Here is a 910,943-nt window from a genome sequence, read left to right on the forward strand (position 1 = left end):
GGTCCATACCCCAGACACGGGTGCGGATGAACTCTTTGTCCTCCCAGCCGTTGTCGAAGATGTGCCACAGGATGCCCCAGATTAGCGCAACGTCTGTGCCGGGGCGGAAGCGGACATATTCATCTGCATGGGCCGCGGTGCGCGTAAAACGCGGGTCGCAGACAATAAGCGGTGCGTTGTTCTGCTCTTTCGCACGCAATATATGCAGCAGCGAGACAGGATGCGCCTCAGCCGGGTTACCGCCGATGATAAAGATCGCCTTACTGTTGTGCATGTCGTTATACGAATTGGTCATGGCGCCGTAGCCCCATGTATTCGCAACACCCGCAACAGTGGTCGAGTGGCAGATACGCGCCTGATGGTCCACGTTGTTCGTGCCCCAGTAGGCGGCGAACTTGCGGAACAGATAGGCCTGTTCGTTATTGTGCTTCGCGGAACCCAGCCAATAAACACTGTCTGGCCCCGACTCTTCGCGGATGCTCATCATGCCGTCGCCGATCTCGTTGATCGCTTCTTCCCAGCTGATGCGTTTCCACTCTCCACCTTCCTTTTTCATCGGGTATTTCAGCCGGCGCTCGCCATGGGCGTGCTCGCGAACCGAGGCCCCCTTGGCGCAGTGCGCACCCAGGTTGAACGGACTGTCCCAACCGGGTTCCTGCCCGATCCAGACGCCGTCCTGCACTTCGGCGACGACTGTACAGCCGACCGAACAATGGGTGCATACGGATTTGATGTTTTCAACGGCCTGATTGGCCGCTGTCTGGGCGCTGGCTGGCGTCACGGTTCCACCCGTGGCGCTGATCGCGGCAAGGCCGCCGATCGTCAGGCCCGATCCACGCAGGAATGCGCGGCGATCGACGGTTTTCTCGCCGACCTGGGACAGGATACTTGTCCGCTGGGGGCGTCTCGCAACCCCGTTGGTCTTTTTCCTTAGCATTGTTTTCCTCCCTTGCGCGCCGTGTAAGCCACGGCTGGCTTGGTACTGCTGATGCCGACGTCAGGGCCAATCGCAACCGTCAGTCGGTTGGTGACATCGTCCGGTCGGTAAACCGGGCGCAGTCGAGGCGGCTTAGAAGCGCGCGCTGTCCAGGTAAGCGCGGGTGTGCGCTGTGTCCTGCATCCGGGTTTCGTCCGTGGGCAGCTCGGCTGCTTCGGCTTTTCCGCTTAGTGTGGCTGCGGCAACAGCAGCGGGCGCTGCGGTTCCGGCCAGTTTGAGGAAGTCGCGGCGCGAGGCGCCTTCTTCCTTGGTCTTGCTCATGGGCTTCTCCTTTCCCATTTGCGATCTAGCGCCAATTCGGGCACTGGCGAGTTGCGGTGGTTCACACCGCCGTCATTCGGAAGGCCTCGCGTTCGATTTCCATAAACACCCGACCGGCTGTGCCGACCGAGGCATAGAGAACCGACGCTTCGGCTGCTTCCAAATCAGAATAGAAATGTGTGGCCCAGGGGCCGATATGTTTGTTCCAGAACGCCTTTTGATCCTCGACCGTGGCGGGTGCGCCAAAACGGCCAACGATCATGCCTGCCATCATTTCCATCAGCGAGGCAATGTTGTCTTCAGGCTCGAATACGTTCTGCGCTCTGGTGATCCCGCGGACGGCCATGTCATTGCGCAACTGCGCCAGTGGTTTCTCGTTCAAAAAACCGGTCAGGTAATAGCTGCCATAGGGCAGCAGCTCACCCCGGCCCAGTCCGATGAACAGCGCATTGAATTCCCGTTCCGCGGCGGCGGGTTTGGTGACTTTGGCCACCCGCGCCATGGCTTGAATGGCTTGACCCAGGTCTGTGCCATCCCCGGTCAGACCCGCGACCTGATCCAGCAGCATCTGATCTGGTGGGCCTGACAGAAGCAGACCCAGAAAATTGTAGAAATCCGCGCGCAGGCGATCTTCGGCCGAGACTTCCAGATTTTGCGCATTGCCTGCGGTCATTTCGTCATCCTTCGAATTCAAATTTCATGCGGCGCGGGGCAACCTGCGGCGCTGTCTCGTCCACCTCATCGGTAAATGCCACGGCCACCTGGGCAGGGGCTGGGGTTGGAACCACTTCCGGTTCCTCTTCGGCTGCCAGGGTTTCACCTTCATCCACCAAGGGTTCGATTTCAGGGGCATCCTCTTCGGCCTCTGCAGCCAATGTTTCGATGTGGCTAAGCATTCCTTTGCCAACTTGATAGGCGGTCTGGATGTTCTCGATCACACAGGCCGCGTCGGTATAGTCCTCGCCATAGTCGACAAGCCCGTCCACATTGGCCAATACCGGGTTCAGCCGCCACAGCCGCCGCAAGGCACGGCGGCGCAACCGGTCAGGGACGGCCTTTGCCATAAACCCCGAGACATCATCCCCAGCCTGCAACTGATCGGGGTCGGGCAAGTTGAACTGTGCCAAAATCTCGGCGTCGCTCTTTTCTTCCAACTCGGCGTGTTGCGTGGCGATGACCTGTTCTTCACTCGCGATGACCTCGGCCTCGGCTTCGGCCTGAACGGCAGCTTTGCGGCGGGACCAGAAATCGCGAGCTTGGGTCATTGCAACAGCCTCCGCGGTGCGCGGTAAACGTCCGAGGTCTGCCGGATACGCGCATCCCCCTTGCCGTCCTCTACAAGGTCCGTCCGTTTCTTGTCGCGGCGGCGTTTAACGAAAACCTCATCACGGTGGTGTTCCAGCGCGAAATCCCGAACCCAGGCAATCAGCCCTTCAGTCATCGGGATTTTTTCGACAATCTCTTCGCCGGTATCTGCATAATCCTGTCCTTCGAACGGGGACGCCGTGACCAGCACCGCATCCATCGGGCGTTCGCCATCCAGCGCATCGCGAAGAACAAGGTAGATCGAAGGTTGTCCGTCGGACAGGTTGACCATGTAGGCCTCAGTTTCATCAGCCCAAAGCGTCAAGGGAAGGGTGGCGGCGTGGTACTCCACGGCTTCACCCTCGCGACGCATCTCAAGCCAATCCGCTGGCCCGGCACCGGGTAGCACGGCAACGGCGCGCCAGTTCCACTTCGCCCAGCGGGTTACACCGGGTGTTTTGCGCACGACGACGCCGATTGGCATTTCAATCTGGCTTGCGGCCTTGGCCACTTAGTCCTCCCCGGAAGGCTCTCCCCTGCCTTCCCCTGGGTCTACTATGGTACACAAAGCAACCATGTGCCAAGTCTGAATTGCTGGGCTAATGATCTGATCACCGATTGTTTACGAACCCGAGAGGCATTGAAGACCCGGCCATACCGAAAGATTTGCCATGGGGCATTGCCACTTTTCCAAGACACCCTAAGCTGAAACCAAGATGGGGAGGGGATGCCATGGGCACAAAACTAATACTATGCGATTGCGCCGGAACGCAGGATCTGGAAGCCGAGAAAATCGCATCCGCTTGTGGGATCGCTTGCTCAAAGGTTCATACGGCCCTGTGTACGGCTGAGTTGGAGACTGCTGTATCCCTGATGCAGGACGGGGATACGGTGATTGCCTGCGGGCAGGAGCAAGATGTGTTCCGGGACCTTGCAGACGAATTGAAAATAGACATGCCGGGGTTTGTCGACTTGCGTGACCGCGCCGGTTGGTCAGAGCAGAGCAGCGATGCGACCCCCAAGATGGCCGCTTTGGCGGCTGAGGCGTTGCTGCCTCAGCCCATCACGCCCAGCGTTGACGTCTTTAGCGAAGGCACCTGTTTCATTGTCGGGGCAGGTGAGGTGAGTTTTGATCTGGCGGCCCGGCTGTCGGACACTTTGGCGGTGACGGTGCTGGTGACCGATGACGCGTCGCCGGTTTCGCGGTCTTTTGACGTAGTGCGCGGCCAGCTTCGGTCGCTGAACGGCGCACTGGGCGGGTTCACATTGCGGCTGGACGCCTTGCAACAGCTAAAGCCGGGCGGCCGTGGGGTGTTTACCTGGACCGAGGCTCGTGATGGGGCGCACTCGGCCTGCGATATCATCATCGACCTGACCGGCGGCACTGCGTTCGTGCAGGCCCCGGCCAAGCGCGAAGGCTATTTGCGCGCAGATCCCAAGGACCCGCTTGCCGTGGAACGGTTGGCCTATGAGGCGGTGCAACTGGTTGGCACGTTTGAAAAGCCGCTTTACGTGCGGCTCGAGGAAACGCTGTGTGCCCATTCCCGTGCCGAGCAGGTCGCCTGTACCAACTGTCTGGATATTTGTCCGACGGGTGCGATCGTGCCGGCGAAGGAACATGTGTCCATTGACCCAATGGTCTGCGCCGGATGCGGGGAATGTGCGGCGGTGTGCCCATCGACCGCTATCACATACGAGGACCCGCCAGTTTCTGCCCTGTTGTCACGCATGCACATTCTGGCGCGGACCTATCGGCGGGCCGGGGGGACGTCGCCCCGTTTGTTGGTCCACGATGCCCACGGGGCTGAGATGATCCGGCTGGCCGCCCGGTTCGGGCGCGGCTTACCCGCAGATGTCATCCCGCTTGAGTTAAACGTGATTTCGGGGTTCGGCCACGCCGAAATGCTGGCCGCATTGGCGCATGGGTTCGCACGTGTCGATATCCTTGTGGCCCCAACCACCGAACGCGACGCGCTGGATCGCGAATTGGTTCTGGCGCAGGCAATTGCAGGACCGGATGGTTTGTCCTTGATTGATCAGGCCGACCCCGATGCGATGGCAGACCTGCTATATGCGCAGGATGTTCCGTCACCGCTGTCCGATCCGGTGCTGCCGCTGGGCAACCGCAGACAAATCGCGCGCTTGTCCGCACAGGCGTTGAATCCGCAGGCGGATACACCTTTATCATTACCCGAAAATGCTCCGTACGGGGCGGTGGCGGTGAATACGGACGCCTGTACATTGTGCCTCAGCTGCGTGTCGCTATGCCCGTCAGGTGCGTTGGCTGACAACCCGGACAAACCGCAGCTGAACTTTCAGCAGGACGCCTGTTTGCAATGTGGCTTGTGCAAGGGCGTTTGCCCCGAGGATGCGATTACCCTTGTCCCGCAACTGGACCTGAGCGACGCAGCCTTGTCTCAGCAGGTGCTGAATGAGGAAGAACCCTTTGCCTGCGTTGAATGCGGTGCGTTGTTCGGCGTGAAATCTACGGTCGAACGGATCATGGAAAAGCTGTCTGGCACGCATCCGATGTTTGCCACCTCGGACAAGGCACGGATGATCCAGATGTGCGACAATTGCCGGGTGAACGCGCAGTTTCAACAATCAGACAATCCGTTCCAGTCCAACCCAAGACCCAAGGTTGTCACGACCGAGGATTATTTCTCAAAGCGAAAGGATCACTGAAGCTGTAGCGGCGCGCCTAAATCAGCAGCCTGGATGGCTGAGACAAACGCCAGAATGGCCTCCAGCTCTTCCAGCGTCATCTCGACCGGGTAAATGGGCGAGGGGCGTTCTGGGTCAAACGGCGGTGTTAGCCCGTCAATTTGTGTGAAGGCGGGATGGGGGTTGAGGGCAAAGAACGCCTCAAACCGTTCAGACCAGTCCGGCATGGCGCGCAATACCGCGAATGATGGGGTTGAGCCCAGACCGTTCATCCGGTTCTGCGGCCCAATCACATGACACCGGCCGCAATGGGTCATCGACAGTTCCGCGCCCCGGGCAGCGTCGCCTTCGATCACGGTTTCCTGCTGGGTTGCCGTTACTTCGAAACTCGCAGAGAAGGGTGCCCCTTGGTCAGGGACAAAGCTTTCGACCGTATTCTTGCCGATATCGGACAGCAGCCAGTCGCGGAACCGTTCGTGCCGGGCGTTGTCTTCGATCCGTAGATGGTACACCACACCGCCGCGTGCAAAGACTGGATCGCCCGGCGGGGAGGTTTCGAGCACCAAAATGCCCCCGTCATCCGCAATAACGCGTATCCCGGTCTTGAGAGAGAAGCGAGGAAGGATATGTTGCAGCAGACCTGAGTCTGTTACTTCCGTCGGGGCGGCAAGGCCAATGGCCTCCTGCGACCAAGAGGGACTGGCAGAGAGCGACAGGCTCAGGCACAAAAGGACAACGCGCATGGCCCAACCTAACGGTCTGGTCCCGATTGCGTCAAATGAACTGAATGAGACGGAGACACATGCAATGAAACGCAACCTCATCGTGGGTGGAATTAAAGGGGTAATGGCATGAGTGTTCGTGATGCGGTTCTGGCAAACCTGAAAAAGATCACTGACCCTGTATCGGGGCAGGATATCGTCAGCGCCGGAGTGGTGCGCGCGCTGAATGTCGAAGGTGACACCGTTCGGTTCGTACTTGAGATTGATCCGAAACAGGCCGAGCGAATGGAGCCCGTTCGTGCCGCCGCCGAGCAGGCCGCAAAGTTGGCAGACGGTGTGGCCAATGTGTCTGCTCTGCTGACCGCGCATTCGGAAAAGGCTCCGCCAGATCTGAAACCGAAACCCAAGCCATCGCAAACCGGCCCGCAGGCCGTACCGGGGGTGGATCGAATAATCGCCATTGCCTCGGGTAAGGGCGGAGTAGGCAAATCCACCGTGTCTGCCAACCTCGCCTGTGCGCTGGCGGCCGAGGGTCGTCGTGTCGGCCTGTTGGACGCAGATGTTTATGGCCCGTCGCAGCCCCGGATGCTGGGTGTCTCGGGCCGTCCAGCCAGCCCCGATGGCAAGACGATCCTGCCGCTGCGCAATCACGGCGTCACCATGATGTCGATGGGTCTGATGACCAATGAAGGGCAAGCGGTTGTCTGGCGCGGCCCAATGCTGATGGGCGCGCTGCAACAGATGATGAGCCAGGTTCAGTGGGGAGCTTTGGACGTGCTGATCGTGGACTTGCCGCCGGGCACCGGTGACGTGCAACTGACGCTGAGCCAAAAGTTCAAGGTGGACGGTGCCATTGTTGTATCTACCCCGCAGGACGTGGCCTTGATCGATGCCCGCAAAGGGATCGACATGTTCAACCAGCTCAAGACTCCTATCGTCGGCATGATCGAAAACATGTCGACCCATATCTGCTCCAACTGCGGGCATGAGGAACACGTGTTCGGCCACGGAGGTGTGAAATCTGAGGCCGAAGCGCTGGGTGTTCCGCTGCTGGGTGAAATCCCCCTGCATCTGGATATCCGGGTCGCTTCGGACGGGGGCGCGCCCATCGTGGTCAGCAAACCCGACAGCCCGCAGGCTGAGGCATTCCGCAAAGTCGCCCGCGATATGATCGCCAAGGGTAAAGCATGAACCTACCGGTCTTTCCGCCTTTGCTAACGGGCCATCCTGTGCAGGGCGGGGAAGACCCGTTCGACCGCGCCCAAGCCATGGCCGCGCTGGGCTGCGACGCGGGGACGGTGGTTTACAACATTCAGGCCGACCGCTTGCGCGTTGCCATCGTTTTTGCGCCCGAGGTGCCTTTGCAGGATGCTATGGCGATGCTGCCTTTGTGCGCCGTGGGGTTTCAGAACGCGCTGGGCGCGCTGGCTCCGCCCGAGGTTGCCGTGCATTTGGGCTGGGATGGACTGATTTGCGTGAACGGGGCGAAGTGTGGAATGTTCCGCACCGCCGCCTCAGGCCGCGATCCCGGGCAAGAACCCGATTGGCTGGTGGTCAGTTGGGAACTGGCGTTGCTGCAAACCGGGGATGATCCGGGGAAAACGCCGGATGTCACCGCACTGTATGACGAAGGGTGCGCCGATGTCTCAGCAGCACAACTGGTTGAAAGCTGGTCGCGGCATATGCTGACCTGGCTCAATCGCTGGCAAGAGGACGGCAACGCCCCTTTGCACGGCGAATGGATGGGGCTGCTGCGCGGCGTCGGAGAGCCCTACGGAGAGACGGGCGTGTTTCTGGGCACCGATGAGCGGTTCGGTATGCTGATCCGTGACGGCGATGAAACACGTTTACGCCCGCTGACCGAACTGTTGGAGAACCGATGATGAAACTGGCCCGTGCGATCCATTTCGATGAAAGCGACATGAACGTGTTCCATTCCCCGGCGCGGACGGGGGAATGGTGCATATCAGGCGGGTTTGAATTCTCGAACTGGGGTGAGGCCGATCTAGAAGGTAAGGCGCGGCAGGCGTTTTCAAACGGTTGGTTGGGCGTCGAAACCTTTGGGCGCGTGACATTTGTCGCCGTGACCCAGATCGAACAGGCCGAGTTGGACCAGATCGTGCAAACTCTGGCCGAGCATTTTGTGCAATTCTACGGTGCGCCTTCAGTCGAAGCGGCCTTGGGTGTGGCACAGGCCGAAATCGTCCATATGAGTGAGCTTTGCGAAGAACACGCCCCGAACACACTGTTGACGGTAGCGCGTGAGTTGTCCGACACGGGTGTGCACGAAGCGTTCCGTATTATCACCCCACAGGAAACACAGCTTGAGGCGTTGGCCGTTCACGGCTCGCTTGATGAATGAAGGTTACAGCAGGTCCGCGAAGCCGCCGAACTGACCGCGTTTGAAAATCAGGCCTTTGCCTGTGCGATACATCACCTGTTCGACCTCACCAACCAAGATCAGGTGATCCCCGGCCTCGTGCTTGGCATGTAATTGGCAATCGAACCGGGCCAGACACTCGTTCAGTTGCGGTCTGCCTTTGTGATCCGTATCCCATTCCACGTGCGAGAAATCCAACCCATCACGCGCGAACTGCAGTGCCTGATCCTGCTGTTCCTGTGCCATCACGTGAATGGAATAGTGTTGGCAGGCATTAAAGGAATTAAACCGGAACGAGTCTTTTGCCAGGCACCAAAGCACCAGCGGTGGGTCCAGCGAGACCGATGAGAACGAATTGACGGTTATCGCACGCGGTCCGTTTTCGGTGTTCGTCGTGATGACGGTGACACCTGTGCCGAAACACCCCAGCGCTTCGCGAAAAGCGGTACTTTGGTCAGGAGTTGGGGTGAAGGTCTTTTCAGTCATTGTCCGCTCGTGCAGTGGCCGCGCATCAGGTGCCACGGTCTGCCGGAATTGTCCATGAAAAGCTGAATCTTGAGCGAATATTTTGACGTTCAGTTCAAATCTTCCAGCAGGCGGCCATGCTGACGGGTTGCCTCGATGACTGCGCCAAAGGTTGTCATGCCACGGGCTTGCAGCATAGGCAGCATCTTGACCAGTGCTTGCGCTGTGGCGACAGCGTCGCCAAGGGCGGTGTGGCGCAGGTCGTGCGGAATGGCAATCTCTAACCTGTCACACAACGCATCCAGGGTGTGCTTGTCGCTGGCGCCGAACAGAACGGCAGATAGCAAAACGGTGTCGAGGATGGGGTGATCCCAGTCGACATCCATGCGTTTTGCATGGCGCCGCAGAAAGGCCATGTCGAAAGGCGCGTTATGGGCCACGATCACCGCATCCCGCGCGAATTGGTGGAACGTGCGCCCCGCCGCAGCAATATCCGGTGCGCCCTGAACCATGTGGTCGCTGATATGATGAACTTTGGTCGAAGCCGGCGGGATCGGCATGCCAGGATCAACCAACATATCAAACCGCTCGCCCTGAACGATGCGTCCATTCACAACCCTGACCGCGCCGATCTGGACGATTTCGTCCTTGTGCGGCAGTAGTCCCGTGGTTTCGGTGTCAAACACCACAAAACACAGATCGCGAAGGGCGAGAGATTCGAACTCGCCCGCGACCGCGCTGTTCAGCAAGTCAAAGTCGTATACCAGTGGGCGCGCAGCCTCGGGTGCGATATTAGCGGCGCTTTCGTCGAATATCAGCAGATAGCCGGGCGCGTCGCCCAGCGGCTTCATGCGGGCGGAATAGGTTTGCGCGCCGTCGATGCTGGTCAGGGTGCAATCGACCTCAAGCCCGGTTTTTGACAGTTTCTCGTAGGCTTGTTGCAGTGGCACGGGTTGCAGGTATTCGTAAAGCGAGGCGTTCAAGCGGGGATGGGCGATTTGGGCCAGCACTCCGGCGGCCTGCCCATCGTACAGCACGATTTTGTGGGTGGGGCTGGCCAGCACCATCGCCACCGGAATCTCGGTCAGCAGGGCCGTCAGTCTTTGTTTTTCAGCAGACAGATGCGCAGTCTCAGCAGCCACGGCCTGAGCCACATCCATGGTCTTGCCTGACAGCTGATCCGCCAACCCGGCTGCCGCTGGGGCCAGGTCGCCCAGATAACGCGCGGCCTGCATGTCCATATCCGTGCTGACGCCCGCATGTGCGCGGGCGCGCAGCTGGGCCGATAGACGTTCGATGGGCTTTGCCACGTTGTCGTCAAACAGCAGCCAGACGGCAATGATCAAGGCGATGAAGCCGAAACCCATAAGGATTTCAGCCAGGATAAAAGCACTTGCTAACGCAGGATCAGCGACACGCAGATAGCTTACCCAAAGTGCCACAGAGCTAACGGCCAGTGCGCCCACTGCCATCAAGCAGAAGAACAGAAAAATTCGGACGCGCAGGCTTAGCCGGGTCAGCATGTTACACTCCGCAGGTGGCCTCGACTATGGGGTCCTCGGCGTTGACGGTCAGCCAGTCGGCATTCAGCAATTGGCCGTCGTCACCGAACTCGGCTCCATCGGCCAGGCTGGCACGGCTGTTGGTGGCGCAGTCGACGGCCACCGGCAGTTTCGAGATCGGGGACCAGCGACCGAAGAAATACATGTCCACAAGGCGTTGATCCGGCACCTGCTCGTTGGTCCGGACCGAGGCGGTGTCGATCGCGGCAAAGCGATTGACGAACGGTACGGCGTAGGTCCACGGGCGATAGAAGGCCCGGCTTTCAACCTCTTGCACGATTTCCATTTCTTCCGGCAGCGTTTCAGTGGTTCGGTCGTACCAGGAATACTCGCTGGCGATGGTCATGCCGATCATACCCAACCCAGCCGCGACCGGAGCGGCCCAGCGGGGCAGGCGGCCACCCGTCAGTTTGTTCACTCCCATCACCACACCTGCAAAGGCGATCCCTGCAAAGATGGTGCCGATCAGTTCCAGAAACATGTTTTTCTCCTGGTTTAACGCTTTTGCGCCCGTTTGGGTCTGCCTAGTTCAGCATACCTTTGCCATGGCCCACCGCCGACTGCATTGTTTTTACGACGACAAAGGCGTCTCGCAGATGACTTCGCTCAAAGTCAGACAAAGTCGATGGTGGAAGATAGTTGTCGGGGTTTTTGCCGGATTTGACCAGCCTCACCTGATGTTCCAGCCGTGTTTCAGCGATCAAGTCATAGGCGTCCAGAATATCCCGCGCGCCCGAGGGGCTAAGAACCTGGGCCGCTTCGGCGGCTTTCAAGCGGGCGCGGGTATTGGCCTCGGGCAACTGACCCTGAAGGCTGTAGATGCGGGCCAGATCAACCACCGGCACAACGCCGTTATGTTTCAGATCAAGCGTGTTGCGATGTTCGCCCGAACGGATGGTGGCAAAACCTCGTAACAGGCCGAGCGGGGGCGTGTGCTTTAGTGAATTGGAAATCATGTGCGCCACGAAGATCGAATTCGAGTTGGCTGCAGCCAGCGTGTCGGCTTGCAGATCCTCGAACAGCTCGAACGCGCCGCCGATGGGGCGCAGGTCGAACATGACCGAGGCCAGCATTTGCGCCTCGGGGTTCGGTTTGGCGATCCAGCCGTTGAAATAATCCCGCCATATCCGCACCGGCTGACACCAGCGGGGATTGGTCGCCATCATGTCGCCCGGGCAATAGAAATACCCGCAAGTGTCCAACCCGTCCGAAACATATTTTGCCAGTTCGCTGAAATAGGCCATGTCGCCGTCAGACATGTTGTCGTCCAGCATCAGGCAATTGTCCTGATCCGATACGCCGGTCTGCTCTTGCCGCCCTTGCGAACCACAGGCTAGCCACAGATAAGGCACGGGCGGCGGGCCTAATTTCTTTTCTGCCAGTGCCAGCAGACGGCGGGTCACAGTATCGGCGATGTCGGTGATCAGACGGGTAACGATCTCATGCCGGTTACCGCTGGCCACCAGCTGCACCAGAAGTTGAGGAATTTCAGCCGTGACCAGTGCCATTTCACCCGCAGAGTTGGCATGAGCGATCCGCCGAACCAGTTCGGCCGAGTTTACGGCCTGATAGTGGGTCAGATCGGTCTGCGTGACGATACCGACCAGCTTGCCGCCTTCACAGATCGGGATATGGCCGATCCCGCGCTCCATCATCACATGCAACACGTCCGATCCGATATCGGAGGGTGAAAGAGTGATGGGATCATGTGTCATGATCGCTGAAACGGGTGTTGTTTCGGGCATGTTGTCCGCCACGTATTTTCCGGCTACGTCCCGCAGCGTTGCGATGCCCAGCAGCGTGTCGTCTTGGGTCACGCACAGAGACGAGATATGGCGATCGCGCATCACCCGCGCGGCTTTTTGAACTTGCATGTCCGGAGGACAGGTGGCCGGGTTGTGGGCCATCAAAACGTCAATCGCGCTGGTGGCCAAGCTTTGCGGACCGGCACGTTCCCCGCGCGTACGGTTGAAGAAGTTGGCGACAACATCATGGCCGTCGATCAGCCCGCGCACCACGTTGGGGGGCAGAACCATCAGAACGGACGGCGTATGCGTATGTGCATGGGTTGCAGCTTTGCCGTCCTTCAGAAGACCACGTTCCCCAAAGGAATTGCGCAGTCCCAGATGCGAAACGACAGCGCCGTTTTCATCCGTGATCTCAACCTGTCCTTCATAGATCACAAATATGCCGGGTAGGGTGTTTCCCAGCTCATACACGGGAAACCCTTCATCGACCTCCCACACCTCGATCTGGTTGGCCAGATCGTCCAGCGTGTCAGGCGGCAAGGCGTCATAGGGGTGTACGGATTTCAGAAACCGGGTGATCTGGTCATGGGACAGGGGCATCAGACAATCCTGGGCTTCCATTTGAAAAATCCCGCCCGGTGGAATGCCGGGCGGGAACAGTAGGTCGAAAGACGCGGCACACGGGTGTTATCCATATGCCGCATCATGCTCATTTATTCTGAGCTGCGCCAGCGCCACGGGGAATGCGAACGCTTTCGACCAATTCCACGATCTCCTGCGGGGTCTCTTTGGTCATACCAGCGACCACGTAAGCGACACCGAAGTTGATCATCGCACCGATTGCACCGAACGAGGTCGACTTGATCGGACCCAGCAGCGGATCAGCATCGGTGAACGAGTTGGTGCCCGGAATGAACAGCCAGCCCTTGTGCAGGAAGATGTAGACCAGGGTCACGGTCAGACCAGCCAGCATACCAGCAACCGCGCCGGTGTTGTTGATGCGGGTCGAGAAGATCCCCATCATCAGCGCCGGGAAGATCGAGGCTGCCGCCAGACCGAAGGCCAAGGCCACAGTTTGCGCTGCAAAGCCCGGGGGGTTCAGACCCAGATAGGTTGCAACAACGATGGCCACGGCCATTGCGATCCGCGCCGCCATAAGCTCTCCTTTTTCCGAGATCTGCGGGTTGATCGCGCCTTTGACAAGGTCGTGGGACACAGCCGACGAGATCGCCAGCAACAGACCCGCAGCGGTCGACAGAGCAGCCGCAAGACCACCGGCAGCGACCAGACCGATCACCCAACCTGGCAGGTTGGCGATCTCGGGGTTGGCCAAAACCAGGATGTCGCGGTTGAACTTGGTCAACTCGTTACCAACCCAGCCTTTTTCTTCGGCAAGCACCTGCATGTCTGCATTCTGATCGTTGTAGTACTGGATTTTACCGTCGCCGTTCTTGTCTTCCCAATCCAGCAGCCCGGTTTTCTGCCATGTCTGCATCCAATCATAACGCGGATCCGTGTCGATTTCCTCGACCGAAACGGCACCACCTTCGATGCCACCATTGGGCCACATCATGTCGGTGATGTTCAGGCGGGCCATTGCGCCAACCGCAGGGGCGGTCAGATACAGCAGCGCGATGAAGACCAGCGTCCAGCCAGCCGACCAACGGGCGTCAGCCACGCGAGGCACGGTGAAAAAGCGCATGATCACGTGCGGCAGACCAGCAGTACCGATCATCAGCGACAGCGTGAACAACACCATGTTCAACGTGTTCGAATGGTGCGCTGTGTAGTCGGCAAAGCCCAGCTCGGTCACGATTGCGTCCAGCTTGGTCAGCAGAGGCTCACCACTGGCGGTATCACTGAAAAGACCCAGCGCCGGAATCGGCGTGCCGGTCAGCTGCAGCGAGATAAAGATTGCCGGGATGGTATAGGCTGTGATCAGCACGCAGTACTGAGCGACCTGAGTATAGGTCACACCCTTCATCCCTCCGAACACCGCGTAAGCAAACACGACACAGGCACCGATCAGCAGACCGGATGTGTTGGACACCTCGAGGAAGCGGCCAAAGGCCACGCCAACGCCGGTCATCTGACCGATTACGTAAGTCACAGAGGCCACGATCAGACAGATCACCGCAACGATACGTGCGGTCTGGCTGTAGAAGCGGTCGCCGATGAATTCCGATACTGTGTACTTGCCGAATTTACGCAAGTAAGGCGCAAGCAACAGTGCCAGCAGCACGTAGCCACCGGTCCACCCCATCAGGAAGGTCGAGTTGTCATAGCCGGTAAAGGCAATCAGACCCGCCATCGAGATGAACGAAGCCGCCGACATCCAGTCGGCCGCTGTTGCCATACCGTTGGTGACCGGGTGAACGCCGCGACCGGCGGCGTAAAATTCCGATGTGGAACCCGCCCGGGCCCAGATCGCGATGCCGATGTACAGCGCAAAGGACGCGCCGACAAACAGCAGGTTGATAGTAAACTGGTCCATGGGGTTTACTCCTCATCCACGCCGTATTCGGCGTCCAGCTTGTTCATGCGCCAGGCGTAGTTGAAGATCAGCACCAGAAAGACCAGGATTGATCCCTGCTGAGCGAACCAAAAGCCCAGATCGGTGCCGCCAACGGCGATACCGGACAGCAGCGGACGCAGCAGAATGCCGAATCCAAAAGACACCAGCGCCCAGATCACGAGGCTGATGTAGATGAGACGCAGGTTGGCCTGCCAATAGCCCTTGTCGGCCTCGGCAGCCTGCGCGGAGTTTGTTGATTGATCCGCCATTGCGGGTTCCTCCTTCGCTTCCTCGTTGGGCGGCCCGTGCCCAACTCCTCCAGTGACTTGGGCCGCTTCTCGATTGTGCCTGGCACCAGCATGATGTCAGGCAAGACTCCTCTGGTCCGCCAAGGCGGGTCCATTGAAGTATTCTCTTGTTGGATCAAAGCCTTGGGGGGCTTTTCTCCTCCCCTTAACTCATCGCGTGACCCACGATATTCTTGAGGTCGCTCGCGATGTCTTCGATCTTGCCCATTGCGTTAGTGCGTTGCAGAACACCGTGGGATTCATAGTAAGTGATCAGCGGCGCGGTTTGGGCGTGATAGGCAGCAAGGCGCGAGGCAACGGTTTCGGCGTTGTCGTCGGCGCGGCGTTTGAACTCGGTATAGCCGCATTTGTCGCATTTGCCTTCGACCGCGGGGACCTTGAACGTGTCATGAAATCCTTCACCGCAGCCTGCGCAGGTGTAGCGGCCCGAGATGCGGGTGACCATTTCGGCGTCTTCGACCTCAAGGCTGATTGCGGCGCTGATCTTCTGGCCGTTTTCCGACAGCAATCCGTCCAGCGCCTCGGCCTGCACGGTCGTGCGCGGGAAGCCGTCCAGAATGACACCTTTGGCGCAGTCCGGTTCATCCAGCCGGTCGCGCAAGATAGCGATGACGATCTCGTCGCTGACCAGATCGCCAGCTTCCATAACGGCCTTTGCAGCAAGTCCGGCCTCGGTCTCGGCGGCAACGGCGGCACGCAACAGGTCGCCGGTGCTGAGTTGTACAAGCCCGAACGTGTCTTCGAGCATCCGCGCCTGCGTGCCCTTCCCGGCGCCCGGAGGGCCGAGAAGGATCAGAACGGCGGGGGTGGTGGTCGTGGCAGCGTCCATCACATCCTCACTTACTTGCGCGGTTTTCGATCAGATCTTCGACCACCGACGGATCGGCCAAGGTCGAAGTGTCACCCAGCGAGCCAAAGTCGTTTTCGGCGATCTTGCGCAGGATACGGCGCATGATTTTGCCGGAACGGGTCTTGGGCAGGCCGGGGGCCCATTGGATCACATCGGGGCTGGCAATCGGGCCAATTTCTGTGCGAACCCAAGTGCGCAGCTCTTTCAGAAGCTCATCCGAAGGCTCGCGATCGTTCATCAGAGTGACATAGCAATAGATGCCTTGCCCTTTGATATCATGGGGATAACCGACAACAGCAGCTTCGGCCACGGCGGCGTGCGCCACCAGCGCGCTTTCTACCTCGGCCGTACCCATACGGTGGCCCGAGACATTGATCACGTCATCGACACGGCCAGTGATCCAGTAGTCGCCATCCTCATCCCGGCGGCAACCGTCGCCCGTGAAGTAATAGCCTTTGTAGTCGGCAAAATAGGTTTTCTCGAACCGCTCGTGATCGCCCCAGACGGTGCGCATCTGACCGGGCCAGCTGTCTTTGATGCACAGCACGCCCTCGACCCCGTTTCCTGTGATTTCGACACCCGATTGCGGGTCAAGAACGACAGGCTGAATTCCAAAGAACGGTTTCATCGCCGAGCCGGGCTTCATCGCATGTGCGCCGGGCAGGGGGGTCATCAGGTGACCGCCGGTTTCGGTCTGCCACCATGTGTCGACGATGGGGCAATTGCCTTGGCCGACAACCTCGTTATACCAGTTCCACGCTTCGGGGTTGATCGGTTCACCCACGGTGCCCAGCACTTTCAGATCGCTCAGATCGTGCTTTTCGACCCATTCGGTACCCTGTCCCATCAATGCGCGGATCGCCGTGGGGGCGGTATAGAACTGGTTTACTTTGTGCTTGGCGCAGACTTCCCAAAAACGGCCAGCGTCGGGATAGGTCGGCACGCCTTCGAACATCAGGGTCGTCGCACCATTGGCCAGCGGGCCATAGACGATATAGCTGTGGCCGGTGACCCAGCCTACGTCTGCGGTACACCAATAGATGTCGCCATCGTGGTAATCGAAGGTGATCTGATGCGTCATGGCTGCGTAGACCAGATAGCCACCAGTGGTATGCACCACGCCTTTGGGCTGACCGGTTGAGCCGGAAGTATACAGGATGAACAAAGGGTCTTCGGCGTTCATCTCGGCGGGTGCGCAATAGTCATCCGCTTCAAGCGCCATTTCGTTGTAATCGAAATCGCGGCCGTCAACCCATGTGGTCTGGCCGCCGGTGCGCTTGACCACCAGACATTTCACGGTGTCTTTACAGTGCAGCAGAGCGGCATCCGCATTGGACTTAAGAGGGGTCTTGCGACCGCCGCGCGGGGCCTCATCCGCCGTGATAACCACCTTGGCATCGCAGCCGTTGATCCGCGCTGCCAGCGCGTCGGGCGAAAAGCCCGCGAAAACGATGGAATGGATCGCGCCAATACGCGCACAGGCCAGCATCGCATAGGCTGCCTCGGGGATCATCGGCAGATAGATCACCACCCGGTCACCTTTGCGAACGCCCAGAGATTCCAGAATATTGGCCATTCGGCAGGTGCGGCGGTGCAGCTCGGCATAGGTTATGTGCTGGGCGTCGTCGTTCGGGTCGTCCGGCTCCCAGATGATCGCGGTCTGGTCGCCGCGTGTTTTCAGATGGCGGTCCAGACAGTTGGCTGCCACATTCAGTGTGCCGTCGGCATACCAGTTTATTCCAACCGAGCCGAAATCATAGCTGACATCTTTGACTTGTGTATACGGTTTGATCCAATCTACTCGCTTGCCTTGCTCATCCCAGAACGCCACAGGATTTTCGATCGAGGCGTTGTACATCTGGGTGTATGCGTCGGCATCGACATGGGCGCGGGCAACGGTTTCTGCGGATGGCGGATAGACCTTGGCATCTGCTTGAGCAGCGGTTGTCATTCTGAGGCTCCTCCCTCTGGACTTTATTTCACTGGGCCAAATCTTGCCCGCGGAACGGGCGATGTCGACCCGTTTCCTCCCCACGTCAAATAATAAGCGAAACTGAAAACAATTAAATAAATTACCGATATCTTTAGATTTGTTTGTAAAGAAATTTTGTTAGCGTGCAAATAATAGTAAATAAAGCTACTATGAACTTCAAAAAAACAAATAAAAACAAATTAGTAAGTGTCATGAAATTTTGATTGGTGGATGCAGATGATCAACCGCAATTTTTGAATCTTGGATACACCTATTGGTTGTTAGCGCTGTCTTCTGGTGCTTGGTGAATTTGACCGGGGTTGGCACACATCAATGTTGGCGCTAGCTTTGATCGCAAGCGCTTGGAGAAGAAGCGCAACAAAGGGAGAATTCATGATGAAAAAGATGTTGAGCGGCGCGGCCGTCGCCGCCTTGGGTGTTGCATTCGTCTCAGAGGCTGCGGCAACCGAATGGAATGCCTCGGTTTGGGGCAAGCGGCGCGCCTTTACTGAACATGTCGAAAAGTTGTCCGAACTGGTGAGTGAAAAGACAGATGGAGAGTTCACCATCAACGTCAGTTATGGTGGCCTGTCAAAGCCCAAGGAAAATCTGGACGGCATTGAAATCGGTGCTTTTGAAATGGCTCAATTCTGCGCCGGGTATCACCGCGACAAGAACCGAGCGATCACCGTGCTTGAGCTGCCGTTTTTGGGTGTGAACAATCTTGACGAAGAAGTGGCTGTCAGCCACGCGGTCTACGATCACCCGGCAGTCAAGGATGAGATGGCGCAGTGGAACGCGCGCATAATCATGACCTCACCAATGCCGCAGTACAACCTGGTCGGCACCGGTGATCCGCGCGACGAATTGGCGGATTTTGACGGGATGCGTGTACGTGCCACTGGTGGCCTGGGGCAGGCGTTCGAGGCTGTGGGCGGTGTGCCGACCTCTGTCCCAGCAACAGAAGCGTTCAACGCGATGGAATCGGGTGTTGTCGACACGGTTGCCTTTGCCCAACACGCTCACCTGTCTTTCGGCACCATCAATGAAGCCGACTGGTGGACCGCTAACCTGAACCCCGGCACGGTCAACTGCCCGGTGGTGGTGAATATCGAAGCCTATGAAGCGCTGCCTGCGGAGCACAAGGAGGCGCTGAACAGTTCGATCGACGAGGCGATTGATCATTACCTTGCGAACTACGGCGGGCTGCTTGAGCAGTGGGATAGCGTTTTGTCTGAGAAGGGCGTTGAAAAAGTTGAGATCGACGATGCCGTTCTTGAAGAATTCCGTGCTAAGGCAGCCGATCCGATCCGTGAACAGTGGATTGCGGATATGTCCGCACAGGGTCTGCCAGCGCAGGACCTCTATGATCTGGTTCAGGCGACGCTGAAACAGCAGCGTGGCGGCAACTGATTGCCCTATCCGGGTGCCTGACCGGGCACCCGGAAACCAATCATAAAACAGGGGAACACCGGAATGGCAGGACAGGCCACGGTGCTTGAGGACGGCAGTCGGCTCAGTTGGCTGGATCGTCAGCTCTTGAGGTTAGAGCAGTTTTTGGCATTGATCAGCGGGCTTGCCGTCTTTGGCTTGATGGTGCTGGCAGTGGTTTCGGTCAGTGGCCGCAACGCGATTAACGCGCCTTTGCCCGGTTATGTGGACTGGATCGAACAGGCCATGCCGCTGATTGCCTTCCTTGGAATCTCATACGTGCAGCGCGAAGGCGGTCATATTCGTATGGATATCGTGATCGCGCGTCTGCACGGGCGGGCGCTGTGGCTGTTCGAACTGATCTCGGTAGTTTTGATCCTTGTGCTTATGCTGGCACTGGTCTGGGGCAGCTGGTCCCATTTCGACCGCTCTTTCGATTTTGGCGCACCGCTGTGGAGCCGTGACAGTTCAATTGACATCGGCATTCCGCTTTGGCCTGCCAAGCTGCTGGCGCCAGTGGCGTTTTCGGTCCTGTGCGCGCGGCTGGTGTTGCAGGTCTGGGGATATGGGCGTGCTTTTGTGCTGGGACTCGAACATCCGGTGGCCGTGCCGTTGATCCAGGATGCGGCGGCGCAGGCCGCTGCCGAGGCCGAGCAATTCGAAGGGCAGGACTAACGCATGGACACAATAGATATTGGTCTGTGGGTTACAGGTGGCCTGCTTGTATTGGTCGTCACAGGGATGCGGGTCGCCTTTGCCGCTGGGCTTGCCGGGTTGGTCGGGCTGGTCTGGATCTTCTGGGCCAAGTTCGGATATGACCCGGATCGGTTTGGCAAAGCATTGACGGTGGCTGTCAAAACAGCCGGGCAGGTGCCGCATTCCAAAGTCGCGGCGCATACGCTTAGCCTGATACCGACTTTTATCCTGATCGGATACTTGGCCTATTACGCGGGCCTGACCAAGGCCTTGTTCGAGGCGGCCAAACGCTGGGTGGCGTGGGTGCCGGGTGGGCTGGCAGTTTCAACCGTGTTCGCGACAGCCGGGTTTGCCGCCGTGTCGGGCGCGTCGGTCGCCACATCCGCGGTTTTCGCCCGCATCGCCATCCCCGAGATGCTGAAAGTCGGTTACAACAAGCAATTCGCTGCTGGAGTCGTTGCTGCCGGGGGTACGCTGGCCTCGTTGATCCCGCCTTCGGCCATTCTTGTGATCTATGCCATCATCGTTGAACAGGACGTGGGTAAGCTGCTGTTGGCCGGGTTCATCCCGGGGGCGTTTTCGGCAGTTATCTATGGCCTGCTTATTGTGGGAATAGCGGTGATTTTCAAAACCGTTGGGCCTCCGGTCACGGGGTTTACATGGAAACAGCGCTTTGCGTCCTTGCCCGGTGCCTTGCCGATTGTGGCTGTGATCCTGATCATCATCTGCTTTGTCTATAACCCGTTCGGAGAAAAGGCCTGGGGCACGCCAACCGAGGGTGGTGCCATCGGCGCCTTCATTGTCTTCTGTTTTGCCCTGTTCCACGGCATGCGCTGGACCGAGCTGAAATCCGCGTTGCTTGAAACCGCCAAACTGACCGCGATGATCTTTTCGATCATCTGGGGCGTGCTGATCTACGTGCGGTTCCTTGGTTTCGCCGACCTGCCGGGCGCGTTTTCGGACTGGATCACCTCGCTTGAGATGTCGCCGATGCTTATCCTGATTTGCATCCTGCTGGCCTATGCGGTGTTGGGCATGTTCATGGATGCCATCGGAATGCTGCTGCTGACGCTACCGGTCGTGTACCCGGCCGTCATGGCTCTCAACGGTGGGGAAGCCGTCAGCGCCGCTGAAAGTGCCTTTGGCATGTCGGGGCCGATGTGTGCGATCTGGTTCGGTATTCTGGTTGTGAAAATGGCCGAATTCTGCCTGATCACGCCGCCGATTGGCCTGAACTGCTTTGTCGTCGCTGGCGTGCGCCCGGACCTGAGCGTTCAGGACGTCTTCAAAGGCGTGACACCGTTCTTCATCGCCGACGCGATTACCATCGCGTTGCTTGTGGCGTTCCCGGCCATCGTCCTCTACTTGCCGTCACTGGCCGGATAGAAAAAGCCCCCGGTGATGAACCGGGGGCGAGGTAATGCCATTTGCGGGTTCTTTAGCTTGCCCGCATCAGCATTCCAAATAGATCGCGCGGATCGTCAGGATCGGCCAACATGTCCAAAGGTTCAAAGAAATCAGTGTCCTCGATAGCGGACTTGATGTAGCGGAGGGCCGAGAAATCCTCGATCGCAAAGCCGACGCTGTCGAACAGAGTAATTTGACGATCATCGCTGCGCCCTTTGGCCTGGCCTGTCATGACCTGCCACATTTCTGTCACCGGATGGGTGTCGTCCAGTGCCTGAATCTCGCCTTCGATACGGGTCTGCTCGGGGTATTCCACGAAGATTTCCGACCGCAACAGGATATCACGATGCAATTCGGTTTTGCCGGGACAGTCTCCGCCGATGGCGTTGATATGAACGCCGGGGCCGACCATGTTGTCAGTCAGGATCGTGGCGTATTTCTTGTCGGCGGTGCAGGTCGTGATGATGTGTGCGCCTTCGATGGCCTCTTCGGCGGTTTTGCAGGGCACTACTGTCAGACCTTTGCCTTGAAGGTTCGCGGCACATTTCTTGGTGGCATTCGGATCGGTGTCATACAAACGAACCGTATCAATCCCGCACATGGCCTTGAAAGCCAGGCACTGGAACTCTGATTGCGCGCCGTTGCCGATCATGGCCATAACCGACGAAGATTTTGGCGCCAGATAGCTGCCCACAAGGGCCGAGGTCGCCGCCGTACGCAGTGCCGTCAGCATCGTCATCTCGGTCAGCAGGGTGGGGTAACCGGTGTAGACATCAGCCAGCAGGCCAAAAGCGGTCACGGTCTGCAACCCTTCGGAGGTGTTCTTGGGGTGACCGTTCACGTATTTGAATCCGTAGGCCTCACCATCCGATGTGGGCATCAATTCGATCACGCCATGCGGCGAGTGGGCCGGGATGCGTGGGGTTTTGTCGAAGCTCTCCCAACGCTTGAAATCGGCTTCGATCTGGGCCGCGATTTGGGTGATCATCTTCTCAAGCCCGACGTGATGCACCAGACGCATCATGTTGTCGACGGATACAAAGGGCACAAGCGCCTTTTCAGATGGTTGCATTGGGGTCTCCTATCGACGGGACAGGTGGATGCCTGCAATCATGCAGCGCACGGATCCACCGGCAGTTTCAATTGTGGGAACCGACAGCGGCAGCGGCGTTGCGCTGGCTTCGATTTTTGCGAGTTGATCCGGGGTCAGGGCGGCAAGCGCGCGGCTCGACAGCGCCAAAACCAGGCCATCCCGACCGCTAAGTTCGATGGCGTTGCCCGCAAATTCGGCGATCTGTTCGTGGGTCAGGTCAATGACCGTGCGACCGGATTCTTCCAACCGGGCTTTTACGGTCGCGCGCCGTTCCGGATCGGTGATCATGTCCAGACAGATCAGCGCGTACTCGCTGCCGATGCCCATCAGAACATTGGTGTGATAGACATCTCGCCCTTCGGCATCATGTGCTTCGAACACAATAGGCTCATAATTGAAATGGGTGCAGAAACGCTCCAACAAAACGGGATCGGCACGGTTGGATTTGACTGTGTAAGCGACGCGGCCGACGTGGTCCAGAACCATTGCTCCGGTGCCTTCCAGCGCCAGTTTGTCCTGCTCAAGCCCGGAATAGTCAATCACGTCCTGAACACGGTATTCCTGTTTCAGCATCTCAATGACGTCCGCGCGGCGTTCCCGCCTGCGCGACGGTACAAACATCGGATAGATCGCCACATGCCCGCCGGGATGGGTCGAGAACCAGTTGTTCGGAAATACGCTGTCGGGTGTGTCGAGGTCCCCGTGATCGTCGAAGACATGAACCTTTACACCTGCATCGCGCAGCAATGCGACCGCCTGGTCATGTTCATCGCGCGCCTGAGCAGATGTGGCTTCGGCCGAGCGGTTGGCCAATGTCTGAAACGCATTGTCGTCGCGCGTCTCAGGGTTAGAAGCAAACGCATGGGGCCGGATCATCACGACGGCAGGGGGAGCTTGCAGAGAGTGCATCAGAAGCTCCGTGTTGGGCGGTCAAAAATGCGGCGGCCCAACAATGAGGCGGCCAGATCGACCATCAGTTTTGCGGTACGGCCGCGTTCGTCCAGAAACGGGTTCAGCTCGACCAGGTCCAAAGAGCAGACATGGCCGCTCTCGTGCAGCAGCTCCATCACCAGATGCGCCTCGCGTTCGGTCGCGCCGCCGGGGACGGTGGTGCCGACGGCAGGGGCGATCGAGGGATCAAGAAAGTCGACATCCAGCGAGACATGCAGGATGCCATTCTCCGCCCGGACCCGATCAAGAAACGCGTTCAATGGGGCTTTGATTCCGTGTTCGTCAATGCTGCGCATATCGGCCAGCATGGCGTGATCTTCCTCAAGCCGTGCGCGCTCGGCAGGATCGACCGAGCGCAAGCCAATCATGCCCACGCGATCTGTTGGAACCGGGGCGGGTACGGTTGGGAAATTATCAAAACCCGCCTGGCCGGTGAAATAGGCGACAGGAGTACCGTGCAGGTTGCCGCTGCCAGTGCTGTCGGGGGTGTGAAAGTCGCTATGGGCATCCAGCCAAAGCACGAACAGAGGGCGTCCGATCTGCTGGGCATGGGCGGCCATCCCTGCAACGGTTCCCATCGACAGCGCGTGGTCGCCGCCCATAAAGATCGGCAGACCCTTGGGGGCAGTTTCCTGCGCCGCACGGCTTAGCGCGTTGGTCCAGCCGATAACCTCGGGCAGGGCGAACAGATGTGTGTCCTCAGCCACATCCGTGCTGTCCGGCTGGACATCGCCAATGTCTGAAACCTGATGACCCAGATTGGCCAAAGCCTGATCCAGACCGGCCACTCGATAGGCGTCAGGCCCCATTCGGCAGCCCTGACGACGCTTGCCAGCGTCCATCGGGGCGCCGACCAATATAACGTGTTTGTTGTCCATATGTTTGTTTAGTTCCGCAGGGTGGGTTGCGAAAAGAGAGCAAAATGTTCAAAATGAAACCTCAATAAGCGAAATGAGAAATGACTATGGACGATTTGGACAGTAGGTTGCTGAATGCGCTGCACCGGGACGCGCGGGCCTCGCTGTCTGAACTGGCCGAGACGCTGGGCGTAACCCGCACCACGGTGCGCAGCCGCCTGCAGCGTCTGAAACAATCGGGTGAGATTGTGGGCTTTACCGTCCTGACCCGTTTGGATGTGGCGGAAAGCCCGGTGCGGGGCCTTATGATGCTTGAGATCGAAGGCCGCGGGACCGAACGCACGATGGCCAGAATCGCCGCCCTGCGCCAAGTGCGCGCCGTGCATACGACCAACGGCAGTTGGGATCTGATTGCCGAGATCGGCACCGAAACTTTGGCGGAACTGGACGAGGTCTTGTTTCAGATCCGGCGGATGGAGGGGATAACGCGGTCCGAGACCAATCTGTTGCTGTCAACGCGTAAAGGGCGGGTCTGATCCCTTGTAGTGCTTTGACGTTCAAGGAAATTGTGCCAAGGTTGCCCTGCGTCGCCGATCCGCGCACAGGATCGTTGCAGTGCCTCAGAGCAGGGGGGAACCATGACCACGCAGGAGACTGACAAAGAGCTTTGGGCCGTTCGTCTGGCCGAGCGGGTCACCGGGTTCCTTGAAAAGCCCGCGGTCAGAATTGCGGTTCCGATCCTGGTGACGTTGATTGCGCTGGTCGTACTGCACGAACTGTCCCAGCACGTGAAATGGGCCGATGTTCAGGTGGATGTGGCAAATACATCCTGGAAACTGATGTTCATCGCGCTGTGCTGGACCTGTTTCAGCTTTTTGTCCTTGTCCATGTACGACGTGCTGGCCGTGCAAAGCGTGGCGGACGGAGAGGTTCCCCTGACCGTAGCTGGCATGGCCGGAGCCAGTGGCTATGCCGTATCGAACTGCCTTGGCTTTTCCTACATTACCGGAACGGCGATCCGCTATCGTATCTACGCCTCGCTTGGGTTGGACCTAAGCCGGGTTGCCGGGGTCATCGCGACCTCTTGGATCGCGTTCTGGTCCGGGCTGGTGCTGTTGCTGGGCATACTGCTTACCCTGCATCCCGATGGTATTTCAAATGTTCTGCCGATCAGCGACACGACTGAGACCATAATCGGTCTGTGCCTGTTGGCCGCGTTGGTGGCCTTGTTCCTCTGGCTCGCGCGGGGCGGGCGCAAGTTGGCCTATGGCGGATTTGGGTTCAACTTGCCTGGCGGCAAACTGGCAGGCTTGCTAACGCTGGCCGCGATCGGGGACCTGTTTGGCGCTTCGATGGTGCTTTATACCCTGATGCCCGATGACCTTGGGGTCGGCTACCCCTATTTCTTCACGATCTTTATTGGGGCTATTGCCGTTGGGATCGTAAGTCACGCGCCGGGCGGCATTGGCGCGTTCGAGGCGACATTGATCGCAGGTTTGGGTGCCTCTGGCCGGTCTGACGTAATCGCGGCCTTGCTGCTGTATCGTCTGGTCTACACATTTCTGCCTTTTGTCATTGCCAGCGTGTCGATTGCTGTGGCCTCGGCGCTGACGCATCGCCACCATATTAGTGGCGCGGCCACGTGGGTCTATCGCGCGATCCGGCCGATTGTGCCGATGGTTGCCGCAGGCGTGACGGCGGTTGCCGGGATCATCCTGTTGGTGTCCGGGGCCTTACCGTCCAGCAGTCAAAGCCTTGGTGTTTTGCGAGATTTTCTGCCTTTGTCCTTCGTCGAAGCCTCACATCTGGCAGGCAGTGCAATAGGTGTTCTTCTGATCCTGATTTCGCGCGGTTTGTTCCGCAAACTTTATCGTGCCTGGATCGTGGCGATGTTGCTGATGGTGGCCGGTTTCGTTGCCTCGTTGACCAAGGGGTTGGATACGCACGAGGCGATCGGCATGCTGGCCTCAATCGCGGTACTGGCCACATTCCGGGGTGCGTTTTACCGGGTCAGCGGCGCGTCGATTTTTCGGCTGAACATCCCGTGGCTGGTCAGCGTAGTGGCCCTGTTGGCGGTCATTTTCTGGATCGGGCTGTTTGCCTATTCGCATGTCGAATACCAGAACGCCCTGTGGTGGGATTTCGCGTGGAGCGGCGACGCCTCACGGTTCCTGCGTTCCAGCCTGGTGGTAGCGGTCATACTTGGTGTGGTGGCTGTGAACTCACTATTCGGGCGGGAAATCCCTGAACCGGTACGCACAGAAATACCGCCCGCCGTCGAACGGTTGGCATTGGAAAGCGAAGATACCGAAGCGCAGATTTCACTGACCGGTGACAAGCAGTTTCTGATCGCGCCCGATGAATCCGCGTTTCTTGCTTATGCCGACACCGGCAACGCTCTAATCACCAAGGGAGAGCCGGTTGGCGATGAAAAAGCCGGTCAACAACTGATCTGGCAGCTGCGCGAAATGGCGGATCGCGAGGGCAAGCTCTGTGCGTTTTACAGCGTTTCTACCAAATATCTGCCAACCTTTCTGGATCTGGGTCTGTCCATCTTGAAAATCGGTGAGGTCGCGCGGGTGCCGCTGCAAGATTTCTCGCTGGATGGCAAATCCCGCAAACGGTTCCGTCAGGCCAAAAACCGGGCCGAGCGTGAAGGGTATGTGTTCGAGATCATCCCGAAGGAAGAACTGACCCCGGTCCTGCCGGAGCTACGCAAAATTTCTGACGACTGGCTCGAGCATAAAGCGGGTGAGGAAAAGGGTTTTGCCCTTGGCGGGTTCGACGATGACTACCTGTCCTATTTCGATTTTGCCGTGCTGCGAAATGGGGACACAGGCAAGATTGTGGCTTTTGCCAATCTGTTCCAAGGCGGCCATAAATCTGAACTGTCGCTGGATTTGATGCGTTACGAACCTGACGGCTCGAACTTCATTATGGACGCGCTGTTTGCCGAGATGATGTCGTGGGGAGCAGAGCAGGGGTTCCACTGGTTCTCGCTGGGCGCGGCGCCGTTTTCGGGGATCGAGAACCGGCAACTGGCTTCGTTCTGGAACCGTGTCGGCGGGTTTGTCTATGAGCATGGCGAACAGTTTTATCACTTTGAAGGATTGCGATCCTTCAAGCAGAAGTTCGACCCGGAATGGAGCCCGAATTATCTGGCCAGCCCGGGCGGTTTTGCAGCGCCGCGCATCCTGTATGAAGTGAACATCCTGATTTCCGGCGGGCTGCGCGGATTGACCAAATAGCGATTAGTTGAGGCTTGCCCGCGTTGGGTCTTGTTGCAGCAGGTCGCCCCAATCGGTGCGGTATGCCATCTCGGCCAGCACGGTTTCAGGTAGGAATTCCTGATTTTGGCGAATCTGCCAGCCGCCGCCCAGCCCCTTGTACACGGCAACCAGATTGCTTGAGACCTGTTGCCGCGCCTCGATCAGATTGGCCTGCGACCGCAGCAACGCGGTCTGAGTGTTCAGGATGCGGGAATAATCGGCAATACCGTCGCGATATTGATCCACCGCAATCTGGGCGGCCTTGCGCGACGCTGTGACGCTGTTTTCGTAAAAGCCCACCTGCTTGCGCGATTGGGCGTAGGCGACCATCGCGCTTTCCACCTCGGAATAGGCGGTTAGAACAGTGTTTTGGTAGTTGGCGATCAGTGCTTGATAAGCCGCGTCTTGCGCACGGACGTTGTTCTTGATCCGGCCGTAGTTCAGCACGTTCCAGACCACACCTGCATTGGCCAGACTGGTTGAGCTGGCTGCGGAAAACAAATCCCGCCCGCCCGAGGCTTGCAGGCCGATGGACCCTGACAGAATGAATTGCGGGTACAGATCAGCTATCGCAATGCCGACCTCGGCCGATTGCGTTGCCGCCGCCAACTCGGCCGCGCGGACATCGGGACGGCGACGCAGCAGCTCGGCCGGAACACCCACGGCAACATTCGACCGGGCTGAAGGGATGCGCCCCGAATTACCCAGCAGACTGGTCATTCGCGAGGGCGTTGCCCCCAGCAACACAGCCAGCGCATTTTTGGCTTGCTGCAAGTCGCTTTCAATCTCTGGGACCAGCGCCTTGGTGTTGTTTAGCAGGGCAGTGGATTCCTGCACGTCCAGCTCGGTCGTCACACCGTTGTCAAAGCGCAATTGCGTCAGATCAGCAGACGCCTGTTGCAGCTGAATGTTCTCACGCGCGACCGCCAGAGATTCCTGCAAAGCGCGGATATTTACGTACAGGGCGGCGACGTCGCCGGTCAGCGTCACCAGGGCGTCGTCGTAATTCGCCACCTGCAGCGCCAGATTGGACCGCGCCGCCTGAACGCCGCGCCTTTGCTGACCCCAGACGTCCAGCTCCCATTGCGCATCGAACCCGACCTGAGATGTCGAAAACTCGGTATCCAAGGGGATGATCCGATTTACATCCGAAATCGGCCCAAGATTGTCACTGATTTGGCGCCGCTCGATTGATCCGCCGATGGCTTGCGATTGCGGATACAGCTCGCCGAACGCAATCCCCAACTGCGCGCGAGCCTGCAGGACACGGGCACCTGCCACCTGTAGATCAAGGTTCTGGGCATAAGCCTCTGCAACCAGTTTGTTCAGGGTGGGGTCGTTGAACGTCTCCCACCATTTGACCACCGGCGCGCTGCGCGAGGTTAGGCCGCTGGGTCCGGCGCTGGGGCTGTTCACCTCGATCCATTCTTTCACGACCGGAGAGTTCGGGCGCACGAAATCCGGGCCAACTGGCGTGCAGCCGACCAGCAGGGCCGCGCATAGGGCGGTGCCGATCAATCTGCGGTGAAGTCTGGCCCGGGTCATGTCATGTGTCCTCAGATATCCAGTGGTCGGATGAAGTTGGCGAAAGAATACAGGCGGATATTGATGCGGCGCAGGAATTCAAAGCTTTTGCCCTGACCGGTGTAGATGGCGACCGCCGCGTGGCCGCCGGCGGGAAATGTGTGACCGTCTGGGATGTCGACCGAGATCTGCACCGCGATGCGACCCGGTAGTTTTGGAAACTCAAAGCCGGGCAGGCGGCCTGAGGGCAGGTACTGACCTTGACGCGTAGCCCACCAGATTGCTTCGACCTTGCCCGTTAGAATCTCGCCGGGATAAAGGTCCAGCGCGACCTCCACTTCCTGACCGGGCTCGACAAATTTCAGGTTCTGCTGACGATAGGTGGCTAGAATGTAAGGATTGTCCTTGGTCACGAAACTGGCAATTGCACCCAGGCGGATATCGCCAACAACCAGACCGGGACGCGCCTGTTGCGAGACGATCATACCGTCTTCGGGTGCATAGATCGTCGTGTTTTCAAGGAAATACTGGGCTTTATCTAGCTGTGCCTGCGCCTGAAGGATACCGGTATTGACCCCGTCAATCTGGGAATCCAGCGCCAGTTGAGCCTTTTCGAGATTGGCCTCGGCCTCTTTGACCTGTGCCTGATCCTCGGTGACCTGCTCATCCCAGCGATCCAGTTCGTCCTGCCTTGCGCCACCAGCAGGCACGAGATTCTCGTACCGCGCCTGTTGGGTCAGGGCGTAAGCTAGCTGCGCATTTGCGCGCTCGATGGCCTCGGACGCCGCGATCACGTCCTGTTCCAAGATTTTGGCATTCTGCTCGGCTGCCACCAGCTGCGCGGTCGCCTCTTCAACTTCCAAAGCGAATACCGTGTCGTCAAAGCGATAGAGGGGATCGCCCTTTTTCACTTCGGTATTCGGCTCGACCAGCACCTCGGTCAGGATCGTCGGCTCAGTCAGTCGCGGCACGATTTGGATGGTCGAACGTACTACGTGGCTGTCGAGCGAAAACGGTTGAAAAAAGCGCAGTGCGACAAGGAAAATCAGCAGCAGATGCGCGCCGACCCAGAATGAAACGACACCCCAGGTGATGTTGAACTTCAGTAACTTCGCTTTGAAGAAAATGAACCAGACGAAAATGATGTAGAACAGCGTAATGCCGAGGGCGACAAACATATTCTGTGACTTCCTTTGGCCTTAGCTTTTCTGCGTCTCGTCAGGGTCTAGCGGATCGCTGTATTCTTCGTTCACCGTTCCGCCCAACCGCTTGATTTCCTTGCGGATCGCATCTTTTTCGTCATCAGGTGTGCGCCGAATGTCGACTGTGACGCCATCGTGGAAGGCCCACATAAAGGCATGCACCCACGGCACAACAGCCAGAAAACCCATCCACCCCATGATCTTGACGGCTTCGGCATGGGGGTGATTGCGTTTGATCGCGATCCGCCCCGGTAACCCCATGATGAACAGGATCAGCGCCATCACAGCCGCAAGAAGCAGGATCAATGCCACGAAAGTCAGGTAGTCATAGTAGCCAAGTGGCTGCCCCAATAGTCCCATGCTCGTGCCTCCTTTTGGGCAGGTTGTCCTATCCTCAGCCGTCGGTGCCCAGTTCGTCAATCAATTTGTAGCTGGTGGGTGGGTCTGCGCAGATTCCAGGCCCGCATTCCACCAGTGTCGAGACCGCATTCAGCGCCGCCAGCCCCAGCATGATAAAGAACGCGCTTTTGGCCAGTACGCTGCCACCAAAACGCGGCTGTTGGGTGTTTTCGGCGTACTGCCGGTCAAACAGCAGCATACAGGCCGTACCCAGCAAGATCAGGAAAAAGCAGATCGCGGACCAAGTATAATAGTGCAACCCCAGAACCGGTGACCCATAGTGACCTGTGCCCGGTACGATATGCAGCAGAATCTGGCGTACGGCGACGCTGCCGCCGAACAGTGCCGCAAGCAGCATGATCGCATAGTGCTGCGGCCGCGCTCCGTACAGCAGGTTCAGGCCTAGACCAACGCCCACGGCCACCAGTCCAACCCTTTGCAACAGGCACAGAGGGCAGGGGAGTTCATCGAGTTTTAACTGGTAGAAATAGGCCAGCACCAACACCAGGCTGACAGCCAGCATACCAAGAGCGTTGAGATTGCGTGAAAGTTCCGGTGTCATCGCGGCCCCCTTACAATTGGATCGTCAGTTGGCTGGTGGCATGGAACTTCAGCCAATACACACTCAACGCCAGCGTGAAAAAGAAAAGCACGTTAGCCGCTGTTGTCCGATTAAAGTAATTCAGTCCCATCGTGGCTGTAAGTAACGCAAACAAAAGCGCTATCATGGCTCGGTTCTCCCCTCCCGTGCGACGATTGCAATATGGGGGAGTGTGTCAGGTGAATTTGGTTCTGGCAAGAAGTCGCGAAGGAAATTCCCGTTTAATGCGAATTGCTTGGGGTCAGGCGCACAGCTTTAATTGTGTTCGCCATTCGGAACATTTCTTGGTTAGAGAATTGGGAGGGGCTTTGTCGGTATAGAACACATCGACATCGGACAATGAGGCAATTCGGGCGGGGGCTGAACGTTGGAATTTAGAGTGATCGGCCACCACGCAGGTTCGGCGGGCTTGGGCAATGATGGTCTGACTGACCCGGACTTCTTGAAAGTCAAAATCCATCAGATCACCTTCGGCATCCAACGCCGAACATCCGATGATGGCATAGTCGAACTTGAACTGTTCGATGGTAGCAATCGTCAGGTTGCCGACCAGTCCCCCATCCGAACGGCGCAGCACACCGCCCGCCACAACAATTTGACAGTTTGGGTTGTCGACCAGAATATTGGCGACGTTCATGTTATTGGTCACCACCATCAAGTCTTTGTGGTTCAGTAATTGCCGGGCAACAGCCTCGGTCGAGGTGCCGATGTTCAAGAACACAGATGCGCCATCGGGAATGTCCTGCGCGCAGAGTTGCGCGATGCGCGTCTTGGCGTCTGCGTTAAGCGCCCGGCGATCCTCATACCCGATATTTGACACCCCCGAACGAAGGACAGCACCACCGTGCACGCGGTCCAGTTTGCCCATGTCAGCAAGTTCCGAAAGATCGCGTCGGATGGTCTGAACCGTCACATCAAACCGCAGCGCCAGGTCTTCGACCATCACGCGGCCATCTTGTTTAGCGATGTTCAGAATGTCTGACTGGCGAAAGGAAAGGGACACGGTTGGCTCCAATTATGATGTGTTCGTTTTTGTTCTGTTTTCGTTGAATTGCAATAATGTGCTAGGCGAATGCGCAAAAAAGCGAATATTGTGTGGCAAAACGAACAAAAACGAAAACAAACATTGACGAAGCGCGGGCCTGTACGGTTAATGAGCGCGCGTTTTCGGAAAACGGGAATCATCCAGATATGGAACAGTCACACGACCAGATCTCAGACCTTTTTATCATTGGCGGCGGCATCAATGGATGCGGCATCGCACGCGACGCGGCGGGGCGCGGGCTGTCGGTGACTCTGGCCGAGATGAACGATCTGGCCTCGGCAACCTCGTCGGCGTCGACCAAGCTGTTTCACGGCGGATTGCGGTACCTGGAGTTCTTTGAATTCCGCCTTGTCCGCGAGGCCCTGATCGAACGTGAAACCTTGCTGCAGGCGATGCCGCATATCAGCTGGCCGATGCGATTTGTGCTGCCGTACCACGCAGACATGCGGTTCGATTCCGAAACGCCGACCTCGCGCCTGTTAAGCACCGTGATGCCTTGGATGAAGGGTCGTCGTCCGGCCTGGCTGATCCGGTTGGGGTTGTTCATGTACGACCACCTGGGTGGGCGTAAAAATCTACCGGGCACGGCGTCTCTGAACCTGAAAACAGCACCCGAAGGGCGACCGCTGCAGGACAAGTTTGAGACCGCCTATGAGTATTCCGATTGCTGGGTCGAGGATTCGCGCCTTGTCGTTCTCAACGCCCGCGATGCCGCGGCACGCGGTGCTAATATTATGGTTCGCACCGAGGTTCTGGCGGCGAAGCGCGTAGACGACCTATGGGAGGTGACGGTTCGGGACCGCGACAGTGACGAGACACGCGTGATCAAGGCTAGAATGCTGATCAACGCTGGTGGTCCATGGGTTGGGGATATCATTCAATCGAAAATCCACGTGAATTCGCGCGAGGGCGTCCGGTTGGTGCGGGGCAGTCATATCGTGACCCGCAGGCTGTTTGACCACGACAAGTGTTACTTTTTTCAGGGCGAGGATGGGCGCATCATTTTCGCCATCCCGTACGAGCGTGATTTCACCTTGATCGGCACGACAGATCAGGATCATCCGAATCCATCTGAATCTCCGGTGTGTACCGAGGCGGAACAGGAATATCTGTGCGCGTTTGCGACCAAATATTTCAAGACGCCAGTGACGCGAGATGAAATCGTCTGGACATACTCAGGTGTCCGCCCGCTGTACGATGACGGTGCCAGTAGCGCCACCGCCGCGACTCGGGACTATACGTTGAAAGTGGACGCGCAAGGCGGGGCACCGGTGCTGAATGTCTTCGGCGGCAAGATCACAACCTACCGACGTCTGGCCGAGAGTGCGTTGGAGAAAGCAGCCGAGCATTTCCCGGACTTACCCGGTCCCTGGACGGCTGGTGTGGCTTTGCCTGGCGGAGATTTCCCTGTCGAAGGGGTGCAAAATCTGGTGGCTGGGTTGGAAGCTGACTTTGCCTTTTTGGAGCGCGCCTGGGCCGAGCGTCTTGTGAGCGCCTACGGCACCGAGGCCAGGATCATTCTAGGGGATGCGAAATCCGCCCAAGACTTGGGAGAGGACTTCGGTGCCACACTGACTGCGCGCGAGTTGGAATGGCTGATGGATAAAGAATATGCCCGCACGGCCGAGGATGTCGTCTGGCGTCGAAACAAGCTGGGCTTGCGTCTGAGCGTTGAGCAGATCGCCCGGATACAGGATTGGATGGACCATCGCAGCGCTCAGGCTGCTGCCTAAGAAAAAGCCCCGCCGATTTGGCGGGGCATTTATTATTACGCTGTTTCTTCCGAGGGACCGGGGTCGTTCTTGGTGCCCTTGATCCATTCCCTGAGACTCTGCATCAGGGCATAGAGAACCGGCACCAGAATGACACCAACCAGCGTGGCTGCAAGCATCCCGCCAAAGACGGCAACACCGATCGCTTTCTGGCTGGCCGCACCCGCGCCACTCGCTGCTAGCAGCGGTACAACGCCTAGCAGGAAGGACAGGGCGGTCATCATCACCGCGCGAAAACGCTGATAGGCTGCCTCGGCGGCGGCATCCCGGATCGAAAGGCCATTTGCCCGTTGCTCCATCGCGAACTCAACGATCAGAATGCCGTTTTTCGATGCCAACCCCACAAGCATGATCATCCCGATTTGCGTATAAAGGTTGATATCACTGCCAACGATGGCCACGGCGGCCACCGCCCCGAACAGTGCCACAATCACCGACAGCAGGATCGATACCGGCATCGACCAGCTTTCGTACTGACCGACCAGAAACAGATAGCCGAACAGGATTGCCAGCCCCAGGATCACAATCACCAGACTGCCCGAGGCCAACTGCTGCTGCGCCGTACCAGTCCATTCGAACGCGTATCCCGGGGGCAGGGCGGTCGCAGATTCCTCGGTCATCACGTTGATAGCATCGCCAGTGGACAAGCCCGGCGCTGGTACAGCTGTAACGGTCGCCGACCGGAACAGGTTGTGCCGCTTAAGCAGCACTGGTCCCAGCACGTTTTCCACGTCGATCAGCGTGCCCAGTGGCACCATCTCACCTTGTTCCGAGCGGACATAGAGGTTCGAGATATCTTCGACATTGTCGCGATAGCTGCCATCGGCCTGGATCATCACGCGATACACCCGTCCGAACAGGTTGAAGTCGTTGACGTAGTACGACCCCAACTGCGCCTGCATGGTCTGGAACACTTCGGCCACGGACACCTGCAGTGTTTTGGCTTTTTCGCGGTCCAGATCGACGAACAACTGCGGCACGTTTGCGCGGAAGGTCGTATAGGACTGCCCGATTTCGGGCCGCTGGTTCGCCGCGTATACGAACGACCCCACGGCTGAGGCCAGATCCTGCGGTGTTCCGCCCCCGGTTTGTTGCACCTCCATCTCGACACCGGCCGAATTGCCAAGGCCCTGAATAGGCGGCGGGTTAAAGGCCACGATCGATGCGGCGGATTCCCCATACGCAATCGCCAGAACCTTTTGCAGAATAGCATCCGCACTCAGGTCATCGTCCTGACGATCATCCCAGTTTTCGAGGTTCACAAAGATCGCCGCGCCATTTGTGGTGGTGCCATTCAGGATCGAAAATCCGTTGATCAGAACGGTACTTGAAACGCCGGGGATCTGCTGAATTTGATCATCCACACGGGCCGAGACGACCTCGGTCCGTTCCAGCGTTGCCGCGTCTGGCAACTGAATGTCGACAAACAGGTAACCGTTATCCTCAAGCGGCAGGAAGCCGCTGGATGTGTTGGACATGATGGTCCCGGTGCCCATCGCCAGCGCAACGATAACGCCCAGACCGACGACCGGCAGGATCAACAGTTTGCGCACGATGGCGACATAGCCGCTGCGGATTGTGCCGATGAAGCGTTCAAACACGGCCAGCAACCCCTTGGGTGGCCCCGATCGCGCCTTCAGAACAAGGCCGCACAAGGCTGGCGACAGGGTCAGCGCGTTGATCGAGGAAATCACAACGGCGGTTGAGATGGTTACCGCGAACTGTGAATACAGCCGCCCCGAGATACCGGGCATGAAAGTCACCGGTACGAACACGGCCAGCAGAACCAGCGTGGTAGCAATAACCGGGCCGGTGATCTGTCCCATGGCCTTTCTGGTTGCTTCGGCCGGGGGCAAGCCTTCGTCCGCGATGATCCGTTCGACGTTTTCAACCACAACAATCGCGTCATCCACCACGATGCCGATGGCCAGAACCAACGCAAACAGCGAGATCGTGTTCAGTGACATTCCGAACAGCAGCAAAAACGCGAACGTACCGATCAGAGAGACCGGGATCGCAACAGCCGGGATGATCGTCGCCCGCCAACTGCCCAGAAAGACAAACACAACCGAGATTACCAACGTGAACGTCAAGATCAGGGTCGTCACCACGTCGTTCAGTGATTGCTCGACAAAGTCGGTGGTGTTGAATGGAACGTCATATTCCACATCGTTAGGGAAGCTGCGAGACAGCCGCTGCAATTCGGCCTCGACACGTTCAGAAACCGCCAGCGCGTTTGCGCCAGGGGCCTGATATATACCAATGACGGTGGCCGGAACGCTATCGAAATAGCCGGACGCCGCATAGTATTCTGCACCCAGTTCCACCCGTGCGATATCTTTGACCCGCACGATAGATCCTGCATCGCCGGTGCGGATGACAATTTCGCCGAATTCCTCGGCCGAGGTCAGGCGGCCCTTTGTCTTGATCGTGTACTGAAATGTCTGCCCCTCGGGCACTGGTGGGGCACCGATCGAACCTGCCGATACTTCGACGTTCTGCTCGCGGATGGCGTTGATCACGTCGCCCGGAGTAATGGACAATGCGGCCATTTGATCCGGGTCCATCCAGATCCGCATGGCGTATTCCAGATTGGTCAGAACGTCCGCCTTACCAACGCCCTGAACGCGCGCCAGTGCGTCTTTCAGGTTGATCGAGGCATAATTCGACAGAAACACGCTGTCATACGTTCCCTCGGGCGAGGTCAGCGTCACCAGCAGCAGCATGTTGGTGGATGCCTTCTGCGTCACCACGCCCGAAGATGTCACTTCGGCCGGTAGCGAGGACATCGCTTGTGCCACGCGGTTTTGCACGTTCACCGAGGCGATATCGGGATCGGTGCCGACCTCGAAGGTGACATTCAATGAATACGAGCCGTTATCGGCCGAGGTGGACGTCATGTAGATCATGTCATCCACACCGTTCACCTGCGCCTCGATGGGCGCGGCAACGGTGTTTTCAACGGTCTCGGCGTTGGCACCGGTATAGGTGGTCGTTACGCTGACCACCGGTGGCGTGATGTCGGGGAACTGGGCCACTGGCAGAACCAGATAGCCGATGGCGCCCATGATGGTCAGGACAAGCGAAATAACAAGCGCCAGCTTGGGCCGGCTGATGAACAGGGCTGAGAACATCTGTTACTCTCCCGGCTGCTCAGATGCCACGACGGCATCGACGGCAACCCCGGGACGAACCCTTTGCAGGCCCTCGACAATGACGCTTTCGCCTTCGCGCAGGCCGTCCTTGACGATCACCGCCGTGCCTTCGTTGTCGCCGGTGGTGATATAACGCTGTTCGACCATTTGCTGGTCATTGACGACCAGAACGAATTCACCCCTTTGATCACGTTGCAGTGCGGCCTGTGGCACCAGAACCTCAAGCGTAGGTTGCAGGGCCTCGATCCGCACGTTCAGAAATGCACCGTCCACGATCAACCGGTCGGCGTTCGAGAATTCGGCACGCATCGTAATGGCACCGGTCAGAGGGTCGATCCGGTTGTCGACAAACACGATTTTGCCCGTTTCGTCTAGTTCTGAGCCGTTTGGCAGATCTATATGAACATTCGGGCTTTTGTCGCTTTCGCTTAGGGATGCGGGGTTCTCACCCACGGTTTCAAGAACCGAGGTAAACTGCTTTTCATTCAGTGAAAAATTCACATAGATCGGTGCCTCGCTGACGATATTGACCAGCGGCGGGTTGTTCGGACCGACCACGTCACCGACGCTGATTGCAACCCGACCAATGCGCCCGTCAAACGGGGCGTGGATTTTGGTGTAGCTTAGATCAAGTTCGGCCTGCTGGATCGCGGCTTTGGCAGCTTTGACTTGTGCTTCGGCCACCAGTTCATTTGCGCGTGCGATATCGCGTTCGGATTCAGGGGTGGCGTCTCGTTCGTACAGCTCTTGTTTACGGGCCAGCTCGACCTTGGCGAGTTCCAGATTGGCCTCGGCCTTGTCGAGGTCGGCGTTGCGTGCTTCTACCGTCGCTTCATAAAGGTCGGGCTCAATGGTGAACAGCAAATCGCCCTGTTTCACCAGCGCGCCATCTTCAACGTTCTGGCTTTCCAGAAACCCGCTGACGCGCGCCACGATGTCGGCCTTGTTCAGGGCCTCGGCGCGGCCGATAAAGCTGGCCTCTTCGGTGATTTCCTCAGTATACGCAGCCGCGATCGAAACTTTGGGCGGCGGGGCGTCGCTTTGGTCTTGTGCTGTGGCTGTGTGTGCCATGCCCAGACAAACCAAGACAGCAAAGGCCTGGACCGGTCCGCTGTGACGGATATTCAAGTTCTTCAATGCAAGGGACATGGCAGGCGCCTCGTTCATTTTAAGGATTTTGCGCCCGGGCAGGTTGGTCGCCCCGGCGAGTCGACTGAATTCAGGTCAGGATGACCTTTTTAGGATTATATCTCAAGCTTCTTGAATACGACGAACGGGCGGAGACTTGCGGGAATTTTCTCGTCAAAAGGCCGACTTAGGCCGATTTGCCTGTGGTCGCATTGCTGGCTTCAGTTGAGACAACGGAAAACGGGGACCGTTTGGCCCCCGTTTCCAAATTCAGATGTTGCATCGGATCATTCGCGCGCGCCGGCGAACCGGTTTTCCCAATCTTCGCGCTGTTCGTCAGTGATTTTGGCGAACAGCACGTCTGGTACCGTAAAGGCATGCCCAGCGGGCAGTGCGTTCAGCGCAGCCGCGACATCGTCGGGCCAGCTGGTGTCCAGAGTATTCATCGCGCTCAGCATCCGGGCCGACGTTTCGGGGATGAAGGGGGCGCTGAGAACGGCATACAGGCGGATCAGGTTCAAGCCCAGACGTACCTGAGCTGCGGCCTGTTCCGGATCTTCTTTGAAGGTTGACCAAGGGGCAGCGGCCTGTAGATATTCGTTGCCCGCGACCCAAATCGCCCGCAATTCCTGCGCGGATTTGCGAACCTCCATCGCCTCCATATGTCCTTCAAAGGCCCGAACGCGTTTTGTGAGATCGTCAATCAGGGTCTTTTCACGTTCACCAAAACTACCGCCCTCGGGCACGGCCTCAGAGAATTTAGACCGGCAGAATTTGGTGATCCGGCTGACAAAGTTGCCCAGAACATCCGCAAGGTCTTTGTTCACAGATTGCTGGAATTTCTCCCACGTGAACTCGCTGTCGCTGCTTTCGGGCGCATGGCTCAGCAGCCACCAGCGCCAGTAATCAGCGGGCAGAATCTCTAGCGCCTGATCCATGAAGACGCCGCGGCCCTGAGAGGTCGAGAACTGGCCGCCGTCATAGTTCAGGTAGTTGAACGATTTCAGGTGGTCGACCATCTTCCACGGCTCACCCGAACCCAGAATGGTGGCCGGGAAGGACAGCGTATGAAAGGGCACGTTGTCCTTGCCCATGAACTGCACATAGCGCACGTCATCCGCGCCCTTGTCGGTGCGCCACCAGCGCTGCCAATCGGCGTCGGCTTTGCCGTTTGCGTCGGCCCATTCCTTGGCGCAGGCGATGTATTCGATGGGCGCGTCGAACCAGACATAGAAGACTTTACCTTCCATCCCCGGCCAATCCTGATCACCTTTCTTGACCGGTACGCCCCAATCCAGATCACGGGTGATGCCGCGATCTTGCAGACCGTCGCCATCGTGCAACCACTTCTTTGCGATGGAGGTCGTCAGGATCGGCCAGTCGGTCTTGCTGTCAATCCAGGCGTCCAGCTGATCTTTCATGGCCGACTGACGCAGATACAGGTGCTTGGTTTCGCGCACCTCCAAATCGGTGGAACCGCTGATCGCACTGCGCGGCTCAATCAGGTCGGTCGGGTCCAGCTGCTTGGTGCAGTTTTCACACTGGTCGCCGCGCGCGCGCTCATAGCCGCAATTGGGGCAGGTGCCCTCGATATAACGGTCGGGCAGAAAGCGGCCATCGGCATTGGAATAAACCTGCTTTTCCGTGACTTCGCGGATCAGTCCGGCGTCATCCAGCTTACCTGCAAAATGCTGGGTCAGCTTCTTGTTTTGATCGCTGGAAGAACGGCCAAAGTGATCGAAGCTCAGACCAAAGCGGTTGGCGATGTCGGCCTGAACGCCGTACATCTCGGCGCAGTATTCAGCCACAGGCTTGCCAGCCTTGGCAGCCGCCAGTTCAGCCGGGGTGCCGTGTTCGTCGGTGGCACACAGGAACATGACCTCATTCCCCCGGCCACGCTGAAAGCGTGCGTACAGATCAGCAGGCAATTGCGAGCCGATCAGATTGCCGAGGTGCTTGATCCCGTTGATGTAAGGGATCGCCGAGGTGATGAGAATCCGAGCCATTTTGCGTTTCCACGTATCTATCTGCGCGCCCGTCTACCTTATGTAACCGGCCAGCAAAAGCCCGGCTTTTGCTCAGGGGCGATTTAAAACAACAACAACCCCGAAAATCCATCTAGCAGAGAAATACGATTGCATCCGGCTCGTGGTCCACAATACCCCTAGGTTGAATAACGGAATCACAGCCACTTGAATCTGTGTTATCGCTACCTATCTAATGTATACAAAAGTATACACAAAATGAGGGCAGTCTACTGATGTTCGACTTTCTGCTTGAGGGTGCGTTTGTGCCCTTTACACTGGCGCTTGCGCTTCTGTTCGGTCTTCTTGGGCTGGAACTGATCGCATTGGTTCTGGGCGGAAGTCTTATGGCAGGCGAGGCCGAGGTTGACCTGGATGTGGTTGACGGTCCCGATCTGGACATTGGTGATTTTGACCTGGATGTCGACGCGGATGTTGATCTGGGCGAATTCGAACTGGCCGAGGTTGAGGCGGACGCATCGGGCGCAGCCCCTTCGAGTCCTTTGGCGTGGCTTGGAATCGGCAAGGTGCCATTCATGATATGGCTGGCGGTTCTGCTGGCTGGATTCGGCCTGTCGGGAATTGGCCTGCAATTGGCGCTGCGCGATTTGCTGGGCTTTGACCTGCCAAGCTGGATGGCGGCACTTCCGGCCGGTGCCTTTGCCCTGTGGTTTGCGCGCGGCTTTGGTGGTGTCTTTGCCCGCCTGTTGCCGAAAACCGAGACCGAGGCGATGTCGGAACGCATGCTTGCACGCCGTCGTGGCGTGATCACGCAAGGAACGGCCTCGCGCGGGCGTCCGGCTGAGGTCCGCGTCACCGACCGTTTTGGAAACTCTCACTACCTTCGCGCGGAACCGTTGCAGGACAAGGATGCGCTGAAACAAGGCACCGAAGTGCTGGTTTTGCGTGACCGACGGCGTGACCGGTTCGTTCTGGTCGGCTTGTCAGACTAACAAAATTTCAAACCCCAACCTGGAGGATTTAGCATGGAACTACCATTCCTGGCCGTCACAGTTGTGACCTTATTAGCAGTCGTTTTGTTCATCGGCCTTGTGCTTGGCCGTCTGTATCGCCGCGCGACCCGAGAGGTCAGTCTGGTGAAAACCGGGGCAGGTGGCAAGAAAGTCATCATGGATGGCGGCGTCATCATCGTACCGCTGCTGCACGAGGTCAGCCCGGTCAACATGAAGACCTTGCGCCTTGAAGTGCAGCGCAGCGGCGAGGCTGCTCTGATCACCAAGGACCGGATGCGTGTGGACGTTGGCGTGGAATTCTACGTCTCGGTCATGGCCACCGAAGAAGGTATTTCGCGCGCGGCTCAAACACTTGGTGGTCGCACTTTTGACGTCGAGCAACTGCGCGAGATGATCGAAGGTAAGCTGATCGACGGTCTGCGTGCTGTGGCCGCTCAAATGACCATGGACGGGCTGCACGAAAACCGCGCCGACTTTGTGCAAGAGGTGCAGAATGCGGTGTCTGAGGACTTGTTGAAAAACGGTCTGTCTCTGGAATCCGTCTCGCTGACCGCGCTGGACCAGACGCCGTTTGAGGCCTTGGACGAGAACAACGCGTTTAACGCGGTAGGTATGCGCAAACTGGCCGAGGTTATCGCCGTGTCCAAGAAAGAACGCGCGCAGATCGACGCTGAAGCTGAGGTTGAGGTTCGCCGTGCCGCGATGGAAGCGGAACGTCAAAAGCTGCTGATCGAGCAGGATGAAGCGCAGGCGCGGATCGAGCAGACGCAGAAGGTGGAAACCTTGCGCGTGGCACAAGAGGCTGAAATTGCGGCGCGAACCGAAGATTCGGTGCGTGAAACCGAACGCGCCCGGATCGCCCGTGAGGAAGCCATTCGTGCCGCCGAGATCGAGCGTGAGCGCAATATCCGTGATGCCGAAATCGCGAAAGAGCGGGAACTGGAAGTGGCTGAGCAAGAACGCCAGATCATCATCGCGCAGAAATCCGAAGAGGAAAGCCGCGCGCGTGCCTCTGCTGACTTGGCTCGTGCTGAAGCGACTAAGGCGACCGAAGCCGTGGCAACTGCTCGCGAAGTGGCCGAGGCCGAGCGTCAGAAGCAGATCGTACTGATCGAAGCCACGCGTGAAGCCGAACGTCAGGCCACCGCTATCCGATTGGCCGCACAGGCGGAGAAAGAGGCCGCCGCCGACCGCGCCGAAGCCCGCCGCGAAGAAGCGCAGGCCGAAGCGGACGCGCTGAATATCCGCGCCGAGGCCAAGAAGAACGACATGCTGGCCGAAGCGGAAGGTAAGCGCGCGATTGTTGAGGCAGACAATGCCCTGTCGCCCGAACAGATCCGCATGAAGGTTGATCTGACCCGGATCGAAACCATGCCGTCGATCATCTCGGAAATGGTGAAGCCGGCTGAAAAGATCGACTCGATCAAGATCCATCAGGTCGGCGGCATCGGCGCTGCCAATGGAGGCGGGGCTGCAAATGGCGACAAGCCGGTGGTCAATCAGGCGCTGGATTCGATCATGGGTATGGCGGTGCAGATGCCCGCGCTCAAGAAGCTGGGTGAAGAACTTGGTTTGTCGATGGAGCAAGGCGTCGGTGGCGTGGTGAACGGCGCGCTGGAGCAGACGGTTGAACCCGCCAAAGTGGCCGAGGTGGTGGAAGACGAAACACCGCCGACGCGGCAATAACGGAATAAGGGGCCGGGATTTCCCGGCCCTTTAATCTTCGCGCGACTTTTTCAACAGCCGTCCGATGGTAAACGAAGTGCGTGGGGCGTAGACATAATTGGTCCGCTCGTCCGGTGTTGGGCGGGACCGCATCCGGGCCAGGCCAAACACGATCAAAACCAGATGCCCGGCTGCCACGAAAGCAAACAGGGCACTTGGACCGAATTGCTGGATCAGGGTGGACGAAATGTAGGGCGACGCAATAGCCCCCAGCGCGTACCAGAACATCAACGCGGCTGATAATTCGACCCGTTCCTCGGTGGTAGCAAAGTCATTTGCGTGCGCCGATGACACCGAGAAGATCGGGAAAGTTGTCAGGCCAAAAATGGCAGCGGCCAGCATGACGCCCAAGGTGCCGGTTCCGCTGGCGGCCATTGTTACGCCACAGCTAAGCACGGCAGCGCCAGACAACCAGATCAGTACCCAGCGCCGGTCGAATTTGTCGGCCAACCATCCCAGCGGATATTGCGCCAGCGCCCCACCCAGAACAAATGAGGCCAGGAAGAACGCGATCTGATCCACGCCTAGTCCGACCTCTTGCCCATAAACCGGACCGACCATTCGGAACGAAGCTGAGCTGAGCGCCGCAACAATCACACCTGCCACAGCAAGGGGCGAACTGCGCCAGGCCAGTTTGGGCCGCAAGCGGGGGGCGTTAGGTGTGATCGGCTGACTGGCGCGGGTCAGGGTCAGCGGCAGCAGGGCGGCACAGCACAAGATCGCCAACAGGTTATAAGACACGTATGAGGCGGGCGGCAGCACGGCGATGATCAACTGTGCCCCCAGTGACGCCCCCATATCCACGAACCGATAGGTCCCCATCGCCCGGCCACGGGTTTCGTTGGTGACCTTGGCGTTCAGCCAGGCCTCGATCACGGTATAGCAGCCCGCCACACAGGTGCCCGAAGCGATCCGCAATGCGGCCCATAGATAGGGGTTGTCGGTCAGGGTATGCCCGATCAACCCCATTGCGCCCAAAGCCGTGCAGACCGCGAAGGCGCGAGAGTGGCCGACATTCCCCATCAGTCTCGGGGCCCACCAGCAACCAATGAAAAAGCCTAGGAAATGGGACGAGCCCAGCAGACCGATCTGCTCGGTCGTGAATTCCAGTGTAATGCCCGAGATGGCGTCCAGCGGCCCGACGCCACCTGTGGAAAGTTGCAGCAGAATGACTGAAAGAAAGAGGGCGGCAAAAGAAATGATCGTACGCATGATGGGGGCACCTTGGCGAATTTTGCCGGTGATGCGCGCGCCTAATCGACGCGGGGACGTCGTTTTTTGCCTATTCGGCTTTTTTGATTTCAGCCCGGATGTCTAGCCCGACGGTGTCCTGTACCAGATCGGCATAGCCGGACGCCCCAAAGTCGTGACGGTTGAGCGAGCCGGTCAATTGGATCGAGAGCATATCCAGGATATTTGCGGCGCTGCCGGGCGGCCGGTGAAGGTTGGCTTGCAGGGTGATCGGGCGGGTGACGCCGCGCAGGGTCAGGTCTCCGGTAATCTCTGCCCCGCGCGAAATTCGACCGCCTTCGCCAAGCTGCACCTTGGTTGACGTAAAGTGAACGGTTGGAAAGTTCTCAACGTCCAGCACCCCGGCGCTCAGCATTGCGGTTCGGGCAAAGGGCAATCTGGTGCGGGCTTCAGCCGCGTTCAGGGTCACGCTGACGCGGCTGTTGATCAGATTGCTCAGGTCGATCTGAATATCCGCCGACTGGATTGGCATGGTTCCGGATTGTGCAAGGCCTGACAGATCAAAGGTAAAGTCGACGGATGTGCCCTGTGACACCAGCTCGTATTGAGTAAGCGCAGCTTGGGCTGGACGCGCCATGGGCAAGGCGACCAACCCGGCCAGAACGATGCGCCGGGACAGCAGGCTCATGCCAACGCCCCGTGCCCGCGAGGGCGCGAGCGGTGCAGCAGCACCAGCAGGATGGCGATGTTCAACCCGTTCCAAAGAAGGCCGTTGACGAAGGCCAACTGATAGCTTCCCGTCACGTCGTATATCCACCCGGACATCCACCCGCCCAAAGCCATACCCATGATGGTCATCATGAGGACGAACCCCACCCGTGCGCCGGCCTCTTTCGGGGGCATGTATTCGCGCACCACTAAGGCATAGCTGGGCACGATCCCACCTTGCGCCAGCCCGAACAGCATACTGATGACATAAAGCGAGACCATCCCGTCATAGGGCAGGAATAGAAACAGGGCGATGCATTGCAGTGTAGAACCGATAAGCAAGGTCCTGATCCCACCCAACTTGTCGGCGACCAACCCCGAAACGATCCGGCTGAGGACACCACCCAACAGCATTAGTGACAACATCTCGGCCCCGACCGCAGGGCCATAACCCAACCCGACGCAATAGGACACGATATGAACTTGTGGCATGGACATGGCTACGCAACAGCCGATCCCGGCCAAACCCAGGATGTATTGAAGAGTGCGCGGAGGTATTCCAACGCTGCGCGTATTTATTTGAGCAGTAGCAGCTGCAGTACTGTGGGCTTCGTCCGGAACTTTACGGCCTAGTAGTAAGGAAAGAGGTATAACAACGATCAGTGTCACGATGGCCAATGTCAGATAGACTTGCTGCCACCCTTCCCGGGCCAGAATTCCGGCCAGCAGGGTGGGCCAGATGGCCCCAGACAGGTAGTTTCCGCTGGCGACCAGCGCGACGGCGATCCCGCGTCGCCGCATGAACCAATGGGAAATGTCCGCGATCAAGGGGCCAAACCCGATGGATGCGCCCAAGCCCATCAATAGATGCGCCACCGAGAGCATCAACATGTTCGGAGCCAATGTCGCCAATAGATAGCTGACTGCACTTAGCACAGAAGCCCCGATCAGCGCTTTGGTCACGCCCAGCCGATCCACCAGTTGCCCCAGCCACATATTACCCAACGCAAAGCCGATCATGGCGAGCGTGTAGGGCATCGACACTTCGGCTCTTCCGGCGTTGAACTGTACCTCGATTGCGGGCATCACCACGACCACCGCCCACATACCGGCATTCGCCACCATGGCGATGCCAAGCGTGATCAGAAGGCGAAGCCAGGAATATCGGCTGTCATGGATTGGATGGCTCATGCTGGCACGCTAGGGTGGGGGTCCGGCTTTTGCCAGTCACAAGTTGCGTGAACTGCGTGATGTGTCACGCCAAAACATCTTCGGCTTCGGTCCGGTTCAGATTCAACCCGGCGCGCGGTTTGATCTGGGTGGCGCGCCAGCTGACCGGGGGCAGGGCGCGGGCGCGGCGGCGGGTCAGGGTCCAGCGGCGGGCCTCGCCCTGATGGTTCGCGGCCATGTGCCAGCGGGTCTCGACCCCCTGCGCGCCACCGTCGCCGGGCGTCAGCAGCAGCCCTAGCGGCGCCCGCCCCATCGTGCCACCCTGTTCAGCAGCCAGATGCATGCGCCGCACCGGCGTCAGCCCCGGTGCGCTCGGCAGGTCGCCGATGATCAGCGGAATGGCCCCGCTGCGCAGCGCCTCTTCCATGCACCACAGCAGATCCTCGGCGCGGGTGGGATGGACGAACAGGAACCGGGCAGGATCGGCAAAGGGCATCATCCCGTCGGGGTTCAATTGGCCGGACTCCCACGCTGGAGAAATCCACAGCACCGGCCCCTGCGCCTGGCCGGCCAACCACATGGCAAAGCTACGTCGGGCGGGGCCGCAGGCCTCATGTACGCGGGCCAGTTGCAGAGTGATCTGAGGGTGTAAGGTCAGCCCCGGCGCCTCACGCGCAGGTTTGCGGCCAAGAAGGTTTGTAGACATGCACGCAGCCTAGCATGTTCTTATTTTGTTCTCAATTCGGAAATGCCGCCGCAGACCCTTTAACGAGACAGGATCAGACGGCCATCCGCGAACTGGATATTCGAAAAGCGATGCAGATAATCCATGCCCAGCAGCGATTGGCGCAAATCGCCTTCGTTGACCCAGGCCGAGACGTTGTGATCGGTGATCGGCCCCAGCTCAAGGCTATCCAGCCGAACGGGTGCGGTGCGGACCTCTCCATTCGCGGTCGAGGCGCGGCCGAGATAGTTCAGTTGGTCAGGGTCAATACCAATGCGTCGGGCGTCCTGATCGCTCAGCACGATCTGGCTGGCACCGGTGTCGACAAGAAAGGTTATCGGCTCTCCGTTCACCACAACGGGCAGGTAATAATGTCCGTCACGTGCCCGAGGCACCGCGATCGTTTCGCCGGTGACAGTCATCTGCGGGGCAGGGCCAACGGTTGATCGGATGTCTTCCCACAGTCCGACAACGGCAATGGTACCGACAAAAATGAACACCCAGGCCATCGCCTGTTGCATGGTCTTGTTCAGAGACTGACGGTTCTGCGAGACGAACCACGCCACCACCGCCGCACCAAGCACGGCCAGATACACCAAACGTCCAATGCTGTCGCCGTCCATGCCGTACCCCTTACCACGCTTACTTTAATCTATATGGGGATTTACGACGCAAAACCAAAGGCCTTGAGCCCGTCCAAAATAAACTGAACCGACAGCGCCGCCAGCAGCATGCCCAGCAGCCGGGTCAACACATTCAGCCCGGTTTTGCCCAATACACGTGCCACCGCCCCAGATGTCAGATACATCACAAAGACCATTGCCAACACGACCAGCATTACTCCGACGACCACGGCCAAGCCCTGAATACCGGGCTGCTGACCTGCCAGCAGGATCATGGTCGCAATCGAGCCGGGGCCAGCGATCAGTGGAATACCCAGCGGAAATACCGATGGATCCGGATGTTCCTCTTCCTCTGCACTGTTTTCCCGACGTTTGGTGCGGCGTTCAAACAGCATGTCGAGCGCGGTCAGAAACAACAGAACGCCCCCCGCGACGCGAAACGCTTCCATCGAGATGCCTACAAACCCCAGAAGGGCCTCACCGAAGGCGGCGAAGGCGGCCAAAATCACACCTGCTGTCAAACAGGCCCTGATCGCGATTGAGCGACGGGTGTGCCAGTCCATGCCCTGGGTCAACGCCACAAAGATAGGCGTTTGGGCCGGCGGGTCGAGGACCACGAAAAGCGTCGTGAATGCGGTGATAAGGAATGCGCTGTCTATCATGCTGCTGTTTCTGCCTGTTCAAGTCGTTCGGCGGCTGCCACCCACAAAGTCTCGGCCTTTTTCATGGCTTCAACCACTTCGGCAAATTTCCGGTTCCAGGTTTCCAGATCGTTGATGCGGTCGTCTTCGTACAATGCTGGATCTGCTAGTTTTGCGGACAGTTTCTCATGCATGTCCGTCAGCTTTTCAATCCGGTCCTCGCATTTGCGCAGATCGGCGCGCAGGGCCTGCATCGTATCACGCGAAGGGCGTTTGGGTTTCGCCGCCTTGGGTTTCTCTTTGACCGGTTTGTCACGGGCCAGCAGCATGGCGCGATAAGCCTCAAGGTCTCCGTCAAAGGGTTTGACCGTTCCGTCCGAGACCAGCCAAAGTCGGTCAGCAACTAGTGACAGTAGATGCATATCGTGGCTGACCAGAACGACTGCGCCGGAGTATTCAGTCAGCGCCTCGACCAGCGCCTCGCGGCTTTCGATATCCAGGTGGTTGGTCGGTTCGTCCAGGATTAGCATATGAGGCGCGTCGATGGTTGCGATCAGCAACGACAAGCGGGCCTTTTGACCGCCCGAAAGGCGCCCAACCAGCGTTTCCGCCTGATCCGCGTTCAGCCCGAACCCGGCCAGACGTGATCGCCATTTGCCCGGTGCCTCATCTGGGCGCAGACGGCGCAGGTGGTCCAGCGGCGTTTCGTCCACGTGCAGCTCATCCACCTGATGCTGTGCGAAATACCCGATGCGGAGTTTGTTACTGCGGGTCATCTTCCCCGCCATCAGGGGCAGGCGGTCGGATAGCAGCTTGGATAGCGTCGATTTACCCTGACCGTTTTTACCTAACAACGCGATGCGGTCGTCCTGATCAATGCGCAAGTTCAGACGGCGCAATACTTCGGTTTCGCCATAGCCAGTCACACCGCCTTCGATCTGGATGATCGGGGGGGACAACTCTTCGGGCTCGGGGAAGGAAAACGCCCGCAAAGCGGCCTCTTGTGGGGTCGAGACCAGCTGGATGCGTTCAATCATCTTCAGGCGGGACTGGGCCTGAACGGCTTTGGATGCTTTGTACCGAAACCTGTCCACGAAGCTCTGCAGGTGAGCGATGCGGGCCTTGGCCTTGGCGTTCTCAGATTCCGCCTGGGCCAGTCGCTCCGCCCGGCGTTCAGCGAATTTGTCATAAGGCACCGCGTAGTAGGTCAGTTTGCGGTCTTCCAGATGCAAGATCGAGCCCACCGCACGGTTCAGCAACCCGCGGTCGTGGCTGATGATGATCACCGTATGCGGATATTTCGCCAGATAGCTTTCCAGCCACAGTGCGCCTTCGAGGTCCAGATAGTTGGTCGGTTCGTCTAGCAGCAATAGGTCGGGCTGCGAAAACAACACCGCCGCCAGTGCCACACGCATCCGCCAACCGCCCGAGAAGTCGGAACAGGGGCGCAATTGATCTCCGTCATCGAATCCCAGACCCTTGAGGATCGAGGCCGCGCGGGATTCAGCAGACCACGCGTCGATATCCGCCAGCCGGGTCTGAATCTCGGCAATGCGCGCGGGGTCTTCGGCGCTGTCGGCCTCGGTCATCAGCGCGCTGCGTTCGGTGTCGGCGGCCAGAACCGTGTTGATCAGCGACACGTCGGACGAGGGGACCTCTTGCGCCACGCCGCCGATCCGTGCGCGTTTCGGCAACACGATATTGCCCGATTCCAGCGCCAACTCGCCCCGGATCAAGCGGAACAGAGTGGTCTTGCCAGTGCCGTTACGCCCCACCAGACCAACCTTGTGGCCATCGGGAATGGTGGCGCTGGCACCGTCAAACAGGGGGCGGCCTTCGACCGCATAGGTGATGTCTTCGATCCGTAACATGAGCCGCTCATAACAGAGCATGTCAGACGCCGCCAGCGGGTTGGCATGTTCATCGGTCAGCCTATGTGCTAGCGCTGGTCCGGTTGGATTTTGACGGTTTTAACATGCGCGCGGCTTCTTCGCCTCCCTCTCTAGTCACTTTGGTGTTCGCCACGGCGATTTCCGTGTTGACGTTGAATATGTTCCTGCCGTCGCTGGCCCGAATGGCCGGGGATTTTCAGGTCGACTATGCATTGGTGAACCTGTCGGTGGCCGGATATCTGGCGGTGTCTGCAGTATTGCAACTGATCATGGGGCCGCTGTCCGACCGATTTGGTCGCAGGCCCGTTTTGCTGATCTGTATGTCGGTCTTTGTTGTGGCCTCGGTTGGTTGCGTTTTGGCTGAATCAATCTGGGCCTTTCTGGGCTTTCGTCTGTTGCAGGCGGCTGTGGTTGCCGGGCCTGTGCTGTCGAGCGCCGCAATCCGGGACATGTACCCGCCGAACGAGGCCGCCAGCAAACTGGGCTATGTGGCCATGGCGATGGCGCTGGCCCCGATGCTTGGGCCAATGCTAGGCGGTGCGCTGGACGGCCTGTTCGGCTGGCGGGCAGGCTTTGTTCTGTACTCGGCGCTGGGAGCGGGGATGCTGCTGTTGTTGTGGGTCGATATGGGTGAGACCAATACCAACCGTTCTTCAACCTTCGCGGCGCAGTTGCGTGAATACCCCCACCTTTTTCGTGCTCGCCGGTTCTGGGGTTATGCCTTGTGTGCGTCCTTTTCGATCGGTGGGTTCTACAGTTTCATCACCGGAGCTCCATTGGTGGCGGCGGCATGGTTCGATCTAAGCCCCGCGATGTTGGGATTGGGGATCGGCATCATCACCGGTGGCTTCATGGTGGGGAATTTCATCACGGGTCGGATCGCCGCCAGAACACCACTGACAACCATGATCCTGATCGGACGCATCGTCGCGTCGACTGGGCCACTTTTGGGTCTTCTGCTGTTTCTTGCGGATCTGGGCTCGGTCTGGGTGTTTTTCGGGTCTGCCATTTTTGTTGGCTTTGGCAACGGATTGACCAACGCCAATGCCTCGGCCGGTCTGATGTCTGTCCGGCCCAAACTGGCAGGCAGCGCCGCTGGCTTGTCAGGTGCGATGATCGTGGCGCTTGGGGCGGTACTGACCTCGCTGACCGGGTTATGGGTCAGCCCCGACAACGGGCCGTTTCTGGTTTTGGGTATGATGTGGGCCTGCAGCTCTGCCGGACTGTTGGCCGTGGTTTATGTGCGCTGGGTTGACCGTCAGGACCCACTGCCCGAGCCGATCTGAGCCGCTGCGCATCATAGTCCTTTTCATATCAGACAGACCGTGCTACGCGGCGCGCGATGGATTTCGGCGCGACCCCGCGCCTTATGTTAAGGAGAGGCCGACATGGCACTGGAACGCACATTCTCGATCATCAAACCTGATGCAACCCGCCGCAACCTGACTGGCAAGATCAACGCCAAGTTCGAAGAAGCCGGCCTGCGCATCGTTGCGCAAAAGCGCATCCACATGACCAAAGCTCAGGCTGGCAAGTTCTATGACGTGCATGCCGAGCGTCCGTTCTATGACGAACTGTGCGAATTCATGTCGTCGGCTCCGGTTGTTGTTCAGGTTCTGGAAGGCGAAGGCGCCATTGCAAAGAACCGCGAAGTCATGGGCGCAACCAACCCTGCAGACGCAGCCCCCGGCACCATCCGCGCCGAGTTTGCTGAATCGGTTGGTGAAAACTCGGTCCACGGTTCGGACGCTCCGGAAACTGCAGCGGTTGAAATCGCTTACTTCTTCTCGGGCATCGAACTGGTCGGCTAAGCCGCCGTCAGATCGGATTCTTGAGCCGCTCCCGTTTACGGGTGCGGCTCTTTTTTTTCGGCTTGAGGTCGTCGGCAGACACCCGCACACCGATTGCATCCAGATCCGAGATCATCTGGGTTTCAGGCATCGCGGTGACGCTGGCCTTAATGGCATCGAACCGCTGCCGCAGGGCCTTTTTCTCATCGCCCTTGCAATCGTTCCACGGGCGGCCCTGCAACCCCATGACCAGCACGTAATAGCCGATGAAATGCGGCTTGGTTCCTGTCTGCAAAAGCCGGGAATAGGCTTTATCGGGACCTAATTCGCGCAATTCCTGTGCCGAATGAATACCTGCACGGGCGCAGGCTTGTTCGTAAGCCGGGCCGAGGTTGCGGATTGAGGAGATAGGGTCGGACATGCGCTACTTTTAGCGGGGTGTTTAGGGGCTGTCGACCTGACGCACGGTCAGTAAGACATCAAGCTTGCCAGACGGAATAGTATGCGATTTCATGGCACCATGCTGTCATGAGGGTGCCGATGTTCAAGAACCGGGAGACCGCTAAGAGACACGGCAAGAACCCGCGCTGGCAGTTCGATGGCACGGCACTACGAAGCCTTGATGCCTTGAAAACGAGGCGCGGGTGATGGGGCGGAAACGCAGGGTGTTCGTCCTTTCAGGCAAGTTCGACCAGGACGAATTCTCAGGATTAGTTAAGGGGTTGACGATCGCGATTGAACCGCCTTCCGCTGCCCGCTCCTTTGACCTGCTAGACAGCCATGATCAGTCGCTACGGGCCAAAGGCCGGTTATTGATCGAAACAGGCGGCTCGTTGCAGCTGCTGAACGACAGGGACTTTTTGATTCAGGATGGCGGCGGCACAGGCATGTTCGTACAGGACTTGCCGGATGGACCTGTCCGCGCGGCGTTGAAAGATTTCCCAAAGTTGCGCGCGCTTATGTGTATCGGCTCTGGCACCATCAAAGGCAGCACTTTTGCCGTATTGGACGATCTGCAAAAAACACAAGTTCGCGGCCGCGCCCTGACTTTGGGCACACACCACGGGCAGGTGACGATCCTGACCGTTCAACCCCTGCGCGGGTATAAACGCCCCTTTCAAAAGGTCAGTTTGGCGTTAGGGGAATTGGCGGCTGGCGCGTCAGGTGCAGAGGTGGTCATGCAAGGCCTTTTTGCAGATTTCCCTGCCTACAATGCCAAACCCGATATCGAGTTGGGCAAACAGGAACCTTCGATCGAAGTGGCGGTGGATATCATCCGCACCTATCTGGAGGTCGCGCGCCGGAATGAGGCAGGGATCGTCGCGGATATAGACACGGAATTTTTGCATGATTATCGCGTCTCGCTCAGGCGCGTGCGGTCCGTGCTGAGCCTGTTCAAAGGCGTGTTTTCGCCAGATCAGACAAGCGCACTAAAACGCGAATTCTCGGACCTGATGGCGTCTACGGGGCGGGTGCGGGATTTGGATGTCTATCTTTTGGAAAAAGACATTTATTTCAACCTGATACCGCCTAATCTTCATCTCGGTATCGAGGCGATGTTCGCGAAGTTTGAACAAGAGCGTAACCGCGAACTTGCTGTGCTGAGTCGGCGTTTGCGCAGTGCCGCCTATGGCAGACAGATGAAGCAACTTCTAGCACTGTTTGCTGATACTAAACGGTTGGAACCCGGACCCAACGCCGAGCTCAGAGCTTATGACTATGCCCGTTCGTTGATCTGGAAACGCTACCGAAAAGTATGCAAGCTTGCCCGTGGGATTACCCCGAAAACTCCAGACGAGGCGGTGCATGAACTGCGGATAGACTGCAAGAAGCTGCGCTATCTGATGGAGTTCTTTGCACCTTTGTTCGACAAGAGTAATTTCAAAATGCTCATTAAGCCATTGAAAAAAATGCAAGATAATTTGGGTTTGTTCAATGACTATTCGGTGCAACAAGAGGCGCTGCTTAATTTTGTTTCCACTCAAAGTGATGCCCGAAATCGGACAAGTGCGCCGCTTGCCATGGCCGCCGGAGGGCTGATCGCCGTACTCGATCAGCGCCAAAAAGCTGAGCGCGACCACGTGATTGCCAATTTTCAGCATTTCGATAGCCCCGAGATTCAGAACCTGTTCCGAGCCCTGTTTCGCCAAAAGGAGGATTGACTGGTGAAGATCATTGCCTGCTACAGCAACAAGGGCGGTGTGGGTAAAACCGCAACCTCGGTAAACTTGGCCTATGCCTATGCGCAAGCAGGGTACACCGTGTTGTTGTGCGACCTTGATCCGCAGGGTGCGGCGGGGTTCTATTTTCGGGTAAAACCTTCAAAAAAGTTGACCGACGCGCGGTTTTTCGAGGATGTTTCCCGGTTCACCAAATCTATCAAGGCCAGTGATTTCGAAGGGCTGGACGTGTTGCCAGCGAACCTGACCTTCCGCGACTTTGACGTGTTCCTATCGCGTATGCGAAACAAGCGATCCCGGTTGAAAAAGGCTCTGGCCGCCGCCGGCAGTGACTACGACGTGATCATTCTGGATTGCCCCCCGAATTTTTCGACCCTGTCCGAGAACGTTTTTAAGGCGGCGGATCAGATCGTGGTGCCGGTCATTCCGACCACTTTGTCCGAGCGAACGCTTGCGCAGTTGGTGGCCTTCTTTGATCAACAAAAGCTGCCCAAGAAAAAGATTAGGGCGTTCTTTTCGATGGTGCAGCGGCGCAAAACCTTGCATCTGGAAACGATGGAGAAGATGCGTAAACAGTACAAAAAACGGTTCCTGCGAACCGAAATACCTTTTGCCGCCGATATCGAACGTATGGGCCAAAACCGCGCCCCGGTCAGTATCTTTGCTGGTCGCAGAGACGCCAGCTCTGCCTATCAGTCGTTGTTCGATGAATTGGAAAACGGAGTGATTTCAAGCAAATGAGCATGGAAATTGAACGCAAGTTTTTGGTCGCGGACCTGCCGGACCTCAGCGGCGCAGAGAAAGCTGTCGTGCGGCAGGGATATTTGACAGCGCCCGACGATTCCACCGAACTGCGCCTGCGTCAAAAGAATGACCGGTTCTTCCTAACCCTCAAAGGTGGCGGCTCGATGGTGCGGGTCGAGCGTGAGGCTGAAATTACGGCCGAGCAATTCGAAACATTCTGGCCGGAAACTGATGGGCGCCGGGTGGAAAAGGAACGTTTCACAGGCCAGTTGTCCGACGGGCGCGTGTTTGAGTTGGACGTGTTTCAGGGCGATCTGGCCCCGCTGCAGTTGGTCGAGGTGGAATTTGAGACCGAAGTCGAGGCTATGGCCTACACTCCGCCGGATTGGTTCGGTGAGGATGTTACTGCTGATAAACGCTATAAAAACAAGACAATGGCAATCAACGGCGTACCCAATTAGGGTTTGCGCGCCAATTTGATTTTCGCTTCAAGCCCCGGATTACAATTGCTGGCTTCAAACGCGCCGCCATGCATGTGGGAAATCGCAGCGACAAGGGCTAGGCCCAGACCGGCATTCCGCTCGGTTCGGGCCGGGTCCAGTGTGACAAACGGCATTTGCAGGCGCGGCAGGTCTTCTTGCGGAACGCCGGGACCACGATCGCGAACGCTCAGATTTGAATAGGCACCATCTTCGGACAGGTGGATCGTGACAGTGGTGTCCTGCGGCGCATAGCGCATCGCGTTTTCCAGCAGGTTTGAAAGGGCCTGGGACAACAGCGGGCGATGCCCCGGTATTGGCGCTGCTGTGCCCGTGACCTCAAGCTGGATACCCTGATCGACTGCCACGGGATCGTAAAGCTCCACTACATCCGCCACCAGTTGCTGCAGATCGACCGGTTCGAATTGTTCCCGACCAACACCAGCTTCGGCGCGTGAGATTTCGGTCAGTTGCCCCAATACTCGCAACACATGGTCGATTTCGACACTGGCCCGCGCGATATCAATCTCGCGCTCTTGATCCGTTTTCGAAGGGTCAGACAGCGTTTCAACTCGTTGCTTCAACCGCGACAGGGGCGAGCGCAGATCGTGGGCGATTGAATTTGACGTTGTACGTAGATTGCTAACCAGTTCCTCAATCCGGTCCAGCATGGTGTTGAGCGTCCCGGATACCTGATCGAATTCGTCCCCAGTGCCGCGCAGGGGCATGCGCCGGGTTAGGTCGCCCGATACGATGTTCTCTGCCGTGTTGGCGATATCGGACAAGCGAGAAAAGACCAGGCGGGTGAATAGCCAACCGGTGAGTACACTCAGCGCTAGGGCAATTGCCAGCGCGATGCCGACCGACCGCAGCAGAACCCGGTCGAATTGCTGCCGCGCCAGTGCGTCGCGTCCTACCAGCAGGCGTTCACCGCCGGGCAGGCGAACCGAGGCGGCCGAGACGGGCACCAATTCATCATTTTCGGCCCGGCGCAGTTCCAGATCGACCCAGCCGCTGCCGGCTGCGATATTCTCGGGCCATTGTTTGAGGTTGCCAGCCAGATTGACGCCAAAGCGATCGGTCAGAAGATATAACGCATCGCGGTCAGCGGCGGTTGGAAGACGCCGCTCAATCGCCCGCATCAACCCGATCAGGCCTCGGCGTTCGTATTCATCCGCCAACCCTGTCAGCTCTGCCGACACGACCGAGCGTGTCTCGCTTTCAATGCTGCGGTTCGCCGTTACATAGACCAACGCCAGCACGGTCGCGGTCAGCAAGGTACTGAGGACCATGCTGGCCAGTACGAGGCGTGTGCGTGAATTGTTAAAGGAAAGTCGCAGGTTATCCATCAGATATCATGTAACCGGCGCCCCGGACGGTTTCAATCAACGGCGGCTCGCCGCCTTCGTCCAGTTGACGCCGCAGTTTCGAGATATGGACATCGACCACATTGGTATTGGGGTCGAAGTGATAGTCCCAAACCCCCTCAAGCAGCATGGTGCGCGATACCACGCGGTTCTTCCGGCGCAGGAAGAACTCGAGGATCTGAAACTCACGCGGGGTGAGGGTGATCTCGCGCCCGTTGCGGGTGACCTTGCGGGTCAGCAGGTCCATCTCAAGGTCGCGGCAATTCAGGGTCGGGCTTTCCTCGGCCTCTTGCGGTCGGCGCAGAAGGGCCTCGATCCGGGCGTGCAATTCCTGGAACGAGAACGGTTTGACCAGATAGTCATCCGCACCGGCACGCAGCCCTTTGACACGTTCATCAACGGCGCTCATGGCGGTCAGCATCAGAACCGGCGTTTTAACGCCCGCCGCACGCATCGATTTGATCAGCGACAGGCCATCTAAACCCGGTAACATCCGGTCCAGAACAACCGCGTCAAATCCGCCGTCGGTGGCATGATACAGACCTTCACGGCCGTCCTCGGCCTGCTCGATGACATAACCTTCTTCGCCAAATCCCTTGGCGATGAACTCTCGTGTGTCTTCATCATCTTCGACGATCAGCAAGCGACGGCTCATGATGCGAGTTCCTTTCTACCGGGATTTAAACACAATTTTTGGGCAAAGCACATGGGTTGGCTAATCAATCTGCCGGGTGCGGTGTATCGCACCCGGCAGTCCCGGCGGTTTGCGGACAATTCAAACCACCGAGGAGGCGCCCGCCAGATTTCCCCATCACGTGGCGCGCGCTGGTGTCAGATCAGGCGATTTCCACCGCTACAAAGATCTGGTTTCCACCGCGATTGATAAGAACAAGCGCGGGGTCGGTTTTTTCGCTGTCGAGAGCGGCCTTCAAGGCGTCCGGTGTTGCGGTTTCCTGGCCGCCCAGTTTCACGATCACATCGCCCCGTTGCAGACCGGCTTTGGCTGCCGGGCTATCGGGTTTCAGGTCAGTGACGATCACACCATCGACATTTTCAGCCACACCCATCTCGGCGCGGTTGGTGTCGGTCAGCGGTGCAATAGTTACGCCCAAAGCAGTGCCCGAGACGGTTTCGTCCACTGACTTATCAATCTGGGCCGATGCGCTTTGATGCTGGCCGACGGTCAACTCGATCTGTTGTTCCTTGCCATCGCGCAGAACAGTCAGAACGCTGTCGGTTCCCACTTTGGTAGTGCCGACAAGGACCGGAAGATCACTGCTGGAATCGACGACTTCATCGTTGAAGGTCAGAATGACATCACCCTGTTGCAGAACGCCTTCGGCCGGGCTGTCGGCAACAACATCCGCAACCAGCGCGCCGGTTGAGCTATCGATGCCCATGGCTGCCGCAAGCTCGGGGCTGACATTCTGGATCGACACACCCAGCCAACCCCGGCTGACCTGGCCGTCATCGCGCAGGTCGGCCGCGATGTGTTCCACAATGTTCGATGTCACCGCAAACCCCAGACCCACTGAGCCACCGGTGGGCGAGTAGATCGCCGAATTTACGCCGACGACTTCACCTTCCATGTTGAATAGCGGACCACCCGAGTTGCCTTTGTTGATAGCTGCGTCGGTTTGAATGAATTCAGCATACGGCCCTTGCGAGATGTTGCGCCCTTTGGCCGATACGATACCGGTCGTCACGGTTGAATGCAGCCCGAACGGGTTGCCGATGGCTACGACGTCTTCGCCCACGCGGATGCCGTCGCTGTCACCCAGTTCAACCGCCTGCAGGGTTTCATCTGTGTCGATCTTCAGAACTGCGATGTCGGTCAGCGGGTCGGTGCCAATAACCTCGGCGTCAAACGTACGGTCGTCCGACATGCGAACCGTTACGGACTCGGCATTGTCTACGACATGGTGATTGGTAACGATGTAACCCGCTTCATCCAAAACGAAACCCGAACCCAGACCTTGTGCCGGTCCACGCTGCGGGGCGTTAAACCCTTCGGGCGCGCCGAAGCGTTTGAAAAATTCTCCGAACGGGTGTTGGTCAAAGTCAAACTCCTGTCCCTGCGTGGGAACCGGTGTGGCACCTTGTTCGGCGATGATGGTGACGACCGAGGGCGATACATTTTCCACAAGATCGGCCAGTGCTTCGTCGGCCATCGAGGGCAGGGCGGTGGTCGCCAGCAATGCGGCGCTCAGTGCGCCAGCGCCAACCCAACTGGCTGTCCCGGGCAAAAGAAGTGAGGATTTGCGGATGCTCATTTTTATCTCCTGTTTATTTCACGCGGGTGCGGCCGCGCGTTGAAACAGGAGATGCGCCTTCAATCTGTGTGTTTCCTGAGCGAATTGTTAAGATATCTTAATTTTGCCACAAACTCGCGGTTCTATCCCGACGTTCGAGGACTGGAGTCGGAGGATTTGTGCGAATCACTGAGTACGAATCGGTGGATTGTTGCCGGTTTGGACGCCAAAGCGCGAAAAAGGTTGAATTGAATCAAAATCGTTAACAAGTCAGCCGTCGCAAACTCCGATTTTCAGGTGATACCGTCTTGGTTGTGTCGACCTGCAAGTGTTAATGCGGTTATCGAAAACAATTTATAACATTTAGACCAGATAGCACATTAGGTTTATGCTTAATGGTGAAATGTGGTGTTTCGGGCAAAAATGACAATCATCTTAAGGTTGATTCACCGCTATTAAATGTTGCGGAAAAACCATCCTGATATCGGCAAAATTAACCGTTCTTTCCAATTTTACGTTGTTTGAATCCAACGGATGGGTGACGATGAATGTGCCCAAGCGAGGGGGAGCCAAAGGCACTAGGGGGTGCCCAAGGCTTGTCACAGTCACTGGAAACGCTGAGCGGCATGTTAACGAGGGGGTCTTGTTTAGGTTCGGCGGCGGAATAGCCAGAGTGTCGACAGACATTATTGGCCGCGTTTCCGGGATTGATGAAAAGTGGTAGTCCTGTTTTGGGTACCGGCCCGGTCGTTATCGACCGGGCCGACTTACTTTCAGACCTGTCGATTTGAGGTGGTCCGCTTTGCGCGCCATGTCGCCCAATCCGCGGGCGTGTCCAAATCCAGCAACGCGTGTTGGCCGGGCAGGGCGTGCAGATGCACCTTGTCCGCATGCGCGCGCACCACGGATTGCGCACCTTCGTCTCCTGTCAGACGGCTAAGCTGATCAAACAGGCTGCGATCAAAGATGACCGGATGACCTGGTTTGCCGTTCTCTGTGGCGCCGCGCCATATCAGGTTGTCCGGGTGGGCCTGGACCGCGGATAGCACTGCAAGCAAATCTTCGGTTGTGATGTCCGGCAAATCTGCCAGCAAGATCATTGCGCCGGTCGCTTCGGGAGACACGTGCGCAAGTGCGCCGCGCAGGCTGGCATTCATACCTTCTTGGGCATCCGGAATTTCGACCTGATGCAGATCCAATCCATCAAGGGCTTGGTAGCGGAGATGCGGGGCGGAGGGCAATGCTACGATGACTGGTGCCGCTAGCCCGGCAATCAATGCCGCGCGACGTAGCAAGGGTTGGCCGTCGATGATCTGCAACAGCTTGTCCTGGCCGCCCATGCGGCTGGATTGCCCAGCGGCCAATAGAATTATGGGTATTTGTGTCATACCGCCACCATGCCGCCGCGACAGGGCAGAGTCATCCCCGCATGCGCGCGCCATCTGCGTCAAATAGTGGTTCCGAGATCAACCTAGCCTTACACAGTTGACCAAGGATTTCGATTTCAACCTGCAGTCCGTCAGTCACCCGGTCCACGGGCAAGAACCCCATTGCAACCGATCTTTGGGCATGGTGCGAGTATCCGCCAGACGTGCAGAAGCCAACAACCTTACCGTCCAACCAGATCGGTTCATACGCATTCACATCGGCGTCGTCGGCGTCCACCTCAAATGCCACCAATTTGCGCGCCGGGCCCTGCGATCGGTCTTGCTCGGCGGCGGTTCGGCCTATGAAATCGGCGTTTTTCGAGAATGATATGAACCGATCCAGACCTGTTTCCGCGGCGGTATAGTCAGGTGAGACTTCCCTCATCCATGAGCCAAAGAACTTGTCCAGACGCAGGCTCATCATCGCACGCATTCCAAACGGCACCATCCCGTGCGGTTGCCCAGCCTGCCATAGAACCCACCAGAGCTGTCTTTGTGCCATCGGATCGCAATAAATCTCGTACCCTAGATCGCCGGTATAGCTGACCCGCTGCACGATACAGTCGGTCATGCCAACGGTCATACGCCGCACGTCTAGAAAGCTGAGGTCCGAAACATTGTCGCGGGTGCAGGCGTCCAGGACTTGCTTTGCTTTTGGACCCGCGATCTGAAACCCGTTCAACCGGTCGCTGATGTTATCGATTTGTACGCCGTCCTGCTGATGTGTCAGGAACCAGCGCATGTGGAACGCCTGACTGCCATATGACGCGGTCAGTTGAAATTCGCCATCCGCCAGGCACGAAACGGTAAAGTCCCCGATCAGTTTACCCCTAGGTGATAGCATCGGGGTCAGAGACACTCGGCCAGGTTGTGGAATGCGTCCGGCCATAATCCGATCCAGCCACGCGCGGGCCGCAGGGCCGGTAATGCGGTACTTGCCGAAATTGTGGACCTCGTTGATGCCGACACTGTTGCGAACGGCGCGCACCTCGCGCCCAGTCGCGTCAAACGCGTCCGAGCGACGGAATGAGGGAGTTTCATAGCCCGGCTCGTCCCCTTGGGCGAAATAGTTCGGGACTTCCAATCCGTATTGCTGACCCCAGACAGCGCCCAGATCGCTGAAAATATCGTACATCGGGGTTGTTCGGTTCGGGCGCGCGGCGGGCAGTTCCTCATTCGGGTAGGCGACGCTGAAGCGTTTCTGATAATTCTCGATCACTTTCGGGCGGGTGTACCCGGGGCTGATCCAATCTCCGAACCGGGCGACGTCCATCGCAAAGACATCACGTTCCGGTTCGCCCTCGATCATCCATTGCGCCAACGTCAGGCCAACTCCGCCACCCTGGCTGAATCCGGCCATCACGCCGCAGGCTGACCAGTAGTTGCGCATCCCCGGTACCGGCCCGACCAGAGGGTTCCCGTCCGGTGCAAAGGTAAACGGTCCGTGGATCACCGATTTCACCCCGGCTTCGGCCAGAACAGGAAAGCGACGATAGGCGAATTCGATACTGTCCGTAATCTTGTCATAGTCGTCTGGCAGCAGTTCATGCCCGAACTCCCACGAGGTGCCGTCGACAGCCCACGGCTTGCAGGGCTGTTCATAGAACCCGATGCACAGCCCGCGCCCTTCTTGCCGCAAATAGCTTTCGCCGGCAGGGTCCATGACATGCGGGTGTTCTCCGCCAGCGTCGATGATCGCTTCGATCTGCGGGATTGAATCTGTCACCAGATACTGATGTTCCATTGGGTGCAGCGGGAAGTAGACACCGGCCATCGCGCCAACCTCGCGCGCCCAGAGGCCACCGGCGTTGACTACATGTTCGGCGTGAATGGTGCCCTTATCGGTGACCACATCCCAGGTGCCGTCGGGGCGTTGGTTGGTCTCGCGCACCATGCAATGCGTTTCGATTGTGGCCCCACCCATCCGAGCCGCCTTGGCATAAGCATGAGTGGTGCCCGATGGGTCCAGATGCCCGTCCAGCGGATCATACAGCGCACCGATGATGCCGTCTGTATTGGTGATGGGCGCGATCTTCTTGATCTCGTCCGGCCCGACGATCTCGGTCTCCAATCCCATGAACCGATGCTTGGCGCGCTCGGCCAGTAACATGTCGAACCGGTCCTGGTTGTCGGCTAAAGTCACGCCACCTACGTGGTGCAAACCGCAAGACATACTGGTGATCTCTTCCAGCTCTTTATACAGGCGGATCGTGTACCCCTGCAGCGCGGCCATGTTGGTGTCACCGTTCAACGTGTGGAACCCGCCCGCCGCGTGCCAGGTTGAGCCGCTGGTGAGTTCTGAGCGTTCCAGCAGCATGACGTCGGACCACCCCAGTTTGGTCAGGTGGTACAGCACGGAACAACCGACGACGCCACCGCCAATAACTGCTACGCGGGTTTCAAGTTTCATGAAGGCCTCCGTCAGTGTTTTTGCCAGTCTGATCAGTGGGGAACAGGATGCAATTCCGAATGCGACAAAACGTGTCGCCGCAGCAAATCGCATCTGCGGAAAACATCAACTAAACGGTGTCGTGGTTCTGTTACGGAATCGATCTACCAGGCATCCGGGAAGGACCCTGTGTAACTACTCTACAAGGACATAAGATGAGCAAGTTTGATCCCCAACCCCAAGCGTTGAGCCGCCGTGAATTCATGGCCAAAGCCGCAGCACTTGGCCTGACAGCCACTGCTGCGAACCTGATCTGGGCCGAGGCCGGTCTGGCCGAGACGCCCAAAAAAGGGGGCCATTTCGTTTTGGGGCTGACGGGCGGTGAAAGCACCAACTCACTGGACCCAGCATTGTCGGCGTCGCATGTGACGGCCAAGGCGCTGCGGGCCTATGGAAACACCCTGACCGTGGTGACTACTGATGGTGGGATCGCACCCAGCCTGGCGGAAAGCTGGGAAGCGAATGAGGACGGTAAGATCTGGACTTTCCTGATCCGCAAAGGCGTCGAATTCCACAATGGCAAGACACTGACGCCTGAAGATGTACAGCAGACCCTGGCGCGCCACTCGAACGAAGATTCGCAGTCGGGTGCTTTGGGCATCATGCGCGGGATCGAGGATGTGCGGGTCGACGGTGACTATGTGGTGATCACGCTGACCACACCCAACGCAGACCTGCCGTATCTGATGTCGGATTATCATCTGGTCATGCAGCCGGGTGGCGGGATCGATAACCCCGGCGAGGGGGTTTCGACCGGTGCTTACAAGGTGACCGCAGATGAACCTGGAGTGCGCTATGCGTTCGAGAAGTTCGCCAACCACTGGGATGAAAGTGTTGGCCATTATGACAGCCACGAGATCCTTGTTCTGAACGATGACACTGCACGTTCGGCAGCATTGCAGGCCGGTCAGGTACACGCCATTAACGTGGTGCCACCGCGTACCGCCAAGCTGTTTGGCCGCGCGCCGGGTGTCACCATCAACGCGACCTCGGGCCGGGGGCATTACATCTTTGTCATGCACACCGACACCGCTCCGTTTGACAACAAAGACCTGCGGCTGGCGCTGAAATACGCCATCAATCGCGAGGAGCTGGTCGACAAGGTTCTGCGCGGTTTTGGCTCGGTCGGGAACGATATTCCGATCAACGAAGCCTATCCGCTGTTCGATGCGTCGATGGAGCAGCGCCAGTTCGATCTGGCCAAGGCAGCTGAGCATTACAAAGCGTCGGGTCATGACGGCACGCCCATCGTTCTGCATGTGTCTGACGCTGCGTTTGCCGGTGCACTTGACGCGGCGCAATTGTTCCAGCTGTCGGCACAAGCGGCTGGTATCCCGCTTGAGATTCAGCGTGAGCCGGCGGACGGCTACTGGTCGGAAGTGTGGAACAACAAACCGTTCTGTGCATCCTACTGGGGTGGGCGTCCGGTGCAGGATCAGATGTGGTCGGTTGGCTATCTGTCGACCGCAGACTGGAACGACACCAACTTTAAGAACGAAGAGTTCGACGCGCTGGTATTGAAAGCCCGTGCCGAGTTGGACACCGCTAAACGCAAAGACATCTACGCCCAGATGGCGCGGATCGTCTGGGAAGAGGGCGGTCTGATCAACCCGATGTTCAATCAGTTCATCGACGGATATTCGGACAAGGTGACGGGTTGGTCCGCACATGCGAACGGTGACCTGATGGATGGCTATGTCGCTAGCCGTACCTGGTTCGCGTAACCCCGGAAATGAAACCGGCGCCCGATGGTGGGCGCCGGTTTTTTCTTTAGCCGAGTTACAGCGGTCGGATTTTCAACTCGGTCACCCGGTTGCCGTCCTTCGCGGTGACTTCGAACCGAAACCCGTGGAATGAGAAGACCTGACCGACCACCGGGATCATCTGTGCCTCATGTATGACAAGCCCGGCGACTGTGTTCGCCTCATCATCCGGCAATGACCAGTCCATCGCGCGGTTCGCGTCGCGGATTGTCATTGCGCCTTCGACCAGAAATTGCCCGTCTTCTGTGCGGGTCACCGGAACGTCTTCTTCGATATCGAACTCGTCGGCGATTTCCCCCACGATTTCTTCCAGGATATCTTCCAGCGTGATCAAACCGCGCAATGATCCGTATTCGTCGACCACCAGTGCAAAATGGCTGTGCATCCGCAGGAATTCCCTCATTTGGTCGTCCAGCGTCGTGGTTTCCGGCACAAAGTACGGGTCGTTTGCCACTTTGGAGATATCGAATTCTTTTAGCCGGTTGGTGTCACTTTCACTGGCACCTGCGTGGGCATACATGGCGCGAAACAGGTCCTTAGCGTGCACGACTCCCACAATGTTCTCCGGCTCATCCCGGAAGACGGGCAGACGGGTGTGCGGGCTTTTCAGACATTGTTGCAGAATGGCCTCGGGCGCGTCGTCGGCATCGATCATCTCGATGTTCGAGCGGTGAAGCATGATCTCTTCCACCGTCCGATCACCCAGATCCAGCGCGCCAAGGATGCGGTCGCGGTCTTCTTTTTCTACCACACCTTCGGAATGGCCCAGCTGCAGCGCGCCCGCGATCTCTTCGCGTACGGCAAGAATGTTGCTGTCCGGGTCGATCCGAACACCGAACAAACGCAAGACACCGCGCACCAGCAGGCGTACGGCTGCGACCATGGGCGAGAAAACCGTCACCACAATACTGATGATCGGCGCGACCAATGCTGCCGCTTTTTCCGCGTTGGTAATGGCATAGGTCTTGGGCAGAACTTCGGCGAAAACCAGTACCAGCAAAGTCATGACAAGCGTTGCCAGCGCCACGCCGCTTTCGCCAAACAACCGGGTGAACAAGGCCGTGGCCAGCGAGGCGGCAAGGATATTCACAAGGTTATTGCCCAGCAGGACCGAGCCGATCAGGCGTTCATTGTCATCGGTGATGTCCAGCGCCTTTTGCGCCCCGCGTGAGCCTTTGTCGGCCTGCGCCCGCAACTTGCCGCGTGACGATGCGGTCAATGCCGTTTCAGAACCCGAGAAAAAGCCCGACAGGACGAGCAAAAGCAGAATGGCGCCTGTGGTAAACCAGAATGCGCCGTCGATCAGAGAAGAAGAGGGTTCCATTGGTCCTTGGTTGTTGGTGTTGCTGCATCCGTTATGGGGGCGCGCCCCCTGCGGATCAAGGGGTTAGCCCTTGTTGTCGGGGTCTTTCGCCAGTGGGTGATGCTCTAACACCAGCTCGGCCAGACGTTCGTCGAGAACATGAGTGTAAATCTCGGTAGTCGCCACATCCGCGTGCCCCAGCAGGGTCTGGATCGACCGCAAATCGGCACCGTTGGCCAGTAGATGCGTCGCAAATGCGTGGCGCAGCGTGTGCGGCGTGACTTTTTCCGGTGACACGCCGCCCTGAACAGCCAATTCCTTGACCAGCAGAAAGAACATATGCCGAGTTAGATGCCCGGATTTGCCGCGTGAGGGGAACAGGAACTTGGATCGCTGGCCGCCATCGGCAACCACTTGATCCTCGGCTTCATCCCGCACCTTTAGCCAGACCGCCAGTGCGTCGCGTGCAGGCGGAGATAGGGGTACCATCCGCTCTTTTCCGCCTTTGCCCAGCACCAGCAACATGCGCGGATCGCCGCGTGCTGATGAAACGGGCAGCGAGACCAGTTCGGTCACCCGCATACCGGTGGCATAGAGAACTTCCATCAGGCAGGTATTCCGCACCCGGTCTGCCTTAGTGCGCCCGGTCTGGCGGGCGGCTTGCAGCAGTCGGTCCACCTCGGGCACGTCCAGCGTTTTGGGCAGGCGTTTTTGGCGTCCGGGCCCTTTGATCTGAATGGCGGGGTTGGTGTCGCGCCAGCCTTCCTCGAACGCGAAACGGTAGATTTGTTTGATCGCTGACAATCGTCGGGCACGGGTGGACTGCGCCAGACCTTGGGTGTCGCAGTCGATCAGATATGCTTCGATCTGATCCCGCTCTGCCTCGGCAAAGTTGGTTTTGCGGCGCTGCAGCCAGGCGGCGAAATCCTTTAGGTCGCGGCCATAGGCCAACAGGGTATTGTTGGCTGCCCCAAGCTCGGCCGCCTGCGCTTGCAGGAAGGAGGAAATCCAAAGCTCAGATGTTGCCGGGGACGCCATGATCATGTGCCCTGCAGGATCAAAAGGTTCAGGGCCGCACGCCGCGCCGTATCCTCAAGGCCCACCTGGCGCAGGGTCGCAATGGCAGCCGTCAGATCGACCAGATTGCCCCTGGCGCCATGAGCAAACATTTCCATCGTTTCAAGAATAGCTTCGCCCAGCTGGTTGTTGTTCAGCATCGCCTGAATGTCCGATGGGATCGGCGCCGCCCAGGCAAAGCCTTGAGCCACCGCATCGGCCAAAGGTGAAGGGCTGCGCGCACGCCCCGGATCACCTTGCGCCAAAGCGGTTAGAAAAAGCGCATCTTCTGATTTGTCTGGCGGAGACTCGGCTGCGGTTTCATAGAGATCGGACAGCAGCAGGATACGCCACCGCAGGTTTTCGGCTTTGTCATCCGGCAGAGAGACTTGTGACAGGCGACCAGCAAATAAATCGGCGAAGGGAACCTCAAGCCCGACACTGCGCATCTGATCCCACACAAGGGGCAATGCCATGGCGATAGCTTCGGGTTTACCGGTTTCCAGCGCGTTTTCGAACTTCTGAATGGCTGACACCCGGTCCCAGACCGCACCTGACGCCGCCGGGGCACGCTCGGTATACAAGCCCAATAGCTGGTTAGGGGTCAGCGCGCCAATCCGCGTCAGGCGTTCGGCCGCTTCGATCTGGGCTTTCCAGCCCGCCACATCGCGCAGGTCGGCGTTGGCAAAAGCCCGCGGCAGAGGGGCCGAGGGCAAACGTTCGCCAATCGCTTCAAACAATCGAAAAGTCAGCGGATCGGGATTGTCGGGCTGGGGAAGGTAATCGGCATCCTCAAACAGCTCGGGGCTCAGGAAGCGGTCCAGCACATCCAGATCCTCGGGGGGCAGGACTTGCAGCGCATGGGCCGCCTCAAGCGTTAGCGCGGCAGAGTTCCAATCGCCTCGGCGCGCCTTGCAAAAAATCTGGGCTGCATAATCCAGCGATAGGTGCGGTTGCGCGATGAGCGCTGTGCAGCTGCGATCCTCATCCCCGGTCAGTAGCGTTGCATCAAACCAGCGCTGAAACCGCGCGCGGCTGTCGGTGGGTCCGGCCAGTTGCACCAGCGATTGCGTCGGATCGGCGGCACCCAGCTGCATCAAGCGGTCGAGGCGAGCTAACAAGAGGGTTTCCTCCGCACTCGGCCCGGCAGGGGCCCGCGCTTCGGACAATAGCAGAGTGAATAACAGCCGCTGCATTGCTGGGTTGTACTTAACAGGAACCCGAGCAATTAGCTGCGCCAACCTGTCGGGATCACTGTTCTGCCATAGGCTCACAGGCAGGCCCGTTACAGAGGACGACACCAACCCCAGCGGTTGCGACAGCGCCTCAAGCGGTGTGACTTCGACATCCGGCCGCACACCGGTCTGTGTCACGGGCGGTTCCAGCAAAACGGTTCCCGGCAGGTTTTCTGGCGGGTTGCTCAACCAATCAATGACAGAAAGAGGTTCCTGCTGCGCTTGCGCCGAACCGGCCAAACACAGTGCGAACACTGCGGCCTTATTCGACATTCAGGATTACCGGCTCTCGTATCTCGTCTTGCGGCGCCGAGAAATCCGCACCGAAAAACGGCCCAAGATAGGCATATGCCACCAGCCCGATAAAACCCAGGCAAATCAGATATAACAGGAACTTGATTAGACGGCCCATTGCTCAACGCTGCCCCAATTTTCTCTTTTGTCATAGTTATAGCTAGCATTTTTCCTAAGATCACGTCATTCACAGTGAAATGAGCGAAATTAAGCATAACACCCACAGCTCGGACACAGATGCGGGCTTTGCACTGCACAAAACGGTTGTACTTGTAGGCATGATGGGGGCGGGAAAGACGGCGGTGGGCCGTGCGCTGGCTGCGCGGCTGGGCGTTCCCTTTCTCGACAGCGACGCTGAGATCGAATCGGCAGCCAATATGACCATCCCCGAGATTTTCGAACGTGACGGAGAACCGTTTTTCCGCGCTAAGGAATCTCAGGTTATCGGACGTTTGCTGGATGAGGAAAAAGGCATCCTATCGACAGGTGGTGGCGCGTTTCTGGCGGAACAGAACCGCACAATGATCACGGAACGCGGGGTCTCGGTCTGGCTGCGGGCCGATCTCGAGGTTTTGTGGAATCGCGTCAAACACAAAGACACGCGCCCCTTGCTGCGTACCTCTGATCCTTATGCGACTTTGCGCGGCTTGTATGAACAGCGTGTCCCGGTTTATGCGAAAGCGGATTTGATCGCCGAGTCCGACGGCGAGACCTCGATCGAGAATATGGTGAACCGGGTGGTGGATGCGCTGGCAACACGCCCCGATGTTTTGGAACGGAAGTAATGCATCAAACCGTACATGTAGAGCTGGGCGAGCGCTCGTATGATGTAGAAATCGGCCCGGAATTGCTGGCTCAGGCCGGTACACGGATCGCACCGTTGTTGCACCGGCCCAAAGTGGCGGTTGTGACGGACGAGAACGTGGGCGCGCTGCATCTGGACGCTTTGCGTGACGGTTTAGCCCACGCCGGGATCGAGATGATGTCGCTAACTTTGCCCGCTGGTGAGGCGACCAAAAGCTGGCCGCATTTCGAACGCACTGTAGAGTGGTTGCTGGCTGAGAAAATTGAGCGCCGCGATATCGTCGTTGCCTTTGGTGGCGGTGTGATTGGCGATCTGGTGGGGTTCGCCGCTGCGGCTTTGCGACGCGGAGTACGGTTTGTGCAAATCCCGACCTCGCTGCTGGCGCAGGTCGACAGTTCGGTGGGGGGCAAAACCGGGATCAACGCGCCGCAGGGCAAGAATTTGATCGGGGCATTCCATCAGCCGTCGCTGGTGCTGGCAGATACTTCGGTGTTGGGGTCGATGACCCAGCGCGATTTCCTTTCAGGCTATGGCGAGGTGGTGAAATACGGCCTGCTGGGAGACGCAGCGTTCTTTGAGTGGCTGGAAACCAACGGAACGGATGTCTCAGGCGGTGATATGGCCGCACGGGTGCGGGCCGTAACCCGTTCGGTGCAGATGAAGGCCGATATCGTGGCGCGGGATGAGACCGAGCAGGGCGACCGCGCGCTGCTGAACCTTGGCCATACCTTCTGTCACGCGCTTGAGGCTGCCACTGGTTATTCCGACCGTCTGCTGCATGGCGAGGGCGTCGCCATTGGCTGCGCGCTGGCGTTCGAGCTGTCGTCGCGCCTGGGTCTGTGTTCACAGGAAGACCCCAGCCGCGTGCGGGCACATTTGCGCGCTATGGGCACGAAAACCGATTTGAATGACATCCCCGGCGACCTGCCTGGGGCCGAAGCCTTGGTCGATCTAATGGCGCAGGACAAAAAGGTCATCGACGGTCAATTGCGGTTCATCCTGGCGCGTGGGATCGGTGAAGCTTTCGTGACATCGGACGTCCCGCGTGAGGCGGTGATATCCGTGCTGGAAGACGCCCTGGCGACGGCCTGATCAGCGCCCCCGGATCACCATCAGCTCACCAATGTTTTCCCGGGTGATATAGCCGACCATTTTACCAGTCTGCGTGCAGACGGCGATAGCCGGTGCGCCCTTGTGGAGCGTTTCCAGAACCATCTCAAGCCCGCTGGTCAGTTGCACCCTTGGGATATTGGTTTCCATGACCGACGTGGCGGGGTCGGACCGCGGAGTTTCCCCGGCTAGGGCTGCAAAAAGACGACCGCGGGTGACAAACCCAAGCAATGCGCCGTCATCATCCAAAACGGGAAATTCGTGCTGAGTGGTGTGGATGACTGCCTGCGCTGCCGTCGCCAGCGTATCGGACGGGGACAGAGCGTGGAATTCAGTGATCATCGCATCACGCGCCAGAACCCGCCGCGCGACCGAACGCATGGCCACGTCCTGACTTTCGGAATTGGCGGCGACAAAAACGAAAACCGCAATCAGGACCAGAATGGCGTTGCCGGTACTCAGCCCCCAAAAGCCAAAGGCGACAGCCACGATCTGTCCTGCGATTGCCGCGATCTTGGTTGCCTTCACCCGATCCATTTTGAGACATAACAAGGCGCGGAACACCCGCCCGCCGTCCATTGGGAAAGCTGGTATCATATTGAAGGCGGCCAGCAGCAAATTCACATATGCCAGACGGTTCAACAGACCCGGAACAGTGGTGTCGATCTGCGCCATTGTCTCAAGTGGCATACCGGCCCCCAGCGCGACCAGAATGATCCAGATGACGATATTCACCGCCGGACCGGCAAGGGCCACCCAAACCTCTTGCATTGGCTTTTCGGGCATCCGTTCCAGCCGCGCTAGACCGCCAATTGGCAGCAAGGTTATGTCTGGGGTTTTGATGCCGTATCGCCGTGCCATCAGCGCATGGCCGAATTCATGCGCGACGACGCAGGCAAACAAAGCCAGCACAAAGATCAGGTTTTCGATGGCGGCTGGCAGCCCGCCGCGGGAATAGGCGGCGAAACCGACCCAAGCCAGCAGCAGGAAAAACGTGACATGGACCCTCAACTCGGACCCCAGAAACCGGCCGAGTGAGAAGGACCATGTCATGATTTGCCTCCGCTACGCTTAGAACGGAATCTCGTCGTCGTCGATTCCACCGGATGCCGGGGCAGGGGCACTGGATTGGCCGCCATAGGGATCGCCGTATCCACCCCCGGCCTGACCGCCGCCATAGCCGCCCGACTGGCCACCACCTCCGCCTTCACCGCGAGCATCCAGCATTGTCAGTTCGCTGCGATAGGGTCGCAGGACCACCTCGGTCGTGTATCTGTCCTGTCCCGATTGATCTTGCCATTTGCGGGTTTCCAGCTGACCTTCAATATAAACTTTGCTGCCCTTGCGCAGATATTGCTCCGCAACCCGAACCAAGGGCTCTGAGAAGATAGCGACCGAGTGCCATTGTGTCCGATCCTTACGTTCTCCGGTATTGCGGTCTTTCCATGTTTCGGACGTCGCGATGCGCAGGTTGCATACCTTCCCACCATTCTGAAACGATCTTACCTCAGGGTCCGCACCGAGATTGCCGATAAGAATGACCTTGTTGACTGAACCCGCCATTTATTTCCCCGTTCTGAATTGATGTATGCGCGCCGAATCTGGCGCAGTGTTTCCCAGCGACCCTATACGGCCTGCGTCTTGGTTGAAACACAGTTACTGCATGCAACACTGAGCAAGAATTTACTCAGGTTCGGTTAACCATGCTTTCATTATAAACTGAGATATCTATACTCCATAAGGTTCCTGACTAAGCGAGATTGGCTTTAATGCGTTTTCTGGTTGGTTGTTTTGTTGGTTTGTGTGTTGCTCTGGTCTCGGTTCCGGTGGCCGCGCAAAACTTGTCGACGAAAAGCCGGAAGGATATTTTCCTTAAACAATCCAAGATTTTGGACACACGCGCCGCAACCCAGTATCGGGGCTCCGAACGGCTTAAACCCAAGACTGCTCAACCGAAGTTTAACAAACGCTATACCGGGAAGTATCGCGGTCAGTATATGACACTAGCGCGTCAGGCGGCACGCAAACATAACGTCCCGGAAGAGCTTTTCCTGCGCTTGGTTCAACAAGAAAGCGGTTGGAATCCACGTGCAGTATCACACAAAGGCGCTTTGGGACTGGCACAGCTGATGCCCGGTACGGCGCAGCTTTTGGGTGTGAATCCGCATGATCCACAGCAGAACCTCGAAGGTGGCGCGCGGTATCTATCCTGGCAATACCGCAAGTTCAAATCCTGGCGTCTGGCGCTGGCGGCCTACAATGCCGGACCTCAGGCGGTTGAGAAACATGGCGGCGTACCACCTTACAAGGAAACCCAGAACTACGTGAAGGTTATCTGGGGCGGTTGAGCTAAATTCGATGCTTAGGTCTCTTTTGACCAGGTACATTTAGCTAAAATGCTTATGAGAAAATTTGTTCAAGTAATGCCAAAGGGCGCCGATCAGAAACCGACGCCCTTTGCACCAATTTTGAAGCCTATTCCGCGGCGATTTTGATGACCGGCTCCATACGGGCCAGAATATCTTCGGCCAGATGACATTTCACCTGATGACCATCGGCCAGAGTTTTCACTGGCGGTACGTCGCGTTCACACAACCCGCCCGGAACTTCGGATTTCCAACGGCACCGGGTCTGGAACGGGCAACCCGGCGGTGGATTCATAGCTGACGGAATATCGCCCTCAAGCACGATGTGCTGCTTCTCGATCGACGTATCCGCAATGGGAACAGCGCTCAGCAGGGCTTCGGTATAGGGGTGGTAGGGCGGCGCAAAGACCTGATCGGTGGTGCCCAGTTCGACCACATGACCCAGATACATCACCATCACCCGGTCGCTGAGGTAACGCACAATGGACAGGTCGTGGCTGATGAACAGCAGCGTGGTTTTATGCTCGCGCTGAATCTCCATCAACAGATCAGTCACCGCCGCCTGAACGGACACATCTAGGGCCGAGACGGGTTCATCCGCCACAACAATGCGGGCGTCCCCTGCAAAGGCGCGGGCGATACCGACACGTTGCTTCTGTCCGCCCGACAATTGGCGCGGCATTCGATCCGCAAAGGCGCGAGGTAGCTTCACCAGGTCCAGCAGTTCCAGCATACGTTGCTTACGTTCAGCCTCGGAATTTCCGACGCCGAAAATTTCCAACGCGCGAATGATCTGACGGCCCACAGTCATCGATGGGTTCAGCGTATCGAACGGGTTCTGGAACACCATCTGAACCTCGCCCACGGTCTTGGTGTCGCGCTCCTCAATCGGGACAGCTTCGATATTGCGGTTGTCCAGCAGGATCTGACCGTCGGTGGCCGTTTCCAGGCCCATCAGCACCTTGGCGAAAGTGGACTTGCCGCAACCGGATTCGCCCACAATGGCTAGTGTCTCGGATTCATGAGCCTCAAAACTTAACGTTTCATTGGCCTTTACTACCTTGGTCTCTCCCCCCCCGAACAGGGCATTCGCGGCCACCTCATAGTATTTCTTGAGGTTGTCCATCTTCAGAATTGTGCGCCCGATTTCGCCCTTTTCCTTCTGTTCAGCCATGGTGATCGGTGCGTTCCAATCGATTTCCTGGAACTTCAGACAGCGCGTGTGGTGCCGATCATTGCCCGGTACCGGCTCCATCAGAATGCTTTGCGCGTCACAACGGCCTTCCTCAAAATAGTCGCAGCGCGGACCAAAGTTACAGCCCGACGGGCGTTCATGCGGCAGAGGGAAGTTCCCCGGAATGGCCACTAGCGGGCGTGCGTTCTTGTCAGCGCCAGGCAAGGGGATCGAGCGGAACAGCGCCTGCGTGTAAGGGTGCTGCATCTCGTCGAACACATCATGAATCGAGCCCCGCTCGACCGCTTCACCCGAATACATCACGCACAGCCGGTCACAGGTCTCAAGCACTAGACCCAGATTGTGCGAGATGAAAAGCATCGAGGTGCCGTATTTCTTTCCAAGATCCTTGACCAACTCTACCACGGCGGCCTCAACCGTCACATCCAACGCGGTGGTTGGTTCGTCCAGGATCAGCAGCGCTGGTTTTGACATCAACGCCATGGCGATGACGATCCGCTGCTGTTGACCACCCGACAACTGATGGGGGAAGGAATTCAGCATACGCTCGGGGTCGGGCAGGCGTACATCGGTGACTACCTCAAGCGCGCGCGCATAGGCCTCTTCCGCGCCGACGCCTTCGTGGATCATGGGCACTTCCATCAACTGTTTGCCGATCTTCATCGCCGGGTTCAGCGAGGCCATCGGCTCCTGATAGATCATCGCGATCTCATTGCCACGAATGTCGCGCAACTCGTCCGAGGTCATCTCGGACAGATCACGCCCCTTGAACTTGATGGTGCCGCCGACGATCCGACCGTTTTTGCCCAAGTCCTGCATGACACCCAATGCCACTGTGGATTTGCCGCAGCCTGACTCACCGACCAATCCTACAGCTTCACCCGGTTGCACACTGACCGAGAAATCCATCACGGCCGGAATTTCCCGCAGACGGGTAAAGAAGGAAATCGACAGCTTGTCGATCTCGAGGATCGGACCGTCATAATCCGCCAGTTTGTTCATCGTTTCCTACTCCCTGATGAAATTGATCAAACGACCATTTTCATCTTTTCGAAAATACTTCGGGGGTCCGGGGGCAGGGCCCCCGGCCTCGATCACATCAGTCCTTCAGACTTTCCTCACGCAGGCCGTCCGCCAGCAGGTTCAATCCAAGAACCAGTGACAACAGGGCCAGCGCAGGCGGAAGGGCAGGGTGCAGATAGATCGACAACAGCTTGCGCCCCTCGTTGATCGTCGAACCCCAGTCTGGGCTTTCCGGTGGCAGCCCCAGTCCGAAGAAACCCAAGGTTCCCAAAAGGATGGTGGTGTAGCCAATTCGCAGGCAGAAATCGACAATCAGCGGACCGCGCGCGTTTGGCAGAATTTCCCACAGCATGATGTACCATGGGCCTTCTCCACGGGTTTGCGCCGCCGCCACATAATCTCGCGTCTTTATGTCCAACGCCAAACCACGCACGATGCGGAACACGGTGGGTGAATTCACGAACACAACGGATACGAACACCACCAGGATGCCGCCAGGAATATCGAACAGGTCCAGATATGTCGGCAGTCCCCAGATGCGATAGCTATCTGTATTGATGATGTAACCACCGGTCGAGATCAGCGACAGGTAGAACCAGATCGCAACGCCCAACACCCCGATCAGCAGCGGTGTGCGGAAATTCGGTCGCGTGTAATAGCGTGAATTCAGCAGAACGCCTATGAATAGGATCGGAAAGACGAACAACACAGCTGCCATATAGTTCGGCACGCCCGTCGCTACGATTTCCGGTGTCACCAGCAGGTAGAACAGCAAGATCACCGGGAAGGCCAGGATAAGGTTGGCCAGGAAGGACAGGAACGTATCCAACCGACCGCCATAGTAACCCGCGGGCAGACCCAGAGTGATCCCGACCATAAAGGCAAACAACGTTGCCAGCGGCGCAATCTGCACCACGATCCAGGCACCTTTGACCATGCGGCTGAAGACGTCGCGGGCAAGGTTGTCACCCCCCAACAGATACCAGGTGTATTCCCCCTCTTCCGGGCTGGGCAGAGGTGTTCCGGGAACTTTGTTTTTCATCCCAGAAATCTGTGACAGCGGGTCATGGGTAACGATCAGGTCCAGTGCCCCAAAGATGCCGGTGAAAACCCAGAACATCACAAGGCCGAAGCCGATCATGCCGATGGGGCTGTCGAACAGTTTGCCATAAAGACCCAGACGCCGCTTAAACGCGATCGACATGGCGTACAGGATGATCAGCGACAGCCAGACCGGTAGAAACTGCTGTGAGATCGCACCGATGATCCCCGCGCTGGTACCCAACACGATGCCCAGCACGATATAGGCCACGGCAAGCGCGACACAGGCAGCAAAGCTGTAGCGCAGCGCCTTTTGCGTCAACCCACGCATGCCCGATCCTGAGCTGAGCGTGCCGTCCAGATTCACACTCATCGGCGCCTCGGGCAGTACGATACTGCCAACTATCCAAGTCACGATGGAGACCAGAAGGGCTGCGATTGCGATCATCAACAGCGGGTTCAGGAAGGCGATAGAGCCGGTCCAGGTAAGTGGTTCCATGTTCTAACCCTCCTTAAGAAATGCGAATGCGCGGGTTGAGGTAAACATAGCCGATATCCGAGATCAGCTGGGTCAACAGCACCACAAAGACCGACACGACCGAAATCGCCAACAGCAACTGGATGTCGTTGTTGCCCGCCGCCTGCACCAGTGCCCAACCGAAGCCCTTGTAGTTGAACAGCGTCTCAACAATCACCACGCCGTTCAGCAGCCATGGGAACTGCAGCATAATGACGGTAAAGGGCGCGATCAGCGCATTGCGCAGCGCGTGTTTCATGACAATGTTGGGGAAGGATACGCCTTTCAGCCGTGCGGTGCGAATGTACTGCGCTGTCATCACCTCGGTCATCGAGGCGCGGGTCATTCGGGCGATATACCCCATGCCATACAACGCAATGGTCAATACCGGCAGGAAAAAGTTCTCGAAGGTAGGATTGTCCATCGCCTGCGTTGCAGTGCCTTTGAACCATTTCAGACCAACGGTGGATGAGGTGAAGATGGCAATGAAGATCACGCCCGACACATATTCTGGCGTCGCCGTCGTTATGATTGAGAACGTAGACAGAGACCGATCCAGCGCTGAGCCTTCGCGCATCCCGGCCAGTACGCCCACCAACAGGGCTGATGGGACCATCAGGATCAAAACCCACATCATCAAGTAGCCGGTATTGCCCAATCGCTTGGCGACAATGGTGCCGACCTCATCCTTGAAAACAGTGGAATAGCCCCAGTCCCCCTGAAGGATGCCGCAAAACCGGGGCGTGGTCTCCTCGGTCAATCCGGGTCGGGTACAGGTGCCCACGAATGTGCCGTCATCCAGAGTTTTGGAAAACCCCGGTGCCACGCCCAGCCATTGGCCATATTTGACCAACGTGGGTTGCAGGTAGCCACGATTACCCAGCCAGGCCTCGACCTGTTCGTCGGACATCCGTTGGTTGCCCTGGGTTTTGGCCAGCTTTTCCAAGTTTGGGTATAGGTTGGTCAGAAAGAAGACCACGAACGTCAGGCACAATGCTGTCAACAGCATGACGCCAAACCGTCGGAGGATGAATAGTCCCATGATGGCCCCTGTTTTTCGGGTGTTCCGCAGATCTTTGGACCATTTTCTGGCCTCGGACTTCCGACTTGACGCCGGGTTGTCTGCGGCTGGAAAGGGGCGCCTGGATCAGGCGCCCCCGTTGATTGTCTGACAGGTTTTAGGCCGACCAGCCCCACTTGTAGTGGTGATGTTCGAAAGCGATATGCATATCGGTTCCGACCAGACCATCTTTCATATGGCGATACAGCGCGCGCCAGTAGGGTTGGATGGTCACGCCTTCTTCCTGAATCAGCGCCTCGCCTTTGGCGACCACTTCGCGCCGTTTGTCGGCGTCGGCAATTGCCAGGGCTTCGGTCAGGATGGCGTCGAATTCGGAGTTGGCCCAACCGAACTCGTTCCAAGCTTCACCGGATTTATACGCCAATGCCCAGATCTGTACGCCCAGAGGGCGGTGGTTCCAGTTGGTTGAACTGTAGGGGTATTTCGTCCAGTCGTTCCAGAAGGTGTTCCCCGGCAGAACCGTGCGTTTTACATTGATGCCCGCGTCCCGTAGCTGCGCGGCAACAGCGTCGGTTGTGTTACGGCGCCAGTCGTCGTCAATCGACAGCAGTTCGTGCTCGAAATCAGCCATGCCAGCTTCTTCCATGAGCTTTTTCGCCCCAGCCGGATCGACCGTTTGCTTGGGCAGTTCTGCATAGTCCGGATGGATAGGCCCGACATGGTGGTTTTCAGCCAGCGTGCCGCGGCCGCCATAGCCCAATTCAAGCAGAACGCTGTTGTCCACCGCCATTTGCAGAGCTTTGCGCACGCGTTTGTCAGCATAAACCTGTTTGCCGTCAACTTCGGCCAGCTGATTGGGACGGATCACGAGGGTTCCCATGGTGATCACTTCGGATTTCTCATAGCCGAGGCCGTCCATCACATCGATGAATTCACCCACGGACTCGTGCAGCATATCGACTTCGTCCGATTCCAGGGCTGCCAGCCATGCCGACGGATCGGTGCCGTAGTCGATATATTCGATACGATCCAATGTCGCAGGACCAAACACTTCTTCACCCCACCACGTGTGGTCAGGTGCGCGCACCAATGTGCATTTGACCCCGACTTCCAGCTCTTCAAGGATGTAGGGACCGGTTCCGACGTTGTTGAGTAGGTCGTTTTCATTGAACGAACTATGCACGATGGCCGACGGATAGTCGGACATGCCGGCAATCAATGAAATATCCGAGCTTGGCAGGTTCAGTTTCACCGTCGTCGGATCAACAACTTCGATCGAGCCTTCGATAGCCTGGCCGGTGTCCGCGTCGATCAGTGTCGCAAAGCGACCTGCCATCGAATTGGTTTCCGAGCTTTTGTCACACCAACGCGCAATATTGCGTGCCACGTCATCTGCAGTGAAATCATCGCCGTTGGTCCACTTCACTCCCGGGCGCAGTTTCAGTGTATAGACAGTGGCGTCATCATTGATTTCCCAACCTTCCAGCAACATTCCGCGGAATGTACCGTCCGAGTTGTATTCGACCAGGTATTCCATTGTGCCGCGGGTTTGGTTGCCCATTTCCGACCAGTCATACGTGCGTGGGTCTTTCAGGGCACGAACGCTCATCTGGACGCGCAGGGTGCCGCCTTCTTGTCTGGTATCTTCGCCCTCGGCGCGGACAGGGGCTGCCAAGCCAATCATGCCGTAAGCACCTACAGCAGTAACACCCAGACCCGTGGCGCGGGTCAGAAACTCGCGCCGGCTTAACTTGCCGTCCCGATATTCCTGAGCATGCATCTGTGCCGCCCAGTGAATCGGTGCTCCGGTAAAGGTTTGCTTATTCATCGATGTCTCTCCCTGTGACATGTTCTTTTTATTGAAGAAGGTTGGAACCGTTCAGACCATATTGAGGCGAACAGCAGGTTCTCGGAATACTCGTTGGATTTTCATCATCCCCATGGGGCTATTCCGCCCTAGAATTCAAATGAGGTCAATGTTCGAAATCGACGTAGATAGCACAAAAACGACATGGCTGGGAGTGTTTGCTGTTGTCTCGGGCCCGCAGCGTCTTATTTCAAGCGATGTATACTATCGTGAACCGAAACAATTGGCGTTTTGGGGAATCGCTGGAAAGGATTCTCGGAGATGAAGTTTGAACTACGGCTTGTATCGTTTTGAGAAATCTATCTGATTCCAATTCTTCATCCGTGCGCGAAACCAGGTGCGCTGACGTTTGGCGAATCGGCGGGTGGCAATCGTTGCACGCTCTTTGGCGGCGTCCAGCGTAAGATGACCGTCAAGATAGGCCAACAATTCAGGAACGCCGATGGCTTTGAAGGCGGGCAACGTCGGATCATAGAGGTCTCGCATCGCTTCGACCTCTTGCAGCGCGCCAGAGTCCAGCATCAGATCGAACCGCCGGGTGATGCGATCAAGAAGCCATTGTTTATCCACGTCAAAAACGATCGAAACCGTGTCAGTCAAATTCAGAACGGGCGGCGGTGTCTCAGCCTGCCAGTCGCTCAGGCTTCGTCCGGTGGCCCGCTGCACCTCCCAAGCTCGCTGAACACGGGCGCGGTTCTGCGTGTCGATCCGTTCCTGTGTCCGCGTATCTACACCAGCAATTAATGCGGTCAGGTCCAGTTGGTCTGCCTCGGCGCGGATTTCCAGCGGTGTGGCGGGGATGTCGGCCATCCCTTCGGTTAACGCCGAGAAATACAAGCCGGTGCCGCCCACGATGATCGGGCGCTGCCCCCCGGTCAGCAGTGGCGTTACCTCGCGCAGCCAATGACCCGTCGAATACTCCTGATCATACGCGATGTGGCCGTAAAGCAGATGCGGCGCGCGGGCCTCTTCTTCGATCGAAGGGCGGGCCGAAATTACACGCCAGCAGTCATAGACTTGGCTCGCATCCGCATTGACGATCACGCCGCCGAACGTCTCGGCAATCTGCAGGGCCAGGGCCGATTTACCCGAGGCGGTCGGCCCCGCAATCAACACCGGTTTGTCGTCGGGGATGGAGGGCAGGCGGTCCCAAATCTGCGATCTGTCGTTATTGTCCATTCGGGCTGCCTCAATCGTCACCAATCGCATTGAACCTGCGGAGGTTTTGCTTCATTTTGCGCCGGAAAATAAACCCGTGCCAGCCCGGAGCGCAACATGAGCCTTTCCCCGACCCTCGAATCCACCGAGACCGCCAAAACAAAGTACAATCGCGTGATGCTGAAAATCTCAGGCGAGGCGTTGATGGGCGATCAGGGGTTTGGCTTGCATCCCCCCACCGTTCAGCGCATCGCACAAGAGGTCAAGTCGGTGCATGATCTGGGGGTCGAGATTTGCATGGTCATCGGCGGTGGCAACATTTTCCGCGGCCTCAGCGGTTCAGCACAGGGGATGGAGCGCACAACAGCCGATTATATGGGCATGCTGGCCACGGTGATGAACGCTCTGGGGATGCAGTCGGCGCTTGAGGAAATCGGTGTGTTCACTCGTGTCATCTCGGCCATTCGCATGGATGAGGTGTGCGAGCCCTATATCCGCCGTCGCGCCGTGCGCCACCTTGAGAAAAAGCGGGTTTGCATTTTTGCTGCGGGAACTGGCAACCCGTATTTTACCACCGACACCGCCGCGACTCTGCGTGCCAATGAAATGGCGTGTGAGGCGATTTTCATGGGCAAAAACGGTGTGGATGGGGTTTATGACAAAGACCCCAAAGAACACGCGGACGCAGTGCGCTATGACACGGTTACTTATGATGACGTGCTGGCCAAGCGGTTGCGCGTCATGGATGCCTCGGCCATTGCACTGGCACGTGACAACAACCTGCCGCTGATCGTATTTGGCTTGGATGAGCCGGGCGGGTTCCGCGGAATTCTGGCGGGTGAGGGGACCTATACCAAGGTTCAGGGCTAAATCCTGCGACAGCTTTTTGTGTGCAGGCCGGGGCGATTGCCCGGCCTGTTTTCATTTACAGCGACCGATTTTCGTCATGGCGGTCATATGAAGCAAGCCTGTCACTTTTACGTATTTTGTCGCTTTTAAGTAATAGGTGGTCTTCTCAGTTACGCCCTTGCCGATCCGGATATTGGATGTCCTGCGCATCGATAAGGGGAAGGAAAGATAATGTCCGACAATACGGAAACCGACTACGAAGTCGGTCAGGACAACGTTCAGATCATGGGTCTGGACGTCCACAATCCGGTCTTTGCCGTTTCGGGGCTAACCATCATTGCATTCGTGTTCTTCTCGCTGGTGTTCCGCGAGCAGGCGAGCGAGTTCTTTGGCTGGCTTCGACCGGCTTTGACCAGCAATTTCGACTGGGTGTTCATGATTGCGGCGAACATCTTTGTCGTGTTTTCACTACTGCTGATCGTCACGCCGTATGGTTCGATCCGTCTGGGCGGGGATGATGCCAAGCCGGATTACAGCTATGCCGGGTGGTTCTCGATGCTGTTTGCCGCGGGTATGGGCATCGGTTTGGTGTTCTGGGGCGTGGCCGAGCCAATCTCGCATTACGGGTCGTCGCTGGGCGGGGTTGCCGCTGGCGAGGATGGCCTTCGCACCGACTGGGCACCGTTAGGTGCCGGTCTGGAGGACCCCGAAGCCTCGAAGAAGTTGGCGATGGCAGCCACCATTTTTCACTGGGGTATGCACCCTTGGGCCGTGTATGCGGTAGTGGCACTGGCGCTGGCGTTCTTCAGCTTTAACCGCGGTCTGCCGCTGACCATGCGGTCGGTGTTCTACCCGCTGTTTGGAGAGGCGACATGGGGTCCGTTGGGTCACATCATTGACGTTCTAGCCGTGTTCGCCACGATCTTCGGTTTGGCGACATCGCTGGGCTTGGGCGCAACGCAAGCGCTGGCTGGTCTGAATTATCTGTTCGATGTTCCGATTACGGACGGGATGAAAGTTCTGCTGATCGGTCTTATCACGGCATTCGCATTGATCTCGGTGGTTGCTGGCCTCGATAAGGGCGTAAAGCGGTTGTCCGAGGCCAACATGATCCTTGCCGCGGCCTTGTTACTGCTGGTGCTGATCCTTGGCCCTACCGTGGCGATTCTGACCGGCTTTTTCGACAGCCTGATTGAATACGTCGTCGCATTGCCTGCACTGTCGAACTGGGTCGGTCGCGAAGACACCAACTTTATGCAGGGTTGGACCACCTTCTACTGGGCGTGGTGGATCTCCTGGTCACCTTTCGTCGGCATGTTCATCGCCCGAATCTCGCGCGGCCGAACCGTGCGCGAATTCGTGACTTGCGTGATCCTGATCCCAACCGTTGTAGGTGCCCTGTGGATGAGCGTTTTTGGTGGAGCCGCGTTGGATCAGGTTATGTCCGGTTCGGGGCAGGCCCTGTCGGATGCTGCGCTAGAACTCAAGATGTTCTCCATGTTTGAACAATTCCCGATGACAGGTTTGCTGTCCTTCGTTGGCATCGTTCTGGTGGTTGTGTTCTTCGTCACCAGCTCGGATTCCGGCTCGTTGGTGATTGATACGATCACGGCAGGTGGCAAAACCGATGCGCCGACGGCGCAGCGTGTGTTCTGGTGCATTCTGGAGGGCGCTATCGCGATCGTTCTGTTGCTGGGTGGCGGTCTGGGTGCGCTGCAGGCTGCTGCGATTGCAACAGGCTTCCCGTTTGCGATCGTTCTGGTACTGATGTGCGTGTCGATCTTCATCGGACTTGCGAACGAAAAGCGACGCCGCTGAATCCAATTCAGCCCTTCGAAAGCCCCGGACAAGCGTCGGGGCTTTTTTGTTTCATGCCGGGTTGACCGAGCTTAGGGCCGCTGGCTATGTATCCGCGTCTTTTGATTGCCAGATCTGGTCCCGAAAGACTGCCTGTGCTTCTGTTTGTTTGACTGGGGCTGTGGCTGGGCTGGAAGACCTGCCGTGATTTCCGAGTTGTCCGAAATCATGCGCGGGCACGTCATCGGAACAAGCAGCATGAGCAAGGAGCGACGTGCCATGGGCACTCTTGATATCGATTTCGTTAGGGCGCAGTTCCCGGCTTTTTCCGAGCCCAGCCTGCAAGGTCAGGCGTTCTTTGAAAATGCAGGCGGGTCATATACTTGTAAGCCGGTGCTGGACCGGCTGACGCGCTACTATACGCAACGCAAAGTGCAGCCCTACGGCCCCTATGACGCCAGCCGTCTGGCAGGCGAAGAGATGGATGAAGCCCGCGCACGCATGGCTGCGATTCTGGGCGTGAACACCGATGAGCTGAGCTTTGGCCCCTCGACCACTCAGAACACCTATGTTTTGGCGCAGGCATTTCGCCAGTGGATGCAGCCGGGCGATGCCATCGTTGTCACCAATCAGGATCACGAGGCCAACTCGGGACCATGGCGGCGTCTGGCCGAGGACGGGTTTGAAATCCGCGAATGGCAGATCGACCCGGAAACCGGATCGCTCAACCCGCAGGATCTTGAGAACCTGCTGGACGAGAAGGTGCGTCTGGTCTGTTTCCCGCATTGTTCCAACGTGATCGGAGAGATCAACCCAGTCACCGAAATCACCGCCATTGCCCATGCGGCGGGGGCGTTTGTCTGTGTAGATGGCGTTTCATACGCGCCACATGGGTTCCCAAATGTCGGCGATCTGGGGCCGGATATCTATCTGTTCTCGGCCTATAAAACCTACGGTCCGCATCAAGGTTGCATGGTGATCAGGCGTGCGCTTGGTGAGCTGCTGCCAAACCAGGCGCACTATTTTAATGCAGACGCGCTGTACAAGCGTTTCACCCCGGCGGGCCCGGATCACGCTCAGATCGCGGCCAGTGCAGGTATGGCGGATTACGTTGATCTGTTGTGCGACCACCATAACGGCCCCAAGGGTAACGCAACCGAACGGGGAGCCTTTGTGCATGACCTGATGCGCGGTCAGGAGGTTGCGCTGCTGCAGCCCGTATTGGACGCGGTCAAGGATCGAAATGCCGTACGCTTGATCGGTACCTCAGATGCTACACGTCGCGCTCCGACCGTAGCGTTATCGCTGAGCCGGAATGCCGAAGCCGTGGCCACCGATCTTGTTGAACACGGGATCATGGCAGGAGGCGGCGATTTTTACGCCGTGCGCCCGTTGCAGGCGATGGGTGTGGATTTGGATCAGGGCGTGCTGCGGGTCAGCTTTACGCACTATACCTCGCAACAGGAGATTGATCAGTTATTGGGTGCACTTGACGCCGTTTTGTGATCCGGTTTCTGCTCGGCTTCGTAATGCGAAGAAAACAGCCGGGCGGTCATGGAAAACAAACAATCACCGATCATCATGTGGTTCCGGCGGGATTTACGCCTGTCGGACCATCCTGCGCTAAGTGCTGCGGCCCAAACGGGTCGTCCTATTCTGCCGGTTTTCATTCTGGATGATTTGGCTCAAGCGCTCGGTGCCGCGCCGAAATGGCGGCTTGGGCTGGGGCTTGAAACTTTCGCGCAATCTCTGTCGCACATTGGCAGCCGGTTAATCTTGCGGCGCGGGGACGCGCTGACTGTTTTGCAGAACCTTATCGCAGAAACCGGAGCCAGCGGCGTCTATTGGACGCGAGCGTATGATCCTGATGCCATCGACCGTGACACACGCATTAAGTCTGCTTTGGCAGAGCAGGGGGTAGAGGCCAAATCCTTTGCGGGTCACTTACTGTTTGAGCCCTGGACCGTAGCAACCAAAACAGGCCAGCCGTTTCGTGTGTTCACACCGATGTGGCGATCCGTTCAAGGCCGAGAAGTTGCCACGCCTGAAGGCGTGTCGTCGATCAAAGCACCCTTGAATTGGCCGACTTCGGAAAACCTGACCGGTTGGAACCTGGGTGCGGCAATGAACCGGGGCGCAGCCGTGGTCGCACCTTTTGTCCGCCCCGGTGAGAATGCCGCCTTTGAGGCTTTGCACGAGTTTCTGGACCGAATCCAAGACTATTCGCACGATCGGGACTGTTTGGATTTGGAGGGCACCTCGGATCTGTCCGAATACCTATCGCTTGGCGAAATCGGCCCCCGCAGTGTCTGGCATGCGGTACAGCGGGCTGCGATGAACGGCACGCAAGGGACAGACGCCTACTTGCGTCAATTAGTTTGGCGTGAGTTTGCGTATCACTTGATGTATCACACACCCCGTTTGCTCAGCGGGAACTGGAAACCAGAATGGGACAGTTTCCCTTGGAACACGGACGCCGATCATCCCTCAGTTGTTGCTTGGCGACAGGCCCGCACCGGTATTCCTGTTGTCGATGCGGGGTTGCGTCAAATGTATGTGACCGGTCGTATGCACAACCGGGCGCGCATGATCGTCGCAAGCTACTTGACCAAGCATCTGATGACGCACTGGAAAATCGGAATGAACTGGTTTGCCGACTGCCTGATAGACTGGGACCCGGCGGCGAATGCTATGGGTTGGCAGTGGGTTGCAGGCTCGGGTCCCGATGCATCACCGTTCTTTCGGATATTTAACCCGCTGACACAGCAGGAAAAATTTGATCCTGATGGTGTTTATCTAAAACACTGGATCGCCGAAGGGCAGACCAAGCCTTCGGCTACGGCGTTGGCTTATTTTGGGGCGGTGCCGCATTCGTGGGCGCTTGATCCGGCGGAAAATTACCCTTCACCAGTGGTCGATCTGGCCGCTGGCCGAGCGTGCGCCTTGGCGGCTTATGAAGGCCGAAAAACCGGGTAAGGAACTGAAAACTTGCCACAAACACAAACTCGGCCTAGCTTCTAACTGCGGCCGCACAGGGGAGAGCGGATGATCCTGACGACAACTGAAGGGCAAAAAGACCTGCCCAGATACTTTGCTCAAGTGTTCAAAATGTTGAACCGGATGGGTTCGGGGCGAATGGATATCGCTTTGCCCGATGGGCGCGTGTTCCGATCCGAAGGTGCCAAGCCGGGGCCAGTGGCGCGCGTGGACATTCACGATCCCGACGTATTTGCGCGTTTGATCCGAGAGGGTGAGCTGGGTTTTTCGGATTCTTACCTAGAGGGTGGGTGGAGCACGCCCGACCTGCGATCTTTCATGGATCTGGTGCATTTAGGGACCGAGACGGTGTATGACGATTTCACCGGAAGGTTCTTGGTGCAAGCCTATGAACGCCTTCGATTTTGGTTGCACAACAACAACCGTCGACAGGCCAAGAAGAACATCTCGTACCATTACGATTTGGGGAACGATTTCTACAGGCTGTGGCTGGATGAAACGATGACCTATTCCAGCGCGCTGTTCGAAACAGGGCAGGAAAGCCTGGAAAAAGCACAGACTGCGAAATATGCAAGCCTAGTCGATGAAATGGGTGCCAAACCCGGTGACCACATCCTCGAGATCGGTTGCGGATGGGGCGGTTTCGCTGAATATGCCGCAAAAGAGCGTGGCCTTCGGGTCACAGGTTTGACGATCAGCCAGGAACAGTTAAGCTTTGCGCGGCAAAGAATTGAAAAAGCAGGACTTTCTGACCTTGTTGAGTTCAAATTGCAAGATTATCGCGACGAGCGTGGCCAGTATGACGGCATCGCCTCGATTGAGATGTTCGAAGCCGTCGGACAGAAATACTGGCCGGTTTACTTTGAGACTGTGCGTGATCGGCTAAAACCCGGTGCGCACGCGACCCTTCAAATCATAACCGTTGCCGATCACCGTTGGGACATTTACAAGAACGGCGTTGATTTCATTCAGAAATATATCTTTCCCGGCGGAATGCTCCCCGCGCCGACGATCCTGAAACAACAGGTGGCAGAGGCAGGGTTGAACGTCGTGAAATCGCGGGAATTCGGTAAAAGTTATGACCTGACATTGCGGCGTTGGTACGAGACGTTCAACGACAAATGGGACGAAATTTCGGAAATGGGCTTTGACGAGCGTTTCCGGCGCATGTGGAACTATTATTTAACCGCGTGTGGCGCGGCCTTTGACACTGGCAACTGCGATGTGACACAGATCACTATAGCAAAACCCAGTTAACAAAGGGAAATTCCGAATGCCCACTGCGCCGCGACTTGTTGCTTCACTATGCCTATTGGCAGTGGCCTTTATCGTGTCGAGCATGATCATCAGCAACGGCGAAGAGGGCAAGGACTATGGCTGGTTCACCTATGTCAACATGATTATTGCGGTGGCCTGTGGTTGGAAGGTGATGGGAAAGCGCGTTGGTCGCGGCTGGACCGCCGCGGTCAATAATGGCATCGCTGGGGTTGTATCATTGGTATTCTGGGCCCTTTTTGTTCAGGGCTGCTACGAGATGTTCCGACTGGCCATGCGTCATCGCTATGACGGCCCGTTTGAGGCGCTCACGGCCATTTTCCAGATTGGTGTTGAGTACGGCAAACTGCTCATCGTTCCGGAAATTCTGTGGACTTTGGCTATCGGAGCTCTTATCGCAGGGCTTGCAACCGAAGAAGCCGGCCGTCGCTGGCGATAACTCACCAGAATTTAGACGAGCTTTACTCTAGTGTCCGATTTGTTTTTTTACGGCACGCTCAGGCATTTGCCGCTGCTGGAATGTGTGCTTGGCCACCCGCTGTCACAAATAAAAATATCTCAGGCCAGTTTGCCGGACCATGCGGTTTATGGCGTGGCAGGCCAGGCCTTCCCGATGATTGTTCCAGAAAAGGGCAGTCAGGCCATGGGGTTGCTGGTTCAGGGTTTCAGCGCTGAAGACCTGAAACGATTGGCTTTTTACGAAGGTGGGTTCGACTATGACCTCAGCCCGCACGGTGTGGACGTTGCTGACGGCTCACGCGCCGAGGCTAGTGTGTTCTTTCCCGAACCCGAATTGTGGACACCAGACAAGCCGTGGTCGTTGCAGGCCTGGGTTGATGAATGGTCCGAAGTGACCTTGCTGGCTGCACAAGAAGAGCTGGCCTATTACGGTAAGGTCGACGCAACCACGATCGCTCGTAACTTTGCGCCGATCCGCACCCGGGCTTGGGCTAAGCTGGCTGCGCGAAAACGCCAGACGGGCGATCCGCGTGACGTCGCAAAAGATGTGATCGTGCAAAGCCATCGGCGGGCCTATGTCAATTATTTCGGTGTGGAAGAATTGGATGTGCAGCACCGCCAGCATGACGGAACGATGGGTCCCGTGCTGCACCGGAGCGGATTGATGCAGGGGGCCGCCGTCGTTGTTCTGCCTTATGACCCGGTGCGCGACACTGTTCTTTTGGTTGAACAATTCCGCGCGCCGGTTTTTCTGATAGACGATCCCGAACCGTGGATGTGGGAGCCGGTAGCAGGCATGATCGACCCCGGTGAAACGCCGGATCAGGCCGCCCACCGCGAAGTGCAGGAAGAGGCGCAGGTGTCGCTGAACGCCTTGGAATATGCAGGCGGTGCCTACTCCTCGAGCGGGTCATCGACCGAGTATGTCTACCTTTATGTTGGGTTGGCTGATTTGACCCGGACCATCGACAATGGTGGCGTTGCTACGGAAGGTGAGGATATTCGCACACAAATCCTGCCATATGACGCGTTCCTTAAAAAGGTCGACAACAACGAATTCAAGGATTTGCCCCTGTTGATGATGGCAAATTGGCTGGCCCGGCATCGCGATCGTTTGCGCGGTTAACTATCGCCGCTTGTGGTTGTCGCACGGCATCTGTAAATCTTCGTTGATACGTAATGAAATGAGGGCGCCATGCGCATTGCACGAGACCTTGCCGACGCAGTCGGGAAAACACCGCTGATCCGGTTGAAGCGCATCAGTGAAGAGACCGGTTGCGAGATTCTCGGGAAGGCCGAGTTCATGAACCCGGGGCAATCGGTCAAGGATCGCGCAGCGCTCTACATCATCAAGGACGCAATTGCGCGCGGTGAGCTGAAGCCCGGCGGAACCATTGTCGAAGGCACGGCCGGTAACACCGGTATTGGCCTTGCATTGGTGGGCGCGTCGATGGGGTTCAAAACGGTGATCGTGATTCCGGAAACCCAATCCGAGGAAAAGAAAGACATGCTGCGTCTGGCGGGCGCGCAACTGGTTCAGGTTCCGGCCGCCCCTTACCGCAACCCCAACAACTTTGTGCATTATTCGCGCCGTCTGGCCGAGGAACTGGCGCAGACTGAACCCAATGGCGCCATCTGGGCCAACCAGTTCGACAATGTTGCCAACCGTCAGGCCCATGTGGAAACCACCGGCCCCGAAATTTGGGAGCAGACGGGCGGCAAAGTCGATGGCTTTGTCAGTGCAGTAGGCTCGGGTGGTACGCTGGCCGGCGTGGCCGACGCGTTGCAGCCCAAGGGCGTCAAGATCGCTCTGGTCGATCCGATGGGGGCAGGACTGTATTCGTACTACACCACTGGTGAGATCGCTATGGAGGGCAGCTCGATCGCCGAAGGTATCGGTCAAGTGCGCATTACCAAGAACCTTGAAGGGTTCAAGCCAGACTTCTCGTACCAGATGACCGATAACGAGGCGCTGCCATACATCTTTGATCTGCTGCGCGAGGAGGGTCTGGTTATGGGCGGGTCGACCGCGATCAACATGGCGGGCGCGGTGCGTCTGGCCAAGGATCTGGGGCCGGGCCACACCATTGTGACGATCCTGTGCGACTTTGGCACGCGCTATCAGTCCAAACTGTTCAATCCCGAATTCCTGCGTGAAAAGGAACTGCCGGTGCCAGATTGGATGACCGAAGCCCCACGCAGCATTCCTGGCGTATTCGAGGACGTATGATGCTGCGGCAGGTTCGCCTGTTTCTTGCGTTTCTTCTGGTTTGTTTTGCCATGCTGGGCGGCCCCGTTGCCGCCCAGTTGACTGATCGGCAAAGCGAATATTACCAGAACTGGCTTGAGACGGCGGATCGCGCCGAGAAGGATATCGAATCCGATCGCACGTCAAACGCGGCATTGGAAAACCTGCGGGCTGAAATCCACAACTATCGTGAGGATTTCAACAAGGCACGTGGCGCCAATACCGACCGTATCCAGACGCTGGACGCGCAGATCAAGGCGTTGGGGCCAGCCCCCGAAGGGGATGCGACCGAACCCGAAGAGATTGCCAAGCTTCGCGAGCATCTGGAAAACCAACTGACCAGCCTGCAGGTGCCGCAAATCATCTCGGAAGAAGCGTTCAGCCGCGCCAACGGCCTGATCAGCGAGATAGACAGCCTGTTGCGCGAGCGGCAGACAAAAGAGCTTTTAGAACGCGGTGTATCGCCGCTTAACCCTGTCTATTGGGGCCCAGCCTGGGTCGATATTGTCGAGGCCGTGCGAGGCCTGATCAATGAATCTGCGCTGAACCTGAAAACCAACATCGTTCAAAAACACCTGAAAGAGCGCGGGCTGGGCATTTTCTTCCTGACCGTCGCTGCAGGGATTTTACTGTACTACGGACGTTACTGGTCCGAGGCTGCAGGTGAATATCTACGGCAGTTGGGCGGTCGGGGCAGCGGCGTGTGGTCGTTTCTGGTTTCACTGCTGCGGATTCTGCTGCCATGGCTGGGTGTCTGGTTGCTGGTTCAGGCGATCATCATGACTGGCCTGCCGGGATTGCGCGGAACGCTATTAATCCAGAATGTTCCTTATTGGGCCGCGATTATATTTTATTACGACTGGATCGGACGTCAGGTTCACATCTCGCAGGCGGCACAGAACTTTAACCGGCTATCCCGCAAGAGTGTCACGCAGTTGCGGGTATACTTGGATATTCTGGCGATCTTCCTGATCGTGTACGAATTCGGGCTGCTGTTTGATCAGATCGAAAACATTTCGGACGCGACCCGGGCCGTTATCAGCTTTCCTGTGGTAGTGGGAACAGCGCTGGTTCTTCTGCGTATCCGCCGGATTCAGACCTCAAAACCGGAAGCCGAAGACGGGCAATCTGGTGAAACGCCGCGAAGTGCCGGGCTGACCCAGCTGATGGACTTTCTGCGCAAGGCGATTTTTTTGCTGGGGATCGCGAGCCCGATTTTGGCGGCTATTGGATATACCAACGCAGCCGAGGGGATCGTTTTCCCGGCGGTGAAAACGCTGGTTCTGTTTGCGGCTTTGACGATCTTTCATCGCTTTATCACCTCGGTTTACGGCTGGCTCAGCGGGCAAGGTGAGTCGGCGCGGGACTCACTGTTTTCGGTGTTGGCCGGGTTTATAATCGCCATTCTGACCTTGCCGGTTCTGGCGCTGTATTGGGGCGCACGACAGACTGACTTGCTTGAAGTCTGGTCGCGTTTGCTGCTTGGTTTTGACATTGGCGGCGTTACGATTTCGCCCCGCAACTTCTTTACCTTCCTAATCGTGTTTGTCATCGGCTATGGCTTGACCCGGCTGTTGCAAAGCGGGCTGCGCAATTCGCTGCTGCCCAAGACCAGTATTGATCCGGGCGGTCAGAACGCGATTGCCGCGGGCACCGGCTATGTGGGGATATTCCTGGCCGCGCTGGTGGCCATCATGTTGGCGGGGTTTGATCTGTCTTCGCTGGCCATTGTCGCCGGCGCGCTGTCGGTTGGGATCGGCTTTGGACTACAGACCATCGTGTCGAATTTTGTGTCGGGGATCATCCTGCTGGTCGAGCGTCCAATCTCCAAGGGGGACTGGATCGATGTGAATGGGATGATGGGTTATGTGCGCGATATCTCGGTGCGGTCTACGCGGATTGAGACTTTTGATCGTACCGATGTGATCGTTCCCAACTCGGACCTGATCAGCGGGGTGGTGACGAACTACACGCGGGGCAACACGATCGGGCGCGTTATCGTGCCGGTGGGCGTGGCCTACGGCACGGATACCCGCGTGGTCGAGAAGATTTTAGGTGAGATTGCCAATTCCCATCCGATGGTTCTGGCGCATCCAGCGCCCAGCGTGGTGTTTCAGGGCTTTGGTGCGGATTCGCTGGATTTTGAAATTCGCGCCATCTTGCGCGACGTGAACTGGGTGCTTTCGGTGAAATCGGATATGAACCACGAAATCAACCGCCGGTTTGTCGAAGAAGGTATTGAAATCCCCTTCGCGCAGCGCGATGTCTGGCTGCGCAATCCTGAGACGCTGCGAGGGCAGGGGCCTGCGCAAGAAACCGAACCTGCAACGGAAAAAACACCTACCGAACCCCTGTCTTCCAAGCCTGCGGACATGACCGAGGCCGATCTTGCAGACGGTGATGGGGACGAGCTGTAACGGGGTCTGTGGCGGAACTGCGGAAGGTTGAATTTTCGCTTTAATCGCCCCTTGCAAATCCCCCGGCGATGGTCCAAATATCGCGCGCACGGAGAGGTGGCCGAGTGGTCGAAGGCGCACGCCTGGAAAGTGTGTAGGCGGGAAACCGTCTCCAGGGTTCGAATCCCTGTCTCTCCGCCATCCTTACCTGATTTCCGCATTTGAGCTTTGGCCTATTATATGCGCGGAAGTTACATCTCCTTACGGATCAGGATGTCGGCCAGACAAGAGCATGCGTCTTTTGTGCATCGAATTTGATCGCGAGGCAGGTCAAGCGCGTCGCCAAGAGTCCCTATTTTGCCCCCAACGCCGCAGACTCCCCGGAAGATTTCGCCATTCCCCCGGACCCGAAGAGATTCAAGCCCTACGTTGCATTTATATCCACGCCAGCGGTTCATATCCCTAAGAAGGAAGTCATTGGGGCGGAGTATCTCAGTGTGGCCTGACCGCGTGGTTGCGCGCATCACTGATCGAGGTTCTTCACCAACCGGGGCCCTGTCCGAGGGCAAACCCATCGCGAGAACCTGCAACTGGTCGTCGGTGTAGTCGTACAGCTGCACTCCGAAATCTTTCCGCAACGGTTTCAAGGAAATCGAAGCGGTGGGCAGCGCCGCGCGTAATTCTCGCGCATCTTCAAGCGTCTGATCAAAACGATCTGGATGCATCGTCACGTTGATATGAACGGTTATACGGTCAGTCATCGTACCCGCCACTTGGATAAAATGGCTCAGCTCTGCAAATTCGGCATGATAGGTCAGGATAACGCTGTTCAGGCGGCTGTTGATCATCTCCCAAAACCGAAGTGTGCGCGACGCATTGCTGATCAGGCTGACCTTGAACCCTATATCGGACGCATGACCTAGCAGATCAATGATGCGAGGATGCATTGTGGGTTCGCCGCCTGTAAACTGCAGCCAGACAATCTTGCCTAATTCGTCCACATAGTGTCGATTTAATTGACGGTACAGATTCAGAACGTCACCGGTTTTCTGCCACTCAAGCGAACCGTCGTGCAAAGCCTTTGGGCAATAACTGCACGCATAGCTGCACGAATTCCCGAGCGTCCAGTCCACCACGACCATGTTGCCACACGCAGGATCGGGGTGGTCAATCAGAGTAAATAGGTCCGGATGGTTCTGGATATCTTCCATTAAAATCCAAACGTTTAGCTAAGTTCCTCCGACAGTGCGACCAGAGTGGTCCTGTGGCCCCCACCATTTTTCCACAGCCTATCTTGAAATTGGAATTGGAACAAAATTTTTTGGAACACTAGGCATCAATGGCGCTTTGGTGGACGGTTTCGGATACCTGAGAACCCATTTCACAAGGCCAATTGCCTATGTGACAGGGCGATTGCGGGTTCGGTCGACTTGTTTTCGAGTGGCCATCTTTTTATAGTTTAAACATAATCTTTTAGAATTTACGGCGCTAAGGCGTAATCGGTTTGTCGAATTTACAATAAATTAGGGCCTGTTTCGGCGGCCAGTCGGGGGAATTTATGACAAAGGCTAACGGCCCAAGAACTCGACCTAAAGTTGCCAAGAAAACTGCCAATCAAACGGCGGATATTTATGATTTTGTGCAATCCCCCGAGTGGCAGAAGGTGCTTGAAAAAGCGCGGGTAGAACGAGAGAAAAACCTTTCGGCCCCTGCGCAGCAAAACAAAGAGGGTCAACAACCCAAACCGGTTCGCCGTAGGACCAACCAATCAACCACAAATGAGCGTGCCCAAAGCAAGCAAAAGCCATGGTCCGCTCAGGTCGAGGAAGCAAGACACAAAAGAAATGAAGTGCTTGCCCGTCGTGCAGCCGAGTCGAAAAAAGCAGACCCCAGTAGTTCTGAGGCCCGTCAGGGAGATCTGCAAGGTGGAGACAAAGCAACCTCTACACGGACACCGAGACAGGAAGACAAGCCGACCAATCGTGAACAGACTGATCGTGCAGCTGCCAAACCAGACCAAGCAACAGCCAAGAGCGTTCTGGAAGAAAAGGGCGCAGGGAGGCCGGGCCCGTCTGAGGACGCTCTGGCCAGCGAAGACGCGTCCTTAAGCGCGCTGACGAGGGCAGAGTTAAGTTTAATACTGTCTTCCGAGGAAGTTGATCATCGCTTGTCCAAAAAGCTCCTGCAACAGCTGAAAGATCACCAACGGACGCGGCGCAGGATCAGGTGGAGCTTGGTAGCCCTTGGATGCACCATCGGTGTGGTTGCTTCGTCTTCGATATTTCTGACTTTGTTCGGATTGGGTGTATCGAACCCGATTGAAAGCGCGGCTATTGGGTCTACTGATGGTACAGCGGCAGACGATTTTGGCCAAACCGGACCATCGCAACCTGATGTGCCGAGTGGAGCAGGGGGCGAAACTGTCATTTCCGCCGAATTGTTCGACGCGTCATCATTGCCGTCGTCATCCGGCGCAGAATTGGAAGAGACGCAGGATTTGAGCAGTCTTGCCTCATCAGCGCCCCTTCAGTCCGAGTTGGCGGAAACGGCCGAGATCGTTGAGCCCGGCACTCCAAGTCTGGCCCCTAGCGTTCTGTCGTATGTTCCAACGCTTGAACCACCGTTACTACCGGTAGGCGGCGCTGGTTATTTGCCGAGACGAGAGGCTAATCCCAGTTTCCTGCCTTATGAGTTCGAACCAGAGTTTTTTACTACGTCGATCGCTTTGCTGGACGAAATTTCGGCAGGCTTTGATCCAGTGGCGATTTCGATTGACCCGATCCCGCCCTCGCGGCGTACGACTACTGTTTCTTCTAGCACCGAGGTTGTTGAGCCCAGCGCCTCAAGCGTGCCACCTAGCGTTTTGTCATTTGTTGCAGCGCTTGAACCACCGCTGTTGCCGGTGGGCGGGGCTGGTGACCTACCAAAACAAGAGGCAAACCCGAGTTTTCTGCCTTATGAACTTGAACCAGAGCTTTTCGCCACGCGGATTGCCTTGGTGGATGAGATTTCCACAGAAATTGATCCTTTGACGATTTCGATCGACCAGATCATTCCCCCGCAGCGCGCGCCCAGCGTGTCTTCACAGCTTGTGTCGTTGCAATCTCCGGTGGCTTTGGAGGCCGCAGAAGATCACCAGTTGCTGTCAATTCGGATCCTGGAACCTCAGCCAGATCGTCCTTTGGCGGGTATTCTTGCTGAGCGTCCTTTGAAAGTCGTTTCATCTGATCCTTCTATCCAGCTGGAAGACGTAGCGCTTAGCCCTCCAATCCCACAGGCGCTTACTTTGAAACAGACACCAAACCCGCTGGATTCGGCCACACCCGCGGCATTGCCTGCCGAGGATATTGCGGCCCTACCGAGCGAAGACGCCAAGCCATCGAATCCGAGTGCAAGTGGTGGCGGCGCGTCATTCAGGCTCTACGCGCCAAACAAGATTCCCAATGATGCTGTGGACTCATTTGTTGCTGAATTAACAACGACGGGGCATGAACTTAGCGGAACGGCGCGCGTTGGTTACAAAGTATCCCAATCCAATGTGCGGTTTTATCACAGACAGGATGCGGCCAAAGCTGCCGCCCTTGCTAAGGACGCAGGCGCCTTGTTGCGCGATTTCACGGGATCGAAATCCAAAACACCCACCGGGGTGATCGAATTGTATTTGGCCGGCGAAGGTCTTGGCCAAGCTCCGGTCAAACGGGTGGCCAAGAAAAACCGCCGGTCCACAACCCAAAGTAGCCCGGTTAACCGCCTTAAAAGTCAGGTTCTGAAAAAACTCAGGACAACGACAAACTAATGGCGCTATTATAGGGTAAGTGCGAAGGACTAAGTTGAATTGTGTAAAGTTAAAAAGTATCGACGGGTTTTTGTAAAATGACTGAAAGCAGACTTATTGGCATAGTAACCGCGCTACTATTTCTGACGACGGCGCAGGATGCGCGCGCTGAGATCACGCTTGAGCATCTCCTTGCCATCGATCAACTCTTGTCGGCCAATGACACCCAGGCGCTACGCTCGTATCTGGAAAGAAATCCCGGATTGCTGACCGGAACCGATGAACTGTCGGTCGAATTGCGCAGCTTTTACGAGGCCGCGTCCACGGGCACTTTGAACTTTGGCTATACCGCCGGTCCGACAGCCGGTACCGCGGCTGCTGCGACCGACAACGAGCTGGCGCATTAAAGCTTATGTCGGCGCTTGAGGCCATCAATTGCTCAGTGCGTCCAAAGATCGCCTACATCATTGAACCGCGGTTTTCCGGTGGAACGTCAGTAGCGGTTGCGGCCGAACTGCGGGTGGCTGTGGACTTTGGAGCGCTAGAGGTGCACGCGATAACTTCGCGAACTTTTGGTGAAAATCAATCTGTTGCGCCGGCACTGCGGCAGGTGTTGGACGAATTGCATATCCCGCTGATTTGGGATGCACCGCGTATTAGTGCGGATTACGTAATCCTGCATAATCCATCGTTTCTAAAGTTCAACGAGGCACTGAACACCAGAATTTTTGCCCGTGATCTGATCGTGGTGACGCATGAAAATTTCTTGCGTCCGGGCGGCGAGGAAGGGTTCGACGTTTCCGGCTGCCTGAACCAGATTGAGGCGTCATCTTTTGTGCTGAGGCGAACCCTGGCACCGATTTCTCCCCATAATCGCAAGACCGTGAACGATTGGTTGGACAGCTCGCGCTTGGCAAGGCAGTGGAGGGTTCGGGACACCGACTGGTTCAACATCTGCCATACGGATGTAAGTCCTCCGTGCGAAAAGCCACAGGACCGTCGGGGCAGGCATTCACGACCGGGGTTTGAAAAGTTCCCATCGCTTTCCGACCTCGACATGTGCTTTCCCGAACATTCTCAAAGCAATGTCATTCTGGGTGCTGATGCCATGCTGAACGCGGGTGTTCTTCGGGCCCATTGGACCTTGCTGCCTTTTGACGCCATTAGTGTGGACGAGTTTTTTGGAATGATCGATTTCTACGTCTATTTTACAGCGCCGACCTGGCAAGAAAGCTTTGGTCGCGTCGTGACCGAAGCGCTGGCCGCTGGCAAAGTGGTTCTTACCAATCCGGAAACCGGGGCAAATTTCGGCGATGGTGTCCTTACGTGTCATCCGGGCGACGTGGACCGGGTCATATCTGATCTGGTCGCTGACCCGCAGCGATATCATGAACAGGTCTCACGGTCGCGAAAGGTGCTGGAGCGTTATTCGGCAGAGAGTTTCAGGGCAATGTTGTCAAATGTCCTGACTGCAGACAGCGGGGTTATGAAATGATTTTCATCGAGGCTGGCACGCGCTCGCTGCGGACCTTTGATGCGCAATTGATCTTTGCCGATCAGCTGACCGCACGCGGTTTTAACGTGTGTATCGATGCCGAATACTTGCCGAAAGACGCAGGTCGCGGCCGGGTTTACGATGCTGCCAAGTTTTTGGTCGATCCGGGCGAGCATGAGGTCGAAAGGGTATTTGTGCTTGGTGCCGAGGAGATTGATGATTTTCTTCTTGCGTCCCTGCGGCAAAGGCAACTGCCGGCGGATGTTCCAGTGGTTGCCACGGGCCGTTTCGAAACGCAGCAAAGTTATATCGGTGCAAAGGCGCGTCTGGCATATGCCCTTGGGCGTGAAGCCACGGTGTTGGACCTTACGGACTTCCAGCCGCGCTCGATGTTACCTTCGGCGGCCTGTCCCTTGGTCGCAGACATTCGGCCAACGGCTCGTTCGGCGGTCGAAAAGCCAAATGTTGCCGTGGTCTTGGGGTCCATGGAACTTGACGCGCCCGAGACGCTCTCTTGCTTGGCCCGGATGAGCAATCGCAGTGACTATACTCTGCAACTTATCGTCAACGGGGCGCAGAACAAGGTGATCAATGAGTCGCCCTTTCATGATCTGCCGACTATTTTGTATACCGATCTTTCCGCCCGTATTCTGGCAAAAACGACAGATGTCCTGGTGATGTTTGGTCATGGTGTCGCCGGGGTTCGCATGGCCGCGCTTGCAGTCGAACTGATCGCCACTGGTGGGGTCGCGATAGATTGCACGGATGATGAGGCCATTGTGTCCTCTGGCGCCCCGGCTTTGATCGGGCCCAAAACGCCGCTTGCCCTGGACGGGTACCTCACAGGGAAGATACTTGAAAACCTTGCCGGGGTGGCTGAACAGGCGACAAAATCCCAGTGGCTGCATTCGGTGGACATTTCCCGTTTGGAAAAGGCAGCAGACCTAAAGCCCCAAAAACGGGAACCTATTCGAACGGCACAGCGAACAGTGTTTTTTCCAACCAACGGGGTTGGATTGGGGCACGCTCAGCGATGCGCTATCATTGCCAAAGAATTGCCGGATGATATGGCCCCGATTTTTGCGGCCTTTCCCAGCTGCGTTCCACTTGTGCGCCGCGAAGGCTTGGACAGTATCCCTCTGGTTCAGCGGACTGAAGTTTCAGCCAACTTTAATGGCAACGATATCCTGACTTACCGCCGACTTGGCGCAGCGCTGCAGGAAAATGACAGGTTGGTGTTTGACGGCGGCTATGTCTTTGATTCCGTCTATCGAACGATCCTTGAGCGCAACTTGTCGGCGGTTTGGATACGGCGTGGGTTGTGGCCTGATGGGCGGTCCAGGCCAAGAATGCTTCAGCGTGAGGCCGTATTCGACAAGGTCATAGTGCCATCCGAAGCCTTTGAAGAGCTAAACGACACCTACAGTTACGGCGATCACGTTCGCAACGTTGGCCCGATCTTTCGCCGTGTGGTCCAGTCGGGTGATGAACGCCAAGGACTTAGGGGTCGGCTGGCTGAACGGTTCGGGCGTGAGTTTGATCATCTGGTTGTCAGCATGTTAGGCGGCGGCGTGGCGTCGGACCGGTCGGCGCAACTTCAGGCAATTTCCGGGATGCTTGAGGACCGGTCAGACTGTTTGCATCTTGTCGTAACCTGGCCGGGCAGCAAGGTTCAGCCGGCCACCTTCGGTTGGTCAAATACTCACGTTGTTCAGACCTTTGAGGCCACAACCCTTTGCCTGGCCGCGGATTTGGTCATTTCGGCGGCGGGATACAATTCTGTTCTCGAGATCCTGTACAACAAGATTCCGGCAATCCTGATCCCCCAATCAGCACCGTATCTGGACAATCAGGAACGACGCGCCCAGGCGTTGGCTGACCGCGACCTGTGCGCGATCATCACCGAAAAAGAGTTCATGAAACTCGAGCGAACGGTTTCAGACTGCTTGGATCAAGGTGATCTGGAGGTCTATCGGACCGCGTTGAATAAAATTGAATTGCCAGAACCGGGGGCGGCGAAAGCGGCCGAAATCATTGCAGAGGCCAAGTGCAGAAAATGACAGATATTTCATGGTACGATATCCTAAGCAGAACAACGCCTAAACGACCTGTTCAATTGGATGATCTGATATCTGGCGATCAAGAACCCAAGCCGCACGGGAATGTTGTATTTCCTGAAATGGGCCTGATCCCTTCCGTTGCGCTTTGGGAGCGGGATGAGGGCGGGCCAACGCATATCGGTGTTCGGATCGTGAGCCCCATGAAATCAGTGTACAATGTAGCGAGATTTCTTGCTGCAGCTGCGTTGGAGCGCGAGGTGTATCCGGTCATTCTAAGCCGCATAGATTACAGCGGATTTGAGCAGTTCGGCTTCCGCGTTGAGCGCGTACCGGATGAACCGATGGCTGCGCAGTTCGCTGAAGAAGAGATCCGAAAATTCTGGGATCTGGCGATCATTATCGACGGCGACGATATCGGGCTTTGGGCCGGTCAAAAGGCCCAGTCCCAGAGCCCGTCGGATAACAGCAAATGACCGTACAGCGTTATGAGCCGGGGCAGGGCGGTCGCCGGTGTTACACCGACCGTGTCAGCCCACCGTCTACTCGGATGTTCTGGCCGGTGATATATGCTCCACCGTCCGACGCGAGAAAAGCTACGGTTGCTGCGATTTCGTCATAGGCCTTGCCATATCGTTCCATCGGGATGCGGGCCTTCCAGTCCGGGTTTTCCGGCAGGCTGTCAATGAAGCCCGGCAGCACGTTGTTCATGCGCACATTGTCAGTCGCATGTTTGTCCGCGAACAATTTGGTGTAGGCTGCCAGACCCGCCCGCATCACACCAGACGTTGGAAACACCGGGTCGGGTTCGAACGCCGCGAAGGTCGAGATGTTGATGATTGCTCCGGACTTTTGGTCGATCATGATCGGGGTGATGATCCGCGCGGCCCTTACCGCGTTGAGGAAATAGACCTCAAGCCCTTCGTGCCAGTCGTCATCACTGATCTCAAGAACCGGGGCGCGGGGGCCGTGTCCAGCTGAATTCACCAACACATCAACGCGACCCCAGCGGTCCATGGTCATGTCCACCAACCTTTGCATGTCTGCGCTGGATCTGTTGGTGCCGGTCAAGCCGATGCCGCCCAATTCAGTCGCCAAAGCTTCGCCTTTACCCGATGATGACAGGATGGCGACGTTGAACCCATCATCTGCCAAACGACGGGCGCTTTCCGCGCCCATGCCGCTGCCGCCGCCCATGATGATTGCGACTTTGTTGTCCGTCATGTTGCACCTCATTGTGTCTACTTAGGATGAAAAATGGCGTCAGCGGTGGCGTTTGACCAATCAGTAATTCTGCCTTAACCTTGTAGAAAATCTATCGTGTTGAATCCCTAACCATGCGTAGTTTACCCCCCTTGAACGCGTTAAAGGCTTTTGAAGCGTCCGGGCGCCATCTGAACTTCAGCCGGGCTGCTGATGAGTTGGGCGTCACGCAAGGCGCTGTGGCCCAACAGGTGCGGGCGCTTGAGGAAGTATTGCAAATCAAACTGTTCCACAGGCAGGCCAGAGGGCTGTCCCTGACTGATGAGGGCCGGGCCTATCTTGCACCGCTCCGTCGCGCTTTTGACTTGATGGCCGAGGCAACCGCAAACTTGTCACCGCAAGACGTTGTCGCCACGATCAGTTCAACCCCTTCTTTTGCTACACGGTGGCTGGTGCCGAGATTGGGGTATTTCGCACAGGATCATCCCGATATCCGGCTACGTCTGGATGCGTCGAACACGTTGGCGAATTTCCAGACGGACGGGGTCGATATCGCGATCCGGCAGGGTAAGCCACCGTTTGGTCCGGGATTGGTCTCCGTGCCTTTGTTTTCTGCAGAGTTGATCGCTGTCTGCCATCCTGATCTCGCGTCAGGGCATAGCCCCGTTCAGTCGCCTGCAGACCTGATCAACCATGTTCTGCTCGAAGACACCCATGGCCAGTGGCCCCTGTTTCTGGAGGCCGCTTTGGGAGAGGTGCCTGTATCCGGGCTAAAGACTATGGCGTTCAGCCAGACTTCGCTGGCCATCGATGCAGCAATCGCCGGGCAGGGCATCGCGCTGGCCAACCGGGAATTTGTCGCTGGGGACCTTGAGGCCGGGCGCTTGTGCCAACCCGTTTCTTTTGCAACCCCGGTGCAAGAAGGGTACCACGTCGTCACCCAACGCACGCCCAGACAGGCAAAGGTCGCCGAGGCGGTTCGGAACTGGTTGATCAAACAGGTTCAGGAAGCGTCATCGCCAGTTCAGGCTGAAACAAAGGTGAATTGTCACGGAAATCAGAACGCCCTATGAAGGGCACTGATTTTAGCACTAAGTGCCCCTGCGGCGCACGTTTCTCATGATTGGGACCTGACAGACATGATTGACCTAAGCGGCCACACCCCGCTACGCGAAAGCCGCAACTACAAGATTTTCCAACACCCTGAAATTGAATGCGCGTTGTTGAAAGTTCGGGTGGATGAACCTATTCGACATCATGCGATTCCGCGATATGCGGCCTGGCGCTATGGCAATCTGCGGCAGTGGAATCGAGAAGCGAACGAATATCTGGCCGCGTTGAATCGCGGCTGCCCGGAAATCGAACGCCTCGCGCGGTTCATGGGGTATGCGCCGACGTCGCAAGGCCCGGCATTGGTTGTTGAAAAACTGACTGGTTCAGATGGTGGGCTTGCGCCGACCCTGCAATCCGAAAAGCGTGCGGTTGCGTCGGACAGGGAGGCGCGCCAACGGCTGCATGATGAGTTCATGGAACTGATGGACGATCTCAAAAAAGGGCAGATCATTGTCGGTGACATGGGGTTTGAAAACATCGTCCGCGCGCAGGAACGCGGCGGAAAGCTGGTCATCATCGACGGGCTAGGTGAACGGGTGATGTTCCCGCTTGTTTTGTTCAGCAAGTTGGCGTTTCACAAGTCGATTGAACGTCGCCGGGAACGTATGTCCAAAGCGTTCAATCTCGGGACGAGTTAACTCAGCCTGCGTCGGTCACAGGCATCGTGGTCTCAACCTCTTTACGGATTTCCTGAATGAGAGCTATTGCAGCCGGGTTTCGGCGCTTTAGATGCGTGCGCGCGACAAAGGCGATACGGGGCGGAACAGGGAAAAGCTTGTCGATGATTTCCATGTCCGAAGTGATGTGCATTCCGTTCAACAATGCGACACCCAAACCCGACCGCACCGCCGATTGGATGCCCGCCGCACTCGGGCACTCCAGAACGTTATCGAACTGGTGCAGCTTTTGTCCCATGCCCCATTGTTTATAAAAACACTGGCTATCGAAGGATAGAAAAGGCACAGGCGAGGATAAATCCGGGTGAAATTCCGGCGACTTGACCCAGTGCAGCGTGTCTTCAAACAGGATCAAATCGTCAGGCAGAATGTCCTTACGAAAGATCTGCATCACCGCCACATCCAGCTCTCCGGCTTTCAACCAGGACTGCACGTTTAGGCTTTGACTGGTGCGGGTGCGGACACGAATGTCAGGGTACAACCGCGTGAAACGACCCACAATTCTGGCGATGTCGCTTGTGGCGGTGTCCTCGGTCATGCCCAGGCGGATGGTTCCGGTCAGAGGTTTCTTGCCCAAAGATGATAACGCTTCGTCATGCAAATCAGTGATCCGGCGTGCATAGTCGCACAGCCGTTGACCGGCTTCGGTAAACAAGGGGCCACCGGCGCGGCGGGCCAGCAAGTTACAATCCAACGCCTGCTCTAGCCGACGAATTTTGTGGCTGACCGCAGATTGAGACAATGCCAGATGTTCCGCCGCGCGGGTCACGCCACCATGTGCAGCAATGGCCAGCAAGGCGCGTAGGGCGTCAATTTCTAGGCGTTCGTTCATGTGCTGCCATATGACAAAATAAGATCACAGAATGACAATCATTCATTTGAGTCACATGATAGCCTTGGTCTAGTCACAGGAAAAGACAAAACATCAAAGGCCCAAAATGACATTTTTTATCACTGAGCCCGCTCCGATAAACCGCATGACAGGACAGGGGTGAAGCATGGAAAAACTCGAAACCTCGCGTCGCAGTCTGACTACGGTGTTTGAAATCACCGGGTCCGTGTTGGCGATGGCCTATGCCTTGCTGATCGCCTCGAATATCGGGGCGGAGCTGATGGGTTTTACGCTTCTGCTATTGTCGTCGGGTCTGTTTGCAGCCTGGGCTGTGATCGACCGTCGCTGGACATTTCTGTTGCTACAGGGGTTTTACGCAACATCAGCCATCATCGGGTTGATCCGCTGGGCTTGAAACTTCGCTTAGGGCAGCGGTGGATTTCCTGCTAGGACAGGTCCATGCGGACTGAAAACAGAATCGAGATCGGCTTTTTGCTGTTTGATGGCTTTCCCATGGCTTGCCTGACCTCGGTGATCGAGCCGCTGCGGGCGGCCAATGAAATCGCGGGGCAAGAAGCGTTCCTCTGGTCGCTGATTTCCGAGAATGGCCAAAAGGTCCAATCCAGCGCAGGTGTCGGATTCGAAGCCGAGCGATCTCTGGCAGCCTGCAAGGACATTGACATTATTTTCCTTCTCAGCAGTCCGACTTCGGTCTTCGACAACCCGAGTTTTGGCAACGGTGCCCTGCGCAGTCTAGGCCGCCACGGGACGGTTCTGGGTGGGATCAGCGCAGGTGTTTTTCCGTTGGTTCGGTCGGGTGTCATGCAGGGTCATCCGGTGTCGGTTCATTGGTGTTATGAGGCCGCGTTCGAAGCGGAATTCCCTGACATGGATGCCCGCAGTGAAGTGATCGTCAGAGATGCCAGTCGAACAACCGTTTCGGGCGCGGCGGCAGGGTTTGATCTGGCATTGCATCTTATTCAGGACAGGTTGGGTGGGGACGTCGCACATGAAGTCGCCTGTTGGTTCCAGCACCCGATGATGCGCGGCGCCGGTGTGCAACAGCAGGTGCCCAGAGCAACTGCGCCCGACACGGGCGATAACCTGCCGCCTCTGGTTTCCCGCAGTGTTGCGTTGTTCGCTGCGCATATGAGCGAGCCGATTTCCGTGGCAGAGGTGGCGCAGCAGATGGGGGTGACGCCCCGACAGATCGAACGGGCTTTCAAACAGGCAACCAGTCAAAGTCCCAGCCACTATTACCGCGCCATGCGTATGAAGGCTGCGCGGCAGATGGTGGTTTATACGAAAGACCCGATCCCCCAGATCGCCTCAGCCGTCGGGTACGGTTCGGTCGCGCCTCTGGTGACGCATTATCGGGCGGCCTTCGGGCTCAGCCCCAGCGAAGATCGCCGCAGAATCAACCGTTTTCGCGTTGAAGATAACGCCCCGCTCCCGTCGGTCTGAACGATGGATCAAAGTGCCGAGCGCATCGCCGTCAAAAGGGCATGATGCAGTGAACCGGCCGAGGATCGTGGACCGTAGAAACTGAAGCTCTCGGGTGTTCGGCACAGAACAAAACAACCGATATGATGGATCGAACAGCGCGCCGCGCTGCCTGGGTCAAGCTTGCGCAGATCAAGCTGGCACAGGAGTTCCAGAACCGCAGGAATATGATCTCCGTTCAGGTCGAACCGCGTCCAACCGTCCGTTTGCTCGGTGACCGAGGCGGCATCTCCCATGGCGGTTTTGACCTGTTCGGCAAGCGCTTCGTGGGTGTCAAAGGGGGCCTCAATCATCCATTGATCGGGGCCGGCCCAGAACGCGCTGATCGTTGTACCGGCCCAGCGACCAATATCGGGGGTGGGGGCATCGATCAACTTGGCCAGAGAAGTGGCAGTATTGTCTTCCTGCCCCATCCGGGCCGCGACCGAGGCTAGCGCCACGCCGGGCACTTCGGTACATGTGACACCTCCGACGGTGTCCACGTGCGGGTCAGTCCCGCCCAGGGCGGTTATAGCAACAAGATCATGCACGTAGACGCTCTCCTTCAGGGTCGACGAAATGGGCGGAGACAAGTTCCACCTCGACGGTCAGGTCAGTCAGGGGTGAGACCAGACGCATAGTCTCGCCCAGCCGCTCAGCCCCGTTTTTCACAAGGCCTAGGCCGATATTGCTGTTGAGGATCGGCGAGTAGACAGCCGAAGTGACATACCCCTGATCATGCGCCGCATCGACCGGGCCTTCGCTGTTCATCAGATGTCCGCCTGCTGTGACCTTATCTTCGGGTTGCAGAGGTTTGATCCCGACAAGTCGCAGGACATCCGGCTCGACCAGAGCCTTGCGTTCGGACAGGACCGAGCCGATACTGTCTTTCTTCTTTGACACCATCTTGCCCAAGCCAAGGTTCAGTGCCGTGGTGGTGCCGTTCAGTTCACTCCCTGCGGCATGGCCTTTTTCAACCCGCATCACGCCCAACGCTTCGGTGCCATAGGGGGTTACGTCGAATTCTTCACCCTCGGCCATCAGCCGCCGCATCAGCGCGTCGCCATAACGTGAGGGCACCGCGATTTCGTAGGCCAGCTCGCCTGAGAACGAGATTCGGAACAACCGCGCCCGTAGCCCACCGCAGACGGTGACGTTGCCACAGGCCATGAACGGGAAGGCGTCGTTTGAAAGATCGAACTCTGGGTCCAAGATCTTTTGCAGCAGTTTGCGCGAATTGGGGCCGGCCACGGCGTACTGTGCCCAGGCTTCGGTGGTTGAAATCAACTGGACATCCATGTCCGGATACAGGCACTGGCGCGCAAATTCCATGTGGCGGTAGACACTTACAGCGTTCGCCGTGGTTGTGGTGACGACGAAGTGATCCTCGGCCATCCGCGCGGCGGTGCCGTCATCCATGACCATTCCGTCTTCGCGCAGCATCAGTCCGTACCGGGTTTTTCCTACGGCCAGCTTTGCGAAGCCATTGGCGTAGATGCGGTTCAGAAACTCGGCCGCATCGGTGCCCTGAACGTCGATCTTGCCCAGTGTCGTACAATCGCACACCCCGACCGAGGCGCGGGTTTGGCGTACCTCACGATCCACGGACTGCCGCCAATGGGTTTCACCGGGCAGGGGGAACCACTGCGCACGCAGCCAGTTGCCAACCTCGACAAACACGGCGCCGCGTTCCTTGGCCCAATAGTGCGAGGGCGTCAGGCGGGTCGGGTGAAATTCCTGCCCCTTCATCCGGCCCGCGAAAGTGCCAATCGGCACGGGCGTGTAAGGCGGGCGGAAGATGGTGGTTCCGACCTCGGGGATCGACTTGCCGGCCACCTCGGCCATGATCGCAAGGCCGGTGATGTTCGAGGTCTTGCCCTGATCCGTTGCCATGCCCAGCGTGGTATAGCGTTTCAGGTGCTCGACTGATCGGAACCCTTCCTGATAGCTGAGCTTGACGTCCTTAACGGTTACGTCGTTCTGCTGATCCACCCAGGCGCGCTTGCATCCTTGCACATACCAGAATGGCGTTTGCGAGACAGGAGCATCCTCAGCTTCGGGCAAGTCGGGCAGGACACCTGTCAGTTCCAGCGCGTTGGCCGCGCCTTCCGCACCGGATTGCAGGGCGCCATGTGTCGACATCACCCCGTTTGCAGCACCAGCAACCGACAGGCCGACGGGCAGGTTTTCTCCGGGCACAAAGGCGGCCAAAGCGTCATCCCAGACCGGACGTCCGCGTTGATGGCATGTCATATGCACGTTCGGGTTCCAGCCGCCGGACACGCCCAGCGCCCCGCTTTCCAGAGTGCGGGTTGAGCCGTCAGCCAAGGCGACCTCGACAAAGGTCAGCCCGTGGCGGCCTTTGGTATCAATGACTTGTGCGCCTTTCAGGACCTCATAGTCATAGCAGGTAGGTGCGTCCTCGCGCACATCTACGACGGCAGTGATTGTGACGCCCTTGGCATGCAGATCGGCCGCGGTGCGATGGCCGTCATCATTGTTGGTAAAGATCGCCACACGTTGCGACGCGGTGGCAGCGAACCGGTTGGCATAGGTTCGCAATGCGCTGGCCATCATGATGCCGGGCCGGTCGTTGTTTTCGAACGCGATGGGGCGCTCCGTGGCTCCGGCACAAAGCAGTGCTTTTTGAGTGTAAATACGCCATAGAATCTGACGGGGTTTGCCTGCGGGAACGGAAGCCAGGTGATCCCCGGTCCGTTCCACAGCGCCATAAATTCCGTGATCAAAGGCGCCGATCACGGTGGTGCGCGGCATCAGCCGGACGTTGGGCAATGACGATAGTTCTGCCACGGCTTGTGCGGCCCAGTCCGAGGCGCTGTGATCACCCAGCGCAAAAGTTTCGCTGTTCAGACGGCCACCTAGCGTGAAATCCTCATCCGCCAGAATGACGTCTACCCCGGCACGTCCTGCGGTCAACGCCGCCATCAAACCGGCAGGCCCGGCACCGATTATCAGCAGATCGCAGTGACGGAACCCTTTGTCGTATTCATCCGGGTCAGCCTCTTGCGACAACGCTCCCAGACCGGCGGCGCGGCGGATCATCGGTTCGTAGAGCTTTTCCCAGAACGCGGCAGGCCACATGAAGGTCTTGTAGTAAAACCCTGCCGACAGGAAGTTCGAGAACATATCGTTCACGGCCAGCGCGTCGAATTTCAAGCTCGGCCAGCGGTTCTGTGACTTCGCCTCAAGCCCGTCGAACATCTCGATCGTTGTGGCGCGGGTGTTGGGTTCCTTAAGGGCACCGGTGCGCAGTTCGACCATGCCGTTGGGTTCTTCGGACCCGGCGGTCAGCAGCCCGCGAGGGCGGTGGTATTTGAACGACCGCCCGATCAGCCGCACGTCATTGGCCAGCAAGGCCGAGGCCAGAGTATCGCCGGGATGCGCCGTATAGCTGCGCCCGTCAAATTTGAAGGATAAAGAGGTGTTGCGGTCGATCTGGCCGCCATTCAGCCGGTTTGTCTGCGTCATTTGGATCGCCCCCGTGCGCGGGCCACGTCACGGGCCAGTTCCACCTTTGAAATCTCATGCGTCAGCGTGTTTCGCGTGACGACCAACCAGGATCGGTCTCCGGCCTCGTGATACCATAGCTCTTGATGCTCGCCGGCGGGGTTGTCTCGCAGGTAGCCGTATTCATAGAAGGCCTCGGATACGTTCTCGGCCTGCCAGTCCGGGCGATCGATCAGTGAGGCATCACCCAGATATGTGAACTCCGAGGCATCGCGCGGACCCAAAAGGGGATGGTTGATAATCATTGTACAGTCCCCTCAGTGCAGATTGGGCTGGTTGCCCACGCCTTTTTCGTCGATCATCCGGCCCGTCCGGAACCGGTCGAGGCGGTAGGCGGTGGCGACCGGGTGCGGCTCGTCCTTCGCCAACAGATGCGCAAAGCAATGGCCCGAGGCCGGGGTTGCCTTGAACCCGCCGTAACACCAACCGCCGTTGAAATAGAGCCCCTCGACCGGCGTACGGTCGATGATGGGCGAGCCATCCATCGACATGTCCATCACACCGCCCCACATTCGCAAAAGGCGAGCGCGGCCGATCATGGGCATCAGGGCCACGCCGCCTTCACAAACATCCTCGACCACGGGCAAGTTGCCGCGTTGGGCATAGGTGTTATAGCCGTCGATATCACCGCCAAAGACAAGCCCTCCCTTATCGGATTGGCTGACATAGAAATGGCCCGCGCCGAAGGTGATGACACTGGGCAGAACTGGTTTCAGACCCTCGGAAACAAACGCCTGCAAAACGTGGCTCTCGATGGGCAATCGCATTCCGGCCATTCCCATCACGCGGCCGGAACTGCCCGCAACCGCGCAGCCTACTTTGTTCGCGCCGATGAAGCCCTTAGTCGTTTCAACGCCCAGGCATTTGCCATTCTCAATCCGCAGGCCTGTGACCTCGCAATTCTGGATGATGTCGACGCCGTGCAGGTCAGCCGATCGCGCAAACCCCCACGCCACCGCGTCATGACGGGCAGTACCCGCGCGGCGCTGAACTAAGCCGCCCTTGATCGGAAAGCGGGCATCGTCAAAATTTAAATAGGGATGCTCTTTGCGGACCTGATCCGCATCTAGCAACTCGGCATCCGCGCCATTTAGGATCATCGCGTTGCCGCGCCTTGTATAGGCGTCTCGCTGACCGTCGGTGTGGAACAGATTGATGATCCCGCGCTGGCTCATCATGGCGTTGTAGTTCAAGTCCTGTTCAAGCCCTTCCCACAGCTTCATTGAGAACTCGTAGAACGGTTCATTCCCGTCCAGCATATAGTTCGAGCGCACAATCGTCGTGTTCCGTCCCACATTGCCGCCGCCGATCCAACCTTTTTCGACCACCGCCACATTGCGCTGACCATAGACCTTGGACAGGTAGTGCGCTGTTGCCAGCCCATGACCACCACCGCCGATGACGATGATGTCGTAATGCGCTTTGGGTTCGGGCTCACGCCAGACCGGTTTCCACCCTTTGTGGCCGGTGAGCGCCTCTTTGATGACTCGGAAGCCGGAATATCGCATGAATCGGACCTTTTTCGCCAGAATTCACTAAAATAAGGCCTTTGGATATCCTCAGATGCGACATCCACTTGTTTGAATCAGACGTTAAATGCGACTTACCTCAGGCAGTGCGCCGGAAAACCATTCCAGAAATGCGTCTACCTCGGGTGAGCGGCGTTGGACCGCCAGAAAATACCCTTCGGTTGCGGGGGCCGAGGCTTCGGTGGCACGTTTGACCCGACCGGTGCGCAATGCGTGTTCCGCGACCAAGGCGTTGACCAAAGCCACCCCGTTTCCGGTGGTGGCGAGTTGTAGAGCGAGACCGTAAGAATCCACGTAGAAGGTGGGGATTGGGATTGTGTACCCAGTTGCCTCGGACCAAGACGACCAATTGCCGGATGTGCCGACCGCCTCGATCAACGGCAGGTCCGGCAAGTCGCCGTCCAACTGGGGAGATTTCACCGCGATCAGGTCATTGGGCAACAGTTCGGTTGCGTCCCGACCCACCTGTTTTGCAGATCCGAACCGTATTTCGATGTCCGCGCGAGAGGCCGAGTATTCATCCGGCCAGATCGTGCTGACAAAACGCACGGATGTGTCCGGGTTTCGCGACCGGAATTGCGGCAACGCAGGGGATATCACCCATTCCAGCACGCTGACCGACGCCGCAACGGTAAGGTGACGCGCGCGTTCCTCGGCCAGATACGGTGACGCCGCCGAGTGCAGCATCTCCAGCGCGGCTTCGACCTTCGGCAGCAGCTTTCGGCCCTCGTCGGTCAACGACAGGCCGCGCGCGTGGCGGTGAAACAACACCACACCCAACCGCGTTTCCAGCGATCTGATCTGTTGGCTGACGGCGGATTGCGTCAGGCCGATCTCGTCAGCGGCGGCGGTGGAACTGAGCCGTCGTGCGGCGGCTTCGAACGATCTGAACCACGTGAGCGGGGGCAGGGTTTTGGGCATTTGTAACCTACATATTAGAGTCACTAATACCTAAGACCAAAGTTCTTTCGTTTGTCAAAGCAGCCCCTGGCCGAGGATAGTTTGCCAATCAATCAAAGGGGGCGTTTGTGCAGCCAAATATTCGAAAAATCGTGACCTACGACGAAGAGGTTCTGGTTGAAGGGTTTCGCGAGGCAGACCGACCATGGCGGATGTTCGCGGTGGCGGCTGTGATCACCAACCCGTGGGCCGGACGTTATGTCGAGGACCTGAGGCCTGAGATTCTGAGCTTTGCCCCTGTTTTAGGTGAGGAACTGACCGGACGAATGATTGCGTTGGCTGGCAGCGGCGATGCAATCGAAGCCTATGGTAAGGCCGCTGTTGTCGGGCTGGACGGAGAGGTCGAGCATGCCTCGGGCCTGATCCACACGCTGCATTTCGGTAATCATTTCCGGCAGGCGGTTGGGGCGAAATCCTACCTGTCTTTCACCAATACCCGAGGGCCAGCCAACGCACCGATCATGGTGCCGCTGATGGACAAGAACGATGCCGGTCGCCGGTCGCATTATCTGACGCTGCAATTCGCCATTCCCGACGCACCGCGCGCTGATGAGGTTGTGATTGTGCTGGGCGGCGCGACGACGGGGCGTCCGCACCATCGGATTGGGGATCGTTATCAGGACTTGAAGGATTTGGGTCATGACGTGGACAACCCGGCCTCGGTCTAAGTTCGATGATCTGGCCGCGATTGACGTGGGCGAGGGGCCTCTGGTCGTGCTGTTGCACGGTGTCGGTCTGAGGGCCGAAGCGTGGGGCGGGCAGATCGAGCCTTTGGTTTCTGCTGGGTATCGCGTGGTTTGCCCGGACATGCTGGGTCACGGGGAAACGGCATTTACCGCGCCAAGTGGAATGAATAGCTACGCCGCGCCGATTGCCGCGTTGTTCAACGAGCCTGCGGTGCTGATCGGGCATTCGATGGGTGCGCTGATTGCCACGCAAATAGCGGCCTCGGACAATCGAAATATCAAAGGGGTTGCGGCCCTGAACGCCATTTACAAAAGGTCAGACGCGGCTCGACAAGCGGTCTTGTCGCGGGCTCATGCGCTTGATGCGCAGCAGCCGAACGACGCCTCGGTCACTCTGCGCCGGTGGTTTGCAGAGAGTGCATCAGCGGAACGCGATGCCTGCGCGCGATGGCTGCAAGAGGTCGATCCACGCGCCTATAAGGCGGCCTATACGGTCTTTGCCGAAAGCGACGGCCCGACCGAAGCGCAGTTGGCTGCGGTTACATGTCCGGCCATATTTGTGACCGGCGCGGATGAGCCGAACTCGACCCCCGTTATGTCGCTAAAGATGGCCAGCCTTGCACCAAAGGGGCGGGCAGAGATCATCCCCGGTGCAGCACACATGATGCCGATGACCCATGCGGCGCAGGTCAACGCCACGCTGTTGCCCTTTGTTCAGGAGTGCCTGACATGACCACGTTGGACCCACGCGCCCTGCGCGATGCCTTTGGCAGCTTCATGACCGGTGTGACAGTGGTGACCACCCGCGATGAAAATGGCGTGCCGGTTGGATTCACGGCAAACTCGTTTTCCTCGGTGTCTCTAGACCCGCCGCTGCTGCTGGTGTGCCCAGGCAAGTTCCTGTCCAGCTATGAAGTGTTCACCGATTGCCGTCATTTCGCCGTCAACATTCTGGCTGAAGGTCAGCAAGAGGTTTCGAACACTTTTGCAGGGCATAAAGGCGACCGGTTCGCGAAAGTTCCCCATCATAACGGCGAGCATGACTTGCCGCTGATCGACGGAGCGGTGGCGCAATTCTGTTGCGAAACCCATCAGGCCATTCCGGCAGGCGATCATACCATCCTGATGGGCCGTGTGCTTGAATTCTCACACGTTGCAGGCGACGGATTAGGCTATGTGGGCGGATCGTATTTCAGCCTGGGTCTTGAGGCCGAAATGGACGCCAAAGTCCCAACGGTTTGCGGTGCGATTATTACTGCTGGCGACCAAGTGCTTTTGGAACGCCATGGCGCTGCGTTTCGCCCGGTTCAAGTCTCGGGTGCTGAGACTGGTGGTCAACGGAACAGGCTGGCGCAGGGGTTGTCGGAACGCGGTATCCATGCGCGGATCGAACAGGTCTATTCGTCGTTCAATGACGCCGAGACCAAGCTGCAATATACGTTTTTCCTGGCGTCAGCAGATCAGCCCTGCGCATCTACGAATGCCCAGTGGGTACCGGTTGCGAACCTGCCCAACCTGACCTTCGCCACTCAAGGCATTCACCACATGATGACCCGCTTTGCACGCGAGGTTCAGACCGGGGATTTCGCCTTGTATCTGGGCGACGCCGAACGCGGCGACATTCACAGTTTTCGCTAAAGGAGCCGATTGATGGAGTTTTCGCTGTTTGCCCATATGGAACGCCAGACGCCGGATCAGCCGCATGACGTTCTGTATGACGAGTTCGTTAGTCTGGTGAAAATGGCCGATGAGGGCGGGATGCGTGCGGTTTGGACGGGCGAGCATCATGGCATGGAATTCACCATTGCGCCGAATCCGTTCCTGTCTCTGGTCGATCTGGCGCATCATACGAAGAATGTGCGCCTTGGCACGGGTACGGTGGTCGCGCCATTTTGGCATCCGATCAAGCTGGCCGGTGAGGCCGCAGCGGCAGATCAGATCACCAAGGGTCGGATCGAATTGGGAATTGCACGCGGAGCCTATTCCTTTGAATACGAACGTCTGATGCCCGGGATGGACGCATGGGAGGCCGGTCAGAGGATGCGGGAAACCACGCCACTACTGCCACAAATTTGGCAGGGGGACTGCGCGCATGAGGGTGAGTTCTACTCGTTCCCGGCCACGACCTCGGCCCCGAAGCCTCTGCAGAAAGGTGGCCCGCCGATTTGGATCGCGGCGCGTGATCCAAACAGCCACGAGTTCGGCGTCCATAACGGGTTCAACATTCAGGTTACACCGCTGTGGCAGGGGATGGAGGAAATTGAAACGCTGATGGGCCGGTTCAACGGTGCTTGCGATAGCTATGCCGGGCCGCGGCCCAAGATTATGTTGCTGCATCACACCTATGTCGGCAAGGATGACGAAGATGTGGCACAGGGTGTTCAGGATTTGCGGCGGTACTACAACTATTTCGGTGCCTGGTTCCTGAATAAACGCCCGGTCCAGCAGGGTTTGATCGAGCCGATCACACAGGCAGAAATGGACGCCAATCCGATGTATACCACCGAAAAGCTGGGCCGCGATCTGACCGTTGGAACCACGCAGCAGGTGATTGACCGGATCAAACGGTACGAGGATCTGGGATATGATGAGTTTTCGTTCTGGGTCGACAGCGGCATGACTAACGAACGTAAACGCGCCTCTCTGGCGCGGTTCATCGACGACGTTATGCCAGCTTTTCAGTGAGGATCACCATGGGAAATCTTCCGCATTTTCAACTGTTCATTGATGGCAAATGGTCCGAAGGGTCAAACGCACAGGTCATGACATCAGAAAACCCAGCGACGGGGCAGGGATGGGCCACGTTCGCTTGTGCCTCGGCCGCGGATGTCGGTCGCGCAGTTGCGGCTGCCAAACGCGTTCTGGACGATCCGGCGTGGCGGGATATGACGCAGACCGCACGAGGCAAGCTGTTGTACCGACTGGCCGATCTGGTGGCCGAACATGCGACTAAGTTGGGTGAACTGGAGACGACCGATAGCGGCAAGCTGCTGGCGGAAACTTCAGCACAAACGGGTTATGTAGCGGACTACTACCGCTATTTCGCGGGTCTGGCGGATAAGGTCGAAGGAACGGTTCTGCCTATTGACAAGCCCGACATGCACGTCTTTACGACCCGCGAACCTATCGGAGTTGTTGCTGCCATCGTGCCATGGAACGCGCAGATGTTCCTGACGGCGACCAAATTGGGTCCGGCACTGGCGGCGGGGTGCTCGGTCGTTTTGAAAGCTTCAGAAATTGCGCCTGCGCCGATGCTGGAGTTTGCGCGGTTGATTGAACAGGCCGGGTTTCCACCCGGTGTCGTCTCGGTCATCACGGGTGACGCTGAAAACTGCGCCATTCCGCTGACCCGCCACCCGGATATTGACCGTATTGCCTTTACGGGTGGGCCAGAGACTGCGCGGCATGTGGTGCGCAACTCGGCCGAGAACTTTGCTGTCACCTCGTTGGAACTGGGGGGCAAATCCCCGATTCTGGTGTTTGAAGATGCCGATCTGGATGGCGCGGCCAATGGTCTGATCGCCGGGAACTTTGGCGCCTCGGGGCAGAGTTGCGTAGCAGGAACACGAGGTTTGGTGCATCGATCCATTCTGGAACCGCTGATCGAACGGATTGAGCAAAAGGCCAGCGGCATCCGGCTGGGCGACCCACTGCAGGCGGAAACGCATGTGGGGCCGCTCTGCACTGCAACACAGGTGCGACGGATCGAGGAAACGCTGGCCAAAGCGCGCGGGCAGGGCGCGACGGTCCGCTTTGGGGGCGAGATCGCGGATCGACCGGGGAATTACATGAAGCCAACACTGGTTCAGTGCGCCTCGGCTGATACAGAAACGCTAAAGGTCGAAATGTTCGGGCCAGTGATGTCTCTGTTGCCGTTTGATACCGAGGATGAAGCGATCGCGCTGGCGAACAGCACACCTTATGGGCTGGGGTCAGGCGTGTTCACGCAGAATCTCGCGCGGGCGCATCGGGTGTCGAAACGGATCAGAGCAGGGATTTGCTGGGTGAATACGTATCGTGCGATCTCACCGATTGCGCCCTTTGGCGGGTTCAACCAATCGGGCTATGGGCGCGAGGCCGGGGTTGAGGCAATATTGGATTACACCAGAACCAAAACAACCTGGATCAACACCGCGCAAGAGCCGATGGCGAACCCGTTCATTATGCGCTAAGCCTGTGCAAAAGCATGGGGAGAGCGTTGATGAAACTGGTAAACCCGAACTTCGCGGCACCAACGGATGCAGATGACCGCAAGGCCATCCAACCGGTCATTTGCTACCCGCCCGAGACGTTGACGCAACCGGACCTGACCGCGTTGGCCAAACTGCGGCAAGGGGCCAGCAAAACCGCCGAGGCCATCGCAGCGCCACGTGATGCGGCCTGTATCGACGTGCCCGCAGGCGCGTTTGTTCGGGTGTTGTCGGTCGATGGGCCGCAGGTCGGCGACCTGAACATGTGGAGCAAGCACGACCTGTCCGAGCGGTTCTATTCCGGCAAAACCCGCGCTTTGCACGGCACCCATCTGTCGACCGGGGATCGCATGTGGTCGAGCTTTCCCAACATGCGCCCTATGGCGACTGTCGTAGATGATACGCTGGATTGGTACGGGTTCGACGCGTTCGGCGGTTCGGTCCATGACGTAATCGGCACGCGCTGCGATCCCTATACGGGGCGGTTGTTGTCCGGCGACGATTACCATTATTGCTGCCATTCCAACCTGACCCGTGCGCTGGCCAGCCATTGCAACCTGCCGCTGCACGAGGCCGAGATGCTGGTGCATGACGTCCTGAACGTGTTCATGTGTACCGGGTTCACGCGCGACACCGGGCAGTATTTCATGAAGGCCAGCCCGGTGCGCCCCGGTGACTATCTTGAGTTCTACGCCGAGATCGATTTGATCGTCGGTCTTTCGGCCTGTCCCGGAGGGGATTGTTCGTCAGAGCATTCCTCGGACGCTGCCGCCTGCTATCCGCTGGTGATGGAGGTCTATGATCCCGGTGAAGATGCGCGCGCCGCGCATGTGCAACCCGCGCGCTCAGCCTATGACCGCACGCACGGAGCCAGTTAAGCGATCAGGCGGCGGCCCAGGCGGTTCAGCATTCGGCAGCACAGATCAAGCTGCTCGATCTCGACATACTCGTCCGCTTTGTGCGCTTGGGTGATCGAGCCCGGCCCGCAGACAATGGCATGTACGCCCAGTTGCTGAAACAGGCCGGCCTCGGTGGCGAAAGCGACGACGCCAGTGCCATTGGCGCCGGTCAGTTCGGCCACCAATTCGCGCGCGGCGTTTTCGTCCATGGGTTCAAGCCCTTCGACCTCGGCCACGGCTTCTTGCGTGATGCTCGCGTCGGGGTGGACGGCCTGCATTTCGGGCAACAAGCTGTGCTTGACGTAATCTGATAGGGTGCTTCTGACCAGTTCGGCGTCGCTGGATTGAACGGGGCGCATTTCCCACGCGACCTCGGCTTTGCTGGCGATGACATTATGGGCAACACCGCCCGAGATGCGCCCGACATTGACCGTGGTCCAGGGCGGTTCAAACGGGCTGCCCTTTGGCGCGCGCGATTTCAAGATATGACGCAGCTCCAGTAGTTTGCCGATATAGCGCGCCGCGTATTCAGCCGCATTGACGCCGTCATCAGGGGCCGAACTATGCCCTTCAAGCCCAACGAAAATGGTGGTGTATTCGAAGCAGCCCTTGTGCCCTTCGATCACGCGCATCTCGGTTGGTTCGCCGATGATCGCGATGTCTGGTACGATGCCGCGTTCGGATAGGTCACTGACAAGGTTCTGCGCGCCCAGACAGCCGGTTTCTTCGTCATAGGTAAAGGCGAAATGCAGCGGTTGGGTCAGCTTTCTTACGTCCAGCGTTTCGGCAAAAGCCAGCGCGGCGGCGATAAACCCTTTCATGTCACAGGTGCCGCGACCGTAGAGTTTGCCGTCTCTCTCGGTCATCTCAAACGGGTTCGTGGCCCAGTCCTGATCGGCCACCGGAACCACATCCGTATGGCCTGACAGCAGGATGCCGCCCGCCATATCTGGGCCAAGCGTGGCAAAGACATTGGCCTTTTTCCCGGTCGCGTCCCGCGTTTCGATACAGCGCGCGCCCAAAGCTTCAAGGCGTTCGGTTAAATAGCGGATGATCTCAAGGTTGCTGTCAGCGGACACCGTTTCAAAGGCGATCAGGTCCGCAAGGATTTCCGTGGTTCTTAGCAGGGTCATGGCTTAACGAACAGTTTTCGCGGCCGGTTGCAAAAGCACTCCGCGGCTCCGGTTTTGGTGATCAGGATCGACTCGGTGATCTCAAGCCCCCAGTCGTCCATCCAGAGGCCCGGCATGAAATGAAAGGTCATGCCGGGTTCCAGAAAAGTCTCATCCTCGGGGCGCAATGAGATGGTGCGCTCGCCCCAATCCGGCGGATAGCTGAGGCCAATCGGATAGCCACACCGCGCACCGCGTTCGATTCCGGCGCGTTCCAAAGGGGCAGCCAGAGCCAACGCAATATCCCGCGCCTGATTGCCCGCGCGGGCAGCGTCCAGCCCGGCCTCTAGCCCTTCGACCAACGCCGCTTCGGCTCGCAGCAGATAATCGGGTGGTTGACCCAGAAAAACTGAGCGGCAGAAAGGCGCGTGGTAGCGGCGGTAACAGCCAGAGAGTTCAAAGAATGTGCATTCTCCGGATTTGAACGGCGCACCATCCCATGTCAGATGCGGGGCCGCAGCATCCGAGCCCGAAGGCAGCAGCGGCACGATGGCGGCATAGTCCCCCCAATCCTCGCCCACACCCAGGATCGCATCGTGGTAAATCTGCGCGACCAGTTCGTTCTTATGTAGGCCGGGTTCGATCCGGTCAAGCACACCGTCGATAACATGTTCCGAGATCCGCGCGGCCTTGCGCATCAGGGCAATTTCTTCATCCGATTTCACCGCACGTTGCCAATTCACCAGCCCATTCGCATCGGCCAGTTCGGCCTGCGGCAGTTCGGCCATCAAGGTCAGATGCGCCTTGGCCGAGTAATAGTAGTTGTCCAATTCGACACCGATCCGACCCGCTGCCAGTCCACAGTCCCGGATCACAGCCGCAAAGTCCTGCATCGGGTGGCGGACGGTCGATTGCACATAGTGATCCGCGTATCCGCGAATCCGATCGTCTTTCATCCAGACCGTGCGCCGCGCGCCGTTGGCGTCCTGATTGCGGCCCCACCAAATCGGGTCACGGTCATGCAGAACCAATACGCCCTGATGCACGTAGAATGACCAACCCTCATATCCCGTCAGCCATGTCATATTAGACGGGTCTTCAATGAACAGCGCATCCAGACCAGCTGCTGCCATGGCAGCACGCGTCTTTGCCAGCCGACGATCATACTCAGATGGGCTGAATGCCGGATTGGCATGGGCCATGGGACGCTCCTGTGGTGACCGAGTTTTGTTGACAGAACTTGACGAATCCGATCACGTCAATGGGCAACTCAGGAAAGACGCTCAATTGAAAATCACATCCAACCCTCATCGCGGCGGCCAGAAACTGATCGAGGCCGCACCGTACCCTTCGACCAATGTCGCGCGCGCGTCAGAATTGATCGCACGCTGCCTGTCGGACAAAGAAACGCCTCTGACCGAAGTGAAGGGGTTGGCCGATGTCGCACACCTGTGGGCAAAGGATGAACGTGGTCGGATGGATCTGGGGTCGTTCAAAGCCTTGGGTGCGGCCTATGTCATCGCGCGCCATGCGGCGGTTATCGCGGAAAACCCGGACGCCTCGACACTGGCGGGTCGGACCTATGTCACCGCCAGTGCAGGCAATCACGGCCTAAGCGTCGCGTCCGGTGCGAGCCGTTTCGGGGCCAATTCTGTCGTTTATATCGCAGACACCGTACCCGAAAGTTTTGCCGAACGCCTGCGCGCTCAGGGTGCTGATGTTGTGCGCGAGGGCGTGGACTATGCCGCCAGCATGGAGGCCGCAAGTAAAGCAGCGCAGGATAACGGATGGATATTGCTGTCGGACAGTTCGTGGGAGGGGTATTACGAACTGCCGCATACTCTGATGGAGGGGTACCTGCAGATGGCCGCCGAAGCTGTGCGCCAATGCCCGCAAGTGCCGACCCATATCATGTTGCAGGCCGGTGTTGGTGGTTTGGCCGGAGCGGCCGCAGCCTATATGAGGACGGCTTGGGGGCAAGAACCTCAGATCATCGTTGTCGAACCTGATGCAGCTCCGGCCTTGCAGGCCAGTATCGAGGCTGGCGCCTGCGTGTTCGCCGATGGCCCTGACAGCGTCATGGGGCGTCTCGATTGCAAGGAACCGTCTCTGATTGCCTTGAACGGATTGGCCAGAGATGCCGACAGTTTCCTGACCCTGACCGATGAGCAGGTGACTGAACATCTTCCCGCAATGGCCGATGCTGGCATCGCTACAACGGCTTCGGGCGGGGCGGGGGTTGCCGCCGTGATGAATGCCGATGCGCGGGCGGGTCTGGGCATCGAGCCAAATGCTCGTGTTCTGTGCATTATCTCAGAGATTGCCGAATGAGGGGCTTTGAAGCGTCCGAATTCCAGTCGCGGACCGAGCGTGCGCAACATCGGATGGCGCAAGAGGGGCTGTCGGCGCTGTTGCTGACCACAGAACCCGAGGTTCGCTATTTTACAGGGTATCTGACCCGGTTTTGGGAAAGCCCGACGCGCCCGTGGTACCTGATCGTGCCTGCAACTGGCAAACCGATCGCCGTCATCCCATCGATCGGGGCGGCATTGATGGCGACAACCTGGATCGAAGACATTCGCACCTGGAGCGCGCCGGACTTGACCGACGATGGTGTTAGCCTGCTGGCCGACGCTTTGTTCGAAATCTGCCCTGCAGATGCGGTAATCGGTCTGCCGGATGGTCACGAAACCCATGTTCGCATGCCTTTGGCCGATCTTAACAGGTTGCAGGAAAGGTTGGGTTCCCGTCGTCTGGGCAGTGACGAAGGTATTCTCCGTGCGCTGCGGATGGTGAAATCCGAGGCAGAGATTGCCAAGATCGAAACCGCCTGCGCAATCGGGGGCAGGGCCTTTCAACGCGTGCCCGAGATCGCCGCTGAAGATGTTGCTTTGGACGAGGTGTTCCGCCGTTTTCAGATGCTGTGCCTTGAGGAAGGCGCGGATTGGGTGCCGTATCTGGCTGGCGGGGCCGAGCAGGGCGGGTATGCCGATGTGATTTCTCCAGCCCGTCCAACCGCATTGGTGCCGGGGGATGTTTTAATGCTGGACACGGGCTTGGTGTGGGACGGGTATTTTTGCGATTACGACCGCAATTGGTCGGTCGGGCAGGCGTCGGCGCAGGTGCGCGACGCTTATGCCACGTTGATCGAAGCATCAGATGCGGGGTTTGAAGCGGCACGCCCAGGCGCAACTGCAGCTGATCTGTTCCACGCAATGAACGCGATCTTGTCCCGAAACAGCGAAGACACCGGTGCAGGGAGGTTGGGACATGGCCTTGGCATGTCGTTGACGGAATGGCCTTCTCTGATCCCATCGGATCACACGGTATTGGAACCCGGGATGGTCCTGACATTAGAGCCAGGCATCGCCGTGGGCGATAAAATACTGGTCCACGAAGAAAATATCGTCATCACGCAAGGCGCACCGCGCTTTATCAGCCCAAGAGTCGGCGCGGAGTTGCCCCAGATATGAGCTATCTTCCCTATACGTTGGATGCGGATGATCCAGCTGCCTCACCAATGGGTCTGATCGTTTTGCAAACGGATGAGACCATTGAGCCAGAGTTCAATGCCTATTTCGCCGATCGAACCTATCCGATCTATGTCTCGCGTATTCCAAGTGGGACAGAGGTTACGACTGATACCTTGGCGCAAATGGAAAAGGCTTTGCCCGCAGCGGCGGATTTGCTGCCGAAAATTCGCCCCTACAAGGTGGTTGGATATGGATGCACATCCGCCAGTTCCGTCATCGGATCCGAACAGGTCGAGCGTATGGTGCAAGAGACCTGCAATACTGCTGTGGTCACCAACCCTTTGCGTGCCGCATCGGCCTGCGCGGCGCATTTGGGAGTCTCAAAATTCGCGCTGCTGTCGCCATATATACAAGATGTGAACGAACCATTACGTCGGGCATTCGCCGAAAACGGGGTTTCAATGGATGTTTTCGGTTCGTTCGGAGAGGCTGAAGAATCGAAAGTTGTGCGCATTTCGCGGCGCTCTGTGGTTGATGCAGCGCTCAAGCTTGGGGCTGATTCTTCGGTTGAAGCTATTTTTCTAAGCTGCACAAATCTAAGAACTTTTGATGCGATCTGTGAGATTCAGGAGCGGCTAGGAAAGCCGGTTTTGTCCAGCAATCAAAGCCTTGCGTGGCACATGCGGGAACTGAATTCGCATCAATGAAGGGGTGACCGTATCCAAAATTGTAGTGCTTCAAATATATTTTTGGTTGCACGGCGCGCCCTGCATGTCCTTAAATGTCCCCAATGGTCTTTGAGATCCGGATAAACCGGGCAACCAACAGACCGCACAGGGAGCCAAGTCGGTATATGTCCAATGACGCTGCGTTCGTCGAGTTTCAACGTGTCCAGAAGTCTTATGATGGTGAAATACTCGTTGTAAAAGATCTAAACCTCTCGTTGCCAAAAGGTGAGTTTCTGACAATGTTGGGCCCGTCAGGGTCTGGCAAGACAACTTGCCTGATGATGTTGGCAGGGTTTGAAACCGCCACACATGGCGAGATCATGTTGGACGGGAAACCGATCAACAATATTCCCCCGCATAAACGTGGAATCGGGATGGTGTTCCAGAACTATGCCCTGTTTCCGCACATGACGGTGGCCGAAAACCTGTCCTTTCCTTTGGAAGTGCGGAAAATGGGCAAGGATCAGCGCGAGGAAAAGGTCAAGCGCGCGCTGGATATGGTTCAGATGGGGGCCTTTGGCAGCCGCCGCCCGGCGCAGCTTTCGGGTGGTCAGCAACAGCGTATCGCCTTGGCGCGGGCGCTGGTCTTCGAACCCGAATTGGTGCTGATGGACGAACCGCTGGGCGCGCTGGACAAACAGCTGCGCGAACATATGCAGTTTGAAATCACCCGACTGGCGCATGAGCTTGGGATCACCACGGTCTATGTGACACACGACCAGACCGAAGCGTTGACGATGTCGGACCGTGTCGCAGTGTTTGACGATGGGCGCATTCAGCAATTGGCCCCACCCGATCTTCTGTACGAAGAACCCGAAAATAGCTTCGTTGCGCAGTTTATTGGCGAAAACAATACGTTGGAAGGCGTTGTTAAATCCATCGACGGCGATTCATGCGTGGTGGCTTTGGACGATGGGTCTGAGATTGACGCCAAACCGGTAAACGTCCACAACCCGGGAGATCGGACCAAGGTTTCCATCCGCCCCGAACGGGTCGAGTTCAACAAAGATCGTCTGCACGCCGATGCGCATACGCTGAAGGCAACGGTCAAAGAATTCATCTATATGGGTGACGTGTTCCGCTTCCGCCTGTCTGTTGCGGGGAACGACGATTTCATCATCAAAACCCGAAACGCGCCGGATGCGGTAAAACTGCAGCCGGGCCAAGAGGTTGAAATCGGCTGGCTGGCCCATGATTGCCGGGCGCTTGACGCCTGAGCAAGGAAATACCCGCGCGCTCTGCCCGGACGCGCGGGATATCAGATGATCAGGCACCCCGTGACCTGATCTGAAAAGCTAAAATTAACGGGAATAACAGGGAGTTAACAATGAAAGTTACCAAAACCACTCTATTGGCGAGTGCGGTTGCCGCAATTGCTGGTGGCGCTATGGCCGAAGAGATGACAATCGTCTCGTGGGGCGGCGCGTATTCCAAATCGCAGTTGAAAGCGTATCACGAGCCCTATTCGGAAAAGACTGGTGTTACCATTCTGAATGATGACAGCTCGCCCGAAGGTGTTGCTAAGCTGCGCGCTATGAACGAAGCGGGCAACGTCACGTGGGACGTTGTCGATCTTGAAGCCGCTGACAATATTCGTGCCTGCGACGAAGGTCTGATCATTGAAATCGACCCGGACGTGCATTTGGCTCCTGCGCCCGATGGGACACCTGCGTCTGAGGACTTTGGTGATCAACTTGTCTCACCTTGCTATATTCCGACGATCGTATACTCGACAACCTTCGGCTATCGCACCGATATGGTGCCAGAAGGTGTAGAGCCTCCGACCGGAGCGTGCGATGTATTCGACCTTGAGAAGTATCCAGGCAAACGCGCACTCAACAAACGCCCAATCGCCAATATGGAATGGGCCCTGCTTTGTGATGGCGTAGCGTACGAAGACGTATATGACACGCTTGAAACTGAAGAGGGTGTTGAACGTGCGTTGGCCAAGCTGGACACGATCAAGGACCAGACGATCTGGTGGTCGGCCGCCGCCGAGCCGGTTCAGCTTTTGGCTGATGGCGAGATCTTTATGGGGTCCACCTATAATGGCCGTCTGTTCTCGATGATTGTCGAGCAGAATCAGCCTGTTGGCATGGCTTGGGACTGGCAGATGTTTGATCTGGACGGCTGGGCGATCCCGGCTGGTCTGAGCCCTGAGCGTGAGGCACGGGCCTTGGATTACATCCGGTTCTCGTCCGATACACAGCGTCTGGCGGATCAGGCAAAATACATTTCGTATGGTCCGGCACGTAAGTCCTCGGCGCCTCTGGTCGATAAGCATGCCGATCTGGGTATCGACATGGCACCGCACATGCCGACCGATCCGCGTAACGCGAAGAACACCTTTGTGAACAACTACGAATGGTGGGCTGACTACCGCGATGATCTGGACGCACGTTTCCAGGCCTGGCTGTCGCAGTAACCTTTCAAGTTCAAAAAAACAGTCAGGGGGCGGCACGCTGCCCCTTGACCCATAAAACCAAGGGGCACTGATGACTGACGCAAGCCAAAACGCAGGACCGATGCTGGCCGCGGACGGAACGCCGCTCAAGCAATCTCTGGCACGTTCACTAAGACGGCAAAAGCTGCGCGCTCTGTTATTGATTGCGCCCCTTCTTCTGTTCGTTCTGTTCTCGTTCATAATTCCGATTGCGTCGATGCTATTCCGTTCGGTGGAAAACGGTATCGTGGAAAAAACGCTGCCTCTGACGGTCGTGGCGTTAGAAAATTGGGATGAAAAAAGCGGCGAACTGCCGGACGAGGCCGTCTATGACGCCTTTGTCAATGATATGATCGTTGCGGTTGCTGAAAAGAAACACACCCGGTTGGGATCACGGTTGAACTATGAAGAACCGGGCATCTCGTCCCTGTTCCGTAAATCCGGTCGAAAAATCCGGAAATGGGACCCTGAAGCGGATGCGCCGTTCAAAGAAAAGCTTATTGACGCGGACAAAGGATGGGGGGACGTCGAAAACTGGCGTGTGATCAAGACCCATTCCCGAAACGTGACCCCCGGCTATTTTCTTGCAGCCGTCGATTTAAGGCTGACGCCCGACGGCGTTGCTGCGCAGCCAGAAGACAAGCAGATACTTGTAAAGCTGTTTGGCCGTACGCTGTTCATGTCCCTGATCATTACTGGGTCCTGTATCCTGTTGGCCTATCCGGTTTCCTACCTGTTGGCGAATTTGCCGATGCGTGTTTCGAACATGCTGATGATCCTGGTGCTGTTGCCCTTCTGGACATCGCTTCTGGTGCGAACTTCGGCTTGGAAAGTGATGCTGCAACAACAAGGTGTCATTAACGAAACTCTGGTTTGGCTTGGGTTGGTCGCAGATGATGCGCGACTTGTGATCATCAACAACCAGATCGGCACGATCGTCGCGATGACGCATATCCTGCTGCCGTTCATGATCCTGCCGATGTATTCGGTGATGCAGACGATCCCGCCGTCTTATACCCGTGCGGCCAAGTCGATGGGGGCCACCAACTGGACTACTTTCTGGCGGATTTACTTCCCACAATCAATTCCGGGAATTGGGGCCGGTTCGATCCTCGTGTTCATTCTGGCCATTGGCTACTACATCACGCCCGAGATCGTGGGTGGTACCAAGGGTGTCTTCATCTCGAACCGGATTGCGTATCACATCTCGTCCTCGCTGAACTGGGGACTGGCTGCGGCGTTGGGGACGATCCTGCTGGCGGTCGTCATGCTACTGTACTGGTGCTACGACAAGATCGTGGGCATCGATAACGTGAAATTGGGATAAATATCATGGCAGCACTTACACCAATATCCCGCAAGCCGTTGTCGATGGTTCTGCCCACAGTCGCCGCCGCCGGAGGTTTCCTCGGCATGTTCGTCGGGGCCGGGCAGGGCAGTGCCCTGCTGGGCATCCTGATAGGTGCCGCGCTGATGGCGGCGCTGGCCTGGGTCTATATCACGGTTCTGGACAATGAACGTGTCGCACGCTGGATCACCATTCTTGGGATGGGGGTGATCGGTTTTCTGTTCGCCGGATTCACGGGGTTGATCGTCGGCTTGCTGGCCGGTTGGTTCTTTGCCTTCTTCATCTTCTGGCTGTACGAGGGGCGCTATCGGCAAAGGCTGCTGCCCTATTTGACGGGCCAGCAGGTGTTTGGACATTACCTGTTTCGGGTTATCTGCGGCGCGATCTTCGTGTTCCTGATCACGCCCATCCTTGTGGTTTTGCCGCTATCGTTCAACGCACAGGACTTCTTTACCTTCACGCCTGAGATGCTGCGTTTGGACCCCGAAGGCTACTCGCTCAAGCATTACCGTGATTTCTTCACCAACAATGAATGGCAGCGCAGCTTCAAAAACTCGCTGATTATCGCGCCAATCGCGACCATCATTTCGGTTTCACTGGGGACGCTGGCTGCCATTGGTCTCAGCCAGTCGCACGTGCCCGGTCGTCGGGCGATCATGGGTATCCTGATCTCACCCATGATTGTGCCGCTGATCATTTCGGCTACGGGTATGTTCTTTTTCTACAGCGACATCGGTCGTTTCATGGAGGGAACATTGGGCATGGACAAGAACTTTGTCGGATACATCAAAGTTGTTCTGGCTCATGCGGTTCTGGGTATTCCGTTCGTTATCATTACGGTGACGGCGACGTTGGTCGGGTTTGACCGATCCCTGACTCGGGCCGCGGCGAATATGGGGGCAGGGCCAGTACGGACCTTCTTCAAAATCCAGATGCCGCTGATCTTGCCGGGCGTAATCTCGGGTGGCTTGTTCGCCTTCATCACGTCGTTTGATGAGGTTGTTGTGGTTCTGTTCGTCGGTTCGGCCAGTCAGAAAACGTTGCCCTGGCAGATGTTCACTGGCCTGCGCGAGCAGATCAGCCCGACCATTCTGGCGGTTGCGACCATTCTTGTTGTGATCTCGATCGCGCTGTTGACTACGGTCGAACTGCTGCGGCGTCGGTCTGAACGCTTGCGGGGTCTCAGCCCGGCTTGACGCGACTCGAAAGCTGATTTAGCGATTTCACCATGAACCTCGGTCACGATGGCGTCGTGACGCAACGCGGGGTGCATGGCTCTCGGTTCCCGAGGCCGCTTGTCCTGAACGCCGGGACTTGTGGCCGGGCTTTGCCTGTCCGGCATTGAGGAGAGAGATGATGAAAGACCTGATCAATCGCCCCGAGTTCTTCACCAGCCACAATGGTGACAAGGCGCCGTTGCCGTTTAGCAAGGCAGAATATGACCGACGTCTGGCCAGCCTGCGTGCGACGATGGCGGCGCGTGATATCCCGGCGGTGCTGCTGACGTCGATGCACAACATCGCCTACTACTCGGGCTTTTTGTATTGCGCGTTTGGACGCCCGTATGGCTGCGTTGTCACCCAAGAAAGCTGCACCACGGTTTCGGCGAATATCGACGCTGGCCAGCCTTGGCGGCGCTCGGTCGAAGAGAATGTGATCTATACCGATTGGCAACGGAACAACTATTGGCGTGCGGTGGCCAGCCTGATTGGGTCTGCGGGACGGATCGGTATCGAGGGCGATCACATGACACTGGCGATGCGCGATACGGCGTTGGACATATTGGGCGGGCCAGAGTTAGTGGACATCGCGCCGGATACGATGGCCGCGCGCATGGTAAAATCGGCTGAAGAGATCGAACTGATCAAAGGTGGCGCGCGTACGGCTGATGTCGGTGGCGCGGCCATCCATGCCGCGATCCGCGAAGGCGCGACCGAGATTGAGATCGCCATGGCCGGCCGCGACGCGATGGAGGCTGAGATTGCGCGTGCCTATCCGGATGCAGAATATCGCGACACGTGGGTTTGGTTCCAGTCCGGTCTGAATACCGATGGGGCGCATAACCCGGTCACAAAACGGGCGCTGCAAAAGGGCGATATCCTGTCGCTGAACACGTTCCCGATGATCTCGGGCTATTACACTGCGCTGGAACGCACCTTGTTTCTGGGTGAACCCGACCCCGAAAGCCTGCGCATCTGGAAGGCGAATGTCGCTGCGCATGAGTTGGGCCTGGGCCTGATCAAACCTGGCGCGACCTGCTCTGGAATCTGTGAAGAGATCAACCGGTTCTTCGCTGACGAAGGTTTGCTGCAATACCGCTCGTTCGGCTATGGTCATTCCTTCGGCATTCTCAGCCACTATTACGGTCGCGAGGCTGGGCTTGAGCTGCGCGAAGACATCGACACTGTGCTGGAGCCCGGTATGGTCGTATCCATTGAACCGATGCTGTGGATCCCCGAAGGCCAGAAAGGCGCAGGCGGGTATCGCGAGCATGACATCCTTGTGGTCGAGGATTCTGGAGCCGAAAACATCACCGGCTTCCCCTATGGCCCCGAACACAACACGATCAGCACCTGATCGGATCGGCAGGAAGGGCGATCTGCCTTTCCTGCCTCACGTTGACGGCAATGGTCAGCGTGGTCATGCCCAGGTGGGGTTGATTGTCCGGCTCAGCGGTGTGTATCTGACGACAGTGTTTGAAAGGATGCGCCGTGGGACATTACGAACTGCCATCGGGAGCTGCTGCCTATTTTATTAACCTGGATCGGGTGCCCGAGCGGGCCGAGTTCATGGAAGGTCAGTTCGCCGACACAGGATTGCGTGGCGCACAGCGGTTCAGCGCAGTGGACGGTCAGCAACCCGGCGCACTGGATGACAATTGCTACGTTCCCGGCGCCGGTACCCGATGGGGGCTGACACAAAGCGAAATCGCCTGCTTTGAAAGCCACCGCGCCGTTTGGCGGGTTGCTGTGGATCAGAACCTGAGCAAGGTTGCGATTTTTGAGGATGACGTTGAAATGTCGGCTCAGGCCGGGGCCGCCATCGCGGCTTTGCTGGCGGATGATGCGGGTTTTGATCTGATCAAGCTGGATTATTCGCCACGTTCCATGCGGTTTGGGCCGCTTGAGTCGATTGCAGACGTTCCAGTTCGCCCAATGTTGGAAATGGCCCCCAGTTCTGCTGCCTACATTCTGACGCAAGCGGCTTGTCGCAAACTGCTGTCCTGGTCTGAGGAGTATTCGGACCATCTGGACGACTTTATCTCGCTCCCACGTCCCGACTGGCGCATGTGTCAGTGTTTTCCGGCCGTAGGGGTGCAGATGATGTGGTCCAAGCAGCAGGAACAGACTGCCGAACCCGTCAAGGTTAGCGAGCGGTCGCAGGATCAGAAAACCAACAGCGGGTTGGACAAGGGGCCATTGGGGTTCCGTATACGCCGCGAGCTGCAAGCCGCGCGGCGCAAACTGTATTGGCGCGCAGGCGGGCAGGACAGGTTGTTGGCACAGGGTGGGTTTGCGGGCTTTATTCCCTGCGCCGAAGACCTAAACGTCTAACTTGTCACATAGGCCGCCTAAAGGGCGTTCGTGACCATTGATCTGGTAACCCTCGCATAAGCGTTAACAAAACTGTCAGTTTGATATAAGCTTTCAGTGTTTTTGTGGTTGAAGCTTGGGTGTGCGGTGTGAGTCAGACAATCTATGAAAGATACGGCGGATTCAAAACGATCAGTCGGATCGTTATGACGTTCTATGAAATGGCATTGGACTCCGATCAGATCGGTGGTCATTTCGAAGACATCGACATGCCGCGCCTGATCGATCACCAGACCAAGTTCGTGTCTTCTCTGGTTGGTGGTCCTGCTTCTTTTAGCGATGACAGGATTGAGGCGGTTCATCGACACCTGAATATCTCTCATGCGGATTTTGATGAGATGGCCGAACTATTTGCCGAGGCCCTTTCTATGCACGGTATGGAAGACGGTCACATCAAGATCGCCTTGAACGCCATTGAATCCAAACGCGCAATTATTGTAACCCGTGACGCCGCATGAGTATTTCAGCGATAAACGAACAGTTGCTGCGGGCGATCGGAGTTGGCGTGGCTGTTGTGCGTGCCTCAGACCTGAGTTTTGTGTTTCACAATGGGCCGTTTGCCGAATGGTTTGGGGTTCCGACCGAAGGACAGACCCTGCTGGATTTGCTTCCATCTTTGGATCAGCGTGAATTGGAGGACGTCAAGCAATCGGGGCTTCGCTATACAGTCGAATTGCAGATCAAGCCAAAACGCAGAACGCTGATTTTTGCAACGGCTGTATCGCTCGCGAATGGCTTGTCTGAACAGGTTTTGGTTGTGGAATGCCAGAACATTACTCGCATCCGCGAGCTGGAAAGCATGATCGATAGCTACTCGACAATGGTCGAACGCAACACGCGCGAATTGGAGCGTGAGAAAGAGCGTGTCGAGCGGTTGCTGCTGAACCTTATGCCGCGGGCAGTGTACGAAGAGTTCAAGACCTTCGGTGTCGTTACGCCGCAGCTATATGATCAGGTGTCGGTGGTGATGCTGGATTTCGTGGGCTTTACCGATTTCGCCGCCAAGACCGATCCAACCGTCACGTTAAGCGAGTTGAACGACATCTTCACTGCGTTCGACCGTATCGTCGAACAATTCGGATGCGAGCGGATCAAGACCATCGGTGACGCCTATCTGGCAGTGTCTGGTATGCCTGACGCGACACCGGATCATGCCACGGCCGTGGCACATTGCGCCGTTCGCTTCCTACGGTATCTGGAGCGGCGCAATGAAAGCCATCCGCATAAATGGCAGGCCCGGATTGGCCTTGGCATGGGGGCTGCGGTGGGCTCTGTCGTTGGGATACAGAAATACGTCTATGACGTGTTCGGTCCGGCTGTGAACATTGCTTCGCGCCTGCAAGTCTTTGCAAACCCAATGCATATCGTCGCCCCAGAAGAGATGAAATTTGCCTTGATTGATGAGTTCCAGGTCGCGGATATCGGGCGCGTGGATATCAAAGGCATGGGGGAAATGGAGTTGATTAACGTCACCTCTGGCCTCAGCGCACCACAGCCGCTGAGCAGGTTCTGATCGTCAGTCGTCCTGCGGCACCAACCCCAAACCCCGCAAATAAATGCCGATGCCGGATTCCAGCAAGTCTTCGGGTGAAAATGGGGAACTGGCGCCAGTGTTGCGGGCGTAAAGTTCAACAACGCCGTGGCTCATGGCCCAGATATGGGCGCTGAACATGGATGCGGGCGGGCGCTTTTCCGGTGGAATGTGTTGCGACAGATCAGCCGCTGCTTTCTCCAGTACTGCTTTGGCACGGTTTGCGGCCAAGGATAGTTCAGGTGTTCGATTGATCGAAATCCCGCTTTCGAACATCGCGATGTAATGGCCAGGATGTTTGCGGGCAAATGCCAGATAGGCACGGCCTGTCGCCTCGAACGCGGCGAGCGCTGAGGGCTGGCCCTTGTCATAGGCGTATTGCATCAGATCCGAGAACATCTCGAACCCTTGCCGGGCGGCTTCGGCGATCAGGTCTTCGCGCCCGTGGAAATGCCGGTAAACCGCAGCGGGGGTGACACCGGCGGTTTTCGCCGCTTCGGACAGGGTAAAGCCGGTCGGACCTTTTTCTTCGATCAGAGACAGAGCAGCCTCGATCAAAGCCTGTTTCAGGTTCCCGTGGTGATACCCGCGTTTTGTCATTCCTGCTTCAGGTGCCCTTTTTCAAGTTATAGAATTCATGACATAATTCGCGAAAAGACATTCGTCCACCACCTGTCACGCATCCCAAATCTCTGGCCCGCCACAGATATCGGGGTCATTCGCGCCTATGGCGTCTTCGTCCTTTTCGTCATAGTCCAGCGCGTGCAGAACCGTACGAATAGCAGCCAGCCGCGCGCGTTTCTTGTCGTCGGATCGCACGATGGTCCAGGGGCAGTGTTCCGTGTGGCTGCGCGTCAGGGTTTCTTCGATCGACTGGCTGTATTCATCCCATTTGTTCAGACCCGCGATATCAATCGGGCTGAGTTTCCACTGCTTCAGTGGGTCAGTTTCACGCGCCAGAAAACGGTTGAGCTGTTCTGCTCGCCCGACATTGAGCCAGAATTTAAACAGTTTGATCCCGTCATTCACCAAACCGGTTTCCAACGGCAGGACCTGTCGGAAAAACCGTTCACGTTCTTCTGCTGTGCAAAAGCCAAAGACGTTTTCAACAACACCGCGGTTATACCAGCTGCGGTCAAAGAACACGATCTCACCAGCGGCAGGCAAATGTGCGATATATCGTTGAAAATACCACTGACTGCGCTCAGTGTCCGAGGGTTTGCTTAGCGCAACATTGCGTGCGCCGCGTGGGTTCAGGTTTTCGCGGAACCGCTTGATCGTGCCCCCTTTGCCAGCAGCGTCCCGACCTTCGAAAATAAGCAATATGCGATGGTCGGTTTCCTTGAGCCAGGACTGCATCTTGACCAGTTCGATCTGAAGCATTTCCATCTGTTTTTCGTATTCCTTACGCTTCATTCGTTCGTCGTAAGGGAAGGTGGGGTTCAGGATGTCGCCTTTTTCGGACTTTTCGATGGCCGAACGCACCTCTTTCGGGGCGTCATTCTTAAAGTACTTTTCGATGGAGCCTTTTTCGGAACGGGCCATGTGTTACCTCGCCATAAAATCCATATCCTACTATGGATTAGCGGCGGGCCTAACGCAAACCCGCTCGTTGTGCGGCACGGTCGATGGCGGCAGCAACTTCGGGTGCAGCAACGACCTGTGGCATGTGCCCAATTCCAGGCAGTTCAATCAGTTCCGCTCCGGGGATTTGTTCGATCAGTCGATGTGAATGCCAGCCCAACCCAACGGTATCATCGGCGGTGCCATGGACGATCTCGGTCGGCACGTCTATCTCGCCGTATCGCGGTTGTAGGGCGCGGACTTCTTTCAGCAAATTGGCGCGCTGCTTGGCATTTGCATGCATCGAAGCCCGGCGCATGGTTAGTCCGGGGCCGAAATGGTCGGCATATCCTTCGGGTGCGGTCTGCGGTGCGAACACCTTGTCCAAAGCTTTTTCAACGTACCATTCGGGCACAAAGGCAGTGATCAGGGGCAGGGCGGTGACATTGCCGGTGGGTGTCGCCGCCAATGTGTTGAACCCGTCCAGAGGTGTCTCCCACGGGATGGCGGCAGCTGCGATCAGGACCAGCCCCGAGATATTGTCTGGCCGCGTAACAGCCCAAGCAAGTGAGACGGATCCGCCATAACTTTGCCCTGCGACGATAGGTTTTTCCGCACCCAGTTGCGCGGCAGCCTTTTGCAGGATTTCCGCTTGCTGCTCAATGGTCTCACCGTCCGGATTGAAGCTGGCGCTATATCCCAGACCCGGTCGATCAAACACAATCACACGGTAGTTTTCCGCCAGGATAGGAGCCAAGGCAAAGGTCATGTCGCGCGTGTTGCCGCTGGACCCATGGATCAGCACAACATCCGGGCCTTCACCCATCACCACCGCATGCACTGGGATGCCATTGACTTCGACGATTTGACCTTCGGGGGGGAAGGCGGCTTCGGCACGGGCTTCATTCCGACCAGCGCGCCAGAGTGCGAGGGCCCATAGCAAGACCAGCAAAGTCAAAGCTATGAGGCCGACGCGCATCACCGGATCAGGCCCTCAGATCGGTCTGATCGACACCGATCCGATTGATATCATAGGGCGTTGTCCCATAAATCTCGCTGATCCAGTTGCCATAGAGCAAATGCGCATGGCTGCGCCACCTGTTCTGTGGTGTCTGGCTTGGATCGTCGTCCGGATAGTAATTCATGGGCACGTTGATCGGCGTGCCGTTGGCAACATCGCGGTCGTATTCTTGCTTCAACGTATCGCTGTCATATTCGAAATGGTTGAAGATATAGATGGCACGATGGTTCCGATCTTCGACCAGACAGGGACCAACATCGTCGCTGCCCAGCAGGGTTACCAAACCGTTTGCGGCATCAATCTCATTTTGTTTCATTTCCGTCCAGCGGCTGACCGGAATCACGCAATCATCCGAGAATCCGCGCAGGAACGGCGAGGCCGGATTAAGGTTCGCATGCCGGAAACAACCAAACGCCTTAGCGTCCAACATATGTTTCTTGACGCCATGGAAGTGATTGATCATCGCCATTCCACCCCAGCACACTCCAAAGGTAGAATGCACATTGGTCTGCGTCCATTCGAATACTTCGCGCATTTCGTCCCAATAGGTGACGTTGTCGAATTCCAAATGCTCAATCGGGGCACCGGTGATGATCAGCCCGTCAAATTTCTCGTCCTTCACCTCCTGAAAAGGGCGATAGAATTCGGCCATATGCTCGGCCGCGGTGTTCTTGGTGCGGTGTTCCGTCATCCGGATCAGCGACAAATCGATCTGCAACGGAGTCGCCCCGATCAGGCGGGCAAACTGATTTTCAGTCTGAATCTTCTTGGGCATCAGATTCAGTAACCCGATCCGCAGGGGGCGAATGTCTTGACGCATTGCCTGATCCTCGGCCATGACCGATACGCCCTCTTGGGTGAGAACTTCAAATGCGGGCAGGTCAGAGGGGATCTTGATCGGCATCAGGTACAAGCCTTTGGAGTTACAGTGTAGAGGCGGTAATTAAGCCCGGTTTGCGCGGGTCTCAAGGGTGCGTTCGATCAACTCATCGAAATCAGCGGCATCACGGACCTTGTGCATGTCATCAGCGGTGACTGTTACACCCCAATTGTCCGCCATCGCCTGATAGCGGGGTTGCCGATGCGCCAGCGCCTGCGCGTAAGTCCAGCGGATGAACGCGTCGGGGTCTACATCCTCGGATCGGCAGTTATGCTGGGTCAGATAGTCGTCCCAAACACGGACCAGAAATTCGGGCTGATAAGACATCGGTTTGGGCGCTTTATCAAAGCGGCTGATCAGCTCTGCCGTGTGATCTTCATCCCCTTGAATCCAAATCATCAAGGTTTGGCGAGACAGTTCGGACAACACGTGATCTGTAGAATTTTCCGGGTCTACCCATTCGCAGATCGACCCGCCGGTGTCGCAGATAAAATGCGGGTATTCGTACAGACGTTGTGCCCGGTCGATGAAATACTCGGTATCCAGAAGCGCGTGAATCTCCGCCTGCCGGAATTGTTCCTGCCTGCGTTTGTATTCGGGCAGTTCCAAACCACCTAGCGCCGGATTTCCGGGCTTACCCAAATAGGCGGCGACAGGCGTCAGGTTCTCGAACGAGATATTCGAGCCAATAAAGATCGAATCCGACAACAGCAGTTCGCGCAGAAAGGGGACTTTCATCGCCTCGGCTTTGGCATTGTCAGCGATGTATTCACCCATGTACCGGGTACCGATGCGGTAATCGATCGAATAGTGGAACCAATCGCCCGAGTCGCGCAGCACGTTCGACACATAGGTTTTGCCCAGGCCCGACATGCCAAAGAACAGCACCTTTTTTCGCGCCGCATCGCGCCAATCTTTTGCCGAGCTGTAGATCATTGTCCGCCGTCCTTTTTTCCGACCTTGCTAAAACGGGCAGCGGGTGGCGTCAATCGTGTGTACCCGAACGGATTTGGATCAACGGCCTGATGGCGGCTGCACCGCCTAGTATCTAAGCCCCACTTTTATGGCGAGAGATCAGATCAGGTGTTCATCGTTTAAAAAACAATGCCCCTATGGTGACGCCAAAAATCGTCGTCACTGACTTTAGAGTCCAGGTCAGTACGGTCTAGATATGAAATCGCCCCCGGCCCGCAGGGGAAACGGAGCCGCTTCGTCCAACAGACCCATGACAAAAGAACCATACAAAGGCGCGGACGGCGCAAAAAAGTTAAACGCTGGATTGAGGTAACCAGCCAACGCATCAGCATAGCCCAGAACACGCCAAGCAAAAAAGTTCGCCCAATTCGTTGGGGAAAGGTGTATTAGTACGGCCTTGCCCGTTTTTATTTACCCAAGATTCTACCGACTTGGAAACCGCGCAAAGAAAAACCCTGCCGCACAGGCAGGGTTTTCCAGAGATTTGCAGGTTGTACTAAACCCTCAGAAAGTGGTGTCTTCCAGCGTTGTCAGAGCGTTGTGACGCGGGGCCATCGCCGCACGCGCTACGCTGTTGAGCGGAGTGGAGGAAGTGCGACCGCCAAGAGGGAAGGTCAGACCAAAGCGAAGGGTGTCGATATCGCCGCTTGCACCGCCGACATCGATATCCGTTCTGGCCAACTCCAGAGACACTTGGCCTGGGATCTCGCTGATCTCAAGCAGGTTATAATCCACGCCGATGCCAAGCGTTGTGTAGTCCAAATCAAGATCGCTAAACGACTGATGCACTAGACCTGCATAAGTCCCCCAACCGCTGTTGAACCGATAGTAACCGCCAAGGCCAACACTATATAGGTCAAGGTTTACGCCACCACCTGACACGTCGCTGCGAACATAGTGACCGCCGAATACGGCACTATCCGACGCTTGATAGCGGAATCGTGCGCCGAAATCGGTCCAATCCGTGCCGTTTGGCAGGCTTGGGGAGGTTTCCGATTCGCCGATCCAGGCTTCGAACCCGGCATTTTCAACGACATACCCGCCCGAAATACCGTACGAAGTCACATCGCTGGAAAGGTTGAGCCCCAGACCAGAATCGAAATCGGCATAGTCGAGATAGCCACCCAGAACGCCGCCGTTGTCAAATTGGTAGTTCAATGTCGTGCCCAGATCCCACAGGGAAACATCCCCGGAAATATTGTCGGGATCGGCATTGTAATACTTGGCGTCAAAGCCCCAGTGCAGACCGTTGTCGAAGCTCAAAGTACCGGTGAAATCGCCGGTGAAGGTGCCGAAATCGCCACCGCCGTTGGAAATGGAAGATTGTCCATAGCCCAAGGTGGCAGCACCGTTAAATTCCTGTGCGCCTGCAATAGCCGGGGTCAGTGAAATCATTGCTAATATTGAAATTTTGCCTGGATTCAACAATGTAGTGTCCTCTTTTTTTTTGTTGTGCCGGTCCCCTAGTTGATCCGGCCAGGGACCGACAGAGAGAAAACTAATGTGAGATTGTGAAACCGACGAATTCACGGAAACTGTGGCTTTAACGCAATGAGGTTTCTGGAATTCATATTTTGGATAGCCCGCAAAGAAAAACCCCGCCGGAAGGGCGGGGTTCAACGTTCATTGTTTTATGGATCAGCCCAGCGAGTAAGTGATCTGGAAGCCGACGCTCCAAGCGCTGTTGCCGCTGAATTCTCCTCCGGTGGTGGTAGTGGCGTCTCCAATGTCTGTATACCGGACACCACCGGAAATCTGAGCGCGTTCGAGAGAGTAGGTTCCACCGAGCCCAAGGCTCCAGAACCCATCTGTCGGGCCCAAATTTGTGACTTCGGAACCAGTGGATGTTTCATACCCAGCAGTTACCGCACCCGAAAATTCTTCCGAGAACTGATAGCCGAGCCCCAGCGTATACGTGAACGTATCATCTTCGTAGTCGACGAGGTTATCCCCGACAATGTTGACATAGTTGGGCGGCGCAAAAACAGTTTGCGGCCAGTCCACCCATCGAATTGAACCAAACAGCAATGTTTTGGGGGCTACACCGGTTTGGAAATCCAGATTGATGGATTGAGGTGATTCAATCTCAGACTCGGTTTCCGCTGTGACCAGCACCGCACTAGGCGGGAATACAGGCGGCACGAAGTTGAATGACTCTGTCTGGGAAAAATCGTGTGTGATTTTTGAGTTGTAAGTCAGAGCCACACGTGCGGCAATTTCTGGCTTTTCCCACGCAACGCCGACGACATACCCAAATGCGATGTCAGAATCTGTGTCGACTTCGTACCCCGCAGCGGCGGGCACTGCCACGTTGGCTTTCAAACGTTGCGCGCGCAGACCTCCGATAGCGCTGAAGCCACCGTCGAATTTATACCGAACAAGCGCAGTAATTGCGTCCACATCCGCTTTGGCGCGCAGAACATCCGTGCGCCCACCAAACGGCGTTGTCGGGTTAATCGACAACGGGTAGTTTGACGGATACTCGATATCCGCGCCGAACGGCTCATCATAGACCAGTGCGAAATCCAGTCTGTCTGTAAAAGCATGTTTATAGGCTAAATGCGGTGTGAAGAATGACTCGGCAACATTGCCGGAATCCACGCCATTTTGAGTGCCGCTTACGCTTGGATCAGTATAGCCGAGACGGAATTGTACAACTGATCCCTCTTCGAACAGGATATTGACACCCTGTCCGCTACGATCCAGACCGCCGGCGTAAGCTCCTGTTGTCCCAACGCACACCGCGCACGCCTGTAGAAGCGCTTTTTTCATTCTGTCCTCCCAAAAGGTGTCCTGTTATTCAGACCGGACTATCGAGTGGTGAAGGCCGATCTGTCTTGTGGTGCTCGATACTTTCTTGAGGGTTATATTACCGTCAACTAGTGACGGTGCGTTATTCAGGGTGAGTGTGCCGGGAAACTGTTGCCAAACTGTTACGATTTTCGGCGTGCACGTTCAAAAAGATGCCCGAAAAGATCACGACGGCCCCTAGCAGCGTCCAGTGATCCAGCGGCTCGTGGTACAGAATCATTCCGATCACGGCAATTGTGGGCAGGCGGACAAAATCGAACGGTACAACCACAGTCGCAGGCGCAATAGCCAGAGCGTTGGTGATGCAATAATGCGCCAGTAGTCCTGCCAACCCAATCAATACCAGGAAGGGGATCGTGTTCGCGGTTGGCAGAGCGATCTGCCCATCAATCCCTGCGGCCATCAATCCCAGGACAGCCTGCATGACGGTCAGCCAGAACATGATGCATCCAATGCTGGCAAAACGGGTCAGGGTTTTGGTGGAAATCGTTGTAAATGCGAAGAATACCGCAGACAAAGCAGCAGCCATAATACCAGCGCTCAGAGGCACGGCACCGGGGCGGGTAATAAGCAGGACACCGGCAAAACCAATCAAGGCAGACAGCGCGCGTACAGGTGTTAGCCGTTCCTTCAGCAGCAGCGGAGACAGCAGGATCACCCAGATGGGTTGCGTGAACTCAAGCGCAAAAACCTGTGCCAGAGGAATGACGGTTACCGCGTAGAACCACAAATTCTGACCAATAAAATGCGTCAGGTTTCGGACACCGTGCAGCCCCAGTCTGTATGTCGAGACCTGATCCCATTTGCGCGACAGGGTCAGAATCACCGCTACAACGAGGATGCCGACGAGGCTGCGGTAAAACATGATTTCGAATGTATCATGGGCCACGCTCAATTCGCGACCGGCAACCGCCATCGATGAGAAAGAGGCAATTGCCCCCGTCATCCAAAGCGCGGCTTTTCCGATCTGCGGTCTACTGCTGTCCATTTACCTGCCTGCGGGAATCGCGGAATTCTAATTTAAAACCTATGGGTTTCTTGCAGGACTTAAACAAAAAAGCCGGGTCAAAGCCCGGCTTTTTGTCATTCCCACTCAATCGTTCCCGGAGGTTTCGAGGTGATGTCATAAGTGCATCGGTTGATGCCCTTGACCTCGTTGATGATCCGCGTGGCGGTCTCACCGAGGAATTCGTGGCTGAACGGATAGTAGTCGGCGGTCATGCCATCGACCGAAGTTACAGCGCGCAGCGCACATGCATAATCATATGTGCGCCCGTCACCCATCACACCGACGGTGCGTACCGGAAGGATGGCAACAAAAGCCTGCCAGATATCATCGTACAGACCGTGTTTGCGAATCTGGTCGATATAGATGGCGTCGGCTTCGCGCAGGATTTCCAGTTTTTCACGGGTGATCTCGCCTGGGCAGCGAATCGCCAGACCCGGCCCGGGGAAGGGGTGGCGCCCGATGAAGCTCTGCGGCAGGCCAAGTTCGCGGCCCAGTGCGCGAACCTCGTCTTTGAACAGCTCTCGCAGAGGTTCGACCAGTTTCAGGCCCATCTTTTCAGGCAGGCCTCCGACATTGTGGTGCGATTTGATCGTGACCGAGGGGCCGCCCGAGAACGAAACCGATTCGATCACGTCGGGATAGAGCGTGCCCTGGGCCAGGAATTCGGCCCCTTCGATCGTATCAGCGTGTTTCTGGAACACGTCGATGAACAGCTTTCCGATGATCTTGCGTTTGGTTTCCGGGTCGGATTGGCCGTCCAGCTCTCCCAAAAACAGGTCGCTTTCATCTGCGTGTATCAGCTGAATGTTGTAGTTGTCGCGGAACATACCGACGACTTCTTCGGCCTCGTTCTTGCGCAACAGGCCGTGATCGACAAACACGCAAGTCAGTTGATCACCAATCGCTTCATGGATCAGGATCGCCGCGACCGAGCTGTCGACGCCGCCGGACAGGCCGCAGATGACCTTTTTGTCGCCGACTTGCTTGCGAATCTTTTCGATCATCTGTTCGCGATAGGCACCCATAGTCCAATCGCCGTTGAAGCCAGCCAGTTTTACGAAGTTTTCGTACAGTTTCGCGCCTCTGGGCGTGTGGTGCACCTCGGGGTGGAACTGAACGGCATAGAAATGGCGGTTGGTATCAGCCGTGATCGCATAAGGCGCGTTGGGTGAGGTGCCGAAGACCTCGAACCCGGTGGCGATTTCGCTGACGTGGTCGCCGTGGCTCATCCAGACTTGTTCGTCGCCATCCGCGAACCAGCCGTTCAGAATATCCAGTTGGTTTTTCGGAGTGACAAAGGCGCGACCGAACTCGGCAGTGCCGTGGCCGCTTTCGACCTTGCCGCCAAGCTGATGCATCATGACTTGCTGTCCATAGCAGATGCCAAGGATCGGCACGCCATAGTCAAAAATCTCTTGCGGGGCGCGGGGGGACCCCTCGCGCGTCACGCTGTCCGGCCCACCGGAAAAGATCACGGCCTTGGGCGCCATTTCGCGCACAAAGTCCATCGTGACGTTTTGATAGGGGTGGATTTCACAATAGACATTCAACTCGCGCAGGCGGCGTGCGATCAGCTGCGTCACCTGGCTGCCGAAGTCGATGATCAAAAGGCGGTCATGGGATGTCTGGCTCATGACTGGCTCTTAGGTCGCGCGGCGGTTATGTGCAAGCGTTATGAAGGCGATTTCAGTCAGATGCGGAAGGAGATGGGATCAATGGCCGTCATTCGTTTCACGGATGCAACGCAGGATGACGTCGAGGCGGTCACAGACTGCATCAGGGCGGCTTATGCCAAAGCGCGTAGTTCTATTGATGATCTGCCTGATGTGACGAGTGGTTTGGCGCAAGATATTGCGGAACGTCGCGTGGTCCTGGCCCGCAGCGATGATGGGTTGGCTGGTGTTATTGTGTTTGCGCAACAGGGTGCTGTGATGAAGGTTATCAATCTGGCCGTGTCACCGTCGGCCCAAGGGCAAGGAGTCGCTGGAAAACTGCTGTCCCGCGCCGAGGCTGAAGCGCGCGAGGTTGGCTGCCCCTTTATGGAACTGCGTACCCATCGTCTGATGCAAGATACGAGGGCGATTTACGCGCATCTCGGCTGGATCGAAACTGAAGTGGCCGGGAATTCGGTTGCGATGCGTAAAAACCTTTGAGGTTTGTCAGCCCGTCAATTTAGATTTCTCACAACCATCTTGCGAAATGCGACGTACCCAAATTCTGTCGCGTAAAGGAGTTTTCGCTCAGCTAGCGGTTAGACGGATTTTGCGATTTCGGTTCCATGCTTCTATCATTAGCGTCAGGAATTAGGGGTTCAAACGACATCGAATAGGCGATCATGTCGCTTTTACCCCTATAGCGCCGTAATCCACGTCTGGTGTGATCTGCGGTTCCGGTAACACGATTTGCAACGTGAACATGACTAACGGGATTATCTCATGGCAGAGGCAAACACCCGACGCAGAGCCAGAGGCGGTGGTGGTGCCGCCCGCAGGGCCGAGCGCACCGCAGTTCGAATCGAAACTGCAAAATACATCGAACGGAATATTCCGAATTTCGAGGTCCTCAACGCGGAAGCGTTGGAGATCATTGAAACCAATGCGGAAACCATTCTGGCTGAGGTCGGCGTCAATTTCGTCGACAATCCAGGTGCGTTGCAGCGCTGGAAAGATGCCGGAGCCGATGTCGATGGAGAACGTGTTCGCATCCCGCGTGGTCTGGCGCGCGAGCTGATCAAAACTGCCCCCAGCGAGTTCACACAACACGCGCGCAACCCCAAAAAATCGGTTGTCATCGGGGGGCGCAATCTGGTGCTGGCGCCGGTCTACGGCCCTCCATTCGTGCGTGACGCGCAAGGTGGCCGTCGCTATGCGACCATGGACGATTTCAACAAGTTCGTGAAACTGGCCTATATGTCCAAGTGGTTGCACCACTCGGGCGGGACTGTGTGCGAGCCGACCGACGTGCCGGTGAACAAGCGTCACCTGGACATGCTGATGGCGCATATGACCCTGTCGGACAAGCCGTTCATGGGCTCGGTCACCGACCCCAGCCGGGCGCAGGATTCGGTAGAGATGTGCGAGATCCTGTTCGGCAAAGAGTTCGTGCAGGAAAACACAGTGATGACCTCGCTGACCAACATCAACTCGCCGATGACCTTCGACGACGTGATGATGGGTTCGCTTGAAGTTTACGCGGCTAACAATCAGGCCTGCATTATCTCTCCCTTTATCGTGGGTGGCGCGATGGCACCGGTTTCGGTGGCAGGGACGCTGACGCAGGTTCTGGCCGAAGTTCTGGCCGGTGTCGCGTATAGCCAGATCATCCGTCCGGGTGCCCCGGCAATTTTTGGTGCCTTCGTGTCATCGATTGACATGAACTCGGGCGCGCCGACCTTCGGTACGCCCGAGGCGTCGATGGTCACCTATGGTGCGGGTCAGTTGGCGCGTCGCCTGAACCTGCCGTTCCGCTCGGCCGGGTCGTTCTGTGGCTCGAAACTGCCCGACGCGCAGGCTGCTTACGAAACAGCAAACTCGCTGAACATGGGCCTGATGTCAGGCGTGAACTTCATGCTGCATTCCTGCGGTTGGCTCGAAGGCGGTCTGGTCGCGGATTTCGAGAAGTTCGTCATGGATGCGGATCAACTGGGTGTGCTGCACGGCTTGGCCAAAGGCGTGGCTTACGACGAGAACGCGCAGGCAATGGATGCGATCCGCGAAGTCGGTCCTGGCGGCCACTATCTGGGTTGTGCCCATACGCAGGCAAACTTCAAAGACGCGTTCTGGAAGTCTGAAATGCTGGATTACAAACCGTTCGAAACCTGGGAAGATGAAGGTGGGCGTGACACGCGCCAACTGGCATCTGCCCGAGTCGAGCATCTGCTGGCCAACTACCAGCAACCGCAACTCGACCCGGCAATCAATGCTGCTCTGAACGAGTACGTTGACAAGAAAAAAGCATCCATGCCGGATGCCTTTACCTGATCACTGATATTGCGCGGCGCGGCTGGCCTGAAACAGCTGCGCCTCGCCCAACAACGCGATCAGCAGGTCCAAATGACGGACCAGCGAATAGGCTGCGTCCTCTTCTACGCGCTGCGCGTTAACCTCTCGCTCCATTTCCATCAGCCGCATCAGAGCCGCGCCCGTGCCGGGCAGTGATCCATAGCCAAGGATGCGCTGCAGGTGCCGATCCCGGTCATAGTCCTGCGCCCCGTGTTTCGCGGCTCGTGCCAACAGGCGAGGGCGGCGGAGAGTGGTAATCATGGTCATCAGGTCCTGCATTCCGGGGTTCCCTTGTGTGAGTGAACGTCCCTGAATGTGTGACACAACCTAAGAGGGTGTTGCCTTGATTGGGTTCGCGCCGAACTCTGACTTCATGAGTGTTTATGTTTTTGAATCAAATCTGGTCCTTGTCGCCGCGGGTTAACGAACGAGTAACGAAAGCAACTCTAGTTAGAATTGGTTAACAAATTCATCGGGGGCGATTGAAAACAGATTGTTGTGTCGACGAGGGCAAGTAACTATGGAAAACAACATGGCATTCACCATTCCGGCTTGGGTACCTGAGGGGGCACAACGATACCTTGCCCACACAGAAACCGGACAGTCGATCCGCGATATTGCGCGATCCGCTGGGTGCCATGCTTCGACCATACTCAGACAAATCAGGCGCATCGAAATGCGACGGGACGATCCCTTGGTGGATGCCGCGCTGCAATCTCTGGCGGAAACGCATTTCTCGGATTCAGCCGATGGCACGGGCCCGATCCAATTCGGGGCCTTGGCTGTGACCGAAGAGGAAACCGCCGCCGCCAAGGACGAAGAATTCAACCGCGAGGCACTGCGAATTTTGCGCCGTTTGTGTGAAACGGGGTCAGTGCTTGCGGTGGCTGAGGAAATGGACAAGGCCGTGGTGGTCCGCGACACCGGAGACAGCGGCGCCACACGAACAGCGGTTGTGGATTGCAAGATTGCGCAGGCGCTGGCGCTGAAAGACTGGATTTCCTGCAACAATCCCGGACGGATTTCGCGGTATCGGATTTCTTCGTCGGGCCGCTCGGCACTGAGCCGCCTTATGGCCGAGGCCGAGAACAAAGCGCGTGAGCGTAGTGAATTTGGAATGGCAGATGCACAAGCTCCGTTCCAAGCGCAAATGTCACCTAATCAAAGTGCGACTGCGAAACCCGACCGTCCTCGGCGGATTCGTTATAGTGCAGCGGAAAGTCCCCTGATCGCATTGGCACGTCGGCGAGATCGGGATGGAAAGCCCTTTCTTGATGAAACACTTGTGGCGGCGGGCGAACGCCTGCGTGAGGATTTCGAACTGGCGCAGATTGGCCCTCAGGTCGCACAGAATTGGGACCATTTTCTGACTGCAGGGGGGCGCGGTGGTTTCAACAGTGAAGCCCATGCTGGGCACGGGGCGTCGGACGCACGGGATCGGGTTGAACATGCTTTGTCGGATCTGGGTCCAGGCCTCAGCGATGTTGCTTTGCGCTGCTGTTGCTACCTCGAAGGGCTAGAGCTTGCGGAAAAGCGGATGGGCTGGTCGGCGCGCTCGGGCAAGATCGTGTTGCGGATCGCGTTGCAGAGGCTCAAGCGACATTATGTGGGGCAGTCCGAGCGCAATCGCATGATCGGTTAATGGTGCGATATGTTTTGGTTGCACTTGGGTGGATGGGTGATAATCAAAGGTTATGAATTTTACCCTTAGACAGCTGAAATACTTCAGTGCAGTCGCAGAACAGCGCAATTTCGGTCGGGCCGCCCAGGTGTGCCACGTGTCTCAGCCCGCCTTGTCCGTGCAGATCAAGGCGTTAGAGGACAGTTTGGGCGGTCCGCTTTTCGAACGTCAGGCGCGTGATATTCTGCTGACCCCGCTAGGGCGCGACGTGCTGGATCATGCGCGTCAGGTTCTTGGAGCGGCGGACAGGTTAGATCAGTTTGCCAAGGATCGCTCTGGGGGGCACAGGTCGTTGGCGATCGGGATCATCCCAACGATCGCGCCGTATTTACTGCCGGGTGTGCTGGCTGGGTTGCGATCGTCCGATGTGTCGTTGCGCGTGCAGGTGCGCGAAGCTAGAACTGAGCGTTTGCTGACTATGCTGCGCGCCGGGGAAATCGACGCCGGCGTCATGGCTTTGCCCGCCGGTGGGAGTGAGTTGTTCGAACTGCCTCTGTTTCAGGATCGCTTCCTGTTGGCTGGCAGCTCAGCGCGCTTGAAGGGCATGGTCCCCAACCCCGAAGCATTACGGCCGCTGGACCTGCAGACCGCGCAACTGATGTTGCTTGATGACGGTCACTGTCTGACCGATCAGGCGCTTGAGGTCTGCGGTCGGGATCGAAGCAGCGGCCTGATCAATATGGGTGCGTCATCGCTTGCGACGTTGTCACGATTGGTGGCTGAGGGGTTTGGTCTGACTCTCATGCCCGAACTGGCCGCGCGCGCGGAATCTGACGCCGTTCCCGGATTGAAACTGCTGCGCTTTGGGACGCCGCAACCGGCGCGGACGGTTGGTCTGGTCCGGCGTGCATCGACTGTGGGGGAGGATTGGTTCGACGGTCTGGCTCAGGTCATCCGCCAAGTCGGAGAGGACATCGTCACCGCAACACGCGCCTGAAATGAAAAGACCCGCCATGGGCGGGCCTTTGCTTTGATTTAGCGCGAAGCTTAGGCCAGTGCGGGCTCTTTGGCTTCGTTCAGGTGCTTTTTAAGGTTGTCCGGGGACGACACGCCATAGGGGTCTTCGGGGCAGTTATCCATCAGGCCGGGCTCTTCGAACCATGCCTCAACCACACCGTCATTGACGATGGCGGCATAGCGCCACGAGCGCATGCCGAAACCCAGATTGTCCTTGTCGACCAGCATGCCCATCTTGCGAGTGAACTCTCCAGATCCGTCTGGAATGACCTTGACGTTTTCCAGACCTTGGTCCTGTGCCCATTTGTTCATGACAAAGCTGTCATTCACTGACATGCAATAGATGTCGTCGATGCCTTTTTCCTTGAATTCGGCATAGCCGTTTTCAAACCCGGGCAGTTGGTAGGTCGAACAGGTGGGGGTGAATGCACCGGGCAACGAGAACAGGATCACCCGTTTACCGGCAAAGTAATCTGCAGTGGTTTTGTCTTCCCAACGGAACGGGTTGGGGCCTTCGACAGCCTCGTCACGGACGCGGGTGTGAAAGGTTACGTCAGGCAGTTTAGTACCGGATTTCATGCTCAATTTCCTGTGATTCATCTGTGAACTGCCGAAGATTTAAAACAGTTCTAAATTGGCTTCAACGTGATTGTTGCTGCGAACGCGAATTCTTGTGAAGTCCTCAAAGCGTGCTGTTTTCAATAAATCTTTGTCGGGATTTGCTGGGTGCTCTTCTGCAATTGCATAGTGCGCTGTTATGGCAGCTATGCATGGGTGGCGTAGCTAACCGCTGCAGTTTATATTATGTCGAAGCAAAATGACCCAAAGTCAGGAAAGCAAACCGTGCGTGATCTGAAGATCCCCGAACAACGTCATCCCGAAAAGGCGCATCGTCAGGACAATGCGCAACCGAAAAAGCCGAAGTGGATTCGCGTAAAGGCACCCGGTGGTAAGGGCTATGCCGAAACTCACAAAATCATGCGCGAGAACAATCTGGTTACTGTCTGCGAAGAGGCCGGGTGTCCGAACGTGGGCGAATGCTGGAGCCAGGGCCACGCCACCATGATGATCATGGGCGAGATCTGTACCCGCGGCTGTACATTCTGCAACATTGCAACCGGCCGCCCAGATGATCTGGACGCGTTTGAGCCCGGACGCGTGGCACACGCCGTGCAGAAACTGGGGCTGAACCACGTGGTCATAACGTCCGTAGACCGCGATGACCTGACCGACGGTGGGGCGGAACATTTCGCGCAGACCATTCGCGCCGTACGGCACCGTTCGCCCAAGACAACGATCGAAATTCTGACGCCTGATTTTCTGAAATGTGACCCCTCGGTTCTGGAAGTTGTCGTCGAAGCCAAGCCGGACGTGTTCAACCACAACCTTGAAACCGTCCCGGGTCTGTATCCCGAAGTACGCCCCGGTGCGCGCTATTTCCATTCGCTGCGCCTATTGCAGCGGGTCAAAGAAATGGACCCTTCGATTTTCACTAAATCGGGCATCATGGTCGGTCTGGGGGAAGACGAACAGCAGGTCCGGCAAGTCATGGATGACATGCGCGCCGCTGACATCGATTTCCTGACCATCGGCCAATACCTGCAGCCCACGCCGAAACACCATGGCGTCGACCGCTTTGTCACGCCGGAAGAGTTCGCATCTTATGAGAAAGCAGCCTTTGGCAAGGGCTTCCTGATGGTTTCCGCAACGCCTCTGACCCGGTCGTCTTACCACGCGGGCGACGATTTTGCCCGCCTGCGCGATGCACGCCAGAAGAAGTTAGAGCAAGGGTGACACCTGACACACGCGCGCAGCTTACACGCCTTCGTCACGAACTGCACCAATCTCCGGAACTTTCGGGCCAAGAAGAGTTGACGGCCGCTCGGATCGCGGACGAATTGCGGGCCCGTGGCGCAGATCAGGTTTTGACGGGAATCGGTGGGCACGGCGTGGCGGGTGTGTTCGACAGCGGGCAGGCCGGGCCGACAGTTGCCATTCGATGCGAGCTTGATGGTTTGCCTATTCAAGAGCAGTCCGAAGCAGCCTATGCTTCACGCATTTCGGGCAAGGGGCATCTGTGTGGGCATGACGGGCATATGGTGATGGTTCTGGGTGTCGCAGACCATCTGAACCAGTATCGTCCTCAGCTAGGCCGGGTGGTTTTGATCTTCCAACCCGCTGAAGAAACCGGGCAGGGGGCCATTGCCTACCGGGCCGACCCCAAGTTTTCCGAGATCGCGCCGGATTATGTGTTTTCCCTGCACAATCTGCCGGGGCTACCATTGGGTGATGTGCAGTTGTGCGAAGGACCAGCGAACTGCGCGTCTCGCGGGATGAAGGTTGTTCTGTCGGGCAAGACCTCGCATGCGGCGGCGCCGCAGGATGGCGTTTCTCCGGCTGGGGCGCTGGCCGCGTTGATGCCGCAAATGGCACGGCTGGGAAGTGGCGGTTCGCTGGACGCCGATTTCGCGCTGACGACCGTGACGCATGTCAATCTTGGTGAACCGACCTTTGGCGTGGCGCCGGGCCGGGCTGAGCTGTGGGTGACATTGCGCACCGTCGCTGATGCGCGGATGCAAAGCCTGATCGAAGAGGCCGAGGCGCTGGTTGCGCAAGCGGCGTTGGATCAAGGGCTTAGATACGAGATCACCTATGAAGACGTCTTCGAAGCCTGCGTGAACGCGTCTGACGCCGTCGATATCCTAAGCCGATCTTGCTCTGAAACGGATGTACCTTGTGAAGTGACGGCTTACCCGCAGAAGTTCTCGGAAGATTTTGGGCAGTTCGGCAAAGACGCCAAAGCTGCTATGTTCTGGCTGGGCTCAGGAGTGGGCCACCCACAACTGCACAACCCAGACTACGATTTCCCGGATGCGCTGATCCCGGTCGGTACCGGGATTTTCGTAGCCGCCATTCAACAGGTACTGGGCCCGATCAATCCTCGGTAAAGCGAACCTTGCCGATGAACGGCAGGTTACGATTGCGCTGCGCGTAGTCGATTCCATAACCCACAACAAATTCATCCGGAATTTCGAACCCGATCCAGTCGGATCGGAAATCGACCTCGCGCCGGCTGGGTTTGTCTAGCAGAGCGATAGATCTCAGTCGCGCGGGTTTACGGCTTTGCAGCAAATGGGTGACATGGTTCAGCGTGTGGCCGGTATCGACGATATCCTCGACGACCAGAACGTCGCGCCCTTCGATAGCGCCGCGCAAGTCCTTGAGAATGCGCACTTCCCGGCTGCTCTCCATTGAATCGCCATAGGATGACGCTTCAAGGAAATCCACCTCGATCGGCAGGTCCAGCTCGCGCACTAGGTCGGCAATAAAGACGAAACTACCGCGCAACAGGCCGACCACGACCAGCTTGTCGGTGTCTTTGTATTCAGCGCTGATTTCGCGACACAACTCCTCGATCCGGGCGGCGATGGCCTTCGCCGAGATCATCTCATCTATCACATATGCACGGTCGCTCATCGCTGCCCCCTTGATCTTTGGCGCGCAACATACGAAATCACGCGCCATTGTCACCTGTTAATACTGGACGCCATGCCTACTCATTCGGAAACCCGCCACCTGCCGTATACGGCGCAGCAGATGTACGACCTGATCGCGGACGTGGCGAAGTATCCCGAATTTCTACCCTGGTGTGCCGCGGCCCGTATTCGCCGGACCTATGCCGCGGGCGAGGCGCAGGTGATGGAGGCGGACCTGATCATCTCGTTCAAAGTTTTCCGTGAAAGGTTTGGCAGCCGGGTGACGCTGTTTCCTGATCAGATGAGGATCGACACGGAATACCTGGACGGCCCTTTCAAATACATGAAATCTGATTGGCAGTTCGCAGACGCACCCGAGGGTGGCTGCAACGTGTCCTTCCACGTGGATTTCGAATTCAAGAACGCCATACTGCAAGGCATCATCGGAGTTGTGTTCAACGAGGCGATGCACCGGATCGTACAGGCGTTCGAAACCCGTGCTGCGGATTTGTACGGCTAGGTCTTTACCCGCATACGGCGCACGCTAGACTGCGCCCATGAGCGATTTTTCCACATCACTTGCAGGGTTTGCTGCCGGACCTGTCGAGACGACAATGCAAACGCGAGTCGTCACGTCTTTGTCTGTATTAGACTGGATTGCTGTAGGTCGGGCTGGGGTTGATGAGCCTGTCTCTAAAGCGGTGCGTGACCTTGTGTTAGGCGAAGAGGGCGCCGCGCAGGCGCATCTTTTTGGCGGTAGGGCGGCGCCGTTGCGTGGGGCGGCATTGGTCAATGGCACCGTGTCGCATGCATTGGATTACGATGACACGCACTTTGCCCATATCGGTCACCCTTCTGTTGCGATTCTGCCCGCCGCGCTGGCGCTGAGTGAATGGGATGACCGCATCCTGGTCGATTTCCTTGAGGCCGCGCTGGTGGGGATGGAGGTTTCGATCCGTGTCGGGCTGTGGCTTGGACGGGATCACTATCAGGCGGGGTTTCACCAAACCGCTACGGCAGGCGCGTTCGGTGCGGCCGTTGCGGCAGGGCGCATCCTTGGCTTCGACGCGGATCAGATGCAAAAAACGCTTGGGTTGACGGCCACCCGCGCGGCTGGCCTCAAGACGCAATTCGGAACAATGGGAAAACCCTATAATGCAGGGCTTGCGGCCTCGGCCGGGGTCGAGGCAACGTTGCTGATCGCTAAAGGCTTCACGCCGAACATGAACGCTTTGGAAGGTCAGTATGGGTTTGGTGCGACCCATAGCGGCCAGGCGGATGCGCAAACCGCTTTAGATGGGTTGGGCGATGAATGGCTGTTCGAAACAGTCAGCCATAAGTTCCATGCCTGTTGCCACGGCCTACACGCCGCGCTTGAGGCCGCGCGTGATCTGGATATCGCCGAACCCGAAGTGGCCGAGATCAAGATCAAGACCCACCCGCGCTGGATGAGCGTTTGTAACCAGATGTCTCCGACGACCGGGCTGGGGGCGAAGTTTTCATATCGCACCGTGATTGCCATGCAGGCGCTTGGCCATGATACGGCCTTGCCGGACAGCTATTCGGAAAAGGTCTGTGCTGATCCGCGACTGATATCCTTACGCGACAGGATCGCGGTTGAGGCGGATGAGACCCTGACGGAAACGCAGGCGCATCTGACCCTGCTGCGCCGCGACGGGGCGCGGCTTGAAGCGACGCATGATCTGATGGCACCGATGACCCTGTCTGATCGCGAAGACCGCGTGCGCGGCAAGGCAGGCAAGCTGATCGGTGGCGAAGAGGCGGACGCGATCTGGTCGATGCTGCGCACCGGCGGTCGCGCCCGCGATTTGGCACGGATGCTGGCGGGTTAAACCACGCGCCAGTGCAAAGCGAAGCCCGGCTCAAACACCGTCACGGGGCCGTCCTCGGTCTCGATTTTGTTCGGGTATTCCACGGGGGCGCCTTTGGTCAGGGTAATGGTGTCTTCGTTCACCGGTAGGCGGTAGAACGCAGGCCCGTTGAGCGAGACGAAGCCTTCCAGCTTGTCCAGCGCACCTTGGGATTCGAACATCTCAGCCACCAGCGACATTGTGTTTGTCGCGGTGAAACAGCCGGCACAACCGCAGGCCATTTCCTTGTTGGCATCCGTATGCGGCGCGCTGTCGGTGCCCAGGAAATACCGCGCATCTCCCGAGGTCGCAGCGGCCAGCAGCGCCAGTCGGTGTTCCTCTCGCTTGGCGACAGGCAAGCAGTAGTAGTGCGGTTTGATCCCACCGACCAGAATGTGGTTGCGGTTGATGATCAGGTGGTGCGCCGTGATGGTCGCGCCCAGATCAGCGTCGTTCGATTTCACATAATCCACACCGTCTTTGGTCGTGATGTGTTCCATCACCACGCGCAGTCCGGGTGTCGCCTTGCGGATCGGATCCAGAATACGGTCGATGAACACGGCCTCACGGTCGAAGATGTCGACCTCGGGGTCGGTGACCTCGCCATGGACGCATAAGGGCAGTCCGATCTCGGCCATCTTTTCCAACACCGAGCGGACATTGTCGAAATCCTGCACGCCCGAGGCTGAGTTGGTCGTGGCGCCCGCCGGATACAGTTTGACCGCTTTGACCAACCCGCTGGCATGCGCGGCGGCCACGTCCTCGGCATCGGTGTCTTCGGTCAAATAAAGCGTCATCAGCGGCTCAAAGCTCATGCCATCGGGCAGGGCAGCCAGGATACGGTCGCGATAAGCGGCGGCCTGATCGCCGCGCACGACCGGCGGCACCAAGTTCGGCATGATGATGGCACGGGCAAAATGTCGCGCGGTTTCGGGCAAGACGGCCTGCAGCATAGCGCCGTCGCGCAAGTGCAGATGCCAGTCGTCGGGGCGGCGGATCGTGATGCTATCGGTCATGGCGCACCGGCTAGCACAGAGCCCGCCGCCGGAAAAGACCTTGTCAACGACTCAGATCACCGTATGTCTGAAAGACTATGGCCTTGACGCTTGTACACAGCCATGACCAGTTGAGGCGAAGGAGAAGATTGACATGACACAGCCGGATTCCATTGACGCCGTTCAAAAAATGCTGGGCGCGCAGGGCTATGTCTGCGGGCGGGCCTTGGCTACGGTTGTGTTTCTGTCGCTAAAATTGGGCCGGCCGTTGTTTCTGGAAGGTGAGGCCGGGGTCGGAAAAACCGAAATCGCCAAGGCAATGGCCGCCGGACTGAACCGACGCCTAATCCGGTTGCAGTGTTACGAGGGGTTGGATGCGTCCTCGGCCGTTTATGAATGGAATTTCCCGGCACAGATGGTGGCGATCCGCACGGCCGAGGCGGCGGGCGGGGCAGATCGCGGGACCTTGCAGTCTGAGTTGTTCTCGGATGAGTACCTTGTCGAGCGCCCATTGCTGCAGGCCATGCGCCCGGACGAAAATGGTGCGCCGGTCCTGCTGATTGACGAACTGGACCGAACCGACGAACCCTTTGAGGCCTTTTTGCTTGAAGCGCTCAGCGATTTTCAGGTCACCATTCCCGAACTGGGTACTGTTAAAGCGCCCCAGCCACCGATCGTGATCGTGACCTCAAACCGCACGCGCGAGGTGCATGACGCGCTGAAACGGCGTTGCTTATATCACTGGGTCGACTTTCCCGATTTCGACCGTGAGATCGAAATCCTTCACACCAGAGCCCCCGAAGCGACCGAGGCGCTCAGCCGTGAGGTCGTTGCTTTTGTTCAACGTCTGCGCACCGAGGATCTGTTCAAGAAACCCGGCGTGGCCGAGACGTTAGACTGGGCCAAATGCTTGCTGGCGCTGGACGTGATCAACCTAAGCCCCGAAGTGATCGGCGACACGCTGGGCGCGATCCTGAAATACCAAGACGACATTCAAAAGCTGCAGGGGTCCGAGGCTAAGCGGATTTTGGATCAGGCGAAAGCTGATCTGGAATTGGCCTGATGGCCGAACAACTACCGCTTGATATCCCCGACAATCCAAAGCTGGCGCAAAACATCACTCATTTTGCGCGAGCCTTGCGCAAGGCCGGTTTGCCCATCGGGACAGGTCGGGTGGTTGATGCCATACGTGCCGTTCAGGCAGCAGGATTTACAGAGAAACAGGATTTCTACTGGACCTTGCACGCTTGTTTCGTGAACCGCCCCGAACATCGCACGGTGTTTGCGCAGGTCTTTCGCCTGTATTGGCGCGACCCGCGGTATCTTGAACATATGATGTCCTTGATGTTGCCCGCGATCCGTGGCGTGCAAGAGGAACGCAAGGCCGACGCCGCCGAAAAGCGTGCGGCTGAGGCGTTGTTGGACGGAGTCGAACGTGACCCGCCAGACGTTGATGAGGACGAGGGCGAAACAGAGCTGGAGATCGACGCCTCAAAAACCGCGTCGACCGAGGAATTGTTGCGCAGCCTGGATTTCGAACAGATGAGTACTGCCGAGATCGCGCAGGCCAAACGCATGCTGGCGCGATTGGCTTTGCCCGTAAAGCCGATCGAATCTCGCCGTGGGCAAGCCAGCCATCTGGGGCACCGGATTGACCGTGCGCGGACCTTACGAGCGGCCATGCGTCAAGGCGGAGAACTGCGTGATATCGCCCGCCTAAAGCCCAAGCCGCGTTGGCCCAACCTTGTGGTGCTGTGTGATATTTCGGGATCGATGAGCCAATACAGCCGGCTTATCTTGCACTTCCTGCACTCTGTTTCGAACACCAAGGGGGCGGGATGGGCCAAGGTGCATGCCTTTACCTTTGGCACACGCCTGACCAACATCACCCGTCATTTGCAACAACGCGATGTGGATGCAGCACTTGCTGCGGCTGGTGCCGAAGCGCAAGACTGGGAGGGCGGAACCCGGATCGGAGAATGCCTGCACGCGTTCAACCGCGATTGGTCGCGCAGGGTTATGGGGCAGGGGGCGGTGGTTTTGCTGATCTCAGACGGGCTGGATCGCGGCGACCCCGACGCGTTGGGTCGAGAGGTGGAACGGCTACATCTGTCGTCTCGCCGCCTGATCTGGCTTAATCCGCTGTTGCGTTGGGATGGGTTCATGCCCAAGGCGCAGGGCGTGGTGGCCATGCTGCCGCATGTGGACAGTTTCCGCGCCGGTCATTCAATTGCGTCACTGGAAGACCTAGCCGCCGCAATCTCAAAGCCTGATGATATGGGTGAGAAAGCGCGGCTGATGACCGCGCTTTCCGGCTGACCCTTAGCCCAGCTGTTCTTCGTTGCACTTACGCGCCATTTCCATGGCCTTGTAGGTGCCGGTCAAATCAACGGTGAAGGCGAATTCCTTTTCCGGGAACACGATCATGACCTTTTGTTTTGCGATATCCTCAGCGAATTGGGGATCATCTGACAGAACATAGCCGCCAGAATAGCCCTTGGTAATGTTACCCTTCATGCCGGTGGCTTCGCCGACATAAACGTTGTCGCCCAGCAGAATCGCCACGGCTTCTTTTTCGCCACGCTTGATGTCGGTCTTGGCTTTGGTGAATACGCCCACATAGCCTACGCCACGATCTTCGGTCAGCCCCATCTGCACCACGTTTTCAGCGCTATCTACGGCCTCGATCAGGCAGGATTTCTTTTCCTGGTCGATGAAGACCTTCCACCCTTCAACTTCGCCATAACGCAGGAAGGTATCCGCGCTGACGGCGGTTGAAGCCAACAGGGCGATTGCTGTTCCGAGTGTAAAAATGCGTTTCAAGTCTCTGTCTCCCTTGCGAAAATAAAATATGCGCATACTAGAATGCACTAGTCGCGCGTGTAAGCTAGAATCAGGCTCCGTGACAATCAATCCCTTGCGGTTATGGCGGGTATCCGGGCTAAATTGCGCCGAAGGTTCCGAACTTCGAACTCACGCACAGAGTTGATGATCGGGTTTCCTTTTCATATGGCGAAACCTGCCTATGTTGGGTCAGAACGCTGGCGGAGAGTGTTAATGGACAGATTCGACAACAGCCTGGAAACGGCCTTGCGCTGGTTCAGTGAAGGGCAGCCCACAGCTCTGGCCACAGTGGTGGAGACCTGGGGCAGTGCCCCACGCCGTGTTGGTGCGCAACTGGTCATAGGTGCGGATGGACGGATCGAAGGCTCGGTCTCGGGCGGTTGTGTCGAAGGCGCCGTTGTGGTCGAGGCGCTGGAGGCGATCGACGAAGGCGAAGCGCGCCTGTTGGAATTCGGCGTCAGCGACGAGGACGCCTTTGCCGTGGGTCTGGCCTGTGGTGGTACTATCCGGGTTCTGGTCGAGCCGGTGGGCAGCGTGCTGCCCGAACCTATGCTGCGTGAGCTGGTTAAGGCGCGTGCCGGGCGTGACCCCGTGGCATACGAAGTGAACATCGAAACCGGTCATCGAGCCCTGCGCCGCAACGCTTATGCAGACCGGTTGCGTATGGACCGTTCGGGGTTTGAGGAAGATGGCCAAACATTCGTCGCGGTCCATAATCCCCCGCTGCGGCTTATCATTGTTGGCGCAGTACATATCGCGCAGGCGTTAGTGCCTATGGCGCGGATCGCCGGGTATGACCCGGCTATCATCGATCCTCGCGACGCTTTTGCCTCGGACGCACGATTTCCGGGTGAGAAGATTTTGACCGATTGGCCGGATGAGGCGGTGGCCAAACTGGGCTTGGACGCGCGCACGGCGGTGGTGCTGTTGACCCATGACCCAAAGCTGGACGATCCAGCCTTGGAATCAGCTCTGCAGGCGGGCGTGTTCTATATCGGCGCTCTGGGATCGACCCGAACTCATGCCAAGCGGGTGGCACGGATGAAAGAGGCCGGCTTTACCGACGCACAGGTCGCCCGCATTCATGGCCCCATCGGGTTGGATATCGGGGCTGCGGGGCCTTCGGAAATCGCCGTGGCCATTTTGGCGCAAATGACAGCCGTGCTGCGAGGCAAAGCGTGAAGTTCGGCCCCGTTCCCGTCGATCAAGCTGCCGGAGCCATCCTTGCGCATTCCGTGCAGGTCCAGGACGCCAAGCTGCGCAAAGGGATCGTTCTGACGCCCGAGCATCAGGAACAACTGGACGCCGCTGGGTATGAGGCCGTCACGGTCGCCCGGTTGGAGCCCGGAGATTGTCATGAGGACAAGGCCGCTGGGATGCTGGCCGATGCCCTGGCGCCCGATCCGAAAGCTGCCGCGCTAAGGGTGACCCAGCCGTTCACCGGGCGCGTGAACCTGTTGGCGGACGGGCCGGGTGTTGTGGTTCTAAAAGTCGAAGCGCTTGAGGCGTTCAATCAGGTCAACCCAATGATCACAGTTGCCACCGTGCCGCAACATCAGCAGATGGGCGCCGGAGGTATGGTCGCGACGATCAAAGTCATATCCTATGCCGTTCCAAAAGCGGATGTTCTTGAAGCCTCACAAGTGGCAAAGGGTGCCATCCGCCTTGCCACACCAGTTTACAAAAAAGCCGGGCTGGTGGTGACCGACATTCCTGGCGGGCCTTCGAATGAAAAAGGCATTGCCGCAATCCGGGGCCGGGTCGAGGCACTGGGGATGGAGATGACCGATGTCCGCATCGTCCCGCACCAGACGGATGCGATTGCGCAAGCTGTCTCTGAGATACAAGGCCAGGTAGCGATGATTCTGACCGGGTCGGCCACCTCGGATGTGGCTGATGTCGCCCCTCAGGCGGTGCGGGCCGCAGGTGGGCAAGTGGATCGGTTCGGCATGCCGGTCGATCCGGGCAATCTGCTATTTCTTGGCTCGCTTGGATCGCGACCGGTGATCGGGTTGCCGGGATGCGCACGGTCACCAGCGTTGAACGGGGCCGATTGGGTGCTGTCCCGTGTCGCCTGCGGGATCAACACGACCGGAACAGATATTGCTGCAATGGGCGTGGGTGGGTTGCTTAAAGAGATTCCGACGCGGCCGCAACCGCGGGCATCGCGGCGATAATTTGCCTTTCTGAGTCAACGTAATACTTATGAAGGCTAACCAAATGACCTCCTGGGCAAATCGCTAAATATTTTTGTTCTCAAACAAAAATTCCCGTGTTTAACTCGGGCCAGGGAGTTTCATTTTGGGAGGAGCGAATGACACAGGTCTCAATGACCGTGAACGGAAAATCCGTGAGCGGTGATGTCGAGGGCCGGACATTACTGTCCAGTTTTCTGCGCGATCATCTGTCACTAACCGGAACGCATGTAGGATGCGACACTGCACAATGCGGCGCGTGTGTGGTCCATGTGAATGGCGAGGCGGTCAAATCCTGCAATATGCTGGCGCTAGAAGCTGACGGCGCAGATGTCGGCACGATTGAAGGGCAGGCCAACGACGATGGTTCGCTCAACACCATCCAACAGGCCTTTCAGGATCATCACGGGTTGCAATGCGGTTTCTGTACGCCGGGCATGGTGATGAGTACGGCGGCGTTGCTGAAAGACAATCCGCGCCCGACCGAAGCTGAAATCCGTAAGTATCTGGAAGGCAACCTGTGCCGCTGCACCGGATACCACAACATCGTTAAGGCGATCATGGCCGCGTCAGGCCAGGACGTCAGCAGCATCGCTGCCGAATGATGCCGCTGCGGGCGTAAACGAGACGCCCGTGGGATGACAAAGGGTGCATAAGCATCCGTTATTGGGAGGAGAACAAGCAATGCCCAAAGACAGTGGCATCGGAGCCAGTTCCAAGCGCCGCGAAGACGTGCGCTTTCTGACCGGAGACGGCAATTATACCGACGATATTAACGTGGCCGGCCAGGCCTATGTACATTTTCTGCGTTCCGACATCGCGCATGGACGGATTAAAAGCGTCGACACCTCGGCCGCCGAGGGTATGCCTGGCGTGGTCAAGGTATTCACCGGTAAAGACTTCGAAGGTGTGGGGGGGATGCCCTGCGGCTGGGAAGTCACCGACAAGCATGGCGCGCCTATGCAAGAGCCGCCGCACCCCATTCTGGCGCAAGGCAAGGTACGCCATGTGGGTGACCCGATTGCGGCGGTTGTCGCTGACAGTCTTGAACAGGCCCGTGATGCCGCCGAGGCGATTGACGTCGACATTGAGGAATTGCCTGCCGTCATGGATATGAAAGCCGCCGCGCAGGATGGCGCGACGCTGGTTCATGACGATCTGAAGAACAACATCTGCTATGATTGGCAGTTGGGTGAGGCAGATGATGCCAAGGTAAACGAGGTTTTCGCCAATGCGGCGCATGTGACCACATTGGATCTTGTGAACAATCGTCTGGTGGCGAACCCGATGGAGCCGCGCGTGGCCGTAGCCGAATACAAGCGCAGCACGGACGAATATACGCTGTACACAACATCACAGAACCCGCATGTGATCCGGCTGCTGATGTGTGCATTTGTTCTGGGCTTGCCCGAACATAAGGTGCGCGTTGTGGCCCCGGATGTCGGCGGCGGCTTTGGCACCAAAATTTTCCACTATGCCGAAGAGGCGTTCTGCACCTTCGCCGCCAAGGCCTGCAACCGTGCGGTCAAATGGTCGTCCAGCCGGTCCGAGGCTTTTATGTCGGACGCCCATGGCCGCGATCACGTCAGCACCATCGAGCTGGCGCTTGATGCAGATAATAACTTTGTCGGTCTGCGCACCAACACCTTTGCCAATCTGGGCGCTTATCTGTCGACGTTCTCAAGCTCGGTTCCAACATGGCTGCACGGCACGCTGATGGCGGGCAATTACAAGACGCCGGTTATTCAGGTGAATGTGAAGGCGATGTTCACCAATACGGTGCCGGTGGATGCGTACCGAGGAGCAGGGCGGCCCGAGGCGACATTCCAACTGGAGCGTGTCGTGGACAAGGCCGCGCGCGAGTTGGGCGTCGATCCGATTGCCCTGCGCCGTCAGAACTTTGTCACCCAGTTCCCCTATGACACGCCGGTGGCGCTGACCTATGACACCGGGGACTATAACGGGACGATGGACAAGCTTGAATCCGCAGCTGATCTGGCAGGGTTTGCTGCGCGACGAGCAGAAAGTGAGGCGAAGGGCAAGCTGCGAGGTTTGGGCATCAACTGCTATATTGAAGCCTGCGGTATCGCGCCTTCGAACATCGTTGGCATGCTTGGCGCTCGTGCGGGTCTTTATGATGCGGCGACGGTGCGGGTGAACGCCACCGGCTCGATCAGCGTAATGGTAGGAGCGCACAGCCATGGGCAAGGGCATGAAACCGCCTTTCCGCAGGTTGTGGCTGACATGATCGGCATTGACGAGTCGATGGTTGAGATTGTGCATGGCGATACCTCCAAGATTCCATTCGGCATGGGAACTTATGGTTCTCGTTCGTTGGCGGTTTGCGGCTCGGCCATGGTCAAAGCAACCGAGAAGGTGATCGAGAAAGCCAAGCGGATCGCGGCGCACCTGCTTGAGGCGTCCGAGACTGATATCGAACTCAAGGACGGTCAGTTCAGTGTCGCAGGAACCGATAAATCGGTTGCTTGGGGAGATGTGACCCTCACGGCTTATGTTCCGCACAATTACCCGCTGGAGGTCGAACCGGGACTGGAGGAAACCGCGTTCTATGATCCGGCCAACTTTACTTTCCCCGCAGGAGCCTATGCCTGTGAGGTTGAGGTCGACCCGGAAACTGGACAGGTCAGCATCGAAAAGTTCACTGCCGCGGACGATTTCGGCAACATCGTCAACCCGATGATTGTGGATGGCCAGGTGCACGGTGGTATCGGTCAGGGCATTGGCCAAGCGCTGTTAGAGAACTGCGCATATGACGAGAACGGCCAGCTGCTGAGCGCCTCCTACATGGATTACGCCATGCCGCGTGCCGATGATGTTCCGTTCTATGCGGTCGACCACTCCAGCCAAACGCCCTGCACGCACAACCCGCTGGGTGTCAAAGGCTGTGGTGAGGCTGGCGCGATCGGTTCGCCGCCCGCAGTGGTGAACGCGGTGCTGGATGCGCTGAACTCGGGTGGCAAGGCGGTGGATCACATCGACATGCCAATGAGCCCATCGCGCGTTTGGGCGGCGATGAACAGCTGAGTGGTTTGGGGTGCGAGGGGCTGCCCCTCGCGCTCTCCGAAATAATTACAGCCAGATGAAGGGCGGTTCCGCGCCTTTCGGAAAGGAAGACGAAATGTACAATTTCGAGTTTGAGAAACCCTCGACCATTGCGGATGCGGTTGCTGCTCTGGCGGTTGAGGATGCCCAAGCCCTAGGAGGAGGGCAAACACTGATTCCGACGCTGAAACAACGGCTGGCGGCACCTTCCGCTCTGGTCTCGCTGAGCGGGATTGCCGAGATGAAGGGTGTATGTGTCGACGACGACGGCTCGGTGTCGATTGGGGGAGCGACAACACATGCAACCGTCGCGGCAGAGGCGGCGGGCAGCTATCCCGCACTGGCGGCGTTGGCTGGTCAGATTGGTGACCCCGCGGTGCGCAATCGCGGCACCATTGGCGGTTCGGTTGCCAATAACGATCCTGCAGCTTGCTATCCGGCGGGCGTTTTGGGGTCGGGCGCGACAATTATCACCAATACGCGCCAGATTGCGGCGGATGATTTCTTTGAAGGGATGTTCTCGACCGCACTGGATGAAGGTGAGATCATCACCACAGTCCGGTTCCCGGTGCCACAGGCGGCGAGCTACCAGAAGTTCCTGCAGCCTGCGTCGCGGTTTGCACTGGTTGGGGTCTACCTTGCACGTTTTGCGGATGGGGTGCGCGTTGCTGTGACCGGTGCCAGTGAAGACGGTGTCTTCCGTTGGTCCGAAGCGGAGGAAGCTTTGAACAAAGAGTTCAGGGCTGATGCTCTGATGGATCTACGTATCAATCCGGCAAACATGATCGGTGATCTGCATGGTAGCAAAGAATACCGCGCGCATCTTGTTGGTGTCATGACAAAACGGGCCGTCGAAGCCTGTATGTGAATGGTGGAAAACCCTAGAAGCCCCGGCCGCAAGTCGGGGCTTTTTACGTACGGCGTAGTTTTGGGGGTTTTGAGGGCTGCCAGTATGCGCCGGTGTCTTCGCGGGCTTTTTGATAGGCTTCCAGCCGTTGACGGGCCGCGTCACCTCCTGCGTCGAAAAGATGACCCAGCAGGCACTCCAGAACGGCCATTGCGCCTGTGAAACAGGAAAACGGGTGCAAGGCGCGGGTGCTGACGGTGAAGGCAACATCAGGCTCGACCCCTGGTGCGATCACGTCACTGTCCGAGATCAGGATCAGGCGCAGCCCCTGCTGCTTTGCAAAGCGCATCGACTGGATCGTATCTGCGGAATAAGGGTGGACGGTGATGGCAATCAGGCAATCGCGATGGTCTGCGTCCAACAGATCATCAGTTGCGGATCCCACATGGCGCGGCACCAGTTGAATGCCCGGATGCGCCATGCGTCCTGTATAGGAAAAATAATATGCCAGCGCATAGCTGGCACGCGTGGCCGTCACGAAACACCGGCGAGACCTGGTCATGTACTGGATGGCCTCGCGCACTTTATCGGGTTTCATGAGGCGCAGCGACCGTGTGACGACGTTCTGTTCGTTCTGTACCAGCTTGGCTTGGTAGGAGCCAACGGTATCCTCGGACTGCAGGGCTGTCAGCCAATCTTGTCCCAGATCGCGTTCCCTGTCGGTAACCAGAGCATTTCGGAACGGGGTGCGGAAGGCCTCGAAACCATCGAAACCCATGCGTTGCGCCAATCGAACCAGAACATTCGAGCTGACGCCGATCCGGGTGGCTGTGGTACGAATCGGATCAAGGCCGAAGTCTCCGGGGTAGTCGATGATGTATTTGGCAGCAGCTTGCAGGGCAGCTGGCATCTGTTCAATCTCTTGACGCAGATGGTCGATGATCTGGGTTGGTGTGCTGTTCATAGCTGTAAAAAAACAAATGTTATGCAACTAGCAAGTAAAAAACAATTTTTGGCAGATTAGATAGGGCAAGTATTAGCCGAGGAATGTGCATGTCGGACTCGCAATCAAAAATCCAAACTGTTGGTCGGCCCTATGTTCTTGTCGCCCCAAATGGCGCGCGGCGTGGGGCGTCGGATCACCCGGAATTGCCGGTATCCACTGATCAGATTATCCAGACCGCACGCGCCTGTTTTGCGGCGGGCGCGAACGGATTGCATCTGCATATCAGGGATGCGGAGGGGCAGCATTCTCTGGACGCTGGTCAATACCGGGAAACGATGGCCGCGCTGCGTCAGAGTGTACCCGGGCTGGACCTGCAAATCACGACCGAGGCCGCGGGCGTGTTCGATGTGGTCGCCCAGTTTGCGTGTCTGGAACAGGTGTGCCCGGATTGGGCGTCGATTTCCATACGGGAGATTGCGCGCTCGCCTGAATCGGCCGACCGGGTTTACGGCCTGTGTGCTGCGCAGGGGACGCGGGTGCAGCATATTCTGTACGATGCTGACGATGCCGACTTGCTGGTGCAATGGCAAAAGGCCAAAATTGTGCGTGAAAATCAGGCGGAGTGTATTTTTGTTCTGGGGCGCTATACGGCCGGCCAGCAATCTACCCCGCAGGACCTGGACAGATTTCCCAAAGGGTCGTCGCCATGGATGGTGTGTGCCTTTGGCGCGCATGAACATGCCTGTCTGGCATACGCTGCTGGGCAGGGCGGGGACGTTCGCGTCGGGTTTGAAAACAGCCTGACCGATGAGAGCGGAACCCTTTGGAAAGACAATGCCGCGTCGGTGTCGGCGCTTGTTGCCAAGTTGGAAGGGGCAGTCAAATGAGTCACGTATTTCCGCGTCACACAAAATCAGATCTGCCGGTCGCGGCTGGTGGGGACGGGTGTTATCTGATTGACGCGCAGGGCCGCCGCTATCTGGATTGTGGTGATGCTGCGGTGTCGTGTCTGGGGCATTCCAACCCATCCGTCATCGGGGCAGTACAGGAACAGGTCGAGCAGATCGCCTTTGCGCATACCGGGTTCATGACCTCGGAACCGGCCGAAGCGTTGGCGGATTTGCTGGTCGAGCATGCTCCGGGTGACTTGGACCGGGTGTATTTCGTTTCGGGTGGATCCGAGGCGACCGAGGCTGCGATCAAGCTGGCGCGGCAGTACTATTTGGAAATTGGCCAGCCTCAGCGGCGACATGTAATTGCCAGGCGGCAGAGCTATCACGGGAACACTCTGGGGGCTTTGTCAGCCGGAGGCAACGCGTGGCGACGGGCGCAGTTCGCACCGATGCTGATCGAGATGACTCATATCGCGCCCTGCTATGAATACGCGGAGAAACCCGACGGCGAGAGCAGCTTTGACTACGGTCAGCGCGTGGCCAATGAGCTTGAAGCCGAGATCCTGCGGCTGGGTCCTGATACCGTGATGGCGTTCATGGCCGAGCCGGTTGTTGGCGCAACCTTGGGCGCGGTGCCAGCGGTTGAAGGGTATTTCAAACGCATCCGCGAAATCTGCGACCAGTATGGTGTGTTGTTGATCCTGGATGAGGTGATGTGCGGCATGGGTCGGACCGGGCATCTGTTTGCCTGTGATCACGATGGGGTTGCCCCGGATATTCTATGCATCGCCAAAGGGTTGGGCGCTGGATACCAACCCATCGGCGCGATGATGTGTACCGCACAGATTTTTGATGCGATCCGCAATGGGTCTGGTTTTTTTCAGCACGGCCACACCTATATCGGCCATCCGGTCGCGACAGCGGCAGCCCTGGCAGTTGTCCGCGAAATGACACAACGCGATCTGCCTGCTCGGGTGGCGGTCATGGGTCAAAGGGTCCAATCCAAACTTGAGGCTGCTTTGGGCCAGCATCCGAATGTCGGAGATATCCGGGGTCGGGGATTGTTCCGGGGCATTGAACTGGTGGCGGATCGTGACACCAAGGCACCGCTTGACCCCGCGCTTGGGGTGGCTGGCAAGATCAAAAAGGCCGCGCTGGCCGAAGGCCTGATCTGCTATCCCATGTCTGGCACACGCGATGGGCAGCTGGGGGATCACATCCTGTTGGCACCGCCCTTCATCATCGAAGACGCACAGATTGATGAGATGGTCAGCAAGCTGAGCAAGGCTATTGCGTCCGTGATCTAGCGGTATGGGACAGCGCGCTTGAAATGAAAAAAGCCCCCTTATGAAAAGGGGGCATTAATCATTCATTCTGTGAGAACTTTATTTCTGTGGCAGAGGCCCGATCATCATGATCATCTGACGGCCTTCCATTTTGGGCATGTTTTCGATCTTGCCCAGATCCTTGACGTCTTCGGCCACGCGTTCCAACAACTCACGGCCCAGGTTCTGGTGCGCCATCTCACGACCACGGAAACGCAGGGTGACTTTGACCTTGTCGCCGTTTTCAAGAAACTTGAACACGTTGCGCATTTTCACATCATAATCATGCGTATCGGTGTTGGGTCGGAATTTGACCTCTTTCACCTCGATGATTTTTTGCTTTTTGCGTGCTTCGCTTTCGCGTTTCTGCTGTTCGTACTTGAACTTGCCGAAATCCATGATCTTGCAGACAGGCGGGTTCGCATTGGGCGAGATTTCAACCAAATCAAGTCCGACATCGGCGGCCATTTGCATTGCTTTGGCGGGATGAACCACCCCGACGTTTTCACCTTCGGCGCCAATCAGGCGAATTTCGGGGGCACGGATCTTATCATTGACGCGCGGGCCGGTGTCTCGCTGCGGCGGCGCGTTGTGAGGTCTGCGAGCTATTGGTTCATTCCTTTGATGATTGCAGAATTTCGAGCCCGAAATTTAGACTGCTGCGCGGCCCGTTTCAAGCGCCATCCGCGCGGAAATGGCTGAAATTCACAGGTTTGCAGCGGGTTTATGCGCGAGCCACGGTAATTCCAGCGGCCCGCGACAGAAGATCAGCCCACAAAGGCCTTTTCGATCACGAATTCCTTGGGTTCGGAATTGGCGCCTTCGCGCAGGCCGAACTCTTCCAGGATCGCCTTGATGTCCAGGTTGAAGGCCAGCGAACCGCAGACCATGGCACGGTCGGTGTCAGGGTTGATGCCGCCTTCGATGCCCAGATCGGAAAACACGGTCCCGTCCTTCAGCAGGTTGGTGATGCGGCCCATCTTGGGGCTCTCTTCGCGGGTCGTGGTGGGGTAATAGCGAATCTTGTCGGCAAAGCCTTCACCCATCAATTCGGCCAGCATCTCGTCCTGACGGATGCTGTCAATCAGTTGACGGCCGTATTCCAGTTCCGCCACTTCGCGGCAGGTGTGTGTGATGATGACCTCGTCATAATCCTCATAGGTCTGCGGCTCGCGCAGCAGCGAGGCGAATGGCGCAAAGCCGGTGCCGGTGGCGAAGAACCACAGGCGTTTGCCGGGCAGCAGGGCGTCATGGACCAGCGTGCCAACGGGCTTGGGCCGCAGGATGATCTGGTCACCCGGTTTGATGTGCTGCAGTTTCGAAGTCAGCGGGCCGTCCTGCACCTTGATCGAGTAGAACTCCAACTCTTCGTCCCAAGATGGCGAGGCGATGGAATATGCGCGCAACAGCGGCTTGCCGTTGTCGCCCAACAGGCCGATCATAACGAACTCACCCGAGCGGAACCGCAGCGAGGCAGGGCGCGACACCTTGAACGAGAACAGGCTGTCGGTCCAGTGTTTGACGTCGGTTACGGTCTGGGCGTCCGGCAGAACGGGGGCCTTCACGGCGGTTGCTTCGGTCACGGGCTTCATCTCTGTCATGGTTTCACTGTCGGTCAGCGTGACCGGCATCTCCGTTTAAACGTTGTTTCAAGGCAGGAAAAGGGGACAGTTTGCCCCCTTTAGTCACAAGCTGGCGATTGCGATCTCAGCCGCGCAGGCGGTCCTGATAGTGGTGATCTTTCCAGTTAGCGCGGGCCAGCCACTGATCTTCGGTCTGACGATTGGCAAGCGCGTGATCGATTTCAACCTCGTCAAAGCCACTGCGGCGGGCCATCGCGTATTGGTCGGCCAGCACATGACCCTTTGCACGCAGGCGACCGGTGTAACCTTTCAGGCGCAGGACACGCGCAATGGTGAAGCCGCGACCATCGGCCGAGGATGGAAAATCCACACGCACCATTTTGGCGTTGCCTAGGCGGTCAAACAACTCATCCGGGTCCGTATCCGAGGCCACGTCAAGTGCGACCACATCATTGGCCGCATCTTCCAGTGTGACAAAGCCATCGGTCCAGTCATCGGGGGCGAACCCCGTATCCGTTACGATTACGTTCATGTTTTCTCTCCTGCGCGCACCATCTTACCATCGACAAAATGGATGCCGCATTCTTCCTTGTTCTGATCGCGCCAACGTCCGGCGCGGGGATCTTCGCCCTCTTTGACCGGCGAGGTGCAGGGCGCACAACCGATCGAAGGGTATCCTTTGGCCACCAGCGGATGCCGGGGCAGGTTGTTCTCTTCCATATAGGCGCGCACATCTTCGGGCGCCCAATGGGCCAGCGGGTTGACCTTGATCCGACCGGTTCCGTCCTCGACCTCAAAGAAATCCAGAGCGGCCCGCGAGCCGGACTGGAACCGTTTGCGCCCGGTAATCCAGCCGTCGAATCCCGCTAGTGCCTTTTGCAGCGGGAAGGTCTTGCGCAGGTTGCAGCACGCATCCATGTCGTTCAGCCGCAAAGCACCGTATGGGTCGTCACGCTCAAGGTCTTCGTCCTCGGCCCGAATGATGCGGACATTCGACAGGCCCAAACGCTCGCTCACCTCCTGCTGGTATTCCAGCGTTTCGGTAAACAGCATTTGCGTATCCACAAACAAAACCGGTGTGGCCTTGTTCACCACAGCCGCCATATGCAGCAGCACAACCGATTCAGCCCCAAAGCTTGAGACCAGAGCAAGCTCGTCGATCTCTTCAATCGCGCCGTGCATCACATCATGAGCGCTGTGATGGCGGAACTGGGTGTTCAGTGCTTCGACCTGTTCGGTCAGTTCAGCACGATCTTTACCCAGTTCCGTCTGGATTAGGTCAAGCGGCATTGGCCTGCGCCTCGGGGTAGAGGGCAGCCTTGAATGGTGCCATGCCTACCCGGCGATAGGTTTGCAGGAATTCTTCCTCTGCGCTTTCGCGTTGCTCAAGATACGTGTCAACGATGCGTTCCACGGCAGGCACGATTTCGTCATAGGCAAAGCCGGGACCCGTGCGATCGCCGATGGCCGCGTTCTCGGTGCCGTCACCACCCAGAGTGATCTGGTAGTTTTCGACGCCTGCACGGTCTAGACCCAGAATACCGATATGGCCAACGTGGTGGTGACCACAGGCGTTGATGCAGCCCGAGATCTTGATCTTCAGGTGGCCGATATCATGCTCAAGCTTGAGGTCATCAAAGCGAGTCGCGATTTCCTGGGCAACAGGGATTGAGCGCGCTGTCGCCAGGGCGCAATAGTCCATGCCAGGGCAGGCGATGATGTCGCTGATCAGGCCGATGTTGGCGGTCGCCAGCTCGTACTCTTTCAGCTTCGCGTGGATCGCGGGCAGGTCCGACTTGTGGACGTGCGGCAGGATCACGTTCTGCTCATGGCTGATGCGCAGCTCGTCATAGGCAAACTCTTCGGCCAGATCGGCCATCACGCGCATCTGCTCGGCAGTCGCGTCACCCGGTGTCGCGCCGTGTTTTTTGATGGAGATCGTAACAATCGCATGATCCGCGTTCTTGTGCGGCGCGATGTTGGTGTCGACCCACGAGCGGAAGACCGGATCGTTGGTATAGGCGCTTTCAAACGACGCAACCGAACCTTCACGGAAGGCAGGCGGGGCGAAGTGGCTCTTGATTTCCTCCAGCAGGGCCATATCGGCCCCTTTGAACTGCGAGCGAACCTGCAGGAAGCGCTCGTTAACCTTCGCGCGAATTGCGTCAATGCCGTGTTCATGCACGGTGATCTTGATGCGCGCCTTGTACTTGTTGTCGCGGCGACCGATCTGGTTCCACACAGAAACGGTGGCTTCGAGATACGCCAACAGGTCGTCAAAGGCGACGAATTCGGACAGTTCCTTGCCAATCATCGGCGTGCGGCCCAGACCACCACCCACGATAACGCGAGCACCCAGAACGCCGTCACGCTCGATCAGTTGCAGGCCAATGTCATGCGCCTTGATCACGGCGCGGTCCTCTTCCGAGCCGGTGATGGCAATCTTGAACTTACGCGGCATGAACTGGAATTCCGGGTGGTCGGTGGACCACTGGCGCAGAAGTTCGGCATAGGGGCGTGGATCGGCGACCTCACCAGCCGCGGCGCCGGCAAAATGGTCGGCTGTCACGTTGCGGATGGTGTTGCCCGAGGTCTGGATGGCATGCATGCCAACCTCGGCCAGCGCGTCCAGCATATCCGGAACGTCGTTCAGTTTCGGCCAGTTGTACTGAATGTTCTGGCGGGTGGTGAAATGGCCATAGCCCTTGTCCCATTTCTCGGCCAGCAGAGCCAGCTGGCGCATTTGCGCACTGGACAGCGTGCCGTAAGGAATCGCCACGCGCAGCATATAGGCGTGCAACTGCAAATACAGGCCGTTCATCAGGCGCAAGGGCTTGAATTCATCTTCGGTCAGCGAACCGTCAATGCGGCGCTCGACCTGGGCGCGGAACTGTGCGTTACGCTCTGCCAGAAAATCGTGGTCAAATTCGGAGTAGCGATACATGTCTAGCTGTCCTTAGTTGCAGCCCCGATACCAAGGGGCCTTGAAGGGGAGAGATTAGGCCAGAGGTCAGGCCCGGGGCTGCGTTGCTGTTTCCTGCTTGCCGTGGGCATAGTTTGACGGGCCGGTACGGCGGAAATCCTCGCGGAAATGGGTGGGTTCGGGGCCGGTTGCGCCAGCGACGGCATCCGCCAGATAGGCACCGACAATCTTGTTGGCCTGGCGTTGGGCATCCAGCAAGCGAACCTGCGCATGTGCTTCGTCTGTGATCAGTTCCGCTTCGCGCAGATCACGCGACCAGCGGTCGTCCTCGGTCAGGTAAATAACGTCACCTTCCAACAGATCGTTGGCGGTCACTACTTTGGGGGTAAAAGCGCGGGCCATCAGGCGTGCTCCTTCTTGAATTCGGTCAGGGCCTGGGCCGCTTGGCGCGGGGCGAGGCCATAAAAGGTCAGGGCGGGGCCGTCCATTTCAGCGGCGGCCAGGTCATTGGGCAGTTGGTCCAGATTGGTGGCCAGAATGCGTTGATCGGGGCGCGAGGCATTTTCGACCAGCGTCACCGGCGTGTCTCGGTCGGCACCATGCATGATCAGGCGGCCCTGAATGAAGCGGGCGGATTTCTTACCCATATAGATCGCCGCAACGGAACCAGCACGTGCCAGCGCGGTCCAGTCGTGATCGGCAAATCCTTTCATGTCATGGCCGGTCAGGATGCGCACGGACGAGTTGCGGCCACGGCGGGTCAGGCTTTGACCAATCCCGGCGACGGCTGCCGACGCAGCAGTGATGCCAGGCACGATTTGCCAGGTGATGCCTGCGGCCTCAACCGCTTCGATCTCTTCATCCAGGCGCCCGAAAACGGTCGGATCGCCAGACTTCAAACGTACCACGCGCTGACCTTTCAGTGCATAGTCCACAAGCAGGGCATCAATGTCTTCCTGCTTCCATGACGGACCAAACCCTGCCTTGCCGACATCGACCAGAACAGCGGTCTTTCCAGCCAGTTCCAGAACCTCGGCGCTGATCAGGCGGTCATGCAGTACGACGTCAGCGCGCGCGAAGACTTTCAGCGCTTTGAGCGTCAGCAATTCCGGATCGCCCGGACCTGCGCCGACAAAGTCGACGTGCCCTGTGCCATCATATGAATGCGTAAACTGCATGTTCTGTTCCGCTTGGTTTGACTTGACCTGCAATATAGGAAATATTCCCGGTAATGCGCCATATGGGCGACCAAATAAGGACAAATGTTCTTCTGGCATCGCCAATTGGGACGCTGGTTTCGAAACAAAGGGAAAATTGGAATGTCGGTGCGGATAGATGACACGGATCGGAAAATTTTGGCCGAGCTACAGCGCGATGCCAGCCAATCGCTGGATGAAATAGCCGCCCGTGTCGGCAGCTCCAAGACCCCCGTCTGGAATCGAATCCGCAAGCTGAAAGGGGCCGGAGTCATCGGTCAGCAGACCGTTTTGCTGGACGCCGAAGCGCTGGGGTTTGAGGCCACATTCTTCGTTCTTATCCGAACCTCTGAACATGAGGCAGAATGGCAGCGCAAGTTCCTCAAGGCCCTGCGTGACCGGCCCGAAGTGCAAGAAGCACACCGACTGGCCGGTGACATTGATTATATCCTGAAGGTGCGGGTCAAAAACGCGCGGGCCTATGACGTCTTCTATCAGACCCTAATTTCCGAGGTGCGCGTGCATAACGTGACCGCCTTGCTGTCGATGGAAGAGATCAAATCCACCACAATGCTGCCGCTGAATGCGCTGATCGAAAGCTAAAGCCGCTTAGAGCTGAACCATCAACCGGGTCAGCCCGTGGAAATGATAGGTATTCGAATAACCCGGTTCGTCGACCAAGCGCAGCTCTGGGCATCGGTCGAACAACGCTTGTAACGCAATTCGCATCTCTAACCGGGCCAGCGGGGCACCGACGCAGAAATGCAAACCGCCACCGAAACTGGTATTGGTGACAATCGGGCGCGAGGGGTCAAAGCGCCCCGGATCGCTCCAGATCAAAGGGTCACGGTTTGCGGCACCCAGTAGCAGGGCAACCTCTTCTCCACGTTTGAAGTCGTGGCCGAAAATCTCAACATCTTCATAGGCATAGCGCGTGAACATATGAAGGGGCGGATCGTAACGCAGGATTTCCTCGACCAACCTGTCCGGATCACAAGTTCGGGGATCAAATCCTAGTTGCAGAACCGTTTTCACACCGTTGCCCAATGAATGAACCGTCGCCTCATGCCCCGCATTCAGCAGCAATATGCAGGTGGCGACCAGTTCATCGTGCGAAAGCTTTTCACCCTCTTCCTCGGCCGCGATCAAGCGGGTGATCAGATCGTCCTGGGGATCGGTCCGGCGCTGTTCGATATAGTCAGTGAGGAAAAGTGTAAAATCACGGGCGGCGTCTGCGGCTTTGTCCTCGGTCTGGCGTGTCCGGCTGGCCTGATACATTGCCACCATGGCATGCGACCATCGCAACAGATCCGGCGACATTTCTTCGGGTACACCCAGAAGACGGCAGATGGTGATCACGGGAACCTGCGTGCAAAACGCGTCCAGCAGGTTGAAAGGCGTGCCGGGGAATTGGTCGATCAAGCTGTGGCTGAGGTCTTGGATGGAAGGTTCCAACGCGACAATCGCACGCGACGTAAAGGCGCGCATGACCAGTACGCGCAGCCGCGTGTGGCGGGGTGGTTCAGCCTCAAGCAGGGAATGCGCCTCGGTCATCAACCAGGGTGCCAAGTGGTCGGGCCCAGGGCGTTGCAGTTCGGTGGGAACCTCCCGACCAAAGCGGCGATCTTTCAGGAAGGCCTGTACAGCCCGGTGCGAAACTGCTGCGACCTTCTGGTAATCCTCCCAATATACAAGGTCCCCATGCGCACGGACGGCGTCATAGAACGGATAGGGGTTTTGAAAAAAATCCGGTTCGACCGGGGATTGGAACACCGTCTTCATACTCGGCAGACTTGCCATGTGGTCCGTCGAATGCAAGACCCTAAGTCATGCAAAGGGTTTGGTTGATCTTGGGTTTTCTGTGTGCCGTCGGGCTGTTGTCCGCCGGGGTGTGGTCTTATGGGTATCGGCAGGCGCTGTCGCAGCTGAGTGAAAAGGCCGAAGCGGATCTGGAATTGGCTGCAGATCGGCTCAGTACTCAGTTGCAGGTGTATCAGGAGCTCGCCGTTCTAATGTCAGGGCACCCTGAATTGCGCAACCTGAACAATCCTGTGGATTTGGCTGTTGCCCGTGCCTTGTTGCTGGAGGTTGCTGACAAAACTGCGGCTGTCGATGTTTTGTATGCTGATGCTTCGGGGCGCGTATTGGCGGCAGCGCATGACGTTGTAGGCGGCAATGTTTCGGGTCAACCTGCGTTCGAACGTGCGATGCAAGGCGCATTAGGTAGTTCCCACGGCGTCCTGCCCAAGATGGGAAGCCGGATTTTCACCTACGCTGCGCCGGACTTTGCACCCAATGGTAAAGTCTTAGGCGCTTTGATCGTCATCGCCGATGTCGAGGGTATCGAGCAGACCTGGCGCGGTAGCACCGAAGCCGTATATTTTGTTGATCGCACCGGCTTGGTATTCATTTCCAACCGATCCGAACTGTTATTTTGGCAACGCACCGAGGGGCAATTGGGATTGATCCCTCCGAGCGGCGAAAAGGTGGTGTTTTCCGAAACCCGCCTTGGTTCGTTCGAGTTATGGCAGCTGGGGTGGGGGCCATACCTGCCGCAGCGCGCCTTACATCTCAGTCGGGATTTGCCGGTGATCGGTATGACGGGCGAAGTGGTCATGAATGTGGCGCCCGCACGGCGACTGGCCGGATTGCAGGCGGCTACCGTTGCGGCGATCTGCCTGGCCTTTGGCGCCCTGCTGTTCCTGGCGACCGAGCGCAGGCGTACCCTGGCCGAGGCCAATTCGGAACTTGAGATTCGCGTCGCCGAGCGCACCCATGCTCTGACGGCGGTCAACACTGCTTTGCGCCGCGAGGTTCACGAGCGGCAAGAGGCTGAGGCCGCGTTGAAACACGCGCAGGAGGAACTTATTCAGGCCGGCAAACTGAGCGCCCTGGGTCAGATGTCGGCGGGCATCAGTCATGAATTGAATCAGCCTCTGATGGCAATCCGGCAATTTGCTGACAATGGGGCTGCGTTCCTGTCGCGAGGCCGCGCAGAAAAGGCTGGCGAAAACCTGACACGCATTTCTGATATGGCCGCCCGGATGGCGCGGATCATCAAAAACCTACGCGCTTTTGCCCGCAATGAAAGTGAGCCAATGGGCAAGGTCGATCTGGTGCAGGTGATTGACACGGCTGTGGAGCTGACCGAAGCGCGCCTGCGTGCCGAGAGCGTCACGATGGAATGGCATCCGCCGGAAACGCCGGTATATGCGTGGGGCGGGGAAGTGCGGCTGGTTCAGGTCTTTGTAAACCTGATCAACAACGCCGCAGACGCGATGAGCCAGCAGGATGATCGGCTTATTCGAATTGCAATCAACAACGGAAAGAAGCTGACTGTTACAGTGCGAGATATCGGGCCGGGCATTGAAAACACGGAAAAACTGTTCGAGCCGTTCTACACGACAAAGGCTGTTGGTTCGTCTGAAGGGATGGGTCTTGGCCTTTCGATCTCGTATGGTCTGGTACAGAGTTTTGGCGGTAACATTCGGGGGTCCAACGCCGGAACAGGTGCGATGTTTACGGTCGAGCTTGAATATTACCGGGAAGATAAAGTGGCATGACGCGCAAGGTTCTATTGGTCGATGATGACGCCGCCGTTCGCGAGGCATTGGCGCAGACGTTGGAATTAGCAGAATACCATCCGGTCACGGCGGGGTCGTTTGTGGCGGCCAAGGACCACATTCGTGATGATTTTCCGGGTGTGATCGTGTCGGATATCCGCATGCCGGGGCGGGACGGGTTTCACCTTTTGAACTACGCGAATGAGGTCGACCCGGAACTGCCGGTTGTTCTGTTGACAGGCGAAGGGGATATTCCCATGGCTGTGCGGGCCATGGGACAGGGCGCTTTCGATTTTCTGGAAAAACCCTGTGCGGCTGCGGACCTGCTTGAGGTGTTGAATAAGGCTTTTGCTGCTCGCGCTCAGGTTCTGGAACGGCGAGCCTTGAAGAACGAACTGATGCGCGGAGATCCGGCCGCGCGATTGCTGTTCGGTCTATCCGCACAGGCCGAAGCGTTGAGAGAACGTGTTCGGACCGTCGCCCCCACCGGGGCCGAAGTATTGGTTACCGGGCCCGCAGGCAGCGGGATTTCGAAAGTGGCCGAGGTCGTTCATCTGATGTCGCCGCAGGTTCATGGCTCGTTCGTGAAACAGCCGTCCTCGGGTCTGACGCCTGAGGCGCTGGTCCAGGTTTGCGAAGATGCCGCGGGGGGATCACTGTTTTTGGATGAGATTTCAGCTATGCCAGAGGCCACTCAGTATGCCGCGCTGGAGTTGGTTGAGCAGGGCGTGGGCGCGCGTATTTTGGCGGGCACAACGGCTGATTTGGCCGCACTGTCTGCTAAGGGGCGGTTTCATGCGGACCTGTTCTATCGCTTGGATGTGATGCGCGTGCGCATTCCGTCTTTGGCGGAACGGCCTGAGGATATACCGGTGATCTTTCGCCACTATGTGGCTCAGGCCGCCGAACAGTCGGGCATTGCGGAACCCGAGATAACATCGGATCACCTCGCCACGCTCATGGTCAGAGAATGGCCAGGGAACGCGCGATCCTTGATGTCTGCGGCGATGCGATTTGTTCTGGGGATGCCCGAAGAGGTTTCACAAGCCGTCGACTTGGGGCTGAGCGAACAGATGGCGCGGGTTGAGAGGTCATTGCTGATTGCAGCGCTGGGGCGGCACAACGGCAAGGCATCAGAGGCGGCAAAGGCGCTGAAGCTGCCGCGCAAAACCTTCTATGACAAACTGGCCAGATATCAGATTCGCCCAGAGGATTACCGCAGGTAGTCGCAGGTTCTCCCGCCCCCTTTGACCGCATTATCATGCGGTTAAAGGCGTTGGGCAGGGCAGCCCGCTGGTGCGGGCTGCGGTTGGATCAAGCCAAGAGAGACCTGATTCTTTCGAAGTGATTCGAGAGAAGTGCGAGAATCCGCACAACGATCGTCAAGCGTGTGCGGATTTTCACACAGCGGGTCATGTTGCGTTATAGGTTAATCGAAAGTTCACCATTTAACAGACTAATTTAAAAGGGAAAAAATTCGAATGTGGCGCATTGTAACAAATCGTTGAGCCGTACCTGCTGATTCAGTTCACTTCCCGGCATCCGGCGCTGATCAAGCGCCAATTGGAGTATCTAGGAAGTCCGGGAGGAAAAGGCTGATGAAATTTCTGACAACCGCTGCAACGGCGATTGCACTGTCCGCAATTGCGACGACTGGCATGGCGGCTTGCGACGACGGTGAAATCGTTGTGAAGTTTGCGCATGTGACGAACACTGATAAGCACCCCAAAGGCATCGCGGCATCGCTGCTGGAACAGCGCGTGAATGATGAGATGAACGGCGTGATGTGCGTTGAGGTCTATCCGAACTCAACACTTTATAACGACGACAAGGTGCTTGAGGCGATGCTGCAGGGCGACGTGCAATTGGCTGCACCGTCGCTGTCGAAATTCGAGAAGTTCACTAAGCAGTTCCGCCTGTTTGACCTGCCGTTCATGTTCAAGAACATCGACGCTGTGGATGCATTCCAGGCCTCGGCGGAAGGTCAGGCAATGAAAGACAGCATGCAGCGCCGTGGCCTGCAAGGTCTGGCGTTCTGGCACAATGGCATGAAGCAGATGTCGGCCAACAAGCCGCTGGTTGATCCGTCGGATGCGGATGGCCTGAAGTTCCGCGTACAGTCTTCGGACGTGCTGGTTGCACAGATGGAGGCCATCGGCGGCAGCCCGCAGAAAATGGCCTTCTCGGAAGTGTACGGCGCGCTGCAACAGGGCGTTGTGGACGGGCAGGAAAACACCTGGTCGAACATCTATGGCAAGAAGTTCTTTGAGGTGCAGGACGGCATCACCGAGACCAACCACGGCATTATCGACTATCTGGTCGTAACCTCGGTGGATTGGCTGGACAGCCTTGATCCAGAAGTGCGTGAACAGTTTCTGACCATTCTGGCAGAGGTTACCGAGACCCGGAACAAAGAAGCCTTTTCTGTGAACGAAGCGGCCAAAGCCTCGATCACCGACGCGGGTGGAATCATTCGTGATCTGAACCCCGAACAGCGTCAGGCCTGGGTCGATGCGATGAAACCGGTTTGGGACAAGTTCGCCGACGACGTGGGTCAGGACAAGATCGACGCTGCTCAGGCAATCAACGCCGGGTTCTGATCCCGGTTGAGGCCGCGCGTCAGGGGGCTGGGGAGTTGCTGACGCGCAGGCCGGGCGGGCCGACATAACAGGCCCGCCCGCTATCACTCTCATCACAAAAAATTTGCGGGGACTAAAGAGATGTCTGGTGCGAAATCCGGCCAAGGCGGGCTGGTCGACCATATCGAAGAAACCCTGATCGCGTTGTTGCTGGGCCTGATGACGGCCGTGACCTTTGCCAATGTGATCGCGCGGTTCGTGTTTAATTCCAACATTCTGTGGGCGCTTGAGCTGACGGTGTTCACCTTTGGCTGGCTGGTGCTGCTGGGGGCGTCATATGCGGTGAAAAAGCACGCGCATCTTGGTGTGGATGCCATCCTGAATATGCTGGCCCCGGCGCCACGTCGCGTTCTGGCGTTAGTTGCGGTGGGGTGCTGTCTGGTGTTTTCGCTGCTGATGCTCAAAGGCGCGTATGACTATTGGGCTGTATTCGCTGATCTGCCGCCCACGTCGGGCCGTTGGTTCCCGACAGGTTTCAATTTCGACGCCCGCAGTCAGAGTTTCTACGAGGTCGACGATATCCCCATGGTCGCGCCGCTGCGATTCCTGGAAGCGATGATCAACTACGACGAGGCCTACGAGAAACTGCCTAAAGTCGTCCCGTATTTCATCCTACCGTTGTCGATGCTGCTGCTGGTGATCCGCTTTACGCAGGCCGCCATTCAGATCTGGCGGGGCGAGGCCGATCGCATTGTCGCCAGCCATGAGGTTGATGACGAGATCGAAGAAGTGCGCGCTCAGCAAGGAGAGCATGACTGATGGACGTAGTATTTCTTTTCTCGATGGTCATCGGCCTGCTGCTGATCGGGGTTCCGATTGCGGTGGCTCTGGGCCTAAGCTCGACCCTGTTCCTGCTGATGTATTCCGACAGTTCGCTGGCTTCGGTGGCTGGCACCTTGTTCGAAGCGTTTGAGGGGCATTTCACACTGCTGGCGATCCCGTTCTTTATCCTCGCGTCATCATTCATGACGACGGGCGGTGTAGCGCGGCGGATCATCCGGTTTTCGATTGCCTGTGTGGGCCATTTGCCGGGCGGTCTTGCAATCGCGGGCGTGTTTGCCTGTATGTTGTTCGCGGCGCTGTCGGGGTCATCTCCGGCGACTGTTGTGGCCATCGGCTCGATTGTGATCGCAGGGATGCGCCAAGTGGGTTATTCCAAGGAATTTGCCGCCGGCGTGATCTGTAACGCGGGTACGCTGGGCATTCTGATCCCACCGTCAATCGTGATGGTTGTGTATGCCGCGGCCGTTGAAGTCTCGGTCGGGCGTATGTTCCTTGCCGGTGTTATTCCGGGCCTGATGGCCGGTCTGATGCTGATGATCACCATCTATGTCATGGCTAAGGTCAAGAACCTGCCGAAAGGTGAATGGAAAGGGTGGGGCGAGGTCTTTACCTCGGCACGTGAAGCCGGTTGGGGCCTGTTCCTGATCGTCATCATCCTTGGCGGGATCTATGGCGGTATCTTTACCCCAACCGAAGCTGCTGCTGTGGCTGCCGTCTATGCGTTCCTGATTGCTAGCTTTGTCTACAAGGATATGGGGCCACTTAGCACGGAAGAGGGTCAGGCGAACCTGCCGCTGATCAAGAAACCCTATGCACTTATCACGGCCTTCTTCCACCCTGACACCAAGCATACGTTGTTCGAGGCTGGTAAACTGACCGTCACGCTACTGTTCGTCATTGCCAACGCTCTGATCCTCAAGCACGTGTTGACGGACGAACAGGTGCCACAGCATATCGCCAGCGCCATGTTGTCGGCGGGTCTGGGACCGGTGACGTTCCTGATCGTGGTAAACGTGATCCTGCTGATTGGCGGTCAGTTCATGGAGCCTTCGGGCCTGCTGGTCATCGTTGCACCACTGGTCTTTCCGATTGCGATTGAGCTGGGCATCGACCCAATCCATCTGGGCATCATCATGGTGGTGAACATGGAGATCGGGATGATCACGCCCCCAGTCGGTTTGAACCTGTTCGTGACATCCGGCGTGGCGGGCATGCCGATGATGGGTGTGGTGAAGGCGGCGCTGCCGTTCCTGGCCGTCCTGTTCGTCTTCCTGATCATGGTGACGTATATCCCGTGGATATCGACCTTCCTGCCCAATACCTTCATGGGGCCGGAAATCATAACGAACTAGCGACAAGAACCCTTCGTTCAGGCCGGGCAGCGCAATCTGCCCGGCCTTTTTCTTTGCCAGCCACTTGAAGTTGTGGCCAACCTTCCCACATCGGTGGCAGAGGACGACCTCCCCATTAGGGTGATCATTCGGGACGACCCGAAGAGTTTCGAGGTGTCCTTATGTCCTGGATTTATCTGTTGTTCGCTGGCCTGCTTGAAATCGTGTGGGCCGTCGCCATGAAGCAATCCGCGGGTTTCACGCGGCTTTGGCCGACCGCCATCATGGGGGTGTCCATGGTTGGCTCGTTCGGTTTGCTGGCCATGGCGATGCGTACACTGCCCTTGGGCACGGCCTATGTTATCTGGACCGGCATCGGCGCAGTAGGGGCGTTTCTTGTCGGAATCATGCTGTTGGGCGAAACAGTAAATGTCGCGCGTATCATCGCGGCGGTTCTGATCGTGACAGGTCTGGTGACAATGAAACTGGCCTGAGCTACCGCTCAGGCCTTTTGCAGCGCATCAATAATGCCCGAGAAGTCCTGCGCCTTCAGGCTGGCGCCACCGACAAGCGCGCCGTCCACATTCGACACGGCAAAGATATCGGCGGCATTGTTGGGCTTGACCGAACCCCCATACAACAGGCGCACGGACCGCCCGACTCCTTCGCCGAAGCACCGCTCCAGACGGTTGCGGATAAAGTCGTGAACCTCTCCGATTTCTTCCAGCGTAGGCACCTTACCTGTGCCGATGGCCCAGATCGGCTCATAAGCGACGATCAGGTTTTCACCGGTCGACTGATCCGGGATCGAACCCGACAATTGGCCGCCGATGATATCCAGCGTATTGGCGGCCTCACGCTGTTCCAGACTTTCGCCGACGCAAATGATCGCCTTCAACCCGGCATCCATGGCTGCGCGGGCCTTGGCGCGGACGGTTTCGTTCTGTTCACCGTGATCTTCGCGACGTTCGGAATGGCCCAGAATGACGGCATTGGCTCCGGCATCGACTAGCATATCCGCGCTGATATCACCCGTATGCGCGCCCGAGGGCGCAGCGTGACAGTCCTGTCCTCCAGTGGCGACACCGGTCTCGCGTACAGTTTCGGCGGCACGGTGCAGCAACGTTGCAGGCGGGCAGATCAGAATGTCGATCGTCGGCGAAGGAAAGGCGCGGGCCAGAGCGTCCAACTCGCTCAGCGCTGCTGTGGTTCCGTTCATCTTCCAATTCCCAGCCGCCAGCTTGCGCCGCATATCCCGATCTCCTTGAAATTCGTAAATTCTGGAACCGGATAGCATTGCCAGCTCGGGCTGACAATTGCGGTTCCAGCGCAGCCATCAAAACGGCAGCTTCCACCGCAGTCGAAGGTAGGGGGTCGTTAACTTCGGGGGACTTAAGATTGAGAAGACAGTTTTTCGTCGAATTTAATCGATTCGCCACACCCACAAGCGTCAACGACATTTGGATTGCGGAACTTGAACCCGGATTCCAGCAGCGAGACCTCATAGTCGATCTCGGTTCCGAACAAGAACATCTGCGCCATCGGTGCAATCATGATCCGTGCGCCATCCTGTTCTACGACTTCGTCGTTCGTTTCTGGCTGATCGACATAGTCCATCGTGTATTCCATGCCAGCGCAGCCACCTTTTTTGATGCCGATGCGCAGGCCCGCATGGCCGCCAGTATCCATCAGGCGGGCAATCTGCTCTGCCGCCTTAGGCGTCATGGTCACGGCCTGTTTGCCGGGAATGCCGAACATTGTGATCTCCGTTGTCGCGCGTAGCCTTCAATTTAGTACCGACAGGACAATGGCTCAAGGCATAGCAGCCATTCTTACCTAACAATTCGGAGCGTTGGTGATTGTTCTTGCGTTTTGAAACATGCTGACCTTAGCTGAGCACGGGTAATTTCAGGCAGTTAGATATAGGGTGAAGCAAAATGACCAAGATTAATTTTACCTGCAAAAGCATTGCATTGGCGTCGGTTGTTGCCATGTCTCCGTTACTTGCAAGCGTGGCTTTAGCTGAGGCAAAGCTGGAAAGACACCCCGTTAATTGTGCAACTGCCGAAGGTGACCTGCGCGCAATTGCGGCCGAAAAAAAGCATGCGCAGGATCAGCAAGTGGAAAGTGTGGTATCAATTCTGCCCGCTGGGGCGCTTTTGGGTCTAATAACAGGAACCGAAAACAAGAGATTGTCCATGTTGTCAGGCGATTATGTAAAAGCCTTGGATGAACGAGCGGCGGAAATTAAATCCAAATGTGGCGTGCAATAAGTCGCGCTTTAGCTTGAAAAAGACCGCTCTCGGGCAAGAGCGGTCTAGTGTTCTGGTCGTTAAGCCGGGTCTTTAACGGGGGGCAAGCACAGGCCCGGCCAGCGCTTGGTGGGGTGCAAGCATGGACACGCGGACACTATCACCAGTTTTTGGTAACGGTTTTTTAACGCGGTGATGACAGAAATATAAAGCTTTTAGGTCAGGGGGTTATTTGCCCGGCTTACATAAAGCCAAGTTCAAGTCGCGCTTCGTCGGACATCATTTCCATGCCCCAGGGGGGTTCCCATGTCAGCTCGACGTCAACCTCTTTGATGCCTGCGACGGGCTCTACCGCTTCGACGATCCAACCAGGCATTTCACCGGCAACCGGGCAGCCGGGTGCGGTTAGCGTCATGATGATTTTCACCGCGTTTTCTTGAGTGATGTCAATCGTGTAGATCAGACCAAGGTCGTAGATATTCACCGGAATTTCAGGGTCAAAGACCGAGCGGCATGCTTCTACCACGTTGTCATATAGGGGGTGTTCAACGCTCGAAGGTGCAATCAGTGGGGTGCCTTCTAGGTGTTCACTCGGATGAGTCATTTGTGCCTCGGGTCTGTTACCTGAGCAATTATATAGGGAAAGCCAACGGCAGCGTCCAGAGGCGCAATGACGCCCCCTGAGGGGCGCCAGAAACTTTTAATCGTTAATGTCGTGCCGGAAGGTTTTCACCTGACCATGGGGCAGGGAATACACCCGGCGCAACACCAACCAGGCGATCAGCGACAGTGCCGCAAAGATCAACAGAAGGATTGGCAGAGACGGTGTGAGACCGGGGATAACCAGCAACACCCCTGTAACAGCGGCCCCAATCGCAAAGCCCAGAAAGATAAAGCCGGGTAGTACGATCTCAAGGATACCCAAGGCCAGCGCTCCGGCCAGCCATAGCCACCAGGTCAGCCAGAAGGGATCGGCCATTATTTTCCTCCTTTCAGCATCTTGAAGGCGTCGCCAAAAGCCTCCAGCGCATTGGCGGGCACAACGATCGTTTGCGAACCGGTGCCGTTGCCCAGGGCGTTCAGAGCTTCGACCTGTTTCAGGGCAACCTGATATTGCGCGGCTTCAATGCCGTTGTCCTGAATGGCCTTGGCGACCACGCCGGTTGCATAAGCTTCAGCCTCGGCCTGAATGCGGCGCGCCTTGGCGGTTTGCTCGGCGGCATACAGTTCGGCATCTGCCTGCAACTCGACCGAGCGCTTTTGACCTTCGGCCTCGGTTACCTGCGCACGGCGGGCGCGTTCCGCGTTCAGCTGCTGCAGCATCGCGTCGCGGGTGGCCTGATCCAAATTCACGTCCAGAATCTCGGCCCGGGTCACTTCGATACCCCAGTCATCCACGGCGGTTTCGACGCTTTCCTGAATGCGTTCGATCAGTTGTGCGCGGTTCGATTGGACCTCATCCAAGTCCATTTTACCGATTTCCGCCCGTACGATACCGGCCACAGTTGTCGCAATCGCACCGTCTACGTCACGGATACGATACACCGTCTTTTCCGGTTCGAGAATGCGATAAAACACCGAGGTGTCGATCTGCACAAGAACATTGTCTTTGGTAATCGCATCTTGGGTCGCGTTGGGCAACTGGCGTTCCAAAATAGATATCTTGTGACGTGCAACATCCAAAAAAGGAACGATAAAATTGATGCCGGGGCCAAGCACCGAATGCAGGCGGCCAAACCGTTCGACCACGTATTTTTCCGATTGAGGGACGATTTTAATGCCCTTGAAAATGACAACGACGATCAGCACCGCCGCCAGCACGTAAATGATATTGGACGTCAGCAAGCCAATAATCTGGTCTTCGATCATATCTGTCCTCTTTTATTGTGTACTATGGTATACATGTGGGGATTGAGTCGCCCGACTTCAACTCTGGTATGGGGTGAACAGTCGCAGATGCAAATCTTTGAAGCTGCGGATGCGGGGTGGAAATTCAGGAATGTGACCGCTTTGCATCCCGTCTTGTTTGCGGTATCGGGCGCTATGAAAATGATTATCGATACAGACCCCGGCATCGACGATGCCATGGCGATCGCTTATGCCGCTGCCGCGCCCGAGATTGACCTGATCGGTCTGACGACGGTTTTCGGTAACACACACATTCACCAATCCAGCCGCAATGCGCGGTTTTTGCTGGACAAACTGGGGTTGGAAGTACCAGTGGCCGAAGGTGCGGCTTTTGCAGTGGGACAAAGCAGTCATGACCCCTCGGATCATGTGCATGGGCCTGAAGGTTTTGGCGATGTGACCGAGATTCCAGAGATTGGGGCCAATCATACGCTGACAGCAGCTGAGTTTTTGGTCGATATGGCGCGTAAACATAAGGACGAGTTAGTCGTTTGCGCAGTTGGTCCACTGACGAATGTCGCCGCTGCTATGCGTTTGGATCCGCAGTTTGCGACAAATATCAAACGGTTGGTGATCATGGGGGGCGCGGTTTATTGCCCCGGAAACGTCACTCAATTCGCCGAAGCCAACATCTATCACGACGCCCAGGCTGCAGATCAGGTATTCGCTGCACCACCACAGACCGTATTGGTGGGTTTGGATGTGACGTTGAAAACCCTTTATGAAACCGCGGATTTCGAGGCGTTGGCGAGCCGATCACCGAATATGGGTGGGTTCCTGCGCGATATCTCTCGGTTCTATTTGAAGTTCTACAAAGAGGTTGGCGGGCTAGAGGGATGTGGGTTACACGACTCGACGGCTGTGATTGCCTACACCCATGAACCAATGTTCGATATGGTCGAAACAGGGCTGCGCGTGGTGACCGAGGGGGCTGAAGTTGGCGCGACTCGTCCCGATCCTTCGCGACCTCCGGTTCGTGTGTGTCGGGATGTAGATGGGGCAGGGGTGGTGCATCTGTTCACAGACCGCGTCGCCTCGCTTCCCTGACGGGTTGCATTGGACCGACAGATCGGGCAAATGCTGCCCGGTTCAGAGACCCCGAGGCACCCCCCCATGACCGAGCGTTTTTCATTTGACCTGAAAGCCACCGATGGCAAGGCCAGAACCGGTGTGATTAACACGCCGCGGGGCGAAGTGCGCACGCCGGCCTTTATGCCAGTGGGCACCGCAGCGACGGTCAAGGCGATGATGCCGGAAAGTGTGCGGGCGACCGGGGCGGATATTCTGCTGGGCAACACCTATCACCTGATGCTGCGTCCCACGGCGGAACGTATCGACCGGTTGGGTGGGTTGCACAAATTCATGAACTGGGACCGACCCATTCTGACGGACTCGGGTGGGTTTCAGGTCATGTCACTGGCAGGGCTGCGCAAGCTGACCGAAAAGGGTGTGACGTTCAAATCCCATGTCGACGGATCCAAACACGAGCTGACGCCGGAACGGTCGATGGAGATTCAGCGCTTGCTGGGGTCTGACATTGTCATGTGTTTCGACGAGTGCCCCGCCTTGCCTGCCGACCGCGACCGCATCGCCGAGTCGATGCGCCTGTCGATGCGTTGGGCCGAACGCTCACGCGAAGCCTTCGGGGATCGCCCTGGTCACGCGTTGTTCGGCATTATTCAAGGCGGTTTGGAACAGGACTTGCGCGAAGAAAGCGCTGAGGCCCTGAAAGCCATCGGTTTCGAAGGTTACGCAGTCGGTGGTCTGGCTGTGGGTGAGGGGCAGGAAGCGATGTTCGATTGCCTCGACTATGCGCCTGACTTCTTGCCCACCGATAAACCGCGTTATCTGATGGGGGTCGGCAAGCCGGACGACATCGTCGGCGCAGTTGCGCGTGGCATCGACATGATGGACTGCGTCTTGCCTTCACGTTCGGGGCGCACTGGCCAGGTGTTCACTCGCTATGGCGTTGTGAACATCAAGAACGCCCGTCACGCCGATGATCCGCGACCGCTGGATGAGGCATGCTCTTGCCCGGCCTGTTCGAACTATTCGCGGGCCTACCTTCATCACGTGTTCCGGTCTAACGAGATGATCTCGGGCATGCTGTTGACCTGGCACAACCTGCATTACTTTCAGGAAATCATGCAGGGCATGCGAGACGCCATTGCAGCCGGTATGTTCGAGGCTTGGCAGGCAGAGTTTCACGCACAGCGGGCGCAAGGCGATATCGAACCGCTGTAGCGCTGAACCCTTGATGACAGAACGTTGATTTTTTGGTAATCTACAGACTGATTAACCAAGAAATTTTCTTTTTTTCGTTGGGGGTTACGATGCCTCGCCTATTTGGATTCTTACTTGTTCTATCTGCGATTGTGACGTCGGCTTATGCCGACGTCTGGACTTTTGAAACTCCGTCGGAAAACATCCAATGCTCGGTTGGACAAGAGCTGAACACCGCAGACATCTACTGCACCATCATTGAGCGCCGGGGTGATCCAGCCCTGCCGCGCCCGTCTAATTGCCAATCCGATTGGGGGCATGATTTCTTCATGGCAAATACCGGGCCGGTCGAAATGCTGTGCCGTCCTCTCAACCGTCATCGCGACGGATTTGATCGGGCCGAATATGGTGTGACTGGTAAATTCGGTGGATTTGTTTGCCATTCCTCGAAGACGGGTTTGGAGTGCAAAAATGAGGACGGGCACGGGTTTTTTCTGTCTCGTGCAGTTCAAAGGGTATTCTGACGCACGCATTCTAAGCCTTGTTGGCATGTTTTGTTAAATTCCGTGGATATGTTCGTTGGACGCCTTGCAGTCCGCTAAACCTCGGGCCATTCTGAATCGCGATACATGGCGGTAAGGTTGAAAAAGGGCGATGAGGCCCCACCTTTATCGTCCAAGACAGGAGATGGCCGAGCGTTGCCTGAACAGGGACCGGAGCCATCTTGCCAACGATAAGGATTGAGCATGCAAGAGCCCCTTAATTCCTCATACCCCGTACTTCCGCTGCGCGATATTGTGGTGTTCCCGCACATGATCGTACCGCTGTTCGTGGGTCGGGAAAAATCCGTCCGCGCATTGGAAGAGGTGATGCAGGACGACAAACAGATTTTGCTGTCTAGCCAGATTGATCCGGGTGATGATGACCCGGCAGAAGACGGAATTTACCGCTCGGGTGTTCTGGCCAATGTTTTGCAGTTACTGAAGCTGCCCGATGGTACCGTAAAGGTGCTGGTCGAAGGTCAAGCACGCGTGCAGATCACCGAGTTCCTTGAAAATGAAGAGTTTTTCGAGGCTCGCGCCGAATATCTGACCGAAATTCCGGGCGATGTCACCACGACCGAGGCGCTTCTGCGCACCGTTGCGGATGAGTTCGAGCGCTACGCAAAAGTGCGCAAAAACATCCCCGAAGAAGCCTTGACCGCCGTTGGTGAAACCGCCGAACCCGCCAAGCTGGCCGACCTTGTGTCAGGTCATCTGGGTATCGAGGTCGAGCAAAAGCAGGAACTGCTGGAAACCCTCAGCGTTAGCGAGCGGCTTGAGAAGGTCTATGGTCTGATGCAGGGCGAAATGTCGGTTCTGCAGGTCGAGAAAAAGATCAAGACGCGCGTCAAGTCCCAGATGGAGAAGACGCAGCGCGAGTATTATCTGAATGAGCAGATGAAGGCCATTCAGAAGGAGCTTGGCGACGGCGAGGACGGCAGTAATGAAGTCGCTGAGCTGGAAGCCAAGATCAACGAGACCAAGCTGTCGCAAGAGGCGCGTGAAAAGGCCGAAGGCGAGCTGAAAAAGCTGCGCAACATGAGCCCAATGTCGGCTGAGGCCACCGTTGTTCGTAACTATCTGGACTGGATTCTGTCACTGCCGTGGGGCACCAAATCCCGCGTCAAAAAGGATTTGGGCCGGGCGCAGGACATTCTGGATGCCGATCACTATGGCCTGGAAAAGGTCAAGGAACGGATCGTCGAATATTTGGCAGTTCAACAGCGATCGAAAAAGCTGAAGGGCCCGATCCTGTGCCTTGTCGGTCCTCCGGGTGTTGGTAAGACCAGCTTGGGTAAATCGGTTGCACGGGCAACGGGGCGCGAGTTCATTCGCATCTCGCTGGGTGGCGTGCGCGACGAATCCGAGATTCGCGGCCACCGTCGGACTTATATCGGCTCGATGCCCGGCAAGATCATCCAGGCGCTGAAAAAGGCAAAAACTACGAACCCGCTCATCCTGCTCGACGAGATCGACAAGATGGGTCAGGACTTCCGTGGCGATCCGGCCTCGGCCATGCTTGAGGTGTTGGATCCTGAGCAAAACAGCACGTTCATGGACCATTACCTTGAGGTCGAATATGACCTGTCCAATGTGATGTTCCTGACCACGTCGAACAGCTACAACATGCCAGGGCCTCTTCTGGACCGGATGGAGATCATCCCGCTGGCCGGTTACACCGAAGAAGAAAAGAGCGAGATCGCCAAGCAGCACCTGATCAGCAAACAAGTTAAAAACCATGGTCTGAAAGCCAAGGAGTTTGAGCTAACGGATGAGGCGCTGCAAAAGATGATCCGCACTTACACTCGCGAAGCGGGCGTGCGGAACCTTGAGCGTGAGATCGCCAAGGTAGCGCGGAAATCGCTGACCAAGATCATCAAAAATGAGGCGGAAGAAGTCATTGTTACGCCTGACAATCTGGATGAATTCCTGGGCGTGCCGAAATTCCGTTATGGTCTGGCCGAACAAGATGATCAGGTCGGTGTGGTCACCGGTCTGGCGTGGACATCCGTAGGTGGCGACCTGCTGCATATCGAGGCGCTGAAACTGCCGGGTAAGGGTCGGATGAAGACCACCGGTAAGCTGGGCGATGTGATGAAAGAATCCATCGACGCGGCCTCGTCTTATGTGCGGTCAATCTCGCCCCAGATCGGGGTGAAGCCGCCGAAATTCGACACGTTGGATATTCACGTCCACGTGCCGGATGGTGCCACGCCTAAGGATGGCCCAAGCGCCGGTCTGGCGATGGTGACCTCGATCGTGTCTGTGCTGACCGGTATTCCGGTGCGCAAGGATATCGCGATGACGGGTGAGGTTTCACTGCGCGGTAACGCGATGCCGATTGGTGGTTTGAAAGAAAAGCTGCTGGCGGCTCTGCGTGGTGGTATCAAGACCGTTCTGATCCCGGAAGAAAACGAAAAGGATCTGGCGGAAATTCCGGACAACGTGAAAGAAGGGTTGGAAATCATCCCGGTTACACATGTCTCGGAAGTTCTGAAACACGCGCTGATCCGCGAGCCTGAGCCGGTCGAATGGGATGAAGCCGCAGAAGAGGCCGCCGCAGCAGCAGCCAAGGCGGCCGAAGGTGCCAGCCCATCGGCAACAGCGCATTGAGCAGATCAAAGGCGGGGGAGACCCCGCCTTTTTTACAACCCGATGATGGGTTTTTTCGGGTCCAGAATCTCTTCTTCGTCGATGTATTCCTGGAACTTTTCCTGGGGCAGGGCAGAACGTACTGCCAACCCAAAGATCACAGCAGAAAACAACACGCACAGCGCAATATCCCACCCAAACGGGATTTGCTTCAGCGCGCCATCCCCGAACTGTCCGAGATATGAGATCAGGCCGACGCCCACCAGATAAGGGAGCAGCCATAGCGCTTCGGTCACGTCCATCTCATCCAACCGGTTGCGAAACCGCACCAGCAGCAGGGCCATTCCGATGGCAAGGGCGACACCCAGACGCCAGACCGTGTCCCAACCGCTCCAATAAACCACAAGGGTTGCGATGGCGAAGGCCGAGACCGCAACCAGTTTCACGGCGGGGATGCGGATGGATCTGGGGCGATCCGGCATCAGATGGCGCAGGCACACGACGGCTATAGGACCGACCGCAAAAGACAGCACGATGGCGGCGCCATTCAAGGCGATGACGGTGGTGAAAGGAACCGTCAAAAGAAACAAGGTGCCGATCAAGAAGTTTAGTGCCAGTGCCCAAAGGGGCACTCCGAACGACGACAACATCATCAGGCGCGACGGTAAAAATCCGTTTTTTGCCAAAGCCATAGCGATCCGCGCATTTGATCCGGTTGAGACAAGGCCATTGCCGAACGGACCGATGACCGATCCGATGTTCAGTACGCTCAGGAACCAGACAAACCCGACCGATATGATGACGCCGTCCAACGGGCCCTGACCGCCGAAACTCAGGCTGGCCCAACCGTTGCTCAGCATTTTCGAGTCGAGCGCACCGATAAAGGCGATTTGCAAGCCCACATAGATCAACGCGCAAAGCACGATGGACAGAATCAGTGCGGCAGGGATGGCGAATTTGGGGTTTCGAACCTCACCGGCCATATCAACCACATGACGAAAGCCGATGAAGGAGAAGATAACGCCTCCGGTCGAGACAGCAGCCATGATGCCTTGCAGCCCATAGGGTGCGAATCCATCTGGTTGAGTGAAGTTCTGAGTGTCGAACCGATTGCCGATCAACAAGGCGGCCAATACGATTGGAATTGCGATCTTGGCCCATGTCAGTGTCGCGTTCACCTGAGTGAAGAACTTGACGCCTAACGCGTTAACCGCGACGAACAGCAGCATGAAGAACAGCGCCACGGTGATTCCCGCGCCAGTCAGGTCACCTGTGTCTGCTGTGTGGAGCCAAGGGGCGTAGGGGGCCAGGTACTTCAGCATCGCCTCGACCTCGATCGGGGCGGTGGTGTTATAGCCGATCCACGCGGTCCAACCCATCGTCATCGAGACGATATTGCCGTGTGAAAACTGCGGCACCCGCGCGATGCCCCCTGGGATCGGCAGCATGGCCGATATTTCGGCGAAGGTGATTGCCAGAATGAACATTGCCGCGGCGCCAATGATCCATGAAAAGATGGCAGCAGGCCCTGCATGTTGCACCGCCAGCAACGGACCGAATAGCCACCCAGAGCCAATGATTCCACCAACCGAGATGAAGGTTAGCCCAACGAGGCCGATGTCCCGCTTCAATCTGGCCACGTTCCTACTCCATCCCAAAGCGCCGCAAAATTTTGCGGCCGTCCAAAGCAGGATACGCAGCCCAGGAGAAATCTGGCAAGCATCGGTCAAGAAACGGAAATTTGGATGGTGCCTACCAATGAGAGGAATGGTGGGTGATAAGAGATTTGAACTCCTGACATCTTCGATGTGAACGAAGCGCTCTACCACTGAGCTAATCACCCATAAGCGCGCCTAATACAGAGTGTCCCGCAGGCTTGCAAGGGTGCCCGAAGGGTAAATTATCTATGCTGCGGACACAAAAAAACAGGCAGCATAAACCTGCTGCCTGTTGATTTCGCATACAGCCTTACAGGATGAAGTCGTTCGCTGTCAGGTCATGCAGACCAGATAGCTTGATGACCATCTCAGGATCACTGTCATTGTCTGTATCAACGTAAACCAGGGTCTGGTCGAATGCGGTACCAGCGTTGTCCTGCTTGACGAAATAGATCTCACCTTCGTCGGACGATCCGATTGGGGTCGTGCCGTTGAAGACGAAAGCGTCATCGCCAACAAGAACCGTGCTGGCGTCGATACCGCTCAGATCGATCTTGTCTTCGCCTTGGGTGAAATCCGTGATCTTGTCGGCCAGAGACCCTTTGGTACCGCTGTCGGTGATATCATTAAAAACAAACGTATCCGTTCCGATACCGCCGGTCATCGTATCCAAGCCGGCGCCGCCGATGATCGTGTCGATCCCTTTGCCGCCGAAGATCGCATCATTGCCTAGACCACCGTCAATGATATCAGAGCCGTTGCCACCACGCAGTGTATCCCAACCATTGCCACCGGAAATCGTATCTTTGCCAACGCCACCCTGAAGCAGATCCGCGCCTTTCTGGCCGTCAAGCGTGTCGTTTCCATCGTTACCGATAAAGGTGTTTGCCAGATCATCGCCAGTAAGCTGATCGTCCTGCGCAGTTCCTACGGCGTTTTCGACCAAGGTGATCGTATCCATGCCGTATCCGGTATCCTGAGCGGTCGCAACCGACAGATCCACGGTCGCAGCAGATGAGCCGTTGAACGAGAGGGTATCAATCCCAAGGCCACCTGTGATGGTGTCGTTGCCATCGCTGTCTTTGATGATGAAGTTGTCCAAACCGTTGCCGCCGGTCAGGGTGTCGTTGCCTTGACCACCGATCAAGAAATCGTTTCCTTGGCCGCCTTTAATGGTGTCGTTGCCATTTCCGCCTGCAATCAGGTCATTGCCACCATTACCGACCATGAGATTTGCAACGTCGTTGCCATAAAGGAAGTCTCCGGCGTGGCCACCAGCAGCGTTTTCAATGACAACACCATTGGCGATCGTGAAGCCACCGCTGACCCCGGCCGCGTGCGACGGCGTTCCCCCAGCATCGTGACCTTCCAGATCAGCAGCCTTCAGGCTGATCCTCACGCTCTTCCAAAGGCCACTGGCTGAAATTGTATCAGTTCCACCCGTATCCCAGATCGCCTCCCAATAGGTGCCGGGAGCATTGGACCCTTTCAAAGAATAGACGTTGTTGCCCGTATTGTTTGACTTGGTTCCATAAATCGCTTGAAGTGCGGCGATGTCCAGTGCCATGGGCGAGGCCACGCCGCCGTAGTTGAACGAAGGCAGCGGTACAACCTGCGGGTAGCCAGAGTTATAGGACATGATCGTGTAGACGGCTTGGTTCTGACCATCGGTTCCATAGTCATCGAACGCCTGTGTCACACCGTCGAAGACGGTTGATTGTCCACCATTGTCATGCGGATGTGCAAGGCCGAGGCCATGCATGATCTCATGCACTATGGTTGCAAATCCTTCGCCGCCCTTTGCCAGCGCGGATTGGCTGAACAGAGGAGTATCGTATGCGAACCAGCCAAACAGGGTGTTGATACCAAACCCTTGCAGAATGGGATCGCTTCCGGGCACTTGGTGTGCGCCGAGGCCGCCATCAAGGGATTGGGTTGTAACTAGACCCCACGAGATGTTTTCGTAATAGGGCGTCCCCTGAGGCGATAGGAAATTGACCTCGACAAAGTCAATCGGGATGTATTGTTCGATCACGGCCAGGGCTTGGCGGAACGCCTGTTTTTCATGGGGGAGAAAATCTACGAAGCCCTGAACCGACGAATCCCCGAATGAATAGGTAATCGTGCCAGCCGGTCCTCCGTTATTTGTGCCAAGGTTCCAAGAGGTCCCCCAAATCAATCCGTCAACATATTCATGACCGGTTGGGCTGGCGCCCGGGTAATTCTGATTTGCAACTGACATTCCGCTATTTCCATCATTAACAACGCAACCGATAGGTCATCACAAATCATGACTTTTGATTGCGTTAAGCTTCCTTCCGATCTCGTAAGCCGAGATTTTGTTATCCGCTGGGATACTTCACTTCGAGACTTGCCTGCGCAAGTTTGCCGACACGTATTTTTGATTTTGTGGGGGCAGTGTCGCCTCTTGCACACGCAATGTGGCTGAATAATGGCGGGGGTTTCAAGCCGCTCAAAGGGTCGTTTTGCTAGATACAGATATATCGAGGATTATGTTCGGGTTTTTCAGAAAACATACAACCTATGAGTGTGTTTCGATGGAATCGATTGAAAGAAAAATCCTTGGATATTTCGACATTTCCAAGTTTGAGAATCATTTTAGATAAAGTGTGTTTGGGGTCTTGCGGTAGCTTCGGAAAGGTCTGGTTCCGAAGAAGGTGTGTCGCGAAGCCCGGAAACAATTTCTGCCTTCTTTAAAAAAACTTCAAAACCCCGCTTGACGATGCCGGGGCGTGGCCATAATACACCCCAACGTTCAGCAACGAACGGGCAGCGGGCGGTTGTAGCTCAGTTGGTTAGAGTACCGGCCTGTCACGCCGGGGGTCGCGGGTTCGAGCCCCGTCAACCGCGCCATCGCTGCCAGCCTTTGATCCGGGTTAATGGATCGCACATAGACCCTAAATGCGCGGTTGTAGCTCAGTTGGTTAGAGTACCGGCCTGTCACGCCGGGGGTCGCGGGTTCGAGCCCCGTCAACCGCGCCATTTTCCTGAAATACCGAATATTCAATCAACCCCTTCCGGGGCACATATCGGATCGGGGTCATACTGTCAGGAGATGTCGGCAATAATTCGGTCGTTCACACTTTGTTCTAACTTTTTTGTTGGAGACTCGGAGCCGCTCGCCTATTTCTAGGACACTTGTGTGTTGGGGGCCAAAATGGCTGAGCTGAAGAATATCGAGGTGCGCGGCGCGCGCGAGCATAACCTCAAGGGCATTGACGTGGATATTCCGCGCGATCAGCTGGTGGTGATCACCGGGTTGTCGGGTTCTGGCAAGTCGTCTTTGGCCTTTGATACGATTTATGCCGAAGGTCAGCGTCGCTATGTCGAAAGCCTGTCGGCTTATGCGCGTCAGTTCCTGGATATGATGGAAAAGCCGGATGTAGACCATATCAGCGGCCTGTCCCCGGCGATTTCGATTGAACAGAAAACCACGTCGAAAAATCCGCGTTCGACCGTTGGGACGGTGACCGAGATTTACGACTATATGCGTCTGTTATTTGCGCGCGCAGGCACGCCCTACAGCCCCGCGACCGGTCAACCGATTGAGGCGCAACAGGTGCAGGACATGGTCGACCGTATCATGACGATGGAGGAGGGCACGCGCGGGTATCTTCTGGCGCCCATCGTGCGGGACCGGAAGGGGGAGTACAAAAAGGAATTCCTCGAACTGCGCAAACAGGGTTTTCAGCGCGTGAAAGTTGATGGCGAGTTCTATGAGCTCGATGAGCCGCCCACGCTGGACAAGAAGTTCCGCCACGATATCGATGTCGTGGTCGACCGACTGGTTGTGCGCGAGGGGATGGAAACGCGTCTGGCCGACAGCCTGCGGACCGCTCTGGATCTGGCAGACGGGATCGCGGTTCTGGAAACCGCGCCGCGCGAAGGTGATCCTGAGCGGATTACCTTCAGTGAAAATTTTGCGTGCCCGGTCAGCGGCTTTACCATCCCTGAGATAGAGCCCCGCCTGTTTTCATTCAACGCGCCGTTCGGGGCCTGTCCGGACTGCGATGGCCTGGGGGTCGAGCTGTTTTTTGACGAACGGCTTGTAGTGCCGGACCAGACGCTGAAACTCTATGATGGTGCCTTGGCCCCGTGGCGCAAAGGAAAGTCGCCCTATTTCCTGCAAACCATCGAAGCCATCGCGCGGCATTACGAGTTCGACAAGAATACGCCTTGGAAAGACCTGCCGCCAAAGGTCCAACAGGTGTTTTTGCGCGGGTCTGGCGATGAGGAGATCCAGTTCCGTTATGACGAAGGCGGTCGGGTGTATCAGGTCACTCGCAGTTTCGAGGGCGTGATTCCCAATATGGAGCGCCGTTATCGCGAGACCGACAGCGCCTGGATTAGGGAAGAGTTCGAACGCTACCAGAACAACCGCCACTGTGGGTCCTGCGAAGGGTATCGCCTGCGCCCCGAGGCTTTGGCCGTCAAGATCGCAGGTCTGCATGTGGGACAGGTTGTTCAGATGTCGATCAAAGAGGCTCTGGCGTGGGTCGAGGATGCTCCGAACCATCTCAGCGTTCAGAAGAATGAGATCGCACGGGCAATCCTTAAAGAGATTCGTGAACGGTTGGGATTCCTGAATAACGTTGGATTAGAATATCTTACGTTGTCCCGTTCAAGTGGAACACTGTCCGGGGGCGAAAGCCAGCGGATTCGTCTGGCCAGCCAGATCGGTTCCGGCCTGACCGGCGTTCTGTACGTGCTGGACGAGCCCTCAATCGGGCTGCACCAGCGGGACAACGACCGCCTTCTGGGTACGCTCAAGAACCTGCGCGATCAGGGCAACACGGTGATCGTCGTCGAACATGACGAAGAGGCAATCCGTGAGGCCGACTATGTGTTTGATATAGGACCTGGAGCCGGTGTTCATGGCGGACAGGTGGTCAGTAAGGGCACACCTGAACAGATCGCTTCAGATGCAGCCTCTATGACCGGTCAGTATTTGGCAGGCACACGGGAAATTGCCGTTCCAACAGAACGGCGCAAGGGGAATAAGAAACGGGTCTCGGTGGTCAAGGCGACGGGCAACAACCTGAAGAACGTCACCGCCGATTTCCCGCTGGGTAAGTTTGTCTGCGTGACCGGAGTGTCGGGCGGTGGCAAATCGACGTTGACGATTGAAACGCTGTTCAAGACGGCCTCGATGCGTTTGAACGGTGCGCGACAGACCCCGGCGCCGTGTGAGACGATCAAAGGGTTGGAACATCTGGACAAGGTCATCGATATTGACCAACGTCCGATCGGGCGGACTCCACGTTCGAATCCAGCAACTTACACCGGGGCCTTCACCCCGATCCGCGACTGGTTCGCCGGTCTGCCGGAGGCCAAGGCGCGCGGCTACAAGCCCGGTCGGTTCAGCTTTAACGTCAAGGGTGGCCGGTGCGAAGCCTGTCAGGGTGACGGCGTCATTAAGATCGAGATGCACTTTCTGCCCGATGTTTACGTCACCTGCGAAACCTGCAAGGGCGCGCGCTACAACCGCGAAACGCTTGAGATCAAGTTCAAGGGTAAGTCCATCGCCGATGTTCTTGATATGACAGTGGAAGATGCGCAGGAGTTCTTTAAGGCCGTGCCCTCGATCCGCGACAAGATGGATGCGCTGGCACGGGTCGGGCTTGGCTATATCAAGGTCGGTCAGCAGGCGACTACGCTGTCTGGTGGTGAGGCGCAGCGGGTGAAGCTGTCAAAGGAGTTGTCCAAGCGTTCAACCGGGCGGACTTTGTATATCCTGGACGAGCCAACCACCGGTCTTCATTTCGAAGACGTCCGTAAGCTGTTGGAAGTGCTGCATGAACTGGTCGATCAGGGCAATACGGTTGTGGTGATCGAACACAACCTGGACGTTGTGAAAACCGCCGACCACATCATTGATATCGGCCCCGAAGGTGGCGATGGTGGTGGTGAGATCGTCGCGACCGGCACGCCCGAGGATGTGGCTGCAGTGGAACGCAGCCATACGGGGCGGTATCTGAAGCAGATGCTTGAGGGCGCGCGTGTTGCTGCGGAATAGGGCGCTGATTCTCAGTTAAGGATGTCAGCCACCGCACCGATAAGGTTCAGCACTTTTCGTGTATCAGGATCGACTCGATAGACATAGTCACCTGCGCGGATGTAGCTGCCACGGTTCAGCCCATAGCGATACGGGTCGTTGATCCAGCGATAGTCGCGGTTGATGTAGTCGCCCGTGCGATAGAGGTTCTTAACCTGACCCGGCGGCACACACGGAACGGCTTTCTTGGCCAGTCCAGGAGGGCAATGCCCGGCTTTCCCTTTGCCGTTCCCGGCGTCGGCAAGCCCAGCGCTGAGCGCGAGCGCGAGGATTGACGTGGAAATAGTTAAGACTCGCGACATCTAACTTCCCTCTGCAAACATGCCGTAGTTAAAGACAAATGGCCGTTGGTTCCTGTATGGTCAACCCCGTGGGCAAGAAGCCGCCCACGCAGCGCGCCTAACTACGACCGCGCTTTTCGAACCGCGGCAGCATGGCAGAGAAGTCCATGCCCAATCCCCCCTCAGACTCAACGAACTGTTCATAAAGCGCGGTTGCGGCTTGACCCATCGGCGTATCGGCATCCGAGCTTTCGGCGGCCTGTTGGCTTAGACGCAGGTCTTTCAGCATCAATTCAGCGGCGAAACCGGGTTGGTAATTGTTGTCTGCCGGGCTTTCCGGCCCCACGCCGGGTGCGGGACAATAGGCGTTCATGGTCCAGCTATAGCCCGAGGATGTGCTGACCACATCAAACATCTTTTGCCTGTCCAGGCCCAGTTTATCTGCCAGCGCAAAAGCTTCGCACGTGGCAATCATGGTGACACCTAGGATCATGTTATTGCAGATCTTGGCAGCCTGACCGGCGCCGGATTCACCGCAATGAACGGCTTTTTGACCCATGATATCGAACAGCGGCGCGGCTTTCGCAAATGCGGCATCGCTGCCACCTGCCATGAAAGTCAAAGTGCCAGCCGCTGCGCCGCCGATTCCACCCGAAACAGGGGCATCTACCGCCAGAATTCCAGCCTGTTTTGCCTGATCCGCGGCAGCGCGGGCGCTGTCGACATCGACGGTTGAACAATCGATCCACACAGTCCCGGATTGCATTGCAGGGATGATCTCATCCCCGACAGCGCGCAAGATTTTTCCGTTTGGCAGCATGGTGATGACGATATCGGCGTTTGCGGCAGCTTCGGCCCCCGAACCGGTCATGGCGACACCAGCGACACTGACCTCGGCCATGTCAAAACCAGTCACCTCATGCCCGGCTTTTGCCAGATTGGCGGCCATTGGATTGCCCATATTGCCCAGACCGATAAACCCGATTTTCATCTCTCAAACCTCCTCAAATGTCAGCATGTCTTTGCCCAGTGGCTGCAGCATTTTCGACACTGCCACCGCTGGTACGGATTGGTCGGCAAACCGCCATTGTGGATTACGGTCCTTGTCGATGATCTGAGCCCGAATTCCTTCCAGAAAGTCGCCATGCTCCATCGCGCGGAACGTATAGCGGTATTCCAGTTCCAACGCCTTGCGCAGCGTCAGGCTGGGCCCCCGTAGGCGATGCAGCGCTTCGACCGTACAAGCCATCGACAGCGGCGAATTGCGGCCCATCAGCGTCAGCGCGTCCGCAGCCATTGCGTCGCTGGAATGGGTCAATGCGTTCAGGACATCGCCCAGGCTTTCCCCGGCGAATAGGGCTTCGATAACGGAGTGCTGTTGTTCCAATGTGCTTTCGGGCGGCGGCGTGGAATGTTTTGCAATCAGTTCGGCATCACCCGAAGCCTCGAGCATCTCGATTAAGGCGGACCAATCCGATATCGGGATGAAGTGGTCGGCAAAACCGGCAAAGACGGCGTCTCCGGGGCCCATTCGATGACCGGTTGTGCCCAGGTATTCGCCTAGACGACCGGGGGCCAGCGCCAGCATCATTGTGCTGCCAACATCCGGCAAAAGCCCAATCGAACATTCCGGCAGAGCAATCTTCGAGCTTTCCCCAACGATCCGGTGGCTGCCATGGCATCCAATGCCCACGCCACCGCCCATGGTGAAACCCTGCAGAAAGCTGATGACCGGTTTGGGGTATTCGAAGATCAGCGCATTCAGCCGGTATTCATCGCGCCAGAAGGTACGTCCATAATCGAAATCCCCCTTGCAACCTGACGCGTAAAGGTCGGCGATATCGCCGCCCGCACAAAAGGCCTTGTCGCCTTCGGCGTCCAAGATGACCAGATCCACGGCATCATCTTCGCGCCAGTTGCGCAGGGCCGTGTCGATGGCCATGCACATATCATAGGTCATCGCGTTCAGGGCCTTTGGTCGGGTCAGGGTGATGCGCCCGGCGCGACCAGTGATGCGGATGTCGATGTCTGGCATGAGTTCCTCAGTGTTCGGCAAGCATTTGACGGGCGACGATGACCCGCATGATTTCATTGGTGCCTTCCAGAATCTGGTGAACGCGCAGATCGCGCACCAGTTTTTCGATGCCATAATCGGCCAGATAACCATAGCCACCATGCAATTGCAGGCATTGGTCGACAACTTTCGATCCAGTCTCGGTCACAAATTTCTTGGCCATGGCGCAAAACTTGGTGGCATCGGGCGTGCCCTGATCCAGCTTCCAGGCGGCCTGCCGCAGGAAGGTACGGGCGGCTTGCAGTTCGATCTCCATATCCGCCAGCCGGAATTGTAGCGCCTGAAACTGGTCGATCGATTGGCCGAATGCCTTGCGTTCAGACATGTATTGCAAGGTCATGTTGAGCCCGGACTGGGCAGCCCCCAGGGAACAAGAGGCGATATTGAGCCGCCCGCCATCCAGACCCTTCATCGCATATTTAAACCCATCCCCTTCGGTGCCCACCAGATTTCCGGCCGGGATGTGGCAGTCATCGAATTGCACCTGCGCTGTCGGCTGGCTTTTCCAGCCCATCTTCTGTTCCAGCGCGCCAAAGCTGAGGCCCGGCGTGCCGTCCTCGACATAAACCGTTGAAATGCCCTTTGGCCCATCCTGGCCGGTGCGCACCATGCAGACATAGGCATCAGAGTAACCACCACCCGAGATAAAGGCCTTGGTGCCGTTCAGCGTATACCCCTCATTCGTGCGATCCGCACGGGTTTTCAGTGCAGCCGCGTCCGAGCCTGATCCGGGTTCCGTCAGGCAATAGCTGAGGATGGTATTGAGGCTTAGCACATCCGGCATGATGCGGGATTTCAGATCGTCGCTTCCGAAACTGTCCAACATTTTGGCGCACATGTTGTGGATCGACAGAAAGGCCGCGACGGAAGGGCAAGCCATTGACAGCGCTTCGAACACCAATGTCGCGTCCAGACGGGTAAGGCCGGACCCGCCGCTGTCTTCCGAGACATAAAGTCCGCCGAACCCCAACTCGCCAATTTGCGGCCAAAGGTCTTTGGGGATGGTTCCGTCAGCCTCCCACTGGCGAGCGTTCGGGGCGATGTTGTCCTGCCCGAAATCATACGCCATGTCGAAGATTGCGGTTTGCTCTTCTGTTAGTGCGAAATCCAAGGCTTGCCTCCCACGCTGCCGAATGAATTGAACGACTGTTTATTTCCGAATTCTTACAGAAATTTTGCACGGCCAGCAATCGGCAGGGGCATTAAAGATCGTGATGAAATTCTTCGATCAGGTGCTGCACGACGGCTTTGCCGGGATCTTCGCCGCGTGCTGCAGCTTCGGCATGGACGCGGCGCTGTCGGGTGGCCGACGTGCCGGTCTGTGCGATTTGCTGCAGGCGCGCCAACTCGGTCATGGTGCCCAGTGCCTCGGCGTCTTCGGCCAGCATTCCCATCAGTTCACCCATCAGCTCGGGCATGGGTTTGATGGAACGGTCGCCAAAGTCGATCAAGCCTTCGCCCACGCCATAGCGCTGCGCGCGCCAACGGTTTTCACTGATCAGGAACTGATCGTAATGCCGCCAACGCAGATTGCGATCCTTCAGGCGGCACAGCATGCGGGTCAGCGCTTGGGCCAGGGCGGCCAGCGACAATGTGTGCTCCAACCGTGGTTGCACATCCATGATCCGTGTTTCCAGAGTTGGAAATCGGTGTGACGGGCGCAGGTCCCACCAAATCTTTGTCGTGTCCTCGATCACGCCCAACTCGACCAGAATGCCGGTGGTGCGTTCATAATCCGACCAACTGGCCAGAACCGGTGGCAACCCTGTGCGTGGCAGGTTGTCAAACACGGTCAGGCGGTAGGAGGAAAGGCCCGTATCCTCTCCGTTCCAATAGGGCGACGACGTCGACAGGGCCAACAGATGCGGCAAGAAGTAGGACAGCTGAGGCATTAGGTCAGCGCGCAGGGCAGGGTCTTCGACACCAACGTGAACGTGCATCCCGCAGATCAACATGCGCCGGGCCACGCCACCAAGGGCATGTTGCAGCGCGTCATAGCGATCCTTACGGGTGTGGTGCTGTTTTTTCCAGTCGGCAAACGGGTGGCAGGACACGGCAATTGGCGCGAGGTTGTATTCTGCAGCCCGACTCGCAACGCATGAACGTAGGCGTTTCAAGTCTTCTCGGGCTGACTTGACTGTTGAATGTGGCCGGGTGCCGACTTCGATCTGGCATTGCAGGAATTCGGGGCTGACCTGTCCTTCGAAATCCGCTTGGCAAGCCTCCATCAAGGCGGTGGGTGCTTGCGCAAGTTGCAGGCTGTCGCGATCGACCAGCAGATACTCTTCTTCTATGCCCAGCGTGAACTCTTGCTGCATGGCGACCCTCGTACTACTAATCCGACCAGTGAATACGGAAATTTCTGTTTTGCCAAGCGTTTGGGGTGGCTCTTCTTGCACAAGCCCGGCCTGCAAAGGTATGGAACACACGAACCGCCAAGTGGAGCCGCCCGTGAAACCCAGAAAATTCCCGCAGATCAACGCAGCCCTTGATGAGTTGGGGGTGAAGCTGGTCGATAAGGTCACGGAACTGGACGAGCGTGCGCGGCTTGAGGCGTTTGAAAGGGCAGGCGGGTTGACCCGCCCGGCCTATGCCTTGTCGCCGGGGATGGAGGGATTTGATATCACCGAGCTGGTTGCAGAGTATGGTCAGCACGCTGCCGCATTGGAGGCGTTGAAAGACCCTGCGCGCAATCAAACCGGCTATCGCCTGGGCAATGGATATTACGACAGCCCGGATGCTGACGCGTTGTACCTGATGATCCGGCGGTTCGCGCCCAAACGCGTGATTGAGGTCGGCTGCGGCAATTCAACCCGCGTCACCCGGCAGGCCATCATCGACGGCGGTTTGGATACGCAGATCACTGCGATTGATCCGTATCCACGGGCGGATATCGCGCATGTCGTCGATCACTTTGAACAGAAGCGGCTGGAAGAGGTCGATCCGGCGCTGTTCGATCAGCTTGAAGCAGGTGACGTTCTGTTCATCGATTCCAGCCACGTCGTACGGATGAGCAACGACGTGGCACATCTGTTCTGCCGCATCATTCCCGCGCTAAAGCCGGGTGTGGTGATTCACGTACATGATGTTTTTCTGCCCTTCGAGTACCCCAAGCGGTTCTTCTATGATTGCCCCGGATGGGGAGAGCAGTACATCCTGCATGCTTTGTTGCAATCCGGCGCGTATTCATTGCTTTGGCCGGGGTACTTCCTGCAACAGGATCGTCCTGATGCGGTTGAAGCATTGCCGTTTCTCAAAGACGGGCGCGCGCAGAGTATCTGGATTCAAGTCAAAGAAAAGTGATCCGGGCTGGCTGAACCTCCGTACCCCTTTCCATAACAAGCTGGAGAGGAGATAACAGCCATGTTTCGCCGCACATTCATGGGCGCCGCCGCCGCACTTGCACTTGCACTGCCCGTCAAGGCACAAGCTGCCGACATCGTGGACACCGCCGTTTCGGCCGGATCGTTCAACACTCTGGTCGCCGCTGTGCAGGCCGCAGGTCTGGTTGACACGTTAAAAGGTGATGGACCGTTCACCGTTTTTGCACCCACAGACGAAGCTTTTGCCGCGTTGCCTGAAGGCACGGTTGAAACGCTGCTGTTGCCGGAAAATAAGGATCAACTGGTCGAGATTTTGACCTATCACGTGGTCCCGGCCAAGGTGATGTCAGGTGATATTGCCGGCAAACGCGCTAAGGTTCGCACGGTACAGGGCGACCAGCTGAGCGTGAACGCCAAAAAAGGCGTCAAGGTCAATGATGCCAAAGTTGTGCAGGCCGACATTGAAGCCAGCAATGGCGTGATCCATGTAATTGATGCGGTGATCCTGCCGGAATAACGACCCCCGCTAAGTAGAAAGCCCCGGTCCTGGTGGCCGGGGCTTTTTTGTCAAACCAGTCTGACCTGAGTTCCAACCTGGACCAGAGGGTACAGTTCCTCAACGTGCTGGTTGTAAAGGCCGATACACCCTGACGAGCTTTGGCGGCCAATCTTGCGCGTGTCATGGGTGCCATGCACCAGATAAGCGGGCCAGCCCAGATACATGGCGCGAGTTCCCAACGGGTTGCCGGGATCGCCACCTTCCATGCGTACGGGCAGGGATGGATCACGTTCACGCATAGACGCGGTTGGAGTCCAGCTTGGATTTTCAGTCTTGCGCTTGACCTCGGTATAGCCGCGCTTGGTAAGCTCTTCGCTCATCGGAACTGAGCTGGGGTACAGCTTATACGTTCCGTCCGGTCCCCAGTAATGCACTGCTCGGCTAGTGATATCGGCCAGCAGGCAGCCGACACCCAGCTCATCGAAGTGGTCTTGCCAGTTCTGTTGCGAGAACGACGACACATTGCGGCGTACTGGCAATTGCGTGCTGATGGCCTCTTCATCCACCGGGAAGGCATCAGAGCTTTGAGCGCGCACCAAGGCGGGCGTCGCCAAAAGAGAAGCTGCGCCCAACAGGGCAGAGCGGCGGGTCATGTACGGATTTGACAAAGCGGCCTCCGGTATTCGTACTGCTCAAAACTAGGAAATTGGCAACAAACTATTGTCGCTTTAGTTGCTTTTCCAGTGGCAGAGCTGTGAATTTATCGTGAAGCCGGGATTTTCTTATCCACTGTGGCAATACTTCGCCAAAAAATACCGGCCCGTTGGGGGCCGGTATTGGTGGTAGGCAGTTTTGCGGATGCAGATCAGTCCATCGCTTTGAAGTTGAACTCGCCACCTTCTTTGATGCCCGACGGCCAGCGCGAAGTCACGGTTTTGGTGCGGGTGTAGAACTTGAAGCTGTCTGGGCCGTGCTGGTTCAGGTCACCAAACATGGACTTTTTCCAACCACCAAAGGTGTGATAGGCCAGCGGAACCGGGATCGGAACGTTGACGCCGACCATGCCGATGTTGACACGGCTCGCAAAGTCACGCGCGGTATCGCCATCGCGGGTGTAGATCGCGGTACCATTGCCATATTCATGGTCCATCGCCAACTTCAGCGCTTCTTCATACGAACCTGCGCGAACGGTGGACAGAACTGGGCCAAAGATTTCTTGGGTGTATATGTCCATGTCGGGTGTGACATGGTCGAAGAGGTGCGGGCCAACAAAGAAGCCGTCTTCATATCCCTGCAAGCTGAAATCGCGGTTGTCGACGACCAGCTTTGCACCTTGTTCAACACCCGAGTTAATCAGGCCAAGAATACGCTCTTTGGCAGCACCGGTTACAACCGGTCCCATATCAACATCGTCCCCGGCGGTGTAGGGGCCAACCTTCAGTTTCTCGACACGCGGAATCAGTTTCTCGATCAACGCGTCGGCGGTCTCTTCGCCTACGGGTACAGCAACCGAAATTGCCATGCAGCGTTCGCCAGCTGCTCCGAAACCAGCTCCGACCAGAGCGTCGGCGGCTTGATCCAGATCGGCATCCGGCATGATGATCATATGGTTCTTCGCACCGCCAAAGCATTGTGCACGCTTCCCGTTTGCGGTTGCGCGGGAATAGATATATTGCGCGATCGGTGTTGAACCGACAAAGCTGACGCCTTGAATGATTTCGCTGTCAAGCAGAGTGTCGACCGCTTCCTTATCGCCGTTCACGACTTGGAATACGCCCTTGGGAAGGCCAGCTTCGACGAACAGTTCTGCCAGCATCAGCGGCACGGAAGGATCGCGCTCGGACGGTTTCAGTACCACCGCGTTGCCGCAGGCCAAAGCCGGGCCGACATGCCACAGAGGCATCATGGCTGGGAAGTTGAACGGCATGATCGAGGCGACAACACCTAGAGGCTGGCGCATCGAATACATGTCAATGCCGGGACCTGCGCTGTCGGTAAACTCACCCTTCAGCATCTGCGGTGCGCCGATGCAGTACTCGATCACTTCCAGGCCACGCTGAAGGTCACCCTTGGCATCGGGGATGGTTTTGCCGTGCTCGCGGCTCAGCGCTTCGGCAAGTTTGTCCATGTCGCGGTTCATCAAGCCAACCATTGCCATCATCACGCGAGCACGTTTCTGGGGGTTCGTTGCTCCCCATTTAGGTTGAGCAGCAGCGGCATCGGCAATCGCAGCTTCGGTTTCGGTAACGCTGGCCATCGGGCAATGGGCCTGAACCTCGCCGGTGGCGGGGTTGAACACGTCGGCGAAACGGCCAGATGTACCTTCTACATTCTCGCCGTTGATATAGTGGGTCAGGTTCTGCATGACAAATTCCTTCCGGGTAGATCTGTCGGCAAAATAGACTTGCAAAAATTTGGTGAACAGAGGCAATGTTTCAAAATTGCTTTGCAAAAATGCAAAAGGGAAAATATGAATCCGAACTGGGATGATATGCGGGTTTTCCTGGCCGTCGCGCGCGAGGAAAGCCTGTCATCGGCGGGCCGTATCCTCAAGATTGATCCTGCAACTGTAGGGCGGCGCATTGCGCGGCTTGAGACAACATTGGATGCGCTGTTGTTTACGAAGTCGCAACAGGGATACATCCTGACCGCCGCAGGTGAACGCCTGTTGGACCACGGTTTGCAGGCCGAAGAGGCGATGCGCGCGGCGGCTGGTGTGGTCACTGGCTCGACCAAATCCCTCAGTGGGCAGATACGGATTGGTGCGCCCGATGGCAGCGCCAATTACCTGTTGCCACAGGTTTGTGCGAAAATCAGTGATGCCAACCCTGATCTGGACATCCAGATCCTGGCGCTGCCAAGGATCATCAACCTATCCCGGCGTGAGGCCGACATGGCCGTAACTGTCAGCGCGCCCACAGCAGGAAGGTTGTTGGTCAAGAAGATCAGCGATTATAAGCTGCATATGGTGGCCACGCAGGATTATCTGGATCGCCATGCGCCTATTGGTTCAGTCAACGATCTTAAGGGGCACCGCCTGATTGGTTACATCCCGGATATGATCTTTGACCGAGAGCTGGACTATCTCAACGATATTGGCGTTGACCGTGTCGCACTTGCATCGAATTCGGTCTCGGTTCAATTGCGACAGGTTTCGTTGGGTACCGGTGTTTGTGTTGCCCATGACTTTACTTTGCCGTTCCATCCAAACCTGCGGAAAATCTTGACGGATCAAGTGGGTTTGACGCGAAGCTTCTATCTTGTCCGGCATCAGGGCGATCAGCGCAACGAACGGTTAAACCGCTTTGCCGAGGCTTTAACGCAAGGCATCCGTGACGAAGTTGCGCGGCTTGAAGCCGATGCCAACGCTTGACAGGTCGACACAATCGCGCAACGCTTTGGATAAATTCATTATTCCGGAGGTGCTTTCATGCTCGTTCAGGGCATTCTAAAATCCAAGGCGACAGACAGCGTCGTGACGGTCGAGCCTTCGATGACTGTGTCGGAGGCTGCGAAAATCCTTGCTGAAAAGCGCATTGGTACCGTCATCGTTTCCGAAGATGGTGGTCAGACGGCAACCGGCATTCTGTCTGAACGCGATATCGTTCGTGAATTGGCTGCCAGTGGCAGCGGATGTTTGACGCAGCCGGTCAGCTCTTACATGACAAAGGATCTGATCACCACCACACGACAGGCCACCGTGCAAGACATCATGGCCCGCATGACTGAAGGCCGCTTTCGCCACATGCCCGTGGTCGAAGAGGGTAAGCTGATAGGCATTGTGACCCTGGGCGATGTGGTCAAGGCGCAATTGGCCGAGCTGGCGATGGAAAAGGATGCCCTTCAAGGTATGATTATGGGTCACTGACGGGGCTGGTTGCGATAGCAACCTCTTGCGCCGACAGCAAAGTTATGTTTGCTGACGCAGAATTTCCAGAACGCAGGAGAGCGTGATGCGGGTTGGTCTATACCCCGGAACCTTTGACCCGATAACTCTGGGCCATATTGACATTATCCGGCGCGCCTCGGCTTTGGTCGACAAGCTAGTGATTGGAGTAGCGATCAACCGCGATAAGGGACCGTTGTTTTCTCTGGAAGAGCGCGTGGCCATGATCGAGGCGGAATGTGCACTTTTGTCTGAACAAACCGGAACCGAAATTGTCGCTCATCCGTTCGAAAACCTTCTGATCGATTGCGCCCGCGATGTGGGTGCACAAATCATTGTTCGCGGGCTGCGGGCCGTTGCGGATTTCGAGTATGAATTCCAGATGGTCGGAATGAACCGTGCTTTGGACGATTCAATCGAAACCGTCTTTCTAATGGCCGAAGCACGGCATCAGGCCATCGCATCGAAACTGGTTAAGGAAATCGCGCGCCTGAACGGGGACGTGTCGAAATTCGTGACGCCCCGCGTTCATACTGCATTGCGCGAAAGGTTAGGCTAACGCGCCCATCGCGGCGGCTGTGTCCAGCATCCGGTTCGAAAAGCCCCACTCATTGTCATACCAGGCCAGAACGCGCACCAATGTGCCGTCGGTGACTTTGGTCTCGGCCAATGACACGGTCGAGCTATGGGAATCGTGGTTGAAATCCATCGACACCAGTGGGCGGCTTTCGGCGGCCAGAACGCCCGGTATTTTGGCGGCGGCCTCGACGAACAGCGCGTTGACCTCGTCTTCGCTGGTGGGGCGCGATACTTCGGCAACCAGATCGACAACAGACACGTTGGGCGTCGGAACACGGATGGCCTGACCGGTCAGCTTGCCTGCCAATTGCGGCAGGACAAGACCGACAGCCGCTGCGGCACCCGTGGTGGTCGGGATCATCGACAAAGCCGCAGCGCGCGACAGATAGGGGTCTTTACCCGCGGCATCGTGAACTGGCTGGCTGGCGGTATACGCATGGACCGTGGTCATGTTGCCATGGACGATGCCAAGCCCGGCATCCAGCGCGGCGGCAACTGGCGACAAGCAGTTGGTGGTACATGAAGCATTTGAAACAACGGTATCCCCGGCTGTCAGCTCATGCTCATTCACACCATAGACGATTGTTTTGACGGCACCTTCGCCCCGCGCAGGCGCAGAGATCAGGACTTTCTTGGCACCGTTTTTCAGGTGACGTTCAGCCGCTTCGCGGGTGCGGAAAACGCCTGTGCATTCCAGAACTACGTCGATATCCGACCAATCTAGCGCTTCGGGGTCGCGCTCGCTGGACAGACGAATGGGGCCTGCGCCAACGTCCAGGCGTTCGTCGGTCAATGTCACCTTGTTGGAATAACGGCCATGTACGCTGTCGAACTCGAACAGATGAGCGTTCATCTCGGGTTTTGCCAAATCGTTGATGGCAACAATTTCTACATCTGTGCGTCCCGATTCCATCACTGCACGCAGAACTCCGCGTCCGATCCGACCAAATCCGTTGATTGCCAGCTTGAGTGTCATGTTCCGCTCCGTCCGAATTTCGACTTTAGTAAAGTTAGCGCTAACAAAGCCAGATGAGCGGAAAAGTCAAGCAAAACCTCTGTCAGCGCCAGAAAGCCAGCCAATTCAGAAAGGCGTAAAGCTTTTTCGCGAGGAAAACCAAATGTTCGGGTCCAAAGATGGCGTAGTCCAGAATCAACCCGCCAAGGATCAAGAGGCCAAGCCAGATAGCGATTTGGTTGGTCATAGCGGCCCCGAACGAAAATGCCCGCCCAGATAACCTGAGCGGGCAAAAATGTTCAAGATTTCAAACCGGTCTTAGTTAAGCCGACCCATGGCAACGGCGACATCGGCCATGCGAACCGAGAAGCCCCATTCGTTGTCGTACCAGGCCAGAACCCGGACAAGGCGGCCGTCTACAACGCGGGTTTGTTCCGGCGCAAAGATCGAGCTTTCTTCGGTGTGGTTGAAATCGGTCGAAACCAGCGGCGCGGGTTCATAACCCAGAACGCGCTGCATCGGGCCAAGCGCGGCTTCGCGAACGATTTCATTGACCTCTTCGACAGACACTTCGCGCGATGAGCGGAAAGTCAGGTCCACCGCCGACACGTTCGGGGTAGGTACGCGGATGGCGGAACCGTCCAGACGGCCTTTCAGGTTCGGCAGAACCTCACCCAGTGCTTTCGCAGCTCCGGTCGATGTCGGGATCATCGACATGGCAGCGGCACGGGCGCGATACAGATCGCTGTGACGGCGATCCAGGGTCGGCTGGTCGCCAGTATAGGCGTGGATCGTGGTCATGATGCCGTTTTCGATGCCGACACCTTCGTCCAGAACCTTGGCAAGCGGAGCAAGGCAGTTCGTGGTGCAAGACCCATTCGAGACCATGTTGTCGTTGGCGGTCAGCGTGTTGTGGTTCACACCAAACACGATGGTTTTGTCGACGTTCTTGCCCGGTGCGGACAACAGAACCTTGCCAGCGCCACGCTCGAGGTGCGTTTTCGCCTTGGTGCCGTCATTGAATTTGCCGGTGCATTCCAGAACGACGTCGCAGCCTTCCCAATCCAGCTCGTTCATGTCGTAGGTCGAGAACATCTCCATCGGGCCGCGGCCCAGATCCATGGTGTTGCCATTGATGGCGATGTCGCGCGGAAACCGTCCATGAACGCTGTCGTATTTCAGCAGATGAGCCGAAGTTTCCAGCGGCCCGGTCGCGTTGACCTTGATAACTTCGATATCGTTCCGGCCTGACGCTGCAATATGCGACAGGGTACAGCGGCCGATACGGCCAAAACCATTGATGCCGACCTTTATGGTCATGTGACGTCTCCAAATGCGCTTGCCTTGCAGGCCATATAGCCGCGATTGGTGAATCTCAAAAGAGCAAAAGCGGCATATTTTTAATGTGTTAGCGCAAACTTCGTACGATTGCGCTAACGCTTGCACTGGCTGTAAGATTGGGTAGGTTCCTGAGGCGGCAGGTGACAGGAAAGGTAGCGCGATGAGCGGTCTTTTGGCTCTTTTGGATGACGTGGCGGGGATCGCCAAGGTTGCAGCGGCGTCGGTGGACGACGTGGTGGCGGCGGCGGGAAAGGCCGGGGCCAAGACGGCAGGGGTGATTATTGACGATGCAGCCGTCACTCCGAAATACGTTCAGGGTTTTGCGCCTGCGCGCGAGTTGCCAATCATCTGGCGGATTGCGCGTGGATCGGTATTCAACAAGATCGTGCTGTTGCTGCCTGTGGCCCTTTTGCTGGCCAATTTTGCGCCCTGGCTTATTACGCCGCTGCTTATGATCGGTGGGTCTTACTTATGCTTCGAGGGGGCTGAAAAAATATTTCATGTTCTGTTTCCACATGGCAGCCATGCCATTGATGAAGACATGAACGTGCGCGACCCTGGCCATCTAGAGGAGCAGAAAGTCAAAGGTGCGATCAAAACGGATTTCATCCTGTCCGCTGAAATCATGACCATCGCACTGGCCGCGATCGAGGCGCCGAATCTGTGGATGCAGGCGGCGACTCTGGCGGTTGTGGGCATCGGGGTGACGGTGGCCGTCTATGGCTCGGTCGCGTTGATCGTGAAGATGGATGATGTCGGATTGTTTCTGGCAAACAATGCCCCGACACCTGTCGGGCGCGGGCTGGGGCGTGGATTGGTCAAGGCAATGCCCGGTGTGATGAAGACCCTGTCTATTGTTGGGACCGCGGCGATGCTGTGGGTCGGCGGGTCGATCATCATTCACGGGATGGAAGTTCTGGGCTTCGGCTGGCTGGGCCATCACATCCACGACTGGGCATATGCGATTGGGCTTTCCGTGTCAGACGGCTGGGTAGGGGCTGTCGAATGGATTTCCAAAGCAGCAATGGATGGTGTGTTTGGTCTGGCGTGGGGCTTTGTTCTGATTCCTGTAGCCACCAAGGTGATCGGGCCATTGCTATCAAAGAAGACCGCAACACATTGAAATGAAAATAAAAAGGGCGGCTGATGCCGCCCTTTGCCTTATTCTTCGTGTGCTGGATTATAGTCCCAGTAATTCCTTGACCTTAGCAACGGTCGCCTCGGCAGTGATGCCAAAATGCTTGTACAGCTCATTCGCCGGAGCGGACGCGCCGAAGCTGGACATACCGATGAAGCCGGCCTTGGCTTCGCGGCCACGCTCACCCAATAGCCAGCGATCCCAGCCACCGGCGCGAACGGCGGCTTCGATACCGACGCGGACCGGACCACCGGGCAGAACGCGCTTGCGATAGGCTTCGTCCTGCTGTGCGAACAACTCCATACAGGGCATGGACACGACGCGAGTACCGATGCCTTCAGCCTCAAGCATCGCTTTGGCTTCCATAGCCAAAGAAACCTCGGAACCCGTTGCGATCAGGATGGCCTGACGTTTGCCTTCGGCATCAGCCAGCACATATGCGCCTTGCGCGGTCAGGTTCTTGGCTTTGTGTTCCGTGCGTACGGTCGGAACGCCCTGACGGGTCAGCGACAGAACGGAGGGGCTGTCCTTGAACGTCAGGGCTAGTTCCCACGCTTCGGCGGTTTCCACAGAATCTGCGGGGCGGAACACATAGGTGTTCGGGGTCGCGCGCGAAATTGCCAGATGCTCGACCGGCTGGTGGGTCGGACCGTCTTCGCCCAGACCGATCGAGTCGTGAGTCATCACGAAGACCGAAGGAACCTTCATAAGCGCTGCCAGACGCATGGACGGACGGGCATAGTCGGTGAACGCCATGAACGTACCGCCATAAGGGCGAATGCCGCCGTGCAGGGCCATACCGTTCATTGCTGCAGCCATGCCGTGTTCGCGGATTCCGTAATGGATGTAACGGCCCTTACGATTTTCCGGTAGGAAGACCCCCATATCGGCTGATTTGGTATTGTTCGAACCGGTCAGGTCAGCCGAACCGCCCACGGTTTCGGTCATGATCGGGTTCACGACATTCAGAACCTTTTCGGACGAAGCGCGAGTGGCCAGTTTCGGTTGATCTTCCGAGATCTGCTTTTTGAACGCGCGGATCGCACCGGCCAGTTTTTTGGGCGCTTCAAACGCATAGGCGCGGTTGAATTCGGCTTGCTTGCGTTCGGACAACTGCGCGAAACGTTCTTCCCAAGCCGTACGCTCGGCGACGCCGCGGGAACCGATGGCCTCCCATGCGGATTTCACTTCGGCGGGCACATGGAACGCGTCATGCGGCCAGCCATAGCCTTCTTTCGCAGCCTTCAGTTGGTCCTGATCGGTCAGCGCGCCGTGACCTTTCGAGGTATCCTGAGCCGCGTGACCCAATGCGATGTGGCTTTCGCAGGCAATCATGGTCGGTTTATTCGACTTTTTTGCCTGTACGATGGCTGTGTCGATGGCTTGCGGATCATGCCCGTCAATCTCGATTACGTGCCAGCCCGAGGCTGCGAAACGGCGCACCTGATCGGTGCGATCAGCCATATCGACGGTGCCGTCGATTGTGATGTTGTTGTTGTCCCAGAAGACGATCAGCTTGCTCAGCTCATGACGACCGGCCAAGGTGATTGCCTCTTGGCTGACGCCTTCCATCAGGCAGCCGTCGCCGGCGATCACATAGGTATAGTGATCCACAACCTTCTTGCCATAATGCGCGCGCTGGATTTCTTCGGCCATGGCAAAGCCCACCGCGTTCGAGATGCCTTGGCCCAGCGGGCCGGTCGTGGTTTCGATGCCATCAACCAGGAAGTTCTCCGGGTGACCAGCTGTCTTTGCACCCAACTGGCGGAAGTTCTTGATTTCCTCAAGGGTCACGTCGCCGTGGCCGGTCAAATACAGCAGCGAATAGATCAGCATCGAACCGTGACCCGCCGACAGGATAAACCGGTCGCGGTCAGGCCAATTCGGGGCCGAGGCGTCGAATTTCAGGTGCTTTTCGAACAGCACGGTCGCAACGTCGGCCATGCCCATCGGCATACCGGAATGGCCGGAATTGGCGGCGGCGACGGCGTCAAGGGTCAGGGTGCGGATGGCCGCAGCTTTGTCCCAGTGTTCGGGGTTTGCATTGCGCAGCGCAGTCAGGTCCACGGGCGTTGTTCCTTTGGATTACAGGCAGATGTGGCGCTCAATACCATCCACCCTCCAAAGTGCAAGTAGAACCGGGATTTCTGATGAGGTAGTAGTTCAAGAAAGCTGCCCAAGTTGTTGAAAGCAAACAGTGGGTATTTTCCGCCTCGTTAGGTTAGACTAGGGCAAGACGTGGATGATATTGATTCGGAATATCCGCGATACAAGGAACCTTGGTTAAGAGGTGGCAGGGGCATGAGCCAGATCGAAGAATTACATCGCCGTATTGTTGCTGCAATGGATCGGATAGGGACCGGCGTCGATACGCTGCGGGATACGTCTCCGGTCAGCGGTGGTGCAGATGACGCTCTGCGGACGGCATTGGATGATGAACGTGTCGCCAATGCGCAGTTGGAAGAACGTCTGAAATCGCTGAAAGAGCGCCACGAACTAGAAGTCGACGCCATGCGTTCGGACATGGAACGGCTGCGGACCACGCCCGTTGAAAGCCCGGAAAACGGGGCATTGCGCGAGCAATTGGCAGAGGCGCAGGCAAAACTGGCCTCGGTTGAGGCCGCCCGCGCCGAGTTGGCCGCGGCTAAGGCCGCGCTGGAAAATCAGGATGAGGTTGAGGCGCTAAAGGCCGAAAATGCTCAGCTCAAGGCCGCCGCGGCTGCGACACAGGGTGTCGAAGCCGAAAACGCGCGCCTGCGGTCTGAACTGGCGGACAGCGAACGCGTCGCCGAGTTGAGCGCCGAGCTGGATATGTTGCGCGCTGAGCGATCCAGTCACGGGGCGGCGATGTCCCGTCTGGATGACGATCTGCAACGCATGCGCAAGGCGAATGAACAGTTGCGGCAATCGGTGGATGAACTGCGCGCCGCCGCCGAAGACGGCGTGCCGGATGCTGATCTGCTTAACCGCGCAACAGTGGCCGAACTTGAGGCGACGCGCGCCGCACAAGCAACCGACGCTGCCGAAGCGCACGCAGTTCTGGCGCGGTTAGAGCCGTTGCTGTCGAAGGCGAAACTGGCAGAAGGAGAGGTTGAATAATGCCCGAATTGACTATTCAAATCGGTGGCCGCGGCTTTGATGTCTCGTGCCAGGAGGGGGAAGAAGCGTTCCTGCATTCGGCTGCCAAATTGCTGGATGACGAGGCGCAAGTTTTGTCTGATCAGATCGGGCGCATGCCAGAATCACGGATGCTGCTGATGGCCGGGCTGATGCTGGCCGACAAGGCCGCCGGAACCGATGACAAGATCAAGGCGCTCGAGGCAAAGCTGGCCGAGGTTGAGACCGAGCTTCGAACTCTCAGAAACATGCCACAGCCCGAGCCTGAGCGTATCGAGGTGGCCGTGGTACCTCCGTCAGTGACGGACACGCTGGCGGAAATAGCCGCGCGGGCCGAAGCCTTGGCATCCGTGATCGAGGAGAAGTCAGCGGGATGAACTCTGTAAAGACGGTCGCCTGCGCCGTGGCATTTGCTTTGCCCGGTGGCTTGGCTTGGGCTGAGATCGACATTCTGCCAGTGACATTCACATGCCAGAACGGCGTGCCATTGGAAGTGGCCTATTTCAACGCGCCGGACGGGTCGAGTGCAGCAGCAATGATGGTAGACAACCAATTGGTCACTCTGCGTCAGGTCCAAAGCGGTTCCGGCATACGCTATGAATCCAGCGGAGGGACAGGGACGTACATCCTGCGCTCAAAAGGATGGGACGCAACGGTGAGCTTTCTGGCGACAGGATCGGATGCCGCCAGTGAGCAGGTCATTCTGGATAATTGCGTCAGCCGCTGATCAAGCGTTTGCTTCGCGGATCTTGTCGGCTGCTTCTTTGTTGTAGCCGACACCGCTGTCGTCAAACAGCGTGTCCAACTCGCCAGACAGGGTCATCTCGGTGATAATGTCGCAGCCGCCAACGAACTCGCCTTTGACATACAGTTGCGGAACGGTCGGCCAGTCGGAATAGTCCTTAATGCCCTGACGTACTTCGTCATCGGCGAGGACATTCACATCGGTGTAGTCCACACCCATATAGTTCAGCACACCGGCCACGCGGGACGAGAACCCGCATTGCGGCATCTCTTTGGTGCCTTTCATGTACAGCACCACGTCGTTGGCTTTGACTGTGTCGTCGATCTGGGTCTTAACGTCGGTCATCTTGCTTGTCCTCTTTGCCCGCATCGGGGGCCGCCGTTTCATTCTGTGACGGGTCGGGGTCCCATCCTTCTTCCTCTAACCGCCGGTGTTCGGCTTGCGCCAGGGCCAGCGGATCCAGCCCGTATCTTTCAATGCCGCCAACCTTGCTGATATTGTCCGGATCGGGACGCATATCGGCGAGGTTACGTTTCCGGTTGCGTTTCACATAGGCTTCGATCAATGCGGCGGCAACTATCAATGCTGCGATTACACCTATCCAGAACAGCCAGCCATTCATTTTTTTGGGGACATTGCTTTAGTATATTGCCGAGGATCTCGAGGTATCGGCATTGCACTAACGCCACCTCCTTTACCCGAGTCTGTTGTAGACGCAACTAAGCTCGCGTTCTGGCTGGGTGTTGCGCCGCGTTTCTGTTTGTATTTGGATTTGCCGAAAGTTGATTTCAGAATCAACACGAAACCGACACATGCCAGTAAACCGCTAATCGTGTAAATCCAGAACGTGATCGTCATTCAGGCACTTTCGTCGTCAACGCCAATGCGTGTAATTCTCCATCCGGGCCGTCCATCTTGCCTTTCAACGCAGCATAGACCGCGCGTTGTTGCTGCACCCGATTTTTCCCGCGAAAGCTCTCGTCCACGACCATGGCGGACATATGAACGCCGTCATGCCCGCCGACCTGAATTTCTGCATCCGGAAAGGCTTCGCGCAGCAGGTGTTCGATTTCGTGGGTGCTCATCGGCATGTAGGTAACTCCTGAAGGTCTTTCTCAAGATGTAGAGCGCCCGGGCGGGGCGCGCAAGGGTGTGATAAGGGGCCTGAAACGACAATACCTGCGCCAATATGGGCGCAGGTATCGCGAATTAGCTTCAAGATATGATCAGGCCACGGCGGCGGCAAAGCTGTCGCGGAACGTGTCCGTCAACTCGGCCAGAGGGGCCTCGGAATTGCCGACTTTGACAACGTCACCAGTAAAGCGACCAACCGAGACCAGCGGAACACCGGCCTGACCTGCTGCGATCATCAGCGCCTCGGCCTGGTCAAAGTTGCAGGCGACCAGATAACGGGCCTGATCTTCGCCAAACAAAAATTCGGTCGAGGCTTCGTCGAGGTGAACGCCGACACCTGCGGCTTCGGCCAGTTCAAAAGCCGCCAGGGCCAGGCCGCCATCACCCAGGTCGGTGCAGGCCTTGATCATCTCGCGATTGGAGCGGATAAACTCACCATTGCGCTTTTCGGCGTCGAGATCGACATGCGGCGCGTCGCCGTCTTCGCGGTTGAACACTTCGGCCAGAAGGGCCGACTGACCCAGATGCCCATTTGTTTCGCCGATGACCAGCGCGACGTGGCCTTCGCGGACCTCGTTACCGATGATTTCGTCGGTGTGGTCCAACAGGCCAACCGCGCCAATGGTCGGGGTAGGCAGGATCGCTTGACCGTCGGTCTCATTATACAGCGACACGTTGCCCGACACGATGGGCATGTCCAGCGCGGCGACCGCAGCGCCGATACCCTGAATTGCGCCAACAAACTGGCCCATGATCTCGGGCTTTTCGGGGTTTCCGAAATTCAGGTTGTCGGTGGTGGCCAGTGGTTTTGCCCCAACGGCAGTCAGGTTGCGGTACGCTTCGGCGACGGCCTGCTTGCCACCCTCAACCGGGTTGGCGCGCACATAGCGGGGGGTGACATCGCTGGTGAAGGCCAATGCCTTGTCTGTGCCATGCACGCGAACCATGCCCGCACCCAGACCCGGCGTGCGCGCGGTGTCGGCCATGACCATGGTGTCGTATTGTTCGTACACCCATTGCTTGCCCGCATAGTTCGGCGAAGCGAGGAGGGCGCGCAGGCCGTCGATCGGGTCGATCTGCGGGACCTCGGCCAGTTCTTCGGCTTCGGGCGTAAGCTCCCACGGGCGGTCGTATTCCGGTGCGGTGGAAGACAGCTTCGACAGCACAAGATCGGCTTTAACCTCGCCGTTATGGACAATCAGGAAGCGATCTTCGGCGATGGTCTCGCCGACAATGGCAAAATCCAGATCCCATTTCTCGAACACGGCGCGGGCTTCGGCCTCAAGCTCAGGCTTCAGGACCATCAGCATGCGTTCCTGAGACTCAGACAGCATCATCTCGTACGCTGTCATATCCTCTTCGCGCTGAGGGACGTTCTCCAGATCGAGGCGCACGCCCAGACCACCTTTGTCGCCCATTTCAACGGCGGAACAGGTCAGACCCGCCGCACCCATGTCCTGAATCGAAATCACGGCACCGGTTCGCATCAATTCCAGCGTCGCCTCCATCAGGCGCTTTTCGGTGAAGGGGTCACCGACCTGAACGGTGGGACGTTTTTCCTCGATCGTGTCGTCGAACTCGGCCGAGGCCATGGTTGCACCACCAACCCCGTCGCGACCGGTTTTGGCACCCAGATAGACGACGGGCATGCCAACACCCGAGGCTGCCGAATAGAAAATCTTGTCACTGTCGGCCAGACCTGCGGCAAAGGCGTTCACAAGGCAGTTGCCGTTATAGGCGGGATGGAATCGAACTTCGCCGCCGACGCAGGGTACTCCGAAGCAGTTGCCATAGCCGCCGATGCCTTCGACAACGCCATTGACCAGCTGGCGAGTCTTGTGGTGGCCGGGCTCGCCAAAGGACAGTGCGTTCATTGACGCAATGGGACGCGCACCCATTGTAAAGACATCGCGCAAGATACCACCAACCCCGGTCGCCGCGCCCTGATAGGGTTCGATGTAAGATGGGTGGTTGTGGCTTTCCATCTTGAAAACAACCGCTTGCCCATCGCCAATATCAACGACACCGGCGTTCTCACCCGGACCGCAGATCACCTGCGGACCCGAAGTGGGCAGGGTGCGCAGCCACTTCTTCGAGGACTTGTACGAGCAATGCTCATTCCACATGGCGGAAAAGATGCCCAGCTCGGTGAAGGTCGGCTCGCGGCCGATGATCTCAAGGATCATGTCGTATTCGTCGGGCTTCAATCCGTGGGCGGCAATCAGATCCGGTGTGATGGCGGGCTCTTGCATCGTCTGTCCTGTTCTCAAGGTGGCCGAGATTGCGCGCCTTTTAGGGCAAGGGCGCGTCGGTGGAAAGGGTTAAGACCGGGGTCTGATGGTTTCCTGTGCCAATCCGATGAAAAAAGGCCGCCCTGAGGGCGGCCTTTGCATGTTTGTAGTGTCAGGTCGTTATTTTGGCGCACCGTGTTCCGAACCCGATTTCTGACCCTGCTGTTCCGCTTGTTGGTTTGCTGCTTCTCCGGCTGCTGCACCGATAGCTGCCTTTTGCTCCTCGTTCAGGTTATCCACGTCATCCAGGCCGGGGATCGCAACGCGCACCTCGCGGCGGGCAAAGTCGATGCCGTTTTCCTTGAACGCTGCCTTCACACGGTTGAAGATTTCCTTGCGCAGGGTGAACTGCTTACCCGGCTTGGCCATGAACTTGCCGCGGATGATCATGCCGACATCATCAAAGTCGAACACGCCTTGCGACTTGAAGGGCTGCAGGAAGCCGTCCTTGTGGGTTTCGTCCTCCATCATCTCGGCACCGATCTTCTTAAAGATCTTCTTGACCTTGTTGGGGTCGGTGTCGAAGGGCACGGTGAATTTCAGCTTCATGATGACCCAGTCGCGGCTGTAGTTGGTCAGCTTTTGAATCTCACCGTAGGGAATTGTGTGAACCGGCCCGCGGTGGTGGCGCAGTTGCATTGAACGGATCGAGATTTTTTCGACCGTCCCGGTGGTGCCACCGACATCTACGTATTCTCCAACGCGGAAGGCGTCATCGACCAGGAAGAAGATACCGCCCACGATATCGGCCACCAGCTTTTGTGCGCCAAAACCAATGGCCAGACCCAGGACACCAGCACCGGCCAGCAGGGGGGTGATGTTGATCCCCAACGCCCCAAGCGCCAGCAGCACAAAGATGACCGCGATAGCGACCTGAGCGGTCACACGCAGCAGGGGCAGGACGGTGGCCAATCGTGACCCACCCGAGCCACCACCTTCGCCAGCCTCTTCATCCGGGCTTTGATCTGCTGCTTGTTCTTTGGCCAGACGGCGATTGACCCAAAGCGACACAAGCTCATTGAGGATGTAGCCAACGGCAATAATGATAAAGAACTGGATAACCTTGCTGCCGGATTCATCACCTCCGCCTGCGATTTCCCGAAGATCAAGGTCCCAGGCGTTGGCGATCATCAAGATGACCAGAATGCCAGCCAAGACCCGTCCGATGCGGATATAGCTGCGCTTGGTCGACTTATACGCCTTTTCGGCCACGGGGCCTTCGCCCTGCATCGGCGGCTGCAGATGGCGCACCAAACCACGTATCAGCGTGTCCAGAGCGGGTGCAATCAGCAGCCAGAACATGGTGGTGAAATGTGCACCCTGCAACAATAAGGCGCGCAACATCGGGTCGCGCTGAGCAGCCAGGAACTCGACAAGTAGCCAGATCACCGCAGATACGCCGATGGCGAAATATGGGTAATAATGAGCGACTTCCTCGTCGAACTTGGTGTGGTCCGGGTCTGTCCCCAGCATCATTTGGGACAGGCCTTCACGGGCTTTCCAGGCAATCACTCCGATATAGATGTGGATCGCACCGTTCAGCCAGAACCCGATCCGGGTTTCACGCCCGGTGATGCCGTTCAATTCGTTGAAATGGATAATGAACAACGTCAACCCGATCAGGATCAACAGCCCGATCAGATTGCGGTGCAGATATTTTGCCCAGTGGTCGTCAATGTTGACCAGCCGATATTGGGGTTGGTTCGGGGCCAGTATGAACCGCGAGGCAGCCGCGCCCAGGCGTGGAACCCAGATCAGGTAAAGGACGAAAGGTGCGGCGTAGGTCAGTTGTTCAGGCGTCAACAATCCGCGTCCCAAGGCGCGGATCACGACATAAAAAACAACTAGCCCGGCGATCTCGCGACAAAAACGGCGAAACAGGAAGCGTACCGCACCCCAAAGGTCACTTTCTTCGGTCGCGCTTGCTTGGCTGTGCCATCTGTTGGTGAGCAGGTAGAAAAGCTTTTCCGCAATGTAGCCTGCAATCAAAACGCTCAGAATCAAACCCATCAACGTAAGAGCGCCGCTTGATCCGAATGTGCCTATAAAGTTCTTGGCCGCATGGGCCTGAGCGCTGAATATATTTGGCACCGTGACTACGACTTGCGTCCAGGACGTCACCATTGCCGCCCAAATCGCGCCGATTTCCTTGATGGGATCTTCGCGATCCTCTGCTTCGGCAGCCTTTTGTTCAGCGACCGCGTCCAAACGCTCAAGCAAAATAGCGCGGACCTGATCGTCAGACATACGCGCGACCAGATCGTCCACCTGTTCAGGCGTCAGATCATCGGGAATGCTGATAGTGGTTGAGGAACCGGTCGATCCGCTATCCTGCGCAAGAACCGGCCCTGAAAGGCAAATGACGGAAAGTATCGCCAACAAAAGGCGAAGGGGCTGAAACATCGAATCTGTCCTCGAACACAAGTCTTCGTGAATTTTTCGTGATCATAGGTCTAAGTGCCCGAGTTTCCCAGATGTTTTGCCAGCCGAACACAGGGCGCGTTGCCGAATGGCCAAAAAAAAGGCCGAGCACTAAGCTCGGCCGTAGTCCAACAGGGAGGTATGAAGATGATGAGCGTTTCAGCATCACCGCCTTCGAGAGTTCATTTAGGGATCACTTTGTGAACGATCAAGAGATTTCAGAATGATTGCTGATCAACCCCGCTATGCCAGTGGTGCATAGCTAGAGTTTTCCCATCTGCTTCAATTGTTTGCGCTGCGTTATGATCTCATCCTGAACAAAGTCACGGAAGGCCGCGACGCGCTTGGAATGGCGCAGTTCCTCGGGATAGGCGAGGTATACGGGAACATCCGCACTTTCGATATCCGACAGGATCGGCGCGACATTGGGAAGCCCTTGGGTAACGTAGTCCGGCAGGACGCCAATACCCAAGTTATGCAACACACCCTGAAGAACACCAAAATAATTGTTCACGGTCAGCAGTGATCCTGGATTGTAGGTCATCAGATGGCGCACCATCGCAGCACCTGCACCAACTTGCGGTGCTGAAGGTGTCTGACAGATCAGCCGGTGATTTTTGATTTCGTCCAAAGATTTCAGCATACCGCCATGGGTATCGATGTATTCCTGCGTCGCATACAGCTGCATCTGCACGGTCATCAGGCGTTTGCGGACCAGATCGGCCTGGCTGGGCTCTTTCATGCGGATGGCGACATCAGCCTCGCGCATGGGCAGGTCTAGCACGCGCTCTTCCAGCATCAGGTCGATATTGAGATCGGGGAACTGGTCGTACAGTTTCGGCAGGCGCGGCGCCAGCCAAAGCGTGCCAAAGCCGTACGTAGTTGTGACGCGCAGAACGCCAAACACTTCTTCTTCGCTGTCGCGAATGCGCGCAGCAGCAGCGTCCAGACGTTTTGTCATGGCCGAGGTTGCGTCAAACAACAACTCGCCCTGTTCTGTCAGGATCAACCCGCGCGCGTGGCGGTGGAACAGCGTCGAATCAAGCGACTCTTCCAACGCTCTGATCTGTCGGCTGACGGCCGATTGCGACAAGTTCAGCTTGTCACCCGCATGAGTCAGGCTGCCTGCATCCGCAACTGCGTGAAATATTCTAAGCTTGTCCCAATCCATCGCCGCAACTTTCGTTATCTTTCGAACTGCCTATATGAAATAGGTAGCAACTTCTACATTCAAACGGTGAAATCCTTAGGTTTCAGGGGATAAACCCTATGCAGGTCAGAATTTATGACCTAAAATGTAGAAATACATAGCACACTGATCTGACGTGGGGAGGCGTTTGATGAGTCAGCCGCAAATATCGCTAAATGATCGTTACGATCTGGATAAGAATCCAATTCTTTTGAACGGCACGCAGGCGCTGGTTCGCCTGATGCTGATGCAAAAGTCCCGGGATACGCAGGCAGGACTGAATACAGCTGGATTGGTGACCGGGTACCGCGGCTCACCGCTGGGCGCGGTGGACCTACAGATGACGCGGGCACAGAAACAGCTGACTGAAAGCGACATCACGTTCCAGTACGGTTTGAACGAGGACCTAGCCGCCACAGCGCTTTGGGGCAGTCAGCAGGCTGGGCTGCGCGGGGATGGGCGGTTCGATGGTGTTTTCGGTCTCTGGTACGGCAAGGGGCCGGGTGTAGACCGGTCCGGTGACGTGATGCGCCACGCCAATATGGCGGGTACGGCCAAACATGGCGGCGTGCTGGTGGCGATGGGTGATGACCATACTGGCGAAAGCTCGACCGTTCTGCATCAGTCGGAATGGTCTTTGGTTGATATGTACATGCCAATTGTCAGCCCTGCGGGTGTGCAAGAGATTTTAGACTATGGCGTTTACGGTTTCGCGCTCAGCCGGTTTTCGGGGCTTTGGGTTGGCCTGAAGACGATGAAGGACACGATTGAGGTCACGTCGGTCGTTGATGGCAGTGCTGACCGGATGAAGCTTGTCGTGCCCGAGTTCGACATGCCCGAGGGCGGATTGAACATACGTTTGGGCGACACGCCGCACCTGCAAGAAGGGCGGATCATCGACCACAAACGTTTCGCGGCCGAGATGTTCTCGCACGCCAACAAGATGGACAAGCGTGTGTGGGGCAAACCCGGCGCCAAGATCGGGTTTGTCGCGGCCGGCAAGAACTGGCTGGATCTGTCCCATGCCATGTCATTGCTGAACATCGACGCGGATGAGGCTGAACGGTTGGGGATCACAACCTACAAAATCGGCCAGACTTTCCCATTGGATATGACTGGATTTCACGACTGGGCTGAGGGACTGGACCTGATTGTTATCGTTGAAGAAAAGCGAAAATTGATCGAGGTTCAGGTCAAAGAAGCCATCTTTGACGACCGTCGCGGACGCCGGGTTTATGGCTGGTACAAGGGTGGGGCCGGGACTCTGCATCGCGAGGAACTGTTTCCGACCCGTGGTGCGCTTGATCCGAATATGATCGCCGAGAAGCTGGGTGAGATTCTGATCGAAGAGGGCCACGACACAGAAGGCGTCCGCGCCGGTTTGGCCAAACTGTCCGAGGCCCGCCGAGCCGACAACGCCGAAGAAATCGCGACTCGTCTGCCGTATTTCTGTTCGGGCTGTCCGCATAACAGTTCTACCAGGTTGCCCGACGGCAGTCGCGCCTACGCGGGTATTGGCTGTCATTATATGGTGCAATGGATGGACCGCGAGACCACCGGGTTCACGCAGATGGGGGGTGAGGGCGCAAACTGGATCGGCGAAGCGCCTTTTTCGACCACCAAGCACGTGTTCCAGAACCTTGGTGACGGGACGTATAACCATTCCGGTGTGCAGGCGATCCGGGCGGCGTTGGCTGCGGGCACCAACATCACTTTCAAAATCCTGTTCAACGATGCGGTTGCCATGACCGGCGGCCAGGAAAACGAGGGCGGACTGTCGGCGGAACGGATTGTTGCCGAGGTCAAGGCTATGGGCGTGCAGAACGTGGCCGTAGTCTATGATGAAAAGGAAGATGTGAATTTCAAGGCGATGCCTGCTGGTGTGGAAACCTTTGAGCGCGCGGATTTGATGCGGGTACAAGAACAGTTCCGCGAGACCGAGGGTGTTTCGGTCATCGTCTACATCCAAACCTGCGCAGCCGAAAAACGGCGTCGGCGCAAACGAGGTGAGTTTCCTGACCCCGATAAGCGCGTATTCATCAATACTGACATTTGCGAGGGATGCGGCGATTGCGGCGTGCAATCGAACTGCGTCTCGATTGTGCCGAAAGAGACGGAGTTCGGTCGTAAACGGGCTATTGATCAATCAAGCTGCAACAAGGATTTCTCTTGCCTCAAAGGGTTTTGCCCGTCGTTCGTAACCTTGGAAGGCGCAAAAATCCGCAAGGAAGCAACCACCGATATCGATCTACCGGATCTACCTGAACCAGTGCTGCCTGAAATCAAAGGGACACATAACGTGGTGATCACTGGTGTTGGCGGCACAGGTGTGGTGACACTGGGTGCGATCCTGGCACAGGCGGCACAGATCGACGGTAAAGGCGCCGGAATGATGGAGATGGCAGGCCTTGCTCAAAAAGGTGGTGCCGTTCATATCCATTGTCGCTTGGCAAACCGGCCCGAGGATATCAGCGCCATTCGTGTTGCCACAGGTGAGGCACATGCACTGATCGGGGGCGATCTGGTTGTCTCTGCCGGGGCCAAGACGCTGGGTCTGACGCGCGCGGGTCAAACCGGGGCCGTGATCAACAATCATGAGACGGTGACCGGAGATTTCACCCGCGATACCGATTTCCGTATTCCGGGTGACCGGCTCGAACTGGCCTTGCAGGCGCGGTTGAAGGATGACGTCTCACTGTTTGACGCAACCGATCTGGCGCGCGCGGTAATGGGCGACTCGATCTATTCCAACATGATGGTTTTTGGTGCGGCCTGGCAGAAGGGCTTGTTGCCTATCAGCCATGATGCCGTAATTCAGGCCATCGAACTGAATGGAACTGCCGTCGAGCGCAACAAGCGTGCTTTTGACATTGGGCGTTGGGCGGTTCTGCACTCGCAAGAGGTCGCAGGCATTTTAGAGCCTAACGTGTCAGATATGCCAAGATCTTTGGAGCAAAAGATCGACTATCGTGCGCAGCACCTGACAGCGTATCAAAGCGGTCGGTTGGCCAAACGGTATCGCAAAATGGTGGACATGTTTGATGATGAAGCAATCCGCGAAGCCGTGGCAAAAGGCTATCATAAGTTGTTGTCATACAAGGATGAATACGAGGTTGCCCGGTTGATGTTGGGCAGCCACGAAAAAGCTGTGGCCGAGTTTGACGGGGATTTCAAAATGACCTTTCACCTGGCCCCGCCCATCCTTGGCGGAACTGGTGCTGACGGACGTCCGCGCAAACGTTCCTTCGGTGAGTGGATTTTGAAGCCGATGAAACTGCTCACGCGGTTGAAGTCACTGCGGGGGACACCTCTGGATATTTTTGGTTACAGTGCAGAACGGCGGATGGAACGCGCGTTGATCAAGCAATATGAAAATGATCTCAATGAGATAAAACCTCTTGTTACACCTCAGACCCGCGACGCAGTGATTGCGCTGGCGCAATTGCCGCTGGACATTCGCGGGTTCGGGCCGGTCTTGCAGGCCAACGAGGCCAAGGCGGCCAAGCGGCGCGAGGAATTACTGGCCACCATACGGAACGGAGGACCAGAGCTGCGCGCTGCCGCCGAATAAACCGTAACGGGATTGTCACGAAACCTAGGCAAAATTGCCGCTTATACTTATCTTGCAGGCCGCAAACTCTCGGAGAGTCGTATGCCCTCGCGCCGCCATATCGCTCGTGACATATCCTATGCCTATTCCGCCGCAACCAAAGGGGGGCGGATGGTGATCAAGCTGATGGAGAACACCACTGGGCGTTTGCGATTGATCAAGCGCGCAGACGGGTATGAGAAAGAGGTCGCCAAAGGGCGCGACTTTTGGTCGGTCATGGTGGATCGCTATGGTCTGTCGCTGGATATTGTCGACGGTTCGTTGACGAATATTCCGACGACCGGGCCTCTGATTCTGATTGCCAATCATCCTTACGGTATTCTGGACGGGTTGATGATGGGCCACATCCTGTCTCAGACACGTGGCGATTTCCGAATTTTGGCCAATCACGTGTTTCGCAAAGCCGAGGATCTGAACAAGATCGTCCTGCCGATTTCGTTTGATGAAACCAAAGAGGCGATGAGACAGAACCTTGAGACGCGCAAAGCGGCGTTGAAATATTTGGACGAGGGCGGAGCCATCGGGATATTTCCGGGTGGTACGGTCAGCACCGGGCTCAAACCCTTTTCACACCCGATGGATCCGGGCTGGCGTGGGTTCACGGCAAGAATGGTGGCCAAATCGAACGCCACTGTAGTGCCGGTCTTCTTTGACGGTCACACGTCGCGCTTGTTTCAGATCGCCAGTCATTTGCACAATACTTTACGCATGGGACTGCTGATCAAAGAGTTCAAAAAACGCGTGGATACACCTGTCAAAGTGGTGATCGGAGAGCCCATCGGCCGCGACGTTCTGGACCCATTGGCCACGGATACGCGCAAGATGATGGATTTCTTGCGCAAAGCCACGTATGAGCTGTCCCCGACGCCGTTGAAATCTTATGATTACGGCTATGAATTTGAGGAACGGCATCGCGCCTAAAGAGGCTAATGGCAGTAGGCATTTTTGATTCTGGTTTGGGCGGTTTAACCGTTCTTGACGCCGCGCAGAAACGTCTGCCGGACGTGGATTTTCTGTACTTTGCGGACAGCGCGCATGCGCCCTATGGCGTGCGGGACGCCGAGAATATCTATGCTCTGACACGGCACGCTGTTTACAATTTGTGGGACCGTGGCTGCGATCTGGTGATTCTGGCCTGTAACACCGCCAGCGCCGCCGCGCTGCGTCGGATGCAGGAAGAGGGTGTGCCTGCCGGCAAGCGTGTCTTGGGCGTCTTCGTGCCCTTGATCGAGGCATTGACTGAGCGGCAGTGGGGCGACAACAGCCCTCCGCGTGAGGTTGCCGTAAAGCACGTTGCCTTGTTTGCCACGCCCGCAACGGTTTCTAGCCGAGCCTTCCAGCGAGAGCTGGCGTTCCGAGCCATCGGCGTAGACGTCGAGGCGCAAGCGTGCGGCGGCGTGGTTGATGCCATCGAAGACGGCGACATGATCTTGGCCGAGGCACTGGTACGCAGCCATGTGGATGCGCTGAAACGGAAAATGCCAGAACCGCAAGCAGCCATTCTGGGTTGCACGCATTACCCGTTGATGGCGGAAACCTTTCAGGCCGCCTTGGGCCCGGATGTTCAGGTTTATAGTCAGGGCGCCTTGGTTGCTGAAAGCCTTGGGGATTACCTTCAACGTCACCCCAACATGCAGGGTGAAGGCAAGGGCGGCTTCTTGACGACTGGAAAGCCAGATTTTGTCAGCGACCGGGCGACGCAGTTCCTCCGACGACAAATTTCGTTCGAGGCCGCCTGACTTAGGTCAAGGACGCTGCTGCACACTCTCCTTTATTCGAAGACCGTCACATCGGCGGTCGTGATTTGTGACACACTGGAACAAGAGGTCTGACATGACCCATAAAATCGCAATTCTGGGTGCTTCGGGTTATACCGGCGCCGAACTGGTGCGGCTGATCGCCGAGCACCCGAATATGGAAATCACTGCCTTGGCCGCCGAGCGGAAGGCCGGCATGTCAATGGCACAGGTCTTTCCGCATCTGCGTCACATGGATTTGCCAGACCTGTGCAAAATCTCTGAGATCGACTTTTCCACGGTCGACCTGTGTTTCTGCGCCTTGCCACACAAAACTAGCCAAGAGGTCATTCGTGACCTGCCGAAAAACCTCAAAATCGTTGATCTGTCCGCGGATTTCCGTCTGCGTGACCCGGATGAATACGAAAAATGGTACGGAAACCCGCACGCCGCGCTGCAACAGCAGGAAGAGGCCGTCTATGGCCTGACCGAGTTCTACCGGGATGACATCCGCAATGCGCGGTTGGTCGCGGGAACCGGGTGTAATGCAGCGACGGGTCAGTATGTGCTGCGTCCGTTGATTTCTGCAGGTGTTATCGATTTGGATGATATCGTGCTGGATCTGAAATGCGCCGTTTCGGGCGCAGGCCGGTCGCTGAAGGAAAATCTGCTGCATGCGGAGCTCAGCGAAGGCTACAATGCGTATGCGGTTGGCGGTACGCACCGGCATCTGGGTGAGTTCGATCAGGAATTCTCGGCACTGGCGGGGCGTACGGTGCATGTGCAGTTCACGCCGCACCTGATCCCGGCTAACCGGGGAATTCTTGCGACGACTTACGTCAAAGGGGACTCGGCAAGTGTGTATGAGACACTTGCCAAAGCCTATGAAGAAGAACCCTTTATTCAGATGTTGCCGTTCGGCGAAACACCTTCGACCCACCATGTGCGCGGTTCGAATTTCTGCCACATCGGTGTTGTCGGCGATCGGATCGAACGCCGCGCCATCGTGATCGGCGCATTGGATAACCTGACAAAAGGTAGCAGCGGCCAAGCCTTGCAGAACGCCAACCTGATGTTAGGTGAAGATGAAACCCGGGGGCTGATGATGGCCCCGCTATTCCCGTGAGGACGGTATGAAAACGCTCAAGAAACGTCGTCGAGTACAAGTCATTCTTCTGGCCGTCGTGGCTTTGGTCTTGGCGACAGGGTTGATTGGGTTTGCGATGCGCGATGGCATTAACTTTTTCCGCTCTCCCAGTCAGGTGATTGCTGAACCCCCGAAACCGACAGAAGTGTTTCGTATCGGTGGTCTGGTCGAGGAAGGCTCGATCATTCGCGGGCAGGGCGAGACAGTGCGTTTTGTCGTGACCGATGGCGGTGAAAGTGTACCGGTGGCGTTTACCGGGGTTCTGCCGGATCTGTTTGCGGAAAACCAGGGCATGGTAGGGACGGGTTCTTACGTGAACGGTGTATTCGAAGCCACAGAAATTCTTGCAAAACATGACGAAACGTACATGCCGAAAGAGGTGGTCGACGCCCTGAAAGAACAGGGTGTTTACAAAGAGGCTGGTGAAAGTTGATTTACCTTAGCTGACAAGCAAGAACTGATGGGCGTTGCGCATGCAGCGCCCTTTTTCATTGCGCCAAATTAACCGGTTAGCCTCAGCGTTTGGTCAACGGCAGGCGGAGGGTGCGATGCAGACGGTGCGACAGATTGCAACTGAGATCGTGGCGCGAGAAGGTGGCTTTGTGGACGATTCGGACGATCCCGGTGGCGCGACGAAATACGGGGTGACCATTCACACGATGCGGCGTCTCGGGCTTGATCTTTCAGGTGACGGGATAATCAACCGCACCGATGTTCGGATGCTCAGCAAATCTCAGGCCATTGATATTTTCGTGCAGCATTATTTTGAACAACCGCGGTTGGACCTCTTGCCGCACGAATTGCGGGCTTCGGTTTTTGACATGTATGTCAACGCTGGCAGTCACGCGGTCAAAATCCTGCAACGTCTGTTGCGCGATATGGGGTTCGAAATCGTGGTTGATGGGGCAATTGGTCCCAAAACCGCGCGGGCCTGCCGGGATGCGGCTGACCCCGATCCGGATGCACTCAGGGATGCGTACGGTGTGGCGCGGCGGAACTACTATTTCCGTCTGGCAGATCATCGGCCTGCGTCACGCAAATATGCCCGTACTCGGGCGGGCCGCAAGGGCGGTTGGATTCGCCGGGCCGAGGAATTTGTTTCGCCGATTTACCACCTGAATGACGCGGAATTTCAAGCGAGGGTTTCAGGATGGGTTTGATCACGGACGTGTTGACGTTTTTGTTTGGCGGCGACCGTAATGTCGTGCGGGAAACTGCTGAAATATTTCGAGAAAACGCTGAAAATGGGGCAGAGCGTGGTCTGGCTTTGCAACAACAGGCGATGGTTCAGTTCGGCGGTGAATTTGAGGCCCGTAACAAAGGCGCGTTTGACCGGTTCATGGATGGGCTCAACCGTCTGCCGCGACCGGCTATGGCACTTGGTACTTTGGGTTTGTTTGTGGCGGCGATGGTCGATCCGCTGTGGTTTGCGGCCCGAATGCAGGGGATTGCCCTGGTACCGGAACCCCTGTGGTGGTTGCTGGGGGTAATTGTGTCCTTCTATTTCGGCGCGCGTCATCAGGCCAAGGTGCAGGATCTGCAGCGAGAGATCACTGCAACGATGCAGCGCACGCCTCAGGTTTTAGAAAACCTGCAAGCCCTGAAGGCAATGCATGGCGACGCTGTCGGCGCAGCAAATCCCGGAACGGACGCCGCGTTGGCGGAAAAGGCAGGCCGTCCGGACGCGAATCCGGCGCTTGAGGATTGGCGGCGTAAACGCATGGCCTGACCCGCGACACTATGTTCGCCCCACAGGGGCGAAAGTGATTGGTGCTTGCCCCGGAACAGGAATATACCCGGGCCATGATTACCGAACTTGGCCACTTTGCCCTGATCCTCGCTTTTCTGGTTGCCATCGTGCAATCGGTGGTTCCACTGATAGGCGCAGCGAAACGCTGGCCTAGCTGGATGAATTTCGCTGAACCGGCGGCAATCATTCAATTTACGATGGTTGCCTTTTCGTTCGGTGCGCTGGTCTGGGCCTTTGTGACGTCCGATTTCTCGCTGAGGATCGTGGTTGAAAACAGTCACTCGGCCAAACCAATGTTGTACAAGATCAGCGGAACATGGGGTAACCACGAAGGCTCTATGCTGTTGTGGGTTCTTATCGTGTCCTTGTTTGGCGCGATGGCCGCGTTTTTTGGGGGCGGTTTGCCGCCGACTTTGAAGGCGCGTGTATTGGCGGTGCAAGGGGCAATTGGGGTGGCGTTTTTCGCGTTTATCCTATTCACCTCGAACCCGTTTGACCGGCTGATCGTGGCCCCCTTTGACGGGCGCGATCTAAACCCGTTGCTGCAAGACCCCGGTTTGGCCTTTCATCCGCCGTTTCTGTATCTGGGCTATGTGGGGCTGAGCATGGCGTTCAGCTTTGCCGTCGCCGCCCTGATCGAAGGTCGCGTAGACGCCGCGTGGGGCCGGTGGGTACGCCCATGGACGCTGGCGGCTTGGGTTTTTCTGACCATCGGTATCGCGCTGGGGTCCTGGTGGGCCTATTACGAGCTCGGCTGGGGCGGGTTCTGGTTCTGGGATCCGGTCGAAAATGCGTCGTTCATGCCATGGCTGCTGGCCGCTGCGCTGTTGCATTCGGCCATCGTCGTGGAAAAACGCGAGTCGTTGAAAAGCTGGACGATCCTGCTGGCAATCATTGCTTTTGGCTTTTCGCTGATTGGTACCTTCATTGTGCGTTCTGGCCTTCTGACTTCGGTCCATGCGTTTGCCAATGACCCCGAGCGTGGCGTGTTCATCCTGATTATCCTCGTGATCTTCATCGGTGGCGCGCTGACCCTGTTTGCCGCGCGGGCGCAGGCGATGGAGGCCAAAGGCGTTTTTGGTATGGTTAGCCGAGAAAGCGCGCTGGTGTTGAACAATATCCTGCTGGCCGTCAGCTGTTTCGTCGTATTCGTCGGAACAATGTGGCCGATGGTGGCTGAGATGGCCTTTGACCGCAAACTCTCGGTCGGCGCGCCGTTCTTCAATTCGGCATTTACGCCCTTCATGGTGGCGTTAGGGATTGCATTGCCAGTGGGTGCGATGTTGCCGTGGAAGCGCGGCAAGCTTGGCAAAACTGCCTATTCGCTGCGCTATGCCTTTGTTCTGGCCGTTGCGCTGGCATTGCTGGTCTGGGCAATGCAAACAGGGCGCAGTGCGCTGGGTCCGGTTGGGCTGTTCCTGGGCGCGTGGATCACCTTTGGCGCGGCGGTTGATTTGTGGAGCCGTACGGGCCGCAGAGGCAATCTGAAACGTCTGTTTCGTTTGCCCGGTGCGGATTGGGGCAAGGCCGTTGCTCATACAGGTATGGGCGTGACCATGTTCGCCATCGCCGGGTTGACCGCGTGGGAGGTCGAAGACATTCGTGTTGCACAGCCAGGTCAGCCGTTCGAGGTGGGGCAGTTTACTCTGACCTTGGAAGACGTCCGGCTTGTGGAAGGGCCAAACTATTTCTCGACCACTGCTGACGTTCGGATCGAAAAGAATGGACGGCCTATGGGAACATTGCATCCTGAAAAGCGCGATTACCCAGTGGCACGGATGCCCACGACCGAAGCTGCGATTGATTATCGGTTCCTGGGGGATCTTTACGTGGTAATCGGCGATCAGCAAGCGGATGGTGGCTGGGTGATGCGGACCTATATCAAGCCGCTGGCCAACTGGATCTGGGGTGGGTGTATCCTGATGGCTCTGGGCGGGCTGCTCAGCCTGTCGGACCGCCGGTTCCGTGTGGCGGCAGGTGCGCGCAAGGCGCCATCGGGCGGAGTACCTGCGGAATGAAACGTCTGGTCCTGATCCTGTCCCTCATCGCGTCGCCCCTGTTTGCAGTACAGCCGGATGAAGTGCTGGACGATCCAGCGCTGGAACAGCGGGCGCGCGACCTTAGCACCGGCCTTCGCTGTCTGGTTTGCCGCAACGAGAGCATCGACGAAAGCAACGCCGAACTGGCCCGTGACTTGCGCCTGTTGTTGCGTGAGCGACTGGTGGCCGGGGACACGGATGACGAGGCAATCGCTTTCATTGTCGATCGCTACGGCGAATATGTCCTGCTGAAGCCAACCACTTCGGGATCGAATCTGATGCTGTGGCTTGCGGGCCCGATCATGTTGTTGATCGCAGCCGTCATGGGTTGGAGTTTCCTGCGAAAACGGTCCCGAGTTCAGATCACGGGTGAAAAGGACACGCTCAGCGAGGCTGAGAAAGAGCGTTTGCGCCAGATTCTTGAAGACTGACCCCGCGTTCATCTTTTCCTTCCCCTCCATTTCGGTCAGGGTTCCGAAAAGTTTGGAATTGGGGGAAGGTTCATGGAATACGAAACAATCCTTTTGGACATCACGGATGATTTGGCTGTTGTCACCCTGAACCGGCCCGACAAGATGAACGCGATGACCGCGCAGATGCGGGCCGAAGTCACTCATGCAATGAAACATGCGGCGCGTCATGCAAGGGCGATCGTTCTGACCGGAGCGGGAAGCGCCTTTTGTTCAGGACAGGATCTGGGTGATGCGTCCAGCACCGGCAAGGTCGATTTAGAACGCACGCTGCGTGATGAATATGAACCGATGCTGGAAACGATCTATGATTGCCCGGTGCCCACTATTGCGGCTGTGAACGGACCGGCAGCCGGGGCAGGGGCAAACCTTGCGCTGTGCGCTGATGTGGTGATCGCCACCGAAAGCGCATACTTCCTGCAGGCGTTCGCCCGGATCGGGTTGTTGCCGGATGCGGGCGGTACGTGGTTCATGCCGCGTCAGATGGGGTTCGCCAAAGCGATGGGGGCCGCCTTATTCGCGGACAAGATCAGCGCACGGCAGGCTGATGAATGGGGTCTGATCTGGGAAGCCGTGTCCGACGACACATTCGATGCCCATTGGCGCAAACGTGCAGCCTATCTGGCGAATGGTCCCACAGCCGGTTTTGGCGCGATCAAACAGGCCATCCGCGGGACGTATGAGAAAACGCTGCCACAGCAATTGGCCGCCGAAGCACATTTACAAGGGGAATGCGGGCGCAGCCGTGATTTTGCCGAAGGTGTCGTCGCCTTCATGGAAAAACGCCCCCCGAAATTCGAGGGGCGCTGAACCGTTCAGGCGCGACGGCGGCGGCGTGTGCGCCGCTCGGGCGCGTTGGCATCGTCACCGGTACCATCCGAGGCAGAGGAAAACGGCCCCAGGGCATCGGTGATCTGATCCAGTGTCGGGCGCGAACCGCGCGGTTTTGTGTCCAACGCTTCGCGCATCTTGCGCAGGTGATCGGGCATGGTGCCGCAGCAACCGCCGATGATTGTGGCTCCGGCATCACGCGCCATGGCGGCGTATTCACCCATCAACTCGGGCGTCCCGTCATAGTGGATGTGGCCATCCACGTATTTCGGAATACCGGCATTGCCCTTCGAGATCACGGGCCGCTCGGTGCCTTGCGCGACAAAGCCCAGAACGGTGCGCAGGATATCCGACGCGCCGGTGCCACAGTTAGCGCCAAACGCAATCGGCGGGTTGGGCAGGGTTTCGACCAGTTGAGCCAGATCGGACGAAGTAACACCCATCATGGTACGCCCAGCGGTGTCAAAGCTCATGGTGCCGCACCAGGGCATATCGGCCAAGGCGAACCCCTCAGCGGCTGCGCGGAATTCTTCAGGGGCGCTTATGGTTTCCAGCCACACAACATCGGCGCCACCAGCCTTGAGCGCATCGGCCTGTTCATGGAACATTTCGACGGCGTCGGCATGGGTCAGGCAGCCAACTGGCACCAGAATCTCGCCGGTTGGGCCGACCGATCCGGCCACAACGATCGGGCGTCCGGCTTTGTCAGCAACCTCACGTCCCAACTCGGCACCGATCCGGTTCAATTCGGCCACGCGGTTTTGCGCATCATGCAGCTTTAGCCGGGCCGACGTGCCCCCGAAAGTGTTGGTCAGGAAAAGATCACTGCCCGCATCCACCGAGCTTTGATACAGCGCGCGGATCTTATCCGGCGCGTCCACGTTCCACAATTCGGGCGCATCACCCGATTGCAAACCCATGTTGAACAGGTTGGTCCCAGTTGCACCGTCTGCCAAAATGGCATCTTTGGTCTTGAGAAGTTCGGTCAATGCATTTGTCATTGGGGTTATCCGGAAAAAGGCGCAATTGGCCTGATAATAACAGAGGCGCCCCGTGTCTCATGACCGGGACGCCAAAGCAAACTCATAAATCTCATGAAGATCATGAGGTGGGGCAAAAGCCCTTAGTCAGTCTCGCTTAGAATCTGCGACTTGGCTTCGGGCAGAAGCTCGGCCATCTTGGCGCGAATTTCATCGTCAGACGACAAAGCACCCAGATCGCCGGAAACCTTGCGCACGACGTCTTCGTGACCGGCTTCTTCAAAATCGGATTTCACGACGGCTTTGGCGTATTCTTCCGCTTCGTCACCGGTTTTGCCCAGCTTTTCCGCGGCCCATAGGCCAAGCAGTTTGTTGCAGCGGGCCTGTGCCTTGAACTGCATCTCTTCATCATGCGCAAACTTGGCTTCAAATGCGTATTCGCGTTCGTCAAACGTCGTCATAGGTTGGGGACCTCTTCGAGTAACATATCGTTGATGTTGATATGACCATACAGAACGCCGCGTGCAAGGGATTTGCGATGTATCAAAGTCTTTCTTGTGTGCGAACTTGCGGGAAAGGGGGGCTTGCACTATGAGGACGCCAACGTGAGGGGACTCATTCCCTCTTACCAGACTGGAAGGGTCGCTTATGGCGCGTCGCAAGAAAATCTACGAAGGTAAAGCTAAGATTCTGTATGAAGGCCCAGAGCCGGGCACCATCGTGCAATATTTCAAGGATGATGCCACCGCGTTCAACGCCGAGAAAAAGGACGTGATTGACGGCAAGGGCGTGCTGAACAACCGCCTGAGCGAGTTCTTCATGAACGGCCTGACCCAGATCGGCGTGCCGACCCACTTTATTCGCCGCCTGAACATGCGCGAACAGTTAGTGCGCAGCTGCGAGATCGTGCCGCTGGAAGTGATCGTGCGCAACTATGCCGCTGGGACGATGTCGAAACGTCTGGGCATCGCCGAGGGCACGCAGTTGCCGCGCCCGATTGTAGAGTATTGCTATAAGGATGATGCGCTAGGTGATCCTCTGGTAACCGAGGAACACATTGCCGCCTTTGGCTGGGCCAGCCAGCAGGACATGGAAGATATCCTGAGCCTTGCGCTGCGCGTGAATGATTTCCTGAGCGGCGTGATGCTGGCCGTGGGCATCCGTCTAGTCGATTTCAAGATTGAGATTGGCCGCGTTTATGACGGCGACTATCAGCGTCTGATTATCGCGGACGAGATCAGCCCGGACAGCTGCCGCCTATGGGATATCGAAACCGGACAGAAATTGGACAAGGACGTGTTCCGTCGCGATCTGGGCAATCTGACTGATGCTTATTCCGAGGTCGCACGACGTCTGGGCGTTCTGCCAAAAAGCAACGTGACCAAGCCCACGCTGATCAACTAAGCCGGTTTTCGGATGTAAATTCTGTCAAAAGCGCCGTTTCTAAGACGGCGCTTTTTTCTTTTGCTCTGGTGGTTTGACAGACGGTCCGCACCTTCGCATTGTCAGGGCAGGTGCAATCAAGGATAGTCACGAAATGGCCGAATTGTTCGATCAGGCGGTTTTTCTGAAATTCCTCGCGGCGTTACTGGCGATCTTCAATCCGCTTTACGGTATCCCGATCTTTCTGAGTATGACCGAAGGTTACTCGGGTCCCGAACGCAAGCGCGTGGCACTGGTCGTAACCGGAACAGTGGTTGTCGTGGCCTTGATCGCGGTATTTGTTGGCGAAGAGATTCTGGCGGTCTTCGGCATCGACATCCCGTCCTTTCGCATTGCCGGCGGGTTGATCATTCTGGGGGTCGGCATGTCGATGCTGAACGCGTCTGACCCGCCAAAAGGTGATCAAAGGGCGGTTGCAGAGGGCGAAAAGAAGAAAAGCAACATTGCCGTCGTACCGTTGGCAATACCGTTGACCATCGGACCCGGCACGATTGCCACGACCATCGTGTTTGCTCATACGCTGTCGGATGGGGCCGAGATTGTGACATTAGGCTCAGCCGTACTGATCGCCTGCGCCATTGTGGGGCTGGGGCTGCTGTTCGCCGACCCGATCTCACGGTTTTTCGGGCCGACAATGATTAACGTGATCACCCGCGTTATGGCAATCATTCTTGTGGCCGTGGCCGTCGAAATGGTGCTGACCGGTACGTTTAACGCCATTGATGCGCATTACCCCGGATTAACCGGCAGTGGCTGAGCGTCACACCTGCGGCAAACTGTGTGCGGACAAGGGTTGTCGAACGCGGTTTGTCGCGTTATCCCCCGCGCAACGGAACGGGCCCGGAACCATGGCCCTTAGCTGGAGTTGCAGGAATGAAAGCACGGGTGCATGTGATGCTCAAGAATGGGGTCCTTGACCCGCAGGGTGAAGCAGTGCGGCACGCATTGGGCGCTATGGGCTTCGATCAGGTCGAAGGCGTGCGTCAAGGCAAGGTGATCGACCTTGAGCTGGCTGCAGGTGCGACCGAGGCCGACATCACCGAGATGTGCGAAAAGCTGTTGGCCAACACGGTCATCGAACGCTACGAAATCGAACTGGTCTGACCCTTTAACCCGGAGGCCCCGCCATGCGCGCTGCTGTTATCGTATTCCCTGGGTCCAATTGTGACCGGGACCTTGCCGTCGCTTTTGAACAGGCGGGGTTTCAGGTCGACATGGTCTGGCACAAGGATGCCGCGCTGCCCGAGGGCATCGACATCGTGGGCGTTCCCGGCGGGTTTTCCTATGGTGACTACCTGCGTTGCGGCGCGATTGCCGCGCAATCGCCGATCTGCAAGGCGGTTGTCGAACATACCAACCGCGGTGGCTATGCCGTGGGTGTCTGTAATGGCTTCCAGATTCTGACAGAAACCGGCGTTCTACCGGGTGCATTGCTGCGCAATGCGGGTCTGAAATACATCTGCAAAACTGTCGGTCTGAAGGTGGAAACCAGCGACAGCGCCTTTACCCAAGGTTACAACGCCGGTGACGTGATCGGTATTCCGATTGCACACCACGACGGCAATTATTTCGCGGATGACACCACTCTGGCTGCGTTGCGGGATCAGGATCGGATCGCGTTCACCTATACCGAGAATCCAAACGGCTCGGTTGGCGATATTGCTGGTATCCTGTCGGAAAACCGCCGGGTGTTGGGGATGATGCCGCACCCCGAGCGGGCGGCGGATGAAGGTCACGGCGGCACTGATGGAACGGCATTGTTCCGCGCATTGTCGGGGGTCCTCGCACCTGCGTGACTTGAGGTTGCGATCAAGCCCGCGTAATTTCCCGGGATGAGTTCTGATGTTCGCTCTGGCTGGTCCATTCTGACAAAACCTTTTCGCGGCGCGCCCCTTGGGTGGCGCCTGCGATTGGCTGTCATTACCCTGCTGGTGGTCGCTGTAGCGACGATCTGGATCACAAACCGGCTACTGACGGACAGATTTACTGAGTCCACCCGCAACCGCGCCGAGCTGCGTCTAGCCCTGTATTCCGGCAACCTGCTAAGCGAACTACGCAGAAATGCGATTGTGCCGCAGCTGCTTTCGCGGGATCCCACGCTGATCTCGGCGCTTCAATCCAGCGATTATTCTCTGTCGACCCAGCGCCTGATCTCATTTGTGGAAGAAATTGGAGCAGCCTCGCTGATGCTGTTGGATGGGGATGGGCGTTCGGTCGCTTCCACCGATCGCAACCGTTTGGGTGAGGCACACAGGAGTTTGCCTTATTTCATTGATGCTGTACGCTCGAACGCCACGATCTTTACGGTAATCCCGAAGGAATCCGGCGGCTATAGCTTTGTCTATTCGCGTCGTATGGAAGCCAACGCCGAAATCCTTGGCGTCATCGTGGTTGAGGTCGATTTGCACAAGTTCGAACTGGCCTGGGCAGGGATTTCGGACGCGGTGATGGTGGCAGATAGTACCGGCACGATCATCTTGTCGACCGAACCACAGTGGCGCGGCGTGCAAGAAGGCGAGGCGATGCTGCGTCAGCCGCCCGAAGGGGCCATCCAGCGCGCAATCCGGGCAACGACCGATTGGACCGCCTTGCCGCCTGATGCCTACCTGCAGGGTGAGGCCGTGATGCGCATGGAGACGCGCATTCCATTCCGCGGTTGGCAAATGACGTCATTCACCACCTATGCGTCGATCCGGGAAAAGGTGAACAGCGTTCTGGCGCTCGAAATCATGGGATTCGCGATTCTGCTGGCGCTGGCCTTTTACGCGCTGAGCCGCCGGGCGACCTTGCGGATGGCCTTGTTCCAGCGCGAGTCGGCAGAGCTTCGCGCATTGAACATGCGGCTACAGCGGGAAATTGCTGAACGTGAACGGGTTGAAAAGACACTGGAAGTTGCCGAGCAAACGCTGGCGCAAAGTTCGAAACTTGCAGCTTTGGGTGAGATGTCGGCCGCTGTCAGCCACGAGTTGAATCAACCGCTGGCTGCAATGAAAACTTATCTGGCTGGCGCGCGTCTGTTGCTGCGCAGAAACCGCCCTGAAGAGGCGTTGGCCAGCTTTGGTCGCATCGACGGCTTGATCGAACGGATGGGGGCGATCACCCGACAGCTTAAATCCTATGCGCGCAAGGGCGCGGATGCGTTTTCACCAGTAAATCTTGGCGAAGCGCTGGCTTCCAGCCTGTCAATGATGGAACCGCAGCTGCGGCAGCGACACGTTAAAATAACGCAGATCCTGCCCGAAGAACCCGTTATAGTGATGGGGGACCGGATGCGGATCGAACAAGTGATGGTGAACCTCTTGCGCAATGCGCTGGACGCCACCAAATCTGTATCAGAGCCGGATGTTGAAATCATCCTGGCAGCTGGTGACATGGCGGTGCTGACCGTCCGCGACAATGGTCACGGGATCGAGAATATCGAGAATCTGTTCGAGCCCTTCTACACCACCAAGCAGCCCGGCGATGGGGTCGGGTTGGGGCTTGCCATCTCGTCGGGTATCGTGAACGACCATGGGGGACGGTTGACTGCGCGCAACGGCCAGCACGGCGGCGCGGTGTTTGAGATGCAATTGCCGATACTAGGAAGCGACGGCCTGGAGGCCGCTGAATAACAAAGGAATGACTATGGCACAGGCCATGAAAATCGCCATTGTGGATGACGAACAGGACATGCGCCAGTCGATCAGCCAATGGCTGGCACTGTCGGGATATGACACTGAAACGTTCTCGAGCGCCGAGGACGCGCTGAAGGTACTGGGACCGGATTATCCGGGCATTGTCATCTCGGACATCAAGATGCCAGGAATGGATGGCATTCAATTGCTGAAAAAGCTGATGGGGGCTGATAGCACCTTACCGGTCATCATGATCACCGGTCACGGCGATGTTCCGATGGCGGTTGAGGCGATGCGCGTGGGCGCGTTCGACTTTCTTGAAAAGCCTTTCAACCCGGACCGCATGTCAGAACTGGCAAAACGCGCCAGCAGTGCACGCCGTCTTACATTGGACAACCGGGCCTTGCGGCGCGAGCTGTCCGGCGGCACTCAGATCATGAACAAGCTGATCGGGGCCAGCCCGGTGATGGAGCGCTTGCGAGAGGATATCCTGGATTTGGGGCAGGCGGACGGCCATGTTCTGATCGACGGTGAGACCGGCACGGGTAAAACCCTGGTTGCGCATGCTCTGCATGCTGTTGGCAGCCGGGCGGGCAAGAAATTCGTTCTGGTTTCGTGCGCAGCGCTGGAAGAAGAGGCGCTGTCGAAACGTCTGTTCGGTCCGATGATGCCCGAAGACGCGCAGCTGCCCGCGATCGAAGAGGCGCGCGGTGGGACGTTGGTGCTGGAAGATGTCGAAGCCCTCAGTGACACGCTTCAGGCCCGACTGCTGAGCGTCATGAATGATCAGGGTACACCGGCCGAGACGCGGATCGTTGCGATTTCGAACCTGCAGGAGGCGGGTAAGACCAGCGAAGATGTCCTGCGCCCGGACCTGTTTTATCGCCTGGCCGCGCTTCGGATCACCATGCCGCCCTTGCGCCAGCGCGGAGAAGATATCCTGACGCTGTTCACGCGCTTGAGTGAGCAATTTGCTGAAGAATATGGCTGTGACGCACCGCAGGTCAGCGCGCAGGAGGCCGCGCAGTTGCTGCAGGCCCCGTGGCCAGGCAATGTGCGCCAGTTGATCAACATCGCCGAACGCGCCGTGCTGCAATCTCGCCGGGGTTCCGGGACGATTGCCTCGTTGCTGATGTCGGATCACGAAGAAATGCAGCCGGTTATGACGACTGAGGGCAAGCCGCTGAAGGAATATGTCGAGGCGTTCGAACGGATGCTGATCGACAACACGATGCGCCGTCACAAGGGCTCGATTGCGTCCGTGATGGAAGAGCTATGCCTGCCGCGACGGACGTTGAACGAGAAAATGGCCAAATACAGCCTGCAGCGTTCGGATTACCTGTAAACAACAGAGAGGGGGTCAGCCCCCTCTCTTGGCCCTTTGGGCCAATTCACACTCCCAAGTATTTTTGGCCAGATGAAGCGATCCTGGCCGGTGTTCGGAGTGAACCGTGCAGTTTGCCCATTGTCTTTTCCACAGGACTGCCTTTATGGTGGCGGGACGGGCCGGGCCTTTTCACGCCCTTAAGCCCCAAGCTTTGAGTTTCGCTGCTCTGCCGCGGATGGTGATGATCCCCACGAGGCAAAGCAGACCGATTATGCCCTTAACCGGGCAGTTGAACGCCTGAGCCCGCCTGAGCGGGCGAAAGGAAAAAATGGGCAGGACGCGGCATTCCGCGCCTGTCGGAGAAGAACCGCGATGACGCGCGCGCAACGATCGAGAGTACGGGCAGGGGGCCACAGCGCCAGACCCTGCCGCGCGCCGTCCAATATCGCCCTGACAAGACACCACCCCAAAAGCGCCTGTCCTCCCGGACGGGCCAGGACAACCCGTTTGGCGCGGTGCACCAAGGACAAATGGCTAAGAAAATGCTTATCGATGCCACCCACGCGGAGGAAACCCGCGTTGTGGTGGTCGACGGAAACAAGGTCGAGGAGTTCGATTTTGAGTCCGAAAACAAACGTCAGCTTGCTGGCAATATCTATCTAGCAAAAGTTACGCGAGTAGAACCGTCCCTTCAGGCGGCCTTTGTGGATTACGGCGGTAACCGGCATGGGTTCCTCGCGTTCTCGGAAATCCACCCGGATTACTATCAGATTCCGGTCGCCGACCGCGAAGCGCTGATGGAAGAAGAGCGCGCCTATGCCGAGGCGATGAAGGCGCGGGACGAGGCGGAAGAAGCCAAGCCTAAAAAGCGCCGGTCCCGATCGCGGACCAAGGCGGCGGATGTGAAATCCGACGACGCAGTCGAATCCATCGAGGTTTCGTCTGAGCCAACAGGCATGGAGACGATTGATCTGGATGAGGGCGAAGAAGGGGCTGATCTGTCTGTTCCAGAAGGCACCTCTCCGATGGATCATGTCGCTGAGACGCCGGTTGAGGAACCCAGCGATGACGCAGAAGCCTCGGATGAAGTTGAGGCACTTGCCGCTGAGACAGAAGAGCCTGCGACTGCGGAGGAGCCTGCTGCCGAGGCTGAGGACGCCGCCACGGAAGAGGAATCTGCGGAGCCTGTAGAAGAAACTGCAGACGTAGAGGCGAAAGATGCCTCTCCCGAAGGGGAGGCTGAAGCCGAAAGCGCTGCGGACGACAACGCAGACGACGCGCCTGCTGCGGAAGCCACCAAAACCGACGCCGAAGACGAAGACGAGGCCGAAGAAAAACCTCGTTCAGATGCATCGGCTAAGGATGACAGCATTGAGTCAGTTGCTGATGAGGACGACAGCGAGGACATCCGTCCGCCGCGCAAGCCACGTCCGCGCCGGTACAAGATTCAAGAAGTGATCAAGGTACGCCAGGTTCTGCTGGTACAAGTCGTCAAGGAAGAGCGTGGCAACAAGGGTGCCGCGTTGACCACATACCTGTCGCTGGCGGGTCGCTATTGCGTTCTGATGCCCAACACCGCGCGTGGCGGTGGCATCAGCCGCAAGATCACCAATGCCCCGGATCGTAAGAAACTAAAGGAAATCGCGGCTGAAATTGACGTGCCGACTGGTGCGGGCCTGATCATTCGGACTGCGGGGGCCAAGCGCACCAAGTCCGAAATCAAACGCGACTATGAGTATCTGCAGCGCATGTGGGAGCAGATCCGCGAGCTGACGCTGAAGTCCATCGCGCCCGCCAAGATTTATGAAGAGGGCGACCTGATCAAACGCTCGATCCGCGATCTCTACAATCGTGAGATTGATGAGGTTCTGGTCGAGGGTGAAGGCGGTTACCGCATCGCCAAGGACTTCATGAAAATGATCATGCCGTCCCACGCGAAGAATGTGAAACGGTATGAAGACGCACTGCCGCTGTTCGCACGCTATCAGGTCGAAAGCTATCTGACCGGCATGTTCAACCCGACGGTGCAGCTGAAGTCCGGCGGGTATATCGTGATCGGCGTGACCGAAGCGTTGGTGGCGATCGACGTGAACTCGGGCCGGGCAACCAAGGAAGGCTCGATCGAGGAAACCGCGCTTAAGACCAATCTTGAGGCCGCTGAAGAAGTGGCGCGGCAACTTCGGTTGCGCGATCTTGCTGGTCTGATTGTCATCGACTTTATCGACATGGACGAGCGTAAGAACAACTCGGCCGTTGAAAAGCGTTTGAAAGACAAGCTCAAGACAGACCGCGCGCGTATTCAGGTGGGTCGGATATCCGGCTTTGGCCTGATGGAGATGAGCCGACAGCGTCTGCGCCCTGGCATGCTGGAGGCGACAACACAGCCGTGCCCGTCCTGTCATGGCACCGGATTGATCCGGTCGGATGACAACATGGCACTGACCATCCTGCGTCAGATCGAAGAGGAGGGCACTCGCCGCCGCTCGCGCGAGGTTCTGGTGCGCTGCCCGGTCAGTATCTCTAACTTCCTGATGAACCAAAAGCGGGAACATATTGCGCAGATCGAAGCACGTTATGGCTTGTCAGTTCGCATCGAAGGCGACGTGCATCTGGTCAGTCCCGATTTCTCGATGGAGAAGTTTAAGACCGCCAGCCGTATCGTGCCCGAGGCGACAGCGCCGGTTGTATCCGTGGACGCAACGCTGATGGATCTGGTGGATGCGGACGAGGACGAAGCCGTCGAAGAAGAAACGGCGGTTCAGGCCGAAGAAGAGACTAAGCCCAAGCGCAAACGTCGCCGCCGTCGTCGTAAGAAAAGCAACGGCTCGGGGGATACACCTGAAACTGGTGCAGAGGACAGTGAGGCCGCAGCCGAAGCTACGGATGAAGCATCTGCTGAGGCTCAACCCGAAGAACCCGCTGCGGAAGAAAAGGCTGAAAAACCGAAACGCCGCCGTGCGCCGCGCCGTCGTAAGAAGGACGCGGAAACGGTTGAAGCAACTGACGAAACACCCGCTGATAAAGCTGAGGAAGCAGTCGCTAAGAAGGCCGAGGAAACCGCTGCAGAAGAACCTGCGCCGGAACAAGCCGTTGAACAGCCCGAAGCTGCTGAGGTGGTGACCGAACCGGTTTCAGCGGAAACCGATGCGCCGACAGCGGATGAGGTAACCGAGACAGAAGTGATTACCGAAGTTGCTGTCGAAGCTGAAGAAGCTGTGGAAGAGGTTGCCGAGACTGTCCAGACCGCTGAAGTCGAAGTAGCGCTGGAAGAGCCGGTTGCAGAAACGCCTGAGCCTGTTCTGGAAGTTGTGGCCGAAGAGCCTGAGCAACCCAGCGAACCGCCCAAGCCGAAACGGCGCGGGTGGTGGTCCTTGGGGCAATAAAAAAGAAAGGCGGGCTTTGAGCCCGCCTTTTTCTTGAACCAGACGTGTTTCCACCTCAGCCTGATTTTTGTATCAGGTAGATCTGATGTCCGTCCGCATCCTCTTGTGACACCAGCTGGTGCCCACTTTCGGTGCAGAAATGCGGAACATCGATGATGGCGGCAGGATCATCGGCCAACACGCGCAAAATTGCCCCCGAGGGCATAGATTTAAGGCGTTTTCTGGCTTTCAGGACGGGCAAAGGGCACAAAAGACCCAGCGCATCCAATGTTTCAGTGGGGCTAGACATAATGTGCAGATATTTCCAAGTTGACGCAGTGTCCAGCGTCTAAGCACGGGGATGTGACCGAATGGCCCCGTGACGTGGCGGGGTTGATACCATATGTGCTGATTTATGTTCGGAATTGATATCATAGACGCGGGCCTGCTGCCCGCCATGTTCATCGCGATGCTGGGCGGGCTGATCAGCTTCTTGTCGCCTTGCGTTCTGCCCATCGTGCCACCTTATCTGGCGTATATGAGCGGTGTGACCATCAACGAGATGCAGGATGAGGCGCGTGCGCGGCGTAAGGCGACGATGTCGGCGCTGTTCTTTGTGCTTGGTCTGTCCACGGTGTTCTTGTTATTGGGGTTCACAGCATCGGCCTTTGGGGTATTCGTGCTGCAGAACCAGGTGCTTTTCGCCAAACTCTCCGGTGCAGTGGTGATTGTCTTTGGTCTGCATTTCCTGAATGTTTTCCGCATTCCTTTCCTGGATCGTGAGGCGCGGATCGAAACCGGAGATTCCGGCGGCTCAGTCTTTGGTGCCTATATCCTGGGTCTGGCCTTTGCGTTCGGCTGGACTCCGTGCATCGGACCGCAACTGGGTGCGATCCTGTCGCTGGCGGCGTCCGAGTCCTCGGTTGCGCGGGGTACGTTGTTGCTGGGTGTTTATGCGGCAGGTCTGGGTATTCCGTTCCTACTGGCCGCGATGTTCCTGAACCGGTCGATGTCAGTAATGAACCGGATCAAGCCTTACATGGGTACGATTGAAAAGGTCATGGGGGGTCTGCTGCTGTTCGTCGGCATCATGCTGATCACTGGCCTGTTCACCGAGTTCAGCTGGTGGCTGCTGGAAACCTTCCCCGCACTCGCCAATTTCGGATGATCTGACTTACCTTGGCGGTAAGGCTGCGTTAACCTGCGCCGCAGAAGGTAAGGCCATGAGCAGTCACACAAATCAGCCTCAGGTAAGACGGCGTCGGGTTTTCTACATACCCGGCTACGATCCGATTCACCCTCGGCGATACCGAGAGCTGTACCGAAAAGAAGGTCGGGCGCAGGCGGAAATCTCAGGCTACGAGATCTCACTGTCGCCCAAATCAGGTGACGGTCCGTACGGCTGGCATGTCCGCTCGCACCAGGATGGCGTCGACGTCCAGGTAGATATCGAGGTCTTGGTCTGGTCGGACATCGTGCGCGACAGCATGTCGAATTCGATCCCCGCGGCCTACTTGCAGCTTGTGCGCACGGCCTGGATTTATATTGGGTCAGGGGCATTGTGGCGCCTTATGCGCTTGCGCAAAGGGCCAGTGATTGCAGCGTTGTATCCTGTCGGCATGCTGATTGCGCAATTGGCCCTGTCGCTAGGCGTGCTGTGGATATTTGCGGCGTTGCTATGGCCTGTTGCTGGGTGGGTGGCCATGGTGCCGGCAATAGCGGCCGCTTATGCTTTGCTGCTCTGGTTTCGCAAGATCGATAATCGCTTGTTTGCGTATTACCTGATGCACGACTATGCCTATTCGGCTGCGTTGAATGGCGCCACCCCGGCCGAGTTACGCTCACGTCTGGCCGACTTTGCCAAACATATTCAATGCGCACTTGAGACGGATGTGGATGAGGTTCTGGTCGTTGGCCATTCATCGGGGGCGCATCTGGGTGTGATGGTGCTGGCTGATCTGATCCGTTCGCAAAACCTTCCCAGTGACGGCCCGATCCTGTCCTTTCTAAGCCTTGGGCAGGTGGTGCCTATGGTCTCATTCCTGCCGGACGCCAGGGATTTGCGCACCGATCTGCAATTTCTGTCGACCCGAAGTGAACTCACCTGGGTTGACGTGTCCGCCCCGGGGGATGGGTGTGCCTTTGCTCTATGTGACCCAGTGGGCGTCAGTGGCGTTGCTACCGATCAAAAACGTTGGCCGCTGGTGCTGTCCGCGGCCTTTACACAGACTCTGTCGCCAGAACGCTGGCACGAGCTGCGCTGGCGGTTCTTCCGGCTGCATTTTCAGTATCTCTGCGCGTTTGATCGCCCCGGCGATTATGACTATTTCCGCGTTACCGCAGGGCCGCTTTCATTGGCGCAAAGGTTTCAAGGCCGTGATCCGTCAAAATCGCTTATCGACCAGCCGGTTTCGAAATACAGGTCGGTTCTTCCGTGAAGCCGCCCAAACCAACATCCCGCCCGGATAAGGTATCCCTGTGGCGCTATCTGAAACTGTTCCGCAAGGACCTGTTGTCGGCCCAACCACAGCGCCTGTACCGGGCCTGGATGGCCGAGTTCCGAACGCCGTTCTTTCGGTCCTACATGATCAACCAGCCCGAGCTTGTAGAAACCGTCCTTAAGCAGCGCCCCGACGATTTCCCGAAATCTGGTCGCATAAGCGAGGGGTTGCGCCCGTTATTGGGTGACTCGGTCTTTCTGACCAATGGTGAGACCTGGAAACGGCAGCGCCGCATCATCGACCCGGCCTTTGAAGGCGGGCGGTTGAAAGACACATTCCCAGCCATGCTGGAAGCCGCGCAAGCCTGTGTCACGCGGTTGAAAGGGCAAGCGGGGCAGGTGATTGAATGCGAGGAGGTTATCAGCCACGCCGCGGCTGACGTGATTTTCCGAACGCTCTTCTCAGTTCCGATTGAACATGAAGTAGCCGCGCAGGTTTTCGAAAAGTTCCGAGCCTATCAGCGGCAACAGCCTTTGTTGAACCTGGCGGCCTTTATTCCAGTAGCGAAGTGGGTGCCCCGGTTGCATGCGCGCAATACACGCAGAAACGCGCAGGATATCCGGGCTTTGATTTCGCGTCTAATAGCAGAGCGTGCCGATCTGATCGCCACGGGTCAGGCGCCGGACGACTTGGCAACCAAGATCATGACCACACCTGATCCGAAAACCGGTCATTGTTTCGACACGCAGGAGATGGTGGATCAGGTCGCCATCTTTTTCCTGGCTGGGCATGAAACCAGTGCATCAGCGCTGGCCTGGACGCTGTATTTGATGGCGCTTTACCCCGAATGGCAGGAAAAACTAAGCGCTGAGGCGGATACTCTGAATGATCCCAGCTTTAGCGCAGTGTCCAGATTGAAGCTCAGCCGCGATGTATTTCGCGAGGCGCTGCGCCTGTACCCTCCGGTACCGATGATGGTGCGCGAGGCGACGTGCCCCGAACAATTCCGGGGGCGGGACATTCCCAAGGGCGCGCAGATCGTCATCAGCCCCTGGCACCTGCATCGGCAAGAGCGTTTGTGGGATCGACCCGATGATTTCGATCCTACTCGATGGTCTACCGAAAACGGGAAAACCTGCCAGCGCCACGCATTTATCCCTTTTTCCGCCGGTCCCCGCGTGTGTACCGGGGCCGGGTTCGCCATGGTCGAAGGGCCATTGCTGTTGTCGATGTTGTTGCAAAATTTCCGGTTCGAAATGGTTGAAGATCGCACACCAGTGCCAGTGGCGCATCTGACGGTGCGGTCCAAAGATGGCATCTGGCTGCGCGTGGTTGAGCGCTAACACGCTACCATCGCCCGCCGCCTTGCTGTATGCGAGTGCAAAATGCGGAATCATTGTTAAACGGGAAAGTCTTATGTCCAAAGCAGAACAGCGCGAGCAGATGTCCAACGGCGCGGGTTTCATTGCGGCCCTGGATCAAAGCGGCGGGTCGACGCCTAAGGCGCTGGCTCTTTATGGGGTTGAGGCCTCGGACTATAGCTCGGACGAGGAAATGTTCGGTGAAATCCAGAAAATGCGCGCACGCATTATTCTGGCTGACGACTTTACCAAGGACAAAGTGATCGGCGCGATCCTGTTCGAACGCACGCTGGGCGAGGAAATCGATGGCCGCAAAGTCGCCGATTACCTGTGGTCGCAGAAAGGTATCGTGCCGTTCCTGAAGATCGACAAGGGTCTGGAAGATCAGGCCAACGGTGTACAGATGATGAAACCGATTCCTGGCCTGGCGGAAACACTGGCCAAGGTGGATGGCGTGTTCGGCACCAAGGAACGCTCGGTGATCCATGAAGCCAACGCCGAAGGAATTGCCGCCGTAGTTGCCCAGCAATTTGACGTCGCGCGCGTGGTTGTTGCCGCAGGCATGGTTCCGATTGTCGAGCCCGAAGTGAACATCAATTCCGCCACCAAGGCCGAGGCCGAGGATATTCTGAAGGCCGAAATCCTGAAGAACCTCGATCAACTGGACGAGGGGCAGGACATCATGCTTAAACTGACCATCCCCACCAATGCCAACCTGTTCGACGAACTGGCCGACCACCCTCGTGTTGTCCGCGTAGTGGCCTTGTCTGGTGGTTATTCAACCGAGCAAGCCTGTGATCTGCTGAACCAGAACGGCAAGATGATTGCGTCGTTTTCGCGCGCGTTGACCGAAGGGCTGTCCAAACAGCAATCAGACGCCGAGTTCAATACGGCTCTGGGCGGCAATATCGACAAGATCTTCCGCGCCTCGGTCTAAGAGGCGCTATTCCGGCTTGATGAATTCGCGGCGCATCTGCGCCGCTTTTTCACGCATGGTACAGCCGATTGCGTGGTCGTTGACCAACCCCATGGCCTGCATGAAAGCAAATACCGTGGTTGGCCCAACAAACTTCCAACCGCGTTTTTTCAAATCCTTCGACATTGCAATGGACTCGGCCGAGGTTGACGCAGTTTGCGGCGCAGGCGGGTTGTCGGCCTCGTATCGCCACACATAAGCGGCCAGAGACCCCTCGGCCACGATAAGGTCCTGCGCGCAGCGGGCGTTGTTGATCACGGCCTCGATCTTGCCGCGATGACGTATGATGCCTTCGTTCTGTAAGAGACGCTCGATGTCTGCATTAGTAAATGCAGCTACAGCGTTGAAATCGAATTGATTAAACGCTTTGCGAAAATTCTCGCGCTTGTTCAGAATTGTTCGCCAACTAAGTCCGGACTGAAAGCTTTCAAGGCACAGCTTTTCGAACAATCGCTGATCGTCCGCGACCGGATAGCCCCATTCTTGATCGTGATACTCAAAGAACTCGGGGGCGGCTTGGCACCAAGCACAGCGCGGTTGTCCATCAGGTCCGGTTACAGTCTTGCTCATATGATGTACCCCTTTTGTTCCGATCAGGGTACAGGCAAAGGAAACAGGGTGACAAGCATCAATCGCGGGTGCGGTACCAATTCAGAACATAAACTCGAATGGCTGAAGCTAGACCGATATCGGGGTCACGTTCGACGTCAATCTCAGCCGCCAACGCATTTATTGCCATTTCTTTTTCTTTCGAAATGTCGCGAAAGGCTTGCCAGAACTCATCCTCAAGGGACACCGAAGTACGATGACCTTTCAAAGTCAGTGAGCGTTTGACCGGGCGACCGCTCATTCATCCAACTCGTGATTGTCCATGTCGCGGCGCTGTTTGTCCTGTTCGAACTTGGCCTCGACCTTTTCGACCTTGCTGCGCCCGAATTTGACAGCGTTCTGGTCGGCGCGGGCCTTTTTCTCGGCCCGAGCCTTTGCTTTTCTGTACCGGTTCAGATTGACCGGCTTACCCATCAGTCTTTCGGGCCGATCATATGTTCGGGGCGGACAACGGCGTCAAAGGTCTCTTCATCCACAAAGCCCAGCGCGATGGCCTCTTCCTTGAGGGTGGTGCCGTTTTTGTGCGCGGTTTTGGCAACCTTTGTGGCGTTGTCATAGCCAATCGTCGGGGCCAGAGCGGTCACCAGCATCAGCGATTCTTTCATCAGCTTGTCGATGCGCGGCTCATTAGCCTTGATGCCCAGCAGCATCCGCTCGGTAAAGCTGTCGGTTGCGTCGCCCAGCAGTTGAATCGATTGCAGCAGGTTATAGGACATCATCGGGTTATAGACGTTCAGTTGGAAGTGACCTTGCGAACCGGCAAACTTCATCGCTGCGTCATTGCCCATGACATGCGCAGCCACTTGGGTCAGCGCCTCGGCCTGTGTTGGGTTCACCTTACCCGGCATGATTGACGAACCAGGTTCGTTTTCCGGCAAGATCAACTCACCCAGACCAGAACGTGGGCCGGAACCCAGCAGACGGATGTCGTTGGCGATTTTGTAGCAAGAGCCCGCGATGGTCGCCAAAGCGCCCGACAGGAACACCATGGCGTCATGGGCGGCCAGTGCCTCGAACTTGTTCGGTGCGGTGATGAAGGGCAGGCCGGTGATGTCTGCCATGTTCTTGGCCACGGCCTCATCCCAGCCGTTATGGGTGTTCAGGCCAGTACCAACAGCCGTACCACCTTGCGCCAGTTCATAAATTCCGGGCATCGACGCATGGACACGGGCGATACCCTGACGGATCTGGTGCGCATAACCGCCAAATTCCTGTTCCAGCGTCAGTGGCGTCGCGTCCTGAGTGTGGGTCCGGCCGATTTTGATGATGCCTGCGAATTCCTTCGCTTTAGCTTCCAGCGCCGAGGCGAATTTCTCAAGACCCGGCAACAGCACATCGCGCACGCTCATTGCGGTAGCGATATGCATGGCGGTGGGGAAGGTGTCGTTCGACGATTGACCCATGTTGCAGTGGTCGTTGGGGTGAACTGGCTCTTTCGAACCAATAACGCCGCCCAGGATTTCGATCGCGCGGTTGGCGATCACCTCGTTCGAGTTCATGTTCGACTGCGTACCCGAACCGGTCTGCCAGACGACCAGAGGAAAATTGTCGTCAAACTTGCCTTCGATCACTTCGCCAGCGGCCTGAATGATGGCATCCGCGATCTTTGCATCCAGCTTACCTATGGCTTTGTTTTCCATCGCACAGGCTTTTTTGATCACGCCCAGCGCGCGCACGATGGCAACGGGTTGCTTTTCCCAACCGATCGGGAAGTTCATGATCGATCGCTGCGTTTGGGCACCCCAATACTTGTCAGAAGGAACCTCCAACGGGCCAAAGCTGTCGGATTCGGTGCGGGTCTGAGACATCTGTCACTCCGTAGTGTATACGTTCGTATGCCATTTACCCGCAACATAGTTGCAGAGCAATCGGCCAGTTGCGCGCACCATAAACTTAAGGGTGCCAGAGGTATAGGTGGAAGGGACGGTGAAATTTCTTGTGAAACGCATTGTGCGTGCATACGTGTCCGCTACAATAATAGGATCACCATATTGGAGGCTCCGGTGGGCAAATTGGTTCAGACTTATTTCTTGAAATATATAGTCTTTTCGCTGGGCTTCCTGTTTTTGATCGCATTATCTGGCGTTCCTGTCCAAGCGGCGGATATTTCGCCTTTTGTCGGCGACTATGTTGGATCTGCAAGTGTTGTCGATGATGACGGTACCGAAACGCCACGCGACATGAGCGTGTCGATTCACGAGATGAAGAACGGTTTTAATATCAGTTGGACCACAACGACCTACAAGGCGGATGGCCGCATCAAGGAACAGAAATTCTCGATTGATTTCAAACAGTCCGACCGGGCAGATGTTTTTTCGGCTGCGATGAAACGCAATGTGTTCGGACACGAAGTACCGCTTGACCCGATGCAGGGCGAACCCTTTGTCTGGGGCCGGATCCAAGGCGATACCCTGACAGTATTTTCGCTGTTTATCGGCGAAACCGGCGACTACGAGTTGCAGCAATTCGACCGAACTCTGGCAGACGGTGGTCTGGACCTGTCGTTTTCACGGTTCCGCAATGGGGAAAAGTCCCGTTCGGTCGAGACTTTTCTTAAAAAACAATAGTCTATTGAGCAATTATTTACGGAAACTATCCAGCGAGACGACCTCAGCATCTTGTTGATCTGCCTCTTCCTCAACCTCGATTGATTCCTCGACGATGGGGTCGGCTTCTTCCTCGTCATCGGGGCTTTCAAACCGCAAGCCGAATTCGACGGACGGATCGACGAAGGTTTTGATAGCTGCATAAGGGATGTACAGAGGTTCCGGTGCGTCGCCGAAGTTCAGCGTGATGGCAAAGCCTTCGTCGCCAACCTCTAGATTTTCGAACCAATGCTGCATGACAATTGTCATCTCTTCGGGGTACCGCTCGCGCAGCCAATCAGCCAGCTCAACGCCATCCTGACGCGTATCAAAGGTGATAAAGAAATGATGCGCTCCAGGCAGGCCATTATCGGCAACGCTGTTCAGAACGGATTTGATGAGCCCGCGCATCGCGGTGTGCATCAAGTTTCCATAATCGATGTCTTGCGACATGTGTCATCCTCAAAAGTGGTTACCCTCAGCATAGGGGATTTCGACGGAAACGAAAGACCGGGTATGCGAGGATTGTTCAAAGGAAGTGAATTCCCGTTCCAATCACGGCCATGATGGCCAGAGTCGTTGCCATCCCAAATTTAAACTTAAAAATCAATAGCCCAGCCAATAGTGTCAGGATCAGAGCGGCAGGATCCAGGCTGGCTGGATCGGGCCTGGGGATGGTCACCGGACCCCATGACTGTTGGGGAATAGTCTGAAACAGAACGTTCAGGCTGAACCATACTGACAGGTTAAGAATCACACCTACCACAGCGGCAGTAATCCCATGCAGCGCGGCGGACAACCTTGGACGGGTCGCCAATTGGTCCAGATAGGGGGCGGCCAAAAAAATCCACAGAAAACACGGTACAAATGTGGCCCAAAGGGCGACTGCGCCGGCCGCTATTGCAAGCGACGCACCGCCGTTGATTTGACCAGTCAACATGGCGACAAACTGTGTCACCAGAATCAACGGTCCCGGGGTCGTTTCGGCCAGACCCAGCGCGTCGATCATTTGATCTGTGCTGACCCATTGATATTTTTCCACCACAGTCTGGGTCATATAGGCCAGCACTGCATAGGCCCCGCCAAACGTGACAACGGCAAGGCGAGCAAAGAACCAGCCCAGATCGCTCAACAGTTTTTGTCCCGTCAAGGTCAGTGCCAATAGTGGCCCCAGCCACAAAACCAGCCAAATTGCGGCGGTACCGAGCATGCCTTTGACCTTTGGGGCAGGGGGTGCATTTGCGGTATTGACCTCGCCGTTAAAGGTGACAAAGCCCCAGAGTGCTGCCGCAAGGATGATCAGAGGAAAGGGAAGGTTTAGCGCGAATATAGCAAGAAAACCCAGCCCAGCGATCGCCCGATGCTGTGTGTCGGTCAGAGCTTTGCGCGACAGGTTCCTAAGAGCCTGAAGAACGATGACAATCACCGTCGCTTTCACACCCAAAAAACCAGCCTGTACCAATGGCAGGTCGCCAAACGCAGCATAGAGCCCAACAAGAACGGCGATGACAAACGCCCCTGGCAGCACAAACAGGGCACCAGCGATCAACCCGCCGGTCACGCCGCGCAGACGCCAACCCGCATAAGTGGCCAGTTGCATGGCCTCGGGGCCGGGCAGCAGCATGCACAGGGACAAGGCGCGCAGATAGGCCTGTTCGTCCAGCCACGGGCGTCGCTCGACCAGTTCCTGGTGCATCAGGGAAATTTGCGCGGCCGGCCCTCCGAACGACAGCAACCCGATGCGGCCAAACACCCGGACAAGGTCTGATAGGGATGGCGTCATGATTTGCGATCCGTTAGCCAGTCGTGACCCTCGTCAAACGCGTCCCGCGCCCAGCGGTACAGCGCGTCATACAAGTGCAGCCCTGCCTCGAGGTTTTGGTGATCGTCGCGGTATTGACGTGACAAGCCGACAGAGATCGCCAATAGCCCGGCGGCTTCGGGGGCGAGATCATGGCGATTGGTGTCGGCGGCCCGAACGACCGTGGCTAATCGGTCAAGCGCGGGCATGTGCAGCTGAAACTCGACCAGCATGGTGTCAAAGGTGCAGCGATCCTGTCTGTGGGACCAGAACGTATCTTCGATATCGAATGGTGTCGCATCGAAGGCTTGAGCGGTGGCTTCAACCTCTGGCGGGGCTACGAACAAGAACTGCGCATCGGGATCGACGAAGCGGCGGATCAGCCATGGGCAGGCGATCCGGTCGATCTTGGGCCGGTGGCGCGTAACCCAAACGGATCGGCCATCATCCCGCCTTGGCACAACCGAGGCCGGTATCCTTGGCGCATCCGCCATGTCGCGCCAACCGTACATCCCGCCTTCCAGAAATTCGGCTTCACATCCCTTGCTGCGCAGCCAGGACACGACGCCTTGGCTGAGCTTCTTGCCTTTCTGGCAAATGACGACGGCGTTGCGATTGCCAATTCGGTGGGCAATCCCGTCGATATCCATGGCAGGATGGCGAACGGAACCGGGGATCAGATACGGGTCGGCCTCAAAATCCTCATCCAGACATATGTCGACCAAAACCGGAGTCTGTGGCGTTCCGATTAGGCGCATCAGCTGTTTAGGTGTAATTGAATTGGGCGCAGGCATAGCATGTCTCCTGTTTTTGGCGGATACATGCGAAACTTGGGCTGGCGCCTCACGGGGCGTTCGCAATCTTACCCCATGATCTTTGCTTACGGCTAAGCGCCAAAGGGGTCAAGATTGCCTGAACCGTGTTACACCCAATCGAGCCTTTGACCTGTCATGCAGACAGGCAAGGTGTCTTGCGGAAACTGCCCGAGTTGTTCGAACAAAGAAATGAAGTCGAATTGGTTATAAGCCTCGACCATGCGACCGTCCTTGACCCGCGCGAACACGCTGCCAGTGGCCATTAGCGGGGCGCCATTGTCGGCCCGCGTCGTGCTGACATGCAAAATGGCAGAAACCCAGTCCCCATCTTCGACGATCTTTGGAATTTCGACCTTGATGTCCCCAAGAACGTGACGAAACGCCATGACCAGATCGCGGAAATCATCCGCGCCGACCTGCATTTCGGGGATCAACCCTTCGGCCATCGTATCAGCGCTAAAATACTGATTTATCGCATCAAGGTTCCCGTTTTCCCAAACCTCGGAATACCATCCTTTGACGACATCTGTATGGGACATCCCGACTCTCCTTTTTCTGTCGGGGTCAGCATGAGACCAAAGGGTGAATAAATTCTGAACGTGAACAAGATCAGGGTTAAACAGCAGACATTAGGGAGAAAATGCAGGTTTCTGTTGCCAGGTACCTGCGAACCCCGCCTTACGCGGCTAGGCGCAAGGACTTAAGTTTCGGTCTTGTTACTGCTTACGCAGCAACTGCAACCGGAGCACGATTGTCGTTTGCAATTGTACTATTTTCGCCGGTAACGGTGGCAGACAGCCGAGACAAAGCTAACCCCTTTAGACGTTCGTCGATCCTATTTCGGCCCCAAAATCCTCAAACGAAGGATGGTTGGTGGAGCCGCCGGGTACCGCCCCCGGGTCCGATCCGCTTATTACGAGCGCGTTTATGTCCATAGTCCCGAAAGACATATCCTATATAGGTGAGCGCGCGCGTGGATGCAAACCAGGAATTCTAATCTACGCTTGTTTTAAAAACAGATGCTTACGCGGCCCTGTTGATGTTCGCCAAGATCAACCACAGCGCCAGGGCCAATTCGATTCCTCCGAATGTCATGGCTTTGATGAGTGGCGGATTGTCAAGAATGACCGAGACAAACCTCCCAAGCGCCGCGCCCGCATAAACAACGCCCAACATGGCATAAGCCATAGGATTGTTCAGCCACAGCACCACCGCGCCAGTTACGACAAATAGCCCACCGACTGATGCGCGCATCTCGCTGAGACCCATGTTGCTGTCGGTTGGTGTCAAATCCAACGAGGCCGCAGTGAACGCGGGCGCCAGAAATCCGAAGAGGCCAAAACCTATGGTCAAGAGGGCGGCAATTACGTTCAGCGCTGTTGTCATCTGTCCCTCATCAAGCAGGTTTACGATGTTGCTGGGCGACATCCTGGGCCAGCTTACGGGTGTATTCTTCTAGCTCAACTAGTTTTGCATCTACCTTTGCCGCATCCCTTTCTTCCAGCGCATCGGCAATCTGATTGTGCAAGGAGATGATTTGTTCCCGCGATCGGGCGGTGAAGGTGATCATGTTCATCAAGGGCTGCATGGCCTCGACAGCGCCGGCCAACTGGTAAGAGAGCACCGGGTTGTCGGCACCATCTACCAAGGCCCGATGGAATGTGACGTCTGAAGCGCAAAAGGCCTCATCCGAAAGCCTAGGCTGTGCCTGACGGAAAATCTCGGCCCGCATGGTGGCCAGTTGATCCGAAGTACGGCGTTGCGCAGACAAAGGCGCGCAGGCGCGTTCCAACGAAAATCGGGCTTCGCAGGCAGTATCAAAGCTGACCGCATTCATCGACAACAGCAGTGTTGAGGTCGTGATTTGCTGCGAATACGCGTCCTCAAAGCTGATCCGGTTGACAAAAGCACCCCCGCTGGCGCCCCGCTGCGTTCGGATCAAGGATTGCGCGGCTAGACGTTTCAATGCCTCGCGCACCGTGGGGCGTGAGACCTGAAACTGATCGGACAGTTCTGCCTCGGACGGCAAACGCTCATCCACGATCAATTCCCCCGAGATGATGGCATCACGGATGGCCTGCGCGATTTGCGCAGACAAATCGGCGGGTTTTCGTGGGTCGATTTTCATATTCCGGGGACCGTTGGTAAGATTTTATTTGTCTGACATTTAAAAGTCTGACATTTGAATTGCAAGGACTGAGTCGGGAGGGACGCATGAGTCGCGCAGTTCTACGCAGCGGTTTGTGGCTTGGGTTTTACAGCCTGATTCTGTGGGCCTGGTGGATGATGTTCACCATGAGCCGCGGAATGGATCTGGATTGGATCGGGCGCCCCGGCCCAATGGGGCAAGCGATGGCCGCCATGGATCCGCGCATGGATATGTACATGCCGATGGCCGAATTTAGCCCGCTGTTCTGGATGTGGGCCATCATGATGGCCGCAATGATGTTGCCGACCCTTGTGCCGACCTTGCGCAGCTATGATGACCTGATCTACAGCGCCAATGGTACACGAGTTGGTTGGCTGGGCGTTCTGGCAGGGTATTTCATCGTCTGGGTTGGGTTCGCGGCGCTGATCACGGGGGTTCAGCTGGTTTTACTGTTCGGTGGCGTTGTCGACATGCTGGGCATCGCCAAATCCAGCTTTGTGGCCGGTGGTTTGATGATCGCAGTTGGCGCTTTTCAGTTCACCCGCGCGAAAGAGGTCTGCCACGGAGTTTGCCACGCGCCCATGACCTATTTTCTAGTTCATTGGAAAACCGGTTTCACAGGCGGGTTGCGCATGGGCCTGGGGCTGGGTGCCTTTTGCGTCGGATGTTGTTGGGGCTTTATGGCGCTGGGTTTCGTTGGAGGCGTCATGAGCTTGCTTTGGATGGGGTTGGCGACTCTGTTCATGGTTTTGGAAAAATTGCCTCAGATCGGTCACGCAGTGACGCGACCAATGGGGTTTGCTCTTGTTGCAGGGGGAATTCTCCTGTTGATCTATCCCTTTATTTTCGGAGGATAAGTATATGGCTAAGAACAGAAAACCTGAAGCAGACAGGTTGCCGATCAGCCAACGTATCGACAGTCGTATGCCAAATCCCAAGCGGCGTGAGATGAGCCCGACTGATTGGGTCATCAAGGGAGAGTTGATCCTCAACTGCTCGTGCGATGTGTTTTGTCCCTGCGTTGTATCGCTGGGGGCGCATCCTCCGACCGAAGGGCATTGCCACGCGTGGATGGGGGTCATCATCGATGAAGGCCATTACGAGGGTGAGGACCTGTCGGGTTTGAACGTTGGTCTGCTGGTCGACATTCCCGGTCGCATGGGCGAGGGCCAGTGGAAAGTCGCGGCCTATGTCGATGAACGCGCTAGCGGCAAGGCCTATAACGGTCTGCTGCAAATCTTCAGCGGGCAGGCGGGCGGTACAACTGGTCTGTTCACCATGCTGGTTAGCGAGATCATCGGGGCCGAGCGGGCCCCTGTCCAGATCGAACGTGATGGCAACAAGCGCCGCATCGTAATCGGTCGCAAGATTCAAGGCGAGATTGAGATGTTGGCGGGTAAAGACCCCGAGCATCCGGTGATGGTTTCGAACTCGAAATACTGGATGGGACCGGATATCATCGTAGCGCGTGGAACCAAATCCAAGGTGCGTGATTACGGCCGCGTCTGGGATTTCGGCGGTAAATCGGCCGAGATTTGCCCGATTGACTGGCATGGACCAAAATAATGATCACCGGGGCCTATGCACAGGAAATGGCACGGTATAATCAATGGCAGAACAGCCAGCTGTCCGCTTTTCTTCAAGACCTGACGCCCGAGGAGTTAGCGAAAGATTGCGGCGCTTTTTTTGGCTCGATCATGGGGACTGCTAACCATCTTTTGTGGGGTAACTGGATTTGGATTTCGCGTTTTGATCAGGGCGATGGTCCAGGTGGTGGCATTCCGGAAAGTGTGTCCTTGTGCGCTGATCTGGCCGAGTGGTTGCCGCTGTGCAAAACAGTCGACGCCCGCATCTCCAATTGGGCTGGATCGCTTGAAGAGGACCTTTTGACTGGTGAATTCACGTGGTTCTCGGCGGCAAAAGAAGCTGACGTTACATTGCCCTACGCGCAATGCGTCATCCATATGTTCAACCATCAGACCCATCATCGCGGGCAATTGCACCAAATGCTGACCGAGACCGGATCAGCCGCACCTGTTAGCGATTTGGTGTTTATGCCAAAGGAGGTTTGAATGCCGCAAATTTCCTTATCCCGCCGGTTGCGGCGCACGCCCTTCTCAGACGGTGTCGAGGCTGCGGGAGTTAAAGCATACACGGTCTATAACCGCATGTTATTGCCCACAGTTTTCGAAAGCGTCGAGGCAGATTACAGGCATCTGAAATCCCACGTTCAGGTCTGGGATGTTTCCTGTGAACGGCAGGTTGAGCTGCGCGGCCCGGACGCGGGCAGATTGATGCAAATGCTGACGCCGCGTGATCTGCGGGGGATGCTGCCGGGGCAGTGCTTTTACGTGCCCATCGTCGATGAAACCGGTGGGATGCTGAACGATCCTGTGGCGGTGAAGTTGTCCGATGATCGTTGGTGGATTTCCATTGCTGACAGTGACCTGCTTTTTTGGGTCAAAGGGGTCGCCAACGGGTATCGGCTGGATGTTCTGGTGGATGAACCCGACGTGTCGCCCTTGGCGGTTCAGGGGCCCAAGGCGGATGACCTGATGGTGCGCGTATTCGGGGATCGCGTGCGGGATATCCGGTTTTTTAAATTCGATATGTTCGACTTCGAAGGTCGCGACCTGGCCGTGGCTCGGTCGGGTTATTCGAAACAGGGCGGGTTCGAGATTTATGTCGAAGGCACTGAAATAGGCATGCCATTGTGGAACGCCCTTTTTGCGGCGGGTGAGGACCTGCAGGTGCGGGCGGGCTGTCCCAACCTGATCGAGCGGATCGAAGGTGGTTTGCTGTCTTATGGCAATGACATGACCGACGACAACACGCCGCACGAATGTGGTTTGGGCAAGTTCTGTAATACTCACACCGCGATTGGGTGTATCGGTCGGGATGCATTGTTGCGTGTGGCTAAGGAAGGCCCGGTACAGCAGATTCGTCCAATTGCGATTGAGGGCGACGCAGTACCGCCCTGCGACCGACCGTGGTCTGTGTTCGCAGGTGGAAGGCGTGTGGGGCAGGTGACCTCAGCCGCGTGGTCCCCGGATTTCGGGACGAATGTCTCAATCGGCATGCTGCGATTAAGTCACTGGGAAGCAGGAACGATTGTCGAGGTTGAAACGCCAGACGGCATGCGCCGCGCCACAGTGCAGGAGCGTTTCTGGATCTAAGGGAGGGTTTGGGCGTCGCCCTCGTCGCTACACGGCGCACCCGAACTCATTCAGCCAGGCGTAGAACGGCCTGGCGCTAGGAAAACGAAAGGAAATCGGATGTTCAACGCATTGGTGATGGAAAAGGATGAAGAGAGCGGCTTGGCCAGCCCCTCGGTCAAGCAGTTGTCTCTGGATGATTTGCCAAATGGTGACGTGACCGTGGCGGTCGAGTATTCGACGGTGAATTACAAGGATGGTTTGTGTACGTCGCCAAAGGGTGGCGGGCTGGTGCGCAACTACCCACATGTACCGGGCATTGACTATGCCGGGACCGTCGAAGCGTCATCAGATGACCGCTATAAGCCCGGTGACAAGGTAGTTTTAACCGGCTGGCGCGTGGGTGAGGCGCATTGGGGCGGGTATTCCCAGAAAGCCAATGCGCTGGCCGATTGGTTGGTGCCCTTGCCCGATGGCTTGGATGCGCGCCAGGCAATGGCTGTAGGCACGGCCGGATTTACTGCGATGCTGGCTGTGATGGCGCTTGAGGATCACGGAATGACACCCGATCACGGGCCGGTTTTGGTAACCGGGGCCGCAGGTGGGGTCGGATCTGTGGCCACGGCCATTCTGTCCAATCTTGGCTACGAAGTGGCGGCTGTTACCGGTCGACCCGAGGCGGGGGATTACTTGAAATCTCTGGGGGCCAGCACAATCGTCCCGCGGGAAGAACTGAACGAAACCACCAAGCGGCCTCTGGAAAGCGAAAGCTGGGCTGGCTGTGTTGATGCAGTCGGAGGAGAGATGCTGGCGCGCGTCCTGGGGCAGATGAAATACGGCGCCTCGGTCGCGGCTGTGGGGTTGGCGGGTGGTGCTGCTTTGCCTGCGACGGTCATTCCATTCCTTCTGCGCGGCGTAAATCTGCTGGGCATCGACAGCGTGATGCAGCCTTATGAAAATCGCGTCCGGGCGTGGCAACGTATCGCCACCGATCTGCCGATGGATAAGCTTGAGGCAATGGTTCAGCCAGCAACCCTTAACGATCTGCCGCAACTGGGCGCCGATATTCTGAAAGGTCAGGTCAAAGGCCGCGTCGTCGTTGACGTAAACGCCTGATCGGAAAAGCTTCCTTCAGACCGGCCGACTAGGATGTCGGCTGGTCTGTTTGGTATTTAATCAACCGAAAAAATGCTGAAGACACCTCTGGTCAATGGCGCATTTCCACATCATCATTGCTATACATCCCAATTGCGATGGCTTAGAAGCCATGCAAACAGCACCTGAATACGGGGAGTGAGCAGCATGTCTGACGATTTCGAACTGGATACCGATGATCTGAAACGGCGCATGGAAGGCGCCATGGCCAACCTCAGAACCGAATTCGCCTCGCTTCGGACCGGGCGGGCGTCGGCCTCGATGCTTGAGCCGGTGATGGTGGATGCCTATGGCTCAATGACTCCGATCAATCAGGTTGGGACGGTGAATGTACCCGAACCGCGCATGGTGACCGTCAACGTCTGGGACAAGGGTCTGGTGGGCAAGGTTGAAAAGGCGATCCGCGAAAGCGGGCTGGGGATCAATCCGCAGCTGAACGGTACGATCATCATGCTGCCGATCCCGGAACTGAACGAAGAACGCCGCCGCGAATTGGGCAAAGTTGCCGGGCAATATGCTGAACACGCCCGTGTCTCAATCCGGAATGTGCGCCGCGACGGGATGGATCAAGTCAAAAAAGCCAAAGCGGACGGTATGTCCGAGGATGATCAGAAATTCTGGGAATCCGAGGTTCAGGACCTGACCGATGAGATGATCAAATCTGTAGACGCCGCGCTTGAGACCAAGCAGGCCGAGATCATGCAGGTCTGAGACAGGGAATGCTCAACACCCCTCATACTTCGCCCGCGCTTGGGCCGCGCCATGTCGCTATTATCATGGACGGAAATGGTCGCTGGGCGCAGGCGCGTGGTCGGCCAAGACTGTTCGGACACCACGCCGGGGCGCGGCGCGTGCGCGAGGTGGTTGAGGCCTGCCCGGAACTTGGAATCAAATACCTGACGGTTTTTGCCTTTTCGACTGAGAATTGGAAACGCACGCAGGCTGAGGTTGCCGGGTTGATGAGCCTATTTCGGCGCTACATCATCAAAGAAACCCGGACTCTGAAGGAAAATGGTATCCGGGTTCGGTTCATTGGGGATCGCGTTCGATTGGACGCCAAGCTGATTGTCTTAATGGATGCGCTGGAGGAAGAGACCAAGAATAACGATCTGGTTCACTTGACCGTCGCCCTGAATTACGGCGGTCGGGATGAGGTTGCGCGGGCCACCAAACGTCTTGCGCTGGACGTAGCCAAAGGACGGTTGCGCCCCGAAGATGTTGATGAAGAAACTCTGCCCAAGTATCTGGACACGCATGTTCTTCCTGATCCCGATCTGGTTATCCGGACCAGTGGTGAGGCGCGGATATCGAACTTTCTGCTGTGGCAATCGGCCTATTCCGAATATGAATTCATCGACACGCTCTGGCCGGATTTCACAGCGGCCGAGCTGGAACGGCTGTGTCGCAACTTTGGCTCTCGCGAGCGCCGGTTTGGGGCAGTGCGGGTATGAGCGACGGCCGATGGTCTGACCTAAGCGCCCGGATTCTGTCCGCAGCCGTTTTAATTGCCATCGGCTCGGTCGAGGTTTGGCTGGGCGGCCTTTGGTTCGAAGCATTCATCGCAATTGCCTGCGGTTTGATGACCTGGGAGCTGGTGCGGATGATCGACCCGGACAAGGTCGGCGTGCGCGTTCAGCTTGGCATTCTGACCGGAGTGGCCGTCTTGATCAGCTACCACGTGCCGCCGCTTTTTAAGCTTCCGGTTCTGGTGGCTCCGGCTTTGGTTGGGGCGGGGCAGGTAGGTCGTTCGAAAACGATTTATGCGCTATTTGCCGTCTGGATTGCGGCATCTGGTCTGGGCTTCATCTCTATCCGCGAGACGATGGGTTTTGGCTGGATGGTTTGGCTGATTTCGGTGGTCGTAGCGACGGATGTCGCCGGGTATTTTGTTGGCAAAACCTTTGGGGGCCCTAAGTTCTGGCCCAAGGTCAGCCCCAAGAAAACATGGTCGGGCACTGCCGGAGGCTGGGCCGCAGCAGCCATCGTGGGGGCTGTTTTTGCGATCTATGCCGGATTTGGGTTCATGTTTGTTGTGATTTCGGTTTTGGCCTCGATGGCCAGTCAAGCCGGAGATATCGTCGAAAGTGCGACCAAACGGAAATTTGGGGTCAAGGACAGTTCGAACCTGATCCCGGGACATGGCGGATTTCTCGACCGGTTTGACGGGATGATGGGGGCGGCCTTGTTCGTTCTGATCGCGGGTTTGATTTACTCCCCCGGGGGCATGTAATGCGCAGAGTTTCCATTTTCGGCGCGACCGGATCGGTCGGACAGAACACAATCGACCTGATTGACCGGAATCCGTCGGCCTATGACGTGGTGGCATTAACCGGTGGTGCAAATATCGAAAAGCTGGCCGACGATGCACGCCGACTGCAGGCTGATTTGGCCGTGACCGCGCATGAGGATCAGCTCGAGGACCTGCGTGCTGCACTATCCGGCAGCGGTGTCGAGGCTGCGGCCGGACAGGCTGCGCTGACCGAAGCTGCAGCGAGGCCAGCGGATTGGGTCATGTCGGCCATCGTCGGTGCGGCCGGATTGCCACCGGGTCTTGAGGCATTGAAACAAGGTGCGACCCTAGCCTTGGCAAACAAGGAAACGCTCGTTTGTGCCGGACCGTTGGTGCTGGAAACGGCGCGAAAACACAATGCCCGACTTTTGCCGGTGGACAGCGAACACTCTGCCGTGTTCCAGGCGCTGGTGGGCGAGGATATGGATGCAGTTGAACGGATCATTATCACCGCCAGCGGTGGCGCGTTCCGCGATTGGCCGTTGAGCGATCTGGTCAATGCCACGGTCGAGCAAGCCTCGAGCCATCCGAACTGGGATATGGGTCAGCGGATCACCATAGACAGCGCTTCGATGTTCAATAAAGCGCTCGAAGTGATTGAAACGCGGGAATTCTTTGGTGTTTCTCCTGATCAGATCGAAGTGTTGGTGCATCCCGAATCCATCGTGCATTCGCTGGTTGGGTTCAATGACGGCGCGGTCATGGCTCATATGGGCGCACCGGATATGCGCCATGCAATTGGCTATGCGCTGCACTGGCCGGATCGGCGCAAGCTACCGGTCGAACGTCTGAACCTGGCGAAACTGGGTCAGTTGCGCTTTCAGAACCCGGACGAGACCCGCTATCCAGCGCTGCGCCTCGCCCGTAACGTGATGCAGCGCGGCGGTCTGTCAGGTGCGGTGTTCAACGCCGCGAAAGAGCGGGCGCTGGACCTGTTCATCGCACGCCGGGTCAGTTTTCCAGAGATGGCCCAGATCGTTGAAAGTGTATTGGACAGATTTGAGACGTCAGACGGCCTTCTTGATGCCTCTTTAACCCTTGATAACGTACTGCAAACGGACCATCTGGCACGTAAGTGGGCAGAAGAAGCCGTGATGCAGAAAGCAGGATAGAAACTTGGACGTAATCTCTCTGATCCCTCAATTCGGCAACTTGCTTTATACCATCGTTGCCTTTGTGATCGCCCTGTCCGTCATCGTCGCGGTACATGAATACGGCCATTATATCGTCGGGCGTTGGTCCGGCATCCATGCCGAGGTGTTCTCGGTCGGGTTTGGCCCGGTATTGTGGAGCCGTATCGACAAACGCGGAACGCGTTGGCAGATCGCAGCCTTGCCTTTCGGCGGGTATGTCAAATTCCTTGGGGATGCCAACGCCGCATCCGGCAAGGACGAAGGCGCGATGCAGGAAATCACCGAGCAAACCCCCGAAGAGCTGCGCCGCACCATGCACGGCGCACCGTTGTGGGCGCGGGCAGCCACCGTTGCCGCTGGGCCCGTGTTCAACTTTGTGATGTCCATTGTGGTGTTTGGCCTGATCTTTATGTCTCAGGGCGTTACGCGCGATCCTTTTACAGTCGGCGAATTGCGCTCGTTGCCTGGTTCGGTGCAGGAATTGCAGGACGGGGATGAAATCGTCGCAATTGCGGGTCTTCCCGTTCCTGATTTTGATCAGCAGGGGGCCTGGTCTGATTTTACGGATGCACTGCCTGTTGAACCGGAGTTGGATTACACGGTGATCCGCGATGGGCAGACACTGGATGTATCCGGCCCCTGGTTGTTCCCGGCGCTGATCCAACAGGTCGTTCCACGCAGTGCAGCCATGGATATCGATCTGAAGTCGGGCGACGTTATTACGGCCGTCAACGGTGATCCTATCTTTGCCTTTGAGCAGCTCAAAGAACATGTAGAGGGATCGGACGGCAAGGTTCTGTTGCTGAACGTTTGGCGCGACGGGGCCGAGCTTGAATTTGCCCTGGCCCCGCGTCGCACGGATGAGCCGCAGCCGGAAGGTGGCTTTGTGACCCATTGGCGCATCGGGATTGTGGGTGGAATGGCTTTGGAACCAGCGACGGAACCCGCGGGCCTTCTGGCATCTCTTTCCGGCGGTGTGCAGCAGACCATTCGCATCGTTGACGGCTCTTTGTCGGGCGTCTGGCATATGGTGACGGGGGCGATCAGCACCTGTAACATTTCCGGTCCCATCGGCATTGCGGAAACTTCGGGCGCTATGGCCAGTCAGGGTGCTCAGAATTTCATATTCTTTATTGCCGTTCTGTCGACCGCCGTAGGCTTGCTGAACCTGTTTCCCATTCCGGCATTGGATGGGGGCCATCTGGTATTCTATGCGTATGAGGCCATTGCAGGCAAACCACCCAGCGACGGTGTACTGCGCGTGCTTATGGGGGTTGGCATATCGTTGATCCTTGGACTTATGGTCTTTTCGGTTACGAACGATCTGTTCTGCTGATTGTGGCGTCGATCACAAGAAAATGCCCCAATTCCGCCTCAATTCCAGCTTAGGTTAATAGCCGGTAATTGAACCGTGTCAGAGGTAGTTATGACAAAGGCCCTTCGTAAATCCGCCAAAAGCTTTGGGTGCTTGTTCGTGTTGAACTGGGATACATTGCTGTTCTTCGGTGTGACTGCCGTGGCAATGGGCGGCTGGGCCTATTTGATCACTATGTGATTCTTAAGACCTGTTATTGAAACTACACAAGGCGGCCCATGGGCCGCTTTCTGTTTTGGTCTTTTGACAAGGCTAAATATTCTCGCTAATCAGCTTTAAAGTCCAAAAATATTGGGTAGTGAAAAATATGACTGATAGGCGAGGCGCGGGCACATCCTGCGGTGGGCAGAAGCCGAAAAACAAGATTTTGTGGCGGTCACTAACGTTAATATTCCTTCTTACATTGGTAGGTTTTGTACCGTTTCCACAGGCCGCGTGGGCGCAAAATTTCGTCTTTAATTCGTTCGATGTCGAAGGCAACCGACGTATCGAAACCTCGACCATTATTGAACGTACAGGAATCGAGCCGGGCCAGTCGGTCACAGCGGGCGAATTGAACGATGCCTATCAGCGTTTGCTTGACAGTGGTGTTTTTGAGACAGTCGAATTGACGCCGCGTGGCAGTACGCTGGTTATCGAAGTTGAAGAATATCCGACAATCAATCAGATCAGCGTTGAAGGTAACAGCCGCGTAAAAGATGACGTGCTGCTTGAAGCAATCTCATCAGAGCCACGCCGCGTCTTTACACCGCAAGTCGCGGAGGCTGACGCCGACCTGATCGCCGAGATCTACTCGTCTCAGGGACGGGTGTCTGCAACGGTTATTCCCCGCATCATTCGCCGCAGTGACAACCGTGTCGATCTGGTATTCGAGGTCGCAGAAGGGACCACGATCGAAGTCGAGCGTGTGAGTTTTGTCGGCAACCGAGCTTATTCTGACCGGCGCCTGCGCAGGGTTCTGGAATCGAAACAGGCGAATATCCTGCGGACGTTTGTCAGCAGCGATACTTTCATTGCTGACCGGATCGAATTCGACAAACAGGTCATTCGGGATTTCTATTTGTCGCGTGGTTATGTCGATTTCCGCGTGAACAGCGCAAATGTGGAATTCACTCGCGAGCGCGACGCTTTCTTCTTGGTGATGAACATCACCGAAGGTCAAAAATTCTCATTTGGGCAGATCAGCACTGTCAGCGAAATTCCGGGTGTGGATCCTGCTCCGTATCAGGATGCACTGAAAATTCGACCGGGAGTGACTTACACTCCGATGCTGATCGAAAACTCGATTGCGCGGATGGAACGTCTCGGCATCAAGCAGGGCGTGGATTTCCTGCGTGTGGAGCCGCGCGTGACGCGCAACGCACGTGACCTGACGCTGGATGTGCAGTTTGTTCTGACCAAAGGCCCAAGGATTTTTGTCGAGCGGATCGATATTGAAGGCAACACAACCACGCTTGACCGCGTGATCCGTCGTCAATTCGATACGGTGGAAGGTGACCCCTTTAACCCGCGTGAGATCCGTCAGGCCGCCGAACGTATCCGGGCCTTGGGTTTCTTTGCTGCGGCCGATGTCGAACCGCGCGAAGGGTCTTCGCCCAGCCAGGTGATTGTGGATGTGGATGTAGAGGAACAGCCGACGGGTTCGCTGAGCCTGGGTGGTAGCTACTCAGTTTCTGATGGTTTCGGGGTTGCGATTGGCCTTCAGGAATCTAACTTCCTGGGACGCGGGCAAACAATTGGCGTCAATTTGTCGACTGCCCAGGATGCCGAACAATACACGTTGAACTTCTCAGAACCTTACCTGCTGGGGCGCAAACTTCGGTTTGACTTGGGATTGGGCCTGTCGACGACCAATTCAAGCTTTGCCAGCTATGACACCGAGACACTCTTCTTCCGGCCTCAGTTGAGCTATGCGATTGGCGAGTTGTCATCCCTGCGTCTGCGCTATGGTTGGCAAAACAGCGAAATGACCCAGCAAGGTGACGAAACTAACGGTGCAGTCATTTCTTCGGAAATTGATCAGGGTGAGCGTACCACCAGTTCTCTAGGCCTCTCATATGTTTATGACAGCCGGATCGGAGGTCTGAACCCGAATGCAGGCGTCCTGTTTGAGGCCGGTATCGATGCTGCAGGACTGGGCGGCGACAACGAATACTTCAAGACGACGGCCCGTGGTGTCGCCCAGACACGTGTCTGGAACGAAGAAGTTGTTCTGCGTGCGTCGATGGAAGTCGGTGCGCTGCACTGGAGAGGTGATGATTTCAGCCGCACTATCGACCGCTTTGTTTTGGGACCCAGCATCTTCCGCGGGTTCGAGCCCGCGGGTCTTGGTCCGCGCGACTTGTCCAACGGACAGGATGACGCGATCGGGGGCAATTACTATTGGGTCGCGCGTTTGGAGTCGGATTTCCCGCTGGGTCTGCCCGAAGAATTCGGTCTGCGTGGCGGCGTGTTCTACGACTTTGGCAACTTGTACAATCTTAACGACGTCAATACGGCCGGTGCCAATATCGTCGGCGAAGACGGCTCGATCCGCCACGTAATTGGTGTGTCGGTTCTTTGGGAAACGCCGTTTGGTCCGCTGCGCTTCAACTTCTCGAAAGCGTTGAAAAAGGAAGACTTTGACAAAGAACAGAACTTCGACCTGACGGTTCAGGCTCGGTTCTGATCCTGAATGTTGAAAACTGTGTTCATGAAACTGCAGGGCCCTTTATGGGCCCTGTGTGTATTTCTGACCCTTGTCTTTTTGGAGCCAGTAGCGGCCCAACAATTGGGGGTTCCGCAAAGCAGCGTGGTGACGTTGTCCAGCGAGCGTTTGTTTGCTGAATCTGCCTTTGGTCAACGTGTCCTTCGAGAGATAGAGGCCGAAGGCGTTCTTTTAGGGGAAGAAAACGAACGGATCGTGGCCGAGCTGAGCCGAGAGGAAAAGGTTCTGACGGAACAGCGTGCGACCATGACGGCTGAAGAATTTCGCCCCCTGGCCGATGCCTTTGACGAAAAGGTTCAGTCGCATCGGGAGGGGCAGCGCGCAAAACTGGACGTGTTGGCACGACGCAGTGAAGAGGCTCGGCAGATGTTTCTGGAACTTGCACGGCCGGTTTTGATTGACCTGCTACGCGAATCCGGCGCTTCCATCATTATTGAACGATCCAGCGTTTTCCTCAGTTCGGATCGAACCGATATCACCGATGCCGCCATTGCGCGGATCAATGCGGCGATCGGCGACGGCAGCGCCGTTGAAAATGGGGCCAGTGAATAGGTTTGCTTGCCCTTAGGGCGCGGTATTGCTAACCACGCCGCAAACAGAAATCCAGAATGGGACTACAACACCATGAGCACGGAAACCCAAAGCGCCGACATCCAGTTGATCCAACGGATTTTGCCGCACCGCTATCCGTTTCTGCTGGTCGACAAGGTGGTTGATATCTCGGGTTATCAATCGGCCGTTGGCATCAAGAATGTCACAATGAACGAACCACATTTTCAGGGCCATTTTCCCGGAACGCCGATCATGCCCGGCGTGACCATTGTTGAAGCGATGGCGCAAACTGCAGGTGTGATGCTGGGCGTCGGTATGGACGTGATCGACAGCGAACTGCTGATCTATTTTATGAACATCGACAAGTGCAAATTCCGCCGCAAAGTGATCCCTGGCGATGTGCTTGAAATGCACGTGGAAACCGTGCGGGGTAAGAAGGGTGGCAAGATCTTCAAGTTCAGCGGTCGGGCGACGGTTGATGGCGAAGTCGCAGCCGAAGCCGAATTTTCGGCCTATGTCGACTGGGACATGGAAAAGACAACATGAGCGGCATCCACCCAAGCGCAATCATCGAAGACGGTGCGCAGATCGGTGAAGGCTGCTCCATCGGACCATTCTGCTTTGTCGGCAGTCAGGTTAAGCTGGGCGACCGGGTCGAATTGAAGTCCCATGTCGTCGTGACCGGCGAAACCCAGATCGGTGATGAGACCGTGATCTTCAATTTCTCGGTGATCGGAGAAATTCCGCAGGACCTGAAATTCGGGGGTGAGGATACACGGCTTGAGATCGGCAAGCGTAACCGCATTCGTGAACATGTGACGGTGAATACCGGAACCGAGGGCGGCGGCGGTGTGACCCGGATCGGCGACGATTGTCTTTTGATGGCAGGTGTGCACGTGGCGCATGACGTTCAGATCGGAGATCGTGTGATCATGGTGAACCATTCCGGCGCGGCAGGTCATTGTGTCATCGAGGATGATGTGATCGTGGGCGGAATTTCCGGCCTGCATCAATGGGTGCGCGTGGGCCGTGGCGCGATCATCGGCGCACTGACTATGGTGCCCAATGACGTGATCCCATATGGCCTGGTTCAGGCGCCTCGGGGTGAGTTAGACGGACTGAACCTGGTTGGCTTGAAACGGCGCGGTGTCTCGCGCGAGGATATCTCGGCCCTGCGTGCTGCGTTCCGCGAATTGTCGACCGGCGATGGCACGTTCATGGAACGCGCGCACCGGGTAGGTGTGGACAACGAAAGCGAATATGTGCAGCGGATCGTGGATTTCGTGACCGGGCAATCGGATCGCTCGTTCCTGACACCGAGGAAATAAACTAATGCTGGCATTGATTGCTGGAACAGGCGCATTGCCGGGCGAAGTGGTTGCCCGTCTTTCCGACCGTCCGCTGATCTGCGTGATGGAAGGTTTTACGCCTGACGCTCTGATCGCGGATATCGTCTTTCCATTGGAACAGCTGGGAAGCTTCCTTGCAGATTTGAAAGCGCGCGGCGTGACCCAGATCTGCATGGCTGGCGCGGTGCGCCGTCCCGCTATCGATCCATCGCGGATTGATGCGGCCACGATGCCTCTGGTTCCAGTACTGCAACAGGCGATGATGTCCGGGGATGACGGGGCATTGCGCGCCGTGATCGGCATATTCGAAAACTCTGGACTGACCGTTCGTGCCGCTCACGAAATTGCCCCGGCGTTACTGCCGGAACTAGGTTGCCTTACCGAAACGCAGCCATCCGAGGCTGAACTGTCCGATGCAGACAGGGCAGCGGGTATTCTGCGGGCCATGGGAGCTGCGGATATCGGTCAGGCTTGTGCGGTGTCCAAAGGGCAGGCGCTTGCGGTCGAAAGCATCTACGGCACAGATTGGATGCTGCAATCCTTGACCCAAAGACCGGATGCGGGGGGTGGCGTTTTGTTCAAAGCGCCGAAACCCGATCAGGACCGACGTGCTGACTTGCCGACCATTGGCCCTGGGACCGTTTCTGGTGCGGTGGCAGCTGGGCTGGCGGGTATTGTCATCGAAAAAGGTGGCGTGATCGTGTTGCAACAGGATCGTGTGATCGACGAATGCAACCGTCTGGGCCTGTTTCTGTATGTGCGTGAGCGGGCGATCTGATGCGCGTCTTCCTGGTCGCCGGTGAACCTTCGGGCGACCGTTTGGGCGGCGCCTTGATGGAAGGATTGCGCAGTCTCGTACCCGATATCCAGTTCGATGGCGTTGGCGGACCGCTGATGCAGGCACAGGGTTTGGACAGCCGCTTTCCAATGGCTGAACTGTCGGTGATGGGGCTGGTTGAGGTTTTGCCCAAGTTCTTCCACCTGAAACGCCGGATTTCTGAGACCGCTCAGGCCGTTCTGGATACGCAGCCCGATGTATTGATTACCATCGACAGCCCGGATTTTTCACTGCGCGTCGCCAAGCAGGTAAAAGCGCAGAGTGATATCAGAACGGTGCATTACGTCGCCCCCAGTGTCTGGGCATGGCGCCCCGGGCGCGCGGACAAGATGGCCAAGGTGATCGACCATGTTCTGGCGTTGTTACCATTTGAACCGCCCTATATGGAACGTGCGGGGATGGAGTGTGATTTCGTTGGTCATCCGGTGGCCAGCGAACCGATAGCTTCGGATCAGGATATCCAGGATTTTCGCGCGACCTACGATCTGGGCGACGCACCGATCATACTGGCGCTTCCTGGTTCGCGTGGAGGCGAGATTGAGCGTCTGGCTCCGATCTTTGGTGAGGCGCTGCGCCTTTATCTGAATGAACGGCCGTGCGCACGTATTGTGGTGCCCGCGGTTGCGCATATGGTGGATACCGTCACCGAGCATATGCAAAGCTGGCCCGGAAACCCTGTTGTCGTCGATCCGCGCGAGATGCCTTCGGATCAGGCACAAGCACAAAAGCGGGTCGCGTTTGCGGCGGCAGAGTTGTCACTCGCCGCTTCGGGGACGGTTTCGTTGGAACTGGCCGCGCAATCGACGCCTATGGTGATAGCGTATAATCTGAACTGGCTGACCACTCTGATTGCCAAGCGGATGGTCAAGCTGGATACTGTAACGCTAGTCAATCTGGTGTCCGAGACCCGAACAGTCCCCGAGTGTTTGCTGGATGACTGTCAGCCTGAACAGATAGCAGGGGCGTTGAAACAGGTCGCGGCTGCCCCCGATGCGCAGCGCGATGCCATGACCCTCACGATGGAACGTCTGGGGCGCGGAGGTGAGGCCCCCGGTTTGAGGGCCGCCCGAGCCGTTCTTGATCGGATGACTCCGTAATGCTGGACTTCGTGCTGTTCGGACTGTCCGCCTTTATGGCTCAGATTCTGACCAATCTGGACAATCTGGCGGCGCTGCTGGCGCTATCGCTGGTGTCGGGGGCCAAACGCGCGGTCTTTGGCTTTCTGCTTGCGCAGGGGGTCGTGATCAGCGCAGCGCTTTTGCTGGCGTTGGGGGTTGAGGATGTCGTGCCGCACTGGGCCGGGTATCTGGGTCTGATACCTCTGAGTTTGGGCATCTTAGCCTTGATCCGGCAAAGGCGGGGAACCGAGACTGAAACGCACGCAAATCTGGATACCGGGGCGTCGGTGATCATGGTCACGCTGCTGTTCATCAGCCTGTCGATGGATACGTTTGCCGTCCTTGCGCCTCTGCTGGCCGACTCGGCCCCCACGTTCAGAACGGCTGGTGTTATCGGGGCCGTGTTGGCGGCACTTGGTCTGGCAACCGTTGCGCTGTTAGGGGCCAAAGCGCCGTTCATGAGCGGCACGCTGGCCCGGCGGTTGGAACGGTTGGTTCCCTATGTGATGATTTGCGCCGGGCTCTATATCCTTAGCAACTCGTGGACGGACGCGATTTAGTACCCGCGCCAGATCCAGCCGCCGCCAAAGATACGGCTGCCTTCCGACGCGTAGAACACACAGGCCTGACCGGGTGAGACACCTTCTTCGGGCGTCAACAGCTCAACCTCTGCCGTGGTATTGGACAAAGGTCTTACGATCGCCTCGCGCGGGGGTCGGGTCGAGCGGACCTTAACCAGAACATGCCATTCATCTCGTAAGGTGAAGGGTTCATCCCCAAGCCAATTGATTTCACGCACAGGAATGGTTCGGGTGGCCAGCATCTCTTTGGGGCCAACAACGACTTGTTTCGCATCCACGTCCAGTTTTACGACATATAATGGCTCGCTAAGGCCACCGATGCCCAGACCGCGGCGTTGTCCGATGGTATAGTGGATCACGCCGTTATGCTCCGCCAGAACGCGACCGTCCGCATGCACGATCTCACCGGGTTCTGCCGCACCGGGGCGCAGTTTTTCGATGACGCTGGCATAATTGCCGTTGGGCACGAAGCAGATGTCCTGACTGTCCGGCTTGTCCGCCACGGCCAGCCCGTATTGCGCGGCCATCTCGCGGGTGGCGTCCTTCGAGGGCAGGTGGCCCAGAGGGAAACGCAGGAAATCCAACTGCTCGGGTGTGGTCGAGAACAGGAAGTAGGACTGATCGCGGTTCGCGTCCTCGGCGCTATGCAACTCTGGCCCATTGGGACCCATTTTGCGTTGGATATAGTGACCGGTGGCCATGCAGTCGGCCTCAAGATCCTTGGCGGTCTCCAGCAAATCCTTGAATTTGACCCGTTCGTTGCAGCGGATGCAGGGCACCGGAGTAGCACCTGCCAGATAGCTGTCAGCAAACTCGTCGATCACCGCGTCTTTGAAGATGTTCTCGTAATCCAGAACATAGTGCGGAAATCCGCGTTCCTCGGCCACACGGCGTGCGTCATGGATATCGATCCCCGCACAGCAAGCACCTTTCTTGGCCAGCGCTGCACCATGATCGTAAAGCTGTAGCGTTACACCAACCACGTCATAGCCCTGGTCGGCCAGGTGGGCCGCCACGACAGAGCTGTCTACGCCACCGGACATGGCAACAACCACCCGCGTTTCCGAGGGCGGTTTGGCAAAGCCAAGCGAATTGAGTTGGGTCTCGGCAGCGAGGGCCATGATGATTCCAGTGCGGGTTAAGAAAGACCGGCAGAATATAGGAAAATTCTACACACTCTCAAGGGGCGGTTTCACTCAGCATTAAGTAGGGTGGTGTCAGCTTTGTCGCAGCACGAAGAGGGTCATAAAATGTTTTTGCACAAAGTTGAGGGTCCAAGATCCATAACCCTACCGGATGGAACGGTTCTATCGCGCGCCGATCTGCCGCCAAGGGATACGACACGCTGGGTCGCATCGCGCAAGGCAATCGTCGTGCGGGGAGTAGTTTATGGGCTGATCACACTGTCAGACGCCAAAAAGCGATACGGCCTCAGTGATGAGGAATTTAACGCGTGGGTTGCGGCCGTCGCAGAACACGGCACGGATGCTTTAAAGGTGACCGCATTAAAAAAATATCGACAACCTAAGGGTGAAAGGGAATAAATGATTCAACGGTAACGCCAGATTAACCATTTTTGAGCAGGCTCAATTTGAATTGGTAAATTGACCCGAATTGGAGCAGTAAATGCGTATACTTCTTGTCGAGGATGATCCGACTACGTCCAAAAGCATTGAATTGATGCTGACACACGCAAACCTCAACGTCTATGCAACGGATCTGGGTGAGGAAGGTATCGATCTTGCAAAGCTTTATGACTACGATCTGATCCTGCTGGACTTGAACTTGCCGGACATGAATGGGCATGAAGTCCTGCGGCAACTGCGCATCGCTCGGGTGGAAACACCGATCCTGATCCTGTCAGGCGCAGACGATACGGAAAGCAAAATCAAAGGTTTTGGGTTCGGTGCCGATGATTATATGACCAAGCCTTTCCATCGAGAGGAGCTGGTGGCCCGAATCCATGCCATCATCCGCCGCTCAAAAGGGCATTCGCAATCCATCATCCAGACCGGTCGCGTTGCGGTGAACCTCGATGCCAAAACGGTCGAAGTGGAAGGCAAAGCTGTTCATCTGACCGGTAAGGAATATCAGATGCTTGAGCTGCTGAGCCTACGTAAGGGCACCACGTTGACTAAAGAGATGTTCCTGAACCACCTCTATGGCGGCATGGACGAGCCCGAGTTGAAAATCATCGACGTTTTCATCTGCAAGCTGCGTAAGAAACTCAGCAACGCCACCAGTGGTGAAAATTACATCGAGACAGTTTGGGGCAGGGGCTATGTCCTGCGTGATCCGCAAAGCAACAGTGTTGACGAAACGCGGATGGCGGTTGGGGCCTGATTTGAACATGGCCGCCCGTGGTCCGGGGCGACCGCTTTCACTCACTGAACAGCACGTCTGGACCTGACCATGACCTCGCCCTATCACTGAAGTCCAAGACTAAGTGACAGGGCGAGGCCATGAGCAAATTGATTCCGGTATCTGACCTGACTGAACAGGCCGCGCGCGCTGAGTTGGCGCAATTGGCCGAACAGTTGGCGCGGGCAAACACGCTGTATTACGGCGAAGACGCCCCCGAGATTTCGGACGCCGAATATGATGCGCTCAAGCGTCGAAATGCTGAAATCGAAACGCGGTTTCCGCAACTAAAGCGCGCCGACAGCCCCTCGGATCAAGTCGGCGCTCGCCCGTCTGATGGTTTTTCGAAAGTTACCCATGCTGTTCGCATGATGTCGCTGGGCAATGCGTTCGACGACGAAGACGTGCAGGATTTTGACCGCTCAATCCGAAAGTACCTCGGGTTAGAAGCATCTAAACCTTTGTCTTACACGGCTGAACCTAAAATTGACGGTCTGTCGCTTTCCTTGCGGTATGAGAAGGGCAAATTGGTTCAGGCGGCCACCCGCGGAGACGGCGAAGTTGGTGAAAATGTCACGGCAAATGCCCGGACGATTTCAGATATTCCCCAAACCTTGGAAAATGCGCCCGACATTTTGGAAGTTCGGGGCGAGGTCTACATGTCGCATGAAGACTTCGAAAAGCTGAACGCGCGGCAGGAAGAGGCAGGAGAAAAGCCTTTCGCCAATCCACGAAACGCAGCAGCGGGCTCCTTGCGGCAATTGGATTCGTCCGTCACGCGGGCCCGTCCGTTGCGGTTCTTTGCCTATGCCTGGGGTGAGCTGTCCGAACCGTTGGCAGAAACCCAAATGAAGGCCATTGACCGGTTGCGCAGTCTTGGTTTCGCCACCAATTCCCTGACCCAGCTGTGTGAAACGACGGATCAGATGCTGGCGCATTACCGCGAAATCGAGGCCCAACGATCCACCTTGGGTTATGATATCGACGGCGTCGTCTACAAAGTGAACGATCTGTCCTTGCAGGGGCGTCTGGGGTTCCGCTCCACAACCCCCCGCTGGGCGATTGCGCACAAGTTTCCTGCAGAACTGGCCTGGACCCGACTTGAAGCGATCGACATTCAGGTTGGCCGCACTGGGGCGCTCAGCCCGGTTGCCCGGTTGCACCCGGTCACGGTGGGTGGTGTGGTCGTGTCGAATGCCACCTTGCACAACGAAGATTATATTGCGGGTCGTGACGCCAAAGGTGGTACTATCCGCGACGGCAAGGATATTCGGGTCGGTGATTGGGTGCAGGTATACCGAGCCGGTGATGTGATCCCGAAACTGGCCGATGTCGATATCTCGAAACGACCCGAAGGGGCAGAGCCGTTTCAGTTCCCCAAGACCTGCCCCCAATGCAACAGCGACGCGGTCCGTGAAGAGGGCGACGCAGTGCGCCGCTGTACCGGGGGTGTAATTTGTCCGGCACAGGCGGTGGAAAAGCTGAAGCACTTCGTTTCTCGCAAGGCCTTCGACATCGAAGGTTTGGGCGCCAAGCAGATCGAGATGTTTTACGATGACCCGGATCTGCCAGTCAGAACGCCGGTCGATATTTTCACCCTGCAGACACGCGACGCGGCAAACCTGAACAAACTGGCCAATCGCAAAGGCTGGGGGGCGCAAAGTGCGGGTAACCTGTGGGAGGCCATCGACGAGAAACGCAAAATTCCCTTTGGTCGGCTACTGTTTGCACTGGGCATCCGCCATTTGGGTGAGGCCGCGTCGAACCTGATCGCGACACACTATGGAAACTGGGGTGACTTTGAACGCGCCATTACCTCTGCGGCGGGGTTCGAAGGCCCCGAATGGGACGACTTGTTGGGCGTGGATGGCGTCGGCGAGGTTATGGCCCGCGCTCTCATATCAGCCTTTGCGCAAAAGGCCGAGCGCGCCAGCATTGATGCGCTGGTCGCCCAGCTGGACATACAAGAGGCGAAACGCCCCGACACAGCCGGCAGTCCGGTCGCAGGCAAAACGGTCGTCTTCACGGGCACGCTGGAAATGATGACTCGCGCTGAGGCCAAGGCCCGCGCCGAGGCATTAGGGGCTAAAGTCTCGGGTTCGGTCAGCAAGAAAACAGACATTCTGGTTGCCGGCCCCGGTGCTGGCTCCAAGGCAAAGAAAGCCGCCGAACTGGGTATTGAAACATTGGATGAGGATGGTTGGTTGCAGCTGATCGGAACCGCATGAGCGGGCGCCCAGAAAGCCTGTTTCCTCTGTTCGCGGGGTTGGAAACATTGGATGGGGTTGGGCCGAAGACAGCTCAGGTCTTGACCCAAGCGGGGACGGAGTCGCCGCGCGATGTGCTGTTCAGCCTGCCATATGCCGTCATTGACCGCCGTCGGCGCGATACGATTCAGGGTGTTGACCTGCCGACCACTCTGACAGTTGAAGTGACTGTTGGTACGCACCGGCCCGCCCGCAGTAAGGGCGGCGCTTACCGGGTGCATGTCGAGGATAGCCAGGCAGAATTCCAGTTGGTGTTCTTTCACGCGCGTGGTGACTACCTGAAGCGTATTTTGCCGGAAGGTTCACGGCGGGTGATTTCGGGCAAGCTCGAACTGTTCGATGGCATGGCGCAGATGGTCCACCCGGATCATATGGTGCCTGTGGAAGAGGCGCAGGAAATTCCGGATTTTGAACCGGTGTATCATCTGACTCAGGGGATCACGCAGAAAACGGCCTATAAAGCTGCCCGCAGCGCGTTGGCGCGGGCCCCGGAATTGGCTGAATGGATCGATCCCGCCCTGGTGGCTAAGCAAGGGTGGTCAGCCTGGGCCACTGCAATTGCAGCTGCGCATAACCCGCAGGGGGCAGATGATGTGGCTGCTCATGCTCCGGCACGGGAACGTCTGGCCTATGATGAGTTGTTTGCGCATCAATTGACGTTGGCCTTGGCCCGTCAGCGAGAGCGGAAAGCCCGGGGTCTGGTCAGTGTCGGAACGGGGACTTTGCAGGCCAAGGTTTTTGCCAGCCTGCCATATCAACCTACCAAAGCGCAGTTGCGGGCCATTGACGACATCGCTGGCGATATGGCTTCGGACGCGCGTATGAACCGGTTATTGCAGGGCGACGTGGGTGCGGGCAAGACGCTGGTGGCCTTTATGGCCTTGCTCATCGCGGTCGAGGCCAAAGGCCAGGGCGTCATGATGGCGCCTACCGAAATTCTGGCCCGGCAACATCTGGAGGGATTGCGCCCGTTGGCCGAAGAGGCTGGGGTCGTGCTGGAAATCCTCACTGGCCGGGACAAGGGCGCGGAACGACGTGCAAAGCTGGCGGCGCTGAAGAATGGCGATATTCAAATCCTGGTCGGAACTCACGCGGTATTTCAAAGCGATGTTGAATTCAGGGCGCTCCGGCTGGCGATTGTCGATGAACAACACCGGTTCGGTGTTCGGCAACGAATGGAGTTGTCGGAAAAAGGGCAGGGCGCGGATGTGCTGGTGATGACCGCCACTCCGATCCCTCGCAGTCTGGCCTTGGCGCAATATGGCGATATGGATGTTTCGGTGCTGGACGAAAAACCGCCAGGACGAAAACCTATCAAAACGGCCATCATCAGCACAGATCGTATGGACGATGTCGTTTCGCACCTGCGTCGCGCGATTGATGAAGGGCGCCAGTGCTACTGGGTGTGCCCGTTGGTCGACGAATCCGAAGTTTTAGACCTGACGGCGGCCGAAGAGCGTTTCAAACGTTTGCGCGCCATTCTGGGCGAAGGAGTGGTCGGGTTGGTGCATGGCCAGATGCCATCGGTCGATAAAGATTCTGCCATGAAGGCCTTTCAGGACGGGCAAACCAAGGTACTGGTCGCCACGACCGTGATCGAGGTTGGGGTCAACGTGCCAAATGCCTCAATCATGGTCATAGAGCGCGCTGAGATTTTTGGGCTTGCGCAACTGCACCAGTTGCGCGGTCGCGTTGGGCGGGGTGAGGCGGACTCAACCTGCCTGCTGATGTATCAGCCTCCGCTCAGTGAAGGAGGACGCAAACGATTAGAAGTGCTGCGCGAAACCGAAGACGGGTTTCGCATTTCAGAAACTGATCTGCAGATGCGTGGTGCGGGTGATTTGATCGGGACAGCGCAATCCGGGTTGCCGAAGTTCCGGATTGCGGACCTGGAACGTCAGGCTGGGTTGATGGCAACGGCGCAGACTGATGCCCGTGCGTTACTGTCTGCTGATCCCCGTTTGAAATCGGACCGAGGGCAGGCGGCACGTGTTTTGCTGTGGCTTATGAAACAGGATAAGGCAATCCGTTTGATTTCAGTAGGTTAGAAATTTTGTTCCACTAAGTTCACAAATGTTCTCAAAAAGTTCTTTACCGACTCATCAAAATATGAGAACAAAAGGTCAACAAAGGATTAAATCTCGACCGGAGGTGAGACCATGCTGACCCAGATCAAGACCGCCCTGAGCCGCTCGCAATCGACGATTTTGCAGGATGCTGTGGGGGCCGTGTCTTTGGTGGTCATGCTAATGGTTGCCCTGCACCTGCCCGGAGCGTTCTAAGCCTTTCTGCCTGCGATCTCGTGCCGATCAAACCGCGCTGTCATCCCCATTTCAGTCAAGGGTGACCTGCCTGTCCCAATTCCCTTGAGGGGCCTGCCTCGGCCCCGTGCGGCTATCCGGACCCCACGCGAGACACGCACAACCTGCCGCCGCCCTTTCCGCCCGGAAGGTGCGGCGGTTTTTTCTTATAACTGCCCGGTTTTCATGATCTCAAGAAGCGCGGACAGAACGGAATTCACTGCGACCGAAGCCAAGATCATTCCCATGACCCGGCTGATAATCGCAGCACCCGAAGAACGGATGACACGGATTATCGGGTCCGCCAGCAGCATCAGAACAAACGAAATCAAAATAACGGACAGCATGACCAGCGCCGTAATACCCTGATCCGCGGCGCTGTAACGGTTATTGTCGGTCAGAATGACAATCGCCAGCATAGCACCGGGTGACGCCAGGGATGGTACTGCCAACGGGAAAATCGCCGGATTGGGTTTGTTGGCGGAAATCTCCATTTCCTCTTCAGCTTCATGCTGTTCGACGACTTGTTTGCTTTCGCCAAAGATCATTGTCAGCGCGAAAAGGAACAGGATGATACCACCAGCGACCTGAAACGAATTCAGGCCGATATCCAGCGCCTCGATCAGCAATTGGCCGAAAATCAAAAAGAACAGAAGGACACCAGCGCTGACCAGCGCGGCGAGCAGGGCGGTTTTGCGACGGGCCGCTGCAGTCAGGCCCGCTGTGACGGCTATGAAAACAGGGATTGTGCCAATCGGGTCAATTACGACCCAGAGTGTAACAAAGTGTTCAAGCAATTTTTCCATCCAATCCCCCCGACATCATGCGGGGTGATTAAACCGGATTGCCCGCAAAAATTCCAATGTTATGCGCAATTTGCCTGTTCAGCTTGCCGCATCGCTTCGGCGGTGGCCTCAAGGGCCAGCAGTATCGATGCGTGGCGGTTCTTGTAGTCCCGCGCAGGGATCAGAACTTCGAGCCCATCAAATGGTGCATCAGGTACGGGCCCGTCTTTCTTCAACATGGCGGCCAATTGATCGCACGCAGTTTCCACCTGCGCCCGAGTCGCCCCGATGATGGCACTGCCCACGACTGAGGCCGAAGCCTGGCCCAAGGCACAGGCTTTGACGTCCTGCCCGAACTCCGAGATCTTGCCGTCCTGTATCTTCACATCCACGGTCACCGTCGACCCGCACAGGGGTGAGCGTTTTTTCACCGTAGCATCAGGATTCTCAAGCCGGTCCAGATGCGGAATATCCGCAGCCAGCGCCAGAATGCGGCCGGAATAGAGCTTTATCAGGTCGTTCTCGCCGGACATGGCTTTCCCTCGTTGTCTGTTCCCCATACATAGTGAGCATCTACCGGGATGCAAAAGGTTTTTCTCATGTCTGCCACCGTCGCGTTTGATCCGTCCTCGCTGAAGTTTAATGAGGCCGGGCTGATCCCTGCCATCGCTCAGGATGCAAGCTCGGGCGAAGTGTTGATGATGGCTTGGATGAATATTCAAGCCATTGAGAAGACGTTGGAAACCGGGCGCGTCACATATTGGTCGCGGTCGCGTCAGTCGTTTTGGATCAAGGGCGAAACCTCGGGCCATGTGCAGGAATTGGTGGATTTCCGCTTTGATTGCGACCGCGATTGTTTGCTGGTTCTAGTGCGTCAAACCGGTGCTGCGTGCCATACAAATCGCCGTACCTGTTTCTATACCGCGGTACGAGACGGCGACGAGGTCGAGCTGATGTCACCCATGGAGTGACCGGTTCACAGTCCAACCATCGCCCGGATATCTGCTGGCGACGCCCCCTCGGCCCGGTATTTCGAGATCGCCCGCGCATCGTCACGCTTGGCTAGACGTTTTCCTACGTCGTCGCGGATCAACCGGTGATGAAGGTACTGCGGTGTCGGTAAACCCAGCAAGGCTTGCAGCACAACATGAATACGGGTCGCTTCGAACAGGTCCTGTCCGCGTACAACGTGGGTAATACCCTGTGCGGCGTCGTCCAAGACCACTGACAAGTGATAAGACGTTCCCATATCGCGTCGCGACAGGATAACGTCGCCGATTGTGTCTGTCAGATCGCCTAAAGAAAACGGGATGGTGCCCGTCTCTCCATTTGGTCCCGCGCCGGATTCGTGAAATGCGCCGACTTTTGCACCGGGTTGGGCCGAACCCGTAAGCACGCGGCCTGCAGCGGCCATATCCAATCTCAAAGGAATGTCCGTGGGACGTTGTGTGTCTCGACGTTTGCCATGGCACGTCCCAGGGTAAATGATCCCATCAGGCCCGTGCAGCGGTACACCTTCTTGTGGGGCACTGGCCGCAGCGGCGATATCTTTGCGGTTGCAGGTGCAGGGATAAAGCAGGCCCCGCGACCACAAGTCATCCAATGCTCTGTCATATACTGCCAACCGGTCGGACTGACGCATGATGGGTTCAGGCCAACACAGCTCAAGCCACCGCAGGTCATCATAAATTTGTTCTTCCCAGTGGGCGCGCGATCGAGATTGGTCGATATCCTCGATCCGCAGCAGGAATTGACCGTCTTCAGACCCGGCTAGATCATGGGCGAGCATCGCTGAATACGCATGTCCCAGATGCAACGGCCCTGTGGGAGATGGCGCAAATCGGGTTTTAAATATCACGCTTTTTCAACGATATATACGTCTGACTTAAGGTCCATTCCTGGTAGGTGAGGACCGTATTCCCGAAACAGCAAACGAGCTGCCCCCATATCAAGCCAATCATTCAAGCGTGAAGTGTAAGAGACGTCCTCAAGCGCATGATCATTAAAGGAAAAGCCAAGCAGGCCACCTTCGGGAAGCGCGCGCATCAGCATATCGAAAACCTCGGGCGGTGCTGCGCCAACCCCAATGACACCGATTGCGGTGATCGCCTTGTAGGCTCCTTGATCCAACGGATCGGGATTGGTGATCTCAAAGGTTGAAAGACTTCTATAGACCCCCTTGGCCAGAGCGCCTTCTAGCATCTTCGGAGTTGGATCAACGCCGTCAATCACTTCGAAACCCGCCGCACGCAAGGCTACACCGGACAATCCGGTGCCACAGCCATAATCCAGGATCGGTGTTTGCGGCTCGGGCAGTCTTGACCATAACGCCTCGGCCACCCGCCCGGGGGTCGCATAGCCATGCGCGCCAACCTCGGCATCATAGGAGGACGCCCATTTTTGATAGTGCGCATGCGTCTCTTGCGGGGTGTCCAGATTATAGACGTCTTTGAGGTACTTATCGCTCATACACGGATACTACGCTGCATGAGCCAACAGCGTCCAGTCAACACTGCTCCAGCCAGTTAGTCCACTCGGCCTTGGCGCGATCCGTATAAGCTTTGTAGCGGTCCTTGCGACCGCGCCGACCGCCTTTTAGCCCGTCGACTGGTCGGAATAAGCCGAAATTGACGTTCATGGGCTGAAAAGTCTTGGCCTCGGCCCCGCCGGTGATGTGGTGGATCAGGGCGCCCATGGCGCTGTCCTGCGGAACCTCGGGCAGGGTCCGGCCCAGAATCTCGGCCGCGGCCAGACGACCGGCCAACAGGCCCATCGCCGCGCTTTCGACATAACCTTCGACCCCGGTGATCTGCCCCGCAAAACGGATATTTGGTTTCGATTTCAACCGCATCTGCGCATCCAAAAGCGTCGGAGAGTTGATAAACGTATTGCGGTGAATACCGCCCAACCGCGCAAAGCTGGCGTTTTCCAGACCGGGGATCATACGGAACACTTCGGTCTGCGCGCCATATTTCATCTTGGTTTGAAAGCCGACGATATTGAACAGCGTGCCAAGGGCATTGTCGCGGCGCAGTTGCACCACCGCATGCGGTTTGACGTCAGGCTGATGAGGATTAGTAAGGCCGACCGGCTTCATCGGGCCGTGGCGCAGCGTTTCGCGACCACGCTCTGACATCACCTCGATCGGCAGGCAGCCGTCGAAATACCCCGCCGTTTCGCCTTCGTGAAACTCGGTTTTGTCAGCGGCCAGCAGCGCGTCGATAAATGCCTCATACTGATCGCGGTCCATTGGGCAGTTCAGATAGGCGGTGCGTTCTTCCTCGGTCTCGCCTTTGTCATAGCGCGATTGCATCCAGGCTTTGCTCATATCGATACTGTCGGCATAGACGATCGGGGCAATGGCGTCGAAAAATGCCAGGGACTCTGCACCCGTTTCGGTTCGGATGGAGTCACCCAATGTTGCCGATGTCAAAGGACCGGTGGCAAAGATCCAGTGGCCGTCATCGGGCAGGGCAGTGACTTCTTCCCCTGTAACCTCGATACGCGGATGGGCCTGCAGTTTGGCGGTAACCGCCTCGGCAAAAGGATCGCGGTCTACAGCAAGCGCACCACCCGCGGGCAGCCGGTGCGCGTCCGCCGTTGTCATGATCAGGCCGTTCGCGGCGCGCATTTCCCAATGCAGCAAGCCAACGGCGTTCTGTTCATCATCGTCTGAGCGGAAAGAGTTCGAACACACCATCTCGGCCAGATTGCCAGTTTGGTGCGCAAAGGTGCCAACTTTAGGTCGCATTTCGTGGATCACCACATCTACGCCCATTTCCGCCGCCTGCCAGGCAGCCTCGGACCCGGCCATGCCGCCGCCCACGATATGCAGTTTTTGTGTCATGCGCTGCCACATAGGACAGAGCACCGCACAACGCAACACAGCCCGCTTGGATTAAGGATTTAAGGGAATTTTGGGGTCGCCGCTGCGGGAATGTCGACGCCGGTGAGAGAAACCAGCTTGGAGGGACCTTCCGCCCACGGCGACCCAAAAAGTGTATCTAGAGCCATAGCCCTGTCCCAGCATTGCCACAGTGTCGCCCTTTTGGGAAGTGCAAAATTACGAACAATCGTAAAAATTGTTGACAATAATCGCTTTATTGGTGCCAGTTCGGCGGCCTTTTTTCGATAAATGCGGATATGCCTTCTTCGGTATCGCGATGCAGCATATTCTGCGCCATTACGTCTCCGGTATAGTCATAGGCCTGCTCCAGAGGCATTTCCAGCTGCTTGTAGAAGGCCTGTTTGCCGATTTTCACAGCCGAACCCAATTTGGCCGCAAGCTGATCGGCAAGCGACACGGTTTCATGCTCCAACAGCATTTCGGGCACGACGCGATTGATCAGTCCCAGCTCGGCTGCGGTTTCGGCCGAGATAAAGTCGCCAGTCGTCAGCATCTCGAACGCGCGCTTGCGCGAGATGTTCCGGCTGAGGGCAACCATCGGTGTCGAGCAGAACAAACCGATATTCACACCGTTCACGCCAAACCGCGTACCTTCAGCCGCGACGGCCAGATCGCAGGTGGCGACCAACTGGCATCCCGCAGCGGTGGCGATACCGTGGACCTGTGCGATGACCGGTTGGGGCAGGGACCGGATTGACAGCATCATCTGGGTGCATCTGGCGAACAAGCCCTGGAAATAAGCTTTGCCGCCGTCCTCGGCCTGACGTCCGGCTGTCATCTGTTTCAGATCATGACCCGCACAGAACGCTTTGCCTTCACCGCGCAGGATAACCGCCCGAATCGCGCTGTCATCGCGCAGGCTGTCGAACTCGGATTGCAGGGCAGCCAGCATTTCGTCGCTCAGGGCGTTCAGACGATCGGGCGCGTTCATTGTCAGTGTGGCGACTGCGCCTGTGTCGTTACGTTCCAAAATTGCCATCTTGCCCTCCGTAGCGATGTTGGGCCAACTCTAGGTCGGCAAGTCGAGGAGGGGAAGCATGTCATTGGCCATGAGCCGGGAAGACCTGATGGAATACCTGCGGCAAATCTTCCCACAGGTACATCGGGATTTCGTCGTGGAAAAGCTGGATGAGGACTCGATCGAGATGCGTTTGGTTGTCGAAGATCGCCATCTGCGCCCTGGCGGTACGGTTTCAGGGCCATCCATGTTCGGGCTGGCGGATGTTAGTGTCTATGCGATGATCCTGGCACGCAAGGGACGCCAATCTTTGGCCGTTACCACGAACAGCTCCTTGGATTTTCTAAGAAAACCCGAGGGCGGCAAAGATATTATTGCCCGATGTCGACTGCTAAAGCTGGGACGCAGTCTGGCTGTTGGGGATGTGCTGATGTTTTCAGAAGGGTCGGACAGACCCGTCGCGCGCGCCACGATGACCTATTCATTACCTCCCGAAGGATCGGCCGCGGCGGCCTTCGGATAAAAAAGGCCGGGCGAAGCCCGGCCAGGAAGAGGTCCCATCAAGGGACTGGGGAAAACTCAACCCTGCCAGAATGGGCGGGTGAATTCCTGACGAGCCTGATATCTTGTCAGACCGACATCCTTAAGAAGCCTGTCATCCAGCTTGGACAGATTGAGCCGGCTACGGCGTTGACGTTCCCATTTCGTGACCGTCGCCGCAAACCGCACGGCCAGCGCGGCGATCAGCGGCAGCCGAGGGCTGTCGTTCAGCAGCAAGAGGGCGGGGTTGTGCATCGAGCGTGTCATCAGGGTATCCTTTCAAATTGTATTGACACAAAGTTAAAGTGTTCGGTATATGTACTTGATACATTCAGGATTGTGCCAAAATCAAAGGAAGAATTGTAATGGATACAATTTGGCCGGAATCGCTGCCAAAATCCAAGGGGCCGAAATATACTCTGGTCGCTGATACAATCAGAAAAGCGATTGATAACAAGTTGCTGGAGGTAGGGACAAAGCTGCCCCCAGTGCGTGAATTGGCGTATCGGTTACAAATCACACCGGGCACAGTTGCGCGGGCTTATACGATTCTGACGGATGAGGGATTGTTACACGCCGAGGTCGGACGTGGTACATTTGTCGCCCCGCCCAAATCGCCAATCCTGGATGATGTCTGGGCCCGCCAACTGCATTTGCAAGACAGCAAGTACAACGCCAATGTCAGCCTGTTCAGCCCACGATTGGCGGATGTTGGGCAGGTCTCGCTAATCCGGGAGTGCCTGCAAAAAGTGGCCCAGGCTGATCCGGGTCTATTTTTGAACTACCCGACCCGCGACGCCTATCAACCCATGCGGCAGGCGGTGGTAGAGTGGCTGTCTGACCTACCTTTGGGTGCATTGTCGCATGACGATATTGTGCTGACGCATGGGGGGCAAAATGGGCTGTGCCTTGTGTTTCAAACAATCCTGCGGGGGCCAAAACCGGTCGTTCTGGTCGAAGACCTTTCCTATGCTGGGTTCCGCCGGGCCGGGGAATTGATGCGCGCTGACGTGGTTGGCGTGAAAATGGATAAGTGGGGCGTCGATCCGTCCGCGATGGAACATGTCCTGCGCCAGACACCAGCACAAGCCATCTGCGTTTCACCAGAGGTACAGAATCCGACCGGCGCGCATACACCGCTTGAACGTCGGAAAGAAATTGTCGACGTGGCCCGGCGCTTTGACCTTCAGATCATCGAGGATGATTGTTATCGCATGGGCGACGCTCGTGAACCCAGCTTTCGTGCTTTGGCACCGGAACGGGGGTGGCATGTATCTTCAATCTCGAAAACTCTGACACCTGCGTTGCGTGTTGGGTTTGCCATTGCCCCGCGTGAGCGGAGCGTCGACCTGCGGCGTTCGGCGGAATATGGGTACTTTGGTTTGGCGCAGCCGTTGGCGGAATTGACCAGGTTGCTGCTGTCTGATCCTCGTACGCTGCAGATTGCAAGGGACGTGCGGGTTCGAATGGGTGAATATGTTCGCGTTGCGGTTAACGCCTTGGGCGGGTTCGATTTGAACTGGGCACCGGATGTGCCTTTTGTATGGCTGAACCTGCCTTCGGGCTGGCGCGCCGCAGCCTTCAGCCGTGCAGCTGAACGAGAGGGGATACAACTCCGGTCTGCCGATGAGTTCGCTTTGCGGGACGGACGAGCCCCGAATGCGGTTCGTATCGCCATGAACGGGCATGTGTCCCTGGAACGGTTTGAGGATGCGATGCACAGGTTGCGGCGTCTGCTGGACAATCCGCCGGAACAGATCAGTGTTTGATCGTTCAATTCAGTGGGGCCGGATCACCAAAGAAACCGGCCAAATACGAGATTTTACCCTCGGCATCCAAACGAACAAAATCGTGGCCTGACACAACGATACCGCCATCCGGACCGATCATGTGCCAAGTAAAATGGACAACATCGTGATGGTTGGACGGTTCGCTTGTCAGTTCAACACGTCCACCAGAACTCTGTAGAACTTCGCCAATATGATCGCACAGGTTCACGCGGCCAATCACTTCGGCGGTCGGGTCGACATAGCGACCGTTTTCAGCAAAGCACTTTGTCAAAAGCACAAGGCGCTTATCCGGGTCCGTCTCTTGCCAGGATGCGCCATAGTCAGCGATGGTTTGTTGCCACTCCATGGTAGTCACGCTCCTTGAATCGATTTGCTTATTCAATATAGCGGGCGAGGCGGGGCAGGGGTAAATGGGTTTAATTGTGGGGTAAAATAATACCTATTTTATAACCTATTGATATTACTATATTTAAAAGAGATTAGTGTTGTTGACCTGCGCTGCAGGGGCCTCTAAATACGCTCCATCGAATTCGGGCCGCTCTGATTTGGGGCGGTCTTTCACATCAAACAGGACTATCCTGCCATGAAAACCTTTTCTGCAACACCTGCAGACATCGACAAGAAATGGATCCTGATCGACGCCGAGGGCGTTGTTCTGGGCCGTCTTGCCTCGATCGTCGCCATGCGCCTGCGTGGCAAGCACAAAGCGTCGTTCACCCCGAATATGGACATGGGCGACAACGTCATCGTGATCAACGCTGACAAAATCCAGATGACCGGCAAGAAGCGCGAAGAAAACTTCTACTGGCACACTGGCCACCCGGGCGGCATCAAGTCGCGCACCAAGCAGCAGATCCTCGAGGGTGCACACCCCGAGCGCGTCGTGACCCAAGCGGTCAAGCGTATGCTGCCGGGCAACCGCCTGTCGCGTCAGGTTATGACCAACCTGCGCGTTTACGCCGGTGCCGAGCATCCCCACGAGGCGCAAGCGCCCGAAGTTCTGGACGTTAAGTCCATGAACAAGAAAAACACCCGGAGCTAATGACCGATGGCTGATCAGATCAATACTCTCGAAGAGCTGAGCGCCGTCGCAGGCGTTGAAACCGTGGCCGAAGAAGTCATCGTGCGTGAACCCGTGCGTGACGAGCTGGGCCGCTCCTACGCCACCGGCAAGCGTAAAGACGCTGTTGCCCGCGTTTGGATCAAGCCGGGTTCCGGCAAGGTCACCGTAAACGGCAAGGATCAGGACAAGTACTTTGCTCGTCCCGTTCTGCAGCTGATCCTGCGCCAGCCGTTCCAGGTTGCTGGTGTAGAAGGTGAGTTCGACGTTGTCGCAACCGTCAAAGGCGGTGGCCTGACCGGTCAGGCCGGTGCGGTCAAGCACGGCATCTCGAAAGCGCTGCAACTGTACGATCCGTCGCTGCGTGGCGCACTGAAAGCCGCTGGCTTCCTGACCCGCGATAGCCGCGTTGTAGAACGTAAGAAATACGGTAAGCGCAAAGCGCGTCGTTCGTTCCAGTTCTCCAAGCGCTAACGCAGAACGAGCTAAAAACTCAATTAAATCAAACGTCCGTATTCATTTGCGGGCGTTTTTCTTTGTTAGCAGTTTATTAGCATCGCGTTGAAGTCATTGACGTTTAAAGTTAGCGAAATTAGCATATTTTTAGCGTATAAGGCATGTGTGAAACGGGGTAGTTTTGGCGTTTTACGAGAACAGACAAGAGCATTACGGCGGCGCATTATTGCTGTTTCAGCGTAACTTGTCTGTTGCTGTCCCAAACTCAAAAAGTCATCGCCAGCAAACATGGTACATGCGGCTAAAAATTGCTGGGCATAAAGGCTACATTACACGCAGCACAAAGCTGACGAAGTACGAAGATGCGTATGCGTTTTCACATGCGGAATACTTGCGTTTGCAGCAGGCAGCGCGGATGGGGCACAGCTTAGACGAATACACTTTTGAACAGCATTGGAACGATTGGTACGAACGCAATTTGCGCAACGGCACGTGGAAAGATGAACGTGCGCGCTGGCACAAAATGTACTTCAATCGCTACTTTAAAGACTACTTTTCAAATGCAGACAAAAGCTCAAAGCTGCTTAACGATATTACGTCGCAGTTTGCGGCTGGATATTGGGATTGGCGCAAAGGCTATTGGCAGAGCGAGCAGGCGGAAAAATTACGTGCATACAACCCAAAACGACGCGGCAGCAAAACACGCGGGACTGCAAACGCAAAGTCCACACCTGCCGTAAAAACGCTGTTGATGGAGCAAAGCGCGCTTAATCAAATTTTTTACGATGCGTTTGAGCGTGGGCGGATGCAGCAGGTGTTTAAGATGCGTGTTGCTGAAAAAGATAGGACACCAAACAGGCGTGCTGGCTTTGACAAGGGGCGCGAATACTTGGTGCTAGTGCGAAATTTGCGCAGCTATAGGGATTGCGTGGGCAGGTTTGCTAGCGAAGGATTGAACGCTTGGCACAAAATGCACCGTGCTCAACTGTCCTATTTCATCATGTTTTTGTTGCACAGCGGTTTGCGCGTAGGTGAAGCACGCGAGATGAAGTGGAGCGATGTTAAGCTTGATGAGATTGTGGACGGGAAAGAAGAACACATTGCGGAAGTGCGGGTAAGCAAGGCGACGAAGAAGGGGCAGGCACGGTTTGTGCAAACACAGACTGGCGCAAACAATGCACTAAAAGAGTGGAAAAAAATCTCACCGCACACAAAAGCAAATGACTGGGTTTGGTTTGGGCAAAAGCATGATGCGGATGGCAATGCGACGCAGATTGGCGATTTAAACAAGAGCTTTCAGCAATATCTGCGTGCGATTGATTTTTACGGACGGCAAGATGGGTTGTTGAACGACAGGGATGGTGACAGGCGCAGTTTGTACAGTTTGCGGCATACATACGCGACTTTGCGTTTAGAGAAGGGCGATGTGAGCGTTTACGACTTGGCGCTGAACATGGGCTGTAAGGTGAAGCAGATTGAAACGCATTATAGCCATGTCGTCTCAAAGCAGCGCAGACAGCAAATCACGCGCACTGTGCTAAAAAAGAAAAGCAGCGCAGAAAACGGCGCTGCAATGCAGGATGATGCATTTTTGACGGAAGCAATGCGGCGATACAAGGCTGGTGAGCTTGGCGAACAGGCGTTTTTTGAAATAGCGAAAGCAAGCAAAGCACAAAGCTAAATCAATTCTATCGCATTACGTAGCTTGCTTTCGTTGTAGTCAATATAGCGCTGTGTCGTGCTAATGTCCTTGTGCCGCGCCAGCGCCTGTATCACCCGCACGTTAACACCCTTGTCTGCAAGTTCAGTCAAAAATTGTCTGCGACCACTGTGCGAGCTTGCGCCTTTAATTCCAGCCGCCGCATAAAACCTGGCAAATAAGTTGACGATCGTTTGCGCGCTGAAGCCGCCACGTTTTGCACTGAAAAATAACGGGGCGGTTGGTTTACTGACGTGACGGGCGTAAGCAGCAGCATATGAAGTTAGCGCTTTGTTCAATCGCTTGCTCACAAGCACAGTGCCAGCTTCATCCCCCTTTGTCTGCGTAGCTGCCAAGTAAACTGTGTCACGTACATTACCTTGTTCATCAAACACGTCGCCAATCTTAAGCGCTGCAATCTCACAAGCGCGTAACCCAGCAAAAAAGCTGAATGCAAAAATTGCATGGTTTCTTGCACTGTAGCGATGTGCGTTGATGACTGCGTAAATACGTTTCTGTTCTGCTTGTGTCAGGAGCTTTGCTTGTTTCATGTCTCACCCAAAATGTGTGTTTCTGTCACAAGTCATTGTAAAACCACACATTTTGCAAAACGATCGAAAAAGGCAATAAAGTTAAGTCTTTGTAATCAAATGTCATTCTGTAAGAATGTTAGATATTACGAAGTTTAAAACAAAACGGGTCATGTAGCTGTGTCTGCAATTTCAGCGATCTTGTGTTTGTGTAGTAAGTAGTCGCTCAGTAGCTGTTCTATCTCTGCCAAGCCTCTTTTGCCTTTGCCGTCGCTTCGCTCAACAAGCCGTGTCCGCGTGTAAGCCAAGCAGTTTATCGCAGCGTCCACGCTAAAGTCGTGCCCTGCGTGTTTTTGCCAAGCAAACCAGTTTCTGTTTTTCTTGCACCAAATGCTGCTTAGCTCTTCTGCTGTGTCAATCTCATCAATCTCCAACAGCTTCATGTATGTGTAGTTTATCAATTTCATGTCCGTTAACTCCTGCTCGAAAACTTCGTTTGTTTTGAAGTATTTGGATTTGGCAAAAACTAGGGATTAGCTACAAACAGTGTTCGTAACTCTTAGCGTTGCCGCCTTGTGCGCATCATCAAGCTTAGCCGTGTTTCTGCGCGTGCAGTGTTGTTCTGCTATGTGTCCACAAACCGCACGCAGCCTGCTTTGCTTATCCAGTGTTCATCTGCTTCGTTTTGTTGCAGCTTAAGCAGTCTGCGAAGCTGTGCGAGGTTGCGATAGCTGTGTGCTGAACGCGATGGTGGCTGCAACGAAGATGCAGACAAGCAAATGCAGTCTGCGCCTTGTTTGCCGTATTCGTGTAGTATGTAAGTTGCCGTTGCCTCCTCGCTCCGCACAAGCTCAATCTGTGTATTGCTTGCGCCCATCGTCCAACTACTCATCTTTGCCCATTGTTTAGAAGCGAGTTGAGCATAAAGCAGAGGGGCAGTGTGTGGTTTTGCGAGGAAGTGATAGTGTAAATTTGTGTTGCTTATGCCTGTGTGTCTAAACACTACGCGCTTGTGCCTCATTCCAACATTTTCAACTGCGTGCCCAAAATAAGCTCTGTCCAGCGCGCTAAAAAACGCGCGCACTGTTCTCTCGCCATGCGTGTCTGTTAGCTCACTGCCGTCAGTAAACTTTAGCGTTCCAAAAACAGTAAAATCCTGCGCAACCAGCCAATCTCGCAGCTTGCTCCGCGCTTCACTATCGTCGTAGTTCATTTTTCTTTGTAGTTTTTACTGGCTTAAGGGGCGACTGAGGGCTGCTAGCATTTGTCTGTTGCACTAGTTTGCCACGTGCGCGTTTTGCGTTGCTGCGTTTTGCTTCTCCTGTGCTTCCAATTTCAGCAAGCTTCCGTTTCCTACCATCTTTCTCGCGTATCATGTTGCCCAAAATCGCAAGCGTTCGCTCACAAGCTCCAGCCTTGCAATCATCTTCTAGCAGCAAATACTCAGCATAAACCGCCTTAAGTAAGCGTTCAAAATTTTCATAAGTCATAAAAAAGCTCCAAAGCTATTTATGCTTTGAAGCCAAAGGTGCTTGTTTTTTGCGTGATAAAAATTTCAGCTTGTAACGGTGCGTGATCAATCCTCGTTCTTCTTTTTTGCTTCAGCTCGTCGCTTTTCTTCAGCCTCCCAAAGCTCTTCGCTTGCTTCCAATGCAGCAGCCTTCAACGCTTCAACTGCTTTTGTAACATCAGCGACAGTATCAGTCACATACACGCTCGTGTTGGGAACAACTTTCGAACCATACTTTATGCAGACCATGCGTTCACCATTAACCGCTGTTGTTGACCACCAATTGCTGTTGCTTGTCTTGCTATCAAGTTGACTGGGCTTCTTATAGCTCGCCAGCTTCTTAAGCATATTGTCTGCTTGCAACAGCATGCGGTCACGCGGGTGCGTCATTCTGCCAGCGCGTCTTTGCTCGACGGTATATCCTTGCTTCTTAATCAAAGACTCGAAGTCACTCATAGCGCCTCTCCCTATAGCTTTGCTGCGTGAACAATACCTTACCTGCTACACCTTTCAAGCTTTGCACTTGCCACCTGCGCCTGAATAGGTTGTGTTGCTGTAGCAATTGATGGATGGATTCTATGGCAAGACTACCGAAGCTGCCGAAGCTACTGGACAGGAAGATCTATAAAACTGGTCAGACTAGAGGGGCTGACGACGATCAAATTTTTCAAAATCGCGTTGGTCGAAATTCGACAGTTCTGATACCTTTTAGTGTTTGGCAAGAGCACGATGCGATCAAACACATTACTTACGAGAATGGCTTTATTGTTCTTGTGCCTCCACGTGACTACTTCGAATTGCATAACCAAGATCTAAGTGGTTTTGGGCTCGATGTAGGAACGAATGCACTTGTGTATTATGAACGACGTGAAGATTGGCTGCGATATACGCCAGACGAACTGGGTTTAGTTGAGCCTTCATCTCGCAAAGCGCCTCTTAATGGTCAGTTTGCAGCTCGTATTGCCAATACCACAGCAAGCGCTGATGAGCGTATCAATAGAGGATACACAAGCACTGGTCTAAAGGGAGCTGGCATTCGGCTATATGAGTATGCAGATACCAAAGCTTTAAGTGAGACGAGATTACAGCTAGAAGCAGTATTTTGGCATGCAGTTGATGCGGTTGAGAAGATGCTCGACGCGGGTATGATTGCCGAAGACATTGATCGCCGTAGCAAAGCTGTAAAGGAACGTGCAGCGCAACTTGGATTGCTCAACTACGATGAACTTGTTGATGCTCGCATATTAAACGCAGACCATGAACTTGTGTGCCCATTGTGCTTAGAGCCAATCAGTGCGGCTGGAATGCTTAGTCGACTTCCGCAGGCATCAGGGCGCGAGCGGCACGATCTAACAGTAACAGAGATTAATCTATTCCACATCAAAGAGCTTGCATTTGGCGAGTTTAATCACAAGCCTTACAACCTTGGTTGGGGACATCATCACTGTAACGTAGTTTGCAAAGATGCAGGTATCCTGCCTACGCTTGATTGGATGGAGGAAGTGCTAGGTAGGAACGCGCGCCTCTTCCTCAAACAAGGGTAGGGGCTGATAGTCTGCGGTTGTCTTAGTAGACTTCGCCGAGCGTGCAGTAGTTGCAGTTATATGTTCGCTTTGCTGGTCAGATGCTTGCAGACTGTTACGCGCGTATTCGATCCACTTATCTTCAATTTCGAGGCCCACAGCACGTCGATTGAGTTTTCTCGCAGCAATCATCGTGCTGCCTGATCCGTTAAAGCAATCAAGGACAACATCACCAGGGTAGCTGCTGGTTGAGACTACTAGTTCGAGGAGGTCTAGCGGTTTTTCTGCTGGGTGCTTGCCACGATACTGACGAACATTCATGTGATCCCAAGCGTCGGTAAAGGGCAACTGGGGATCGATATTGAATGCGCGTATTACATCCTCATAGGCGGGCATAAGGTCGATATGACCTGTCGCTAAAAAGGCGTCACATATCTTGGTGTATTGATCGCGGCTTGGGATATTTCTTCCTGTTTCCCAATTGGATACGGCACCACCATTGTTGACCTTTCCATATGCTCCAATGACTTCAGTCAGTAAGTTTGAGCTCATTTCGCACTTACGGCGGCAATCCTTAAGGAATAAGCCAAATGGCGAACGCTTCAGGTTGCCGTCTGCTGCTGGGGAGCAAACGACTATTCTTTCACTATGTGGATACCATTGTCGGAGTGCAGTCTTCTTCATCTTCTGCTTCCAGCCATCATAACCTGGTTCATTAGGCTTGGTCCAAGTTATGATGTTGTGCATGTTCATCTTGCTGGAAGCTTGCACATAGATGAAAGGTGCCATCTCAGACGAGCAGAACAGATAGATAGTGCCGTTTGGGCGAAGGATACGTTGCCATTCCGTCATGTAGGCATCGATCCAAGTCAAATACTCTTGATTGTCAGTGAAGCTCGCATCGCCGTAGATGTTGGCTTTCTTTGTCGTATGGTATGGTGGGTCTGTGAGGATAAGGTCGACAGAGTTATCTGGCATGCTCTTAACAAGTTGCAGAGAGTCGCCCTGGACAAGTAGGCTATCATCTGTGCGGTAAGCAGCCTCGCGACCAATCGCTTTTCCAATTGCATCATGCGCAACGCGGCGATTTTGAGGATAAATATCACTTTTGCTTGGAGGCAATACGAACTGCATACGATTTTCCTGCGTTTTTGACGAGCATATGCGACATGTTGTGCGCGCGCAACTGCATCTACACCATTTGTTGAGCCAATCTTTACGGCGCGCTACGCGCCTTCGTCAAACAATGTGCGGGCACGATTGTCTTCCGCTGCTGTATTGCACGCATTAAAGTGTAGGCTGCAAGAGCAGCAAGAGGATGCATCTAAGATATTGTTTTTGGTCGATTTTGGAGGGGGAAGGCAGCAAGCTTGTGCAGAAGAGACAAGGAGTAACAAAATGTCCAACCTATCCAAGTTAACAGTCAAGTCCGTCATCCGTTGCAACAAACAGGATCCTGTGCAGCACCGCAGGCAGAAACTGGTTGCAGGTATTGAGGAGCAGATGAACGTGGTGGCGGCAGCAAGGAAAGGCGAGAGCTACGACGTGGCAAAAAGGACGTGGGCGAAGAACGAGCACGGCTAGCAAGTGCTTGTTGAAAAGATGCGTGCAGTGCGTGCGTGGTTCTTTGAGCAAGACGGTGGTTGGTATGTACAGTGCAAGTATGGGAGCAGGGCGCTAGCACTTGGAAAGGGCAACGCTGTGTTTGTAAAATCACTGCAAGATGTGCAGGGAGCATTGGCTACTTTGAAGGATGCTACAGAAGCTGGTGAGCTTGACGAAGCTATTGAAAACATGTTGAAAAAGCGAGCTAAGAAGGCGGCTTAAGTATTTTGAATTTGTTAGCAGATTATTAGCATAAAATTAAATAGTAATGTAACTAACTGATTTATATATTGATTTTATATGTTACGAATAGCCAAGCGTTAATCGCTGCAAAATACAAATTTCAAACGGTCGCAAGAAATTGCGGCCGTTTTATTTTGGGCAATCAATATTTGACCGATACCCAGTGAGTTTTTTCTTTGGCCAAAGAGAGGTTTGTTGACTAACGCTCTGACTTCGAGAGCAAAGCGTTCTCGGCAACGGTCGTAAATTTCTCTCTGATCTGATTGATCTTGCGCCGGTTTAAAGACCGAAACCAGCGGCGAACGGGAATGATCTGCTTGCTACCAAAACTGTCTATCCACACCCAGCGGCCAGACCCGTCAGAAAACGTTTGATAGACAATATTGCCGGTATTCTTGTTGCTGATAAGGACCTGTTCTTCGATCAACATATCGAAGTGTTTGTGCAGGGAAGCCAAATGTTCTTGCGTCAAGCCCCCGCTTTTCGCCAATTCCTTCAGACTGGGCGACAACTTCCCATCGGGTTCGGAAATTCGTTCATAGACGAGGGCAAGGCCGATATCGGTTTGCACAACACCCCGGACCTCACAAACAGGAATAGCCTCATCCCTGTGCTGGTAACGCACCATAAGGTCAAAGGATTCGTGAAACTCGCGCAAGAAACCTTTGAATACAGTAGATCGCCGAAACGTTCGATCGAACCATGTGTCGCCCAAAAGACCGCCCTGGCCATCCGTCGTGTCCGGTTGCGGGACTTTTAGAAGCGCGTCAGACGTATCAGGGTGTTGGTAAACAAACTGCCGATTACCCTGAGCTATCACCTCAGAGTTTTTGAGCCTTACCAAGTTTTCGATTCGAGCGGTTGCCATGCCGCCAAATTATAACAGTTTCGTGAAGGTGCAAGCCGAGGTCGTGCCCCAGAACATCCCCCCGAAAAACACAGGTGATCGGGTGAATTTCCGTAGTTGAAATAAGTTTCATAATACTTTGTTAAGTAATCATTATCAGTAATTTTGTATGATTGTGGGCGAAGTCGGAATACGAGCTTCGGCCCGCCGATCAGCAGCAACGCGCTGACCGGTCAAACCCTCTGGCACAGCGAGAACAACACTCTAGACGCGCCGAGCATACCCCCCTCAACCAGAGCGTCTTTTTGCTAAGGCGAGATGATCACCTTTCCATCGCTCTTTTTCGAAGCACTGGTCAAGCTTGAGACCACATCTTTCAAAGCAAGCCGTTCTGAAATGTCGGTTTGCCGGCGTCCATCGGTGAAACGGGTTTGGACCTTGGCCGCAACCCGCGCCTGATTTTCGTGCCGGTGGCCTCACCGGAAGGTCCGTCTTGTGTCAGATCGGTTCCGAACATGGTCGGAGACAGGGTGGTCATAGTCGCTCTTTCCGATTGAGCGGCACAGCGGCAATGGACTTGGTGTGCGTTCCGCTGGTTCGCAACCAATCAAATGCGGTGTGGAAGAACAATCGACACGCAAGATGACGTGATTAGAATAATGATTACGCCAAAAGAGGACGGGCTGCCCCGAATGGCAGCCCGCCGAGTTTCACTGTCCTGACAGCAGATTGCTGAGTTCTTGGATCTTTGTCGCGATCGTTTCAGGCGATGCTTTGATATCGTCCAGAATTTGGATGGCTTGTGTTTTTAGGTTCTGCGCCAGATCGCTTTCCTGAACCGAGGCGACCAACGTGTCATAGTCAAAATTATCAAGGGTCAGTGTGCCGTCTTCAATCCATGAATTTAGCAGATCCTGGCCCTGAGTTGCCAAGGCGGCAACTTGATCACCGGCCTGATCAGCCAGATCCGTGGCTGTTTGCCCTGCTTGTTCAGCAGCGTCTGAGGCCTGTTCCGAGATGGAGGACGCGGCCTCACTGGCTTGCTCGGTCACAGAGCTTGCCGCTTCGCTAACAGCCTCAGAAGCGTCCTCTGCCGCCGATTGCAATTGTTCGGCGGGTGTGGGGTCTGGTTGGGTAGTGTAAAAATAAATTCCTGCGCCAGCGGCAATGATGACCACGGCCAATATGATAGTACGCGACATGTGTCTCTCCTTTGGAAAATGTGTCGCCGAGATGGGTCAAAATTACCCGAGTTCAAAGGGGAAATCCCGGAAATTCTTTTCAAATCCGTGGATTGAGCCATGCTATGCCTATCCGCGAAGAGCGAGCGGCAATAACACGCCGCCATACATTTAGATGCGCGGTTTCACGGCTCAGCATACGGATTCGTCCGTTTTAAAGGGTGATTGGAAGCTCAAGCGTGAGGCTTGCTCCTTTTTCGACTTGGTTGATCGACACCGATCCTCCATGCCGTTGAGCCACGGCTGAAACGATTGACAACCCCAACCCGCTGCCTTCGGAATAGTCCAGTTGCGAAAACCGACTGAAAGCCGCTTCGCTTTGATCGGGCGAAAGGCCCGCTCCGTCATCCGCTACGGTTACACTGACCGCGCCTTCGTCACGCTGCAGCACAACAGAAATTCGGCTCAACTTGGTGCCGCCGTGCTTTACTGCGTTGTCCAAAAGGTTCTTCAGGGCCTCAGTTAAAAACACCCGATCACCGGACACCATGATCGCCGCCTCGGGCATCGTAACGTCAAACTCGATACCCTTCGCCAGGATGTGAACACCCATCTCGGCACAGGCTTCTTCCACAACCAAGCGGAAATCAATCTCATCCATTTGATCCTGGTGCGTCGGTTGCCTGAGCCTTTCAAGTGACAACAGTTGTTCGGCCACCGTTGCCGAGTTCTTTGCGGCTGACACAAGCTCGTGGATGCGTTTTTCTCGGTCTTCATCCGTTTTCGCATCCCGAAGCGCCTCGGCCATCGACTGGACTGCGGCCGCCGGATTCCGCAACTGATGAGCTGCTTCGGATATGAAAACCTGATGGGCGTTGATGCTGTGTTCGACCTGCCCAAAGAGCCGGTTCAAGGTCTTTACAACACCTTGCACTTCGTCCGGGACAGGACGCTTAATCTCACTTAAGTCATCTGGCGAACGAAGGTCGATTGCGTCCTGCAAATCCAGCAATGGTCTCAGGCCACGCGCCACGCCGAACCATACCACAACAGCCAAGGTGGCCAGCAGGATGCCCATGACAATTCCGGCGCGAATGGACAGTTCATTGGCAAATGCGTTGCGATCCGCCATCCGTTGCCAAACCGTGACCGTCGCATCACCAACAAGATTTTCCAAGGTCACACGTTCTGTCATCTTTAAAACGCGCACCGGTTCATCGCGGTAGATCGCTTCGAAAAACTGTGGCTTGTACACCTCTTGCACCGACGAGTTCGCGGATGCCGGAGGGTAGGCATAACCCGTCACGTAAATGCCGCCGGGGCCAGTCACATGATAGAAGATCTCACCGCCCGATGCGTCGCGGATCAGACTGCGTGTGGTGGGCGACAACGCATCACCGCCCGAAATCGCCACATCCCGCGAAATTGCCAGGCCAGCTGAGAGTAGACTGTCGTCAAAAAGCTCCTGAGCGGTCTTCTGGGCAACCATAAAACGCCAAAACCCAAGCAGCACTGCAAGCAACACCAAAGGTGTCAGGATAAGAATGAACAGCCTTAGCCTGAGCGAGCCGTGGTTGATCACTTCTGCACCTCAAGCAGATACCCCAGACCGCGGGCTGTCTTAATCTTTATACCTAGGTTTTGAAGGCGCTTTCGCAGTCGCGACACATGAGGTTCAACAGCCGAAACCTCGACATCCGCCCCTACACCATAGACGTAATCAGTTAGTTGGCTTTTGGGAACGATCCTGCCCCGACGCTCCAACAGGCATTCCAGCACCGCTATTTCCCGTCGCGGAATATCCATCACCTCACCCTTAACGCTGACCTGACGAGCAGTGCGGTCGAACTCTAGGCTGCCGATGCTTTCCCGCGCTCCGTAATCAAGCTGTTTGCGGCGTGAAAGCGCCCGGATGCGTGCCTCCAACTCGTCCATTTCGAAGGGTTTGACCAGATAATCATCGGCCCCCATGTCCAAACCAGACACCCGGTCGCTTGTCTCAGTGCGTGCTGTCAGCAGAATTACGGGCGCACTGTCTCCACGGTTGCGCAGCGATTTCAGGACTTCCAACCCGGACCGACCTGGCAGGTTGATGTCCAGAACGATCAAGTCCGCGCTTTCCTGTTCAAGATACAGGTCCGCTGCGTCGCCGTCGGTCAGTACATCTGCTGCATGTCCGCGGTCTCGCAGACGATAGGCAATTGCGTTGGCAAGGGGTTCATTATCCTCGACGATGACGATCCGCATCGGGTCTCCTGCAAGTTTCGCGCAAGGTTGGCACTCCATGATTGCCAGATGGGAGGGGGAATCAACCCCACAGTTCTATTTACGATCATGGTGGCGCGACAGTCGCTGGCATGGTTGTCTGGTCAACAGGGAGGAACCAATGGCCAATACCAAATTCACCCGTCGCGCCGTCGTGGGGCTGATTGCCGCCGCCGGTCTCACGGCACCCGCCGCAGCCGAGGTCGACTTCTCAGGCAAGACTATCGAATGGGTCATCCCGTTCTCGGAAACGGGCGGTTCGGCCAAATGGGCCAATTTCTTTGCACCACTTCTGTCCGAGGCTCTGCCAGGACAGCCAACCGTGGTTGTTAAGTTCATGCCAGGCGCAGGTTCGACCAAAGGTGCCAACTGGTTCCAGGAACAGGCGCATGATGATGGAACCTTGCTGTTCGGCACCTCGGGTTCGACACAGTTCCCGTATCTGCTGAGCGATCCGCGCGTCCGCTATGAATACAATGACTGGATTCCGGTGATGGCGTCCGGCACCGGCGGTGTCGCTTATCTGAACGCCGAGGACGGCGCCAAGTTTGATGGTTCCGCAAATGCACTGAAAGAGACCAACTTCATTTACGGTTCGCAGGGCGCGACCCGGCTGGACCTCGTGCCGCTTTTGGCATGGCAAATGTTGGGTATGAATGTTGAGCCGGTATTCGGCATCAAGGGTCGCGGCGATGGTCGACTGATGTTTGAGCGCGGTGAAGCCAATATCGACTACCAGACGTCGTCCGGGTATCTGGGCGGTTCGGCACCGCTGGTTGAGGCCGGTCAGGCCGTGCCAATGATGACATGGGGCGCACTGGATGCTGACGGTAACATCGTCCGCGACCCGACTTTCCCGGACATTCCGACCTTCAAAGAGGTTTGCGAGGCCACTGATGGTTGTGAAACCAGCGGCGAGGCCTGGGACGCATGGAAAGCCTTCTTCGTTGCTGGTTTCCCGGTACAGAAACTGGCCTTTCTGCCGGGCGACACACCGCAGGAAGTGGTCGATGCTTATACCGCCGCATTTCAGGCTGTGACTGAGCGCGGGGATTTTGCTGATATCTCCTCCAAGCGCGTTGGGAAATACCCGGTTTTCGTCGGTGACGGTTCTAAGTCGGCACTGCAGACGGCAACCAATGTCGACGACAATGCCAAGGAATATGTCCTGAATTGGCTGAAAGAAGCCTATGGCGTCGAGCTGAACTAAGCCGATAAGCCGCAGCGCGCGCCTGTAACGAAGGGCGCGCGCTTTTCCATACACAATACAATTTATGAAAGGCGGCCGCTATGGAGGTTTTCGCCACCGCTCTTCCTGCGCTTGGAGAGGCGTGGGGTCTGATCCTGCAACCCATCGTTCTGGGATACCTAATATTGGGTGTTGTCATGGGGCTGGCCGTAGGGGTTTTTCCTGGCCTCGGTGGAATAGCCGGTCTTTCCCTGTTGCTGCCATTCATGTTCGGCATGGACCCGATCCTGGGGCTGGCGCTGATGATCGGGATGGTCGCAGTTGTGCCCACTTCGGACACGTTCGCATCTGTCTTGATGGGTATTCCCGGCAGCTCTGCTTCGCAGGCCACGGTGCTGGATGGGTTCCCCATGGCGAAAAAGGGCGAGGCTGCGCGGGCCTTGTCAGCGGCCTTTTCGTCTTCGTTGTTTGGCGGGCTCGTTGGCGCAACCTTCCTGACCATGTTCATTCTGATCGCGCGACCAATCGTGCTGGCCTTTGGCCTGCCCGAGATGCTGATGATCACCATTCTCGGCCTGTCGATGGTCGCTATTTTGGCGGGGCGCATTCCACTGAAAGGTATCGCTGCTGCGGGTTTGGGCCTGATGGTCGGCACCATCGGTGAGGCCGATGCGGGCGGGTCGCTGCGGATGGCGACTTACGACATTCCTTATCTGACAGACGGTCTGAAACTGGTCATCGTGGGCTTGGGTATTTTTGCCGTCCCCGAAATCGTCTCTTTGCTGCGACAGGATCGTTCTATCGCCAAGGGGGCCTCGCTGGGGGCTGGATGGCTGGATGGTGTAAAGGATTGGGCTGCGAATATCTGGCTGTCGGTCCGGTGTTCGATCATCGGTGTGGTTGTCGGCGTCATCCCCGGCCTCGGAGGTTCGGTCGTCGACTGGATCGCCTATGGCCACTCGGTGCAAACCACCAAAGACAAGAGCAACTTTGGCAAGGGCGAAGTGCGCGGGGTCATTGGCCCGGAAAGCTCGAACAACGCGAAAGAGGGTGGTGGGCTTGTTCCTACTCTGCTGTTTGGTATACCCGGTTCGGGATCGATGGCGATTTTCATCGGTGCAGTTGCATTGTTGGGGTCTGGCGACATTGAGGTTGGCCCGAGCATGCTCAAGGACAATCTCAACATTACCTATTCCATCGTCTGGCTGTTGGCGTTGGCCAACGTCGTTGGAACCATTCTGTGTATCGCCGCTTCGGGCGGTATCGCCAAACTGACAACCATCCGCTTCACCTATCTGGCGCCGTTCCTGTTCATGCTGATCAGCTTTGCGGCCTTTCAGTCTGGTCAGAATTTCGAAGATCTTCTGGCCTTGTTTGTCATCGGTCTTATTGGCATCTTCCTGCGCCGTTTCGACTGGTCGCGCCCGGCTTTCCTGATCGGTTTTGTCCTGTCAAACCCGGTTGAGAAGTTCACCAATCAGGCGTTCCAGATCGCCTCTTTCCGGTTCCGCAAAAGCTTTGGTGAGGGGATGGAGTACGTGTTCAGCCCAATCGTCATCGTGCTGATCGTGGTTACGGTTGTTTCGATCATTCTAGGTATTCGACAAGCCAAGATGATCATGGCCGAGGGTGAGGTTCAAGCAGGCACCAAACGTGCGCCGCTTATCTTCCTGCTGGTGATCATGGCCTATCTGATCATCGCTTTGGTGAACGCCAATATGATCCCCAACTACAACATGACCGACAAGATCATCCCGCTGGTGGTCGGCAGCGTGTCTTTGTTCTGTTGCGTTGTATTGCTGATCCAGATGATGCGGCGGCCCGAGGGTGATCCAATCTTTGCCGACAAAGAGATCGCCGGCGAGGACGCGAGCGCGCCTCACGGCCTCTGGTCTACGTTGGCATGGTTCGCCAGTTTGATCGCGGCCACTTGGGTTGTGGGTTTCATCCTCGCCTTGCTTGGGTTCCTGATCGCCTTCTTTCGCATTCGTTCCGGGGCGGACTGGCGGTTAACTCTGATCCTGACCGCCTGCGGTATTGGCTTCATGTGCTTCATGGCAGGTGCTCTGAACCGGGATTTCCCGCCGGGTCTACTGCAAGACATGGTCAGCTTGCCATGGCCACTGAAGTAAGCGGTCCAATGATGCCCGACCTGATGAACAGCACGCAGCACGGGGCTGAATTCACAAAAAATCTCACACGGTTTGTAAAGGACGGTTCGCTATGACCCAGACAGCAATCCCGTATATTTTCATGCGTGGAGGCACTTCGCGGGGGCCTTATTTCCGCCGCTCTGATCTGCCCGAAGATCGGGACAGGTTGGCTGACGTTCTGGTCGCGGCCCTTGGGGCAGGGCAATCAATCAACATCGACGGGATCGGTGGTGGCACAGCGGTGACCACAAAGGTTGCAATGCTGTCTGTCAGCGACGATGACTGGGCCGATATCGACTATTTCTTCGCGCAGGTTTCAGTTGAAGAGAAGTTGGTCGATTTCAAACCCACCTGCGGCAACATCCTGTCCGGCGTCGCTCCGGCTGCGATCGAAATGGGTTTGTTCCAGCCACAAGGTGATGTGACGGAGGTTCGCATTCGCGCAGTCAACACGGGTGCCCGTGTTGTAGCCAAAGTGCAGACGCCGGGGGGAGAGCTGGTTTATGAAGGCGATGCAGAAATCGCCGGGGTTCCCGGGCAATCAGCGCCGGTACAACTTAGTTTCATGGGAGTTGTAGGATCAGCCACCGGTGCGTTCCTGCCCACCGGACACCTGCGCGATACAGTGCAGGGGATCGAGCTGACCTGTATGGATGTCGCCATGCCAATGGCCATCGCGCGGGCCTCAGATTTCGGCCTGACAGGGTATGAAAGCGCTGATGAGTTGGATGCCAACCGCGGTTTCTTTGACCGGATGGAAGCGGTTCGGATCGAAGCCGGAAAATTGATGGGCATGGGGGACGTGTCAAAATCAGTGACACCCAAATTCGGCCTTGTCGCGCCCGCCAAGAAAGGTGGAACCCTAGCAATTCGGTATTTCATGCCGTGGAAAACTCATCCGACCATGGCTGTTACCGGCGCACAATGTATGGCGTCTTGCGCTTTGACACCCGGAACAGTCGCCGACAGTCTGTTGGATCGACCCGAGGCAAGCCCGGCTGATGTTGTGCTGGAACATGCATCAGGCAACATCGACGTGTTGGTGGACTTTTCAAATGGCCAGGAGTTCAAAGTCAACTCGGCAGGTCTGGTGCGGACCGCGCGGAAGTTGGCGGATGGACATGTCTATGTGCCGGAATCTGTATGGAACGGGAGTTGAAATAGGGATCATAATTTAGTATACTTCGGTATACAATTTAAGGATGCCGCGATGGATGACTATTCTGAATGCCTTCTTATTGCGCGTCAGGAACTCAGGTTGGCGCAGGCGGCCCTAAGACGGGACATGGCGGAATACCCAACACCGATCGCCGGATGCGATGAGCAGTTCAACCATTTACTTGATCAAAGCGAACGCGTTCGAAATGCGCTTGCCGCACTCGACGCGCAGCATTTTGTGCCGACACCAAGAAAGCTGACAACAGGGCAGGGTATAGAAAGCCGATGAAGGTTCACATTCTGGATGATTGGTTTGATACGCTGCAGGGTCTGCCCTGTTTTGGGAAGCTTTCTAAACATGACGTGAAGGTCTGGACCAATCATGTCGAAGACACCGACGAACTGGCCGCGCGCTTGCATCAGGCTCAGGCGCTGGTGCTGTTTCGCGAACGCACCAAAATCAGTCGCACCTTGATTGAAAAACTGCCCAACCTGAAACTTATCAGCCAGCGCAGCGTGTACCCCCATGTCGATGTGCAGGCATGCTCGGACCACGGCGTACTGCTGTGTTCGAACATGCATGGCGGGACGCCCTCATATGCCGCTGCCGAACTCACCTGGGCGCTGATCATGGCTGGGATGCGCGATTTACCTGCACAGATAGCCTCGGCCAAGGCGGGGCATTGGCAGGCCGGAGTAGGCAAAACACTGAGGGGGCGGCAGGTGGGACTTTATGGCTATGGCCGTATTGCCCGTGCCGTCGCTGGTTATGCCGAGGCGTTCGGTATGAACGTCGTCTGGTGGTCTTCGGACGAAGGCCGGGCACGGGCACAAGCAGATGGAGTACAAGTCGCGCCCGACCGCGACGCGTTCTTTGCCAACAGTGACGTCGTCTCGATCCATGTGCGCCTGAAACCAGACACGCATGGGATAGTCACGGCGTCAGATTTCGCGCAGATGCAAGCAGACGCGCTGTTTGTGAATACATCCCGTGCAGGGCTAATTGTTCCCGGTGCGTTGCTTGACGCGTTAAACGCGGGTCGTCCTGGCAAGGCCGCAATTGATGTCTTTGATACAGAGCCCCTTACAGATCCGAATGATCCGTTGCTGTCGCATCCCAATCTGATCGCAACCCCGCATATCGGTTTCGTCACCGAAGATGAGTTCGACCTGCAGTTTGCCGACATCTTCGATCAGGTGAACGCCTATGCCGAGAATGCTCCGATTCACATGATCAATCCCGAGATTTGGACCAACGCAAGATAAGATTGGCCGCGATGGGCGCGCCGATGATCACCAGAACGATCCGCGTCAGGTGGTGGGTGATCACAAAGCCAAGATCTGCCCCGGAAACGATGGCTAGAACCGTCATTTCAGCCTGTCCGCCGGGTGCGAAAGCAAGAAATGCCTCGACCGGCTGACCGAAGCCCAGTGTAGTGACGACAGCAGTAAAGGCGGCCGCAAGTATGGCTAGCACGACGACATAGGCAAAGCCTGCTGCCACAACCCTGCGCAATTCAACCCATGTGACGCCAACAAATTTTACACCGATCCCGCAGCCGATAAAGAACTGCGCCGCAAGGATGGCCTCGCGCGGCGGGCGGGTATGAATGAAGTCCCCCAGAGACAACGCCGCAGTCAGTATCATTGGTCCCAGTATGGACGCGCCGAACAGGCCGATCCGTTCGCCGCCTTTCCAGCCGACAATGGCCGCCAGAACCATAAGAGCCAGTTCATGCAAGGGAAGATCGCGGGCGGGCTCTCCGATTGGGTTGGTGAGTTGTGCGTCGTAAAACACGGTTAAAAACAAAGGGGCCAGCGTCACGATGATCAGCACACGCGTGCCATGGATCAGGGATAGGGTACGCGGGTTTGCCCCGGCTTCGGAACCGAAGATGATCATGTCCTGCAATCCACCGGGCATAGCCGCGTAGAAAGCGGTTGTGGTGTCAAAGCCCCAGACTTTTCGAAAGAATGGCACCCCAACCAGCGCGATCAAAAGTATGAAGAACGGGATCAGCGCAATCGATGCTGCCATCTTTGGCAATTCAACAAACAGGGCCGGTGTAATAGACGCCCCAACCGCCACACCCAATATTGTGCGAGCCGCGACTGAGACCTGACCGAAACCCGCCATGGGGGCGTGAGCCAAGGCCGCAATCAGACAAGCGCTCATTGGGCCGAATAGAAAGGGCAACGGCAAGCTCAATGCCCAGAATACTCCCGTTCCCAATACTGCAAGGCCGAGTGTAACGGCCCGTCTTAACAAAAGAGAAGATGTCTTTAACTGGTCGGACAAGGGAAGAATTCCGGCGTTGTTGACTCGCTTTGTATCCACTTGTATACACCAGGACACATAATGACAAGAGAGCCCGCAATGACAATTCAGGACGACCCTTTCCAGCCCGGTCCGCAAGGAAATTCCGCGTATAAGCGTTTACTGGAAGAAATTCGCGAAGGCACGCTTTTGCCCGGCGAACGCCTGCGCGAGGTCGAGTTGTCCGAACGATTAGGCGTCAGCCGTACCCCTGTACGTGAGGCGATCCGGCAACTTGAGGCCGATGGCCTTGTCACCCATGTTCCCCGGCAGGGCGCGACCGTTCGAAGTCTGGATTACGCCGAGATCATGGAGCTCTATGAAATGCGCGCGGTGTTGGAAGGTACCGCAGCCCGGCTGGCAGCACGCGCGGCGTCAGAAGTCGAACTGGATGAGCTGGACGTGCTGACAGACCGGCTGGCCGAAGCGGGCACCGGTACAGATACGGCACGGATTAACAGAGTTTTTCACGCCACTTTGCTTGACGCGGCCAAAAACCGGTTTTTGACGAAATCCATGCTGTCGCTTCAAAAGGCGCTGTTGATCCTTGGGCCATCGCAACTGCTGGATGGTGACAGGGCTGAGGCGGCAGTGGCCGAACATCGGCGCATCATGATCGCGTTGAAAGCCCGTGATGGTGCTGCGGCCGAGACGGAAATGCGTGCGCATATTCAGGCCGCGCAACGGATGCGGATACGTGCGTTGCAGGAACGCGACCGCACAATCGACGAAAGCCAGTAGGTAGTCAGGACATGGTCCCCAAAAGTGAAGCTTACGATATCGCTGTGATTGGCGGCGGCAATGCTGCCCTCTGTGCCGCGATGACCGCTGCCGAGGCAGGCGCCCGAGTTCTGATCCTTGAAACGGCGCCAAAACCGTATCGCGGAGGAAACTCTCGCCACACGCGTAATTTCCGCTGCATGCACAGATCTCCTCTAGGTCCACTTATCGAAAAATACAGCGAAGACGAATATCTCTCGGATTTGATGAAAGTCACCGGCGGAAAGACCGATGAGCATCTGGCCCGGCTGGCAATCCGTTCTTCAGAAGAGTGCCTAACGTGGATGCAGGAACATGGGGTTCGCTTTCAGCCATCATTGTCAGGAACGCTGTCTTTGGCACGGACCAACGCATTCTTCATGGGGGGTGGCAAGTCGTTGGTGAATGCCTATTACCGCACGGCGGCTAGTCTGGGCGTTGATGTGCTTTATGAGGCTGCGGTTACGCATCTGGAACTGAGCGGTGACCAAATCGAGTGGGTCGATTACACCTTTGAAGGCCAGTCGCATCGCATCACACCCAAAGCAGTGATTGTCGCCTCGGGCGGGTTTCAGGCCGATACCGATTGGCTTACGCGTGCCTGGGGTGAGCCAGCAAAGAACTTTTTGATCCGGGGAACGCCCTATAACCGGGGTGTAGTGTTGGCAGACCTTCTGGATCAAGGCGTCGAGAGCGTTGGAGATCCGACTCAATGTCACGCCGTTGCCATCGACGGACGCGCGCCGAAATTCGATGGCGGGATTGTCACTCGTCTTGATTGCGTGCCGTTTTCCATCGTTGTGAACAAAGATGCCGAACGGTTTTATGACGAGGGTGAGGACGTCTGGCCAAAGCGCTATGCGATCTGGGGACGACTTGTAGCAGCCCAACCGGATCAGGTGGGCTATGTGATTATCGATGCCAAATCGCTGAATTTGTTTATGCCGTCAGTGTTCCCGCCGTATAAGGCGGATACGTTGGAAGAATTGGCCGGGATGATGGACCTGCCAGCCGACAAGCTGACCGGGACTGTCAGCAAATTTAACGCAGCTTGTGGTGACACAACGGGCTTTCACCCAACTGAATTGGACGGTGTTACAACTTCTGGCCTGACACCGCCCAAGACCAACTGGGCCCGCCCGATCACCGAGCCACCGTTCTATGGTTATTCGCTGCGCACCGGCGTGACCTTCACCTATCTGGGGTTCAAAGTAGACGATACCGCTCAGTGTTCGACCCCTGACGGAAAGATCAAAAACCTTTGGGCCGCCGGAGAAACCATGGCCGGGTCGATCCTTGGACAGGGTTATCTGGCTGGCTTTGGCATGACCATAGGCACCGTTTTTGGACGCATCGCAGGACGTGAGGCCGCCGCTTATGCAAACTGAACTGATTCATGAGGCCCGTCGTCAGGCCGAAATTTGCAACGCCTGCCGGTATTGCGAAGGCTATTGCTCGGTATTTCCTTCTTTGCATGCCGAACGCGCGTTTTCCGATGGGGATATCACGCAGCTGGCTAATCTGTGCCACAACTGCCGGGGTTGCTATTACGCTTGTCAGTACACAGCTCCGCATGAGTTCGACCTAAACCTGCCCAAAGCTTTGGCCGAGGTGCGGCGGAACAGCTGGGAATGCTTCGCCTGGCCGCAACCTCTGGCGCGTCGGTTCCACACCCATGGTGGCACCATAGCCCTGGCGCTAGTAATTGGATTTGCCATGCTGTTCTTGGCCATTCGCGCCATTGGATCGAGTGGAGGCGAGGGGTTCTATGCCGTCCTGTCGCATAATGCGATGGTCGCGATCTTTGCGCCTGCCTTCCTGCTGCCGCTCTTTAGTTTAGCCATAAGCCTAAGGCGCTATTGGGTCGAAGTCGGCGGCAAACCTGTTCAAATTGCGGACGTGACAGCTGCTTTCAAGCGCGCAGGAAAGATGCAGGATCTTGCTGCTGGGCACGCAGAGGGCTGCAATTTTGAGGACGAAGACCGCTTCAGCCAAGCGCGGCGACACATTCACCAAGCTATAATGTATGGCTTCCTGTTGTGCTTTGCGTCAACTTCGGTCGCAACGGTGATGCACTACGGCTTTGGCATGCATGCGCCCTATGGGTTCTGGTCATTGCCTAAACTGCTTGGGATTTCCGGTGGTGTTTTGCTGACAATGGGGTGTGGCGCTATGGTGTATCTCAAACAAAAATCCGACCGCGATCTCGGTGACCCTATGGCGTGGGGAGGGGATATCGCCTTTACCCTTTTGCTTGGATTTGTTGGGTTGAGTGGACTTGGTCTTTATGCCCTCGGTTCAACAGCCATGATGCCAGCGCTGCTTGCCATCCATCTTGGATCGGTCCTGACGTTCTTTGTTTTGATGCCGTATACCAAGATGGCGCACGGTTTCTATCGGCTTGCAGCTCTTATCAGGGATGCGCAAAGGAAAAGAGATTTGATGTCAGCCGGTTAAAAACCAGTCTCTGCCGGGCGCAGGGAGGGCCGTTTCGCATCATTGGTCCGAAAGTATCGTAGCCAAGGGACAAAATGCCGGAGAGACAGGGATTCGGACCCTGACTGGGCTTGCACTCACAACAGTATGCGGTTCCGATTTAGACAACAAACGGAAGTCCTTGGATCAATACAACAAGGGCTTTGTGACGGCAAAAATAGTCAAGCACGGCGCTGAGGGCAGTCATTCGCGGCCATTGCATACGGCTATCAATTTTAAAGAAAAAGCGGGCAAACAAGCTATTACGAGTTTGAGAAAAACAGCGAGTAATTTTCCACTGACCGGTGAAGGCGAACATTGGGGCGCACAGAATACGGTTGTATCCGTTGAAGCATCGCATATGGCAGTTGGCGTTCAAATGTGACGGGCGGCGGAGTAAGCACTCTACCGCCCGTTACGCGGTCACGACCTCAGTCCACCGCAAGCTCTGTGATTTCGCGGCGGAATGGCAAGTCGTCACCAATATCTTTACCGTCAAGCTCACGTGCATAGCGGTGGCCGGCATAAGTTGCCCAGGCGATTGGGCCCGGTGCGTTGGCATCCCCAATCAACTTGACCGACTTGATACCTGCGTCCGCCCATTCGACCTCGCGGGCTTTCAGGTCATTGAAAACGGTGTTGTTTTCAAGACGTGACGCCACCACCACAACCGCATCCGCCTCGATCTTCCAGGTTCGGTCGGTGTAGACGCAGTTCGAGACCACGTGATCCGGGTGGATTTCAGTGACACCCTGGTTGAGTACGATTTCGACACCTGCATCCACCAGCCGCGGGTGGATTGCGATTTGTTCGAGCGTGTTGTTCGTCCAGTCACTGACATAAGCCGACGGAGTGATCAGTGTCACCTGCGCACCGTTTTTGGCCAGAAGTTCGGCAAGAACGCCGCCCATGTAATAGTGGTCATCGTCATACACCACCACGCGGCCCGATGGGATTGTGCCATCCATCAGATCGTCCGGTGTATAGACCTTGGCGTCTTCGGCAATCGGCATTGGCACGACGTGCTGACGCGAGACCCCGTCGTTGCGCCATGTAGATCCCGTGGCGATGCAGACATTTTCAAAACCGAACTCCAGAATGCTCTCGGCATCCAACTCGCTTTCGCGATAGATTTCCACGTTCGGACGTTGGCTAAGTTGATAGTCGCGATAGTCCACGACACGGCCCCAGGCCGACAGCCCCGGAAGCAGACGTTCGCGGGCCACGCGACCACCGATCACATCACGCGCCTCGGCCACGGCGACGTCATACCCCCGGCGACAAAGAGCCCAGGCAGCCTCAAGCCCGGCGGGGCCAGAACCTACGACAAGCACGTTCTTGCTATCCCCCTTGTCGTTCATCTTCTCCGGGTGCCAGCCTTTGCGCCATTCTTCCATGAAGGTCGGGTTTTGGGTGCAGCGGCTGATTGACATGGTCATATCGCCAGTGATGCAGATGTTACACCCGATACACTCTCGGATGTCCTCGATCCGGCCCTCTTCGATCTTTTTCGGCAGAAACGGGTCAGCGATCGACGGTCGGGCGCAGCCGATGAAATCCAGTGTGCCAGACTTGATCATCTTGGCCATAACATCGGGCGAAGTGAACCGTCCGACCCCAACGATCGGTTTTTCGGTCAATTCATGAATGCCACGCACAAGTTGTTCCTGGGCAGCCTCTTCTTTGAACCGCGAAGGGCCGGAGCAATCCTCCCAAGTACCCTGCGCAAGATCCCAGAGGTCGGGCAGGTCTTTGTTCATTTCGATGTAGTCACGCACCTCGGCATTCGAGAAGCCCAGATCGCCAATGGTCTCGTCCAACGACACCCTAAGCGTGATCGCCATCGTATCGCCCACGGCGTCGCGCATATCGGCGATAACCTCCTGGCTGAATCGGGCGCGGTTTTCCAGTGAGCCACCATATTCGTCGCTGCGCTGGTTGGTTGCCCTGCTGAGGAAGTGTTGGAAGATACCAAACCCATGCGCGCCATACAGGCAGATCAGGTCGAAACCTGCTTCTTTCGAGCGTTTTGCGGCATTCACGAACCACCGGCGCAAATCCTTGATGTCCTGCTTGTCCAAGGCGCGCGCCTGCACCGGATCATTGGTAAAGGTCCGGATCGGCATGGCAGAGGGGGCCAATGGCACTTCTTTGGTATAAAGGTTGGGACCGTTGATGCCCGAATAGGCAAGCTGAATGCCAGCCAGGGCACCATGGGTTTTCATGCGCTCGGACATCTTGCGCAATTGGGGGATGTCTTTGTCTTCCCAAAGGCGCAGCTCGATAAATGGGGTGATTTCAGACGTATGGTGCATTTCGCATTGTTCGGTGAAGATCACGCCCCAGCCACCCTCAGCCTTGATGCCTCGCATCGCAGCCGCCGCCGATGGGTCGCGATATCCACCACCGTTGCAGTGAGGCACCTGATAGAACCGGTTCTTGGCTGTTAGGGGACCGATTTTTGTCGGTTCAAACAGGATGTCATAGCGTGGATCGCGCATAGCTGGCTCCTTATGGATGGCTAAGATGATGACGGGGCCGTGCCGCCCCAAATGCGGGATTACAGACCAGCGGCGACTTCGGTGATGGCGTCGCGCAGGATGGCTTCGATACGGTCAATCATCGGCTCGTCCATGATCAGCGTCGGAGACAAGATGAGAACGTTGCCGAGCTGACGAGCAATCAGACCGCGTTTCTGACAAGCGCGTGCGACTTTCAGACCAACTTGCGCCTCTGCCGGATGGCCTTCCTTTGTGTCGCGATCCTTGACGAACTCGACCCCCATCATGAAATGGCTGCCACGCACTTCGCCGACCATTTCGATATCGGTCAGGCCGCGCAGGTTGTTTTCAAACTGCTTCCCGGTTGTCTGCACACGCTTAGGAATTTCTTCACGCTCCATAATTGCGATATTGGTCAGACCCGCTGCCGCAGCTGCTGGATGGCCCGAATAGGTCATGCCGTGCAGGAACATTCCGTCGGGGCCTGAGATGACCTCGTGAATATCGTCGGAAACGATCGTAGCAGACAGCGGCTGATAGCCTGAGGTCAGACCTTTGGCCGTGGTGATGACGTCGGGCACCATGTCAAACACGTCTTCTGATGCAAAGAAATGCCCAAGGCGACCAAAGGCGGTAACGACCTCATCAGCAACGTATTTGATGTCGTTAGCTTGACAGACCTGCCACGCGCGCTTGTGGTAACCAGCTGGCGCGGTCACGACACCACCCGCGCCCTGGATCGGTTCGGCGATGAAGGCACAGATGTTCTCGGCACCAATACGCTCAATGCTTTGCGTCAGATCGTCGATCAGGGCGTCGAGGAATTCGGCCTCGGTAATATCACCGCCTTCGCGCCAGTAATGGGGAGAGCGCAGATGATGCACCAATTCACTGGCCGCGTGCCAGCCTTCGGAATAACCGGGCGTGGTCATCGCCATCGCCAGATGGGTCGAGCCGTGATAGGCCCCGTGTCTTGACAGAACCAGTTTCTTTTCCGGCTTCCCTTTGCGGATATTGTAGTGATGCAGCATCCGAATGGCACTGTCATTGGCGACGGAACCGGAATTGCCAAAATACACGGCGTTCAAATGACCCGGTGCAAGTTGCGCAATCTTATCAGCCAGTGCTGCCGCTGCCGGGTGCGTGAAATTGTAAAAGGTCGAATAATAGTCCAGCGTTTTCAGCTGATTGGAAATCGCCTCAATCATTTCATCATTGCCGTGGCCGATATTGACACACCACAACCCGCCGATGCCGTCGATCAGTTCATTGCCATTGCTGTCGTAAACATATGCGCCCTTTGCGCGCGAGATCACGGTGCGCGCGCCTTGTTGCTTAAGTGCGTTTAGATCCGCGAAGGACTGAATCAGGTGTTCGTCCTGTGCAAGAATTTCGAGTGTATCTTTGGCCATGATCAACCCCTTTGTTTTCGCGATGCAATTCCGCTGATCCGGTGAGGCTTGTTAGGAACCACCAACGTGTTGGCGACTGCATACCACCTATATTGATATCGAAGGTTACTTAGGCTCATTTGAGGGGTATATACCCCCAGGGGGGTATTCGAAATGTCAACTGTTGAAGCACCAGACGCTCTATCAGCCGCTATAATGGCAATCGGATCAGAAGGGTTCAGCGATGCGCTCTACAGGTGGCTGGATGCAACCTGTTCCTTCGACAACTTCGCAATCATCGCATTTTTTCGGCGCAGCAGCCCAATGGTGCTTATGACCCATGCCCGCAACAGCCGCGTTTTTGAGCGGATCGACAGCCACTATGTCAAAGGCGCTTATCTGTTGGATCCGTTTTATGGCCTGCATCAAAGCCGTGCGGCGGACGGTCTTTACAGATTGACCGATGTTGCCCCGGATCAGTTTCAACGGAACGAGTACTTTAAATCCTATTACACAAACACGACGCTGACGGACGAGCTGGCCTTTTACGCCGGTCTCAACCCCATGAGTTCGATCACTGTTTGTCTCGGCAGGGACGCAACCACCGCATCGCGTTTTTCCAGCAAGGATTTTGCCATCGCAAAAAATGTCGCGCCGATCGTCAATGCGCTGGTGAGAAGGAATTGGCCTGATCTGAAGCCCTCGAATGAAAAAAAGCCGGAAGATATCGTCGCGCAACTGCGTCAGCGTTTGTCCGTTGAACAAGATATCGGTTTAAGTCCGAGGCAGGCGCAGGTGGCGTTGTTAATCCTGCAGGGTCATTCATCGATTTCTATTGGACTAACACTGGGTATCAGCCCTCAGACCGTCAAGGTTTTGCGTAAGCAACTCTACCGGAAATGTCAGATCTCTTCTCAGGGTGAATTATACTATCTGATCGCGCCGTATCTGTCGGAAAGCGGACAACCGGCTGGGAAACAAGGGCAATTCCCGGCGGGTTAGTCAAAGCCTAATTAAGAGTAAGTTAGACAGTAATTTCGTCTGTTCCCAACTTGTGAAACCTTTACCCGGAAACGTGCAAAACGTGCTGGAGTGGCACAGGAAACGGAACGCCAAAGCGGCCCTTGTTCGGTGTTGGTCGATGCGATGGCTCCGCTCTGATGTCTTCTGTTTTGAATGTGCAAGGTCTTCGGCCGGTTGTGGTCGTTCGTCCGTCCAGGCAGCGCAAGATGCACGCGCACAACGACCTTTTCAGGTCAATTCGAGATGCAGGAATAGGGAACCGACACATGTCCATTGAGAAAACGGATACGCTGGTTGTTGGCGGCGGGCAGGCGGGTATCGCGCTAAGCGAGCACCTTGGAAACAACGATGTGCCCCATATCATTCTGGAAAAGAACCGAACTGCCGAGGCGTGGCGCACCGGCCGTTGGGATGCATTGGTTGCGAATGGACCATGCTGGCATGACCGTTTTCCCAGCCTCCAGTTCAACGGGGATGACCCGGATGCGTTTGTGCCAAAGGACCGTGTCGCCGAATACCTGGTAGAATACGCAGAAATGGTGAACGCCCCAATCCGCGAGGGTGTTGAGGCGCTGAACGCCGAACGGTTGCCCGGCGAAGGTGGGTTCCGAGTTGAGACGACCGCCGGTGAAATACATGCCAAGCGCATTGTCGCCGCAACAGGCGCTTTCCAGCACCCGGTTATTCCGCCCATTGTGCCAGAAACGGCTGGCGTCGAGCAACTTCATTCCTTTTACTACAAAAACCCCGAGCAACTGCCCGAAGGCGCGGTGATGGTTGTGGGCGCCGGCTCGTCCGGTGCTCAGATTGCGGATGAGTTAAATCGCGCCGGTCGCAAGGTGTTCCTGTCTGTTGGTCCGCATGACCGCCCCCCGCGTCGCTATCGTAGCCGCGATAACGTTTGGTGGCTGGGCGTTCTGGGACTCTGGGATATGGCTGCACAGAAACCAGGTACTGAACACGTCACGATCTCGGTCAGCGGCGCGCATGGCGGCCACACGATGGATTTCCGCCGCTTGGGAAATGAAGGGGTGACCCTTACCGGGATGACCAAAAGCTTCGAGAACGGTATTCTCAGCTTTGCCGATGATCTCCAAGGCAACGTCGCTGCGGGCGATGCCAACTACCTTGAAATGCTGGACATGGCGGACGCCTATATCGCTCGTACTGGTATTGATTTGCCCGAAGAGCCAGAGGCACGAGAGCGGTTTGCTGATCCCGATAGCCTAACCAATCCCCTGACTTCAGTCGATTTTGCTAAGGAAGGCATCACGACAATTATCTGGGCGACAGGCTTCCGTCAGGATTTCAGTTGGATCAAGGCCGACGCCTTTGACGCCAAAGGCGCACCGATCCATCAGCGAGGTGTGTCTGTCGAGCCCGACATCTATTTTCTGGGCCTGCCATGGCAATCGCGACGCGGTTCAACCTTCATTTGGGGTGTCTGGCACGACGCGAAATACATCGCCGATCAGATCGCTATTCAACGCGCTTATGCCGAATACGACGGCGAAGCTGCGATCATCGCCCCCGCCGCGGCGGAATAAGTAGTCAGGACTTCGAAATGGCCCATACACGCATTCGCAAATTCAACACCAAAGAAACCTATCCTGAGCAAAACCTGGATAATGACCTGTGTCAGGCCGTTGTGACACAGGGCGGCAAAACGGTTTACTTGCGTGGTCAGTGCCCGCAAAATCTGGATGATGCGGTAAATATCGACAGTCATGATCCGGTCGAACAGACCCACAAAGTGATGCAGAACATCAAACAGTTGATCGAAGAAGCCGGCGGTTCGATGGAGCATCTGGTCAAGGTGGTCGTCTACATCACCGATGTGCGCCACCGTGAGGCTGTTTACCGCACTATGGGCGAGTACATCAAAGGTGTTCATCCTGTTTCGACAGGGCTGGTCGTTCAGGCACTGGCGCGTCCCGACTGGTTGGTTGAAATCGACGGAACCGCCGTTATTCCCGATTGATCCACCAGATCAACCACCTTAGCCGGACCGCGCCACTTGTTCTCCTCCAAACAGGCGCGGTCCGGACTTTCTATTTTCAGGAGATCCGAATGACTTTTTCACTGGTCGCCCGCTGCGCTGAAACCGGCATGTTCGGTCTGGCGATTTCGTCATCGTCACCCGCTGTGGCTGCGCGCTGTTCTTTTGCGCGTGCAGGTGTTGGCGCGGTTGCATCGCAGAACGTTACAGACCCAAGCCTGGGTCCGTTGACGCTGGACCTGATGGAGCGGGGCAAGACAGCACCTCAAGCAATCGAGGCCATGACCACAAAGGCAAAATTCATCGAATACCGGCAGGTTCTGGCGGTGGATACCGCCGGGCGCACGGCGATCCATTCCGGTCCCAACAGCCTAGGTATCTGGACGCAAGCACAGGCTGAAAATGTTGCCTCGGGCGGCAACCTTTTGGCCAATGACGGGGTCCCGCAGGCCATCGTCGATGGCTTTCTGTCGGCCTCGGGCCATATCGGCGACCGTCTGATCGCCGCCATGCGCGCCGGATTGGCCGCAGGGGGCGAGGCTGGCCCGGTGCATTCCGCAGGCATGAAGATTGTCGACAAAGTCAGTTGGCCCGTCGCCGATCTTCGCTGTGACTGGACCGAGGATTGCCCCATTGAGGCCATCGCGACCGCCTGGGACATCTATAAGCCGCAACTTGACGCCTATGTCCAGCGTGCGCTCGACCCGCGCGAGGCACCGTCTTATGGCGTCCCCGGCGACGAATAATCAGGGAGAAACAAAATGTTGGACAATACCCACGCGGATTGGAAAAGCCTCGCCGCCGGTCTGTCGTTCCGGGATCAAGCCTTTATCGACGGTAAATTCATCGATGCCGTGTCAGGCAAGACTTTTGACAGTATAAACCCGGCCACAGGTGCGGTTCTGACACCGGTCGCCGAATGTGACGAAGAAGACGTCAATCGTGCCGTTTCCGCAGGTCGTGTTGCCTTTGAGGATGGCCGCTGGTCGCGTATGGCTCCGGGTGACCGTAAGGCGGTGATGCTGAATCTGGCTGACTTGATCCGGGAAAATCTGGAGGAGATGGCGCTGCTGGACAGCCTTGATATGGGCAAGCTGGTAACCGATGCGGCGACTATCGACGCGCCGGGCTCGGCACATTTCTTTCAGTGGTACGCCGAGGCCATCGACAAGGTCTATGATGAAGTGGCCCCAACCGGCCCTGGCGATCTGGCGTTGGTCAGTCGCGTGCCGCTGGGCGTTGTTGGTGCCGTGACCCCTTGGAACTTTCCGCTGGACATGGCGACTTGGAAAGCCGCTGCAGCGCTGGCTGCGGGAAACTCGGTTGTGCTTAAACCCGCAGAACAATCGCCCCTGTCAGCACTTCGCCTGGCAGAGCTGGCGGCTGAAGCCGGTGTTCCGGATGGCGTCTTCAACGTTGTTCCCGGTTTTGGGGTGACTGCGGGCAGGGCACTTGGCCTGCACATGGATGTCGACTGCCTAGCCTTCACTGGTTCTACCGCAATTGGTAAAATGTTCATGCAATATTCGGGCCAGTCGAACCTGAAACAGGTCTGGCCGGAAACGGGCGGCAAAAGCCCCAATCTGGTCTTCGCCGACTGCGAGGATCTGGACGCCGCTGCGGACATGGCGGCCTTTGGCATCTTTTTCAATCAGGGCGAAGTGTGTTCGGCCAACTCTCGGCTTTATGTGGAGCGCTCGATCAAGGATGCGTTTGTTGAAAAGCTGATTGCCCGCGCGCAAGCAATGCAGCCTGGCGACCCGCTAGACCCGGCATCGAAGATGGGAGCGATCGTCGATGAGAAGCAAACACAAGGCATCATGCGCTTTGTGGACGAAGGTAAGAACACGGCCAATCTGGTGACAGGGGGTGAACGTGTCACCGTGGACGGTAAAGGTTGTTTTGTTCAACCGACCATCTTTGACGACGTGCCCCATGACAACCCATTGGCTCGGGATGAGATTTTTGGCCCCGTCTTGTCGGTGATCCCGTTTGACACCGAAGAGCAGGCGGTCACGATGGCAAATGACTCGATCTATGGGTTGGCCGCGTCAGTCTGGACTGACAACCTGTCTCGCGCTTGCCGAGTGTCTGACAAGCTGATGGCGGGAACCGTCTCGGTCAACACGGTGGACGCATTGTCAGCCATGACACCATTCGGAGGCATGAAACAGTCAGGTTTTGGACGCGATTTGTCATTGCACTCACTTGAAAAGTATACTGCTTTGAAGACCACGTGGATCAAGTACAAGGCTTAATCCACGGCCAAGCGGAGATGTACCATTGCCTTTCAGATACACGCTGCGACAGCTTGAGTATTTTGTTGCGGTCGGGAAGGCGGGCAGTATCGCTGCGGCCAGCGACAAGCTGAACGTGTCGTCGCCGTCGATTTCGGCGGCGATAACTCAGCTTGAGGTCGAATTCGGCGTTACGTTGTTTGTGCGCGAACATGCGCGCGGTCTGTCGCTGACGAAGGCGGGACACAAGATCATGGAGCGAACCGAGTTCGTTCTGCGTGAAGCCGAACTGCTGGCCACGCTTGCTGGGGAAATCACGGGTAAGGTTCAGGGCATTCTGTCCGTAGGGTGTCTTGTGACATTCGCTCAGATCGTCTTGCCGGGATTGCGGCGCGAATTCGAGGACAGCTACCCTAATGTACATATTGAACAACGTGAATTGAATCAGGCTGACATCTTCAGCCAGTTGCGCCGGGCCGAGCTGGACATTGCACTGACATACGATCTGGACATTCCCACTGACCTTGAATTCCAACCTCTGCACGCGCTCCCGCCCTATGTGGTTTTGGGAGAAGACCATCCCTTGGCGAAGCAGGTCGAATTAACGATTCCAGACCTGCAGGACAGCCCGATGGTTCTGTTGGACCTTCCATTCAGCGGTGAGTACTTCTTGTCGTTTTTCCGCGAGGCCAACATAAAGCCCAATATCGCGGAACGAACCGCAGATATGTCGGTGATGCGTTCACTGGTTGCCAACGGATTCGGCTTTTCCATTGCGAATATTCGCCCTTTGAACAGCTTGTCACCGGACGGAAAGAAACTGATTTTTGTGCCTTTGGCTGGAGAGGTGCGCCCCATGCGCCTTGGTCTGCTGCGCGCCCGGGCCGAGAATGAAACAAACACTCTGAAAACCTTTGTCGATCATTGTGCGCACGCCGTGAAATCGGGAACCCTCCCGGGTTTGTGCATTCCAGAGAAAGAGTGACCGCAGGTCCTTAGAAATCTCCTAACCTCTGCTTCGTCATTCCCAGATTTAATTCTGCCTGTCGTATAGGCTAATCTACAATCCCCAACGCAGAGGGGGTCAAACCGGTCGGCAATCCGAAAAGCAGGTTCAAGTCGCATGACGTCTACACTGGGTATTCTCGATAAACTGGTTGGCTTCGATACGGTCAGCAAGAACTCGAACCTCGAACTTGCCGCTTATGTCGAAGAGTTTCTAGAGGCGCGCGGCTTTGCGGTTCATCGCATCACCGATCCCGGCGGCGACAAAACTGGGCTCTACGCGGAAAAAGGCCCTGACGGTGACGGAGTTCTGCTGTCTGCGCATACGGATGTTGTCCCAGTCGAAGGCCAAAGCTGGACCAAAGACCCGTTTTGCCTGACGCAAGAAGGTAACCGTGTCTACGGTCGTGGAACCACAGATATGAAGGGTTATGTGGCGTCGGTTATGGCTTTGGCAGACCGGACTGCTGGGGTTGACCTGCGAGAACCCCTTAAGATCGCGTTGTCCTATGACGAAGAGGTGGGATGCGTCGGCATTCAACACATGCTGGATCGGCTCGCCCCAATGCTCGGTCAGCCCCGCGCGTGTTTCGTCGGCGAACCGACAGAAATGCAGGTCGCTATCGGGCACAAAGGCAAAGCTGCGCTGCGCGCTGTTTGCCACGGTCAAAGCGGGCATTCCGCGCTGGCCCCTAAATTTGTCAATTCACTGCATCTTGCAACCGATTTTGTGGCCGAGTTGCGTGCGCTACAAGACGTTTACGCCAAGAGTGGTAACAGCGACCCGGCTTACTCGGTGCCCTATACGACCTTCCACGTGGGTATACTGTCGGGCGGCAGAGCCCTGAATATTGTGCCCGACCGCGCTGAGTTGACCTTTGAATACCGTCATCTTGCTTTGGATCATGGCAAGGATATTCTGTCACAGATCCAAAACGCAGCGGTCAGGGTAGGGGCCCGGTATCAGGCCCTATGCTCGGAGGCGCGCATTGAGGTCGAACAGTATAACGCCTATCCCGGACTGGATGTTGTCGAGACCGAGGGTGTCATCGCTTACGCCCAGAAACTTGCGCAAAGCAACGCCACCACCAAAGTCGCCTTTGGTACCGAGGCCGGGTTTTTCAGCGAGTTGGGGATTCCAACTGTTGTCTGCGGGCCGGGTTCCATGGAGCGTCAGGGACACAAGCCGGATGAATACCTTGAAATCGAACAGCTGAACGCGTGCGACGCGATGATGGATCGCATCCTCGAAGACATCAGCCGCTAAACAACACCCCCTTACTGAAACCGAAAAAGCCCCCGAAAAAAACGGGGGCTTTCGCGTCAGGAATAGGGCCTGAATTACTTCTTCAAGTTGGTCCAGATTTGGTCATAGACCGCCTGGGTTTCCTCATCACATACTTCGATGAACACGCCCGAGCCTGCATTGGCATGAGGGTTCTTTTCGGGTTGTTCAGCCAGCTTCGGGTCTAGGAATTCACCCACACCGTTCACACCGGCGTTGTACTGCGCAAAGTTGGACACAGCTGCGATATTCTCGGGCTCCAGTAGAAAATCCATGAATATCAGCGCGTTCTCGCGGTTGGGGGCGTCTTTTAGCAGAACGACATTGTCCATCCAGGCGATGTAACCTTGTGTCGGAAAGGCGTATTCCACATTGGCGCCTTCCTCGCGCGCCTTGGCAGAGAACCCGTCATAGATCTGGCCTACGGCTGCGTCACCGGAAACCAGAACCTCTTTCGCGGTATCCGAATTGAACGACGCCCAGTGCTGCTTAGCTTCTTGCAGCATGGCATTCAGCGCCTTCAACTGCTCGCGGTCAGTGGAACATTGCGGGATACCCATATGCAACGCGGCCATGGCCATCACTTCGCCCTGGCTGTCCAACATGTTGATACGACCTTGCAGTTCAGCTGGCGGATTAAACAGAATATCGGTGGTTTGAATATCGCCGTCAAACGCATCACGGCTGACTGCAAAACTGGTCGAGCCCCACTGATACGGGATCGAGGACTGCCGACCGGGATCAAAACCGGGATCGGCCCATTCCTCGGCGATGTTGCCCTTGTTCTTCAATTCACCGTCGGCGATTGTGTCCAACATGCCTTCGCCGGCCATGATCGACACCATGTAATCGCCCGGAACCGATACGTCATAGGTCCCGATACCACCGGCCTTGAGCGAGGCCAGCATCGCCTCGTTCGAGTCGTAGGTGTCCATGGTGACATTGATGCCGGTTTCTTCGGTGAACTTGTCCAGCAGCTCTTGCGGGATGTACTCAAACCAATGGTACAGAACCAGTTCACCATCGGCGGCGGCGGCGTTCGCGCCAATAGCCAAAGCAATGGCAGCAACGCCGCTTCTCATCATATGTTTCATGTGTCTCTCCATCTGTTGGTTATTTTGTGTTATCAGACTTGCTGACGAAATAGCTGATCGTGACCATGAGGATGGACACACTCAGCAACATGGTCGAAATCGCCATGATATTCGGTTTGATCCCTTGTTTGACCGAGCCAAAGATCGCCGTTGGCAAAGTCTCGACCCCGGCACCTTTCACAAAGTTGGTGATGATGAAGTCATCCAGGCTGACGATGAAGGCCAGCAGAAAACCTGATATGATGCCGGGCATCATCAGCGGGAGGAGGATCTTAGTGAATGCTTGCCGTTTAGTAGCATAGAGATCTAGTGCGGCCTGCTCATAACTGTCCTCGATCCCCTGCATACGGGCCGAGATCGGCAGATAGGCAAACGGAATACAAAATGCGATATGGGCAAGTAGGATGGTAAGTAGCCCGCGTTCGAATCCGATCGAATTGAAGAAGATCAGGGTCGCGACGGCCAGAACGATCTCGGGCACCATCAGCGGCAGGCTGATCAACCCAAAGGACAATGTGCGAAAGCGGAACTTGCCACCTCGAACCATGCCAGTTGCGGCCAACGTTGCAATTGCGGTTGCCGTGGTTGAGGCAATGATCGCAATGATAAAGCTGTTCCTGGCAGCCGCCTTGAACTTACCGCTTTCAGGCCCGGTGAAAACATCCGCATACCAACGGAGCGAAACGCCTTCCCAGTTGGTCAGTGATTGGGACGCGTTGAAGCTGTAGATCGTGACCACAACCAGCGGCGCATAGAGAATGACCAGACACAGCAGGGTGATCCCCTTGAAGCCAGTGTAAGACTTGATGTCGAATTGCTTGCTTGCCATGGATCAGCCCCCCGCCTTGTCGGCTTTGGCCTGCTGGCGGGCCGAGAACATCAGGATGATCAAAACCATTGTCAGCAGGATCATCGACGCGGCCGCGCCAAACGGCCAGTTGCCGGCGTTGCCTTTGAACTGCTCCTCAATCAGCGAGCCGATCATAAAGTTTTTGGCGCCACCCAGAAGGTCGGGTGCAAGAAACGACCCCATCGACGGAACAAACACCAAAATACAACCCGCAAATACGCCTGGTTTGACCGCAGGAAGCAGCACGCGGCGCAGTGTGGTCCATTTCGACGCGTATAGGTCGGCCGCGGCTTCGGACAGGGCAAAGTTGTACCGCTCTACCGCTGCATAGATCGGCAACACCATGAAGGGCAGGTATGAATAGAACAGGCCGAGCTGCACCGCAAAATTGGTGTTAACGATATGCAGGGGGCTGTCGATCAGGCCGATATTCATCAGAAAGTCGTTCAACGGCCCCTGATCGCGCAGAAGGAATTTCATCGACACGGTCCTGATCAACAGGTTCACCCAATAGGGGATGGTAATCAGGAACACCCAAACCGGACGCATGCTTTCGGATCGAGTGGCGATGAAATAGGCCGTTGGAAAGCCAATAACGAGGCTGAGCAATGTAGCAGCACCTGCCTGCCAGATCGAGCGCCAGAAAATCGTGATATAGGTCCATTCTATCTTAGGGGGGTCGTCACCGAACAATCCTCGATCAAAGAAGAATTGATCATAAGCCGCCAGCGAGAACTCCCAAATGACGCCGCCCCGGAACTCTTTTGTCAGGAAAGAGTAGATCAGCATCATGATGACCGGCGCCAGAACCAGAATGGCCAGTGTCACCCATGCGGGCAGCAGAAGCCAGGTTCGCGCCTCTTTATAGGTATCTGTCGTTGCGCTGCCGCCGCTTGCCGCACCCGCCGCCATTAGTCGACCAGGAGGCGACCAGCCCCCAGCTCCATGTTGACATACATTTCGGTGCCCGGCTCGAAAATCCGCTTGTTGCCGCGGTCTGAGTTTGAGGTGCGTACGACAAAATCTGGGCCATCCTGCAAATCCACGATGGTTGTGATATCTGTGCCGACAAAGATGTTTTCCTTGATCCGCCCTTTCAGGCTTTCGGTTTCGGCAGGGCTGTCCGACATAAACAACCGTTCTGGCCGGATTGACATGTGAACCTTGGAGCCGACGCCAACCCCCTCAACCGAGTTACAGGTCAACTCATGCCCGCCGCCAAGGTGGCAGGTCGCACGGCCATTCGAGATATCGTCAACGGAAACCTCCAATAGGTTGGTCTCGCCAATAAAATCGGCCACAAACATGTTGTGCGGACGCTCGTAAATGTCCGTCGGAGACCCCAGTTGCTGCAGCTCGCCAGCGGACATAACCGCGATGCGATCGGACATGGTCAACGCTTCTTCTTGGTCGTGGGTCACGAAGATAAAGGTGATCCCGGTTTCACGTTGCAGGTGCTTCAGCTCAAGCTGCATTGCTTTGCGGAGCTTCAAATCCAGTGCAGACAGGGGTTCGTCCAACAACAAAACCTTGGGCTGAGGCGCCAGGGCTCGTGCCAGCGCAACACGCTGTTGCTGGCCACCTGACAATTGGCTGGGCTTGCGGGCCGAGAACTGAGAGAGCTGTACCAATTCCAGCATCTCACCCGCTTTCTTACGCGCTTCGGATTTCGAGGCCCCGCGCATTTCCAACCCGAATGCAACATTGTCCAAAATGGTCATATGCGGAAACAAAGCATAGTTTTGGAAAACTGTGTTCACCGGGCGTTTGTTGGGCGGCAGGTTCTCGATTTCATCTCCGTATAGGTAGATCGCACCTTCGGTTACGGCCTCGAACCCGGCGATCATTCTAAGGAGAGTTGTCTTGCCGCAGCCAGACGGACCCAGAAGGGTAAAGAACTCATTGTCCATGATCGACAGCGAGATCTTCTTGAGCGCCGTAAAATCGCCATAACGTTTTACCGCGTCCCGCACGTCAATCGCGATATTTTCTTTGCCAGACAATTGCGCCTCCCCTGAGCATCGCGAAATTCCATTCAGGTATATACGGGCTGCGTTGCCGTCCTAAGAATTGACTTCCTCACTAAACATTAGGATTTGCCTAATCATTTCTATTATCGATTATAAATCAATGCGCTATCGTGGTTCAGCAGCTTTTTCAGCAAAAAGAAAAGCCCAGTGAACATATGTGAAGTGTCGCATTTTTCCCTGCGGTGATCTCGTCAACAATGGGAGCAACCGCTATTTAACGCGAAAGATTTTCAGTGTCCTAAATTTCGGAACTTTTGTTCACCACCTTCAATTTCGCGTCTGATGACTGAAAGAAGTTTGTCTGATTGGTGCGTATCCTGCGGCTTGGGGTAGAGCGTTTCACGCACCTAAACGTAGTTTTATGAACTGTCTGGCAAATTAGCTTTCAGAACATTTCTGGCGGTTGCCAAGGTCCCCTTAACTAATATTGGTCGGGAAGGGGCGTTCAATAAGTAACGCCCGCTATGCGCCGTCGATCACACCGGTCTACGCGCCCAGACGTATTGGTGACATCGCAAAGATATGTGCGGATGTCAGCGCTCTTAAACTAGCCACGGGATGGGAGCCAGTTCACAGCGAGCTTGACAGGATTTTGGCTTCTTTATCGGATCCTTCGTAAAGAGTGACAACTCAGACCGCTCTACGCGAGCCATGTCTTACTGCAGCGGTCACAAACGAATTGCCACAGGCCGTCACTACCTGAGATACCTGACACAGGAAGAAATCGCTCAGGTTAAGGCAGAACAGCGACAACGGCTTTCGCTGAAGCCTTTAAACCCCGCAATATTCAAAAGGGATCCCGCAGACGCAGGATTCCTATTTCGTTTGCCTGATTGCAGCTTGGAAGGGTGTCAATGTGTCATAGTCTGCGCCAAAGGGCCGTAATTGGCATAGCCGGAAGTCCTAAAATGGGGCGCAGTAGGACACCAATGGCCGTACCTGTCGACTAGGGCAGAAAGCACACTACACCCTGAATTTCTATTACTAGCTTTCAATTTCAAGAAGATAGTGGCGGAGAGACAGGGATTCGAACCCTGGGTGGGCTTGCACCCACAACGGTTTTCGAGACCGCCCCGTTCGACCACTCCGGCACCTCTCCGCGGGGGTCTGTGAGGGGGGGATTTAGTGAGGAACGCGCGGGGGTGCAAGCAGAAAATTCCCGAAATTCACTATGACGGGATTTTCCATTGCCAGACGGCACAAAACGCATAGGCTTTGAAGTATGACTTATTCTCTTCGCCGCTCCGCTCTGACCCTATTCTTATTGCTTCTGACACTGGCCATGGCGCCTGTGTCGTCCTTTGCCGCCGGGCGAGACAGGATCGAAGCGTTTCTGACCACAACTGGTTTTGACGTGGCGCTGGAAAGTATCGCGCTCTCTTCTGCGTCGGCGCCGCAGATGCTGGGCATAGACCCGGATGGTTTCGGCTCCGATTGGGCCCGACTGACCGAAGAAGTATTCGACACTGAAGACATGCATGAAACCGCCGTTTCGATTCTGGAGCAGACACTCAGAGACGAGGCGCTGCTTCATGCAGTGGAATTTTACGCCTCGGACCTGGGGCAGCGTCTGGTCGAGGCGGAAAACGCCTCGCATATGCTAGAAGATGACGAGGCCAAGCAGCAGCAGGGGCAAGAGATCGTGGCTGAGTTGATCAAAGACGGCTCGCACCGTGTCGAAAGCCTCAAACGCATGAATAGGGCCATTGATTCAAGCGGGACCGCATTGCGAGCCCTGCAAGAGATTCAACTGCGGTTTCTGCTGGCCGCCAGTGCTTCGGGGGTAATTGATCTTCAGTTGGATGCTGATCAACTGCGCCTCATGATGCGCCAGAACGAAACAAGCATGCGACAGGCGTTGCAGTTATCGGCCCTGGCCGGGGCTGCCTATACGTATCAGAATTTTTCCGATGCCGATGTGAATGCTTATGCCGATGCGCTAGAGCAGCCGCTGATGCAAGAGGTCTATGAACTGCTGAATGCCGTTCAATATGAAATCATGGCCATGAAATTCGAAATTCTTGCCACTCGGATGGCGGACTTGCACCCGGCACAGGATATCTGATGCGTTTTATCGCGACGTTCCTGGCGTTGTTCGTTTGGACCACGCCTTTGCAGGCCGAGGAAAAGGTTGAACAACTTATGCAGGCCCTGCAAGTGGACGCGGTCATCGACATCCTGCGGGACGAAGGCAGTTCACTTGGGCAGGACCTTCAGCAAACTTTTCTGAACAACAATGGCGGCCCGGTCTTTCTGGATCAGGTAGACCGGATTTACGACGCGGACAGAATGCGTGATCAGGTCGAAAGTGTATTCGCGGAAACCCTGACCAAAAGCCAGATGGACCGCGCCATCCTGTTTTTCGAAAGCGATTTAGGGCAGGCTATCACCTCGCTGGAATTATCCGCCCGTGTCGCCTTGGCAGATGAAGCCATCGAAGAAATGGCTCAGGACGCCTACAAAAACGGTGATCGCAGCACGGAGCTATACCGGCTGGTCGACGAGTATATTCAGGTCAACAACCTGATTGACGAGAATGTGCATAACTCCATCAGTGCAGATTACAATTTTTTCCGTGGGATGAGCCTGGGGGTTGGTGGGGACGACGGGGAGCTTCTGGCACAGCTGCTTGAGGAAAAAGACAGCATGACCGAAGACACACGAATGTGGCTGTATTCCTTTTTTCTGCTGGCATACAAGCCACTGACCGACAGTCAAATGCGCGAGAACATCGCCTTTTCACGCACTGAAACGGGCAAAGCGATCAATACGGCCCTGTTTGAAAGCTTTAACCGGATGTTCGACACGATCTATTATCAGCTGGGTCAGGCGGTCGCTCAGGTGCTGAAAGGATCGGACCTTTAGCGTCGCATTTGATGTTGACTTTCCCCCGCAATCTTTGGATAAGCGCGCATCCCGGCCGGTTCTTCCGCGCCGGGTCTCGTTATTATTGACCCAAAGGGCTTTTCCCACGGGTCGTCACACAGCCCGGAAAAAGGGCGCGCTGTTCGAGGTGGCGAAAGCCAAAACACCCAAACGGGGACCACAGAACGCGGTTTGGAAAAGGAAAGACGCATGTTTGCGGTCCTCAAGACTGGCGGCAAGCAGTACAAGGTTCAGGCGGGCGATGTGCTCCGTGTTGAAAAGCTGGCTGCCGACGCAGGTGAAAAAGTTCAATTCAATGATGTTCTGATGCTGGGCGGTGACGCACCGGTTGTTGGCGCACCCTTCGTTGAAGGCGCAGGCGTTCAGGCCGAAGTGATCGAACAGATCAAAGGTGACAAGGTCATCAACTTCGTCAAGCGTCGTCGTAAGCACAGCTCGAAGCGTACCGTTGGCCACCGTCAGAAACTGACTCTGGTCAAAATCACTGACATCCTGGCATCGGGCGCTGACAAATCGGGCATCAAAGCTGCAACTGGTTCGGCACCTGCTGGCGAAGCTGCTCCGGCAGCGAAAAAGCCTGCCAAGAAAGCTGAAGCCAAAGCAGAGGCACCTGCCGCTGCTGCTGCTGCCGCTGATGATCTGACAGCCCTGAACGGTGTCGGTCCCGCCGCCGCCAAAAAGCTGGCCGACGCCGGTATCGAGAGCTTTGCCGCTCTGGCCGCCTTGTCGGACGAGCAGATTGCTGCTATCGACACCATCAAAGTGAAACCCGAATGGGTTGAGCAGGCCAAAGAACTGGCCAAAGGCTAAGGAGAGAGAGAATGGCACATAAAAAAGCTGGCGGTTCCTCCCGTAACGGTCGCGACTCAGCTGGTCGCCGCCTTGGCGTGAAACTGTATGGTGGCCAGGCCGCCATCGCAGGTAACATCATCGTGCGTCAGCGCGGCACCAAGTTCTGGCCGGGCGAAGGCGTAGGCATGGGCAAAGATCATACAATCTTTGCAACTGTCGACGGCGCTGTGAAGTTCCACAAAGGCCTCAAAAACCGCACCTTTATTTCGGTCCTGCCAGTGGCGGAGGCCGCAGAGTAAGCCGAAACCCATAAGGTTTGAAAATTCTTGGGGGACCGGCAGAAAATGCCGGTCCCCTTTCTCGTTTTAACGTAGTTTTGATTGAACGCACCTATGCCCGTCGCAACCACAAGTTTCCTGATTTTCGCCGCCAGTCAGGTCGGCACCCCAGGACCCGCCAATATGGTCCTGTTGGGAACTGGTGCGCGCTATGGTTTTCGGGCGGCACTTCCGTTTGTCGGGGGCGTCATTGTAGGGAAGCAATTGATCATCTGGCCTGTGGGCTTTGGCCTGCTGCAACTGGCCGATCAGGCTCCGGGCGTATTTACAGCGCTGAAATACGCGTCAGCAGCCTATATCATGTGGCTGGCCTGGAAGATCGCCAACACACGCCTGTCGCGTCAGCAGGCTGATGGCAAAGCACCCGGGTTCTTGGCTGGTTTGATCGTTCATCCCTTAAATCCAAAGGCTTGGGCGATGATCATTGCAGGGTTTACCGGGTTTGTGGCGGCAGGGACGCCCAGTATTGAGGCCACAGTAACGATTGCTCTCTGTTTGTTGTTTTGTCAGGTCATTCTTCATCCAATTTGGACATTTGCGGGCGATAGAATTGCCCACGCGGTTGAAGGACGGCCAATTGAAAAATATCTGATGTGGACGTTAGCCAGTCTCACCGTTGCGTCCGTATTGTTCGTGTTGTTCGGAGGAGGAACGCACTCATGAAGCTTGAGGCAATAATAAACCAGCCGGTCATTGAAACCGAGCGGTTCGATCTGCGACCATTGCGCCGGTCGGATTTGGGTCTCATTGAACATTATGCAGGTGATGAGCGTGTGGCGCGCATGACCACAGCAATTCCACATCCGCTGCCACCGGGTTCGACCGAAGCTTTTGTGACGCGCGCGATGTCCGAAGAACGCGATGAAGACGTCTGGGCAATGGATGCCACCAAAGATGGCGGTCCCGAGCTGATCGGCCTGATCTCGCTGACGCGCCTGGATCGCAACCAGTCCGAGGTGGGCTATTGGGTCGCGCCGGTCTATTGGAACACGGGCGTTGCATCGATGGCGGTCGAAGCGCTGGTCGATGCCAACCCGTTGGAAAACGCCACCATGTTTGCCAGCGTTTTTCAGGACAATCCGGCCTCGGCGCGGGTGTTGACCCATTGCGGGTTTGAATATCTGGGTGATGCCGAAACCTATTCGGTGGCGCGTGATGCGAATGTGCCCACCTGGACGTATACTAAGAAACTCTGACTTGTGGCCGATGGGGCCTTTGCAGTAGGGGACACACATGAAATTTCTCGATCTTGCAAAGGTCTACATCCGGTCCGGGGCCGGAGGTGGCGGCTGCGTCAGCTTTCGGCGCGAAAAGTACATCGAATACGGCGGTCCCGATGGCGGTGATGGCGGTAAGGGCGGATCTGTCTGGGCCGAGGTCGTTGACGGGTTGAACACCCTCATCGACTTCCGCTATCAGCAGCATTTCTTTGCCAAGAACGGTCAACCCGGTCGGGGTCAGCAGCGCACCGGCAAGGACGGCGACGACATCGTCTTGCGGGTGCCGGTTGGTACCGAGATTCTGGACGAAGACGAAGAAACCGTCATCTGCGATCTGACTGAGGTCGGTCAGCGGGTTTTGCTGGCCAAAGGCGGCAATGGTGGCTTCGGCAACCTGCACTTTAAATCTGCCACCAACCAGGCCCCGCGCCGGGCCAATCCGGGGCAGGCGGGGATCGACCGTACGATCTGGCTGCGGCTGAAACTGATCGCTGATGTGGGTCTGCTGGGCATGCCCAATGCGGGTAAGTCGACTTTTTTGGCCGCAACATCCAACGCCCGTCCGAAAATTGCGGATTATCCCTTTACCACGCTGCACCCGAACCTGGGTGTAGTCGGCGTTGATAACGTCGAGTTTGTCGTGGCTGACATTCCTGGCCTGATCGAAGGCGCCCACGAAGGCCGTGGGATCGGAGATCGTTTTCTGGGTCACGTGGAACGCTGCGCCGTTCTGCTGCATCTGGTCGATGGAACGTCTGAGACCGTGGCTGATGACTATCGGACCATTATTCACGAGCTTGAGGCTTATGGCGGCGAACTGGCTGAGAAACCTCGCATTACGGTGCTGAACAAGGTCGACGCACTGGATGACGAAGAACGCGAAGCGGCTAAGGCCGAGCTGGAAGAGGCCGTCGGCGGCCCCGTCATGACCATGTCCGGTGTGGCGCATCTGGGCGTGACCGAGGTTCTGCGCGCATTGCGTACCCAGATTAACGAAAACCGTTTGCGGCAAAAGCCCGTTGAGGAGGCGAAGACGTGGCAACCCTGACCTCAGCCAAGCGTCTGGTGGTCAAGATCGGGTCCGCCTTGCTGGTGGATCGGGACACGGGCCTTTTGCGCTCGGACTGGCTGCACTCCTTGGCGCAGGACGTAGCTTGGCTAAAGGGGCAGGGAACGGACGTCATTTTGGTGTCATCCGGGTCTATCGCGTTGGGTCGCGGGGTCTTGGGCTTGCCGATGGAGGCTTTGCCGCTGGAGAAATCTCAGGCTGCCGCTGCTGTAGGTCAGATCCGGCTGGCTCGCGCGTACGAGGAGGCGTTAACGCCGCACAAGATCACTACCGCGCAGGTTTTGGTAACGTTGGAGGACAGCGCCGACCGCCGCCGCTATCTGAACTCACGCGCGACACTTGAAACTTTGCTGGGTTTGGGTGTCGTGCCTATCGTCAACGAAAACGATACGGTCGCAACGGATGAAATCCGCTATGGCGACAATGACCGCCTTGCCGCACAGATCGCTGTCACGGTGGGCGCGGATCAGTTGATCCTGCTATCCGACGTGGACGGTTTCTATACCGGCAACCCGAATGAGGACGCCTCGGCCACTCGTTACGACGTGATCGAAGAAATAACGCCTAAGATCGAACAGATGGCGGGTGACGCGGGGTCAGGCCTGTCCAAAGGCGGAATGAAGACAAAGCTGCTGGCTGCAAAGATGGCGACAGCCGCCGGGTGTGATATGGCGATTACTGAAGGATCGCCGCTTAACCCTCTGAAATCACTTGAACACGGTGCGAATTGCACTTGGTTCACCGCGACCCTGGACCCACATGCGGCCCGGAAACGGTGGATCTCGGCGATGAAACCGCGTGGTGAAATCGTGGTGGACGCCGGCGCAGCCCGGGCACTTGGCAACGGTAAAAGCCTGTTGCCTGCCGGGATCGTCGAAGTGACCGGAGACTTTGGCCGTGGCGATCCTGTGGCCATTCTGGACCCGGAAGCGCGACGCTTGGCACAGGGCCTCAGCCGCTATACCGCGCAAGAAGCAGACGCGATCAAGGGGCGAAAATCCTCGGAAATCGAGGCGACTCTGGGTTATCCGGGCAGGGCCGTGCTGATCCACCGAGACGATTTGGCGCGGTAGCCGAGCGATGTTAGAACACCAAAAGACCGACTGAAAGGCATCTGAGATGAAGGATTTCGACAGCATCCCCACACTGATGGCCGATCTTGGAAAACGCGCCAAGAAAGCCTCGGCCGAATTGGCTTTTGCCAGCGCCGAACGGAAACATGCAGCCCTGATCGCCGCCGCTGATGCGGTTTGGGCCAACCGTGCCAGAATCATCGAGGCCAACAAGAAAGACCTGGAATTCGGTCGTGAAAAAGGTCTGAGCCCGGCAATGATGGATCGCCTGATGCTGGACGAGGCGCGCATTCAGGGCATGGTTGACGGGCTGCGCACGGTCGCGGATCAGGCTGATCCTGTGGGCGAGGTGCTGACCGAATGGGACATGCCCTCGGGTCTGCATATCCAGCGTGTGCGCACGCCTTTGGGTGTGATCGGTGTGATCTATGAAAGCCGCCCCAATGTGACGGCAGATGCCGGCGCGCTGTGCCTGAAATCGGGCAACGCGGTGATCCTTCGTGGCGGGTCCGAGAGCTTTCATTCTTCGGGCGCCATCCACGCTTGCCTGGTCCAAGGGCTAAAGGCCGCAAACCTGCCCGAGGATTCCATCCAACTGGTGCCGACGCGAGACCGCGCTGCGGTTCAGGAATTGCTTACCCTGACGGATTATGTCGATGTTATCGTCCCGCGCGGGGGTAAAGGCCTGGTGGGGCTGGTGCAGCGCGAGGCGCGTGTACCTGTTTTCGCGCATCTTGAAGGCATCGTGCATATCTACATCGACAAAGCCGCCGATCCGCAGAAAACGCTGAACGTGGTGATGAACGCCAAAACCCGGCGGACCGGAATCTGCGGCGCAGCCGAATGCCTGTTGATCCATCAGGATGTGGTGGAAACACTGGGACGCGACGTTATCGCCGCTCTGATGGCCGCAGGTGTTGAGGTTCACGCCGAAGGCGCGCTGGCCCAGAATGGCACCGTGGCTGCGACGGTCGATGATTGGGGAAAGGAATTCCTCGACAGTATCATCGCGGCGAGACCGGTCGCTGATATTGACGAAGCCATCGCGCATATTCGCCTCAATGGCTCGGACCATACCGACTGCATCATGACCGAGGACGAGACCGCTGCTGCGCGGTTCTTCGAACGGCTCGACAGTGCAATCCTGATGCACAATGCCTCAACCCAATTCGCCGATGGGGGTGAGTTTGGAATGGGCGCTGAGATCGGCATTGCGACCGGTAAGATGCATGCGCGTGGCCCGGTGGGTGCGGCGCAGCTGACCAGCTTTCAGTATCTTGTGCGCGGGAATGGAACGACCCGGTCTTAAAACCGGATCACAACGCGGGTTGAGGTGGTTTCCGCCACAACCCGCCGCCCCACCGACGTGGCAGTCTTTGGCAAAAGAGCAAACTGCACCTGTGCGGGCGTGACTTTATTGGGGTATCGCCCTGTCGGCAGGTTTTTCCAAAGGTCATTATCCACATTCAGCTTGTCGGCTGATCCTGTGACCGTCCAGCTTTCACCATTTTGATCGATGGTCACTTCGCCCCCAAAAGGCATGGCGTTTTCGCAGCACATCAACGCCAGAAATGCCAGTTTGACCTGATTACGCGGCACCGCCTCGGTCAGGTGCCAGTTGACGCGCACGCGGCCTGCGCGTTCGACATCCTTTAACAGTTCCGAGACCTCGGTTCGGCCCAAAGGCTGATCGCTGGCTGAACCAAACGCCACGCGGAAAAACCGAATCCGCGCCCCGGCACTGCCAACACTGCCCGAGATAAGTTCCATCTCAGGCCCCTGGACTGCGCCAACCATCTCAAGCAGCTCCAGACCGTTGGTGATCGCCCCGATGGGGCTGATCAAATCGTGACAGATCCGGGACCCGATCAACTCGGCCAGGTTGACTGTGGTGTCGCTCATGCGTACCTCCTGCTGCATCTGCCGCCGGACCGGAGCCCTCGCATGACAGACCTTAATGCTATTCTTGCACCGGGCATGTACGTCCGCCACCCCGATTACCCCGATTGGGGCGTTGGACAGGTGCAGTCCAACATCGGGGGCAAGATCACCGTGAACTTTCGCGAGCAGGGGAAAGTGGTGATTGACGGAACGCGCATCGCCCTGATGCCGGTCTTTGATCTGTGAAACTGGTTTAGGAAAGGTTAACGGCCCCGCATTCCGCTCTTGTTGCCATCCCTAGGGAAACTGCGGTATCAGCGCGCAAACAAGAACGGAACCATCAATGCCGGACGCAGGCCCTTCCTTTACCGTCAAACTTGCACAGACCGAGGACGAACTGCGCGCTGCCCAACGGCTGCGCTATGACGTGTTTGTTCGCGAACTGGGCGGTGGCGGAGAGATGGTAGATCATGACGCCGGACTGGAGCGCGACAAGTTCGATCCGTATTTTGATCACATGCTGGCGATAGACGACCTGACAGGCGAAGTTGTTGGCGTTTACAGGCTATTACCGGGCGAACGTGCTGCGGAACTGGGGCAGTTTTATTCCGAAGATGAATACGATCTGACTGTTTTGAAGCAAAGCGGTCGCAAGCTGTTGGAACTCGGCCGTTCATGCGTCCACCGTGACTATCGCGGGGGCACTGCCATGTATCACCTGTGGAACGGATTGGCGGCCTATGTAAACGAGCGTGATATCGAAGTTCTGTTCGGTGTCGCCAGCTTTCACGGAACGGATGTTCAGGAATTGGCGCAGCCCTTGTCGATGCTGCATCACAACCATCTCGCGCCGCCTGATTTGAGGGTGAGGGCACAACCAGAAGTATTTGAATCCATGGATCTTGTTGCGCCCGCGGATCTGGATCGCCGAGCTGCGATGGTTCAGGTTCCGGCATTGATCAAGGCCTATCTTCGCCTAGGGGGTTTCGTGGGAGAAGGCGCGTTCATCGACCATTCATTCAACACCACTGATGTTTGCCTGATCCTCGATACGGCCCGCATGAACGAGCGGCAGAAACGCATCTATGGCGGGGCATGAATTGGTGAACGAACCGCTTTGGAACAGCGAGGATGAACCAGACCCCATCAAACTGGGGTTGATGGGGTGGATGTTGGTTTTTCTCCGCGGATTACCACTGGCCGTATTGGTGTTTGGAGGTTTGCTAGTTCTATTGGTGCTGCGCTTGATCGAGCGTCCGTTGTACGGCGTGCGCCGCCCCGTAACGCCGTTTATTTCGCAATTTGTCTGCCGCAATGCGTTTCGGATCCTCGGGATACGGTTTCGAACCTCGGGCGAACTGATGCAACAGCGCGGCGCTGTGGTTGCAAATCACACGTCGTGGCTGGACATTTTCGCCTTGAATGCGCGCAAGCGCGTCTATTTCGTGTCCAAGGCCGAGGTGGCCAAATGGCCCGGTATCGGCTGGCTTGCCCGTGCAACAGGAACCGTGTTCATCGAGCGGGACCGCAAGAAAGCAAGAGAACAGACAAGAATATTCGAAACTCGCTTGAAAGCTGGTCATAAGCTGCTGTTTTTCCCCGAAGGGACCTCGACCGACGGGCAGCGCGTTTTACCTTTTAAAACAACTCTTTTCGCCGCGTTCTTCGCAGATGAATTGCGAGATTTCATGTATGTGCAGCCAGTCTCGGTTGTGTATCACGCGCCCAAAGGGCAGTCTGATCGGTTTTATGGCTGGTGGGGAGATATGGATTTCGCCCCACACCTTTTGAAAACGCTGGGTGCGCGCGGGCAGGGTGCGGTTGAATTGATTTATCATGCACCGGCCAAGGTTAGCGATTTCGAAAGCCGCAAGGCGCTGGCCGCATATTGTGAAGAGTCCGTGCGCCACGCGCACGCACTGGCACGGCTTGAAAAATAAGGGCGAAAAGCCCTTGCGCTAGCCGAAAACCTGCCGTATACGCGCGCCATTCAAACCCGCAGGCGGGGTTTGGGCTTTTTGAGGGAGACATCCTCATTAAGACCGCCGGTTGGAGCATCTGCTTCTTTCACCCCCGCCCAGGCGTAAACCGGAAAAGGAAAATAGCATGGCTCTTCCCGAGTTCACCATGCGTCAGCTGCTGGAAGCTGGCGTTCACTTTGGTCACCAGACACAGCGTTGGAATCCCCGCATGGGCCCGTTCATCTACGGCTCGCGCAATGGCATCCACATCATGGACCTGACTCAGACCGTTCCGATGCTGGATCAGGCTCTGCAGGCTGTTCGTGACACCGTCGCAAAAGGTGGCCGCGTTCTGTTCGTTGGAACCAAGCGTCAGGCCGCCGGCCCGATCGCCGAAGCAGCTGAAAAGTCGGCTCAGTACTACATGAACCACCGCTGGCTGGGCGGCACGCTGACCAACTGGAAAACCGTTTCCCAGTCGATCAACCGTCTGAACCAGATCGACGAAGCCATGGAATCGGGCGCCGAGGGCCTGACCAAGAAAGAGCGTCTGGGCATGGAACGTGACCAGGGCAAACTGCAGGCTTCGCTGGGCGGTATCCGCGAAATGGGCGGCGTTCCTGATCTGCTGTTCGTCATCGACGTCAAAAAAGAAGCACTGGCCATCGCCGAAGCCAACAAACTGGGTATCCCGGTTGTGGCTGTTGTCGACACCAACTGCTCGCCCGACGGTGTTGATTACATCATTCCCGGCAACGACGACGCGGCGCGCGCGATTGCGCTGTACTGCGATCTGGCCGCACGGGCCGCTCTGGACGGTATGACCGCGCAGATGGGTGCAGCAGGCGTTGATCTGGGTGCGTTCGAAGAAGCTCCGGTTGAAGAAGCCGTTGCGGAAGAAGCACCCGCAGAAGAAGCCGCGCCGGAAGCCAAAGCCGAAGCGTAAGCTGCCCGTCACCTAAATGACATATGGGGCAGGGTAGACCTGCCCCAATTCCGTTTGAATTGAGGAGAGCCAAGAGATGGCAATCACAGCAGCAATGGTTAAAGAACTGCGCGACTCGACCGGCGCAGGCATGATGGACGCGAAAAAAGCGCTGACCGAAACCGAAGGTAACATGGACGAAGCCGTTGACTGGCTGCGCACCAAGGGCCTGGCCAAGGCGGCCAAGAAATCGGGCCGTACCGCTGCAGAAGGTCTGGTCGCTGTTCACGTCAACGGTGGCAACGGTGTTGCTGTCGAAGTGAACTCGGAAACCGACTTTGTCGCGAAAAACGCCGAGTTCCAGGAAATGGTTGGCAAGATCGCGTATGCCGCAGAAGGCGTCGACAATGTCGAGGCGCTGCTGGCTGCTGATCTGGGTGGCAAGAATGTTGCGGACACCCTGACCGACAAAATCGCCACCATTGGTGAGAACATGTCGGTCCGTCGTATGGCCAAGCTGTCGGGCGACACTGTTGTGTCCTATGTCCACAATGCGGCCACCAACGGCATGGGCAAAATCGGTGTTCTGGTTGCTCTGTCTGGCGGCGATGAAGCCATCGGCAAACAAGTTGCAATGCACATCGCAGCCGTGAACCCGGCGGCCCTGTCCGAGGCAGACATGGACCCGGCTGTTGTTGAAAAAGAAAAGCAGGTTCAGATGGACATTGCCCGCGAATCCGGCAAGCCGGAGCAGGTGATCGAAAAGATGATCGTTGGTCGCATGAAGAAATTCGTCGCGGAATCCACATTGCTGAACCAGTCTTTCGTTGTGAACCCTGACCTGACCGTTGAAGCAGCGGCGAAAGAGGCAGGCGCAACCATCACCGGCTTTGTCCGTCTGGAAGTTGGCGAAGGCATCGTTGTCGAAAAAGAAGACTTCGCAGCAGAAGTTGCCAAAGCCGCACAAGGCTAAGAAAGCATTCCCGAACTCTGCAGAGTTCGGGGAGCCAAAGAAACCGGTCGCGCAAGTCGTGACCGGTTTTTTCAGGCCACTCAAGCCATTAGCCAATAAAAAAGGACGCACTCGCGTCCTGAACCTTTCTGAAAAGGTATGAGGGGCCCCGCATGATGGGGATGGTCGAGGCCCCTCAAAATTCCGACAAACTGACGCGGACAAATAGGCGCCTTTGTGTCAGAGCGATTGGAGAGCCTTGGTATTACAAAGATCCAACCAAATGTTCCCTGGCTAAAGCCACCACTCACGGAACACTCTCACTTTGCAACCAGCCCCCCAGATTGGAAAGTCATGATTTCCTTACCTAGGGTAAATTGACGCTCCTGAGCGTCAATTCTCGGACCTTAGACCTCCATAACGAACATCTGATTCTGTAGTGACGCCTTCAGAACGGCCTGAGCGGTGGTTTCCACCGACAGCGCCTCGCGCGCCAATCGCAAATGCTTTTCGACCGTAGCCGATGTCAGCCCCATCAATAGGGCAATGTCCTGGGTGGTCTTGCCGTCACCGACCCATTGCAACGCTTCACGCTGGCGCTTGGTCAGCGCTCGGTTCGGCGCGTTATAGGGCAGGGTAAGGATTTTAAGATGCGCAACATTGTTCATCAGCAGGATATCGTCACCATGCTCATCCCACATCGCATCCACTTCGTCCTGGCTGGTCGCATTTCCTGCGGAAAGGGAAATCGCCCCCTTGGAGCGCATCGAAACCGAGGTGAAACTGACCGTATATCCGAACGCAACGCCGTGCTTTCGATTGAATTCCAGAACGTCCAGTTCTGGCTGTGTTAATCCGCGGTTGGACACCAAATCCTGGGCGATATTCCAACTGGCGGCACCTTCGTTGCTTAGCGCCCATTTCAACATCGGAGCATGAAAATACAGGCCACCACGCAGGAAACCATCCAGATAGGACTTTCCATGATTGGTCAGAATCACGAAATCCTCTGGATCACCCAGCGATGTCTCGGTGCGGTATTGGGTGTAGCCATAGATCAGCCGATCAAACCCGTATTCGGCCATCTGACGGCAATGGGCGTCCCAAAGCTCTTCCAAAGTTTTGGTATAGCTGAGAAAGTGCAGGTATTCGCTCAGCTTCATGCAGTCGACCCGCCTTTCAGTTGCGCCGCCAATCCGTCCAGAGCCATCACATAGCCTTGCGGGCCAAAGCCACAAATCTGGCCGATCGCCACCTTCGAGATATAGGACACGTGCCGGAATTCTTCGCGGGCATGGATGTTGGACAGGTGGACCTCGATCATTGGAAGTTCAACGGACGCAATCGCATCCATCAGGGCGATTGAGGTATGCGTATAAGCACCTGCATTCAGAACAATGCCGTCCTGATCCCCCTTGGCCGCGTGGATGGCATCAATCAGGGCACCTTCGTGGTTTGACTGAAAGCACGACACGTCCAGACCGATGGAAGATCCGTGGCTGACGCACAGATTCTCAACCATCTCCAGCGTGGTGCTTCCATAAACCTCAGGTTGTCGGGTGCCCAAAAGGTTCAGGTTCGGGCCATTCAAAATCAGAGCTTTGTGCATTATTTCACTGTTCCCATACCAGTTTCTTAAACGCGAACAGGTGGGAATGTCCACCGGCCAACGCGCGTATAGGGCGAGCGATTAAAGAAACCGTCAATCATGTTCAGCCCTTGCAGGCATTGTCACCACGATTTTACCAAGGGCAGAACGGTTGGCCAGATGAGTCAGAGCTTTGGAGGCAAGGTCGAACGGATATTTGGCGCTGATCCGCGGTTTTATACGAGCATCGACGTATAACTTGAACAAATCATTCACATTTTTAGAATGCCCTACAGGATCACGTAGCACCGATGCGCCCCAAAAAACCCCTACAATTTGGCAGCTTTTCAGCAATGGCAGGTTCAGAGGTATTTTGGGAATGCCCGCCGGGAAACCGATCACAAGATATCGCCCGGCCCAGGCCATACTACGCAGCGCAGGTTCCGCATAATCTCCACCTACAGCATCATAAACGACATTTACACCTAACGGCCCTGCCAAATCTTTGATTCCCGATGAGAATTCTTTTTGTGCCTCTTTGTTCATCTCACGGGAGTAGATAAGCGTTTCATCCGCCCCCAAATCTCGGCAAAAATCCGCTTTGTCTGGCGATGAGACTGCGGCAATCACACGTGCACCCATGGCCTTGCCCAGCTCGATCGCGGCAGACCCGACCCCTCCAGCAGCGCCCAGCACCAACAGGGTTTCCCCGGGCTGCAGGGCAGCGCGGTCTTTCAACGCGTGATAGGACGTGCCGTAGGTAAAGACAAAGCAGGCCGCATCCTCGTATGGCATCGAGCCTGGGAATTTAATGGCGGTTGCAGCGGGGATTGTTAGATGTGTTGAAAACCCGCCATGCCCGGTCAGCGCCAGAACACGGTCTCCAACGTTGAAACCGGTCACACCTTCGCCAATGGCCAGAACGTCCCCGGCGATTTCACCGCCCGGCGCAAAGGGGCGGGGTGGCTTGATCTGATAGAGGTCCTGAATGATCAGTGTGTCGGGGAAATTAACGCCCGCGGCCCTAACCCCGATCAGCAATTCGCCTTTACCCGGTACTGGATCAGGCAGGCTGGTCAGCTCTAGTGTATCTGGCCCGCCCGGCGCGACGCTGAGTAAAGCTTGCATATTAATCCCGTTATCCCTGTTATTCGGATATGAGGAGCTTTGGCGCGGACCAATGAGTTGTCAAGAAATCAACCATTTCCCAGACGTGCCTATAGCCACTTTACCGAGGAGCAGACCATGACCCCCGACACGTTATTCTCATTGCAAGGCAAAACCGCACTGGTCACCGGTGGCGCAACAGGCATCGGGCGAATGGCGGCCGAGGCATTGGTGCGGGCAGGGGCGCGTGTTCTGATCGCATCCCGCAAAGCAGACGCCTGCGAAGCCGTTGCGGCTGAGCTGAACGCTTTGGATGCGCTCGGTCATGCCGAAGGGTTCGGCGGTGATGTTGCAACCAAAGATGGAATCGCGGCGCTTGTATCCGAGGTTAACAAGCGAACAGATCGCCTTGATATCCTGATGAATAATGCAGGCGTAACCTGGGGTGCGCCGATGGGACAATTCCCACATGAGGCCTGGGATAAAGTTATGACGGTCAATGTCGCGGGTTTGTTCGAGCTGACCCAAAAACTGTTGCCGATGCTGATGCAGTCTGGCTTAGTTGACGACCCGGCGCGAGTGGTCAATGTCGGTTCGGTCATGGGTGAGGTGCCAATGGGCGATGGGGCCTATAGCTACTCGGCTTCGAAAGCGGCAGTGCTGCACCTGACCAAGATCATGGCCAAGGAGTTTTCGCCCTACCACATCACGGTCAACGCGCTGGCACCGGGGCCGTTCGTCTCGAAGATGACTGCCTTTGCCACGGCCGATGAAGAGACACGCGAAAGGGTTGGTAACTCGGTTCCTTTGGGTCGGGTTGGGCGTGATGAGGATATTGCCGGCTGTATGCTATTCCTATGCGGTCGTGGCGGCAGCTATGTCACCGGTGCAGTGATCCCGGTGTCCGGTGGGATCAACGTCGAGACGGCCGGGAACATATTTGCCGAAGCTTTGTGAGGATTCAGGCGTAGATGGACAGTACGAGTTTGGATCTGACGGCTGTGGATGCGTACCTCAAGTCGCATCTTCCGGGCTATTGTGGGCCGTTGCAGGCGAGAAAGTTTGCGATAGGACAATCCAACCCGACCTTTTTGCTGAGGACCCCCGATCAGTCTTATGTTCTGCGTCGCAAGCCTCCGGGTGCGTTATTGAAATCTGCCCATGCGGTGGATCGGGAATTCCGTGTTCAAAGCGCGTTGGCCAACAGTGCCGTACCGGTCCCCAAAATGTACCTGCTGTGCGAGGATGGTGATGTCATCGGGTCGGTTTTTTATGTTATGGAGCATCTGGAAGGGCGCGTATTTCTAGAACCTACATTGAGCGGGGAAACCGATGCCACCCGCTCCGCCGTGCTGGATGAAGTGAACCGTGTACTGGCTGACCTCCACGAGGTGGATATCGATGCCGCCGGACTATCTGACTATGGCCCGCCCGGAAACTACTTTGAACGCCAGATTGCGCGCTGGATCAAACAGTACCGCGCCTCTGAGACCGCAAATATCCCCGAGATGGATGCGCTGATGACCGCCCTTGAAGGTTCGATACCCGCAGATGACGGCCAAAGAACGCTGGTGCATGGTGATTACCGTATCGACAATCTGATGTTTGAGAAAGACGGTACACAGTGCATCGGGGTTCTGGATTGGGAATTGTCGACGATCGGGCATCCGTATGCAGATTTGGCGGCAGTGATCATGCAGTGGCAGATGCCGCCGGGTGCCGAGGGCAGGGGTCTGGCCGGAATTGATCGGGCAAGTCTAGGCCTACCCTCAGATCAGGCATTTATCGTTCAGTATTGCCAGCGTCGTGGCCTTTCCGGGATCGACAATTTCGGGTTTTATCTAGCCTTCAACTTCTTTCGTATGGCCGCGATTTTGCAGGGGGTCTTCAAACGCGCGCAGGACGGAAATGCTTCCGACCCGGAACGGGCGATGATACTTGGTTCGTATGTTCCAATATTCGCACGACACGGGCTGGACGCCATAGAAGGCTAAGGGGTCTTTGACAGCTCCAACCCTAGATTTCCCAGACTATTCTTGCCAAAGAACATTTCGGACCCCGCAAACATGCTGGGAACGCCGAACACACCGCGTTTTACGGCGGCCTTGGTCTGGTCTTTCAGTTGTTGCTTGATATCGACGCTGGTCATCGCCTCGCGTATTTTACGCGCTGGCAGATCGTTCTCTTGCATGATTTCCGACAGAACACCCAGTTCATCGACCTTCTGACCATGCACCCAAATCGCATCGAAAACAGCGTTCATATATTTGTCTTCCCAGGGTTTTCCGGACGCAAACACAGCCCCACGCATGGCAAATTTGGTGTTAATCGGAAAATGAGGACTCATGTGAAAGCTCAGGCCCCGCGTGCGCGCAAATCGATGCAGATCATGAGTCAGATAGGCCGATTTCTGACGGTTTTCCGAAAAGGCCTGAAACGGGCTTTGGTTGTTGGTCACCTTGAAAACCGTCGACAGCAGGACCGGCACATTGTTCACCTGCACACCGTGTTCGCCTGCCAAGTCCGGCAAGGTCTTAAACGCCAAAAATGCATTGGGACTGCAAAAATCATAAACGAAATCTATATGTTGCGCCATGTTGCTCCTCCGAGAATTTGAACACTAGAAATGAACCAACTCGTGACAAGCGAATCCGCTACGACCCTAGTGTAACAGGCTTGCAGTCCGTGTGGTCGATTTCCCTGTCAATTCAGCACGTAAGCCCGCAAGATCGCGCCCATGTACCAAGGGGTTAATCATCAATGACAAACTTCGACGCGAACCGCCTGAGCCGCATTGCCGACTGGATGCAGCGTTATGTCGATGAGCGAAAATACGCGGGCAACTCCCTGTTGGTGAAACACAAGGGTTCCGAGGTGTTTTTCAACGCCTGCGGCAAAAGAAGCGTTGAAGATGATCTGGATTTTCAGCGCGATACAGTTGTGCGCATTTATTCAATGACCAAACCGATCACCACTGTCGCTCTGATGATGCTGGCCGAGCGGGGTTTGTTTCACCTCGATGCGCAACTATCAGAATTTCTGCCAGAATTTTCCAAAATGCAGGCACTGATTCCGGGGGCCGCGCGGTTAGATCATACCGAAGACGCACCTACGCCGACGCTGCATCAACTCCTGACGCATACAAGTGGGTTCAGCTATCCCTTCAACCCCGGAGTTCTGCCGCTAGCGATGGATGAACAGGACCTTATGTTCAAACCAGATCAAGGTCTTCTAGCCGATCGCGTCCGCGACCTTGCTGCTCTGCCTCTGGCGTTCCAACCGGGCACTCGCTGGGAATATTCAGTGGGCATCGACGTAATTGGTCGCGTGATCGAGGTTGTTTCGGGCCAAACTCTGGACCAGTTTTTCGCGACGGAAATTCTTGAACCGCTTGGAATGAAGGACATCGGATTTTCAGTACAGAAAGGAGCAGGGGATCGATTTGCGTCGCTGTACACTCCGTTGGCCGGGGACGCGATGGCCTTGAATTCGGCACAAACCGGTGCCGAGACCCTGCGGCTGGTTGATCAGGCCAAAGGGTCTCCGTTCGAAAACGCCACGACGTTTTCGGGTGGTGGCGGCTTGGTTGGCACGATCGACGACTATTCACGGTTTGCGGAGATGTTGCGAAATCGCGGGCAGGGCGCGGGACACCGCATTTTAGGTCCCAAAACTGTGGACTACATGATGCGCAACCATTTGCCAGGCGACATCGCCTCGATGGGTCCGCAAAGTTTCGCAGAACAGCCCATGGAGGGTACCGGATTCGGCTTGGGCGGTGCTGTGGTGATAAACCCCGGTCGAACCCGAGTGCCAGGCTCATTGGGGGATTTTGGCTGGGGCGGCATGGCGTCGACATACTTTTGGATCGACCGGGTCAACGACCTGACCACAGTCTTCTTCACCCAGTTGTCACCCTCCAGTTCATACCCATCGCGGGCAGAGCTAAAGGCGCTTGTCCTCGGGGCATTGATTGAATGACGTTCTGACCGCTGATACCCAAGACTTAAAACACCCGGAGACCGCAACATGACCGAAGCAGAACGTATCCTTCTGGACCTTTTGGACATCGAAAGGCTTGAGGTTGATCTGTTCCGTGGCACAGGATCCGGAGGTGAAACACCAACACGCATATTCGGAGGTCAGGTGATCGCTCAGGCCCTAGCAGCGGCTTATCGAACTGTCGAAGATCGCCTGTGCCACTCACTGCACGCTTATTTCATTCGCGCTGGTGATCCGTCTATTCCTGTTATTTATCAAGTTGATAGAGCGCGTGATGGAGGTTCCATGACCACACGTCGCGTCGTTGCGATCCAACACGGCAAACAAATCCTCAACATGTCATCCTCGTTTCATGTTCATGACGAAGGATGGGATCACCAGCACGCCATGCCGCAGACCAAAGCACCCGAAGCTTATCCGGCCCGCGAGGAATTGCGCCAAAGATACGTCGACCAGGTTCCCGAAAAATTACGCGACGAACTGCTGCGAGAACGTCCAATCGAGGTGCGCGAAGTGGATCACCAAAATCCATTTTCCCCCGAAAAATCAGACGACCGAAACCAGATCTGGTTTCGCATGAAAGCTGCCGCCGGAACTGATCCGGTGACGCAGCATCTGATTCTGGCTTATGCGTCTGACATGTACCTGATGACGTCCGGCCTGCGCCCGCATGGGCTTAGTTGGTTTGCCGGAGACGTCAACGGAGCAAGCCTGGATCACGCTTTGTGGTTCCACGCGCCGATACATTTCGAAAACTGGCATCTATACGCAATGGATTCTCCCTGGAGCGGGCAGGGACGTAATTTCAATCGTGGGTCCATTTATGCCCAAGACGGCACACTGGTCGCTTCGGTGGCGCAGGAAGGTTTGATGCGCAAGGTGCGGCACAAACCTTAGGTATCTTCGATAAACCGCTGATTTAGCTGTTGCATTCCGGACAGCCAGCGATCGTAGTCACCAGCTTTAAGTTGCATGTAATCCCGAACCTCGGGATGCGGCAGGACCAGAAATTGCTCGGACTGAATAGCTGAAAGACAGGCATCAGCCACTTCTTCAGGCTCTAACATGCCGTCTATTGCAGCGACCGAAGTTTCATGTCCGCGCGTCATTTCGGAGCGAACCGCCTGTGGGCATAGAACGGACACACGCAAACCTTTCTGGCCGTATGTAATTGACAGCCACTCGGCAAATCCGACTGCCGCATGCTTTGTGACGGCATACGGTGCGGCGCCGGGTTGATTTAGCAAGCCAGCCGCAGACGCCGTGATCATGATATAACCACCGCCACGCGCAACCATACGCGGCACCATATGGCGCGCGGTCCAGACGTGGGACATGACATTGATCTTCCAGATGCGATCCCAATCCTGGTCATGAACATCCAGACCGCCAAGCGTCAGAATACCGGCATTGGCGCAGAAAAGATCAATGGGTCCAATTTCGTTTTCAACAGTGTTGATCAGAGTTTTGATATCGTCTTCGCTCGACACATCGCATGCCAGTCCGTGACCTCCGATTTGTGAGGCCACGGATTTTGCGCCGCGCTGGTCGATATCTGAACAGACAACAGTGGCACCGTCTTTGGCGAACCGCTCAGCCAGACCTTTGCCAATACCCTGAGCGGCACCGGTGACAACCACAGTTTTTCCGCGCAGTTCCATTCAGCTTATTCAAACGACGGTTCAGTGAACCGTCGTAATCCATTGTTAAAATGGTGTAATTTGCATATTAGGCATACCATCTTTTTACCATAATACCAATTACACGCAAACCTTAATAGAATGCCTGCAACCCGGTTTGAGCCCGCCCCAGGATCAGCGCATGCACATCATGGGTCCCTTCATAGGTATTCACAGTCTCAAGATTGACCATGTGGCGAATGACATGGAACTCCAGCGAGATACCGTTACCGCCGTGCATATCCCGCGACATCCGAGCGATATCCAGTGCTTTACCGCAGTTGTTGCGCTTGACGATCGAAATCATCTCGGGTGCGGCATTCGCTTCGTCCATCAGACGGCCAACGCGCAGGCTTGCCTGCAAGCCCAATGAGATTTCGGTCTGCATGTCTGCCAGCTTGCGTTGAAACAGCTGCGTCTGCGCCAGCGGACGATTGAATTGTTTTCGATCCAACCCGTATTCGCGCGCGGCGTGCCAGCAGTTTTCAGCCGCCCCCATCACGCCCCAGCTGATGCCATAGCGTGCACGATTCAAACAACCAAACGGACCTTTCAGCCCCTGTACATGCGGCAGCAGCGCGTTTTCGTCGACCTCGACGCCGTCCAAAACGATTTCGCCGGTGATCGACGCCCGTAGGCTCAGCTTGTTCTGAATTTTCGGAGCGCTCAGTCCCTTAAGACCTTTGTCCAAGACAAAGCCACGGATCTTTCCGTCATGGGCGTCTGACTTGGCCCAAATCACAAACACATCCGCAATCGGAGAGTTCGAGATCCACATCTTGCTGCCGGTCAAACGGTATCCGCCGTCTATTTTCTCGGCCCGGGTTTTCATACCGGCCGGATCCGATCCTGCATCAGCCTCGGTCAGACCGAAACACCCGATACATTCACCGCTGGCCAGTTTCGGCAGGTATTTCCGGCGCTGTTCTTCGCTGCCATAGGCATAAATTGGGTACATCACCAATGAGCTTTGCACCGACATCATCGAGCGATAGCCCGAATCTACACGCTCGACTTCGCGCGCGACCAGACCGTAGGACACGTACCCTGCCCCCAGTCCGCCGTATTCCTCGGGGATCGTGGTGCCCAGCAGGCCCATTTCACCCATTTCGCGGAAAATCTCGGGGTCGGTTTCTTCGTTCTGATAGGCCTTGGTCACCCTTGGTTGCAGCTTTTCCTGCGCATAAGCGTTGGCGCTGGCGGCGATCATACGTTCGTCTTCCGTCAGTTGATCGGACAAACGAAAAGGATCATCCCATGTGAATTTACCCATATCAGGCGCATCTTTGGCGCGCAGAGTTGGCTTGGTGTCAGGGGCGTTCATGGTGCTTCTCCGCTCAATCAGCTTCGCGGCAAACTAACCCGGCCTTTCAGCAAAAGACAGTAAGAGTTTGGCATCTGACTATGAGCAAAACTCATACCCCTGCCCCGACCTTCAACCCAGAGCGTAACCGGCGCCGCGAACGGTTCGAACCGGGTCCTTGCCGCCATGCTGCGTCAGTGCTTTTCGCAACCGACCGATATGGACGTCTACGGTGCGCGTATCGACATAGATATCGCGGCCCCAAACCCGGTCAAGCAGTTGCTCGCGGCTCCAGACGCGGCCGGGTTTTTCCATGAATGTGCTCAGCAGGCGAAACTCGGTCGGGCCAAGCTTTAATGGTTTGCTGTCACGGCTCACCTTGTGCGTTTCCGCGTCCAGAATGATGTCGTCAAATTCAAGACGTATACCAACAGTTGCCGGGCGGACCCGGCGCAATTGCGTGCGCACCCGCGCCATTAGTTCTACCACCGAATACGGTTTGACAACGTAATCATCTGCGCCGGTTTCCAGACCGCGTACCTTGTCGATCTCTTCCGTACGCGCCGACAGCATGATGATCGGAATTGCGCGTGTATCAGGGCGCATTTTAAGACGGCGACAGACCTCAATCCCGCTGAGATTCGGCATCATCCAATCCAACACGATGATGTCAGGCTGTTCCTCATCGACCAACAGCATGGCTTCGTCGCCATTGGCGGCCTTGGATACGCGGAACCCTTCAGCTTCGAGGTTATAGGCCAGCACTTCACGCTGGGCCGGTTCATCCTCGACCACCAGAACGGTTGGTTGATCAGCGGACATTCGTCTGAACTCCTAGGCGGATTGAGAGGTAATATCGGCTTTCGGGCGCGCCTCGGTCGGGCGCTCACCGGTTACGAAATACACGACCTGTTCGGCAATCGCGGTGACGTGGTCACCCATACGCTCGATGTTCTTGGCGATGAAATGCAGGTGCATACAGGACGAGATATTGCGCGGGTCCTCAGCCATGAAAGTCAGCAATTCGCGGAACAGACCGTTATACATCTGGTCGACCTCTTCATCGCGGTCGATCACTTCGGCGGCCAGTTCGGCATCACGCTGAATATATGCGTCCAGTGCGTCGCGCAGCATGCGTTCAACCTCGCGTGCCATACGACGCAAGGCAGCCGCGCTGCCGTTGATATCCCCCCCACTGGCTAGAACCGTGGTGCGCTTGGCGATGTTTTTGGAATAGTCGCCGATGCGTTCCAGGTTGGCAGATACCTTCAGAACTGACAGCACCAGACGTAAATCGCTGGCGGTCGGCGCACGCAGCGCGATCAGGCGGGCGGTTTCTTCGTTGATCAACTCTTCCAGAGCGTCGATGGCCTTGTCACCCTGACGGACCTGCTGGGCCAGTTCCTCGTCTCGTGTTTCAAGGGACCGGGCCGAGTTCATGATGGCGGCTTCGACCAGACCGCCCATCTTCATGATATGGGCCTGAATGGCTTCTAGGTCGCGGTCGAAGGCGGATGCAATATGTTGTTCGCTCATATCTGAATACCTGTGTTCAGCCGATCCGGCCGGTGATGTAGCTTTCCGTGCGGGGGTCGACGGGATTGGTAAAGATTTGCCCGGTTTCCCCAAATTCCACCAGATTGCCCAGATGGAAGAATGCGGTCTTCTGGCTGACCCGTGCGGCCTGCTGCATCGAGTGAGTGACGATCACCACCGAATAGCGCGCGCGCAGGTCGTCGATCAGTTCTTCGACCTGTGCTGTTGCAATCGGGTCCAGGGCTGAGCATGGCTCATCCATCAGCAGAACCTCGGGCTCCGTCGCCACAGCGCGGGCGATGCACAGGCGTTGTTGCTGACCGCCGGACAGACCGGTGCCAGGGGCGTCCAGGCGGTCCTTTACCTCGTCCCAGATCGCACCGCGGCGCAGGGATTTTTCCACGATTTCATCCAGTTCCGCCTTGTTTTTCGCAAGACCGTGAATGCGCGGACCGTAGGCCACGTTGTCATAGATCGACTTTGGGAACGGATTGGGTTTCTGAAACACCATGCCCACTTTTGCACGCAGTTGTACTGGGTCGACGCGCTTGTCATAGATATCCTCGCCATCCAGCAGGATATCGCCCTGCACCCGGCAAATGTCGATCGTGTCGTTCATCCGGTTCAAGCACCGCAGAAAAGTGGACTTGCCGCAGCCCGACGGCCCGATGAATGCCGTGACGGTTTTGTCCTCGATTTCAACATTCACGTCTTTGATGGCGTGCGTATCGCCGTAATGGACCTGAACGTTATTCGCGGCGATCTTGATGTTTTTGGAGTCCACGGTTCTCTCCACACTTGTCATCTGGTTCATCTTGGGCCCCTTTTACCAGCGGCGTTCAAAGCGGCGGCGCAGAAGTACCGCGATGGTGTTCATTGTCACAAGGAAGATCAACAGAATGATGATGCCCCCCCATGCGCGTTCATAAAAGGCCGGGTCGGCGCGCTTGGACCATTCATAGATCTGCGCCGGCATGGCCGAGTTTGGCGACAGGAAGCCAGCGACGATGCCATCCGGCGGGTTCGAGGCAATAAATCCTACCATTCCGATCAGCAGCAGCGGTGCAGTTTCCCCCAGCGCCTGCGCCAGGCCGATGATCGTGCCAGTCAAGATGCCGGGCGCGGCCAGAGGCAGAACGTGATGGAACACCGCCTGCATTTTCGAGGCCCCTACCCCCAACGCTGCATCACGGATCGATGGCGGAACCGCCTTCAACGACGCGCGGGTCGATATGATAATTGTTGGTAAAGTCATCAGCGTCAGCACCAGACCACCCACCAGCGGAGCGGATGTCGGCAGGTGCATATAGTTGATGAACACGGCCAGACCCAGAATACCAAACACGATGGACGGCACGGCAGCGAGGTTCGAAATGTTTACCTCAATGATATCAGTCAGTCGGTTCTGCGGTGCGAATTCCTCAAGATAGATTGAGGCCGCAACGCCAATCGGAAGCGCTAGCGCAAGCACCACAAACATCATGAACAGCGAACCCAGCATCGATACACCGATCCCCGCAGCCTCGGGCCGCTGATCAGATGCGTCCGAGCCAAAGATGAAATCAGGGTTGAAGGCTTTGTACAGCACGCCTGCATCCCGCAACTGATCAACGAAATCAAGTTGTTCGACCGTGATGCTCTTATCGTTGGCAATCGACTCACGTGTGACGCGGCCCTTCAAATAGCCATCGACGCGGCTGTTGGTCAAAAAGCGGAAACTGACCGTTTTGCCGATCTCATCTGGGTTGGCGATGACGTAATTGCGCAGCTCGGCTTGCGCTGCCTTGGACAGGATTTTACCCATTGCCTTGGGTTTCAGATCGGTCTGAATGCCCAGCTCTTGAACTTCGGTTTCAAGAGCCGATGCAATAAGGGGCGCGTAACCGAAGGTCGAAACCTTCTTGATGTCCTCAATATTGCGGTTGCCCTTCTTATCAAGCTTGTCGGCCTTTAGCTCGACATTCAGTTCAAGATAGGTCTGCTGGAAGGCCCCGGTCCCAGCGGTCACAATATTCGTGACCAGCACGACCAGCATCAGCAACCCGATACCGATTGCGGCGACACCGTACATCTTGAACCGACTTTCAGCCGCATTGCGCCGTTTGGTGCGCGCGTCCTTTTCAAACAGCGAACCGCCCTTGGGTTTCGCCGCAGGAGCAGCGCCAGGTGTTTGGGAAATATCGGTCATTCGTACTGCTCCCGGTATTTGCGTACGATGTAGAGGGCAAAGATGTTCAGCCCCAGCGTTATGATGAACAGTGTCAGACCCAGTGCGAAGGCCACCAGTGTCTCGGGGCTGGCAAAGTCGGTGTCGCCGGTCAGCTGGCTGACGATCCGGGTTGTAATGGTGGTCATTGCCTCGAACGGGTTGCCCGAGAATTTGGCGATTGCACCGGCGGCCATCACCACGATCATCGTCTCACCAATGGCGCGGCTGGCGGCCAGCAGGATCGCGCCCACGATCCCCGGCAGCGCGGCGGGCAGAACCACCTGACGCACGGTTTCAGATTTCGTCGCGCCCAGTCCAAGCGAGCCATCGCGGATCGACTGCGGCACCGCGTTGATGATGTCATCAGACAGCGATGAGACAAACGGGATCAGCATGATACCCATCACCAAACCAGCGGTCAGAACGGCATTGGAACTTGCCATCCACCCCAGCCCCAACGCGCCGCCATTTCCGAACAGGGACACCAGCGCAGGCCCCACGGTCAGCAATGCAAACAGGCCGTAAACGATGGTTGGAATACCCGCGAGGATTTCCAGCAAAGGTTTCGCGACCGACCGAGTCACGGTCGAGGCGTATTCTGACAGATATACAGCCGCAAACAGGCCAATCGGCACCGCCACCAACAGGGCAATCACCGAGATATAGAGCGTACCCCACAAAAGCGGCAGGATCGACAGCTCACTCCCACCGCGGAAATTCGGGGCCCAGGTGCTGCCGAAGAAAAAGTCTTTCCACGAGTGTAGTTGGAAGAAGTTCAGCGTCTCGAAGAACATCGACAAGACGATGCCTACGGTGGTCAGAATAGCAATCGACGCGGCCAGTAGCAGCAAGGCCAGAACGCCTTGCTCGACCACGTTACGGGCGCGGAATTCCTTATTCGTGCGAACATAAGCAAAGGCCGCACCCAACAAGGCCAGCGCCAGCACTACGACCTGCATCGCCACAGACCCGCTGCTGGTCATGCTGCGGTATTTCTGAGCGGCCATCAAGATTGGCTGGGTGATATCTTGCGTCAGAACCTGGCCCGCGTCCTTCAGGGCCGCGGTCAGTGTATCAATATCCGCATTCGCGTTCTGCGCTTGTGCCTCGGTCATCGTGCCAGCGGCAACAGCACCGTTCAGGCCGTCAGCCACGCGGCGCACCTCGCTCATAACAAGGCCGCGATCCGACCCTTCGGCGATCGCGTTGTCAGGGATCAAACCGGATATTGCGTTGTCGATGATCATTGGCTGCACCAAAAGCCAGATGATCAGTACGCCCAAGGCCGGTACAAGCGCCGTAAAGGCAACATTGTAGCCGTAATAAGACGGCAACGAATGCAGTTCGCGGGCGTTACCCCCCGCGCTAGCCAGGGCTCGGGAACGGCCCGTGAAATATCCGATCACTGCCAGCGCAAGCAGGATTAGCAACAGCCAGGATAACGCCATGAGAACTCCGTGAGGATGGCAGTGAGTGGAGGCAAAAAGAACCGGGGCGTGAAGAAAACGCCCCGGTTCGGTTTTCGATATGGATTAGGAACCACCGCCCAGAACGGCTTCGTTTGCAACAGTTTCCTGAACCTTGCCCAGTTCCGGGTCAGAGACCAGGCCGTACTCGGCCAGCGGGCCATCGGGGCCTGCAATCTCATCCGCGACAAAGAACTCAGCATATTCTTTCAGGCCGGGAACCACGCCGATATGCGCTTTTTTCACGTAGAAGAACAGCGGGCGCGACACCGGGTATTCGCCCGATGCGATGGATTCGGTCGACGGAACAACGTCTGACATGGTCGCAACCTGCAGCTTGTCAGTGTTGTTTTCGTAGAACGCCAGACCAAAGACGCCGATGCCGTCCTTATTGCTATCGATGCGCGCCAGGGTCTCGGTATAATCGCCGTCGATGTCGACCGAAACGCCGTCGGTGCGCAGAGCGATACAGGCTTTCTCAGCCGCCTTTTTGTCGTCGCCGTTGGCAGCTTTGTAGACGTCAAAGTCGCCCAGATGCTCACAACCGGCCAGGATCACCTTATCTTCGAACACTTCACGGGTGCCGTGCTTGGTGCCCGGGATGAAGGCTGCGATGGGTTGCGCCGGGAAATCCGGGTTCACGTCGGCCCAGGTTTTGTTCGGGTTGTCGACCAGCTCGCCGTCCACAACGATCTGCGCGGACAGGGCTTTGTACCAATCTTCCGGCGTGAACTCGAACGTGTTGCCGTTAATGTCCGAGGCGAACACGATGCCATCATAACCGATCTGCACTTCGATGATGTCGGTCACACCGTTTTCGGCACAGGCTTTGATCTCTTTTTCACGGATCGCGCGCGATGCGTTTGCCACGTCGATGGTGTTTTCGCCAACACCTTCGCAGAACCGCTTGAGGCCCGCTGACGAACCACCCGACTCGACAACTGGTGTCGGGAAGTCAAAGTTTTCACCGAAGGCTTCTGCAACGATCGAAGCATAAGGCAGCACGGTCGAAGAACCCGCGACCTGAACCTGGTCACGCGCAGCAGCAGCGGTGGCCGATACGGCAGCGATAGCAAGCGCCGAAGCCGACAGTTTTACAAAGGACATTCCAGTCTCCTTGATCATATCAGTTTGTGATCATCCCCATGATGATCTTGCGCCAACGTCTAAAAGTCGCGCGTAAGCCTTTTGTGACAGGTATGTAACAGCTTTATGACAGATCGCATGAAAACAGGCCGTTGGAACGCAAAGCTGCAATGCGCTTTTTACATGACAGGCAGACCACGTCTGGCAAGCTTTTGTTATCGCGGCAATATTACGGTAAAGGTTGAACCCTTTCCAACTTCGCTTTGCATCCGCAAACGCCCGCGATGGCGGTTGATTATGTGTTTTACAATCGCAAGGCCCAGCCCGGTTCCGCCCAGTTGTCGCGATCTGTGGCTGTCGGCGCGGTAGAATCGCTCGGTCAGGCGGGGCAGGTGTATCGCGTCAATGCCGGGCCCCTTGTCACTGACCAAAACCCTGACAGCCGGACCACGCATGACGGAATCGCGTTCGGATGATTCCACCCGAATGTCGACGCTGCCCCCACTGCCACCGTATTTGATGGCGTTCTCGATCAGGTTGGTGAAGACCTGACGCAGCTGGTCGCCATCCCCGATCAGCGAGACAGGCCCTTCTGGCGCGTTCAAGCTCACCTCGACGTTGGCACTCTCGGCCAGCGGGCGCAGTGAGTTCAGCGTTGATTGCAACAGCCCCGTCAATTCAAGCTGATCTTTGGGCCGCACACGTTCTTCGCTTTCGACACGGTTTAGTGACAGCAGATCCCCCACCAATCGGTTCATACGATTGGCTTCGTCGGCCATGATCTCAAGAAACCGCGCGCGCGCGGCGGCGTCATCACGCGCCGGACCACGCAACGTTTCGATGAAGCCCATCAACGCTGTCAGCGGTGTGCGCAACTCATGACTGACATTCGCCACGAAATCCCGCCGCATCTGGCTGGCCTGCTCGACATGCGAGACATCTTGGAAAGTCGCCAGCATGGCACCGCCGGACACCGCCCCTACACCGTTCAGATAACGGCATTCAACCTCGAACGTGGTGTCCTGCGCTCCGTCATTGGACAGGTGGCGCGCCTTTGCCGGACCATTGGTATGCAGGCACTGTTCAATTGCATCAATCACCCCAGGTTGCCGCAAAATCGTCGCGAAATGCCGACCGACGATATTCTGCGTCAGCAGGGTTTTGGCATCGTCATTGGCGGCAATGATCCGTTCGGTCTGGTCGACCATCAAAGCCGGCATCGGAATGGCCGAGACAAGTTCGGCAAGCAGGTCGTCTGACATTCTTCAGACCCTTCCCGGCAAGTTAGGACACAGGCTTCATCTCGTCACGGAACCGGCGCATATTCTGTTGATAATGTAACGCGCTGAGCGTGATTTTCTGCGCCGCGGCTTCGTCCAGTTCCCGCACAACCTTGCCCGGCGTTCCCATGACCAGCGAGTTGTCGGGGATTTCCTTGCCTTCGGTGATCAAGGCCCCTGCCCCGATCAGACAATTCTTACCAATCTTTGCCCCGTTCAACACGATGGCTCCCATGCCGATGAGCGTGTTTTCCCCGATCGTACACCCATGCAGCATCACCTTGTGGCCGATGGTACAATTCTTACCGATGGTCAGAGGATAACCGGCGTCGATATGCATGATGCAATCTTCCTGCACATTGCTGCCTTCGCCCACGCGAATCTCTTCATGATCAGCGCGGATGGTGCAGCCGAACCAAACCGAGGCCCCTTCTTCCAGCACTACTTTGCCAATCAAGTTGGCATCGGGTGCAACCCAAGTATCGTCGTGGATCTGTGGTGCGTGTTCGCCCAAGGCATAGATGGTCATGACAAACCTTCAAATTCGTTCTGCAAGGTGCGTACGTGGTCTTGCAGTCTTGGTTGTTGGATACGGCGCATACGCTCTGCGCTGACGATGGTTTTCAGCTTTTCCTCGGTTGTATCCAGGTCATCGTTGACCAGTACATAGTCGTAATAGCCCCAGTGGCTGATTTCATCCCAGCTTTTGAGCATCCGCTTGGCGATCACGTCCTCGCTGTCCTGCCCGCGGGTTTCCAGGCGGCGGCGCAATTCGGGGATCGAGGGTGGCAGGATGAAAATCGACAATGCGTGCTTACCCAGATCCGAATTGCGGATCTGAACCTCACCCTGCCAATCCACGTCAAAAAGAACATCGCGGCCCGCATTTATCGAGTCCTGCACCGGGCCAGCCGGAGAGCCATAAAAGTTCCCAAACACGTGCGCATGTTCCAGCATCTGACCCTTGGCAACCTGCTGTCTGAATTCATCCTCTGACAGAAAGTAATATTCCCGTCCGTGTTCTTCGCCCGGACGAGGTGCGCGGGTCGTGGCCGAAACCGAGAACTCCAGACCTTCATCCCAGGCCATAAGCCTGCGGGCCAAAGTGGATTTCCCCGCCCCGGAAGGCGAAGACAGGATGATAAGTAGGCCGCGGCGATCTGCCATGTCAGTTGTTCCCATCGTCATTCAACATTTTGCACCTGTTCGCGCATCTGGTCTATTACGGCCTTCAGCTCAAGCCCAACCGAGGTCAGCTCGGCGCTTTGCGCCTTTGAACACAGCGTGTTGGCCTCGCGATTAAACTCCTGCATCAGGAAATCCAGCTTGCGCCCCACGGCCCCATCCTGCGACAGCAGATCGCGTGCGGCGTTCACATGCGTTTTCAGGCGGTCAATTTCTTCGGTGATATCGGATTTGACCGCGATCAGCGCCAATTCCTGCGCGACCCGGTCCGGGTCAGCCCCTTGCGCATTGTCCAGCACACGGGCCAGATTTTCGCGCAGTGCCTCGGCGGTCTTGTCCTTGCGTTGTTCTGCAAGCTCGGCCGCTTGCGCCGTTAAGTCAGCGACCTGAGCAAGCTGCCCGTCCAGAATGTCTGCCAGAGCCTTGCCTTCTGTCTGGCGCATGTCGACGAAAGCTGCCAACAGGTCGGCAAATTCGTTCGTCAATTCCTTGACCAGAGGCGCGGGGTCGTCCACTTCACTGCCAGCCTCCAACATTCCTCTCAGCCCTATCAGGTCCGCCGCGGTCGAAGGTGCCAGCGCGACGCCGCTTTCTGCCGCCATTTCCTGCGTACGGGCCAGCGCAGCAAGTGCCGCGCCCATGGCGTCTTCATTCAGAACCAGATCAGGGGCAGTTTCTTCGCGGCTTAACCGTAAGGACAAGGTGACATTTCCCCGGCTCAGTGATTTGGACAGCTGGCCGCGCAAGGCGGTTTCGAGCCCGGTCAGCCACTCGGGCATGCGCAACCGTATGTCCAGACCCTTGCCGTTCACGCTGCGCAGATCCCACGTCCAGCTATGGGGTCCATACGCCCCTTTGCCTGCGGCGAATCCGGTCATGGATCTGATCATGTTGGCTGTCCTTGTCTGCTCGGTTGTCGCACCTAATGCCATCGGCGGGCGCAGGGCAAGAGTTTGCTGGTTTTCGGCCTTCGTCCAGAAGTTAACCATTCGTTAAAGAATTCCTCCAAAATTGACTCAACTCGTGTCAATTTGGCTTTGGTCAGGGATGATCGGACCTGAAGGGTCCCGATATCTTGAATTTTAGATAAATGACGGGCGATTGACGCTAGGGTGATGTAAATGAAAACGTTTTTCGGTAACAGGTTCGGATCGAACTCTGGAAAGATCGTCGCAATGGATCGTTTTGACAGCGGGCGCAGCCTCTCGCCCATCCGACAGGTCGAGGCGTACTGGACCGCGCTGTTAACCGGCGACGGTGTCCCCAAACGTGCGCAGATCGATCCGCGCGGGCTTGAAAACGTTTTGGAATACACGTTCATTCTGGAACGTATCGCGCCCGGTCTGGCCCGGTTTCGTCTGGCTGGAAGCCACCTAACACAGCTGGCAGGCATGGAAGTGCGCGGCATGCCGTTAACCGCGTTTTTCGAACCCAGCGCTCGTGGCCAGATATCGGACGTATTGGAGCAGGTCTTTGCCCAGCCGGCAATTGCCGAGCTTGGATTGGTCGCCGCCGGTAAACTGGGCCGCAGCCAGTTGCAGGCACGTATGATCCTGTTGCCCCTGAAAAGCGATCTTGGCGATGTCAGCCGCGTGTTGGGTGTCATGATGTCCGACGGTGCAATGGGCGCGACGCCTCGCCGTTTCTCAATCCCCGACACCAGAGTGCGGGCTGTTTCAGACGTTCAGGCACCGCAACAACCGGCGCAGCAAATCTCGGCCGGGTTTGCGGAAGAGCAAGCAGAATTCAAGAAACCCGGATCACATCTACGGCTGGTTGCGTCACGGGACGACTGACAAAAAAGGCGGGCCAATGCAGCCCGCCTTTTAACCTTAAAGACAGTAAGTCTTAGCTGGCTTCACGTTTGTTGCGATCGCGGCGCAGGTTGGTCAGTTCTTCGGCAACCAAAAAGGCCAGTTCCAGCGATTGCGTAGCGTTCAGTCGCGGGTCGCAAGCAGTGTGGTAACGATCCGAGAGGTCCTCTTCGGTCACGGCACGCACCCCACCGGTGCATTCGGTCACGTCCAAACCGGTCATCTCAAAATGCACGCCCCCAGGGATGGTGCCTTCGGCCTGATGCACACCAAAGAAGTCGCGCACCTCGCGCAGGACTGAATCAAACGGACGGGTTTTGTAGCCCGTCGCCGATTTGATTGTGTTGCCGTGCATCGGGTCGCAGACCCATGTGACTTTGGCGCCCTCTTCCTTGACGGCCTTGACCAGACGCGGCAGATGCTCACCCGCCTTGCCCGCACCAAAGCGCGCGATCAGGGTCAGGCGACCTTCCTCGTTTTCAGGGTTCAACTTGGACATCAGAACCTTGAGGTCTTCTGCCGTGGTCGAGGGACCACATTTCAGGCCAATCGGGTTCAGGACGCCGCGGCAGAATTCTACATGCGCCCCGTCCGGCTGACGGGTGCGGTCACCGATCCAGATCATATGGCCCGAACCGGCCAGCCAGTTGCCAGAGGTGGAATCAAGACGGGTCAGCGCCTCTTCGTATTCCAGCAGCAGGCTTTCATGGCTGGTGTAGAACTCAACGGTCGAGAACTCATGCGTGGTGTCCGCCGTGATCCCTGCCGCGCCCATGAAGTCGATAGTGTCCTGAATACGGTCGGCGATTTCCGAGTATTTCTGCACGTCCTGTACATCGGTGAAGCCCAAAGTCCAGGAATGCACCATGCTCATATCGGCGAAACCACCGGTCGAGAAAGCGCGCAAAAGGTTCAGGGTCGCAGCCGCCTGAGTGTAGGCCTGCAGCATCTTGCCCGGATTCGGAATCCGTGCTTCGGGTGTGAAGGCCAGTTCGTTGATGATGTCACCACGGTAGCTGGGCAGCTCAACGCCATCCACCACCTCGGTCGGGGCGCTGCGCGGTTTGGCGAATTGGCCGGCCATGCGGCCCACTTTGACCACCGGCACCTTGGCGCCATAGGTCAGAACCATTGCCATCTGCAGCATCACCTTGAACGTATCACGGATCGCATCCGCGCTGAATTGTTCAAAGCTTTCCGCACAATCCCCGCCCTGCAACAGGAAGGCCTCTCCGCGACCGGCGGCACCCAAATGTTGCTTCAGACGCCGTGCTTCGCCCGCAAAGACCAGCGGGGGATACTGTGAAAGCTGCGCCTCGACCTTGGCCAGCGCGGCCGCGTCGGTATAGTCTGGCATTTGAACCCGGGGCTTGTTGCGCCAGTTCGTTTTTTGCCATTCAGTCATAGCTTTGATCTCCGCTGAAGTATTCAGGTTGCTTCTATACAAAATGCATTGAAGACTGACCATATACGATTTGGCCCTCTTGACGCAGCAAACAAGCTTTGATCAAGGTGGCTGCCAAATCTGACGTCGGACAAAAAGTCGCCGGGCGCCGAATCAAGGACACCTCGCCATGCAAGAGCAACGCCAAGTTGTCACGGTGGAAGACACTGCGGCCAACTCCCGCAATTTCGTATTTGTCCTTTTGGACAAATTTTCTCTGCTGTCGTTTGCTTCGGCACTAGACAGCCTGCGCATAGCCAACCGTATGGCGGACAAAACGCTGTATACGTGGACATTGATGGGTGAAGGTGGCGAAACAGTCAGCTGTTCGGCCGGAACTACCTTTGCGCTGGATTCAGACCTGGTTGAGCTGCAGCGCGACGATGTTGTCATGATCTGCGGTGGGGTCGACGTTCAGGCGGCGACCACCAAGAAGGTGTTGAACTGGGTGCGCCGCGAGGCAAGGCGCGGCTTGCGCATCGGTGGCCTATGTACAGCGGCATATACTTTGGCCAAGGCCGGGCTGTTGGATGGCAAACGCGCAACCATTCACTGGGAAAACTCCGACAGCTTTGTCGAGGAATTCGACGAGGTTGAACTGACCAAGTCCGTCTTTATCGTCGACGGCAACCGGATGACGACGGCAGGCGGCACGTCTTCCATCGACCTGCTGCTTAAAATCATTGCTGACGACTTCGGCGAGGATTTGGCGAATGCCGTTGCGGATCAGATGATCTATTCCTCGATCCGCACCGACCAAGACACCCAGCGTCTATCGACACCAACTCGGATTGGCGTGCGCCACCCGAAACTGAGCCAGGTCATCCTGATGATGGAAAAGAACATCGAGGAACCGATCTCACCCTCGATTCTGGCCAAGGATGTCGGCATGTCGACGCGGCAGTTGGAACGTCTGTTCCGCCGCTACCTGAGCCGTTCGCCCAAACGGTATTACATGGAGCTGCGCCTGCACAAAGCGCGCAACTTGTTGATGCAAACCGATATGAGTGTGATCAATGTGGCGCTGGCCTGCGGGTTTGCCTCGCCAAGCCATTTCTCGAAATGCTACCGGGCGCATTACAATACCACGCCTTATCGCGAGCGTGGAGCGCAGGGCGACCGGTTGTCGGTGTAAGTTACTCAGGGATCATACGATAGACGGCCCCTTCACCCACGGAAATGAACCAGATTGACCCGTCAGGGGCCTCGACTATGTCGCGCACCCGATTCGTTTCAGGGCCCTTGATCTGTTCAACCTCGCGCAGCGGCGATCCCGCCAGCCGCGCGATATAGTCGAATTTGAGCGACCCAACGAAGATATCCCCTTTCCAGTCCGACCAAAGCTTGCCGGAATAAACCATCAGACCCGAAGGGGCGATGGAAGGGTCCCAATAATGCTCTGGTTGTTCCATACCCGGCTTCGCGGTGCCTTCTCCTATTTTGTCGCCGGAATAATGCACGCCAAAGGAGATGACTGGCCAACCGTAGTTCGACCCTGGCTGAACCAGATTGACCTCATCCCCACCTTTTGCCCCGTGTTCCGATATCCAAAGGCGGCCCCTTGCGTCCAAACCGGCCCCTTGCGGATTGCGATGGCCATAGGACCAGATCTCAGGCCGCACACCGCTTGCCTGAACAAAGGGATTGTCACCGGGAACCGATCCGTCACGGTTCACGCGGACCACCGTGCCATTATGATTGGACCTGTCTTGCGCCTTGGGGCGTTCCCCCCTGTCGCCGATTGTGACGAACAAAGTTCCGTCCTTAGCTTCCACCACGCGGGAACCGTAGTGACGCCCTGATGAACCACCCGGGACAGCCTCGAAGATCACACGCAGGTTGGTCAGCCGATCACCGCGTTCAGACAATCGGGCCACCGCAAGGGCAGTTCCAGCACCACCGCGCTGTGGTTTGGAAAAGGTCAGGAATATCTCGCGTGTTTGGCTAAAATCACGGGCGACCGTCACGTCCAACAAACCACCCTGCCCTTTGGCCAAAACGTCGGGCACACCCTTGACGGATTTGGCTTTCCCATCCGCAACATAAAGCAGTTTGCCATCACGTTCGGTGATCAAAACCCCCTGGCTCGGCAAAATACCAATTGCCCATGGGGCATCCAATCCTTCGACCATCGGCGTCACTCGCACAGGGCCAGAAGAAGTTTGCAGTACGTCGGCACTGAGCAGCCCCGCCTTGAAGACAAGAAACAGAATCGTGAAAACTCTCAACATTCAGCTCTCCACCTGCAGCATGCCAGCCGCCAGAAACGGGACAAACCCAACAAAACAATCAGAACTTCAGGTGGCAACCACACAATTGCGTGAGGACTTTTCTTTTCCGAACAGCTTGCCTAGGGTCGTGCCCAGAACGAACACGTTCCAATTTGGGAGTAACCACATGAAAAAGCTGCTTACTGCAACCGCAGCAACCGCACTGTTGGCCGGCACCGCCATGGCCGAAGACGTTAAACTGGGCATTATGTTCGGTTTCACCGGCCCGATTGAATCGCTTTCGCCAGCAATGGCGTCCGGCGCTGAGCTGGCGATGAAAGAGGTTTCGGAATCCGGCAAACTGCTGGAAGGGTCCACCGTAACGCCCGTACGTGCTGATACGGGCTGCGCTGACAATGCTCTGGCCACCGCTAATGCGGAACGTCTGGTTGCCGAAGGCATCAACGGCCTTGTTGGCGGAGACTGTTCGGGCGTAACCGGTGCCATTCTGCAAAACGTCGCCGTGCCGAACGGTATGGTCATGATCTCACCTTCGGCCACCTCTCCGGGCCTGTCAGTTATGGAAGATAACGGCCTGTTCTTCCGCACGTCCCCATCGGATGCGCGCGAAGGCGAAATCATGGCCGACATCCTGAAAGAGCGCGGCGTCAACTCGATCGCTCTGACCTATACCAACAACGACTACGGCAAGGGCCTGTCCGAGGCGATCAAATCCTCGTTCGAGGCGCTGGGCGGTGAGGTAACCATCGTTGCCGCGCATGAAGACGGCAAGGCCGACTATTCGGCCGAAGTCGGCGCGCTGGCATCGGCAGGTGGCGACATTCTGGTCGTTGCGGGCTATCTGGATCAGGGCGGTCTGGGCATCATTCAGTCCTCGCTGGACAGCGGCGCATTTGACACCTTTGGTCTGCCGGGTGGCATGATCGGTGACTCGCTGCCTGAAAACGTCGGTCCGGATCTGAACGGCTCGTATGGTCAGGCCCCGGGATCGAAAAGCGAAGCTGCGGATTCGTTCTTTGCCATGGCCGAAGCCGAGGGTTTTGACGGCTCGTCCATCTTCGTGCCCGAGTCCTATGACGCAGCGGCGCTGTTCCTGCTGGCCATGCAGGCGGCGGGTTCCAGCAACCCGGCGGACTATGGCGGCAAGATCATGGATGTTGCCAACGAACCGGGTGAAAAGATCTATCCGGGTGAGCTGGCCAAGGGTCTGGAGCTCCTCGCAGCAGGCCAAGACATCGACTATGTCGGCGCCTCGGGTGTTGAGCTGATCGGCCCCGGCGAAAGCGCCGGTGCATACCGCGAAATCGAAGTCATCGATGGTGAGATGAAGACGGTTAACTACCGTTAAATCCTCATCTGACAGAGCAAAACCGAACAGCCCGGGCCTTGTGTCCGGGCTGTTTCAGTGACAAAAGGCTGCACCTCTGTTTTCGGGGAAAAGGCAAGGGAAAACCATGATCGTCGTTGAGGACGTGCATAAGCATTTTAGCGGATTCCACGCGGTGGACGGTGCTTCGCTGGAAATCCAAAAGGGCTCGATCACCGGCCTGATCGGACCGAACGGTGCGGGCAAGACAACCCTGTTCAACGTGATCGCGGGTGTGTTGCCGCCGACCAGCGGCAAGGTTTTCATGGATGGCGAAGATATCACTGGCCTGCCTCCGCATGAGCTGTTTCACAAAGGGCTGCTGCGCACGTTCCAGATCGCGCATGAGTTTTCGTCAATGAGCTGCCGCGAGAACCTGATGATGGTGCCCGGCGCGCAATCGGGTGAATCACTGTGGAACACCTGGTTTGGCCGCAAACGCATCGCCGACGAGGAACGCGCCCTGCGCGCCAAGGCGGACGAGGTGTTGGAGTTCCTGACCATCGAACACCTGGCCGACCACAAGGCAGGTCAGGTTTCGGGCGGGCAAAAGAAACTGTTGGAACTTGGCCGCACCATGATGGTCGACGCCAAGATCGTGTTTCTGGACGAGGTCGGCGCAGGCGTGAACCGCACCCTGCTGATGACCATCGGCGACACCATCCTGCGCCTGAACAAAGAACGCGGCTATACCTTTGTCGTCATCGAGCATGACATGGATTTCATCGGCAAAATTTGCGACCCGGTGATCTGCATGGCCGAGGGCAAAGTGCTGGCCGAGGGCACTCTGGACGAGATCAAGGCCAACGAACACGTGATCGAGGCTTATTTGGGCACCGGCCTGAAGAACAAAGACAAGCTGGAGGCCCAGACATGACTGCGGGCGCAAGCGACAACCCCTATCAGGACGATCACGGCAACAAGGACGCAACAATTGCCAATACCAAGGGCATTGGCACAATGACCCCCGCGCATCCAACCAGCGGAGAAACCCACAAGGTCAGTGGCGGCCCCTTCCTGATCGGAGATACCATGACCGGTGGCTACGGCAAGGGACCCGACATCCTTCACGACTGCACTATTGCCGTCGACAAGGGCGAAATTGCAGTGATTGTCGGCCCCAACGGCGCGGGTAAGTCCACCGCGATGAAGGCCGTGTTCGGAATGCTGGATGTCCGTGCCGGGTCGGTGCGGCTGGATGGCGAAGACATCACCAAACTGTCGCCACAGGATCGGGTGATCAGGGGGATGGGCTTTGTGCCGCAGACCTCGAATATCTTCACGTCCATGACGGTCGAGGAAAACCTAGAAATGGGTGCCTTCATCCGGCGCGACGATATCAGCCAGACGATGGAGCAGGTCTATGACCTCTTCCCGATCCTGCGCGACAAGCGCAACCAGGCGGCCGGAGAGCTTTCGGGCGGTCAACGCCAACAGGTCGCCGTCGGCCGGGCGCTGATGACCCAGCCCAAAGTGCTGATGCTGGACGAACCCACCGCCGGTGTCTCACCCATCGTGATGGATGAGCTGTTTGATCGGATTATCGAGGTATCCCGCACCGGGTTACCTATCCTGATGGTCGAACAGAACGCCCGTCAGGCGCTTGAGATTGCGGATAAGGGATATGTTCTGGTGCAGGGACGGAATGCCTATACCGGCACGGGTAAGGAATTGCTGGCTGATCCTGAGGTGCGGAAGAGTTTCTTGGGGGGGTAGAATGAAAAACCTAGCCACCAAGATTCTTGTTGCGGCATTTTTGTTGGCGCCTCAAAGCTTGGCAGCGCAAGTATCTTCATATGTTTGTAAATTCGACATTGAATGCTCGCCCAATGAAGGTTGTCAAAAAAAAGAAATGGACCTGACCTTCTTTTTGGACGGGCAAGGCAAGGCGTTCATGCAGGGAAATGTAGGGCTAGTCCAAGTTGTTCCCGTCGCCGGCACTCAAGCATTTTCCTTCGTGGAGCCACTTGAGTCCGGAGTAGTTCAATCCACAACAGTGTTGACAGACGGGACGGCAGTCCACTCTCGGCATACGGCGATAATGGGAGACTTCGTTGTCGCGCAATGGCACGGCAATTGTTCAAACTAAACTGGGTTAGATTAAATTCCGCGCCGATTACTTTTATTGATCCTGTTAAATTGCAGATTCACTCCAGCAAAATCGCAGCAAGGCCACCTGATTTCGCTTCGGTAGCCTCGCATGTTTGACATTCTTACGCGTTGATTTGTCGAGAAAGGAATGCATAGACTTGCGCGTATATAACCACTGAACTCCTAGTATCGTTCACCCAATCGGATCACCACAAGACCCGAAATCCTGTGCGGCATGCGGGCCTTTGATCGACATGTCGTAGTTCAGGTCCTCGAAATCCACGACAAAAGTCACAACGTCTTGGTCCATGATGTGCAGGAATGTCAGTGAGTTCAGACCGGCAATGATCGTGGCCTCTCCGCGGATGTCATCAGTGACGATAAATCCCTTATCCGTGGCTCCGGACCTCGCCAATGTCACCGCGCCGCCAGTATTGTCCGATACGCAATTAACGACGAAATCCGCCCCGTCCAGAGGGTCGCTTGATGCGGCATACGCTATTGCCGGCAAAACCGCGCTCAATATCACTGCTGCGTAGAATTTCATGATGTACCTCCCTTTATTCAGCGCCCTCGGACACAGGGCAAGATCATCAATTAGCTCAATAACTTCAACAGGCTGCACGACGGCCCTCACTTTCAGTTGATCCCAGGTGAAAGGCTGTGTTCGCGTGTCAACGCCTCTTTGACACGGTTAAACCGCGTGCTTTCAGGCAATCAATCGTGGCGAGAAAATGGCGTTTGCAGCTTTGCGCCACTGGTCGGATAAACAACCTCCAATAAAACGGTTTGTTCCCAGCTGGTTACTTCTTTCACGCGCGGAATGGAAAAATCAGCCCGTTCAGAATTCCGCCCTGTCTCGGCTCAATTTCCGCCACGATCCGCGCCTAATCACGAACGCGCGAACAGCGGGAATCCTGATTGGATTCTCAAATATTTCGGGCAAGTGCCCCCTTCAGGAGACATATTATGAAATATCTGGCTGCGCTTGCCGCCATCGTTCTGCCTGCGACCGCGCAGGCCGTGTCGCAAGCCCCCGCGCAAGGTGAATTTGTTTACGAGTGCCAGATTACCGAAACCTGCAACCCCGGTGGGTGCAATCCAATTGAACCAGCCCACCAGGTCGTGCTGAAACAGATCGAAGGGCAATCCAAGGGCTTGCTGCTGGCCGAGGGTCAAGAACATGAAGTCCTTGTGATCCCCAGCCTCGGCGCGCAGGAATTTCTGCAAATTCTAAGCAACGGTAGCGTGGGATACACGGTTGCATCAGAGACCGGCCACCTTGAAGTTCGCGCCTCTGGCGGGCAACAGCGCAACGAACGCGGGGTCTGTACACTCAAAAATTGACCACATTTACTATCGCAAGAACAGCAAAGCTGAACCAGCGACGCGTCTGACGGACATGATCCTGTCAGGCGCGCCTTGATTGCCCGAAAGGAACGCTGCCCATATGCAGTTTTTCTTCGGAATTCGACCGTCCATAACCGTTGAAATATTGTGTCTTTGCGCGCGGGTATGCCATAAGGCCGCACCCGGCGGAATGAGAAGGTGAGATGGACATACTGAACGCGCTTGTCGCGCTTGCGAATTTTGTGTTGGTGCCTGCAATTGCTTATGGCAGCCAGCTGGCACTGGGGGCGCTGGGGGTCACGCTGATCTACGGTATCCTGCGGTTTTCCAACTTTGCCCATGGCGACACGATGGCCTTTGGCGCGATGATCGCCGTTCTGGTCACCTGGGGGCTGCAGGCCGCTGGGGTCAGTTTTGGTCCGCTGCCGACCGCCCTTTTGGCTCTGCCCTTTGCCATATTGGGCTGTATCGTTCTGGTGCTGATCACCGACCGATTGGTCTATCGATTTTATCGCGAGCAAAAGGCCAAGCCGGTCATTCTGGTTATCGTGTCGATGGGCGTGATGTTCATCATGAACGGTCTGGTGCGGTTCATCATCGGCCCGGACGATCAGAGGTTTTCGGACGGTCAGCGGTTTGTGATCTCCGCACGTGAATTCAAGGCCATGACTGGGCTGAATGAGGGGCTGGCGATCAAGACATCTCAGGGCATTACCGTCATCGTTGCAGTTGTTGCCGTTGTGCTGTTGTTCTGGTTCCTCAACAAAACCCGCACTGGCAAATCGATGCGCGCCTATTCCGACAATGAAGATCTCGCCCTGCTGTCCGGTATCAACCCCGAGCGCGTGGTGATGATTACATGGATCATCGTTGCGGCGCTCGCGACCACGGCCGGGGTCCTGTACGGGCTGGACAAGAGCTTTAAACCTTTCGTTTATTTCCAGCTACTTCTGCCGATTTTCGCCTCGGCCATCGTCGGCGGTCTGGGCAGTCCTGTGGGGGCCATCGCGGGTGGATTCATCATCGCCTTTTCTGAGGTCACGATCACTTACGCCTGGAAAAAGGTGCTGACCTATCTTGCCCCGGAAAGCCTGGAGCCGTCGGGATTGGTGCAATTCCTGTCCACCGATTACAAATTCGCCGTAAGTTTTGTCATTTTGCTGATCGTGCTTCTGTTCAAACCTACGGGTCTGTTTAAGGGGAAAGCGGTATGACCGAGCCTGTCAAAAATACGCTGCTTTTCGCTGTTGTCGGTGGCCTAATCCTGCTGACCGGATTCACGCAAAGCTGGAACGCCGCTATATTGATCCTGAACATGGGACTGATCTCGGCCATCATGGCGCTTGGGGTGAACCTGCAATGGGGTTTTGCCGGTTTGTTCAACGTCGGGGTCATGGGTTTCGTTGCGTTGGGCGGGCTTGCCGTTGTGCTGGTCTCGACCCCGACAACACCTGGCGCCTGGTCTGCCGGAGGTTTCGGTATTGTGCTGGCCCTGCTGCTGGGCGCTGCAACCGTTGTGGCCACAGTTCTGGTGGCGCAGAAGATGCCCAAAGGGCGGGTTCGGACTTTGTCGATCATTGCCATTCTGATCATCGGCTTCTTTGTTTACCGTGCTGTCCTCGATCCCAATACCGCAGCGGTCGAGGCCATTGAACCGGCTGTTGCGGGCAACCTCGGCGGCCTGAATCTGCCTGTCCTGCTGGCTTGGCCCGCGGGTGGATTGCTGGCAGCTGGTGCAGCGTGGCTGATCGGCAAAACTGCTCTGGGCCTGCGCTCGGACTATCTGGCCATCGCCACGCTGGGGATTGCCGAGATCATCATCGCGATCTTGAAAAACGAGGACTGGTTGGCCCGGGGCGTCAAAAACGTCTACGGCATCCCGCGCCCTGCGCCGGTCGTTGGGTACGAGGTCGATCTGCAGAATGACCCTGGCTTTGTCGCTCGCGCCGAATGGTTGGGGCTGGATACAGTCACGGCTTCGACGCTGGCGGTTAAACTGGGCTATTCGTTTCTGTTCCTGATCGTTCTGCTGGTCCTGCTCTGGATGGCGCAAAAGGCGCTGAACAGCCCGTGGGGCCGCATGATGCGCGCCATTCGTGACAACGAGGTCGCGGCCGAGGCGATGGGCAAGGACGTGACCCGCCGCCATTTGCAGATCTTTGTGCTGGGCTCGGCCATCTGCGGAATTGCAGGTGCTATGATGACAACGTTGGACGGCCAGTTGACCCCCAGCGCGTATCAGCCATTGCGGTTTACATTCCTGGTCTGGGTAATGGTAATCGTCGGTGGATCGGGTAACAATTTTGGTGCGGTACTGGGCGCGTTCGTGATCTGGTTCCTGTGGGTTCAGGTCGAACCTATCGGGCTGTGGCTGATGAACCTGATCACCGCTGGATTGCCTGATGGCAGCGCGCTTAAGGCACATCTGATCGAAAGCGCCGCGCATATGCGCCTGCTGACCATGGGGTTGATCCTACTGATTGTTCTCAGATTCAGTCCAAGGGGCTTGATCCCCGAGAAATAGATCACTTTCAGGGGAATATTCGGAACCGCGCCTCAAAATCGGCGCGGTTTCTTGATTCATGAACCGAACCTTAATAGACCGAATTATCGTTGGGCAGTTTCCGGACCTGCGCCAGATCGCCTTCACGGTTAATTAGTCAGTTGACGCTGATACTACAGGTCACCTCTCGAGAGTAAGAAGACGACACATGAAAACTTCGTTTATCCCAAAAATCCTAATGCTGACAGTTGTTGCCAGCCTGGCCGCATGTATCCCGTCACCCGAAGATCTGGAAACCGATCCAGTTCAGGTCCAGACCTCAAAGGGTGTGGTGACGTGCCAGTTGTACCGCCCGGATCGCGTCATCTGGGATCGTGCCATCGACTACCCCGCGACCAAGATGTCTGTGGCCGAGGCTGACGGCTACTGCCGGCAGGAAGGTCAGCGTCGTCTGAAGTAACCAAATAGCGCCGCGCAGCGAAACGGCTGTGCGGCGCCTTGGGCTTACCTAGCGCGGAACAACCCGCCCAGAATTCCACGAACAATGCGGCGCCCGGTTGTTCCTTTTAGCTCTTTGATGACGGCCTCGCTCATTGCTGTAGCAAAGGTATCTTTCTGCCGCTTTACGCGAGAGGAAGATCGCCCGACCCGGCCACCGGAATAGCGCCTGGCCGTGGCGAACTCGCGTTCAGCGACAGATTGTGTCTCTTCTTGTTCTTCTGCTTTTGCAGCAGCCTGCGCGGCCTGATCGGCGCGTGCCTGCAGAATTTCAAAGGCCGATTTCCGATCCTTCAATGTGCCATACTTGACCTGCATCGGTGACGCCGTCATGACCGCCTGACGCTCGGACGCGGTGATTGGCCCAAGTTGTGTTCCCGGTGGACGGATCAGCGTCCGTTCAACAATACCTGGCACACCCTTCTTCTGCAGCATCGACGTGACCGCTTCACCTACGCCAACCTCTCGGATTGCGGTTTCGGTGTCGAAGGCCGGGTTTTCGCGATAGGTTTCGGCCGCCAAACGCAGGTTCTTGCGATCCCGCGCGGTAAAGGCACGCAGCGCGTGCTGCACCCGATTGCCAAGTTGTCCCAGAATATCTTCGGGAATATCCGCCGGGTTTTGCGAGATGAAGTAGACGCCGACACCCTTGGAACGGATCAGCCGTGCGACCTGCTCTACTTTGTCTACCAAAACCTTGGGCGCATCTTCGAACAACAAATGGGCCTCATCAAAGAAGAACACCAGTTTGGGTTTGTCGGGGTCGCCAACCTCGGGCAACTCCTCGAACAGCTCACTCAACAGCCACAACAGGAAAGTCGCATAGAGACGCGGCGACCCCATTAGCTTATCCGAGGCCAGGATGTTCACCATCCCCTGCCCGTTCGCATCAGTACGCATCAGATCAGCCAATTCCAGCGCGGGTTCTCCGAACAAATTGGTACCGCCCTGGTTTTCCAACACCAACAACCGCCGCTGAATCGCCCCAATCGAAGCAGTCGAGACATTGCCATAGCGCAGGGATAACTGTGTGCGGTTCTCACCGATCCAGACCAGCAGGGCTTGCAGATCCTTTAGGTCTAGCAGCGGCATCCCTTCTTCATCCGCCACTCGGAAAGCAATGTTCAGAATACCTTCCTGCGCCTCGCTCAGATCCATGAGCCTAGACAACAGCAATGGCCCCATTTCTGTAACGGTCGTTCGAACAGGATGGCCTTGTTCGCCGAACAGATCCCAAAATGTTACCGGGCATGCAGCATAGGTATAATCCTGAAAGCCGATGCGCGCCGCGCGATCCTGAAACGCCTGGTGCAACTTGTGACTTTCACTGCCCGCCATTGCCAACCCGGACAAGTCGCCTTTGACATCGGATAGAAACACCGGGACGCCGGCAGCCGAGAACCCCTCGGCCAGGATTTGCAACGTCACCGTTTTGCCTGTGCCCGTCGCCCCTGCGATCAACCCGTGCCGGTTGGCATATTTGAGGGTCAGGTTTTGAGGCTGGCTGTAATCTTCACCCGCGCCGCCTAGAAAAATGTTTTTGTCCATGTAGGTAATGCCTTAATTTCCACCGATCTGGACCCAGCATACAAAGTTAACCTTTGACTGCGATAGTCATTTTGCTGCCCTCGCTGTCAGAGGTCGGGTGCGGCAAACTTCCTCCCTGTCGACTGACCGCGCCTTCGGGCGCGGTTTTTTTAAAGCAATGCTGGTTCTTCCATTAAAATTTCAGGTTTTCAGTTGACGCATGCGACCGCCTTTCGTAACGTCTGCGCATAACTAAGTCGGCCAGTCCGACGGGGAGAAAATTTTATGAAAGGGAGCCGCTCCACCGGTTCCCTTTCTTTTTTGTTTCATCCAGGTTTCAAGCACTGGAAAGCGGCAAAAAGCTGACTACGGTCACCCATTTGTGCAGCTTAATGCCTGACACCATGATCCAAGGATGATAGACGGGTCAAAAAGCTCAATCACATTGCCGAGGCATTCATGATCAAGAACACTCTATCTCTCAGCCTTGTGGCCGCTGCGCTTTGGTGTGGTGCCGCTTATGCACAAGAAGCAACGCAGGATGCCGAGGCTCCGCAAACCCAAACCGGTGCTGACCTGGATCTTGGGGAATCCGGCCCGCGTATTGGCGAGCAGTACCTTAAGGAAGAGACCGGCGACTGGGCAGTCATGTGCATCAATACAGGAACTGACAGCGAACCTTGTGTCATGCGACAGATTCTGACCGGTCAGCAAGACCAGCCCATTGCGGAAATAACGATTGAAAAGCTGCCCGAAGAAGCTCCGGTCGTAGCTGCTGCGATCATCGTTGTGCCCCTCGAGGTGCTTTTGCAAGCTCAGATATCCTTGTCGATCGACGGAGCGCCGGGCAAACGATACAATTATCACCACTGCAACCCCGTTGGGTGCCTTGCGCGAGTGGGCTTTACCCAGCAAGACCTCGAAGCTTTGAAGGGTGGGACCAAAGGTACCTTGTCGATGGTTTCTGTTCTGGCACCTTCGCAGGCGCTGCAATTGGAAATATCACTAGCAGGGTTCACTGCCGGGTTTGACCAGCTGGAAGTCATCAAAAACTAATGACTAGTAAAACAGAAAACGCCGCCCAGTCCTTCGGGCGGCGTTTTGTCGTTTTGCTTCCAAAGCTTCAGACCCGTTTCAGAGCCAAAACCGCGTTCAACCCGCCAAAGGCAAACGCATTGCTAAGCGCAACATCCACCTTCGCATCTCGCGCCTCATTTGGCACCACGTCCAATGCACATTCGGGATCTGGATCTTCATAACCGATGGTTGGGGCGATCACCCCGTCGCGCAACGCCATGATACATGCCAGCAACTCGACCGCGCCTGTACCCCCAATCAAATGCCCGTGCATGGATTTCGTGGACGATATCATCAGGTCGTCCGCGTGCGGCCCGAACACACCGGCCACCGCCGCGCATTCGGTCTTGTCGTTCGCCGCTGTGCCCGTCCCATGCGCATTGATGTACCCGACCTGGTCCGCATTCAGGCGCGCATCGGTCAGCGCACCTGACATGGCCCGTGCCGCGCCCTGCTTACTGGGCATCACGATGTCAGACGCATCCGAGGACATGGCAAAGCCGACAACCTCACACAGGATATCTGCCCCTCGTGCGCGCGCATGTTCGTATTCTTCAAAGACAAAAGCCCCAGCCCCTTCGCCCTGCACCATTCCATTTCGGTTGGCGCTGAACGGGCGGCAAGCGTCCTTGGACATCACGCGCAGGCCTTCCCAGGCTTTGACGCCGCCAAAACACAACATGGATTCTGATCCACCCGTGATCATTGCAGGTGCGGCGCCGCTGCGGACCATCTGAAACGCCAATGCCATCGCGTGATTGGATGAGGCGCAAGCGGTTGAAACCGTAAAACTTGGCCCCTTCAGGTTATGTTCCATAGACACGTGGCTGGCCGCCGCGTTGTTCATCAGTTTGGGCACCACAAATGGATGCACACGGTTTTTACCGTCCTCGTAGACGGAACGGTAATTATCGTCCCAAGTGGACACGCCGCCACCGGCGGTGCCAAGAACGACACCGGACCGAGCAGCAAGATCTCCGTGAAACTCGATCCCGGATTGGTCAATCGCCTCTTTCGCGGCGGTCAGCGTGAATTGCGTAAAGCGATCGTAAAGGCTCATCTGCTGGCGATTAAACCGCCCTTCGGCCTCGAACCCGCGCACTTGGCCGCCGATTTTGATGGAAAGCCGCTCAACATCGCGGAATTCAAGTTGCGAGATACCACAACGCCCTTCGCGCATAGCTTCAAGCGTATCAGGGACAGAGTGACCCAGCGAATTAATCGTCCCGGCCCCGGAAATAACAACGCGTTTCATAATTTCAGGTCAGACCTTTTCCGACACAAGCTTTTCGATCCCGGCAATGATCGCTGCCACATTTGAGATATCGAAATCACTGGCTTGTGGTTCATTCGCGTTGAACGGGACCGAGATATCGAACTCTTCTTCGATGGCGAAAATGCTCTCGACCAGACCCAGGCTGTCGATACCCAGATCTTCAAGTGTACTTTCGGGCGTGACGTCCGAAGGCTCCAGCACGGCCTGCTCAGCAATGATTGCGATGACGCGGTCGGTGATGCTCATGTCGGTCCTCTGATTTTCCCGTTGCGGATGATTTAATCACTCGGGGGCTGTTTGAAAACAGCCTTTTTCAACGCCTCAACGTCACGCGCCATGCGGGGCAAACGACGTTGTGCTTTGTAGATGTCGGTATGGGTTTCCATTTTGATGGCCGGATATCCCATTAGTACCCGACCCGCAGGAACGTTGGACAGGATTTTAGTGCCGCCCGCCGCTATCACGCCGTCACCGATAAAGATGTTGTCGACCACGCCGGTCTGGCCACCCAGTACCACGTTATTGCCAATCTCGACCGAGCCGGACACGCCAGCCTGACCACAAATTAGACAATCCTGCCCAACCCGTGTGTTGTGCCCCACATGCACAAGATTGTCCAACTTGGACCCGTTTCCGATGCAGGTATTCCGGATCGTTCCGTTGTCGACGGTACAATTGGCGCCGACTTCAACGTCATCCCCGATCTCAACTGCACCCAGCGAGTGAATGCGAAGCCAGCTTTGCGCCCGCGCATCACCTTTGTCGCCCATTGTTTTGCGGACATTCTCAACATCCGAAACCTCGGGGGTAACAAAGCTGAACCCGTCGCTCCCGATCCGTGCGCCGGGTTGGGCAATGAAACGATCACCGATCTGCGCCCTGGACCCGATGCTAACCATCTCACGTAACATGGCGTTTTCGCCCAGAACCGTATCCATGCCAATCACGCAATGCGGGCCGATAACTGCGCCTTTGCCAATACGAACCCGCGCACCGATGACGACCAAGGGGCCGATGGCTGCATTTTCTGCGATCTCTGCTGTTGGGTCGATGACGGCTGACGGGTGAATGCCCGGCGCAACGCCCTGCCCGCGGTCCAGCATTGCGGTGACCCCGGCCATCGCCATGCGCGGACGGGGCACGAAAATAGCGGCCTCCAACCCCAGCGATTGCCAATCTGCGCCTTCCCACAACACAGCTGCCCGCGCCGAGCCGCTACTTAGCGCCTCGGCATATTTCGGAGACATCGCCATCGCCAGATCGTTTATCGTCGCGTCGCCGGGCTCGGCCGCGCGTTCAACGATCAGATCTGTATCGCCGTCGCTTTCAGCTCCGAGGGAGTCGGCGATTTGCTGGATGGTGTAGTGCATATCGGGCTTCCTGGTTTAAGGATCTGCCCTGCTGATTACCCCTGAACGTCCGGCAGGGCCACCCCTGCTTTCTGCAAGGCCTCCCAGATTTTCCGATCACGGTCATAGACATCCCGGCGATACTGAACCTCACCCTTGGGGCCGACATAAGCCGTGCGGTAGATCAGGTGAACCGGAACATGCTGTTCCAATTGCACCGTGGTTTCCTTACCCGTGGCCAGAACACGCTGAAAAAACGCCTTTGGGTTTTCTTCCTGCTTGGCCAACAACGCATAGGCGAAATCAAACGGATCTGCTAGGCGGATACACCCGTGCGAGAACGCCCGCACCTCACGCGCGAACAGACTTTTCTGAGGCGTATCATGCAGATAGATGTTGTACTTGTTAGGGAACATGAACTTCACCAGCCCAAGCGCATTGCTTTTGCTGGGCGGTTGGCGCATCGCAAACGGAAAGTTTCGCGCGTTGAACTGGGTGAAATCCACCGCGCCGCGATTGACCTGCCGACCGCTGCGGTCGGTGATCTGGATATGGCCGACGGCGTTGGGATTTGATTGCAGTTGGGGCAGGTATTCCTTGGTGATGATCGAGCGCGGCACATACCAACTGGGGTTGATGACCATATGCTCCATCTCGTCCGAGAACTCGGGGCTGCGTCGGTCATGTGTGTTCTTGCCGATCACCGTGCGCGTTTCGAACGTGACCAAACCGTCATCGACAATCTTGGCCGAGAAATCAGCCTGATTTACCAAAATGTGCCGCTCACCCCGTTCGCGCGGCAACCAGCGCTCGCGCTCCAATGCGACATAGACAGCCTTTAGACGGTCTGCGGCGCTGCGGTTCAGCTCGGAAATCGTGCCCTGACCGGCCACACCGTCCGGCGCAAGACCATGATCTGTCTGGAATGCTTGCACGGCACCCAACAAAGCCGAATCGAAATCCGGATTGGCCGTTGGACGCAGATATCCCATGGAAACCAAACGGTTCCGCAGCTTTATTACATTGGGCCCAGTGTCACCATACTCCAACTTGGCAACAGGAACCGTCGCGCCCCAACCGCCTTGATGGATGAGGTCCTGCAGCACCAACTTGTGCTTCATCAACGCCCGGTACTGGGTTGTTTGCGGGGCCAATTGATCGAAATACGAGCCATTTTCCCCTGCGATCAACCCCTGCAAGTGCTCCTTTGTCGAAGCCCTTTGAACCTTGCGCACTAACCCATCATCAATCTGGGATGGGCGCAGCGCGCCCGACTGAAGATTGCGCGCGTATTCAGCGAAAGCGCGGGTCAGACTGATCTCAACAGCGCCCAGATCGCGCGTCGTACGGGCCTCTTGCATCTGTTCCACAAGGGACTGGACGCTCTCCGAACCCTGCGGCAATCCATGCATATCAGTCGATGACAAGGCCTGGATCAGCCGTGCGCGGCGCGCCGAATGTAGCGGCGTTTCGCCAACCCAAACCGGGGCAAAACCATTCTCGCGGTAAAACTCGGCGATTCCTGACCCCGAGGGCGCAAATTCGGCAACAGCCATCTGAAACGCCGTCGCTGGCCGGGTGTCTGCATTCACTACGGACGCCGAAGCCAGAAAACATGCGGTGAAAATAATACCAGAACGGGTCCGAATACCTGAGAACATTGGATGGCCTTGATTATTCATTATTTTACGCAGCAGAAATGCGCGCGGATCAAATATGGTTACGCCTTGGGCGCGTTGTCTATTCACAAACGTATCAACCTGGCGCATCTTTCGGTGCGTGATGCGTCTTTGCATCGCCCGGCGGAAATGCGCCGCCAAATGTCTCAATATTATACATATTCGCATCACCTGCGCAAAAAACTGCCGAAATTTCCCCCTTGAATTGATGAATCCGAAAGACTTCTTGGCGGACAAAACCGACTGTGTCATAAATCCCGCATCTGGGATGGGAAAAAATTAATATCGCGCGCGTAACATCGTGTGCAGGCAGGAACAGTACGGGACGAAACTGAAATGACGATGAGCAGTACATCGGGCTTGACCCGGCGTGCCCTTCTGGGCGCATTTGCAGCTACGGCAGTTGTGGCCGCACCGACCTATTCCAATGCAGCAGGTTTCCTTCGAGGCGGCGGCGATATCCGACGTATTCGTATGTATTCCGGTCGCACCGGCGAACGGATTGATATGATATATTGGGTCGATGGAAAATACATCAAGGACGCTGTCAAAGAAGTGAACCACTTCATGCGTGACTGGCGGACTGATCAAAGCAAAGACATGGATCTGCGCACGATCGACATCATGGCTGCATCGCATAACCTTCTGGACGTAAATGAGCCCTATATGCTGCTGTCCGGCTATCGTTCTCCGCAAACCAACGCGATGCTTCGGTCTCGTTCTCGTCGGGTTGCCAAGAACTCATTGCACATGAAAGGCCAAGCGGCTGACCTGCGCCTGTCGTCGCGTTCAGTGTCGCAAATGGCCAAGGCTGCAATGTCCTGCCGCGCTGGTGGAGTGGGCAAGTACTCCCGCTCGAATTTCGTCCATATGGACTGCGGTGAGGTCCGTAGCTGGGGCGGTTAACACTTCCAAAATCTTAAAAAACAACGAGCGCCTCTGGGCGCTCTTTGTTTTTAAGTAACCTAGAATTACTCCTTATGAAAAGAACAGTTCAACCTCGATGAACTGCGTTCCATCGACCAGATATTGTCGCTTACCGGACTGTATCAGAACCAGTCATCATAGCGTCAAATTAAGGGACGCAGTCTCCAATATAAGACACTCAGAATAACTGCTAATGCGAGGTGGTATGGCGCACCTGAGAGGATTCGAACCTCTGGCCTCTGCCTTCGGAGGGCAGCGCTCTATCCAGCTGAGCTACAGGTGCCTTGGCCGTTAGCTATCCTTGTTCCGATCCGGGTGCAACTGAAAATCCACCCGGATCGACCAGCTTTTAGGCAAACAAATCATGCGCCAGTTCAAGGGCATCGACCAGCGTGTCGACCTCATCTTTGGTGTTGTACAGTCCAAAGCTGGCGCGGCAGGTGGCGGTCACGCCGAAAAAATCCATCAGTGGACCAGCGCAATGATGACCGGCCCGCACGGCAACCCCTTTTTTGTCGAGGATCGTCGACACGTCATGCGCATGCCCTGCCCCATCCAGCGTAAAGCTGAAAATAGCGGCCTTATCGGGACGTGTGCCTTGTACCTGCAGCCAGTTCAAACCGGTCAGCCGCTGCATCGCATAGTCGCGAAGCGCGCCTTCGTGGGCGGCGATGTTCTCCATCCCCAGGTCCATCATATAGTCAAGCGCCACGCCTAAACCAATCGTTTGCACGATACCGGGTGTTCCGGCCTCAAACTTCATTGGGGGGTCGTTGTAGATCACCTGATCTTTGCTGACCTCTTTGATCATGTCGCCGCCACCGATGAAGGGGCGCATCTCGGCCATGCGTTCGGATTTAATATAGATCGCGCCCGAACCGGACGGGCCATACAGCTTGTGCCCGGTGATTGCATAAAAGTCGCAGCCGATATCCGACACATTGACCGGCATATGCACGGCACCCTGGCTGCCGTCGACCAGCACCGGAACGCCTTTGGCATGCGCACCTTCGGTAATGGCCTTAACATCCACCACCGTTCCCAGCACGTTCGAGCATTGCGTGACCGCGACCAGCTTGGTCTTGGGACCGATTGCATCGATCACGGCCTGCGGGTCCAGCCCGCCATCCGCATCGATATCGACCCACTTCAGGACAACCCCCTGCCGTTCGCGCAGGAAATGCCAGGGAACGATGTTGGCGTGATGCTCCATGACGCTAAGGACAATCTCATCCCCGGCCTGAAGGCGCGGCATCGCCCAGCCATAGGCCACAAGGTTGATCCCCTCGGTCGTGCCCGAGTTCAGGACGATCTCATTCTCATCCGCCGCCCCAAGGAAACGGGCGATGGTGCCGCGGACGGACTCGTACTTTTCGGTCGCGAGGTTGGACAGGTAATGCAGGCCACGATGCACATTCGCGTATTCCTCGGCATAGGCGCGGGTCACCGCGTCGATCACAACCTGAGGTTTCTGCGCAGAGGCACCATTGTCCAGATAAGTCAGCGGTTTGCCGTTTACCTCACGCGACAGAATCGGAAAGTCCGCGCGGATTTTTTCTACGTCATACATGGTCTTCATATCCCTATACCGGGCCGCTGGGTGTTAGAGCGAGGACAAAGGGGGCTGCGATCAACGCAGACAACACTATGACCCCAAAGGATTTCCAAAGCGTTCCAAACTTATGCGCTTCATTGAGGAAATGCAGCGTGACGTAAAGGCTCACCAGCGCTGTGGCAAACAAAAACAGCACCATCAAAACCGGAACGAAAATTGCCAGCACAAGCGTTACGAACATCGCCGCGCTTTGCAGGAACTGCAACCAGACCGTCAGCGTCATGATCTCGTCGAATGACGCGCGCCCGCCCAGCAAACGCCCGACGAACAGGAACGCCGCAATGCTGAACATCATTAGGGCTGCCGAGCGGATAAGGCTCATGAAAATCGGTTCGGGTGCAGGAACATTCAGGCCTTCCGGCGAAGGAACCAGATATTCGATCCCAAACTGCACCAGCCCATTCAAAACGACGGCCAGACAGAAGGCCAGCCACAGAACTTCGCGCCCGACGCGAAAGGATAATAGGTGCCGGGCCGCTTCAGCCGGGTTGACCAGCGTCAGGACCGCAATGTTACCTAGGGTCGAGAAATTCATTCCGCCTGCCTTTGTGTTTGTCTCAGGCCCGCCAGCCAGAACCAGATAAACACGCCAAACCAGGCTGCCCCTACCAGGGTTAACGCAGGTCCTGGCCCGATGAGACCCGCCACCAGACCGTTCAACAACACCAATGGTGTCGACGACAGTAAAGCCCAAAACAAAGCCAGACGGGCACCGTAAGCCGTGCCGCGACCGCCAACCAAACGAGCGGCCCCGTAGGATACGAACGCCAGAAGGTAAAACAGCAACGGCAGTATGAAAACAGTGCCTAGCAAAGCCGCGGCCATCAGCGCGTTCAGCTCAAGCCCTTCCAAATGCGCCCGCCGCGCGAGGCCGGGAAGCTGTGCGATGAAAGCCACCACGCAAAACCCCATGACAAAGACCAAGGCCCTGTCTTCCCGCTGCCCCAAATCCAGAAGCCGACGCACGACGCGCCCCGGCCCCCGGTACGTGGCCACGATATCCGATGTGACTGGCATCAGCTGCGGCGCGCCAGCCAATCTTCCAAACGGTTCACGATCTTTTCAGCAACTTCGCTGTCTTCGATCTCGTCCACCGCTTCGGCCAGAAAGGCCAGTGTCAGCATGTTGGTTGCGTCTTTGACCGGAACGCCGCGTGATCGCAGGTAGAACAGAGCCGTCTCGTCAATCGCGCCCGAGGTCGAGCCGTGTGAACAGGCCACATCATCGGCATAGATCTCAAGCTCGGGCTTGGCGAGGAACTGGCTGTCGTCGTCCAACAGAAGCGACTGGCTGATCTGATAGCCATCTGTCTTCTGCGCGCCTTCTTTCACGAGGATCTTACCCTGGAAGACGCCGGTCGCACCGTTGCGCAGAACCTTCTTGAACACCTGGCGGCTTTCGCAGTTCACCGCGTCATGGGTGATAAACACTGTGTCGTCATGGTGAAAATCACCGTCTCCGACACATGCACCTGCCACATGGGCAACCGCATCATCTCCGGTCAGTTCCACGACCTGCTCATTGCGGGTCAGAACGCCGTTTGCGGTCAGGGTAAATGACTTATAGGTCGATTCCGTTCCCAGACGGGCGAACATATGAGTCATTGCCCGACGTTCATGATCGCGACCTTGCGCGCGCACATGATGCAGCGTCCCATTGTCGGCGATGTCGATCTCCATCACCTTGTTAAAGCGCGACGCGGCCGGACCAACCTCAAGCACGGTGACTTCGGCATCTGGTTCGACACGGATCACGTGATGCAGCATCGCGTCCGATGTTTCCGAGGCGTGACGATACATCAGGCAGATCGGCTTGGACGGTTTGCCTGTCACATGGATGGCAACACCATCTTTGGCAAAGGCTGTGTTCAGCGCAGCCAGCGGACGCGGCACTGGGGTCTGGCCACGGCTCTCTAACGCGCCATACAGCTCTTTGGCCCAGTGAATATCCTTGCCGCAGATATCCTCGATCCGGTCGATCATCACCCCCTCAAGTGTCAGATCATCGGATTCCTCGGGGCTGAATACTCCGTCGACGAAGACAATTTTCAGATTGTCCATGTCTTCGAAAATCATGGGCTCGCCCGCATCGAAAACCTCGGCGCGCGGTGCTTGAGCCGAGATCAGCGTATCAGGACGTGTGTACTTCCAGTACTCATCGCGACGGCCAGGCAGGCCCATCTCTTGCACACGCGCAAGCGCATCCTCGCGTGCGGCACGGGTGCATCCGCACATCTCGGGCATGGCCAGGGATGCCAGCCGCTCCTCGGTTGCGGTCAGTTTCTCTTGTGGCAAAGCCATCAGTTCACCTCGGCCAGAATGTCGGCATAGCCGTTATGTTCAACTTCCAACGCCAGCTCGGGTCCGCCGGTCTTCACGATACGACCGTCAGCCATGATGTGTACGACGTCCGGTTTGATGTGATCCAGCAGCCGCTGATAGTGGGTGATGACCAAAAAGCTGCGACCTTCGTTGCGCAGCGCGTTCACGCCTTCGGACACCAGCTTCATCGCATCCACGTCGAGACCCGAGTCGGTTTCGTCCATGATGCACATCTTGGGTTCCAGCATAGCCATCTGCAGGATCTCGTTGCGCTTTTTCTCACCGCCCGAGAAACCAACATTGACCGGACGCTTGAGCATATCGGCGTCGATTTTCAGCGTCTTGGCCTTGGCGCGCACTTCTTTCAGGAAGTCTGCCGCTGACAGCTCCTCTTCTCCGCGCGCTTTCCGCTGAGCGTTTACCGCCGTGCGCAGGAAAGTCATGTTGCCAACGCCGGGAATTTCGACCGGATACTGGAACGCAAGAAAGACGCCAGCGGCAGCACGCTCTTCTGGCTCCATGTCCAGCAGGTCTTCGCCTTCCAACGTCGCCGTACCTTCGGTGACTTCATAGCCGTCACGTCCCGAAAGCACATAGCTGAGCGTCGATTTGCCCGAGCCATTCGGTCCCATGATCGCGTGTACCTTGCCAGGCTCGACCGTCAGGTCCACACCCTTGAGGATTTGCTTATCTTCGTCTTCAAGCTGTACGTGCAGGTTTTTGATTTCCAGCATGTTTTCTCTTTCTGCCCCAGTCAGGGAGCGCGTATCGTTTCAGGTTGTTTTGTGCAATTGGTCAACATAACTATTCGCGGATTCCTCAGAAATTTCTCCACGTTTCAATAGTTCTGTCAGAGAAAGAGCCGCGACATCGAAGCTTTCGAATACCGAGTCGGCCAGAATGGCGAGGTGCTTTAGTTTTTCGCTTTCCACTTTATCCAAGTTCAACAAGTTTCGCAGAAACACTGCGTCCCCATCGGTCAACTGGTTGGCGTGAAACCTTGGGCGCAGGCGTTTGGACAACTTGCTTCCATGCAACGCTCTCGGTTTGAAGAAGAGAAACTTGTGAAGAGAGTATCCGTATCTTTCCAAAACAGTCATCTGAGCATTCAACAGTGGTTGGTCCTGGTAGATGGGAATCGCAGCCACTTCAGAAATAACCGCGCATGCCTCGCTCAGCTTTTTGCCACCTTCTTCAAAAATCTGGGTCTCGGCACCCTGAACGTCGATTTTGAGCAAATCAAACTCGGGCAAGCCTTCAATATCGTCCAGACGATGTCCGACAACATCCAACTTTTCTTTAAGCGTGAGTTGTTTGTCCCACTTCCCTAGAGTTGCCAACCAATCCGGATTTGGCTCGTAAAAAGACGTAAAACCACTGCTCCTGTAGACGTTGAGCGTTTGTTCACCTCCGCACCCCACAGCATACGGTAGATAGTGTTCCTGCGATCCTGCTGACTCAACCAATTGGGCATATGCCTCTGGTTGAGGTTCAAAACCCCACACTTCACACAGCTTCGCATCCCTGAGTTTGTAGTAGGGTGATTCATCTAGTGGATTGGCTCCGATATCCACGACGCGCGTTAATCTTGCCGGACCGAGAAGATCGATCAGGTGGTGCAACCTGTTGATGTCAAAAAATTTTGGCATTTCACAGTCGTCCCAGAGGAAGCCTTTTCCAGATTGCTTCTACCCAACCGAGCCTTCCAGCGAGATTGCAACAAGCTGCTGCGCCTCCATAGCAAACTCCATCGGCAATGCCTGCAGCACGTCCTTGCAGAACCCGTTGACGACCAAGGCCACGGCTTCTTCCTCGTCCATACCGCGCTGGCGGCAGTAGAACAGCTGATCGTCGTCCACTTTGGATGTCGTCGCTTCGTGTTCCACACGGCTCGAGTTGTTCTTGACCTCGATATACGGAACCGTATGTGCGCCGCATTTGTCACCGATCAGCAGGCTGTCACACTGCGTATAGTTCCGGCTGTCCTTCGCCTTGGGGTGCATCGAAACCAGCCCGCGATAGGTGTTCTGCGCCTTGCCCGCGCTGATGCCCTTGGACACGATGCGCGACTTTGTGTTCTTGCCCAAGTGAATCATCTTGGTGCCGGTATCGGCCTGCTGATAATTGTTGGCAATCGCGATCGAATAGAACTCACCTTGGCTTTCATTGCCACGCAGGATGCAGGACGGGTATTTCCAGGTCACGGCCGAGCCGGTTTCGACCTGCGTCCACATCACCTTGGACCGGTCGCCCCGGCAATCCGCCCGCTTGGTCACAAAGTTATAGATACCGCCCTTGCCGTTTTCATCACCGGGGAACCAGTTCTGAACGGTCGAGTATTTAACTTCAGCATCTTCTTCGACGATGATCTCAACCACAGCGGCATGCAACTGCGCGGTATCACGTTGCGGCGCGGTGCAGCCTTCCAAATAGGACACATATGATCCCTTATCGGCGATGATCAGCGTGCGTTCGAACTGACCAGTGTTTTCGGCGTTGATGCGGAAATAGGTGCTCAGCTCCATCGGGCAGCGAACACCCGGTGGGATGTAAACGAACGATCCGTCCGAGAATACGGCCGAGTTCAGCGTGGCATAGAAGTTGTCGGATACCGGAACCACAGTGCCCAAGTACTTCTTAACCAGTTCAGGGTGTTCCTTGATCGCCTCAGAGATCGAGCAGAAGATCACACCAGCTTTGGCAAGCTCATCCTTGAAGGTCGTACCAACAGAGACCGAGTCAAATACCGCGTCCACAGCGACCTTACGGCCCTCGGCGGGCGCATTCTCGGCGCCTTCGACGCCGGCCAAAATCATCTGTTCTTTCAGCGGAATGCCCAGCTTTTCATAGGTGGCCAGCAGTTTGGGGTCGACCTCGTCCAGCGATTTTGGCTTTTCTTCCATCGACTTGGGACGGGCATAGTAATACTGGTCCTGAAAGTCGATCGGCGGGTAATGTACCATCGCCCAGGTCGGCTCTTCCATCTTGGTCCAGCGTTCAAAGGCCGACAGACGCCATTCGGTCATCCATTCGGGTTCTTCGTTTTTGTCAGAGATCAGTCGAACGATATCCGGGTTCACACCTTTGGGCGCGTACTCCATTTCGATATCGGTATCCCAGCCGTATTTATAAGTGCCAGCCTCGCGCACCGCGTCCACGGTTTCCTGATCGACACCTTCTTTTACCTGGGTCTGGTCCAAAGCGGCCATTTCCTTCACTCCGTCAGATCACGCGGCACGCGCGCGATGCTTTTTCTCTTTTTCCAGCCACGTTTCAGCGAAACGCAGCACATCTTCTTTCGTCGTAAAAGGTCCCAGCGAAACGCGTATTGCGCTGGCTGCCGTGACCTCATCATACCCCATTGCCGTGAGGACCGCGCTGGCGCGCACCTTGCCACTGGAACAGGCAGAACCCGCGCTGATGGCAAACCCCGCCAGGTCCATTTGCATGACCTGCGTTTCGCCTTTCCATCCCGGGGTGGCAAAACACAATGTGTTAGGCAGGCGATCCTGATCCTTTCCGACAAAAATAGTCAATTTAGAACCGGCCTCAAGGGCATTTTCTAGAATATTTCTAATTTCTTTGACCTGGTCCCAAACCCCATTGGAAAGATCCCGTGCAGCGGCTTCTGCTGCGGCCCCGAAGCCCGCGATTCCAATGACATTTTCGGTACCCGACCGGCGCCCCATTTCCTGACCACCGCCTTGGATTTGGGCAGGCAAATCCGTGCCGCGTTTCATCACAACAGCACCAACACCCTTGGGGCCACCCAATTTATGCGCTGAGATCAGCGCCATTTGGGCACCCAGCCAGTTGAAGGCCACCGGTAGTTTTCCAAAAGCTTGCGTCGCATCGGTTACAGCAAGCCCCGCAGGCAAAGCCTGCACGATACCGGTTTCCGAATTCGCCAGCTGCAAGGTCGATTGAGCAGGATCGGAGACTTGAACGCGGCCCGAGGCGTCCGCTGGCAAGTCTTCTGTAATCCAGGATCTTACCGCGTCATGCTCAACAGCAGATCCATGCAGGCCACGCCCGCGTAAGGTCAGCGCCGCCCCCTCGGTGGAACCCGACGTGAATACGATATCCGCCCCATCCGCACCAAAGGCCGCCGCGATTTGCGCCCTCGCCTTCTCGATCAAGGCCTTGGCGGCACGTCCCTCGGCATGCACCGAAGACGGGTTGCCGCAAACCTCCATCGCCGCGATCATCGCCTCTCTGGCCTCGGGGCGCAAAGGAGTCGTGGCATTATGATCCAGGTAAACACGACTCATGGAGTCACCTTTTCACGAATGCGAATTGGTATCGCGTTTTCATAGACCAAGTGCATAATCTCACTCGTCCACCACTGCAAACAGGCTAGGAACCGCGGGACACGGGGCCAAATCGTTCCTGATTACGTCCGACAGTCGGGTTTGATGCAGAAAAACATAAACATGGGCGCTTAGCCCTTCCCACAAGCGGTTGCTTAGCGATTGCGCCCGGCTTCCTGATGACGCACCCGACGCCCCTGCGCCTTTTTGCAGCGCATCCACTGTTTCGTCGACCGCCGACAGAATCTCGACCACGCGAATTTCCGAAGGCGACCGCGACAACCGATACCCACCACCCGGTCCGCGAACCGATGAGACCAGATCGGCTCGGCGTAGTTTCACGAACAATTGCTCAAGATAAGGCAGTGAGATGTCCTGCCGCTCAGAAATCTCACTCAGCGTTACAAGCGTATCTGTCGGTTGCAGGGCGATATCGGCCATAGCTACCATCGCGTAGCGACCCTTGGTCGAAAGCTTCATTCTCGTCCCCTTTTGGTCGATAACGCGCGAAAACATTGACGCCGCCGCTGCCAGTGCGTATCTCCGACGGGCAGCGCATTGCGCAATGCAAAATTATTAGAACCGTTCTAAGGTGCCCGACGATAACCGTCAAGTATATCCCGGCACCAAGAAGAAAAAGACAGGACCAAAGCACACATGCCCGAGGTGATTTTTCCCGGACCCGAAGGCCGCCTGGAAGGCCGCTACCACCCGCAAAAGGAAAAAGACGCACCGATCGCCATCGTGCTTCATCCGCATCCTCAATTTGGCGGGACCATGAACAACAAGGTGGTCTACAACCTGCATTACGCATTCTACAACATGGGCTTTACCGTTTTGCGGTTCAATTTCCGTGGCGTGGGTCGCAGCCAGGGTGAATACGACCAGGGTGTTGGTGAGTTGAGCGACGCAGCCTCGGCGCTGGATTACCTGCAGTCAATGAACAACAACTCGAAACACTGCTGGGTCGCGGGTTTCTCGTTTGGTGCATGGATCGGAATGCAGTTGTTGATGCGGCGCCCGGAAATCACCGGCTTTATCAGCGTGTCACCCCCTGCAAATATGTACGACTTTTCGTTCCTGGCACCCTGCCCGTCCTCGGGCCTGATCATCAACGGATCAGCCGACCGCGTGGCACCACCTGCGGACACAACCTCGCTGGTGAACAAGCTGCACGAACAAAAGGGAATCACCATCACCCATAACGAGGTTGATGGCGCCGATCACTTCTTCCAGGATCGTCACATGGATACTCTGATGACCGATGTCAGCGACTATGTGAAACGCCGCCTGACCGAGAACACACGCTGATGTCTGACACCATCACCACCCTGGCCGCCAAGCTGGCCGAGGACACAATGAAAGTGATGGATGAAACCGGCGACGACCGTTTCTTTGTCGAAGTGGGCGAACATCTGGGTGCGTCCTCGCAGACTTTGGAAGAAGCCTTCCTGACCGAAATTCGCGTGCGGTTGGCCGAGCGCAAAGCCCGCAAGTTCGTGATCCAGAGGCTCTCGGATCACCGCTCCAAATTGAAAGCGATCGAAAAACAATGACAAACAGACTGTCCGCGCAAATCGAATTTCTCAAACGCGTGGACAGGCTGAAATCGGTCGATCGCGCGAATTTTCTTCTGGATCAATCCCGCGCTGAAAACGCGGCAGAACACAGCTGGCAACTCGCGCTTTGGGCGCTGGTTATGCAACCCTTGGCTGATGAAGGTGTCAGCATTGATCGGGTCATCCGCATGCTGTTGCTGCATGATTTGGTCGAAATCATTGTCGGCGATCATCCGATCCATCTGCAAACCGATTGGCAAGCGGTCGAACGGGCCGAGCAAGCCGCCGCGTCAGAATTGTTCGATCTTTTGCCCGAAGATCAGGCCGAGGCTTGTCTGAACCTGTGGCAAGAGTTCGAAGCCGATCAGACCCAAGACGCCAGATTCGCGAAATCCCTTGATCGCTGCCAGCCGATGTTTCAGGTCCTCTGCGCCGCAGCCCCGAGGGCGGATCACAAAGCTATTGTTCAGGACAATCTGAACGGCGGGCGGGCCGCTTATCTGAAGACCGAATTTCCAGACGCCTATACCGCAGCGCAAAGCCTGCTGATCGGAGACACCCCTGCACAGACTTCATTCTCAGCTCGCCTTGGATTTCTTGCCGAAAGCGACCAACTGAAATCCGTCTACCGGGCTTCGCGCTTGCTCAGCGGTGAGCGGTTCGAGAATTCGGCCGAGCATTCATGGCACATCATGCTGTACGCTTGGATTCTGTCCGAATACGCAGCACCCGATGTGTCCATTGACCGCGTTTTACAAATGCTTCTGCTGCATGATGTTGTTGAGATCGACGCCGGGGATAACCCCATTCATGGTCATGTCGACCACGCGGCCCAAGAAGCTGAAGAACAAGCCGCAGCAGAGCGCCTGTTCGGGATGCTACCGGATAATCAAAAGGCGACCTTTCTGTCTCTGTGGCATGAGTTCGAAGCAGCCGACAGTCCCGATGCCCGCTTTGCCAAGGCAGTCGACCGTTTTCAGGCACCAGTCGGAAACCTGGCAACGGGCGGCGGATCATGGGTGGATTATGATGTCAGTTATGCGCAGATCGAAACCCGTGTCGGCACTCCGGTCAAACGCGGCGCACCCGACTTATGGGCGTGGTTGCAACCCCAGCTAGATGCCTATTTCGCTGCCACGGCAACCATGTAGGAAAAGAAAAAAGAGGCGCAAAGGCCTCTTTTTCCCTTGTTTCGGCAGGCGCTCAAACCTGAAAACTATCTAACCGTTCAACAAACTTGGCCGCGTTTTTGTCGACGGACCCCCCGCCAGCAAGCCACCCAAGCGCCACGATCAAAGCCGAAACAAAAACTATTATTCCTGCAAATTTCGTCATGCGATGTAACCCGGAAAACAAAAATCATTAAAAAACAACGCGTTTTTAACATAACCTAGGGTCAAAAAATAGTCAGGTTATCCATACTTCCCAAATGGCTAGTGTTTTTGCCTTAGCGTCATTGCGCATGTCGAGATTCCGAAATTTTGCTTGCTCGCTTTGCCGTTTTCATGCTCAACCTCGCAAAACATTTGTCGAGATACCTACCGTGCCCAAAGCCTATCTGATCTTGTTGCTGGCGGTCATCGCAGAGACCATCGGCACAACATCCCTGCAAGCCAGCCAACAGTTCAGTCGTTTCTGGCCCTCCGTTCTGGTGGTTGTCAGTTATGGCATTGCTTTTTACCTGCTGGGCCTGACGCTAAGATTCATGCCGGTCGGAATTGTTTATGCGATATGGTCCGGGCTTGGCATCTTTCTGATCGCGATCATTGGCTTCATTGTTTTCGGGCAAAGGCTGGACTGGCCCGCCGTCATTGGATTGATCATGATTTTGGCCGGAATCCTGATCATTCACCTGTTTTCCAAGACGGCCGGTCACTGATCGCCGGTTAGGGCTGGTCTATTTGGTCAAACCACGCTATGCGCGCGGCAACTTCCCGTTCAAAGGCTGACCTCTCATGGACCTGCGCAATATCGCAATCATCGCTCACGTGGACCACGGCAAGACGACCCTGGTGGATGAGCTGCTCAAACAATCCGGCGCGTTCCGGGAAAACCAAGCTGTGGCTGAACGCGCCATGGACAGCAACGATCTTGAACGCGAGCGTGGCATCACCATCCTGGCCAAAGCCACCTCGGTCGAGTGGAAGGGTACGCGCATCAACATCGTCGACACCCCCGGCCACGCAGATTTTGGTGGCGAGGTTGAGCGGATTCTCAGCATGGTCGACGGCGTTGTATTGCTGGTCGATGCCGCCGAAGGCCCGATGCCACAGACCAAGTTTGTGACCTCCAAGGCGCTTGCGCTGGGACTGCGCCCGATCGTCGTTTTGAACAAGGTCGACAAGCCCGACGCCGAACCCGACCGCGCGCTGGACGAATGTTTCGACCTGTTCGCCAACCTTGGCGCTGATGATGACCAACTGGACTTCCCGGCAATGTACGCATCGGGCCGTTCGGGCTGGGCAGATATGGAACTGGACGGACCGCGCAAGGACCTGACCGCGCTGTTCGACCTGATCGTTGATCACGTCCCTGCCCCGCAACAGGCCGAACGCAAGGACGAACCGTTCCGCATGCTGGCGACCACGCTGGGCAGCGATCCGTTCATTGGCCGTATCCTGACTGGCCGCGTGGAAAGCGGCACGCTGAAGGCGGGCGACAGCCTCAAGGCGCTGTCCCGCGATGGCACCCTGATCGAGAACTTCCGCGCGTCGAAAATTCTGGCGTTTCGTGGCCTCGCGCAGCAACCCATCGACGTGGCCGAAGCTGGGGACATCGTCACCATCGCAGGGATGAGCAAAGCCACTGTTGCGGATTCGTTGGTATCCCCGCAGGTCGAAGAGGCTCTGCCGGCCCAGCCCATCGATCCACCGACCATCACTGTGACCTTTGGCATCAACGATTCCCCTCTGGCAGGTCGTGACGGCAAAAAGGTCCAATCCCGCGTCATTCGTGACCGACTGATGAAAGAGGCCGAATCCAACGTCGCCATCCGCATCACCGATACCCCCGGGGGCGAGGCGTTTGAGGTCGCGGGTCGTGGCGAATTGCAAATGGGCGTTCTGATCGAGAATATGCGCCGCGAAGGGTTCGAACTCAGCATTTCGCGCCCGCAGGTTCTGTTCCGTGAGGAAGACGGCCAGCGTCTGGAACCCATCGAAGAAGTCACCATTGACGTGGATGATGAATTCTCGGGCTCGGTGATCGAAAAGATCACCGGCGCGCGCAAAGGTGAACTGGCCGAAATGCGCCCCGCCGGTGCAGGCAAAACCCGGATCATCGCACACGTCCCTTCACGCGGGTTGATCGGGTATCATGGCGAGTTCCTGACAGACACACGTGGCACCGGCGTTCTGAACCGCGTGTTCCACGGCTGGGCCGCGCACAAGGGCCCGATCCCGGGCCGTCGCGCAGGCGTTCTGATCTCGATGGAGAAGGGTCAGGCCGTGGCTTATGCCCTGTGGAACTTGGAAGAGCGTGGCCGCATGTTCGTTGCCCCACAAACCGACGTTTACCAGGGCATGGTTATCGGTGAGCATTCGCGCGACAATGATCTGGAAGTAAACCCTCTCAAGGGTAAAAAGCTGACCAACGTTCGCGCAAGCGGATCTGACGATGCCGTACGGCTTACGCCCCACGTTCAGTTCTCGCTGGAAGAGGCGATTGCTTATATCGATGATGATGAATTGGTTGAGGTCACCCCAAACGCTGTTCGTCTACGCAAACGCTTTCTGGACCCGCATGAACGCAAGCGTATGGCAAAATCTGCCTGAGTCACCCATAGGTTTAGTTTCCAAGATGGCAACAATGTCACACATTGGATGAATTTACACGCCATCTTGGTATAATAACACATGAAAAGCCCGCCGTTTCGGTGGGCTTTCTCTTTGTTTTCAATGTATTTTATGTGTGCAGAATTTTTTACCAACAAAAATTCAAAGTATGCCCCTCTTGCAAATGTGACCTAAAATAGGTGTAATTGTGGTTGAAGTGTGGCACAATTATTGTGTCAAAACGTCAAGCACGAATTGTCGTGCGATAGTGTTAGTAACGAGTTCTGAAGGAGCTACGCCATGCGCGTGAAAACTCATTTATTATCTTTTGTATTTGTCTCAGCAACATTACCATTCATCACCGCCAGCGCGGCGCAGGCGGAAAGATGCAACATCAAAACAGCCCGACAATCGGTATCGACAGAAACGTTGTGCGGCTGCTCAGTCGTCGATACGCGCATGTTGCGCTATATCCAACGCCGAGCTGATTTCGAGGACATTCTGGCCCGTACACTTGATAGTTGTCCGGCTTTTGCGGCTGTCCTGACTGATTTGCCAACGGCGTCCACGGCTGCATCTGATCGCGATAGTGACAGCGACACCTTTGGCGCTTCAGGCAACGGTGATAACGGCGGCGGCAGCAGTGACGACGGCGGCGGCAACAATGGCGGCGGCGGCGGTGGTGGCGGCAATAACGGCGGCGGCGGCGGTGGCGGCGGCGGCAATAACGGCGGCGGCGGCGGTGGCGGCGGCGGCAATAACGGCGGCGGCGGCAACAATGGCGGCGGTGGCAATTCCGGCAACGGCAACGGCGGCAACAATGGCGGCGGTGGCAATTCCGGCAACGGCAACGGCGGCAACAATGGCGGCGGTGGCAATTCCGGCAACGGCAACGGCGGCAATAACGGTGGCCCGGGCAATGGAAACGGGAACGCCGGAAACAGCGGTAATGGCGGCGGCAACAACGGTGGCTCAGGACCGGGCACCGGCAATGGCGGCAGCAATAATGGCCAAGGCGGCGGTAGCGGCAATGGCGGTGGCGGTTCCGGGAACGGCGGCAGCAATGGCGGCGGCACCGATGGCGGCAGTGGCAACGGCGGCAATAATGGTGGCCCGGGCAATGGGAACGGGAACGCCGGAAACAGCGGTAATGGCGGCGGCAACAACGGTGGTTCAGGACCGGGCACCGGTAATGGCGGCAGCAATAATGGCCAAGGCGGCGGTAGCGGCAATGGCGGTGGCGGTTCCGGGAACGGCGGCAGCAATGGCGGCGGCACCGATGGCGGTAACGGAAACGGCGGCAATAACGGTGGCCCGGGCAATGGGAACGGGAACGCCGGAAACAGCGGTAATGGCGGCGGCAACAACGGTGGCTCAGGACCGGGCACCGGCAATGGCGGCAGCAACAACGGACAAGGTGGCGGCGGCGGCGGCAACGGTAATGGCGGCAGCACAGGCGGCGCTTCTGGTGGAAACGCTGGCGGCCCCGGCAGTGGTGGAACGTTTTAACCGAACAGCTGCATCTGACTTGCGTCCTTAGATTCGGATTGAATAGTCAGACCAAGCTAAAACCTATGGAATGCACAAAGGGCGACCTCCGGGCCGCCCTTTTTTCCCTCAAGCCTGAGGGGGAATGGAAAAAGTCTCAGCTACGACCGTAAACGCCGACCCAACCGCTGGGTTTCCTGGGGTTTTGCATGCGAAGGAACAGATATTGCGTGGCGGCCCACGGTTTGATCTGATTGGTTAGGTTATCCAAAACCAAATCCCCGGCTGCCGAGCGATAGACAAGCACGGCATGTGAATTGCGCTTTGCATCTAACACAGTCGCGATCAGCAATTTACTGGGATCAACCCCGGCCCGAATTAAATCGCGTTTCTTAAGCAGCGCAAAATCTTCGCAATCTCCACCACGAGAGGTCGGCAAGGCCCATCTTTCCGCGGTCCGATATTGCGACCGATCTGTTACCGCGCGTGTCGTCGCATTCACTTGACGATTTACGTGCTGAATAATCTGCATCTCTTTCTGGCTCGACATGGATACAGTTGCTTTGGTCGAACACGCCCATCTGTATTGACGGCACAATTGCCGAGCGCCTGACGGCGGCGGCGACACGGCTGCAATCTGGATAAAGCGTCCCTCGGTTGCTTGTGCATCGGTGCCAACACCCAAAGTTCCTAACGCCAATGCGGATACAGCAACCAGTCGACCAATTGATGAGATCAACCGTGCAGATACATCTCTGAGTTCATTGCTCAACAGCTTCATGCCTGTTCCTCGACCATTATTCATCCTCGCAATTGCGGACAAACAGGACCGTAGATCGTTTAGCTTAACTATCAGTAGACGGGGCCGTTTGCGCAATCTGAGGTGAAGTTGCAAGGAAAAAGAGGCGGAAATTCGTTCCGCATTTTGACCATTTCAGGCAAGAATTGTGAGGGCTCGGCCACAATCCAAAAGTTACGTTAGGTTAACTTAGCGCAAGTTATTGAAGGCAAATAACTGTAATATATAGAAATATTGCGATGTCAAAAAAGCCAGACGACTCATCAAGTTGCCTGGCTTATCCATTGGCTAAATTCCGCTTACACAACCAGAAGTTGGCCAATCTTTGGCGGTCGAGTTTTATTCAGTGGTCTCGACAACCATCAGTTCCCGCTCACTGGCCCCGCGCGCGTGGTCCAGCGCCTGCTGATATTCTGGAGAATTGTAGCAATCGACAGCGGCCTCGACCGAGGGGAATCGGGCAACGACATTGCGCGGACGCTCTTTCCCTTCAAGCTGAACAAACCGCGCTGCGCGGGCAATAAACGTGCCACCGTGCTTGGCAATCGCTGGCCCTGCCAGTTCAGCATATTTGCCATAGGCCTCGTTGTCTGTCACGGTCACGTGGGCAATCCAAAGTGCCGGCATTTTATCCTCCCAAAACTTGTTCTGCGGCTTTGATTGCCGCTTCTGAATTTGACGCATCCCGGCCACCGCCCTGCGCCATGTCCGGGCGTCCGCCGCCACCCTTGCCACCCAGTTCGACCACTGCAGCCCGTACCAAATCAACGGCTGAAACCTTGTCGGTCAGGTCCGATGTTACACCAGCAGCCACGGCAGCCTTGCCACCGGCATCCGCAATCAACAGCACCGCGCCCGAGCCCAGACGGCTTTTGTGTTCGTCAATCAATGCAGGTAGATCCTTGCCGGAAACTCCGCTCAGCGCCTGCGCCAGGAAAGGCACACCGTTCACTTCGCGCGTCTCGGCTCCGCCGCCCTGCCCTGCACCACCGGCCATCGCCAGATCACGGCGCAACTGAGCAACCTCGTTTTGCAAGGCTTTGCGCTCATCCAGCAGAGACTTGACACGGGTGACCACATCATCCGGCTGCGCTTTCAATTCCGAAGCGATCTTACCCAGCCGCTGATCTTGCGCGGACAGATGCCGGAATGCCTCATCCCCGGTCAGCGCCTCGATCCGGCGCACACCGGCACTGCTGGCACTGTCACCCAGTACAACAAACGTGCCGATATCACCGGTCTGACGCACATGCGTGCCGCCACACAGTTCGATAGACCATGTATCACCGTCATGACCCTTGCCTGTCTGAGCTTTACCCATCGACACAACCCGGACTTCGTCACCGTACTTCTCACCAAACAACGCCTGCGCACCCAGTTCGCGCGCATCGTCGGGCGTCATGATTCGCGTTTCAACGGTCGAGTTCTGGCGAATGAATTCATTCACTTCACGTTCAATCTTTTGAATCTCATCAGGGCTAAGCGCTTTGGAATGGCTGAAATCGAAACGCAGCCGATCTGATGCATTCAGCGAACCGCGCTGTGCCACGTGATCACCCAGCGTTTCACGGAGCGCCTCGTGCAGCAAGTGCGTGGCCGAATGGTTGGCCCGGATCGCTGTTCGACGGGCATGATCAACCTCAAGCTCAACAGCATCGCCCTTCGACAAAGTACCCTGACTTACCGTGACCCGATGCGCATAAACCTTACCTTCTGCAAACTTGCGCGTGTCTTCGACCTGCCCCACGTCTTGCAGGTTCTCAAGACGCCGAATTTCCCCGGTGTCACCAACCTGACCACCAGCTTCGCCATAGAATGGCGTCTGGTTCACGACAACCCATCCCGAGCCGCCCTTTTCAATCTTGTCAACCAAAGCGCCATCAACCACCAGAGCTGCCACCTGCCCTTCGGCTTTTTCGGTGTCGTAACCCAGAAAATCGGTGGCGCCCGCTGCATCCAGCACATCAAACCAAACAGCCTGATCCGCTGACTCACCGGACCCGGCCCAAGCGGCGCGGGCCTTGGCTTTTTGCTCGGCCATGGCCGCATCGAACCCGTCCGTATCCACAGTCCGGCCTTTTTCACGCAATGCATCTTGCGTTAAATCCAGTGGGAAACCGTAAGTGTCATACAGCTTGAACGCCGCTTCACCAGACAATGCACTGCCTTCAGGCAGGATAGAGATCTCATCATCCAACAGCTTCAGACCGCGATCCAGCGTCTGTTTAAAGCGGGTTTCTTCCAGCAGCAGCGTCTCTTCGATCAGGGCTTGCGCCTGACCAAGCTCGGTATATTGCGCGCCCATCAGTTGCACCAGCGCGGGCACCAACCGGTGCATGACCGGGTCTTTCGCGCCCAGCAAATGCGCGTGACGCATGGCGCGGCGCATGATCCGCCGCAGAACGTAGCCTCGCCCGTCATTCGACGGCATCACACCATCTGCGATCAGGAACGACGTCGAACGCAGGTGATCTGCAATCACCCGGTGATGCACGTTCTGATCACCATAAGGATCAACACCCGTGGCGTCCGCCGACGCCTCAATCAGGGTTTTGAACAGGTCCGTGTCATAGTTGTCATGGCTTCCTTGCAGCAGCGCCCCAATCCGCTCCAGCCCCATGCCGGTGTCGATCGACTGCATGTCGAGTTCGACCATCGAACCGTCTTCGAACTGCTCGTTCTGCATGAAAACGATGTTCCAGATTTCAATGAACCGGTCGCCGTCTTCCTCGGCCGATCCGGGAGGGCCACCCCATATGTGATCGCCATGATCATAGAAAATCTCGGTACACGGACCGCACGGGCCGGTGGGGCCCATCTGCCAGAAGTTGTCATTGGTGGCGATACGGATGATCCGGTCTTCTGGCACACCAACCTTCTTCCAGATTTCAAACGCCTCATCATCGGTGTGATAGACAGTGGTCAGCAGGCGGTTCTTGTCGACACCGAATTCCTTAGTGATCAACTCCCAGGCAAACGGGATTGCCTCAGGCTTGAAATAATCACCGAACGAGAAATTCCCCAACATTTCAAAGAACGTGTGGTGCCGTGCGGTATAGCCCACATTGTCCAGATCGTTGTGCTTGCCGCCCGCGCGCACACATTTCTGAGCGGTGGTCGCACGCTGATAGTCGCGGGTTTCCACACCGGTAAACAGGTTTTTGAACTGCACCATCCCCGAGTTCACGAACATCAGCGTCGGGTCGTTGCGCGGGACCAGAGGGCTGGACGGCACCACTTCGTGCCCCTGTTTGTCAAAGTAGTTCAGAAAGGTTGATCGGATATCATTCAGCGTGGGCATAAGGCTCTCTCGGCGCGCAATCATATTGTGTCAAAACGGGTTTATCCCTGTCCCTGCGGATAGTCCACAGCGTTGGACTCGCAGAACGAAACAAGGCGACCCCGATGGACCGCCTTGTTTCGGATTTTCTGAGCACTGGCTGTGTGACGCGGAATTTTTTCCGTTCCCGTCAGCGAGCGTTTATGCCTCGAGGATATCATCATCCTCAGTCGCGCCGGGCGGCATTTCGAAATCCAGACCGTGTGCTGCGCGAATCTTGTCTTCAATCTCAAGCGCGGCGCGGCTGTTGTCGCGCAGGTATTGCTTGGCATTCTCTCGCCCCTGCCCGATCCGTTCGTCGCCATAGCTGAACCACGAGCCCGACTTTTCGACCACGCCGGCCTTGACGCCCAGATCCAGCAGTTCGCCCATCTTGCTGATGCCTTCGCCATACATGATGTCGAATTCCACCTGCTTGAAGGGCGGCGCCACCTTGTTCTTGACCACTTTGACGCGGGTCTGGTTGCCCACAACCTCATCGCGATCCTTGATTGCACCGATGCGGCGGATATCCAGGCGGACCGAGCTGTAGAATTTCAGCGCGTTACCACCGGTCGTGGTTTCCGGGCTACCGAACATCACACCGATTTTCATCCGAATCTGGTTGATGAAGATGACCATACAATTCGAGCGGCTGATTGAACCGGTCAGTTTACGCATCGCCTGGCTCATCAAACGGGCTTGAACGCCGACATTGCTGTCACCCATGTCGCCTTCCAACTCGGATTTCGGCGTCAAAGCCGCAACAGAGTCGACGACAACCATGTTCACCGCACCCGAGCGCACCAACGTATCGGTAATCTCTAGCGCCTGTTCGCCGGTGTCGGGCTGTGAGATCAGCAACTCGTCCAGATCGACGCCCAGCTTGCGCGCATATTGCGGGTCCAGCGCATGTTCCGCGTCAACAAAAGCGCAAACACCACCACGCTTTTGCTGTTCGGCAATGCAGTGCAACGTCAGCGTCGTCTTACCAGAGCTTTCTGGCCCGTAAATTTCAACGATCCGACCCATCGGTAGGCCGCCAATCCCCAGAGCAATATCCAGACCCAGAGAGCCGGTCGAGCTGGCCTCGATGTCCTGCTTGGAATCCTCGCCCAGCTTCATGATCGAGCCCTTGCCGAACTGGCGTTCGATCTGGGCCAGCGCGCTGTCGAGCGCCTTTTGCTTGTCTGCGTTTTTCTTGTCGCTCATCGTCAGAAGATCCGCCATTGTCCTGTCGCCTTCCCTTTTGTCACACCCTTGAACGGGCGGCAATCGCTGCTTTGTTCGCCTCTTGTTCCTTATGAGACCAAAAAGAGAACATTTCAACTAAAACTTACAATACTTACTGTTGGGCAATTGTGTTAAAGAGTCGTTTACGCCAATCTGCACCCGTAACAGAGATCGGCAAAAGGCAAATAAATGCTTGTTTTCTATAAGGAACGCCTTGCGTTTCTGGCTGTTCCAAAGACCGGCAGCACGGCCTATCACTCAGCCCTGCGCGAGCGCGCCGATTTTGTCGTAACGGGTCCACCGGATCTGAAACACGCTCCTGTGCGGCGCTATGACCGCTTTTTTCAGAACATTTTTCGGAAAATGTACGACACCGAAATGGAGATCATGGCCGTCGTACGCGAACCGATCGACTGGCTGGGCAGTTGGTACCGTTTCCGCAGCCGCGATGACCGGGTCGGGCATCCGCATTCAACTCGTGACATATCCTTTGACGATTTTGTGCAGGCCTATATGAAATCTCCGCGCCCCGATTTCGCGGATGTGGGCAGCCAAAGTCAGTTTTTCCGCACCCGAAGCAACGGTTTTGGTGCAAGCCATGTCTTCAAATACGAAAATCAGGATAAGATTTTGAACTTCCTTCAGGATCGTCTGAACATGCAGATTAACCTGCAGCAGGAAAATGTCTCACCCCGACGTGAGCTTGCCCTGTCACTTGAAACCGAGCGAAAGTTTCGAAAACGCCACGACGCCGAGTTCATATGCCACGACGCTGCACTTTGATTTGGTCAGTTAATCTGTTGAAATACCGCTTCGGTCAGCTCATTCAATGAGAATGGTTTCGGCAAGAAGGCCGAATGCGCGATTTCCGGCCCGGAATCACCAAAGGCCCCTTCGGTATAGCCAGACATGAAGATCACCCGTACATCCGGACGCGTTTTCATCGCCTGACGCACCCAGGTTGGCCCATCCATCCCGGGCATGACCACATCGGTGACAAAAACATCGACATTCAACGCCCCGTCCTCAAGCAAGCGCAGTGCCTCTTCTGCCGACCCGGCCTCAAGAACGGTATAGCCCTTCAACCTTAATGCGCGTGTTGCAAAGGCACGCACCGGGGCCTCGTCTTCAACCAACAGCACAACACCCTCGCCCTGCCGAGCGCTTTGCATTTCGACCGCGGGCAACGCCTCTTGCTGAACTTCCTGAGGCGCCGCGGACACCGGAAGGTAGACAATGAATTCAGTTCCATGTCCCGGAAGGCTGTCGACAAAAATGAACCCGCCCGTTTGCTTGACGATTCCATAGACAGTGGACAAGCCCAACCCCGTACCTTCGCCAGTGCGCTTGGTCGTATAGAACGGCTCAAATACCTTTTGCAGCTTGTCTGCCGGGATACCAGTGCCGCTGTCGATTACCTTGACGGTCACGTATTCCCCCGGCTGAACCGTGGCACGGTCGCGTGTGAAGGGTTGGCTCAGCAAGACCACCTCGGTCTCAATCCGAATCTCGCCGCCATCCGGCATGGCGTCGCGCGCGTTCACAACTAGGTTCATCAGCACCTGCTCTAGCTGTCTTTTGTCCGCCCGGACGGGTTTCAGAACCGGATCATGGCTGAGTATCAGGCGCACTTTTTCGCCCACCAACCGGTTCAGCAGGTGGATCAGATCCGAGATCGTATCGCGCAGGTCCAGCACCTCGGGCTGCAAGGTTTGTTTGCGCGAAAACGCCAGCAGCTGACTGACCAGAGCCGCAGCCCTGTTGGCATTTTGGTTGATCTGAACCAGATCGCCGTAGTTCGGGTCATTTTGGTCGTGCCGCAAAAGCAGCAGGTCGCAATGCCCGGAAATGGCTGTCAGCAAATTGTTGAAATCATGGGCAACGCCACCGGCCAACTGGCCCACCGCCTGCATTTTCTGACCCTGCACGAACTGTGCCTCAAGCGTTTTGAGTTCAGTAGCGTCATTCAACACCGCAATCAGGCAGACCTGCCCGTTGTTCACCACACGGTTTAAGGTGACCTGAACAAAAATCTCTTTGTCCTGGCGGGTCAGACGCAGAAACTCGGACCGCATCGTGGGTTCTTGTGCGGCGGTCCGCCCCAACCAATCCAAGATTGGATGCCCCAGCCCTTGCATGATCTGATCGACATTGGTTTCGTCGGGCTCGATATCGCCGATCAACTTTACCGCCAGCCGGTTCGCCTCGAGAATACGACCATCGGGGGCAAGGCGCATGATCGGCACTGGCAAATCGGCAAAGGATGTACCACTGCTGGCTTGCCGGTCCTGCGCCACAGGCAACACAAGCAGGTTTCGCACAGTGCCGGACCAGCCGAGTTCGCATACAATGGCTGAAACCGCACCCCTTGTTGTCTGAACCTGTACAATTTCACCCTGCGTAAGAGAATCGCTCGTGAGCACTTCGTTCAGCGCGTCCGGCCTCTGCCCCAGCATATGCGCCGCTGCGTCATTCACCCGCAGCAAAGTACCGTTGCGCCCCTCGGTCAGGACCGGGATGTTGACCTCGTCCCACTGTCCTGGCGTATCCAGATGAAAACGCCAGCAAAACCGACCCTGACCAACGTTGAACACTGAAACCGGGATCGTTGACCCAACGGTCACAATGTCTTCGCGGGCTTTGCCATAAATTTCAGCCGATGACTGCAGTCGAAGCAAAATAGCCGGAGGGTTCGCGAACAGGGATTTCAGGCACTGCTCTAACCGACTGCCTGCAAAGGCCTGAAACTGCGCGCGTGCCTCGGGGTTGGCGGCCAGAATTTCGCCTTGGGCGTTCGCAATCACGCAGGGAAACAGATCTTGCTCTGCGAAAACGGCCATGGTTTTCACCGCATGCTGCGCCAAATAGTCCGTGATCTTCCCCCGAAGAACCACCAGAAACGAAGCGGCCAGAAGGGATACGCCCGCAACCATGAAGCCTGTATGCCAAACGTCGGGCAACAGCCCTAAAACCGGCGTCAGGCTTAGAAGCGCACCGATGACAACCAAAGAGGCAAGTCGCAGGCCGGATGGGGTTTTGTGGTCAGACGGATCGGCGAATACTTCCGTAGTGTCAGTCATAAACAACTCAAGTCGATGGGCTTTGGCGTAGTCAGCCCAAATAAGGTTAATGTCCGATTAAGCGAAACCGGATACTCTCCCTAAAGTTGCTATGCTCTGACGCACTATCGCGTCAAGTGTGCCGTGAAGAAACCATCAGCTCCGTGCGAAACAAGCCACGTTTTGCGAAATGCCTCGGACCACTCTGGATTGGCGCGCAGAAAGGAGGCGACGACAGCTCCGTTTTCATCCTCCAACATAGAACACGTCGCATAGGCCAAGACACCGCCCGGCGCGACCATTGTCGATAGCTTATCCAGAATGGTCGATTGAATTCCGGTAAGCTCCTGCAAGCGACTTTCGGTTAGCGCCCACTTGCCCGCAGGCGCACGTCGCCACGACCCGCTGCCCGAACATGGCGCATCCGCGAGAATGACATCAAACGGCTTTTGCTGTTCGAGTTGGTCCGTGGACACGATCTGAATCCGCACCCCTGCACGTTCCGCGCGCGCTGGCAGGTCGCGCATCCGGCCTGCGTTTACATCATGGGCAAACACCTCGACCCCCTGATGCGCCGCCAGGGCCAACGACTTACCACCCCCACCTGCGCAATAGTCCAGAACCCGCATCCCCGGGCGCAGATTCAAAGCGGCCACAACGGCCTGACTGGCGGCATCCTGAAGTTCGACCAACCCCATTGCATAGGTCCGGCTTTGGGCGATCTTGCGCGCGCCTTGGGTCACTTCCAAGGCTGTTTCGCAAGTTGGATGCGGGGCGGCTGTTATGTCTTCAGCCGCTAGCGATTTGCTTGCGAAAGCTACATCCGTTTTGACCAGATTAACCCGCAGATGCACCGGCGCGCGGTGTTGCAGCGCCCGCGCGACGGCAACTGCTTGATCTCCCAGTGAGGACTGAAATCTGGGCCAGAGCCATTCGGGAATGTCCAAAGACTCGGCATCCGAACGAAAATCACGCCCGACCTCACACTCAGATAAAACCGCGGGCGCGTGACGGGCGCCTGTGAACAAATCCTCCGGCCGTTCGCCAGAGGCGCGAAGCGCACCGATCATCAAACATCGGCCAGTGTCAGCACCACCCAGCGCCGCATAGGACCGCTGACACCGCAATGCATCAAACACATGATCACGAACCGCAGCACGATCCTTGGACCCGGCAAACCGGCTGCGTCGCGCCCAGTTCGTCAGAGACTTCTCGACGGGCATACCCGACAGAATCTGGTCAAGGATTTCAATCGAAGCCTGAATACGAGCGGCCGGGGTCATGGTGTATTCCGATGCTGTTGTCTTGGCGCGTAAAGATGCGCTGAAAACGCAAAACGGCGCCCTGATCCGGACGCCGCATTACGCATTGGATGCAATTACATCACCCGGTAGTTCGGGCTTTCACGGGTGATCTGCACGTCATGTACATGGCTTTCTTTCAGGCCCGCACCAGTGATTTTGACGAAATTGCAGTTCTTGCGCATCTCTTCAACTGTGGCGCAGCCAGTATAGCCCATCGCCGCGCGCAAACCGCCAACCAATTGGTGAACCACCGCGCTGGCCGACCCTTTGTAAGGCACCTGCCCTTCGATCCCTTCGGGAACCAGCTTGTCGTTGGCCGCATCCTTCTGGAAGTAACGATCCGCCGAGCCGCGCGCCATCGCGCCCAGGCTGCCCATGCCGCGGTAAGATTTGAATGAACGGCCTTGATACAGGATCACCTCGCCCGGGCTTTCATCGGTGCCCGCGATCATCGAGCCGACCATCGCACAGGATGCGCCCGCCGCAATCGCCTTGGCGAAATCGCCCGAGAATTTGATGCCACCATCGGCAATCACCGGAACATCTCCGGCGGCCGAAGCGCAATCCATGATCGCTGTCAGCTGAGGCACCCCGACCCCCGCAACCATCCGCGTCGTACAGATCGACCCAGGCCCGATACCAACCTTGATCGCATCCGCGCCGGCATCGATAAGTGCCTTGGTCGCTTCACCCGTTGCCACGTTACCCGCAATGATCTGAACCTCATTTGACAGCGTCTTGACACGCTTCACCGCGTCCAGGACGCCTTGGGAATGACCATGCGCGGTATCGACCACGATGATGTCGACACCGGAATCCACCAGTTGTTCAGACCTTTCAAACCCGGCATCCCCGACCGAGGTCGCCGCAGCCACACGCAAACGACCCAGGCGGTCCTTGCAGGCCGTTGGATTCAGCACCGCTTGTTCGGTGTCCTTCAACGTCAGCAGGCCGGTCAGCTTGCCCTCGCCATCGACCACCAGCAGCTTTTCGATCCGACGGGCTCGCATCAGGCTTTTGGCCTCTTCCAGATCGGCGGGCTCTTTCAGCATCGCCAGATTGTCCGAGGTCATCATCGCCTTGATCGGCGTATCATCCGAGGTTGCAAAACGCATGTCACGGTTGGTCACGATACCAACGACGCGACCTTGGTCATCAATCACCGGAAAGCCAGTAAAGTTGTAACGCTGCACCAGCGCCTGCGCATCTGCCAGCGTCTGATCCGCGCGCAGGGTCACCGGGTTATACACAATGCCGGACTCAAACCGCTTGACCCGCCGCACTTCGCGGGCCTGTTCTTCGGTTGTCAGGTTCTTATGAATAACGCCAATGCCACCGGCCTGCGCCATGGCAATGGCCATGCGCGCCTCGGTCACCGTGTCCATGGCCGAGCTGAGCAGCGGGATGTTCATGGTAATCTCACGGGTCACGCGCGTGGTCGTGTCCGCCGTCGCAGGCAGCACCGTCGATGCCCCCGGAACCAAGAGTACGTCGTCAAAGGTAAGTGCCTCACGAATCTGCATCTGCTAACCTCATGCAAAAGCCCGTTTGGCGGTGACCCTATTACATGGATTCATCCCAAGGAAAAGCCCCTGACCTAAACTAGTTTCCCCCCGCAAGCCGCTACCGCAGTAAAAAACGACGTTCATTATCCAAAACGTGCCGCGGAATGCCCTTTCCCTTTGCGCACAAACCCATATCTTGCCGGCAAACGCGCGAATACAAAAAGGCAGGCCAGATATGACCACCGATCCCCTTGTTGTCTTTACCCCCTCGGGCAAACGCGGGCATTTCCCCGTCGGCACCCCGGTTCTGACCGCTGCCCGGCAGTTGGGCGTCGACCTGGATTCGGTCTGTGGCGGGCGCGGGATCTGTTCGAAATGCCAGATCACGCCCAGCTATGGAGAGTTTCCCAAGCACGGCGTGACTGTATCCGACGACGCGCTGAGCGAATGGAACGCGGTCGAACAGCGTTACGACGACAAGCGCGGGTTGAAAACCGGTCGCCGTCTGGGCTGTCAGGCGACGGTTCAGGGCGACATCGTGATCGACGTACCACCTGAAAGCCAGGTACACCGGCAGGTCGTCCGCAAGGCTGCCACCGCGCGCGCCATCACCATGGACCCGGCAACCCGGCTGTATTTTGTGGTGGTGGAAGAGCCCGATATGCACTCACCCACCGGCGATCTGGAGCGGCTGGAGCGTGCCTTGCGCGAACAGTGGCACATCGATGCCGTCACAGCCGATCTGTCGCTGATGTCCAAGCTGCAGCCGGTTCTGCGCAAAGGTAAATGGGAAGTTACCGTTGCTGTTCACAAAGGGCACAAGGATTCGGTCGCGAAGGTCGTTGAAATCTGGCCCGGCCTCCATGAAAGCGGGTTGTATGGGCTGGCTATTGACCTTGGCTCAACCACCATTGCCGCCCACCTGACCGATCTGGAAACAGGTGAGGTTAAGGCATCATCGGGCCTGATGAATCCACAGATCCGCTTTGGCGAAGATCTGATGAGCCGCGTGTCATATTCGATGATGAACCCCGGCGGCGATCAGGAAATGACAAAAGCCGTGCGCGAGGCGATCAATGACCTGTCCACCTCGATTGCGGATGAAGCTGGGATTGATGCCGACCTGATCGTCGAAACCGTATTCGTCTGCAACCCGGTCATGCACCATCTACTGCTGGGGCTGGACCCGGTTGAACTTGGTCAGGCGCCGTTTGCTCTGGCCACGTCGGAAAGCATGTCTCTGCCCGCGCGTGAGATGGACCTGACGAAAATGAACCCACGCGCGCAGGTCTATATCCTGCCCTGCATCGCGGGTCATGTCGGCGCCGACTGTGCCGCCGTTGCCCTGTCCGAGGAGCCCGGAAAATCCGAAGACCTCGTTCTGATCGTCGATGTCGGCACCAACGCCGAAATTCTGCTGGGCAACACCAGCCGCGTTCTGGCTTGTTCCTCGCCCACAGGTCCTGCATTCGAAGGCGCACAGATCAGTTCCGGCCAAAGGGCCGCCCCCGGAGCCATTGAAAGGATCGAGATCGACCCCGTTACCAAGGAACCCCGCTTCCGCATTATTGGTTCCGAGAAATGGTCTGACGAAGATGGCTTCGATCAGGACGTTGCCACCACCGGTATCACCGGCATCTGTGGTTCGGGCATCATCGAGGCGGTCGCTGAAATGCGCATCGCCGGGTTGCTGGATGAAAGCGGTCTAATTGGGTCGGCCGAACAAACTGGCACCACGCGCTGCGTGCCTGAAGGCCGCACCCATGCCTACCTGATCCATGACGCCAGCGCCGAGGGCGGCCCGCGCATAACCGTGACCCAAGGCGACATCCGTGCCATCCAGCTGGCCAAATCCGCGCTTTATGCCGGTGCGCGCCTTCTGATGGATGTCATGGAGGTCGATAAAGTGGATCGCGTGGTACTGGCCGGAGCTTTCGGTGCGCATATTTCGACCAAACACGCGATGGTTCTGGGCATGATCCCCGACGCGCCGCTGGACAAGGTCTCAAGCGCGGGCAATGCGGCGGGCACCGGTGCGCGGATTGCGCTGTGTAACATCACCGCCCGGTCGGAAATCGAGCGCGTCGTGCGCGAGATCACCAAGGTTGAAACCGCAATTGAACCCAAGTTCCAGGATCATTTCGTCGCCGCAAACGCTATCCCGCACAAAACCGATCCGTTCCCGGAGCTGTCGCAGGTGGTCACCCTGCCCTCACCTACCTTCAACTCGGCCGGAGGGGCCGATGAAAAGTCTGGTCGCCGACGCCGACGCCGGTCATAGTCGCGTCACCTGAGAGAGGCGATCATGCAAGCAGCGAACGAAGAACAGGCCGAATTCTGGAGCAATTCTCCCTCTGGTGCCAATTGGCTCACCTATGAAGAGCAGATGGATGAGATGTTGGCCCCGGTTCTTGATCTGGTCTTAGACAGAGCCGGGCTGCAACCCGGCATGCGGGTGCTGGATATCGGCTGCGGCACCGGTGCAAGCAGCGTCAGGGCGGCAGAGTTCGTAGGCGAAAACGGTCACGTACTGGCGGCGGACTTCTCGCAGCCATTTCTGGACCGCGCGGGGCAACGGGCCATCGAAAAAGGGTTGTTAAACATCGACCTCCAACATGCCGATGCCCAGACCCACCGGTTTGTCGAGGCAGACCGCGACGCAATGATCTCGCGTTTTGGGGTGATGTTTTTTGAAGACACGGTCGCTGCCTTTGCCAACATGGCACGAGCGTTGAAGCCGGGTGGTCAGATGACCTTTGCCGCTTGGGGACCATTAGACAGAAATCCCTGGTTCAAGACACCGCATATCATCGCATGTGCCCGACTGGGCAACCCACCTGTAATGGATCGAAACGCCCCCGGCCCATTGGCCTTTCATGACCACGAACGGATCTCTGGCCTACTGGACCAGGCTGGCCTGACCGATATTCGTGTCGAACAAGTACCTGTCTTACTGCGCATTCGCGGAACGATCGAGGATTGCGCAACCTTGTGTACACGTATCGGTCCGGCGGCCCGTCTGATCGCCTATTTTGAAGGGGATGCCGAGGACGTATTGAATATCCAGCAAGGAATTACAAAGGCATTTCAACCGTATGCGTCTGAAAAAACCGTCGAAATCCCGGCTTTGATCAACCTGTTTCAGGCGCGAAAATCTGAGTAATTGGAGCGGGTAGCGGGAATCGAACCCGCGCGTTCAGCTTGGGAAGCTGACAGGCTACCATTACATCATACCCGCCGCGTGGCGCTGAATAGCACCGGCGATTGATTAACCGCAAGCGTCTTTCCATCTCAGCTCCCATTTTACTCGGTCCGGGCACGCAGGTCGTCGATCAGGGATTGATCCACATCCAGCGCCTCGCATGCCGCATCCAGCGTGCGCTGATCCAGATGCTGGGGGTTCAGGTCGATATCTTTCGAAAAAGCATCAACAATTGCCTGCATTGCTTTGATTCTTGCATATTTCTTGTTGTTGGCAGGGATCACACACCATGGCGCGACATCGGTTGAGGTACGGGCCAACATTTCATCTACGGCAACTTCTGCTTCGGCCCATCGTTCGCGGTTGCGAAAGTCCTCATAGGTCAGTTTCCACCGCTTCATCGGGTTGCGTAGGCGTTCTGTGAACCGCTCCATCTGTTCTTGCTGAGAAATGTGAAAGAACAGCTTTACGATGCGGGTGCCGTCATCCACCAGCATGCGTTCGAAATCGTTGATCTCGCGATAGGCTGCGCGCCAGCGCTCTTCCGGGGTGAACTTCTCGATCCGTTCGACCAGCACCCGGCCATACCAACTGCGATCAAAAGCAGAGATCGCGCCTTGAGGTGGCAACCTCTCCCAAAACCGCAATAGGTAGTGACGGTTCAGATAATAGTTTCGGGGCGCCCCAATCGGCCACACTTTGAAACTGCGCGGATCCAGAGCCTGACTGATCCGTCGGATCGTGCCGCCCTTGCCTGCCGCGTCCCATCCTTCAAAGACCAGCACGCCCTTGGTTCCGTGAAACAGAAACGCCTGTTGGATCAGCGCCAATTGCGCCTGCAACTCGGCCAGTTTCTTGAAATAGCTCTGCTTGCCCAATTTCAGGTTCAAGTCCGCGTCGGCGAGCTTTGGGGGGTGATGTCGGGTCATGATTGCGCTGGTCCTTCGTCATCTGTCCCAATCAGTCTGACCCGCCAACCTCGCCTTAGCCTTGATTGGTATCAAAAACGAAAAAGGCTGGGCGCGAGGCCCAGCCTTTTCACTGTATTTGGTGTCCGGTTCAGGACGCGCGGCGACGACGACCACCACCGCGACGGCCACCAGCAGCGCCTGCGGCACCTGCTTCGTCCGGCGCTTTGTTGAACCTGATCCACTCCCCGCCATGCGGGTCGTTATTGGTCAGCAGGTTGGCGGCACGAATGGCCTCCATTTCCTTGCCAGCGCGCGGCTTGGTCGAACCCAGGCCAAACATCTGGACGAAAGCCTCGTCATCCATGCCTTCGGGCAGGATGATGCCAGCGGCTGTAACGGCCTCTTTCTTCTCGGCAATCTTTTTCTGCGTCACCGGCAAAGCGACCGGGTTCATAATCGCCGAGGTCATGCCAGCGCCCATTGCCATCGGCAGGAACGCGTTATTGATGCCGTGACGGTTCGGCAGACCGAACGAGATGTTGGAGGCACCGCAAGTGGTGTTCACGCCCAGTTCCTCGCGCAGGCGACGGACCAGAGCGAACACCTGCTGGCCTGCGGTTGCCATGGCACCGATGGGCATAACCAGCGGGTCAACGACGATGTCATGGGCCGGGATACCGAAATCAGCGGCACGCTCGACGATCTTTTTGGCAACCTCGAACCGCACATCGGGATCTTCGGAAATACCGGTGTCGTCGTTCGAGATCGCAACGACTGGAACGTTGTACTTTTTGACCAGCGGCAGAACCATTTCCAACCGCTCTTCTTCGCCGGTGACCGAGTTCAGCAGTGGACGACCTTCCGCGGCTTCCAAACCCGCTTCCAAAGCGCCGGGAACTGAGGAGTCAACGCACAGCGGCACATCGACCAGCCCCTGTACCAGCTCGACAATCTTGCGCATCAGCGGCGGCTCGGTCTCGTTCGGGTTGGGGTTCGAGTTGTAGACAACGCCTGCGTTGATATCCAACACTGTGGCCCCTGCGGCGACCTGTGCGATGGCGTCTTTCTCAACGGTTGAGAAGTCGCCCGCTTCCAGTTCTGCGGCCAGCTTTTTACGACCGGTCGGGTTGATCCGCTCACCGATGACGCAAAACGGTTCGTCAAATCCCAGGACGGCTGTTTTTGTTTTTGATTCTACGACTGTACGGGTCATGTCCGTTCCTTAAGCGTTTGCAGGCTTTGCCGAAGCGCCGCCGTTATTGATCGCCCAGTTGGCGTTGGTCTTGATGCCACCAAGCGGGAAGAAGTGTACGTTGGTGATGTTGAAATCCGGGTTGGCCGCTTTGTGGTTGGCCAGCTCAGTCACAACATCGGTCGGTTCATACGGCAGCAAGAGCTTCGAGACATCCATGGCGCGTTTTTGCAGAACCTTCAGCGACGGGCCAACACCGCAGGCGATGGCGAATTTGATCAAGGTCTGCAGCTTGGCCGGGCCCGCGATGCCAATATGGATCGGCAGGTCGATGCCGGCTTCTTTCAGGCTGTCGGCCCATGCGATTATCGGCTTGGCGTCAAAAGCAAACTGGGTTGCCAGAGCCATTTCCGCATCGGTGGTTTCCGAGAATTTCTGCTTCCAACGCAGCGCGTCGTCGACATTCTTGGTCGAGCCGTCCGGGTCAATGTCCTTGTTGCCCTCGGGGTGGCCCGCCACGTGCAGACGCTTGAAGCCTGCCTTGTCGAACAGGCCGGATTCCAGCAGTTGCATCGAGCTGTCGAAATCACCGTGCGGATTGGCGACACCACCGGCCAGCAACAGCGCTTGATCAACGCCCGCTTCGCCCTGATACATCGAGATCCAGTTCTCTAACGTGGCCGCATCCTTGATGATCCGCGCCGGGAAATGGGGCATCACGGGATAACCTTCGTCGGCGATCCGCTTGGCGGTCTTGACCATATCTTCGATGGGCGTGCCCTCAATATGGGCGATGTAGACGCGGGTGCCTTCGGGCAACAGCGCGCGGAAATCTTCGACATTTTCGGCGGTGCGCGGCATCACCTCGATCGAATAGCCTTGCAAAAAGGCTTCGACGGTCGGATTCACAGGGCCGTTTTCGACCGCATCACGTTTCTTGAAGTTCAGCAAAGCCATTGCGGCCTCCCATATAGATTTTGGGCTCATGCCCAACCGTCATTGGCGATCAGAGCCTTGATGCGGTCCTGATCGTATTCCGTTTCCAAACGCACGGCCTCGGCCTCGGCAATCTCGGACGGGTCGCCCTCGACAGCAAAGGGTTCGGCCTTGCGCCACTCGGCCAGATAGGCATCGCTATCCTTGGCGTTCACTTTCATCGCAGCCCGGTCGATGGCTTGTTCGAACCGCTCCTCCAACTGCCGCTTTGCGCCACGACGGCCTTTGCCGACGATGACTTGGGCGGGAATATCGCGCCAGTATACGATGGTGACGTCAGGCATTGCCGTTGATTCCTCCTAACCAGATGGATCGGTTCTAGACTTCTATATGGGTCAAAGTCGGTCGATTTTCGACACAAGCAGTCTTTCAAACGACGTTTTTGTCCCCCACAGGATACGGCGCTTGTACTCAATTCTCGCGCAAATGCGCACATCAAAATACTCATCACTTTAATGAGCGTCTTGCACGAAACATTTGGCCGACCTATGGTCGGGGTAACTCGAAAATCGGAGGGCGTTGAAGATGGCGCCCAAGCGTCCCAAAGGTGCGGGCGCGTTCCCCAAGGCGGTCGAAAGCCCCGCGCCGGCAAGACCCGATCCAGATGCGTTATATGCGGCGCTGGATCTGGGAACAAATAGCTGCCGCATGTTGATAGCCCAACCCAAGGGTAGCGGGTTTCATGTGGTAGACAGCTTTTCCAAATCCGTGCAACTGGGCGCGGGGCTGGAACGGACCGGACGGCTGTCTCGGTCGTCGATGGCGCGCACCATTCAGGCACTGCGCATCTGTCAGCAGAAACTGAAGCGAAACAAGGTCAAACGGATGCGCCTGGTCGCGACCGAGGCCTGTCGGCGCGCCAAGAATTCTCGCGACTTCATCCGGCAGGTAAAACGCGAAACTGGCCTGACTCTGGAAATCATCCAGCCCGAGGAAGAGGCCCGCCTGGCCGTGATCTCGTGTGCGCCGCTGGTGTCGACCAAGACCGAACAGCTATTGGTCGTAGATATCGGCGGCGGTTCGACCGAGTTGGTGTGGATCGACGTCTCTTCCGTACCGCGTCGGGATCGTCCGGCGGCGATTATGCGGCTGCACCACGGGTTTCATACAGCCGATAGCCCTTTCCCGGCAGCAAAAGTGGTGGATTGGATCAGCGTTCCGTTGGGGGTGGCCACTCTGCGTGACCAGTTCAATGATGTCGAAGACGACTCGGCTCGTTTCGCGCTGATGAGCTGGTTTTTTGAAGAAAACCTGGCCGATTTTGCCCCTTACAAGGACGAACAGGCCCGCGAAGGGTTTCAGATTGTCGGTACTAGCGGCACGGTAACGACCGTGGCCGCCTCGCATCTGGGGCTAAAGCGTTATGACCGGACCAAAGTGGACGGTTTGCGCATGACCAGCGATCAGATTGACAAAGTCATACGGGGATACTTAGAACTCGGCCCACTGGGGCGGCGGCGAGATCCGCGTATCGGCGATGACCGGCAGGCCCTGATCATGTCCGGCTCAGCCATTTTGCAGGCATTGCTTCGCTGCTGGCCCACTGACCGCCTTTCCGTGGCGGATCGTGGGCTGCGCGAAGGCCTGCTTTATGCGCAGATGAGTGCGGACGGTGTATTGGAAGACGGACCGTTCTAATGGCGAAGACACCAAGTGGCAAAAACAACTCGGGTCGCGGACAGCGCGACCTGAAGGTCAAGGTCAAGACTGCGCGCGGGCGCAAGCTCAGCTCGACCCGTTGGCTTGAGCGGCAGTTGAACGACCCGTATGTGAAGCGCGCGCAAGCGGATGGCTATCGCGGACGTGCGGCCTATAAGATTTTGGAACTGGATGACAAGTTCCGCTTTCTCGTTCCCGGTGCGCGCGTGGTCGATCTGGGTTGTGCGCCCGGTGGCTGGCTGCAGGTAGCCGTTAAACGCGTCAATGCGCTGGGCGAGCGATCTGGCAAACGGATTGGAACCGTTCTGGGCGTCGACTTACAAGAGGTTGAACCGGTCGCAGGTGCCGAGGCGCATGTGCTGGACTTCATGGAAGACGATGCCGACGAAATGGTCAAAGCCTGGCTGGGCGGCAAGGCAGATGTCGTGATGTCCGATATGGCGGCGTCGTCGTCCGGGCATAAGCAAACCGATCACCTACGGATCATGGCCCTGTGCGAAACCGCGGCCTATTTTGCCTTCGACGTGCTGGAAGAAGGCGGCACGTTTGTCGCCAAGGTTCTGGCCGGGGGGGCCGAGGGCGATCTGCAAAAGTTGTTGAAGCAAAAGTTCGAAAAGGTGGCAAACGTAAAGCCCCCTGCGTCACGGTCTGACAGTTCCGAGAAATTTGTTGTCGCCACGGGATTCCGCGGCTGACTTAATCATCAAGCCAGCTTCGATCACCGGTCAGGAATTGCTCGCGCAGCGACGCGGCAGCTGTGCTTTGCAACAGCAGGGCTTCGCCATGGTTGATATATTCTGGCTTTCTCGCCTGCAGTTCAGCGATCCTCTGGCCCAGGGACAAAGGATTTTGCAGCTGCGATGTGTGAACCGGTTTGTCAGACATGGGTCACCTTAGGGTCTGGCGGTGTTTCTAGCTTGACCCATGGTTAACCCAATAATTAGTCGGGAACGTGGCAAAATCCGGGCCACGCCATGCCGGTTTACGGGGTCAGCTGAGCCTTGAGCTGCAGCAATCCCGGATCTTTAGGCAGTATGTCTAGCCCCTCTTGCAGTACGGTGCGCGCGGCCTGTGGCCCACGATTAATCTGCGCCAACTGCACCAACATTGGCCAGGCCTCGGCGCGCTGTGGGTCAAGGGTGACAACTTCGCGAAAGGCTAGCTCAGCCGCAGGTGCGTTGCGGAACGTCAACGCCATTCCACCCAAAACAAGATGGGTTTCAGGGAAATCCAGCCGGTTCCCGATTGCACCCTGCCATTCGGCCATGCTCTGCGCCACTTGTGTTTGCTGCTCCGACGTCAGCGCCTGAGCCGGAATGTTCAGGAACTCTTTGGCTGCCGAAATACGCACGTTGCGCATCGGGTCAGAAAGCAACGGTTCCAACCGCCCTACCCGGTCCGGCAGCGCTGCCTCACGTTGCAACGCTGCTGCGTTGGCGCGCACTAAGGGGTTAGTGTCCGACAGCATTGGTGCCGTTTTTGCCGCAACCTCGGGCGACGCGAAGGGCTGCAGCAGATACGCCGCCGTGGCGCGCACGATGCCAGCCATGTTCGGGTCAGTCGCTATTTCCAGCAAAGCCTCTGACCCGTCAGCCTGCCCGGTCAGAGCCGCCTGAAACGTCGTCCCGAAATGCTCACGACGTTGGGCGGAGTCAGGAAACCACCCTTGGATTTGTTCCGCGGCCCAGGCTTGATCTTCGGATTGGTGGCAATCGGTACAGGCGTCCTGCCCCAACCCCAGATCAGGGCGCGGGATGCGAAAGCTGTGATCGCGTCGCCAATCGACACCCATATATACCCGCTCGATCATATGACAGGATACGCACTGGGCGCCTGCGCTGTCGTCCGGGTGATGATGATGCGCCGGTGTATCGTAATCTTTGGCCGTCAGGGTAGGGAAAGCTGGATTTCCCGCCGGGGAATGGCACTGGGTACACACGCCATTGCCTTCGGCTTTCAGTTCGGCACTGTGCGGGTCATGGCAATTCATGCACCCGACGCCCTGTGCATACATCTTGGACTGCAGGAATGAGCCGTAGACATAGACCTCGTCCAAAATCTGGCCGTCAGGGTGATAGAGGCCTGGGCGTAGCACCGACAGGTTGTAAGCGTCATGATAGGGCGTTCCCGGCACCGGGTTTCCATCGCCGTGTGCTTCACGCCGGGAATGACAACCGGCGCATTGCTGGATTTCCGCCTCAGTCTGGCCTTTTCCCCAATCCATGGTGAACCCAAACGCACTCAGATCAGCGTCGATGTTTTTTCCTTGCGTCCAGTCGATATGGGCCGAGGATGGGCCATGGCAGGCTTCGCACCCTACCCCAATCTCAGCCTGAACTGAGCTGTAATTGCGGGTCTGCCCATCGTAATTCTTTTCAAACCCGGTCGCGTGGCATTCAGCGCAACGAGCGTTCCAGTTCTTATACGGCCCGGTCCAGTGCAGACCATCATCCGGGGGAAGGTCCTGATCGGGATAGAGGTGATACCAGCGTTGTTCGCTTGTATCCCAAACCACATCGAAACTCTGCAAACGGCCGGGTTCGATTTCGAACAAGTATTGCTGCAACGGTTCAATACCGACCACTGAATGCAGATCGTAAAGGGTTGTAGTGCCATCCTTTTCGGTCACACGGGCCTGCACCATATCGCCTGTCTGGCTGAACTCGACAGACATGTCGTCATGATCAAACCGCGTATCATCAAAATCAGCCGCGACGTGCCCGTCTTCTACCTTGGTCCAGGCCAAAGCGTGATGGGATGCAGACCAGGCCTCGGCCTCAGCCTTGTGGCACGCGATACATTGGTCCGAGCCGACATACTCGGGCGATTGAGCAAATGCGAATAACGGTGCGAGCAGCCCGAAAAGAAAAATTGCTGTTCTCACGCCGCTTGCCCGTCCAGCTCATCCTGCATATCCATCAACGCCCCGTTATATTCGGCACCCAGGATCAGCATCGCGGCACACAGATACAGAAAGATCAGCGCGGCCATCGCCCCGGCCAGACCTGCGTAGGTGGCGCTGTACGAGGCGAACTGCGCGATATAAACCGAAAACCCCCAACCTCCCGCAGCCCAAAGGGCAAGCGTCAGCACAACGCCCGGCAGAATCTGGCGCAGCTTGTGCCGTCCCGTTGGCAAGACCAGATGTGCCAGGACAACTACTCCTGCGGGAACGGCTACCGTGAATGTCCAGCGCAGACGATCCACCGACAACCAATCGGACACGTTCACATCCGTCTTCTCGGACACCAACTGCGTATAGACTGGCAGAACCACTTCGACCGCCGCTATGATCATGATTGTAAGACCACCAACAATCACCAGCCCCAGACACAACAGCCGCGTTTTCCAAAACGGCCAACTGTCGTGGTCGTGATAGGCTTGATTCATGGCCTTGCGCACGGCCAATACCCCGTTTGAGGCAAAAAACACCGCCAGCAAACCGCCCAAAGTGATTACCCCTGAACCGGATTCCGTCAGGACCGAGCGCAGTTCAGCCACAATCGGCCCGGCCACATCTTTTGGCCAGGCACCAAAAATCAACTCGATCAATTCGTCGGTGACGTATTCCTGTGACAGTGAACCTGCCAAAGCCACGGTAAACAGGGCAAACGGAAAAAGCGCCAACATTAGAGACATGGCGACATGGCTGCTCATGACGAAGCCGTTCTTGGCGTCAAAGCGGACAATAGCCACCCAAAGTGCCCGAACCGGTCGGCTCAAATAAGGAATCACACGCGCGTTCATTCCCAAAGCCTAACCTGCCTGTGGCACCCAAAGAACCGGCAATCCCGCGAACTACCCAAATAATCTCAGACAAAGGTTTGGACGCATTGCATAATCCGGCTCTGCTGTGCAGGATCGCTATACGCGCCAAGGACAGTTCCCGAGACAGGCCAAGCTATGACACTGGACAATGACGAAACCACAACACCGACAAAGCTGAAGCTTTCCGTTGTGCGCGACGTGTCGATTGTGGCAACGCTGCTGGTGCTGGGGCTATACGCAGGTTCCGCGTTTCTGATCCCGCTGACAATGGCCTTGCTGGTCAATGTCCTGATCATCGCACTGAGCGACCGGATCATCGCCCTGACCCGCATGCCGGTGTGGTTGGCCAATGTGGCCGGTGTCACCGTCGTTTTGGCCGGGTTGTTCGTGATCATGTATATTTTGGGCAGCCAGGCCACTCAATTCGCCCGCACGATCGGCACTTACGAAAACCAGTTCGACGAGACGGTCAACCGCGTCACCGGTTGGGTTGGCAATGACGTGACCACATTTATCCGCGACAACCTGATCAACATCGACATGTCTTATATCGCGCGCGTTCTGTTGGGCAGCGCTACATCCCTGCTGAACCAGTTTTTCCTGATTAGCCTATATGTCGCCTTCCTGATGGCCGAACGATTGGCCTTTCGCAAAAAGATTCAACTGGCCGCGGGCGATCCCAAAACGGGTATTGAATTCGCTGCCATTCTGGATGCGATCTCGTTCAGCCTGCAACGCTATGTCGGTGTGAAAACACTGATCAGCCTGATCACAGCAAGCATCAGCTACTCAGTTTTCAAGATACTTGGACTGGAATTCGCCGAGACCTGGGCCGTCTTGACCTTCGCGCTGAACTTCATCCCGTCCATCGGCTCGATCATCGCGGTGATCTTCCCATCCCTGATCGCGTTAGTGCAATTTGAAAGCATCGGACCATTCCTGATGATCATCTTGGGCTGCGGCACGCTTCAATTCCTGATCGGCAACTTTCTGGACCCCGCGCTGCTGGGACGTTCGCTGAACATGTCCACTTTTCTGGTCATTCTGGCGCTGATGTTCTGGACCACGATCTGGGGTTTGATCGGGGCGTTCCTCAGCGTGCCGCTCACCGTTTGCATCCTGATCGTCTTTAGCCATATTCCGGCCCTGCGTCCGATTGCGATCCTGATGTCTCTGGACGGAAGGCTGGGGGAAGACATCCGCCATGGTGTCGCTAGCTAGACGATGCCTGCGCCCCTGTTCATCGGATCCGAGATCTATCGCAGCTCGACCTATGGTTCAAAACACCCGCTGGCCATTCCGCGCGTGTCTACCGTCATGGATCTGTGCCGGGCGCTGGGGTGGTTGACGAGTTCGAACTATCGCGTCAGCCCGTGCGCAAAACCTGCTGCACTTCACGCATTTCATACACCTGATTATATCGAAGCGTTGCAACAGGCTGAGCGTGATCAGGCCGTATCGGATGAAACGCGGGCGAAATACGCGCTGGGCACATTGTCGAACCCAGTATTCACCGAGATGTACAGACGTCCCGCCACCGCCGCTGGTGGATCAATGTTGGGTGCAGAGCTGGTCCGTGATGGAGGCATCGTCTACAGCCCGGCCGGCGGCACGCATCACGGCCTGCCGAACCGCGCCAACGGGTTTTGTTATCTGAACGACCCGGTTTTGGCGATCCTGACCTTGATGAAGAACGGCCTCGACCGGATCGTCTATGTTGATATCGATGCGCATCATTGCGACGGGGTCGAGGCCGCCTTTCGCGGTTCAACTAAGGTTCGCATGATCTCGGTTCACGAAGCGCGGCGTTGGCCGTTCAGCGGAACTTTGACCGACAACGCAGGTGGGGCCGCGTTCAACCTTCCGGTTGGGCGAAACCTCAATGATGACGAATTCGATGCTATTATTGATCAACTTATCCTACCCGCGACCGCATCATTTCGACCACAGGCCATCGTAATGCAATGCGGCGCGGATGCCGTAGCCGAGGACCCGCTGTCGCGTCTGACGTTGTCAAACAACGCCCACTGGCGCACCGTTGCCAACCTGCGCGATATGGCGCCCCGACTGTTGGTCCTGGGCGGTGGCGGATATAACCCCTGGTCCGTCGCACGGCTGTGGAGCGGCGTTTGGGCGACCCTGAACAAGATCGACATACCCGAGACACTGAATGCCACAGCGCGATCGGTGCTGGGTGACCTGACCTGGAGCCGCGCGGCTGGAAAACGCCCTCCACGACACTGGTTCGAAACCTTGTGCGACACGCCGAACCACGGCGATATTCGCCCCGAATTGCAGAACGACCTGCAACAATTAGCGGCCCGGATTTCATAGTGGATTGGTGGCGATAACGCTGCTAACCTTCGATCATTATTAAATATTCCTGACCATTCCGCTTCGGCGCAGCCCTGATATGTCTTTTTCTGACATCTGGCCACGATTGGACCAAATAAATGAATGCACTTAATCAGATAAATGATCTCAAAGCTCGCATGGGCAAGTCAATTATCGGGCAGGTCGAGGTAATTGACCGGCTGCTAATTGGATTGCTGGCGAACGGAAACCTATTGATCGAGGGCCTGCCGGGTCTGGCAAAAACTCGTGCGGTCAAAGCCATGGCGCGCAATCTTGATGCAGATTTCAGCCGGATACAATTCACACCAGATCTGCTGCCATCCGACGTAACCGGCACCGAAGTATTCCAACAGACCAGTGACGGCGGCACGTTCCGGTTCGATCCTGGCCCGATCTTTGCCAACATCGTGCTGGCCGATGAAATCAACCGCGCGCCTGCCAAAGTCCAAGCCGCGCTGTTGGAGGCGATGGAGGAACGGCAAGTCACCGTTTCAGGCACCACACACAAAATGGAGCCTTTGTTCATCGTGATGGCTACGCAAAACCCGATTGAGCAAGAGGGCACTTATCCCCTGCCCGAAGCGCAGATGGATCGGTTCCTTATGCACGTTCAGATCACCTACCCCCCGGTCGAAGACGAGGTAGAGGTTATACGGCTGGTGCGCGGTGAAGAGGTCGCCGCCGGGACCGGCGTTTTCAGAAAGACCCGAACGCCGATCCCGCAAGACGCCGTTTTTCAGGCACGGCTCGAGATAGGGCAAATTCATGTGTCCGACGCAATGGATCGATACATGGCTGATTTGGTGCAGGCGACCCGCACACCCGAGAAGTTCAGCGATGAGTTGGCCAGTTGGATTGAAATTGGCGCCAGTCCGCGCGCCTCGCTTGCGCTGGACAAGTGCGGACGCGCGCATGCCTGGATGAATGAACGCGATTATGTGGACCCCGCGGATATTCGCGCCGTTGCCCACGACGTGTTCCGCCACCGCATCACGCTTAGCTTTGAAGCGCAAGGAAGCGCCAAAACACCGGATGACGTGATAACGGAAATCCTGCGCCTAGTGGCGCTGCCCTGATTGATCGGAGAGAAGTTCGTGGCCCAGATCGCCACATATCCTAATGACCCACGCATTCATGTGGACGCCCAACACCTGTTGCGGCTTGGCGCGAAGTCGCGCGTGCTCAGCCTTTTGCCGAGACAACCTGCGCGTTCAATCCTGAATGGCCGTCATGCGTCGCGGCTGCGAGGGCGCGGTCTGAATTTCGAAGAATTGCGCGGCTATCTCCCCGGCGATGACATAAGGACTATCGACTGGAAAGTGACGGCGCGCACCGGAAAACCTCATGTTAGGGTCTATACCGAAGAACGGGATCGCCCTGCCCTGCTGCTGGTAGATCAACGCGTTTCGATGTTTTTCGGTACCGAAGTGTATATGAAATCAGTCATCGCCGCCGAGGCCGCCGCGATTGCGGCCCATCGCGTCCTGTCGCAAGGTGACCGTGTCGGCGGCATCGTCTTCGGCGACACTGATCTGGCCGAACACCGCCCGCAACGCCGCGCCGCTTCCTTAACGCGGTTCTTATCGTCGGTCGCTGCGTTGAATGGCGATTTGAACGCGTCTTTGCGTCCCAAACCGACCATCGCGCTGAATGACGTGCTGAGACAGGCAGTCGGTATTGCACATACCAACGCGTTGATCTGTGTGTTTTCGGATTTCGATGGTCTGGACAGGGCATCAGAACGCCTGCTGAGCCGCTTAGCGCAATCCAACGACCTTATTCTGTTCAATATTTCCGACCCTAGTGCGCATCAACTGACCGCAGGCTTGAAGATGACGGTTTCGGATGGGACGAAACAAATCGAGCTCGACAGTTCCGACCCGGACCTGTCCAGCCGTATCAAGGCTGCAATGGATAATAGGTTGGCGCAATTGCAACACTGGTCACGGCGCTATGGCTTCCCGATTGTCCCGCTGACAACGTCCGAGCCGGCCCTTGATCAATTGCTGAAATTGTTCGGCCATCCCGGAGGACGGACATGAGCGTCGATGTGGACGGCAAATCCCTCGTCGAGCTGCTCGACATGCTGGTGCCCGCGCCCGTGCCCGAACCAATTCCAATGACACCGCAGACCTGGGGTTGGCTGGCTCTTGCAGTCATTGTATTGGCAGTCATTGTTGTGGGACTTCATTTGTTTCGCGGACATCAGCGATCCAACGCATACCGACGCGCCGCACTTGCCGATCTACAAGCCGCGAACGATGACCCCGCAAAAGTCGCAGAGATTTTACGCCGTACGGCACTTGCTGCATATCCACGCGCGAAGGTTGCCAGTTTGCATGGGCAAGAGTGGCTAAACTTTCTACAGCAAACTGCTGAAAAAATGCCGGTTTCCTCTCCGGCATCTCGCCTACTACTCGAAGGGCCCTACAGATTAAGCCCATCGAGCCCGGAACTGTCACATATGGCACGGGTCTGGATACAAAGCCACAAACCTGAAGGAGGGCGCAGATGATTTCATTCGCCGCGCCCTGGGTTTTTCTGATGTTGCCCTTCCCGCTGTTGGTCTATTGGTTTGTTCCACCGCATCGCGAACAGACCAGCGCAATTCGCATCCCGTTTTTCCGCCATGTCGCCAAGGCTGCAGGGGCTGATCCGCAATCGGGGTCTATGATCTCACAGCGGTCAATGCTGCAAGCATTCGTGGCAACCTTGATCTGGCTGCTGCTTGTTACAGCCCTTGCTCGTCCTGAAAAACTGGCTGATCCTATTGTCGTCGAAAAATCTGCGCGGGACGTTGTGTTGGCTCTCGACATCTCAGGGTCGATGGATCAGCGCGACTTCCAATCCACAGATGGAACGCCCAAGCAGCGCCTTGCTGCTGTCAAAGACGTGTTGCGCGCATTTATTGCCGAGCGTCAGGGTGACCGGATGGCGCTTATTATCTTTGGTACCCGCGCCTTCATACAGGCACCATTTACCGAAGACCTTAATAGTTTGAATGGGTTCCTGGATCAAACTCAAGTCGGCATGGCGGGTCCGAATACGGCTTTGGGTGATGCGATCGGGCTTGGAATACGTATCTTTGACTCAAGCGAGGTAGATCAGCGTTTGATGATTGTACTCAGCGACGGCGCGGATACGTCCAGCCGCATGACGCCCGCCAACGCTGCCGCCATCGCTGCGGATAATGGTGTGGTCATTTATACCATCGGCGTTGGTGATCCTGGCGCCACTGGCGAAGACCGTGTGGATCTGGACGCGCTGCAAGCCATCGCGGATCGTACTGGAGGCCAGTATTTCTTTGCCAACGATCAGGCCGCGCTGAGCGACACATACCAGAGAATTGATGAGCAAAACCCCAGAATTGTCGAAACCCAAAGCTACCGCCCACGCGAAAGCCTGACGCATTACCCATTGCTGGCGGCGTTGATCGTTTTTCTTTGCAGTTCGACCGGCTTTCATTTCGCACAACGTCACAGGAGAGCGACATGATCGACGTTGTGGCCGAATTTCATTTTATCAGAGTAATTTACCTTCTATTCCTAATCCCAATCGCAGTGCTGTGGTGGGCGATCCGCCCGAAACACAAGGGGCTATCTGACCTGCCTGCTGGTATAGCTCCTCATTTAGCTAAAGCACTTTTGTTAGGTGCCGAAGCAAACCGCCGGATCTATCCGATCGACGTTGCCATGACAGTCGCCGTTCTACTCACGCTGGCCGCTGCTGGTCCGACCTGGACGCGGGCGGCCAACCCTCTGATCGCGGATACGGCCCCCTTGGTGATCGCCTTGAAAGTTACCGACAGCATGGAAGAGACCGATCTGACCCCGTCGCGCCTGCAACGGGCGAAATTTAAGATCACCGATATCATCGACGCACGGTCTGGCGCACAGACCGCTTTGATTGCCTATGCAGGCTCATCTCACCGGGTTGCACCGCTGACCGAGGATGCGAACATCTTGCGTCCATTGCTGGAGGGCCTGACCCCTGCCGTGATGCCAAAGTCCGGAGATGCCGCAGGAGACGCTTTAGTACTGGCGCAAAGCATCTTGGATGAAAGTCAGACACCAGGCGCAGTGCTGTTTGTTCTGGATGATCTAGACCCCTCGCAGATTCCAGAGTTCGAAACCGCGTCATCGCAGATTTTTTTTCTGACAATGCTGCCTGACAGCCAGGAAATCGTTCAGCTCAACACCCTGAAAAACGCCGAAGTGGTCCCGTTTTCAACTGATGACCGGGATGTCACGCGACTGCTGAGGCAAATACAGACAGCTTATGTCGATGCTCTGGATGACGAGGACCGGCTTGATTGGCAAGACCGAGGGTGGATTCTGGCCTGGCCAGCTGCGCTGTTGTCCCTTCTTTGGTTCAGGCGGGGTTGGGTCATTCGGTGGGCCATGCTGGGGCTATTCCTTGTTCAACCGTCTGGCCCGGCCAATGCCGACGGATGGCGCGATTGGTTCCTGACGCCCGACCAACAGGGCCAGATCGCCATGAACCAAAAGCGCTTTGCTGATGCGGCAGAGTTGTTCGAAGACCCATATCACGAAGGCTACGCTCGTCTAAAAACAGGCCAATACCCCGAGGCCGCGGCGATCTTTGCGGAACTTAAAACACCTGAAGCAGCCTTCGCCGAGGGAATGGCACGCATCCGAAACCGGGAATACAGACCAGCTATTTCGGCCTTTGAAACTGCGTTAGAGCGTCGCCCTAACTGGCCGGATGCGCAACATAATCTTGAAGTTGCCACAGCCATTTTGGACTATGTTGAAACCACTCGCGAACAATCTGATACCGGTGAAGAGGCAGGTATCGGCGCGGATGACACCGTATTCGACAACGACGCAGGTCGGGGCGAAAACACAACCATTCAAGCCCAAACCGACGGCAGCCAGCCCCTTTCCGCGGATCAATGGATCAGCGCCATCGACACAGACATGCAGGACTTTCTGCGCAATCGGTTCTTGCTGGAAAATCAGGAGCGAACGCAATGAAGCGCCTTCTCCTCCTGCTGCTTTTGTTACCCAACGCAGTGCTTTCGCAAGGAACAACTGCAATCCAACCTCAAGTGACGGTGGAGACGCCGACCGAAGACGTGATCGTGGGGCAACCGGCGATCGTGCGCATCAAGGTACTGGTTCCTACGTTCATGCCGTCTCCTCCCGTCTTCCCGTCACTGGAACAGGAAAACCTGTTGGTCCGGCTTCCTGAACGCGCATCAGGTCCCGTCAGTGAGCCCGTGAACGGTGAAACATGGTCCGGGGTTCAGCGCAGCTATCGCATTTACCCTCTACTTGCCGGGCAAATCAGCCTTGGCGTCACCGACATGAAGGTTACGTTTGCCGACCCTGAAACGAATGCTCCAATACAAGTCTCGGTCCCGCTTTCACCGATCGCAATCAATGCTGTTGTCCCAGACGGTGCAGCCAACCTGAACCCTCTGATCATCGCGACGGGTTTTGAATTGGAGCAAGAGGTTGAGGGCGTGACTGAGATGCAGGCCGGAGATGCAATTACACGGCGGTTAACAGCACGTATCACCGGCACCAGCCCGATCCTTATTCCGAAACTTATTCTTGAATATCAAGAACCTCTGCTGCGCCCTTACCCCAAGGAACCACGCTTAACTGAAACCGAGGATCGAGGTATTCTGTCCGGCCAACGGGTCGAAGAGGTAGTGTACCTTGCCCAAGATGGCGGCCAAGCGCAGCTGCCGCCCGTGTCTTTTCAGTGGTTCAATCTGTCAACTGACGCGGTCGAAACCGTGGAAGTACCGGGTGTGGATCTGACGCTCACCGCGCCCAGGTCGAACCCTCTGACGACGGACAGGTTGGTTGAATATGCGCTTTGGTTGGGATTGGCGGTAATTGTTATTTGGGCGTCTTTGCGTTGGGGCGCACCGCGCTTTCGCACTTGGAAAGACGCGCGGCACCAAGCATATCGCGCATCGCCTGCATTTGCTCTGGCGGAATTGCAACGCGCGCTAAAGGCCCATGATCTGTCCGCAGCTTATTCAGCGCTGGAAACCTGGAAAACCCGCAGCAGTGATCCACAGGGGTATCGGGAACTTGAGGCACAGTTGGCAAGGATTGGCTGTGCACGTTATGCATCTGATATCAATCAGAAAACACCGGATTGGTCCGCTGCAATTTCGGCCATGAAGGAACTTGCAGAAACACCACAATCGCAGGCTCAACCGCTTCCACCGCTGAACCCTTAACGCTTAGGTCTGGCAGTTCGCGATCAGCGCCTGTCTGTTCTTCAACCGCACCCGTCCATAACCGAGTTCAATCAAGTCCAAATCAGCAAGGCGGTGCAGGCTGCGATGCAAAGTAGGTTGTGACACAGCGATCATCTCGGCCAATTCTTCCTGTGACACGACGATCCATCCATCACATTTCGAGGTGCCTTCATCCAGATGCAGCAGCCTGAGAACTAACCTCTTTTCGCTGCCCGTGACCGCCAGGTTTGCCATGATCCGAAGGGCGGTCTGCATATTCTCGTGGGTCAGCGCGTAAAAGTCCCGAACGTAGTCAGGCTTGGACTGAACCAACTTGGTCACGCGGCCGTTTGGGAAGTACAACGCGTGCGTCTCTTGCGTCGTTACGACACTGACCAGACGCGGTTCATCCGCAAACAACGCCAGATCCCCGACCCAAAACCCCGCGCCTTCGCGATGCAGAACGAATTCCTGCCCGTCATCCGCCGGAGCGGTGATCTGCACCCCACCGCTGAGGACAGCAAAGACCCCGTTGGACGGATCGCCATGGTGATACAGCGTTTCCCAGGCTTCATAGGTTTTCGGGACCCCGCACTCCAACAAATCATGCTGAAATGCGGCCGAACGTTTGCTGAACCAGCCTCCGCCCTGCAAGAGTTTCATATTATTCGCTTTGTCAAACATTAGAATTTTTCAATATCATCATATGATGAGTTTTCAATCTCATTGATCGCCTAACCTGAGCACGCTCGATTCCCCTACGGGTGATGTATCGCCGTTCAGAAATCGACCATTTCTTGGCAGCTTATTGGCTGAAACAGCCAGCCTCCAACTAATTTTCACCTCCGGGTTTTTTCGACCCTTTCAAATCAGGAGTACATCATGTCACCACCACGTTCGATTGCATACAGTTGGCGCAGTGGCTTGCGTCGGGTTGCTGTGGCTACATTCGCCGTTGCGTTGGCAATTCCCGCCTGGGCGCAGGAACAGAAACCCAACATCCTGGTCATCTGGGGGGACGATATTGGACAATCCAATATTTCGGCCTACACGATGGGTTTAATGGGGTATCAGACGCCCAATATCGATCGCGTCGCCAAGGAAGGGATGATCTTCACCGACTATTATGGCGAGCAATCCTGCACCGCGGGCCGGTCATCCTATATCATGGGGCAATCAGTATTCCGGACCGGGTTGTCCAAGGTTGGATTGCCGGGTGCCGATCTGGGTATGCAGGTCGAAGATCCAACCATCGCGGGCTTGTTGAAGGACCACGGCTATGCCACTGGTCAATTTGGTAAAAACCACCTAGGCGACAAGGATGAGCATCTTCCGACAAATCACGGATTTGATGAATTTTTCGGAAACCTGTATCACCTGAATGCCGAGGAAGAACCGGAAAATGAAGACTATCCCGGCGAGGCGGTTCTGGCCGATGGGCGCACCTTCCGCGAAGCGTATGGCCCGCGCGGTGTAATCAAATCCAAGGCGGACGGCACCATAGAAGACACCGGCCCCCTGACCCGCAAGCGCATGGAGACGGTAGACGAAGAGACCGTTGCCGCTGCAATTGACTTCATCAAGCGAGCCCATGAGCAAGGCCAGCCATTCTATGTCTGGTGGAACGGCACTCGGATGCATTTCCGCACCCACGTCAAGGATGAGATGCGCGCGCAAGCGAACGATATCATTGGTGGCGTTGCAGACGAATACACTGCGGGCATGATTGAACATGACATGCATGTAGGGCAGTTGCTGGACCTGCTGGATGAGCTTGGAATCGCAGACAACACGATCGTCCACTATTCCACCGACAACGGACCGCACATGAACACATGGCCGGATGCTGCCATGACACCGTTCTGGGGCGAAAAGAACACCAACTGGGAAGGCGGATGGCGCGTTCCATCGATGGTGCGCTGGCCCGGCCAGATCGAAGCTGGTTCGGTCACCAATGAGATCGTGCATCACATGGACTGGCTGCCGACCTATCTGGCCGTCGCTGGTGATCCAGAGATCAAGGAAAAGCTGAAGGCTGGCTATAGCTCCTCCGGCATGGGCCGAGATTACAAGGTGCATCTGGACGGCTACAACATCCTGCCTTTGCTGACTGGTGAGGCCACGGAAAGCCCCCGACGTGAAATTTTCTATTTCTCGGATGACGGTGACCTGACCGCGCTGCGTTTTGACGATTGGAAGCTGATCTTCCTAGAGCAGAAGGCATGGGCCACCCTGCGCGCCTGGATCGAGCCCTGGACCGAACTGCGTATTCCTCTGATCGTGAACCTGCGTCGTGATCCGTATGAGCGCGCGTATCGGACCTCCAACACCTACTATGACTGGCTGTTGGACCGGGCTTATTTCCTGGTGCCAGCACAGCAATATGTCGGGTCTTTCTTGGAAACCTTCCAAGAGTTCCCGCCACGCCAGAAAGCGGCAAGCTTTAATCTGGATCAGGTGATGGAGAAACTGGTCACGCCGACCAACAACTAAGCCCCTCGCAAGCTTAGGGTCGCCGGTTCAACGGCGGCCCTTTTCACGTTGAAGAAAAAGGAATTTCTCATGAAGACCGCCCTTCTCGCTGCTGCCGTTTTCATGGCCCCGTCGATTGCCCTGGCCGACCCGCTGCCCAGTTGGGGAACCTCTGCGTCGAAGGATCAGATTGTTGCTTTTGTTGACGCCGTCACCGATCCGGACAATCCCGATTACGTGACACCAGCAGACCGGATCGCCGTGTTCGATAATGACGGGACGCTTTGGGCGGAACAGCCGGTGTATTTCCAACTGACCTTCGCCATGGACCGCCTTGCCGAAATGGCGGCGGCTGATCCTTCGATCCTGACCAGCCCAACGCTGGAAGCTGCGGCCAAGGGGGATATGGAGGCCATCGCGGAAGGCGGCCATGAGGCCTTGATCGAAGTCCTGAATGCCTCGCATTCCGGGGTCAGCGTCGAAGAGTTTCAGGCCTCGGTCACCAAATGGCTGGACACCGCGCGTCACCCCGATACCGGGCTGCCCTATGACCAGATGACTTATCAGCCAATGGTGGAACTGCTACGCTATCTCAGGGATGAAGGGTTCCGCACTTACATCGTTTCGGGCGGCGGACTGCATTTCATGCGCGTGTTTGCCGAGGACGCCTATGGCGTGCCGCCAGAGCAGGTACTGGGCACCTATACTGCCACCACTTATGAAACGGCCGAAGGCAAACCCACGATCATCAAGGCACCCGGCATTGCTTTTATAGACGACAAGGAAGGCAAGCCGATCAATATCGAACGCACCCTTGGCAGGCGCCCCATTCTGGCCGGTGGAAATTCGGACGGGGACTTTGCCATGCTCGAGTGGACAACCGCCGGGCACGGACCGCGTTTGGGTGTCCTGATCCATCACACCGACGCTGAAAGAGAATGGGCCTATGACCGTGAAAGCCCGATCGGAAAACTGGTCGACGGGTTGGACAAAGGCCCCGATATGGGCTGGGTCATCGTGGATATGGCGCAAGACTGGAATCGCATCTACACTGGGTCGGAATAAGGCACTCAGAGAACGATAACCTCATGTGGACATTACTTGTTTCCGCTGCCGTCCTTGTCCTGTACGTGACGGCTGTGGTCTTTGCCATACGGGCGGCGCAGACCGCCCGAACACCGCAGGGCGCGGTTGGCTGGGTGGTGTTTCTGATCTCAGCCCCGATGCTCGGCGTACCCATGTATTTGTTTTTGGGCCACCACCGATTTCGCGGGTATCGCATTGCGCGAAAACACAGCGAACGCGTCGTCGAAGGCATCAAAAGCTTTGCAGATTTTTCAATGCCCGAACCCGGCTCGATGCCGTTCAACGCACGGCCATTCGAGGTTCTGGCGCATCTGCCAGTATCGCGTGGAAACGGTGCCAATTTGCTGATCGACGGCAAGGCCACGTTCGATGCCATTTTCGAGGCAATCGACGCCGCGCAAAGTTATATCCTGATCCAGTTCTACATTGTCCGCGATGACGACCTGGGCAAACAGTTGCAGTCCAAACTGATTGCCGCAGCCGAGCGTGGTGTCTCGGTCCGCTTTATGACCGATTCCGTGGGCAGTTATGGTCTGCCGACCGCCTACCTTGACACCTTGCGCGCCGCCGGGATCGAGATTGCAAACCCGCGCGACCGGCGCGGACCGCAATATCGCTTTCAGCTGAACTATCGCAACCACCGCAAGACCGTAATTATTGATGGTGAAACGGGCTTTATTGGCGGTCACAATGTAGGGGTCGAGTATCTGGGCCAGAGTAAACATTTCGGCCATTGGCGCGACACACATCTGAAAATGACCGGCCATATCGTCCGTCAATTACAGTTGATCTTTGTCGAGGATTGGCACTGGGCCCACGAAGAAGATCTGATTGATCAACTCAACTGGGCCGGATCAGAATCCGAACAGGACATGAATGCCCTGCTGGTCGCCACCGGTCCGGGGGACGACACGGAAACTGGTGCGATGATGTTTTTCTCGGCCATCACTGCAGCCAAGGAAAGGATATGGATCGCCTCACCCTATTTTGTGCCTGATATCGACGTCATGACGGCCCTGCAGCACGCTGCCCTTCGAGGTGTCGATGTGCGCATCCTTGTGCCAGAAGTGATTGACCACCGCCTGCCCTGGCTGGCTGCCTTCGCTTATTTCGACGAAATCCGCGACTGCGGTGCGCGGGTGTTTCGGTATACCGAAGGGTTCATGCATCAAAAGGCATTCGTGGTCGATGACACGCTGGCTGCTGTGGGAACGACCAATCTGGACAACCGATCATTCCGGCTGAATTTCGAAGCCATGGCACTGTTTTTCGACCAACGCGCGGCTGAGGCAGTGGACAAAATGCTGCGCGACGATTTTGAAAACAGTTATGAATTGACCCGCAAACTGCCCGAACAACCCGGCTATATCCGGTTCGGCTCACCACTTGCGCGCTTGTTCGCGCCTATCCTCTAGGACATCAGCTCTTCTTTGAAAACCTGGGTCATCAGGGCAACCATAAAGGCCGTCGACAGGCCAAACGCCAGCAAACCTGTGACCGAAGCAAACGCGCCGAATATGCGCAACGGTTCACCCAACACAATGTCGCCATACCCCAGGGTAGTGAAAGTCACCAACGAGAAATACAAGGCCGAATTCCAGTCAGGCAGAACATCCCCCAACACCCAGACGATCGCCCACAACCAGACTTGAAACGTGTGAATTGCAACGATGAATGCTAGCGCGATACAGATGGGACCGGCGATGGCAAGAAACCGTTTCGTGTTCTCAAGCCGGGGTACCGCGTGCCGGATGACCTGCGTACACCACGTCAAAAGGATGATTTCGATTAGGAAGCAAATCCCCAGATAGATACTGCCCCAAACAATCTGCTGCGCTAGTGTCATAAACTCGTATCCCGGCCCGGAGAAGTTCTGACACAATGGCGACTTAACCAAAAAAGAACAAGGCTGTGACAATCGCAAAAGATTGCGTCCGGACGCTGGACTCTGTGGGGTGGCGTTGCACATTGTGACAGGCACTGTCCAAGGGGTTTGCATGCTGCTGAATATCGACAAGGTCCAGAAATCCTATCCCGGCGGGCGGCCGGTGTTGCGGGATGTGTCGCTTACGCTGGATCAAGGTCAGACGCTGGCTCTGACCGGTGAAAGCGGCAGTGGCAAAAGCACGCTTTTGAACCTTGCTGCCGCTTTGGACAGCTTTGACGGCGGTGAGATTACGCTGGACGGTACCGCCCTTTCTTCGCTGGATGACTGTGGTCGGGCCGCATTGCGCCGTGAGAGCGTGTCGTTGGTGTTTCAGCAATTCAATCTGATTCCATCGCTGACGGTCGCTCAGAACCTCTCATTTCACGCCCGATTGGCGAACCGTGAAGACACCGACTGGACCGCGCAACTGGCTGAACGGCTCGGTTTGTCCGACTTGCTGACGCGCTATCCTGAAAACCTGTCAGGCGGTCAACAACAGCGCGTCGCCATCGGTCGCGCTATGGCCCCCCGGCCTAAATTGTTGCTGGCGGACGAGCCAACCGGCAATCTGGACGAAACCGCCAGCGCGACCGTGCTGGATTTGATGCTTTCGCTAGTTGCCGAGACAGGTGCCGCCTTACTGTTAGTTACGCACTCGCCAGACATCGCGGCGCGTCTGGATCGGCGGGCGCATCTGACCGGTGGCCATATCGCATGACTGGGGCAATCATACAGGCATTGCTGTCGCATTGGCGACGTCACTGGCTGCAACTGGCAACGCTGTTGATTGGCATCGCGTTGGCGACCGGGTTGTGGTCGGCGGTGCAGGCCATCAATGCCGAGGCGCGCGCCAGCTATCAACAGGCCAATGATCAGCTTGCGCTGGGTCTGTTTGATGAGCTGCGCGACCCGTCCGGCCCGATCCCGGTTGAGCGTTATGTCTCGCTGCGCCGTGCAGGTTGGCAAGTGGCAGCTGTTTTGGAAGGCCCCCTGCGGATTTCGGGACGCACGGTACAGGTGATGGGCGTTGACATGGTCGCCTACCCGGCCCTGCCCGCCGTGACCCAGATAGAGCAAAGCGAAACGCCCCCCGACCCAGCCGACATGCTGACCGCACCGGGCCGCTTGCTGGCTGCGCCTGATCTTGCACAGGTGCTGCGCGGGCAAAGCGGTCTGCCGCCGATTCTAACCTCTGACACGGTTCCGCCTGATCTGATCCTGACCGATATTGGTGCTGCCGAGACACTTCTGGACAAATCCGGGCAGATCTCGCGCATGATAGTGCTGCCCGATCAGCCGCTTGGCGTACCACCGCTATCCGAGATCGCGCCTGAACTTGAACGGATCGCAGCTTCGGCGCAGTTGGATGCGGCCAGTCTGACGGATAGTTTTCACCTGAACCTGACCGCATTTGGACTGCTGTCCTTTGCCGTCGGTCTTTTTATTGTTCATGGCACCGTCGGGCTGGCCTTTGCGCAACGGAGGGCGATGATCCGCACCCTACGGGCTCTGGGTGTCTCAATGCGGCGTTTGATCTGGGTGATCATGGCTGAATTGACCGCGTTGGCCCTGATCGGCGGCACCTTGGGCCTGATCCTTGGGTTCTTTCTCGCCGGTGCGCTGCTGCCCGACGTCGCGGCCACTTTGCGCGGGCTTTACGGCGCACCTGTCGACGGGCAAATGTCCTTGCAACCGCAATGGGCGCTGGCGGGGCTGGCGATGGCATTGGCAGGCACAATGTTTGCCAGTGGCCACGCCTTGTATCGATTGGCGCGCATGCCCTTGCTGACTGGTTCCGGAGTTCAAGCTTGGCGTGTTTCAGCCTTGGGACAACGCAGCGCGGGCCTGATCGGTCTGGCCCTGATCGGGAGTGGTTTTGGCATTGGGCTTGCCTTTAACGGGTTGGTTGCCGGGTTTGTGATGGTCGGCGGCATTCTCACCGGAGCGGCACTGACTCTGCCCTATCTTCTGTCCCTCGCCCTGTCGGTTTTTCATCGGCGCGCCCGAGGGCCGATCGCACAATGGGTCTGGGCCGATATGCAGGCGCAATTGCCGGGTCTGTCTTTGGCTTTGATGGCACTGCTGCTGGCTTTGGCCGCGAATATTGGTGTCGGAACCATGGTTTCCAGCTTTCGCCTCACCTTTGTTGGCTGGTTGGATCAACGCCTGACGTCCGAGGTATACGTGACCGCCACTGACAACCAACAAGGTCAACAGATTGCCCAATGGCTAGGCCAGCAGGTGGACGCCGTGTTGCCAATCCGCAGCGTTGAACTGACCCACGAGACCGGGCCGTTGTTCTTATACGGAATTGTGGACCACCAGACTTACCGCGATCACTGGCCTCTGATCGCCTCGTCAGATGATGTCTGGGATCGCGTTCTGACGGGTGAAGCCGTTTTAATCAACGAACAGCTCGCCCGCCGTGCGGGTTTGTGGCCTGGGGATACGCTGACCATGAATACAGGGCATGCACTGACCGTGGCAGGTGTTTATTCGGACTACGGCAATCCGACCGGTCAGGCGATCGTGTCCATGCCGCAGCTTGACCAAATTGCTCCGGGGGCTGACACCCGCCGGTTCGGTATCCGCCTTGCACCCGAGCGCGCCACCGAAGTAACGCAGGCGTTGCGAGACCAGTTTGACCTGCCTCGGCGGGCCGTCGTGCAACAGGCCGCCATGAAAGCGCAATCGCTGGCGATCTTTGACAAGACCTTTGTGGTGACTTCCGCACTGAACGTGCTGACACTGGGGGTGGCGGGATTTGCCATCCTGACCAGTTTGCTGACCTTGTGGACGCAGAGGCTGCCGCAGGTTGCCCCGGTTTGGGCGTTGGGGCTGACACGTGCGCAACTGGCACGGCTAGAGGTGTTGCGCAGTGTGCTGCTGGCGGCATTGACGGCCGTGCTTGCCTTGCCACTTGGGTTGGTTCTGGCCTGGGCGCTGTTGGCGGTGATCAACGTACAGGCTTTTGGCTGGCGACTGCCGATGTTTCTGTTTCCTGCTGATTGGGTCTATCTGTTTGTGCTGACCCTGCTTGCCGCCTTTGCCGCCGCAGCCCTGCCCGCGTTGCGCTTGATGCGTTTTCCACCCGCCGACCTGCTGAAGGTATTTGCCAATGAACGTTAAAGCTTGGCTGTTTGTCCTGATCCTATTGCTGCCCTCTGCCTTGCACGCGCAGGGTTATGCCGGGCTGGGCGGTTCAGCCGACGGGTTCGACATCCCCAAACCAGGTTACCAGTTCGAATTTCCGCGTGATCACGGCCCGCACCCGTCCTTTCGGATCGAGTGGTGGTATCTGACTGCCAACCTGAGCGGAGAAGACGGGCGCGATTACGGCATTCAATGGACCTTGTTCCGATCCGCCCTGAAACCGACCGAGGCCGAAGGTTGGCAAAGCCCTCAGCTGTGGTTGGGCCACGCTGCTGTGACGACTGAGGAAGCGCATTATTTTGCCGAACGCCTGTCGCGTGGCGGCATCGGTCAGGCTGGGGTGACTGCCGAACCATTCGAGGCCTGGATCGACGAATGGCATATGCGCGGGCCTGATCCCCGCGCTTTGTCCTTGTCCGCGAGCGGTGCCGAATTTTCCTATGACCTAACCCTGACAGCCCAAGGTCCACTGGTGTTTCACGGAGAGGACGGATACTCGGTCAAGTCCGCCGATAGGCAGGCCAGCTATTACTATTCTCAACCCTTCTATGACGTCGAAGGTGAACTGCGCCTACCCGATGGAGATGTCGCTGTCACCGGTCAGGGCTGGTTGGATCGTGAGTGGTCCAGCCAGCCTCTTGCTGCCGATCAAAGCGGATGGGATTGGTTCTCGCTCAGCTTTGATGATGGCAATAAGCTGATGGCATTTCGCCTGCGCGGCGGGCGCGGGGATTTCACAGCGGCCACTTGGATCACAGCAGATGGCGCCGCGACGCCCCTGCCCGATGGCTCCGTTTCGTTCACACCGCTGGATACGGCACGAGTCGCTGGTCGGGACGTGCCCATCCAATGGCGCGTGACATTGCCTGATCGCGATTTGCAGGTCGACGTATCGGCGATCACACCCGATGCCTGGATGGCGACGCGGTTCGAATACTGGGAAGGCCCCGTAAGGGTCTCAGGCAGCCACTCTGGGCGCGGCTACCTTGAAATGACCGGATACTAGCGCACCACGTAAACCGAGACCGTCGAATGCCGCACGACCCGCGCCGCGTTCGGACCCAGAAGATAGTCCTTGAGGTCCGGTTTGTGTGCGCCGATCACGATCAGATCGCTGTTCGCGCTTTCAGCGGTCTTCAAGATCTCCTGATAGGCCGTTCCGGTGGCGACGACGTGGCGGATTCTCTCGTTCCGCTCTGCACCCAAAGTTGCCGTACACATATCGGTTAGTTTGGTATGCGCCTCATCCAGCGCCTTTTCGTGGAAATCCGGTTGGAAAAAGCCGGACACCCAGCTTTCTCCGAAATCTGGCAGTACAGTCACCACGTCCAGCTGCGCGCTATCCTGATCGGCCAAAGCCGCCGCGGTCTTCAACACATGTACGTCCAGATCGCCATTGCTGATATCAACGGCACAAAGAACAGAGTTTGTCATGCGGGCACCTCTTGTCTGGCGGCGCGGCCGCGTTGAAGGAAAGCGATCAGCCCCAGCAAAATCATCGCCGGGATATAGATCAATTGCTTCGGCGGCTGACTGGATGGCAGGCTGACCGAGGTCAGACGCACCGCGTCTTCCGCGTAATAGTCGAAGTTATCCAACTCATCCGCGACCGGGGTGCCAAACAGCGGTTCGTCCAGTTTGACCAGACCGTCCTCTTCGATCAGCATCAGGCCCATGGCGTCCACACGCGCGGCGCCACCCTCTTCGCTGCCAACCGGCACTACGACCGTAGTGTCCGTCATCTCCAGAGTGTCAAAATCAGGGCCGCTAACGACAAGGCGGACTTCTGTTCCCGGCGGCGTTTGCCCGATCGTTTCAACGAAGGCCGACGGTTCAACCGACGCATAGGGCGGTGAAAGCCGATCCATGAAGAAGTCGGGCCGGAACAGCGCAAATGCAACGAAGATCAGCGCGACGCTTTCGTAAATACGGCTGTGCGTCACGAAATAACCCATCGTCCCCGCAGTAAAGACAAGGATGGCTATGGTTGCGAATATCGCGACCGTTATCCCTTCAACCCAGGTGACGTCGATCAACAGCAGGTCCGTGTTGAAGATGAACACAAACGGCAGTGCCACGGTGCGCAGGCTGTAGAAGAACGCGGTGAAACCGGTTTTGATCGCATCGCCGCCTGACACGGCTGCCGCTGCAAAGCTTGCCAATCCGACCGGCGGCGTCACGTCCGCCATGATCCCAAAGTAGAAGACAAACAGGTGGACGGCGATCAGCGGCACGATCAGGCCACTTTGCGCGCCTAGTTCGACAACCACGCCGGCCATCAGCGAGCTGACAACGATGTAGTTCGCCGTGGTCGGCAGGCCCATGCCCAGGATCAGGCTGAGGATGCCAACCATAACCAGCATAAGGATCAGGTTGCCGCCCGACAGGAACTCGACCAGATCGGCCATCACCTGCCCGACACCAGTCAGGGTAACCGTGCCAACGATGACACCTGCAGTCGCGGTCGCAAGGGCGATACCGATCATGTTACGCGCGCCGTCAATCAGGCCCTGCCACAGATCGGCGACACCATCGATGAAACTGTTGTAAAGGTTGCTCTGCCCCCGGAACATCGCCTTGAGCGGCTTTTGCGTCAGCAGGATCACGAACAGCAAGGCTGTGGCCCAAAATGCCGACAAACCTGGCGATTTCTGTTCGATCATCAGGAAATAGACCAGAACGATGATCGGCAGCAGGTAATGCAAGCCGGCCTTGTAGATATCGGCGATGACCGGCAGAGTTACCTCTTTGGCATTCGGATCATCGGGTTCCAGATCCGGCACCTGAGCGGCCAGATACAGCAGCACAACATAAACTGCACATACGATCAGGCTCAGGACCAGTCCTGCCGCTGAAGGCACCCAGCTGGTGACTGCATCGACCGGATATTGAGAGCCATAGCAAAGCCCTGCAAACACAAGGAAGAACATCAGCATTCCGACGACGGTACGCGCCAGATGCACGTCACGGTCGCCCAGTGTTGGCATGTTCCGCTTCACCGCTTCAAGATGCACGATATAGACGAGCGCGATGTAGGAAATCGCCGCTGGCAGGAACGCGTGGGTAATCACCTCGACATAGGAAATGCCCACATATTCCACCATCAGGAAGGCCGCAGCGCCCATCACAGGCGGCATGATCTGGCCGTTCACTGAGGAGGCAACCTCGACCGATCCGGCCTGTTCACTGCTGAACCCGACGCGCTTCATTAGCGGGATGGTGAAGGTACCGGTGGTCACAACGTTGGCGATGGACGAACCTGAAATCAGGCCGGTTGCTGCAGAGCCCACAACCGCCGCTTTGGCCGGACCACCGCGCAGGTGGCCGAGGGCACCGAACGCCATCTTGATGAAATAATTCCCTGCCCCGGCCTTATCCAGCAACGCGCCGAACAACACGAACAGGAACACGAATTTGGTGGAAACACCCAGGGCGATGCCAAACACGCCCTCGGAGGTGATCCACATATGGCTCATGGCCTTTTTCAAGCTTGCGCCCTTCCAGCGGATAACCTCGGGCACCCATTCAGATGAGCCAAAGAACACATATGCCAGAAAGATCGTCGCGATAATGGCCATTGCAGGCCCAAGCGCACGGCGCGCGGCCTCGAACAACAGCAGCAGGCCGGCCAATGCGACCCACTTGTCAGTGTCATCCGCAAGACCGCCTGCATCGACGATCTTTTCGTAGAAGAAGTACCCGTATAGCGCAAGAAACGCGCCAGCGACCCCCATTATCCAGTCCTGAACCGGGATATAGTCACGCGGGCTGGACTTCAGCGCTGGATAGGCCGCAAAGGCCAGAAACATGGCAAAGGCCAGATGAAACTGACGTGCATTATTCACGACGCTGCCCGGCAACACATAGTTGGCGATAGGTGATGCTAAAAGCACCTGAAAAATCGACCATATCGCCGCCACAACGGCCAGAAAAATCCCGACATTGCCGACCGGATTACGCCCACCCGCATCGGACGAGGCTACCAGTTCCTGCAGCTCTTCTTCGGATAGCGGACGATTGGATTGTGTGTCGGAACTCATGCAAATGTCTCCCCGTCGCGGCCTTTTTGGCCTTTTGAACCACCCGTTATTTTACGGGCTTGGGTTGCAGGGCGCCCGTGGGCACCCTGCCTTAAGTCTGGTTTACTGAATCCAGCCTTTTTCTTTGTAGTACTTCTCGGCACCCGGATGCAGCGGAGCCGACAGGCCGTCCGCGATCATCTCTTCGGGCTTGAGGTTTGCAAATGCCGGGTGCAGCTTTTTGAAGTCGTCGAAGTTTTCAAAGACCGAGCTGACAACTGCATATACCGCGTCTTCCGACACGTCTGCCGAGGTCACGAAAGTCGCGCCAACACCAAAGGTTGCGGTGTCACCGTCGGAACCGCGATACATGCCACCGGGGATGGTTGCGGTGCGGTAGAACGAGTTGTCGCCAACCAGCTTGTCCACGGCGTCGCCGCTGACATTCACCAGCACGGAATCACACGCGGTGGTGGCTTCTTGGATCGAACCCGAGGGGTGGCCAACGGTGTAAACCATCGCGTCGATCTGGTTGTCGCACAGAGCAGCAGACTGTTCAGCCGCCTTCAGCTCGGTCGCCAGTTCGAAATCGTCGGTGGTCCAACCCATTTCGCCCAGCAGGACCTCCATGGTGCCGCGCTGACCGGAACCGGGGTTACCGATGTTGACGCGCTTGCCCTTCATGTCTTCAAAGTTCGTGATGCCGGAATCGGCACGGGCAACAACGGTGAACGGCTCGGGGTGTACCGAGAAGACGGCGCGCAGACCTTCGAAGGGACCAGCCTCTTCGAATTTCGAGGTGCCGTTAAAGGCGTGGTACTGCCAGTCGGACTGCGCCACACCAAACTCCAGCTCACCTTCGCGGATGGTGTTGATGTTGTAAACCGAACCACCGGTCGATTCGACCGAGCAGCGCACGCCGTGCTCTTTGCGGCCTTTGTTGACCAGACGACAAATCGCGCCGCCTGTCGGATAATACACACCGGTCACACCACCGGTGCCGATTGTGATGAATTCCTCTGCATACGCGGCCGGAGCCATAAGGGCCGCGGTGACGACCGCGCCGAGGCTAAGCTTGCTGCTGTTTTTCATTTTCGTGAACTCCCAATTCTTTTGGTGGATGGGAGACTGTTGGCGGTCCCATCCGGGACCTGCCGGTACGCCAACTGCACCTGTCTTGCAACAGGCACAAGCGACTGAATTTCCAAAATCTCCCAACACCTTCGACGTTTCATTCAGATACTCAACTTGTCAACCCCCGTACTCGGCCAGACACGCCCACGCCGCATATCTGATGGCTTTTTCAGAACTTTCCCCCCAGAATGCCCATCTCACAGGTCTTTTGGGTGGTCAGGAACAATTCTTTTGAAACTCGGTTCGGTGATCTCTAGTGTCAAACCGACATTCACAGACACCTTTAAGCGCAGGGCTGGAAAGGAATTTGTTCTGCAACTGCCAGGAAAGGCCGTTTAAAATGAAGCCCGCGTCACCCAACCCGTTGCTTGTCATCGCTCTGACCATCAGCGCAGCGATTGCGGCCTGGGGTATAGTCGACCCGCAAGGGCTGGGGCAGCTTGCATCCGCAGCGGTGGCTACGCAGTTCAACAGCCGTGGCTGGTTCATCATGCTTGAGGTCAGCGGCCTGCTGTTTGTCACGCTGTATCTGGCCTTGTCCCGATTTGGCGACATTCGCCTTGGGCCCGACGGGGCCGAGCCCGAGTTTTCAACGCCTGCCTGGATCGCCATGCTGTTCGCAGCTGGCATGGGCGTTGGTCTGTTGTTTTACGGCGCAGCCGAACCTCTGACCCATTTCGAGGTTCTGCGCCAATACAACCCCGATCCCATGGCCGCCGGTCATGCCTTGTTCATCACCTATCTGAACTGGGGATTTCACGCTTGGGCCATCTACGCGATCGTCGGTCTGGTCATCGCTTATTTTGCCTATCGTCGAGGGCGCACGCTACTGCTGAGCGCCCCTGTAACCGATACATTGGGTGAGGCCCGCTGGACCAAATCTCTGGGATGGGTTTTCGATCTGCTCTCGATTGTTGCGATAGCCGTGGGCTTGGCCGGTTCGCTGGCGATGGGGGTATTCCAGATTCAAACCGGCCTGGCTGGTCTGATCGGGATTGATTCACCTGGCGTGCTAACCCTGCCCGTCTTTGCCTTGCTTTGCGTGGCTTATATCATTCCGCTGCGCCGCGACCTTGGCGAAGGGATGTCTCTGCTGTCCAATATCGCGATGCTAATTGCGGTTGGAATGATGGTCTATCTGCTGATCCTCGGCCCCACATCGTTCATGATGGACGGCATCGTGTCAGGCTTCGGACGCTACCTCTTCGGCGTTTTTCCGGCTGGATTCTCTACAGCTGAATTCTTCGACGACATCATCGTCGACTGGTTCCACGGCTGGACGCTGAACTATATGATCTGGTGGTTGGCCTGGTCGCCTTTTGTGGGCATTTTCATCGCCCGAATCTCTCGCGGGCGCACGATCCGAGAGTTTTTGGTCGGTGTCATCGTTGCCCCCACCCTGTTCTCGATCTTGTGGTTCGGCATTTTCGGTGGGCTGGGTTTTTACGACACTCTGCGTCAGGACGGCACCCTGTCCGCCGTTAACGCCGAGAATCTGGACGCGACGACCTTTGCCCTGCTTGCAAAATTCCCCTTGGGCGGTGTGACGCAAATCGCCACTGTTTTGGCCGCGTTCCTGTTCGTTGTAACCAGCGTCGTAAGCGCAGGTTTCACACTTGCAATGATCGGCACCGGAGGCGACGAGAACCCGTCGCCCCGCATCCGTACAATCTGGGGCATTATTTTGGGGGCACTGGGACTGGCGATGATTCTGGTGGGCGACATTTCCGTGGTCAGATCAATCATCGCACTTTCGGCCATGGCGTTCGTCTTTATCGTACCGATCCTCGTGATCTGCCTGTTCAAAAGCCTATCGCGAGAGGACCGGACATGAGCGGACAGTTTGTTGATACCATGCTGAATGTTGTCGTTTTCGCATATATCGGATTCCTGATCTGGTTGATCTTCACAGGCTTTCCTAAGGCATCTAAGCCCGCCGATTCTGAGACTCAGGCAAAACGTCACCAAAACGAAAAGATGTGATTTGGCAGTGTGTGCAAACGCAATGCCGAAAAAGAAAAAACAGAGAGCAGGTTTCCCTAACCCTCTGTTTTTACTTTGGTACCCAAGGCCGGACTCGAACCGGCACGGTATCACTACCGGGGGATTTTGAATCCCCTGCGTCTACCATTCCGCCACTTGGGCCACAACCATTGGATTAGCGCCCATAACCGGGAAGGTCCAGAGGCAAAAAGCAACCAAAATCCAGTTTGTATTCGCGGTGATGCTTGACGCCTTGCCGGGCGCGTGGTTTGGCTTGCGCTACGTTAGAACAGGATTTTAGCATCTTATGTTGCGATCGCTTTATGACTGGACCATTCGTCTGGCAGAACATCCGCATGCATTGTGGGCGTTGGCCTTCGTGGCTTTTATCGAAAGTTCGGTCTTTCCGATCCCACCTGATGTTTTGATGATTCCCATGATTCTGGCCCGCCCGTCGCGGGCTTGGCTGATTGCATCGGTCGCACTGGTCTTTTCGGTGTTGGGGGGCTTGCTGGGCTATGCCATTGGCGCGTTCTTTTATGAAAGTCTCGGCCAACCGATTCTCGAGTCGATGGGCAAAGCCCACGCCATGGAAGAGTTCAACACCCGCTTCAACGATTTCGGCTTTTGGGCCGTGCTTGCGGCTGGGGTTACCCCCTTCCCCTATAAGGTCATTACTATCATGTCCGGTTGGACTGGTATGCCGCTGGGCACCTTCATCGCCACCTCTATCCTAGCCCGTGCCTTGCGGTTCTTCATGGTTGCCGGTCTGCTTTGGGGCTTTGGAGAACCGATCCGGGCCTTCATCGAGAAGCGGCTGGGCCTTATGTTCACTCTGTTCGTCATCCTGCTGTTCGGCGGATTTTTCGTGGTGAAATACCTATGACTCGCAAAAACACTCTGATCCTGATCGCTACGGCAGGGTCTGCGGCACTTCTGCTTGGGGCGTGGGGGTTTCAGTACCTCGGCGGCTTGGCGCCTTGCAAAATGTGTATCTGGCAACGCTATCCGCATGGCGCCGCTGTTCTAATCGGAGCAATGGCTTTGGCCCTGCCACGGGCAACGCTGTTGCCATTGTTGGGCGCGCTTGCGGCCCTAACGACGGCTGCAATCGGCGTGTTTCACGCGGGGGTCGAGCAGAAATGGTGGGAAGGCCCGTCTAGCTGCACGTCCGGTGACATAGGCGGCCTGTCGACAGAAGATCTGATGGAACAGATCATGTCCGCCCCGCTGGTGCGTTGCGATGATATCCCCTGGCAGATGTTAGGCTTGTCGATGGCAGGTTGGAACGCTGTCCTGTCCGGCGTGTTGGTGCTGGTCTGGATCGCAGCCTGGCGCGCTCGTTAAAGTTCGTCCAGTTCCGCATCCCAATAGAGAAAGTCGATCCAGCTATCATGCAGGTGGTTCGGAGGGAACTTGCGCCCAATATTGCGCAACGCCTCTGATTCCGGTTGGCGCGGAGGCTTGCGCAACGTCATCCCTGCCTGTCGCAGTGACTTGGACCCTTTTTTTAGGTTGCACGGGCTGCAGGCCGCCACGACATTCTGCCAGCTTGTGACGCCCCCTGCCGCACGCGGTACCACATGGTCAAACGTCAGATCACCCCGGCTCCCACAATACTGACAGCGGAATTCGTCCCTCAAAAATAAATTAAAGCGCGTGAAGGCCACGCGCTTTCTGGGTTTTACATAATCTTTCAGGACAACGACCGAAGGTATTCGTATCTCGGTACTGGGGCTTCGGACGACTTCGTCGTATTCAGCCACTATGTCCACCCTGTCCAGCCAAGCAGCCTTGATCGCCTCTTGCCATGGCCACAGGGATAACGGGTAATAGGATAAGGGGCGATAATCGGCGTTCAAAACCAATGCCGGATGATGCCTGAGCGCACCGGGTTCCCTGACAAATTCGGTCCTGAAGTCTCCATCCATCTCAGAATCGCTCCTCGCTCTGCTCTGCCCGTTTTTGACATCAGAGCGGGGAACACCCGCCCCGGCCTTAACTTAACTATATATCGTGTTAAATCTCTGACAAGCCCTGAGTTTCCACAATATCTCGGGGATTGGTTAATCCGAATCTGTAACACCTGCGTAACAGTTATCCACAGGTTGCGCCTCACTGACCTGCGGGCTATGGCGTTTGTCATGTCCTGGTTCATTCGCTTCAACAAACCATTCGATGTGCTGCCGCAGTTCACCGACCGCGCCAACGCAGATTCGCCCCGCCGCACTCTGTCAGACTATATCGATCTGCCAGGCGTTTACCCGGCCGGGCGGCTGGATCGGGACAGCGAAGGCTTGATGCTGCTGACCGACAACGGGCGACTGCAAGCGCAAATATCGGACCCAAAACACAAGATGGCCAAAACCTATTGGGTTCAGGTCGAAGGTCTGCCGAATGACGCTGCCTTGAAAGCCCTGCGAGACGGGGTTGAACTGAAAGACGGCCTGACCCGCCCTGCCAAAGCCCGGTTGATGGATGAACCGCCAGGGCTGTGGCCCCGCAATCCGCCGATCAGAGTGCGCCAGACGGTGCCCGATTGCTGGATCGAACTGACCATCCGCGAGGGCCGCAATCGGCAGGTGCGGCGGATGACAGCTGCCGTCGGTCACCCGACCCTGCGCCTGATCCGCGCCCGGATCGGCGACTGGTCGCTAGAGGGGCTTGAGCCAGGCCAATGGGACAGCCTACCGACGCCAACATTAAACTCTGCCCCGCAACACAAACGCGACCGTCGTCCACGCCGGTGACAAAAACTGCATGTTGTGATAGGCTTACAGCATGAAAGTCACACCCGACATTCCAGTACCAACCGGCATTCTTGAGGCCGCTCTCTATGTCGACGACTTGGATGCTGCCGAACGGTTTTATGGAGAGATTCTGGCGTTGGAGAAAATCCAGCGCGTGACGGATCGACACGTATTCTTCCGGATCGGCAGTTCGGTCTTGTTGTTGTTCAACGCGGAAGAAACCGAGAAACCGCCGGGCAATCCCGACTTGCCCGTTCCCCCCCATGGCGCGCACGGGCCTGGCCACGTTTGTCTGATCCTGACACGCGCGGAGATCGACACGATGCGCAAACATCTGCTGGATTGGAACATCCCCTTAGATGCCGAGTTTGACTGGCCAAACGGCGCACGCTCTCTTTACGTGCGCGATCCGTCAGGCAATTCGGTTGAATTTGCCGAAGGGCATTTGTGGGGCTGACCCCTCAGAGTGCCGCGCCCGCCGATAGATCAAACCTTTTAGATATTCTATCAACCGGCGTGCCATCCTGCAGTGGCACGCCATAGGCGACCGAGTAGTCTTGAAACCCCATCTTGTCGTAGTAGCCAAGACCCATCCCATTATCGGCGCGGATGGTTGCATTAATCGCTGTAAACCCCATTGCCGCCGCGAATTTCGAAGTTTCCGCGAACAAGGCCCGGCCTGCCCCTTTCAGCGCAGGATGACGTCTGGTGAAGGTCGCGATATCGGCACAATCCTGTGGCAACGCGTCGTGCATTCCCAGCCACTGAAAGCCAGCCACCTCTCCTTGATCGTCCAAGGCGACGTGGGTGCAGATTTTGTCAGTGCCCTCCAGGTAGCTTTGAACGAACAACGCGTCAGAGAACGGAATTTCAAACGCGGTGCTGCCCCCGATTTCGATGATCTCATTGAGGATGCGGCAAGCTGTGGCCACATCCTCTGGCATCATGGGGCGGACCGCGATCATCCCTACAGGCTCAGTTTGTCGCGCATGAAGGCCAGCGCGACACTCAGGCCGTCCGGCGCAATTCCGTGGCCGGTACCCTTCATCACATGAGCGTAAACCTCTTTGAACCCGGCCTCTTGCAGCGCTTCAGCGGCGGCGGGCAAGGATTGCGGCGGCACCACATCATCGACGTCACCATGAACCAGCAGAATCGGCATCCGGCTGACCGTCTCGTCGGGCAGCAGATCGGGCTCTAGCAACCGTCCCGAAAAGGCAACGATGCCGGCAACCGGATCCTCGCGACGCGGTGCGACGTGCAGGCTCATCATCGTGCCCTGGGAAAACCCGAACAATACAACCTGTTCCGGCAAAACATCCTCGTCCACCATCAGCGCATCGAGGAAGGCGTTGAAATCCTCAACCGCCATTTCCATTCCTCGTCGGGCTTCTTCTTCGGACGACCCGTCAATCCATGGGATCGGAAACCACTGAAACCCATTTGGCATCCCGGGGATCTGCTCGGGCGCATCGGGGGCGACAAAAAGCGTGTCGGGCAAGTGTTCGCCCAAAGGATCGGCCAAGCCCAGCAGGTCGGCCCCATTGGCCCCATAGCCGTGCACGAACACAACGACCGAGCGTGTGTCGCCCGAAACCGGCTCTTTTCGGAGCGCATTCAAAACCCGTGTCATCTGATCCCTTCTCGTTCTTTAGCCACCCGGTAATAGGCCCACAACACACGCGCCGCAACCGATCGCCAGGGCGACCAAGCTTCGGCCATTTGGCGCAGTTCTTTGTCCGTGGGACGTTTGGGCAAGTCATAGAGGATGCGCGCTGCCTCTTGCAGCGCCAGATCGCCCGGAGCGATCACATCGGCGCGCCCTAAAGAGAACATCGCGTATATTTCAGCTGTCCAGACACCGATCCCCGGCACCTCGGTCAAAGTCGCGATGACATCCGCATTAGAAGCGTCGCGTAATGTTTTGTAATCAATACGCGCCTCAGCCAACGCGCGTGCGTAGCGTATCTTTTGACGGCTCAGCCCCACAGCCCGCAAATCGTCATCGGTTGCCCACATGATCTTGCGTGGTCCGGTGAGCTTGGCATCCTGCAGCCGTTTCCAGATCGCATTGGCCGAGGCCACGCTGACTTGCTGGCTGACAATAGCGCTGAGAAGTTGGGCAAACCCATCCGGACGGCGACGCAGGGGCAAAGGCCCAGTCTGATCCATCGCCCAGGCCATCCGCGGGCATTCCGCGGCCAGCCATTCGGCGCCCTCTGCGACACAGTCAGGTGATTCAATGATGCGTCCGACAGACATGGGCCCTCCGGGAAAATGATATCGCGCTCACGGTAGGTTGCTTTGTCGCAGATGCAACCCGCTTGTACGACAGGCTTTTCAAAGATACGCATTGGCGCATGACACTAACGACGACAACCCTCGACACTAGTCGAGCCAAGCGCAATGTCGCCGTTTTGGTGGCGGCACAAGCTGTACTGGGCGCACAGATGCCGATGCTCTTTATCGTGGGCGGGTTAGCTGGGGATTCACTGGCTACAAACGCGTGTCTGGCCACCCTGCCGATTTCGCTCATCGTGCTGGGGTCAATGCTGGCTGCCACGCCGATTTCGGCGATCATGCAGCGCTGGGGACGGCGCGCCGGGTTTCTGGTTGGTGCTACTGCGGGGGCTTGCGGCGGGGCGGTCGGCGCGTATGGGTTGTTTCTGGGCTCGTTCCCGGTCTTCCTGCTGGGAAGCCTGCTAACCGGCATTTACATGAGCGCGCATGGATTTTACCGCTTTGCAGCCGCTGATACGGCGTCTGACGCGTTTCGACCCAAAGCGATTTCATATGTCATGGCAGGCGGTCTAGCAGCGGCGATCATCGGCCCGCAGATCGTCAAACTGACCTCGACCGCATATGTGATTCCGTTTTTTGGCACCTATCTGGCTGTCATCGCGATGAATGCTTTTGGGTCGGTGCTGTTTTTCTTCCTCGATATCCCGACGCCCGAAAAGCCAAAGGAAGACGCGCCCAAAGGACGATCCCGGCTTGAAATGCTTAGAACCCCACGCATCGCCGTGGCGATCATTTGTGCGATGGTTTCCTACGCTTTGATGAATCTTGTCATGACCTCGACCCCGCTTGCGGTTGTGGGTTGCGGTTACAGCGCCAACGATGCCGCTGATGTCGTCACCAGCCATGTTCTGGCGATGTATGTGCCCAGCTTTTTCACGGGCCAGTTGATCACGCGGTTCGGGGTCGAAAAAATCGTAGCCCTCGGTCTCGCCATTCTGGCCGGCGCGGGTGTGGTTGCTTTGCAAGGCGTCGAGTTGGGCAATTTCTTTATCGCGCTGATCCTGCTGGGCATTGGCTGGAACTTTGGCTTTATCGGCGCCACGACGATGCTGGCTGCGTCGCACGACGTGAACGAACGTGGGCGGATGCAGGGGCTGAACGACCTGCTGGTGTTTGGGGGCGTGACACTTGCGTCGCTCGCTTCGGGCGGGTTGATGAACTGTTCGGGCGGGTCACCAGTCGAAGGCTGGACCGCCGTGAACCTGGCCATGATCCCACTGTTGACGCTGGCAGGTGGTGCGCTGCTGTGGTTGGTTCTGAAACCCTCTGAGCCGGAAACGGTCTGACGCCTACCAGCGCCCGCTGGCAACGGACCACATCAAGGACGCTCTGCGGCGAATTTCACCCTGTGCGAGGTCCCCGACTGCGACGCGCTCTGGGCGAGTCACGACTCGCCGCAAAACCCATTCTGCCTGCCATCCCGCAAAAAGCGCGGGGCGGGCATCTGCTGAGACACCTGCACTGTTTGACCGTGCGCGCTGAAGTTTGTCCAAAGCCTTTTGCGCCAGTGACCGAACACCATCAGGCGTGCCGTCAAGCAAAGGAATACGACCACGCGCCTCAAGATCAGGAATCGCCCGAAACCAGTTCGCCACCCCTACGCCATAGCCGAAATCGCGCAGCACAGCTTCGTCCGCTTCACCCAGAACCTGCGCGGCTGCGACCATCAAGGATCCGGCGCTATGGTTGATATAGGTGTCGAAATGCGCTTCGTCCTCAAACGGATCACGGTAAATATCCCAACGCCTCACGGCCACATACTCATCCAACGTAGCCGCCAGATCGGGCGACAGGACCTGCGACAGAGGCGTCACAACCTCATGCCGACGCACCGCCTTACCTTCGGCAATCTCTTGCAGCGCATCGCGCCACCATTGCAGGCGCATCTCAGCGATCATTGTCTCTTGCGTGACCCAAGGGGCCCGAGCAACCTCGACATTCAGCGCATAGAGCGGGAACAGTTTAGGCCGTAAGGCAACGGGTGCCGCCATGACCGCCATAAACCGATCAGGATCGGCGCGATGCACCAATGCTGCGCAGGCCTTAACGTCATCATCGAAATCAACGCTCACTCGGCCACCGCCGTCTGTGACCCGCAATCGCGCACCAGTTTCCACTGTATCGCGTCCAACAGCGCCTCGAACGAGGCATCGACTATGTTCGCGCTTACGCCCACGGTCGACCAACGCCGCCCCTGCCCGTCTTCGCTGTCGATTATCACGCGGGTCACCGCCTCGGTGCCGCCCTGCGTGATGCGTACCTTGAAGTCGACCAGACGCATGTCGGACAAAATCTGCGAATACTGCCCCAGATCCTTGGCCAGCGCTTTGGCCAGCGCGTTCACCGGCCCCCGGTCACTGCCGTCCTCGTCCAAAGACTCGCTGACCGACAGTTTCTTTTCCCCGTCGACTTTCACAACAACGACGGCTTCGGATAGGCTGACCATCTTGTTGTACTTGTTCTTGCGCCGCTCAACGGTCACCTTATAGCGCTTGACCTCAAAGAACTCGGGCAGCTGCCCCAACTCATCACGTGCCAGCAGCTCAAAACTAGCCTGCGCAGTGTCATAGGAATACCCCTCGGCCTCGCGCTGCTTGATCCGGTCCAGAATGCGCCCCAGCGCCGGGTTGTCCTTTTCGACGGACAGACCGGCCTCGGTCAAGCGTTTGCGCAGGTTCGACTGCCCCGCCTGGTTCGACATCGGAATGATCCGCGCATTCCCGACAGAGGCCGGATCGACATGTTCATAAGTCGATGGGTCCTTGAGGATCGCGCTGGCATGCAGCCCTGCCTTATGCGCAAAGGCTGAGGCGCCGACATAGGCCGATTGCTTGCTGGGCACCCGGTTCAGGATATCGTCCAGCATCCGACTGACCCGCGTCAAACCGGCCAGAGCATGCTCACTAACACCAATATCGAAACCCGACGCGTAGGGCTCCTTCAACAGCAAAGTCGGGATCAGAGCGGTCAGGTTCGCATTACCGCATCGCTCACCCAACCCGTTCAACGTGCCTTGTATCTGCCGCGCGCCCGCATCAACAGCGGCCAGAGAGCAAGCCACCGCGTTTTCGGTATCGTTGTGGGTGTGGATGCCCAGCCGATCCCCCGGCAACCCGGCGGCAATCACTTCGGTCACGATCCGCGTTACTTCGGCGGGCAGTGCGCCGCCATTAGTGTCGCACAGCACAACCCAGCGCGCCCCAGCATCCAACGCCGCCTGACACACCTGAACCGCATAGCCGGGGTTGTCCTTGTACCCATCAAAGAAGTGCTCGGCATCGAACAGCGCCTCACGCCCCTGTGCCACGATATGCGCGACGGAGGCGCGGACGTTCTCGACATTTTCTTCCAGCGAAATTCCCAGCGCGTGGGTCACGTGGTAATCATGCGACTTGCCCACCAGACACACCGCTTGCGTGTTTGCATTCATCACCGCGGCCAGAACATCGTCATTCTCGGCCGACCGGCCCGACCGCTTAGTCATGCCAAATGCGGTCAAACGGGCCGAAGTCTTGGGCGCAACATCGAAAAACGCGCTGTCAGTCGGGTTCGCGCCCGGCCAACCGCCTTCGATATAGTCGACACCCAGCGCGTCCAACGCCTGTGCGATCTGCACCTTCTCAGAGGTCGAAAACTGCACGCCCTGCGTCTGTTGCCCGTCTCGCAGGGTGGTGTCGTAGAGGTAGAGGCGGTCTTTGGTCATCACACCCCCTCCAACTTGGCAGCGTCGAACCCAGCACCGGGCACCAGTTCGACACCATCCTTGCTCATACGAACCTCAAGCCCAGCAGCCAGATAAGCGGCTTTGAGACGGTCCACTTCCGAGAAGTCCTTGCTTTGCATCGCAATGACCCGCGCATCTGCCAACCGGTCCGCATGTGCCGACAAATCCGTCGATGTGGTATCCGCCCACGCCCCCATCTCGGGGGTCAAGAGACCAAGCAATTGTGCGCTGGCCAACAAACCAACGGCATCTCCATCCGCAGCCAAACGGTGGAGTTCAGCCAAAGCACCCGCAGTGTTCAGGTCGTCACTAAGCGCTGCGATAACTGCAGGTGCCGCGCTGGCGGCGGGCTCGATGCCCGACGTCAGCGCCCGCCACTTGCGCAGCGTCGCCTCGGCTTCACGCGCCTTCTTCTCAGTCCAATCCATCGGCTTACGATAGTGGGTTTGCAGGAAGACAAAGCGGATCACCTCACCCGGGACGCCCTGCTCCAGCAGATCATGGACGGTGAAGAAATTGCCCAGAGATTTGGACATCTTCTTGCCTTCCACCTGCAGCATCTCATTGTGCAGCCAGACCTTTGCGAACTCACCATGCGGATGGGCGCACTTGCTCTGCGCGATCTCATTCTCATGATGCGGGAACATCAAGTCATTGCCACCGCCGTGGATGTCAAAACTCTCGCCCAACAGCTCATAGCTCATGGCCGAGCATTCTATGTGCCAGCCCGGACGCCCCCTGCCCCAAGGGGAATCCCACCCTGGCAATTCTTCGGTCGAGGGCTTCCACAGCACGAAATCCATCGGGTTTTTCTTGTAAGGCGCAACCTCAACCCGAGCGCCCGCGATCATGTCGTCGACGGACCGGCCCGACAATTCGCCGTAATGTTCTTTCCAACTGTCCACGGCGAACAGAACGTGCCCCTCTGCCGCGTAAGCATGGCCCTTGGCAATCAGGTCTTCGATCATCGCGATCATCTGCGCAATGTATTGCGTAGCGCGCGGCATCTCATTGGGCTCTAGCGCCCCAAGCGCGCCCATATCGTGCAGATACCAACCGATGGTCTCATTCGAGCGTTCCTGAACCAGCTGCTCCAACGTGCCTTCAGCCCCCGCCTGTTGCCGTGCCAGCGCGGTCGCGTTGATCTTGTCATCCACGTCCGTGAAATTGCGCACATAAGTCACGTGATCCGCACCAAAGGTGTGTCGCAACAATCGGTAGAGCACATCGAACACCACTACAGGCCGTGCGTTGCCCAGATGGGCGCGGTCGTAAACTGTGGGCCCACAGACATACATCCGCACATTGTCGGCACTGATCGGCACGAAATCCTCTTTCGTCCGCGTCCGGGTGTTGTGCAGTTTGATTGTCGTCATCGGTCGGCTCCTAAAGACAGCATGGCTGGTCGCGTTAACGCGGGCTTAGCAACTTGTCTCAGGGATGAAAACGAAAGAAACCGGCCCGCTTGAAGTATCAGCAGGTAATGCAGCAAATAATGATGCAGGTCATCGGGTTCATATTGTCCCAGTATCACGGCGACCGCCCTTCGCCAAGCCTTGAGTTCCAACCATCTGTTTCGCCAATTGACATTCTGCAACGGCTCTGGCCCTTTCGGCGCAGAACACCAGACGGAGGCGGGTCATGAAATTGTCGCAGCGTATTACTCATCTGACCGGCGGCGGCAGTGACGGTTGGGACGTGTTCTATCGTGCCCGTCGAATGATCAGCGACGGCTATGCTGTAGTCGAATTGACCATTGGTGAACATGACGTCCGAACCGACCCATCGATTCTGGAAGCCATGGACCTTTCGGCACGGCAAGGCCACACCGGATACGCGATGGTGCCCGGCACGGATTTGCTGCGCGATACCGTGGCCGCCCGGCTGCAGGCGCGCACCGGAGTTCCCACTACCAGAAACAATGTTTTGATCACGCCTGGTGGGCAATCCGCCTTGTTTGCTGCCCATGTTGCAGTCTGCGATCCGGGCGATGTTGGTCTGTATCTGGATCCATATTACGCCACCTATCCCGGTACGATCCGCGGTGTCGGAGCGGAAGCGCGGGCGATTCAGACAACCGCCGAAGACGCATTTCAACCGCGTGCCGAGCAGATTGACGCGGTCGCGGATGGCGCGGTGTCCCTGCTGATCAACACACCAAACAACCCCACCGGGGTCGTCTATTCCCGTCAAACGCTTGAAGGGATCGCCAAGGTCTGCCGCAAGCGGGATCTTTGGCTGATTTCGGATGAGGTTTATGACACACAAGTCTGGGAAGGCTCACATATTTCGCCGCGCACTCTGCCGGGTATGACCGAACGTACGCTGGTGGTTGGGTCGATGTCCAAGTCCCACGCCATGACGGGTTCGCGTTGTGGATGGATTGTTGGGCCAGAGGATGTAATCGCGCATCTGATCAACCTCGCTACGCATACGACCTATGGGGTTCCCGGGTTTATTCAGGACGCTGCTAGTTTCGCCCTGAACGCAGGTAACGTGCTGGAAGATCAAATCGCTGCGCCGTTCCGCAGGCGGCGCGCACTCGCCGTGGGTATTCTGAGCGCTCAGAACACTGTCGGGTTGGTTCCAGCGCAGGGGGCCATGTACCTGATGCTGGATATCCGCGCCACGGGACTCAGCGGAGAAGCATTCGCCAACGCGCTGCTGGATACGCACGCCATTGCCGTGATGCCGGGTGAGAGTTTTGGGTCCGCCGCCGCCGGCCATATCCGCGTGGCCATGACCATTGATGACGAACGGTTCGGGTCCGCTTTGTCGACGATTTGCGAATTTGCGACGGAAATAGCCGGTCGTCACGCCGCGGCCAGTTAACGGGTGTCAGAACCGGAATGAGGTTCGCAGGTTAAAGACATTCGAATCCAGGGTGCCATCTGATCGGGTGACATCGTCAAACTCCTGCCGCAACGCCTCGCCGCTGATGACAAAGCGGTCGCCGATGGGATAGGCCACGCCAATTCCATACACAGCAGCGGTATCGTTATCGACTGAGCTATCGACCCGGGACGCACCGATCACGACATAACCCAAAGCCGGGCCAAAATCATAGCCGCCGCGCAGCTTCAGGCGGGTCATGCTGTCCAGGGAACCCTCGCCCTGCCCCAAGTCCAAAGACAGGCTATTGTATTCAAGCTCGCCGCCCAAAACAAAATTCCCGAAGTCGCGGTCATAGCCAATATGTGGCGCGAAGGTCAGATCATCGCCGCTGGAGCCATTCGGGCCTTCGGCATCTGCATATCCAAAGCTAAAACCTGCATAAGCCCCGGTCCAATCCTCAGCCAATACCGGGGTCGCGAGGGACACCAATGTTGTGAGACTGAGGGCCTTAAGGGCTTTCATTAATCTCTCCTAAAAACCTTTCGCCGCAGAGACGTTCGGTTAAGTCATGTTAACTCAAAAACTTGGTACATGATCATTAAATTTCAATTGAGATCACAAACCACTCTTAAATAAGTGAAGGAACTATAACAGATTTTCAGGTGCCAAAGAAAAAAACTTGAGCAGACAAAAGAAGAGTGTGACATCTTCATGTATACTTCGCTTTTAGGCGCCCAGGTCGCAAACAGAACAGATTGTGATCAGGTACATCGGGAAACTTCAGGTCAATAGGTGAGGACCTGCATGCAAAACGACGTTTGGAAGATTCGACTGGTCAGCCGCACCATTGGTGCGGATCGTGGTCGTGCGGCACGTGGGCGGCCGTCAGAGGCTTAGATCAACCCTTCTGACAGCCAATTACCCATCGGAATCCGAACCATGAACGATCAAACCCGCACCTCATCCCGCACCGGCGGTCGCGCCGCGCGTCGCGCTGCCCGTGCAACTGCCCTGCCCGAACATTTGCGCCCTGTCCGTGCAGGTATGGAAGGCGGCACTCTCAATGTGCTGACCCAAGCCCAAATCGAGCGCATCCACGAAGCCGCCTTGACCGCATTGGAAACCATTGGTCTGGCGGATGCCCCGCCAAGCGGCATCGACTACCTGGTCGGCGCCGGATGCATCCTGGGTGACGATGGCCGCATCCGGTTCCCGCGCGCGTTGGTGGAAGACACGATTGCCAAGGCCAACCGCTCGGTCACTCTGTACAGCCGCGATGGAAAGACCGACCTAGAGTTGTCTGGCACTAAGGTTCACTACGGCACCGCCGGTGCTGCCGTCAGCATGGTGGATGTACACGGGCGGGAATACCGCGACTCGACCGTTCAGGATCTGCACGATGCTGCGCGCATTTGCGAACAGCTAGAAAACATCCATTTTGTTCAGCGCCCCATGGTTTGCCGCGACATCGCGGACAATCTGGAAATGGACCTGAACACGATCTACGCCGCCTGTTCAGGCAGCTTCAAACATATCGGTACGTCCTTTACCGAACCCAGCCACGTTGCCCCCGCGGTGGAAATGCTCCACATGATCGCCGGCGGCGAAGACAAGTTTCGTGAGCGGCCCTTCGTGTCGAATTCGAACTGTTTTGTCGTGCCCCCGATGAAATTCGCGACCGAAAGTTGCGAAGTGATGGAAGAGTGCATCAAGGCCGGGATGCCGGTTCTGCTACTGTCTGCTGGCATGGCTGGCGCGACTGCACCTTCGACCATTGCCGGTGCGATCACACAGGCCACTGCGGAATGTCTGGCCGGTCTGGTTTACGTAAATGCCGTAAGCCCCGGCGCACCGGCAGTTTTTGGCACTTGGCCTTTTGGTCTGGACCTGCGCACAGGCGCGATGTCAATCGGTTCGGGCGAACAGGCCCTGCTGACGGCCGGCTGCGCGCAAATGCATCGGTTTTATGACCTGCCGGGTGGTGCTGCGGCTGGAGCATCGGACTCAAAGCTGCCCGATATGCAGGCCGGGTGGGAGCAGATGTGTTCCAACGTCATGGCGGGCCTGTCAGGTTTGAACATGGTATACGAAGCGGCGGGCATGCATGCATCGTTGCTGGGCTTTTGCCATGAGAGCCTGATCCTCAGTGACGACCTGATCGGTCAGGCACAGCGCTGCGTACGCGGGATCGAAGTCACCGACGAAACCTTGGCCTTGGACCAAATCGCCGAGGTCTGCATTGGCGGGCCGGGTCACTATCTGGGCACCGATGCCACGCTCAGCCGGATGCAGGCGGACTATGTATATCCCGTTTTCGGTGACCGCACCTCACCCAAGGAATGGGCCGAGCTTGGCAAACCCGATCTGATCGAAAAGGCGATCAAGCGGAAGGAAGAGATCTTGTCGATGCCGTCCCCGGCGCGTTTTGATCCACTTCTGGATGCTGAACTTCGGACCAGATTCAATATTCACCTTCCCCAATAAGATACTGAAAAGCGGCCAGAAATCCTCTGGCCGCTTTCTTTAAGGTGTTAGCCGTCGGTTGGCGGCAGCAATCCTGCTTCCTGTGCCACGGCAATCTCGGCCTCATCCAGCGCGCCGTCGCCGTTGGCATCCATTGCCGAGAAACCATCCGTGTCCACTTCAGGCAGAACCGCCTGCACTTCTTCGATGGTCAAAACGCCGTCTCCATTTGTATCTGCCGAGGATTGTGCGACGGCCAGCGTCGGCAGTCCAAGGGCAAGGGCGGAAATAGCGGCCAGAGTTTGCGGTTTCATTGTGATGCCTCCTGATTGAGTTTTTTGCATGTTTGCGTCCGGACAAGCCCTACAAACACCGCACGCCGGGCTGCTGTCACCCGCATTGCGGGACTAAGCCACTTTCGCGCCAATCTTTGCGTGTTTTTCCGAGTCGCGTCTGCGGCGAGCCGCTGGGCAAAATTCCCCCATCACGTCTCGGCGGGTCTTGCCCGATGAAGAATGCACAATCCGGCAGAACCCTGCCTAACTTCCCATTCACGGTTGAAAAAAAGAAAGGGGGCCGAAGCCCCCTGTCAGTTTCGCCTTCCAGGCTCATTTCGTTGACCGCCCGGTGTTTTTTTGCCTGCGGCCTGGACTGCGCATGGGACGAGCGCACCCGCCCCGTGAAAGAGTGGGAAAGAGCAAATATTCCGCCCCACCCTGTTCCCGGCCGACACGGGCATGTCGACCGAGTGGAGCAAGACGCCTAGTGGTAAGTCTCAGGCTATGCCTTGCCCCGTATTCGTCGGGACCGAATATCCGAGGGGAAATTCAGGTCCCTACACCCCGCGTGGCGGGGCGTTTGCCTTAGCTACACCCGCTGGTCCCGCCGCAGGTGTTGCATTTCATGCAGGTGCCGTTGCGCACCAGCGTATAGTTTCCACATTCGCCGCACGGGTCTCCTTCGTAGCCCTGCATCTTGGCTTTGGTGCGAGCATCCATGCCTGTGGCAACCGCTGTTTCCGCGACCGGAGCCTCGAACGATGCGGCGGTTTCCGCCATGCCGTTCACCTCGGCCTGACCGCCGTTAAACACGACAAGATCCTGCGGCAGACGCTTGCGAAGATACCCGGTTGAGCTGATTTGTTTTAGCACTTCCAAAGACTTAGTCGCTGCACTTTCACTGATTTCAGAGACGTTTGAGACACCCTCTTCCTCGCCCCGGCCCAGATCATCGAAGGTTGCACCTTCGGGCTTCACGTGCGCCAGATCGGTTCGGTCCAGATAGGACACGGCCAGTTCGCGGAAGATGTAATCCAGGATCGACGTCGCGTTCTTGATCGAGTCGTTGCCCTGCACCATTCCCGCCGGTTCGAACTTGGTGAAGGTAAAGGCATCGACGAATTCTTCCAGCGGTACGCCATATTGCAAGCCTACCGAGACAGCGATGGCAAAGTTGTTCATCATCGCCCGGAAGCCAGCGCCTTCCTTGTGCATATCGATGAAGATCTCGCCCAACTTGCCGTCTTCGAACTCACCGGTTCGCAGATAGACCTTGTGGCCGCCCACGATCGCTTTCTGAGTATAACCCTTGCGGCGATGCGGCAGTTTCTCGCGGTGGCTGCGGATGATTTCCTTGACCACAACCTTCTCGATCACCTTTTCAGCCAGAACGACGGCCTTTTCCTGCGCCGAGCCGCTTTCCAGCACTTCGGCCGCCTCGTCATCATCCTCGACCAGCGCCGCTGCCAGCGGTTGCGACAATTTTGAACCGTCGCGATAGAGCGCGTTGGCCTTCACACCCAGCGACCACGAAAGCTCATAAGCCTTTTGGCAATCCTCGATGGTCGCGTCATTCGGCATATTGATCGTCTTCGAGATCGCACCCGAGATAAAGCTCTGCGCCGCCGCCATCATGGTGATGTGGCTATCAACCCCAAGGAAACGCTTGCCTTTCTTGCCGCACGGGTTGGCACAGTCAAAGATCGAATAGTGTTCTTCCTTCAGATGCGGCGCGCCTTCCAGCGTCATGGTCCCGCAAACATGGTCATTGGCTGCTTCGATATCCGCGCGGGTGAAGCCCAGATGGCGCAGTAGGTCGAAGGTGGGATCGTTCAGCTTGGTTGCCGGGATGCCCAGAACGCCGGTGCAGAAATCCTCGCCCAGTGTCCACTGATTGAACACGAACCGGATATCAAAGGCGCTTTCTAACGCGGCGTCCACCTTGGCCAGCTCATTCGGGCCAAAACCGTGACCGGTCAGCGAGGTGTGGTTAATCCCCGGCGCGTTGCCGATAGTGCCGTGACCAACCGCATAACCGACGATTTCTTCGATCTGCGACGAGGAATAGCCCAGCTTTTCCAGCGCGGAAGGCACCGAACGGTTGATGATCTTGAAGTAACCGCCACCGGCCAGCTTTTTGAATTTCACCAGTGCAAAGTCGGGCTCGATCCCGGTGGTATCGCAATCCATCACCAGACCGATGGTGCCTGTCGGCGCAATCACGGTGGCCTGCGCGTTGCGGTAACCGTTCTTCTCACCGAGGCTCAGCGCCTCATCCCAAGCGGACATGGCCAGATCGATCAGACGCTTGTCCGGGCAGTTACCATGGTCCAGTGGCACCGGCTTTACGGCCAATTTCTCATAACCATCGGTCACGCCTTGCGATGCACGACGGTGGTTGCGGATGACGCGCAGCATGTGGTCAGCGTTGCGCTCATACCCCTTGAAAGGTCCAAGCTCGCCTGCAATCTCGGCCGAGGTCGCATAGGCGACACCGGTCATGATCGCGGTCAGCGCGCCACAGATCGAACGCCCCTCGTCCGAGTCATAGCTGTAGCCCATGTTCATCAGCAGGCCGCCAATGTTGGCGTATCCCAGACCCAAAGTACGGAAATCATAAGACAGTTGCGCGATTTCCTTGGATGGGAACTGCGCCATTGTCACCGAGATTTCCAGCGTCAGTGTCCAAAGGCGCGAAGCGTGCATATAGTCCGCCGCCTGGAACTCACCATCCTTCAGGAAGGTCAGCAGGTTCATCGACGCCAGGTTACAGGCCGTGTCATCGAGGAACATGTATTCCGAGCACGGATTCGAACCGCGGATCGCACCATCTTCGGGGCACGTGTGCCATTCGTTGACCGTGTCGTGAAACTGAATGCCGGGATCGGCGCAAGCCCATGCGGCGTGGCCAACCTTTTCCCACAGATCCCGCGCCTTGACGGTCTTCGAGACTTTGCCATCGGTGCGGTTGATCAATTCCCAATCGGCGTCTTTCTCAACGGCGGTCAGGAATGCGTTGGTCACACGGATCGAGTTGTTCGAGTTCTGGCCCGACACCGAGCTGTACGCTTCCGAATCCCAATCCGTATCATAGGTCGGGAACTCAATACTGTCATGGCCCTGCTTGGCGTAATCCAAAACGCGCTTGATGTAAGTTTCTGGGATCGCAACCTTTTTGGCTTCGCGAACCGCTTTCTTCAGGCTGTCATTCTTGTTGGGATCATACGCATCGTCCTGTGCGCCGTCCCAGCTGCGGATGGCCTCGAAAATGCCGTTCAGCATCTTCTCGTGCATCTTCGATCCGGCAACGATCGAGGCCACCTTCTGCTCTTCGATCACCTTCCATTCGATAAATTTTTCGATGTCAGGGTGATCAGCATCGACGATTACCATCTTTGCTGCTCGACGGGTTGTTCCGCCTGATTTGATCGCGCCAGCGGCGCGGTCGCCGATCTTGAGAAAGCCCATGAGGCCCGAGGACTTACCGCCACCCGATAGCGCTTCACCCTCTGCACGCAGATGGCTGAAATTGGTCCCGGTGCCCGAGCCGTATTTGAACAGGCGCGCCTCGCGCACCCAAAGATCCATGATGCCGCCTTCGTTCACCAGATCATCATCGACGGACTGGATGAAGCACGCGTGCGGCTGCGGATGCTCGTATGCGGATTTCGATTTGGTCAGCTTGCCGGTCTTGTAATCGACATAGTGGTGACCCTGCGCGGGGCCATCGATTCCGTAGGCCCAGTGCAGACCTGTGTTGAACCACTGCGGGCTGTTCGGTGCGGCGCGCTGAGTCGCCAGCATATAACGCATCTCGTCAAAGTAAGCGCGCGCATCCTCCTCGGTCGAGAAATAGCCGCCCTTCCAACCCCAATACGCCCAAGCGCCCGCCAAGCGGTCGAACACCTGCTTGGACGAGGTTTCGCCACCGAATTCAGCACCTTCTGCAGGAACTGAGCGCCACAGAAATTCGGGAACGTCCTTTTCCTTGACCTTTTTCAGAGCCGACGGAACGCCAGCCTTACGAAAGTACTTCTGAGCGATGACATCACTGGCGACCTGGCTCCACTTTGCGGGGATCTCGATTTCATCCAGTCGGAAAACAATGGTGCCGTCCGGGTTCCGTATCTCAGATGTCGCAGAGACAAAATCCAGTTCTGCGTATGCATCTTGCCCCGATTTGGTGAATTTCCTGTCAATCTTCATGTCCGCAGCCCTAGATTCAATCAACTTGTCCGTTCGCGTCAGATGCATTTCAGCGATCCGCACGCCATGCCTGAAAATTGGGCGCAAATGACCGGTCGCTGTCTTTAACAGCGCGAAACCGCTTATACGGTTGCACGTTTAATAGATGTGCTTTCCGACCCTCGCCCTATGCCTTACCCTGGTTATGCTACCAGATTTAGTGGCATGTCTTTCGGCCCATACAACTTGGCGTATTCGGCCATAGATCGTCAACGCCATTTTCATTCATTTTTGAAATCTTTTTTGTTGACCAAACGGTTCCAAAGGGTCCGCGGGCGTTGGATTCCGATTCCTCCACAGGTTCATCCACGGGATAAAGCACTGCACTTGAAAATCGCACAACAGGATTAACTGTTTTTATCAGCAGAGTTACCGGCATTTGATAATCTCGTTGTAAGGTGGATAGGCTGAATGAGAATCACAACACCACCGGTCGCGCGGCCAGACAGGAGGCATAACGTGCAGAATAGAAAATCGAGAGTGTCAGAGTGGATGACCGCGTTTCGATTTCTGCCCGCAATGGCCCTTATCGTGGCCTGCGCACCACAAGATATGCCCCCTCCGACCCGCAGCGCGCAGTTTGAAACATATCCCGAACGGTTGTTTGACACCTTTGAGACTCAGTGCGCTGGGCCAGGAGAAAAGTTCGAAAAAGTGGGGAATCGGGTGTTTGAGTGCCAGGAGTTTCTTCCTCCGGACACCACCGCGTTTCTGATTCTCAATTATGATGGCTACCCGCAGGACCTGCCCAAAAGCGTCATGCGCATGACGTCGACCAAGAACACTACCGGGTATCGCGTGGATGCCGAATTGTTCTTCAATGTGCCGCAAAAACAGGGCCCAGCCGTCAAAGTTCCCGTAGAGAGCAAAGCACTGGATCAAGCGTTGGGCGCGCTGTTCCAAAAGATGGGTGGTTCACTAACATAAGAGGAAGAAGTGGTCGGGGCGGCAGGATTCGAACCTACGACCCCCTGTACCCAAAACAGGTGCGCTACCAGACTGCGCCACGCCCCGGACCGTGCGCCTTCCTAACGTTGCCATTCTGATTTGAAAAGCCCTAACACGGCCAAATTGCAGGACCTTGCGAAAAAATTTCGTGCTGCATCTGTGTTCCTGGGGTGATCAGGTAACGCGCCGCCAATCCAGCGTTGATTTCCAGGACTGCATAAACCGAATCTCCGCCTTCAATCAGTGATTCATCCCCGGGAATCGCGTTCTCATGCACATGAACAACAGCGCCTGTGCGATCCAGAAAAATGATATCCAAGGGAATCAGCGTGTTTCTCATCCAAAAGGCGACTGGCTGCGGCGGATCGAACACGAACAGCATTCCAGACCGTTGCGGCAGCGACTCGCGAAACATCAATCCACGCGCCCTATCCTGCGGACTGATTGCAAGCTCGACGTTGAAACTGACCTGAGTTTTGTCGTTCCGCAGCCCGACACGATCCACCTGGCACGCAGCCAGCACGTTACCGGCCCACAGCATTGTCACACTTGCAAGAACCGTTAACAGTCTGATCATCTGGTATTATTCGTCCAGTGCCGCTTCCCAGGCCAGGACCTGAGCCGCCATACGCCCGCGTTTGCCATTAATGACGCGCATCGCCAACGCTTCGCCTGGTTGCAGATCAGCCAGACCAGATCGGCGCAGCACCTCGATATGCAGGAAAACGTCTTCGTCCCGACCAAAAACATTGGCAAAGCCAAAACCCTTGCCCTTGTCGAACCATTTCACCCGCGCCGCTTCCAAAGGAGCCTCCGCGATCACAACCGGATCAAGTTCCGCGAAATCAGCCAACATCATTGAGTCGGTGCGCGCCGGTGGGTCTACGCTGACAACCTCAACCGCCTGAACGCCGCGGTCAGTGCGATGCGTCATGATCTCGATCCCGGCGCCATCGGCGACCGAGCTTTGACCAAAGTTACGTAACACGTTCACATGCAACAGAATATCCGGGCCACCTTCGTCGGACACAACGAACCCGTACCCCTTAGCGGGGTCAAACCATTTCACGTGTCCTCGAACGCGGTACATATTGTTCAGGTCTTCCGGCACAGCATTCCTATCGCGAAAATTAATAGTTCGTTAAGGGTCCGATGTGTATGGGATTGGCTCGCAAATTCAAGCTGAAAAAATCCTTTGATTTCTTTGTGTTGCATTTCACGATACGCGAATGTCATGGATTCAACCTTTGTACATCCCATGCCGAGTCTTCCTGATCCCGGCGCCACTGAAACCTGTCGTGCAACCGGAATGCACCATCGGCCCAAAACTCGATCTCGCTCGGCACTAACCTGTACCCGCCCCAGAACGGTGGTCGCGGTGGGTTCGGCCCCAATTTCGCGGTCACCTTTGCAACTTCTGCCATCAAAGCAGCCCGGCTGCTAAGAGGCTGAGACTGTTTCGAAGCCCAAGCCCCAAGACGGCTTTTTAGCGAGCGCGACGCATAATATTCATCGGCTTGCGCCCCGCTTTCCCGGGTTATTGTACCACGAACACGGATTTGCCGCCTCAATGATTTCCAATGCATTACAAAAGCTGCTTTGCCCGCCGAATCCAATTCGGCCGCCTTGGCACTTTCGTAATTGGTGTAAAATACGAAAGCGCTGGATTCGATTTCTTTCAACAGCACCATACGCACGTTCGGCATGCCGTCAGAATCGACGGTTGCCAACGCTATTGCATTGGGATCGTTCGGTTCGCTGTCTTTGGCCTCACCCAGCCACCGCCCCGCTATTTGAAACGGATCGGAGCCGGCGAAGATGCCGTCACGCTCGGTCATTTCCATCCCCCGGAAACTATTATTGGCCACCCTAGGGCGAGAACCCGCTGCGGGCAAGAGTACGCGGCCTTGATGCAGCGCATCCAATGGCATAAACCAACGCAACAAATCGCGAAGACAGGCGGAGAACCAAACATGTCAAATCAGTTGATGGCCGGCAAACGCGGCCTCATCATGGGACTGGCCAATGATAAATCGATCGCATGGGGCATTGCCCGCGCTTTATCCGATGCCGGGGCCGAATTGGCCTTTTCCTATCAGGGCGATGCCCTGAAAAAGCGGGTCGATCCACTGGCGGCGCAGCTGGGCAGTGAAATTGTTCTTCCCTGTGATGTGGGTGACGAGGACTCGATTGATGCTCTGTTCTCGGAATTGGAACAGAAATGGGGCAAGCTGGACTTCGTGGTTCACGCGATTGGTTTTTCCGACAAGAACGAGCTGCGCGGTCGGTACGTCGATACCAGCCGGGCGAATTTCAAGCTGACCATGGATGTTTCGGTCTACTCTTTTACCGCCGTCATGCAGCGTGCGGAAAAGATGATGTCCGAAGGCGGCAGTGCAATCACTCTGACCTATTACGGTGCCGAGCAGGTTATGCCGCACTATAACGTCATGGGTGTCGCCAAGGCCGCGCTGGAAGCATCGGTCAAATATCTGGCCGAGGATCTGGGCAAAGACGGTATCCGGGTGAACTCGATCTCTGCCGGTCCGATCAAGACGCTGGCCGCCAGCGGTATTGGTGACTTCCGCTATATCATGAAGTGGAACGAGTATAATTCGCCCCTGCGCCGCAACGTGACCATCGACGATGTCGGTAAATCGGCGCTGTATCTGCTGTCCGATCTCAGCAGCGGTGTCACGGGCGAAAATCTGCACGTAGATTCGGGGTATCACATCGTCGGTATGAAAGCCGTCGACGCCCCGGACGTTGAAAAGGGTTAACGCAATGAGCGCCAAGGACCGTCTGCCCCACGAAAAAGGCTTTCACATCAGTTGGGACCAAATCCATCGCGATTCCCGTGCTCTGGCATGGCGGCTGGATGGTCAAGGACCGGACGACGGTGCCTGGCGCGCGGTTGTTGCGATCACACGCGGTGGTATGGCCCCAGCCATGATCGCCAGCCGTGAGCTGGACATTCGCACCGTCGACACGATCAGCGTGCGGTCCTATCACCATCAGGAACAAGGTGAAGCCGAGGTGCTGAAAGCCCCTGATGCCGATCTGATGGGTGATGGTGAAGGCGTTTTGATCATCGACGATCTGGTCGACAGCGGCAAAACACTGGAACTGGTGCGTGCGATGTACCCCAAGGCGCATTTTGCCACTGTCTATGCCAAACCCAAAGGCCGCCCGATGGTGGATACGTTCATCACCGAAGTCAGCCAGGATACGTGGATCTTCTTCCCGTGGGATATGGCCCTGCAATATGTCGAGCCCTACCGCGGCACCGACTGATCTTTTCCTGAACATCTAGGATCTCGCATGACCCGGACACGCACCGCCGCCACCTTCGCCCCTCCGGTGATGGAGGCGCGGCGCTGGCTGGAAGGCGCGAATTTCCCTGACGACCAGCCTTTGATCAATGTCAGCCAGGCCGCGCCGGTCGATCCGCCCCCTTTGGCCTTGCGTCAGGCCATGGCCGAATTTGCGGTGACCGAGGATCGGGCCCATCTGTATGGGCCCGTGCTGGGCAATCCGGATCTGCGCACCGAACTGGCGGTGCAAATTGGTCAGCACTATGACGTCGAGGTCGCACCGGATCAGGTCGCAATCACCTCGGGCTGCAATCAGGCATTTGCCGCCACAATCTCGGCTATCACTGACGAAGGGGATGAGGTCATCCTGCCAACCCCATGGTATTTTAATCACAAAATGTGGTTGGACATGGCCGGGGTACATGCCGTTGACCTGAAGACCGGTGATGATCTGTTACCTAATCCTGATGCCGCCCGCGCTTTGATCACCGACAAAACCCGCGCCATCGCTCTGGTGACGCCGAACAACCCGGGTGGTGTGGAATACCCGGCCGATCTGGTGCGCGCGTTCTACGAACTGGCCCGTGAAAACGGTCTGCGCTTGCTGGTCGATGAGACCTATCGCGATTTCGACAGCCGCAGCGGCCCGCCGCATGACCTGTTCGCGCAGCCCGGCTGGGACGAGACGCTGGTTCACCTCTATTCCTTTTCCAAAGCCTATCGCCTGACCGGCCACCGGGTTGGTGCCATTGCAACCGGTGCTGACCTGCTATCCGAGGTAGAAAAATTCCTTGATACGGTGGCGATCTGCCCCGGTCAGATCGGCCAATTCGCGGCCCTTTGGGGCATGCGGAACCTGTCGCAATGGGTCGCCGGAGAGCGTGACGAAATCCTCGATCGCCGCGCGGCTATCCAAGAGCAGTTGCCAAACCTGACTAACAAGGGTTGGCGTCTGTTAGGCTTGGGCGCCTATTTCGCCTATTTCGAACATCCGTTCGATATCCCCTCGGACGAACTGGCCCGCCGTCTGGTGGCGGAGGCCGGCATCCTTCTGCTGCCCGGAACGATGTTTATGCCGCCAGATGATCCCGCCGGAAAACGCCAGATGCGCATTGCATTCGCTAATCTCGACCGCGCCGGTATTCAGCAATTGTTCGAACGGTTGCAAGCCCTGTCCTTCTGAGCTTGCCCCCCGGCGGTGCGCGTCGTATTCAGGGCCGCAACCGACAGGGCAGTTCCTTGCCACAAGATTAAGAGGGCACCATGGCCGCAGGCATGAAAAACCTATCGAAGACCTTTGTCTGGATTCTCATGGGCCTATTGATGCTGGGCCTTGCGGGCTTTGGCGCAACAAGCCTGACCGGCACCGTGCGCACCGTCGCGCAAGTTGGGAACGAAGAAGTTTCGATCAACCAATACGTTCGCGAATTGCAGCGCGAAATCCGCGCGGTCGAAAGCCAGACCGGCCAGCCCTTGCAAATGTCTCAGGCGCATGAGTTCGGTCTGGATCAGTTGGCCCTGTCGCGCCTGACCGCTTTGGCCGCGCTGGACAACGAAGTCGGTGAGCTGGGCATTTCGATCGGGGATGAGAACCTGCAAGAAGAAATCGTCGCCATCCCGGCCTTTCAGGGCGTCAACGGCACGTTTGACCGTGAGGCCTATCAGTTCCAGCTGGAACAGGCTGGCATGACGGATACCGAATTCGAATCGGATCTGCGCAAGGAGTCCTCGCGCACCATCGTGCAAAACGCGGTGATCAGCGGGGTTGAGATGCCTTCGCTTCTGACGCAAGTGCTGACGGACTATGTCGGCGCACGCCGCAGTTTTACCGTTGCGACGGTCGGGCCCGACGCCCTGACATCGCCTGTTCCTGCACCCACGGATGAGCAGATCCAGACTTACTATGATGAGAATCAGGATCAGTTCACCCTGCCCAGTACCAAGCAACTGACTTATGCGATTCTGTCGCCCGACATGCTGTTGGACAGTGTCGAGATTGATGAGGATGCGGTGCGTCGCCTCTATGATCAGCGTGCCTCGGAATTCTATCAGCCCGAGCGACGTCTGGTCGAACGTCTGACTTATCCGAACGAAGAAGACGCACAGCATGCGATTGCGCAGCTTGAGGTCGGTGGCACCACGTTCGAAAACCTCGTGCGAGATCGCCAGCTAGAGTTGAGCGATATCGACCTTGGCGACGTCACCCGCGAAGATCTGGGCGAAGCTGCTGATGCCGTCTTTGCCGCCGATCTGGACGCGGTTGTTGGCCCGCTGCCCTCGACCTTCGGCCCCGCGCTGTTCCGCATCAACGGATCGCTGGCCGAAAACAACACGCCGTTCGAAGATGCCGCCCCTGCCCTGCGCGAAGAACTGGCCGCCGACCGCGCGCGTCGTCAAATCGAAGCACAGGCCGAAGACATTGACGATCTGCTCGCTGGTGGTGCAACGCTGGAAGAACTGACCGGCGAGACCGAAATGGAATTGGGCCAGATCGACTGGACCCGCGAAAGCGGTGAAGGCGTCGCCGCCTATGACGGTTTCCGCGCCGCTGCCGAAGCCGTAAACGAAGGCGATTTCCCCGAGGTTGCGTTCCTCGAAGACGGTTCGATCTTTGCTTTGCGTTTGAACGAGGTGCTGCCCCAACGCCCCGAGCCTCTGGAAAGCGCACGTGATCGTGTGGCCGCCGCATGGACGCAGGTGGAAACCGGCAAGGCGTTGGCTGAAAATGCAAATTCCGTTCTGGAGCAACTGAATGCTGACGGCGATTTCACCGCCACCGGTTTGCCGTTCCGGGTTGAAAATGCGCTGACCCGCACCGCTTTTCTTGAGGATGTGCCGGCAGATTTCATGGGTCAGGTGTTCGAGATGGAACCTGGTGAGCTGCGCGTCATTCCTGGCGATGGCACGGCGTTTGTCGTGCGTCTTGAAGAATTGCTACCGCCCGCCGAAACTGATGAACTGCGCCAGGTACAGACCGCGCTGGAAGCACAGTTAAATCAGGCGCTGGCCCAGAACATCTTTGACGCTTATGTGCGCGACGCGCAGACCCGCGCCCGTCCCGTGATTGACCAACGCGCGCTGAACGCCGTGCAGTCGAGCTATTAAAAGAGACCGAACATGGCCCTGACCCCCGAGTTTGACAGCTTCGCCCGCGCCTATGAGGCTGGCGAAAATCAGGTCGTTTACACCCGTTTGGCAGCCGATCTGGATACGCCTGTGTCCCTGATGCTCAAGCTGACGGGCGCGCAGAAAGACGCCTTTATGCTGGAATCCGTGACCGGAGGCGAGGTGCGTGGCCGCTATTCAATCATCGGGATGAAACCGGACTTGATCTGGCGCTGCCGGGGTGAGACGTCCGAATTGAACCGCTCGGCCAGGTTCGATGCCGACGCGTTTTTGCCTCAGGATGGCAATCCGATGGACAATCTGCGCGCTCTGTTGGCCGAAAGCCGGATTGCGCTGCCTGACGATTTGCCTCAAGCCGCCGCAGGGCTGTTCGGTTATCTTGGGTATGACATGGTGCGTCTGGTCGAGTATCTGCCGGATGTGAACCCAGACCCGCTGGGCCTACCCGATGCGATTATGCTGCGCCCATCGGTCATCGCCGTTCTGGACGGTGTAAAAGGAGAGGTCACGGTCGTCTCCCCTGCCTGGGTCGCCGAGGGGCAATCCGCCAAGGCTGCCTATGCGCAAGCCGCTGAGCGTGTGATGGACGCAGTGCGCGATTTAGAACGCGCCATGCCCGCCGAGACTCGCGATCTGGGCGACGCCTCTGAAGTCGCGCCTCCGGTGTCGAATTTCACCAAATCCGGCTATATGGAAGCGGTTGAAAAGGCCAAGGAATACATCCGCGCTGGTGACATCTTTCAGGTGGTACCAGCTCAGCGTTGGACACAGGATTTCCCGCTGCCGCCCTTTACGCTCTATCGGTCATTGCGGCGCACTAACCCCTCTCCGTTCATGTTCTATTTCAACTTTGGCGGCTTTCAGGTAGTCGGTGCCAGCCCAGAAATTCTGGTGCGTGTCTTTGGCGACGAAGTGACAATCCGCCCCATCGCAGGTACCCGACCCCGTGGCGCAACCCCCGAAGAGGATAAGGCCAATGAGGTCGATCTGCTGGCCGACAAGAAAGAGCTGGCCGAACACTTGATGTTGCTGGACCTGGGCCGCAACGATACCGGCCGCGTGGCCAAGATCGGAACGGTGCGGCCAACCGAAGAGTTCATCATCGAACGCTACAGCCATGTGATGCACATCGTGTCGAACGTGGTCGGAGAGCTGGCCGAAGACAAAGACGCCTTGGACGCGTTCTTTGCCGGGATGCCTGCTGGCACCGTCTCGGGCGCGCCAAAAGTGCGCGCGATGGAGATCATCGACGAGTTGGAGCCTGAAAAGCGAGGTATCTATGGCGGCGGCGTTGGTTATTTCAGTGCCGGCGGCGACATGGACATGTGCATTGCTCTGCGAACGGCCATCGTGAAGGATCACAAGCTTTATATTCAGGCGGGTGGCGGCGTTGTTTTTGATAGCGACCCCGAGGCAGAGTTTATGGAAACCGTCCATAAATCAAACGCCATTCGCCGCGCTGCTGCCGATGCGTCCCGGTTCACAGGATCGGGCAACACATAAAAAAACGGCGGGCTTTCAGGGCCAGCCGTTTTTGTTGTTTCGAGGTTACTGAACCTCTTTCATCATCACTGCAGAGATTGGGGCCATCGCCACACGGCTGCCCCGATCTTCAAGCCCCCACAGCAACAAAGCCGAGATCGTGTCAGGGCGCAGACGGCCCAGCATTACAACCGTCCCCTCCTGCCCGGCACGAAATGCCGCTTGGTCCAGAAAACGACGCATGATCTTGGGGTCCTGGCGCGCACCGTCGATATCGCGGAAAATCACACCCGATGGAATACCGTTGCGCGCAGCCAGTTTTTGGACAGTGTTCAGACCATTGTCCTGCGTGATCAGACCACGCCCTGTACCGGCAGCAATCGCGGCCACCTGGTCGGCCAGCTTGCGGTTGCCTTGAATGCCCGAATCCACTCCTTCGAGAATTCCCACCGTTTCCGGTAACGTGTCGAGCCATACGGCCAGCGATACTTCGGCATCCTGCGCGCTGGCGGCTTCGTGTAGATCAGCAAGAGCCAGAACTTCGAACCCGGCTTCGCGGTGACGCGCCATCTTTTCAACAGCGTCCGGATCAGACGGGCTGACGGCAAAACTCAGCGGATAAGGAAAATCATGCAGAGCTTCAGCCCCATAGGCACCTTCATCGTCGATCAGAATGATTGACATCAACGGCTTGGATTCGGGGTTTTCGAATTCCGCCGCATAAGCCTCGATCGGCTTGCCCGGAAGGGCAGCCGCCACGTTGGTCGTGCTGACCTCAATAACATCATCACGTTCCGTCAATGGAACCACGCGCGTTCCGACTGTCGAGACTGTGGTCGCTTCGCTTGCCCCGCCAATTTGCGGAACCGACGCGATCCGGGGCAGATTGCGCGGTGCTGTATCCTCATCACCTTCTACGGCGATTGGGCTGTCGACAAATGGGTTTTCCTCGGTTTCCGGATCGGCGGCTGCGGCGACCTCGGGTTCCGGTTGTGCTGCACTGTCGGCAACAACAGGGTCCGATTTCTGAGCCCCCTCGGCAACCTCGGGTTCTGGTTTCGGCTCGGCCTCCACAACCTCGGGCTCTTGTTCGACGGCCGGTTCAGGCTGAGGTTCAGGCACCTCCAGCGACACCTCAGGCAAGGCTTCGGCATTTGGGGATACCTGCGACAACGGCGGGGCCTGTGGAGCGACCGGGGCCACAGTGGTTGCAATTACAGGAGCTGATTGAGCAACGCTGGGCGCATCGACTTGCGCCGGGTCCAGGTTGACTTTGGGCTGGGCATCGGGCTCAACCTCGACATCTGACAATTCAGCCAGCGTGTCCGTCTGTTTGCCGACAGATTCAGGTGTGGTTGGTGGCAAGTCCAGCACATCGGGGTCACCCCCGGTATCAGTGGCGTCGACTACGGTATCCGGGACCTCAGCCAGAGAGGGTTCAGGCGCAGAAACCGCCACGTTCGGTTTGCTGGTCAAAGGCATGTTCAAAGACAGCACCGCCCCCAGCACAAGAACAGCGACCGTTCCCACGATCATTCCGCCGACAAATCCGCCCATAACAATTGCCTCTCGTCTTGGCCCTGCATCGATCACATGTTCGCCGTCTGCTGCGGCATTTGCTTACCGCAGCGCCAAGTACGGGATGTCCCCTTGACGCTGCCGCGCAAGCCTGAGCATGTATGTCCCGACATTATACCGTGGCTCGGGGCTGCATCGCCAGCCCGAAATGCCCAAGCCGAGACAAGTGCCCAAATGCTGCTGCTGATCGACAACTACGACTCGTTTACCTACAACCTGGTACATTATTTAGGCGAACTTGGCGCCGAGATGGTCATTCGGCGGAATGACGCCTTGGACGTTCAGGAAGCCATGGCCATGAACCCATCCGGCATCCTGCTCAGCCCCGGCCCCTGTGATCCGGATCAGGCCGGTATCTGCTTGGCCTTGACCGAAGCAGCGGCTGAAACGAAAACGCCGCTGATGGGAGTCTGTCTTGGCCATCAGACTATCGGACAGGCCTTTGGGGGCGACGTCATCCGCTGCCACGAAATCGTACATGGCAAAATGGGAACGATGCACCACACCGGAAAAGGTGTGTTTGCCGGGCTGCCCTCGCCATTTGAGGCGACCCGCTATCATTCTTTGGTGGTCGACCCCAACACCCTGCCCGACTGTCTTGAGGTCACGGCAGAGCTGGAAGACGGTACCATTATGGGTCTGCAGCACAAAGAATTGCCGATTCACGGCGTTCAGTTCCACCCGGAATCCATCGCCTCCGAGCATGGTCATGCCCTGCTCAAGAATTTCCTGTCTGAGATGAAAGTTCCCGCATGAGCGACGCTCTGAAACCGCTGATCGGAGCCGCCGCCGATCGGCCTCTGACCCGTGCCGAAGCCGAACAGGCCTTTGGTATCTTGTTTGACGGTGAAGCCACGCCCAGCCAGATCGGTGGCCTGCTGATGGCCATGCGCACCCGTGGCGAAACGGTCGAGGAATACGCCGCGGCCGCCGCCGTGATGCGCGCCAAGTGCAATGCCGTCACCGCGCCCGACGGTGCAATGGATATCGTCGGAACCGGAGGCGACGGCAAAGGCACGCTCAATATCTCAACCGCCACGGCATTTGTTGTCGCTGGTGCTGGTGTCACCGTGGCCAAGCATGGCAACCGCAACCTCAGCTCAAAATCCGGGGCAGCGGATGCCTTGGGTCAGTTGGGGATCAACGTCATGGTTGGCCCGGAAACTGTTGAGAATGCTTTGAAAGAGGTCGGTATCGGCTTTATGATGGCCCCGATGCATCACCCAGCCATTGCGCATGTCATGCCCTCGCGGCAAGAGCTTGGGACCCGGACGATCTTCAACATTCTCGGCCCTTTGACGAACCCTGCGGGCGTCAAACGCCAATTGACCGGAGCCTTCAGCCGCGACCTGATACGCCCAATGGCCGAAACGCTTGGTCTGCTGGGGTCTGACCGTGCCTGGCTGGTACACGGATCAGATGGGACCGATGAGCTGACCATCACTGGCATCAGTTGGGTCGCCGCACTAGAGGATGGTGGCGTTAAGGAGGTGGAACTTCACCCCGAAGACGCGGGCCTACCGGTTCATCCGTTCGAGGATATCATCGGCGGAACACCCGAAGAAAATGCTGTCGCCTTCCGCGCGCTGCTGGACGGGCAGCCCTCGGCCTATCGCGATGCGGTTCTGTTGAACTCTGCTGCCGCGCTGGTGGTTGCAGACGCCGCAACAGATTTGCGGGATGGTGTCGAAAAAGCCGTCGAAAGCATCGACAGCGGAAAAGCCAAAGAAAAAATCGCGGTACTGGCCCGCATGACTCAGGAGGCCGCATGACCGAGACGGTACTGGACAAGATCAAAGCCTATAAGCTGGAAGAAATAGCTGCAGACAAGGCTGAGAAGTCCTTGGAAACACTGGAAAGTGAGGCACGTTTCGCATCCGAAGTGCGCGGCTTTGCCGAAAGCTTGCGGAAAGCGACCCGCAAGGGGTATGGCCTGATCGCCGAGGTCAAAAAGGCCAGCCCCTCTAAGGGGTTGATCCGCGCCGATTTCGACCCGCCTGCCTTGGCCCAGGCGTATGAAGAAGGCGGTGCAGCCTGTCTGTCTGTACTGACCGACACGCCTAGCTTCCAAGGCGCCAAGGAATACTTAACCGAGGCACGCGCAGCAACGTCGCTGCCAGCCCTGCGTAAGGATTTCATGTACGACCCTTATCAGGTGGTCGAAGCGCGCGCTTTGGGTGCCGATTGCATTCTAATCATCATGGCCTCGGTCGAAGATGGTCAGGCGGCCGAGCTGGAACAAACGGCCTTTGACTGGGGGATGGACGTTCTTATCGAAGTTCACGACGAGGCTGAACTGGAACGTGCGACCCAACTGAAAAGCCCATTGATCGGGATAAACAACCGTAATCTCAAGACCTTCGAGACCACACTTGATACCACGCGCCGTCTGTCGAAACTGGTTCCGGGAGGTCGGACTATTGTCTGTGAAAGCGGGCTGAGTACGCCCGAAGATCTGGCCGATATCGCCCGTTATGGCGCGCGGTGTTTCCTGATTGGGGAAAGCCTGATGCGTCAGGATGATGTCACCGCCGCCACCCGGCAATTGCTGGCAAACCCGCTGATCCCCGGAGTGATGTGATGCCTCTGACCCATTTCGATGCACAGGGACAGGCCCATATGGTCGACGTCTCGGACAAGGCTGTTACTGACCGCGTCGCGGTGGCGGCTGGCCACATCAAGATGGCAAAGGAAACCTTTGATTTAATTTCAGAAGGACGCGCCAAGAAGGGCGACGTATTGGGTATTGCGCGGCTGGCAGGCATCATGGGAGCGAAGAAAACACCCGACCTAATCCCGCTATGCCACCCCTTGCCAGTCACAAAGGTTGCGGTTGAGTTGACTCTGAACCCTGATTTGCCGGGCGTACAGATTGAAGCCACCGTCAAGACCGCAGGCCAGACCGGGGTTGAGATGGAGGCGTTGACTGCGGTCTCAACCGCGGCGCTGACTGTGTATGACATGACCAAGGCAGTCGATAAGGCGATGGAGATCGGCGGTATCCGGGTCCTGCTGAAAGATGGCGGTAAATCAGGCCGTTACGAGGCGAGATGATTACGGTCGAAGAAGCCCGGTCACTACTGTTTGATCTTGTTTCCCCGCTAAACCCCGAAACAGTTCCCCTTGCCGAATCTGCTGGCCGTGTGCTGGCGGAAGACCTCAGCGCCACGCGCGATCAACCGCCATTTGCAGCCTCTTCCATGGACGGTTATGCGCTGAAATCGACCGAAGTCGAACAACACGCCATGTTCAAAGTAGTTGGCGAATCCGCTGCCGGGCGTCGTTTTGAAGGCACCGTAGGCCCCGGTCAGGCCGTTCGTATCTTTACCGGCGCTCCGGTGCCGGAAGGTGCTGATTTCGTGGTTATTCAAGAAGATACGGAACGGCGCGGGGATTTGCTTACAATCACCGACGATCCCGGACCGAAAGCAAATATCCGACCTGCAGGTGTCGACTTTACCGTCGGCACCAAGATTAGCGCTCCGCGCCTTTTGCGCCCTGAAGACGTCGCGCTGTTGGCAGCAATGAATATTGCAACAGTGCCGGTCAGACGCAAACCCGTGGTCGCATTGATTTCAACCGGAGATGAACTGGTTATGCCGGGTGAGAACCCAGGCCCGGATCAAATCATCGCTTCGAACACTTTTGGCCTGAAAGCCATGCTAGAGGATGCCGGCGCACATGTGCGAGTTCTACCGATCGCGCGCGACACTGTCGCGTCCTTAGAAACGGCGTTTGGGCTGGCAAGTGGCGCCGATCTAGTCGTGACAATCGGGGGTGCCTCGGTCGGAGAATACGATCTGGTCGGAGACGTTTCTCAGAAATTGGGGATGGAGCGGTCGTTCTACAAAATCCGCATGCGCCCCGGGAAACCCCTGATGGCGGGTCAGTTGGGTGACACAGCGATGGTTGGACTGCCGGGAAATCCCGTGAGTGCAATGGTTTGCGGTTATCTTTTCCTGATCCCCATGTTGCGTCGCATGTTGGGCATCGAACAAGCCCTTACCCCTTTTCGCCGGGCCAAGCTGGCCGAGCCCATCGGCAAAAACGGCCCACGCGAACATTATATGCGAGCTGTCCTCGGTGAGGATGGCATTCTCGCCTGTGCCGATCAGGACAGTTCGCTTCTCAGCGTTCTGGCGCAGGCCAATGCGCTTTTGGTACGTGAGCCGAATGATCCGGCGCGCCCCGCGGGAGATGAGGTTCTGTACTTGCCGATATAGGCAACGCTCAAATCCGTTGACACAAAACGTGAACATGCGTAGAACAAAAGAAAACGCATGACCGACGAGGTGTGAGCAATGCTGACCAAGAAACAGTTGGATTTGTTGGAATTCATCCACAAACGCGTTCAGGCGGACGGTGTTCCGCCCAGTTTCGACGAAATGAAGGCCGCGCTGGATTTACGGTCGAAGTCCGGGATTCATCGCCTTATCACTGCGCTGGAAGAGCGTGGCTTTATTCGTCGCCTTGCCCACCGGGCGCGCGCGATTGAGATCGTGAAGCTGCCCGAGAGTCTCGGCGGCGAACCAACAGCCGCTTTCAAACCTCGCGTGATTGAAGGCGACAGGCCCGAAGGTCCCCGCCCGGCGAATTTCGAACCGGTCACTGTAGATGCCTTGGAATTGCCGGTCATGGGCCGTATCGCCGCTGGTGTTCCGATTGAGGCGATTAGCCACGTATCGCACCGTGTGGCGGTCCCGGGCAGCATGGTTTCGGGCAAAGGCGAACATTACGCGCTTGAGGTACGTGGCGACTCGATGATCGATGCCGGTATCAATGACGGCGATGTCGTGGTGATCCGTGAAACTCGGGTTGCCGATAATGGCGATATCGTCGTGGCTCTGATCGAAGATCAGGAAGCGACCCTGAAGCGCTATTTCCGCCGTGGCAATGCTATCGCGCTTGAGGCTGCGAACCCCGCCTATGAAACCCGCGTTCTGCCCGAGGACAAGGTCAAGGTGCAGGGACGGCTGGTCGGGTTGATCCGCAGCTACTGATCCCGTTTTAAATTGCGGTTCTCGGCGATGGCCGGGGACCACAGGCGATGGCCGATTACCTCTCGGCTGGTTGTTATGCGTCCTTTTGAAAACGCCAGGCTTCCGGTCTCTTTCAGGCGGTTCGGATCGAAAAGACCGCAATCCCCATTCAGGTTCAACTCAACTGCAGACACCACGATCTGGTTTGATTGGCATTCTTCAAACCCTTTTGCCGCACGTTTTCCGGTGATGTGAATCACTTCCTTGCCCTGCCAATCAAAGCGCTGAACAGCGTTTTCTGCATCAGGCCAGCGGCTGGCCGCCTTCTTCTGATCTTCTCCGTCACCGTCGTTTTCCAACCATACCGTAGCGATGAAACCGCTGCCTTTTTCTTTGCTCAGCGCGCGGCCATGTTCCGTCATGACACCCACCAACCCGCCTGAATCCGCGATCAGAACCTCGGGTCTTTGCCCCTGCCCCCACAACATAAATGCGGACGCAACCGGTATAATCCCAATCCATTTTGCGCGGCCCTGCCACAGCGCCAGCCACAACGCCCCCAGCGCAAACATGGGCAACACGTAATGCGGCGGACTAACGACATAGCCTTGCGCGCCATCTAAGTTTGACACCTTGTCTGAAACGATCAGAATCCACTCCAACCCCAGACCCATGACATTCAATGCGACCGCCTCTAGCCCGAAAGGGGTCAGCAATGCCGCGACAAAGGCGGCGGGCACCACAATCGTGCCCATTACCGGGACCGAGAGCATATTGGCCAGCAACCCATAGTGTGACATCGTGTTGAAATGCGCCGCCCCGATAGGAGCGGTCGCAAGCCCTGCAATCGCCGAGGACAACAGCAAGCCGGTCACCGGTTTCAGCCATATTGGACCGGGCATTGGGCCATAGTCCCGCAACCGCCCAAACACCGCGACAAGCGCCGTAGTGGCTGCAAAGGACATCTGGAATCCCGGGCTCAACAATGTTTCTGGCCGTAGAATCAACACGATTAGGGCAGCCACGGCCACGGCGCGCAAAGAAATCGCACGGCGGTCGATCAGGATCGCCCCTAGCATTACGCTGGCCATGACGAAAGCGCGTTCCGTTGCAACATTGCCCCCGGACAACAGCAGGTAGATGACGGCCGCGATCAACGCACAAACTGCCGCCAACTTGCGGGCGGGCAACCTTAAGGCCACTGAAGGAATGGCTGACAAGCCCAACCGAAACACCAGAAAAACGAACCCCGTCAGCAACCCCATGTGAAGGCCCGAAATCGCCAGCAAATGCGCTAGGTTCGAGGCCCGCAGGGATTTTAACGTCTCTTGCCCCATGCCACTGCGATCTCCGGTTGTGACGGCGGCTGCGAACCCACCGATCTCACCAGGCAGGATCGCACGTACCCTTTCCGAGATGGCCATACGCCAGGCAGTTACCCGGACCCCTTCGGTCGCGTCAGTTGCGGAGGCAATGGTCATCACCGGCACCCGGGTATAGCCAACCGCGCCCAGCCCTTGAAACCAGGCATGACGGCGGAAATCAAACCCACCGGGTTCAACCGGACCTTGCGGCGGTGAGAGATGCCCGGTGGTCATGATCCTTTGCCCAGGCGCCAGGGAAACCGGCCCTACGTGCAGTGAAAGCCGGACGCGCTGCGGTCTGCGGTCTGCGGGCACATCCCCTATGCGCACCCGATCCAGCGTGACCCGCAACGCGTCCGACGCAGAGCGATCCATGGCTACGACCCGCCCCTCGATCGGGCCGTAGTAACGCCAGGACAGGACCGGCTCTGCGACCGTATGGGCTCGGGCGCCGGCCAGTATAAAACCGGACGCGATCAGCGCGCCCCCCGTTGCCAACGCAGCCCAGCCAGTGCGCCACCTTCGGCCAACCCAGACCAGCAACGTGATCCCAAGTAGAAGACAGGCATAGACCTGCCATTCCGGTTCAAACCAAAGGCTGAAATAGAGGCCGATGCCAACTGCCAGACAAATCGGAGACCACTGGAACAAATACCCTGTCTGGTTCAGCAAAGCGACGTCGACCCGTGTCAGAACACGCATGGTTGCCCCCGTCCTTCGGGCTCGTTAGACAGACGCCAAACTATGCCCGACACGGTTACCAAAAGGTTAATCCACACAATGTCCGATCAGGTCGTCACCCGTTTCGCCCCCTCGCCCACCGGTTTTTTGCATATCGGTGGTGCCCGCACTGCGTTGTTCAACTGGCTCTATGCTCGCGGTCGTGGCGGTAAGTTCCTGCTGCGGATCGAAGACACGGATCGCGAACGCTCGACGCCTGAGGCGACAGCCGCAATTCTGCAAGGCATGGAATGGCTTGGCCTAGATCACGATGGTGATGTAATCAGCCAGTTTGAGGGTGCCACACGCCATGCCGAGGTCGCTCACCAGCTTCTGGCCGAAGGTAAAGCCTATAAGTGTTTTTCAACCCAGGATGAAATTGCAGCCTTTCGTGAGCAGGCTCGGGCCGACGGCAAGTCCACGCTGTTTCGCAGCCCTTGGCGTGACGCTGATCCGGCCACCCATCCAGATGCACCTTTTGTAATCCGTATCAAGGCCCCACAGGACGGCGCAACCGTGATCCGCGATCAGGTGCAGGGGGATGTGACCATTCGCAACGATCAGCTGGACGACATGGTCCTTCTGCGCTCGGACGGAACACCGGTTTATATGCTGGCTGTGGTGGTGGATGATCACGACATGGGCGTGACGCATGTGATCCGGGGCGACGATCACCTCAACAACGCCGCTCGCCAGATGATGATCTACGAAGCGATGGGCTGGGACGTTCCGGTATGGGCACATATCCCGCTGATTCACGGACCAGACGGTAAGAAACTGTCGAAGCGTCACGGTGCCTTGGGCGCACAGGAATATCAGGCGATGGGCTATCCTGCCGCTGGCATGCGCAACTATCTCGCGCGTTTGGGCTGGAGCCACGGCGACGATGAGTTTTTTACCGACGAGCAGGCCAAAGAGTGGTTTGATTTGGACGGAATCGGCAAAAGTCCGGCCCGCTTTGATCTTAAAAAGCTTGAGAATCTCTGCGGTCAGCATATCGCGACGTCTGATGATGCTGCGCTGCGGCATGAAATTGAAGCTTATCTGGATGCGGCGGGCCTTCCTGCTCTCACTCAGACACAATCTAGTGTTCTTGAACGTGCAATGTATTGTCTGAAGGATCGCGCCCGAACCTTCCCGGAATTGCTTGAAAAAGCACACTTTGCGCTGATTTCCCGCCCGATTGAGCCGGATGAGAAAGCGGCAAAAGCACTGCAAACAGTATCCGACGGTATACTAAGTGAATTGACGCCGCATGTGCAAAATGCTAGCTGGTTGCGGAACGAACTGGAGGAAACCCTCAATGCCTTTGCAGAAGCGAAAGGCATCAAGTTCGGCAAGCTGGCTGGGCCCTTGCGGGCGGCTTTGGCGGGTCGGGCAGTGACTCCTTCGGTGTTTGACATGATGCTTGTGCTGGGGCGTGAAGAAACCTTGGCACGGCTTTCCGACGCAGCAAAATGACCCTGGCTTAATATTCAGGTAACGCTGCTTCGTTACGACCGGTCAACACTTTGGTGTGTGACCGCTGACCGCGCGCAGGCCGCTCACCCGGCGTGCTCATGAACGAAGAAGGGACAACGATGACCGACAGCAAAAAAACAGCCACTCTTACCGTACATGGTGAAAATTACGAGTTGCCGGTTCACTCGCCAACCGTTGGCCCGGATGTGATCGACATTCGCAAACTGTACAGTGATGCGGGTGTGTTCACCTATGATCCGGGCTTCACCTCGACAGCCAGCTGCGACAGCACCATCACCTATATTGACGGCGATAAGGGTGAACTGTTGCACCGCGGCTATCCGATCGACCAACTGGCCGAGAAATCGCACTTCCTCGAAGTGTGCTACCTGCTGCTGTACGGAGAGCTGCCAGTCGCAAAAGATCTGGAGAAGTTCGAGACCACGATCACTCGCCACACCATGATGCACGAACAGATGCAGTATTTCTATCGCGGGTTCCGTCGCGATGCGCATCCTATGGCAATCATGGTTGGCGTCGTCGGTGCAATGTCGGCTTTCTATCATGACTCGACAGATATTCATGACCCACGTCAGCGCGAGATTGCGTCGCACCGTCTGATCGCCAAGATGCCGACCATCGCAGCCTGGGCATACAAGTATCACACCGGTCAGCCCTTCGTGTATCCGCGCAACGACCTGGACTATGCGTCGAACTTCCTACGCATGTGCTTCAGCGTTCCGGCCGAAGAGTATGATGTTAACCCGATCCTCAGCCGCGCGATGGACCGCATCTTTACCCTGCACGCGGATCATGAACAGAACGCTTCGACCTCGACCGTGCGTCTGGCTTCAAGCTCGGGTGCGAACCCGTTTGCCTGTATCGCGGCCGGTATCGCCTGTCTGTGGGGTCCGGCCCATGGTGGCGCCAACCAAGCGTGTCTGGAGATGCTGGAAGAGATCGGTTCAGTGGATCGCATCCCTGAATACATTGCCCGCGCCAAGGACAAGGATGATCCGTTCCGCCTGATGGGCTTTGGCCACCGCGTCTACAAGAACTTTGACCCGCGCGCCAAGGTGATGAAGCAATCCGCTGACGAAGTGCTGGATCTGCTGGGCATCGAAGACAATCCAAAACTGCAGGTCGCCAAAGAGCTTGAGCGAGAAGCGCTGGAAGATCCGTATTTCGCCGAGAAAAAGCTGTTCCCGAATGTGGACTTCTATTCGGGCATCATCCTCGAGGCGATGGGTTTCCCAACCTCGATGTTCACGCCGATCTTCGCCCTGTCGCGCACCGTTGGCTGGGTCAGCCAATGGAAAGAGATGATCGCCGATCCACAGAACAAGATCGGTCGTCCGCGCCAGCTGTATCTGGGCGAAACCATGCGTGATTACGTGGATATCGAAAACCGCTGATTGCAGCGATGAAATGCTTAAGCCCCGGACCTGCGTCCGGGGCTTCTTTTATAGTAAGCTCAGCTGATCGCCGATCTGAGCCGGGCGGGCAAACAGGTCGCATCGCAGGGGCGATGTCCGCGTTACAAGGCCCAAGCGCTTGACCGCCAAGGCAAACCGCTTGGCAATCAGCCCAGCATATTCACCCTCACCCCGCATCCGGTGGCCCCAGCGCGGGTCATAGTCCCTGCCCCCGTGCATTTCGCGCAGCTTGGACATGATCTTTTCCGCCCGCGCGGGTTCGTGATCCTGCAACCACTCCTGCCACAACGTCGATACTTCACGCGGCAAGCGCAACATGATCCAACTGGCAGCATCCGCGCCTGCCTCACGCCCCGCCTCAAGCAGGTGTTCCAACTCATGATCCGTCAGACCAGGCACTATGGGAGACGTCATGACCCGCACCGGCACCCCAGCTTCGGTCAAGCGGCGTATCATGGCCAATCGGCGCTGTGGTGAGGGCGCGCGCGGCTCCATCCGACGGGACAGATTAGCATCCAGAGTGGTCAGGGATATCCCCACTCGCACCATCCCCTGCTCAGCCATGGGCGCTAGAATGTCCAAGTCCCGTTCGATCAAGGCCCCCTTTGTGACGATGGCGATGGGGTGATTGAATTCTTGCAGAACCGACAGGCAGCCTCTTGTAATCGCGCGGGTTTTCTCAATCGGTTGGTAAGGGTCCGTGTTGGTACCCAAGGCAATGGGTGCAACCTTGTACCCTTTGGCCGACAACTCCTTGCGCAGGATATCCGCTGCGTTTGGCCGTGCGATCAGGCGGGTTTCGAAATCCAGCCCCGGCGATAGCCCAAGATAGGCATGGGTCGGGCGGGCGAAACAATAGACACAACCATGCTCACACCCGCGATACGGGTTGATCGAGCGATCAAACGGCAAATCCGGCGAACGGTTATAGGTAATCAGGCTGCGCGCGACCTCGTCCCGAACATCGGTTCGCAAAGGCGGCAGGTCCTCGTCGATATCCCAGCCATCGTCACAAGGGATGGTGTCGAAATGTTCGAACCGTCCAGCGGCATTTGTGGCGGCTCCTCGGCCGCGAATATGCGGTGCAACCATGATTGTTCTCTTTATGTTCCCTTGATTGGGTATAACGGCAATCCCGAATACCCGCAAGCACAGCATTCGAGGCCGCGCAGGTATCAACCGCGTGGTTATCCGCCAGTAAAATGAACCAGATGCAGGATCATCTTGCAGATTATTCTGTCGAGAGACGCGAAAATTTGACGTATAGGTCGGTCCCGAAACGACTGAGGTCGCAATCGTCACAGTCAAACTGCGACGTTTTGGCCAAAACGGAAAAAATGCCACCACGGGCCTATGGCTCGCACAGCTCAGGGAAACGCCCCATGTCTGAAGAAGAAGACATCGTCCTGTCCGAACTGAATGACGACGAACTTGTCGAGCAGATGTTCGACGATCTTTATGACGGCCTGAAAGAAGAGATCGAAGAAGGTGTGAACATCCTGCTTGAACGCGGATGGACGCCTTACGACATCCTGACCAAGGCTCTGGTCGGTGGTATGACCATCGTGGGCCACGACTTCCGCGACGGTATTCTTTTCGTGCCCGAGGTTCTGTTGGCTGCAAACGCCATGAAGGGCGGTATGTTTATCCTCAAGCCGCTGCTGGCCGAAACCGGCGCACCGCGCGTGGGTAAGATGGTGATCGGTACAGTCAAAGGCGACATCCACGACATCGGCAAGAACCTTGTGTCGATGATGATGGAGGGCGCTGGCTTTGAAGTGGTCGATATCGGTATCAACAACCCGGTTGAAAACTATCTGGAAGCGCTTGAAACCGAAGAGCCAGATATTCTGGGCATGTCCGCCCTGCTGACCACGACCATGCCTTACATGAAGGTTGTGATCGACACGCTGGTCGAACAAGGTAAGCGCGAAGACTATATCGTTCTGGTCGGCGGCGCGCCGCTGAACGAGGAATTCGGCAAAGCCATCGGTGCGGATGCTTATTGCCGTGACGCAGCCGTTGCGGTTGAAACCGCCAAGGATTTCGTCTCGCGCAAGCACAACCAACTGGCCGGTTAACCGGACGTGCAGGTTATTCTGGGGCCGTCCGGGTTTCGGGCGGCCTTTTTTGTTACACTGACAGTCGCGTAGAATCCGAGAGGCACCCAATGCAGCAGGATAAATTGCCAGACGATGCAAGCCTGACGACCAAGGGCTACGAATCCGGTGAGCACGGGCGCATCCTGCTGTTGGCCTGTGGCGCGCTGGCGCGTGAGATTCTGGACCTGAAGCAACGCAATGGCTGGGATCACATGGCGCTGACCTGCCTGCCCGCGATTTTTCACATCCAGCCTGACAAGATCATTCCGGCGGTACAAGAGGCCGTCGCCAAACACCGTGACGACTATGACCAGATCTTTGTGGTCTATGCCGATTGCGGAACGGGTGGCCTGCTGCAGCAAGCCTGCGAAGACCTGGGCGTCGAGATGGTCAAGGGCCCCCATTGTTATTCCTTCTTCGAAGGAAATCAGGCGTTTGAAGCACATGGTGATGAGGAAACCACCGCCTTTTACCTGACCGACTTTCTAGCCCGGCAGTTCGATGCCTTTGTGTGGAAACCGCTGGGGCTGGACCGACACCCCGAGTTGCTTAGCATGTATTTCGGCAACTACACCAAGCTGGTCTATCAGGCGCAAATTGACGATCCGGACCTGACGGCCCGCGCTCGTGAATGTGCCGAGCGGATGGGTTTGGAATTCGAACGTCGCCTGACCGGCTATGGCGATTTGGAAACCACCCTGACCGATTGGGCAAAACGCACACCGAAAGCCTGAATAGCGTCAGGCGTTTTCCTGGGCCACTTCGCGGATACGATCAATCATTGCCCGCAATCCATTCGACCGCTGTGCGGACAGGTGATCGTTCAGACCCAAGCGCGCCAGTTCTCCGCCTGCGTCCACCTTGGGAACTTCGCTGACGGGCAACCCGTTATACAGGGACCGCAGTACCGCGATCAGGCCCCGTACGATCAGCGCATCGCTGTCCCCGTCGAACCGGAAAACCCGGTCTTCGATGATCGGGTGCAACCAGACCTGGCTTGCGCAGCCGTGGACCTTGGTGGCCGGCACTTTTAGTGCGTCCTCCAGCGGCTCCATCGCTTTGCCCTGGTCGATGACGTGGCGGTACCGGTCTTCCCAGTCCTCCAGAAACTCGAAATCCTCGACGATCTCTTCAAAGGCAGGCGTTGCCATGTCGCGGCGGTCCTTTCGTTGCAATCACAATTGTGAACTATGCCTCCGATCTATGCCTGTCCACCCCCCTACGCGGCTTTTCAATCAACAGAAATTGCGATAACCCATTGCTGGACTTACAGCTCTGGACGTTGGGACCATGCAAAAATCGTTTACTGTTCTCTTGGTGGCTACCCTGGCCCTGTCTGCCTGCAACAGCTGGCGCGAGTCACGGGTGAACCCGTCCAACTGGTTCGGTTCAAGCACGTCAGCCCCGCCGCCGGAAACAGCGACCTATGACGCCAACGCTCTTGTGCCCGAAACAAGGGAAGGCGGTGGGTTGCTCTCAAGGCCAACCCCCGAGGATACAAGCGTTCCGATCGCCAAGATTGATGAATTGAGGATTGAGCCGACCCCGAACGGTGCAATCGTCTACGCCTCGGGGACGGCTATCCGGCAAGGTGCATATGACGCCCGACTGGTTCGCGTGGACAGTGAAGAAAACCAGAAGAACGGCGTTTTGGAGTTCACTTTCCGGGTAACCTATCCCGCGCGCGCAACGAATACGGGAACCGAGCGGTCTCGGATGGTGTCCGACGCCATCAATATCAGCAAAAAAGACTTGGAAAATACTCGTCTGGTGCGGGTTGTAGGACAGCAGAACGCATTGGAATCGCGGCGCCGTTAATCGGCGCTACAGCGATACAACTTTGACGTTCTGACCTTTGGCCGCCAGCGCGATTTTACCTTCACACAGTTTCAAGGCGTCTTCGCCGAACACCTCAAACCGCCAACCTGACATCGCAGGCAGTTCCCGCTCACCCGCTGCGATCTGATCCAATTCCGAGCTGGTGGCTATCAATTTGGCTGCCACGCCAGAGCTTTCGGTTTTCGATTTCAGCAAAACCCGCAGCAAATCCGCCAGCGCCGGGTTCACCTTCAGTTTGTCTCTGCTGTTGTCGACTTGCGGCAGCTGATCCGCAGGGCAATTCACCCCTTTTTTGACGGCGCTTAGAATACCATCGGCAATCGCGCCCTTTCGGGCCTCGCGCAGCAACAAGCGCGAGCCGCCCAGATCCGAGGGCGATTTGGGCTTTGTTGATGCCAGCTCGATCAGCGCGTCATCCTTGAAGACCCGGCTGCGCGGCACATTGTTTTCCTGCGCGTAAGCCTCACGAAACTGCGCCAATTCCCGCACCACGGCCAGAAATTTGGCCGAATTCGTCCGGGTCTTTACACGTTTCCATGCATCTTTGGGGTGAATGTCATAAGTCGCAGGCTGGGTCAGCGTGCGCAACTCCTCTGCCACCCAATGACTGCGCTGCGATTTTTGCAATTGCGCTGCGAGATATTCATAGATTTGGCGCAGATGGGTGACATCCGCCAGCGCATAGGTCTTTTGCGCCTCGGATAGCGGGCGGCGGGACCAATCGGTAAACCGCGAGGTCTTGTCGACCCCCTGCTTGCAGATCTTACGCACCAGCGTTTCATAACCCACCTGCTCACCGAAGCCACAAACCATTGCTGCAACTTGCGTGTCGAACAGCGGTTTCGGAAAGACACCGGCTTCGACCCAGAAAATTTCAAGATCCTGACGCGCGGCATGGAAGACCTTGACCACATCGTCGTTGCCGAACAGCTCATAAAGCGGGTCCAGAGACAATCCATCAGCCAGCGGATCGACCAGAACCGCGCTGTCCTCGTTATCGGACGGAACGGCCAGCTGTATCAGGCAAAGCTTTGAATAATAGGTCCGTTCGCGCAGAAATTCGGTATCTACGGTGACATAGTCATATTCCGCCGCGGCCTTGCAGAAATCGGCCAGCTCTTGCGTCGTTGTCAGGGTTTTCATGCGCGGTGCTGTTCTTGCTCTTGTTTTCTTCGGCTGATCGTCTCTTCCGTACCTAGCCGTAGTGCAGACCATAGGCCGAATTTAACACGCGTGTAAATCACTCTGGGACGTTCAGGGCAGCAACACCGGAGTCCGGTCGCCACTGGCGTAACGGCGCAACACTGCAGGATAAAGTTTATGCTCCCAAACCAGCACACGAGCAGCCAAAGCGTCGGGCGTGTCGCCGGCTTCGATGTTTACCCGCGCCTGCCCCAGGATCGGGCCGTCATCCAGCGCTGCCGTAACCTCGTGAACCGAACATCCATGTTCGGCATCCCCGGCCTCGATCGCGCGGGCATGGGTGTTGAGGCCTTTGTATTTCGGCAGCAGTGAGGGGTGGATATTCAGCATCCGCCCCTGAAAGCGTGAAACGAAATCACCAGTCAGAACACGCATGAACCCCGCGAGGCAGACAATATCCGGTTGCGCCTCTTCCAACGGCTTCAACAGCTCTGCTTCAAACGCAGCGCGGTCGCCCTTGAAGGGGCGGTGATCTACCGCAGCCGACGGGATTCCACGGTCCGCGGCCTTTTTCAGCCCGCCTGCCGTAGCGTCATTCGACAGAACCAGACACGTGCGTGCCGGGTGATCGCCGACCATGCTGTCGACCAGCGACACCATGTTGGACCCACCCCCCGAAATCAGGATGGCGACGCGCTTGTGGCTCACAACAGTTTGCCCGAATAGACCATGCCGGGCGTGTCGGTCACGGTGCCGATGCGAGCAACTGTTTCTCCGGCCTCGGCCAGCAGAGCGGCCAGTTCATCGGCGCGGTCTTCGGCGCAGACGACAATCATGCCAATGCCGCAGTTGAAGGTCTTCAGCATCTCGGCCTCGACGATACCACCGGTTTCCGCCATCCAGCGGAAGACGGGCGGCAGGTCCCAGGCGTTCAGGTCGATCTCGGCACCCAGCCCTTCGGGCAGCACGCGTGGCAGGTTTTCGGTCAGACCGCCGCCGGTGATATGGGCCAGCGCGTGTACGCCCCCTGCCCGGATCGCCTGCAGAACGGGTTTCACGTACAACCGCGTCGGCGTCAGCAGCGCCTCACCCAGCGACCCGTCGCCAAAAGGCGATGCGGCATCCCAGCCCAGACCAGAGATTTCAACCAGCTTGCGCACCAGCGAATAGCCGTTGGAATGCACCCCGTTCGAGGCCAACCCCAGTAGCACGTCGCCCCGCTGCACACCCGCAGGCAGGTGTGCGCCACGCTCCATCGCGCCGACCGAAAAGCCAGCCAGATCGAAATCGCCATCGGGATACATGCCCGGCATCTCAGCCGTTTCACCGCCGATCAGGGCGCAACCAGACTGCACACAGCCCTCGGCAATACCTTCGATGATCCGCGCGGCGGTGTCGGTGTCCAGCTTGCCCGTGGCAAAATAGTCCAGGAAGAACAGCGGCTCGGCCCCCTGACAGATCAGGTCGTTGACGCACATTGCCACCAGGTCGATACCAACACCGTCGACCACACCGGTATCAATGGCAATCCGCAGCTTGGTGCCCACACCGTCGGTCGCGCCCACAAGAATCGGGTCCTGATATCCGGCGTCTTTCAGATCGAACAAGGCACCAAACCCGCCCAGACCGCTCATCACGCCCGAGCGGTTGGTGCGCTTGGCCGCAGGCTTTATCCGGTCGACCAGAGCGTTCCCCGCATCAATATCAACGCCTGCATCGGCATAGGTGATTCCGTTCTTGCCCGTCGTCATGGCCAGCCCCTTATGAATGGTTCCCGCGCGGGTTAGTCGATTGTTGGGCATCTTGCAACGGTCAGGCTTGACGCGGCCGTTCACCGTGATACTCAAAGCGCTCAGGCGGGCCTGTAGCTCAATTGGTTAGAGCAGAGCGCTCATAACGCTTTGGTTGCGGGTTCAAGTCCTGCCGGGCCTACCAAATCACCGCAAAACTGGTTTTCAGAAGGCAAGCAAGGGAACGCTGTTTCTGTGGTTGTTGCGTGATCCAAAGTCGGATCAGACCGAACCAGAACAACACGCATTACTGATAGACCAGAAATCACTTGCCCGGCCGGTCAATCGTATCAAGAAGCCAGATACCCCTAGAACCCAAAGATCCCGCGCTGACCTGAAGGAAACTTAAATGGCCTACACTGAGCGCAGTTGGGGAAAAATACGATGCGGATTACCTTAAGAACTGGATTTACAGTGCCCGCGTTGCCCAAATCTGGGATGGCGAGCAACGCGGGCCATAGTCTGGTCAGGGGTTGCCCAGACTAAAGGGACAAAAAGGATACGCGGCAACGCAGGCGCTGGATCACTCGCTGCTTTCGATGCTCAGTAGGATTTTTAATTTGGAGGCTCACCAAAATAACCACCAAGATAGGCTATTACCGAGGCAATTACGCCAATCACGATCACAATAGATATCAATGCGCCGCTACTTCTTGAGTAATAGCCGAGCGTCAAAAGCCCAACGACAAAAATGCCAACTAAAAAATATAATACAGTGTTGTCCATTGCTAATCCCCGACCGCGAAAAACATTTCGTCACTATAAGATAAAAAATCGCCTCAAGTTTAGTGGATACAAAACGCCATACTCGACTGCAGAGCCTTCACATGCATTCCCTAACCAAAAAAACCGCGTTGTTCGGAGATGTACCTTTACAAACAACGCGGCGACAGTTTGGGGTAGTGTAGGCTATTCGGAGCACGTCAGGGATTGGACCAAATGCCCCGGATTACGATGGCTCCCCATCATTGGGGGGAGGGAACGTCACTCTTTGGGATCAGCCGCTTCGGCTTTTTGGAAAACGGCTAACGTTACAAACAATCCACCAATCAGCAGCATGTGGCCCACCGCTGTGATTCCGAAAACGAAATAGCTGCCAATCATAAGTGAAAAAATTGCACTCCACATCCACGCCAACATCTGCATCAGCATATGCGCTGTAGATAGAGAGTATTTCTTGAGTGGGTTCTTGGTCTCATCCATTACCGAATCCCACGTCGATTTTACGTCGAAACTATTGGTCATGACTTCCTCCCATTACAAAAGGGATACGGGTCAATCGGTGCTTTAGACCAAAAATTTGCATCATCTTATCATCTGCAATATCTCATCCGCGTGATCTGTGATCGCGCGACTGACATCTCCAAGTGCCGGCACCGGCCACTAGAATATCCTGCAAAGTGAAGAAGATATACTACGGCAATTACGCCAATAAAACCGACTCGAGGTGTCGAATCCGCGTGAAATTCATCGTTTAACTTGCGCGGGCACGCAGCGCGTTGAATGGATGCAAAACACGTCGCCGCTCAGCGTTAATCGCTCAATAAACAGGCGGTCGCAACCCCGCTTGAAACCAGCTGACCAGAGAGACGATGGAATACACCGGCAGCCTCGTCGCCGATTGAATATCGGCGGCGTAGGGGCACATGTTGGTGCATTCCAGTACCAACGCGCCAAGGTCAGGATGGGCCTCTTTCATCGCCAGGGCGGCCTCGACATTGTCGGCGCGGGCTTTGTCCACGTCCAGCGTCAGTTCATTGTCCAAGATCGCGCGTGTGAACTCCTGCCCTCCTTCGGTCGAGCCGATGGGCGTGCCCTCAGGCACCTGTGCGCTGCGCAGGTGGGCCTCGGTCAGGGTCGAGGCTGAGATCGTCAGCACCCCTGCCCGTTTGCCCGCAGGCAATACCTTGTTCACCATTTCGACCTGCATCAGCGAGGATGTGACAACGGGCACCGGGACCGCCTGAGACAGCTCTTTCTGAAACAGCGACAGGAACCCGCAATTGGTGGTGATCCCGTCGACGCCCTCGTCAACCAGCTCGCGCGCGGCATCGACAAAGGCGTCCAGCATCCCCTGCGCTCCACGACGCACCACCAGATCGGGCGAAGCGTTCCGCACGATGCGGTAATGCACCGGAAACGGCCAGGTCAGCGCGTTGCCCATGTCGCCGGGAATGCGGGGAAAGCGTGCGTCCAGCATCAGGATACCCACCGATGCGCCATAAAGTGATTTGCCACCAGTTGCGATCATTCCTCAAACCTTTTCATTTCCGGGCACGTTCTGCAGGGGTCTGTTCGCCATTCGAAACGCGGCGACGTGGGCAGAGTTTGCACAGACCGGATAAAGGTCAATAGGCAAAAACTGAGCGCTTGGTATTCAAACGCTGTCGCCGCCATGCGCGTTGGTGGAAAAAGACGCCATCGCGGGCACAAGTTGGTCCAGAAACTCCCGCGCGATGGTCGACAAAGGACGCCCTTTGGCTGTGATGATCGCCAGTTCCAAAGTCACCGCAGGCTGGAATGGGCGGGTCTGATATCCGCGCTCAGTATCAAAGGCGACGGTAAAGGGGTCGATGACTGCAACCCCCATGCCCTGTTTGACAAAGCTCAGCAGGTTTTCGGACAGATGTGTATGAATTTGCGTGCGCCAAGTCCGGTGCGCCGCCTGAAAAACATCCCGTGTCCCACGATAGGTCTGATGCTCGGGGCCCATCACGATAAAGGGCTCGTTCTCTAACAACTCAGGGGTCAGCACGTCGTATTGGGCCAAATGGCTGCCTTCGGGAAATGTGGCCACGGTTTCAAAGCGGAACACCTGAGCATTAAGCGTATCGTGCAGAATTGGCACCTCGACAATGCCGACCTCGAACAGGCCCGAGATCACCCATTCTTGAATTTTGGACGAGTATTGCGATTGAAAACTGACCGACAGATTGGGGCGGCTGGCGGCGAAGCGCGCGATTTCCCGTGGCATGAATCCAAACGACAGCATGTGCGGTGCGGCCACTTGCAGCTGACCGGGATGTTTGTTCTGCAAATCCGTCACGGCCTGCGCCACGTGATCCAGCCCACGCACGACCGTGTCTACCTCGCGATACAGCAGATCAGCTTCGGGGGTTGGCAACAGACGGCCCTTGTTGCGCTCAAACAGCGGCAGGCGGGCTTCGCGTTCTAACTGAGCCAGAAGATTACTGATACCAGGTTGCGATATCCCCAGAACCGAAGCCGCCCCAGTCACCGTTCCCGTCTCCATAATCGCGTGAAACGCCTGCAATTGCCGAAACCTTAAAGACATTGACATTCCCATATCATTTTTTCTGATACCCTTGCCACAATATAGTATTTGAAATGATATAGCTATCGCGGCACGGTTCCCCCAATCGACCGGAGGACCAATGACCGACTTGAACCAAACCATCACAGGGTTTGACCTTTGGCACCTTGATCTGCCTGTTACATCACGGCGTGATCATGGAATCGGCTCGGTCGAAGGCAGCTGCGAAATTGTGATCTTGCGCCTGACCTCAGAGGGCGGATCAGAAGGATTTGGCGAAGCGTCGCCATGGTCGGTTTTTACCGGTACACCCGAAGCAACTTACGCAGCGCTGGATCGTTATATCCGGCCGTTGGTTGTTGGGTCACATGTGGCAGATCGGGCTGGGATCATGGCCAAGGCCGCCTATGCCGTCGCACATTGCACCGAGGCCAAGGCCGCACTGGAAACCGCCTTGCTGGATCTGACAGGGCGTATCAGCGGCGTGCCGGTCTGGGCACTGATGGGTGGCAAATGCCGGGACTCGATTCCGCTGAGTTGTTCGATCGCCAATCCTGATTTCGCGCAGGACATTGCGCTACTCGAGCAATTGCGCGAGGACGGGGTTCGCATCGTCAAGCTGAAGACCGGATTCAAGGACCATGCGTTCGACATCATGCGGCTTGAACATCTGGCGCAACATTGCCCCGAGTTTTCTGTGCGCGTGGATTACAACCAAGGTCTGTCTATCGAGGATGCTCCTGCTCAGGTACGCGATGTTGCTCAATTCAAACCCGATTTCATCGAACAACCAGTGCGGGCGCATCACTATGGCATGATGGCCAAACTGCGAGGTCAGATCGACCTGCCCCTGCTGGCCGACGAAAGCGTGTTTGGCCCTGAGGATATGGAGCGTGCCGCGCGAGAAGGCATATGCGATGGCGTGTCGGTCAAGATCATGAAGTCCGGTGGGCTTAGCCGGAGTCAGACTGTGGCCCGCATCGCTGCGGCTCATGGGCTCAGCTCCTATGGTGGAGATATGTTCGAGGCTGGTTTGGCGCATCTGGCCGGAACCCACATGATCGCTGCAACACCTGAAATAAAGCTGGGATGCGAGTTCTATCAGGCATCGTATTTCCTGAAAGAAGACATTCTGGAAGACCCCTTCGTGGTACAGAACGGACAAGTCATCGTGCCGGACATGCCCGGGATTGGTGGCCGACCGGACCTGAACAAGCTGAACCACTATGCCGTGGCCAAGGCGGTGGTAGCATGAGTGAGCGCAAGACCATTGCCATAATCGGTGCCGGTATTGTTGGCGTGTCCACAGCGGTCTGGCTGCAACGTGACGGGCATGACGTCATATTGATCGACAAGGCTGGACCTGGCGAGGGTACGTCGCACGGCAATGGCGGGGTTCTGGCATCCTGCTCGATCATTCCAGTCACGGTTCCGGGGCTGCTGCAAAAGGCTCCGAGGATGTTGTTTGATCCGTCCCAGCCACTGTTCTTGAAATGGGGATACGTGCCCAAGCTTTTGCCATGGCTACTGCGCTATCTGAAACATGCCAACGCGAGCGACGTTGAACGCATTGCTGCTGCGCTGACGCCTATTGTCGGCGATAGCCTGAATGACCATAAGACACTGGCGCACGGCACCGGGGCCGAGAAGTGGATTGTCCCGTCCGACTATCTGTTCCTTTACGAAAACCGGAAACATTTTGAGAGTGATGCACTTGGCTGGGACATCCGGCGCAAGCATGGTTTTGCGTGGGACGAATTAGAAGGCGAAGCCTTTCACGCTTATGACCCGATTTTCAGCAAAGACCTCGGGTTTGCCGCCCGGCTTGCCGATCATGGCCACATCACTGATCCGGGGCGCTATGTCAAAGATCTGGCCGCCCATGTCGAGGACAATGGAGGCAAAGTTATACGCGCTGCAGTCGAAGACGTGGTTCGGGACAACGGCAAAGTTACAGGTGTACGCGCAGGCGGTACAACCATACCCTGCGACACAGCGATTATAACGGCGGGGGTCTGGTCCGGCCCCTTGGCAGACCAACTGGGCATTTCTGTTCCTCTGGAAAGCGAACGCGGTTATCATCTTGAATTAGTGGAACCTTCCGCGATGCCGAAAAGCCCGGTTATGGTAGCGTCAGGCAAATTCGTCGCCACTCCGTTAGAGCGTCGCATCCGTCTGGCCGGGATTGTCGAGTTCGGCGGGTTGGACGCGCCACCCTCGAAGGCGCCGTTCGAATTGATGCGCAAGAATGCCCGGGCGGCTTTTCCGGGTGTGACATGGAAGGATGAAGTGGAATGGATGGGGCACCGGCCCGCACCCGCAGATTCGATACCGGTTATCGGTGAAGTTCCGGGGGTTGACGGCGCGTATATGGGTTTTGGCCACCATCACATCGGTCTGACGGGCGGGCCGAAAACAGGGCGTCTTTTGGCGCAAATGATCGCGGGCAGACTTCCGAACACGGATGTCAGCGTTTACGCCCCGTCGCGATACGCAAATTAGCAAAGCCGGTGAACAACATCGGCAGAATCAATACCAACTGGGAGACTAAAATGAAAAAACTGACGAGCCTTATGGCAGCAACCGCACTGACCGCTGCCGCAGCCCTGCCGGTCGCAGCTGAAAAATGGGACATGCCGATGGCCTATTCTGCGTCGAACTTCCATTCGGCCACAGGTGCTGAATTCGCCAAATGCGTGACCACCGGTACCGGCGGCGAGATCGAGATTGTCACCCACCCTTCGGGTTCCCTGTTCAAAGGGGCGGATATCAAACGCGCCATTCAGACCGGCCAGGCCCCTATTGGAGAGCGTCTGCTGTCCGGCCACCAGAACGAGAACGCGTTGTTTGGATTTGATTCAATCCCCTTCCTTGCCACGTCTTTCGACGACAGCGCCAAGCTTTGGGATGCTGCAAAACCCTCGATCGAGAACCTGTTGGCCGAACAGAACCTAACGTTGCTTTATGCAGTGCCGTGGCCGCCGCAGGGGCTGTACTTTAAGGACGAGGTGAACTCGGTCGCTGACATGAAAGGCATCAAGTTCCGCTCGTACAACAACGCCACGTCACGTCTGGCCGAGCTGACCGGAATGCTGCCGGTGACCATCGAAGCGGCCGAGATCAGCCAGGCCTTTGCCACTGGCGTTGCCGATTCCATGGTGTCTTCTGGCTCAACCGGGTATGACCGCAAAGTTTGGGAAAGCCTGGATTATTTCTACGAAGTAGATGCCTGGCTGCCGCGCAACTACGTGATGGTGAACTCGGATATCTGGGCGGGCGTGTCTGACGCGAACAAGAACGTCATCAAAGCCTGCGCCGAACTGGCGGAATATGCGGGGAACTGGCGGGCCAAGGAATATACCGGGTTCACCCTGCAAGGCTTGCGTGACGGCGGCATGACCGTTGGTCCGGCGTCCGAGCAGATGACCAACGAGTTGAAAGAAATCGGCGTCACCATGACCAATGAATGGCTCGAGGCCGCCGGGGACGAAGGCAAAGCCATCGTCGACGCCTTCCAAGCACAACAATAACCAAATGGACGCGGGCGGCAGCGATCTGCCGCCCGTTCTCTATCCAACCAAAAGAAAAGCGGGGACAGTATGGCAGCGTTACGAGGGCTCCGGTCCGTACTGGATTTCATCTATCTGGCAGCAGGCGTACTGGCGGCGTTGAGCCTTATCGCCATTCTGGTTCTAATTGTGGTGCAGATGCTGGCCCGTTGGACCGGCGAGGTATTCCCTGGCGCGCCCGACTATGCTGGGTATGCGATGGCCGCGGCCTCATTCTTGGCTTTTGCCAATGCGCTGAACCGGGGCAGCCATATCCGCGTGTCGATCCTGTTGAATGCGGTGCCTGATAAATTCCGCCGGGTGCTGGAGATTTGGTGTTTTGGCATCGGCACGGCCGTCATGTGGTACTTCTGCTGGTACGCCTACCGCTTTGTTTATTGGAGCTGGAAGTTCAACGATATCAGCCAGGGACAGGACAAAACCGCGCTTTGGATACCGCAATCGACCATGTTAATCGGCGCGGTCATTCTGGCCATCGCCCTGACTGATCATCTGATTCACGTGATCTTCCGCGGCGATCACCGCATCACCCGCGATCTTGCCGATCAAAGCCACGGAGAATGAGAGCATGGAAAACGCATCAATCATCATCCTCTTCCTCTTTGTTCTATTCACTCTGTTGGGCACCGGCGTCTGGGTCGGGCTGGCACTGATGGGCGTCGCCTGGGTCGGGATGGAGCTGTTCACTACTCGCCCCGTCGGCGACGTCATGATCACCACCATCTGGTCAGCCTCGTCCTCATGGACGCTGACGGCGCTGCCGATGTTTATCTGGATGGGTGAAATCCTGTATCGAACGCGATTGTCCGAAGACATGTTCAAGGGGCTTTCACCGTGGATGGCCCCCCTGCCCGGCGGTCTGGTGCATACCAATATCGTCGGCTGTACGGTCTTTGCCGCCGTGTCGGGCTCGTCCGCGGCGACGCTGACCACGGTTGGCAAGATGTCGATCCCAGAACTGCGCAAGCGCAATTATCCCGAACGCATGATCATCGGCACTCTGACAGGTGCTGCGACGCTGGGCCTGATGATCCCGCCTTCGCTGACGCTGATCGTTTATGGCGTCACCATCAATGAATCGATTACCAAGCTGTTCTTTGCTGGCATCCTGCCGGGTCTGGTGCTGGCTTGCATGTTCATGGGCTATGTCGCGATCTATTCCAAAATCGGCAAGGACTGGAACCCGAACCAGGAAAACAAACTGACCTTTGCCGAGAAGATCAAGAACTCGCGCTTTTTGCTGCCAGTGATCCTGTTGATCGTCGTGGTCATCGGTTCGATGTATCTGGGATATGCCACCGCGACTGAGGCCGCCGCCTTTGGTGTGATCGGAGGGCTGTTGCTCGCAGCTGGTCAGGGTTCGTTGAACTGGAAGACGTTCACTGAAAGCCTCATGGGGGCCACTCGCACCAGCGCGATGATCGCATTGATCCTTGCGGGCGCGGCTTTCCTGTCGCTGTCGATGGGCTTTACCGGCCTGCCACGCGGTCTGGCCGATCTGATTGCCGGATGGGAACTGACGCGGTTCGAACTGCTGATGGTGCTGCTTGTGTTTTACATCATCCTTGGGTGTTTTCTGGACGGCATATCCTCAGTCGTGCTGACCATGGCTGTGGTCGAGCCTATGATCCGCGACGCCGGAATCGACCTGATCTGGTTCGGTATCTTTATCGTCGTCGTGGTCGAAATGGCGCAAATCACGCCGCCTATCGGGTTCAACCTGTTTGTGATGCAGGGCATGACCAATCATGAAATGAGCTATATCGCCCGTGCTGCGATTCCGATGTTCCTGATCATGGTTGTTATGGTTTTCGTCCTGATCTGGTTCCCGGATTTGGCCACCTGGCTACCGAATAACCTGCGGCAAGGCCCAACCGGGTAGCCTGCCGTTGAACCCGCTGCACATCGCTGCCCGCCACGGACCTTATGTTCTGTTGGCGGGCCTTTTGTCGGGGTTGCTGCTGCCGGGGTTGGCGCAACCGATGCGGCCGCTGTTGCCGCCGATGGTTGTGCTGTTGCTGTTCGTCACCGTGCTACGAATGGAGCCCGCGCGCATATTCGGATCACTGCGTGATCTGCCCCGCGTTGTCTTGGTAGTTCTTGGTCTACAGCTTGCGATGCCCCTGACAGTTCTGACGGTCGGTGCCTTGGGCGGGTGGCTCGACACCCCCGCCCTGTTTGCCTTGCTGGTCATGACCGCGGCTCCCTCCATCGCTGGCAGCCCAAATATGTGTCGGATGATGGGGCACCCATCTGAATACGCGCTCCGCCTTTTGGTGATCGGTACTGCGGTATTGCCAATGACCATAGCCCCGGTGTTCTGGCTGGCGCCGCAACTGGGCGGTTTCCATACGGTGCTTTGGGCCGCGTTAAAACTGCTAATCACAATCCTGCTGGTGACGCTGACCGCAGTCGCTATTCGCAAAACGCTGTTGCGAGACCCATCGCCCACAACAGAAAGTGCGCTCGAAGGCCTTGCCAACATCACATTGGCTCTCTTCGTCATCGGTCTGATGCCCTCAGTCAGCGAGGTCATCCTGACCGATCCGAAACGAGCGTTCCTCTGGATTACCTTCGCCTGCGCGGCCAATTTTGGCGTTCAGGCCGTCTGTTTTCGACTGACCCGGTTTCGTATGCCCACAGCCGCGTCGACGGCAGTGTCCCTGATCGCAGGCAACCGCAATATCGCGCTGTTCTTCGTGGCTTTAGCGCCCGAGGTTACTGCGCCGATCATGGTGTTCATCGGGGCCTATCAAATTCCGATGTACCTGACTCCGCTGGTGATGCAGCGCATGTACAGGGTCGTTAGCGACCGATGATAATGTCGGCGCAGAGGCCGCCCAGCCGCTCACTTTTGCTCAGACGCACCACGCCCCCATGGGCCCGCGCGATATCTGAAACGATGGCAAGGCCCAACCCCACTCCGGTACCCTGATTTTGATTGCGCGCCGGATCAAGGCGCGCGAACGGTTTGACCGCTTCGGATCGCTGTTCAGGTGGAATTCCTGGCCCGTCATCCTCGACCCGGATACGCAGGGATTTGGGTGTGGTGGACAGGCTGACATCCGCGCGATTGCCATACCGCACGGCGTTTCCAATCAGGTTTTCCACGGCGCGCCGCATGGCAGTGGGGCGCAGCATGACTGTTCCTTCCCCTTCGACCGAGATCAGGTCGACCTCATGCCCTGCACGACGCGCGTCTTTGACGATTTGCTCCAACAGCACCTTCGGATCGACAGATTCCGGAGCGCCCTCGGCCGCCCCGCGCGAAAACTCAAGGAACGCATCCAGCAGCAATTGCATCTCATCGACATCCTGCTGCAAAGGGGCTGCTTCATCCTCGGGCAACATCGAAAGGCCAAGTTTCAAACGCGTCAGCGGTGTGCGCAGATCGTGACTGACCCCCGACAGCATCATGGTGCGCTGCTCCATCTGGCGCTCGATACGGGCACGCATATCCAGAAAAGCACTGCCCGCCGCGCGTACTTCGATGGCCCCACCGGGAGAATACGGCACCACCCTGCCCCGACCAAAGGCCTGCGCAGCCTCGGCCAGACGAGTGATCGGACGCAATTGATTGCGCATATACAGGAAAGAAATCGTGGTCATGACAACCGCAAAGAACACCATTGTCACGATCAACTGGTGTGGCGCCACCGGAGACAGACGACGGCGATCAAAAGTCAGCTGTAGAATGCCCAGATCCGTCTGCAGATACAGCCGCGCCTCTTGTCCGCTGGGCAAGGCAACCGCAATCAAATCTGGAAGCAAGGCCCGCAGATCGGCCTCGACCTGGGGTGCAATGAAATCGTACCAACGGCGGTGACCAACCTTTGGTTCGTCGTTAATGCCCAGAAACCGGGCCTTCATTTCAAGCGCTTGCAGGTCAAGCCGAACAGCCGCCATCGCCTGTTGTTGCGTTTCCGTCTCTTCCATGACTTCCGTGATCAACATCACTTCGCGCGAAGCAGCGCGTGTCATTTGCGCCGTGACGTCTTCCAGATGTTTTTGCAGGAACGCGACCCCCACCACCAGCAACACCACGACCACCGGCAGGACCAGGATCAGTGCAGCACGGGCATAGAGGCTGCGCGGCATATAGTGTTTGAGCCAAAGCGCGGACATGCGCTAAACCTAACGGGCTGTTACGACAAGAGAAAGAGGTCAGAATGCAGGCGCCTGACGATTTCAATCCGCCCGCCGGCCCGGCGGTCGAGCTGCAGCCGGGATTGCGGCGTATTCTGGCGCCAAATCCATCCCCAATGACATATCGCGGGACCAACACTTATCTGGTGGGAACCAGCGAGCTTGCCGTGATCGACCCTGGTCCGCTCAGCAATGAACATCTGGATGCGATTCTGGCGGGACTTCTACCCGGACAGCGGATCAGCCATATCATCGTTACCCACAGCCATCTGGATCACTCTCCGCTGGCCCAACCCTTGGCGGATCGTACAGGAGCACCGATCATGGCCTTTGGAGGGCCCGAGGCCGGGCGTAGCGCAGTTATGACTCAACTGGCCGAGAGCGGTTTAGTCGGCGGCGGTGAAGGCATCGACACCAGCTTTCGCCCCGACATCAAACTTGCGGATGGGGCTTTGATCTCAGGCGACGGCTGGCAGCTTGAGGTGATTCACACCCCCGGCCATCTGGGAAATCACATCGCGCTTGGCTGGGGTGAGGTCTGTTTCACGGGTGATCACGTCATGGGTTGGGCCAGTTCACTGGTTTCGCCCCCAGACGGTGACCTGACGGATTTCATGGCGGCCTGCCATCGTCTGCACTCACGCGAGTGGGCCGTCTTTCACGCCGGGCATGGCGCGCCGATTGCCGATCCCGCAGCGCGGCTGGACTGGCTGATCAATCACCGCCTGACACGCGAAGCACAGATTCTGTCCGCGCTGGAAGATCACCCCGGTACGGCCCGAGAAATGGCCGAGCGAATTTACGTCGACACTCCGACCGCCCTTTTGCCTGCTGCTGAACGGAATGTTTTCGCCCATTTGATTGATCTGATTGGGAAATCTCAGGTCACTTTCGAAGGAAAGCTGTCAGCTGACACCCGTTTCATCAGACAAACCTAAGCCGCCGGAACTTTTTTTCGAAAACGTCGAATTCCCCTCTGGACGGCAAAAATCGGGATTGTTATACGGCCCTCAGTTCCGGCGTAGCTCAGCGGTAGAGCAGTTGACTGTTAATCAATTGGTCGTAGGTTCGATCCCTACCGCCGGAGCCAAATTCTCCCCACCTTAAATACCCATCACCAACGGTCGTTTGCGGCGCAAGATTTTTCGACGAAAAATCTTATACGCCCTCTGGACGCCGCAGAAACTGGTTGCTATACGGCGCGGACCGTTCCGGCGTAGCTCAGCGGTAGAGCAGTTGACTGTTAATCAATTGGTCGTAGGTTCGATCCCTACCGCCGGAGCCATTTCCCACGTTTTTTAAGATCAGCCCACCAAGGCGTCCTTGAAATCCGCGCGCAAGTTGCGTTTCAGAACCTTACCCGTTGCGTTCAGAGGCAAGGCATCCACAAACACCACCTTGTCCGGCACCTGCCATTTAGCGATTTTGCCGTCGTAAAATGTCAGCACCTCTTCTTCGCTTGGGTCCTCCCCCTCGGCGCGTACGGCCACCAGCAGTGGGCGCTCGTCCCACTTTGGATGCGGTACGCCAACCACGGCTGCGGTCGCCAATTTGGGATGTGCAACGGCGATGTTCTCTAACTCGACCGAACTGATCCACTCACCCCCGGATTTGATGATGTCCTTGGACCGGTCGCGGATGGTCATATAGCCGTCAGAGTCCAACGTTGCGACATCACCAGTGGCAAACCAGCCATCCCGCAGCAAATCTTCATCTTGCATCTTGAAATAACTGTCCAGAACCCACGGCCCGCGCACCAGCAGATCACCCTGGGTTTCGCCGTCATGCGGCAGATCATTGCCGTCATCGTCGACGATCTTCAGATCGACACCATAACAGGGTCTTCCCTGGCTTTCTCGAATGGCGTGCTGCTCGTCTTTTGGCAGGTCAAAGTGCTTGGCCAGAGGGTGATTTGCGGTCCCCAGCGGACTCATCTCGCTCATCCCCCAGGCGTGGATGGTGTCGACACCATAGGTTTCGCGGAAGGTTTCGATCATCGAAGGCGGGCACGCGGCCCCGCCGATCACCGTCCGCTGCAGGCTGGCCAGCTTGCTGCCAGACTGCTCCGCAAAAGCCAGCAGCCCTTGCCAGATCGTCGGCACGCCCATGGCCAGAGTGACGCCGTAAGTGTCGATCAGATTCACCAGCGCCTCACCATGCAAACCCGGCCCCGGCAACACCATCCGCGATCCCGACATGGCGCAAGCATATGGGGACCCCCAGGCGTTTACATGGAACATCGGAACAACCGGCATTACCACATCCATTGCCGAAAACCCGATAACGTCCCGTGTGTTCGATCCGAAACTGTGCAACACGGTGGAGCGATGCGAATACAACACCCCCTTTGGATTGCCGGTTGTGCCAGATGTGTAACACAGGCCGGATGCAGTGTTTTCGTCAAAGCTGGGCCATTCAAAACTGGCCTCACCGGTCTCGATCAGATCGTCATAAAATTGCACACCCGGTATCTGCGCAATTGCGTCATCGTTTCTTGGCCCCATCAGGACGAAATGTTGAACATCGGGCAAATGCTCGTGCAGGGCTGCGACCAAAGGAATAAAGGTTGCGTCGAAAAACAGAACCCGGTCCTGTGCATGGTTGATGATATACGTCAGCTGTTCGGGAAACAGTCGTGGGTTGACGGTGTGGCACACGAACCCCGCCCCGGAAGTGGCATAGTAGATCTCAAGATGCCGCCGGTTATTCCAAGCCAGCGTCGCAATCCGCGTCTGTGGCTCCAATCCCAACTTGGACAGTGCCGAGGCCAGCTTCCGCGCGTTTTCCGCCACTTGCGACCAACTGCTATGGCTAACTGTGCCATCGGTTTCAACCGAATAAATCTCAGTCTGACCGTGAAAGCGGTCGGCGTGATCAATTAGCGACGAGATCAGCAAGGGCTGCGTCATCATCTGTCCCAGCATGGGCGTTCTCCCTATGGCGGTGCCACTTTGTGCCCGCAATCACATCGGGCGATATGGCTTTTCCTTAGGCAGAGCCTGCCAAGCATTTAATTGTCTGACAATAAAAGAATGCGATTTACCGTTGCGGCAGGTGGTAAAATCGAACCCTCAATCGCGGTGTTTTAGCGCAAAAGCAACCAGCGAAGCGGTCGAGCCATCCTTGCCGTCAGCGCTAACCTCACCATCCACTATCGGACCCAGCGAGGTCGCCAATTCCTTGCCCAGTTCCACCCCCCATTGGTCGAACGAATTGATCCCCAGCAGAACCCCTTCGACGAAAACACGGTGTTCGTACATGGCGATGATTTGGCCTAGCACATACGGTGTGAGCTTCGGATAAATCAGGGTCGAGGACGGCCGGTTGCCCGGGAACACACGGTGACGGGCCTGACGTTCAAGCTCCTCACTGGCCAACCCTTGTTCGGCCATGCGCTGCCGCGCCTCATCCAACGACCGGCCGCGCATCAGCGCCTCGGATTGGGCCAGACAATTGGCCAGCAAAAGGCGGTGGTGGTGGGTAAGTTCGGGCTCGTGCCCTTCGGCGGCCACCATGAATTCGCAGGGGATCACATCGGTGCCCTGATGGATCAACTGGTAAAAGGCGTGCTGGCCATTGGTGCCCGGTTCACCCCATACCACAGGCCCCGAAGGCATGGTCAAGGCGCTGCCGTTCATTGCAACGGATTTACCGTTCGACTCCATCTCAAGCTGTTGGAAATAGGCGGGAAGACGCAGCAGTCGTTGATCATAGGGCAGAACCGCGCGGCTGGTATATCCCAGAACCTGGCGGTGCCAGACCCCAACCAGAGCCAGCATCACCGGCATGTTCTCGATCCAGTCAGCAGCGCGGAAATGGACGTCCATCGCCTGTCCCCCGCGCAGAAAGGCATCAAACGCGTTCGAACCGACGGCGATCATCACCGGTAGCCCAACCGGCCCCCAGACCGAATAGCGCCCCCCTACCCAATCGGCAAAACCAAATACGTGATCTTGGGCGATACCAAAGGCATCGGTCTTATCTACCGCACACGACACGGCTGCGAACTGTTTTCCACAATCGCCACCGCCATCCGTTAACCAGGCACGGGCGGTCCGGGCGTTGGTCATGGTTTCAATGGTGGTGAATGTCTTGGATGCGACAATCACCAGCGTCCGGGTCGGGTCAAGTGGGCGCAGCGTATCCGCGATATGCGCACCATCGACATTGGAAACATAGTGCAGGTTTGGCCCGTCGTGATACGGGGCCAACGCGTGCGTGGCCATCACTGGCCCAAGATCCGAGCCGCCGATGCCGATATTCACGACGTCGGTAAAGCTGCCACCTGTCCCGGAAATCGCGCCGCCGCGCACCTCTTCGGCGAAAACCCGCATCCGGTGCAGCGTGTCCAGCACGTCAGGCATCACATCCAGACCGTCGACCTCAACTGGTCCGCCATCCAGATTACGCAACGCCGTGTGCAATACCGCGCGCCCTTCGGTTTCGTTTATCTTGGCACCCGAGAACATGGCGTCGCGCCGTTCCGCCAGACCCGCCGTATCGCACAGCCCGATCAAAGCGTCACGGATGTCCGCGTCAATACTGGTTTTCGAGAAATCAAAGAGCAGGTCACCGGTTGAGGCCGAATACCCCTGCGCCCGGTTTGCATCCTTACTGAACAGACCCAGAATGGGCTGCCCCTTCCGCTCTGCTGCCAGTGCTTTGAGTGTCTCCAGTTGCATAGCGCCTACTCCGCCCAATGTACGGTCATGCCACTCAGCACCGCTGCGATGGGGGCCTCTTCCGGTGGCAGGGACATGGACCGTTCCAAAGCATCCCGTTTCGCGTTTCCGAATATGATCAGGTGTTTTGACAAGGCACCGTCCAAAACAGGCGCGGTCAGCGTGATACGGGGTTCCGGCTGAACCTCGGTCCGTGCCACCGCCAGAGGACGCGCGTGGCCGTCCAACGCGGCCTCAAGCCCATCCATACCCGGGAACAGGGACGCCGTGTGCATATCCTCGCCCATTCCCAACACCAGCACCGACAAGGGCCGGATCGGAGCGATCAGGCTTTCGATTTCCGGCAAGACATCTTCGGGCTCCTTCCCCGGCACGTACAGAGGTATATATTGCGCCACCGACGCCCGATTTGTCAGCAACCGCTCGCGGATCAGACGCTCGTTCGAGCGGTCGTGATCACCCGGCACACAGCGTTCATCGGTGGGCAGAACCCACACCCGGTCCCATTCCAAATCCGCCGCGCACAGAACATCAAACATCGGGCCGGGCGTCGTGCCTCCGGGGACAGCCAATGAGGCAAAGTCGTGATGCAGCAAGGCGGATTCCAGTTCACCTGCCAGCACGTTTGCAACGTCGATGGCCAGCATATCCCGGTCGGCGTATTCCTGTATGTTCATGGGTTTATCCCTTGCCAGCGGCGACCGTCTCGTTTCATCAGCAGCTCGGCGTCGCCCGGGCCAGTGCTGCCGCTTTCATAAGGTTTGGGAACATCCCCGCGCGCCTGCCAGCCCGCGATGATCGGATCGGTCCAGGCCCATGCGGCCTCGACCTCATCTCCCCGCATAAACAGGGTTTGGTTGCCGCGGATCACATCCATCACCAACCGCTCATAAGCGTCCGGCGGGTCCTGGTTTTCGGGCCCCAATGCCTCGGCAAAACTCATGTCCAGAGGCACGTCGACCAGGCGCATCCCACCCTGCCCCGGTTCCTTGATCGTCACCTTCAGCGTAATGCCTTCGTTCGGCTGCAGGCGGATCGACAAAACGTTGGCGTGGCGCCCGGCATCTGCGCCAAAGATCGAATGCGGTGCGTCTTTGAACATCACATTGATCACCGAAGATCGCGCCACAAGCCTTTTGCCCGTACGCAAATAGAACGGCGTACCCGCCCACCGCCAGTTACTGACGTGAGCCCGCAGCGCCACATAGCTTTCCGTGGTCGAACGTGGATTACCAACAGTATTCCGATAGCTGCGTCCACTCAGCCCACCTTCAAATTGACCGCGCACAATGTGGTGCGGCTCGACCGGGTCCAATGCGCGGATCACCTTGAGCTTTTCGTCCCGTACCGCGTCGGGGTCGAACTTGGCCGGCGGTTCCATCGCGATCAGGCAGAGCAGTTGCATCAGGTGGTTCTGCACCATGTCACGCATGGCGCCTGCGCGCTCATAATACTCTTCGCGCCCGTCAATGCCGACGGATTCGGCCACGGTGATCTGGATGTGGTCGACATACTGACTGTTCCACAATGGCTCGAAAAGCATGTTGCCAAACCGAACGGCCATCAGGTTCTGAACGGTTTCTTTGCCCAGATAATGGTCGATCCGGTAAATCTGCCCTTCGGAGAAATGCGCCGCTAGCGTCGCATTCAACGCCTGCGCGCTGCCCAGATCGTGACCAAAGGGTTTTTCAACAACGATCCGTGTCTGGGTCGTGGCCAGATCATTTGCTTTGATCCGTTCGGCCAGCGGTCCGAACAGGCGCGGCCCAACCGAGAAATAGAACGCCCGTACTCGATCAATTGTGAGCTTCGCTGCAAGCTGACCCCACCCCTCATCCGTAAGCGCATCTAACGCGACATAATCAACCCGTTGCAAGAACGCATTCAATGCCTTGGCATCCGCACAATGCGCGGGCGCATGTTCGCGCAACGATTGCGCGACCACATCCCGAAACGCATCGCTGTCCAATTCCGATCTGGCGGCACCAATGATCTGAACATCCTCGGGCCATTGTCCGGCACAATAGCGTCGGAACAGGGCAGGCAGGATCTTACGCTGCGCAAGATCGCCAGTACTGCCAAAAATGACCAGATCGAACGGGTCGACGGGGATGACGCGAGAAACCATGCGTTTCCCTTACCTTACCCCTGAGGGCATGTCCAATGTTAGCGCAAACAAAATTACACTTTTTCCCATCATCAAAACTCTGTCAGGTCGGCCGTGGCACCCTTAACTAATTCGGTCTGAAAGGCTAAGTCAGCAACAGGACTGCAAAGAACCGGATACCGGAATGAAAGACAACGCCTCTCAGATTGCCAATATCGGCAAATTTCAGAACACATTGGTGACAGCTGACGGGCAAACGCGGGCCTCGGTTGCGCTTAGCAACCCTGAAACGCTTTGGTTTAACACCGGTACCTTGTGCAATATCGAATGTGTCAACTGCTATATCGCAAGCAGCCCGACCAACGATGCACTGGTCTATATCACCGCTGATGAGGTGCGGGACTATCTGGATCAAATCGAAGCCCGAAATTGGCCGGTTCGGGAAATCGGGTTCACTGGTGGCGAACCATTCATGAACCCAGAAATGATCGACATGACCCGCGCCGCGCTGGAGCGTGGGTATGAGGTTTTGATTCTCACCAATGCCATGCAACCAATGATGCGCCGAAAGATGCGTGAGGGTCTGCTGGAATTGCAGCGTGACTACGGCAACAAGCTAACCCTGCGAATCTCGGTCGATCACTACTGCTCCGATCTGCATGACGAAGAACGTGGCAAGGGCAGCTTCGCCAAGACAGTGACCGGGATGGAGTGGCTGCGTGACAACGGCTTAAACATGGCCGTGGCCGGGCGCACTGTCTGGGGTGACAGCGACGCGGAAAGCCGCGCTGGCTATGCTGCGTTTTTCAAGCAGCACGGCTTTGACATTGACGCCCAAAACCCGGGCCAGACGGTCCTGTTCCCCGAGATGGACGAAACCATCGAAGTGCCGGAAATCACTACAGCTTGCTGGGGTATTCTGGACAAATCACCCGACGCCGTGATGTGCGCCAGCGCCCGTATGGTGGTAAAGCGCAAGGGTGCGGAACGCCCCGCCGTTCTGGCCTGCACACTTTTACCTTATGCGCCCGAATTCGAAATGGGTCACACCCTGGCCGAGGCCGAGGCGGACGTACACCTCAACCATCCCCATTGCGCCAAATTCTGTGTTCTAGGCGGGGCCAGCTGTTCAGGCTGATCAGTTCAGTTCAGGTGATTCCCAGAATTTCGTGCCGGACGCCCCAGCCGAGACGCGCCAGCCTTTCTTGCCCAGTACGAAAAAGGATCGGCCATCAGTGAACCGCACGGTTTCCCCGCTGCGCTCGTCACCGTACATCGCCCCGGTTTCCGCTGTTGCGTCGTAACCATATTCGATAAATTTCGCCAGATCGGCGGGGGTTTCGAACAGGATCACGAACTTGGTTTCAAACCCACCAATACCCACTGCGGCACCCACTCCGCCAGTACCCATGTTCATATAAGTGTGCTGACCCGTATCCATTGAAACGGCCACCCCGCGCCCATACCCGGCCGAGACCGGAAACACCGTAACCTTGCGCGAGTCGAACACGGCGTAGCCCGCACTAACGTCATACAACGCTTTTGCGTCGGGGTTTTCCGCTAATAACTGGGTAAGAACCTCGCTGGCCATCGCGTCCAGTTTGGCGCGCGTCTCTTCCGGGGTGGCCTCGTTCGTCACCAAATCCGTGGTCGAGTTGATGGTCCCCTCAACCGCGCTTGCACCTTTCTGAATGGTGTTGCCCACGGTTTCAGTCCCACGCCCTACAGCGTCGGCTGTGTTCGCAGCACCTTTTTTGATTTTATCAAAGACGCCTTCGGCGACGGCTGGTCCGCCAGTTAACAGCGCAGCGGCGAAAAGCAAAGCTCGGGACATAAAGCGATTCCGTATGTGACCAATGGATTGGTCGACACCATAACCCAAGCACCAATAAATTTAACGCGTCTCAATCGTTACTGACAAAAAAACAGGCTGGATATTCAATTGACCCTGAATTCACCCACCATGTTGCGCCATTCACCAGGCGCGATCATCTTGCGATGCGTAAACCGGACCGAATGCAGCGGACCGTCAATCTCGCGCTGCCAGAAGTCGATGAAATCGAACAATTTCGGATGATCCGGCGCCAGATCGTAATCCTGCCAGATGAACGTGTTCAGAACGTGGATGTAATCGGGCATGCGGTAGAAGAACTCTGCCGTTGTCAGCCCGTACCCTTTGAGCATTAGTTCGGTTTCGCTTTGCTCCATGCAGACCTCCAATTTTGTTGCAAGGTCTCTTCAGGGTAACACGAAAACACCCTAACCCTTAGTTAACAATATGTTACTCAGGTGTTACGGGGGTTTTTCGCATGCAAAATCGTTGCTTGCTTGCACCTTATGTGCCGGGTCTGATAAGGTGCATCCACAAGATATAGACCCAAAACAAAACACGGGCAGTTTACGTGAGCGATACGCCAGATATTCCTGAAAACATGGACGAAACCCCGCCCGAGCGCCCCGTTTATGACGGCCCGACGGTGTCCATCGAATCCGAGATGCGCACGTCCTACCTGGACTATGCAATGTCGGTCATCGTCAGCCGCGCGATCCCCGATCTGCGCGACGGGCTGAAGCCGGTGCATCGCCGCATTCTGTATGCAATGCACGAAACCGGGAACACACACGACAAGGCCTATCGCAAATCGGCCCGCCCGGTTGGCGATGTTATGGGTAAGTACCACCCGCACGGTGACAGCGCGATCTATGATGCGCTGGTGCGGATGGCGCAGGATTTCTCGATGTCGCTGCCGTTGCTGGATGGTCAGGGCAACTTTGGCTCGATGGACGGCGATAACCCGGCGGCCATGCGCTATACCGAAGTGCGCATGGACAAGCCCGCCGCGTCCCTGCTGGCCGATATCGAAAAAGAGACGGTCGATTTCCAGGACAATTATGACGGCAAGGACCGGGAACCGACCGTCCTGCCCGCCCGTTTCCCGAACATGTTGGTCAATGGTGCCGGTGGTATCGCCGTGGGCATGGCGACCAACATCCCACCGCATAATCTGGGGGAAGTGATCGACGCCACGCTGGCACTGATCGACGACCCGGACCTGACGTCCGAGCAGTTGATTGAATACGTTCCCGGCCCCGACTTCCCGACCGGCGGCGTCATGCTGGGCCGCTCGGGTGCGCGCAAAGCCTATCTTGAAGGTCGCGGCAGCGTCATTATCCGTGCCAAGACCCGCGTGGAAGAACTGCGTAAGGATCGTTACGCTATCGTCGTCGATGAAATTCCCTATCAGGTGAACAAGGCCGCGATGATCGAAAAGATCGCCGAGGCGGTGCGTGAGAAGCGCATCGAAGGCGTGGCCCATGTACAGGACGAGTCCGACCGTAACGGTGTCCGCGTGGTAGTCGAACTGAAACGCGATGCGACACCCGAGGTGGTGCTGAACCAGCTTTACCGCTTCTCGCCGATGCAAACGTCCTTTGGCTGTAACATGCTGGCCCTGAACGGTGGTCGGCCTGAACAACTGACCCTGCGCCGGTTTCTGACCTCGTTCATCGATTTCCGCGAGGATGTCGTTGCCCGCCGCACCGCCTATGACCTTCGCAAGGCGCGGGAACGCAGCCACATCCTGTGTGGTCTGGCCGTGGCCGTTTCCAACGTGGACGAAGTTGTTGCCACCATCCGGTCATCCGCGGACGCAGCCGAGGCGCGTGAAAAGCTGATGACGCGCCGTTGGCCTGCCGCTGAGATCGAGGGTTATCTGCGACTGATCGATGATCCTCTGTCCAAGATGAACGACGACGGCACCTATAACCTGACCGAGGTTCAGGCCCGCGCCATCCTCGACCTGCGCCTCCAGCGCCTGACCCAACTGGGCGTCAAAGAGGTCACAGACGAGTTGGAAGAACTAGCAGGTAAGATCAAGGAATACCTGGATATTCTGTCCTCGCGCGAACGCATCATGTCGATCATCGGCGATGAGTTGCGCAGCGTGCGCGAACAGTTCGCCGTTCCCCGTCGCACCGAGATCGTCGACTGGTCCGGCGACATGGAAGACGAGGATCTGATCGAACGCGAAGATATGGTCGTGACTGTCACCTCTGGCGGGTACATCAAACGTACCCCGCTGGCTGATTTCCGCGCGCAGAAACGCGGCGGCAAGGGCCTGTCGGGCATGCAGACCAAGGAAGAGGATGTTGTTACCAACCTCTTCGTAGCGAACACGCACACACAGCTGCTGTTCTTCACCACCGACGGCATGGTCTACAAGCTCAAGACCTGGCGCCTGCCACAATCGGGCCGGACCGGTAAGGGCAAAGCCATCGTCAACATCCTGCCAATTCCGACAGGTGTTTCCATCGCGGCTATCATGCCCGTGGATGTCCCGGATGAAGAGTGGGAGAACCTGCAGATCGTCTTTGCCACCAGTGCCGGCGACGTGCGCCGCAATGCGCTGAGCGATTTCACCAACGTAAAACGCAACGGCAAGATCGCGATGGACCTGCCCGAGGATGTGGAACTCGTGAACGCGCGCATCTGCTCGGAAGAGGATGACGTCATGCTGGTCACCAACTCCGGCCGTGCGATCCGCTTCCAAACCACCGATGTGCGGGTCTTCAAGGGCCGCAAGTCGACCGGTGTGCGTGGCATCAGGCTAAGCAATGGCGACCGCGTGGTGTCGATGTCGGTGATCCGCCATTTCGAGGCTACGTCGGACGAACGCGCCGCCTATCTGAAAATGCGCCGCGCCGTGGCCGGCCTGACCGAAGAGGCCGAAACCAATGACGAGGATGGCGACGCGCTGGCGACCATCAGCCAGGAACGCTATGCCCAGATGTCGGCCGCTGAAAATCTGATCCTGACCATCACAGCAGGCGGTTCGGGCAAGCTAAGCTCCAGCCACGATTACCCGGTCCGCGGACGCGGAGGCATGGGGGTTGCGGCCATGGACAAGGCAATGCGCGGCGGAGAGCTGGTGGCCTCGTTCCCGGTTGAGATCGACGATCAGATCATGCTGGCCACCTCCAAAGGCCAATCAATCCGGGTTCCCGTCGAAGGCATCTCGTTCCGGTCGCGCAGCGCGGGCGGTGTGAAGGTGTTCAACACCGGTAAAGGCGAAGTGGTCGTCAGCGTCGCCTGGATCGCCGATCAAGGCGACGAAGAGGCCGAGGGATAAGATTACAACAAAGGCCCCAGAGCGCAGTGTTTTGGGGCCTTGGATTTTGTTTTCGCCAATATTCTCTCATAATGTGGCAATCAACGGTCTGCCCAATAGAACGATCAAATCGGCGCTGGTTTCTGTATTTCCTAAAAATCGCTATTCTATGACCAAGGATATTTGAAACAGCAGTTTCAAGAGGTCGTTTTAATGCGAATTTTGTTCAAACAAAGTTTAGTTGTCTTTTGGTTTCTCTGGTGGACATTCGCGTTTTTGACCGACTTCATCGGCGGGCTAGAGCTGCTGGGGGTGACTTCAACCCCTTGGTTTGACGGTCACAACTTTCCGTTTCTGCAAAAAACGCTGGCGCAGTTTGGTGCCTCTACTGCCGTTGATGTAATTTTATTTGTCGGGATCATACTGTGGCTATTTCTTTCGACGCTGCTATTTGCGTTCGCGTCATTTACCCCGTATTCCCAGACGGATCGCTGGCAGAAGAGGGTCGACGCAGCGTTTATCGTATCGCTAGGATTGTGGCTTGCTTTTTTTCTGGCGGATCAGACGGTCATGAATTTTGATTTGGAAGAAAACCATATGGTTCAGGGGAGCTTTCAATTACTATGCTATCTGACCATCTACCTACTGCCTGATTAGCAATGCTCGGTTCCTATGGGCTGCTTTAGGCAAAGAACTGGCAACGCGGCACACATGTGACAACCAGTTTGGCCGGAAATTGTGCGTTCAAAGATTGTAGAGCGTACCAAATTTCTGTTCCAAATACGCCAACAACGGTTCCGGTCCCGGTTCAATCCCGCTGGCGCGTTGGATAGTCTCGCGCGGGGTGAAGAGCCCGCCAAAACGCTGTAGGTTCTCGCACAGCCAACTGGTTGCGCCTGACGTGTCGCCCCTGATCAGTTGCGCATCCAAACCAGGAACCGCAGCGCGCAACGCTTGATACAGACATCCGGCATAGACATTGCCCAATGAATAGGTCGGGAAATAACCAAACAACCCGACCGACCAGTGGACGTCCTGTAAACACCCGTTCGAAGGTCGGTCGACCTCATATCCAAAATCGGCCTTGAATCGGTCGTTCCACGCCGCTTCCAGATCGCTGACCTGAAGGTCTCCGGCCATTAGGGCGCGTTCAAGGTCAAAGCGCAGCATGATGTGCAGGTTGTATTGCACCTCGTCCGCCTCGGTCCGGATATAGCCTTTGTGTACGCCGTTGACCGTGGCATAGAACGCATCGGCATCCGCGACATCGAAATCACCGAACGCGTCAACCATTTGATTGTAAAGCCACTCCGTGAACGCCCGAGATCGGCCCAGCTGGTTTTCATAAATCCGGCTTTGACTTTCATGCACGCCCATCGACACGCCCTGCCCCAGTGGTGTCAGCGCATAGGCCGGGTTGATACCCTGTTCATAGGCGGCGTGGCCGACCTCATGAATGGTTGAGTAGAAACAGTTGAACGGGTCGGTCTCGCTGGTGCGAGTGGTGATGCGCACATCCAGGCCACTGCCCGAACTGAACGGATGTACTGCCTTGTCCACCCGCCCAGTATTCAGATCGTACCCGAACGTGGTCGCCAGTTTCTGCGACAATTGCATCTGTATCTGTTCGTCGAATTTTCCGGTCAGAGCGTGCGGCGCTGGTTTATCCAAAACGGCCGCGCGCAGGGCCACAAGACGAGGGCGCATCTGATCGAAAATCTCGGCGATTTGTGAACCGGTGGTATAGGGTTCGTAGTCTTCAACCATGGCGTCATAGACATCACCACCCTGCGCCAGTGCAGCGCCTTCTTCACGCTTGAGGGCAACGACCTCCTCGAGAACAGGCAAAAAGGCAGAAACATCTTCATCCGCACGGGCCTTCGCCCACGTGCCTTGCGCCGCTGAGGTCACGCGCGCAATGGCCTTGGCCAGATCGGCTGGCACTTTTGCCGTCCGCTCGTAAGTTCGACGGATATCGCGCAATTGGGCGCGGGCTACGTCGTCTTGTGGGTCGGCTTGCTCCAACCACTCAGCCACGCGCGGGTCAGAGCGGCGGGCGTGCAGAACCGCTTCGATCGCGGCCATTTCCTCCGCCCGTTGCGGGGCCGCGCCGCGCGGCATCACCGTTTCCTGGTCCCAGCCCAGCCGCCCGGCGATTTGCCCGAGGGCCGACGTTTCGCGTTGGAAGGCCATCAGGTCATCATAGGCAGTCATCAGGGTCATGCTCCGCGGATTGAGGTGGCGATTGGATATGCTGTCAGGAAACGTGCGCGCAGGATCAGGGTCCAAACAACAACGGCCATGAACTGGTGGAAGATGGCGATCTGCCAGGGGGCCGCGTAGATCACCGTCATAATCCCGACCACCACCTGCAGCGAAAGCGCCGCAAAAGCTGCATTGAACGCAAACCGCGTTTGCGGATGCGCGCTGGTGCTGCCGCGTCTCCAGACAATGATGCCGAAGATAAACAGAAGATAGCCAGCACAGCGGTGAATGAACTGCACCAGACCGGGGCTTTCAAAGAAATTGCGCCACATCGGTTCAAGCATCGTCGCGTCAGGCGGCAACAATTGACCACCGATCAGGGGCCAATCGGTATATGATCTTCCAGCGTCTATGCCTGCCACAAGGGCGCCTATGAGTATTTGTAGAAAGGCGAAATGCATCAGCCCGGTCGATAGCGAGAACAGTTTGCCCTCTTTCGCGCGGCGGGCCTGCATCAGGTCACGCTCCTCGCGTCCCAGCTCAAAGATGTACCACGCAAGGAACCCGAGGATAACGAAGGCCAGACCCAGATGGACTGCCAGGCGATAGCTGGCAACGGCCGTCATCCCCTCGCCCTGCGTCACGCCCGAGGCAACCATCCACCAGCCAACCGCGCCCTGAACACCGCCCAAAGCGCCTGGAATCAGCAATTTACCTGTCCACCCGGTCGGAATTTTCCGGGCCAGCAAGAAGCCAAAGAACCCAAGTGCCCAAACTAGACCGATCACCCGGCCCAGTTGACGGTGACCCCACTCCCACCAGTAAATGGATTTAAAGTCATCAAGCTCCATCCATTGGTTCTGAATGCGCCATTGATCGATCTGCTTGTACTTTTCGAACTCGGCCTGCCAATCGGCCTCGGTCATTGGCGGGATGGCCCCAGTGACCGGGCGCCATTCCGTTATCGACAGTCCGCTATCGGTCAGGCGTGTCAGGCCGCCTACGGCGATCATGACAACGACCAGCGCGAACAGGATCATCAGCCAGACGCAAATTGCCCCGCGTGCGCCGCCACGACCACGGTCAATCATGCCCGGTTGAACGGCCTGTTGTTTTTCTGTGTCTGAGACGTCTTCGAAGATGCTGCGCTTACCGCTCATGCTGTCCTCTTGTGCCTTGGATTTCGTCGCAAGCTAGGGTGAAGGGGGGCTAAGGTCCAGCCTCAGCCTTTATCCTTCCAACGGACCATCTGACGCATGATCCCGTGCAGCATCTGCACATCCGCGCGCGTCATCCGCATCCGAGACCACAGATTGCGCAAATTGGTCTTCATGCCTTCAGCCTTTTCGGGTGGATAGAAAAAGCCCGCCTCGTCCAGCCGGTTTTCGTAATGTTCGACCAGTTTTTCGACCTCGATCCCCGTGGCCCAGTCGCCTTTGCCCAGATCGGTGGCTTCGTGCACCACATCGCCTGTCTGGCGCATCCACTCATAGGCGGTCAACAACACGCATTGGCCAAGGTTCAGCGAGGCATATTCCGGGTTTACCGGAACCGAGATAATGGCATTTGCCTTGGCGATATCTTCGTTTTCCAATCCTGCCCGTTCCGGTCCGAACAAGACCGAGACCTTTTCACCAGCTGCCACTTTCTCGGCCGCGATCTGCATCGCGCGTTCGGGGCTGTAGACCGGTTTGGTCAGACCACGCTGGCGCGCGGTGGTTGCAAAGACAAAAGTGCTGTCGGCCAGCGCGCCCGCAAGGTCATCGAACAGCTGCGCTTCGTCCAGCAAGCGCCCTGCCCCGCTGGACATTGCCACCGCCTTGGGGTTTGGCCAGCCATCACGCGGTGCCACGATCCGCATCCGGTCCAGCCCGAAATTCCACATCGCCCGCGCGGCAGCGCCGATGTTTTCACCTATCTGAGGGCGGACGAGCACAAAGGACGGCTGGGATGTATCGCTGGGCATGGTTGTCTCCGGAAAACTTGGCTTGCTGTAATCGGCGCGATGGCGCAGGGCAAGGCATCCGATTGGTCAATTACGCCTTAAACCGGCATAAAAGTTTGCTTCCCCGGCACAATCCGCTAAACCGCGCGAAAGACTGAAAGCTAAGGACGCGCCAATGGACACCCCCGAGCAGCCGCAGATTTACCTGATCACCCCTCCGACCATCTCATTGAGCACGTTCCCCGACCAGCTTAGCCGCGTTCTGGACGGTGCCGAGATTGCCTGCATCCGACTGGCTTTGGCAGGCAATGACGAAGACGCGATCTCGCGCGCTGCTGATGCCTGTCGCGAAGTGGCCCATACCCGTGACGTGGCGCTGGTCATCTCGAACCATGTTCTGCTGGCGCAACGGTTGGGGTTGGACGGGGTGCATCTGGACGACGCTGCACGTTCAGTGCGCGCAGCGCGCAAGGAGTTGGGCGCGGATGCCATTGTTGGCAGTTTTTGTGGCGCGTCCAGCCATGATGGCATGACCGCCGGCGAAGCTGGCGTAGATTATGTTGCCTTTGGCCCGGTCGGTGCTTCAACGTTGGGGGACGGAACCACGGCTGAAAAAGACCTGTTTCAGTGGTGGTCTGAGATGATCGAGGTTCCGGTTGTGGCCGAAGGTGGCCTGACGCCTGAGCTGATCCGCGACCTGACCCCTTGCACTGATTTCTTCGGTATCGGGGATGAGATCTGGTCGCAAGAAGACCCGCTTGCCGCGCTTAAAACTCTTACCGATGCGATGTGAGCGTTAACCCTTGCACCCACCTCGGGGCTGCGGCATGACACGGGCATGACTCAGAACAGCGAAATCCTGTGTATCGGTTCGGTCCTGTGGGACATAATCGGGCGGTCCGCCAGCGCCATGCGTCAGGGCTCGGACGTGCCGGGGCGGATCACCCGCCTGCCCGGCGGAGTGGCCATGAACATCGCCATGACGCTGGTGCGCTTCGGCATGACGCCGACCCTTCTGACAGCCATTGGTCGCGACCCCGAAGGCGACGAGTTGGTCAACGCCTGTTCGCGGCTGGGCATGGTCACGGACCACATCTATCGTTCGCAGGATTTGCCGACAGACAGGTACATGGCCGTCGAAGGGGCCAACGGCCTGATCGCGGCAATTGCTGACGCGCACTCGCTTGAGGCCGCCGGGGCGAAAGTCCTGCGCCCCTTGATGCAAGGGCCGCTGGGGTATGAGAACACTCCGTTCCAGGGTCCCATCGCGCTGGACGGCAACCTGACGCTGAACTTGTTGGAAGAAATCGCCCAAAGCCCCGCCTTTGCGCGTGCGGACCTGCGCGTGGCCCCGGCCTCGCCCGGCAAGGCCGAACGTCTGCTGCCGTTCCTGAAACACGCCCGCGCCACGCTTTATGTGAACCTCGAAGAGGCCGGCATCTTGTGCCAGCGCGAATTCACCGATTCTGAAGGCGCCGCCAAGGGCCTGCTGGACCGTGGCGCGCTGCGGGTGCTGGTCACGGACGGCGGCAACTCGGCCACCATTGGCAGCGCTGACGAAATATTGACCCAAACACCGCCCTCCGTTCTGGTCACCCGTGTGACCGGTGCGGGCGATACTTTCATGGCGGCGCATATCGCGTCCGAGGCCAACGGTGCGTCCAATGACGAAGCCTTACGCCGCGCCCTACATGCCGCCGCAACCTATGTTTCCGGAGAAACACCACTGTGATCGACATCCAATATTCCGCCGAGGTCCGCACCGCCAAAGATGCAGGTCAGCCCATCGTTGCGCTGGAAAGCACCATCATCACCCATGGTATGCCCTACCCTCAGAATATCGAGGTGGCGGCGCAGGTTCAGCAGGACGTCCGTGACGCTGGCGCGGTTCCTGCAACCATGGCCGTGATCAAAGGCAAACTGCATGTGGGCCTGGAAGACGACCAGTTGAAAGCACTGGGGCAGGCCCAGGGCGTCGCCAAGATCTCACGCGCGGACATGGCGGCCTGTATGTCGACCAGCGGCACCGGGGCCACGACAGTGGCCGCCACGATGATCGCCGCGCGCTATGCCGGGATCGAAGTTTTTGCGACCGGTGGCATCGGTGGTGTGCATCAGGGGGCCGAGACCTCGTTTGACATCTCAGCCGATCTGCACGAATTGGCGCAGACACCTGTTACTGTTGTTGCAGCCGGTGCGAAAGCCATCCTGGATCTTGCTAAAACACTTGAAGTGCTCGAGACATTGGGCGTTCCGGTTATCGCGCATGGACAGGATGAATTCCCGGCTTTTTGGTCCGCCAAGTCCCCCTATCCTGCGCCCTTGCGCATGGATAGTGCCGAAGACATCGCCAAGGCCCACGCCACCCGTCGCGCGCTTGGCCTGCCCGGGGGTCAGCTGGTTGCCAACCCGATCCCGGACGCCGATCAAATCCCGGCCGAGGAACTGGCCCCCATCATCGCTGCCGCCCAATCCGACGCGGATACGCACCGGATCACCGGCAAAGGCGTCACGCCATACCTGCTACAACGGATCTATGAACAGACCGGGGGCCGCTCGCTGACCGCAAACATTGCGCTGGTACGCAACAATGCCCGTCTAGCCGCCGGTATCGCGATTGCTTTGACCAAATCCGCCTAGAGCTACCCTATTGTACCAAGACGCCGGACTGCTTAACTAAATCGGCAAACCAATCAGGATCGCAATGAACACACCGTTTGACGAAGAACCCCACCGCGGACCGGGCCTGTTTTCCCGGCTGCGCGCGTCTTTTCTGACGGGCATCGTTGTCATTGCGCCTGTCTGGCTGACGATCTGGTTGATTTGGTCCGTCGTGGGCTGGATCGACAGTGCTGTCCTGCCGCTGATCCCACAACAGTTCCAGCCCCAACAATATGTAGGCATCAACCTGCGCGGCGTCGGCGTCATCATCTTTCTGGTGTTCACTGTTCTGGTGGGCTGGGTCGCCAAGGGGATTCTGGGACGGTCCTTTATTTCCTTCACCGAAAGCCTGGTAGAACGGATGCCGGTTGTCCGCTCGATCTATTCCGGGATCAAGCAAATATCCGAGACGGTCTTTGCCCAGACAGAAAGATCTTTTGAAAAAGCCTGCTTGGTGCAATATCCACGCCGCGGTATCTGGGCTATCGGCTTTGTATCGACCACCGCCAAAGGCGAGGTCACCCAGCGCGCCGAAACCGCGGGCGAATTGCTGAGCGTTTTCATCCCGACCACGCCAAACCCGACCTCGGGGTTTTTGCTGTTCTTTCCTGCCGAAGACGTCATTCTGCTGGACATGACTATCGAGGACGCGGCCAAGCTGGTGATTTCTGCCGGTCTGGTTTACCCCAACGGCAAAGACCCGACGCTACCGCCTGAGTGATCAGCCAAACATCTCGGGCAAGTTGACAGTACTTTTCCGCCCCAAATCGTCCTTGTTGTCCGAAAGGAACCGATGCGCAGCCGTGCGCCCGGCCTCTTTCAACTTGTGCAGAACAACCGGGTTCGGCACCGTCTTAGTTGCCACCGACAGATCGTTCATCAGCGCGTCATCGGCGATCATGTGAACCAGAACCCGGTTCATCTCACCCGCTTTCAATTTGCCTTCGGCCAACAAGCGCTGCACGAAGCTGATCGCTCGCAATTCGCGGAACAGGGATGAGTTAAAGCTGATCTCGTTGATCCGGTTCTGGATTTGTTGCGGCGTTTTCGGCACCTCTTCCCGTTCCAGCGGGTTGATGTTCACGATCACCACATCATCCGGCAGATCGGTGTTGAACAAGGGGTACAGCGCCGGGTTCCCGGTATAGCCGCCATCCCAGTACGCTTCGGTCCGGTCCGAATTGGGATCAAAAATCTCTACTGCCTGAAACAGGTTCGGCAGGCAAGCCGATGCTAAAATCGCATCGGTCGAGACCTCATCCCCAGTAAAAACACGGATCTTGCCACTGCGCACGCAGGTGGCGCAGACGAACAGGCGCGGTCCTTCATCGGCGCAAATTTCGTTGAAATTGAACCGGTCCACCACCGGTTCCAGCGGATTGCGATAAAACGGACCATAAGCATAGGGCGACACCAGCCGCGACCATGCATCACCCACGGAAAACGGCAGGGAATACTCCATGGCATGCGCAATCTGAGCGGGCTCAAGTGCCTGCATCCAATTGGCAAGCCGCATATCGCCGACGGCCCCCATGCGCGCCCACAGCCCATCAAGGCTGGCCCGCGCGCCGTCACGTCCATCGCGTACCATGCCGGATTTGTACGCAGCCCCGTTCAGCGCCCCTGCCGAGGTGCCGGTGATTGCCGCGACCTCGATATCATCCTCGTCCAGCAACCGGTCCAAGACACCCCAGGTAAAGGCGCCATGCGCGCCGCCGCCCTGCAGTGCCAGATTGATGCGTTTCATTACCTGCCCCCTGACTTACAGAGCCGTCCAGCCCCCATCCACCGAGATTGCCGTTCCGGTGATCTGCGCGGCGGCATCCGAACACAAAAAGACCGTTGTACCGCCCAGTTGCTCGACCGTTGCAAAAGCTTTCGAAGGCTGTCGTTCCAGCATGACGTTCTTGATCACGTCCTCGCGGCTCATGCCGTATTCTTTCATAGTGTCGGGAATCTGCGCCTCGACCAGCGGCGTCAGCACGTAGCCCGGGCAAATCGCATTGCAGGTGATCGGTTCCTGCGCGGTCTCCAGTGCTACGGTTTTGGTCATCCCAACCACACCATGTTTGGCCGCGACATAGGCCGCCTTGAAAGGCGACGCCGTCAGCCCGTGGGCCGAGGCGATGTTCACAATGCGCCCCCACCCAGCCTGGCGCATCATCGGCAGAGCCGCTGCCATAGTGTGATAGGCCGAGTTCATGTTGATCGCGATGATTGCATCCCATTTGTCGACCGGGAACTGATCAATCGGTGAGACGTGTTGAATGCCTGCATTGTTCACGAGAATGTCACAGGCACCCGCTTTTTCGATCAGGGCACGGCATTCGTCCCCCTTGGACATGTCCGCCTTGATGTAACGCGCGTTGGTTCCGGTTTCCTGCGAAATCTCGGCGGCCAGCGCGTGATCCTCATCCCGATCGGTGAACGAGTTCAATATTACGTTGGCCCCAGCCTTGGCCAATTCGCGGGCAACACCCAAACCGATCCCTGAATTCGACCCTGTGATGATCGCCGTTTTTCCCGCCACGCTCATGAGTTTTCTCCGTCAACATCTGCTTTGACCGCACAGTGCCATGCTGCAACTGCAAAGGAAACGGGGAAACATATGGGTTCTGCATCCGGGGGCAAAACGCCTCAAAAAAAACGCCCGCACGAAGCGGGCGTTAAGTTATTGAGGCAGGTTTCATACAGGCAAGAAACCTATCGAGCAGTGCATCCTTTATAAGCAATTCCTTGCATCCGTCCAAGCTAAAAGTTTGAAAATAAGAAAAATCATCGATACGGTGAATCCCAACAAAATAAGGCCAGAGCAGGATTGTTTCCAAAATGCGCCCCAATTTTCTACGCCCCGTTCGCCCTGTGATCGCGGGAATCACCTTTATTTTTGCTGTCACAATCGCTCATGCAGAATCGGCCCATGGCATAGCTATGTACGGCGACCCTGCCCTACCACCGGATTTTGTGTCCCTGCCCTATGCCAATCCCGACGCGCCCAAAGGCGGCAAGGTTGTATTCGGAAACACCGGCGGCTTTAACAGTTTGAACCCGTTTGTGCAAAAAGGCAGCTCGCCATGGCAATTGCGATTTTGGACCCATGAAAGCCTGATGGGCCGGTCCTGGGACGAACCTTTCACTCTTTACGGGTTGTTAGCCGAATCAGTTGAGACTGCACCGGACCGCTCTTGGGTGGAATTTACCCTGCGTGAGAACGCCCAGTTTTCTGACGGAAATCCGGTGACCGTAGATGATGTGATTTGGTCTTATGAAACTCTGGGCACCGAAGGTCATCTGCGTTACCGCGGTTTGTGGGGCAAGATCGACAGCATCGAACAGACCGGCCCCCGCACGGTGCGGATCACTTTCAACGAACCCGACCGGGAATTGGCACTGATCGCCGGGCTGCGTCCGATCCTGCAAAAAGCACAGTGGGAGGGGAAAGATTTCGCCAACGCCGCGCTGCAGGACGTTCCCATCGGGTCGGGGCCGTACGTGATCGATAGCTATGAGGCGGGCCGCTATGTGAATTTGCGGCGCAATCCAGACTATTGGGGGGCTGACATTCCGTTCCGGCGCGGAACCATGAACCTGGATGACATAAGGATCGAGTTTTTTGGCGACGGCACCGTCCTGTTCGAGGCGTTCAAGGCCGGTGAACTGACCGCGGTGCGCGAATTCAACGCCGACAAATGGAACACTCAGTACGATTTTCCTGCCGTTCAGCGCGGTGATGTGGTCAAGACCGAAATCCCGCACGGCAAACCCTCGGGCATGACCGGGTTTGTCATGAACACCCGCAAAGCCCCTTTCGATGATTGGCGAGTCCGCGAGGCGATGCTGCTGGCGTTCAATTTCGAATTTATCAACGATACGATCACCGGCAGCGCCCAACCACGGATCACTTCGTATTTCTCGGGCTCTGACCTGGGCATGCAACCCGGCCCGGCCACTGGGCGTGTCGCCGAGCTGCTGCAACTTTATGCCGACGACCTTCCGCCCGACGCGCTTGAAGGTTATGCCCTGCCCGTCGGCGACGGTTCGGCCCGGAATCGCGCCAATATTCGCAAGGCCAACAAGCTGCTGGCCGAGGCTGGCTGGACCATTCAGGACGGCGTGCTGCGCAACCAGAATGGTCAGGACTTTGCCATCACCGTTCTGCTGCAACAGGGCGATAGCGAAGGACAAACGGCCATCGAAATCTACACCCGCGCGCTTGAGCGTCTGGGCATCAAGGTCAATGTCGAACAGGTAGACAGCGCGCAATTTGTCGGCCGCAATGCCGAGTTTGATTTTGACATCACGTTCCTTCGCCGTGCGCTGTCTCTGTCTCCGGGCAATGAACAGCGTCTGTATTGGGGCAGCGAAAACGCGGATGTACAGGGCACGCGCAACCTGATGGGTGTCGCCTCACCCGCTGTGGATGGGCTGATTGACGCTATACTGGCCTCGGAAAGTCACGAGGATTTCGTGGCCGCCACCCGCGCGCTTGATCGGGTTCTGACTGCTGGTCGCTATGTCATTCCGATCTGGAACTTCGACGTCGGGCGCATCGCCCATGCCAAAGAACTGAAGCAGCCTCGGACCTTGCCGATCTATGGCGACGGGCCCGAGTATATGCCGCAGGTTTGGTGGTACGAAGAGTGACCAAATAAGCCCCGCTGCCGCATTAATCCGCTGTAGGTTGTTTGGTGCTTTGGTGCTTTGGATCTGAAGATTTGGCCCCAAAGGACGGCTCTGCCATAACGCCGCAGCCTTCGGCGGATTTCGGCACATGGCGCAAACCACACTACATCTTGGGGTATTCGAACTAAGTTTCGCCACAATTTGCAGTCGCCCCCAAATTCCAGCTTAACTAAAAAAAACACCCACAAGGGGCTTTACTGAACATATCTGTACGATATAGCCTAATGTCATTTAAACGTGCTGTTTGGCCGGATTAATTCTGATTATTTCGCTAGATAGCTTGTCATGCAGCGCGTCACTCTTGGATTTTGCGGACCGGCCTCCACTCACTCCAACCTCAGGTCCGTAGGCCCGTTGCGTATCGTGCGTAACGGGCCTTTTTGACGTAACGTCAGCGCCGCTCAGGTGCGACATTTTGTCATGCGCATCGACTCCCGCCATCTCCGTACCCTGATGAAAGGGCCGAGCAGCCGTGAAACCCGAATTACGGAAAGCTGACTGATGTTGAACTGGACTGACCTGCTGCAAGACTGGGATGCTATGTATTCCCGCGCTAAACGGCGTTTTCCGAATCTGCGCGATCAGGACAAGGTGCGGCTGAGCAAAGATCGAAAAGGGTTCGAAGCCTACTTGGCCGAACGCCACCACCTGACCGTAAATGAAGCCCACGAAGAACTTGAGGATTTTCTATTCACCGAAGGTCTGAACCGCGAGTTCAGCCGTTCCTTAAGCAAGTGACGTTACCCACAGGATCGTCGCATCTTCGTCACTGACGGAAATCACGTTGTGACCCATACTGGCGTCGTAATAAGCGCTGTCGCCACGGCGCATTTCGACGGGTTCGTAGAATTCGGTGTACAGTTTCACAACCCCGGTTAGCACATACAGGAATTCTTCGCCGTCATGGCGCACCCAGCCGTCAAATTCGTCCATTGAACGCGCGCGCACGCGAGCCCGATAGGGCAGCATCTGCTTTTTCGTCAGGTTTTCGGCCAGCAACTCGTGCTCGTATGTTCCCGTCGGATGTTCAGCGCCTTCGCCCATGCGGGTGATTGCCATCCGACCGATCACCTGATCACGCTGTGGCGGGGTGAACAGCTGTGGCACCGAAATTTCCAACCCAGTCGCCAGCTTTTTCAGCGCGTCATAAGTGGGCGACATCTGCCCATTCTCGATCTTGCTGAGGGTCGAGCGCGCAAGCCCCGCCTGAGACGCCGCTTGTTCCAGCGTCCAGTTCCGCGCCTTGCGCAGTTGACGCACGCGCGCGCCCAGATCAAGTGGTTCGGGATCGGTGTGCTCACCCGAGTCACGTGCAATGCGGATCAGAGATGGCTGTTCATTAGTGCTCATGCGCCAATCTATAGGACCAGCCTGCCCGGCTTGCAACGCGCCAAGCGCCGCGATAGCCAGTGGCCATGCTTTCTGTTTTCGATCAGGGGCCGCCTCTGGCCTGCCCCGCACCATTCAATCTGGCCGCGCACGTTCTGCGACACGCGGATGACCACCCGGACAAAACCGCCTTGTCGGTTTTATGCAATGACGGGGCGCAGGATTGGACCTATGGCGCATTGAAATCGGCCATTCTGGGCACCGCTACCGGGCTGTTGAAGACCGGATTGAATCCCGGAGACATTGCGTTGATGCGACTGGGGAATACGGTTGATTTCCCCATCGCCTATCTTGGGGCCATAGCTGCCGGGATCGTGCCGGTTCCCACTTCGTCACAGCTGACCGAGCCCGAAACCGCGCGCATGATTTCTGATCTGCAACCCACAGCCATTATACGCGACCCAGTCGTCGCCTGCGCCAATCATCCGCTGCAGATTACGCTGGACGATCTGTCGGGGATGCGCGCACTACCCCCTGCCGAATTCCAACTCGGCGACCCGGACCGGTTGGCCTATGTCGTCTATACCTCTGGCACTTCTGGCAAACCACGCGCTGTGGCCCATGCTCACCGCGCCATCTGGGCGCGCCAGATGATGGTGGATGGCTGGTACGGGTTGCGGGATACGGACCGTCTGTGTCATGCCGGGGCGTTCAACTGGACCTATACTCTGGGCACCGGGCTGATGGATCCCTGGACGATCGGCGCGACCGCGTTGATCCCCGAACCCGGCACCGACTCTGATGCCCTTCCAGAGCTGTTAAGACAACATCGGGCAACGATCTTTGCCGCCGCGCCCGGCGTGTTTCGCAAATTGCTTAAATCCGCCGGTGATCTGCATTTACCGGACCTGCGTCACGGCCTGTGCGCAGGCGAAAAGCTGTCGCGGCACCTTCACGCGCAATGGAGCGACCTGACCGGGACAGAATTGTACGAAGCCTTCGGTATGTCCGAATGTTCGACCTTCATCTCGTCCAGCCCTGCCCATCCGGCGCGGGGCGAGGCGTTGGGGCAACCTCAACCGGGTCGCCGGGTGGCGATATTGGGGACGGACGGACCGGTTCCGCGTGGCCAAGAAGGTACCATTGCCATCCACCGATCCGACCCCGGTCTGATGCTGACCTATCTGAATGCACCTGACGAGGCCAAGGCCCGCATGCAGGGCGACTGGTTTCTGACCGGTGATCAAGGGGCCATGGCGATGGACGGACAGATCACCTATCTGGGCCGCGACGACGATATGATGAACGCGGGTGGCTATCGCGTGTCCCCGGTCGAGGTTGAGGCCGCCCTAACCAAATTCCCCGGCATCGCGCAAGTGGGTGCAGCGGCAGTTGAGGTTAAACAGGACACATTCGTGATAGCCGCTTTCTATACCGGTCCGGAAAAGCTGGACGAAGACGCCCTGCGCACCTATGTCGAGGCAAATCTGGCGCGCTACAAACAGCCCCGCGCGTTCATTCACCTGCCCGAGCTGCCAACCGGTGGTAATGGCAAACTCCTGCGTCGGGCGCTCCCGGCCTATTTCAAGGCGAATACACCATGACCCAGACCGTCAAACTCGACATCATGTCCGACCCGATCTGCCCATGGTGCTATATCGGCAAAACCCACTTGGACAAAGCGCTGGCCGCTATTCCGGACCACCCGTTCGTTATCGAATGGCATCCGTTTCAGTTGAACCCCGACATGCCGAACGAAGGCATGGATCGCCGCGAATATCTGGAGCGCAAGTTCGGCGGCAAAGACGGTGCCGTGCGCGCCTATGCCCCGGTGGTTGAGCATGCGCAGAATGCCGGGCTGAGCATTGACTTCGAAGGGATGAAACGCACACCTAACACGTTGGACGCGCACCGCCTGATCCACTGGGCCGGGATCGAGGGCAAGCAAGACGCAGCCGTAGACGCTCTGTTCGATGCGTATTTCGTGCAGGGACGTGATATTGGCGATCACGAAGTGTTGGCCGATATCGCCGACAGTATCGGCATGGACGCAGCTGTGGTATCGAAACTGCTGAAATCCGACGCTGATCGCGAGGATATCCGCACCCGCGACACCCATTCGCGACAGATGGGGGTAAATTCTGTTCCTACCTTCATTGTGGCCAACCAGCACGCGGTTCCGGGCGCACAACCCCCTGAAATGTGGGAAAAAGTAATCGGTGAGATTATGTCTCAGCTTGAGGCTTCCCCTGCAAAATAGCACAGGTCCCTGTGCAGCCTGCCCCCTAGCGCCTCCTGAAAAGCCGTGATAGCGCAATCAGGTCAGGAGGGCGCCATGGCCAATCGCATGTCTTCGGGAGAGTTCATCGCACTTGTCGCAATGATGTTTGCGACGATTGCGTTTTCGATCGACTCGATGCTGCCTGCTTTGCCCGAGATCGGCGCGCAGCTGAGCCCCGATGATATCAACGACGCTCAGTTGATCCTGACCTCATTTGTTCTGGGCATGGGCATCGGGACATTCTTTGTGGGCCCATTGTCCGACGCGTTTGGGCGCAAGCCGGTGATCTATGTCGGCTCGGCGTTGTACATCTTGTCGGCAGCCGTGGCTTGGGCCAGTTCTTCGCTGGAACTTCTACTGTTCGCGCGGGTGGCACAGGGCATCGGCTGCGCCGCGCCGCGTGTGGTCGCCATGGCGATCATCCGAGACTTGTACTCGGGCCGGGAAATGGCGCGGATCGTCTCTATCGCCATGATGATCTTTACACTGGTGCCCGCCGTCGCCCCGATGCTGGGGGCCGGAATGATCGCCATCGCGGGATGGCGTGGCATCTTTGTTTCGTTCATCCTGTTCTCGGTGATTACCGTGATCTGGCTGGGCTTGCGCCTACCAGAATCGCTGAGGTCGGAAAACCGTCGCCCACTGCGCCTGCCCTTGATGACCGCGGCCGCACGCGAGATGTTCGCCCATCCCACGGTGCGCGTATCAATCTTTGTGCAATCCCTTTGCCTTGGCATGTTGTTCACCATGCTGACCATGGTGCAGCCAGTTTATGATGTGATCCATGACAGCGCCGACAGCTTCCCGTTTTGGTTCGGCTTTGTAGCTTTGATGGCGGGGTCCGCCAGCCTGTTGAACGCCGCGCTTGTGATCCGCGTGGGGATGCGGCGGCTGGTGACATGGGCCCTTGGCGCGCAGATCGCCATCACGATTGGCGTCATCACGCTGAACATGATGCCGCTTTCAGCCAATCTGAACTTTGCGGTGTTCGTCTTCTGGCAGACCTCGATCTTTTTCATGGCTGGCATGACGATGGGCAACCTGAACGCCATTGCGATGGAGCCAATGGGCCATATTGCCGGTATGGCAGCGTCGGTCATCGGCGCGTTTTCGACCGTTCTGGCCGCCGCTATCGCCGCCCCGATCGGTCAAATGTTCGATGGCTCGCTATATCCGCTGACCACCGGCATTCTGGTGATGAGCGTGGCCGGTTTCGGACTGATGCTGCATATGGGCCGGATCGAAAACAGACTGCCTGCCTGACCTGTGCAGCCCGGGTGAATCACGCTAACCTTTCCCTAAGTTAAAGGGATCGTGATGAAAAAGAGCTTTGAGCCTCCAAACCCAAGGTCGCGCAAACCGAATGAGTTTAAGGGCACTTGGAAAGGGCGCAACTACCGTCATGGTGTCCTCAAAGCACTAATTGTAAATTTCTTTGTGTTTTGCATAGTCTTTGCGGCGGTCGCGTACGTCGTTCATCATAGGGAACAAGCAAAGCAGCACCCCAGAGTCTGGACTTTGGGATCACAGTAAAGGGGTTTTCATGGGCGACTATTACGATCTGGGTACGCATTCCTGTCCGGTCAGCACGACCTCAGCCGAGGCCCAGCTTTGGTTCGATCGGGGGCTGGTTTGGACCTATGGCTATAACCATGACGAGGCCGTTGTCTGTTTCCAACGCGCTGCCGAGCATGACCCGGATTGCGCTATGGCCCATTGGGGCATCGCTTATGCCGCCGGTCCGAATTACAACCTGCCCTGGGATTTACGCGACGCGCGTGGTCAGCAGAAAGCGCTCGGGCAAGCCTATGACGCGACACAGCAAGCGGTGGCCCTGTTGGGCACCTGCACCCCCGTTGAACAGGCGCTGATCCACGCCCTGCCCGCCCGTTACCCTCAGCGCGATCCGATCCCGGATATGAACAGCTGGAACCACGATTTTGCAGATGCCATGCGCGCAGCCTTTGCCGACCAACCCGATCACTTGGACCTGCATACAATTTATGTTGAGGCACTGCTGAACCTCACCCCCTGGCAGATGTGGGATCTGAAGACCGGAAAACCTGCCGAAGGTGCCGCCACGCTTGAGGCGCAGAAGGTCCTTGAGGACGCGATGGCAAATGACCCCGCAGCCATGTCGCACCCGGGTTTGCTGCACCTCTATGTCCACCTGATGGAGATGTCTCCGACCCCCGAAAAGGCATTAAAAGCCGGGGATGTTCTGCGCACGCTGGTGCCGGATGCGGGCCATCTGGTGCATATGCCCACCCATATCGATGTGCTGTGCGGGCACTACCACAACGTCGTTTATTGGAACGAAAAGGCCACCATAGCCGATCTAAAATATTACGAGCGCGAAGGCGCGTTCAATATCTACACTGGCTACCGTCAGCACAATTACCATTTCGCCATCTACGGGGCGTTGTTCCTGGGCCAGATGGAACCGGCACTACGCGCCAATCAGGGCCTGTGGGACACAACCCCCGAAGAGATGTTGCGCATCGAAAGCCCACCCATGGCGGATTACTTCGAAAGCTACATGTCCATGGGGCCGCATATCCTGATCCGTTTTGGCCAGTGGGAGGAAGCCAAGGCACTGAAACTGCCCGCAAACCCCGACCTCTATCGCACGTTGACCGCCACCATCCACTATGCTCGCGCCATCGCCCATGCTGCAACCGGTGACGTCGCCGAAGCCGAAGCTGAGGAACAACTGTTCCTGTCGGCCAAGGCCTGCGTGCCCGAAACACGCCTGCTACACAACAACCGCGTCGTTGACCTGCTTGAAATCGCGCGGGAAATGCTGAGTGGAGAGATTGAGTATCGCAAGGGCAACTACGATATCGCCTACGCCCATCTGCGACGCTCGGTCGAGTTGGATGACACGCTGCCCTATGACGAACCATGGGGCTGGATGCAGCCAACCCGCCATGCATTAGGGGCGTTGTTATTTGAACAAGGTCACGTAACCGAGGCTGAAGCGGTCTATCGCGAAGACCTTGGCTTGGGCGGCACCCTCAGCCGTGCTTCGATCCATCCGGACAATGTTTGGAGCCTCAAAGGTCTGCATGACTGCCTGAAGGCGCGCGGCGAAAGTGTTGAAATCGCTCAAATCAAACAACGTCTTGATCTGGCGCTGGCACGTGCCGACCGCGCCGTCGGAGCATCCTGTTTCTGCGCCCAAGCCGCGATGAGGACCGCCGAATGAAATACGCGCTACTGCTGGCTGCCGTGATCTGCGGCCCTGCCGTTGCCGACCGTCAATCTTTTCCGCCGGTCGATCAAGCCGACCGTGATCCGTCTCTGGTGACTTTTCGTGAGGCGTTATTGGCTCAAGTGTCCGCTCGGGATATCGACGCGGTGGTCTCGGCGGCTTGCCCCGACATCTACCTAAGCCATGGCGGCGACGGCGGCCCCGAGGAATTACGTTCCAATCTGACCCTCGACCCGAAAGCCCTGTCGGAAGAACAGCGTGAAAACGCGGATGCGTTACGCGCGCAATACTGGTCTGACCTGGAAACCACTTTGTCTCAGCCCGGTTACTTCGACGAAGAAGGCGAGTTCTGGATGCCGCATCAATGGCAGATCACCCTGCCCGCCTCGCTGGACCCAGAGTTGGCGTTCTTTGTCAAAGGTTCCGATGTATCTCTACGTCAAAGACCGGATCGCAACTCGTCCATCATAAGCCTGATCAGCCACGAAATCGCGATTATACGTGACTATCAAGACGGTGCCGAATATCAGCGCGTCCTGCTGACGGACGGCACGCAAGGTTATATGCACGCCGATTTTCTTTGGCCCATGACCGGCCACCGTGCCGCGTTCGTCAAGTCAGACGCGGGCGACTGGGAGTTGTGTACTTTTGTCAGCGGCGACTAGACCTTCGCCTTTTTCTTCTCTGCCACAACCTTTTCCGCCAGATCGCGGGCAATGGCAAAGGCACCCTTGATCTTGTCGCTGTCCTTTTTCCAGTCGCGGCGCACGACGATCTTGTTGTCCTTGACCTTGGCCAGCCCGCGCTGGTTCTGGATGAACTCGACCAACCCCTGAGGCGAGGCAAACTTGTCATTGTGGAACTGGATCGTCGCACCCTTTGGTCCGCCGTCCAATTTGGCAATGCCCGCACGTTTGCACATCGCTTTGATACGCACGACCAGCATCAGGGTGTTCACCTCTTTTGGCAACGAACCAAAGCGGTCAATCAACTCGGCTGCAAAACCTTCAAGTTCAACCTTGGTCGAAAGCGAGGACAAGCGGCGGTACAGCCCCAGGCGCACATCCAGATCGGGCACATAATCCTCGGGGATCAGAACCGGGACGCCCAGATTGATCTGCGGGGCCCACTGGTCGTCTGCGTCCGATAGACCCTCCATCTCACCGGCTTTGATTTTGGCAATCGCCTCTTCCAACATGGATTGGTACAGCTCGTAGCCCACGTCGCGCATCTGGCCCGACTGTTCCTCGCCCAGCAGATTGCCGGCACCGCGAATGTCCAGATCCTGCGATGCCAGCGTGAACCCCGCCCCCAGTGTATCAAGAGAGCCTAGAACCCGCAGGCGTTTCTCGGCGGTGGCCGTCAATCGCTGGCGCGGTTTGGTGGTCAGATAGGCATAGGCGCGGGCCTTTGATCGCCCCACCCGTCCGCGGATCTGGTAAAGCTGCGCCAGACCGAACATATCCGCGCGATGCACGACCATTGTGTTGGCCGTCGGAATATCCAGCCCACTTTCCACAATCGTCGTTGCCAACAGCACATCATACTTCCCGTCATAGAAGGCATTCATGCGGTCATCGAGTTCGCCCGCCGCCATTTGCCCATGCGCGACAACGTAAGTCAGTTCCGGTAGTTGCTCCTTCAGGAATTCCTCAATCTCGGGCAGGTCCGAAATACGCGGGACCACATAAAAACTTTGCCCGCCGCGATAATGTTCGCGCAGCAGCGCCTCGCGCACCGTGACCGCATCGAATTCGCTGACATAGGTGCGGATGGCCAGACGGTCGATGGGCGGCGTGCCGATGATTGACAGATCACGCACACCTGTCAGCGACAATTGCAGCGTCCGCGGTATCGGCGTCGCGGTCAGGGTCAGCACGTGAATGTCCGAGCGCAGTTGTTTGAGGCGCTCTTTGTGACCCACCCCGAAATGCTGTTCCTCATCGATGATCAGCAGCCCGAGGTTGTTGAACCGAATCCCCTTGGCCAGCAGCGCATGGGTGCCGACCACGATGTCCACTGTGCCTCGCGCCAACCCATCGCGGGTTTGTTGCGCCTCTTTCGCCGAGACAAAACGCGACAGCTGCCGAACCTCAAGCGGGAATCCCCGGAATCGTTCCTTGAACGATGCCGCGTGCTGTCGGGCCAGCAGCGTCGTAGGGGCCACAACGGCCACCTGCACGCCCGACATCGCGGCGACAAAGGCAGCACGCATGGCGACCTCGGTCTTGCCAAAGCCGACATCGCCGCAAATCAGACGATCCATTGGCGCGCCCGAGTGCATGTCTTCCATCACATCGGAAATCGCGCGCAGCTGATCATCAGTTTCCTGATACGGAAAACGCGCGCTGAACTCCTCCCACGCATGGGGCGGCGGGTCCATCACCGGAGCTTTACGCAGCGCCCGCTCAGCAGCGATGCGGATCAGCTTGTCCGCCATCTCGCGAATGCGCTCTTTCAGCTTGGCCTTTTTGGCCTGCCATGCACCGCCGCCCAGACGATCCAGAAGACCTTCGTCGTGCCCGTATTTCGACAGCAGCTCGATGTTTTCGACCGGCAGGTACAGCTTGGACTGTTCGGCATATTCCAACAAAAGGCATTCATGGGCTGCGCCCGCCGCCGTCACGACCTCCATCCCCATGTAGCGGCCAATCCCGTGGTCCACATGCACCACAAGATCGCCGGGTGATAGCGATTGGGTTTCGGTTAGGAAGTTCTCGGCCTTTCGACGTTTCTTGGGTTGGCGGATCAGGCGGTCGCCCAGAACATCTTGTTCAGCGATCACCGTCAGATCCGACGTTTCGAACCCATGCTCCAACGCCCAAACGGCCAGGTGCAGCCCGCGTTTACCGACGCGAGTGCCGTCGGAAACGGGGATTGCCTCAGCCAGACCTTCGTCTTCGATCAATCCGGTCAGGCGTTCACGCGCACCCTCGGAATAAGACGCGATCAGGACCGGCCCTTTGTCCATCTTGTCTGTGATATGACTGGCCAGCGCGCCAAAAAGGCTGATGCTTTCCTGCTGTCGTTCGGGTGCAAAATTCCGCCCGATCCGTCCACCAGCGTCGATCACGCCGGGGCCGCTGGCCTGCGGCAACGGACTGAATTGCAAAACGCGCCGATCACCCACCGCCTGCTCCCATGCAGCATCGTCTAGATACAACAATCCGGGCGGCGTAGGTTTATAAACCGTGTCCATGCGCGAGCGGTTTTCCAGTGCCAACCGCCGAGTTTCGTACTGATCCTCAATCGATTCCCACCGGGCCAAGCGCGTGGGCGTGACCTGATCGTCCAACGAGATCGCGGCACCAGGCAGATAGTCGAACAGCGTTTCAAGCTTTTCGTGAAAAAACGGCAACCAGTGTTCCACGCCTTGATGCTTGCGGCCAGCGCTGACCGCCTCGTACAGCGGATCATCGGTGCCCGCCGCGCCGAATTCGATGCGATAGTTCTGGCGGAATCGTGTGATGGCGGCGTCATCCAGAATGACCTCGGACACCGGGGCCAGTTCAACCACGTCCAGCTTTTCGGTCGTGCGCTGCGACACTGGGTCAAACCGGCGCGCACCGTCCAGCACATCACCGAACAGGTCCAGCCGAACCGGGCCGGATTCGCCCGGAGGGAAGATGTCGATAATGCCGCCGCGGATCGCGTAGTCTCCGGGCTCCATAACCGTCGGGCTTTGCGTGAAACCCATGCGCACCAAAAAGTTCCGCAATGCTGTTTCGTCGACACGGTGGTTGACCCGGGCAGTAAACGCGGCCTCGCGCAGCACATCGCGCGCTGGCACTCGTTGGGTCGCGGCGTTTAGCGTGGTCAACAACACAAACCGTTCGGGCATCTGATGCACCAGCGCGGCCAGTGTTGCGACCCGCGCCGCAGCGATATCCGCGTTCGGCGACACCCGGTCATACGGAAGGCAATCCCAGCCGGGGAAGACGAACACCGGCATGTCCGGGGCGAAAAAGGCAAGTGCTGCCCGCATTGCCTCCATCCGCTTGTCATCGCGCGCGACGTGGCAAACCGGCCCGGCGGATCGCGTGATCTCGTTCAGGACAAGTTGTGCGTCAAACCCCTCAGGGGCGCCGCCGACTGTTACGTGGTTCGGAGCCGTCATTCCCTCGCCTTTCCGAATTTCCTAACCCAGAACACCAATCGAAAAGTTCTGATACATGCCCCAAAGCGACGTGATCAAGATCGAGATCATGCCGATAATCTGCGTATAAATCCGGCAGCGGGTCAAAATCTTGCCGGTAAATTCCAATGTCCCGTCGCCGGCCTGCAGCTTTCGCGCCGCCGAAATGTTGATCAGCATCACAATACAGACCGGGAATAACAACAAGAACACAGCCTGCGCGAATTCAACCCCGTAAACGAACCCAAGCATCGCCAGACCGGTGAAGATGAAACAGCTCAACCCGAGAATGGCCAGCCCCGATACCTCAACGATATACAGTATCCGGTTTCTGTTGATCCGCACGATGTCCAGAAAATCACGCTCGGCCTCGCCGCCGACACGGCGCGCGCGCACCAGCAGATCATAGGGCACACCCAGCGTCCAGTGGCTTGTGGACGACCACAGCACGGCCAGCCCGATCCAATACCACAGATTCGAAAAGCTGCGCATGTCGATAATTTCGAAAAGCGTAGAGAATAAGTCCAAGCGTCAGCCCTTTGTTCACTGTCCTTAGGGGCCTTCACTGCGCAGGCGCGACCATCGTTACCCTTGAGACCACGTGGAATTCATGCCACCCAATGCGGGAATATTCAAGGAGAGCGCGACATGAAGCCGACCATCGCCCCCTATCCCCTGACCCGTTTCCGCCGGGCGCGCCAATCTCAGGCCGTGCGCGCCCTTGTTCGGGAAAATATGCTGACCACAGATGATTTGATCTGGCCGGTTTTTGTGCGCGACGGCGAGGGTGTGGAAGAGCCCGTGCCCTCGATGCCCGGTGTGGTGCGCCGGTCGGTGGACCTGATAGCTAAGGCCGCAGTTGAGGCGCAGGCGTTGGGAATCCCAGCGATCTGCATCTTTCCCTACACCGACGCCAACCTGAAAACCGAGGATTGCGCCGAGGCCTGGAACCCCGACAATCTGTCCAACCGAGCCATCCGCGCCATAAAGGCCGCAGCCCCGGATATCGCGGTAATGACCGATGTGGCATTGGACCCGTACAACATCAACGGTCACGACGGCTATGTCATCGAAGGCGAAATTGTGAACGACAAGACGATCGAGGCGTTGGTCAGGATGACGTTGGCGCAGGCTGAGGCAGGTGCCGATATCATCGGTCCGTCCGACATGATGGATGGGCGGATCGGTGAAATGCGCCGGGCGTTGGAATCTGCTGGGCACCAGAACGTGATGATCCTCAGCTATGCCGCGAAATACGCCAGCGCCTTTTACGGACCCTTCCGTGATGCGGTCGGTGCTTCGGGCGCGCTTACGGGCGACAAGAAGACCTATCAAATGGATCCGGCCAATTCGAACGAAGCCCTGCGCCTGATCGAACGCGACCTGACCGAAGGTGCGGATATGGTGATGATCAAGCCCGGCATGCCCTATCTGGATATCTGCCGACGGGTAAAGGACACCTTTGGCGCGCCGACATATGCCTATCAGGTGTCGGGTGAATACGCGATGATACAGGCCGCGGCACAGAACGGTTGGATCGATGGTGACAGGGTGATGCTGGAAAGCCTGTTGGCCTTCAAGCGCGCTGGCTGCGACGGCATCCTCACCTATTTCGCCCCACAGGTCGCGCGCGCCTTGCAAGGCTAATGCCCCCAATTGTCGCAATTTTTCGCCGATTGTGATCCGCTGTCACTCAGCTTTCCCGTGACACGCGACGGCAATCGGCGTATTCTTGCACATAAGATCGGGAACACCCGACATATCAGGCAGTCATACAGAGAAAAAAAGACATGAGCAGTTCCAATGCACCCCAACTAAGCCGTCGTGGCTTTGCCTTTGGCATGGCCGGTTTGACGGTAACCGCAGCTTGCGGCAACGGTGTCGGCAATTCCAACGCCGCCACCATCGATGCCCGCGTCGATGCCACACTGACCGAAATGTATGCGAAATATCCCAACACGGTTGAGATCGCAAACAAAGCCAACGGCATGTTGATCATGCCCCTGATCACCGACGCCGGATTAATCTTCTTTGGTGGCGCCTACGGCCAAGGCGCTTTGCGCATTCAGGGCGCAACGGTTGATTACTATTCTGCAATTTCCGGAACTGCCGGCCTGCAAATCGGCGCGCAACAATATGCACATGTCCTGTTCTTCATGACCCAGGACGCACTGAACGATTTCCGCCGTTCCAGCGGATGGACTGCCGGTGCCGATATTGGCTATGTGGTTGATGCAACTGGAAACTCCCTGTCCACTGACACAACGACTCTGCGTTCGCCTGTGCTGGCGGTGGTATTCGGCCAAGCCGGTTTGAAATTCGGCGCCACTGTCGAAGGCACCAAATACACGCGGATCATTCCTTAAACATCGGACTACCACTCCCCCCTCATTAGTCCCCGCCACAGGTTCCCAGCTGCGGCGGGGTTTTTCATTTATAGCGCTGTAAACACGAATATTCCCGGGCTGTTCCTCTTTCGGTCGATCCAGCCATCATCTAGTCTGACCTCAATCGGAATAGGATCAGGATTGTAGGCCGCAGATGGGATTTGTTTTTCGCTGGCTCGTACGCATTACAACGGGTCTGGTCCTGCTGGCTTTGGCCGCTGTGGCATTGGTGTATTTCCTGGCGAGCCAGTCCCTGCCGGATTACGATCAAACGGTCGAGGTTCGGGGGCTGAACGCCCCGGTCGAGATCATCCGCGATACCGCCAATGTCCCTCATGTCCTGGCCGAAAATGACCCGGATGTGTTCTTCGGTCTGGGCTATGCCCATGCGCAGGACCGTCTGTGGCAGATGACGGTCATGCGCCGTACCGCCCAGGGGCGCCTGTCGGAAATTTTCGGCGCGCGTACCGTCCACGTCGACAAGCTGCTGCGCCGACTGGACCTTTACGGTCTGGCCCACCGCTCGGTCGAGGCCCAGGACGATTACACCAAAGCCGCCTTGCGCGCCTATGCCGCCGGGGTGAACGCGCGGCTGGATGAGATCAACGAAGCCGCCCTTGGCCGTGGTGCGCCCGAGATGTTTTTGTTCAACGCGCCCGTTTCGCCCTGGCAACCGGGCGATAGCATTGCGGTGATCAAGCTGATGGGTCTGCAACTGTCGGGCCATCTTGAGGACGAAGTGCTGCGTGCCCGTACTTCATTAATGCTGAACGATCCGGCGCGGTTGACTGATATCCTGCCGAATGTGCCGGGGGCCGGTATTGCTGCCCTGCCAGAATATGCCGCTTTGTTTCCAGGGCTGCCCCGTTACGCCCGCGGCACGCCTATGCCCGACACGCCGCTGTCGCCTTTTCCGAAACGAGGATTGGCCGGAGCGTCCAATGCCTGGACCGCCGCGCCCTCACGCTCGGCCAGTGGGGGAACGTTGTTGGCCAATGACCCGCATCTAGGGTTCACTGCCCCCGGTGTCTGGTATCTGGCGCGGCTGGAGTTGGCCAAAGGTGGCGTGATTGGTGCAACTATTCCCGGTGTTCCTGCCATCATGACCGGGCGCAGCGATCGTTTGGGCTGGGGTCTGACGTCGTCCTACCTGGACGATCAGGACGTACATATCGAGCAGTTAAACCCCGACAACACCGAGGAATATCTGTCGCCGGATGGCTTCAAAAAGTTCCGCACCCGCCCCTCGATTATCGAGATCAAGGACGAGACCCCCATCACCCTAACCCTGCGTTGGACGGAAAATGGCCCGGTCCTGCCTGGAAGTCACTACAATCTGGAAACGATCACGCCTCCGGGTCATGTCGCCTCGTTGTCTTGGACGGCGCTCAGCCCGCGCGACACGTCGATGACGGCGTCTATGTCCCTGATGAATGCCGACACTGTTCGCGAGGCCATTGATGTGGGCGAGCTGTTCATTTCGCCCTCGCAAAACCTGTCGCTGGTCGACAAGGACACGATCGGTCTGAAATTGATTGGCGCAATGCCCAAACGCGACCTGCGCAACCAAAGCCGTGGCCGCATCCCAACACCCGGTTGGCTGGCCGAAAACCTCTGGCAAGGTCGCCTGCCCTATGCCGACAATCCCGAATTCGTGGCCCCCGCAGGTGGTATTCTGGGCAACACAAACAACAAGATCATCGACCGCCCCTTCCCCTTGCATGTCTCGTATGAATGGGGCGACACCCAGCGCGTTCATCGCTGGGAACGCCTGATGCAATCGCGCGAGGTTCACACGCGCGACAGCTTTATCGAGGCGCAACTGGATACCGTCAGCTTTACTGCCCGCTCATTGCTGCCGCTGATCGGCGCGGATCTTTGGTTTACCGGCGCATCCGCCCCCGAAGGCACCCCGGAACGTCAGCGCCAGATCGCCCTGTCCCTGCTGGCCGAATGGAATGGTGAGATGAACGAGCACCTGCCCGAACCGCTGATCTATGCCGCGTGGCTAAGGGCGCTGCAAATACGTCTGATCTCGGACGAGCTGGGCCCACTGGCCGCCGAATACAAACATGTCGAGCCGCTGTTCATCGAGCGTGTCTATCGCAATATCGATGGCGCGTCGGTCTGGTGTGACGTCCGTCAAAGCGCGCCCTCTGAGACCTGCACCGACATGGCGCGGCTGGCGCTGGACGATGCGCTGATCTGGATCGCCGAAAACTATGGAACCGCACTGCAATCCCTGCGCTGGGGCGATGCGCATCAGGCAACACACGATCACCCGGTACTGGGCTCGGTTCCGGTTTTGCGGTTCTTCGTCAATATCCGGCAATCTACCAGCGGCGGCGACAACACCCTGCTACGCGGGCGTACCTCGGGCGAGGGCAAGGACCCGTTTCAGAACGTACATGGAGCAGGTTATCGCGGTGTTTATGACTTTGCGGACCCGGACAGCTCGGTGTTTATTACGGCAACCGGCCAGTCGGGCCATTTCCTGTCGCGCTATTATGATGATCAGGCTCAGCTATGGCGGCGAGGCGAGTATATCCCGATGTCACTGGACCTGGATTTGGCGCGCGCTGCGGCGGTCGGAGTGACCAACCTGATCCCGCGCTGAATTCCGCTGTTTCGGCAAGACCTTGCCCCCTGCTACCCGCCCCCGTGGACGCCGAGTGCCGTTTTCGCATACGATCTGTCAGCGGATTATGTGGGACCGGGGGCACAAATGGCGAGTATTCGGGATAGGCTGAACAACCTTGCGCGCGACTATGCAATCGCCTGGAGTTCGGGTGATCATAATGCGGTCGCCAGCTTTTTTGCCGCCGACGGGCAGATATCCATGAACCGGGCTGAACCGCTGAAAGGCCGCGCCGCGATCGCCGAAATGGCCCGTGGATTTCAATCAGACTTTCCTGATCTTGAGCTACGCTGCGATATGATGCGATGGGCTGGGCCCCACGCTATCTTTGTTTGGACCTTCGAAGGCCACCATACCAAAACCGGCAATCTCGTCGTCACACGGGGCTGGGAAGAATGGGACCTGACCGAAGACCACAAAGTTCTATCCTCGCAAGGCTGGTTCGACGTCGAGGATATGCAGCGTCAGATTGATGGGGGTTGATTGCTAAATCCCGGCGAATTGCGCCGCCTGCCTGTCCGTCCACAATACAGTGATTTCGAACCCGTCTTCGGTCTGTTTTTCGGACCGCACGACATCCTGTCGAAACAGCCAGGCGCGCCTGTTGCCCTCGGCAAATCCCAAAGACAGTATCTCTTCGTGTCGCGCACCCTGCAGCTTGGTTGCAATCTCGGCCAGCAGAGGGTCTACCCCTTCGCCGGTTACCGCCGAAATGGCGAATATCGACGGATCACGTTTGGCTCGTTTAAACGCGGCCTCGCGTTCGTCGCCATTCAGTAAGTCGATCTTGTTCCACACCTCCAGCCGGGGGCGTTCTTCGTCGACGCCCAAAGAGGTCAAAATCGCCTCGACATCCTGCGCCTGTGCATCGGATTCCTCATGGCTGATGTCGCGTACGTGGACAACGATATCGGCGCCCAGAACTTCTTCGAGTGTCGCCCGGAAAGCCGCGACCAGTTCGGTCGGCAGGTTTGAGATGAAACCCACCGTGTCCGACAGGATCACCTCAGGACCGTCGGGCAACTCAACGCGGCGCATGGTCGGGTCCAGCGTGGCAAACAGCATGTCCTTGGCCATCACCTCGGCCCCGGTCAGACGGTTGAACAGTGTGGATTTCCCGGCGTTTGTATAGCCCACCAGGGCCACAATCGGATACGGTACCTTGGCACGGGCTGCGCGGTGCAGCGTGCGGGTTTTGACAACTTTTTGCAGCTGCCGCCGCAGACGCACCAGTTGTTCATCAATCGCACGGCGGTCGGCCTCGATCTGAGTTTCACCGGGACCGCCCACAAACCCCAATCCGCCCCGCTGACGTTCCAAGTGTGTCCAGGCCCGCACCAGCCGCGTTCGTTGATAGCTGAGCGCCGCCATCTCGACCTGCAACACACCTTCGCGGGTGCGGGCGCGGTCGCTGAAAATCTCAAGGATCAGGCCAGTTCGGTCGAGGATTTTGACCTTCCAAGCCTTCTCAAGGTTGCGCTGTTGCACGGGTGAAACCGACCCGTCGATCAGAACCAATTCGATTTCATTGTCATGAAGCCGCTCGGCCAGTTCCTCAATCTTGCCGCTGCCGAACAGCAACCCCGGCTGGGCGCGTTGCAAGCGCACAATTTCAGACCCGATCACATCCAAATCGGGCAAAGCGGCAGCCAGCGCCACCGCCTCGTCCAGCGCTGGTTCGGGGACGCGGCGCTGTTCATCAGATTTGATTTCCGGATGCAGCACCCAAGCCCGGGTGCGCGTCCTATCGTGTTCCATCAAGAGGCGTCTTCGCCCTCATACAGGCTGATCGGCTGCGACGGCATGATGGTCGAAATCGCATGCTTATAGACCAGCTGCGACTGTCCGTCGCGGCGCAGCAGCACACAGAAATTATCGAACCAGGTGATCACACCCTGCAATTTCACACCGTTGATCAGGAATATTGTGACCGGGACCTTTGCTTTCCGTACATTGTTCAGGAACGCGTCCTGCAGATTCTGTCTGTCCGAAGCCATATTTTATTATCTCGCCATTGTTCTTGCTACGCGCTGCGGACCAACGCGCTCCCTCCGCAGGAGTATGGAGTGCTGCGCACAGATATTCCAGATGAAAAATCAGTGAATTCTGGAATGCCGAAGCTTAATCGCGCCAAAGGGTTGGCGTAATCAGGGCAATGATCGCAAGTGTTTCCAGCCGCCCGATCACCATTGCCGCACACATTGTTAGTTTGGCTCCAAGTGACAGGTCCACAAGTCGGATGGGAATATCCGTGGCCAGTTCAATCACCGGACCCGTCGTGCTAAGCGCCGCAACGGTCAGGACCATGGCCTGTTCGAACCCTGCCCCCATCATCGCCAGCAGCAGATTGAACAAGGCGGCCGTCAGTGCGAACATCATCAAAAAGATCCAGGCGATAAAGGCTCCGTCACTTTGAATGCGTCGGTTACCACCCCCTACGCCGCTGACCGATGAGGGGTAGATCAGCCGGTCAATCTCACGCGCTCCGTTCAGGTACAAAGCAAATACCCGCAGCAGTTTGACGCCGCCCGCCGTGGTTGCGACTCCCCCGCCGATCAGGGCCAGCCCCATAAGGATCAGGCCGGGCGTCCCCAGCCCCGACAATTGCTGTGCATCATTCCAGTTGGCGCTTTCGAACCCGGCCGTTGTCAAGAAAGCCAGTGCCGTGAACACCATACCCCAGAACACATACACCGCATCAATCGGGCTCAGTGTCCCGCCGATTTCATTGACGCCCGCCCACACACGAAAAAACAAAAGCGTTGCAACGGCGATGACGATCAGCAGACCGATCCGAAACTCTGGGTCCTTGTCCAGCCGCGAATACCCGGTGGTGGCGGTATCCGTGGAAAAGGTCAGTCGGGACAGGGCAAAGAACAGGAACAAGAATATGATCGCCTCGCCCGTGAAACCAGCCTGTGCGCCCTCAAGCCCACCGACCGGAGAGATTCCGGACGTGGCCATGGTGGACATCGCATGACAGATGGCGGTCAGTCCTTGCTCACCTGCGATCAGCAGCAACAGCCAGATCACCGCCGTCAGACCTGTATAAACTGGCGTCAGCGTGCGAGTCACTCGGATCAATCGTCCACGCGGGTCAACCTTTTCACTTTGTGCAACACCAGAGACCGGACGGCCGGGTTGCCCACGTGCGGTCACCTCGAACCCGCCCAACGACAGCGGTGCAAGAATCGCGGCGGCCGAAATCCACATCAGCAAGCCGCCCATCCAACCCACCAGCGCCCGCCAAAGGTGCAGCGGGGCCGTAAGGCGATCAGGGTCTGGGAAAATGTCAGCGCCCGTAGTTGTCAGCGCACTGACCATGTCGAAATAGGCGTTCAAGAAAGTGGTATTGCCCAACGCATCGTGCAGCGGAATGGCAAGAAACAAGGGCAGTACCGTAAAACACCCCAACAACACGGCCAACTGCCCCAACGTGCCCCTTCGCGGCACCCGGTTCGATGACGCCAACCCGACCGAGGCCACCACGAACAGCCCTAACAAACCGGAATAGAAGAACGACCGCGACGTGTCATGATCATCCAGCGCCAGCGCATAGATCGCCGGCACCCACATCGACAGCGAAAACACCGCCCAGATCAGCAGGAACAGCGGCAAGCGCCGCACCAAACCGATCTGCTGTGTTCGCGCGCGCATCATCAGAAGAAATCGATCGAAACCTGCAGCAACCGCTCGACCTCAGGCACATCCTTAGCCATGGCAAAGATCGCCACGACATCTTTTTCCTCGATCCGCAGACTGCCAGTGGGGCGCAGCACCTCATCCCCCTTGCGCACGGCACCCACCAGAACGCCTTCGGGGAAATCAATGTCGCGCAGTTTTTGCCCGGCCAGCGGCGAGGTCGACAGCACCTCGGCCTCGATCACCTCGGCCTCGGCATCCCCAATGGAGTAGACCTGCCGCACCCGCCCGTGGCGAATGTGACGCAGGATTGAGCTGACGGTCGTTGCGCGCGGGTTGATATAGGCATCGATCCCCAGAGGGCCCATCAACGCCACCATAGTGGGGTCATTGATCAACGCAATCGCCAGCGCACAGCCTTCGGCTTTGGCGCGCACCGCGGCCAGCATGTTGGCCCGGTCATCATCGGTAACCGCCAGCATCGCATCGGCCCGTTCGATGCCCGCCTCGCGCAACAGTGCGGCATCCAGCCCGTCGCCATTCAGAACAATCGTTCGTTCCAATGCTTCAGCGGCATGTTCGGCACAGCTGCGATCCCGTTCGATGATTTTGGCGCGCACTCGGCTTTCACGCTCTTCCAGCGTGCGCGCAACCTCAAGCCCGACGTTACCGCCACCGACGATCACGACGCGGTCTTGTTTCTTTTGGGTCTTGCCAAAGACCTCCATCGTGCGATCAACGTCCTGAACATTGCTGAAGACATAACATTCATCTCCAACGAACAACTGGTCCTCGGATTCCGGAGCAAACAGGCTGCCGTCGCGCCGAACCCCCACGACAATAGAGCTGAGTGTTGAAAACAGATCTGTCAGTTGCCGTAGCGGCGTATTGACGATGGGACAGTCTTCTTCGATGCGGATGCCCAGCAACTGGGCTTTACCATCCATGAACATTTCCGTGTCAAAGGCCGAAGGTGCGGACAGGCGGCGCATGGCGGCGGCGGCCACCTCGCGCTCAGGGCTGATCACCACGTCGATGGGCAGGTGATCGCGACGAAACAGGTCCGAGTGGATGGCCTGAAGATAGGATTTCGAGCGCAAGCGCGCGATCTTGCGCTGGATCGAGAAAATAGAGTGCGCCATCTGACAGGTGACCATATTCACCTCATCCGAATGGGTCGCGGCAATGATCATGTCGGCGTCACGGGCGCCCGCCCGCTCTAGCACGTCCGGATAACTGGCAAACCCTGCAATCCCCTGCACATCCAGCGTTTCGGTCGCGCGACGCACCAGGTCAGGGTTGTTGTCCACCACCGTCACATCGTTCAGCTCGCCCGAAAGGTGCCGTGCAATCTGCCAGCCGACCTGACCCGCACCGCAAATGATGACCTTCATGTTTTTGGCCCTTCTGCCTGAAATCTTTGAATGACAGATGCCCCCAAAGCGGTCAATTGAATTGTCATACCGGCAAAGCTAAGGCAAGATAAGCCTATGAAATCAGTACTTCGTTTGATTATTCCATTGATGGCCTTGTCCGCATGCGAAGGCCCCCTTTCACTGTATTATCGTGAAGGTGAGAGCGTTACGCGCCTTCAAGCCGAGACCACTCAATGTCAGGTTAAGGCGCTGGAAGAGGTTCCGGTGGCCACTCAGATACGTCAAAGCCCGCCCACGTATTGGCCCGGGCGCACCTATTGTGATGGGCGGGGGCGCTGTTACCGCTCGCCCGGCTGGTGGCAGCCCGGTCAGGTCTACAGCGTCGATGCAAATCAAGGATTGCGCAATCAGGTCGAGGCCCAGTGCATGGCCAAAAAAGGATTTCGCCCGATCAGCCTGCCGCCTTGCAAGCAGAACGTGAAATCACGGGTGCCCGCCGAGGCCACCACGACATTGCCACCGATAGGCACCCAATCGTGCTATGTGAAATTCGACAACGGGTCGTTCCAGATCATCGATCCCGGTCAGGCGGGGTAACGGCCCGGCGGATTATTCCGCCGGCTCCGGTTCGTCCAGTTGTGCCACTCGCGCGCCCGATTTGTTCGAGGTCACAACCCCCAGCGATTTTAGTTTGCGGTGCAGCGCGCTGCGCTCCATCCCGACAAAGCTGGCGGTACGGCTAATATTGCCGCCAAAGCGGTTGATCTGGGTCAGCAGGTATTCCCGCTCGAACGCCTCTCGGGCTTCGCGCAGGGGCAAGGTTGCCAGCGCACCCGATAGCACCACACGACCCGAGTCGTCGGTCTTTTCTTCTTCGGCGGGCAATTCCTTGGCCTCGATCGGGCCAGAATCGTCCCCCAGGATCAGCACGCGTTCAATCAGGTTCTTGAGCTGCCGCACATTACCTGGCCAGGTCATGGTCTGTAACAGCGCCACCGCCTCTTCCGAGATCTCACGCATCGCGAGCCCCTGCGTTTCATTACACATCTCAATGAAATGCTGCGCCAGAACCGGGATATCCTCGCGCCGTTCTTCCAGCGACGGCACCGCAATCGGCACCACGTTCAGGCGGTGATACAGTTCTTCGCGGAACCGATCGGCGGCGATTTCCGTTTCAAGATCGCGGTTGGTTGATGAGATTACCCGCAGATCAACCCGCACCTTGTCCGACCCACCAACACGTTGGAATTGCTGATCGACTAGCACACGCAATATCTTGGACTGCGTGCCCATCGGCATATCGGCCACCTCGTCGAAGTAGACCACACCGCCATGGGCCTCTTCCAACAGGCCGGGCTCGATGCCGCGTTCCGAGGATTCGCGGCCAAACAGAACTTCTTCCACACGCTCAGGTTCAACCCCGGCGCAGTTCACGGTCACAAAGGGCGCATTGGCGCGGTTGGAATGCGCGTGGATATATCGCGCAGCGATTTCCTTGCCCGATCCGGCAGGGCCGCTCAGCATCACACGACCGTTCGACTTGGTCACCTTGTCCAACTGGCTTTGCATCGCGCGGAAAGACGCGGACTTGCCGATCATATCCGAATTGGTGACCTCTTTGCGCTTCAACGAGGCATTCTCGCGACGCAGGCGCGAGGTTTCCATGGCGCGTCGGATCACCACCATCAACTGGTCGATATTAAAGGGCTTTTCGATAAAGTCATACGCCCCTTGCTTGATCGCCGCCACGGCAATTTCAATGTTTCCATGGCCGGAAATAATCACCACCGGCACGTCGGGGTTGTCGCGTTTCACCGCCTTCAGAATGTCGATCCCGTCCATGCGGCTGTCTTTCAGCCAGATATCCAGTATCAACAGCCCCGGCGGTTCAGAATTGATTTCGGCCATGCACTCGTCCGAGTTGCCAGCCAGCCGGGTTGAATAGCCTTCATCCTCCAGAATGTCGGACACCAGCTCGCGAATATCGCGTTCGTCATCTACGATCAGAATGTCACTCATCTTTGGCCTGCTTTCAGTTTGTTTGTATGAATTGCCTGCTTCTGTGGCGCTGCGGTCGGAGAGAGATTTCCCCCCGGTAAACGGATCACGGCCATCGCACCAAAATGGTCCTGTCCGTCAAAGACGGGTGCATCTTCCAGAGTGAGCGCCCCGCCATGTTCTTCGATAATCTTTTTGACGATGGGCAGGCCCAAACCTGTGCCCTCGTCCCTTGTGGTCACATACGGCTCGAACAGTCGCGCCCGGTCTTCGGGCAGTCCAATGCCGTTGTCTGCGATGGTAATCACCGTACCCGCGTCATCGCTGATCACGTCCACCTTTATCTGTGGCTTCAGGTTTTCTGGTGGGCCTTTTTGTTTCAGTGTTTCAATGGCCTCACCGGCATTCTTGATCAGATTAGTCAGAGCCTGATTCAGCATCGTGGCGTCCACATCCGTCAATATCGGTTGATCCGGCAGCGTTGCATCGATTTGCACGTCCGGCTGCCCGGCCTGCTGCAATAGTACTGCCTCGCGCACCAGTCCGACGACGTCTTCTTCGCGCCTGTCTGGTTCCGGCATCCGTGCGAATTTCGAAAACTCGTCCACGATCCGCCGTAGATCATTTGTCTGCCGCACGATAACGTCGGTCATGGATTCAAGGCTATCGCAATCCTCTTCATCCAACTTGCGTGCGAATTTGCGTTTAATCCGTTCCGCACTCAGCTGGATTGGCGTCAGCGGGTTCTTGATCTCGTGCGCGATCCGCCGCGCGACGTCGCCCCAAGCGGCCATCCGCTGCGCACTGACCAGATCGGTCACATCATCGAAAGCAACCACATAACCCTCAAGCCCGCCATCTTCGCCACGGCGGGTCGCCATGCGGACCAGCAGGTTTTCAAGTTGACCTTTGCGGGTGACCTTGATCTCACCCTGCACGGCCTCTTGCCCACTTTCCTTTAGGCTTTCGAACAGCGGTAGGAACTCCGGCACCGCAATTCCGATGGCAAGCTGCTCATCCACGCGCGTCCAGTCTAGCAACCGCTCGGCCGAACGGTTCACGAATGTCACGCAGCCATCTGGGTCAACACCAACCACGCCCGAGGTCACCGAGCTAAGCACAGAATCGAACAAACGCCGACGGCGTTCAATCTGGCGGGTATTCTCAAGCAACGTGTCGCGCTGCCCTTTAAGTTGTCGCGTCATCTGATTGAAATAACGGCCTAACATTGCAATTTCATCATCGTTGGCCTCTTCGATCACCTGCACACTCAGATCACCCGCACCAACGCGTTGAGCAGCCGTGGTCAATCGACCCACCGGGCGCGAGAGGCGTTCGGCGAACCACATGCCCAGCGACATGGCCGCCAGAATAAGGATCACTGCAAAGCCCAGATACAGCAGTCCGAATTCGAACAGCACCCTGCCCCGTTCGCTTTCCAACTGTTGGTAGAATTGCGCCGTTTCCTTGGTATCGTCCAGCAGCGTCAATAGCTGTCCATCCACCTCGCGGCTGACATACAGATACCGGTCCAGATAAGCCTGCAATGGAACAAGCGCGCGGAATTCATTATTTTGCCAATCGGCGATGATCAGGACGCCGTCATCCGTGGCCTGAATCATTTGTTCAGGTGTAGGGGCCTCGAAATCGAATAGATAAGAACGATCCCCGCGCGACTTGATTTCGCCAATACCATCAATGACATACGCCTCTCGCAGACCACGTTGAATCTGCGCTTGTCCTTGCGCAAGAACTTCGCGCAGCTCCGCGTCCGAAATGTAAAAGTCACGGTTACGCGCATTATCCAGATACCGCGCAAGTATGGTTGCGTCCTGCGTCAGACCCTGGCGGTGTTCCAACTCGTACGCCTCGGCCGCGGTCAGGGACGAGCCCACCACCTGACGTACGCGATCCGAAAACCACCCTTCCAGACCGATATTCACCGTCAAGCCAGCAAAGATCGCAACGGTTACGGTCGGCACCAGTGCCAACAGCGTGAAAGCGCCAATCAATCGAAGGTGTAGACGGGAGCCCGCGGATTTCGCCCGGCGCGCCGCGATCAGGTTGAAGACCTGCCCCAGAACAAGGGCGGCCACGACCAGCACATAAACCAAATCTGCCAGAAGGATCAGGCGCAGCGTTGGGGCCGTTGCCCCCAGATCAAAAGGACCGATGACAAGATAGGTCGACAACGCCAGCGCAGGGCCCAGAAGAACCAGCCCCAAAGTGCCGAAATTGCGCAGTTTACGGGATTTCCGCCACCGATTTATCGCTGGAATCGGCCCGCTCTGTGCCCGGGTTGCCACCGTCTGCCCTCATCCTGATGTGTCGCTTGCGCGACGTACCGCCATATGTCGTGGTCCTTGCCGGGTGAGAACCCAGATGCCACGATTTGTGTGGCGATATTACATCAGTTTGCGCCGACGTGTCACCTGAATATCGAGATCTGTAATCTTTTTCCGCAACGTATTCCGGTTAATCCCCAGCAGATCCGCACATTTCGCCTGATTTCCGCCGGTTGCGTCCAAAGCCTGTTCTATCAGTGGCGCCTCGACCTCGCGCAAAATCCGCTGATACAGGCCCGGAGGCGGTAAGAGATTTCCGTGAAGGTCGAAATATCGGCGCAAATGACGGGCAACTGAGGCCGATAATTTCTCACGTTCGCCGTCGCCAAGAATCGGTTCGGCCTCGGGCTGGCTGCCCAGAACCATTTCGACCTCAGATTTGGTAATCTCGTCGGTGCGGCTGGTCAGGCTCAGACGGCGCACGGCGTTTTCCAGCTGCCGCACATTGCCCGGCCACGAATAACGTCGAAACAGCTCTACAGCATCAGGGCTGAGCCAGCGTTTGGCGCCATGCTCACGCTCTTCGCGCGCCAGAAAGTGATCGGCCAACAAGATGATGTCGTCCACCCGCTCGCGTAAGGCGGGCACATGCACCGTGGCGCCGCACAGGCGGTAATACAGGTCCTGGCGCACCCGCCCATTTTCCATTGCTTCTGTCAGGTCCGACTGGCTGGTGGCCATGAAGCGCGGAACGTGATCGCCGGGCGTATCCATCATGCGCACGATGCGTGCCTGCAATTCGTCTTCGATATCAGCAATCTCATCGATCAACAGTGTGCCGCCACGTACGCGCGCCATGATGCGTGCGGGCCCTTCCAGATCGCGCAGGTCCACCGCAGTGGCGGTTACAAACGGCAATGTGCGCCGATCCGAAAAATCATGAATAGCTCGTGCAATCAATGATTTACCTGTGCCACTATCCCCAGATATCATCACGGACAAATCGGTATTCATCACCCGGGCGACCAACCGGTACAACGCCTGCATCACCGGCGTACGCCCAACAAGGGGCAGTTCTTCCGGGCGATCTTCGGAAACTTCGATCGCTTCGGTCTGCACATGTTGCTTCTGCTCAAGCGCCCGAGCGGTCCGCTTCATCAGATCGGGCAGATCGAAGGGCTTGGGCAAGTAGTCATAAGCATCCGCCTCAGCCGCCTGAATCGCCGTCATGATCGTGTTCTGGGCCGAGATCACGATGACCGGCAAACCGGGTCGATCTTGCGAGATTTTCGGTAGCATCTCCAGCCCGTTACCGTCTGGCATGACCACGTCAGAGATCACGACGTCGCCTTTGCCTTCGCCAACCCAGCGCATCAACGTGGTCAGCGACGAGGTCGCGTGTACTTTGCACCCCGCCCGCGTCAGGGCCTGCGTCAGAACAGTGCGGATCGTGCGGTCGTCATCTGCAACCAGTACTGTACCATCCATCGGGTGCTCTCCTTGTTTTACATTGCGTCTTTTGGTGCCCGCCTCAGCGAAATGCGGAACACCGTGCGGCCCGGTACCGAGTCGGCAGAAATCCAGCCGTCATGGTCCGAGATGATCTTGCTGACCAGCGCCAGCCCAAGGCCGGTGCCGTTTTCCTTGCCTGAAACGAAGGGATCAAAAATATCCCCACGTATCTTCTCGGGCAGACCCGGGCCATCGTCGATGATTTCGATCTGCAGCGGCAGGGAATGGCCCGATCCATCATTGCGCCGCAACCGGAAGGAATGTTCGAAATATGTGCGCAAGCGGATCGTTCCGCCCTTGGGGTCAGCGGCCTCCGAGGCGTTCTTGAGCAGGTTCAACACCACCTGCAGGAACTGATCCGGGTCTCCGTAGGCCAGCGGCAACGAAGGGTCGTAATCCTCGATAATTTTCATATGCGCGCCAAACCCCAGCAGCGCCGACCGGCGCGCGCGGTCGAGGACGTCATGAACATTGACCGGTTTGAAATCAGGTTGTTGCAGGTTTCCGAATTGCTCGACCTGTTCCAGCAACTTAACGATGCGGCGACTTTCAGCGACAATAAGATCTGTTAGTTCAAGGTCTTGCGGCGGGATATTCATGCTGAGCAATTGCGCCGCGCCGGTGATCCCGGCCAGTGGATTCTTGATCTCATGCGCCAGCATCTCGGCCATGCCGATGGCGGACTGCGCTGCCGATTTCACCGTATTGCCCAAGGTCATTCGCCCGGCCAGTTCACGCGGTGAGATGATCATGATCATCGATCCGGGATGCCCGACCAAAGGCGCAATCTGCAATGCGCATTGCAGCGGGGCCCGGTTGCCCGACCCTGCATCCACATCGTTCACGAACAGGGGCGTGCCATGTTCACGCGCGCGTTCAAACGCTTCTTCCAGCGGGGCGTCCACGGCAATCTGATCCCAGACCGGATGCCCGACAACAGCTTTGCGCGATGCGTTCAGAAACCCTTCGCCAGCCGAATTCACATCGGCAATCCGGTCTTCGGCGTTGATGATGAAAGCGGGAACCGGCAGCGAGGTCCAAATATCCTGATCCGAGGTCATGCCGCCGCCTCTGCATCTGTGTTCAGCGCATCACCCAGCAGGCGTAACACCTCGTCGGTATCGCGCGCAGTCAGAACGGAACGGCGCAGGGTGGCGGGCGTGCCGGCCTCATCCATGTACCAGCCCAGATGCTTGCGCGCGACGCGCAGGCCCAGATCGGACCCGTAGAACCCAAGCATCGCCTGATAATGCGCACGCACCATTTCGATCAGGTCGTCACCCGCAGGAACTTCCGGCGCGGCCGCGCCATAGAGATCATGACAAATCTGGGCCAGCAACCACGGCTTGCCCTGCGCCCCACGTCCGACCATCACTCCATCCGCGCCGGATTGATCCAGCGCAACACGCGCGGCGTCCGTATCCACGATATCCCCGTTCGCGATAACCGGGATCGACACCGCCTGCTTCACTGCGCGGATCGCCCGCCAATCGGCACTGCCCTTGTAGAACTGACAACGCGTACGGCCATGGATCGTGACCATACAAATACCCGCATCCTGGGCTCGTCTCGCCACGTCGGGCGCATTCAGCAGGTTGTCGTCCCAGCCCAGTCGGGTTTTCAGAGTCACCGGAACATTAACGGCTTCGACAACCGCCTCGATCAATGTCAGTGCGTGATCCGGCGTCTTTAACAAGGCTGACCCAGAATAACCGTTCGTCACCTTCTTGGCCGGGCAGCCCATGTTGATGTCGATCACCCGCGCCCCGCGATCGGCCACCTGCCTGGCGGCTTCGGCCATCCAATGCGCTTCACGCCCCGCCAGTTGAACGGCGGTGTTCTCAACATCTGCCGAAAGTTCGGCCCGCTCCCGCACGCCAGGCTTGGCCTGAACCATCTCCTGGCTGGCGACCATTTCGCTCACGACCATGCCCGCGCCAAAACGCATCACTAGATCGCGAAACGGACGGTCGGTGATTCCGGCCATCGGTGCCAGCAAGACCGGCGGGTTCAGGGCTTTGTCAGCGAGGAGCAGAGTCAACGTGCTTAATCCTTGGGCAGTTGCGGCTTTGATATCGAATTGAGCGCATATGAACAACAAAACGGCGACCTTCAAGCCCACTAAATCATCATATGCCTATTTTTTAGGCAACTTTACGTGGGTGATTGCCTCTGCATTCACCGCACCCTAAAGATTGCCTCAAACCATCGGAGAGAACGCCCCCATGACCACCGCCGCCATCATCGTCGCCGCAGGACGCGGCTTGCGCGCCGGAGGGGGAACACCAAAGCAGTGGCGCCCATTGGCAGGGCGCCGCGTTGCGGATTGGACGATTGATCAATTTCAAGGGCAAGTCGACCAGATCGTGCTTGTTTTGTCCGAAGATGACAGGGACGCATGGGCCGAGTTCGAAAACTCTGATCTGATCCTTGCCAAGGGCGGCAGTGACCGGGCCGGATCGGTGCGCAACGGACTTGATGCGCTTTTGCCCTATGGGGTGCATCGCGTTCTCATCCATGACGTAGCGCGGCCTTGTGTTGACCTTCAGACCATTCAACAGGTTCTGGAAGCACTGGAAATCCACCCTGCCGCCGCGCCGGGGTTGACGGTCACTGATGCACTGTGGACCGGGAACAGTTCTATCGTGACGGGAACTCAGGACCGGGCCGGGCTGTTCGCTGCGCAAACACCGCAGGGTTTTCACTATGACGCCATAGTCTCGGCCCACGCGGCCCATACCGGAGGTGCTGCCGACGATGTCGAGGTCGCCCGCGCAGCCGGGCTGGACGTGGCCATCGTGCCGGGCAATGCGGATAACATCAAAATCACACGGCCCGAGGATTTTGCCCGGGCGGAACGCATATTGGGAACGGATATGGATGTAAGGCTGGGCAACGGGTATGACGTGCATCGGTTTGGCGACGGGGATCACGTGATCCTGTGTGGTGTGAAGGTGCCGCATGATCGCGGCCTGCAAGGTCATTCAGACGCGGATGTGGGCATGCACGCCGTCACTGACGCCATCTATGGCGCGTTGGCGCAGGGCGACATTGGCCAGCACTTCCCCCCCTCAGACCCACAATGGAAGGGTGCTGCAAGCGAGATTTTCCTACGCCATGCGGTCGAACTGGCCGGGCAGATGGGCTACAAAATCTCGAACGTCGACTGCACACTGGTCTGCGAATACCCCAAAATCGGCCCCCATGCGCCGGCCATGCGCAACGAGATGGCACGGATCATGGACCTGAGCGCGGATCAGGTCTCGATCAAAGCAACGACGTCGGAACGGCTGGGGTTCACTGGCCGAAGCGAGGGGATTGCCTCACTCGCCACAGCTTGTCTGGTGAAATCATGACCGCCGCGCAACTGATCGGAACCGTCTGCGGCGTGGGCTATCTGCGACCTGCGCCCGGTACATGGGGGTCACTGACCGCCCTGCCGCTGGCGTGGGTTCTGCATACACTGGGTGGCTTTCCGCTGTTGGTGATCGCCACACTGGCCGCGTTCTTTGGCGGTCTCTGGGCCACGCGCGTGATGACAGCGGGCCAGGACAATCACGATCCGTCCGAGATTGTCATCGACGAGGTCGCCGGGCAGTTCATCGCGCTTTGGGCAATTTCCTATCCCTCCTGGGCGCACGGGATTGAAATCACGGCACTTTGGCCGGGCTGGATTGCCGGCTTCGTGCTGTTCCGCTTGTTCGACATCACCAAACCGGGCCCTGTTGGATGGGCCGACCGGCGCGACGACGCAATGGGTGTCATGCTGGACGATGTCATTGCCGGTATCCTCGCCGGGGTCGGAGTTCTGATCCTCGCCGGTATCTCGCACGGAGTTCTGGGCCTGTGACCGTTGCCGAAATCCTCGACCGCGCCAAGTCAAAGGGCGTGATGATCGCCACCGCCGAAAGTTGTACCGGCGGTATGGTGGCGGCGGCGCTGACCGATATCCCCGGCAGTTCAGCCGTAGTCGAGCGTGGGTTTGTCACCTACACGAACACCGCGAAACAGCAAATGCTGGGAGTTCAGGGCGAAACACTGGTCGCACATGGGGCGGTTTCGGAACCGGTTGCCGGTGAAATGGCGGACGGTGCCCTGGCGCACTCCGACGCGCAATTGGCGGTTTCCGTAACCGGTATCGCGGGCCCTGGCGGTTCTGAATTCAAACCCGAAGGCCGGGTTTGTTTTGGGTTGGCCGCGAAAGGCCATCCTACGCTGACCGAGACCGTCGAATTTGGTGCATTAGGTCGGGACAACGTGCGCGTGGCCGCGCGAGATCATGCTTTGGCACTGCTAGCACAAGGGCTTGGCGCGCTTTCTTAAAGTGGCGCCAAAACTGCCTATCTTTTTCGAATGAAGCCCAGCACGAAAATCACCAGCAAAAGAGCGACATTCGACGCCACAAGAAACAACAGCAGCTTTGGGCCATATTGGTGAATCCAGCTGGGCAACACAGGGCTGTCACCGCGCCGAAAAGACAGCAACGTCATGGCAAAAGAAGATATCGCCAATGTGTCCAGACCGGCGATGAAATACAGCAGTTTTGACTGTATCTCGAGTTGCAGCTTGGATTTTTCGTCGCTGATAAAACCGACATAATTCCGAAAATCACAGGCCGCTTTGTAAAGGCTGTCAAAGTTATCTTCGATTTGCCAGCGCGTGTTGGTCGAATCGTAACACCGGGCAAGCCAGGGCTTCAGGTTCGCCCGGTAATCAGCCCGCCTTTGACGGGCCACCTGTAGGAAAAAGATTAACTCATTTAGGGCGGTATTGAGTTCGCCAATTTTGCTTCCGTGATAGGATTCGGCGCGCTCATCCGCAGTATTGACGATCTTGTTGCGAATACGGCGCGCTTTGATCCAGTCCAGCTGCAACCTGAACATCAGCGCAACGAAATAGAATTCCTCGGCCAGGTCTTTGCGAACGATGGCGGAATAACTCCAGCCTCCGTAGATGGTCCAATCCCCATTTTCTGCTGCCGACATCTCGCAATCTTCCAATACCAGCCCTTCCTCTTCGAACAACTTCGAAAGGCGTTCATGGAATGGTGCCGTGTCCACCCCACCAAGGACGACTTGAATGGATGTGTCCAGATCAGCCTCAAGCCGCGATCCAACGCGAAGCTGCAAAACGGAAACCAGTGCGTCGACCAGTTCTGTAACTTCGGGAAGCGTGTGGTCGCGGTAGTAAGGCCGCGGGTTTTCGGGCAAGTGCGCAAGATCCGAGAAACTCGCGCCATAGACCAGACACATATCACCAGAAACCATCAGCAGAAGTTTGAAATACCACGCGTCGCATTGGGGTTCCGGGGATGTCACCAGATCCGACAGATCCCACTCAAGGCAGGCATTGCGACGCAGTTCAGTCAGACTTTTTGTGAAGGCGTTGCCAGAGAATGCGTGTAATTCATCAGTATGGTTTGCGTTAAGCCTGTTTTCCGAGATCTCCTCGGCCGCTTTACCGCAAAGCACTGGTCTTAAAGGGACAATTTCTCGAATGACAGAGGACAGCCGGATACGAGTCTCGGTTTCCAGATGCACTGGATGAATAAGATGATGAGTGAACATATTTTCAATTGTTACGCAGGTAATTTCCGTGTGGAGAATTTAGATAGGTTTCGGGCACGCCATGCTCGAGGTAATCAAGCGTCAGTTCTTCTCCTTCACGAATATCCTTACAGGCCACAATGGCCCAATCGATTCTGAGTATTGAAAGATTGGGGGTAAACGAATGGTTAATCAAAGCGTATTGGGTGGCAAATGGGCGGCAGAGAACCTTGCTTCCGCCAACCCCGTTCCACTCCAGATCGCGAACCGTGGGATGACGATCATAATCGACGATTTGGCCGTCTAAATACCCCAGAACAGCACCAGTTTGGATATCGGACCGCGCAAACAAGCCTGTGCCGTGAATGTCACTGATGCCCTCCAGGACTTTATCCAAATTCTGGATGCGTGGTCCTGCCAACTCCACCGTCATTCCGGCCCCTCCTGTCGTCGCAACCGACTTTAGAAGCCGCTTTCAACCAAGACAAGCAATCCCTTAGCGCAGGTCGCTTTCTAATGGGTCATACGTTGGCGGGCCTGACACCCGCTTACACGTCGGTTTCCCTAATGACGCCAGTAGATCTGCGCCAACGCACCTTTCCCAAGTTGTTTAATTATTGGGCATCCAGCACCATCGGGTGCCTGTTTTATCACCGCTTGGCCAAAAGCCCGTTAATCAGGCGCTAAAACCGCGTCTGCCTCTTTTTTCCGCGACTGCTGTCGGCTTCAACCCCTTCCACGCACGTAAAAGACGCAAAAAAGGAGACCGGCTGATGAATGGAGCCGATACCGCCTGGATCATAGTGGCAACCGCCCTGGTCCTGTTCATGACATTGCCGGGCCTGGCCCTGTTCTACGGCGGCCTCGTGCGCGCCCGCAACGTGCTGAGCGTCTTCATGCACTGTTTCAGCATCGCCTGTTTGATGAGCATCCTGTGGCTGGTCGCAGGCTATTCCATCGCATTTGGCGACGGTGGGTCGGGCCTTTGGGGCGGGCTGGGCAAAGCGTTTTTGAACGGTGTCGACGCCGACAGCCTGTCGGGCACCCTGCCAGAAGTCCTGTTTTTTGCCTTCCAGATGACCTTTGCCATCATCACCCCAGCCCTGATCGTCGGGGCCTATGTCGAACGTGTGGGGTTTGGGTTTGTCCTGATATTCTCAGCCCTGTGGATGTTGCTGTGTTACGCGCCCGTGGTGCATTGGATTTGGGGCGGCGGCATGCTGACCGATGGTGGCATTCTTGGTGAGGTGGGTGTCCGCGACTTTGCGGGTGGCATCGTTGTCCATGAAACCGCCGGTCTGGCTGCACTGATCATCGCCATTGCACTTGGACCACGCCGCAATCGCACGACGCCACCGCACAACCCCGGCTTTGTCATGATTGGTGCCGCGATGCTGTGGGTCGGCTGGTTCGGTTTCAATGGCGGCTCGCAATTGGCCGCTGATGGTGGTGCGGCGATGGCGATGACTGTCACGCATATCTCGGCGGCGACCGCGTCACTGACATGGGCGCTGTACGAACGCATCAAATACGGCAAAGCCTCGATGGTGGGGCTGGTCACCGGCACAATCGCCGGTCTGGCCTCGATCACCCCGGCCTCGGGCTATGTCGATCCGGTGCAGGCGCTAATCATCGGTGCAGTCGCAGGTGTCCTATGTCAGGAGGCGGTCAACGTCATCCGAAACATCGCCAAAATCGACGACACGCTGGACGTCTTTGCCGTTCACGGCGTGGGCGGCATCTTTGGCACGCTGATGATCGCCGTATTCGGTTTGGGCGCTTGGACTGCCCAGATTGGCGGGCTGGTGATTGTGGGTGCCTTTACGGCAGTTGTCACTTTTGTGTTGATCAAACTGGTTGCACTTATCACCCCGCTTCGCGTAGACGCAGAAACCGAGACAAACGGGCTAGATCTGTCGGTACACGGTGAACGGGCCTATGATATGAGCAGCTAAGCCCACCTTAGCCTGCGCGGCCCGTAAGGGCGCAAAGCGGACCTCTTGCGGGTCCGCTTTTCTTTTGCGGCTCAGCCCTCTCGACTCTGGCCCAAAGGACAGGCTATCAGCCCGCAATGTCATTTTGTCCCGAGGTTGCACCATGATCCCCAGCTCTTTCCCTGATAGCACCGAAATCGCCCGCCTGACCGCGCGGATGCTGCTGGAGATCAAGGCCGTCCACTTTAACTCTCGCGAACCGTTCACATTGGCCTCGGGCCTTCCCAGCCCGACCTATATCGATTGTCGCAAGCTGATCTCGTACCCGCGCATCCGCTCGACCTTGATGGATTTCCTGACGGTCACCGTAATGCGTGATGCGGGTTTTGAGGCGTTTGATAACATCGCAGGTGGTGAGACAGCCGGCATCCCGTTTGCCGCCATGGTCGCCGAGCGTATGGCTCTGCCGATGACCTATGTGCGCAAAAAGCCCAAAGGCTATGGCCGCAACGCCCGTATCGAAGGCGCCATGAGCGAAGGTGAGCGTGTATTGCTGGTCGAGGACCTGACGACCGATGGCGGCTCAAAGCTGTCTTTTGTGGATGCGATCCGTGAAACCGGCGCAACCTGCGGGCACACAGCCGTGATCTTTTACTATGGCATTTTCCCCGAAACCGAAAAAACGCTGGGCGATCACGGCGTGAAGCTGCATCACCTTTGCACATGGTGGGATGTTTTGGCAGAGGCCAAAGCGCAGAAAGCCTTTGACCAAGAAACACTTGATGGTGTCGAGGCCTTCCTTAACGACCCGCGCAAGTGGCAGGATGCGAATAAATCCACGTAAACTTGCTGTGGATTACTTGGGGATAAACGTCTGAGAATCGGCTTTGGGGAAACAATATATAGTGACATCTGCGTGATATCCTACATAATAGACCAAATCCATTCTGGAACTATGGCGTCTTCAAAACTTATCCCAAGGCGTTACCCATAGTTACCCACAAGTATTTCCAGATAGCCGACACGCCGGTGTCGCGTGTAATAACACCGTGGGCAGCGGGGACAAAATGAACGAGATAAGCAGCATCGAGCAGGCAGCGGCGAAGATTCAAAACGCCGAAACAATGCCGCATTCCATTGAAGCCGAACAACAGCTTCTGGGTGCGATCCTGACCAACAACGATCTTTATGACCGGGTGGCCTCGATCATCGGGTCCGAACATTTCTATGATCCGGTCCACGCCCGTATCTACGAGGTTGCGGCCAATCGCATCGCCAAGAATGCGCTGGCCTCGCCCGTCACGCTGAAATCCTTCATGGCCGAAGATGAAGGTCTGAAGGAACTGGGCGGTCCCGCCTATCTGGTGAAACTGGCCGGGGCTTCGATCAGCGCATTTGCTGTGCATGACTACGCCCAGATGATCTATGACTTGGCTATTCGCCGCGAGTTGATCCGGCTGGGTCGGGATATCTCTGACAAGGCAGCGCGGGTGGATGTATCCAGCGAGCCCAAAGAACAGATCGTCGAGGCCGAACAGCAACTTTATCAGTTATCCGAGCAGGGCCAGACCGAACAGGGTTTCCAATCTTTCCTAAAGGCGGTCACAGAAGCCGTCAACGTCACCAACGAAGCGTATCAACGTGGTGGTGGCATGGCGGGAATTTCTACCGGTCTGGCCGACCTGGACAAACAGTTGGGCGGGTTGCATCCGTCCGACTTGATTATTCTTGCGGGTCGTCCGTCGATGGGGAAAACCTCGTTGGCGACCAATGTGGCGTTCAACGTGGCCAAGGCGTACAAGCGCGGCACCAAGCCCGACGGCACCGAAGGCGCGATTGACGGTGGCGTTGTGGGTTTCTTCTCGCTTGAGATGAGCGCCGAGCAATTGGCGGGCCGGGTTCTGGCCGAAGCCTCCGAGATTTCCAGCCACAAAATTCGTCAGGGTGACATGACGGAATCAGAATTCCGCCGCTTTGTCGACGCGGCCAAGGATCTGGAAGCCTGCCCTTTGTTCATCGACGACACCCCGGCCCTGCCGATCTCTCAGTTGGCCGCCCGCGCGCGGCGGTTGAAGCGGACGCATGGGCTGGACCTGCTGGTCATCGACTATCTGCAGCTGTGCCGTGGCATGGCCGAAAATCGGGTCAACGAGATTGCCGAAATTTCGATGGGCATGAAGGCCATTGCCAAAGAACTGAATATCCCGGTCATCGCCCTGTCACAGCTGAGCCGTCAGGTCGAAAACCGCGACGACAAGCGCCCGCAATTGTCTGACCTGCGGGAATCGGGATCGATCGAACAGGATGCCGACGTGGTGATGTTCGTGTTCCGCGAGGAATATTATAAGGAACGCGAAAAGCCCGGCGATCACGAGCTGGAAAAGATGGAAGAGTGGAAACAGGCCATGGAGCGCCTGCACGCCAAAGCCGAAGTTATCGTCGGCAAGCAGCGTCACGGCCCCATCGGCACGGTCGAGCTGTCGTTCGAGGCTCAGTTCACCCGGTTCGGTAACTTGGTCAAACCCTGGCAACAGGACGGCCAGATCGAAGGCTACTGACCTACCACATCTCAGGCTTATTGAATGCGCTGACACAGCGGGACGGGCCCATAAGCGGCGCATCGTCGCCATTCAAGGATTGTCCAAGCCAACCATGTGGCATGCTCAGCGGCATGGGCGGTTGTGCGAATGTTTGTGCGATCGGTTGAAACCCGGTTTTGCAATAATATGCCGGATCACCGTAAGTCATTGCAAAATCAACCCCGTTATGGCGCAGCTGTTCCAGTCCAAAGCCGATCAGTTTTTGACCAATGCCCAACTTTTGCCTGTCGGCGCGCACGGCCACCGGTGACATCAGAAAGACCTGGCGCGGGTCCTGATCATAACAGAGCCGCGAGAAAAGGATGCAACCTGCCAGATTGCGGTCGTCCAAAGCCAAAACGCCCAAAAGATCTCCATCGGGTGTTGAAAGCAGCAGGTCATCCACCAAAGCAGCAACCGCACGCCCCTCTCCTTCGCCCTCTGAGGCGGTGAAGACGTCCAGAAACAAGCCGGGCAGTTCGGCAGCCCGAGCCCGGTAATCGGCGGTCAGGTTCAGCATTACGGCCCCTTTCAGATGGATCAACGGTCCCGTTTCATGCGCCGAGTTGATCACAGGTTGGACACAATGACGAGAGTTCGGCTGCCCTTGTCCGAGCCTTTTTTAGCCATGATCTTGCGATACCGGCCAGAAGCTGCGTAGGAACACAGCGATATGCACAAGAATTGCCGCCTACCCCCTTGACCTGCCGCAATCCAATGTCATGAACAGCACCATGAGTACCGCACGTTTGACGATCAATCTTCAGGCGCTCGCCAGCAACTGGCGGGCGCTCAATGCAAAAACGGATGTCGAGACCGGCGCCGTGGTCAAAGCTGACGCCTACGGCCTTGGTGCCGGACCGGTGTCTGCGATCCTGGCCGAAGAAGGCGTTCGCAAGTTCTTTGTCGCCGCCGCAGAAGAAGGCGCCGCCGTGCGCAAAGCCGTTGGCCCCGATCCCCAGATTTTTGTCTTCTCAGGGTTCATGGAAGGTGACAACGGGCTGCACTTTGCTGACAACCTGATTCCTTTGATCAACTCTCCGGAACAGTTCAAACGCCTGCAACAGGCCATGCCGAGTCACCCATTCGGAGTTCAACTGGACAGTGGAATGAACCGTCTGGGCCTTGAGCCCGCCGATTGGGCCGCGCTGAGGTCTGAGATGGAAAGCCAGAACCCACAGGCGGTCATATCGCATTTGGCCTGCTCGGATGAGCCCGACCACCCGATGAACCGTCAACAGCTAAAGACCTTCCGCGATATGACCGATGGTGTCACCGCACCACGGTCGCTGGCGGCAACGGCGGGCACGCTGATGGGCTCGGAATTCCACTTTGATTTCTGCCGTCCGGGCGTTGGTCTTTATGGCGGCATGCCATTTGCCGACGCCAAGCCCGTCGTAACCGTCGATCTGCCCGTCATTCAGGTGCGCGCGGTCGAAGTTGGTGAAACCGTCGGTTATGGCGGTAGCTGGGTTGCCCGACGCCCATCACGAATCGCAACCGTGGCCGCAGGGTATGCGGACGGGCTGCACCGGGCCATTGGCGGCGGTATCGACGCATTTGCCGGGGACCAACCCTGCCCTGTGGTCGGTCGCATATCGATGGACCTTGTCACCATTGACGTCACTGACCTGCCCGAAGACCCAGAACGCCTGCGCATCCTGAACGGTCACCAGACAGTCGATGACCTGGCCGAGGCCGCAGGCACCATCGGGTATGAAATCCTCACTTCGCTTGGCGCGCGTTATTCACGGGGTTACGTGGAATGAGTCCTCTTTCTCTGTTGGGCGGGTTGGGCCGCGCGGTCCTGGCGCTGTTTGCCACCTTTGGCAAAGTCGCGCTGTTTACGATTGATGCGATCTCGCACATTTTTCGTCCGCCCTACTACCCGCGCGAATTTATCGTCGCGCTGATGAACATCGGCTGGCTGTCCCTGCCTGTCGTCGGCCTGACCGCCATTTTCACTGGTGGCGCGCTGGCGCTGCAGATCTACGCTGGCGGCGCTCGCTTCAACGCCGAGGCCGTGGTGCCGCAGATCGTTGCCATCGGTATGGTGCGCGAACTGGGCCCCGTGCTGGTGGGCCTGATGATCGCCGCCCGCGTGACCTCGTCCATCGCAGCCGAGATCGCCACCATGAAAGTGACCGAGCAGATCGACGCGCTAGTCACCCTGTCCACTCATCCGATGAAATACCTGACGGCCCCGCGCGTTCTGGCCGCGCTGATTACCGTGCCGCTACTGGTCGGGATCGGAGATATCATTGGCATCGCGGGCGGTTATGTCGTTGCGACCCAAAATTTGGGTTTCAATCCGGCGACCTACCTGCTGAACACAGTCAATTTCCTTGAGGCCCATGACATCATGTCGTCGCTGGCCAAGGGCGCAGCCTTCGGCCTGATCGCGGCGGTCATGGGCTGCTTTTACGGCATGAACTCGGGCCGCGGTGCGCAGGGTGTGGGCCGCGCCACCAAATCCTCGGTCGAATCTGCTGCTATCATGATTCTGGCCACCAACTTCATTCTGACAGGGGTGTTCTTCTCGCTATGATCCGGATGGAGAACGTACAAAAGGCCTTTGGCGACAATCGGGTTCTGCAGGGCATGGACCTTGAGATCCCCAAGGGTACCTCGATGGTCATCATCGGCGGTTCGGGCACCGGCAAATCGGTGGCGCTGAAATGTATCCTTGGCCTGATCAAGCCCGACAGCGGCATGATCTATGTGGATGACAAAGACGCCACCAAGGGGGACCGGGACAAGTTTTTGGCCCGGTTCGGAATGCTGTTTCAGGGCGCTGCTCTTTTTGACTCGCTGCCCGTCTGGCAGAACGTCAGCTTCCGCCTGCTGCGCGGTCCGCTGAAGCGCCCGCCGGAATACGCCCGCGAAATCGCCATCGAGAAACTGCGCCGCGTGGGTCTGAAATCTGATGTGGCCGATCGGTTTCCGTCTGAACTGTCGGGCGGTATGCAAAAACGCGTGGGCCTCGCCCGCGCCATCGCCGCCGAACCCGAGATCATTTTCTTCGACGAGCCCACCACCGGTCTCGATCCGATCATGTCCGGCGTCATCAACGACCTGATCCGCGAGATCGTGACCGAGATGGGCGCCACCGCGATGACCATCACCCACGACATGAGTTCCGTCCGCGCGATTGCCGACAACGTGGCCATGCTGCACGGAGGCGTCATCCAATGGACCGGTCCGGTCAGCCAGATGGACGCCTCGGGTGATCCTTACGTTGAGCAGTTCATCAGCGGGAGTGCCGAGGGACCGATAGAGGCGGTGCGGTGACTGAACCAATTGAAGAAATAGTAGATTTTTTTGACTACGCCGACGCATATTTTTCAGCGTGTAAAACAATATTTCCTAAGCAGGATTGGGCAAAAAGTGTAAAGGAATACTCTGATCACAAAGACCGTGTATTTCGTGTTGGACCAGTTTATCAGAATCTGGGCTTGGCAACCGAACTAACATTCAAGACTTCTCTGCTAGTTTCAGGTTTCTCAAAGAGAAACGTGACGAAGCTTGGGCACAATCTAGAAAAACTGCTAGGCGAGTTACGAAACACTCGTGACCTCAACAAGGTAGATGACAGAGCTTTCGAAGCCGCGACCCTAGTCGGACCTCCACCTGGCATGCTGCAACGGATCGAAAAGACGGGGCAGTCACCACAAGCATGGTATCTGTTTTCAACCCATATCCGTTCTCTGAATAGCAACTACAATTTATTCGAAATGCATGACGGCGGAACAAGCGCGGAAAAGTTCCGCTCGCGTTACCCCGCAAAAGACAGAGCTTACCGAGAAGTGTGTGTTGAAGCCATCATAGCTGGGCTGGATACTTTGATGGAAGAAATTCAAACTGAATTAAACCAAAGGCTTTCAAAAAGAGAAAACTAATATGCTTCTTAGTGTGAACGCGGTTAAGGCTATGGAATAGTGAGTAAAGGTACTGCCGTTCGAAATAGGCAAAATTGCTAGAATGATCCTCCGCCTCGCCACCCTCTCGCTCTTAATCCTCTACCCCATCGCGTGGTTCGCCCCTCTGATGCGTGCGGGGCTGCTGCCGATCTTCGGTCTCAGCGAAATCAGCGTCATCACTGGCCTGCAATCCCTCTGGAAATCCGACGTCTTTCTGGCGCTGATCGTCACCATCTTCGCTCTCGTCGCGCCTTACATCAAAACCATCGGCACCGCCCTGATACAGTGGGATCTGCTTGATGCCCGCGTCCAACCCGCGCTGAACATCCTTGGCAAGCTGGCCATGGCCGACATCTTCCTGATCGCGCTCTATATCACTCTGGCCAAGGGAATTTCCTACGCGACCATCGAAACCGCATGGGGTCTGTACCTGTTCACGGCCTGCATTCTGGCCTCGCTCGCGGTGGGCCACATTACCGAAATGACACGCAGATCACGAAATACTCAGATGTAATTGATTGAAAACACTCATCTGAGTATCATCTTTATATTTCGAGCAGTGACAATTTGTAGTTTTCGGGTCCGTAGCGGATCAATCTGTGTGTTTTGGATGCTCTCCGCTTGGGCCTGGTGTGTACCGGTTCTAGAAGGAGTTCGTCGAACATGACTGCCCTCCATAACATTACATTGCAATTTCAGAATGCCTTTTTAAGACTGACTTTTTTCCTCATTTGCGCGGCAGCCCTGTTCGCCGTTTCAGCCACATTTTTATCTGCCTTAGGCGTATTACCCTGGCTATCCATGCAAGCCGGTTTCGGCGGTGGGCCAGTGCAAGACGCCGGGATGTTCATCCAGATCGGCCTGACCGTTCTGATTCTCATGCTGGCATTCTATCTACCAGCGAATGCCCGAATGATGGCATTGGAAAACAATCACCGCAAATTTGCCCTGAACATGCACGACATATCAGACGCCTATCAAATGGCCCACGCAGCGGACCGTGGCGGCCTGTTCATGATGTCGTCCGAGTTTGACGCGGTCAAAGAACGTATGGCCTTTCTGCGCCAACACCCTGACCTACAGACACTCGAGCCCGAAATCCTGGAACTGGCCGCACAGATGAGCCAGATCAGCCACGAACTGGCTGAAACCTATGGCGACGTGCGGATCAATCGCGCCCGAACCTTCCTACAACAACGTCAGGAAGAGATTGAGCTGTTCCAGAAGCGTCTCGAAGAAGCCCAGGTGATCCAGAACGAATTGCGCCAATGGACGCGCGATGTCGAAATGGAAGAAACCATCGCCAAGTCACAACTGGCCCGCCTGCGGGATGAGCTGTTTGAGCTGTTACCCGAACTGTCGGCTCAGCTGCAAACACCTCCCAAGGACAGCTCGACCAAAGCCTCAAGCGTGGTCGCCATGTCCCCGCCCCGCGCGGCGGAATAGGCGCTTGGCGCCTTTGCCGCGAACGATGGCCCATCGGGCCTGAGGACGCGGCACCCCACCGGTGCAGATGAATGCCTTGCAAGGGCTTGAAGAACCGCCGATCCTCGGGCACCAAGGCCGCATGGCAAAAACGACTTTCTCCTGTTCGGCCTGCGGCGCGTCGCATTCGCGCTGGTCCGGGCGTTGTGACGCATGCGGCGAGTGGAACACCATTTCGCAGGACGTACCCCTTTCGGCGGGTCCCGCCAAGAAATCCTTGGGCGGCAAACGCGGCCAGTCCATCGTACTCACCGATCTGTCGACCGAAGAAACACCCCCGCCCCGTACGCTTTGCGGGGTTGAGGAACTGGACCGCGTGCTTGGCGGTGGCCTTGTTCCCGCCTCGGCCCTGCTGGTGGGCGGCGACCCCGGCATCGGCAAATCCACCCTTCTGCTGCAGGCCGCGGCGCGCTTTTCCCGTGCGGGCGTCAAAACCATCTATGTTTCCGGCGAAGAAGCCAGCGCGCAGGTTCGAATGCGGGCCCGCCGTCTGGGGCTCGAGGACGCGCCGGTTCAACTGGCGGCTGAGACCAACCTACGCAACATCCTGACGACGCTTGAGGCTGAAAAGCCCGGTCTGGCCATCATCGACTCGATTCAGACCATGTGGGCCGACAATGTGGACAGCGCCCCCGGCTCAGTGTCACAAGTCCGGGCCGCAGCGCATGAATTGACCACGTTTGCGAAACGACACGGCGTATCAATCATCATGGTCGGCCATGTCACCAAGGAAGGCCAGATCGCAGGCCCCCGCGTGGTCGAGCACATGGTCGACACCGTGCTCTATTTCGAAGGTGAACGTGGCCATCAGTTCCGCATCTTGCGCGCCGTGAAAAACCGTTTTGGCCCCGCTGATGAAATCGGCGTGTTCGAAATGACCGGCAAAGGGTTGGCGCAGGTCACAAACCCCTCGGCCTTGTTCCTGTCGGAACGCGGCACCCCCAGCCCCGGTTCGGCCGTTTTCGCCGGAATTGAGGGCACCCGCCCTGTTTTGGTGGAATTGCAAGCACTTGTGGCATCGTCCCCGCATTCCCAACCCCGCCGGACCGTGGTCGGATGGGATAGTGGGCGGCTGGCCATGATCCTTGCCGTTCTTGAAGCACGCTGTGGCATCCCCTTTGCCGGGTTGGACGTTTACCTGAACGTCGCCGGAGGGATGAAAATCAGCGAACCGGCCGCCGACCTTGCCGTGGCGGCCGCATTGCTGAGTGCCCGAGAAGACACAGCTCTGCCCGCCGATACGGTGATTTTTGGAGAAATCTCGTTATCCGGGGCACTTAGACCGGCCCCACAGACAGAAAACAGGTTGAAAGAAGCCCAAAAACTTGGTTTCACGTCGGCAATCGCTCCGGCGGGCGGCAAAACCGGTACTGTGGCAGGTCTGACACTCACCCGACCCTCTGATTTGGTGGGGTTTGTTGGCGAAACCTTCGGAGCAGGTTAAGGTAACGCCTTGAGGGGCTGAAAAAAAGTACAGGCGAGGGCCATGGAAGGTTTTACAATTATCGACGGGGTGGTTGCCCTGATCATCGTCGTGTCAGGCCTGCTGGCCTATTCACGCGGATTTTTACGTGAGGTTTTGGCCATCGCGGGCTGGGTCGCAGCCGCCGTACTGGCCTTTATTTTTGCACCCCAGGCCGTTCCGCTGGTGAAAGAGATCCCGGTCGTCGGAGATTTCCTGCGCGACAGCTGCGAATTGTCAGTGATCACCGGCTTTGCCGCCGTGTTTGCGATCGCTCTGATCGTGGTCAGCATCTTTACTCCGCTGTTTTCATCGATCGTGCAACGCTCGGCCATTGGCGGGTTGGATCAGGCGCTTGGCTTATTCTTTGGCATCGCGCGCGGCATCCTGTTGGTGGCTATCGCCTTCTTTGTCTATGACACTGTTATGACCGGTCAATCTTATACGATGGTCGACGAAAGCCGTTCCGCCAAAGTGTTCGAACAATTCAGCGACCGCATCGAAGAACAAAACCCCGAGCAATGGCTGGGTTGGGTCACACAACAATATGAAGAGCTGGTGGCAAGCTGTGGCGCCGGCACCGAGGCGCCAGAGGCATCGGAAACCACGGCACCGACCGCAACTGAATAAGAAAAAGCCCGGCATTGATCGGGCTTTCTTCTTGGCTGCCTTTCAGACGTATTCAGTTAAAAAACCTTCTCCACCGCAAACCGTGCATCGGGTGTTCTTCAGGCCAAAGCACCCCTCGCAGCGGCCCATTATGGGTTTGCCGTGGATATCGCGGCTTTTGATCACCTCGCCAGAGCCATTGCAAATCGGACAAGGCGACCGGCCCATGCCACGGCAGCGATGGCACCGGCGTTTTACTGGGTCTTCCTTTTTTCTTCCTTGCTTGTGTTCCCACATGGCTAACGTCCTATCGAAACTCATACACTAGGTAAAAAACCGCTACTTGCACCATGACAGCACAAGCATGCCTATATGTCACCTATTCCAGTCACCTTTCATAAAACGCACCTGCGACGATTGGTGAATGTGATCCTTTGATGACACAGGGCGCATTAGGCATTATGTGGAGGCCGAACTGACATGGAATCGGAGCCACCGATCTTGCTGTACCTGTTTTCTCTCGCGCTTGCCCTCGTGACATTGGCGCGTTTGCATCATCAGCCGGGATGGAAACAAGGCGCACTGGCATACCCATGCAGACGTTCAGATCATCACCGCTAGTCAAAACGTCATGGAAATTGGAGCCCGTACATGTGTGGGATTTTAGGGATCGCAAGCAGGACACATGATGTCTTTGCGGAAATCTATGACGGGCTGCTGATGCTTCAGCACCGGGGTCAGGATGCCTCGGGGATCGTCACCTATAACGACGGCTTCTTCCGTGAAAAGAAGGCAAATGGTCTGGTCAAGGACGTGTTCAACGCACAAGACGCCGAGACCCTTCTGGGTAAGATCGGCATGGGTCATGTGCGGTACCCGACCGCAGGATCGCTCAGCGCGTCCGAGGCGCAGCCGTTCTTTGTGAACGCGCCCTATGGCATCTATCTGGTTCATAATGGCAACATAACCAACACCGCCGAACAGCGTGAGAAGGTGACCGCCAAATACAGCCGTCACCTGCGCACCACGTCGGATTCGGAGATCCTGCTGAACGTGCTGGCCGACAAGGTTGCCGATGCGATCAAGGTCAACGGCAACGGCGAACCGATCCGCAACATCTTTGCCGGTGTGAAGATGACGATGGAGCGAATCCAAGGCGCCTATTCGGTAATCTGTCTGGTTGCCGGTGTCGGCATGCTGGCGTTCCGCGATCCTTATGGCATCCGTCCTCTTTCCGTCGCCAAGCGCGATGTGGACGGCGACGGCGACGATTACGCCTTTGCCTCAGAGGATGTGGCCTTTGGCATCAACGGCTTTGAAAAGCTGCGCGACCTTAACCCCGGTGAGGCCATACTGATTGATCTGGATGGAAACATGCACACCTTCCAGGCGGTCGAAGGTCAACTGACCCCGTGTATCTTTGAATATGTCTACCTGGCCCGCCCGGACTCGCTGCTGGATGGCGTTTCGGTTTACAAAACCCAGATGCGCATGGGTCAGACGCTGGCCCGCCAGATCCAAGCCGCAGGGCTTGAGATCGACCGCATCATCCCCGTGCCCGACAGCGCCCGCCCCGTGGCACTTGAGGTCGCTAAGGCCACCGGCATTCCATACCGCGAAGGTCTGGTCAAAAACCGCTATGTCGGGCGAACCTTCATCATGCCCGGCCAGGAAGAGCGCCAGAAATCGGTGCGCCGCAAGCTGAACGCCGTTCCCTTGGAGTTCCGCGATCACAACGTTCTGCTGATCGACGATTCCATTGTGCGCGGCAATACAATCAAGAAGATCGTGCAGATGTGCCGCGAAGCCGGGGCTAAAAAAGTGTACATCGCCAGCGCCTCACCGCCGGTAAAATTCCCCAACGTCTATGGCATCGACATGCCCACCAAGCATGAACTGATCGCCAATGGCAAAGATATCGAAGAAATCCGTCAGGAAGTCGGCGCAGATGCCCTGTTCTATCAGGATCTCGACGACCTGATCTGGGCGGCCAAAGAAGGCAACCCCGAGATCGAAGCCTTTGACTGTTCCTGTTTCGACGGCAATTACATCACCGGCAGCGTCAGCGATGACTATCTGGACAGTCTCGAAAACAGCAATCGGGTCAGCAAGAAACGCGCAGATATGCAAGTTCCGGGCGGCTCGTGGAACAGCGCGAAGCTGGCCTCGGGATAGGATTTGATCCGAATCGACCTTGCTTTTTGGCCCGTTTCACCGATGTGATGCGGGCCTTTTTCTGCCTGCCTGGCAGGCCGCATCGGTAGATTTCCGCCACAACCCATCGGTGAAGAAATTGCAATCGCAAGGGCTTCGCCGCAATGCCGAATCCCCTTGGGAAGTGCTCGGCCAACCGGGCTTTTCCTTTCTGATCCGGTTTGGTAGCCCGCTGGTTGCCAACCACTCAATCAAGGGGTCGGGCCGCTGTGGTCAGGCCGGAATACATGTCAAACGCCACTGTAAAAAGCGCGGCCACGCAAAAAGGCGTGCTGAAAAAAAGCTCTTTGTCTGTTCTGGGGGTCTTTGGCCCGAAATCGGACATGCGGGCCCTTATGCGTATGTCTTCGGGACGTGTGAAAGAGGTCAAGCTGGGCAGCCGCGTGTCGTCGGGCACCATCGTTGCCATTGATGCCGACGGCGTAATGCTGCGACAAAGCGGCCAGACCAAGCGGATCGTCATACCCGGCAGTTAATCTGTCTTGACGCCCTGCGTGCGGGGGTTCAAACCCCTGTCATGACCGATCAGACCAAAATTGCCCTCGTCACCGGGGCCTCTCGTGGGTTGGGCGCTGCCCTGGCCGAGGCACTGGCACCCGAATATCACATTGTCGCCGTCGCCCGCACCACCGGCGGGCTGGAAGAACTGGATGACCGCATTCGGGCCAAAGGCGGTGCCGCAACCCTGGCACCGATGGATATCGCCGACCCCAACGCCATGGCGACGTTGTGCCGGGGTATCCATGATCGCTGGGGCAAGGTGGATTTGTGGCTGCACACGGCCGTTCACACCTCGGCCCTGACACCCACGCATTTCATCGACCCGAAAGAGTGGACCAAGGCCGTAAATACCAACGCCACGGCGACGTCAGTTCTGATCCCCTATATTGCCCCCCTGTTGGGTGAAACCGGCCATGCCGTGTTCTTTGACGATCCGAAAGCCGGTCAGAAGTTTTACGGCATCTACGGTGCAACCAAGGCGGCGCAGATGGCGCTGGCACGTGGCTGGGCACAAGAGACCAAACGCACCGGCCCGAGGGTTTCAATTGTCGAACCTGCCCCGATGCCAACCGCCGTACGTGCGCGATTCCATCCCGGTGAGGATCGCGATGCGTTGACCAGCACGGCAGACGAAGCCGCTCGGATTTTGTCTTTGCTGTAAGGAATGGCCCTTTGGGCCATGCCTCCGGCGTGAGTATTTGGAAAAAGATGAAGCGGGCGGGTTAGGCGATGTGCACGCCGTTGCGCCCGGCCAGATCGACGAAGAATTGCCAAGCCACGCGGCCCGACCGCGCGCCCCGCGTCGCCTGCCATTCGATGGCTTCGGCACGCAGGGTTTCGGCGTCAACCGACACGCCATATGCCCCGCAATAGCGGTCGATCATCGCTAGGTATTCGTCCTGATCACAAGGGTGGAAGCCCAACCACAGGCCGAACCGATCAGACAGTGAAACCTTTTCCTCGACCGCCTCAGACGGATTGATCGCGCTGGAGCGTTCATTCTCGATCATATCGCGCGGCATCAGGTGGCGGCGGTTCGATGTGGCGTAGAATACGACGTTTTCCGGGCGCCCTTCGATACCCCCGTCCAGCACTGCCTTGAGCGATTTATAGTGCTGGTCGTCATGACTAAACGATAAGTCATCGCAGAACAGAATGAACCGGTGCGGTGCGGCACGCAGGTGATTCAGAAGGCGGGCGACTGAGCCCATATCCTCGCGCTGGAGTTCAACCAGCTTAAGATCTGGGAAATCCATCTGCAGCGTCCCGTGAACAGCTTTGACGAGGCTGGATTTTCCCATCCCCCGCGCGCCCCAAAGCAACGCGTTATTTGCTTTGAAGCCGGCAGCAAATCGGCGCGTATTGTCCAGCAGAGTATCGCGGGACCGGTTGATGCCCACCAGCAAATCCAGATCGACGCGGTTGACCTGCGTGACGGGCTCCAGCCGATCCGGTTCAACATGCCAGACAAATGCCGGGGCAGCCGCGAAATCGGGCGCGTCCAAAGGGGCTGGTGCCATCCGTTCCAGCGCGTCGGCGATACGGTTCAGGGCTTGGTCGTCCATTGGGGCCTCCGGCGTCATGTCTTGCGCGGTTCAAACCATGTTCGAAGCGGCGCAACAAGGGCCAGACACGAAAAAGGCGCGCCGGTTAGGCGCGCCTGTTGCATGGTTTTCAGCGGGGTTACTTGCTGTCTTCTTCCCGCACGATCTCTTCGTCGGCTTCTTCTTCGTCGTCATAGTAGCCGTCGGCACGCAGTTGCTCTTCGCGCTTTTTTTCGACCCGGGCGACGAGGAAGATCGAAATCTCATACAGGCCGTAGACCACCACAAACAGAATAACCTGCGTAATCACATCAGGCGGTGTCACCAGCGCGGCCAGTACCAGAATGGCGACCACAGCGTATTTGCGCACCGAGCCCAGCCCTTCGGCGGTAACCAGTCCCGCCTTGCCCATCAGGGTCAGCAGAACGGGCAGTTGAAAACACAGGCCAAAGGCCACGATAAACTTGATCGTCAGGTTCAGATATTCCTGCGCCGAGCCCTGGAACACCACGCTCAGCGGAGCCGCAGTTGCGCCTTCGACCACGGCCTCTCCTTCGGCACCAAATTGCTGGAACCCGAGGAAGAAGTCATAAGCCAGTGGTGTTACGACATAGAACGCAAAGCTTGCCCCCAGAAGGAACATGAAGGGCGAGGCCAGCATGAATGGCAGGAAAGCGTTCTTTTCCGATCGGTAGAGGCCCGGCGCCACGAAGCGCCACATCTGCATCCCGATATATGGGAAGGCCAAGATAAAGCCACCCAGCAGCGAGACCTTGATAGCAACGAAGAACCCTTCTTGCGGCGAGATGAAGATCAACCCGCAATCCTGCCCGCGTTCGGCCAAAACTTCGCACAAAGGGTTCGTAAGGAAGTTGAAAAGCGGCGTGGCCACAGTGAAACAGATGATCATCCCGACCAAAAACGCCACGACGCAGTGGATCAGCCGCGTGCGCAGTTCCGCCAGATGCTCGATCAGCGGGGCCGAGCTGTCTTCGATCTCGTCGGTCTTTGTCATGTCTTGCTTTCAGTCTTCAGTGCGGCCTCGGCCTCTTCGGCTTTGGCTAGCGCATCTGCCGCTTCTTTGGCCTTACGCTCAGCCGCAGCACGGGCAGTTGAGGCCTGAATCTTCTTGGCCTGCTCAGCCCGCTCAGCCGCCAACTTGCCTGTTTCGCTGTCGGGGTCGAACTTGGTGGGATCGATGCTTTTGGCAACGTCCCGCGCCGCCTCGTTAACGCTGTCCATGGCGGTGCTGACGGGATTGGCGGCTGCGTTCAGACCCTTTTTGATCTCGTTCACGCCTGCCTGATCCGCGGCCTCGTTCATGGCGCTGCTGAATTCGCGCGCCATACCACGGGCCTTGCCAACCCAGCGGCCAACATTGCGAAACAGAACCGGCAGGTCCTTTGGCCCCACAACGATCAGGGCAACAATGCCAATGACCAGAAGCTCGGTCCAACCCAGATCAAACATCTGCGCTTAGGCCTTGTCTTTGTCGGTCTCGGGCGTGACGTCCTTGGCCACTTCGGCAGCGTCCTGCTCCAGCTCGTCCGCGCCTTCTTTGACGCCCTTCTTGAACGAGGTGATGCCCTTGCCCACTTCACCCATCAACGAGCTGATTTTACCGCGGCCAAACAGCACCAGCACCACAACGGCGATCAGTAGCAGACCGGGAAGGCCGATATTGTTGAGCATGTCTCTTCTCCTTGTACGTCGACGCGTTGCGCCGGGAATGTGATCTGGGTCTGTGTCTACGCCTGCATGGCCCTGCGCAAAAGTGCGCCAGATCATTTCCGCGCTCAAAATTGATCCGATCACGCAATTTTTGCAGGCTGGCATTTCACAACTGACAGGTTTATGTCAGTTGAAGGGCATTAGGAACAGGGCATCGAAAACTGGTCAACGGAGAATCAAATGACCCATGTTGCTGAAATCGTCACCTTCACCCTCGCCAACGGGACAACACCGGAAGAGTTCGTCAAACTCAGCCAGGCGTCCGAGGCGTTCGTCCGCTCGGCCCCCGGATTTGCCCACCGTCAGCTAAGCCAGGGTGAAGATGGCCGTTGGACCGACTATGTAATCTGGACGAATATGAAGGCCGCCAAGGACGCAGCGGCGCAATTCCCGCAGCAAACCTTTGCCCCGGCCTTGATGGCCGCGATCCAACCCGACAGTGTCCAGATGCGCCACGAGAATGTGCTATGGAACATGACCGCTTAAACGCGGTCCGGGCGGCGTGTCATGCGCCGCTCTGATCGTCTGTTCGACATCATTCAGATCCTGCGCGACGGCAAACTGCACCGCGCGCAGGATATTGCGGACCGGCTCGAAGTGTCGGTTCGTACGATCTATCGCGATATGGATACGCTGGTGGCCTCGGGCGTTCCGGTCGAGGGTGAACGCGGTGTGGGTTATATGGTTCGCGAACAAATCACCCTGCCCCCGCTGAACCTGACCCCGGCCGAGCTTGAAGCGCTGAACCTCGGCATGGCCATCGTGGCCGAGGCCGCAGACCCCGATCTGAAGGCCGCCGCAGAAACCCTGGCCGACAAGATTGACGCTGTACTGCCCACCCAGGTCGTGGCCGAGGCGGACACGTGGAAATTCGCCGTCTACCCCTTTGCCGACGCTGCGCGGGGGCTGGCGCATATGGCTCCGATTCGGTCCGCGATCAAAACCCGGCAGAAACTGCACCTGTCCTATCGCCGTATCGACGGCGTTCTGACAGACCGCACCATTCGCCCTCTTCATATGGAGTACTGGGGCCGCGTCTGGACCCTTACCGCATGGTGTGAGTTGCGCGAAGGGTTCCGCGTGTTTCGCATCGACCTGATCGAAGCTGTCTCACCCCTACCGGAAATCTTCGCTGACGAGCCCGGCAAAACACTGAGCGATTTCGACCCGCACGCCTAAACCCGGCTGTCAGGTATATGGCCCGAAATGGGCCATTCCAATCACTTCAGATAAGGTTCCGGATCGACGGATTCGAACCCTTTGCGCACCTCGAAATGGACATAGGAATTGTCCCCACCCCGCAAGGATGCAATCTGCTCGCCTCGGCGCACACGGTCGCCCTTTTTAACCGTGATCTTGTCGACGTTTGCATAGACGGTCAGCAGGTCGCTGTTGTGTTTAACCACGATGATCGGCACTTGATCCGCATCTGCGGTGATCGCCGCAACGGTCCCGGCTTCGGCTGCCTTTACCGCAGCTCCCGACTGTCCGGCGATGTCGATCCCTTCATTCTTGCCCTTGTCATAGGTGCGAATGATCGTCCCGGTAACTGGCAATCCCAGGGCAGAACTACTTTGGTTTGTCGGAGCCTCGGCCGTCACGTCGGGCGCAGGTGTGGCCGGAGCGATCACCTCGTCCGGCAACGGTTGCGTGGCACTTGGCGGTGTCGGCGTGGGCGAGCCCTGGCCGGGTTGTGTCACATTGCTGGCGGGCACAGCCGCTTGTCTTGGAGCAGGCTGGTTCTTGATCGGGATTAACAGGAACTGATCCTCCCGTACGGTAAAGTCCGACCCCAACCCGTTCCATTCGGCCAGCGCATCCACTGGCACGTCGTAAAGCCGTGCAATGGTATAAGCTGTCTCGCCGCGTTTGACCTGGTGACGGATCGGCTCGGGCCCCGATGCCACAGGGGCCTGTGTAGGCGCGGTCGCAGGTTGGGCGGGCGCCAACGTCGATGTCCTAACCGAGCCATCTGCCGGCGCCTCATCAATCGCGGTTCCGGCTATCGAGGCGATATCCACCGAACTGGTCGAACTGACCGTGCGCGGCAGGGCGATAACCTCGCCGTCGCGCAATTTGTCCGTCGGTTTGAGACCGTTGAACACGGCCAACTCTCCCTCGGGCAAACCGACGCGGGCAGCAACCGAGGCGACCGTATCGCCGCGTTGCGCAACGGCAACCTGATAGTTCGGATAGGTGATGACCCCGCGCGCATCCGGTGCTGGCCGGTTCGCGGTCACCCCTCGCGCGGCATCTGCGGTCGAAAATCCGCCGACCTGTCCGCGCAGATCGTAGTCCAGCGGGCCTTCGCACCCTGCCAGAATCGCCAAAGCCGCCACACCTGTCACGCAGCGGAGCATCGCTGATTTGGAAACTGCTCTCATCTTACTGTCCTCAACGCCTGCCCGTGTTTTCCGGGGTTCCGGCGCATGTTGCAGAATATTCTTTTACGCCCCGTCCCTGCCAAGCCCTTCTAACAAGGGCACGAAACGAACGGGTAACAATTCGTCATAGTCCAGACCGGTCTCGGTCCGCCTGACCCGGATCAGGGTCTGAACCGCATCCGACTGTCCCACCGGCAAAACCATGATACCGCCGATTTTAAGCTGCGCCAAGAGCGGCCCTGGAGGGTCTTCTGCCGCAGCCGTCACAATGATCCTGTCAAACGGGGCCTGTTCGGACAAACCAAAGGAGCCATCCGACAGCATCGCGGTGACATTGGTCAGCCCCAGCTCGCGAAACAGCGCACCAGTTTCGCGCACCAGTCGCTTGTGGCGTTCGACCGTATAGACCCGGCGCGCCAGTTTGGACAGGATCGCCGCCTGATAGCCCGAGCCTGTACCGACCTCTAACACTGTGTCGCGCGGGCGTACGTCCAGCGCCTGTGTCATTAGCCCCACAACTGACGGCTGGCTGATCGTCTGCCCGCAGGCAATCGGCAAAGGTGTGTCCTCATATGCGCGCTCGGCAAACAGACCTTTGACAAAGCGGCCACGGTCGACCTGCTCCATCGCGGCCAGCACACGCGCATCCGTCACCCCGCGCGATCGCAGGGCAAACAGGAACTGCATGATTGTTTCTGGATCTGGTCCGGTCATTCGATCGTCTTCAATGCCTCAAGCGCGTCATGCGCCGTCAGATCCGCGCGCATCGGCGTGACCGAGATGTAGCCCGCCAGATTAACCGCCGCATCCGTGCCCGGCGCGGTTGGATTGTGCTGATACCCACCCTTGATCCACAGGAACCGCCGCCCAGAGGGCGAACTGTGCGGCTCGACCGAGAAATGCGTATCGCGGCGATATCCTTGCGGTGCGATCCGGGTGCCCAGAACCTCGCCCGCGGGCACGGGCGGAAAATTTACGTTGTAGAATAGACGGTAATCGCCCTGCTCGGCCGGGGTCGCGTCCAATATTTTCCGCACTAGACCCGCCCCGAACCGGGTCGCGGCCTCGAACGGATCGTCCAGCCCCAGATTACGCGGACCAAAATATTGAGACAGGGCAATCGCCGGGATGCCCTGTAACGCGGCCTCCATCGCGCCACCGACAGTGCCGGAATACAGCGTGTTTTCCGCCGAATTGTTGCCCCGGTTCACGCCAGACAACACCAAATCGGGCGGCGCGTCCTTCATCACGTCGTGCAGACCGGCCAGCACACAATCGGCGGGCGAGCCCTCGGCGGCGAAACGCTGATCACCCAGTTTGGCGACCATCATCGGATGGGTATAGCTGATGCAATGGCCGACACCCGATTGCTCGAACGCAGGTGCAACCACCCAGACTTCTCCGTCGGGCCCAGCTAGATCGGCGGCAATCGCCTCAAGCGTGATCAGGCCCGGCGCGTTGATGCCGTCATCATTGGTCAGAAGAATACGCATTTGCCCCATCCACCGCAGCGTTTTGACCTTGATAGACCCGCCCCCGCGCGGCGGCAAGCAAAGCACGCCTGCAATCTGAGGCTTTCGCGCACCACTTGAGCCTAAACTACGTTTTCAGGCCCTAAATGGGGAAAACAAAGCACCGATCCCGGCGAATGGTCAGCCACATGACCCGTCCCGGATTTGGCACGAAAACATTCGGCACCGTGGCCTTCAGAACGGAACCATCATGGTCCATGCGGAACTCGACCAGGCTTTCGTTGCCTAAGAACCGCGCTCTCTCGACCGTGCCGCGAGCCGCAACGCCATCGGTTGCCGTGGGCAGCGGGCCTTTGCCATTGCGGTCAAAGTCCAACCGCACGTGCTGTGGCCGGAATACAATTTCAACATCTGTGCCGTCGGGAATGCCCGGCGCTAGAAACTGACCAAAGGGTGTATCGGCCAACGCTCCATTCACTTGCGCTTGCAACACGTTCACATCACTAAAAAATGCCACAGCCGCTTTGTCAGCCGGACGGGTATAGACGTTGTAAGGCGCACCTTGCTGCACGATCTTGCCGCGGCGCATCAGTGCGATCTCATCAGCCATGCGCATCGCCTCTTCGGGCTCGTGCGTCACCAACACAACGGCGGCATCTTCTTCCTTGAGGATCGCCAGCGTCTCATCCCGAATACCGTCGCGCAGCCGGTTGTCGAGGCCAGAGAACGGCTCGTCCATCAGCATGATCCGTGGACGCGGGGCCAGTGCGCGGGCCAGAGCGACACGTTGTTGCTCGCCCCCGGACAGGTGATGCGGGAATTGGTCGATGAAGTGGATAAGATCAACTTTGCGCAGTAACTCATCAACGCGCGCGCGCTTTTCTTCTTTATGCCCCGTCAGGCCAAAGGCCACGTTGTCGGCAACACTTAAATGCGGAAACAGCGCAAAATCCTGAAACATCAGGCCGATCTCGCGGCGTTCGGGCGGAACCCGGAACACGGTGTCGCAGATCAGCTTGCCGTCGACATAGATCTCACCGGATTCCTGCATCTCAACCCCTGCGATCATGCGCAACGTGGTCGACTTGCCGCACCCCGAAGGCCCAAGCAGGCAAGTCACTTTCCCTGCTTCAACCGTCAAAGAGACGTCGTCAACTACAACCCGCCCCTCGTACCGTGCGTTAAGATTGCGAATTTCCAGACGAGGAGGAGTTACGTCTATTGTCACCGATGGGCCTCGTTGCCTTTTCCCGATCGAATTCATCGGGCTTAGGCGGGGATAGCAACCCCGCCCGTCCGGTGCAAGTGATCAGCAGCAGCCGCCCGAGGTAGCCTCGCCGGTCGACGCGCTCGTGATCGCGCCGGTGGCTTCAAACGGGCTTTCGCCGCCGCAACCATCGAAGATGCCATAATGCGTCGAGAAATTACCGATAAAGTCGAAATGCCGCGCGAAACGGGTATCGTTCAACATCATCCATGTATTGCCGCAGACCGGAAACACCTTGCCTGTTTCGATCGCGTGGTGGTCATCCAGTTCGAACAGATGTGGCGCGTGCGGGATGGTGCCTTTGTAGATGACGGCCTGCCCGTAATCCTCGCAAGCGGGTTCCAGTTCGGACAGTTTGAACAGTCGATAAGTCGCCGACAGGAACTTCAGCGGTGCGACGCGTTCTTCCAGCACAGGGTTCTCGATGGTCAGCGGGCGGTGCGTGACGCGGCGTGGATCACCGAACCCCGCCTTGCGCGACATCGAAAGAAAATCGTTCCAATACAGTGCGCCGGACAGGCATTCGCCGTACAGCACCTCATCCTCGGCCATGGCCTGCGGTACACGACGGTCGGCGTAGACGTCCGAGAAATACATCTCACCACCCTCTTTCAGCAGACGATGGGCACCGCGTAGGACGGCCTCTTTGTCGGTGGCCAGATTGATCACGCAATTCGAGACGATGATGTCGAAGGAACCGGGTTCCAGGCCCAGCTCATCCAGCTTTTCGATGTAGCCGTGATGGAATTCTACATTGCTGGCAGCATGACCAAAGGCCTGCGCGTGGAAATCCTGATGCGCGCGGGCGACCTCTAGCTGTTCCGGCGTCATATCGACCCCGACCACGCGACCCTTTTCACCCACCATCGCCGACAGAGCGTAAACGTCGCGACCGGCCCCGCAACCCAGATCAAGGATGCTCATCCCCTCCAGATCCAGCGGCGCGATCAGGCCGCAACCATAGTAGCGCGTCAGCACATCGTCATGAATTTTTGAGAGGATCTTTTTAACATGGTCCGGCATGTCGTCGGGTGTACAGCACGCGTTGGTTTGCAAATCCGCGCTGCCCTGCAGGACCTCGCCATAGTAATTCTGCACTGATTCATGCTTCATCGCAGCACCCCTTTCCTCACTGGCTGCTTCGCAGCTAATGCAGCACTGCCGCCTCTGCAACCGCTGCTATCAATTTTGACAAAAGCGTGAGGGTCCTGTCCTAGCCCAGCAAGTCGAAATCGACCGAGGCGCGGACCCGCCCGTTCACCTGAATCTCTAGCCGATGCGCGCCGGGGACCAGCTTGAACGTGGTCGCATTGCCTTTCAGCTTGTGCTTCTTGGTCAGACTCAGCGCACCACCGCGCAAGGTCGCCTGCTTCAGCTTATGCACCTTGGCCGAAGTTTTGCCGCCAGGGCGTTGAAAGTGAATGATATAGTCGACCAGAACAGGTTGATCCCCCGCACCGTTCAGCGAGACATCGAACTCGAGCGCCCCACCAATCCGCGCCTCTTGGCTTACCAGCACGCTGGCGGTTATCTCGGCCTCAGGATCGAAGCCCAACATCTTCATGGCGCCGGGATGGCCTGCCTTCACCAGCCCCCGCAGCGTATGTGAGGTGATCCAGCGCAGTTCGTCCCGATCCTGTGTCCCGGTTTCGGACCAGTCCTGTAACCGGTCCAGCACCAGCGCAGGGTCTTTCTTGGTGATGTCGTTCAGATGGTTCGCCACAGACCGCGTAACATAGCGTGTTGGGTCACTATGCAGCCGGTCCAACAATGGCAGCGGGTCGGTCAGTTCCAGCCCTACCGCCTGCCCCCAAGGCAACCGTGGTCGTGTGCCTTCACTGACCAGACGGCGCACGTGATAGCTGTCATGCCCGCACCATAGTTCCATCCGCGCCAAGACCTGATCCGGATAGCGGTTGAGGAATGGGCGAATGGCCCACTCCATCGAAAACCGTTGGGTCAGTTCTTCAAGCACTTCCAAAGCCAGATCAGGATACTCCAACCCCATTGAAACGATCCAATCCCCCAAAGGCGCAAAGATGAAATCGCCGAAATCATCATCTGTTTTGGTTGGGTCCAAAGGCGGTGGCAGTGCGCGCAGAAGGATTGGCGCGACAGTCGGCAGCTCTCCGGGTACGGCCTTTTGCAGGCAGTCGGCAATCCAAGCCATGCGCTCTTTCAGTTCAAGCTCCAGCAATCGCGACATGACCTGCGCCTCGAATGCCTTGGCATCAAAGGATGGATCAGCATCGGCGAAAAGGCCCGCCAAATAACGGGTCTTTTCCGCGTTAAACAACTGATCTTTGAGCGAGAAGTTCTGTGCCATGGCTCACATCGTCAGATTGGTTCCGCCACCGTCCAGCAGTATATTTTGCCCGACGATAAAGCCGGCGTGTTGCGAACACAAAAACGCGCAGGCCGCGCCGAATTCCTGCCGCGTCCCATACCGACGTGCAGGGATCGTCTCGGCGCGTTCGGCGCGCGCCTCATCCATGGAAATTCCTTTTTGTGCAGCCACGCCACCATCCAGCGACTCCGCGCGATCCGTCGCGTGAATGCCCGGCAGTAGGTTGTTGATCGTCACTCCACGCGGCGCGACTTGTCGCGCTGTACCAGCGACATAGCCGGTCAAACCAGTCCTCGCCGCGTTGGACAGACCCAAAGCAGGGATCGGCGCACGCACGGATTGCGACGTGATGTTGACCACCCTGCCCCAGCCCTTGTCCATCATCCCCGGCAACAAGGCTTTCATGAAGGCAATCGGTGTCAGCATATTTGCATCCAGCGCCTTGATGAAATCGTCACGATCCCAATCCGACCACAGTCCGGGTGGCGGGCCACCGGCGTTTGTCACAAGTATATCAACGCCCTGCGCGGCTTCGATAACTTGCGCCTGTCCGTCTACCGAGGTTACATCACAAGCCACGGTTATCACATCGACGCCATATTCGGACCGCAAACGAGCAGCTTCGGCACCCAACGCCTCGGCCCCGCGCGCGTTCATCACCAGATCAACCCCAGCTTCGGCCAACGCCTCGGCACAGCCTAAGCCCAGCCCTTTTGAGCTTGCACAAACCAGCGCGCGCTTTCCGCGAATTCCCAGATCCATCTGATCCTCCCCATCTGTTGTTGCCCGCATTTCTAGCACCGGCCAGACAGGGAAGACCAGAAGTCACAAAGCTTCAGTAAAAGAACTCTTCGCGCACGATTTTTCCGTTGGCGACGTGATAGATACCGACCTCTTTCATATCGAAGGTCTCGCCACTTTTCTTAACCTTGCCCTGCACTTCGAAAATTACAGCAAAGCGATCGTCGCCATGCAAATAAGGCTCACTGACCGACGCGCCCGAGACCTCATGCGCGCCTTCCCACCATTCGTGTTTGCCGCGGATGCCCTCGACGCCGTGCGTTTCACGCCCCATGCCTTCCATCTCTTGCGCTTCGACCGAAACGGCATCAGGCGCGTATAATTTGTTTAGGTTTTCCTTGGCCCGGTCCTCACGACACCCAGCGACCAGTTCGTCTGCGATTTCTTTCAAATTCATTGATCCTCTCCATCTTTTGTTCACTATTTGTTCTTATTGGCATAACCATACGATTCTGAACACCCCCTTTGTCTTGCTTCGGCAGGATTCCCCGCCTATACGCGCGTTCATGCTTGATACCGCCACCAACCAACCCGTATTGCCGCCTGAGATTGCCCGACGCCGGACATTCGCCATCATCTCGCACCCGGATGCGGGCAAGACGACGCTGACTGAAAAGTTCCTTTTGTACGGGGGCGCTATTCAGATGGCCGGTCAGGTGCGCGCTAAGGGCGAGGCGCGGCGGACCCGGTCGGACTTCATGCAGATGGAAAAGGATCGCGGTATTTCGGTCTCAGCCTCGGCCATGTCGTTCGACTACGGGAACTTTCGGTTTAATCTAGTGGACACGCCTGGTCACTCGGACTTCTCCGAGGACACCTATCGCACGCTGACCGCAGTGGACGCCGCCGTGATGGTGATCGACGGCGCGAAAGGTGTGGAAAGCCAGACGCAGAAACTGTTCGAGGTTTGCCGCCTGCGCGATTTGCCGATCCTGACCTTCTGTAACAAGATGGACCGCGAAAGCCGCGATACGTTCGAGATCATCGACGAAATTCAGGAGATGTTGGCCATCGACGTCACGCCTGCTGCGTGGCCGATTGGCGTGGGTCGCGATTTCATCGGCTGCTATGACATGCTGCGCGACCGACTGGAATTGATGGACCGCGCCGACCGCAACAAGGTAGCTGAAAGCATTCAGATCAACGGTCTGGACGACCCCAAACTGGCCGAACACGTACCCGAGCATCTGCTGGACAAGCTGCTGGAAGAGGTCGAGATGGCGCGCGAGCTGCTGCCTGCTCTGGACCCGCAGGCGGTTCTTGAGGGGCACATGACTCCGATCTGGTTCGGCTCGGCGATCAACTCGTTCGGGGTCAAGGAACTGATGGAAGGTATCGGCGCCTATGGCCCGCAGCCGCAGGTCCAGTCCGCTGAACCCCGACAAATTGCGCCTGATGAAAAGAAGGTCGCCGGTTTTGTCTTTAAGGTGCAGGCCAACATGGACCCCAAGCACCGCGACCGGGTTGCATTCGTCCGCATGGCAAGCGGCCATTTCAAACGTGGCATGAAGCTGACCCATGTTCGGTCGAAGAAGCCGATGGCGATTTCGAACCCTGTGCTGTTTCTGGCCTCTGACCGCGAACTGGCCGAAGAGGCCTGGGCCGGAGACATCATTGGTATCCCCAACCACGGTCAGCTGCGCATCGGTGACACCCTGACCGAGGGCGAAGCGCTGCGCGTGTCCGGGATCCCGTCATTCGCACCGGAATTGCTGCAAACTGTCAGGGCAGCCGACCCGCTGAAGGCCAAGCATCTGGAAAAAGCCCTGATGCAGTTTGCCGAGGAAGGTGCGGCCAAGGTTTTCAAGCCATCGATTGGTTCGGGCTATATCGTCGGCGTCGTTGGCGCTCTGCAGTTCGAAGTCCTCGCCAGCCGGATTGAGATGGAATACGGTCTGCCCGTCCGGTTCGAGGCGTCGCAGTTCACCTCTGCCCGCTGGGTGAGCGGTGACAAGGCCGAGGTTGAAAAGTTCGTCAACGCTAATAAACAGCACATCGCCCATGATCATGACGGCGACATCGTCTATCTGACGCGCTTGCAATGGGATATCGACCGGGTCGTGCGTGATTACCCCGAGCTGAACCTGACAGCGACCAAGGAAATGATGGTTTGACCCGGGTCTTGTAGTTTGGGCACCGTTCTCTAGGGTTCCGAAGCATGGCGGATTTGGATCAGGAAAACTATCCCGGCGGTTTCTATTCGGTGATGCGCCATCTGGAACGCAAAGAGGTTCCTTATCGCGATCCACAACGGGTACTGCCGCCGCCGGGTGTTGATCTGAGTGAACTTGCCCAAACACCCGTAGAAAAACCTGACCCGGACGCCAGCTTTGACCACAAGCAGGACGCGCGCAGGAAGTACCACGCGCTGCAGCAGGAATTTTCTGGCCAATCGCTGCTGCATCTTGTTCACGCAATGTGCATCGCATTGCTGCGCCGGCATCCGTCACCGGCTGAGGCGCGGGCGCTGTTTCTGCGGATGTGGCGGGAAAAGGGGTCAGAGTTGGCGCGGGACCTGCCTGTGCGTTGGCTTATTTCCTCGGCAACCACATTCGCCGACCATGGCGAAACACTGGATCAGCGCTTGGGCGGACAGGGTCTGTACCTGTTGTACGATCTGATCAAGCTGCATGATAGCGAGCGTCGGGTATCCCTTCGTCCAAACGATCAAGCCTTTGATATGCAGGGTGAAAAACACCACGACGTTCCATTGGCATTCGGCATGGCGGGCTATTCGCTAAGGAATGGCGATCTGGATCGAAACCTTTTGGCACGCCTTTGGCGTCATGCAGAAAACGACGCGGTGTTGCGCCCGCTGGGGTACCGGATGTTGAAACTGGTGATGTACGACCCGCGCAGCATTTTTGGGCGAATCCAGCACTACAAGACCCGGCAGTCCCTGTTGGATCACATTGATGACTGACGGCTCTGGCTGGGGCATTGTTTCAACGGTTCGGGGCCCTGCCCCGGATATCCTGCGATTTGTTGCCTATCACCTCGATCTTGGGGTCGACCGGATGCACATCTATCTGGATGAACCCAATTCCAAAGCTTTCGATGCCCTGGATCGGCATCCGAAGGTCGACGTGCATACATGCGATGAGGCCTTCTGGGCCAGCCGCAAGCGTGAACGGCCCGAACGGCATCAAAACCGTCAGACCGCAAATGCGTCATTCACCTATCGCAAGACCAATCTGAATTGGTTGGCCCATATCGACATGGACGAGTTTCTGTGGACAGACCGTCCCATTCCCCAGCAACTGACCGATGTTCCCAACCACATCCCCGCTGTACGTGTCCGCCCGATCGAAGCCGTGGGCGGTGGCACGGATCTTTTTAAGGCGCATCTTCCAAAGACCCCCCACCGCGACGCCCTCGTACAATCGCTGTACCCGCGTTATGGCGCCTTTGTTTTGGGTGGGTTCTTCAGCCATTTGCAAGGTAAGCTGATCGTCCGGACGGGCCTGAAGAAACTTAGCTTTCGTATCCACAACCTGTTCCAGGATAAAACCCTCTTGCCCTGCAAGTTCGAATTGCCGGGGTTGGAGCTGTGCCATCGACACGCCCCCGACTGGGAACATTTTAAGGCTCACCTTCGATTTCGCCTGGCGCGTGGCTCGTATCAGCCAGGAATGTCCCTGAATGTTCCACGTGAACGGGGCGGCATGAACATGAACGAATTACTCAGCTGGATCGAGGCCGAAGGCGGCATGGATGGGCTGCGTGCATTTTTTGACGAAATCAGCGGTGCAGACCCCAACGTGAGAACCCGTCTGGAACAACATGACCTGATCCGATATCGGCCCCTGGATTTGGACGAAAAAGTCAGGAAACACTTTCCCGGAAGTGACTGAATTGTTGCGAGAAATCCGCAGAGAGAGCACAGTAAAAACCTTAAAGAGGTCTTCATTTGACCATACCCGGCGTTTTTGTTATGTCCCCCTCCAAGCCGAAATTGCGCAATGCAGCGTATGGCCATCCGGGCCCGGCACACCTTTGACGCGCGGGCCAGGTCTAATGTCCGCATGAACCGGACATACATGACAAAATTTAACGAACTGAACCTGAACCCGAAGGTCCTCAAAGCCATTGAGGAAGCCGGATACGAATCCCCCACCCCGATCCAAGAAGGCGCAATTCCACCTGCGCTGGAAGGTCGTGATGTATTGGGGATCGCCCAGACCGGCACGGGAAAAACTGCAAGCTTTACGCTGCCGATGATCACAATGCTGGCACGGGGCCGCGCGCGCGCGCGGATGCCACGGTCGCTGGTGCTGTGCCCGACACGGGAACTGGCTGCACAGGTCGCCGAGAATTTCGACACCTATAGCAAACACCTGAAACTGACCAAGGCGTTGTTGATCGGAGGCGTCAGCTTCAAGGAACAGGACGCACTGATCGACCGTGGTGTCGATGTTCTGATCGCAACTCCCGGCCGACTGCTGGACCATTTCGAACGCGGCAAATTGTTGTTGACCGGCGTGCAGATCATGGTCGTGGACGAAGCTGACCGGATGCTAGACATGGGTTTTATCCCCGATATCGAGCGCATCTTCTCGCTTACGCCGTTCACCCGCCAGACGCTGTTCTTTTCGGCCACCATGGCGTCCGAGATTGAACGCATCACCGACACTTTCCTGTCTGCCCCCGCGCGGGTGGAGGTTGCCCGGCAGGCGACCGCCTCGGAAACCATTGAACAGGGCGTGGTCATGTTCAAAGGCGGCCGTCGCGACCGAGAGGCCAGCGCCAAGCGCAAGGTCTTGCGCGCTCTGATCGATGCCGAGGGTGAAAAATGCACCAACGCGATCATCTTCTGTAACCGCAAGACAGACGTTGATATCTGCGCAAAATCGCTAAAGAAATACGGCTATGACGCTGCCGCGATCCACGGCGATCTGGACCAATCACAGCGGATGAAAACGCTGGACGGTTTCCGCGACGGCTCGTTGCGGTTGCTGGTTGCCTCGGACGTGGCTGCGCGTGGCCTTGATGTCCCGTCGGTCAGCCATGTTTTCAATTTCGACGTCCCCGGCCACCCCGAGGATTACGTTCACCGCATCGGCCGCACCGGTCGTGCCGGGCGCGACGGCAAGGCGATTACCATCTGTTCGGGCCGTGACGAAAAGGCGCTGGCTGCGATTGAAAAGCTGATCCAGAAGGACATTCCAAAGCTCGACAATCCGGTCAAGGACGAACCCAAAGCCGACACGCCGAAGCCTGAGAAAAAGACCAAGTCTGCCGACACGCAAAAGAACGAAGGCAAAAAGAGCGACCGCAAAAAGGACAAAGAACCTAAAGGTCGTGGCCGTCGTTCGGATAACGGCAACGCGGTTGTGGGCATGGGCGATCACCTGCCCAGCTTCATTGCCCTAAGCTTTGCCGAGCGTCGTGCTGGTTAAATCGCCAGCACCAGCGCCAGGATCGACAACCCCAACAACGCCATCCCGGCGATCTCACGCCGGGTAATGGTCTCGCGGAAAAACAGGATCGATGCGAACAGGCTGAGCAACAGTTCGACCTGCCCCAACGCTTTGACATAAGCCGCGTTCTGCAAGGTGAACGCAAAGAACCAGCAAAACGATCCGCCCAGACTGGTCAAACCGACAAACACCCCGGTTCGACGTGTCTGCCACACCGCAAGCAGTTCGGCCCGGTCGCGCCACAGCAGCCATAGCGCCATGCTGAGGAACTGGAACGTCACAACCGCGGCCAGAGTGATCAGAGCGCGAAACCACGCGTCAATATCACCCAATTCAAGCGACGCACCCCGGTAACTGACGGCGGAAAAGGCGAACAATACTCCTGACCCCAACCCTAGGCGCGACGCCCGGTTGGTCAGATGTTTCCACCACGCCCCGTCGCCTCCGGGTGATTTGGACAGCAAAAGCACCGCCATCAATCCCAGCAAGATCGCAACCAGACCCCCGTACGAGATCTGATCGCCCAGCACCAGAAAACCGACAATTGCAGTCTGAATAACTTCGGTTTTCTTAAAGGTAATCCCAACCGCAAAATTTCGTTGCTTGAACAAAGCGACCACGCAGATCGTTGCCAGAATTTGCGCGGTGCCACCGATGACAGCGTATACCCAGAACCACCCCGTCAGCGGCGGCAGGCTGAAGCCAGTCACTTGCAGCGCCACAATCAGTCCCAAAAGCGCCAGTGGCATCGAATACGCGAACCGGGCAAACGTCGCCCCGGCCGCCGTCAGCTTTACGGTGCTGAGGGATTTTTGCAGCATGAACCGCACTGTCTGGAACGAGGCGGCAGCGATTGTGATGGGAATCCATAAACTCATGGCCCCCTTGTGTCGCTAAATCAAGGCTTTGGCCAGAGAGGATGTTCCACCGGATCCTTGGCCCGCAGGAAATACGCCTTAAAGATCTGCGCGTAAGACCGGTAGACATAAGCCTCATTCCGGGTCTGATACCGATCTTTGCTGGCGCGATATAGCGCAGGCAGGCGGTACCAGGGCGCACCAGGATTCATGTGATGAACCACATGCAGGTTGTTGTTTAAAAACAGAAAAGCCAGCAACCCACGATCTTCGATAATCACAGTACGGGCCTGCGGATTTTCATGCGCGCGATGTTCAAGGAAGGTGCGGATCTTCACCAGCCCCAGCCCGATATAGGCGGACAGAACATACGCCCAAATCGGCATTGCCGAGTGCCCGACCACCCACAAAACCAAGGTCACTCCAACCAGATGCAGCGCCCAGGCCCGCAGGATGCCAAGGTCGCCCAGCAACGCACCGCGCAATTCATTCCGCGTGAATATGAATTGGCCAATCGCCGGACCCAGCACCATGCGCCCCAACAATGTGTTGTTCACAGACAGCAGCCATCGCTGCCACCCGGCCAATGCGCCCCAGACCTGTGGATCCAGATAGTTGGTTTCAGGATCGTCATAGGGGTCGGTCAACGTCTCATCCCGGTGATGGGCCAGATGCAGGTCGCGGAACCTCTGATACGGGATGAACAGGGTCAGAGGCAGCGCCATCAGAGCCTCATTCAGCCATTTTGTACGAAACGGGTGGCCGTGCAGCGCCTCATGCGTCAACGAGGAATGGAGCGCCGCAACCAGACCCATCACCGGAATTGCCAGCCAAACCGGCATCAGGAAAATCACTGCCAGCCACGCCCCATAGCAAGCCAGGATCAGGGCGAACGTGCCCCATTCGGGTGCTGCAGGCCTAGACATTGCGCCCCCATGAGATTTTGGCCCAGACGCGCTCGTAAATAACGTACATCGTCAATCCGATGGCCGTATTTACAATCGCCAGTGTCCCGCCCACAGCCGCCGAGCCAGTCGCGACCAGCCCGACCAGTGTCATCACCAGCAAGCCCATCGCATTCCACAGCACCGCTTTCACGACTGATCTGCGCCGTGTTTCCATTCCGTCACCCATATTATTGTTGTGTCTTCAAAATTACGGGTCACGGCATCCGTTGAAAATTCTGAATATGATTAACAAAACTCATCAACTGTGATATTTTTAAACATATGCAGGAAAAAATCGACAAAAGAGACCGCGCGGCACAGTTCCGTACTCGCCTAGCCCGGGCGATGGAGGAGCGACACGTCAGTCAAAGCGCGCTGGCGCGTCAGATTGCGGTGGACCGTTCGACCGTATCGCAGCTTTTGACGGGTGAAGGCGCGCGCTTGCCAAATGCACATGTGGTAGGCAGTTGCGCCTCGGCGCTGGGGGTTTCGGCGGATTGGCTTCTGAGCCTGTCCGACCGACCCGAAAGCGCAGCGGAATTGTTGGCCAGCTCACTGACAATGACCGAAGCACCACGTGCGCTGGTGGATGAGCGCATCTTTGAGTGGCATCAAGAAGCCGCAGGGTACAAAATCCGTTATGTTCCAGCGACTTTGCCCGACATGTTAAAGACCCGCGCGGTGCTGGAGTGGGAATATGCCCCGCATCTGGGGCGGACGGCGGATCAGGCCATCGGAGCCTCGGCTGACCGGCTGATGTGGATGCGCAGCGCGCAATCCGACTATGAAATCGCCATGCCGCTGTATGAAATCGATAGTTTCGTCCATGCGCGGGGCTATTACGACGGTCTTTGTCCCAAAATCCGGTTGGAACAGATCGACCATCTGCTGGAGATTTGCCAACAGCTCTACCCGCGTCTTAGAATCTATCTGTTTGACGCAAAACGGCTTTATTCCGCTCCGGTCACGATCTTCGGCCCTTTGCTTTGTGTTTTCTACGCCGGCAGCCACTATATGGCCTTTCGGGATCGTGATCGGATCGAAACCTTCACCCGCCATTTCGACCGACTGGTACGCGAGGCTGACCTGACTGCGCGCGACTTCTCAGAACACCTTAAACGGCTGCGCTCGCAAATTTCCGACCACTAAGGATGCACCTAAGCCTGTCTTGTGCTATCGTCGTTCGGCGCGAACCTTCGGGTATTCCGATCACAGACGGAGGACGACAGGAATGGACGCACTACAGACCGCTCAATACGCACGGGCCTTATATACTGTTCACGGCGACCGGGCCGAGGCGGAAGCCGCACAAAAGATGCGCGAATGTGAAGCCGCCGGAAATAGACAGGAAGCGCTAGACTGGCAAGCTGTCCGCCAGACCATCCGCCAAATTCGCGGGCCAAATCAGGGCTAGCTTCAGCGTTTCGAAAAAGCCCTGCCCCAAGCCGATCACCAATGCCCTTATTGCGCCAGGGCATTGGGGTTCTGTGTGTTTTCTAAACCGAGTTAGATTTTCGGATCTGGATTCACCGTGTGCCCATCCACGGCAATAACCTGCCCCGAAACAAGCCGCGCCGCATCCGAGGCGAGGAACACGGCCATGTTTGCGATATCGTGACCTTCAACAAAGCGCCCCATCGAGGTACCCGAAGCATACCCCGCATAGACCTGATCGCGGGTCATACCTTTTGCGGCCGCTTCGCGCGCCAGCACACCCTCCATCCGTGGGCCTTCAACCGCTCCAGGACAAATCGCATTGGCGCGAATACCGTGGGGGCCAAGTTCCATCGCAAGGGTTTTCATCAGGCCAATCACCGCCCATTTCGCCGCTGCATATGGCGCGCGGTACGGGTACCCGTATTGACCAGCAGTTGACGACGTCAGGGTGATGCTGCCCGCCTGCGCGGTCTTCATCAAAGGGACTGCATGTTTCACGGCCAGAAAAGCGCCCTCGAGGTTGACCGAAACGCAGGACCGCCAATCTGCCAACCCGATATCCTCGATCGCGTTTGTCGGTCCTGCCGTGCCTGCATTGGCGCACAGCGCATCCAATCCACCTTCGGCTGCGATATCCTGAAAAACGGCGCCCATATCGGACTCACTTGCGGCATCGGCGCGACGAGCCTCCCAGTGATCCGGCACCGTATTCAAAACCGCCTCGTCAATATCCGTGATCCAAACACCATAGCCTGCATCATCAAATGCTTCGGCCATGGCACGGCCAACGCCCGAGGCGCCAGCCGTAATCAGAACCCGCCCGGTCATGCGGGTTTCCGGATCGCGGCGCCCGCGCCTTCGGGGTAGGGCAACCCTGCCTGCGCCTCGGCGATCCGCGTCATGGAGGCCTCGATTTCCGGCGACGGTGCGCTGGGGCGACGAGATTCAAGGCTGACATGCAGCAGGAAGCTTTCGCCCGTGGCCAGCAGCTTGTCGCCCTCATACATGCTGTGGAACACGTGCAGTTTCTTGCCCTGCCCCAACAGCATCTGCGTGCGAACTTCGATCTTGGCGCCTGCGTGTGCTTCGTCGACATACCGGATGTGGTTTTCAGCGGTGAAATAGCTGCCGCCCGAGGTGATGTAATCCGCATCGCAGCCGATGATCTCCATGAACCGGTCGGTCGCGGCGGCGAAGGCTTCCAGATACCGCGCCTCATTCATGTGGCCGTTGTAATCGGTCCAGTCCAACGGCACCGCGCGGGCCAGTGTCAGGATCGGCTGGCTCAGGTCCGCCTGTTCCAGCGTCGGCAACGCGCCAGGTTTCAACAGCGCGTCATGCTGGTTCAGCACCGCGCCTGCTCCATAATTCTGCGCTTTGAGCGCGCGCATCATGCCCACAAGGTTGTTGTCACGGATCCGCTCCAGCTCGCGGATCGAGTGCATGCCCGACTGCGCGTCCGACTGATCCGCGATCAGGTCGACCAGTTCATCAGTAAAGTCCGGCACGTCCATCAACTTGGTCCACGGCCATTTCAACGCTGGCCCGAACTGAGCCATGAAGTGCCGCATCCCGGCCTCACCTCCGGCCACGCGATAGGTTTCAAACAGGCCCATCTGCGCCCAGCGAATGCCAAAGCCCATGCGGATGGCCTCGTCGATCTCTTCGGTCGTGGCGATGCCGTCTTTGACTAACCACAATGCCTCGCGCCAAACGGCCTCAAGAAATCGGTCAGCGATATGCGCGTCGATTTCTTTCTTGATGTACAGCGGGAAAAACCCGACGGACTTCAGCATTTCTTGTGCCTTGGCAACCATCTCGGCCGAGTTTTTGCCGGTTGGGACCAGCTCAATCAACGGCAGCAGATAGACCGGGTTGAACGGGTGCGTCACCACGATCTGCTCGGGCCTCAGCGCGCCCTCCTGCAATTCGGAGGGTTTAAATCCGCTGGTCGAGGAGCCTATGATCGCATCTGGATCACAAACCTCCTGCAACCCCTTGTAGACCTTCAGTTTCAGGTCCAGCCGTTCAGGCACGCTTTCCTGTATCCAGGCGGCACCCTGCACGGCCTCCGCCATATCTTCGTAGAACGTCAGAGATCCCTCGGTCGGCAATGGCACATCGCTCAGCCCCGGCAACGAGCGGCGCGCATTGTCCAGAACCTCACCAATCTTACGCTCGGCCTCGGGGTCCGGGTCAAACACCCGGACGTTCCAGCCGTTCAGTAGAAATCTAGCGGCCCACCCGCCGCCGATGACGCCGCCGCCAATGATCGCTGCTGTTTTTGTCATTGTTCCTCACTACAATCCAAAGTGCCGAAGATCCCTCCGACAGCGTCACGTATTGTGAATTTCGTTTTGCCCAACTGTTCCATTTCCCAAGTCTCGTTTAGCAAGACTACACCTTCATCTTCGCAAACCACGTCAAGAGCATAGGTCGCCGAAAGTGGCTGTACGCTGTTCACGCGACATCCACCCAGGCTGTGCCGATGTATCCAAAATGGTACCGACAAGACGTTTTCCTTCAATTGTGCACACAGCCCCGTCTGGGTCGCCAAATACTCATCGACAGCATCAGGAGTTTCCGCACTCAGTGGCGCGGCACAAATCAGACACACCAACCAGAACGGCTTCACTTCGCCACTGGCGCCCGCTTCACTAGCCCCAACTTGTCACGCACTTCCTGCGCGCCGATCACCCGCGCGCCCATGTTCTCGATGATAGTCCCGGCGCGTTCGACCAGTTGCCAATTCTCGGCCAGCACGCCCTTGTCCAGCCACAGGTTATCCTCAAGCCCGACGCGCACGTTGCCGCCCGCCAATACAGCCGCCGCGGCATAAGCCATCTGATTGCGGCCCAGAGCAAACGCGCTGAACGTCCAGTCATCCGGCACGTTGTTGACCATCGCCATGAAGGTGTTCAAGTCATCCGGCGCGCCCCACGGCACGCCCATGCAAAGTTGCACCAATGCCGGGCTGTCCAGCACGCAATCCTTCACCAGCTGCTTGGCGTACCACAGATGGCCGGTGTCAAAGGCTTCGATCTCGGGCTTCACGCCCAAATGTGTCATCATCCGACCCATCGCCTGCAGCATGCCCGGCGTGTTGGTCATGACGTAATCGGCTTCGGCAAAGTTCATGGTGCCGCAGTCCAGCGTGCAGATCTCCGGCAGGCATTCCGCAACATGTTCGACCCGCGCGGCTGCACCGATCATATCAGTCCCGTCCTCGCGCAGCGGCAGCGGAGATTCGGTTGGGCCAAACACCATGTCCCCACCCATCCCGGCGGTCAGGTTCAGAACGACGTCAACCTCAGCCTCGCGAATGCGGTCCGTGACTTCGCGATACAGGTCCAGACGGCGGCTGGGTACACCGGTTTCAGGGTCGCGTACATGGCAATGCACCACCGCCGCCCCGGCCTTGGCTGCGGCAATCGCACTGTCGGCGATTTGCTTGGGTGAGCGCGGCACATGTGGGCTGCGATCCTGTGTCCCTCCCGAGCCGGTAACGGCGCAAGTGATGAAGACTTCGCGGTTCATTTCCAGAGGCATTGTGTTTTCCCCATGTTATACCCGGTTTTGCCGTGAGTTTTCCCCAGGCTTCTCCACGGATTCCGATTTGCGTTCACCCCCGACTCTGACGCAGCCTTGTGGAAACACTTGCCAGAATGCGAATCGAACTTGATGAAATCCGCAAAAAACATACTCCAACCCGAACATCGCGCCCTGAAAACGGCTGTGCTGGTTCTGGACGAATGCAACACGCTCAGCTTCGCCTCGGCCGTTGATCCAATGCGGGCTGCCAACCGTCTGGCGGATCGTCCCGCTTTCGACTGGGATTATGTGACGGCAACGGCAGAACCCGCGATGTTGACCAGCGCACTGAACGTACCGGGTGTTCCGCTGGCACGGTTGCAAAGCTGCGATCTGATGATCGTTGTCGCGGGGTTCCAACTGGCCCGACACGCCACACCCAGTCTGCTGGCCGGACTGCGCCGTATTGCGGGCACTGGTGCCACCATGGCGGGCATCGACGGAGGCCCCTGGCTGTTGGCCGAGGCTGGCCTGCTGGATGGACACGCAGCCACAACTCACTGGGAAGACTTGGACAATTTCGCCACCCGATTCCCCGATATTGACGTTCGCCCCGATCGTTTCACCGTATCCGGCAATCGCCTGACCTCAGGTGGCGCTATCCCAGCGGTCGAAATGATGCTGCACATTATCGCTGCCCGCCACGGTGCCGGTTTTGCTGCCCGCGTCTCGGGTCTTTTCCTGTACGACGGTGCGCCCGAGCCCACAAAACCGCAAAGCCGGACCGGTGCCCCACACCGCCATACGGCGCTGACGGCCAAGGCGAACACCTTGATGGAATCTTCGCTGGACGAGCCGCTGCCACTGGCGGACATCGCCGAAACCCTCGGCACCAGCCCCCGCACCCTGCAGCAGCAATTTCGCCTGCGCCTGAACACAACGCCGCAGGACCACTATCTGCAGTTACGCTTGGCCGAGGCCCGCCGCCTGGTTACCGACACCGACATGCCGCTGATGGATGTGGCCCTGGCTACGGGGTTCGCCTCACAATCCAGCTTTGCACGTGCTTTCCGCACCGCACACGGCCTCTCGGCCCGTGACCTGCGGCAGGAACGTATACAACCTACTCATCACTGAGGAATCCGCTTCAGCTGGCTAAAAATATCTCGGGGAGGCGTACCTCGTGCAGCGGAGGCAGATCCACTAGAACGGCATAGGATGCGCGCGGTGCGCCTGACCGATTTCTGCCACGACCTCATCGGACAGCCGCAAGTCCTTACCGGCCAGGATATGCTCCAGCTGTGCCACCGAGGTCGCGCCGAAAATAGCCGACATCATGAACGGCCGCGTCCGACACCAAGCCAGTGCCATATGCACCGGGTCCAACCCATGCCGCTCAGCAATCTCCAGATAAGCCGCCACGGCCCCAAACACGCGTGGACCGGTGCGCCCGCCCATCTCGGGCACCAGCGACATACGTGATCCGATGGGCACCGCATCACCCTGATACTTGCCGGTCAGAAATCCCGCCCCCAACGGAGAAAAGGCCATCAAGCCCACATCTTCATGCACACTGAGTTCCGCCATATCCGTATCGAAGTGCCGGCATAGAATCGAATACTCATTCTGAACCGAGGCCACACGCGGCGCGCCCATTTGCTCGGCAATCCGCAGCCATTGCGCCGTACCCCAAGCGCTTTCGTTGGACAGTCCAAAGGCGCGGATATTACCCTTGTCGACCTGCACTTGCAGGGCCTCAAGGCAATCCTGGATGTTGTCCAATACTTCGTTGGTGTTGTGCCCCGAAGGTGCGTAATTCCAGTTTTGCCGGAACATGTAACTGCCGCGGTTCGGCCAGTGAAACTGATAGAGATCAATGCAATCCGTGTGCAGCCGCCGCAGTGAGCCTTCGATCGCTTCGGGGATCGTCTTTCCCGAAATCTGCGCGCCATCGCGGGCGTGGGCGAACCCTGCCCCCGAGTGTTTGGTTGCCAGTACGTAATCTGCACGACGGGACGGGTTGGCAGCGTTCCAGCTGCCCAGAATCTCTTCGGTCCGACCGACGGTTTCCCTTGCGATCGGGTTCACCGGATACATCTCCGCCGTATCAACGAAATTGATCCCGGCTGCCAGCGCCATATCCAACTGCTTGTGACCATCCGCCTCGGACGTCTGTGTGCCAAAGGTCATCGTACCCAGACATAAGTCTGTCACCGAAATTCCCGTGCGGCCTAATGGTCTTGTTTCCATTTGTCAGTCTCCGGAAAGCTTTTAAGATCAGCCTCTTAAGCCTCGGCCTTCTTCTCCCACCGGCCCGATTCCTCGGACCAGTATTGCGCCGAACAACCCGCGCTAGTTAGTGCTTTCCACTGGCCGCGCGCCTGCTGGACAGCCATATCATCATTGCCATCGAACAGGATGCAGACACGCTCCAGCGAAGCCACCTCGTCGGCGTTTACCGGCGCGCCGTCCACGGCCATGACACAGGCCGGTTCATTGGCTGCCTCTGGCCCGGTCGTCAGCAAAACAGGCTGCGCCGCGTCATGCGGGCCACCTTCGCGCCCATGTGGCAGGAACCCGTCCTCGGGCCCCAGCCACAGCTTTTCATCCAGCCAGTCCATCCGTGCCGGATCTGTGCCCCGCACGGCAATCTTCCACCCAGCCTGCCGCGCCTTGTCCAGCAGCACCGGCAAGGTGTGTTCCAAGGGCTGACGGGTCAGGTGGTAGAAATAGACGGCCCCCATACGATTACTCGAAGTTATCCTGCACCAAACGGCTGAGCGCGCGAACGCCCCAGCCGGTTGCCCCTTTGGGTGCATAGGATGTTTCCGACGACACCGAGGCCACACCCGCAATATCGAGGTGAATCCAAGGCGTTTCTTCTTTCACAAAACGCTGCAGGAATTGCGCCGCTGTGATCGACCCTGCCGGGCGACCGCCGACATTTTTCATATCAGCAATGCGCGACTTCAACTGTTTGTCGTACCCTTTGCCCAGCGGCAGGCGCCACGCGCCTTCATCCTCGGCCTTGGCCGATTTCAGGAAGGCATCGCAGAACGTGTCATTGTTGGAAAATACACCGGCGTTCTCGTGGCCCAGACCAATGATCACCGCGCCGGTCAGCGTGGCCAGATCGATCATGCCCACCGGTTGGAACCGCTCTTGCGTGTACCACATCACATCGCACAGAACCAAACGCCCTTCGGCGTCGGTGTTGATGATCTCAACCGTGTCGCCCTTCATCGACTTGACCACATCGCCCGGACGGCTGGCATTGCCGGACGGCATGTTTTCGACCAGTCCGACCAGACCGACCACGTTGGCCTTGGCCTTGCGCTTAGCCAACGCACGCATGGTGCCAGCGACAACGCCCGCACCGCCCATATCCATGGTCATGTCTTCCATGCCGCCTGCGGGTTTCAGCGAGATACCACCGGTGTCGAACACGACACCCTTACCCACCAGAGCCAGTGGCGCGTCGTCCTTGTCACCGCCGTTCCACTGCATCACCACAACCTTCGAGGGGCTGACTGAACCCTGCCCGACGCTCAGCAGCGTACGCATGCCCAACTCGGCCAGTTTGTCCTCTTCCAGAACTTCAACCTCAAGGCCTAGCTCCGCCATCTCGGCCAAACGGTCGGCGAATTCAGTGGTGGTCAGGACGTTTGCAGGCTCGTTAGTCAGATCACGTGTCATCCGCACCCCATCGGCCACGGCGTATTGCGGGGCAAAGGCGGCTTCGACCTCGTCGGGTTTCTGGTGACTGATGGTGACGGTGCCAACCTCCTCCGCCTCTTTGGTCTTGTGCGCGTCGAAATCATAGGTGCGCAGCACGATGCCCATAGTCAGATCTTCGGTCCGGACCTGATTGCCTGCCATCACCAGCACGTCCTTGCCCCCTGCCAGCTTGGCCAGCGCCGCGCCCGCCTTGCGGGCCTCGGCCGGATCAGGACGGCGGGGCAGGATCACGATATCCAGCGCCTCGGCCGCCATTCCACCAGGCCAGGCCATCGAGATCACATCGCCCGTCTTTACCTTTTCAAACCGGGAACTTTCCACCAGACGCGCCACCGCGCCACGGGTCAGACGGTTGGCCCGACGCACCGCGGGGCTCATCTTGCCGTCCGATGGGATGATTACCGCCACCCGGCCTTCGGCTTGCGCCATTGCATCCGTATCAAAGGGCTGAAACCGGATCGGGACAAGACTGCTCATTGCGAACTCCTCAAAAACTGTTCCCCAAGACCTAGCCCGCACCGCGCGGCTTGACCAGATAGCAGTTTTCCCCGCGTGCCAATTGCATTACAGTCGCGGAAAAATTCCGGCAGGATCGGGGGAGAACGAATTGGCGAGACAGGGCAGGCATATGCCGTTGCGCATCCGCGCAGGCGAAGGTGATTCTGGCCGTTTCGGTGCCGATTTCACCTGCTGCCGGATCAAGGCGGAGGCACAATCGTGATCCTCGACCGCTATTTCGCCCGCCGGTTCATGCAAAGCTTTCTGGTCATTGGCGGCATTTTTCTAACGCTGCTGATTCTGATCGATCTGGTCGAACAAGCCCGCCGGTTCAACTCGGAGGGGCTGTCCTTTGGCACGCTGCTGCACCTGACCTTGCTGAATTCACCCGCAGCGATCAGCGAGATGCTGCCCTTGCTGGTCATCCTTGCCACCATTGCATTGTTCATCGGCTTGGCGCGCAATTCCGAACTGGTGGTGACACGCGCCATCGGGCGGTCCGGTATCCGGGCGCTGCTGGCTCCGGTCACGTTGGCATTGATCATTGGGACCCTCGCGGTGGCCTTGCTGAACCCGATCACCGCCGCCACGTCCGAGGAGTACCGACGCCTGTCTGATGCCTACAAAGACAAAGGCAACTCGGCGCTGTCGATCACCAGCGAGGGGCTTTGGTTGCGGCAGGGTACGGAAAATGGGCAATCGGTCATCCACGCGCGAGGCACCACGAATGCGGATGCGTTGGAACTAACCGGCGTAACGATCGTTACATTTTCGCCGGATGGTAAACCAACACAGCAAATCAATGCCAATCGGGCACAGCTGTCGAACGGGTCTTGGATATTGCACAATGCCAAGATCTGGTCTCTGGCGGATGATGTGAACCCCGAGGCGACGGCTCAAACACATCAGCGCATCGAAATTCCCACCACGCTGACGCGCCAGCGCATTCTGGACACACTGGGCCAGCAGGATTCCGTATCCGTCTACGACTTGCCGCAGCTTATCCGTGATCTCCGCGAAGCCGGATTTTCCACCAAGCAATATGAGGTCTGGTTGCAGGTTCAACTTGCGCGACCGCTTTTTCTGGTGGCCATGGTGATGATCGGCGCGGCCTTTACCATGCGCCATGTCCGTTTTGGTGGCACCGGTATCGCGGTTCTGTCCGCAGTGCTTTTGGGATTCTCAATCTACTTCGTTCGCAACTTTGCCCAAATACTCGGAGAAAACGGTCAATTGCCAATCTTCGTCGCAGCCTGGGCTCCGCCCTTTGCAGCCATTCTTCTTTCCCTTGGCCTTCTTCTCCATGCGGAGGACGGCTGATGCGGCTCATATCAAGTCTTTTGCTGTCCGGCGCTGTGGCTCTGGCAATGCCAACAGGTGCCGCCGCCCAGACCCAATCAGCCCCTGGCCCGGCGCAGGATACCCAGCAAGAGGACCAGCCCGCCCTGCTGGTGGCTGACGAAATCTTCATCACACCCGAACGCGTGCTGGTGGCTGAAGGCAATGTCGAAGCTTTTCAGGGTGACATCAAAATCACCGCTGAACGCATCACCTATGACCGCGATACCGGCGCGCTGACGCTGGAGGGGCCAATCCGTATCGATCAGGCCGGTGATACGACAATCCTGGCGGACTCGGCCGAACTGGATGACGGTATTCAGAATGGCCTGCTGATCGGCGCGCGGATGGTGTTCGACCAGCAGGTGCAGATTGCTTCGGTTCAGGCCACGCGCGCGGCGGGCAGGTATACGCAGTTCAGCAAAGTTTCGGCCACCTCGTGCCATGTCTGCGCGAATGGCAAACCGCCGATCTGGCAGATCCGCGCCCGCAAGGTCACGCATGATCAACTGGAACGGCAACTCTATTTTGAAGGGGCGCAGCTTCGGGTGCTGGATGTGCCAGTGTTCTATTTCCCCTATCTGCGACTGCCGGACCCGACGCTCGAGCGGGCCACCGGGTTCTTGGTACCGTCGATCCGAACCACCTCGCAGTTGGGCACTGGCGTCCAGGTGCCGTATTTCATCAAGCTGGGTGACCACAAGGATCTGACACTGACGCCCTATGTCTCGTCCAAGACCAATACACTTGGGTTTCGCTATCGACAGGCCTTTAAAAGGGGGCGCATCCAGCTTGAGGGCGCCTATACCCGCGATGATCTGCAGCCGGGTGAGGATCGCGGTTACCTGTTTGCCAATGGCTGGTTCAACCTGAACGACGGTTATCGGTTCCTTTTCAACATCAGAACAACGTCAGACGATGCTTATCTGGCCGATTATGGCCTGCCAGATCTGGATCGGCTGCGTAGCGAAGTTGCGCTGGAACGGATCAAACGCGACACGGCGTTCCGTACCAGTTTCACCCACTATAAAACCCTGCGCGATAGCGAGGAACAGGACGAAATCCCGTCACGGATCTTTGATCTGTATTATGAAAAGCGTCTGTTCCCGACCTCTGTGGGCGGCGAGGTTCGGTTGGGCTTTGTTACTCACGCGCATGAACGTACCAGTGACGAGGATATCGTCGGACGGGACGTTGCTCGTGCCACCTTTGATGCCGAATGGCTGCGCGACTGGACTTTTGCGTCGGGCCTTCGGGCCGAGGTGCGGGCCGGTGCGTCGGTCGATGCGTTTAACATTCGTCACGACAGCGATTTCCCTGACAACGTAACGCGCACCACGCCACGTGCGGCTTTGACGCTGCGTTATCCGATGCGCAAGCGCGAGTCATCAGGGGCGACGCAGATATTGGAACCGATTGCCCAGATCGGCTGGACTCATGTCTCGGACGATGACGTGCCAAATGACGAAAGCACGTTTCAGGAATTCGATCAGGGTAACTTGTTGTCCCTGTCCCGCTTTCCGGCCCCTGATCGGCGCGAAGACGGCTTGACCGGCGTAGTGGGCCTGAACTGGTCTCGCTATGCAGCCGGCGGTTGGCGGGCCCTTGCCACGATTGGTCAAGTATACCGCGCAGATGCTGACCCCAGTTTCAACCTGACCTCGGGCTTGCAGGGGACAACGTCAGACTTGCTGTTGGCAGGTCAGATTCAAACCAATAACGGCTGGCGTCTGGCTGGCCGTGGCTTGTTGAACGGAGATTTCAGCTTTTCTAAAGCCGAACTGCGGGTCGGCTGGCAACAGCCGCGGGTCGGCTTCACCGGAAGCTATGGCTGGCAAGAGCCGGACCCGGCTGAAGGTATCGACGACGAGATTTCCGAAGTTCGGTTGACCGGACGTTACCGGGTGGATCAGAACTGGAACACACGGGCCCTGGCGCGCTATGACCTAAGCGAATCCGAACCGATCCGCTATGGGTTGGGGGTGACGTATCAGAATGAATGCGTACAGGTTAACATGAATGTCAGTAGGCGCTTTACTTCATCATCAAGTATTGAGCCTTCGACAGAATTCGGCTTTACCGTAGCCTTGACGGGGTACTCCGTTAACAGTGGCGGCCAACAGTACAAGAGAAGATGCAGTTGATTTCAGGTTTCACCAGTTTCCTCCGCTCCGGTTGGCTTAAACCGGTCGCCCCAATGCTGATCGGGGCTGCGCTGGCTTTGACGTCGCCACAAGCTGGTGCCCAAAGCCTGTTTTCCCCGGCGATCAAAGTCAATCAAGACATCATCACCTGGTACGAGCTGTCACAACGGCAACAATTCCTGACTGCACTGGGTGCCCCCGGTGCGTCCGACGCCGAAGTCCGTGATGCGCTGATCGACGAAAGGCTGCGTCGCCAGATTATGCGCGAGGCCGGAATCCAGGCGGCCCCCGAAGACATTCAGGTCGGCATCGACGAATTTGCCGCGCGTGGGCAATTGTCGACTGACCGGTTCCTGCAACTGCTCGCCGATCAGGGTGTTGATCGCGAAACCGTTCGGGATTTCGTGGCCGATCAGGTTGCTTGGCGCGACTATGTCAGTGCGCGTTTCCTGTCACAGGCTCGCCCGTCCGAGGACGAGATCAACCGCGCCCTGGGTCAAACTGACAGCGGTGGCCTGCAGGTGCTGCTGTCCGAAATCATTATCCCAGTGAACCAGCAAACCATTGCCCAGGCTGATCTGCTTGCCCAAGAGATTGCCCAACTGCAGGGGTTTGACCCGTTTTCCGCCGCAGCCACACAATATTCAGCGGCAGCCACCCGCGATAATGGTGGACGACTTGACTGGCTGAGCCTCACCAGCCTGCCGCCAGCACTGCAACCGGTGATCCTGGGTTTGAAGGACGGAGAGATCACACAGCCGCTTTCGTTGCCCAACGCCATTGCGCTGTTCCAGATGCGCGGACTGCGTGAGGTCGCGACCAGCGCGACCAACTATTCCGAGATAGACTACGCGATCTATAATATGGCCGGTGGCCGTAGTGCTGAAACCCTGGCACGGGCGGCCAAACTCAGAGAAGAAATTGACACCTGCGATGACCTCTACGGCATCGCCAAGGACCAACCACCAGAAGTATTGCAACGGATTCAGGCCAGCCCCGGTGAGATTCCGCGTGACGTGGCGCTGGAGCTTGCCAAGCTTGACCTGAATGAGGTGTCCACCACGCTGACCCGCAACAATGGCCAGACCCTGATGTTCCTGATGCTCTGCACCCGCACCCGTGATCTGGGCGAAGAGACTTCGCGAGTGGACGTTGCCAACGCGCTGACGCAACAACGTCTCGAGGCTTTTGCTAACAGCCTTGTGGCGCAGCTGCGCGCCGAAGCAAACATCGTCGAGCAATGACATTCCCGATCGCGCTCAGCTGTGGTGACCCGGCCGGAATAGGCCCGGAAATCGCAGCTAAAGCGTGGTCGGACCTTCGCGACACATGTCCCTTCTTCTATATCGGTGATGCAACCCACTTGCCGCCGGGAACGCCGGTTGTTCGCATAACTGACCCGTCCGAATCTGTTAAAATCAGCGCCTCGGCGCTGCCGGTTCTGCAATTGGATTTTCCGGCGCCCAATGTCCCCGGCCAACCCGATCCGGCCAACGCGCCCTCAGTCATCGCCGCTATTGAGCGCGGTGTTTCGCTGGTGCAATCCGGTGCGGCCTCGGCGCTTTGTACCGCGCCGATCCACAAGAAAGCCCTGATCGACGGCGCCAGCTTCGCTTATCCCGGCCATACTGAATTTCTCGCCGCCCTGGCCGGTCGGGACCGGGTGGTCATGATGCTGGCCAGCGCGCAATTGCGCGTGGTGCCAGCAACCATCCATATCGCGCTGTCCCGGGTGCCTTCGGCTCTGACCCCGGACCTGCTGCACGACACCATCGCAATCACCGTCCAAGGACTGCGCAATCAATTCGGTATCGCGCATCCTCGTATTGCCATCGCGGGTCTGAACCCCCATGCCGGTGAAGGCGGGAAGATGGGCCATGAAGAGTTGGACTGGATCGCGCCCCTGATCGCCGACCTCCCTGACGACAGCTATACCGTTACCGGGCCACACCCTGCCGATACGATGTTCCACGCCGCTGCGCGCGCCCGTTATGACGCAGCGATTGCGATGTATCATGATCAAGCACTTATCCCGATCAAAACGCTGGATTTCGATCGCGGGGTCAACGTGACGCTTGGCCTTCCCTTTATCCGCACCTCACCCGATCACGGCACCGCACTGGATATCGCAGGCCAAGGCATCGCCACACCCACCAGCCTGATCGAAGCACTTAAGCTGGCCCAACGCATGGCACAAAGCGCTTGACCCTTCTGTTGGCTGAAAATACCCCAACCAAAGGCAAAATCATCGGCGCACCCCGCGTCACGGCAACCGGATCATGAGTGCAATCGACAATCTCCCTCCACTACGCGAAGTCATCGCGACCCACCAGCTTTCGGCCCGCAAGTCGCTGGGGCAGAATTTTTTGCTGGACCTGAACCTGACGGCCAAGATCGCCCGTCAGGCCGGAGATCTTACGGAATGCGACGTATTGGAAATTGGCCCCGGCCCCGGAGGCCTGACCCGTGGGTTGTTGTCAGAGGGCGCACGCAAGGTCGTGGCGGTGGAAAAAGACACACGCTGCATCGCGGCTCTGAACGATATCGCAGCCGCCTACCCCGGTCGGCTTGAGGTGATCAACGGCGATGCGCTTGAAATCGACCCGCTGGCGCACCTGACTCCACCGATTCGCATCGCAGCCAATCTGCCCTACAATGTCGGCACCGAGTTGCTGGTTCGCTGGTTAACTCCACCGAAATGGCCGCCCTTCTGGCAGAGCTTGACCCTGATGTTCCAGCGTGAGGTGGCCGAGCGTATCGTCGCCCAACCTGGCAGCAAGGCCTATGGCCGCCTCGCCATCCTCGCCCAATGGCGGGCCGAGGCGCGGATCGCCATGTCATTGCCGCCTGGTGCCTTCACCCCTCCACCCAAGGTTTCCAGCGCCGTTGTTCACCTGACCGCCCTGCCCGAGCCGCGTTATCCGGCCGATGCTGCCACACTGTCACGCGTCGTCGCGGCTGCCTTTAACCAGCGCCGGAAAATGCTGCGCGCATCGTTAAAAGGTGTTGCATCGGATATCGAAGACAGGTTGCTCGCAGCTGGTATCCAGCCCACCGAACGGGCCGAACAGGTCCCGCTTGAGGCGTTTTGTGCTTTAGCGCGCGAAGTCAAAAAAAGCTAAGAGTAAAAGAAAAAGCCCCGGATTAATCCAAGGCTTTCGCAATTTCGCAGTCTTTATTTATTCCGCCGCTTCTGGCGCATCCCCATCCGTTTTAGGGGCATCCTCAACCGGTGCAGCCTTGGGCTTGCGCGCACGCGGGCGGCGTGCAGGTTTTTCTTTCTTCTCCGATTTCTCGGGCGCATCGACCACCGGGGCGGCATCTTTGCTTTCCGGGGTCTCGACCAGACCGGATTCGGGGGCGGAAGCTTCGGCTCCGAAATCCATCACGTCGGGTTGCGGTGCCTCGGCGGGATCGGCCTGACGGGCCGCTTCGCGCTCCTGTCGTTCGGCACGTTCCCGGTCGCGCTCGGCCTGACGTTCGCGATTCTGGCGCTCTTGCTCTTCGCGGCGCGCTTCGATTTCGCGCTGCGCTTCGCTGAGCAGACGCAGATAATGCTCGGCGTGCTGCTGAAAGTTCTCAGCTGCCACACGGTCGTTACCTAGCTGGGCGTCGCGCGCCAGCTGGTTGTATTTGTCAATGATCTGCTGGGGCGTGCCGCGCACCTTGCCTTCGGGGCCTGAACTATCGAAAACCCGGTTAACAACGTTGCCGCCAGAGGGGCGATTGCGGTTATTCTTGGCCCGCGAGCGGGATTTAGAAGATCTCATCGTACTTTACGTCAGCCTTGTCATTCGGTGCCGATCAAGTCGCGTCCTGCACTGCTCAATGGCATTAGCCGTCACGCGATGTCGACTTTTTTGGGCTTGGCGTCAGGGGCCCGCTGAAACAGCGTCAACCTCTCCGACTAACTCTGAGTAAGCATGTCCAGCGCCTACAGACAAGAGGTTTGTCCAAAAATTCGCAGCTTTTTTACATTGATCGGCGCATTTCAGCCTCATCTTGCGCCAATTTTACGGCATTCTGGCGACAACAACACGATCTCGACCGTCCAGATCGGGGATAACGCCTGCATCAACTAGCCCAGCCGCTTGGAAAAGGGCTGCAACGGCCTTACCCTGTGTCGGTCCGATTTCAACCAGAATCCGCCCGCCGGGCATCAGAAAATCCGGGGCCGAGGCGGCAATATGGCGGTATGCGCCCAGCCCGTCCCCTTCGTCCGTCAGTGCCATGCGCGGTTCATGTTCACGCACCTCGGGGGACAGGTCCTGCATCTCCTCCAGCGAAATATAGGGCGGGTTTGCAACAATCAGGTCAAACAACCCTTCGATATTTTCAAACCAATCCGAGCGTAAAATCTCGACCCTGTCCTGCACCTGATGCTGCACCGCATTGGCGCTGGCTTGCAGACAGGCGGATTCGCTTAGATCCGCACCGATACCCGAAGCACTGGTGCGCTCGGCCAGCAGAGTAATCAAGATACAGCCAGAGCCTGTGCCCAAGTCCAGAACATGATCGAACGGTTCGCTTAACGCCGCCTCGACCAGAGTCTCGGTTTCAGGGCGCGGGTCCAGCACATCTCGGCTGACACGGAACCTGCGACCATAAAACTCGCGCTCTCCCAGCAAGTGCGACACCGGCACGCGGATAGCCCGCAGCGAGATCAGGTGATCGTACCGTTCGGCAATCTCGGGCGACAGTTCCTCGGGCGCAATCAACGTGACTCGGCTGGCCTCTATCCGTGCGGCATGGGCCAGCAAAACCCGCGCATCACGTGCCGGATCATCGACTCCAGCAGCGCGCAAGCGGGCGGTGGCGGCAACCATGGCCTGGGCGGCTGTCAACGCAGCGATCATTGTGCCATCTCGGCCAGCAGGCGGGCCTGGTCGTCAGCGGTCAGCGCGTCGATCACCTCATCCAGATCGCCCTGCATCACCTGATCCAGCTTATAGAGTGTCAAGTTAATGCGGTGATCCGTCATCCGCCCCTGCGGAAAATTATACGTCCTGATCCGCTCGGACCTGTCGCCCGAGCCTACCTGACTGGCGCGATCAGCGGATCGTTCATTGTCGATCCGTTGGCGTTCAAGATCATACAGGCGCGTTTTCAGGACCTGCATCGCTATTTCACGGTTGCGGTGCTGAGACTTCTCGGAACTCGTCACCACCAGACCGCTGGGCAGGTGTGTGATCCGCACAGCCGAATCCGTCGTGTTAACGTGCTGCCCGCCCGCGCCCGAACTGCGCATCGTGTCGATGCGAATGTCATTGGCGTCGATCTGAATGTCCACATCCTCGGCCTCGGGCAGAACCGCCACGGTGGCTGCCGAGGTATGAATCCGCCCACCGCTTTCGGTTTCGGGCACGCGCTGAACGCGGTGTACACCGGATTCGTATTTCATGCGGGCAAAGACATTGTCGCCCTTGATGTGGGCCACCACCTCTTTTATACCACCAAGGTCCGAGGCTTGCTCTTCAATGATCTCAAACTGCCAGCCGTGCGCTTCGGCATAGCGTTGATACATGCGCAGCAGATCGCCCGCGAACAACGCAGCCTCATCCCCGCCCGTTCCAGGGCGGATTTCCAACATCGCTGGACGCGCATCGGCCTTGTCCCGCGGCAACAACGCCAGTTGCAGGGCTTGTTCGGCCTGCGGGATACGGGCCTGAAGCTCAGGGATTTCTTCCTCGGCCAGCTCTTTCATGTCGGGATCGGCCAGCATCGTTTCAGCCTCGGCCAGATCGGCGACCAGCTGACGCCACGCCATGATCTGATCCACGACCGGCTTCAGATCAGAATACTCCTTGGCCAAGGCCGCAATATCCCCGCCCGAGGCGCCATCTGCCATGGCCGCTTCGAGATACTGGAATCGCTGAGTTATCTGTTCAAGGCGTTCTTCGGGGATCATCCGCGCGGTGTCTCTTAATCCGGCGCTTTGGTCAAGGGCCGTCCCTGTGCTAAGCTGACGCTATGACACGTTTGGCACTTGTTATTTTGTTGTGCGCAGCCCCGGCCATGGCCGATGTAGTCGGTCCCGGAGGCAAGGTACAGGACTGCTATTGCACCGACAAATCCGGAACGCGCATCGAGTTGGGTGAGATGATCTGCTTACAAGTCGACGGCCGCATGTTCACCGCCCAGTGCCAAATGTCCCTGAACGTCCCCATGTGGCGCGAAGTGCAAGAGGGGTGTTTGTCGTCAGGGCTGCAAAGCAGCCAGCCACCCATCAACCCGGTTTCGGTTTACCCCGAAATCTCGCCGACCGAATCTTAATCGTCCATTAATACGCAGAATATCTCCATCCTGCTGAATCGTTGTGTAATCTGGGAATCCAAAAGCCTTGCTGCGCGTTATGTAGGTGACCATCCCCTCTCGCACGGATCCCGCCAGCACATAGGTTCGGGGCGTATCTGTCACGATTTCATGCAGACGCGCAAAACGGTCGGGGTCACTTTCGATCACCCGAAACACGCCGCCCGGCATATCGCGATCCGTGTCTCCGACAGGAGCGACGTGCCAACGATTGGGGTCTGATGGGGCTAAGCGAATGGCAGCCATGGCGATCAAGCAGGCAACCAATCCCCAAAACAACATTCTTTTCATCCCGATCCCATCGCTTTGCAAAACAATATTCGGATCGCTGGTCGTGGCAAGGCGCCACTGCCCCTATCGTGACGTCACGCCAGGTAGAATGCACAACATCTCGAACAGCAGGTTCGCCGCTGTCAGTGCAGTGTTGCCGGTAGCGTCATACGGAGGGGAAACCTCGACCAGATCACAGCCCACCACATTCACACCCGCCAGCGCGTGGATTAGCTGTAACGCCTGTGGCGTGGTCAGCCCGGCAATCTCGGGCGTGCCGGTGCCTGGGGCGATAGAGGGGTCCAGGCTGTCGATATCGTACGAGATGTAAACCGGATGCTCGCCGATCTCTTTGCGAATCTGGGCACCTGTCACGGTCAGATTTTGCTGCCACAGCTCCCAAGCAGGGAATTGGCGAAAGCCCCAGCCCTTAGCCTCGGTAAAATCCGATGCTGCGTAGCCCGAGCCGCGAATGCCGATCTGAAAGGTTTTATCAGGGACGATCAGCCGCTCTTCGTAGGCGCGGCGGAAAACCGTGCCATGCGTTTCTCTTTCACCAAACATCTCATCATTCACGTCTGCATGGGCATCGACATGGACCAGTGCCACCGGCCCGTGTTTGGCAGCGATTGACCGCAGGATCGGCAGGGTGATCGAGTGATCGCCCCCCATTGCCACTGGCGTCACACCCTGTGCCAGGATGGCATCATAGCTTTCCTTGATGATTTTCAGACTGTCGGCCAGCGAGAATGTATTGATCGCAAGATCGCCGATATCCGCGATTTGAAGGCTGTCGAACGGGGCCGCAAACGTGGCCATGTTATAGGGCCGGATCATCGCACTTTCGCTGCGGATCTGCTTGGGTCCGAACCGCGTGCCCGACCGCCACGAGGTGCCGATATCCATCGGAATGCCCAGCACGGCCACGTCCAGCCCGGCAAGCGAATCCACCTGCGGCAGGCGCATAAACGTGTTTGGGCCGGAGAACCGGGCCAGATCATTGCCGCTGATGGGTTGGTTATATTCTGTCATGCCCGTCATTCTCCCGTCCGGCCTTTTGGTTAACCTGATATCGGAAAGATGGCTAACCAATGGTTAAGCCTGTTGAACTAATCCGAGACCAGCTTATTCCACCCCAGCAGACAAATGATCTGCGTCGCCACATGCGCGCCCGCAATCGCCGTGGCACCGGACGTATCAAAAGGCGGAGAGACCTCGACCACGTCCCCCCCTTTGATGTTGATCCCGGCAATGTCGCGCAGGATGATCTGCGTTTGTATCGAAGTCAGCCCACCCCAGACGGGCGTGCCGGTGCCGGGGGCGAAGGCCGGGTCCAGACCGTCGATGTCAAAACTCAGGTAAACGGGGCTGTCGCCCAGAATACCCTTGATCTTTTGCGCCACGGCGGCAGGACCAGATTCATACACCTCGCGCGCGTCTATGATGTTGACGCCCAGCGTGTCCTCATTCGTAGTGCGAATTCCGACCTGAACCGAGCGTTTAGGGTCCACGATCCCCGATTTCACCGCCTTGTAAAACATCGTCCCGTGATCGACGCGGGACATGTCGTCATCGGCCCATGTATCCGTGTGCGCATCGAATTGCAGCAGCGACATTGGCCCGTACTTCTCTGCATAGGCTTTTAGAATCGGAAAGCTGATATAGTGATCTCCGCCCAACGAAACCGAAGACACATCAGCGGCCAGAATGGTGCGGATGTGGTCTGTCAGTGTGTCGGGAAAGGCAGGGATATTGGCGTAGTCATAGGCCATATCTCCGTAATCCACGATTGCCAATTCGCTGAGCGCGTCGAAGGGCCATCCATAGGGCGCATCCGGCGATTGCAGCGCGCTGGCCTCGCGAATTGCGCGGGGGCCAAGACGGGTACCAGGGCGGTTGGTCACGGCCTGATCGAACGGCACGCCGGTCACGGCGATATCTACGCCCTTCAGCTCTTTAGTATAGAGCCGCCGCAGGAATGACGTCGCACCACCGAACGTATTTTCAAATGACAACCCTTTGAGGTCCGGATTGGTGAACGCCTCATCCACCTGATTTTTTGCGTCTTCCAGTGCCATGTCTTCCCCCCATCAGCCCAAAGGCTGCGCCTTTTCAACGATCCGTGCAAAGAACGAGGCGCCAACCGGCGCAATCTCGTCATTGAAGTTGTATTTGGGGTGATGCAGTCCTGCGCCCTCACCCTGCCCCAGGAACAGATATGCGCCGGGCCGAGCCTGTAACATATAAGAAAAATCCTCGGCCCCCATCTCACGCCCTGCGTTGGCGGTTACCCGGTCAGCGCCCGAGATGTCGCGCGCGACATCGGCTGCGAAACCAGCCTTTTCGGCGTCGTTGATCGTGGCGGGATAGTTCTTTTCATAGTCCAGCCGCGCCGAGACCCCATACGAGGTCGCCTGTCCCTGCACGATCTGTTCCATCCGCTCTATCACCATCTTCTGAACAGCAGGGTCAAACGTCCGGACTGTACCGTTGATGAAGGCCGTATCAGGGATCACATTGTTCACCGTTCCCGTGTGGATTTGCGTGACCGAGACCACCAGATCATCCAGCGCATAGTGGTTGCGGCTGACAATAGTCTGTATCGCTTGCGCGATACCACAGGCCGCCATCACCGGATCGCGTGTTTCATGCGGCATGGCGCCGTGGCCTCCGACGCCCTGAATATGAACCTCGAACGTGTCCACTGCCGCCATGATTGGCCCCGGCGTGGTGTAAAAGGACCCTTCGGCAAAACCGGGCGCGTTGTGCAGCGCATAGACCTGAGAGATATTGAACCGATCCATGATCCCCTCTTCGACCATGACACCGGCCCCGCCGCCCTCTTCTTCGGCGGGCTGAAAGATCAGCGCCACGCGACCGCGGAAATTCCGCGTCTCTGTCAGATAGCGTGCCGCACCCAAGAGCATCGTGGTGTGCCCGTCATGCCCGCAGGCGTGCATCTTGCCGGGGTTTTTGGACGCGTAAGATACGCCCGTCTCCTCAGGGATCGGTAAGGCGTCCATATCGGCGCGCAAGCCGATGGTCGGCCCCTCACCCTGCCCATTGATGATTGCCACTATGCCCGTCTTGGCAATGCCCTCATGCAGCTCATCCACACCGAACTCGCGCAGTCGGTCGGCGACGAAAGCAGATGTTTCGTGACATTCGAACTCTAATTCAGGGATCGAATGCAGGTGCCGGCGCCATGCGGCCATATCGGCAGAGAAATCGGCAATTCGGTTGACGACGGGCATCTGGGGTGGACTCCTGATCCTGACTGCGGAATGGATGCATCTGACACCGGAACGAAAGGGTTCGCAATGGCCGAAAATCCTCTGATCCACGACAGCGATGCGGGTATCGAGCGTTTGCTGGAAATCATGCGCCGCCTGCGCGACCCGGAATCAGGCTGCCCGTGGGATATCGAACAGGATTTCGCCACCATAGCCCCTTACACGATCGAAGAGGCCTATGAGGTCGCCGATGCCATCGAACGCAACGCCTATGACGAGTTGAAGGGTGAGCTGGGCGACCTGCTGTTCCAGTCCGTCTTCCACGCGCAAATGGCTGAAGAGGCTGGGCATTTCACTTTTCAGGACGTGGTGCGCACCATGTCGGACAAGATGGTCGACCGCCACCCGCATGTGTTCGGCGACGAGTCCCGCGACAAATCTGCGGAACAGCAAACGGTGGATTGGGAAACCATCAAGGCAGCCGAGCGTGAGGGCAAGGAACAAAAAGGCGCTTTGGACGGTGTGGCCGCGAACCTGCCTGCCCTGTTGCGCGCCCATAAGCTGCAAAAACGCGCCGCCCGCGTGGGATTCGACTGGCCCGATGCCAGCCATGTGCTTGCCAAAATCACCGAAGAGGCAGCTGAGCTGGAAGAGGCCCGCAACAGCATGGATACCGATGCGTTAGAGGACGAGTTTGGAGATTTGCTGTTCGTGATGGTCAATCTGGGCCGCCACCTGGGAATCGAACCCGAAGCCGCCCTGCGCCGTACCAACGCCAAGTTCACGCGGCGGTTCGAACAGGTCGAGGCACGTCTTGCCGCGCGCGGGAAAACGCCGTCGCAAAGTGATTTGGCCGAGATGGATGCGCTGTGGGATGAGGTGAAGATCGAAGAGCACCGCGCCAATGGCAAACTCCCGCCTGTGGACGCCGCGACCGAGGCCTGAAACCGCTGGACAAGTGGGGTGACACTTGCGAGTGTCCGCGCTTCAAGACCCCGGAGGCAAATCATGGCACCGCGCAAGATCATTATCGACACTGACCCCGGTCAGGACGACGCTGTCGCAATCTTGCTGGCGTTGGCCAGCCCTGATGAGATCGACGTGCTGGGCATCACAGCTGTTGCCGGGAATGTGCCGCTGGAACTGACCGCCAAAAACGCGCGGATTGTTTGTGAACTGGCCGGGCATACGCATATCCCGGTTTACGCTGGATGCGACCGTCCGTTGAACCGCGCTTTGGTCACCGCGGAGCATGTGCATGGTAAGACCGGGCTGGACGGCCCTGTCCTGCCCGATCCGGAGATGCCGCTGGCTGATGGGCACGCGGTCGACTTCATCATCGACACCCTGCGCGCGCAGGAACCGGGGACGGTGACGCTCTGCCCGCTGGGGCCCTTGACCAATATCGCCACGGCCTTTCAGAAAGCGCCCGATATCATCGAGCGCGTGCAAGAAATCGTGCTGATGGGCGGGGCGTATTTTGAGGTGGGCAACATCACACCCACCGCTGAATTCAACATTTACGTTGACCCGGAAGCCGCCGAAATTGTGTTTAAATCCGGCGTTCACATCGTAGTGATGCCGCTGGATGTCACCCATGACGCCTTAGTCACGAAACATCGCAACGATGCGTTCCGCGCGCTCGATTCAAAAGTCGGGCACGCGGTTGCCGATATGACGGATTTTTTCGAACGCTTCGACAAAGAAAAATATGGCTCAGAGGGCGCGCCGCTGCACGACCCCTGCGTGACCGCATATCTGATCCGGCCCGAACTGTTCTCGGGCCGTCACGTCAATGTGCAGATCGAAACGCAATCCGACCTGACCCTTGGCATGACCGTCGCTGATTGGTGGCGCGTGACTGAACATCCCCCCAATGCCATGTTCATGGGGGATATCGACGCCGATGGATTCTTTGATCTGCTAACAGAAAGGCTGGCCCGCCTATGAGCGCCGCGCTGAAACTTGCCCGTCCCGAAGATCTGGATCGCCTGATGTCGCTGGTCGCGGCCTTTCACGCCGAGGCCGGAATTGAACAGGACGCCGATCAACGTCGCGAGGCTCTGGCCCCGCTTCTTGAGGGCATCCCCCACGGGTGCGTCTATCTGATCGGACCCGGCCGCGCGCCGCTGGGCTATATCGTGCTGACCTTCGGCTGGTCGGTCGAATTTGGCGGTATGGACGGCTTTGTCGACGAGATCTACATCCGCCCCGCAGTTCGTGGTCGCGGGATCGCCACCGAAGTCCTGCTGGACTTGCCCAAAGCCCTTGCCGGGGCAGGATTGACCGCATTGCATCTTGAGGTCGACCGGACCAATGAAGCCACACAAAGACTGTATCTGCGCACCGGTTTCAAAGCACGAGACCGCTATGTGCTGATGAGCAAGCCGCTCTAGCGCGCCTCAACGCCCATATCGAATCCAGGAATGTCCATATCCATCACCGGGTCAGTGGACGACGCCTGCATCCCCGATACCGGATAAGTCCCCGGCCCCGAGCAGGCCGCCAAAAATACAGTGCTGATCACTGAAACTACGAGAAGGAATTTCGAACCAGTCATGGTGTACCCCCTTTTCTGTAATCCAGTCACAATAGGTCAGCTCAAATTGAGACAAATAGGAAAAAGTTCACACATAACGCGAATTATGCTGAGAAATATTTAGGGTTATGTTTTTTCCACGCGTTAACAACGAGAAAGCGGCGCAAAATAATTCGGCTAAAAGGTCTTTCTTATCCGTTCCGCTACAATTTCATCTCGAAAAACAGCAGATGACCCTCGGCGATTTCCGGAATCTCGGCGTATGCGTCCCGCAGAACGAACCCCATTGAGAGGTAAAGTCGGGTCGCTGTCTGCAATGGTTTGCCAGTGTCCATGCGGATCAGGTCAAACCCCTGCTGGCGACATTGCTGGATCAAAGACAGCATGATGGAACGACCTGCCCCCGTACCGCGGGCTCCGTCCTGAACGAATACGCGCTTGATCTCGGCCACGCCCGGCTCGATCGTGTGGAACATGCCACATCCAACGGGCTGATCACCGATCAGCGCAAGACGCGCGCCACCGTTCGGCGGGCTGTGTTCGGCCTCGATGGCCTCCATCACACGGGCATATTTATCCTGCGAATAGATGGTCTGAACAATACGTTGCGACTTTTCATCCAGCGTCAGGAGGAAGTCGCGGTATTCCCAACACAAACGCCGGACCGCATCAAAGTGGTCCGGCGTTCTGGGTTCTATGATGCTAAGCATCTGCCGATCCTCGATAAAGTACGAGGATCAGAATAACACTTAGCGCTTGAGGATCGAAGCCCCGGCATATTCGGCAACTTCGCCCAACGATTCCTCGATACGGATCAATTGGTTGTACTTGGCCAACCGGTCCGATCGCGCCAGCGAGCCGGTTTTGATCTGACCGCAATTGGTCGCCACGGCCAGATCGGCGATGGTTGCATCCTCGGTCTCGCCCGAACGGTGCGACATCACGTTGGTATAACCCGCGCGGTGCGCCATATCGACGGCGCGCAGGGTTTCGGTCAACGAGCCGATCTGGTTCACCTTGACCAGCATCGAATTGGCGCAGCCGCGGTCGATCCCTTCAGCCAGACGTTCGGGGTTGGTCACGAACAGGTCGTCGCCCACCAGTTGAACACGGTCACCGATGGCATCGGTCAACGCCTTCCAGCCGTCCCAATCATCTTCGGACATGCCGTCTTCGATCGAGATGATCGGATAGTCTTTGACCAGCGCCGCCAGATACTCGGCGTTTTCTTCGGAGGTTAGCGAGATATTCTCACCCGACAGAACGTATTTGCCGTCGCGATAGTATTCAGTGGCAGCGCAGTCCAGCGCCAGGTGGATTTCTTCACCCGGTTTATAACCCGCCTTTTCAATGGACTGCAGGATGAAATCCAACGCTTCGCGGGTGGATGCGATGTTAGGGGCAAAGCCGCCCTCATCGCCCACACCAGTGGCTAGACCAGCAGCCGATAGTTCGCGTTTGAGGGTGTGGAAAACTTCGGACCCCATGCGCACGGCTTCGCGGATATTCGCGGCTGCGGTCGGCATGATCATGAATTCCTGAATGTCGATCGGGTTGTCGGCATGTTCGCCACCGTTGATGATGTTCATCATCGGCACGGGCAGAACGCGGGCCGACGTGCCGCCGACGTAACGATACAAGGGCTGCGTGGTGAAATCGGCTGCGGCTTTCGCCGTAGCCAGCGAAACACCCAGAATGGCATTGGCGCCAAGCCGACCCTTGTTCTCGGTTCCGTCCAGTTCGATCATGGCGCCATCGATGGCAACCTGCTCGGTGGCGTCAAAGCCGACCAGCTCCTCGGCAATCTCACCGTTCACGGCGGCGACGGCTTCAAGCACGCCCTTGCCCAAATAGCGCGATTTGTCACCGTCACGCTTTTCCACTGCTTCATAAGCGCCGGTCGACGCGCCCGAGGGCACAGCGGCGCGGCCCATGGTGCCGTCTTCCAGAATCACGTCGACCTCAACGGTCGGGTTGCCCCGGCTGTCCAGAATTTCGCGTGCGTGGATGTCGATAATGGTGCTCATGAGGCCCGTTCCTGTGGCTGCAATCAGTTGCACGCCTCATACCATCACCGGGCAAAAAGTAAACCAGTCATGTTATCGCTAACATGTATATTCCCGGCCCTTTAGGGCTAACAATTACCTGTTTGCGCCAACGTGCGACGATCCGTCAGGCTGCAACCGCCAGTTCACGGGCCAAACGGCGTTCGCGAATAAAGGTGTACATGCCCGACCCCATGATCAACGTGGCCCCGGCCAGCGTCATCAGGTCCGGGCGCTCGCCGAACATCAGCATCCCCGCGGCGATCGAGAAGATCAGCCGGGTATAGCGGAAGGGCGTCAGGGCCGAAGCCTCACCAATCCGCATGGCGATGACGATGCCGTAATAACCCAGAAAACCAAAGCCAACGGCACCCAGATAGGGACCGATCTGCCAAGTATTTAAAGACACAACGGGTTGTGCGGAAAACACCATCAACGCCACGCCAGCAAATGCCACGGCGACATAGGCCTGCAGGGCGACCACGGACGAGGCCACGCGAACATCCAGCTTACGGGTGATCAGGTCGCGCGCGGCGATGGCAAGCACACTGGCCACGACAAACAAAGACTCGGGTTGAAACCCGGCCAGCCCGGGGCGGATAATCATCAGCACGCCGATGAAGCCGATGCCAATCGCGCTCCACCGTCGCCAGCCGACATGCTCGCCCAGAAACAGCGCGGCCCCCATGGTGACGGCCAGCGGCATCGCCTGAAACACAGCAGCCACGGTGGACAGATCGACCAGAGACAGCGCGGTCACAAAACTCAGCGCCCCAACCGCTTCGGTCCCGGCGCGCATCAGAGGCAGAGGCTGCCACGCCACCGGATCAAGGATACGTTTGCGCGTGGCCAACGACATCACGACAAAGGCCAGGCTGCAGATCACACCCAACACAACCATGATCTGACCGGTCGGCACGGTCACCGACAGATGCTTGATGAACATATCCTCAAGCGCAAAAGCCGCCATCGCGCCGACGACCAGCAAAATGCCGTGTACGTTGTTCATGACCGTGTCCGTTGAATCCTGCGGCCCCAATGCCGCTTTTCTCAGCAAAATCGCAAGAAAGCCGTTCAAGCAAGCATTATCCGCCCGGAAAGCATGAATTCCCGTGCGCCTGTCGTTCGCGTTTTGTGATGAATCAGTCCTGTTCCAGCGGCACGCCGTACAGTTCCAGCCGGTGGCCTTTCAGCTTATACCCCAGCTTGGCCGCGATCTTTTCCTGCAACACTTCGATCTCGGGGTCAACGAATTCGATCACCTTGCCGGATTGCATGTCGATCAAATGGTCATGATGATCACGCTCAGCATCCTCATACCGCGCGCGCCCATCACCGAATTCCAGCCGGTCAAGAATCCCCGCTTCTTCGAACAGTTTGACAGTGCGATAGACCGTGGCGATCGAGATGCCCGAATCCACTTTCGAGGCACGGGCATACAGTTCCTCAACATCCGGGTGATCCTCACTTTGTTGCAGCACCTGCGCGATTGTGCGGCGCTGGCCGGTCATGCGCAGACCTTTTGCTTCACAGCGGGCGATGATCGTATCGGACATAAGTGACCCTCAGAGTAGTTCGGGATTCTGTCTTAGTACGTCTGCGCGGATCGCGCCACAGGGGAATTGCGTCCTAGGCCACCCGTCTCAGGTCCGCCCAGATCGGCAGATGATCGGACGCTATATGCGCAGGCCGTGCGTCGTGCACGCCGTGGACGACCGCCTCAAGCCCTGCGCCCAGCGCGATGCGGTCAAGGGCCCCCAGGGGCTGTGCGGCCGGAAAGCTTGGAACCGGTGCCAAAAAGCGCATATCCGGAGCCAGATGGTCCAACACTGGCTGGCGCGACCATTCGTTGAAGTCCCCGGCCCAGACGGTGGGCATGTTGTCCAGATCATCGTCAAAGCGGCGGATGTGCGTGATCTGCTGCCGCCGGGATGCAGGCAACAGGCCCAGATGCATCCCCATCACGCGAAGCGGCCCGATTTGGGTGTCGAATTCCACACGCACGGCTCCCCGCGGCTCCAGCCCTGGCAGGTCGTGGTGCCCGGTCTGCCGAACCTGAATCGAATTTCCGCGCCAGATCACAGCGTTTCCATGCCAGCCCAGACTGCCGGCCCCACCCAGATCGACGATCTGCCAGCCGGCCTCATCCAACATGAAATGTGGTAAGGCGGCAGGCCGGGGCGGCAAGCGTTTGTCGGCCTCTTGCAACACCACGATATCAGCCTGCATGCTGTCGATGACCTGCATGATACGCTGGGGCTGCCGCCGAAAATCCAGACCCACACATTTCTGAATGTTATAGCTGGCGATACGCAAGGTTGATGGTTTGGTCATTGGCATCCTGTGTCTGACATCAAAGGTTCCTCGGCCACCCGGCCCCTATTTAAACTGTGTAATCATAAGGTTGGCGGGCTCACCCCCTTCGGCGGACGAGCTATGGCCAGTTCCCGTGACATCTTCGGCCCAAAACAAGTCACCCGTTTCGAAATCACGTATTTCGCCCGACCCCGCCTGAACACGGAACGTACCGGACAGAACCGTCGCAAGTTGGGGTTTCGGGGAACGGTGTTGAACCCCTTTCCACCCAGCAGGCAATGACAAGAAGGCAATACGCGCGGCATCGACCTCTTTTGAGACCAGAAACGGTGCGGCCGGGGGGGCAAAGGTCTTGAGTTCGAAATCAATCTCACGATTTTCAAAATAAGACACACCGTCCGCGTCTTCCAACAAAATGGCGAAGCGCATTTTATGCTCCCTAAAACAAAACTGATTTTATCTGCAGTTCCCCCGGTTGCGTCCATTATGCAGCATTATGTGCCGATGGTAAGTCGCTTGGCATTATGTTCAGAAGAACGCCCACTAGACTGCTTACAAACTCGACATTCAAGTTTTGATATTCGCTATGTCCCACAGAACGTCGCGTGGACCACTTCGCTTTCGGTCGGCGGATGTGTCAGGTCGGTTGCGTCGGGTTGATCCTCATAGGCGCGGGCAAGCACCGCATTTAACCGATGGAACGGGGCAAAATCGCCTTGGACAGCAGCCTGTATCATCTGCTCGACCCGGTGGTTGCGCGGGATAAAGGCCGGGTTGGCGGCGTTCATCACCGTCTGCGGGTCATTTTCACGGGCCAACCGCGTCTGCCAGCCGTCGGCCCATTCATCATAAGCTTCGGGGTTCACGAACTGATCGCGGGCCTTGTCACTGCCCAGCGCACGGAACGTATTGGTGAAATCGGCACTGTTATGCGCCATCCGGGTCAGCAGATCGGTGATCAACGCCTCGTCGCCCTTATCCTCGGTCGTCAAACCGATCTTGGCGCGGAAGCGGGCCAGCCATTCCTGTTGGATCAGTCCCGGCATTGCATGCACGATCTCAGTGGCCTCTTGAACGGCGGCTTCGGGGTCCTCGACCTGCTGAATCAAAGAGGTCGCCAATTGCGCCAGGTTCCACACGGCGATGTCCGGCTGATTGGAATAGGCATATCGTCCCATCCGGTCGATTGAACTGAAGACCGTATTCGGGTGATAGATGTCCATGAAGGCGCAAGGTCCATAGTCGATGGTCTCACCAGCGATCGAGAAATTGTCGGTGTTCATCACCCCGTGGATAAACCCGACGCTCATCCATTGCGCAATCAGCCGCGCCTGCGCGTCCCGGACCGCGCGCAGCAGGCCCATTGGACCTTCGGCCTGCGGATAGTGTCGGGCGCTGGCGTATTCGGTCAGCCGCTTCAAGCTGTCGACCTGCCGTCGTGCGGCAAACACCTGAAACGTCCCCACGCGCAGATGGCTTTGCGCAACGCGGGTCAGCACCGCGCCCGGCATCGGGCCTTCGCGCAAGACGATCTCTCCTGTCTCAACTGCAGCCAGCGCACGGGTGGTCGGGATGCCCAGCGCGTGCATCGCCTCGGATACCACGTATTCGCGCAGAACTGGCCCAAGCCACGCACGGCCATCGCCCTGGCGGCTGAACGGGGTTTGTCCCGAGCCCTTCAACTGAATATCCCGCCGCACGCCGTCTGTTCCGATCGTCTCACCCAGCAATACCGCACGCCCATCGCCGAGCTGCGGGTTGTAGGTGCCGAACTGATGGCCGGAATAAAGCTGAGCAATCGGCTCGGCCCCTTCAGGCAGGGCATTCCCGGCGAAAACCTCGGCCATTTCCTGTACATCGCCCGGAGTAACCCCCAGAACGCGGGCCAGATCTTCATTAAACGCAATCAAACGCGGAGCGCGCACCGGCACCGGCACTTGCCGGGCGAAAAAAGTTTTGGGAAGACGGGCATAGCTGTTGTCAAACGGGATATTCAAGGTCATGCGGCAAACATATGGTGGATACACGTAAATACCATAGCGGATCGCACGCCTGCGTGCATAATCACCACAACCAAGCAAGAGGCCCTAATGACCGCGCAAGAGATCATCGACCACCTTCAGTTGCAGCGCCACCCCGAGGGCGGTTGGTTCCGCGAAACTTGGCGGGCCGATAACGAAGGCCGCGCCACCGGCACATGCATCTATTTCCTGTTGCAGGCTGGCGAACACAGCCACTGGCACCGCGTCGATGCGACCGAAATCTGGCTGTATCACGCCGGTGCGCCACTGACCCTGTCCCTCAGCGCTACCGATGACGGCCCTGCCAACGATCACCTGCTGACCCCCGACCTGACCAAAGGCGCGCCACAATTGATCGTACCCACGAACCACTGGCAATCAGCGCAGTCGACTGGAGAGTACACTCTGGTCAGTTGCACCGTCTCACCCGGGTTCGAATTCGACGGCTTTGTGTTGGCCGCGCCGGAATTCGATATCGCGCGCGGGTAAACCGTGGACCACCGCGCGCTCATAGCGTCGATCCCGCCCGAGGCGAAAGAAAGGCTTCAGCTCCGATCTGACGCCGCTGGGCTGAAGCATTTGGCGGCGTATGGCATAGTACTGGCGGGCACCTCGGCCTGTATCGCATTGCGGGTGCCGCTTTGGCCTCTGTTTATCCTTCCCCAAGGCATCCTTCTGGTTTTCCTGTTTACGCTCAGTCACGAGTGTACGCACAAGACACCGTTTCGCAGTGGCTGGTTGAACGATGTCATCGGGCATCTGGTTTCGATCCCTATCGCCCTGCCCTTTACGTGGTTTCGGTATTTCCATCTGGCCCATCACAAATGGACCAACCACCCGGAAAAAGACCCGGAGCTGGGTGGCAAACCACGACCCGGGAATTGGCGGGACCTGCTGATTTACCTAAGCGGATGGCCGTATTGGAGCGGGATGGCAAAGGTTCTGATGCAAAACGCTTTTGGCCGGATCGACGCGCCCTACCTGCCTGCCCGCCAACACCGCGCCATGCGTATTGAGGCGCGGCTATTGCTGGTTCTCTACGTCCTTGTCGGTCTCAGCCTGCTCTATTCTTCAGTATTGTTCTGGCTATGGATTCTACCGGTGCTGATCGCGCAACCCTTCTTGCGCCTCTATCTATTAGCCGAACATGGCCTCTGCCCCTCAGTCGCCAATATGCTCGAGAACTCTCGCACCACTTTCACCAACCGCATCGTCCGGTTTCTGGCCTGGAATATGCCCTACCACGCCGAGCACCATGCGTTTCCCAACGTGCCGTTCCATCAATTGCCCGCGCTGCACGATTGGACCCGGGCACATTTGAAATCGACTTCTGAGGGGTATTCCGATTTTTCACTGGATTACATGAAATCCCTGAAGTGAAAATCCGTCGTCCAGTGACCCTGTGACCTCCGACAAAAAAGCTGGTCAAAGTCACCCCCTATCCAACCGTTTAATTGGATGGGGTCAGGACAGGAGGCGTATCGAAACGGTTGCGCCAGGCCACAAGGCACAATATCGGATCGTCCTGCGTTTCCATTGCATGCGGCTGATTGCTTTCGTGATACACAGTGCCGCCTTCGCCGAGGTTTTCACTCGGACAGCCCTCGCGATTGAACACGCCAGTTCCTGAAATCACCATGTACATTTCTTCTGCTGGATGATGATGCCACGGATAGTAAAGCTGAGGCGGCATGTGAACAATCCAAAGCCAGAGTTTGTTCGATAAGAACGGCCCTCCTGCTCCGACGATGGAATAACATCCAAAATTATTCAGGAAACAATCGCCGATATCTGTGTATTTGTAGGTCTCTCGCCAAACCGCGTAAGGTGCTGCGTTTACGATCGCATCCTGCAGGCGAGCATAGGTTTGTGATACCAGCCCCGCCTCCTGCCGCAACACGTCGCCACACGGGAGATGATATGGCTCAATCTCCTGCCTTTGAATGTCATCTGGAAACGGTGCGAACGACGTCATCTGGGGATGGCTGACATATGCATCCCGAGCTTGTTGCAGTAGATTCTGGTAGACGCCTTCTTTGCTCATAAAGAGCGAGGATAACCAGTTTTCAGACTTGGGTTTGTCTGCATGCGACATCGAATGCAAATTTTGCTGCCGAGCGACACGAAAGCCTATCATCTGAGGTTCCAGCCAAATTCCCTTCAGCCAGCAGCACCCATCGAAACCGTACTGACAACTCCTCCCCCGACAAGAGCTTTAACCCCAGTTGTTCCAGGGCATGATGTCGGCAACCCACGTGCCACGCGTACTGCGAGATAGGCGAAGGCCTGTGCCTCGAGCATGTCGCCGTCCAACCCTACCGCTTCGACCGGCTCGACCGGGCAGTCCAGTGCGACGCGCAGCATCTCCATCAGCACCGGGTTATGCCGCCCGCCGCCAGTGACCAGAAGACGCGCAGGCGGTTTGGGGCAATGTTCCATCCCCTGCAGCACGCCCGCCGCACACATGCCGGTCAGTGTGGCCACCGCGTCGGCGTCGTTTAGCTCCTGAACCAACCGGATCATCTCGGCAAAGTCGTTCCGGTCAAGAGACTTAGGGGGCATTCGGGTAAAGTAAGGCTCAGCCAGAAACAGTTCGAGCGCGCCCATCTCGACCGTGCCGCCACGCGCAACCGCACCATCGCGGTCCATCGGCAGGCCCAGACGCGCCTGCATCAGGTCATCAACGGGTGCATTGGCGGGACCGGTGTCAAAGGCCAGCAGAGCTCCGGGCGCTTCCGGGCCGTCAAAGCCGGGGTCCACATAAGTCAGGTTTCCCACCCCGCCGAGGTTCAAAAAACACAGCGGTTGGGTCGCCCCGATCCATTTAGCGCAGGCAAAGTGAAAGAATGGTGCTAGGGGCGCACCTTCCCCCCCCATCGCCACGTCGTCACTGCGGAAATCCCAGACGACCGGCACGCCTAAAGCCTGCGCCAACCCCTTGCCGTCGCCCACTTGTAACGTACCCCGCCCATGTGGTTCGTGCGCCAGAGTCTGCCCGTGAAAGCCGATCAGATCGATCTCTTCAAATTCCGAGAGCGCCTCGGCGTGCGCAATGGTAACCAGCTCAGCCGCCTTGTCCACGTCCGGGCCGTGCCATTGACCCAGCGCCGCGCGCAGATCGCTGCGCTCGGCCTCGGTATAGGCGCGATAGCCGCTTGGGCCAAAACCGATGATGTGATGCCCATCGGTTTCCACCACCGCAGCATCCACACCGTCCAGCGACGTGCCAGACATTGCACCCAGGGCTTTGATCGGCCCGCCTTTCCTGATGGCCCGGTTCACGCTCACCTCATTTATCTTGTTTTATGGCGCTCAACCTGCCTGTTCATCGCCCCACTAGGCAAGTCACATCACGCGGTCCACGTGCTTTTTTGCTACAACCTGCGCGCCTGCAACCACAACACGAGCGACGGGACGGTTGCACCGGCGCACGGCCTGAGTAAGCATTGCGACCAACTGCACCCCAAACGGACGACCATGACGGACACACAGACACCCAACCAGCCCGCGCAGAGACGCAATTACCAGCTTATCTTTTGGTCAGGGTCACTGGCCACAATTGGCGGGCAGCTGGTGAACCCCAATCTGGTGCTGCCCTTCCTGTATCTGGCCTTGGGGGCGCCTACGTTTTTCGCGGGCCTTTTGCTGCCCTTCGTGACCGGATCGCGCCTGATTGCCGAGATTTTCATGTCTCCGTTCATCAATCGGGTGACCCGCGCGAAACTGGCGGTTTACGTACCCAACATCCTGACGGCCGCCATTCTGTCGGTCGTGGCATTGTTCGCAACAAACCTTCCCAATCTTTTGATTGTGTTACTATTTCTGACAACCGCGGTTGTAATGGGACTGTGCCAAGGGATCACCAGTCTGGGCACCAGCCAAATCTATGGCATCTCGGTGCCCGAGGCGAAACGAAATCGGATGGTGTTTGCACAGGCCACAATCTCAGGCATTCTGGCCATTCTTGTGGTCTGGGTGACGCGCGATCTGCTGGCCTCGGATGAACCAATGCAGCGCCACATCGTCGTCCTGTGGTGCGGCGTCGTCGCCATGTTCGCCGCCGGCGTCAGCTTTGCCGGTGTCCGGCTGCTGGAACAAGAGCAAGCCCGTGCCCCCGCACCCAAAAGCAAACCCAAACCGTTGGCTGAGTTGGTGACCGGTTTCAAAACCGGCATGGCTTATTCGTGGTATCGCAAGTTTCTTACGACGCGTCTGATCTTTGTCTCGGTTGAGCTGGCCATGCCGTTTTACACGATCCACGCTGCGACCTTTCACGTGGGCACCAAACACTCACTCAGCTATTTCGTGATGGCCGCCAGTCTTGGTATGGTGCTGGGCTCGATCCTGTGGGGTTGGCTCAGCGGTCGGATCTCGGTCAAGCCGGTGATGTGGCTGGGGTGCTTGGTCTCGGCAGTTTCAGCCATACTGGCGCTGGCCTTCACATTCCTTGGCTATGCGCAGAACGTCTGGGTTTATGCGCTGGTCATCCTGCTGCTGTCACTGGGCGGGAATGGCGTCATTTATGGCCGCTATCTCTATATCATTGAAAAGACATCGGAACAGGAGCGTCCCTACCTGGTCGCCCTTGGCGATGTTAGTGCCGGACTGATCGGCATGGTCTTTGCTGCGATCCTGGGCGCGGTGGCACATCTGCACGATCCAATCACCCCGATCTTTGCACTGGCCGCGCTGAACCTGATCGCAATGCTCTATGCGTTGCGCCTGCCTCCGGTCAAAAGCTGACACTGCCCACGTTTTTCTTGGAAATGGTGGCTTTTCCTTGCCCAAAGCGACGCCTATACAGTGCCCCGCAACATCAACCCAAAGGGCACGATATGACCTACCACCCCAAATCGGATTTCATCGCCACGATGATCGAGCGCGGCTTTCTCGCCGACTGCACCGATTATCAGGGCCTTGACGAAGCGCTGATCAGTGGGTGCAAGCCGGCCTATATCGGCTTTGATGCGACGGCAAAATCGTTGCATGTGGGCAGCCTGATCCAAATCATGATGCTGCGCTGGTTCCAGAAAACCGGCCATCAGCCGATCACCCTAATGGGCGGCGGCACCACCAAGGTGGGCGATCCGTCGTTCCGCGCGGATGAACGTCCCCTGTTGGGGCCCGAACAGATCGACGAAAACATCGCGGGCATCAAAAAGGTGTTCTCGGCCTATATCGACTATGACAGTGACGCCGAAAACAAAGCTCTGATGCTGAACAATGCCGAGTGGCTGGACGACCTGAACTACCTCGATTTCCTGCGGGACATCGGGCGGCACTTCTCGGTCAACCGCATGCTTTCGTTTGAGTCCGTGAAATCGCGGCTGGATCGAGAACAATCGCTCAGCTTCCTCGAATTCAACTACATGATCCTGCAGGCTTATGATTTCCTTGAGCTGAACCGCCGCTATGGCTGCGTTCTGCAGATGGGCGGCTCGGATCAGTGGGGCAATATCGTCAATGGGATCGACCTGACCCGCCGCGTGCTGGATCACGAGATTTACGGTCTGACCTCGCCCCTGTTGACCACCAGCGACGGCAAGAAGATGGGCAAATCTCAGGACGGAGCGGTATGGCTGAACGCCGAGATGCGCTCGCCCTACGAATTCTGGCAGTTCTGGCGCAACACCACCGATGCGGATGTCGGGCGGTTCCTGAAGCTCTACACCGAAATGCCGGTGGATGAGTGCGACCGTCTGGGCGCCCTGCAAGGGTCCGAAATCAATGAGGCCAAGATCCGTCTTGCCAACGAGGTGACCACCCTTGCCCACGGTGCTTTAGCCGCTGCGACTGCCGAGGCCACCGCACGCGAAGTGTTTGAGAGAGGGGGCGTTGGGGATGACCTGCCGACCGTGATCGTCGGCGAGGGCACCCTCCCAATCTCGATCGTGCAATTGTTCGTCATTTCCGGTCTCGCGAAGTCGGGCAAAGAGGCCAAACGCCTGATTGCTGAAAACGGCGCCAAAGTGGACGATGCCCCTTTGACGGATGCGGGCCTGATGATCGACGCAGGCGCTCTGTCCTCACCCGTCAAATTGAGCGCGGGCAAGAAGCGGCACGCCTTGGTCCGGCTGGCCTAAACTGTTCCAACACGGCTAACGGCCACCCAATTGGGTGGCCGTTTTCGTTTGAGGCGCTGACGCGCAGGTGGCAAACGGGCTTAGCGTTTTCCATCCTTGCCGCCGCCTTTTCCGTCGCCGTGGCCGCCCTTGCCACCGCCATGGCCTCCTTTGCCGCCGCCTTTACCGTCGCCGTGGCCGCCTTTGCCACCGCCATGGCCGCCTTTACCGTCACCGTTGCCGCCTTTGCCTCCGCCGTGACCGCCGCCATTGCTGCCCCCATTGCCGTGACCACCGCCGCCATTGCCATTGCCGTTATTGCCGCCACCGTTTCCGGTGCCGGGGCCAGAGCCGCCGTTATTGCCACCGCCGTTGCCGGAATTCCCGTTGTTTCCGTTACCATTACCGGGGCCGCCGTTGTTGCCACCGTTGCCGCCGCCGTTGTTGCCGCCGTTGCCACCACCGTTGTTGCCGCCATTGCCGCCGCCGTTGTTGCCGCCATTGCCGCCGCCGTTGTTGCCGCCATTGCCGCCGCCGTTGTTGCCGCCGTTGCCGCCGCCACCGCCGTTGCCTGGGTCACCGCCGCCGTCACCGGGATCACCACCACCGTCGCCGGGATCACCGCCACCATCACCGGGATCACCGCCACCATCACCGGGGTCGCCGCCACCGTCACCGGGGCCACCGCCGCCGTTGCCGGGGTTACCACCTTCGCCTCCGCCGCCAGACCCGGAACCGCCTCCGTTATCTGAATCAAGACCGGCAAACTGATCATTTCCCCGCGCCTCGCCTGGATTTCCCGATGCACCAATCGAACCCGTTGGTTGGTCGGTCAACAACGAAGCCAATCCTGGGCATTGCGCCGTTGTGTTGCGCAATGTGGTCGCGAAATCCGATCGTTGTTGCAGGCGTTCCAGAAAGCTGGGTGTCACCTGCTGACAATCACACAGCGCCTGATAATCCTCCCGATTTGCAGCATCCCGGGCGGTCTTCCAGTTGCACACCTCTGGCGCAGCTGCGGCGCTGCTTACCGCCATCACAGTCAGAAAAGGTGCTGTTACCAGCACAGGAATTCCGACTTTCAAACTCTTACGCATAACACTTGTCTCCTTGTTCCGCGCCCCCTCGACGCGTCAAATTGATAGGTACCGATGTGAGACTTGCGCATTAAGCGCAGTTAAAGTTCCTCTGAGAATCGCTTGAGAAACGGCATAAAACTTTGAAAAATCTCGTCCGAATTGTGGACATCACCTAAATCCTCAGATTAACTGAACATACGTTCATATCCTGAGAGGAGACCTCCGCCATGCAATTGTCCACCACATCCGCGATCATCACTGGCGGTGCTTCGGGGCTGGGCGAAGCAACCGCACGCCACTTTGCCGAGCGCGGCGCGCAGGTCACTATTCTGGACCGCGACGCCGTCCGTGGCACTCAGGTCGCGGAGGAAATCGGAGGGCATTTTGCTGAAACGGACGTGACGAACGAGGAATCCGCCGCCGCAGCGATCGATCAGGCGATGAACAATATGGGCCAGATCACGGCCGCCGTGAACTGCGCCGGAATCGCTTATGGCATCAAGACGGTGGGCAAAGACGGCCCCCACCCACTGGACGCCTTTCAACGCACCATCGACATCAATCTGGTGGGCACATTCAACGTCTCGCGCCTGGCTGCGGCTGAAATGGCAAAGAATGACCCTGAGCCCGACGGCGCACGCGGTGTGATCATCAATACCGCATCGATCGCGGCCTTTGACGGGCAAAAAGGACAAGCGGCCTATGCGGCTTCAAAAGGTGGAGTGGTCGGGATGACCCTGCCGATGGCCCGCGATCTGGCCTCGACCGGGATACGGGTTATGGCCATCGCGCCCGGCATCTTCATGACCCCGATGCTGGCCGGCCTGCCCGAAGAGGTACAGCAGCAACTGGCCGCTGACGTCCCCAACCCGGCCCGTCTGGGTGATCCACGCGAATACGGACGACTGGCAGGGGTTATCGTCGAGATGGGATACCTGAACGGAGAGGTCATCCGCATCGACGGTGCCCTGCGAATGCGCTAGGTCAGTTTCATGACCGAACGCGAAAAGATGCAGGCCGGAGAGTGGTATTGCTGTCTGGATCCGGAATTGGATGCCCTGCGCGCACAGGCCCGACGCGCAGTTCACGCGCATAACACCTGTCCGCCGGATACCCGCGGTGCGATAGCACCGGAATTGCTGGCGTTGTTCGGCAACGTCGGGTCGGATTGCTTTCTCGAGGCTCCTTTTCACTGCGCCTATGGGTTGAACATCCATCTAGGCCAGCGCGTTTACTTCAACGCGGGCTGCGTGGTTCTGGACACTGCTGCGGTGCGGGTAGGAGACGGCACGATGTTGGGACCGCACGTTCAGATTTATTGCGCCCAACACGCCAAAGACCCGGTTGAGCGTGCGCAGGGTCTTGAAATTGGTCTTCCGGTGACGATTGGGCGGAATGTCTGGGTGGGCGGTGGAGCCATCTTGATGCCCGGCATCACCATCGGCGACAATGCCACCATCGGTGCGGGCAGCGTCGTGACCAAAGACGTCGCGGCCGAGGAAACGGTCGTTGGAAACCCTGCCCGAGCGCTGAAACAGTCCTAAGCGCCTTCGGCCTTTTCTTCGAGCATCAGCCACTCATCCTCGGCTGCGGCCAGTTTTTCCTGCCGTTCGACCAACGCCTCGGTCGCCTTCTGGAATTTAACCGGTTCGCGGGTGAATAATTCGGGATCGGACATGAGGTCTTCCAGTTTGCCGATCTCGGCCTCAAGCCGGGCGATTTCGGCGGGTAGTTTCTCAAGCCGGTGTTTTTCCGAGAAAGACAGACCCGATTTCGCCTGACTTTCCGGCTTGACCTTTGGCTTTGAGGGTTTTGATTTTTCTACCTTCTTTTCCGCAACGTCTCCTCGCTGTGCAATATAGTCCGACCACCCACCCGCATAGACGATTGCGCGGCCATTGCCCTCCATCGCGATGGTCGTAGTGGCGACGCGATCCAGGAAATCTCGGTCGTGACTGACCAGCAGAACGGTGCCGTCATAATCGTCCAGCAGTTCCTGCAACAGATCCAGTGTTTCGACATCCAGATCGTTGGTCGGTTCGTCCAGCACCAGCAGGTTCGAGGATTTCGCCATCAGCTTGGCCAGCAGCAATCGCGCTTTTTCGCCCCCTGACAGGGATTTAACCGCCGCTCTGGCCTGCCGTTCGTCAAACAGGAATTCCTTGAGGTAGCCGACCACATGCTTGGGTTGGCCACCGACCATCACCTGATCGGCCTTGCCGGAAACCCGCATCTCGGGGTCGCCGGTCAGACTATCCCAAAGGCTCATTTCCGGGTCCAGTTGCGCGCGGGTCTGATCGAACACCGCAACCTCAAGATTGGTACCCAGGGTCACCGAGCCCTCATCCGGTTGCTCTTGTCCAAGCAGCATTTTCAGCAGGGTCGTCTTGCCTACACCATTGGGTCCGACAAAAGCCACCCGATCACCGCGTTGCACCAATAGGTCGAAGTTCCGCACGATCTGTTGTGCATCAAAGGACTTGGACAAGCCTTTGGTTTCGATAACTTTTCGTCCGGATTTCGGCCCTGCCTCAAGCGCCATGGCGGCCGAGCCCTGGCGTTTGATTTGCGCCGCCTTTTCGGCCCGCAACGCCTGCAGGGCGCGCACGCGGCCTTGATTGCGCTTGCGTCGTGCGCTGATGCCCTCGACAGCCCATTTCGCCTCGGATTTAATCAGGCGGTTCAGCTTGTGACGTTGCTGATCTTCCTCATCCCAAACTTTGTCACGCCAGGTTTCGAAAGCGTCGAACCCCTGTTCCTGTCGCCGCACCATTCCGCGGTCAATCCACAACGTGGCTCGGGTTAATGCCCGCAAAAACGCGCGGTCGTGCGAGATCAGTACAAACGCAGCCCGCGTCGCGCCCAGCTCACGCTCGAGCCACGCGATGGCTTCGATATCTAGGTGGTTGGTCGGCTCGTCCAGCAGCATCAGGTCTGGCGCCTCGGCCATCAGCTTGGCCAGCGCCGCTCGCCGCCGCTCGCCGCCCGAGGCCGTTTCGACCGGGCGCGACGGGTCGAATTTCAGCCCCTCTCCGGCGCGTTCAACCTTGTACAGCTCACCTGGCTCTAACCCGCTTGAGGCATAGTCGCCCAGCGTCGCGAACCCTTCCATGGTTGGGTCCTGCTCCATGTAACCTACAGATTTTCCAGGCGGAATCACAATGTCGCCTTGGTCGGGCTCGACCAGACCGGCCATTACTTTCATCAAGGTTGATTTGCCGGACCCATTGCGCCCCACCAACGCGACACGATCGCCCGGCTGCACCACCAGGTCCAGCCCCGAAAACACCGGATCACCCCCAAAGGTCAGGGAAATGCCGGACATCTGCAACAAAGGAATTCTCGCCATGCCCGCCAGCTAAACCGGCAAGGCCAAGGGGTCAACGGGGATTACCGAACCACCGCTCGCAACAATCGTTTCCTTGCCGGGGGAATCGCACCAATCTCAAGCCCGGTGAACACATGCAGCGTATTCATATGCCGATCGACGACCGCATGGTCACTGACCCAGCCGCCCATCATCAGATAAGTACGCAGCAAGGGCGGCATCCGCAACATCGCCTTTTTCACATCCGGCCTGCGACGCAGACGCGTGGCAAAGCGGAATACATCCGGTGCCTTGACCCGTGGCAGCCAACGTTTTGGGGCGAGATGCCTGTGCTTTAGAATCGCGAACGCATCCAGATACTCCTCGGTTTCGGTCCCAGCGAAGGACGAACAGCCAAACAGCATCTCGACATTATTCTGATCTACATAGGCCGTCATTGCCCCCCAGGCGACACGCAGAATGTCTGGGTCGGTCCAGTCCGGATGAACGCAAAACCGCCCCATCTCAACCATCCGACCGCTAAACCCCGCAAGCGCCGAAAGATCATAGAACTGCGCCGAATAGCTGCGGCCGATTTCAGTGCCATCCGCCATGGTCAGCATGCGGAAACAACAGACCACTTGCCCGCCTGCGCGCACATCTTCGACCAGAATGTGGGCACAGACCGAATCGAAATCGTCCTGATCGATTTTCTCTGTCCCAAAGGCCAACATCCGAAGCTGCTGTGCCGCCGCCAGGTCCTGCCGCGACTGCGCCAGCCGGGCGCGATACCGCCCCTTACCAAGCAATAGTGCCATGGTCGCATCCTCCGCGGTTGCTGACCTGTTTCCTCTTGCCATGCCCCTATCACACAATGTGTGACTGCCGCATGACCATCGCAAGATGTGGCTATAAATTACTGTGACGTGCCGGGAATATTGGCCGGGTTAAAGTTACCGATGTTACCCAACAGCTGACGGATAAAGCCCTGACCCTGAATCGTGGACTCGGTAATCCGGCGATCCAGCGTGACGACAATACCATCCTCAAGCCCGAACCGTTCGATGTTCCGAACCACGCCCCGGTCATCAAAGCTGATCGCCACCAACTCACGCGAGACCACTTCGGGCTTTTTCGGGCCGTAATGACGAATGCGTGACCGGACGTAGTAGAACCCGGAATCGCGGATCACGCCGGACGAACTGGGGGCGCCGACCGCCTCGATCACACTGTCGCGGGTGTCCACACCCACTTTGACCTCGGCCAGATCCTCGGGCGTTGGGACATATCCGTGATTCTTGAAGACCGGCGAACATGCACCAGCCGCTGCCAGACAGGCCGCAAAGACAAGCGTTTTCGACGCCGGTTTCAACCTGTTCACAACCTTCAACATTCACACCCTCTTGCCTTGGCCCGTTACGGACCCTATCCGCTTACATCAAACCGCAGCCCCGGTTCAACACAGGAAAGGGTCACGAATGAGCAACCAGACATCTCTGCGGGTGGCCGATCTGCCCCAAAATGCACCAACCCCCTTTGAGTTGCGCCCAGACGCAAAGGCTTTGGAGGCTATCAGGGACGAGTTGGGCTTGCTTGGCCTACGCAAGCTCAGCTTTGTGGGTGACGTAAGGGCACAGGGCAAGCGCGACTGGGCATTGAACGGAAAACTGGGGGCTACAGTGATTCAGCCCTGCGTGGTGACATTGGAACCGGTGACCACACGCATCGACATCCCGGTCGCGCGAATCTATGTGGCCGATTGGGTTGATCCAGAAGAGCCCGAGTTTGAAATTCCCGAAGGTGATGAAACCGAACAGCTTGGTGCTGAGATCGACCCAGCGCTTGTCATGGTCGAGGCCCTGTCGCTGGCCCTGCCCCAATACCCACGTAAAGACGGTGCCGAACTGGGACAGGCCGACTATACCGAGCCGGGCAAACAGGCCATGACAGACGAAGACGTCAAGCCCTTTGCCGGTCTGGCCGGTCTGCGCGACGCGCTGAAAAAAGACGAGTGACATAGGTCTGTTTTCCTGTCATATCAGGCCCTCAGAAAAATCGCTTGAACATGTCGAGAATCGCAGTATTTTCGCGCGCTCATCGGAATTTGGGTTGGACATTGCGGGGATCGTCCCCTAAACGCGCGTCAAACCACGAGATAAACGAAGAATGAAACCCGGCCCACAGCGAATCTGTTGGCCCTCAGTAGACAAAGGTTGAGACCATGGCCGTCCAACAGAACAAAGTTTCCAAGTCGCGTCGCAACAACCGCCGCGCACACGACGCTCTGGTTGCTGCAAACCCGAACGAATGCCCCAACTGCGGCGAGCTGAAGCGCCCGCACCACGTCTGCGCGTCCTGTGGCCACTACGATGACCGCGAAGTCGTCGCACAGGCCGACGAAATCGACCTGGACGAAGACGCGGCCTAAGCCTTTAAAAGCGCAGGCAAGGAATGACTGAACAGCCCTCGCACGCCGGACGGATTACCATCTCGGTTGACGCTATGGGCGGAGACTCGGGGCCCGCGACTGTGGTTGCGGGCATTGCCAAATCGGCAATCAAAAACCCCGATATCGCGTTTATTCTGCACGGGCCTGAGCCTACGCTGCGCAAACTTGTTGCCAAACGGCGTGTCCTGCAGGGGCGCGTCGTTTTTCGTGATTGCCCCGATGTAGTCACGATGGAGGACAAGCCCAGTCAGGTTGTCCGCAGTGGCAAGCAGACCTCGATGTGGTCAACGCTGGAATCAGTGCGGCAAGGTGAGGCGCATGGCGCCGTTTCCTGCGGCAACACCGGCGCGCTGATGGCGCTGTCGATGATGCGGTTGCGCAAATTGCCGGGTGTAAACCGTCCGGCGATTGCGATTCTGTGGCCATCGCGCAACCCGCAGGGGTTCAACGTGATGCTGGATGTGGGCGCGGATGTGCGCGCCGACGCCAAGGATCTGCTGCAATATGCGCTGATGGGTGCATCCTATGCGCGCAACGGCATGGCGCTGGAACGTCCTCGGATCGGTCTCTTGAACGTGGGCACCGAAGAACACAAGGGCCGCGCCGAGCTTAAAGAAGCACATGCTATGATCACGGAATTCGCAGAGCAGGCGAATTTCGATTTTGTCGGTTTCGTTGAAGGCAGCGACATTCCCGGCGACAAGGCGGATGTCATTGTCACTGATGGGTTTACCGGCAACGTCGCCATTAAGACCGGCGAAGGCACCGCCAGCCTGATTGGCGACCTGTTGCGCAAAGCGTTCAAGTATTCACCGCTGTCACGCCTCGCTTCGGTACTGGCGATCACGTCGTTAAATCGTTTGAAAAAGCGTATCGACCCGCGCCAAGTGAATGGCGGCGTTTTTCTTGGCCTCAACGGAACCGTGGTCAAATCACATGGTGGCGCGGATGCCATCGGAGTCTCGGCAGCAGTCAAACTGGCCTTTACCCTTGCCCAGTCTGGTTTCGCCGAAAAATTGGCGGCACGGGTTGCATCGACAGCCGAGCTTGCACAAGATGCCGCCCACACGCCGCCAAAGGCTGGCGAATAACAAAAAAGGCAGTACCCAAGCATGGCAGGCCGTTCAGTTGTCGTTGGTGTCGGACACTATTTGCCAGAGCGCATCGTTCCGAATTCCGAGTTTGTAAAGACGCTCGATACAACGGATGAGTGGATTAAGACCCGCTCGGGTATCGAGCGCCGCCATTTCGCCGCCGAAAACGAAACAACGTCCGATCTGGCCACCAAGGCAGCCGAGGCCGCGCTGGCCGATGCGGGGCTAGTGGCTGACGATATCGATGCGATAATTGTGGCAACTTCGACCGCCGATCTGACTTTCCCATCTGCCGCAACCATGGTGCAGGCACAGTTGGGCATGACCAAAGGCTTTGCCTTTGACGTTCAAGCCGTCTGCGCTGGATTCGTCTTTGCGCTGACCAATGCCAACGCCCTGATCGTATCCGGTCAGGCCAAGCGCGTTCTGGTCATCGGGGCCGAAACCTTCTCGCGAATCATGGACTGGACGGACCGGTCCACCTGCGTGCTGTTCGGTGATGGCGCTGGTGCGCTAGTGTTAGAGCTGCAAGAGGGCGAAGGCAGTGCGCAGGATCGTGGCATTCTGGCGACCGACCTCAATTCGGACGGCCGGTACAAGGACCTGCTTTACGTCGATGGCGGTGTGTCGACCCAATCGACCGGACATCTGCGGATGCAAGGTAATCAGGTGTTCCGCCATGCGGTCGAAAAACTGGCCAAAACGGCGGAAACCGCTTTGCAAAGCGTTGGCCTCAGCAACACTGACGTCGACTGGATTGTGCCCCATCAGGCAAATATCCGCATTATTCAGGGCACCGCCAAGAAAATGGGCCTGCCGATGGAAAACGTCGTCGTCACCGTTCAGGACCATGGCAACACATCGGCCGCGTCGATTCCTCTTGCCTTGTCCGTCGGCAAACAGCGCGGGCAAATCAAGCAGGGCGATCTGCTTGTGACCGAGGCCATCGGCGGCGGTCTGGCCTGGGGCGCGGTTGTGCTGCGCTGGTAACCGGCGCAATTCGGCTTACACGCAGACTTGCAATTCATTGATATTGACAGCGAATTTCCCCTCACCGTATTCTGCGGTATCAACAGGGGAAATGGTATGGGCGATAAAACACTGACCCGAATGGATCTGAGCGAGGCCGTCTTTCGTGAGGTTGGCCTGTCACGCAACGAAAGTGCGCAGCTGGTCGAGAGCGTTCTGAACCACATGTCCGACGCTTTGGTGCGCGGCGAGCAGGTGAAGATTTCGTCATTCGGCACGTTCAGCGTTCGGGACAAAACTGCCCGCATCGGCCGCAACCCCAAAACCGGCGAAGAGGTTCCGATTCAACCCCGCCGGGTTCTGACGTTCCGCCCGTCGCACCTGATGAAGGATCGCGTCGCCGCAGGGAACCGTAAGTAAGATCAGGACGACACGGTCATGAGCAAGTCCCCCGACGCCTTTCGCACGATCAGTGAAGTTGCGGACTGGCTGGGCGTTCAGGCTCATGTCCTGCGATTCTGGGAAAGCCGTTTCAATCAGGTCAAACCGGTAAAGCGTGCCGGAGGGCGGCGTTACTACCGTCCCAACGACATGCGCCTGCTGGGCGGTATCAAGAAACTGCTGCACGAGGACGGGATAACCATCAAAGGCGTTCAGCGTATCCTGCGCGAACAGGGCGTAGCGCATGTTTCCGCGCTTTCGCAAGGGTTGGACGAGGTGGCCAAACCGGACGCCACCGCGAACGACAGTGTAGTTGTGCCCTTCTCTTCTAAGCCAGTCGAGACAAGCGAACAGATCAACCTAAATCTGGACGACGCTGCACCCGTTGCCGAGGCCCCTAAGGTGGAGCCTGCTGAACCCAAACCGCAGCCGGTCGCGGCGCAACCCACACCGGAGTTTCTGGATGAGGCCCCCCTGCTGGGTGGAATCGCAACGCAGGCATGGAATCGCACCGATTTCGATGACGATCTGCTGAAACAGATCGCTCCGGTGGCAAAGGACCTTCGCGCCGTTCTTAACCGCATTGAAAACCGAACGGCGGGATAAGAAAAAAAGGCGATGATTTCCTCTTGCCCCTGCCGGGAAAGTCTTTATGAACACCTCAACGTCGGGCTATGGCGCAGCCTGGTAGCGCGTCCGTCTGGGGGACGGAAGGTCGCAGGTTCGAGTCCTGCTAGCCCGACCAAATCATACCGACGTTTATGGCAGACAGGCCAGATCCCGCTCTGGCATCAAGGGGGATCGGAATGACAGGTGTATGCCCAAATCAGCAAATCGAAGCGATGATCGCGCGCGGTGAAATCACCGCTAACCCCGAGGTTATCCCTGCGCAGGTTCAGCCTGCCAGCCTTGATTTGCGCTTGGGAACAGTGGCTTACCGTGTTCGCGCCTCGTTTCTGGCCGGCGAAACCCGATCCGTCGCGGATCGGTTGTCTGAGTTCGAGATGCACCGCATCGACATCACGGACGGTGCGGTTCTGGAAAAAGGCTGCGTCTATCTGGTACCGCTGATGGAATCGCTGGCCCTGCCCGAAACCGTGACGGCTGTGGCTAACGCCAAAAGCTCGACCGGGCGGCTGGACTTGCTGACCCGCACCATCACCGATGGCGGCACCGAGTTCGACCGCGTGCCCGCGGGCTATACCGGCCCGCTTTACGCGGAGATTTGCCCGCGTTCCTTCTCGGTGCTGGTACGTCCGGGGATGCGGCTCAATCAGATTCGCTTCCGCCAAGGTCAGGCCGTGCTTAGCGATGCGGAACTGACCGCACTGCACAGTGACTCGCCCTTGGTTGACGGTCCTGCAGTGATTCAGGACGGGTTGGGTTTTTCGGTCGACTTGCAATTGCCCGACACCGATCTGGTGGGCTATCGCGCCAAGCCGCATACCGGAGTGATCGATCTGGACCGGATCGGAGAATACGACCCGCAGGAATACTGGGAAGAGGTCCGCACCACCGACGGCCGCATCATCCTTGACCCGGGCGCCTTCTACATCCTGGTCAGCCGCGAAGCTGTCCACATCCCGCCCCTCTATGCCGCCGAGATGGCGCCGTATCTGGCCATGGTGGGTGAATTCCGGGTGCATTACGCAGGTTTCTTCGACCCCGGTTTTGGCCACGCCGCCGCCGGAGGCGCTGGATCACGTGGAGTGCTTGAAGTGCGCTGCCATGAGGCACCTTTTGTGTTGGAACACGGTCAAGTCGTCGGCCGGCTGGTCTATGAGAAAATGGCCGAAATGCCCACCCAGCTGTACGGGGCTGGCATCGCCTCAAATTACCAAGGACAAGGCTTGAAATTGTCCAAGCATTTCAAGGCAGTTAGCTGATCAGAACTTCATGAACCGGCGCGCTTGACGGGTTATTCGTTGCGCTTGTTTCAGGTTCTGGGATGGGCGTGGGCCTTTGTTGTTGGCACGGTTGGCCTCGCCGGGCTGTTCGTTTTTACCACCCATACGGCCTGCCATATCAAAGCCCTTGTCAACGCCTTTACTGACAAGGCGGCGCATGACCTGACGTACGATCATGTCGATCATCCGATTGGCATTCATTGCTCAACTCCGTCTTCTGACCCTCAAAATAGGCGAATTGTGTGACACCAAAAGTGTCGTTTGATCACTCTTCCTCGAACAGTTCGGTCTGATCTTCATCCTGCTCTTCTTCGCGCCCCTCGCCCAGTGGGATGGTGCCCGGCGGTGGCCGGTTTTCCAACAGGCCAGCGGCGCGCAGTTCCTTGAGGCCCGGCAGGTCGCGAGCGTTCTCAAGCCCGAAGTGGTCCAGGAAATGCGGCGTCACCACGAATGTCACCGGACGGCCCGGTGTCATTCGGCGACGGCCTAACCTGATCCACTCCATTTCCAGCAGTTGGTCGATCGTCCCGCGTGAGACCGAAACACCGCGAATTTCTTCAATCTCAGCCCGCGTACAGGGTTGATGGTAGGCCACGATAGCCAGCGTTTCGATGGCCGCACGGCTCAGCTTGCGGGTTTCAACTGTTTCTTTTTGCATCAAAAAGCCCAGATCGGGGGCAGTTCGAATGGCCCAGGCCTCGCCAACCTTGACCACCCGCACGCCGCGCCCTTCATATCGTTTCTGAAGCATTTCAACGGCTTGCGCCGCGTCGCTGCCATGCGGCATCCGGGCCTCAAGATCAGAGGTAGTCACCGGTTCGGCGCTGGCGAACAGCACGGCCTCGACCATGCGCTCTTGCTCTGCCAGCGGCGGCGCTTCGAACAGGGTGCCGGTGCCTTCGTCTTCGGGGGCGTCAGTCACGTGTGTCAGTCCTCTTGCGCAGATGGATCGGGGCAAAGGTCTCGCTCTGCTTGATCTCCATATGTCCTTCTTTCACCAATTCCAGCGAGGCCGCAAAGGTCGCCGCCGTGGCCGAGCGTTTGCGGACAGGGTCAGCGTCCCAACCATCGGGCAGATAGGTCTCCATATCCGTCCAGGTGCCCGCAAAGCCGATCAGTGGGCGCATCCGCTCCAGCGCCTGTTCCATCGTGAACACGGCGTCACGGTCCATCACGAAGGGGCGGAATTCGTCGCGTGTGCGGATGCGAGCGTACCCCTGCATCAAATCCAGCAGGGTTGCCGAATAAGTCACAGTGCGGATGCGGGTGACATCCTCGCCCTGCCCGCGTTTAAAGAAATCGCGGCCCAGCTGGTCCCGCGCCATCAAGCGGGCCGCAGCATCACGCATGGCCTGCAAGCGCTCTAGCTGAAACGCCAGATGCGCGGCAAGTTCTTCACCTGACGGACCCTCGTCATCCGGATCAGGGGGCAGCAGCAGGCGGGATTTCAAGAAGGCCAGCCACGCCGCCATAACCAGATAGTCAGCTGCCAATTCAATCCGCAGAGCCCGGGCTTTTTCGACAAAAGTCAGATATTGCTGCGCCAGCGCTAGAACCGAGATTTTCCGCAGGTCGACCTTTTGTGTCCGCGACAGGGTCAACAACACGTCCAACGGGCCTTCGAACCCGTCAACGTCAACGATCAGGGCTTCGGCCGCAAGGCGATCCGCGACCGAGACCGGGTCTTCGCTGAAAAGGTTATCGTTCATATACCTGCCCGCCCATTAGGGCAGATAGTTCCGCCTCAGTCGCGGGGATGTCAAGTTCCGCAGGCTTTAGCCGCATTGCCAGCGCCTTTTCTGCGCGTATCTCGGCCTGCTCGGTCATTTCTCCGGCGGCTTCCAGCACTTTGGCGCGGGCTTCAAACGAGCCGTTGCAATGCAAAACCACGTCGCACCCGGCGTTGAGCGCCTGACGGGCAATCTCCTCGGGTGCGCCGCTGAGGGCCTTCATCGAGATATCATCGGTCATGATCAGGCCATCAAACCCAATCTTGTCGCGGATCAGACCGATCATTGTGGGTGAAATCGTAGCCGGTTGTGGATCGATCCGGTCATAAACCAAATGCGCCGTCATCCCCATCGGCAGGTCGTTCAAGGCACGGAACGGCGCGAAATCGGTCTGTTCCAATACGTCTTGCGTCAGATCGACATGTGGCAGGTCGTGGTGGCTGTCCAGCGTGGACAGGCCGTGGCCCGGCATGTGCTTGATCACTGGCAGAACACCACCATCCAGATGCCCCTTGGCAACCGCCTTTCCGATCCCGGAAACTGTTTTTGAATTAAATCCATAGCAGCGGTTCTTCAGAAAGGCATGCGTATCATCACGCGCCAGATCCACCATCGGGGCACAATTGCTGTCGATCCCCAGCTCAAACAGCTCATTCGCGATTAGGCGATAGCGTAGATACATGGCGCGTTCAGCCTGATCCCCCGCGCCCGCGACATGATCCAGCGGTGGCATCCATTCCCGCGCCAGTGGTGCGCGCAGCCGTTGCACGCGGCCGCCTTCCTGATCAATGGTGATCGGGCAATTGCGTCCCACAGCCTCGCGGAAGTCGTCGCACAGAGCACGGACCTGATCGGCGGTATCGATGTTGCGCGCAAATAAAATGAACCCAAACGGGTTCATTTCTTGAAACAGACTTTTTTCTTCGTGCGTCAGGCGCAAGCCTTCGGCATCAGTGATTGCCGCGCCGAAACTCACCGAGCGGCCACCGGGATACAGTCGGCGCCTTGTGCTTCGAGGGCAGCGCAGAACTGACGCGAGTCGCTTAGGTCGTCAAATCCCAGAACCCGCAAACGATAAAAGGTTCGGCCGCCACGTGAGGTCTTCTGGATAACACGTTGTTTTCCCTCCATATATTCACCGAAACGGCCATTCAGGCGATCCCATTCAGCCCGCGCTACATCCGTGCTTTCATAGGCCCCAAGCTGGGCCATGCGCGTGCCTTTGGACAATGTGTCCGGGTCAATATCCAGCCCCACTGCAGCTTTTACTGCAGCGTTGATCGCGTCTTCAGTACTGCTGCTGGTGGTGATCCCGGTGGGTGTAGAACGGGCCGGGCGCGTGTTGGGGCGCAAAGACCGGCGAACCCCCGGCAGTGCGGCCAGTTCCGGATCGGGCAACTGTGCGGCCAGATCAGCGGGGTCAATCGCGGGCTCTTCTTCGGGCACGACCAAAGAGGCCAGTTGCACGCCCTGCTCGGTCGGTTGGTCGATTTGTGCCGCATCACCAGCCAGTTCGGCGACCAGAGCGTCTACCGAACCCAGGCGCAATTGAGCAGCCTCCTGATCAGAAATCTCTTCCTGCACCACATGCACGGCCGGGGTGGGCTTCAGAGGCTCAACCGGCGTGTCCTCATCAGACAGGGACACCGGGCGCGGCGCAAGGATCAGACGATCCGCCGGGGGTGCAGCAGTTCCGACCGCGGCCACTGTGTTGACGGCCAGTCCTTGATGATCGGCAGGTGTTCCACCGGGGCTTTCTGGCTGAATGCGCATGGGCCCTTCGATGGCACGTACGACCGGTACGCCGCTAACATCGCGCATCACCAGCTTGTAACCCCAAACACCAATGCCAGCGACCAATGCCAGGGACGCAACCGCGCCCAGCGCGTTTACGATACGACCCAGACCCGCCGCGCGCGGCGCTTCTTCATACCCGTGCATGTCGTCGGAATAGTCATACCCATCCTGAGGATGTGGTTGATTCGTGTAATGCATCTGCTCGGGGCGCATCTGCCCCGAGTAATCGTAACGTGCCATGTCCGCCTCACCGCCCGATTCACGCCAGAAAATAAGGCGCGCGGGTCATTTTTTGCCTACCTCGTACCGGTGCTTCGGGCGGTGTTTGTTACCGCATCTCCTGCGCCGGAGTAACGCCAAGAATACCCAAGCCCGCTGAAATCACAACAGAAACGGCGCGGGCCAATGCGATTTTTGACTGGCTTGTGGCAACATCGCCATCCTGGATGAAACGCAGTTGAGTCTCGTCGTTGCCCTTATTCCACAGCGCGTGGAAGTCTCCTGCAAGCTCATACAGATAGAAGGCAACCCGGTGCGGTTCATTCGCGCGCGCGGCAATCTCAACCAAACGGGGCCATTCGGCCAGCTTCTTGGCAACGGTCAGTTCCGAAACGTGATCGTTCTTGCTGAGGTCCGCCCCCGCAAGGGTCACGTCATCAGCGACAATCCCGGCCTCGGCGGCGCGGCGCAGCACGCTCATCACGCGGGCATGGGCGTATTGCACGTAGAACACGGGGTTCTCGCGGCTCTGCTCAAGCACCTTGTCGAAATCGAAATCCAGGGGCGCGTCATTCTTACGAGTCAGCATCACGAAGCGGGTCACATCCGGCCCAACCTGATCGACCACATCCCGCAGGGTGACAAAGTTCCCGGCCCGCTTGGACATCTTGAATGGCTCGCCGTTCTTCCACAGCTTCACAAGCTGGGTCAGCTTGATATCCAGAGGCACTTTGCCATCAGACAGCGCCGATACTGCTGCCTTCATCCGTTTGACATAGCCGCCGTGGTCCGCGCCAAACACGTCGATCAGAGCATCAAACCCACGGGTCACCTTGTCATAGTGATAGGCAATATCCGGGGCGAAATAGGTCCAGCTGCCGTCCGACTTCTTCACCGGGCGATCGACGTCATCGCCATGTTCGGTGGACTTGAACAGGGTCTGCTCGCGCGGCTCCCAATCCTCGGGCTTTTTGCCCTTTGGCGGCTCCAGAACGCCTTCATAGATCAGGCCCTTTTCGGTCAGCGACTCCAGCGCGGCCTCGATCCGGCCTGTGCCATAGAGCGATTTTTCCGAGAAGAACACGTCCATCTCTACGCCCAGCGCCTTCAGGTCAGCGCGGATCAGGTCCATCATCGCGTCGGTCGAGAACTCGCGCAGATCGTCCAGCCATTCGCTTTCCGGCTTGTCGATCAGGCTGTCGCCGTATTTCTCTTTCAGCGCTTCGCCGATTGGGATCAGGTAGTCGCCCGGATACAAGCCTTCGGCAATCTCGGGGCTCAACCCGTTGGCTTCACGATAGCGCTCGTAGGCCGAGCGTGCCAACACGTCGACCTGCGCACCGCCGTCGTTAATATAATATTCGCGGGTCACATCATGGCCGGAATAGGCCAACAAGCTTGCCAGCGCATCGCCAAACACCGCGCCCCGCGTATGGCCAACATGCAGCGGCCCAGTCGGGTTGGCCGACACATATTCCACGTTGACCTTTTGCCCCTGCCCCATAGTCGAGCGGCCATAATCCGTGCCTTTCTCCAACACTGCCGCCAAAACACCCTGCCAAACCGAAGGCGCCAACCGCAGGTTCAAAAAGCCCGGCCCCGCAACCTCGGCACTGGTGATCCGGTCATCCGCCGCCAGCTTTCCGGCCAACACATCGGCAATGTCGCGCGGCTTCATCTTGGCCGGCTTCGCCAGCACCATCGCGGCGTTTGTCGCCATGTCGCCATGCGCGGCATCACGCGGTGGTTCGACCGCCACATTGTCAAAGCTCAGCCCCTCGGGCAGCGCGCCTTCGGACTGCATCTGTGCCAGCGCGTCCAGTACAAGGCCGCGGATCTCGGAAAACAGGTTCATTTCGGATGTCCTTTTGCTTGCCCGGCGGTTTACCACGCAAAGCGGCAAGGTCAATGGAAGCGATCAGTTTCCGCTTGGATTAGCGGTAAACCGAGCTAAGGTCACAGGAAATTCCTAACATCGGAGATCGTTCCATGCGTCTTGCCCTGCCCCTTGCATTCGTCCTGACCACTTCGATCCCGGTCTGGGCCGATATGCCCGCGCCGCAGGGCCATGTTCTTCTGACGCTGGGTGGGGCGGTGACGGAAACCAACTTACCGGCTCGGGGTGAAAATGACGGTGGTCTGCTGGGTTATCTCGAAGTGCAGCACAGCGGCGGCGCCGGATTTGACGCCGCGATGCTTGACGGTCTAGCGCAAGTGGAGATCACAATTGCCTACGGCCCCGAAGACAATCAGCGCGACGTCGCCTTCTCTGGTCCGCTTTTGTCGGATGTGATGGTCATGGCAGGGGCCGAAGGGAAGACTGCCAAACCAATGGCGATGGATGGATACCAGTCCGAAATCCCATGGGACAGTATTCAGGCGCACCAACCCATCGTGGCAACCCATGCGGATGGCAGTCCGATGGGGATCGGCGGCTATGGCCCTACGATGATCGTTTTTCCGCCCACAGATGATGCTGATCTGGCAGACGAGCAATCCGGCCAACAGGTTTGGGCGCTAGCCTATATCGGCATCGAGTGACGACCGCCCCGTCAGCCTTTTGTGATCCTGCAAGGCAAAGCGGTCGGTCATACCTGCAATGTAGTCCGACACAATCCGTGCCAGCACCGTCTCATCCCGGGCCGCTTCTATATCGCCGTGCCAATGGGCTGGCATTTGTTTGGGATCGTTCAAGTAGATCGGGAATAATTCTTCAACGACCGCAGACACTTCGGCCCTGACCTTCATGACGCTGGGCGCACGATACATCCGCGAAAACAGGAAGGCGCGGATCTCTTTAAGTTGCGCCCAAAGCACCGCCGAGAACTGGATCACCGGACAACCCAGATGCCGGATATCTTCGACCGTTTGCGCGCCAGACTCAGCGATCAGGTCGCGCGAGGTGTCGATCACATCCGAAACCATCACCCCAAATACGCGACGCAATGCTTCGTGCCTGCGCCGATACGGGTCCAGACCGGGGTACTTGCGGTCCACTTCCGCATAGCAATCACCGACGATGGGCAATTGCTGAATTTCCGCGTCCGTGAACAGATCGGCCCTGAGCCCATCCAACAGATCATGATTGTTATAGGCTATATCGTCAGACAGTGCGGCCACCTGTGCCTCGGCACTGGCATGGGTGTGCAGTTCAAGGTCAAAACCACCATTGCACTCGGCCAGCGCCCACGGCAATTCGCCTGTCACAGGCCCATTATGCTTGGCTATGCCTTCCAGACATTCCCATGTCAGGTTGCAGCCGTCGAATTCGGCATAGTGGCGTTCCAATTTGGTGACGATCCGAATGGCCTGCGCGTTGTGATCGAAGCCGCCGTATGGCTCCATCAAAGCGTGCAAGGCGTCCTCTCCGGTATGACCAAAAGGCGTGTGCCCCAGATCATGCGCCAATGCCACGGCTTCGGTCAGTTCGGGGTTCAATCCCAATGCCCCGGCAATCGTGCGCGCCACCTGTGCCACTTCGATAGAATGCGTCAGGCGCGTGCGGTAACTGTCGCCTTCATGTTCAACAAACACCTGTGTCTTGTGTTTCAGCCGCCGAAACGCGCTGGCATGAATGATCCGGTCCCGGTCGCGCTGAAAGCATGACCGGAAACTGCTTTCCTCCTCGGGTACAAGCCGCCCCCTTGCGCGGCCTGGGTCCGAGGCAAAACCTGCTCTGTCCAAAGGCCTTATCCTTGTCGCCTGTCCTTGCAATTTCTATATTGTAAGGCGTAAAGGAAATAAACCTTTGGAGACCGGCATGAATCTGCCCCCCACAGTTACAGAACGCGCCTTTGACCGTCTGGCCGAGATTGGCGCAGCGGATCAGGGTCAGGCCCTGCGCGTCGCAGTGGAAGGCGGCGGGTGTTCCGGTTTTCAATACGAAATCGCGCTGGACGAACCCAAAGACGACGATCTTGTGCTGGAAGGCAAAGGCCAAAAGGTCATTGTCGATTCGATTTCTCTGCCGTTTCTGGAAAATGCAGTGATCGATTTCACGCAGGAACTGATCGGTGCGCGGTTTGTGATCGAAAACCCCAACGCGACCTCATCCTGCGGCTGCGGTACGTCTTTTTCAATGTGACCTTGCCCTGCCCGCGTGGTTGAGGGATAGATCAACCGGCAGTCAGCCGGAGGATCGCGCATGAAAATCGCCACGTTTAACATCAACGGCATCAAAGCGCGGGCCGAAGCTCTGCCCCGGTGGCTTGACGAAGCACAACCTGACGTCGTCCTATTGCAGGAAATCAAGTCGGTCGATGAAAACTTTCCCCGCGAGATATTCGAGGAACGTGGTTATAACGTCGAAACCCACGGCCAGAAAAGTTTTAACGGCGTCGCCATCTTATCAAAACTTCCACTTGAGGATGTGTCCCGCGGCCTGCCCGGAGATGATGAGGACGAACAGGCGCGTTGGATCGAAGCAACCGTGATCGGCAAGCAAGCGCTGCGGATTTGCGGGTTGTACCTGCCCAACGGCAACCCGGTACCCGGACCGAAATACGACTATAAGCTAGCCTGGATGGAACGGTTGTATCATCGGGCGCGCGAACTGATGGCCAGCGAAGAACCGGCACTTATGGCGGGAGATTACAACATCATCCCACAGGCCGAAGATGCCGCCCGCCCGGATGCCTGGCGCGAGGATGCCTTGTTCCGACCGGAAAGCCGTGCGGCGTTTCGCAAAATCCTCAATCTGGGCTTTACCGAAGCGTTTCGGGCCCGCACGCAAGGACCTGGTCACTACTCATTCTGGGACTATCAGGCGGGTGCGTGGAACAAAAACGATGGCATTCGTATCGATCACTTTCTGCTGACACCTCAGGCTGCCGATCTGATGCAAGATTGCCAGATTGATGCAGCCGTGCGCGGGCATGAGAAACCGTCGGACCACGTGCCGGTCTGGGTTCAGCTCGACCTGTAATCAATCATGCGGTCGGGTCGTAGGCGTAGATCCACTCGTATTTTTTCGAAAGCCTTGGTCCAACGGCCATCAGCACCATCTGTGCCGCCAGTCGCATGGGACCGCGCAGGTGAAAATTTCGCGCGTTAACTCCGGCGGTGGCAACGACTCGCTTAGCCCTTGGTCGGCGAAGGTTTTCATAGCCGGCAAATGCTTGTGTCACATCGGGTTGTTCTTCGAAGGTGCGGGCTAGAATCCACGCATCCTCTAACGCCAAACAGGCCCCTTGCGCCATAAAGGGCAAGGTCGGATGCGCGGCGTCGCCCAGCAGCGCCAACCGCCCGTTCTGCCAGCTTTGCGCCACAGGCCGCAGGAACAGGGCCCAAAGATGGGTTTCGGTCACGTCAGACAGAATATCACCCACTGGCCCCCCGAAATCGGCAAAACGCGCGCGCAGATCATTCGGATCGCCTTGCAGCCGCCAGCCTTCCTCTTGCCAGTCCGAGCGCTCCTCAATTGCCACCACATTCATCAGTTGCTGATCGCGCAACGGATAGGTGACGACGTGGCGTCCAGGCCCCATTGTCAGTGAGGCGCAAGGCATCTCCTCTCGTTCTGACAAGGGGATAGTCGCACGCCAGGCAATCTGGTGCGTAAACTGAGGGGCCTCTGGCCCGTTCAGGGTCGAACGTATGGTGCTGCGGCCCCCGTCCGCCGCGATAGCACAGTCGCACCGCAAGCGTTCGCCGTCATTGAGAACGATTTCCGCCTCTGCCGGATGTTGGAGAACCTGCGCCACCTGCGCGCCCAGCTGGATAGTAACGCCCGCCTCTAAAGCCGCCTGGCGCAACAGGTCCAGCAAATCCGCGCGATGGTAATAGTAGGTCGGTCCGGCCGCCGGTGCGGGAATACGGCTTATTACTCGACCTTTGCGATAGTCTCGCAGAATTGTGCCGTGCGACAACTGCCCGCCCTCGGGCTTATCCCCTAACACATTCAGCGCCCGCAAAACCGCAATGCCGTTGGCGCTGATCTGCAATCCTGCGCCAACCTCAGTCAGGGCCGGAGCCTGCTCAAGAACCGTGACCTGCGCCCCGCGTTGCCGCAGTGCCAAAGAGGCTGCCAGCCCCCCTATTCCGCCGCCGATGACATTGAATTTCAGACCGTTGATATCCATGGCACCGGCTTAACGCAAAAACGCCGGAGCAACAGGCCCCGGCGTTTGAATTAGTACCAAAAGTTCCAGCGATCAATCGTCGCGGTGGACCTTTTCGCGACGCTCGTGACGTTCCTGCGCCTCAAGCGTCATGGTCGCGATTGGACGCGCATCCAGACGTTTCAGCGAAATCGGATCGCCCGTCTTTTCGCAATAGCCGTACTCGCCCTCTTCGATGCGACGCAGGGCCGAGTCGATCTTGGCAACCAGCTTGCGCTGACGGTCGCGGGTCCGCAGCTCCAGCGCGCGATCTGTTTCCTCGCTTGCGCGGTCTGCAACGTCCGGAATGTTACGGGTGTTGTCCTGCAGCCCTTCGATCGTGTCGCGGCTGCCCGCCAATAGTTCATTCTTCCAATCCAGCAGCTTGCGGCGAAAATACTCAAGCTGACGGTCATTCATGAAAGGTTCATCTTCGGCCGGGCGATAATCCTCCGGCAGAAAAACTTCCTGCTTCATTTTTGCTCCCTCGGTATGGCCAGTAACGTCGGTTGCTGTTGTTTGACCTGACATTTGGCACTCCCTTCTGCGGTGCATGTATCCGACGCACGCACGAATGTCACTACACAAACGTCGTCTTAATACGTCACGTCCCCGGCATGTCTAAATATGAGACAAATAACAACAAAACCTTGTTATACTGTGGAAATTGTCAGGCGAAAATTAGGCGATCCCCAACAGACACGGCACCCGCCGGACGTCGAATCACGCAAAAGGGATTGGAGTCGTTACGAAAATCTGATCCCGCGACGCCGTGGCCCGCTTGTCAAAATCATCGCCTCTCTGTAACCCGAACAACACAGATTGCGCAAAACCAAACGAGGGGCCCATGACCGCACGTTTCCAAGGCACCGCCGAATATGTTGCCACCGATGACCTGACCATTGCGGTGAATGCTGCCGTGACGCTGGAACGCCCCCTGCTGGTCAAGGGGGAACCCGGCACGGGCAAAACAGAACTGGCCAAACAGGTGGCAGGCGCACTGGGGCTGCGCATGATCGAGTGGAACGTGAAATCCACCACCCGCGCGCAACAAGGTCTGTACGAATACGATGCGGTCAGCCGGCTTCGTGACAGTCAGCTGGGTGAGGAACGCGTGCACGACGTGTCCAACTACATCCGTAAGGGCAAGCTGTGGCAGGCGTTTGAGGCCGACGAGAAGATTGTTCTGCTGATTGACGAGATCGACAAGGCGGATATCGAGTTTCCCAACGATCTGCTGCAGGAACTCGATAAGATGGAGTTCCATGTTTACGAGACTGGTGAAACCATCCGGGCCAAACACCGCCCCATCGTCATCATCACCTCGAACAATGAAAAGGAGCTGCCCGACGCTTTTCTGCGCCGCTGTTTCTTCCACTATATCCGCTTCCCTGACGAGGCGACCATGCGCCGGATCGTCGAGGTCCACCACCCCGGTATCAAAGATGCGTTGCTGACCACTGCCCTGACGCAATTCTATGAAATCCGCGAAACGCAGGGGCTGAAGAAAAAGCCCTCAACCTCCGAAGTGCTGGATTGGCTGAAACTGCTGTTGGCCGAAGACCTGACGTCCGAAGACCTGAAACGCGATGGTGCGAACGCTTTGCCCAAACTGCACGGTGCGTTGCTGAAGAACGAACAGGACGTGCATCTGTTCGAGCGACTGGCCTTTATGGCGCGCAGCAAACGCTAAACCTGTTGAACATCTGGTTATCGCTGCTTGCTTTGGACAGGTCTGGCTGTCAGCATTGCAGGTGGCGGTCCGGTTTATCCGGGCTACCTATAACCGGATCAGATGGGACCCTGTGATTGACTGACACTTTGACCATCCGCGCCTTGCGGCCTGAAGACCGCGCTGAATGGTCCGACATGTGGCGCGACTATCTGGCGTTTTATGAAACAACGGTCGCAGATGAGATCTATGACAGCACCTTTGCACGATTGCTGGGCGATGATCCGCACGATTTCTCATGTTTTGTTGCGGAACAAAACGGGCGGCTTGTTGGTCTCACGCATTACCTTTTCCACCGCCACGCGTGGAAGGTTGAATCCGTGTGCTACTTGCAAGACCTGTTCGCCCGCCCCCAGGCGCGTGGTTCCGGAGTCGGCCGCGCTCTAATTCAGGCGGTGTATGATGAAGCCGACCGACAGGGCGCGCCTTCAGTCTATTGGCTGACGCAGGATTTCAACCACACCGCCCGCAAACTTTATGACCGCATCGGCAAACAGACGCCCTTTATCCGGTATCAGCGCCCATGATGCGATGGCTGGCCCTTGTTGCAGGTGTGGCGCTGGCAGGCTGCGCAGCGGTTGAGACGACCGAAGTACCAACTCGCGTGCAGGCGATTGAAGAGACGTTGCCCCCGGCCAAGACATTCACCCGCGCGTTCCCGATGCCACCGGGCCGGTCGAACGCCAATATCGCGGCGGATTTCGTATCGTTACATTTCGCGTTGGAAGGGGGCGCGAAACTGCCGGTATTCACGCGGTTTGAAACGCCGATCACCGTGCGTCTGACCGGCTCACCTACGCCCTCGATGCAGCGCGACCTGACCCAATTGCTGACCCGCCTGCGCCGCGAGGCCGGGATCGACATTCAACAGATTTCGGACGGCACGGCCAACATCACAATCGAGGCCGTCAGTCAGGCAGAGATCCACGAAATTCTGCCACAGGCGGCCTGTTTCGTGGTGCCGAACTCTTCGAGCTTTGAAGAGTACCGCCGCAACCGGCGCAAACAGATAAGCAGCTGGAGCCGGCTGCGCAGCCGCGAACGTCTGGGCATCTTTATTCCATACGACGTCAGCCCGCAGGAAAAACGCGATTGCCTGCATGAAGAGATTGCGCAGTCACTGGGACCGCTGAACGATCTGTATCATCTGCCGGATTCAGTGTTCAACGATGACAATATCCATACTGTCCTTACTGGGTTCGACATGCTGATCCTGCGCACGGCCTACGCGCCCGAACTGCGCAGCGGAATGACAAGCGAACAGGTTAAGGCCGCCCTACCCGGTATTCTGAGACGCCTGAACCCGCGTGGCGAGAACATACCAATGCAGCCGCTATCTGAAACGCCGCGTGAATGGATCAATGCGGTTCAAAAATCCCTGCGCCCGCAACTGAATACGCAACGGCGCCTGCGGGCCGCGCAAAAGGCCGCGCGGATCGGTCAGGAACAGGGCTGGACCGATCATCGCCGCGCCTATCCCTATTACCTGATGGGGCGGATGGGTCAGTTCGACAAACCGCAGGACGCGCTGCGCAATTATCAGACCGCTTTGCAATACTTGCGCGCAACCCCCGGCACCGAAATCCATCAGGCCTATATCACTACACAGACTGCCGCTTTCGCACTAGCACTAGGCAAAGGCCCCGAAGCCCTGCCCGAATTGGATAAGGCCATCGACGTGATGATGCGGGCCGAAAATGCCTCGCAACTGGCGACATTGTTGCTTCTGAAATCCGAAGCCCTTAATCAGGCGGGCCGGACGGCTGAGGCTCGCTCTGTCAGGCTGGACAGTCTGGGATGGGCACGTTACGGGTTCGGCTCGGAAACGGTGGTCCGGTCGCTTAATCAGGAAGTTGCGGAAGGATCCCCCAACAACAGAGGCGGATAACGCATGGTCGTAATTCTGGGAATGGCGATATTGGGGGCAATCCTTGGGGCGATGACAGCGCGCAAGCGCAACGGCACCGGCGCCGACATGGCGCAATATGCAGCCGGGTATGGCATTGCCTTTGCATTGGTCGGTCTTGTGCTGTCCCTTATTCTCATACGTTTTGTGGTCTGACCCATGTTCCTGCCCTTTTTCGAAAATCTCAGAAAAGCGGGCATTCCCGTATCCTTGCGCGAATACCTGACCTTTCTTGAGGGCATGAAAAAGGGTCTGGCCACATATGATGTCGAGGCGTTTTATTACCTCGCCCGCGTGTCGATGGTGAAAGATGAACGCAACATCGACAAATTCGACCGCGCCTTTGCCGCCAGTTTTGAAGGGCTGGACGAGATCAGCTTTGAACAGGTTCTTGAAGCAGTCGACATTCCCGCCGATTGGCTGGCAAAGATGGCCGAAAAACACCTCTCGGAAGAAGAAAAAGCCGAAATCGAAGCCATGGGCGGGTTCGACAAACTGATGGAGACGCTGCGCGAGCGCCTCAAGGATCAGAAAGGCCGTCATCAGGGTGGCAACAAATGGATTGGCACCGCTGGCACCTCTCCGTTCGGAGCCTATGGATATAATCCCGAAGGCGTACGCATCGGTCAGGACGAGAGCCGCCATCAGCGTGCGGTCAAGGTCTGGGACAAGCGTGAATTCAAAAACCTGGACGACACGGTTGAACTGGGCACGCGCAATATCAAGGTCGCCTTGAAACGCCTGCGTCGCTGGGCGCGTGAAGGAGCGGCGGAAGAGTTGGATCTGGACGGCACCATCCGAGCCACAGCCGAACATGGTTATCTGGATGTGAAAACCCGCCCCGAACGCCACAACGCTGTCAAAGTGCTGCTGTTTTTGGACGTCGGCGGCTCAATGGACCCGCATATCAAAGTGGTCGAAGAACTGTTCTCGGCCGCCCGGACCGAGTTCAAGCATCTGGAGTACTACTACTTTCACAATTGCCTGTACGAAGGCGTCTGGCGCGACAACCGCCGCCGTTGGGATCAGAAGACCCCCACGCATGAGGTGCTGCGCACCTATGGCTCGGACTACAAGTGCATCTTTGTCGGCGATGCCTCGATGAGCCCCTACGAGATCGCCTATCCAGGCGGCGCCAACGAGCACTGGAACCAAGAGGCCGGGCAGGTCTGGCTGCAACGCGCCCGCGAGCAATGGCCGTCAAACCTGTGGATCAACCCGGTGCCCGAGAAATACTGGGAATACACCCACTCGATCGGCATGATTCAGGAAATTTTTGAGGATCGCATGGTGCCGATGACCCTGGCCGGACTGGAGCAGGGAATGAAGGAATTGACGCGTTAAGTCAGGATCAACTGCTCGTGCGCGATTGACGCAGGTCGCGCAGGATTGCGTTTTCGGTGGGTTACTCCGGCAGAGGAAAACTTGGCCGCGTTGGCGGGACGGATTGGTCTTTGTTGGGCAAAATCCCGTAGAACAGGGCCGCCCAACCCATCACAGTTCCCAACACCAAAGCGGGAAACGCGACCAGAATGGACAGCGATTTACCCAACTGTGTTTCAAACCCCAATGGTCCAATGACAGCGATGGCCGCCACGCCAAAAACAAGCATAAGTGGACCTGAACCCACAAAGACGATTAGTGCTTTTACATTGCCATCCGGATCAGCCAACCAATTCGGCGTTAGTTTTGAATTGGTCATTGCTACACTGAAACCGAGTGTAATCAGCGTGGCCAAAGCCATCGGTCCAATACTCATTCCCTGAGACCAACCGAAAGTCAGTGTCCAAGCAGCCATGAAACACAATAGAAGCCCGTATAATCCCATTGATCTTAGGCAAGCTCTGTACGCGCGAAAACAAAACTTCTTCATAATCAATTGAATCCTAGTGAATTTCTTACACCATTTTCTCGCTATCCGGGAATTTCGACAAAAATTGGACGTCCGCTCTGTTTACTGCACAAATGTTTAAGGCTGGTTGCCTATTCCCCCACTCAGAGCCATATCTAGTGCATGCTTCGATTGACCCCGATCCTATTGGCGATTGCTTATGCCTTTGTGATGTACCGGATTTCCGTCTGGCGAACGCACCGAGAGCTGGATGCGAAATCGACCGAACTGGCTGATCCGGTGCTGAAACGCATGACTGACAGGCTGGCCGCCGCGCTCGAGATCGACCGGGTCCCGGTTTACATCTACGAGATCGACCCGGTGAACGGTCTGGCGGCTGCTGACGGGCGGATATTCATTACGCGCGGCTTTTATCGCAAGTTCCGTAACGGAGAGGTTTCGGCCGAGGAAATGGCCAGCGTTATTGCACATGAGCTGGGACATGTTGCGCTGGGGCATGCGCGGCGGCGGATGATCGATTTTTCCGGCCAGAACGCATTGCGGGCGGCTTTGATGATGCTGTTGAACCGGTTCATTCCCTTCATCGGCGCGTGGATTGCCAATATGCTGACCCACCTGCTGGCCTCGCGCCTGTCGCGCAGCGATGAATATGAGGCGGATGAATATGCCGCCGCTCTGCTGACCAAGGCCGGGATCGGGATTGGGCCGCAAAAGTCGCTGTTTCACAAGTTGGAAGACCTGACACAACAGCGCGCGGGTGTTACTCCGGCCTGGCTCATGAGTCATCCCAAAACGGATGAGCGGATTGCAGCGCTGGAAGCACTTGAGCAGCGTTGGGGCGCAGGCGGTTAGGTTCGAAAGAGTGGGGCCAGCCACACCGGGATATTATTAACCAGATGAAGTTGGATACGGCCTAATGGCTGAGCGCCTTGCCCAACCTTGGCAGACGGGCCTTTTTCATCAGCGCGCGCAAGGTCCATTGATCACCGGACAGCCGGTTGGCTTCGGCTAAAACACGGTCGGCGAGTTCCGCCATGCCGTCGGGGTCGTCCAGCAAGAACCCATATAGCAGGCCGTCAGGATCGCGGCGTTCAAGCCCTTCTTCCAACAGGATATTTCTTGGGAAATCCTTGGCGTTCACGGTGACGATAACATCGGCCGAGGCCTCAACGGCGGTGGCGAGAACGTGAATATCAGCGCTATCGGGCAGCCAGAGGCGTTGTTCAAGCCCCGGATTGGCCGCGCGTTCGGCCTTAGGCCACTGCGCCTGCGTCAGGGCGATTTCGGCACGGGCCTGCGCCTCGCCTTCCGGGCCCAGTTTGCGGGCGGCGCGGGCCCATTCCTCGAGGATACGAGGAGACCAGATCGGCGTAAAGTGACTCAATCTGGCGGCGCCCAACAGCATCTCTCGCATCACCGTGGGGTAGATGACACAGGTATCCAGAACCGCCTTCACAGCCGGTAAAACACGGCTTTGAGATACCCGCTTTCAGCCAATTGCGGCAGTTGCGGGTGGTCGGGGCCGGCAAACCCCGTGTGGATCAGTTGTGCCTGCCGCCCTGCCCGACCAATCCCGCGCGAGGACGCGTCGCGGAACCGACCCAGATCGGCCGCGTGTGAACAAGAACAAAGCCCCAGATAGCCGCCCGGTTTTACCAAGGGTGCGGCCAGCCGTGCGATACGCTCATAAGCGCGCAGGCCCGCGTCCAGGGCTTGTTTCGACGGCGCAAAAGCGGGTGGATCACAGATGACCACGTCAAATTGCGCGCCTTCTTCGCCCAATTTGGTCAGCACCTCGAACGCATCGCCCTGACGGGTTTCAAATCGATCCGCGCATCCCGAAGCCTCGGCACCCTTCGTCGCCAAGTCCAGCGCCGCAGCCGAACCATCGACAGACAGGGCCTGCGCCGCGCCGCCAGCCAGCATCGCCAGACCAAAACCGCCCACATGGCTGAACACGTCCAGCACTTGCGCACCCAGCTGCACCAGCCGTGCAGCGAATGCATGGTTGGGGCGTTGGTCGTAAAACAGGCCGGTTTTCTGGCCTCCGGTAAGATCAGCCATATAGGTCGCGCCATTCATTGGCACCGGCAGCGGAGCGTCAGGCGCAGTTCCACGCAAGGTCTGGTTTTCATCATCCAGCCCTTCCAGTCCCCGAGTGCGGCCCGAGGCATTTTTCAGCACAGTTGTCACACCCGTCACAGCAACCAACGCGTCGGTCAGCGTTTCCAGATGCGCCTCGGCCCAGGCGGCGTTAGGTTGGATCACGCAGGCATCACCAAAGCGGTCGATGATCACGCCGGGAAAGCCATCCGCTTCGGCGTGGATAAGGCGGTAATAGGGGGCGTCAAACAGGTGTTCGCGCATGCCCAAAGCGCGGCGCAGGCGGGATTCGAACCATTCAGCATTCAGATCGGCATCAAGGTCGCGATCCAGTACGCGGCACATGATTTTCGACTCGGGGTTCACGGCGACCAACGCAATGGGCGCGCGTTTGTCATCCTCCAGCACGGCCAAAGCGCCAACCGGTATCTTGCGTGTACGCCGGTCGGTGACAATGTCGTTGGCATAGACCCACGGGAAGCCATGGCGCAGGCCGCGCGCGTTGGCTTTGGGTTTCAGGCGGATACGGGGGCGGTCGGTGGCTTGGGTCATGACGCCCTCATAGTGGTGAACGCGCCGGGGGAAAAGCCCTAGCGAGACCGGGACCGCCAGCCGCCGCGCCTCTTGGGTGTCTGAGCCGATTGTAGCCCTTCGGCCAACACTTGTGTCATCGGATGATCGGCCGCTTGCGTGGCATAGATGGCGTGTAACGCAGTAAGGGCCTGTGTCTGATCGCGATCCGCAGGCAGGCTCAGCGCCCAGTCCAGAAAAATGCTGCGGCATTCGGGCAGCGTGATGCCGTCGATGCGGTACGCCTCACGGATCAGGCCCTTGTGATCGTTTGGATCGTCATTGCGCGGCATCTTGCCCCTCCTCAAGCACGCGACCGATAATACCGGCGGCGGCGGTGTAACTGTCCTGCAGCGCGCCCTGCAGGTGTTCGACCTGTTCGAAACCGGTGGCCCGACACAGGAAAGCCGCGCCGCCCTCGCCGATCTTGTCCGCCTCGATCACCTTACCCGACAGCAGCCGGGCGGCGCATTGCACGGACCAGCATAAATCGTAGCAATCCTTGAGCGTTTGCACTTGCGCGACGTCCAGCAAACCGGCAGCGACAGTGCCGTCCAACCCGGACTGCACGTCGCGCTGTGTCACACCAGACAGTAATGCCCCCGTTTCGGCCATCAGTTCGATATCCATCATCCGCCCGGCGCCGTTCTTGGCATCCCATATCCCCGCCGGGGATTTGGCGGCGGCCAAACGGGCGCGCATTTCGGACACTTCGCGCAGGACCTTCTGGCGGTCTTCCGGTTGCGCCAGAAAATCAGCGCGAAAGCTCTCGATATCCTGCGTCAAACCCGCGTCGCCTGCGACCACGCGGGCACGGGTCAGGGCCAAATGCTCCCACACCCAGGCTTCGTTGCGCTGGTAATTGGTGAAGCTGGCCCAGCTGGTCGCCACCGGCCCCTGATTGCCAGACGGGCGCAGGCGCATGTCGACCTCATAAAGCCGCCCCTGCGACATCGGAGCAGAGAGCGCCGTGATCAACGCCTGTGTGAACCGGGCGTAATAGGTACGCGTGGCCAGAGGGCGCGGACCGTCCGACATGTCCTGATCCAGCGGGTCATAGATCACGATCATGTCCAGATCGGATTGCGAGTTGATCCGCCCTGCCCCCAGCGATCCCATACCCAGTACAGTCGCCCCGCGCCCCGGCGCAGGTCCGTGCTTTTTGGCGAATTGTTCAGTCACGCAAGGTAGGATCGCGGCTATAACAGCGCTGGCCAGTTCGGCATATTGCTGTCCGGCCTGCACACCGTCAATCAGACCGCGCAGGTGATGTACACCGATACGGAAATGCCATTCCTTGCACCAGCGACGTGCGAAATCCAGCTGCGTTTCATAGTCCGTTTCCTGCTGCAGCGCCTGCTCAAGATCAGACTGAAGTGCCGTTTGCCCTGGCCAGTCGCTGAAGAAACTGCCCCCAATCACCGCGTCAAACACGGCGGCGTTATGGGACAGATGCGCCGCCAATGCGTGCGAGGTGCCCACAATATCGACCAGCAGGTCAATCAGGTGGGGATTAGCCTCGAACAGGGAAAACAGCTGCACACCTGCTGGCAACCCTGCAAGAAAACCGTCCAGCGCCCGCAGTGCCTCGTCCGGTTTTGCAGTTTTCGACAGGCGCGAGAGCAGCTCGGGCTTGAGACGTTCAAATATCCGCGCGCCGCGTTGCGAGCGTAGCGCTGGATAGGTGGTCCAGCGGGCCAGGACATTTTGGTCAAAATCGGCCTCACCGGCAGGTGCGGGCGTCGAAGATCCTGGGGCAAAGAACCCCTCGGTCAGCTCATGCACTTCGGTCAGACGACGGGTCAGATCTGCGGTCAACTCGGCGCTGTTCATCCCCATCAGGCAGGCAACGCGTTCGATCCCATCCGGTGATTGGGGCACCTTATGGGTCTGAGCATCGTGAACCATCTGAATGCGATGTTCGACCTCGCGGTGGGAGCGGTAGTGGTCGGTCAGCTTTTCGGCCACGTCCTGCGGTATCCAGTCTTTTCCGGCCAATGCAGCCAGACCGGGCACCGTGCCGCGCACGCGCAGGTCAGGGTCGCGACCTCCCGCGATCAATTGGCGGGTCTGGGTGAAGAATTCGATCTCACGAATGCCACCCTGCCCCAGCTTCATATCATGGCCGGGAATGGTCAGCGTGCCGCCGGTACCTTTATTCTCGCGAATGCGCAGGCGCATGTCATGCGCGTCCTGAATGGCGGCGAAATCCAGATGCCTGCGCCAGACAAAGGGGCGCAATGCATCAAGAAAGCGTTGCCCGGCGGCAATGTCACCGGCACATGGGCGCGCCTTGATATAAGCTGCCCTTTCCCAGGTGCGGCCAAGGCTTTCATAATACCGCTCGGCCGCCTCGGTCGCCAAACAGACCGGGGTCACCGCCGGATCGGGACGTAATCGCAGGTCAGTGCGGAACACATACCCATCAGCGGTCTTGTCGCTGAGCGTGGCGCAAAAATTGCGCGTGGCCCGCACCATCCCCTGACGCGCATCGAAGAAATCATCGGGGTCAAAGCGGGTCTCATCAAACAGAACGATCAGGTCGATATCCGAGCTATAGTTCAGCTCGTGCGCGCCCATCTTGCCCATGGCCAAAATGATCATCCCGGCGGCGGTTTCCACATCGTCTTTGGTCATCCCCGGCAGCTTGCCGCGCCGGATCAGTGCCGCGATCTCGGCCTTGGCGGCAACATCCGCAGCCAGCGCGCCGAAATCCGTCAGCGCAGCGGTCACTTTCTCTAACGGCCACGCGCCCGCCAGATCGGCCAGCGCGGTCAGCAAAGCCATGCGCCGCTTGGCTTGCCGCAAACCGGATTTCAACTGATCCGGTGGTAAGGCACGCGCTGCATCCATCACATCCGCAAAAGCCTGATCGGGCTCTTGCAAGGCCGACGGCAACCAATCGCGTTCGTGTTCGATCAATCCCTTTAGGTATGGACTCGAACCCGCCGTCCCTGCAATCAGCTCCCCTTGTTCAGGCGTGATACCAGATACCGCATTCAGCGCTTCATCACCCAGCGATGCATCAAACGCCCGCGGAACACGGTGGATGGTCAGCGGACCGGTCATTGCGCCTCCAACGGAGTGTCCTGACTGAAACTGTTGACCCAGACGTCATGGCGGCGCTCCCACAGGGAAGAGATCAGCATCGCCTCCCAAGCATCACTGTCCGGGCGTTGGTAATCGGCACGATAGGACAACAGGACAATATCAGCGTTCAGAACCCGCAGTTTTGTCTCGCTCAACTCGTACCGCGACATCGTTGGCGCATCAGCGAATTGCCCGACATGATCATCGCGGTTGGCGAACCCGGTGGGATAGACCCCCAGAAAATCCGCGCTCAGCAACGCCCGGTCGGCCGAGGCGTTGCCTTCAACTAGTGCAGTCCAGACTTGCTTTTCCAGTTCCAGAATTTCGGCAAGTGACGGGGCGGTTTTTCGTTCTTCGACAGACATTTTTGCAAACTGCTTTGTTCTCTGGGTGACGTCAACCAAACTTGGCCCCGACGCATAATGTAAATCTTTTTCACATCGACCCCTTGCAACCAGCCATCTGCTTCCCATCTTATCAATGTGAAAACGATTTACATCAACCCCGGAGACCCCAAATGACCGCACTGTCCGACCCCGCCGTCCCAGAAAATCCGGGATGGCTGCACCGCATCGAAACTTGGCTTGATGACAAAGGCAAAGGCGCCTGGATCGCCGTCATGGTCCTTGGTTTCATCTTCTTCTGGCCCGTTGGCCTGGCCCTGTTGGCCTACATGATCTGGAGCAAACGCATGTTCAGCAAATCCTGCAGCCGCCGCAAATCCTGGCACAGTCACATGAGCGCCATGAAACCCTCGGGCAACAGCGCGTTTGATGCCTATAAGGCGGACACTCTGGCGCGGCTTGAACGCGAACAACAGGACTTCGAAGCCTTCCTGCGCCGCCTGCGTGACGCCAAGGACAAGGCTGAATTCGATCAGTTCATGGACGAACGCGCCCGCGAAAACCACGACGAGCCCGAAAACGGCGAGCGCGCCTGATCAAAGCTTGCCCTGTCCCGCCATCCGGGACAGGGTAATTTCCGAACAATATCCGGATATTACAACATGACCCACCTGCCCGACCCTGATACCCAGCCTGAGTTCTACCAGTCGGTAGCAACCAAACGCTTTGTCGCGTGGCTGTTTGATATCGCCTTCATTTCGCTGCTGTGCATCGTGCCGGTTTTCCTGACATTCGGCGCGGGGCTGCTGTTTCTGCCCTTGATCTATGGCGTCATCAGCTTTGTGTACCGCGTTGTTACCATCGCCAACGGATCGTCGACACTGGGCATGCGTTTCATGGGCATTGAATTGCGGGACGCATTCGGGTCCCGTCTGGATATGGGCAAAGCCGTGGCCCATACCGCCGGGTATTTCATCAGCATGGCGTTTTTCGTGGTTCAGATCATCTCGGTCATCATGATGCTGACCAGCGCACGTTGTCAGGGCCTGACGGATTCGTTCCTAGGCACGGTCATGATCAACCAGCGGGCTTAAATATCTGCCAATTGAATCACTTGGCGGCTCAGGGAACCGTTGTTATCATCCTGTGTCAGGAAACACGGAACCTTCATGCGACACACGCTGCCCATCGCGCCGCAATTTTATGTGACGGCCCCGCAACCCTGCCCTTACCTTGAGGGCAGGATGGAGCGTAAGTTGTTCACCGCACTACAGGGCGAAGGTGCCGATCAGCTGAACAATTCCCTGTCGCAACAGGGGTTTCGCCGATCCCAGAATGTGCTTTACCGCCCATCCTGCACTGATTGCGCAGCCTGTCTTTCAGCCCGCATCGATGTGTCGGCTTTTCGCCCCAGCAAAAGCCAAAAGCGCACGGCCAAACGCAATGCCTACCTACAGCGCCGTGCAAACTCGCCTTGGGCAACTGATGAGCAATACGAACTGTTCCGCCGCTATCTGGACACACGCCACGCCGATGGCGGTATGGCCGATATGGATGTGTTCGAATTCGCCGCAATGATCGAAGAAACTCCGATCCGCAGCCGCGTGGTGGAATATGCCGACCCCGAAAACGGAGAGCTGATCGCCGTCAGCCTGACTGACGTTTTGGATGACGGGCTTAGCATGGTTTATTCCTTCTATGACCCTGAACAGCCGCAAAGCTCACTGGGAACGTACATGATCCTCGATCACATCGACATCGCGCGAGAGGCTGGCCTGCCCTACGTCTATCTGGGCTATTGGGTACCAGGCAGCCCCAAGATGGGGTACAAGGCGCGGTTTTCAGGGCTCGAAGCCTATATCCAAGGCAATTGGAAGCGTATCAACAATCCGTCTGAACTGGCGGACGGCAAGCACCACCCGCTATCCACCGCGCCGATTGCCGAGCAGGTCGCCAGTATTCAACTGCCCGACCGCCACCCGACCAAGGGCTAAACTTCCATGCGCCAAACACTATACGCCGTCACCCTTGTGGTGCCGGATTACGATGCAGCTATTGCGTTCTACACCCAAAAACTCAGCTTCACTCTGACGCAAGACGTTGACCTGGGCGGTGGCAAACGCTGGGTGCTGGTGTCTCCTCCAGGATCAGATAGCGGGTCACTGTTGCTGGCGCAGGCAGACGGTCCAAACCAGATCGCCTCCGTGGGCAATCAGACCGGAGGCCGCGTTGGCTTCTTTCTGCAAACGGATGATTTCGAACGCGATCACGCCGCAATGTTGTCCAAAGGCGTCCATTTCGAAGAAGACCCCAGACAAGAACCCTACGGTTGGGTCGCCGTCTGGCGCGATCCGTTCGGAAATCGTTGGGACCTGATTCAGTTCACCTGATCTGCCTTCATCTGGCCAAAAAATTTCTCGGGGTTGAATTGGCCGCAGGCCAAGAAGGGGCTGGCCCATTCAACAATCCAAAAAAGCAAAGGGGGCCAATTGGCCCCCTTTTCCGTTGGATCACAGTAACCAATCAATTCGGGATCAGATCCGGCACGATGGTCACAATCGACGGGAAAGACCACAGGATACCAATCCCCACCACCTGAATGATCACAAATGGTATGATCCCACGATAGATATGGCCCGTCGTCACCTCTTTCGGTGCAACCCCCCTCAGGTAGAACAACGCAAACCCGAACGGTGGCGTCAGGAACGAGGTCTGCAGGTTCACCGCCACCATGATTGTCACCCATTTCGGGTCAAACGACCCGCCATAGATCACCGGGCCCACGATGGGGATCACGATGTAGATGATCTCGAGGAAATCCAGCACAAAGCCCAAAATGAACAGCACCAACATCACGATCAGGAAGACCGTGAACTCGTTGTCAAAGCTGCGCAGGAACTGCTGAATGTAATGCTCGCCGCCAAACGAGATCACCACCAGGTTCAATAGCTGCGATCCGATCAGGATGGTAAAGACCATCGACGTTACCTTGGCCGTCTCGCGCACCACAGGGGTTAGAACCCCGCTTGAGAACAGAACCCAACAGGCAAAGATCAGACCGAACAGCGCATAGAGGTAAGCCGCGTAGGCAAAGATAAAGGCGATCCAGCTTTCGACCGAGACATCGCCTTGATTGATGCGCAGATCGAAGTTTATGCCCATCAGCATGCAGATGATGACGGCGAAGGTCGACCAGATGATCACTTTCCCCGAGCGCCCCTGATCCTGCAGCTTGCGATATGCCGCCAGCATGATCGCCCCGCCCGCACCCAGCGCAGCCGCCGGTGTCGGGTTGGTAATGCCGCCAAGGATTGAACCCAGCACCGCGATGATCAGGACAAGCGGTGGAAAGACCACACGGATCAGATCATTGGTGGCACAGCGTTCAGCCGCGAACTTGCAGCCATAGATCGCCAGCGCAAACGGTATCGCCATGATCACGAAGGCCAACCCTGACGAGGTCGTCGGCGCAATCAGCAGCACATCCACCAGCACCATCAACAACAGGCCGATGGATCCAATGATCAGTGGTTGTGTAGATTGCGACGGTGCTATGCCGCGACCAAACAGCAAGGTCAGACCCAGCAGCACAACGATAACCGCGACACCAGTACCAATGGGTGCAGTAGCGGCAATCTTGGCCTCCTGCGCAGCGGCCAGCTCTTCTTCGGTCAGGCGCTGAGCCTGAGAAACACCGCCAGCCTCATCCAACGCTTGCTGCTCGGCCACGGCCTGATCCCAGGCGGATTGACCGTGCAGTTCGATCATCGAGACCTTGCATTCCTCAGATACGTTGGTGCGCAGCGAAGCACCCTCGCCGATATCCGAAAAGGCCGAGACAGTGATGTTCTGGCTGCCGATCACACCCGTGCTGCCCAGCAGAACGGCACCCACGATCAGCGCGACGGGCGCGCCCAGCAGCCATGTCAGGCCTTCACCGCGGGTGATCGGTTCACCGCCACCGCCGCCCAGTTCCACGGCCGGGGCTTTTTCGGGGTTCATCAACGCATAGCCGAAGGCATAAAGCGCATACAGCAAGGCCAGCATGATCCCCGGCAGCAAGGCCGCCTGGAACAATGTGCCGACCGAGACCACCGCAGGCTCACCCAGATAGGTCAGCGCGTCGGTACACCCGGCCTCAACCGCGCGGGTTTCCTGCGCAGTTGAATACAAATCACCAGCCAGCGTGCCTAGCAGAACAATCACGATAGAGGGCGGGATGATTTGCCCTAACGTCCCCGAGGCCGCGATCACACCGGTTGCCAGTTCAGGCGAGTAGTTGTTTCGCAACATGGTCGGCAGCGCCAGCAAACCCATGGTCACAACGGTCGCGCCCACAATCCCGGTCGAGGCCGCCAGAAACGCGCCCACAACCACGATCGACACGGCCAGACCACCCGGCAACGGGCCAAAAACACGCGCCATTGTGGTCAGCAGATCGTTGGCGATCTTTGAACGCTCCAACGTGATGCCCATCAGGACGAACATCAGCACGGCCAACAGGGTTTCGATGGATTGCCCGGCCAGAACACGTTCGTTGATACGGTTCACAATGAACGAGACGTTGCGGTCCAGCGCAGTTTCCCAGCCAGAGGGGAAGACCGGCTCGCCAATGGTTGGCAATTCCGGGTATCGGAAAACAGATATGGTGTCAGGTTTGACGCCCGAATTCACCAGATCCCGATAGGCCTGCGTGCCCGAGTCGATGGCCTGATGCACCAGCAACCCGGCACTGTCCAATGCCGCGATGATCCCGAATGAGATGATACCAGCCCCACCGATGGCAAAAGCCACCGGGAACCCGGAAAGGATGCCTCCGAAAAGGCAGAAAAATACGATTATGAGGCCTATCTCGACGCCATCAAGTCCGAATAGCATAGTCTTGGTCTCCGTCCTTAATGTACGCCTTCGAAGGCTTCTTCACCCTCGCCAAGGCTGTCTTTGTCGAGGTATTTTCCGGCACTGTCCGGTCCTTCCACGTATTCAAGATACGACCGGTACAGGAACGCGATTGCTTGCAGGAAGACCAGCCCGGCAAAGGCCACCAGCATGATCTTGAACAGGAAATACGCAGTGAAACCGTTGGGGCTGAAGCCGATGGTTTCGACATTCCAGCGCATCGCCTTCGATTTCAGCAGCAGCCGCTCCAGCGTGTCACTGGCCGAGGGTTTCGGCACGATCAGGTGCCGCCACATGAAGTACCAGCCATACATCCAGACCAGCACCGCCAGCGGCATCATGAAGAACACCGAGCCCAGCATGTCGATCACCTTTTTGGTGCCGAACCGTGCCGGGGCATAGAACAGATCAACCCGCACATGCCCGCCCTGCACAAAGGTGTACCCTACACAAAGAGACACCACCAAAGCGTTGTAAAACTTCAACATTTCAGCGTACCAACTGATGTCGTATTGCAGCGGAATGCCAAAGGCGATCACGATGTCGGGGCGGGTGAAAATCCGCTGCATGATCACGATGATGATTTGCTGTAGCACCATCAGCAGACCAGCCCAGGCAAAGAAACGGCCCAGCGTGTTGGTGAACCCCTCAAGTCCGCGCACACACCCCCACATGAAGTTGTTGCGGACCATGCCGATGATCGTGATAACCAGAAAAACTGCAAAAACGGCAAAGAAGAACTCAACCGATCCGCCATAGTAGACGAAGCGCATGACAGCTTCTTTATCGGACCAATCCAGCCAGAGGCTTGGATGGGTCAGTGCGTAGCCAATGTTGTAGAAGGCTTGGGCCAGATTTTGCAGAACCCAGACAATCCCGCCGCCAACTGCGGCAAGAGCGTCGGTCAAACCAACCGAGCTGCTGTCGTCCATGATGTCCCTCACTCAGCTGAATATCTGTGACTTTCACCTTAGCAGGGGTCGCAGGATTCAGAGAATATGTATTGAAAAGAGGCCCCACTTTCGTGAGGCCTCTGAGATTTCCGGCGCCTACTTAGCCACCCAGAACGCGAACGCGCTGCTGGACGTAGTATCCATCCGACTTGTTGATCCACGAGGCCGACGTCGCCAGCGACTCTTCGAACGAACCGCGGATATTGGCAAACAACTCGTCATTCATGTTCTCGTCCATGACCTCGGCGGATGCCTGGCCGAACGCGTCCCAAACGTCGTCTGAGAATTGCAGCGTTTTCACGCCCTGCGATTGCAGACGCGCCAGTGCGGCACCGTTGTTGGCCAGCGTTTCGGCCAACTGATAGTGGGTTGTGGCCATCGACGCATAGCGCAGGATTGCCTGCTGTGCCGGTGTCAGGTCATTCCAGACATCCAGGTTGACCGATGCGGCCAGACCCGAGCCCGGCTCATGGAAACCCGCAGTGTAGTAGACCTTGGCAACTTCCTGGAAGCCGGCGCGTTCGTCCGCCATCGGGCCAACCCACTCCAGACCGTCCAGCGCACCCGAAGACAGCGCCTGATACAGTTCGCCGCCGGGGATGTTCTGAACCGAGGCGCCCAGTTTGCCCAGCACCTTGCCACCCAAACCGGGCATACGGAACTTCAGACCGTTGAAGTCTGCGGCCGAGTTAATCTCGTTGCGGAACCAGCCACCGGACTGCGAGCCCGAGTTACCGGCCAGCAGGCCCTTGAGGTTAAAGATCTGACCCAGCTCGTCGTGCAGCTCTTCGCCGCCGCCATGGTAGTACCAGTTGGTCAGTTCCTGCGCGGTACCACCAAACGGCACAGCGGTGAAATAGGCGTAACCGGGGTGCTGACCGATAAAGTAGTAGTCGGCCGAGTGGTACATGTCAGCCTGGCCCGACGACACGGCGTCGAACACTTCCAGCGCGCCCACCAGTTCACCCGGGGCCTTCTTGTCGATGGTCAGCTGACCGTCGGACATCTCGCCGACCATCTGCTCCATATAGCTGGCTGCGTCATCCAGAACGGCAAAGCCACGCGGCCATGATGTCACCATCGTCAGGGTCCGCTTGCCCTGCGCATATGCCGGTGCTGCCAGCGCGGTAGCTGCAGCAGCGCTGCTGCCTAGTGCCGTGGTTTTCAAAAATGAACGACGATCCATATAGTCAGTCCTCCCAAAGTCATGGTCTGCCTCTTGGGGCAGTTGATCGTTGTCGATGGGGCGGATCATATCCATGCAATTGAAGATGAAAATACCTACTACTACGTAGAAACGGTCATTCGTTGGGTCAAACCGCTGGATTCACCGCGATTTTTTACTCGGCACCTACCTATTCCCGGCATTGAACGGTCCGACTTTGCTTTTTTTGTGAAATTTGCCTATCGCAGAGATATGGGGAGATTCCGCAACGTCTTTCGACCGAATTACGCGCAAAAGCTGTCGCTGCTGGCAACACTGCCGCTGATTGTGGCCGTGGCGGCGATTGCCATTCTCGTCGCGCATCAGTCGCGCAAACTGGCCGAACGTGAAATCGATCAGCTTGAGGCACAGCTGATCGAAGCCAAAAAGGCCGAACTGCGCAACTATGTCACCCAGGCTCGCAACGGATTTTACTTTGTCTACGGCTCGGCCCAACCCGATGATCAGGCGGCCAAGGATCAGGTCGCGCAAATCCTGTCGGCAATGATCTACGGCGATGACGGGTTCTTTTTTGTCTATGACTATGACGGTACCAATCTGGTCAGCCCGCGCCAAACCGACCTGATCAACAAGAACTGGAGCGGCCTGACCGACAGTGAGGGCACACCAGTCGTGGACGAACTGATCCGGATCGCCCGACAAGGTGCGGGGTATCACACCTATCTGTGGCCTAAACCTTCGACCGGGGAAGAGGCACAGATGATCACCTACGTCACCAGCTTTCCCAGCTGGCAGTGGGCTGTTGGAACCGGGGTGTTCATTGACGATGTTGTCGCATCGATCGCCGCCGCCCGGGCCGAGGTCGAAGCTCGCGTACGCCGGACATTCTATTATATCGGCGGAATTACTTTGGCGGCAGTGCTGGTCGTTTTTGCATCCGGCATGCTCCTGAATTTCCGGGAAAGGCGGCTGGCGGATGCCAAACTGAAGGAACTGACGCAACGGGTTCTCGACGCGCAAGAGGAAGAGCGGGGCCGAGTGGCGCGCGAACTGCATGACGGGATCAGCCAGATTCTCGTCGGTGTACGCTACGCGCTGGACAATGCCCGGCGGCGGCTTGCGCGGGGCGATGACGACGGGGCCCACGCCCCATTGGACAAGGGGATCGAGCATCTCGGCACCGCAATCACCGAGGTGCGCCGCATCAGCCGCGATTTGCGCCCAGGTGTGCTGGACGATCTGGGCCTTGGCCCCGCAGTGAAGGCGCTGACCGACGATTTCCGCGAGCGTACGGGGATTGAGACCGAATTCTCGACCGTCGTGTTTCGAAACCGGTTGGATCAGGACGCCAAGATCGCCCTTTACCGTATCGCACAAGAAGCCCTGACCAATATCGAACGCCACGCCGACGCAACGCATGTTACAATTGATCTGCGCGGTCACAAAAAGGGTGCCACCATGCGCATCACCGACAATGGTCGCGGCCTGCCCCGCGAGGCTGAAGGCGTCAGCACCGGGATCGGGCTACGCAACATGCAGGAACGCATCGAACAGCTTGACGGATCACTGCGTATTCTGTCATCACGCAGCCCGCACGGCGGCACTGTGATCGAGGTTACCCTGCCGCTTAGCCACTTGCTTCCGCCGCAGGAAGACGCAACTCCGAACCGAAAGGCCGGCACATGAGCGCACATTCGATCCGGGTCCTGATCGTGGATGACCACCCGATGGTGGCCGAAGGGATTCAGTCGATCCTTGAAAGCTATCCCGACATCGAAGTGGTCTGCACACTTGGCACCGGGCAAGAGGCCGTCGATCAGGTTGCCGATCTGTCCCCCGATGTGATCCTGATGGATCTGAACATGCCTGGCCTAGGCGGGCTCAGCGCCACCGAGATGATTTTGGAGCGCCTGCCCGAGACCCGCATCCTGATCCTGTCGATGCATGACAGCCCCGAATATATTTCGACCGCACTGAACCACGGGGCCAAGGGTTATGTCCTCAAAGACGTACCGACGGATGAGATCAAACAGGCCATCGACGCGGTGATGCGCGGCGAGCAGTACCTTTGCACCGGTGCCAGCGGGTCGCTGCAGCCCAAACAAGACAGCGCACGTGAGGCGCTGACCGGCCGTGAACAGACCATCCTGCTGGAACTGGCGCAGGGAAAGTCCAACAAAGAGGTGGCGCAGACCTTGGAAATCTCTGTGCGCACGGTGGAAACTCACCGCAAGAACATCAAACGCAAACTGGGTATCTCATCCACTGCGGGCCTGACCCGATACGCGCTGGAACACGGTGTCCTGCAAGGCACCAGCCCCGGTTTCTAAACACGCCCGCAGCGCGCAGCGCTGCCCGGCCTAACCGGAGGAGATGCGCCGCAGGTGTATTGACAACGGGCGGGAGGGCCTACCCCCTCGGGCTGATATCCTGTCCAAAGAATACCAACGTCCCGTCTTCGTCGATAACGTGAAACTCGCGCTGCAGATAGGGTTGATCAAACGGCGGGCGCACGCGCCCTTCGGGTAGATCAGCCAATCCCGGCAGCAAGCTGTCGTACAAATCGTCGATTTCGTCGACGTCTATGTAAAACGACTGATCTTCTCCCAACGGGCGACCATCATCGCGCGGCGGGCATTCCAATAGCCGAATGGCCACGGACCCCAATGACAAAAAAGCGTAATTGTCCTGCCGAAACCCGCAAGAAAATCCCAAACGATCGCAATAGAAATCAATCTGCTTTTGCAGGGAGGAACACAGAACAAATGGCGTAAGCTGTATAATCTTAGGCATCGGACCCTCCGGTCGCTGAAAACCTCTTTATTTTAACCCCAGAATTTTCAGTCCAGCAATTGATCCTTTCGCATCCCTTCACGCGCATGATGATGCGGTAACACACGCCCATAAAGCTGTCGTGTGCGTTCAACCCCGCCGCACATCCCTTCGGCTTCAACGAATGAGAAAATCCCAACGTATCGGGTGCGCGCACCCGTTACTGGGGCCACCCTGTGCAGCGCGTACCGTCCCTTGAAAATCTGTAGGTCCCCCGGTTGCAACTCCAGCTCTCGGACCCGTGCCCTGTCTCCGTCCAAAACCGAGGCCACGGACTTAAAATTTTCGTCCTCGGCCGTGCGCAGGTTCGGCACATATTCAAAGGTGCCCCCGACTTCTCCATTCTGAATGGCCAGCGTAACGGTGTAGTTGTTGGTGTCGAAATGCCAGGGAAAGCCCTGCCCCTCTTCGACCACGTTAATGATCACATCTGCCAGCGGATCATCATAGCGAAAAAACCGATCCTCGGGCTCGTCCAATGCGTCACGGACAAAAGGCATGAACCATTCATATTCGTAAATCCGCCGCAAAGGACCCGACGTGGGGAAATTATCTGCGGGAACAAAGGCGTTTGAGCGGTCATAAAAACGGCGTATCGGATGCCCGATCCCAAAGCGCGGATCGTCTTTGGTGAAATAGGCGTTGGTCCTGTTGAAAGAGCGATGCGCTTGTGGGGCAACCTCATCCGCCTCGCGCACCAGCAACTCCAAACCGTCCTCATGCACAAATCCTGGCAGAACCGCGCAGCCGTCTTGATCAAGTTCTTTCCGCACATCTGCAATCGTCTGATCATAGCCCCGCGACCCGGGCCGATCGATCGGATACCGCCCTAGATCTATGAGGTCCTGCAACATTCTTCGCCTCCCTTACCTGTTCAACTGAGACCAGCGTGCCGCACAGAGCCGGGTCGCTCATGTCAATTTTGGACATTGCCTTGACGCTTTCAGACCTGCCATTTGCCAGCCCAAATCATCATGAGCGGGCAAAAATTCGCGGAAATTCCCAACCTGCGGCAATCTGCGCAATAAAATGTCGCAAAATCTGCATCTCAGGTTACAAAATTGGTACGATTGCCTGTTGACGCCCCTTTCGCCCGCCCATAATGTCCCTGCCAAGCTGAAAAGGAGCCTCTGGCGATGAAAGCGCTAGTCGTAATCGTAGGAAACACGCGCATGGGCCGGTAACGGTAAACCATAATCGAACCCATGCGCCTCCGAAAAATCTCGGGGGCTTTTTTTATGCTAAACGCAAGACACATGTCGCGAACGGAGCAAAGCAGATGACACGTGAGATGACCGGCGCAAAAATGGTAGTTCAGGCCCTCAAGGATCAGGGCGTGGACACGGTATTCGGATACCCCGGTGGCGCCGTGCTACCGATCTATGATGAGATCTTTCTGCAAAACGACATTCGGCACGTTCTGGTGCGCCATGAACAGGGCGCGGTTCACGCCGCCGAAGGCTATGCCCGGTCAACCGGCAAACCCGGCGTTGCACTGGTGACTTCTGGCCCCGGCGCCACTAACGCGGTGACCGGCCTGACGGACGCGTTGCTGGATTCGATCCCGATAGTGGTTCTGACCGGGCAGGTTCCGACCTTCATGATCGGCTCGGACGCCTTTCAAGAGGCTGACACCGTTGGCATCACCCGCCCCTGCACCAAGCACAATTGGCTGGTGAAGGACACGGATTCGCTGGCCGGAACCATGCACGAGGCATTTCACGTCGCAACCTCTGGCCGCCCTGGGCCGGTGCTGGTCGATATTCCCAAGGACGTTCAGTTTGCCTCGGGTGACTACAGCGCGCCAAAGCCGTCAACATCGCACTACCAGCCGGTTCTGAAAGGCGATCTGGAAGAGATCACCGAACTGGTTGCGGCAATCGAGACCGCGAAGAAGCCAGTCTTTTACACTGGCGGCGGCGTCATCAACTCGGGCCCTGCTGCCAGCCAATTGCTGCGCGAATTGGTTGATGCGACGGGCTTTCCGGTCACCTCGACCCTGATGGGGTTGGGCGCCTATCCGGCTTCGGGCGAGAACTGGCTGGGCATGCTGGGGATGCACGGCCTGTACGAGGCCAACCTGGCGATGCATGACTGCGACCTGATGATCAATGTCGGCGCTCGATTCGACGACCGGATCACCGGGCGGATTGATGCATTCTCGCCGAACTCGAAGAAGGCGCATATCGACATTGATCCCTCGTCGATCAACAAGGTGATCCGCGTGGACATCCCGATTGTCGGTGATGTGGCACATGTGCTTGAGGATATCCTCAAGGTCTGGAAATCGCGCGGCCGCAAGACCGATGCGGCCGCCGTCAAGAAGTGGCAGGCCCAGATAAGCGACTGGCGCAAGGTGAATTGCCTGGCGTTCACCAACAGCGAAAAGACCATCAAACCGCAATATGCGCTGCAACGCCTTGAAGAGCTAACCAAAAAGCACGACCGCTACATCACGACCGAGGTTGGTCAGCATCAAATGTGGGCGGCGCAGTATCTTGGCTTCGAAGACCCCAACCGCTGGATGACCTCGGGTGGTTTGGGCACGATGGGCTATGGTTTCCCGGCCTCTGTTGGGGTGCAGATGGCGCATCCGGACGCGCTGGTGATCAACGTGGCCGGTGAGGCGTCGTGGCTGATGAACATGCAGGAAATGGGCACTGCTGTTCAGTATCGCCTGCCGGTGAAGCAGTTCATCCTGAACAATGAACGCCTTGGCATGGTTCGTCAGTGGCAGGAACTTCTGCATGGCGAGCGGTATTCGCATTCGTGGTCCGAAGCGCTGCCCGATTTCGTCAAGCTGGCCGAGGCGTTCGGCGCCAAGGGCATCCTTTGCTCTGACCCCGCCGATCTGGATGACGCGATCATGGAGATGATCAACTATGACGGTCCGGTGATTTTTGACTGTCTGGTGGAAAAGCACGAGAACTGCTTCCCCATGATCCCGTCAGGAAAGGCACATAACGAGATGTTGCTGGGCGAGGCCGAAACACAGGGCGTGATCGATTCCAAAGGCTCGGTTCTGGTTTGACGAAATTTGTTGGGCGCGGCGGAGCGCCCAACACCACAAGAATGATGAAAGGGACGTAAATGTCTGCCCTACATATCAAAAAAGGCTCTACCCGCCATTCGGCCTATAACCTACGCCCGACCTTTTCGGACGTGCAGGAGCGCCACACGATTGCGGTTCTGGTCGAAAACGAACCCGGTGTCTTAGCCCGTGTGATCGGGTTGTTCTCGGGCCGTGGTTACAACATCGAAAGCCTCACCGTAGCCGAGGTCGATCACACCGGGCATCTGAGCCGTATCACCATCGTCACCACCGGTACGCCGCAGGTGATCGAGCAGATCAAGGCACAGCTGGGTCGTATCGTCACCGTTCACGACGTGCATGATTTGACCGTCGAAGGCGACGCGGTCGAGCGTGAGCTGGCGATCATCAAAGTGGTTGGCGCAGGCGACAAAAGGGTCGAGGCGCTGCGTCTGGCCGATATCTTCCGCGCCAACGTGGTCGACAGCACGCTGAACTCTTTCATTTTTGAAATCACCGGAGCCCCGGACAAAATCGACGCCTTTGCCGATCTGATGCGCCCTCTGGGTCTGGTCGAAGTGGCCCGCACTGGCGTTGCGGCCCTGCTGCGTGGCGAGTAACATTTACCCCACCCAGTCGGCTCGCGTATGGGTGGGGAAACTCTGGCCTGTCATGCTGCCTTGTAAGCTAAAACTGGCCGAATAACGTTTATTGGCGCCAAAGCGCCCAAAAAGATCACACAAAACAAGATAAAGCCTATTGCGTTTGTAAGATTGGACGTTAGCCTCTGGGGGTGACGTGGCGTTGGGATGCGCCCGTTCGTGTCATCTGTACGATATGTGCGTTATGTCGACCATCAGGTCGAACATGTTGCGTACTATAAAACAAGTCGCGAGAACCTGGGACTCCTATGACCAAAGACATCCGCAACCCGGACGAATTGCGCAGGATGTTCGGCGCCAATCTCAGACAACTTGCGCAGCAATATACATCAGTATCAGAACTTTGCCGACAATTGGGCGTCAACCGGACGCAATTTAACCGATACCTTGGTGGCGAGAGTTTTCCAAGACCTGACGTACTTGACCGGATTTGCCGGTTTTTCGAAGTGGACGCCCGTATTCTGCTGCGCCCGCTGGACGAGATCGACCGCTCTCCGACACATCCCGCAGCGTCTGCCCTTACAGATTTTCTGGGCTCGGGCCCCACAACACTGACCGAGAACCTGTTTCCGGCGGGGTTCTACTATGCGACGGAGACCGAACTGGATGATCCTAAGCCCTCGCGTCATCGGTTGATTCACGCGCGCCGGTTGCCGCAATGCACGCTGGTGCGTGGTTATGAGCCGCGCCCTGGCATGCCGAGCGCCGCTCCGACAGAACGTGAAGTGCAAGGCATCGCCGCCTGTGCTGGCCGGCAGATTTATATCCTGATGTCCAGCCGAGCCTCGCAAAACAGCCGTATTTATCTGGTGACGCGCGGGACCGATGAGCATTCGGATCGTTGGCGCGGGGTGGCTATCTGTTTGTCCAGAACGACCGCCAGCGAGACAACGACCCGGCGCATTCTACTGCGTCATCTGGGCGAAGACCCTTCGGCCGTTCTGGCAGCGGCGCGAACCGCCCGCCGTGCAGAACGCTCGCTTCAGCAAGCGGCAAGCTGACGTCACGCAGCGTTTTCGCCCGACGCTTGAGTGATCAGCCGATATAAATGCCAGCTGGCATGCCCCAACAACGGCAGCACAAAAAACAAGCCCAAAAACCACGGAATCATGGCTAGAAAAGTCAGGATGGCGATAAAGATTCCCCACAATAACATGAGGCTGAAATGATCACGGACATAGCTGAAACTGGCGATCATAGCGGTCACGAAATCCAGCTCTCGGTCCAACAGCATGGGGATGGAAAGTACGGTGATCATATAAAGCACCGTCGCAAACACAGCGCCCACAACGCTTCCCACAGCCAACATCGTCAACCCGTTGGCGGTCAAATACACCTCTAACGAGGTCGACACGTTTGTCATCGTCGACAACCCCATGAACAGGGCAAAGATCATATGGCCCAGAAAGAACCAGAATAAAAACATCACCACAATAATCGCGCATATCGAGGGCAACTGACGGCGCCCCTGCTGCACCACCACTCCGAAAATAGACTTGAATTCCAAGGTCTCACCCTGCTCCAGCCGGTGCGAGACTTCATACATTCCCACCGCCGCAAAGGGCCCCAGCAAAGGAAACCCGATAGCAGCCAGAACCAACCAGTACGACGTGCCCGTCTGCAAGGTGATCCAAGCCATGAACCAACCGGCCAGCACGTAAAACCCCGCAAACAGAAGCCCAAAAACCGGAGCCCGACGAAAGTCGGTCCAGGCCCGGCGTAGGGCTTCGCGCAACATCCCCAAATTCACCGGCCCCATTTCCGGAACACCAAATGGCTTGTCCATGTTCTGTCCTCCTCCCTTGCCGACCCTACGGTTGGGCCGGTCGTTTTTGCGGCCACATGGTGGCGGCGTGATAGGCTGCGCCAATCGACAGGATGCGGGCGTCGAAGCCGCGTGGACCAAACACCTGAATTCCCATCGGTAATCCGTTGGCTCCAAAACCCGCCGGTGCTGACAGGCAGGGCAAGCCGATCAGGCTGACTGGCACCATGACCTCCATCCACCGATGATAGGTATCCATCCCTCGCCCCGCAATTTCCGTTGGGTATGGCGTCTCAATCTCAAAGGGCCAAACCTGCGCAGACGGCAACACCATGGCATCATAATCACGCATTAACTCTGCCAGGCATCGAAACCATTCGGACCGGATGACGCTGGCTTCATGCACTTGCATCGCCGTCAGAGTCTTCCCTCGGTCCAACTCCCATTGCGCCGTGTCTTTCAGCACGTCACGTTGATCTGCAAGCGGCGCAAGGCTTGCGGCCACGCTCCAGGATCGCAGGGTTATCCAACTCTCCCAAAGGCGCTCAGCCTCAAATGGCGGCGCAACGGGGATGACCTCGGCCCCCAGCTGAGTGAACACATTCAAAGCACTTTCACATTGCGCGTGTATGCCATCCTCAAATGGATAAGCCCCTCCCCAGTCATCCAGCCACCCAATCCGCACGCCGCGCATGTCTGCCGCCTGCACCGGCGACACTATGGGGGTGGCCCCACCAAACGGCTGCCGCACATCCGGCCCTGAGATCACGTCCAGCAACAGGCCCAGATCCTCGGGGCTGCGCGCCATTGGGCCAAGCGAGGACAGCTGGTGCAGAAAGCCATCACCTACCGGTTCCGACGGCACCCGCCCCCAACTTGGCCGAAACCCGTAAACATTGTTCCAGGCCGCCGGGTTGCGTAGGCTGCCCATCGCGTCTGACCCATCCGCAAGCGCCACCATCCCGGTCGCCAGCGCCACCGCCGCGCCGCCGGATGACCCGCCGCAGGTCCGGGCCGGATTATAAGGGTTCGTCGTCGCGCCATGGACCGGATTAAAAGTATGGGACCCCAGCCCGAATTCGGGAACATTGGTCTTGCCGATCAGGATCGCTCCGGCCGCCCGCATCCGCGCGGCAATCAGATCATCCCTTTGCGCAACGTGATCCCTAAAAATCGGAGATCCCTGCGATGTTACGATCCCCGCCACGTTCACCAGATCTTTGACCGCAATCGGCAGTCCATGCAGGGGGCCACGGATTGGACCAGCATCCAAAGCGCGGGCCTCGGCCATCAAATCATCCCGCTCGCGCAAAGCCACAATGGCGTTCGCGGCCTCGTTGACCTCGCCAATCCGCTCCAGCGTTTGCTGCATCACCTCTTGCGCCGACACCTGCCGGTCCGTCAGCGTGTTCAACAGGTCACTTGCAGTTGCTTGGCTCAGATTCATCCCAGGCTCATCCCTTTTGCAAGGTCAACCTAGCCGGGGCATCCCCCCATTTAAACCCACTGTTTAAATGAATCTTTTCCGTTCCCACAGAAAACCGGGATCCGCTTCATCTGGCTAAAAATATATCGGGGGAGGCATTGCTTGCGGAGACCGGGCAAAGCCCCTGTCCGTCCTAGTCGCCCTGCGCCTCGGACCGGCTTTTGCCAGCCACGTTCAACGCCAGTGTGGCCGCCATAAACCCATCTAGATCACCATCCAGCACACCCTTGGTGTCTGATGTCTCATGGTTGGTGCGCAGATCCTTCACCATCTGATAAGGTTGCAGGACATAGGACCGGATTTGGTTACCCCAGCCCGCGTCGCCCTTGGCCTCGTGCGCAGCGTTGATATCCGCGTTGCGGCGATCCAGTTCTTGCTGATACAGGCGCGACTTCAGCGCTTTCATCGCAATATCGCGGTTTTGGTGCTGCGACTTCTCGGAACTGGTTACAACGATCCCGGTCGGAATGTGCGTGATCCGAACTGCCGAGTCCGTGGTGTTCACGTGCTGACCGCCCGCGCCCGAGGACCGGTATGTGTCGATACGGATGTCCGAGGGGTTCACCTCGATCTCAATATTGTCATCAACCACCGGATAAACCCAGACCGAGCTGAACGACGTATGCCGCTTAGCCGCCGAGTCATAAGGTGAAATCCGCACCAGCCGGTGTACGCCGCTTTCGGATTTCAACCAACCATAAGCGTTATGACCGGAAATCTTGTAGGCGGCGGATTTAATCCCCGCCTCTTCACCCGAGGTCTCGGATTGCAGCTCGACGGTATAGCCTTTTTTCTCGGCCCAACGCACATACATCCGCGCCAGCATCGAGGCCCAGTCGCAGCTTTCCGTGCCACCCGCGCCCGAGTTGATTTCAAGGAAGGTGTCATTGCCATCGGCCTCGCCATCCAGCAGCGCCTCCAGCTCTTTCTTGGCGGCTTTGGCCTTCAGGCTTTTGATGGCGTTTTCGGCGTCGGTGACAACCTCTTCGTCCTCCTCCATCTCTCCCAGTTCGATCAATTCGATATTGTCGCTTAGATCGGTTTTGATGGTTTCATAGGTTTCGATGGCATCAACCAACATCTGACGTTCGCGCATCAGTTTCTGCGCGTTCTCGGGGTTGTCCCAAAGGTTGGGGTCCTCGACGCGCGCATTAAATTCCTCAAGGCGGTGGGGCGCAGTTTCATAGTCCATACGCTGCGCCAGCAGCTCCAGCGACTTTTCAATTTCCGCCACGGTATTCTGGGTTTCGGCGCGCATGGTCTTGTCCCAACTTGCTCAATCAGGCCTGCGTGATAGCAAGAGGTTCGGGGCACCACAAGACAGCGGAGCCCCGAAACATATCGGTTATCAGTAAAGCCCACCGGTCGAGAGATCACCCTGGCTGGCATTGGGGCCAACAGTGACGGTATTCCCGGTTGATGTGGTCACCTGACGGCCGGTGTTGACCTCTTCGAACAGCGGCAGGTCCGAACCAACCGCAAAGCCGCCGTCATACACGCGGTCAATAAAGCCGTCGACGCCATCGCGGAAATACTCGGCAACGACATAATCCCCGGTCGCATCCGCTGGCAGGCGCGCGCCACTGAAACGGTCGATTTTGATAAAGTGGCCACCCTCGGGCACTTCAAACGGACCGCCGCCATATTTCTCGACAGCTTTTTCCATAAAGCTTTGGAAAACAGGGCCACACATTGTGCCGCCATAGGCCCCCCGTCCCATCGGGCGCGGGCGGTCATACCCGATATAGCAACCGGCCACGATATTGGACGTAAAGCCGATGAACCACGCATCTTTGGATTCGTTGGTCGTACCGGTTTTACCCGCTGTGGGCACGGGCAGATTAACGACGCTCGACGCAGTTCCCCGATCCACCACGCCCTTCATCATCGACGTCAGCTGATACGCGGTGATCGCATCCATAACCTGCCAGCGATCGGTCACGATCGTGGGCGACTCGTCCGGCTCAAGCCAGCTAGAGTTACAGTCCACACACTGGCGGTCGTCATGTCGGTAAATCGTCTTGCCGAACCGGTCCTGAATTCGGTCGACCAGAGTGGGCTCGACCCGTTCGCCACCATTGGCGAACATCGCATAGGCCGCGACCATCTTGTATAGCGTGGTTTCCTCGGACCCCAGCGAGTTGGCAAGGAATGCACCCATCCGGTCGTAAACGCCGAACCGTTCAGCATAGCCCGCGACAACCGGCATCGTAACCTCTTGCGCCAGACGGATCGTCATCAGGTTCCGCGACTGTTCGATCCCGGTGCGCAGTGGCGTCGGACCATAGAACTTGTTTGTCGAGTTCTTGGGCCGCCACAAACCCTGCGGCGTGTTCACCTCGATCGGGGCATCCACCACGATTGTTGCTGGGCTATAACCACTGTCCAGTGCCGCCGCGTAAACAAAAGGCTTAAAGCTGGATCCCGGCTGGCGCTGCGCCTGCGTAGCGCGGTTGAACACCGTATCCTGATACGAGAACCCGCCCTGCATCGCCAGAACCCGGCCCGAATTCACGTCCATCGCGACAAATCCGCCCTGTACTTCGGGAATTTGACGCGCCGACCACTGACCTTCTTCGCCGGCCATGACCAGGATGACGTCACCACGTTTGAAATTGGCGGCGAAATCGCCCTGCATCCATTTGATATCGGAACGGGGCACAACGCCGTCGGCTGGGCCGTTCTCGATACCGACCGTTAGGGATTGATCGGCCACGTTCAAAACCACCGCCGGATACCACCGCGTTGGCAGCACTACGTCGCGCGGGATTTCCAATATCGCCAGCGCCTCGCGCCACTGGGCTTCGTCGGTCAGTTTATCTTCGGCGATCACTTCTTTCGTGCCGCGCCATTTACCGCGTGAGCGGTCGTATTTCTGCAGCGCGGTACGCAGGGCCTTGGCCGCTTCAACCTGCATCTCTTCGTCCACCGAGGCGCGGACGGTAAAGCCGCCAGTAAAGAACTCACCCTCGCCGAAATCCTCGCTCAACTGGCGGCGGATTTCGTCGGTGAAATAGTCACGCGGTGGCAGCGCAGTGCGGAAGCTTTCGAAGTCACCGTTTTGGACCGAGCGCAGCGGCTGGTCGACCTCGGACTCATAGGTCGCCTTATCGATATAGCCATTCTGGTGCATTTCGCGCAGCACGTAATCACGGCGCGCCAGCAGACGTTCTTTCTGGCGAACTGGATGGTAATCGGACGGCGCTTTGGGCATTGCGGCCAGTGTGGCCGCCTCATGCGGGGCCAGTTCCTGCAACGTCTTGTTGAAATAGGTCTGCGCCGCAGCCGTCACACCATACGAGTTCTGGCCCAGAAAGATCTCGTTCATATAGAGTTCGAGAATCTGTTCCTTGTCCAGCGTATCCTCAAGCCGGGTGGCGAGGATGATCTCCTTGATCTTGCGCTCGGCCCGGCGGTCGCCGGACAGCAGGAAGTTCTTCATCACCTGCTGCGTGATCGTGGACGCACCACGCACGTTTTCACCCTTGGATTTCACAGCCTCGACACCGGCAGCGATGATGCCGCGCGGGTCATAGCCTTGATGCGTGTAAAAGTTCTTGTCCTCGGCCGAGATGAAAGCCTGCTTCACCAGGTCGGGAATTTCTTCGGACGGGGTGAACAAGCGGCGTTCCTGCGCGAATTCGTCGATCAGTTGACCTTCGCCCGAATAAATCCGGCTGATCGTCGGCGGCTTGTATTGCGCCAGCGACTCATGGCTGGGCAGGTCGCGCCCATACATCCAGAACACCGCGCCGATCACCAGCGCAGCCATGAAGATACCCAGGGTGACGAGGCTGAAGATCGCCCCGAAAAACGAAAGAATGAAACGGATCACGTTACTGCCTTTTACTCGCGCTGCCGCCTATATAGTGGTGCCCCGGCGCAGGGTCAAAACACGATGGCCAATTTTAGCCGGTTTGCGCCGCAGGGTCACTGCCCAATCAGGGCGCGTTTAACCAGATCGTCCTGCCGCCATTGCTCTAGCCCGGCCAGGATTCCGCGCGCCATCCGTTTGCGCCATTCTGGATTCGTGACGTTTTTTAGATCTCTGGGGCTGGACAGAAACCCAAGCTCGACCAAAATCGACGGGATATCCGCCGCCTTTAGTACAGAAAAAGATGCCGTGCGGATCGGTCTGTTGTTCATTGGCCCGCCCTGCTGCGTCATCCCGTCGGCCACGGCCCGCGCCAACGCGTCGGTGCGTGGTTTGGTCTCTTGCCGCGCGATATCCAGCAGGATGTCGGCCACCTGGTCGTCGGCACCGCTGAGGTCCACGCCCGAGATCAGATCGCCCCTATCGTGACGTTCGGCCAATTTGTGGCTGGCAACGTCCGAGGCATCGTCGGACAGCGTATAGACCGCCGCACCATGCGCGCGACCCTCGGAGAGACTATCGGCATGAAGCGAGATGAACACGTCCGCACCCGCCCGATGCGCCAGAGCTATGCGTCGTTCGAGGCTGACAAAATGGTCGTCCACACGGGTCATCACCACCTGATATCCCCCGGCCCGCAGCAGTGTTTCCCGCAACTCGCGCGCGAAGGTCAGCATCAGGGTCTTCTCGTTTGTTCCTGCGACCTCGGCCCCCGGATCAATACCGCCGTGGCCTGGGTCCAGCATCACCAGCAAAGGGCGTGTTCCGCTTGGATCGGGTTTGGCAGGCGTCACCGACGGTTCCGGCAGGTCCCATCCTGGCTGGCGCGGTGCCCCGGCGCTGGCGGCGAAGCTGTCGAAATCAGTGCCACTCAGACCAAGCGACAGGTGCGCTGTTCCATTGACCTGATCCACCCTCAAGTCAGAGGTATCAACGGCCAGTGGTGCGCCCAGCTCCAACACCATGCGCGACCAGCCGGGAACATAGGCGCCGAATTGCACACCACTGATCCGGTCGGTTTGCAGGAAAGTGTCGGCGTCCAGGCCGGTCCAGTCGACCTCCTGAAAATCCAGCACGACACGGTACGGATCGCGCAGTGTGAAGACACGGTAAGGAACGCCCTGACTGAGGCCAAGTTCAACGCGAACTCCGGCGCGGCCATCTTGAGTTATGCGGCTATCGTCGGGCAAAACCCGCGCAAGCGCGCTGAAATCATGCGCGAGCGCAGCGCTGCTCAGCGCCCAGATCAGCGCGATGGCGTAGAAAATCCTGCTCATGGCCTCAAGTTTTCCCGAGATCGTTTGGCGGTCAGACTAGCGGACCGAAGCTAATTTGTGAACGGGTTACGCCGGAGTTGTGATCGCACCGCGTTCAACCATGAAACGCTGAAGCCGCATCAGACCTTCCTCGATATCGGCCGTTGATCGCGCATAGGAAAACCGCAGTGTGTGGTGCCCGCGCACTGGGTCGAAATCCAGCCCCGGAGTCACGGCTACCCCGGCCTGGTCCAGTATTTCGGCCGCAAAGGCGCGGCTGTCTTCGGTCAGGTCGGAGACATCGGCGTAAACATAGAATGCGCCATCGGGCGGCGCGATATTGGTGAACCCGGCCTTGGGCAAACCGTCCAACATCAACGCGCGATTGCGGCGATAAACGTCGAGATTGGCTTGCAATTCCACGTCGCAATCCATCGCGGCTAGTGCTGCCAACTGGCTGGCATGGGGCGCACAGATGAACATGTTCTGGGCGATGCGCTCGACGACGCGCACTTGATCCTCGGGCACGACCATCCAGCCAACACGCCAGCCGGTCATCGAGAAATATTTCGAGAATGAGTTGATCACATAGCACTCGTCCGTCAGTTCCAGCGCAGTGACGGCTTTGGCCTCATATTCGAGACCATGGTAAATCTCATCGCTGATGAACGAGGCTCCCTGCCCGTGCGCGGCCTCGATCAGCGCGCCCATTGACGCATGATCCAGCATGGTACCGGTCGGATTGGCAGGTGACGCGACCATCAGCCCCTGCAGATCAAGCCCTGCGAAATCTGCGGGCACCGGTTGCAGGCGGTTTTCCGGCGCAGTGGGCAGATCAACCGGCACCAAACCCAGTGCTTTCAGAATCTGCCGGTAAGACGGATAGCCCGGCGCGCCGATGCCGACGCGGTCACCGCTGTCGAACAGCGCGGTGAAAGCCAGTAGAAATCCGCCAGAAGATCCCGGAGTAATCACAACGCGTTCGGGGTTCAGATCAACATTATACCAATCGCCATACAAACGTGCGATCCGTTGCCGCAGCTCAGGCAATCCCAACGCGACCGTATAACCTAACGGGGCTTGCTCCATGGCCTTCCCCAGAGCCTTAACAGCCCCCTTAGGCGCACCGGTGCCGGGCTGGCCGACCTCCATATGGATTATGTGGCGCCCGGCCTCTTCGGCGCGGCGCGCGGCCTCCATCACGTCCATCACGATAAAGGGATCGACCCCGGACCGGGTTGAGTTTCTCATGCCAATCTCCCATGTTTCAGCCATGGCTTTTGAACGCTTATCCAGGGTGGCGTCAATCCCGACCCTGTTGCTGGTGGCAGTGACATGGATGGCAAGCCTTGTTCCGGCAAACGCTCAGGGCCTGATCCGAGACCCCGATATCGAACATGGGCTGCGCGAACTGGCCTTTCCGATCCTGCGTGCGGCCGGGCTGAACACCAATCGGGTCAAGATATTTGTCGTCAATGATCGCACGTTCAACGCCTTTGTCATCGATTACAGCGCGATTTACCTGAATTACGGGCTGATCCTGACCGTCGAAAGCCCTGAAATGCTGCAGGCCGTGATCGCGCACGAGGCCGCGCATATCGCCAATGGCCATCTGGCCCGGCGGACGCAAAACCTGCGCGCGGCGCAACGCAAGGCGGGGTTAGGGACTGCGCTGGCCCTAATTGCCGCTGCCGCCGGAGGTGGTGAGGCCGCAGTAGGCATTGCCGCAGGAACCCAAAGTGCTGCCCTGCGCAGTTTTCTGGGACATACCCGCGCCGAAGAATCCTCGGCCGACCAAAGCGCCGCCAGTTACCTCCGATGGGCCGGTATCTCGCCCATCGGGATGGTCGAACTGCATCGAAAATTCGCAGGCCAAGAGTTGCTAAATGCGGTCAATCAAGACCCCTATATGCGGTCGCACCCCACCAGCCGCGAGCGCCTGCGCGTGGCCGAAAGGTTTCTAGCGCAATCTGGCGACTGGTCCAAATCGGACCCAAATGCCGATTACTGGTTCGCGCGGGTCAAGGGTAAGCTGTCGGCTTTCCTCCGATCCCCAACATGGACCATGCGACGCGCAAAAGAGGAAGACGCGCAAGACATCCGCCTGATGCGTGAGGCATCGGCCTATCATCAGAACCATGATCTGGCCAACGCCCGCGCCGCCATAGATGGCGCCCTGGCCATTCGCCCAAATGATCCGTTTTACTATGAGCTTAAGGGCCAGATTTTACTGGAAAACCGGCAAATGCAGGACGCCGTGAAAGCCTATGGCAAAGCTGTTGAAATGGCCCCGAATGACGCGTTGATCCTGGCTGGGTACGGGCGTGCATTGCTGGCGCAAGGTCAGACAAAGAACGCCTTGCAAATGCTTGTAAAGGCACGTCAAAGAGATTACCGAAATGCCCGACTGATGCAGGACCTCGGGGTCGCATATGCGAAGGTCGGCAATAATGGCATGGCTTCGGTCGTGACCGCTGAACGATATGCCTTGCGCGGCCGGTTGGCCGACGCGGGTATTCACGCAAAACGGGCCTTAGGGCAATTGCCCGAAGGCTCTCCGGGTTGGCAAAGGGCGCAGGATATGCTGATTGCCTCCGAACGCGCTAAGAAAGCAAAAAGGAAACGGAAATGATCCTCAGACATGCAGCACCTGCCCTACTGGGGCTTTCCTTGATCACTGGCCCTGCGCAAGCGTTGGATTTGAACGCGCTTAGCGCCTCGGAAAAGGAAGAATTCGGCGCCCAGGTGCGCGAATACCTGCTGGAGAACCCCGAAGTGATCATCGAGGCGATCAACATCCTTGAACAACGCAACGCGGTTGCCGAGGCCGCCGCTGACCAAGAACTAGTGGCCGCCAATGCCGAAGAACTGTTCAATGACGGCTATAGCTGGGTGGGTGGCAATCCAGAAGGCGACATTACTCTGGTCGAATTCATGGACTACCGCTGCGGCTATTGCCGCCGTGCGGTGCCCGAAGTGGCCGACCTGCTGGCTGAGGACGGCAATATCCGTTTGGTGATCAAGGAATTCCCGATCCTGGGCGAAGCTTCGGTCCTGTCTTCGCGCTTTGCGGTGGCGACCAAACATGTGGCCGGCGACGACGCATACAAGCAAGTTCACGACGCCTTGCTGGAATTTGGCGGCGAACCCACCGAGGTTTCTCTGCGTCGTATTTCCGATGGTTTGGGTCTGGACAGCGATGCAATCGTCGCGGCGATGGACAGCGATCAGGTGACCGATGAGATCACCCGCACCCGCGCCCTGGCACAACGGATGCAGATTTCGGGAACGCCGTCGTTTGTTTTGGGCACCGAAATGCTGCGCGGCTTCCTTCCTGCGGATCAAATGCTGCAAATCGCCAAAGGCGTGCGCGCTGAACAAGGCTGAGTAAAGGGGCGGTTCACCCGCCCCCCTCTCGCTTTTGGTGTAAGTATCCGGGCAATAGGTCGGACTTGTTCAGCAACCTATTGCCACGCACACCTATCTAGGTTTGAAATCCAAATTTTTGTGTTGAACGAGATTTTGGTCTCGGGCATTGAACACGCTAAAGTAATTTATCCAAAGTCAGAGGCACGCATGAGCGATAACAAGAAATCTGGACTGTCCCGCGCGGCGCGAAGCGTACGCGAAGCAGGTCGTGTTCTGCGTGGCAAGAAAAAACCGATTGCCAAGCCATTGCCTAAGGAAGACGGAACTTCAGTTCAATCTTTGTATCCCGAAGCCCGCGAAAGCATTATCGTCGACATCGGCATGAATGACGGTAAAGACACGGTCTATTACCGTAAAAGAGGGTTCAACGTCATCGCCGTAGAAGCCATCCCAGATTTGTGCGCTGCGGTAACCAAGCATTTCGAAGACCTGGGCGTGGACGGCGTCGATATCAGAAATTTTGCTGTAACCGACGGCACATCGGATGAAGTCACTTTCTACGTAAACAAATTCAATTCGGCCTGGAGCTCGGTCAATGAGCGGATCGGAAGCCGGAAGGACGGGGCCGAAAAGATCGTTGTTCCGGCGGTTGATCTTTCCGAGGAATTGGGGCCGGTTTCCAAGCAAATCCTTTACGTTAAGATCGACATAGAAGGCCTTGACAGCGTTGCGCTTTCGCAAATTATGAACCTGCCCAATCTGCCGAAATATGTGTCGGTTGAAAACGGAAGCCTGGATATGCTCGAGACTTTGCACGAGAACGGGTATGACAGGTTCAAGTTTTCCAACCAGAAATATGTAGAGCACCAAACGATTTCACCTTCATCGCCGCACGGACCGGTTCCCGATCACAAGTTTATAACCAGTGCATCGGGTGTGTTTGGTGAAGACATACCTGGAAAATGGATATCTTATGAAGATGCTGTAAAGGTTCAAGAAGGGCTGAATATTGCCGCGGGCCTTTCCCCTGACAACCTGTTTGCTGTTGTTGTTGGATGGTTTGATCTGCACGCCAAGCACTCATCCATCAAGTAAGGTCATCCGCTATGCGGGGAAACTGGGTCAGGGATGGTGCGAAATGCCAATGCCTTTGACCCTAAGGGTTCGACCCTGCAAGCCTTCGCACTGGCCAGCCTACACTGCGTCAATAGGAAGGTCCAAAACCCTAACTACTTTCGGGCCATGAAACGATGACGTGCTTTAACGTCCGGGAACCGATATAAGATTGCCATGAACAGAAGGCATTTGATCCTGACCGGAGGCGCGCTGGGATTGATGAGTTGGTCCAATCACTCTGCATCGCAACCGGACTTGGGCTATTTTGTACCCGCCGAGGAAACCCGCCATCAGCGCACCTTTATGCAATGGCCTAACAGCCGACGGGTGTATTGGGATGCAGCCCATCTGGAAGACACGCAACAGATCATCGCCGACATAGCCAACGCCATATCCGCATTTGAGCCCGTGGTCATGCTGGCTTCTGCGGCTGAGCATGCATCGGCAAAGCGAAAACTCTCGCCATCCATCGAACTCTGGGACATTCCGACCGAAGATCTTTGGTGTCGCGACTCTGGGCCGGTATTCGTCGTTAATGAAAGCGGTCAGTTGGCGATCCGTCAGATTCAATTCAATGGTTGGGGCAAGAAGCAGGTCCATACGCATGACGCGCGCATCGCTGGTCGCGTAGCGGAACACTTGGACCTGTCCCTGCTGCCAAGCGATTTACAAGGCGAGGCTGGAGGGGTTGAACAGGACGGGCACGGGTTGCTCATGGCGCATGAAAGCTCATGGGTGAACAAGAACCGCAATCCCGGCCTATCGCGGGACCAGATCGAAACGCGCTTGCTGGCCGCATACGGAGCAGATCGCATGATCTGGTCCGCGGGGGTATGGGGCGAAGATATCACCGACTACCATATCGACTCTTTGGCTCGTTTCACGGGGCCGGGGCGCGTTTTGATGAACCTGCCCGATGAGCCCGACATGCGGGACCCGTTTCATCTGGCTGCACTGGATACACATGACCGATTGGCCGCCGAAGGGCTGCAAATCGAGGTGATCCCAGAGCCCCATTCACCGCGCATCAGAGACCTGGATTTCGTCGCGTCTTATGTGAACTATTATGTGTGCAATAATGGTGTGATCATGCCTGAGTTCGGCGATATTGAAACCGACCTACTAGCGCAAGATGCAATTGCTCGCCACTATCCTGGGCGCGAGGTCGTTGCCCTGAACGTGGACGTATTAGGGCAATCTGGCGGCGGGATTCACTGTGCAACACAGCAGATGCCTGCGATCTAAAACTGCCCACCCGAGGTTAAGTTATTCTGCCGCTTCCTGCGCGGCGTCAAGCTCGGCTGCCTTCTTTTCGACCTCTTCAACGATGTGGTCGATCATCTGGTCGTTGGACATCTTGTGGCTGGCCTTGCCCGCCAGATAGACCATACCCGACCCAGCCCCACCGCCGGTAAAGCCGACATCGGTCATCAAGGCCTCACCCGGGCCGTTGACCACGCAGCCGATAATAGACAGACTCATCGGGGTCTTGATGTGTTCCAGCCGCTGCTCAAGCGCCTCGACCGTCTTGATCACGTCGAACCCCTGCCGCGCGCAGGACGGGCATGAGATGATGTTCACGCCGCGATGGCGAAGGCCCAGAGATTTCAGGATCTCATAACCCACCTTCACCTCTTCGACCGGATCGGCAGACAGGCTGACACGGATTGTGTCGCCAATACCCATCCACAACAGGTTACCCAGCCCGATGGCCGATTTGATGGTGCCGGACACCAGCCCTCCGGCCTCAGTGATCCCTAGGTGAATGGGGGCGTCGGTGGCCTCGGCAATACCCTGGTAGGCAGCGGCGGATAGGAATACGTCGCTGGCCTTCACACTGATCTTGAATTCGTGGAAATCGTTGTCCTGCAGGATGCGGATATGCTCCAGCCCGCTTTCGACCATCGCTTCGGGGCAAGGCTCGCCATATTTCTCAAGCAGGTGCTTTTCCAGACTGCCCGCATTCACGCCAATCCGGATCGAGCAATTGTGGTCGCGCGCCGCCTTGATGACCTCTTTCACGCGCTTTTCGTCACCGATATTGCCCGGATTGATCCGCAAACAGGCAGCACCAGCCTCGGCAGCCTCAATCCCACGGCGATAATGGAAATGAATGTCAGCGACGATCGGCACCGGGCTTTCGCGTACGATCTCTTTCAGGGCTTTTGATGACGCCTCATCCGGGACAGACACACGTACGATATCGGCACCGGCCTCGGCAGCGGCTTGCACCTGTGCCACGGTCGCCGCAACATCGGTTGTCAGCGTGTTGGTCATCGTCTGAACGGCAATGGGTGCGTCACCACCGACAGCAACATCCCCAACCATGATCTGACGGGACTTGCGGCGGTAGATATTGCGCCACGGGCGAACGTGATTGAGCGACATGAGGACGGGTCCAAGACAACCTAAGTTGCGTCTTTAGATAGTCCGCCTGTCAGGACACCGCAATGGCTAGATCACTCGGCGGGGTCTTCTGAAACCTGTGCCTGAAGTTCAGCCACCAATTGTTTCAGCGCGCTGTTCTGATCAGCCTCAAGATCGGCAACCGCATAGGTTTCGGCAACCGCGTCCTTGGACAGAACAACGCCTTTGGCGACGGTCCCCGGCGCGCCCGCCGGTCCGTAATGTTCGCCGTTCATCGAAAAGAACACCGAACCCGAAGCACCCGCGCGCAGTTGAGGCGGCTCTTCCGTCAGCGGAACCTCGAACACATTACCTTGTTCCACCGTGCCAAGGGTGCCTTCGAAGATTACGCTTCCATCAGCTGCGGTGACCCGCATCCAGGCTGGTTTTACGGCGACAATTTTCAAGGTGGTGTCGATCTGCTCGACCACCTGCGGCAAGGCCGGGCGTTCGACAGTGTGGACCTCGGCGACCTCAACCTTTGGCAATTCCTGTGGCAGGAAGGTGCCCACAGTGCGCGGGTCCAAGGTAGAGATTGGAGCATCACGGGCGACCAGAACAGGAACGTCCAGCGCCTGTGGGCGATACAGACGGTCCAACGCCTCGGCGCTGGGGGTGGCCGCAACGGCAACCTCAGTTTCGGCACTGTCGCGCGCCGCATCCAGCGGGTCGAGATCGGAAAGAACCACCGGGGCCTGTTCGACCGGGCTTACCTGTACCTGCTGAATCTTGTTCAGCACCGACCAGCCGCCATAGCCAATGCCGCAGATCACTGCGACCAGAACCAGTGACGAGCCGATAGCCCGCGGTTCAATCTGGCTGACAAGGGATTCGCGACCGGGAATGTATGGCGTGTTGGGCGAGGTAAACGGATCACGCCCCATCGGACCGCGCGCCGGAACCGCGCCCGTGGGCTTGCGAACAACCGAAGCCTCGGCCGACATGCCATGCGCAACCTCGAACCCGCTTTCCTTACAGAAGGCAGCAAAAGTCTCATCCGGGTTCATCCCCAGATACCGGGCATAAGAACGCACATACCCGGCAATGAAGCCGGGTGTGTCGAACGCGTCAGGATCGGCGTCTTCGATTGCAGCTATGTAGTTGGCTTTGATCCGCAGTTCGCGCTGAACATCCAACAGGGACTTGCCCATCGTTGCCCGTTCGCCGCGCATTCTGTCACCAAGCCGCACTTCGTAATCATCAAAACCCTTTGGCCTGACGTCGGCTTCGTCCTTGGAATCGCGCTGAGATCTGCGCCCAATCATCCCTGCTGCCCCATTCTGCCTGCGCGCGTTTCGCGCTAACGGCGAATCATCCCATTAACGATTCGTCCGATACTTTTGTTAGCCTAAGCTTAACACGCGGCAAACGCGTTGCACACTTTAGCGTGAGGTTAACCGGCAAGTTCGGCGCGATTTAGCGCACAATGTGACCAAAGTTCGTCCATCGCCTGTACCAAACGGTTCATTTCGTCAGGCCCATGTACCGGAGATGGGGTAAAGCGCAGACGCTCGGTTCCGCGCGGGACAGTTGGGAAGTTGATCGGTTGAACATAGATGCCATGATCATCAAGCAGCCGGTCGCTGAGAATCTTGGTGTGTACCGGATTTCCAACAATCACCGGCACGATATGTGTACCGTGATCGATCAATGGCATGCCCAGCCCCTTGAGCCGCAGCTTAAGGATCTTGGCCTGTGTCTGATGCTGCTCACGCAGATCGCTCGCCGTTTTCAGGAAAGCGACCGAAGCCGCTGCCCCTGCGGCCACTGCAGGCGGCAACGAGGTGGTGAAGATGAAGCCCGGTGCATAAGAACGCACGGCATCGCACATTTTCTCGCTGGCTGCGATATAACCGCCCATTACGCCAAAGGCTTTGGCAAGGGTTCCGTTGATAATGTCGATACGATGCGCCAGGCCATCGCGTTCAGTCACGCCGCCACCGCGCGGGCCGTACATGCCAACTGCGTGGACCTCGTCGATATAAGTCAGCGCACCAAACTCATCAGCCAGATCACAAATCTCTTCAATCGGACCAAAATCGCCGTCCATCGAATAGACCGATTCAAACGCAATCATTTTGGGGGCATTGGGATCGTCGGCCTCAAGCAATTCGCGCAGATGGGCAACATCGTTGTGACGGAAAATACGCTTGGCCCCACCATTGCGGCGCACGCCCTCGATCATCGAGGCATGGTTCAACTCGTCCGAATAGATGATCAGGCCGGGGAACAATTTCGGCAATGTGCTGAGCGTCGCGTCATTGGCGATATAGGCACTGGTGAAAAGCAGCGCGGCCTCTTTGCCATGCAGATCGGCCAACTCGGCCTCAAGCTTTTTGTGGTAGACGGTCGTCCCCGAGATATTGCGGGTCCCGCCCGAACCGGCGCCGGCTGCGTCAACGGCTTCGTGCATTGCGTTCAGAACAACCGGGTGCTGGCCCATGCCCAGATAGTCATTGCCGCACCACACGGTGATATTCTGCTGCGACCCGTCCGGGCGGGTCCGCACCGCATGCGGGAAATGACCATTGCGACGTTCGATGTCGATGAAGGTCCGGTAACGTCCTTCATCATGCAGCTTGGCAATCGCTGTATCGAGCTGAGCAGTATAGTCCACCGGTATCTCCTTACATGCCCGACCCATTGCATTTGTAGTCGGACAAAATTTCTGACGCTCTCACCGGACGAATCCGATTATACGCCAATGCGTTCCCTTGTGCCCCGTACGTATAGACAACATTGGGATCACACATTTGATTTGCATCAAATATCCCCTCGCACTCGCATCGACAAGTAAAGTTACGGCCATCGGGCGCGAGGAAACGACGCAGGCGCCACTCGGAGTTTCCGATATTATATCATATTCCCGCCAAAGCGCACTGGACGGCGCCGATTGCGCTGATAGGTTCTGCCAAATCTTGAAAGCAGGAGAACCCCATGTCGCTGGACGCCGTTCTGAACCGCATCGACACTGATCTGCAAACCTCAATCGATCGCCTGATGGCGCTGCTGCGCATCCCATCCATCTCGACCGACCCGGCCTATGACGCGCAAGTGGATCAAGCCGCGGACTGGTTGGTCGCTGACCTACAAAGTATTGGCATCGCAGCGGAAAAGCGTGAAACCACCGGCCACCCCATGGTCGTCGGCCATGTCGGAGAGGACAGCAACGCACCGCATGTGCTGTTTTACGGGCACTATGACGTGCAACCCGTTGATCCGCTTGAGCTGTGGAAACGCGACCCGTTCGATCCTGCGATTGAAGACACCGACAACGGCCCTGTCATTCGTGGGCGCGGGTCGTCAGATGACAAAGGCCAGCTAATGACCTTTGTCGAAGCTTGCCGGGCCTGGAAGGCCGTCAATGGCTCCCTGCCCTGCCGCATCACCTTTTTCTTCGAGGGTGAAGAAGAATCAGGATCGCCGTCCCTGGTGCCTTTCCTGCGGGAAAACGCGGCCGAACTGAAAGCTGACTTGGCACTGGTGTGCGACACTTCGATGGTATCTCGCGGCGTACCGTCAATTTCCTCGCAACTGCGCGGCATGCTCAAGGATGAATTTACTATCACCGGCCCCCGCATCGATCTGCATTCGGGCCATTACGGCGGCCCCGGCCTGAACCCCCTGCGGGAATTGTCCAAGATCATCGCCTCGTTCTATGACGACGAAACCGGCCGTGTTGCGGTCGAGGGGTTCTATGAAGGCGTTCACGAAGTGCCCGCCGAGCAACTGCGCCAGTGGCAAAACTGTGGGTTTGACGAGGTCGAGTACCTAAGCTCGGTCGGCTATTCGCAACCCCATGGCGAAAAAGGGTATTCGACGCTGGAACAGCAATGGGCGCGCCCTACGCTCGAGGTTAACGGGTTGTGGGGCGGTTACAATGGTGCAGGCTCGAAAACCGTGATCCCGTCGCAGGCACACTGCAAGATCACCTGCCGTCTGGTCGGTGACATGGACCCTGACGCTTTGCGCACCAAAATCCGCAAACATGTGCAAGAGCGTCTGTCACCCGACGCCAAGGTCGACTGGGACAATGATCTAGACGGGTCCCCCGCTTCGGTTATGAATCTGGACCGCCCCGAGTTCGAAGCCGCCCGCGGCGCCCTGTCGGACGAATGGGGGCGCGAAGCCGTGTTCACCGGGATGGGTGGTTCGATCCCCGTCGTCGGTTATTTCAATACTGAACTTGGGTTGGATTCGATGCTGGTTGGCTTTGCCAACGATGACGATGCAATTCACTCCCCGAACGAAAAATACGACGTGAAAAGCTTTCACAAAGGCATCCGGTCCTGGGCTCGCATTCTGGACGCGCTGACGCGCTGATGAGTCCAAGCGAAGCTCTGCCTCGCGCTCTGAGGTGTATTCGGCCAGATGAAGTTAAGGATCCCTTGCTTCATCTGGCTATAAATATCTCGGGGGAGTCGCCCGGAACGGGCGGCGGGGGGCAAAGTCCCCACCCACCGCAGATTACATGTGGATGACCTTTCCATAAGCGTCCAGAACGCTTTCATGCATCATCTCTGAGAGTGTCGGATGCGGGAAGACCGTGTTCATCAGGTCTTCTTCCGTGGTTTCCAACTGACGACCAACCACATAGCCCTGAATCAGCTCGGTCACCTCGGCACCGATCATGTGGGCCCCCAGTAATTCGCCGGTTTTGGCGTCAAATACTGTTTTGATCAGACCTTCGGGTTCACCCAGCGCAATGGCCTTGCCATTTCCGATAAAGGGGAAACGACCGACTTTGATGTCGTAACCCAACTCTTTGGCTTTTGCTTCGGAGTATCCGACCGAAGCCACTTGCGGCTGACAATAGGTGCAGCCGGCGATGCTTTCGGGCTTTACGGGATGCGCGTGTTTGCCTGCGATCAGTTCGGCGACCATGACGCCTTCGTGGCTTGCCTTGTGCGCCAGCCACGGTGCGCCCGCGATGTCACCAATCGCATAGAGACCATCAACTCCGGTGCGGCAGAACTCATCCGTTACAACATGGGTGCGGTCGATTTTCACGCCCAAAGCCTCAAGCCCAAGGTCTTCGACATTCCCGACGATCCCCACGGCAGAGATCACGGTATCGAAATCGTGCTTTTCGACCTTACCCTTCACTTCGATATGCGCGGTGACCTTGCCCTTGGCCCGATCCAGCTGCTTGACCATCGCTTTTTCCATGATGGTCATGCCTTGCTTGGTAAAGGCCTTCTTGGCCAGCCCGCTGATCTCGGCATCTTCCACCGGCAGCACGCGGTCCATCACTTCGACAACGGTCGTGTCAGCGCCCAACGTGTTGTAGAAGCTGGCGAATTCGATACCAATCGCGCCCGAGCCGATGACCAGAAGTTTCTTGGGCATCCGCGGCGGTTGCAGCGCGTGCTTATAGGTCCAGACCAGATCGCCATCAGCTTCAAGCCCCGGCAATTCACGCGCTCGTGCGCCGGTGGCCAGTACGATGTTTTTGGCTGTCAGCTCTTCGGTTCCTTTCTCGGTTTTGACCGAGACTTTGCCCTTAGCAGGAATCGTCGCTTGCCCCATCACCACGGTGACTTTGTTCTTTTTCAGCAAGTGACCGATGCCGCCTGAAAGCTGCGCCGCCACACCGCGCGAGCGTTTAACGACAGCATCAAGATCGTATCCGACCTTGTCCGCCTTGAGGCCGAAATCCTTGGCGCGCTCCATCAGGTGAAACACTTCGGACGAACGTAGCAGTGCCTTGGTAGGGATACATCCCCAGTTCAGGCAGATGCCGCCCAGATGCTCACGTTCAACCACGGCCGTTTTCAGGCCCAGCTGCGCCGCACGAATGGCAGCGACATAGCCGCCCGGACCAGCGCCGATTACGATCAGATCAAAAGATTGTGCAGCCATGTTTCCCTCTCGGCGCAGGACGGTTGAAAATTTAGTTTACCATTAAACTAATTTCCGAAACGCATCAACACACCATTCCCGCGACAAATACGACGTGGGATCATCGGTATCAGTTTATGCGGTTTTCAGCCTATACCGGGCATCCTTCAATGGCTAGAACATAGATATCGGGTTCGCCCGCCATTTCATAAACGCAAATCATTCGAGAGGCTTACAATGGCCAAAACACTTAAAGATCTGCTGCTTGCATTGCTCAACGCGACACTCATCCTCGTGGCTCTTTGCTTATTTCTAGGCTGGAAACTGGCATCGACAGTCGAGGGCGTCACCACGGTCTTCTCGGAAAAAGTCCAGGTTATCGCGCCCTTGAAGGACGAAATTCTTGGCGTTCGGGGGGAACTTGCGGCGCTACGCAATGATCTTGCCGAGGTGCAATCAAGCGGCTCAGTCACAGATATTGCCGAAAAACTACGGATATCCACGGCGCTGGTAAAACTGGATAATCTGGAACAAAGAATGCAAGGCGCGCAAGCCAGCATTGCTGAGTTGACCGACTCTCCGGACAAGCTGATCAATTCCGCCATAGAGAAATCGGCCGACGTGGTCGCCGACCGAATTATTGCCATTCGAGGTTGCGTGCCGCAGTCCTAGAGGGACGCCTGCAATTCGCGTACCGTCGAACCATATCCACCCATGTCGACATAGGCGGCTTCGTGTTCGGTCATCGGACGGTCCAGTGCTTCGTTCCGATAAGGGAAACGCCCAAATTTGCGTATCACCTCACGATGTGCTCGTGCGTGCAGCAGATTGCTTTTATCGCTGTCACTCATGTTCTGGCACATCAAACGGACACAGCGTTCCTGATCACACAGATTTTCCGAATGCATCATCGGCAGGTAAAAGAACTGCCGCGCTGGTTCGTCGATCTTGAGATCCCACCCCTTGTCCACCGCACATTTCGCGGCCGACAATGCGGCGCGATCTGACGCGAAAGCCTTGGCGCTGCCGCGGAACATGTTGCGCGGGAACTGGTCCATCAAAATGATGTAGGCCAGTGACCCACTAGGATACGTCAACCAAAGAGAGAATTTGCCTTCATTCGCGGCTTCCCAGGTGGTCAAAAACCGTTCGCGAATGTCTGCGTCCAAGGCATCGTCCTGTAGATACCAACCTTCGGGACCAATCTCATCTAACCAAAAACTCAATACTTCTTCAGGCCCTACCATTGCCCTAACTCCGTCGTGTTGCCCTCCCCAGGGACGTAAGGTCATTTAAGGATGTTTTTCAGGATTGTAACAGTAAAAAATTGCAACATTCGCGACATATTCTTGTGTCTTAGGCAACATCTTGCGTTTCGGCCTCGGCTTCGGCGGCTTCAATGGCAACCTCTTGCGCCACTTCAACCGCAACTGGCGAGGCCGTCGGATAGACCGGGGACATGGTGCCCGTCTCATCTACCGGGATCGCCGCACGCTGTGTCATACGGTACAGCGCATAAACAGCCATCGTTGCAAGTAACGCGGCGATGAACAGGAAGAACCCCTGCGGGCCAAAGACGCTGTCCCCCATCAGCCAGCCGGTGATCAGCGGGCCGGCAATCGCGCCAAGACCGTTGATGAACAGCAAACCGCCCGAGGCTGCGGCCATATCTTCATGATCCAGAAAATCGTTCGCGTGGGCGATCAACAGCGAATAAAGCGGGTTCGACATTCCCCCGATCACAAAGGCCGCGCCCAACAGGATCGGGAAAGTGACGCCGAATAGCATGCCCGCTAATGCAGCACACGTTCCCACCCCTGCAACCAACATGATCAGGAAACGACGGTCCATGCGGTCCGACATCCAGCCCAGCGGGTATTGCAGCACCAAGGCACCGACATAGAACGCAGCGATAAAGGTCGAGATTTCAACCAACGACAGGCCCGCGCGGGCACCGTAGACCGACGCCATACCGAACTGAGCCGAGAATACACCACCCAGAAGGAACATACCGACACAGCCCAGCGGCGAGCTTTTGAAAAGTTCGCGTAAGGTCATTGGTTTGGTTGTGTCGAACGCCGGTGTTGGTGAAATTGACAGCAGAATTGGCGCAAATGAGACGGAAACCAGGATGGAGGCAATCACGAAAGTGTCAAACCCAGCCGGGTCGCCCAACAATACCAGCCCTTGGGCAGTGATGATGCCCGTCATCTGGAAAATCATATAAAGCGACAGCGCCTGACCGCGGTTCTCGTTGCTGGCCGCGTTGTTCAACCAGCTTTCTGCGGTGACGTACACGCCGGAAAAGCAAAATCCGATCACGACACGACCCAAAATCCAGATGACCGGGTCGGTCATCAATGGGTACAGGATCATGACGGCCGAGATGAATGAGGCCAACGCCGCAAACACACGCACATGCCCAACCCGTCGGATCATCTCGGGCGCCAGACGCGACCCGCCCAGAAATCCCATAAAATAGGCTGACATCACGAAGGACATTTGCAGGGTCGAAAAGCCCTCAATCTCACCCCGAACCCCCAGGATCGTCCCTTGCAGGCCGTTTCCGACCATCAATAGGCCCATACCAAGAAGAAGCGCCCACGCGCTGGACAGGACCTGAATCATTGGGGCCTCCGAAAAATGCCGACCTGAACTCTGGATTCGTTTTTATATGAAAAACGGCTCTGATCGCGCTTGTCTACGACATTGCAATCAGACGATCCCGACAACGCGCCCCTTATGGGATCAAAAGCGACGCGTCCCCGTAAGAAAAGAAACGATATTTCTGTTCAATCGCATGCGCGTAGACATCACGCATCCGGTCCTGCCCCATCAGTGCCGAAACCAGCATCAGCAGGGTAGATTTCGGCAGATGGAAGTTGGTCATCAACGCGTCGCTGACGTGGAATTCAAAACCGGGATAGATGAAGATATCAGTATCACCCTCCCACGGCTCGATCTGCCCGGACCGTGCGGCGCTTTCGATCAGGCGCAGGGCAGTTGTGCCCACGGGGATCACCCGCCCTCCGGCGGCTTTGGTGGCGCGGATTTCTTCGACGGCCGAGGCGCTGACCTTGCCCCATTCGGCGTGCATCTTGTGGGTGGTCACGTCCTCGACCTTGACCGGCAGGAAGGTCCCCGCCCCCACATGCAAGGTTACATGGCTGATGGCGACGCCGCGGCCTTCAAGCGCCTGCATCAGCACCTGATCAAAATGCAACGACGCCGTGGGGGCTGCGACGGCACCCGAATTGCGTGCCCAGATCGTTTGATAATCGGTCTTGTCTTGTTCGTCCGCCGGGCGTTTGGCCGCAATGTAGGGCGGCAACGGCATTGCGCCGGCCTGTTCCAGCGCGGTATCGAAATCCTCGCCCGTCAGGTTGAATCGCAGATAAGCCTGGCCATCTTCGACCCGGTCCAGCGTGGCGCTGAGGTCATCGGAAAACCTGATGTCTTCACCAAGCTTGACCTTTTTCAGCGGTTTGATCAGCGCCGCCCATGTGCCGTCGGCCTGCGGGTCCAGCAAAGTCGCTTCGATCGCGGCCGAGACCGGCCCCTGTGCGGTGTCGCGATGGCGGCGACCGTTCAGGCGCGCGGGGATAACGCGCGTATCGTTCAGCACCAGCCGGTCACCGGGTTTCAGCCAATCCGGCAGATCAAACACATGGGCGTCCGTTACCGTTTCACCATTGGCCACAAGCAGCCGCGCAGACGAGCGTGGGCTCGCCGGGCGTGTGGCAATCAGGTCTTCGGGCAGGTGGAAATCAAAGTCGCTGAGTTTCATGGCCGCGCCATACAGCGCCCCACTTCCCAATTCAACGGTCTGATGGTGGTGCCCCGAAAGTTCGTTTCGGCTCATCCGGTTTTATCGGCTGTGCATTTGGCCCATCGGACACCGTGGGTGCTGGAGCCCTCAGTAGGTTTCGCAGAAACAGTGGTGCCAGCCCAGACAACGGATTGACCGACACTTTCGGGTCCCGCAACGGTCCGGTCAGGGTATAGTTGAAACCGATGACGCCCTCACCTTTTTTAGTGAAAACACTGCCAATCGCGTTCACCAGATAGATCGGAGAAATCGCGCCACGCAGGTTCAGCGTTCCGGCAACCGTGTTGATGGTGCCGTCAAAGGACAATCCCATCGACGGACCTACCGCGCTGCCGCTGAGGACTTTGACCTCGGTCGGGGTGATGCGCATCCGGCTTTCGATGGACGAGAAAAAGATTCCCTGCCCGGCCATTTCATTGACCAGACCAACAAGGCTGATGGCGTTCAGCAGCGCGGCCATGGCCGGGGCATCCTTGATGTATGTATTGGTAATTTTCGCGATCACGTCATAGTTGCCAGGCCCGGCAACCGGTTCCAGTTGCACGTTCAGAGACCCGCTTCGCGCCTGTGTGATCATTCCCGCAGACCGCAGTACCGCCCCCGCGTCATCCGAGGTCAGCGTCACCGCGCTGCGATCCGCACGTGGAGAGACCTGCCCGCGCACAGACGCGCCCCCGTTTACGTTGGCGGTGAAGGCGCCGTTGACGCCACCGGTGGTTTGAAACGCGCCCTTGAACCCGGTCAGGGCTATGGTCTCGGTTACTTGCAAACGGTCCAATGTCACGTCCATTCGGGGGCCGGTACCGGAACCGCCACCACTACCGCCGCCGCCACTGCCAAAAGTCGCGCGCCCCAGATCCATCACGCCACCCAGCACCCGAATATCCGGCACTGCCCCACCTCGATTGACCAGCTCGGCCGGAACCGCCAGCCAATTGCCCAGATCAAAAGAGCTGAACTGAACCCGGTCGAAATCTCCGTCGTTGAACGAGATCGACGCGGTGGTGCGCAATCCGGCTGCATCCAGCTTAAGTTCGTCCACTCGCAGGTTGTCCCCCAGCGTGGCCTCAAGCGTCATCGTGCCGGGCGTGCCCGTCCCCTTGCGCCAGCCCAGTTCGGGAATAGCCAGCGCGACGCCTTTCAAATCGGACGATGCGGTCAGCTTGGGCGGAGTACCTGCGCCAATACCCAGCGCAATATCCGCCGTGCCCTGCCCCGTCAGCATCCCCCGAGGCAACCCGGCATTCAACTCGGTCATCAATCGAGGGGACAATTCGATCTGGCCCGTCAATTCGCTGCGCTGCGCTTCGGTTCCACCGATCGGTTGTTGCCACGCAGCTTGGATGGGAACATCGCCAAACAATCCTTCGCCGGAAATTTCAACGCCGGTTTGGTTGCCTTCAAGCGCAAGCTGGTCGGCGCTGACCGAAAAGCCAGGAACCAGTTTGTCACTTTCTACATTGTCGATATCACCAAGAAAGTGGAATTCGGTGTCTTCGAATTTCAACCCCTTCTTCATTGGCAGCGACAATGTTCCGGCAAGATTTACAGTACCTTCGACCAGATCAACCGGCAGGTTCGCTTTGGTTAGCAAGCTGAGCGGCGGGCGATCAAGCAGCGACAACGCAGCGGTCGCACTCCCCTTGGCCGTGATCCGGGTAATCGACGGGGAAATCCCCTTGATCTCGGTATCGGGGATGATGAAGGACGTGCCCGTGGCATCAACTGCGCCCCCTTCATCCGCGATGACAACACCCGATTCAGCGGTGGCGGTGAAACGGTGATTGATCAGACTGGCCTGTCCCTGTGCGTTCTCAAGCGGCGGCAGGGTCTTGGCGAACCTGATCTTTGCCTCGTCAAAACCGAAATCCAGATAGATATCTGGTTTGCTGTCTGGCCGCAGCCGCAAAGCAAAGTCAACGTCCGAGAACCGCCCCTCATACAAATTCTCTTGGACCCAAAGCCGTGGTTTTGACGCCAGGCGTTCAGGCCAGTAGTTCAACAGCTCATCCCCGTTCATGCTGTCCAGATGCGCATCCAGTTGCGCCGCCCAACCCTCGGGTTCGCCGATCAGCTTGCCAGAACCCAGCAACCGATAGTTGGCATCTTCGACCATGATCTGACCCAACCGCAATTCGAACGGGGCCAATTTCATCTTCATATCAAGTTCGGCGCGTGCCAGGTTCAGCGATTCTGGAAACAGGTTGGCCGGGTTGATATTGATGTTGCTGAGGCTCAGCTGCGAGGTCAGGCTTTCCAACGCACCGTTTTCAATTCCACGCAGGAACGCCTTGCCCTCGGCATGAAACGCGCCCCATGCGGACACCACCGAGACTTCGTTGAAGTCCAGCTCCTGCCGCGTGGGGTTGTAGGTGAAGTAGGTTCTGGCGGACTCGAATGGAATGGGGCGGGTTTCCTGCGTGGGCTGCACCGCGCCTGCTCCAAGGTTTAGCGTTGCAAACAGCGGCCCCAACGCCGCCTTGTCGTCAATGCTGCCGCGCAACGCCCCAGAGATCGGTGCCTTGAGAACCTGCAACCACGACAGGGCAAGACTTTGGCTGGCGATATCTTCGGCTGGCAGGTCGGTGATCGAAATGCCGAACCGCGCCTGTGGCGTACCCAGAACACTGGTATAGTTCGCCTCGATCGAGCTTGCATAGTCGCGCCCGGTCAGCACGGAAAACCCCGTGGCCAGATGCATCTCATCGCCGGTGCGGGTCACAGTGATATGCCCCCCGTCGAACACCCAGGCCCGCCCAAGACGCAGATCCTGATAATCCAACGTCAGCGATTCCAAGTCGACCGAACGCAACCCGGACAGGATAGGCGACAGGAATACATCATCCGATTGCTCGATCAGTTGAGCCAGGTCCGGTGCTTGCTGCACAGGGGCGCTGCCCGAACCAACTGTCAGCGACAATGCTCCGTCCAGGCCCCGGGTCAGCGCGATCTGTGCATCGCGAAGGATGATGCGGCGCGGGCGGATTTGACCCCGTAAAAGCCCGCGCATCGACAATCGGGTGCGCAGGTCCGAAACCTGCGCAATCTGCTGCCCGGCTGCGTCGCTGATCGTCACGTCGCTCAGCTGCAGACGGGGACGCCATTCCTCATTCACGATAAAGTTGACGTCGCCAAACCGGATTTTCAGCCCTCCGAGGCTGTGTTCAAGGCGCTGTTCAACCTGCTTTCGCAACCATTCGGGTGCATGAAGATTCTGGCCGATCAGAAAAAACCAGCCCACAAAGACCAACAGCCCCAGCGACAGGACCGTCCAACCTGAAAAATGCGCGGCAATACGACGACGGGACCGGCGACGCCGGGGCTTTTTGGGCTGCGACGCACTTTTGTCTTCGTGCTGCACCAATTTTCTATCCACGTCTTCCAACCGGCCCGCGCCGCCCTATGATGTCTGGCAGCCCTTAAAAAACTTTAGCGGAGTTTCCAATGCCCGACGTTTCAGACATCGCCCCTGATTTCACTTTGCCCCGCGACGGAGGCGGCGAGGTCACATTGTCAGCCCTGCGCGGCGGCACCGTCGTTCTGTTCTTCTATCCTCGTGATGATACGCCGGGCTGCACCAAGGAATCCATCGGTTTCTCGGAACAACTTCAAGCCTTTGGTGACGCGGGCGCTCACGTTTTCGGCATCTCGCGGGACAGCGTCGCCAAGCATGACAAGTTTGTTGCCAAGCACAATCTGACCACTCCGCTGTTGTCGGATGAGGGCTCGTCGGTCTGCGAGGACTATGGCGTATGGGTCGAAAAGAATATGTACGGTAAGAAATCAATGGGCATTCAGCGCTCGACCTTCATCATCGATGCCGATGGCAAAATCGCCAAGATCTGGCGCAAGGTTAAAGTGCCCGGTCACGTGGATGAGGTGCTGGAAACCGTACGGGCGATGTAACGCCCCTCGACCACGCGCGCCATCCGGTCTAAGAGCCGCGCGTGCAATCAAGCGGAGAAACATGGTGCCCAAAACGCTGACCCAGATGGCGACTGAGGTTCTTACAACGGCGGATGGTCGGGAAAAGACCGCCCTGTCCAAAAGTCATGCCGCCGCGTGGTTCGCATCGCGCAGCGGTGACGCGCCAGAGATCGAGATCGGCACCGCTACGCCACCGCTGCAACCCGCACGCCCGGATCAGCCTGAACTGCTTTCCCCGCGCGAGGTACCGAAACGGAAACCCGGTACAGAAGCGGGCCGTATCGCTCTGCTGCACGCTGTCGCACATATCGAGTTGAATGCCGTTGATCTGCATTGGGACATCATCGCCCGCTTTGGTCATGTGCCGATGCCTGTCGGGTTTTATGACGACTGGGTTAAATGCGCCGAAGAGGAATCGCGTCATTTCGAGATGGTGTGCGATTGCCTTGAGGCCATGGACAGCAACTATGGCGCTCTGCCCGCCCATGCCGGGATGTGGCGCGCGGCCGAGGACACCGCCGAAGATTTGATGGGTCGATTGGCCGTGGTTCCCATGGTGCTTGAGGCACGCGGGCTGGACGTGACCCCCGGCATGATCGACATATTCCGCAAGGCCAAGGACGAAAAAGCTATTGCTGCGCTGGAAGTCATTTATGCCGAAGAGGTTGGGCATGTGGCTTATGGCTCAAAATGGTTTCATTTCCTGTGTGGGCGCGAGAATGCCGATCCCAAGGATGTGTTTCACCAATTGGTTCGCCGGTACTTTCACGGCGTGTTGAAGCCACCTTTCAACGAAGAAAAACGCGCCGAGGCCGGGTTGCCGCCTGATTTCTACTGGCCCCTGACCGAGGAGCTGCCCGCGCCCGGCTCGGCGCAAGAAACGCGCGCAAATTGATGTTATCGGCAATTTCCCGCCGAGATTTGGCGGGAATAACGCGGTTTCATGTGTGAACTAGTTTACAAACTTGCCCAAATCACGCGTGCCCTCTATGCACTTCGCCAAAGGGACGGCTATCACTCACGACCGGTCCCGAATCTTGGGGATGAGAGGTGAAGGCGCGTGCGAACACGTCTGGCAATTAAGTTACACTCACTGCTCGAGCGGCATTTTCCCGAACGCCGAGTCTTTCTGAAATCTGACAACGACACGCGGTTTATCCGGCTCAGCTCGGAAACGCAGATATTCGCCGTCGCCGGCGTTGCGATGTTTGTTGGCTGGACCACAGTCGCTACGGCGATTTTGCTGATGGACAGCATCGGATCGGGTAACTTCCGCGAGCAAGCCAAGCGGGATCAGGCGACCTATCAAGACCGTCTGAACATCCTGTCGACGGAACGGGATGCCCGCGCGCAAGAAGCGCTGGCCGCGCAAGACCGGTTCAACGCGGCGCTGGAACAGATCTCGGCGATGCAATCGGAGCTGCTGGCGTCGGAGAACCGCCGCCGCGAGCTTGAGACCGGGATCGAGGTCATCCAGACTACCCTGCGCGCCACGATGAAACAGCGCGAAGAGGCCCGCACCGAGCTGGCCAGCATGCAGGTCGAGACCGATGACGGCGACATTTATATGACCGCCGCAGGCGACCCGGAACAAATGAATTTCATGACCGACGCTCTGGTCCGGACGGCACAAGAGCGCGACCAAATCGCCGCCGATGCACAGGATGCTCTGGCGCAGCGCGACGATCTTGAGTTGGAAATCCGTTTGATGCAGGAACGCAGCGACGAGATTTTCCGCCAGCTGGAAGAGGCGATGATTATCTCGGTTGAGCCTCTGGACAAAATGTTCCGCCAGGCCGGCATGCCCACCGACCGTATTATCGAAGAAGTCCGCCGCGGCTATAGCGGCATGGGTGGCCCCCTCACCCCCATCTCGTTCAGCACGCGCGGAGAGGACCTGACCCCCGACGAAATCCGCGCGAATGTGTTGCTGCAACAGATGGACCAGCTGAACCTGTACCGCATTGCCGCCGAAAAAGCCCCCTTTGCCAGCCCGGTGCATGATGTGGTGCGCTTTACCAGCGGCTTTGGCACGCGACGGGATCCAAAAACCGGGGGGCGGCGCATGCACAATGGGGCGGATTTTGCCGGTGCCCACGGAACTGACATCTTTGCCACCGCCGACGGAATCGTCACCCATGCGGGCTGGCAATCCGGGTTCGGCAGGCTGGTGAAAATCAAGCACGCGTTCGGGGTTGAGACTCTTTACGCTCATAATACCAAGATCCGGGTCAAGGTTGGCCAAAGGGTCTCGCGCGGGGATCATATTGCTGATATGGGTAGCACTGGACGGTCTACCGGCACGCATCTGCACTATGAGGTTCGCGTCGACGGTGTGCCAAGAAATCCAATGACTTACATTAAGGCTGCGAGAAATGTTTTCTAAGAGCAAAATCAACGAGCCCGCATCCGACGCCCCCGAGGCAGCAAAACCTGCTGCTCCGGCGACACCGGCTGCCCCTGCACCGGCGGAAACCAAGGCCAGCACCGCGCCCAAGCCCAAACCTCCGGCATCGGTTCTGTCCTCGGATCTGCACATCACAGGCAATCTGAAAACCACGGGCGACATCCAGGTCGAAGGCACAGTAGAAGGCGACATCCGCGCACACCTGCTGACCATCGGCGAAACCGCGACCATCAAGGGCGAAGTCACCGCTGATGACGTCGTGATCAACGGCCGCATCGTGGGCCGCGTGCGTGGCCTGAAGGTGCGCCTGACCTCGTCTGCCCGTGTCGAAGGCGACATCATCCACAAGACCATCGCCATCGAAAGCGGCGCGCATTTCGAAGGTTCGGTGCAGCGTCAGGACGACCCGCTGAATCCTGGCCGCAGCGGCAAGTCGGGCGCCAACCCGGCGGCCGAGGTCAAGCAGTAACACTGCCCCTAAATATGAATAAGCAAACGCCGCGGGTCAGCCTGCGGCGTTATTCTTTTGTCCTTGCCGGTTGCTGTGGTCGGTATAGGGTTCTGACATGTTGATCTTTTTCTCTGTCCTTCTGTTGATTGCGGGCTTCTTTCTGTACCGCCACTGGTCCAAATCCCAAGTACGGCAGACCCTGCTGGCCACGCCCTTGACCGACCACCAGCGCAGGCTGATCGAGCAGCAAGTACCACTGATCCGCCGCATTCCCGCCGATCTGCGAGCCAAGCTGGACGGCAAGGTGAACCTTTTTCTGGACCAGGTGGAGTTCCACGGCTGCGACGGGCTTGAAGTCACCGAAGAGATGGAGCTGGCCATTGCTGCGCAAGCCAGCCTTTTGTTGGTTAACAGCGACCTTTGGTACGATCACCTGACAACCATCCTGATCTATCCTAGCGCCTTCAAATCACGTCAGCGGCGGCAAGATGGCTATGTCGTCAGTGAAAAAGAGATCGTACGCACCGGCGAAAGCTGGGATCGCGGGCCGGTCATTCTGTCGTGGTCGCACAGCAAGCAAGGCGCCGCGAATGATCACGATGGGCAGAACGTCGTCCTGCACGAGTTTGCGCATCAGGTCGATGACCTGTCTGGGGGCACCAACGGCGTTCCGATCCTGAGCGACGGTCAGAGCTTTGCGGAATGGGAACGTGTTTTCCTGACCGCCTATGACTCCCATGTCCGCGCAGTCGAGCATGGCCAACATACTGTTATCGATCCTTATGGTGCCGTGGGTCACGAAGAGTTCTTTGCCGTGTCGGTCGAGGTGTTTTTTGAACAGCCCCGGCAGCTCAAGGCCGCTGTTCCCGATGTTTATAAACAGCTGTCAAAGCTGTTTCGACTTGATCCAACCAGTTGGGACAACGCAAAGAAATGAAGCCAACAGGGACGTGAAAAGTCATCCCTGAACACAGTTGGAGAATTTTCTCCTTATCCTGACATTTCACAAATTGTAATTTTTGAATTACGCTTAAACCAGTGTTTTCAGGAGGGATTTTCATGGCACCTAAACTCATGGCCGAGTTCTTCGGCACATTCTGGCTGGTACTGGGCGGGTGCGGCAGCGCCGTTCTGGCGGCTGGCGTTGCTGACGTAGGCATCGGCTGGTTGGGCGTTTCGTTTGCCTTCGGCCTGACGGTTCTAACCATGGCATACGCGGTTGGACATATCTCGGGCGGGCATTTCAACCCGGCGGTCAGCCTTGGTTTGATGATCGGTGGCAGGTTCCCGGCGCAAGAACTGATCCCCTATTGGATCGCGCAGGTGATCGGCGCCATTGCTGCTGCGGCCGTTTTGTACCTGATCGTCAGCGGCGCACCAGGGTTCGAAGGTGTTGGCGGGTTCGCCTCGAACGGGTACGGCGAAGCGTCACCCGAAGGTTATTCAATGATGTCCGCATTGGTGATTGAGATCGTGATGACCGCGTTCTTCATCGTGGTCATACTGGGCGCAACATCCAACTTTGCACCTGACGGGTTCGCTCCGATCGCGATTGGCCTTTGCCTGACCCTGATCCACCTGATTTCGATCCCGGTGACCAACACCTCGGTCAACCCGGCGCGTTCTACCGGCGTGGCCCTGTTTGCTGATGGCCCGGCGCTGGCGCAGCTCTGGCTGTTCTGGGTCGCCCCACTTATCGGCGCAGCCATCGGGGCGCTGATTTGGCAAATGATGGGTGACGACTGAGACAAAAAAGCCCCGATGCCGATGCGCATCGGGGCTTTTTTTATTATTCGGTGACAGTGACTTTTTTCATCACGTCCGGTTGACCGATCACTGCGCCGTTCGGGCCTTCGCCGCGCTTGATCGCGTCCACCACGTCCATGCCGTCAGTGACCTGACCGACAACCGTGTATTGGCCGTTCAGAAACGGACCCGGTTCGAACATGATGAAGAACTGCGAATTCGCGCTGTCTGGATCCTGCGCTCGCGCCATGCCGACTACACCGCGGTCATAGTTGAAATCCGAGAACTCGGCAGGCAAATCGGGGCGATCAGATCCACCGGTTCCGGCACGACGCATGTCGCCACCGATACGGCCGAATTCAACATCACCGGTCTGCGCCATGAAACCGTCGATGACACGGTGGAACACCACGCCGTCATACTTGCCCTCAGAGGCCAGAGCGCTGATCTGCTCGACATGTTTGGGGGCGATGTCATCAAATAGGTCAACGGTGACGGTGCCGTTGGCGCCCTCACCTTCGATCTCGATCTGCAGGCCTGTGGCCAGCGCAGGGCTGGCCAGCAGGGCAAAAGCGGCGGCCAGCTTATACATCAGACGCAACCTTGACGCTGATCATGCGGTCGGGGCTTGCAGGCGGCTCGCCACGCACGATGGCGTCTACATGCTCCATCCCGTCGATGACGCGGCCGTAAACGGTGTACTGGCCATTCAGGAAATGGTTGTCCTTGAAGTTGATGAAAAACTGCGAGTTGGCCGAGTCCGGATTTTGCGAACGGGCCGCACCCAAGGTGCCACGGTCATGTGGCAGCTTCGAGAATTCTGCCGGAACGTTCGGCAAAGACGAGCCGCCAGTGCCCGCCATACGCAGGTTGAACCCGTCTTCCATGTCGCCGTGCTGTACGTCGCCGGTTTGCGCCATGAAACCGTCGATCACGCGGTGAAAGGCCACGTTGTCATACTCACCACCACGCGCCAGTTCCTTCATCCGGGCACTGTGCTGTGGGGCAACGTCCGGCAGCAGTTCGATGACGACATCGCCGTCTTTCAGTTCCATGATGATCGTGTTTTCGGGATCCTTGATCTCGGCCATGAGGCCCTCCTGTCGTTTATCTTGCGCAAATACCTATGCGCCACGCGCGTGAATGCCAAGTGACGCATTGACCTGAAGGCAAAATGCAGGAAAAGAACCGCCTGAATCTGTTGTAACGGCAAGGATAGAGCGATGGGCTGGAAAACTCTGAACGATATGGACCTGAACGGCAAACGCGTGCTGGTGCGCGTCGATATCAACGTGCCGGTCGTTGACGGGGTTGTGACCGATGCGACCCGTATTCAGCGTATCGTCCCGACCGTTCGCGATATCCTCGCAGCCGGGGGCAAGCCCATCCTACTGGCCCATTTCGGTCGCCCTGGTGGCGAGCGGCGCGAGAACCTGTCGCTCAAACAATTGATCCCCACGCTTGAAGCCGCCTTTGGCACCGAAGTTCTATTCGCCGCAGATTGCGTCGGCACCGAGGCTGATCTGGCCTCCGAAGCCTTGAAGCCCGGTCAGGTGCTGCTGCTGGAGAACACCCGCTTTCACGCCGCTGAAACCAAGAACGACGCCGATCTGGCCGCAGGCATGGCCAAGCTGGGCGATGTCTATTGCAACGACGCGTTTTCAGCCGCCCACCGCGCCCACAGCTCGACCGAGGCCATCGCGCGGTTGCTGCCCGCCTGTGCCGGTCGCCTAATGCAGGCCGAGCTGGAAGCGCTGGAAGGCGCACTGGGTGCGCCCAAGCGCCCTGTGACAGCGGTTGTTGGTGGGGCAAAAGTATCAACCAAGCTAGAACTGCTGGGCAACTTGATCGACAAGGTTGATTACCTGGTGATCGGTGGCGGTATGGCGAATACGTTTTTGGTCGCTCAGGGAGTTAGCGTTGGCAAATCATTGGCGGAAACAGCGATGAAGGACACCGCAGCCGAGATCTTGACCAAGGCTGAAACCTCGGGCTGTAAGATCGTACTGCCTTCGGACGTTGTGGTCGCCGAGAAATTCGAGGCAAATGCCCCACATCAGGTGTTGCCAGCCGATCAATGCACCGAAGACGGAATGATCCTGGACGCTGGTCCTGAAAGCGTAACGACCATTACGGACATATTTGGTCAGAGCCAGACCCTGATCTGGAACGGTCCGCTGGGCGCGTTCGAGATCGAACCCTTTGACACCGCCACCAACGCAGCGGCCCTAAAAGCGGCGGCGCTGACACGGTCGGGACAGCTGGTTTCGGTCGCTGGCGGCGGTGACACAGTCGCGGCGCTGAATGCATCCGGTGCGGCCAAGGATTTCTCGTATATCTCGACCGCTGGCGGCGCGTTCCTGGAATGGATGGAAGGTAAAACCCTGCCCGGCGTCGCCGCCTTGGAAGGTCAGGCGTAAGGTCAAAATTGGTCGCATTTCGGGCCTCATGGTAGTCTCTCCTTGTTGAATCGGAGATTTTGTCATGAGGTTCATAGTCTGTCTGGTCGCCATATTGATACCTGCCTACTCTGCGGCACAATCCAGCTGCGAAGGGCAAACGCAACTCGACGCCAATTTCTGCGCCAAGGAAAAGTGGGAAATCGCTGATCGCGAACTGAACCGTATCTGGGCTGAGGTCAAACCAATGGTCGACGCACGCGGAAACGGTCAGGCCCTATTGGACGAACAGCGCGCCTGGCTGAAAGCGCGCGACGCAGCCTGCGACCCGGAACTGGATAGTGACGGCAGCGCGGCGCCCATGTTCTATTGGGATTGCATGGAACAACAAACCCTGACGCGCAATCAGATCTTAAAGTCTGCGCGCTGAGAAACTTAATCCGACCATTCGCGAAAAAGTGCGAATCAAGGGATTCACAAGCCGAATCACCTGTGACATAGTGCGAACAGATGCCCACAAAGGGCACGTTTTTGAGGCAGACTTCATACGGCGGTAAACAGAGTGTCCCGTTCCCATCGGCCCGGTTTGGGCGCAGTTGTGTTCTTCATGGTGGCTTTCATGCTGGGTGTGTATTTCACCTTCGCCGCCGTGCAGGGCGACTATGGCCTATTCAGACGGGTCGAGATTGCAGCGGAACGGGACGCCCTGTCACAAGACCTGGCCAAGCTTAAGGCCGAGATCGCCGAGATGGATAACCTGACCCGCCGTTTGTCCGACACTTATTTGGACCTCGATCTGCTGGATCAGCAGGCCCGCTCGGTTCTTGGCATGATCCGTTCGGACGAAATTGTCATCCGCTAAGCCGGACCGACATTTTTCTTGGAAATCCAACTTTGCCCGAAGGTTCCCCCGGCCTGAAGCCGCGCGAAATGACGATGCGTCATATTTACTCTCGCCAGATTGCCGGAAATGCTTTATGAGATAGTTTAACGCTAAACTATCTGTCCGGAAGGGGGAGATCGCCACGATGGCTGCGCGAAAAACCACAAAGAAACCAAATGTTTCTGCGGAAGAGCTTAAAACCTACTACCGCGAAATGCTTTTGATCCGCCGATTCGAAGAAAAAGCAGGTCAGCTTTACGGCATGGGCCTGATTGGCGGGTTCTGCCACCTGTATATCGGGCAAGAAGCTGTCGTTGTGGGCCTTGAGGCCGCAGCCAAGGAAGGTGACAAGCGCATCACCTCATATCGCGACCACGGCCACATGCTGGCATGTGGGATGGAGCCGGGTGGTGTGATGGCCGAACTGACCGGGCGCGAAGGCGGGTTGTCCAAAGGTAAGGGCGGCTCGATGCACATGTTCTCGAAAGAGAAGCACTTCTATGGCGGCCACGGTATCGTTGGCGCGCAGGTGCCATTGGGTGCAGGTCTGGCTTTTGCCGACAAGTACAAGGGAAACGGTGGCGTGACCTTCACCTATTTCGGTGATGGCGCAGCGAACCAGGGTCAAGTCTATGAGACCTTCAACATGGCCGCGCTGTGGGAACTGCCGGTGGTGTTCGTGATCGAGAACAACCAGTACGCCATGGGCACCGCTCAGGCGCGTTCGACGTCTTCCGCTGACATCTACCACCGAGGTCAAGCCTTCGGGATACCGGGCGAAATGGTCGACGGCATGGATGTTCTAGCGGTTAAAGCCGCAGGTGAAAAAGCCGTCGCGCACTGCCGCGCAGGCAAAGGCCCATACATTCTGGAAATCAAGACCTATCGCTATCGCGGCCACTCGATGTCCGACCCGGCCAAGTACCGCACCCGCGAAGAGGTTCAGAAGGTTCGTGAACAAAGCGACCCGATCGAACATGTGCGCGAGCTGTTGCTGACCGGCAAACACGCGACCGAGGAGGATCTGAAGGCGATCGACAAAGAGATCAAAGAGATCGTCAACCAGGCCGCCGAATTCTCGAAAGAAAGCCCCGAGCCGTCGCTGGATGAGCTCTGGACAGATATCTACGCCTGAGAGGACGATTAAGACATGGCAACCGAAATTCTCATGCCCGCACTCTCGCCCACGATGGAAGAGGGCACATTGGCCAAATGGCTGGTCAAGGAAGGCGATACCGTTTCTTCCGGTGACATCATGGCCGAAATTGAAACCGACAAGGCGACAATGGAATTCGAAGCGGTCGATGAAGGCATCGTCGGCAAGATCCTGATCGCGGAAGGCACCGAAGGGGTCAAGGTTAACACCCCAATCGCGGTTCTGGTCGAGGAAGGCGAAGACGCCTCGGCCCTGCCCGCGGCTGCGCCTGCAGCCACAGCGGTGGCCGAGGCCGCCCCAGCGGCGGTTGAGGCCCCTGCTCCATCCACGGCGCCGGCAGCACCAGTTGTTGATCTGTCACCCGATTGGCCTGCCGACGCCGAGATGAAATCTGAAACGGTCCGCGAAGCCCTGCGCGACGCCATGGCTGAAGAGATGCGCCGCGACGAAGATGTCTACCTGATGGGCGAAGAGGTCGCCGAATATCAGGGCGCTTACAAGATTTCCCAAGGCTTGCTGGACGAATTCGGGTCCAAGCGCGTGATCGACACCCCAATCACCGAGCATGGCTTCGCCGGTATCGCGGTTGGCTCTGCCTTTGGCGGGTTGAAACCGATTGTCGAGTTCATGACTTTCAACTTCGCCATGCAGGCGATGGACCAGATCATCAACTCGGCCGCCAAGACGCTCTATATGTCCGGTGGTCAGATGGGCTGCCCCATCGTGTTCCGTGGCCCTAACGGTGCTGCTGCCCGCGTGGCCGCACAGCACTCTCAGGACTACGCCGCATGGTACATGCAGGTCCCCGGCCTGAAGGTAGTGATGCCCTATTCTGCAGCCGACGCCAAAGGCCTGCTGAAATCAGCGATCCGCGATCCCAACCCTGTGGTCTTCCTGGAAAACGAAATCCTCTATGGCCGCTCCTTCGATATGCCACAGGTCGATGACCTGGCCATCCCTTTGGGCAAAGCCCGTATCTGGCGCAAAGGCTCGGACGTGACCATCGTCAGCTTTGGCATCGGCATGCAGTTCGCGTTGGAAGCAGCCGACAAGCTGGCCGAGGAAGGCATCAACGCCGAAGTGATCGACTTGCGCACCATCCGCCCCATGGATACCGGCGCGATCATCAACTCAGTGATGAAAACCAACCGCCTGGTGACCGTAGAAGAAGGCTGGCCGCAAGGTTCGGTCGGCAGCTACATCTCGTCCGTAGTGATGCAGGAGGCGTTCGACTACCTCGACGCGCCCATCATTAATTGCACCGGCAAGGATGTGCCAATGCCCTACGCCGCCAACCTTGAAAAGTTGGCTCTGATCACCACCGATGAGGTGATCGCCGCTGTCAAACAAGTGACTTACCGGTAAGGAGCGACAGATAGATGCCCACAGAAATTCTGATGCCCGCCCTGTCACCGACGATGGAAGAAGGCACGCTTGCTAAATGGCTGGTCAAGGAAGGCGATACCGTCTCGTCCGGTGACCTGCTGGCCGAGATCGAAACCGACAAGGCCACGATGGAGTTCGAAGCCGTCGACGAAGGCACCATCGGCAAGATCCTGATCCCCGAAGGCACCGAAGGGGTCAAGGTCAACACCGCCATCGCAGTTCTGCTGGAAGATGGCGAAAGCGCCGATGATATCGCGTCCACGCCCGTCGCCGAACCTGCGGCTGCCCCCGCAGCCGCCGCGGGCAACGAGGCCGCCGCGCAAGCGGTGTCCGAGGCGCCCGCCCCTGCCCCAGCTGCTCCGGCCAAGGCGGATGGCGGTCGTATCTTTGCATCTCCGCTGGCCCGCCGGATTGCGGCACAAAAAGGTCTGGACCTGACGCAAATCGCAGGGTCCGGTCCGCATGGCCGTATCGTCAAGGCAGATGTCGAAAGCGCCACGGCTGCTCCGGCCACTGCTGCCGCTTCGGCCCCTGCTACGGCACCCGCACCCGCTGCGGCACCGGCTGGTCCCTCGGCAGATGCCGTGGCCCGCATGTATGAAGGGCGAGAGTATGAAGAGGTCAAGCTGGACGGTATGCGCAAGACCATCGCCGCGCGCCTGTCCGAGGCCAAACAAACCATCCCGCATTTCTACTTGCGCCGCGACATCAAGCTCGACGCGCTGCTCAAGTTCCGCGGCCAGTTGAACAAACAGCTGGAAGGCCGAGGCATAAAGCTGAGTGTAAACGACTTCATCATCAAGGCCGTCGCCAACGCCCTGCAGCAAGTACCGCAATGTAATGCCGTCTGGGCCGAAGACCGGGTTCTGCAACTGAAACCTTCGGATGTGGCCGTTGCGGTTGCTATTGAGGGGGGCCTGTTCACTCCGGTCCTGCAGGATGCCGACACCAAATCCCTGTCGGCCCTGTCGACCGAGATGAAAGACCTTGCGGGTCGCGCCCGTGAACGCAAACTGGCACCGCACGAGTATCAGGGCGGCACATTTGCCATCTCGAACCTGGGTATGTTCGGCATCGACAATTTCGACGCCATTGTGAACCCGCCTCACGCCGGCATTCTGGCTGTGGGCTCGGGCGTCAAGAAACCGGTTGTCGGCGGCGATGGCGAACTTACCGTTGCCACAGTCATGTCGGTCACCATGTCGGTGGATCACCGGGTCATTGATGGCGCGTTGGGTGCGGAATTGCTGCAAGCCATCGTCGATAATCTTGAAAACCCCATGGTTATGCTGGCGTAAAGCCTTTTGAACACAGGTCACGCCGGATCATTCCCTGGCGTGGCCTACCAAATCACTGCCATGTTGTGAGCAGTCGTGATCGCTGCGATAGTTGCTCAGACACACGCAACAGACCACCTTGATTGCATTGATAGTTCTGATGCAAAGGTGCCCCATGACCCTCGTGAACTCGGCCAAGTGCTTTCTGGTGGTTTCATTGTTGGCGACGTCGCTGCCCGTTGCTGCGATCGCAAAACCCAACGGCTATCCGGGCGAGAACTCGACCTATAACCCGGATCCCGCCGAAGTCGCCAAGCGCAAAGCTGAGCGCGCCAAACGTATCGATGCGCGCAAAAAGCGCCGCGAGGAAAAGCGGCTCGAGCGGTTGAACAGAAAGAAAAACCGCTCGAACTAAGGTTGAATTACTGGTCTTTGCCCAGCATATGATCCATCGAAATCGAGGGCTGGTCGCAACCGGCCTCTCCGACGATCTTTGCAGGAATACCTGCCACGGTCTTGCAGGCAGGAACTTCTTGCAGCACCACAGAACCCGCTGCGATGCGGCTGCAATGGCCGACTACGATGTTGCCCAGAACCTTGGCCCCGGCCCCGATCAGCACGCCGTTACCAATGGTCGGGTGGCGCTGCTCTTCTTCCTTACCTGTGCCGCCCAGCGTTACGGAATGCAGCATCGATACATTGTCACCAACAATAGCTGTTTCACCAATGACAATCGAATGGGCGTGGTCGATCATGATGCCTTTGCCGATTTTCGCAGCAGGGTGAATGTCGATCCCGAAAATCTCGGACGAGCGCATCTGGAAGAAATACGCTAGATCGTGGCGCCCTTTTTTCCACAGCCAATGCGCCACGCGATAAGCCTGCATCGCCTGGTAGCCTTTGAAATAAAGGATCGGCTGCAACAATCGGTGGCATGCCGGATCACGTTCATAGACTGCCATCAGGTCCGCACGGGCCGCTTCAAGCAGCGAAGCGTCATCCGCATAGGCTTCATCCACGATTTCACGCAGCACCATCATCGACATTTCGTTCGAACACAGCTTGGCCGACACCCGGTATGAGAGGGCTCGCTCAAGGCTTCGGTGGTGCAGGATGCAAGCGTGAACCAGACCACCCATCAATGGTTCGCTTTCGACCGCTGCATGAGCTTCGGTCGTGATACGATTCCAAACCGGGTCGACCGGAGTAACCTGACTGCGCTTTTCCAACATGGCTTTTGATCCTTTTCTGCGCCTAGAATGCCATTTAGTGGGAAAAACGCCAAACGCAAACCCGTGATCGGCAGAGTAACGAAAATGAATGAAACTGATTTGGCAGGCTATGAAGCGAAAATTCAGGCAAGATTGGCTGAACTTTCAGAACATTCCGCGGCGGAAAAGCAGGCTCAGGCCATTGTTGAGCTTGATCAGCAGGCCGTCGGCCGCCTTAGCAGAATGGATGCCCTGCAGAATCAGGCGATGGCCAAGGCACAACAGGCCAATCGGGATATCGAAACGCACCGGTTACAAGCCGCCCTGGACCGCATACATGACGGAGAATTCGGGTATTGCGAAGATTGCGGCGATGAGATTCCTGGCGGTCGATTGAATCTGAACCTTGCCGCCACGAAATGCGTCAGTTGTGCGTCCGGCTGATCTGAAACCGGATCAGATGCTGCAAAACCAGTTCGAAACAGCGACAATATTGCACATCATCAAATCCGGGTTCATCCGCCAGCCGCCTGTTTCGCGCGGCTGCCATCAAAGATCCATTCCCGAACAATGGATGAAGATTACCCGTCTGGCCGACATATTGGTCGGCCAGCGCAGCTTCTTGGATGAGACGTGTACAAAGGCGGTCGCGATCCTGCGGCAGCGCGGCCAGCAAGGCCCGCGCCGCCGCCGCGACATCTCCATGTAGGATAGGGCGCATTCAGTGGATCACCCGACTGTCACTTGGGCGAATAGTCCCGGCCCGTAGCTGGCTGAAACCTGTGCAATGTGGAATTCATAAGGCCCGTTGATCCCATCGTCTGCTTTCATTGCTGACGTGTAGGTCCAGTTTGGAACGCTCACGATCTGTTCCCGTACCAGGGTCCCGTTGGTTCGTATTTGCAGAAGGTAGGATTCGCTTTCCTCGGCCAGCGGAACCTCGATCCCCGCCCAATCGTCCCCATCCAGCCGGGTTCGACGTATCCACGACAGTTGATCACCTCCGACTGTTCCCATCGCCTTCAGATGCACGGGTGCGTATGGGCGCAACCCGTTGCTGTCGAACGCCTCGACAAGATGTACATAGGACGGGTCATCATACCCGCGCGTTGCCGGACCAATGCGGTAGTGCTTGCTCACGCGCCGCTCGGACCGCAACAAGCCGGTTTGGTAAACACGCTGATCCAACAGGACGAACATCGACCCATCGGGCCAGACATCGGGAATGATCGCATCGGTCCCAAGCTGACCGCGCAAGCGACCGGACAATGTATAGATGCCCGTTTCTTGCAGCGTGGCGTCGGCGAATTGGAACAGCTCCCAATTGCCGGGTGTTCCATCACCAATCGCGGCCAGATTGGCCCCGTTCAGCAACGCATCCCGAGGACGCGATTCAAGCAGGCCATCAACCAGATTAACGCGCAGCGGCATTCCTTCATCCCAAACACCGGCGCTTGCCCGTCTCAGCGGGGTTTCGGTAAATCCAATTACCGCTTGCCCCGAGATCACTTCTTGCAGCGCATAATCTTCGTCGCTGGTCGCTGAAAAGACTGCAACGCCACCGGGCCAAGGATTGGCCGACGTGGCAAGGTATGGGGCATGTGGGGCTTCGGACCCGGTCAGCAACGGCAAATCCAGGAACACAGGCAAAACAGGAACCGTTGCCACAAAGGGTTTGATCGAAACTTGATCGTCAGGCAGATCAGATGGCGCATAGACGCCGGGTTCGATGCGCACTGCCTCGGCCAGTTGCAGATCCGCCTGCTCTAGCCGGTCGATGCGATAGCGCGCACTCTGCCCGTCTTTGGTCAGGCTCACGACGTCACCCGCCCCCAGATGCAACATCGACGGCGGCAATGCAAAGCGCGCTGTCTCGCGTGAGACCCGCGCCTCGCTTAGCCAGCGTTCAGCGGTTTGGCGGCCTTCGGCGCGTGTCAGCGATAGAGGCATCTCGTTCACGGCCACCGAATGCGTTCGAGTGTCCGGCAAGATGGCCTCTTCAGACACTACATCATGATCGGCGTCCGATTGTACAAAGCGCAACCGAACGCGGCCTGTCATTTCGGCCTCGGCTTCTCTGCGATATTCCACGCGGCCTTCGATATCAGAGCTGTCTGCCAGATCGTCTGTATCCAATCCGACCACTTTCAGACCGTCGCGCATCTGAAACAGCAGCACACCATCCCGTTCAATCGCATCAAACCCATAACGCAGCATCAAGGGCTGCAATGCCGCGCGCGCGCTGGAGACATCTTGAACCAGATAGCCCCGTACGACGCCCTCCAGACGCGATACGTCGATATCCTTTACTCCGGCACCGTAGCAGATTTCAGTGACCACGGAGGCCAGAGTCCGCGTGCCTGACCGTCCATTCAACCAATGACCTCGGGGATAGTTCGCCCCGTCGCTCCACTGGCTTCGCAGGTTCGGAAACGTTGGAAACGGACGCGCATCCCATGCCCAAACATAGGCGTTCGCCATATCAACCATGTGACCATCATATTGATCCGAAAGCGGGTTGATTGCCGGATCAGACCAGTAGCCATACATCGCTTTCAAGTACTGCACCTGCATGAAATCATCGCGCCGACCGGAAGAGTATTTCGGCAAGCTGGATTCCGAGGATTTCGGGTCAAGAAACTTGTTCGGCTGATTGGTTCCTTTGTCGATGGCCGCGCAACCCAGTTCCGTAAACCAGATAGGTTTTGAGCCAGGCACCCAATCGGTCGGGTTCGATTGACGCACACCGCCAATGCGTTCGTGATGCCGGTTCGACCACCAATTGCGAAGGTCTTTGTAACGCCAGACCCATGCCTCATCATGCTCCTCATCCGTGATCGGCGTTCTTATCTGGGCTTCGGCCTCTTCCGGCGAGGCATAATACCAGTCATAGCCTTCTCCGCCTTCGATATTGCCTCGAAGGTAGTCGAGGTCATAGATCGCGTCTGTGCCGGCCTTCAGATCCACGTGATCCTCGCCATCCCGCCAATCCGACAGAGGCATGTAATTGTCGATGCCGACGAAATCGATGTTTTCATCTGCCCACAGTGGATCAAGGTGAAAATAACGGTCCCCGGGTCCGTCATTCGGCTGATAGCCGAAATACTCGCTCCAATCCGATGCGTACCCGATTTTTGTGCCTGGTCCCAAGATTTCGCGCACTTCGGCGGCCAAGGCTTGCATTTGGGAAACGGCTGGAAAGCCGGTCAGACCTCGGATTTGGGTCAGCCCGCGCATTTCGGAACCGATGCAAAAAGACTCCACCCCTCCAGCAGCTTTACACAATGCCGCATAATGCAGAATGAAGCGGCGCAAACCCCATTCCTGAGGGCCGCTATAGGTCACTTCGCCATCGCCAACGGCAAAGTCACTGGCGCGTGCGTGTCCAAAGAACGCGGCCACCTGCGCGTCGGCCGTTGCCGTTTTATCCGGTGATCCTTTTCTACCGGGCGCGGTGCTAAGTGTGATGCGCCCCCGCCAAGGCAAATGCGGCTGGTTGGCTGCATCCGACCACGGGTCTGGCAAACCGTTGCCTTGCAATTGATCCATCAGGATAAACGGATAAAACATAACCCGTTTGCCAATACTTTTCATATGCCGGATTGCCTGAACTACGGATTGATCCGCAGGGGTTGCGCCATAGACGGGGCGGTCATTTTCGTACCGGACAGCTTGGGCGGTCTGTCGGGTCACACCTGCCACGCGCCAGGGCATGTTCTTGCCTTCGATGTCTTTGCGCAAAACCTTGGGCTGAATTTGACATTGCCCGCACCGCAAGTCATCGCCAAACCACGACACGACCAAAGAGGCCGCCTCGCAGGAAGGCAACTCACGTTGCAGCGCCCGGGTTGAGGTCAACAGGTCCGGCCTCCCCGAGGCAGAGTTGACATTCGCCGCCCAGCTTTGCCCACGCCCTTTTGTGTAATTGATCTGTTCGCTGGCCAGCGCATATTCACCGGTGCCCGGCATCAGGGCAACGCCCCGGATGGTCTTGAACAGGGCATCCGGCGTATCCGGCAATCCCGGCTGTTCCTGACGTACGACTTCGAATGAAAATTGCGGCACCCTGTTTCCAAACGGCGCCAGTTGCAAACCTTCGATCACAACATAAGCCGTACCACGATAGGCCGGAACGTTGCCCGCGCCCTCAATGGCTTCGATCAGAGGGTCCGGCAATTGATGGTCGTTCCCCCGATAGATACGCATGTTCAGGGTTGAGAGCTCCAGTTCCTCTCCATCAGCCCAAATGCGCGGGACGTCCGAAATTTGCCCCGCCCCTACCGCAATGGCCAGAGAAATCGAATAGCTGTAGCTGTGCGTGGTTGTTGTGACCTCGGGCGATTTCGGAGATCCCTTGCCACCTCCGCCACCCTGCGAGGTTGTGCTTGTGCTTTTGGTTTCTAGAAAATCCGACGCCCAGATAACCTGACCACCCACCCGCATACGCCCGAAAACCGTAGCGACCGGAGAACCCTCTCCGGATTCGGTCAGGCGGAAACGGTCCAAGCGCCCGGTCTCGACCACTTCGCTGCCGCCGCCCATGACCGACTGGCTCATTAACCGCTGGTCGATGACCCGGCCCAGCGTTGCCCCAATGGCGCGGCCGATCACCGCGGTCGACAGCCCCGCAACAGTGCCGCCAATCGCTCCGCCGACCGCGGCTCCTGCTGCAGACAGAATTATTGTAGCCATCACACATCCTCCAGCGGGAATTCAAAACAGGCGACCACCCGGCGGCGCCAGGGATCACTCAGCGTGTTTTCGACGACGCCGTAGCCGGAATAGGCGTGAATAAACCGCAGCGCGGGTGCGGTTTCGCTGACGATACCTACATGCTTGGCAACACGCCCATCGCGCATACGGAACAACAAAACATCGCCCGCCTTCGCAGAACTGGGGTTCTTTTCGATCAGGTGACGGCGGGCCGCTGCCCACATGCGCTCTTCGCCCTGCGGCTCAGACCAGTCCATGCTATAGCTCGGCACCGTTTCGGGTTCGTACCCCAGCAGCGCGCGCCACACACCACGCAAAAGGCCCAGACAATCCGTACCCACCCCTTTGACCGAAGCCTGATGCACGTAAGGCGTTCCCAACCAGCCCCGCACCTCGTCGACAATATCCTGCCTATGGCCGCTCATCGTCTGCTTCCCCCAGTGTTGGGATTGCCTTGCTTGGGCACCGCCATTACCCAGTCTTCACCGGGCAGGTCAGGAAACCCCTGAAAGTTGATGATGTTATTGAATTTTTTCCGGCAGGTGTGCATACTTTTGTTGCACCCTGCTGTCAGCTTTACCCGGTCCCCGACGGCCAGGCCGCCGCTGATCCCGGACCAAAGCGTAACATTGCGCCCACCTACGATCCGGTCGTCCTGTTTGATTGCGGCCCACAACCCGGTTGCCCGCCCGGACAAAACATCTAATCTGCCCCGCCTGAACCAGACTTCATCCGGTGCTTCTGCCCCTTTCAATTGCAGGACAGTGCCGGCAATCAAAGCGACCACTTCAGCCTCGGCCTGATACCCTGGCGCGCCGAGATTGAACTTGCAATCACCGTCCCCCAGAACTGCCGTACAAGGTTTCTGGTAAACCCTGCCCATCGGTCGGTTGAGCAGATCAGTCAAACCGCGCAATTCGGCGTGAAATGCACCACCTGCGCGGCGCATCTCACCGATCGAGCCTTTGAATTGCAGAAAACGCTGTTCAGGCCTGGCCCAGTTGACCAGCCACGCCCGGACCTGAGCATTGTCGAACCGACCCGCTTCGATGTCTTCTTCTGTGACCGCAGCATCGGACAAGGCCCCCATGGCCTCAGAGTTGTCGACGGACAGTCCGGTGGCTTGTTCGATAGCCGTGGCCGTCAGGCCCGTGCTGGCCTTGAAGGTCATCCCGTCAAAGCTCAGTTCCATGTCATGATCGGTGAAACCGTATTCCTGCCCGTCCTCACGCCGGATCGCCCAGCATCGGCAGGTTGTGGTCAACCCTGTTTGCAGATGGGTGTGCAACCCTTGCTTATCACCGCTCATCAGACACGTACCTCGACCACTGGAACGTTGGGTACGTCGCCCGCTTGAAAACTAGCGACACTGGTCTGAATCTTGTCGGTGTCAAAACGAACCGGGACGTCAAACTCAAACCCGGCGGTGACTTCCACCTCTTCAGGCGGCGGCGCAGTAAACGTGATCAGACCGCTGTTTAGATCCACTTCAAAATCTACGCCTTCGCGCATTTGATCCTGTTCCAAACCGATCCGCACGGTACCCAAAACCGGTTTGACGATTGGGCGGACATAGCTGAACCCGCCCGAGCTGTAGGTTTTGACCAGCTGAAACTCGGTGCTTGTACCGTCACCACGAGCAATGACCTGATCATCCATTGCCACGTCTGCTGTCGCAGCCCCGGACTTGTAATCCGACCAGTCTTTCCAACGAAAACCGAACATCTGCCCCTGACGGGCTTCGAAAAACGAAACCAGCGTCTCGATATCGTCCAATGATCGCATTCCCAGCCCGGCGTCATAGCGGCGACGGGAATGCGCCCAGGGTGTGTTGCGTTCTTCGAACCCGTTGGCCAGCGTCACGATATCTGTGCGCCGCTCGGGGCCGCCGACCGAACCAAAGCTCAGGCTGGCGGGAAATCTTACCTCGTGGAAATTCATGAGCTGCTCCCTCGTGTTACCTGTTGCGATTGCCGCGACCCAAGGCGCGGCTCATCTGAGCGGCGATCTGACCCTGACTGCGTCTGAACCCCTGCACGTCCGGCGTTGTGATATTCATCACCACGTTCACTGCGCGCCCTCCGCCGGATGTCCGCACGCCCAACTTGCCATCTGGCCCGCGCGCCAGAGGCATGATCGCCTCGGGGCCGGCCTCGCCCATCAGTCCGGTGCTACCCCGCATCGGAAATGTCGTTGGGCTGCTGACCACACCGCCATTGGCAAAGGGCATCACCCGGCCCTGCGAAAAGCTGCCGCCATTGGCAAAGGGCAAAATTCCCTGCACCAGACCACCAACCGTATTGGCCAGCATGCCGCCAAAGTGATCGGTCACAGGCTTGATCGCCGCCGAATAGGCCGTGCGGATCATCGAGTTCTTCAGCACATCCAGCGCATCCGACAGGTTCATGCCGTCCAGCACCACGCCGTCAAATGCCTTGCGCAAACCGCCGGACATGCCGCGCTCCAACGTGGCGACGTCCTTGCCGGTTTCTTCAAAGGCTGCGCTGATCCGCTTCATCTGATTGTCGAATGCCGCAGCCATCGACGCCGCATCCCCCAACGAGTCGCCCAGCGCCTCACCCCGTTCCTGCAGGTCATCCAACCCGTCACGATCCGTCATCACGCTCTCCTTGTTGCTTGTCCGGATAGGCCGCCAGCAAAGCGTCCAACCCCGCCCGGTTCATCGCTGGCATCCCGGCCCCTTGCCCCAACATCAGTCGCAATTCAGCCGGTGTCAGACGCCAGAACTGATCCGGCGTCAGGCGCAGGCCGACGAAACCGGCCCGCATAAGGGCGGGCCAGTCGAACCCGCTCATGCGCCACCCGGTACCATGAAGGCCCGTGCCAGCAGTTCAGCCGCAGCCTTGGCGCCAGCCATCGGCCCGCCATCGATCTCGGCCCGCAGCAGATCCGATCGGGCGACATCGGCGCCCCCGCCTCTCAGCCCGGCCACGATCAATGCCAGCACATCTCCGCTGGAATAGGTCCCGCCTTCGAATCGCTGAACCAGTTCCACCAAAGACCCGGTGCCCAGCTGTTGTTCCAATTCCGCCAAAGCACCCAGCGTCAGCTTGAGCACCCGCCGTTCTCCATCGATGGTCAATGCCACCTCGCCCGTCCACGGATTGGCCATAGGATTACAGTGCCGTGAAGGCCAAAGCGCCGGCGCTGGCCAGGCTCATCTCATAAGTCGCCTCGCCATTGTGCGACCCCGCATATTCGATGCCGGTGACTTGAAACGCGCCTTCAACGATGCCGAAATCGGGAATGATCACCTGAAAGTTCGGTGTCTCACCGTCAAAAAACAGCTGTCGTGCGCGTTCGTCGGTGCCTGCATCCTTGAATACGCCCGAACCCGAGATCGCAGCGGACTTCACCCCGGCCCCCGACAACAGCTCGCGCCAACCACCCTGACTTTCCAGGCTGGTGACATCCACACTTTCCGCGTTGAAACTGACCCGCGTGGCCCGCAGCCCCGCGATGGTCTCGAACAGGCCCGAGCCGTTCATATCCACTTTGACCAACAGGTCTTTTCCGTTCTGGGCAGCCATATGTTCTCTCCGTTGATTGCTTAGTCGTCTTCCACGCGGGCGCGGAATCTCAGGTCGATCTGGCGGATGGCACCGCCGGTTCCCGTGCGGCGGGCCGAGGCGCGTTCGAACCACAGCCCCACCAGTCGCCCGCGATTCAGGGTCAGTGCCGCGCCCTCAAGCGCGTCACACACCGCCCCCGCAAGGGCCTTGGCTGCGCCAAACCCGGCGGCCTCGGACATCACCGACACCGTGAACCGATGCAGGGCACCAGCGCCTGATCGGTCCGAGGCATCCCGCACCTCTTCCGGGCCCAGCGTCACATAAGTCTGGGGTACCGCCCCTGCCGGCACCGCGTCATAGATCGCGCCGCCCGACAGTGTGCTGACCTGCGTATCGCCTGAAAGCTGCTGATACACCGCCGCCTGCAAGGCCACTGAAACGCCATAGCTCATGCCGCCACCTCTTCGTCCGCGAAACAGGTCAAGTACTGGCCACGCGGGTCACGCTCGGCGACCGCGCGAATAACAAAACGGCGTATGCCTTCGGCAAAACGCTGGTCCGGCGACGGGCGCATCAATGACCCCTCGGGCGCACCCCGCACAACGATGCGGTAACCCACGCGCGAAACTGGCACCCCGGCCACCTGACGCTCGGACCCGTTGCGTGCAGTGACTTCAGCCCAAACCGTACCCAACGAGGCCCATGTTTCGATGTACCCACCCGCGCCGTCGGCAGTTCGGACTGGCGCTTCGAGAACCAGCTTTCGGTTCAATCGCGGCGCCTTCATTGCGTCACCCCTGCTCCAAAGCGCACGACGCGATAGCGTTGGATCAGGCTGGTTACGCCAAAGGGCATACAACCAGCACCCAAAGCAGTCTCGTCGCGGTATTCGTAGTAATGCGCGGCCAGCAACAAGACTGCCTGACCCAGATCAGCAGGTAGCCCACCCCAATCTGCCGACATCCCTGCAGCAAAGGTGATTTTCACCGAGCCGCCTGTCGCAATGTTCGGCAACATTGCGCCCTTTGGGCGCAGCCTGGGGCGCTGGCTGTCCTGTTCCAGCCGATAGGCATCGGGCGCGATTGTGCTTTCCAAACCCGCCGCATCGCGGATTGTCACCGCGCCCACAGTAACCACCGGGGTTACCGGCAACACCTCGCCTGCAGCATCGCGCCATTCGCTCAGGCTCCAAGAAAATTCGCGTTCAATCAGCACCTTGCCGGTGCGCGCCTCGATCGCAGCGATCGCCGCCCGCAGGAAACCGTTCAGCACCTCGTTCTGCACACTGCCCTCGGCAAAGCCCGTGCCCAGACGCAGATGCGCCTTGAACTGATCTACCGGCAACGCCGCATCCGCGATGGCGGCTTCTTCGATCAACATCATCCATTAACTCCGCAATCTCGGCCCCCTCCGGGGGTCGTCACTTCAGGAAATTGGCAGGCACGCGCCGCCCCACGTTGCTCGGACGGAGGGGAGCAGCTAGACAACGCAGGGGATCTCACCCCGGCCCGTACCCGCCGCCCGAGGGGCCGGTTACACTGCCCCCCGGATCCGCCACCGCTTAGGCAGTGCCGAATTTCACCAGTTTGATTGCGGCAAAGTCGCTCACGTCGCCGCCGACGCGTTTGGTCGCATAGAACAGGACGTGTGGTTTGGCGCTGAACGGGTCGCGCAGAACGCGCAGATCGGGGCGTTCGGCGATGGTGTATCCTGCCTGGAAATCTCCGAAGGCGATCGAGTAACTGTCGGATGCCGCATCCGGCATATCCTCGGCGATCAGCACCGGATAGCCCATCAGGCGCGCAGGCTCGCCAGCGGCCAGACCGTCCGACCACAGGAAACGGCCATCGCTGTCCTTCAGCTTGCGGATCAGGCCTGCAGTTTTCGAGTTCATCACGAAGGTACCATTGACCCGGTACTGCGCGCCCAGCGCATAGACAACATCAACAATGGCATCCGCCTCAACACCGCCATCAATGCCTGTCGGAACGTAGCCGATATTGCCCCAATCCCAGACGTCATTGTCAACCTTGGCGTGATCCAGAATGCCCTTCGGCTTGTCGACACCATCGCCACTGATAAACGCCGACGCCTCGGCGCGGGCAAACTTGTCAGCGATACGACCGGCCAGCCAACCTTCGACGTCAAACGCGCTGTCATCCAACAGGCGCTGCGAGGCCTTGGGCAGCGCGCTCAGCTCGTGCAGCGCGATTGAGATGCGGTCAATCGATGGAGTCGCAGTCTCGGTCGCGGTCGAGGCCTCATCCGCCCATCCCGCACCCACATCGGTGTGGTCGATCAGCACATCGAACGAGTTCGCTTCGACATTCACCACCGACGCAATCGAACGGATCGAGGCGGTGGATTTCAGCACCGATTTGATGATCTCAGCGGTTTGCGGATCAACCAGGTAACCGCCATCGCTGTTGACCGCACTGGTCAGCGACTTGGCCTCCATATCCAGCCCACGCAGGCCGTCATCGTCACCCGAACGCACATAAGCGTCAAAAGCCTTTTGGTGCGGTGCGCCTTCGGTGATCGAGGCAGCAAGATGCGGGCGTGCCGCGATGGTTGATTTACGATCCAGCATAGTCAGTCGCTCTTCTGTCTGTTGCAGTTTGGTTTTCACTTCAGCCTTCAGGCCCTTGAATTCATTCACGAAGCCAGCCATCGCCTGCTTCACCTCCTGAACCAGGGGCGCACCCTCTCCGGTCAAGGCCGGGGTCTCGGTCTTGCTCATCAGCACTTCCATTCTTGGGTGGGTTTGAGGCGCGCTAGGGTCGCGCCAGCTCCTGCCGGGCGTCGTTGAACACCTCGGCAATACTGCGCAGGGTTTCTTCGGCATCCAGGGTCGCCCCCTTTGCCGCCACCCGCGCACTGGGCAGCATCGGGAAAGTCACAAGCGACACCTCCCAAAGCTCCAGTTCCGTCAGGACCCGCTGGCCCTTGTCATTCTTCACGGCGCGCTTAGTGCGATAGCCAATCGACAGACCATCCATCGCACCCGCCCGGATCAACTCCGCCGCCTCACGACCCTTTTGTGTGCTTTCCAGCAGACGCCCCTTGACCCACAGGCCCTTATCGTCTTCGCGCACTTCGTCCCAAACGCCGATTGGTTGCGCCGGGTCGTGCTGCCACAGCATCTTAACTCGCTGACCAGCCTTCACCAGCCCATCCAGTGATGCACGATAGGCGCCTTTTTGCACCACATCACGGCCCTGATCGACCTGACCGAACAGGCTGGCATAGCCTTCGATCACTGCATCCTCGGACACAGACAGCCCATAGCCGAACCGCGCAAACTTATGCTCCAAATCCATGAACAACTCCTCGTAAGCCTCTGAACTCATGGTGTTACCGACAAAAACGACTGAAACGCCTGTGCCAGGATCACTGCGGCCACACCGTAGACCGTCAGCCACAACCGGCGCTCTAACCGCTCCATCATTTCTTCGATCTGATCCAACCGTTTGCACAGGTGCGCATGCTGAATCTCGGCCACCCGTTCATGCGCAGCCAGTCGCAAGCCCGGCGCGCAATCGAATGGCGGATACCCTTCAGCCATCCGCATCCTCCGCCAGAGCCGGCAACCCCAGCAAAGATCGCTTCTCGGCATCTGTCAGGAAATCGGCACGGCTGACGCGGGTCCACTGCGCATCACGTTCGGTAGCCAACGCGGGCACCTGATCCAGATCGGGTTTCAGCATCAAATCCTCGCCAGAAAAGCCCGAGAGCCACTCTGACACTGCTGCCGCCACCCGCGTCACCAGGGGCAGAACGGTCAGGCGATAAAACGCCCGGTTGGCCTCCTGATAGTTCGAATAGGTCGCGTCGCCCTGAATTCCCAACAACATTGGCGGGACCCCAAAGGCCAGCGCGATCTCGCGGGCGGCGGCTTCCTTGGTCTTTTGAAATTCCATGTCCGAAGGGGAAAAGCCCATCGGCTTCCAATCCAGCCCCCCTTCCAGAACCATTGGGCGGCCAGCATTGCGCGCCCCGCGATAGTTCTGCTCAATCTCGTCTGACAAACGCCGGAACTGATCTTCGGCCATCACCCCATGGCCATCGCCTTTCCACACCAGCGCCCCCGAAGGCCGCGCCGCATTGTCCAACAGCGATTTCGACCACCGAGACGCGCTGTTATGCACATCAATCGCCATAGCCGCCGCCTGCATCGGCGAAAATCCATAGTGGTCATCCTGCGGGTGAAAGGACTTTATGTGACAGATGACTTCAGCCGCAAATCGATGCGTCTTGCCACCGACGCTATAGTCATACGCCTTGGGCCAGCCATCCGCGCCCGGCACCACGCTCATCCGGTCCGAGCGCAGGACGTGCAGCTCAACCGGCAGGCCTTCCTCGGCCTGCACTGCCTCGACATAGGCATTGCCCGACAGCAGCAACTGCCCGAACAAGGCCTCCATCAATTCCGCCCGCCCCTGCGCCGCATTCGGACGACGCATGAGGCTCAGGATCGGATGTACATCATAGCGCTGCGCCTGATCCTGCAACACCAGAGGCAGAGCCGCCGCCGCCTCGGCAATCAACTTAACCGAGCGAAACCCCACCGGGTTCCCCGAAAACCCCGTCCGCGTCAGCGATACCGCATCCCGAGGGCTCCACGCCACGCGCCCACCCGTCTGCCACGCCACCACAGGCCCCGCCGCGCTCGCCTTCGCCTCGGGCGCTGCCTCAGCCGATCCACGACGCAAGAAATCGAATACCATCTGTGCTCCTTTCTGCCGCCGCTCTGCCCGGCTTGTTGAAAGGAGTTATGACGGAAAGAAGTTTAAGGCTTGGGAATGGGGCGTACGGGGGGTGTGCAACGGCATTCTCGACCTGGCGCCACGATCCAGATCAGTCACGACTTCAGACCGTCAATTCGTGGACAAAGCCGATAAGAATGACAAGTTATCAAAGCTTGTTAACGATAAACACCGAAAATTTTACATCTCAGCAATCCAGCCGACTCGTAGGCTGATCTGAATCGAGCTATTTCGTTTGCCAGACCTGTTTGGGTCGCTTCAGCGCAAGCTTTCATTGCACTGTTTTCCGCCTCTACTTGGGAGGTATAATTGACGCCAAATCCTGTGTAGCCTGCTGGGTTGTTTGCAACCGCTAGGTAATTACCCGACACTGTGTCTCGTTTTGCCTTGGCCAATTCACTTTTGTGCGCATTGGGTATTGTGGATGCTGTAGGTTTATCTTGAGGAACAAACGTAGCGTAGAGGATACAATCCTGTCGAGACACGATCTCACAGTCGATCTTCGCCATTCGTTTTGCGTCATGCTCTGAATACCGACCTGTCACTACTGCCCAAGAGCCGCCATCCGGTCGTATGTAAAACGCTCCAAACGCTCCGTCTCCTTGGCTCACAGCTTGGTCAAACGCATTTCTCACCCGCGTGGTCAGCGGTTGGTCTGAGTGCTGTCGAACCTCATAGGGTCCAAAAGTGGTCAGAGATTGCTTCGAAGGTACATAACTTTCGTCAGGTGTGGTTTCTACGCATGCCGCTTGCAGCACAAGCCCAACAAATAAAAAAACACTTTTATTTTTAGTCACTTCGGTACAATTCCTCAATGATGAATACTCTCCGCATATGGGTTTCATCGCTAACTCTATCGGTCTGCTAGGTCAACATTCCAACCGACCTTCCCACCAAAAATCCAAGCCCGGTGACGGATGATACCATGCGTCACAGACTCCGCACCCTAGGCCGCCGATAGGCCCCCGCAGGCCCCACCACCAGCTCATGCAGCGCCCAGACCAGCGCGTCGACCCGGTCGGGCGAGCCCTGCCCTTCAAAGCCCCGCGCGGTCATCTGGCACATCTGTTCCTCCAGCGCATCCAACCCCGAGACATGCGCCACACGCCCCTGTTCGTACAGCGCCGCCACAGGCTCGGCCCGGGCGACCTTGCCGCGGGAGGCCCGAACCGCGCGATAGGGCACCAGAGGGTCCACCTGCCGCACGACCTCTTCTACAAGCTGCCCGCCCTGATTGACCTCGGCCACCAGACGCTCGGCCCCGAACTCATCCATTGCGTCAATCGCCGCCTGCGCCCAACCAGCTGGGCCAACGCCCTGAACCGTTCGGTCGGCCAACACATAGGCGCGCCACTCCTCGGGCGGCCCCTGCACCTGAGCCCCCACGACCACGATCCCGCAGGCATCCGCATCTGAACCGGCCGTCACAGCCGGGTCCAGCGCCACCACGATGCGGTCCAAATCAGGCACCTGCCCGCTCCGTGCCGCCTCCAGCATCGAGCCCGTCCACAAAGCCCCCTCAGCATCCGACAGTAACACCCCGTCCAATTCCTGCCGCCCCAGCCGCGTGCCTGCATAGCGCGCGCGCACTTCGTCCAGAAACGATGCGGCCAGATTTGCCCGGTTCGCCTCGGTCGGCGCGTGTGTGTGCACCGTTGAAGGCGACGCCAGCAACTCCTTCAAAACCTTCACATTCCGCGGCGTGGTCGTCACACAGACCCGCGGCCGCTCACCCAATCTCAGCGCAAATTGCAGCATATCCCAGGTTTCCCCGGCCTTTTTCCATTTGGCCAGCTCATCCACCCAAGCTGCATCGAACTGGGGTCCCCGCAACCCTTCGGGATCATTTGCCGAAAATGCCTGAGCCTCGGCCCCATTGGGCCAGATCAACTTGCGTTCAGATGCCTTCCAACTAGGTCGCCTGTCCGGGGGCGAACATCGCAATATCCCGCTGTCACCAAAAATCATGACATCGCGCACCTGATCGAAGGTCTCTGCAACCAAAGCCACACGGCGGGCCTCACCCCGATCCAGCGGTTTCGCCCCCTCGACCATCGACCGCACCCATTCGGATCCAGCCCGTGTCTTGCCCGCGCCACGTCCGCCCATGATCACCCAGCATCGCCAATCACCCTCGGGCGGCAACTGATGCGGCAGCGCCCAAAACTCAAACAGGAAAGGGAGGGCACACAGCCCCCCCTCCCCGATCTCACTCAGAAATCTCTCCCGAACCGCAACATCTGCGGAGGCGAGCCAACCTGCACCCGATTTCAAATCGAGCGCGCTCAAGGTCGAGCGCATACCCTCCTTGGGCAATTCCGGCTTGTCTGTGATGTTGTTCGACAAAGCTTGTCTCCACTTTCTGACAACTTCGGATCAGCCCCTCTAGCTGTCCCAGTTGCTTGCCTGCTCCGGCAAGGTCTGCATCCTCCCCGGCACCAATCTGCTGGCGCAGTTCTTCCGCTGCTTGGCGCAGATCGCGAATGGATCTTTCAAGGGACTGCAACAAGTCAGCCGTCTGAGAAATCCGCTCTTCCGGGGTAATCAAAGTCATGTTTGCCTGTGACCTCATGCGTGAGTTTTCTCCGCACGAGAGAAACGAAAAACGGCCACCGGGTCGCCCCGGGGCCGTTGCCCACTTCTTCTAGCATGACATAACTTCTACGGGATTAAACACGCAAAGTCAATGTGTTACGCAACATCGAACGCAACAACAATCGTACGCTGTGTTAAGATTAACCGCCCGTCAAATCTTGCGCCAGCATCATCGCATTGCGATCCGGATCATAGAATGTGGCCGTGCTGACCATCCCCTCGATCGTTTCCGTCGGGCCATCAAACGCCACCCCGGCAGCTTCCAGCGCACCACGCGCCGTGGCAATATCACCAACTTCATAGACCGGAACGCAATTGCCCGGTGACGGCTCGGCCTGTTCTCCCAGACCCAATGTCACTCCGTCCACATTGGTGCGCATTTCGCTCCACCCGGCTTCATCGATGTGATGGGCAAGTTCGAACCCAAGCATGTCACGATACCAATCCGCACTGGCGTGACGATCCCTGACTGAAATCGCAAACGTGATCGTGTTTTTTAACGAAACATGCGGCATTGAACTTTCCTTTGTATTTAAATATAGTTACTATAGTTTATGGACATAACTCTACTTGTCAAGCTCACCTCCCGCGCATGGTCACTGAACATTCTGGCGCTGATGCATTCCGGTGTTTCTGGGCGACAAGCCGCTTTACTCGCCGCAACCAGCGCCAGTCGAACGGCCTTCGCGGCCAGTCTCGATCACCTCGTCCAACTCGAACTGCTCGAGCGTAACCCCGGCCATGGCCATCCCCTACGCCCCGAGTTTCGCCTCACCCCCGCAGGCACCCAAGCCGCGCGTATCGCCAGCGCGATCATTCAGGTTGCCCCGGATGACGTCACGCACAAGCTTCTCCGAAAGTCGTGGACCGTTCCCATCCTGGCCCTAACCGGCACCCCGCATCGCTTTTCGGCGATCAGGTCGGATCTGATCACCATCACCGATCGTGCCTTATCCGCCTCATTGCATCAGTTAGAGGATCACGACTGGATCCAGCGCGATATTGAAACCTCGGGGCGGATGCCCTTCCCGACCTATCGCGCGGTCAAAACCGGTTTTGCCATCCATCAGGCCGTCGGGTTGGGTCAGTAATCAAGCAACACCGTCGTACAGGACGTAGAAAACTCTACCCGATAGCTTGACATTCAACCTCTCAACCCGCATGTGCCCATGAAACAGCGCTGCCGCGTGAGCAATCGGGCCATCAACAGCCCCACAGCGCCCGATCCACCCATAGTTCCCCATCACGCAGGGTTCTTGATGCGACGACCGGATGGTGCAGGAGCCGCCTGCATTTCCCGAGGTCTCGTACAACCCCTGCCGGTCGCAGATGCGGCCCGTGACGACTTGCCTTTGGGTTAATACCGAGGGCTGCAAAGGATAGTTATTTGTTCGACTTTGACATGCTGGGCCTCGCGCCCGCCCTGAACGACGCGCTGAAACGCGCCAATTTTACCCAACCTACGCCGATCCAAAACCAGGCCATTCCGCTGGCGCTGAACGGGCATGATATTCTTGGGCTGGCCCAGACTGGCACCGGCAAGACCTTGGCCTTTGGCTTGCCTCTGATTGATCATCTGCTGGCGCAACTGGGCAAACCTGCGCCGAAAACGGTGAAGGCTTTGATCCTCGCCCCCACCCGCGAACTGGTGAACCAGATCGCGGAAAGCCTGCGCAATCTGACGCAAAAGACGAAACTGCGCGTGGCCACTGTGGTTGGCGGACAATCCATTGGCAAACAGATCTCGTTCCTGTCGCGAGGCACCGATATTCTGGTCGCTACGCCGGGCCGCCTAATCGACTTGATGGAACGCGGTGCCGTTGACCTCAGTTCAGTGCGTCATCTGGTGTTGGATGAAGCTGACCAGATGTTGGACATGGGCTTTATCCACGCCCTGCGTAAAATCGCACCTGCACTGGGCACACCGCGTCAAACCATGTTGTTCTCCGCCACCATGCCGAAGCAGATGGAGGAACTCAGCCAATCCTACCTGACCAACCCGCAGCGGGTACAGGTTTCACCTCCGGGTAAGGCGGCAGACAAGATTACGCAGTCTGTGCATTTCCTCAGCCGAGGAGAAAAGCCGCAAAAACTGCGGGAAATTCTGTCCGCTGACATGGACGCCCTGACGTTGGTCTTTTCCCGCACCAAACACGGCGCCGAAAAGCTGATGAAAGGCCTTGTAACCGATGGCTTCAACGCGGCATCGATCCACGGAAATAAAAGCCAAGGACAGCGCGATCGCGCAATCAAGGCGTTCCGCGCCGGTGAGATCAATGTACTGGTTGCCACCGACGTGGCGGCACGTGGCATCGACATTCCCAGCGTTGCCTATGTGATCAACTATGACCTGCCCGAGGTGCCAGACAATTATGTCCATCGCATTGGCCGCACGGCCCGTGCCGGTCGTGAAGGCGAAGCCATTGCCTTCTGCGCGCCCGATGAGCTGGACCAGCTGCTGCAGATTCAAAAGCTGATGAAGATCGAAATTCCGGTCGCCAGCGGTACCATGCCTGAATACGCCGAGCCCAAAAAACCGCGCAATCGTGGTGGGTTCCGGGGGCGCAAACCGCACGGAGCGAATTCGACGTCGAAACCTGCGTCGTCAAAACGTCGCCGCCCCCGCAGACGTCCCGCTGCATAAGAAAAAGAAAGGGCCGCGTTTTTCGACGCGGCCCTTTTCTTAGTTGCTCGAGCTGTTTCTCTCAGCTTCTATTTCTCGCCATTTGGCGACGTTGCGGTTGTGCTCATCCAGAGTTTCCGCAAACGCGTGCCCGCCAGTACCATCCGCAACGAAGAACACATAGTCTGTATCCTCCGGCGCCACCGCGGCCTCAAGGCTTGCAAGGCCGGGATTGGCGATTGGTGTGGGCGGCAAACCGTCAATCACATAAGTATTCCAAGGGGTTGCACGGCGCAACTCACTGCGGCGCAGGCCACGGCCTAGCACACCTTGTCCCTTGGTGACACCATAGATCACTGTCGGGTCTGTCTGCAGCTTCATGCCATTCTCAAGCCGGTTGACAAAGACGCTGGCCACTTGGCCGCGCTCATGTGGAACACCCGTCTCTTTCTCGATAATCGAGGCAAGGATCAACATCTCCTCTGGGCTGCTAATCGGCAAATCGTTCTGCCGGCTTTCCCAAACCGCGTTGATCCGCAACTGTTGCTTCGCTTGCATGTCCTGTAACACAGCAGCCCGGTCATCACCTGGGGCCAGCTCATAGCTGTCGGGCGCCAACATGCCCTCGGCCGGAATTTCGGGCACCTCACCGGTCAGGGCGTCAATGCCCTTAAGCGCCTCGACCACCTGCCAAGAGGTCACGCCCTCAGCCACCGAAACACGATACCGCGTATCGGAGTCCTGACGTTTTTCAACGTATTCAGCAGGGGCTTCCTCTTCACCAGCCTCGAAACTCGCAATTTCGACAAACTCCAAGGTGGCCGGGTTCAGCTCTCGCACGCGGGTCTGTACCCGTGTGACACCAACGCGATATTCAATCTCGGATCCACAGGTGCTGGCACCGCTGCTGGTGATATCGTCGATGATCTGCGCCATCGATGCGCCTTCGCGAACCAGAAAACTGCCCGCTTTCAGCTGCTGCGCCTTGTCAGTGTAATCCGCACCCATCCGGAAGATCATGGCGCTGCTGATGGCACCCTCATCTGCAAGCTGCTGGCTGACGCGAGTCATGTTCGAGCCGCTTTTCACCTGTAGGCACATGGCGGTTTCCAGCGGGCCTTCGGCCTTGTACTGCGATTGCCCCCAAAGGATCAGACCGCCGATCAGAAACAGGCCGACCACCAGGATGGTCAGCGCATTTGATGCCAAAGCCCGCCACATTTAGCTGGCCTTTCCGAAGATCACGCTGGCATTGGTGCCGCCAAACCCGAACGAATTCGACAAGGCCACGTTGATCTCACGCTCGCGTTTGGCATTCGGCGCCAGGTCAATCGGTGTCTCAACCGCCGGGTTGTCCAGATTGATCGTCGGCGGAGCCACCTGATCGCGGATCGCCAGGATCGAGAAGATCGCCTCGATCGCGCCAGCCGCGCCCAGCAAGTGACCCGTGGCCGATTTGGTCGAAGACATGGTTGCGTTGCCCGCATGATCGCCCAACAGACGCTCCACCGCGCCCAGCTCGATCGTATCCGCCATGGTCGAAGTCCCATGCGCGTTGATATAATCCAGATCCTTCGGCTCCAACCCGGCGCTGCGCAGCGCGGCTTTCATGGAACGCTCTGCCCCGTCGCCGTCCTCGGACGGTGCGGTGATGTGATAGGCGTCACCGGACATGCCATAGCCCAGAACCTCGGCGTAAATCTTCGCACCGCGCGCCTTGGCATGTTCGTATTCTTCCAGCACGACAATGCCTGCGCCTTCACCCATTACGAACCCGTCGCGGTCAACGTCATAAGGGCGGCTGGCTTTCTTAGGGTCGTCGGCATACTTGGTCGACAGCGCCTTGCACGCGTTAAAGCCCGCAATGCCAATCTCACAGATGCAACCCTCGCCGCCACCTGCAACCATGACTTCCGCGTCACCGGCACGGATGATACGGCTGGCATCGCCAATGGCATGTGCTCCGGTCGAACAGGCGGTAACAACCGAATGGTTCGGCCCTTTAAACCCATGACGGATCGAGACCTGACCCGAGGCCAAGTTAATCAGCGCGCCAGGGATAAAGAAGGGCGACACGCGGCGCGGACCCTTGTCACGGATCAGATTGGCCGTGTTCGCGATAGAACCCAGCCCACCGATACCCGAGCCGATCAGAACCCCAGTGCGCAGGCGATCTTCTTCATTCTCAGGCAGCCAATTCGCATCCTGGCAGGCCATATCAGCCGCAGCGATGGAATACAGGATAAAGTCCTCAATCTTGCGCTGCTCTTTCGGTGGCATCCAATCGTCGGGATTGAACGTACCGTTCGTACCATCGCCACGGGGCACTTCGCAGGCATAGGTCGTGGTGACCCCGCTCGCCTCAGCATCGAACTGCGTGATCGGGCCCGCGCCGGATTCTCCGTCCAGCAGCCGTGACCAGCTTTCCTCGACCCCACTGGCCAACGGAGTGACCAATCCCAGACCGGTTACAACGACTCTGCGCATGAAATGCCTCTTGCCTGCTTCCTATTTGAGAACCGCTCATACCCCGGCGTGGGGGCCGGGGGCAAGAGCCACGGCGCAATCCCTTCCGGCATCATCCCGCCAAAACCGATAGAAAATCCGCCTGTCACCCTTGGAAGGGTTCAGAAATGAAAAACCGCCTTCTGCCCGCGCGGGGCAAAAGGCGATTTCCGGGTGACTTGTCTTTTACTGGAACTGCGCCACGGGCTCGTGCGCGGTTTTGGCAACTTCCAGCGCATCTTCCAGGCTCAGCGATTTGCGGAACAGCGCCCGCCCGACAATCGCGCCCGAGATGTTGTGGATATAGGCCAAGCGCGAGATATCGTCCGCCGTGCGCACCACACCGCTGGCGATAACGGGGGTACGGGACTTTTCCGCAAGACCCGAGATCAGCCCCAACTGCGCTTCGACATCTTCCATGTCACTGTCGATATCCGTCACCACAATACCCGCGAACGGGGTGTCCGCGAACGCTTCGATAAAGGCTTCGGGGGTAAAGGCGCTTTGACTGCGCCAACCTTCGGTCATGACAAAGCCCTGCCAGACATCAACCGCCAGAACGATCTGATCCGGATAAAACTTGGCCAGTTCTTTTACCAAGATCGGGTCGCGCGCAGCCAAGGTACCGATGACGACCCGCCCGGCCCCTTTGTCGATCCAATGTTCGACATGTTCGCGCGCGCGCATCCCACCGGCCAATTGCACCGGCATTTCCGCGGAGCGGATGATTTCCTCCACCAGCTCGGCATTGGTGTCACGGCCTTCGATCGCGTCGAAATCCGTCAGCTGCATCCATTCGGCCCCGGCGGCCGACCAGCTGCGCGCTGTTTCAACCGGGTCCACGTGCCAGATCATGGCATTGTCCAGACGGCCCTTGTCCAGCGTCACGCACCGGCCGTTCTGCAGTTCCATAGTAGGGTAAATCCTCATGAGCCCGCTCCTTCGCTCAATCGCATGTCAATCCAGTGTACCATACACACCGGACCGATCCCGGATTTTACCAGTTTCGGCAAACTGAGGACATTTTGCGGCATTGCCGCGATTGATAGCTAATGGCGTTTCGGAGGGCCATTCCGGCGCAGCAATACAACCTCAGACCCGTTGTACTTATCTTCGCGCATCGGCACATATCCCAGCTTCTCAGCCAGTTTCTGCGAGACGCTATTGGCCGAATTTACCATTGCAACCAAGGGCCCAGGCATGATGCGGTCGAACCAATCATGCGCCGCTTGGGCCGCTTCGATGCCCAAACCCTGCCCCTGCGCTTCGGGTACCAAAATCCATCCGGCTTCGGGGTAACTGTCGAAATCTTCACCCATCGAGCGGTTGCCGTAGAAAAAACCAGCCTGACCGATCATCTGGCGATTCGATTGCTGCAAAACCGCCCAATGCCCGAACCCGGCCATCTGCCAGTGCCCGGCATTGCGCAGGAATGAATCCCACGCCTCACCACGCGACCTTGGTTTGCCACCGATATGCCGCACGATGCACGGGTTGCGCCAGATCTCGGCGAACCGGTTAAAATCTTCGGGACGCATGGCGCAAAGCATCAAGCGTGCCGTGTTTATCGTCGGGGTGGATCGTATCATGCCCTGCCCGCTCGGAAAAAATTGCCTCTGTTCAGACAGTGCTTAGCGGAAAAGCGTCAAGCAAGAGTGAATTTGTTTCGGGCATAAAAAACGGCGCCTCCGTTGCCCGGAAGCGCCGCTTTTAAGGATTTGAAACGCTTAGGACGCTTCAGAGATGAATTTGACGGCGTCGCCAAAGGTCTGGATGGTCTCGGCTGCGTCATCGGGGATTTCGATGCCGAACTCTTCTTCAAAGGCCATGACCAGCTCAACAGTGTCCAGGCTGTCTGCGCCCAGATCGTCGATGAAGGAAGCGTTTTCTGCCACTTTGTCTTCTTCAACACCCAGGTGCTCAACAACGATCTTTTTAACGCGATCTGCGACGTCGCTCATGTCTATTCCTCATTCCATTTCAGGGCGTAGCGCCCGGTTCTGCCCTTGCCCGCTCAGGCTGGCTTGATTTTGCCCGGTCCGGGCGGTTTGGTTTCCCGATTGCCGGGAAAGTAGAAGGCCGACCCACTGGCCGACCCCCGCATACATGCGCCGCCTATAGCACAGACAACGCCCGACGCAAACGCTTTCGCGCCTGCCCCGGTGTGCGCTCACAACATGGCCATACCGCCGTTCACATGCAAGGTCGTTCCTGTGATATATCCCGCTTCAGGGCTTGCAAGGTACAGAACTGCCGCAGCAATTTCTGACGGCTCGCCCATACGACCAGCTGGAACCTGACCCAGAATTCCCGATTTCTGATCGTCGGTCAGCTTATCCGTCATCGCAGTTGTGATGAATCCCGGGGCCACTGCGTTTGCCGTGATTCCGCGGCTTGCGACCTCATAGGCCAGCGACTTGGTCATACCGACCATACCGGCCTTGGACGCGGCATAATTGACCTGACCCGGATTGCCGGTCGCGCCGACCACGGACGAGATGTTGATGATCCGACCCCAACGCGCTTTCATCATGCCGCGCAATACGCCTTTGCACAGCTTTGCTGTGGCAGTCAGGTTCACGTCAATCACGCTTTGCCATTCGTCATCCGACATCCGCATAAACAGATTGTCCCGCGTGATGCCCGCGTTATTCACCAGAACGTCCACGGATCCCATCGCGTCGGCGGCTTGCTTCGGCAGCGCTGCAACTGCTTCGGGGTCGCTCAGGTTGCAAGGCAATACATGCGCGCGCTCACCCAGCTCATCCGCCAGTGCTTGCAGCGGTTCGACCCGCGTACCAGACAACCCCACAGTGGCACCCGCGCCATGCAGTGCGCGTGCGATATCGCCCCCGATACCACCCGAAGCGCCGGTGATCAGCGCGTTCTTACCTGTCAAATCAAACATTCGGTTTCCCTCTTGGTACGTCCGTTGCGACGTTTTCAACTTACGATTCAGCCTGAATGACCTTTTGCACGTCTTCCGGCGTACTGACGGCCTTGCCCGCAATGGCCCGATCAATCTTGCGGACCATACCTGACAGCGCTTTACCTGCGCCAATCTCCCATGTCTCGGTCACGCCTTGCGCCGCCATGTATTGCACGCTTTCACGCCACCGAACCGAACCCGTGATCTGCTCGACCAGCAATTGACGGATCAGATCGGGGTCCGAGACTGCCTCGGCCCGCACATTGGCCACCAGCGGCACAGCAGGTGCCTTGATTTCAACCTCTGACAGCGCCTCTGCCATTACGTCTGCGGCAGGCTGCATCAGAGCGCAATGGAACGGCGCGCTAACCGGCAACATCACTGCGCGCTTGGCACCTTTCCCCTTAGCGATCTCGGCGGCACGCTCTACGGCGGCTTTGGAGCCTGAAACCACCACTTGTGTCGGATCATTGTCATTTGCGGCCTGACAGACTTCACCCTGCGCGGCTTCCTCGGCCACGACGCGGACGGCGTCCAAATCCAAGCCCAAAATGGCAGCCATTGCGCCTTCGCCTACCGGCACGGCGCTTTGCATGGCCTGACCACGGGTGCGCAGCAGGCGGGCAGTATCGGCAACCGACAAAGCTCCAGCAGCGGCCAGCGCGGAATACTCACCCAGCGAGTGACCGGCTACAAATGCTGCGTCAGTAACCGAAACACCTTCGGCATCCAGCGCGCGCATCACCGCCATTGACGTCGCCATAAGCGCAGGCTGCGCGTTCTGCGTTAGCGTTAGATCCGCTATATCACCTTCCCAGATCAGGCTACTCAGCTTTTCACCCAGTGCCTCGTCGACCTCGTCGAACACAGCCTGAGCAGCCGGATAAGCCTCGGCCAGAGCCTTGCCCATCCCGATAGTTTGGGCACCCTGCCCCGGAAAAACGAATGCGCGTGTCATTGCGACCTCTTGGATGACGTTAGGTTGCGGCGGGGTGTAAACCGTGCGCGGGCGCGGCACAAGCACTGCCTGACCTCTGCAATCTGGCACTGTTGCTGTGCGTGGCTCGCTATTGCGTCCTGATCCCATGGCTTTAGGTTGAACGCAGCCACCCCAGTACGGAGCAACCGATGCCTTCGACCAACACCTTTTCCAGCTATGGCAGTGTGGCCAAGACCTTTCACTGGTTGACCGCCTTGCTGATCTTTACCGCCCTGCCGCTGGGATGGTTCGCCAACAATCTGGCCCACGCAATCTATGATCCGTCCATCCCCACCACCGAAGAGGACCTTGTTCGGGCGGTTCAGTTTTTCTCGCTCCATAAAACAGTCGGGGTCACCGTCTTTTTTGTCGCGCTGGCCCGCATCTTATGGGCGCTGACCCAGACCAAGCCCGGCCTGTTGAACGCAGACAACAAACCCGAAGCCTTCGCCGCCGAGGTCGTACACTGGATGCTTTATGCCTCGCTGGTTCTGGTTCCCCTGACTGGCTGGCTGCACCATGCCGCAGCGGAAGGTTTCGCCCCAATCCTGTGGCCCTTTGGGCAAAATCTGCCCTTCGTACCCAAGTCACCCTATGTCGCCGAGGTTACGGCGGGCCTGCACTGGCTGTTCATTCTGGTTCTCGCTGGATCACTGATCCTGCACATTGCAGGTGCCCTAAAGCACCACGTGGTCGATAAGGACAGTACTTTGCGCCGGATGCTGCCCGGCCGTTCAGACGCGCCTCAGCCCCCTGACCAACATCACTCTGCCCTACCCGCTGTTGCTGCACTGGCTATTTGGGGTGCGGTCCTGTTGGGTGGTTGGTCCACGGGCGTATTCTCGGATCACTCCGCCGCCGCAACCGACACCGCAGAACTGTCTGAGGTGCAATCGGACTGGCAGGTGCAAGAAGGCACACTGTCCATTACCATCACCCAACTGGGCAGCCCGGTGACCGGCACATTCGCCGATTGGACCGCAGCAATTGCCTTTGAAGACCCATCTGAGTCGGGCCTAGCCGGTACAGTTGACGTAACAATCGCGATCCCTTCGCTGAGCCTTGGAACGGTTACGGATCAGGCCATGGGGGCCGATTTCTTTGACAGCACCCAATTCCCGACCGCCCAGTTCAAGGCCGACCTCTACAAGACCGACACCGGGTACGAGGCCCGCGGTCCGCTGACCATCCGCGACAAAACTATGGATGTGGTGCTGCCTTTCACACTTGATCTTCAGGACAACACTGCCGCGATGTCCGGGGTGTTGGAATTGAACCGGCTGGATTTTGATGTTGGCAAATCCATGCCCGGCGAGGACTCGCTGGCCTTTGTGGTTGCAGTTTCTGTGGAACTGGTCGCGCAACGAGCCGAATGAAAAAACCGCCGAGGCGACGTGCCTCGGCGGTTTTGTTCAGAAAATCGCGTGCGACTCATTCAGCCTTAACTGCTTCTACCGAGATCCGGACTTCGACTTCGTCACCGACAAAAGGCGCAAACTGTCCTAGATCGAAATCGCTGCGTACCAGCGTGGTGGTCGCGTCAAAACCCGCCCACGGCTTTTTCGCCATTGGGTGTTCGGACACTTGGTTCAACTTGGCATCCAGAACGACCGACTTGGTCACGCCGTTCATGGTCAGATCGCCGGTGATGTTGGCCGTGTTTTCACCGGTGACTTCGATACCAGTCGAAGTAAAGGTGACCAGGTCACCTTCGGCGGCGCCAAAGAAATCTTCGGTCATGAAGTGATCTTCGCGTGGCTTCCAACCGGTGATCATTTCAATCACGGGCATCGAAACAGAAACGCTGGATGCCGCAGGGTCTTCTTGGTCAAACATGATCTCGCCTTCGAAGCCCGAGAACATGCCGGTCGTGGTGGAATAACCCAGGTGGTTATAGCTGAAGACGACCTGGCTGTGGCTGGGGTCCAAAACGTATTTCTCGGCGCTGGCAAACGCCGAAGTTGCCGAAACGGCCAGTGCAGCAGCAAGAAGGGTGGATTTCATAACAATCTCCGAAAAATTATGGATGCAACCCGAATGGGTTGCTCGATAACAAAAATGTGCTGCCCAAGGGCAGCACACAAGTATTATTCTCTAACAGTTTCTGTTCCTAGATGAACAGAATAAATTTCACGCGAAGATTGTTACGCTTCCACTGAGTTGCCCCTTGAGCGCTCGGCTGACATCCGCCGATTGCAGCGGCAGTTTCATCAGCAGGCTGCCATCGACATCGTACAATTCGACCTGATCGTCGGCAAAGCGGGCACCACCCAAGGTGTCATAGCTGCGGCGCAGAACGGTCTGCGGGCGGCCGTTTTCATTCTTTTGCAGAACCCGAACCTCGCGGCGGATCGGATCGAAATAAGCATCCGGGCGGGCATCCAGCAGCTGAATCGTCAGCAGGCTAACCCCGACCAGCAGAAACATAAGTGACGCAGCCAGCTTGATCGGCCAGACTTCGGCGGCCATTGCGGAACCGGCCACCAACCACATGGAAAACGCCATCACGATCAGAAAGGCGCCAAGGACGCGGGCCAGTACCATCCGAACCTTCCAGTTCGGTGCAAAGGTGATCAGAACTGGTACAGATTTCTCATAGTTCGCTGAGGTTGCGGACTCTTCGAATGCATTCGTATTCATCGCGGTCATCTCTCTCACCCTGTTTTTCAGGTTGCCGTTCTGGGTCCGGTAATTCCGGATAGTCCCCGGTATGAAAAACAACTTTGAGCCGAAAAGCGTCAGGAATTGGGCAGCGCAATGTTAATTGGATGTTAATAGCGCGACACCGCCAAGGCGTCTGTGGCGGGGCTTGCCCCTCGCGCTCAAACGTGTATACGAGGCCATCCTTCGCAAATCTTATGAATCGCGCAGCCTCTCGTGGCAGGGTCGCGAAGGACAAAATGGCCCCGCCTATGAAATGCGCCTTGATAGAAACAGGAGTACACATGCCGCTGTATGAGCATGTAATGATCGCGCGTCAGGACCTGTCCAACGCGCAGGCAGAAAGCCTTGTCGAACATTTCGGCACCGTTCTGGCGGACAACGGCGGTAACGTCGTCGAAAGCGAGTACTGGGGCGTCAAGACAATGGCCTACAAGATCAACAAAAACCGCAAGGGTCACTATTCCTTCCTGAAGACCGACGCCCCCGCTGGCGCCGTTCAGGAAATGGAGCGCCTGATGCGCCTGCATGATGATGTTATGCGCGTTCTGACCATCAAGGTCGACGAGCATGCCGAGGGCCCTTCGGTCCAGATGCAGAAGCGCGACGAGCGCGAAGGCCGCCGCGAGCGCCGTTGATCAACGCCTGACGAAAGGACATAAACCATGGCCGCAAAACCATTTTTCCGCCGCCGCAAGGTCTGCCCGTTCTCGGGCGACAACGCGCCGAAGATCGATTATAAAGACACCCGTCTGCTGCAGCGCTACATCTCTGAGCGTGGCAAGATCGTACCTTCCCGTATCACCGCCGTTTCGGCGAAAAAGCAGCGTGAACTGGCCCGTGCTATCAAGCGCGCCCGCTTCCTCGCCCTGCTGCCCTACGCCGTGAAGTAAGGAGAGACTGACATGCAAGTTATCCTTCTGGAACGCGTTGCGAAACTGGGTCAGATGGGCGACGTCGTTGACGTCAAGCCCGGCTACGCCCGGAACTTCCTGCTGCCCCAAGGCAAAGCGCTGAGCGCGTCCGAGGCAAACGTCGCCTCGTTCGAAGCCCAGAAAGCGCAGCTTGAGGCCCGCAACCTGGAAACCAAAAAAGAAGCTGAAGCACTGGCTGAAAAGCTGGACGGTCAGCAGTTCATCGTGATTCGCTCGGCATCGGATGCCGGCGCTCTGTACGGTTCGGTCACCCCGCGTGACGCCGCAGACGCAGCAACCGAGGCTGGTTTCACCGTCGACAAGAAACAGATTGCCCTGATCGCACCGATCAAGGAACTGGGTCTGCACTCGCTCGCAGTCAAACTGCATCCTGAGGTCGAAGTTGAAATCAAGATGAACGTCGCCCGTTCGGAAGAAGAAGCCGAATTGCAGGCATCGGGCAAATCGATCCAGGAACTGGCTGCTGAAGAAGAAGCCGCTGCTGAATTCGAAATCGCCGAACTGTTCGACGATATCGGTTCCGCTGCTTCGGAAGATGAAGAGCTGGTTGCCGAAGAAGCTCCGGCTGAAGAAGACGAAGCCAAAGCCTGATCTGGTTCAATCGAATTTCGAAAAGGCCGCACCGATTTGTGCGGCCTTTTTTCATGCACACGCAAAACGGGCAAAATTCGGCCACATCTCAATCCTACGCTTGCAGATGGGCACTCGTTTCCTATCATCGCGCCCTGAAATTCGGAGTACACAGATGACCGCTTACCTGCGCCGCAGCGCTCTGGCCATGATGCTGATGATCCCCTTCGCTGCTTGCGGAGGGCCGGAGACGGTGTCGCAAGACGCATTCGATCCCCCTCTCTACCCCAACGAAACGCCTGAGTTGCGGGCCTCGATCAATAAGTGGGCGGATCACTACGAAGTCCCACGCGAGCTTGTACACAAACTGGCGATCCGGGAAAGCACTCATCGCCCGTGGGCTGTGAACCGGCCTTATTACGGACTGTTGCAAATCCTTCCCGCGACGGCACGCTCTATGGGCTACAGCGGAAATGCACAGGGGCTGCTGGACGCCGATGCCAATCTGGAATTTGCCGGAAAGTATCTGCGCGGCGCCTGGTTGCTTTCGGATGGCGATCAGCAAAGGGCAATCTTCCTGTACGCCAAAGGGTATTGGCCCGAAGCCAAAGCCCGCGGAATGCTGGTTGAAACTGGGCTTGTACCCGAATGAATTCCCGCTCAACTTGTACAAAGAACGTAAACATCCGATGCCAATTCGCGTCAGAATCGGCGGAATTCCACCCAAATACCCCAGATTCACACAGTTCTGTTGCTCTAAGTACGCATTATGCCTGTGCGATATTAACAATTCCCTTGCGCTTAATACCTCGGTTGACGCAACGTAGGCTTGAATACGGACAGACTGTGCGCTTTCGGGGGGTGGAAAGCGCTATGTAAAAGGTTGGACAGGTGAAACTCATAGACTTGGCCGCGCTCGACCAACAGGAAAAGTCGACCGCAGACATAATCAACTCGGTCTGCGAGGAACTCGGCTTTGACTATGCGTCTTATGCCACTTTGAATCCTGTGAAAGGTGACGTTCAGGGGTATGCGAATTACCCTGACGAATGGAAAATCCACTACGGCAGCCATGGATACCACCATTTCGATCCAACAATATACCAGTCGGTTCTCAGCATTGCACCGGTCGATTGGGGCCGTTTCAATCACGACGAAAAATTTAATGCCGTTTTCCGCGATGCACATGACTTCGGCATTACCCCGCGTGGTTTAACCGTTCCTGTCCGCGGCCCTTACGGCGAATGCGGAATACTAAGCGTGACCCGCGATTGTTCAGATGCTGAATGGGAGTCGCTCAAAAGAGAAGTCATGGGCGACCTGCAAATGGCCGCTGTGCATGCGCATGATACGGTTATGCAGTCCGGGGTTCTGGCCAAAGCATTGTACCTGCCCGCCCTTTCGACACGCGAAAAAGAGATCCTTCAATGGGTCGCTGAGGGTAAATCGCAGCAAGATATTGGTGATATTTTGTCGATTTCCCACCGAACCGTCGAGGTTCACATGCGCTCTGGCCGCGAAAAACTGGGCGCGTTAACCACGCCTCAGGCCATTGGCCGGGCGATAGGTTTGGGCTTAATCGCCCCAGGATAAGCAAAAAATCGAAAAAAATACGGGAAACCCCCAATAGTTTCCGCCCGCGACATGGTTAACTCTCGAGTCACGGTAACCAGACTGTAGGGGGATGGAAATGATCATCGTAATTGATGGTATCAACCAGCATATGTTTAGTGATGTCCTGGACGAAATGTTCAAACTACGAGCCCGCGTGTTCGGCGATCGTTTGGGCTGGGAGGTCAACATAGTAGACGGCCGTGAACGCGATATGTTCGACGACCTGAATCCTGCACACGTGGTCAGCATCAACGACGAGGGGGAAGTCGTTGGGTGTATGCGCCTGTTGCAGACCACAGGTCCACACATGCTTGCGGATGTCTTCAATTCTATTCTGGACGGTGAACCGCCCTTGCGCAGTTCACAGGTCTGGGAAGCGACCCGGTTCTGTGTCGACACCAAACGACTGGGCCAAGGGCGCGGCAAAAATTCAGTGTCCTATGTGACCAGCGAGGTCATGATCGGCTCGTTCGAATACGCCAAAACCGCAGGCGTACTGGACTCGATCGCTGTGATTGACCCAATTATGAACCGTGTTCTGCAACGGTCGGGCAATGCCCCGTATGATTACCTCGGTAGTGCAAAACCAATGGGCAAAGTGGTTGCGATGGCGGCGTTGATGGATTGCTCGGATGAACGAATTTCGGGCATTCGAGACTATGCGGGAATCGAACATGACGTCTTCCTGACCGAAGAACAGGCGCTGAGTCTGTTCGCGCTCGGCAAGGCCGAAAAACCCGCTAATGTCGATCACCAACCGCTGACCGAGCTTGAGAAATACTTCGTCGAACAGATGCATTCAGCAAAATCGAAAGACGAAGTAAAAGACGTGCTTAAACTGATCGAAGCGCTGTCAGATCGTTTCACGCCAGAGCAAAAGACTGCTCTGCTGAGTACCCCCCGTGCTTTTGCTCATGAGGCCTGACCCCCTCACCTCATAAGATCAAAAGCCACCCACCGGAGCCGTCTGATTGTCAGACGGCTCCGCTTTTTTTGTGCCCCGTGGGCAGGGGGCGGAAGAGGATTACTCCTCTTCCAGTGCCTCTACGGCTTTCTGCAGGTCGTCTTTGCTGACTTCTTTGTCGGCAACCTGAGCTAGTTCAACGATGTAGTCGATGACTTTGTCTTCGAAGATCGGCGCGCGCAGCTGCTGCTGCATCTGAGCGTTCTGCTGCACGAACTCAAAGAACTGACGTTCCTGACCCGGGTACTGACGCGCCTGGTTCATGATCGCCTGCGTCATCTCGGCATCGGTGACTTCAACCTCGGCCTTCTGACCCAGCTCGGCCAGCAGCAGGCCCAGACGCACGCGGCGCTCGGCCAGTTTGTTGTGCTCGTCGGTGGGCTCGATCTCGGCGTGGTCGTGGCCTTCCACTTCCGGGTTTTCCTCGTGCCACAGCTGGTGCGCGATCTGCTTGGCTTCGGCTTCAACCAGCGACGGCGGCAGGTCGAAGGAAACGATCTTGTCCAGCGCGTCCAACAGCGCGCGCTTCATGACCGCGCGCGACGCACCGGAATACTCTGCCTCCAGACGCTCAGCGATCTGAGCTTTCAGACCAGCCAGATCTTCGGCACCGAACTTGGTGGCCAGCTCGTCGTTAATCTCGGCAGCAACCGGCTCTTTCACTTCTTTCACCGTGCAGGTGAAAACAGCGTCCTTACCGGCCAGGTTTTCGGCGCCGTATTCTTCTGGGAAGCTGACGTTCACGTCTTTTTCTTCTTCGGCCTTCACACCGACCAGCTGCTCTTCAAAGCCGGGGATGAAGCTGTTCGAGCCCAGAACCAGCGGGTAGTCTTCGGCCGAACCACCTTCGAATTCTTCGCCGTCCACTTTGCCAACAAAGTCGATCACAACCTGATCGCCGTCTTTGGCTTTGGACCCCTTGCGGCGCGCTTTGAAGTCCTGCGCGGTTTCTGCCAGGCTTTTCAGCGCTTCTTCGACGGCCTCATCGTCTGCTTTGACAATCAGCTTTTCCAGCTCGACCGATTTCAGATCAACTTCGGGGATTTCCGGCAGCGCCTCATAAGACATCTCGACGTGAACGTCGTCGCCTTCTTTCCAATCTTCGTTGGTCATCTTGACGTCAGGCTGCAGCGCCGGACGCTCACCGCTGTCTTCAAAATGCTTGCTCATGGCGCCATCGATGCTTTCCTGCATCGCTTCGCCCAGCAGGCGCTGACCAAACTGCTTTTTCAGCAGGGCCATCGGCACCTTGCCTTTGCGGAAGCCCTTCATCTCGACTTCGGGCTGCGCTTCGGTCAGCTTTTCGTTGACCTTTTCGTCCAGCTCGGCTGCGGACACAACGATGTTGTAGCCGCGTTTCAGACCTTCGTTCAGCGTCTCGGTAACCTGCATTATGGTAGTCCCCATAGGATTCGGGGCGCGCAAAACGGCGCGCCGGGCAAATTTGACGCCTTCTATTTGCCCAGCCGCCCGCGTGCAAGGGGGCAAAGCCCGGATCAGCCTTGTTTTGCCGCCGATTTGAACAAAAAAAACGCCCCGAACTGACCCGGGGCGCCTATTCCCAAGAAGGTCGGGATCAGAACTTCCAGAGCGCCCCCAGAACCCAGGCTTCGTTCTTGTCAAAGTCGACCGTGTCGTCGAAGTCATGGTTGCGATATTTCAGGTACGCATCAGTGTTGATGCTGTCGATCCGCTGAACGACCGCGACACCCCAGGATTTTGTGCTGGACCCGTCGTTTTCGAAATCCGAACCATCGAAATAGTCGATCCCGACACCGGTTTTCCCCCAGGACACCCAGTCCCCTTCATAGGCCAGTTTGGTGTACCAATAGTCCGGGTCGCTGGCACCGGTGGCAGTGTCGTCACGCGTACCCAAGGCCGCCGTAAAGCTGAAACCGCTGGGCAGCAAAACCGAAGCGGACCCGATCGTGTCTTTGCGTTCACCCGAGCTATTGTCGAAATCCCGCACCGCATAGGCCACGCTTGCGGCAAACTCCACGCCATTTGCGAAAGTATTGCCGTAAGAAACCGCGATGTCGTAGTAGTCATCATCGTCGCTGCTGGACAGAATGTTCTGGCCATAGGCAATTGCCGCTGAGAAACCGTTGAAGTCGGGGGTGTCGTAACGGATCCGGCCACGGCGAGCGCCATCAAAGTTACTGGCCGAGTCACCGACGGTGATACCGCTTAGTACACCGTCCGTGCCGCGATAGAAAAACGCACCGTTTTCGTCGTTCGTAAAGGAATACAAAGCCGTTCCAACATAAGACAGGTCAACCTCGGCCGCACCGTCCGACGCCATGCTCCCCTGCCCGGCCGAGAACTTGCCGTATCCCCCTTTTAACGAGAAATCGACATGTCGGATGTCTTCCCGTGACCATCCGTCATTGTTGGTTCCATTCTGGTTGGCCGTTCCCGTACTCGGCAGACCCAGTCCGGTTTCAAAGCGGAACATGAATTCATTGCTGCCATAGGGCTGCATCAGCCGCAGGCCGACGCGGCTGTTGGACAGGTCATTGTCCAGCAAGCGCGTTTCCGTTTCCTCGCCGTCATCGACCGAGACGATCACCGGATCGAGCTGTCCGTACAACAGAACGTAACCGCCACTGTTGTTGTTGTATTTCAGTTCCGCTGCCGCGGGAATTGCCGTTGTCGCAACCAACATCGCAGCCATTGAGGACAGTTTTAGTTTCTGGGTCATTTCATTCACCTTGAAAATTCCGGCTTTCGTTGCTCATCAATCGCGTGCATGCCGCCATAGCTCCAGAGGCCTCTTGCGATACTTTCAAAGTATTGCATGTCCGCCACTCAGAGCAGGAAAGTCAGAAATAATTCCTATTTTAATCAACGCATTATCTGCAGGAAGACCGCAGCCGGAGACCCCCTCCAAGCGAATTCTGACGCCCGGCTATGCGTCTGGCAAACACTCGATTTGATGACACCGCAAACCAGTCGGCCAAATGCTGCCGAAGATCGGGTGGATCGGCCAAATCTCGCCTAAAAATCATATATTAAGTTGTTTGAAAACTTCAGGAAGCAACTCGGGCAAGTCTTCAGCGATAAGCCCCGGGCCAAACGCACGCGCGCATTCCACATGCAACCAAGCCGCTGTTTCAGCGGCCTTCATCGGGGCAAACCCACGCGCGAGCAGCCCGGTGATAAAACCAGCCAGAACATCGCCGGACCCGGCCGTAGCCAACCAAGGGGCCGCACGGTCGTAGACTGCTGCATTGACCGAACACTGTCCGTTCGGCGCCGCGATCACCGTGTCCGGCCCCTTGAACAAGATCACGCACCCTGCCCGCTTGGCGGCCTCGCGTGTTGCATCCACCTTGGAATAGGCCGGGCCTTTGGTTGCAGGGGCTGACAGCTTTTCGGCAATATCCGGAAACAACCGCGCAAACTCACCACCATGTGGTGTCAAAATGCAGTTTTCATGCAATTGCGCGGACAAGACTGCGGGATCATCTGCAAAAGCTGTCAACGCATCCGCATCCAGTACAGTCGCGCGCTTGGCGTTCAGAGCCGCTGGCACCAAATCCCGCGCACGTTCCAGCCCCAACCCGGGGCCAAGGCACAATGCGTTGAGTCGCTCGTCCTGCAGCACTTGTGTCAGGCCATCCGCCCCCTCGACCCTCTGCAACATGATGGCTGTGACCTGCGCAGCGACCTCCATCTGAGCTGCCGGAGGCACCGCCAACGTCACAAGCCCTGCCCCAATCCGCAGAGCCCCGCGCGCCGCCAATCGAGCAGCACCGGTTTTAGCCGGACCACCCGAGCAAATAAGGGCGTGGCCGTGGGTGAACTTGTGATGCTGTCTAAATTTGGGCAAGCGACAGAGCGGCAACCCGCCCCATGTTCGCTCGTCCTTCACGCGGCCCGGCGCCTCAGCAAGGGTTAGAAATGCAGGGCGGCTTGCCCGGCGAAAAGGTTTGGGGCCTAATGTGAACGCATCGTCATATGGTTCACCGTTAAAACGGCAACGCTGAATAGAGATACCGATGTCTTTAACTACAAGCTTGCCACACAAATCCGGCCCTTGCGCCAAGAAATGCCCCGGCTTTGGACTGTCGAAACAAACAGTCAACCGCGCAAAACGGTCTTGAAAAGCGCCCGCGCCGCCAGCTTGGGCAACCTTGTTCCGAAACTCTGCAGGAACACTGTCCAGAAACTCGCGAGGCCATGGGTCCGGAGGCTCTTGATGCAACACCCGCCCGGCGTCCAAACACAAGCCGGACGGGGCGTCGATGCTGACTAAGCGGTCGGTGTAATGATCACCATTCACACCAGAAAGATGTCGAACGACGTTGAACAATTCACCGTCCAAACCGCGTTTCAGTCCCGTCCCGAACAGAGCATCAACGTAAAGATCAGCAAAACCACCTTTGCGCATGTCCTGTTCGGTCAGCGGTATAACCTCCCCTAACTCAAGCCATCGATCATAATTCACTCGCGCATCTGGCGGCAGCTTCTTGGGATCGCCATAGAGAAAGACCTCGACCTCCCAACCCCACTCTTTCAGCAATCGCGCAACGACAAACCCATCACCACCGTTATTTCCCGGACCGCACAATACCACGGCTCGACCCAAGGTTTTCGACAGCTCTGGCCACTCTTCGAATATAGCCTCGACAACGCCGCGCCCAGCCCGTTCCATCAACTCCAGCCCGGTCACCTCGCCAGACTCAATTGCGGCCTGTTCGATGGCCCGCATCTGTGCGGCTGTCAGCAATTCCGTCATCTCAAATTCCCCTGACGATTCAATTCTGATTACTTTTTGTGCAAATCGATCAAAATTTCACCCACCGCTTAATTTCTCACCACAAGGGCCCGGCCATTTTCGCAATCAGATTGCCGACCGATCTTAGACGTGATCAGTGCCTTTCTGACAAGAGTTATAGGAGCCCGGGATGAAGAAGATCGAAGCGATCATCAAACCGTTCAAACTGGACGAAGTGAAAGAGGCGCTGCAGGACGTAGGTGTCCAGGGCCTCAGCGTGATCGAAGTCAAAGGGTTCGGTCGACAGAAAGGTCACACCGAGCTCTATCGAGGCGCTGAATACGTGGTCGACTTTCTGCCCAAGGTGAAGATCGAGGTCGTTCTGGACGATGACCAGGTTGACGCCGCCATCGAGGCCATCGTGTCCGCCGCGAAAACCGACAAGATCGGCGACGGCAAGATCTTTGTCTCGCCCGTTGAACAAGCCATTCGCATCCGTACCGGCGAGACCGGTTCGGAAGCCCTGTAATCGAACACCCAATAGAGGAATAAGAGTATGAGCAAGGACGCAGTTCTTCAGCTGATCAAGGACGAAGGCGCCGAATACGTCGATGTTCGCTTTACCGACCCGCGCGGCAAGTTGCAGCACGTGACCCTGATGGCCGATCAGGTTGACGAGGATTTCCTGGAAGAAGGCTTTATGTTCGACGGTTCGTCCATTGCGGGCTGGAAGTCGATCGAAGCATCGGACATGAAGCTGATGGTCGACACCGACAGCGCCTATGTCGATCCGTTCTATGCCGAAAAGACCATCTGCGTGCACTGCTCGGTTGTCGAGCCCGACACTGGCGAAGCTTATGAGCGTGACCCGCGCGGCACCGCTCAGAAAGCCGAAGCATACCTGAAGGCATCGGGTATCGGTGATGTGGCCTATATGGGCCCCGAAGCCGAGTTCTTCCTGTTCGACGATGTTCGTTTCTCTAACACTATCAACAAAGTATCCTACGAAGTTGATGCAACCGATGCATCGTGGAACACCGACACCGAGTACGAGATGGGCAACATGGGCCATCGTCCGGGCGTCAAGGGGGGCTACTTCCCGGTCAACCCGATTGACGAAGCACAGGACCTGCGTTCGGAAATGCTGTCGACCATGAAGCGTCTGGGCATGAAGGTCGACAAGCACCACCACGAGGTTGCCTCGTGCCAGCACGAGCTGGGTCTGATCTTTGACAGCCTGACTAAACAGGCTGACGAGCTGCAGAAATACAAGTACATCATCCATAACGTTGCCCACGCCTACGGCAAGTCGGCGACCTTCATGCCGAAGCCGATCGCAGGCGATAACGGCACCGGTATGCACGTCAACATGTCGATTTGGAAAGACGGCAAGCCGCTCTTCGCTGGCGACAAGTATGCTGATCTGTCGGACGAAGCCCTGTGGTTCATCGGTGGTGTTCTGAAGCACGCCAAGACCCTGAACGCCTTCACCAACCCGTCGACCAACAGCTACAAGCGCCTGATCCCAGGTTTCGAAGCTCCTGTTCTGCGCGCCTACTCGGCCCGTAACCGTTCGGGTTGTGTCCGTATTCCGTGGACCGAAAGCCCGAAAGCCAAGCGCGTCGAGGCTCGCTTCCCCGATCCGGCTGCGAACCCTTATTTGGCGTTTGCCGCACTGCTGATGGCCGGTCTGGACGGCATCAAGAACAAGATCGATCCGGGCGAAGCCATGGACAAGAACCTGTACGATCTGCCCGCCGAGGAACTGGCCGATATCCCGACCGTTTGCGGCAGCCTGCGTGAAGCTCTGGAAGCTCTGGCATCGGATCACGACTTCCTACTGCAAGGCGACGTGTTCACCAAAGACCAGATCGACGGCTACATCGCACTGAAGATGGAAGAGGTCGAAACCTACGAGCATACTCCGCACCCGGTTGAGTACGGCATGTACTACAGCTGCTAAGCTGCAGTTAAACTTAAGAAAAGCTAAGGGCGTCCTACCGGGCGCCCTTTTGCCGTTCAGGATAACACATCTTGACTGACACGCACGAACGTCCGAGCCTCGTCCAAAAGTATTGATCAGAGGATTTTGGGAGGGCGCGATGCGATTGATGTTGAAATTCACAATACCGGTTGAAAAAGGCAATCAAGCAGAACGGGACGGATCGCTGGGAAAAGCCATCGAAGCGCTTGTGAAAGGCGTCAATGCAGAGGCCGCCTATTTTGCGCTGGAACACGGAAAACGCATGGGCATTGTCATTTTCGAGGAAAGCGATCAGGCCCACATGCCGAAAATCAACGAGCCCCTGTTTGCCGCATTGAACGCCAATATCGAAATTCAGCCCGTCCTGACGGCCGAGGATCTGCAGCGAGCATTATAAGTGCCACTCGGATCGCGGGGTCGGTTGGAATTAGCTTATTTAGGGATTCTTTTCATGAAGCGATTTGCAATTTTACTGACCCTTACGCTGGCTCTGCCCACAATTGCGGCCAGCGCCCCTTGCGGCAATACCAGCAGCGGGTTTGAGGTCTGGAAGAAGGACTTTGCCAAACAGGCTAAACGCGCGGGAGTCAAAAAGAAGGGATTGCAGGCGCTGGCGCAAAGCCAATACGCCACCCGTACAATCGCGGCAGACCGCAATCAAAAAAGCTTTAAATACTCGTTGGACAAATTCATGCGGGTACGCGGCGCCGACGCGATCGTGTCGCAAGGACGCAAGCGCAAGGCCCGCAACCCGCAGTTCTATGCCGCGCTGGAGCGCCAATACGGCGTCCCCAGCGGAGTGCTTATCGCCATTCACGGAATGGAAACGGGGTTTGGAAATTTTATGGGGGACAGTCAGGTTGTTTCCGCGATCACAACACTGGCTTATGATTGTCGCCGTTCTGACTTCTTTATTCCACATGCCATCGGTGCGCTAAAACTGGTCGATCAAGGCAGTATTACGACGGCAACCCAAGGGGCTAAACATGGCGAATTGGGGCACACTCAATTCCTGCCGGGCAATGCGTTGACCTATGGGGTCGATGCAACCGGTGACGGCCAGGTCGATTTCTACAATATGACAGACGCGCTTGCCTCAACTGCCAATTTTCTACGCCAAAAAGGATGGAAACCGGGGCGTGGCTACCAGCCGGGGCAACCCAACTTCGCTGTAATTCAGCAATGGAACGCTGCCACGGTCTATCAGCAATCCATTGCGATTATGGCAGCCCGAATCGACGGCTGAGACCTGCCACAAATCTGCGCCTGCACACCCCAATCCGGCCACATTGTTGCCACAGACATTAAGTGGCCCCCAAAATGTCTAGGTTTCCATAGAGTAATCAATCCTGCCAATTTTGGATTTTTTTCCATTTCTGCCAAATTCTGCCCCATATCGCTTGTTAACCTGTTTGGTAAGACAGGATGCGACAAGGGACAGCGCAGTGACTACGAAGCACAGCTATCATGGTGGTCTTCAATTCGACGGTGAGACCGACGGCGCGATCGAGCGGTTCGGTGCCATCGTCGCCACGACATTGGAAGACTATGGCCATCTGGTCGAACGTAAGACCATGCTAAGCGCAACCGAAGCCAGCATCGTATCCAGCCAGTATCTGGTGCGCCTGACTTTGGAAACTCAGGCGACCGGAGCAGAAGACCGTTTTGAGCGGTTGGACCGTGCCGCCGGGTTAAAGACCGCCCATCGGCCGATCGTGACCCTTCCGCAGAGCCGTTTGGCAATTACAATCTCTCCGGTATCAGCGCTGCTGGATGACAGTGAAATCTCAGAGCTTATGTTGGTGGTCATCCTGTATCGGATGGTTGATATCTGCGCGACGCAGCGCGTCGAATGGCTGTCGCCCAACACAGTTCTGACCGTGGAACAGTTCATGAGCGCGTTCAACACGCTGACGCCTTCCAAACCACGCAACAGACAACAGATTTTCGAGGCAGTGACAGGCCCGTTCGCGGGGCTGGCCATTACTGAAGAAGACCTGGATGAGCCACAAAAAGAGGCGCTGAAACCAGCAGCCCGGCCGATCCAGCTGTCGGATGAGCAGTTGCTCAGCATCGCTTTCCGGACAGAACCTATCGAGCAACCTACTGATCGGGACGAAGATACGCCCCCCCTCGACCACGATAAGCCCAGCGATATCCTGCGACTGTCCAGTTGGGGATTGACCGGGGCCGTGGCAAGCGTGTCAGTTCCGATCGCGGTCTCTCTGGCCGCAGTGAACCTGATCAAAGGTGAAGATTTTCGCCTTAATACTCAGGTACTTGCCTACTCCGTCGCAATCTCCGCTCTCAGCACAAGCGGGGCAATTGCCGGTGTCGCAAACGCGTTTGGCATGTAGCACTAAACCGAAGACCCTCCTTGGAAGCCCCGCCACTTAGGCGGGGTTTTCCGCTTTGCGCAGGTGCTTTGCCTCAAGCACATAAGTATGGATTGAAAAGACCACGGCCTTCGTTTCAGGCAGACGCAATAGCGTCTGTCGTTCGCTGCGCAAATACTGTGCGACCCCAGGTTCTTGGACATCACGCGGTGCGCTGGCACTGCGGGGTTGGTGCAGTTCCGCGTCCTCGTACCACAAGGCATTGAAGCGCCAAAGCGGACGTTCAGATTGTATTCCATCAAACAGGCGCTGCACGCGGCGGGCGATATCGGCATCATAGCTGGCGACGGGCCCATGAATGTCGATCAAGGGGCGCATGAATTTTTCAGACAAACGCCAACTGGCGGGAAAACAAAGGATGGCACCGGTCAGAACGTGTTCATCCCCGTGCTTTTGAAGGATACAGAAATCTTCCTGCACCAGACGACACAGCATATCCATGGGGTTGGAGTGGTCGATTTCAACACCCTGCCCGTCCGGGCGTATGACCCGGTCCAAACACCCAGGGTAAGCGTGCTTTAGGACAAGGTTCAACAGCTCCTGCGCCGCAGGTTCGGCACTTGGGTCCAGCGCCAGAACTTCTGCCCGTCTTTCGGTCAACAACGTCGTGCGCCGCTGCATCTGCGCGGCAAACACATCATCACAATGCAGCCAATCATCCATGCTGCCCGGTTGGATGCCGGGCAAAGGACGTGGGGCAAGCGGATCATAAGGAATTGAGGTCTGGAGGATCGTCATGCCTTTGACCTAACACCAGTTTACTGGATTGTCGGTCAAAAAGCGACGGATGCCCGGTCGCAAACCTTCAAGACGTGGGGGAAATGATTCTCCACGCTCGACCGCAGGCAGGGAGACCCACTATGAACCAGCACTATCGCGACAGCCGCAAGATTGACCCGGCAAAGGGCGCTACGCTTGGCGACGGCACCCCGAACGAGAATGATCGGATTGAGATCGGGCCGACGCAGCTGGCCTTTGCCGAATGGGAAGCTGCCGGGCTTGCCCTGCCCGATCTGGCGCGGATGCGGGAATACCGGTGGAAGCGCCTGACGAAGGCCATCGTGGATCGTGGCTATGGTGGGCTGCTGATGTTCGATCCGCTTAACATCCGTTATGCCACGGACAGCACCAATATGCAGTTGTGGAACACCCATAACCCGTTCCGCGCCGTGCTGCTGTGTGCCGATGGCTACATGGTGATCTGGGACTATAAAAACTCTCCCTTCCTGTCGAAATTCAATCCTCTGGTACGTGAACAACGCTCGGGAGCGGACCTGTTTTATTTTGACCGTGGTGACAAGGTGGATGTTCAGGCCGACGTGTTCTCGAACGAGGTACGGCTGCTGATCGACGAACATGGCGATGGCAACAAACGTCTGGCCGTCGACAAGATCATGTTGCACGGCCTACGCGCGCTTGAGGCGCAAGGGTTTGAGATCATGGAGGGTGAAGAGGTCACCGAAAAGACCCGCGCCGTAAAAGGCCCGGATGAGATCCTGGCCATGCGCTGTGCCAATCACGCCTGTGAAACCGCGGTGGCCGAGATGGAGAAGTTCGCGCGCGCCAATGTGGGTGACGGCAAGACCTCCGAGGACGACATCTGGGCCGTACTACATGCCGAAAACATCCGGCGCGGTGGGGAATGGATCGAAACCCGCCTGCTGGCCTCGGGGCAGCGCACCAATCCTTGGTTTCAGGAATGCGGCCCACGCATCACGCAAAAGAACGAAATCATCGCCTTTGATACCGATCTGATCGGATCTTACGGTATCTGCATCGATATTTCGCGCACGTGGTGGATCGGGGATGAGAAACCCCGCCCTGACATGGTTTATGCCATGCAGCACGCCCATGAACACATCATGACCAATATGGAGATGTTGAAACCCGGCGTGATGATTCCGGAACTGACCGCCAATGCACACAAGCTGGACGACAAGTTTCAGGCGCAAAAATACGGCTGCCTGATGCATGGCGTGGGTCTGTGTGATGAATGGCCTCTGGTTGCCTATCCGGACAAGGCGGTTGCGGGCTCATACGACTATCCGCTTGAGCCCGGCATGGTGTTGTGTGTCGAAGCCGCCTGTGGCGAGGTTGGGGGCGATTTTTCGATCAAGCTGGAAGATCAGGTGCTGATCACCGAGGACGGGTATGAAAACCTCAGCACATACCCGTTTGATCCTCAGCTTATGGGTCTAACATAAAGGATTAGTCCGGCCAGGTTGAGCGGCGGACGTTACCATGCCAGTCCTCGTGTGGGATGGCGGCTTCGGTTGTAGACGGTGCCGCCTGTGGCCAATTTTGCCCCACAGAGAACCCCAGAATTCCGGTCAGGGCAATGATGATCAAAAGATCGGGACGAATAACAACGCCACGCGGGGCGGATGCAGTATGTGCCATTTGAGCCTCCTTGGCTGACTGTGTGTGACGTCTGCAAGATGGACATCAGAGAAAAATAATTAAAACGAATATTTGATGGATAAAGCATCACAGATGTTGAACTTTAAATTCTCACAAGAATCCGACCCAAATATCTGTATTCCCCTCACCTTCCCGTGACGCTTCTTACAATGGGGTTGAGTGCCCAGACCGAAGCACACACTATTGGGGCCATCCCGATAGGTAAGGAATTGTCATGCCCACCGAACGCATCACTTTTGCCGGTCACGACGGCAACCAGCTGGCTGCGCGCCTTGATTTGCCGGATGGACCGGTACTTGCGACCGCGTTGTTTGCGCACTGTTTTACCTGTTCCAAAGATATTCCCGCTGCCCGCCGTATTGCTGCGCGTCTGGCGGCTATGGGCATTGCTGTGTTGCGTTTTGACTTCACCGGTCTGGGCCATTCGGGCGGAGAGTTCGCGAACACCACCTTTACCTCAAATGTAGAGGACCTGATTGCCGCCGCGCATTATCTGGCCGGGCGAAACATGGCTCCCGCCTTGCTGATCGGTCACTCATTGGGTGGGGCTGCCGTTCTACGTGCGCGCGCAGGTATCCCAAGCGTCAAGGCAGTAGTCACGCTGGGCGCACCAGCCGATCCTGGACATGTCTCGCACCATTTTGATGCTGCACTGCCCCAGATCGAACAGGAGGGATCAGCCGAGGTTATGCTGGGCGGTCGCCCGTTCCGCATCGGCAAGGCTTTTGTCGACGACATTTCAGAAACGGCTCTGACTCCTGCCATTGGCGACCTTAAAGCTGCCCTCCTGGTCCTGCACGCCCCCCGGGATGAAACCGTCAGCATCGACAATGCCAGCACCATCTTTCTTGCTGCCAAACATCCCAAAAGCTTTGTTACGTTGGACGATGCCGATCACCTGATCACGCGGGCCTCGGATGCGGAATACGCGGCGGATGTGATCGCCGCATGGGTCAAGCGATACGTCACACTCTGCCCACCGGCACCGCCGCCGGGCGCGCCCGAGGGCGTGGTGCGCGTGACCGAAGTTGATCCCTCCGGGTATTTGCAGGATATCCAATCCGGCCCCCGGCATCACGCGGTTGCGGATGAGCCTGAATCCTATGGCGGTACGGATCGGGGCATGTCGCCTTATGGCTTTGTTTCCTCGGGTCTGGGGGCGTGTACGTCGATGACGATCCGCATGTATGCGCGGCGCAAGCGGTGGCCACTGACGGGTATCTCGGTCGATGTCTGCCACAACAAAGTACATGGTCAGGATGCCGGTCTTGCCGGAGACGGCAAGATCGACGTGTTCCGCCGCAAAATCCGCCTGGAAGGACCGCTGGATCAGGAACAGCGTACCCGGCTGCTGGAGATTGCAGATAAATGCCCTGTACACAGAACGTTGGAAGGGTCAGCCCATATCACTACGGAACTTCTGACCTGACCCTCTGAAACTATCTGCGCGGTCGTGGCGCCGGGCGATGGATCGGCGGTCTGGCTGCGGGTGGTCGCGCCACTGGCGGACGCGGTCGCGCAGGTGGTTTTGCAACCGGCGGCTTTGGTCTTGCCGGAGGTTTGCCAGCAGGCGGTTTCGGCCGCGGAGGCCGGTCGACGTCAATATCTACGTCAACATCGCGTCGATAGTAGTCATTCCACAGCATCGAGTCATAAAACGGGTCGTAACCGTATCCATAGCCGACACCAACTGAAACACTGTCACATGCTGACAGTGCAAAACTTGCAACACCAAGCCCCAGCGCAAGGATTGTACGTTTGATACGTTTTGTGATCATCGGCACATCTCCTTACTGCGTGGCCCGAAACGACGCGAAAACGGCATTCAGGTCGTCAACATATGCCGGATCAGCGCCATTGCGCAGGATCGCGACAACAACGGCCACGCGACCGTTTGGCAGGTCAATGACCGAGGCCGTAAAGTTGATGCCACGCCCGTCGCGGGTGCCGGTACCCCGGATCACCCGCGCCGGCAAACCGCCAATTCGTGTGTCGGACGTGTTGGTAACCTCGGGATCTTCAACAAGAAACTTATCAATATCTTCAAGATATTGCAGGCCGTCTTTAATTGACTTTACGCCAGCAGGTGAAACGAACCCCATCCAGACGTTGTCATCGGTCAAAGGCCGTATGGCCATGACACGTGCGACAGCGCGAAGATCACCCAGTTCCGTATCCTCAATCTCACGCGGGCCGCCCGTTCGCACGACCCAATAGTCAGGCACCGAAAAGCCAAACAGGGCGCGCCCTGCTTCGGTGTATGTGACAGGAGTATCCGCAGACGCCGGTGTCACAGCCCCTAACCACAGGGCGGCACAGGCGGCCAGAGTCGAGCCAGTAAAAATTCTCATTTCTAAATAACCTGATGTTTTCGTTGAATGCAGCTTGGCCTGCGGTGGCCGGTTTTGTCCAGCATCTCTTGGAATAGGCCACAAAAAACCGCGCCCGGATTGCTTTGGGCGCGGTGTCATTCACAAAGTTATTCGGAAATCAGTTGTGGGCGTCGCCAACCAGTTTCCACAGGCCGGGGATCAGCAGAGCGGCCAGCGCCAGTTTGATCACATCCCCCATCAGGAAGGGCGTCAGACCCCATTCCAGGATCGGCTTATCCCAACCATAGAGCTGACCCAGCCAAAGCAGGCCGGGCACATAGATCAGTACATTTGCCAGCACCAGCGCCAGCGCCAGTTTCCCGACCGAGCGATCCCAACCGCGCGCGGCCAACGCGCCCAGCAGTACGGTAGCCATCAGGTAGCCGACCAGATAACCGCCAGTGCCGCCCATCATGTAAGTCAGCCCAAATTTCTCGGCCGAGGACCCGGCGAAGACGTCAAAACCCAGCGCGCCGATCAACAGATAGCCCAGCATGGTGATCAGACCCAGACGCGCACCATAGGCGGTACCGATGGTCAGAACGGCAAAGGTACCCATGGTGATCGGTACCGGCCACATCGGAACTTTAATCTTCGCGGCAATCGCCAGCGTAACGATACCCACCGCGACCAAGGCCACCTGTTTCACGCGCAGCGCTGTACCCTCGCGCGGACCGATTGCTTCGGCCAGAACATTTGTAGTCATTTTCGTTTCTCCACGTTCGGATGGAAATTGGGGCACAGGATGGCCCATTTCACATCGAGACTTCAAGATGATTGCGCTATCGAGGGCGGTATTCGGTTTTCATTTCATAGGCTTTTCGCGGTCCGTTCACCGTCCAATGGACGGACCAAACCGGCCAGGCTGAGAAATCATAGACCGCATCATAGCTGTCTGGCGGACAATCATGATGATCCCTAGACTGCGAATGCTCCAGCTTCAATGTATGAAAAAACCGTCCGTCTTCGAAATGAACCGCAATCCCTTCGCCTGCATCCCGCCACAGGTAACGCCGGGTGCCTGTCATCTCGGCCTGACCCGGAATGCGCAGCGTAACCTCTTCATCATAGATTAACCCATTTTCAGCCGGGCGCAGAACCGCGTGACCTTCGGCTTGCACGAACTGCCCTGCCCGCGCGTCGTTTATGGTTCGGCTCAGACTCCAGCTCCCTTCGAACTCGGATAGGCTGCGCGGCTGGGTCATTCGGCATAGGTCCCGTCGGTGGTGCCTCCGCTGTCATCGACGAACCGGATCACGTCACCCTTTTTCTGAACGTCATAGCAGGCCCACAAATCAGAGGGCGGCCAGACCGAGCAATACCGATCCTCGCGCACCGCCCAACGGCCCGCGCTTGGGCGACCCGAGTAATACTGCGTCAGCATCGGTTCATCGAATGTCTGCCAGACGCCGTCCCCGTAATCGAGCTTCTGGCCGGTCAGGGCATCCAGAATCTCGTCTCCGGTCAGTGTCCGGAACTCTTCGGCGGCCAAAAAACCGGGCCAAACGGCCAAAATCAGGGCAAACCGTCTCATACTTGCACTCGTGCCTTGTTCCCTTGTGCGGCTGGGTTTAAACCCCGCGCCAACGCTCTATCCCAAACACAAAAAGGTCTCACCGCCAATGATTCCACGTTATTCCCGCCCCGATATGGTTGCCATCTGGTCGCCCGAGACCAAGTTCCGCATCTGGTTCGAGATCGAGGCTCACGCCTGCGACGCCATGGCCGATCTGGGAGTCATCCCGCGCGAAAACGCCGAGGCGGTGTGGAAGGCCAAGGACGTGGAATTCGACGTGGCCCGCATTGATGAGATCGAGGCCGTCACCAAGCATGACGTCATCGCCTTTTTGACCCATCTGGCCGAGCATGTCGGCAGTGAAGAGGCACGCTTTGTCCATCAGGGTATGACCTCTTCGGATGTACTTGACACCTGCCTGAACGTACAGCTCACCCGCGCCGCGGACCTGCTGATTGCTGACCTCGAAAGCCTGCTGGCCGCCCTGAAACGCCGCGCGATCGAACACAAGAACACCGTCCGCATTGGCCGCAGCCACGGCATCCATGCCGAACCGACCACCATGGGTCTGACCTTTGCCCGATTCTATGCCGAGATGGACCGCAACCTGTCCCGCATGCGCGACGCCCGTGCGGAAATCGCCACCGGTGCGATCAGTGGTGCGGTCGGCACTTTCGCCAATATCGACCCCGGCGTTGAAGAGCATGTCTGCGATCAGCTAGGTCTGGTGCCTGAACCGATCAGCACGCAGGTCATCCCGCGTGACCGCCACGCGGCCTTCTTTGCGACCCTTGGCGTCATCGCCAGCAGCATCGAAAACATCGCCATCGAAATCCGTCACATGCAGCGGACCGAGGTGTTGGAGGGGGCCGAGTTCTTCTCGATGGGCCAAAAAGGCTCCTCGGCCATGCCGCACAAGAAAAACCCGGTGCTGACCGAGAATCTGACCGGTCTGGCGCGCATGGTGCGCGCGGCGGTGATCCCAGCGATGGAAAACGTAGCGCTCTGGCATGAACGCGATATCTCGCATTCCTCGGTCGAACGCATGATCGGCCCGGATGCGACAATCACGCTGGATTTTGCGTTGGCCCGCCTAACCGGCGTGGTCGACAAGATGCTGATCTTCCCCGAGAACATGCTGGAGAACATGAACAAGTTCCCCGGTCTGGTGATGAGCCAGCGGGTTCTGCTGGCGCTGACGCAAGCAGGGGTCAGCCGCGAAGATGCTTATGCCATGGTTCAGCGCAACGCGTTGAAAGTGTGGGAACATCGCACCGACTTCAAAGAAGAACTGCTTGCCGACGCCGATGTCACCGCAGCGCTGAGCCCTGAAGAAATCGAAGAGAAGTTCGACCTCGGTTACCACATCAAACACGTCGACACGATCTTCGCCCGCGTGTTTGGCGAATAAATCCTGACCGTTCAGTCAGTTCAATGGGCCCGGTTCGCACAACGCGATCCGGGCCCTGCTCTTTTGCCAGACGGGTCAAAATCAGCTATGGTGCGCGTATGTTTCCAAACGGGAGAAATAGCATGATACGCACCATTCTCTGCGCCTTGGCCCTTACGTTTTCAGCTTCGGTCGCTTTGGCCTGTACTGGCCATTCCAAGCAAACCCAGTCCTGCGCAGACGGGACATATTGGGATTCCGAAACCCAAACCTGCGCGAAAATCGTAAACAGCTGAGAATTTTATTTCCTACTTGTGAATAAAAGCGAGGCCGCGATTGTTAGCTTTTTATCAGATCGCACTATGCTTGATCAGAGCAGCCCAGAGAACGGAGTAGGAAAATGCGTCTTGTATTAGTTTCAGCTATTGCCCTTCAGGCCTTTGTGTTTGCACCGGTGGCATACGCTGCGGGCGGTGGAAGCGGCGCCGCACCCAAGCCAACGAACACAACCAAGAAATGCCTGTTTGGCCGCGTTTACGACAAGGATGCCGGGCGCTGTGTCAAGCCGGACAAGACCAACTTCACCCAAGATGAGCTGTATGAAGCCGTGCGGGAATTGGCATATGACGGCCAGTTAGAAAACGCTCAGAATATTCTACGCATTATGGATCAAGACGATGATCGTGTGCTGACCTACTGGGGCTTTACCTATCGCAAAATGGGTGAGCTTGAACTGGCTAACGTCTTTTATTCCAACGCCATCGAAACCAACCCCGACAATATCCTAGCACGCAGCTATATGGGTCAGGGCTTTGTGGCCGAAGGGAAAACCGATTTGGCAATTGCACAATGGCGCGAGATCAAGGCGCGCGGTGGTGAAGGCACCTGGGCCGAGGCGTCGCTGCGCGAGGCAATCCGCACCGGGCTGACCTATAACTACTAAGCTTCAGCCTTTCTTTACCCGACTCTCCGTAATTTGCCTGTGGAACGCAACTATGGCACCGCAGGCAGATGCAGGATACAAACACTTTGATACAGGTGGCACCGGGGGCGGCTCCGGTGACAGATCAGGCGGACAGTGAAGCGCCTCGCGTCATTCCTCGCGCGCTCAGCAACCGACAGAAGGCCGCCGTGGTCGTGCGGCTGCTGCTGAATGAAGGCGCGGATATCCCGCTAGAGGATCTACCCGACGATTTGCAGGAAAAACTGACCCATCAGCTGGGTGAGATGGGGCTGGTGGATCGTGTGACATTGGACGCAGTGGCGCAGGAGTTTGCACAGGCGCTGGACAGCGTCGGCCTGTCTTTCCCGCACGGTCTGGCCGGTGCTTTGGACGCGGTGGATGGTAAGATTGCCCCAGCTACAGCCGCGCGGCTGCGTAAGGTGGCCGGAGTGCGCCAGATTGGTGATCCCTGGCAACGGCTGCGCGAGGTACCAACCGAAGACCTGGCTGCCATGGCACAAGCAGAAAGCACCGAGATCGCCGCCGTGATGCTATCGAAACTGGAAACCGCAAAGGCCGCGCAGCTTTTGGGGAATCTGCCCGGTCCTGTTGCCCGTCAGATCACCTATGCGGTTTCGAAAACCGCCAATGTCACACCCGAGGCGGTAGAACGCATCGGCTGGTCGCTGGCGGCTCAGCTGGACCAAAGGCCGTCGCAGGCGTTTGCGGATGGTCCCGGGGAGCGCGTGGGCGCAATTCTGAACCAGTCGGCGGCCTCAACCCGAGACGGGTTGCTGACCGCGCTAGACGAAGAGGATTCGGATTTCGCCAGTGTCGTGCGCCGTTCGATCTTTACCTTTACGCATATCCCAGCCCGTATTCTTTCACGCGACGTCCCGGCGGTTCTCCGCAGTGTGGATCAGGCAGATCTGGTCACCGCGTTGGCCGGGGCCACTGCGGAGGATGACCAAAATACAACCGAATTCCTTTTGTCCAACATGTCATCGCGAATGGCCGACAACCTGCGCGAAGAAATCGGCGAACGCGGCAAAGTCAAGCAGTCCGAGGCTGAAGAGGCCATGACACAGATTGTTGGCGCTATTCGTGCCCTGGTTGACGAAGGAACGATCGCCCTGATCGAAGAAGACAATGAGGAATAAGCAAGCGCCGCGGTTTAGGTTATAGGAATGCTTGTGGTCGCGGAATGTGCCTTGTATGTCTGACCCGGCAAAATGCAACAGCCGGTGAGACCAGATTATGCCCGTCGAAAAGTCGGAACTAAGCCGCGGGGCGCTTCGAAAATATTATGTCACCGGCCTGTTTCTGAAAGGTGTAATCGGGGCAATGCGGCTGTTGCCGTATGAACGGCGTATCGCAACGATGGGGGCCATCGTACGCGGGCTTGCCCCTTTGGTCGGGTTCACCAAGCGCGTGCGCAGCAACCTGAAGCTCACCCGCCCCGACTTGTCGGACGCCGAGGTAAAACGCATCTGTCGTGCTGTACCCGACAATGCAGGTCGCGCCATCATGGAGCATTTTTCGCCAGAAGGCTTCACGGAACGGCAGGCCAGCGCCAAGGTGTCCGGCCCCGGCATTGCTGCCTTTGACGCCGCCGTGGCCGAAGGGCGACCAGTCATGATGATAACCGCGCATTTCGGTCACTACCTGGCAGCGCGGATCGCCCTGCAAACCCGCAGTGGACAGCCCATCGGATGCCTCTATCGTCGCATGGCAAACCCCTATTTCAACGATATGTATGTCGACGCATTCTACAAAACCGGCGCGCCGATGTTCGAACAGGGCCGCCGCGGCATGGTTGAGATGGTGCGCTCCCTCAAGAGTGGCGGCATCATTGCCATCGTCTCAGACCTGCACGCCCACGGCGGGGAAGAATTAACGTTTTTCGGCAAACCGGCCGTGACATCCGTCTTGAACGCCGAATTGGCGATGAAATACAAAGCCGAACTGATCCCGTGCTATGCTATCCGCCAACCCAATGGCATTGATTTCGAAATCGTCCTGCATGACCCGGTTCCGCATACTGACGCCAAGACCATGACCCAGTTCACCAATGATGATCTTGAGGCTATGGTACGGCAGCACATGGGACAATGGTTCTGGATTCACCGACGCTGGAAAGCCTGGAACGGACTTGGCGTTCAGCCCGAGGATATGCCCTGATCACTTGACCTTGGTGGCGGCAACGATTGGGCCATGCCCAACCTTCTGCACAAGTACGACCGCTGGCAGGTCCGAGGTCAACACCGCCGAAAACTTCTGCGGCGCCACCCCGTCCCACTGCCCGGCGACCTGCCAGGTATCTACAACATTTGCATAGTCCAGCTCATGCCCTGCCAGCTCTCCTCGGCGGATCGAGGCATGGCGCATCGGCGCATACTGCACCACGCGCACGTCAAAAACCTCACCCTCTGGCAGTTCGACCGGCGTCACATCGACCGTGACATCGTTGCCCGAACGGGTCGCCACCACTTCGGCCTCGGGCGCAGCTTTGAGATGGGCATCGATCAGATACTCCAACTCCTGCGACTTTGCACCGACCACATCCTGCTGACCGTTGATAACCATCTGAGGCGTGTAGATCATCGACCGCCCGCCCTGACGCGCATAGGCGCGCTGACGCAGGGTGTGATTGGGATCGGCATATTCGTCCTTCCAACCAATATAGTCCCAGTAGTCCACATGTAGTGCCAGTCCGATTACATCGTCACGTTGTGCCAGATCATGCATCAACTCATCGGCTGGCGGGCAGGACGAACACCCTTGTGATGTGAACAGTTCGACCACAACCGGGTCATTCTCGGCCAGGGCTGAGGTGGCCAGAAACAGGGAAACAAACACAGTGACAGGAGTAATTCTGAACATATGAAATCTCGGGCTTTTGGGGTGCTTATCCGGTTTAAACGGATCGACGCTCAACCGCCAATCAAGGTTTCTTGAGATTTAAAACAATCGCCCTTGAATTGTATACTTTAGCATACAACTTAGAACTCAAGGTATCTAAGCCTTGAATGCACGGCAATGATGCTCCAGAAAACAATCAGCAAATCCCCAAACCCAATATTTTGAAAGGGAGGCCAACTATGCCCATTACCGTTGGAAAGGATAGCGCCAAGACACGCCGCAGCCTGAGCGTGAACGGCAAGTCCATTGCCTATTACTCGGTTCGCGCCGCGCAAGAGGCCGGTCTAGGTGATTTTTCCAAGCTTCCTGCGGCACTGAAAGTGGTGTTGGAAAACATCCTGCGGTTTGAGGATGACGGGTTTTCTGTCTCGGTTGATGACATCAAAGCCTTTGCCGAATGGGGCGCAAATGGTGGTAAAAACCCGCGCGAGATTGCCTATCGCCCTGCCCGCGTATTGATGCAGGACTTCACGGGCGTCCCGGCCGTCGTCGATTTAGCCGCAATGCGTGACGGGATCAAGGCGCTGGGTGGTGACGCGCAAAAGATCAATCCGTTGAACCCGGTGGATTTGGTCATCGACCACTCAGTCATGATTGATGCGTTTGGCAATCCGCGCGCATTTCAGATGAACGTGGATCGCGAATATGAACGAAACATGGAACGCTATCAGTTTCTGAAATGGGGGCAGTCGGCGTTTGACAATTTCCGCGTTGTGCCACCCGGCACCGGCATCTGCCATCAGGTAAACCTTGAATATCTGGCCCAAACCGTCTGGAGCGACAAAGACCAGAACGGAGAGGAAGTTGCCTATCCAGATACTCTGGTCGGCACCGACAGCCACACCACCATGGTCAACGGCATGGCCGTTCTGGGCTGGGGCGTTGGCGGGATCGAGGCCGAGGCCGCGATGCTGGGTCAGCCGATTTCGATGCTGATCCCCGAGGTTGTCGGCTTTGAGCTGACCGGCGCGATGGTCGAGGGCACTACCGGCACCGATCTGGTTCTGAAAGTGGTCGAGATGCTGCGCGAAAAAGGCGTGGTTGGCAAATTCGTCGAATTCTACGGCAGCGGTCTGGATCGCCTGCCATTGGCTGACCGCGCGACCATTGCCAACATGGCACCGGAATACGGCGCGACCTGCGGTTTCTTCCCGATTGATGGCGAAACCCTGCGCTATATGCGCAATACCGGACGCGACGAGGATCGCCTGGCGTTGGTTGAGGCTTACGCCAAAGAAAACGGCCTGTGGCGGGATGAAAACTACGCCCCGATCTACACGGACACACTGTCGCTCAACATGGGCACTATCGTTCCAGCCATATCGGGTCCGAAACGTCCACAGGACTATGTCGCGCTGACTGGCGCCAAAGCCGCTTTCACCAAGGAAATGGCTGAGACCTTCAAACGCCCGATGGCCAAGGAAGTCGCGGTCAAAGGCGAAGACTACACTATGGAATCGGGCAAGGTGGTAATCGCCTCGATCACCTCATGCACCAACACATCGAACCCCTATGTGATGATCGGGGCCGGTCTGGTGGCGAAAAAGGCGCATGAACTGGGCCTGAACCGTCAGCCTTGGGTCAAGACCTCGCTGGCTCCCGGATCGCAGGTTGTAACCGAATATCTTGAGTCTGCAGGGCTGCAACAGCATCTGGACGCCATCGGGTTCAACCTTGTGGGCTATGGCTGCACCACCTGCATCGGTAACTCGGGTCCGATCCAGAAGGAAATCAGCGAAGCGATTGCCGAGGGCGATCTGGTCGCTACCTCGGTTTTGTCGGGCAACCGCAACTTTGAGGGTCGGATTTCGCCGGATGTGCGCGCCAACTATCTGGCTTCCCCTCCGCTGGTGGTGGTCTATGCGCTGGCGGGCACCATGGATATCGACCTGACCTCGGAACCGATCGGTCAGGACAAGGACGGCAATGATGTGTTCATGAAAGATATCTGGCCGGACCAGAAGGAAATCGCCGATCTGGTGCAGGAAACCGTCACCCGCGAGGCATTTCAGTCGAAATATGCCGACGTTTTCAAAGGCGACGACAAATGGCAGGCGGTCGAAGTTCCGCAACAGGAAACCTATGACTGGCCGCCGACCTCGACCTACATCCAGAACCCGCCCTATTTTCAGGGAATGAGCCCCGAACCAGGTACCATCTCGAACATCGACGGCGCCAAGGTTCTGGCCATTCTGGGCGACATGGTCACCACCGACCACATCTCACCTGCGGGGTCCTTTGCGGCAACCTCGCCTGCGGGCAAGTACCTGACAGAGCGTCAGGTCCAGCCGCGCGAGTTCAACTCGTATGGTTCGCGCCGAGGCAATCACGAGGTCATGATGCGCGGCACGTTCGCCAATATCCGCATCAAAAACGAGATGCTGGATGGCGTCGAGGGCGGTTATACCAAAGGTCCGGACGGTCAGCAGACCTCGATCTACGACGCGTCGATGGCCTATCAGGAACAGGGCGTTCCGCTTGTGGTGTTTGGGGGGCAGCAATACGGCGCCGGGTCCTCACGCGATTGGGCGGCAAAGGGTACCGCGCTGCTGGGCATCAAGGCCGTGATCGCCGAAAGCTTTGAGCGCATCCACCGTTCTAACCTAGTTGGCATGGGCGTGATCCCCTTCGAATTTACCGGCGGCGACACCCGGAAATCTCTAGGGCTAAAGGGGGATGAGACGGTCTCGATTGATGGTCTGGATAAGGTTGAACCATTGCAAGAGGTGCCCTGCACTATCACCTATGGCGACGGCACCACAAAGACCATCACCCTCAAGTGCCGCATAGATACCGCGCCCGAGATCGAATACGTCGAAAATGGCGGTGTGCTTCAATATGTGCTGCGGAACTTGGCGAAAGCTGGTTAAACCTGCACGCTATAAAATTAAGGGCGTCCGATTGGACGCCTTTTTTCATTTCTCATTTGGTTATACTATCGCGGCTTTAGTTGCCTGCCGCTTTTTCCAACGCCGGACGGATCGTGCTTTCGATCACGCGCTGAGTTATCGGCCCGGCAAAGCGCAGGATGATCGTGCCCTTACCATCGATCACATAGGTCTCGGGCACGCCATAAACGCCCCAGTCCAACCCCATACGCCCCTGCTCGTCCCGTCCGATCCCGGCATAGGGATCGCCCAGTTCGGTCAGGAAGGCTTCGGCGTTGGCCAGTTGATCCTTGTAATTGATGCCGTAAACGGGGATGCCCTCATCTGACAGGGCCTGCAGGTTGGGATGTTCAACCCGGCACGGCGCGCACCAGCTGGCCCAATAGTTGACCAGTTTGACTTCTCCGTCCCGCAGCGTGGCATCATCAAACCCTGTCTTGCCCGCGAATTCCGTCAGGACCACCGGCGGCGCGGGTTGTCCTTCGCGGGCCGAGGGCAGCGCGTTGGGGTCATCGCGGAACATGCCGATGCCCGCTAGAACGGCGAAAGCGCCAAAAATCAGCGGCGGCGCAATCATCAGGGGTGAGATTTTAGCCATTGCGCGTCATCCTTTGTTCGACCTTTTCCATCTCGGCCCGGACCTTGCGGCCACGTACGATGCTGAACACAATCAGCAGCGCCAGCAATCCGATCGAGGCCGCATAGGACCAGAGAACCGTATCGGCATATTTTCCGAGATCAGGGATCATCCGCTTACCCTTTCCCGCGCCAAAAGCGCCTTGACCCGGCGCGCGCGAATTTCCGTGCCCGTGCGGTACAAAACAAGAGCAATGAACAGCAGTACAAACCCGATGATGCACAACAAAAGTGGGTAGAAATAGATATTGCTGACCTTCTCTTCGGTATCCGCCCCGGTCACGGCGGCGGCCCGCATCACGGATGCGCCCTGATGCAGCCCCTGATTCCAAAAATTCACGGCATAGCGGCTGAGCAGCGCAAAGACAGACCCGACCAGACACAGGACCGAGGTCAGATCGGCCGCCGTATCAGGGTCTTCGATAGCTTCCCAAAGTGCGACATAGCCCAGATAGAACAGGAACAGGATCAGGAACGAGGTCAGGCGCGGATCCCAGGCCCACCAGGTGCCCCACATTGGCTGCCCCCAGATCGCCCCGGTCGCCAGCGCGATCAGGGTCATCACAATACCCACAGGGGCCGCTGCACGCGCCGCCAGCGCGCTGACATGGTGGCGCCGCACAAGCCACACCAGCGAGGTCGCCAGCATCATCAGCCAGCAATTGATCGCCATCAGCGCAGCAGGCACATGCAGATAGATAATCTTGACCGTCGATCCCTGCTTGTAGTCATCCGGTGTGAAGAAGAACCCCCACACCAGCCCTACCACGATGCAGGCAAGCGATGATGCCCAGAAAAACGGCATCACCCGTTCACTGGTGGCAAGGAACTTGCGCGGATTGGCGTATTCCCAGAGGGCGTTGGCTTTGGCTGCGATAGACATGGGCCTTATCTAGTCCGAGTCGGGTTCGTTCTCAATTGACATCAGTCAAAGTTTGACCACGTCAGCGAAGGTTAATGCGCAGCACCGCTGCGCTGGCAAAGGGCAATAGGGCGATTGTCGCGGCGGTGATCCCCGCTAGCATCAACAGCGGGGTCTGGGTTTCCATCCCCGTCGCCCCACGGCGCGCGACTTCGGCCCCAAAGATCAGGGTCGGCACGTACAGCGGCAGGACCAGCAGGGATAGCAGCAATCCGCCACGTTTCAGGCCCACGGTCAGGGCCGCGCCAAAAGTGCCGATGACACTCATTGCCGGGGTGCCGATCAACAGCGATACGACCAGCCAGAAAAACCCCGGCACTGGCAGGTTCAGCAACACGCCCAAAAACGGAGCGGCCAGAACCAGTGGCAGGCCAGTGGTTAGCCAATGGGCCAGCGCCTTGATGGTTACTACCGCTTCCAACGGCAGCGGCGCGGTGGCCAATAGGTCAAGCGAGCCGTCCTCCCAATCCAGTGCAAGCAGGCGGTCCAGCGACAACAGGCAAGCCAGCAGCGCGCCCAGCCACAGAACACCCGGCGCGATGGTCGACAGCAGCGAGGATTGCGGCCCTACTGAAAACGGCACCAAAACGGTCACGATCAGAAAAAAAGCCAGACCGAGACCAAACCCCCCGCCCGCGCGGAAGGCCAGTTTCAGGTCACGCAGCAACAGGGCGATCACAGGAAGCCTCCGTCGAAATCTTCAATGGGTTTGGGTTTCGCCTTGTTGCGGCCGACATCCAGAACTTCTCCGTCCAGGCCAAGGTCGATATGAGTGGCGATCAGGGCCGAACCGCCCTGCCCCAGATGTGCGCGAACGGCATCAGCGAACATCTGCACCGCGTTGCGGTCCAGCGACACGGTCGGCTCATCCAGCATCCAGATTGGCCGCCCCGTAACCAGCATGCGCGCCAGACCCAACCGCCGTTTTTGCCCGGCCGACAGGTTGCCAGCATGGCGATCAGACAATTCGTTCAGCGCAAAGGCGTCTAGCGCGGGCTGAATTTCATAAGTGCCAAAGACCGAGGCCCAGAAGGTCAGATTCTCAACCACCGTCAATGTCGGCTTCAACCCGTCGGAATGCGAGGCATATGCGATCTGATCCTCAGCCCCGTCAATCCGCCCCGCCAGCGGCGGCTGCAACCCGGCCAGTGTGCGCAGCAAGGTCGTCTTACCGATCCCGTTCGGCCCGCGCAGAATCAACGCCTTGCCCGGCGGCAGAGCAAAGCTCAGCCCTTCAAGCACAGGAACGCCGCCACGGGCGATGGCTAGATCGGTCACAGTCAATGTCATGGGTCCCGCTTATCTCATTGCCGTCAGGCGCAAAAGGTGAGATTTGACGCAGGCCCTGCCGACAGATCAGACCGGCAATAAGGCCAGCGCAACGCGCCGCCCTTCGGACAACAGCACGTTATACGTGCGGCACGCAGCCGGAGAGTTCATGATCTCAACTCCGATCCCGGCATTTTCCAGGGCCGTGCGCAGATCAGCAGGAATGTGATTCAGTTCAGCCCCGGTGCCAATGAACAAAACGTCCACGGTATCGGAAAGTTCCAGCAGCGGCGCGTTGTCCTCATACCCGTCCCAGGTCGTGGTTCCGGCGGGGCCTGTCAGAACGGCTCCCTCATAAACCTGCCCACCGATCCGAAAAAAGCCCGGGCCATACCCGTCAACCGGGACTGCGTTGGTATAGGAAATCTCATTCAGGCGCATGGCCGTGTTCTAGCCCCAAAGCGGTAGGCCCGACAAGGCCGCAACCGCAATCGCCAGGTAAGCCGCAGCGCGATACAGCTTTTCATACGCGGGCCGGAACAACCAACCGCCCAGCCAGTTGCCCAGCAAATTGGGCACGGCCAATGCAAGGCCCAATGCCGCCGCCGCCCAAGTGATCCGCTCCATCCCGGTCAGGAACCCAAGGAGGAGGAAATCGAACCCGAACAGGAACAATAAAATCGTGGCGCGGATCACTTCGACCGGTATGGGGCGCGACATGTAAAACAGGATTACCGCCGGGCCTGGCAAACCCGCCACGCCGCCCAGAAACCCGGCCGCTGCACCAATTCCCGCAACCATCCCCCGGCCAACATGGCCGTGATACCGCAAACCAAGGATCAGCACGGCCAGCATGAACAGAGCCAGCAGACTGACGGCATAGCGGAAAACCTCGGGTTCAACCTTGGTCAGCACCCATAACCCTACAGGAAGCAACAGCGCACAGCCCACCAACAGCCGCAACAGATCCTTGCGATGCACAACATGCCAAGCGCGACGCAGGTTCGGCAATGGGCCGAAGATGTCCATTATGGTCAGGCCGATGATGGCTCCGAATGGACCAAGGAAAGGTGTGGAAAGAGGAAGGAAAATCAGTGCGGTGCCGAATCCGGAAAACCCGCGAACAACGCCGCCTAGGAAAGCCGCAAAAATGATAACGGCCAGCCCCATTGGGGACTGGCCGAATATATCAGGCGTCGATGTTGGCAAACTGATTGCCCGCCGTATTGGACGGCTTGGACCAGTCGCGTTTGACCCCTAGCCACAGCAAGATGGTCGAAGCCACAAAGACCGAAGAATAGGTTCCCACGATCACACCCCAGATCATCGCAAAGACGAAACCTCGGATCACATCCCCACCCAACACGTAAAGCGAAATCAGCGCCAGCAGCGTGGTCACTGAGGTCATCACCGTCCGGCTGAGCGTTTCGTTGATCGAGATGTTCAGAACCTCTTTGAGATCTTTCTTCTTGTACTTCCGCAGGTTCTCACGCACGCGGTCGAACACGACCACAGTGTCGTTCAGCGAATAACCCACGATGGTCAGAAGCGCCGCGATAATGGCCAGATCGAACCGAATCTGTAGTTCCGAGAAAATACCGATGGTCAGAATCACGTCATGGACCAACGCGGCAACTGCTCCCAAAGCGAATTGCCATTCGAAGCGCAGCCAGATGTAGACCAGCACGGCGCCAATCGCCAAAACCACCGCGATCACGGCGGTCTGGATCAACTCACCGGAGACCTTTGGGCCGACGGATTCGACGGACACAAATTCTATATCCGGCGCTGCCACTTTCAGAGCCTGTTCCACGGCGGTAACCGTCGCGGCCGAGACGGCCTCGGCATCCGCTTGCGCCTGAATGCGGATCATGGCGACGTTTTCATCCGGCCCAAAGGTAGGGTCGAAAATCTCGGTGATGCTCACGTCGCCCAGCTCCAGCGGAGAGATCGCGTCGCGATAGGCGCCGACGTCGATTTCCTGTGCGGATTGGGTCCGGATCGTGGTCCCGCCACGGAAATCGATACCGAAGTTCAGCCCCTGCAGCATGAAAGACGTAAACGCCACGACCATCATCAGGGCCGAGATACCCAGCCAGACCTTCCAGCGGCTGAAGAAATCGAACGAGGTGTTCTGGGGTACGAGTTTCAGTCTCATGTCAAACCTCGATCATTTTCGGACGACGGCGTTCGAACCACATCACGATCATCAAACGCGTCACGAAGATCGCGGTAAAGACCGAGGTCAGAATACCCAGGCCCAGCGTAATCGCGAACCCGCGCACCGGCCCGCTGCCCATGGCAAACAGAATCACGGCGGTGATGAAAGTGGTAACGTTTGCGTCCAGAATAGCCGACAGGGCTTTTTCATAACCCAGCTCAATGGCACGCGCCGGGCCTCTGGCGGATTTCAGTTCTTCGCGGATACGCTCAAAAATCAGCACGTTGGCGTCCACCGCCATACCGACCGTCAGGACAATCCCCGCAATACCCGGCAAGGTCAGCGTGGCCCCGATCAGCGACAGCAGACCGAACAGCAGCCCGACGTTGATGATCAGCGCAATGTTGGCAAACACGCCAAACAAACCATAGCTAAGCGCCATGAAGGTCAGCACCGCGACAAAGGCCACGATGGTTGCCACTTTACCGGCATCGATGCTGTCTTGCCCCAGCTCGGGACCGATGGTGCGTTCTTCAAGGAACTCCAGCCCCGCAGGCAATGCACCCGCTCGCAACAGGACCGCCAGATTGGTGCTTTCTTCAACGGTGAAGTTACCGGTGATGATACCCGACCCGCCCGGAATATGGCTTTGGATCACCGGGGCAGAGATCACCTCGTCATCCAATACAATCGCAAAGGGCGCGCCGATGTTTTCCAGCGTGTAGTCGCCAAACTTGCGTGCGCCGGACGTGTTGAACCGGAAACTGACTGCCGGGCGACCGTTCTGGTCGAACGAGGGCTGCGCGTCGACCAGTTCCTCACCCGTCACAACCGGGGCGGATTCGATGATGTAATAAACGCCATCTTCGTCAATGGACGGGACGACCTCTTGCCCTATCCCCGGAACAGCGTCCGGGTCGGTGCCGCGACTGACGACCGAGTTGAAAGTCAGTTGAGCGGTGGTGCCGATGATCTCTTTCAGTTCACCTGCACTGCCAATGCCCGGCACCTGAATCAGGATACGGTCTGCACCCTGACGCTGAATTGTGGGCTCTCGCGTACCGACCTCGTCAATCCGGCGGCGGATGATTTCCAGAGCCTGCCGCACGGTGCGATCGTCCGAGGCCAGCTTTTCGGCCTCAGACAACTGCACGACGATGGTGTCACCATCGGCGCGTGCTTCGATATCGGTAGCCCCCACTCCGGTCAGCGTCTGCACCTGACGGGCCAGACCGCGCACAACCTCCAGCGCGCGGGACATGCCCTCGGGCTGGCTGATGCGAACGCGAATCTCATCCGGTGCCGAATCCTGCCGGCGGATCGTACCAACAGTCGCGCGTTCATCGCGTAGCGCGTCACGGATTTCCGGCCACATCGCCTCCATCCGGGATTCGTAGACATCTTCGACCTTCACTTCGGCCAGCAGATGCGCACCGCCCCGCAGATCGAGGCCTAGATTGACCAGCGACGACGGCAACCAGCTGGGCCATTGTGCGGCCTGGGCCTGCATCTCGGGGGTGTCGATGCCAAGCTCAATCGCGGCTTTGGCATCGTTGGATTGCTCGACGCGCGTGTAAAACGCATTCGGCAGGGCCATCAGCAGACCGATCACACAGACCGACCAGATCAGAACCCGCTTCCAGGTATTAATTTGCAGCATTACCCTGCCTTTTCAAGGAATTGTCGCGCGAAGTTACTTCGCCGGCTCGGTCTTATTCAGAACCTGCGCAATAGTCGACTTGACCACGCGAACCTTGACGTTTTCGGCCAGTTCAACCTCGACCTCGTTCTCGCCTTCCTTGACCTTCGACACCTTGCCGATCAGACCACCCTGGGTGACAACCTGATCGCCCCGGCGCACGGCCTCGACCATCGCCTGATGTTGCTTCATCTTCTTCTGCTGCGGACGGATCAGCAGGAAATACATGATCGCGAAGATCAGGATCAGCGGGAGAAACTGGGCGAATGCGCCACCTTCCATGGGATATTCCTTTTGCTTTGGATTGCGGCACGGTTCCGCAAATTTGGCGGGAACCTATGCCCTGAGATGCGCCTTTGCAAGCAAAGGCGGTGCTGTGACCCACCTGAACCTGATCCCAACGCATGAACTCGCGTCAAAGCGTTGCAGATATGTCCTAGGCAGAGGCCTGAACTCAGCTATAGTCAAACCTGAGGAGGGACAATGACAGCTCGTTACAAACCATTCCAATCGTTGACGCTTTTGCTGTCATTGCTGGCCTTGATTTTGTGTCTTGCAGCACCGCTTGGGGCACAGGAAACGCCCACCGATATCGTTGAACCCGAGGCCGAGGAAACAGACAGTTTCAAAGCCCCCGTCATCGTGGACGGCGATATGCTCTTCTTCCTGCGCGGCTCTAGCGCCCTGCCCGCGCCGGAACGGGCGGAAAGTGTCCAGAACAAGATCATCGAGGTTGCCGAGGCCTCAGAAGACCCCTCGGTCGACATTTCATTCGAAGAGACCGAGCTTGGCATCCGAATTCGCGCGGATGGTGTGATCGTGTCCATTGTGACCGTGGCAGATGCTGATCTGGACCAGATGGAGCTGGATGTTCTCAGCTTCCTACACGGTCAGGCCATCGAAGAAGCCATCCTTGGCTATCGGGCTAATCGCACGGAACAGGCCCGCGTATCCGGCGCGATCGAAGCCGCCGCGTGGACCCTTGGGTTTGCCGTTTTCATCGTTGCGATCCTGTGGATGCATCGCAGGATCAGGCGGCGCACGCTAAAATTTGTCAAACGCCACTTGCGGGATGTGGAAACCGCCACTGCCAAAAGTGTTCAGGCCGAGGCGATTGCCGCACTGGTCAGGTATGGTCTGAATTTCGTTCTGCTCATTATCTTTTTCCTGGGCTTCTACTACTACCTGTCCTTTGTTCTGCTCGCCTTTGCCGAAACCCGCTATTTTGCGCAATTACTACTGACCTACCTGACCGAACCGGTTCTGCTGATCTTCAAAGGCATTCTCTCTTACATCCCCAACATGATCATGCTGGCCCTGATCACCTGGGTCACGATGTACATCATCAAGGGCATGCGCGTGTTCTTTGATGCCGTTGAGGCCGGGTCGTTCGATATGGGCGATTTCGAGAAGCACTGGGTCAACCCGACCTTCAATATCGCCCGCGTCGTCGTCATCCTCATCGCGCTGGTTTTCGCCGTTCCTTACATTCCGGGGTCGGACTCGGCCGCGTTTCAGGGCCTGACCATATTGGTTGGCGCTATGCTATCGCTGGGGGCGAATTCGGTCGTGTCCAACATGCTGGCTGGATTATTCGTTATCTACCGCCGCTCAACCTCGATCGGGGACCGTATTCAGATCGGGGACCACATTGGCGATGTGGTGCAGATCAAGCTAATGGAAACCCACCTGAAATCCATCAAGAATGAGCTGATATCGATTCCCAATGCGCAATTGATGAATTCGGATGTCGTGAATTTTTCAAAGAAAACAGATGGTAGTGGGCTTTTACTGCACACCACAGTCGGCATCGGATACGAGGAGCCACCTGAGAAGGTCGAGGCTATGCTGATCGAAGCCGCCAAGCGCACCAAGGGGATCAAAGCCAAGCCCGAGCCATTCGTGTTGTGGACTGCACTGGCCGACTACGCGATAAATTATCAGATCAATGGCTATACGACGCGGGGCAGTATCATCCCCAAAATCCGCTCGGATCTGCACCGCAACATCGTGGCAGTGTTCAACGAAAACAACGTGCAGATCATGACGCCGTCTTACATGGCCGATCCGCCCGAACCGAAGATACCCGCCGAAGAATGGGACGGGCATCTGGCGCATGAAACACACGAGGACACCGATAAGTCGTAACCGGTGCTACACCCTGCCTTTCAGATGGTGCATAAGCGATCCTAGTGATTCACGCATTAAGGATCTGAACCATGCACGACATCCGCGCCATTCGCGAAAACCCTGACGCCTTCGACGCCGCCCTGGCGCGCCGTGGGGATGCGCCGGTGTCGTCAGATGTGCTGCGGCTGGACGAAAGCCGCCGGGCCAAGATTCTGGCCGCCGAAACCGCTCAGGCGGAGCAGAACAAGGCCAGCAAAGAGGTCGGTGCCGCCAAAGCGCGCGGGGACGAGGATGAATTCCAGCGTCTGCGCGCATTGGTGTCTGAGAAAAAGACCGAAATCGCCCGCATGCAGAACGAGGCCAAGGATCTGGACGCGCTGCTAACCGACCAACTGGCACGCATCGCCAACCTGCCCGCCGAGGATGTGCCGCAAGGTGCGGATGAGAACGACAATGTCGAGGTGAACCGTTGGGGCACCCCGCGCGAACTCGATTTTGCTCCGAAAGAACACTTCGACATTCCCGCCGTCGCCGCTGCGATGGACTTTGAAACCGCCGCCAAGACCAGCGGCAGCCGTTTTGTAAACCTGTCGAAGGGTGTCGCGCGTATCCACCGTGCGCTGGCCCAGTTCATGCTGGACACCCATATCGATAAGAACGGCCTGACCGAGATGCAAACTCCGGTTCTTGTCCGCGATGAGGCGATGTACGGCACTGATAAGCTGCCGAAATTCGGCGATGACAGCTATCAGACCACCAATGGCTGGTGGTTGATTCCAACGTCCGAGGTGACGCTGACTTATTCCGTGGCCGGTGACATTCTGGACGAAACCGCCCTGCCCATCCGCATGACCGCCCACACGGCCTGTTTCCGGTCCGAGGCCGGCAGCGCGGGCAAGGACACCGCCGGGATGCTACGCCAGCACCAGTTTGAAAAGGTCGAAATGGTTTCGATCACGCATCCCGACAAGTCGGATGAGGAACAGAAACGCATGCTGCGCTGCGCAGAGGACCTGTTGGAGCAAATGGGCATCCCCTACCGCACCGTCGTTCTGTGTACGGGCGACATGGGTTTTGGCGCGCGCCGCACCTTTGATATCGAGGCTTGGCTGCCTGGGCAGGACACGTACCGTGAGATCAGCTCGGTCTCGACCACCGGTGCTTTCCAAGCCCGCCGCATGAACGCACGTTTCCGCCCCGAAGGTGGCGGTAAGCCGGAATATGTCCACACCCTGAACGGTTCTGGGTTGGCGGTTGGACGCTGCCTGATTGCGGTTCTGGAAAATGGACAGAACGAGGATGGCACCGTGACCCTGCCCGAAGTGCTGGCGCCATACCTGGGCGGCAAACGAACACTGCAGCTGGACGGCACGCTGGCATAAAAAAACCGGCACCCGTATAGCGTAGTGCCGGTCTTGCAGAACGTAAGGCGAAGGAGGATTACTTCTTCGTCTTTTTCTTACCCTTCTTCTTTTTGTCTTTCTTGGGCTGGTCTTTTTTCTTACCGCCCTTCTTGGACTGATCTTTTTTCTTACTGTCCTTTTTGGACTTTTTGTCTTTCTTGGCCTTGGCCTTCACCTTGTCCTTGGCCTTTGAGATCGCGGCTTCCATCTCTTGCAGCTTTTTGGCGGCCTTTTCGGCCTTGGCCTTGGCTTTCGCCTTCTTGCGCGCCTTGGCTTCCGCGGCGGCTTTTTCCTCGGCAGCTTTGCGCGCGGCCTCTTCGGCACGTTTCTCGGCAGCGGCGGCTGCAACGGTTTTCCGGGCGGCAGGCCTGCGCGTCACAGGTTTGCGCGCGGGCGCACGTCTGGCAGTCTTGGCCGCAGTTGGCTTTTTGGCTGCAGGTTTTGCCGCAGCCGCTTTCGCTGCGGGCTTGGTTGCAATCGCCTCTTTCGCCGCGGCGATCAACAGAGGCGCGCTAGAGGCACCAATTCGGGGAACCTTGACCAGGTCGGCAGGGTTGGCTTTGGCAAGGGCTTCAGCGGTTTTGTACCCATTGGCGATCAGCGCCTGCCCAAGCGCCTTTCCTACACCCTTAACGTCGGTCACTGCGGTCATTACTAAGCCTTCCTTTCTCTCCCTACATTTTCAATTGAATGCACACTGGGCACAGACGCCTGCTAATCGGCGAGCAGTTTCGGCGACGTCTTTGCGTCAACTGCCGTGAGCCAGAGTGCCGGTTCTATCTTCTTTGGGGAATGGCACGAGACGCTTGGCATCTTCGTCCCAGAGTTTCAAATTCAGCGCCGCCACCGCCTCGGGGAACTTGATCCGACGCGGGGTGAATTCAGGCGGCAGGTTATAGTGGCACGCCCGCAGCCGATAGGATGGAATACGGGCGTTGAAATGGTGGATGTCGTGCAGCGTGATACACGCCACCGCATTGTCGAACCACCAACCAAAATCCAAAGCAGAAGACCCCTGCAAAGCTGCCAGTTGCGGATCAAGGTCCGGACGGCGGTCCCAATACGTATCTTCGAAATTATGCTGCAGGTAGACCAGGAACACACCCAGCATCCCCCCCAGCAACGAGAACACCAGCCAGACCAGAATACCGGTCGTGCCCGCGATCAGGTAAAGCAGCCCCAGGAAGATCACGATCGACAGATTGTGCAGCAGAACTCCGGTCACACCAAACCGTACCGTGTTTTTGGGCCAGCGGTAGCGAATAAAATAGGTGAACAACGCACCAACCGGAACCAAAATGAACGGGTTGCGATACAGGCGGTAGAACAAACGCTTTTTCCAGTCTGCAGCGTTCCATTCCCGCAGGGTCATGGTGTGGATTTCACCCGTTTCGCGGTGTTCCAGATTACCGATCCCCGAATGGTGCAGGTTGTGGTTCTGCTTCATCACTTCGAACGGCGCAAAGGTGAAGGGTGACAAACCGTGCCCGGCCCATTCATTCTGCTCGCGGGTCTCAAACAGGGAATGGTGGCCGCAATCATGTTGCAAAACGTAAAGACGCACAGCTGAAAAGGCAAAGACGATCCCGGCAGGGATCATGATGTACCAGCGGTCGACATAGATAATTGCCAGCGTCAGCGACGCGAAATAAACGGCGAAGGTCCCAAAATAGCTTAGCGCGGCCAGCCGATTGTCCTGTACCGCATATTGTCGCGTATATTCCCGCAAATTCATTCAGCCTGTCCCCACGTTTGGCCCAATTAATATCACCACGAAACTATTTGCGTTTTGCTTGTAATCAAGCAGCGCGCACAAAAAACAGATGCACACAGGCGAATGCTAGCCTGCGGCAGCGGGACTGTCACGCCTTTCAGCCGAAAGTGCTGAAAATTGGCGCAGTTACGCGCGACCCTTGAGATGCTTGGCCAGAGCGCCCGCGTTTTTCTTGCGCCGCCCCTTATAGGGATTTTTGTCACCCTGCCCACGCAATGTCAGGCGGATAGGCGACCCGGGCATATCGAAATCTTCGCGCAGGCCATTCACCAAATAGCGGGTGTAGCTGTCTGGCATCTTGTCGGGATGTGAACACATCACCACAAATCCAGGGGGACGGGTCTTGGCCTGAGTCATATAGCGCAGTTTGATCCGGCGGCCCTGCGGGGCTGGCGGCGGGTGCTGCTCCAGCATGGCCGTCAGCCAGCGGTTCAGTGCTGCTGTGGGTACACGACGGTTCCAAACGTCATGCGCACGCAGGATGGCAGCGCGCAGACGTTCCAGCCCCCGACCAGTCTTGGCAGATACGGTGATCAGCGGTGCGCCACGCAATTGCGGCAACAGACGATCAAAGGACTCTTTCAGATCGCGCAGCTTTTCCTGCTTGTTCTCTTCGATATCCCATTTGTTAACGGCGACAACGACGGCGCGGCCTTCGCGCTCGGCCAGATCAGCGATGCGCAGGTCCTGCTGTTCAAACGGAATGGCTGCGTCCAACAACACCACCACGACCTCGGCAAATTTTACGGCGCGCAGACCGTCGGACACCGAAAGCTTTTCCAGCTTTTCCTGCACCTTAGCTTTTTTGCGCATGCCCGCCGTGTCGAAAATCCGCATCGGGGTGCTGTCGCCATCGGGATCGGCCCAGTCAATCCGCAGGCTGATCGCATCGCGGGTGATACCAGCCTCGGGGCCGGTCAACAGGCGGTCTTCGCCGATGATCTTGTTGATCAGTGTGGACTTTCCGGCATTTGGCCGCCCGACTACCGCAACCTGCAGCGGCTTGGCGGCTGTGATCAGCGGCGCCTCGCCCTCGCCGTCTTCGTCCAGTTCGATATCGGTTTGCGGGGCATCATCCTCGGCCTGCTCAGCCGCGGCATCTGCCAGCGGCATGAGTTGCGCATAAAGGTCTGTCATCCCCTCGCCATGTTCACCCGACAGGCGCACGGGCTCACCCAGACCCAGATTATACGCCTCAAGCACACCCGCATCCGCCGCGCTTCCTTCGGCCTTGTTGGCGGCAAGGATCACATGTTTCGAGCGTTTGCGCAGGATCTCGGCGAACATCTCGTCTGTTGGGGTTAACCCCACCCGTGCGTCGATCATGAACAGGCAGACATCGGCCATATCCACCGCGCGCTCGGTCAGGCGACGCATCCGTCCCTGTAGACTGTCATCAGTCGCGTCCTCAAGACCCGCTGTGTCGATTACGGTAAAGCGCAGATCGCCCAGACGCCCTTCGCCCTCGCGCAGGTCGCGCGTCACGCCGGGCTGGTCGTCGACCAAAGCCAAGCGTTTGCCCACAAGGCGGTTGAACAGAGTGGATTTGCCCACATTCGGGCGCCCCACGATGGCGAGGGTCAGCGACATGATACTCAACTTTCAAGACTCAGACGCGCCCTTTAGCGCATCTTGCGATCAACGGAAAGCGTGTAGATCACCTTTGGTCGAAACGACATACAACGTCTGCCCGGCCACTACCGGGGCCGTGGTGGCGCCGCCGGGAACCTCGACGCTGTTGACCAGCGTACCGTCGACCGGGCTAAAGAACCGCAGGAAACCGTCATTCGACGCGACAACGATGCGCCCACCGGCCAGGATCGGGCCATAATGCGCAACGATTGGACCACGGCGTTTGGGCTTGTCCTTGACAAAACCGGGCAAATCCTGCGCCCAGATGATCGAACCGTCTGCTCTGTTCAGCCGGACCAACTGACTGCGGTCACTGATCAGAAACAGGCTATCACCCGCAGGCCATGCCGTATCCACAGCCCCCTCATCCGCCGTCCAGATCCGCTCGCCCGAGGTGGCGTTAAATGCCACGGTGCGGCCCGAGTGATTACCGATATAGATCGTATCGCCTACTACCATGGGTCCACCGGTCACATCCACGATCTGTGCGGCCGCACGCCCCCGACGCCCGCCCGCGACCGAAGCGTTCCAGCGCCCGATACCACCCTTGCGGAAAGACGCGGAAATATCACCCGAACCAAAGGCAAAGACGGCAAACTCCTGTGCAATCACAGGGGCCGGAGCCCCCAGAACATTGCCCACGCTTGGCGTACCCTGAACTTGCCACGCGATGCGACCGTCCTTGGTGTTCACGGCCCAGCCGGTTTCATCACCTGCTACCAGATACAACATACCATCATTGACCAAAGGTGCGCCGTTTCCTGGGGCATTCAGGCGTTTTTGCCATTTGATCGCCCCAGTCTTCGCATCCAACGCCGTCAGACGCCCAAACCCGGACGACACGTAAAGCACACCATTGGCATAGGCCAATCCGCCGCCGGTCGCGTCCGCGTCGCCATCATTGACCGGGATAAGATTCTTGCTCCAGGCCACCTGTCCCTGCGGTGTAACCGCGGAAACGGTCGCGCCTGCATCCAGCGTATAAATCAGGCCACCGGCCACAACAGGTTCTGCGGTGATGCGACGCTTGCGTGAATCCCCATCCCCGATCGAGGTCGACCACACACGCTGAGGCGTCGCGCGCAGTGCCGCGTTGCCGGTGCGAAATGCGGGCGTCCCGGCGCTTTGCGACCAATTGGCGTTGGCTTTTTGCGCAGGCAGTCTGATCGGTTTCGAACCCTGGGTTACCAAAGTCACGTTGTCAGAGGTGGGCCGAATGTCTTCACGGGCACCTGGCAGGATGACCTCGGGTTCCTCACATGCGGCAAGAACACTCAGCGATAGGGCCGCAGCCGTCAATCCAATGCGGGAGAAAAGACTTGTCACCATGATACTCCGAACTCGCCTGTCATTCTAATTGCCGCCGGTTCAGCCCTGCTGGGCCACCAGTGGTTCCGGTTCGCCGCCAAGCGCGACAATCAGTTGCGCGGCGCGTTGCTGAAGGTCCACGCCAATCTCGGCGTCCTGCCGCATCGCCTGTAGACGCTCGATTGCTGCGTCCGCATTCCCCTCGGCGACATCAATCAGTGCAAGTTGTTCTTCGGCCAACAAGCGCAGCGGTGCGCCCGGCGCAGACAGCGCCTCGAACTGCTGACGGCGATCCGCCACGGGCAAAGTGTCACTTTGCAGCAGCAGAGCCTTGAATGTAGCAATCGCACGATAAATTTCCGGCAGATCAACCTGAACAGCGATGGCGTTCAGGCTGTCCACAGCTTCTTGCCGCGACCCGGCCTCAACCTGCGACGAAGACAGCAACATGTTCAGAACTGCATCACCGCCGGGTGTTACCGCATCAATGCTGGCCAGGCTGCTTGCACGTTCGGCCGAGTCATTCTGCGCGAGCGCGCTGAGAATCTCGTCACCCAGCTTTTCAGCCTGACCGGTGGTACGGGCCTTGCGAACCTCGTTAAACGCGGCCCCGCCAACGATGAGAACCACGGCCAGAACGCCGATCCAGCCCCAACGACGCAGCAGCAGATACAGGCGATCACGGCGAACCTCTTCGGTCACCTCATCAATAAAACTGTCGGTGTCGCTCATCCCTGCTCCCCGGGCTGTCACATTTTTCTATGGCGCCATGTCATACCCCGGCGACCTTGCCAAGCCAAGGGCCGGATTTCGCACATTTTCACGACGTCACGCCACCCTTGCGAAAAAAAGTGAACCGAACTATTCAGTTTAGTGTAGAAAACGAGCGTGCCTGCCCCCATTTTTAAACATGCACGCCGAAGGACAATCGGCAAAGAATTTTAAGAGAGGCCCCGTATGCGATTGATTTCATTCGTGAATGCGATTCTGGTGATTGCCGCGTTATTCCTTTTGGTCTTTGAACGCGACGCATTGTTTGCATTTGCCGGTCGCGGCGACTCTGAAACAGATACGTCATCCGAAGTAGAATCTGTATCCGATCCCCAGACGGCGCAGAATACAATCGGTGTGGTCGTCTTGCGCTCTTCCGCAAGGGAAATTGACAGCGCCGTGTTGTTGCGCGGCCAGACCAGAGCCAATCGCCAGGTCGAAGTTCTGGCCGAAACAACATCGACCGTGATTTCGGAACCCAAGCGCAAGGGTGCGTTCGTCGAAGCGGGCGACCTGCTGTGCGAGCTTGACCCAGGCACCCGCCCCGCCAGCCTGGCCGAGGCTATGGCCGCCAAACTTGAAGCCGAAAGCCGCATCCCCGAGGCCGAAGCTCGCCTGGAAGAGGCGCATGCCCTGGTTGCTGAGGCGCAAATCAACCTGACGGCCGCACAGAAACTGTCGGAAACCGGGTTTGGGTCGGAAACGCGACGGATTTCCAGCGAAGCCGCGATGCGCTCTGCCGAAGCGGGCGTCAAAACCGCCGAGGCCGGACTGGAGGCCACCCGCGCCGGGATCGAAGCCGCCACTGCCGAGGTCAAAGCCGCCCAGCGCGAGATTGACCGTCAGACCATCGAAGCCCCATTCAAGGGCCTGCTGGAAAGCGATACCGCCGAACTGGGCAGCCTGATGCAGCCCGGATCGCTGTGTGCGACCGTGATTCAATTGAACCCGATCAAGCTGGTGGGGTTCGTGCCCGAAACGGATGTAAACAAGATCATCGTCGGTTCGGAAGCATCGGCGCGCCTGATCACGGGTCTTGAGGTCAAAGGCCGCGTGACTTTTCTGAGCAGGTCGGCGGATGAAACGACCCGCACCTTCGAAGTTGAAATCACCGTTCCAAACCCGGAACTGGCCATTCGCGATGGTCAGACGGCCAATATCCGTATAGCCGCCGACGGGGCAAAGGCCCATCTGCTGCCGCAATCCGCCCTGACCTTGAACAACGAAGGGCAGATCGGTGTGCGCACGGTCGGCGCTGACCAGATCGTGGAATTCATGCCGATTCTGCTATTGCGCGACACCGCAGAAGGCGTCTGGGTTGATGGGCTACCGGAAACCTCTGATGTCATTGTGATCGGCCAGGAATTCGTGACGCAAGGCGTTAAGGTCGAACCAACCTACCAGGAAGCTGCACAATGACAGGATTGGTTGCATGGGCCGCCCACAGGGCCCGTATGGTGTTGGCCTTCATCGCTATCTCGCTGATTGTCGGCGGGTTTGCATATGTCAGCCTGCCTAAAGAGGGTGAACCGGATATCGAAATCCCGGCGCTTTTCGTCTCGGTCCAATTTCCCGGCATTTCCGCCGAGGATTCTGAGAACCTTCTGATCAAGCCGATGGAGACTGAACTGGCAGATCTGGACGGTCTCAAGGAAATGACCGCCACTGCTGCCGAAGGGTATGCCGGTATCGCGCTGGAGTTCGAATTCGGCTGGGATAAGACCGCGATCATGGCGGATGTACGCGACGCGATGAACAGCGCTCAGGCCGATTTCCCTGAAGGGGCTGAGCAGTATTCGCTTTTCGAGATTAACTTTTCAGAATTCCCTATCGTCATCGTCAACCTAACTGGCGCAGTCCCCGAGCGAACAATGGCGCGTATCGCCAAAGACTTGCAGGACGATCTTGAATCGCTGGATTCCGTTCTGGAAGCCGGGATTGCGGGCAACCGAGACGAATTGCTCGAGGTGATTATCGATCCACTCCGGCTGGAGGCTTACAACGTCTCGGCCGACGAATTGATCACAGTTGTCCAAAACAACAACCAGCTGATCGCTGCTGGTGAGGTGGATTCAGCACAAGGCACCTTCTCGGTCAAAATCCCGTCTTCATTCAAAACCGCTGAAGATGTCTACAGCCTACCCGTCAAGGTCAATGGCGACCGCGTGGTGACGATGGGTGAGCTTGCGCAGATCAACTATACTTTCGAAGACCGTGAAGGCACCGCGCGGTTTGACAACCAGTCCACGGTGGCACTTCAGGTGGTCAAACGCAAAGGCTACAACCTGATCGACACAGTGGACGACGTCAAAGCGACTCTTGCAGCAGCGCAAGAGAAATGGCCCGCCGAATTGCAGGCCGCCGTAGATGTTGGCACCTCGAACGACCAAAGCCGCATTGTCGATTCGATGGTGCGTCAGCTTGAAGGTTCGGTCCTAACCGCGATCGCGCTGGTGATGATCGTCGTTCTGGCCTCGCTGGGTACGCGCGCTGCGCTGTTGGTCGGGTTTGCAATCCCAACCTCGTTCCTGCTGAGCTTTGCTTTTCTTGCGGTCATGGGCGTCACCATCTCGAACATGGTGATGTTCGGGCTGATCCTTGCGGTGGGGATGCTGGTCGACGGTGCTATTGTTGTGGTTGAATACGCAGACAAGCGCATCAAAGAAGGCATCGGCCCGATGCACGCCTATGTCGAGGCGGCGCAGCGGATGTTCTGGCCCATCGTGTCCTCGACCGCGACGACGCTGTGTGCCTTCCTGCCGATGCTGTTCTGGCCCGGCGTGCCCGGCGAATTCATGAAGATGCTGCCGATCACGTTGATCTTCGTTCTGTCCTCTTCGCTGATCGTGGCGCTGATCTACCTGCCGGTCGTCGGCGGCGTATCCGGACGAATGAGCCGCACGTTCGATCGAACTTCGAATTGGCTGCGCAGTGTGGCCCCGTGGTGGGTTCGCGCAATTATGGTCCCCCCATCGCTGTACATGATCTTCTTGGGCGCGATGCAGATGCTGAACCCTGACTATCTGCTGCCCGGGGGCGTGCTGTCGGGTGCCTTGCTGTTCGTCTTCGGTGGCTTTGCAGGGTCGGTGACCCTGAGCGCCGCCAAAATCGAGCGGCAAAAGCAAGAACGCGTCCACACAGCGCGTGAACACTCTGTGTTCGGTTATCTGATAAAGTTCCTGGTCGGCAACCCGGTCATGCCGCTCGTATCAATCATGGCAGTCGGTTTTTGCGTCTGGCAGGTGATGTCGTACTACGGAGAAAACAACCGCGGCGTTGAGTTCTTTGTCGAAACCGAACCGGAACAGGCCACGGCCTATGTCCGCGCACGGGGCAACCTGTCATTGCAGGAAAAAGACGCGATGGTGTTGGCCGCCGAAGAGGTAATAGGCGCACACCCAGCCGTAACCAACGTGTTCGCTTTTGCCGGTGAAGGCGGCCTGAACCAGAACAACGGCGGTGCCGAAGCTCCGGCGGATACCGTCGGTCGTGTGCAGTTCGAAATCACTCCGTGGGAGGACCGCCCAACGCTGACCGAACCCGCGTTTTTCGGTCTGTTCGATCGCGAAATCATCGCCCCGGAGTACGACGGTGATTTCGTTCTAGACGAGTTGAATGCAGAACTTGCCAAACTGCCTGGTTTCATCGTGGAAATCCTGCCGCTGGAACAGGGTCCGGCCTCAGCTAAACCTGTGCATCTGCGTATCAAAGGAGACGGTTGGGAGGAATTGACCACAGCGACCGAAGCCGCGCGGGCTGTGTTTGACGAAACGCCCGGTCTGATCAAGATCGAAGACACTATGCCCCTGCCCGGCATCGACTGGCAGATCGACGTGGACGTCGCCAAGGCCGGACGTTTCGGGGCTGATGTCGCCACGGTTGGCGCAATGGTACAGTTGGTCACCCGTGGCATTCTTCTGGGCGAAATGCGTCCGGACAACACCGACGAAGAAGTCGAAATCCGCGTGCGCCTGCCCGAACAGGACCGGGTTCTGTCGACGCTGGATTCGCTCAAGGTCCGCACTCCTGACGGGCTAGTGCCGCTGTCCAACTTTGTCACCCGCCAACCGGTGGCCAAGCTTGCCGAGATCAACCGGATCGACCAGCAGCGTTACTATGACGTCAAAGCAGATGTCGAGCCGGGCCTGTCCAAGGTGGTAGTCGACGGCCCTGACGGAACCGAACAGAGACTGGCCGTTGTGCGTGCGGTCGAAGAAGGCGCGGACGCCAACGGGACAACCATCACCAGCTCCGATGGCACGGTATTTGAGCTGTTCCAACTAACCGGTGCCGAAACCGTCGAGGACCTGCGCACAGCTATTGCGGGAGAAGGGGCGCGGTTCGCGCTGGTCAATCCGAATGAACGGATCGCAGTGCTGACGGAATGGCTGAACACCAGCCCCTTCTCGAACACGATTGCCTGGGAGTGGACCGGCGATCAGGAGGATCAAGAGGAATCCGGGGCCTTCCTGCAAAGCGCTTTCCTGGGTGCTTTGGGCCTGATGTTCGTGATCCTGCTGGCGCAGTTCAACTCGTTCTACAACTCGGTACTGGTGCTGCTGGCGGTTGTTCTGTCGACCACCGGGGTTCTGATCGGAATGATCGTTATGGGGCAACCGTTCTCGATCATCATGACCGGCACGGGCATCGTGGCGCTGGCAGGGATCGTGGTGAACAACAACATCGTTCTGATCGACACCTATCAGGAATACAGCCGCTATATGCCCCGGATCGAAGCCATCATCCGCACGGCTGAGGCGCGTATCCGTCCGGTTCTGCTGACCACATTGACCACGATGGCTGGTCTGACACCCATGATGTTCGGCCTGTCGCTGGACTTCATCAATGGTGGTTATTCGATCAACAGCCCCACCGCGTTGTGGTGGAAGCAGCTGGCCACGGCGGTGGTCTTCGGATTGGGCATTGCGACGGTTCTGACGCTGATCGTGACGCCTTCACTGTTGGCGTTGCGCGTTTGGGTTTCGACCTACACGATATGGCTGGGCCGGGCACTGGCGCGCGCGACATCCGGTCGATCCAGCCAATTGGCGCAGGATATGGCGATTGGCAAAGCCGTCCGTCAGGCACAAGCGACCGAGGTGGTCTGGGGCGACGAAACGCCCCCTGCGTCCAAAGATGCCCAGGCGCCCGAACATCCGCCGGGATCACCCCTAAAGGCGGCAGAATAAAAGAATGGCGAGCCCAACGGTTCGCCATTATTCGTTTCAGACAGTCTTAGTCAGTAAAGACGTATTCACCCAGATCGCACAGGTCTACGCCGTAATCTTCCGCGCTGGACCCGTCGGAAAACGCGCCGCGAATATCATAGACACAGTTGGTCAGACCGTCAGCAATCAACACGTCTGCTTCGTATCCCGGCGCGATGTAATCGCCTTGCAGCAAGTTTGCTTCCCATTCATTGGACGCACTTGCCGAGACATTGAATTCGACCAGATCGACGCTGCTTTCATTACCCAGCAAAAATACCAGATCCTCGGCGGAGGCGGTCGACGCAAACAGCGACGCCAGAACGATCGGCGTAGCAAAGAACTTCTTCATTAGTGTTTCCCTGATTTATTGCCCAACACCACTCGGTTGGTACTGCCCGTCATAACGGAGCAATATCATCGGTCAATCGGCAATCACCCACAGTCAGAGTGCTGGTCGTAGCGCAAGACTTAGTTGCAACAAAATCTTGTCAGAAGGAGCGGGTCACTTGGACAGACGGGTCCATTTCTGGTGCCCGCACACAACATGCTCGCATCCGCGCACGGTCAAGGTGTCACCGCTCAGCGTCATTTGCGGCACCACATCCACATTGACCATGGGAATCCAGAAATCACCGCCGCCATATTTGCCGCCCCCTTCGCTGGCCACATCCCAGAATAGCTTTTTGCCGATGTTGGGGGTCTGCACCTCTTTCCCAGATTTGTCATAGGCCGATTGAATCTGACCACAGAACTTGTCTCCGCAGGCAGATATCTGGATATGCGAAATCAGGTTCTTGCGATCCGGTTCGGTTTTCCAGACACCGACAATGGGATCAGCCGCCGCCATCACTGGCATCAGCACGGCAATCACGACCGGAACAACAGAGGTTCTTTTTAATCTGCGCATCAAACCAACTCCTCCAAAAACCCATTCAGTATATCACATAGTCCAGTCGGAGGACGGTTTCGGTTCAGGCAGCCTGCGCATCCGATTGCTGACGGCTCCACAGTTGCGCATAACGACCCTCGCGTTGCAGCAGCTCATCATGGGTGCCCTGCTCCAATATCTCGCCTTGCTCCAAAACAACGATACGGTCGGCCTCGGCGATGGTGCTGAGACGATGCGCGATGGTCAGAACCGTACGCCCCTCTCCGGCCCGCGCCAAAGCATCCTTGATGTCCTGCTCGGTGTCGGTATCCAGTGCCGAGGTCGCCTCGTCCAGCAACAGGATCGGGGGATTCTTCAACAAAGTGCGCGCAATACCGACCCGCTGTTTTTCACCGCCGGACAGTTTCAGCCCACGCTCACCAACCTTGGTGTCATACCCTTCGGGCAGCGTTACAACGAATTCGTGAATCTGGGCTGCCTTGGCTGCGGCTTCGACCTCTTCCTGAGTGGCGCCATCGCGGCCATAGGCGATGTTGTAGCGGATCGTATCGTTGAACAGCACCGTATCCTGTGGCACCACACCGATGGCGGCATGCAGACTGTTCAGGGTCACGTCGCGCACATCCTGCCCGTCGATCCTCAGCGCTCCGCCAGTCACATCATAGAACCGGAACAGCAGCCGCCCGATGGTGGATTTACCCGAACCGGTGGCCCCGACAATAGCCACGGTCTGCCCCGCCGGAACGGTCAGTGAGATGCCTTTGAGGATTTCACGATCCGCATCATAACCAAACCGCACGTTGTCCAGCGTCACCTCGCCGCCATTGATCGCAAGGTTCGGCGCGCAGGGCTTGTCTGTTACCTCGGTAGGTTGTTCCAGCAGATCAAACATCTGCCCCATATCGACCAGCGATTGACGGATTTCACGATACACCGTGCCCAGAAAGTTCAACGGCACGGTGATTTGGATCATGTAGGCGTTGACCATGACAAAATCACCCACGGTCAGCGTACCATTCTGCACACCGATGGCGGCCAAAACCATCACGCCGATCAGTCCGCAGGTGATCAGAAAAGACTGCCCGAAATTCAGGAAGGCCAGCGAATAAGCCGTTTTCAGCGCCGCGCCAGCATAGGCTTTCATCGAGACATCATAGCGTTCAGCTTCGCGCTGTTCGGCGTTGAAATATTTGACGGTTTCAAAGTTCAGCAGACTATCGATAGCGCGCTGGTTGGCCTCAGTATCCTGATCGTTCATCTCGCGCCGCAGTTTAACGCGCCACTCAGTCACCGCGAAGGTGAACCAGATATAAAGCGCAATGGTCACCGCGACGACGACCAGATACCAGACATCGAACAGCCACATAAGGATGATCGCGACCAGTAGCAATTCCAGGATCAGCGGCCCGATGGAAAACAACAGGAACCGCAACAGGAATTCCACACCCTTCACCCCGCGCTCAATGATCCGGCTGAGACCGCCGGTTCGGCGCGTCACGTGATAGCGCATCGACAATTGATGAATGTGCTGGAAGGTTTCCAGCGCCAGCGCCCGCAACGCCCGTTGCCCGACCGGGGCAAAAGACGCGTCGCGCAGCTGCTGAAATCCCACGGTCATCATCCGTGCAACACCGTAGGCTACGGTTAATCCTACCGCTCCCAGCGCCAGTGGCGGTACGCCCTCACCGGCTAGACCGTCGACCGCGCCCTTGTACAAAATTGGCGTGTACACCGCGATTAGCTTGGCCAGAACCAACATTCCCATTGCCAACACAACACGGCGTTTGACCCAAGGTTCGTCCTCGGGCCAGAGGTATGGTGATACCTTGCGGATCGTGCGCCAGCCGGAGCGGCGCTCGTTCGTTTCTGGCATGTCGTCTGAATGCATCGGGGCTGATCGTCTCATCACGTTCCTGGTCTGCGGTCAGAGATAGCCCCCCGCCCCCGCAGGGGCCAGAGGCTAAAGCTTATTCGGGGATCGTGAAGATCTGCCCGGGATAGATCAGGTCCGGATCACGGATCGCGCTCCGGTTGGCTTCGAACAGCTTCACATACAGGACACCGTCGCCAAACCGTTCGCGGGAAATGGCCCAGAGCGTGTCACCCTTCTGCACAGTGACCGACCGGATCGGCGGGGCATCCTCTGCTGCCTCGGGGCTATCCGTCGCCTCGGCGGCGCGCAGCACTTCGGTGGCCTCACGTTTGAATGGCGTTTCAATACGGCTAACGACGGTACCATCCGGTGCAATCTCGTCAGCGCGCAGGGTGTAGACGCCGGGGTCGACCCCGTCCAACTCGCTGCGCCATTTGCCGTCATCGGCCGGGGACAGATCATCGACCAGCCGGTTGTCCAAATACAGGCGCACAGCCGATCCATCCGGTACCCGGCCTGTCAGTTCAACCTCGCCAGCATCGGAGTACCCAATGGTGTCGAGTGCGATCTGTTCCGGTTCCTGCGGTTGGCTTGTTGGACCTTGCACCAGTTCAACCCCGTCCTCCCCAGACCGCAGGATAGCGACCTGTTGATCCGGCGTGTCCTCAGCCGGAGCCTCGGCAACCTGTTCCGTTTGACCTTCGGTCGACGGCGCGTCAGTTTCAGCCGTGTCGGAAGAGGGCAAGTCAGTGGCAGCCGTGTCGGTCGACGCCGCCTGATCCGTTTCGGTTGCCTGCGCCACTTCGGGTTCTTGCGTTACATCCTCAGCCGTATCCGCGACAGAAACAGCGTCATCCGCAGCTTCAGGTTCGGGCAGTGCAGCAATCACGTAGTCGTCCGAGCGCACCGGTTGATCGCCCTGCGTCTCCAACGTCAAACCGCGCGCTGTATCGGCGAATGGAATCGAAACGAATTCGGCAAACTGACCGCTAGGATCGACCGTGAAACTATGCACCGCTTCTCCGTCCAGCAGCACGTTGACCTCGGAACCCGGTTCGGCAGAACCTGACAGAACCGTATTGCCGTCCGATTCAACAAAAATTTGATCCAACAGCGGTTTCACAGGCGGCTCAGCTTGGGCTGCCTCTTCCTCAGCCGGTGTTTCAGGCACCGCCTCTTCGGCAGCAGGTGGGGTCGCAGCCTCGGCGCTTTGCTCATCTTCTGCGGCAGGTGGTGTGGAACTTTCGGCAGGTTGCTCAGCGGGCTCAGCGCTGTCCTCCTGGGTCTGAACTGCGACTTCGACCTCTGGTGCCGGTTCTTCCGAGTCCCCCCCGACCATACCGGACCAGTACAATCCACCCGCTCCGATTAAAACTGCGATACCGGCGATCACCCCCCAGGTGAAGGTGCCAGAGCTTCCGCTTCCCGACTCGGCGTTCATTCTTTTCCTTTCACTCCGCAGCGCAAGTGCCGTGCCTTCAACACATTCTGCCCGGCGGTTGAGCCAATCTATCAATCCCGCTATCAGGGGTCAAAAGCCCAGGCACAACCCCGGAGAGCGTTCACGATGTCTCAGAAATCTGTTTGTGTGTATTGCGGGTCACGCAATGGCGCAAATTCCGCCTATTCCGAAGCCGCAAGTGCATTCGGAACGATGCTGGCACAAGAAGGCTGGCGTTTGGTCTATGGCGCCGGGGATGTCGGCCTGATGGGCGAAGTTGCCCGTGCTGCGCAATCCGCTGGCGGCGACACATTCGGCGTGATCCCCGTTCACCTGCTGAAACGCGAGGTCGGCAAAACCGACCTGACCCGCTTTGTGGTCACCGAAACGATGCACGAGCGCAAAAAGGTCATGATCATGAATGCAGATGCTGTGGTCGTGCTTCCGGGCGGCCCGGGGTCGCTGGATGAGCTGTTCGAGGCGCTGACATGGCGGCAGCTGGGCCTGCATGACAAACCCATTCTGGTAATGAACGTGGATGGTTACTGGGACGCGCTGCACGAGCTGGTGCAGCGCGTCATCGGTCAGGGGTTCGCGGATGAGTCGTTGGCGGATTACATCACTTGGGTTGATGATCCGGCCTCGGCGATGTCGACACTGCGCGGGTTCCTGACCTGACCGGTGGACGGAACGCTGAGACCGCCCACCGGGGGATAAATCGGCTAAACTGCCGGGTTCAGGCGGCTGGTCAGAAGCTTTTCGACCTTGTGCATTGGGTGGTTGGTCAGGGTCTTGTCCACCTCGGCCACGACCTTGGCAAGTACCTCGCTGTGCAGGCGACGGCGCAACAGGCCCAGCACATGCGGGCTGGCAACCAGAACCAACCGATTGAAGGCCCCTTTCAATCCCTTACGGTTTAGAAGATTGGCAACATCCTGCACGAAAAGGGATTTGGCGTGGGTCTTCCAGTTTGGCTCTTCAACCGACGATTTCTGGTTCGGCCCGGTATCAAAGCGCCGCCCGGCCCGGTCGGTGGGTCGGCTAACCCCATCCTGTTCTTCAACCGAAACAACCACCAGATTGGGGTCTTCGGCATCGGTGATGTTCTCGACGAACAACGCCTTTTCCCCATCGGCAATAACAACCCAGGTTCCCTGTTCAAGTGCGACCATCGTGATCTCCTGTCATGTTTCTACGGCCATCCCTCAATTAACAGGCATAGGTTTACCCTGACGCAACCAAAGGTTTCCGGCGCGTTGCCTGTGCATTTTCATATGGTTAGCGGTTCTCTCCCTCCGCCACACCCAAGGTAGGCACTGCGAGGTTGCGTGCAAACCCGTCTCAGTATGAAACTTTGTTCATAGGCGGGTTTTCTCCTGTCAGGCTGACAGTTCGATCACCGTGATTTCGGGCGTTACACCAAAACGAACGGGCAGGATCGAACACCCGATCCCACCAGACACGACCAAATCGCGTCCGTCTTCGTGTACATGCCCATAGGCATAACGATTTCCGTACTTGGACGGCACCACCGGCGACCAACCAAACAGCCGCACCTGCCCACCATGCGTGTGGCCGGACAAAGTCAGCGCCACATTTTCCGGGATGTCGGGAAAGATATCAGGCTCATGCGCCATCATTACCACGGGCGCGTCGTCGGTCACTTGCGCCATGGTTCCCGGCAGATCATCCAGACCCACAAGCTTGCCATTGCGTCTGAAGGCAAGTTGATCCTCAAGCCCGGCCAGCCAGATGCCCAAATCGTCCAGGCGCATTGCCTCGTTGGACAGCACTGTAATGCCCTGCCCCTGAAACGCGGTGGCGAATTTGTTCGGCCCACCGCCACGCCGTTGGGCATCCTCATCATCCCACCAGTCATGGTTTCCGAGAACAGCATAAACTCCGCTGCGCGCCTCAAGCTGTCCAAGAACCGGAGCCAGATCTTCAGCTTCGACTTTAGCGGTGATGCCGTCGTAGTGGCCCGCATAATCCCCCAACAGCAAGATCAGATCGGGGGCCAGTGCATTGGTACGCCGCACTACCTGCCGGACACGATCAAGGCCGACATAAGGCTCACCAACGTGCAGATCGGACAGAACCGCGATCCGTAGCGGCTGCGCTGTCCAATCCTTGCGCCGCACGCGCCACTTGCGCACGCGCAATCGCAGCGAGGGCTCGATAAAAAACCCATAGGCTGCAACAAACAGGCCTGCCAGCGTGGTCGCCAGCAGGCCCTTTATGAACCTTCTGCGGTTCAAGGATTACATCCGCGATGCAACGTTTTCCCAGTTCACCAGATTGTCGAGGAAGTTCGACAGGTAAGCCGGGCGTTTGTTGCGGAAATCGATGTAATACGAGTGCTCCCAGACGTCACAACCCAGCAGCGCTGTCTGACCAAAGCACAGCGGGTTCACGCCGTTTTCGGTCTTGGTTACAGCCAGCGAACCGTCCGAGTTCTTGACCAGCCACGCCCAGCCCGAACCGAACTGACCAGCACCAGCAGCGCTGAACTGCGACTTGAATTCGTCAACCGAGCCAAAGCTCTCGGTCAGGGCTTTTTCCAACTCACCCGGCATGGCGTTGCCTCCGGGGCCCATCATTTCCCAGAACTGGTTGTGGTTCCACAGTTGGCTGATGTTGTTGAAGATGCCGTTCTGCGCGACTGCGTTTGCGTCGTAGGTGCCAACGATGATCTCTTCCAGCGATTTGCCGTCCCACTCGGTTCCGGCGATCAGCTTGTTGCCGTTGTCGACATATGCCTTGTGGTGCAGATCGTGGTGATATTCCAGCGTTTCTGCGGACATTCCCTTGGCTGCCAGCGCGTCATGTGCATAAGGAAGATCAGGAAGTTCAAAAGCCATGTCGGCCCCCTGTAATAAATGTAAGTTGCGGTTCCCAAGGTTAAATGCTTTGACAGTCGCCATAGGTCAAGGCCCGTGACAATAAAACCCGGAGGTCCGCGATGCTGACACAGGCGCGCAAGATGTTTTACCGCGCCCGCGGGTACTATGCAGGCAGCCTGAATGGCGAACCGTTTCATCTGGACCCTTATCATTCGAAATTCTGGCGCAAAGCCTCAGCCGGTGCGTGGGAGCCCGAAACTTTCGCCATTCTCGACGAATATCTCTCGTCCGACAGCGACTATCTGGATATCGGCGCCTGGATCGGCCCCACCGTGCTTTACGGTGCCCGTCGCGCCCGGCACGTGTGGTGTTTTGAGCCCGATCCGACTGCATTTAGGTATCTGGCGTGGAATCTGGACCTGAACGACATCCACAACGTCTCGGCTTTTGGCGTGGCGCTGTCCAACCAGTTCGGCGTGGCCCGCATGGCCTCGGTACGCGGCGAGCCGGGCGATTCTACCAGTTCCTTACTGCATGACGGCACGCATGGCAGCGACGCCCTGACAATTGCATGGGATCAGTTCGAGGCCGCAAATGACCTGTCCGGCGTATCTCTGGTCAAAATGGATATCGAAGGGGCCGAATATTTCGTATTGCCCACTCTGATTGCCTGGTTGAAGAAACAGCGCCCCGCCCTGCTGCTATCGCTGCACGCCCCGCTGTTGGCAACGGATAATCGATTGGAGAAGACGAAAAACCTGTTGGATCTTTTGGGTTTCTATTCCGCGGTCGCTGACGAAAACTCCCAACCAATTACAGCGGAACAACTATTGAATCCGAACGCTCTTGCGCAATACAAAACACTGTTGTTGCGCAATTGACAGTATCCCAAAAACGTTCTGAATAACTGCCTGGAACCTCTTGTTCTTTCTGCCCGTTTTTGAAATTTCCTGTACCCGGATACAAGGAAATCGGAAAAATATGAAATATCTCAGCATTGTTGCTTTGGCCGCATTTTTTGCACACGGCGCCATGGCGGAAACAGTTACCTACAATTGCAAAATGACCAAACAGGACAGCCACGGCTGGATCGCGCGGAGCTATGCCTTTCAAGTGGACGCCGAAGACGGTTGGGCAAAGGTAGCGAGCAGACCTGAATGGATCGACACTAAATACAAAAGCCGTGGCAACAAGGGTGTTCGGATGGTCTGGACCGAAACACGACGCGCTTCTGCCGGTGGTAATTTGCGTGTCAAGTATCAGGCAAACCTAAATCCCGCTGATAACAGCCTCAAAGTTCGTATGTCTTTCGTCAGTACAAACGCCTCTAACAAGCCTTACGGTCTTGGCACTTGCAGCGTTGAAAGTTAAAAAAAATCCCCGGAATTCCCGGGGATTTTCTTTTTTCGAGTATACAAAACCAGCGAGCTTGCAGAACTCAGGAAGCGTAAAGGGACTCGATCGTGTTTATTGAACACTCTCCGAAACCCGATGGCCGGTTAAGCACATTGGCTTGAGGAAATCTTGCGATCATGTCCAGACGCTGTTTTTCCGGGTTCAGTGTGGCTGTATAACTTACATACACAAGCCCGCTATTTCTGGCGGGGATTTTCATTTTCCACATGAGCCTGTATTCGCCCGTGCGGGTTGTTTTGAATTTCACATCTTTGGGCTGCTTGTCATCATAGTGATGAATGTAGGCGTCATAAGCCCGCGCACGCTTGTTTTCCGCATCAACACTCAGGATCACACGCTCGGCGATCCATCCTTCTTCCATCCGGTGCAAGTTGCAGTCATAGGTGACGACTTCAGCTTTCGCTGTGGTTGCAGCCAAGGTCAAAGCCAAGGCGGCTATCGCTTTCTTCATCTTCTTACGCTTTCAAGTTTTACCAATAACACTATAGCTTGCAGCCTTATCCCACTTAAAACTCAATACAATCTTAAGGGGAGACTGCCTTTGCACCTCCCTCATAAAAGGGCATCGAAATGTTGCACAAGATGAAAAAGAAAGCAGCCGCCTTTTTTGGGAAAGGCGGCTGTTATTTGTAACTTTTCTGCGGGGTTTATGAGGTCAATAAAATCCAACCTCACTGCCTGGCTGCGCCGCAACCTTGAGCAGTTTGAACACGTAATCCGCGGCCGACCGGAAACAGACAACACGGAAGGTCTCGGCGTCGTCCATCCAGAACGCCCCTGCCACCTGCGCCAAGCGCGAGCGGCGGATTTGGCCAGGTTGGAACGCCTCGACCGACAGATCGACCGGGGCCAATTTGCCAACCACCTCGCGCGCGCTGGCGCCCGAGATGCGGAATACGGCCCGCGCGTCCGAGACATTGACCGCCAACGCGTGTGTGCCGCTAAGCGCGTTTGCCATTGCGGCCAACTTGGCCTCCACCTCGGCATACGGCACTAGCACCAGCAATTCGTCCGTGGACATCCAGCAAACGCCGGTGTCGCCATTGACCAGAGCTTCACGCTGGCCGGGTACTTTCTGGCCTGTGGCATCCTTGACCGCCTTGACCAGCACCTTATCGGACAGGTCGCCCCGCAGGGTGATCATACCCTGCAGGCCACATTCCTCGACTTTGACAATACCGTCATAGCTGGCGTGATTCAGTGCGCTGATGGGTTCAGACATTCTGCTTCTCCCCGTCTTTGTCATAGAAGATCGGGTCCACGATCTTGGCTTTATAGGTTTTGCCGTCGGTACCCGGGAACTCGACGATCTCACCCATCCGGTCGGGTCCGTGCTTGATCAAGCCCATGGCGATGCCTTTGCCCAGATTGGCCGAGTAATAGGTCGAGGTAACGCGACCGATCATATTACGCTGGCCGTTGGCGTTGACGCCGTCGCCTACTGCGTAAGCACCGTCGGGAATAACGGAACCATCCACAGTCTCAAGGCCCACCAGTTTCCAGCGGTCCGGATCGGCCATATGGGTGCGCGAATGGGCGCGTTTGCCGAGGTAGTCCTCTTTCTTCTTGGACAGTGCCCAGTGCAGCCCCAGATCTTGGGGGATCACGGTGCCATCGGTCTCATCCCCGATCATGATAAAGCCCTTCTCGGCCCGCAGAATGTGCAGACATTCGGTGCCATAAGGCATCACTCCGAACTCCTGCCCTGCCTCGACCAGAGCATCCCAGAACGCCTGCCCCTGAGACGCAGGAACGGCGATCTCATAGGACAGCTCGCCCGAAAACGAGATGCGATAGGCACGGCAGTCGAAGTCGCCGATCTTGCCATCGCGCCACTCCATGAACGGCAGCGCCTCTTTGGACACATCCATGCCGCCCAGCTTCTCCAATACCTTGCGGGCGTTGGGGCCGACAACGGCCACCTGAGCGTATTGCTCGGTCACGTTGGCGACATAAACTTTCCAGTCCCACCATTCGGTCTGCAGCCATTCTTCCATATGGCCGTGGATACGTTCCGCTCCGCCGGTGGTTGTGTGGCACAGCCATGTGTCCTCATCGATGCGGGCAACAACGCCATCGTCGATCAGAAAGCCGTTTTCCGAGCACATCAGGCCATAGCGGCATTTGCCGACCTTCAGCGTGGACATCATGTTGGTGTACATCATGTCCAGGAACTTGCCTGCGTCCGGGCCTTTGACGATCAGCTTGCCCAGCGTCGATGCGTCCAGCAGGCCGAGGTTTTCGCGCGTGTTCTTGACCTCGCGATTCACCGCGTCATGTACGGATTCACCGGGGCGGACATAAGCATAGGTCCGGCGCCAGTGGCCGACCGGCTCCCAATCGGCACCGTTTTTGTCGTGCCAGTCGTGCATCGGGGTTTGACGGATCGGTTGGAACACGTCGCCCCGCGCTTCGCCGCCAATCGACCCCATCGAGATCGGAGTATAAGGCGGGCGGAATGTGGTGGTACCGACTTTCGGAATCTCGGACTCCAACGCATCAGCAAGGATCGCCAGACCGTTGATATTGCTCAACTTGCCCTGATCCGTTGCCATACCCAGCGTCGTGTAGCGCTTGGTGTGTTCAACGCTTTCATAGCCTTCACGCGCCGCCAGTTGGACGTCGGACACTTTGACGTCGTTCTGGAAATCCAGCCAGGATTTCATGCGCAGTTGAACCTCGGCATTGGCGGGCATCAGCCAGACCGGCTCCATTGCGGCCTCGACCGTGGTTTCACCCTTCGGCGCGTCGGACGTCTTGGGTTTGAAACCTGCGCCATTGGCTGCGGCCTCACCTGCAGTTTGTGCGTCAGCCAGAACATCGCCCAGCGCCAGCGGGCCGTTGGCAGAACCGGCGGCCACGACAAAGCCTTCGCCGTTCGCGCCCAGCGGTGGACGTTCGGGGTCAGGACGGAAATGGGCGTTCGCGTCGTCCCAGATCAGTTTGCCACCGCAATGCGACCACAAATGAACGACCGGAGACCAGCCACCCGACATGGCAACGGCATCGCACTCAACTTCTTCGCGAGCGCCACCGATACCTTCCTGATTGCAGATCGCGACCTTTTTGACGCGCTTGCCACCTTTGACTTTGGCGACGGCTTTTCCGGGGTCCACCCGGATACCGAGCTGACGCGCCTCTTCGGCCATCGGGCCCGCAGCGGCACGTGCATCTATCACGCGCAGGACGTCCACTCCGGCCTGTTTCAGGATGATCGCGGTGCGATACCCATCATCATTGTTGGTGGCAACGATCACGCGCTCGCCCGGGGTGACACCCCAGTTCACCACATAGTCGCGCATGGCCGAAGCGAGCATCACACCCGGAACATCGTTACCCGCGAAAGACAGCGGACGTTCAATTGCACCGGTTGCGGTCACAACCTGCTTGGCACGGATGCGCCACAGGCGGTGGCGTGGGCCCTGAATGCCCGGAGTATGGTCAGTTAGACGCTCATATCCCAGCACATATCCGTGGTCATAGACACCCGCGCCCATGCAGCGCAATCGCATGGTAACGTTGTCCATTGTTTCCAGTTCGGAAACCAATTGATCCACGAACTTATCCACAGGTGCGCCATCAACGGTGCCACCATCGACCGGAGCGCGCCCTCCCCAATGGGCTGTCTGTTCGATCAGCATCACCTTGGCGCCGGACGCAGCCGCCGCCTTTGCGGCCTGCAGACCGGCCACACCGCCGCCGATTACCAGAACATCGGTGAAGGCATAAAAATGCTCATAGGTGTCCGCGTCACGGTTGTCTTTGTCGGGCGCTTTGCCCAAACCGGCCGACTGGCGGATGAACGGCTCATAAACGTGTTTCCAGAACGGCTTGGGGTGGATGAACATCTTGTAGTAGAAGCCAGCCGGCAGAAAGCGAGACAGATGCGTGTTCACCGCCCCGATGTCGAATTCAAGGTTCGGCCAGTGGTTCTGTGAAATCGCGGTCAGACCGTTGAACAACTCGGTCGTGGTGGCGCGCTGGTTCGGCTCGAACCGGTTGCCCTGCCCCAGACCGACCAGTGCGTTCGGCTCTTCCGCGCCGCTGGCGACAACGCCGCGCGGGCGGTGATACTTGAACGACCGGCCCATCATCATCTGATCATTGGCCAGCAGGGCCGAGGCGAGCGTATCGCCCTCGTACCCCTGCATCGAGGTGCCGTTGAAGGTAAAGGTGACCTGTTTCGACCGGTCAATCAGCCGGCCTTGTTTTGCGAGACGGGTGCTCATGTTGCGGACCTTTCGCAGGCGGAATTACGGGTGGTGACGCGGGTCATTCGAACTCTCTCCAAGTCCAGCCGGGGCGCTTGGCCGAGATGGCATCCTTAATCTCTTTCGGAGGTTCGGTGACCTGTGCGGAATACGTGCCAAACACCTCAAGTGTCTGGGTACAGCGCGCGGCGTGGAACCACTTGCCACAGCCATTTGCGTGGCGCCAGCGTTCCAAATGTACTCCTTTGGGGTTTTCGCGCATGAACAGGTAGTCGTGGAACTCGTCATCCGACGAGCCCGGACCGAAACGCTTCAGATGCGCCTCGCCACCAGCGGCCAGTTCGGTTTCTTCGGCGTCGACGCCGCAATACGGGCAATTCAGGATCAGCATGTGTTCATCCTTTTGGCGGTCGGTCGGCACAATGGCCGACCTGAATTCTGTTTGTGGGCAACCTCGAGCAGCGCCCTTAGTGCGCCACCCCGGCGGCAACGCTTTCGTCGATGAAGCGGCCCTCTTTGAAACGGTCCAGCGAAAACGCTTCGGTCAGCGGCGAATGGCCGGTGGCCATCAACTGCGCCATCCCCCAGCCGGACCCCGGGATTGCCTTGAAGCCACCTGTGCCCCAACCACCGTTGATGAAGCAGCCTTGTAGCGGCGTCTTCGACAGGATGGGCGAGCGGTCACCGGTCATATCCACGATACCACCCCACTGGCGCAGCATCTTCAGACGCGAAATCATCGGGAAGGTCTCGACCAGCGCGCGGACGGTTTCCTCGATATGGTGGAAGGACCCGCGCTGAGTGAAGTTGTTATAGGCATCAGTACCGCCACCAATCACCATCTCACCCTTGTCGGACTGAGACATGTAACCGTGCACGGTGTTGGCCATCACGACCACATCCATGCAAGGCTTGATCGGCTCGGAGACCAGCGCTTGCAGGGCGATCGCCTCAAGCGGAAGACGGAAGCCCGCCATCTCCGCCAGCTGACCTGAATGGCCTGCGACCACGATGCCCAGCTTTTCGCAGTCAATCGCGCCTTTGGTGGTATCTACGCCAACGACACGGCCGTCCTGAGAACGCACACCTGTGACTTCGCATTGCTGGATGATGTCCATGCCCATGGCCGAACACGCGCGGGCATAGCCCCACGCCACAGCATCGTGCCGCGCGGTGCCGCCGCGTTCCTGCCACAGAGCCCCCAGAACCGGATAACGCGGACCGTCGATATTGATGATCGGAACCAGCTGTTTGACACGTTCGGGCTCAATCCACTCCGTCTGCACGCCCTGCAGCGCATTGGCATGGGCGGTGCGCTGATAACCGCGGATTTCGTGCTGTGTCTGCGCCAGCATCATCACACCGCGGGGGCTGAACATGATGTTATAGTTCAGGTCCTGGCTCAGGTCCTCGTACAGACCACGCGCCTTTTCATAGATCGCCGCCGACGGGTCCTGCAGATAGTTCGACCGGATGATGGTCGTGTTGCGCCCGGTGTTGCCGCCGCCCAGCCAGCCTTTTTCGATCACGGCGACGTTCTGGATGCCGTAATTCTTGCCAAGATAATAGGCGGTCGCCAGACCATGCCCCCCTGCGCCGACGATTATCACGTCGTACCGCTTTTTCGGTTCGGGCGAGCGCCACGCGCGCTCCCATCCGGTGTGATAGCGCAGGGCCTCCCGCGCCACAGCAAAGGCTGAGTAGTGTTTCATGAGCGAATCCATCCGGTTCGGTGATTGGCGCAGATATGCCGTGCGCGAACACTTTACCCCTGCCGCACAGCGCCACAATATCGAACTATTGCGACATCCGCCCTTTTATTGCGACATGACGTCCTCTCGCGGCCATTTGTCCCTTTTGTCGCCCCGCCGAGAGGTCTAAGTCAGGGCAGCCAAATCGGAGAAACCATGTCGTTCCTGGTCGTCACCATTCTAACCGCACTGCTGATTGCCCTGTTCCTGGGCTTTTCCCTGCTCCGCAGCCGCAAAACGCGTGAGCCTGCGGCGGCATATGATCTGCGTGTCTATCGCGAGCAACTGGCGGGCGTGGACAAGGATCTGGCCCGTGGCGTTATCGGCGAGGCCGACGCAGACCGGGTCCGCACGGAAATCTCACGCCGCATTCTGGCCGCCGACGCGCAGATGCAGGCCGGGGTTGATCGCGCCGGACCTCCTCGCTGGGCCAGCGTTACCGCCTTTGCTGTCATCGCGCTTGTCGTCGTGGGCGGTGCGATCTGGATGTATCGCCAGATGGGTGCCGCAGGGCTGCCGGATCAGCCCTTGTCGCTGCGGCTGGAGCAAGCCGAAACTCTGCGTGCCGAACGCCCCAGCCAGGCCGAAGCCGAAGCAGCCGCCCCGCCCGCACAATTGCCGCAGCTGGATGAGAGTTATGCCAATCTTCTGAATCAGTTGCGCGAGACTGTTGCAGCACGCCCCGATGATCTGCAAGGCCATATCCTGCTGGCTCAACACGAGGCGAATGCAGGCAATTTTCCCGCCGCTTACGAAGCCCAGCAACGTGTGATCGAGCTGTCTGGCGACGATATACCCGCCGATGCCTTTTCACATCTGGCCGAGATGATGATCCTGTCCGTGGGCGGCTATGTTTCGCCCGAGGCCGAAGAGGCATTGAGGCAGGCGCTGAAACGCGACCCGCGCCATGGGCCGGCGCAATACTACCTAGGGCAGATGATGGTGCAGATCGGGCGCCCCGACGTTGGATACCGGGTCTGGGTCGATGCCCTCCGCGATGCCCCTGTCAGCGCGCCATGGGCCGAAGCCATTCGGGCCCAATTGGACGAGCTGGCTTTCCGCGCCGGGGTATTCAACGCGCCTGAAATACCTGCTGCCCCCGGCCCCAGTCAGGGTGACGTCGACGCCGCAGCCGAACTGACACCGGAAGAACGGCAAGAAATGATCAAGGGCATGGTCAACCAACTGTCTGAACGTCTGGCCTCTGAGGGCGGTTCACCCGAGGAATGGGCGCGTCTGATTGCAGCCCTTGGCGTGTTGGGCGAAGGTCAGCGGGCCATCGACATCAAAAACGAGGCTATGGAAGTCTTTGCCGGAAATGCCGATGCCATCGAACTGATCGACGCCGCCGCATTGCAGGCCGGAATTGCACAATGATTCACGACGCATTCGAAGAATTTGCTGCCGCCCTACCGCCGATGACTGCGCTGATGGGTCTGGATCTGGGCGAAAAAACCATCGGGGTCGCCGTCTCGGACCGGATGCGCGGTGTGGCCAGCCCGTTGGAGACCGTACGGCGCAAAAAATTCACCCTGGATTCCGCGCGATTGCTGGAACTGATCGCTGACCGCGAGATTGGCGGTGTCATTCTGGGTCTGCCGAAAAACATGGACGGAACCGAAGGCCCCCGCTGCCAATCCACCCGCGCCTTTGCCCGAAACCTGTCGCGGCTGACCGAGGTTTCCATCGGGTTCTGGGACGAACGGCTGAGCACGGTTGCGGCCGAAAAGGCACTGCTTGAGGCGGATACGACACGAAAACGTCGCGGACAGGTTATCGATCACGTCGCGGCTGGTTATATTCTGCAAGGGGCGCTGGACAGGCTGCGCTTTCTTTAGTTGCAACGGGATACGGCAATGACGAACATGGTTTGGAAAAGGAACGAGGTCGAAAGCCCCTGTATCCAGATCTGTGTCGTTCACCCGACCGAACGTATCTGCACCGGTTGCTACCGCACGATTGATGAAATCTCGCGATGGTCCAAAATGGACAGCAACGAGCGTGCTGAGATCATGGAAAACCTGCCCTCACGCAAACCCCAGCTGACCAAACGCAGGGGTGGTCGTGCCGCACGCCTGAAAAAGTCTTAAATTCTATCCAGATCGAGGACATGGACTGAATATGCGCCGCTGCAGGTTGGTCTGAACTTCGAGGGGGATCAAGTTCGAACACTTGTGGTGAGTGAGTGGCAACCCACAGCGACGCGCTTCAGTTTTCAGGTTCCTCCGAAGTGGTTACGCGGAAGAACAAGGCATTGCTAATCGTTTTTTGACCATTCAATCAAGAAAAACTAAGCCTGACCTAGCATGACCTGACGTAAGCGTCAGGTTTAATCTTGGCCTACCCGGCAGCCAGCCAGGATTTGGCATTTTCGATATCCTCAGATGCAAAGAATTGAGTTCTCGTGCCCAGAACATGACTGGCCGCCCGTTGCGCCATATGTTGCCACGTTTTGTCCCCAACGATGGCCGCGCGATCCAGCATCCCGGCATGTTTCCGAACCAGTTTGAAATGCGATGCCAGCGCTGACAGACCCTGCCAGCCGTCAAATTCCCGCAAGTCGATCAACAGCCGGAACCCCTCCTTGGCTTGCAACAGGTTATCGAGGTCCCGTTCCGCCCGGCTGAATTCGTCGGGGTCCAGCTTTCCCAAGAGGCTGATCTGAATGCACGGCCCACCCAGATCAACCACGTGAATCGACCCCAAAGATTCGCGCATCCAGCGTCGGGCGGCCTCCAGTTCGGAAAGCGCAAAGACTTGCACCGGGCATGGCAGGATCGGGGCAGCCAGGCGGATACTGGTCTTTACCCAACCCTGATCCGCCGCCACGCCAATGCGATCAAATCCGCGCCAGTGGCTCAGCCCCAGCTTTGTATCGGCCCAAGCGGCACTCAGATCGTAACCCTTGAATTCCGGCTGAACGACGGCCAGCAGACGCACGTTTTCATGTTCGGTCAATGCGGCCTCGATAGCGGGCACCAGAACCTCGCTGTAATCAGTACTGGTCACCTCGCCGGACAGTTCGACTTCCAGCAATGCTCCGTCCGAATTCCTGTGGACCGTAATCATCAAAAACCTCCAAATCCGAATAATGGCAGGAGGTTAGGCGGATTCGATCCATTCGGCTACTCCCCCGGCGCACTCGGGGCGGAAATAGGCGATCATGCGTCCATCCGCCCCGGCCGAGGCATTGGCGCCCCATGGGGCCACCCCATGCAGGCAATGACGGTGCAACAGGTAGGCCTCACCGGGTTTGGCGGGCAATTCGATGCGTGGGCAAGTGTCGAATACTTCGCGGCGCGCAGCCTGATATGCCTCGGTTATATCCACCTGATGCAGACTATTGCGTGGGTGCCCGTCCAGCGCGTGTTTGAACGCGGCGCGCAGGATTTTATGACTGCCTTCCCACAGCACCATGGGGGCGGCATCAATACTGGCATCGTTCAGAGGAATGCCCAATATCCACGCATGCGGCTCATCCACCCGCCGCCGCCGATCCGGTCCCGCAGGCCGCAACCCGTCCACATGTGCCGCGTCCCGCTTTAACCGATACTGCCCGGCGCTGGCGCTTTCACCCTGCCGCGGGCGTGGATAGCCGGGGTAGATGACCGAGACCTGTCCCTTGTGCAGCGGCAGTTCTCCGTAATGATCGGTGATGAAATCCATGGCTTGGCCAGACAACACCCCCGATTGCCCAACCCTGCCCCGCGGGTCATTGTCCAGCGCGTCGACGCCAATAAACCATGTCCCCTCACAATCCAGCCATTGGGCATGGGCTGGGTCAGTGACAGATGCACGGGCAGCGGGCAGCGCGTGCCCTACCCACTCGGCCAGCACCGGATCGAAGGGGAACCTGATCCAGCCATTTTCGTGAAAATCGCTCATAACCCCAGTGCCTTACGCAGCATGTTCAGGGCGACCAGCGTCAGGAACACGGCAAACACGCGTCTGAGGGGTTTGGGGTTCATCGCATGAGCCAGCTTTACCCCCCACGGCGCGGTGATTGTCGTCATGGCGACAACGATACCAAAGGCAATCAAATTTACCGCCCCGATGGTCAGTGGCGGGCGGTGTTCCGGCGGAACGTCCAGAAACAGAAAGCCCAGAACCGAAGGCACCGCGATGATCACGCCAAAACCGGCAGCAGTTGCCACGGCGCGGTGAATGGGCGTGTTGTAAAGGCTCATCAGTGGCACGCCGAAACTGCCGCCTCCGATCCCCATCAACACTGAAAGAAAGCCCACCGGGGGCGACAGTACGGCACGTTTGATCCCTTTGGGCATGGCGTCACCCAACCGCCATTCAGATTTGCCTAGCCCAAGATAGGCCCCGATGACCATCCCCAGCACGCCAAACAAAATCTGCAGAACCTCGGTCCGCAGCGCCGAGGCCACCAGAACGCCGATGATCGCCCCGACCGCAATCCCAGGCCCCCAGCCGCGCAGGATTTCCCAGTCCACTGCGCCTTTCTTGTTGTGCGACAGCACCGATCGCACAGAGGTCACGATGATCGTCGCCAAAGAGGTCGCCAGACACAGCTGCATCAACTGCGGGCCGCCATATCCAAGCGTCTGGAAGGCATAGAAAAAGGCGGGCACCAGCACGATACCCCCACCAACACCCAGCAATCCGGCCAGAACACCGGCCAGCGCCCCGATTACAAGCAAAAGGCCCAGCATCTGGGCCAGCAACATCGTCTCGGGCATCTTCCCCCCCATAGCGGCCTGTGGCCGTATCTTGATCCGCTCAAACCTCGACCAGAGGCGCCACGCGCTCCAGTGCCTGCAACATCACCTCGGGGCCCGCGCCCTCATGCACCGCGCCTTCGGACAAGGCCCGCCGCCAGGCCCGCGCACCGGGGCGACCGGCAAACAAGCCCAGCATATGACGAGTGATCTGGTGCAACCGGCCCCCTTCGACAAGGTGAGCCTCAACATAGGGAACCATTTCCTGCACAACTTCGACTGGATCAGCGGCCTGCCCGGTGCCGTAGATCAGCGGGTCGGCTTCCGCCAAAATGTCGGTCGGCTGATGGTAGGCCGCGCGACCAATCATGACGCCGTCCAGCCCTGCCTCAAGATGCGTTCGCGCCTGATCCAGAGAGGTAATGCCCCCATTGATCGAGATATGCAGATCGGGAAATGCCGCCTTCATCCGGTGAACCAGATCATAATCCAAAGGCGGAATATCGCGGTTTTCCTTGGGGCTGAGACCCTGCAACCAAGCCTTACGCGCGTGGATCGTCACCCGTTCGCAACCGGCCGCGCGGATTTGGTCCAGAAATGTTGGCAGAACCTCTTCGGGGTTTTGTTCATCCACGCCGATCCGGCATTTGACCGTCACGTCAACATCCACAACCTCACGCATGGCAGATACGCATTCGGCAACCCGACCCGGGTCCTTCATCAAAACCGCCCCAAATGTGCCGGACTGCACCCGATCCGAAGGGCAGCCGCAGTTCAGGTTGACCTCATCATAGCCCGCCTCGGTCCCAAGCCGTGCTGCCTGCGCCAATTCCTTTGGGTCGGACCCGCCCAGTTGCAACGCTACGGGGTGTTCCTGAGGGCTGTATCTCAGCAAATGCATCGCCCCACCGCGCACCAGCGCTGGGGCCGTCACCATTTCCGTGTAAAGCAACGCCTGCCCACTGAGCAGCCGGTGCAGATAGCGACAGTGCCGATCCGTCCAGTCCATCATGGGGGCAACGGACAGACGGGCCGCGCGCCTAAGTCCACCCCCTTTCAGGGCTGTGTTTTCTGCTAAATTCGACATACTTTCCACGCCCGTCTTGGCCTTGTTCCTCAGGGGATCATTTCAGAACAGCCCTGTAGCACTATTTCGAGATCGAGTGCCACTCGGAATGCCAAATTGTCAGTTTCGTGACGAATCTCAGCCAGGGCGGATGATATGTGACGGGTTTTGACCCTTACACCGCATAACGGCTGATCATCATTTCGACGCTGTTTTCGATGGTTTCGGCCATTTCGGCCTCGCTCAGCACAGACCCGGTGAACAAAAGGGGCCAAAATGCGCGCGCTTTGATCAGGCCGATGAATTCGCGCCCCGCCTGTTCCGGATCGTCGATCCGCAATTGCCCGTCCTCGGCTGCATCCCGCATCATGCCGATGAAGGCAGCAGTTTTGTCTAGTTTGCCTGTCGCCTCGGCAGCAAGGGCCGGGCTGCGCAAGGTTTCGCTGATCACCATCCGGGACATCGCCATCACATCCGGCATCATCAGGATGCGCCCTTCGGCCCAGGCCAGTTCGGTCAGTTGTTCGCGAATATCACGGCCTTTTTTGTACCGGATTTCGACCACTTCGGCAAAGCGGCTGGACAGCTCGATCACAATCGAGCGAAACAGGTTTTCCTTGCTTTCGAAATACTTATACAGCGTACGCTTAGACACCTCGGCCTGCGCCGAGATGCGATCCATGCTGGCTGCGGCAAAGCCCTTGTCCTGGAACTCGGCCACAGCAGCTTCGATGATCTGCGCGTATTTGGTCGCATTCGGTGCGCTGCATTCGGTCATGTCAGAGCTATAGACCTATTGACAGGGGGCGGTCAAATCCTAGGTAAACGCAGGAGTTTACAAGGGCGATATTCTGTGCCACTAGTAAACGCGCCAGTTTACCGACTCAGGTAACCAGCCCAACACGGAAGGTCCCCTCATGGCACTGACATTGAAACTGAATGGCGAAACCCACACGGTTGACGCCGAACCCGGCACGCCCTTGCTGTGGGTAATCCGGGATGAATTAAAACTAACTGGAACCAAATTCGGCTGCGGCGTCGCCTCGTGCGGTGCCTGCACCGTACACCTGAATGGCGAGCCCGTACGCTCGTGCCAGACCTATATCGAAGACGTCGAAGATGCCGAGATCACCACAATCGAGGCCGTCGGCAATGACAAGATCGGCGCCGCCGTTCAGCAGGCCTGGGTTGAGTTGGACGTCGTTCAGTGCGGCTATTGCCAATCGGGTCAGGTGATGTCGGCCGTTGGGCTGTTGTCCGAAAATCCCACCCCATCCGTCGAAGAGATTGACGATTACATGCACGGCAATGCCTGCCGCTGCGCCACCTATCAACGCATTCGCGCCGGCATTCAGCGCGCGTCCGAAATACTGGAGGCCTGATCTATGACCATCAACACCTCTCGCCGTGGGTTTCTGAAAGGGGCCGCCGCTGCCGGTGCTGTTCTGCTGGTTGGTGCGCGTGCCGATGGCGTGCTGGCTGCGACCTCATCCGAGACTGCGCAATTCAACCCCTTCGTCAAGATTGATGCGAATGGCACAGTGACGGCCATCGTCAAACACTTTGAAAAAGGTCAGGGCCCCGCAACCGGCCTGCCGACGTTGATCGCCGAAGAAATCGGTCTTCGCATGGATCAGATCGACTACGAATTCGCGCCATCTAACGCGCAGATTTACAACAACCTTCTGTTCGGCCCCTTTCAGGGCACCGGCGGGTCGACCGCGATGGCGAATTCGTGGATGCAATATCGTCAGGCCGGTGCCGCCGCGCGCGAAATGCTGATCGCTGCCGCCGCCCAAAGCTGGGGCGTGGATGCCGCGGGTATCACCATCGACGAAGGCATCGTCAAAGCGGGCGACCAATCCGCCCCGATTGCCGAGTTTGTGGCTGCGGCCTCTCAGCTAGACGCGCCCACCGAGCCGCGCCTGAAAGACCCATCGGAATTCCGTCTGATCGGCAACGAATCCGTGCGCCGCAAGGATTCCGCCATCAAAGGCAACGGTCAGGCCATGTATGCCATGGACGTTCACCTGCCAAACCAGATGGTCGCCATGATCAAGCGCCCTGAGTCAAAAGGCGGTATCGCCAACGGCTTTGACGACAGCGCGTCGAAAGAAGTCAAAGGCTATATCTCAGCCGCCGTTCTGCCCAATCAGGCAGGGGTCGCGGTTTACGCCGAAAACACCTGGGCCGCGATCCAGGCGCGTGACGCGCTTGAGGTTGATTGGGATATGTCGGGCGCGGAAACCCGCCATTCGGATCAGATCAAGGCCGAGATCATGGCCGCACTGGATGCCGAACCAACTTATAACGTGAACAAGGCGGACTTCGCAGCAGTCGCAGCAGCAATCGACGGGGCAGACAAGGTCATCGAAAAGACCTTTTACTTCCCGCTGCTGGCGCATGCTCCGATGGAGCCTCTGAACTGCACCATCGAACAAACCGCCGAGGGCGACATCGTCTTGCATGACGGTGCGCAAATGCCGACCGGCCCGCACATGGCGTATCAGCAAATCTTCCAACTGCCGCCCGAAAAGATCCACATCAAGACGATGCTGGCAGGCGGGTCGTTCGGGCGTCGCGCGACACCAGATGCGGATTACCAAGTCGAGGCAGCGCTGGCCTTTGTGGTCACCGACCGCTCGCGCCCGGTTAAGCTGGTCTGGACGCGTGAGGATGACATCCGCAGCGGCTATTACCGCCCTGCCTTTGGTCACAAGGTCCGTGTGGGCCTGAATGCCAATGGCGACATCGTTGGCTGGCAACATCAGGTAGCTGGCCAATCGGTCATCAAGGGCACTCCGTTTGAATCCGTTCTGGTGCATGACGGGATCGACCACAGCTCGATCGAAGGTATCGCCGACAGTCCTTATGCCATCCCCGGAATGGCGCTTGGGCTGACCGACACGCCGAAGGCAACGACGGTACTGTGGTGGCGCTCTGTGGGCCACACCCACACCGGCTATGTCATGGAGACGATGATGGATGCAGTTGCCGAGGCCGCAGGGCGCGATCCAGTGAAGTTCCGACTGTCGCACCTTGCCGACGCCAGCAACCCGGATCAGGCACGCAAAGCTACGGTTCTGAAACTGGCGGCTGAAAAAGGCAACTGGGGCAACGCGCCTGCAGGTCGCGCGCAGGGTATCGCAGTTCACAAGTCCTTTGGTTCCTATGCAGCTCAGGTTGTCGAGGTATCGGGCGATCCGGAAAACGGCATCAAGATCGAAAAGGTCACCTGTGCAGTCGATTGTGGCATTGCGGTGAACCCTGATGTGGTGCGCGCGCAGATGGAAGGCGGCATCGGTTACGGCATCGGGCATGTCATGCGCGATCAGATCACGCTGACAGATGGCACTGTGGATCAATTCAACTTCCCGGATTATGAGCCGCTGCGGATTGGCGACATCGCCGCGATTGACGTACATATCGTTCCATCAGCCGAGGCACCCACAGGTGTTGGCGAACCGGGCACCCCACCCTCGGCACCGGCGTTGGCCAATGCAATCAACGCATTGTCAGGCACGCACGTAGCCGAACTGCCAATGGCTGAAAACGGCGTCAGCTTCGTTTAAAGCCCCTGCTCCGCGCCGTCCCCCTCTGGCGCGGAGCAACTTGCTGCAAAACCACCGCGGCAATAATTTGATCAAATTTAGTGACAAGGCGCGTTTAACCCATTACATCTCGGGTAACTCGAAGGATGGAGACCCCGATGGACCTGAGCGCCCTGCACAGTTTTCGCGTTGCTGCATGTGACCTAAACGGTCAGATGCGCGGCAAGCGAGTGCCGCCCTCATATGCCGACAAGCTGACTAAAGGCGCGGTGCGGATGCCCTTTTCCGCGTTGAATGTGGATCTATGGGGCGCGGATATCGACGGCAGCCCGCTGGTCTTTGAATCCGGTGACGCCGATGGAATGCTGCTACCGACGGACCGCGGGCCGGTGCCGATGCCTTGGCTGGAAGCAGACACCGCGCTGGTCCCGATGTGCTTGCATGATGACGCAGGTGTACCCTTTACAGGTGATCCCCGCCATGCGCTGACTGCGGTGCTGGAACGCTATGCTCAGCGCGGATGGTCTGTCATCGCAGCGACCGAACTGGAGTTCACTCTGCTGGACGCATCCGGCCCCCAGCCGCAGCCTCCAATCAACCCGGTCACAGATCGGCGGCTGGCGGATGAGGCGGTGTTGTCCATGGCCGAGATGGACGCGTTCGACGCGTTCTTCACCGATCTCTACGACGGGTGCGCGGCAATGGGCATCCCAGCCCAAACAGCGATATCCGAAAGCGGCATCGGCCAGTTCGAGATCAACCTGAACCATCAGGAGGCCATGCGCTGCGCCGATGATACGTGGCTTTTCAAGACCTTGACGCGTGGCCTTGCCCGCAAACATGGGTTTACGGCCACATTCATGTCGAAACCGTACGCCGATGACGCGGGCAACGGGATGCACGTGCATTTTTCGGTCGTTGATGAGAAAGGCCGGAACGTATTCGACAATGGCGGGCCTGAGGGTACTGATCTGCTGCGCTGGGCCGTTGCCGGATGTTTGTCGGCGATGCCGGGCTGCACGCTGATTTTTGCGCCCCACGGCAATTCCTACACGCGCCTTATACCCGGCGCGCACGCCCCGACTGGTGCCAGTTGGGCCTATGAAAACCGCACCGCCGCCCTTCGCATTCCCGGCGGTGCCCCTGCCGCGCGGCGGATCGAACATCGCGTCGCGGGCGGCGACATCAACCCTTATCTGATGCTGGTGGCCGTGCTGGGTGCCGCGCTGAACGGGATCGAGGACGAGACCGAACCCCCCGCCCCGATCTCGGGCAATGCATATGAGATCGACAGCCTGCCGCAACTGGCGGCAGATTGGGGTGCAGCCATTACCGCGTTCGAAACCGACCCGAACGTAGCGCGCATCTTCCCCGCCGATCTGATCCGCTTTTTTGCCATGACCAAGCGGCAGGAAATGCGCCGCTTTGCCGACCGCCCGGCGGAAGAACACTGGCTAAGCTATCTCGAAGCGGTATGACCCTCTTGCCCGCGTGAACCCGGTGGGCTAGAATAAATTTGATCAAATTTGGTGACCCATGAAAATCGGCATCCTACTGACCGGCCACCCTCCTGACGTATTGCGGGACCAGTTCGACGAATATGACGCGATGTTTCGCGCGCTTCTGGACGGCAACGGCTTTACCTATGAAACCTTCGCCGTCGTGGACGGGCAGTTCCCAAAAGATGAGCTTCAGGCCGACGGCTGGGTCATCACTGGCTCGCGCCACGGCGCGTATGAGAACCACCCGTGGATACCGCCTCTTGAAGATCTGATCCGCGCCATACGCCAAAGCGGACGCCCCCTGATCGGCGTCTGTTTCGGCCACCAGATCATTGCGCAGGCGCTTGGCGGGAAAGTCGAGAAATTCAAAGGCGGCTGGGCCGTTGGACGCACAGACTATGAATATGACGGCCAGACCATAACGCTGAACGCCTGGCATCAGGATCAGGTGATTGAATTGCCCGAAGACGCGCGCGTGTTGGGCACAAACACATTCTGCCATAACGCGATGGTGGCCTATGGCGACAACGTCTGGACGGTGCAGGCGCATCCGGAATACGGCGATGCCTTCATTCAGGGCCTCATGAACACGCGCGGAAAAGGCGTTGTGCCCGATGCACTGATGGAGGCGGCAGCCAACCGCCTGCCCGCCCAGAACGACAATCCGAAGATCGGGCAGTTGATGGCCGAGTTTCTGAAGAAAGAGAGGGCCTGATGGCCGACTGGAAAGATCAACTGCCACAGGCAGCCCGAACTTATATCGACGGCCAACGGCTGGATGAGGTTGAATGCATCATCTCGGACTTACCCGGTATCGCCCGTGGTAAGGCTGTGCCCGCCTCAAAATTTGCAAAGCAGGCTTATTTCCATCTGCCCGACAGCGTTTTCTACCAGACCATCACCGGTGACTGGGGTGAGGCCGCGGGCGAGGATGGGTTTATCGAACGGGACATGATCCTCAAGCCTGACTTTTCGACCGCCTCAGCCGCGCCCTGGACGGGCGACTGGACACTGCAAGTGATCCACGACGCCTATGACCGGGATGGAGAGCCGATCCCCTTCAGCCCTCGCAACGTGCTGAAACGGGTGGTGCAGATGTATCACGACAAGGGCTGGAAGCCGATTGTCGCACCTGAAATGGAGTTCTTTCTAGTCGCCCGCAATGTCGATCCGGCGCAGGGGATCAAGCCGATGATGGGTCGCTCGGGCCGCCCGGCGGCGGCTCGTCAGGCCTATTCAATGACGGCAGTGGACGAGTTCGGCCCAGTGATCGACGACATCTATGATTTCGCCGAACACCAAGGGTTTGAGATCGACGGCATCACGCAAGAAGGCGGCGCGGGTCAGCTGGAAATCAATCTACGCCATGGCGATCCGGTCAAACTGGCGGATGAGGTGTTCTACTTCAAACGCCTGATCCGCGAAGCCGCTTTGCGTCACGATTGCTTTGCCACCTTCATGGCCAAGCCGATCGAGGATGAGCCGGGCTCGGCCATGCATATCCACCACTCGATCATCGATACCGAGACCGGGCAAAACATATTCTCTGGCCCACAGGGCGGTGAGACCGACGCGTTCTATAACTTCATTGCCGGGCTGCAGAACCACCTGCCCGCCGGGCTGGCCGTGATGGCGCCTTACGTGAACTCCTACCGTCGCTACGTGAAAGACCACGCCGCACCGATCAATCTGGAATGGGCACGTGATAATCGCACCACTGGTATCCGCGTACCCCTGTCCGGGCCTGAGGCGCGGCGGGTCGAAAACCGTATCGCCGGGATGGACTGCAACCCTTATCTGGGCATCGCGCTGTCGCTGGCCTGTGGCTATCTCGGCCTGACACAGCAGGAACGTCCCCGCCGTCAATTCTATGGCGACGCCTATGAAGGCGAAGGCGATATCCCGCAGGTTATGGGCAGCGCGCTTGACCTGTTTGATGAGGCCGACGCCCTGCATGAGGTCCTTGGCCCAGAATTCGCCCGCGTCTACAGCATCGTCAAACGCGCAGAATACGAGGAATTCCTGCAGGTGATCTCTCCGTGGGAGCGTGAGCATCTGCTGCTGAACGTCTGAGGTACGCGATGAACCTGCTCTATTCCAACGACCGCAAGGCCGAGTATCCGGCCAGTTGGTATGCGGCGACGGCCAACTCGGTGGATCGGTTTCCGGCACTCTGCAAAGACGAGACAGCCGATGTCTGTGTCGTCGGTGCAGGCTACACCGGCCTGTCCGCCGCGCTGCATTTGGCCGAAGCCGGGCTCAACGTGGTGCTGCTTGAGGCGCACCGTGTGGGGTTCGGCGCGTCCGGTCGCAACGGTGGTCAGTTGGGAAGCGCCCAGCGCATGGACCAGGAAGACCTCGAGCGGTTGGTTGGAAACGATGATGCGGCCAAGCTATGGGATCTGGCAGAAGACGCAAAAGATCTGGTCAAATCTCTGATCGCTAAGCACCAGATCGACTGTGATCTGAAACCCGGCGTAGCCGTTTTGGGCCTGAGTTCGGGCGAACAGGAAGACCTGCACAAACACGCCGCACATCTGTCCGACCGTTACAGATACGATCAAATTCAGTTGCTGGACGAGGATACCGGGCACGCGCTGTGCCCATCACCCACATACAAAGGCGGGTATCTGGACATGGGCGCGGCTCACTTGCACCCGCTAAATTTTGCCCTGGGTCTGGCACAGGCCGCGGTAAAGGCCGGGGTGCGTATCTTTGAGGGCACTGAGGTCACCGGTATCGACGAAGGCCAACCCGCCAAGGTGCAGACGGCGAACGGAACGGTCAGTGCCGACCACGTTATTCTGGCCTGCAACGGCTACCTTGGCGATCTGAATCGCAAGGTGGCCTCAAGGGTCATGCCGATCAATAACTTCATTGCGGCGACCGAGCCATTGGGGGCCGACGCCGCCCGCGTCCTGACGCAGGACGTCGCGGTCGCTGACACCAAATTCGTGGTGAATTACTTCCGCCTCAGCGCAGATGGTCGCCTGCTGTTTGGCGGTGGTGAGAGTTATGGCTACCGTTTCCCCGCCGACATAGCCGCCAAGGTGCGCAAACCTATGACGGAGATCTTTCCGCATCTGCATGATGTGAAGATCGACTATGCTTGGGGTGGCACGCTGGCCATCACCATGCGCCGCATGCCCTACCTGACGCGGGTTGCGCCGAATATCCTGTCGGCCTCGGGCTATTCAGGCCACGGAGTGGGTACCGCTACCCATGCTGGTCAATTGATGGCACTGGCCATACAGGGACAAGCCGAAGGGTTCGATACCATGGCCCGCGTCCCCGCCCTGCCCTTTCCCGGTGGCTCCGCCCTGCGCAGCCCGTTGCTGGTTCTGGCAATGACGTGGTTTGCGCTGCGGGATCGGTTGGGGTTTTGAGGGCGAAGAACACCAGCGAATTTACTTTAACTCTCTCAAGATACGGAAACCGTTTGATGTTGATCTCGCGGTTGGCTCCACCCTGCCCCGTGTGGCCACACGTGAAAAATCCATTGCTAGCCAAAAGGCTCCATTGCGCCCTGCTCTTGCCGAACATCCTGGCTCCAACGCCTTATTCAAGTAAACGCTTGACGTGCTCCAAAGTTGATGTGTTTCCGTCCAACAAGACATCGTTAACTCAGCCACATTCCCCGACATGTGTCGCAACCCCCAATCATTGGCGGAGTCAAGCTCGTCAACCGGAACCGGGTGACCACGCCTCGCTAGGTCTGGCCTCTTGACCCCAAGCATTTCTTCGGTGGGTTTCCCGTGGAAATTTACCTGATCCGTGGTGACGTCTTCACCTTGCGCAAACGGGGTTTGTGTCCCTGCACGAGCTGCGTATTCCCACTCGGCCTCTGTCGGAAGGCGGTAAACATCTGCCCCAACTTTATTGTTGAGCCATCGCGCGTAGGCCAATGCATCCAGATAGGACACATCAATAACAGGATGATTTCCGCGAATGTCAGCGCATCGGTCTCTGTAGGGTAGAGAGATACAATCTCTTGGGTAATGCCCCCCACACCCTCCATCATCTACACAGGCCATCCATTGCTCGTGGGTAACTTCATTTCGCCCCATGGCCACAGGCATATCGACCGTTACTGGATGTACCGGCCCTTCGTGATGCGCGATATAGGGCTCTTCGGGCGTTGCAAGTCGAAACCCTTTTGCGTCCCAGTGAAAGTTTCGTTTTGCTTCCCCCGGAGGGGCTCCCATCAGAAACTCACCCAAGGGCAAGGCAATCATTTCAGGGCATACATCGCATTCCTGAAAAATCTCAAGCGGTGTAACTTCAGTGCCATCCGAAAGCACATATTCCGCATGTACTGCCGAAGCGAACGTTGAAAGCGCCCAAAAGCAGGCGAAACGTGCGAATGTCAAAGCCGTGATCCAACCTATCAAACAAAAAGCGTAAAGGTTGGGTCATTGGCACCTTACTGCCCCCGAAGTTGCAAGCTCAAAATACTTTTTGGGACCTGTCGCAGGCTGACCTGCGACCTTCCGACTATGAAGGATTGGTGAAATTTCGCCAACATGGCGATTGAGGGGTTTTATTGCCCCCCATTTAGCTTTATCTTTCCCAAAGTTAGAATTTGGGAAAATCAAATATGACGCTTCCTCCAAACGTTCATGACGCCGAACCCATCCCCGAAGCCGCAAAAGAAGCCATCGACGCCCTGATGCAGTCGGGAGACCTGTTTCGCTATACCGCGCCACAGGATGCGCCGGTGGCTCTGCTCGAGGCGGAATTTGCCGCTTTGCTGGGAACAAAATACGCGTTGGCCGTGTCATCGTGCTCGGCCGCATTGTTCCTGTCTCTCAAAACGTTGGGCTTGCCTCGGGATGCACGGGTTCTGATCCCCGGCTTTACCTTTGCTGCCGTGCCCTCGTCAGTCGTGCATGCGGATTGCATTCCGGTGCTGTGTGAGGTCGGCGAGAATTATCGCATCGACATGGAAGATTTTGCCACCAAGCTGGACGGCGTACAGGCCGTAATCATCAGCCATATGCGCGGCCACACGTCCGACATGGATGCCATCATGGCGCTGTGCAACGAACGCGACATCCCGGTGATCGAGGATGCGGCTCATTCGCTGGGCACAACCTGGCATGGGCAGAACATTGGCACCATCGGCAAGGTGGGGTGCTTTTCATTCCAGTCCTACAAGATGATCAACGCGGGGGAAGGCGGCATCCTGATCACCGACGATGCCGACCTGGTGGCCCAAGCCGTGATCATGTCGGGCGCTTATGAGCACAACTGGAAGAAGCACAAAACCCCGCATGGCGACAACTCGCCCGAGTTGGAGCAAGCCTTTGCCCGCTGGCAGAACCAGTTGCCGCTGTATAATCTGCGTATGAGCAACCTGAGCGCTGCCGTGATCCGCCCCCAAATCCCCGAACTGGCGCGGCGCGTGCGGGATGGCCTGTCTAACCACGACTACGTGGCCGAACGGCTGAACACCTCGTCCCATATCGACGTCCCTGCCCCCCTGACACCCGAACGCCGGGCACCGGACTCGATCCAGTTCAATCTGGTCGGAATGAATGAGGCCGAAATCCGCGCCTTTGCGGCGGCTTCAGAGGCACGCGGTGTCAAAGTTCAGGTTTTCGGCCTGAGCGAAGACAACGCCCGCGCCTTCTGGAACTGGCAATTCCTGCCCGAGAAGTTCGACTTGCCGCAGACACGGGACATGCTGATGAAAGCGTGCGACGTCCGTCTGCCTGTACGGCTGACCAAGGAAGAACTGGACGTGATCGCCGATATTCTACTGGCTTCGGTCGGCGAGGTGACCGGCCCGGTTCCCGTCTACGGAACTTGATAAGGCTTACGGATCGAGGTCAAACACCTCGGTCGACAGAAACAGGGCTGTAATCCCCTCGGGGGTTACACCCACACGCGACAGGATCGCCGCGACTTGGGGGCCGGTCGGCGTGTCCACTAAAAGCGGCGCACCGGAATCTCCCTTCATGACCGGGCACAGCGACAAGACCATTCCACCTTCAAGGGGACGCGGCGCACAGGTCAAAGTCCGACTGAGGACATGAGGCCGAAGACCGGAATACCCCGCAACAAACGACGAAGGCTTCAACGCAGATGCCAACGGCAGATAACCAACCGTTTGACCAATAGGCTCGGTCAATTCCAGAACCGCCCAGTCCAATTCGGTACGGTCGTCGAACGCCCCGTCAGCGCCTTGTTCCGGATGCAACTTATACCCATCGATACCCGCAACGGCCGTGACCTCTCCGCGTTGATAGCCAGCGGCAAACCGGATGCTAGAGGGCGGTATCCAGCGTTTGCGTGGGGAATTGTACAGGCAATGCGCAGCAGTCAGGACCAGCCGGTCAGACACCAATACGCCAGTACAATGTGACCTTCGATCCCTGCTGGCGAAATTGAGGCGCCCAATGGCACGCCATGGGGGCTGATCGGCATCCAGGATCTCGCGCGCACGAATGGCATCGCACCCTTCTTCGGATTGGGTGCCCATCGTGCAAACCGCAGACCAGCCTTCTGAAAAAACGCCCTGTGATGACACCGGGTGGGCCCAAAGCACCGCAACACTCAGGACCAGCCAGCGCAACACAACAGACGTCAGTTCAACTTGGAGAGCTTTTTCTGCAACTCAGCCAGCTGCTTTTTGATGTCATCCAGATCTTCTTTCGATTCCGGATTGGCATCTTCACCTTCTTCTGGGCCTGACCAATTGCCTGACAGCCCCCCGGTCATCGCCTTGAGGAATGCCTGTTGCTGCGCCTGCATGGCTTCGAAACCCGGTATCTGCGACATCGGGTTCATGGCATTCATATTCTCCATCATCTTGCTCTGGCTTTCGCGCAGCATCTCAAACGAACTTTGCAGGAATTGCGGCATCATCCCGCCACCCGGAATCATGTAGCTGCGCACCAGATCGTTCAGAACGTTGACCGGCAGCACATTTTCACCCCGGCTTTCGTGTTCGGCGATGATTTGCAGTAGATATTGCCGGGTCAGATCGTCGCCAGATTTCAGGTCAATGATCTGCACTTCGCGCCCATCGCGGATGAAGGTCGCGATATCTTCGAGCGTAACATAGTCGCTGGTCTCGGTGTTATACAGCCTGCGGCTTGCATAGCGCTTGATCAACAGCGGTTTTTCTTGTTCTGGCACCGTTTGCCCTCCCCAAGGATGATGCGTTGCAGCAGAGATTATGCGACCGCAGAACAAAAAGAAAGGGCAGGTCCTAAGACCTGCCCTGCGCGATTGCACCAAATGGGAGGAGTGGGTGCGCCTCGCGCCCAAATTTTACTTGGTGGCTGCAGCTTTTTTGGCAGCAGCAGTCACGTCGTTGGTGGCTTTCTGAACAGCAACGGTTGCTTCTTCAGCAGCGTCTTTACCAGCGGCCATCAGCAGCTCGACGGTTTCGGTCTGCAGTTTTTTCGCGATTTCAGCGAAAGCAGCCATGTTTTCAGCAGCAACTTCAGCCGACGCGCTTGCGAAGTCGGTTGCGGCTTTTGCGTATTCAGCAGGCTCGGCCTTTGCTTTCGACATCTCGGTCAATTTGGACAGTGTGTCTTTGGTCCATTTGTTCGAGATTTCAGCCGACTTCTCTGCTGCTTCCAGAGCAACACCCGACAGCTTTTCGTTCAGCGAAGCGGTCGATTTGAAGGCACCTTCCAGAGCGGTGGTGTCAACGGGGAATGCACCCATCATGTCTTTCAGGGTCGCGGTAAAGTCTTGAGTCTTTGCCATTGTCCTAATCCTTTTTGCCGAACCGGGCCCACCCCGGCTTTCATCAGCTTGAGGACAATATGATTGCTGCAATGCAGCATTGCAAGTTTTTTCTTGCTGCATTGCAGAAATTCTTAAGTTTCAAAATGAAATCAGCTGTTTGGATCGGCCACCACATAGGTCCCGGGTGCTGGTGCAAGCCGTGGGTGATCCGAATCGCCGGTATCGCGGGCAGGAACCTGCTTGCCGGATCGCTTCTTCAACCAGGTCTCCCACAGGGGCCACCACGAACCTTCGTGGAAGTCGGCCTCTTTCATCCAGGTGTCCGCGTCCACCTTCAGATCGGGGTTGGTGTAGTGGCCGTATTTCTTCTTGCTGGGCGGGTTGATGATGCCTGCGATGTGACCGGATTCCGAGACGACAAAAGTCTTGGAACGTGACCCCATCTTTTGCACACCACGATAGCAGTCTTTCCAAGCAGCAATGTGATCCGTCTGACAGGTGATCGCCATCAACGGCACGTCCACGTCACTGACATGCAGCTTGTGCCCGAGAAGTTCGAACCCGCCTTCGGCGAACTCATTGCGCTGGCATAGCCCGCGCAGGTATTGCACCGTCATCTTGGCAGGCAGGTTGGCCCCGTCCCCATTCCAGTACAGCAGATCAAAGGCTGGCGGCATCTCGCCCAGCATATAGCTGCGGATGGCTGGACCGTAGACCAGATCGCGCGAACGTAGGAAGGACATGGTGCGCCCCATGATCCATGAGCGCAGAATGCCTTCTTTGTTTACCTCTGCTTCAACCCCGTCGATGAAGTCGTTCTGCAGAAATGGCGTAAACTCGCCCTGTTCGGAAAAATCCGTCAGCGCAGTAAACATGGTGGCCGATTTGATCGACTTGTCGCCGCGCTGCTTCTGCAACGCCAGGGTCAAACTTAGAGTAGTACCAGCAATGCAATATCCAATCGCGTTCACCTGCTTGACCTTGCAGATTTTCTTAGTTTCTTCGATCGCGGTCAGAAAGCCATCTTCGATATAGTCTTCCATCCCAACATCCGCATAGCTTTCATCAGGATTGATCCAACTGACCACAAACAGTGTATAGCCTTTTTCAGTGATCCATTTGATCAGGCTGTTCTGGGCCTTAAGGTCAAGGATATAGAACTTGTTGATCCAGGGCGGGAACAGCACGATCGGTGTTTCATACACCGTTTCAGTCGCGGGTTTGTACTGAATCAGTTCCATCATACGATTGCGATAGACCACATCGCCCGGAGTGGTCGCCAGATTGCCGCCGACCTCAAACGCGCTTTCATCGGCCAGTTTGACAACCAGCTCGCCGTCATTGGCCTCAAGATCCGAGACAAGGTTTTCCAGCCCTTTGATCAATGACTGCCCTTCGGTTTCAACCGCCTTTTGCAGGGCGTCTGGATTGGTTGCCAGGAAATTCGTGGGGGACATCATGTCGACAATTTGCTGCGAGAAGTATTTGAGGCGGCGTTTGTCCTTGGCATCCAGATCCTCAACCGAGGCCACGGCCTGCGCGATGGCTTCTGCGTTGGTCTGGTATTGCTGCCGGATCAGACGGAAATAGGGGTTGGTTTCCCATAAGGGGTTGGAAAAACGCTTGTCCTGGGGTTTGGGCTGGTCATCGTCAGCCTCGCCCGTGGTCATTGCTTTTTGGGCTTCGGCGAAGTTCAGAACCGACTTGCCCCAGTATTCTATCTGTTGTTCCAGCAGTTTTGCCGGATTTTGCCAAGCTTCGGCCCAATAAGCTGTTGCTGCTCGTGCGAAAAGCTCTTGATTCGGGCCATCCAAAGCGGGGGTATGAGGCTTTTTGGCCGACATGACTTCGATCAGCCGCTTCGAAAGCGCCTCGACCTTTTCCATATTTTCTTTAAGGCGTTCAACGTTTTCTTCGGTTAGTTCTGGCATCTGATCTTCACTTGTTGTCATTTTAACAATTCCCCCCTAACCTCGCTGCTACGCAGAATAACGTCGTGGGTGTCGGGGGGCAAAGCGGCGAATGGTCCAATCTTATTGGCTGACATCTAGGAGGCCCCTTTTTCCATGCGCTACATGATGACATACGACCTGATGGAAACGATGCGCAACACCAACCAATGGATGGGCGCAACTGCCAGCGCAATCGCATCCTACCCCGCGTTTTCCATGATTCCCAACCCCGCAATTAGTATGATGGCCGCCTGGGGTGATGTCACCGAACGTACTTTCCAACGGATGATCGTCAAACCGGACTGGGGCATCCGCACTTTTACATGCGAGGATGGCAAAGACCATCTGGTCGATATCACGACCGTTGTCGAACGTCCCTTTGGTGACCTGGTGCATTTCCGGGTCAATGGGCGCGAGGAACAGCCCCTCAAGGTGTTGCTGGTGGCGCCGATGTCCGGGCATTATGCGACGTTGTTGCGCTCGACGGTGAAAAGCCTGCTGGTGAATTGCGAAGTCTATATCACTGATTGGCATAACGCGCGCGACATTCCTGTTTCCGAAGGCAAGTTCGATGTAGAGGACTATACACTCTATCTTGTCGATTTCATGAAAGAACTTGGTCCCGACACTCATGTGGTGGCGATTTGTCAACCTGCACCGCTGACTCTGGCCGCCACGGCCTATCTGGCCGAGGTTGAGCCCAAAGCGCAACCCAGCACGCTGACCCTGATAGGTGGACCGGTAGACCCCGATGCCACCCCGACCGATGTGACCGATTTTGGCCGCCGCGTCACCATGGGGCAGCTGGAAGAGACCATGATCCAGCGTGTCGGCTTCAAGTACAAAGGCGTTGGCCGCATGGTCTACCCCGGCCTGTTGCAGCTGGCGTCCTTTATGTCGATGAACGCAGAGCGTCATTCCAAAGCGTTCTCCGAGCAGATTCAGCGCGTTATGCAAGACGAAGCTTCGGACCATGATGCGCATAACCGTTTCTACGATGAATATCTGGCCGTTATGGACATGACCGCCGAATTCTATCTGTCGACGGTTGAGCGTGTGTTCAAGAACCGCGAAATTGCCCGGAACGAATTCGTCGTCGCGGGCCACAAGGTGGACATCGGCAAAATCACCAATGTTGCGGTCAAGACGGTTGAAGGCGCAAATGACGATATCTCGGCCCCCGGCCAGTGTATCGCTGCGTTGGACCTTTGCACCGGTTTGCCCGCATCGAAGAAGGCCAGTCATGTTGAACCAGCAGCCGGGCACTATGGCATTTTCGCCGGACGCAGCTGGCGTGACAATATCCGGCCACTGGTGATCGACTTCATGACCGCCAACGCCCGCAAACCACAACGCCGGGCCGCCAATAAGAACAAGATCGCCTGACAAAATGAGCAGGAGAGCGGCCCACCCGATGCCCTTCTCCTGCGAATGCGGTACTTTGCACGGGCATATCACTGCTGAAGGAGTGCATTCGGGCACCCATGTCGGTTGCTTTTGCCGCGACTGCCGCGCAGCACAGCTGTACTTCGGTCAACCCGATCCAGCCCCCGGCCCTGTCAACATCCTACAGATGAGCCCAGAGGAGATCTGCTTCGAAGGGGGCTCGGAAAAACTTGCGCTGATGCAGCTAAGCCCCAAAGGGATGTTGCGGTGGTATTCCAGTTGCTGCAATGCGCCGCTGGCGACTACCGCGCGGACCGCGAAGTTTCCTTTTGCCGGGTTCGACGTCAAGCGCATCTCCGATCCAAGCGGGCTTGGTCCGATCACAACCCGTGGCTTTGTTCCGCAGTCGAACGGTAAGCAATCGCATGAAAAACTGCGCTATGCAGCGGTTGGGATGCTGACGCGCCTCAGCAAATCGTGGTTGTCAGGAAGCTGGAGAAACACGCCGTTTTTTGACCTAGGCGACGGCAAACCTGTGGTCGCACCGACGATACTCAGCAAGACTGAGCGCGCGAAATTCTACACGTAAGCTGCCCGAGCAGGTGCGCTTAGCCATTGTGTCAGCGCGTCATTCACGAAATCGGGCGCTTCGAGCGTCGGCAGGTGCCCGGCCTCGTCAATAACTTTCAAATCGGCACCCGGTATCAGTTCGGACATAAAGGTATGTTTGCGTAGCGGTGTAAGGGTGTCATGCGCGCCGGACAGAACCAGTGTTGGCACCTTGATGCGCCGCAGCCCACCTTGCTGATCGGGACGCCGTTGCAAAGCGCGAATCTGACGTTCGAACACCTCGGGCCCCAGATCCAGCGCCATTGCGACCAAATCGTTCAGAATGGGTATGCGCCGCGGTCCCGGCGCCAACGTGTTCGAGCTGATTATCCGACGCATCACCTCTTCCAGCCGACCCATTTTCGTGGCGACCAACAACTCTTCGCGCGCCGCCGCGGTCTGAGGTGTATCGGCCTGCGCATCCGTCGCCATCAGGCAAAGACGCGACACCCGATCCGGCGCGCGCCGAACCAGCTCCAGCGCAACCACGCCCCCCATGCCCGACCCAGCTAGCGCAAATCGTCGCGGCAGTTGGTCCATAAGGGACGACGCAATCTCTTCGATACGTTCGCCCAGTGAAATCGGTGCAACCGTAACCGCGCGCTGCCGCGACAAGCTGTTGATCTGGGGTTCAAACAACCGTGCGTCGCACATCATTTCAGGCAGTAAAACCAGCGGCTCAATCACGCGGGGCCTCGCAACACTTCAACTTTATAAGCAATGCTCTTTGCACTCAGGATGAGGGGTTTTGCAGGTTCGGGCAAGTTAAACTTCAGGGATATTTGATGTCCCGGAAAGGCGGGAAATCTGCATATCGGTTGCGACGGGTTTTCAGGTCTTCGCCCGGCTCAGCCCCGGTGCGCAGCAAACACCCGCGCGGCGCAATATAGCTGTCGATCCGGCGATGGGGGTGTGGCCTCCACACCAGATTAAAGGCGCAGAGCTTGGGAAAGAACCAGATTTCGGAATAGTCCAGATGATCGTGCATCCACCACGCCAAATCACGCCAATCACGTCCCGTATCGTATTGATCGGCGAACCAAGGGATGACGATTGACGCCCCGGCGATCCGGGCATCCCCTTCGCCCCGATCCCAGATATGGCATTCCAACGGGTTGTCGTTGCGGGCGCAGTTCAATCGGTTCTCATTCCCGAATTGATTCAACGAGGGTGATCGATACCCGGACCGGACCGCGATACGTCCAAAGGTTTCCTCAAGCGGGTCCAGCAGGGTCTGGCAAAAGGAGCGCCCCGTTTCGATGGCAAGGTCAGGATTGTCTGGAAGGTTTTGCTTTTCATGGAAATTTCCAATCTCAGAATACAGGAATTCCCGCATGAAGAAATGCCGGGACAGACGTACACGCCCAAGCGTTTCAAGGCTCCACATGCTGCCCGGCTTTCGCATTACCCATACCCGTTCCAGCAAAAGGCACCGTCCGGTGCAAGCGCAGAGAAGGGATTGAAGGCCACTTCCCAGATCGTCCCATCGGGGGCGCGGAAATACCCGTGATGCCCGCCCCAGAAAACATCAGCAGCCGGTTTCAATATCTCGGCTCCGGCTTCCCCGGCCTTGTCCAACACCTGCGCAACCTCGCCCTTTGATCGGCAATTGTAGCTGAGCGTCAGCGCACCATGGCCCAAAGAGTCTACGTCAACTCCGATCTCTTCAGCCAATGCAGACAACGGGTACAATCCTAAAGTCTGGCCGATAAGGTCAAAGGCAATTACCCCGTCGGGGCTGCTGACCCGCTTCCAACCCATGTCCTCATAGAACCCGGCGGCAAGCTCGGGGTCATCCACCCCAACTGTGATCAAGCTTACTCGCTGGTCCACTATTCGATCCCCTGCTCACTCAGCCAGTCCAGAATACCTGCAACAGTCGCGTCCGTCTGCCCCGGGGACATCAACCGACCCGCGATCACATGCGACGCTGGATCATCCCCTGGCCCCATTGTCACCAGATTGACCGTCTTCGGTCCACCCCATCTTTCGGCCATTTTATGCGTCAGGTCAGGACGCACGACTTGATCGTCATCCGAAAACCAGAACAGCGCCGGAATCTGCACGCTCGAGAAGTCCAACGCATAGACAGCCTCGACCAACAGGGTCATCGGCACCACAGCCTCCCACGGGTAAACCGAGGTCCAATAGGTGTTTACCTCCGGGTCCGGGCCAGAGACATCCCGTTCCTCCCCCATCACCAAGGGCAGCCACTTCCGCGCCCACGGCAAGCCGGGAATCCACGCGCCCGGTGTGTTCACCCCGAAATTCGGAGACACAAAGACCAAAGCCGCCACGTCTTGGCTCAGTTCTTCATCCAACGCTGCTGCTGCGGCCAGCGTTCCGCCGGTCGAGGTTGAGATGACAACAACCTTGTCGCCAACGGCCCGCGCCGCGGCCAACCCCTCGGCCATATCCTGCATCCAGCCCGTAGCCGTCCCTTCGGCCATTGCCGGGCCATCGCGACCATGTCCCTTCAGGCGCGTATAGACCAGATTGGCCCCCAGCGCGTCGGCCACCTTATCCGGCACCGGACGGATTTCCTCGGACGAGGCCGAAAAGCCATGCACATAGAGAACCGAAACGGGCGTGCGTTGTTCTTTGAACCCGTCCTGCCAGACCACGCGCTTTTCCACTCCGGGCACGATGTCGTCATAGACGGATTCTGTGCTTTCAAAGTAGACCTGAACCCCTTCGCCGAATTTGCGCGGATCAAAGCGGGGATGCAGGTCGACCTGTTCACGCGGCCCGAACCAATAGATCAGGCCACCGACAACAGTCAGTGCCAGCAGCAGACGCCCAAGAAACCACCCAAAGCGCTGCATCAACTGGCCTCCATTACCTCAAGCACTGCGTTTTCGATCAACCCCAGACAGGGGCCGTCCGAGAACCGGTGATCTGCGTCTTTGACCAGCAATAAACGCATATCTGACCCACTGGCGTGTTCCAGCAACCGCACAGCCGTTTCAGTGGACACCGCCGTATCCGCCGTGCCCTGCAGAAAGCGCACCGGGAAAGGCAGGTCTAGCGCGTCGCGCAGCACCAACCGTTGCCGCCCGTCTTCGATCATCCGCTTGGTGATGATGTAGGGTTCCATATAATCCGAGGGCAGTTCCACATGCCCAACACTATCCAGCGCAGCCTTTTGTTCGGCGCTGAACGACGCCCAATAGCCGTCCTCGGTGAAATCAGGCGCGGCGGCAATGGTCACCATACCAGCGATCCGTTCGGGTATCGTTCTGGCAAGCAACAGCGCCTGCCACCCGCCCATGGATGATCCGACAACGATTAACGGCCCTTCGGTCAAGGCTGCCACAGCCTCAATCGTATCTTCGTGCCAATCGCCGATACAGCCATCGGTGAATTTCTCGGAACTTTCACCATGACCGGAATAGTCGAACCGCAAAAACGCCTGCCCGCGCGCCTGTGCCCAGTCTTCCAGATGCACCGCTTTGGTGCCTTCCATGTCAGATTTGAGCCCGCCCAGAAAAACGACGGTCGGGCCATGGCCCTCACTTTTGTGATAGGCCAACCGCCGGTCTTTTGCGGTGATCAGAAATTCCGTAGCTGCCATGAAACCCTCTTTCCATTTGCATCACATCATGCACGGCAGACCAGTGGTCGCAATTCCCGATTTTTGCAGTCTCGCAGCGTCAGTCCTGCTTCCTTCGACACTTGACAGGTTTTGCTGCACCTGCCACATGAGCCGGACACCATAACCCGCAACCGGGCGTTCAGTGGGCGCCAAACCGACGAGGAGAGCCGATATGGCCCTGGATGCAAAATCCGTCTCACTCACCTTTCCCGATGGCAATGCACGTTCTTATGACGCAGGCGTAACGCCCGCGCAGGTGGCTGCCGATATCTCGACCTCGCTGGCGAAAAAGGCCATCTCGGCCACGGTGAATGGCCAGCACTGGGACCTGCAATGGCCCATCGAATCCGATTCCGATATCGCCATTCACACCATGAAGGATGAGGTTCAGGCTAATGAACTGATCCGCCACGACCTGGCGCACATCATGGCCCGCGCGGTGCAGGAGATCTGGCCCGATACCAAGGTCACCATCGGCCCCGTCATCGAAAATGGCTGGTATTATGACTTTGATCGGGCGGAACCTTTCACGCCCGAAGACCTTGGCCTGATCGAAAAAAAGATGAAGGAAATCATCAACAAGCGCGACCCCGTAACCACCGAAGTCTGGGACCGTCAGCGCGCGATTGATTTCTACACGCAGAATAATGAGCCCTATAAGGTCGAGTTGATCGAGGCCATCCCCGGCGACGAGCCGCTGCGCATGTATTGGCATGGCGACTGGCAGGACCTGTGCCGCGGCCCGCATCTGCAGCATACCGGTCAGGTTCCAGGCGATGCGTTCAAGCTGATGTCCATCGCCGGAGCCTATTGGCGCGGTGACAGCGACCGCGCGATGCTGCAGCGTATCTATGGCGTGGCCTTCACCGGTAAGGAAAAGCTGAAAGCTCACCTGCATATGCTGGAAGAGGCCGCCAAGCGCGACCACCGCAAGCTGGGCCGCGAGATGAACCTGTTCCACATGCAGGAAGAGGCACCCGGCCAAATCTTCTGGCATCCGAACGGCTGGAAAATCTACACCACCCTGCAGGACTATATGCGCCGGATGCAGGAGCGCGATGGATATGTCGAGGTGAACACGCCTCAGGTTGTCGACCGCAAACTGTGGGAGGCCTCGGGCCACTGGGACAAGTATCAGGAAAATATGTTCATTGTCGAAGTCGACGAGGAACATGCCCGCGAAAAGGCAATCAACGCGCTGAAACCGATGAACTGCCCCTGTCACGTGCAGGTGTTCAATCAGGGCCTGAAATCCTATCGTGATCTGCCGTTGCGGATGGCTGAATTCGGGTCTTGTGCCCGTTATGAGCCTTCGGGCGCGCTGCACGGAATCATGCGCGTGCGTGGATTCACACAGGATGATGGTCACATCTTCTGTGCCGAGGATCAGATCGAATCCGAGACCGCCAAGTTCATTGCCTTTCTGTCTAAGGTCTATGCCGATCTGGGCTTCCATGACTGGACGATCAAACTGTCTACTCGTCCGGAAAAACGGATCGGGTCGGATGAAAGCTGGGATCTGGTCGAAAAGGCGCTGGGCGATGCCTGTAAGGCCGCCGGATATGAGTATGAGCTGCTAGAAGGCGAAGGCGCGTTTTATGGGCCCAAGCTGGAGTTCACTCTGACCGACGCGATCGGCAGGACATGGCAATGCGGGACCCTGCAGGTGGACCCCAACCTGCCCGAGCGGCTGGATGCCAGCTTTATCGGTGCCGACGGCGCCAAGCACCGCCCGTTCATGCTGCACAGGGCAACGCTGGGTTCGTTCGAACGCTTCATCGGCATTCTTATCGAAGAACACGCAGGCAAGCTGCCTTTCTGGCTGGCCCCGCGTCAGGTCGTCGTCGCCTCGATCACGTCAGAAGCCGATGATTATGTGGCCGAAGTGGTTGAGACGCTCAAGGCCGCCGGTGTCCGCGCCGAGGCAGACATCCGCAACGAAAAGATCAACTACAAGGTTCGCGAACATTCGGTCGGCAAGGTTCCGGTCATTCTGGCCGTCGGTCATCGCGAAGTTGACGAACGCACCGTCAGCGTTCGCCGGCTGGGCGAAAAACAAACGCAGGTTCAATCGCTTGAAGCTGTAACAAATGAGCTTTCACAGGCCGCGACACCGCCGGATCTGTTGTAACATTCGGCATGGAATTGCCCTGAATTCGGCCCCGCTTTTGGGGCCGAATTGAAATATTTCCTCTTTTCTTATTCAAAAACAGTATATTAACTTACAAGGGGGCATTGTGCGCCCTGACGGGCTTGTGAGACACGGGCTCGTGAATTCAACTCTGGGCCGCAAGCCACTACCTTTGTCATTGTCACAAGCAGACATACGCAGTCATCAAAAGGGATTACCGAGATGTCGAACACCGCAAAATCACTGGTTATCGCAACCGCAGTCGCAGCCGCCGTTTCGGGCGCAGCCACAACTGCCACCGCACAAGCCAAAGAGAAATGCTATGGCATTTCGCTGGCCGGTCAGAACGACTGCGCCGCGGGCCCCGGCACAACCTGCGCGGGCACCTCGACCGTAGACTATCAGGGCAACGCCTGGACTCTGGTCGATGCAGGTACCTGCGCCGATATCGAACTGCCGGCCGAGGCTGACGGCACACCGCGCAAAGGCTCGCTGGAAGCTCAGGACCGCGATCTGCCGGCATAAGTCTGGCCTAAGCTATTCAGGGGGCGGGCGACTTCGCCCGCCCCTTACTTCTAGAACAAGGAGCTGCCAAATGTTGGATGACACACTCCGTTCGAACCGCCTGCCTCTGGCACCGGGCGTCGGGTACAAGCCGCAGCATTTCGCACAGATCCTTGAACACGCACAGCCAGTTGCCTGGCTGGAAATTCACGCCGAGAACTACATGGGTGACGGTGGTCGTCCGCTGGCGCAATTGCGCCATCTCTCGGAAAAGTTTCCGATCTCGGTCCATGGGGTTGGCCTGTCCATCGGCAGCGAAGGCCCATTGGATGCCGACCATCTGGCACGATTGAAACACCTGGTTGGCTGGCTGAAACCGGCCAGTTTCTCGGAACATCTGGCATGGTCGACCCATGACAGCCATTTTCTGAACGACTTACTGCCTCTGCCCTATACTAATGCCTCGCTTGCACGCATTTGCGAGCATATCGATCAGGTACAGGAAACCGTAGGTCGCCAAATGTTGTTGGAGAATCCGTCCAGCTATCTGGCGTTCGAAGAAAGCACCTGGTCCGAGCCCGATTTTCTGCGCGAAGTTGCACGTCGCACTGGGTGCGGCCTGCTGCTGGATGTGAACAACGTCTTTGTCTCAGCCACCAATCTGGAATTCTCACCGCAGGGCTATATCGATGCCTACCCTATTGAGAAGGTGGGGGAAATCCATCTAGGCGGGCATGATGAGGATGAGGACGACCATGGTCGCCCCCTGCTGATTGACAGCCATGGGCGCGAAGTCGTTGATCCGGTTTGGGCGCTGCTGGACTACGTTCTAGAGCGATCTGGCCCCAAACCCGTGTTGGTCGAGTGGGACACGGACGTTCCAGAATGGCCCGTGCTGCGGGCCGAAGCAGACCGTGCGCAAGCGGCCCTGGACCGCGTCCCGGCATGAGCGTTTCGCAAGAAAGTTTTCACGCCGCGCTGATGAACCCGTCAGCCGCCATCCCTAAAGGACTGCTGGACGCGGTCGCACAACCTGCCGGGCGGCGGTTCAGTGTGTATCGCAACAACGTGGCGGTGTCGCTGACCGAAGCGATGCATCAGGCATTTCCGGTCATCACCAAATTGCTGGGGGCTCAGAACATGGATGGGCTGTCGGGTATTTTCCTGCGCAAACATCCCCCCTCATCGCCGTTGATGATGTTTTATGGTGAAGAATTCCCCGAATTTCTTGCCGGAATGGAGCAGCTCTCGCATATTGGATACCTGCCTGACGTGGCGCAATTGGAGCTTGCCTTGCGCCGTTCCTACCACGCCGCTGACAGCGAACCAGCCCCAGCGGACGCACTGGCTGTTCCGCCCGAAGACATCATGCGGGCGCGGCTGGGATTTGCCCCGTCGATGCGGGTTCTGCGCTCGGACTGGCCGATTTATTCGATCTGGCGTTTCAACACCGAAGACAACGCCCCCAAACCCGATCTCGCCGCCCAAGACGTTCTGATCACCCGGGCCGAGTATGACCCGGTTCCACATCTGCTGCCCGAAGGCGGCGCGCACTGGATTGCGGGCCTTCAGGCCGGGCAAACCATTGGTGGCGCGTTTGAAGATACTGCAAACCATTTCCCCGAATTTGACCTTGGGGCCACTCTGGCGCTGCTTTTACAAGGCGGCGCAATAACCTCTGTGACTATCGAAAGGCTGGCAACATGACTGCCCTGATCTCATTGCACAACAACACCCTGGGACGGTTAGAGATGACCTCTGGCTGGTTGACACCGACCTTGGCCAGGCTGGTTTTTGCGGCAACATTGCTGGTGTATTATTGGAATTCGGCGACCACCAAACTGGGCAGCGGATTCTTTGGGTTCCTGTTCCCGTCCGACGGTGCCTATGTGCAGATTTTCCCCAAAGCCATGGAAGCTGTCAGCTATGACAGCTCGCAATTGGGGATCATGCATTGGGCCATTGCTGTTGCGGGGACCTGGGCTGAGTTTCTTCTACCTACGCTGATCGTGATCGGCCTTCTGTCGCGGTTCGCGGCATTGGGTATGCTGGCATTTGTCTGGGTTCAGACGATCGTAGATGTCACGGGCCACGGTACGGAATTGGGCAGCTACTTCACCAACGCCGTAAGCCTGCTGGATGATCGGACACTCTGGTCCTTCCTGCTGGCAGTGATCGTGATCAACGGCGCAGGGCCGCTGTCCGTTGATCGCATCCTGCACATCAAGTGATCTAGAAATGCGCCTTGGGCTCGTCCGGTTTACCCGCGGCCAGTCCAAGGAGGCCCGCAACACCCGCAAATGCCACCGGGAACATAGTGAACACGTTAAAGCCAAAGGCGTAATACATCCCGGCCGCTGAGATCAGCAACAAGACCCCTCCGATCAGGGCCCGTGCATGGGCCATTGCACCGCCAGCAATCGCTAATAGCGGCGCAATGATCGACGCGAACTGTATGAGTTGCGCGTTGTCCACCTGCTCGGCCAGCCCGTCGATCTCACCAAACCGATCAATCAGTTCGACATAGCCATAGCCGAAAAAGCCAACAATCATCCCGATCAAACCGGCGATGACACCCAAAATCATAGCAGCGTTACGCATTCAAAATCCTCTAACTTGCGTCAATTCAGATAGTCATCAGGTCACGCAACGCCAAGCCCTGCCTTCGTTTCCGCCGTCCATCCCAGATACAGGGTACCGTCTTGCTCGATCAGGGGGCGCTTCATCAGGGTCGGGTGATCTGCCAGCAGTTCCAGCGGAGGCCGCGCGCGTTGTGCATCGTCTAATCCACGCCAGGTTGTCGAACGGGTATTGAGCAAAGCCTCGCCGAAGCGATCCAGCGCCTGCGTCAGCATCGCTTTGGGTACGCCATCGGTCCGAACGTCGACAAACTCAGTATCTGGAAGTGATTTCAAAGCCTTGCGGCACGTGTCACAGTTCTTCAGACCATAAAGGCGCATTTCGGGTGTCTCCTGTATCTGGTTCAATTTTCAGCAAATTTGCCTGCACGTTTCAGAAATTCTTGATTTTTTACTTCACCATGCAATGTTGAAAAAGACGAAACTCACAATTCGCGCTGTATCGTTACGGCGATACGGTAATCAATTGCGGCGACGTCAATCACTGCCCCCACCAATTATGTGGGACAACGCGTAAGTAGAAGGAGACACGGGAAATGCCAACTGGCACCGTGAAATGGTTTAATACCACGAAAGGCTACGGGTTTATTGCCCCTGATGAGGGCGGCAAGGACGTATTTGTTCATATCTCGGCCGTTGAACGGTCCGGTCTGACCGGGCTCGCTGACAATCAGAAAGTCTCGTATGAGTTGGAAGACGGGCGCGACGGCCGACAAATGGCATCTGATTTAAAGCCACTGTAAAACAGTCCCGCATGCTGCGGGTGATCAAAACAGGCCAACGGCCAATTTCCGGCCGTTGACCAATATTCAAAGGTTAGAAACCTTACCCTCGCGCCGGGTCGGCTTAGGCGCGAGAGTATTAGCTTTTTCCGTCACAATAATGCGCAATACGCGAGATCAGCTTTTGCGAATGACCGCTTCGAACTCGCGCCATTCCCGAGCGGTCATGCCCGAGTTTTCCTGCGTGACATTTTCCCCGGCCAGCATCCGGCGCAGGCTGTCGACCATCTGAGCCGAAAGGTTCACCGCACCCAGCCGATAATCCTCGAACGCTTTGTAGGCGAAGGGTACCCAGTCGGCGACGATCTTGCACATGGTATCCGCATAGACCCGAATCTCGTACTGCGCATGCGGGTCGGCACGCAGGCGCAAGAAGTGGAACAGGTTGTGCAGATCAACCTTCCAATACCACTGCGTATAGATATTCGCGGGCAGGTTCATCCGCGCCAGTTCACGCGCCAGACCCTGTTGGCCGTCTTGGTTGATCATCGATTCATAATTGTCATAGCACCGGGCGCTATCAGCCTTGAGGATATCCAGAACTCGCGCGGCCTCTTCCCCTTGCAGCGCATCACCCCGGCCTTGGTTGTTTACCTCGGACTGCGCGGCAACGTGATCGGGTGCGGGGATATAGAACTCGCGGTCCAGAATCGAATAGCGCGCGGAATACTCGTTCACATTTGCCGTGCGGTGACGAATCCACTGCCGGGCGACAAAGACAGGTAGCTTGACGTGTAGCTTGATCTCGCACATCTCGAACGGGGTCGAATGCCAGTGACGCATCAGATAGCGGATCAGACCCTCATCGTTCTGCACCGATTTTGTGCCTTTGCCATACGACACCCGCGCCGCCTGACAGATCGCCGCGTCGTCACCCATATAGTCGATCACGCGCACAAAGCCGTGGTCCAGCACCTGATGAGCGGTATAAAGGTGATCTTCCATACCCGCAGCCACAACGCGGCGTGTTGGATGCGATTGCGCCCGTTGCGCTTCGATCTCGGCCAGTTGGTCAGAGGACAGCGGCATAAAAGTTCCTTTCCAGCAATGAGTCGCCCACCACTATATATCGGCAATTCCCCGACCGGAACCGCGACATGTGCACCCAGCGGCGCATTTTCAAAATTGTGTCCGCCCTGCCCCTCGACACGCATTTTCCGCGCGCTAAGCTGCAGCCCATCACCTGAACGGAAAGGAAGCCACAATGGGGCTGAGATATCTTCACACCATGATCCGCGTGAAGGATCTGGAAAAGTCGATGGCGTTTTTTGAGTTGCTGGGCCTGAAGGAAACCCGCCGCTATGACAGCGAGGCGGGGCGGTTTTCGCTGATCTTCATGGCGCCCCCGGGGCAAGAGGATCGCCCAATTGAGCTGACCCACAATTGGGATGGTGACGATGCGCTGCCCAGCGACAGTCGGCATTTCGGGCATTTGGCCTATGGCGTCGACAATATTTACGAGGTCTGCCAGCACTTGCAGGACAATGGTGTGGTGATCAACCGCCCGCCCCGCGACGGCCGTATGGCGTTTGTACGGTCGCCCGACAATATCTCGGTCGAGTTGCTACAGAACGGTGACGCGCTGGAAGCCGCCGAACCCTGGGTCAGCATGGAAAGCACCGGACACTGGTGATCCGATGGCTGACAGCACTGGGACTGGCCGGACTGGCCAGCCCGCTTCGGGCCGAAACCTGTCGCCTGGCCTTGGCGTTGGCTATGGATATCTCAAGCTCGGTGGATGCAACCGAGGATACCCTGCAGCGGCAGGGCCTGGCCGCTGCCCTGATCGCCCCTGAGGTGACCGAGGCGTTCTTTTCCTCTCCTTTGCCCGTGGCATTGGCTGTGTATGAGTGGGGCAGCCGCTCGACCCAGCGCATGATCCTGAACTGGACGATGATCAACACGCAAGCTGATTTGCTAACGGCGGCAGAGACCATACAGCGTTCAGTCCGATCTGACGGTGACTCGGCCACTGCCATGGGGCAAGCTTTGGCTTTTGGTGCGACCCTGATGCAGCAAGCACCACCATGTTTGTTTCAGACCATCGACCTGTCTGGGGACGGCGCAAATAACGATGGTTTCCAACCTGCATCCGCTTATCGCCACTTTCCGTTCGAGGGCATTGTGGTCAACGGGCTGGTTATCAATGCTGCCGATTTCGAGGGCGAAGTTCATCTGATTCCCTACTTCGAAAACAATGTTCTGTACGGGCCTGGCGCATTTCTAGAAGTCGCACAGGGGTTCGAGGATTTCGAACGCGCCATGCGGCGGAAGCTGGAACGTGAACTGACAAGCTTGCAAATCGGCGTGCTGCAGGACTTCGCGCCCAGATGACGCGACTATTGGCATTTGTCATTAGTTTGTTCGCTGGTTCGGCCACGGCAGAGTGCCGACAAGCTCTGGCGCTGGGGCTGGATGTTTCTGGTTCGGTGGACAGTCACGAATACCGGCTGCAACTTGACGGTGTGGCAGCTGCTTTGCAGCGTCCTGAAGTGGTCCAGCTATTGCTGTCAAACCCTGCTGCCCCTGTGCGGCTGGCGATTTTCGAGTGGAGCGAGCCGGGCCATCAACGTCTGTTGCAAGACTGGATCGCCATACGTTCTGTTAACGATCTTGAACAGATCGCCTTTCTACTGAACCGAACCAAGCGCAGTGCCGCCCCGCAAGGTACGGCTGTTGGCTCAGCGATGCTGTTCGGGGCCGACCTGCTGTCCGACCAAACAAGTTGCTGGAAACGAACACTCGATCTGTCCGGCGACGGCAAACACAATCTGGGCACTCACCCGCGCGAAGCCAAAAGCACGCTTGAAGCTTCGGGCATCACCATCAACGGCCTGGTCATCGGCGCGGATGATCCCAGCCACGGCGACAAACGCTATGTGCAGGTTGGAGAGCTGTCTGCCTATTACACCGCCTGGGTCATCCTGGGGCCAGATGCCTTTGTCGAGGTTGCCCTGGGGTTTGACGCTTATGAGGACGCCATGACCCGAAAGCTGATCCGAGAGCTTGAAGGGCTGATCCTGTCCGATGCGCGCCCCTGATCAGTAGATATATCGGATCTGGTCCGTCCAATACCGTTCCACCCGGCGCAGAGAGGTTGTGATGTCGTCGATCCCCGCCAACCCAAGCACACCACGGGTTTGCAGCCCCTCGGCATGGCGCGAGAACAGCTCGGTCACGATATCCCGAATTTCCCGCCCGCGCGGCGTCAGCCGAACCCGAACCGAGCGCCTGTCAATCTCACACCTTTGGTGGTGCATATAGCCCATTTCGACCAACTTCTTGAGGTTGTAGCTGACGTTGCTGCCCTGATAATAGCCACGGCTTTTCAACTCACCCGCCGTCACCTCATGATCGCCGATATTGAACAGAAGCAGGGCCTGAACGGCGTTGATTTCCAACACGCCCACCCGCTCGAACTCATCCTTGATAACGTCCAGCAGCAGACGGTGCAGCCGCTCGACCAAAGCGAGCGCTTCAAGATAGCTGGTCATGAAACCCTTGGTTTCCGGCGCGGAGACCTGCATTTCCATACTCATCCGATCCTCCGATTCAGTCGCGCTGTTTCAGGCAGCATGAATCGAAATCCCCAAGAATCGGTTAAGCTGGATTTTCTTTATTTTTGAAAGGTCTGCGCGATATCCGAAACCAGATGGACAAACCCCTCGGGCGGCTGGGCCTGCCCGGTGACCCACTGATACAGATCCTGATCATTTTCGTGTAGCAGCGCGTCGAACTGATCCAGACCCGCTGTATCCATCGCGTCGAGATTACGTTCGGCATAGGCCGAAAGGATCAAATCCATCTCTTTGATCCCGCGTCGCATGGACCGCATTTTCATGCGTTTGATCCTGACTTCCCGTGTTTCGGTCACTTTCCCTGCTCCGACATCAAGCGCAGCTTCTTCTCAAGCCGCGCGGCCCGTTCGGCACTGGCGCGCATCTCGCCCCGGATTGCGCGTAGCTCGGCCACCGCATCCGCCAGCTCGATATTGACCTCGCCGTCTTCGACGGGGGCGTCCATACCTTCGCCTTCGCCGGTCAGCAACCACATGATCGAAACGTTGATCATACCCGCCATCATCGACAAACGGTTGGCACGCGGTTCGGACAGATCGTTTTCCCAAGCCACAATAGTCGCTTTTTTGACACCCAGCCGACGCGCCAGTTGGGTCTGGGTCATACCAGCGGCTTCGCGCGCGCCTGCCAGCCGGTCCCCGAATGTCGCTGCCTCTGGACTATACCAGTCATTTTCGTCGGTCATCAGGGTCTCCATGTCTCGGCCTCATACTGCTTGATCGTCATTCGGGCGCACCCTATGACAGACAGGTTGAACATACAAACTGAGGCCATCATGACTTTCCTGTCTGCGACACTGTCACGCGTAAAACCATCACCAACCATCGCGATGACCGCCAAAGCAGCCGAGTTGAAGGCGGCGGGGCGTGATGTGATCGGCCTGAGCGCGGGTGAACCCGATTTCGACACGCCACAGAACATCAAGGACGCGGCTGTTGCAGCCATTGCAGCGGGCAAGACAAAGTATACCGCACCTGACGGAATTCCCGAATTGAAACAAGCCGCCTGCGCCAAGATGAAGCGTGATCATGGGCTGGATTACACGCCCGCACAAATCTCGGTCGGGACTGGCGGCAAGCAGACGTTGTATAACGCGTTGATGGCGACAATGAACGACGGGGACGAGGTTGTTATCCCCGCGCCATATTGGGTCAGCTACCCGGACATGGTTCTGCTGGCCGGAGGTACGCCAGTCGTGGTCGAGACGACGCTCGAAAACAGCTTCAAACTGACCGCCGAACAGCTTGAGGCGGCGATCACGCCCAATACCAAGTGGTTCATCTTCAACTCTCCGTCGAACCCTACGGGGGCGGGCTATAGCCGTTCGGAATTGAAGGCCCTGACAGATGTACTGATGCGCCACCCGCATGTGTGGATCATGTCCGACGACATGTACGAGCATCTGGCCTATGACGGGTTCGAATTCTGCACTCCGGCCGAGATCGAACCGGGCCTCTATGACCGTACCTTGACCTGCAACGGCGTATCGAAAGCCTATGCTATGACCGGCTGGCGCATTGGCTATGCGGCGGGACCGGTCGAGATCATCGCCGCCATGCGCAAGATTCAATCACAGTCGACCTCGAACCCCTGCTCGGTCAGCCAATGGGCGGCGGTCGAGGCGCTGAATGGAACGCAAGCGTTTCTGGCTCCCAACAACGAGACGTTCAAACGCCGCCGAAACTTGGTGGTCGAAATGCTGAACCAGATCGACGGTATCACCTGCCCCACGCCCGAAGGCGCGTTCTATGTATACCCGTCGATCGCGGGCCTGATCGGCAAGTCCACTCCGGCCGGCACCAGAATTGACTCGGATGAGGCCTTCGCCACCGCCCTGCTGGAAGAGGCCGACGTGGCCGTTGTATTTGGCGCGGCCTTTGGCCTGTCACCGAATTTCCGGGTCAGCTATGCGACCTCGGACGAAGCCCTGACCGAGGCCTGCACCCGTATCCAGCGCTTTTGCGCGTCCCTGACCTGATCCGGAGGCCCCTGATGACCGCAGAACTGCCTGAATACTACTTTCGTGTCCGCGAGAATGGCGCGGCGGTTTTTCGGATCGATACCGAAAACCGTCAACGGCGGATCGAGATGGATCAGATCGCGGTCATCAACATCCGCAATGGCGAGGTCAAGCCACAGGGCCAGCGCACCCTGACAGCGGCGGATCAGGCGGAAATCGCACGATGGATGGACGCGCGCAAAGCCCTGCTGGCGCAACGGGATATCGACGACATACACCGCGCGGTCGACTATCTGAATCTGACCACGCAATGGGCACAATCCAAGGCGTCGGACGAACAGCTTGAGGATGTCACCGACCGGTTGTTGCTGGCGATGCACGACTTACGCTCCGTACTGGTGCGCAAAAAGGCAGATCGCCTAAGCAAAGGCTGAAGCCGCGGCTATTCCGCAGGCACCCCTACGGTCTGAACAGAGCGCATCCAGAAACGGGCCATCAGCAAGACGGCCGCGCAGGCAAGCCCAAGTACAAGACCCAGCCAGATGCCGATCCCGTCCATCCCCTGCACAAAGCCAAAGTAATAGGACGCCGGTATCCCAACCACCCAATAGCTGAGCCCGGCCATAACCATCGGCACCTTGGCATCTTGCAATCCGCGCAACAGGCCCAGTGCAATCACCTGTGCCCCGTCGACCAACTGGAACAAAGCGGCCATGGCCAGCAGGCCCGTTCCGATGGCCAGGATTTGCGGGCGCTGCGGATCGTCGGGTTCGACAAATACAGAAATCAGCGGCTCGGCGCAGGTCACAAACAAGATAATCGTCAGAACAGACACCAGCAAAGACATCACGGTCACCGCCTTTGCACCTTTTTCCAGATGTGGTCGATCCTTGCGCCCAAGGGCGTTTCCCGCGCGGATCGTGGCCGCGTTAGACAACCCCAGATGCACCATGAACGTGGCCGAGGCCAGATTCAGCGCAATCCCATGCGCTGCCAGCGGCACCGACCCGATCCATCCCATCATAAAGGCCGACATGGCGAACAGCGACACCTCGGCAAGCAATGTAAATCCAATGGGAATGCCAAGACGCAGCACGCTGTACAGCATCTCCCAATCCGGGCGCCAGAACCGTTGGAACAGGTTATGTTCGGGCAATACGCGCACGGCGTAGACCACGACCGCAACCAGCGACACCATCTGCGTCACCACCGAGGCAATTGCTGCCCCCATAACGCCCAGTTCGGGCGCACCCCAATTGCCGAAGATCAGCGCATAGTTGGTCAGTGCGTTGACGACAGCGGCCGTCACAGTGATCCACAAAACGATCTGCGTGCGCTCCAAAGCAGCCAGATAAGACTTCAGCACCATGACCACCAGCGCTGGGAACAGCCCCCATCCCGCAACACGCAGATATTGCGATGCGGTTTCAGCCACCTGCGGATCTTGCCCTGCAGCAATCAAAATCGGGTGGGACCACCACAGCAAAGGCATAACCAGCACCGCGTATAACAAGGACAGCCACACCCCCATGCGGGTCGAGCGGCGAATGCTGGTCTCATCCTCTTCGGCGGCCGCAGTCGCCACCATGGGCATCACCGCCAGTCCGAAACCGCCGCCAAACAGGAACAGCACGAAATAAAAGCTACTGGCCAGCGTCACTGCGGCCAATGCCTCGACCCCGTACCAGCCCAGCATGATCGTGTCGGTCAAACCAATGGCAAACTGCGCCAGATGCCCGCCGACCAGCGGCAGGCCCAGAACTGCAATGGCCCGGAAGTGGGCGCGATATGTCATTACCTTATTCATTTCACCAGCCTTATGCCCGGCCAGAGGCCGGGACAAGAGGTGATCAGTGAAATTTCAAGGTGAGACTAGTGCTGCCGGCAATTGGCCGCTTGGTTCATCGCGCGTCAGGATGCAGGGAAGTGCCCAGAATATGCTCGGACTGATGAATGACGTGATGCGCCTGCCCTACGATCATGGGATCGGGCTGGCCCACGATATTGTGGTCCTTGTCCGGGTAATCCAGCGTCGACAAAAAGTGGCGCATACAGTTCAGACGCGCACGTTTCTTGTCGTTCGACTTGACGATGGTCCAAGGCGCGTCGGCGGTGTCGGTATAGAAGAACATCGCCTCTTTCGCTTCGGTATAGTCGTCCCATTTATCCAAGCTCGCCTTGTCGATGGGCGACAGCTTCCATTGCTTCAACGGGTCGGTTTCCCGGCTTTTGAAGCGGCGCTGCTGTTCCGGCTGCGTGACCGAGAACCAATATTTGTAGAGCTGAATACCTGAGCGGACTAACATCCGCTCCAACTCGGGCGTCTGTCGCATGAACTCAAGGTACTCGTTAGGCGAACAAAAGCCCATGACCCTCTCAACGCCCGCACGGTTGTACCAAGAGCGGTCGTAGAACACCATTTCACCGACCGTAGGCAGTTCCTGAATATAGCGCTGATAATACCACTGGCCTTTCTCTTCCCAGGTCGGCTTGTTCAAGGCCACGACGCGGGCTTGCCTTGGGTTCAGGTGTTCCATAAACCGCTTGATCGTACCGCCTTTGCCTGCTGCATCACGCCCTTCGAACAGCAGAACAAAGCGTTGCCCCGTCTCTTGCGCCCAAAGCTGCACCTTAAGCAATTCGGCCTGCAATTGCGCCTTTTGCGCCTCGTACTTGCCCCGCGCCATCTTGCGATCGTAGGGATACTTGCCGCTTTCGAACGCCTGCCGAATTCGCTCGGGGCTGGGTTGCGATGGCTCAGGATTGGGTGTTGGGACAATTTTGACAGAGGGTTGTTTTTGTTCAATTTGCGCCGCTGCTTCCATTCAATTTTTCCTTTTTCACTATCCGCAGGAACGTCTAGCAAAAGGCGCAGATTTTCGCTTTGACACGGGTCAAATTTTTGAGCCGTAGCGTAGGAAATTTTCCACTAATGAAGTTCAACACGCTGCGGTAGATTTCTAGCTATGCCCCCAATCCGCCGGATCATCCGAGTTGTTGGGTGAAAGACCCAGAACGTCGCCTGTGGTAGAACATCCAAGCCCAAGAACCGTTCTGTTCGCGTATGAGAAATACGCGCAGACCTGATTGATCTCGAGGATCTCGCCATCGTCCCACCCGGCGTCCCGCAGGGCGCGAACATCAGCCTGAACCATCTGCGCAGGTGCTTCGGTTAGCTTGCGCGCATAGCTCATAGCAGCGATCTGGGCGTTGTCCAGCGGTGCGGAATCCGGCGTTCCGGCCTCAATCGCGGCGCGGATGGCATCGCCCCGCTCCGCGTCTGCCAACAACCGCTGAAACCCGCTAAAGTGATGCTCGACGCAATAGCTGCACTGGTTCAGGGAACTAACCCAAACCCCCAGCACCTCAAGAAACCACTTCGGGACTTTATTGGCCGAGTGATGCAGGACGTTCTTGTACAGCGCCATGTGACCTTCCATCGAATGCGGCCGCAAAGAATGCACCATCATTATGTTGTCCACGTTTTTGTCAGGCCCGGTGACCCGCTCGTAAAGCTTTCTCAGCTTGCCGGTGGCTTCGTCAAATGGAACAGTCTTAATCCAGCTCATATGGTCCTCGCCCTGTTGTCGTGTCGCGTCTTCGCCTCCCAGTTTCGCACTCGTATCCTTCTGAGACAAAACTGGATCGCCCCACCATGTCAGGCTAAGCTGACGAAACGCAAGTAAGGGAGTATCTCATGGAAATGGCGGAGAAAACTGTCACTGAGTTCTATGCCAACCACCCAATTTCCGCGCCGCATATCCTGACCAAGCTGACAAGCCTTCGCGGATCGCTTGAGGATGTGACCCCGCAAGAGCTCTACCCTTATGATCAGGATCACTATGACGGCCTGAATGCCAACGCCCGACTGGCGGACAAGGTCCGGATGAAATCTGGTGATCGCGTTTTGGATGTTTGTGCCGGGCTTTGTGGACCTGCGCGATGGTACGCCTCTGAGCATGACGTTGACGTCACTGGCCTCGATATCAGCCCCAACCGCGTCGACGGTGCCAAGGAACTGAACGCGCTTGTCGGACTACAGGATCAGGTGCATCCAATTCTGGGCAGTGCGATGGATATACCCTTTGACGATGCGCATTTCGATGCGGCGGTCAGTCAGGAATCCTTCTTGCATATCCCCGACAAGCTCAAAGCCCTATCCGAAGTGTTCCGCGTTCTGCGCACTGGCGGACGGTTCGCCTTTACCGATTGGGTGATGCATGAGCCCCTGCCCGATGATGAGATGGAATTGTACCACCAACGTTTTGCCTGCCAGTCCCTGCTGAGCATTCCCGAGTACGAAACTGTGTTGAAAAAAACTGGATTTTCGGTTGCCTCGGCCAACGATGTAACGGCGTCCTGGGGCGAAATTCTGGCGCGTCGGCTTAGCATGTATCAAACCTTGGATGCCGAGGCCGAACGCGCTGGCAACCCGTCCAAGGGGGATACTTTCCTGAAAATGTACGCGCAATTTGTCAGCGACGTGAAACAAAGAAGGATCGGCGGGGTACGATTGACGGCGGAAAAACCTTAATAACTTCGGCTTCGTGCAGGGGTGTCACTCATCAAGATCACAGCCAATCGCCCACAACACCTCGCGCCCCTCTTCCCCCGGACCACATCACCTGCCATAATGGGTCTCAACCTAAAAACAAGAGCAGCCCCGATGCCCGACGATCTGTTGACGCCAAGCGCGACCACCACTTACGACGCCTCTTCGATTGAGGTACTGGAAGGTCTTGAGCCGGTCCGAAAACGCCCCGGTATGTATATCGGCGGCACTGATGAGCGCGCTTTGCACCATATGGTGGCCGAAATCCTCGACAACTCGATGGACGAAGCCGTCGCGGGCCATGCCAACCGGATCGAAGTTGAACTGCACGCCGACTACGCCCTGACCGTACGCGACAACGGACGTGGCATTCCGATCGACCCGCATCCGAAATTTCCCGACAAATCAGCGTTGGAGGTAATCCTGTGTACCCTCCACGCGGGTGGCAAATTCTCGGGCAAGGCGTACCAGACCTCGGGCGGTCTGCATGGCGTGGGCGCATCTGTGGTAAACGCATTGTCGGATTCGATGGTCGTGCAGGTGGCGCGAGATAAAACGCTGTTCGAACAACGGTTCTCACGCGGTATTCCTTTAGGCCCGGTGGAAAAGGTCGGCGCGGCCCCGAACCGACGCGGCACCACAGTCACTTTCCACGCTGATGCCGAGATCTTCGGCCATCACAAATTCAAACCGGCGCGGCTGTTCAAATCCATCCGATCCAAGGCCTATCTGTTCTCGGGCGTCGAAATCCGTTGGAAGTCCGCCATCGACGATGGCGAGACCCCGACCGAAGCGACCTTCCACTTCCCCGGTGGCCTGTCGGATTACCTGAAAGAGACGATGAACGGCTCCTCCACCTATGCCGAGCAACCCTTTGCCGGCACCGTGGACTTTAACGAGAAATTCGGCACCCCCGGCAAGGTCGAATGGGCGATCAACTGGACGCCTTCACGCGACGGGTTCATCCAGTCCTACTGTAACACCGTCCCCACCCCCGAAGGTGGCACCCATGTGGCAGGCTTCTGGGCTGCGGTCCTTAAGGGGATTAAAGCCTATGGCGAGCTGATCAACAACAAAAAGGCAGGTCAGATCACACGTGATGACCTGATCACCGGCGGCTGTGCGCTGGTGTCGTGTTTCATCAGTGAACCGGAATTCGTCGGCCAGACCAAGGACCGCCTTGCCACGGTCGAGGCACAGCGGCTGGTCGAAAACTCGGTCCGCGACCATTTCGACAACTGGCTGGCTGCCGACACGAAATCCGCCGGCGCTATCTTGGACTTCCTCATCCTGCGGGCTGAGGAACGCCTGCGCCGACGGGCCGAGAAGGAAACACAACGCAAATCCGCCACTAAGAAACTTCGTCTTCCCGGCAAGCTGGTGGACTGCTCTAGTTCAACACGCGACGGCACGGAATTATTCATCGTCGAGGGCGACTCGGCCGGTGGGTCCGCCAAGATGGGCCGTGACCGCAAGACACAGGCCCTGCTGCCCCTGCGCGGCAAAATCCTGAACGTGTTGGGCGCGGCCAGTTCAAAGCTGGGCACCAATGCCGAGATCAACGATCTGACGCAGGCTTTGGGAGTGGGGCTTGGCACCAAATTCAACGTCGACGACCTGCGCTATGACAAGATCATCATCATGACCGACGCAGATGTGGACGGAGCGCATATCGCCTCGCTGCTGATGACGTTCTTCTTTACCCAGATGCGGCCGATGATCGACGCGGGACACCTGTATCTGGCCTGCCCGCCCCTCTACCGTCTGACCCAAGGCGCAAAACGCGTCTATTGCCTGGACGAGGCCGAGCGCGACGAATGGCTTGAGAAAGGTCTGGGCGGCAAGGGCAAGATCGACGTGTCACGCTTCAAGGGTCTGGGCGAAATGGACGCCAAGGACCTGAAAGAAACTACGATGGACCCGGCCTCGCGCAAGCTAATCCGCGTCACCATCGACGAGGACGAACCCGGCGAGACCGGCGATCTGGTCGAGCGCCTGATGGGCAAAAAACCCGAACTGCGGTTCCAGTACATTCAGGAAAACGCGCGGTTTGTGGAGGAGTTGGACGTCTAAGACGATCGAACGCGAAAGACATCAATCAGTGCAGAGGCCAAATGTTCAAATCACGTAAGGCAAGACTGTGCTGGTCAACTGGTATTCTTGTTCTCGCTGGTGTGATTGTGATGTTCGCGGGTCGCTACCGCGAACCGGCCACTGTCGAAGACATCGTCGAGTCCTTTCTTCAGACACATAATATTCCGGGGGCTGTGCTGGCCTATGGCCCCTCGGATGCAGAACCCAAAATCGTAGCCTTCGGCGTGTCCGACCCGATTGAGAACACGCCCATGTCGACCGACCAGCCATTTCGCCTGGCCTCGGTCACAAAACCCATCGCGGCCAGAGCACTGATCAAAGCCGAGGAACGTGGCCAAATCGACCTGGATCGTCCCATAGCTGAGCTTGCCGACCTGCCCCCGCCGCATGACCCGCGGGCTGCGCAGATAACGGCGCGGCAGCTTTTGGCGCATACGGGAGGGTTCGATAGAAATATCAGTTTTGATCCGATCTTCGCGCCCGATCGGCTTGGCCTCGACTGGTCGGCCAGTTGCGCCAAAGTGGCCCGGACCGTGTGGCAAACCATGCCGTTGGATCACACGCCGGGCAGCAAGACGGCGTACTCGAATGTTGGCTTCTGCCTTCTGACCGATCTGCTGGGGGCGGAAGTTGAAGACGCCCTGCAGCAGGTTGCCGATATCCATCTGGAGGGGCCCGCCGGGGCCAATTGGGAACTTCGCAGCGACGGTTGGACCCGTGTGCTGAGTTCTAAGGACGATCAAGGCTGGCTTTCAGGCTTGGGTATCGCTGGTGGGGCAATCGGCACGGCCGAGGCGGTCTGGTCCATGGCCTCGACGCCCCAACCGTTTTTCGAGGCGACGGCATCACAGGACGACAAAAGTGATTTCTACGCGTCGGGCTGGCATGTCTGGCCGGAAGAGAACGGCCAGCACCTGACCCATTGGGGCGGGGTCCGAGGCATCTTCACAACCGTCTTTCGATTTTCGGGCGGAGAGACCGTTGTCGTGTTGTTCAACGCCTCACCAGTTAAGCCCAATAGTGCATTTGTGTCGCTGCATAACGCGTTGTATGAATTTAATAAATTTAATAGATGAGGTCGGAGTTGGCTGCATTTAAGATCATGCAACTGATGGAAAAAAAACCAAACTGCGGTTCCAGTGAAGTCAAGAGAACGCGCGGTTTGTGGAGGAGTGGGATGTTTGAGTAATCTAAATGCTTCATGAGTATTTGTCGCGACTTGCGCGTGATTACGTCTTTGAACGAGCAAAAAATTTCTCAGGAAGTGAATTCGGAAACTTCGTTCGACACGACATAGCAATAGAAGCCAAAAAGCGCCTTTTGTTTCTGCCATACGAACTCGAGGTAAAAGCTAGTGTCGGCCAATCTCGTTGGGCTTCGGTACCTTGGCTGGCATTCTTCGATCCACTCATCACGGACACTGCAACACGTGGGTTCTATGTCGTTTACTTGATTAATGCACAAACCGAAGAGATCGTGCTTTCGCTCAATCAGGGCACAACAGAGGTTTACCGAGAGTTCGGAGAAAACGACAAAGGGCGGAAAATTCTGGCTCGTCGAGCCGTCGACTTGACGGAGCGGGTCTCTGAGTTTTCCAAAAATTTTATTTCTGATCCTATTGATCTCGGCTCGAGTGAAAAGCTTCCAACAGGGTATGTTGCGGGGCATGCGTTCGGAAGAGTTTATCAGGCAGATACACTTGAACCCCAGCAATTCTATGAAGATCTTGAAATGATGTTAGCGGCGTACAAAGCTCTTGTAGACCGAGGAGGTAGAACGCCTGTAGACACCATGATGGAGGAAGCCGGGACTACAGATATCCTCGAAACTAGGAAATATATTCTCTCAAGGCGTATTGAGCGCGCCAAAAACGTACGATCGCGCGTTTTGGAGCGTCGCGGGCTAAAATGCGAAGGCTGTGGTCTCGAGCCAATTGAGCATTACCGCTACGAAGGCCCAATCAATAACATTCCGCTGGATGTGCACCATACAAAGCCCATCAGAGAGCTGTCAGAAGGTGAGACGCGCAGATATCAAATTCCAGACGATTTCCTAGTGCTTTGTCCAACTTGCCATCGAATGATTCACAAACAAAATGATGAAGCTGATATTGATTTACTCAAGCGCAGCGTCAGCTTTATCCATGCCAAGAAAATCTCTTGGTAGCTCTGACGGGCCACAAGAGAAGCGCGTCGGGTACAAACCAATAAAACTCGCCAAACACCCCCCTTGCCTAACCCGTTGATCTCGTTCACACTTACTCTCAAACCGTCATTCAAGAACGACAATTGAGGTTCCGAGCGTCCAAGACGCAATGAAACCAACAACAGATTTTCGAACGGGAGGACGACATGAAAACACTAACCCTTGGGCTGGCCGTTGCGCTGCTGGCCAGTCAAGCGAATGCGCAGCAGACATTGACCACCGCATCCCCCATTCCGGACGGGGCCGAGACCAAGTTCTGCTACTACAACGGCATGGCCTATTCGCAGGACGCGTTTGTTCTGCTGGTCGGCGACAACACCGTTACCCAGACGGTCAGCACGATCCAGGAACGCCTGCTGCGTTGTCACCGTGAGGACGACGGCACGATGAAGTGGAAACCGCAGAGCACGTTCTCGACCAACAACTAGACGCTTAAGGTGGGCGGGCTAGCCCACCTTCTTCTCCAGCCAGTCCGCGATCTGCGCGGCGGGCTTTTCCCAGCCGGGCTCCATAAACAAGAAATGCGCGTGGTTCTCGACTGGCATGAAAGTCGCTCGGTCACCATACAAATCGGCCAGGGCGCGGCAGGTGTTGGGGTTCACCGCCCTGTCTTCAGTCCCTGATACGACCAGCACCGGGCAGTCGACCTTGTCGATATCGACCTTCATCGCGTGGTGATCGTCGAACATCCAAAAAAACATCTCGAACATCACCCGCCCGCTTTCGGCGCCCAAACGGTCGAACACCGCGTGCTGTTGCGCCTCGGGCATTTTGTTCAGCGCGAAGGGGGCCATCAGGTCGAACTCGACCCGCATGGGTTGTTTCCAGAACGCCCCGCCCTCCATCAAAGCACGCGGGATGGCGCGTTCGTCGTCGGTTTCGGGCAAAGTGCCCCAGGGCGCGTTCGGATTGATCAAGACAATCGCACTGGCCAACCCACGTGAGGCCACCTGCTGCGCCACAACTCCGGCGATGGCGTGGCCCAACAGAACTGGTTTGCTGTCCAACCCCTGCACGAACTCTGCTATGTCGTTGGCATAGTCCATCACGCTGGTATCGGTCAGGCGCGGGTCGGGTTCGGCCTTTGAGTCCCCACCGTGATAGCGCAGCGCGGGGGTGTGTACCGTCCAGCCCCTGTCGCGGAAAAACCCGGCATAATCCTGCATACACCATGGCCCTGCAAAGGCACCGTGGATCAGAACAATCTCTTTGGTCATGAAAACGCTCCCTTTTCTCTCGCTACTATGAGAGATCGGGGGCGACTTCAGCAAGGCTGTGTCGCAGGCCTATCAGACGGACAGGCCTATCAGCGCTACTCCGACAGCCATAAGAACCGCTGCACCAAGCCGCCGCATCCAGTTCCCCTCTTTCAGGAAAACAAACCCGATCAGCGCCGCGAAAATAACCGAGGTTTCCCGTAGCGCCGAAACTGCACCAAGCGGTGCGAAGTTCTTGGCATAAAGCACCAGACCATAGGCTGTCATCGAAACAAGCCCGCCCAGAATGCCGATCATCCAGACTTTGGCAGGCAATTCAGCCAGGGTCTTCCGTCGACGGATACCAACAAACCCCGCGATAAACAGATGCAGAAACGCACCCCAGGCCCAGTAGCTAAGCGTATTGCCGGACAAGCGCACGCCAATACCGTCCACGACCGAATATATCGAGATGCAAAAGCCCGTACCCAGCGCAAATCCAAGGGCCCAACGGCCCACACCAGAGCGCAATGCCTTCCAACTGCTGAGCTGGATACCAACAGCGATCAGCGCGATCCCACCCCACGCTTGCAGCGGCAGCACCTCGCCCACCAACAGCATCGCCCACAGCGATACAAGCGCCGGAACGATACCGCGGGCAATTGGGTATACGACGCTTAGGTCTCCGTGCTGATAGGCTTTGCCGAGCATGAAATAATAGCCGAAATGCACCACGGTTGAGATCAGGATGTATGGAAAGCTTTCGGCACTGGGCAGTGGCAGCAAGAGGATCATTACCGTTGCTGGAATGACATGCCCCAACGCCACCAGACCCAGAGTGGTGGTCCGATCAGCCGCGGTTTTGACAATCGCATTCCAAACCGCGTGCAACACCGCCGCCGTCAAAATGATGGCAATGACAAACAGGGTCACATCCGAACCTTTCGTAAAGGAAGAAACTGTCCTGCAAATCGGACCGGCTAAGTTATTTGCACAGGTTGAGGCCGATCACAACGCAGCTTCGATCAGTGTTTTGAGAATGTTTTCGGTGAGTCTGTTTGGGTTTCCACCGCAGGAGGAAGCGGTGATTGTGCCGTTGACCAGCGCAAGATAGCTGCCCTGCAGGCCAAGCCCTATTGATGCGAAATCTCTACAACTGAACGTGAGGAGTGTTGCCAGCGCGCTGGCGCGCGGTCACTTTGGTGTCATGACATTTGTGACCGAAAATCAACTGCCCCTGCTGATATTGTTCTTTATTATTGGCTCGGTTGGCACCGCGTTTCTATTTCGCAAACCGGCCGGGCACCGGGCATGGAAGCTGGCCGACCTTGTCTGGGTCGTTCTGGGCGGGATCGGCGCACTGGTGGCGGTTCTGGCCGGGCTCTACACCTCGGACAGTTCGCGGTTGGACCGGCAAATCGATGTGGCTTATGCCGCGACGCTTGCTTTTGACCGCGACGCCGCGCGGTTCCGTCTGCGGTTCTGCGATCCGGCCTACGACCCGGACACCGCCGTTTTGTGCGATAAGGTTGAATTCCTTTCGGCCTCAACCGCCAGCAATGCTGACCTGCCCTTGTTCATCGCCGTGACCAATGAGGTCGCGCCCTTGCAAGGATTGCATTTCCTGTTAGGCGGACAAGCAAGAGACGAGCAGGAGGAAATTCGCGCTATGGCCGCCAAGGCCGATGCGTTCAGCATCGATCAGTTCCTTGTTTTCACCACGCTGGACGATGCAACACAGGTTGCGATCGACAACATGCGCCGGAAAGTTCCCGCCATTGCCGGGGATTATCTGATCCTTGCCCAAAGCTATGATGACCTGGTTGAACAGGTCGGAAAGCTAAAAGACGAATGGGAATACCTGCAGGAAAACGCGCATATACTGGTGTTGCAAATCGTCGCCCTGTGTCTGGTCAGCTTTGCCGCGCCCTTCCGATTGGGCAAATCCATTGTCGAACTGCGCACAACGCTCAGCGTCGGTACGCCTGCGCCAAGCGTTCCGGATCAGCCCCAAGAAAATATCGTGTCAGGGTCCACAAATTCTGTGCCCCCCGACGCACCCACCCCGCCCGTGCATAGCGGTCCGCGCTCGTAACCGCGCGGGTGTTCAACAGGGTGATGCGGGGCAAGGCGCGCACCAGCGCCACGTCCTCCATCAACGGCTGGTCCGGGTAGCCTGCGGCTTTGTCATAGGCGCGACGTGACACCAGAAGCCCCTGATCACCATAAGGTAAGCTAAACACCCGGCTGCGCATATTGGCCCAGCCCGCAACCCAGGCTGGCCAGAACCCGCTGGCCTGAAAGGTCAGACGAAAAGCCGCGGGGTTGCCCGTGGGCAGATGCTCTCCGACGTCCTTGCTCCACCCTTCTTGCAGGACGGTATCGGCGTGCAAAACCAAAAGCCATTCACCTTTGGCTACCGCGCAGCCCCGCAGCAACTGCCCCCCGCGTGAGGGCGGCCCGGTCACAATCTCAGCCCCTGCCTCTTCTGCAATTTCAAGGGTCTGGTCGGTTGAACCGCCATCGGTAACGATCAGCTCTCGGACCAACCCCGTGTGCAAACCCTCCATCAAAACCGGCAAGGAGTCCAACAAGGCCTCAGCCGCGTTCAGGGTCGGAATGACGATGCTGATTGGTGCTGGCAAGGCGGATATCCTCTGGTCATGGCGACGCGATCTCCTATATCACGAGGCCAAGGGAAAAGACGAGGACCACCCCATGCCCAATCGCCGTATTCTGCGCCTTAGCGGGTCGGACACTGACAGCTTTCTTCAAGGGCTGGTCACCAATGATATTTCCGGGCTGGATCAGGGACTGGTTTATGCCGCACTGCTGACCCCGCAGGGCAAGTATCTGGCGGATTTCTTTCTGAAACGCGACGGCGATACGGTGCTACTGGATGTCGCCGAGGATATCGCCGACGGGTTCGTCAAGCGTCTGGGCATGTACAAGCTGCGCGCCGATGTTTCGATCGAAGATAGCGGGCTGAATCTGCAACGCGGCACCGGCCCGGCACCCGCAGGCGCCCTGCCCGACCCGCGCCATCCAGATATGGGGTGGCGGGCGTATTCGGTCGAGGCCGACGGCGACGATGGTACGGATTGGGACGCCATCCGCGTGCGACACTGCATTCCGGAAACCGGTATCGAGCTGACCCCCGACAGCTATATCCTTGAATCTGGATTCGAGGGTCTGAACGGCGTCGATTTTAAAAAAGGGTGCTATGTCGGGCAGGAAGTCACCGCCCGGATGAAGCATAAGACCGAGTTGCGTAAAGGGCTGTGTAGCGTTCGGGTTAATGGCACGGCGCCCGTTGGGACCGAGATCACATCGGGTGGCAAACCGGCCGGCACCTTGTTCACCCAATCGAACGGTCAGGGGATCGCCTATCTGAGGTTTGACCGCGCCAACGACGATATGCAGGCCGCCGAGGCCACCGTCACGCTTGACGCCTAACATGTTGCTATTCCGGCACGGCTGAACCGTTGCGCGGCCCGGTACCCTTTGAACCCATTCGGGGCGCTGCCACACTGCGGTCAGTCCACTGAACGGATGCGCATATGCTTAAGTTATACGCTGCGATCTGGCGTGCCAGCGCCGGACGGCAAATCATTCTTATTGTCCTATCCATCGCCATCGCAGGCCTTGCTGCGGTGCCATTAGAGTTTCAGCGCGATATCGTTAACCATCTGACCTCGAACGATATCAGCACCGAGCGATTGCTATATCTGGGTGCAGGCATGATGTCGGTCATCCTGCTGAGCCTCGCCTTAAAGTGGCTGCTGGGCTATCGCGCCGGGACGCTCGGCGAGGATCTGATCCGCATGATCCGCCAGCGGCTTTTGGTGCGCTCATCGGACCTGAGTGAAACCGGTGAGAAAATGCGCTCGGGAACCATGACCACGGCTATTTCCGCCGAGGCCGAGGAGCTGGGAAAGTTCGCCGGTGGTGCCTTTTCAGACCCGGTTGTGCAGATCGGCACGCTGATCAGCGTCATTGGCTACATCTCATCAACGCAACCCGGGCTGGGCATGATCGCCTTTTCAATGATCGTGCCGCAGATCGTGATTGTGCTGGTCTCGCAGCGAAAGGTGAACGTCTTCGTTGCCGAAAGGGTCCGCATATTGCGCAGCTCTACCGACAGGCTGACGACCGAGGACATTGACGCTGTTGCGCGCGATATCGAGGCTCAGTTCGACGATATCTACAACACGCGCCGCCGCATGTTCCTGTGGAAGCTGTCCGCCAAATTTCTGCTGAGCGTGATTAACGGCGCAGGCACGGTCGGTGTTCTGATGCTGGGCGGGTACCTGGTTCTGAATGGCAAAACGGATGTGGGCACCGTGGTCGCCGCTACCAGCGGTCTTGGCCGCATTCAGGGCCCCACGGCCTTTTTGATCGCCTTTTACCGACAAGTCAGTGCCAACCGCATTAAATACGAACTGATGCTGGAATTGTTCGGTCCGAACCCAGAACGATATCGTCGACCCAGAAAGCTAAACTAAAAAAGACCGCGCGGCCCCTGCCGTCGCGGTCTTTTCGTGTTTTGCCAAAGCACCGATTTACGCGCGTTCGGAATATTCCATGCTTTCGGTGTTCACCACGATCATCTCATCCTGACCGATGAAGGGCGGCACCATGACCTTCACGCCGTTATCCAGAATGGCTGGCTTGAACGAGTTTGCAGCAGTTTGACCTTTGACCACCGGCTCGGTCTCGACGATCTTGCAGGTCACTTTTTGCGGCAATGTGGCGTTCAGTGCTTCGCTTTCATAGAATTCGACCACGATGGTCATGCCGTCCTGCAGAAACGGGCGGCGTTCGCCCAGCAATTCGGCGGGCAGTTCGATCTGCTCATAGGTCTCGGAATCCATGAACACCAGCATGCCGTCAGATTCGTACAGGAACTGCTGATCTTTCTGTTCCAGGCGCACGCGCTCGACCTTATCCGCCGAACGGAAACGTTCGTTCAATTTCGAACCATTGCGCAGGTTGCGCAGTTCGACTTGCGCAAAAGCACCGCCTTTACCGGGCTTTACATGGTCGACCTTAACAGCAGCCCACAGCCCGTCATTATGCTCAAGCACGTTGCCGGGGCGAATTTCGTTCCCATTTATCTTGGGCATCACATAAATCCTTCACAAACGGTTGATGCGTCAGTTCCCGTCCCTATATCTGGCGTAACCACACCTGACAAGACAACGAGACCTAGTGCTGCACTTGCAGCAAGCTATGCAAATGACGCAACGCAACTATGCATTTTAGCTGTATCCGAATCACATCTAATAGGTCATAAGGACCGTCACGCCGAAAATGCAAGAGCAAGAACAACAAGGAAGACGAGATGAGAGATTTCGTTGACGGCACTGCCTTTAACAATGAGCAAGGCAATCGTGCACGCAAACTTTTCGCAGCCGTTGTGCTGGCTGCACTGGACGACGCTATTGCCGATGACAAGAAATACGGCAACGGCCCGGAACAGATCGCCCGTTGGGCCCGCTCGCGCGATGGCCGCGAGGTGCTGTCCTGCGCAGGTATCGACCCCAACGAGCGGGTTGTCGGCGGGTTGATGGAGTTCGTTGGTCGTGGCGTGCGTACCTCGGTCGCGCTGTCGCGTGAAGAAAGCGAGCGTCGTAATGCCGCTCAGCAGGCAGAAGCCGCTTAAACCAAGGCGACATCTGCAGGAAAAAGCGCGCCCACTTTCCGGGCGCGTTTTTCTATTTCCGGGTCAGAAAAACAGCAGCCATTGGCGGGCAACCCAAATCTCGGCCCCCAACAATGCGGTAAAGAATAGCTTGGCGGGCGCTGACAGCCCCCTATTCCATAGCACCACATAAGAACCAGCACATATAACGACAGAAACAGGCGCTACCAAAAGCGCGTGATACGCACTGTCCCAATAGCTGACCGGGCTGTGAAAGACCCAATCGCTCAGCGGCCAGAATTGCGGCCGACCGTCACCAGCATGCAGTAGGAAATCCATCGACAGATGCAGCAGCCCTGCGGATGCGGTGACCGTCAAAAACCGCCATCCCCGCCAGTGCCCAAGCATCAACGCCAACCCCCACAGGATGAATGAGTTGTCGATGGCAAACACCGTCTGCCAGGCTGGTGAGAAGTATAGTTCGTCAAAGACGACCTGTGGCGGGATGCTCAAGACGTGCAAGGACACTCCAGCCATGACGTACAGCGACAGATCGGGCAGAACCGAGCCCAGCACCGCAGCCCACAGAATGGCCCCCCGCGCAGGCCGCGCAAAAGCAGCGGCGCCGATCAAAAGATGCGCGGGCGTGTTCATCCGGGGCTTTCCCTTTGGTGTCAAATCAGGTCATCTGCGCCCTAACGTATAGGAGACGACCATGGTTCGCGCCATCATGATTCAGGGCACCGGCAGCAACGTCGGGAAATCAGTTTTGGTGGCCGGGCTTGCGCGCGCTTATACGCGGCGCGGGCTGAAAGTAGCGCCGTTCAAGCCGCAGAACATGTCCAACAACGCCGCCGTGACCGAGAATGGTGGCGAGATTGGCCGCGCCCAGGCCCTGCAGGCACGTGCTGCCAAGCGTCCGACCCATACGGATATGAACCCGATTCTGTTGAAACCGGAAACGGACACCGGCGCTCAGATCATTGTTCAGGGTCAGCGTGCAGGCACGATGAAGGCGGGCGACTATCGCAAGGACAAGTCCAAGCTGTTGGATGCCGCGCTTGAAAGTTTTGACCGACTGTGCAGCGATGCCGATCTGGTGCTGATCGAAGGTGCCGGCAGCCCGGCTGAAACCAACCTGCGCAAGGGCGACATTGCTAATATGGGTTTTGCCTGTGCCGCTGACGTACCGGTCGTTCTGGTGGGCGATATTCACCGAGGCGGAGTCATTGCGCAAATCGTCGGCACGCAGGCGGTTTTGGATGCCGGTGATCTTGAGATGATCACAGGTTTCGCCGTCAACCGGTTCAAGGGCGACGTCTCTTTGTTTGACGAAGGGCGCGACGACATTGCCGCGCGCACAGGATGGCCATGCATGGGCGTAGTTCCGTGGTTTCATGACGCCTGGAAATTACCCGCTGAGGATATGATGGACATTCGCTCGCACAGTGGCGGGGCCTGCAAAGTGGTTGTCCCGCAATTGGAACGCATGGCGAATTTCGACGATCTTGATCCGCTGTCCGCCGAACCGGGGGTCAGCGTTGAAATCATCCCAGCCGGGCGTCCTTTGCCGGGTGATGCCGATCTGGTGCTGTTACCCGGCAGCAAATCCACCATCGGCGATCTGGCCTATTTCCGGGCGCAGGGCTGGGATATCGACCTATATGCCCATGTTCGCCGGGGTGGCCATGTGCTGGGCCTGTGCGGTGGCTATCAGATGCTGGGCAAAACCATCGCCGATCCCGATGGCGTCGATGGCCGACCCGGCACTGTTGACGGGCTGGGCTTGTTGGACGTGACCACCCTCATGGCAGGCCAAAAGCAGGTCACCCTGCGCACGGCACGCACCATTCCTGGAAATGAGCCAGTCACCGGGTATGAAATTCACATGGGCCGAACCGAAGGTCCCGATTGCGATCGCGCCTGGCTTGAGATCGAAGAGCGGCCGGAAGGTGCTGCTGACAGCACAGGCCGCATCCGCGGGAGCTACCTGCACGGCATCTTTTCTTCTGACGCTTTCCGCGCCCGCTACCTGCAGCAGTTGGGCGCAGAATCGGACCTGTTATATGAGGATGGGGTCGAGGATACGCTGGACGCGCTGGCGGACCATCTGGAACAGCATATGGACCTGGATCGCCTGCTGGGTATGGCCCGGCCGCCGAAGCGGCCCTAAGGGTTAATCGACCTCGCGCTCGGCCAGTGCGCGGTAAATCTCACGCCGCACCATCTTGCGGACGTTGCGAGTGATACGCTGGCCTAGAACGCCCTGCAGCTCTTCCCGAACGACCTGTGCGATCAGACCGCGCATTGCGTCTTCGTCCAAAGTCAGCGCGCTTTGTCCGGTAGCCAGAGGAGCTGTGTTCATCACTGGCAAGTCTTTGCCTGCAGTCTGCGCATTTTTGCCAGTTGGCCGCACGTGCAGTTCTTTTGCTTCTGATTTGACCGCCTGCGCAGACGCCACGACCGCAGGGTCCCGGACGAAGGTTGCCTTTGTGGCTGTGTCAACGTCTTCGTGTATCGTTTCAGCTTGGCTGATCTTTGCCGAGTAGGTGATGTTGAACTCATCTTCTGCGGCCCACTCCAGCGGTTTTGCCGGTGTCTCGACCTCCGCCGCCCACTCCAGCGGCTTTGTCGGCGTGCCGGAATAAGCATCTTCGCTGTCGCCGTCCGGCTCCCACTGATCTTCGGTTCGGGCAATTGCGGTTTCCAGCGCTTCGATCTTGGCGCTCAGACTGCCGGTCAGGCCGTCCTCTGGCTCAGTCGTGGTTTGCTGTTCGACCGCGGGTTCGGCATGTTTCACGATATCACAAGCCCGCAGAAGCATCGGTTTGACAGAATCTTCGGCCTTGTAAATCGGTTCCGCTTTTTCTGGCTGAGGCTTCTCTTTCACGGCCACTTCACCGACTCGCAATGCGTCGGTCAGAACCAGCCTGCCAGGCTTTCGCGTGTTGGATGACGCCATAACACCCGGAATTTTACGATCTTCTTCGGTGACCAGACGCTTAATCGAGGACAAGACGTCCTCGATTCCCGCTTTTACGACTTTATCCGTCATTGTTCTCTACCGCTCTATCCTCGGGATCGAGTGTAGCTAAACAAACCGGTCCTAACAACAGGTAGTATTGGCCCTTAGTCGCGACGCAACGCTTTGAGGACGCGATCCAGGTCCCGGCTTTGTCTGCTGATCTGCGCCGGAGCCTTTTTAACCAAGTTGTAATACAGGGTTGGATCATAAATCTGGACAGCCAGACCCAGACGTTCAGCCGTCAGCAAACCCTGCGCATCCAGCAGTTGATAAGCGGCACGCGACCGTTCGGTGCGCGATGCAACCTCGGCCAGTTGCGCGTCCAATAGATCCTGCTGCGCGTTCAGCACGTCCAGCGTGGTCCGCGCACCCAAGGTTGCTTCTTCGCGGATACCGTCAAACGCCACTTGCGAGGCCCGGACCCGTTCCGTAGACGCCCTTAGGCTGGCACTGGCGGCCTGGTAAGCGGCATAGGCGTCCGCGACCCCCTGGGTGATATCCTTTTGCACGTTCAGCAAATTGGCGCGCGATGCGTCGCGAGTTGCCATTGCCCGACGGACCGTGGCGGCCAGACGGCCACCGGCATAGATCGGCTGTTCAAAGCGCAACGCGACAGTCGCATCTTCGAGGCTGTCATCGTTGTCATAGCTTTCGCGCAGGCCCGCGTCAGCATTCAGCCTGACATTCGGACCAAGGTTGGCACGCTGCTGTTGAACGAACAAATCCAGCGCCCGCACCTGATGTTGCGCTGACTGAATAGCCGGATGGTTGCGCTGTGCAAGACTAACGGCTTCACCTTCGGATCGCGGCAGGTTCGGCAGGCTTGGTTGACCGGCAGTACGGCCTGGCGCCTTGCCCACGGCGTTCACATATTCCGCCTGCGCAATGCTCAGGTTACCGCGCGCAACCGCTAGATCCGCTTGCGAGCTGGCCAGCTGTGCTTCGGACAGCGCGACGTCCGTCCGGGTCACCTCACCCACATCAAAGCGGTCCTGAGAGGCGCGCAATTCTTCGGCAGACACATCCACGTTGTTCAGGCGAATCTGAACGGTTTCTTCTTGCAGCAGAACACCCAAATACGCGTTCAGGCCGCGAAACAGGACGTCCTGTTCGACGTCCAGCAAGGTTTGCCGTGTGGCCAGCACCGTTTCCTGCGCCGATTGCTTGCCCAGAACCGAGAAGCCGCCATCATAGATCAGCTGGCTCAGGGTGAGGCCGGTGAAAAAGTTGGCTGGCTCATCCCGCACAACACCAGCGCTCGTGCTGTTGCGATTGTAATTCTGACTGACCTCGACCGCCCAGTTGATGATCGGGCGCAGCGCTGACAGCGCGATTGCGACGTCTTCATCAGCCGCGCGCAACAAGGCGCGGTTCTGTTCCAGCAGCCCACTTGTATTGTAAGCCCCGATAAACGCGTCGGTCAGGTTATCAGCCCATACCGCACGCCCTGGTACAACACTGAGCGCGAGCCCCGCAGTCAGCGCCATCGCCTTTGTTAGCTTTCCCCCTGTCCTTGAACGCATATCGAAATCCTTCTCAAATCAAAATTACGCTGCCCTGAGCGTAGTTTGCGCCGATGTTTTCAACTAATCAAGGTCGCAGAAAAATAAGCGATGAAATTATAGCGAAAATGCACACTCGGCGGAAAATGCCTGCAAAACCGGGGCATTGGCGTTGAATGCATGACGCCACGTCACCCGACCGCCGGATTTATGCCCGATCCGAACGGTTCCAAGCTCTCCTTCGACGAACAGGCAGGCAATGCGTCCGTGATCCTTCAACTGGGCGATCAATGCCTCGGGAACCTGCTCAACCCCGCCTTGTATCATGATGACGTCATAGGGGCCGTGTTCGGTCGCGCCCTGCGCCAGCGGCCCAACATGTACAATCGCGTTGTCGGCGTCTGCTTCCATCAAGATCGTTTGCGCTTCGGCGGCCATATCTTCATCTTCTTCCACGGCAACCACCAACTGCGCCATACGCGCAGCAACCGCAGTGGAATAGCCCAGAGCCGGGGCGATATCCAAAACAGCCTCGTCATTCGAGATATTCAGCGCATCCAGCATTTTGGCCAATGTCCGCGGTTCGGGCAAGCAACGGTCGCCACCAAGGTCGATCACGCCTTCGGCGTAAGCCGCTTCACGCTGAGCGTCAGGTACAAAATTCTCTCTCTGAACGGTCAGCATGGCGTCAATGATGGGGAATTTCGTTACATCCGAAGGTCGGATCTGCGTATCGACCATCGTGCGGCGCCGGGTTGCGAAATCTGTCATTGGATCGCCCATGTTTTTCCCTAGTGTTCCCGGCTTTTGCCACATCCAGAAGAAACCGGCAACGGCTGCAACGTCGAAAGTTTCACCAGATCGCAGAGACTTGGTGTCGCGCCGCGCCATGCCGCAACACATGGAGGTGGATTTTTGCAATCAACCCACTGGACGCCCCTGACGAAAGGTGTTAAAACGCCTGCCACACCACAGCAAGTATTTGATTTTACTTGAAAAGGCGAGTTGGCGGAGTGGTGACGCAGCGGATTGCAAATCCGTGTACACCGGTTCGATTCCGGTACTCGCCTCCACTTTTTTGATTATCTAACCGGTATTCAACTGCGCTCGGTGTGCGCTATTCGGCCTGACCTCTCTGTGGGATAACTTCATAACCCGGCTCTTCCGGTTCATCATCCTGCATCTCGTTCGGGAAACCGGGCGCCGTGATATCCAGCCCGGTCGCGTCCTCCAACCGTTTGATAATATTCGGGGACAGTTCGCGTTCACCATAGCGGGCGATACCGTCGTCGAAGATGCGGATCATTACCGGGTTGATTTCCAAGGGCACTCCGGCGCGGTCGGCGACGTCTTGGAACAGTCCGATGTCCTTTTTGACAAGGTCCATGGTGAAAGAGATATCGCGGGACCCGTTCAGAATGACTTGGCTTTCCGTTTCATGCACGAACGAAGTACCCGACGAAATCTTTATCGCCTCATAAGTGGTGTTCAAATCCATCCCGGCCGCTTTGGCCGTTACCAGCGCTTCGGCACAGGTGATCAGGTTGGCGGTCGCCAGATAGTTGGTCAGAACTTTTAGGACCGAGGCTGAGCCCAACTCCCCCGTGTGCAGCACGCGCCGCCCCATCGTGGTTAAAAACGGCAGAATCCGCTCAAAGGTTTCGCGATCACATCCGGCGAAAATCGAGATATTGCCAGTGGCCGCCCGGTGGCACCCGCCCGAAACCGGGCAATCCACCGCCGCGCCTCCACGCTCGATCACCATGGCGCCCAGTCGTTTAACCTCGGCTTCGTCGGTGGTCGACATCTCCATCCAGATCTTGCCCGGCCCGACCTCGGGCAGCATATCTTGCATCACTGCGTCCGAGGCCGCCGGGGACGGCAGGCAGGTTATAACGGCATCGCAGTCCCGCATCATCTGCGCCGGGCTTTCCGCGGCTTCGGCCCCCTTGGCCACAAACTCGGCCACCAAATCGGGGTTAAGGTCGTGAACCGTCAGGTCAATCCCGTTGCGCAGAAGCGAGCCGGACAGTTTGCCGCCCACATTTCCTAAACCGATAAATCCGACTTTCATTTTTCCCTCCTGACGGTCGTATTCGGGCCGAGTATCAGTGTTGTCTGTTAGAAACGAAAATGATTAATAATGCCAATTATGGTCAAAATAATTTGGTGATATATGGACCGCCTTCCAAACCCCACATGGTTGCGCAGCTTTGAAACCGCCGCGCGGCATCTGAATTTCACCACCACAGCAAAAGAGCTGGGCCTGACGCAGACGGCGGTCTCATTGCATATCCGGTCGCTTGAGGCCGAGCTTGGGCAAAAGCTGTTCACCCGGAATGCCCGGCGGTTGGAACTGACTGAGCTGGGGCAGTCTTATTCGTTGACTGTGCGGCGTGCGCTTGGCGACATCGCCCTGTCCACCAACAGCCTGTTCGGCCCTGCCTCTCGCCAGACCCTGACGATCCGTGCGGCGATATCGACAGCCACCTATTGGGTCGCGGCGGAACTGCCCGACTTTACCGCTCGCCACCCCGAGATCCCCGTACGCCTTGTCTCGCACATCTGGAATGACAGCGTGGCCCCCGGCGATGTGGATGTGGAAATCCGGTTGGGTTATGGCGATTGGCTCGGCGTTCAGTCCGAAAAGCTGACAGACGAAATGCTGGTACCGGTATGCCGGGCCGGGGACTCGCCCGCGACCCTGAACGTACTGCGGCAAGGCCCTCTGATTCATATCCTTGGATACGAAGACAACTGGGCGCGGTACTTTCAGGCCAACGGACTCGCGCTTCCGGACCAACCGCCCCGACATTCGGTGGACACCTCGGTCGCAGCACTGCAGCTTGTGATGGCCGGTGCGGGCTATGCAACGGTTCTGGAACGGTTCGCCCGGAATGCGATCCGGCAGGCTGCGCCGATTGCAATTGCGGGTCCTGCGATTCCCTTTGCCCAATCGCATTACCTGATCCGTACACAAGGCGCTGCGCAACCGACCGCTGCGGCAGGGTTGTTTTGCGCCTGGCTGCGGGAACGGCTGGCCGTGCATGCCGCAGATTGACACAGGCTGGTCGCTTTTTCGGTTTGAACGATTTCACCATGCGCCTCGTGCTTGACAAGCCCCCTGCCCGTGCCGCATGTCGCATGCGTTGGTGTCCATCTTCGGATGGATGAAAAGGGAATGCGTCAGCGGGCAACCGTCAAACGCAGCCGCCCCCGCGACCGTGACCGGAGAGGGTGCCCAATGCCACTGGCCCGCAAGGCCGGGAAGGCGGGACATCTGCCGGGGCAAACGCCCCGACATCCGCAAGCCGGGAGACCTGCCAGCACCCGAAGTTGAAACCGGACGGGGTGATCCGGTGTCGGGTCCATGTGCAGACGTGGCCCGCATGAAACCCCGTCCCCTGCAAAGAGGATTTGGGGGGATGAGAGACGTGACCGAGACTGCACCAGTCGAGCTGCTGGTCTGCACGACCTGTCGGCGTGGCCTGCCGATTGAAGACGATGCGCAACGTCCAGGTGCCCTGCTGCACAAGGCACTGGAAGACGCAGATTTGCCCGAAGGTATCGTGCTGAAGCCGGTCGAGTGCCTGTCAAATTGCGATCAGGGTTGTTCCATAGTGCTGCGCGGCGGACCGACCCGCTGGACCTTTGTGTACGAAAACCTGAACGAAATCGACCATGTCGACACCATCGTCGAAGGCGTCACCAAGTATCTCGCCGCCGAAGACGGTTTGGTCAAATGGCGCGAACGTCCCGAACATTTCCGCAAAAACTGTGCGGCCCGCATTCCCCCGATTGGAGCCCTGAAATGAGCAACCTCGAAAAACTCCCCGTCACTGTGATCACCGGCTTTCTGGGTTCGGGCAAAACCACGCTGGTCAAACATCTAATGCAGAACCCGCAGGGCAAGCGTCTGGCCGTTGTCGTCAATGAGTTCGGCGATGTTGGCGTCGATGGCGATATCCTGAAGTCCTGCGCCATTCCCGATTGCCCCGCAGAAAACATCATGGAATTGGCCAATGGTTGCATCTGTTGCACCGTGGCCGATGATTTCATCCCGACCATCGAAGCCCTAATGGCGCTGGAACCGCGCCCCGATCACATCCTGATCGAAACCTCGGGCTTGGCCCTGCCCAAGCCGCTGCTGAAAGCCTTTGACTGGCCCGATATCCGTTCGAAAATCACCGTGGACGGCGTGATCGCTCTGGCCGATGCCGAGGCTGTCGCCGCCGGTCGCTTCGCCCCGAATGTCGAGGCTGTGGACGCCCAGCGCCTGGCCGATGACTCGATCGACCACGAAACACCCCTGTCCGAGGTTTTCGAGGATCAGATCTCCTGCGCCGACATCATCCTGCTGACCAAGCCCGATCTGGCTGGTCCGGAAGGCGTGGCAAAGGCCAAAGAAGTGATCGCAGCCGAGGCTCCGCGCCCCCTGCCCGTCGTCGAAGTTGCCGAAGGCGCTGTGGACGTGCGCGTCGTACTGGGGCTTGAGGCTGCCGCCGAGGATGACATGGATGCACGCCCGTCGCACCACGATGGCCACCACGATCATGAACATGACGATTTCGAAAGCATTATCGTCGAGTTGCCGGAACAGACCGATCCGGCAGCACTGGTTGCCAATATCGAACGCTTGGCAAATGAGCTGAACATCCTGCGGGTCAAAGGTTACGCCGCTGTCCAGGGCAAACCGATGCGCTTGTTGGTCCAGGCGGTTGGCGCACGCGTGCGACATCAGTACGACCGCCCATGGGAACCCGGCGAAGAGCGCCGCTCGCGTCTGGTGGTGATTGCCGAACATGACGACATCAAAGAGGCCGCGATCCGCGAGATCCTCGTGGGTGTGACCGAGGCCGCCGAGTAAGCCATGCACGTCGTCTTCCGCGAAAGCCACGGGCTCGAGGAAACCGAGACCCCGACCGATCTGGGCCAAAGCCCGGCGGATCTGGTGGTGCTGTCCTTTTCGGACAGCGACCTCGGAGCTTTCGCGGCAGGCTGGCATCGCGGTGGCGGAGCTGAGGGGCGGATGCCCACGATGCGGTTGGCCAATCTGACGGCGCTGAAACACCCTCTGTCCGTCGATACCTACGTCGAACAAACTCTGGAAGGTGCGAAAGGCATTCTGATCCGCCTGATCGGCGGCGTGCCTTATTGGTCCTATGGCCTGCAGCAGGTTCTGGCGCTGGCGCAAGACAAGGGCATCGCGCTGGCTGTCCTGCCAGCTGATGGGCGCGAAGATACGCGGTTGGACGCCTTTTCCACCCTACCCGTTTCAACCCTGCGGCGGCTGGCGCATCTGTGCGATACCGGCGGCGAAGTCGCAGCCCAGGCCGCGCTGGCACAGATGGCGCTGGCGGCGGGGCTTTATGCAGGCCCTGTGATGGGCGCTAAAACCATCCCCGAATGCGGCGCCTGGTGCCCTGACCGTGGCGTGATTCCGGTGGAAAAGGCGTTCACGGGCGATGCAAAACGCATTCTCGTGAGTTTCTATCGCGCTTACCTGACCTCGGCGGACACCGCCCCGGTCGCGGCCCTGATCCGTAACCTGCGCGCGCGCGGGTTCGAGGCTGTGGGCCTGTTCGCGCCGTCGTTGAAAACCCCAAATGCCGCCGAATGGTTGCGCGGAAATATCGTAGCAATGCAGCCGTCAGCCATCATCAACGCCACTTCATTCTCGGGCAAGGGCGCGTCTGGCACATCTCCGCTGGACGCGGCCAATGTCCCTGTGTTTCAGGTCGCTTTGTCAACTGCACGCCGCAAGGCCTGGGCCGAGGCGGAACGTGGCCTCTCGCCCGCCGACCTTGCCATGCATGTGGTGTTGCCCGAGGTAGACGGGCGGATTTCGGCAGGCATCGCCTCATTCAAAGAACCCGGGAAACGTGACCCACATCTGGAATACTCGCGATTTGCCCACCGGGCCGAAGATGAACGGATCGAGGCCATCATCGACCGGGTGACCGGGTGGCTAGCTTTGCATGACAAGCCCAAGGTCGATCAAACCCCGGTGCTGGTGCTGTCCACTTACCCTGGTAAGGACTGGCAGATGGCCCATGCTGTGGGGTTGGACGCGCTGGCCTCAGTCGAGGCGATGTTGGCCGATCTGCAGGGCGAAGGGTACGACACCGCCCCCGCCCAACCCATTACCGAAACCCTTATGGATGCAAGGGTATCGTGGCCGCTTGCGGATTATCTGGCGGCGCTGGCCGATCTGCCGGATGAATTGCGCAGGGACCTCGAAACCGTTTGGGGACGGCCCGAGGATGATCCAGCATTAGCAGACGGCGCTTTCAATTTCACCGCTTTGCGTCGTGGCAAGGCCCTGATCGCGCTGCAACCCGAACGCGGCACGCCCGAGTTGCGCGAGGATGATTACCACGACCTCTCACGCACCCCACGCCACGGCTATGTGGCCTTTTATCTGTGGCTGCGCAGAGGGTTGGGTGCGGATGCGCTGATCCATATCGGCGCGCATGGCACGCTGGAATGGCTGCCTGGCAAATCGGTCGCCCTGTCGGCGAATTGCTGGCCCGAGGCGCTGATCCGCGATCTGCCGGTGATCTACCCCTTCATCGTCAATGACCCCGGCGAGGCCGCGCAGGCCAAGCGCCGGATCGGGGCGGTCACGCTGGGTCATATCCCACCCCCGATGAAGGAAAGCGGCACGCCCGACCGGATGGTGCGGCTGGAATCCCTGCTGGACGAGTTTTCGAACGCCGACGGGCTGGACCCCAAGCGCCGGGACCGCCTGCAAGAAGATATCCGGGATGAGGCGCAGGCCATCGGGTTGGAAAGCGATCTGGGTCTGGATCAGGCCACCTGCACCGCCGAGGCAATCACCCGCATCGACCGCTTTGTCTGTGATATCAAGGAAAGCCAGTTCGGTGACGGGTTGCACATCTTTGGTCGCACGCCTGAGGTCACCGGTAATTTTGACCCCGCCCCTTCCGCCCGTGCGGAACGCAGGGCTCTGCTTGACGTGCTGGCGGGAAAACGGATCGAGGCCGGACCGTCCGGCTCACCCTATCGTGGGCGGTCGGATGTGCTGCCTACCGGTCGGAACCTCTATACCACCGATCCGCGTTCGGTTCCTACCCGCGCCGCCTATACCCAAGGCGTGAAGCTGGCCGAAGAGCTGGTGCGCCGGCATTTGCAAGAGGAAGGTGATTATCCCAAGGGCCTGATCGTCGACCTATGGGGCTCGGCCACCATGCGCACGGCAGGCGAAGAATTCGCCATGGCGCTGCACCTGTTGGGCGTCAAGCCAGTCTGGGACAAGGGGTCCGAGCGAGTGTCAGGCATCGAAGTGCTGCCGATCACCGATCTCAGCCGCCCCCGCCTTGATGTGACCCTGCGCGTATCGGGCCTGTTCCGCGACGTGTTCCCGACGCTTTCGGCACTGTTCGGTCAGGCCGTCCGTGCCTTGTCTGACCGTGATGAAGCCCCGGATTGGAACCCCTATGCCGGGCAAGCCCCTGCCGCGCGAGTCTTTGGTCCAGCGCCCGGCAGCTATGGCGTGAATATGACGCAACTGTCTGAAATCTATACCGATGAAGCCCGCGCGCAGGCGGGTGAAGCATGGCTGCAGGCAAGCTCTTTTGCGTTGGAGGGCGACCATATCGCGCAGGATGTCACCGGCATCACCGAACGCGTCGCCAATGCCGACAGCTTTGTCCACCTGCAGGACCTGACCGAGACCGACCTGCTGCTGGCCAACGACTATGCCACGCACGAGGCCGGGTTTGCCGCTGCCAAGACCGTCATCGGCGGCAGCGCGCAATTGTACCACCTCGACAATACCAACCCCGACACTCCCCGCGCTCGTACCCTGTCCGAAGAAATCAGCCGCGTGGTTCATGCCCGCGCTGCCAATCCCGGCTGGATTGCAGGGATGCAACGGCACGGGTTCCGCGGGGCCGCAGAGATCGCGGCGACGCTGGACCATATGGCGTCTTTTGCCCACCTGTCCGGCACAGTCGCTCCGCACCTGTTCGATCTGTACCACGATGCCACGCTGGGTGACGCCGAGGTTGACGCCTTCCTGCAAGAGGCCAATCCGGAAGCACATCAAGCCATGCAGGACCGGTTCCGCGCATTGCTTGACGCGGGGTTGTGGAACACACGCCGGAACTCGATCCGCGCGGATCTGGAGGGGTTGGGATGAGCGCCCCCACCTCAAAACCTGTTGTTCAAGGCTGGTGCCCCGGCGCCCATCGTCCGATGATGTCGGGTGACGGGCTGGTGGTGCGGGTGCGCCCCCGGTTGGCACGTCTGAATGCGACGCAGGCTTTGGGCTTGTGCGAGTTGGCCGAGCGGTTTGGCAATGGCACCATCGACCTGACCAACCGAGCCAACCTGCAATTACGTGGTGTGAAAGAGGCCGATCACAAATCGTTGCTTTCTGAGCTTTCCGCGCTGGATCTTTTGGACGCCGAGCCGGGCATCGAAGTACGCCGCAACATTCTGGTTTCACCGCTTTACGAAACGGGCGATCTGACCGCGCGGCTGACGCAATCTTTGATCCATCGACTGGCAGACCTGCCAGCCTTGCCTGCGAAATTCGGTTTTGCCATCGACACTGGCCCGGCCCGTCTGATGGCCGCGGATTCTGCGGATATCCGGCTGGAGACCGGCGCGGAGGGCCTGATCCTTCGCGCCGATGGATGCGAGACGGGGCGCGCCGTCTCAGAGGTCGAAGCCATAGACCAGCTTATCGCGTTGGCTGAATGGTTTGCCGAAAACCAAACCTCGGACAATCGCCGCATGGCCCGCGTGGTCGCAGCACAAGCTTTGCCTTTGGAATGGCAAGGCAGCCCAGCCAACGCTGTTGGCTCACCGCTACAACCTGGCATTTGTGAACTGGGCACACTTTATGGTGCAGCATTCGGGCAACTGCCTGCGCGGCGTCTGTTCAGCTTGATCGAGGACACAGGCGCTTCCGCCCTGCGGGTGACCCCCTGGCGGCTGTTCCTGCTGGAAGGCGGGGCGGCGATCCCGGCCCCGGCCTTTGTCACAGATGGCACCGATCCGCTGATGACCACCGACGCCTGCCCCGGTGCACCGTTCTGCCCGCAGGCGCAGGTAGAAACCCGTGCTGTCGCCCGAGCGCTGGCACCGCATGTGGAAGGCAGCCTGCATGTGTCGGGCTGCTCAAAAGGATGCGCCCGAATGGGAACAGCGGATGTCACTTTGGTCGGTCGCGATGGACGATTTGACCTTGTCAAACACGGCCGCGCAGGGGATGAGCCCTGCCAACGCGGGCTGACCCCCGAAACACTTATGACCATGGACCTGACCTGATGCCCTATGAATATGAAACCGATGGCGCAGCGATCTATAAGGAAAGCTTTGCCACCATTCGGTCCGAGGCCGATCTGGCCCGGTTCGACGCCGACGAAGAGCAGGTTGCCGTCCGCATGATCCATGCCGCCGGGATGGTTGGGCTGGAAGAGTTCGTGCATTTCTCACCCGGTTTTGTGACCGCTGCCCGCACGGCACTGGAAAACGGCGCGCCAATCCTGTGTGACGCGCGCATGGTCAGCGAGGGCGTGACCCGGTTCCGCCTCCCCGCCGACAATGAAGTGATCTGCACCCTGCATGACGAACGCGTACGTCCGCTGGCCGCCGAGATGAGCAACACCCGTTCGGCCGCTGCGCTGGAATTGTGGCGCCCGCATCTTGAAGGTGCTGTTGTGGCCATCGGCAATGCTCCGACAGCACTCTTTCACCTGTTGAACATGCTGGAAGATCCCGACTGCCCGCGTCCTGCAGCCATCATCGGTTGCCCGGTGGGCTTTGTCGGCGCGGTCGAATCCAAGGACGCTTTGTGGGCGGCGCAACCGGTGCCATCCTGTATCGTCAAAGGTCGTCTGGGCGGCAGCGCCATCACCGTCGCCGCCGTCAACGCCATCGCGAGCCGCGCGGAATGAGCGCGGGCAAGATATACGGCGTCGGCCTTGGCCCCGGCGACCCGGACCTGATGAGCGTTCGGGCCGACCGTCTGCTGCGCAATGCGCGCCACGTGGCGTTTTTCCGCAAACCTGGCCGCAGCGGTCAGGCACGCAAGATCGTCAATGGCATGATCCCCGGCGATGCTGTGGAATTTCCGATGGAATATCCCGTCACCACCGAAATCCCCCTAACCGATCCGCGTTATAACGAGCTGCTGTCTGCCTTCTACAAAGACTGCGCCGCGCATTTGAAAACTCTGTCGGATGAAGGTGAGGATGTGGTGGTTTTGTGTGAAGGTGACCCATTTTTCTATGGGTCTTTCATGCATCTTTACAGCCGCTTGCGTGACGAAGCTGACGTCGAAGTCGTTCCCGCCATCACCGGTATGTCCGGCGCGTGGACAGCAACCGGTGACCCGATCACGTGGGGCGATGATGTCCTGACCGTTCTGGTCGGCACACTCCCCGAAGATACTCTGGCGGAACGCATGGCGCAGACCGATGCTTTGGTGGTGATGAAGATCGGGCGCAACATCGAAAAGGTGAAACGGGCCCTGAAAACGGCTGGCCTGTATGATCGAGCATGGATCGTCGAATACGCTCAGATGCCGAACCAGACCGTGACGAAACTGTCCGAGGCATGTGACAAGGTCACACCCTACTTCTCGATCATCATCGTGCATGGTCAGGGGCGGCGGCCATGAGCGGTTGGGTCAAGATCGCGGGTCTCGGCCCCGGAAACGAGGACCTTGTAACGCCCGAGGTTTCCGCCGCATTGGCCGAGGCCACGGATATCGTCGGCTATATCCCTTACGTCGCGCGCGTGGCCGAACGCCCCGGCCTGACGCTGCACGCCAGCGACAACCGCGTCGAGATTGACAGGTCGCAGCACGCGTTGCAGATGGCGGCCGAGGGGAAACGTGTGGTCGTTGTGTCCTCGGGCGATCCAGGCGTGTTTGCCATGGCGGCCGCCGTGTTTGAGGCGCTGGAAAATGGCCCTGTTGAATGGCGCGAAATTCCCATCGACGTGTTGCCGGGCATCACCGCGATGCTGGCCGCATCGGCGCGTGCGGGAGCACCTTTGGGGCATGATTTCTGTGCCATCAACCTCAGCGACAATCTGAAACCCTGGTCGCTGATCGAGAAACGTCTCCGATTGGCGGCGCAGGGTGACTTCGCGATGGCGTTTTACAACCCGCGCTCAAAATCCCGCCCCGAAGGCTTTGTTAAGACGCTGGAAATACTGCGCGAGGAATGTGAGCCCGAACGTCTGATCCTGTTCGCTCGCGCCGTATCCCGCGCGGATGAGGCGATCCGGGTTTCGACACTGGCCGAGGCAACGCCGGATATGGCGGACATGCAGACGGTGGTTATCGTGGGATCATCCCTGACTCGTGTGATTGATCGCAACAGCGCCCCGATCGTCTACACCCCGAGGTTCACACCGGAATGAGCCAGCCAGTCCAAAACCTGCGTAATGCTCGTCAGTTCGTGCCGTTGTGGCAGGATCGGACGGTCGATCATCAGCACCGGCACGCCCAACGCCCGCGCGGCGTCCAGCTTGGCGCGCGCGCCGCTGCCGCCTGCGTTCTTGGACACGACCAATTCGATGTCATGGCGTTGCATCAGCGCCCGGTCATCCGCTTCGGTAAACGGCCCGCGCGACACAACCACATCGCAATTCGGCAAGGGCAATTCACCGGGTTCATCCACCAGCCGCAGCAGGTAGTGGTGTTGGGGCTGGGCGGCGAAGTCCTCAAGGTGCATCCGCCCCACGGCCAGAAAGACACGTTGCGCCAGGCCGGACAGGGCAGCCACTGCGCAGTCGATATGAGGAACGTGCTGCCAGCGGTCCCCGTCTTGTGCCGTCCAGGCCGGACGGGTCAGCGCGCCCAGTGGCAGCCCGGTATCGCGGCAGGCTGTAATGGCGTTCCGACTCATTTGCGCGGCAAAGGGATGGGTGGCGTCGACCACGTGAGTTATCGCGTGATCGCAAAGGTACTGCGCCAACCCCTGCGCGCCGCCAAAACCACCGACACGCACAGGCAAGGGTTGCGGGCGGGGGTTATCGACCCGTCCGGCATAGGAATAGGTTGCCGGAACGCCCTGCGCGGCCACGGCCTTAGCCAGCGCGTTGGCCTCGGTCGTACCGCCAAGGATCAGGAGGTGTGTCATGCTTAAAGCTCCGTGGCTGACCGTTCTGGGCTTGGGCGAAGATGGACTGGATGGCCTGCCACCGGCAAGCCGTCAAGTGCTGGAACGCGCCGAAATCGTCATGGGCCCACCACGGCACCTGTCGCTGATCCCCGAGGCCGGTGCGCAAAGGGTTGAGTGGCCTGTGCCTTTCTCCGATGGCCTTCCGATGCTGGCCGGCTTTAGGGGCCGTCCGACTGTGGTTCTCGCCTCGGGCGATCCCTTCTGGTTTGGTGCAGGTTCAGTTATCGCGCGCAATTTCGAGGCTGGCGAATGGACTGCCCTGCCCGGCCAATCGACCTTTTCGCTGGCCGCTGCGCGATTGGGCTGGCCGCTAGAGACCACGCTGACCTTCGGCCTGCACGCGGCCCCGCTGACCCGGTTGCGTCCTGATCTGGCACCGGGAGTACGTGCCATCCTGCTGTTACGGGACGGCAAGGCGGTGGCGGAACTGGCGACCTATTTGACCGAAACCGGTTTTGCCGACACCCGCCTGCATGTGATGGAGGCTCTGGGCGGCCCTCGAGAACGGGCGCGAAGTGTATCGCTGACCGAAGCGCTGCTGGGCGGATTCGACCACCCGGTCTGCGTCGGGCTTGAGGTTGCAGGCGAAGGCCGCGCCTTTCCAAAGGCGTCGGGCAAGCCGGACGAGATATTTGAAACCGATGGCCAAATCACCAAGCGCCCCGTGCGGGCATTAACTCTGTCGGCACTGGCGCCGCAGCGGGGCGAACACCTTTGGGATATCGGCGGCGGCACGGGTTCGATCAGCATCGAATGGCTGATGTGTGACCCGACCCTGACGGCCACAACCATCGAACCCCGCGCAGATCGCGCCGAGCGCATTCGGCGCAACGCTGATACGCTGGGCCAGGACCGATTGAATGTTGTGCACGGCACTGCTCCGGGCTCACTGGGTGGTCTGACCTTGCCGGACGTGGTTTTCATCGGCGGTGGTCTCAGCACCGAACTGATGGAATGGCTGCAAGCCGCCCTACCCAAAGGCACAAGGCTGGTCGCCAACGCGGTGACGTTGGAAAGCGAAGCTTTGCTCGCGCAGTGGCAGGACAAGCTGGGCGGCGAGCTGTTGCGGATCGAACTGGCGCAAGCCTCGGCACTTGGCCCCCGGCGCGGCTGGAAGTCCGCTTATCCGGTGGTGCAGTGGAGCGTCACCCTATGATCGTCGCGGGATTGGGATTTTCATCTACGGCCACGTTGGACAGCCTGCGCGCGGCCTTTGACCGGGCCAGCGACGGGCAGCGCGTGGATGCGCTGGCCACGGTGGCGAACAAAGACGGACATCCTGCGTTGATCGAATTCGCCTCGGCCATCGCACTGCCCTTGCATTTCGTCGCCCCTGCCGATCTGGCCGGGCAGCGCACGCTCACCTGCTCGAACCGCAGCCGCGCCACGTATGGCACCGGCAGCGTGGCCGAAGCATCCGCCCTTGCCGCTGCCGGATCCGGCGCGCGGCTGACCTCACCCAGACAAATCTCAGACGACCGGCTGGCCACCTGCGCCATAGCCATCGGAGGACAAACATGACTGTTCATTTCATTGGCGCCGGACCGGGCGCTGCCGACCTGCTGACCCTGCGCGGACGTGATATCATCGCGTCATGCCCTGTATGCCTTTACGCCGGGTCGCTGGTGCCCGAGGAAATCCTTGGTCACTGTCCCGAGGACGCAAAGATCATAAACACCGCGTCGATGGATCTGGATCAGATCATGGCCGAGATCGAGACCGCACATCAGGCTGGTCAGGATGTGGCGCGCCTGCATTCCGGCGACCTGTCGGTCTGGTCAGCGATGGGTGAACAAATCAGACGGCTGAAAGAGATGGGCATCCCGGTCAGCGTGACGCCGGGCGTGCCGTCCTTTGCAGCTGCGGCGGCTTCACTGGGAACCGAGCTGACCCTGCCTGGACTGGCACAATCCGTGGTGCTGACCCGGACGCCGGGCCGTGCATCCTCGATGCCCGAAGGTGAGACGCTGGAGAATTTTGCCCGCACCGGTGCTACTTTGGCCATTCACCTGTCGATCGGCAATCTGGACAAGGTGATTGCCGATCTGACCCCCGCCTATGGTGCGGACTGCCCGGTGGCCGTGGTGTATCGCGCCAGTTGGCCGGATGAGAGGATCATCCGCGCCACGCTGGACACCTTGAAAGAGGCGCTGGATGAAAGCATCTCGCGCACCGCACTGATCATGGTGGGCCCGGCGCTGGCAGGCGAAGGGTTCGATGAAAGCTGCCTGTATTCAAAGGATTACGACCGCCGCTATCGTCCGCAAAGTGCCGATAGCCCGTGGTCAAGCTGGAGCCACGGTGATGACTAACCCCCCGGGTCTTCTGATTTCTGCCCCGTCCTCGGGAACAGGTAAGACAACGGTCATGCTGGGCCTATTGCGGGCATTGGCCGAGGATGGGCTGACCGTGCAACCATTCAAAAGCGGCCCGGACTATATCGACCCTGCCTTTCATAAGGCTGCTGCCGGGCGCTCCTCGTTCAATCTGGACAGTTGGGCTATGGGTGACCCGTTGCTGAGTGCGATTTCGGCGCAGGCTGAGGGTGCGGATATCGTGGTCGCCGAGGGATCGATGGGGCTGTTTGACGGCGTCGCCAAGCCGGGCGAGCTGGGGCACGGGTCCAGCGCCGAAACCGCCCAGCGCATGGGCTGGCCTGTGGTGCTGGTGCTGGATGTGGGCGGTCAGGCGCAATCAGCGGCGGCAACTGCACTGGGGTTTCGGATGTACAACTCCGACCTGCCGTTTGCCGGTGTAGTCCTGAACCGTTGCGCCAGCCCGCGGCACGAGCGTCTGACGCGTCTGGGTATGGAGCGCGCGGGTCTGCCAGTTCTGGGAGTTTTGCCCCGGCGCGGTGATCTGACCCTGCCGGAACGCCATCTGGGCCTGATACAGGCGGTCGAGCATCCTGATCTGGAAAGCGCAATTGTCGGCTATGCCGCGTTTCTGCGCGAACATGTGGATCTTGAGGCGGTCAAGGCGGCGGCTTCCTCAGGCCCCAATGGGCCATCGTCAGCCGCACTGCCGCGCCCTCCGGCGCAACGGATTGCGCTGGCCCGCGATGCCGCATTTTCCTTTACCTACCCGCATTTGCTTGAGGGATGGCGCACAGCGGGTGCAGAAATTCTACCGTTTTCACCTCTGGCAGACGAGGCACCTGCTGCAGATGCCGATCTGGTCTGGCTGCCTGGTGGCTATCCGGAACTGCATGCTGGCACGCTAGCCACCGCCAACACGTTCCAGACCGGACTGCGCAAACACGCTGAGTCCAAACCCGTGCATGGGGAATGCGGTGGATACATGGCGCTGGGACAGGCCTTAATCGACAAAGACGGCGAGCGACATCAGATGGCAGGCCTGCTGGGGCTGGTGACCTCGTATGAAAAGCGCAAGTTCAATCTGGGGTATCGGCGCGCAGAATTGCTGGCCCCGATGCCCGGTTTTGCAGCCGACACGGCTCTGCGGGGGCATGAATTCCATTATTCGTCGATCGTAGAACAGCCGGACGCACCGCTGGCGCGGGTGTTTGATGCTGAAGGTGCTGAAGGGCCGCAAACAGGTTCGGTGCGAGGGAACGTCACCGGTACGTTCTTTCACCTGATCGCCGAGGCCTCGGTATGAGCGGTTTCGTATCCTTCATAGGTTCCGGCCCCGGCGATCCTGAGCTTTTGACCCTGAAGGCGGTCGACCGGATGCAAAAAGCAGATGCGGTGCTGTTTGATGACCTCAGCAGCGGCCCAATCCTAAGTCATGCGCATGACGATGCAGATCTGGTGGGCGTGGGCAAACGGGCCGGGCGACCCTCACCCAAGCAGGATCACGTAAGCCGTCTGTTGGTGGATTACGCCAAGACCGGTGCTCGCGTGGTGCGATTGAAATCTGGTGATGGCGGGTTGTTCGGCAGACTGGAGGAAGAACTGGTTGCCCTGCGTGCGGCCGGGATCGAATATGAAATCATCCCTGGCATCCCCTCGGCGGTTGCGGCGGCGGCAGCAGCAGGAATACCCCTGACACGACGCCTGACTGCGCGGCGGGTGCAATTTGTCACTGGCCACGATGTCAGCGGCAAACTGCCCGAAGATCTGAACCTGCCCGCGCTGGCCGATCCGGACGCAACGACCGTGGTGTTCATGGGCAAACGGACCTTTCCCCTGTTGGTAAATGCGCTGCATGAGCATGGCCTGCCGTTGGAGACACCTGCCCTAATGGCCGAATCCGTATCGACTCCCGACCAGAGCCTGCACCGTGCAACAATTGGCGCGCTGTCGCAAAAGCTGGAGGCCGAGATCGGCACAGCCCCGGCGCTGATCCTGTATGGCCCGTTGGCAGAGTTCGACGATGTTTGAGTTGTCTCTAATCGGAATTGGCACTGGCAACCCGGATCACGTGACCTTGCAAGGGGCAAATGCCATCCGCGATGCAGACCTGATCCTGATCCCGCACAAGGGCGAGAACAAGGCTGATCTGGCCGGGTTGCGCGAAGAGATCATTGCAGCTGTGACTGACACTCCGCCGCAGATCGCCTATTTCGACATTCCCAAGCGCCGGGCTGATAATGGCTATCTGCGTGGGGTCGACGAATGGCATGATGCCATTGCCCTGCGCTGGCACGAGGCGATTGCGGCCCACCCGAATGCGCGACAAGTGGCACTGCTGATCTGGGGCGACCCGTCGCTTTATGACAGCTCGCTGCGAATCGCGTCGCGGCTGGACCCTCAGCCCACGACACGGGTGATCCCTGGCATCACCGCGCTGCAGGCATTGACGGCCGCCCACGCCATCCCGATCAATGATCTGGGCGCGCCTTTTGTTGTGACCACCGGACGGCGGATCAGAGATGAAGGCTGGCCGGCAACTGCCTCGAAAGTAGCGGTAATGCTGGATGGCGAGTGTTCGTTTCAATCCCTGGACATGGCCGATTATGACATCTGGTGGGGTGCCTATGTCGGCATGAAAGAGGAAATCCTGATCAAAGGCGCTTTGACCGATGTGGCGCAGGAGATTCTGGACACCCGCGCCAAGGCACGTGCCGATCATGGCTGGATCATGGATATCTATTTGCTGAAAAAGCGCGTGATCTGACCTAAAAGGTCGCAAATGACGATTGCACCAGCGGCACCATAGAGGCTAAATGAACGCGTCTGGTCCTGCCGGAGACATCCGGATGCTAAGAGGGAATGTGGTGCGACTGCCATGGCAGCCAAATCCACAGCCGCCCCCGCGACTGTAAGCGGAGAGCCCCTGTTCAACCAGCCACTCCTGTTCTCAGGGGGAAGGCGAACAGAGGCATCGACCCGCAAGCCAGGAGACCTGCCAGGCGACAATTGAAACACCGGCCGTCGGGTGCGGCGGCAAAGGAGAATAAAAGATGGCAACACAAACGCAAACAGCATCCGCCTCGCGCGCTGGTATCCTTCCGGTCATGTTCGCGGTGGTACTGGGTCTGGGTATCATCACCCTGACCGGTCACGTACAGGCCGCAGCGCTGCATGACGCAGCACACGACGTGCGCCACGCGACCGGCTTCCCCTGCCACTAAGACCATGTTCAGTCGTATACTGACCAGCGCGTTGTTCGCTGGTGCTGCAGCGGGGCTGATAGCCGCCTTGCTGCAGTTGGTCTTTGTGCAACCTGTTTTGTTGCACGCAGAGCTGTACGAAACCGGTGAGTTGGTGCATTTCGGAGCCGAAGCCGTTTCGGCGCATCCCGAATTGCCGGGCATGTTCTCGGAACTGACCCGTGACGCGCTGAGCGTCATCTTTACCATGCTGACCTATACCGGTTACGCGCTGCTGATGGTTGCCCTGATGTCCGTGGCCGAAGGCCAGGGCCACACGATTGATGGCCGCACCGGCGTGCTTTGGGGTCTGGCTGGGTTCATCGCCTTTCATCTGGCGCCTGGCTTTACCCTGGCACCAGAGGTGCCTGGTGTAGCGGCGGCTGACGTCTATGCCCGACAGGTCTGGTGGTTTGCCACTGTTGGTGCTGCGCTTGTTGCGCTGTGGTTGATTGCGTTTGGCGGCAACCTGATCAGCTATGTGATCGCAGCGGCCCTGTTGCTGGCACCACACCTGATCGGTGCGCCCGAACCGGATGTGTTCACCGGCCCCGTCCCGACCGAGATCGGCGCCTTGTTCGCCGCTCGCGCCTTTGGCATCGGTCTGGTGGCCTGGGTTCTGGTCGGTGCCTTTGCCGGGTATTTCTGGCAAAGCGAAGGCAAACGCGTCGAAGCAGCGGCCTGATCCTCTCATATAATGACGCGCCGGGTTCTGCCCGGCGCGTTTCTTTTTGCCCTAAAGGAAAGAAAAAATGGCACGCTCACTTGCCCTTTTTGCAATCGGCCTTGTGTTCGGTGGTGGTGCTGGTTTTGTGCTGGCGGCAGCCAATGGCGTCACGTTTGACGGCCACGATCATGGCGATCCGTCCCATCACGGCGGCGCGCATGCTGAAGCGATGGCCCATGACCATTCGACCACGGTAAACCTGCCCGCAGGGGCGGACGCCCCCAGCGTTGCAATCGCGCTGACCCAGGACCCGATGGCCGGGTGGAACCTGCACGTCATGCCGCAGAATTTCCGGTTTGCCCCGGAAAACGCGTCAACAGCCGATGTAGACGGCGAAGGCCACGCGCATGTTTACATCAATGGCGAGAAACTAGCCCGGCTCTACGGCAACTGGATACACATCCCCGACCTTCCGAAGGGAGAGGTCGAGGTTTCGGTTTCGCTGAACGCAAACAGCCACAGTGCACTGACGGTCGACAACGTACCGGTCAGCGCTGCCGTGACCGTTCAGGTCGATTAAAGCGCCGGTATCCGCGCGCGCAAACACATCCGAAGTCGCCCGCAGGGTCGGGCGTCTTCGATCCAACCTGCGGGGCTGTCCAGATAGGCTTTGCAGGTTGCGGCGATGTCTTCGGCATCGGTAACGATATTTACCCCCGAAAACACGTAAGACGCCCGTCCTGCGGCCTGCAATGCCAATGCGGTCGGCTCAGCGCAGCCACTGAAACAGGCGTGATCCGAGATGACGACCCGACCATTCAGCCCTGCACGCACTAACGCGTCATCCACGGCCTGCCTCTCGGCCACTCGGTCACGCGTTCCCGCACAACTGCTGCAAATCAATAGGCGTATCGGGTTCACGTGTGGCCTCGTGTTTGATGGATTGCATGTTTCTGCGGCTTTCTGGACGTCGGCGCAATCCTGAATACGCACGGAAATGTGCGTGCGCGGAACTCGGATTTCTGGCATCACTCAGACAGTCACATTGAACGAGGCACCGTCATGCGCACGCTTTTGGGTTTGCTCTGTCTTCTCGCCCTACCTGTCCGGGCCGAGGAACCATTGTCGGGTTGGGCAGTGTATCCAACCGTCAAAAGCTATGAAGAACTGGTCGCGGATACGAAGGCTGCGGTGAAGGAAAACGGGTTGATCGTGGTCACGCAGGCTGGTCCGACCAAGGCGGCTGCGGCGCGTGGCATCACTATACCCGGCAATCTGGTGATCGGTGCCTTCAACAACGACTATGCCGTGCGCGTTCTGGAAACCTCTGTCAGTGCAATGATCGAAGCGCCGATTCGTTTTTACGTAACTGAGAACGACGACGGCACCGCCACCCTGTCCTACAAAACGCCCAGCTTTGTCTTTGCCCCCTATGTGTACGAGGGCGGAGAGCCTTTGCGCGATATTGCCCAAGAACTTGACACAAAGTTTCAGTCAGTGGCGGAAACCGCAGCCAAATAGTCACACTGACGTGAACCTGCTTGCGTCTGGCTACGTCCTCCGCAATCTGCTGAGCAACGAAAACTTCGGAGCATAACGAATGCAGGACCTCTCCCCCCGCGCGGCTGACCTTTTGGCCCAAAGACTATACGAGGCCGGATGCCGCCACGCTTTTGGCATGCCAGGCGGAGAGGTTCTGACGCTGGTGGATGCTCTGGAACAGGTTGGGATCACCTTTCACCTGACCAAACACGAAAACGCCGCCGGCTTCATGGCAGAGGCTGTCCACCACCGTGATGGCGCACCTGCCATTCTGGTGGCCACTCTGGGCCCCGGCGCGATGAATGGAATCAACGTTGTTGCCAACGCGCTGCAAGACCGGGTGCCGATGATCGTTCTGACCGGCTGTGTCGATGCGGATGAGGCACTGACCTATACTCATCAGGTGATGGATCACGCGCAGGTTTACCGCTCGATCACCAAGGGCACGTTCACGCTGACGGCCCAGGGCGCAGACGTGGTTGCTGACAGAGCGGTTTCGCTGGCCACACAGCCCCGCCCCGGTCCGGTTCATATCGACGTGCCGATCTCGGTCGCGGACACGCGCGTATCCGGGAGTAAACGCCGCCGTCTGGTCAAACCCGCTGCGGTCGCGCCCGAAGGGAACTGTGTTGAGAAAGCCCGCCGCTGGGTGACCGAGGCCGAACGCCCCATCGCGATCGTGGGTCTGGACGTGCTTTATGACGACTCGCGCAATGTGGTGCAGGCGTTTCTTGAACATTTCAACATCCCCTTCGTGACCACGTACAAAGCTAAGGGCGTCGTGCCCGAGGATCATCCATTGTGCCTGGGCGGCGCAGGTTTGTCGCCCTTGGCCGACAAGCATCTGGTGCCGTTGGTCAAACAATCCGATCTGGTGTTGTGTCTGGGGTATGACCCGATCGAAATGCGCCCTGGCTGGCGCGAGATCTGGGACCCCGAGGAAAAGCGAGTCATCGATATCTCGGCCGTCGTCAACGATCATTACATGCATCAAGCCGGGTTGAATCTGGTCGCCCACACGGGCGCCACGCTAGAAGCCATCGCCAAGGGGAACCCCGCCCGCGCGACGTGGCCGGGTGGTGAACCCGCGCAGGTTAAAGCCGCACTGGCGCAGGCCTTCCCCGCGGATGATGACTGGGGCCCGGCGGCCGTGATCGCCGAATCCCGCGCCGCCCTGCCCGCTGATACGCTGGCCACCGCTGACAGCGGCGCGCATCGCATCCTGCTGAGCCAGATGTGGGAGTGCCACGAAGAACGCGGGCTGATCCAATCCTCGGCCCTGTGTACCATGGGCTGCGCCGTACCGATGGCCATTGGTCTGAAACTGGCTGAGCCTGACCGCCCGGTCATCAGTTTCTCGGGCGATGCTGGTTTTCTGATGGTTGCCGGAGAGCTGTCGACCGCAGCCGAGATGGGCTGCAATCCGATTTTTCTGGTCTTTGTCGACGCCAGTCTTGCGCTGATCGAGTTGAAACAGCGCCAGCGTCAGATGGGCAATATGGGCGTGGATTTCGACCGCCACGACTTTGCCGCCATGGGGCAAGCCTTTGGTGGCTATGGACATACCGTCCGCAACCGCGCAGAACTGCGGTCGGCGCTGGAGCAGGCGGTCAAAGCCGACCGCTTTACCGTCATCGCTGCAGAAATCGAGCGTGGAGGATATGATGGCCGGATCTGAGGGACCGCTGAAAGGCGTCAAGGTGCTGGATCTCAGCCGCATTCTGGCTGGGCCAACCTGTACGCAGCTGCTGGGCGATTTGGGCGCCAACGTAATCAAGATCGAAAACCCGGCCAGTGGCGGCGATGATACCCGGCAATGGGGCCCTCCTTACGTTGAAGACGCTCAGGGCAGCCGCTCGGACCTGAGTGCGTATTTCATGTCGGCCAACCGCAACAAGAAATCCGTCGCCATCGACATCACTACGCCCGAAGGCCAGGCTGAAATCAAACGGCTGGCATCGCATGCCGATATCCTGATCGAGAATTTCAAACCCGGCGGGCTGGCGAAATACGGGCTGGATTACGCCACGCTATCGCCGGAGTTCCCGAGCCTCGTCTATTGCTCGATCTCGGGCTATGGCCAGACCGGGCCGAATGCGTCCAAGCCCGGCTATGACCTGATGGCGCAAGGTTATGGCGGGATCATGTCGCTGACCGGCGACCCCGAAGGCGCACCGATGAAGGTGGGTGTTGGCATCGCTGATGTGATGTGCGGAATGTATGCCTGCGTTGGCATTCTAGCCGCTCTGCGCCACCGGGATCAAACCGGCGAAGGCCAGCAGATCGACCTGGCATTGGTCGACTCACAAGTTGCCTGGTTGATCAATGAGGGCGTCAATTACCTGACCTCGGGCAATGTTCCGCAACGGCGGGGCAACGGGCATCCCAACATTGTGCCTTATGACGTTTACGAAACCTCGGATGGCCATGTGATTCTGGCCGTGGGCAATGACGGACAGTTCCGCCGTTTCTGCGACTTTATCGGGCGGCCCGAGCTGGCCGATGATCCGCGCTTTGCCACCAACCCGGCGCGCCTGGAAAGCCGCGACGCTTTGAACGCAGTTCTGCGCCCGGCGGTTCAAGCCTATGACACTGCCACCGTCATCGCCGAGCTGGAAGACCGCAAAGTACCCGTCGGCCCGGTGCGGACTTTGGATCAGGTTTTTGCCTCGGATCAGGTCGCGGCTCGGCAAATGCAGATCGCCATGCAGGCGGCACCGGGGTCGGTGCAGCTGATCGGGAATCCGCTGAAATTGTCACGCACTCCGGTCACCTATCGCGCTGCCCCGCCCGAATTCGGGGCGGACACTCAGGCCGTTTTGAACGCCAAAAATCCATTCGAAGATTGAAACACTGTGTCCGTTTCGGCGGCATGTTGCTGAAACATGCCGTTGAATCGGCGGTTTTTTTCACGTTTTACACACACGGCTTTTCACCAATTCGAGAGCAGAGGCGATACTGATACGACGCCGTCAGAGTCTCTGCTACATCGAATAGTGTAGAAAATTAAAATTGGATCGGACCAATCGCATGAAACAGGATGTTTTCGGACAGATGAACACCCTCAGCCATTCGGCAAGCGTCGAGGCGTGGAACGGTGTTCTGCTTGGGTTCATGGCGCATGCGGCCATTACTCCGCAACATCTGGGCAAGGTGCTGGAGCTTGAGCCCGACTTTGCCCTGGGTCACGCCATCAAGGGGCTGTTCATGGTTCTGCTGGGCCGGCGTGAGATGACGGCGGTCGCGGTCGAGGCCCTGTCAGAGGCCAAAGCCGCGATGGAACGGCAACCGATCTCTGAACGTGAGCGCATGTATGTCGAGGCGCTTGGCCTGTATCTGGAAGATCTGCCCTCGCAGGCGATTCAAAAATTTGAGCAGATTCTGCGCTCCCATCCGCAGGATACTCTGGCGATGAAACTCAGCCACGCAACCCGGTTCGTTCTAGGTGACCCGACCGGTATGCGCCGGTCAATCGAGCGGGTCTTGGCCGCTTATGAACCGGATCACCCAGGACGTGGCTATCTTCTGGGCTGTCACGCTTTCGCGTTGGAGGAAACGGGCGAATACCAAAAGGCCGAGATTGCCGGACGCCAAGCCCTTTGGATGGTTTCGGATGATGCCTGGGGTCTGCATGCGGTGGCCCACGTGCACGAGATGCAGGGCAATGCGCAATTGGGTCTGGACTGGTTGGCCGGACGCGAGGACGCTTGGACCCATTGCAACAACTTCCGCTATCACGTCTGGTGGCACAAGGCACTGATGCATCTGGACCTGGGTCAGGTAGACCAGGTGATGGAGCTGTACGATACCCACGTTCGCCAGGACAAAACGGACGATTACCGCGATATCTCGAACGCGACCTCACTGCTGTCGCGCCTAGAGCTGGAAGGCGTCGACGTAGGCAATCGCTGGGAAGAGCTGGCCGATCTCAGCGCGGCCCGGACCGAGGATGGCTGCGTGGTCTTCGCCGACCTTCACTATCTGCTGGCATTGACTGGTGATAACCGCAACGAAGCGACCAGCAAGATGTTGCAGCGCATCCAGAAAGACGCGCAACGCAATCAAGGCGATACTCCGGTCCGCATGTCCGACCCGGGTATTGCAGCCTCCAAAGGGCTTGAGGCTTTTGGTGAGGGGCAGTACGCCGCCGCATTCGACTTTTTGTCGAGCGCGCGCAATGGCATGCAACTGGTAGGTGGCAGCCACGCCCAACGTGATGTATTCGAGCGCATCACCATTGATTCGGGCCTGCGCGCGGGCCGTCTGGATGCTGTCGAGCGCATCTTGGACGATCGCCGCGCCAAACGGGCCGGAGGCGAGGACAATTACGCACTTGCGCGCCGCGCATTGATCGACGCGGCCCGCGACAACGGAGACGCACAAAGCGTCCCGGCTGAATAACAAAAACAAAGACCAAGAAGGACAGAACACGTATGGCGACTGCATCGCCCGCTTCTGATTTTGCGCCTGTGGCCGCCTCGGCGGCCGCCCCTGCCCGTGTGCGTGATCCGCGCCTGGATTTTTACCGCGGCATCGCGATGTTCATCATCCTGATCGCACATATCCCCAATGACCCCTGGGCAAAATGGATCCCCGCGCGGTTCGGCTTTTCCGACGCGACCGAAATTTTCGTGTTCTGTTCCGGCATGGCTTCGGCCATCGCCTTCGGCGGGGCGTTCCTGCGCAAGGGCTGGTGGTTGGGCACCGCCCGCGTGGCGTTCCGCATCTGGCAGGTCTACTGGGCACATATCGCATTGTTCTTCTTTGTCGCCATGTCCATGGCCGCGCTGAATGAAAGCGGATTGTTCGAGAAAAACTATATCTCTTCGCTGAATCTGCAGCATTTCTTTAACGATCCTGCACCGCAGATCGTCGGGCTGTTCACCCTGACCTACGTACCCAATTACTTCGATATCCTGCCGATGTATCTGGTGGTTCTGGCGATGATGCCGCTGGTCATGGGCCTGTCACGGATTGGGTTCTGGGCGGTTGCCTTGGCCTCAGTCACGCTGTGGCTCGTGGCGCAGACCGACGTTCTGGACTTGCCGGCCGAGCCGTGGTCGGATCGACAGTGGTTCTTCAACCCCTTTGGCTGGCAGCTGCTGTTCTTCACCGGCTTTGCTTTCATGCGCGGCTGGATTCCCGCCCCCCCGGTCTCGAAAACGCTGATCTGGGCAGCGGCGCTGTTCCTGATCTTCTCGATGCCGTTTGGCTCATGGAAAGTGTTCACCTGGATCAACGCAGCAGCCCCCGATCTGGCCGACGAAATCCGAAAAGTTTGGCCCGTTACGAAAGAGTTCCGCGACAAGACCGATTTTGGCCTGTTCCGGTATCTGCACTTCCTGTCGCTGGCCTATCTGGGCTGGGTCGTTGCGGGAGAACACGGCCATCGCCTGATCGCCACCGGTCACGGCGCGGCGGCCAAAATTTGGCAATTCCTGCTGACCGTGATCACCAAAGTCGGGCAGCAATCGCTGGCGGTTTTCGTTTTTTCCATGGCAGCAGCACGGCTTATCGGCGTCGGACTGGACCTGAGTGGGCGGGATGTTGCCAGTGTGTTCATCGCTAACATGATTGGCTTTGCGATGATCATCGGGGTGGCATACATGGCCGCTTGGTTCAAATCACAACCTTGGAAGTCAAAGAAATGAATTTTACACGTCGTGCATTTCTGGCCTCGACTTCGGCGCTTGCCTTTGCGCCTGCCACATTTGCCACCGGCGGGGAAACCCCCTTTGACCGCAATGACGTCATCGCGATGGCCCGGGATCTTGCCAGCCGCCCCTATGCGGAACGCGAAATGGTGCCCCAGGAATGGCAGGACCTGACCTATCAGCAATACCGCTCGATCCGGTTCCGTCTGGACCGGGCGCTGTGGTTTGGAACCGAGACGCCCTTTAACGTCGATTTCTTCACACCCGGCTTATACTTCCCGCGCACCGTCAAGGTGTCGACGGTCGAGGATGGTTTCGCAACGCCGGTCGCGTTTGATCTGAGCATGTTCGACAAATCCGAGGATGTGCCTGAACTTCCGATCGACGACACGCTGGGCTTTTCCGGTTTGCGCCTACGCACCGAGATGCACCGCCCCGGCAAAACCGACGAGTTCTGCGTCTGGCAGGGTGCCAGCTATTTCCGCGCCATCGGCCTGCACGAGGTTTACGGCCTCTCCGCCCGTGGTCTGGCGCTGAAAACCGGCGATCCGGATGGTGAGGAATTCCCTGAATTCATCCGCTTCTGGCTGGAGCGCCCAAAACCCGGCCAGCGTGACATGGTGGTTCACGCGCTGATGGACAGCCCCAGCGTGACAGGTGCCTATCGGTTCAACGTCACCGCAGGCGCGGATTGCGTCATGGATATCGAGGCCACCCTGTTCCCGCGCGAAGAGCTAACACATGTCGGAATCGCGCCGGGCACTTCGATGTTCTTGTTCGACCAGACCAATCACAGCCGGTTCGACGATTTCCGCCCCGCCGTCCACGACAGCGACGGTCTGCTGATCCGCAACGGTGCCGGAGAAGTTTTGTGGCGACCGTTGGCGAACCCGACGCGTCTGCAGATTTCGTCCTTCGTTGACATGAACCCACGCGGGTTCGGCCTGATGCAGCGGAAACGCGAGTTCTCGGACTACGCGGATCTTGAGGCGAATTACCACAAACGCCCCGGTCTTTGGGTCGAACCGAAGGGCGACTGGGGCAAAGGTACTGTAACGCTGGTTGAGATTCCGGCAGATCAGGAAATCTATGACAACATCGTCGCCTATTGGCGCCCGATGGAGCCTTATGCAGCGGGCAGCCAGGTCGACCTGTCCTACCGTCTGATCTGGGGGGACGAGCCGCAGCGCACGCCGATGCCGCGCGTGATCAACACCGCCATGGGTGAAAACACCTTTGGAGAAGGGCGCCTGGCCGTCATCGACTTTGAACCGTCTGAGTTGTTCGAAGACCCCGAGGCGATGACGATCTTCGTCAACTCACCCCACGCCGAAACGTCCGAGGGTGTGCTGCAACGCAACCCCGATACCGGCGGGCTGCGTCTGGCCTTTTCCTTCCAGCCGGGCGACCGGAACCACGTGGAACTGCGCGCGCAGTTGCTGAAAGACAAACAGCCTGCCTCTGAGGTCTGGCTCTACCGTTGGACCGTATGACCGAAGACTTGCATATCATGCCGCCCGAGGCACCGCTGGCCATGCCCGCGCAAGATTTCAGCGCGGGCTTCCGTGACGCGCAAGTGCCCGAGGGTCAGCGCCCCTCGGCCGGTTTTTGGCGCGCCTTGGCGTTTTCGCCTGCGATGGCCGCGACTTTAGGCCTGCTGTGGGTAATGAGCGACTGGTTTGGGGCCGAAGGGATCAACCTGATCGAAGCCATCCTGCTGGCGCTGATCTCGTTCAACTTCTTCTGGATTTCCTTCACGGTCTGCACCGTGCTGCTAGGCATGGTTTCCCTGTCGCGGCAGGAACAGCCCAAACGCGAGGGCCGTCCACAGCCCTTGCGCGTGGCGCTGTTGATGCCGGTTTATAACGAGGTGCCGTGGAACGTGCTGGGCAATGCCCGCACGATGCTCGAGGATTTGCAGGCGCGGGGTGGTCAACACCACTATGCCATGTTTATCCTGTCCGACACCCGCGACCCCGAGATCGCAGCACAGGAACAGGCCAGTATCGAGGCACTGCGAACGACGCTGGCCCCGGGTCTGGAACTGTATTACCGCCGTCGCGAAGAAAACACGGACCGCAAGGTCGGTAACATCGCCGACTGGGTCAGCCGTTGGGGCGCGGATTGGGATGCGATGTTGGTGCTGGATGCCGACAGTCTGATGACGGGCCGTGCCATCCTACGCCTGACGGATTCACTGGCGCGCGATTCTGGCGCGGGCCTGATCCAAAGTTATCCGCAACTGATCGGCGCGCAATCGGTCTTTGCCCGGATGCAGCAGTTTGCCAACGGCGTGTATGGCATTGCATTCGCCGAAGGTCTGGCGCGCTGGTGTGGGCAAGAGGGCAACTATTGGGGTCACAACGCGATTATCCGCACCAATGCCTTCGCCAATTGCGCTGGTCTACCAAAACTGCTCAGCCTGAATGGTCAGGAAAAGCTGATCATGAGCCACGATTTCGTCGAGGCCGGTCTGATGCGTCGCGCCGGTTGGGGCGTGCGGTTCCTGCCGCGCATCCGCGGCTCGTACGAGGAAACACCGCCCACACTGATCGACCATGCGCTACGCGACCGTCGCTGGTGCCAGGGCAACCTGCAGCACCTGAAGCTGCTGGGGTCTGCCGGGTTCCGGGCAGTGTCGCGGTTCCACATGTTCCACGGGGCGGTGGGCTATCTAATGTCGCCGCTGTGGTTCGCCTTGCTGGTGATGTGGGCGCTGATCGGTCAGGGCGAGGATGCCTCGGTCCTGCATTATTTCAGCCCCGACAACCCGCTGTTCCCGCAATGGCCCGAGATGTCGGAAACCCGCCATGTGCTGATCATTCTGGTGATGTATGCGATGTTGCTGGCCCCCAAGGTGCTGGGCGTAGTGGCGCTGCCCCTCAGCGGAGTGCGCTATGCGGATTTCGGCGGCGGTTCCAAATTCCTGACGTCGTTTCTGGCCGAGGTCATCCTGTCGATCCTTTACGCTCCGATCCTGATGGTGCAACAGATGATCGCAGTATTCCGGACGGCGCTTGGTCTGCAAAAAGGTTGGTCTCCGCAGGCGCGGGATGGTGGCAGCTATAGCCTGCAAACGCTGATCTTGTGCCACATGCTGGAAACCATCAGTGGCATCGCACTGAGTGTGGGCATCCTGTCCGGTCTGGTGTCGATCTGGCTGGCCCCGATTGCCATCAGCCTTGCGCTGGCGATCCCTCTCTCCGCACTCAGCGGTGTGTCAGCTGGTACCGCGCGGCGCATGGTCGGGATGAAAGAGGATTTTCACGAGCCCGCCATCACGCGATCCGCCCGACGTCATCGGAACGAACTGAAGCGCCTGATCGAGGGTAAGACGGTCATGACCCCTGCCGAGTGATTAGCCGCCCGGCAGGCCTTCGTACCAGTCCACCATCATGTCCGCCCAACCCTTGGGCACTGAGTGGCCACCGGGAAACAGCGCGAATTCCAGCATGCCGCCTTCGGCACACCCGCTCCATCTGCGTCGCATGAACTGACCGGTGGTTGAAAAACCGCTGGGCTTGGTATCGACGCATTCATTGGCAACCCGCCAGATTTCCAGCCCGGCAAAGATATCGCCTTGATGGAACCGGCCACCGCCCAGAATGCGTCCTTCTAACGGCACCACATTGTCGGTCCAGCCGTGGGTGTGGAACATCCGTACCGGACCTTCGCAGCTTTCGGGATGCGGTCGCCAGAAACCGCCAGATACCGGTACATAGGCCGAAAACGTATCGGGTGCCGCGCAGGCCAGGTAATACACCATGAACGCCCCGGCCGAGAAACCGCCCAGAACCACGCGATCTGCATCCACATCGAAACGGTCCGAGGCATCCTGTACCGCTTCGGTCAGAAAGGCGGTTTCGTCCCGTCCTTCCCAACCGGGAAAGAAGTTCCAGCTTTGGCGGCCATTTCGTTCTGACCCTTCGGGGGCCATGACTGCATAACCGCGCGCCAGCAAAGGCTCGACCATGCTGCGGTTTTTCAAAGTACCGGTTGCCGAACCCCCATAGCCATGCAGAAAGACAACCAACGGTGGGTTATCCGCCTCGGGCAATTCGATGTGGTACCCACCCGAGGCCGTCTCACACACGCCTTCCTGATCGGCACAGGCCGCCAACCCCGCCTGCCCGGCGAATGTCAAACCCGCTGCCAAGGTGAATGCCCGGATCATCCTGTCTCTCCTGTATTGTGTTCAACCGGCAAACCGGTCCGTACCCATCCCGGCCCTGCGGCAGACCCCAGCATACCCTCTGGTACGTCAATGATGTTTGTGAACCCTGCCTCGGTCAATCTGTTGCTCAGCCGAGCCGACCTGACCCCACGCGCGCAAATCAATGCAACAGGCGCGTTCCGATCACCGCCGGTCAGCTGTGCCAGCGCCTGTTCGAAATCATCGCGGCGCATATCCAACGGATGCGCTCCCTGGCCAACGCCCGTGGTCTGCCATTCCCGCGGCGTGCGAATGTCGACCAACAACACATCCCCAGACACCGCTTGCTGATACGCGTCCTGAACACTCAGCCTGTCACCCGCGTAATCTTGCGGGATCAAGCGATATTCCCGAACAGCAAAGCCAGCAACGATGGCGGCGCCACCGCCCAACAGAACCCATCGGCGTGTTCGGTTTGCTTTGTCTGCCACGCAGCTCCCTCCTGATCCGATGGGATGTGCTTATCACAGCCCGAATTTCGAATCCGCGTTGAATTTCAACCGGCAGATCAAGATCGCGTCATTGTTTCGCACCACAATCGATGGCGCTAGGACTGCGGGTAAAACTTGCAATAGCTGGACAGTTAGAAAATTATCCTTAAAAACCAGTACTACATTTGACCGCCCAGATCGGAGTATCGCACTTGTCCCTATTCCTCATCGCGGCCCTTCCCTTCCTCGGAGCTGTATTCCCAGCCCTTCTGATCCGGGCAGGACGAAACGCAGCAGCATCAGCCGCCGGGCTGACCACCTTTCTGGCGCTTATGGGGCTGTTGATTCACATCCCGTCGGTCATGCGCGGAGAGGTTGTCACGGCGCGGTTCGACTGGATACCGGCACTGGGACTGAACGCGAATTTCATGCTGGACGGTCTTGGGTTTCTGTTTGCCCTGCTGATCCTGGGGATCGGATTGCTGATCATCCTGTATGCGCGGTTTTACCTGTCACGCGAAGATCCGATGGGGCAGTTCTATACCTATCTGCTGCTGTTTCAGGGCGCGATGGTCGGGATCGTTCTGTCAGACAATATCCTTCTTTTGCTTATTTTCTGGGAGCTTACTTCGCTAAGCTCATTCTTGCTGATCGGGTATTGGAAACATCTGCCCGAGGGACGTCAGGGCGCGCGCATGGCGCTGGCCGTAACCGGCGGTGGCGGGTTGGCGATGATCGCGGGGATGCTGATTCTGGGCAATATCGTGGGCTCATATGACCTAAGCCTCATCCTACAGAACAAAGAGCTGATCCAAGCCTCACCGTATTACATGCCCGCGCTGGTCCTGATCCTGTTGGGCTGTTTTACCAAGTCGGCGCAGTTTCCGTTCCATTTCTGGCTGCCACATGCGATGGCCGCACCGACGCCGGTTTCTGCCTATCTGCACTCAGCCACAATGGTGAAGGCCGGACTGTTCCTGATGGCCCGGATGTGGCCGGTTCTGGCGGGGACGGATGCGTGGTTCTACATCGTAGCAACCACAGGTCTGGTGACCATGTTGATCGGGGCCTGCATTGCCTTGTTCAAAGACGATCTTAAGGCACTGCTGGCGTTTTCGACCGTGTCGCATCTGGGTTTGGTGACGATGCTGCTGGGCTTTGGCACCAAGATTGCAGTTGTGGCGGCGATATTCCACATTATCAATCACGCCACCTTCAAATGTGCTCTGTTCATGACCGCCGGGATCGTGGACCACGAAACCGGAACCCGAGACATCAAACGTCTGGGCGGGTTGCGTCAGTTGATGCCGATCACATTTACCATCGGAACGATTGCCGCGCTGTCTATGGCCGGTCTGCCTCCGCTGAATGGCTTCCTGTCCAAAGAAATGATGCTTGAGGAGACAGTCCACACCACCTGGCTGCACTCGCACTATCTGGTACCGGGTCTGGCGTTGCTGGCGGCACTGTTCTCGGCTGCCTATTCCTTCCGCTTTGTCGGGCATGTCTTCCTTGGCCCGCAGCGCAACGATTATCCGCACCACCCGCATGATCCGCCTATCGGTATGTGGCTGGCTCCAGCCTTCCTGGTGGTGCTGGTTGTGCTGATCGGGCTGTATTCGGCCGCGCTCGTTGGGCCTCTGGTCACGGTTGTATCCAGCGCCGTAATCGGTGGAGAGAAGCTGCCCTACTACTCACTGAAGCTCTGGCATGGCTTTACGCCCGCGCTTTACATGTCGGCCGTAGCCACACTAGGCGGTCTGTTCCTGCTGGCGCTACACCGTCGTGGCGAACAGCTGTGGAACGCCCTGCCCCGCCCCGAAGCGAAGGTCATCTTCGAGGCTGTCATCGGCGCGTTTACCGCACTCAGCCGCTGGATCACCGACACATTACATAATGGTGTGATCAGCCGGTACGCCATCATCCTTGTCGCGTTCACCGTCGGGCTTGGCTACTACGCCTATTCAACCGGCACGATAGGCCCCGAAACGCGCGAGCCCCTGCCCATTCAGATCATTCCGTTCATCGGCTGGACTTGCCTGGTGGGCGCGACGCTGGCGATCATGTGGTTCCACCGCAATCGTCTGCTGTCGCTGGTGCTGATCGGCGTCGTAGGCCTGATCGTTTCGATGGCGTTCAACTATCTTTCGGCCCCGGATCTGGCGTTGACCCAGATCTCGGTCGAGGTGGTGACGATGATCCTGTTGCTCCTGTCGCTGAACTTCCTGCCCACGGATACACCGTGGGACAGCAGCGCGGCGCGGCGTTGGCGGGATGCGGCGATTTCAGTGGTGGCCGGCCTTGGCACCGGCGCGCTGATCTATGCGCTGATGCTGCGGGATTTTGCCTTTCCCACGATTTCCGAGTTCCACTTGGCCAACTCGTACAAAGGCGGTGGCGGTACCAACGTGGTCAACGTGATCCTGGTGGACTTCCGGGGCTTTGATACCTTTGGCGAGATCATCGTTCTAGGCATCGCCGCCCTGATCATCTTTGCCCTGACCGAGGCCGTTCTGGGCACCAACGTCCGCAGCTATCTGTTGAACCGCAAGCCGCACTGGCCGCAATCAGGGGATTCACATCCGCTGATGATGGTTGTGGCAACCCGCGTGATGATGCCGATTGCCCTGATGGTTGGGGCCTACATCTTTTTCCGCGGTCACAACCAGCCGGGGGGCGGGTTCATTGCCGGTCTGATCGTCGCGATTGCCTTCCTGATGCAATACATGGCCAGTGGCTACACATGGGCCATCGAACGACAGCGGTTCTACTATCACGGCACTATCGGCTGGGGTGTTCTGATCGCTGCCGCCACCGGGATTGGAGCATGGTTCAACGAACGCCCGTTCCTGACCAGCGACTTCGGCTATCTCCATTGGCCACCCCTGGAAGAGTTCGAATGGGCCACCGCCATCCTGTTTGACACCGGCGTGTTTCTGGCCGTGCTGGGTGCGGTGATGCTGGCGCTGGACAGCCTGTCGCGGTTCGCGTGGCAGCCGGGCATGGCGCAAGAGTTCCCGATGGATATCAACCCGCTACGGGACGACTCGAAAGACGAAGATAAGAAGGAGCAGGCCTGATGGAAGCGCTCGTAGCCTCAGCCGTAGGCATCATGACCGCCGCCGGGATTTTCCTGATCCTGCGCCGCCGCACATTCCCTGTCATTCTGGGGCTGTCGCTGATCACCTACGCGGTGAACGTGTTCCTGTTCGCCACCGGGCGACTGGCGCTGGATGCGCCTGCGGTTCTGAACAAATACGAAAAGGTTCCTTATACCGACCCGTTGCCACAAGCGCTGGTGCTGACGGCCATCGTGATTTCCTTTGGTATGACGGCGGTGATCGTGATGATCGCGCTGTCCGCTTATCTGTCGTCGAAGGATGACCATATCGACATGACCGCACAAGACAGCGTCGACGGCGCGGGAGAAGACGCATGAACCACTGGATCGTAGCGCCGATCGTCCTGCCCGCGATCCTGGCCCCGTTCATCATCATGGTCCTGCGATATCACCTGGACCTGCAGCGCATCTTCTCGGTCGCCGGTGTAGTGGCGTTGCTGGGGATTGCCCTGACCATCACCGCGCAGGCCGCAGGTGGCGATATTCTGGTCTATGAGCTGGGCGATTGGCCTGCGCCCTTCGGCATCGTGCTGGTGCTAGACCGCCTGTCTGCGATGATGGTCTTGCTGACCGCCCTGCTCGCCTTGCCCATTGTGCTATACGCTATTGCGTCCGGGTGGGACGACAGGGGCAAACACTTTCACGCGCTGTTCCACTTTCAGCTCATGGGCGTCTGCGGTGCCTTCCTGACGGGCGATGCCTTCAACCTGTTCGTTTTCTTCGAGGTGTTGCTGATCGCTTCCTACGGCTTGATGACGCATGGGGGCGGGTCGGTCCGGCTGAAGGCCGGGGTGCAATATGTGGCCTATAACCTGTTGGGCTCGACCTTGTTCCTGTTTGCGCTCGGCACGCTTTATGCCGTGACCGGAACGCTTAACATGGCCGATCTGGCTGTTCGAGTCGCCGAAATTCCGCCCGAGGATACCGCCCTATTGCGGGTTGGAGCGGTTTTGTTGCTGTTGGTCTTTTGTATCAAAGCGGCCGTCTTGCCACTGCATTTCTGGTTGCCTGCCAGTTACGCCAATGCACCTTTGCCCGTCGCCGCACTGTTTGCGATCATGACCAAGGTGGGTGCCTATTCAATCCTGCGCGTCGATACGCTGGTCTTTGGGCCCGATGTGGCTGTAACGCAAGGATTGCTGGGCGACTGGCTGCAACCTGCCGCGCTTCTAACGCTGGCCGTGGGTGCCATTGGTATTCTGGGCTCGCAGCACATAGCACGGATGACGGCCTTTTGTGCCATCGCATCAATGGGCACATTGTTGATCGCAATTTCACTGTTTACCGAAACGGCCACAACTGCCGCGCTGTACTACATCTTTCATTCGACTCTTGCCACGGCGCTGATGTTCCTGGTGGCTGACCTAGTGATGGAACGCCGGGGCGGGGCCATCGCGCCAACGGCCCCGATGGCGCAAAGCGGGCTGGTCTCGGCCCTGTTCTTTGTTGGGGCAATCGCGATGGCGGGAATGCCCCCACTGTCGGGTTTCATCGGCAAGCTCCTAGTGCTGGATGCGGCGCGCGACGCACCGGATGCAAACGCAATCTGGGCAGTGATCCTGATCGGGTCGTTCGTGACGATCGTCGGGTTGGCGCGCGCAGGCACGCTGATCTTCTGGAAAAGCCATGACGCACAACACAACCCGGCGCCCGAGGTGGAAGATGACGAGGAAGCACCAGCCCTGCCCGCACCCGAACCAAACCCCGGACTGGCCTTCACCGCCATTTTTGGCATGGTCATGGGGCTTGTGATGCTGACCTTGTTCGCGGGCCCTGCCCTGACTTACGCTGGCAAAACAGCTGAACAGTTGTTCACACCCGAAAACTACATCTCAGCCGTTCTGGGAGGAGAGGAATAATGAGACTTCTGCATCGAATATTCCCCCACCCGCATCTGACGATCCTGCTGACGCTGGTGTGGATGCTTCTGGCGAATTCGCCTTCGCTGAACTCTCTGGTGTTCGGGTTGCTGCTTGGGATTATCATTCCCTTCATTACTCAGCCCTACTGGCCCGACAGACCCAAACTGCGCAACTGGCCGATGATCATCGAGTATATGCTGGTGGTGCTGTGGGATATCGTGATGGCCAATATCACCGTGGCCCGTATCATCCTGTTCAAACGCGATGCCGACCGACAGCCCAACTGGGTCTGTATCCCACTTGAACTGCGCACCCCCGAAGCGATCACTGTATTGGCCGGAACCATCACCATGACCCCCGGAACGGTCAGTTGCGATCTGTCGGCGCAAGGCCACAACCTGCTGGTTCACTGCCTGGATGCGCCCAACGTGGATGAGGTGCGCGACCAGATAAAACAACGCTATGAGCGCCGTCTGAAGGAGATTTTCGAATGATCGAGATTGCGATCTGGTTTGCCTTCGCCTGTTTCGGGGCGGCCATCATGCTGTGCCTGTATCGGATCATCTCGGCCGGGGGTGTGGGCACACGTGTTCTGGCGCTGGACACGATGGTCATCAACACAATTGCGCTGATGATTCTTTACGGGCTGGCTCTGGGGACCGAGATCTTTTTCGAGGCCGCCATGATCATCGCCATGCTGGGTTTTGTCTCAACCGTAGCCTATGCGCGCTTTATGCTGCGCGGCAATATCATCGAGTGAGGGCGCCCCAATGTTCATAATCGAGTTTCTAGTCGCCTTCTTTCTGATCGTATCCGGCATATTCGGTTTTGTCGGCTCGTATGGGATGATAAAGTTGAAGGACCCGATGTCTCGTCTTCATGCCCCAACCAAAGCGACGACGTTGGGTGTGGGTGGTGTGCTGCTGGCGTCGATCTTTCATTCGGCAGTAATCGAGCAGCATATTTCCCTGCACGAGCTGCTGATCACCCTTTTCCTGTTCCTGACTGCGCCGATCACGGCCCTGTTCATTGCCAAATGGCATATTCATCGCCATGAAAAGCCCGATGATCTGCCTGACGCAGGTGAGGATGAGCTTTGGGCCACTCACGCGGTTGAGCAAGTCGAAGACGTACCAGACCACACAAAGACCTGAATTCCATGCATCACCCCCCGCTGCCCCTGACCCGTGATCTGGTTCTGATAGGCGGCGGGCATACCCACGCGCTTGTACTGCGGAAATGGGGCATGAACCCTTTGCCCGGTGCGCGGGTGACCGTGATCAACCCCGGTGCCAATGCCCCCTATTCCGGTATGCTACCAGGCTTCGTCGCCGGACATTACCAGCGTTGGGAGCTGGACATTGATTTGGTGCGCCTTGCCCGATTTGCCGGTGCGCGCGTGATCCTGGGCCCGGTTGATGGTATCGACATCGACCGGCGTCAGATACACGTGCCTGGGCGACCACCCGTGGCCTTCGATGTGGCGTCGGTCAATGTGGGGATCACCTCGGACATGCCGGCCCTGCCCGGATTTGCTGACCATGCAGTTCCCGCCAAGCCGCTGGGACCGTTTGCCTCCAGGTGGGCGGAGTATCTGGATGGCAGCGGCCCCGCCTCAGTCGCCGTGATCGGCGGTGGGGTCGCGGGGGTAGAACTGGTTATGGCCATGGCTCATGCCCTTCGCGCCAAAACCCGCACAGCGCAGGTGACACTGATCGACAATGCCCGGGCCTTGGCGGCGACGGGGACCAAGGCGGGCGCGACCATTCGTAAGGCGGTGGCCGATCTGGGGATTGAGCTGATCGAGCATGCCGCGATTTCACGCATCGAACAGGATCATGTTCTGCTAGAGGATGGCCGCAAGGTTCCCGCCGAATTTATAACCGGGGCTGCCGGTGCCCGCCCCTATGACTGGATCACCCAGACGGGCCTTGATCTGCATGACGGCTACATCCGCGTGGACGCCCATCTGCAATCCAGCGATCCGGCGATCTTTGCCGCCGGAGATTGCGCACATCTTGCCGATAACCCTCGTCCCAAGGCCGGTGTCTATGCGGTCCGAGAGGCTCCGGTCCTGTTCAACAATCTGCGGGTCGCTCTGGGGGCCGGGAAGATGCGGCGATATCAGCCGCAGAAAGACTACCTAAAACTGATCTCTTTGGGTGGTAAATCGGCACTGGCCGAACGTCTTGGAACCTCGTTCAGCGGGCCAGTGATGTGGCGATGGAAGAACCATATCGACCAGAGCTTCATGAATAAATTCCGCAACCTGCCCCAGATGGCACGCCCCGCCCTACCGCGCCACCATGCAGCGGGCATGCAAGAAGCCCTGGGGGAAAAACCCATGTGCGGCGGCTGTGGGGCCAAGGTTGGACGCGGCGCGTTGCAAACAGTTCTGAGTGGCCTGCCAAAGCCGAACCGGGACGACATCACCCCCTTGCCCGGGGACGATGCCGCCCTGCTGACAACCGGCGGAGCGCGGCAAGTGATGACCTCGGACCACCTGCGCGGCTTCACGGATGACCCAATGCTGATGACGCGCATCGCCGCTGTTCACGCACTGGGGGATATCTGGGCCATGGGGGCCAACCCACAGGCGGCGACGGCAACGATCATCCTGCCGCGTATGTCCCCGCAATTGCAGCACCGCACCTTGTCCGAGATCATGACGACGGCCACCGAGGTCATCCGCGACGCCGGGGCAGAAATCGTGGGCGGTCACAGCTCAATCGGGGATGAGATGACCATCGGCTTCACTCTGACCGGACTGTGCGACAATGACCCGATCACTTTGTCCGGGGCACGTCCTGGGGATGCATTGATCCTGACAAAACCCCTGGGCAGCGGGGTGTTGATGGCCGCTGAAATGGCGGGGCAAGCTGATGGCAGTTGGGTGGCCGATGCCTTGCGGCAAATGGTTCAGCCGCAAGGCGCAGCATCGCGCATTCTGGCCGGGGCACATGCGATGACGGATGTAACCGGATTTGGACTGGCCGGACATCTGATGGGCATGTGCGAAGCCTCGGATTGTGGTGCAGTCTTGGATCTGGACACGATCCCTCTGATGACTGGCGCGCTGGAATTGGCCGCTCAAGGTGTCCGGTCGACAATCTTCGAGGACAACCGCGCAATCGTTCCGGGCATTCCATCCTCGGACAAGGCCGACCTGCTGTTTGACCCGCAAACTGCTGGGGGACTACTGGCCGCCGTCGCATCCGATCAGGCGCACGAATTGTGCGAACAGCTAAGGCACGCGTGCTATCCGGCGGTCATCATCGGGCATCTGACTGACACTCCGGGTTTGCGGCTTCAGAGCTGATCCAGAATTTCTTCAACCCGAGCGGCTGCGGCGTTCAGGCCCGCATCGTCCAGCGCCGCCACGTCGATTTGCGCGATAATCTTGGCGGCGCGTGTTTTGGAGGATTTGGCATAGGCCGGGTCATAATGCTGTTCCATCAACGCCCGCGTCAGCGCCCGTTTATCCCCCGCATCGATCAGCGCTAGCCATCCATCCACCACATCGTGTCCTCGATGGAACCGTAGCGGAGACAGGCGATCGCGCAAGCGCTCGGTATCCGAGAGGATATCGTCGTAAGCCTTAACCAGATACGCGGTACGCGCCTCAAGGGAAGCGGACACCTGAATCCGCGGTGCCGTCCGCAACGCAGTCCACAAGCTTGGCGGCAGGATCAGCGACCCGATCTTGGAGGATTCAGCCTCGACAACCACCGGGCGCGCTGGGTCCAAGCCGCACAATGCGGCGGATAGAGCGGACTCGAAGGCTTTCTGGCTGGGCTGCCCGCCCGGCATTTCACCTAGCAAAGATCCCCGGTGGTTGGCTATGTCTTCGAGGTCCAGAACCTGAACGCCGCGCGCCTTCAAATGCAGCAGCAGGTCAGTCTTGGCTGTGCCCGTATATCCATCGAGGGCCACCAACCGGTGCGGCAATGGATTGTCATAGAGGTAGCGATTCACCAATCGGCGATAGGTTCGGTATCCGCCATCGACCACTTCGGCCCGCCAACCGATCTGTTGCAACATCCAAGTGAACGACCCTGATCTCTGTCCGCCACGCCAGCAATAGACCAATGGTTTCCAACTGCCCTCGTGGTGCGACAGGCTGTGTTCGATGTGATTTGCCGCGTTCCGAAACACCAGCGCTGCGCCAAGCTTGCGGGCCAGAAACGGACTTTCCTGCACATAGATCGTACCCACCTGAGCGCGTTCTTCATTGTTAAGCACCGGCAGGTTGATGGCGCCCGGCAGATGATCCTCTGCAAATTCAGCAGGGCTGCGCACGTCGATCACAGTGTCAAAATCATGCGCATACAGGCCGGGTAGATCAGAAAATTTCAGAGCCATGCCAACGGTCTATCCTGCGAACCTTGAAATGAAAAGGCGCCCAGTCACGCCGGGACAGGTTCAATCAGGCCCGGCCCGCTGGCCCGGTTCGAATTTACTGCTGGATCAACGCGGTAGAACTCCAAGACTCCCTCGGCCCCGGGTTGCATCAAACGTGCCGCGCCTTTCCCCGCCTCCCCTAACCACAAAGGCCAATCATCAGGCTCAAGGATCAGTGGCATCCGATGATGAATGGCGCTGAGGTGGCGATTTGCCGGTGTTGTTACGATGGCGCAAGTGCCCTGCTGCGTACCCTCAATGCCCCAATCCTGCCAGACCCCGGCAAATGCAATCGGTGCGCCATCTTTGCGGTGGATGTACCATGGCAGACGTGTTCCCTGTTCAGTTTTGGTCCATTCATAGAACCCTGTTGCCACGATCAGGCAGCGTCGTTCGCGGCAGGCGGCGCGAAATGCAGGCTTTTCGGCCAGAGTTTCGGCACGCGCATTGATCAGCAAAGGACCGGCGGTTTCAGTCTTGTACCAATGCGGCAGGAACCCCCAGCGCAGCGAATCCAACTGGCGTCCGACTTCGCCAACGCGCACCACATGCACTTGATTTGTCGGGCAAACATTGAAGTTCGGCACAGCAGGCAACGTGTTTGCAGGCCGTGCTGAAAACAGCTGCGCCATTGCGTCATTTGGAAGGGTTATTGCAAACCGTCCGCACATGGGTAAAGAACCATCAATAATCGTTTCATACAGGCACAGGGTGTCACGGGGTCACATGCAAAATCAAACAGCGAATACCCTCAAAGGCAAGGCGGTGGCTGCTTTGGAAGCAGGCAAGCTGCAACAGGCGCTGAAGAAGGCACAGTTGGGCGTTAAGAAATTCCCCAAGGATTCTGATTTCCACGCCATCTCGGGCTTTGTGCTGACCGAAATGAAGCAATACAAGAAATCTATTCCGCATTTCGTCGAAGCGTCACGAATAAAGCCAGACGACCCTCAATTCGTGGAAAACCTGGCAAATGCGCTTATGCAGACCGGACAGATCCCCAGGGCACTGGAATATACTGAACAAAAGCTGGAACAGTTCCCAAACAACAAAGAACTGAACCGCGTCCTGGATGAGATTCACCTGAAAGGCAGCAACTGGCGCCTGGTCATTGAACATGCGAGCAAGAAGCTGCAAGCCGAGCCTGACGATGTGAACCTTCTGGGCAAACGGGCCCGTGCCTATTCGAAAATTGGATTTGTCGAGGACCACTCGCGCGATGTTTCTCGCGCCTTTGAGTTGGAACCGGAAAACATAAAGATTGCTTTCGCAAAGGCCGTGAACCTGCACCAAAGCGGTGACAAAAACGGGTCAAAGGAAATCTTGCAGCGTATTCTGGATACAGATCCCGAAAACATGAGCGCTTTGCTGCAGTTGTCCCTTGTAACCTCCAAGGATGACGGCCCGAAACTGATGGAGGCGGTCGAGACCGCAATCGCCAACAAGGACGAAGACTATCAAGAGTTGGAGTTCGCCAAGGCACACCTGATCTCGGTAATTGACGATCTAAATGCCGCCATGCCTCAATTTGTGCGAGCCAACAAGGTACAACACGATAGCAACCCGTACGACGCCGCTGAGGAAGAGAAAAAGCTGAACCAGATCACCGGTCTGTTCCCCATTGGAACCGATTTACCCGCAGCCGGATCAAGCGATGGGCCGGTTCCGATCTTCGTTCTGGGTCAGCCCCGTTCGGGCACCACGTTGATGGAGATGATGCTAAGTTCGGCGCCCGATATCGCCGGGTGTGGTGAGTTGACGTTGGCGTCTGACCTGTCGCATGAATTCCAATTGGGCAATCAGCGTTTTGACGCTGAAAAAGCCACTGAATTTGCGCAGCAATTCCGCGAACTTATGCCACCGATTCCTGACGGATCGGTCGCGTTCGTTGACAAGATGCCACACAACTATCAGCTTGTTGGTTTCTTGTTGGCCGCCTTCCCCAATGCAAAGATCATCAACATGCTACGTGACCCCCGTGATGTGGGGTTGTCGAAATGGATCCGGCGGTTCCCGGCTGGTGGGATGCGTTATGCGTCGAACCTGACAGCCATTGCTCATTCGGCGAATATGTACCGCCGCTATATGGCACATTGGGATACCGTGTTCGGTGACCGCATACTGACCGTTCCTTATGAAAAATTAGTGGCCGATCCGAAAACCTACAGCCAACAGGTTGCTGCGTTTTGCGATATCGAATGGAACGAAACCATGATGCACCCTGAGAAAAACACCAAGCAGGTCAGAACGGCCAGTATCGATCAGGTTCGCAACAAGATCTCGACCAAGTCCATTGGCGGATGGCAGAGCGTCTCTGAACATCTGCGCCCCATGCTGGACGGTTTCGATCCGGCGCTCTGGCCTGAATATGATCTGGGCTGAAACGCCCAAAACACGAAAGGCCGCATCGGGGATGCGGCCTTTTTCTTTGCTATGTCGCAGAGTTACTTCTGCTTGATACGGCCGTCCAGATAAGGCTGATAGGGCGCATTTTCAGCCAAGTACTCAGCCGTGACATCTGCCAGGTCCGGACCAAAGTCATAGGCATTCTTGTCGTCGCCTTCGAACATGTTGTACCCGTCGCCGCCGTTGCGGACATAATTGTTGGTCACAACCAGATAGGTCGCTGCCGGGTCAATTGGCGCAAAGCCATCACCCTGGGCAACCATGACCTCGGACACGCGCCCTTCGTTCGGCGCAACCATTGGATCCCAGATGAATGTCAGACCCGCAACCTGCGGAAAGCGGCCCTTTACATCTTCGACCTGGCTTACGCCGTTCTCCAGCGCGTCGATCACCCCCTGACCACTGATCTCGAAGGTAGACAGGGTATTCTGGAATGGTAGCACCGTCAGCACCTCGCCCATGGTTACTTCGCCCGGGTCGATTGAGGCCCGCAGCCCGCCAGAGTTGGCAATCGCAATCTGTACACCCTGATCGGCCACACGCGCCAGCATGGCGTCGGCGACCAGGTTGCCCATCTCACATTCCTGCACACGACATACAGAACGGTCCCCCTCGATGGCGTCTGCTGCATTCGCCACCACCTTGTTGCGGATTTCGTCCAGCGGCACGGCCAGTTCGGCGATACGGTCCAACGCGGACTGATCCTCGGTAACGGAGTTGTCCATGATCAGCGGCTCGCCCACCGCCTCAAGCACATTGCCGTCATCGTCGAAGGTTACGTTCAACTCACCCAGAAACTTGCCATAAGCATAGGCCTGCACGATCTGGACACCGTTGACCACGGTCGGGTACGGACCCGCTGCCTTGTCGGACACGTTCGACAGGTAAGTGTTCGAATGACCGCCGACAATTACGTCCACCCCGCTGGTTTCCTGCGCTACGCGTTGATCAACACCATAGCCGGAATGGCTGAGAACGACGATTTTATTAACGCCTTCGCCGGTCAACTTGTCCACTTCGGCCTGCACTGCGGGGGCCGGATCAGAAAAGCTGATATTTGGACCAGGAGAGGCAAGATCATGCGTGTCTTCCGGTGTCAGGCCAATCAGGCCGATCTTTTCCCCGCCCACTTCGATGACAGTCGATTTCTTGATCTTGTCGATCAGCAACTCTTCGTCGGCAATATCCGCGTTCGACATCAAAACCGGAAATTCCACCGAGTCGATGAAGCCGCGCAGCACTTCGGGGCCATCGTCGAATTCGTGGTTGCCCACGGTCATCGCGTCATACCCCAGCTTGTTCATGAACTCGGCTGCGACCTTGCCCTTGTAATAGGTATAGAACAACGAACCCTGAAACTGATCCCCACCATCGACCAGGATCGAGTTTTCGGCCCGCGCGCGCGCGTCATTCACCGCAGTAACCAACCGGGCCGAACCGCCGAAACACTTGCCTTCTGCTTGGTCTTCCTCATCGCAAGCGCTGTCGTATTTGTTGATCGGCTCAAAACGCGCGTGGAAATCGTTGGTATGCAGAATCGTCAATTTATAATCGGCTGCGGCCATACCTGCGGTCAGGCCCAGAACTGCAGCAGACGCCAAAAAGCGGGTGAACATCTTCATACTCCTTGTTTTTTGTTTGGCGTGATGGTGCGCTCGCCAACAAGAAGAGTCAAAGGGGGAAATCCGTCTTGATTCTGCCCGTCACGCGGGGCATCACCACCTCATGCTGATTTACAAGATATTCAGGGCCGAGGAATGGGCCGCACTGCAGGATCAGGGTGCCTCGGATGGCGCACCGATTGATGTGTATGATGGATATGTCCATTTCTCGACCGCCCAACAGGCGGCTGAGACCGCAGCCAAACACTTTGCCGGTGTAGAAGGTTTGACCTTGTTGGCCTGCGATGCCGATGCCATGGGCGATGATCTGAAATGGGAGGTCTCGCGCGGTGACGCCTTGTTCCCGCATCTTTACCGGCAGATCCGCATGACAGATGTCGTCTGGTCGCGCGCCCTGCCCTTTGACGGGCAAACCCACCAATTCCCCGAGGGGATGGAATGAGGTCTTTCGTCGACCCTGACCGCACCCAGTTTGAAGCGTTCAAGGCGCTGGACCGTGATCATCCGATCGAGATGTTGAATCTGGTCAAGTTTCGCGACTTGGCCGAATACCCGACGGGCCACGAACTGGCGGATGCCGGGCTGACCGGCGCGCAGGCTTATCGAAATTACGGGGCGGAAACCGCCCCGATTATCGCGCGCCTTGGGGCGTCGATCCTGTGGCGCGGCGCGTTTCAGACCACTCTGATCGGCCCGCAGGACGAAGATTGGGATGAGGTATTTATCGCCCGCTATCCGACTGCACATGCGTTTTTGGAAATGGTGACCGACCCGGATTATCAGGCTGTGGTTATTCACAGGCAGGCGGCGGTTGCAACTTCGCGCCTGATCCGCTGCGCCCCGGCCAAAGGTGGAGAGACTTTCGGATGAAACTGACCGAGAAACTGGGGCTGGCGGTCCTGCACAAGATGGACCCCGAAGCCGCCCATGGCATGTCGATCAAGGCGTTGAAGGCCGGGCTTGCCCCGATGCCCGGGCCGGTCACATCGCCGCGGCTGAAAACTCACGTAGCTGGACTGGACCTACCCAACCCGGTGGGTCTGGCTGCGGGGTTTGACAAGAATGGAGAGGTTTTGACGCCCCTCTCACGCACAGGCTTTGGCTTTATCGAAGTGGGCGCTGTTACACCACGCCCGCAGCCCGGCAACCCCAAACCTCGCCTGTTCCGCCTGACCGAAGATAAGGCCGCAATCAACCGCTTTGGCTTCAACAACGAAGGCATGGAGGTCATGGCGCGCCGTCTGGCCGACCGCCCCAAGAATGCGATCATCGGGCTGAACCTGGGCGCGAACAAGGACAGTGACGACCGCCCCGGCGATTTTGCCAAAGTGTTGGCCCATTGCGCCGAGCATCTGGATTTCGCCACGGTCAATGTCTCATCCCCCAACACCGAGAAACTGCGGGACCTGCAGGGCAAGGCCGCGCTTGGCGCATTGCTGGGCGGCGTGATCGAAACCCGCAACGGCCTGTCCCGGCCTTTACCCATTTTCCTGAAAATTGCCCCTGACCTGACCGAAGCTGAATTGCAGGACATCGCAGATGTGGCGAAGGAAACAGGCGTTGACGCGGTGATTGCAACCAACACTACACTGTCCCGCGATGGGCTGCGCAGTGGGCTTAAGAGTCAAACCGGCGGCCTGTCCGGCGCGCCCTTATTCGAAAAATCGACCCGTGTTCTGGCACAGCTGAGCCAGCTGACCGAGGGCAAAATCCCGCTGATTGGCGTGGGCGGTATCAGCAGCGCGGAACAGGCGTATGCCAAGATCTGCGCCGGGGCATCTGCCGTGCAACTTTATACCGCGTTGGTGTATGGCGGTATTTCTCTGACCGCAGATATCGCGCAAGGTCTCGATAAATTGCTCGCGCGGGACGGATTCAACAACGTCGCGCAAGCAGTTGGAAGTAAACGAAAGGATTGGCTTTGATTTCATATTGGCACAACCCGCGCTGTTCGAAATCCCGCGCCGGGCTGGCTCTGCTGGAAGAGAATGGCGCGCAGGTCGATGTTCGGAAATACCTGGAAGACGCACCCTCGATCGATGAACTGCGTACGGTGCTGGGCAAACTCGGCGTCAACGCCATAGACATGATGCGCACGGGTGAGAAACAGTTCAAAGAACTGGGTCTGACCAAAGCAACCCCTGCTGACGAGTTGATCACCGCAATGGCCGAGAACCCCATCTTGATCGAGCGCCCTCTGGCAATCGCAGGTGACAAGGCTGCCATCGGGCGCCCGCCCGAGAACCTGTTGACGTTGATCTAGGCCACCTGTGCCTCCAGTCTGGGATAACGCCAACCCATGGTGACGCCGCGCGCGATGTTCAGAACCATCAGCGCGGCCCACAAGCCGTGGTTACCAAAGGCCGGCACCAGTAGGAACAGGGCCGCCACATAGATCGCAACTGATTGAACCATCGCGTTGCGCATCGCACGCGTCCAGGTGGCCCCAATATAGATGCCGTCGAACATCCAGCTTGCCACCCCGATTGCCGGGGCCAGCGCGGCCCAGATCAGATAGTCTCGCGCCGCCGCGCGCACCTCGGCCGAGGTTGACATCAGATCGATCAGCGCAGGCCCAGCCAAATAGAACACAACCCCCAGCAGGAACGCCCCACCTACGCCCCATTGGGACGCCATGATTGACGCCCGCCGGACCTGAGACCGGTTCCGCGCGCCCACGGCACTGCCGACCAGAGCCTCGGCGGAAAAGGCGAAGCCGTCCAAGGCAAATGCGGTGATCTCAAGAAATTGCAGCAAGACCTGATTGGCAGCCAGGTTAACGTCTCCCAGATCGGACCCAACGAACAGAAATGTCGTGAACGCGCCCGTCAGCAGAACAGATCGGATCATGATGTCAGCGTTCACCTGCATCATCCGGCGCAATCGCGCTGCGTCGAAAATACGTGGCCAGTCGCGCCATTGATTCCCTGTGAACGCTTCGCGGCACAGATACAGGCCCAGCGCCAGCCCGGTCCATTCCGCGATCAGGGTAGCAATGGCCACACCTTCGACGCCCCAGCCCAACCCAAGCACGAACCACAAGTCCAGCAAGATGTTCAACCCGTTCATCCAGACCTGCAGGAGGAACACGCCCCGTGTCTGCTCTATTGCGATCAGCCAACCCGTAACGGCAAAAAGCGCGATGGTTGCCGGGGCACCCCAAATGCGGATTTGCAGGTAATCCTGTGTCAGCGCCTCAACCTCGGGGCTGGCGGGTGACAGGGCAAACGCCCCCCAGAACAGCCCGACTTGCGTGAGAATAAAGAACAGCCCCGCCGCGCCGCCCAACAGCAGCCCGCGCATCAATAGCGCACCGGTTTCCGCCGTATCCCCTGCCCCGCGCGCCTGCGCCGCCAGACCGGTCGTGCCCATGCGCAGAAAGCCAAAGATCCAATAGATCGCAGACAGTATAACCGCGCCCATACCCACGGCCCCGATGGGCGCGGCCAACCCCATCTGACCGACTACACCGGTATCCACAGCGCCAAGTATCGGAACCGTGGCATTCGACAGCACAATCGGAACGGCGATTTTCAACACCCGCGTATGTGTCAGGGGTGCCGAGGCGTGCTGCGTCACGGGTTACTCTCTTTCCGCTTTCGGCTGCGGCATCAGGAAATGCCCCGTGGCCTGCGCGATGGGTCGTGCGTGATTGTCCTGCCAGGCCTCGACCCGGACCGAGGCATAGCGCCTGCCGGACCGGCTGACAAAGGCGCGCGCATAAGCATCCCGCGGCAAGCCAGAGCGTAAGTAGTCAACCGTGAAATCAACGGTTTTTGGAAATCTCACCGCATCGGCTTTGAACAAATCTTCGGCCTCGATCTCACCGCTTTCGATGCGGGGAAAGAAGTGTTCCCAACTCAGCGTGATGACGGCCGTCACCTCAAGAAATGCGGCTGTAACCCCGCCATGCAGCGCGGGCAGCAATGGATTTCCGATCAGCTTGTCGTCAAAGTTCAGCACCCCAGTCAGCTCATCGCCGCGTCGGTCGAAGGTGATATTGAGAAAGCGGATGTAAGGAACTCCGTCGACAATCGCCTTCAGGGCCGCGTCGCGACGTTGCTTGACCACCTGCATGGGTTCGGGTCGGGGACGCACCATTACAATCCCTCCACCGTAAAGGCGCCTGCCGCTGTTGCGACCGGGCGTTCTTGATCGTCGTCCATCGCGGTTGCCCGAACAAAAGCAACATTGCGCGTGATGTGGTAGCAGGTCGCACGCGCCGTAATGCTCTGCCCCGGCGTCGCTGCGCGCATATAGTCAATTCTCAGGTCAATTGTGGCCGTCCCGCCCGGAGCGGACGGATGGGACATAACGGCCGCCCCACAGCATGTGTCCAGGGCGGCAAACACAGCGCCGCCATGGATAACGCCAGTTCTGGGGTCTCCGATCAGATCCGCATTATACGGCATTGAAATTTCAGCCTCGCCATCGCTGATGGTCGTCAGTTTCAGACCAAGTGCGTTGGCATGCGGAATCGCCTCAATGAACTGGCGGGCAATCTCTACTTTGTCGACCATGTATGCGTGTCCTTTGGATTCCGTCCTTTATGAGCCTGCGCTTTGCAAAAGAGCAAGACCGCCTGTTGCGCTTGCCGCCACGACGCCCTAGTTTGCTGCTGAGGAGACAACAAATGACTGACAACCGTTTGTCATTAAACGAGATGTGCGAAGAGTTCGACGTAACCAAGCGCACTTTGCGTTATTACGAATATATCGAACTGCTGCAGCCCGAACGCGAAGGCCGCTCGCGTTATTATGGGCCGCGGGAATGCGCGCGGATGAAACTGATCATGCGTGGGCGCCTGTTTGGATTCTCGCTGGAAGAGATTCGCCAGTGGCTGCTGATCTATGAAGATCAGGGGGATCAGGCACAAATGGCCGAGTTTATAAAACTGGCCGACCGGCAGATGCCTGAACTGCAAAAACAGCGTCAGCAACTGGACGAGGCGATGGAAGAACTCCAACGCCTGCGCGACCAGACCGCTAAATCTCTGGGTTGATCTTCGACAGGATCAACTGGCCATTTTTAACCTTTAGAACATTCTGCAAGCGCAGCGCTGCGTCAGAATTTCTGTCTGACCGTTAGGCGTCAGCCCCCGCCCCACAGCTAAATTCCGTTACGTAACGTTTTCAATTGGGCGTTATCCGCACCTTGACGCGAGAGGATGCTACGTCAACTTTCATAGTGACGTAGCGTTTGCATTACGTGAACGTCATCTACGTGTTGTAACGTGCGCATCAACTGCGCAACTGACTTTGATAGACGCCAGTGACAAGAGTGCTGAAACCATGACCGAAGATCTGATGACCATCCGTGAAATGTGCGAGACATATGATGTCACGCCGCGCACTTTGCGATTTTACGAGGCCAAGGAACTTTTGTTTCCGATCCGCGAGGGCCAGAAACGTCTGTTCACCAAACGTGACCGGGCGCGCCTTAAACTGATCCTGCGCGGCAAGCGCTTTGGCTTTAGCCTGGAAGAGATCCGGCAGCTGCTGGACCTGTACCATGTGGGTGACCAGCAAATGACCCAGATGACCCGTACGTTTGAAATCGCACGGGAACGTCTGGCAGATATGGAAGCCCGCCGCGAAGAGCTGACGCAAGCCATTGACGATCTGAAAGAACAGCTGCGCTGGGGCGAAAAAGTCATCGCCTCGATGAAGAACGAGAACAAAGCCGCCGAGTAACTCTGGCGGCCCAATCCCCGGACATCTGAATTTAAGGGAGCTTCAAATGCCCGTCTATAACGCGCCTACAAAAGACACTCAGTTCATTCTGCACGATGTTCTGAAAATCTCAGACTCGGATATTCCGGGTTATAGTGAGCTGGAAGCCGAATTCACCGGCGCCGTTCTGGAAGAGGCCGGCAAGGTCGCGACCAACGTATTGCACCCCCTGAACGTGGTGGGTGACACCGAAGGGTGCCGGTTGGAAAATGGCATCGTGTACACGCCCACAGGCTTCAAGGACGCGTTCGAGCAGATGAAAGAAGGCGGCTGGACCGGCCTCGACATGCCCGAAGAGTATGGCGGGCAGAACATGCCCTACGTCATCGGCACGGCTGTGGGCGAGATGTTCTCGGGCGCAAACCAGGCCTTTACAATGTATCAGGGCCTGACCCATGGCGCGGCCTCGGCCATTCTGGCGCATGGCTCGGACGAGCAGAAGAACAAGTACCTGCCCAACATGGTCAGTTGCGAATGGACCGGCACCATGAACCTGACCGAACCGCATTGCGGCACCGATCTGGGCCTGATGCGTACCAAAGCGGAACCGCAGGGCGATGGCAGCTATAAGATTTCCGGCCAGAAAATCTTTATCTCGGCCGGCGATCACGACATGGCCGACAACATCATCCATCTGGTGCTGGCCAAGATTCCCGGCGGTCCCGAGGGTATCAAGGGCGTGTCGCTGTTCATCGTACCCAAGTTCATCGTGAACGAAGACGGGTCACTGGGTGAGCGCAACGGCGTCTCGGTCGGCAAGATCGAAGAGAAGATGGGCATCCACGGCAACTCGACCTGCGTCATGAACTATGACGAGGCCACCGGCTGGTTGCTGGGCGAAGAACACAAGGGCATGCGCGCCATGTTCACCATGATGAACGAGGCGCGTTTGGGTGTCGGCATGCAGGGTCTGTCTCAGGCCGAGGCTGCGTTCCAGAACGCCTTGGAATACGCCAAGGACCGCCTGCAGGGTCGCGATGTGACCGGGGTGAAGAACCCGGACGGTCCCGCCGATCCGCTGATCGTTCATCCCGATATTCGCCGCAATCTGATGGATCAGAAAAGCTTCACCGAAGGGGCCCGCGCGTTTATCCTGTGGGGCGCGACGATGATCGACAAGGCGCACCGCTCAGGTGACAAGGACGCGGACGGTCTGATCTCGCTGTTGACCCCGGTTATCAAGGGCTTCCTGACGGATGAAGGCTACGACATGACCGTTCAGGCGCAGCAGGTCTATGGCGGCCACGGTTACATCGAAGAATGGGGCATGTCGCAATACACCCGCGACGCCCGCATCGCGATGATCTACGAAGGCGCCAATGGCGTTCAGGCGCTGGACCTGGTCGGTCGTAAGCTGGCGCAGGACGGCGGCAAGCACGTCATGGCGTTTTTCGAGATGGTCAAATCCTTCTGCAAGGAAAACGGCGGCAAGGATGAGGCTTATGATAAGGCCTTCATCGAACCGCTGAAGGCCGCGTCCAAGGACCTTCAGGCTGCCGGCATGTATTTTATGCAGGAAGGGATGAAGAACCCCAATAACGCTTTGTCCGGTTCGTACGACTTCA

The 910,943-nt window shown here is 57.5% G+C and carries 898 protein-coding genes, 14 tRNA genes, 1 other RNA gene and 2 riboswitches (2 of these 915 cut by a window edge); of the genes, 467 read left to right on the top strand and 446 right to left on the bottom strand.

Annotation, left to right across the window (positions count from 1 at the left end; translation table 11 throughout):
* From GOX21_RS01125 to GOX21_RS01145, 5 genes are all read right to left on the bottom strand, one after another.
* Positions 1–937 carry the start of a formate dehydrogenase subunit alpha gene (locus GOX21_RS01125; protein ID WP_170348410.1) on the bottom strand. 1,958 nt of this gene lie to the left of the window's left edge, so 937 of the gene's 2,895 nt are visible here — the first part of the coding sequence; it begins with the start codon at positions 935–937; the stop codon falls past the left edge of the window.
* A gap of 132 nt (positions 938–1,069) precedes the next feature.
* Positions 1,070–1,258 carry a twin-arginine translocation signal domain-containing protein gene (locus tag GOX21_RS01130; RefSeq protein ID WP_170348411.1) on the bottom strand — a complete coding sequence of 63 codons (189 nt, stop codon included), beginning with the start codon at positions 1,256–1,258 and terminating at the stop codon, positions 1,070–1,072.
* Between the two features lie 61 nt (positions 1,259–1,319).
* On the bottom strand, positions 1,320–1,931 hold the full coding sequence (locus GOX21_RS01135; RefSeq protein WP_170358029.1) for a TorD/DmsD family molecular chaperone: 612 nt from the start codon (positions 1,929–1,931) through the stop codon (positions 1,320–1,322).
* 4 nt (positions 1,932–1,935) lie between these two features.
* Entirely contained in the window at positions 1,936–2,523 is a 588-nt protein-coding gene (locus GOX21_RS01140) for a DUF3306 domain-containing protein (RefSeq protein WP_170358031.1), read from the bottom strand.
* Positions 2,520–3,074, bottom strand: a complete 555-nt coding sequence (locus GOX21_RS01145; protein WP_170348414.1) for a DUF3305 domain-containing protein — start codon at positions 3,072–3,074, stop codon at positions 2,520–2,522. The genes GOX21_RS01140 and GOX21_RS01145 overlap by 4 nt, the downstream gene beginning before the upstream one ends.
* A 221-nt stretch (positions 3,075–3,295) precedes the next feature.
* On the opposite strand from GOX21_RS01145, the gene GOX21_RS01150 reads away from it, so the two are divergent.
* A complete protein-coding gene (locus GOX21_RS01150) occupies positions 3,296–5,248 on the top strand; it encodes a 4Fe-4S binding protein (RefSeq protein WP_170374918.1) in 1,953 nt (650 codons plus the stop codon).
* Here the strand turns inward: GOX21_RS01150 and GOX21_RS01155 are convergent.
* The gene (locus GOX21_RS01155) at positions 5,242–5,970 is read right to left on the bottom strand and encodes a c-type cytochrome (protein ID WP_170374920.1); all 729 of its coding nucleotides are present in this window, start codon (positions 5,968–5,970) and stop codon (positions 5,242–5,244) included. The two genes, GOX21_RS01150 and GOX21_RS01155, sit on opposite strands and share 7 nt — an antisense overlap.
* A gap of 108 nt (positions 5,971–6,078) precedes the next feature.
* On the opposite strand from GOX21_RS01155, the gene GOX21_RS01160 reads away from it, so the two are divergent.
* From GOX21_RS01160 to GOX21_RS01170, 3 genes are read left to right on the top strand one after another with little or no spacing between them, the layout of a single operon-like run.
* Entirely contained in the window at positions 6,079–7,140 is a 1,062-nt protein-coding gene (locus GOX21_RS01160; protein ID WP_170374922.1) for an Mrp/NBP35 family ATP-binding protein, read from the top strand.
* On the top strand, positions 7,137–7,832 hold the full coding sequence (locus tag GOX21_RS01165) for a biotin/lipoate--protein ligase family protein (RefSeq protein WP_170374924.1): 696 nt from the start codon (positions 7,137–7,139) through the stop codon (positions 7,830–7,832). Before GOX21_RS01160 ends, GOX21_RS01165 begins: the two co-directional genes overlap by 4 nt.
* Complete coding sequence (locus GOX21_RS01170) at positions 7,832–8,311, top strand: DUF6505 family protein (RefSeq protein WP_170359302.1); 480 nt, start codon at positions 7,832–7,834, stop codon at positions 8,309–8,311. The genes GOX21_RS01165 and GOX21_RS01170 overlap by 1 nt, the downstream gene beginning before the upstream one ends.
* Before the next feature lie 3 nt (positions 8,312–8,314).
* Here GOX21_RS01170 and GOX21_RS01175 read toward each other — a convergent pair whose 3' ends face one another.
* From GOX21_RS01175 to acs, 8 genes are all read right to left on the bottom strand, one after another.
* A complete protein-coding gene (locus GOX21_RS01175) occupies positions 8,315–8,815 on the bottom strand; it encodes a flavin reductase family protein (protein ID WP_170348419.1) in 501 nt (166 codons plus the stop codon).
* Positions 8,816–8,904: 89 nt separating this feature from the next.
* On the bottom strand, positions 8,905–10,317 hold the full coding sequence (locus GOX21_RS01180; RefSeq protein ID WP_170374926.1) for a 3'-5' exonuclease: 1,413 nt from the start codon (positions 10,315–10,317) through the stop codon (positions 8,905–8,907).
* Between the two features lies 1 nt (position 10,318).
* Positions 10,319–10,837, bottom strand: coding sequence for a hypothetical protein (locus GOX21_RS01185; RefSeq protein ID WP_170348421.1), 519 nt, complete (start codon positions 10,835–10,837; stop codon positions 10,319–10,321).
* Between the two features lie 43 nt (positions 10,838–10,880).
* A complete protein-coding gene (locus GOX21_RS01190) occupies positions 10,881–12,704 on the bottom strand; it encodes a DUF294 nucleotidyltransferase-like domain-containing protein (protein ID WP_170374928.1) in 1,824 nt (607 codons plus the stop codon).
* Positions 12,705–12,813: 109 nt separating this feature from the next.
* Positions 12,814–14,598 carry a sodium:solute symporter family protein gene (locus GOX21_RS01195; protein ID WP_170358045.1) on the bottom strand — a complete coding sequence of 595 codons (1,785 nt, stop codon included), beginning with the start codon at positions 14,596–14,598 and terminating at the stop codon, positions 12,814–12,816.
* A 5-nt stretch (positions 14,599–14,603) separates the two neighbouring features.
* Positions 14,604–14,888: a DUF4212 domain-containing protein gene (locus GOX21_RS01200; protein ID WP_170348424.1), complete on the bottom strand. Its 285-nt coding sequence runs from the start codon at positions 14,886–14,888 to the stop codon at positions 14,604–14,606.
* Positions 14,889–15,072: 184 nt separating this feature from the next.
* The gene (locus GOX21_RS01205) at positions 15,073–15,756 is read right to left on the bottom strand and encodes an adenylate kinase (RefSeq protein ID WP_170374930.1); all 684 of its coding nucleotides are present in this window, start codon (positions 15,754–15,756) and stop codon (positions 15,073–15,075) included.
* A gap of 7 nt (positions 15,757–15,763) precedes the next feature.
* A complete protein-coding gene (acs, locus tag GOX21_RS01210) occupies positions 15,764–17,728 on the bottom strand; it encodes an acetate--CoA ligase (protein ID WP_170348426.1) in 1,965 nt (654 codons plus the stop codon).
* A gap of 417 nt (positions 17,729–18,145) precedes the next feature.
* On the opposite strand from acs, the gene GOX21_RS01215 reads away from it, so the two are divergent.
* The 3 genes from GOX21_RS01215 (at position 18,146) to GOX21_RS01225 (ending at position 21,262) form a co-directional block, all read left to right on the top strand.
* Complete coding sequence (locus GOX21_RS01215) at positions 18,146–19,162, top strand: C4-dicarboxylate TRAP transporter substrate-binding protein (protein ID WP_170374932.1); 1,017 nt, start codon at positions 18,146–18,148, stop codon at positions 19,160–19,162.
* A 63-nt stretch (positions 19,163–19,225) separates the two neighbouring features.
* Positions 19,226–19,855, top strand: coding sequence for a TRAP transporter small permease (locus GOX21_RS01220; protein WP_170358049.1), 630 nt, complete (start codon positions 19,226–19,228; stop codon positions 19,853–19,855).
* Between the two features lie 3 nt (positions 19,856–19,858).
* Complete coding sequence (locus GOX21_RS01225; RefSeq protein ID WP_170348428.1) at positions 19,859–21,262, top strand: TRAP transporter large permease; 1,404 nt, start codon at positions 19,859–19,861, stop codon at positions 21,260–21,262.
* Positions 21,263–21,314: 52 nt separating this feature from the next.
* Here GOX21_RS01225 and GOX21_RS01230 read toward each other — a convergent pair whose 3' ends face one another.
* From GOX21_RS01230 to rocF, 3 genes are read right to left on the bottom strand one after another with little or no spacing between them, the layout of a single operon-like run.
* Positions 21,315–22,355, bottom strand: a complete 1,041-nt coding sequence (locus tag GOX21_RS01230) for an ornithine cyclodeaminase (protein WP_170374934.1) — start codon at positions 22,353–22,355, stop codon at positions 21,315–21,317.
* 9 nt (positions 22,356–22,364) lie between these two features.
* The gene (ctlX, locus tag GOX21_RS01235) at positions 22,365–23,285 is read right to left on the bottom strand and encodes a citrulline utilization hydrolase CtlX (RefSeq protein WP_170374936.1); all 921 of its coding nucleotides are present in this window, start codon (positions 23,283–23,285) and stop codon (positions 22,365–22,367) included.
* Positions 23,285–24,205, bottom strand: coding sequence for an arginase (rocF, locus tag GOX21_RS01240; protein WP_170374938.1), 921 nt, complete (start codon positions 24,203–24,205; stop codon positions 23,285–23,287). The genes ctlX and rocF overlap by 1 nt, the downstream gene beginning before the upstream one ends.
* Before the next feature lie 86 nt (positions 24,206–24,291).
* On the opposite strand from rocF, the gene GOX21_RS01245 reads away from it, so the two are divergent.
* Together GOX21_RS01245 and mprF are read left to right on the top strand one after the other, a co-directional pair.
* Positions 24,292–24,720 carry an Lrp/AsnC family transcriptional regulator gene (locus tag GOX21_RS01245; RefSeq protein ID WP_058280995.1) on the top strand — a complete coding sequence of 143 codons (429 nt, stop codon included), beginning with the start codon at positions 24,292–24,294 and terminating at the stop codon, positions 24,718–24,720.
* Between the two features lie 102 nt (positions 24,721–24,822).
* Positions 24,823–27,432: a bifunctional lysylphosphatidylglycerol flippase/synthetase MprF gene (gene mprF / locus GOX21_RS01250; protein ID WP_170374940.1), complete on the top strand. Its 2,610-nt coding sequence runs from the start codon at positions 24,823–24,825 to the stop codon at positions 27,430–27,432.
* Positions 27,433–27,435: 3 nt separating this feature from the next.
* On the opposite strand, the gene GOX21_RS01255 is transcribed toward mprF, so the two are convergent.
* The 6 genes from GOX21_RS01255 to GOX21_RS01275 all read right to left on the bottom strand — a co-directional run bounded on the left by GOX21_RS01255 (position 27,436) and on the right by GOX21_RS01275 (position 32,182).
* Complete coding sequence (locus GOX21_RS01255; RefSeq protein ID WP_170374941.1) at positions 27,436–28,998, bottom strand: efflux transporter outer membrane subunit; 1,563 nt, start codon at positions 28,996–28,998, stop codon at positions 27,436–27,438.
* Positions 28,999–29,009: 11 nt separating this feature from the next.
* The gene (locus GOX21_RS01260) at positions 29,010–30,155 is read right to left on the bottom strand and encodes an HlyD family secretion protein (protein WP_170374944.1); all 1,146 of its coding nucleotides are present in this window, start codon (positions 30,153–30,155) and stop codon (positions 29,010–29,012) included.
* A 21-nt stretch (positions 30,156–30,176) separates the two neighbouring features.
* Positions 30,177–30,539 (bottom strand): DUF3302 domain-containing protein, encoded by a 363-nt coding sequence (locus tag GOX21_RS01265; RefSeq protein WP_170348435.1) that lies wholly within the window; start codon positions 30,537–30,539, stop codon positions 30,177–30,179.
* Positions 30,540–30,573: 34 nt separating this feature from the next.
* Entirely contained in the window at positions 30,574–31,140 is a 567-nt protein-coding gene (locus tag GOX21_RS01270; protein WP_170348436.1) for a disulfide bond formation protein B, read from the bottom strand.
* 10 nt (positions 31,141–31,150) lie between these two features.
* Positions 31,151–31,306 (bottom strand): DUF5993 family protein, encoded by a 156-nt coding sequence (locus GOX21_RS21475; RefSeq protein ID WP_170331252.1) that lies wholly within the window; start codon positions 31,304–31,306, stop codon positions 31,151–31,153.
* A 114-nt stretch (positions 31,307–31,420) separates the two neighbouring features.
* The gene (locus tag GOX21_RS01275) at positions 31,421–32,182 is read right to left on the bottom strand and encodes a DeoR/GlpR family DNA-binding transcription regulator (RefSeq protein WP_170374946.1); all 762 of its coding nucleotides are present in this window, start codon (positions 32,180–32,182) and stop codon (positions 31,421–31,423) included.
* A gap of 188 nt (positions 32,183–32,370) precedes the next feature.
* On the opposite strand from GOX21_RS01275, the gene glpD reads away from it, so the two are divergent.
* Positions 32,371–33,957 (top strand): glycerol-3-phosphate dehydrogenase, encoded by a 1,587-nt coding sequence (gene glpD, locus GOX21_RS01280; RefSeq protein WP_170374948.1) that lies wholly within the window; start codon positions 32,371–32,373, stop codon positions 33,955–33,957.
* A 35-nt stretch (positions 33,958–33,992) separates the two neighbouring features.
* Here the strand turns inward: glpD and GOX21_RS01285 are convergent, their stop codons facing one another.
* From GOX21_RS01285 to metG, 3 genes are all read right to left on the bottom strand, one after another.
* Positions 33,993–37,130 carry an efflux RND transporter permease subunit gene (locus GOX21_RS01285; protein WP_170374950.1) on the bottom strand — a complete coding sequence of 1,046 codons (3,138 nt, stop codon included), beginning with the start codon at positions 37,128–37,130 and terminating at the stop codon, positions 33,993–33,995.
* A gap of 3 nt (positions 37,131–37,133) precedes the next feature.
* Positions 37,134–38,222 (bottom strand): efflux RND transporter periplasmic adaptor subunit, encoded by a 1,089-nt coding sequence (locus GOX21_RS01290; protein ID WP_413247481.1) that lies wholly within the window; start codon positions 38,220–38,222, stop codon positions 37,134–37,136.
* A gap of 344 nt (positions 38,223–38,566) precedes the next feature.
* The gene (metG, locus tag GOX21_RS01295; protein ID WP_170374952.1) at positions 38,567–40,285 is read right to left on the bottom strand and encodes a methionine--tRNA ligase; all 1,719 of its coding nucleotides are present in this window, start codon (positions 40,283–40,285) and stop codon (positions 38,567–38,569) included.
* A 254-nt stretch (positions 40,286–40,539) separates the two neighbouring features.
* Between metG and GOX21_RS01300 the strand changes: the two genes are divergently transcribed.
* The gene (locus GOX21_RS01300; protein WP_170374953.1) at positions 40,540–41,256 is read left to right on the top strand and encodes an OB-fold-containig protein; all 717 of its coding nucleotides are present in this window, start codon (positions 40,540–40,542) and stop codon (positions 41,254–41,256) included.
* A 33-nt stretch (positions 41,257–41,289) separates the two neighbouring features.
* Positions 41,290–42,963, top strand: a complete 1,674-nt coding sequence (locus GOX21_RS01305) for a flotillin family protein (RefSeq protein ID WP_170374955.1) — start codon at positions 41,290–41,292, stop codon at positions 42,961–42,963.
* A 30-nt stretch (positions 42,964–42,993) separates the two neighbouring features.
* Here the strand turns inward: GOX21_RS01305 and GOX21_RS01310 are convergent, their stop codons facing one another.
* The 7 genes from GOX21_RS01310 to GOX21_RS01340 all read right to left on the bottom strand — a co-directional run bounded on the left by GOX21_RS01310 (position 42,994) and on the right by GOX21_RS01340 (position 49,930).
* Positions 42,994–44,214 carry an MFS transporter gene (locus GOX21_RS01310; RefSeq protein WP_170348444.1) on the bottom strand — a complete coding sequence of 407 codons (1,221 nt, stop codon included), beginning with the start codon at positions 44,212–44,214 and terminating at the stop codon, positions 42,994–42,996.
* A 70-nt stretch (positions 44,215–44,284) separates the two neighbouring features.
* Complete coding sequence (locus tag GOX21_RS01315) at positions 44,285–44,881, bottom strand: YceI family protein (protein WP_170374957.1); 597 nt, start codon at positions 44,879–44,881, stop codon at positions 44,285–44,287.
* A complete protein-coding gene (locus GOX21_RS01320; protein WP_170374959.1) occupies positions 44,878–46,092 on the bottom strand; it encodes an MFS transporter in 1,215 nt (404 codons plus the stop codon). Before GOX21_RS01320 ends, GOX21_RS01315 begins: the two co-directional genes overlap by 4 nt.
* A gap of 64 nt (positions 46,093–46,156) precedes the next feature.
* Positions 46,157–46,777 carry an ImuA family protein gene (locus GOX21_RS01325; RefSeq protein WP_170374961.1) on the bottom strand — a complete coding sequence of 207 codons (621 nt, stop codon included), beginning with the start codon at positions 46,775–46,777 and terminating at the stop codon, positions 46,157–46,159.
* A gap of 59 nt (positions 46,778–46,836) precedes the next feature.
* Positions 46,837–47,418: a retropepsin-like aspartic protease family protein gene (locus GOX21_RS01330; RefSeq protein WP_170374963.1), complete on the bottom strand. Its 582-nt coding sequence runs from the start codon at positions 47,416–47,418 to the stop codon at positions 46,837–46,839.
* Positions 47,419–47,459: 41 nt separating this feature from the next.
* Positions 47,460–48,080 carry a MarC family protein gene (locus GOX21_RS01335; RefSeq protein ID WP_170348449.1) on the bottom strand — a complete coding sequence of 207 codons (621 nt, stop codon included), beginning with the start codon at positions 48,078–48,080 and terminating at the stop codon, positions 47,460–47,462.
* Positions 48,077–49,930, bottom strand: coding sequence for an ABC-F family ATP-binding cassette domain-containing protein (locus GOX21_RS01340; protein ID WP_170374964.1), 1,854 nt, complete (start codon positions 49,928–49,930; stop codon positions 48,077–48,079). Before GOX21_RS01340 ends, GOX21_RS01335 begins: the two co-directional genes overlap by 4 nt.
* Positions 49,931–50,034: 104 nt before the next feature.
* Here GOX21_RS01340 and GOX21_RS01345 point away from each other — a divergent pair, with 104 nt between their 5' ends.
* Together GOX21_RS01345 and ndk are read left to right on the top strand one after the other, a co-directional pair.
* Positions 50,035–51,237, top strand: coding sequence for a multidrug effflux MFS transporter (locus tag GOX21_RS01345; RefSeq protein WP_170376096.1), 1,203 nt, complete (start codon positions 50,035–50,037; stop codon positions 51,235–51,237).
* A gap of 102 nt (positions 51,238–51,339) precedes the next feature.
* Positions 51,340–51,762: a nucleoside-diphosphate kinase gene (gene ndk / locus GOX21_RS01350; RefSeq protein WP_008757405.1), complete on the top strand. Its 423-nt coding sequence runs from the start codon at positions 51,340–51,342 to the stop codon at positions 51,760–51,762.
* Positions 51,763–51,769: 7 nt separating this feature from the next.
* Here ndk and GOX21_RS01355 read toward each other — a convergent pair whose 3' ends face one another.
* Positions 51,770–52,162, bottom strand: coding sequence for a TfoX/Sxy family protein (locus GOX21_RS01355; protein WP_170374966.1), 393 nt, complete (start codon positions 52,160–52,162; stop codon positions 51,770–51,772).
* A gap of 244 nt (positions 52,163–52,406) precedes the next feature.
* Here GOX21_RS01355 and GOX21_RS01360 point away from each other — a divergent pair, with 244 nt between their 5' ends.
* From GOX21_RS01360 to GOX21_RS01370, 3 genes are read left to right on the top strand one after another with little or no spacing between them, the layout of a single operon-like run.
* Positions 52,407–53,903: a CHAD domain-containing protein gene (locus tag GOX21_RS01360; RefSeq protein WP_170374968.1), complete on the top strand. Its 1,497-nt coding sequence runs from the start codon at positions 52,407–52,409 to the stop codon at positions 53,901–53,903.
* A gap of 3 nt (positions 53,904–53,906) precedes the next feature.
* Positions 53,907–54,662, top strand: a complete 756-nt coding sequence (locus tag GOX21_RS01365) for a ParA family protein (protein ID WP_170374970.1) — start codon at positions 53,907–53,909, stop codon at positions 54,660–54,662.
* A 2-nt stretch (positions 54,663–54,664) separates the two neighbouring features.
* Complete coding sequence (locus GOX21_RS01370; protein WP_254428435.1) at positions 54,665–55,126, top strand: CYTH domain-containing protein; 462 nt, start codon at positions 54,665–54,667, stop codon at positions 55,124–55,126.
* On the opposite strand, the gene GOX21_RS01375 is transcribed toward GOX21_RS01370, so the two are convergent.
* From GOX21_RS01375 to GOX21_RS01395, 5 genes are all read right to left on the bottom strand, one after another.
* Complete coding sequence (locus GOX21_RS01375; RefSeq protein WP_170358095.1) at positions 55,123–56,493, bottom strand: sensor histidine kinase; 1,371 nt, start codon at positions 56,491–56,493, stop codon at positions 55,123–55,125. The two genes, GOX21_RS01370 and GOX21_RS01375, sit on opposite strands and share 4 nt — an antisense overlap.
* Positions 56,486–57,166, bottom strand: coding sequence for a response regulator transcription factor (locus GOX21_RS01380; protein ID WP_170348457.1), 681 nt, complete (start codon positions 57,164–57,166; stop codon positions 56,486–56,488). The genes GOX21_RS01375 and GOX21_RS01380 overlap by 8 nt, the downstream gene beginning before the upstream one ends.
* A gap of 181 nt (positions 57,167–57,347) precedes the next feature.
* Positions 57,348–58,784: a DegQ family serine endoprotease gene (locus GOX21_RS01385; protein ID WP_170374973.1), complete on the bottom strand. Its 1,437-nt coding sequence runs from the start codon at positions 58,782–58,784 to the stop codon at positions 57,348–57,350.
* 752 nt (positions 58,785–59,536) lie between these two features.
* A complete protein-coding gene (locus tag GOX21_RS01390; protein WP_170374976.1) occupies positions 59,537–60,151 on the bottom strand; it encodes a nucleotidyltransferase family protein in 615 nt (204 codons plus the stop codon).
* Between the two features lie 31 nt (positions 60,152–60,182).
* Positions 60,183–62,600 (bottom strand): GcvT family protein, encoded by a 2,418-nt coding sequence (locus tag GOX21_RS01395; RefSeq protein ID WP_170374978.1) that lies wholly within the window; start codon positions 62,598–62,600, stop codon positions 60,183–60,185.
* Between the two features lie 194 nt (positions 62,601–62,794).
* Here GOX21_RS01395 and GOX21_RS01400 point away from each other — a divergent pair, with 194 nt between their 5' ends.
* The gene (locus GOX21_RS01400; protein WP_170374981.1) at positions 62,795–64,363 is read left to right on the top strand and encodes an ABC transporter substrate-binding protein; all 1,569 of its coding nucleotides are present in this window, start codon (positions 62,795–62,797) and stop codon (positions 64,361–64,363) included.
* A gap of 55 nt (positions 64,364–64,418) precedes the next feature.
* On the opposite strand, the gene GOX21_RS01405 is transcribed toward GOX21_RS01400, so the two are convergent.
* From GOX21_RS01405 to GOX21_RS01420, 4 genes are all read right to left on the bottom strand, one after another.
* A complete protein-coding gene (locus tag GOX21_RS01405; protein ID WP_170358106.1) occupies positions 64,419–65,726 on the bottom strand; it encodes an HlyC/CorC family transporter in 1,308 nt (435 codons plus the stop codon).
* A 63-nt stretch (positions 65,727–65,789) separates the two neighbouring features.
* Complete coding sequence (locus tag GOX21_RS01410) at positions 65,790–66,743, bottom strand: tyrosine recombinase (protein WP_170374983.1); 954 nt, start codon at positions 66,741–66,743, stop codon at positions 65,790–65,792.
* Between the two features lie 2 nt (positions 66,744–66,745).
* Entirely contained in the window at positions 66,746–68,269 is a 1,524-nt protein-coding gene (locus GOX21_RS01415; protein ID WP_170374985.1) for a hypothetical protein, read from the bottom strand.
* A complete protein-coding gene (locus tag GOX21_RS01420; protein WP_170348465.1) occupies positions 68,259–68,408 on the bottom strand; it encodes a hypothetical protein in 150 nt (49 codons plus the stop codon). Before GOX21_RS01420 ends, GOX21_RS01415 begins: the two co-directional genes overlap by 11 nt.
* A 79-nt stretch (positions 68,409–68,487) precedes the next feature.
* On the opposite strand from GOX21_RS01420, the gene GOX21_RS01425 reads away from it, so the two are divergent.
* The gene (locus GOX21_RS01425; RefSeq protein WP_170374987.1) at positions 68,488–69,075 is read left to right on the top strand and encodes a shikimate kinase; all 588 of its coding nucleotides are present in this window, start codon (positions 68,488–68,490) and stop codon (positions 69,073–69,075) included.
* Positions 69,075–70,187 carry a 3-dehydroquinate synthase gene (gene aroB / locus GOX21_RS01430; RefSeq protein WP_170374989.1) on the top strand — a complete coding sequence of 371 codons (1,113 nt, stop codon included), beginning with the start codon at positions 69,075–69,077 and terminating at the stop codon, positions 70,185–70,187. Before GOX21_RS01425 ends, aroB begins: the two co-directional genes overlap by 1 nt.
* Here the strand turns inward: aroB and GOX21_RS01435 are convergent, their stop codons facing one another.
* Positions 70,188–71,258 carry a site-2 protease family protein gene (locus tag GOX21_RS01435; RefSeq protein WP_170374991.1) on the bottom strand — a complete coding sequence of 357 codons (1,071 nt, stop codon included), beginning with the start codon at positions 71,256–71,258 and terminating at the stop codon, positions 70,188–70,190.
* Positions 71,259–71,276: 18 nt separating this feature from the next.
* A complete protein-coding gene (gene ssb / locus GOX21_RS01440; RefSeq protein WP_170374994.1) occupies positions 71,277–71,768 on the bottom strand; it encodes a single-stranded DNA-binding protein in 492 nt (163 codons plus the stop codon).
* 206 nt (positions 71,769–71,974) lie between these two features.
* Here ssb and GOX21_RS01445 point away from each other — a divergent pair, with 206 nt between their 5' ends.
* A complete protein-coding gene (locus GOX21_RS01445; RefSeq protein WP_170374996.1) occupies positions 71,975–72,553 on the top strand; it encodes a lytic transglycosylase domain-containing protein in 579 nt (192 codons plus the stop codon).
* Positions 72,554–72,680: 127 nt separating this feature from the next.
* Here GOX21_RS01445 and GOX21_RS01450 read toward each other — a convergent pair whose 3' ends face one another.
* The 5 genes from GOX21_RS01450 to miaA form a co-directional block, all read right to left on the bottom strand.
* Positions 72,681–74,768, bottom strand: a complete 2,088-nt coding sequence (locus tag GOX21_RS01450) for a dipeptide ABC transporter ATP-binding protein (protein WP_170374998.1) — start codon at positions 74,766–74,768, stop codon at positions 72,681–72,683.
* A gap of 97 nt (positions 74,769–74,865) precedes the next feature.
* Positions 74,866–76,329, bottom strand: coding sequence for an ABC transporter permease (locus tag GOX21_RS01455; protein ID WP_170348472.1), 1,464 nt, complete (start codon positions 76,327–76,329; stop codon positions 74,866–74,868).
* A gap of 13 nt (positions 76,330–76,342) precedes the next feature.
* Entirely contained in the window at positions 76,343–77,389 is a 1,047-nt protein-coding gene (locus GOX21_RS01460; RefSeq protein ID WP_170348473.1) for an ABC transporter permease, read from the bottom strand.
* A gap of 136 nt (positions 77,390–77,525) precedes the next feature.
* Positions 77,526–79,196 (bottom strand): ABC transporter substrate-binding protein, encoded by a 1,671-nt coding sequence (locus GOX21_RS01465; protein ID WP_170375000.1) that lies wholly within the window; start codon positions 79,194–79,196, stop codon positions 77,526–77,528.
* A 312-nt stretch (positions 79,197–79,508) separates the two neighbouring features.
* Positions 79,509–80,414, bottom strand: a complete 906-nt coding sequence (gene miaA, locus GOX21_RS01470; RefSeq protein ID WP_170375002.1) for a tRNA (adenosine(37)-N6)-dimethylallyltransferase MiaA — start codon at positions 80,412–80,414, stop codon at positions 79,509–79,511.
* A gap of 96 nt (positions 80,415–80,510) precedes the next feature.
* Here miaA and pyrH point away from each other — a divergent pair, with 96 nt between their 5' ends.
* From pyrH to GOX21_RS01520, 10 genes are all read left to right on the top strand, one after another.
* Positions 80,511–81,263, top strand: coding sequence for a UMP kinase (gene pyrH / locus GOX21_RS01475; RefSeq protein WP_170348476.1), 753 nt, complete (start codon positions 80,511–80,513; stop codon positions 81,261–81,263).
* Positions 81,264–81,473: 210 nt separating this feature from the next.
* Positions 81,474–83,060 carry a BCCT family transporter gene (locus GOX21_RS01480; RefSeq protein ID WP_170348477.1) on the top strand — a complete coding sequence of 529 codons (1,587 nt, stop codon included), beginning with the start codon at positions 81,474–81,476 and terminating at the stop codon, positions 83,058–83,060.
* Between the two features lie 258 nt (positions 83,061–83,318).
* Positions 83,319–84,545 (top strand): aminotransferase class V-fold PLP-dependent enzyme, encoded by a 1,227-nt coding sequence (locus GOX21_RS01485; protein ID WP_170376098.1) that lies wholly within the window; start codon positions 83,319–83,321, stop codon positions 84,543–84,545.
* A 48-nt stretch (positions 84,546–84,593) separates the two neighbouring features.
* Positions 84,594–86,015 (top strand): cryptochrome/photolyase family protein, encoded by a 1,422-nt coding sequence (locus tag GOX21_RS01490; RefSeq protein WP_170375004.1) that lies wholly within the window; start codon positions 84,594–84,596, stop codon positions 86,013–86,015.
* A 69-nt stretch (positions 86,016–86,084) separates the two neighbouring features.
* Positions 86,085–87,293, top strand: coding sequence for an SAM-dependent methyltransferase (locus GOX21_RS01495; protein WP_170375006.1), 1,209 nt, complete (start codon positions 86,085–86,087; stop codon positions 87,291–87,293).
* A 16-nt stretch (positions 87,294–87,309) separates the two neighbouring features.
* Positions 87,310–87,750 carry a TrgA family protein gene (locus GOX21_RS01500; protein WP_170348481.1) on the top strand — a complete coding sequence of 147 codons (441 nt, stop codon included), beginning with the start codon at positions 87,310–87,312 and terminating at the stop codon, positions 87,748–87,750.
* Between the two features lie 30 nt (positions 87,751–87,780).
* Entirely contained in the window at positions 87,781–88,896 is a 1,116-nt protein-coding gene (locus tag GOX21_RS01505; protein WP_170348482.1) for an NUDIX domain-containing protein, read from the top strand.
* Positions 88,897–88,965: 69 nt separating this feature from the next.
* On the top strand, positions 88,966–90,000 hold the full coding sequence (locus GOX21_RS01510; protein WP_170348483.1) for a cysteine synthase A: 1,035 nt from the start codon (positions 88,966–88,968) through the stop codon (positions 89,998–90,000).
* Positions 90,000–92,435, top strand: a complete 2,436-nt coding sequence (locus tag GOX21_RS01515) for a DUF3772 domain-containing protein (RefSeq protein ID WP_170375008.1) — start codon at positions 90,000–90,002, stop codon at positions 92,433–92,435. Before GOX21_RS01510 ends, GOX21_RS01515 begins: the two co-directional genes overlap by 1 nt.
* Positions 92,436–92,525: 90 nt before the next feature.
* Positions 92,526–92,615: transfer RNA gene (locus tag GOX21_RS01520), tRNA-Ser, on the top strand.
* 50 nt (positions 92,616–92,665) lie between these two features.
* Here GOX21_RS01520 and GOX21_RS01525 read toward each other — a convergent pair.
* Positions 92,666–93,625: a radical SAM protein gene (locus GOX21_RS01525; RefSeq protein ID WP_170375010.1), complete on the bottom strand. Its 960-nt coding sequence runs from the start codon at positions 93,623–93,625 to the stop codon at positions 92,666–92,668.
* A 956-nt stretch (positions 93,626–94,581) separates the two neighbouring features.
* On the opposite strand from GOX21_RS01525, the gene GOX21_RS01530 reads away from it, so the two are divergent.
* From GOX21_RS01530 to GOX21_RS01550, 5 genes are all read left to right on the top strand, one after another.
* Entirely contained in the window at positions 94,582–96,210 is a 1,629-nt protein-coding gene (locus GOX21_RS01530; RefSeq protein ID WP_170375012.1) for a hypothetical protein, read from the top strand.
* 77 nt (positions 96,211–96,287) lie between these two features.
* Entirely contained in the window at positions 96,288–96,596 is a 309-nt protein-coding gene (locus GOX21_RS01535; RefSeq protein WP_170348487.1) for a hypothetical protein, read from the top strand.
* A 5-nt stretch (positions 96,597–96,601) separates the two neighbouring features.
* Positions 96,602–97,684, top strand: coding sequence for a hypothetical protein (locus GOX21_RS01540; RefSeq protein WP_170375014.1), 1,083 nt, complete (start codon positions 96,602–96,604; stop codon positions 97,682–97,684).
* Complete coding sequence (locus GOX21_RS01545) at positions 97,681–99,744, top strand: glycosyltransferase (protein ID WP_170375016.1); 2,064 nt, start codon at positions 97,681–97,683, stop codon at positions 99,742–99,744. Before GOX21_RS01540 ends, GOX21_RS01545 begins: the two co-directional genes overlap by 4 nt.
* Positions 99,741–100,217 (top strand): hypothetical protein, encoded by a 477-nt coding sequence (locus GOX21_RS01550; protein ID WP_170375018.1) that lies wholly within the window; start codon positions 99,741–99,743, stop codon positions 100,215–100,217. The genes GOX21_RS01545 and GOX21_RS01550 overlap by 4 nt, the downstream gene beginning before the upstream one ends.
* A gap of 40 nt (positions 100,218–100,257) precedes the next feature.
* Here GOX21_RS01550 and GOX21_RS01555 read toward each other — a convergent pair whose 3' ends face one another.
* On the bottom strand, positions 100,258–100,965 hold the full coding sequence (locus tag GOX21_RS01555; protein WP_170375020.1) for an SDR family oxidoreductase: 708 nt from the start codon (positions 100,963–100,965) through the stop codon (positions 100,258–100,260).
* A 113-nt stretch (positions 100,966–101,078) separates the two neighbouring features.
* Between GOX21_RS01555 and gcvA the strand changes: the two genes are divergently transcribed.
* Positions 101,079–102,017, top strand: coding sequence for a transcriptional regulator GcvA (gene gcvA / locus GOX21_RS01560; RefSeq protein ID WP_170375022.1), 939 nt, complete (start codon positions 101,079–101,081; stop codon positions 102,015–102,017).
* A gap of 66 nt (positions 102,018–102,083) precedes the next feature.
* Positions 102,084–102,695, top strand: a complete 612-nt coding sequence (locus tag GOX21_RS01565; RefSeq protein ID WP_170358149.1) for a YrbL family protein — start codon at positions 102,084–102,086, stop codon at positions 102,693–102,695.
* A gap of 1 nt (position 102,696) precedes the next feature.
* Here the strand turns inward: GOX21_RS01565 and GOX21_RS01570 are convergent, their stop codons facing one another.
* Positions 102,697–103,566 (bottom strand): LysR family transcriptional regulator, encoded by an 870-nt coding sequence (locus GOX21_RS01570; RefSeq protein ID WP_174818758.1) that lies wholly within the window; start codon positions 103,564–103,566, stop codon positions 102,697–102,699.
* Between the two features lie 166 nt (positions 103,567–103,732).
* On the opposite strand from GOX21_RS01570, the gene GOX21_RS01575 reads away from it, so the two are divergent.
* Positions 103,733–103,981 (top strand): hypothetical protein, encoded by a 249-nt coding sequence (locus GOX21_RS01575; protein ID WP_170375025.1) that lies wholly within the window; start codon positions 103,733–103,735, stop codon positions 103,979–103,981.
* 44 nt (positions 103,982–104,025) lie between these two features.
* On the top strand, positions 104,026–105,030 hold the full coding sequence (locus tag GOX21_RS01580; RefSeq protein WP_170375027.1) for a GlxA family transcriptional regulator: 1,005 nt from the start codon (positions 104,026–104,028) through the stop codon (positions 105,028–105,030).
* Positions 105,031–105,038: 8 nt separating this feature from the next.
* Here the strand turns inward: GOX21_RS01580 and GOX21_RS01585 are convergent, their stop codons facing one another.
* From GOX21_RS01585 to GOX21_RS01605, 5 genes are all read right to left on the bottom strand, one after another.
* Positions 105,039–105,599 (bottom strand): sarcosine oxidase subunit gamma, encoded by a 561-nt coding sequence (locus GOX21_RS01585; RefSeq protein ID WP_170375029.1) that lies wholly within the window; start codon positions 105,597–105,599, stop codon positions 105,039–105,041.
* Positions 105,592–108,537 carry a sarcosine oxidase subunit alpha family protein gene (locus GOX21_RS01590; protein WP_170375031.1) on the bottom strand — a complete coding sequence of 982 codons (2,946 nt, stop codon included), beginning with the start codon at positions 108,535–108,537 and terminating at the stop codon, positions 105,592–105,594. The genes GOX21_RS01585 and GOX21_RS01590 overlap by 8 nt, the downstream gene beginning before the upstream one ends.
* Positions 108,534–108,821, bottom strand: a complete 288-nt coding sequence (locus GOX21_RS01595; protein WP_170375033.1) for a sarcosine oxidase subunit delta — start codon at positions 108,819–108,821, stop codon at positions 108,534–108,536. Before GOX21_RS01595 ends, GOX21_RS01590 begins: the two co-directional genes overlap by 4 nt.
* Before the next feature lie 12 nt (positions 108,822–108,833).
* On the bottom strand, positions 108,834–110,084 hold the full coding sequence (locus GOX21_RS01600; protein ID WP_170375035.1) for a sarcosine oxidase subunit beta family protein: 1,251 nt from the start codon (positions 110,082–110,084) through the stop codon (positions 108,834–108,836).
* 84 nt (positions 110,085–110,168) lie between these two features.
* Entirely contained in the window at positions 110,169–111,026 is an 858-nt protein-coding gene (locus tag GOX21_RS01605) for a LysR family transcriptional regulator (protein ID WP_170375037.1), read from the bottom strand.
* A 107-nt stretch (positions 111,027–111,133) separates the two neighbouring features.
* Between GOX21_RS01605 and GOX21_RS01610 the strand changes: the two genes are divergently transcribed.
* Genes GOX21_RS01610 through GOX21_RS01635 form a run of 6 tightly spaced genes read left to right on the top strand, consistent with a single transcriptional unit; the run spans position 111,134 to position 116,819 of the window.
* Entirely contained in the window at positions 111,134–111,733 is a 600-nt protein-coding gene (locus GOX21_RS01610; protein WP_170375039.1) for an amino acid synthesis family protein, read from the top strand.
* Positions 111,705–112,484 carry an alpha/beta fold hydrolase gene (locus tag GOX21_RS01615; RefSeq protein ID WP_170375041.1) on the top strand — a complete coding sequence of 260 codons (780 nt, stop codon included), beginning with the start codon at positions 111,705–111,707 and terminating at the stop codon, positions 112,482–112,484. Before GOX21_RS01610 ends, GOX21_RS01615 begins: the two co-directional genes overlap by 29 nt.
* Positions 112,481–113,389: a flavin reductase family protein gene (locus GOX21_RS01620; RefSeq protein ID WP_170375044.1), complete on the top strand. Its 909-nt coding sequence runs from the start codon at positions 112,481–112,483 to the stop codon at positions 113,387–113,389. Before GOX21_RS01615 ends, GOX21_RS01620 begins: the two co-directional genes overlap by 4 nt.
* Before the next feature lie 12 nt (positions 113,390–113,401).
* Positions 113,402–114,436 (top strand): LLM class flavin-dependent oxidoreductase, encoded by a 1,035-nt coding sequence (locus GOX21_RS01625; protein ID WP_170375046.1) that lies wholly within the window; start codon positions 113,402–113,404, stop codon positions 114,434–114,436.
* An 8-nt stretch (positions 114,437–114,444) separates the two neighbouring features.
* Entirely contained in the window at positions 114,445–115,923 is a 1,479-nt protein-coding gene (locus GOX21_RS01630) for an aldehyde dehydrogenase (protein WP_170375048.1), read from the top strand.
* Between the two features lie 29 nt (positions 115,924–115,952).
* A complete protein-coding gene (locus tag GOX21_RS01635; protein WP_170375050.1) occupies positions 115,953–116,819 on the top strand; it encodes an urea carboxylase-associated family protein in 867 nt (288 codons plus the stop codon).
* Here the strand turns inward: GOX21_RS01635 and argE (GOX21_RS01640) are convergent.
* Both argE (GOX21_RS01640) and GOX21_RS01645 read right to left on the bottom strand, forming a co-directional pair.
* Positions 116,816–117,973 (bottom strand): acetylornithine deacetylase, encoded by a 1,158-nt coding sequence (argE, locus tag GOX21_RS01640; protein WP_170375052.1) that lies wholly within the window; start codon positions 117,971–117,973, stop codon positions 116,816–116,818. The two genes, GOX21_RS01635 and argE (GOX21_RS01640), sit on opposite strands and share 4 nt — an antisense overlap.
* Positions 117,970–119,154: a M24 family metallopeptidase gene (locus tag GOX21_RS01645; protein WP_170375054.1), complete on the bottom strand. Its 1,185-nt coding sequence runs from the start codon at positions 119,152–119,154 to the stop codon at positions 117,970–117,972. The genes argE (GOX21_RS01640) and GOX21_RS01645 overlap by 4 nt, the downstream gene beginning before the upstream one ends.
* Before the next feature lie 85 nt (positions 119,155–119,239).
* Between GOX21_RS01645 and GOX21_RS01650 the strand changes: the two genes are divergently transcribed.
* The 11 genes from GOX21_RS01650 (at position 119,240) to GOX21_RS01700 (ending at position 131,050) form a co-directional block, all read left to right on the top strand.
* Positions 119,240–120,283: a pyridoxal-phosphate dependent enzyme gene (locus tag GOX21_RS01650; protein ID WP_170375056.1), complete on the top strand. Its 1,044-nt coding sequence runs from the start codon at positions 119,240–119,242 to the stop codon at positions 120,281–120,283.
* A complete protein-coding gene (locus tag GOX21_RS01655; RefSeq protein ID WP_170375058.1) occupies positions 120,280–121,425 on the top strand; it encodes a M24 family metallopeptidase in 1,146 nt (381 codons plus the stop codon). Before GOX21_RS01650 ends, GOX21_RS01655 begins: the two co-directional genes overlap by 4 nt.
* The gene (locus GOX21_RS01660; RefSeq protein WP_170375060.1) at positions 121,422–122,132 is read left to right on the top strand and encodes a maleate cis-trans isomerase family protein; all 711 of its coding nucleotides are present in this window, start codon (positions 121,422–121,424) and stop codon (positions 122,130–122,132) included. The genes GOX21_RS01655 and GOX21_RS01660 overlap by 4 nt, the downstream gene beginning before the upstream one ends.
* 146 nt (positions 122,133–122,278) lie before the next feature.
* Positions 122,279–123,370 carry an ABC transporter ATP-binding protein gene (locus tag GOX21_RS01665; protein ID WP_170348510.1) on the top strand — a complete coding sequence of 364 codons (1,092 nt, stop codon included), beginning with the start codon at positions 122,279–122,281 and terminating at the stop codon, positions 123,368–123,370.
* Between the two features lie 110 nt (positions 123,371–123,480).
* Positions 123,481–124,578, top strand: coding sequence for an ABC transporter substrate-binding protein (locus GOX21_RS01670; RefSeq protein ID WP_170348511.1), 1,098 nt, complete (start codon positions 123,481–123,483; stop codon positions 124,576–124,578).
* 70 nt (positions 124,579–124,648) lie between these two features.
* Positions 124,649–125,923: an ABC transporter permease gene (locus GOX21_RS01675; protein WP_170375062.1), complete on the top strand. Its 1,275-nt coding sequence runs from the start codon at positions 124,649–124,651 to the stop codon at positions 125,921–125,923.
* A 5-nt stretch (positions 125,924–125,928) separates the two neighbouring features.
* Positions 125,929–127,140, top strand: a complete 1,212-nt coding sequence (locus tag GOX21_RS01680) for an ABC transporter permease (RefSeq protein ID WP_170358184.1) — start codon at positions 125,929–125,931, stop codon at positions 127,138–127,140.
* 160 nt (positions 127,141–127,300) lie between these two features.
* Positions 127,301–128,521 carry an aminopeptidase P family protein gene (locus tag GOX21_RS01685; RefSeq protein ID WP_170375064.1) on the top strand — a complete coding sequence of 407 codons (1,221 nt, stop codon included), beginning with the start codon at positions 127,301–127,303 and terminating at the stop codon, positions 128,519–128,521.
* Positions 128,522–128,655: 134 nt separating this feature from the next.
* Entirely contained in the window at positions 128,656–129,498 is an 843-nt protein-coding gene (locus GOX21_RS01690; protein ID WP_170375066.1) for a glycosyltransferase family 25 protein, read from the top strand.
* A 128-nt stretch (positions 129,499–129,626) separates the two neighbouring features.
* The gene (locus GOX21_RS01695; protein ID WP_170348516.1) at positions 129,627–129,995 is read left to right on the top strand and encodes a group I truncated hemoglobin; all 369 of its coding nucleotides are present in this window, start codon (positions 129,627–129,629) and stop codon (positions 129,993–129,995) included.
* Entirely contained in the window at positions 129,992–131,050 is a 1,059-nt protein-coding gene (locus GOX21_RS01700; protein WP_170348517.1) for an adenylate/guanylate cyclase domain-containing protein, read from the top strand. Before GOX21_RS01695 ends, GOX21_RS01700 begins: the two co-directional genes overlap by 4 nt.
* Positions 131,051–131,053: 3 nt before the next feature.
* Here the strand turns inward: GOX21_RS01700 and GOX21_RS01705 are convergent, their stop codons facing one another.
* From GOX21_RS01705 to guaA, 9 genes are all read right to left on the bottom strand, one after another.
* Positions 131,054–131,668, bottom strand: coding sequence for a TetR/AcrR family transcriptional regulator (locus GOX21_RS01705; RefSeq protein ID WP_170348518.1), 615 nt, complete (start codon positions 131,666–131,668; stop codon positions 131,054–131,056).
* 75 nt (positions 131,669–131,743) lie between these two features.
* Positions 131,744–132,613: a polyphosphate kinase 2 gene (gene ppk2, locus GOX21_RS01710; RefSeq protein WP_170375068.1), complete on the bottom strand. Its 870-nt coding sequence runs from the start codon at positions 132,611–132,613 to the stop codon at positions 131,744–131,746.
* A gap of 49 nt (positions 132,614–132,662) precedes the next feature.
* Complete coding sequence (locus GOX21_RS01715) at positions 132,663–133,610, bottom strand: alpha/beta fold hydrolase (RefSeq protein ID WP_170375070.1); 948 nt, start codon at positions 133,608–133,610, stop codon at positions 132,663–132,665.
* Positions 133,611–133,617: 7 nt separating this feature from the next.
* Positions 133,618–134,556, bottom strand: a complete 939-nt coding sequence (gene metA, locus GOX21_RS01720; RefSeq protein ID WP_170375071.1) for a homoserine O-acetyltransferase MetA — start codon at positions 134,554–134,556, stop codon at positions 133,618–133,620.
* A gap of 39 nt (positions 134,557–134,595) precedes the next feature.
* Positions 134,596–135,468: an ATPase gene (locus GOX21_RS01725; protein ID WP_170375073.1), complete on the bottom strand. Its 873-nt coding sequence runs from the start codon at positions 135,466–135,468 to the stop codon at positions 134,596–134,598.
* 543 nt (positions 135,469–136,011) lie between these two features.
* Complete coding sequence (locus tag GOX21_RS01730) at positions 136,012–136,902, bottom strand: hypothetical protein (protein ID WP_170375075.1); 891 nt, start codon at positions 136,900–136,902, stop codon at positions 136,012–136,014.
* A 243-nt stretch (positions 136,903–137,145) separates the two neighbouring features.
* Complete coding sequence (locus GOX21_RS01735) at positions 137,146–138,279, bottom strand: OmpP1/FadL family transporter (RefSeq protein ID WP_170348524.1); 1,134 nt, start codon at positions 138,277–138,279, stop codon at positions 137,146–137,148.
* Positions 138,280–138,400: 121 nt separating this feature from the next.
* On the bottom strand, positions 138,401–139,306 hold the full coding sequence (locus GOX21_RS01740; RefSeq protein WP_170375077.1) for a DMT family transporter: 906 nt from the start codon (positions 139,304–139,306) through the stop codon (positions 138,401–138,403).
* A 95-nt stretch (positions 139,307–139,401) separates the two neighbouring features.
* On the bottom strand, positions 139,402–140,961 hold the full coding sequence (gene guaA, locus GOX21_RS01745; protein WP_170375079.1) for a glutamine-hydrolyzing GMP synthase: 1,560 nt from the start codon (positions 140,959–140,961) through the stop codon (positions 139,402–139,404).
* 81 nt (positions 140,962–141,042) lie between these two features.
* Here guaA and GOX21_RS01750 point away from each other — a divergent pair, with 81 nt between their 5' ends.
* Both GOX21_RS01750 and GOX21_RS01755 read left to right on the top strand, forming a co-directional pair.
* On the top strand, positions 141,043–141,480 hold the full coding sequence (locus tag GOX21_RS01750) for a GNAT family N-acetyltransferase (RefSeq protein ID WP_170375082.1): 438 nt from the start codon (positions 141,043–141,045) through the stop codon (positions 141,478–141,480).
* Positions 141,481–141,762: 282 nt separating this feature from the next.
* The gene (locus tag GOX21_RS01755; protein WP_170375084.1) at positions 141,763–143,307 is read left to right on the top strand and encodes a trimethylamine methyltransferase family protein; all 1,545 of its coding nucleotides are present in this window, start codon (positions 141,763–141,765) and stop codon (positions 143,305–143,307) included.
* Here GOX21_RS01755 and GOX21_RS01760 read toward each other — a convergent pair whose 3' ends face one another.
* Positions 143,308–143,607, bottom strand: coding sequence for a DUF6477 family protein (locus GOX21_RS01760; protein WP_170375086.1), 300 nt, complete (start codon positions 143,605–143,607; stop codon positions 143,308–143,310).
* A 241-nt stretch (positions 143,608–143,848) separates the two neighbouring features.
* Here GOX21_RS01760 and GOX21_RS01765 point away from each other — a divergent pair, with 241 nt between their 5' ends.
* Together GOX21_RS01765 and GOX21_RS01770 are read left to right on the top strand one after the other, a co-directional pair.
* On the top strand, positions 143,849–144,970 hold the full coding sequence (locus GOX21_RS01765) for a DUF6456 domain-containing protein (RefSeq protein WP_170375088.1): 1,122 nt from the start codon (positions 143,849–143,851) through the stop codon (positions 144,968–144,970).
* Positions 144,971–145,022: 52 nt separating this feature from the next.
* A complete protein-coding gene (locus GOX21_RS01770; protein ID WP_170358212.1) occupies positions 145,023–145,946 on the top strand; it encodes a hydrogen peroxide-inducible genes activator in 924 nt (307 codons plus the stop codon).
* Between the two features lie 50 nt (positions 145,947–145,996).
* On the opposite strand, the gene GOX21_RS01775 is transcribed toward GOX21_RS01770, so the two are convergent.
* A complete protein-coding gene (locus tag GOX21_RS01775) occupies positions 145,997–146,545 on the bottom strand; it encodes a peroxiredoxin (RefSeq protein ID WP_170348532.1) in 549 nt (182 codons plus the stop codon).
* Between the two features lie 264 nt (positions 146,546–146,809).
* Here GOX21_RS01775 and lipA point away from each other — a divergent pair, with 264 nt between their 5' ends.
* A complete protein-coding gene (gene lipA, locus GOX21_RS01780; protein ID WP_170375090.1) occupies positions 146,810–147,760 on the top strand; it encodes a lipoyl synthase in 951 nt (316 codons plus the stop codon).
* Entirely contained in the window at positions 147,757–148,914 is a 1,158-nt protein-coding gene (locus GOX21_RS01785) for an amidohydrolase (RefSeq protein WP_170375093.1), read from the top strand. Before lipA ends, GOX21_RS01785 begins: the two co-directional genes overlap by 4 nt.
* Here GOX21_RS01785 and hpt read toward each other — a convergent pair.
* Positions 148,901–149,443 (bottom strand): hypoxanthine phosphoribosyltransferase, encoded by a 543-nt coding sequence (gene hpt, locus GOX21_RS01790; protein ID WP_170375095.1) that lies wholly within the window; start codon positions 149,441–149,443, stop codon positions 148,901–148,903. The two genes, GOX21_RS01785 and hpt, sit on opposite strands and share 14 nt — an antisense overlap.
* Positions 149,444–149,515: 72 nt before the next feature.
* Between hpt and GOX21_RS01795 the strand changes: the two genes are divergently transcribed.
* Together GOX21_RS01795 and GOX21_RS01800 are read left to right on the top strand one after the other, a co-directional pair.
* Positions 149,516–149,962 (top strand): type II toxin-antitoxin system RatA family toxin, encoded by a 447-nt coding sequence (locus GOX21_RS01795; protein WP_170375097.1) that lies wholly within the window; start codon positions 149,516–149,518, stop codon positions 149,960–149,962.
* Positions 149,963–149,999: 37 nt separating this feature from the next.
* On the top strand, positions 150,000–151,295 hold the full coding sequence (locus GOX21_RS01800; protein ID WP_170375099.1) for an MmgE/PrpD family protein: 1,296 nt from the start codon (positions 150,000–150,002) through the stop codon (positions 151,293–151,295).
* On the opposite strand, the gene pyrC is transcribed toward GOX21_RS01800, so the two are convergent.
* Positions 151,292–152,329: a dihydroorotase gene (pyrC, locus tag GOX21_RS01805; protein ID WP_170375101.1), complete on the bottom strand. Its 1,038-nt coding sequence runs from the start codon at positions 152,327–152,329 to the stop codon at positions 151,292–151,294. The genes GOX21_RS01800 and pyrC overlap by 4 nt on opposite strands.
* 133 nt (positions 152,330–152,462) lie before the next feature.
* Here pyrC and GOX21_RS01810 point away from each other — a divergent pair, with 133 nt between their 5' ends.
* A complete protein-coding gene (locus GOX21_RS01810) occupies positions 152,463–153,371 on the top strand; it encodes an AAA family ATPase (RefSeq protein ID WP_170375104.1) in 909 nt (302 codons plus the stop codon).
* The gene (locus GOX21_RS01815) at positions 153,371–154,627 is read left to right on the top strand and encodes a vWA domain-containing protein (RefSeq protein WP_170375106.1); all 1,257 of its coding nucleotides are present in this window, start codon (positions 153,371–153,373) and stop codon (positions 154,625–154,627) included. Before GOX21_RS01810 ends, GOX21_RS01815 begins: the two co-directional genes overlap by 1 nt.
* Positions 154,628–154,630: 3 nt before the next feature.
* Here the strand turns inward: GOX21_RS01815 and GOX21_RS01820 are convergent, their stop codons facing one another.
* Complete coding sequence (locus GOX21_RS01820) at positions 154,631–155,131, bottom strand: hypothetical protein (protein WP_170375108.1); 501 nt, start codon at positions 155,129–155,131, stop codon at positions 154,631–154,633.
* A 234-nt stretch (positions 155,132–155,365) separates the two neighbouring features.
* On the opposite strand from GOX21_RS01820, the gene GOX21_RS01825 reads away from it, so the two are divergent.
* The 5 genes from GOX21_RS01825 to GOX21_RS01845 all read left to right on the top strand — a co-directional run bounded on the left by GOX21_RS01825 (position 155,366) and on the right by GOX21_RS01845 (position 161,278).
* A complete protein-coding gene (locus GOX21_RS01825) occupies positions 155,366–156,334 on the top strand; it encodes an XdhC family protein (protein WP_170375110.1) in 969 nt (322 codons plus the stop codon).
* Positions 156,331–157,329, top strand: coding sequence for a molybdopterin-binding protein (locus GOX21_RS01830; protein ID WP_170375112.1), 999 nt, complete (start codon positions 156,331–156,333; stop codon positions 157,327–157,329). Before GOX21_RS01825 ends, GOX21_RS01830 begins: the two co-directional genes overlap by 4 nt.
* A 137-nt stretch (positions 157,330–157,466) precedes the next feature.
* Positions 157,467–157,952 (top strand): (2Fe-2S)-binding protein, encoded by a 486-nt coding sequence (locus tag GOX21_RS01835; RefSeq protein ID WP_170358232.1) that lies wholly within the window; start codon positions 157,467–157,469, stop codon positions 157,950–157,952.
* A gap of 79 nt (positions 157,953–158,031) precedes the next feature.
* Positions 158,032–160,392 carry a xanthine dehydrogenase family protein molybdopterin-binding subunit gene (locus GOX21_RS01840; RefSeq protein ID WP_170375114.1) on the top strand — a complete coding sequence of 787 codons (2,361 nt, stop codon included), beginning with the start codon at positions 158,032–158,034 and terminating at the stop codon, positions 160,390–160,392.
* A gap of 94 nt (positions 160,393–160,486) precedes the next feature.
* The gene (locus GOX21_RS01845) at positions 160,487–161,278 is read left to right on the top strand and encodes an FAD binding domain-containing protein (protein ID WP_170348546.1); all 792 of its coding nucleotides are present in this window, start codon (positions 160,487–160,489) and stop codon (positions 161,276–161,278) included.
* Positions 161,279–161,321: 43 nt separating this feature from the next.
* Here the strand turns inward: GOX21_RS01845 and GOX21_RS01850 are convergent, their stop codons facing one another.
* Positions 161,322–162,221 carry a MurR/RpiR family transcriptional regulator gene (locus tag GOX21_RS01850; protein WP_170375116.1) on the bottom strand — a complete coding sequence of 300 codons (900 nt, stop codon included), beginning with the start codon at positions 162,219–162,221 and terminating at the stop codon, positions 161,322–161,324.
* Between the two features lie 89 nt (positions 162,222–162,310).
* Between GOX21_RS01850 and GOX21_RS01855 the strand changes: the two genes are divergently transcribed.
* Together GOX21_RS01855 and GOX21_RS01860 are read left to right on the top strand one after the other, a co-directional pair.
* Positions 162,311–163,090: a 3-keto-5-aminohexanoate cleavage protein gene (locus tag GOX21_RS01855; protein WP_170375118.1), complete on the top strand. Its 780-nt coding sequence runs from the start codon at positions 162,311–162,313 to the stop codon at positions 163,088–163,090.
* Complete coding sequence (locus GOX21_RS01860) at positions 163,087–164,403, top strand: aspartate aminotransferase family protein (protein WP_170375120.1); 1,317 nt, start codon at positions 163,087–163,089, stop codon at positions 164,401–164,403. Before GOX21_RS01855 ends, GOX21_RS01860 begins: the two co-directional genes overlap by 4 nt.
* Positions 164,404–164,481: 78 nt before the next feature.
* On the opposite strand, the gene infC is transcribed toward GOX21_RS01860, so the two are convergent.
* From infC to cobA (GOX21_RS01895), 7 genes are all read right to left on the bottom strand, one after another.
* Positions 164,482–165,072: a translation initiation factor IF-3 gene (gene infC / locus GOX21_RS01865; protein ID WP_437436676.1), complete on the bottom strand. Its 591-nt coding sequence runs from the start codon at positions 165,070–165,072 to the stop codon at positions 164,482–164,484.
* Between the two features lie 116 nt (positions 165,073–165,188).
* Complete coding sequence (locus GOX21_RS01870; RefSeq protein WP_170349391.1) at positions 165,189–166,022, bottom strand: ferredoxin--NADP reductase; 834 nt, start codon at positions 166,020–166,022, stop codon at positions 165,189–165,191.
* 106 nt (positions 166,023–166,128) lie between these two features.
* Positions 166,129–166,536 carry a DUF934 domain-containing protein gene (locus tag GOX21_RS01875; RefSeq protein ID WP_170348550.1) on the bottom strand — a complete coding sequence of 136 codons (408 nt, stop codon included), beginning with the start codon at positions 166,534–166,536 and terminating at the stop codon, positions 166,129–166,131.
* Entirely contained in the window at positions 166,533–167,294 is a 762-nt protein-coding gene (locus tag GOX21_RS01880; RefSeq protein ID WP_170375122.1) for a phosphoadenylyl-sulfate reductase, read from the bottom strand. Before GOX21_RS01880 ends, GOX21_RS01875 begins: the two co-directional genes overlap by 4 nt.
* Positions 167,284–168,948, bottom strand: a complete 1,665-nt coding sequence (locus GOX21_RS01885) for a nitrite/sulfite reductase (RefSeq protein WP_170375124.1) — start codon at positions 168,946–168,948, stop codon at positions 167,284–167,286. The genes GOX21_RS01880 and GOX21_RS01885 overlap by 11 nt, the downstream gene beginning before the upstream one ends.
* Positions 168,949–169,014: 66 nt before the next feature.
* The gene (locus GOX21_RS01890; protein ID WP_170348553.1) at positions 169,015–169,329 is read right to left on the bottom strand and encodes a DUF2849 domain-containing protein; all 315 of its coding nucleotides are present in this window, start codon (positions 169,327–169,329) and stop codon (positions 169,015–169,017) included.
* Positions 169,329–170,105 carry a uroporphyrinogen-III C-methyltransferase gene (cobA, locus tag GOX21_RS01895; RefSeq protein WP_170375127.1) on the bottom strand — a complete coding sequence of 259 codons (777 nt, stop codon included), beginning with the start codon at positions 170,103–170,105 and terminating at the stop codon, positions 169,329–169,331. The genes GOX21_RS01890 and cobA (GOX21_RS01895) overlap by 1 nt, the downstream gene beginning before the upstream one ends.
* Positions 170,106–170,246: 141 nt before the next feature.
* On the opposite strand from cobA (GOX21_RS01895), the gene GOX21_RS01900 reads away from it, so the two are divergent.
* Entirely contained in the window at positions 170,247–170,726 is a 480-nt protein-coding gene (locus tag GOX21_RS01900) for an Lrp/AsnC family transcriptional regulator (RefSeq protein WP_170348555.1), read from the top strand.
* Positions 170,727–170,732: 6 nt separating this feature from the next.
* Here the strand turns inward: GOX21_RS01900 and GOX21_RS01905 are convergent, their stop codons facing one another.
* On the bottom strand, positions 170,733–171,905 hold the full coding sequence (locus tag GOX21_RS01905; protein WP_170376102.1) for a cytochrome P450: 1,173 nt from the start codon (positions 171,903–171,905) through the stop codon (positions 170,733–170,735).
* Positions 171,906–171,952: 47 nt separating this feature from the next.
* On the opposite strand from GOX21_RS01905, the gene GOX21_RS01910 reads away from it, so the two are divergent.
* From GOX21_RS01910 to GOX21_RS01935, 6 genes are all read left to right on the top strand, one after another.
* Entirely contained in the window at positions 171,953–173,686 is a 1,734-nt protein-coding gene (locus GOX21_RS01910) for a sensor histidine kinase (RefSeq protein ID WP_170375129.1), read from the top strand.
* A complete protein-coding gene (locus GOX21_RS01915) occupies positions 173,683–174,912 on the top strand; it encodes a sigma-54-dependent transcriptional regulator (RefSeq protein ID WP_170375131.1) in 1,230 nt (409 codons plus the stop codon). The genes GOX21_RS01910 and GOX21_RS01915 overlap by 4 nt, the downstream gene beginning before the upstream one ends.
* 372 nt (positions 174,913–175,284) lie before the next feature.
* Complete coding sequence (locus tag GOX21_RS01920) at positions 175,285–176,286, top strand: DctP family TRAP transporter solute-binding subunit (protein ID WP_302476798.1); 1,002 nt, start codon at positions 175,285–175,287, stop codon at positions 176,284–176,286.
* A gap of 120 nt (positions 176,287–176,406) precedes the next feature.
* Positions 176,407–177,084 carry a TRAP transporter small permease gene (locus GOX21_RS01925; protein ID WP_170375134.1) on the top strand — a complete coding sequence of 226 codons (678 nt, stop codon included), beginning with the start codon at positions 176,407–176,409 and terminating at the stop codon, positions 177,082–177,084.
* Positions 177,084–178,460: a TRAP transporter large permease gene (locus GOX21_RS01930; RefSeq protein ID WP_058281421.1), complete on the top strand. Its 1,377-nt coding sequence runs from the start codon at positions 177,084–177,086 to the stop codon at positions 178,458–178,460. The genes GOX21_RS01925 and GOX21_RS01930 overlap by 1 nt, the downstream gene beginning before the upstream one ends.
* Before the next feature lie 161 nt (positions 178,461–178,621).
* Positions 178,622–178,933 (top strand): DMT family transporter, encoded by a 312-nt coding sequence (locus GOX21_RS01935; protein WP_170348560.1) that lies wholly within the window; start codon positions 178,622–178,624, stop codon positions 178,931–178,933.
* Between the two features lie 8 nt (positions 178,934–178,941).
* Here the strand turns inward: GOX21_RS01935 and tpiA are convergent, their stop codons facing one another.
* Positions 178,942–179,691, bottom strand: a complete 750-nt coding sequence (tpiA, locus tag GOX21_RS01940; RefSeq protein ID WP_170375136.1) for a triose-phosphate isomerase — start codon at positions 179,689–179,691, stop codon at positions 178,942–178,944.
* 140 nt (positions 179,692–179,831) lie between these two features.
* Positions 179,832–180,197, bottom strand: a complete 366-nt coding sequence (locus GOX21_RS01945; protein ID WP_170358258.1) for a HesB/IscA family protein — start codon at positions 180,195–180,197, stop codon at positions 179,832–179,834.
* Between the two features lie 179 nt (positions 180,198–180,376).
* Here GOX21_RS01945 and GOX21_RS01950 point away from each other — a divergent pair, with 179 nt between their 5' ends.
* The gene (locus tag GOX21_RS01950) at positions 180,377–180,712 is read left to right on the top strand and encodes a hypothetical protein (RefSeq protein ID WP_170358260.1); all 336 of its coding nucleotides are present in this window, start codon (positions 180,377–180,379) and stop codon (positions 180,710–180,712) included.
* Between the two features lie 220 nt (positions 180,713–180,932).
* Here GOX21_RS01950 and GOX21_RS01955 read toward each other — a convergent pair whose 3' ends face one another.
* From GOX21_RS01955 to GOX21_RS01965, 3 genes are all read right to left on the bottom strand, one after another.
* Positions 180,933–181,295, bottom strand: a complete 363-nt coding sequence (locus GOX21_RS01955; protein ID WP_170348564.1) for an SUF system Fe-S cluster assembly protein — start codon at positions 181,293–181,295, stop codon at positions 180,933–180,935.
* Positions 181,296–181,391: 96 nt separating this feature from the next.
* A complete protein-coding gene (locus GOX21_RS01960; protein ID WP_170348565.1) occupies positions 181,392–181,670 on the bottom strand; it encodes an NfeD family protein in 279 nt (92 codons plus the stop codon).
* A complete protein-coding gene (locus GOX21_RS01965; protein ID WP_170348566.1) occupies positions 181,670–182,560 on the bottom strand; it encodes an SPFH domain-containing protein in 891 nt (296 codons plus the stop codon). Before GOX21_RS01965 ends, GOX21_RS01960 begins: the two co-directional genes overlap by 1 nt.
* Positions 182,561–182,734: 174 nt before the next feature.
* On the opposite strand from GOX21_RS01965, the gene GOX21_RS01970 reads away from it, so the two are divergent.
* The 4 genes from GOX21_RS01970 to lon all read left to right on the top strand — a co-directional run bounded on the left by GOX21_RS01970 (position 182,735) and on the right by lon (position 187,977).
* On the top strand, positions 182,735–183,646 hold the full coding sequence (locus GOX21_RS01970; protein WP_170376104.1) for a nucleoside hydrolase: 912 nt from the start codon (positions 182,735–182,737) through the stop codon (positions 183,644–183,646).
* 66 nt (positions 183,647–183,712) lie between these two features.
* On the top strand, positions 183,713–184,843 hold the full coding sequence (gene tgt, locus GOX21_RS01975) for a tRNA guanosine(34) transglycosylase Tgt (protein ID WP_170375138.1): 1,131 nt from the start codon (positions 183,713–183,715) through the stop codon (positions 184,841–184,843).
* Positions 184,844–184,932: 89 nt separating this feature from the next.
* The gene (locus GOX21_RS01980; protein ID WP_170375140.1) at positions 184,933–185,346 is read left to right on the top strand and encodes a DUF6636 domain-containing protein; all 414 of its coding nucleotides are present in this window, start codon (positions 184,933–184,935) and stop codon (positions 185,344–185,346) included.
* Between the two features lie 222 nt (positions 185,347–185,568).
* Entirely contained in the window at positions 185,569–187,977 is a 2,409-nt protein-coding gene (gene lon, locus GOX21_RS01985) for an endopeptidase La (protein WP_170358266.1), read from the top strand.
* A gap of 32 nt (positions 187,978–188,009) precedes the next feature.
* On the opposite strand, the gene GOX21_RS01990 is transcribed toward lon, so the two are convergent.
* The 3 genes from GOX21_RS01990 to GOX21_RS02000 all read right to left on the bottom strand — a co-directional run bounded on the left by GOX21_RS01990 (position 188,010) and on the right by GOX21_RS02000 (position 191,856).
* Positions 188,010–189,596: an APC family permease gene (locus GOX21_RS01990; RefSeq protein ID WP_170375142.1), complete on the bottom strand. Its 1,587-nt coding sequence runs from the start codon at positions 189,594–189,596 to the stop codon at positions 188,010–188,012.
* Between the two features lie 128 nt (positions 189,597–189,724).
* A tRNA-Val gene (locus tag GOX21_RS01995) sits at positions 189,725–189,799 on the bottom strand.
* 125 nt (positions 189,800–189,924) lie between these two features.
* Positions 189,925–191,856 carry a M10 family metallopeptidase gene (locus GOX21_RS02000; RefSeq protein WP_170375144.1) on the bottom strand — a complete coding sequence of 644 codons (1,932 nt, stop codon included), beginning with the start codon at positions 191,854–191,856 and terminating at the stop codon, positions 189,925–189,927.
* Positions 191,857–192,411: 555 nt separating this feature from the next.
* On the opposite strand from GOX21_RS02000, the gene GOX21_RS02005 reads away from it, so the two are divergent.
* From GOX21_RS02005 to uvrA, 3 genes are all read left to right on the top strand, one after another.
* Positions 192,412–192,488: transfer RNA gene (locus GOX21_RS02005), tRNA-Asp, on the top strand.
* A 52-nt stretch (positions 192,489–192,540) separates the two neighbouring features.
* A tRNA-Asp gene (locus GOX21_RS02010) sits at positions 192,541–192,617 on the top strand.
* A 175-nt stretch (positions 192,618–192,792) separates the two neighbouring features.
* Positions 192,793–195,651, top strand: coding sequence for an excinuclease ABC subunit UvrA (gene uvrA / locus GOX21_RS02015; RefSeq protein ID WP_170375146.1), 2,859 nt, complete (start codon positions 192,793–192,795; stop codon positions 195,649–195,651).
* Positions 195,652–195,662: 11 nt separating this feature from the next.
* Here the strand turns inward: uvrA and GOX21_RS02020 are convergent, their stop codons facing one another.
* The 5 genes from GOX21_RS02020 to GOX21_RS02040 all read right to left on the bottom strand — a co-directional run bounded on the left by GOX21_RS02020 (position 195,663) and on the right by GOX21_RS02040 (position 200,363).
* Complete coding sequence (locus tag GOX21_RS02020) at positions 195,663–195,992, bottom strand: hypothetical protein (protein ID WP_170375148.1); 330 nt, start codon at positions 195,990–195,992, stop codon at positions 195,663–195,665.
* A gap of 97 nt (positions 195,993–196,089) precedes the next feature.
* Entirely contained in the window at positions 196,090–196,962 is an 873-nt protein-coding gene (mmsB, locus tag GOX21_RS02025) for a 3-hydroxyisobutyrate dehydrogenase (protein ID WP_170375150.1), read from the bottom strand.
* 3 nt (positions 196,963–196,965) lie between these two features.
* Positions 196,966–198,006, bottom strand: a complete 1,041-nt coding sequence (locus GOX21_RS02030) for an enoyl-CoA hydratase/isomerase family protein (RefSeq protein ID WP_170375152.1) — start codon at positions 198,004–198,006, stop codon at positions 196,966–196,968.
* 7 nt (positions 198,007–198,013) lie between these two features.
* Positions 198,014–199,156, bottom strand: coding sequence for an acyl-CoA dehydrogenase family protein (locus GOX21_RS02035; RefSeq protein ID WP_170375154.1), 1,143 nt, complete (start codon positions 199,154–199,156; stop codon positions 198,014–198,016).
* Positions 199,157–199,247: 91 nt separating this feature from the next.
* Complete coding sequence (locus tag GOX21_RS02040; protein WP_170375156.1) at positions 199,248–200,363, bottom strand: carboxylate-amine ligase; 1,116 nt, start codon at positions 200,361–200,363, stop codon at positions 199,248–199,250.
* Positions 200,364–200,496: 133 nt separating this feature from the next.
* On the opposite strand from GOX21_RS02040, the gene GOX21_RS02045 reads away from it, so the two are divergent.
* Both GOX21_RS02045 and GOX21_RS02050 read left to right on the top strand, forming a co-directional pair.
* Entirely contained in the window at positions 200,497–201,348 is an 852-nt protein-coding gene (locus GOX21_RS02045; RefSeq protein WP_170375158.1) for a class I SAM-dependent methyltransferase, read from the top strand.
* Positions 201,349–201,408: 60 nt separating this feature from the next.
* Positions 201,409–201,885: a fasciclin domain-containing protein gene (locus tag GOX21_RS02050; RefSeq protein WP_170348579.1), complete on the top strand. Its 477-nt coding sequence runs from the start codon at positions 201,409–201,411 to the stop codon at positions 201,883–201,885.
* A gap of 50 nt (positions 201,886–201,935) precedes the next feature.
* On the opposite strand, the gene GOX21_RS02055 is transcribed toward GOX21_RS02050, so the two are convergent.
* Positions 201,936–202,520 carry a L,D-transpeptidase gene (locus GOX21_RS02055; RefSeq protein ID WP_170349399.1) on the bottom strand — a complete coding sequence of 195 codons (585 nt, stop codon included), beginning with the start codon at positions 202,518–202,520 and terminating at the stop codon, positions 201,936–201,938.
* Positions 202,521–202,732: 212 nt separating this feature from the next.
* The gene (locus tag GOX21_RS02060; RefSeq protein WP_170375160.1) at positions 202,733–204,232 is read right to left on the bottom strand and encodes a CoA-acylating methylmalonate-semialdehyde dehydrogenase; all 1,500 of its coding nucleotides are present in this window, start codon (positions 204,230–204,232) and stop codon (positions 202,733–202,735) included.
* A 105-nt stretch (positions 204,233–204,337) separates the two neighbouring features.
* Here GOX21_RS02060 and GOX21_RS02065 point away from each other — a divergent pair, with 105 nt between their 5' ends.
* The 3 genes from GOX21_RS02065 (at position 204,338) to coaD (ending at position 206,312) form a co-directional block, all read left to right on the top strand.
* Entirely contained in the window at positions 204,338–205,240 is a 903-nt protein-coding gene (locus tag GOX21_RS02065) for a LysR family transcriptional regulator (RefSeq protein ID WP_170348581.1), read from the top strand.
* 57 nt (positions 205,241–205,297) lie between these two features.
* Positions 205,298–205,735, top strand: coding sequence for a CBS domain-containing protein (locus GOX21_RS02070; protein WP_170348582.1), 438 nt, complete (start codon positions 205,298–205,300; stop codon positions 205,733–205,735).
* 85 nt (positions 205,736–205,820) lie between these two features.
* On the top strand, positions 205,821–206,312 hold the full coding sequence (gene coaD / locus GOX21_RS02075; RefSeq protein WP_170348583.1) for a pantetheine-phosphate adenylyltransferase: 492 nt from the start codon (positions 205,821–205,823) through the stop codon (positions 206,310–206,312).
* On the opposite strand, the gene gap (GOX21_RS02080) is transcribed toward coaD, so the two are convergent.
* The 3 genes from gap (GOX21_RS02080) to gap (GOX21_RS02090) all read right to left on the bottom strand — a co-directional run bounded on the left by gap (GOX21_RS02080) (position 206,304) and on the right by gap (GOX21_RS02090) (position 208,607).
* Entirely contained in the window at positions 206,304–207,308 is a 1,005-nt protein-coding gene (gene gap / locus GOX21_RS02080) for a type I glyceraldehyde-3-phosphate dehydrogenase (RefSeq protein WP_170375162.1), read from the bottom strand. The genes coaD and gap (GOX21_RS02080) overlap by 9 nt on opposite strands.
* Before the next feature lie 82 nt (positions 207,309–207,390).
* The gene (locus tag GOX21_RS02085) at positions 207,391–207,534 is read right to left on the bottom strand and encodes a hypothetical protein (protein WP_170375164.1); all 144 of its coding nucleotides are present in this window, start codon (positions 207,532–207,534) and stop codon (positions 207,391–207,393) included.
* Between the two features lie 71 nt (positions 207,535–207,605).
* Positions 207,606–208,607 carry a type I glyceraldehyde-3-phosphate dehydrogenase gene (gap, locus tag GOX21_RS02090; RefSeq protein ID WP_170358292.1) on the bottom strand — a complete coding sequence of 334 codons (1,002 nt, stop codon included), beginning with the start codon at positions 208,605–208,607 and terminating at the stop codon, positions 207,606–207,608.
* A gap of 181 nt (positions 208,608–208,788) precedes the next feature.
* Between gap (GOX21_RS02090) and GOX21_RS02095 the strand changes: the two genes are divergently transcribed.
* Positions 208,789–209,751 (top strand): DUF808 domain-containing protein, encoded by a 963-nt coding sequence (locus GOX21_RS02095; RefSeq protein WP_170375166.1) that lies wholly within the window; start codon positions 208,789–208,791, stop codon positions 209,749–209,751.
* A gap of 57 nt (positions 209,752–209,808) precedes the next feature.
* Here GOX21_RS02095 and tkt read toward each other — a convergent pair whose 3' ends face one another.
* A complete protein-coding gene (gene tkt / locus GOX21_RS02100) occupies positions 209,809–211,833 on the bottom strand; it encodes a transketolase (protein ID WP_170375168.1) in 2,025 nt (674 codons plus the stop codon).
* 234 nt (positions 211,834–212,067) lie between these two features.
* Here tkt and GOX21_RS02105 point away from each other — a divergent pair, with 234 nt between their 5' ends.
* Genes GOX21_RS02105 through GOX21_RS02115 form a run of 3 tightly spaced genes read left to right on the top strand, consistent with a single transcriptional unit; the run spans position 212,068 to position 213,610 of the window.
* Entirely contained in the window at positions 212,068–212,865 is a 798-nt protein-coding gene (locus GOX21_RS02105) for a hypothetical protein (RefSeq protein WP_170348589.1), read from the top strand.
* Complete coding sequence (locus GOX21_RS02110) at positions 212,865–213,260, top strand: cell division protein ZapA (RefSeq protein ID WP_170358299.1); 396 nt, start codon at positions 212,865–212,867, stop codon at positions 213,258–213,260. The genes GOX21_RS02105 and GOX21_RS02110 overlap by 1 nt, the downstream gene beginning before the upstream one ends.
* Positions 213,257–213,610: an MliC family protein gene (locus tag GOX21_RS02115; RefSeq protein ID WP_170375170.1), complete on the top strand. Its 354-nt coding sequence runs from the start codon at positions 213,257–213,259 to the stop codon at positions 213,608–213,610. Before GOX21_RS02110 ends, GOX21_RS02115 begins: the two co-directional genes overlap by 4 nt.
* Here the strand turns inward: GOX21_RS02115 and grxD are convergent, their stop codons facing one another.
* From grxD to GOX21_RS02145, 6 genes are all read right to left on the bottom strand, one after another.
* Complete coding sequence (gene grxD, locus GOX21_RS02120; protein WP_170375172.1) at positions 213,611–213,973, bottom strand: Grx4 family monothiol glutaredoxin; 363 nt, start codon at positions 213,971–213,973, stop codon at positions 213,611–213,613.
* Positions 213,960–214,250 carry a hypothetical protein gene (locus tag GOX21_RS02125; protein ID WP_170375174.1) on the bottom strand — a complete coding sequence of 97 codons (291 nt, stop codon included), beginning with the start codon at positions 214,248–214,250 and terminating at the stop codon, positions 213,960–213,962. The genes grxD and GOX21_RS02125 overlap by 14 nt, the downstream gene beginning before the upstream one ends.
* Before the next feature lie 232 nt (positions 214,251–214,482).
* Positions 214,483–214,719, bottom strand: a complete 237-nt coding sequence (locus GOX21_RS02130) for a BolA/IbaG family iron-sulfur metabolism protein (RefSeq protein WP_170348594.1) — start codon at positions 214,717–214,719, stop codon at positions 214,483–214,485.
* Between the two features lie 135 nt (positions 214,720–214,854).
* Complete coding sequence (purL, locus tag GOX21_RS02135) at positions 214,855–217,014, bottom strand: phosphoribosylformylglycinamidine synthase subunit PurL (RefSeq protein WP_170375176.1); 2,160 nt, start codon at positions 217,012–217,014, stop codon at positions 214,855–214,857.
* Between the two features lie 159 nt (positions 217,015–217,173).
* Entirely contained in the window at positions 217,174–219,456 is a 2,283-nt protein-coding gene (locus GOX21_RS02140) for a mechanosensitive ion channel family protein (RefSeq protein WP_170375180.1), read from the bottom strand.
* A 280-nt stretch (positions 219,457–219,736) separates the two neighbouring features.
* Complete coding sequence (locus GOX21_RS02145; RefSeq protein ID WP_170348597.1) at positions 219,737–220,645, bottom strand: LysR family transcriptional regulator; 909 nt, start codon at positions 220,643–220,645, stop codon at positions 219,737–219,739.
* Between the two features lie 169 nt (positions 220,646–220,814).
* Here GOX21_RS02145 and GOX21_RS02150 point away from each other — a divergent pair, with 169 nt between their 5' ends.
* From GOX21_RS02150 to GOX21_RS02195, 10 genes are all read left to right on the top strand, one after another.
* Positions 220,815–224,234, top strand: a complete 3,420-nt coding sequence (locus GOX21_RS02150; RefSeq protein WP_170375182.1) for an indolepyruvate ferredoxin oxidoreductase family protein — start codon at positions 220,815–220,817, stop codon at positions 224,232–224,234.
* A gap of 81 nt (positions 224,235–224,315) precedes the next feature.
* Positions 224,316–225,194: a lysophospholipid acyltransferase family protein gene (locus tag GOX21_RS02155; RefSeq protein WP_170375184.1), complete on the top strand. Its 879-nt coding sequence runs from the start codon at positions 224,316–224,318 to the stop codon at positions 225,192–225,194.
* Positions 225,195–225,202: 8 nt separating this feature from the next.
* Positions 225,203–226,012: a glutamate racemase gene (locus GOX21_RS02160; RefSeq protein WP_170375186.1), complete on the top strand. Its 810-nt coding sequence runs from the start codon at positions 225,203–225,205 to the stop codon at positions 226,010–226,012.
* A 94-nt stretch (positions 226,013–226,106) separates the two neighbouring features.
* Positions 226,107–227,135 (top strand): N-acetyl-gamma-glutamyl-phosphate reductase, encoded by a 1,029-nt coding sequence (gene argC, locus GOX21_RS02165; RefSeq protein WP_170375188.1) that lies wholly within the window; start codon positions 226,107–226,109, stop codon positions 227,133–227,135.
* Between the two features lie 7 nt (positions 227,136–227,142).
* Positions 227,143–227,589 carry a cytochrome c maturation protein CcmE gene (gene ccmE / locus GOX21_RS02170; protein WP_170348602.1) on the top strand — a complete coding sequence of 149 codons (447 nt, stop codon included), beginning with the start codon at positions 227,143–227,145 and terminating at the stop codon, positions 227,587–227,589.
* Positions 227,590–227,704: 115 nt separating this feature from the next.
* Positions 227,705–228,316, top strand: coding sequence for a holin-associated N-acetylmuramidase (locus GOX21_RS02175; protein ID WP_170375190.1), 612 nt, complete (start codon positions 227,705–227,707; stop codon positions 228,314–228,316).
* The gene (locus GOX21_RS02180; protein WP_170375192.1) at positions 228,307–228,885 is read left to right on the top strand and encodes a holin family protein; all 579 of its coding nucleotides are present in this window, start codon (positions 228,307–228,309) and stop codon (positions 228,883–228,885) included. The genes GOX21_RS02175 and GOX21_RS02180 overlap by 10 nt, the downstream gene beginning before the upstream one ends.
* A 74-nt stretch (positions 228,886–228,959) precedes the next feature.
* On the top strand, positions 228,960–230,924 hold the full coding sequence (locus GOX21_RS02185) for a heme lyase CcmF/NrfE family subunit (RefSeq protein WP_170375194.1): 1,965 nt from the start codon (positions 228,960–228,962) through the stop codon (positions 230,922–230,924).
* Positions 230,921–231,376: a cytochrome c-type biogenesis protein gene (locus GOX21_RS02190; protein WP_170375196.1), complete on the top strand. Its 456-nt coding sequence runs from the start codon at positions 230,921–230,923 to the stop codon at positions 231,374–231,376. The genes GOX21_RS02185 and GOX21_RS02190 overlap by 4 nt, the downstream gene beginning before the upstream one ends.
* Before the next feature lie 72 nt (positions 231,377–231,448).
* The gene (locus GOX21_RS02195; protein ID WP_170348607.1) at positions 231,449–232,225 is read left to right on the top strand and encodes an enoyl-CoA hydratase-related protein; all 777 of its coding nucleotides are present in this window, start codon (positions 231,449–231,451) and stop codon (positions 232,223–232,225) included.
* A gap of 5 nt (positions 232,226–232,230) precedes the next feature.
* On the opposite strand, the gene bmt is transcribed toward GOX21_RS02195, so the two are convergent.
* A complete protein-coding gene (gene bmt / locus GOX21_RS02200; protein WP_170375198.1) occupies positions 232,231–233,247 on the bottom strand; it encodes a betaine--homocysteine S-methyltransferase in 1,017 nt (338 codons plus the stop codon).
* A 122-nt stretch (positions 233,248–233,369) separates the two neighbouring features.
* The gene (locus tag GOX21_RS02205) at positions 233,370–233,687 is read right to left on the bottom strand and encodes a DUF1476 domain-containing protein (RefSeq protein ID WP_170358330.1); all 318 of its coding nucleotides are present in this window, start codon (positions 233,685–233,687) and stop codon (positions 233,370–233,372) included.
* A gap of 187 nt (positions 233,688–233,874) precedes the next feature.
* Between GOX21_RS02205 and purC the strand changes: the two genes are divergently transcribed.
* From purC to GOX21_RS02240, 7 genes are all read left to right on the top strand, one after another.
* Positions 233,875–234,630 carry a phosphoribosylaminoimidazolesuccinocarboxamide synthase gene (gene purC / locus GOX21_RS02210; protein WP_170358332.1) on the top strand — a complete coding sequence of 252 codons (756 nt, stop codon included), beginning with the start codon at positions 233,875–233,877 and terminating at the stop codon, positions 234,628–234,630.
* A gap of 133 nt (positions 234,631–234,763) precedes the next feature.
* On the top strand, positions 234,764–235,426 hold the full coding sequence (locus GOX21_RS02215) for a MarC family protein (protein ID WP_170375201.1): 663 nt from the start codon (positions 234,764–234,766) through the stop codon (positions 235,424–235,426).
* 116 nt (positions 235,427–235,542) lie between these two features.
* Complete coding sequence (purS, locus tag GOX21_RS02220) at positions 235,543–235,773, top strand: phosphoribosylformylglycinamidine synthase subunit PurS (RefSeq protein ID WP_170348612.1); 231 nt, start codon at positions 235,543–235,545, stop codon at positions 235,771–235,773.
* A 23-nt stretch (positions 235,774–235,796) separates the two neighbouring features.
* On the top strand, positions 235,797–236,465 hold the full coding sequence (purQ, locus tag GOX21_RS02225; protein ID WP_170375204.1) for a phosphoribosylformylglycinamidine synthase subunit PurQ: 669 nt from the start codon (positions 235,797–235,799) through the stop codon (positions 236,463–236,465).
* 36 nt (positions 236,466–236,501) lie between these two features.
* On the top strand, positions 236,502–238,280 hold the full coding sequence (locus GOX21_RS02230) for a sensor histidine kinase (protein WP_170348614.1): 1,779 nt from the start codon (positions 236,502–236,504) through the stop codon (positions 238,278–238,280).
* A gap of 13 nt (positions 238,281–238,293) precedes the next feature.
* Positions 238,294–239,628, top strand: coding sequence for a sigma-54-dependent transcriptional regulator (locus GOX21_RS02235; protein ID WP_170375206.1), 1,335 nt, complete (start codon positions 238,294–238,296; stop codon positions 239,626–239,628).
* Positions 239,629–240,140: 512 nt separating this feature from the next.
* Complete coding sequence (locus GOX21_RS02240) at positions 240,141–242,993, top strand: Rne/Rng family ribonuclease (RefSeq protein WP_170375208.1); 2,853 nt, start codon at positions 240,141–240,143, stop codon at positions 242,991–242,993.
* Between the two features lie 55 nt (positions 242,994–243,048).
* Here GOX21_RS02240 and GOX21_RS02245 read toward each other — a convergent pair whose 3' ends face one another.
* Positions 243,049–243,282 carry a sulfurtransferase TusA family protein gene (locus GOX21_RS02245; protein ID WP_170348617.1) on the bottom strand — a complete coding sequence of 78 codons (234 nt, stop codon included), beginning with the start codon at positions 243,280–243,282 and terminating at the stop codon, positions 243,049–243,051.
* A 105-nt stretch (positions 243,283–243,387) separates the two neighbouring features.
* Here GOX21_RS02245 and GOX21_RS02250 point away from each other — a divergent pair, with 105 nt between their 5' ends.
* The 4 genes from GOX21_RS02250 (at position 243,388) to GOX21_RS02265 (ending at position 247,711) form a co-directional block, all read left to right on the top strand.
* Positions 243,388–244,140: a cytochrome c biogenesis CcdA family protein gene (locus tag GOX21_RS02250; protein WP_170348618.1), complete on the top strand. Its 753-nt coding sequence runs from the start codon at positions 243,388–243,390 to the stop codon at positions 244,138–244,140.
* Positions 244,141–244,195: 55 nt separating this feature from the next.
* On the top strand, positions 244,196–245,410 hold the full coding sequence (locus GOX21_RS02255) for a hypothetical protein (RefSeq protein ID WP_170375210.1): 1,215 nt from the start codon (positions 244,196–244,198) through the stop codon (positions 245,408–245,410).
* A complete protein-coding gene (locus GOX21_RS02260) occupies positions 245,407–246,756 on the top strand; it encodes a cytochrome P450 (protein ID WP_170375212.1) in 1,350 nt (449 codons plus the stop codon). The genes GOX21_RS02255 and GOX21_RS02260 overlap by 4 nt, the downstream gene beginning before the upstream one ends.
* A 73-nt stretch (positions 246,757–246,829) precedes the next feature.
* A complete protein-coding gene (locus GOX21_RS02265) occupies positions 246,830–247,711 on the top strand; it encodes a fructose bisphosphate aldolase (RefSeq protein WP_170348621.1) in 882 nt (293 codons plus the stop codon).
* Positions 247,712–247,717: 6 nt separating this feature from the next.
* Here GOX21_RS02265 and GOX21_RS02270 read toward each other — a convergent pair whose 3' ends face one another.
* From GOX21_RS02270 to fumC, 4 genes are read right to left on the bottom strand one after another with little or no spacing between them, the layout of a single operon-like run.
* Positions 247,718–248,320, bottom strand: a complete 603-nt coding sequence (locus GOX21_RS02270; protein ID WP_170358347.1) for a DNA-3-methyladenine glycosylase I — start codon at positions 248,318–248,320, stop codon at positions 247,718–247,720.
* A 58-nt stretch (positions 248,321–248,378) separates the two neighbouring features.
* Positions 248,379–248,600 carry a ribbon-helix-helix domain-containing protein gene (locus tag GOX21_RS02275; RefSeq protein ID WP_170348623.1) on the bottom strand — a complete coding sequence of 74 codons (222 nt, stop codon included), beginning with the start codon at positions 248,598–248,600 and terminating at the stop codon, positions 248,379–248,381.
* Positions 248,597–248,773 (bottom strand): DUF4169 family protein, encoded by a 177-nt coding sequence (locus GOX21_RS02280; protein ID WP_170348624.1) that lies wholly within the window; start codon positions 248,771–248,773, stop codon positions 248,597–248,599. The genes GOX21_RS02275 and GOX21_RS02280 overlap by 4 nt, the downstream gene beginning before the upstream one ends.
* On the bottom strand, positions 248,773–250,167 hold the full coding sequence (fumC, locus tag GOX21_RS02285; protein ID WP_170358351.1) for a class II fumarate hydratase: 1,395 nt from the start codon (positions 250,165–250,167) through the stop codon (positions 248,773–248,775). The genes GOX21_RS02280 and fumC overlap by 1 nt, the downstream gene beginning before the upstream one ends.
* A 231-nt stretch (positions 250,168–250,398) precedes the next feature.
* Here fumC and GOX21_RS02290 point away from each other — a divergent pair, with 231 nt between their 5' ends.
* Positions 250,399–250,926: a hypothetical protein gene (locus tag GOX21_RS02290; protein WP_438826464.1), complete on the top strand. Its 528-nt coding sequence runs from the start codon at positions 250,399–250,401 to the stop codon at positions 250,924–250,926.
* A gap of 12 nt (positions 250,927–250,938) precedes the next feature.
* On the opposite strand, the gene GOX21_RS02295 is transcribed toward GOX21_RS02290, so the two are convergent.
* From GOX21_RS02295 to GOX21_RS02325, 7 genes are all read right to left on the bottom strand, one after another.
* Entirely contained in the window at positions 250,939–251,397 is a 459-nt protein-coding gene (locus GOX21_RS02295; RefSeq protein WP_170375216.1) for an SspB family protein, read from the bottom strand.
* A 76-nt stretch (positions 251,398–251,473) separates the two neighbouring features.
* On the bottom strand, positions 251,474–252,727 hold the full coding sequence (gene chrA, locus GOX21_RS02300; RefSeq protein WP_170375218.1) for a chromate efflux transporter: 1,254 nt from the start codon (positions 252,725–252,727) through the stop codon (positions 251,474–251,476).
* Positions 252,724–253,539 (bottom strand): chromate resistance protein ChrB domain-containing protein, encoded by an 816-nt coding sequence (locus GOX21_RS02305; protein WP_170375220.1) that lies wholly within the window; start codon positions 253,537–253,539, stop codon positions 252,724–252,726. Before GOX21_RS02305 ends, chrA begins: the two co-directional genes overlap by 4 nt.
* A gap of 128 nt (positions 253,540–253,667) precedes the next feature.
* Complete coding sequence (locus GOX21_RS02310; protein ID WP_170375222.1) at positions 253,668–254,099, bottom strand: ester cyclase; 432 nt, start codon at positions 254,097–254,099, stop codon at positions 253,668–253,670.
* 100 nt (positions 254,100–254,199) lie between these two features.
* Positions 254,200–254,547: a transfer-messenger RNA gene (gene ssrA / locus GOX21_RS02315) on the bottom strand.
* A 36-nt stretch (positions 254,548–254,583) separates the two neighbouring features.
* Entirely contained in the window at positions 254,584–254,946 is a 363-nt protein-coding gene (locus tag GOX21_RS02320) for a DUF4345 family protein (RefSeq protein WP_170358362.1), read from the bottom strand.
* Between the two features lie 10 nt (positions 254,947–254,956).
* Complete coding sequence (locus GOX21_RS02325; RefSeq protein WP_170375223.1) at positions 254,957–255,688, bottom strand: FadR/GntR family transcriptional regulator; 732 nt, start codon at positions 255,686–255,688, stop codon at positions 254,957–254,959.
* An 86-nt stretch (positions 255,689–255,774) separates the two neighbouring features.
* On the opposite strand from GOX21_RS02325, the gene GOX21_RS02330 reads away from it, so the two are divergent.
* The 18 genes from GOX21_RS02330 (at position 255,775) to GOX21_RS02410 (ending at position 271,941) form a co-directional block, all read left to right on the top strand.
* Complete coding sequence (locus GOX21_RS02330; RefSeq protein ID WP_170375225.1) at positions 255,775–256,566, top strand: DUF2182 domain-containing protein; 792 nt, start codon at positions 255,775–255,777, stop codon at positions 256,564–256,566.
* Between the two features lie 4 nt (positions 256,567–256,570).
* Positions 256,571–257,275 (top strand): DUF1326 domain-containing protein, encoded by a 705-nt coding sequence (locus GOX21_RS02335; RefSeq protein WP_170348634.1) that lies wholly within the window; start codon positions 256,571–256,573, stop codon positions 257,273–257,275.
* Positions 257,275–257,781 carry a DinB family protein gene (locus tag GOX21_RS02340; RefSeq protein ID WP_170358366.1) on the top strand — a complete coding sequence of 169 codons (507 nt, stop codon included), beginning with the start codon at positions 257,275–257,277 and terminating at the stop codon, positions 257,779–257,781. Before GOX21_RS02335 ends, GOX21_RS02340 begins: the two co-directional genes overlap by 1 nt.
* Positions 257,782–258,885 (top strand): dimethylsulfoniopropionate demethylase, encoded by a 1,104-nt coding sequence (locus tag GOX21_RS02345; RefSeq protein WP_170375227.1) that lies wholly within the window; start codon positions 257,782–257,784, stop codon positions 258,883–258,885.
* Between the two features lie 99 nt (positions 258,886–258,984).
* Complete coding sequence (gene acuI / locus GOX21_RS02350; protein WP_170348637.1) at positions 258,985–259,980, top strand: acryloyl-CoA reductase; 996 nt, start codon at positions 258,985–258,987, stop codon at positions 259,978–259,980.
* Positions 259,981–260,166: 186 nt separating this feature from the next.
* Entirely contained in the window at positions 260,167–260,730 is a 564-nt protein-coding gene (gene frr, locus GOX21_RS02355; protein WP_170348638.1) for a ribosome recycling factor, read from the top strand.
* Between the two features lie 8 nt (positions 260,731–260,738).
* Entirely contained in the window at positions 260,739–261,470 is a 732-nt protein-coding gene (locus GOX21_RS02360) for an isoprenyl transferase (protein WP_170375229.1), read from the top strand.
* Complete coding sequence (locus tag GOX21_RS02365; RefSeq protein ID WP_170348640.1) at positions 261,467–262,249, top strand: phosphatidate cytidylyltransferase; 783 nt, start codon at positions 261,467–261,469, stop codon at positions 262,247–262,249. The genes GOX21_RS02360 and GOX21_RS02365 overlap by 4 nt, the downstream gene beginning before the upstream one ends.
* Complete coding sequence (gene dxr / locus GOX21_RS02370; protein WP_170358374.1) at positions 262,249–263,421, top strand: 1-deoxy-D-xylulose-5-phosphate reductoisomerase; 1,173 nt, start codon at positions 262,249–262,251, stop codon at positions 263,419–263,421. The genes GOX21_RS02365 and dxr overlap by 1 nt, the downstream gene beginning before the upstream one ends.
* A 4-nt stretch (positions 263,422–263,425) precedes the next feature.
* Positions 263,426–264,778, top strand: a complete 1,353-nt coding sequence (rseP, locus tag GOX21_RS02375) for an RIP metalloprotease RseP (RefSeq protein WP_170375231.1) — start codon at positions 263,426–263,428, stop codon at positions 264,776–264,778.
* Between the two features lie 90 nt (positions 264,779–264,868).
* A complete protein-coding gene (locus tag GOX21_RS21620; RefSeq protein WP_264187062.1) occupies positions 264,869–264,997 on the top strand; it encodes a hypothetical protein in 129 nt (42 codons plus the stop codon).
* Between the two features lie 127 nt (positions 264,998–265,124).
* Complete coding sequence (gene bamA / locus GOX21_RS02380; RefSeq protein ID WP_170375233.1) at positions 265,125–267,485, top strand: outer membrane protein assembly factor BamA; 2,361 nt, start codon at positions 265,125–265,127, stop codon at positions 267,483–267,485.
* 24 nt (positions 267,486–267,509) lie between these two features.
* The gene (locus tag GOX21_RS02385; RefSeq protein WP_254428437.1) at positions 267,510–268,076 is read left to right on the top strand and encodes an OmpH family outer membrane protein; all 567 of its coding nucleotides are present in this window, start codon (positions 267,510–267,512) and stop codon (positions 268,074–268,076) included.
* A gap of 72 nt (positions 268,077–268,148) precedes the next feature.
* The gene (gene fabZ, locus GOX21_RS02390) at positions 268,149–268,622 is read left to right on the top strand and encodes a 3-hydroxyacyl-ACP dehydratase FabZ (RefSeq protein ID WP_170375237.1); all 474 of its coding nucleotides are present in this window, start codon (positions 268,149–268,151) and stop codon (positions 268,620–268,622) included.
* Positions 268,619–269,404, top strand: coding sequence for an acyl-ACP--UDP-N-acetylglucosamine O-acyltransferase (lpxA, locus tag GOX21_RS02395; RefSeq protein WP_170375239.1), 786 nt, complete (start codon positions 268,619–268,621; stop codon positions 269,402–269,404). Before fabZ ends, lpxA begins: the two co-directional genes overlap by 4 nt.
* 4 nt (positions 269,405–269,408) lie before the next feature.
* Positions 269,409–270,203, top strand: coding sequence for an LpxI family protein (locus GOX21_RS02400; protein WP_170375241.1), 795 nt, complete (start codon positions 269,409–269,411; stop codon positions 270,201–270,203).
* Positions 270,203–271,360 carry a lipid-A-disaccharide synthase gene (lpxB, locus tag GOX21_RS02405; RefSeq protein WP_170375243.1) on the top strand — a complete coding sequence of 386 codons (1,158 nt, stop codon included), beginning with the start codon at positions 270,203–270,205 and terminating at the stop codon, positions 271,358–271,360. Before GOX21_RS02400 ends, lpxB begins: the two co-directional genes overlap by 1 nt.
* Complete coding sequence (locus GOX21_RS02410) at positions 271,360–271,941, top strand: cadmium resistance transporter (protein WP_170358391.1); 582 nt, start codon at positions 271,360–271,362, stop codon at positions 271,939–271,941. The genes lpxB and GOX21_RS02410 overlap by 1 nt, the downstream gene beginning before the upstream one ends.
* Here GOX21_RS02410 and mnmA read toward each other — a convergent pair.
* Positions 271,938–273,083, bottom strand: a complete 1,146-nt coding sequence (mnmA, locus tag GOX21_RS02415; protein ID WP_170375245.1) for a tRNA 2-thiouridine(34) synthase MnmA — start codon at positions 273,081–273,083, stop codon at positions 271,938–271,940. The two genes, GOX21_RS02410 and mnmA, sit on opposite strands and share 4 nt — an antisense overlap.
* 129 nt (positions 273,084–273,212) lie before the next feature.
* On the opposite strand from mnmA, the gene sciP reads away from it, so the two are divergent.
* The 5 genes from sciP (at position 273,213) to GOX21_RS21625 (ending at position 278,872) form a co-directional block, all read left to right on the top strand.
* The gene (sciP, locus tag GOX21_RS02420; protein WP_170348650.1) at positions 273,213–273,506 is read left to right on the top strand and encodes a CtrA inhibitor SciP; all 294 of its coding nucleotides are present in this window, start codon (positions 273,213–273,215) and stop codon (positions 273,504–273,506) included.
* A gap of 82 nt (positions 273,507–273,588) precedes the next feature.
* Positions 273,589–274,305 carry a response regulator transcription factor CtrA gene (ctrA, locus tag GOX21_RS02425; protein WP_170348651.1) on the top strand — a complete coding sequence of 239 codons (717 nt, stop codon included), beginning with the start codon at positions 273,589–273,591 and terminating at the stop codon, positions 274,303–274,305.
* Between the two features lie 119 nt (positions 274,306–274,424).
* Positions 274,425–276,551, top strand: coding sequence for an NAD-dependent DNA ligase LigA (gene ligA / locus GOX21_RS02430; RefSeq protein ID WP_170375247.1), 2,127 nt, complete (start codon positions 274,425–274,427; stop codon positions 276,549–276,551).
* Positions 276,548–278,638, top strand: a complete 2,091-nt coding sequence (recG, locus tag GOX21_RS02435) for an ATP-dependent DNA helicase RecG (protein WP_170375249.1) — start codon at positions 276,548–276,550, stop codon at positions 278,636–278,638. The genes ligA and recG overlap by 4 nt, the downstream gene beginning before the upstream one ends.
* Before the next feature lie 111 nt (positions 278,639–278,749).
* The gene (locus GOX21_RS21625) at positions 278,750–278,872 is read left to right on the top strand and encodes a hypothetical protein (RefSeq protein WP_264187059.1); all 123 of its coding nucleotides are present in this window, start codon (positions 278,750–278,752) and stop codon (positions 278,870–278,872) included.
* Between the two features lie 185 nt (positions 278,873–279,057).
* Here the strand turns inward: GOX21_RS21625 and GOX21_RS02440 are convergent, their stop codons facing one another.
* The gene (locus tag GOX21_RS02440) at positions 279,058–279,696 is read right to left on the bottom strand and encodes a MarC family protein (protein WP_170348654.1); all 639 of its coding nucleotides are present in this window, start codon (positions 279,694–279,696) and stop codon (positions 279,058–279,060) included.
* A gap of 59 nt (positions 279,697–279,755) precedes the next feature.
* On the bottom strand, positions 279,756–280,208 hold the full coding sequence (locus GOX21_RS02445; protein ID WP_170358399.1) for an iron-sulfur cluster assembly scaffold protein: 453 nt from the start codon (positions 280,206–280,208) through the stop codon (positions 279,756–279,758).
* A gap of 48 nt (positions 280,209–280,256) precedes the next feature.
* On the opposite strand from GOX21_RS02445, the gene hisI reads away from it, so the two are divergent.
* Positions 280,257–280,646, top strand: a complete 390-nt coding sequence (hisI, locus tag GOX21_RS02450) for a phosphoribosyl-AMP cyclohydrolase (RefSeq protein WP_170358401.1) — start codon at positions 280,257–280,259, stop codon at positions 280,644–280,646.
* A 5-nt stretch (positions 280,647–280,651) separates the two neighbouring features.
* On the opposite strand, the gene gluQRS is transcribed toward hisI, so the two are convergent.
* From gluQRS to GOX21_RS02470, 4 genes are all read right to left on the bottom strand, one after another.
* Positions 280,652–281,533: a tRNA glutamyl-Q(34) synthetase GluQRS gene (gluQRS, locus tag GOX21_RS02455; RefSeq protein WP_170358403.1), complete on the bottom strand. Its 882-nt coding sequence runs from the start codon at positions 281,531–281,533 to the stop codon at positions 280,652–280,654.
* Positions 281,530–282,144 carry a class I SAM-dependent DNA methyltransferase gene (locus tag GOX21_RS02460; RefSeq protein WP_170348658.1) on the bottom strand — a complete coding sequence of 205 codons (615 nt, stop codon included), beginning with the start codon at positions 282,142–282,144 and terminating at the stop codon, positions 281,530–281,532. The genes gluQRS and GOX21_RS02460 overlap by 4 nt, the downstream gene beginning before the upstream one ends.
* A gap of 37 nt (positions 282,145–282,181) precedes the next feature.
* Entirely contained in the window at positions 282,182–283,522 is a 1,341-nt protein-coding gene (gene trmFO, locus GOX21_RS02465) for a methylenetetrahydrofolate--tRNA-(uracil(54)-C(5))-methyltransferase (FADH(2)-oxidizing) TrmFO (RefSeq protein WP_170348659.1), read from the bottom strand.
* A 253-nt stretch (positions 283,523–283,775) separates the two neighbouring features.
* Positions 283,776–284,561, bottom strand: coding sequence for an enoyl-CoA hydratase (locus GOX21_RS02470; protein WP_170348660.1), 786 nt, complete (start codon positions 284,559–284,561; stop codon positions 283,776–283,778).
* Positions 284,562–284,619: 58 nt separating this feature from the next.
* On the opposite strand from GOX21_RS02470, the gene GOX21_RS02475 reads away from it, so the two are divergent.
* Positions 284,620–285,063, top strand: coding sequence for a PaaI family thioesterase (locus GOX21_RS02475; RefSeq protein ID WP_170348661.1), 444 nt, complete (start codon positions 284,620–284,622; stop codon positions 285,061–285,063).
* Positions 285,064–285,119: 56 nt separating this feature from the next.
* On the opposite strand, the gene GOX21_RS02480 is transcribed toward GOX21_RS02475, so the two are convergent.
* Complete coding sequence (locus GOX21_RS02480) at positions 285,120–285,347, bottom strand: DUF1127 domain-containing protein (protein WP_170348662.1); 228 nt, start codon at positions 285,345–285,347, stop codon at positions 285,120–285,122.
* Between the two features lie 98 nt (positions 285,348–285,445).
* Between GOX21_RS02480 and GOX21_RS02485 the strand changes: the two genes are divergently transcribed.
* Positions 285,446–286,849, top strand: coding sequence for a PLP-dependent aminotransferase family protein (locus tag GOX21_RS02485; protein ID WP_170375251.1), 1,404 nt, complete (start codon positions 285,446–285,448; stop codon positions 286,847–286,849).
* Positions 286,850–286,853: 4 nt separating this feature from the next.
* On the opposite strand, the gene GOX21_RS02490 is transcribed toward GOX21_RS02485, so the two are convergent.
* Positions 286,854–287,216 carry a nuclear transport factor 2 family protein gene (locus GOX21_RS02490; RefSeq protein WP_170375254.1) on the bottom strand — a complete coding sequence of 121 codons (363 nt, stop codon included), beginning with the start codon at positions 287,214–287,216 and terminating at the stop codon, positions 286,854–286,856.
* 237 nt (positions 287,217–287,453) lie between these two features.
* Here GOX21_RS02490 and rplM point away from each other — a divergent pair, with 237 nt between their 5' ends.
* The 3 genes from rplM (at position 287,454) to GOX21_RS02505 (ending at position 290,067) form a co-directional block, all read left to right on the top strand.
* A complete protein-coding gene (gene rplM / locus GOX21_RS02495; RefSeq protein ID WP_170348665.1) occupies positions 287,454–287,912 on the top strand; it encodes a 50S ribosomal protein L13 in 459 nt (152 codons plus the stop codon).
* A 6-nt stretch (positions 287,913–287,918) separates the two neighbouring features.
* Positions 287,919–288,404: a 30S ribosomal protein S9 gene (rpsI, locus tag GOX21_RS02500; RefSeq protein ID WP_039535473.1), complete on the top strand. Its 486-nt coding sequence runs from the start codon at positions 287,919–287,921 to the stop codon at positions 288,402–288,404.
* A gap of 163 nt (positions 288,405–288,567) precedes the next feature.
* Entirely contained in the window at positions 288,568–290,067 is a 1,500-nt protein-coding gene (locus tag GOX21_RS02505) for a site-specific integrase (RefSeq protein ID WP_170375256.1), read from the top strand.
* Here the strand turns inward: GOX21_RS02505 and GOX21_RS02510 are convergent.
* The 5 genes from GOX21_RS02510 to GOX21_RS02530 form a co-directional block, all read right to left on the bottom strand.
* The gene (locus GOX21_RS02510) at positions 290,064–290,636 is read right to left on the bottom strand and encodes a tyrosine-type recombinase/integrase (protein ID WP_170375258.1); all 573 of its coding nucleotides are present in this window, start codon (positions 290,634–290,636) and stop codon (positions 290,064–290,066) included. The genes GOX21_RS02505 and GOX21_RS02510 overlap by 4 nt on opposite strands.
* Positions 290,637–290,785: 149 nt before the next feature.
* The gene (locus GOX21_RS02515) at positions 290,786–291,082 is read right to left on the bottom strand and encodes a hypothetical protein (protein ID WP_170375260.1); all 297 of its coding nucleotides are present in this window, start codon (positions 291,080–291,082) and stop codon (positions 290,786–290,788) included.
* 158 nt (positions 291,083–291,240) lie between these two features.
* Complete coding sequence (locus tag GOX21_RS02520) at positions 291,241–291,828, bottom strand: hypothetical protein (RefSeq protein ID WP_170375262.1); 588 nt, start codon at positions 291,826–291,828, stop codon at positions 291,241–291,243.
* Complete coding sequence (locus tag GOX21_RS02525; RefSeq protein WP_170375264.1) at positions 291,812–292,105, bottom strand: hypothetical protein; 294 nt, start codon at positions 292,103–292,105, stop codon at positions 291,812–291,814. Before GOX21_RS02525 ends, GOX21_RS02520 begins: the two co-directional genes overlap by 17 nt.
* Before the next feature lie 86 nt (positions 292,106–292,191).
* Entirely contained in the window at positions 292,192–292,581 is a 390-nt protein-coding gene (locus GOX21_RS02530; RefSeq protein ID WP_170375266.1) for a hypothetical protein, read from the bottom strand.
* Positions 292,582–292,703: 122 nt separating this feature from the next.
* On the opposite strand from GOX21_RS02530, the gene GOX21_RS02535 reads away from it, so the two are divergent.
* Positions 292,704–293,669, top strand: coding sequence for a BstXI family restriction endonuclease (locus GOX21_RS02535; RefSeq protein ID WP_170375268.1), 966 nt, complete (start codon positions 292,704–292,706; stop codon positions 293,667–293,669).
* Here the strand turns inward: GOX21_RS02535 and GOX21_RS02540 are convergent.
* Positions 293,631–294,782, bottom strand: coding sequence for a DNA-methyltransferase (locus GOX21_RS02540; protein WP_170375270.1), 1,152 nt, complete (start codon positions 294,780–294,782; stop codon positions 293,631–293,633). The two genes, GOX21_RS02535 and GOX21_RS02540, sit on opposite strands and share 39 nt — an antisense overlap.
* A 264-nt stretch (positions 294,783–295,046) precedes the next feature.
* Between GOX21_RS02540 and GOX21_RS21480 the strand changes: the two genes are divergently transcribed.
* Complete coding sequence (locus GOX21_RS21480; protein WP_254428439.1) at positions 295,047–295,232, top strand: hypothetical protein; 186 nt, start codon at positions 295,047–295,049, stop codon at positions 295,230–295,232.
* Positions 295,233–295,235: 3 nt separating this feature from the next.
* On the top strand, positions 295,236–295,475 hold the full coding sequence (locus tag GOX21_RS21485; RefSeq protein WP_368039984.1) for a hypothetical protein: 240 nt from the start codon (positions 295,236–295,238) through the stop codon (positions 295,473–295,475).
* A gap of 220 nt (positions 295,476–295,695) precedes the next feature.
* Here the strand turns inward: GOX21_RS21485 and GOX21_RS02550 are convergent, their stop codons facing one another.
* The 5 genes from GOX21_RS02550 to GOX21_RS02570 form a co-directional block, all read right to left on the bottom strand.
* Positions 295,696–296,364, bottom strand: a complete 669-nt coding sequence (locus tag GOX21_RS02550; protein WP_170375273.1) for a YrbL family protein — start codon at positions 296,362–296,364, stop codon at positions 295,696–295,698.
* A 355-nt stretch (positions 296,365–296,719) separates the two neighbouring features.
* Positions 296,720–296,881 carry a hypothetical protein gene (locus tag GOX21_RS02555; RefSeq protein WP_170375275.1) on the bottom strand — a complete coding sequence of 54 codons (162 nt, stop codon included), beginning with the start codon at positions 296,879–296,881 and terminating at the stop codon, positions 296,720–296,722.
* Positions 296,882–297,053: 172 nt separating this feature from the next.
* The gene (locus GOX21_RS02560; RefSeq protein WP_170375278.1) at positions 297,054–297,545 is read right to left on the bottom strand and encodes a hypothetical protein; all 492 of its coding nucleotides are present in this window, start codon (positions 297,543–297,545) and stop codon (positions 297,054–297,056) included.
* A 193-nt stretch (positions 297,546–297,738) separates the two neighbouring features.
* Positions 297,739–299,106, bottom strand: a complete 1,368-nt coding sequence (locus GOX21_RS02565; RefSeq protein WP_368039985.1) for a sensor histidine kinase — start codon at positions 299,104–299,106, stop codon at positions 297,739–297,741.
* Positions 299,103–299,771, bottom strand: coding sequence for a response regulator transcription factor (locus tag GOX21_RS02570; RefSeq protein ID WP_170358417.1), 669 nt, complete (start codon positions 299,769–299,771; stop codon positions 299,103–299,105). The genes GOX21_RS02565 and GOX21_RS02570 overlap by 4 nt, the downstream gene beginning before the upstream one ends.
* A 139-nt stretch (positions 299,772–299,910) precedes the next feature.
* Between GOX21_RS02570 and GOX21_RS02575 the strand changes: the two genes are divergently transcribed.
* From GOX21_RS02575 to GOX21_RS02595, 5 genes are all read left to right on the top strand, one after another.
* A complete protein-coding gene (locus GOX21_RS02575; RefSeq protein ID WP_170375280.1) occupies positions 299,911–300,999 on the top strand; it encodes a tricarboxylate transporter in 1,089 nt (362 codons plus the stop codon).
* Positions 301,000–301,079: 80 nt separating this feature from the next.
* The gene (locus tag GOX21_RS02580) at positions 301,080–303,110 is read left to right on the top strand and encodes a tripartite tricarboxylate transporter permease (RefSeq protein WP_170375282.1); all 2,031 of its coding nucleotides are present in this window, start codon (positions 301,080–301,082) and stop codon (positions 303,108–303,110) included.
* A 91-nt stretch (positions 303,111–303,201) separates the two neighbouring features.
* Positions 303,202–304,290 carry a 4-oxalomesaconate tautomerase gene (locus GOX21_RS02585; protein WP_170375284.1) on the top strand — a complete coding sequence of 363 codons (1,089 nt, stop codon included), beginning with the start codon at positions 303,202–303,204 and terminating at the stop codon, positions 304,288–304,290.
* Between the two features lie 51 nt (positions 304,291–304,341).
* Entirely contained in the window at positions 304,342–304,578 is a 237-nt protein-coding gene (locus tag GOX21_RS02590) for a hypothetical protein (RefSeq protein ID WP_170375285.1), read from the top strand.
* Positions 304,575–305,555, top strand: a complete 981-nt coding sequence (locus tag GOX21_RS02595) for a D-2-hydroxyacid dehydrogenase family protein (RefSeq protein ID WP_170375288.1) — start codon at positions 304,575–304,577, stop codon at positions 305,553–305,555. The genes GOX21_RS02590 and GOX21_RS02595 overlap by 4 nt, the downstream gene beginning before the upstream one ends.
* Here GOX21_RS02595 and GOX21_RS02600 read toward each other — a convergent pair.
* Positions 305,524–306,498: an AbrB family transcriptional regulator gene (locus GOX21_RS02600; RefSeq protein WP_254428440.1), complete on the bottom strand. Its 975-nt coding sequence runs from the start codon at positions 306,496–306,498 to the stop codon at positions 305,524–305,526. The genes GOX21_RS02595 and GOX21_RS02600 overlap by 32 nt on opposite strands.
* 168 nt (positions 306,499–306,666) lie before the next feature.
* On the opposite strand from GOX21_RS02600, the gene GOX21_RS02605 reads away from it, so the two are divergent.
* From GOX21_RS02605 to GOX21_RS02620, 4 genes are all read left to right on the top strand, one after another.
* The gene (locus tag GOX21_RS02605; RefSeq protein WP_170375290.1) at positions 306,667–307,347 is read left to right on the top strand and encodes a GntR family transcriptional regulator; all 681 of its coding nucleotides are present in this window, start codon (positions 306,667–306,669) and stop codon (positions 307,345–307,347) included.
* An 11-nt stretch (positions 307,348–307,358) separates the two neighbouring features.
* Positions 307,359–308,753, top strand: a complete 1,395-nt coding sequence (gene tcuA, locus GOX21_RS02610; RefSeq protein WP_170375292.1) for an FAD-dependent tricarballylate dehydrogenase TcuA — start codon at positions 307,359–307,361, stop codon at positions 308,751–308,753.
* The gene (tcuB, locus tag GOX21_RS02615) at positions 308,743–309,822 is read left to right on the top strand and encodes a tricarballylate utilization 4Fe-4S protein TcuB (RefSeq protein WP_170375294.1); all 1,080 of its coding nucleotides are present in this window, start codon (positions 308,743–308,745) and stop codon (positions 309,820–309,822) included. Before tcuA ends, tcuB begins: the two co-directional genes overlap by 11 nt.
* A 160-nt stretch (positions 309,823–309,982) precedes the next feature.
* On the top strand, positions 309,983–310,225 hold the full coding sequence (locus tag GOX21_RS02620; protein ID WP_170375296.1) for a hypothetical protein: 243 nt from the start codon (positions 309,983–309,985) through the stop codon (positions 310,223–310,225).
* Between the two features lie 46 nt (positions 310,226–310,271).
* Here the strand turns inward: GOX21_RS02620 and GOX21_RS02625 are convergent, their stop codons facing one another.
* The gene (locus GOX21_RS02625; protein ID WP_170375298.1) at positions 310,272–312,341 is read right to left on the bottom strand and encodes an FAD-dependent oxidoreductase; all 2,070 of its coding nucleotides are present in this window, start codon (positions 312,339–312,341) and stop codon (positions 310,272–310,274) included.
* 59 nt (positions 312,342–312,400) lie between these two features.
* Positions 312,401–313,753 carry an aminotransferase class III-fold pyridoxal phosphate-dependent enzyme gene (locus tag GOX21_RS02630; protein WP_170375300.1) on the bottom strand — a complete coding sequence of 451 codons (1,353 nt, stop codon included), beginning with the start codon at positions 313,751–313,753 and terminating at the stop codon, positions 312,401–312,403.
* A 312-nt stretch (positions 313,754–314,065) separates the two neighbouring features.
* On the opposite strand from GOX21_RS02630, the gene GOX21_RS02635 reads away from it, so the two are divergent.
* The 7 genes from GOX21_RS02635 to argE (GOX21_RS02665) all read left to right on the top strand — a co-directional run bounded on the left by GOX21_RS02635 (position 314,066) and on the right by argE (GOX21_RS02665) (position 321,263).
* Positions 314,066–314,734 (top strand): helix-turn-helix transcriptional regulator, encoded by a 669-nt coding sequence (locus GOX21_RS02635; protein ID WP_254428441.1) that lies wholly within the window; start codon positions 314,066–314,068, stop codon positions 314,732–314,734.
* A gap of 287 nt (positions 314,735–315,021) precedes the next feature.
* The gene (locus GOX21_RS02640) at positions 315,022–316,302 is read left to right on the top strand and encodes a flavin-containing monooxygenase (protein ID WP_170375304.1); all 1,281 of its coding nucleotides are present in this window, start codon (positions 315,022–315,024) and stop codon (positions 316,300–316,302) included.
* Positions 316,303–316,319: 17 nt separating this feature from the next.
* Complete coding sequence (locus GOX21_RS02645; RefSeq protein WP_170330089.1) at positions 316,320–316,736, top strand: RidA family protein; 417 nt, start codon at positions 316,320–316,322, stop codon at positions 316,734–316,736.
* Positions 316,737–316,825: 89 nt separating this feature from the next.
* Entirely contained in the window at positions 316,826–317,500 is a 675-nt protein-coding gene (locus GOX21_RS02650; RefSeq protein ID WP_170375306.1) for a DUF1028 domain-containing protein, read from the top strand.
* Between the two features lie 15 nt (positions 317,501–317,515).
* A complete protein-coding gene (locus GOX21_RS02655; RefSeq protein WP_170375308.1) occupies positions 317,516–319,012 on the top strand; it encodes an aldehyde dehydrogenase in 1,497 nt (498 codons plus the stop codon).
* 25 nt (positions 319,013–319,037) lie between these two features.
* Positions 319,038–319,976, top strand: a complete 939-nt coding sequence (locus GOX21_RS02660) for a LysR substrate-binding domain-containing protein (protein ID WP_170375310.1) — start codon at positions 319,038–319,040, stop codon at positions 319,974–319,976.
* A gap of 138 nt (positions 319,977–320,114) precedes the next feature.
* The gene (argE, locus tag GOX21_RS02665) at positions 320,115–321,263 is read left to right on the top strand and encodes an acetylornithine deacetylase (RefSeq protein ID WP_170375313.1); all 1,149 of its coding nucleotides are present in this window, start codon (positions 320,115–320,117) and stop codon (positions 321,261–321,263) included.
* 74 nt (positions 321,264–321,337) lie between these two features.
* On the opposite strand, the gene GOX21_RS02670 is transcribed toward argE (GOX21_RS02665), so the two are convergent.
* The 5 genes from GOX21_RS02670 to GOX21_RS02690 all read right to left on the bottom strand — a co-directional run bounded on the left by GOX21_RS02670 (position 321,338) and on the right by GOX21_RS02690 (position 326,354).
* The gene (locus tag GOX21_RS02670; protein ID WP_170348687.1) at positions 321,338–322,375 is read right to left on the bottom strand and encodes an extracellular solute-binding protein; all 1,038 of its coding nucleotides are present in this window, start codon (positions 322,373–322,375) and stop codon (positions 321,338–321,340) included.
* Positions 322,376–322,394: 19 nt separating this feature from the next.
* A complete protein-coding gene (locus GOX21_RS02675; protein ID WP_170375315.1) occupies positions 322,395–323,204 on the bottom strand; it encodes an ABC transporter permease in 810 nt (269 codons plus the stop codon).
* A 3-nt stretch (positions 323,205–323,207) separates the two neighbouring features.
* Positions 323,208–324,137, bottom strand: a complete 930-nt coding sequence (locus GOX21_RS02680) for an ABC transporter permease (RefSeq protein WP_170348689.1) — start codon at positions 324,135–324,137, stop codon at positions 323,208–323,210.
* Positions 324,137–325,228, bottom strand: a complete 1,092-nt coding sequence (locus tag GOX21_RS02685; RefSeq protein ID WP_170348690.1) for an ABC transporter ATP-binding protein — start codon at positions 325,226–325,228, stop codon at positions 324,137–324,139. The genes GOX21_RS02680 and GOX21_RS02685 overlap by 1 nt, the downstream gene beginning before the upstream one ends.
* Positions 325,229–326,264: 1,036 nt before the next feature.
* Positions 326,265–326,354: transfer RNA gene (locus GOX21_RS02690), tRNA-Ser, on the bottom strand.
* A gap of 123 nt (positions 326,355–326,477) precedes the next feature.
* On the opposite strand from GOX21_RS02690, the gene GOX21_RS02695 reads away from it, so the two are divergent.
* The 9 genes from GOX21_RS02695 to GOX21_RS02735 all read left to right on the top strand — a co-directional run bounded on the left by GOX21_RS02695 (position 326,478) and on the right by GOX21_RS02735 (position 333,942).
* On the top strand, positions 326,478–327,320 hold the full coding sequence (locus tag GOX21_RS02695) for a DUF2059 domain-containing protein (protein WP_170375317.1): 843 nt from the start codon (positions 326,478–326,480) through the stop codon (positions 327,318–327,320).
* Positions 327,320–328,120, top strand: a complete 801-nt coding sequence (locus GOX21_RS02700; RefSeq protein WP_170375319.1) for a DUF2059 domain-containing protein — start codon at positions 327,320–327,322, stop codon at positions 328,118–328,120. Before GOX21_RS02695 ends, GOX21_RS02700 begins: the two co-directional genes overlap by 1 nt.
* A gap of 210 nt (positions 328,121–328,330) precedes the next feature.
* Entirely contained in the window at positions 328,331–328,951 is a 621-nt protein-coding gene (locus GOX21_RS02705; protein WP_170375320.1) for a 50S ribosomal protein L21, read from the top strand.
* 11 nt (positions 328,952–328,962) lie between these two features.
* Entirely contained in the window at positions 328,963–329,232 is a 270-nt protein-coding gene (gene rpmA, locus GOX21_RS02710; RefSeq protein WP_010440093.1) for a 50S ribosomal protein L27, read from the top strand.
* Positions 329,233–329,325: 93 nt separating this feature from the next.
* A complete protein-coding gene (locus GOX21_RS02715) occupies positions 329,326–329,934 on the top strand; it encodes a LysE family translocator (RefSeq protein ID WP_170375322.1) in 609 nt (202 codons plus the stop codon).
* Positions 329,931–330,467: a GNAT family N-acetyltransferase gene (locus tag GOX21_RS02720; RefSeq protein WP_170375324.1), complete on the top strand. Its 537-nt coding sequence runs from the start codon at positions 329,931–329,933 to the stop codon at positions 330,465–330,467. Before GOX21_RS02715 ends, GOX21_RS02720 begins: the two co-directional genes overlap by 4 nt.
* Before the next feature lie 37 nt (positions 330,468–330,504).
* Positions 330,505–331,539: a GTPase ObgE gene (gene obgE, locus GOX21_RS02725; RefSeq protein WP_170375326.1), complete on the top strand. Its 1,035-nt coding sequence runs from the start codon at positions 330,505–330,507 to the stop codon at positions 331,537–331,539.
* Positions 331,527–332,633 carry a glutamate 5-kinase gene (gene proB, locus GOX21_RS02730; protein WP_170375328.1) on the top strand — a complete coding sequence of 369 codons (1,107 nt, stop codon included), beginning with the start codon at positions 331,527–331,529 and terminating at the stop codon, positions 332,631–332,633. The genes obgE and proB overlap by 13 nt, the downstream gene beginning before the upstream one ends.
* A 46-nt stretch (positions 332,634–332,679) precedes the next feature.
* Positions 332,680–333,942, top strand: a complete 1,263-nt coding sequence (locus GOX21_RS02735) for a glutamate-5-semialdehyde dehydrogenase (RefSeq protein WP_170375330.1) — start codon at positions 332,680–332,682, stop codon at positions 333,940–333,942.
* On the opposite strand, the gene GOX21_RS02740 is transcribed toward GOX21_RS02735, so the two are convergent.
* Positions 333,939–334,535: a histidine phosphotransferase family protein gene (locus GOX21_RS02740; RefSeq protein ID WP_254428442.1), complete on the bottom strand. Its 597-nt coding sequence runs from the start codon at positions 334,533–334,535 to the stop codon at positions 333,939–333,941. The two genes, GOX21_RS02735 and GOX21_RS02740, sit on opposite strands and share 4 nt — an antisense overlap.
* Positions 334,536–334,577: 42 nt before the next feature.
* On the opposite strand from GOX21_RS02740, the gene GOX21_RS02745 reads away from it, so the two are divergent.
* The 5 genes from GOX21_RS02745 to tsf all read left to right on the top strand — a co-directional run bounded on the left by GOX21_RS02745 (position 334,578) and on the right by tsf (position 338,373).
* Complete coding sequence (locus GOX21_RS02745; protein ID WP_170348700.1) at positions 334,578–334,760, top strand: DUF3553 domain-containing protein; 183 nt, start codon at positions 334,578–334,580, stop codon at positions 334,758–334,760.
* Positions 334,761–334,857: 97 nt separating this feature from the next.
* On the top strand, positions 334,858–335,613 hold the full coding sequence (locus tag GOX21_RS02750; protein WP_170375332.1) for a GNAT family N-acetyltransferase: 756 nt from the start codon (positions 334,858–334,860) through the stop codon (positions 335,611–335,613).
* Positions 335,600–336,454 (top strand): lysophospholipid acyltransferase family protein, encoded by an 855-nt coding sequence (locus GOX21_RS02755; RefSeq protein WP_170375334.1) that lies wholly within the window; start codon positions 335,600–335,602, stop codon positions 336,452–336,454. The genes GOX21_RS02750 and GOX21_RS02755 overlap by 14 nt, the downstream gene beginning before the upstream one ends.
* A gap of 166 nt (positions 336,455–336,620) precedes the next feature.
* Positions 336,621–337,421: a 30S ribosomal protein S2 gene (gene rpsB / locus GOX21_RS02760; protein ID WP_170375336.1), complete on the top strand. Its 801-nt coding sequence runs from the start codon at positions 336,621–336,623 to the stop codon at positions 337,419–337,421.
* Between the two features lie 76 nt (positions 337,422–337,497).
* Positions 337,498–338,373, top strand: coding sequence for a translation elongation factor Ts (gene tsf / locus GOX21_RS02765; protein ID WP_170348704.1), 876 nt, complete (start codon positions 337,498–337,500; stop codon positions 338,371–338,373).
* A gap of 386 nt (positions 338,374–338,759) precedes the next feature.
* Here tsf and GOX21_RS02770 read toward each other — a convergent pair whose 3' ends face one another.
* From GOX21_RS02770 to GOX21_RS02780, 3 genes are all read right to left on the bottom strand, one after another.
* The gene (locus tag GOX21_RS02770; protein ID WP_170375338.1) at positions 338,760–339,515 is read right to left on the bottom strand and encodes a helix-turn-helix transcriptional regulator; all 756 of its coding nucleotides are present in this window, start codon (positions 339,513–339,515) and stop codon (positions 338,760–338,762) included.
* Positions 339,512–339,961, bottom strand: coding sequence for a type II 3-dehydroquinate dehydratase (gene aroQ, locus GOX21_RS02775; protein ID WP_170375340.1), 450 nt, complete (start codon positions 339,959–339,961; stop codon positions 339,512–339,514). Before aroQ ends, GOX21_RS02770 begins: the two co-directional genes overlap by 4 nt.
* 93 nt (positions 339,962–340,054) lie before the next feature.
* Entirely contained in the window at positions 340,055–341,068 is a 1,014-nt protein-coding gene (locus GOX21_RS02780; RefSeq protein WP_170375342.1) for an NADPH:quinone oxidoreductase family protein, read from the bottom strand.
* Positions 341,069–341,185: 117 nt separating this feature from the next.
* Here GOX21_RS02780 and GOX21_RS02785 point away from each other — a divergent pair, with 117 nt between their 5' ends.
* Positions 341,186–342,004, top strand: a complete 819-nt coding sequence (locus tag GOX21_RS02785) for an SDR family oxidoreductase (RefSeq protein ID WP_170358469.1) — start codon at positions 341,186–341,188, stop codon at positions 342,002–342,004.
* 14 nt (positions 342,005–342,018) lie between these two features.
* Positions 342,019–343,041: a phosphotransferase family protein gene (locus tag GOX21_RS02790; RefSeq protein WP_170375344.1), complete on the top strand. Its 1,023-nt coding sequence runs from the start codon at positions 342,019–342,021 to the stop codon at positions 343,039–343,041.
* On the opposite strand, the gene GOX21_RS02795 is transcribed toward GOX21_RS02790, so the two are convergent.
* Positions 343,038–343,643, bottom strand: coding sequence for a 2-hydroxychromene-2-carboxylate isomerase (locus GOX21_RS02795; RefSeq protein ID WP_170348710.1), 606 nt, complete (start codon positions 343,641–343,643; stop codon positions 343,038–343,040). The genes GOX21_RS02790 and GOX21_RS02795 overlap by 4 nt on opposite strands.
* Positions 343,644–343,807: 164 nt before the next feature.
* Here GOX21_RS02795 and GOX21_RS02800 point away from each other — a divergent pair, with 164 nt between their 5' ends.
* Positions 343,808–345,028 (top strand): serine hydrolase domain-containing protein, encoded by a 1,221-nt coding sequence (locus tag GOX21_RS02800; RefSeq protein ID WP_170375346.1) that lies wholly within the window; start codon positions 343,808–343,810, stop codon positions 345,026–345,028.
* A gap of 48 nt (positions 345,029–345,076) precedes the next feature.
* Complete coding sequence (locus tag GOX21_RS02805) at positions 345,077–345,946, top strand: acyl-CoA thioesterase (RefSeq protein ID WP_170375348.1); 870 nt, start codon at positions 345,077–345,079, stop codon at positions 345,944–345,946.
* On the opposite strand, the gene GOX21_RS02810 is transcribed toward GOX21_RS02805, so the two are convergent.
* The 12 genes from GOX21_RS02810 to GOX21_RS02865 form a co-directional block, all read right to left on the bottom strand.
* The gene (locus GOX21_RS02810) at positions 345,943–346,710 is read right to left on the bottom strand and encodes an SDR family oxidoreductase (protein ID WP_170375350.1); all 768 of its coding nucleotides are present in this window, start codon (positions 346,708–346,710) and stop codon (positions 345,943–345,945) included. The genes GOX21_RS02805 and GOX21_RS02810 overlap by 4 nt on opposite strands.
* Positions 346,711–346,822: 112 nt before the next feature.
* Positions 346,823–348,052 carry an acyl-CoA dehydrogenase gene (locus tag GOX21_RS02815; protein ID WP_170375352.1) on the bottom strand — a complete coding sequence of 410 codons (1,230 nt, stop codon included), beginning with the start codon at positions 348,050–348,052 and terminating at the stop codon, positions 346,823–346,825.
* A 111-nt stretch (positions 348,053–348,163) separates the two neighbouring features.
* Positions 348,164–348,853: a phosphate regulon transcriptional regulator PhoB gene (gene phoB, locus GOX21_RS02820; protein WP_170375354.1), complete on the bottom strand. Its 690-nt coding sequence runs from the start codon at positions 348,851–348,853 to the stop codon at positions 348,164–348,166.
* Between the two features lie 12 nt (positions 348,854–348,865).
* Positions 348,866–349,567 (bottom strand): phosphate signaling complex protein PhoU, encoded by a 702-nt coding sequence (gene phoU, locus GOX21_RS02825; RefSeq protein WP_058281268.1) that lies wholly within the window; start codon positions 349,565–349,567, stop codon positions 348,866–348,868.
* A gap of 16 nt (positions 349,568–349,583) precedes the next feature.
* Positions 349,584–350,381, bottom strand: a complete 798-nt coding sequence (pstB, locus tag GOX21_RS02830) for a phosphate ABC transporter ATP-binding protein PstB (protein WP_170375357.1) — start codon at positions 350,379–350,381, stop codon at positions 349,584–349,586.
* Positions 350,382–350,393: 12 nt separating this feature from the next.
* On the bottom strand, positions 350,394–351,755 hold the full coding sequence (pstA, locus tag GOX21_RS02835; RefSeq protein WP_170375359.1) for a phosphate ABC transporter permease PstA: 1,362 nt from the start codon (positions 351,753–351,755) through the stop codon (positions 350,394–350,396).
* Entirely contained in the window at positions 351,752–353,224 is a 1,473-nt protein-coding gene (pstC, locus tag GOX21_RS02840; RefSeq protein ID WP_170348718.1) for a phosphate ABC transporter permease subunit PstC, read from the bottom strand. Before pstC ends, pstA begins: the two co-directional genes overlap by 4 nt.
* An 84-nt stretch (positions 353,225–353,308) precedes the next feature.
* Entirely contained in the window at positions 353,309–354,349 is a 1,041-nt protein-coding gene (locus GOX21_RS02845) for a substrate-binding domain-containing protein (RefSeq protein ID WP_170348719.1), read from the bottom strand.
* Positions 354,350–354,543: 194 nt separating this feature from the next.
* Positions 354,544–355,590: a sensor histidine kinase gene (locus GOX21_RS02850; protein WP_170375361.1), complete on the bottom strand. Its 1,047-nt coding sequence runs from the start codon at positions 355,588–355,590 to the stop codon at positions 354,544–354,546.
* A gap of 22 nt (positions 355,591–355,612) precedes the next feature.
* On the bottom strand, positions 355,613–356,137 hold the full coding sequence (locus GOX21_RS02855; RefSeq protein WP_170358490.1) for a gamma carbonic anhydrase family protein: 525 nt from the start codon (positions 356,135–356,137) through the stop codon (positions 355,613–355,615).
* The gene (gene gmk, locus GOX21_RS02860; protein WP_170348722.1) at positions 356,134–356,775 is read right to left on the bottom strand and encodes a guanylate kinase; all 642 of its coding nucleotides are present in this window, start codon (positions 356,773–356,775) and stop codon (positions 356,134–356,136) included. The genes GOX21_RS02855 and gmk overlap by 4 nt, the downstream gene beginning before the upstream one ends.
* Before the next feature lie 17 nt (positions 356,776–356,792).
* Entirely contained in the window at positions 356,793–357,683 is an 891-nt protein-coding gene (locus tag GOX21_RS02865) for a YicC/YloC family endoribonuclease (protein ID WP_170375362.1), read from the bottom strand.
* A 231-nt stretch (positions 357,684–357,914) separates the two neighbouring features.
* Here GOX21_RS02865 and GOX21_RS02870 point away from each other — a divergent pair, with 231 nt between their 5' ends.
* Positions 357,915–358,589 (top strand): PAS domain-containing protein, encoded by a 675-nt coding sequence (locus GOX21_RS02870; protein WP_170375364.1) that lies wholly within the window; start codon positions 357,915–357,917, stop codon positions 358,587–358,589.
* Between the two features lie 52 nt (positions 358,590–358,641).
* Here GOX21_RS02870 and GOX21_RS02875 read toward each other — a convergent pair whose 3' ends face one another.
* Positions 358,642–360,012 (bottom strand): class II 3-deoxy-7-phosphoheptulonate synthase, encoded by a 1,371-nt coding sequence (locus GOX21_RS02875; protein WP_170348725.1) that lies wholly within the window; start codon positions 360,010–360,012, stop codon positions 358,642–358,644.
* 169 nt (positions 360,013–360,181) lie between these two features.
* On the opposite strand from GOX21_RS02875, the gene GOX21_RS02880 reads away from it, so the two are divergent.
* Complete coding sequence (locus GOX21_RS02880; protein WP_170348726.1) at positions 360,182–361,186, top strand: GlxA family transcriptional regulator; 1,005 nt, start codon at positions 360,182–360,184, stop codon at positions 361,184–361,186.
* A gap of 1 nt (position 361,187) precedes the next feature.
* Here GOX21_RS02880 and GOX21_RS02885 read toward each other — a convergent pair whose 3' ends face one another.
* Complete coding sequence (locus GOX21_RS02885) at positions 361,188–362,282, bottom strand: PQQ-dependent sugar dehydrogenase (protein WP_170375366.1); 1,095 nt, start codon at positions 362,280–362,282, stop codon at positions 361,188–361,190.
* Between the two features lie 166 nt (positions 362,283–362,448).
* Here GOX21_RS02885 and GOX21_RS02890 point away from each other — a divergent pair, with 166 nt between their 5' ends.
* The 4 genes from GOX21_RS02890 to GOX21_RS02905 all read left to right on the top strand — a co-directional run bounded on the left by GOX21_RS02890 (position 362,449) and on the right by GOX21_RS02905 (position 365,737).
* Positions 362,449–363,630 (top strand): ABC transporter substrate-binding protein, encoded by a 1,182-nt coding sequence (locus GOX21_RS02890; RefSeq protein WP_170375368.1) that lies wholly within the window; start codon positions 362,449–362,451, stop codon positions 363,628–363,630.
* A 106-nt stretch (positions 363,631–363,736) separates the two neighbouring features.
* Entirely contained in the window at positions 363,737–364,525 is a 789-nt protein-coding gene (locus GOX21_RS02895) for an ABC transporter ATP-binding protein (protein ID WP_170358499.1), read from the top strand.
* Positions 364,522–365,364 carry an ABC transporter ATP-binding protein gene (locus tag GOX21_RS02900; protein ID WP_170375369.1) on the top strand — a complete coding sequence of 281 codons (843 nt, stop codon included), beginning with the start codon at positions 364,522–364,524 and terminating at the stop codon, positions 365,362–365,364. The genes GOX21_RS02895 and GOX21_RS02900 overlap by 4 nt, the downstream gene beginning before the upstream one ends.
* A gap of 1 nt (position 365,365) precedes the next feature.
* Positions 365,366–365,737 (top strand): hypothetical protein, encoded by a 372-nt coding sequence (locus tag GOX21_RS02905; RefSeq protein ID WP_170375371.1) that lies wholly within the window; start codon positions 365,366–365,368, stop codon positions 365,735–365,737.
* A 195-nt stretch (positions 365,738–365,932) separates the two neighbouring features.
* Here the strand turns inward: GOX21_RS02905 and GOX21_RS02910 are convergent, their stop codons facing one another.
* Positions 365,933–366,286 carry a hypothetical protein gene (locus tag GOX21_RS02910; RefSeq protein WP_170375373.1) on the bottom strand — a complete coding sequence of 118 codons (354 nt, stop codon included), beginning with the start codon at positions 366,284–366,286 and terminating at the stop codon, positions 365,933–365,935.
* A gap of 422 nt (positions 366,287–366,708) precedes the next feature.
* On the opposite strand from GOX21_RS02910, the gene GOX21_RS02915 reads away from it, so the two are divergent.
* From GOX21_RS02915 to GOX21_RS02930, 4 genes are all read left to right on the top strand, one after another.
* Positions 366,709–367,086 (top strand): hypothetical protein, encoded by a 378-nt coding sequence (locus GOX21_RS02915; protein ID WP_170375375.1) that lies wholly within the window; start codon positions 366,709–366,711, stop codon positions 367,084–367,086.
* 206 nt (positions 367,087–367,292) lie between these two features.
* Positions 367,293–368,303 carry a branched-chain amino acid ABC transporter permease gene (locus GOX21_RS02920; protein ID WP_170375377.1) on the top strand — a complete coding sequence of 337 codons (1,011 nt, stop codon included), beginning with the start codon at positions 367,293–367,295 and terminating at the stop codon, positions 368,301–368,303.
* A complete protein-coding gene (locus tag GOX21_RS02925) occupies positions 368,300–369,613 on the top strand; it encodes a branched-chain amino acid ABC transporter permease (protein WP_170358509.1) in 1,314 nt (437 codons plus the stop codon). Before GOX21_RS02920 ends, GOX21_RS02925 begins: the two co-directional genes overlap by 4 nt.
* Positions 369,614–369,800: 187 nt before the next feature.
* Complete coding sequence (locus GOX21_RS02930; protein ID WP_170348736.1) at positions 369,801–370,052, top strand: hypothetical protein; 252 nt, start codon at positions 369,801–369,803, stop codon at positions 370,050–370,052.
* Between the two features lie 44 nt (positions 370,053–370,096).
* Here the strand turns inward: GOX21_RS02930 and GOX21_RS02935 are convergent, their stop codons facing one another.
* A complete protein-coding gene (locus tag GOX21_RS02935; protein ID WP_170375379.1) occupies positions 370,097–371,638 on the bottom strand; it encodes a helicase HerA-like domain-containing protein in 1,542 nt (513 codons plus the stop codon).
* 438 nt (positions 371,639–372,076) lie between these two features.
* Here GOX21_RS02935 and GOX21_RS02940 point away from each other — a divergent pair, with 438 nt between their 5' ends.
* On the top strand, positions 372,077–372,673 hold the full coding sequence (locus GOX21_RS02940; protein ID WP_170375381.1) for an invasion associated locus B family protein: 597 nt from the start codon (positions 372,077–372,079) through the stop codon (positions 372,671–372,673).
* Between the two features lie 67 nt (positions 372,674–372,740).
* Here GOX21_RS02940 and GOX21_RS02945 read toward each other — a convergent pair whose 3' ends face one another.
* The 4 genes from GOX21_RS02945 to GOX21_RS02960 are packed head-to-tail and all read right to left on the bottom strand — an operon-like array spanning position 372,741 to position 376,980.
* Positions 372,741–373,949, bottom strand: coding sequence for a beta-ketoacyl-[acyl-carrier-protein] synthase family protein (locus tag GOX21_RS02945; protein ID WP_170375382.1), 1,209 nt, complete (start codon positions 373,947–373,949; stop codon positions 372,741–372,743).
* Positions 373,950–373,958: 9 nt separating this feature from the next.
* Positions 373,959–374,216, bottom strand: coding sequence for an acyl carrier protein (locus GOX21_RS02950; RefSeq protein ID WP_170348740.1), 258 nt, complete (start codon positions 374,214–374,216; stop codon positions 373,959–373,961).
* A 32-nt stretch (positions 374,217–374,248) separates the two neighbouring features.
* Complete coding sequence (gene lpxD / locus GOX21_RS02955) at positions 374,249–375,340, bottom strand: UDP-3-O-(3-hydroxymyristoyl)glucosamine N-acyltransferase (protein ID WP_170375384.1); 1,092 nt, start codon at positions 375,338–375,340, stop codon at positions 374,249–374,251.
* Between the two features lie 35 nt (positions 375,341–375,375).
* On the bottom strand, positions 375,376–376,980 hold the full coding sequence (locus GOX21_RS02960) for a L,D-transpeptidase family protein (protein WP_170375386.1): 1,605 nt from the start codon (positions 376,978–376,980) through the stop codon (positions 375,376–375,378).
* A 3-nt stretch (positions 376,981–376,983) separates the two neighbouring features.
* Between GOX21_RS02960 and GOX21_RS02965 the strand changes: the two genes are divergently transcribed.
* Together GOX21_RS02965 and GOX21_RS02970 are read left to right on the top strand one after the other, a co-directional pair.
* Complete coding sequence (locus GOX21_RS02965; RefSeq protein WP_170348743.1) at positions 376,984–377,202, top strand: hypothetical protein; 219 nt, start codon at positions 376,984–376,986, stop codon at positions 377,200–377,202.
* Positions 377,203–377,334: 132 nt separating this feature from the next.
* On the top strand, positions 377,335–377,904 hold the full coding sequence (locus tag GOX21_RS02970; protein ID WP_170348744.1) for a YcbK family protein: 570 nt from the start codon (positions 377,335–377,337) through the stop codon (positions 377,902–377,904).
* 227 nt (positions 377,905–378,131) lie between these two features.
* On the opposite strand, the gene GOX21_RS02975 is transcribed toward GOX21_RS02970, so the two are convergent.
* The 10 genes from GOX21_RS02975 to GOX21_RS03020 all read right to left on the bottom strand — a co-directional run bounded on the left by GOX21_RS02975 (position 378,132) and on the right by GOX21_RS03020 (position 386,651).
* Positions 378,132–378,208 (bottom strand) — tRNA-Arg (locus GOX21_RS02975).
* 66 nt (positions 378,209–378,274) lie between these two features.
* Positions 378,275–379,495, bottom strand: coding sequence for a cysteine desulfurase (locus GOX21_RS02980; RefSeq protein WP_170358520.1), 1,221 nt, complete (start codon positions 379,493–379,495; stop codon positions 378,275–378,277).
* Between the two features lie 13 nt (positions 379,496–379,508).
* Positions 379,509–380,075, bottom strand: coding sequence for a Yip1 family protein (locus GOX21_RS02985; protein ID WP_170375388.1), 567 nt, complete (start codon positions 380,073–380,075; stop codon positions 379,509–379,511).
* A complete protein-coding gene (locus tag GOX21_RS02990) occupies positions 380,072–380,557 on the bottom strand; it encodes a YIP1 family protein (protein ID WP_170348747.1) in 486 nt (161 codons plus the stop codon). The genes GOX21_RS02985 and GOX21_RS02990 overlap by 4 nt, the downstream gene beginning before the upstream one ends.
* Positions 380,557–381,840, bottom strand: a complete 1,284-nt coding sequence (gene sufD, locus GOX21_RS02995; protein ID WP_170348748.1) for a Fe-S cluster assembly protein SufD — start codon at positions 381,838–381,840, stop codon at positions 380,557–380,559. Before sufD ends, GOX21_RS02990 begins: the two co-directional genes overlap by 1 nt.
* On the bottom strand, positions 381,840–382,595 hold the full coding sequence (sufC, locus tag GOX21_RS03000) for a Fe-S cluster assembly ATPase SufC (protein ID WP_170348749.1): 756 nt from the start codon (positions 382,593–382,595) through the stop codon (positions 381,840–381,842). The genes sufD and sufC overlap by 1 nt, the downstream gene beginning before the upstream one ends.
* Positions 382,596–382,634: 39 nt before the next feature.
* On the bottom strand, positions 382,635–383,510 hold the full coding sequence (locus tag GOX21_RS03005; protein WP_170348750.1) for an FkbM family methyltransferase: 876 nt from the start codon (positions 383,508–383,510) through the stop codon (positions 382,635–382,637).
* Positions 383,511–383,549: 39 nt separating this feature from the next.
* A complete protein-coding gene (gene sufB, locus GOX21_RS03010; protein ID WP_170348751.1) occupies positions 383,550–385,070 on the bottom strand; it encodes a Fe-S cluster assembly protein SufB in 1,521 nt (506 codons plus the stop codon).
* An 18-nt stretch (positions 385,071–385,088) separates the two neighbouring features.
* Positions 385,089–386,132, bottom strand: a complete 1,044-nt coding sequence (locus GOX21_RS03015) for a cysteine desulfurase family protein (protein WP_170375390.1) — start codon at positions 386,130–386,132, stop codon at positions 385,089–385,091.
* Between the two features lie 60 nt (positions 386,133–386,192).
* Entirely contained in the window at positions 386,193–386,651 is a 459-nt protein-coding gene (locus GOX21_RS03020) for an Rrf2 family transcriptional regulator (RefSeq protein WP_170348753.1), read from the bottom strand.
* A 177-nt stretch (positions 386,652–386,828) separates the two neighbouring features.
* Here GOX21_RS03020 and GOX21_RS03025 point away from each other — a divergent pair, with 177 nt between their 5' ends.
* The 5 genes from GOX21_RS03025 to typA all read left to right on the top strand — a co-directional run bounded on the left by GOX21_RS03025 (position 386,829) and on the right by typA (position 391,503).
* On the top strand, positions 386,829–387,482 hold the full coding sequence (locus tag GOX21_RS03025; RefSeq protein WP_170348754.1) for an alpha/beta hydrolase: 654 nt from the start codon (positions 386,829–386,831) through the stop codon (positions 387,480–387,482).
* Positions 387,482–387,727: a hypothetical protein gene (locus tag GOX21_RS03030; protein ID WP_170348755.1), complete on the top strand. Its 246-nt coding sequence runs from the start codon at positions 387,482–387,484 to the stop codon at positions 387,725–387,727. Before GOX21_RS03025 ends, GOX21_RS03030 begins: the two co-directional genes overlap by 1 nt.
* A complete protein-coding gene (locus GOX21_RS03035) occupies positions 387,724–388,881 on the top strand; it encodes an HD domain-containing protein (protein WP_170375393.1) in 1,158 nt (385 codons plus the stop codon). The genes GOX21_RS03030 and GOX21_RS03035 overlap by 4 nt, the downstream gene beginning before the upstream one ends.
* A 392-nt stretch (positions 388,882–389,273) precedes the next feature.
* Positions 389,274–389,609: a DMT family transporter gene (locus tag GOX21_RS03040; protein ID WP_367647910.1), complete on the top strand. Its 336-nt coding sequence runs from the start codon at positions 389,274–389,276 to the stop codon at positions 389,607–389,609.
* A gap of 76 nt (positions 389,610–389,685) precedes the next feature.
* Positions 389,686–391,503, top strand: a complete 1,818-nt coding sequence (gene typA, locus GOX21_RS03045) for a translational GTPase TypA (RefSeq protein ID WP_170375397.1) — start codon at positions 389,686–389,688, stop codon at positions 391,501–391,503.
* A 314-nt stretch (positions 391,504–391,817) separates the two neighbouring features.
* Here typA and GOX21_RS03050 read toward each other — a convergent pair whose 3' ends face one another.
* Positions 391,818–391,964 (bottom strand): hypothetical protein, encoded by a 147-nt coding sequence (locus tag GOX21_RS03050; protein WP_170375398.1) that lies wholly within the window; start codon positions 391,962–391,964, stop codon positions 391,818–391,820.
* Here GOX21_RS03050 and GOX21_RS03060 point away from each other — a divergent pair.
* On the top strand, positions 391,963–393,012 hold the full coding sequence (locus GOX21_RS03060) for a hypothetical protein (RefSeq protein ID WP_217353356.1): 1,050 nt from the start codon (positions 391,963–391,965) through the stop codon (positions 393,010–393,012). The two genes, GOX21_RS03050 and GOX21_RS03060, sit on opposite strands and share 2 nt — an antisense overlap.
* A 136-nt stretch (positions 393,013–393,148) precedes the next feature.
* Here the strand turns inward: GOX21_RS03060 and GOX21_RS03065 are convergent, their stop codons facing one another.
* The 4 genes from GOX21_RS03065 to recA all read right to left on the bottom strand — a co-directional run bounded on the left by GOX21_RS03065 (position 393,149) and on the right by recA (position 398,339).
* Positions 393,149–393,772, bottom strand: coding sequence for a transglutaminase-like cysteine peptidase (locus GOX21_RS03065; protein WP_170348760.1), 624 nt, complete (start codon positions 393,770–393,772; stop codon positions 393,149–393,151).
* 357 nt (positions 393,773–394,129) lie between these two features.
* Positions 394,130–394,417 carry a DUF1330 domain-containing protein gene (locus GOX21_RS03070; protein WP_170375402.1) on the bottom strand — a complete coding sequence of 96 codons (288 nt, stop codon included), beginning with the start codon at positions 394,415–394,417 and terminating at the stop codon, positions 394,130–394,132.
* 1 nt (position 394,418) lies between these two features.
* Positions 394,419–397,091 carry an alanine--tRNA ligase gene (alaS, locus tag GOX21_RS03075; RefSeq protein ID WP_170375404.1) on the bottom strand — a complete coding sequence of 891 codons (2,673 nt, stop codon included), beginning with the start codon at positions 397,089–397,091 and terminating at the stop codon, positions 394,419–394,421.
* 180 nt (positions 397,092–397,271) lie between these two features.
* A complete protein-coding gene (gene recA, locus GOX21_RS03080; RefSeq protein WP_170348763.1) occupies positions 397,272–398,339 on the bottom strand; it encodes a recombinase RecA in 1,068 nt (355 codons plus the stop codon).
* Between the two features lie 192 nt (positions 398,340–398,531).
* Between recA and GOX21_RS03085 the strand changes: the two genes are divergently transcribed.
* The gene (locus GOX21_RS03085) at positions 398,532–399,125 is read left to right on the top strand and encodes a sulfotransferase family 2 domain-containing protein (RefSeq protein WP_170375406.1); all 594 of its coding nucleotides are present in this window, start codon (positions 398,532–398,534) and stop codon (positions 399,123–399,125) included.
* A 5-nt stretch (positions 399,126–399,130) separates the two neighbouring features.
* On the opposite strand, the gene GOX21_RS03090 is transcribed toward GOX21_RS03085, so the two are convergent.
* The 3 genes from GOX21_RS03090 to guaB form a co-directional block, all read right to left on the bottom strand.
* On the bottom strand, positions 399,131–401,422 hold the full coding sequence (locus GOX21_RS03090; protein WP_170375408.1) for a hybrid sensor histidine kinase/response regulator: 2,292 nt from the start codon (positions 401,420–401,422) through the stop codon (positions 399,131–399,133).
* Between the two features lie 104 nt (positions 401,423–401,526).
* A complete protein-coding gene (locus GOX21_RS03095) occupies positions 401,527–402,684 on the bottom strand; it encodes an RsmB/NOP family class I SAM-dependent RNA methyltransferase (protein ID WP_170375410.1) in 1,158 nt (385 codons plus the stop codon).
* 95 nt (positions 402,685–402,779) lie between these two features.
* Positions 402,780–404,228 (bottom strand): IMP dehydrogenase, encoded by a 1,449-nt coding sequence (guaB, locus tag GOX21_RS03100; RefSeq protein WP_170348767.1) that lies wholly within the window; start codon positions 404,226–404,228, stop codon positions 402,780–402,782.
* 217 nt (positions 404,229–404,445) lie between these two features.
* Between guaB and GOX21_RS03105 the strand changes: the two genes are divergently transcribed.
* Positions 404,446–406,491 (top strand): ASKHA domain-containing protein, encoded by a 2,046-nt coding sequence (locus GOX21_RS03105; RefSeq protein ID WP_170348768.1) that lies wholly within the window; start codon positions 404,446–404,448, stop codon positions 406,489–406,491.
* Between the two features lie 24 nt (positions 406,492–406,515).
* Positions 406,516–407,373: a class I SAM-dependent methyltransferase gene (locus tag GOX21_RS03110; RefSeq protein ID WP_170375412.1), complete on the top strand. Its 858-nt coding sequence runs from the start codon at positions 406,516–406,518 to the stop codon at positions 407,371–407,373.
* Position 407,374: 1 nt separating this feature from the next.
* Here GOX21_RS03110 and GOX21_RS03115 read toward each other — a convergent pair.
* The 5 genes from GOX21_RS03115 to GOX21_RS03135 all read right to left on the bottom strand — a co-directional run bounded on the left by GOX21_RS03115 (position 407,375) and on the right by GOX21_RS03135 (position 410,795).
* Positions 407,375–407,448 (bottom strand) — tRNA-Gly (locus GOX21_RS03115).
* A 65-nt stretch (positions 407,449–407,513) separates the two neighbouring features.
* Complete coding sequence (locus tag GOX21_RS03120) at positions 407,514–408,341, bottom strand: polyphosphate kinase 2 family protein (RefSeq protein WP_170358554.1); 828 nt, start codon at positions 408,339–408,341, stop codon at positions 407,514–407,516.
* Between the two features lie 130 nt (positions 408,342–408,471).
* A complete protein-coding gene (locus GOX21_RS03125; RefSeq protein ID WP_170348771.1) occupies positions 408,472–409,536 on the bottom strand; it encodes a methyltetrahydrofolate cobalamin methyltransferase in 1,065 nt (354 codons plus the stop codon).
* Between the two features lie 9 nt (positions 409,537–409,545).
* Entirely contained in the window at positions 409,546–410,472 is a 927-nt protein-coding gene (locus tag GOX21_RS03130) for a methylenetetrahydrofolate reductase (RefSeq protein WP_170375414.1), read from the bottom strand.
* A 26-nt stretch (positions 410,473–410,498) separates the two neighbouring features.
* Positions 410,499–410,795 carry a virulence factor gene (locus GOX21_RS03135; protein ID WP_170324990.1) on the bottom strand — a complete coding sequence of 99 codons (297 nt, stop codon included), beginning with the start codon at positions 410,793–410,795 and terminating at the stop codon, positions 410,499–410,501.
* A gap of 241 nt (positions 410,796–411,036) precedes the next feature.
* Here GOX21_RS03135 and GOX21_RS03140 point away from each other — a divergent pair, with 241 nt between their 5' ends.
* Both GOX21_RS03140 and GOX21_RS03145 read left to right on the top strand, forming a co-directional pair.
* Positions 411,037–412,149, top strand: a complete 1,113-nt coding sequence (locus GOX21_RS03140) for a Ppx/GppA phosphatase family protein (protein ID WP_170358558.1) — start codon at positions 411,037–411,039, stop codon at positions 412,147–412,149.
* The gene (locus tag GOX21_RS03145; RefSeq protein ID WP_170348775.1) at positions 412,149–412,865 is read left to right on the top strand and encodes an RlmE family RNA methyltransferase; all 717 of its coding nucleotides are present in this window, start codon (positions 412,149–412,151) and stop codon (positions 412,863–412,865) included. Before GOX21_RS03140 ends, GOX21_RS03145 begins: the two co-directional genes overlap by 1 nt.
* A gap of 1 nt (position 412,866) precedes the next feature.
* On the opposite strand, the gene GOX21_RS03150 is transcribed toward GOX21_RS03145, so the two are convergent.
* The 3 genes from GOX21_RS03150 to GOX21_RS03160 all read right to left on the bottom strand — a co-directional run bounded on the left by GOX21_RS03150 (position 412,867) and on the right by GOX21_RS03160 (position 415,917).
* Complete coding sequence (locus GOX21_RS03150; RefSeq protein WP_170348776.1) at positions 412,867–413,055, bottom strand: hypothetical protein; 189 nt, start codon at positions 413,053–413,055, stop codon at positions 412,867–412,869.
* A gap of 97 nt (positions 413,056–413,152) precedes the next feature.
* Entirely contained in the window at positions 413,153–415,054 is a 1,902-nt protein-coding gene (locus GOX21_RS03155; RefSeq protein ID WP_170375416.1) for a multiheme c-type cytochrome, read from the bottom strand.
* Entirely contained in the window at positions 415,051–415,917 is an 867-nt protein-coding gene (locus GOX21_RS03160; RefSeq protein ID WP_170375418.1) for a YihY/virulence factor BrkB family protein, read from the bottom strand. Before GOX21_RS03160 ends, GOX21_RS03155 begins: the two co-directional genes overlap by 4 nt.
* A 156-nt stretch (positions 415,918–416,073) precedes the next feature.
* On the opposite strand from GOX21_RS03160, the gene GOX21_RS03165 reads away from it, so the two are divergent.
* The 8 genes from GOX21_RS03165 to GOX21_RS03200 all read left to right on the top strand — a co-directional run bounded on the left by GOX21_RS03165 (position 416,074) and on the right by GOX21_RS03200 (position 424,516).
* A complete protein-coding gene (locus tag GOX21_RS03165) occupies positions 416,074–417,159 on the top strand; it encodes an AI-2E family transporter (protein ID WP_170348779.1) in 1,086 nt (361 codons plus the stop codon).
* Between the two features lie 3 nt (positions 417,160–417,162).
* Positions 417,163–418,272 carry an acetoin utilization protein AcuC gene (locus GOX21_RS03170; protein WP_170375420.1) on the top strand — a complete coding sequence of 370 codons (1,110 nt, stop codon included), beginning with the start codon at positions 417,163–417,165 and terminating at the stop codon, positions 418,270–418,272.
* 119 nt (positions 418,273–418,391) lie between these two features.
* Positions 418,392–419,369, top strand: coding sequence for an AAA family ATPase (locus tag GOX21_RS03175; RefSeq protein ID WP_170375422.1), 978 nt, complete (start codon positions 418,392–418,394; stop codon positions 419,367–419,369).
* An 18-nt stretch (positions 419,370–419,387) separates the two neighbouring features.
* Positions 419,388–420,335, top strand: a complete 948-nt coding sequence (locus GOX21_RS03180; protein ID WP_170375424.1) for a DUF58 domain-containing protein — start codon at positions 419,388–419,390, stop codon at positions 420,333–420,335.
* The gene (locus GOX21_RS03185; RefSeq protein WP_170375426.1) at positions 420,332–420,808 is read left to right on the top strand and encodes a DUF4381 domain-containing protein; all 477 of its coding nucleotides are present in this window, start codon (positions 420,332–420,334) and stop codon (positions 420,806–420,808) included. Before GOX21_RS03180 ends, GOX21_RS03185 begins: the two co-directional genes overlap by 4 nt.
* Complete coding sequence (locus GOX21_RS03190; RefSeq protein ID WP_170375429.1) at positions 420,805–421,788, top strand: vWA domain-containing protein; 984 nt, start codon at positions 420,805–420,807, stop codon at positions 421,786–421,788. Before GOX21_RS03185 ends, GOX21_RS03190 begins: the two co-directional genes overlap by 4 nt.
* Positions 421,785–423,290 carry a VWA domain-containing protein gene (locus tag GOX21_RS03195; RefSeq protein ID WP_170375432.1) on the top strand — a complete coding sequence of 502 codons (1,506 nt, stop codon included), beginning with the start codon at positions 421,785–421,787 and terminating at the stop codon, positions 423,288–423,290. The genes GOX21_RS03190 and GOX21_RS03195 overlap by 4 nt, the downstream gene beginning before the upstream one ends.
* Positions 423,287–424,516: a BatD family protein gene (locus GOX21_RS03200; protein WP_170375434.1), complete on the top strand. Its 1,230-nt coding sequence runs from the start codon at positions 423,287–423,289 to the stop codon at positions 424,514–424,516. Before GOX21_RS03195 ends, GOX21_RS03200 begins: the two co-directional genes overlap by 4 nt.
* 3 nt (positions 424,517–424,519) lie before the next feature.
* Here the strand turns inward: GOX21_RS03200 and GOX21_RS03205 are convergent, their stop codons facing one another.
* A complete protein-coding gene (locus GOX21_RS03205; RefSeq protein ID WP_254428443.1) occupies positions 424,520–425,179 on the bottom strand; it encodes a Crp/Fnr family transcriptional regulator in 660 nt (219 codons plus the stop codon).
* A 219-nt stretch (positions 425,180–425,398) separates the two neighbouring features.
* Here GOX21_RS03205 and GOX21_RS03210 point away from each other — a divergent pair, with 219 nt between their 5' ends.
* From GOX21_RS03210 to cls, 3 genes are all read left to right on the top strand, one after another.
* Positions 425,399–427,009 (top strand): arylsulfatase, encoded by a 1,611-nt coding sequence (locus tag GOX21_RS03210; RefSeq protein ID WP_170375438.1) that lies wholly within the window; start codon positions 425,399–425,401, stop codon positions 427,007–427,009.
* Positions 427,010–427,078: 69 nt separating this feature from the next.
* Positions 427,079–428,053 (top strand): HAD family hydrolase, encoded by a 975-nt coding sequence (locus GOX21_RS03215; RefSeq protein WP_170375439.1) that lies wholly within the window; start codon positions 427,079–427,081, stop codon positions 428,051–428,053.
* A gap of 23 nt (positions 428,054–428,076) precedes the next feature.
* A complete protein-coding gene (gene cls / locus GOX21_RS03220; RefSeq protein WP_170358582.1) occupies positions 428,077–429,489 on the top strand; it encodes a cardiolipin synthase in 1,413 nt (470 codons plus the stop codon).
* Here the strand turns inward: cls and GOX21_RS03225 are convergent.
* Positions 429,486–429,920, bottom strand: a complete 435-nt coding sequence (locus tag GOX21_RS03225; protein WP_170348790.1) for an ion channel — start codon at positions 429,918–429,920, stop codon at positions 429,486–429,488. The genes cls and GOX21_RS03225 overlap by 4 nt on opposite strands.
* A 151-nt stretch (positions 429,921–430,071) precedes the next feature.
* On the opposite strand from GOX21_RS03225, the gene GOX21_RS03230 reads away from it, so the two are divergent.
* The 3 genes from GOX21_RS03230 to GOX21_RS03240 are packed head-to-tail and all read left to right on the top strand — an operon-like array spanning position 430,072 to position 434,160.
* A complete protein-coding gene (locus GOX21_RS03230) occupies positions 430,072–430,719 on the top strand; it encodes an ABC transporter ATP-binding protein (protein WP_170375441.1) in 648 nt (215 codons plus the stop codon).
* Positions 430,716–433,130: an ABC transporter permease gene (locus tag GOX21_RS03235; protein ID WP_170375443.1), complete on the top strand. Its 2,415-nt coding sequence runs from the start codon at positions 430,716–430,718 to the stop codon at positions 433,128–433,130. The genes GOX21_RS03230 and GOX21_RS03235 overlap by 4 nt, the downstream gene beginning before the upstream one ends.
* The gene (locus GOX21_RS03240) at positions 433,120–434,160 is read left to right on the top strand and encodes a lipocalin-like domain-containing protein (RefSeq protein ID WP_170375445.1); all 1,041 of its coding nucleotides are present in this window, start codon (positions 433,120–433,122) and stop codon (positions 434,158–434,160) included. Before GOX21_RS03235 ends, GOX21_RS03240 begins: the two co-directional genes overlap by 11 nt.
* Here the strand turns inward: GOX21_RS03240 and GOX21_RS03245 are convergent.
* The 3 genes from GOX21_RS03245 to GOX21_RS03255 form a co-directional block, all read right to left on the bottom strand.
* Entirely contained in the window at positions 434,157–434,588 is a 432-nt protein-coding gene (locus GOX21_RS03245) for a universal stress protein (RefSeq protein ID WP_170375447.1), read from the bottom strand. The two genes, GOX21_RS03240 and GOX21_RS03245, sit on opposite strands and share 4 nt — an antisense overlap.
* On the bottom strand, positions 434,585–437,194 hold the full coding sequence (locus tag GOX21_RS03250; protein ID WP_170375449.1) for a TRAP transporter permease: 2,610 nt from the start codon (positions 437,192–437,194) through the stop codon (positions 434,585–434,587). The genes GOX21_RS03245 and GOX21_RS03250 overlap by 4 nt, the downstream gene beginning before the upstream one ends.
* A 102-nt stretch (positions 437,195–437,296) precedes the next feature.
* On the bottom strand, positions 437,297–438,265 hold the full coding sequence (locus GOX21_RS03255; RefSeq protein ID WP_170348796.1) for a TAXI family TRAP transporter solute-binding subunit: 969 nt from the start codon (positions 438,263–438,265) through the stop codon (positions 437,297–437,299).
* A gap of 382 nt (positions 438,266–438,647) precedes the next feature.
* On the opposite strand from GOX21_RS03255, the gene GOX21_RS03260 reads away from it, so the two are divergent.
* The gene (locus GOX21_RS03260) at positions 438,648–440,141 is read left to right on the top strand and encodes a BCCT family transporter (protein ID WP_170375451.1); all 1,494 of its coding nucleotides are present in this window, start codon (positions 438,648–438,650) and stop codon (positions 440,139–440,141) included.
* Positions 440,138–440,290: a hypothetical protein gene (locus GOX21_RS03265; RefSeq protein WP_170358594.1), complete on the top strand. Its 153-nt coding sequence runs from the start codon at positions 440,138–440,140 to the stop codon at positions 440,288–440,290. The genes GOX21_RS03260 and GOX21_RS03265 overlap by 4 nt, the downstream gene beginning before the upstream one ends.
* Before the next feature lie 76 nt (positions 440,291–440,366).
* On the opposite strand, the gene GOX21_RS03270 is transcribed toward GOX21_RS03265, so the two are convergent.
* Positions 440,367–440,452: transfer RNA gene (locus GOX21_RS03270), tRNA-Leu, on the bottom strand.
* 145 nt (positions 440,453–440,597) lie between these two features.
* Here GOX21_RS03270 and GOX21_RS03275 point away from each other — a divergent pair.
* Positions 440,598–441,176, top strand: coding sequence for a YqaA family protein (locus GOX21_RS03275; RefSeq protein WP_170348799.1), 579 nt, complete (start codon positions 440,598–440,600; stop codon positions 441,174–441,176).
* Entirely contained in the window at positions 441,173–441,637 is a 465-nt protein-coding gene (locus GOX21_RS03280) for a disulfide bond formation protein B (RefSeq protein ID WP_170348800.1), read from the top strand. The genes GOX21_RS03275 and GOX21_RS03280 overlap by 4 nt, the downstream gene beginning before the upstream one ends.
* On the opposite strand, the gene GOX21_RS03285 is transcribed toward GOX21_RS03280, so the two are convergent.
* Positions 441,634–442,221 (bottom strand): HNH endonuclease, encoded by a 588-nt coding sequence (locus GOX21_RS03285; protein WP_170348801.1) that lies wholly within the window; start codon positions 442,219–442,221, stop codon positions 441,634–441,636. The genes GOX21_RS03280 and GOX21_RS03285 overlap by 4 nt on opposite strands.
* 213 nt (positions 442,222–442,434) lie before the next feature.
* On the opposite strand from GOX21_RS03285, the gene GOX21_RS03290 reads away from it, so the two are divergent.
* On the top strand, positions 442,435–443,040 hold the full coding sequence (locus GOX21_RS03290) for a pseudouridine synthase (RefSeq protein WP_170375453.1): 606 nt from the start codon (positions 442,435–442,437) through the stop codon (positions 443,038–443,040).
* A 31-nt stretch (positions 443,041–443,071) separates the two neighbouring features.
* Positions 443,072–443,497 (top strand): VOC family protein, encoded by a 426-nt coding sequence (locus GOX21_RS03295; RefSeq protein WP_170348803.1) that lies wholly within the window; start codon positions 443,072–443,074, stop codon positions 443,495–443,497.
* Positions 443,498–443,501: 4 nt separating this feature from the next.
* Here GOX21_RS03295 and GOX21_RS03300 read toward each other — a convergent pair whose 3' ends face one another.
* Genes GOX21_RS03300 through GOX21_RS03310 form a run of 3 tightly spaced genes read right to left on the bottom strand, consistent with a single transcriptional unit; the run spans position 443,502 to position 445,302 of the window.
* Positions 443,502–444,005, bottom strand: a complete 504-nt coding sequence (locus GOX21_RS03300; protein ID WP_170375455.1) for a GNAT family N-acetyltransferase — start codon at positions 444,003–444,005, stop codon at positions 443,502–443,504.
* 2 nt (positions 444,006–444,007) lie between these two features.
* Entirely contained in the window at positions 444,008–444,673 is a 666-nt protein-coding gene (locus GOX21_RS03305; protein ID WP_170348805.1) for an alpha/beta hydrolase, read from the bottom strand.
* Positions 444,670–445,302, bottom strand: a complete 633-nt coding sequence (locus GOX21_RS03310; protein WP_170348806.1) for a DNA-3-methyladenine glycosylase family protein — start codon at positions 445,300–445,302, stop codon at positions 444,670–444,672. The genes GOX21_RS03305 and GOX21_RS03310 overlap by 4 nt, the downstream gene beginning before the upstream one ends.
* A gap of 98 nt (positions 445,303–445,400) precedes the next feature.
* Here GOX21_RS03310 and GOX21_RS03315 point away from each other — a divergent pair, with 98 nt between their 5' ends.
* Positions 445,401–446,627: an MFS transporter gene (locus tag GOX21_RS03315; RefSeq protein ID WP_170375457.1), complete on the top strand. Its 1,227-nt coding sequence runs from the start codon at positions 445,401–445,403 to the stop codon at positions 446,625–446,627.
* Positions 446,628–446,630: 3 nt separating this feature from the next.
* Here the strand turns inward: GOX21_RS03315 and GOX21_RS03320 are convergent, their stop codons facing one another.
* The 3 genes from GOX21_RS03320 to cysS are packed head-to-tail and all read right to left on the bottom strand — an operon-like array spanning position 446,631 to position 450,441.
* On the bottom strand, positions 446,631–447,413 hold the full coding sequence (locus GOX21_RS03320) for a squalene/phytoene synthase family protein (protein ID WP_170375459.1): 783 nt from the start codon (positions 447,411–447,413) through the stop codon (positions 446,631–446,633).
* Positions 447,410–449,044, bottom strand: a complete 1,635-nt coding sequence (cimA, locus tag GOX21_RS03325; protein ID WP_170375461.1) for a citramalate synthase — start codon at positions 449,042–449,044, stop codon at positions 447,410–447,412. Before cimA ends, GOX21_RS03320 begins: the two co-directional genes overlap by 4 nt.
* Positions 449,044–450,441 (bottom strand): cysteine--tRNA ligase, encoded by a 1,398-nt coding sequence (cysS, locus tag GOX21_RS03330; RefSeq protein ID WP_170375463.1) that lies wholly within the window; start codon positions 450,439–450,441, stop codon positions 449,044–449,046. Before cysS ends, cimA begins: the two co-directional genes overlap by 1 nt.
* Before the next feature lie 265 nt (positions 450,442–450,706).
* Here cysS and GOX21_RS03335 point away from each other — a divergent pair, with 265 nt between their 5' ends.
* The gene (locus GOX21_RS03335) at positions 450,707–451,897 is read left to right on the top strand and encodes a pyridoxal phosphate-dependent aminotransferase (protein ID WP_170375465.1); all 1,191 of its coding nucleotides are present in this window, start codon (positions 450,707–450,709) and stop codon (positions 451,895–451,897) included.
* A 6-nt stretch (positions 451,898–451,903) separates the two neighbouring features.
* On the opposite strand, the gene GOX21_RS03340 is transcribed toward GOX21_RS03335, so the two are convergent.
* Positions 451,904–452,422, bottom strand: coding sequence for an outer membrane protein (locus GOX21_RS03340; RefSeq protein ID WP_170375467.1), 519 nt, complete (start codon positions 452,420–452,422; stop codon positions 451,904–451,906).
* Between the two features lie 417 nt (positions 452,423–452,839).
* Here GOX21_RS03340 and GOX21_RS03345 point away from each other — a divergent pair, with 417 nt between their 5' ends.
* Positions 452,840–454,384 carry a trimethylamine methyltransferase family protein gene (locus GOX21_RS03345; RefSeq protein ID WP_170375469.1) on the top strand — a complete coding sequence of 515 codons (1,545 nt, stop codon included), beginning with the start codon at positions 452,840–452,842 and terminating at the stop codon, positions 454,382–454,384.
* 47 nt (positions 454,385–454,431) lie between these two features.
* Here GOX21_RS03345 and GOX21_RS03350 read toward each other — a convergent pair whose 3' ends face one another.
* Positions 454,432–454,677: a hypothetical protein gene (locus GOX21_RS03350; protein WP_170358611.1), complete on the bottom strand. Its 246-nt coding sequence runs from the start codon at positions 454,675–454,677 to the stop codon at positions 454,432–454,434.
* Positions 454,678–455,226: 549 nt separating this feature from the next.
* Positions 455,227–458,847, bottom strand: a complete 3,621-nt coding sequence (locus GOX21_RS03355; RefSeq protein WP_170358613.1) for a vitamin B12-dependent ribonucleotide reductase — start codon at positions 458,845–458,847, stop codon at positions 455,227–455,229.
* Positions 458,848–459,345: 498 nt separating this feature from the next.
* Between GOX21_RS03355 and GOX21_RS03360 the strand changes: the two genes are divergently transcribed.
* Positions 459,346–459,813 (top strand): hypothetical protein, encoded by a 468-nt coding sequence (locus GOX21_RS03360; protein WP_368039988.1) that lies wholly within the window; start codon positions 459,346–459,348, stop codon positions 459,811–459,813.
* A 10-nt stretch (positions 459,814–459,823) separates the two neighbouring features.
* On the opposite strand, the gene GOX21_RS03365 is transcribed toward GOX21_RS03360, so the two are convergent.
* The 4 genes from GOX21_RS03365 to pdxH form a co-directional block, all read right to left on the bottom strand.
* A tRNA-Pro gene (locus GOX21_RS03365) sits at positions 459,824–459,900 on the bottom strand.
* Positions 459,901–459,943: 43 nt separating this feature from the next.
* The gene (locus tag GOX21_RS03370; protein ID WP_170348816.1) at positions 459,944–460,411 is read right to left on the bottom strand and encodes a DUF192 domain-containing protein; all 468 of its coding nucleotides are present in this window, start codon (positions 460,409–460,411) and stop codon (positions 459,944–459,946) included.
* Between the two features lie 6 nt (positions 460,412–460,417).
* Positions 460,418–460,924 (bottom strand): cold-shock protein, encoded by a 507-nt coding sequence (locus GOX21_RS03375; protein WP_174818762.1) that lies wholly within the window; start codon positions 460,922–460,924, stop codon positions 460,418–460,420.
* 142 nt (positions 460,925–461,066) lie between these two features.
* The gene (gene pdxH, locus GOX21_RS03380; protein ID WP_170375470.1) at positions 461,067–461,672 is read right to left on the bottom strand and encodes a pyridoxamine 5'-phosphate oxidase; all 606 of its coding nucleotides are present in this window, start codon (positions 461,670–461,672) and stop codon (positions 461,067–461,069) included.
* Between the two features lie 135 nt (positions 461,673–461,807).
* Here pdxH and fabI point away from each other — a divergent pair, with 135 nt between their 5' ends.
* From fabI to trpE, 5 genes are all read left to right on the top strand, one after another.
* Positions 461,808–462,614 (top strand): enoyl-ACP reductase FabI, encoded by an 807-nt coding sequence (gene fabI / locus GOX21_RS03385; RefSeq protein WP_170348819.1) that lies wholly within the window; start codon positions 461,808–461,810, stop codon positions 462,612–462,614.
* A 4-nt stretch (positions 462,615–462,618) separates the two neighbouring features.
* Positions 462,619–463,128 (top strand): xanthine phosphoribosyltransferase, encoded by a 510-nt coding sequence (gene gpt, locus GOX21_RS03390; protein WP_170348820.1) that lies wholly within the window; start codon positions 462,619–462,621, stop codon positions 463,126–463,128.
* 27 nt (positions 463,129–463,155) lie between these two features.
* Positions 463,156–464,331: an aminotransferase gene (locus GOX21_RS03395; RefSeq protein ID WP_170348821.1), complete on the top strand. Its 1,176-nt coding sequence runs from the start codon at positions 463,156–463,158 to the stop codon at positions 464,329–464,331.
* 80 nt (positions 464,332–464,411) lie between these two features.
* Positions 464,412–466,253: a peptidyl-prolyl cis-trans isomerase gene (locus GOX21_RS03400; protein ID WP_170375473.1), complete on the top strand. Its 1,842-nt coding sequence runs from the start codon at positions 464,412–464,414 to the stop codon at positions 466,251–466,253.
* 12 nt (positions 466,254–466,265) lie between these two features.
* A complete protein-coding gene (gene trpE / locus GOX21_RS03405; RefSeq protein ID WP_170375475.1) occupies positions 466,266–467,777 on the top strand; it encodes an anthranilate synthase component I in 1,512 nt (503 codons plus the stop codon).
* A gap of 45 nt (positions 467,778–467,822) precedes the next feature.
* On the opposite strand, the gene GOX21_RS03410 is transcribed toward trpE, so the two are convergent.
* Positions 467,823–469,313, bottom strand: coding sequence for a divergent polysaccharide deacetylase family protein (locus GOX21_RS03410; RefSeq protein WP_170375477.1), 1,491 nt, complete (start codon positions 469,311–469,313; stop codon positions 467,823–467,825).
* Positions 469,314–469,508: 195 nt separating this feature from the next.
* Between GOX21_RS03410 and GOX21_RS03415 the strand changes: the two genes are divergently transcribed.
* The 6 genes from GOX21_RS03415 to lexA all read left to right on the top strand — a co-directional run bounded on the left by GOX21_RS03415 (position 469,509) and on the right by lexA (position 474,334).
* Positions 469,509–470,090, top strand: a complete 582-nt coding sequence (locus tag GOX21_RS03415) for an anthranilate synthase component II (protein ID WP_170358634.1) — start codon at positions 469,509–469,511, stop codon at positions 470,088–470,090.
* Complete coding sequence (trpD, locus tag GOX21_RS03420; RefSeq protein WP_170375479.1) at positions 470,087–471,106, top strand: anthranilate phosphoribosyltransferase; 1,020 nt, start codon at positions 470,087–470,089, stop codon at positions 471,104–471,106. The genes GOX21_RS03415 and trpD overlap by 4 nt, the downstream gene beginning before the upstream one ends.
* Positions 471,103–471,915 (top strand): indole-3-glycerol phosphate synthase TrpC, encoded by an 813-nt coding sequence (gene trpC, locus GOX21_RS03425; RefSeq protein ID WP_170375480.1) that lies wholly within the window; start codon positions 471,103–471,105, stop codon positions 471,913–471,915. The genes trpD and trpC overlap by 4 nt, the downstream gene beginning before the upstream one ends.
* Positions 471,915–472,388 (top strand): cyclic pyranopterin monophosphate synthase MoaC, encoded by a 474-nt coding sequence (gene moaC / locus GOX21_RS03430; RefSeq protein ID WP_170348827.1) that lies wholly within the window; start codon positions 471,915–471,917, stop codon positions 472,386–472,388. The genes trpC and moaC overlap by 1 nt, the downstream gene beginning before the upstream one ends.
* On the top strand, positions 472,385–473,557 hold the full coding sequence (locus GOX21_RS03435; RefSeq protein ID WP_170375482.1) for a molybdopterin molybdotransferase MoeA: 1,173 nt from the start codon (positions 472,385–472,387) through the stop codon (positions 473,555–473,557). The genes moaC and GOX21_RS03435 overlap by 4 nt, the downstream gene beginning before the upstream one ends.
* Before the next feature lie 78 nt (positions 473,558–473,635).
* Positions 473,636–474,334, top strand: coding sequence for a transcriptional repressor LexA (gene lexA / locus GOX21_RS03440; RefSeq protein ID WP_170375484.1), 699 nt, complete (start codon positions 473,636–473,638; stop codon positions 474,332–474,334).
* Here the strand turns inward: lexA and GOX21_RS03445 are convergent.
* Positions 474,328–476,379 (bottom strand): ComEC/Rec2 family competence protein, encoded by a 2,052-nt coding sequence (locus tag GOX21_RS03445; protein WP_170375486.1) that lies wholly within the window; start codon positions 476,377–476,379, stop codon positions 474,328–474,330. The two genes, lexA and GOX21_RS03445, sit on opposite strands and share 7 nt — an antisense overlap.
* Before the next feature lie 78 nt (positions 476,380–476,457).
* Between GOX21_RS03445 and gltX the strand changes: the two genes are divergently transcribed.
* Together gltX and gltA are read left to right on the top strand one after the other, a co-directional pair.
* Positions 476,458–477,858: a glutamate--tRNA ligase gene (gltX, locus tag GOX21_RS03450; RefSeq protein WP_170376110.1), complete on the top strand. Its 1,401-nt coding sequence runs from the start codon at positions 476,458–476,460 to the stop codon at positions 477,856–477,858.
* A 119-nt stretch (positions 477,859–477,977) separates the two neighbouring features.
* On the top strand, positions 477,978–479,273 hold the full coding sequence (gene gltA / locus GOX21_RS03455) for a citrate synthase (RefSeq protein WP_170348831.1): 1,296 nt from the start codon (positions 477,978–477,980) through the stop codon (positions 479,271–479,273).
* A 48-nt stretch (positions 479,274–479,321) separates the two neighbouring features.
* Here gltA and GOX21_RS03460 read toward each other — a convergent pair whose 3' ends face one another.
* Complete coding sequence (locus GOX21_RS03460; protein ID WP_170375488.1) at positions 479,322–480,386, bottom strand: PA0069 family radical SAM protein; 1,065 nt, start codon at positions 480,384–480,386, stop codon at positions 479,322–479,324.
* A gap of 290 nt (positions 480,387–480,676) precedes the next feature.
* On the opposite strand from GOX21_RS03460, the gene GOX21_RS03465 reads away from it, so the two are divergent.
* Both GOX21_RS03465 and GOX21_RS03470 read left to right on the top strand, forming a co-directional pair.
* The gene (locus GOX21_RS03465) at positions 480,677–481,375 is read left to right on the top strand and encodes a corrinoid protein (protein WP_170348833.1); all 699 of its coding nucleotides are present in this window, start codon (positions 480,677–480,679) and stop codon (positions 481,373–481,375) included.
* Positions 481,376–481,464: 89 nt separating this feature from the next.
* Positions 481,465–482,130: a DUF1638 domain-containing protein gene (locus GOX21_RS03470; protein WP_170375489.1), complete on the top strand. Its 666-nt coding sequence runs from the start codon at positions 481,465–481,467 to the stop codon at positions 482,128–482,130.
* 6 nt (positions 482,131–482,136) lie between these two features.
* On the opposite strand, the gene GOX21_RS03475 is transcribed toward GOX21_RS03470, so the two are convergent.
* Positions 482,137–482,547 (bottom strand): SufE family protein, encoded by a 411-nt coding sequence (locus GOX21_RS03475; protein WP_170375491.1) that lies wholly within the window; start codon positions 482,545–482,547, stop codon positions 482,137–482,139.
* Positions 482,548–482,686: 139 nt separating this feature from the next.
* Between GOX21_RS03475 and GOX21_RS03480 the strand changes: the two genes are divergently transcribed.
* A complete protein-coding gene (locus GOX21_RS03480; protein WP_170375493.1) occupies positions 482,687–483,214 on the top strand; it encodes a hypothetical protein in 528 nt (175 codons plus the stop codon).
* A 6-nt stretch (positions 483,215–483,220) separates the two neighbouring features.
* On the opposite strand, the gene rnd is transcribed toward GOX21_RS03480, so the two are convergent.
* The 3 genes from rnd to purM all read right to left on the bottom strand — a co-directional run bounded on the left by rnd (position 483,221) and on the right by purM (position 486,129).
* Positions 483,221–484,378, bottom strand: coding sequence for a ribonuclease D (gene rnd, locus GOX21_RS03485; RefSeq protein ID WP_170375495.1), 1,158 nt, complete (start codon positions 484,376–484,378; stop codon positions 483,221–483,223).
* Between the two features lie 111 nt (positions 484,379–484,489).
* Positions 484,490–485,086 carry a phosphoribosylglycinamide formyltransferase gene (gene purN / locus GOX21_RS03490; RefSeq protein WP_170375497.1) on the bottom strand — a complete coding sequence of 199 codons (597 nt, stop codon included), beginning with the start codon at positions 485,084–485,086 and terminating at the stop codon, positions 484,490–484,492.
* The gene (gene purM, locus GOX21_RS03495) at positions 485,083–486,129 is read right to left on the bottom strand and encodes a phosphoribosylformylglycinamidine cyclo-ligase (RefSeq protein WP_170375499.1); all 1,047 of its coding nucleotides are present in this window, start codon (positions 486,127–486,129) and stop codon (positions 485,083–485,085) included. Before purM ends, purN begins: the two co-directional genes overlap by 4 nt.
* A 107-nt stretch (positions 486,130–486,236) precedes the next feature.
* On the opposite strand from purM, the gene GOX21_RS03500 reads away from it, so the two are divergent.
* Positions 486,237–486,313 (top strand) — tRNA-Ile (locus tag GOX21_RS03500).
* A gap of 410 nt (positions 486,314–486,723) precedes the next feature.
* On the opposite strand, the gene GOX21_RS03505 is transcribed toward GOX21_RS03500, so the two are convergent.
* The 4 genes from GOX21_RS03505 to GOX21_RS03520 all read right to left on the bottom strand — a co-directional run bounded on the left by GOX21_RS03505 (position 486,724) and on the right by GOX21_RS03520 (position 489,463).
* Complete coding sequence (locus tag GOX21_RS03505; RefSeq protein WP_170348840.1) at positions 486,724–486,894, bottom strand: hypothetical protein; 171 nt, start codon at positions 486,892–486,894, stop codon at positions 486,724–486,726.
* A gap of 258 nt (positions 486,895–487,152) precedes the next feature.
* Entirely contained in the window at positions 487,153–487,413 is a 261-nt protein-coding gene (locus GOX21_RS03510) for a hypothetical protein (protein WP_170348841.1), read from the bottom strand.
* A gap of 295 nt (positions 487,414–487,708) precedes the next feature.
* Positions 487,709–488,419, bottom strand: a complete 711-nt coding sequence (locus tag GOX21_RS03515) for an aspartate/glutamate racemase family protein (RefSeq protein ID WP_170375501.1) — start codon at positions 488,417–488,419, stop codon at positions 487,709–487,711.
* Between the two features lie 126 nt (positions 488,420–488,545).
* Positions 488,546–489,463 carry a LysR family transcriptional regulator gene (locus tag GOX21_RS03520; protein ID WP_170375503.1) on the bottom strand — a complete coding sequence of 306 codons (918 nt, stop codon included), beginning with the start codon at positions 489,461–489,463 and terminating at the stop codon, positions 488,546–488,548.
* A gap of 100 nt (positions 489,464–489,563) precedes the next feature.
* Here GOX21_RS03520 and GOX21_RS03525 point away from each other — a divergent pair, with 100 nt between their 5' ends.
* From GOX21_RS03525 to GOX21_RS03550, 6 genes are all read left to right on the top strand, one after another.
* Positions 489,564–490,697, top strand: a complete 1,134-nt coding sequence (locus GOX21_RS03525) for an enolase C-terminal domain-like protein (protein ID WP_170375505.1) — start codon at positions 489,564–489,566, stop codon at positions 490,695–490,697.
* The gene (locus GOX21_RS03530; protein WP_170375507.1) at positions 490,694–491,944 is read left to right on the top strand and encodes an NAD(P)/FAD-dependent oxidoreductase; all 1,251 of its coding nucleotides are present in this window, start codon (positions 490,694–490,696) and stop codon (positions 491,942–491,944) included. The genes GOX21_RS03525 and GOX21_RS03530 overlap by 4 nt, the downstream gene beginning before the upstream one ends.
* A gap of 50 nt (positions 491,945–491,994) precedes the next feature.
* Positions 491,995–492,972, top strand: coding sequence for a TRAP transporter substrate-binding protein (locus GOX21_RS03535; RefSeq protein WP_170348846.1), 978 nt, complete (start codon positions 491,995–491,997; stop codon positions 492,970–492,972).
* A 69-nt stretch (positions 492,973–493,041) separates the two neighbouring features.
* Positions 493,042–493,575, top strand: a complete 534-nt coding sequence (locus GOX21_RS03540; RefSeq protein ID WP_170375509.1) for a TRAP transporter small permease — start codon at positions 493,042–493,044, stop codon at positions 493,573–493,575.
* Between the two features lie 4 nt (positions 493,576–493,579).
* Complete coding sequence (locus tag GOX21_RS03545) at positions 493,580–494,893, top strand: TRAP transporter large permease (RefSeq protein WP_170348848.1); 1,314 nt, start codon at positions 493,580–493,582, stop codon at positions 494,891–494,893.
* Positions 494,894–494,900: 7 nt separating this feature from the next.
* Positions 494,901–495,830: a hypothetical protein gene (locus GOX21_RS03550; protein ID WP_170375512.1), complete on the top strand. Its 930-nt coding sequence runs from the start codon at positions 494,901–494,903 to the stop codon at positions 495,828–495,830.
* Here GOX21_RS03550 and GOX21_RS03555 read toward each other — a convergent pair.
* Entirely contained in the window at positions 495,817–497,136 is a 1,320-nt protein-coding gene (locus GOX21_RS03555; RefSeq protein ID WP_170375514.1) for an ATP-binding protein, read from the bottom strand. The two genes, GOX21_RS03550 and GOX21_RS03555, sit on opposite strands and share 14 nt — an antisense overlap.
* A 44-nt stretch (positions 497,137–497,180) precedes the next feature.
* On the opposite strand from GOX21_RS03555, the gene GOX21_RS03560 reads away from it, so the two are divergent.
* From GOX21_RS03560 to GOX21_RS03570, 3 genes are all read left to right on the top strand, one after another.
* Complete coding sequence (locus tag GOX21_RS03560; RefSeq protein ID WP_170375516.1) at positions 497,181–498,095, top strand: MBL fold metallo-hydrolase; 915 nt, start codon at positions 497,181–497,183, stop codon at positions 498,093–498,095.
* Positions 498,096–498,172: 77 nt separating this feature from the next.
* A tRNA-Asn gene (locus GOX21_RS03565) sits at positions 498,173–498,247 on the top strand.
* Positions 498,248–498,367: 120 nt separating this feature from the next.
* Positions 498,368–498,442: transfer RNA gene (locus GOX21_RS03570), tRNA-Asn, on the top strand.
* A gap of 19 nt (positions 498,443–498,461) precedes the next feature.
* On the opposite strand, the gene GOX21_RS03575 is transcribed toward GOX21_RS03570, so the two are convergent.
* From GOX21_RS03575 to zwf, 4 genes are all read right to left on the bottom strand, one after another.
* A complete protein-coding gene (locus tag GOX21_RS03575) occupies positions 498,462–500,081 on the bottom strand; it encodes a long-chain-fatty-acid--CoA ligase (RefSeq protein WP_170375518.1) in 1,620 nt (539 codons plus the stop codon).
* A gap of 147 nt (positions 500,082–500,228) precedes the next feature.
* On the bottom strand, positions 500,229–501,839 hold the full coding sequence (pgi, locus tag GOX21_RS03580) for a glucose-6-phosphate isomerase (RefSeq protein ID WP_170375520.1): 1,611 nt from the start codon (positions 501,837–501,839) through the stop codon (positions 500,229–500,231).
* A gap of 5 nt (positions 501,840–501,844) precedes the next feature.
* A complete protein-coding gene (pgl, locus tag GOX21_RS03585) occupies positions 501,845–502,516 on the bottom strand; it encodes a 6-phosphogluconolactonase (protein ID WP_170375522.1) in 672 nt (223 codons plus the stop codon).
* On the bottom strand, positions 502,513–503,967 hold the full coding sequence (gene zwf, locus GOX21_RS03590) for a glucose-6-phosphate dehydrogenase (protein WP_170375524.1): 1,455 nt from the start codon (positions 503,965–503,967) through the stop codon (positions 502,513–502,515). The genes pgl and zwf overlap by 4 nt, the downstream gene beginning before the upstream one ends.
* A 163-nt stretch (positions 503,968–504,130) precedes the next feature.
* On the opposite strand from zwf, the gene GOX21_RS03595 reads away from it, so the two are divergent.
* Positions 504,131–505,084, top strand: a complete 954-nt coding sequence (locus tag GOX21_RS03595; protein ID WP_170375526.1) for a radical SAM protein — start codon at positions 504,131–504,133, stop codon at positions 505,082–505,084.
* Here the strand turns inward: GOX21_RS03595 and GOX21_RS03600 are convergent, their stop codons facing one another.
* Both GOX21_RS03600 and GOX21_RS03605 read right to left on the bottom strand, forming a co-directional pair.
* Positions 505,085–505,780 carry a hypothetical protein gene (locus tag GOX21_RS03600; RefSeq protein ID WP_217353031.1) on the bottom strand — a complete coding sequence of 232 codons (696 nt, stop codon included), beginning with the start codon at positions 505,778–505,780 and terminating at the stop codon, positions 505,085–505,087.
* Between the two features lie 104 nt (positions 505,781–505,884).
* Positions 505,885–506,154, bottom strand: a complete 270-nt coding sequence (locus tag GOX21_RS03605; RefSeq protein WP_058280415.1) for an usg protein — start codon at positions 506,152–506,154, stop codon at positions 505,885–505,887.
* Positions 506,155–506,348: 194 nt separating this feature from the next.
* Here GOX21_RS03605 and gyrA point away from each other — a divergent pair, with 194 nt between their 5' ends.
* Both gyrA and GOX21_RS03615 read left to right on the top strand, forming a co-directional pair.
* Positions 506,349–509,075, top strand: a complete 2,727-nt coding sequence (gene gyrA / locus GOX21_RS03610) for a DNA gyrase subunit A (RefSeq protein WP_170375528.1) — start codon at positions 506,349–506,351, stop codon at positions 509,073–509,075.
* A gap of 192 nt (positions 509,076–509,267) precedes the next feature.
* A complete protein-coding gene (locus GOX21_RS03615; protein ID WP_217353357.1) occupies positions 509,268–509,711 on the top strand; it encodes a hypothetical protein in 444 nt (147 codons plus the stop codon).
* An 87-nt stretch (positions 509,712–509,798) separates the two neighbouring features.
* Here the strand turns inward: GOX21_RS03615 and GOX21_RS03620 are convergent, their stop codons facing one another.
* The 3 genes from GOX21_RS03620 to GOX21_RS03630 all read right to left on the bottom strand — a co-directional run bounded on the left by GOX21_RS03620 (position 509,799) and on the right by GOX21_RS03630 (position 513,225).
* Complete coding sequence (locus tag GOX21_RS03620; RefSeq protein ID WP_170375532.1) at positions 509,799–511,268, bottom strand: carboxypeptidase M32; 1,470 nt, start codon at positions 511,266–511,268, stop codon at positions 509,799–509,801.
* Positions 511,269–511,273: 5 nt separating this feature from the next.
* Entirely contained in the window at positions 511,274–512,419 is a 1,146-nt protein-coding gene (ctaA, locus tag GOX21_RS03625; protein WP_170375534.1) for a heme A synthase, read from the bottom strand.
* A gap of 62 nt (positions 512,420–512,481) precedes the next feature.
* Entirely contained in the window at positions 512,482–513,225 is a 744-nt protein-coding gene (locus tag GOX21_RS03630) for an RNA methyltransferase (protein ID WP_170375536.1), read from the bottom strand.
* Between the two features lie 154 nt (positions 513,226–513,379).
* Between GOX21_RS03630 and GOX21_RS03635 the strand changes: the two genes are divergently transcribed.
* The 4 genes from GOX21_RS03635 (at position 513,380) to GOX21_RS03650 (ending at position 516,586) form a co-directional block, all read left to right on the top strand.
* The gene (locus GOX21_RS03635; RefSeq protein ID WP_170348862.1) at positions 513,380–513,997 is read left to right on the top strand and encodes a thiamine phosphate synthase; all 618 of its coding nucleotides are present in this window, start codon (positions 513,380–513,382) and stop codon (positions 513,995–513,997) included.
* A 45-nt stretch (positions 513,998–514,042) separates the two neighbouring features.
* The gene (locus GOX21_RS03640) at positions 514,043–514,936 is read left to right on the top strand and encodes a PfkB family carbohydrate kinase (RefSeq protein ID WP_170375538.1); all 894 of its coding nucleotides are present in this window, start codon (positions 514,043–514,045) and stop codon (positions 514,934–514,936) included.
* The gene (locus GOX21_RS03645) at positions 514,933–515,844 is read left to right on the top strand and encodes a pseudouridine-5'-phosphate glycosidase (RefSeq protein ID WP_170375540.1); all 912 of its coding nucleotides are present in this window, start codon (positions 514,933–514,935) and stop codon (positions 515,842–515,844) included. The genes GOX21_RS03640 and GOX21_RS03645 overlap by 4 nt, the downstream gene beginning before the upstream one ends.
* A gap of 64 nt (positions 515,845–515,908) precedes the next feature.
* The gene (locus GOX21_RS03650; protein WP_170348865.1) at positions 515,909–516,586 is read left to right on the top strand and encodes a DUF502 domain-containing protein; all 678 of its coding nucleotides are present in this window, start codon (positions 515,909–515,911) and stop codon (positions 516,584–516,586) included.
* Here the strand turns inward: GOX21_RS03650 and GOX21_RS03655 are convergent, their stop codons facing one another.
* Together GOX21_RS03655 and GOX21_RS03660 are read right to left on the bottom strand one after the other, a co-directional pair.
* Entirely contained in the window at positions 516,587–517,612 is a 1,026-nt protein-coding gene (locus GOX21_RS03655) for a patatin-like phospholipase family protein (RefSeq protein ID WP_170375542.1), read from the bottom strand. It abuts the gene before it with no gap.
* A 15-nt stretch (positions 517,613–517,627) separates the two neighbouring features.
* On the bottom strand, positions 517,628–518,401 hold the full coding sequence (locus tag GOX21_RS03660; protein WP_170375544.1) for a 3-hydroxybutyrate dehydrogenase: 774 nt from the start codon (positions 518,399–518,401) through the stop codon (positions 517,628–517,630).
* Positions 518,402–518,694: 293 nt separating this feature from the next.
* Between GOX21_RS03660 and GOX21_RS03665 the strand changes: the two genes are divergently transcribed.
* Both GOX21_RS03665 and GOX21_RS03670 read left to right on the top strand, forming a co-directional pair.
* Positions 518,695–520,509: an extracellular solute-binding protein gene (locus GOX21_RS03665; RefSeq protein WP_170375546.1), complete on the top strand. Its 1,815-nt coding sequence runs from the start codon at positions 518,695–518,697 to the stop codon at positions 520,507–520,509.
* Positions 520,510–521,049: 540 nt separating this feature from the next.
* Positions 521,050–521,286, top strand: coding sequence for a hypothetical protein (locus tag GOX21_RS03670; RefSeq protein WP_170348869.1), 237 nt, complete (start codon positions 521,050–521,052; stop codon positions 521,284–521,286).
* Here GOX21_RS03670 and GOX21_RS03675 read toward each other — a convergent pair.
* Positions 521,275–521,898 carry a helix-turn-helix domain-containing protein gene (locus GOX21_RS03675; protein WP_170348870.1) on the bottom strand — a complete coding sequence of 208 codons (624 nt, stop codon included), beginning with the start codon at positions 521,896–521,898 and terminating at the stop codon, positions 521,275–521,277. The genes GOX21_RS03670 and GOX21_RS03675 overlap by 12 nt on opposite strands.
* A 65-nt stretch (positions 521,899–521,963) precedes the next feature.
* On the opposite strand from GOX21_RS03675, the gene GOX21_RS03680 reads away from it, so the two are divergent.
* From GOX21_RS03680 to GOX21_RS03700, 5 genes are all read left to right on the top strand, one after another.
* On the top strand, positions 521,964–523,481 hold the full coding sequence (locus GOX21_RS03680; RefSeq protein ID WP_170375548.1) for a class I adenylate-forming enzyme family protein: 1,518 nt from the start codon (positions 521,964–521,966) through the stop codon (positions 523,479–523,481).
* Complete coding sequence (locus GOX21_RS03685; RefSeq protein ID WP_170375550.1) at positions 523,478–524,137, top strand: DsbA family oxidoreductase; 660 nt, start codon at positions 523,478–523,480, stop codon at positions 524,135–524,137. Before GOX21_RS03680 ends, GOX21_RS03685 begins: the two co-directional genes overlap by 4 nt.
* A gap of 75 nt (positions 524,138–524,212) precedes the next feature.
* Positions 524,213–525,421 (top strand): multidrug effflux MFS transporter, encoded by a 1,209-nt coding sequence (locus GOX21_RS03690; RefSeq protein WP_170375553.1) that lies wholly within the window; start codon positions 524,213–524,215, stop codon positions 525,419–525,421.
* Positions 525,422–525,701: 280 nt separating this feature from the next.
* The gene (locus tag GOX21_RS03695; RefSeq protein ID WP_170375555.1) at positions 525,702–527,366 is read left to right on the top strand and encodes a tetratricopeptide repeat protein; all 1,665 of its coding nucleotides are present in this window, start codon (positions 525,702–525,704) and stop codon (positions 527,364–527,366) included.
* Positions 527,363–528,037, top strand: coding sequence for an SH3 domain-containing protein (locus GOX21_RS03700; protein WP_170375558.1), 675 nt, complete (start codon positions 527,363–527,365; stop codon positions 528,035–528,037). The genes GOX21_RS03695 and GOX21_RS03700 overlap by 4 nt, the downstream gene beginning before the upstream one ends.
* On the opposite strand, the gene mfd is transcribed toward GOX21_RS03700, so the two are convergent.
* Both mfd and GOX21_RS03710 read right to left on the bottom strand, forming a co-directional pair.
* A complete protein-coding gene (gene mfd, locus GOX21_RS03705) occupies positions 528,034–531,489 on the bottom strand; it encodes a transcription-repair coupling factor (RefSeq protein ID WP_170375560.1) in 3,456 nt (1,151 codons plus the stop codon). The genes GOX21_RS03700 and mfd overlap by 4 nt on opposite strands.
* Positions 531,490–531,510: 21 nt before the next feature.
* The gene (locus GOX21_RS03710) at positions 531,511–532,035 is read right to left on the bottom strand and encodes a component of SufBCD complex (RefSeq protein ID WP_170375562.1); all 525 of its coding nucleotides are present in this window, start codon (positions 532,033–532,035) and stop codon (positions 531,511–531,513) included.
* 120 nt (positions 532,036–532,155) lie between these two features.
* On the opposite strand from GOX21_RS03710, the gene hemB reads away from it, so the two are divergent.
* From hemB to GOX21_RS03730, 4 genes are all read left to right on the top strand, one after another.
* Positions 532,156–533,154, top strand: a complete 999-nt coding sequence (hemB, locus tag GOX21_RS03715) for a porphobilinogen synthase (RefSeq protein WP_170375563.1) — start codon at positions 532,156–532,158, stop codon at positions 533,152–533,154.
* A gap of 143 nt (positions 533,155–533,297) precedes the next feature.
* Positions 533,298–533,873: a YSC84-related protein gene (locus GOX21_RS03720; protein ID WP_170348879.1), complete on the top strand. Its 576-nt coding sequence runs from the start codon at positions 533,298–533,300 to the stop codon at positions 533,871–533,873.
* Between the two features lie 175 nt (positions 533,874–534,048).
* On the top strand, positions 534,049–536,511 hold the full coding sequence (locus tag GOX21_RS03725; protein ID WP_170375564.1) for a penicillin acylase family protein: 2,463 nt from the start codon (positions 534,049–534,051) through the stop codon (positions 536,509–536,511).
* Between the two features lie 108 nt (positions 536,512–536,619).
* On the top strand, positions 536,620–537,015 hold the full coding sequence (locus GOX21_RS03730; RefSeq protein WP_170348881.1) for an SgcJ/EcaC family oxidoreductase: 396 nt from the start codon (positions 536,620–536,622) through the stop codon (positions 537,013–537,015).
* 3 nt (positions 537,016–537,018) lie between these two features.
* On the opposite strand, the gene hflX is transcribed toward GOX21_RS03730, so the two are convergent.
* The 4 genes from hflX to trkA form a co-directional block, all read right to left on the bottom strand.
* Complete coding sequence (hflX, locus tag GOX21_RS03735) at positions 537,019–538,290, bottom strand: GTPase HflX (RefSeq protein ID WP_170375565.1); 1,272 nt, start codon at positions 538,288–538,290, stop codon at positions 537,019–537,021.
* Positions 538,290–538,529, bottom strand: a complete 240-nt coding sequence (gene hfq / locus GOX21_RS03740) for an RNA chaperone Hfq (RefSeq protein ID WP_010440340.1) — start codon at positions 538,527–538,529, stop codon at positions 538,290–538,292. Before hfq ends, hflX begins: the two co-directional genes overlap by 1 nt.
* A 124-nt stretch (positions 538,530–538,653) precedes the next feature.
* Entirely contained in the window at positions 538,654–540,192 is a 1,539-nt protein-coding gene (locus GOX21_RS03745) for a TrkH family potassium uptake protein (protein ID WP_170348883.1), read from the bottom strand.
* Positions 540,192–541,568 (bottom strand): Trk system potassium transporter TrkA, encoded by a 1,377-nt coding sequence (gene trkA, locus GOX21_RS03750; protein ID WP_170375566.1) that lies wholly within the window; start codon positions 541,566–541,568, stop codon positions 540,192–540,194. The genes GOX21_RS03745 and trkA overlap by 1 nt, the downstream gene beginning before the upstream one ends.
* A gap of 96 nt (positions 541,569–541,664) precedes the next feature.
* Between trkA and GOX21_RS03755 the strand changes: the two genes are divergently transcribed.
* A complete protein-coding gene (locus GOX21_RS03755; protein WP_170375567.1) occupies positions 541,665–542,147 on the top strand; it encodes a hypothetical protein in 483 nt (160 codons plus the stop codon).
* Between the two features lie 12 nt (positions 542,148–542,159).
* Here GOX21_RS03755 and ntrX read toward each other — a convergent pair whose 3' ends face one another.
* The 5 genes from ntrX to dusB form a co-directional block, all read right to left on the bottom strand.
* Positions 542,160–543,569 carry a nitrogen assimilation response regulator NtrX gene (gene ntrX / locus GOX21_RS03760; RefSeq protein WP_170348886.1) on the bottom strand — a complete coding sequence of 470 codons (1,410 nt, stop codon included), beginning with the start codon at positions 543,567–543,569 and terminating at the stop codon, positions 542,160–542,162.
* Positions 543,566–545,854, bottom strand: coding sequence for a sensor histidine kinase NtrY-like (locus GOX21_RS03765; RefSeq protein ID WP_170358731.1), 2,289 nt, complete (start codon positions 545,852–545,854; stop codon positions 543,566–543,568). Before GOX21_RS03765 ends, ntrX begins: the two co-directional genes overlap by 4 nt.
* Positions 545,855–545,953: 99 nt before the next feature.
* Positions 545,954–547,321 carry a response regulator gene (locus GOX21_RS03770; protein ID WP_170375568.1) on the bottom strand — a complete coding sequence of 456 codons (1,368 nt, stop codon included), beginning with the start codon at positions 547,319–547,321 and terminating at the stop codon, positions 545,954–545,956.
* A gap of 17 nt (positions 547,322–547,338) precedes the next feature.
* Positions 547,339–548,406 carry a two-component system sensor histidine kinase NtrB gene (locus GOX21_RS03775; RefSeq protein ID WP_170348889.1) on the bottom strand — a complete coding sequence of 356 codons (1,068 nt, stop codon included), beginning with the start codon at positions 548,404–548,406 and terminating at the stop codon, positions 547,339–547,341.
* Positions 548,403–549,386, bottom strand: a complete 984-nt coding sequence (dusB, locus tag GOX21_RS03780; RefSeq protein ID WP_226688378.1) for a tRNA dihydrouridine synthase DusB — start codon at positions 549,384–549,386, stop codon at positions 548,403–548,405. The genes GOX21_RS03775 and dusB overlap by 4 nt, the downstream gene beginning before the upstream one ends.
* Positions 549,387–549,570: 184 nt before the next feature.
* Here dusB and GOX21_RS03785 point away from each other — a divergent pair, with 184 nt between their 5' ends.
* Genes GOX21_RS03785 through GOX21_RS03795 form a run of 3 tightly spaced genes read left to right on the top strand, consistent with a single transcriptional unit; the run spans position 549,571 to position 551,668 of the window.
* Entirely contained in the window at positions 549,571–550,701 is a 1,131-nt protein-coding gene (locus GOX21_RS03785) for a bifunctional 2-C-methyl-D-erythritol 4-phosphate cytidylyltransferase/2-C-methyl-D-erythritol 2,4-cyclodiphosphate synthase (RefSeq protein WP_170375569.1), read from the top strand.
* Positions 550,698–551,195: a phosphatidylglycerophosphatase A family protein gene (locus tag GOX21_RS03790; RefSeq protein WP_170375571.1), complete on the top strand. Its 498-nt coding sequence runs from the start codon at positions 550,698–550,700 to the stop codon at positions 551,193–551,195. Before GOX21_RS03785 ends, GOX21_RS03790 begins: the two co-directional genes overlap by 4 nt.
* On the top strand, positions 551,192–551,668 hold the full coding sequence (locus GOX21_RS03795; protein WP_170375573.1) for a CinA family protein: 477 nt from the start codon (positions 551,192–551,194) through the stop codon (positions 551,666–551,668). The genes GOX21_RS03790 and GOX21_RS03795 overlap by 4 nt, the downstream gene beginning before the upstream one ends.
* 17 nt (positions 551,669–551,685) lie before the next feature.
* Here GOX21_RS03795 and GOX21_RS03800 read toward each other — a convergent pair whose 3' ends face one another.
* Complete coding sequence (locus GOX21_RS03800; RefSeq protein WP_170375575.1) at positions 551,686–552,912, bottom strand: hypothetical protein; 1,227 nt, start codon at positions 552,910–552,912, stop codon at positions 551,686–551,688.
* Positions 552,913–552,916: 4 nt separating this feature from the next.
* Complete coding sequence (locus GOX21_RS03805; protein WP_170375577.1) at positions 552,917–553,324, bottom strand: SET domain-containing protein-lysine N-methyltransferase; 408 nt, start codon at positions 553,322–553,324, stop codon at positions 552,917–552,919.
* Between the two features lie 340 nt (positions 553,325–553,664).
* Between GOX21_RS03805 and GOX21_RS03810 the strand changes: the two genes are divergently transcribed.
* From GOX21_RS03810 to GOX21_RS03820, 3 genes are all read left to right on the top strand, one after another.
* Positions 553,665–554,846, top strand: a complete 1,182-nt coding sequence (locus tag GOX21_RS03810) for an ammonium transporter (RefSeq protein ID WP_170375579.1) — start codon at positions 553,665–553,667, stop codon at positions 554,844–554,846.
* A gap of 142 nt (positions 554,847–554,988) precedes the next feature.
* A complete protein-coding gene (locus GOX21_RS03815) occupies positions 554,989–555,669 on the top strand; it encodes an orotate phosphoribosyltransferase (RefSeq protein ID WP_170348897.1) in 681 nt (226 codons plus the stop codon).
* 223 nt (positions 555,670–555,892) lie between these two features.
* The gene (locus GOX21_RS03820; RefSeq protein WP_170348898.1) at positions 555,893–557,383 is read left to right on the top strand and encodes a replicative DNA helicase; all 1,491 of its coding nucleotides are present in this window, start codon (positions 555,893–555,895) and stop codon (positions 557,381–557,383) included.
* Between the two features lies 1 nt (position 557,384).
* Here the strand turns inward: GOX21_RS03820 and GOX21_RS03825 are convergent, their stop codons facing one another.
* Entirely contained in the window at positions 557,385–557,924 is a 540-nt protein-coding gene (locus GOX21_RS03825; RefSeq protein ID WP_254428444.1) for a GNAT family N-acetyltransferase, read from the bottom strand.
* Between the two features lie 214 nt (positions 557,925–558,138).
* On the opposite strand from GOX21_RS03825, the gene alr reads away from it, so the two are divergent.
* The 11 genes from alr (at position 558,139) to GOX21_RS03880 (ending at position 568,256) form a co-directional block, all read left to right on the top strand.
* Complete coding sequence (gene alr / locus GOX21_RS03830; protein ID WP_170375581.1) at positions 558,139–559,173, top strand: alanine racemase; 1,035 nt, start codon at positions 558,139–558,141, stop codon at positions 559,171–559,173.
* A complete protein-coding gene (locus GOX21_RS03835) occupies positions 559,170–559,952 on the top strand; it encodes an MlaE family ABC transporter permease (protein WP_170375583.1) in 783 nt (260 codons plus the stop codon). The genes alr and GOX21_RS03835 overlap by 4 nt, the downstream gene beginning before the upstream one ends.
* Complete coding sequence (locus GOX21_RS03840; protein ID WP_170375585.1) at positions 559,949–560,695, top strand: ABC transporter ATP-binding protein; 747 nt, start codon at positions 559,949–559,951, stop codon at positions 560,693–560,695. Before GOX21_RS03835 ends, GOX21_RS03840 begins: the two co-directional genes overlap by 4 nt.
* Complete coding sequence (locus GOX21_RS03845) at positions 560,692–561,303, top strand: hypothetical protein (protein WP_170375587.1); 612 nt, start codon at positions 560,692–560,694, stop codon at positions 561,301–561,303. Before GOX21_RS03840 ends, GOX21_RS03845 begins: the two co-directional genes overlap by 4 nt.
* Before the next feature lie 82 nt (positions 561,304–561,385).
* Complete coding sequence (locus GOX21_RS03850; RefSeq protein WP_170375589.1) at positions 561,386–561,838, top strand: paraquat-inducible protein A; 453 nt, start codon at positions 561,386–561,388, stop codon at positions 561,836–561,838.
* Positions 561,839–562,125: 287 nt separating this feature from the next.
* Positions 562,126–562,770: a DNA repair protein gene (locus GOX21_RS03855; protein WP_254428445.1), complete on the top strand. Its 645-nt coding sequence runs from the start codon at positions 562,126–562,128 to the stop codon at positions 562,768–562,770.
* Positions 562,771–562,891: 121 nt separating this feature from the next.
* Entirely contained in the window at positions 562,892–564,253 is a 1,362-nt protein-coding gene (gene radA / locus GOX21_RS03860) for a DNA repair protein RadA (RefSeq protein WP_170375593.1), read from the top strand.
* Between the two features lie 42 nt (positions 564,254–564,295).
* Positions 564,296–564,901 (top strand): CvpA family protein, encoded by a 606-nt coding sequence (locus GOX21_RS03865; protein WP_170348906.1) that lies wholly within the window; start codon positions 564,296–564,298, stop codon positions 564,899–564,901.
* Between the two features lie 630 nt (positions 564,902–565,531).
* A complete protein-coding gene (purF, locus tag GOX21_RS03870; protein ID WP_170348907.1) occupies positions 565,532–567,055 on the top strand; it encodes an amidophosphoribosyltransferase in 1,524 nt (507 codons plus the stop codon).
* Positions 567,056–567,321: 266 nt separating this feature from the next.
* Positions 567,322–567,570 (top strand): hypothetical protein, encoded by a 249-nt coding sequence (locus GOX21_RS03875; RefSeq protein ID WP_170358760.1) that lies wholly within the window; start codon positions 567,322–567,324, stop codon positions 567,568–567,570.
* A gap of 41 nt (positions 567,571–567,611) precedes the next feature.
* The gene (locus GOX21_RS03880) at positions 567,612–568,256 is read left to right on the top strand and encodes an SDR family NAD(P)-dependent oxidoreductase (RefSeq protein ID WP_170348909.1); all 645 of its coding nucleotides are present in this window, start codon (positions 567,612–567,614) and stop codon (positions 568,254–568,256) included.
* A 61-nt stretch (positions 568,257–568,317) separates the two neighbouring features.
* Here GOX21_RS03880 and GOX21_RS03885 read toward each other — a convergent pair whose 3' ends face one another.
* The 4 genes from GOX21_RS03885 to GOX21_RS03900 all read right to left on the bottom strand — a co-directional run bounded on the left by GOX21_RS03885 (position 568,318) and on the right by GOX21_RS03900 (position 570,831).
* Positions 568,318–569,160, bottom strand: coding sequence for an ATP-binding protein (locus GOX21_RS03885; RefSeq protein WP_170348910.1), 843 nt, complete (start codon positions 569,158–569,160; stop codon positions 568,318–568,320).
* Positions 569,161–569,278: 118 nt separating this feature from the next.
* Positions 569,279–570,154 carry a twin-arginine translocase subunit TatC gene (gene tatC, locus GOX21_RS03890; protein ID WP_170348911.1) on the bottom strand — a complete coding sequence of 292 codons (876 nt, stop codon included), beginning with the start codon at positions 570,152–570,154 and terminating at the stop codon, positions 569,279–569,281.
* On the bottom strand, positions 570,151–570,609 hold the full coding sequence (gene tatB, locus GOX21_RS03895) for a Sec-independent protein translocase protein TatB (RefSeq protein WP_170348912.1): 459 nt from the start codon (positions 570,607–570,609) through the stop codon (positions 570,151–570,153). The genes tatC and tatB overlap by 4 nt, the downstream gene beginning before the upstream one ends.
* Before the next feature lie 6 nt (positions 570,610–570,615).
* Positions 570,616–570,831 carry a twin-arginine translocase TatA/TatE family subunit gene (locus GOX21_RS03900; RefSeq protein ID WP_170348913.1) on the bottom strand — a complete coding sequence of 72 codons (216 nt, stop codon included), beginning with the start codon at positions 570,829–570,831 and terminating at the stop codon, positions 570,616–570,618.
* 219 nt (positions 570,832–571,050) lie between these two features.
* On the opposite strand from GOX21_RS03900, the gene GOX21_RS03905 reads away from it, so the two are divergent.
* Together GOX21_RS03905 and GOX21_RS03910 are read left to right on the top strand one after the other, a co-directional pair.
* The gene (locus GOX21_RS03905; RefSeq protein WP_170375595.1) at positions 571,051–571,356 is read left to right on the top strand and encodes a hypothetical protein; all 306 of its coding nucleotides are present in this window, start codon (positions 571,051–571,053) and stop codon (positions 571,354–571,356) included.
* Between the two features lie 21 nt (positions 571,357–571,377).
* Positions 571,378–572,049 (top strand): helix-turn-helix transcriptional regulator, encoded by a 672-nt coding sequence (locus GOX21_RS03910; protein ID WP_170358768.1) that lies wholly within the window; start codon positions 571,378–571,380, stop codon positions 572,047–572,049.
* Between the two features lie 41 nt (positions 572,050–572,090).
* Here the strand turns inward: GOX21_RS03910 and GOX21_RS03915 are convergent, their stop codons facing one another.
* From GOX21_RS03915 to GOX21_RS03950, 8 genes are all read right to left on the bottom strand, one after another.
* Positions 572,091–573,254 carry a peptidoglycan DD-metalloendopeptidase family protein gene (locus GOX21_RS03915; RefSeq protein ID WP_170375597.1) on the bottom strand — a complete coding sequence of 388 codons (1,164 nt, stop codon included), beginning with the start codon at positions 573,252–573,254 and terminating at the stop codon, positions 572,091–572,093.
* 63 nt (positions 573,255–573,317) lie between these two features.
* Positions 573,318–573,968 (bottom strand): protein-L-isoaspartate(D-aspartate) O-methyltransferase, encoded by a 651-nt coding sequence (locus tag GOX21_RS03920; RefSeq protein WP_170348917.1) that lies wholly within the window; start codon positions 573,966–573,968, stop codon positions 573,318–573,320.
* A complete protein-coding gene (gene surE / locus GOX21_RS03925) occupies positions 573,965–574,747 on the bottom strand; it encodes a 5'/3'-nucleotidase SurE (protein WP_170375599.1) in 783 nt (260 codons plus the stop codon). The genes GOX21_RS03920 and surE overlap by 4 nt, the downstream gene beginning before the upstream one ends.
* Positions 574,748–574,868: 121 nt before the next feature.
* Positions 574,869–575,990 carry an ABC transporter ATP-binding protein gene (locus tag GOX21_RS03930; RefSeq protein ID WP_170348919.1) on the bottom strand — a complete coding sequence of 374 codons (1,122 nt, stop codon included), beginning with the start codon at positions 575,988–575,990 and terminating at the stop codon, positions 574,869–574,871.
* A 45-nt stretch (positions 575,991–576,035) separates the two neighbouring features.
* Positions 576,036–577,106, bottom strand: a complete 1,071-nt coding sequence (locus tag GOX21_RS03935) for a methyltransferase domain-containing protein (protein ID WP_170375601.1) — start codon at positions 577,104–577,106, stop codon at positions 576,036–576,038.
* 100 nt (positions 577,107–577,206) lie between these two features.
* A complete protein-coding gene (locus GOX21_RS03940) occupies positions 577,207–578,319 on the bottom strand; it encodes a hypothetical protein (protein ID WP_170375603.1) in 1,113 nt (370 codons plus the stop codon).
* A gap of 3 nt (positions 578,320–578,322) precedes the next feature.
* Complete coding sequence (locus GOX21_RS03945) at positions 578,323–579,102, bottom strand: SDR family oxidoreductase (RefSeq protein ID WP_170375605.1); 780 nt, start codon at positions 579,100–579,102, stop codon at positions 578,323–578,325.
* A gap of 73 nt (positions 579,103–579,175) precedes the next feature.
* A complete protein-coding gene (locus tag GOX21_RS03950) occupies positions 579,176–579,538 on the bottom strand; it encodes a nuclear transport factor 2 family protein (RefSeq protein WP_170375606.1) in 363 nt (120 codons plus the stop codon).
* A 109-nt stretch (positions 579,539–579,647) separates the two neighbouring features.
* On the opposite strand from GOX21_RS03950, the gene GOX21_RS03955 reads away from it, so the two are divergent.
* The 4 genes from GOX21_RS03955 to GOX21_RS03970 all read left to right on the top strand — a co-directional run bounded on the left by GOX21_RS03955 (position 579,648) and on the right by GOX21_RS03970 (position 584,540).
* The gene (locus GOX21_RS03955) at positions 579,648–581,255 is read left to right on the top strand and encodes a peptide chain release factor 3 (RefSeq protein WP_170375608.1); all 1,608 of its coding nucleotides are present in this window, start codon (positions 579,648–579,650) and stop codon (positions 581,253–581,255) included.
* Between the two features lie 44 nt (positions 581,256–581,299).
* Positions 581,300–582,064, top strand: coding sequence for a hypothetical protein (locus tag GOX21_RS03960; RefSeq protein WP_170375611.1), 765 nt, complete (start codon positions 581,300–581,302; stop codon positions 582,062–582,064).
* A complete protein-coding gene (locus tag GOX21_RS03965) occupies positions 582,057–582,995 on the top strand; it encodes a glycosyltransferase family 2 protein (RefSeq protein ID WP_170375613.1) in 939 nt (312 codons plus the stop codon). The genes GOX21_RS03960 and GOX21_RS03965 overlap by 8 nt, the downstream gene beginning before the upstream one ends.
* A gap of 186 nt (positions 582,996–583,181) precedes the next feature.
* Positions 583,182–584,540 (top strand): DEAD/DEAH box helicase, encoded by a 1,359-nt coding sequence (locus tag GOX21_RS03970; RefSeq protein ID WP_170375615.1) that lies wholly within the window; start codon positions 583,182–583,184, stop codon positions 584,538–584,540.
* Here the strand turns inward: GOX21_RS03970 and GOX21_RS03975 are convergent.
* The 3 genes from GOX21_RS03975 to GOX21_RS03985 are packed head-to-tail and all read right to left on the bottom strand — an operon-like array spanning position 584,537 to position 586,540.
* A complete protein-coding gene (locus GOX21_RS03975) occupies positions 584,537–585,439 on the bottom strand; it encodes a DMT family transporter (protein WP_170375616.1) in 903 nt (300 codons plus the stop codon). The genes GOX21_RS03970 and GOX21_RS03975 overlap by 4 nt on opposite strands.
* A 20-nt stretch (positions 585,440–585,459) precedes the next feature.
* Entirely contained in the window at positions 585,460–586,344 is an 885-nt protein-coding gene (locus GOX21_RS03980; RefSeq protein ID WP_170375618.1) for a fatty acid desaturase, read from the bottom strand.
* Positions 586,337–586,540: a DUF2061 domain-containing protein gene (locus tag GOX21_RS03985; protein WP_170348929.1), complete on the bottom strand. Its 204-nt coding sequence runs from the start codon at positions 586,538–586,540 to the stop codon at positions 586,337–586,339. Before GOX21_RS03985 ends, GOX21_RS03980 begins: the two co-directional genes overlap by 8 nt.
* Before the next feature lie 107 nt (positions 586,541–586,647).
* Between GOX21_RS03985 and GOX21_RS03990 the strand changes: the two genes are divergently transcribed.
* On the top strand, positions 586,648–587,514 hold the full coding sequence (locus tag GOX21_RS03990; RefSeq protein WP_170375620.1) for a helix-turn-helix domain-containing protein: 867 nt from the start codon (positions 586,648–586,650) through the stop codon (positions 587,512–587,514).
* 82 nt (positions 587,515–587,596) lie between these two features.
* The gene (locus GOX21_RS03995; RefSeq protein ID WP_170348931.1) at positions 587,597–587,779 is read left to right on the top strand and encodes a hypothetical protein; all 183 of its coding nucleotides are present in this window, start codon (positions 587,597–587,599) and stop codon (positions 587,777–587,779) included.
* A gap of 92 nt (positions 587,780–587,871) precedes the next feature.
* On the opposite strand, the gene GOX21_RS04000 is transcribed toward GOX21_RS03995, so the two are convergent.
* From GOX21_RS04000 to GOX21_RS04010, 3 genes are all read right to left on the bottom strand, one after another.
* On the bottom strand, positions 587,872–588,630 hold the full coding sequence (locus tag GOX21_RS04000; RefSeq protein WP_170375622.1) for an SDR family oxidoreductase: 759 nt from the start codon (positions 588,628–588,630) through the stop codon (positions 587,872–587,874).
* A complete protein-coding gene (locus GOX21_RS04005) occupies positions 588,627–590,093 on the bottom strand; it encodes a carnitine 3-dehydrogenase (protein WP_170375624.1) in 1,467 nt (488 codons plus the stop codon). The genes GOX21_RS04000 and GOX21_RS04005 overlap by 4 nt, the downstream gene beginning before the upstream one ends.
* Before the next feature lie 340 nt (positions 590,094–590,433).
* On the bottom strand, positions 590,434–591,351 hold the full coding sequence (locus GOX21_RS04010; RefSeq protein ID WP_170358802.1) for a 3-keto-5-aminohexanoate cleavage protein: 918 nt from the start codon (positions 591,349–591,351) through the stop codon (positions 590,434–590,436).
* 132 nt (positions 591,352–591,483) lie between these two features.
* Between GOX21_RS04010 and GOX21_RS04015 the strand changes: the two genes are divergently transcribed.
* Entirely contained in the window at positions 591,484–592,470 is a 987-nt protein-coding gene (locus GOX21_RS04015; protein WP_170358804.1) for a GlxA family transcriptional regulator, read from the top strand.
* 66 nt (positions 592,471–592,536) lie between these two features.
* Here the strand turns inward: GOX21_RS04015 and GOX21_RS04020 are convergent, their stop codons facing one another.
* Genes GOX21_RS04020 through GOX21_RS04030 form a run of 3 tightly spaced genes read right to left on the bottom strand, consistent with a single transcriptional unit; the run spans position 592,537 to position 595,548 of the window.
* Positions 592,537–593,583 (bottom strand): aldo/keto reductase, encoded by a 1,047-nt coding sequence (locus GOX21_RS04020; protein WP_170375626.1) that lies wholly within the window; start codon positions 593,581–593,583, stop codon positions 592,537–592,539.
* 35 nt (positions 593,584–593,618) lie between these two features.
* Complete coding sequence (locus GOX21_RS04025; RefSeq protein ID WP_170358808.1) at positions 593,619–594,077, bottom strand: DNA polymerase III subunit chi; 459 nt, start codon at positions 594,075–594,077, stop codon at positions 593,619–593,621.
* A 4-nt stretch (positions 594,078–594,081) separates the two neighbouring features.
* On the bottom strand, positions 594,082–595,548 hold the full coding sequence (locus GOX21_RS04030) for a leucyl aminopeptidase (protein WP_170375628.1): 1,467 nt from the start codon (positions 595,546–595,548) through the stop codon (positions 594,082–594,084).
* A gap of 240 nt (positions 595,549–595,788) precedes the next feature.
* Here GOX21_RS04030 and lptG point away from each other — a divergent pair, with 240 nt between their 5' ends.
* The 5 genes from lptG to rsmA all read left to right on the top strand — a co-directional run bounded on the left by lptG (position 595,789) and on the right by rsmA (position 602,173).
* Positions 595,789–596,889, top strand: a complete 1,101-nt coding sequence (gene lptG / locus GOX21_RS04035) for an LPS export ABC transporter permease LptG (RefSeq protein WP_170375650.1) — start codon at positions 595,789–595,791, stop codon at positions 596,887–596,889.
* On the top strand, positions 596,889–599,051 hold the full coding sequence (locus GOX21_RS04040) for an LPS-assembly protein LptD (protein WP_170375652.1): 2,163 nt from the start codon (positions 596,889–596,891) through the stop codon (positions 599,049–599,051). Before lptG ends, GOX21_RS04040 begins: the two co-directional genes overlap by 1 nt.
* Entirely contained in the window at positions 599,042–600,295 is a 1,254-nt protein-coding gene (locus GOX21_RS04045; protein WP_170375654.1) for a peptidylprolyl isomerase, read from the top strand. The genes GOX21_RS04040 and GOX21_RS04045 overlap by 10 nt, the downstream gene beginning before the upstream one ends.
* Entirely contained in the window at positions 600,292–601,257 is a 966-nt protein-coding gene (pdxA, locus tag GOX21_RS04050) for a 4-hydroxythreonine-4-phosphate dehydrogenase PdxA (RefSeq protein WP_170348943.1), read from the top strand. Before GOX21_RS04045 ends, pdxA begins: the two co-directional genes overlap by 4 nt.
* 73 nt (positions 601,258–601,330) lie before the next feature.
* Positions 601,331–602,173, top strand: a complete 843-nt coding sequence (rsmA, locus tag GOX21_RS04055) for a 16S rRNA (adenine(1518)-N(6)/adenine(1519)-N(6))-dimethyltransferase RsmA (RefSeq protein ID WP_170348944.1) — start codon at positions 601,331–601,333, stop codon at positions 602,171–602,173.
* 57 nt (positions 602,174–602,230) lie between these two features.
* On the opposite strand, the gene GOX21_RS04060 is transcribed toward rsmA, so the two are convergent.
* The 3 genes from GOX21_RS04060 to prfA all read right to left on the bottom strand — a co-directional run bounded on the left by GOX21_RS04060 (position 602,231) and on the right by prfA (position 604,959).
* Positions 602,231–602,821 (bottom strand): DUF4167 domain-containing protein, encoded by a 591-nt coding sequence (locus GOX21_RS04060; protein ID WP_170348945.1) that lies wholly within the window; start codon positions 602,819–602,821, stop codon positions 602,231–602,233.
* A 243-nt stretch (positions 602,822–603,064) separates the two neighbouring features.
* Positions 603,065–603,907, bottom strand: a complete 843-nt coding sequence (prmC, locus tag GOX21_RS04065; protein ID WP_170375656.1) for a peptide chain release factor N(5)-glutamine methyltransferase — start codon at positions 603,905–603,907, stop codon at positions 603,065–603,067.
* On the bottom strand, positions 603,904–604,959 hold the full coding sequence (gene prfA / locus GOX21_RS04070) for a peptide chain release factor 1 (RefSeq protein WP_170375657.1): 1,056 nt from the start codon (positions 604,957–604,959) through the stop codon (positions 603,904–603,906). Before prfA ends, prmC begins: the two co-directional genes overlap by 4 nt.
* Before the next feature lie 62 nt (positions 604,960–605,021).
* On the opposite strand from prfA, the gene GOX21_RS04075 reads away from it, so the two are divergent.
* Positions 605,022–605,324, top strand: a complete 303-nt coding sequence (locus tag GOX21_RS04075; RefSeq protein WP_170375659.1) for a hypothetical protein — start codon at positions 605,022–605,024, stop codon at positions 605,322–605,324.
* Here GOX21_RS04075 and GOX21_RS04080 read toward each other — a convergent pair.
* The 4 genes from GOX21_RS04080 to GOX21_RS04095 all read right to left on the bottom strand — a co-directional run bounded on the left by GOX21_RS04080 (position 605,250) and on the right by GOX21_RS04095 (position 608,887).
* Complete coding sequence (locus GOX21_RS04080; protein WP_170375661.1) at positions 605,250–605,654, bottom strand: DUF1499 domain-containing protein; 405 nt, start codon at positions 605,652–605,654, stop codon at positions 605,250–605,252. The genes GOX21_RS04075 and GOX21_RS04080 overlap by 75 nt on opposite strands.
* 63 nt (positions 605,655–605,717) lie before the next feature.
* Positions 605,718–606,665 carry an agmatinase gene (gene speB, locus GOX21_RS04085; protein WP_170376114.1) on the bottom strand — a complete coding sequence of 316 codons (948 nt, stop codon included), beginning with the start codon at positions 606,663–606,665 and terminating at the stop codon, positions 605,718–605,720.
* Between the two features lie 77 nt (positions 606,666–606,742).
* Positions 606,743–607,711: an agmatinase gene (speB, locus tag GOX21_RS04090; RefSeq protein ID WP_170375663.1), complete on the bottom strand. Its 969-nt coding sequence runs from the start codon at positions 607,709–607,711 to the stop codon at positions 606,743–606,745.
* A 12-nt stretch (positions 607,712–607,723) separates the two neighbouring features.
* On the bottom strand, positions 607,724–608,887 hold the full coding sequence (locus tag GOX21_RS04095) for a M20 aminoacylase family protein (RefSeq protein WP_170375665.1): 1,164 nt from the start codon (positions 608,885–608,887) through the stop codon (positions 607,724–607,726).
* Between the two features lie 66 nt (positions 608,888–608,953).
* Between GOX21_RS04095 and mazG the strand changes: the two genes are divergently transcribed.
* The 3 genes from mazG (at position 608,954) to GOX21_RS04110 (ending at position 611,262) form a co-directional block, all read left to right on the top strand.
* Positions 608,954–609,811 (top strand): nucleoside triphosphate pyrophosphohydrolase, encoded by an 858-nt coding sequence (gene mazG, locus GOX21_RS04100; protein ID WP_170376116.1) that lies wholly within the window; start codon positions 608,954–608,956, stop codon positions 609,809–609,811.
* A 63-nt stretch (positions 609,812–609,874) separates the two neighbouring features.
* Complete coding sequence (locus GOX21_RS04105) at positions 609,875–610,816, top strand: nucleoside hydrolase (protein ID WP_170375667.1); 942 nt, start codon at positions 609,875–609,877, stop codon at positions 610,814–610,816.
* The gene (locus tag GOX21_RS04110) at positions 610,813–611,262 is read left to right on the top strand and encodes a GNAT family N-acetyltransferase (protein WP_170375669.1); all 450 of its coding nucleotides are present in this window, start codon (positions 610,813–610,815) and stop codon (positions 611,260–611,262) included. The genes GOX21_RS04105 and GOX21_RS04110 overlap by 4 nt, the downstream gene beginning before the upstream one ends.
* Here the strand turns inward: GOX21_RS04110 and GOX21_RS04115 are convergent.
* From GOX21_RS04115 to GOX21_RS04150, 8 genes are all read right to left on the bottom strand, one after another.
* Positions 611,259–611,426, bottom strand: a complete 168-nt coding sequence (locus GOX21_RS04115) for a hypothetical protein (RefSeq protein WP_165590747.1) — start codon at positions 611,424–611,426, stop codon at positions 611,259–611,261. The two genes, GOX21_RS04110 and GOX21_RS04115, sit on opposite strands and share 4 nt — an antisense overlap.
* Before the next feature lie 182 nt (positions 611,427–611,608).
* Positions 611,609–612,115: a GNAT family N-acetyltransferase gene (locus GOX21_RS04120; RefSeq protein WP_170375671.1), complete on the bottom strand. Its 507-nt coding sequence runs from the start codon at positions 612,113–612,115 to the stop codon at positions 611,609–611,611.
* Between the two features lie 39 nt (positions 612,116–612,154).
* Positions 612,155–613,432 (bottom strand): phosphopyruvate hydratase, encoded by a 1,278-nt coding sequence (eno, locus tag GOX21_RS04125; protein WP_170375673.1) that lies wholly within the window; start codon positions 613,430–613,432, stop codon positions 612,155–612,157.
* 145 nt (positions 613,433–613,577) lie between these two features.
* Entirely contained in the window at positions 613,578–614,459 is an 882-nt protein-coding gene (locus GOX21_RS04130) for a DMT family transporter (RefSeq protein ID WP_170375675.1), read from the bottom strand.
* Positions 614,460–614,592: 133 nt separating this feature from the next.
* Positions 614,593–615,006, bottom strand: coding sequence for a Fur family transcriptional regulator (locus GOX21_RS04135; protein WP_170348959.1), 414 nt, complete (start codon positions 615,004–615,006; stop codon positions 614,593–614,595).
* 73 nt (positions 615,007–615,079) lie between these two features.
* A complete protein-coding gene (locus GOX21_RS04140) occupies positions 615,080–615,790 on the bottom strand; it encodes an endonuclease/exonuclease/phosphatase family protein (protein WP_170375677.1) in 711 nt (236 codons plus the stop codon).
* A 39-nt stretch (positions 615,791–615,829) separates the two neighbouring features.
* Positions 615,830–616,195, bottom strand: a complete 366-nt coding sequence (locus GOX21_RS04145; protein WP_170375679.1) for a cupin domain-containing protein — start codon at positions 616,193–616,195, stop codon at positions 615,830–615,832.
* Positions 616,196–616,350: 155 nt separating this feature from the next.
* On the bottom strand, positions 616,351–617,769 hold the full coding sequence (locus GOX21_RS04150) for a protein adenylyltransferase SelO (protein ID WP_170375681.1): 1,419 nt from the start codon (positions 617,767–617,769) through the stop codon (positions 616,351–616,353).
* A gap of 87 nt (positions 617,770–617,856) precedes the next feature.
* Between GOX21_RS04150 and GOX21_RS04155 the strand changes: the two genes are divergently transcribed.
* Both GOX21_RS04155 and GOX21_RS04160 read left to right on the top strand, forming a co-directional pair.
* The gene (locus GOX21_RS04155; protein ID WP_170348963.1) at positions 617,857–618,276 is read left to right on the top strand and encodes a cupin domain-containing protein; all 420 of its coding nucleotides are present in this window, start codon (positions 617,857–617,859) and stop codon (positions 618,274–618,276) included.
* Positions 618,277–618,279: 3 nt separating this feature from the next.
* Positions 618,280–619,167, top strand: coding sequence for a fatty acid desaturase (locus GOX21_RS04160; RefSeq protein WP_170375684.1), 888 nt, complete (start codon positions 618,280–618,282; stop codon positions 619,165–619,167).
* A gap of 70 nt (positions 619,168–619,237) precedes the next feature.
* On the opposite strand, the gene GOX21_RS04165 is transcribed toward GOX21_RS04160, so the two are convergent.
* The gene (locus GOX21_RS04165) at positions 619,238–619,924 is read right to left on the bottom strand and encodes a dimethylsulfonioproprionate lyase family protein (protein ID WP_170375686.1); all 687 of its coding nucleotides are present in this window, start codon (positions 619,922–619,924) and stop codon (positions 619,238–619,240) included.
* 23 nt (positions 619,925–619,947) lie between these two features.
* Complete coding sequence (locus GOX21_RS04170; protein ID WP_254428473.1) at positions 619,948–621,021, bottom strand: anhydro-N-acetylmuramic acid kinase; 1,074 nt, start codon at positions 621,019–621,021, stop codon at positions 619,948–619,950.
* Between the two features lie 243 nt (positions 621,022–621,264).
* Here GOX21_RS04170 and GOX21_RS04175 point away from each other — a divergent pair, with 243 nt between their 5' ends.
* Together GOX21_RS04175 and tyrS are read left to right on the top strand one after the other, a co-directional pair.
* On the top strand, positions 621,265–622,530 hold the full coding sequence (locus tag GOX21_RS04175; RefSeq protein WP_170375690.1) for an MFS transporter: 1,266 nt from the start codon (positions 621,265–621,267) through the stop codon (positions 622,528–622,530).
* Positions 622,531–622,622: 92 nt separating this feature from the next.
* The gene (gene tyrS, locus GOX21_RS04180) at positions 622,623–623,870 is read left to right on the top strand and encodes a tyrosine--tRNA ligase (protein ID WP_170375692.1); all 1,248 of its coding nucleotides are present in this window, start codon (positions 622,623–622,625) and stop codon (positions 623,868–623,870) included.
* An 80-nt stretch (positions 623,871–623,950) separates the two neighbouring features.
* On the opposite strand, the gene GOX21_RS04185 is transcribed toward tyrS, so the two are convergent.
* Positions 623,951–624,946 (bottom strand): hypothetical protein, encoded by a 996-nt coding sequence (locus GOX21_RS04185; RefSeq protein WP_170375694.1) that lies wholly within the window; start codon positions 624,944–624,946, stop codon positions 623,951–623,953.
* A 209-nt stretch (positions 624,947–625,155) separates the two neighbouring features.
* Between GOX21_RS04185 and GOX21_RS04190 the strand changes: the two genes are divergently transcribed.
* Both GOX21_RS04190 and GOX21_RS04195 read left to right on the top strand, forming a co-directional pair.
* Positions 625,156–625,911, top strand: a complete 756-nt coding sequence (locus GOX21_RS04190) for an SDR family NAD(P)-dependent oxidoreductase (RefSeq protein ID WP_170375696.1) — start codon at positions 625,156–625,158, stop codon at positions 625,909–625,911.
* A 9-nt stretch (positions 625,912–625,920) separates the two neighbouring features.
* Positions 625,921–626,472, top strand: coding sequence for a sugar O-acetyltransferase (locus GOX21_RS04195; RefSeq protein WP_170375698.1), 552 nt, complete (start codon positions 625,921–625,923; stop codon positions 626,470–626,472).
* Here the strand turns inward: GOX21_RS04195 and GOX21_RS04200 are convergent.
* The 3 genes from GOX21_RS04200 to GOX21_RS04210 form a co-directional block, all read right to left on the bottom strand.
* Entirely contained in the window at positions 626,469–628,277 is a 1,809-nt protein-coding gene (locus GOX21_RS04200) for an ABC-F family ATP-binding cassette domain-containing protein (protein ID WP_170375699.1), read from the bottom strand. The genes GOX21_RS04195 and GOX21_RS04200 overlap by 4 nt on opposite strands.
* Positions 628,278–628,318: 41 nt before the next feature.
* Positions 628,319–629,053 carry a GNAT family N-acetyltransferase gene (locus GOX21_RS04205; protein WP_254428446.1) on the bottom strand — a complete coding sequence of 245 codons (735 nt, stop codon included), beginning with the start codon at positions 629,051–629,053 and terminating at the stop codon, positions 628,319–628,321.
* 98 nt (positions 629,054–629,151) lie between these two features.
* The gene (locus GOX21_RS04210) at positions 629,152–629,628 is read right to left on the bottom strand and encodes an outer membrane protein assembly factor BamE (protein ID WP_170348973.1); all 477 of its coding nucleotides are present in this window, start codon (positions 629,626–629,628) and stop codon (positions 629,152–629,154) included.
* Between the two features lie 85 nt (positions 629,629–629,713).
* On the opposite strand from GOX21_RS04210, the gene GOX21_RS04215 reads away from it, so the two are divergent.
* The 8 genes from GOX21_RS04215 (at position 629,714) to GOX21_RS04250 (ending at position 635,074) form a co-directional block, all read left to right on the top strand.
* Entirely contained in the window at positions 629,714–630,250 is a 537-nt protein-coding gene (locus tag GOX21_RS04215; RefSeq protein ID WP_170375703.1) for a YceD family protein, read from the top strand.
* Positions 630,251–630,456: 206 nt separating this feature from the next.
* On the top strand, positions 630,457–630,663 hold the full coding sequence (rpmF, locus tag GOX21_RS04220) for a 50S ribosomal protein L32 (protein ID WP_008756996.1): 207 nt from the start codon (positions 630,457–630,459) through the stop codon (positions 630,661–630,663).
* Positions 630,664–630,686: 23 nt separating this feature from the next.
* The gene (gene plsX / locus GOX21_RS04225) at positions 630,687–631,775 is read left to right on the top strand and encodes a phosphate acyltransferase PlsX (protein ID WP_170348975.1); all 1,089 of its coding nucleotides are present in this window, start codon (positions 630,687–630,689) and stop codon (positions 631,773–631,775) included.
* A 21-nt stretch (positions 631,776–631,796) separates the two neighbouring features.
* Positions 631,797–632,768 carry a beta-ketoacyl-ACP synthase III gene (locus GOX21_RS04230; protein ID WP_170375705.1) on the top strand — a complete coding sequence of 324 codons (972 nt, stop codon included), beginning with the start codon at positions 631,797–631,799 and terminating at the stop codon, positions 632,766–632,768.
* Between the two features lie 96 nt (positions 632,769–632,864).
* Positions 632,865–633,167 (top strand): integration host factor subunit alpha, encoded by a 303-nt coding sequence (gene ihfA / locus GOX21_RS04235; RefSeq protein ID WP_008755922.1) that lies wholly within the window; start codon positions 632,865–632,867, stop codon positions 633,165–633,167.
* 18 nt (positions 633,168–633,185) lie between these two features.
* The gene (locus GOX21_RS04240) at positions 633,186–633,794 is read left to right on the top strand and encodes a MerR family transcriptional regulator (RefSeq protein WP_170348977.1); all 609 of its coding nucleotides are present in this window, start codon (positions 633,186–633,188) and stop codon (positions 633,792–633,794) included.
* A 62-nt stretch (positions 633,795–633,856) separates the two neighbouring features.
* A tRNA-Pro gene (locus GOX21_RS04245) sits at positions 633,857–633,933 on the top strand.
* A gap of 61 nt (positions 633,934–633,994) precedes the next feature.
* Complete coding sequence (locus GOX21_RS04250) at positions 633,995–635,074, top strand: 2'-deoxycytidine 5'-triphosphate deaminase (protein WP_170358869.1); 1,080 nt, start codon at positions 633,995–633,997, stop codon at positions 635,072–635,074.
* Here the strand turns inward: GOX21_RS04250 and GOX21_RS04255 are convergent, their stop codons facing one another.
* The 6 genes from GOX21_RS04255 to argS all read right to left on the bottom strand — a co-directional run bounded on the left by GOX21_RS04255 (position 635,075) and on the right by argS (position 640,696).
* The gene (locus GOX21_RS04255) at positions 635,075–635,296 is read right to left on the bottom strand and encodes a hypothetical protein (RefSeq protein ID WP_170375706.1); all 222 of its coding nucleotides are present in this window, start codon (positions 635,294–635,296) and stop codon (positions 635,075–635,077) included.
* A 64-nt stretch (positions 635,297–635,360) separates the two neighbouring features.
* Positions 635,361–636,017: an SMC-Scp complex subunit ScpB gene (gene scpB, locus GOX21_RS04260; RefSeq protein ID WP_170348980.1), complete on the bottom strand. Its 657-nt coding sequence runs from the start codon at positions 636,015–636,017 to the stop codon at positions 635,361–635,363.
* On the bottom strand, positions 636,010–636,804 hold the full coding sequence (locus GOX21_RS04265; RefSeq protein WP_170348981.1) for a segregation and condensation protein A: 795 nt from the start codon (positions 636,802–636,804) through the stop codon (positions 636,010–636,012). The genes scpB and GOX21_RS04265 overlap by 8 nt, the downstream gene beginning before the upstream one ends.
* Positions 636,794–637,801: a beta-N-acetylhexosaminidase gene (gene nagZ, locus GOX21_RS04270; RefSeq protein ID WP_170375708.1), complete on the bottom strand. Its 1,008-nt coding sequence runs from the start codon at positions 637,799–637,801 to the stop codon at positions 636,794–636,796. Before nagZ ends, GOX21_RS04265 begins: the two co-directional genes overlap by 11 nt.
* Entirely contained in the window at positions 637,798–638,862 is a 1,065-nt protein-coding gene (locus tag GOX21_RS04275) for an SPOR domain-containing protein (RefSeq protein ID WP_170375710.1), read from the bottom strand. The genes nagZ and GOX21_RS04275 overlap by 4 nt, the downstream gene beginning before the upstream one ends.
* A gap of 88 nt (positions 638,863–638,950) precedes the next feature.
* Positions 638,951–640,696, bottom strand: coding sequence for an arginine--tRNA ligase (gene argS, locus GOX21_RS04280; protein WP_170375712.1), 1,746 nt, complete (start codon positions 640,694–640,696; stop codon positions 638,951–638,953).
* A gap of 134 nt (positions 640,697–640,830) precedes the next feature.
* Between argS and GOX21_RS04285 the strand changes: the two genes are divergently transcribed.
* Positions 640,831–641,382, top strand: a complete 552-nt coding sequence (locus GOX21_RS04285; protein ID WP_170375714.1) for a hypothetical protein — start codon at positions 640,831–640,833, stop codon at positions 641,380–641,382.
* Here GOX21_RS04285 and GOX21_RS04290 read toward each other — a convergent pair.
* On the bottom strand, positions 641,359–642,525 hold the full coding sequence (locus tag GOX21_RS04290; RefSeq protein WP_170375716.1) for a deoxyguanosinetriphosphate triphosphohydrolase: 1,167 nt from the start codon (positions 642,523–642,525) through the stop codon (positions 641,359–641,361). The two genes, GOX21_RS04285 and GOX21_RS04290, sit on opposite strands and share 24 nt — an antisense overlap.
* A 76-nt stretch (positions 642,526–642,601) precedes the next feature.
* Between GOX21_RS04290 and GOX21_RS04295 the strand changes: the two genes are divergently transcribed.
* Positions 642,602–642,925 (top strand): HesB/IscA family protein, encoded by a 324-nt coding sequence (locus tag GOX21_RS04295; RefSeq protein WP_170348987.1) that lies wholly within the window; start codon positions 642,602–642,604, stop codon positions 642,923–642,925.
* 60 nt (positions 642,926–642,985) lie between these two features.
* Positions 642,986–643,765, top strand: coding sequence for an exodeoxyribonuclease III (xth, locus tag GOX21_RS04300; protein ID WP_170348988.1), 780 nt, complete (start codon positions 642,986–642,988; stop codon positions 643,763–643,765).
* Between the two features lie 4 nt (positions 643,766–643,769).
* On the opposite strand, the gene GOX21_RS04305 is transcribed toward xth, so the two are convergent.
* Positions 643,770–644,921: an FAD-dependent monooxygenase gene (locus GOX21_RS04305; protein ID WP_170375718.1), complete on the bottom strand. Its 1,152-nt coding sequence runs from the start codon at positions 644,919–644,921 to the stop codon at positions 643,770–643,772.
* A gap of 72 nt (positions 644,922–644,993) precedes the next feature.
* Positions 644,994–645,416 carry an RNA polymerase-binding protein DksA gene (gene dksA, locus GOX21_RS04310; RefSeq protein WP_170348990.1) on the bottom strand — a complete coding sequence of 141 codons (423 nt, stop codon included), beginning with the start codon at positions 645,414–645,416 and terminating at the stop codon, positions 644,994–644,996.
* Between the two features lie 370 nt (positions 645,417–645,786).
* Between dksA and GOX21_RS04315 the strand changes: the two genes are divergently transcribed.
* The 5 genes from GOX21_RS04315 to GOX21_RS04335 all read left to right on the top strand — a co-directional run bounded on the left by GOX21_RS04315 (position 645,787) and on the right by GOX21_RS04335 (position 649,921).
* Positions 645,787–646,632 (top strand): AAA family ATPase, encoded by an 846-nt coding sequence (locus GOX21_RS04315; RefSeq protein WP_170348991.1) that lies wholly within the window; start codon positions 645,787–645,789, stop codon positions 646,630–646,632.
* A gap of 116 nt (positions 646,633–646,748) precedes the next feature.
* A complete protein-coding gene (locus GOX21_RS04320) occupies positions 646,749–647,198 on the top strand; it encodes a GNAT family N-acetyltransferase (RefSeq protein ID WP_367647911.1) in 450 nt (149 codons plus the stop codon).
* Positions 647,195–648,559, top strand: a complete 1,365-nt coding sequence (locus GOX21_RS04325) for a DUF2927 domain-containing protein (RefSeq protein WP_170375720.1) — start codon at positions 647,195–647,197, stop codon at positions 648,557–648,559. Before GOX21_RS04320 ends, GOX21_RS04325 begins: the two co-directional genes overlap by 4 nt.
* A gap of 3 nt (positions 648,560–648,562) precedes the next feature.
* Positions 648,563–648,733, top strand: coding sequence for a hypothetical protein (locus GOX21_RS04330; RefSeq protein ID WP_170348993.1), 171 nt, complete (start codon positions 648,563–648,565; stop codon positions 648,731–648,733).
* A gap of 3 nt (positions 648,734–648,736) precedes the next feature.
* A complete protein-coding gene (locus tag GOX21_RS04335; RefSeq protein WP_170375722.1) occupies positions 648,737–649,921 on the top strand; it encodes a vWA domain-containing protein in 1,185 nt (394 codons plus the stop codon).
* Between the two features lie 61 nt (positions 649,922–649,982).
* Here GOX21_RS04335 and GOX21_RS04340 read toward each other — a convergent pair whose 3' ends face one another.
* Positions 649,983–650,336, bottom strand: a complete 354-nt coding sequence (locus tag GOX21_RS04340) for a hypothetical protein (protein WP_170375724.1) — start codon at positions 650,334–650,336, stop codon at positions 649,983–649,985.
* A gap of 255 nt (positions 650,337–650,591) precedes the next feature.
* Between GOX21_RS04340 and GOX21_RS04345 the strand changes: the two genes are divergently transcribed.
* Complete coding sequence (locus GOX21_RS04345) at positions 650,592–651,281, top strand: M48 family metallopeptidase (RefSeq protein ID WP_170358891.1); 690 nt, start codon at positions 650,592–650,594, stop codon at positions 651,279–651,281.
* A gap of 61 nt (positions 651,282–651,342) precedes the next feature.
* Here GOX21_RS04345 and GOX21_RS04350 read toward each other — a convergent pair whose 3' ends face one another.
* From GOX21_RS04350 to GOX21_RS04370, 5 genes are read right to left on the bottom strand one after another with little or no spacing between them, the layout of a single operon-like run.
* A complete protein-coding gene (locus GOX21_RS04350; RefSeq protein ID WP_170348997.1) occupies positions 651,343–651,885 on the bottom strand; it encodes an RSP_2648 family PIN domain-containing protein in 543 nt (180 codons plus the stop codon).
* Complete coding sequence (locus GOX21_RS04355) at positions 651,882–653,084, bottom strand: RSP_2647 family RNA methyltransferase (RefSeq protein WP_170375726.1); 1,203 nt, start codon at positions 653,082–653,084, stop codon at positions 651,882–651,884. Before GOX21_RS04355 ends, GOX21_RS04350 begins: the two co-directional genes overlap by 4 nt.
* Positions 653,085–653,122: 38 nt before the next feature.
* A complete protein-coding gene (locus GOX21_RS04360; protein ID WP_170375728.1) occupies positions 653,123–653,395 on the bottom strand; it encodes a hypothetical protein in 273 nt (90 codons plus the stop codon).
* Positions 653,382–656,171, bottom strand: a complete 2,790-nt coding sequence (locus GOX21_RS04365) for a glutamine-synthetase adenylyltransferase (protein ID WP_170375730.1) — start codon at positions 656,169–656,171, stop codon at positions 653,382–653,384. The genes GOX21_RS04360 and GOX21_RS04365 overlap by 14 nt, the downstream gene beginning before the upstream one ends.
* Positions 656,168–656,557 carry a nuclear transport factor 2 family protein gene (locus tag GOX21_RS04370; RefSeq protein WP_170358901.1) on the bottom strand — a complete coding sequence of 130 codons (390 nt, stop codon included), beginning with the start codon at positions 656,555–656,557 and terminating at the stop codon, positions 656,168–656,170. Before GOX21_RS04370 ends, GOX21_RS04365 begins: the two co-directional genes overlap by 4 nt.
* A 152-nt stretch (positions 656,558–656,709) precedes the next feature.
* Between GOX21_RS04370 and GOX21_RS04375 the strand changes: the two genes are divergently transcribed.
* The 4 genes from GOX21_RS04375 to GOX21_RS04390 all read left to right on the top strand — a co-directional run bounded on the left by GOX21_RS04375 (position 656,710) and on the right by GOX21_RS04390 (position 658,926).
* The gene (locus GOX21_RS04375; RefSeq protein WP_170349002.1) at positions 656,710–657,132 is read left to right on the top strand and encodes a DUF2852 domain-containing protein; all 423 of its coding nucleotides are present in this window, start codon (positions 656,710–656,712) and stop codon (positions 657,130–657,132) included.
* Between the two features lie 66 nt (positions 657,133–657,198).
* The gene (locus tag GOX21_RS04380) at positions 657,199–657,630 is read left to right on the top strand and encodes an RDD family protein (protein WP_170375732.1); all 432 of its coding nucleotides are present in this window, start codon (positions 657,199–657,201) and stop codon (positions 657,628–657,630) included.
* A 75-nt stretch (positions 657,631–657,705) separates the two neighbouring features.
* Positions 657,706–658,530: an arginyltransferase gene (locus tag GOX21_RS04385; protein WP_170349004.1), complete on the top strand. Its 825-nt coding sequence runs from the start codon at positions 657,706–657,708 to the stop codon at positions 658,528–658,530.
* 6 nt (positions 658,531–658,536) lie between these two features.
* Entirely contained in the window at positions 658,537–658,926 is a 390-nt protein-coding gene (locus tag GOX21_RS04390) for a VOC family protein (protein WP_170375734.1), read from the top strand.
* Between the two features lie 133 nt (positions 658,927–659,059).
* Here the strand turns inward: GOX21_RS04390 and GOX21_RS04395 are convergent, their stop codons facing one another.
* The 3 genes from GOX21_RS04395 to GOX21_RS04405 all read right to left on the bottom strand — a co-directional run bounded on the left by GOX21_RS04395 (position 659,060) and on the right by GOX21_RS04405 (position 663,574).
* Positions 659,060–661,414 carry a TRAP transporter large permease subunit gene (locus tag GOX21_RS04395; RefSeq protein ID WP_170349006.1) on the bottom strand — a complete coding sequence of 785 codons (2,355 nt, stop codon included), beginning with the start codon at positions 661,412–661,414 and terminating at the stop codon, positions 659,060–659,062.
* A gap of 17 nt (positions 661,415–661,431) precedes the next feature.
* A complete protein-coding gene (locus GOX21_RS04400; protein ID WP_170358909.1) occupies positions 661,432–662,367 on the bottom strand; it encodes a TRAP transporter small permease subunit in 936 nt (311 codons plus the stop codon).
* 121 nt (positions 662,368–662,488) lie between these two features.
* Entirely contained in the window at positions 662,489–663,574 is a 1,086-nt protein-coding gene (locus GOX21_RS04405) for a TRAP transporter substrate-binding protein (RefSeq protein WP_170349008.1), read from the bottom strand.
* 231 nt (positions 663,575–663,805) lie between these two features.
* On the opposite strand from GOX21_RS04405, the gene GOX21_RS04410 reads away from it, so the two are divergent.
* Both GOX21_RS04410 and GOX21_RS04415 read left to right on the top strand, forming a co-directional pair.
* Complete coding sequence (locus GOX21_RS04410) at positions 663,806–665,239, top strand: cache domain-containing protein (protein WP_170349423.1); 1,434 nt, start codon at positions 663,806–663,808, stop codon at positions 665,237–665,239.
* Complete coding sequence (locus GOX21_RS04415) at positions 665,236–665,883, top strand: response regulator transcription factor (RefSeq protein WP_170375736.1); 648 nt, start codon at positions 665,236–665,238, stop codon at positions 665,881–665,883. Before GOX21_RS04410 ends, GOX21_RS04415 begins: the two co-directional genes overlap by 4 nt.
* A 79-nt stretch (positions 665,884–665,962) precedes the next feature.
* Here the strand turns inward: GOX21_RS04415 and GOX21_RS04420 are convergent, their stop codons facing one another.
* Together GOX21_RS04420 and GOX21_RS04425 are read right to left on the bottom strand one after the other, a co-directional pair.
* Positions 665,963–666,346 (bottom strand): bleomycin resistance protein, encoded by a 384-nt coding sequence (locus tag GOX21_RS04420; RefSeq protein ID WP_170349010.1) that lies wholly within the window; start codon positions 666,344–666,346, stop codon positions 665,963–665,965.
* 47 nt (positions 666,347–666,393) lie between these two features.
* Positions 666,394–667,239, bottom strand: coding sequence for a HalD/BesD family halogenase (locus GOX21_RS04425; RefSeq protein ID WP_170349011.1), 846 nt, complete (start codon positions 667,237–667,239; stop codon positions 666,394–666,396).
* A 425-nt stretch (positions 667,240–667,664) separates the two neighbouring features.
* On the opposite strand from GOX21_RS04425, the gene GOX21_RS04430 reads away from it, so the two are divergent.
* The 3 genes from GOX21_RS04430 to GOX21_RS04440 all read left to right on the top strand — a co-directional run bounded on the left by GOX21_RS04430 (position 667,665) and on the right by GOX21_RS04440 (position 671,079).
* Positions 667,665–669,416 carry an acetolactate synthase 3 large subunit gene (locus GOX21_RS04430; RefSeq protein ID WP_170375738.1) on the top strand — a complete coding sequence of 584 codons (1,752 nt, stop codon included), beginning with the start codon at positions 667,665–667,667 and terminating at the stop codon, positions 669,414–669,416.
* Between the two features lie 59 nt (positions 669,417–669,475).
* The gene (ilvN, locus tag GOX21_RS04435; protein ID WP_170349013.1) at positions 669,476–670,036 is read left to right on the top strand and encodes an acetolactate synthase small subunit; all 561 of its coding nucleotides are present in this window, start codon (positions 669,476–669,478) and stop codon (positions 670,034–670,036) included.
* Positions 670,037–670,326: 290 nt separating this feature from the next.
* Positions 670,327–671,079: a helix-turn-helix domain-containing protein gene (locus tag GOX21_RS04440; RefSeq protein WP_226688333.1), complete on the top strand. Its 753-nt coding sequence runs from the start codon at positions 670,327–670,329 to the stop codon at positions 671,077–671,079.
* 2 nt (positions 671,080–671,081) lie between these two features.
* On the opposite strand, the gene GOX21_RS04445 is transcribed toward GOX21_RS04440, so the two are convergent.
* The 6 genes from GOX21_RS04445 to GOX21_RS04470 form a co-directional block, all read right to left on the bottom strand.
* Complete coding sequence (locus GOX21_RS04445) at positions 671,082–671,864, bottom strand: DUF2189 domain-containing protein (protein WP_170375739.1); 783 nt, start codon at positions 671,862–671,864, stop codon at positions 671,082–671,084.
* 25 nt (positions 671,865–671,889) lie between these two features.
* On the bottom strand, positions 671,890–673,290 hold the full coding sequence (locus GOX21_RS04450; protein ID WP_170375741.1) for an amidase: 1,401 nt from the start codon (positions 673,288–673,290) through the stop codon (positions 671,890–671,892).
* Between the two features lie 172 nt (positions 673,291–673,462).
* A complete protein-coding gene (gene prfB / locus GOX21_RS04455) occupies positions 673,463–674,587 on the bottom strand; it encodes a peptide chain release factor 2 (protein WP_170349016.1) in 1,125 nt (374 codons plus the stop codon).
* Between the two features lie 90 nt (positions 674,588–674,677).
* Complete coding sequence (locus tag GOX21_RS04460; RefSeq protein WP_170375743.1) at positions 674,678–677,164, bottom strand: penicillin-binding protein 1A; 2,487 nt, start codon at positions 677,162–677,164, stop codon at positions 674,678–674,680.
* 95 nt (positions 677,165–677,259) lie between these two features.
* The gene (locus GOX21_RS04465; RefSeq protein WP_170375745.1) at positions 677,260–678,480 is read right to left on the bottom strand and encodes an N-acetylmuramoyl-L-alanine amidase; all 1,221 of its coding nucleotides are present in this window, start codon (positions 678,478–678,480) and stop codon (positions 677,260–677,262) included.
* 66 nt (positions 678,481–678,546) lie between these two features.
* The gene (locus GOX21_RS04470) at positions 678,547–679,710 is read right to left on the bottom strand and encodes a pyridoxal phosphate-dependent aminotransferase (protein ID WP_170375747.1); all 1,164 of its coding nucleotides are present in this window, start codon (positions 679,708–679,710) and stop codon (positions 678,547–678,549) included.
* Here GOX21_RS04470 and GOX21_RS04475 point away from each other — a divergent pair.
* The 4 genes from GOX21_RS04475 to GOX21_RS04490 all read left to right on the top strand — a co-directional run bounded on the left by GOX21_RS04475 (position 679,709) and on the right by GOX21_RS04490 (position 684,189).
* Entirely contained in the window at positions 679,709–681,091 is a 1,383-nt protein-coding gene (locus tag GOX21_RS04475) for a M48 family metalloprotease (protein WP_170375749.1), read from the top strand. The two genes, GOX21_RS04470 and GOX21_RS04475, sit on opposite strands and share 2 nt — an antisense overlap.
* Positions 681,088–681,846: a DsbA family protein gene (locus GOX21_RS04480; protein WP_170375755.1), complete on the top strand. Its 759-nt coding sequence runs from the start codon at positions 681,088–681,090 to the stop codon at positions 681,844–681,846. The genes GOX21_RS04475 and GOX21_RS04480 overlap by 4 nt, the downstream gene beginning before the upstream one ends.
* Before the next feature lie 189 nt (positions 681,847–682,035).
* A complete protein-coding gene (locus GOX21_RS04485; protein ID WP_170349022.1) occupies positions 682,036–682,923 on the top strand; it encodes an FkbM family methyltransferase in 888 nt (295 codons plus the stop codon).
* Between the two features lie 195 nt (positions 682,924–683,118).
* Positions 683,119–684,189 carry an agmatine deiminase family protein gene (locus GOX21_RS04490; RefSeq protein ID WP_170375756.1) on the top strand — a complete coding sequence of 357 codons (1,071 nt, stop codon included), beginning with the start codon at positions 683,119–683,121 and terminating at the stop codon, positions 684,187–684,189.
* 21 nt (positions 684,190–684,210) lie between these two features.
* On the opposite strand, the gene ispG is transcribed toward GOX21_RS04490, so the two are convergent.
* The 3 genes from ispG to hemA all read right to left on the bottom strand — a co-directional run bounded on the left by ispG (position 684,211) and on the right by hemA (position 687,967).
* The gene (gene ispG, locus GOX21_RS04495) at positions 684,211–685,332 is read right to left on the bottom strand and encodes a flavodoxin-dependent (E)-4-hydroxy-3-methylbut-2-enyl-diphosphate synthase (RefSeq protein ID WP_170358927.1); all 1,122 of its coding nucleotides are present in this window, start codon (positions 685,330–685,332) and stop codon (positions 684,211–684,213) included.
* Between the two features lie 71 nt (positions 685,333–685,403).
* Positions 685,404–686,615: a helix-turn-helix domain-containing protein gene (locus GOX21_RS04500; protein WP_170349025.1), complete on the bottom strand. Its 1,212-nt coding sequence runs from the start codon at positions 686,613–686,615 to the stop codon at positions 685,404–685,406.
* Between the two features lie 128 nt (positions 686,616–686,743).
* Complete coding sequence (hemA, locus tag GOX21_RS04505) at positions 686,744–687,967, bottom strand: 5-aminolevulinate synthase (protein WP_170375759.1); 1,224 nt, start codon at positions 687,965–687,967, stop codon at positions 686,744–686,746.
* A 320-nt stretch (positions 687,968–688,287) separates the two neighbouring features.
* Here hemA and GOX21_RS04510 point away from each other — a divergent pair, with 320 nt between their 5' ends.
* Positions 688,288–689,673, top strand: coding sequence for a M20/M25/M40 family metallo-hydrolase (locus GOX21_RS04510; protein WP_170358934.1), 1,386 nt, complete (start codon positions 688,288–688,290; stop codon positions 689,671–689,673).
* A 144-nt stretch (positions 689,674–689,817) separates the two neighbouring features.
* On the opposite strand, the gene lpdA is transcribed toward GOX21_RS04510, so the two are convergent.
* Complete coding sequence (gene lpdA, locus GOX21_RS04515; RefSeq protein WP_170358935.1) at positions 689,818–691,212, bottom strand: dihydrolipoyl dehydrogenase; 1,395 nt, start codon at positions 691,210–691,212, stop codon at positions 689,818–689,820.
* A 216-nt stretch (positions 691,213–691,428) separates the two neighbouring features.
* Here lpdA and GOX21_RS04520 point away from each other — a divergent pair, with 216 nt between their 5' ends.
* On the top strand, positions 691,429–691,863 hold the full coding sequence (locus tag GOX21_RS04520) for a hypothetical protein (protein ID WP_170375761.1): 435 nt from the start codon (positions 691,429–691,431) through the stop codon (positions 691,861–691,863).
* On the opposite strand, the gene GOX21_RS04525 is transcribed toward GOX21_RS04520, so the two are convergent.
* From GOX21_RS04525 to GOX21_RS04540, 4 genes are all read right to left on the bottom strand, one after another.
* A complete protein-coding gene (locus tag GOX21_RS04525; RefSeq protein ID WP_170375763.1) occupies positions 691,860–692,438 on the bottom strand; it encodes a DUF924 family protein in 579 nt (192 codons plus the stop codon). The two genes, GOX21_RS04520 and GOX21_RS04525, sit on opposite strands and share 4 nt — an antisense overlap.
* A gap of 109 nt (positions 692,439–692,547) precedes the next feature.
* Positions 692,548–693,819 (bottom strand): MFS transporter, encoded by a 1,272-nt coding sequence (locus GOX21_RS04530; protein WP_170375765.1) that lies wholly within the window; start codon positions 693,817–693,819, stop codon positions 692,548–692,550.
* 112 nt (positions 693,820–693,931) lie between these two features.
* The gene (gene queA / locus GOX21_RS04535) at positions 693,932–694,978 is read right to left on the bottom strand and encodes a tRNA preQ1(34) S-adenosylmethionine ribosyltransferase-isomerase QueA (RefSeq protein WP_170376118.1); all 1,047 of its coding nucleotides are present in this window, start codon (positions 694,976–694,978) and stop codon (positions 693,932–693,934) included.
* A gap of 31 nt (positions 694,979–695,009) precedes the next feature.
* Positions 695,010–698,396 carry a YhdP family protein gene (locus tag GOX21_RS04540; RefSeq protein ID WP_368039989.1) on the bottom strand — a complete coding sequence of 1,129 codons (3,387 nt, stop codon included), beginning with the start codon at positions 698,394–698,396 and terminating at the stop codon, positions 695,010–695,012.
* A gap of 68 nt (positions 698,397–698,464) precedes the next feature.
* Here GOX21_RS04540 and GOX21_RS04545 point away from each other — a divergent pair, with 68 nt between their 5' ends.
* The 6 genes from GOX21_RS04545 to aqpZ all read left to right on the top strand — a co-directional run bounded on the left by GOX21_RS04545 (position 698,465) and on the right by aqpZ (position 703,551).
* Positions 698,465–698,926: a peroxiredoxin gene (locus GOX21_RS04545; protein ID WP_170375768.1), complete on the top strand. Its 462-nt coding sequence runs from the start codon at positions 698,465–698,467 to the stop codon at positions 698,924–698,926.
* A gap of 61 nt (positions 698,927–698,987) precedes the next feature.
* On the top strand, positions 698,988–699,842 hold the full coding sequence (locus GOX21_RS04550) for a ferritin-like domain-containing protein (protein ID WP_170375771.1): 855 nt from the start codon (positions 698,988–698,990) through the stop codon (positions 699,840–699,842).
* 165 nt (positions 699,843–700,007) lie between these two features.
* Positions 700,008–701,333 (top strand): DUF5930 domain-containing protein, encoded by a 1,326-nt coding sequence (locus GOX21_RS04555; protein ID WP_170375773.1) that lies wholly within the window; start codon positions 700,008–700,010, stop codon positions 701,331–701,333.
* Entirely contained in the window at positions 701,323–701,823 is a 501-nt protein-coding gene (locus GOX21_RS04560; RefSeq protein WP_170375775.1) for a bactofilin family protein, read from the top strand. The genes GOX21_RS04555 and GOX21_RS04560 overlap by 11 nt, the downstream gene beginning before the upstream one ends.
* 97 nt (positions 701,824–701,920) lie before the next feature.
* Positions 701,921–702,742: a zinc-dependent peptidase gene (locus GOX21_RS04565; protein ID WP_170375777.1), complete on the top strand. Its 822-nt coding sequence runs from the start codon at positions 701,921–701,923 to the stop codon at positions 702,740–702,742.
* A gap of 122 nt (positions 702,743–702,864) precedes the next feature.
* Complete coding sequence (aqpZ, locus tag GOX21_RS04570) at positions 702,865–703,551, top strand: aquaporin Z (RefSeq protein ID WP_170358950.1); 687 nt, start codon at positions 702,865–702,867, stop codon at positions 703,549–703,551.
* A 43-nt stretch (positions 703,552–703,594) separates the two neighbouring features.
* On the opposite strand, the gene GOX21_RS04575 is transcribed toward aqpZ, so the two are convergent.
* Positions 703,595–704,143, bottom strand: coding sequence for a peptidylprolyl isomerase (locus tag GOX21_RS04575; RefSeq protein ID WP_170358952.1), 549 nt, complete (start codon positions 704,141–704,143; stop codon positions 703,595–703,597).
* The gene (locus GOX21_RS04580; protein WP_170375779.1) at positions 704,136–704,642 is read right to left on the bottom strand and encodes a peptidylprolyl isomerase; all 507 of its coding nucleotides are present in this window, start codon (positions 704,640–704,642) and stop codon (positions 704,136–704,138) included. The genes GOX21_RS04575 and GOX21_RS04580 overlap by 8 nt, the downstream gene beginning before the upstream one ends.
* Before the next feature lie 132 nt (positions 704,643–704,774).
* Between GOX21_RS04580 and GOX21_RS04585 the strand changes: the two genes are divergently transcribed.
* The 7 genes from GOX21_RS04585 (at position 704,775) to GOX21_RS04615 (ending at position 711,067) form a co-directional block, all read left to right on the top strand.
* A complete protein-coding gene (locus GOX21_RS04585) occupies positions 704,775–705,971 on the top strand; it encodes a phosphoglycerate kinase (protein ID WP_170375781.1) in 1,197 nt (398 codons plus the stop codon).
* Between the two features lie 64 nt (positions 705,972–706,035).
* The gene (locus tag GOX21_RS04590) at positions 706,036–706,380 is read left to right on the top strand and encodes a lysozyme inhibitor LprI family protein (protein ID WP_170375783.1); all 345 of its coding nucleotides are present in this window, start codon (positions 706,036–706,038) and stop codon (positions 706,378–706,380) included.
* A gap of 132 nt (positions 706,381–706,512) precedes the next feature.
* Positions 706,513–706,812, top strand: a complete 300-nt coding sequence (locus tag GOX21_RS04595; protein ID WP_170349043.1) for an FtsB family cell division protein — start codon at positions 706,513–706,515, stop codon at positions 706,810–706,812.
* A 166-nt stretch (positions 706,813–706,978) separates the two neighbouring features.
* On the top strand, positions 706,979–707,968 hold the full coding sequence (gene pdhA, locus GOX21_RS04600; RefSeq protein WP_170349044.1) for a pyruvate dehydrogenase (acetyl-transferring) E1 component subunit alpha: 990 nt from the start codon (positions 706,979–706,981) through the stop codon (positions 707,966–707,968).
* A 15-nt stretch (positions 707,969–707,983) separates the two neighbouring features.
* Positions 707,984–709,354 (top strand): pyruvate dehydrogenase complex E1 component subunit beta, encoded by a 1,371-nt coding sequence (locus GOX21_RS04605; RefSeq protein ID WP_170375785.1) that lies wholly within the window; start codon positions 707,984–707,986, stop codon positions 709,352–709,354.
* Between the two features lie 14 nt (positions 709,355–709,368).
* The gene (locus tag GOX21_RS04610; RefSeq protein WP_170375786.1) at positions 709,369–710,673 is read left to right on the top strand and encodes a pyruvate dehydrogenase complex dihydrolipoamide acetyltransferase; all 1,305 of its coding nucleotides are present in this window, start codon (positions 709,369–709,371) and stop codon (positions 710,671–710,673) included.
* 154 nt (positions 710,674–710,827) lie between these two features.
* Positions 710,828–711,067: a hypothetical protein gene (locus GOX21_RS04615; protein ID WP_170375788.1), complete on the top strand. Its 240-nt coding sequence runs from the start codon at positions 710,828–710,830 to the stop codon at positions 711,065–711,067.
* Between the two features lie 7 nt (positions 711,068–711,074).
* On the opposite strand, the gene cysE is transcribed toward GOX21_RS04615, so the two are convergent.
* Positions 711,075–711,884 (bottom strand): serine O-acetyltransferase, encoded by an 810-nt coding sequence (cysE, locus tag GOX21_RS04620; RefSeq protein WP_170358963.1) that lies wholly within the window; start codon positions 711,882–711,884, stop codon positions 711,075–711,077.
* A gap of 84 nt (positions 711,885–711,968) precedes the next feature.
* Here cysE and GOX21_RS04625 point away from each other — a divergent pair, with 84 nt between their 5' ends.
* The gene (locus tag GOX21_RS04625; RefSeq protein WP_170375790.1) at positions 711,969–712,307 is read left to right on the top strand and encodes a TraR/DksA family transcriptional regulator; all 339 of its coding nucleotides are present in this window, start codon (positions 711,969–711,971) and stop codon (positions 712,305–712,307) included.
* Here GOX21_RS04625 and GOX21_RS04630 read toward each other — a convergent pair.
* The 19 genes from GOX21_RS04630 to GOX21_RS04720 all read right to left on the bottom strand — a co-directional run bounded on the left by GOX21_RS04630 (position 712,288) and on the right by GOX21_RS04720 (position 727,985).
* On the bottom strand, positions 712,288–712,584 hold the full coding sequence (locus GOX21_RS04630; protein ID WP_170349050.1) for a DUF7742 family protein: 297 nt from the start codon (positions 712,582–712,584) through the stop codon (positions 712,288–712,290). The genes GOX21_RS04625 and GOX21_RS04630 overlap by 20 nt on opposite strands.
* 8 nt (positions 712,585–712,592) lie before the next feature.
* Positions 712,593–716,555, bottom strand: coding sequence for a baseplate multidomain protein megatron (locus tag GOX21_RS04635; protein WP_170375792.1), 3,963 nt, complete (start codon positions 716,553–716,555; stop codon positions 712,593–712,595).
* Positions 716,555–717,001: an NlpC/P60 family protein gene (locus GOX21_RS04640; protein ID WP_170375794.1), complete on the bottom strand. Its 447-nt coding sequence runs from the start codon at positions 716,999–717,001 to the stop codon at positions 716,555–716,557. Before GOX21_RS04640 ends, GOX21_RS04635 begins: the two co-directional genes overlap by 1 nt.
* On the bottom strand, positions 716,998–717,885 hold the full coding sequence (locus tag GOX21_RS04645; RefSeq protein WP_170375796.1) for a DUF2163 domain-containing protein: 888 nt from the start codon (positions 717,883–717,885) through the stop codon (positions 716,998–717,000). The genes GOX21_RS04640 and GOX21_RS04645 overlap by 4 nt, the downstream gene beginning before the upstream one ends.
* Positions 717,885–718,517: a DUF2460 domain-containing protein gene (locus GOX21_RS04650; RefSeq protein WP_170375798.1), complete on the bottom strand. Its 633-nt coding sequence runs from the start codon at positions 718,515–718,517 to the stop codon at positions 717,885–717,887. Before GOX21_RS04650 ends, GOX21_RS04645 begins: the two co-directional genes overlap by 1 nt.
* A gap of 16 nt (positions 718,518–718,533) precedes the next feature.
* On the bottom strand, positions 718,534–719,196 hold the full coding sequence (locus GOX21_RS04655; protein WP_170375800.1) for a phage tail tape measure protein: 663 nt from the start codon (positions 719,194–719,196) through the stop codon (positions 718,534–718,536).
* Positions 719,183–719,392: a rcc01693 family protein gene (locus GOX21_RS04660; RefSeq protein WP_170349056.1), complete on the bottom strand. Its 210-nt coding sequence runs from the start codon at positions 719,390–719,392 to the stop codon at positions 719,183–719,185. Before GOX21_RS04660 ends, GOX21_RS04655 begins: the two co-directional genes overlap by 14 nt.
* Positions 719,389–719,709 carry a gene transfer agent family protein gene (locus GOX21_RS04665; RefSeq protein WP_170375802.1) on the bottom strand — a complete coding sequence of 107 codons (321 nt, stop codon included), beginning with the start codon at positions 719,707–719,709 and terminating at the stop codon, positions 719,389–719,391. Before GOX21_RS04665 ends, GOX21_RS04660 begins: the two co-directional genes overlap by 4 nt.
* 4 nt (positions 719,710–719,713) lie before the next feature.
* On the bottom strand, positions 719,714–720,127 hold the full coding sequence (locus GOX21_RS04670; protein WP_058280596.1) for a phage major tail protein, TP901-1 family: 414 nt from the start codon (positions 720,125–720,127) through the stop codon (positions 719,714–719,716).
* A 20-nt stretch (positions 720,128–720,147) separates the two neighbouring features.
* The gene (locus GOX21_RS04675) at positions 720,148–720,561 is read right to left on the bottom strand and encodes a DUF3168 domain-containing protein (protein WP_170358980.1); all 414 of its coding nucleotides are present in this window, start codon (positions 720,559–720,561) and stop codon (positions 720,148–720,150) included.
* Entirely contained in the window at positions 720,558–720,896 is a 339-nt protein-coding gene (locus tag GOX21_RS04680; RefSeq protein WP_170358982.1) for a phage head closure protein, read from the bottom strand. The genes GOX21_RS04675 and GOX21_RS04680 overlap by 4 nt, the downstream gene beginning before the upstream one ends.
* Positions 720,893–721,492, bottom strand: coding sequence for a head-tail connector protein (locus GOX21_RS04685; RefSeq protein ID WP_170358985.1), 600 nt, complete (start codon positions 721,490–721,492; stop codon positions 720,893–720,895). The genes GOX21_RS04680 and GOX21_RS04685 overlap by 4 nt, the downstream gene beginning before the upstream one ends.
* A gap of 178 nt (positions 721,493–721,670) precedes the next feature.
* Positions 721,671–722,849, bottom strand: coding sequence for a phage major capsid protein (locus GOX21_RS04690; protein ID WP_170375804.1), 1,179 nt, complete (start codon positions 722,847–722,849; stop codon positions 721,671–721,673).
* A 34-nt stretch (positions 722,850–722,883) separates the two neighbouring features.
* Positions 722,884–723,429, bottom strand: a complete 546-nt coding sequence (locus GOX21_RS04695; protein ID WP_170349062.1) for an HK97 family phage prohead protease — start codon at positions 723,427–723,429, stop codon at positions 722,884–722,886.
* A gap of 26 nt (positions 723,430–723,455) precedes the next feature.
* Positions 723,456–723,674, bottom strand: a complete 219-nt coding sequence (locus GOX21_RS04700; RefSeq protein ID WP_058280601.1) for a GTA head formation protein, RCAP_rcc01685 family — start codon at positions 723,672–723,674, stop codon at positions 723,456–723,458.
* Positions 723,667–724,836 (bottom strand): phage portal protein, encoded by a 1,170-nt coding sequence (locus tag GOX21_RS04705; protein ID WP_170375807.1) that lies wholly within the window; start codon positions 724,834–724,836, stop codon positions 723,667–723,669. Before GOX21_RS04705 ends, GOX21_RS04700 begins: the two co-directional genes overlap by 8 nt.
* Before the next feature lie 197 nt (positions 724,837–725,033).
* Positions 725,034–725,672 (bottom strand): hypothetical protein, encoded by a 639-nt coding sequence (locus GOX21_RS04710; RefSeq protein ID WP_170375809.1) that lies wholly within the window; start codon positions 725,670–725,672, stop codon positions 725,034–725,036.
* A gap of 133 nt (positions 725,673–725,805) precedes the next feature.
* Complete coding sequence (locus GOX21_RS04715) at positions 725,806–727,176, bottom strand: DNA-packaging protein (RefSeq protein ID WP_170376120.1); 1,371 nt, start codon at positions 727,174–727,176, stop codon at positions 725,806–725,808.
* Between the two features lie 434 nt (positions 727,177–727,610).
* Complete coding sequence (locus GOX21_RS04720; RefSeq protein ID WP_170349066.1) at positions 727,611–727,985, bottom strand: VOC family protein; 375 nt, start codon at positions 727,983–727,985, stop codon at positions 727,611–727,613.
* Positions 727,986–728,024: 39 nt separating this feature from the next.
* On the opposite strand from GOX21_RS04720, the gene GOX21_RS04725 reads away from it, so the two are divergent.
* Both GOX21_RS04725 and GOX21_RS04730 read left to right on the top strand, forming a co-directional pair.
* Positions 728,025–728,561, top strand: coding sequence for a winged helix-turn-helix transcriptional regulator (locus tag GOX21_RS04725; RefSeq protein WP_170375811.1), 537 nt, complete (start codon positions 728,025–728,027; stop codon positions 728,559–728,561).
* Positions 728,562–728,857: 296 nt separating this feature from the next.
* On the top strand, positions 728,858–730,114 hold the full coding sequence (locus GOX21_RS04730) for a DEAD/DEAH box helicase (RefSeq protein ID WP_170375813.1): 1,257 nt from the start codon (positions 728,858–728,860) through the stop codon (positions 730,112–730,114).
* Positions 730,115–730,153: 39 nt separating this feature from the next.
* Here GOX21_RS04730 and mltG read toward each other — a convergent pair whose 3' ends face one another.
* The 7 genes from mltG to fabD form a co-directional block, all read right to left on the bottom strand.
* A complete protein-coding gene (mltG, locus tag GOX21_RS04735) occupies positions 730,154–731,314 on the bottom strand; it encodes an endolytic transglycosylase MltG (protein WP_170375814.1) in 1,161 nt (386 codons plus the stop codon).
* The gene (gene fabF, locus GOX21_RS04740) at positions 731,315–732,580 is read right to left on the bottom strand and encodes a beta-ketoacyl-ACP synthase II (RefSeq protein WP_170375816.1); all 1,266 of its coding nucleotides are present in this window, start codon (positions 732,578–732,580) and stop codon (positions 731,315–731,317) included.
* 204 nt (positions 732,581–732,784) lie between these two features.
* Positions 732,785–733,528: a HisA/HisF-related TIM barrel protein gene (locus GOX21_RS04745; RefSeq protein WP_170349071.1), complete on the bottom strand. Its 744-nt coding sequence runs from the start codon at positions 733,526–733,528 to the stop codon at positions 732,785–732,787.
* 119 nt (positions 733,529–733,647) lie between these two features.
* Positions 733,648–734,187 (bottom strand): GNAT family N-acetyltransferase, encoded by a 540-nt coding sequence (locus tag GOX21_RS04750; RefSeq protein WP_170375817.1) that lies wholly within the window; start codon positions 734,185–734,187, stop codon positions 733,648–733,650.
* 138 nt (positions 734,188–734,325) lie between these two features.
* Positions 734,326–734,559, bottom strand: a complete 234-nt coding sequence (locus GOX21_RS04755) for an acyl carrier protein (protein WP_008756330.1) — start codon at positions 734,557–734,559, stop codon at positions 734,326–734,328.
* A gap of 209 nt (positions 734,560–734,768) precedes the next feature.
* Positions 734,769–735,506: a 3-oxoacyl-[acyl-carrier-protein] reductase gene (gene fabG / locus GOX21_RS04760; protein ID WP_170359008.1), complete on the bottom strand. Its 738-nt coding sequence runs from the start codon at positions 735,504–735,506 to the stop codon at positions 734,769–734,771.
* A gap of 40 nt (positions 735,507–735,546) precedes the next feature.
* Positions 735,547–736,485: an ACP S-malonyltransferase gene (fabD, locus tag GOX21_RS04765; protein WP_170375819.1), complete on the bottom strand. Its 939-nt coding sequence runs from the start codon at positions 736,483–736,485 to the stop codon at positions 735,547–735,549.
* Positions 736,486–736,655: 170 nt separating this feature from the next.
* Here fabD and GOX21_RS04770 point away from each other — a divergent pair, with 170 nt between their 5' ends.
* Entirely contained in the window at positions 736,656–737,882 is a 1,227-nt protein-coding gene (locus tag GOX21_RS04770; RefSeq protein ID WP_170375821.1) for a cytochrome b/b6 domain-containing protein, read from the top strand.
* A gap of 55 nt (positions 737,883–737,937) precedes the next feature.
* On the opposite strand, the gene GOX21_RS04775 is transcribed toward GOX21_RS04770, so the two are convergent.
* A complete protein-coding gene (locus GOX21_RS04775; RefSeq protein WP_170349076.1) occupies positions 737,938–738,510 on the bottom strand; it encodes a YceI family protein in 573 nt (190 codons plus the stop codon).
* A 126-nt stretch (positions 738,511–738,636) separates the two neighbouring features.
* Positions 738,637–739,155: a hypothetical protein gene (locus tag GOX21_RS04780; protein ID WP_170349077.1), complete on the bottom strand. Its 519-nt coding sequence runs from the start codon at positions 739,153–739,155 to the stop codon at positions 738,637–738,639.
* A 296-nt stretch (positions 739,156–739,451) separates the two neighbouring features.
* Between GOX21_RS04780 and rpsF the strand changes: the two genes are divergently transcribed.
* From rpsF to GOX21_RS04810, 6 genes are all read left to right on the top strand, one after another.
* Positions 739,452–739,805 carry a 30S ribosomal protein S6 gene (gene rpsF, locus GOX21_RS04785; RefSeq protein ID WP_170349078.1) on the top strand — a complete coding sequence of 118 codons (354 nt, stop codon included), beginning with the start codon at positions 739,452–739,454 and terminating at the stop codon, positions 739,803–739,805.
* 27 nt (positions 739,806–739,832) lie between these two features.
* Complete coding sequence (gene rpsR / locus GOX21_RS04790; RefSeq protein WP_005982441.1) at positions 739,833–740,060, top strand: 30S ribosomal protein S18; 228 nt, start codon at positions 739,833–739,835, stop codon at positions 740,058–740,060.
* A 12-nt stretch (positions 740,061–740,072) separates the two neighbouring features.
* Positions 740,073–740,693, top strand: coding sequence for a 50S ribosomal protein L9 (rplI, locus tag GOX21_RS04795; protein WP_170349079.1), 621 nt, complete (start codon positions 740,073–740,075; stop codon positions 740,691–740,693).
* A 190-nt stretch (positions 740,694–740,883) separates the two neighbouring features.
* Positions 740,884–741,324, top strand: a complete 441-nt coding sequence (locus GOX21_RS04800; protein WP_170349429.1) for a lytic transglycosylase domain-containing protein — start codon at positions 740,884–740,886, stop codon at positions 741,322–741,324.
* Positions 741,325–741,563: 239 nt separating this feature from the next.
* Positions 741,564–742,265: a helix-turn-helix transcriptional regulator gene (locus tag GOX21_RS04805; protein ID WP_170349080.1), complete on the top strand. Its 702-nt coding sequence runs from the start codon at positions 741,564–741,566 to the stop codon at positions 742,263–742,265.
* A 97-nt stretch (positions 742,266–742,362) separates the two neighbouring features.
* Positions 742,363–743,211, top strand: coding sequence for an acyl-homoserine-lactone synthase (locus GOX21_RS04810; RefSeq protein ID WP_170349081.1), 849 nt, complete (start codon positions 742,363–742,365; stop codon positions 743,209–743,211).
* Positions 743,212–743,310: 99 nt separating this feature from the next.
* Here the strand turns inward: GOX21_RS04810 and tig are convergent, their stop codons facing one another.
* From tig to GOX21_RS04825, 3 genes are all read right to left on the bottom strand, one after another.
* Positions 743,311–744,642 carry a trigger factor gene (gene tig / locus GOX21_RS04815; RefSeq protein WP_170375822.1) on the bottom strand — a complete coding sequence of 444 codons (1,332 nt, stop codon included), beginning with the start codon at positions 744,640–744,642 and terminating at the stop codon, positions 743,311–743,313.
* 184 nt (positions 744,643–744,826) lie between these two features.
* Complete coding sequence (locus GOX21_RS04820) at positions 744,827–745,951, bottom strand: porin (RefSeq protein ID WP_170375824.1); 1,125 nt, start codon at positions 745,949–745,951, stop codon at positions 744,827–744,829.
* A gap of 303 nt (positions 745,952–746,254) precedes the next feature.
* Positions 746,255–747,991, bottom strand: a complete 1,737-nt coding sequence (locus GOX21_RS04825; RefSeq protein WP_170375826.1) for an NAD(P)H-hydrate dehydratase — start codon at positions 747,989–747,991, stop codon at positions 746,255–746,257.
* 169 nt (positions 747,992–748,160) lie between these two features.
* Here GOX21_RS04825 and GOX21_RS04830 point away from each other — a divergent pair, with 169 nt between their 5' ends.
* From GOX21_RS04830 to GOX21_RS04850, 5 genes are all read left to right on the top strand, one after another.
* Positions 748,161–748,499 carry a P-II family nitrogen regulator gene (locus GOX21_RS04830; RefSeq protein WP_058280621.1) on the top strand — a complete coding sequence of 113 codons (339 nt, stop codon included), beginning with the start codon at positions 748,161–748,163 and terminating at the stop codon, positions 748,497–748,499.
* A 27-nt stretch (positions 748,500–748,526) separates the two neighbouring features.
* Positions 748,527–749,933 (top strand): type I glutamate--ammonia ligase, encoded by a 1,407-nt coding sequence (gene glnA, locus GOX21_RS04835; RefSeq protein WP_170359023.1) that lies wholly within the window; start codon positions 748,527–748,529, stop codon positions 749,931–749,933.
* Positions 749,934–750,072: 139 nt separating this feature from the next.
* Entirely contained in the window at positions 750,073–750,351 is a 279-nt protein-coding gene (locus GOX21_RS04840; RefSeq protein ID WP_170375828.1) for a DUF3303 family protein, read from the top strand.
* Between the two features lie 54 nt (positions 750,352–750,405).
* Positions 750,406–751,200, top strand: coding sequence for a lytic murein transglycosylase (locus GOX21_RS04845; RefSeq protein ID WP_170349087.1), 795 nt, complete (start codon positions 750,406–750,408; stop codon positions 751,198–751,200).
* A gap of 199 nt (positions 751,201–751,399) precedes the next feature.
* Positions 751,400–752,311, top strand: a complete 912-nt coding sequence (locus GOX21_RS04850; RefSeq protein ID WP_226688305.1) for a hypothetical protein — start codon at positions 751,400–751,402, stop codon at positions 752,309–752,311.
* 36 nt (positions 752,312–752,347) lie between these two features.
* On the opposite strand, the gene GOX21_RS04855 is transcribed toward GOX21_RS04850, so the two are convergent.
* Complete coding sequence (locus GOX21_RS04855) at positions 752,348–753,088, bottom strand: heme-dependent oxidative N-demethylase family protein (protein WP_170375830.1); 741 nt, start codon at positions 753,086–753,088, stop codon at positions 752,348–752,350.
* 122 nt (positions 753,089–753,210) lie between these two features.
* On the opposite strand from GOX21_RS04855, the gene dddP reads away from it, so the two are divergent.
* Positions 753,211–754,554, top strand: coding sequence for a dimethylsulfonioproprionate lyase DddP (gene dddP, locus GOX21_RS04860; RefSeq protein WP_170375832.1), 1,344 nt, complete (start codon positions 753,211–753,213; stop codon positions 754,552–754,554).
* Positions 754,555–754,558: 4 nt separating this feature from the next.
* Here the strand turns inward: dddP and GOX21_RS04865 are convergent, their stop codons facing one another.
* On the bottom strand, positions 754,559–754,750 hold the full coding sequence (locus tag GOX21_RS04865; RefSeq protein WP_170349091.1) for a hypothetical protein: 192 nt from the start codon (positions 754,748–754,750) through the stop codon (positions 754,559–754,561).
* 235 nt (positions 754,751–754,985) lie between these two features.
* On the opposite strand from GOX21_RS04865, the gene GOX21_RS04870 reads away from it, so the two are divergent.
* The gene (locus GOX21_RS04870; protein WP_170375833.1) at positions 754,986–756,200 is read left to right on the top strand and encodes a bifunctional alpha/beta hydrolase/OsmC family protein; all 1,215 of its coding nucleotides are present in this window, start codon (positions 754,986–754,988) and stop codon (positions 756,198–756,200) included.
* Between the two features lie 361 nt (positions 756,201–756,561).
* Here the strand turns inward: GOX21_RS04870 and GOX21_RS04880 are convergent, their stop codons facing one another.
* From GOX21_RS04880 to GOX21_RS04895, 4 genes are all read right to left on the bottom strand, one after another.
* Complete coding sequence (locus GOX21_RS04880) at positions 756,562–757,122, bottom strand: hypothetical protein (RefSeq protein ID WP_170375837.1); 561 nt, start codon at positions 757,120–757,122, stop codon at positions 756,562–756,564.
* A gap of 139 nt (positions 757,123–757,261) precedes the next feature.
* Positions 757,262–757,849, bottom strand: a complete 588-nt coding sequence (locus GOX21_RS04885) for a biotin transporter BioY (protein WP_170375840.1) — start codon at positions 757,847–757,849, stop codon at positions 757,262–757,264.
* A gap of 76 nt (positions 757,850–757,925) precedes the next feature.
* On the bottom strand, positions 757,926–758,348 hold the full coding sequence (locus GOX21_RS04890; RefSeq protein ID WP_170375842.1) for a DUF6314 family protein: 423 nt from the start codon (positions 758,346–758,348) through the stop codon (positions 757,926–757,928).
* A complete protein-coding gene (locus GOX21_RS04895; protein ID WP_170375843.1) occupies positions 758,345–758,677 on the bottom strand; it encodes a hypothetical protein in 333 nt (110 codons plus the stop codon). Before GOX21_RS04895 ends, GOX21_RS04890 begins: the two co-directional genes overlap by 4 nt.
* 88 nt (positions 758,678–758,765) lie before the next feature.
* On the opposite strand from GOX21_RS04895, the gene purB reads away from it, so the two are divergent.
* The 4 genes from purB (at position 758,766) to GOX21_RS04920 (ending at position 763,173) form a co-directional block, all read left to right on the top strand.
* Positions 758,766–760,070, top strand: a complete 1,305-nt coding sequence (gene purB, locus GOX21_RS04900; RefSeq protein WP_170375845.1) for an adenylosuccinate lyase — start codon at positions 758,766–758,768, stop codon at positions 760,068–760,070.
* Positions 760,071–760,449: 379 nt separating this feature from the next.
* The gene (locus GOX21_RS04910) at positions 760,450–760,992 is read left to right on the top strand and encodes a tetratricopeptide repeat protein (RefSeq protein WP_170349098.1); all 543 of its coding nucleotides are present in this window, start codon (positions 760,450–760,452) and stop codon (positions 760,990–760,992) included.
* Positions 760,993–761,060: 68 nt separating this feature from the next.
* Positions 761,061–762,152, top strand: a complete 1,092-nt coding sequence (locus GOX21_RS04915; protein WP_170349099.1) for a flagellar motor switch protein FliG — start codon at positions 761,061–761,063, stop codon at positions 762,150–762,152.
* A 97-nt stretch (positions 762,153–762,249) separates the two neighbouring features.
* On the top strand, positions 762,250–763,173 hold the full coding sequence (locus tag GOX21_RS04920) for a lysophospholipid acyltransferase family protein (protein WP_170375847.1): 924 nt from the start codon (positions 762,250–762,252) through the stop codon (positions 763,171–763,173).
* On the opposite strand, the gene GOX21_RS04925 is transcribed toward GOX21_RS04920, so the two are convergent.
* Positions 763,174–763,875, bottom strand: a complete 702-nt coding sequence (locus GOX21_RS04925) for a DUF1223 domain-containing protein (RefSeq protein WP_170375849.1) — start codon at positions 763,873–763,875, stop codon at positions 763,174–763,176.
* Between the two features lie 218 nt (positions 763,876–764,093).
* Here GOX21_RS04925 and acnA point away from each other — a divergent pair, with 218 nt between their 5' ends.
* A complete protein-coding gene (gene acnA, locus GOX21_RS04930; protein ID WP_170375850.1) occupies positions 764,094–766,784 on the top strand; it encodes an aconitate hydratase AcnA in 2,691 nt (896 codons plus the stop codon).
* Between the two features lie 76 nt (positions 766,785–766,860).
* Here the strand turns inward: acnA and GOX21_RS04935 are convergent, their stop codons facing one another.
* The 10 genes from GOX21_RS04935 to yajC form a co-directional block, all read right to left on the bottom strand.
* Entirely contained in the window at positions 766,861–767,400 is a 540-nt protein-coding gene (locus tag GOX21_RS04935) for a DsbE family thiol:disulfide interchange protein (RefSeq protein ID WP_170375853.1), read from the bottom strand.
* Positions 767,393–767,551, bottom strand: coding sequence for a heme exporter protein CcmD (ccmD, locus tag GOX21_RS04940; RefSeq protein ID WP_170349104.1), 159 nt, complete (start codon positions 767,549–767,551; stop codon positions 767,393–767,395). The genes GOX21_RS04935 and ccmD overlap by 8 nt, the downstream gene beginning before the upstream one ends.
* Complete coding sequence (locus tag GOX21_RS04945) at positions 767,548–768,321, bottom strand: heme ABC transporter permease (RefSeq protein WP_170359058.1); 774 nt, start codon at positions 768,319–768,321, stop codon at positions 767,548–767,550. Before GOX21_RS04945 ends, ccmD begins: the two co-directional genes overlap by 4 nt.
* 61 nt (positions 768,322–768,382) lie before the next feature.
* Complete coding sequence (gene ccmB / locus GOX21_RS04950) at positions 768,383–769,039, bottom strand: heme exporter protein CcmB (protein WP_170349106.1); 657 nt, start codon at positions 769,037–769,039, stop codon at positions 768,383–768,385.
* A complete protein-coding gene (gene ccmA / locus GOX21_RS04955; RefSeq protein ID WP_170349107.1) occupies positions 769,036–769,650 on the bottom strand; it encodes a heme ABC exporter ATP-binding protein CcmA in 615 nt (204 codons plus the stop codon). The genes ccmB and ccmA overlap by 4 nt, the downstream gene beginning before the upstream one ends.
* A 66-nt stretch (positions 769,651–769,716) precedes the next feature.
* Positions 769,717–770,070, bottom strand: a complete 354-nt coding sequence (locus GOX21_RS04960; RefSeq protein ID WP_170375855.1) for an Mth938-like domain-containing protein — start codon at positions 770,068–770,070, stop codon at positions 769,717–769,719.
* Between the two features lie 9 nt (positions 770,071–770,079).
* The gene (locus GOX21_RS04965) at positions 770,080–770,838 is read right to left on the bottom strand and encodes a sulfite exporter TauE/SafE family protein (RefSeq protein ID WP_254428447.1); all 759 of its coding nucleotides are present in this window, start codon (positions 770,836–770,838) and stop codon (positions 770,080–770,082) included.
* The gene (gene secF / locus GOX21_RS04970; protein WP_170375857.1) at positions 770,819–771,787 is read right to left on the bottom strand and encodes a protein translocase subunit SecF; all 969 of its coding nucleotides are present in this window, start codon (positions 771,785–771,787) and stop codon (positions 770,819–770,821) included. The genes GOX21_RS04965 and secF overlap by 20 nt, the downstream gene beginning before the upstream one ends.
* A 1-nt stretch (position 771,788) precedes the next feature.
* Positions 771,789–773,450, bottom strand: coding sequence for a protein translocase subunit SecD (secD, locus tag GOX21_RS04975; protein ID WP_170349110.1), 1,662 nt, complete (start codon positions 773,448–773,450; stop codon positions 771,789–771,791).
* A 33-nt stretch (positions 773,451–773,483) separates the two neighbouring features.
* Positions 773,484–773,771 (bottom strand): preprotein translocase subunit YajC, encoded by a 288-nt coding sequence (yajC, locus tag GOX21_RS04980; protein WP_058280646.1) that lies wholly within the window; start codon positions 773,769–773,771, stop codon positions 773,484–773,486.
* A gap of 201 nt (positions 773,772–773,972) precedes the next feature.
* Between yajC and GOX21_RS04985 the strand changes: the two genes are divergently transcribed.
* A complete protein-coding gene (locus tag GOX21_RS04985; RefSeq protein ID WP_170375859.1) occupies positions 773,973–775,637 on the top strand; it encodes a mechanosensitive ion channel family protein in 1,665 nt (554 codons plus the stop codon).
* A gap of 71 nt (positions 775,638–775,708) precedes the next feature.
* Positions 775,709–777,001 carry a serine--tRNA ligase gene (serS, locus tag GOX21_RS04990; RefSeq protein ID WP_170375861.1) on the top strand — a complete coding sequence of 431 codons (1,293 nt, stop codon included), beginning with the start codon at positions 775,709–775,711 and terminating at the stop codon, positions 776,999–777,001.
* Positions 777,002–777,059: 58 nt separating this feature from the next.
* On the opposite strand, the gene GOX21_RS04995 is transcribed toward serS, so the two are convergent.
* From GOX21_RS04995 to GOX21_RS05015, 5 genes are all read right to left on the bottom strand, one after another.
* Complete coding sequence (locus GOX21_RS04995) at positions 777,060–777,674, bottom strand: helix-hairpin-helix domain-containing protein (RefSeq protein WP_170375863.1); 615 nt, start codon at positions 777,672–777,674, stop codon at positions 777,060–777,062.
* 96 nt (positions 777,675–777,770) lie between these two features.
* Positions 777,771–778,757 (bottom strand): fatty acid desaturase, encoded by a 987-nt coding sequence (locus GOX21_RS05000; protein WP_170375865.1) that lies wholly within the window; start codon positions 778,755–778,757, stop codon positions 777,771–777,773.
* Between the two features lie 165 nt (positions 778,758–778,922).
* Entirely contained in the window at positions 778,923–780,386 is a 1,464-nt protein-coding gene (gene der, locus GOX21_RS05005; protein ID WP_170349115.1) for a ribosome biogenesis GTPase Der, read from the bottom strand.
* A gap of 48 nt (positions 780,387–780,434) precedes the next feature.
* Positions 780,435–781,757, bottom strand: coding sequence for a PQQ-like beta-propeller repeat protein (locus GOX21_RS05010; RefSeq protein ID WP_170375867.1), 1,323 nt, complete (start codon positions 781,755–781,757; stop codon positions 780,435–780,437).
* A 39-nt stretch (positions 781,758–781,796) separates the two neighbouring features.
* On the bottom strand, positions 781,797–782,468 hold the full coding sequence (locus GOX21_RS05015; RefSeq protein ID WP_170375868.1) for a hypothetical protein: 672 nt from the start codon (positions 782,466–782,468) through the stop codon (positions 781,797–781,799).
* Between the two features lie 225 nt (positions 782,469–782,693).
* Between GOX21_RS05015 and GOX21_RS05020 the strand changes: the two genes are divergently transcribed.
* Positions 782,694–783,926, top strand: coding sequence for an efflux RND transporter periplasmic adaptor subunit (locus tag GOX21_RS05020; protein ID WP_170349118.1), 1,233 nt, complete (start codon positions 782,694–782,696; stop codon positions 783,924–783,926).
* On the top strand, positions 783,923–787,696 hold the full coding sequence (locus GOX21_RS05025; RefSeq protein WP_170375870.1) for an efflux RND transporter permease subunit: 3,774 nt from the start codon (positions 783,923–783,925) through the stop codon (positions 787,694–787,696). Before GOX21_RS05020 ends, GOX21_RS05025 begins: the two co-directional genes overlap by 4 nt.
* Positions 787,697–787,742: 46 nt before the next feature.
* Here GOX21_RS05025 and GOX21_RS05030 read toward each other — a convergent pair whose 3' ends face one another.
* From GOX21_RS05030 to GOX21_RS05045, 4 genes are all read right to left on the bottom strand, one after another.
* Complete coding sequence (locus GOX21_RS05030; RefSeq protein ID WP_170375872.1) at positions 787,743–788,066, bottom strand: hypothetical protein; 324 nt, start codon at positions 788,064–788,066, stop codon at positions 787,743–787,745.
* 153 nt (positions 788,067–788,219) lie between these two features.
* Positions 788,220–788,624, bottom strand: a complete 405-nt coding sequence (locus tag GOX21_RS05035; protein ID WP_170359090.1) for a DUF2147 domain-containing protein — start codon at positions 788,622–788,624, stop codon at positions 788,220–788,222.
* A gap of 64 nt (positions 788,625–788,688) precedes the next feature.
* Entirely contained in the window at positions 788,689–790,494 is a 1,806-nt protein-coding gene (locus GOX21_RS05040) for an ABCB family ABC transporter ATP-binding protein/permease (protein WP_217353033.1), read from the bottom strand.
* Between the two features lie 79 nt (positions 790,495–790,573).
* Positions 790,574–791,920, bottom strand: coding sequence for a LysM peptidoglycan-binding domain-containing protein (locus GOX21_RS05045; protein WP_170375876.1), 1,347 nt, complete (start codon positions 791,918–791,920; stop codon positions 790,574–790,576).
* 126 nt (positions 791,921–792,046) lie between these two features.
* Here GOX21_RS05045 and GOX21_RS05050 point away from each other — a divergent pair, with 126 nt between their 5' ends.
* Positions 792,047–792,598 carry a TIGR00730 family Rossman fold protein gene (locus GOX21_RS05050; protein WP_170375878.1) on the top strand — a complete coding sequence of 184 codons (552 nt, stop codon included), beginning with the start codon at positions 792,047–792,049 and terminating at the stop codon, positions 792,596–792,598.
* A 44-nt stretch (positions 792,599–792,642) separates the two neighbouring features.
* Here the strand turns inward: GOX21_RS05050 and GOX21_RS05055 are convergent, their stop codons facing one another.
* The 3 genes from GOX21_RS05055 to GOX21_RS05065 form a co-directional block, all read right to left on the bottom strand.
* Positions 792,643–793,092 (bottom strand): host attachment family protein, encoded by a 450-nt coding sequence (locus GOX21_RS05055; protein WP_170349125.1) that lies wholly within the window; start codon positions 793,090–793,092, stop codon positions 792,643–792,645.
* 207 nt (positions 793,093–793,299) lie between these two features.
* Positions 793,300–794,178, bottom strand: coding sequence for a metallophosphoesterase (locus GOX21_RS05060; protein ID WP_170375880.1), 879 nt, complete (start codon positions 794,176–794,178; stop codon positions 793,300–793,302).
* Between the two features lie 3 nt (positions 794,179–794,181).
* The gene (locus tag GOX21_RS05065) at positions 794,182–794,781 is read right to left on the bottom strand and encodes a superoxide dismutase (RefSeq protein WP_170375882.1); all 600 of its coding nucleotides are present in this window, start codon (positions 794,779–794,781) and stop codon (positions 794,182–794,184) included.
* Positions 794,782–794,882: 101 nt separating this feature from the next.
* Between GOX21_RS05065 and GOX21_RS05070 the strand changes: the two genes are divergently transcribed.
* Together GOX21_RS05070 and GOX21_RS05075 are read left to right on the top strand one after the other, a co-directional pair.
* Positions 794,883–795,644, top strand: a complete 762-nt coding sequence (locus GOX21_RS05070; protein WP_170375884.1) for an FkbM family methyltransferase — start codon at positions 794,883–794,885, stop codon at positions 795,642–795,644.
* A gap of 100 nt (positions 795,645–795,744) precedes the next feature.
* Positions 795,745–796,134 (top strand): hypothetical protein, encoded by a 390-nt coding sequence (locus GOX21_RS05075; protein WP_170375886.1) that lies wholly within the window; start codon positions 795,745–795,747, stop codon positions 796,132–796,134.
* Between the two features lie 67 nt (positions 796,135–796,201).
* Here the strand turns inward: GOX21_RS05075 and GOX21_RS05080 are convergent, their stop codons facing one another.
* The 5 genes from GOX21_RS05080 to GOX21_RS05100 form a co-directional block, all read right to left on the bottom strand.
* Positions 796,202–796,630 (bottom strand): hypothetical protein, encoded by a 429-nt coding sequence (locus GOX21_RS05080; RefSeq protein ID WP_170375888.1) that lies wholly within the window; start codon positions 796,628–796,630, stop codon positions 796,202–796,204.
* Positions 796,631–796,834: 204 nt separating this feature from the next.
* On the bottom strand, positions 796,835–797,401 hold the full coding sequence (locus tag GOX21_RS05085; RefSeq protein ID WP_170375892.1) for a sarcosine oxidase subunit gamma: 567 nt from the start codon (positions 797,399–797,401) through the stop codon (positions 796,835–796,837).
* Entirely contained in the window at positions 797,394–800,408 is a 3,015-nt protein-coding gene (locus GOX21_RS05090; RefSeq protein WP_170375894.1) for a sarcosine oxidase subunit alpha family protein, read from the bottom strand. Before GOX21_RS05090 ends, GOX21_RS05085 begins: the two co-directional genes overlap by 8 nt.
* A gap of 43 nt (positions 800,409–800,451) precedes the next feature.
* Positions 800,452–800,781, bottom strand: coding sequence for a sarcosine oxidase subunit delta (locus tag GOX21_RS05095; RefSeq protein ID WP_170349132.1), 330 nt, complete (start codon positions 800,779–800,781; stop codon positions 800,452–800,454).
* A 76-nt stretch (positions 800,782–800,857) separates the two neighbouring features.
* Positions 800,858–802,102, bottom strand: a complete 1,245-nt coding sequence (locus tag GOX21_RS05100; protein ID WP_170375896.1) for a sarcosine oxidase subunit beta family protein — start codon at positions 802,100–802,102, stop codon at positions 800,858–800,860.
* On the opposite strand from GOX21_RS05100, the gene GOX21_RS05105 reads away from it, so the two are divergent.
* From GOX21_RS05105 to GOX21_RS05120, 4 genes are read left to right on the top strand one after another with little or no spacing between them, the layout of a single operon-like run.
* A complete protein-coding gene (locus tag GOX21_RS05105; protein WP_170349134.1) occupies positions 802,101–802,271 on the top strand; it encodes a hypothetical protein in 171 nt (56 codons plus the stop codon). The two genes, GOX21_RS05100 and GOX21_RS05105, sit on opposite strands and share 2 nt — an antisense overlap.
* A gap of 26 nt (positions 802,272–802,297) precedes the next feature.
* Positions 802,298–803,518: a c-type cytochrome biogenesis protein CcmI gene (ccmI, locus tag GOX21_RS05110; RefSeq protein ID WP_170375898.1), complete on the top strand. Its 1,221-nt coding sequence runs from the start codon at positions 802,298–802,300 to the stop codon at positions 803,516–803,518.
* Positions 803,515–803,979 (top strand): Holliday junction resolvase RuvX, encoded by a 465-nt coding sequence (gene ruvX, locus GOX21_RS05115; protein WP_170349136.1) that lies wholly within the window; start codon positions 803,515–803,517, stop codon positions 803,977–803,979. The genes ccmI and ruvX overlap by 4 nt, the downstream gene beginning before the upstream one ends.
* A gap of 18 nt (positions 803,980–803,997) precedes the next feature.
* Complete coding sequence (locus GOX21_RS05120) at positions 803,998–804,231, top strand: DUF1289 domain-containing protein (protein WP_170359116.1); 234 nt, start codon at positions 803,998–804,000, stop codon at positions 804,229–804,231.
* Positions 804,232–804,481: 250 nt separating this feature from the next.
* Here GOX21_RS05120 and GOX21_RS05125 read toward each other — a convergent pair whose 3' ends face one another.
* From GOX21_RS05125 to GOX21_RS05145, 5 genes are all read right to left on the bottom strand, one after another.
* Positions 804,482–805,210: an STAS/SEC14 domain-containing protein gene (locus GOX21_RS05125; protein WP_170359118.1), complete on the bottom strand. Its 729-nt coding sequence runs from the start codon at positions 805,208–805,210 to the stop codon at positions 804,482–804,484.
* A gap of 33 nt (positions 805,211–805,243) precedes the next feature.
* Positions 805,244–806,026: a hypothetical protein gene (locus GOX21_RS05130; RefSeq protein ID WP_170375900.1), complete on the bottom strand. Its 783-nt coding sequence runs from the start codon at positions 806,024–806,026 to the stop codon at positions 805,244–805,246.
* Complete coding sequence (locus tag GOX21_RS05135) at positions 806,023–806,847, bottom strand: sulfite exporter TauE/SafE family protein (RefSeq protein WP_170375903.1); 825 nt, start codon at positions 806,845–806,847, stop codon at positions 806,023–806,025. Before GOX21_RS05135 ends, GOX21_RS05130 begins: the two co-directional genes overlap by 4 nt.
* A gap of 40 nt (positions 806,848–806,887) precedes the next feature.
* Positions 806,888–807,913 carry a tRNA dihydrouridine(20/20a) synthase DusA gene (gene dusA / locus GOX21_RS05140; protein ID WP_170375905.1) on the bottom strand — a complete coding sequence of 342 codons (1,026 nt, stop codon included), beginning with the start codon at positions 807,911–807,913 and terminating at the stop codon, positions 806,888–806,890.
* A gap of 154 nt (positions 807,914–808,067) precedes the next feature.
* Positions 808,068–808,670 carry a TetR/AcrR family transcriptional regulator gene (locus tag GOX21_RS05145; protein ID WP_170349142.1) on the bottom strand — a complete coding sequence of 201 codons (603 nt, stop codon included), beginning with the start codon at positions 808,668–808,670 and terminating at the stop codon, positions 808,068–808,070.
* Between the two features lie 139 nt (positions 808,671–808,809).
* Between GOX21_RS05145 and GOX21_RS05150 the strand changes: the two genes are divergently transcribed.
* The 6 genes from GOX21_RS05150 to GOX21_RS05175 all read left to right on the top strand — a co-directional run bounded on the left by GOX21_RS05150 (position 808,810) and on the right by GOX21_RS05175 (position 816,331).
* Entirely contained in the window at positions 808,810–809,274 is a 465-nt protein-coding gene (locus tag GOX21_RS05150) for a (2Fe-2S)-binding protein (RefSeq protein ID WP_170349143.1), read from the top strand.
* Between the two features lie 3 nt (positions 809,275–809,277).
* Entirely contained in the window at positions 809,278–811,464 is a 2,187-nt protein-coding gene (locus tag GOX21_RS05155) for a xanthine dehydrogenase family protein molybdopterin-binding subunit (RefSeq protein WP_170375907.1), read from the top strand.
* 137 nt (positions 811,465–811,601) lie between these two features.
* Positions 811,602–812,921: a glutamine synthetase family protein gene (locus GOX21_RS05160; RefSeq protein ID WP_170375910.1), complete on the top strand. Its 1,320-nt coding sequence runs from the start codon at positions 811,602–811,604 to the stop codon at positions 812,919–812,921.
* A gap of 58 nt (positions 812,922–812,979) precedes the next feature.
* Complete coding sequence (locus tag GOX21_RS05165) at positions 812,980–813,660, top strand: type 1 glutamine amidotransferase (RefSeq protein ID WP_170375911.1); 681 nt, start codon at positions 812,980–812,982, stop codon at positions 813,658–813,660.
* On the top strand, positions 813,660–815,018 hold the full coding sequence (locus GOX21_RS05170) for a glutamine synthetase family protein (RefSeq protein WP_170349147.1): 1,359 nt from the start codon (positions 813,660–813,662) through the stop codon (positions 815,016–815,018). The genes GOX21_RS05165 and GOX21_RS05170 overlap by 1 nt, the downstream gene beginning before the upstream one ends.
* Before the next feature lie 8 nt (positions 815,019–815,026).
* Positions 815,027–816,331 (top strand): NAD(P)/FAD-dependent oxidoreductase, encoded by a 1,305-nt coding sequence (locus GOX21_RS05175; RefSeq protein ID WP_170375917.1) that lies wholly within the window; start codon positions 815,027–815,029, stop codon positions 816,329–816,331.
* A 21-nt stretch (positions 816,332–816,352) separates the two neighbouring features.
* Here the strand turns inward: GOX21_RS05175 and GOX21_RS05180 are convergent, their stop codons facing one another.
* On the bottom strand, positions 816,353–817,315 hold the full coding sequence (locus GOX21_RS05180) for a formylglycine-generating enzyme family protein (RefSeq protein ID WP_170375919.1): 963 nt from the start codon (positions 817,313–817,315) through the stop codon (positions 816,353–816,355).
* Between the two features lie 227 nt (positions 817,316–817,542).
* Here GOX21_RS05180 and GOX21_RS05185 point away from each other — a divergent pair, with 227 nt between their 5' ends.
* Positions 817,543–818,757 carry a DegT/DnrJ/EryC1/StrS family aminotransferase gene (locus GOX21_RS05185; RefSeq protein ID WP_170375921.1) on the top strand — a complete coding sequence of 405 codons (1,215 nt, stop codon included), beginning with the start codon at positions 817,543–817,545 and terminating at the stop codon, positions 818,755–818,757.
* Positions 818,758–818,763: 6 nt separating this feature from the next.
* Here the strand turns inward: GOX21_RS05185 and GOX21_RS05190 are convergent, their stop codons facing one another.
* The 4 genes from GOX21_RS05190 to GOX21_RS05205 all read right to left on the bottom strand — a co-directional run bounded on the left by GOX21_RS05190 (position 818,764) and on the right by GOX21_RS05205 (position 822,604).
* On the bottom strand, positions 818,764–819,429 hold the full coding sequence (locus tag GOX21_RS05190) for a trypsin-like serine peptidase (RefSeq protein WP_254428448.1): 666 nt from the start codon (positions 819,427–819,429) through the stop codon (positions 818,764–818,766).
* 104 nt (positions 819,430–819,533) lie between these two features.
* On the bottom strand, positions 819,534–820,088 hold the full coding sequence (gene phaR, locus GOX21_RS05195) for a polyhydroxyalkanoate synthesis repressor PhaR (RefSeq protein WP_170375923.1): 555 nt from the start codon (positions 820,086–820,088) through the stop codon (positions 819,534–819,536).
* Positions 820,089–820,223: 135 nt separating this feature from the next.
* Positions 820,224–820,670, bottom strand: a complete 447-nt coding sequence (locus GOX21_RS05200) for a phasin family protein (RefSeq protein ID WP_170349152.1) — start codon at positions 820,668–820,670, stop codon at positions 820,224–820,226.
* A gap of 131 nt (positions 820,671–820,801) precedes the next feature.
* On the bottom strand, positions 820,802–822,604 hold the full coding sequence (locus GOX21_RS05205) for a PHA/PHB synthase family protein (RefSeq protein ID WP_170375925.1): 1,803 nt from the start codon (positions 822,602–822,604) through the stop codon (positions 820,802–820,804).
* Between the two features lie 114 nt (positions 822,605–822,718).
* Here GOX21_RS05205 and phaZ point away from each other — a divergent pair, with 114 nt between their 5' ends.
* On the top strand, positions 822,719–823,990 hold the full coding sequence (gene phaZ / locus GOX21_RS05210) for a polyhydroxyalkanoate depolymerase (RefSeq protein WP_170349154.1): 1,272 nt from the start codon (positions 822,719–822,721) through the stop codon (positions 823,988–823,990).
* 28 nt (positions 823,991–824,018) lie between these two features.
* The gene (locus GOX21_RS05215; protein ID WP_254428449.1) at positions 824,019–824,579 is read left to right on the top strand and encodes a DUF6151 family protein; all 561 of its coding nucleotides are present in this window, start codon (positions 824,019–824,021) and stop codon (positions 824,577–824,579) included.
* On the opposite strand, the gene GOX21_RS05220 is transcribed toward GOX21_RS05215, so the two are convergent.
* The 5 genes from GOX21_RS05220 to GOX21_RS05240 form a co-directional block, all read right to left on the bottom strand.
* Positions 824,570–825,286 (bottom strand): alpha/beta fold hydrolase, encoded by a 717-nt coding sequence (locus GOX21_RS05220; RefSeq protein WP_170375929.1) that lies wholly within the window; start codon positions 825,284–825,286, stop codon positions 824,570–824,572. The two genes, GOX21_RS05215 and GOX21_RS05220, sit on opposite strands and share 10 nt — an antisense overlap.
* Before the next feature lie 85 nt (positions 825,287–825,371).
* Positions 825,372–825,986, bottom strand: coding sequence for a hypothetical protein (locus GOX21_RS05225; RefSeq protein WP_170376126.1), 615 nt, complete (start codon positions 825,984–825,986; stop codon positions 825,372–825,374).
* Between the two features lie 17 nt (positions 825,987–826,003).
* On the bottom strand, positions 826,004–826,432 hold the full coding sequence (locus GOX21_RS05230) for a VOC family protein (RefSeq protein WP_170375931.1): 429 nt from the start codon (positions 826,430–826,432) through the stop codon (positions 826,004–826,006).
* Positions 826,432–827,424, bottom strand: a complete 993-nt coding sequence (locus tag GOX21_RS05235) for an alpha/beta hydrolase (RefSeq protein WP_170375933.1) — start codon at positions 827,422–827,424, stop codon at positions 826,432–826,434. The genes GOX21_RS05230 and GOX21_RS05235 overlap by 1 nt, the downstream gene beginning before the upstream one ends.
* Complete coding sequence (locus tag GOX21_RS05240) at positions 827,424–828,173, bottom strand: alpha/beta hydrolase (protein WP_170375937.1); 750 nt, start codon at positions 828,171–828,173, stop codon at positions 827,424–827,426. The genes GOX21_RS05235 and GOX21_RS05240 overlap by 1 nt, the downstream gene beginning before the upstream one ends.
* 193 nt (positions 828,174–828,366) lie before the next feature.
* Here GOX21_RS05240 and thrS point away from each other — a divergent pair, with 193 nt between their 5' ends.
* From thrS to GOX21_RS05265, 5 genes are all read left to right on the top strand, one after another.
* Positions 828,367–830,325 (top strand): threonine--tRNA ligase, encoded by a 1,959-nt coding sequence (thrS, locus tag GOX21_RS05245; protein ID WP_170375939.1) that lies wholly within the window; start codon positions 828,367–828,369, stop codon positions 830,323–830,325.
* Positions 830,326–830,547: 222 nt separating this feature from the next.
* Positions 830,548–830,850 carry a BufA1 family periplasmic bufferin-type metallophore gene (locus GOX21_RS05250; protein WP_170349161.1) on the top strand — a complete coding sequence of 101 codons (303 nt, stop codon included), beginning with the start codon at positions 830,548–830,550 and terminating at the stop codon, positions 830,848–830,850.
* Between the two features lie 70 nt (positions 830,851–830,920).
* Positions 830,921–831,778 carry an MNIO family bufferin maturase gene (bufB, locus tag GOX21_RS05255; protein WP_170375941.1) on the top strand — a complete coding sequence of 286 codons (858 nt, stop codon included), beginning with the start codon at positions 830,921–830,923 and terminating at the stop codon, positions 831,776–831,778.
* Positions 831,775–832,536, top strand: a complete 762-nt coding sequence (locus tag GOX21_RS05260; protein WP_170375943.1) for an HvfC/BufC N-terminal domain-containing protein — start codon at positions 831,775–831,777, stop codon at positions 832,534–832,536. Before bufB ends, GOX21_RS05260 begins: the two co-directional genes overlap by 4 nt.
* Positions 832,533–833,060: a DoxX family protein gene (locus GOX21_RS05265; protein ID WP_170349164.1), complete on the top strand. Its 528-nt coding sequence runs from the start codon at positions 832,533–832,535 to the stop codon at positions 833,058–833,060. Before GOX21_RS05260 ends, GOX21_RS05265 begins: the two co-directional genes overlap by 4 nt.
* Position 833,061: 1 nt before the next feature.
* On the opposite strand, the gene GOX21_RS05270 is transcribed toward GOX21_RS05265, so the two are convergent.
* Both GOX21_RS05270 and GOX21_RS05275 read right to left on the bottom strand, forming a co-directional pair.
* Positions 833,062–833,430, bottom strand: coding sequence for a hypothetical protein (locus GOX21_RS05270; RefSeq protein WP_170349165.1), 369 nt, complete (start codon positions 833,428–833,430; stop codon positions 833,062–833,064).
* Between the two features lie 41 nt (positions 833,431–833,471).
* A complete protein-coding gene (locus tag GOX21_RS05275) occupies positions 833,472–833,789 on the bottom strand; it encodes an ArsC/Spx/MgsR family protein (protein ID WP_170375945.1) in 318 nt (105 codons plus the stop codon).
* 215 nt (positions 833,790–834,004) lie between these two features.
* On the opposite strand from GOX21_RS05275, the gene GOX21_RS05280 reads away from it, so the two are divergent.
* Positions 834,005–834,211, top strand: coding sequence for a cold-shock protein (locus tag GOX21_RS05280; protein ID WP_010439113.1), 207 nt, complete (start codon positions 834,005–834,007; stop codon positions 834,209–834,211).
* Between the two features lie 156 nt (positions 834,212–834,367).
* On the opposite strand, the gene thyX is transcribed toward GOX21_RS05280, so the two are convergent.
* Positions 834,368–835,279, bottom strand: a complete 912-nt coding sequence (gene thyX / locus GOX21_RS05285) for an FAD-dependent thymidylate synthase (RefSeq protein WP_170375946.1) — start codon at positions 835,277–835,279, stop codon at positions 834,368–834,370.
* Positions 835,280–835,454: 175 nt separating this feature from the next.
* Here thyX and GOX21_RS05290 point away from each other — a divergent pair, with 175 nt between their 5' ends.
* Genes GOX21_RS05290 through GOX21_RS05300 form a run of 3 tightly spaced genes read left to right on the top strand, consistent with a single transcriptional unit; the run spans position 835,455 to position 837,291 of the window.
* Positions 835,455–835,883, top strand: coding sequence for a VOC family protein (locus tag GOX21_RS05290; protein WP_170349169.1), 429 nt, complete (start codon positions 835,455–835,457; stop codon positions 835,881–835,883).
* Positions 835,880–836,584: a DUF1194 domain-containing protein gene (locus tag GOX21_RS05295; protein ID WP_170349170.1), complete on the top strand. Its 705-nt coding sequence runs from the start codon at positions 835,880–835,882 to the stop codon at positions 836,582–836,584. Before GOX21_RS05290 ends, GOX21_RS05295 begins: the two co-directional genes overlap by 4 nt.
* Positions 836,581–837,291 (top strand): DUF1194 domain-containing protein, encoded by a 711-nt coding sequence (locus GOX21_RS05300; protein WP_170375947.1) that lies wholly within the window; start codon positions 836,581–836,583, stop codon positions 837,289–837,291. The genes GOX21_RS05295 and GOX21_RS05300 overlap by 4 nt, the downstream gene beginning before the upstream one ends.
* On the opposite strand, the gene GOX21_RS05305 is transcribed toward GOX21_RS05300, so the two are convergent.
* The 3 genes from GOX21_RS05305 to GOX21_RS05315 all read right to left on the bottom strand — a co-directional run bounded on the left by GOX21_RS05305 (position 837,292) and on the right by GOX21_RS05315 (position 838,513).
* The gene (locus tag GOX21_RS05305) at positions 837,292–837,789 is read right to left on the bottom strand and encodes a MarR family winged helix-turn-helix transcriptional regulator (RefSeq protein ID WP_438826463.1); all 498 of its coding nucleotides are present in this window, start codon (positions 837,787–837,789) and stop codon (positions 837,292–837,294) included. It lies immediately after the preceding gene.
* A gap of 77 nt (positions 837,790–837,866) precedes the next feature.
* Complete coding sequence (locus tag GOX21_RS05310) at positions 837,867–838,091, bottom strand: succinate dehydrogenase assembly factor 2 (RefSeq protein WP_170359163.1); 225 nt, start codon at positions 838,089–838,091, stop codon at positions 837,867–837,869.
* A gap of 29 nt (positions 838,092–838,120) precedes the next feature.
* The gene (locus GOX21_RS05315; RefSeq protein WP_170349173.1) at positions 838,121–838,513 is read right to left on the bottom strand and encodes a helix-turn-helix domain-containing protein; all 393 of its coding nucleotides are present in this window, start codon (positions 838,511–838,513) and stop codon (positions 838,121–838,123) included.
* Between the two features lie 90 nt (positions 838,514–838,603).
* Between GOX21_RS05315 and GOX21_RS05320 the strand changes: the two genes are divergently transcribed.
* Both GOX21_RS05320 and GOX21_RS05325 read left to right on the top strand, forming a co-directional pair.
* Entirely contained in the window at positions 838,604–839,806 is a 1,203-nt protein-coding gene (locus GOX21_RS05320) for a pyridoxal phosphate-dependent aminotransferase (protein ID WP_170375949.1), read from the top strand.
* 14 nt (positions 839,807–839,820) lie between these two features.
* The gene (locus GOX21_RS05325) at positions 839,821–840,222 is read left to right on the top strand and encodes a hypothetical protein (protein ID WP_170349175.1); all 402 of its coding nucleotides are present in this window, start codon (positions 839,821–839,823) and stop codon (positions 840,220–840,222) included.
* An 8-nt stretch (positions 840,223–840,230) separates the two neighbouring features.
* On the opposite strand, the gene GOX21_RS05330 is transcribed toward GOX21_RS05325, so the two are convergent.
* The 3 genes from GOX21_RS05330 to GOX21_RS05340 all read right to left on the bottom strand — a co-directional run bounded on the left by GOX21_RS05330 (position 840,231) and on the right by GOX21_RS05340 (position 843,357).
* Positions 840,231–841,583, bottom strand: coding sequence for an MATE family efflux transporter (locus GOX21_RS05330; RefSeq protein WP_254428450.1), 1,353 nt, complete (start codon positions 841,581–841,583; stop codon positions 840,231–840,233).
* A gap of 106 nt (positions 841,584–841,689) precedes the next feature.
* Positions 841,690–842,613, bottom strand: coding sequence for a polyphosphate kinase 2 (gene ppk2, locus GOX21_RS05335; protein ID WP_170375953.1), 924 nt, complete (start codon positions 842,611–842,613; stop codon positions 841,690–841,692).
* A 135-nt stretch (positions 842,614–842,748) separates the two neighbouring features.
* A complete protein-coding gene (locus GOX21_RS05340; protein ID WP_170375955.1) occupies positions 842,749–843,357 on the bottom strand; it encodes a peroxidase-related enzyme in 609 nt (202 codons plus the stop codon).
* A 134-nt stretch (positions 843,358–843,491) separates the two neighbouring features.
* Here GOX21_RS05340 and GOX21_RS05345 point away from each other — a divergent pair, with 134 nt between their 5' ends.
* The 5 genes from GOX21_RS05345 (at position 843,492) to GOX21_RS05365 (ending at position 849,067) form a co-directional block, all read left to right on the top strand.
* Entirely contained in the window at positions 843,492–844,322 is an 831-nt protein-coding gene (locus GOX21_RS05345; protein WP_170349179.1) for a class I SAM-dependent methyltransferase, read from the top strand.
* A 132-nt stretch (positions 844,323–844,454) separates the two neighbouring features.
* Complete coding sequence (gene parE, locus GOX21_RS05350; RefSeq protein WP_170375956.1) at positions 844,455–846,413, top strand: DNA topoisomerase IV subunit B; 1,959 nt, start codon at positions 844,455–844,457, stop codon at positions 846,411–846,413.
* Between the two features lie 41 nt (positions 846,414–846,454).
* Positions 846,455–847,510, top strand: coding sequence for a serine hydrolase domain-containing protein (locus tag GOX21_RS05355; RefSeq protein ID WP_170375958.1), 1,056 nt, complete (start codon positions 846,455–846,457; stop codon positions 847,508–847,510).
* A gap of 118 nt (positions 847,511–847,628) precedes the next feature.
* Entirely contained in the window at positions 847,629–848,600 is a 972-nt protein-coding gene (locus GOX21_RS05360; RefSeq protein WP_170359180.1) for an MrcB family domain-containing protein, read from the top strand.
* A gap of 185 nt (positions 848,601–848,785) precedes the next feature.
* Positions 848,786–849,067, top strand: coding sequence for a hypothetical protein (locus tag GOX21_RS05365; protein WP_170359182.1), 282 nt, complete (start codon positions 848,786–848,788; stop codon positions 849,065–849,067).
* Between the two features lie 18 nt (positions 849,068–849,085).
* Here GOX21_RS05365 and GOX21_RS05370 read toward each other — a convergent pair whose 3' ends face one another.
* The 3 genes from GOX21_RS05370 to GOX21_RS05385 form a co-directional block, all read right to left on the bottom strand.
* On the bottom strand, positions 849,086–849,856 hold the full coding sequence (locus GOX21_RS05370; protein WP_170375960.1) for an alpha/beta hydrolase: 771 nt from the start codon (positions 849,854–849,856) through the stop codon (positions 849,086–849,088).
* A gap of 72 nt (positions 849,857–849,928) precedes the next feature.
* Entirely contained in the window at positions 849,929–850,768 is an 840-nt protein-coding gene (locus tag GOX21_RS05375) for an EamA family transporter (protein WP_170349185.1), read from the bottom strand.
* A 1,037-nt stretch (positions 850,769–851,805) separates the two neighbouring features.
* Positions 851,806–852,480, bottom strand: a complete 675-nt coding sequence (locus GOX21_RS05385; protein ID WP_170375962.1) for a TIGR04283 family arsenosugar biosynthesis glycosyltransferase — start codon at positions 852,478–852,480, stop codon at positions 851,806–851,808.
* 73 nt (positions 852,481–852,553) lie between these two features.
* Here GOX21_RS05385 and ygfZ point away from each other — a divergent pair, with 73 nt between their 5' ends.
* Together ygfZ and GOX21_RS05395 are read left to right on the top strand one after the other, a co-directional pair.
* Positions 852,554–853,291, top strand: coding sequence for a CAF17-like 4Fe-4S cluster assembly/insertion protein YgfZ (gene ygfZ / locus GOX21_RS05390; RefSeq protein WP_170376130.1), 738 nt, complete (start codon positions 852,554–852,556; stop codon positions 853,289–853,291).
* A gap of 104 nt (positions 853,292–853,395) precedes the next feature.
* Positions 853,396–854,340, top strand: a complete 945-nt coding sequence (locus tag GOX21_RS05395) for an ABC transporter transmembrane domain-containing protein (protein WP_170375964.1) — start codon at positions 853,396–853,398, stop codon at positions 854,338–854,340.
* Between the two features lie 57 nt (positions 854,341–854,397).
* Here GOX21_RS05395 and efp read toward each other — a convergent pair whose 3' ends face one another.
* Positions 854,398–854,961: an elongation factor P gene (gene efp / locus GOX21_RS05400; protein ID WP_170349189.1), complete on the bottom strand. Its 564-nt coding sequence runs from the start codon at positions 854,959–854,961 to the stop codon at positions 854,398–854,400.
* 218 nt (positions 854,962–855,179) lie between these two features.
* Here efp and GOX21_RS05405 point away from each other — a divergent pair, with 218 nt between their 5' ends.
* Positions 855,180–855,500: a DUF6280 family protein gene (locus GOX21_RS05405; RefSeq protein WP_008757056.1), complete on the top strand. Its 321-nt coding sequence runs from the start codon at positions 855,180–855,182 to the stop codon at positions 855,498–855,500.
* A 63-nt stretch (positions 855,501–855,563) separates the two neighbouring features.
* Here GOX21_RS05405 and GOX21_RS05410 read toward each other — a convergent pair whose 3' ends face one another.
* Positions 855,564–856,133, bottom strand: a complete 570-nt coding sequence (locus GOX21_RS05410) for a cobalamin biosynthesis protein CobQ (protein ID WP_170375966.1) — start codon at positions 856,131–856,133, stop codon at positions 855,564–855,566.
* 61 nt (positions 856,134–856,194) lie between these two features.
* Between GOX21_RS05410 and GOX21_RS05415 the strand changes: the two genes are divergently transcribed.
* The gene (locus GOX21_RS05415) at positions 856,195–857,652 is read left to right on the top strand and encodes a cobyric acid synthase (protein ID WP_170375968.1); all 1,458 of its coding nucleotides are present in this window, start codon (positions 856,195–856,197) and stop codon (positions 857,650–857,652) included.
* A 3-nt stretch (positions 857,653–857,655) separates the two neighbouring features.
* Here the strand turns inward: GOX21_RS05415 and GOX21_RS05420 are convergent, their stop codons facing one another.
* The 3 genes from GOX21_RS05420 to GOX21_RS05430 form a co-directional block, all read right to left on the bottom strand.
* Positions 857,656–858,534 (bottom strand): hypothetical protein, encoded by an 879-nt coding sequence (locus GOX21_RS05420; RefSeq protein ID WP_170347761.1) that lies wholly within the window; start codon positions 858,532–858,534, stop codon positions 857,656–857,658.
* Between the two features lie 74 nt (positions 858,535–858,608).
* Positions 858,609–860,027 (bottom strand): TolC family outer membrane protein, encoded by a 1,419-nt coding sequence (locus GOX21_RS05425; protein WP_170349192.1) that lies wholly within the window; start codon positions 860,025–860,027, stop codon positions 858,609–858,611.
* A 96-nt stretch (positions 860,028–860,123) separates the two neighbouring features.
* Complete coding sequence (locus GOX21_RS05430) at positions 860,124–860,777, bottom strand: protein-L-isoaspartate O-methyltransferase family protein (RefSeq protein ID WP_170349438.1); 654 nt, start codon at positions 860,775–860,777, stop codon at positions 860,124–860,126.
* A 228-nt stretch (positions 860,778–861,005) separates the two neighbouring features.
* Here GOX21_RS05430 and GOX21_RS05435 point away from each other — a divergent pair.
* Positions 861,006–861,079: transfer RNA gene (locus GOX21_RS05435), tRNA-Cys, on the top strand.
* Positions 861,080–861,123: 44 nt separating this feature from the next.
* On the opposite strand, the gene GOX21_RS05440 is transcribed toward GOX21_RS05435, so the two are convergent.
* Positions 861,124–862,080, bottom strand: coding sequence for an NAD(P)-dependent oxidoreductase (locus GOX21_RS05440; RefSeq protein WP_170375970.1), 957 nt, complete (start codon positions 862,078–862,080; stop codon positions 861,124–861,126).
* A gap of 102 nt (positions 862,081–862,182) precedes the next feature.
* On the opposite strand from GOX21_RS05440, the gene GOX21_RS05445 reads away from it, so the two are divergent.
* The 8 genes from GOX21_RS05445 (at position 862,183) to cobJ (ending at position 871,409) form a co-directional block, all read left to right on the top strand.
* Positions 862,183–863,067 (top strand): LysR substrate-binding domain-containing protein, encoded by an 885-nt coding sequence (locus GOX21_RS05445; RefSeq protein WP_170375972.1) that lies wholly within the window; start codon positions 862,183–862,185, stop codon positions 863,065–863,067.
* A 72-nt stretch (positions 863,068–863,139) separates the two neighbouring features.
* Positions 863,140–863,348, top strand: a riboswitch (cobalamin riboswitch).
* 83 nt (positions 863,349–863,431) lie between these two features.
* The gene (locus tag GOX21_RS05450) at positions 863,432–863,821 is read left to right on the top strand and encodes a DUF1636 family protein (protein ID WP_170375974.1); all 390 of its coding nucleotides are present in this window, start codon (positions 863,432–863,434) and stop codon (positions 863,819–863,821) included.
* Entirely contained in the window at positions 863,818–864,873 is a 1,056-nt protein-coding gene (cobW, locus tag GOX21_RS05455; protein ID WP_170359201.1) for a cobalamin biosynthesis protein CobW, read from the top strand. Before GOX21_RS05450 ends, cobW begins: the two co-directional genes overlap by 4 nt.
* Before the next feature lie 3 nt (positions 864,874–864,876).
* A complete protein-coding gene (gene cobN / locus GOX21_RS05460) occupies positions 864,877–868,170 on the top strand; it encodes a cobaltochelatase subunit CobN (RefSeq protein WP_170375976.1) in 3,294 nt (1,097 codons plus the stop codon).
* A complete protein-coding gene (gene cobG, locus GOX21_RS05465) occupies positions 868,167–869,306 on the top strand; it encodes a precorrin-3B synthase (protein ID WP_170375978.1) in 1,140 nt (379 codons plus the stop codon). Before cobN ends, cobG begins: the two co-directional genes overlap by 4 nt.
* Positions 869,306–869,935, top strand: a complete 630-nt coding sequence (locus GOX21_RS05470) for a precorrin-8X methylmutase (RefSeq protein WP_170375980.1) — start codon at positions 869,306–869,308, stop codon at positions 869,933–869,935. Before cobG ends, GOX21_RS05470 begins: the two co-directional genes overlap by 1 nt.
* On the top strand, positions 869,932–870,660 hold the full coding sequence (locus tag GOX21_RS05475) for a precorrin-2 C(20)-methyltransferase (protein WP_170349249.1): 729 nt from the start codon (positions 869,932–869,934) through the stop codon (positions 870,658–870,660). Before GOX21_RS05470 ends, GOX21_RS05475 begins: the two co-directional genes overlap by 4 nt.
* Positions 870,657–871,409, top strand: a complete 753-nt coding sequence (gene cobJ / locus GOX21_RS05480; RefSeq protein ID WP_170375981.1) for a precorrin-3B C(17)-methyltransferase — start codon at positions 870,657–870,659, stop codon at positions 871,407–871,409. The genes GOX21_RS05475 and cobJ overlap by 4 nt, the downstream gene beginning before the upstream one ends.
* Here cobJ and GOX21_RS05485 read toward each other — a convergent pair.
* Positions 871,382–872,131 carry a cobalt-precorrin-6A reductase gene (locus GOX21_RS05485; RefSeq protein WP_170375983.1) on the bottom strand — a complete coding sequence of 250 codons (750 nt, stop codon included), beginning with the start codon at positions 872,129–872,131 and terminating at the stop codon, positions 871,382–871,384. The two genes, cobJ and GOX21_RS05485, sit on opposite strands and share 28 nt — an antisense overlap.
* On the opposite strand from GOX21_RS05485, the gene cbiE reads away from it, so the two are divergent.
* The 9 genes from cbiE (at position 872,130) to GOX21_RS05530 (ending at position 878,977) form a co-directional block, all read left to right on the top strand.
* The gene (gene cbiE / locus GOX21_RS05490) at positions 872,130–873,329 is read left to right on the top strand and encodes a precorrin-6y C5,15-methyltransferase (decarboxylating) subunit CbiE (protein ID WP_170375986.1); all 1,200 of its coding nucleotides are present in this window, start codon (positions 872,130–872,132) and stop codon (positions 873,327–873,329) included. The two genes, GOX21_RS05485 and cbiE, sit on opposite strands and share 2 nt — an antisense overlap.
* Positions 873,326–873,694: a cobalamin biosynthesis protein gene (locus GOX21_RS05495; protein WP_170375988.1), complete on the top strand. Its 369-nt coding sequence runs from the start codon at positions 873,326–873,328 to the stop codon at positions 873,692–873,694. The genes cbiE and GOX21_RS05495 overlap by 4 nt, the downstream gene beginning before the upstream one ends.
* Positions 873,691–874,485 carry a precorrin-4 C(11)-methyltransferase gene (gene cobM / locus GOX21_RS05500; RefSeq protein ID WP_170349254.1) on the top strand — a complete coding sequence of 265 codons (795 nt, stop codon included), beginning with the start codon at positions 873,691–873,693 and terminating at the stop codon, positions 874,483–874,485. The genes GOX21_RS05495 and cobM overlap by 4 nt, the downstream gene beginning before the upstream one ends.
* Positions 874,478–875,794 (top strand): cobyrinate a,c-diamide synthase, encoded by a 1,317-nt coding sequence (locus GOX21_RS05505; protein ID WP_170375990.1) that lies wholly within the window; start codon positions 874,478–874,480, stop codon positions 875,792–875,794. The genes cobM and GOX21_RS05505 overlap by 8 nt, the downstream gene beginning before the upstream one ends.
* A complete protein-coding gene (gene cobA / locus GOX21_RS05510; protein ID WP_170375992.1) occupies positions 875,791–876,519 on the top strand; it encodes a uroporphyrinogen-III C-methyltransferase in 729 nt (242 codons plus the stop codon). The genes GOX21_RS05505 and cobA (GOX21_RS05510) overlap by 4 nt, the downstream gene beginning before the upstream one ends.
* Positions 876,512–877,255, top strand: a complete 744-nt coding sequence (gene cobF, locus GOX21_RS05515) for a precorrin-6A synthase (deacetylating) (protein ID WP_170375994.1) — start codon at positions 876,512–876,514, stop codon at positions 877,253–877,255. Before cobA (GOX21_RS05510) ends, cobF begins: the two co-directional genes overlap by 8 nt.
* A 43-nt stretch (positions 877,256–877,298) precedes the next feature.
* A riboswitch (cobalamin riboswitch) is annotated at positions 877,299–877,505 on the top strand.
* A 36-nt stretch (positions 877,506–877,541) separates the two neighbouring features.
* Positions 877,542–877,712 carry a CbtB domain-containing protein gene (locus GOX21_RS05520; protein ID WP_170349258.1) on the top strand — a complete coding sequence of 57 codons (171 nt, stop codon included), beginning with the start codon at positions 877,542–877,544 and terminating at the stop codon, positions 877,710–877,712.
* Between the two features lie 4 nt (positions 877,713–877,716).
* Positions 877,717–878,415 (top strand): CbtA family protein, encoded by a 699-nt coding sequence (locus tag GOX21_RS05525; RefSeq protein ID WP_170375996.1) that lies wholly within the window; start codon positions 877,717–877,719, stop codon positions 878,413–878,415.
* A 67-nt stretch (positions 878,416–878,482) separates the two neighbouring features.
* Complete coding sequence (locus GOX21_RS05530; protein ID WP_170359223.1) at positions 878,483–878,977, top strand: hypothetical protein; 495 nt, start codon at positions 878,483–878,485, stop codon at positions 878,975–878,977.
* Here the strand turns inward: GOX21_RS05530 and GOX21_RS05535 are convergent.
* Complete coding sequence (locus GOX21_RS05535; RefSeq protein WP_367647913.1) at positions 878,974–879,318, bottom strand: DUF1636 family protein; 345 nt, start codon at positions 879,316–879,318, stop codon at positions 878,974–878,976. The two genes, GOX21_RS05530 and GOX21_RS05535, sit on opposite strands and share 4 nt — an antisense overlap.
* A 141-nt stretch (positions 879,319–879,459) precedes the next feature.
* Here GOX21_RS05535 and GOX21_RS05540 point away from each other — a divergent pair, with 141 nt between their 5' ends.
* From GOX21_RS05540 to mdoH, 7 genes are all read left to right on the top strand, one after another.
* Entirely contained in the window at positions 879,460–879,918 is a 459-nt protein-coding gene (locus GOX21_RS05540) for a DUF302 domain-containing protein (protein ID WP_170376000.1), read from the top strand.
* A gap of 79 nt (positions 879,919–879,997) precedes the next feature.
* Positions 879,998–881,617 (top strand): thiamine pyrophosphate-binding protein, encoded by a 1,620-nt coding sequence (locus tag GOX21_RS05545; RefSeq protein ID WP_170359226.1) that lies wholly within the window; start codon positions 879,998–880,000, stop codon positions 881,615–881,617.
* Positions 881,604–882,788 carry a CaiB/BaiF CoA transferase family protein gene (locus GOX21_RS05550; protein ID WP_170376003.1) on the top strand — a complete coding sequence of 395 codons (1,185 nt, stop codon included), beginning with the start codon at positions 881,604–881,606 and terminating at the stop codon, positions 882,786–882,788. The genes GOX21_RS05545 and GOX21_RS05550 overlap by 14 nt, the downstream gene beginning before the upstream one ends.
* Before the next feature lie 181 nt (positions 882,789–882,969).
* Positions 882,970–884,340: a tetratricopeptide repeat protein gene (locus GOX21_RS05555; RefSeq protein WP_170349265.1), complete on the top strand. Its 1,371-nt coding sequence runs from the start codon at positions 882,970–882,972 to the stop codon at positions 884,338–884,340.
* A gap of 32 nt (positions 884,341–884,372) precedes the next feature.
* Complete coding sequence (locus GOX21_RS05560; RefSeq protein WP_170376005.1) at positions 884,373–885,590, top strand: OpgC family protein; 1,218 nt, start codon at positions 884,373–884,375, stop codon at positions 885,588–885,590.
* The gene (locus GOX21_RS05565; RefSeq protein ID WP_170349267.1) at positions 885,587–887,086 is read left to right on the top strand and encodes a glucan biosynthesis protein; all 1,500 of its coding nucleotides are present in this window, start codon (positions 885,587–885,589) and stop codon (positions 887,084–887,086) included. Before GOX21_RS05560 ends, GOX21_RS05565 begins: the two co-directional genes overlap by 4 nt.
* Positions 887,083–888,951: a glucans biosynthesis glucosyltransferase MdoH gene (mdoH, locus tag GOX21_RS05570; RefSeq protein ID WP_170376007.1), complete on the top strand. Its 1,869-nt coding sequence runs from the start codon at positions 887,083–887,085 to the stop codon at positions 888,949–888,951. Before GOX21_RS05565 ends, mdoH begins: the two co-directional genes overlap by 4 nt.
* Here mdoH and GOX21_RS05575 read toward each other — a convergent pair whose 3' ends face one another.
* Entirely contained in the window at positions 888,952–889,767 is an 816-nt protein-coding gene (locus GOX21_RS05575; RefSeq protein WP_170376008.1) for an alpha/beta hydrolase family esterase, read from the bottom strand.
* Positions 889,764–890,237, bottom strand: a complete 474-nt coding sequence (locus tag GOX21_RS05580; RefSeq protein ID WP_170376010.1) for a rhodanese-like domain-containing protein — start codon at positions 890,235–890,237, stop codon at positions 889,764–889,766. Before GOX21_RS05580 ends, GOX21_RS05575 begins: the two co-directional genes overlap by 4 nt.
* Positions 890,238–890,449: 212 nt before the next feature.
* Here GOX21_RS05580 and GOX21_RS05585 point away from each other — a divergent pair, with 212 nt between their 5' ends.
* Genes GOX21_RS05585 through selD form a run of 7 tightly spaced genes read left to right on the top strand, consistent with a single transcriptional unit; the run spans position 890,450 to position 898,539 of the window.
* On the top strand, positions 890,450–893,317 hold the full coding sequence (locus tag GOX21_RS05585; protein WP_170376011.1) for a monovalent cation/H+ antiporter subunit A: 2,868 nt from the start codon (positions 890,450–890,452) through the stop codon (positions 893,315–893,317).
* Complete coding sequence (locus GOX21_RS05590) at positions 893,317–893,676, top strand: Na+/H+ antiporter subunit C (protein ID WP_170376013.1); 360 nt, start codon at positions 893,317–893,319, stop codon at positions 893,674–893,676. The genes GOX21_RS05585 and GOX21_RS05590 overlap by 1 nt, the downstream gene beginning before the upstream one ends.
* Positions 893,673–895,217, top strand: a complete 1,545-nt coding sequence (locus GOX21_RS05595) for a monovalent cation/H+ antiporter subunit D (RefSeq protein ID WP_170349273.1) — start codon at positions 893,673–893,675, stop codon at positions 895,215–895,217. Before GOX21_RS05590 ends, GOX21_RS05595 begins: the two co-directional genes overlap by 4 nt.
* Positions 895,217–895,714 carry a Na+/H+ antiporter subunit E gene (locus GOX21_RS05600; RefSeq protein ID WP_170349274.1) on the top strand — a complete coding sequence of 166 codons (498 nt, stop codon included), beginning with the start codon at positions 895,217–895,219 and terminating at the stop codon, positions 895,712–895,714. The genes GOX21_RS05595 and GOX21_RS05600 overlap by 1 nt, the downstream gene beginning before the upstream one ends.
* Entirely contained in the window at positions 895,711–895,980 is a 270-nt protein-coding gene (locus GOX21_RS05605; protein WP_170376015.1) for a K+/H+ antiporter subunit F, read from the top strand. The genes GOX21_RS05600 and GOX21_RS05605 overlap by 4 nt, the downstream gene beginning before the upstream one ends.
* Before the next feature lie 10 nt (positions 895,981–895,990).
* On the top strand, positions 895,991–896,374 hold the full coding sequence (locus tag GOX21_RS05610) for a Na+/H+ antiporter subunit G (RefSeq protein ID WP_170349275.1): 384 nt from the start codon (positions 895,991–895,993) through the stop codon (positions 896,372–896,374).
* Between the two features lie 5 nt (positions 896,375–896,379).
* A complete protein-coding gene (gene selD, locus GOX21_RS05615; protein ID WP_170376016.1) occupies positions 896,380–898,539 on the top strand; it encodes a selenide, water dikinase SelD in 2,160 nt (719 codons plus the stop codon).
* Here selD and mnmH read toward each other — a convergent pair.
* Together mnmH and GOX21_RS05625 are read right to left on the bottom strand one after the other, a co-directional pair.
* Positions 898,530–899,582, bottom strand: coding sequence for a tRNA 2-selenouridine(34) synthase MnmH (mnmH, locus tag GOX21_RS05620; RefSeq protein ID WP_170376017.1), 1,053 nt, complete (start codon positions 899,580–899,582; stop codon positions 898,530–898,532). The two genes, selD and mnmH, sit on opposite strands and share 10 nt — an antisense overlap.
* 44 nt (positions 899,583–899,626) lie before the next feature.
* Complete coding sequence (locus GOX21_RS05625; RefSeq protein ID WP_170376019.1) at positions 899,627–900,292, bottom strand: SOS response-associated peptidase; 666 nt, start codon at positions 900,290–900,292, stop codon at positions 899,627–899,629.
* A gap of 55 nt (positions 900,293–900,347) precedes the next feature.
* Here GOX21_RS05625 and GOX21_RS05630 point away from each other — a divergent pair, with 55 nt between their 5' ends.
* Positions 900,348–902,000, top strand: coding sequence for a tetratricopeptide repeat-containing sulfotransferase family protein (locus tag GOX21_RS05630; RefSeq protein ID WP_170376021.1), 1,653 nt, complete (start codon positions 900,348–900,350; stop codon positions 901,998–902,000).
* Positions 902,001–902,062: 62 nt separating this feature from the next.
* On the opposite strand, the gene GOX21_RS05635 is transcribed toward GOX21_RS05630, so the two are convergent.
* Positions 902,063–903,640: a bifunctional metallophosphatase/5'-nucleotidase gene (locus GOX21_RS05635; protein WP_170376023.1), complete on the bottom strand. Its 1,578-nt coding sequence runs from the start codon at positions 903,638–903,640 to the stop codon at positions 902,063–902,065.
* A 109-nt stretch (positions 903,641–903,749) separates the two neighbouring features.
* On the opposite strand from GOX21_RS05635, the gene GOX21_RS05640 reads away from it, so the two are divergent.
* From GOX21_RS05640 to arsC, 4 genes are read left to right on the top strand one after another with little or no spacing between them, the layout of a single operon-like run.
* On the top strand, positions 903,750–904,088 hold the full coding sequence (locus tag GOX21_RS05640) for a DUF952 domain-containing protein (protein WP_170376025.1): 339 nt from the start codon (positions 903,750–903,752) through the stop codon (positions 904,086–904,088).
* Positions 904,085–904,516 carry a DUF1330 domain-containing protein gene (locus GOX21_RS05645; protein ID WP_170376027.1) on the top strand — a complete coding sequence of 144 codons (432 nt, stop codon included), beginning with the start codon at positions 904,085–904,087 and terminating at the stop codon, positions 904,514–904,516. The genes GOX21_RS05640 and GOX21_RS05645 overlap by 4 nt, the downstream gene beginning before the upstream one ends.
* Complete coding sequence (locus GOX21_RS05650; RefSeq protein ID WP_170376029.1) at positions 904,513–905,571, top strand: quinone-dependent dihydroorotate dehydrogenase; 1,059 nt, start codon at positions 904,513–904,515, stop codon at positions 905,569–905,571. Before GOX21_RS05645 ends, GOX21_RS05650 begins: the two co-directional genes overlap by 4 nt.
* Positions 905,568–905,909 (top strand): arsenate reductase (glutaredoxin), encoded by a 342-nt coding sequence (arsC, locus tag GOX21_RS05655; protein ID WP_170376132.1) that lies wholly within the window; start codon positions 905,568–905,570, stop codon positions 905,907–905,909. Before GOX21_RS05650 ends, arsC begins: the two co-directional genes overlap by 4 nt.
* On the opposite strand, the gene GOX21_RS05660 is transcribed toward arsC, so the two are convergent.
* The 3 genes from GOX21_RS05660 to GOX21_RS05670 are packed head-to-tail and all read right to left on the bottom strand — an operon-like array spanning position 905,906 to position 908,166.
* On the bottom strand, positions 905,906–907,225 hold the full coding sequence (locus GOX21_RS05660; protein ID WP_170376030.1) for an MATE family efflux transporter: 1,320 nt from the start codon (positions 907,223–907,225) through the stop codon (positions 905,906–905,908). The two genes, arsC and GOX21_RS05660, sit on opposite strands and share 4 nt — an antisense overlap.
* A 3-nt stretch (positions 907,226–907,228) precedes the next feature.
* Entirely contained in the window at positions 907,229–907,747 is a 519-nt protein-coding gene (locus GOX21_RS05665; protein WP_170349293.1) for a PaaI family thioesterase, read from the bottom strand.
* Complete coding sequence (locus tag GOX21_RS05670) at positions 907,747–908,166, bottom strand: PaaI family thioesterase (protein WP_170359262.1); 420 nt, start codon at positions 908,164–908,166, stop codon at positions 907,747–907,749. Before GOX21_RS05670 ends, GOX21_RS05665 begins: the two co-directional genes overlap by 1 nt.
* Before the next feature lie 113 nt (positions 908,167–908,279).
* Between GOX21_RS05670 and GOX21_RS05675 the strand changes: the two genes are divergently transcribed.
* The 3 genes from GOX21_RS05675 to GOX21_RS05685 all read left to right on the top strand — a co-directional run.
* Positions 908,280–908,648: a MerR family transcriptional regulator gene (locus GOX21_RS05675; protein WP_170349296.1), complete on the top strand. Its 369-nt coding sequence runs from the start codon at positions 908,280–908,282 to the stop codon at positions 908,646–908,648.
* Positions 908,649–908,937: 289 nt separating this feature from the next.
* A complete protein-coding gene (locus tag GOX21_RS05680; RefSeq protein WP_170349298.1) occupies positions 908,938–909,339 on the top strand; it encodes a MerR family transcriptional regulator in 402 nt (133 codons plus the stop codon).
* 46 nt (positions 909,340–909,385) lie between these two features.
* On the top strand, positions 909,386–910,943 hold the 5' portion of the coding sequence (locus GOX21_RS05685; RefSeq protein WP_170376032.1) for an acyl-CoA dehydrogenase C-terminal domain-containing protein. 224 nt of this gene lie beyond the right edge of the window; only the first 1,558 of its 1,782 coding nucleotides appear in the window; its start codon is at positions 909,386–909,388; its stop codon lies off the right edge, out of view.

Source organism: Ruegeria atlantica, assembly GCF_013032005.1.
Lineage (GTDB): Bacteria > Pseudomonadota > Alphaproteobacteria > Rhodobacterales > Rhodobacteraceae > Ruegeria > Ruegeria atlantica_A.

Excerpts from the sequence above, each read along its gene's own strand:
- GOX21_RS01725 (WP_170375073.1), bottom strand. The coding sequence starts at position 135,468 with ATGATCTACAGCTCGGCAAAAGATTGGCGCGATGCGGCGCGAAAAAAG.
- GOX21_RS04040 (WP_170375652.1), top strand. The coding sequence starts at position 596,889 with ATGCGGCTCATATCAAGTCTTTTGCTGTCCGGCGCTGTGGCTCTGGCA.
- GOX21_RS03215 (WP_170375439.1), top strand. The coding sequence starts at position 427,079 with ATGAAGACCGCCCTTCTCGCTGCTGCCGTTTTCATGGCCCCGTCGATT.
- GOX21_RS01770 (WP_170358212.1), top strand. The coding sequence starts at position 145,023 with ATGAATTTTACCCTTAGACAGCTGAAATACTTCAGTGCAGTCGCAGAA.
- GOX21_RS01445 (WP_170374996.1), top strand. The coding sequence starts at position 71,975 with ATGCGTTTTCTGGTTGGTTGTTTTGTTGGTTTGTGTGTTGCTCTGGTC.
- GOX21_RS04775 (WP_170349076.1), bottom strand. The coding sequence starts at position 738,510 with ATGAAATCCACCCTTCTTGCTGCTGCACTGGCCGTTTCGGCAACTTCG.
- GOX21_RS04770 (WP_170375821.1), top strand. The coding sequence starts at position 736,656 with ATGCCTTCGACCAACACCTTTTCCAGCTATGGCAGTGTGGCCAAGACC.
- GOX21_RS02870 (WP_170375364.1), top strand. The coding sequence starts at position 357,915 with ATGAAAACGTTTTTCGGTAACAGGTTCGGATCGAACTCTGGAAAGATC.
- GOX21_RS02680 (WP_170348689.1), bottom strand. The coding sequence starts at position 324,137 with ATGGCGGCGGGTGCGGCAAGCGGCGGCAGCGCAACGACAGATACCTAT.
- GOX21_RS02180 (WP_170375192.1), top strand. The coding sequence starts at position 228,307 with ATGGGTTTGATCACGGACGTGTTGACGTTTTTGTTTGGCGGCGACCGT.
- GOX21_RS05090 (WP_170375894.1), bottom strand. The coding sequence starts at position 800,408 with ATGAGCACCCGTCTCGCAAAACAAGGCCGGCTGATTGACCGGTCGAAA.
- GOX21_RS02475 (WP_170348661.1), top strand. The coding sequence starts at position 284,620 with ATGTCATTGGCCATGAGCCGGGAAGACCTGATGGAATACCTGCGGCAA.
- ccmA (WP_170349107.1), bottom strand. The coding sequence starts at position 769,650 with ATGACATTGACTGTGACCGATCTAGCCATCGCCCGTGGCGGCGTTCCT.
- GOX21_RS02280 (WP_170348624.1), bottom strand. The coding sequence starts at position 248,773 with ATGGGTAAGCCGGTCAATCTGAACCGGTACAGAAAAGCAAAGGCTCGG.
- GOX21_RS02400 (WP_170375241.1), top strand. The coding sequence starts at position 269,409 with ATGCTGGCATTGATTGCTGGAACAGGCGCATTGCCGGGCGAAGTGGTT.
- GOX21_RS03465 (WP_170348833.1), top strand. The coding sequence starts at position 480,677 with ATGTCTGAAGAAGAAGACATCGTCCTGTCCGAACTGAATGACGACGAA.
- bufB (WP_170375941.1), top strand. The coding sequence starts at position 830,921 with ATGTTGGATGACACACTCCGTTCGAACCGCCTGCCTCTGGCACCGGGC.
- GOX21_RS03540 (WP_170375509.1), top strand. The coding sequence starts at position 493,042 with ATGGCAGCGTTACGAGGGCTCCGGTCCGTACTGGATTTCATCTATCTG.
- cysS (WP_170375463.1), bottom strand. The coding sequence starts at position 450,441 with ATGACGACAATCAAACTGCACAACACCCGGACGCGGACGAAAGAGGAT.
- secF (WP_170375857.1), bottom strand. The coding sequence starts at position 771,787 with ATGAGACTGAAACTCGTACCCCAGAACACCTCGTTCGATTTCTTCAGC.
- trmFO (WP_170348659.1), bottom strand. The coding sequence starts at position 283,522 with ATGACACAAAAACTGCATATCGTGGGCGGCGGCATGGCCGGGTCCGAG.
- cobN (WP_170375976.1), top strand. The coding sequence starts at position 864,877 with ATGCACGTCGTCTTCCGCGAAAGCCACGGGCTCGAGGAAACCGAGACC.
- GOX21_RS04305 (WP_170375718.1), bottom strand. The coding sequence starts at position 644,921 with ATGGATATCAACGGTCTGAAATTCAATGTCATCGGCGGCGGAATAGGG.
- GOX21_RS04000 (WP_170375622.1), bottom strand. The coding sequence starts at position 588,630 with ATGACCGGGCGGGTTCTGATTACGGCTGGCGCCTCGGGCGTTGGCCGT.
- GOX21_RS03105 (WP_170348768.1), top strand. The coding sequence starts at position 404,446 with ATGACCACCGATCCCCTTGTTGTCTTTACCCCCTCGGGCAAACGCGGG.
- frr (WP_170348638.1), top strand. The coding sequence starts at position 260,167 with ATGTCTGACGATTTCGAACTGGATACCGATGATCTGAAACGGCGCATG.
- GOX21_RS01760 (WP_170375086.1), bottom strand. The coding sequence starts at position 143,607 with ATGCAGGACCTGATGACCATGATTACCACTCTCCGCCGCCCTCGCCTG.
- GOX21_RS01700 (WP_170348517.1), top strand. The coding sequence starts at position 129,992 with ATGAGTATTTCAGCGATAAACGAACAGTTGCTGCGGGCGATCGGAGTT.
- serS (WP_170375861.1), top strand. The coding sequence starts at position 775,709 with ATGCACGACATCCGCGCCATTCGCGAAAACCCTGACGCCTTCGACGCC.
- GOX21_RS03535 (WP_170348846.1), top strand. The coding sequence starts at position 491,995 with ATGAAAAAACTGACGAGCCTTATGGCAGCAACCGCACTGACCGCTGCC.
- GOX21_RS05495 (WP_170375988.1), top strand. The coding sequence starts at position 873,326 with ATGATCGTCGCGGGATTGGGATTTTCATCTACGGCCACGTTGGACAGC.
- bmt (WP_170375198.1), bottom strand. The coding sequence starts at position 233,247 with ATGACAAATGCATTGACCGAACTTCTCAAGACCAAAGATGCCATTTTG.
- GOX21_RS01845 (WP_170348546.1), top strand. The coding sequence starts at position 160,487 with ATGTACAATTTCGAGTTTGAGAAACCCTCGACCATTGCGGATGCGGTT.
- GOX21_RS01205 (WP_170374930.1), bottom strand. The coding sequence starts at position 15,756 with ATGGACGCTGCCACGACCACCACCCCCGCCGTTCTGATCCTTCTCGGC.
- GOX21_RS01645 (WP_170375054.1), bottom strand. The coding sequence starts at position 119,154 with ATGGCCCATGCCAATCCGGCATTCAGCCCATCTGAGTATGATCGTCGG.
- rplM (WP_170348665.1), top strand. The coding sequence starts at position 287,454 with ATGAAAACCTTTTCTGCAACACCTGCAGACATCGACAAGAAATGGATC.
- GOX21_RS05545 (WP_170359226.1), top strand. The coding sequence starts at position 879,998 with ATGCAGGACCTCTCCCCCCGCGCGGCTGACCTTTTGGCCCAAAGACTA.
- GOX21_RS04405 (WP_170349008.1), bottom strand. The coding sequence starts at position 663,574 with ATGGATCGTCGTTCATTTTTGAAAACCACGGCACTAGGCAGCAGCGCT.
- ctrA (WP_170348651.1), top strand. The coding sequence starts at position 273,589 with ATGCGTATACTTCTTGTCGAGGATGATCCGACTACGTCCAAAAGCATT.
- GOX21_RS01340 (WP_170374964.1), bottom strand. The coding sequence starts at position 49,930 with ATGTTACGGATCGAAGACATCACCTATGCGGTCGAAGGCCGCCCCCTG.
- GOX21_RS02490 (WP_170375254.1), bottom strand. The coding sequence starts at position 287,216 with ATGGAGTGGCAACAAACCATCGCTGACTATGGCGCATCCTGGCAAGAG.
- GOX21_RS02940 (WP_170375381.1), top strand. The coding sequence starts at position 372,077 with ATGATCAAGAACACTCTATCTCTCAGCCTTGTGGCCGCTGCGCTTTGG.
- mprF (WP_170374940.1), top strand. The coding sequence starts at position 24,823 with ATGACCACGCAGGAGACTGACAAAGAGCTTTGGGCCGTTCGTCTGGCC.
- GOX21_RS01515 (WP_170375008.1), top strand. The coding sequence starts at position 90,000 with ATGCTGCGGCAGGTTCGCCTGTTTCTTGCGTTTCTTCTGGTTTGTTTT.
- GOX21_RS01920 (WP_302476798.1), top strand. The coding sequence starts at position 175,285 with ATGAAATTTCTGACAACCGCTGCAACGGCGATTGCACTGTCCGCAATT.
- GOX21_RS21620 (WP_264187062.1), top strand. The coding sequence starts at position 264,869 with ATGACAAAGGCCCTTCGTAAATCCGCCAAAAGCTTTGGGTGCTTGTTC.
- lpdA (WP_170358935.1), bottom strand. The coding sequence starts at position 691,212 with ATGGCTGCACAATCTTTTGATCTGATCGTAATCGGCGCTGGTCCGGGC.
- GOX21_RS02510 (WP_170375258.1), bottom strand. The coding sequence starts at position 290,636 with ATGAAACAAGCAAAGCTCCTGACACAAGCAGAACAGAAACGTATTTAC.
- tig (WP_170375822.1), bottom strand. The coding sequence starts at position 744,642 with ATGCAGGTTACCGAGACGCTGAACGAAGGTCTGAAACGCGGCTACAAC.
- GOX21_RS01410 (WP_170374983.1), bottom strand. The coding sequence starts at position 66,743 with ATGGCGTCCCCGGCAACATCTGAGCTTTGGATTTCCTCCTTCCTGCAA.
- GOX21_RS02295 (WP_170375216.1), bottom strand. The coding sequence starts at position 251,397 with ATGTCGCAAGACATCGATTATGGAAACTTGATGCACACCGCGATGCGC.
- GOX21_RS03415 (WP_170358634.1), top strand. The coding sequence starts at position 469,509 with ATGCTGCTGCTGATCGACAACTACGACTCGTTTACCTACAACCTGGTA.
- selD (WP_170376016.1), top strand. The coding sequence starts at position 896,380 with ATGCATCACCCCCCGCTGCCCCTGACCCGTGATCTGGTTCTGATAGGC.
- GOX21_RS02815 (WP_170375352.1), bottom strand. The coding sequence starts at position 348,052 with ATGAACGCCCCTGACACCAAGCCAACTCTGCGCGCCAAAGATGCGCCT.
- GOX21_RS02160 (WP_170375186.1), top strand. The coding sequence starts at position 225,203 with ATGGCAGTAGGCATTTTTGATTCTGGTTTGGGCGGTTTAACCGTTCTT.
- GOX21_RS05125 (WP_170359118.1), bottom strand. The coding sequence starts at position 805,210 with ATGATTACGGTCCACAGGAATTCGGACGGAGCATTGCTGGAAGTCGAA.
- GOX21_RS03255 (WP_170348796.1), bottom strand. The coding sequence starts at position 438,265 with ATGAAAAACAGCAGCAAGCTTAGCCTCGGCGCGGTCGTCACCGCGGCC.
- GOX21_RS02650 (WP_170375306.1), top strand. The coding sequence starts at position 316,826 with ATGACTTTTTCACTGGTCGCCCGCTGCGCTGAAACCGGCATGTTCGGT.
- pgi (WP_170375520.1), bottom strand. The coding sequence starts at position 501,839 with ATGCAACTGGAGACACTCAAAGCACTGGCAGCAGAGCGGAAGGGGCAG.
- glnA (WP_170359023.1), top strand. The coding sequence starts at position 748,527 with ATGAGCAAGGACGCAGTTCTTCAGCTGATCAAGGACGAAGGCGCCGAA.
- acuI (WP_170348637.1), top strand. The coding sequence starts at position 258,985 with ATGTTCAACGCATTGGTGATGGAAAAGGATGAAGAGAGCGGCTTGGCC.
- GOX21_RS01740 (WP_170375077.1), bottom strand. The coding sequence starts at position 139,306 with ATGGACAGCAGTAGACCGCAGATCGGAAAAGCCGCGCTTTGGATGACG.
- GOX21_RS03310 (WP_170348806.1), bottom strand. The coding sequence starts at position 445,302 with ATGTCTGTCGGACGCATCATTGAATCACCTGACTGTGTCGCAGAGGGC.
- GOX21_RS02885 (WP_170375366.1), bottom strand. The coding sequence starts at position 362,282 with ATGTTGAGAGTTTTCACGATTCTGTTTCTTGTCTTCAAGGCGGGGCTG.
- GOX21_RS02770 (WP_170375338.1), bottom strand. The coding sequence starts at position 339,515 with ATGAAGCTGAGCGAATACCTGCACTTTCTCAGCTATACCAAAACTTTG.
- GOX21_RS04525 (WP_170375763.1), bottom strand. The coding sequence starts at position 692,438 with ATGGTAGGGCCTGAAGAAGTATTGAGTTTTTGGTTAGATGAGATTGGT.
- GOX21_RS05135 (WP_170375903.1), bottom strand. The coding sequence starts at position 806,847 with ATGCCCGAGACGATGTTGCTGGCCCAGATGCTGGGCCTTTTGCTTGTA.
- GOX21_RS03965 (WP_170375613.1), top strand. The coding sequence starts at position 582,057 with ATGACTGACGGCTCTGGCTGGGGCATTGTTTCAACGGTTCGGGGCCCT.
- GOX21_RS03350 (WP_170358611.1), bottom strand. The coding sequence starts at position 454,677 with ATGAAACCGCAAACTCTGGCCGCTATTTCCGCCCTTGCCCTTGGACTG.
- GOX21_RS03855 (WP_254428445.1), top strand. The coding sequence starts at position 562,126 with ATGCAAGCCGGTTTCGGCGGTGGGCCAGTGCAAGACGCCGGGATGTTC.
- cbiE (WP_170375986.1), top strand. The coding sequence starts at position 872,130 with ATGCTTAAAGCTCCGTGGCTGACCGTTCTGGGCTTGGGCGAAGATGGA.
- GOX21_RS02670 (WP_170348687.1), bottom strand. The coding sequence starts at position 322,375 with ATGAAACATATGATGAGAAGCGGCGTTGCTGCCATTGCTTTGGCTATT.
- GOX21_RS05680 (WP_170349298.1), top strand. The coding sequence starts at position 908,938 with ATGACCGAAGATCTGATGACCATCCGTGAAATGTGCGAGACATATGAT.
- cobW (WP_170359201.1), top strand. The coding sequence starts at position 863,818 with ATGAGCAACCTCGAAAAACTCCCCGTCACTGTGATCACCGGCTTTCTG.
- fabI (WP_170348819.1), top strand. The coding sequence starts at position 461,808 with ATGTCAAATCAGTTGATGGCCGGCAAACGCGGCCTCATCATGGGACTG.
- pdxA (WP_170348943.1), top strand. The coding sequence starts at position 600,292 with ATGACATTCCCGATCGCGCTCAGCTGTGGTGACCCGGCCGGAATAGGC.
- trpC (WP_170375480.1), top strand. The coding sequence starts at position 471,103 with ATGACCGAGACGGTACTGGACAAGATCAAAGCCTATAAGCTGGAAGAA.
- GOX21_RS02275 (WP_170348623.1), bottom strand. The coding sequence starts at position 248,600 with ATGAGCGGTCGCCCGGTCAAACGCTCACTGACTTTGAAAGGTCATCGT.
- GOX21_RS01880 (WP_170375122.1), bottom strand. The coding sequence starts at position 167,294 with ATGCCGCTTGACCTAATCCAGACGGAACTGGGTAAAGATCGTGCTGAA.
- GOX21_RS03980 (WP_170375618.1), bottom strand. The coding sequence starts at position 586,344 with ATGTCTAGGCCTGCAGCACCCGAATGGGGCACGTTCGCCCTGATCCTG.
- GOX21_RS01595 (WP_170375033.1), bottom strand. The coding sequence starts at position 108,821 with ATGATTATCAACCATCCCCTTTTGGGTCCGCGCGATGCCTCGGAGTTC.
- GOX21_RS04355 (WP_170375726.1), bottom strand. The coding sequence starts at position 653,084 with ATGACCCAAGCCACCGACCGCCCCCGTATCCGCCTGAAACCCAAAGCC.
- GOX21_RS02890 (WP_170375368.1), top strand. The coding sequence starts at position 362,449 with ATGAAAAAGCTGCTTACTGCAACCGCAGCAACCGCACTGTTGGCCGGC.
- GOX21_RS04255 (WP_170375706.1), bottom strand. The coding sequence starts at position 635,296 with ATGAATGCCAATCGGATGATCGACATGATCGTACGTCAGGTCATGCGC.
- glpD (WP_170374948.1), top strand. The coding sequence starts at position 32,371 with ATGGAACAGTCACACGACCAGATCTCAGACCTTTTTATCATTGGCGGC.
- GOX21_RS05405 (WP_008757056.1), top strand. The coding sequence starts at position 855,180 with ATGAGAGATTTCGTTGACGGCACTGCCTTTAACAATGAGCAAGGCAAT.
- ruvX (WP_170349136.1), top strand. The coding sequence starts at position 803,515 with ATGATTCACGACGCATTCGAAGAATTTGCTGCCGCCCTACCGCCGATG.
- GOX21_RS03110 (WP_170375412.1), top strand. The coding sequence starts at position 406,516 with ATGCAAGCAGCGAACGAAGAACAGGCCGAATTCTGGAGCAATTCTCCC.
- GOX21_RS04885 (WP_170375840.1), bottom strand. The coding sequence starts at position 757,849 with ATGACTACAAATGTTCTGGCCGAAGCAATCGGTCCGCGCGAGGGTACA.
- GOX21_RS05560 (WP_170376005.1), top strand. The coding sequence starts at position 884,373 with ATGGCGACTGCATCGCCCGCTTCTGATTTTGCGCCTGTGGCCGCCTCG.
- GOX21_RS03700 (WP_170375558.1), top strand. The coding sequence starts at position 527,363 with ATGAAATACGCGCTACTGCTGGCTGCCGTGATCTGCGGCCCTGCCGTT.
- GOX21_RS01840 (WP_170375114.1), top strand. The coding sequence starts at position 158,032 with ATGCCCAAAGACAGTGGCATCGGAGCCAGTTCCAAGCGCCGCGAAGAC.
- GOX21_RS01415 (WP_170374985.1), bottom strand. The coding sequence starts at position 68,269 with ATGTCGAATAAGGCCGCAGTGTTCGCACTGTGTTTGGCCGGTTCGGCG.
- GOX21_RS03635 (WP_170348862.1), top strand. The coding sequence starts at position 513,380 with ATGGACACCCCCGAGCAGCCGCAGATTTACCTGATCACCCCTCCGACC.
- aroQ (WP_170375340.1), bottom strand. The coding sequence starts at position 339,961 with ATGCACAAAGCTCTGATTTTGAATGGCCCGAACCTGAACCTTTTGGGC.
- GOX21_RS04185 (WP_170375694.1), bottom strand. The coding sequence starts at position 624,946 with ATGCGTAAGAGTTTGAAAGTCGGAATTCCTGTGCTGGTAACAGCACCT.
- GOX21_RS02705 (WP_170375320.1), top strand. The coding sequence starts at position 328,331 with ATGTTTGCGGTCCTCAAGACTGGCGGCAAGCAGTACAAGGTTCAGGCG.
- GOX21_RS03150 (WP_170348776.1), bottom strand. The coding sequence starts at position 413,055 with ATGTCTGACAAACCGGTTCACACATCGCAGCTGCAAAATCCTTTGTCC.
- GOX21_RS05020 (WP_170349118.1), top strand. The coding sequence starts at position 782,694 with ATGCGATTGATTTCATTCGTGAATGCGATTCTGGTGATTGCCGCGTTA.
- cobG (WP_170375978.1), top strand. The coding sequence starts at position 868,167 with ATGAGCGCCCCCACCTCAAAACCTGTTGTTCAAGGCTGGTGCCCCGGC.
- GOX21_RS04015 (WP_170358804.1), top strand. The coding sequence starts at position 591,484 with ATGAAATCCGCAAAAAACATACTCCAACCCGAACATCGCGCCCTGAAA.
- GOX21_RS01635 (WP_170375050.1), top strand. The coding sequence starts at position 115,953 with ATGAAACTGGTAAACCCGAACTTCGCGGCACCAACGGATGCAGATGAC.
- recG (WP_170375249.1), top strand. The coding sequence starts at position 276,548 with ATGAGCGGGCGCCCAGAAAGCCTGTTTCCTCTGTTCGCGGGGTTGGAA.
- GOX21_RS01260 (WP_170374944.1), bottom strand. The coding sequence starts at position 30,155 with ATGTTTGTCGCCCTCGGCATTACGCTGTTCTACATCATTTTCGTCTGG.
- pdxH (WP_170375470.1), bottom strand. The coding sequence starts at position 461,672 with ATGACCGAGCGTGACGGCATCTTCGCCGGCTCCGATCCGTTTCAAATA.
- GOX21_RS01385 (WP_170374973.1), bottom strand. The coding sequence starts at position 58,784 with ATGAGCATCCGCAAATCCTCACTTCTTTTGCCCGGGACAGCCAGTTGG.
- fumC (WP_170358351.1), bottom strand. The coding sequence starts at position 250,167 with ATGTCTCAGACCCGCACCGAATCCGACAGCTTTGGCCCGTTGGAGGTT.
- GOX21_RS01565 (WP_170358149.1), top strand. The coding sequence starts at position 102,084 with ATGATTGACCTAAGCGGCCACACCCCGCTACGCGAAAGCCGCAACTAC.
- argC (WP_170375188.1), top strand. The coding sequence starts at position 226,107 with ATGACCCATAAAATCGCAATTCTGGGTGCTTCGGGTTATACCGGCGCC.
- GOX21_RS04340 (WP_170375724.1), bottom strand. The coding sequence starts at position 650,336 with ATGAGTATTGGACCGATGGCTTTGGCCACGCTGATTACACTCGGTTTC.
- GOX21_RS02215 (WP_170375201.1), top strand. The coding sequence starts at position 234,764 with ATGGCCGAATTGTTCGATCAGGCGGTTTTTCTGAAATTCCTCGCGGCG.
- GOX21_RS04550 (WP_170375771.1), top strand. The coding sequence starts at position 698,988 with ATGGTGCCCAAAACGCTGACCCAGATGGCGACTGAGGTTCTTACAACG.
- GOX21_RS01370 (WP_254428435.1), top strand. The coding sequence starts at position 54,665 with ATGGAAATTGAACGCAAGTTTTTGGTCGCGGACCTGCCGGACCTCAGC.
- GOX21_RS03960 (WP_170375611.1), top strand. The coding sequence starts at position 581,300 with ATGGCGGATTTGGATCAGGAAAACTATCCCGGCGGTTTCTATTCGGTG.
- GOX21_RS03295 (WP_170348803.1), top strand. The coding sequence starts at position 443,072 with ATGAAAGTCACACCCGACATTCCAGTACCAACCGGCATTCTTGAGGCC.
- GOX21_RS05240 (WP_170375937.1), bottom strand. The coding sequence starts at position 828,173 with ATGGCAGCTACGGAATTTCTGATCACCGCAAAAGACCGGCGGTTGGCC.
- GOX21_RS04615 (WP_170375788.1), top strand. The coding sequence starts at position 710,828 with ATGACCCTCGTGAACTCGGCCAAGTGCTTTCTGGTGGTTTCATTGTTG.
- GOX21_RS03475 (WP_170375491.1), bottom strand. The coding sequence starts at position 482,547 with ATGGCAACGCCTGCCTTTGAAGAGATCGTCGAGGATTTCGAGTTTCTG.
- GOX21_RS05550 (WP_170376003.1), top strand. The coding sequence starts at position 881,604 with ATGGCCGGATCTGAGGGACCGCTGAAAGGCGTCAAGGTGCTGGATCTC.
- GOX21_RS03970 (WP_170375615.1), top strand. The coding sequence starts at position 583,182 with ATGACAAAATTTAACGAACTGAACCTGAACCCGAAGGTCCTCAAAGCC.
- sufC (WP_170348749.1), bottom strand. The coding sequence starts at position 382,595 with ATGCTGGAAATCAAAAACCTGCACGTACAGCTTGAAGACGAAGATAAG.
- GOX21_RS03445 (WP_170375486.1), bottom strand. The coding sequence starts at position 476,379 with ATGCGTGTTCTGACACGGGTCGACGTCGCTTTGCTGAACCAGACAGGG.
- GOX21_RS02470 (WP_170348660.1), bottom strand. The coding sequence starts at position 284,561 with ATGGCAATTTTGGAACGTAACGACACAGGCGCAGTCGCCACACTGACA.
- acs (WP_170348426.1), bottom strand. The coding sequence starts at position 17,728 with ATGACAACCGCTGCTCAAGCAGATGCCAAGGTCTATCCGCCATCCGCA.
- GOX21_RS03035 (WP_170375393.1), top strand. The coding sequence starts at position 387,724 with ATGACAAACAGACTGTCCGCGCAAATCGAATTTCTCAAACGCGTGGAC.
- lpxA (WP_170375239.1), top strand. The coding sequence starts at position 268,619 with ATGAGCGGCATCCACCCAAGCGCAATCATCGAAGACGGTGCGCAGATC.
- GOX21_RS05420 (WP_170347761.1), bottom strand. The coding sequence starts at position 858,534 with ATGACGGATAAAGTCGTAAAAGCGGGAATCGAGGACGTCTTGTCCTCG.
- GOX21_RS04400 (WP_170358909.1), bottom strand. The coding sequence starts at position 662,367 with ATGGACGACAGCAGCTCGGTTGGTTTGACCGACGCTCTTGCCGCAGTT.
- GOX21_RS02360 (WP_170375229.1), top strand. The coding sequence starts at position 260,739 with ATGCTCAACACCCCTCATACTTCGCCCGCGCTTGGGCCGCGCCATGTC.
- GOX21_RS03355 (WP_170358613.1), bottom strand. The coding sequence starts at position 458,847 with ATGAAGATTGACAGGAAATTCACCAAATCGGGGCAAGATGCATACGCA.
- GOX21_RS02960 (WP_170375386.1), bottom strand. The coding sequence starts at position 376,980 with ATGTTCTCAGGTATTCGGACCCGTTCTGGTATTATTTTCACCGCATGT.
- GOX21_RS01185 (WP_170348421.1), bottom strand. The coding sequence starts at position 10,837 with ATGTTTCTGGAACTGATCGGCACCATCTTTGCAGGGATCGCCTTTGCA.
- ppk2 (WP_170375068.1), bottom strand. The coding sequence starts at position 132,613 with ATGGCCCGTTCCGAAAAAGGCTCCATCGAAAAGTACTTTAAGAATGAC.
- GOX21_RS04345 (WP_170358891.1), top strand. The coding sequence starts at position 650,592 with ATGCTTCGATTGACCCCGATCCTATTGGCGATTGCTTATGCCTTTGTG.
- mazG (WP_170376116.1), top strand. The coding sequence starts at position 608,954 with ATGGCCGAAAATCCTCTGATCCACGACAGCGATGCGGGTATCGAGCGT.
- GOX21_RS01980 (WP_170375140.1), top strand. The coding sequence starts at position 184,933 with ATGCCTCGCCTATTTGGATTCTTACTTGTTCTATCTGCGATTGTGACG.
- GOX21_RS03160 (WP_170375418.1), bottom strand. The coding sequence starts at position 415,917 with ATGAACGCGCGTGTGATTCCTTATTTGAGCCGACCGGTTCGGGCACTT.
- GOX21_RS03955 (WP_170375608.1), top strand. The coding sequence starts at position 579,648 with ATGCTTGATACCGCCACCAACCAACCCGTATTGCCGCCTGAGATTGCC.
- GOX21_RS02530 (WP_170375266.1), bottom strand. The coding sequence starts at position 292,581 with ATGAGTGACTTCGAGTCTTTGATTAAGAAGCAAGGATATACCGTCGAG.
- GOX21_RS03195 (WP_170375432.1), top strand. The coding sequence starts at position 421,785 with ATGATCGACGTTGTGGCCGAATTTCATTTTATCAGAGTAATTTACCTT.
- GOX21_RS02265 (WP_170348621.1), top strand. The coding sequence starts at position 246,830 with ATGTCCAAAGCAGAACAGCGCGAGCAGATGTCCAACGGCGCGGGTTTC.
- GOX21_RS02440 (WP_170348654.1), bottom strand. The coding sequence starts at position 279,696 with ATGGAAAAATTGCTTGAACACTTTGTTACACTCTGGGTCGTAATTGAC.
- hfq (WP_010440340.1), bottom strand. The coding sequence starts at position 538,529 with ATGGCTTCGGACAGACAGAATCTGCAGGACGCGTTCCTGAACAATGTA.
- GOX21_RS02745 (WP_170348700.1), top strand. The coding sequence starts at position 334,578 with ATGACAGACCTTAATGCTATTCTTGCACCGGGCATGTACGTCCGCCAC.
- GOX21_RS02020 (WP_170375148.1), bottom strand. The coding sequence starts at position 195,992 with ATGTCGCGAGTCTTAACTATTTCCACGTCAATCCTCGCGCTCGCGCTC.
- chrA (WP_170375218.1), bottom strand. The coding sequence starts at position 252,727 with ATGACGCCATCCCTATCAGACCTTGTCCGGGTGTTTGGCCGCATCGGG.
- purL (WP_170375176.1), bottom strand. The coding sequence starts at position 217,014 with ATGCAAGAGCCCGCCATCACACCGGATCTGATTGCCGCCCACGGATTG.
- GOX21_RS02845 (WP_170348719.1), bottom strand. The coding sequence starts at position 354,349 with ATGTCCTTTGTAAAACTGTCGGCTTCGGCGCTTGCTATCGCTGCCGTA.
- moaC (WP_170348827.1), top strand. The coding sequence starts at position 471,915 with ATGCCTCTGACCCATTTCGATGCACAGGGACAGGCCCATATGGTCGAC.
- GOX21_RS04865 (WP_170349091.1), bottom strand. The coding sequence starts at position 754,750 with ATGGCACATACTGCATCCGCCCCGCGTGGCGTTGTTATTCGTCCCGAT.
- GOX21_RS04030 (WP_170375628.1), bottom strand. The coding sequence starts at position 595,548 with ATGAGCAGTCTTGTCCCGATCCGGTTTCAGCCCTTTGATACGGATGCA.
- GOX21_RS01735 (WP_170348524.1), bottom strand. The coding sequence starts at position 138,279 with ATGAAAAAAGCGCTTCTACAGGCGTGCGCGGTGTGCGTTGGGACAACA.
- acnA (WP_170375850.1), top strand. The coding sequence starts at position 764,094 with ATGCCCATTACCGTTGGAAAGGATAGCGCCAAGACACGCCGCAGCCTG.
- GOX21_RS01715 (WP_170375070.1), bottom strand. The coding sequence starts at position 133,610 with ATGCGCGTCGGCCTCATAGCTTTGACTTTGCTGGTCTTGCTATGGGCC.
- tgt (WP_170375138.1), top strand. The coding sequence starts at position 183,713 with ATGACCGAGCGTTTTTCATTTGACCTGAAAGCCACCGATGGCAAGGCC.
- GOX21_RS03910 (WP_170358768.1), top strand. The coding sequence starts at position 571,378 with ATGCGCCGCTCTGATCGTCTGTTCGACATCATTCAGATCCTGCGCGAC.
- GOX21_RS02365 (WP_170348640.1), top strand. The coding sequence starts at position 261,467 with ATGAGCGACGGCCGATGGTCTGACCTAAGCGCCCGGATTCTGTCCGCA.
- GOX21_RS03090 (WP_170375408.1), bottom strand. The coding sequence starts at position 401,422 with ATGACTGACACTACGGAAGTATTCGCCGATCCGTCTGACCACAAAACC.
- miaA (WP_170375002.1), bottom strand. The coding sequence starts at position 80,414 with ATGGACAATAACGACAGATCGCAGATTTGGGACCGCCTGCCCTCCATC.
- GOX21_RS03785 (WP_170375569.1), top strand. The coding sequence starts at position 549,571 with ATGACCACCGCCGCCATCATCGTCGCCGCAGGACGCGGCTTGCGCGCC.
- GOX21_RS03825 (WP_254428444.1), bottom strand. The coding sequence starts at position 557,924 with ATGCTGAACCTGACCGCCGATTACCGGGCTCGGGCTGCCGAACTGCCC.
- GOX21_RS02305 (WP_170375220.1), bottom strand. The coding sequence starts at position 253,539 with ATGCCTGCGCCCAATTCAATTACACCTAAACAGCTGATGCGCCTAATC.
- GOX21_RS02980 (WP_170358520.1), bottom strand. The coding sequence starts at position 379,495 with ATGTATGACGTAGAAAAAATCCGCGCGGACTTTCCGATTCTGTCGCGT.
- tcuB (WP_170375294.1), top strand. The coding sequence starts at position 308,743 with ATGCAAACTGAACTGATTCATGAGGCCCGTCGTCAGGCCGAAATTTGC.
- GOX21_RS03185 (WP_170375426.1), top strand. The coding sequence starts at position 420,332 with ATGAGCGTCGATGTGGACGGCAAATCCCTCGTCGAGCTGCTCGACATG.
- GOX21_RS03435 (WP_170375482.1), top strand. The coding sequence starts at position 472,385 with ATGATTACGGTCGAAGAAGCCCGGTCACTACTGTTTGATCTTGTTTCC.
- GOX21_RS04205 (WP_254428446.1), bottom strand. The coding sequence starts at position 629,053 with ATGGCACTATTGCTTGGTAAGGGGCGGTATCGCGCCCGGCTGGCGCAG.
- GOX21_RS04410 (WP_170349423.1), top strand. The coding sequence starts at position 663,806 with ATGGGGAGATTCCGCAACGTCTTTCGACCGAATTACGCGCAAAAGCTG.
- GOX21_RS02785 (WP_170358469.1), top strand. The coding sequence starts at position 341,186 with ATGACCCCCGACACGTTATTCTCATTGCAAGGCAAAACCGCACTGGTC.
- GOX21_RS05080 (WP_170375888.1), bottom strand. The coding sequence starts at position 796,630 with ATGAAGAAAGCGATAGCCGCCTTGGCTTTGACCTTGGCTGCAACCACA.
- GOX21_RS02930 (WP_170348736.1), top strand. The coding sequence starts at position 369,801 with ATGAAAACTTCGTTTATCCCAAAAATCCTAATGCTGACAGTTGTTGCC.
- GOX21_RS02640 (WP_170375304.1), top strand. The coding sequence starts at position 315,022 with ATGTCCATTGAGAAAACGGATACGCTGGTTGTTGGCGGCGGGCAGGCG.
- GOX21_RS04490 (WP_170375756.1), top strand. The coding sequence starts at position 683,119 with ATGAACAGAAGGCATTTGATCCTGACCGGAGGCGCGCTGGGATTGATG.
- GOX21_RS03725 (WP_170375564.1), top strand. The coding sequence starts at position 534,049 with ATGGGATTTGTTTTTCGCTGGCTCGTACGCATTACAACGGGTCTGGTC.
- GOX21_RS04800 (WP_170349429.1), top strand. The coding sequence starts at position 740,884 with ATGCTGATGATCCCCTTCGCTGCTTGCGGAGGGCCGGAGACGGTGTCG.
- GOX21_RS05650 (WP_170376029.1), top strand. The coding sequence starts at position 904,513 with ATGAAACTGACCGAGAAACTGGGGCTGGCGGTCCTGCACAAGATGGAC.
- GOX21_RS05470 (WP_170375980.1), top strand. The coding sequence starts at position 869,306 with ATGCCCTATGAATATGAAACCGATGGCGCAGCGATCTATAAGGAAAGC.
- GOX21_RS05085 (WP_170375892.1), bottom strand. The coding sequence starts at position 797,401 with ATGTCTGAACCCATCAGCGCACTGAATCACGCCAGCTATGACGGTATT.
- GOX21_RS03945 (WP_170375605.1), bottom strand. The coding sequence starts at position 579,102 with ATGGATCTGGGAATTCGCGGAAAGCGCGCGCTGGTTTGTGCAAGCTCA.
- GOX21_RS02865 (WP_170375362.1), bottom strand. The coding sequence starts at position 357,683 with ATGATCAGATCCATGACCGGATTCGCCGCAGGCAAAGGGGCGTATGGA.
- GOX21_RS05035 (WP_170359090.1), bottom strand. The coding sequence starts at position 788,624 with ATGCGCAGATTAAAAAGAACCTCTGTTGTTCCGGTCGTGATTGCCGTG.
- hflX (WP_170375565.1), bottom strand. The coding sequence starts at position 538,290 with ATGGAACACGATAGGACGCGCACCCGGGCTTGGGTGCTGCATCCGGAA.
- GOX21_RS01730 (WP_170375075.1), bottom strand. The coding sequence starts at position 136,902 with ATGATTTCACTGACCCCGGCTATTGCAGGCGCACAGGAATTTAACGGT.
- alaS (WP_170375404.1), bottom strand. The coding sequence starts at position 397,091 with ATGCCCACGCTGAATGATATCCGATCAACCTTTCTGAACTACTTTGAC.
- dxr (WP_170358374.1), top strand. The coding sequence starts at position 262,249 with ATGCGCAGAGTTTCCATTTTCGGCGCGACCGGATCGGTCGGACAGAAC.
- GOX21_RS04810 (WP_170349081.1), top strand. The coding sequence starts at position 742,363 with ATGATCATCGTAATTGATGGTATCAACCAGCATATGTTTAGTGATGTC.
- GOX21_RS02240 (WP_170375208.1), top strand. The coding sequence starts at position 240,141 with ATGGCTAAGAAAATGCTTATCGATGCCACCCACGCGGAGGAAACCCGC.
- GOX21_RS05070 (WP_170375884.1), top strand. The coding sequence starts at position 794,883 with ATGCTGACACAGGCGCGCAAGATGTTTTACCGCGCCCGCGGGTACTAT.
- GOX21_RS02920 (WP_170375377.1), top strand. The coding sequence starts at position 367,293 with ATGGACATACTGAACGCGCTTGTCGCGCTTGCGAATTTTGTGTTGGTG.
- GOX21_RS01380 (WP_170348457.1), bottom strand. The coding sequence starts at position 57,166 with ATGAGCCGTCGCTTGCTGATCGTCGAAGATGATGAAGACACACGAGAG.
- GOX21_RS02050 (WP_170348579.1), top strand. The coding sequence starts at position 201,409 with ATGTTTCGCCGCACATTCATGGGCGCCGCCGCCGCACTTGCACTTGCA.
- prfB (WP_170349016.1), bottom strand. The coding sequence starts at position 674,587 with ATGCGCGCCGAAACCCAGAATACCGTGGCGGAAATTGAAAAGTCGCTG.
- GOX21_RS04285 (WP_170375714.1), top strand. The coding sequence starts at position 640,831 with ATGCGTCTTGCCCTGCCCCTTGCATTCGTCCTGACCACTTCGATCCCG.
- GOX21_RS01835 (WP_170358232.1), top strand. The coding sequence starts at position 157,467 with ATGACACAGGTCTCAATGACCGTGAACGGAAAATCCGTGAGCGGTGAT.
- GOX21_RS01325 (WP_170374961.1), bottom strand. The coding sequence starts at position 46,777 with ATGTCTACAAACCTTCTTGGCCGCAAACCTGCGCGTGAGGCGCCGGGG.
- GOX21_RS01890 (WP_170348553.1), bottom strand. The coding sequence starts at position 169,329 with ATGGCCCGCGCTTTTACCCCCAAAGTAGTGACCGCCAACGATCTGTTG.
- GOX21_RS03605 (WP_058280415.1), bottom strand. The coding sequence starts at position 506,154 with ATGGAGCAAAGCGAAACCGAACTAATGCTCAAAGGGTACGGGCTGACA.
- GOX21_RS02905 (WP_170375371.1), top strand. The coding sequence starts at position 365,366 with ATGAAAAACCTAGCCACCAAGATTCTTGTTGCGGCATTTTTGTTGGCG.
- rpsF (WP_170349078.1), top strand. The coding sequence starts at position 739,452 with ATGCCGCTGTATGAGCATGTAATGATCGCGCGTCAGGACCTGTCCAAC.
- GOX21_RS01305 (WP_170374955.1), top strand. The coding sequence starts at position 41,290 with ATGGAACTACCATTCCTGGCCGTCACAGTTGTGACCTTATTAGCAGTC.
- GOX21_RS02335 (WP_170348634.1), top strand. The coding sequence starts at position 256,571 with ATGGCTAAGAACAGAAAACCTGAAGCAGACAGGTTGCCGATCAGCCAA.
- efp (WP_170349189.1), bottom strand. The coding sequence starts at position 854,961 with ATGCCCAAGATAAATGGGAACGAAATTCGCCCCGGCAACGTGCTTGAG.
- GOX21_RS02555 (WP_170375275.1), bottom strand. The coding sequence starts at position 296,881 with ATGACCACCCTGTCTCCGACCATGTTCGGAACCGATCTGACACAAGAC.
- GOX21_RS03655 (WP_170375542.1), bottom strand. The coding sequence starts at position 517,612 with ATGAAACGCATCAATCTGGCACTGCAGGGCGGCGGCGCGCATGGCGCC.
- GOX21_RS02700 (WP_170375319.1), top strand. The coding sequence starts at position 327,320 with ATGCGTTTTATCGCGACGTTCCTGGCGTTGTTCGTTTGGACCACGCCT.
- GOX21_RS01775 (WP_170348532.1), bottom strand. The coding sequence starts at position 146,545 with ATGAAATCCGGTACTAAACTGCCTGACGTAACCTTTCACACCCGCGTC.
- GOX21_RS05150 (WP_170349143.1), top strand. The coding sequence starts at position 808,810 with ATGGCACTGACATTGAAACTGAATGGCGAAACCCACACGGTTGACGCC.
- GOX21_RS03670 (WP_170348869.1), top strand. The coding sequence starts at position 521,050 with ATGTTGAACTGGACTGACCTGCTGCAAGACTGGGATGCTATGTATTCC.
- purF (WP_170348907.1), top strand. The coding sequence starts at position 565,532 with ATGTGTGGGATTTTAGGGATCGCAAGCAGGACACATGATGTCTTTGCG.
- GOX21_RS04335 (WP_170375722.1), top strand. The coding sequence starts at position 648,737 with ATGTTCCTGCCCTTTTTCGAAAATCTCAGAAAAGCGGGCATTCCCGTA.
- GOX21_RS04120 (WP_170375671.1), bottom strand. The coding sequence starts at position 612,115 with ATGCTTAGCATCATAGAACCCAGAACGCCGGACCACTTTGATGCGGTC.
- GOX21_RS04605 (WP_170375785.1), top strand. The coding sequence starts at position 707,984 with ATGGCAACCGAAATTCTCATGCCCGCACTCTCGCCCACGATGGAAGAG.
- GOX21_RS04920 (WP_170375847.1), top strand. The coding sequence starts at position 762,250 with ATGCCCGTCGAAAAGTCGGAACTAAGCCGCGGGGCGCTTCGAAAATAT.
- GOX21_RS01215 (WP_170374932.1), top strand. The coding sequence starts at position 18,146 with ATGAAAAAGATGTTGAGCGGCGCGGCCGTCGCCGCCTTGGGTGTTGCA.
- ssb (WP_170374994.1), bottom strand. The coding sequence starts at position 71,768 with ATGGCGGGTTCAGTCAACAAGGTCATTCTTATCGGCAATCTCGGTGCG.
- GOX21_RS02095 (WP_170375166.1), top strand. The coding sequence starts at position 208,789 with ATGAGCGGTCTTTTGGCTCTTTTGGATGACGTGGCGGGGATCGCCAAG.
- GOX21_RS05320 (WP_170375949.1), top strand. The coding sequence starts at position 838,604 with ATGACTTTCCTGTCTGCGACACTGTCACGCGTAAAACCATCACCAACC.
- GOX21_RS01390 (WP_170374976.1), bottom strand. The coding sequence starts at position 60,151 with ATGACACAAATACCCATAATTCTATTGGCCGCTGGGCAATCCAGCCGC.
- GOX21_RS03280 (WP_170348800.1), top strand. The coding sequence starts at position 441,173 with ATGACTCGCAAAAACACTCTGATCCTGATCGCTACGGCAGGGTCTGCG.
- rpmA (WP_010440093.1), top strand. The coding sequence starts at position 328,963 with ATGGCACATAAAAAAGCTGGCGGTTCCTCCCGTAACGGTCGCGACTCA.
- GOX21_RS04110 (WP_170375669.1), top strand. The coding sequence starts at position 610,813 with ATGAGCGCCGCGCTGAAACTTGCCCGTCCCGAAGATCTGGATCGCCTG.
- GOX21_RS04425 (WP_170349011.1), bottom strand. The coding sequence starts at position 667,239 with ATGTTGCAGGACCTCATAGATCTAGGGCGGTATCCGATCGATCGGCCC.
- GOX21_RS02325 (WP_170375223.1), bottom strand. The coding sequence starts at position 255,688 with ATGAAAATCGACCCACGAAAACCCGCCGATTTGTCTGCGCAAATCGCG.
- GOX21_RS05675 (WP_170349296.1), top strand. The coding sequence starts at position 908,280 with ATGACTGACAACCGTTTGTCATTAAACGAGATGTGCGAAGAGTTCGAC.
- GOX21_RS04925 (WP_170375849.1), bottom strand. The coding sequence starts at position 763,875 with ATGTTCAGAATTACTCCTGTCACTGTGTTTGTTTCCCTGTTTCTGGCC.
- GOX21_RS05630 (WP_170376021.1), top strand. The coding sequence starts at position 900,348 with ATGCAAAATCAAACAGCGAATACCCTCAAAGGCAAGGCGGTGGCTGCT.
- GOX21_RS03900 (WP_170348913.1), bottom strand. The coding sequence starts at position 570,831 with ATGCTCAACAATATCGGCCTTCCCGGTCTGCTACTGATCGCCGTTGTG.
- GOX21_RS04645 (WP_170375796.1), bottom strand. The coding sequence starts at position 717,885 with ATGAGCGGTGATAAGCAAGGGTTGCACACCCATCTGCAAACAGGGTTG.
- GOX21_RS02625 (WP_170375298.1), bottom strand. The coding sequence starts at position 312,341 with ATGCGCGATCCACGCTATGACATCCTGTTTGAACCGACAAAAATCGGT.
- GOX21_RS05250 (WP_170349161.1), top strand. The coding sequence starts at position 830,548 with ATGTCGAACACCGCAAAATCACTGGTTATCGCAACCGCAGTCGCAGCC.
- GOX21_RS05520 (WP_170349258.1), top strand. The coding sequence starts at position 877,542 with ATGGCAACACAAACGCAAACAGCATCCGCCTCGCGCGCTGGTATCCTT.
- GOX21_RS01825 (WP_170375110.1), top strand. The coding sequence starts at position 155,366 with ATGGACAGATTCGACAACAGCCTGGAAACGGCCTTGCGCTGGTTCAGT.
- GOX21_RS01685 (WP_170375064.1), top strand. The coding sequence starts at position 127,301 with ATGAAAGACCTGATCAATCGCCCCGAGTTCTTCACCAGCCACAATGGT.
- GOX21_RS04890 (WP_170375842.1), bottom strand. The coding sequence starts at position 758,348 with ATGACCCAGCCGCGCAGCCTATCCGAGTTCGAAGGGAGCTGGAGTCTG.
- GOX21_RS04630 (WP_170349050.1), bottom strand. The coding sequence starts at position 712,584 with ATGCGCCCTATCCTACATGGAGATGTCGCGGCGGCGGCGCGGGCCTTG.
- GOX21_RS04155 (WP_170348963.1), top strand. The coding sequence starts at position 617,857 with ATGACCGCGCAAGAGATCATCGACCACCTTCAGTTGCAGCGCCACCCC.
- ccmI (WP_170375898.1), top strand. The coding sequence starts at position 802,298 with ATGTCGTTCCTGGTCGTCACCATTCTAACCGCACTGCTGATTGCCCTG.
- GOX21_RS01150 (WP_170374918.1), top strand. The coding sequence starts at position 3,296 with ATGGGCACAAAACTAATACTATGCGATTGCGCCGGAACGCAGGATCTG.
- GOX21_RS04560 (WP_170375775.1), top strand. The coding sequence starts at position 701,323 with ATGTTTTCTAAGAGCAAAATCAACGAGCCCGCATCCGACGCCCCCGAG.
- GOX21_RS05055 (WP_170349125.1), bottom strand. The coding sequence starts at position 793,092 with ATGGTCGCACTTGAACAGGGAACCTGGGTTGTTATTGCCGATGGGGAA.
- GOX21_RS04005 (WP_170375624.1), bottom strand. The coding sequence starts at position 590,093 with ATGACAAAAACAGCAGCGATCATTGGCGGCGGCGTCATCGGCGGCGGG.
- GOX21_RS04375 (WP_170349002.1), top strand. The coding sequence starts at position 656,710 with ATGACCGCACTGTCCGACCCCGCCGTCCCAGAAAATCCGGGATGGCTG.
- GOX21_RS21475 (WP_170331252.1), bottom strand. The coding sequence starts at position 31,306 with ATGATAGCGCTTTTGTTTGCGTTACTTACAGCCACGATGGGACTGAAT.
- GOX21_RS01130 (WP_170348411.1), bottom strand. The coding sequence starts at position 1,258 with ATGAGCAAGACCAAGGAAGAAGGCGCCTCGCGCCGCGACTTCCTCAAA.
- GOX21_RS03460 (WP_170375488.1), bottom strand. The coding sequence starts at position 480,386 with ATGGTTGCACCGCATATTCGCGGCCGAGGAGCCGCCACAAATGCCGCT.
- GOX21_RS01660 (WP_170375060.1), top strand. The coding sequence starts at position 121,422 with ATGAGCTATCTTCCCTATACGTTGGATGCGGATGATCCAGCTGCCTCA.
- GOX21_RS01810 (WP_170375104.1), top strand. The coding sequence starts at position 152,463 with ATGACACAGCCGGATTCCATTGACGCCGTTCAAAAAATGCTGGGCGCG.
- GOX21_RS03030 (WP_170348755.1), top strand. The coding sequence starts at position 387,482 with ATGTCTGACACCATCACCACCCTGGCCGCCAAGCTGGCCGAGGACACA.
- GOX21_RS05355 (WP_170375958.1), top strand. The coding sequence starts at position 846,455 with ATGTTCAAATCACGTAAGGCAAGACTGTGCTGGTCAACTGGTATTCTT.
- GOX21_RS01450 (WP_170374998.1), bottom strand. The coding sequence starts at position 74,768 with ATGAACAAACTGGCGGATTATGACGGTCCGATCCTCGAGATCGACAAG.
- GOX21_RS01590 (WP_170375031.1), bottom strand. The coding sequence starts at position 108,537 with ATGACGCAGACAAACCGGCTGAATGGCGGCCAGATCGACCGCAACACC.
- GOX21_RS04960 (WP_170375855.1), bottom strand. The coding sequence starts at position 770,070 with ATGCGCCTGAATGAGATTTCCTATACCAACGCAGTCCCGGTTGACGGG.
- GOX21_RS04985 (WP_170375859.1), top strand. The coding sequence starts at position 773,973 with ATGACAGCTCGTTACAAACCATTCCAATCGTTGACGCTTTTGCTGTCA.
- GOX21_RS03935 (WP_170375601.1), bottom strand. The coding sequence starts at position 577,106 with ATGAAGCATGAATCAGTGCAGAATTACTATGGCGAGGTCCTGCAGGGC.
- GOX21_RS05120 (WP_170359116.1), top strand. The coding sequence starts at position 803,998 with ATGACGAACATGGTTTGGAAAAGGAACGAGGTCGAAAGCCCCTGTATC.
- GOX21_RS05310 (WP_170359163.1), bottom strand. The coding sequence starts at position 838,091 with ATGAAAATGCGGTCCATGCGACGCGGGATCAAAGAGATGGATTTGATC.
- GOX21_RS05000 (WP_170375865.1), bottom strand. The coding sequence starts at position 778,757 with ATGAATTTGCGGGAATATACGCGACAATATGCGGTACAGGACAATCGG.
- phoU (WP_058281268.1), bottom strand. The coding sequence starts at position 349,567 with ATGAGCGAACAACATATTGCATCCGCCTTCGACCGCGACCTAGAAGCC.
- GOX21_RS04945 (WP_170359058.1), bottom strand. The coding sequence starts at position 768,321 with ATGTCTATCGCAGCCAAAGCCAACGCCCTCTGGGAATACGCCAATCCG.
- GOX21_RS01955 (WP_170348564.1), bottom strand. The coding sequence starts at position 181,295 with ATGACTCATCCGAGTGAACACCTAGAAGGCACCCCACTGATTGCACCT.
- GOX21_RS04700 (WP_058280601.1), bottom strand. The coding sequence starts at position 723,674 with ATGGCTGAAGGGTATCCGCCATTCGATTGCGCGCCGGGCTTGCGACTG.
- GOX21_RS05365 (WP_170359182.1), top strand. The coding sequence starts at position 848,786 with ATGAAAACACTAACCCTTGGGCTGGCCGTTGCGCTGCTGGCCAGTCAA.
- GOX21_RS04995 (WP_170375863.1), bottom strand. The coding sequence starts at position 777,674 with ATGACCGCAGTGACCGACGTTAAGGGTGTAGGAAAGGCGCTTGGGCAG.
- GOX21_RS02935 (WP_170375379.1), bottom strand. The coding sequence starts at position 371,638 with ATGGACAAAAACATTTTTCTAGGCGGCGCGGGTGAAGATTACAGCCAG.
- GOX21_RS03050 (WP_170375398.1), bottom strand. The coding sequence starts at position 391,964 with ATGCGCGTATCGACGACTGAGCAGCCGCACAACGTTTCTGTCGATACC.
- GOX21_RS01535 (WP_170348487.1), top strand. The coding sequence starts at position 96,288 with ATGACTGAAAGCAGACTTATTGGCATAGTAACCGCGCTACTATTTCTG.
- GOX21_RS03880 (WP_170348909.1), top strand. The coding sequence starts at position 567,612 with ATGACCGATCAGACCAAAATTGCCCTCGTCACCGGGGCCTCTCGTGGG.
- GOX21_RS01220 (WP_170358049.1), top strand. The coding sequence starts at position 19,226 with ATGGCAGGACAGGCCACGGTGCTTGAGGACGGCAGTCGGCTCAGTTGG.
- GOX21_RS01795 (WP_170375097.1), top strand. The coding sequence starts at position 149,516 with ATGCCTACTCATTCGGAAACCCGCCACCTGCCGTATACGGCGCAGCAG.
- GOX21_RS02525 (WP_170375264.1), bottom strand. The coding sequence starts at position 292,105 with ATGACTTATGAAAATTTTGAACGCTTACTTAAGGCGGTTTATGCTGAG.
- ctaA (WP_170375534.1), bottom strand. The coding sequence starts at position 512,419 with ATGAGCGGTAAGCGCAGCATCTTCGAAGACGTCTCAGACACAGAAAAA.
- GOX21_RS02480 (WP_170348662.1), bottom strand. The coding sequence starts at position 285,347 with ATGACACGCTCGATGCACAACCCCGCCCTCTTGCTGCTGAACGACAGC.
- GOX21_RS04315 (WP_170348991.1), top strand. The coding sequence starts at position 645,787 with ATGACCGCACGTTTCCAAGGCACCGCCGAATATGTTGCCACCGATGAC.
- GOX21_RS02115 (WP_170375170.1), top strand. The coding sequence starts at position 213,257 with ATGAACTCTGTAAAGACGGTCGCCTGCGCCGTGGCATTTGCTTTGCCC.
- GOX21_RS04380 (WP_170375732.1), top strand. The coding sequence starts at position 657,199 with ATGACCCACCTGCCCGACCCTGATACCCAGCCTGAGTTCTACCAGTCG.
- GOX21_RS21480 (WP_254428439.1), top strand. The coding sequence starts at position 295,047 with ATGTCCAACCTATCCAAGTTAACAGTCAAGTCCGTCATCCGTTGCAAC.
- GOX21_RS03800 (WP_170375575.1), bottom strand. The coding sequence starts at position 552,912 with ATGTTCACTCATCATCTTATTCATCCAGTGCATCTGGAAACCGAGACT.
- GOX21_RS02755 (WP_170375334.1), top strand. The coding sequence starts at position 335,600 with ATGGCGGGGCATGAATTGGTGAACGAACCGCTTTGGAACAGCGAGGAT.
- GOX21_RS03285 (WP_170348801.1), bottom strand. The coding sequence starts at position 442,221 with ATGGATGGAGACTTCAGGACCGAATTTGTCAGGGAACCCGGTGCGCTC.
- hpt (WP_170375095.1), bottom strand. The coding sequence starts at position 149,443 with ATGAGCGACCGTGCATATGTGATAGATGAGATGATCTCGGCGAAGGCC.
- GOX21_RS03820 (WP_170348898.1), top strand. The coding sequence starts at position 555,893 with ATGAACGAGATAAGCAGCATCGAGCAGGCAGCGGCGAAGATTCAAAAC.
- GOX21_RS02040 (WP_170375156.1), bottom strand. The coding sequence starts at position 200,363 with ATGCAGCAAGAGTTCACGCTGGGCATAGAAGAAGAGTATCTGCTGGTC.
- GOX21_RS02145 (WP_170348597.1), bottom strand. The coding sequence starts at position 220,645 with ATGGATTGGGACAAGCTTAGAATATTTCACGCAGTTGCGGATGCAGGC.
- GOX21_RS01230 (WP_170374934.1), bottom strand. The coding sequence starts at position 22,355 with ATGCAACCATCTGAAAAGGCGCTTGTGCCCTTTGTATCCGTCGACAAC.
- mdoH (WP_170376007.1), top strand. The coding sequence starts at position 887,083 with ATGACCGAAGACTTGCATATCATGCCGCCCGAGGCACCGCTGGCCATG.
- GOX21_RS03265 (WP_170358594.1), top strand. The coding sequence starts at position 440,138 with ATGAGCGGACAGTTTGTTGATACCATGCTGAATGTTGTCGTTTTCGCA.
- GOX21_RS04265 (WP_170348981.1), bottom strand. The coding sequence starts at position 636,804 with ATGAACGATAACCTTTTCAGCGAAGACCCGGTCTCGGTCGCGGATCGC.
- GOX21_RS05540 (WP_170376000.1), top strand. The coding sequence starts at position 879,460 with ATGCGCACGCTTTTGGGTTTGCTCTGTCTTCTCGCCCTACCTGTCCGG.
- GOX21_RS02655 (WP_170375308.1), top strand. The coding sequence starts at position 317,516 with ATGTTGGACAATACCCACGCGGATTGGAAAAGCCTCGCCGCCGGTCTG.
- GOX21_RS02895 (WP_170358499.1), top strand. The coding sequence starts at position 363,737 with ATGATCGTCGTTGAGGACGTGCATAAGCATTTTAGCGGATTCCACGCG.
- GOX21_RS04025 (WP_170358808.1), bottom strand. The coding sequence starts at position 594,077 with ATGGGGGCCGTCTATTTCTACCACCTGACCCGTCAGCCCTTGGAACAC.
- lpxD (WP_170375384.1), bottom strand. The coding sequence starts at position 375,340 with ATGCACTACACCATCCAGCAAATCGCCGACTCCCTCGGAGCTGAAAGC.
- mfd (WP_170375560.1), bottom strand. The coding sequence starts at position 531,489 with ATGACGGCTCCGAACCACGTAACAGTCGGCGGCGCCCCTGAGGGGTTT.
- GOX21_RS04565 (WP_170375777.1), top strand. The coding sequence starts at position 701,921 with ATGTTGATCTTTTTCTCTGTCCTTCTGTTGATTGCGGGCTTCTTTCTG.
- GOX21_RS04295 (WP_170348987.1), top strand. The coding sequence starts at position 642,602 with ATGAATCTGCCCCCCACAGTTACAGAACGCGCCTTTGACCGTCTGGCC.
- recA (WP_170348763.1), bottom strand. The coding sequence starts at position 398,339 with ATGGCGGATCTTCTGACGATGAGCGACAAGAAAAACGCAGACAAGCAA.
- GOX21_RS04470 (WP_170375747.1), bottom strand. The coding sequence starts at position 679,710 with ATGAGAAACTCAACCCGGTCCGGGGTCGATCCCTTTATCGTGATGGAC.
- GOX21_RS01755 (WP_170375084.1), top strand. The coding sequence starts at position 141,763 with ATGGCAGAGGCAAACACCCGACGCAGAGCCAGAGGCGGTGGTGGTGCC.
- GOX21_RS01750 (WP_170375082.1), top strand. The coding sequence starts at position 141,043 with ATGGCCGTCATTCGTTTCACGGATGCAACGCAGGATGACGTCGAGGCG.
- GOX21_RS01875 (WP_170348550.1), bottom strand. The coding sequence starts at position 166,536 with ATGAACGTAATCGTAACGGATACGGGGTTCGCCCCCGATGACTGGACC.
- GOX21_RS05445 (WP_170375972.1), top strand. The coding sequence starts at position 862,183 with ATGGACCGCCTTCCAAACCCCACATGGTTGCGCAGCTTTGAAACCGCC.
- GOX21_RS04840 (WP_170375828.1), top strand. The coding sequence starts at position 750,073 with ATGCGATTGATGTTGAAATTCACAATACCGGTTGAAAAAGGCAATCAA.
- GOX21_RS05610 (WP_170349275.1), top strand. The coding sequence starts at position 895,991 with ATGTTCATAATCGAGTTTCTAGTCGCCTTCTTTCTGATCGTATCCGGC.
- GOX21_RS05105 (WP_170349134.1), top strand. The coding sequence starts at position 802,101 with ATGAGCGAATCCATCCGGTTCGGTGATTGGCGCAGATATGCCGTGCGC.
- GOX21_RS04755 (WP_008756330.1), bottom strand. The coding sequence starts at position 734,559 with ATGAGCGACGTCGCAGATCGCGTTAAAAAGATCGTTGTTGAGCACCTG.
- hemB (WP_170375563.1), top strand. The coding sequence starts at position 532,156 with ATGAAGCCGACCATCGCCCCCTATCCCCTGACCCGTTTCCGCCGGGCG.
- GOX21_RS01800 (WP_170375099.1), top strand. The coding sequence starts at position 150,000 with ATGAGCGATTTTTCCACATCACTTGCAGGGTTTGCTGCCGGACCTGTC.
- GOX21_RS02485 (WP_170375251.1), top strand. The coding sequence starts at position 285,446 with ATGGATACAATTTGGCCGGAATCGCTGCCAAAATCCAAGGGGCCGAAA.
- GOX21_RS05185 (WP_170375921.1), top strand. The coding sequence starts at position 817,543 with ATGACGCTTCCTCCAAACGTTCATGACGCCGAACCCATCCCCGAAGCC.
- GOX21_RS04580 (WP_170375779.1), bottom strand. The coding sequence starts at position 704,642 with ATGGCCGAGATCAAGGATCCCGAAAACACGATCATCATGGAACTGAAA.
- GOX21_RS04500 (WP_170349025.1), bottom strand. The coding sequence starts at position 686,615 with ATGATTGGGCGCAGATCTCAGCGCGATTCCAAGGACGAAGCCGACGTC.
- GOX21_RS03930 (WP_170348919.1), bottom strand. The coding sequence starts at position 575,990 with ATGAATTCGATCGGGAAAAGGCAACGAGGCCCATCGGTGACAATAGAC.
- GOX21_RS03225 (WP_170348790.1), bottom strand. The coding sequence starts at position 429,920 with ATGACACTAGCGCAGCAGATTGTTTGGGGCAGTATCTATCTGGGGATT.
- GOX21_RS03885 (WP_170348910.1), bottom strand. The coding sequence starts at position 569,160 with ATGGACGACCAAGCCCTGAACCGTATCGCCGACGCGCTGGAACGGATG.
- GOX21_RS02460 (WP_170348658.1), bottom strand. The coding sequence starts at position 282,144 with ATGAGCGATAAGTACCTCAAAGACGTCTATAATCTGGACACCCCGCAA.
- GOX21_RS02065 (WP_170348581.1), top strand. The coding sequence starts at position 204,338 with ATGAATCCGAACTGGGATGATATGCGGGTTTTCCTGGCCGTCGCGCGC.
- GOX21_RS03400 (WP_170375473.1), top strand. The coding sequence starts at position 464,412 with ATGGCCGCAGGCATGAAAAACCTATCGAAGACCTTTGTCTGGATTCTC.
- GOX21_RS01290 (WP_413247481.1), bottom strand. The coding sequence starts at position 38,222 with ATGGCACACACAGCCACAGCACAAGACCAAAGCGACGCCCCGCCGCCC.
- GOX21_RS03680 (WP_170375548.1), top strand. The coding sequence starts at position 521,964 with ATGCTTTCTGTTTTCGATCAGGGGCCGCCTCTGGCCTGCCCCGCACCA.
- tpiA (WP_170375136.1), bottom strand. The coding sequence starts at position 179,691 with ATGCGGCGCAAGCTGGCGGCTGGGAATTGGAAGATGAACGGAACCACA.
- GOX21_RS02595 (WP_170375288.1), top strand. The coding sequence starts at position 304,575 with ATGAAGGTTCACATTCTGGATGATTGGTTTGATACGCTGCAGGGTCTG.
- GOX21_RS01575 (WP_170375025.1), top strand. The coding sequence starts at position 103,733 with ATGGAAAAACTCGAAACCTCGCGTCGCAGTCTGACTACGGTGTTTGAA.
- GOX21_RS04830 (WP_058280621.1), top strand. The coding sequence starts at position 748,161 with ATGAAGAAGATCGAAGCGATCATCAAACCGTTCAAACTGGACGAAGTG.
- gap (WP_170358292.1), bottom strand. The coding sequence starts at position 208,607 with ATGACCATAAAGGTCGGCATCAATGGTTTTGGCCGTATCGGCCGCTGT.
- GOX21_RS01555 (WP_170375020.1), bottom strand. The coding sequence starts at position 100,965 with ATGACGGACAACAAAGTCGCAATCATCATGGGCGGCGGCAGCGGCATG.
- GOX21_RS02605 (WP_170375290.1), top strand. The coding sequence starts at position 306,667 with ATGACAATTCAGGACGACCCTTTCCAGCCCGGTCCGCAAGGAAATTCC.
- GOX21_RS02695 (WP_170375317.1), top strand. The coding sequence starts at position 326,478 with ATGACTTATTCTCTTCGCCGCTCCGCTCTGACCCTATTCTTATTGCTT.
- dksA (WP_170348990.1), bottom strand. The coding sequence starts at position 645,416 with ATGAAGCAGGAAGTTTTTCTGCCGGAGGATTATCGCCCGGCCGAAGAT.
- GOX21_RS02270 (WP_170358347.1), bottom strand. The coding sequence starts at position 248,320 with ATGAGCAAGACTGTAACCGGACCTGATGGACAACCGCGCTGTGCTTGG.
- GOX21_RS05235 (WP_170375933.1), bottom strand. The coding sequence starts at position 827,424 with ATGCAGCGCTTTGGGTGGTTTCTTGGGCGTCTGCTGCTGGCACTGACT.
- GOX21_RS04330 (WP_170348993.1), top strand. The coding sequence starts at position 648,563 with ATGGTCGTAATTCTGGGAATGGCGATATTGGGGGCAATCCTTGGGGCG.
- GOX21_RS01255 (WP_170374941.1), bottom strand. The coding sequence starts at position 28,998 with ATGACCCGGGCCAGACTTCACCGCAGATTGATCGGCACCGCCCTATGC.
- GOX21_RS04020 (WP_170375626.1), bottom strand. The coding sequence starts at position 593,583 with ATGGAAACAAGACCATTAGGCCGCACGGGAATTTCGGTGACAGACTTA.
- GOX21_RS03660 (WP_170375544.1), bottom strand. The coding sequence starts at position 518,401 with ATGAGCGTGGCGGGAAAAACGGCGATCATCACAGGGTCGAATTCAGGG.
- GOX21_RS03775 (WP_170348889.1), bottom strand. The coding sequence starts at position 548,406 with ATGACCTCGGATCAGGATATTTGGACCTCGCTGCCGGTTCCCGCTTTC.
- GOX21_RS03525 (WP_170375505.1), top strand. The coding sequence starts at position 489,564 with ATGACCGACTTGAACCAAACCATCACAGGGTTTGACCTTTGGCACCTT.
- GOX21_RS01605 (WP_170375037.1), bottom strand. The coding sequence starts at position 111,026 with ATGCCCAAAACCCTGCCCCCGCTCACGTGGTTCAGATCGTTCGAAGCC.
- GOX21_RS05215 (WP_254428449.1), top strand. The coding sequence starts at position 824,019 with ATGCCCTTCTCCTGCGAATGCGGTACTTTGCACGGGCATATCACTGCT.
- GOX21_RS05040 (WP_217353033.1), bottom strand. The coding sequence starts at position 790,494 with ATGCATTCAGACGACATGCCAGAAACGAACGAGCGCCGCTCCGGCTGG.
- cimA (WP_170375461.1), bottom strand. The coding sequence starts at position 449,044 with ATGACCAAAGACCGCCTCTACCTCTACGACACCACCCTGCGAGACGGG.
- GOX21_RS03375 (WP_174818762.1), bottom strand. The coding sequence starts at position 460,924 with ATGTACCGCGTTCGAGGACACGTGAAATGGTTTGACCCCGCTAAGGGG.
- GOX21_RS01900 (WP_170348555.1), top strand. The coding sequence starts at position 170,247 with ATGTCGGTGCGGATAGATGACACGGATCGGAAAATTTTGGCCGAGCTA.
- GOX21_RS01930 (WP_058281421.1), top strand. The coding sequence starts at position 177,084 with ATGGACGTAGTATTTCTTTTCTCGATGGTCATCGGCCTGCTGCTGATC.
- GOX21_RS04370 (WP_170358901.1), bottom strand. The coding sequence starts at position 656,557 with ATGTCTGTCGAAGAACGAAAAACCGCCCCGTCACTTGCCGAAATTCTG.
- GOX21_RS05260 (WP_170375943.1), top strand. The coding sequence starts at position 831,775 with ATGAGCGTTTCGCAAGAAAGTTTTCACGCCGCGCTGATGAACCCGTCA.
- GOX21_RS02790 (WP_170375344.1), top strand. The coding sequence starts at position 342,019 with ATGGACAGTACGAGTTTGGATCTGACGGCTGTGGATGCGTACCTCAAG.
- gltA (WP_170348831.1), top strand. The coding sequence starts at position 477,978 with ATGACCGACAGCAAAAAAACAGCCACTCTTACCGTACATGGTGAAAAT.
- xth (WP_170348988.1), top strand. The coding sequence starts at position 642,986 with ATGAAAATCGCCACGTTTAACATCAACGGCATCAAAGCGCGGGCCGAA.
- GOX21_RS03850 (WP_170375589.1), top strand. The coding sequence starts at position 561,386 with ATGATCCTCCGCCTCGCCACCCTCTCGCTCTTAATCCTCTACCCCATC.
- GOX21_RS04430 (WP_170375738.1), top strand. The coding sequence starts at position 667,665 with ATGACACGTGAGATGACCGGCGCAAAAATGGTAGTTCAGGCCCTCAAG.
- GOX21_RS04365 (WP_170375730.1), bottom strand. The coding sequence starts at position 656,171 with ATGACCGGTCCGCTGACCATCCACCGTGTTCCGCGGGCGTTTGATGCA.
- GOX21_RS03620 (WP_170375532.1), bottom strand. The coding sequence starts at position 511,268 with ATGACTGCCTATGATGACCTGATGGCCTTCCAACGCGAAACGTCGGCC.
- GOX21_RS02875 (WP_170348725.1), bottom strand. The coding sequence starts at position 360,012 with ATGACTGAATGGCAAAAAACGAACTGGCGCAACAAGCCCCGGGTTCAA.
- cobM (WP_170349254.1), top strand. The coding sequence starts at position 873,691 with ATGACTGTTCATTTCATTGGCGCCGGACCGGGCGCTGCCGACCTGCTG.
- GOX21_RS03095 (WP_170375410.1), bottom strand. The coding sequence starts at position 402,684 with ATGACCCCGGCCGCTCGTATTCAGGCTTCGATTGAAATCCTTGACCAG.
- GOX21_RS02085 (WP_170375164.1), bottom strand. The coding sequence starts at position 207,534 with ATGACCAACCAAATCGCTATCTGGCTTGGCCTCTTGATCCTTGGCGGG.
- GOX21_RS04045 (WP_170375654.1), top strand. The coding sequence starts at position 599,042 with ATGCAGTTGATTTCAGGTTTCACCAGTTTCCTCCGCTCCGGTTGGCTT.
- GOX21_RS05200 (WP_170349152.1), bottom strand. The coding sequence starts at position 820,670 with ATGGCAAAGACTCAAGACTTTACCGCGACCCTGAAAGACATGATGGGT.
- GOX21_RS04215 (WP_170375703.1), top strand. The coding sequence starts at position 629,714 with ATGAGCAACCAGACATCTCTGCGGGTGGCCGATCTGCCCCAAAATGCA.
- GOX21_RS01870 (WP_170349391.1), bottom strand. The coding sequence starts at position 166,022 with ATGACAGAGATGAAGCCCGTGACCGAAGCAACCGCCGTGAAGGCCCCC.
- GOX21_RS01425 (WP_170374987.1), top strand. The coding sequence starts at position 68,488 with ATGAGCGAAATTAAGCATAACACCCACAGCTCGGACACAGATGCGGGC.
- GOX21_RS04655 (WP_170375800.1), bottom strand. The coding sequence starts at position 719,196 with ATGACGGATCGTGACGGGTTGGATGACCTGCAGGAACGGGGTGAGGCG.
- GOX21_RS04870 (WP_170375833.1), top strand. The coding sequence starts at position 754,986 with ATGCCCACCGAACGCATCACTTTTGCCGGTCACGACGGCAACCAGCTG.
- GOX21_RS02410 (WP_170358391.1), top strand. The coding sequence starts at position 271,360 with ATGCTGGACTTCGTGCTGTTCGGACTGTCCGCCTTTATGGCTCAGATT.
- pstA (WP_170375359.1), bottom strand. The coding sequence starts at position 351,755 with ATGACCGATATTTCCCAAACACCTGGCGCTGCTCCTGCGGCGAAACCC.
- GOX21_RS03720 (WP_170348879.1), top strand. The coding sequence starts at position 533,298 with ATGAGCAGTTCCAATGCACCCCAACTAAGCCGTCGTGGCTTTGCCTTT.
- pstB (WP_170375357.1), bottom strand. The coding sequence starts at position 350,381 with ATGAACCAGATGACAAGTGTGGAGAGAACCGTGGACTCCAAAAACATC.
- GOX21_RS03985 (WP_170348929.1), bottom strand. The coding sequence starts at position 586,540 with ATGGAAACACGGCGCAGATCAGTCGTGAAAGCGGTGCTGTGGAATGCG.
- GOX21_RS03615 (WP_217353357.1), top strand. The coding sequence starts at position 509,268 with ATGCGAATTTTGTTCAAACAAAGTTTAGTTGTCTTTTGGTTTCTCTGG.
- typA (WP_170375397.1), top strand. The coding sequence starts at position 389,686 with ATGGACCTGCGCAATATCGCAATCATCGCTCACGTGGACCACGGCAAG.
- GOX21_RS05205 (WP_170375925.1), bottom strand. The coding sequence starts at position 822,604 with ATGACAACAAGTGAAGATCAGATGCCAGAACTAACCGAAGAAAACGTT.
- GOX21_RS04715 (WP_170376120.1), bottom strand. The coding sequence starts at position 727,176 with ATGCGCTCGACCTTGAGCGCGCTCGATTTGAAATCGGGTGCAGGTTGG.
- GOX21_RS05270 (WP_170349165.1), bottom strand. The coding sequence starts at position 833,430 with ATGCGTAACGCTGCTATGATTTTGGGTGTCATCGCCGGTTTGATCGGG.
- GOX21_RS21625 (WP_264187059.1), top strand. The coding sequence starts at position 278,750 with ATGCTGACCCAGATCAAGACCGCCCTGAGCCGCTCGCAATCGACGATT.
- GOX21_RS02795 (WP_170348710.1), bottom strand. The coding sequence starts at position 343,643 with ATGGCGCAACATATAGATTTCGTTTATGATTTTTGCAGTCCCAATGCA.
- GOX21_RS03175 (WP_170375422.1), top strand. The coding sequence starts at position 418,392 with ATGAATGCACTTAATCAGATAAATGATCTCAAAGCTCGCATGGGCAAG.
- trpD (WP_170375479.1), top strand. The coding sequence starts at position 470,087 with ATGAGCGACGCTCTGAAACCGCTGATCGGAGCCGCCGCCGATCGGCCT.
- GOX21_RS04325 (WP_170375720.1), top strand. The coding sequence starts at position 647,195 with ATGATGCGATGGCTGGCCCTTGTTGCAGGTGTGGCGCTGGCAGGCTGC.
- GOX21_RS03370 (WP_170348816.1), bottom strand. The coding sequence starts at position 460,411 with ATGATCAGACTGTTAACGGTTCTTGCAAGTGTGACAATGCTGTGGGCC.
- GOX21_RS02030 (WP_170375152.1), bottom strand. The coding sequence starts at position 198,006 with ATGCCAGACATCGACATCCGCATCACTGGTCGCGCCGGGCGCATCACC.
- ygfZ (WP_170376130.1), top strand. The coding sequence starts at position 852,554 with ATGCCCAATCGCCGTATTCTGCGCCTTAGCGGGTCGGACACTGACAGC.
- GOX21_RS04275 (WP_170375710.1), bottom strand. The coding sequence starts at position 638,862 with ATGGCACGTTACGATTACTCGGGGCAGATGCGCCCCGAGCAGATGCAT.
- GOX21_RS04680 (WP_170358982.1), bottom strand. The coding sequence starts at position 720,896 with ATGAAGGCGCCGCGATTGAACCGAAAGCTGGTTCTCGAAGCGCCAGTC.
- ilvN (WP_170349013.1), top strand. The coding sequence starts at position 669,476 with ATGTCTGCCCTACATATCAAAAAAGGCTCTACCCGCCATTCGGCCTAT.
- GOX21_RS02805 (WP_170375348.1), top strand. The coding sequence starts at position 345,077 with ATGACCGAAGCAGAACGTATCCTTCTGGACCTTTTGGACATCGAAAGG.
- GOX21_RS04640 (WP_170375794.1), bottom strand. The coding sequence starts at position 717,001 with ATGAGCGGCCATAGGCAGGATATTGTCGACGAGGTGCGGGGCTGGTTG.
- surE (WP_170375599.1), bottom strand. The coding sequence starts at position 574,747 with ATGCGTATTCTTCTGACCAATGATGACGGCATCAACGCGCCGGGCCTG.
- phaZ (WP_170349154.1), top strand. The coding sequence starts at position 822,719 with ATGCGCTACATGATGACATACGACCTGATGGAAACGATGCGCAACACC.
- GOX21_RS04415 (WP_170375736.1), top strand. The coding sequence starts at position 665,236 with ATGAGCGCACATTCGATCCGGGTCCTGATCGTGGATGACCACCCGATG.
- GOX21_RS05165 (WP_170375911.1), top strand. The coding sequence starts at position 812,980 with ATGAAAATCGGCATCCTACTGACCGGCCACCCTCCTGACGTATTGCGG.
- GOX21_RS04445 (WP_170375739.1), bottom strand. The coding sequence starts at position 671,864 with ATGGACAAGCCATTTGGTGTTCCGGAAATGGGGCCGGTGAATTTGGGG.
- GOX21_RS02155 (WP_170375184.1), top strand. The coding sequence starts at position 224,316 with ATGCCCTCGCGCCGCCATATCGCTCGTGACATATCCTATGCCTATTCC.
- GOX21_RS01910 (WP_170375129.1), top strand. The coding sequence starts at position 171,953 with ATGCAAAGGGTTTGGTTGATCTTGGGTTTTCTGTGTGCCGTCGGGCTG.
- GOX21_RS05430 (WP_170349438.1), bottom strand. The coding sequence starts at position 860,777 with ATGACAGATTTCGCAACCCGGCGCCGCACGATGGTCGATACGCAGATC.
- aroB (WP_170374989.1), top strand. The coding sequence starts at position 69,075 with ATGCATCAAACCGTACATGTAGAGCTGGGCGAGCGCTCGTATGATGTA.
- GOX21_RS05030 (WP_170375872.1), bottom strand. The coding sequence starts at position 788,066 with ATGAAGAAGTTCTTTGCTACGCCGATCGTTCTGGCGTCGCTGTTTGCG.
- GOX21_RS03170 (WP_170375420.1), top strand. The coding sequence starts at position 417,163 with ATGCCTGCGCCCCTGTTCATCGGATCCGAGATCTATCGCAGCTCGACC.
- GOX21_RS03025 (WP_170348754.1), top strand. The coding sequence starts at position 386,829 with ATGCCCGAGGTGATTTTTCCCGGACCCGAAGGCCGCCTGGAAGGCCGC.
- GOX21_RS01310 (WP_170348444.1), bottom strand. The coding sequence starts at position 44,214 with ATGCGTACGATCATTTCTTTTGCCGCCCTCTTTCTTTCAGTCATTCTG.
- GOX21_RS05590 (WP_170376013.1), top strand. The coding sequence starts at position 893,317 with ATGGAAGCGCTCGTAGCCTCAGCCGTAGGCATCATGACCGCCGCCGGG.
- GOX21_RS03755 (WP_170375567.1), top strand. The coding sequence starts at position 541,665 with ATGAAATCAGTACTTCGTTTGATTATTCCATTGATGGCCTTGTCCGCA.
- GOX21_RS02540 (WP_170375270.1), bottom strand. The coding sequence starts at position 294,782 with ATGCAGTTCGTATTGCCTCCAAGCAAAAGTGATATTTATCCTCAAAAT.
- GOX21_RS03730 (WP_170348881.1), top strand. The coding sequence starts at position 536,620 with ATGGCGAGTATTCGGGATAGGCTGAACAACCTTGCGCGCGACTATGCA.
- GOX21_RS01490 (WP_170375004.1), top strand. The coding sequence starts at position 84,594 with ATGGAAAACAAACAATCACCGATCATCATGTGGTTCCGGCGGGATTTA.
- GOX21_RS04010 (WP_170358802.1), bottom strand. The coding sequence starts at position 591,351 with ATGCCTCTGGAAATGAACCGCGAAGTCTTCATCACTTGCGCCGTTACC.
- sciP (WP_170348650.1), top strand. The coding sequence starts at position 273,213 with ATGTTTTTGCACAAAGTTGAGGGTCCAAGATCCATAACCCTACCGGAT.
- GOX21_RS05525 (WP_170375996.1), top strand. The coding sequence starts at position 877,717 with ATGTTCAGTCGTATACTGACCAGCGCGTTGTTCGCTGGTGCTGCAGCG.
- GOX21_RS03245 (WP_170375447.1), bottom strand. The coding sequence starts at position 434,588 with ATGACAAACTCTGTTCTTTGTGCCGTTGATATCAGCAATGGCGATCTG.
- GOX21_RS02520 (WP_170375262.1), bottom strand. The coding sequence starts at position 291,828 with ATGAACTACGACGATAGTGAAGCGCGGAGCAAGCTGCGAGATTGGCTG.
- GOX21_RS03675 (WP_170348870.1), bottom strand. The coding sequence starts at position 521,898 with ATGAGCACTAATGAACAGCCATCTCTGATCCGCATTGCACGTGACTCG.
- GOX21_RS04130 (WP_170375675.1), bottom strand. The coding sequence starts at position 614,459 with ATGAACAACGTACACGGCATTTTGCTGGTCGTCGGCGCGATGGCGGCT.
- GOX21_RS03770 (WP_170375568.1), bottom strand. The coding sequence starts at position 547,321 with ATGGATGGTACAGTACTGGTTGCAGATGACGACCGCACGATCCGCACT.
- GOX21_RS03340 (WP_170375467.1), bottom strand. The coding sequence starts at position 452,422 with ATGAAAGCCCTTAAGGCCCTCAGTCTCACAACATTGGTGTCCCTCGCG.
- fabZ (WP_170375237.1), top strand. The coding sequence starts at position 268,149 with ATGAGCACGGAAACCCAAAGCGCCGACATCCAGTTGATCCAACGGATT.
- purC (WP_170358332.1), top strand. The coding sequence starts at position 233,875 with ATGGCGCGTCGCAAGAAAATCTACGAAGGTAAAGCTAAGATTCTGTAT.
- GOX21_RS02965 (WP_170348743.1), top strand. The coding sequence starts at position 376,984 with ATGGCCTTGATTATTCATTATTTTACGCAGCAGAAATGCGCGCGGATC.
- GOX21_RS02575 (WP_170375280.1), top strand. The coding sequence starts at position 299,911 with ATGGCCAATACCAAATTCACCCGTCGCGCCGTCGTGGGGCTGATTGCC.
- GOX21_RS05415 (WP_170375968.1), top strand. The coding sequence starts at position 856,195 with ATGGTTCGCGCCATCATGATTCAGGGCACCGGCAGCAACGTCGGGAAA.
- GOX21_RS03640 (WP_170375538.1), top strand. The coding sequence starts at position 514,043 with ATGACTCAGAACAGCGAAATCCTGTGTATCGGTTCGGTCCTGTGGGAC.
- GOX21_RS05640 (WP_170376025.1), top strand. The coding sequence starts at position 903,750 with ATGCTGATTTACAAGATATTCAGGGCCGAGGAATGGGCCGCACTGCAG.
- GOX21_RS02735 (WP_170375330.1), top strand. The coding sequence starts at position 332,680 with ATGAAGGATTTCGACAGCATCCCCACACTGATGGCCGATCTTGGAAAA.
- GOX21_RS02715 (WP_170375322.1), top strand. The coding sequence starts at position 329,326 with ATGCCCGTCGCAACCACAAGTTTCCTGATTTTCGCCGCCAGTCAGGTC.
- dusA (WP_170375905.1), bottom strand. The coding sequence starts at position 807,913 with ATGTCGAATTTAGCAGAAAACACAGCCCTGAAAGGGGGTGGACTTAGG.
- GOX21_RS01675 (WP_170375062.1), top strand. The coding sequence starts at position 124,649 with ATGACTGACGCAAGCCAAAACGCAGGACCGATGCTGGCCGCGGACGGA.
- GOX21_RS05425 (WP_170349192.1), bottom strand. The coding sequence starts at position 860,027 with ATGCGTTCAAGGACAGGGGGAAAGCTAACAAAGGCGATGGCGCTGACT.
- GOX21_RS04690 (WP_170375804.1), bottom strand. The coding sequence starts at position 722,849 with ATGAGCAAGACCGAGACCCCGGCCTTGACCGGAGAGGGTGCGCCCCTG.
- GOX21_RS02190 (WP_170375196.1), top strand. The coding sequence starts at position 230,921 with ATGAAACGTCTGGTCCTGATCCTGTCCCTCATCGCGTCGCCCCTGTTT.
- GOX21_RS02990 (WP_170348747.1), bottom strand. The coding sequence starts at position 380,557 with ATGCCAGTCACATCGGATATCGTGGCCACGTACCGGGGGCCGGGGCGC.
- GOX21_RS04095 (WP_170375665.1), bottom strand. The coding sequence starts at position 608,887 with ATGCCCGTCGTCAACCGAATTGCCGATTTCTCTGCCGATATGGCCGCA.
- GOX21_RS02070 (WP_170348582.1), top strand. The coding sequence starts at position 205,298 with ATGCTCGTTCAGGGCATTCTAAAATCCAAGGCGACAGACAGCGTCGTG.
- GOX21_RS01580 (WP_170375027.1), top strand. The coding sequence starts at position 104,026 with ATGCGGACTGAAAACAGAATCGAGATCGGCTTTTTGCTGTTTGATGGC.
- GOX21_RS05010 (WP_170375867.1), bottom strand. The coding sequence starts at position 781,757 with ATGGTGACAAGTCTTTTCTCCCGCATTGGATTGACGGCTGCGGCCCTA.
- argE (WP_170375052.1), bottom strand. The coding sequence starts at position 117,973 with ATGACCCTGCTAAGAACCACGGAAATCCTTGCGGACCTGATCGCCTTT.
- GOX21_RS03560 (WP_170375516.1), top strand. The coding sequence starts at position 497,181 with ATGCAGGCGCCTGACGATTTCAATCCGCCCGCCGGCCCGGCGGTCGAG.
- GOX21_RS01630 (WP_170375048.1), top strand. The coding sequence starts at position 114,445 with ATGGGAAATCTTCCGCATTTTCAACTGTTCATTGATGGCAAATGGTCC.
- GOX21_RS04855 (WP_170375830.1), bottom strand. The coding sequence starts at position 753,088 with ATGACGATCCTCCAGACCTCAATTCCTTATGATCCGCTTGCCCCACGT.
- GOX21_RS04200 (WP_170375699.1), bottom strand. The coding sequence starts at position 628,277 with ATGGCGAGAATTCCTTTGTTGCAGATGTCCGGCATTTCCCTGACCTTT.
- thyX (WP_170375946.1), bottom strand. The coding sequence starts at position 835,279 with ATGCCGCTGTCCTCTGACCAACTGGCCGAGATCGAAGCGCAACGGGCG.
- GOX21_RS02060 (WP_170375160.1), bottom strand. The coding sequence starts at position 204,232 with ATGCAGAACCTGACCCACTATATCAACGGCGAGAATGTAGAAGGTACA.
- GOX21_RS01600 (WP_170375035.1), bottom strand. The coding sequence starts at position 110,084 with ATGCGATATTCCGGCTTCCGAGTCATCAAAGAGGCGCTCACCGGCCAC.
- GOX21_RS03875 (WP_170358760.1), top strand. The coding sequence starts at position 567,322 with ATGTCAAACGCCACTGTAAAAAGCGCGGCCACGCAAAAAGGCGTGCTG.
- GOX21_RS05225 (WP_170376126.1), bottom strand. The coding sequence starts at position 825,986 with ATGTGGAGCCTTGAAACGCTTGGGCGTGTACGTCTGTCCCGGCATTTC.
- GOX21_RS02800 (WP_170375346.1), top strand. The coding sequence starts at position 343,808 with ATGACAAACTTCGACGCGAACCGCCTGAGCCGCATTGCCGACTGGATG.
- GOX21_RS01355 (WP_170374966.1), bottom strand. The coding sequence starts at position 52,162 with ATGTCCGACCCTATCTCCTCAATCCGCAACCTCGGCCCGGCTTACGAA.
- GOX21_RS05095 (WP_170349132.1), bottom strand. The coding sequence starts at position 800,781 with ATGCTGATCCTGAATTGCCCGTATTGCGGCGTCGACGCCGAAGAAACC.
- GOX21_RS05145 (WP_170349142.1), bottom strand. The coding sequence starts at position 808,670 with ATGACCGAATGCAGCGCACCGAATGCGACCAAATACGCGCAGATCATC.
- GOX21_RS04695 (WP_170349062.1), bottom strand. The coding sequence starts at position 723,429 with ATGGATTTGGAGCATAAGTTTGCGCGGTTCGGCTATGGGCTGTCTGTG.
- GOX21_RS01300 (WP_170374953.1), top strand. The coding sequence starts at position 40,540 with ATGTTCGACTTTCTGCTTGAGGGTGCGTTTGTGCCCTTTACACTGGCG.
- GOX21_RS05485 (WP_170375983.1), bottom strand. The coding sequence starts at position 872,131 with ATGACACACCTCCTGATCCTTGGCGGTACGACCGAGGCCAACGCGCTG.
- tcuA (WP_170375292.1), top strand. The coding sequence starts at position 307,359 with ATGGTCCCCAAAAGTGAAGCTTACGATATCGCTGTGATTGGCGGCGGC.
- GOX21_RS03300 (WP_170375455.1), bottom strand. The coding sequence starts at position 444,005 with ATGATCGCGGTCCGCCCCATGATGCCAGAGGATGTGGCCACAGCTTGC.
- GOX21_RS03395 (WP_170348821.1), top strand. The coding sequence starts at position 463,156 with ATGACCCGGACACGCACCGCCGCCACCTTCGCCCCTCCGGTGATGGAG.
- GOX21_RS04250 (WP_170358869.1), top strand. The coding sequence starts at position 633,995 with ATGACAGGTGTATGCCCAAATCAGCAAATCGAAGCGATGATCGCGCGC.
- GOX21_RS03975 (WP_170375616.1), bottom strand. The coding sequence starts at position 585,439 with ATGAGTTTATGGATTCCCATCACAATCGCTGCCGCCTCGTTCCAGACA.
- GOX21_RS04880 (WP_170375837.1), bottom strand. The coding sequence starts at position 757,122 with ATGAGAATTTTTACTGGCTCGACTCTGGCCGCCTGTGCCGCCCTGTGG.
- gmk (WP_170348722.1), bottom strand. The coding sequence starts at position 356,775 with ATGGCAGATCGCCGCGGCCTACTTATCATCCTGTCTTCGCCTTCCGGG.
- GOX21_RS01345 (WP_170376096.1), top strand. The coding sequence starts at position 50,035 with ATGCGCGCGGCTTCTTCGCCTCCCTCTCTAGTCACTTTGGTGTTCGCC.
- GOX21_RS01165 (WP_170374924.1), top strand. The coding sequence starts at position 7,137 with ATGAACCTACCGGTCTTTCCGCCTTTGCTAACGGGCCATCCTGTGCAG.
- fabD (WP_170375819.1), bottom strand. The coding sequence starts at position 736,485 with ATGACACGCGCATTCGTTTTTCCGGGGCAGGGTGCCCAAACTATCGGG.
- GOX21_RS01680 (WP_170358184.1), top strand. The coding sequence starts at position 125,929 with ATGGCAGCACTTACACCAATATCCCGCAAGCCGTTGTCGATGGTTCTG.
- GOX21_RS04135 (WP_170348959.1), bottom strand. The coding sequence starts at position 615,006 with ATGTCCGATACGATCATCGCCCGCTGTGAAGCAAAAGGTCTGCGCATG.
- GOX21_RS01570 (WP_174818758.1), bottom strand. The coding sequence starts at position 103,566 with ATGAACGAACGCCTAGAAATTGACGCCCTACGCGCCTTGCTGGCCATT.
- ccmE (WP_170348602.1), top strand. The coding sequence starts at position 227,143 with ATGAAAACGCTCAAGAAACGTCGTCGAGTACAAGTCATTCTTCTGGCC.
- gpt (WP_170348820.1), top strand. The coding sequence starts at position 462,619 with ATGAGCGCCAAGGACCGTCTGCCCCACGAAAAAGGCTTTCACATCAGT.
- GOX21_RS02880 (WP_170348726.1), top strand. The coding sequence starts at position 360,182 with ATGCAAGAGCAACGCCAAGTTGTCACGGTGGAAGACACTGCGGCCAAC.
- GOX21_RS03665 (WP_170375546.1), top strand. The coding sequence starts at position 518,695 with ATGCGCCCCAATTTTCTACGCCCCGTTCGCCCTGTGATCGCGGGAATC.
- GOX21_RS01860 (WP_170375120.1), top strand. The coding sequence starts at position 163,087 with ATGAGTCACGTATTTCCGCGTCACACAAAATCAGATCTGCCGGTCGCG.
- GOX21_RS03530 (WP_170375507.1), top strand. The coding sequence starts at position 490,694 with ATGAGTGAGCGCAAGACCATTGCCATAATCGGTGCCGGTATTGTTGGC.
- GOX21_RS04675 (WP_170358980.1), bottom strand. The coding sequence starts at position 720,561 with ATGAGCTATGGCGTTTCAGTGGCCTTGCAGGCGGCGGTGTATCAGCAG.
- mnmH (WP_170376017.1), bottom strand. The coding sequence starts at position 899,582 with ATGGCTCTGAAATTTTCTGATCTACCCGGCCTGTATGCGCATGATTTT.
- GOX21_RS02635 (WP_254428441.1), top strand. The coding sequence starts at position 314,066 with ATGACCCATGCCCGCAACAGCCGCGTTTTTGAGCGGATCGACAGCCAC.
- GOX21_RS02000 (WP_170375144.1), bottom strand. The coding sequence starts at position 191,856 with ATGTCAGTTGCAAATCAGAATTACCCGGGCGCCAGCCCAACCGGTCAT.
- lon (WP_170358266.1), top strand. The coding sequence starts at position 185,569 with ATGCAAGAGCCCCTTAATTCCTCATACCCCGTACTTCCGCTGCGCGAT.
- GOX21_RS01180 (WP_170374926.1), bottom strand. The coding sequence starts at position 10,317 with ATGCTGACCCGGCTAAGCCTGCGCGTCCGAATTTTTCTGTTCTTCTGC.
- GOX21_RS04440 (WP_226688333.1), top strand. The coding sequence starts at position 670,327 with ATGACCAAAGACATCCGCAACCCGGACGAATTGCGCAGGATGTTCGGC.
- GOX21_RS02105 (WP_170348589.1), top strand. The coding sequence starts at position 212,068 with ATGAGCCAGATCGAAGAATTACATCGCCGTATTGTTGCTGCAATGGAT.
- GOX21_RS03840 (WP_170375585.1), top strand. The coding sequence starts at position 559,949 with ATGATCCGGATGGAGAACGTACAAAAGGCCTTTGGCGACAATCGGGTT.
- purS (WP_170348612.1), top strand. The coding sequence starts at position 235,543 with ATGAAAGCACGGGTGCATGTGATGCTCAAGAATGGGGTCCTTGACCCG.
- guaA (WP_170375079.1), bottom strand. The coding sequence starts at position 140,961 with ATGAGCCAGACATCCCATGACCGCCTTTTGATCATCGACTTCGGCAGC.
- GOX21_RS05670 (WP_170359262.1), bottom strand. The coding sequence starts at position 908,166 with ATGGTCGACAAAGTAGAGATTGCCCGCCAGTTCATTGAGGCGATTCCG.
- GOX21_RS04910 (WP_170349098.1), top strand. The coding sequence starts at position 760,450 with ATGCGTCTTGTATTAGTTTCAGCTATTGCCCTTCAGGCCTTTGTGTTT.
- GOX21_RS01850 (WP_170375116.1), bottom strand. The coding sequence starts at position 162,221 with ATGAACAGCACACCAACCCAGATCATCGACCATCTGCGTCAAGAGATT.
- GOX21_RS05530 (WP_170359223.1), top strand. The coding sequence starts at position 878,483 with ATGGCACGCTCACTTGCCCTTTTTGCAATCGGCCTTGTGTTCGGTGGT.
- purB (WP_170375845.1), top strand. The coding sequence starts at position 758,766 with ATGATTCCACGTTATTCCCGCCCCGATATGGTTGCCATCTGGTCGCCC.
- GOX21_RS02515 (WP_170375260.1), bottom strand. The coding sequence starts at position 291,082 with ATGAAATTGATAAACTACACATACATGAAGCTGTTGGAGATTGATGAG.
- bamA (WP_170375233.1), top strand. The coding sequence starts at position 265,125 with ATGACTGATAGGCGAGGCGCGGGCACATCCTGCGGTGGGCAGAAGCCG.
- uvrA (WP_170375146.1), top strand. The coding sequence starts at position 192,793 with ATGGCTGAGCTGAAGAATATCGAGGTGCGCGGCGCGCGCGAGCATAAC.
- GOX21_RS01525 (WP_170375010.1), bottom strand. The coding sequence starts at position 93,625 with ATGGAAGATATCCAGAACCATCCGGACCTATTTACTCTGATTGACCAC.
- GOX21_RS03915 (WP_170375597.1), bottom strand. The coding sequence starts at position 573,254 with ATGAGAGCAGTTTCCAAATCAGCGATGCTCCGCTGCGTGACAGGTGTG.
- GOX21_RS01950 (WP_170358260.1), top strand. The coding sequence starts at position 180,377 with ATGACCAAGATTAATTTTACCTGCAAAAGCATTGCATTGGCGTCGGTT.
- GOX21_RS04510 (WP_170358934.1), top strand. The coding sequence starts at position 688,288 with ATGTCGCTGGACGCCGTTCTGAACCGCATCGACACTGATCTGCAAACC.
- GOX21_RS03015 (WP_170375390.1), bottom strand. The coding sequence starts at position 386,132 with ATGAGTCGTGTTTACCTGGATCATAATGCCACGACTCCTTTGCGCCCC.
- GOX21_RS01765 (WP_170375088.1), top strand. The coding sequence starts at position 143,849 with ATGGAAAACAACATGGCATTCACCATTCCGGCTTGGGTACCTGAGGGG.
- lpxB (WP_170375243.1), top strand. The coding sequence starts at position 270,203 with ATGCGCGTCTTCCTGGTCGCCGGTGAACCTTCGGGCGACCGTTTGGGC.
- GOX21_RS01315 (WP_170374957.1), bottom strand. The coding sequence starts at position 44,881 with ATGAGCCTGCTGTCCCGGCGCATCGTTCTGGCCGGGTTGGTCGCCTTG.
- GOX21_RS04825 (WP_170375826.1), bottom strand. The coding sequence starts at position 747,991 with ATGACGGAATTGCTGACAGCCGCACAGATGCGGGCCATCGAACAGGCC.
- gcvA (WP_170375022.1), top strand. The coding sequence starts at position 101,079 with ATGCGTAGTTTACCCCCCTTGAACGCGTTAAAGGCTTTTGAAGCGTCC.
- GOX21_RS03835 (WP_170375583.1), top strand. The coding sequence starts at position 559,170 with ATGAGTCCTCTTTCTCTGTTGGGCGGGTTGGGCCGCGCGGTCCTGGCG.
- GOX21_RS02125 (WP_170375174.1), bottom strand. The coding sequence starts at position 214,250 with ATGAATGGCTGGCTGTTCTGGATAGGTGTAATCGCAGCATTGATAGTT.
- GOX21_RS05360 (WP_170359180.1), top strand. The coding sequence starts at position 847,629 with ATGCTTCATGAGTATTTGTCGCGACTTGCGCGTGATTACGTCTTTGAA.
- fabF (WP_170375816.1), bottom strand. The coding sequence starts at position 732,580 with ATGCGCAGAGTCGTTGTAACCGGTCTGGGATTGGTCACTCCGTTGGCC.
- pstC (WP_170348718.1), bottom strand. The coding sequence starts at position 353,224 with ATGGCGTTATCCTGGCTGTTGCTAATCCTGCTTGCGCTGGCAGTGATC.
- GOX21_RS02185 (WP_170375194.1), top strand. The coding sequence starts at position 228,960 with ATGATTACCGAACTTGGCCACTTTGCCCTGATCCTCGCTTTTCTGGTT.
- GOX21_RS03650 (WP_170348865.1), top strand. The coding sequence starts at position 515,909 with ATGAACACACCGTTTGACGAAGAACCCCACCGCGGACCGGGCCTGTTT.
- GOX21_RS04820 (WP_170375824.1), bottom strand. The coding sequence starts at position 745,951 with ATGACCCAGAAACTAAAACTGTCCTCAATGGCTGCGATGTTGGTTGCG.
- GOX21_RS03120 (WP_170358554.1), bottom strand. The coding sequence starts at position 408,341 with ATGACCCGACATCACCCCCCAAAGCTCGCCGACGCGGACTTGAACCTG.
- GOX21_RS03790 (WP_170375571.1), top strand. The coding sequence starts at position 550,698 with ATGACCGCCGCGCAACTGATCGGAACCGTCTGCGGCGTGGGCTATCTG.
- GOX21_RS05305 (WP_438826463.1), bottom strand. The coding sequence starts at position 837,789 with ATGAGTATGGAAATGCAGGTCTCCGCGCCGGAAACCAAGGGTTTCATG.
- GOX21_RS02950 (WP_170348740.1), bottom strand. The coding sequence starts at position 374,216 with ATGAGCATCACCGACCGCGTCATCGCAATCATTGCTGAGCAGGCCGTG.
- GOX21_RS02385 (WP_254428437.1), top strand. The coding sequence starts at position 267,510 with ATGAAACTGCAGGGCCCTTTATGGGCCCTGTGTGTATTTCTGACCCTT.
- tatB (WP_170348912.1), bottom strand. The coding sequence starts at position 570,609 with ATGTTTGATCTGGGTTGGACCGAGCTTCTGGTCATTGGCATTGTTGCC.
- GOX21_RS04685 (WP_170358985.1), bottom strand. The coding sequence starts at position 721,492 with ATGATGTTGATCGAAGAAGCCGCCATCGCGGATGCGGCGTTGCCGGTA.
- GOX21_RS05275 (WP_170375945.1), bottom strand. The coding sequence starts at position 833,789 with ATGCGCCTTTATGGTCTGAAGAACTGTGACACGTGCCGCAAGGCTTTG.
- GOX21_RS04150 (WP_170375681.1), bottom strand. The coding sequence starts at position 617,769 with ATGACCTTGAATATCCCGTTTGACAACAGCTATGCCCGTCTTCCCAAA.
- GOX21_RS05075 (WP_170375886.1), top strand. The coding sequence starts at position 795,745 with ATGAAATATCTCAGCATTGTTGCTTTGGCCGCATTTTTTGCACACGGC.
- gap (WP_170375162.1), bottom strand. The coding sequence starts at position 207,308 with ATGACACTCAAGCTGGCAATCAACGGATTTGGTCGGATCGGACGCGGA.
- GOX21_RS05565 (WP_170349267.1), top strand. The coding sequence starts at position 885,587 with ATGAATTTTACACGTCGTGCATTTCTGGCCTCGACTTCGGCGCTTGCC.
- GOX21_RS03165 (WP_170348779.1), top strand. The coding sequence starts at position 416,074 with ATGACACTGGACAATGACGAAACCACAACACCGACAAAGCTGAAGCTT.
- GOX21_RS01935 (WP_170348560.1), top strand. The coding sequence starts at position 178,622 with ATGTCCTGGATTTATCTGTTGTTCGCTGGCCTGCTTGAAATCGTGTGG.
- ispG (WP_170358927.1), bottom strand. The coding sequence starts at position 685,332 with ATGTCGCTCAATCACGTTCGCCCGTGGCGCAATATCTACCGCCGCAAG.
- ntrX (WP_170348886.1), bottom strand. The coding sequence starts at position 543,569 with ATGAGTGACATTCTGATCGTAGATGACGAACGCGATATTCGCGAGCTG.
- GOX21_RS04625 (WP_170375790.1), top strand. The coding sequence starts at position 711,969 with ATGAATGAAACTGATTTGGCAGGCTATGAAGCGAAAATTCAGGCAAGA.
- purM (WP_170375499.1), bottom strand. The coding sequence starts at position 486,129 with ATGACGACGGGCAAGAACGGAATCACCTATGCCGATGCAGGCGTTGAT.
- GOX21_RS04590 (WP_170375783.1), top strand. The coding sequence starts at position 706,036 with ATGAGGTTCATAGTCTGTCTGGTCGCCATATTGATACCTGCCTACTCT.
- GOX21_RS02230 (WP_170348614.1), top strand. The coding sequence starts at position 236,502 with ATGAGTTCTGATGTTCGCTCTGGCTGGTCCATTCTGACAAAACCTTTT.
- GOX21_RS02330 (WP_170375225.1), top strand. The coding sequence starts at position 255,775 with ATGAGTCGCGCAGTTCTACGCAGCGGTTTGTGGCTTGGGTTTTACAGC.
- prfA (WP_170375657.1), bottom strand. The coding sequence starts at position 604,959 with ATGATCCCCGAAGAACGCCTTGAACAGATAACTCAGCGATTCCAGTAT.
- GOX21_RS03260 (WP_170375451.1), top strand. The coding sequence starts at position 438,648 with ATGAAGCCCGCGTCACCCAACCCGTTGCTTGTCATCGCTCTGACCATC.
- GOX21_RS05100 (WP_170375896.1), bottom strand. The coding sequence starts at position 802,102 with ATGAAACACTACTCAGCCTTTGCTGTGGCGCGGGAGGCCCTGCGCTAT.
- GOX21_RS03510 (WP_170348841.1), bottom strand. The coding sequence starts at position 487,413 with ATGACCAATAGTTTCGACGTAAAATCGACGTGGGATTCGGTAATGGAT.
- GOX21_RS01245 (WP_058280995.1), top strand. The coding sequence starts at position 24,292 with ATGGACGATTTGGACAGTAGGTTGCTGAATGCGCTGCACCGGGACGCG.
- GOX21_RS04360 (WP_170375728.1), bottom strand. The coding sequence starts at position 653,395 with ATGCCGCGCAATGACGATCCAAACGATCACAAGGGCCTGATCCGTGAG.
- GOX21_RS01285 (WP_170374950.1), bottom strand. The coding sequence starts at position 37,130 with ATGTTCTCAGCCCTGTTCATCAGCCGGCCCAAGCTGGCGCTTGTTATT.
- GOX21_RS02850 (WP_170375361.1), bottom strand. The coding sequence starts at position 355,590 with ATGTCAGACGACCTGCTTGCCGAACTTGTCTCGGCCATTCCGATGCCG.
- GOX21_RS04895 (WP_170375843.1), bottom strand. The coding sequence starts at position 758,677 with ATGAGACGGTTTGCCCTGATTTTGGCCGTTTGGCCCGGTTTTTTGGCC.
- GOX21_RS01420 (WP_170348465.1), bottom strand. The coding sequence starts at position 68,408 with ATGGGCCGTCTAATCAAGTTCCTGTTATATCTGATTTGCCTGGGTTTT.
- GOX21_RS01885 (WP_170375124.1), bottom strand. The coding sequence starts at position 168,948 with ATGTATCGCTACTCCGAATTTGACCACGATTTTCTGGCAGAGCGTAAC.
- radA (WP_170375593.1), top strand. The coding sequence starts at position 562,892 with ATGGCAAAAACGACTTTCTCCTGTTCGGCCTGCGGCGCGTCGCATTCG.
- GOX21_RS01665 (WP_170348510.1), top strand. The coding sequence starts at position 122,279 with ATGTCCAATGACGCTGCGTTCGTCGAGTTTCAACGTGTCCAGAAGTCT.
- GOX21_RS04170 (WP_254428473.1), bottom strand. The coding sequence starts at position 621,021 with ATGTCTGGCACGTCGCTGGACGGTGTGGATGCTGCGGTGGTGGAAACC.
- GOX21_RS03085 (WP_170375406.1), top strand. The coding sequence starts at position 398,532 with ATGCTTGTTTTCTATAAGGAACGCCTTGCGTTTCTGGCTGTTCCAAAG.
- GOX21_RS04650 (WP_170375798.1), bottom strand. The coding sequence starts at position 718,517 with ATGAATTTCCACGAGGTAAGATTTCCCGCCAGCCTGAGCTTTGGTTCG.
- GOX21_RS03600 (WP_217353031.1), bottom strand. The coding sequence starts at position 505,780 with ATGTCCCGAGCTTTGCTTTTCGCCGCTGCGCTGTTAACTGGCGGACCA.
- GOX21_RS01455 (WP_170348472.1), bottom strand. The coding sequence starts at position 76,329 with ATGGAACCACTTACCTGGACCGGCTCTATCGCCTTCCTGAACCCGCTG.
- pgl (WP_170375522.1), bottom strand. The coding sequence starts at position 502,516 with ATGAACATACAGGAATACGCCGACCGGGATATGCTGGCCATCGACGTT.
- GOX21_RS02910 (WP_170375373.1), bottom strand. The coding sequence starts at position 366,286 with ATGAAATTCTACGCAGCAGTGATATTGAGCGCGGTTTTGCCGGCAATA.
- GOX21_RS02580 (WP_170375282.1), top strand. The coding sequence starts at position 301,080 with ATGGAGGTTTTCGCCACCGCTCTTCCTGCGCTTGGAGAGGCGTGGGGT.
- GOX21_RS03905 (WP_170375595.1), top strand. The coding sequence starts at position 571,051 with ATGACCCATGTTGCTGAAATCGTCACCTTCACCCTCGCCAACGGGACA.
- plsX (WP_170348975.1), top strand. The coding sequence starts at position 630,687 with ATGACTGAACAGCCCTCGCACGCCGGACGGATTACCATCTCGGTTGAC.
- GOX21_RS01615 (WP_170375041.1), top strand. The coding sequence starts at position 111,705 with ATGACGTGGACAACCCGGCCTCGGTCTAAGTTCGATGATCTGGCCGCG.
- speB (WP_170375663.1), bottom strand. The coding sequence starts at position 607,711 with ATGGCACTGGAAGACGCAAAAAATCAGGTGGATGAGGCGTTCACCAAT.
- GOX21_RS05440 (WP_170375970.1), bottom strand. The coding sequence starts at position 862,080 with ATGAAAGTCGGATTTATCGGTTTAGGAAATGTGGGCGGCAAACTGTCC.
- GOX21_RS03545 (WP_170348848.1), top strand. The coding sequence starts at position 493,580 with ATGGAAAACGCATCAATCATCATCCTCTTCCTCTTTGTTCTATTCACT.
- GOX21_RS01495 (WP_170375006.1), top strand. The coding sequence starts at position 86,085 with ATGATCCTGACGACAACTGAAGGGCAAAAAGACCTGCCCAGATACTTT.
- alr (WP_170375581.1), top strand. The coding sequence starts at position 558,139 with ATGAGTACCGCACGTTTGACGATCAATCTTCAGGCGCTCGCCAGCAAC.
- ndk (WP_008757405.1), top strand. The coding sequence starts at position 51,340 with ATGGCACTGGAACGCACATTCTCGATCATCAAACCTGATGCAACCCGC.
- cobJ (WP_170375981.1), top strand. The coding sequence starts at position 870,657 with ATGAGCGGTTGGGTCAAGATCGCGGGTCTCGGCCCCGGAAACGAGGAC.
- GOX21_RS05475 (WP_170349249.1), top strand. The coding sequence starts at position 869,932 with ATGAGCGCGGGCAAGATATACGGCGTCGGCCTTGGCCCCGGCGACCCG.
- GOX21_RS03630 (WP_170375536.1), bottom strand. The coding sequence starts at position 513,225 with ATGCCCAGCGATACATCCCAGCCGTCCTTTGTGCTCGTCCGCCCTCAG.
- cobA (WP_170375127.1), bottom strand. The coding sequence starts at position 170,105 with ATGCAGTTTACGCATTCATATGATGGCACAGGGCACGTCGACTTTGTC.
- parE (WP_170375956.1), top strand. The coding sequence starts at position 844,455 with ATGCCCGACGATCTGTTGACGCCAAGCGCGACCACCACTTACGACGCC.
- GOX21_RS01460 (WP_170348473.1), bottom strand. The coding sequence starts at position 77,389 with ATGGGACTATTCATCCTCCGACGGTTTGGCGTCATGCTGTTGACAGCA.
- GOX21_RS05575 (WP_170376008.1), bottom strand. The coding sequence starts at position 889,767 with ATGATCCGGGCATTCACCTTGGCAGCGGGTTTGACATTCGCCGGGCAG.
- GOX21_RS05605 (WP_170376015.1), top strand. The coding sequence starts at position 895,711 with ATGATCGAGATTGCGATCTGGTTTGCCTTCGCCTGTTTCGGGGCGGCC.
- cysE (WP_170358963.1), bottom strand. The coding sequence starts at position 711,884 with ATGTTGGAAAAGCGCAGTCAGGTTACTCCGGTCGACCCGGTTTGGAAT.
- GOX21_RS04485 (WP_170349022.1), top strand. The coding sequence starts at position 682,036 with ATGAGCGATAACAAGAAATCTGGACTGTCCCGCGCGGCGCGAAGCGTA.
- GOX21_RS02245 (WP_170348617.1), bottom strand. The coding sequence starts at position 243,282 with ATGTCTAGCCCCACTGAAACATTGGATGCGCTGGGTCTTTTGTGCCCT.
- GOX21_RS03230 (WP_170375441.1), top strand. The coding sequence starts at position 430,072 with ATGCTGCTGAATATCGACAAGGTCCAGAAATCCTATCCCGGCGGGCGG.
- GOX21_RS01485 (WP_170376098.1), top strand. The coding sequence starts at position 83,319 with ATGGGCACTCTTGATATCGATTTCGTTAGGGCGCAGTTCCCGGCTTTT.
- GOX21_RS03805 (WP_170375577.1), bottom strand. The coding sequence starts at position 553,324 with ATGACGGTGGAGTTGGCAGGACCACGCATCCAGAATTTGGATAAAGTC.
- GOX21_RS03470 (WP_170375489.1), top strand. The coding sequence starts at position 481,465 with ATGCAGCAGGATAAATTGCCAGACGATGCAAGCCTGACGACCAAGGGC.
- GOX21_RS04145 (WP_170375679.1), bottom strand. The coding sequence starts at position 616,195 with ATGCGCTTCGCCATTTTGTTGGAAGACGCGGACGGTGTGTCTTATTTT.
- GOX21_RS04060 (WP_170348945.1), bottom strand. The coding sequence starts at position 602,821 with ATGAGATCTTCTAAATCCCGCTCGCGGGCCAAGAATAACCGCAATCGC.
- GOX21_RS04075 (WP_170375659.1), top strand. The coding sequence starts at position 605,022 with ATGACACGTTTGGCACTTGTTATTTTGTTGTGCGCAGCCCCGGCCATG.
- mltG (WP_170375814.1), bottom strand. The coding sequence starts at position 731,314 with ATGTGGCGGGCTTTGGCATCAAATGCGCTGACCATCCTGGTGGTCGGC.
- trkA (WP_170375566.1), bottom strand. The coding sequence starts at position 541,568 with ATGAAGGTCATCATTTGCGGTGCGGGTCAGGTCGGCTGGCAGATTGCA.
- GOX21_RS04105 (WP_170375667.1), top strand. The coding sequence starts at position 609,875 with ATGGCACCGCGCAAGATCATTATCGACACTGACCCCGGTCAGGACGAC.
- metA (WP_170375071.1), bottom strand. The coding sequence starts at position 134,556 with ATGCCGATCAAGATCCCCTCTGACCTGCCCGCATTTGAAGTTCTCACC.
- ihfA (WP_008755922.1), top strand. The coding sequence starts at position 632,865 with ATGGGCGATAAAACACTGACCCGAATGGATCTGAGCGAGGCCGTCTTT.
- argS (WP_170375712.1), bottom strand. The coding sequence starts at position 640,696 with ATGAACCTGTTTTCCGAGATCCGCGGCCTTGTACTGGACGCGCTGGCA.
- GOX21_RS04465 (WP_170375745.1), bottom strand. The coding sequence starts at position 678,480 with ATGAGCAGGATTTTCTACGCCATCGCGCTGATCTGGGCGCTGAGCAGC.
- GOX21_RS05395 (WP_170375964.1), top strand. The coding sequence starts at position 853,396 with ATGCTTAAGTTATACGCTGCGATCTGGCGTGCCAGCGCCGGACGGCAA.
- lexA (WP_170375484.1), top strand. The coding sequence starts at position 473,636 with ATGCTGACCAAGAAACAGTTGGATTTGTTGGAATTCATCCACAAACGC.
- purQ (WP_170375204.1), top strand. The coding sequence starts at position 235,797 with ATGCGCGCTGCTGTTATCGTATTCCCTGGGTCCAATTGTGACCGGGAC.
- GOX21_RS05325 (WP_170349175.1), top strand. The coding sequence starts at position 839,821 with ATGACCGCAGAACTGCCTGAATACTACTTTCGTGTCCGCGAGAATGGC.
- rpsB (WP_170375336.1), top strand. The coding sequence starts at position 336,621 with ATGGCTCTTCCCGAGTTCACCATGCGTCAGCTGCTGGAAGCTGGCGTT.
- GOX21_RS05600 (WP_170349274.1), top strand. The coding sequence starts at position 895,217 with ATGAGACTTCTGCATCGAATATTCCCCCACCCGCATCTGACGATCCTG.
- GOX21_RS02645 (WP_170330089.1), top strand. The coding sequence starts at position 316,320 with ATGGCCCATACACGCATTCGCAAATTCAACACCAAAGAAACCTATCCT.
- GOX21_RS05175 (WP_170375917.1), top strand. The coding sequence starts at position 815,027 with ATGAACCTGCTCTATTCCAACGACCGCAAGGCCGAGTATCCGGCCAGT.
- GOX21_RS01200 (WP_170348424.1), bottom strand. The coding sequence starts at position 14,888 with ATGGCGGATCAATCAACAAACTCCGCGCAGGCTGCCGAGGCCGACAAG.
- metG (WP_170374952.1), bottom strand. The coding sequence starts at position 40,285 with ATGGCTCGGATTCTCATCACCTCGGCGATCCCTTACATCAACGGGATC.
- cls (WP_170358582.1), top strand. The coding sequence starts at position 428,077 with ATGTGGACATTACTTGTTTCCGCTGCCGTCCTTGTCCTGTACGTGACG.
- GOX21_RS02855 (WP_170358490.1), bottom strand. The coding sequence starts at position 356,137 with ATGACCATCTATGCCTTGGGCGAACACGCACCACAGATCCACGACGAT.
- ccmD (WP_170349104.1), bottom strand. The coding sequence starts at position 767,551 with ATGATCCCTGATCTCGGAAAATATGCCGATACGGTTCTCTGGTCCTAT.
- der (WP_170349115.1), bottom strand. The coding sequence starts at position 780,386 with ATGTCGCTGACCCTCGCCATCGTGGGGCGCCCGAATGTGGGCAAATCC.
- yajC (WP_058280646.1), bottom strand. The coding sequence starts at position 773,771 with ATGGAAGGTGGCGCATTCGCCCAGTTTCTCCCGCTGATCCTGATCTTC.
- GOX21_RS04195 (WP_170375698.1), top strand. The coding sequence starts at position 625,921 with ATGACCGAACGCGAAAAGATGCAGGCCGGAGAGTGGTATTGCTGTCTG.
- GOX21_RS01545 (WP_170375016.1), top strand. The coding sequence starts at position 97,681 with ATGATTTTCATCGAGGCTGGCACGCGCTCGCTGCGGACCTTTGATGCG.
- GOX21_RS01815 (WP_170375106.1), top strand. The coding sequence starts at position 153,371 with ATGGCCGAACAACTACCGCTTGATATCCCCGACAATCCAAAGCTGGCG.
- GOX21_RS03125 (WP_170348771.1), bottom strand. The coding sequence starts at position 409,536 with ATGACCCGTACAGTCGTAGAATCAAAAACAAAAACAGCCGTCCTGGGA.
- rpmF (WP_008756996.1), top strand. The coding sequence starts at position 630,457 with ATGGCCGTCCAACAGAACAAAGTTTCCAAGTCGCGTCGCAACAACCGC.
- GOX21_RS04190 (WP_170375696.1), top strand. The coding sequence starts at position 625,156 with ATGCAATTGTCCACCACATCCGCGATCATCACTGGCGGTGCTTCGGGG.
- GOX21_RS02235 (WP_170375206.1), top strand. The coding sequence starts at position 238,294 with ATGGCACAGGCCATGAAAATCGCCATTGTGGATGACGAACAGGACATG.
- GOX21_RS02740 (WP_254428442.1), bottom strand. The coding sequence starts at position 334,535 with ATGAGCGACACCACAGTCAACCTGGCCGAGTTGATCGGGTCCCGGATC.
- GOX21_RS03745 (WP_170348883.1), bottom strand. The coding sequence starts at position 540,192 with ATGATGCGCGCGCGAACACAGCAGATCGGTTTGGTGCGGCGCTTGCCG.
- GOX21_RS03235 (WP_170375443.1), top strand. The coding sequence starts at position 430,716 with ATGACTGGGGCAATCATACAGGCATTGCTGTCGCATTGGCGACGTCAC.
- GOX21_RS03200 (WP_170375434.1), top strand. The coding sequence starts at position 423,287 with ATGAAGCGCCTTCTCCTCCTGCTGCTTTTGTTACCCAACGCAGTGCTT.
- GOX21_RS02445 (WP_170358399.1), bottom strand. The coding sequence starts at position 280,208 with ATGTCCGGCGAGAACGACCTGATAAAGCTCTATTCCGGCCGCATTCTG.
- sufB (WP_170348751.1), bottom strand. The coding sequence starts at position 385,070 with ATGGCCGCTTTGGACCAGACCCAGGTAAAAGAAGGTGTCGATCAGGAA.
- phoB (WP_170375354.1), bottom strand. The coding sequence starts at position 348,853 with ATGTCCGCTGATCAACCAACCGTTCTGGTGGTCGAGGATGAACCGGCC.
- GOX21_RS01375 (WP_170358095.1), bottom strand. The coding sequence starts at position 56,493 with ATGGATAACCTGCGACTTTCCTTTAACAATTCACGCACACGCCTCGTA.
- GOX21_RS04210 (WP_170348973.1), bottom strand. The coding sequence starts at position 629,628 with ATGTTGAAGGTTGTGAACAGGTTGAAACCGGCGTCGAAAACGCTTGTC.
- GOX21_RS01395 (WP_170374978.1), bottom strand. The coding sequence starts at position 62,600 with ATGAAACTTGAAACCCGCGTAGCAGTTATTGGCGGTGGCGTCGTCGGT.
- GOX21_RS03065 (WP_170348760.1), bottom strand. The coding sequence starts at position 393,772 with ATGAAGCTGTTGAGCAATGAACTCAGAGATGTATCTGCACGGTTGATC.
- GOX21_RS05065 (WP_170375882.1), bottom strand. The coding sequence starts at position 794,781 with ATGGCTTTTGAACTTCCTGATCTTCCTTATGCACATGACGCGCTGGCA.
- GOX21_RS04390 (WP_170375734.1), top strand. The coding sequence starts at position 658,537 with ATGCGCCAAACACTATACGCCGTCACCCTTGTGGTGCCGGATTACGAT.
- GOX21_RS01480 (WP_170348477.1), top strand. The coding sequence starts at position 81,474 with ATGTCCGACAATACGGAAACCGACTACGAAGTCGGTCAGGACAACGTT.
- GOX21_RS01970 (WP_170376104.1), top strand. The coding sequence starts at position 182,735 with ATGAAAATGATTATCGATACAGACCCCGGCATCGACGATGCCATGGCG.
- GOX21_RS03005 (WP_170348750.1), bottom strand. The coding sequence starts at position 383,510 with ATGCCAAAATTTTTTGACATCAACAGGTTGCACCACCTGATCGATCTT.
- pyrH (WP_170348476.1), top strand. The coding sequence starts at position 80,511 with ATGAGCCTTTCCCCGACCCTCGAATCCACCGAGACCGCCAAAACAAAG.
- GOX21_RS04480 (WP_170375755.1), top strand. The coding sequence starts at position 681,088 with ATGATCCTCAGACATGCAGCACCTGCCCTACTGGGGCTTTCCTTGATC.
- GOX21_RS03335 (WP_170375465.1), top strand. The coding sequence starts at position 450,707 with ATGAAATTGTCGCAGCGTATTACTCATCTGACCGGCGGCGGCAGTGAC.
- GOX21_RS01655 (WP_170375058.1), top strand. The coding sequence starts at position 120,280 with ATGAGGGGCTTTGAAGCGTCCGAATTCCAGTCGCGGACCGAGCGTGCG.
- GOX21_RS04385 (WP_170349004.1), top strand. The coding sequence starts at position 657,706 with ATGCGACACACGCTGCCCATCGCGCCGCAATTTTATGTGACGGCCCCG.
- GOX21_RS05665 (WP_170349293.1), bottom strand. The coding sequence starts at position 907,747 with ATGGTGCGTCCCCGACCCGAACCCATGCAGGTGGTCAAGCAACGTCGC.
- GOX21_RS02585 (WP_170375284.1), top strand. The coding sequence starts at position 303,202 with ATGACCCAGACAGCAATCCCGTATATTTTCATGCGTGGAGGCACTTCG.
- GOX21_RS01945 (WP_170358258.1), bottom strand. The coding sequence starts at position 180,197 with ATGTTCGGCATTCCCGGCAAACAGGCCGTGACCATGACGCCTAAGGCG.
- GOX21_RS05450 (WP_170375974.1), top strand. The coding sequence starts at position 863,432 with ATGAGAGACGTGACCGAGACTGCACCAGTCGAGCTGCTGGTCTGCACG.
- GOX21_RS04935 (WP_170375853.1), bottom strand. The coding sequence starts at position 767,400 with ATGGCTAAAATCTCACCCCTGATGATTGCGCCGCCGCTGATTTTTGGC.
- GOX21_RS04165 (WP_170375686.1), bottom strand. The coding sequence starts at position 619,924 with ATGATAGGCTTTCGTGTCGCTCGGCAGCAAAATTTGCATTCGATGTCG.
- GOX21_RS04845 (WP_170349087.1), top strand. The coding sequence starts at position 750,406 with ATGAAGCGATTTGCAATTTTACTGACCCTTACGCTGGCTCTGCCCACA.
- GOX21_RS02925 (WP_170358509.1), top strand. The coding sequence starts at position 368,300 with ATGACCGAGCCTGTCAAAAATACGCTGCTTTTCGCTGTTGTCGGTGGC.
- rpsR (WP_005982441.1), top strand. The coding sequence starts at position 739,833 with ATGGCCGCAAAACCATTTTTCCGCCGCCGCAAGGTCTGCCCGTTCTCG.
- GOX21_RS01135 (WP_170358029.1), bottom strand. The coding sequence starts at position 1,931 with ATGACCGCAGGCAATGCGCAAAATCTGGAAGTCTCGGCCGAAGATCGC.
- GOX21_RS05370 (WP_170375960.1), bottom strand. The coding sequence starts at position 849,856 with ATGACCAAAGAGATTGTTCTGATCCACGGTGCCTTTGCAGGGCCATGG.
- ppk2 (WP_170375953.1), bottom strand. The coding sequence starts at position 842,613 with ATGGAAGCAGCGGCGCAAATTGAACAAAAACAACCCTCTGTCAAAATT.
- mmsB (WP_170375150.1), bottom strand. The coding sequence starts at position 196,962 with ATGAAAATCGGGTTTATCGGTCTGGGCAATATGGGCAATCCAATGGCC.
- GOX21_RS04140 (WP_170375677.1), bottom strand. The coding sequence starts at position 615,790 with ATGCCAATGACCAAACCATCAACCTTGCGTATCGCCAGCTATAACATT.
- sufD (WP_170348748.1), bottom strand. The coding sequence starts at position 381,840 with ATGGCTTTGCCACAAGAGAAACTGACCGCAACCGAGGAGCGGCTGGCA.
- GOX21_RS03210 (WP_170375438.1), top strand. The coding sequence starts at position 425,399 with ATGTCACCACCACGTTCGATTGCATACAGTTGGCGCAGTGGCTTGCGT.
- GOX21_RS02320 (WP_170358362.1), bottom strand. The coding sequence starts at position 254,946 with ATGACAACAGCGCTGAACGTAATTGCCGCCCTCTTGACCATAGGTTTT.
- GOX21_RS01405 (WP_170358106.1), bottom strand. The coding sequence starts at position 65,726 with ATGGAACCCTCTTCTTCTCTGATCGACGGCGCATTCTGGTTTACCACA.
- GOX21_RS05265 (WP_170349164.1), top strand. The coding sequence starts at position 832,533 with ATGACTGCCCTGATCTCATTGCACAACAACACCCTGGGACGGTTAGAG.
- GOX21_RS02195 (WP_170348607.1), top strand. The coding sequence starts at position 231,449 with ATGGAATACGAAACAATCCTTTTGGACATCACGGATGATTTGGCTGTT.
- GOX21_RS05130 (WP_170375900.1), bottom strand. The coding sequence starts at position 806,026 with ATGAGCGATTTTCACGAAAATGGCTGGATCAGGTTCCCCTTCGATCCG.
- GOX21_RS01500 (WP_170348481.1), top strand. The coding sequence starts at position 87,310 with ATGCCCACTGCGCCGCGACTTGTTGCTTCACTATGCCTATTGGCAGTG.
- trpE (WP_170375475.1), top strand. The coding sequence starts at position 466,266 with ATGGCCCTGACCCCCGAGTTTGACAGCTTCGCCCGCGCCTATGAGGCT.
- GOX21_RS01620 (WP_170375044.1), top strand. The coding sequence starts at position 112,481 with ATGACCACGTTGGACCCACGCGCCCTGCGCGATGCCTTTGGCAGCTTC.
- GOX21_RS04745 (WP_170349071.1), bottom strand. The coding sequence starts at position 733,528 with ATGAGGATTTACCCTACTATGGAACTGCAGAACGGCCGGTGCGTGACG.
- GOX21_RS04585 (WP_170375781.1), top strand. The coding sequence starts at position 704,775 with ATGGGCTGGAAAACTCTGAACGATATGGACCTGAACGGCAAACGCGTG.
- GOX21_RS01670 (WP_170348511.1), top strand. The coding sequence starts at position 123,481 with ATGAAAGTTACCAAAACCACTCTATTGGCGAGTGCGGTTGCCGCAATT.
- GOX21_RS01400 (WP_170374981.1), top strand. The coding sequence starts at position 62,795 with ATGAGCAAGTTTGATCCCCAACCCCAAGCGTTGAGCCGCCGTGAATTC.
- GOX21_RS05045 (WP_170375876.1), bottom strand. The coding sequence starts at position 791,920 with ATGAACGCCGAGTCGGGAAGCGGAAGCTCTGGCACCTTCACCTGGGGG.
- GOX21_RS02750 (WP_170375332.1), top strand. The coding sequence starts at position 334,858 with ATGCCGGACGCAGGCCCTTCCTTTACCGTCAAACTTGCACAGACCGAG.
- rsmA (WP_170348944.1), top strand. The coding sequence starts at position 601,331 with ATGAGTGCAATCGACAATCTCCCTCCACTACGCGAAGTCATCGCGACC.
- GOX21_RS04475 (WP_170375749.1), top strand. The coding sequence starts at position 679,709 with ATGCCAATCTCCCATGTTTCAGCCATGGCTTTTGAACGCTTATCCAGG.
- cobF (WP_170375994.1), top strand. The coding sequence starts at position 876,512 with ATGTTTGAGTTGTCTCTAATCGGAATTGGCACTGGCAACCCGGATCAC.
- GOX21_RS03515 (WP_170375501.1), bottom strand. The coding sequence starts at position 488,419 with ATGATCGCAACTGGTGGCAAATCACTTTATGGCGCATCGGTGGGTATC.
- GOX21_RS01330 (WP_170374963.1), bottom strand. The coding sequence starts at position 47,418 with ATGGACGGCGACAGCATTGGACGTTTGGTGTATCTGGCCGTGCTTGGT.
- GOX21_RS04665 (WP_170375802.1), bottom strand. The coding sequence starts at position 719,709 with ATGGCCAATCCGTGGACGGGCGAGGTGGCATTGACCATCGATGGAGAA.
- GOX21_RS01855 (WP_170375118.1), top strand. The coding sequence starts at position 162,311 with ATGTCGGACTCGCAATCAAAAATCCAAACTGTTGGTCGGCCCTATGTT.
- GOX21_RS03575 (WP_170375518.1), bottom strand. The coding sequence starts at position 500,081 with ATGCTGGGACAGATGATGACGCAGCCCTTGCTGATCTCGTCGCTAATT.
- GOX21_RS03685 (WP_170375550.1), top strand. The coding sequence starts at position 523,478 with ATGACCCAGACCGTCAAACTCGACATCATGTCCGACCCGATCTGCCCA.
- GOX21_RS01225 (WP_170348428.1), top strand. The coding sequence starts at position 19,859 with ATGGACACAATAGATATTGGTCTGTGGGTTACAGGTGGCCTGCTTGTA.
- thrS (WP_170375939.1), top strand. The coding sequence starts at position 828,367 with ATGGCCCTGGATGCAAAATCCGTCTCACTCACCTTTCCCGATGGCAAT.
- GOX21_RS01160 (WP_170374922.1), top strand. The coding sequence starts at position 6,079 with ATGAGTGTTCGTGATGCGGTTCTGGCAAACCTGAAAAAGATCACTGAC.
- GOX21_RS03815 (WP_170348897.1), top strand. The coding sequence starts at position 554,989 with ATGATCCCCAGCTCTTTCCCTGATAGCACCGAAATCGCCCGCCTGACC.
- GOX21_RS03275 (WP_170348799.1), top strand. The coding sequence starts at position 440,598 with ATGTTGCGATCGCTTTATGACTGGACCATTCGTCTGGCAGAACATCCG.
- GOX21_RS05555 (WP_170349265.1), top strand. The coding sequence starts at position 882,970 with ATGAAACAGGATGTTTTCGGACAGATGAACACCCTCAGCCATTCGGCA.
- GOX21_RS05315 (WP_170349173.1), bottom strand. The coding sequence starts at position 838,513 with ATGACCGACGAAAATGACTGGTATAGTCCAGAGGCAGCGACATTCGGG.
- GOX21_RS02570 (WP_170358417.1), bottom strand. The coding sequence starts at position 299,771 with ATGCGGATCGTCATCGTCGAGGATAATGAACCCCTTGCCAACGCAATT.
- GOX21_RS03480 (WP_170375493.1), top strand. The coding sequence starts at position 482,687 with ATGCAAAAATCGTTTACTGTTCTCTTGGTGGCTACCCTGGCCCTGTCT.
- GOX21_RS03990 (WP_170375620.1), top strand. The coding sequence starts at position 586,648 with ATGCAGGAAAAAATCGACAAAAGAGACCGCGCGGCACAGTTCCGTACT.
- tyrS (WP_170375692.1), top strand. The coding sequence starts at position 622,623 with ATGACCTACCACCCCAAATCGGATTTCATCGCCACGATGATCGAGCGC.
- tatC (WP_170348911.1), bottom strand. The coding sequence starts at position 570,154 with ATGACAAAGACCGACGAGATCGAAGACAGCTCGGCCCCGCTGATCGAG.
- GOX21_RS03290 (WP_170375453.1), top strand. The coding sequence starts at position 442,435 with ATGTCCTGGTTCATTCGCTTCAACAAACCATTCGATGTGCTGCCGCAG.
- GOX21_RS04670 (WP_058280596.1), bottom strand. The coding sequence starts at position 720,127 with ATGGCTGCCCAGAACGGAAAAGACCTGTTGGTCAAAGTGGATATGAAC.
- GOX21_RS05330 (WP_254428450.1), bottom strand. The coding sequence starts at position 841,583 with ATGACATATCGCGCCCACTTCCGGGCCATTGCAGTTCTGGGCCTGCCG.
- obgE (WP_170375326.1), top strand. The coding sequence starts at position 330,505 with ATGAAATTTCTCGATCTTGCAAAGGTCTACATCCGGTCCGGGGCCGGA.
- GOX21_RS05345 (WP_170349179.1), top strand. The coding sequence starts at position 843,492 with ATGGCGGAGAAAACTGTCACTGAGTTCTATGCCAACCACCCAATTTCC.
- GOX21_RS05280 (WP_010439113.1), top strand. The coding sequence starts at position 834,005 with ATGCCAACTGGCACCGTGAAATGGTTTAATACCACGAAAGGCTACGGG.
- gltX (WP_170376110.1), top strand. The coding sequence starts at position 476,458 with ATGTCCGATCAGGTCGTCACCCGTTTCGCCCCCTCGCCCACCGGTTTT.
- GOX21_RS05300 (WP_170375947.1), top strand. The coding sequence starts at position 836,581 with ATGACGCGACTATTGGCATTTGTCATTAGTTTGTTCGCTGGTTCGGCC.
- GOX21_RS02675 (WP_170375315.1), bottom strand. The coding sequence starts at position 323,204 with ATGGCAAGCAAGCAATTCGACATCAAGTCTTACACTGGCTTCAAGGGG.
- GOX21_RS02340 (WP_170358366.1), top strand. The coding sequence starts at position 257,275 with ATGATCACCGGGGCCTATGCACAGGAAATGGCACGGTATAATCAATGG.
- GOX21_RS02055 (WP_170349399.1), bottom strand. The coding sequence starts at position 202,520 with ATGACCCGCCGCTCTGCCCTGTTGGGCGCAGCTTCTCTTTTGGCGACG.
- GOX21_RS01270 (WP_170348436.1), bottom strand. The coding sequence starts at position 31,140 with ATGACACCGGAACTTTCACGCAATCTCAACGCTCTTGGTATGCTGGCT.
- GOX21_RS01925 (WP_170375134.1), top strand. The coding sequence starts at position 176,407 with ATGTCTGGTGCGAAATCCGGCCAAGGCGGGCTGGTCGACCATATCGAA.
- pdhA (WP_170349044.1), top strand. The coding sequence starts at position 706,979 with ATGGCTGCGCGAAAAACCACAAAGAAACCAAATGTTTCTGCGGAAGAG.
- GOX21_RS03810 (WP_170375579.1), top strand. The coding sequence starts at position 553,665 with ATGAATGGAGCCGATACCGCCTGGATCATAGTGGCAACCGCCCTGGTC.
- GOX21_RS03240 (WP_170375445.1), top strand. The coding sequence starts at position 433,120 with ATGAACGTTAAAGCTTGGCTGTTTGTCCTGATCCTATTGCTGCCCTCT.
- GOX21_RS03410 (WP_170375477.1), bottom strand. The coding sequence starts at position 469,313 with ATGGGCGGATTTGTCGGCGGAATGATCGTGGGAACGGTCGCTGTTCTT.
- GOX21_RS02915 (WP_170375375.1), top strand. The coding sequence starts at position 366,709 with ATGAAATATCTGGCTGCGCTTGCCGCCATCGTTCTGCCTGCGACCGCG.
- GOX21_RS04520 (WP_170375761.1), top strand. The coding sequence starts at position 691,429 with ATGGCCAAAACACTTAAAGATCTGCTGCTTGCATTGCTCAACGCGACA.
- GOX21_RS05190 (WP_254428448.1), bottom strand. The coding sequence starts at position 819,429 with ATGGGCACCCAATCCGAAGAAGGGTGCGATGCCATTCGTGCGCGCGAG.
- GOX21_RS02550 (WP_170375273.1), bottom strand. The coding sequence starts at position 296,364 with ATGGCAACCGCTCGAATCGAAAACTTGGTAAGGCTCAAAAACTCTGAG.
- GOX21_RS03020 (WP_170348753.1), bottom strand. The coding sequence starts at position 386,651 with ATGAAGCTTTCGACCAAGGGTCGCTACGCGATGGTAGCTATGGCCGAT.
- GOX21_RS05155 (WP_170375907.1), top strand. The coding sequence starts at position 809,278 with ATGACCATCAACACCTCTCGCCGTGGGTTTCTGAAAGGGGCCGCCGCT.
- GOX21_RS03135 (WP_170324990.1), bottom strand. The coding sequence starts at position 410,795 with ATGCCTGACGTCACCATCGTATACTGGCGCGATATTCCCGCCCAAGTC.
- GOX21_RS03140 (WP_170358558.1), top strand. The coding sequence starts at position 411,037 with ATGGCGCCCAAGCGTCCCAAAGGTGCGGGCGCGTTCCCCAAGGCGGTC.
- GOX21_RS03250 (WP_170375449.1), bottom strand. The coding sequence starts at position 437,194 with ATGAGTTCCGACACACAATCCAATCGTCCGCTATCCGAAGAAGAGCTG.
- GOX21_RS05635 (WP_170376023.1), bottom strand. The coding sequence starts at position 903,640 with ATGTTCACCCGCTTTTTGGCGTCTGCTGCAGTTCTGGGCCTGACCGCA.
- GOX21_RS01915 (WP_170375131.1), top strand. The coding sequence starts at position 173,683 with ATGACGCGCAAGGTTCTATTGGTCGATGATGACGCCGCCGTTCGCGAG.
- secD (WP_170349110.1), bottom strand. The coding sequence starts at position 773,450 with ATGCTGCAAATTAATACCTGGAAGCGGGTTCTGATCTGGTCGGTCTGT.
- GOX21_RS04530 (WP_170375765.1), bottom strand. The coding sequence starts at position 693,819 with ATGATTCAGGTCCTGTCCAGCGCGTGGGCGCTTCTTCTTGGTATGGGC.
- GOX21_RS04115 (WP_165590747.1), bottom strand. The coding sequence starts at position 611,426 with ATGACTGGTTCGAAATTCCTTCTCGTAGTTTCAGTGATCAGCACTGTA.
- GOX21_RS02140 (WP_170375180.1), bottom strand. The coding sequence starts at position 219,456 with ATGTTTCAGCCCCTTCGCCTTTTGTTGGCGATACTTTCCGTCATTTGC.
- GOX21_RS02720 (WP_170375324.1), top strand. The coding sequence starts at position 329,931 with ATGAAGCTTGAGGCAATAATAAACCAGCCGGTCATTGAAACCGAGCGG.
- GOX21_RS01175 (WP_170348419.1), bottom strand. The coding sequence starts at position 8,815 with ATGACTGAAAAGACCTTCACCCCAACTCCTGACCAAAGTACCGCTTTT.
- GOX21_RS03595 (WP_170375526.1), top strand. The coding sequence starts at position 504,131 with ATGAAAGACAACGCCTCTCAGATTGCCAATATCGGCAAATTTCAGAAC.
- GOX21_RS01265 (WP_170348435.1), bottom strand. The coding sequence starts at position 30,539 with ATGGGACTATTGGGGCAGCCACTTGGCTACTATGACTACCTGACTTTC.
- GOX21_RS01190 (WP_170374928.1), bottom strand. The coding sequence starts at position 12,704 with ATGCCCCTGTCCCATGACCAGATCACCCGGTTTCTGAAATCCGTACAC.
- GOX21_RS01540 (WP_170375014.1), top strand. The coding sequence starts at position 96,602 with ATGTCGGCGCTTGAGGCCATCAATTGCTCAGTGCGTCCAAAGATCGCC.
- GOX21_RS01905 (WP_170376102.1), bottom strand. The coding sequence starts at position 171,905 with ATGAAGACGGTGTTCCAATCCCCGGTCGAACCGGATTTTTTTCAAAAC.
- GOX21_RS01155 (WP_170374920.1), bottom strand. The coding sequence starts at position 5,970 with ATGCGCGTTGTCCTTTTGTGCCTGAGCCTGTCGCTCTCTGCCAGTCCC.
- GOX21_RS02205 (WP_170358330.1), bottom strand. The coding sequence starts at position 233,687 with ATGACGACGTTTGACGAACGCGAATACGCATTTGAAGCCAAGTTTGCG.
- GOX21_RS04420 (WP_170349010.1), bottom strand. The coding sequence starts at position 666,346 with ATGCCTAAGATTATACAGCTTACGCCATTTGTTCTGTGTTCCTCCCTG.
- hisI (WP_170358401.1), top strand. The coding sequence starts at position 280,257 with ATGCAAAAGGTTTTTCTCATGTCTGCCACCGTCGCGTTTGATCCGTCC.
- prmC (WP_170375656.1), bottom strand. The coding sequence starts at position 603,907 with ATGATCGCTGCGTTGACAGCCGCCCAGGCCATGGTTGCCGCCACCGCC.
- GOX21_RS04780 (WP_170349077.1), bottom strand. The coding sequence starts at position 739,155 with ATGACCGCGATGAATACGAATGCATTCGAAGAGTCCGCAACCTCAGCG.
- GOX21_RS03505 (WP_170348840.1), bottom strand. The coding sequence starts at position 486,894 with ATGGACAACACTGTATTATATTTTTTAGTTGGCATTTTTGTCGTTGGG.
- GOX21_RS03190 (WP_170375429.1), top strand. The coding sequence starts at position 420,805 with ATGATTTCATTCGCCGCGCCCTGGGTTTTTCTGATGTTGCCCTTCCCG.
- GOX21_RS05410 (WP_170375966.1), bottom strand. The coding sequence starts at position 856,133 with ATGAACACGCCCGCGCATCTTTTGATCGGCGCCGCTGCTTTTGCGCGG.
- GOX21_RS04635 (WP_170375792.1), bottom strand. The coding sequence starts at position 716,555 with ATGGCTACAATAATTCTGTCTGCAGCAGGAGCCGCGGTCGGCGGAGCG.
- GOX21_RS04705 (WP_170375807.1), bottom strand. The coding sequence starts at position 724,836 with ATGGTATTCGATTTCTTGCGTCGTGGATCGGCTGAGGCAGCGCCCGAG.
- GOX21_RS01550 (WP_170375018.1), top strand. The coding sequence starts at position 99,741 with ATGACAGATATTTCATGGTACGATATCCTAAGCAGAACAACGCCTAAA.
- GOX21_RS04175 (WP_170375690.1), top strand. The coding sequence starts at position 621,265 with ATGACGGACACACAGACACCCAACCAGCCCGCGCAGAGACGCAATTAC.
- GOX21_RS05025 (WP_170375870.1), top strand. The coding sequence starts at position 783,923 with ATGACAGGATTGGTTGCATGGGCCGCCCACAGGGCCCGTATGGTGTTG.
- rplI (WP_170349079.1), top strand. The coding sequence starts at position 740,073 with ATGCAAGTTATCCTTCTGGAACGCGTTGCGAAACTGGGTCAGATGGGC.
- GOX21_RS02900 (WP_170375369.1), top strand. The coding sequence starts at position 364,522 with ATGACTGCGGGCGCAAGCGACAACCCCTATCAGGACGATCACGGCAAC.
- GOX21_RS04725 (WP_170375811.1), top strand. The coding sequence starts at position 728,025 with ATGGACATAACTCTACTTGTCAAGCTCACCTCCCGCGCATGGTCACTG.
- GOX21_RS01510 (WP_170348483.1), top strand. The coding sequence starts at position 88,966 with ATGCGCATTGCACGAGACCTTGCCGACGCAGTCGGGAAAACACCGCTG.
- GOX21_RS03070 (WP_170375402.1), bottom strand. The coding sequence starts at position 394,417 with ATGCCGGCACTTTGGATTGCCCACGTGACCGTGACAGACAACGAGGCC.
- GOX21_RS01195 (WP_170358045.1), bottom strand. The coding sequence starts at position 14,598 with ATGGACCAGTTTACTATCAACCTGCTGTTTGTCGGCGCGTCCTTTGCG.
- GOX21_RS02985 (WP_170375388.1), bottom strand. The coding sequence starts at position 380,075 with ATGAATTTCTCGACCCTAGGTAACATTGCGGTCCTGACGCTGGTCAAC.
- GOX21_RS01170 (WP_170359302.1), top strand. The coding sequence starts at position 7,832 with ATGAAACTGGCCCGTGCGATCCATTTCGATGAAAGCGACATGAACGTG.
- guaB (WP_170348767.1), bottom strand. The coding sequence starts at position 404,228 with ATGCAGATTCGTGAGGCACTTACCTTTGACGACGTACTCTTGGTTCCG.
- GOX21_RS01965 (WP_170348566.1), bottom strand. The coding sequence starts at position 182,560 with ATGATCGAAGACCAGATTATTGGCTTGCTGACGTCCAATATCATTTAC.
- GOX21_RS02780 (WP_170375342.1), bottom strand. The coding sequence starts at position 341,068 with ATGCAAGCTTTACTCAGCGTCGCGCCGGGCGGGCCAGATACACTAGAG.
- GOX21_RS03950 (WP_170375606.1), bottom strand. The coding sequence starts at position 579,538 with ATGAATTTGAAAGAAATCGCAGACGAACTGGTCGCTGGGTGTCGTGAG.
- GOX21_RS05645 (WP_170376027.1), top strand. The coding sequence starts at position 904,085 with ATGAGGTCTTTCGTCGACCCTGACCGCACCCAGTTTGAAGCGTTCAAG.
- GOX21_RS01705 (WP_170348518.1), bottom strand. The coding sequence starts at position 131,668 with ATGACAAAACGCGGGTATCACCACGGGAACCTGAAACAGGCTTTGATC.
- GOX21_RS01335 (WP_170348449.1), bottom strand. The coding sequence starts at position 48,080 with ATGATAGACAGCGCATTCCTTATCACCGCATTCACGACGCTTTTCGTG.
- GOX21_RS02255 (WP_170375210.1), top strand. The coding sequence starts at position 244,196 with ATGAGCAGTCACACAAATCAGCCTCAGGTAAGACGGCGTCGGGTTTTC.
- pyrC (WP_170375101.1), bottom strand. The coding sequence starts at position 152,329 with ATGACCGATAGCATCACGATCCGCCGCCCCGACGACTGGCATCTGCAC.
- GOX21_RS03520 (WP_170375503.1), bottom strand. The coding sequence starts at position 489,463 with ATGTCTTTAAGGTTTCGGCAATTGCAGGCGTTTCACGCGATTATGGAG.
- dddP (WP_170375832.1), top strand. The coding sequence starts at position 753,211 with ATGAACCAGCACTATCGCGACAGCCGCAAGATTGACCCGGCAAAGGGC.
- GOX21_RS05625 (WP_170376019.1), bottom strand. The coding sequence starts at position 900,292 with ATGTGCGGACGGTTTGCAATAACCCTTCCAAATGACGCAATGGCGCAG.
- GOX21_RS01320 (WP_170374959.1), bottom strand. The coding sequence starts at position 46,092 with ATGAGCCATCCAATCCATGACAGCCGATATTCCTGGCTTCGCCTTCTG.
- aqpZ (WP_170358950.1), top strand. The coding sequence starts at position 702,865 with ATGGCACCTAAACTCATGGCCGAGTTCTTCGGCACATTCTGGCTGGTA.
- tsf (WP_170348704.1), top strand. The coding sequence starts at position 337,498 with ATGGCAATCACAGCAGCAATGGTTAAAGAACTGCGCGACTCGACCGGC.
- GOX21_RS03940 (WP_170375603.1), bottom strand. The coding sequence starts at position 578,319 with ATGGCACAGAACTTCTCGCTCAAAGATCAGTTGTTTAACGCGGAAAAG.
- GOX21_RS04610 (WP_170375786.1), top strand. The coding sequence starts at position 709,369 with ATGCCCACAGAAATTCTGATGCCCGCCCTGTCACCGACGATGGAAGAA.
- GOX21_RS05170 (WP_170349147.1), top strand. The coding sequence starts at position 813,660 with ATGGCCGACTGGAAAGATCAACTGCCACAGGCAGCCCGAACTTATATC.
- GOX21_RS01960 (WP_170348565.1), bottom strand. The coding sequence starts at position 181,670 with ATGGCCGATCCCTTCTGGCTGACCTGGTGGCTATGGCTGGCCGGAGCG.
- GOX21_RS02345 (WP_170375227.1), top strand. The coding sequence starts at position 257,782 with ATGCCGCAAATTTCCTTATCCCGCCGGTTGCGGCGCACGCCCTTCTCA.
- GOX21_RS02630 (WP_170375300.1), bottom strand. The coding sequence starts at position 313,753 with ATGGCCAAAGATACACTCGAAATTCTTGCACAGGACGAACACCTGATT.
- GOX21_RS02560 (WP_170375278.1), bottom strand. The coding sequence starts at position 297,545 with ATGTCGCGTACTATCATATTGGCCGTGGTCATCATTGCCGCTGGCGCA.
- GOX21_RS04240 (WP_170348977.1), top strand. The coding sequence starts at position 633,186 with ATGAGCAAGTCCCCCGACGCCTTTCGCACGATCAGTGAAGTTGCGGAC.
- grxD (WP_170375172.1), bottom strand. The coding sequence starts at position 213,973 with ATGACCGACGTTAAGACCCAGATCGACGACACAGTCAAAGCCAACGAC.
- GOX21_RS03145 (WP_170348775.1), top strand. The coding sequence starts at position 412,149 with ATGGCGAAGACACCAAGTGGCAAAAACAACTCGGGTCGCGGACAGCGC.
- GOX21_RS03690 (WP_170375553.1), top strand. The coding sequence starts at position 524,213 with ATGGCCAATCGCATGTCTTCGGGAGAGTTCATCGCACTTGTCGCAATG.
- fabG (WP_170359008.1), bottom strand. The coding sequence starts at position 735,506 with ATGTTTGATTTGACAGGTAAGAACGCGCTGATCACCGGCGCTTCGGGT.
- GOX21_RS02250 (WP_170348618.1), top strand. The coding sequence starts at position 243,388 with ATGTTCGGAATTGATATCATAGACGCGGGCCTGCTGCCCGCCATGTTC.
- GOX21_RS05505 (WP_170375990.1), top strand. The coding sequence starts at position 874,478 with ATGACTAACCCCCCGGGTCTTCTGATTTCTGCCCCGTCCTCGGGAACA.
- GOX21_RS03205 (WP_254428443.1), bottom strand. The coding sequence starts at position 425,179 with ATGAAACTCTTGCAGGGCGGAGGCTGGTTCAGCAAACGTTCGGCCGCA.
- GOX21_RS02970 (WP_170348744.1), top strand. The coding sequence starts at position 377,335 with ATGACGATGAGCAGTACATCGGGCTTGACCCGGCGTGCCCTTCTGGGC.
- GOX21_RS03555 (WP_170375514.1), bottom strand. The coding sequence starts at position 497,136 with ATGTCCGCGCTTTGGCTCAAACACTATATGCCGCGCAGCCTCTATGCC.
- GOX21_RS02310 (WP_170375222.1), bottom strand. The coding sequence starts at position 254,099 with ATGTCCCATACAGATGTCGTCAAAGGATGGTATTCCGAGGTTTGGGAA.
- GOX21_RS05015 (WP_170375868.1), bottom strand. The coding sequence starts at position 782,468 with ATGAGCGACACCGACAGTTTTATTGATGAGGTGACCGAAGAGGTTCGC.
- GOX21_RS04395 (WP_170349006.1), bottom strand. The coding sequence starts at position 661,414 with ATGCTATTCGGACTTGATGGCGTCGAGATAGGCCTCATAATCGTATTT.
- coaD (WP_170348583.1), top strand. The coding sequence starts at position 205,821 with ATGCGGGTTGGTCTATACCCCGGAACCTTTGACCCGATAACTCTGGGC.
- GOX21_RS05290 (WP_170349169.1), top strand. The coding sequence starts at position 835,455 with ATGGGGCTGAGATATCTTCACACCATGATCCGCGTGAAGGATCTGGAA.
- GOX21_RS04720 (WP_170349066.1), bottom strand. The coding sequence starts at position 727,985 with ATGCCGCATGTTTCGTTAAAAAACACGATCACGTTTGCGATTTCAGTC.
- zwf (WP_170375524.1), bottom strand. The coding sequence starts at position 503,967 with ATGGTTTCTCGCGTCATCCCCGTCGACCCGTTCGATCTGGTCATTTTT.
- GOX21_RS03920 (WP_170348917.1), bottom strand. The coding sequence starts at position 573,968 with ATGACCGGACCAGATCCAGAAACAATCATGCAGTTCCTGTTTGCCCTG.
- speB (WP_170376114.1), bottom strand. The coding sequence starts at position 606,665 with ATGACAGAATATAACCAACCCATCAGCGGCAATGATCTGGCCCGGTTC.
- GOX21_RS04750 (WP_170375817.1), bottom strand. The coding sequence starts at position 734,187 with ATGATACGATCCACCCCGACGATAAACACGGCACGCTTGATGCTTTGC.
- GOX21_RS03060 (WP_217353356.1), top strand. The coding sequence starts at position 391,963 with ATGTTGCGCTATATCCAACGCCGAGCTGATTTCGAGGACATTCTGGCC.
- GOX21_RS01625 (WP_170375046.1), top strand. The coding sequence starts at position 113,402 with ATGGAGTTTTCGCTGTTTGCCCATATGGAACGCCAGACGCCGGATCAG.
- GOX21_RS02175 (WP_170375190.1), top strand. The coding sequence starts at position 227,705 with ATGCAGACGGTGCGACAGATTGCAACTGAGATCGTGGCGCGAGAAGGT.
- GOX21_RS03345 (WP_170375469.1), top strand. The coding sequence starts at position 452,840 with ATGAACGATCAAACCCGCACCTCATCCCGCACCGGCGGTCGCGCCGCG.
- GOX21_RS03315 (WP_170375457.1), top strand. The coding sequence starts at position 445,401 with ATGACACTAACGACGACAACCCTCGACACTAGTCGAGCCAAGCGCAAT.
- GOX21_RS03995 (WP_170348931.1), top strand. The coding sequence starts at position 587,597 with ATGGACGCACTACAGACCGCTCAATACGCACGGGCCTTATATACTGTT.
- mnmA (WP_170375245.1), bottom strand. The coding sequence starts at position 273,083 with ATGGCCCTCGCTGCCGAGACCCAACTCAATTCGCTTGGCTTTGCCAAA.
- GOX21_RS04575 (WP_170358952.1), bottom strand. The coding sequence starts at position 704,143 with ATGTATAAGCTGGCCGCCGCTTTTGCCCTGCTGGCCAGCCCTGCGCTG.
- rpsI (WP_039535473.1), top strand. The coding sequence starts at position 287,919 with ATGGCTGATCAGATCAATACTCTCGAAGAGCTGAGCGCCGTCGCAGGC.
- GOX21_RS02945 (WP_170375382.1), bottom strand. The coding sequence starts at position 373,949 with ATGAAACGCGTTGTTATTTCCGGGGCCGGGACGATTAATTCGCTGGGT.
- GOX21_RS01435 (WP_170374991.1), bottom strand. The coding sequence starts at position 71,258 with ATGACATGGTCCTTCTCACTCGGCCGGTTTCTGGGGTCCGAGTTGAGG.
- GOX21_RS05595 (WP_170349273.1), top strand. The coding sequence starts at position 893,673 with ATGAACCACTGGATCGTAGCGCCGATCGTCCTGCCCGCGATCCTGGCC.
- GOX21_RS04230 (WP_170375705.1), top strand. The coding sequence starts at position 631,797 with ATGGCAGGCCGTTCAGTTGTCGTTGGTGTCGGACACTATTTGCCAGAG.
- GOX21_RS01140 (WP_170358031.1), bottom strand. The coding sequence starts at position 2,523 with ATGACCCAAGCTCGCGATTTCTGGTCCCGCCGCAAAGCTGCCGTTCAG.
- argE (WP_170375313.1), top strand. The coding sequence starts at position 320,115 with ATGACGTCTACACTGGGTATTCTCGATAAACTGGTTGGCTTCGATACG.
- GOX21_RS03130 (WP_170375414.1), bottom strand. The coding sequence starts at position 410,472 with ATGGCTTTGCTGAACTTCAAGAAACGTGATGCGGTCGAAAACGGCCCT.
- GOX21_RS04080 (WP_170375661.1), bottom strand. The coding sequence starts at position 605,654 with ATGAAAAGAATGTTGTTTTGGGGATTGGTTGCCTGCTTGATCGCCATG.
- GOX21_RS04545 (WP_170375768.1), top strand. The coding sequence starts at position 698,465 with ATGCCCGACGTTTCAGACATCGCCCCTGATTTCACTTTGCCCCGCGAC.
- GOX21_RS02590 (WP_170375285.1), top strand. The coding sequence starts at position 304,342 with ATGGATGACTATTCTGAATGCCTTCTTATTGCGCGTCAGGAACTCAGG.
- cobA (WP_170375992.1), top strand. The coding sequence starts at position 875,791 with ATGAGCGGTTTCGTATCCTTCATAGGTTCCGGCCCCGGCGATCCTGAG.
- GOX21_RS02150 (WP_170375182.1), top strand. The coding sequence starts at position 220,815 with ATGAGTCAGCCGCAAATATCGCTAAATGATCGTTACGATCTGGATAAG.
- GOX21_RS05160 (WP_170375910.1), top strand. The coding sequence starts at position 811,602 with ATGGACCTGAGCGCCCTGCACAGTTTTCGCGTTGCTGCATGTGACCTA.
- rocF (WP_170374938.1), bottom strand. The coding sequence starts at position 24,205 with ATGGACAACAAACACGTTATATTGGTCGGCGCCCCGATGGACGCTGGC.
- queA (WP_170376118.1), bottom strand. The coding sequence starts at position 694,978 with ATGAAACTCAGCGACTTTGATTTCCACCTGCCCGAAGACCTGATTGCC.
- GOX21_RS05050 (WP_170375878.1), top strand. The coding sequence starts at position 792,047 with ATGTCTCAGAAATCTGTTTGTGTGTATTGCGGGTCACGCAATGGCGCA.
- GOX21_RS02110 (WP_170358299.1), top strand. The coding sequence starts at position 212,865 with ATGCCCGAATTGACTATTCAAATCGGTGGCCGCGGCTTTGATGTCTCG.
- GOX21_RS03695 (WP_170375555.1), top strand. The coding sequence starts at position 525,702 with ATGGGCGACTATTACGATCTGGGTACGCATTCCTGTCCGGTCAGCACG.
- GOX21_RS04915 (WP_170349099.1), top strand. The coding sequence starts at position 761,061 with ATGCAGGATACAAACACTTTGATACAGGTGGCACCGGGGGCGGCTCCG.
- GOX21_RS02810 (WP_170375350.1), bottom strand. The coding sequence starts at position 346,710 with ATGGAACTGCGCGGAAAAACTGTGGTTGTCACCGGTGCCGCTCAGGGT.
- ligA (WP_170375247.1), top strand. The coding sequence starts at position 274,425 with ATGAGCAAATTGATTCCGGTATCTGACCTGACTGAACAGGCCGCGCGC.
- GOX21_RS04660 (WP_170349056.1), bottom strand. The coding sequence starts at position 719,392 with ATGAGCGGGTTCGACTGGCCCGCCCTTATGCGGGCCGGTTTCGTCGGC.
- GOX21_RS03865 (WP_170348906.1), top strand. The coding sequence starts at position 564,296 with ATGGAAGGTTTTACAATTATCGACGGGGTGGTTGCCCTGATCATCGTC.
- GOX21_RS03305 (WP_170348805.1), bottom strand. The coding sequence starts at position 444,673 with ATGACACGGGTTTTGAATGCGCTCCGAAAAGAGCCGGTTTCGGGCGAC.
- GOX21_RS02535 (WP_170375268.1), top strand. The coding sequence starts at position 292,704 with ATGGCAAGACTACCGAAGCTGCCGAAGCTACTGGACAGGAAGATCTAT.
- rnd (WP_170375495.1), bottom strand. The coding sequence starts at position 484,378 with ATGAAAACCCTGACAACGACGCAAGAGCTGGCCGATTTCTGCAAGGCC.
- GOX21_RS05340 (WP_170375955.1), bottom strand. The coding sequence starts at position 843,357 with ATGAGCTGGATTAAGACTGTTCCATTTGACGAAGCCACCGGCAAGCTG.
- eno (WP_170375673.1), bottom strand. The coding sequence starts at position 613,432 with ATGAGCACCATTATCGACATCCACGCACGCGAAATTCTGGACAGCCGG.
- GOX21_RS01465 (WP_170375000.1), bottom strand. The coding sequence starts at position 79,196 with ATGAATAAGCAAACCTTTACCGGAGCACCGATTCACTGGGCGGCACAG.
- GOX21_RS04450 (WP_170375741.1), bottom strand. The coding sequence starts at position 673,290 with ATGAATCTGAGCCAAGCAACTGCAAGTGACCTGTTGAACACGCTGACG.
- GOX21_RS02130 (WP_170348594.1), bottom strand. The coding sequence starts at position 214,719 with ATGCCGATGAGCACCCACGAAATCGAACACCTGCTGCGCGAAGCCTTT.
- ctlX (WP_170374936.1), bottom strand. The coding sequence starts at position 23,285 with ATGCACTCTCTGCAAGCTCCCCCTGCCGTCGTGATGATCCGGCCCCAT.